The organism is Streptococcus mitis (assembly GCF_000722765.2).
In the GTDB taxonomy this organism is placed as follows: domain Bacteria; phylum Bacillota; class Bacilli; order Lactobacillales; family Streptococcaceae; genus Streptococcus; species Streptococcus mitis_AQ.
Map to the genome: position 1 here is coordinate 590,358 of NZ_CP028415.1, position 922,746 is coordinate 1,513,103.

Below are 922,746 nucleotides of genomic sequence, written 5' to 3' on the forward strand. Positions count from 1 at the left end.
GTCATGAAGGAGGCGACCTCGAGAGGGACGCTGTCTTGGATTTTGTTAGCCAGTTGAACCAACAAGAGTACACAGCTGCTATTTACCGAACTTTAAACCAAGTCAACAACCCACCATTTTTAGTAATGATTGAAAAATTAGAGAGATATAGACATGGATAAACAATACCTACGTGAAAAGCTGGATGCCATGCGCCAGAATTTTGTTGAATCAACCCACCACGAACGAGCGGTGGGTGTGTTAGACCAAGCGCATATGAGCAAAAAAATGCTTAAAATCAAGAAAAAATTAGTTGCTCTTGAAATGGAACGGTGTCAGAGAAAAATTGAGCACAAGGATTGTTCCAAGATTGACCAAAAAATCAAAGAGCAGAAGGAGATATTTGAATCCTGTTGTAAAAAAGATTAAGGAGGACGTGCGTGGAATTACTGATTTACCTCATCCTATTTTTACTGGTCTTGATTGTCTCAAGTACAACCAATAAGCTCCTGCCCTTTTTGCCTCTCCCTTTGGTGCAAATTCTTTTGGGAATTGTGATTGGTCTCTTTTTACCCAATACCGACTTTCACCTCAATACGGAGTTGTTTTTGGCCCTGGTTATCGGGCCCTTACTTTTCAGAGAGTCGGAAGAAGCGGACATTACAGCTATTTTAAAACACTGGCGAATCATTGTTTATCTCATATTTCCAGTGATTTTCATCTCGACTCTGAGTTTGGGTGGCTTGGCCCATCTTCTTTGGTTCAGCCTTCCCTTGGCAGCTTGCTTGTCTGTTGGGGCAGCCCTTGGGCCTACGGATTTGGTAGCTTTTGCTTCTCTTTCGGAGCGGTTTAGTTTTCCTAAGCGCGTGTCCAATATCCTTAAGGGTGAAGGACTCTTGAATGATGCATCTGGTTTGGTTGCCTTTCAGGTGGCCTTGACAGCCTGGAAAACTGGAGCCTTTTCCCTTGGGCAAGCTAGTAGTTCGCTCATCTTTTCAATTCTAGGCGGTTTTTTAATTGGCTTTTTAACAGCCATGACCAACCGTTTCCTCCACACCTTCTTGCTAAGTGTGAGAGCAACAGATATTGCTAGCGAGCTTTTATTAGAATTGAGTTTGCCTCTGGTGACTTTCTTCCTAGCAGAAGAAGTCCATGTTTCAGGAATTATTGCTGTTGTGGTTGCTGGCATTTTAAAGGCAAGCCGATTTAAGAAAATTACGCTCCTCGAAGCCCAAGTGGATACGGTGACTGAGACGGTCTGGCATACAGTAAACTTTATGCTGAACGGTTCTGTCTTTGTGATTTTAGGGATGGAGCTGGAAATGATAGCAGAACCTATCTTGGCCAATCCAATCTATAATCCCTTACTTTTATTGCTATCTCTTGTCGCCCTCACCTTTGTCCTCTTTGCTATTCGTTTTGTCATGATTTATGGCTATTATGCCTATAGGACTAGACGTCTCAAGAAGAAGCTAAATAAGTATATGAAGGACATGCTTCTTTTGACCTTCTCAGGTGTCAAGGGAACGGTGTCGATTGCTACGATTCTTCTGATACCAAGTAATCTAGAGCAGGAGTATCCTCTCTTGCTTTTCCTCGTCGCAGGTGTGACGCTTGTAAGTTTTTTAACAGGTCTCTTGGTCTTGCCTCATCTTTCTGATGAACAGGAAGAAAGCAAGGATTATCTCATGCATATCGCCATTTTAAATGAAGTGACGCTAGAGTTGGAAAAAGAGTTGGAAGACACAAAAAATAAACTTCCCCTCTATGCGGCTATTGACAATTATCATGGACGTATTGAAAATCTCATCCTGAGTCAAGAAAATAAGGGGGCTCAAGAAGACTGGGAGGCCTTAAAACTTCTCATCCTCAGTATTGAAAGTGATGGTTTAGAACAGGCTTATGAAGAGGACAAGATGAGTGAGCGTGCCTATCGAGTCTACCAACGTTATTTGAAAAACATGGAACAAGGTATCAATCGCAAGTTTGCGTCACGATTGACCTATTATTTCCTTGTTTCCTTGCGGATTTTACGTTTTCTCCTTCACGAAGTCTTTACTCTTGGCAAGACCTTCCGCAGTTGGAAAAATGAAGAATCACAGAAACTCAGAGCCCTTGACTATGATCAAATTGCAGAGCTCTATCTAGAAAATACAGAGATGATTATCGAAAGTCTGGAGAATCTTAAAGGGGTTTATAAGAGTTCTTTAATCAGCTTCATGCAGGATTCACGTCTCCGAGAAACAGCTATTATCACTAGTGGTGCCTTTGTCGAACGGGTTATCAATCGTGTCAAGCCCAACAATATCGATGAAATGCTGAGAGGCTATTATCTGGAGCGCAAGTTGATTTTCGAATATGAAGAAAAACGATTGATTACGACCAAGTATGCCAAGAAGTTACGACAAAATGTAAATAACCTAGAGAACTATTCCTTGAAGGAAGCTGCCAATACCCTGCCTTATGATATGATGGAATTGGTAAGAAGAAATTAATCAAGATTGTAAGTGAAGGAGTGTGACATGAAGAAGTGGTGGAAAGAGCTGATAGACAAGCCCTTATTAAAAGCTTTTTTACATTATTATCAAGCATCAGATAGTGAATTGACCAGTGTCGCAGTAGCCTACTATTGGTTGATTTCGATTTTCCCCCTACTTTTGGTGGTGGTCAATATCCTCCCTTATTTTCGGATTCCAGTTTCTAATTTTTTAAAGGTTGTCAATGAATTCTTGCCGGAAAGCATGTATGATGTAGTCGCAAAGATTATTACAGAAGTGCTGACCCAACCGTCAACGGGCTTATTGAGTTTTGCGGTTTTGTCAGCCCTCTGGACCTTTTCAAAATCCATGAATTTCCTACAGAAAGCCTTTAATAAAGCTTACGGAGTAGCTAAAAATCGTGGGATGATTTCCCATCAGCTCATGAGTTTGTTTGTCAGTTTTGGCTTGCAGATTCTCTTTGCCTTAGCTCTCTTTCTCAGTGTCTTTGGTCGCATGCTCCTCAACCTTGTCAAAAGCTATTGGAAATCGGATAGTCCTCTCTTTGATTATCTGCAAGACCTAACAGGCCCTTTGGTCTATGCCTTGATTTTTGCCATCCTAGTCATGCTCTACTATTTTCTACCCAATGTTAAGGTGCGAAGGATTCGCTCTGTATTGCCAGGTAGTGCCTTTGTCTTGTTGACCCTGGTCTTACTGCTCAATATCTTTTCAGTCTATGTTAACAATTATGTCAATCACCTAGTGGACGTCCGTTTTTTCAGTTCCGTCGTCGTGGTGGTCATGATGTTCTGGTTTATTCTCATTGCTAAGATTTTGATTGTCGGCGCGGTGATTAATGCCAGTGTGCAGAGTTTGAAAGATCTGAATTTTAGAAAAGACTAACGAATTTTTAATTCATTACAAAACGCATACTATCAAGGTTTTAATGCCTGATAATATGCGTTTTTTGATTATATAAATTAATAGATAAACATGGCATCGCCAAAACTAAAGAAGCGGTAGTGTTCTTGAATGGCATGGTGGTAGGCATCTAAGACCAATTCACGGCCGGCAAAGGCAGAAACCAACATGACCAGAGTTGATTTTGGCAGGTGGAAGTTGGTTGAGAAGGCATCCACAACCTTCCATTCATAGCCAGGTTTGATAAAGATATTGGTCCAGCCAGAATCTGCTTGGATTTGCCCATCAAACTTAGAACCAATAGTCTCTAAGGTGCGGATAGAAGTGGTTCCGACAGCGATGACACGGCTTCCATTTTTCTTGACAGAGCGAAGGGTGCTAGCAGCCTCCTCAGAAAGCTGGTAGAATTCTGAGTGCATTTCGTGTTCGTCCAGATTGTCAACTGAAACAGGTCTAAAGGTTCCGAGTCCGACATGAAGAGTCAAATAGACTAGATGAACACCCTTAGCTTGGATTTCTGCCAGCAATTCTTTGGTGAAGTGCAATCCAGCAGTTGGTGCTGCAGCAGAACCACTTTCCTTAGCGTAAACGGTTTGATAGCGTTCACGGTCATCCAGTTTTTCATGGATATAAGGTGGTAATGGCATTTCTCCCAGACTTTCTAAAACTTCTAGGAAAATTCCTTGGTATTCAAAGCGGACAATGCGGCCCCCGTGAGTCAATTCTTCCGTAACAACAGCTCTGAGACGGCCATCACCAAAGCTAACACGAGTCCCGACCTTGAGGCGTTTGGCAGGTTTAGCCAGAACCTCCCACTCATCTCCACTAGTGTTTTTGAGGAGGAGAAGTTCCACATGTCCCCCTGTTTCCTCTTTTTGACCATAGAGGCGGGCAGGGAGAACGCGGGTGTCGTTCATAACAAGGGCATCACCTGGTTCCAGCATATCAATAATAGAGTGGAAGTGTTTATCCTGCATTTCTCCCGTCTCACGGTTGACAATGAGGAGTTTAGAGGCATCTCGTTTTTCAAGGGGCGTTTGGGCAATCAATTCCTCAGGCAAGTGGAAATCAAAATCAGCTGTATTCATATATTTGTTCATTCTTTCTAAGTTCTAATCTTATCCATTATAACATGTTTCAAGTATAGTCGCTCTTTTTTTAGAAATTAAATCGTTTTCACTTGACAAAAATTGGTCTATACCATATAATAAATATAGATTGAAACGGAGGATAAAAAGATGAAAGTTATTAAAGTTGAAAACCAAATCGAAGGTGGAAAAGTTGCTTTTGAGATTTTGAAGGAAAAATTGGCCAATGGAGCTCAAACACTAGGACTCGCGACAGGAAGTAGCCCACTTGAATTTTACAAGGAAATTGTTGAGAGTGACCTTGATTTTTCAAATCTAACCAGTGTCAACCTTGATGAGTATGTAGGACTTGATGGAGACAATCCACAGTCTTACCGTTACTTCATGCAAGAAAACTTGTTCAACCAAAAACCATTTAAAGAAAGTTTCTTACCTCGTGGAGTTAAGGACAATGCTGAAGCTGAAGTTGAACGCTACAACCAAATTTTGGCTGACCATCCAGTTGACCTCCAAATCTTGGGAATCGGTCGCAATGGACATATCGGATTTAATGAACCTGGTACTCCATTTGACAGTCAAACACATCTTGTGGAGCTTGACCAGTCTACTATCGAAGCTAATGCTCGCTTCTTTGACAAGATTGAAGATGTTCCAACACAAGCCATCTCAATGGGGATTAAAAACATTTTGGATGCCAAATCAATCCTTCTCTTTGCATACGGTGCATCAAAAGCAGAAGCTATTGCCGGAACAGTGTCTGGCCCAGTGACTGAGAATCTCCCAGCAAGTAGCCTCCAAAATCACCCTGATGTGACGATTATTGCAGATGCTGAAGCGCTCAGTTTACTTGAAAAATAAAAAGTATAAAAACCACTTTGTACTGACCCCAAAAAGTTAGACAATTAATTTAAGCAAAGGATTTAGTTCTGTATTGTACAGGGCTAAGTCCTTTTAGTTTTACCTTAATTCGTTTATTGTTGTAGTAATCAATATAGTCTACAATAGCTTGTTCCAAGTGTTCAAGTGACTGAAACGTATTCTCATAACCATAAAATATTTCAGACTTAAGAATGCCAAAGAAAGATTCCATCATACCGTTATCTGGGCTATTTCCCTTACGTGACATAGATGGTTGGATTCCCTTATTCTTTAAAAAATGATGATAGAAATCGTGTTGATATTGCCATCCTTGGTCACTATGGAGAATTGTATTTTCGTAATGATTCTCTGTAAAGGCTTGTTCTAGCATAGCTTTTATTTGTACTAAGTTCGGCGAAGTAGAAAGATTGTAGGAGATAATTTCGCTGTTAAAGCCATCTAAAACTGGTGATAAATAAAGCTTTTGGCTACTTGCTGGAATGGCAAATTCTGTCACATCTGTGTAGCACTTTTGCATTGGTTTGGTTGCTTCAAATTGACGTTGAATAAGATTATCTGCTTTCTTGCCAACCTCTCCTTGGTAGGAAGAATACTTCCGTTTACGGCGAATTCGAGCCGTTAAACCAATTACTTTCATCAGACGCTGCACCTTCTTATGGTTCACTACGAAGCCACGATTTCGTAATTCTAGAGTCATGCGACGATAGCCGTAATTTCCTTTATGCTCAGTATAAATTGACTGAATTTCAGCTTTAATATCATAATCTTTATCGCTTTGATCCAGCTGTTTTAAGTGGTAATAATAGGTTGAACGGGCAAGCTTAATAATCTTTAGAAGGATATCTAAAGAAAACTCTGTTACCAGTCCTTGAACAATTTCCGTTTTTCTTCTTGCTCCTTTTCGTCCCTCAATCGGAGTTCTCTCAACTTTTTTAGAATGGCATTCTCCGCTCTCAAGTACTCATTTTCTGCTTGAAGACGTTCTAATTCTGTCATATCTTCAAATCTCTTCTTTGGCTTACGTCCCATTTTAGGTGGTCTCCCTCTTGTTTTCTCAACAATAGTATACCCGTTTTTCTTATATTGTGCCAGCCAATTCGAAAGTAATCCACTACTTGGAAGAGCATAATCCAGAGACGCCCTAATTTGTGAATGCCCCTCAAGAAGAACTTTATCAATGATCTCTTGTTTTAGTTCAGGAGAATAGTAACAATTCTTTCCTTTTTTGACGATTTCTATTCCATAACGATCAATCAATTTAATCATGTACTGAAGATTAGAAATGTTTATCCCAAATTGATTTGAAAGTTGTCTAAAGCTCTCTCCTTTCTTTCTTAATTCATATATTTGAACTTTATCTTCATAAGTTAATTTCATAATAAAAACACCCTAAAAGTTAGATTTTTATGTCTAACTTTTGGGGTGCAGTTCACTTGCTCTTTGGAGTGAGTGGTTTTTTACTTCAAATGTTCACTATCCTGCTAAAAGAAATTTTTCTGTAAATTCCCGTAACAGTTGTCGATATTTCTCATAAAAAGGTATCCAATAGAAAATTATTAAATGTCTGTAAACTGTGATATAATCGTATTGACTATTTTTTATGATACTATACGATTTTTATTAAGACAGTCGATAGTTGTTGATGCTGGAAACCATGATATAACTGGCAATTCCTGACATGTGAAGAAAGGTTGAAATCCAGCCTGTTATACTTGGTAGAAGCATGGTGAGAGATAGAACGATTAGAAGGATATAAAATAGTTTTAATCCTAAATTGAAATTTTTCCATATACTAAACATACTCATCACCCCACCCGTTACAAAAGCATAGCCAATAGCAGAGATACCCGATGCTTGAATGTCTTGATTCTGTGTTAATAGATGGAATACTATTGAAGATATTACCATAGAAGTAATAAAAACGAAAAATACATATTTTGATCCCCTTTTATACTCCAATAGCCCACCAAAAGGAAGTAACATTAAAGTATTTAAAACTAAATGAAACCATATAAACCATACTGGTGCTTCTTTACTTCCATGTATAAATGTACCACTAAAGTATTGCCAACAATAAATTGGCTTTGAATGAAATGCAAATAAGTCATACATTACACTTCCCCAAAAGGTAGTAAGAATTCCTAGCAATAAACAAATTACAACTAAAATACTGACCACAGGGTAAATTTTTATGATTCTTTTCATGTTATAGACTCACTTCTAAATAATACTAATTTTTGCTAATCAATATGTGCCACTATTATATCATTTCCATCTATAAATGTTAATCAATTTTAACAAGATTAAACAAGATTAAAATTGAAGATAATATAAGTTTATGGCAGTTTTTTCTTGACAATTATTCCTTTTACGTGTAGAATAGAATAGATCTTGAACTTGAAGGGAGTGAAAAAAATGTCTAAAACAGTAGTACGTAAGAATGAATCTCTTGACGACGCACTTCGTCGTTTCAAACGTGCGGTTACTAAAGCTGGTACTCTTCAAGAAACACGCAAACGTGAATTCTATGAAAAACCTTCTGTAAAACGTAAACGTAAATCAGAAGCAGCTCGTAAACGTAAAAAATTCTAATTAGAAATGAAAGGCTAGAGAAATCTAGTCTTTTTCTTTTAAATAAATACTCCAAAGCCTGCAAAAATCTCAAATATCCTCCTACAATTTGATATAATAGAGAGAAGAACTTATTTGAAGGAGGAAATGATGTCGGTTTTAGTAAAAGAAGTGATTGAAAAGCTTAGACTAGACATTGTCTATGGCGAACCAGAATTGCTTGAAAAGGAAATCAATACAGCGGATATTACGCGACCTGGTCTTGAAATGACGGGCTATTTTGACTATTATACGCCTGAGCGAATCCAGCTCTTGGGAATGAAGGAGTGGTCCTATCTCGTTTCGATGTCCTCTCACAACCGTTACCAAGTATTGAAAAAAATGTTTCTACCTGAGACACCTGCGGTCATTGTTGCTCGTGGTTTGGTGGTTCCAGAGGAGATGCTAAAGGCAGCCAGAGAATGTAAGATTGCCATTTTAACCAGCCGTACGGCAACCAGTCGTTTATCTGGGGAGTTATCTAGTTATCTGGATTCACGTTTAGCAGAACGGACCAGTGTGCACGGTGTCTTGATGGATATCTATGGTATGGGTGTCTTGATTCAGGGCGATAGTGGCATAGGTAAGAGTGAGACAGGTCTAGAGCTTGTCAAACGTGGTCACCGTTTGGTAGCTGATGACCGGGTCGATATCTTTGCCAAGGACGAGATTACTCTTTGGGGTGAACCGGCTGAAATTTTGAGACATCTGATTGAAATTCGTGGGGTTGGGATTATCGATGTTATGAGCCTCTACGGTGCGAGTGCCGTCAAGGATTCTTCACAAGTCCAGCTGGCTGTTTACTTGGAAAACTATGATACACATAAGACCTTTGATCGTCTTGGAAACAATGCAGAGGAACTTGAAATTTCTGGCGTATCTATTCCTCGTATTCGTATTCCAGTTAAAACAGGTCGTAATATCTCTGTCGTGATTGAGGCTGCTGCCATGAATTATCGTGCCAAGGAAATGGGCTTTGATGCGACGCGTTTGTTCGAAGAACGCTTGACCAATCTCATTGCTCAAAACGAGGTGCCTAATGCTTGATCCAATTGCTATTCATCTAGGCCCTCTAGCCATTCGTTGGTATGCATTGTGTATTGTGACAGGCTTGATTCTTGCGGTTTATTTGACCATGAAAGAAGCACCTAGAAAGAAGATCATACCAGACGATATTTTAGATTTTATCTTGATAGCCTTTCCCTTGGCTATTTTAGGAGCTCGTCTCTACTATGTTATTTTCCGTTTTGATTACTATAGTCAGAACTTGGGAGAGATTTTTGCCATTTGGAATGGTGGTTTGGCCATTTATGGTGGTTTGATAACTGGTGCCCTTGTGCTCTACATCTTTGCTGATCGTAAACTCATCAATACTTGGGATTTTCTAGACATTGCTGCGCCTAGCGTCATGATTGCCCAAAGTTTGGGGCGCTGGGGTAATTTCTTTAACCAAGAAGCTTATGGTGCAGCGGTGGATAATTTGGATTATCTACCTGGCTTTATCCGCGACCAGATGTATATTGAGGGAAGTTACCGTCAACCGACCTTCCTTTATGAGTCTCTATGGAATCTACTTGGATTTGCTTTGATTTTGATATTCAGACGAAAATGGAAGAGCCTTAGACGAGGTCATATCACTGCTTTCTACTTGATTTGGTATGGTTTCGGTCGTATGGTTATTGAAGGCATGCGAACAGATAGCCTCATGTTCTTTGGTCTTCGAGTGTCTCAATGGCTATCAGTTGTCCTTATCGGACTGGGTATTTTTATCATTCTATATCAAAATCGAAAGAAGGCCCCTTACTATATTTCAGAGGAGGAAAACTAAATGTTAGAAGTTGCATATATTCTTGTTGCCCTAGCTTTGATTGTCTTTTTAGTCTATCTAATCATTACTGTACAAAAGCTTGGACGTGTTATCGATGAAACAGAGAAGACGATTAAAACCTTAACTTCAGATGTGGATGTGACCTTGCATCATACCAATGAATTGCTGGCTAAGGTCAATGTCTTGGCAGATGATATCAATGTCAAGGTGGCAACGATTGATCCACTATTTAGTGCTGTTGCAGATTTATCTCTATCTGTTTCCGACCTCAATGACCATGCGCGTGTCTTGAGTAAGAAAGCTTCATCGGCTGGTTCAAAAACTATTAAGACTGGTGCAAGTTTGTCAGCTCTTCGTCTTGCAAGTAAATTTTTCAAAAAATAAAAAAGGAGAATTCTTATGGGTAAACTATCCTCAATCCTTTTAGGAACCGTTTCAGGTGCAGCTCTTGCCTTGTTTTTAACAAGCGACAAGGGTAAACAAGTTTGCAGTCAGGCTCAAGATTTTCTAGATGATTTGAGAGAAGATCCTGAGTATGCCAAGGAGCAGGTCTGTGAAAAACTGACAGAAGTCAAGGAGCAGGCTACAGATTTTGTTCTGAAAACCAAAGAACAGGTTGAGTCAGGTGAAATCACTATGGACAGTGTCCTTGCTCAAGCCAAATCATGTGCTCGTCAAGCGACAGAAGCATCAAAAGATCGATTTAATAATCTCAAGGAGCAATGGCAAGAAAAGGCCAAAACTCTTGATGAATCAGAAGAGATTGTTATTGACATAACAGAAGAATAAACCATCACCATCTCTGGACGGACTATGTATCTGGGGATGGTGATTTTTTTCTCCTAGCCTGTCTTTGTGGTATAATAAGTACTATGCAGAGAAAACCAACGTCAGCCTATGTGCACATCCCATTTTGTACCCAGATTTGTTATTATTGTGACTTTTCAAAGGTTTTTATCAAAAATCAGCCAGTTGATAGCTATTTAGAGCATCTGTTAGAAGAGTTTCGTTCTTATGATATTCAAAAGTTGCGAACCCTCTATATCGGTGGTGGAACGCCGACAGCTTTGTCAGCTTCGCAACTGGAGGTGTTATTGGATGGCTTGACTAAAAACTTGGACTTGTCTGCCTTAGAAGAGTTGACTATTGAAGCCAATCCAGGCGACTTGGATGAAGATAAGATAGCTGTTTTGAAAAACTCGGCTGTCAATCGTGTTTCGCTAGGTGTGCAAACTTTTGATAACAAAATGCTGAAAAAGATTGGGCGCAGTCATTTGGAGAAGGACATTTATGAAAATATCGACCGCCTGAAACTGGCTGGTTTTGACAATATCTCTATTGACTTGATTTATGCACTGCCTGGTCAGACTATGGAGCAAGTTAAGGATAATGTGGCTAAGGCCATTGGGCTGGATATTCCCCATATGAGTTTGTATAGTTTGATTTTGGAAAATCATACGGTCTTTATGAACCGTATGCGACGAGGGAAATTGCCTCTGCCTAAGGAGGAACTTGAGGCTGAGATGTTTGAGTACATCATCGCAGAGCTGGAGCGAGCTGGTTTTGAGCATTATGAGATTTCTAATTTCTCCAAACCCGGTTTTGAAAGTCGCCACAATCTCATGTACTGGGACAATGCTGAATACTATGGCATCGGTGCTGGGGCATCTGGTTATGTAGATGGAGTGCGCTATAAGAATCATGGTCCCATTCGTCATTATCTCAATGCAGTTGAGGAAGGCAATGCTCGCATCACAGAAGAGCACCTGAGTCAAAAGGAGCAAATGGAAGAAGAAATGTTCCTAGGCCTCCGCAAGAAATCAGGGGTCTCTATGGCGCGGTTTGAGGAAAAATTTGGACGGTCTTTTGATGGACTTTATGGAGAAGTTGTCAAGGACTTGGTTCAACAAGGTCTCATGCAAATAGAGGGTGACCGAGTTCGCATGACAAAAAGAGGTCTCTTTTTAGGAGACACCGTAGCAGAACGATTTATTTTGGAGTAGGATGATGGGCTTAACTTATCAAATGAAAATGAAAATTCCTTTTGATATGGCTGATATGAACGGTCATATCAAACTTCCAGATGTGATATTGCTATCCCTTCAAGTTTCAGGGATGCAGTCTATTGAACTGGGAGTGAGTGATAAGACTATTTTAGAAGAGCATAATCTGGTCTGGATTATCACAGACTATGATATCGAGGTGGTTCGTTTGCCTCGTTTTGCAGAAGAAATCACTATCGAAACGGAAGCCCTGAGCTATAATCGACTCTTTTGCTATCGCCGTTTCACTATCTATGATGAATCAGGTCAAGAAATCATTCGCATGTTGGCGACCTTTGTTCTCATGGATCGAGATAGTCGAAAAGTCCATGCTGTCGAACCTGAGATTGTGGCTCCTTACCAGTCTGAGTTTGATAAAAAACTTATCCGTGGGCCAAAGTATGAACCTTTGGAAGAGCCAATCAGTAAGGATTACCATGTCCGTTTTTATGATTTAGATATGAATGGCCATGTCAATAACAGTAAATACTTGGACTGGATTTTTGAGGTTATGGGAGCGGACTTTTTGACCCAGTATATTCCCAAGAAAATCAATCTCAAGTATGTCAAGGAAGTTCGACCAGGTGGGGTGATCACATCGGCTGTTGAACGGTCTGGACTGGAAAGCAAGCATGAGATTGCAAGTGACGGGGCTACCAATGCCCAAGCTATCATCACTTGGCAAGAAATAAAAAAGGATTAGGGAGAAATAGATGAAATATAAAGGCTATTTAATTGATTTAGACGGAACCATTTATAAGGGGAAAGACAGAATCCCAGCAGGAGAAGCTTTTGTCCATGAATTGCAAAAGCGTGATATTCCCTACCTCTTTGTAACAAATAATACAACCCGTACTCCTAAGAGTGTTCAGGAGATGTTGGCTCAGAATTTTAATATCGATACGCCCCTATCGACTGTCTACACAGCGACTTTGGCGACTATCGACTATATGAACGACTTGGGGCTTGAAAAGACCGTCTATGTCATCGGAGAAGCAGGGCTTAAGGAAGCCATCAAGGCGGCTGGTTATGTCGAAGATAAGGAAAATCCGGCCTATGTGGTAGTAGGCCTGGACTGGCAAGTTGACTATGAAAAATTTGCCACAGCAACTCTTGCGATTCAAAAGGGTGCTCACTTTATCGGAACCAACCCTGACCTCAATATCCCGACAGAACGCGGTCTTTTGCCTGGTGCTGGTTCACTGATTACCCTTCTTGAAGTGGCAACACGAGTGAAGCCTGTTTATATTGGGAAACCAAATGCCATCATTATGGATAAGGCGGTTGAGCACTTAGGTTTGGAACGTGAAGAATTAATCATGGTTGGGGACAATTACTTGACTGATATTCGAGCTGGGATTGATAATGGCATTCCAACGCTCTTGGTGACGACAGGTTTTACCAAGGCAGAAGAAGTAGCAGACCTGCCAATCGCACCGACTCATGTGGTTTCTAGCCTTGCGGAGTGGGATTTTGATGAAAACTAAACTGACCTTTTGGGGCTCTATGCTCTTTCTCCTCTCCCTCTCAATTCTTTTGACCATTTATTTGGCTTGGATTTTTTATCCGCTGGAAATCAAGTGGCTGAACTTAACAAATCGAGTTTATCTAAAACCAGAAACCATTCAATACAACTTTCATATCTTGATGAATTATCTGACCAATCCTTTTAGTCAGGTCTTGAAGATGCCTGATTTTCGTTCGTCAGCAGCTGGTCTGCACCACTTTGCAGTGGTCAAGAATCTCTTTCACTTTGTTCAACTAGTAGCCCTAGTGACACTGCCAAGTTTCTATTTCTTTGTCAATAGGATTGTAAAAAAGGGCTTTTTGCCTCTCTTTTGTAAAAGTCTCCTAGCTTTAGTAGTCTTGCCTGTGTTGATTGGTCTTGGGGGAGTTTTGATTGGTTTTGACCAATTCTTTACTCTTTTCCATCAAATTCTATTTGTGGGAGATGATACTTGGCTTTTTGACCCAGCCAAGGATCCAGTTATTCTGATTTTGCCAGAGACCTTTTTCCTCCATGCCTTCCTCCTCTTTTTTGCCCTCTATGAAAGCTTTTTTGGCTATCTTTATCTGAAAAGTTCTAGGAAGTGAAAATTTGGATGAAGCTTCATCAATAAAAACAGCCGATATAGTCACAGTTGGTTCCTAACTGCAGCTATATCGGCTGTTTTTCTAACTTCTTCCCTGTTTATCGAATCTGCCTCTACCTGCCAGTAGCAACTCAGCCCAGAGTTTATGGCCAATCAATTCCAGTTTTATTGAGCATTTTGACTTGTTGATAGAAGAGGTCTCTCAATTGAGAAATAGTTTGGTCCAGGAAAAGACCATTCAGACTGTCCAGATAGGCTAAAATCTGAGTTGCCAGTTCTATTCCCTCCTTCTTATCTTGTCTGAGCAAATTATAACATTCTTGCATTTTAATGAAAAGAAATGCTTCTTGCAATACTACTTTTAGGGGATGTAATTCATTAATTCTATATACATCAATTTTGTCCACTAAATTTTGGGCAAGTTGGTAATGCCCATTTCGAGAATAGGTTCGGATGATGTCTGAGAGTGTCAATAGAAGATCTCGTTTTTGTTTGAAATCAACAAATGTTTCTTTTAGCAAAGCAAGAGCTGTTTTTGCAATTTGTTGAAGTGTTTCTGTAGGAAAGTCAAAATATTTAACTAAAAGTGCAAATAAGGTGTAATCCTTTGGAAGCCAGTAGTTTAGATGAAATAAGGCAGTCTTAGCCCGATTGAGGATAGTCCAATCTTCTTTCAACAAATTCTCCCTATTTCTAAACATGCCTAAAGATTGGATATAGGCATGATCAGTGCAATAGGTATCAGATTCTAATATTTGAATCAATTCTAGAATCTTAGTTTGTGTTGTGAGCCCAGTTTTTATAGCTTCGGAAAGTGAAGGATCCTGATACTGATAACGCATAAACAACATTATAACATCATGGGCATCATGGATTTTGAGATTTTCTAGGATTTTGAAGTAGGTGTCAACCTTGACGGTTGTGATGCCTTTTTCAAATTTACTGAGGTTGTTGGGACTAATAGCAGTACCAGCGGCTTCTTTTAGAGTAAAGCCTCTCTCCTCTCGGATTTGTTTGATAACTGAACCAAAGTTTATTTCCATTTTACTAATCTCCTTGTGATTTTACTTTATTATACACTATTTCAACTAGATAAGAAAAAAACAACAAAAAGATACGATATTGAGAAGTTTTGTAAGGGATTTCGGCAAAAAACTATTTTTTTCGTCGTTTTTCTTCACTAGTAGGAAAAGTATGCTATAGTATAGGGGAATAATATTTAAAGGAGTTTGTCTATGAAATTCAAACCAGTTTTGTTTGCTAGTTTAGCGGTAGCAGCACTAGGAGCTACTACAGTTCTTGATACAGAAGGAAACCTGCCCTTCTCATCACAGGTTGTTCATGCAGATTCGAGTGATATCGTGGGGATTAAAAAACATGATGTGAAAATTACACTAAAACAGCATCCTACATTAGAGAAATTAGATATCACGGCTACGATTGATAGTTTACCTAGAGGAGTATACAGTAATTCTATTAGTAGTGTTTTTGGTTTTTTTAAAAATGTTAACACTGGTGAACTTCATCAATATATTCTACCAAATATGTCGTTCACTTCTTATGAATTGTCAGTTTCAAGAGAGTTTTATTGGAATAATGATAATTTGATATCTTTAGCAGATGGAGATTATTGGATTGTGTATTCTGATACATTAGAGGATACAGAAGGTGCTCCTCGCTATGAACACCGTTACTACGGACAGTCTGAAATTGTGACAATTAAAGATCATAAAATTATCAGCATCGGTGGACGAAGACAAGCTACAGCCCAGTCTCAAAGCTCTCAAGCTCAAACACATTCTACTACTAGCAGCACAGCTTCTGGAAAAAATGGCTGGTCAGGTAGCTCTTACTACCAAAATGGCAACAAGGTCTACAGCAAGTGGATCTATGATTACCAATATAAGTCTTACTTCTATATCGATGCTGCGGGTAACTATGTTCAAAATGCTTGGGTGGGCAATTACTACCTCAAATCTGGCGGTTACATGGCACAAAATGAGTGGGTATATGATAAAAACTATGGAGCCTATTACTATTTGACTGGTGAAGGTAGCTATGCTCGTAGTTCTTGGGTCGGTAACTATTACCTCAAAGCAAATGGTAAAATGGCCAAGAGCGAATGGATTTATGACAGAAATTATAGAGCATACTATTACCTAACAGGTGAAGGTAGTTATGCACGTAATGCTTGGATTGGTGATTATTACCTTAAATCTAATGGTAAGATGGCCGTTAGTGAACGAACTCCAGATGGCTATCGAGTAGATGGTTCAGGTAAATGGATTCGTTAGTAGGAGATGATGGTAATTTATGATGAAAATGAAAACAGTATTAGTCTCGGCCTTGTCTATTTTAGTCGTAGGCTCTACAGCTCTCGTTAACGTTCAGGAAGTAATGGCTGACACTCCTAACATTGCTAAATCCGACTATGATCCTTCTAAAGTTAAGAATTTAAAAGTACAGATGAATTTGAGTCAAGATACAAGTTCGGGAAAATTAAAGATTACAGCTAGTATTGATACCTTCCCGGAAGGAATGAATGAGGTTTCTATTCCCTTCTTCTTATTTAATGTTAAAACTCAAGTGACTGAAAAGTTCCCTGGATTAGCTGATGCTATTTTTACACCTAGTCAACCAAGCGTGACAAGGGAATATGATATGAATCAGGCTAATTTGAATGCTTTTGCGGATGGCGAGTATCGAATTGTTTTGAGAGATTGGAAACAGCCTCCGTATGGTTACTATCGTTATTATGGTCACACTGAGATTGTTACCATCCAAGACCATAAAATGGTTGGAACAGGTACTCATATCGAACAGGCAAAAAATGGCTGGTTCGGTAATTCATACTATAAAAATGGAGTTAAAGCAAGAAACGAATATATTCGCAGTTCTGATAGAAGAGGAGTATATTATGTAGATTCGGATGGTAACTTGGTTGAAAATAAATGGTTTGGGAATTTCTACTTTAAACCTGGTGGTTTAATGGCACAGCAAGAGTGGATTTACGATAAAAATTATGGGGCCTGGTACTATATATTAGCTCAATCAGGATATGTAAAAAACTCATGGATTGGGAATTATTACCTCAAATCTGATGGTAAAATGGCTCAGAGCGAGTGGATCTATGATAAATACTACAAATCATATTACTATTTAACATCGAATGGAAGCTATGCTCGAAATGCTTGGATTGGAAATTACTATCTCAAATCGAATGGTAAAATGGCCAAGAGCGAGTGGATTTATGACAGAAATTATGGAGCCTATTACTACTTAACGGTAGAAGGAAGTTATGCCCGCAATACTTGGGTAGGCGATTACTATCTTAAAGCTAACGGTAAGATGGCTGTTAATGAACGTACACCAGATGGTTACCGTGTAGATGGCTCAGGTAAATGGATTCGCTAGTAAGTTACTGGCTGAAATAAATCCAAGAGAGTATAATCTGTATGAGAAAAGGAATCCTTTTAGGAAAGTATCTTAAAAGGATTTCTCTATGTTTGAAATAAAAAATATATGTGACAATTTTTATTATAATCATGCTACTATCATCATTCTTGTATTGTTTTAATTTACTTGCTACAATGAATAAAACAGTGTCTACACTTACCAACTATGCTATTTTGACTTTCAACATGGTCGTCCTGGTTTAGGTTATATTGTCTACATCTTTGGATGGGTCTTATTTGGCTATTATTTGGTGGATAAAAAATGGATACAATCAGAAAGGAATCATTGAGAAGGTTTGAAAAAGATGAAAAAGTATTTACGATATAGTATCGTTTTCCTAGTTGCCTTGCTTTTTTTAGGTGCTTGTGGAAAGAAGGAGGAATCCTCTTCAGAGGTAATGGATCAGATTGATATTGCGAATTCTCTTGAAAAGGACAATTTTGATGAGTGGTATCGTTCTTTTGGAACGATTGAACATTTATCAGGTGAGATGCCCTTATTTGGAACCATTGATCTTGGTTATAATGGTCAGGCCATTATTGTAAGAGATGGAAAAGAGATGTTGCATGGCCGTGATCGTGGTGGAATAATGAAAGGTCAATTTACGATTAAAAAGTATGTAGGGGACACGAAGGTCACGACTATTGATTACGAGCTAGACAAAACCTATGTCGTTGGAAAGTCATACTCTAAAACAACAGTCCTACCTGAAGTTGAGGTATCGCTTTCTATATCTCAGGAAGAGATTGACCGCATCGAAACCGACTATAAAGATCAGTCTTATACTTTTTATGGCTACAAGGACCCTAACGGTTATCTCATCTTGACAGATGGTAAAGAAGACAAACCAACAGTCTATCTTTACAAGCTGGAGCAACCTATGGAATTGAAAGTCACTGCCGATAAGGCTACGGTACGTAAGGAACCTCTCTATGATTCAGAAGTGATTACGGAACTCAGCAAGAATCAAAGAATAACCGCTTCTAATTCGGTTGCTGGGGAGAGAAAAGATAGAGGTCATATTTGGTACCAAATTGATGTAGAAGGTAAAACTGGTTTTATACTGCAAGCGGATATTATAGATCCTAAAACAAATCGTTACCCTACCAATATGATTGCTACGAGACGTCCATTTAAGGAACCAGAAATCTTGAATGGAAATCTGCATCTAATAGCAGATACATGGGTTAATGCTGCGGGTGAAGAAATCACTATCAAACCAGATGGCAGTATGAGTAACGGAGATCGCTTGCAGATAGGATCTGAGACAATAGATATACCTGTACTGATTGTTGAAAGAACAGAAGAGAGTGTCCTTGTTTATCCGGCTAATTCACCAAGCGACCCTCATGGTGGTCGGTCAGATAGCAGTAAGGATCGGATAGCTTTCTCAAACAAGCCAATTATTCCATCAGATAAGTTTTTCTACAGAAAATCAGATGGCGTAACAACTTTTGATAATACAAGCTCTCAAAATGCTACTGATCAGGAAACAAGTCAGAGTTCAAGTCGCGAACCTGTAGTGGGCAATCCATATGTTCAACATCCTCAAAAGGATGAAATGTCTCTGGTAGCAGGTAGTTGGTCGACAACTGGTTCAAAACCTAAAAACTTGATTATTCACGATTCTGGCTTAGTCAATAAATATGAACGAATCTTTTTGTCCAAGAACCAGGAAGGAGCCGTTGGAAAGCGATTTGAGATTGGAAGACGAGCAACAACGCCTGTACTCTTTATACCAGCAGGAACTGCCCATGGTGCGTCAGATTCATCCAAAGATCGCCTGTTCTATGAAGAATTTGGGAAATCAGACAGGGCTGAAGATTATTACTACCGAGATTAGAAGAGTTGTTCAAAATCAAAAGAATGTCGCAAGATTGTGGCGTTCTTTTTTGTTTGTCCAATACTTCCCTATATAAGTCCCTAAGAATGAATTAATCAAATCCAAACAGAGTCAGTCGTTCGCAAACAGTCTATTTTTCTTGAAAAAATAGGCTTTTTTTTCTAAAAATCCCTAGTCAAGCGCTTTATTTTTTTGTATAATAGAAGTAGTAAAGTATAGATAAGAAGAGAAAAGCATGATTACACTATTTCTATCACCGAGTTGTACATCATGTCGTAAGGCTAAGGCCTGGTTAGAGAAACATAAGGTACCTTTTGTGGAACACAATATCATGACCAGCCCTTTAACAAGAAAAGAATTGCAACACATCCTTTCCTTGACCGAAAATGGTACTGATGACATCATTTCAACTCGTTCAAAAATTTTTCAAAAATTGAATATTGATGTAGAGAGTATTTCGGTATCGGAATTGCTTCATTTGATTGAGCAGTATCCTAGTCTTTTGCGTCGTCCAATTATTATTGATGCCAAGCGCATGCAAATCGGTTTTAATGAAGATGAGATTCGTGCTTTTCTCTCTCGTAGTTATCGTAAGCAAGAACTAAAAGAAGCAAGAATGAGAGCTGGTATTAGTTAATGAACAAACAGTATAGTTACCCACTAGATTTGTCGTGGAGCACTGAAGAACTTGCTTCAGTGCTTTCTTTTTTTAATGATGTTGAAGCTGCTTATGAAGACAAGGTAGAGGCTAAAAAGTTACTGGACTCTTATAAGGGATTCAAAGCGGTCGTGCCAAGCAAGAGTGAGGAGAAACGTTTGGGACGAGAATTTGAAACAGTGAGTGGCTATTCGCTTTATCGAGCAGTTCAGGCTGCCAAGGAAAAAGGGGAAGGGAAGATTTCTCTTGGAAAGTAAATTTGAATTTGCTAAAGAGCTTGTTAAGAAAGCAGGTCAGTACATTCTTGACCATATGCAGGAAGACTTGTGTGTTGAAACCAAGTCCTCTCCAACAGATTTGGTGACCAGACTGGACAAGGAAGTTCAGGAACTCTTGGTTAGTGAGATTTTGTCCTGTTATCCTGAGGATAAGATTTGTGCTGAAGAAGGTTGTCTGAGAGCTTCGGTTCAAGAGGGCAAGGTTTGGGTTATTGATCCGATTGATGGTACTAATAACTTTGTCGCCCAGCAGGAAGATTTTGCTGTCATGATGGCTTATTTTGAAAATGGTCAGGGCCAGTTTGGCCTGATTTATGATGTAGTCAAGGGGGATTGTTATCACGGTGGTGGTAAGTTTCCAGTTTGTAGAAATGATCATCCCCTAGCTCCCTTTAAAGCAAAACCCCTTGGAGATTTTCTCATTGCAGGAAATAGTGGGATGCTGGAAACCAATGAATGGGGACTGGCTGATTTGGCTCGTGCGGTCCTCGGTGTTCGTGTCTATGGGAGTGCGGCCATTAGTTTTGCCAAGATTTTATCAGGGCGTTTGTTGACCTATGTCACCTATCTGCAACCATGGGATTATGCTGCGGCTAGTATTTTAGGGGAAAGTCTGGGCTATCGTGTTGTGACCCTTTCTGGTCAACCTCTTGATTTTCAAACTAGACAACCGGTCATGATGTTACCTCTTGAGATGCAGGAGGAAATTCAGTCCTATATTTACGAAAGGAAAAGAACTTAGATGCAATTTCCAGAAGGATTTGTTAAAAAATATGAAGAGATACTAGGAGATGAGGCAAGAGATTTTCTTGCCTCTTTTGAGGAGGAAGCGGTTTCGGCCTTTCGGGTCAATCCTTTAAAAGAAGCGCCAGTTTCTTTTCCTGATGCCATTCCTCAAACTCCTTGGGGCCACTACGGGAAGGTTTCAGGGAAATCGCCTGAGCATGCTACTGGTTTGGTTTATTCGCAAGAACCCGCTGCCCAGATGGTTGCTCAGGTAGCCCTGCCCAGTCCTGGTATGAAAGTCTTGGATTTGGCTGCTGCACCGGGTGGAAAATCAACTCAGCTGGCAGCCTATCTAGCAGGGGAGGGTCTCCTTGTTTCCAATGAAATTTCAAGCAAACGGGCTAAGATTTTAGTAGAAAACATGGAGCGCTTTGGAGCGACGAATGTCGTGGTGACCAATGAATCTACTGATCGTTTGGCTAAGGTCTTCAAAGGCTATTTTGACTTAATCGTTCTTGATGCCCCTTGCTCTGGTGAAGGAATGTTTCGTAAGCAACCAGATGCTATGGACTATTGGAGCTTAGATTATCCGAGTCAATGCGCTAACTTGCAAAGAGAAATTCTGGAAGATGCAGTAACCATGCTAGCTGAAGGTGGTCGCTTGGTTTATTCGACCTGTACCTGGGCACCAGAGGAAAACGAAGAGATTGTCAAGTGGTTGCTGGAAGAGTATGATTTTGACTTGTTGCCAGTTGAACATATCAATGGAATGGTAGCTGGTATTGATCTGCCAGAAACGGCTCGGATGTACCCTCATCATTTTAAGGGAGAGGGTCAGTTTGTCGCGCATTTACAATTTAAAGGTGACAATCCAGCTCTTAAATTTAAGGCAAGTAAGAGCAATCTCAGTCGAGAACAAGTTGCCTTGTGGCAGGAATTTGCCCAAAAACATTTGCAGGTCAATCTAAGGGGAATCTTGCAGACTTTTGGTGACCAACTCTATCTCCTGCCAGAACTTTTGCCAGATTTAGGGAAACTCAAGATTGCTCGCAATGGTTTGCATCTGGGTACCTTTAAGAAGAAACGCTTTGAACCTAGTTTCGCTCTTGGCCTAGCCTTGAAACCGAGTCAGGTCAAGCAGTCGGTTGAAATTGACCAAGAAGCGTTTGTAAAGTATGCCGCTGGAGAAACTGTTCAGCTGGCAGAAAGTCTGCCAAATGGTTGGTACCAAGTTTTGGTTCAAGGAAATGGGTTGGGCTTTGCTAAGGTGACGGGAAATGTTTTGAAAAATTATTTTCCAAAAGGCCTCAGATTCAAGTGAAAATGCTAGTCAAAGTAGCTTGTCTATGTTATAGTGGAAGTATGGATTTTTTTCAAATTATCTTTCATTTTAAGTCAAAAATGGTGGGCAAGGTAACTGAGCAAATGACTAGTAAAACTAAGCAAAGAACTTCAGTTGGCTCCCAATTTTCAAAAGAAAAACATAAATAAATAGTTGAAAAAATTCACAGCATTCACCATTATTTTCAAGGAGAAAAACAGTGAAAAAAAGGAAAAAACTCGCTCTATCCCTTGCGGCTCTTTTGCTAGCAGGCTCTTTGGCGGGATGTGCTAGCTGGATTGATCGTGGAGAATCTATGACAGCTGTTGGCTCAACTGCTCTTCAGCCCTTGGTTGAAGCAGCAGCAGATGAATTTGGCTCTATGCACGTTGGAAAAACAGTCAACGTCCAAGGTGGAGGATCTGGTACAGGTCTGTCTCAGGTTCAATCTGGAGCCGTTGATGTAGGAAATTCAGACGTATTTGCCGAGGAAAAAGACGGTATTAACGCATCCGCTCTAGTGGACCATAAGGTAGCCGTAGCGGGCTTGGCAGTCATTGTAAACAAAGAAGTTGATGTTGAAAATCTGACAACTGAACAACTCCGTAGCATCTTCACAGGTCAAGTGACCAACTGGAAAGAAGTCGGTGGGAAAGACCTAACCATTTCCATTATCAACCGCGCGGCAAGTTCTGGTTCGCGTGCAACCTTTGATAGTGTTGTCATGGATGGTCAATCTGCCGTGCAGAGTCAAGAACAGGATTCAAATGGGATGGTCAAAAACATTGTTTCCCAGACACCAGGAGCCATTTCTTACCTAGCCTTTGCCTATGTGGATGATTCAGTTAAACGTATGAAGTTGAATGGCTATGAGCCGATTGCAGAAAATGTTACAAGTAATAACTGGCCTTTGTGGTCTTATGAACACATGTACACCCTAGGTCAACCAAATGAATTGGTGGCAGAATTTCTCAACTTTGTCCTCTCTGATGAAGCGCAAAGTGGAATCGTTAAGGGGATGGGCTATATTTCTGTCAAGGAAATGAAGGTTGAAAAAGATGCTGTAGGAACGGTGACAGCACTAGAAGGGAGTCACTAATGAATCAAGAAGAATTAGCTAAAAAATTACTTTCTCCCTCAAAGAACTCTCGTTTAGAGAAACTTGGAAAAGGCTTGACCTTTGCCTGTCTGTCTTTGATTGTCATCATTGTGGCTATGATTTTGATTTTTGTAGCTCAAAAAGGCTTGTCGACCTTCTTTATCAATGGAGTTAATATCTTTGATTTCCTTTTTGGCCAAACTTGGAATCCTTCAGGTAAACAATTTGGTGCCCTTCCCATGATTTTGGGTTCCTTTATTGTCACAATCCTATCAGCTCTTATCGCAACTCCTTTTGCCATTGGTGCGGCAGTCTTTATGACCGAAGTCTCACCAAAAGGTGCTAGAATCTTGCAACCAGCTATTGAATTGCTGGTCGGGATTCCTTCAGTCGTGTATGGATTTATCGGTTTGCAGGTCGTAGTTCCCTTTGTTCGCAGTGTCTTTGGTGGAACTGGATTTGGAATTTTGTCAGGGATTTTCGTTCTCTTTGTCATGATATTACCGACGGTAACCTTTATGACAACCGATAGCTTGCGTGCGGTACCTCGTCACTACCGCGAAGCTAGTTTGGCTATGGGGGCCACTCGTTGGCAAACTATCTGGCGAGTGACTTTGAAGGCAGCGCGTTCAGGGATTTTCACAGCAGTGGTCTTTGGGATGGCGCGTGCCTTTGGTGAGGCTTTGGCCATTCAGATGGTAGTCGGAAACTCAGCCGTTGTCCCAACTTCATTGACAACACCTGCTGCGACCTTGACCTCTGTTTTGACCATGGGTATCGGAAATACCGTTATGGGAACCGTTGACAATAACGTTCTCTGGTCACTGGCCTTAGTCTTGCTTTTGATGAGTTTGGCCTTCAACAGTGTGATTAAATTGATTACGAAAGAAAGAGGAAAGAAAAACTATGCACGCTAAGAAATTAGATAAAATTGCAACAGCTGTCCTCTACTCAATTGCAGGAATTATCGTTGCCATCTTGGCATCCTTGATTCTCTATATCTTGGTTCGTGGTTTGCCCCACATCTCTTGGTCTTTCTTGACTGGCAAATCATCTTCTTACCAAGCAGGCGGAGGGATTGGAATTCAGCTCTATAATTCCTTCTTCCTTTTGGTCATTACCTTGATTATCTCTGTGCCCTTGTCAATGGGAGCTGGGATTTTCCTAGCTGAATATGCTAAAAAAGGTCCTGTGACCAATTTTGTCAGAACCTGTATTGAAATCTTGTCTTCACTGCCATCAGTGGTTGTGGGTCTCTTTGGTTACTTGATCTTTGTAGTTCAGTTTGAGTATGGATTTTCAATCATTTCAGGTGCCTTGGCCTTGACGGTCTTTAACCTGCCTCAGATGACTCGTAATGTTGAGGACAGCTTGAAACACGTTCACCATACGCAACGTGAGGCTGGTTTAGCCCTTGGAATTTCTCGCTGGGAGACAGTGGTCCATGTGGTCATTCCAGAAGCCCTACCAGGTATTGTGACGGGGGTTGTCTTGGCCTCTGGTCGTATCTTTGGTGAGGCTGCGGCTCTTATCTATACAGCAGGACAATCCGCTCCAGCCCTTGACTGGTCTAACTGGAATATTCTCAGTGTGACCAGCCCAATCTCTATCTTCCGTCAAGCAGAAACCTTGGCTGTCCACATCTGGAAAGTCAATAGTGAAGGTACCATTCCAGATGGAACCATTGTATCAGCAGGTTCTGCAGCCGTGCTCCTCATCTTTATCCTCATCTTTAACTTTGGAGCCCGTAAACTCGGAAGCTACCTACATAAGAAATTAACCGCTGCCTAAAGGAGAAGCCATGTCAAAATATAATTGGGATGAAAAGCATATCATCACCTTTCCTGAAGAGAAAGTGGCCCTCTCTACTAAGGATTTACATGTTTACTACGGTAAAAATGAATCTATTAAGGGCATCGATATGCAATTTGAAAAGAATAAAATTACAGCCTTAATTGGCCCTTCTGGTTCAGGGAAATCAACCTACCTCCGCAGTCTCAATCGTATGAATGATACCATTGATATTGCCAAGGTCACAGGTCAAATCCTCTACCAAGGGATTGATGTTAACCGTCCAGAAATCAACGTTTATGAAATGCGCAAGCATATCGGGATGGTCTTCCAACGACCAAATCCCTTTGCTAAGTCTATCTACCGCAACATCACTTTTGCCCATGAACGTGCAGGGGTTAAGGACAAGCAAGTCTTGGATGAAATTGTAGAAACCTCTCTTCGTCAAGCTGCCCTTTGGGACCAGGTCAAAGACGATTTGCACAAGTCAGCCTTGACCCTATCAGGTGGTCAGCAGCAACGTCTCTGTATCGCTCGTGCTATTTCGGTCAAACCAGATATCCTCTTGATGGATGAGCCTGCGTCTGCCTTGGATCCGATTGCGACAGCTCAGCTGGAAGAAACCATGCTGGAGTTGAAGAAGGATTTTACCATTATCATCGTGACCCACAGTATGCAGCAGGCTGCGCGTGCTAGTGACTACACAGGATTTTTCTACTTGGGTGACTTGATCGAGTACGATAAGACCTCTAATATTTTCCAAAATGCCAAACTACAGTCAACCAATGACTACGTAACAGGACACTTTGGATAGAAAGGAAACAGTATGACAGAAGCGATTTTACAGGTGTCAGACCTGTCCGTTTACTACAATCAAAAAAAGGCCTTGAATAGTGTTTCCCTATCTTTCCAACCTAAGGAAATTACAGCCTTGATTGGTCCATCTGGATCAGGGAAGTCAACTCTTCTCAAGGCTATCAACCGTATGGGGGATCTCAATCCAGAGGTAACCACAACTGGTTCGGTGGTTTACAACGGTCACAACATCTACAGTCCGCGTACAGATACAGTTGAATTGCGGAAGGAAATCGGTATGGTTTTCCAACAACCAAACCCCTTCCCTATGTCTATCTACGAAAATGTTGTCTATGGGCTTCGTATCAATGGAGTTAAGGATAAGCAGGTTCTGGATGAAGCAGTTGAAAAAGCCCTACAACGAGCTTCTATCTGGGATGAGGTCAAGGATCGCCTGCATGATTCAGCTATCGGGCTTTCAGGTGGACAACAGCAACGTGTCTGCGTTGCTCGTGTCTTGGCAACCAGTCCTAAAATCATCCTCTTGGATGAACCGACTTCAGCCTTGGACCCTATCTCGGCTGGTAAGATTGAGGAAACCTTGTATGGTCTAAAAGATAAATACACCATGCTCTTGGTTACGCGTTCCATGCAACAAGCCTCTCGTATCTCTGACAAGACAGGATTTTTCCTAGATGGAGATTTAATCGAGTTTAACGATACCAAGAAGATGTTCCTCAACCCACAACACAAGGAAACAGAAGATTATATTTCAGGAAAATTTGGATAAGGAGATAAATGATGTTACGTTCTCAATTTGAGGAAGATTTAGAGAAATTGCACAACCAGTTCTATGCTATGGGACAAGAAGTTCTATCCCAAATCAATCGGACAGTGCGTGCCTTTGTTACGCATGACCGTGATTTGGCCAAAGAAGTTATCGAAGACGATGCAGAAGTAAACGAATACGAAGTGAAATTGGAGAAAAAATCATTTGAAATGATTGCCCTTCAACAACCAGTTTCTCAAGATTTGCGTACTGTTCTAACAGTCTTGAAGGCTGTATCTGACTTGGAACGTATGGGGGATCATGCTGTTTCCATTGCAAAGGCGGCAATTCGTATGAAGGGGGAGCAACGTATTCCAGCTGTTGAAGAAGAAATCAAGAGAATGGGTCGCGATGTCAAGAATTTCGTTGAAGCAGCCCTTGAACTCTATCTGAATGGTTCAGTAGATCAGGCCTATGAAGTAGCAGCTATGGATGAAAAAATCAACCATTACTTTGATAGCATTCGTGACTTGGCTACAGAAGAAATCAAGAAAAATCCTGATTCCATTGTTACAGGTCGTGATTATTTCCAAGTGATTGCCTTCTTGGAACGTATTGGAGACTATGCCAAAAATATCTGTGAATGGGTTGTTTACTTTGAAACAGGTAAGATTGTCGAACTATAAAGTATTCAAAGGATAAAATTATTGTGAAAGCTTACTTTTTAATACAGTAAGCTTTCATTGTATAGATAGTTTACTTTGTCAGAGGTGAATAATGAACTACATACAGAATATCAGAAAAAAAGTTGGAAAAGATAAAATTATTTTAAATTTTACCTGTGGAATATTAAGTCAATCAGGAAAAATTTTATTACAAAAACGAGCAGATAAAGGAACGTGGGGATTACCAGGTGGTGCTCTTGAATTAGGAGAATCGGCTTTAGAAGCTTTAGTGCGAGAGTTTTATGAAGAAACAGGAGTCGAAGTGAGGGTGGAAAAACTCTTAAATGTTTATACAAAATATTCAGACAGTTATCCGAATGGTGATGAGGCTCAAGTTCTTACAATCTTGTATTTAGTTTCATCTGAAACTTCTATCTCTACAAATTTTTTTACAAGTGATGAAACTTTAGAATTAGGATTTTTTGATCATAGTGACATACAAAATATTGCAATTGTAAACCAGCAGCATCAAGATATGATAAATGATTTTTTTGAAAATAAGTTCCCAATAGATAGATAAACTAACCACTGTATTTCTATTTTTTAGTAAATATATTTTATGAAAATGTAAGAAAAATACTTGACAAGCAACTTGGATAGCGTTATAATTATACAAAATTAACAGAGAGGTTGTTTATTTATGAAATCAAAAAAATGGATATTTGTTTTATGTAGCTTTCTTGCAAGTTTCTTCTTAGTGGCTTGCCAGTCGGGTTCGAATGGTTCTCAGTCAGCTGTTGAGGCCATTAAGCAAAAGGGGAAGTTAGTTGTGGCGACTAGTCCTGACTATGCACCTTTTGAATTCCAATCCTTAGTTGACGGAAAAAACCAGGTAGTCGGTGCGGATATTGATATGGCTCAGGCTATCGCTGATGAACTTGGGGTGAAATTGGAAATCTCAAGCATGAGTTTTGATAATGTCTTGACTAGTCTTCAAACTGGTAAGTCTGACCTAGCGGTTGCGGGAATTAGCGCTACTGACGAGAGAAAAGAAGTCTTTGATTTTTCAATCCCTTACTATGAAAACAAGATTAGTTTCTTGGTTCGTAAGTCTGATGTAGAAAAGTACAAGGATTTAACTAGCCTTGAAAGTGCTAATATTGCAGCCCAAAAAGGAACCGTTCCAGAAGCAATGGTCAAGGAACAATTGCCAAAAGCTCAATTGACTTCCCTAGCTAATATGGGTGAAGCTGTTAATGAATTACAGGCTGGAAAAGTAGATGCTGTTCACATGGATGAGCCTGTTGCCCTTAGCTATGCTGCTAAAAACGCCGACCTAGCTGTCGCAACTGTCAGCTTGAAGATGAAGGACGGCGAAGCTAATGCAGTTGCCCTTAGAAAAAATAGTGCTGATTTGAAAGAAGTGGTGGACAAGGTCATCCAAAAACTCAAGGATGACGGTACCTACCAAAAATATCTTGAAAAAGCGGCAACCTTAACAGAAGTTGAAGAATAATACTCAATGAAAATCAAAGAGCAAACTAGGAAGCTAGCCGCAGGTTGCTCAAAGCACTGCTTTGAGGTTGTAGATAAGACTGACGAAGTCAGTTACATACATCTACGCTAAGGCGACGCTGACGTGGTTTGAAGAGATTTTCGAAGAGTATAAGAAAAAAGCAGAGTTGGAAGTCAATCCAATTCTGCTTTTAAATAGTTTAAAACCTTTTCCAGATTGTCTAAGGACACCTTGGCAAATTGATAAGGACAGGCACACAAGTAAGCCTCTTCAAAGAAATCCAAGCCTAGTTGGCTGTGTTTGAGACTGGAAATTTTAGGGTATCGTCTGAGATCAAGCAATATACCATCGTGTAGGGGAAAATGAGGAAGGGGACAAGGAGTGTTAGCTAGTCTTTCCTCGATTTGTTTTTGGTAGTATTCCTGATTGGACAAGCGAGCTAGCCGGTTTTTCTCAAACAGTTGACTATCAATATAGAGTGACAGGGCCTTTTGCATGATGAGGTTGCTGTCGTAATCTAGGATATTTTTGTAGGCCACAAAGGCTTCTTTGATAGCATTTGGAAGGATGAGTGCTGTAATCCGCAGGGCTGGAAAGAGGCTGGTTGAGAAGGACTTTATGTAAATGACGCGCTCCTCTGTATCTAGATAGTGGAAGGTCTGGCCCTTTTTAGAGTCCAAATCCCCCAGATAGTCGTCCTCTACGATATAGACTCCATACTTGGCAGCTAAGTCAAGAATAGCCCGTTTGTCCTGCTCTGAATAGGAATGTCCCAGAGGATAGTGAAAACGAGGAATGGTATAGAAAAACTTAATTTGTCCTGTTTTGAAGTGGCCTTCCAGTTCCTCCAAGTCAATCCCATCAATGCCTCGTTCGATCGTTTGATAGTCCAGACCTTGAGCAATCAAGAGGCGATTCATCCGATGGTAGGTAGGCTGTTCCACCAAGATTTCCTTTGCTTGGCTAGGAAAGGATATTTGAGAGAGGATAAACAAGGCTTGTTGAGTTCCAGAAGTCAGTACCAGTTGATCAGCCTTGCAGTAGAGAGCTTGGTCAAAGAGGAGTTTATGAATGGATTGTCTTAAGTCTTCTAATCCTTCTTGGTTATCATAGTAGTTGAAGAGGTAGTTTTCCCGGCCAATCAGGGTTTCATTGACACAGAGTCGGAAATCGTCATAGGCACTGGCGTGTTCATCGGTAACCTCGATTTCTAGGTCCTGGTGTTGCCCTTGTTCTAGGACATAGTAACCACTCTGGGGCTTGGCATAGAGATATTGTTCGTGCCGTAATTCCAACAGGGCTCGTTGGACAGTATCCTTGCTACAGTGAAAGTCAAGGCTCAGTTGACGGATAGAAGGCAGTCGGCTACCCGTTGGAAAGCGTCCAGACTCGATACCATTTTTCAGATAGGAAACAACCTCTTGGTACTTGCTTTGTTTCTTCATTCCAGACCTCCCTTGATTTTGTTACATTGTACCCTTTTTTTTCTTTCTTGGCAATGTCTAGGGTGTTTCTCTCGTTCACATCTAAGGCCAAATGTGGTATACTTAGGAGTATGATTTATAGAATAACAGATAAGAAAGTGAATGGATAAGAACGTGCAGGAACCAGTGAAATTATTTCAATACAATACCCTTGGAGCCTTGATGGCAGGCCTTTATGGTGGTACCATGACAGTAGGAGAATTGCTAGAGCATGGTGACCTTGGTTTGGGAACCTTGGATTCTATTGATGGGGAATTGATTGTATTGGATGGCAAGGCCTACCAGGCCAAAGGCTCAGGAGATCAGCCAGAAATTGTGGAAGTATCACCAGATGCCCTTATTCCTTATGCAGCAGTAGTACCGCATCAGGCAGAGGTCATTTTCCGCCAGCGCTTTGAGATGACAGACAAGGAATTGGAAGAGCGAATCGAGTCTTATTATGATGGGGAAAATCTTTTCCGCTCTATCAAGATTCGTGGGGAATTTTCTCATATGCATGTGCGCATGATTCCCAAGTCGACACCAGATACCAAGTTTGCTGAGGTCGCAACCCATCAACCGGAATATAGTCGCGACAATGTGGCGGGAACCATCGTTGGTTTCTGGACGCCAGAGATTTTCCATGGGGTCAGTGTGGCAGGCTATCATCTGCACTTCATCTCAGATGATTTGACCTTCGGTGGTCATGTCATGGACTTTGTCATCAAGGAAGGCATTATCGAGGTGGGAGCTGTTGATCAGTTGGACCAACGTTTCCCAGTCCAAGACCGTCAATACTTGTTTGCTAAGTTCAATGTTGACGAGATGAAAAAAGATATTGAAAAGGCGGAATAGGAGAAGAAAATGACCATTCATATTATCATTACCATGGTGCTGTTGCTAGCTTTTCTGTTTGGGAGCATTTGGTATGCCAAAAAGAAATACCAGATTAATCTAGCTGTCTTGGGCTTGGGGGCTGTTGCTTTCTTTGTCTCTTCACAGATTTTAGAAAAACTGGTGCATATCTTAGTTTTGCATCCTCAAAAAGACGGTAGTATTGCCCTCTTGCAGGATCATCCACTTCTCTATATCATCTATGGCCTAGTCATGGCAGCATTTTTTGAGGAAACTGCTCGTCTTATTTTCTTCAAATGGTTGGAGAAAAAGAGAAGTTTGGAAAAGGCAGATGCCTTGGCTTATGGATTGGGGCATGGTGGCTTGGAGTTGATTTTCCTAGGTCTTACTAGTTTGATTAATCTCTACATCGTTCTCTCAGCAGTTCAAACGCAAAATCCACAGGTTATGCAATTGCTGTCTGAAAATATGTTGAAAACGATTCAGTCGCTATCAGTCTGGCAGATTTATTTGCTTGGTTTTGAGAGAATCTTGGCGCTAGGTTTCCAATTACTCTTGACTGTTTGGGTTTACCAAGCTGTTCGCCAGAAGAAATGGATTTATCTCCTAGCGGCCTATGGACTACATGCCTTCTTTGACCTGGTACCATCTCTAGCTCAAGTAGGATGGATTACAAGTCCAGTCTTGGTTGAAGTTGTCCTAGCAATTGAACTTGTTCTAGTCGCCTATGGAACCAAGGCCATCTTTTGCAAAAAATCATAAGAAAAGGGGGAAACCTCTTTTTTTGTTTAAAATAAGCCCAAGATTTTTTTAGGGTCGTCAAATGGTCTTAAAAATGGTATAATGGAATGAATTTTGTAAAAGGAAGAGTGTCATGTCAGTAAAAGAAAAAATACTTGAAATCTTAGAAGGGATTGATATCCGTTTCAAGGAACCCTTGCATAGCTATAGTTATACAAAAGTAGGTGGAGAGGCTGATTATCTGGTCTTTCCACGAAATCGTTTTGAGTTGGCTCGCGTTGTTAAATTTGCCAATCAAGAAAATATTCCTTGGATGGTTCTTGGAAATGCTAGTAACATCATCGTTCGTGATGGAGGTATTCGTGGATTTGTCATCTTGTGTGACAAGCTTAATAACGTTTCCGTTGATGGCTATACTATTGAAGCAGAAGCTGGTGCTAACTTGATTGAGACAACTCGCATTGCCCTTCGTCATAGTTTGACTGGTTTTGAGTTTGCTTGTGGCATTCCTGGAAGTGTCGGTGGTGCTGTCTTTATGAATGCGGGTGCCTATGGTGGCGAGATTGCCCATATCTTACAGTCTTGTAAGGTCTTGACCAAGGATGGAGAAATCGAGACCCTGTCTGCCAAAGATTTGGCTTTTGGTTACCGCCATTCAGCCATTCAGGAGTCTGGTGCAATTGTCTTGTCAGCTAAATTTTCCCTTGCTCCAGGAAACCATCAGGTTATCAAGCAAGAAATGGATCGCTTGACGCATCTCCGTGAACTCAAGCAACCTTTAGAATACCCATCTTGTGGTTCAGTATTTAAGCGTCCAGTAGGGCATTTTGCAGGTCAGTTAATTTCAGAAGCTGGCTTGAAAGGCTATCGTATTGGTGGAGTAGAAGTCTCAGAAAAACACGCAGGTTTTATGATTAATGTTGCTGATGGAACGGCCAAAGACTACGAAGACTTGATTGAGTCTGTGATTGAAAAAGTCAAGGAACACTCTGGCGTTACTCTTGAGAGAGAAGTCCGTATTTTAGGTGAAAGTAAGTAGGAAGCTGTAGTTGAAAAGCTGCTGCTATGTCATGGAAAGGGGGTGAAAGCCTATCGTCAGTGCAGAAGAATGTAGGCAGTTCAATCTCCTACACGAGGTGGTAGCGGCCTGACAGAGCCCTGATCTGTTAATCTATGAAAAAGAAGGAATAAATGACAATTGAAAAAACCAATTATTGAATTCAAAAACGTCTCTAAAGTTTTTGAAGACAGCAACACCAAGGTTCTCAAAGACATCAACTTTGAGTTGGAAGAAGGGAAATTCTATACCCTTCTAGGCGCATCTGGTTCAGGGAAATCAACCATCCTAAACATTATTGCAGGTTTACTGGATGCGACGACAGGAGATATTTTACTGGACGGTGTCCGCATCAATGACATCCCAACCAACAAGCGAGACGTCCATACGGTCTTCCAATCCTATGCCTTGTTTCCACATATGAATGTGTTTGAAAATGTTGCCTTTCCGCTCCGCTTGCGCAAGATTGACAAGAAAGAAATCGAGAAACGCGTAGCGGAAGTTCTCAAGATGGTTCAGTTGGAAGGGTATGAAAAACGTTCCATTCGTAAACTTTCTGGAGGACAACGTCAGCGTGTGGCTATTGCCCGTGCCATCATCAACCAACCCCGTGTGGTTTTGTTGGACGAGCCTTTGTCAGCGTTGGACTTGAAATTAAGAACAGACATGCAGTACGAACTGCGTGAACTGCAACAACGATTGGGTATTACCTTTGTTTTTGTCACTCACGATCAGGAAGAAGCACTTGCCATGAGTGACTGGATTTTCGTTATGAATGATGGTGAGATTGTCCAGTCTGGAACTCCTGTGGACATCTACGATGAGCCGATCAACCACTTTGTTGCCACCTTTATCGGTGAGTCAAATATCTTGCCAGGTACCATGATTGAGGACTACTTGGTTGAGTTTAACGGCAAACGCTTCGAAGCAGTCGATGGGGGGATGAAGCCAAATGAGCCTGTTGAAATCGTTATTCGTCCAGAGGACTTGCGTATTACCCTGCCTGAAGAAGGCAAGCTCCAAGTTAAGGTTGATACCCAGCTCTTCCGTGGGGTTCACTATGAGATTATCGCTTACGATGAACTTGGAAATGAATGGATGATTCACTCGACTCGTAAGGCCATCGTGGGTGAGGAAATCGGTCTGGACTTTGAACCAGAAGACATCCACATCATGCGTCTCAACGAAACAGAAGAAGAGTTCGATGCTCGTATCGAAGAATATGTGGAAATCGAAGAGCAAGAAGCAGGTCTGATCAATGCAATCGAGGAGGAAAGAGATGAAGAAAACAAGCTCTAAACTCTTTGTAGTGCCCTACATGCTTTGGATTGCCCTCTTTGTCCTGGCACCCTTGGTCTTGATTTTTGGACAATCCTTTTTCAACATCGAAGGCCAGTTTAGTTTAGAAAACTATAAATCTTACTTTGCGTCACAAAACTTGACCTACCTAAAAATGAGCTTCAACTCAGTGCTTTATGCAGGAATTGTGACCTTTGTGACCTTGCTTATCAGCTATCCGACAGCCCTCTTTTTGACTCGTCTCAAGCACCGTCAACTCTGGCTCATGCTGATTATCCTGCCAACTTGGATCAATTTGCTCCTTAAAGCTTATGCTTTTATCGGGATTTTTGGTCAAAATGGCTCTATTAACCAGTTTTTGGAATTTATCGGAATCGGTTCGCAACAGTTGCTCTTTACCGATTTCTCATTTATCTTTGTCGCAAGCTACATCGAGCTTCCCTTTATGATTTTGCCCATTTTCAATGTCTTGGACGATATGGACAACAATCTCATCAATGCCAGTTACGACCTCGGTGCGACCAAGTGGGAGACTTTCCGCCATGTCATTTTCCCTCTGTCTATGAACGGCGTGCGAAGTGGGGTCCAATCTGTCTTTATCCCAAGTTTGAGTCTCTTCATGCTGACCCGTTTGATTGGTGGGAACCGCGTTATCACCTTGGGGACGGCTATTGAACAGAATTTTCTAACCAATGACAACTACGGTATGGGTTCAACCATTGGTGTAATTCTCATCCTGACCATGTTCATCACCATGTGGGTGACCAAGGAAAGGAGAGAACGATGAAAAAATTTGCCAACCTTTATCTGGGACTGGTCTTTCTTGTCCTCTACCTGCCGATTTTTTACTTAATTGGCTATGCCTTTAATGCAGGTAACGACATGAATAGCTTTACAGGCTTTAGCTTGAGCCATTTTAAAACCATGTTTGGCGATAGTCGTCTTATGTTGATTGTGACTCAGACCTTTTTCTTGGCCTTCCTATCAGCCTTGATAGCGACCATTATTGGGACTTTCGGTGCTATTTACATTTACCAGTCTCGTAAGAAATACCAAGAAGCCTTTCTTTCACTCAATAATATCCTCATGGTTGCGCCTGATGTTATGATTGGTGCCAGCTTCTTGATTCTCTTTACCCAACTCAAGTTTTCACTTGGCTTTTTGACGGTTCTATCTAGTCACGTGGCCTTCTCCATTCCTATCGTGGTCTTGATGGTCTTGCCACGTCTTAAGGAAATGAATGGCGATATGATTCATGCGGCCTATGACCTTGGTGCCAGTCAATTTCAGATGTTCAAGGAAATCATGCTTCCTTACCTAACTCCGTCTATCATTGCAGGTTATTTCATGGCCTTCACCTATTCTCTAGATGACTTTGCTGTGACCTTCTTTGTAACGGGAAATGGCTTTTCAACCCTGTCAGTCGAGATTTACTCTCGTGCTCGTAAGGGGATTTCGCTAGAAATCAATGCCCTGTCTGCCCTTGTCTTTCTCTTTAGTATTATCTTAGTTGTTGGATATTACTTTATCTCACGTGAGAAGGAGGAGCAAGCATGAAAAAACTCTATTCATTTTTAGCAGGAATTGCAGCCATTATTCTGGTCTTGTGGGGAATTGCGACTCATCTCGATAGTAAAATCAATAGCCGAGATAGTCAAAAACTGGTTATCTACAACTGGGGAGACTATATCGATCCAGAACTCTTGGAGCAGTTCACGGAAGAAACAGGAATCCAAGTCCAGTATGAGACCTTTGATTCCAACGAAGCCATGTATACCAAGATCAAGCAGGGTGGAACGACCTACGATATTGCCATTCCTAGTGAATACATGATTAACAAGATGAAGGACGAAGATCTCTTGGTTCCGCTTGATTATTCAAAACTTGAAGGTCTTGAAAATATAGGACCAGAGTTTCTCAACCAGTCCTTTGACCCAGGAAATAAATTCTCCATCCCTTACTTCTGGGGAACACTGGGAATTGTCTACAATGAAACCATGGTAGACGAAGCACCTGAGCATTGGGACGACCTTTGGAAGCCAGAGTATAAAAACTCTATCATGCTCTTTGATGGGGCGCGTGAGGTACTGGGACTCGGGCTCAACTCGCTGGGCTACAGCCTCAACTCCAAGGATACCCAGCAGTTGGAAGAGACAGTGGACAAGCTTTACAAGCTGACTCCAAATATAAAGGCTATTGTGGCCGACGAGATGAAGGGCTACATGATCCAGAACAATGCTGCTATCGGCGTGACCTTCTCTGGTGAAGCCAGCCAAATGCTAGAAAAAAATGAAAATCTACGCTATGTGGTACCGACAGAGGCCAGCAACCTTTGGTTTGACAATATGGTTATTCCCAAAACAGTCAAAAACCAAGATGCAGCCTATGCTTTTATCAATTTTATGTTGAAACCCGAAAATGCTCTCAAAAATGCGGAGTATGTTGGCTATTCAACACCAAACCTACCAGCTAAGGAATTACTCCCAGAGGAGAAAAAAGAAGACAAGGCCTTCTATCCAGACGCTGAAACTATGAAACACCTAGAAGTTTATGAGAAATTTGACCATAAATGGACAGGCAAATATAGCGACCTCTTCCTACAGTTTAAAATGTATCGGAAGTAGAGTTAGCAGTCACGAAACGAATCAGTCAAGCTGGTTCGTTTTTTAAAAAATAAAAGGCAATTTTCGTAACGGTATCTTTTTCTATGATAGTTGCTTATTTTCTTTCTCAGTAGTATACTAAGTTTAACCTTACAGAAAGCGGTAATAAATAATGAAAATATCTACTTTTTTCAAAAAATTTTATTGGCCAGCCTTTTTGACTGTTCAGCAAACTGTTATACTATTCTCTCTAAAGGATGGTTTGGATCGACAATACCTAACAACTGATTCCATACATTTGGTGATAGGGTTCTTTATATTTGTAAATATTTTCGAAGCTATCTTTAACAATTCAAAACTTTGGAATAAAAGTTGGGATAAAAAGAGTGATAGTAGTAAGAAAAAATATGTTCTGAAAAAGTAATCTGAGATGTAGGAAATGGGTTATTAAATGGGTATCATTTCCAGTTGACGCAGACTTAAAAAAACGTTATAATAAGAAAGTTGAGAATTGATTTTCACTTGTCTTAGTCCAGAGAAGTGGCGGTGCTGCGAGCCATCTAAGCTAGGAAATCATGCTACTCAATCATACAATTGCATAAGAATAAGAGAATGACAAGTTCATTGAATGAAGGTGGTACCGCGGTTTTTCGCCCTTCGTGATATGAGCTTGTCTTTTGATTTTTGGAGGTGTTGATGAAAACATTTCTTGTCAAACAAAAGTTTCGTCTTGGAGGCGAACGTTTCGCTATCAAGGATGACAGGGGAGAAATCGCCTATCAGGTAGAGGGATCATTTTTTAAGATTCCCAAAACTTTTACCATTTATGATGCTAATGGTGAACAGGTCAGTCAGATCAGTAAAGAAATCTTGACCTTGCTTCCTCGTTTTGAGATTCAGCTTCGGGATGGATCAAGTTTTGTCATTCGTAAGAAGTTGACCTTCTGGCGAGATAAGTATGAGTTTGATAATCTAGGTCTTCGTATCGAGGGCAATATCTGGGATTTGAATTTCAAATTGCTGGATGATCGCGATCAGCTGATTGCGGAAATTAAGAAGGAACTCTTCCATCTGACCTCTACCTATAATGTAACGGTTCTGGAGGACGCTTATGCAGATCTAGTCATTTCCCTCTGTGTCGCGATTGACTATGTGGAAATGCTGGAAAGCCAATCACATTAAACAAGTAAATAAGGAGACAATATGAAACAACTATCTAGTGCACAAGTACGCCAAATGTGGCTTGATTTCTGGGCGACCAAAGGTCACTCTGTAGAACCATCAGTGAGCCTGGTTCCTGTAAATGACCCAACTCTTTTGTGGATCAACTCTGGGGTAGCAACCCTTAAGAAATACTTTGATGGGACCATCATTCCTGAAAATCCACGTATTACCAATGCCCAAAAGGCTATCCGTACCAACGACATCGAAAACGTAGGGAAGACTGCACGTCACCATACTATGTTTGAAATGTTGGGGAACTTCTCTATCGGAGATTACTTCCGTGATGAAGCTATCACTTGGGCTTATGAGCTTTTGACAAGCCCTGAGTGGTTTGACTTCCCAGCTGAAAAACTTTACATGACCTACTATCCAGATGATAAAGATTCTTACAACCGCTGGATTGAAGTGGGAGTGGATCCAAGTCACTTGATTCCAATTGAGGACAACTTCTGGGAAATTGGTGCTGGGCCTTCTGGACCAGATACTGAGATTTTCTTTGACCGTGGAGAAGCTTTTGACCCAGAAAATATCGGCATTCGCCTGCTTGCAGAAGATATCGAAAACGACCGTTATATCGAAATCTGGAACATCGTTTTGTCACAATTTAACGCAGACCCTGCTGTTCCTCGTAGCGAATACAAGGAATTGCCACACAAGAACATTGATACGGGCGCTGGTTTGGAGCGTTTGGTGGCCGTTATCCAAGGGGCTAAGACCAACTTTGAAACAGACCTCTTCATGCCAATCATTCGTGAAGTGGAGAAATTGTCTGGTAAGGTCTATGACCAAGATGGCGACAACATGAGCTTTAAGGTTATCGCTGACCACATTCGTTCTTTGTCATTTGCCATCGGTGATGGTGCCCTTCCTGGAAATGAAGGTCGTGGTTACGTCCTTCGTCGTCTTCTCCGTCGTGCTTCTATGCATGGTCAAAAATTGGGAATCAACGAGCCTTTCCTTTACAAATTGGTTCCAACTGTTGGAAAAATCATGGAAAGCTACTACCCAGAAGTGCTTGAAAAACGTGACTTTATCGAAAAAATCGTTAAGAGCGAAGAAGAATCATTTGCTCGTACCCTTCACTCAGGTCAACACTTTGCCCAAGGCATTGTAGCTGACTTGAAAGAAAAAGGTCAATCTGTCATTGCTGGTTCAGATGTATTTAAACTTTATGACACTTATGGATTCCCAGTTGAATTGACAGAAGAAATCGCTGAAGAAGCTGGCATGACTGTAGACCGTGAAGGTTTTGAAGCAGCCATGAAAGAACAGCAAGAACGTGCGCGTGCGTCAGCTGTCAAGGGTGGTTCAATGGGTATGCAAAATGAAACCCTTCAAAACATCACTGTAGAAAGTGTCTTCAACTACAATGCTAGCCAATTGTCTTCTAAATTGGTGGCTATCGTGGCTGACAATGCAGAAGTAGAAGCTGTTTCAGAAGGAACTGCCTCTCTGATCTTTGCAGAGACTCCATTCTACGCTGAAATGGGTGGACAAGTAGCTGACCACGGTCAAATCTTGGATGCTGCAGGAAACCTTGTGGCTACTGTGACAAATGTTCAAAAAGCTCCGAATGGACAAGCCCTTCATACAGTTGAAGTTCTTGCACCGCTTGTTTTGAACCAAGAATATACCTTGGCAATTGATACAAATCGTCGTCACCGTGTTATGAAAAACCACACTGCGACTCACTTGCTTCACGCTGCACTTCATAATATCCTTGGAAACCATGCAACACAAGCAGGATCTCTTAACGAAGTTGAATTCCTTCGATTTGACTTTACCCATTTCCAAGCTGTGACTGCTGAAGAATTGCGTGCCATTGAACAGCAAGTCAACGAGAAAATCTGGGAAGCTCTTGAAGTGAAGACAGTTGAAACGGATATTGACACTGCTAAAGAAATGGGAGCTATGGCCCTCTTTGGTGAGAAATACGGCAAAGAAGTCCGTGTTGTTACTATCGGTGACTACTCTATCGAACTTTGTGGTGGTACCCACGTTGGCAACACTTCTGAAATTGGTCTTTTCAAGATTGTCAAAGAAGAAGGGATCGGATCAGGAACTCGCCGTATCTTGGCAGTGACTGGTAAGGAAGCCTTTGAAGCCTACCGTGAACAAGAAGATGCTCTTAAAGCAGTCGCAGCAACATTGAAAGCACCTCAAGTCAAGGAAGTACCTCACAAGGTAGAAGGACTTCAAGAACAACTTCGTCAACTTCAAAAAGAAAATGCTGAATTGAAAGAAAAAGCCGCAGCTGCAGCCGCAGGCGATATCTTCAAGGATGTGAAGGAAGTCAATGGTCACCGTTACATTGCTAGTCAAGTGTCTGTATCTGATGCTGGTGCCCTTCGTACTTTTGCGGATAACTGGAAACAAAAAGACTACTCTGATCTTCTTGTCCTAGTTGCCGCTATCGGTGACAAAGTCAATGTTCTTGTAGCAAGCAAGACAAAAGACCTTCATGCAGGAAACCTTGTCAAAGAATTGGCACCAATCGTCGATGGACGTGGTGGTGGTAAACCAGACATGGCCATGGCAGGAGGAAGCAACCAAGCTAAGATCCAAGAATTGTTGGATGCAGTAGCAGGTAAATTATAAGACAATAACGATCTATCCATTTGGGTAGGTCTTTTTGTGAATACAAAAAAGCCAAATCCGATTGGATCTGGCTTGGTTATTATTTGCTATTATACTCAATGAAAATCAAAGAGCAAACTAGGAAACTAGCCGCAGGCTGTACTTGAGTACGGCAAGGCGACGTTGACGCGGTTTGAATTTGATTTTCGAAGAGTATTAGATTGTATTGGCTGCCCAGACACTTACCGAAGCAGCTGAGACAGGGAATTGTCCATAACCTTCCTCATCGATTGTAACTTGAGCTTGGTGGTTTTCAAGTAAATCTACAAAGGTTTGGTTAGCCCATTCTTGGCCGACAAACATTGATTTGCTGTTTTCTTGGTCATTTGAAATCAAGACTGCGATTGGGAATTGATCTTCAGCACCTGAACGTACCCAACCGATACAGTTAGCATCATCAAAGTAGTCATTTTGTTCTCCATAGGCCAAATCTTTTCGGATGGCTAGGAGGCGGTCAAGGACTTCTTTGAAATCTTGTTGAGCATACTGCCCTGAAATCCCATAGTAGTCACCGTAAAAGACACATGGAAGGCCATCTTGGCGTAATAGAATGAGGGCATAGGCTGCTGGTTTGAACCATTCTTCAACAGTAGATTCAAGAGCCTGACCACGTTGAGTATCATGGTTGTCGACAAAAGTCACCGCCTTGTCAGGTTTGAGTTCAACCAAGCTATCTGTGAAAATACCACGAAGGTCATAGTTTGCGCCAGCTTGACTGGCTTCAAAGAGATTCTGGTGGAGACGAACATCGACAAGGTCAAAACGTTCTTCCGTTTTTTCAAGATAGTCTAGATTGGCTTCCTTGTCAGGATTCCAGAATTCACCAAAAACATAGAAATCCTCACCGTATTTTTCCTTCATATCACGGATAAAATTGCGCATGAAGAAAGAGTCAATGTGTTTAACGGCATCCAAACGGAAACCAGCTACACCAGTCGTTTCCATGAACCAGTCAGCCCAGTCATAGATATTTTGGATGACTTCAGGATGTTTAAAGTCTAGGTCGGCATACATGAGGTAGTCATAGTTACCGTTTTCATTATCGACCAATTCCTCGTTAGCCCAACCCTTGTTGTCCCCTTGGATGAGATAAATCCCAGACTTGCGGCGTTTGGCATCATAGTCTGTACCGGTGAAGTGGTACCAGTGCCAGTGGAAGTCATTGTAGGTATCTTGGCGACCATCGAAGGTAAAGCTAGTCCAGCCATTGATGGTGAAGGGTTCTCCCAGTTCAACTGTACGGTCAACTGGATCCACTTCGATAACCTGAAAGGCTTCCATGTGATCAGCAGCAGCCTTGTGATTGAGCACCACATCGGCCATGGGTTGAATTCCCTGTGCTTTTAGAGCTTGAATGGCTTGAAGATAGTCTTCTTTAAAACCATACTTGGTGCGGACAGTTCCTTTTTGGTTGAACTCACCAAGGTCAAATAGGTCATAGACCCCATAACCTACGTCTTTTTCATTGGTGGCCTTGAAGGCTGGTGGCATCCAGACATGGCTGATACCGAGATCAGCTAGGTGTTGAGCATCTTCAGCTAGACGCGTCCAGTGCTGGCCGTCGTGGGGCAGATACCATTCAAAGTATTGCATGAGTGTTTGATTTTGCATGATGTTTCCTCTTACTTGTCAATCTTGTTCTTTATTCTATCATAAAGTATCGGTTAGCTCAAACGTTTGCGTAAAACTGAATAATAAGTTTTTGACTATTTTATATAAAATGTTGATTTTTAAAATGAAAGCGCTATAATTATAGTAAATTACATAGATAAAGAGAGGAGATTTCTCATGATTGAATTTCAAAATGTTAGTAAGTTGTATGGTGATAAAGAGGCCTTGAGCAATCTCAATTTGCAGATTGAAAATGGGGAGATTATGGGCTTGATTGGCCATAATGGTGCTGGGAAATCGACCACCATAAAATCCTTAGTCAGTATTATTTCACCTAGCAGTGGTCGTATTTTGGTAGACGGTCAGGAGTTATCGGAAAATCGCTTGGCTATTAAACGAAAGATTGGCTATGTAGCAGACTCGCCTGACTTATTTTTACGCTTAACAGCCAATGAATTTTGGGAATTGATTGCTTCATCCTATGATCTGACTAGCTCTGACTTGGATGCTAGTCTAGCTAGGCTATTGAGTGTTTTTGATTTTGCTGAAAACCGCTATCAGGTTATTGAAACTCTTTCTCACGGAATGCGTCAGAAAGTCTTTGTCATCGGAGCACTCTTGTCTGATCCTGATATTTGGGTCTTGGACGAACCCTTGACTGGTTTGGATCCCCAGGCTGCCTTTGATTTGAAGCAAATGATGAAGGAGCATGCACAAAAAGGCAAGACAGTCTTGTTTTCAACCCATGTTCTAGAGGTGGCCGAGCAAGTCTGTGATCGGATTGCCATTTTGAAAAAGGGGCATTTGATTTATTGTGGTAGTGTAGAGGACTTGAGAAAAGACCACCCAGACCAGTCTTTGGAGAGTATCTACCTAAGTCTTGCTGGTAGAAAAGAGGAGGTTTCAGATGCGTCTCAAAGTCATTAAAAAATTAGTGGATATCAATATCCTCTATTCATCTCAAGAAGCTAATCTGGCTAACCTACGAAAGAAGCAAGCTAAAAATCCTGGAAAAAAAGTAAATGTTTCCGCTAGAGTCCTCAGTTCTTACATTTTTTCCAGTCTTTTATTACTTATCTTTTTTAGTAATATAGCCTTTCGTTTTCCTTTTGAGGAAAGGCCTGTTCATTTTAGTTTCATGGTTGCTATTTTTCTAGTGATTGCCTTTTCAACTTCTTTCACTGCCTTTTACAATGTCTTTTATGAGAGTAAGGACTTGGCATTGTATAGGCCCTATGCCTTTAAAGAATCAGAGATTATAATCGCTAAAGGACTGTCTGTCCTTTTGCCAGCTCTAACTGGAATTGTACCAATCCCAGCTTATTTTCTAGTCCTCTATATTAGGCTAGCTCCTTCTCTTTGGCTGGGTTTGCCTTTGATGCTGCTGTCCTTGGTCTTATTATTTGTCTCTTTGGCTTTAGTAATGGTAGTGGCAGTGCATTTCTTGGCTCAAACTGCGCTTTTTAGAAAGTATCAGTCTATTTTTGCCAATGTGATGATTGGGATAGGAGTTCTCATACCTTTAATATTTGTCTTCTTTCTACAGTCGACTTCTGGAAGTATTGTTGACAAAGTTAGAGACATTCCATTTCTCCTTTATCCTCTTCATATCTTTTACAAAATAGCAGTGGCTCCTTTTTCGACAGAAGCCTTAGTGGGTCTGCTCGCTTGGATAGGACTAACTCTCTTCTTGCTTTATCTGACCAAAAAGAAGGTCCTTCCTCGTTTTTATGACGTGATCCTGCTTAATAGTGAGGAGAAGGTCAAAAAAGAACGTCGCAGTAAGGAGAGGATCTCAACTACTAAAAAGGGCTTTTTCCGGATGGTTTTGCGCTACAACCTCACCCTCTTGGGACAGGGGACTGGCGTGATTACAGTGCTTTTTACAAGTACCTTTCTTCCCTATCTCATGATGTTCGGTGTGATTTCCAAAATCCGAGATTCTCAGTTAGTTCCAGACGTTCATCCTCCATACTGGTTACCCTTGTTTTTTATAGGAATGTTTATAGCAGTTGTCAATAACAATATCACCAGCCTTCCTTCAATTGCCTTATCCTTGGAGAGGGAAAATATTGATTTTCTGAAGAGTTTACCCTTTGACTTTGCTCGTTATGTTAAAGTGAAATTTTGGATTATCTTTGCTGTCCAGTCCTTTTTACCTATCGTGACTTTACTTGGTCTTTCTCTTTATTTAGGATTGCCCATCCTTTCGATGATTTACCTTCTTGTGGCATGGCTCCTTGCCAGTGTCATCCTTTCTTGCCACCATTATTTTAAGGATGTGAAAAATCTGTCAACCAATTGGAGTAGCATTACGGACCTGGTGAATCGTTCAAATGGCATAGTCACAATGGTTCTGATTTTTATTTATAGTGCTATCTTGTTGATTTCAGCTATGGTGAGCATATTCTTGCTTCAGTCTCTTTCTCCTGTCCTTGCCATCAGCTTGGGAGTAGGAGCTCTTATCCTCCTGCTTGGTCTTGCTATATTTAGCTATCATTACTACCTGTCACGCATATTGGCAGAAATAGAAAAAAGATGAGCTAGTTGGTCGCTTACTTGACAAATTTTATAAAAAGAAATGCTCCTCCAAGACGGAAGAGCATCTTTTATTGTGTGACTATTAGTCCAACTCGCTCCGTTAGGTGCGAGACAAATAAACCACTCGCTATACGGGTGCGCGTTGAAGGTTATACCAAAAGAACTCCGAACGAGATACAATAAAGGTGTTCAAGCCAATTGTAAAGCGAAAGGAGAAAAATATGGCACAAAAGGCTCATAGTTTATCGCACACAAAGTGGCACTGTTCTATCACATTGTGTTCACCCCTAAGTATAGACGAAAAGTCATCTATAATCAATACCGAAGTAGTTTATCACATTAGAATCACAAAAAATTTGAAAAAATGACAATATTTGTTAACAAGGATTTCGTAGTTTGTTATAATGTTGTTGTAAATTATTAAGATTGGTAATCAAAAAATAAAGAGGGAATGTTATGAATAAGAAATATAATATAGTTCTATTATTGATGTTTATAGTTTATTTGTTTGGATACTTCTCAATTTCAAAAAATTTAATTCCTATAATGTGTGTGATCCAAGTATTTTTGGTAGAAAATATATTTAGATTTCGAAATAGAATTATTCAAATAGGTGAAATTTTAATTATTGTTGCTTCTATAATATTATTTATTGATAGTATATTTAGTTTGTAATAATAGACTCAGCAAAAGGCTTTAAAATCAGGAAAACGCATAATACCAGGTGTATAAAAACTTGATATTATGCGTTTTATTTATGGGAAGATTGACTCCATTTTCTCTTGAAATTGGGTTATTGCCTAATTCCTTTTTATTGTGATTTTGATTCGGTTTCGGCAGACTCGGGGTGTAGTTCTTGATAACTTGGTGCTTTGAAAAGATCAGTACTGGTTTTACCTTGTCGTTGGCTAAAGAGACTAGTTGATTGACTACCTTTTTCCTGCTCAATCTTTTGCAGAATCGGTAAGGAATTGAGGTAAGAAATAGTTTCAGTATCAACTGTTCCAAGATGATCTGCTTGGTAAAAACGTATTAAATCACCAGTTTGAATTTGGTCGCTGATTTTCAGTTGTTGACTGGCTGCCTGACGAACGCTTTCCAGTTCAGTCTGAGCTTGTTCATCAAGATTGCTGATTTCAAGATCACTTTCAGTGTAGTAGGTTCGTCCGTCATAACTGGTGTATTTAGGTGTGACGAAGGAATTGGCAGTCCGAAAGGCAACGATTTCTTGATGGTCTGGTGATAGGAGGTCTTGTCCTACTTGAAGGAAGGAATTGGAATCAATACCGAGGAGGTGTTCGAGAGTCGGTAAGATATCGATTTGTCCACCATAGGTATTGATGATTTGCCCCTTTTCATATCCAGGCATGAACACCATAAAAGGCACTCGTTGCAACATGGCATTATCGTAATTCGACCAGTTCTCAGAAGTCTTGCCAATCAAGGGTGCCAAGTCAGGATTGCGGGAATTGGAAATTCCATAATGGTCTCCGTAGATGACGATGATAGAATTTTCATAGAGGCCACTTTCTTTGAGATAGTCAAAGAAAGCCTTGATAGCACTGTCCAGATAGTTGGCTGTTTGGAAGTAGCCATTGATTGTTTCATCTTTGGTTTTGGCCAAGGGGAAACCAAGCTCATCGCCCGTCAGATTGCTGGCATAGGGATAGTGATTGGACACCGTGATATACTTGGCATAAAAAGGCTGTTGCAAGTGCTCCAGATATTGGATAGAATCTTTCATCATGATTTTATCATTTAAACCATATTGGAAAGAATTGCTACTGTCTTGCTTGGTGAAGTAGGAAGCATCAAAGAAGTATTGGTAGCCCCACTGTTTATAGGTTGTATTTCGATTCCAGAAGGTCCCGATATTACCGTGAAAGACTGCACTTGATTGGTAGCCATTTTTCGATAGGATAAAAGGAGCGGCTTGCTGGGTATTGTTACCTCCATAGTTGACCATGAAAGAGCCTTGGTCAAGTCCAAACAAACCGGTTTCTAGCATGGTTTCTGCATCTGACGTCTTACCAGCCTTAACTTGGTTAAAGATATTCGAAAAGGCTAGGGTTGCTTGCGAATGGTAGAGGGAATTAAGGAAGGGAGTGACTTCATGCTCAGTTCCATCTATGTTGAGTTTATAGTCAAGCAGGAATTGCTGGAAACTCTCCAAGTGAAGATAAATCACATTTTTCCCTTTGGCTAATCCAAAATAGTCTGGATTGGGCTTAGCAGAATGTTCTTGAATATAGTCTGTAATGGGTTGAAGGTCAGTCTCAGAAGCCTTAGCACGTTCTTTGTTGGCGCTGTATGATTGGTTGGCACTATAACCTAAAAAGGCTGGCAAACTGAGGGCACGGACAATATAATAATTGGAAAATCCTCGCGATAGGAGATCGGGACGCTCGATTTCAGCCAAGAAAAGATTAGCTGAAAAGAGCAGGGCTGAGAGAGCAGTGATGGCAACACTCGAGCGGAATTTGAAAGGTCTCCTATCCAAATGGATGAATTTTTTATAGAAAAGGAAAGCTAGCAATGGGAAATCCATAAAATAGACAAAATCCCAAAGACGCAGTAATTCTAGTTCCGCAGTACCAACAGATACCTTGCTGACCACTTTCATGGTATTAGCCGTGATAAAGTCACTAAATTCTCGATAGTAAAAGACATTAGAATAGAGCCAAATGAATAAAAGACTATAAATAGCTATGCTAAGACTGTAAAAGACCTTGGTTGAGCGAGCATAGAGGGCTAGAGCCAGCAGGAGGAGTCCCAAAGGAAGGGGGTTGAAAAAGGCGATAAAGGCAAGGTAATTTCCTTGCAGCTTGCCCAATTGAATATCTAAATTGAAGTCAACGGTATAGGCTAATAAGGTTTTGAGCCAATAGAGGATTAAATGGGTTAGGACAAAACCCAGTCTGGTACCGATGGCTTTTTGGATTTTGTTAAAATTGATTCTCACACAATTACTTCCTAAGTTTTTATTAGTATTAGTATACCATTTTTTAAAACTAGAGTAAAAAAGCAAGGGTAGCTTCTTTTTTGAGAATTGTCACAAAATTTGCTATAATAGTGACTATGAATAGAATAAGAGTCAGCAAAAGGGTTGAAAAGAAGCTCGCTAAAGGACTAGTTTTACTAGAAGCTAGCGACCTTGAGAATGTCAATCTTAAGGATCAGGAAGTAGAAGTCTATCGTCAAGAAGGCGCCTTTCTTGGGACTGCTTACCTTTCTCAGCAAAACAAGGGCTTGGGCTGGTTTGTGAGCACAGACAAGGTGACCTTTAATCAAGCTTTCTTTGAAACGCTGTTTAGACAAGCTAAAGAAAAGAGAGAAGCCTACTATCAAGATGATTTGACAACTGCCTTTCGTCTCTTCAACCAAGAGGGAGATGGTTTTGGCGGTCTGACAGTGGACCTTTATGGCGACTATGCTGTCTTTTCTTGGTATAACTCTTATGTTTATCAGATTCGCAAGGTTATCTCAGAAGCTTTTAGACAGGTTTTTCCTGAGATTTTAGGAGCCTATGAGAAGATCCGTTTTAAGGGTTTGGACTATGAATCTGCCCATGTCTATGGTCAAGAAGCACCTGACTTTTTCACTGTTTTAGAAAATGGTGTCTTGTATCAAGTCTTTATGAACGATGGCTTGATGACAGGGATTTTCCTAGACCAGCACGAGGTTCGTGGTAGTCTAGTTGATGGATTGGCTATGGGCAAATCTTTGCTCAATATGTTTTCCTACACAGCAGCCTTTTCAGTGGTTGCGGCCATGGGAGGAGCAAGTCAGACTACTTCGGTTGACCTAGCTAAACGTTCACGAGAATTGTCTCAAGCGCATTTTCAGGCAAATGGAATCAGCACAGACGACCATCGTTTTATAGTCATGGATGTTTTTGAGTATTTCAAGTATGCTAAGCGAAAAGGCTTGACTTACGATGTGATTGTCCTAGATCCTCCTAGCTTTGCTCGGAATAAAAAACAAACGTTCTCTGTGGCCAAGGATTATCACAAGTTGATTTCCCAGAGTCTTGAGATTTTAAATCCGGAAGGGATTATTATTGCCAGCACCAATGCTGCCAATGTATCCCGCCAGAAATTTACAGAACAAATTGATAAAGGCTTTGCAGGAAGAAGTTACCAGATTTTAAATAAATACGGTCTTCCAGCAGATTTCGCCTATAATAAAAAAGATGAAAGTAGTAATTACCTCAAGGTGATTAGTATGAAGGTTAGTAAATGAAATTAATCGTTTCAGTAATGCCAAGAAGTTTAGAGGAGGCTCAGGCTCTGGACGCCACGAGGTACCTGGATGCCGACATCATTGAATGGCGTGCCGACTATCTGCCTAAAGAAGTGATTTTGCAGGTGGCTCCAGCTATTTTTGAAAAATTCGCAGGTCGTGAGTTGGTTTTCACGCTACGAACTCGCTCTGAGGGGGGAGAAATCGACCTTTCTCCAGAAGAATATATCCATCTAATCAAGGAAGTGGCGCAACTCTATCAACCAGACTATATTGATTTTGAGTACTATAGCTACAAGGATGTTTTTGAAGAAATGCTGGACTTCCCAAATCTCGTTTTGAGTTACCACAATTTCCAAGAAACACCTGAAAATATGATGGAAATCTTGTCAGAGTTGACGAGCTTAAATCCAAAACTTGTCAAGGTTGCGGTGATGGCTCACACGGAGCAGGATGTGCTAGACTTGATGAACTATACACGAGGCTTTAAAACCCTCAATCCTGAACAGGAATATGTGACCATTTCTATGGGTAAGGTGGGCAAGGTCTCTCGTATCACTGCGGATGTGACGGGTTCGAGCTGGTCCTTTGCCAGTCTGGATGAGGCTAGTGCCCCAGGTCAGATTTCCTTAGCTAACATGAAAAAAATTCGGGAGATTTTGGATGAAGCTTGATGGCTATACACGTTTAGCTGCCGTTGTTGCCAATCCTATTAAGCATTCTATTTCCCCCTTTATCCACAATAGGGCCTTTGAGGCGACAGCTACCAATGGTGCTTACGTGGCTTGGGAGATTGAAGCGGGTGACTTGGCAGAAACAGTGGCCAATATTCGTCGCTACCAGATGTTTGGAATTAACCTTTCTATGCCCTATAAGGAGCAGGTGATCCCTTATTTGGATGGACTGAGCGATGAAGCACGCTTGATTGGTGCGGTTAATACGGTTGTCAGTGAGAATGGCAATTTAATTGGATATAATACAGATGGCAAGGGATTTTTTAAGAGCTTGCCTTCTTTTACAATTTCAGGTAAAAAGATGACCCTGCTGGGTGCAGGTGGTGCGGCTAAGTCTATCTTGGCACAGGCTATTTTGGACGGAGTCAGTCAGATTTCGGTCTTTGTTCGTTCCGTTTCTATGGAAAAAACAAGACCTTACCTAGACAAGTTACAGGAGCAGACAGGCTTTAAGGTGGACTTGTATGCTTTAGAAGATGTTTCTGAACTGCAAGCAAGGATTGCCGAGTCGGATTTACTTGTCAATGCGACAAGTGTAGGGATGGATGGTCAATCATCTCCAGTTCCTGAAAACATTGTCCTACCAGAAACTCTTTTAGTAGCAGATATCATTTACCAACCCTTTGAAACACCATTTTTGAAATGGGCTAGGAGGCAGGGCAATCCAGCGGTCAACGGTCTGGGAATGTTGCTCTATCAAGCTGCAGAAGCTTTTCAACTCTGGACAGGCAAGGAAATGCCAACAGAAGAGATTTGGCAGTCCTTAACAGAAAAATACCAATAAAGAAAGGGAGATTCTCCTATGAAAATCAGAATCGATATTCCTCATCATCCTTATGATATTCAGATTGAAAAAGGTTGTCTGGCTCAGGCTGGTCAATGGTTGCGAGAACTCTGGCAACCACAAAAGGTAGTCATTGTGACAGATAACCATGTAGCTTCTCTTTATGCAGAGAAGGTCAAGCTCAGCCTAGAAGATGCTGGTTTTCAGGTAGCAGTTTTTGACTTTTTAGAAGGCGAAGAAAGAAAGAATTTAACTACTGTCCAGAAAGTCTATGAATTTTTAGTCAAGCAAGGTCTGACACGTAGCGATGGAATCGTGGCTCTTGGTGGCGGTGTCGTTGGGGACCTGGCTGGTTTTGTAGCCTCTACCTATATGCGGGGTATTCATTTTGTTCAGATTCCGACTAGTTTGACAGCCCAAGTGGATTCTTCTATCGGTGGAAAGACAGGCGTCAATACTCCATTTGCTAAAAATATGGTGGGTACCTTTGCCCAACCAGATGGGGTTCTGATTGATCCACTTGTCCTTGAAACACTTGGAAAGAGAGAGTTGATTGAAGGAATGGGTGAGGTCATCAAGTATGGCTTGATTGAGGATCCAGAACTGTGGAAAATTTTGACGGAGCTGGATGGTTCTGTAGAGGGCATTCTGGAACATGCAGAGACCTTGATTGAACATTCTTGTCAGGTCAAGCGCAAGATGGTGGTTGAGGATGAATTGGACAATGGTGTCCGCCTTTACCTCAATTTTGGGCACACTATTGGTCATGCTATTGAAGCAACAGCTGGTTATGGGAAAGTCATGCATGGAGAAGCTGTGGCTATGGGTATGGTACAGATTTCCAAAGTTGCTGAGGAAAAAGGTCTCATGCCAGCTGGCATTACTCAATCTATCACAGAGATGTGTCAGAAATTTGGACTACCTGTTGACTATGAAAACTGGGATGTTGATAAGCTTTATCAGGCTTTGACTCATGACAAGAAAGCGCGTGGCAATACCTTGAAATTGGTCTTGGTGCCAGAGCTCGGTTCAGCGACTATTCACTCAGTTTCTCTGGAAGAGATGAAAGACTACTTGGTAAAATAAGGAGAGTGTATGAGATATTTAACTGCAGGAGAATCACACGGCCCCCGTCTGACGGCTATCATTGAGGGAATTCCAGCTGGACTTCCTTTGACAGCAGAGGACATCAATGAGGATTTGAAACGTCGTCAGGGTGGCTACGGCCGCGGTGGTCGTATGAAGATTGAAAGCGACCAAGTTGTCTTTACTTCGGGTGTTCGCCATGGGAAGACGACAGGGGCTCCTATTACTATGGATGTCATCAATAAGGACCACCAAAAATGGCTGGATATCATGTCTGCGGAGGACATTGAAGAGCGCCTTAAAAGCAAACGAAAAATCACCCATCCTCGCCCAGGTCATGCCGATTTGGTTGGGGGTATCAAGTACCGTTTTGATGATTTAAGAAATTCTTTGGAGCGTTCATCTGCCCGTGAAACCACTATGCGGGTGGCAGTTGGGGCAGTAGCCAAACGCCTCTTGGCTGAGCTAGATATGGAGATTGCCAACCATGTCGTAGTCTTTGGTGGCAAGGAAATCGATGTTCCTGAGAATCTCACAGTTGCTGAGATTAAGGAAAGAGCTGCCCAGTCTGAAGTTTCTATTGTCAACCAAGAAAGAGAACAAGAAATCAAGGACTATATTGACCAAATCAAGCGTGACGGTGATACCATCGGTGGGGTTGTGGAAACAGTCGTTGGAGGTGTTCCAGTTGGTCTTGGTTCCTATGTCCAATGGGATAGAAAATTGGATGCGAGATTGGCCCAAGCAGTTGTCTCTATCAATGCCTTTAAAGGGGTGGAATTTGGTCTTGGCTTTGAAGCTGGTTATCGTAAAGGCAGCCAAGTCATGGATGAAATTCTCTGGTCTGAAGAAGACGGTTATACCCGCCGTACCAACAATCTGGGCGGCTTTGAAGGTGGTATGACTAATGGGCAACCTATTGTTGTTCGTGGCGTCATGAAACCTATTCCTACTCTTTATAAACCTCTTATGAGTGTGGATATCGAAACCCATGAACCCTACAAGGCAACAGTTGAAAGAAGTGATCCGACTGCTCTTCCAGCTGCAGGTGTAGTTATGGAAGCTGTTGTGGCAACGGTTCTGGCACAAGAAATCCTCGAAAAATTCTCATCAGACAATCTAGAGGAATTAAAAGAAGCGGTAGCCAAACATCGAGAATATACAAAGAACTATTAAGGAGTTCCTATGGCAAAAACAGTCTATATCGCGGGCCTTGGATTGATTGGTGCCTCTATGGCCCTTGGTATCAAACGCGATCATCCAGATTATGAAATTTTAGGTTATAATCGCAGTCAAGCTTCGAGAGATATCGCCTTGAAAGAAGGCATGATTGACCGTGCAACAGATGATTTTGCCAGTTTTGCTCCTTTGGCAGATATCATCGTCCTCAGCTTGCCAATCAAGCAAACCATTGATTTCATTAAGGAGTTGGCTAACTTGGACTTGAAAGAAGGCGTGATTATTTCAGATGCTGGTTCGACCAAGTCAGCTATTGTGGATGCGGCGGAGCAATATTTGGCTGGCAAACCTGTTCGCTTCGTCGGAGCCCATCCTATGGCTGGTAGTCACAAGACAGGGGCTGCTTCTGCGGATGTCAATCTTTTTGAAAATGCCTATTATATCTTTACACCTTCGAGCCTGACAAGTCCTGACACGCTTGAGGAAATGAAGGATTTGCTTTCAGGTCTTCACGCTCGTTTTATCGAGATTGATGCCAAGGAGCATGATCGTGTCACTTCTCAGATTAGCCATTTTCCTCATATTCTGGCTTCTAGTCTCATGGAACAGACCGCGGTCTATGCTCAAGAACATGAGATGGCAAGGCGCTTTGCGGCAGGTGGTTTTCGAGATATGACTCGGATTGCGGAAAGCGAGCCAGGTATGTGGACGTCCATTCTCTTGTCCAATCGTGAGACTATTCTAGACCGCATTGAGGATTTCAAGGAACGTTTAGATGAGGTTGGACAAGCCATCAGCAAGGGAGATGAAGAGCAAATCTGGAACTTTTTCAACCAAGCGCGTGAGCAACGTCAGGCCATGGAAATCCATAAGCGTGGTGGTGTGGATAGCTCTTATGATCTCTATGTTGACGTTCCCGATGAAGAAGATGTTATTTTACGAATCTTGGAATTGCTACGTGGAACTTCCTTGGTTAATATTCATATCAATGAGGAAAACCGTGAAGATATTCACGGGATTCTACAAATTTCATTTAAAAATGCTCAAGACTTGGAACGAGCCGAGCAGCTAATAACAGAAAATACCGACTACACAGTCGTTATCAAATAAGGAGAAAATCATGTCAAATATTTACGATAGTGCAAACGAACTTAGTCGCGGTCTACGCGAATTACCAGAATACAAGGCTGTTAAAGCAGCTAAAGATGCTATTTCAGCAGATGCTGAGGCAAGCAAAATTTTTACAGAATATGTTGCCTTCCAAGAGGAAATTCAAAGACTAGCACATACAGGTCAAATGCCAGACGCATCCTTTCAAGCGAAAATGGAAGGCTTTGGTAAACAGATTCAAGGAAATATCCTCTTGTCAGAATTCTTTACCAAGCAACAACAATTGGCAATTTACCTTTCTGACATTGAAAAAATTGTTTTTGAACCAGTTTCAGAATTGCTAAAATAAGAACATTATTTTGTTCATTTTTTATAGGTATTTTTTATATGTATGTTTATCATTGGTAACTACTGTATAAGCTAGAGCTATTAGAATGGCCTGTTTAATAATTGTGGGAATGAATGTCTTTACTAATAAACAAAATACAAAACAAATTAAATAGGCTATTGAAAATCATAACTATAATACAAAACGAATTTGAAAGCTTATAACTGTTATTTTCAACTTCAATTGGTAAGTTAGAAATTGTTGATGAGATAATAAATACAAAAAATTATGAGAGAGAATGAAATTTTTATTATCGATAAATAGTAGATAAATGATGAACAATAGAAAATAGGAAAAAATATGTCAAAAAAATTAATTGCTCTAATAGGAGTTCCTGTAGGAATTATCTTCATCAGTATTATAGTGTTGGCAGGTTCGTACAATAGTCTTGTGAGCAAAGATGAATCTGTGAAACAGGCTAACTCGAAGATTGAAGTGGCACTTCAACGTAGGGCTGACTTAATTCCAAATGTTGTAAATTCTGTAAAAGGATATATGAAGCACGAAGAAGACATCTTTACAAAGATTGCGGATGCTCGTTCTAAGATTGGCTCAGGAAATACAGAAACAAAAAATGAAGGGGAGAGCGAATTAACTTCTGCCATTTCTAGATTGCTAGTTGTTCAAGAAAATTATCCTGAGTTAAAAGCTGATACACAAGTGTCTTCTCTAATTTCAGAGCTTGAGGGAACTGAAAATCGTTTGTTTGTCGCTCGTAAAGATTATAACGATACTGCAACAGAATATAATAAGACCATTAGACGTTTTCCTACTAGTGTGATAGCTAGTTTGTTTGGTTTCCAAAGAGCTGAGTTAATTGAAGCAGAGAAAGATGCAAAGGTTGTCCCTAAAGTCAATTTAACTGATTAGTCTTGTGGGGTATCTCCTATGAAAAAGTTACTTTTACTCTTAATTACCCCTTTATTCTTTTTTATGCCTCTTGTTGTGGCTAATATAGCTGTTCCAGATCGTCCTTTAAATGGTATTTACGATCCTAACGGTTATTTAACCACTAGTGTTGCAGAAACGTTAGAGAGTATGAATTCTGGAAGTGAAACCCAAGTAGGTATTTACATTGTAGATACTCTGGACGGTTCCAGTATCGAAGAGGTAGCCAATGAGGTTGCACGCAAATGGAAAGTTGGGAAACAAGATTCCAACAGTGGAATTTTAATTGCTATTGCTATAAAGGATAGAAAGTTTCGTATTGAAACATCCAACGAAGCAGCAATTTGGCTTACTGACTCTATGGCTAATTCCTTATTAAATGATTCTAAGCCATACATGAAAGAAGGGAAATATACTGATGCCCTTAACAAAATTCTAGTAGGTATTTCTAAAGCGGAGTCTAGAAAAGCTGAAATCATAAACAAGAAGGAAAATAATCGACTTCAAAAAAGCTATGAAAAATCATTAAAAAATAATGAAGGCTTTAGTAAGTACTTCGATTACATTCCGTTTCCGATATTGTTCTATCTGTTGTTCTTTCTTTTACTAAGTTTAGCAACGTGGATCAAGTACTTAAAAAGATGCCGCTTTTCTAAGTATGAGTACGAGGGAAAAGGTAAGCTGTATCCAGATTTTCCTGACTTTGTACCTAATGATACGTGGACTGAAGAACGTAAATCTGACTATAAAAAAAATAAGCGTTTAATTAGGTCTCAATATCAGTACGAAGGATATAACAAACTCTATCCAGACTCAAAAGGTTTTCTACCTAATGACACTTGGACTACATTACTTATAGAAGAATACTACGCAGAAGTTGAAAGAAAGCACCTAGATAGGCTTAATCGCTCTCAATACTCTTATAATGGGAAGGGGAAACTCTATCCAAACGATAAAGATTTTGTGAGGAATGCTTCTTGGACTTCCGAGCTCACAAAAAGCTACTATGCTTCACAAAGAGTACAGTCAAGTTCTTATGGTAGATCAGATTTATATGATTCTGGTAGTTCTAGTTCATCTTGGTCTTCAGATGATTGGGGTGGCGGTGGATTTGATGGTGGTGGTTCTTCAGATAGTTGGTAAATTGAAAATGAAAAAGAATTGCTAAAATAAGAAAATAACTATCATAAAGTCAGGAATTTTTAAGGAATTTCTGGCTTTTTATGATAAAATAAGTAAAAGTATTGCAAGTATGAGGTCCAGTATGAAACTAAAAACAAACATTCGCCACTTACACGGCAGTATCCGAGTTCCAGGTGACAAGTCTATCAGTCACCGTTCTATTATCTTTGGAAGTTTGGCTGAGGGTGAGACCAAGGTTTATGATATTCTGCGAGGTGAAGACGTTCTTTCGACCATGCAGGTTTTTCGTGACCTTGGTGTTGAGATTGAGGATAAAGATGGAGTTATTACCATTCAAGGTGTAGGCAAGGATGGCTTAAAAGCGCCGCAAAATGCCCTTGATATGGGAAATTCTGGCACCTCGATTCGCCTGATTTCAGGTGTTCTTGCTGGTGCAGACTTTGAAGTAGAAATGTTTGGCGATGATAGTCTTTCCAAACGACCTATGGACCGTGTGACTATTCCACTGAAAAAAATGGGCGTTAGTATTTCAGGGCAAACTGAGCGAGACCTTCCTCCCCTTCATTTAAAAGGGACGAAAAACCTAAGACCTATTCATTATGAGTTGCCAATTGCCTCTGCCCAAGTCAAGTCAGCCTTGATGTTTGCAGCCTTGCAGGCCCAGGGAGAGTCTGTAATTATCGAAAAAGAGTGCACCCGTAATCATACTGAAGATATGCTGCAACAATTTGGTGGTCATTTAAGTGTGGATGGCAAGAAAATCACAGTCCAAGGACCGCAAAAATTGACAGGACAAAAGGTGGTTGTTCCAGGAGATATTTCCAGTGCAGCCTTTTGGCTAGTCGCAGGTTTGATTGTTCCAAATTCTCGTGTGGTGCTTAAAAATGTGGGCATAAACGAAACGCGTACTGGTATCATTGATGTCATTCGCGCCATGGGTGGAAAATTAGAAGTTACTGAAATTGACCCAGTCGCTAAATCTGCTACTTTGACTGTTGAGTCTTCTGACTTGAAAGGAACAGAGATTGGTGGCGCTTTGATTCCACGCTTGATTGATGAATTGCCAGTTATCGCTCTGCTTGCGACTCAAGCCAAGGGTGTGACAGTTATCAAAAATGCTGAGGAGCTCAAGGTTAAGGAAACAGACCGCATTCAGGTTGTGGCAGACGCTTTAAATAGCATGGGAGCAGATATTACTCCGACGGCAGATGGAATGATTATCAAAGGAAAATCAGCCCTTCACGGTGCTAGAGTCAATACTTTTGGTGACCACCGTATTGGTATGATGACGGCCATTGCAGCCCTCTTGGTTGCAGATGGCGAGGTGTATCTTGATCGTGCTGAAGCTATCAATACCAGCTATCCTAGCTTCTTTGATGATTTGGAGAGCTTGATTCATGGCTAAGGTATTACTAGGCTTTATGGGGGCTGGAAAATCGACTATTGCAAGAGGCTTGGACCCTAATTACCTTGATATGGATGCTCTGATTGAGAAGCGCCTAGGTATGTCCATTGCGAATTTTTTCGCTGAAAAGGGCGAAGTGGCCTTTCGTCAGGTAGAGTCAGAAGTCCTAGCTGATTTACTACAAAGAGACCAAGTCGTGTCAACTGGTGGAGGAGTGGTTATTTCTCAGAGAAATCGTGACTTACTTAAGACTAATACAGATAACATCTACCTGAAAGCAGATTTTGAAACCCTCTACCAACGTATCACAGCTGATAAGGACAATCAGCGTCCGCTTTTTCTAAATAATAGCAAGGAAGAACTTGCAGCTATTTTCCAAGAAAGACAGGCTTGGTATGAGGAAGTAGCCAGTCGGATTTTGGATGTGACCAAGCTAAGCCCAGAGGAAATTATAGAGGAACTGAGATGAAAATTGCTTATCTAGGTCCCAAGGGATCATTTTCACACCACGTTGTGCAGACAGCTTTTCCTCATGAGGAATTGCAGGCCTTTGCCAATATTACAGATGTCATCAAGGCCTATGAGCAAGGCTTGGTGGACTATTCTGTGGTGCCAGTTGAAAATTCTATTGAGGGTAGTGTACATGAAACCTTGGATTACCTTTTTCATCAGGCTCGCATCCAAGCTGTAGCAGAAATCGTTCAGCCTATTCATCAGCAGTTGATGGTGGTTCCAGGTCACACTAAGATTGAAAAGATTTTTTCTCATCCTCAGGCTTTGGCTCAAGGAAAGAAATTCATCGATGAACAGTATCCAGATGCTCAAATTGAGGTGACAGCTAGTACAGCTTATGCGGCCCGCTTTATTTCCGAACATCCTGACCAGCCTTATGCAGCCATTGCACCTAGAAGTTCTGCTGAAGAATATAGCTTAGAACTGATTGCTGAAGATATTCAAGAAATGGAAGCTAATTTCACACGTTTCTGGGTTTTGGGAGCTGAAGGTGCAGCCATTCCCTTGCAAGCACAAACTGAGAAAATGAGTTTGGCCTTGACTTTACCAGACAATCTTCCAGGTGCACTTTATAAGGCCCTATCGACCTTTGCTTGGCGGGGAATTGACCTGACAAAAATTGAAAGTCGTCCACTCAAGACAGCACTGGGTGAATACTTTTTCATTATCGATGTTGATTATGCCGATAAGGATTTGGTTAACTTTGCCCAAAAAGAATTAGAAGCGATTGGAATCCAGTATAAAGTACTGGGCGCCTATCCTATTTATCCAATATCAGACCACGGAAAGGAGAGAAGATGAGTAAAGAAAATCCCTTAAGCCACCACGAGCAGTTGCGTTATGACTATCTTTTTAAGAACATTCATTACCTCAATGAGCGAGAGAAAAAAGAGTTTGCTTACCTGCAAGGTAAGTTAAATATGGCTGGCGGTAGTGACGCTTCACCAGAAATTCATAATGAAATTCATAATGAAAATCATGATATGGAAGAGTCTTTCATGGAGCCAGTCAATCAGTATTCTCTTCCATCCTATGGAAACCGTAGTCGTTCAAAAAAATACCAGAAAAGCCATTCTCTTCCAAAGGTTAAGTCCAAAAAACGTAAGATTCGTTGGGGGCGCATTTTTGCAGGCTTGCTTGCTCTTCTAGCCTGTGTTGGTTTTGGCATGATTTTTATGTTCCTAAAAGGGTATTCAAATGCGGACCCAACCAAACCTGCCAATGCTAAGGCAGCTCAAGTAGAAGTCTTTCATGGTCAAGATACCAAGGATGGGGTCAATATTTTGATTATGGGAACGGATGGACGGATTGGCCAAAATAGTGCTGAGACGAGAACGGACTCGATTATGGTTCTAAACGTTGGTGGCTCAGATAAAAAAATCAAACTGGTCAGCTTTATGCGTGACAATTTGGTTTATATAGACGGTTATAGCCAAGTCATTAACGGTAGAAAGCAGTCAGATAATAAGTTGAATGTGGCCTATGAACTAGGGGAACAAGAAGGCCAAAAAGGGGCAGAAATGGTTCGCCAAGTATTGAAAGATAATTTTGACTTGGACATTAAGTACTATGCCTTGGTTGATTTCCAGGCCTTCGCAACCGCTATTGACACTCTGTTCCCTGATGGGGTGACAATTGATGCCAAATTCTCAACCTTAGAAGGTCAACCTTTAACAGAAGCTACGGTGGGAGATGATTTACATGCTACGGAAACGGAGTCTCCAACCCAGACGATCAAAGTCGGAAAACAGCAGATGAACGGTTCAACCTTGCTCAACTATGCTCGCTTCCGTGATGATGATGAAGGTGATTACGGTCGTACCAAGAGACAACAGCAAGTGTTGACAGCTGTTCTGCAGCAACTCAAGGATCCAACCAAACTCTTTACTGGATCAGAAGCACTTGGTAAGGTCTTTGGGATGACCTCTACGAATGTTCCTTATAGTTTCTTATTAACCAATGGTTTATCTTTCCTAGATGGAGCGCAAAATGGCATTGAGAGATTAACAGTTCCAGAACTAGGTGATTGGGTCGATGCCTATGATGTCTATGGAGGACAGGCACTCTTAGTAGACCAAAATAAATATCAAACCAAGCTCGCTCAAATGGGAATGAGATAAGTTAAGACAGAAAAATCAAAGTTTGAAGGCTATGTATCTAGCAGTCAGGCTTTGATTTTTTACAGTCTTCAATAGATTTTCACCCCCTATTTGTGGTATAATGAAACGATACGATAGAAAGAATAATGAACAATATGACTGATTTAAAAGCAATTCAGGCTCGTAGTCTGGAGATGGCTGAATATTTTGTGGCCTTTTGTAAAGAACATGATTTGCTTTGTTATCTTTGTGGTGGAGGTGCTATTGGTGCCCTTCGAAACAAGGGTTTTATTCCTTGGGATGATGATTTAGATTTTTTTATGCCCCGTAAAGATTATGAGAAATTAGCAGAATTATGGCCTCGTTATGCAGATGAGCGTTATTTCTTGTCGAAGAGTAACAAGGATTTTGTCGACCGCAATCTTTTTATTACCATTCGTGACAAGGAAACGACCTGTATCAAACCTTATCAGCAGGATTTAGAATTGCCACATGGTCTGGCCTTGGATGTTTTGCCTCTGGATTATTATCCTAAAAATTCAGCTGAGCGGAAAAAACAGGTTCGTTGGGCCTTGATTTATTCTCTTTTTTGTGCGCAAACTATTCCAGAAAAACATGGTGCACTTATGAAGTGGGGAAGCCGTATTTTACTCGGTTTGACGCCAAAATCGCTCCGTTATCGCATTTGGAAAAAAGCTGAACAAGAAATGACCAAGTACAGTCTAGCTGAGAGCGATGGAATCACGGAATTATGCTCGGGTCCTGGTTACATGAGAAACAAGTACCTAATCGAATCTTTTGAAGATAATCTTTTCTTGCCATTTGAAGGAACTGAGATGCCCGTTCCAGTCGGCTATGATGCCTATCTCAGCACTGCTTTTGGGGATTACATGACACCTCCACCAGCAGACAAGCAGTTACCACATCATGATGCTGTCATCGCTGATATGGATAAGTCTTATACAGAATACAAGGGAGAATATGGTGGCTAAGAAAAAAATCTTATTTTTTATGTGGTCTTTTTCTCTCGGGGGTGGAGCAGAGAAGATTCTATCTACCATTGTTTCAAATCTAGATCCAGAAAAGTATGATATTGATATTCTTGAAATGGAACATTTTGATAAGGGATACGAATCTGTTCCCAAGCATGTAGGCATTTTAAAATCCCTTCAGGATTATCGCCAAGCTAGATGGTTACGAGCTCTTTTGTGGAGGATGAGAATTTATTTTCCAAGACTGACCCGTCGTTTGCTTGTGAAAGATGACTATGATGTTGAAGTTTCCTTTACCATTATGAATCCTCCACTTTTGTTCTCTAAAAGAAAAGAAGTCAAGAAAATCTCTTGGATTCATGGAAGTATCGAAGAATTTCTTAAGGATAGCTCCAAAAGAGAATCACATAGACGCCAGTTGGATGCTGCGGATACCATTGTAGGAATTTCAAAAAAGACCAGTAATTCTATCAAGGAAGTCTATCCAGATTATGCTTCGAAATTACAGACGGTCTACAATGGATATGATTTTCAGAGTATTCTAGAAAAATCTCAAGAGAAGATCGATATCGAGATTTCACCTCAAAGTATCTGTACCATCGGACGGATTGAGGAAAATAAGGGTTCTGACCGTGTGGTGGAAGTGATACGATTATTACACCAAGAGGGAAAAAACTATCATCTCTATTTTATCGGGGCTGGGGATATGGAAGAGGAACTGAAAAAACGCGTCAAAGAGTATGAGATTGAAGACTATGTGCATTTCCTTGGTTATCAAAAAAATCCTTATCAGTATTTATCTCAGACGAAAGTTCTCTTGTCTATGTCTAAACAAGAAGGTTTTCCTGGAGTGTATGTTGAGGCCTTGAGTCTGGGACTTCCTTTTGTCTCTACGGATGTTGGAGGGGCTGAGGAATTATCCCAAGAAGGACGATTTGGACAAATCATTGAGAACAATCAAGAGGCAGCTCAGGCAATTACGAACTACATGACCTCTGCCTCAAACTTCGATGTCAATGAGGCTAGCCAATTCATTCAACAATTCACAATTGCCAAACAAATCGAACAAGTAGAAAAACTATTAGAGGAGTAGCATGGAAACTGCATTAATCAGTGTGATTGTGCCAGTCTATAATGTGGCACAGTACCTAGAAAAATCGATAGCTTCCATTCAGAAGCAGACCTATCAGAATCTGGAAATCATTCTTGTTGATGATGGAGCAACGGATGAAAGTGGTCGCTTGTGTGATTCAATCGCTGAACAAGATGATAGGGTGTCAGTGCTTCATAAAAAGAATGAAGGTTTGTCGCAAGCACGAAACGATGGAATGAAGCAGGCTAACGGAGATTATCTGATTTTTATTGACTCAGATGATTATATCCATCCAGAAATGATTCAGAGCTTATATGAGCAATTAATTCAAGAAGATGCGGATGTTTCGAGCTGTGGTGTCATGAATGTCTATGCTAATGATGAAAGTCCACAATCAGCCAATCAGGATGACTATTTTGTCTGTGATTCCCAAACATTTCTAAAGGAATATCTCATAGGTGAAAAAATACCTGGAACGATCTGCAATAAGCTAATCAAAAGAGAGATTGCAACTGCCTTATCCTTTCCAAAGGGATTGATTTATGAAGATGCTTATTACCATTTTGATTTGATCAAGTTGGCTAAGAAGTATGTGGTTAATACCAAACCCTATTATTACTATTTCCATAGAGGGGATAGTATTACGACTAAATCCTATGCAGAGAAGGATTTAGCCTATATTGATATCTACCAAAAGTTTTACAATGAAGTTGTGAAAAACTATCCGGATTTGAAAGAGGTTGCTTTTTTCAGATTGGCCTATGCCCACTTCTTTATTCTGGATAAGATGTTGCTAGATGATCAGTATAAACAGTTTGAAGCCTATTCTCAGATTCATCGTTTTTTAAAAGGCCATGCCTTTACTATTGCTAGGAATCCAATTTTCCGTAAGGGGAGAAGAATTGGTGCTTTGGCTCTATTCATAAATATTTCCTTATACCGATTCTTATTACTAAAAAATATTGAAAAATCTAAAAAATTACATTAGAACGGGGGTGAGCAAGTGATTGATGGAAAACGATTATTATTTAGTTTGACCATAGTCAGTTATGCCTTGACGCTAGTAAGTGGAATTGTGTATCTGTTTAATAATAACAATGTTAGCTTGCTTTCTACTTTATTGTTCTTACTGGTTAGTAGCTTAATCGCTTGTTGGAATGATATCAAGTATTACTTAATCCATTTTATTTTCTTTTTAACTATTTTTGTATTTCTGGTATCAAGGCCGACCATTGATTACTTTAGGGATGGTGCTTTGGATACCTATCATCCCATAGCCTATCGCTTTGCCTTTATAGTCGTCATGGTTTCGATATTGGGATTGACCACAGGGGGGCTCCTAGCTCGCTATTTTATAGCTAGAAAGAAAATACAAGTACCCAAGATAGGAAGTTCTCTAAAAGATGTTTACATCAAGCGGTTGCGCTTTGTATCGCTAGGAGTTTTTCTTCTAACCTATCCTTTCTATTTCATTCGGTTATTTGAACGGCTCCTGTATCGCTTGCAGACTTCCTACTATGCCTACTATGCAAACTTTGAAAGTAAACTGCCTTATTTTACCTATATCTTATCAACATTTACGGTCTATGCAATGTGTATGTATTTGGCAACCAAGCCAAAGAAATTGCAGGCAACAGCAGTGCTTGTCTCCTTTATTGTAGCTAATACTATTCATTTGGCAATCGGGACACGCAATCCCTTTATTTTAAGTATTTTATTTGCTTTTGTTTATTACTTTATGCGGGAGCAAACAGAAAAAGGAAAATGGATTGGATTTAAAGAAAAGTTAGCGATTTTTGTAGGTTCTCCTATTCTCATGTTAGCGATGGGAATACTCAATTATGTACGGGATAATGTCCAGGTTTCCCATACAGGTTTCTGGGATATCCTGCTTGACTTTATCTATAAACAAGGAACCAGTTTTGGTGTTTTGGCTCGAGGATTTCTATTTAACAGTAGCCTCCCTTACCGAGATTTACGCAATTTTACTTTTGGTCCTGTTATTGATTATTTTGCAAGAGGAAGTTTGGGGGCTATTTTCGGAGGAAAAGCCTTTGAACATACAACCAATAGTGTGGAACTAGCTATTGATAGTAATAGTTATGCCCATAATCTATCCTATCTTGTCTTGAACAAGGAATACTTGAAAGGACATGGTATCGGAAGTAGCTATATTATGGAGTTGTATACCGACTATGGTATGATAGGAGTCTTTCTACTTAGTCTCTTACTAGGTATGTTATTCATAGCCATGCTGCAAGTGGCCTATCGTTCAAGAACAATCCTATTTGCCCTGTCCCTACTCATCTTGAATAATCTATTCTTTATGCCAAGAAGTAGCTTTTCAGAAAGTTTCTTCAATTTATTTACAATGCAATTCTGGGGAATTGTTCTTGTGATTCTATTCGTAGCAAAAATGCTTACAAAAGAGAACCAGTATCTACTAAACAAAGGAGAAAAAAATCATGTTTGAACATTATTCAGTAGCTGATTTGTTTGCAAATCTTTATAAAAAACGAAAAGCAAATATTCTAGCTCTCATCGCTTTATTTGCTCTCATTGCTGTACCATTTACAATTAAAGCAGTTAAGAATAAAAATACTGTCAAAGACACAACAAGTTATTCAACTTATATCAGCTATAAAATCACCCCTCCAGAAGATTCAGCCAAAACGATTTTGAATCATCAAATTGGTGGTTATAGTGATTTCTACGGAAAATTGATTGATGGGAATTTGAATGGAGCTTATCTTTTCAATGATGTAGAGCCTAGTGAGTTGAAAAAAATTGCCAGTGAATTAGATACGACAGAAACAACCTTGAAAAATTCTACAAGTGACTATTGGTGGAAAAAATTGACCGTCTACTATATGATTGACGATGCAGGGGTTGGTGTGAAAATTTTGACACCAAGTAAAGATGCTAATGACTTGTTGGAGCGAAAAATTGATGGATTGATTGAGAAATTTAAACACACTTATGCAAATGTAAAAATTGAAAAATTGGAAACCATCAACTCTAAAGAATTGAATGCAAATGGTGAGACAGCGCTTGGATTAAACGTCAAGAATCTGATTCTTCGTTTAGCTGTTATTGGAGTAGTTTGTGTGATTTTGGTTGTAATGGGAAATGTATTGATTTATCTCTTTAACCCAACAATCAATAGAGCAGGTGATTTTTCTCAATATCAAATTGATTTTGTAACAGAGATTACAACAATTGCTAATCTAGCAGATATTCTATCATACAAAAAGGCTGGACAAGAATTGACTATCGTTAGCTCAAATAAAGCTATTCTAGATAAATTAAAACAAAATCAAGAGGCTTTAAAAGGAATGCATTTTGTAGATTTACAAGATGTACCATCTCTTTTAGAAAGAGATACAGTTCTTCTTGTTGAAGAATACGGAGTGACTCGTTATAAGAAATTTGAGCAAAGTCTTCAAATTCTTCGAAACTTAAATCGTTCTATCCTCGGTGTAGCAACCTTTAAACTATAAGCTTTCTGATGTATTAGGTCTTCAAAGTTGGCTAAGAGCCGATTTTGGAGGCTTTTTCTATTTGTTTGCAGAAATTTTCTATTATACTCAATGAAAATCAAAAAGCAAACTAGGAAGCTAGCCGCAGGTTGCTCAAAGCACCGCTTTGAGGTTGTAGATAAAGCTGACGTGGTTTGAAGAGATTTTCAAAGAGTATTAGAGTCTTCTACAGAAGTTACCCTATGGAAAATCTATCCCGACAGAGGAGCCTTCTTTTGATAAAATCGTAAAAATCTAGTATAATAGATAGAACTGAAAGTATGAGGTTATTAGCAATGAAAATGAAACAAATTAGTGATACAACTTTGAAAATCACGATGTCTTTAGAGGATTTAATGGATCGTGGCATGGAGATTGCTGACTTTCTCGTTCCTCAAGAAAAAACAGAAGAGTTCTTTTATGCTATCTTGGATGAGTTAGAGATGCCTGATAGCTTTCTAGATACAGGTATGTTGAGCTTCCGTGTGACTCCAAAACCTGATAAGGTCGATGTCTTTGTAACCAAATCAAAGATTGACCAAAATCTAGATTTTGAAGACTTATCGGATTTGCCAGATATGGAAGAACTAGCCCAAATGTCACCAGATGAATTTATCAAAACCTTGGAAAAAAGCATCGCGGACAAAACTAAGGATGATATCGAAGCCATTCAATCTCTAGAGCAAGTTGAAGCTAAGGAAGAAGAGCAGGAGCAGGCTGAACAAGAAGCTGAGAGCAAGAAAGAGCCTTACATCTACTACATCCTTTCTTTTGCTAAGTTGGCTGACTTGGTGTCTTTTGCTAAGACAGTGACTTTTGAGATGGAAACTTCTGAACTCTACAAAATGAACGAGCGCTATTATTTGACCATTTTAGTGGATATTGAAAATCATCCAAGTCCATATCCAGCGTGGCTTTTGGCCCGTATGCGCGAGTTTGCAGACGATAGTGATATTAGTCGTTCAGTCTTGCAGGAGTATGGTCAAGTCTTGATCAATCACGATGCAGTGCTTAATCTGAAAAAGATTGGATAATCATTTCTGGAAAGCTATTTTTAGATTTTAAGGAGAGCGAATCGTCTGATTCGTTTTTCTTTTTATACTGAAATAGTGATTTACTATGATAGGAATTTTCACAAAATTCTGTTATAATGGCTATATTAGAAAATTTCGAGGAGACAAACATGACAGTTAAAATTGCTTTACTAGGATTTGGTACCGTTGCAAGTGGTGTGCCTTTCCTCCTAAAGGAAAATGGAGAAAAAATCAATCAATCAGCACATTCAGAGATTGAAGTCGCTAAGGTGTTGGTCAAGGATGAAGATGAAAAGAATCGCTTGCTTGCAGCAGGGAATGACTTTAACTTTGTAACCAATGTAGATGATATTTTATCAGATCAAGACATTACGATCGTAGTGGAATTGATGGGGCGTATCGAACCTGCTAAGACTTTTATCACTCGTGCCTTGGAAGCTGGCAAACACGTTGTTACTGCTAACAAGGACCTTTTGGCTGTCCATGGTGCAGAATTGTTAGAAATCGCTCAAGCTAACAAGGTAGCACTATACTACGAAGCAGCAGTAGCTGGTGGGATTCCAATTCTTCGTACCTTGGCAAATTCCTTGGCTTCAGATAAAATCACGCGCGTGCTTGGAGTAGTCAACGGAACTTCTAACTTCATGATGACCAAAATGGTGGAAGAAGGCTGGTCTTACGATGATGCTCTTGCGGAAGCACAAAGACTTGGATTTGCAGAAAGCGACCCGACAAATGACGTAGATGGAATTGATGCAGCCTACAAGATGGTTATTTTGAGCCAATTTGCCTTTGGCATGAAGGTTGCATTTGACGATGTAGCCCACAAAGGAATCCGCAACATCACACCAGAAGACGTAGCTGTAGCTCAAGAACTTGGCTATGTAGTGAAATTGGTTGGTTCAATCGAGGAAACTCCTTCAGGTATTGCTGCAGAAGTGACTCCAACCTTCCTTCCTAAAGCGCATCCACTTGCCAGTGTGAATGGCGTAATGAACGCTGTCTTTGTAGAATCTATCGGTATTGGTGAGTCTATGTACTACGGACCAGGTGCTGGTCAAAAACCAACTGCAACAAGTGTTGTAGCAGATATTGTCCGTATCGTTCGTCGTTTGAATGATGGTACCATTGGCAAAGACTTCAACGAATACAGCCGTGACTTGGTCTTGGCAAATCCTGAGGATGTTAAAGCAAACTACTACTTCTCAATCTTGGCTCCAGACTCAAAAGGTCAGGTCTTGAAGTTGGCTGAAATCTTCAATGCCCAAGATATTTCCTTTAAGCAAATCCTCCAAGATGGAAAAGAAGGGGATAAGGCGCGTGTGGTGATCATCACACACAAGATTAATAAAGCCCAGCTTGAAAATGTCTCAGCTGAATTGAAGAAGGTTTCAGAATTCGACCTCTTGAATACCTTCAAGGTGCTAGGAGAATAAGATGAAGATTATTGTACCTGCAACCAGTGCCAATATCGGGCCAGGTTTTGACTCGGTCGGTGTAGCTGTAACCAAGTATCTTCAAATAGAGGTCTGTGAAGAACGAGATGAGTGGTTGATTGAACACCAGATTGGCAAATGGATACCACATGACGAGCGCAATCTCTTGCTCAAAATTGCATTGCAAATTGTACCAGATATACAACCAAGACGTTTGAAAATGACTAGTGATGTTCCCTTGGCGCGTGGTTTGGGTTCTTCCAGTTCTGTTATTGTTGCTGGGATTGAACTAGCCAACCAACTGGGAAATCTCAACTTGTCTGATCATGAAAAATTGCAGTTGGCGACCAAGATTGAAGGACATCCTGACAATGTGGCTCCTGCTATTTATGGTAATCTCGTTGTTGCGAGCTCTGTTGATGGACAAGTTTCTGCTATCGTAGCAGACTTCCCAGAGTGTGATTTCCTAGCCTACATTCCAAACTATGAATTGCGTACTCGAGACAGCCGTGGTGTCTTGCCTAAGAAATTGTCTTACAAGGAAGCTGTTGCAGCTAGTTCTATCGCCAATGTGGCGGTTGCGTCCTTGTTGGCAGGAGACATGGTAACCGCTGGGCAAGCAATCGAGGGAGACCTTTTCCACGAGCGCTATCGTCAGGACTTGGTGAGAGAATTTGCTACGATCAAGCAAGTAGCCAAAGAGAATGGTGCCTATGCAACCTACCTCTCTGGCGCTGGACCGACAGTTATGGTCTTGGCTTCTCATGATAAGATGCCAACGATTAAGGCAGAATTGGAAAAACAACCCTTCAAAGGAAAACTGCATGACTTGAAAGTTGATACGCAAGGTGTCCGTGTCCAAGCAAAATAAAGAATAGAAGATAGGATGGGGAAACTCTCGACCAGAGGGCTTCCTATCCTTTTTTTGAAAAGAAGTTTATACTTAATGAAAATCAAAGAGCAAACTAGGAAGCTAGCCACAGGCTGCTCAAAACAGTGTTTTGAGGTTGCAGATGTAAGGTGACGTGGTTTGAAGAGATTTTCGAAGAGTATTAGTTAAAAACTTGATAAAGGAGAAATAAAGATGGCAGAAATTTATCTAGCAGGTGGTTGTTTTTGGGGCCTAGAGGAATATTTTTCACGCATTTCTGGAGTGCTAGCAACCAGTGTTGGCTATGCTAATGGACAAGTCGAAACGACCAATTACCAGCTGCTCAAGGAAACAGACCATGCAGAAACAGTTCAAGTGATTTACGATGAGAAAGCAGTGTCACTCAGAGAAATTTTGCTTTATTATTTCCGTGTTATTGATCCATTATCAGTCAATCAACAAGGGAATGACCGTGGACGTCAGTATCGGACCGGTATATATTACCAGGATGAAGCAGACCTGCCAGCTATCTACACAGTGGTGCAGGAGCAGGAGCGCATGCTTGGTCGAAAGATTGCAGTAGAGGTGGAGAAACTTCGCCACTATATCTTAGCTGAAGATTACCACCAAGACTATCTTAAGAAAAATCCTTCAGGTTACTGTCATATCGATGTGACCGATGCTGAGAAGCCATTGATTGATGCCTCTAACTATGAAAAGCCTAGCCAAGAGGTGTTAAAGGAAAGCTTAACTGAAGAGTCCTATCGTGTCACCCAAGAAGCTGCTACAGAGGCTCCATTTACCAATGCCTATGATCAAACCTTTGAAGAAGGGATTTATGTAGATATTACGACAGGTGAGCCACTCTTTTTTGCCAAGGATAAGTTTGCCTCAGGTTGTGGATGGCCAAGTTTTAGCCGTCCGATTTCCAAGGAGTTGATTCACTATTACAAGGATCTCAGCCATGGAATGGAGCGAATTGAGGTTCGTTCTCGGTCGGGGAATGCTCACTTGGGCCATGTTTTCACAGATGGACCGCGTGAGTTTGGTGGCCTCCGTTATTGTATCAATTCTGCTTCCTTGCGCTTTGTGGCCAAAGATGAGATGGAAGAAGCAGGATATGGCTATCTACTGCCTTACTTAAACAAATAAAACAGAGAGGGTGGGCACTTCCCACTTTCTTTATTTCCAGAATACGAATAGAAGGGATTTATGAAACACCTATTATCTTACTCTAAACCCTACATTAAGGAATCGATTTTAGCACCTTTGTTCAAGCTACTTGAAGCTGTGTTTGATCTCTTAGTTCCTATGGTGATTGCTGGGATTGTTGACCAATCCTTGCCCCAGAAAAATCAAGGTCATCTCTGGATGCAGATTGGTTTGCTCCTTATCTTTGCAGTAATTGGTGTTGTAGTGGCCTTGATAGCCCAGTTTTACTCAGCCAAGGCAGCGGTAGGTTTTGCTAAGGAATTGACAAACGATCTTTATCGCCATATTCTTTCCTTGCCTAAGGACAGCAGAGACCGTCTGACAACTTCTAGTTTGGTGACTCGCTTGACTTCGGATACCTACCAGATTCAGACTGGTATCAATCAATTCCTACGTCTCTTTTTGCGAGCGCCCATTATCGTTTTTGGTGCCATTTTTATGGCTTATCGAATCTCAGCTGAGCTGACTCTCTGGTTCTTGGTCATGGTTGTCATTTTGACCATCGTCATTGTAGGCCTTTCTCGACTGGTTAATCCTCTCTACAGTAGTCTTAGAAAGAAAACGGACCAACTAGTTCAGGGAACACGCCAGCAATTACAAGGGATGCGGGTTATTCGTGCTTTTGGTCAAGAAAAACGAGAGTTACAAATTTTTCAAACCCTTAACCAAGTCTATGCTAGATTACAAGAAAAGACAGGTTTCTGGTCTAGTTTATTAACACCTCTGACCTATCTGATTGTTAATGGAACCCTCCTTATTATTATCTGGCAAGGCTATATTTCTATTCAAGGAGGATTGCTAAGTCAAGGTGCTCTCATTGCCCTTATCAACTATCTCTTACAGATTTTGGTGGAATTGGTCAAGCTAGCTATGCTGATAAATTCTCTCAACCAGTCCTATATCTCAGCTAAGCGAATTGAGGAAGTCTTTGCCGAAGCTCCAGAAGACATCCATTCAGAATTAGAACAAAAGCAAGCTACCAGTGATCAGGTTTTACAAGTCCAAGAGCTGACCTTTACCTATCCTGATGCGGGCCAGCCTTCTCTGAGAGATATTTCCTTTGATATGAAGCAAGGGCAAATCCTTGGTATCATTGGGGGAACAGGTTCTGGTAAATCAAGCTTAGTGCAAGTCCTACTTGGTCTTTATCCAGCAGACAAGGGGAGCATCGACCTTTATCGCGATGGATCTAGTCCTCGTAATCTTGAGCAATGGCGATCTTGGATTGCCTATGTTCCTCAAAAGGTCGAACTTTTTAAAGGAACCATTCGTTCCAACTTGACTCTAGGTTTACATCAAGAAGTAACTGACCAAGAACTATGGCAGGCCTTGGAAATTGCGCAAGCCAAGGATTTTGTCAGTGATAAGGAAGGTCTCTTAGATGCCCTAGTTGAAGCAGGAGGACGAAATTTCTCGGGCGGTCAAAAACAAAGGCTGTCCATCGCACGAGCAGTTTTGCGCCAGACTCCGTTTCTCATCCTAGATGATGCGACCTCAGCACTGGACACTATCACTGAGTCCAAGCTCTTGAAAGCTATTCGAGAAAATCTGCCAAATACAAGTTTAATCTTGATTTCTCAACGGACTTCGACGCTTCAGATGGCAGACAAGATTCTCCTCTTGGAAAAAGGGGAGCTCCTAGCTATCGGCAAGCACGAGGACTTGATGAAATCCAGTCAAGTCTATCGAGAAATCAATGCATCCCAACATGGAAAGGAGGACTAGCATGAGACGACAAACTGCAAATCAAACATTCACACGTTTGGCCAAAGATTTAGCAAGTCATCCCTTCCTTCTTTTTCTAGCCTTTCTAGGAACTATTGCCCAGGTTGGTTTATCGATTTACCTACCAATCTTAATCGGACAGGTCATTGACCAAGTCCTAGTGGTTGATTCTTCACCAGTTTTTTGGCATATTTTCATTCAAATGATCTTGGTGGTTATAGGAAATACCCTTGTGCAGTGGGTCAATCCTCTCCTCTATAATCGCCTAATCTTTTCTTATACTAAAGATTTGCGAGAGCGAATCATCCATAAGCTCCATCGTTTATCGATTGCTTTTGTCGATCGGCAAGGCAGTGGGGAGATGGTCAGTCGTGTAACCACGGACATAGAACAGTTGGCAGCTGGCTTGACCATGATTTTTAACCAATTTTTCATTGGCGTCTTGATGATTTTAGTTAGTATTCTTGCCATGCTTCAAATTCATCTCCTCATGACTCTCTTGGTCTTGCTGTTGACGCCACTGTCTATGGTAATTTCACGCTTTATTGCCAAGAGATCTTATCATCTCTTCCAAAAGCAAACAGAGACTAGGGGAATTCAGACTCAGTTGATTGAAGAATCGTTGAGCCAGCAGACCATTATCCAGTCCTTCAATGCTCAAGAAGATTTTATCCAAAGACTGCACGAGGCGAATGCCAACTATGCAGGTTATTCACAGTCAGCTATCTTTTATTCTTCAACGGTCAATCCTTCGACTCGCTTTGTCAATGCGCTTATTTATGCCCTTCTAGCTGGAGTGGGAGCTTATCGTATCATGATAGGCTCTACCTTGACCATTGGACGCTTAGTGACTTTTTTGAACTATGTTCAACAGTACACCAAGCCTTTTAATGATATTTCTTCAGTGCTAGCTGAGTTGCAAAGTGCCTTGGCTTGTGCAGAACGTGTTTATGGAGTCTTAGATAGTCCTGAGGTGGCTGAAACAGGTAAGGAAGAGTTGACTAGTGACCAAGTTAAGGGAGCTATTTCCTTTAAACAGGTTTCTTTTGGCTACCATCCTGAAAAGATTTTGATTAAGGATTTATCTATTGATATTCCAGCTGGTAGCAAGGTTGCTATTGTTGGTCCGACAGGTGCTGGAAAATCAACTCTTATCAATCTCCTCATGCGTTTTTACCCTATTAACTCAGGAGATATCTTGCTGGACGGTCGTTCCATTTACAACTATACCCGAGCGTCATTGAGACAGCAGTTTGGCATGGTGCTCCAAGAAACCTGGCTCAAGCAAGGAACTATTCATGATAATATTGCCTTTGGAAATCCTGATTCCAGTCGGGAGCAAGTGATTGCTGCTGCAAAAGCAGCCAATGCAGATTTTTTCATCCAACAGCTACCTCAAGGCTATGATACCAAGTTGGAAAATGCGGGAGAATCTCTCTCTGTCGGTCAAGCCCAACTCTTGACCATCGCCCGAGTCTTTCTAGCTATCCCTAAGATTCTTATCTTAGACGAAGCAACCTCTTCCATCGATACACGGACAGAAGTGCTAGTTCAGGAGGCCTTTGCTAAACTCATGAAGGGGCGCACAAGTTTTATCATCGCCCACCGCTTGTCAACCATTCAGGATGCAGATTTAATCCTTGTCTTGGTGGATGGTGACATCGTGGAGTATGGCAATCATCAGGAACTCATAGCTCGAAAGGGCAAGTATTACCAAATGCAGCAAGCTACAGCTTTTAGCTCTGAATAAGTCATTCTAATTTCGAACTCTTATAGATAAAAAAGTTGCCTTCGGGTGACTTTTTTGTTACAATAGCTAGAAAAATTATTCACTGTAAATTGTCATATAGAAAAGGAGCCTAGAATGAAAGTCTATCAGCATGTAAATATCGTGACTTGTGATCAAGATTTCCATGTTTATCTAGATGGAATCTTAGCAGTTAAGGATTCTCAAATCGTCTATGTTGGTCAAGAGAAGTCAGAGATTTTAGAGCAAGCTGAGCAGATTATAGACTATCAGGGAGCCTGGATTATGCCTGGATTGGTCAATTGTCATACTCATTCTGCTATGACTGGCTTGCGAGGAATTCGGGATGACAGCAATCTCCATGAATGGCTCAATGACTATATCTGGCCTGCAGAAGCAGGATTTACTCCCGACATGACTACTAAGGCGGTTAAAGAAGCTCTGACAGAGATGCTCCAGTCAGGTACAACAACCTTTAACGATATGTATAATCCCAATGGTGTGGATATTGAACGTATTTATCAGGAAGTGAAAGATTCTAAGATGCGTTGTTATTTTTCACCGACCCTCTTTTCTTCAAAGGCAGAAACAACTGCTGAGACGATAAGTAAAACTCGAGCAATCATTGAGGAAATTATTGGATATAAAAATCCAAATTTCAAGGTGATGGTAGCCCCTCATTCTCCTTACAGCTGTAATCAAGACTTGCTACAAGCGAGTTTAGACATGGCAAAAGAGCTAAATATTCCTCTCCATATCCATGTGGCGGAGACCAAGGAGGAGTCAGGAATTATCCTGAAACGATACGGCAAACGCCCCCTCGCCTTTCTAGAAGAATTGGGTTACTTAGATCATCCGTCTGTCTTTGCTCACGGGGTAGAATTAAACGAACGAGAAATTGAACGCTTGACAACCTCTCAAGTGGCTATTGCCCACAATCCTATCAGTAACCTCAAACTGGCTTCAGGGATTGCTCCCATCATCCAACTGCAAAAAGTAGGAGTAGCAGTCGGTATTGCGACTGACTCGGTTGCTTCTAATAATAATTTAGACATGTTTGAGGAAGGACGGACTGCAGCCCTTCTTCAGAAGATGAAAAGTGGGGATGCCAGCCAATTTCCTATCGAAACTGCTCTCAAAGCTCTAACGATAGAAGGGGCTAAGGTTCTTGGAATGGACGAACAGATAGGAAGTCTGGAAGTCGGCAAGCAAGCAGATTTTCTGGTCATCCAACCACAAGGGAAAATCCATCTTCAACCCCAAGAAAATATGCTCTCTCACCTGGTCTATGCTGTCAAGTCCAGTGATGTAGATGATGTCTATATTGCCGGAGAACAAGTAGTTAAGCAAGGTCAAGTCTTAACAGTAGAACTTTAAAAGAAAAATAACGAAAAATTTTAAAAAAAGTTTGTAAAAATCTTGCATTCTTTTTTTGACTATGCTATACTTATATACGGTTTGAAAAAACTGCCTAAGACAGTAGGGGAGCTCGACTCATAAGGATCCTACCGAGGACAAAACGTATCATGTAAAAAGAAGCGTATTGTACTTTCGTGTCTAGGTTTGGGCGCGTTTTTCTTTTGAAAAAATTCCCCAAGCAAAATAATAACGGAGGTGAACACACTAATGAGTGAAGCAATTATTGCTAAAAAAGCGGAACTAGTTGACGTAGTAGCTGAAAAAATGAAAGCTGCTGCATCTATCGTCGTTGTAGACGCTCGTGGTTTGACAGTTGAGCAAGATACAGTTCTTCGTCGTGAGCTTCGTGGAAGCGAAGTTGAGTATAAAGTGATTAAAAACTCAATCTTGCGTCGTGCAGCTGAAAAAGCTGGTCTTGAAGATCTTGCATCTGTATTTGTTGGACCATCTGCAGTAGCATTTTCTAACGAAGATGTTATCGCACCAGCGAAAATCTTGAACGACTTTTCTAAAAACGCTGAAGCACTTGAAATCAAAGGTGGTGCAATCGAAGGCGCTGTCGCATCTAAAGAAGAGATTCTTGCTCTTGCAACTCTTCCAAACCGCGAAGGACTTCTTTCTATGCTCCTTTCTGTACTTCAAGCGCCAGTGCGCAACGTTGCTCTTGCAGTCAAAGCGGTTGCAGACAACAAAGAAGACGCAGCTTAATCTTAAGCTACGCAGCGTAGCCTAGCTACGAAAATCTATTATAAATTTAAAACATATTTGGAGGAAATAACAATGGCATTGAACATTGAAAACATTATTGCTGAAATTAAAGAAGCTTCAATCCTTGAATTGAACGACCTTGTAAAAGCTATCGAAGAAGAATTTGGTGTAACTGCAGCTGCTCCTGTAGCTGTTGCTGCAGCTGGTGCTGCTGACGCTGGTGCTGCTAAAGATTCATTCGACGTTGAATTGACATCTGCAGGCGACAAAAAAGTTGGCGTTATCAAAGTTGTACGTGAAATCACAGGTCTTGGTCTTAAAGAAGCTAAAGAACTTGTTGACGGTGCACCAGCACTTGTTAAAGAAGGCGTTGCAACTGCAGAAGCTGAAGAAATCAAAGCTAAATTGGAAGAAGCTGGAGCTTCAGTTACTCTTAAATAATAGAGCAACTACATTAGTAGCTTAAAAACATGATTAAACCGCTATTCTTAGGAGTAGCGGTTTTTCTTTTTGTTCAAGAAGGGGCAAAAAAGGGGGCGAGTAAGTAATTTTCCAACTGTTTAACTCAACTTAAAAATCCCCAATCATAGCGATTGAGGATTAAGCAAATGAGTCTTAAACAATACCTTGGGCAATCATAGCGTTTGCTACATTTTCAAAGGCAGCAATGTTAGCTCCTGCAAGGTAGTCTTTATCAAGACCGTATGTTTCAGCAGTTGTTTTAGCTGTATTGAAGATGTTTGTCATGATGTCTTTGAGACGTCCATCAACTTCTTCACGAGTCCATGAGAGGCGAAGGCTATTTTGGCTCATTTCAAGAGCTGAAACGGCTACACCACCAGCGTTGGCAGCTTTGGCAGGTCCGTAGAAGATACCATTTTCTTTGTAGACTTTGATGGCATCAAGGTCGCTTGGCATGTTGGCACCTTCAGATACACAGATCACGCCTTGAGCAACCAAACGTTTAGCTGCTTCACCGTTGATTTCGTTTTGAGTCGCACATGGAAGAGCGATGTCATAGTTTCCAGCGTAAGTCCATACAGAACCTTCATGATAAGTAGCAGTTGCTTTCTCAGCTGCATACTCAGTCAAACGAGCGCGACGTTTTTCTTTAACATCAACCAAAAGATCGAAGTCGATACCATTTTCATCGATGACATAACCATTTGAATCAGATACAGAGATAACAGTTGCACCAAGTTCAGTCGCTTTTTGAAGAGCGTATTGAGCAACGTTACCAGAACCTGAAATGACCACTTTCTTACCAGCGAAGCTGTTGCCGTTAGCTTTAAGCATTTCTTCAGTGTAGTAAACCAAACCGTAACCAGTTGCTTCTGGACGAATCAAGCTACCACCAAAACCAAGAGGTTTACCAGTCAAGACACCAGCATCAAATTGGTTAAGACGTTTGTATTGACCGTAAAGGTAACCAATTTCGCGTCCACCTACACCGATATCACCAGCAGGTACGTCAAGTGATGGTCCGATGTGTTTTTGCAATTCAGTCATGAAGCTTTGGCAGAAGCGCATCACTTCAGCATCTGTTTTACCTTTAGGATCGAAGTCTGATCCACCTTTACCTCCACCGATAGGAAGTCCAGTCAAGACATTTTTGAAGATTTGTTCGAATCCGAGGAATTTCAAGATCCCTTGGTTTACAGTTGGGTGGAAACGAAGTCCGCCTTTATATGGCCCAACAGCTGAGTTGAATTGAACACGGTAACCACGGTTTACTTGAATGTTTCCATCACGGTCAACCCAAGGAACACGGAAAGAAATCACGCGTTCTGGCTCAGTGATACGTGCCAAGATATTTTCTTCAATGTACTCAGGGTGTTTTTCAAATACAGGTTCCAAAGTGTTGAAAAATTCTTCAACAGCTTGGAGGAATTCAGCCTCGTGCCCGTTACGAGCTTTTACAGTTTCAAACACGCTTTGGATATATTCTTTAGCAGATGTCATATCGTTCTCCTTTTGTTGTCATATTTTATTACATGAGTCATTATAGCAGAAATTTTTTTAACTGTAAAGAGAAAAACAAAAATTTTCTAAAAATTCTATCAATTCAGTTCCAGATTTCTCTTTAATTTATAAAATACGAACCTTTTTCTTGTAAATATCTTTCTCAAAAAGAAATTGTGAAAATATGGTATAATATTAGCAATAAAAGGAATCTGGAGGATCAGAATCATGGTATCAACGAAAACACAAATTGCTGGTTTTGAGTTTGACAATTGTTTGATGAATGCAGCAGGTGTGGCTTGTATGACGATAGAGGAGTTAGAAGGGGTTAAAAACTCAGCGGCAGGAACTTTTGTGACCAAGACAGCGACCTTGGACTTTCGTCAGGGAAATCCTGAGCCACGCTATCAAGATGTTCCCCTTGGTTCTATCAACTCTATGGGCTTGCCAAATAAGGGCTTAGACTATTATTTGGACTATCTTTTGGACTTGCAGGAAAAAGAGCCAAACCGAACTTTCTTCCTATCTCTAGTTGGAATGTCTCCAGAGGAAACCCATACTATCTTGAAAAAAGTCCAAGAGAGTGATTTTTGTGGTCTGACTGAGCTAAACCTATCCTGTCCAAATGTTCCAGGTAAACCTCAGATTGCCTATGATTTTGAGACAACAGACCGGATTTTGGCAGAGGTGTTTGCCTACTTCACCAAACCTCTTGGAATTAAATTGCCACCATATTTTGACATTGTTCACTTTGACCAAGCGGCAGCTATTTTCAACAAGTACCCACTCAAGTTTGTCAACTGTGTTAATTCTATCGGAAACGGCCTTTATATAGAAGACGAGTCGGTCGTAATTCGTCCTAAAAATGGTTTTGGGGGCATTGGTGGGGAGTATATCAAACCGACTGCTTTAGCTAATGTTCATGCCTTCTACCAACGTCTCAATCCTCAAATCCAAATCATCGGAACAGGTGGAGTTCTGACTGGTCGTGATGCCTTTGAACACATCCTCTGTGGTGCCAGTATGGTACAGGTGGGAACCACCCTTCATAAAGAAGGCGTCGGTGCTTTTGACCGTATTACCAATGAACTGAAAGCAATCATGGCGGAAAAAGGGTACGAGAGTCTAGAAGATTTCCGTGGGAAATTGCACTATATTGATTAAATGAACCAAAAAATCAGAAGAAAGGAGAGAAGATGCTAGCTATTGAAGAAAGCCAGAAGTTGACTTTATCAAATTTACCGAGTCTGAGCCTATTTACAGGGCTAGACCAGGGTCAGTTTGAAGTGATGAAGAGTCAAGTGTTGAAACAGATTGGTTATGATTCTGCCGACCTCAACTTTGCCTACTTTGATATGAAAGAAGCAGTTTACAAGGATGTGGAACTGGAGTTGGTCAGTCTTCCTTTCTTTGCGGATGAAAAAATCGTGATATTGGATCATTTTGTCGATATCACAACAGCCAAGAAGCGCTTTTTGACAGATGATGAGCTCAAGTCATTTGAGGCATACCTTGATAATCCTTCACCAACAACCAAGTTGTTAATCTTTGCAGAAGGAAAAATGGATAGCAAAAGGCGGTTGGTTAAATTACTGAAGCGTGATGCCAAGGTCTTTGATGCAGTAGAAGCCAAAGAACAAGAATTGCGTCAGTATTTCCAAAAGTGGAGTCAGAAACAAGGTCTGCAGTTTGCCAATCATTCTTTTGAAAATCTCCTCATCAAGTCTGGTTTTCAATTTAGCGAAATCCAGAAAAATCTGCTCTTTTTACAGTCCTATAAGGAAGACTCTGTTATCGAGGAAGAGGATATTGTTAACGCAATTCCCAAGACCTTGCAGGACAATATTTTTGATTTAACTCAGTTTATTCTGACTAAAAAGATGGACCAGGCGCGCGATTTGGTTAGAGACTTGACCTTGCAAGGAGAAGATGAAATCAAGTTGATTGCAGTCATGCTGGGACAATTTCGGACTTTTACTCAGGTGAAAATTTTGGCGGAGTCTGGGCAAACAGAATCGCAGATTGCAAGTAGTTTAGGTAGTTTTCTCGGACGCAATCCCAATCCCTATCAGATTAAGTTTGCGCTGAGAGATGCGCGAGGACTTTCCTTGAGCTTTTTGAAGCAAGCTATTTCTTATTTGATTGAGACAGACTATCAGATTAAAACAGGTCTTTATGAAAAGAGTTTCCTTTTTGAAAAGGCACTCTTACAGATTGCTAGTCAGGTCAATTGACATTTTTTTGAAACTACAACCCGCGTCAATATTATTTTGTCGTGGGTTTCTTGCTGATTTGCTTATTTTATACTCAATGAAAATCAAAGAGCAAACTAGGAAACTAGCCGCAGGTTGCTCAAAGCACTGCTTTGAGGTTGTAGATAAGACTGACGAAGTCAGCTCAAAACACTGTTTTGAGGTTGTGGATAGAACTGACGAAGTCAGTAATCATACGTACGGCAAGGCGACGTTGACGCGGTTTGAAGAGATTTTCGAATTGTATTATTAGAAAGTATCTCAGTGATTTCCTTATCTATAAGCAAAAAACTTGAAAAAAGTGAATGTTTGCGTTATCATTTTCATATAGAAAGAAAAAGAGGTATTACAGATGGCTATTATCTTACCAGATCTTCCATATGCATACGACGCTTTGGAACCATACATCGATGCGGAAACAATGCACTTGCACCATGACAAACACCATCAAACTTATGTCAACAATGCCAATGCAGCTCTTGAAAAACACCCTGAAATCGGTGAAGATCTTGAAGCCTTGCTTGCTGATGTAGAATCTATTCCAGCTGATATCCGTCAAGCACTTATCAACAATGGTGGTGGACACTTGAACCACGCTCTTTTCTGGGAATTGATGACTCCTGAGAAAACAGCTCCATCAGCAGAACTTGCAGCAGCAATCGATGCAACATTTGGTTCATTTGAAGAATTCCAAGCAGCCTTCACTGCAGCCGCAACAACTCGTTTCGGTTCAGGATGGGCATGGTTGGTTGTCAACAAAGAAGGGAAGCTTGAAGTGACTTCAACAGCAAACCAAGACACACCAATCTCAGAAGGCAAAAAACCAATCTTGGGCTTGGACGTTTGGGAACATGCTTACTACGTAAAATACCGCAACGTGCGTCCTGACTACATCAAAGCTTTCTTCTCAGTAATCAACTGGAACAAAGTAGATGAATTGTACGCAGCTGCTAAATAATGATAGTTGGAGGGAAGAATTGTTCTTCTCTTTTTAAGGTTATATTATTTTGGTCTGACAAAATCGTCAGACTTTTTTCATTTTTATGAGAAACGTGCTAACTGCTAGAAATTATGGTAGAATAAAGTATTAAGTAATCGTGAAAAAAGGATATCTATGCGAAAAGAAATTGCACCTGAATTATACAACTATAACAAGTTTCCTGGACCTGAGTTCCATTTACACGGGGACAAGGTTGAAACGGAAGGGATAGCTTTTTCCTTGGTGGAAAATATCAAGGATGCCTTTGATGTGACGGCTTTTAATCAGCGTTTTTCAGAAGTCTTAACCAAGTTTGATTATATCGTGGGGGACTGGAGTAATGAACAGCTTCGCCTACGAGGTTTTTATAAGGATGATCGAACAGAAGAAAAACTTGAAAAAATCAGTCGTTTACAAGACTATCTTTTAGAGTATTGTAGTTATGGTTGTGCCTATTTTGTCCTAGAAAATGAAGCCCCTAAGCGCGCATCATTTGACAAGAAAATGCGTAAGAAGGAAGAAGAACAGCCTTCTAGAAAAGGAAAGAAACCGGCTCAAAATAAACGAAAATCGAATGCAGATAAGAAAAATAGACGTCGTCAGAAAGACCAGCATTCTCAGAAAGAGGACAAGGGACAACGTCATTTTGTCATTCGTCAGAAGTGAGTAGAGAATAAGGAGAAGAAATGAAACCGTCAATTTATAGTTTAACACGTCAAACCATGCAGGAATGGGTTTTGGAGCAGGGAGAAAAGAAATTCCGTGCAGACCAAATTTGGGAATGGCTCTACCGTAAACGTGTCCAGTCATTTGAAGAAATGACTAACCTTTCCAAGGATTTGATTGCTAAGCTTAATGACCAGTTTGTGGTCAATCCCTTGAAACAACGTATCGTTCAAGAGTCTGCTGATGGGACAGTTAAATATCTTTTTGAGTTGCCTGATGGTATGTTGATTGAGACAGTACTTATGCGTCAACACTATGGTTTGTCAGTCTGTGTGACCACTCAGGTCGGCTGTAATATCGGTTGTACCTTCTGTGCTTCTGGTTTGATTAAAAAACAACGTGACCTCAATAACGGTGAAATCGTAGCGCAGATCATGTTGGTTCAGAAATACTTTGATGAGCGTGGTCAGGATGAACGCGTCAGCCATATCGTTGTCATGGGAATCGGTGAGCCCTTTGATAACTATAACAATGTCTTGAATTTCATCCGTACTATCAACGATGACAAGGGAATGGCTATCGGTGCTCGTCACATTACGGTTTCAACCTCAGGTTTGGCCCATAAAATTCGTGATTTTGCTAATGAAGGAGTTCAGGTCAATCTTGCCGTTTCCCTTCACGCACCCAATAATGAATTACGCTCAAGTATCATGAAGATTAACCGTGCCTTTCCGATTGAAAAACTCTTTGCTGCTATTGAGTACTATATCGAAACAACCAATCGTCGTGTGACCTTTGAGTATATCATGCTCAATGAAGTCAATGATGGTGTAGAACAAGCCTTGGAATTGGCTGAATTGCTCAAGAACATCAAGAAATTGTCTTATGTAAACTTGATTCCTTATAACCCGGTTAGTGAGCATGACCAATATAGCCGTAGTCCCAAAGAGCGCGTGTTGGCTTTCTATGATACGCTTAAGAAAAAAGGGGTCAACTGTGTGGTTCGTCAAGAGCATGGTACAGATATTGATGCAGCTTGTGGACAATTGCGTTCTAATACAATGAAACGTGACCGCCAGAAAGCAGTCGCAGCAGTCAATCCTTAATGATGAAGAAGACTTATAATCATGTTTTGGTCTGGGGAGTCATTTTCTATAGTATTTGTATCGTTTACTTTTGCTTTACTCCTCAAGAACATTCTCCCGTGGGGGTGGAAACTCCAGGTATTCAGCATCTTGGACGCCTGGTTTTTCTTTTGACTCCTTTCAATTCTTTCTGGAAACTAGGTGAAGTGAATGACATTGGACAATTATGTTGGCTTTTTCTACAAAATATCCTCAATGTCTTCTTACTTTTTCCTTTGGTGTTTCAACTCCTTTATCTCCATCCAAACTTGCGGAAAACAAGAAAAGTGATTTTTTCAGTTTTCTATTGAGTCTTGGAATTGAGTGTACGCAGTTAGTCTTGGACTTTTTCTTTGATTTTAATCGCGTCTTTGAAATTGATGATTTGTGGACCAATACCTTGGGTGGCTATCTGGCTTGGCTCCTTTATAAACGATTACATAAAAACAAGATAAGGAATTAAAATGAGTATTTTAGAAGTTAAAAATCTGAGTCACGGTTTTGGTGACCGTGCAATTTTTGAAGATGTGTCCTTCCGTCTCCTAAAGGGGGAACATATCGGTCTGGTCGGTGCTAATGGTGAAGGGAAATCAACCTTTATGAGCATCGTGACTGGTAAAATGCTGCCAGATGAAGGGAAGGTTGAGTGGTCCAAATATGTAACCGCTGGTTACTTGGATCAGCACTCCGTCCTTGCTGAAGGGCAGTCGGTGCGTGATGTTCTCCGTACAGCTTTTGATGAGCTGTTTAAAGCAGAAGTCCGAATCAATGACCTTTATATGGAAATGGCTGAAGATGGAGCGGATGTTGATGCTCTCATGGAAGAAGTGGGAGAACTCCAAGACCGTCTGGAGAGTCGTGATTTCTATACCTTGGATGCTAAGATTGATGAAGTGGCGCGTGCCCTTGGTGTTATGGACTTTGGCATGGATACAGATGTAACCTCTTTGTCAGGTGGACAAAGAACCAAGGTGCTTTTGGCAAAACTCCTCCTTGAAAAGCCCGATATCTTGCTTTTGGACGAGCCGACCAACTACTTGGATGCTGAGCATATTGACTGGCTCAAGCGCTATCTCCAAAACTATGAGAATGCCTTTGTTCTTATTTCACACGATATTCCATTCCTAAATGATGTTATCAATATTGTCTACCATGTGGAGAATCAACAGCTGACGCGTTACTCTGGTGACTACTACCAGTTCCAAGAAGTCTATGCTATGAAGAAATCTCAGCTAGAGGCTGCCTACGAACGTCAGCAGAAAGAAATTGCAGACCTTAAAGATTTTGTCGCACGAAACAAAGCGCGTGTTGCAACACGAAACATGGCCATGTCTCGTCAGAAGAAATTGGATAAGATGGATATTATCGAACTGCAAAGTGAGAAACCAAAACCATCCTTTGATTTCAAACCAGCTCGTACGCCAGGGCGCTTTATCTTCCAAGCCAAGGATTTGCAAATTGGTTATGATCGTCCTCTGACCAAGCCTTTAAATCTTACCTTTGAACGTAATCAAAAGGTTGCTATTATCGGGGCAAATGGTATCGGGAAAACAACTCTCTTGAAGAGTCTCTTGGGAATTATCCCACCTATTGCTGGGGAAGTGGAACGTGGTGACTACCTAGAACTCGGTTATTTTGAACAGGAAGTAGAAGGCGGTAATCGCCAAACTCCTCTTGAAGCTGTCTGGAATGCCTTTCCAGCTCTTAACCAAGCAGAAGTTCGTGCAGCCCTTGCTCGTTGTGGTTTGACAACCAAGCATATTGAAAGCCAAATTCAGGTCTTGTCAGGTGGGGAACAAGCCAAGGTTCGTTTCTGTCTCTTGATGAATCGTGAAAACAACGTTTTAGTGTTGGATGAGCCGACCAACCATTTGGATGTGGATGCCAAGGATGAACTCAAACGCGCTCTCAAAGAATACAAGGGGTCTATCCTTATGGTCTGTCACGAACCAGACTTCTATGAAGGCTGGATGGACCAAATCTGGGATTTTAATAATTTAACTTAAGAATGAGAGTAAAAGAAATACAGTACCGAATGTGGATACTGTATTTTTTTGGTTTTTATGATTTAAAATCATAGTCTTTCACCACTTCGATGCTGTCGATAGTAATAGCAGTCGTTGGTTTATCTTTCTCATCTTTTTCGGCTTTAGCAATCTTATCTACAATATCCATACCGTCAATCACTTGGCCAAAGACAGGGTGTTTGCCATCTAGACTAGGGTTTCCTCCTTCTTTATAGGCTTCGATGATTTTCTTTGGATACTTGCTTGTAGGGAGTTTAGCAGAGGTATCTGTAGAGTTTTGGTTGATGAAGAATTGGCTGCCATTGGTGTTTGGTTGACCGGTATTAGCCATAGAAAGAGCACCACGGATGTTATAGAGATAAGGAGTAATCTCGTTTTTGAAACCAGTTCCATGGTCTTTAGTCTTGTCCTTATCGTGCCAGATGGATTCGCCACCTGTACCGTCTCCTTTTGGATCACCAGTCTGAACCATAAAGCCATCAATCACTCGGTGGAAGGTAACGCCATTGTAATAGCCTTCCTTAGCGTGAGTTAGGAAATTTTCAACCGCAAGAGGGGCTAGCTTTGGAAAGAGTTTGATACGGATATCTCCTTGACTTGTGTGTAGAATCACTTCAGCCTCGTCCTCAGCAACTTCCTTAGATAGTTGTGGGAAATTGGCGTTTTCGTTTGTTAAAGCATCGTTTAACTCCTTGGCAGATTGGGCAGCTACTTTAGAACTTTCTTCAGCAGCCAGACTGGAATCAACATAGTCATTACCACGCAGACTACGTTGGATGCTGCTACACCCAGCTAGAGCTACAGTGGATAGTAAAAGAAGGGTTGCTAGTTTTTTCATTCTGTTCCTCTCAAAAATTCATTTCTACCATTGTACCCTAAAAGGAAGTGGATTTCAAATGTTAGTGACAAGGTAGTTTTAGAGGAAGCCAACAAGAAAGTCGCTTGTTTAGGGGAATCAATATCATAAGTCTACTCGAAGTATTTAGGAAACCAGGTATTAAGAAAGCTCGTAAAGCATCACAATTAGTAAACGTTAATTCGAAAGAATTACTATATTTTAAAAGAGCATATTTTCAAAGGATTTTTTCTTTCGGCTTAATTCCTAATTAATCAATGAACTTAATACTAGGTCTCGAAAAGAATTATGCTTCCTCTTTCTGTCTGAGTTCAAAGAGGTCTTCTACTTTTAGATTAAAAACTTGAGCAATTTTAAGAGCCATCTCCAGAGAAGGATTGTAACGATTATTTTCCAAGTGCAGAATTGTCTCGCGTCGCATGCCGATGCGGTCGGCTAACTCCTGCTGGGTCATACCTGTCGACTCACGAACAGATTTGAGATTAGTAATAATCTTGCTTTCTTTGGCCATGCTTATCCTCTACGTTCCAAGATAAAATAGACAACCGCAAAGATGCAAATCAAGGCAGCTATGCTAATAAATATCTGGCCCATGTAAAGAGTGAGAGACCCCATATACCCAATGATAACTGGTAGGATCATCAGTGCGCCTAGTATAAAAACAAACATCAAGCTAGCTGCCTTTGCTAAATTAGCATAAAAGCGTTCGTCCGGAGTTTCCTTGACATTTTTTAAAGAGAAAAAACCAAATCCAATCATTTCAATAACGAGGATAATTCCCAAAATCCATTCTTTAATACCAGAACTTACGCTAGGGGTCGCAACCCAAATTCCTACTGTATAAAAAATGCTTGCTGCCAACACAAGTATCGTGTAAAGCTTAGCAGACAAGTCAAAAATAATCTTTCCCTTACCTTTCTGACTTTTATGAGACCATAGTTTCATATGTAGCCAGCTCCAAATAGCTACAATTTGACATTGCACTGAAATACCAGTAATAACTAACTTGGGTCCCCAACTAAGATTAGAACCAAATAAAACAATAAAATCAATAAAGAGAGCTACGGCAATCATTGCAATGAGGCCACGCATTTTTTGACTTTTTTTCATGATAGACTCCTTTTTTGTGTTACAAATATATAACACTTAAATTTTATGTTATAAATATATCACATTCAAATTTAGAAAGCAAGAATTTATGTGCCAAGGTGGCAATTATTTGAAAAATTTTTTTAATAAAAGCCCTCGATAGTCAAACAACTAAAGAATTCTTTGAAGCAATGCATCGGATTTGATTTGGATAGTTTCGTTAACAATATTTGATGATAAAGAATTTTTGAAAAATCTGGATATTGTATGAATCTCTACTTTTTTTCTTAGACTGTTATAAACTCTGTCAGAATAAGCCTTATAGGTGTAGAAGTTAATTTTTACAGAACTAAATTATTCCCCTATTTAGAATCTATTAATTCATATTTTATAAATTAATTAGTAGATATCGTTCTTAAAATCCTTGATATTTCGTTTGGGAACGGGCTTGGGATTTAGAAGTCAAGCATCCAAATCACGTTCAGGAGAGATGAAGGGTTTGACTTGATGGTCTTTATAAAATTTTTCTAATACTCTTCGAAAATCTCTTCAAACTACGTCAGCTTTGCCTTGCCGTAGATATATGTAACTGACTTCGTCAGTCTTATCTACAACCTCAAAGCAGTGCTTTGAGCAACCTGCGGCTAGCTTCCTAGTTTGCTCTTTGATTTTCGAAGAGTATAAAATAGTATTCACGGATAGCTTCTTTCAAACATATATTTCCTACTTCTAACAAATTTCTAAATGGTTTAAGAATTTTATAGTCTGTCAAGTTTTTTTCTTGACACCTGTCAGAAATCTGTTATAATAGAACATGTGCTAAATAGCTCAGCTATTTCACCGAAATAAAAAATAAGAAAAGAGACTTTAAAAATGGCAGTTAAAATCCGTTTGACTCGTATGGGTTCTAAGAAAAAACCTTTCTACCGTATCAACGTAGCAGATTCACGTTCACCACGTGACGGACGTTTCATCGAAACAGTTGGAACTTACAACCCACTTGTTGCAGAAAACCAAGTAACTTTGAAAGAAGACCGCGTTCTTGCATGGTTGGCTGATGGAGCTCAACCTTCAGATACAGTACGTAACATCCTTTCAAAAGAAGGCGTATTGAAAAAATTCCACGATTCTAAATTCTCAAAATAAGTTTAAAGTAGGTTGACAGATGGATACGATTGAAAATCTCATTATTGCGATTGTGAAACCCTTGATTTCACAACCAGATGCCTTAACTATCAAGATTGAAGATACACCAGAATTTTTGGAATATCATTTGGATCTTGATCAAAGCGATGTGGGTCGTGTAATCGGTCGTAAGGGTCGCACTATTTCTGCGATAAGAACGATTGTCTACTCTGTCCCAACTGAAGACAAAAAAGTAAGAATCGTTATTGACGAAAAATAAGAAGGGCGGGACGAATGTCTCGCTTTTTTTGCAAGGAGAAAGAATGAGAGATTTAACAGTTAGACAACTAGAGGAATATTTACTTGACCATTACCGACAATCTAGAACAGAAGAAGGGCTTTTTATTAAGCTAGTAGAAGAAGTTGGAGAAGTTGCTGAGGTTTTAAATGGACGCTCTGGTCGAAAAGAAGGAGTTCAAGATTCGAACGAGGAACTAGCAAAAGAATTGGCTGATATCATTCACTACACTGTCGCAATTGCAGCCATCAACGACATAGATCTAACCAAGACCATTTTTGAAAAAGACAAAAAGGCGGCTATAAAATATCAGCATGAACGTGATTTGGAAGGATTTTTGAAAGAAAACTGAAAAAAGGATGAATATTAATTGTGTTTTTAACATAGATTGGTCAATGTATATTGATTGGCTATTAAGAATTTTACAAATTGCGACATTTATTGCTGTGATTATAAAGATAACTTTCCAAAATAAGGTTTATATCAATAATATTGAGATCAAGGAAATTAAACCATTCGAGTTTAAATATTTACATACAAATTTTCACTATATTCATGAATTTACGCATAATATAAGTAGCAAACCTTTTAATCATTTGATTTTTTATCCCAAAGAAGTTGATATTGAAATAGTAGAATTTTATTCTTTAAACTATGATTCAAGAAACGATTGTTTGATTGTAAATAATAAACTGCATACAGTTAAAAATTTAAAGAATTATACATGCTTATTGATTCATACAAATTTACCAGAGAATATGCCTAGTTTAAGAATGAAATGGAAAACAAGTCAGGGTGAAATTGGGGAATATACATTTTATAGCAATATGTATAACGGGAATGTAAATATCTCATCTTTCAAATATAAATTAACATTAAAGAGGAAAATATTAGCACTTTTTGGACTATAGCGGGCCCTCTATGTATTTTCCTCTAACTTGTGAAAATCCTTGGAACGTGATAAAATAAAGGATAAGGATTTTTAATAATTCATTATATAGAATGAGTGTCTTTTTTATGAAGAGGTTTGAAGTATCTACAAAAATTGGTAATCTCTCTGTTACTTATCAAAAGCAAAAGAAAGTGCTAGTTTGTCTAAACGGAGCAGGTTTACTACCAAGTTATGAAAATTTTTCACTTATACTTGAAAAACTTCCTCCTACAATTGGTTATTTGACAATTGATTTTCCGAACACAGGTAGGAGTCCGATTCATGACCAAGCTGGAAAAAATCTAGATAATCTTGTAGATGCGGTTTATGAAGTACTTGAAGAATTAGGGATTTCTGAATATATACTTTGTGTACATAGTTTGAGTGGAATTTTAGCTTGTAAATTGCTCAAGAAACCAATTAAGTGTCAGGCTTTAGTAGCAATGGAACCGACAACTAAAAAAGTCATGTTTGCTGATTTTTCAGAAAATCCTTATCCAGAAATGGAAGAGCAGATGAGGCTGATTGACGAGTATGGTTCTGAACTTTATTTTAAGAACTTAACTCAAGCAACATTTAGCCCTGAAATTAATAAAGAAATCTGGGAAATAATGCAAGAAAAAGGTTCAGAGTTGGAAAATCAAGATCCAGGATTTCAGATATCTGGAGAGATTACTGAGGAAGATTTTGAGAATTTGTCGATAGAAGCTTATACCCCTGTATTTATTTTTTGTCAGCCTTATAGAGAAAAAGAGTACAGAGAATCAGAATATTGGACTTCCAATACTAAACTCATTTTAGGAGGGAATCACCATTATTTACAATGGTCTGAATCCGAAAAAATTGCGACTATTATTCGAGAATTGTCAGAATAAGATGGAAAGAAGGAGACTATAGGAGACAAGATGAACTACTTTAATGTTGGGAAAATCGTCAATACGCAGGGATTGCAAGGTGAGATGCGAGTCTTGTCTGTGACAGATTTTGCAGAAGAACGGTTTAAAAAAGGGGCTGAGCTGGCCTTGTTTGATGAAAAAAATCAGTTTGTTCAAACAGTGACCATTGCTAGTCACCGTAAACAGAAGAACTTTGACATTATTAAATTTAAAGATATGTACCATATCAATGCTATCGAAAAGTACAAGGGATACAGTCTCAAGGTTGCTGAGAAAGATTTGAATGACCTAGAAGATGGTGAATTTTACTATCACGAGATTATCGGTTTAGAAGTCTATGAGGGTGATAATTTGATTGGAACCATCAAGGAAATCCTGCAACCAGGTGCCAACGATGTCTGGGTGGTCAAGCGAAAAGGCAAGCGTGATTTGTTATTGCCTTATATCCCACCAGTGGTTCTCAATGTTGATATTCCAAACAACCGCGTCGATGTGGAAATCTTAGAAGGGTTAGACGATGAAGATTGATATTTTAACCCTTTTTCCAGAGATGTTTTCTCCACTGGAGCACTCAATCGTTGGAAAGGCTCGAGAAAAAGGGCTCTTGGATATCCAGTATCATAATTTTCGAGAAAATGCTGAAAAGGCCCGCCATGTTGATGATGAGCCCTACGGAGGCGGTCAGGGGATGTTGCTCCGAGCTCAACCCATTTTCGATGCCTTTGATGCTATTGAAAAGAAAAATCCGCGCGTCATTCTCCTAGACCCAGCTGGCAAGCAGTTTGATCAGTCTTATGCTGAGGATTTGGCTCAAGAGGAAGAGCTAATCTTTATCTGTGGTCACTACGAGGGCTATGATGAGCGCATTAAGACCTTGGTGACAGATGAGATCTCCCTGGGGGACTATGTCTTGACTGGTGGAGAGTTGGCGGCTATGACCATGATTGATGCTACGGTACGCCTGATTCCAGAAGTAATCGGCAAGGAGTCTAGCCACCAAGATGATAGTTTTTCTTCAGGCCTTCTTGAATATCCTCAGTACACGCGTCCCTATGATTATCGAGGAATGGTCGTGCCAGATGTATTGATGAGCGGGCACCATGAAAAGATTCGTCAGTGGCGATTGTATGAGAGTTTGAAGAAAACCTATGAACGCAGACCGGATTTGCTTAAACATTATCAACTGACAGTAGAAGAAGAAAAAATGCTGGCAGAAATCAAAGAAAACAAAGAATAAAGGAGATACCTATGCAAGTAATCAAACGTGATGGAGAAATTGCTGAATTTAATCCAGATAAGATTTATCAAGCTATCTTAAAGGCAGCCCAGACTGTCTATGTATTGACAGATGATTTACGTCAAAACCTTGCACAAGTCACTAAGAAAGTGGTTTTGGATTTGGAAGAAGCCAAGGTGGAACGTGCTACCATCAGCATGATTCAGTCTATGGTTGAACATCGTTTACTGGGTGCAGGTTACATTACCATAGCAGAACACTACATTTCCTATCGTCTACAACGTGACTTGGAAAGAAGTGGTTATGGAGATCATATCGCAGTTCATTTACATTTTGAACAAATTCGCTAAGAAAAAAGAGTGGGATGAAGCAACTACATCTCACTCTTTCTTAAATCTATTTTTTTGGGCTGTTTGGACAGTTGAAGGGACAAATCGTAGACGTTGAATATCGCTTATGCGAATAATACGGGTCACATTTTTAGCAAAATTTTTCACGATAATTTGCTGGCGCTGCTGATCGTATTTGATGATGTCACCTGTAAAACTTGTCTCAGACAAGATAAGGTGAACAGCAGTTTGTTTCTGGATAGCCTCTTCAATAGTAGCTGTAAGGGAGTTGCTTTCAGTCTGGTCAGGTTGGTCATGTCCATTTAAAAAGTCATGTATTTTATCTAGAACTTGCTGGAATTTATATCTCATAGTGGCCTCCCTTCTTTTATACCATATTATATAAAATTTTCCTAAAATCTACAAGATTTTACGAATAAACTAATGAAAGCTAAAAAAGGAGAAGAAAATGGCAGAATTTACATTTGAAATTGAAGAGCACCTGTTGACTCTTTCTGAAAACGAAAAAGGTTGGACCAAGGAGATCAACCGTGTGAGCTTTAATGGTGCTCCTGCAAAGTTTGATATTCGTGCTTGGAGCCCAGACCATACTAAAATGGGCAAAGGAATTACCCTCTCCAATGAAGAATTTCAAACCATGGTGGATGCCTTTAAAGGCAACTAATACTCAATGAAAATCAAAGAGCAAACTAGGAAGCTAGCCGTAGGCAGTACTTGAGTACGGCAAGGCGAAGCTGACGTGGTTTGAATTTGATTTTCGAAGAGTATAAGTTTTCAAAATGAAAGAAAAGGATACTGAGTTATGACAACTCGATATCCTTTTTTAGTTAGTAAAGTAAGCCTGATTTTTAAGGCGTTGAAGTAATGGACGGCTAATAAAACTAATAGCAATAATTTTACCAAGATCTGGGATGATAAAGGGAAATACCCCCACAGCAAGAGCTTTTTCAAATGGCATTCCAGCTAGGAAATGCAATCCAATGATCCCACCAACAAAGACAAGTGTATCTCCTAAGAGATTTGCTAGAAAAATTCTGACAAAACCACTATCACTGTTAGTTAGAGAAGAGGTAAGTCCAGAATAAACAAGATAAAACCAAAGATAGCCTGCAGTAGGACCAATCAAAGCATGAAATCCAGCTCCACCTCCTGCAAAGACAGGAAGACCGATAGCACCTAGAAGAAGATAGAGTCCAACAGAAAGTACAGCCTCTCTCGGTCTAAAGACAGTAGCAATCAAGCCGATTGCAAAATTTTGCAGAGTGAAGGGAACAGGTCCAATTGGAAGACTGATTTGTGCCAAAACAGCAATGAGAGCAGCCCCAATAGCAGGGATAGCATAAACGTGAGCTTTTTTCAAAATAGTTAACCTCTTTTCTTATGTATAGTAACTATTATACTTAATTTGATATTATTGTCAACCTGTTTTTATAACAAAGGTAACAAAAACTGTAACGGCCGATTTTGCTGACTAGGTAAGTTGTTTTCATCGATTTGTAAATCATCAAAAAAGAAGCAGACACATTTGTATCAGCTTCTTTTATTTCGATTAACGCATGGTTACAAATTCTTCAGATGCAGTTGGGTGAATCGCTACGGTTGCATCAAAGTCTGCCTTGGTTGCTCCCATTTTGATAGCAACAGCAAATCCTTGAATCATTTCATCAACGCCGTAGCCAATTCCATGAAGTCCGACAACTTTTTCATCAGAACCAGCTGTGATCAATTTGAAACGAGTTTCTTGACGGTTGTAAGTGCAAGCAGAGTACATAGAAGTAAAGCTTGATTTGTAAACCTTGATTTGGTCTTGACCGTATTCTTTAATGGCTTGTTCTTCTGTCAAACCCACAGTTCCGATAGCAGGGTGTGAAAAGACAACGGTTGGAATAGTCAAGTAGTCCATTTTTGCAGTTGTTTTGCCGTTAAAGAGACGTTCAGATAGGGTACGCCCAGCCTTGATAGCAACTGGAGTCAGCTCTTTTTCACCCGTTACATCACCTAGAGCGTAGATTCCTTCAACCACAGTATTTTGGTATTCATCCACTTGGATAAAGCCACGTTCGTTTAGAGTCACTCCAGCTTTTTCAAGTTGCAAGTCCTTAACGTTTGGACGGCGACCAGTAGCCCAGATAACTTGGCTAGCTGTGTGACTAGTACCATCTTCGAAATGAATGGTAATGCCCTCAGCAGTTTTTTCTAACTTGACAGGGACTTTGTGAGTGTGAAGTGGTAAGTTTGTTCTTTCCATTTCCTTGACCAAACCTTCAACGATATAAGAATCAAAACTACGTAAAGGACGGTCGCGACGAACAAAGAGATCTGTCTTGACACCAAAAGTGTGGAGTACACCAGCTAATTCAACAGCGATATAACCAGCGCCTAGAATAGCAACTGACTCTGGCAATTCTTCCCAAGCAAATACATCATCAGAAGAGCCACCTAGTTCAGCACCAGGAATGTTTGGAATACTTGGATGGGCACCAGTAGCAATCACGATATGTTTAGCACGAATCAGTTCACCATTTACACTGACAGTATGAGAATCTACAAATTCAGCATGGCCTTCAATCAGGTCTACGCCGTTGCGTTTAAAACTGCCATCATAAGAAGAACGAGCGCGATCGATGTAAGCTTCACGATTGCGACGTAGGGTTGCAAAGTCAAAGTTAAGATCAGTAGTCTTAAAGCCGTAGTCTTCTCCAAATTGATGGAAAGTCTCAGCGATTTGCGCTCCGTACCACATGATTTTTTTAGGAACACAACCGACATTGACACATGTTCCGCCTAATTTCTTTTCCTCAATAACGGCCGCTTTGGCTCCATGTTCACCAGCACGGTTCATGGTAGCAATTCCTCCGCTACCTCCACCGATAGCAATGATATCGTATTCTCTCATTTAAAACTCCTTTGTACTCTTTGAAATAGTAGAGTGTCATTTTTTGATAGTCATATTCTATCTTTTTTTTGATTTGATTGCAAAAATCTGCTACGTTCAAAAAAATTAAAGAAAAGGCTTGCAAAAAGAAAAAATAAAGTGTATTATATAACTAGTACAATGTAATAAAAAATAGATTCCGAACAATAATCAAATCCCGAAATGTCATTATTTCGTTCTGAACTGTTATTGTTTATATTTGCTAATTTTTATATAATATTGTTAAGGACTTTAAATCAAAAAGGAGTTTTATTATGAAGAAGAATCATAAAGCTAAAAAGTGGCAATTGTATGCAGCAATCGGTGCTGCCAGTGTAGTTGTATTGGGTGCTGGGGGGATTTTGCTCTTTAGACAACCATCTCAGACCGCGGTAAAAGATGAGCCTACTCATCTTGTTGTTGCCAAGGAAGGAAGCGTGGCATCTTCTGTCTTATTGTCAGGGACAGTAACAGCAAAAAATGAACAATATGTTTATTTTGATGCTAGTAAAGGAGATTTAGATGAAATCCTTGTTTCTGTGGGTGATAAGGTCAGCGAAGGGCAGGCTTTAGTCAAGTACAGTAGTTCAGAAGCCCAGGCGGCCTATGATTCAGCTAGCCGAGCAGTAGCTAAGGCAGACCGTCATATCAATGAACTCAATCAAGCACGAAATGAAGCTGCTTCAGCTCCGACTCCACAGTTGCCAACGCCAGCAGGAGGCGAAGGAGCTGCAGGGCAAACTCCAGCTCCAGTCTCAGGAAATGCGGTGTCATCTATTGATGCACAACTAGGTGATGCTCGTGATGCCCGTGCAGATGCAGAAGCGCAATTAAGCAAGGCTCAAAGTCAGTTGGATGCCATGACGGTTCTCAGTACCTTAGAAGGAACTGTGGTTGAAGTCAACCACAATGTTTCTAAATCTCCAACAGGAGCTAGCCAAGTGGTGGTTCATGTCGTTAGCAATGAAAACTTGCAAGTTAAGGGTGAACTATCTGAATATAACCTTGCCAACTTATCTGTAGGTCAAGAAGTAACCTTTACTTCTAAAGTTTACCAAGATAAGAGTTGGACAGGTAAGATTAGCTATATCTCTGACTATCCTAAAACTAATGGCGAAGCAGCAAGTGCAGCTACTGCCGCAGCAGGTGGTAATTCTGGTTCTAAATATCCATATACCATTGATGTTACAAGTGAAATCGGTGATTTGAAACAAGGATTCTCAGTAAGTGTTGAGGTGAAGAACAAGAGTAAAGCCATTTTGGTTCCTCTAACAAGTATTGTGACTGAAAATGATAAGAACTATGTCTGGGTGCTTGACGAGCAGAAAAAGGCCAAGAAAGTGGAAGTTGGTTTGGGCAATGCTGATGCAGACAACCAAGAAATCACTTCAGGTCTGACAAATGGAGTCAAGGTCATCAGTAACCCAACGTCTTCTCTAGAGGAAGGAAAAGAGGTGAAGGCTGATGAAGCAACTAATTAGTCTAAAAAATATCTGCAGAAGTTACCGTAATGGTGACCAAGAACTGCAGGTTCTCAAAAATATCAACCTAGAAGTGAATGAGGGTGAATTTGTCGCCATCATGGGACCATCTGGTTCTGGTAAGTCTACTCTCATGAATACCATTGGAATGTTGGATACACCAACCAGTGGAGAGTATTATCTTGAAGGTCAAGAAGTGGCTGGCCTTGGTGAAAAACAACTAGCCAAGGTCCGCAACCAACAAATTGGATTTGTCTTTCAGCAGTTCTTTCTTCTATCCAAACTCAATGCTCTACAAAATGTAGAATTACCCTTGATTTATGCAGGAGTTTCGGCTTCAAAACGGCGCAAGTTAGCTGAGGAATATCTAGATAAGGTTGAATTGACAGAACGAAGTCACCATTTGCCTTCTGAATTATCTGGTGGTCAAAAGCAACGTGTGGCTATTGCGCGTGCCTTGGTAAACAATCCTTCTATTATCCTAGCGGACGAACCGACAGGAGCCTTGGATACCAAAACAGGTAACCAAATCATGCAACTTTTGGTTGAACTAAATAAAGAAGGAAAAACCATTATCATGGTAACACATGAGCCTGAAATCGCTGCTTATGCTAAACGCCAGATTGTCATTCGAGATGGAGTTATTTCATCTGATAGTGCACAGTTAGAAAAGGAGGAAAACTAAGATGCAGAATCTGAAATTTGCCTTTTCATCTATCATGGCTCACAAGATGCGCTCTTTTCTCACTATGATTGGGATTATCATTGGTGTTTCATCAGTTGTTGTGATTATGGCTCTGGGAGATTCCATGTCTCGTCAGATCAATAAAAATATGACCAAGTCACAGAAGAATATCCATGTCTTTTTCTCACCTATCAAAAGCAAAGATGGTTCTTTTACCCAAAAGCAATCAGCATTGACAGTTTCTGGGAAAGAAGAGGAGGTTCATGTTGAACCACCAAAACCACAAGAATCCTGGGTCAGGGAGGCGGCTAAACTGAAGGGGGTGGACAGTTATTATGTAACCAACTCAACAAATATCACCCTGTCTTATAAAGATAAAAAAGTGGAGCGCGCTAGCTTGACAGGTGGGAATATTACCTACATGAAGGCAGTTGAAAATGAAATTGTTGCAGGCCGCAGTCTCATAGCTCAGGATTATAAAGATGTGGCCAGTGTCATTTTACTAGACCAAGAACTTGCTAATAGCCTGTTTGGATCTGCTCAAGAAGCTGTTAACCAGGTTATAGATGTTGGTGGCTTTAGCTATCGTGTTATTGGTGTTTATACCAGCGATGAGGCCAAGACTGCCAAGACATTTGGTATTGGTGGACTTCCAATTACGACTAATATTTCTCTTGCCAATAACTTCAATATGGATGAAATTTCTGATATTGTCTTCCGTGTCAATGATACCAGTTTGACACCAACAGTGGGACCAGAATTAGCTAGAAAATTGACCGAGATTGCTGGTCTTCAGCAAGGGGAGTATCAGGTGGCAGATGCGACTGCAGCCTTCCAAGAAGTACAACAACTGTTCGGCTTTATAACTACGATTATTAGTGCCATTGCAGGAATTTCACTTTTTGTTGGAGGGACTGGTGTTATGAACATCATGCTGGTTTCGGTGACAGAGCGTACCCGTGAGATTGGTCTCCGTAAGGCTTTGGGTGCAACACGTGCTAATATTTTAATCCAGTTTTTGATTGAATCCATGATTTTGACCTTGCTTGGTGGAGTCATTGGTTTAACCATTGCGACAGGCTTAACAGCTATAGCTGGTCTACTCTTGCAAGGATTGATAGCTGGTATAGAAGTAGGAGTATCAATCCCAGTTGCTCTATTTAGTCTTGCAGTTTCGGCTAGCGTGGGTATGATTTTTGGAGTTTTGCCAGCCAACAAGGCATCGAAACTTGATCCAATTGAAGCCCTTCGTTATGAATAAGATAAACAAGATGGACACTCGTCTATCTTGTTTTTATATAGATTTCCCTATCGAAAATCCTTAAAAATGTGATATAATGAAGTGTTAGAAAAACAGGTTTCATTTGCCTGGAAAGGAAAAATTATGTCTGAAAAGAATTTTTATATTACAACGCCGATTTACTATCCATCTGGTAAACTTCATATCGGTTCTGCCTACACAACTATTGCCTGTGATGTCCTAGCCCGTTACAAACGCCTGATGGGTTACGATGTCTTTTATCTGACAGGTCTTGATGAGCACGGTCAGAAAATCCAGCAGAAAGCAGAAGAAGCTGGTATCACACCTCAAGCTTATGTTGATGGGATGGCAGTTGGAGTCAAAGAACTCTGGCAATTACTAGATATCTCATACGATAAATTTATCCGTACAACGGATGACTACCATGAAAAAGTTGTCGCACAAGTCTTTGAACGCTTGCTGGCTCAAGATGACATCTATTTGGGTGAATATTCTGGTTGGTATTCAGTTTCAGATGAGGAATTCTTTACAGAAAGCCAGCTTGCAGAAGTTTTCCGTGACGAAGCTGGAAATGTAACCGGAGGAATCGCTCCGTCAGGACACGAAGTGGAATGGGTATCTGAAGAGTCTTATTTCCTTCGTCTTAGCAAGTACCAAGATCGTTTGGTCGAATTTTTCAAGTCCCATCCTGAATTTATCACGCCAGATGGTCGCCTGAATGAAATGCTTCGCAACTTCATCGAGCCAGGTTTAGAGGATTTGGCAGTTTCTCGTACAACCTTTACATGGGGTGTGCCAGTGCCATCTAATCCAAAACACGTTGTCTATGTTTGGTTTGATGCTCTACTCAACTATGTGACAGCTCTTGGCTACGATCAAGACGAACACGCTAACTTTGACAAGTTCTGGAACGGAACAGTCTTACATATGGTTGGAAAAGACATCCTTCGTTTTCACTCAATCTACTGGCCAATCCTTCTTATGATGTTGGATATCAAATTGCCAGAACGTTTGATTGGTCATGGTTGGTTTGTCATGAAAGACGGCAAGATGTCTAAATCTAAAGGGAATGTTGTCTATCCTGAAATGTTGATAGAGCGTTTTGGACTAGATCCACTTCGTTACTATCTCATGCGTAGCCTTCCTGTTGGTTCAGACGGAACCTTCACTCCAGAGGACTATGTAGGACGTATCAACTATGAATTGGCCAATGACCTCGGAAACCTCCTCAACCGTACGGTTTCAATGATTAACAAGTACTTTGATGGTCAAATCCCTGCCTATGTAGAAGGTGTAACAGACTTTGACAATGCTCTTGCTCAAGTAGCTGCTGAATCAATTGCTGACTACCATACACACATGGAAGCAGTTGACTACCCACGTGCCCTTGAAGCAGTCTGGACTCTGATCTCTCGTACCAATAAATACATCGATGAGACAGCTCCATGGGTCTTGGCAAAGGATGAAGCACTCCGCGATCAATTGGCAAGTGTCATGAGTCATTTGGCAGCCAGTCTGCGTGTTGTAGCTCACTTGATTGAGCCATTTATGATGGAAACCAGTCGCGCGGTCTTGACTCAACTTGGCTTGGAAGAAGTAGCAAGCCTTGAGAACTTGAAATTGGCTGATTTCCCTGCAGATGTGACTGTAGTTGCTAAGGGAACACCAATCTTCCCACGTCTGGATATGGAAGAAGAAATCGCCTATATCAAGGAACAAATGGAAGGTAACAAACCAGCTGTCGAAAAAGAATGGAATCCAGATGAAGTTGAACTCAAACTAAACAAGGAAGAAATCAAGTTTGAAGACTTTGACAAGGTCGAAATCCGTGTCGCAGAAGTCAAAGAAGTTTCTAAAGTTGAAGGTTCTGATAAGCTGCTTCAATTCCGCTTGGATGCTGGGGATGGAGAAGATCGTCAAATTCTTTCAGGAATCGCAAAATACTATCCAAACGAACAAGAATTGGTCGGCAAAAAAGTTCAAATCGTTGCTAACCTCAAACCACGTAAAATGATGAAGAAATATGTCAGTCAAGGGATGATTCTCTCAGCTGAACATGATGGACAATTAACCCTTCTTACAGTTGATCCAGCTGTGCCAAACGGTAGTGTAATTGGGTAAAAATAGAGGCTCTATAATATTTGAATCTTTCTCTTTTTCCGTGGGTTTAAAAAGATAACATGGAGTGAAATATAGTCAAAAAGCCGTTGCAAAGCGGTTTTTTGTTATAATGAAGAGAAGAAGGTTAGAAATTAAAGGAGAAAAATTTGATGAGATACATAACTCTTGGTCAAGATGACAAAGAATTATCAGAAATTGTTCTCGGAATGATGAGAATAGAAGATAAGTCTGTAAAAGAAGTTGAAGAGCTTGTAGAAACAGCTCTTTTTGTTGGAATCAATGCCTTTGACTTGGCTGATATATATGGTCGTGGTCGTTGTGAAGAACTGTTAGGTCTTGTTCTAAAAAATCGTCCAGATTTAAGAAAAGAGATGTGGATTCAGTCCAAATGTGGCATTCGCATTGAAGAATTTACCTATTTTGATTTTTCTAAGGACTATATTATAAAATCAGTTGACGGAATTTTGCAAAGATTGAAGATTGATCATCTAGATAGCTTGCTTCTTCATCGACCAGATGCTTTGATGGAATCTGACCAAGTAGCAGAAGCCTTTGATCTTCTTTATAAACAAGGTAAAGTTCGAGATTTTGGAGTTTCTAATCAAAATCCTATGATGATGGAGTTACTTAAAAAAGATGTCAAGCAGCCGTTAGCTGTTAATCAGCTACAATTGAGTGCGGCTTTTACTCCAGGATTAGAATCAGGTTTTCATGTTAATATGGAAGGTAGTCAAGCAGCTATGCGAGATGGCAGCATTTTTGAATATTGCAAATTACACGATGTGGTCATTCAAGCATGGTCTGTCTTACAATTCGGGTATTTTAAAGGGAATTTTGTTGGAAATGAGAAATTTCAAGCTTTAAATCAAGTACTTGATCGTTTAGCTATTAAATATGGAGTAACCCCTTCAACTATTGCCATTTCTTGGATATTGCGTTATCCAGCAAAAATGCAGGCAGTCGTAGGTACAACAAATCCTAAGCATTTGAGAGAAGTTAGCCAAGCGACAAACTTTAGCTTAACAAGAAAAGAATGGTATGAAATTTATCTTGCTGCAGGGAATAATTTGCCGTAAGTAGAAGCAGATGTAAATAAATCACAGTCAAAAAACCGTTGCAAAGCGGTTTTTTTGTTATAATGAAGGGGAGAATTATTGATATTAAAGGAGAAAAACATGACATTTGAAGAAATTCTGCCTGGGTTAAAGGCTAAGAAAAAATATGTACGTACTGGATGGGGAGGTGCTGAAAACTATGTCCAACTTTTTGACACTATCGAGCAAAATGGTGTGGCTCTAGAGGTTACTCCTTATTTTTTGATTAACGTATCTGGCGAAGGAGAAGGTTTTTCCATGTGGAGCCCGACACCTTGTGATGTTTTGGCGACAGATTGGGTAGAAGTTCATGACTAGGCGTGTATTGATTACGGGAGTGAGTTCAGGGATCGGCCTAGCTCAGGCTCGACTCTTTTTAGAGAAGGGCTATCAAGTTTATGGAGTGGACCAAGGCGAAAATCCAGTTTTAGATGGTGATTTCTACTTTTTACAGAGAGATTTGACCTTGGACTTAGAGCCTATTTTTGATTGGTGTCCTCAGGTGGATGTTTTGTGCAATACTGCCGGAGTTTTGGATGATTACAAACCACTGTTGGAACAAACGGCGCAGGACATTCAAGAGGTTTTTGAAATCAACTATATGACTCCTGTTGAGTTGACTCGCTATTATTTGACACAAATGCTGGAGAATAAAAAAGGAATCATTATCAATATGTGCTCCATTGCTTCTAGCCTAGCAGGTGGCGGTGGACACGCTTATACTTCTTCGAAGCACGCCTTGGCTGGCTTCACCAAGCAGTTGGCTCTAGACTATGCAGAAGCTGGTATTCAGGTATTTGGTATCGCTCCAGGAGCAGTCAAGACAGCTATGACTGCTGCAGACTTTGAGCCAGGTGGCTTGGCTGATTGGGTTGCTAGTGAAACACCAATCAAGCGCTGGATTGAACCAGAGGACGTGGCAGAAGTCAGTCTCTTTTTGGCTAGTGGAAAGGCATCTGCCATGCAGGGACAAATTCTGACAATAGATGGTGGCTGGTCTTTGAAGTAGGAGGAGTTGGATGGAAATCAAAAATCATTTTGGAGTCTATGCTGTTTGCTATAAACATGGTTACCTTCTTTGTATTCAAAAAACAGCAGGTCCCTACAAAAATAGGTTAGACCTTCCCGGTGGAAGTCAGCAACTTGGTGAAGGACTGACGGAAACGCTGACTAGAGAAGTTATGGAAGAGACGGGATTTACTGTTAGAAGCTACTCTAATCCTCGAATCTACGATGTTTTCGTCAGGGAAGAGTTAAAAAATTTTATGGTTCACCATGTCATGGCCTTGTATGATGTTGAAATGAATGAGAGTGCACCTCAAGTTACGACTTCGGAAGCTGTGTCTGATGGTGCGAATGATTCACTAGGATATATTTGGATGGATATTCAAGAGATCACAGAAGAAAATGCATCGCCATTAGTCTTGAAGATTAAGTATGAATTATTAGGATTTCCAGAACTGGACAAGACTTCTTACATGAATTGGAAGGTGAATGGCTATGAAAAACCAACTTGCCCTTAGTGGAGAAAAACTTGATGAAAAAGTTTACCCACAACTATTTCATCATGTTGGCATGATTCGTGGGGAATATTTGTTGAGAGAACTTAATCAAAACATCCTATTAGTAAGTTGTCAGCAATTTGTAAAAGATTATCTAGAGACTATCTGCTCCCTGTACTCAGATGAAGAAGTTTGGTATCGTTTTTCTGAATTAACGAATACAGAAGCCAATTGTTTAGTGGGTACTAAAGAGTATTTTGATGAAAATCATCCCTTGTTTGGCTATAGAGGAACTAGGCGTTTGCTGGCGTGTCCGAATGAATTTCAGGATGAAGCACATGTCGTTACAGAAGTTTATCAAACCAATCCCAATCTATCTGTTATTTTCCTTTTGTCAATGATGCTGAGCAGTTAAAGCAAGCTATTACAGTGTTGCGTCAGCATGGTTTTACTGGAAAAGTAGGCACAATGATTGAATTGCCGTCAGCATATTTTGACTTAGACAGCATACTGGAAGCTGGTATTTCAAAGATTGTAGTTGGAATGAATGATTTGACTTCTTTTGTTTTTGCGACTGTGAGAAACAGTCAATGGCATGATATGGAAAATCCAATTATGTTAGATATGTTGAGACGGATGCAGAATAAAGCAAGGATGAAAAAGATTGATTTTGCTGTAGCAGGCTATCTGAATACTTCTTTCATACAAAAAACAAATCAGATGGGTATCGAATGCATTATCCACTATAGTTCTATTCCAGAGATTTTTAATTTAGAGATTGACCATCCAGACCATCTCAAACATATAAAAGAAGAAAGTAAGAAATTACAAAGGAGCACCCATGACACCGCAAGAAATGTGGAATGCCTACAAGAAAATCAATCCTTCGATTGGAGATGAAATCGATGCTTGGGCTTTTGGAGTGGAACTAGATCTTTTAGCAGATTTGGTTTTAAGAGGCGAAAAGACTGCAACAGCATCAGCCTACGACCTCTATGCACTAGAAGCCGAGTCTCTTCCTCAAGAAGGAACTTTTGATGTCATTTTAGATAGTCAAAATCAGGCTGTCTGTATTGTCGAAATTACAAGGGTTTCCGTTCAGCCTTTCAATCAAGTTTCTGCTGAACATGCCTTTAAGGAAGGGGAAGGCGACAAATCTCTGGCCTATTGGCGTCAGGTTCATGAGGAGGTTTTCACCGAGTGGATGAGCGAGGTAGGACTAATTTTTACGCCTGATAGCAAGGTTGTTTTAGAAGAATTTTGCAAGGTCTACCCACTGTAGACTGTTAGACGGAAGAAAGTTTTGGAAATCACCGTCCAATCCTTTTTTCTCCAGCAAAACATGATATAATAAGTTTGTTTGAAGAAGAGCTCTAGCTCTTAAACTTAGATAGGAGAAAACTATGCAAGCAGTTGAACATTTTATTAAGCAATTTGTTCCTGAACATTATGATTTATTTTTAGACTTGAGTCGTGAGACCAAGACGTTTTCTGGGAAGGTGACCATTACTGGTCAAGCACAGAGTGACCGTATTTCCCTTCACCAAAAAGACTTGGAGATTGCCTCTGTAGAAGTTGTAGGGGAAGCTCGCACATTCACAGTTGACCATGACAATGAAGCCCTTCATATTGAATTAGCTGAGGCTGGTCAAGTTGAAGTGGTTATCGCTTTCTCAGGAAAAATTACAGACAACATGACAGGGATTTACCCTTCTTATTACACAGTTGATGGAGTGAAGAAGGAAGTCTTGTCAACACAGTTTGAAAGCCATTTTGCTCGTGAAGCCTTCCCATGTGTGGATGAGCCAGAAGCCAAAGCAACCTTTGACCTCTCTCTACGTTTTGACCAAGCAGAAGGTGAGTTAGCCTTGTCTAACATGCCAGAAATCGAAGTGGAAAACCGTAAGGAAACAGGTATCTGGAAGTTTGAGACAACACCTCGCATGTCTTCTTACTTGTTAGCCTTTGTTGCGGGTGATTTGCAAGGTGTGACGGCTAAAACTAAAAACGGTACCCTTGTAGGTGTTTACTCAACCAAAGCTCACCCATTATCTAACCTTGATTTCTCACTAGATATCGCTGTTCGTTCCATTGAGTTTTACGAAGATTATTACGGAGTGAAATACCCAATTCCACAATCTCTCCACATCGCTCTTCCTGATTTTTCATCAGGTGCCATGGAAAACTGGGGTCTGGTAACTTACCGCGAAGTTTACTTGGTTGTGGATGAAAACTCAACCTTTGCTAGCCGTCAACAAGTTGCCCTTGTTGTGGCACATGAATTGGCTCACCAATGGTTTGGTAATCTCGTAACGATGAAATGGTGGGATGACCTCTGGCTCAATGAAAGCTTTGCGAACATGATGGAATACGTCTGTGTGGATGCTATTGAACCAAGCTGGAATATCTTTGAAGATTTCCAAACAGGTGGTGTTCCGTCTGCCTTGAAACGTGATGCTACTGATGGTGTTCAGTCTGTTCATGTGGAAGTCAAACACCCAGATGAAATCAATACGCTCTTTGACGGAGCTATCGTCTATGCCAAAGGAAGTCGCCTCATGCACATGCTTCGTCGTTGGCTAGGGGATGCCGATTTTGCCAAAGGTTTGCATGCCTACTTTGAAAAACATCAATACAGCAATACAATTGGTCGTGACCTTTGGAATGCTCTTGGTCAAGCGTCTGGACGTGATGTCGCAGCCTTTATGGATTCTTGGTTGGAACAACCTGGTTATCCAGTTCTCACTGTCAAAGTTGAAAATGATGTCTTGAAGATCTCACAAAAACAATTCTTTATCGGTGAGCACGAAGACAAGAACCGTCTCTGGGTTGTGCCACTCAATAGTAACTGGAAAGGCTTGCCTGATACACTCGAAACTGCAAGCATCGAAATTCCTGGCTACGCAGCACTTCTTGCTGAAAATGAAGGAGCTCTTCGTCTCAACACTGAAAATACAGCCCACTACATTACTTACTATCAAGGTGAATTACTGGCTGCTATTCTTTCAGAATTAGTAGAACTTGATAATACAAGCAAACTTCAAATCGTCCAAGAACGTCGCTTGCTTGCTGAAGCAGGACACATTTCTTATGCTGACTTGCTTCCAGTAGTGGATCAATTAGCACAAGAAGAATCTTACCTAGTTGTTGCTGCCGTTTCTCAAGTTATTACAGCCCTTGAACGCTTCATTGATGAAGGAACAGAGGCAGAAAAAGCCTTTAAAGCTCTTATTGCTAAACTGGCTCGTTACAACTATGACCGTCTTGGTTTTGAAGCCAAAGAGGGTGAATCTGATGAGGATGAATTGGTTCGTCAATTGACAATTTCCATGATGATTCGTTCAAATGACGCAGAAGCAAGTCAAGTTGCTAGCCAAATTTTCGCAGCCCACAAGGATCGTCTTGCAGGACTCCCAGCAGCCATTCGTTCACAAGTTCTCATCAATGAAATGAAACATCATGAGACTAAGGATTTGGTCGCAACTTATCTGGACCTTTACACTCATGCGACGGATGCGGTCTTCAAGCGCCAGTTGGCAGGAGCTCTTGCCTACAGTACAGATGCCGAAAACATTCAAACCCTTCTTGCAACTTGGAAAGACAAATTTGTGGTTAAACCACAAGACTTGTCAGCTTGGTATAATCATTTCCTATCTCATCAAGCAACCCAGGAAACAGCTTGGTCTTGGGCGCGTGAAAACTGGGATTGGATTAAGGCAGCTCTTGGAGGAGATATGAGCTTTGATAGTTTTGTTATCCTTCCTGCTCACGTATTTAAGACTCAGCAACGTTTGGCAGAGTACAAGAAATTCTTTGAACCGCAACTTTCTGACCTTGCTCTTAGCCGTAACATCGGTATGGGAATCAAGGAAATTGCAGCGCGTGTTGACTTGATTAACCGTGAAAAAGCTGCAGTGGAAGCAGTCGTTCTTCAATACGGAAATACATAAATAAGCCTAAAATAAAAAGAAAACTCAGCTATCTCATGTAAAATGCAGAGAGTTGAGTTTTTTTTAAGGCAAATTTGGTATAATGGTTTTAATAAGGAGGAGTTTCTCATGATAAAAATCTTATTGGTTGAGGATGATCTAGGCCTGTCAAATTCAGTATTTGACTTTTTAGACGATTTTGCGGATGTCATGCAGGTATTTGATGGGGAAGAAGGTCTCTACGAAGCTGAAAGTGGCGTCTATGACTTGATTTTGCTCGATTTAATGTTACCTGAAAAAAATGGCTTCCAAGTCTTGAAAGAATTGCGTGAAAAGGGAATTACGACACCAGTTCTGATTATGACTGCCAAGGAAAGCTTGGATGACAAGGGACATGGATTTGAATTGGGAGCAGATGATTATCTGACTAAACCTTTCTACCTAGAAGAACTCAAAATGCGAATTCAAGCCCTTCTCAAACGTTCAGGTAAATTTAATGAAAATACCTTGACTTATGGAAATATTGTGGTTAATTTGTCAACCAATACCGTTAAAGTCGAAGATACTCCTGTCGAATTGCTGGGAAAAGAGTTCGACTTACTGGTTTATTTCCTTCAAAATCAAAATGTTATTTTGCCTAAGACTCAGATTTTTGATCGGCTATGGGGATTTGATAGTGACACAACGATTTCAGTTGTCGAAGTTTATGTTTCTAAAGTCCGTAAGAAATTAAAAGGAACCACTTTTGCAGAGAACTTGCAAACCTTGCGCAGTGTTGGGTATATTTTAAAAGATGTTCAGTAAACTAAAAAAAACATGGTATGCGGATGACTTTAGTTATTTTATCCGCAACTTTGGTGTCTTCACTCTGATTTTCTCTACCATGACTCTGATTATTTTGCAGGTCATGCATTCGAGTCTTTATACTTCGGTGGATGATAAGCTTCATGGACTGAGTGAAAATCCTCAAGCAGTTATTCAGCTTGCTGTAAATAGGGCAACAGAAGAGATTAAAGATTTAGAGAATGCTGCTACAGATACTAGTAAGACTGATGTGAAACCCAATGTCAGTTCCAACACAGAAGTCATTCTTTTTGATAAGAATTTTACCCAGCTCCTTTCTGGAAACCGATTTTTGGGATTGGATAAGATTAAGTTAGAGAAAAAAGAACTAGGCCATATCTATCAGATTCAAGTTTTTAATAGCTATGGACAAGAAGAAATTTATCGCATGATTTTGATGGAAACGAATATTAGTTCGGTTTCAACCAATATCAAGTATGCGGCTGTCTTGATTAATACCAGTCAGTTGGAGCAGGCCAGTCAAAAGCATGAGCAATTGATTGTGATCGTGATGGCAAGTTTCTGGATTTTGTCTTTGCTTGCCAGTCTCTATCTAGCTAGGGTCAGTGTTCGTCCTCTGCTTGAGAGCATGCAGAAGCAGCAGTCCTTTGTGGAAAATGCTAGTCATGAGTTACGAACTCCACTTGCAGTTTTGCAAAATCGCTTAGAGACCCTTTTCCGTAAGCCAGAAGCTACCATTATGGATGTGAGCGAAAGTATTGCATCTAGTTTGGAAGAAGTCCGAAATATGCGGTTTTTGACGACGAACTTGTTGAATTTGGCTCGTAGAGATGATGGGATTAAGCCTGAACTTGCTGAAGTTCCAACTAGCTTTTTTAATACAACTTTCACAAACTATGAGATGATTGCTTCGGAAAATGATCGTGTCTTCCGTTTTGAAAATCGTATCCATCGAACGATTGTCACAGATCAGCTCCTTTTGAAACAACTGATGACCATTCTATTTGATAATGCTGTTAAGTATACTGAAGAGGATGGTGAAATTGATTTTCTTATCTCGGCGACCGATCGCAATCTGTATTTACTGGTTTCTGATAATGGAGTCGGTATTTCGACAGAAGATAAGAAGAAAATTTTTGACCGCTTTTATCGAGTGGACAAGGCTAGAACTCGTCAAAAAGGTGGTTTTGGTTTAGGATTATCCCTAGCCAAGCAAATTGTAGATGCTTTAAAAGGAACCATTACTGTTAAAGATAATAAACCAAAGGGAACAATCTTTGAAGTGAAGATTGCCATCCACACACCATCTAAAAAGAAAAAATAAAAATATCGCTCCAATTGGGGCGATATTTTGGATTTATCTTCTACGTTTTCGTTTGATAATAGACCGTTGAACTTTTAAAACAAGTAAGCTGGATCCGATTGCTGCGACAAAGGCAAGAGCAGTTGATAATTTTAATGCTAAAAAGATAAAACTAAAGATAGCAATACAGATACAAAAAACAGCGATATTAACAAAAAATAGGATTTCCTTGAGATTGGTATCAGATTGCGCTTCAGGTGTATAATCTTGATAGCGAGGAACCTGATGGCTTAATTCTTCTTGATAGTCTACCTCATAGGATTGTAATTTTCTTACGGGCATTATTCTCTCCTTAACAGTACATACCTATTTTATCATTTTTTCAGCAGAGAATTATTACAGAAAGGTTACAAAAAGAATAAAGTCCCTTTTCATTTTCAAAGAATGGCTGATTTTCCAGAAATATGGTATAATTTTTCTTATGGAAAAGATTATCATTACAGCAACTGCTGAAAGTATTGAACAAGTTAAACAACTGCTCGAAGCTGGCGTGGACCGTATCTATGTTGGTGAGAAAGATTTTGGCCTTCGTCTGCCAACAACCTTTAGTCATGACCAATTGCGTGAAATTGCTAAGCTGGTTCATGATGATGGTAAAGAATTGATCGTTGCAGTCAATGCCCTCATGCACCAAGATATGATGGACCGTATCAAGCCTTTCCTGGACTTCTTAGAAGAAATTAAGACAGATTACATTACGATTGGGGATGCAGGTGTCTTTTATGTGGTCAACCGCGATGGTTATTCCTTTAAGACCATCTATGATGCTTCAACCATGGTGACAAGCAGCCGTCAGATCAACTTCTGGGGACAAAAGGCTGGCGCATCTGAGGCTGTTTTGGCGCGTGAAATTCCATCAGCTGAACTTTTCAAAATGCCAGAGATTTTGGAAATTCCTGCTGAAGTTTTGGTTTACGGAGCTAGTGTCATCCATCATTCTAAGCGTCCGCTCTTGCAAAATTACTATAACTTCACGCATATCGATGATGAAAAGACTCGCAAGCGTGATCTTTTCTTGGCAGAGCCAAGTGACCCCGAGAGCCATTACTCTATCTTTGAAGATAATCATGGAACCCACATCTTTGCCAATAACGACCTTGATTTGATGACAAAATTGACAGAATTGGTAGAGCATGGTTTCACTCACTGGAAACTAGAAGGGCTCTACACACCTGGTCAGAACTTTGTTGAGATTGCAAAACTCTTTATCCAAGCGAGTAGCTTGATTCAAGAGGGCAACTTTAGCCATGACCAAGCCTTCTTGCTGGATGAAGAAGTTCGTAAACTTCACCCTAAAAACCGATTCCTTGATACAGGATTTTATGATTACGATCCTGACATGGTTAAATAGAGTAAATGGATAGTTGAGAGAAGGAAGATGCAAACATTTCTTCTCTCAATTTTTCTTATTCTCCAATATTTTCAAAAAAATAAGTAGGCTAGGATGCTCTGTTTGCTGGGATTTTTAAGAAAAGTAACCTTCTTGAGTTTAAAAATTATCCCATGTTTGCAGGTGCCAAATGTCCCTTTTTTTGGTATAATTTTTTATAATGAAAACGATTGGTAATCGCTATGTTGTGGTGGATTTAGAGGCAACTAGCACAGGTAGTAAGGCTAAAATTATCCAAGTGGGAATTGTAGTGATTGAGGATGGAAAAATCGTCGATCACTATACGTCGGATGTCAATCCACATGAACCTTTGGATGCTCATATCAAAGAACTGACAGGACTGACAGACAAACGTCTGGCGCAAGCACCTGATTTTTCGCAAGTTGCCAGAAAAATCTTTGACTTGGTGAAGGATGGGATTTTTGTAGCCCATAATGTTCAGTTTGATGCCAATCTCTTGGCGGAAAATTTATTTTTTGAAGGCTATGAACTAAGAAATCCTCGTGTTGATACGGTCGAATTGGCTCAGGTCTTTTTCCCTGAACTGGAAAAATATAGTTTACCGATTTTGTGTCGAGAATTAGGAATTCCTCTAAAGCACGCTCACACAGCCCTTTCAGATGCCCAAGCTACTGCAGAATTACTCCTTTTTTTACGGGAAAAGATGGCCCAACTTCCTAAAGGACTCTTGGAACGCTTGCTGGAAATGGCTGATGCTCTCTTATATGAGTCCTACCTGGTTATTGAAGAAATTTTTCGCAGTCAATCTATCCTGAATTCACCAGACTTGGTCGAAGTTCAAGGGCTATATTTCAAGAAAACTGGAGCTCCCTTGGAGCCACGAAAACTGTCCCAAGATTTTTCTAAGAATATTTCTCTGTTGAACCTTGAAGTGCGGGAACAACAAGAAAGTTTTGCTAAAGAGGTTGGTTTGCTATTGGAAGATGAGCCTGTCTCATTAATTCAAGCGCCGACAGGGATTGGGAAAACCTATGGCTATCTCTTACCCGCTTTATCTCAAGCCAAAGAGTGTCAAATTGTTCTTAGCGTTCCGACAAAGATTCTTCAAAATCAAATCATGGAAGAAGAAGGTAGACGTCTTAAGGAAGTGTTCCATATAGATATTTATAGTTTAAAGGGGCCTCAAAATTATCTGAAGCTGGATGCCTTTTATCGTTCCTTGCAGGAAAATGATGAAAATCGCTTATTTAGACGCTTTAAAATGCAACTCTTGATCTGGCTGACTGAGACAGAGACAGGAGATTTGGATGAAATCGGGCAACTCTACCGTTACCAACATTTTCTGACAGATATTCGTCATGATGGGAATTTATCATCTAAAAGCTTATTTGTGACGGAAGATTTTTGGAAACGTAGTCAAGAAAGGGCACAAACCTGCAAGCTTTTAGTGACCAATCATGCCTATCTTGTAACCAGACTGGAAGATAATCCTGAATTTGTCAGTGATCGTTTATTGATTATTGATGAAGTCCAAAAAGTTTTGTTGGCCCTAGAAAATCTGCTTCAAGAGACCTACGATATCCAGTCTATTATCGATTTGCTTGATAAGGCTTTACTGGAGGAGCAAAATAAGGTTCAGCAACGAATACTAGAAAGTATTCGCTTTGAGTGCCTCTACTTGATAGAACAATTTCAGTCTGGCAAATCTATGAAAAATATCTTAGATTCTCTTGCCAATCTCCATCAGTATTTTTCAGAATTAGAGGTAGAAGGCTTTGGGGAACTGGTCCGCTATTTTACAGCTGACCGATATTACTGGATTGAAGCAACTGAAACGAGTCAAAAGAAAATTCAGATTTCTTCTACAAAATCAGGTCGTATTCTCCTATCTTCTTTAATACCTAATTCATGTCAAGTCTTGGGAGTGTCGGCTACTCTTGAGATTAGTCAGAGAGTTTCTTTGGCAGATCTTTTAGGCTATCCTGAAGCCAAATTTGTCAAGATTGAGACTCGGGGAAAACAGGATCAAGAAGTGATCTTGGTCAAAGATTTCCCCTTGGTAACAGAAACCTCCTTAGAAGTTTACGCCAAAGAGGTAGCTGCTTTACTAGTGGAAATTCAAGCTTTCCAGCAACCGATTTTAGTTCTCTTTACTGCTAAAGACATGCTTCTAGTAGTATCGGATTTACTTCCAGTTAGCCACTTGGCCCAGTATAAAAATGGGGATGTTCATCAACTGAAGAAACGCTTTGAAAAAGGTGAACAACAAATCCTGCTTGGTGCAGCAAGTTTTTGGGAGGGAGTTGATTTTTCAAGTCATCCTTTTGTGATTCAAGTTGTACCAAGACTTCCTTTCCAAAATCCTCAAGAGTCCTTGACGAAAAAGATTAATCAGGAACTGAATCAAGAAGGGAAAAATGCCTTTTATGATTATCAGTTGCCAATGGCCATTATTCGTTTAAAGCAAGCTTTGGGAAGAAGTATGAGACGCGAACACCAACGTTCCTTAACCCTTATTTTGGATAGGAGAATTGTCGGAAAGCGATATGGCAAACAAATTGTGACTTCTCTAGCAAAAGAAGCGACTGTTAAAACCGTCTCTCAATCCGAAGTTGATGAGGCTATTGATAAATTTTTAAATGAACTTTGATAAATAGTATTGTATGAAAGTATAAGGTTAGCATATATGAAACGTTCTCTCGACTCAAGAGTCGATTATAGTTTGCTCTTGCCAGTATTTTTTCTACTGGTTATTGGTGTGGTGGCTATTTATATAGCTGTTAGTCATGATTATCCAAATAATATTCTGCCCATTTTAGGGCAGCAGGTCGCCTGGATTGCCTTGGGGCTTGTGATTGGTTTTATCGTCATGCTCTTCAATACAGAGTTTCTTTGGAAGGTGACCCCCTTTCTATATATTTTAGGCTTGGGACTTATGGTCTTACCTATCGTCTTTTATAATCCAAGCTTAGTTGCATCTACGGGCGCTAAAAACTGGATTTCAGTAAATGGCATCACCTTGTTCCAACCGTCAGAGTTTATGAAGATATCCTACATTCTCATGCTAGCTCGTGTGATTGTCCAATTTACAAAAAAACATAAGGAATGGAGACGCACAGTTCCATTGGACTTTTTGTTAATTTTTTGGATGATTCTCTTTACCATTCCAGTACTAGTTCTTTTAGCACTTCAAAGTGACTTGGGGACGGCTTTGGTTTTTGTGGCCATTTTCTCAGGAATCGTTTTATTATCAGGGGTTTCTTGGAAAATTATTATTCCAGTATTTGTGACTGCTGTAACAGGAATTGCTGGTTTTCTAGCCATCTTTATCAGTAAGGACGGTCGTGCTTTTCTCCATCAACTGGGAATGCCGACCTACCAAATCAACCGTATTTTGGCTTGGCTTAATCCTTTTGATTTTGCTCAAACAACCACTTACCAGCAGGCTCAAGGGCAAATTGCAATTGGGAGTGGTGGCTTATTTGGTCAAGGTTTTAATGCTTCTAATCTGCTTATTCCAGTTCGAGAGTCGGATATGATTTTCACGGTCATTGCAGAAGATTTTGGCTTTATTGGCTCTGTCCTTGTTATCGCCCTTTATCTCATGCTGATTTACCGTATGTTGAAGATTACTCTTAGATCAAATAACCAGTTCTATACTTATATTTCCACAGGTTTGATTATGATGTTACTCTTCCATATCTTTGAGAATATCGGTGCTGTGACGGGCTTGCTTCCTTTGACGGGGATTCCCTTGCCTTTTATTTCTCAAGGGGGATCGGCTATTATCAGTAATCTGATTGGTGTGGGCTTACTTTTATCTATGAGTTACCAGACCAATCTAGCTGAAGAAAAGAGCGGAAAAGTCCCATTCAAGCGGAAAAAGGTTGTATTAAAACAAATCAAATAAGGAGAAAATCATGGTAAAAGTAGCAGTTATGTTGGCTCAGGGCTTTGAAGAAATTGAAGCTTTGACAGTTGTGGATGTTTTGCGTCGGGCAAATATCACTTGTGATATGGTTGGGTTTGAAGAGCAAGTGACTGGTTCGCATGCAATCCAAGTCAGAGCAGATCGTGTCTTTGATGGTGATTTATCAGACTATGATATGGTTGTTCTTCCTGGCGGCATGCCTGGTTCTGCACATTTGCGCGATAATCAGGCCTTGATTCAAGAGTTGCAAAGCTTCGAGCAAGAAGGAAAAAAACTAGCAGCCATTTGTGCTGCGCCAATTGCCCTCAATCAAGCAGGGCTATTGAAAAACAAGCAGTACACTTGTTATGATGGTGTTCAAGAGCAAATTTTTGATGGTCACTACGTCAAGGAAACAGTAGTGGTAGATGGTCAATTGACAACCAGTCGAGGTCCCTCGACAGCCCTTGCCTTTGCCTACGAGCTGGTAGAGCAATTAGGAGGAGATGCAGAGACTTTACGAACAGGAATGCTCTATCGAGATGTCTTTGGTAAAAATCAGTAAAACGGGAGTCAAACTCTCGTTTTTTATGTGGAAAACTCAGGGAAATCATCGCTTTTTTCATAAAAAAATGCTATAATGAAGGGTATGAAATATCACGATTATATCTGGGATTTAGGTGGAACTTTACTGGATAATTACGAAACTTCAACAGCTGCATTTGTTGAAACATTGGCATTGTATGGCATCACACAAGACCATGACAGTGTCTATCAGGCTTTAAAGGTTTCTACTGATTTTGCGATTGAGACATTCGCTCCCAACTTAGAGAATTTTTTAGAAAAATACAAGGAAAATGAAGCCAGAGAGCTTGAACATCCGATTTTGTTTGATGGAGTTTCTGATTTATTGAAAGATATCTCCAATCAAGGTGGCCGTCATTTTTTGGTATCTCATCGTAATGATCAGGTCTTGGAAATTTTAGAAAAAACCTCTATAGCAGCTTATTTTACAGAAGTGGTGACTTCTAACTCAGGCTTTAAGAGAAAACCAGATCCTGAGTCCATGATTTATTTAAGAGAAAAGTATCAGATTAGCTCTGGTCTTGTTATTGGTGATCGACCAATTGATATCGAAGCCGGGCAAGCTGCAGGACTAGCTACCCACTTGTTTACCAGTATCGTGAATTTAAGACAAGTATTAGACATGTAAGAAAAAGGAAAAAGATGACAGAAGAAATCAAAAATCTGCAGGCACAAGATTATGATGCCAGTCAAATTCAAGTTTTAGAGGGCTTAGAGGCTGTTCGTATGCGTCCAGGGATGTATATCGGGTCAACCTCAAAAGAAGGTCTTCACCATCTAGTCTGGGAAATTGTTGATAACTCAATTGATGAGGCCTTGGCAGGATTTGCTAGCCATATTCAAGTCTTTATTGAGCCAGATGATTCGATTACAGTTGTTGATGATGGACGTGGGATCCCCGTCGATATTCAGGAAAAAACAGGTCGACCTGCCGTTGAGACTGTCTTTACTGTTCTTCACGCTGGAGGAAAGTTTGGCGGTGGCGGATATAAGGTCTCAGGTGGTCTTCACGGAGTGGGGTCCTCAGTAGTTAATGCCCTTTCAACTCAATTAGACGTTCATGTCCACAAAAATGGTAAGATTCATTACCAAGAATACCGTCGTGGTCATGTTGTTGCAGACCTTGAGGTGGTTGGAGATACGGATAAAACGGGAACAACAGTTCACTTCACACCGGACCCAGAAATCTTTACGGAAACAACAACCTTTGATTTTGATAAATTAAATAAACGGATTCAAGAGTTGGCCTTTCTAAATCGCGGTCTTCAAATCTCCATTACAGATAAGCGTGAAGGTTTGGAGCAAACCAAGCATTATCATTATGAAGGTGGGATTGCTAGTTACGTTGAATATATCAACGAGAACAAGGATGTTATCTTTGATACACCAATCTACACAGATGGTGAGATGGATGATATCACAGTCGAAGTAGCCATGCAGTACACAACGGGTTACCATGAAAATGTCATGAGTTTCGCCAATAATATTCATACCCATGAAGGTGGAACGCATGAACAAGGTTTCCGTACAGCCTTGACTCGTGTTATCAACGATTATGCTCGTAAAAATAAGTTACTGAAAGATAATGAAGATAATCTAACAGGGGAAGATGTCCGCGAAGGATTAACTGCAGTTATCTCAGTTAAACACCCAAATCCACAGTTTGAAGGACAGACCAAGACCAAATTGGGAAATAGCGAAGTGGTCAAGATTACCAATCGTCTCTTCAGCGATGCCTTTTCTGATTTCCTCATGGAAAATCCACAGATTGCCAAGAGAATTGTGGAAAAAGGAATTTTGGCCGCCAAAGCTCGTGTTGCTGCCAAGCGTGCGCGTGAAGTCACTCGTAAAAAATCTGGTTTGGAAATTTCCAACCTTCCAGGGAAACTAGCAGACTGTTCTTCTAACAATCCTACTGAAACAGAACTCTTCATCGTCGAAGGAGACTCAGCTGGTGGATCAGCAAAATCTGGTCGTAACCGTGAATTTCAAGCAATCCTTCCAATTCGCGGTAAGATTTTGAACGTTGAAAAGGCAAGTATGGATAAGATTCTAGCTAACGAAGAAATTCGTAGTCTTTTCACAGCGATGGGAACAGGATTTGGTGCAGAATTTGATGTTTCAAAAGCTCGTTACCAAAAACTTGTTTTGATGACCGATGCCGATGTCGATGGAGCCCACATTCGTACTCTTCTTTTAACCTTGATTTATCGTTATATGAAACCAATTCTAGAAGCTGGTTATGTCTATATTGCCCAACCACCAATCTATGGAGTCAAGGTTGGAAGTGAGATTAAAGAATATATCCAGCCAGGAGCAGACCAAGAAATCAAACTCCAAGAAGCCTTAGCCCGCCACAGTGAAGGTCGTGCCAAACCAACTATTCAGAGGTATAAAGGTCTGGGTGAAATGGACGATCATCAGTTATGGGAAACAACAATGGATCCCGAGCATCGCTTGATGGCTAGAGTTTCTGTGGATGACGCAGCTGAGGCAGATAAAATCTTTGATATGTTGATGGGGGATCGAGTAGAGCCTCGTCGTGAATTTATCGAAGAAAATGCCGTCTATAGTACACTTGATGTCTAAAAAATCGGGAGAAGTAGTTCCCTTGGTCAAAAAAATATGATATAATCATTACGATTGTTTCAAGTAAAAAAGGAGTTTAATATGTCTGGTAGACTAGTATTTTATCTTGCAATTGCAGTTGCAGTTTTCTTAGTGATTGCCTATGCTATCGCAATCTACGTACGAAAACGCAATGAAAGTAAATTAGCAATTTTAGAAGAGAAAAAAGAAGAGCTGTACAATCTTCCAGTAAACGATGAAGTTGAAGCTGTAAAAAACATGCATTTAATTGGACAAAGTCAAGTGACTTTCCGTGAATGGAACCAAAAATGGGTTGACCTATCTCTTAACTCTTTTGCTGATATTGAAAATAATCTTTTTGAAGCAGAAGGCTATAACAACTCATTCCGTTTTTTCAAGGCAAGTCATCAAATCGACCAAATCGAGAGTCAAATTACCTTGATTGAAGAAGATATTGCGGCAATTCGTAATGCTTTGGCAGATTTGGAGAAACAAGAGTCTAAAAATAGTGGACGTGTTCTTCATACCTTGGACTTGTTTGAAGAGTTGCAACACCGAGTGGCTGATCATTCTGAAGAATATGGCCAAGGTTTATCAGAAATCGAAAAACAATTGGAAAATATCCAATCAGAGTTTTCTCAGTTTGTTACTTTGAACACTTCAGGTGACCCAGTAGAAGCTGCTGTGATTTTGGATAATGCTGAAAATCATATCTTGGCTTTGAGTCACATAGTTGATCGCCTGCCAGCGATTGAAAAAACATTATCTAAAGAGCTACCTGATCAATTGGAAGATTTGGAGGATGGTTACCGTAAACTTTTAGATGCTAATTATCATTTTGCTGAAACGGATATTGAATCTCGCTTCCAATTGCTTTATGAAGCTTTAAAGAAAAACCACGAAAATATTGCACAATTAGAGTTGGATAATGCTGAGTATGAAAATACTCAAGTTCAAGAAGAAATCAATGCACTCTATGATATCTTTACACGAGAAATCGCAGCTCAAAAAGTAGTAGAAGGCTTAGTTGCAACCCTTCCTACATATTTGAAACACATGAAAGATAGTAATGCTGTTTTAGTGGAAGATATTCAACGATTGAGTAACAATTACCTACTATCTGAAACGGATGTTAGTCATGTTCATAGATTACAAGCTGAGTTAGAATCTTTAGAAGAATCTGTATTGGAATTAACTTCTGAACAAGAGGAACATTCTGAGCCTTATTCATTGCTTGAAGATCGTTTGGAAAACTTACAAGCGACTTTGAAGGAAATTGAAGATGAACAAGTTTCGGTTAGTCAACGTCTTGCTCAGATTGAAAAAGATGATATTAATGCTCGCCAGAAGGCAAATGTTTATGTTAATCGTCTTCACACAATTAAGAGATATATGGAAAAACGTAATCTTCCAGGTATTCCTCAGAATTTCTTACAGTTGTTCTTTACAGCAAGTAACCATACCGAAGAGTTGATGGCTGAACTAGAAGAAGCTCGGGTCAATATCGAAGCTGTGAACCGGATGCTTGAAATTACAACCAATGATATGGAAGCACTTGAAGAAGAAACCTATAATATTGTTCAATATGCAACGTTGACAGAACAATTGCTACAGTATTCGAACCGTTACCGCTCATTTGATGAACGAATTCAAGAAGCTTTTAATGAATCATTAGAAATTTTTGAAAAAGAATTTGATTATCATGCTTCATTTGATAAGATTTCGCAAGCTTTGGAAGTTGCAGAACCAGGTGTAACCAACCGTTTTGTCACTTCATACGAAAAAACACGTGAGACGATTCGTTTCTAACATAATAAAAAGATTTGGTTCTGTGATAAGCAGCATCAAATCTTTTTATTTATTTATTGTTTTTAAAAATACCCAGTTACCAATTGATTTTAATCCGTATTCTAAGTCCATATAGTCCAGTAATACATAATCGTTTTTTTCGTAGAATGAGGCATTTCTAGCTGTACTAGTTATGAGTCCCAAGTGTTTACAGCCTTTTGATTTGACATAAGGTTCAATCCCTTGTGTCAGAAAAGTACTGCCTATTCCCTGTCCCTTACTTGCTGTATTGACAGCTAAGGCCATCAAATACCAATCAAACTCTCCAAATTCTTCTAAATGTTTTTTGGAACGTTTTACAAAGTCAAAGTATTTAAGGAGATTTTGTGGTCGAATGTAGCGAAAAATGTTTGTTCCTCCATTTCGTAGATAGGATAGTATACAGAAATCTTTTTGTTGCAAAAGGGCGACTGCAAGTAAGTCTCCATCCTGTTCCGCAATTAAACAGTTTCCCTTCTTAATATAGACTCTAGTAAGCAGAATTTGCAATGTTTCTACAAAAGCAGGATAGGAGTCAGGTTTCTTCAAATCATCAGTTATAATCGTTAAAAAGGGATAGTCAAGAAAGGAATTGGCTAATAATTTTCCAATTTTTTCGCTTTCTTCAATTCTTGCCTCTCGATATATGATGTCTCCCATGCTTGTCTCCTTAATTATCTATAAAATCTTGTATGATAAGATCTCAAGATAAAAAATTGGAGATGATCCAAAAAGCAAGTTAGAACCTCGTTTTGTACTATAAGGTCCAAAAAGCTTTTTAAACTCTCCAATTTTTTATTTGATTGGAATCGAAATTCCAATTAATTTTTCTGAATAGAGGGTTTTGATATTGGCCTCATCAATAGAGTCCTTATCAATTTTACGTTTCAAGAAAAACTCTTGGATGGCTTCGATTTCAGTTTCTCGAATAGCACGGTGTTTGTTTGAGATGAGGATTTCATAGTGAAGCGGAGCATGGGTAAAAATAACATCTGTATTTCCAGCAGAATAGACCTCAACAAGGGTTGCATCTGTACTCTCTAGCTGGCTTTTTACAAGTTGCGAGTGTGAGTTTGTCGTATTGATAAGCTTCATAACATTTCCTCCGATTTTCTAATTCTATTATAGCACTTTTTGAATAAAGTAGCTTGATTTAGTCAATCTTATGCTGTTTTTTCCAAGATTGGATGGCCCATTTATGACTACCACGTTTGAGATTTTCAATAGCCTCGTCAATAGGGAACCAGGCAATATGATTAAAGTCCTCTAGTGGTTTTTGCACTTCTTTGAAAGAAGTCGCTTCATAGAGGTAGGCAGGATTGTAGTAGTAGGTGTCACGATGACGAGAATAGAAATATTCATCAGCTTGTCCGTAATAGGTACCAATTTCAGCTGTGAAGCCGAGCTCTTCAATCAATTCACGTTTTAGGGCTTCCTGATGGTTTTCACCTGCTTCAATTTCGCCACCTGGTAAGAACCAAGCACCATTGGGTGCTTGAACAAGAACAATTTGTTTTTGTTCTGCATCAGGGATAACTGCATATACGCCATAGCGTGAAACATAGTCTGTATTTGCTTTCTTTTCTCCGAAAGTTGGGTTTGCCATTTCATTTTCCTCATTATCTATTATCTTTATTATTATCTTAATGGACAAAGGCCAAGCTGTCAAGAATTTATAGTTATTCTAGTAAAAAAGAGCAGAAAATGTTCATTTTCTACTCCTTTTCTATAGGATTTATACTTCTTTTTCAGAAGTTTTTACTTCAGCTTTTTTGGCAGATTTGATTTGAATGTTGCCCTTGCTAGTCATCACTGCCTTTAGGTCTTTTTCGCTTGGATTTTCAAGGTAGTAGTCAGTGATTGCGTCCTCAATATAGTCTTGAATAGTACGACGAAGTGGGCGTGCTCCCATTTTTGGATCATAACCGAGGTCAACCAATTTTTCCTTGACCTTTTCAGTTACATCTAAATGAATGTTGTTGCTAGAAAGGCGCTTGTTAACGTCTGCAAGCATAAGTTCGACAATCTGAAGGAGGTTGTCCTTGCTGAGAGCCTTAAATTCGATAATACCATCAAAACGGTTCATAAACTCTGGGCTAAAAAAGTTACCGAGTTCACCAAGAACAGAGTTGGTACGTCCTTCGCGAGCTGCCCCAAATCCAACGCTGGCTTCTGCCTTACCTGTACCTGCATTTGAAGTCATGATGATGATGGCATCCTTGAAGCTAACGGTGCGTCCTTGCCCATCTGTCAAACGACCATCGTCTAAGACCTGGAGGAACATGTGCATAACATCTGGATGGGCTTTCTCTACTTCATCGAGAAGTATAAGAGAATATGGATTGCGGCGAACTTTTTCAGTTAATTGCCCAGCCTCATCATAGCCAACATAACCTGGAGGGGCACCGACCAACTTAGCCACACTGTGTTTTTCCATATATTCACTCATGTCAAAGCGAATCATACTGTCAGCAGAACCAAAGAGTTCGATAGCTAGTTGTTTGGAAAGTTCTGTCTTACCGACGCCAGTTGGTCCGACGAAGAGGAAGCTTCCAATTGGACGGTTAGGCGTACCGAGACCGACACGATTCCGGCGAATAGCCTTGGCAATCTTATCGACAGCATCGTCTTGTCCAATAACATGAGACTTGAGGTCTTCTGCTAGATGGATAAGTTGAGATTGTTCTTTCTCTTTCAAATCACCAACAGGGATATTGGTTTTCTGCTCGATAATATGCTCAATGGTTTTTTCACTGATGATAGGAGTATCCTGGTCTGTGACCTTTTTCTTTTGCATTTCCTTATACTTGGCAATCTGGTCACGGAAGTAGGCGGCCTTCTCAAAATCTTCTTCTCGTGTAGCTTGAGATTTAAGATTTTCAGCCTCAATCAAGCGCTGATCGATTACTTTAGGATCCACAAAATTCAAGGTCAAGTTCATTTTAGAACCAGCTTCATCCAGGAGGTCGATGGCTTTGTCTGGTAAGAAGCGATCTTGGATGTAGCGATTGGAAAGAGTTGCAGCTGCTTCGATAGCAGCATCGGTATACTGAACGTGGTGGTAGTCTTCGTATTTCTTTTGAATGCCTTTGAGGATAGTAATTGTTTCCTCCACTGTTGGTTCATCGACCTTAACAGGTTGCATACGACGCTCTAAGGCAGCATCCTTTTCAATGATACGGTATTCATTGAGGGTAGTAGCACCGACCAATTGCAGTTCCCCACGAGCAAGGGCGGGCTTGAGGATATTTCCTGCATCCATATTGCCATCGCCTGCAGAACCAGCACCGACAATTTCATGGATTTCATCGATAAAGAGGATGATGTCCTCACGTTTTCGAATTTCTTCCATGAGTTTTTGCATGCGTTCTTCAAATTGTCCACGGATACCCGTTCCTTGAACCAAGCTAACTACATCTAGACGGATGACTTGTTTACCTTGGAGTTTATGTGGAACATCGCCATCAACGATTTTCTGAGCTAGACCTTCGACAACGGCAGTTTTTCCGACACCTGGTTCACCGATAAGAACAGGATTATTCTTTGTTCTGCGATTGAGAATCTCAATAACACGGATAATTTCATCGTCGCGCCCAATAACGGGGTCAATATCTCCACGACGGGCAATTTCAGTTACGTTGATACCAAATTCTTCCAGCAGGCCTTTTTCTTGGCTTGGAGGCGGAGTTTGAGCAGATTCACGATTTTGGGAACCATAACCGCCGTTTCCACCGTAACCTCCACCTGATTGGGTTGGAGGAGTCGGAGGAGTATTGCTAGAAGGTCTAAAATTGTTTAGGTCATTGAAGAAATCACCAAAGGGATCAAAGTCACGATTATTCAGATCCGTCATACCTTTAAAGAGGCTATTGTTAGGATCTGTCTTGATAATCTTATAGCAGTTTTGACAGAGGTCAATTTGTTTTTGCTTTCCATTGAGATTGGTATAAAGATGAATTGTTGAGTCATTGATTTTACAGTTTTGACAAAGCATACATCTACCTCATTTCTTTCTTTAGCCTGACCTGTCCAAAGGTCAATAATAGTCAAATTTCTATACTCTCATTATAACAGGATTGGGGTGTAAAGCAAGTAAAAAGATTGCAGCTTTGAGAAGTTGTTACAATGAAAATTTTTGTGAATTTGGACTAAAAAAATCCTATTTGTGAGACAAAAAGGATTTTGGTTAGACATGCAGGGTGTAATCCCAGCTTGTTTTGTATTAGTAAAGGAGTTCGTAAATCTCCATTGCAATCAAGTCAATGCTGTCAAACGTATAAGTTTCGCGAGCTTCGACATCACGAAGGGTAAAGATTGAGCCGTTTTCTTCGTCGTGGCTGTATGCAACTTCTGCAACAACAACTCCTTCGCGTTCAAAATTACGTTTTAAATTTCCGCCGTCTTTTGCCATTGCTTCAAGGCGGTTGATGATTCTAACCAAATGTGATTCCATTTTGATTCTCCTTCATTTCTTATCGTTACTATTTTACCATAAAGGAGGCAAACTTGCCTAGAAAAAACTAAGATTTCTCGCTAATTCTACCAGCTTAAAGTTTTTTTGAATAAATTAGACAAAAGATTTGAATTTTAATTCAAATTATGTTATAATCATACAGTATTCTATTTTAGAAAGCAGTGTGACTATGAATTTTTCTTTTTTACCTAAGTATTTACCTTATTTTAACTATGGGGCTGTCGTGACGGTTCTCATTTCTATCTGTGTAGTCTTTTTAGGAACCATTTTGGGTGTTGTCTTGGCTTTTGGGCAACGTTCAAAACTTAAACCTCTTGTCTGGCTCGCCAACTTGTACGTTTGGATTTTCCGCGGGACACCGATGATGGTTCAGATTATGATTGCCTTTGCTCTTATGCATATCAATGCTCCGACTATTCAGGTTGGGATTTTGGGTGTTGATCTTTCTCGTCTGATTCCAGGGATTTTGATTATTTCTATGAACAGTGGTGCCTATGTTTCTGAGACTGTTCGTGCAGGAATAAATGCGGTTCCTAAGGGGCAGTTAGAGGCAGCTTATTCTTTAGGGATTCGTCCTAAAAATGCGATGCGCTATGTGATTTTGCCACAAGCTATCAAAAATATCTTGCCAGCATTGGGAAACGAATTTATCACCATTATCAAGGATAGTTCCCTTTTATCAGCTATCGGTGTTATGGAGTTATGGAATGGGGCTACAACAGTTTCTACAACAACCTATCTACCTCTGACACCACTTTTATTTGCAGCCTTTTATTACTTGATTATGACTTCTATTTTGACAGTAGCCTTGAAAGCTTTTGAAAAACGTATGGGACAAGGAGATAAAAAATAATGGCAGAAACCTTGATAAAAATCGAAAATTTACATAAATCCTTTGGCAAGAATGAAGTATTGAAGGGCATCAACCTTGAGATTAAAAGAGGAGAAGTTGTCGTTATCATCGGTCCTTCAGGGAGCGGAAAATCTACCTTGCTTCGCTCTATGAATTTGTTGGAAGAAGCGACCAAGGGGAAGGTTATCTTTGAAGGAGTCGATATTACGGACAAGAAGAATGACCTGTTTGCCATGCGTGAGAAGATGGGGATGGTTTTCCAACAATTTAACCTCTTTCCTAATATGACTGTGATGGAAAATATCACCTTGTCTCCTATCAAGACCAAAGGTGAAAGTAAGGAAGTTGCTGAGAAGAGAGCCCAAGAGCTTTTAGAAAAAGTTGGTTTGCCAGATAAGGCAGACGCTTACCCACAGAGTTTGTCAGGTGGCCAGCAACAGCGGATTGCCATCGCGCGTGGTTTAGCTATGGAACCTGATGTTTTGCTCTTTGACGAGCCAACTTCAGCCCTGGACCCTGAGATGGTTGGAGAAGTTCTGGCTGTTATGCAAGACCTAGCCAAGTCAGGAATGACCATGGTTATCGTAACACATGAGATGGGGTTTGCCCGTGAGGTTGCAGACCGTGTCATCTTTATGGCAGACGGTGTGGTTGTTGAAGATGGAACACCTGAACAGATTTTTGAACAAACCCAAGAACAACGGACTAAAGACTTCTTGAGTAAGGTTTTATAAGTTAGCTTTGTTTAGCTATTTGTAGCCAACTTTACATATAAAATATAGATTAATGAAAAGCTCGACTCGAGCTTTTTCTTATAGTTTGAAACTATAGGATAGCCTAGGAAAGAAGTGTTAGAGGGGACCAACAGTTTTTGGTATAATGGAAGATATTTGAAAGAAAAGAGAAGTGATATGACACAGATTATTGATGGGAAGGCTCTAGCAGCTAAGTTACAAGGACAGCTGACTGAAAAGACTGAAATATTAAAGGAGGAAACGGGGCTAGTACCTGGTTTGGTAGTGATTTTGGTTGGGAACAACCCTGCCAGCCAAGTCTACGTTCGTAACAAGGAGAGGTCAGCCCTTGCGGCTGGATTTCGTAGTGAAGTTGTGCGAGTTCCAGATACCATTAGTCAAGCTGAATTGTTAGACTTGATTGCCAAATACAATCAAGATTCAGCTTGGCATGGGATATTGGTCCAGTTACCATTACCAAAACATATTGATGAAGAGGCAGTTTTGTTGGCCATTGACCCAGAAAAGGATGTGGATGGTTTCCATCCCTTAAACATGGGGCGTCTCTGGTCTGGTCATCCAGTTATGATTCCATCAACACCTGCAGGAATTATGGAAATGTTCCATGAATACGGGATTGACTTGGAAGGTAAAAATGCGGTCGTCATCGGTCGTTCCAATATCGTTGGAAAACCCATGGCTCAGCTTCTTTTGGCCAAGAATGCAACAGTGACTTTGACCCATTCACGTACTCATAATCTTGCCAAGGTAGCTGCTAAAGCAGATATTCTTGTAGTAGCAATCGGTCGTGCCAAATTTGTGACTCCTGATTTTGTGAAATCAGGTGCGGTAGTCATTGACGTTGGGATGAATCGTGATGAAAATGGTAAGCTCTGTGGGGATGTGGATTATGAGGCAGTTGCCCCACTTGCTAGCCATATTACGCCAGTTCCTGGAGGTGTCGGTCCTATGACCATTACTATGCTGATGGAGCAAACTTATCAAGCAGCACTCCGGACATTGGATAGAAAATAAGAGAAAAATTTTCTGAGGAAAGTGTATTTTCTATAGCTATATCTAAAATGGCAGAAATGAATATTAAATTTTAGAAATAAGTTTATAAAAGGAGGTATGCGCCTCCTTTTTGTTGTATAATGGAGTGAGGTGATTAGATGATTTTAAAAATTTATAATGGGGAATATAGTTTACAATGGGATGGAATATACTACTTAGCACTAATTGATTATCCAAATATTCAAGAGTGGGAATTAGAAAAAATTGCTAAATTTATAGCTTACGAAAAACTTCATAAACGTCAAACAAGTATTGAGTGTGCTGATTCTTGTTTAAAAAAAGAAATTTTAGATTACATCTGTCAGCATCCCTTTCTGCCACCATTTACTCCTACAGATAAAAGAGTAGCCTCGACTTATGACCTACATAAGAGGTTAGTGACTTCAGACTACTGTAGTCATACTACGACTATAGATGCAGCGATTTCTATTTTTAAAACTGGTCGTCTTTTATCTGCTGTGAAAGCCTTTGGGCGAGATGCTGAGGAGTTGGTTTTGGATAGTCGAAATGCTGCATCTGATCCGATAGATTATTTTGACTATGTCATGTTAGGGTGGTCAAATACAAGTTCTGGTTATCGATTGGCGATGGAGCGTTTATTAGGTCGAGCTCCTTCAGAGAAAGAATTACAAGACAAGTTTATTCCTGGAGTAAGTTTTCATTTTATCTATACAGATTTGATTAAAGTTCCTGGTTATATTTTTGATGGTTACCATGCTGTAAAAATTAAGGACATGCTTAATTTATTAAGTGAGTTGTATATTTGCATTATTCCAACTCATAATAAGAGCCAATTTGAAAATATTATTCCAACCAAAATACAAGATAGGGTGTATTATCTTGACTATGCTGGAGAAGACTTAGAAGAGTGGACTAAGAAAGTCTATCAAGTTGTTTTAAAACAATCAGATAAAGGATAGTTGAGGAAAAACGATGAGAGTGATTGAGCAAGCATTATTAGAAAAAGTCATTATTGAACGTTCTCGTACCAGTCATAAAGGAGACTATGGTCGTTTGCTGTTGCTGGGTGGGACTTATCCTTATGGTGGTGCTATCATCATGGCTGCTTTGGCAGCTGTTAAAAGTGGAGCTGGTTTGGTGACTGTTGGAACAGATAGGGGAAATATCCCAGCTTTGCACAGTCATTTACCTGAGGCTATGGCCTTTTCTCTTCAAGACCAGCAATTGTTAAAAGAGCAATTGGAGAAGGCAGAAGTTGTCTTGCTGGGGCCTGGTTTACGAGACGATACTTTTGGAGAAAATCTTGTAAAACAGGTCTTTGCTAGCTTAAAAAAGAATCAGATTTTGATTGTAGACGGAGGGGCCTTAACCATTCTTGATAGGACAAGTTTGTCGTTTCCATCTAACCAGCTTATCCTAACTCCCCACCAAAAAGAATGGGAAAAGCTGTCTGGTATTGCTATTGAAAAGCAAAACGAAGATACAACATCTAGTGCCCTGACTTCTTTCCCTCAAGGCATAATTTTGGTGGAGAAAGGTCCAACTACTCGTATTTGGCAAGTTGGTCAATCTGATTTTTACCAGTTACAGGTTGGCGGTCCCTATCAGGCGACTGGTGGTATGGGAGATACACTGGCTGGAATGATTGCAGGATTTGCAGGCCAATTTCGACAGTCCAGTCTCTACGAACGTGTGGCAGTAGCAACCCATCTTCATTCAGCCATAGCCCAAGAACTAGCTCAAGAAAATTATGTGGTCTTGCCGACGGAAATCAGCTCTTATCTTCCCAAAAAAATGAAAAAAATATCTCAAAAAGGCACCTGATTGTTTCAGGCGCCTTTATATCTTTTAGAAAAATCCTTTAATCTTTCCAACGAGGCCATCTAGACCTTCAGAACCAGAAATCAACTGCTGAGCTTGAGAGAAGTATTCTCCAAGTTGGTCTTGATTTTCTGCAACAAATGTTTTTGCAGCTTCGAAATCTTTTGTTTCGATTAATTCTTTTACTTGGTTAAATAAATCTAATGGGTTCATTCTATTTCTCCTTTTCTGTACTTAACTATTTAATCATCTTTATGATAAAAAATCAACGGTTGTTGCTTTTGGCTAGAACCTGTTTTTATCTACAAGTTCTCATAACTAAGATTCTAACTACCCAAACAAGGTAGACATAAAAATAAAAATGTTCGGATTTTTCTAGTGTATCCATGAAATAAAAACGGATACATGTTATAATAAAAATAGCTCTTTAATGGAGGTGTTTGAGTGGAAAATCTGAAGAAAATGGCAGGTATCAAAGCTGCTGAGTTTGTCAAGGATGGCATGGTAGTTGGACTCGGTACTGGTTCTACTGCCTACTATTTCGTAGAAGAAATCGGTCGTCGGATCAAGGAAGAAGGGTTACAGATTACAGCTGTAACGACTTCTAGTGTGACTAGTAAACAGGCTGAAGGGCTTAATATCCCACTCAGGTCTATTGACCAAGTAGACTTTGTCGATGTGACAGTCGACGGGGCGGATGAAGTGGATAGTCAGTTTAATGGAATCAAAGGAGGTGGTGGTGCCCTCTTGATGGAGAAGGTTGTTGCAACGCCCTCAAAAGACTACATTTGGGTAGTGGATGAAAGCAAACTGGTCGAGAAACTGGGTGCTTTTAAATTGCCAGTAGAAGTGGTTCAGTATGGCGCAGAACAAGTCTTTCGTCGTTTTGAGCGAGCTGGCTACAAACCAAGTTTCCGTGAAAAAGACGGCCAACGTTTTGTGACCGATATGCAGAACTTTATCATTGACCTTGCCTTGGATGTCATCGAGGATCCAATTGCCTTTGGCCAAGAATTGGACCATGTCGTTGGTGTCGTGGAGCACGGCTTATTCAACCAAATGGTGGATAAGGTCATCGTTGCTGGACGAGACGGGGTTCAGATTTTAACTTCAACAAAAGCAAACTAATCAACATACATAAGGAGACAGACTATGTCAAAATTTAATCGTATTCACTTGGTGGTACTGGATTCCGTGGGAATCGGTGCTGCACCAGATGCTAATAACTTTGTTAATGCAGGGGTTCCAGACGGTGCTTCTGACACACTGGGGCATATCTCAAAAGCTGTTGGTTTGAATGTGCCAAACATGGCTAAAATCGGTCTAGGAAATATTCCTCGAGAAACTCCTCTGAAGACTGTTCCAGCTGAAAGCAATCCAACAGGATATGCAACAAAATTGGAAGAAGTATCTCTTGGTAAGGATACCATGACTGGACACTGGGAAATCATGGGCCTTAACATTACAGAACCTTTCGATACTTTCTGGAATGGATTCCCAGAAGAAATCTTGACAAAAATCGAAGAATTCTCAGGACGAAAGGTCATTCGTGAAGCCAACAAACCTTACTCAGGTACGGCTGTTATCGATGATTTTGGACCACGTCAAATGGAAACTGGAGAGTTGATTATCTATACTTCAGCTGACCCTGTTTTGCAGATTGCTGCCCACGAAGACATCATTCCTTTGGATGAATTGTACCGTATCTGTGAATACGCTCGTTCGATTACCCTTGAGCGCCCAGCCCTTCTAGGACGTATCATTGCTCGTCCTTATGTAGGTAAGCCTGGAAACTTCACTCGTACAGCTAACCGTCGTGACTTGGCTGTATCTCCATTTGCACCGACTGTTTTGGATAAATTGAATGAAGCTGGTATCGATACTTATGCTGTTGGTAAAATCAACGATATCTTTAACGGTGCTGGTATTAACCATGACATGGGCCACAACAAGTCAAACAGTCATGGAATTGATACACTATTGAAGACCATGGGCCTTACTGAGTTTGAAAAAGGATTCTCCTTCACAAACTTGGTGGACTTTGATGCCCTTTATGGACACCGTCGTAATGCTCATGGCTACCGTGATTGCTTGCATGAGTTCGATGAGCGATTACCTGAAATTATCGCAGCCATGAGAGAGAACGACCTTCTCTTGATTACTGCGGATCATGGAAATGACCCAACGTATGCAGGAACAGACCACACTCGTGAATATATTCCATTGTTGGCCTATAGCCCTGCCTTTAAAGGAAATGGTGTCATTCCAGTAGGACATTTTGCAGATATCTCAGCGACTATTGCCGATAACTTTGGTGTTGAAACTGCCATGATTGGGGAAAGTTTCTTAGATAAATTGGTGTAAGATGACGCGCTATGCTTTGCTGGTTAGAGGCATCAATGTTGGTGGTAAGAATAAGGTCGTCATGGCGGAGCTTTGTCAAGAATTGACAGAGTTGGGACTGGAAAAGGTTGAGACCTACACCAACAGTGGCAATATTTTCTTTACTTCTGCAGCTCCCAAAGCCCAATTGGTTGAAAAGTTAGAGACTTTCTTTGGAATCCATTATCCATTTATTCAGAGCTTTTCTTTACTGAGTCAAGAAGACTATGAAGCAGAAGTGGAGAATCTACCAGCTTGGTGGAACGAAGACTTGGCACGAAAAGACGTTCTTTTTTACACTGAGGGTTTGAATGTGGCTCAAGTTATTGAGACAGTTCAAAGTTTGGAATTGAAAGATGAAGTGGTTCTTTTTGGAAGACTTGGGATTTTTTGGGGGAAATTCTCTAAGGAATCCTACTATGCAACTGCCTATCATAAGTACTTGCTCAAGATGCCTTTCTACCGCCAAATCACCATTCGTAATGCTAAAACTTTTGACAAAATCGGTCAAATGCTAAAAAACTAATAAAGGAGACACACAATGACATTTTTAGATAAAATCAAGGAAACAGCTGCCTTCCTGAAAGACAAGGGAATCCAAGCGCCTGAGTTCGGTCTAATCCTTGGATCAGGACTGGGAGAATTGGCAGAAGAAATTGAAAATCCAGTTGTAGTAGACTATGCTGAGATTCCAAACTGGGGCCGTTCAACAGTAGTCGGTCACGCTGGTAAATTGGTATATGGTGAACTTGCAGGTCGCAAGGTCTTGGCTCTTCAAGGGCGTTTTCATTTCTACGAAGGAAATCCTCTGGAAGTAGTGACATTCCCAGTTCGTGTCATGAAAGTTCTTGGATGTGAAGGTGTCATTGTAACCAATGCAGCTGGAGGTATTGGGTTTGGTCCTGGTACCTTGATGTCTATCTCAGACCATATCAATATGACGGGGCAAAACCCATTGATGGGTGAAAACTTGGATGACTTTGGTCCACGTTTCCCTGATATGTCTAAAGCCTACACTCCAGAATACCGTGCTACTGCCCATGAAGTGGCTAAAAAACTTGGTATCAAGCTTGATGAAGGTGTCTATATCGGCGTTACTGGTCCAACTTATGAAACACCAGCAGAAATCCGTGCTTATAAGACACTGGGAGCGGATGCAGTTGGTATGTCTACGGTTCCTGAAGTGATCGTGGCAGCCCACTCAGGTTTAAAAGTTCTGGGTATTTCATGTATTACTAACTTTGCGGCCGGTTTCCAAGAAGAACTCAACCACGAAGAAGTTGTGGAAGTAACCGAACGTGTCAAAGGTGATTTCAAGGGCTTGCTTAAAGCGATTCTTGTTGAATTGTAATCATGTTAATAGAATTGAGGAGTATTTTTCGAAAGATTCCTTATAATTTTAGATTATTCCTAGCAGTCATTCTACAAGGAATAGTTTCGGGTTTATCTGGTATAGTTCTCCATTATCTTTTAGAGATGGTAGAGAGTCTAGCTTTTGGTCAGTCAGAACATCATAGTGGATTTTTGACAGATGGAGTTTCCTCCTCACGGATAGGACTAAGTTTAATAATCGTGGGTCTTGGCTCATCCTTGGTCTGGTATTTCTTGCAAAAAGGGGCGAAGATTTATTCCATCAAAGCTCAGATGAAGGATGAGACTTCACAATACAAGCTTCATTTTTTAAGACAGCTAATTCATTCAATTTGGCAGATCATTGCAGTTGGAGGGGGAGCCCCTATTGGCAAAGAGGCTGCGCCACGAGAAATTGGGACTCTATTTGCAGGACCAATTGGAAAAATATGTTCTCTCTCTAAGAAGGATCAAATCTTTCTCCTTGCTTGTGGTGCTGGTGCTGGTTTAGCGGCTGTTTATCAGGTTCCATTAACAAGTGTCTTCTTTGTTTTTGAAACCCTAGGAATTGCTCTATCTATTAAACGATTTTTCTTAGTCGGTTTGACTACCTATGTCTCAACCTATATAGCAGGCTTGGTTATTTCAGATCAGGCTCTCTACCAGATTCCAGCTATCACATGGTCATTAAAGGAAATATGGATTATTCCCTTATTACTTCTTTTCTTAACTCCACTAGCTTGGCTTTTTGATCGCTTAAGTAAGACAGCGTCTTCAAACAGAATAAAAGATAAACGAATACTTCTCACATTGCCCTCAGCTTTTCTTTTTCTTGCTGGATTGGCAAGTTATTTTCCACATCTACTTGGAAATGGACGTATGATGGCTCAGGAAGTATTGAATGGTAGCAATGGTCAAACAGTATTCCTCTTGTTTATCCTAAAAGCATTAGTCGTTATTATTATTCTGTGGGCAGGGGCCTATGGTGGTACTCTTACGCCATCTTTTGCTTTGGGGATGGCTGGAGCTGCTCTCTTGGGAATGATTCTAAATGGGAATAGCCAGCCAAGCATTCTACTTTTGGGATCGGTTTGCTTTTTGTCTGTGACCTTGAGGGCGCCCATTTCTGCAACTGGATTAGTTATAGGTTTCACTGGGCTAGGTATAGATTCTCTTCCGTATCTCTTAGCAACGGCTGTTTTAGCCTATAAATTTTCAGAAATATTAGACCGTTCTCCTTGGGCTAACATACTGTGTCAGAAGTCAAAGAATAGAGTAATAAGATAGAGAACGACCGTTTCTTCTAATCCAGGATTTATCTAAAAATATTAAAAACTATTGTCAATTTATCAATAACTGTTTGAAATAAAGAAGAAGTAGGCTTATCGGAGTCATGATTGAATCTGATTTTTCTTAGCTACGAAATAAAAAAGTAAAAAGAAAGTTAGAGCGTGTGTTTTGATTTGAACACGAGTGGAAAACTGTTCTAAACACTTAGAAAGGTAAACTATAGAAATGAAAGTGCATTTTATACTACATGAGAGTTTTGAAATCCCAGGTGCTTATCTAACTTGGGCTCAATCAAGAGGTCATGACATTGGAATAACAAAGGTTTATAAGGAAGAAGCTTTACCCCAAACAGTTTCTGATATTGATTTTCTTATCATTATGGGAGGTCCTCAATCTCCTGATGAAGATAAAGAACATTTCCCTTATTATCATCCAAAAGAAGAAATTAGACTCATTCGACAAGCAATAGAAGAAGATAAATATATTGTAGGTGTATGCTTAGGAGCGCAATTACTTTCTGTTGCTTATGGGGGGCAATATGAGCACAGTCCCGAAAGAGAAATAGGTGTATTCCCTATTAGGATGACTAGTCAAGGACTAGCAGATAAACACTTCAAACATTTTGGTAGCGAGCTTTTAGTTGGTCACTGGCATGGTGATATGCCGGGATTGACAGACGAAGCGGTAATCCTTGCTACCAGTCAAGGTTGTCCACGACAGATCGTTCGCTTTAGCCCTAAACATTATGCTTTTCAAGTGCATTTAGAGTTTGATTTAGAAGCGATTGATTTATTGGTTGCTGCGGATAGTGAAGAACGATTGATAGAACAACATCAAACATTATCTTTTGTTCAATCACCTGAAGAATTGCGTGGTAACGATTATTCTGAAATGAATGCAAAATTGCATAATTTTTTAGATTCGCTTACAAATTAGAATTACAGGCAAACTAGATATTTTAATTTGTGCTAGTTTTTACAAAATATCAAAAATAAGAAAGGTAGAGTAAAGTGTTCTGATTTGAACATAAGCGGAAAACTTTTCTAAAAACTCAGAAGAGAAGGGGAGTTCGGGTTTGAATTGAAACCGTTCTAATCTTCTCAATATCATCAAAATTAAGAAAGAAAGGAATTGAACCCACCCTAAAAGCAGTGGGAAAAAGATAGTTGGTCTAGCGAGCATCGCTCACTGCACCCAACTCCTATTTTCCCTTTGCTTTTTGACGGGTTTGGTATCTTTCTCAATATAAAATATAAAAAAAGAAAGGTAGAGCGTGTGTTTTGATTTGAACACGAGCGGAAAACTTTTCATAACAATAAAAGAAAGGATGGGTTAACTGTATTCATTGAACTGAATACGGGCGGAGAACTGTGTAAAAAAGATAAACTGTCTAGCATCTGCGATGCGTCGTCAGTTTTCTATTTTTACTTTGTTCTCTGTCGCCCTTTATATCTTAACTATGTCTATTCATATTGCTGCTCAGCAGGGTGAAATTGCTGATAAAATTCTTCTTCCTGGGGATCCTCTTCGTGCTAAGTTTATTGCGGAGAATTTCCTTGAAGGTGCTGTTTGTTTTAACGAAGTGCGTAACATGTTTGGTTACACTGGTACTTACAAGGGCCACCGTGTATCTGTTATGGGAACTGGGATGGGAATGCCATCGATTTCAATTTATGCGCGTGAGTTGATTGTTGACTACGGTGTGAAAAAATTGATCCGTGTGGGAACTGCGGGTTCTTTGAATGAAGATGTCCACGTTCGTGAATTGGTTTTGGCGCAGGCAGCTGCAACCAACTCAAATATCATCCGTAATGACTGGCCACAGTACGATTTCCCACAAATCGCTAGCTTTGATTTGCTAGATAAGGCCTACCATATTGCCAAAGAACTCGGTATGACAACCCATGTTGGGAATGTTTTGTCTTCCGATGTCTTTTATTCAAACTACTTTGAAAAGAACATTGAGCTTGGTAAATGGGGAGTCAAGGCTGTGGAAATGGAAGCAGCGGCACTCTACTATCTGGCAGCCCAACACCATGTTGATGCGCTAGCTATTATGACTATCTCTGATAGCTTGGTCAATCCAGACGAAGACACAACTGCAGAAGAACGCCAAAATACCTTCACAGATATGATGAAGGTTGGTTTGGAAACCTTGATTGCAGATTAAAGGTAGGCTATATTCAGAATGGTTTCTCTTGTTCTCAAAATGATAACTATCAACAATGAATCAATCCTGAAATAGGTAAGAATAAGGAAATTGAAGAAAGCCTAATTGTGTCAAAGGACCGAGACTAGTCAGTTTAATATCTAAATCATAATCAAATAAAGTTGGAAGTCAAGTTGACAAGAAGTCAAGACTTTCAACTTTTTAACTTGAAAATTCCTAGGAGTACAAAATGGATAAGATTGAACAATTACAAGGTATTATTGATCAAAGTCAGAGAATTGTCTTTTTCGGTGGTGCAGGGGTTTCTACAGAGTCTAACATTCCAGATTTTCGTAGTTCAGATGGTATATATAGTCTGAAACTAGGTCGCCATTTTACTACCGAGCAACTGGTTTCACGCACTATGTTTGAGCGCTATCCAGAGGATTTTTTTGATTTCTACAAAAAGTATCTGCTCTATCCTGATGCCAAGCCGAATTTAGCACATGATTATCTAGCATCGTTGGAAAAAACAGGTAAATTAAAGGCGATTGTGACGCAAAATATCGATAGTCTCCATGAAATGGCAGGATCTCAGAAAGTTTTGAAACTGCATGGTAGTGCAGACCGTAATTATTGTTTGGGCTGTCATCGCTTTTATGATTTGACTGCCTTTTTGGCACTTGAAGGTCCAGTTCCCCACTGCTTAGATTGTGGCAAGGTGGTCAAACCTGACGTGACCCTTTATGAGGAAGCGCTGGATATGGATGTATTTAGTCGCGCAGCTCGAGTCATTCAGCAAGCAGATTTGTTGATCATTGGTGGAACTTCCTTAGTTGTTTACCCTGCAGCTAGCCTAATCAATTATTTTTCAGGGTCAAATCTTGTCGTTATCAACAAATCCAGCACTCCTCAAGACAGCCAAGCTGATTTAGTTATCGAAGGTAAGATTGGAGAAGTTTTTTCTAAATTGAGACAATAAAAAACTGAAAGAAGTAGGACTATACTTCCTTCAGTTTTCTTGTATCACGAACTCAGAAACTATGAACAAGATTCTCTTCATTTCTAGGAGAATTTTATTGTTGATTTATAAATTGCTCGAGTTATTTTTAATTGTTGAATAAAAGGAAAAAAGGAAGACTTTCTGGATGAAAAACTTCCTTTTTTAGTCAATCAGTACATGCTGATTTTAATGAAATGCTAGTATATTGTTTATTTTTTTAAAGATCGTAAAAAACAATCAATCTCTGCTTGAGAATGGAGAATATGCATCTTTTCTGGGTAAGTATTGTGTAAGTATTGGTATCTATCCTTAGCATTTTTAGTCCGTCCATCCCAAAGAATCCATCGAATAAACTCCCAATTAAATTGTTCTTGACAACCAGCTGCCATACTTTCTCTGACCTTGCCTCGGTATGTGAGATACCGTTTAAAGGCTCTAAAGAGACAGGTCAATGGAGAAAAGTTGAGAAAGATGATTTGGTCAGCTTCCTGCATTCTTTCCTCGTAATAGCACCAAGAATAATTACCATCGATAACCCAAGATTCATGCTTGGTGAGAAAGTTTTTCATCTCGGTCAGCATCCATTCGCGATCACTATCTTGCCAATCGGGTTGAAATTGGAGTGTGTCCATGTGAAGTTTTGGGATGGAGTAGCAGTGAGACAACTTTTCGGCTAGAGTTGACTTACCAGCACCAGAATATCCGATAATTGCGATTTTCATTTCCTACCTTTTCCTATTTGGAGACAAAAAAACAGCCTCTATGGACTGTTTCTTATTTAGCAAGTTTAGCTGAAAGACGAGCTTTGTCGCGACTTGCTTTGTTTTTGTGAATCAAACCTTTAGTTTCTGCTTTATCGATAGCTGAGCTAGCAGCACGGAAAAGTTCTTCAGATGGGTTTGCTTCGAAAGCTTTGATAGCAGTACGCATAGCTGATTTTTGAGCTGAGTTCTTTTCGTTTTGTTTAACGTTCAATTCAGCGCGTTTGATAGCTGATTTAATGTTTGCCAATGTTCTTACCTCCATATTTACTAACTATACCATTATATCTGAAAACTTACGTTTTGACAAGGGGAAATTATTTTTTTAAGTAAATTTCATCGATTTCATGGTTCTTTGTTTTATGAAGAATCACTTCTGCACGATTTCTGGTTGGTTCAATATAATTTTGTAGATTTGTGAGATTGATACTGGTCCAGACCTGATGGGCAAAGGATTCCACTTCCCCAATCGGCATTTGTGTAAAACGATAATAGTAGCTATCAGGGTCGTTTTGGGCTAGGCTCAGCATTTTCAAGAAACGGTCCAGATACCAACTCTCGATGTCATCAACTGAAGCATCAACATAGATGGAAAAGTCAAAGAAGTCAGTAATGTAGAGACGCTCGTTTTGTGGATTTTGGAAGACATTTATTCCTTCAACAATGACAAAATCAGCAGCTTTAACGCTTTGCTTTTCCTCAGGGACGATGTCGTAGACTTCATGAGAATAGACAGGAATATCTACATCTTGTCCATTTTTGATGTGATCCAGGAAGTTGAGAAGAGCTTCCATATCATAGCTTTCAGGAAATCCCTTGCGATTTAGAATCCCTTGCTCAATCAGGGTCTGGTTGGGATAGAGAAAGCCGTCAGTTGTTACCAACTCAACTCTAGCATCTGTAAGCGTACGGGATAGCAGGATTTGAAGTAGGCGACTAGTTGTGGATTTTCCAACGGCAACACTCCCAGAAACCCCAATGATAAAAGGCTGGGATTTACTTTCGCGTTGAAGGAAAATTCCTTTTGAAAAAGCCAAATCATCCTTGGTACGTTTGTAAATCTGGATGAGATGGGCTAGGGGAAGATAGACATCGGTAACATCCTGCAAGCTAATCTGGTCATTAAAACTCTTGATGGATTCTAATTCCTCTTCTGTCAAAGGAGGTGTTGTTTTTCGATGTAAAGATTGCCAAGTCTGGCGACTGATTTTTTCAAAATGTAAAAATTCGTTGGTCATGTGTTTTCCCCTAGATATTTTGTATATCATATCATAAAAAGCTAAAAAAATAAAGCGGTTTCTTGATGATAGTAAGCCAATATCGTATAATAGAGGTAGATAGAGGTTGAACAATTTATTGATGAAGTAGGAGCTACCTTCTCCTGATTTATAAGCTTATAAAGGGGGCTTTAGTATTCACAACTTATAGGAGGTGTGTCATGAAAATCTTAAAAAGTTATTTATTGGAACTCTGTTTTATTTTAAGTTTTGCACTACCTTTTTTAAAAGGAGCGAATGCGGATAATGGTAGACGTTTTGTGGAAACCTATTACGGTTTTACTTTTTTGATGGAACATGCCATTGTAACAGCTGTCTTTATCTGTTCGCTCTTGATTGCTTTCTTCCTAAAAAAACGGTGGACGAAATGGCTTGCTGCTGGTAGTTATCTATTTTTGATTTTGTGGATTGCTACAGAGGGTTATTTCTTCCGCATGTCACTAGAAGATTTGATACGACTTTGGACAAGTTTGGAATTCCTGACAAAAACGTATCAGTTAGGCTTTTATCTAAACATCTTGTTGGGAATCCTGTTGATGATAAAGTATTTGAAGGTTAAGCAATAGTAATAAAAATGCGCCTGATTATAGATGATAAACTTTTTGTTTTATCCTGACTATGATATTTCTAGTTCTAAATGGCTTATTATTTATAAGTGTTTAAAGAGATTGAAGAAAAGGTCTTCTTGACTAGCTTTCTTCAGTCTTTTTCGTTTCATTATCAATTTGTAAACGATTTACAATTTAAGTCAAATTATGGTAAAATAGTTTCATGAGTAAAATGTATTATGCAGAAAATCCTGATGCTGCTCACGACATTCATGAGTTGAGAGTGGAATTGTTGGGACAAAAAATGACCTTTTTGACGGATGCGGGTGTTTTTAGCAAGAAAATGATTGACTTTGGCAGTCAACTATTGCTCAAGTGTCTTGAGGTCAACCAAGGAGAAACTGTCCTTGATGTAGGCTGTGGTTATGGACCTCTGGGCTTGTCCTTGGCTAAGGCTTATGGAGTTCAGGCGACCATGGTCGACATCAACAATCGTGCCTTGGATTTGGCACGACAAAATGCTGAACGAAATAAAGTAGTAGCGACGATTTTCCAGTCTAACATCTATGAACAAGTTGAAGGCACATTTGACCATGTCATTTCCAATCCTCCTATTCGTGCAGGCAAGCAAGTGGTTCATGAAATCATTGAGAAAAGTAAAGATTTTTTGGAAACTGGTGGAGATTTAACAATCGTTATCCAGAAAAAACAAGGGGCTCCAAGTGCCAAGTCCAAGATGGAAGATGTGTTTGGTAATTGTGAAATTGTCAAAAAAGATAAGGGATACTATATCCTTAGAAGTGTGAAAGAATGAGAGCAGTTGATTTAATCCAAAAAAAACGAGACGGTCAAGAACTGACTTCGAGTGAAATTGAATGGCTAGTTGAAGGCTATGTGTCAGGAACTGTTCCTGATTATCAGATGTCTGCCTTTGCTATGGCTGTTTATTTCAAAGGAATGACGACTCGAGAAATCTCTGACCTAACTATGAAGATGGTCAAGACAGGGCAAGAGTTTGATTTATCAGCTATTGATGGGGTTAAGGTTGATAAGCATTCTACGGGTGGTGTTGGTGATAAGGTAACCTTGATTTTGGCTCCCCTTGTTGCCAGCTTTGGTGTTCCTGTGGCCAAAATGAGTGGTCGTGGTCTCGGCCATACTGGTGGGACAATTGATAAATTGGAGTCTATCAAGGGCTATCAAGTAGAACGTAGTCAAGAAGATTTTATTCGTCAAGTTCAGAATATTGGTGTATCTGTCATTGGGCAATCAGACCAGCTGGTCAAAGCGGATAAGCTTCTCTACGCCCTTCGTGATGTGACTGCAACTGTCGACACGATTCCTTTGATTGCGAGTTCAGTGATGAGCAAGAAAATTGCGGCAGGTGCGGATGCTATTTTGCTAGACGTGACTGTTGGTGAGGGTGCCTTCATGAAGACGGTTGATGAGGCGCGTGAGTTGGCTCAAACCATGGTGGATCTTGGTAAGGCTGTTGGTAGAAGAACGGTAGCAGTGATTACGGATATGAGCCAGCCTTTGGGACGAGCGATTGGAAATCGTCTGGAGATCCTTGAAGCATTGGAGATTTTACAAGGGCAAGGCCGTCAGGATATTACCCACTTCATCTGTGAATTGGCTCAAATTATGCTTGGCCTTGCAAATGTTAACAAGACAGTTGAAGAAGTTCGCCAACATCTTGACAATGGCCAAGCACTGGCTAAGTTTGAGGAAATGGTCCAAGCCCAAGGTGGAGATTTGGAAGACCTCTATCGTCCTGTCAATGTGGCCCATATGGTGGAAATCCCTGCTCAGGAAACGGGTGTTATTTCAGCTCTTCCAGCTATGGAATTTGGTCTTTATGCCATGAGACTGGGGGCAGGTCGTGCAGTCAAGTCTGATGCTTTGGACTATGAAACAGGAATTGTTTTTGAAAAGAAAGTTGGAGATTCCGTTCAAAAGGGAGAAATTGTTGCAAAAGTATACACAAATGGAAAAATTTCTCCTCAGCTAGTTACAGATTTTCAAAAATATGTTAAAATAAATGATAGGGTGCAAAGTTTACGAGAAATTATAGAAATCATCTCATAAACCGCAGGAGAATCCGAATATGAAATTAAATAAATATATCGATCATACGCTTTTAAAACAAGATGCAACAGAAAATCAAATTGATTGTTTGTTGTCTGAGGCTAGAGAGTATGATTTTGCCAGTGTTTGCGTTAATCCTACCTGGGTTGAACATGCTAAAAAAGGGCTTGAAGGCACAGATGTCAAGGTCTGCACAGTAGTAGGTTTCCCTTTGGGAGCAACAACTTCAGCTGTGAAAGCATTTGAAACCAAAGAAGCTATCCAAAATGGTGCAGATGAGATTGATATGGTGATCAATGTTGGGGCTCTCAAATCAGGTAATTTAGCCTTGGTTGAGTCAGATATTCGCGCAGTCGTGGAAGCAAGTGGGAACAAGTTAGTGAAAGTCATTATTGAAGCGTGTCTGCTGACAAACCAAGAAAAAGTTGTGGCTTGTCAATTAGCCCAAAAAGCGGGAGCTGACTTTGTCAAAACATCTACTGGCTTTTCAACTGGTGGTGCTACGATAGCAGATGTTAGATTAATGCGTGAAACAGTTGGACCTGATATGGGAGTCAAGGCTGCTGGTGGAGCTCGTTCTTATGCAGATGCTTTTGCCTTTGTGGAAGCAGGTGCGACCCGTATCGGAACGTCAGCTGGGGTAGCCATTTTAAAAGGAGAATTGGCTGATGGCGACTACTGAGTTGATTGAACTAGCAATTGAAACCAGCAAGAAAGCCTATGTGCCCTATTCTCATTTTCCAGTCGGAGCTGTTTTAGTGGCGAAAGAAGGTACCACTTATACAGGTGTCAATATCGAGAATGCTAGTTATTCTTTGACCAACTGTGGAGAGCGTACAGCGATTTTTAAAGCAGTTTCTGAAGGTCAAAGAGAGTTTTCAGAATTAATTGTCTATGGACAGACTGAAAAGCCAATTTCGCCATGTGGTGCTTGTCGCCAAGTGATGGCTGAATTTTTTGAACAAGATCTAAAAGTGACCTTAGTCGCAAAAGATAAATCGACGGTCGAGATGACGGTCGGGGAGTTACTTCCATACTCTTTTACAGACTTAAACTAGTCTGAGTCGCTCTCTGAGTGGCACGGTCCTTGTGGCCAATCAATCCATACTTGCAACATCGTTGCACATCTTATTTAGGAGGTTCAGTAATGAACAAGAAACAATGGCTAGGCCTCGGTCTAGTTGCAGTGGCAGCAGTTGGACTTGCTGCATGTGGTAACCGCTCTTCTCGTAACGCAGCTTCATCTTCTGATGTGAAGACAAAAGCAGCAATCGTCACTGATACTGGTGGTGTTGATGACAAATCATTCAACCAATCAGCTTGGGAAGGTTTGCAAGACTGGGGTAAAGAACACAATCTTTCAAAAGATAAAGGTTTCACTTACTTCCAATCAACAAGTGAAGCTGACTATGCTAACAACTTGCAACAAGCAGCTGGAAGCTACAACCTAATCTTCGGTGTTGGTTTTGCCCTTCACAATGCGGTTGAAGAAGCAGCAAAAGACCACTCTGACTTGAACTATGTCTTGATTGATGATGTGATTAAAGATCAAAAGAATGTTGCTAGCGTAACATTTGCTGATAACGAAGCTGCTTACCTTGCGGGTGTTGCAGCGGCTAAAACAACTAAAACAAAACAAGTTGGTTTTGTAGGTGGTATTGAGTCTGAAGTTATCTCACGTTTTGCAGCTGGATTTAAAGCTGGTGTTGAGTCAGTAGATCCATCTATCAAAGTACAAGTTGACTATGCTGGTTCATTTGGTGATGCTGCTAAAGGTAAAACAATTGCAGCAGCACAATACGCAGCTGGTGCAGACGTTGTTTATCAAGCAGCAGGTGGAACAGGTGCTGGTGTCTTTGCAGAAGCAAAATCACTCAATGAAAGCCGTTCTGAAAGTGAAAAAGTTTGGGTTATCGGTGTTGACCGTGACCAAGTAGCAGAAGGTAAGTACACTTCTAAAGATGGTAAAGAATCAAACTTCGTTCTTGTATCTACTTTGAAACAAGTTGGTACAACTGTAAAAGATATTGCTAACAAAGCAGAAAAAGGTGAATTCCCTGGCGGTCAAGTGATCGTTTACTCATTGAAAGATAAAGGGGTTGACTTGGCAGTAACAAACCTTTCAGAAGAAGGTAAAAAAGCTGTCGAAGATGCTAAAGCTAAAATCCTTGATGGAAGCGTAAAAGTTCCTGAAAAATAATGGATGGAAGTTATTTCTTAGGAAGCGGCCATCGGCCGCTTTTTTAAGAGTTGAGACAAAGTCATTTTGTCTCAGTAAAGCTTGCTACTAGACAAACTAGCAAGTTTTATTGAAATAAAATAAGACTCTGAAAGGAAGAGCACATGGCACACGAAAATGTCATTGAGATGCGTGATATTACCAAGGTGTTTGGTGAATTTGTTGCCAACGACAAAATCAACCTTCACCTACGAAAAGGTGAAATTCATGCACTTTTAGGAGAAAATGGGGCTGGTAAGTCCACGCTCATGAATATGTTAGCAGGGCTTCTTGAACCAACCAGTGGTGAAATCGCAGTCAACGGTCAAGTTGTCAACCTCGACTCACCATCTAAAGCGGCTAGCTTGGGAATCGGAATGGTTCACCAGCACTTTATGTTGGTAGAAGCCTTCACAGTGGCTGAAAACATCATTTTAGGAAGTGAATTAACTAAAAATGGTGTATTAGATATTGCTGGAGCTAGCAAAGAAATTAAGGCTCTTTCTGAACGTTACGGCTTAGCTGTTGATCCTTCTGCTAAGGTGGCAGATATCTCAGTTGGAGCCCAACAACGTGTAGAAATTTTAAAAACCCTTTATCGGGGGGCTGATATCCTTATCTTTGATGAACCAACGGCTGTCTTGACTCCATCAGAAATTGATGAGTTGATGGCTATTTTGAAAAATCTTGTCAAAGAAGGAAAATCAATTATTTTGATCACCCACAAGTTGGACGAGATTCGCGCAGTTTCTGACCGCGTTACAGTTATCCGTCGTGGGAAATCAATTGAAACCGTCGAAATCGCAGGGGCTACCAATGCTGATTTGGCAGAAATGATGGTGGGACGTTCTGTTTCCTTTAAAACAGAGAAACAAGCCTCTCAACCAAAAGAAGTGGTCTTATCTATCAAAGATTTGGTGGTCAATGAAAACCGTGGTGTTCCAGCTGTTAAAAATCTGTCCTTGGATGTTCGTGCTGGAGAGATTGTTGGTATTGCGGGGATTGATGGAAATGGTCAGTCTGAACTGATTCAAGCCATTACAGGTCTTCGCAAGGTTGAATCTGGTAGCATTGAGCTAAAAGGAGATTCAATTGTAGGCTTGCACCCACGTCAGATTACAGAGTTGAGTGTTGGGCACGTTCCAGAAGACCGTCACCGTGATGGCTTGATTTTGGAAATGATGATTTCTGAAAATATTGCCCTTCAAACCTATTACAAAGAACCACATAGTAAAAATGGAATTTTGAACTATTCAAATATTACTTCTTATGCTAAAAAGCTAATGGAAGAGTTTGATGTTCGTGCTGCCAGTGAATTTGTTCCTGCAGCTGCACTCTCAGGAGGAAATCAACAAAAAGCAATTATTGCTCGTGAAATTGATCGAGATCCTGATCTCCTTATCGTCAGCCAGCCAACTCGTGGGTTGGATGTCGGTGCCATTGAGTATATCCACAAACGCTTGATTGAAGAGCGTGATAATGGCAAGGCTGTCCTTGTTGTCAGCTTTGAACTAGATGAGATTTTAAACGTCTCAGACCGAATCGCCGTTATCCACGATGGTAAGATTCAAGGTATTGTATCACCAGAAACAACCAATAAACAAGAACTTGGTGTCTTGATGGCTGGTGGAAACTTGGGAAAGGAGAAGAGTGATGTCTAAAAAATTACAACAAATTTCGGTTCCCTTGATTTCTGTCTTCCTAGGAATTTTACTCGGAGCCATTGTCATGTGGATCTTCGGTTATGATGCTATTTGGGGCTACGAAGAATTGTTCTATACAGCCTTTGGTAGTCTGCGTGGTATTGGAGAAATCTTCCGTGCCATGGGGCCTTTGGTCTTGATTGGTCTTGGCTTTGCCGTTGCCAGTCGTGCTGGTTTCTTTAACGTCGGACTTCCTGGTCAGGCTTTGGCTGGTTGGATTCTCAGCGGTTGGTTTGCCCTGTCGCATCCAGATATGCCCCGTCCCTTGATGATTCTAGCAACCATCGTGATTGCCTTGATTGCTGGAGGGATTGTCGGAGCGATTCCAGGTATTCTTAGAGCCTATCTAGGGACGTCAGAGGTTATCGTAACCATCATGATGAACTACATTGTCTTATATGTAGGAAATGCCTTGATTCATGCCTTTCCTAAAGAATTTATGCAAAGTACAGATTCGACCATTCGTGTTGGGGCTAATGCAACCTACCAGACACCTTGGTTGGCTGAGTTGACTGGTAACTCGCGGATGAATATTGGTATTTTCTTTGCTCTCATTGCTGTCGCAGTTATTTGGTTTATGCTCAAGAAAACAACCCTTGGTTTTGAAATCCGTGCTGTTGGTCTTAATCCACATGCTTCAGAATACGCTGGTATTTCTGCCAAAAGAACGATTATCCTCTCAATGATTATTTCAGGTGCCTTGGCAGGTCTTGGTGGAGCGGTAGAAGGGCTTGGAACCTTCCAGAATGTCTATGTTCAAGGGGCGTCATTGGCTGTTGGATTTAACGGGATGGCAGTTAGTCTGCTTGCAGCCAATTCACCAATTGGTATTCTCTTTGCAGCCTTCCTATTTGGTGTTCTCCAAGTTGGAGCCCCTGGTATGAATGCGGCGCAGGTACCGTCTGAGCTTGTCAGCATTGTAACAGCGTCTATTATCTTCTTTGTCAGTGTTCATTACCTTATCGAACGCTTTGTCAAACCGAAAAAACAAGTTAAAGGAGGTAAGTAAAGATGTCTATTACAACCTTGCTCACCCTCTTGGTGTCTTCTATGCTGATTTACTCAGCGCCCCTCATCTTTACAAGTATCGGTGGTGTTTTCTCTGAACGTGGTGGTGTGGTAAACGTCGGCCTTGAAGGAATTATGGTTATGGGTGCCTTTTCTGGAGTGGTCTTTAACCTTGAATTTGCAGAACAATTTGGCGCAGCAACTCCATGGCTATCCTTGCTTGTAGCAGGATTGGTAGGGGGAATCTTTTCTATCATCCACGCAGCAGCGACGGTTCATTTCCGTGCAGACCATGTTGTCAGCGGTACGGTTTTGAACTTGATGGCGCCAGCCTTGGCTGTTTTCTTAGTGAAAGTCCTTTATAACAAAGGACAAACCGACAACCTAAGTCAGACTTTTGGACGCTTTGATTTCCCAGTCTTGGCAAATATACCAGTGATTGGTGATATCTTCTTCAAGTCAACAAGTCTGCTAGGTTATATCGCGATTGCCTTCTCATTCCTTGCTTGGTTTATCCTCTTCAAGACTCGCTTTGGTCTTCGTCTCCGCTCTGTCGGTGAACACCCTCAAGCAGCGGACACCTTGGGAATCAATGTCTACAAGATGAGATATTTAGGGGTTATTATTTCCGGTTTCCTAGGTGGAATTGGCGGAGCGATTTATGCTCAATCCATCTCAGTTAACTTCTCGGTAACAACTATTGTTGGACCTGGATTTATTGCACTTGCTGCGATGATCTTCGGAAAATGGAATCCAATCGGAGCCATGCTATCTAGTCTCTTCTTTGGACTTTCACAAAGTTTGGCTGTTATCGGATCTCAATTGCCGTTCCTACAAGGAGTGCCTGCGGTTTATCTTCAAATCGCACCTTATGTTTTGACCATTCTTGTCTTGGCAGCCTTTTTTGGAAAAGCAGTCGCACCAAAAGCAGATGGTATCAACTATATCAAATCAAAATAAGCATACAAAAAAACGTCAGTTCATTCAGAACTGGCGTTTTATTTTTTAGGATGTTGGTTGGTTAGGTTCAATCCCCAAGGGACCAAATTTTCAGTTTTATTTTTGATGCGTGTGATGTTGTCCTTATGACGAATGATAATCAAACTAGCAAGTGCTAGGATAATAGCGATGAATAGAGGATCATAGTTGCTCAGGATAAAACCAAAAAGTGGAAAGAGTAGAACTCCGATGACAGCCGCGACAGATGCTGTGACACTAGATAGTGAAATCATACTACCAAGATAGAGGGTTCCAAAGAAAACAACTGCAAGGTAGAGACAGAAGACAGGTGCAAATCCGAAAACCACTCCAGCACTGGTTGCGACAGCCTTGCCTCCCTTAAATCCTGCAAAGATAGGGAAGGTATGGCCAATAACAGCCAAAAGTCCAAAGATGAGAGGCGAAACGCCTTGTAGATGAAACATAATCGGAAGAAGCGTTGCTAGGGTTCCTTTGAAAAAGTCAATCACAAAGGTCGCCATACCTGCTTTCTTGCCTAAAATGCGGAAGGTATTGGTCGTTCCAGTGTTACCAGAACCATGCTCTCGCAGATTGATTTGAAAGAAAACTTGTCCAATCCAGAGACCAGACGGAATCGAACCCAGCAGATAGGCTAGGATTAATAAAACTATTGTAATCATACTCCTATTATATCATGAATTGGGAAAGAAAGGCAGAGAATCTCTTCTGAAATTGTCACAGCGGAGAAAGAAAAATTTTGCAAAATCCTTAGAAAACCTGTAGAATAGTAAAGATGAACGAATAGGAGGTTCCTTGTGTCAAAAAAGGAAATCAATATTAACAATTATAATGATGACGCCATTCAGGTGCTAGAAGGGTTGGATGCAGTCCGAAAACGTCCAGGGATGTATATTGGATCGACTGATGGAGCAGGACTCCACCACCTCGTCTGGGAAATCGTCGATAATGCAGTCGATGAAGCCCTGTCTGGGTTTGGCGATCGTATTGATGTGACTATAAACAAAGACGGCAGTTTGACGGTGCAAGACTATGGACGTGGGATGCCGACAGGTATGCACGCTATGGGAATCCCAACAGTTGAGGTTATCTTTACCATTCTTCACGCCGGAGGGAAATTTGGTCAAGGTGGCTACAAAACATCAGGTGGTCTCCACGGGGTGGGTTCTTCTGTTGTTAATGCCCTTTCTAGTTGGTTAGAAGTTGAAATTACCCGTGATGGCGCAGTTTACAAGCAACGTTTTGAAAATGGTGGCAAACCTGTCACGACTCTGAAGAAAATCGGTACAGCTCCCAAGTCTAAGACAGGTACCAAGGTTACTTTCATGCCTGATGCGACGATCTTTTCTACAATCGATTTCAAGTACAATACCATTTCAGAACGCCTCAATGAGTCAGCCTTTCTCTTGAAAAATGTGACCTTGTCTCTGACTGATAAACGAACAGACGAAGCGATTGAATTCCACTATGAGAATGGGGTACAAGACTTTGTTTCTTATCTCAACGAAGATAAGGAAACCTTGACGCCAGTTCTTTACTTTGAAGGTGAAGACAATGGTTTTCAAGTGGAAGTAGCGCTCCAGTACAATGATGGATTCTCAGATAACATTCTATCCTTTGTCAATAACGTTCGCACCAAGGATGGTGGAACGCATGAGACTGGACTTAAGTCTGCCATTACCAAGGTTATGAACGACTACGCGCGTAAGACAGGTCTTCTCAAGGAAAAAGATAAAAACCTTGAAGGGTCAGACTATCGTGAAGGACTAGCAGCCGTTCTTTCTATACTAGTTCCTGAAGAACATTTGCAGTTTGAAGGCCAGACAAAGGATAAGCTAGGAAGTCCTCTAGCGCGTCCAGTTGTGGATGGAATTGTGGCTGATAAGTTGACTTTCTTCCTCATGGAAAATGGAGAATTGGCTTCTAATCTTATTCGCAAGGCTATTAAGGCGCGTGACGCTCGTGAAGCGGCACGTAAGGCGCGTGATGAGAGTCGTAATGGTAAGAAAAATAAAAAAGACAAGGGCTTGCTTTCTGGAAAATTGACCCCAGCCCAGTCTAAGAATCCTGCTAAGAATGAACTCTATCTGGTTGAGGGGGACTCTGCCGGTGGTTCTGCCAAACAAGGCCGTGACCGCAAGTTCCAGGCAATCTTGCCCCTTCGTGGTAAGGTTATCAATACAGCCAAGGCCAAGATGGCGGATATTCTCAAAAATGAAGAAATTAACACCATGATTTATACTATTGGTGCAGGTGTGGGAGCAGACTTCTCTATTGAAGATGCCAACTATGACAAAATCATTATCATGACCGATGCCGATACAGATGGTGCCCATATCCAGACCTTGCTCTTGACATTTTTCTACCGTTACATGCGTCCGTTAGTTGAAGCAGGTCATATCTATATTGCCCTTCCACCTCTTTACAAGATGTCCAAAGGGAAAGGCAAGAAAGAAGAAGTGGCCTATGCTTGGACAGATGGAGAGTTAGAAGAACTCCGCAAGCAGTTTGGTAAAGGCGCAACACTCCAACGCTACAAGGGGCTTGGAGAGATGAATGCGGACCAGCTCTGGGAAACAACCATGAATCCAGAAACCCGTACCCTCATACGTGTCACCATCGAAGACCTAGCACGCGCCGAACGTCGTGTCAATATCCTCATGGGAGACAAGGTTGAACCACGCCGTAAGTGGATTGAAGACAATGTCAAGTTTACGCTGGAAGAGAGTGGAGAGATGGTGTTTTGATGAAATTGAAGGTATAGGTTTAGAATGGGAAAAAATAAAAACAAGAAGAAAAAAGGTGTAGGAAGAATTATCAAGCTATTTAGAAATTACGGATATATTTCTACGGATAGTTTTGGTCAAGAAGGTGAGGAGCTTCCATTTCAGTTTACTCCTGAGATGATAAAAGAAATAGATGGTATTGAGTACATTGAATATAGCAAAGAGGCAGAGTTTAATATAAAAAAGGGAGTGAGTCTTAGAGATAAGATAATTAGAGAAGCTAGTGACTTAAAGTTTGATTCTCGAAATTTAATTCAGGAAAAGCGTGTGGAATCAAAGTCCTATTTGGAACAAGTAAAAGAAAAATTTGATTTGTTTAATATTCAACTACCAACCAAAAATCAAATGGAAAACGAAATCAGAGAGCTTGATTTGGTGGTTGATCAGTTTACTGCTTCTGTGTTAAAAAATTTTTATGATTCTGTTTTGGTAGATGATGAAGCTATTTTATATGAATATTTGAAAAAAATAGGATTTCAACCCTATATGTTAGATTATATTGTTAATGGTCTTTTTATTGAAAAAACTTTGGGTAATTTAAAAAAAATTGATGTAAAACACATTGTTAAAATTGACGATATTGACAAAGTATTTAGGGAAAAGATATTAAGATGGATATTAGGGATTGAAAATTCATACAAAAGTTTATTAAGTAGATTAGCTACTCAGAGAGAAGGTGGAGATGAAATTGCTGCTAGAGTTGTTAGGCATTGGAAAAATTCCACCGACGATGCTAAGGAAACACAATATAAAAGAGCCCAAAACAGATATAAGTATCTAAGTTACTCAGATAAATTTGATTATATTAATTCCGATATAATCCCATTAGAAGATTTAATGGATCAAATGGATTTGAGTACTTTAGAATCTTTACTTGATAAGTTTGATGTTTTTTCAAAAGAAAGTATTTCTACAGGGGGACGTTTATTAACTCCTTTTGTCAAAGATATTGTTTTACATAAAACAGTACTTTCAGATTTAAGAATTATAAGAAATGCAGCGGCACATGGAAGGTTTGTAATTCCAACTATAGTAAATCCTGATTATAATCCTAACTGGGACTTGGAGTTTGATAACCCTCTTGAAAGAACTAAAATTAAAGATTGGTTCATATTTGGTTATTTAAAACAGGTACTAATATCCCAAGGATTTGACGAATCTATGTCAGTAGGGATTGCACAAACCATTTTTGGTAATCCCTACAGAAAAGCTTGGTTTGAACTTAATTTTATTTATCATCGATTCATTAGTCTTTTTGATGAGAAAATGTATAATGATTTCAAAAACGAATCGAATTATTTCTTAGATTATGACAGTGATTATGATAGAAATGAACAAGAAAAAAATGTCAATCCCATTTTAAAAGATATTGGAGACTTAACAAAGTTTGAGTCAGATTCACTTCTTCAGTATTTTCCTCCAGCGTATAAAACAATAGCAAATGAAGCATCACTTGCAGAGAAAACGGCAAGCCTCCATTTTTATGAAACAGGAATACATCTACAGAAGTATTCTTGATTTTTACTATTTTGAAACAATATCCCACACGAAGAATTACCTTCCCCACCCCTAAAACAAGAAATCACACCTGAAGAATATCTTGTCTGGGGGAATAACTCAAAACACACATGTGTGTTTTGAGTTATTGGAGTAAAATACGAGTATTTAGATATGTTCTGAATTATTTTAGGTCAAAAAATTAAAAATACATCATTGAAGGAGGAGTTTTATGAAAAAAGAATATGGAATCACGAGTTTAACTGTACGCAATTTAGAAAACAACGAATTCTTCTAACTTCTATCTGAGAGCAAGGACGAGTCAGGGGCTTTTACAAAAGCCAATAAATCTGAGCAGGTTTATGTAACGAAGCTTAGGGATATGGAAAAACTTCTTGAGACCTTGCAAGTTGGTTTACACCGTTCCAAGGCCAGTCAAATGGTGGCTAGTCTGGAAGCCTCTGATCGTGAGCGTGATGATGCGCTTTCTACCTTGACAGACTTGGTCAAGGCCTTCTCTCGTGTCAAAGAGGCAGGTAGCAAGGAAGCTTACGACAAACTCAGCAAACTTTTCAAAAATTATGCTTGGTTAACGAGTATAAGCTGCGAAAAGGAGACAGAAGCTATTAACCATTTACTCAAGGAGCTAAAAGATACGGACTATCAAACTGCTCTTGCAACCCTACATTTGACAACTCATATAGAAACCTTGACAAAAGCGCAGTCTTAGTTTGAAAAAGCATATAAGGAGCGCTTGGCTGAGCAAAAAGGCAAGGCACCTAGTCAAAACAAGGAAGTCCGTGCAAAACTACAAGAAATCTATGACTTCCTTGTGGATTTTACTGAAATCAACGCCTACGCTTATCCTGAAAGAACTCATGTGGTCAATCTCCGCGATCACCTCAACACCATCCGCAGCCGCTACAAAAAACGCAAACCTGCTATGAAGGTAACGGAAGCAGTGGGGAGTGTTAATTAAGTCTGATAGATTTGGAGGAATAGAAGATGATTATCAGACCTGCAAGCAGAAAAGATTGTCAAGCTATTTATAGCCTTTATCAAAGTGAAAAATGGCTTTCTTTTACAGAGGAAAAGTGACATCTCTATTTTCAACAAATCTGTCTCATTACTTGGTGCTTGAAGAGGACCAGAAAATTCTTGGCTTTGCCCGTTATCTGACGGATGAAGTGATGACGACCTTTTTAGCTGAAATAATTATTGATAAATCCCACCGCAGAAAAGGACTGGGACAGCAGCTGATTGAGGAGATCCACAAAAAATATCCTTTGACACGGATTGAATTAATATCTGAAGCAGATGGATTTTATCGGTCAATAAGTTTTAAGCCTGTTGGTACAGGATTTAGAAAATCTGAATGAAAGGAGACAGCCAAGCCTGTCTAGACTTTGCTTTTCAGCAAGCTGGCTTGTCAGAAGTTTACTCTTTTACATTCTTACTCAATCAACTTTCGCAAAAAGTCATGCAAAAACTGAGCATGGAATTTGTCAAAGAATTTGATAATGAAAAAGTTCCAGCAGACAGTCCACTTTATAGACATGTCCTCTACAGAATCAAGAGTTTCCACTAAAAAGGCAGGTATCAACATGAGAACAGAAACAGAAATGCTAGATCTGATTTTACAAACTGCCAAAACTATTCAAGTAGAAACTGTCGCCATGTCTGGTTCACGGACAAACCCAAAGGCCCCAAAAGATGAATTTCAAGACTATGATGTTATCTATGTCGTAGATAATTTAGATAATCTAACGAGAGACATTTCTTGGATAGATCAGTTTGGCAAACGTATTCTTGAGCAAGAAGTTAGGTTGGGACATCGTCGTCTATACCTCATGCTCTTTGAAGATGGCAATCGAATTGATCTAACCCTCTGTCCAAAACAACAAATTCAAGAGTGGGTAGACAGTGAGGCCGGATTTACTGTTTTAGAAGATCCAGAGCATTTATTTGAACCCTATTCACCAAATATAGAGCGTTACTGGACAAATTCAGCTACTGAAAAGGATTTTGAAAAAGTCTGCAATGAATTTTGGTGGGTATCAGCCTACGTGGTTAAGGGGATTTGTCGCAAACAAGTCATTTATACGACGGACCATCTCTATGGCATTTGTCAACAAGAATTCTTGAAAATCTTGGCTTGGCAGGTTGCAAGTGATAGGGGAGCAGTTGATATCGGTAAAAATTATAAGTACATCTTTAACTATTTGCCTGCTCAGAAAGAGAATGAATTCTCAAGTCTACTTGATTTCTCAAATAGTGACAAAATCACTCAGTCTTTATTTGCTACGATGAAATTATTCCACCAAGAGGCTCAGACCCTTGCTCAAAAGATGGGTTTTGACTACGATAAAGAAGTAGCTGAGAAGATGATTGAGTATGCTGAGTCGAGACTTCTTAATCGCTAACTAAAGACCTTAATTTAAAAGATTAAACTACAGAAAGGGTCGTTTGATTATTTGTAGTAACTAAACACGGGACTAATTTTATTCGGAAAAAAGTCAAATCGTCTTGACTTTATCGAGCCCTACATCGATTTTCTATTTTTCTACAGACATTTTTGGCAAGCCAAATCGTCCCTTTATATCTTAAATGAACACTTTTTCTGTAAAAACCTACTCTACATTCTTTGAAAGGAGTTGAACACGCCTTAAATGCTGTGTGAAAAGGATAAATTCTCTTGCGAACATCGCTCGCTTTAAGAATTTTCTATTTTCACTTTGCATTTTTCGGGCTTTGTATCCTATATGTCTAACATTCAAAACATGTCCCTAGAGGACATTATGGGAGAGCGCTTTGGTCGCTATTCCAAATACATTATTCAAGACCGGGCTTTGCCAGATATTCGTGATGGCTTGAAGCCGGTTCAGCGCCGTATTCTTTATTCGATGAATAAGGATGGCAATACCTTTGATAAGAGCTACCGCAAGTCGGCCAAGTCTGTCGGGAATATCATGGGGAATTTTCACCCACACGGTGACAGTTCCATCTATGATGCCATGGTTCGTATGTCACAGGACTGGAAAAACCGTGAGATTTTGGTCGAAATGCACGGTAATAACGGTTCTATGGACGGAGATCCGCCTGCGGCTATGCGTTATACTGAGGCACGTCTGTCTGAAATTGCTGGCTATCTTCTTCAGGATATCGAGAAGAAGACCGTTCCTTTTGCCTGGAACTTTGATGACACCGAAAAAGAGCCGACAGTCTTACCAGCAGCCTTTCCAAACCTTTTAGTCAATGGTTCGACTGGTATTTCGGCTGGATATGCCACAGATATTCCACCCCATAATTTAGCTGAGGTCATTGATGCCACTGTTTATATGATTGACCATCCAACAGCTAAGGTGGACAAGCTCATGGAATTTTTGCCTGGACCAGATTTTCCGACTGGAGGAATCATTCAGGGTCGTGATGAAATCAAGAAGGCCTATGAAACTGGGAAAGGGCGCGTGGTTGTTCGTTCCAAGACTGAGATTGAAAAGCTAAAAGGTGGTAAGGAACAAATCGTTATCACCGAGATTCCTTATGAAATCAACAAGGCCAATCTGGTTAAGAAAATCGATGATGTCCGTGTCAATAACAAGGTGGCTGGTATTGCTGAGGTTCGTGATGAGTCTGACCGTGACGGTCTTCGTATCGCTATTGAGCTAAAAAAAGATGCTAATACCGAGCTTGTTCTAAACTATCTATTTAAGTACACCGACCTACAAATCAATTACAACTTCAACATGGTGGCGATTGACAATTTCACACCTCGTCAGGTTGGGATTGTCCCAATCTTGTCTAGCTATATCGCCCACCGTCGTGAAGTGATTCTGGCCCGTTCACGCTTTGACAAGGAAAAGGCTGAGAAACGTCTCCATATCGTCGAAGGTCTGATTCGCGTGATTTCGATTTTGGACGAAGTCATTGCTCTTATCCGTGTTTCTGAGAATAAGGCTGACGCTAAGGAAAATCTCAAGGTCAGCTATGACTTTACAGAAGAGCAGGCTGAGGCTATTGTTACCTTGCAACTATACCGCTTGACCAATACAGACGTAGTTGTCTTGCAGGAAGAAGAAGCAGAACTTCGTGAGAAGATTGCTATGCTTGCGGCTATTATCGGTGATGAACGTACCATGTACAATCTCATGAAGAAAGAACTTCGTGAAGTTAAGAAGAAGTTTGCGACTCCACGTTTAAGTTCTTTAGAGGACACTGCGAAAGCAATCGAGATTGACACAGCTAGTCTGATCGCCGAGGAAGATACCTATGTCAGCGTGACAAAGGCAGGTTATATCAAGCGTACTAGTCCACGTTCTTTTGCAGCTTCAACGCTAGAGGAAATTGGTAAACGTGATGATGACCGTTTGATCTTTGTACAAGCTGTCAAGACCACCCAGAATCTTCTGATGTTCACGACTCTTGGAAATGTTATTTATCGACCAATTCATGAATTGGCTGATATTCGTTGGAAGGATATCGGTGAGCACCTGAGCCAGACCATTACAAACTTTGAAACTAACGAAGAAATCCTTTATGCTGAAGTCGTGGATCAGTTTGATGATGCGACAACTTATTTTGCAGCTACTCGTCTCGGTCAAATCAAACGCGTAGAACGCAAAGAATTCTCTCCATGGCGAACCTATAAGTCTAAGTCTGTCAAGTATGCCAAGTTGAAAGATGATACGGACCAGATTGTAGCAGTGGCTCCGATTAAACTAGATGATGTTCTTTTGATTAGCCAAAATGGTTATGCCCTGCGTTTCAATATCGAAGAGGTTCCAGTTGTCGGTGCTAAGGCTGCAGGTGTCAAGGCTATGAATTTGAAAGAAGATGATGTCCTCCAATCTGCCTTTATCTGTAACACCTCATCCTTCTACCTCTTGACCCAACGTGGAAGTTTGAAACGTGTTTCTATTGACGAAATTCCGGTAACCAGCCGTGCCAAACGTGGGTTACAAGTCTTGCGTGAGCTAAAAAATAAACCGCATCGTGTCTTCTTAGCAGGAGCAGTTGCAGAGCAAGGATTTATTGGTGATCTCTTCAGTACAGATATGGAAGAGAACGACCAAACTCTGCTTGTTCAATCAAACAAAGGAACAATCTATGAAAGCCGATTGCAGGACTTGAATTTGTCAGAACGAACTAGTAACGGAAGCTTTATTTCTGATACTATTTCTGATGAAGAAGTTTTTGACGCTTATCTTAAAGAAGTATTTCCAGAAGCTAAATAAGTGAAATGAAGAATCAGTTCTAAGAGCTGGTTCTTTTTTATTGAAGAAATTTTCTGAAAATTACAAAATATGCTTGCTATTTTAGAAAAATAGTGTAGAATAAAAGAAATAGGTTTTTAGAATAAGGAGTGGAATATGACAGTAACGATTGATTGGGAAAACCTTGGTTTCTCCTATATAAAATTACCTTATCGCTATATTGCTCATTTTAAAAATGGACAATGGAATCAAGGAGAACTTACAGAAGATGCAACCTTGCATATTTCAGAGTCTTCTCCAAGTCTTCACTATGGTCAACAAGCCTTTGAAGGTTTGAAAGCTTACCGTACTAAGGATGGCAGTGTTCAACTGTTCCGTCCTGACGAAAATGCTAAACGTCTGCAACGTACTTGTGATCGTCTCTTGATGCCACAAGTTCCAACAGAAATGTTTGTAGAAGCGTGTAAGGCAGTTGTTCGTGCGAATGAAGAATACGTACCACCATACGGAACAGGTGGAACCTTATATCTTCGCCCTCTTTTGATTGGTGTCGGAGATATTATTGGGGTTAAACCAGCAGAAGAGTATATTTTCACCATCTTTGCCATGCCAGTTGGAAATTACTTTAAAGGTGGTTTGGTTCCAACCAACTTCTTGATTCAGGATGAATACGATCGTGCTGCTCCAAATGGTACAGGTGCGGCTAAGGTTGGTGGGAACTATGCTGCCAGTCTCTTGCCAGGGAAATTGGCGAAATCACGTCACTTCTCAGATGTTATCTATCTAGACCCATCAACTCATACAAAGATTGAAGAAGTCGGTTCAGCTAACTTCTTTGGAATTACAGCTGATAATGAATTTGTAACACCATTGAGCCCATCTATCTTGCCATCTATTACTAAGTATTCTTTGCTTTATTTGGCAGAACACCGCTTGGGCTTGACTCCTATTGAGGGAGATGTCCCAATTGATAACCTTGACCGTTTTGTAGAGGCAGGTGCCTGTGGTACAGCAGCAGTTATTTCACCAATTGGTGGAATTCAGCACGGTGATGATTTCCATGTATTCTATAGTGAAACAGAAGTTGGTCCTGTGACTCGTAAACTCTATGATGAATTGACAGGTATTCAGTTTGGTGATATTGAAGCGCCAGAAGGTTGGATTGTAAAAGTAGATTAAAATAAACAAAAGGAGATTTTTGATGAAATCGAAAAAGTGGCTCTTAACAGCAGGAGTGGTCCTGAGCACAACAGCTCTATTAGTGGCTTGTGGAAAAGCTGATAAAGAAGCAGATGCACCGACAACATTTTCATATGTCTATGCAGTAGATCCGGCATCTTTGGATTATAGTATAGCGACTCGTACATCTACAACAGATGTCATCGGGAACGTGGTTGATGGCTTGATGGAAAACGACCAATACGGAAATGTTATTCCTTCCTTGGCTGAAGATTGGTCTGTGTCAAAAGATGGTTTGACTTATACCTACAAACTACGTAAAGGAGTTAAATGGTACACTTCTGAAGGTGAAGAATATGCAGAAGTAACAGCCCATGACTTTGTAACAGGATTGAAACACGTAGCTGACGGTAAGTCAGACGGTGTTTCTCTCATCCAAAATTCAATCAAGGGATTGGATGCCTACATGACTGGTGAGACCAATGATTTCTCTACAGTTGGTGTCAAGGCCTTGGACGATTACACAGTTGAATATACCCTAAACAAACCAGAAAGCTTCTGGAACTCTAAAGTCACAACAGCAACGATGTTGCCTGTAAATGAAGAGTTTTTGAAAGCATCAGGTAAAGATTATGGAGCAGTTACTCCAGCAGGAATTCTCTACAATGGTCCTTATATCTTGAAGACCTTGACATCTAAATCGTTGATTGAATACGAGAAAAACCCAAATTACTGGGATAAAGAAAAGGTAAAAATCGAGAAGATTAAATTGACTTACTACGATGGTTCTGATCAGGAATCGTTGATTCGTAGCTTCTCTTCTGGTGCCTATACGACAGCTCGTCTCTTCCCAAGTAGCTCAAACTTTGCTTCTACTTTGGAACAATACGGAGATAAAATCACTTATAGTCCACAGGACTCAAGTAGCTATTACTTCACCTTTAACGTAAATCGCCAGTCATATAATAAAACTGCGAAAACAAGTGAAGAGCAAAAGACTTCTACTAAAGAAGCTATGCTTAATAAGGACTTCCGTCAGGCTATCAACTTTGCCTTCAACCGCCATTCTTATGCTGCTCAGTTAAATGGTGAAGATGGGGCGGACAAGATTATTCGTAACAGTTTAGTTCCAGATAACTTCGTGCAAGCAGGTGGTAAGAACTTTGGTCAAATCGCTCAAGCAGAGTTGGTGAACTACGGTGACCAATGGAAAGGTGTTGAGCTAGTTGACGGTAAGGACTCTATCTACAACCCTGACAAGGCTAAAGCAGCCTTTGACAAAGCTAAGAAAGATTTGGAATCTAAAGGGGTAACTTTCCCAATTCACTTGGATGTTCCAGTTGAACAAACAGATACCATCGCCGTTCAACAAAGTAACTCTTTCAAACAGTCAATCGAATCAACTCTTGGTGCTGAAAATGTTGTCATCGACGTTCTTCAAATGACAGATAATGAAAAGGAAACAATCACTTCTCAAGCGCGTGTTCCTTCTCAAAAAGACTATGATTTGAATAGTACAGGATGGGCTCCAAGCTATCAAGACCCAGCATCTTATTTAACTATCATGGATCCTAAATCAGGTTCTGCTATGAAACACCTAGGTATCACTAAAGGAAAAGACAAGGATGTCGTAGCTAAGGTTGGTTTGGACCAGTATAAGAAATTATTGGATGATGCCGATTCAGAAACTACGAATCTTGAAGAGCGCTATGAAAAATATGCCAAGGCTCAAGCTTGGTTGACAGATAGTTCATTATTGATGCCAACAGCCTCATCTGGTGGTTCTCCAGTTGTAAGTAATGTAGTGCCATTCTCAAAACCATACTCACAAGTTGGTATTAAGGGTGACCCATATATCTTTAAGGGAATGAAGTTGCAAAAAGATATCGTTACAACAAAAGAATATGAAGAAGCACTGAAAAAATGGCAAAAAGAAAAATTGGAATCAAACGGTAAGTACCAAAAAGAACTAGAAAAACACATTAAATAAAGCAGAAAACTCTATGTCAGACAAGCCTGATATAGAGTTTTTTCTTGCTAGTTTTAGGATTTTCTTGTAAAATAGAAAAAGTGAAGAGAGGTATGAAATGAGTAAGAAAGATAAAAAAATCGAAATTCAAGTAGCAGATGCCAAAGTTAATGTTGGTAAAGACAGTTTTGAAGGTTATACATTGACTATCGGTAAAAAAGTTATCGGAGAAATTGCCGAATTAGACGGACAATTTGCCATCATAAAGAATGGGAATGTCGATAGTTTTTATAAAAAATTGGAAAAAGCTGTGGAAATTTTGATTGAAAATTATAATTTAGCAAAATAAGTCTTGTTTTTTTGAAATTTTCATGATATAATAGTCCATGTTGATTGTAGGAGAGATAGCGAAGAGGCTAAACGCGGCGGACTGTAAATCCGCTCCTTCGGGTTCGGGGGTTCGAATCCCTCTCTCTCCATTTCATCAATGGGGTATAGCCAAGCGGTAAGGCAAGGGACTTTGACTCCCTCATGCGTTGGTTCGAATCCAGCTACCCCAGTTCTTAGGTAATGTTCAAGATAAAAAGCAAAATATCTTAGGGTATTTTATTTTTATAATTGAAAGACGTGAACGATATAAACATGTCCTTGCGGGTGCTTAGGAAAAAAATTATAAGTATGTCAAGTTTAAGAAAAACTTGATTGTTGGAGGATTTTTTAGATGAACGAATTTGAAGATTTGCTAAATAGCGTTAGCCAAGTTGAGACTGGTGATGTTGTTAGTGCTGAAGTATTGACAGTTGATGCGACTCAAGCTAACGTTGCAATCTCTGGAACTGGTGTTGAAGGTGTCTTGACTCTTCGCGAATTGACAAACGATCGCGATGCAGATATCAATGACTTTGTTAAAGTAGGAGAAGTATTGGATGTTCTTGTACTTCGTCAAGTAGTTGGTAAAGATACTGATACAGTTACATACCTTGTATCTAAAAAACGCCTTGAAGCTCGCAAAGCATGGGACAAACTTGTTGGTCGCGAAGAAGAAGTTGTTACTGTTAAAGGAACTCGTGCCGTTAAAGGTGGACTTTCAGTAGAATTTGAAGGTGTTCGTGGATTTATCCCAGCTTCAATGTTGGATACTCGTTTCGTACGTAACACTGAGCGTTTTGTAGGTCAAGAATTTGATGCTAAAATCAAAGAAGTTGACGCTAAAGAAAACCGCTTCATCCTTTCACGTCGTGAAGTTGTTGAAGCAGCTACAGCAGCAGCTCGCGCTGAAGTATTCGGTAAATTGGCTGTTGGTGATGTAGTAACTGGTAAAGTTGCACGTATCACAAGTTTCGGTGCTTTCATCGACCTTGGTGGTGTTGACGGATTGGTTCACTTGACTGAATTGTCACATGAACGTAACGTATCACCAAAATCAGTTGTAACTGTTGGTGAAGAAATTGAAGTGAAAATTCTTGATCTTAACGAAGAAGAAGGACGCGTATCACTTTCACTTAAAGCAACAACGCCTGGACCATGGGATGGCGTTGAGCAAAAATTGGCTAAAGGTGATGTAGTTGAAGGAACAGTTAAACGTTTGACTGACTTCGGTGCATTTGTTGAAGTATTGCCAGGTATCGATGGACTTGTTCACGTATCACAAATTTCACACAAACGTATTGAAAATCCTAAAGAAGCTCTTAAAGTTGGTCAAGAAGTTAAAGTTAAAGTTCTTGAAGTTAACGCAGATGCAGAGCGTGTATCACTTTCTATCAAAGCTCTTGAAGAGCGTCCAGCTCAAGAAGAAGGACAAAAAGAAGAAAAACGTGCTGCTCGTCCACGTCGTCCAAAACGTCAAGAAAAACGTGATTTCGAACTTCCAGAAACACAAACAGGATTCTCAATGGCTGACTTGTTTGGTGATATCGAACTTTAATCAAATTGAAAATTCACAAAATCCTTTGTTTACTAAACAAGGGATTTTTCTTTTGTCTGTAAGCCTTTTTTGATATAATAGTTCTATGTTAGAATCAGAAAAACAATCACGTTATCAAATGTTAAATGAAGAGCTCTCTTTTTTATTGGATGGTGAAACCAATGTTTTGGCTAATCTTTCCAACGCCAGTGCTCTTCTAAGATCGCGCTTTCCTAATACCGTATTTGCAGGCTTTTATCTGTTCGATGGAAAGGAATTGGTTTTAGGTCCCTTCCAAGGTGGTGTTTCCTGCATCCGTATTGCACTTGGAAAAGGTGTTTGTGGGGAGGCAGCTCACTTTCAGGAAACTGTTATTGTTGGAGATGTAACAACCTATCCAAATTATATTTCTTGCGATAGTCGTGCTAAAAGTGAAATTGTTATGCCAATGATAAAGAATGGTCAATTACTTGGAGTTCTAGATCTGGATTCTTCAGAGATTGATGATTATGATGCTATGGATCGAGATTATTTGGAACAATTTGTCGCTATTTTGCTTGAAAAGACAGAATGGGACTTTACAATGTTTGGGGAGAAAGCCTAATGTATCAAGCACTTTATCGAAAATATAGAAGTCAAAATTTCTCCCAGTTGGTTGGACAGGAAGTTGTGGCTAAGACTCTTAAACAAGCAGTAGAGCAAGATAAAATAAGTCATGCCTATCTTTTTTCTGGTCCACGGGGAACAGGAAAAACCAGTGTAGCCAAGATTTTTGCCAAAGCTATGAACTGTCCAAATCAAGTGGGTGGTGAACCTTGTAATAACTGCTATATTTGTCAAGCAGTGACAGATGGTAGTTTAGAAGATGTCATTGAAATGGATGCGGCCTCTAATAATGGGGTGGATGAAATTCGCGAAATTCGTGATAAATCTACCTACGCTCCTAGTCTTGCCCGTTATAAGGTTTACATCATAGATGAGGTTCACATGCTGTCTACAGGAGCTTTTAATGCCCTCCTAAAGACGCTGGAAGAGCCAACACAGAATGTGGTCTTTATTTTGGCAACTACTGAATTGCACAAGATTCCTGCCACTATTCTATCCCGTGTGCAACGTTTTGAATTTAAATCAATTAAGACACAGGATATTAAGGAACATATCCACTATATTTTAGAAAAAGAAAATATCAGTTCTGAACCAGAGGCTGTGGAAATCATTGCCAGACGGGCTGAAGGTGGGATGCGGGACGCCTTGTCTATTTTGGATCAAGCCCTAAGTTTGACACAGGGAAATGAGCTGACGACTGCTATCTCTGAAGAAATTACTGGCACCATTAGTCTATCAGCCTTGGATGATTATGTGTCTGCCTTGTCTCAACAGGATGTTCCAAAGTCCCTAGAGTGCTTAAATCTTCTCTTTGACAATGGTAAGAGCATGACTCGTTTTGTGACCGACCTTTTGCACTATTTAAGAGACTTGTTAATTGTTCAAACAGGGGGAGAAAATACTCATCATAGTCCAGTTTTTGTTGAGAATTTAGCTCTTCCTCAAGAAAATTTGTTTGAAATGATTCGCTTGGCGACAGTCAGTTTAGCAGATATTAAGTCTAGTTTGCAGCCAAAGATTTATGCTGAGATGATGACTATCCGTTTGGCGGAGATTAAGCCCGAACCAGCTCTTTCTGGGGCAGTTGAACATGAAATTGATTCGCTGAGACAGGAAGTTGCCCGTCTCAAACAAGAACTCGCAAATGTGGGAACTGTACCCAAACCAACAAATCCAGCTCCTAGTCGCCCAGCAACGGGCAAGACAATCTATCGTGTGGATCGCAATAAAGTTCAATCGATCCTACAAGAGGCCGTTGAAAATCCTGATTTAGCACGTCAAAATCTGATTCGTTTGCAGAATGCCTGGGGAGAAGTAATTGAAAGTCTAGGTGGGCCGGACAAGGCTCTTCTAGTCGGATCTCAACCAGTTGCGGCCAATGAACACCATGCCATTCTTGCTTTTGAGTCTAACTTCAATGCTGGTCAAACCATGAAACGAGACAATCTCAACACCATGTTTGGCAATATCCTCAGTCAGGCGGCAGGTTTTTCACCTGAGATTTTAGCCATTTCCATGGAGGAATGGAAAGAAGTTCGTGCAGCCTTTTCAGCTAAAGCCAAATCTTCTCAAACTGAAAAAGAAGCAGAAGAAAGCCTGATTCCAGAAGGATTTGAATTTTTGGCTGATAAAGTGAAGGTAGAGGAAGACTAAAGAAAGATTTCATGATACAATAAGTTTATGAATAGACAACAATTTATTATCATCGCGCTGTTTACAGCTGCTGAGACCTATTTTTTCAATGAAGCCTGGATGACTGGTCGTTATATTATGGCAGCCTTTTGGGCCATTTTGCTCTTTAGAAATTTCCGAGTTAGTTATTTGATGGGCAAGATTGTAGATGTCATTGACCAACATTTAAAAGGAAAAGACTAGTCCTCAGCTTCTAGACAAAATCAAAGCCTTTTAGGCTTTTTTTTGTTATACTATAAAAGTATATTTATTGACCTTTTACCGTATTTTCTAGGGAAATCAAGTATGTTTCCAGTAAGTACCGTAAAGGCCAGAAAAAGAAAGGAACTATCATGTCAGTATTAGAGATCAAAGATCTTCACGTTGAGATTGAAGGAAAAGAAATTTTAAAAGGGGTTAACCTGACCCTGAAAACAGGAGAAATTGCCGCTATCATGGGACCAAATGGTACTGGTAAATCGACTCTTTCTGCCGCTATCATGGGAAATCCAAACTATGAAGTTACCAAAGGTGAAGTCTTGTTTGATGGCGTAAACATCCTTGAGTTGGAAGTGGACGAGCGTGCGCGTATGGGACTTTTCCTTGCTATGCAATACCCATCAGAAATTCCTGGTATTACCAATGCTGAGTTTCTTCGTGCAGCCATGAATGCTGGTAAAGAAGATGATGAAAAGATTTCAGTTCGTGAGTTTATCACTAAGCTAGATGAGAAGATGGAATTGCTCAACATGAAAGAAGAAATGGCTGAGCGTTACCTCAACGAAGGTTTCTCTGGTGGTGAGAAAAAACGAAATGAAATTCTTCAGCTTTTGATGTTGGAACCAACTTTTGCCCTTTTGGATGAGATTGACTCTGGTCTTGATATTGACGCTCTTAAAGTTGTTTCTAAAGGTGTTAATGCCATGCGTGGTGAAGGCTTTGGTGCTATGATTATCACTCACTACCAACGTCTTTTGAACTACATTACACCTGATGTGGTACACGTGATGATGGAAGGTCGTGTTGTCCTTTCAGGTGGTCCAGAATTGGCTGCGCGTTTGGAACGTGAAGGATACGCAAAACTAGCTGAAGAACTTGGCTACGACTACAAGGAAGAATTGTAATTCCCTCGTATCTTTTAGGAGAAGTAAATGACTAAAGAAAATATTAAACTTTTTTCAGAAATGCACGCTGAACCAAGCTGGTTGGCTGACCTCCGTCAAAAAGCTTTTGATAAGATTGAGACTTTGGAATTACCAGTTATTGAGCGTGTCAAATTCCACCGTTGGAATCTGGGTGATGGAACGATTACAGAAAATGAGCCATCAGCAAATGTTCCAGATTTCACTGCACTAGATAACCACTTGAAGTTGGTGCAAGTAGGAACTCAAACTGTTTTTGAGCAAACTCCAGTTGAGTTGGCTGAACAGGGTGTTGTCTTTACAGACTTCCACTCAGCTTTAGAAGAAATCCCAGAGCTTATTGAGGAATTCTTCATGTCATCTGTTAAGTATGACGATGACAAGTTGGCAGCCTACCATACAGCTTATTTCAACAGTGGTGCTGTTCTCTACATTCCTGATAATGTTGAGATTAAAGAACCAATCGAAGGAATTTTCTATCAAGACAGCGATAGTGATGTGCCGTTTAACAAGCATATTATGATTATCGCTGGTAAAAATTCTAAGATTAGTTATCTGGAGCGTTTAGAGTCACGCGGTGAGGGAAGTGTCAAAGCAACTGCTAATATCACAGTAGAAGTGATTGCGCGTTCTGGAGCTCAAGTGAAATTTGCTGCGATTGACCGTCTAGGTGAAAACGTCACTGCTTACATTAGCCGTCGTGGTAAATTAGGAAACGATGCAAGTATTGACTGGGCAATTGGTGTCATGAACGAAGGAAATGTTGTTGCTGACTTTGATAGTGACTTGATTGGTAACGGTAGCCATGCCGACCTTAAAGTCGTAGCTCTTTCAAGTGGCCGTCAGGTACAAGGGATTGATACTCGAGTGACTAACTATGGTTGCAACTCAATCGGAAATATCCTTCAACATGGGGTTATTCTTGAGAAAGCAACCTTGACCTTCAATGGTATTGGCCACATTATCAAGGGTGCTAAGGGAGCAGATGCCCAACAAGAGAGCCGTGTTCTTATGCTTTCAGACCAAGCGCGTTCAGATGCCAATCCAATTCTTTTGATTGATGAAAATGACGTTACTGCAGGTCACGCAGCTTCTATCGGTCAGGTGGATCCAGAAGACATGTACTACCTCATGAGTCGTGGCTTGGACAAGGCAACTGCAGAACGTTTGGTTGTCCGTGGTTTCCTTGGCTCCGTTATCGTTGAGATTCCAGTCAAGGAAGTTCGTGATGAAATGATTGCAACTATCGAAGAAAAATTGTCAAAACGCTAAGGGGTAGCCTATGTTAGATGTAGAAGTGATTCGCAAGGATTTTCCAATTTTAGACCAGATTGTTAATGATGAACCATTGGTTTATTTGGATAATGCTGCGACGACACAAAAACCACTAGCAGTTCTGGAGACGATTAACCGATACTATGAGCAAGACAATGCCAATGTTCATCGTGGCGTTCATACCTTGGCAGAAAGGGCGACAGCTTCTTATGAGGCAGCTCGTGAAACCATTCGTAAGTTTATCAATGCAGGCTCTACAAAGGAAGTTCTCTTTACTAGAGGAACGACAACCAGTCTTAACTGGGTAGCGCGTTATGCTGAGGAAGTCTTGACTGAGGGAGACCAGGTTTTGATTTCTGTCATGGAACACCATTCCAACATCATTCCTTGGCAGGAAGCCTGCCGCAAGACTGGAGCTGAGCTTGTCTATGTCTATCTCAAGGATGGAGCTTTGGACATGGATGATTTGCGAGCTAAATTGACTGATAAAGTTAAGTTTGTCTCCCTTGCTCACGCCTCAAATGTTCTTGGTGTAGTCAATCCGATTAAAGAAATCACTCAATTGGCTCACCAAGTTGGAGCCATCATGGTAGTTGATGGAGCACAATCTACGCCCCATATGAAGATTGATGTCCAGGACTTGGATGTGGACTTCTTTGCCTTTTCAGGTCACAAGATGGCTGGTCCGACTGGTATCGGTGTTCTTTATGGCAAAGAAAAGTATCTGGAACAAATGTCACCAGTTGAGTTTGGTGGAGAGATGATTGATTTCGTCTATGAGCAATCTGCTAGTTGGAAGGAATTACCTTGGAAATTTGAGGCTGGAACTCCTAACATGGCAGGTGCGATTGGACTTGCTTCGGCAGTAGATTATCTTGAAAGGATTGGTATGGATACGATTGAAGCGCATGAACAGGAACTGATTGAATACGTCTATCCAAAACTGCAGGCGATTGAAGGATTGACTATTTACGGTTCTCAGAACTTGGCTCAACGTTCAGGTGTCATTGCCTTTAACCTAGGTGACCTTCATCCGCATGATCTTGCGACTGCTTTGGATTATGAAGGAGTGGCTGTTCGAGCAGGTCACCATTGCGCTCAACCCTTGCTCCAGTATTTGGACGTTCCAGCTACAGCTCGTGCAAGTTTTTATATCTACAATACCAAGGCAGATTGCGACAAGCTAGTCGATGCCTTACAAAAGACAAAGGAGTTTTTCAATGGCACTTTCTAAACTAGATAGCCTTTATATGGCAGTGGTAGCGGACCATTCGAAAAATCCACATCACCAAGGAAAGTTAGAAGATGCTGAGCAAATCAGTCTCAACAATCCGACCTGTGGGGATGTTATCAATCTCTCTGTCAAGTTTGATGCAGAGAATCGTTTGGAAAATATTGCTTTTCTTAACTCAGGTTGTACCATCTCAACTGCCTCTGCTAGTATGATGACAGATGCCGTTTTAGGAAAAACCAAACAAGAAATTTTAGAACTTGCAACTATTTTTTCTGAAATGGTTCAAGGCCAAAAAGATGAACGCCAAGACCAACTTGGAGATGCAGCTTTCTTATCAGGCGTTGCAAAATTCCCTCAACGAATCAAGTGTGCAACCCTAGCTTGGAACGCCCTGAAGAAAACAATTGAAAATCAAGAAAATCAGTAAGACAAGTTTCTTTTGTCTTATGAATCAGTAGAAATGAAGAATGAAAGAAAGGATATTATGGCTGAAGAAAGAGTAGAACCAAAACCAATTGACCTTGGTGAATATAAATTTGGTTTCCATGATGATGTAGAGCCTGTCCTATCGACAGGAAAAGGATTGAATGAAGATGTCATTCGTGAACTATCAGCTGCTAAGGGAGAACCTGAGTGGATGCTAGAATTCCGTTTGAAGTCTTATGAAACCTTTAAAAAAATGCCCATGCAAACTTGGGGAGCAGACTTGTCAGAGATTGATTTTGATGATCTGATTTATTACCAAAAACCATCTGATAAACCAGCTCGTTCGTGGGATGACGTTCCTGAAAAGATTAAAGAAACCTTTGAACGTATCGGAATTCCTGAAGCTGAGCGTGCCTATCTGGCCGGTGCCTCTGCCCAGTATGAGTCAGAAGTGGTTTACCACAACATGAAGGAAGAGTTCCAGAAATTGGGGATTATCTTTACAGATACGGATTCTGCCCTCAAGGAATACCCAGACTTGTTTAAACAATACTTTGCCAAGTTGGTACCGCCGACAGATAACAAGTTGGCTGCCCTCAACTCAGCAGTATGGTCTGGTGGAACCTTTATCTACGTACCAAAAGGGGTCAAGGTAGATATTCCTCTTCAAACTTACTTCCGTATCAACAACGAGAATACAGGTCAGTTTGAACGTACCTTGATTATCGTTGATGAGGGAGCAAGTGTCCATTATGTAGAAGGATGTACAGCACCAACTTATTCAAGTAACAGCTTGCATGCTGCCATCGTAGAAATCTTTGCCTTGGATGGAGCTTATATGCGTTATACGACTATCCAAAACTGGTCTGATAACGTCTATAACTTGGTTACAAAACGCGCTAAGGCTCAAAAAGATGCCACTGTTGAGTGGATTGATGGTAACTTGGGTGCAAAGACTACTATGAAATACCCATCTGTTTACCTTGATGGAGAAGGGGCGCGTGGTACTATGCTTTCTATTGCCTTTGCTAATGCAGGGCAACACCAAGATACTGGAGCTAAGATGATCCACAACGCTCCACATACAAGCTCGTCTATTGTGTCTAAATCTATCGCTAAAGGTGGAGGAAAGGTTGACTATCGTGGACAAGTAACCTTTAATAAAAACTCTAAGAAATCTGTCTCTCACATCGAATGTGATACCATTATCATGGATGACTTGTCAGCATCAGATACCATTCCGTTTAATGAAATTCACAACTCACAAGTCGCTTTGGAACACGAAGCTAAGGTATCTAAGATTTCAGAAGAGCAACTCTATTACCTCATGAGCCGTGGATTGTCAGAATCTGAGGCAACTGAGATGATTGTTATGGGATTTGTAGAACCATTTACAAAAGAGCTTCCAATGGAATATGCAGTTGAGCTGAACCGTTTGATTAGCTATGAAATGGAAGGATCAGTTGGGTAAAATTTGATTTTATATTTACCCATAATCAAGGATTTTGAAGATGAACTTGTAACAAAAAAATCGCGGTTTAAAATCGCGATTTTTTTATAATTTTTCGTTGATGAAGCGGATAAACTGATTCCACCAAACTTTTAAGAAGAAGGCTTTTTCAACTTTCTTTTCTGCTACCATTTCAAAACTAGGACGTTCTGTAGTGATGTAACCTTGACCAATCAAATCATTGTCTTCATAAGTCAAATGTCCAACCACAGTTCCGGCTTCAAGTGGTGCTGGAATTGCCTTAGAATCAGGTGTGAATTGAATTGTTTGGGACGATTGTCCCCCAACACGTTCAATTAGAGAGATGTCATCTTTGGCAACGGCAGTAACGGTATCTTCTTTTCCATCTTGTACAGGGGCTTTACTATCTTGATAGGCATCGCCTTTTTGAACGATTTTGCGAAGTGTGAATGTAGAAGAGATATAATCCATTAGTGAAGAAGTAGCTGTGAAGCGAGCGTAAGGATTATTGTCTTGATGATCCGCATTCAAAACAACTGTGATAACCCTCATCCCTTTTTCGACAGTAGTACCAACAAAAGATTCTCCAGCTTTGTCTGTTGTTCCTGTCTTAAGGCCATCAAAACCACCGCGATAAGCAGGCATACCCTCTAACATGTAGTTGGTAGAAGTGATTGTCATTCCAGCAAAAGTAGAAGAAGGTTTTTTCGTGATTTCCAAGACTTGTGGGTATTTTTTGATGAGGTTGCGAGCAACGATAGCGACATCATAAGCACTGAGCTTATTTTCGTCATCTTTTTTAGATCCTGGGTAAATATTATCCCCTAGTGTCTCATTGTTAAGGCCTGTCGTATTGACAACAGTGGCATCCTGAATTCCCCATTCTAAGAGCTTTGCCCGCATCATATCGACGAAATCTTTTTCTGAGCCAGCAATTTTCTCAGCTAACGCAATAGCTGCACTGTTAGCACTGGATACTAGGGTTGCTTCCAGTAGTTGTTCTACGGTATAATTACGAGCCTCCATAGGAACATTACTCGCTTCAGAATTTGTCGTTAATTTGTAAGGATAATCAGAAATATCTACCGGAGTGGATAGTGTAATACTGCCGTTTTCCAAGGCTTCATAGACAAGATAAACAGTAATCAATTTTGTGATTGAAGCGATTTCAACTGGCTGGGTTGCATCTTTCTCATAGAGAATTTTACCAGTATTTGCTTCAACGGCAATGGCATGTTTAGCAGCAATATTAAAATCTTGAGCAGCAACAGTCGATGCTGACCCAATCACGGATAAACTTAGTAGAGTTAAAATTATTTTTTTCATAGTAAGTTTATTCTAACATAAAGAAAAAATATTCCCAGTTTCATGATATAAGAAAGAAGCTTTTTTGAAAGTGTGGTAAAATAGATGAATGGAGGTACCTCATGTTTCGTAAGAATAAATTATTTTTTTGGACCAGTGAGATTTTACTATTAACCATTATCTTTTATTTATGGAGAGAGATGGGAGCGATTATTACACCTTTTGTAAGTGTCGCAAACACTATCATGATTCCCTTTCTTTTAGGTGGTTTTTTATACTATTTGACCAATCCTATTGTGAATTTTTTACAAAAGTATTTCAAAATTAACCGTATCATTGGTATTCTACTAACCTTGTGTGCCTTGGTTTGGGGGCTAGTTATTGGGGTAGTCTATCTCTTACCGATTTTGGTCAATCAGTTGACCAGCTTGATTGCGACTAGCCAGACTATCTACAGTCGTTTACAAGATTTGATTGTGGATTTATCTACTTATCCAGCCTTTCAAAATTTGGATATTCAAGCGACTATTCAACAGTTAAATCTCTCCTATGTAGATATTCTACAGAATATCCTAAATAGTGTAACGAATAGTGTTGGAAGTGTCCTATCAGCGCTCTTTAGTACTGTTTTGATTATTATCATGACCCCTGTATTTTTAATTTATTTTTTGTTAGATGGTCACAAATTCTTGCCGATGCTTGAACGTACTGTTTTAAAGCGAGATAAGTTGCATATTACAGGTCTTTTAAAAAATTTGAATGCTACAATCGCTCGATATATTAGTGGAGTCGCAATTGATGCGATTATTATTGGTTGTTTGGCCTTTATCGGATATAGCGTGATTGGTTTAAAATACGCTTTGGTCTTCGCCATCTTTTCAGGGTTAGCCAATCTCATTCCTTATGTAGGTCCAAGTATTGGTTTGATTCCGATGATTATCGCCAATATCTTTACTGATCCCCATAGAATGCTGATTGCAGTTATTTATATGCTGATTATTCAACAAGTAGATGGGAATATCCTTTACCCTCGAATCGTTGGTGGAGTGATGAAGGTTCATCCAATTACGATTTTAGTATTACTTTTGTTATCAAGTAATATCTATGGTGTCATCGGTATGATTGTCGCTGTACCAACTTATTCTATCTTAAAAGAAATTTCTAAGTTCTTATCACGTTTGTATGAAAATCATAAAATAATGAAAGAACGAGAAAGAGAATTAGCTAAGTAAAAGTCAGGAATTCCTGATTTTTCTTTTTGTTTAGCCAAGTGATAGGAGTAGAAGTGTCGTTTATATTAGCAGATTAAGAATAATTCACAAAAACTTTGTAAAACACTTGCAATTTAGCTGAAATTTGATAAAATAGTAAGGAAAGTTAGACTGTATTGCCTACTGTCTATCTATAAAATATATTTTATTGGAGGCTTTTACTCAAATGGCAAAAGAAAAATACGATCGTAGTAAACCACACGTTAACATTGGTACTATCGGACACGTTGACCACGGTAAAACTACCCTAACTGCAGCTATCACAACTGTTTTGGCACGTCGCTTGCCTTCATCAGTTAACCAACCTAAAGACTATGCGTCTATCGATGCTGCTCCAGAAGAACGCGAACGCGGTATCACAATCAACACTGCGCACGTTGAGTACGAAACTGAAAAACGTCACTACGCTCACATCGACGCTCCAGGACACGCGGACTACGTTAAAAACATGATCACTGGTGCTGCTCAAATGGACGGAGCTATCCTTGTAGTAGCTTCAACTGACGGACCAATGCCACAAACTCGTGAGCACATCCTTCTTTCACGTCAGGTTGGTGTTAAACACCTTATCGTCTTCATGAACAAAGTTGACTTGGTTGACGACGAAGAATTGCTTGAATTGGTTGAAATGGAAATCCGTGACCTATTGTCAGAATACGACTTCCCAGGTGACGATCTTCCAGTTATCCAAGGTTCAGCTCTTAAAGCTCTTGAAGGTGACTCTAAATACGAAGACATCGTTATGGAATTGATGAACACAGTTGATGAGTACATCCCAGAACCAGAACGTGACACTGACAAACCATTGCTTCTTCCAGTCGAAGACGTATTCTCAATCACTGGACGTGGTACAGTTGCTTCAGGACGTATCGACCGTGGTATCGTTAAAGTCAACGACGAAATCGAAATCGTTGGTATCAAAGAAGAAACTCAAAAAGCAGTTGTTACTGGTGTTGAAATGTTCCGTAAACAACTTGACGAAGGTCTTGCCGGAGATAACGTAGGTGTCCTTCTTCGTGGTGTTCAACGTGATGAAATCGAACGTGGACAAGTTATTGCTAAACCAGGTTCAATCAACCCACACACTAAATTCAAAGGTGAAGTCTACATCCTTACTAAAGAAGAAGGTGGACGTCACACTCCATTCTTCAACAACTACCGTCCACAATTCTACTTCCGTACTACTGACGTTACAGGTTCAATCGAACTTCCAGCAGGTACTGAAATGGTAATGCCTGGTGATAACGTGACAATCGACGTTGAGTTGATCCACCCAATCGCCGTAGAACAAGGTACTACATTCTCTATCCGTGAGGGTGGACGTACTGTTGGTTCAGGTATGGTTACAGAAATCGAAGCTTAATTCGATTTAGTTCCCAGAAGAACAATTATTTAAGTCAGACACTAAAAGAATCTTGCTTTGCGAGGTTCTTTTTTTCAGATATTGAACTAATACTCTTCGAAAATCAAATTCAACCCACGTCAGCGTCACCTTGCCGTACTTAAGTACAGCCTGCGGCTAGCTTCCTAGTTTGCTCTTTGATTTTCATTGAGTATAAAATTGAAGAATTGTACACAAAAAAGCTCCATACACCGGATGTGCATAGAGCAAAGGGGGCTTTATTTGATATAGAGTTCTTGATTTTTTAGGACAATTTCTCGTACACTTGCAAACTTTTTGAGTTTTTTAATTTCTTCTGGATGAGTGACGAGAGTGATAACATAACCTTCCTTGCCCATACGGCCAGTACGGCCAGCACGGTGAGTGTAGGTCTCGCTATCTCTAGGAACATCAAAGTTTACGACACATTCTAGGCTATCGATATCAATTCCACGTGCCAGAAGGTCTGTTGCAAGAAGCAGGGTTAGTTGCTTGTCTTTAAACTTTTCTAAGATGACTTTTCTAAATTTGACATTGACATCACTAGCTAGAGAAACAGCCAAGATATCCCGATATTGTAATTTTTCTTCTGCGCTTCCAAGGTCTGATAGGCTGTTAAAGAAGACCAGACTGCGGAAATCTTCAACATGAGCTAGTTTTCGTAGCATATCCACTCGGTGACGTTGATCTACCTGCATATAGAAATGTTGGATGTTGTCCAATTTTTGGTCAGAAAGATCAATGGTATGTGTGTTAGGCGCAATCTTTTCTTGGTCAAACTTGGTCGTCGCACTCATGTAGACGAGTTGGTGGTCACGAGGTGCGTAGTGAGTAATTTTCTCGACAAAGTGTATCTGAGAATCATCGAGCAATTGGTCGAATTCATCCAGAATGATGGTTTCCACATTCATCATCTTGATTTTTTTCAATTTAATGAGTTCAAAGATACGGCCAGGGGTTCCAATCAGAATTTCTGGTCCTTTCTTTAGGCGTTCAATCTGGCGTTTCTGACTTGAGCCTGATAAGAAGAGTTGGGCAGTTAAGCCGATAGTTTCAGCCCATGTTTTACACACTTCAAAAATTTGTCCGGCAAGTTCTGTATTTGGTGCTAGAATCAAGAGTTGTTGGGCCTTTTTCTTTTGTAGTCTGAGAAGACTTGGTAGGAGGTAAGCTAGGGTCTTACCAGTTCCTGTTGGGCTCACTCCTAGGAGGTTTTCTCCAGCAAGAAGGGGCTCAAATAGTTGAGTTTGAATGGGGGTGAATTCCTGGAAACCGAGTTGGTCACTCAGTTCTTGCCACTCAGTCGGTAGTTTTTTTTCATTTTTCTGCCTCAAATCTAATGCCAGCAGTCTGGCGCATAGTATATAGTAGCTTATGAACTGAACTTGCATCTTCCAGCCAAGTTTGGTAGAGATTCAGATCTGGTTGCTGGATCATGTGTGCAAATGCAGCGATTTCCTCAGTCATCGTATGAGGAGCCTGTCGGATAGGGAGTTGGACTTGATTGCCTTGATGGTCGGTAAAAATAGCTGAGCGAACATGCTCAATGGTGTTGAGGGTCAAGGTTCCATCTGTCGTATAAATCTCGCAAGGAAGATTGGAAGTGATGTTTTTCCCAGCCTTGATATGAACTTGAAAGTCAGGGTAGAGGAGAATTCCGTCTCCATTTAGGTCAATGCTATTGTCAAGCTGTTGAGCCTGATAGGTCGTATCCTTAGCTTTTCCAAAGAGACGAACGGTAGCGTAGAGGGGATAAATCCCTAAATCCATAAGAGCTCCACCAGCAAAACGGTCTGAGAAGACATTTGGTGTATCCCCAGTCAACAAGTTAGGCATTTTGGAAGAATACTTGGCATAGTTGAAATCTGCTCCCAAAATTTGTTTGTCTGCTAAAAAGTTTTTGATGATAGTAAAAGCTTTCTCGTGGTAATTTCGTGCCGCTTCAAAGATAAAACAGCAATTTTTCTCAGCTGTATGTCTCAAATCTAGCCATTCTTGTGGCTGAGTGACAGCTGGCTTTTCAAGAATGACATGTTTACCTGCAGACAATGCAGCTTTTGCCTGAGCAAAATGCAAGGAGTTTGGGCTAGCAATATAGACAACATCAAAGGAGCTCTTGAAGAAGTCCTCTAATTGATCAAAGAGTTGGATATTCTGATAGCGAGAAGCAAAGGTTGCCGCAGTTTCTAGTTTTCTAGAATAGACTGCGACCAGCTTGTATTCTCCACTGGAATGGGCTGCTTCTATGAAGTGGTGGCTGATAGCCCCTGTTCCGATGACGCCTAATTTAAGCATAGTTACTCCTTTTCCGATTTCAAATCCTTCTTTCATTATAACATAGATAGACGGGACTATCCAACAGAGGGGAAAAAATTTCAAATAAGCTACTAGGTCTTTTCCAAATAAAGTGGTACAATAATGAGATGAGTAAATGAAATGGGAGGGAAAATGAGGTTATTACCTATAAGAAAAATATCACGTCAGTCTAAGAGGCTAGCGCTTTTTTTGACTTTTTGTGCAGGATATGTAGACGCCTATACTTTTATTGTGCGAGGGAATACTCTTGTAGCTGGACAAACTGGGAATGTCGTCTTTCTTTCAGTAGAATTAATCCAGAATAATGTTTCAGATGTTAGGGACAAGGTTCTCACCTTGCTAGCTTTTATGATGGGTGTCTTTTTATTAACTGTTTATAAGGAAAAATTGAGAATTGTGAAAAAGCCCATTCTGTCACTGATTCCTTTGGCAATCTTATCAATCATTATTGGTTTTGTGCCGCAAACTGTAGATAATATCTATCTAGTACCGCCTTTGGCCTTTTGTATGGGCCTGGTGACAACTGCTTTTGGAGAAGTGTCAGGTATAGCTTATAATAACGCGTTTATGACAGGGAATATTAAACGGACCATGCTGGCTTTTGGAGATTATTTTCGGACCAAGCACACTCCTTTTTTACGTGAAGGGATTATCTTTGTTAGCCTGCTTAGTAGTTTTGTCCTTGGCGTTGTCTTTTCAGCTTATTTGACGATTTTCTATCATGAAAAGACCATTCTTGGTGTTCCTATTATGATGAGCATTTTTTACCTCAGCATGCTTTTTGCCTCGTGGCGGAAAAAAGTAAAAGAAAAAGCTTCATTTTAGGTGTTATTACTTGTAAGAAAATAGGAGATATGCTATACTTGAAGAGTTGACTATGCACGTTCCTGTGCAACCGCACGAACATCGTTGCTTGATTATTCAAGTTTAAGTGGTTTGTCCCACGATGCTAGGCGAGTCTTCACAAAAAAATCGGGGAAACCCATAAAAATCATAGGAGGTGCATAATGAGCACATACGCAATTATCAAAACTGGCGGAAAACAAGTTAAAGTTGAAGTTGGTCAAGCAGTTTACGTTGAAAAATTGAACGTTGAAGCTGGTCAAGAAGTTACTTTTAACGAAGTTGTTCTTGTTGGTGGTGAAAACACTGTTGTCGGAACTCCACTTGTTGCTGGAGCTACTGTAGTTGGAACTGTTGAAAAACAAGGAAAACAAAAGAAAGTTGTTACTTACAAGTACAAACCTAAAAAAGGTAGCCACCGTAAACAAGGTCACCGTCAACCATATACAAAAGTTGTCATCAACGCAATTAACGCTTAATTTTAAGGAGAACACATGATACAAGCAGTCTTTGAGAGAGCCGAAGATGGCGAGCTGAGGAGTGCGGAAATTACTGGACACGCCGAGAGTGGCGAATACGGCTTAGATGTCGTGTGTGCATCGGTTTCTACGCTTGCCATTAACTTTATCAATTCTATTGAGAAATTTGCAGGCTATGAACCAATCCTAGAATTAAACGAAGATGAAGGTGGCTATCTGATGGTTGAAATACCAAAAGATCTTCCTTCACACCAGAGAGAAATGACCCAGTTATTCTTTGAATCATTTTTCTTAGGTATGGCAAACTTATCGGAGAACTCTTCAGAGTTCGTCCAAACCAGAGTTATCACAGAAAACTAACACGGAGGAAAACATTATGTTAAAAATGACTCTTAGCAACTTGCAACTTTTCGCCCACAAAAAAGGTGGAGGTTCTACATCAAACGGACGTGATTCACAAGCAAAACGTCTTGGAGCTAAAGCAGCTGACGGACAAACTGTAACAGGTGGATCAATCCTTTACCGTCAACGTGGTACACACATCTACCCAGGTGTAAACGTTGGACGTGGTGGAGACGATACTTTGTTCGCTAAAGTTGAAGGCGTAGTACGCTTTGAACGTAAAGGACGCGATAAAAAGCAGGTTTCTGTTTACCCAATCGCTAAATAAAAAGGTCCAGTGAACCTTTTTATCCCGAGCCTTGAAATGTAAAGGCGAGGAAGCTAGAAGTAGCATTAAATAAGGCTTTCCGAGTTTTCGGAGAGCCTGTTTTTTCGTTTTGGTAGCCATGATTTTTTCGTTCTTAGTGTAGATGAATTTTATGAGTGACATTATTTTTCTTCGATGGAAAACTTCTAAAATATGGTATAATGAAAAGATAAAGAAGTTGGGGGTAGAAGATGAACATTCAACAATTACGCTATGTTGTTGCTATTGCCAATAGTGGTACTTTCCGTGAAGCTGCTGAAAAGATGTATGTTAGTCAGCCGAGTCTGTCTATTTCTGTTCGTGATTTGGAAAAAGAGTTGGGCTTTAAGATTTTCCGTCGGACCAGCTCAGGGACTTTCTTGACCCGTCGTGGTATGGAATTCTATGAAAAAGCGCAAGAATTGGTTAAAGGATTTGATATTTTTCAAAATCAGTATGCCAATCCTGAGGAAGAAAAAGATGAATTTTCCATTGCTAGTCAGCACTATGACTTCTTACCACCAACTATTACGGCCTTTTCAGAGCGCTATCCTGATTATAAGAACTTTCGTATTTTTGAATCAACTACTGTTCAAATCTTAGACGAAGTAGCGCAAGGGCATAGTGAGATTGGGATTATCTACCTCAACAATCAAAATAAAAAGGGGATCATGCAACGGGTTGAAAAGCTAGGCCTTGAGGTCATTGAATTGATTCCCTTTCATACCCATATTTATCTCCGTGAGGGGCATCCTTTGGCTCAGAAAGAGGAATTGGTCATGGAGGATTTAGCGGATCTACCAACGGTTCGTTTCACTCAAGAGAAAGACGAGTACCTTTATTATTCAGAGAACTTTGTCGATACCAGTGCTAGCTCACAGATGTTTAATGTGACAGACCGTGCTACCTTGAATGGTATTTTGGAGCGGACGGATGCCTATGCGACAGGTTCTGGATTTTTAGATAGTGATAGTGTTAATGGCATCACAGTTATTCGTCTCAAGGATAATTTGGATAATCGCATGGTTTATGTTAAACGTGAGGAAGTGGAGCTTAGTCAAGCTGGAACTCTTTTCGTAGAAGTCATGCAAGAATATTTTAATCAGAAGAGGAAATCATGAAAAAAAGAGGAATAGTGGCAGTCATTGTACTGCTTTTGATTGCGCTGGATCAGTTGGTTAAATCCTATATTGTCCAACAGATTCCACTGGGTGAAGTGCGCTCTTGGATTCCCAATTTCGTTAGCTTGACCTACCTGCAAAATAGAGGGGCTGCCTTTTCTATCTTACAAGATCAGCAGTTGTTATTCGCTGTCATTACTCTGGTTGTCGTGGTAGGTGCTATTTGGTATCTACATAAGCACATGGAGGACTCACTCTGGATGGTCTTGGGTTTGACCTTGATTATTGCTGGTGGACTTGGAAATTTTATTGACAGGATCAGTCAGGGATTTGTTGTGGATATGTTTCACTTGGACTTTATCAATTTTGCAATTTTCAATGTGGCAGATAGCTATCTGACTGTTGGAGTGATTATTTTATTGATTGCAATGCTAAAAGAGGAAATAAATGGAAATTAAAATTGAAAGTGGTGGTCTGCGTTTGGATAAGGCTTTGTCGGATTTGACAGAATTATCACGCAGTCTCGCAAATGAACAAATCAAATCAGGCCAGGTCTTGGTTAATGGTCAAGTCAAGAAAGCTAAATACACAGTTCAAGAGGGTGATATTGTCACTTACCATGTACCAGAGCCAGAGGTTTTAGAGTATGTAGCTGAGAATCTTCCACTAGAAATCATCTACCAAGATGAGGATGTGGCCGTCGTTAACAAACCTCAGGGGATGGTTGTGCATCCGAGTGCTGGTCATACTAGTGGAACTCTGGTAAATGCCCTTATGTACCATATTAAGGATTTATCGGGTATCAATGGGGTTCTACGCCCAGGAATTGTTCATCGTATTGATAAGGATACATCAGGCCTTCTCATGATTGCTAAAAATGATGAGACCCACTTGGCACTTGCCCAAGAACTCAAGGATAAAAAGTCTCTCCGCAAATATTGGGCGATTGTTCATGGAAATTTGCCTAATGATCGTGGTGTGATTGAAGCTCCGATTGGTCGTAGTGAAAAAGACCGTAAGAAACAGGCTGTGACTGCTAAAGGTAAGCCTGCAGTGACCCGTTTCCACGTTTTGGAACGTTTTGGTGATTACAGCTTGGTAGAGTTGCAGCTGGAGACAGGACGCACTCATCAAATCCGTGTTCACATGGCTTATATTGGCCATCCAGTCGCTGGTGATGAAGTCTATGGTCCTCGCAAGACTTTGAAAGGACATGGACAATTTCTTCATGCCAAGACTCTAGGCTTTACCCATCCGAGAACAGGTGATACCTTGGAATTTTCAGCAGATATCCCAGAGATTTTTAAGGAAACCTTGGAGAGATTGAGAAAGCAATAATGAAAAAGAAATTAACTAGTTTAGCACTTGCAGGCGCTTTTTTAGGTTTGTCATTTCATGGGAATGTTCAAGCTCAAGAAAGTTCAGGAAATAAAATCCACTTTATAAATGTTCAGGAAGGTGGTAGTGATGCGATCATTCTTGAAAGTAATGGACATTTTGCCATGGTGGATACAGGAGAAGATTATGATTTTCCAGATGGTAGTGATTCTCGTTATCCATGGAGAGAAGGAATTGAGACATCTTATAAGCATATTTTAACAGATCGCGTTTCGCGACATTTAAAGGAATTGGGTGTCCAAAAACTTGATTTTATTTTGGTGACCCATACCCACAGTGATCATATTGGAAATGTTGATGAATTACTGCGAACCTATCCAGTTGGCCGTATCTACATGAAAAAATACTCTGATAGTCGGATTACAACACCAACTCATCTATGGGATAATCTGTATGGCTATGATAAGGTTTTACAGACTGCTGCAGAAAAAGGTGTTTCAGTTATTCAAAACATCACACAAGGAGATGCTCATTTTCAGTTTGGGGACATGGATATTCAACTCTATAACTATGAGAATGAAACCGATTCATCAGGTGAATTAAAGAAAATTTGGGATGATAATTCCAATTCCTTGATTAGTGTAGTGAAAGTCAATGGCAAGAAAATTTACCTTGGGGGAGATTTGGATAATGCTCACGGAGCAGAAGACAAGTATGGTCCTCTCATTGGAAAAGTTGATTTGATGAAGTTTAATCATCACTATGATACCAATAAATCAAATACCAAGGATTTCATTAAAAATTTGAGTCCGAGTTTGATTGTTCAAACTTCAGATAGTCTACCTTGGAAAAATGGTGTTGATAGTGAGTATGTCAATTGGCTCAAAGAACGAGGAATTGAGAGAATCAACGCAGCCAGCAAAGACTATGATGCAACAGTTTTTGATATTCGAAAAGACGGTTTTGTCAATATTTCAACATCCTACAAACCGATTCCAAGTTTTCAAGCTGGTTGGCATAAGAGTGCATATGGGAACTGGTGGTATCAAGCGCCTGATTCTACAGGAGAATATGCAGTAGGTTGGAATGAAATCAAGGGTGAATGGTATTACTTCAACCAAACGGGTATCTTGTTACAGAATCAATGGAAAAAATGGAACAATCGTTGGTTCTATTTGACAGACTCTGGTGCCTCTGCTAAAAATTGGAAGAAAATCAATGGAAGCTGGTATTATTTCAATAAAGAAAATCAGATGGAGACAGGTTGGCTGAATACTGGAGGACAGACCTATTATCTATCAAATGATGGGGATATGGTAACCGGATGGCGTAAGATTGATAGTCAATGGTATTATTTTGCCCAATCAGGAGAAATGAAAACGGGCTGGGTAAAAGATAAAGAAACCTGGTACTATATGGATTCTACTGGTATCATGAAGACAGGTGAGATAGAAGTTGCTGGTCATTATTACTATCTAGAAGATTCAGGAGCTATGAAGCAAGGTTGGCTTAAAAAGGCAAATGATTGGTACTTCTACAATGTAGACGGTGCACGAGCTGTGGGTTGGATCAAAGACAAGGATAAATGGTACTTCTTGAAAGAAGATGGTCAATTACTTGTGAATGGTAAGACACCAGAAGGCTATACTGTTGATTCAAGTGGAGCCTGGTTAGTGGATATTCCGGTCGAGAAATCTTCTACAACTAGAACTACAAGTAATTCGGAAATAAAAGAATCCAAAGAAGTAGTTAAAAAAGAACTAGAAAATAAAGAAACGAGTCAACACGAAAGTGTTACAAGTTCTTCATCTAGTCAAGATTTGACTTCTTCAACTTCACAAATCTCTGAAACGAGTGCAAACAAATCGGAATCAGGACAATAGTAAAAAAGAAGGTTTTAGGGCCTTCTTTTTCCTATCAACTCTTTTCTATTTCCTACCATTCATGTTATAATGGATAAATATGAAGAATCGGAGTGAGACTATGAAATACAAACGGATTGTCTTTAAGGTGGGGACTTCTTCTCTGACAAATGAGGATGGAAGTTTATCACGTAGTAAGGTAAAGGCTATTACCCAGCAGTTGGCTATGCTGCACGAGGCTGGTCATGAATTGATTTTGGTGTCGTCAGGTGCCATTGCTGCTGGTTTTGGGGCCTTAGGATTTAAAAAGCGTCCGACTAAGATTGCTGATAAACAGGCTTCAGCAGCGGTAGGGCAAGGCCTTTTGTTGGAAGAATACACGACCAATCTTCTCTTGCGCCAAATCGTTTCTGCACAAATCTTGCTGACCCAGGATGATTTTGTGGATAAGCGCCGTTATAAAAATGCTCATCAGGCTTTGTCGGTTTTACTTAGCCGTGGCGCGATTCCTATCATCAATGAGAATGACAGTGTCGTTATTGATGAGCTCAAGGTTGGGGACAATGATACTCTGAGTGCACAGGTAGCGGCCATGGTCCAAGCAGACCTTTTGGTCCTCTTGACAGATGTGGACGGTCTTTATACTGGAAATCCTAATTCAGACCCAACAGCCAAACGCTTGGAGCGAATCGAGACCATCAATCGTGAGATTATTGATATGGCCGGTGGAGCTGGTTCGTCTAATGGTACAGGTGGCATGTTAACCAAAATCAAGGCTGCCACCATTGCGACGGAATCAGGAGTTCCTGTTTATATCTGCTCATCCTTGAAGTCAGATGCCATGATTGAGGCAGCTGAGGAGACCAAGGATGGTTCCTACTTTGTTGCTCAAGAGAAGGGACTTCGTACCCAAAAACAATGGCTGGCCTTTTATGCTCAGAGTCAAGGTTCTATTTGGGTTGATAAAGGGGCTGCAGAAGCCCTCTCCCAACATGGAAAGAGTCTTCTTTTATCTGGTATTGTTGACGCAGAAGGAGCATTTTCTTACGGTGATATCGTGACAGTATTTGACAAGGAAAGTGGAAAATCACTTGGAAAAGGACGCGTGCAATTTGGGGCATCTGCTTTGGAGGATATGTTGCGTTCTCAAAAAGCCAAGGGTGTCTTGATTCACCGTGATGACTGGATTTCCATTACTCCTGAAATCCAACTACTCTTTACAGAATTTTAGAGGTAAACTATGGTAAGTACACAAGAACAATTTGAACAGGTACAGGCTGTTAAAAAATCGATCAACACAGCTAGTGAAGAGGTGAAAAACCAAGCCTTGTTAGCCATGGCTAATCACTTATTAGTAGCTACTGAGGAGATTTTAGCGGCCAATGCCCTCGATATGGAAGAGGCCAAGGGTAAAATCTCAGATGTGATGCTGGATCGTCTTTATTTGGATGCAGGGCGTATAGAAGCAATGGCAACTGGGATTCGTGAAGTGGTTGCTTTACCAGATCCAATCGGTGAAGTTTTAGAAACAAGTCATCTTGAAAATGGTTTGGTTATCACCAAAAAACGTGTGGCTATAGGTGTTATCGGTATTATCTATGAAAGCCGTCCAAATGTGACGTCTGATGCGGCTGCTTTAGCTCTTAAAAGTGGAAATGCGGTTGTTCTTCGTAGTGGGAAGGATGCCTATCAGACAGCCCATGCCATTGTCACAGCCTTGAAGAAGGGCTTGGAAACGACTACTATTCACCCAGATGTGATTCAACTGGTGGAAGATACCAGCCGAGAAAGCAGTTATGCTATGATGAAGGCAAAGGGCTATCTAGATCTTCTCATTCCTCGTGGAGGAGCTGGTTTGATCAATGCAGTGGTTGAGAATGCTATTGTACCTGTTATCGAGACTGGGACTGGGATTGTCCATGTTTATGTGGATAAGGATGCAGATGAAGACAAGGCTCTGTCTATCATCAACAATGCCAAAACCAGTCGTCCTTCTGTATGTAATGCCATGGAGGTATTGCTAGTTCATGAAGACAAGGCAGCAAGCTTCCTTCCTCTCTTGGAGCAAGTGCTGGTTGAGAATCGAAAAGAAGCTGGGTTGGAACCAATTCAATTCCGCTTGGATGAAAAAGCAAGTCAGTTTGTTTCAGGTCAAGCAGCTGAGGCTCAAGACTTTGACACTGAGTTTTTAGACTATGTCCTAGCGGTTAAGGTTGTGAGCAGTTTAGAAGAAGCGGTTGCCCATATTGAAGCCCACAGTACCCATCATTCGGATGCCATTGTGACGGAAAATGCTGAAGCTGCAGCTTACTTTACAGATCAAGTAGACTCTGCAGCTGTCTATGTTAATGCCTCAACTCGTTTCACCGATGGTGGCCAATTTGGACTTGGATGCGAGATGGGGATTTCGACTCAGAAACTGCACGCGCGTGGTCCAATGGGCTTGAAAGAGTTGACCAGCTACAAGTATGTGGTTACTGGTGACGGACAGATAAGGGAGTAAGAGATGAAGATTGGATTTATCGGTTTGGGGAATATGGGTGCTAGCTTGGCCAAGGCTGTCTTGCAGGTCAAGACAGGTGATGACCTTCTTCTTGCCAATCGTAGTCAAGCTAAGGTGGATGCTTTCATCGCCAACTTTGGTGGTCAGGCTTCCAGTAACGAAGAAATATTTGCAGAAGCAGATGTGATTTTTCTAGGAGTGAAGCCTGCTCAGTTTTCTGAACTGCTTTCTCAATATCAGACCATCCTTGAAAAAAGAGAAAGTCTTCTTTTGATTTCTATGGCAGCTGGATTGACTTTAGAAAAACTAGCAAGTCTTATCCCAAGTCAGCACAGAATTGTTCGTATGATGCCCAATACCTCTGCTTCTATTGGTCAAGGAGTGATTAGTTATGCATTGTCTCCTAATTGCAGGGCTGAGGACAGTGAGCTCTTTTGTCAGCTTTTAACTAACGCTGGTCTCTTGGTTGAACTAGGAGAAGGCTTAATCGATGCGGCGACAGGTCTTGCAGGCTGTGGACCGGCCTTTGTCTATCTCTTTATTGAGGCCTTGGCAGATGCGGGCGTTCAGACGGGATTACCAAGAGAAACGGCATTGAAAATGGCTGCTCAAACTGTGGTAGGAGCTGGGCAATTGGTCCTTGAAAGTCAGCAACATCCTGGAGTATTGAAAGACCAAGTCTGTAGCCCAGGCGGTTCGACTATCGCTGGTGTAGTAAGCCTAGAAGCGCATGCTTTTCGAGGAACAGTCATGGATGCAGTTGGTCAAGCCTACAAACGAACACAAGAATTAGGTAAATAAGAGGTAGTTTTATCTGCCTCTTTTATGGTGTTTGAAATGCGAAGACAAAAAGATTGTCACAAACCCCTATTTTTTTGATAGAATAGAAGTAGTAAAAAAGAAATGAGTTAGACATGTCAAAAGGATTTTTAGTCTCTCTTGAGGGACCAGAGGGAGCAGGAAAGACCAGTGTTTTAGAGGCTCTGCTACCAATTTTAGAGGAAAAAGGGGTAGAGGTGCTGACGACCCGTGAACCTGGCGGAGTCTTGATTGGGGAGAAGATTCGGGAAGTAATTTTAGATCCAAGTCATACTCAGATGGATGCTAAAACAGAGCTTTTGCTCTATATCGCCAGTCGCAGACAGCACTTGGTGGAAAAAATTCTTCCAGCACTTGAAGCTGGTAAGTTGGTCATTATGGACCGCTTCATCGATAGTTCTCTTGCCTATCAGGGATTTGGTCGTGGTTTGGACATTGAAGCCATTGACTGGCTTAACCAGTTTGCGACAGATGGCCTCAAACCCGATTTGACACTCTATTTTGACATCGAGGTGGAAGAAGGGCTGGCTCGTATTGCTGCTAATAGCAATCGCGAGGTCAATCGTTTGGACTTAGAAGGGTTGGACTTGCACAAAAAAGTTCGTCAAGGTTACCTTTCTCTTCTAGACAAAGAAGGAAGTCGTATTGTTAAGATTGATGCGAGTCTTCCATTGGAGGAGGTTGTGGAAACTACCAAGGCTGTCTTGTTTGATAGAATGGGATTGGCTAAATGAAACAAGATCAACTAAAGGCTTGGCAGCCAGATCAGTTTGACCGCTTTGTCCGTATCCTAGAACAAGACCAGCTCAATCATGCCTACCTCTTTTCAGGTTTCTTTGGAAGCTTGGAAATGGCGCAGTTTTTGGCTAAGAGCCTTTTTTGTACAGATAAAGTAGGTGTTTTACCATGTGAGAAATGCCGAAATTGTAAGCTGATTGAACAGGGAGAATTTCCCGATGTTACTTTAATCAAGCCAGTCAATCAGGTCATCAAGACAGAACGGATTCGAGAATTAGTGGGGCAGTTTTCTCAAGCAGGGATTGAGAGCCAGCAACAGGTCTTTATTATCGAGCAAGCTGAGAAAATGCATCCTAACGCGGCTAATTCTCTGCTCAAGGTCATCGAAGAACCCCAGAGTGAGGTTTACATTTTCTTCTTGACCAGCGATGAGGAAAAGATTTTACCAACAATTCGAAGTCGGACGCAAATTTTTCACTTTAAAAAACAAGAAGAGAAGCTCATCCATCAATTAGAACAAGCAGGTCTGGTCAAGAAAAAAGCGACTCTTTTAGCCCAGTTTAGTCAATCGCGAGCTGAAGCAGAAAAGTTGGCACATCAGGCAAGTTTTTGGACCTTGGTCGATGAAAGTGAACGCCTGCTAACCTGGTTAGTAGCTAAGAAAAAGAAAGTTATCTGCAGGTTGCTAAATTAGCGAACTTAGCAGATGACAAGGAAAAACAGGATCAGGTTTTACGGATTCTTGAAGTTCTCTGTGGACAAGATATCCTACAAGCAAGAGTAAGAGTGATTTTACAAGATTTGTTAGAAGCTAGAAAAATGTGGCAGGCTAATGTCAGTTTTCAAAATACCATGGAATATCTGGTCTTGAAAGAAATATAAACTCAAAAATGAACGATAAAGAAAGGAAAGGGCTGTTTTATGGACAAAAAAGAATTATTTGACGCGCTGGATGATTTTTCCCAACAGTTATTGGTAACCTTAGCCGATGTGGAAGCCATCAAGAAAAATCTCAAGAGCCTGGTAGAGGAAAATACAGCTCTTCGCTTGGAAAATAGTAAGTTGCGCGAACGCTTAGGTGAGGTGGAAGCAGATGCTCCTGTAAAAGCCAAGCATGTTCGCGAAAGTGTCCGTCGCATTTACCGTGATGGATTTCACGTATGTAATGATTTTTATGGACAACGTCGAGAGCAGGACGAAGAATGTATGTTCTGTGACGAGTTGTTATATAGGGAGTAGGCATGCAGATTCAAAAAAGTTTTAAGGGGCAGTCTCCCTATGGCAAGCTGTATCTAGTGGCAACGCCGATTGGCAATCTAGATGATATGACCTTTCGAGCTATTCAGACCTTGAAAGAAGTGGACTGGATTGCGGCTGAGGACACGCGCAATACAGGTCTATTGCTCAAGCATTTTGACATTTCTACCAAGCAGATTAGTTTTCATGAGCACAATGCAAAGGAAAAGATTCCTGATTTGATTGGTTTCCTGAAAGCAGGACAAAGCATTGCTCAGGTATCCGACGCGGGTCTGCCTAGCATCTCAGACCCTGGTCATGATTTAGTCAAGGCGGCTATTGAGGAAGAAATCGCAGTTGTCACTGTTCCAGGTGCCTCTGCAGGAATTTCTGCCTTGATCGCCAGTGGTTTAGCACCACAGCCACATATCTTTTATGGTTTTTTACCGAGAAAATCAGGTCAGCAGAAGCAATTTTTCGACTTGAAAAAAGACTATCCTGAGACTCAGATTTTCTATGAATCGCCCCATCGTGTGGCAGATACGCTAGAAAATATGCTAGAAGTCTACGGTGATCGCTCGGTCGTTTTGGTCAGAGAATTGACAAAGATTTATGAAGAATACCAACGAGGTACTATTTCTGAATTGCTGGAAAGCATCGCTGAAACGCCGCTTAAGGGAGAATGCCTTCTCATCGTTGAAGGTGCCAGCCAAGATGTGGAGGAAAAGGACGAGGAAGATTTGTTCTTAGAAATCCAAGCTCGTATCCAGCAAGGCATGAAGAAAAATCAAGCTATTAAGGAAGTTGCTAAGTTTTACCAGTGGAATAAAAGCCAGCTCTATGCTGCCTACCACGACTGGGAAGAAAATCAATAAAACGACTAAACAGGGAAGTTTGCCTTCTTCCCTTTTTTTGTTATACTAGTAGAAGAAAAAATAGAAAGATTTGTGGGAGTGAAAAAGTCCAGTGGACTTTTTCAGCCTGAGCCAAGAAACTCGAAAGCGAAGTAAGTCCAGTGGACTTTTTCAGCCTGAGCCAAGAAATTCGAGAGCTAAGTAAGTCCTGTGGACTTTTTCAATGTGAATCTTGTCTTCACACTCCCAAAGAGGTATTAGTGTCGTGTCTCAATCTTATATCAATGTTATCGGTGCTGGTTTGGCAGGTTCTGAAGCAGCCTACCAAATCGCAGAACGTGGTATCCCAGTTAAACTCTATGAAATGCGTGGTGTCAAGTCAACACCCCAGCACAAAACAGACAATTTTGCTGAGTTAGTTTGTTCCAATTCTCTACGTGGAGATGCTTTGACAAATGCAGTGGGTCTCCTCAAGGAAGAAATGCGTCGCTTGGGTTCTGTTATTTTGGAATCTGCTGAGGCTACACGTGTTCCTGCAGGTGGTGCTCTTGCGGTGGACCGAGATGGTTTCTCACAGATGGTGACTGAAAAAGTTGCCAACCACCCCTTGATTGAAGTGGTTCGTGATGAAATTACAGAATTGCCGACAGATGTTATTACGGTTGTCGCTACTGGTCCTTTGACCAGCGATGCTCTGGCTGAAAAGATTCATGCCCTTAATGACGGTGATGGCTTCTATTTCTACGATGCGGCAGCCCCTATTATCGACGTCAATACTATTGATATGAGCAAGGTCTATCTCAAGTCTCGTTATGACAAGGGAGAAGCGGCCTACCTCAATGCTCCAATGACCAAGCAAGAATTTATGGATTTCCATGAAGCCTTGGTTAATGCGGAAGAAGCACCGCTCAATTCTTTTGAAAAAGAAAAGTACTTTGAAGGCTGTATGCCCATCGAAGTCATGGCCAAACGTGGCATTAAAACTATGCTTTATGGTCCTATGAAACCAGTGGGTCTCGAGTATCCGGACGATTACACAGGACCTCGCGATGGAGAATTCAAAACACCTTATGCGGTGGTTCAGCTTCGTCAGGACAATGCAGCTGGTAGCCTCTATAATATCGTCGGTTTCCAGACCCACCTCAAATGGGGAGAACAAAAGCGTGTCTTCCAAATGATTCCAGGTCTTGAAAATGCTGAGTTTGTTCGTTATGGTGTTATGCACCGCAATTCTTACATGGATTCACCAAATCTTCTTGAGCAGACTTACCGTTCTAAGAAACAATCAAATCTCTTCTTTGCTGGTCAGATGACGGGTGTGGAAGGCTATGTTGAGTCCGCAGCGTCAGGCTTAGTTGCGGGAATTAACGCGGCTCGTCTCTTCAAGGGAGAAAGCGAGGCTGTTTTCCCAGAGACTACAGCGATTGGAAGTCTGGCTCATTACATCACCCATGCGGACAGCAAACATTTCCAACCAATGAATGTCAATTTTGGAATCATCAAGGAGTTGGAAGGCGAGCGTATCCGTGATAAGAAGGCTCGTTATGAAAAAATTGCAGAGCGTGCTCTTTCTGACTTAGAGGAATTTTTAACTGTCTAATTTTTTTGAAAGAATTGCTCATGATACTATAAAAATCTTAGAAATTGTGATAAAATAGGTAGGATAAAAAAAGGAGAGTGAAAATGGCGAATCCCAAGTATAAACGTATTTTAATCAAGTTATCAGGTGAAGCCCTTGCCGGTGAACGTGGCGTAGGGATTGATATCCAAACAGTTCAAACAATCGCAAAAGAGATTCAAGAAGTTCATAGCTTAGGTATCGAAATTGCCCTTGTTATTGGTGGAGGAAATCTCTGGCGTGGTGAACCTGCTGCAGAAGCAGGAATGGACCGCGTTCAGGCAGATTACACAGGAATGCTTGGGACTGTTATGAATGCTCTTGTGATGGCAGATTCATTGCAACAAGTTGGGGTTGATACGCGCGTGCAAACTGCCATTACTATGCAACAAGTGGCAGAGCCTTATGTCCGTGGACGTGCCCTTCGTCACCTTGAAAAAGGCCGTATCGTTATCTTTGGTGCTGGAATTGGTTCACCTTACTTCTCAACTGATACAACAGCAGCCCTTCGTGCAGCTGAAATCGAAGCGGATGCCATCCTCATGGCTAAAAATGGGGTAGATGGTGTTTACAATGCCGATCCTAAGAAGGACAAGACAGCTGTTAAGTTTGAAGAATTGACCCACCGTGACGTTATCAATAAAGGTCTTCGTATCATGGACTCAACAGCTTCAACCCTCTCAATGGATAATGACATTGACTTGGTTGTCTTCAACATGAACCAACCAGGCAACATCAAACGTGTCGTATTTGGTGAAAATATCGGAACAACAGTTTCAAATAATATCGAAGAAAAGGAATAAGAAAGATTATGGCTAACGCAATTATTGAAAAAGCTAAAGAGAGAATGACCCAGTCTCACCAATCACTTGCTCGTGAATTTGGTGGTATCCGTGCTGGCCGTGCCAATGCAAGCTTGCTGGACCGTGTACATGTAGAATACTATGGAGTAGAAACTCCTCTTAACCAAATCGCTTCCATTACGATTCCAGAAGCGCGTGTTTTGTTGGTCACACCATTTGACAAGTCTTCATTGAAAGACATCGAACGTGCCTTGAACGCTTCTGATCTTGGTATCACACCAGCTAACGACGGTTCTGTGATCCGCTTGGTTATTCCTGCTCTTACAGAAGAAACTCGTCGTGACCTTGCTAAAGAAGTGAAGAAGGTCGGTGAAAATGCTAAAGTGGCTGTCCGCAATATCCGTCGTGATGCTATGGACGAAGCTAAGAAACAAGAAAAAGCAAAAGAAATCACTGAAGACGAATTGAAGACTCTTGAAAAAGATATTCAAAAAGTAACAGACGATGCTGTTAAACACATCGACGACATGACTGCCAACAAAGAGAAAGAACTTTTGGAAGTCTAAAAATAAACAGAAAAACTCAGTTGGCATTGCTGGCTGAGTTTTATTCGAAAGAAGGAAATATGAATACAAATCTTGCAAGTTTTATCGTTGGACTTATCATCGATGAAAACGACCGTTTTTACTTTGTGCAAAAGGATGGTCAAACCTATGCTCTTGCTAAGGAAGAAGGTCAACATACAGTGGGGGATACGGTCAAAGGTTTTGCCTACACGGATATGAAGCAAAAACTCCGCCTGACAACCTTAGAAGTGACTGCCACTCAGGACCAATTTGGTTGGGGTCGTGTCACAGAAGTACGCAAGGACTTGGGTCTCTTTGTGGATACAGGCCTTCCTGACAAGGAAATCGTTGTGTCACTCGATATTCTCCCTGAACTCAAGGAACTCTGGCCTAAGAAGGGCGACCAACTCTACATCCGTCTTGAAGTGGACAAGAAAGACCGTATCTGGGGACTCTTGGCTTATCAAGAAGACTTCCAACGTCTGGCTCGTCCTGCCTATAACAATATGCAGAATCAAAACTGGCCAGCCATTGTTTACCGTCTCAAGCTGTCAGGAACTTTTGTTTACCTGCCAGAAAATAATATGCTTGGTTTTATTCACCCAAGTGAGCGCTATGCAGAACCACGTTTGGGGCAAGTATTAGATGCGCGTGTCATCGGTTTTCGTGAAGTGGACCGCACTCTGAACCTCTCCCTCAAACCACGTTCCTTTGAAATGTTGGAAAATGATGCCCAGATGATTTTGACTTATTTGGAAAGCAATGGCGGTTTCATGACCTTAAATGATAAGTCATCTCCAGACGACATCAAAGCAACCTTTGGCATTTCTAAAGGTCAGTTTAAGAAAGCACTCGGTGGTTTAATGAAGGCTGGTAAAATCAAGCAAGACCAGTTTGGGACAGAGTTGATTTAGGAGTCATATGAGAAAATCATTTTACACTTGGCTCATGACCGAGCGCAATCCTAAAAGTAACAGTCCAAAGGCTATCTTGGCAGACCTAGCTTTTGAAGAATCAGCCTTCCCAAAACACACAGATGATTTTGATGAGGTCAGTCGCTTTTTGGAGGAACATGCCAGTTTCTCTTTTAACCTAGGTGACTTTGACGCTATCTGGCAAGAATACTTAGAACACTAGCATGATTCACTGGGGTTGGGCTAGTAATTTCTCCATTCCTCTGCTATAATAAAAAGAAATAAAAGGATTAGAGAGGTTCTTTATTTGAAGGAACATTCAATAGACATTCAACTGAGTCATCCAGATGACCTGTTTCATCTTTTTGGTTCCAATGAACGCCATCTTCGTTTGATGGAAGAAGAGCTTGATGTTGTGATTCATGCTCGTACGGAGATTGTGCAGGTTTTGGGAGAAGAAACTGCATGTGAAGAAGCCCGTCAGGTTATCCAAGCCTTGATGGTCTTGGTGAATCGTGGGATGACCGTTGGTACGCCAGATGTGGTGACTGCGATTAGCATGGTCAAAAACGATGAAATCGACAAGTTTGTCGCCCTTTATGAAGAAGAAATTATCAAGGACAATACTAGAAAGCCTATCCGTGTCAAAACACTGGGTCAAAAACTTTATGTGGACAGTGTCAAACAGCATGATGTGACCTTTGGAATTGGGCCAGCAGGTACAGGGAAGACCTTTCTTGCAGTGACCTTGGCAGTGACTGCCCTTAAACGTGGTCAGGTTAAGCGGATTATCCTAACACGCCCGGCAGTGGAAGCTGGCGAGAGTCTAGGTTTTCTTCCGGGTGATCTTAAAGAGAAGGTAGATCCTTACCTTCGACCTGTTTATGATGCCTTGTATCAGATTCTGGGAAAAGACCAGACTACTCGTCTCATGGAGCGTGAAATTATCGAGATTGCTCCCCTTGCCTATATGCGTGGACGGACCTTGGATGATGCCTTTGTCATTCTCGATGAGGCGCAAAATACGACCATAATGCAGATGAAGATGTTTTTGACTCGCTTAGGCTTTAATTCTAAGATGATTGTCAATGGAGATATCAGTCAGATTGACCTTCCGCGTAACGTCAAGTCCGGTTTGATTGATGCCCAAGAAAAACTCAAGAACATCCATCAGATTGACTTTGTTCATTTTTCAGCCAAGGATGTGGTTCGCCATCCTGTTGTCGCTCAGATTATCCGAGCTTATGAACCAGTACCAGTTAAAAAAGCAGAGAGTGAAGAATTAGATCCTCAACCTCTATCTGAAGGATAGTTCTTTTGTACTTAAAGTTATCTCAATGCTAAATTTATAGTTTATTGAAGCTAGAATAGTATGTCGTGACTGCTAAAACATTTCTAGAAATTAATTTGACTTTCCTAATCGATTTGTTCACATTTTATTTCAATCTATCATAAATTTGCTTTTTAAATATTTCATTCAATATCCTTATCTTAGTTAGAAACTTTTCAAGTGGAGGAAACGTATGGAATCAATTTTTATAAAACTTGCCCAGTATCCGTCTATAGAAACGGAGCGTTTATTGCTTAGACCTGTAACTTTGGATGATGCGGAAGCAATGTTTGACTATGCCTCGGAAAAGGATAATACACGTTACACTTTTCAAACCAATCAAAATTTAGAAGAAACCAAAAATAATATTGCGCAGTTCTACTTGGCCAATCCTTTGGGACGTTGGGGAATAGAACTAAAAAGCAATGGTCAGTTTATTGGAACCATTGACTTGCACAAGATTGATCCTGTTCTTAAGAAGGCAGCTATTGGCTACATTATCAATAAAAAGTATTGGAATCAAGGATTAACGACAGAGGCCAATCGAGCCGTGATTGAACTAGCTTTTGAAAAGATAGGGATGAATAAGTTGACTGCCCTTCACGATAAGGACAATCCTGCATCTGGAAAGGTCATGGAGAAATCAGGCATGCATTTTTCCCACGTAGAACCATATGCTTGTATGGACCAGCATGAAAAAGGACGAATCGTTACAAGAGTTCATTATGTCTTGACCAAAGAAGACTATTTTGCAAATAAATAAGCAGTTGAGAAGAAATTTTCAACTGTTTTTTCTTCCTCTTACGAATAATCTAAGAGAGGAGAATATATGGAAGCAATTATCGAGAAAATCAAAGAGTATAAAATCATTGTCATCTGTACTGGTCTAGGCTTGCTTGTAGGAGGATTTTTCCTGCTAAAGCCAGCTCCACACATACCTGTCAAAGAAACGAATTTGCAGGCAGAAGTTGCAGCTGTTTCCAAGGATTCATTAACCGAAAAGGAAGTGAAGAAGGAAGAAAAAGAAGAACCTATTGAACAAGATCTAATCACAGTAGATGTGAAAGGAGCTGTTAAAGCACCAGGAATTTATGATTTGCCGGTAGGTAGCAGAGTCAATGACGCTGTTCAGAAGGCTGGTGGGTTGACAGAGCAAGCCGACAGCAAGTCACTCAATCTAGCTCAGAAAGTTAGTGACGAGGCTCTGGTTTACGTTCCCACTAAGGGAGAAGAAGCAGCTAGTCAACAGGCAGGTTCTGGAGCGCCTTCTTCAACAAGCAAGGAAAAGAAGCTCAATCTCAACAAGGCCAGTCTGGAAGAACTTAAGCAGGTCAAGGGACTGGGAGGAAAACGAGCTCAGGACATTATTGATCATCGTGAGGCAAATGGGAAATTCAAGTCGGTCGATGAACTCAAGAAAGTATCTGGCATTGGTGCCAAGACAATAGAAAAGCTAAAAGATTATGTTACAGTGGATTAAGAATTTCCCCATTCCCCTAATTTACCTGAGTTTTCTGTTACTTTGGCTTTACTACGCCATTTTTTCAGCATCCTATCTTGCTTTGTTGGGCTTCGTTTTTCTGCTAGTCTGTCTCTTTATCCAATTTCCTTGGAAATTAGCAGGTAAAGTTCTAGCAATTTGCGGAATTTTTGGATTCTGGTTTCTGTTTCAAAATTGGCAACAGAGCCAAGCGAGTCAAAATCTGGCAGATTCTGTTGAAAGGGTACGGATTTTGCCTGACACTATTAAGGTCAATGGTGACAGTCTATCCTTTCGTGGCAAGTCTGATGGACGCATTTTTCAAGTATATTATAAACTCCAGTCCGAGGAGGAGAAAGAAGCCTTTCAAGCCTTAACAGACCTTCATGAGATAGAACTAGAAGGAAAACTTTCGGAACCAGAGGGGCAGAGGAATTTTGGTGGATTTGACTATCAAGCCTATCTGAAGACTCAGGGAATTTACCAGACTCTCAATATCAAAAGAATCCAGTCACTTCAAAAGGTTGGCAGTTGGGATATAGGAGAAAATCTGTCCAGTTTACGTCGAAAGGCTGTGGTTTGGATTAAGACACATTTTCCAGACCCTATGCGCAATTACATGACAGGGCTTTTGCTAGGACATCTGGACACAGATTTTGAGGAGATGAATGAGCTTTATTCTAGTTTAGGAATTATCCACCTTTTTGCCTTGTCGGGTATGCAGGTAGGCTTTTTCATGGATGGATTTAAGAAACTTCTCTTGCGATTGGGCTTGACCCAAGAAAAGTTGAAATGGCTGACCTATCCCTTTTCCCTTATTTATGCAGGTCTGACAGGATTTTCAGCATCGGTTATTCGCAGTCTCTTACAAAAGTTACTGGCTCAACATGGTGTTAAGGGCTTGGATAATTTTGCCTTGACGGTGCTTGTACTCTTTATTATCATGCCCAACTTTTTCTTGACAGCAGGAGGAGTCTTGTCCTGTGCTTATGCTTTTATCTTGACCATGACCAGCAAAGAAGGAGAGGGGCTTAAGGCTATTGCCAGAGAAAGTCTGGTTATTTCCTTGGGAATATTGCCCATTCTATCCTTCTATTTTGCGGAATTTCAACCTTGGTCCATCCTCTTGACCTTTGTCTTTTCCTTTCTATTTGACTTGGTCTTCTTACCGCTCTTGTCTATCTTATTTGCCCTTTCCTTTCTCTATCCAGTTATTCAGCTGAATTTTATTTTTGAATGGTTGGAAGGGATTATTCGCTTGGTATCTCAGGTGGCAAGTAGACCTCTAGTCTTTGGTCAACCCAATGCATGGTTTTTAATTTTATTGTTAATTTCCTTGGCTTTGGTCTATGATTTGAGGAAAAACATTAAAAGGATAGCAGTGTTGAGCTTATTGATTACGGGTCTCTTTTTCCTTACCAAGTATCCACTGGAAAATGAAATTACCATGCTGGATGTGGGGCAAGGAGAAAGTATTTTCCTACGGGATGTAACTGGGAAAACCATTCTCATAGATGTTGGTGGCAAGGCAGAGTCAAATAAGAAAATCGAAAAATGGCAAGAAAAGGTAACTACTAGCAATGCCCAGCGAACTTTGATCCCCTATCTCAAAAGTCGCGGAGTAGCCAAGATTGACCAGCTAATTTTGACAAATACAGACAAGGAGCATGTTGGTGATTTGTTGGAGGTGACCAAGGCTTTCCATGTAGGGGAGATTTTAGTATCCAAAGGCAGTCTGAAACAGAAGGAATTTGTGGCAGAACTACTGGCGACTCAAACCAAAGTACGCAGTGTGACAATGGGAGAGAATTTGCCCATTTTCGGAAGTCAGTTAGAAGTCCTATCTCCAAGTAAAATTGGAGATGGAGGTCATGAAGATACCCTGGTTTTGTATGGAAAACTCTTTGATAAAAACTTTCTTTTCACTGGAAATTTGGTGGAAAAAGGAGAGAAGGACTTGCTGAAGCAATACCCTAACTTAGAGGTGGGTGTCTTGAAAGCTGGCCAACATGGCTCTAAAAAATCATCAAGTTCATCCTTTTTAGAACAGCTCAAACCAGAGATGACTCTTATCTCAGTTGGAAAGAACAATCGAACGAAACTCCCCCATCAGGAAACCTTGACACGACTGGAAACTATCAATAGCAAAGTTTACCGAACTGACAAGCAAGGAGCTATACGCTTTAAAGGTTGGAAAAATTGGAAAATCGAAAGTGTTCGATAGGAAGGACAAATATTATATATTAGTAAAATAAACTAAAAATCTGTTGCATAATAATGATAAAAACGATATAATGAAAGCGTATTCAATATTAATGATATAAAACTATTAAAAATTAGTAAAAATCGTTTAATTAGTTAGTTTATGATTATTGGTTTTTTTCAGTCCAGTGTATCTGCTGTGACAGTCACTAAAAGTTACAAGTATGATTGGAATACCTACTATAAGACTAGTATGAATTGCCAGAGATATAACTATATTAACCCCCTGTTATGGTATCGTTATGATAGCTACGATGAATATAAAGTTGATTCTGGCTGGAATTACCATCGTTATGAGGTACTAAACTACTACAGAGGAGGTTATTAATCCTTAAAGAGTGATAAAAAGGAGGGCTAGATATGTTGCAGCTTACTCATGTGACCTTAAAAACGCGACAAGTCATCTTACAAGATGTTGATTTTACATTTGAAAAGGGTAGGATTTATGGTATTCTTGCTATAAATGGCTCTGGAAAGACGACACTATTCCGCGCCATTAGCAATTTAATTCCTATAAGTAGCGGAAATATTGCAGCCCCTCCTTCTTTATTTTATTATGAAAGCGTTGAATGGCTGGATGGAAACTTAAGTGGGATGGACTACCTTCGTCTTATCAAAAACATCTGGAAGTCAGGTCTGAACTTGGGGGATGAAATTGCCTATTGGGAAATGTCGGACTATGTCAGACTTCCCATTCGCAAGTATTCCTTAGGCATGAAGCAACGCTTGGTGATTGCCATGTATTTCCTGAGTCAGGCGAAATGCTGGCTTATGGATGAGATTACAAATGGCTTAGATGAGTATTATCGACAGAAGTTTTTTGATAGGCTAGCACAAATCGATAGACAAGAACAGCTGGTTCTTTTAAGTTCCCACTATAAGGAAGAGTTGCTTGATGTCTGCGATAGAGTAGTAACCATTCATCGGGGAAAGATAGAAGAGGTTTAGTTTATGAAAGATGTTGGTCTATTTTTATTAAAAAAAGTTTTCAAAAGTCGCTTAAATTGGATTATCTTAGCTTTATTTGTTTCAACTCTTGGTATTAGCTTTTATTTCAATAGTCGGACTGCAAACTCCGTCAGCTTGGAGAGAGAGTTGGAAACTAGTCTGGTAGACCGTGAGAGAGTCATCAATGGATATGAAGAGAAACTCTCCCAAATATCTGACACCAACTCGGAGGAATACCAGATTGCTAAAATTAATTTAGAATCGCAACAAAATCTTTTGACTCAAAAGAAAGAAATTCTGGCTTTGTTAAAAGAAGGACGCTGGAAAGAAGCCTACTATTTGCAGTGGCAATCTTTGGATAAGAGTTATGAAATTTTATCAAAGGAACCGAATTCTAGCTCTGACTTAAAAATGGCGGTTGACCGCGAACGAAAGACTTACCAAACCATATATCCCTTGAACATAAAAGCCCACAATTTATATTATCCGACCCACGGGATTGATCAGATTGTTTGGATTTTAGAGGCTATCATCCCAACCTTGTTTGTGATTGCGATTATTTTTATGCTGACACAACTTTTTGTAGAAAGATATCAAAATCATCTGGACACAGCTCAGTTATATCCTTTTTCAAAAGTGGCATTTGCCATGTCTTCTCTTGGAGTTGGGGTGAGCTATGTAACTGTGCTGTTTATTGGAATCTGTGGTTTTTCTTTCCTAGTGGGAAGTCTGATAAGTGGTTTTGGACAGTTAGATTATCCCTACCCGATTTATAGCTTAGTGAATCAAGAGGTAACTATTGGAAAAATACAAGATGTGTTATTTCCTGGCTTGTTACTAGCTTTCTTAGCTTTTGTCATCATTGTGGAAGTAGTGTACTTGATTGCTTACTTTTTCAAGCAAAAAATGCCTGTCCTCTTTCTTTCACTTATTGGGATTGTTGGCTTATTGTTTGGTATTCAAACAATTCAGCCTCTTCAAAAGATTGCACATCTGATTCCCTTTACTTACTTGCGTTCAGTGGAGATTTTATCTGGAAGATTACCTAAGCAAATTGATAACGTCAATCTAAATTGGGACATGGGGCTAGTTTTACTTCCTTGCCTGATTATCCTTTTGTTAGTGGGGATTCTATTTATCGAAAGATGGGGAAGTTCACATAAAAAAGAATTTTTTAATAGATCCTAGCTTTCCTATAGGGAAAATAAGTAAAAACTAACATAGAGAGGGAATCAACTTGATTCTCTCTTTTTGATTAGGAAATCAAGGCAAAATACAAACACAAACTTTTCAAAAAAATAACTTTTTATCTTGACAAGAGCTAGAAAACTTGGTATCATATAAGAGTTGAGAAAAGCAGAAGTGAGAGCTTCTCGCCTTGTGACATTAAGTTGCCTGGCCCTACGGATGAAAAGTTTCTAAGAAACGCTATCATAACGTGCGGGCTTGTATTATTACGAGTCCGTTATTGTTTTTCTCTAATAAAACAAAAGAGGTGAAAACCATAGCAAAGCAAGACTTATTCATCAATGATGAGATTCGTGTACGTGAAGTTCGCTTGATTGGTCTTGAAGGAGAACAGCTAGGCATCAAGCCACTCAGTGAAGCGCAAGCTTTGGCTGATAACGCTAATGTTGACCTAGTATTGATTCAACCCCAAGCCAAACCGCCTGTTGCAAAAATTATGGACTACGGTAAGTTCAAGTTTGAGTATCAGAAGAAGCAAAAAGAACAACGTAAAAAACAAAGTGTTGTTACTGTGAAAGAAGTTCGTCTAAGTCCAACTATTGACAAGGGTGACTTTGATACAAAACTTCGCAATGCACGCAAATTCCTTGAAAAAGGAAATAAAGTTAAGGTATCTATTCGCTTTAAGGGTCGTATGATTACCCATAAAGAGATTGGTGCAAAAGTTTTAGCCGAGTTTGCTGAAGCAACTCAAGATATTGCCATCATCGAACAACGTGCTAAAATGGATGGACGTCAAATGTTCATGCAATTGGCGCCAGCGACTGACAAAAAATAATTGTCAGAAAGTTAAATAAAGGAGAAAAAATCATGCCAAAACAAAAAACACACCGCGCATCAGCTAAACGTTTCAAACGTACAGGTTCTGGTGGACTTAAACGTTTCCGTGCTTACACTTCTCACCGTTTCCACGGAAAAACTAAGAAACAACGTCGTCATCTTCGTAAAGCATCTATGGTGCATTCAGGAGATTACAAACGTATCAAAGCAATGCTTACTCGCTTGAAATAATAGCTTGACTGTAAGTAAACAATTCTAGGAAATATTTGGAGGAAATAAAACATGGCACGTGTTAAAGGTGGCGTTGTATCACGCAAACGTCGTAAACGTATTCTTAAATTAGCAAAAGGTTACTATGGAGCTAAACACATCTTGTTCCGTACTGCAAAAGAACAAGTAATGAACTCTTACTACTATGCATACCGTGACCGTCGTCAGAAAAAACGTGACTTCCGCAAACTGTGGATCACTCGTATCAACGCGGCAGCTCGTATGAACGGACTTTCATACTCACAATTGATGCATGGTTTGAAATTGGCTGAGATCGAAGTTAACCGTAAAATGCTTGCTGACTTGGCTGTTAACGATGCAGCAGCTTTCACAGCTCTTGCAGATGCAGCTAAAGCAAAACTTGGTAAATAATAACAGATAAGACTGGAACAGGATTGTACCAGTCTTTTTAAAAATAAAGGAGAAAAATATGGCTTCAAAAATGCTACATACTTGCTTGCGAGTAGAAAATCTTGAAAAATCAATTGCATTTTATCAAGATGCTTTTGGATTTAAAGAATTGCGTCGCAGAGATTTTCCAGACCATGCCTTCACGATTGTCTATCTAGGTCTTGAGGGTGATGACTATGAGTTGGAGTTGACTTATAACTACGATCACGGTCCGTATGTGGTTGGAGATGGCTTTGCCCATATCGCCCTCAGTACACCTGATCTTGAGGCACTTCATCAAGAGCATAGTGCAAAAGGATATGAAGTGACTGAGCCAAATGGTCTACCAGGAACTGCACCTAACTATTACTTTGTCAAAGACCCTGATGGCTACAAGGTTGAAGTCATTCGTGAAAAATAATCTCGTGAGGTCAAGTAGAATGTTCGTTTTCTACTTGACTTTTTTTTGCTGAAAGAGTATACTAGTAAAAATTTAACCTTTAAGGGGAGTCCAGAGAGACTCACAAGGTGTCAGATAAAAGAATAGTACAATTTTCTAGAGGAGACTTTTTGAGTGTGCTCTCTTGTCTTGTACGATTTTAACTGAGGCCTTGCACTAGCAAGGTCTTTTCTTTGTCTGGTTCCCTTAAAATTTAAGGAGGAAAAGTCATGAATCCCACATGTAAGAAACGTTTGGGTGCTATTCGATTGGAAACCATGAAGGTGGTTGCACAGGAGGAAATCGCGCCAGCAATCTTTGAATTAGTTCTAGAAGGAGAAATGGTTGAAGCCATGCGGGCAGGCCAATTTCTTCATCTGCGTGTGCCTGATGATGCCCATCTCTTGCGCCGCCCTATTTCAATTTCGTCTATTGACAAGGCTAGGAAGCAGTGTCACCTCATTTATCGGATTGAGGGGGCTGGGACCGCTATTTTCTCAACCTTAAGTCAGGGAGATACTCTTGATGTGATGGGACCTCAGGGAAATGGTTTTGACTTGTCTGACCTAGATGAGCAGTGCCAGGTTCTCCTTGTTGGAGGGGGGATTGGTGTACCTCCCTTGCTTGAAGTGGCCAAGGAATTGCATGCGCGTGGCGTGAAAGTGGAGACTGTTCTTGGTTTTGCTAATAAGGATGCTGTTATCCTCGAAAAGGAATTGGCCCAATATGGTCAGGTCTTTGTAACGACAGATGATGGTTCTTATGGTATCAAGGGAAATGTTTCTGTTGTCATCAATGATTTAGACAGTCAATTTGATGCTGTTTACTCATGTGGGGCGCCTGGAATGATGAAGTATATCAACCAAACCTTCTATAACCATCCAAGAGCTTATCTATCTTTGGAATCTCGTATGGCTTGTGGGATGGGGGCTTGCTATGCCTGCGTCCTAAAAGTGCCAGAAAGCGAGACGGTCAGCCAACGGGTCTGTGAAGATGGCCCTGTTTTCCGAACAGGAACAGTTGTATTATAAGGAGAAAATTATGACTACAAATCGTTTACAAGTTTCTCTACCTGGTTTGGATTTGAAAAATCCGATTATTCCAGCATCAGGCTGTTTTGGTTTTGGTCAAGAGTATGCCAAGTACTATGATTTAGACCTTTTAGGTTCTATTATGATCAAGGCGACAACCCTTGAACCACGCTTTGGTAATCCAACTCCAAGGGTGGCAGAGACGCCTGCTGGTATGCTCAATGCAATCGGTTTGCAAAATCCTGGTTTGGAAGTTGTTTTGGATGAAAAGCTACCTTGGTTGGAAAGAGAATATCCAAATCTTCCTATTATTGCCAATGTAGCTGGTTTTTCAAAACAAGAGTATGCGGCTGTTTCTCATGGGATTTCCAAGGCAACTAATGTGAAGGCTATTGAGCTCAATATTTCTTGTCCCAACGTAGATCACTGTAATCATGGACTCTTGATTGGTCAAGATCCAGATTTAGCTTATGATGTGGTGAAAGCAGCTGTGGAAGCCTCTGATGTACCAGTTTATGTCAAACTAACTCCTAGTGTGACCGATATCGTTACTGTCGCAAAGGCAGCAGAGGATGCAGGAGCAAGTGGCTTGACTATGATTAATACTCTGGTTGGAATGCGTTTTGACCTCAAAACCAGAAAACCAATCTTGGCCAATGGAACAGGTGGAATGTCTGGTCCAGCAGTCTTTCCAGTAGCCCTCAAACTTATCCGCCAAGTCGCCCAAACAACAGACCTGCCTATCATTGGAATGGGAGGAGTGGATTCGGCAGAAGCTGCCCTAGAAATGTATCTGGCTGGAGCCTCTGCCATCGGAGTTGGAACAGCCAACTTTACCAATCCATATGCCTGTCCTGATATCATTGAAAATCTGCCAAAAGTCATGGACAAATACGGCATTAGCAGTCTAGAAAATCTCCGCAAGGAAGTAAAAGAGTCTCTGAGGTAAACTGCAATCAATCTGTTCTTAATTTTTTATCAGTTTGTAATATTGATTATAGAGAATTTTGATACAATAAAATGGAAAGAACAGAGGAAGAAAGTTTATGAAGAAATTGAGATTTATTTTTTTAGCCCTGCTATTTTTCTTAGCCAGACCAGAAGGAGCACTGGCCAGCGATGGTACTTGGCAAGGAAAACAATACCTAAAAGCAGATGGGAGTCAAGCAGCCAATGAGTGGGTTTTTGATGCTCACTATCAATCTTGGTTTTATATAAAAGAAGATGCCAACTATGCTGAAAATGAATGGCTAAAGCAAGGTGACGACTATTTTTACCTCAAATCTGGTGGCTATATGGCCAAGTCAGAATGGATAGAAGACAAGGGAGTCCTCTATTATCTTGATCAAGATGGAAAGATGAAAAGAAATGCTTGGCTAGGAGCTTCCTATGTCGGTGCTACAGGTGCCAAGGTAATAGAAGACTGGGTCTATGATTCTCAATATGATGCTTGGTTTTATATCAAAGCAGATGGACAACACGCAGAGAAAGAATGGCTCCAAATCAAAGGTAAGGACTATTATTTCAAATCTGATGGTTATTTACTGACAAGTCAGTGGATTGAGCAAGCTTATGTGAATGCTAGTGGTGCCAAAGTACAGCAAGGTTGGCTTTTTGACAAACAATACCAATCTTGGTTTTATATCAAAGAAAATGGAAATCATGCTGATAAAGAATGGATTTTCGAAAATGGTCACTATTATTATCTAAAATCCGGTGGCTATATGGCAGCCAATGAATGGATTTTGGATAAGGAGTCATGGTTTTATCTAAAATCTGATGGCAAAATGGCTGAGAAAGAATGGATATACGATTCTAAAAATCAAGCCTGGTACTACTTCAAATCCGGTGGCTACATGGCAAAAAATGAGACTATTGATGGTCATCAGCTAGGAAACGATGGAAAGTGGCATAAGGAGTCCAAGACTAGCTCTGATTATTATCAGGTCCTTCCTGTCACAGCAAATATTTATAATGCAGATGGTGAAAAGCTCTCCTATATATCGCAAGGCAGTGTCGTCTGGCTTGATATGGACAGAAAGAGTGATGACAAGCGCCTGGCTATTACTGTTTCTGGTTTGTCAGGCTATATGAAAACAGAAGACTTACAAGCACTAGATGCTAGTAAGGATTTTATCCCTTATTATGAGAGTGATGGCCACCGTTTTTATCACTATGTGGCTCAGAATGCTAGTATCCCAGTAGCTTCTCATCTTTCTGATATGGAAGTAGGCAAGAAATATTATTCGGCAGATGGCCTGCATTTTGATGGTTTTAAGCTTGAAAATCCCTTCCTTTTCAAAGATTTGACAGAGGCTACAAACTATAGTGCTGAAGACTTGGATAAGGTATTTAGTTTGCTAAACATTAACAATAGCCTCCTGGAAAATAAGGGAGCTACCTTTAAGGAAGCCGAAGAACATTACCATATCAATGCCCTCTATCTCCTTGCTCATAGTGCCTTAGAAAGCGACTGGGGACGAAGTAAGATTGCCAAAGATAAGAATAATTTCTTTGGAATTACAGCCTATGATACGACTCCTTACCTTTCTGCCAAGACATTTGATGATGTGGATAAGGGAATTTTAGGTGCAACCAAGTGGATTAAGGAAAATTATATCGATAGGGGCAGAACTTTCCTTGGAAACAAGGCGTCTGGTATGAATGTGGAATATGCCTCAGACCCTTATTGGGGCGAAAAAATTGCTAGTGTGATGATGAAAATCAATGAGAAACTAGGTGGTAAAGATTAGTCCTATTATTGGATATGATTTGAGTGAGTAGTAAGTTAAAAATCCTGATTTTAAGCAAAAAATCAGGATTTTTTCATGGATGCGATTTTTTCGGGGTCTGGTGTAACGCGGAGGGTCTTTTGTCCGGTATAGGTTACAAAACCGGGTTTTCCACCTGTTGGTTTGTTGAGTTTTTTGACTTCTATCATGTCAACCTGCACCAGATTTGACAGACGTCCCTTGGAGAAGTAGGCTGCAAGTTCTGCTGCGTCTGTTTTGACTTCATCAGATGGGTCTATGTTGCCTGAGATGACAACGTGGCTTCCAGGAATGTCCTTGGCATGGAACCAAAGTTCCTCCTTGCGGGCCATTTTAAAGGTTAGCTCCTCGTTTTGTAGGTTATTTCGGCCGACATAGATGATGGTTTTGCCATCGCTTGCTAGATATTGTTCTGGTTTTTTGCGTTTCTGGATTTTCTCCCGTTGTCTTCTACGGATAAAACCTGTTTGGATCAATTCTTCACGAATTTCAGCGATTTCTTCCAGTCCAGCTTGGTTGAGAACAGTTTCCACACTTTCCAGATAGAGAATGGTTACCTTGGTTTCCTCAATCAGATCAGTCAAGTATTTGACAGCTTCTTTGAGTTTCTGATACCGTTTAAAATAGCGTTGGGCATTTTGGTTGGGAGTCAAGGCCTTATTAAGCGCAATCGTGATAGGTAGGTTGGTATAGTAGTTGTCTAGGATAACCTGATCTTGGTCGTTAGGCACTTGATGGAGGAAGGTTGTTAGCAATTCCCCTTTTTGGCGAAATTCTTCAGCATTGTCTGTCGCTAGTAATTCTTTTTCCTGTTTTTTGAGTTTGTGGCGGTTTTTCTGAAGTTCATTTTCAACACGACGAATCAGTTCACTGGCTTGCTGTTTGACGCGGTCGCGCTCAGCCTTATCCTTATAGTAGGTGTCCAACAAATTAGAAAGACTGGCAAAAGGCTCTCCCACCTGATTTGCAAAAGGAACTGGGCTGAAGGAAGTCTCAGTCAAGCATGGTTTGGTTTCTTGATTGAAAAAGTTTCGGAAAGTGGAAAGTTTTTCACTAACCAGTATGCTTTCCAATTCATTTGCCGTATCGCGTCCCAGACCTTGAAAGAGGCTTTGAAGATTTTTAGCTGTCGTTTCCTGTGTTTGCAGGATTTCAAAGAGTTTCTCGTCCTTGATCGTAAAAGGATTGAGAGATTCCGTACTTGGCGGAGCGATATAGGTCGATCCAGGAAGCAAGGTACGGTAGCTATTTTGTGAAAAGCCGACGTGTTTGATAACTTCAAGGATTTTATGACTGCTTTTATCGACCAGTAGAATGTTACTGTGTTTTCCCATGATTTCGATAATCAAGGTAGCCTGAATATGGTCTCCAATCTCGTTTTTATTGGAAACTGTCATTTCCACAATGCGGTCATTTTCCACTTGCTCAATTGATTCAATCAGGGCCCCCTGTAAATACTTTCTCAAAACCATGATAAAGGTGGAAGGTTGAGCTGGGTTTTCAAAAGTTGTTTGGGTCAGCTGAATGCGTCCAAAAACTGGATGGGCAGAAAGGAGCAGGCGATGACTTTGGCGATTGCTGCGGATTTGCAAGACCAACTCTTGTTCAAAAGGCTGATTGATTTTCTGAATGCGACCGTTAACTAACTCTCTTCGCAATTCCTCAACCATGTGGTGTAAAAAAAATCCGTCAAATGACATCGTTCTCTCCTTGTGATTGTATTCCATAGTATTATATCAAAAAGGTAGAATAAAATCATGGAAATGTGGTATAATAAAGCCAAGTAAAGAGAAACGAGAAGCACATGTATATTGAAATGGTAGATGAAACTGGTCAAGTTTCAAAAGAAATGCTGCAGCAAACCCAAGAAATTTTGGAATTTGCAGCCCAAAAATTAGGAAAAGAAGACAAGGAGATGGCAGTTACCTTTGTGACCAATGAACGTAGTCATGAACTCAATCTGGAGTACCGTGACACAGACCGTCCGACAGATGTCATCAGCCTTGAATATAAGCCAGAGCTGGAAATTGCCTTTGACGAAGAGGATTTACTTGAAAATCCAGAATTGGCAGAGATGATGTCTGAGTTTGATGCCTATATTGGGGAACTTTTCATTTCTATTGATAAGGCTCATGAGCAGGCCGAGGAATACGGTCACAGCTTTGAGCGTGAGATGGGCTTCTTGGCAGTACACGGCTTTTTACATATTAACGGCTATGATCACTACACTCCGGAAGAAGAAGCGGAGATGTTCGGTTTACAAGAAGAAATTTTGACAGCCTATGGACTCACAAGACAATAAACGAAAATGGAAAAATCGTGACCTGATATCCAGTTTAGAATTTGCCATCACAGGAATTTTTACTGCTATCAAGGAAGAACGCAATATGCGAAAACATGCAGTAACGGCTCTTGTAGTCATTCTTGCAGGTTTTGTTTTTCAGGTGTCACGAATCGAATGGCTCTTTCTCCTATTGAGCATTTTCTTGGTAGTAGCCTTTGAAATTATCAACTCTGCTATTGAAAATGTGGTAGATTTGGCCAGTCACTATCACTTTTCCATGCTGGCTAAAAATGCCAAGGATATGGCGGCTGGCGCGGTTTTAGTGGTCTCTCTTTTCGCAGCCTTAACAGGCGCATTGATTTTTCTCCCACGAATCTGGGATTTATTATTTTAAACAGTAAGAGGAAATTATGACTTTTAAATCAGGCTTTGTAGCCATTTTAGGACGTCCCAACGTTGGGAAGTCAACCTTTTTAAATCACGTTATGGGGCAAAAGATTGCCATCATGAGTGACAAGGCGCAGACAACGCGCAACAAAATCATGGGGATTTACACGACCGATAAGGAGCAAATTGTCTTTATCGACACACCAGGGATTCACAAACCTAAAACAGCTCTCGGAGATTTCATGGTTGAATCTGCCTATAGCACCCTTCGCGAAGTGGATACCGTTCTTTTCATGGTGCCTGCTGATGAAGCGCGTGGTAAGGGGGACGACATGATTATCGAGCGTCTCAAGGCTGCCAAGGTCCCTGTGATTTTGGTGGTGAACAAGATTGATAAGGTTCACCCAGACCAGCTTTTGTCTCAGATTGATGATTTCCGTAATCAGATGGACTTCAAGGAAATTGTACCAATCTCAGCTCTTCAGGGAAATAACGTCTCTCGTCTAGTGGATATTTTGAGTGAAAATCTAGATGAAGGTTTCCAATATTTCCCGTCTGATCAAATTACAGACCATCCAGAACGTTTCTTGGTTTCAGAGATGGTTCGCGAGAAAGTTTTGCACCTAACTCGCGAAGAGATTCCGCATTCTGTCGCAGTAGTGGTTGATTCTATGAAACGAGACGAAGAGACAGACAAGGTTCACATCCGTGCAACCATCATGGTCGAGCGAGATAGCCAAAAAGGGATTATCATCGGTAAAGGTGGTGCTATGCTTAAGAAAATTGGTAGCATGGCCCGTCGTGATATCGAACTCATGCTAGGAGACAAGGTCTTTCTAGAAACTTGGGTCAAGGTCAAGAAAAACTGGCGCGATAAAAAGCTAGATTTAGCTGACTTTGGCTATAATGAAAAAGAATACTAAGTAGAGGTGGGCTCATGCCTGCTTCTTGTTTTTACAGAAGGAGAACCTATGCCTGAATTACCTGAGGTTGAAACCGTTCGTCGTGGCTTAGAAAAATTGATTTTGGGTAAGAAGATTTCGAGTATAGAAATTCGCTATCCCAAGATGATTAAAACGGACTTGGACGAGTTTCAAAAGGAAGTGCCTGGTCAGATTATTGAGTCAATGGGACGTCGTGGTAAATATTTGATTTTCTACCTGACTGACAAGGTCTTGATTTCCCATTTGCGGATGGAGGGCAAATATTTTTACTATCCAGACCAAGTACCTGAACGCAAGCATGCCCATGTTTTCTTTCAGTTTGAAGATGGTGGCACGCTTGTTTATGAGGATGTTCGCAAGTTTGGGACCATGGAACTCTTGTCTCCTGACCTTTTGGATGCCTATTTTATTTCTAAAAAACTAGGTCCTGAGCCAAACGAACAAGACTTTGATGTGCTGGTCTTTCAAGCTGCCCTAGCCAAGTCTAAAAAGCCTATCAAATCCCACCTCCTAGACCAGACCTTGGTAGCTGGACTTGGCAATATCTATGTGGATGAGGTTCTCTGGCGAGCTCAGGTTCATCCAGCTAGACCTTCCCAGACTTTGACAGCAGAAGAAGCGACTGCCATTCATGACCAGACCATTGCTGTTTTGGGACAGGCTGTTGAAAAAGGTGGCTCCACCATTCGGACCTATACCAATGCCTTTGGGGAAGATGGAACCATGCAGGATTTTCATCAGGTCTATGACAAGACTGGTCAAGAATGTGTACGCTGTGGTACCATCATTGAGAAAATCCAACTAGGTGGACGAGGCACCCATTTTTGTCCTCAGTGCCAAAGGAGGGACTGATGGGAAAAATCATTGGAATCACTGGGGGAATTGCCTCTGGTAAGTCAACCGTGACAAATTTTCTAAGAAAGCAAGGCTTTCAAGTAGTGGATGCCGACGCAGTCGTCCATCAACTACAGAAACCAGATGGTCGTCTGTTTGAGGCTCTAGTTCAGCACTTTGGGCAAGAAATCATTCTAGAAAATGGAGAACTTAATCGCCCTATCCTAGCTAGTCTTATCTTTTCAAATCCTGAAGAACGAGAATGGTCTAAGCAAATCCAAGGAGAGATTATCCGTGAGGAACTAGCTACATTAAGAGACCAATTGGCTCAGACAGAAGAGATTTTCTTCATGGATATTCCCCTACTTTTTGAGCAGGACTACGTCTCTTGGTTTGATGAGGCTTGGTTGGTCTATGTGGACCGAGATGTCCAAGTAGAACGCCTAATGAAAAGGGACCACTTGTCCAAAGATGAAGCCGAGTCTCGTCTGGCAGCCCAGTGGCCTTTAGAAAAAAGAAAGATTTGGCCAGCCAAATTCTGGATAATAATGGGAATCAGGACCAGCTTCTTACTCAGGTCTTCTCCCTGCTTGAGGGAGGTAAGCAAGATGACAGAGATTAACTGGAAGGATAATCTGCGCATTGCCTGGTTTGGTAATTTTCTAACTGGAGCCAGTATTTCTTTGGTTGTGCCCTTTATGCCCATCTTTGTGGAAAATTTAGGTGTAGGGAGTGATCAAGCTGCTTTTTATGCAGGTTTAGCTATTTCTGTCTCTGCCATTTCTGCAGCACTTTTCTCTCCTATCTGGGGCATCCTTGCTGACAAATACGGTCGAAAACCCATGATGATTCGGGCTGGCATGGCCATGACTATCACTATGGGAGGCTTGGCTTTTGTGCCAAATATTTATTGGTTAATCTTTCTTCGTTTATTAAACGGTGTATTTGCGGGTTTTGTTCCCAATGCAACGGCCTTGATAGCTAGTCAGGTTCCCAAGGAGAAATCAGGCTCTGCTCTCGGGACTTTGTCTACAGGAGTAGTTGCAGGCACTCTAACGGGTCCCTTTATTGGTGGCTTTATCGCAGAATTATTTGGTATTCGTACAGTTTTCTTACTGGTTGGTAGTTTTCTGTTTTTAGCTGCTATTTTGACTATTTGCTTTATCAAGGAAGATTTTCAACCAGTAGCCAAGGAAAAGGCCATCCCAACAAAGGAATTATTTACATCAGTTAAATATCCCTATCTTTTGCTCAACCTCTTTCTGACCAGTTTTGTCATCCAATTTTCAGCCCAATCCATTGGCCCTATCTTAGCTCTGTATGTGCGCGACTTAGGCCAGACAGAGAATCTTCTTTTTGTATCTGGTTTGATTGTATCCAGTATGGGCTTTTCCAGTATGATGAGTGCAGGAGTCATGGGAAAGCTAGGTGACAAGGTGGGCAACCATCGCCTCTTGGTTGTAGCCCAGTTTTATTCAGTTATTATCTATCTCCTCTGTGCCAATGCCTCTAGCCCCTTTCAACTAGGACTCTATCGTTTCCTCTTTGGCTTGGGGACAGGTGCCTTGATTCCTGGAGTTAATGCCCTTCTTAGCAAGATGACGCCCAAAACCGGCATTTCGAGGGTCTTTGCCTTCAATCAGGTATTCTTTTATCTGGGAGGTGTCGTTGGACCTATGGCAGGTTCTGCAGTAGCAGGTCAATTTGGCTACCATGCTGTCTTTTATGCGACAAGCCTTTGTGTTGCCTTTAGTTGTCTCTTTAACCTGCTTCAATTTCGAACATTATTAAAAGTAAAGGAGATCTAGTGCGAGTAAAAATTAATCTCAAATGCTCCTCCTGTGGAAGCATCAATTACCTAACCAGTAAAAACTCAAAAACCCATCCAGACAAGATTGAGGTTTTAAAGTATTGTCCCAAGGAAAGAAAAGTAACCCTACATCTTGAATCTAAGTAGATTTTATGGTAAAATAATAGGGATTTTAAGGAGTTTGATATGTATAACCTATTATTAACCATTTTATTAGTATTATCTGTTGTGATTGTGATTGCGATTTTCATGCAACCAACCAAAAACCAATCCAGCAATGTATTTGATGCCAGCTCAGGTGATTTGTTTGAACGCAGTAAAGCACGCGGTTTTGAAGCTGTAATGCAGCGATTGACAGGGATTTTAGTCTTTTTCTGGCTAGCCATTGCCTTAGCATTGACGGTATTATCAAGTAGATAAGAAAATAATGGGCAGGACTAGGTCTTTGCCTCTTTTTATTTTTAAAAGATATTTTAGAAGGTTTTACAGTAAAAGAAAATAAAAAAATCTAGAAAGAAAATATGAAAGATAGAATAAAAGAATATTTGCAAGACAAGGGAAAGGTGACTGTCAATGACTTGGCTCATGCTTTGGGAAAAGACGGTTCCAAGGCTTTTCGTGAGTTGATTAAAACCTTGTCCCTAATGGAAAGAAAGCACCAGATACGCTTTGAAGAAGATGGAACTTTGACTTTGGAAGTCAAGAAAAAACATGATATTACTCTCAAGGGGATTTTTCATGCTCATAAAAATGGCTTTGGCTTTGTTAGTCTGGAAGGCGAGGAGGACGACCTTTTTGTAGGAAAAAACGATGTCAACTATGCTATTGATGGTGATACCGTTGAGGTCGTGATTAAGAAAGTCGCTGACCGAAATAAAGGAACAGCAGCCGAAGCCAAAATTATTGATATATTAGAACACAGCTTGACAACAGTTGTCGGCCAAATCGTTCTAGATCAGGAAAAACCCAAGTATGCTGGTTACATCCGTTCAAAAAATCAGAAAATCAACCAACCGATTTACGTTAAGAAACCAGCTCTAAAACTAGAGGGAACAGAAGTTCTTAAGGTCTTTATCGACAAATACCCAAGCAAGAAACATGATTTCTTTGTAGCGAGTGTCCTCGATGTGGTGGGACATTCAACGGATGTTGGGATTGATGTTCTTGAGGTTTTGGAGTCTATGGACATTGTATCCGAGTTTCCAGAGGCTGTTGTTAAGGAATCAGAAAGTGTGCCTGATGTTCCGTCTCAAAAGGATATGGAAGGTCGTCTGGATCTAAGAGATGAGATTACCTTTACCATTGATGGTGCTGATGCCAAGGACTTGGACGATGCGGTGCATATCAAGGCCTTGAAAAATGGGAATCTGGAGCTTGGTGTTCACATCGCAGATGTTTCCTACTATGTGACCGAGGGTTCTGCCCTTGACAAGGAAGCTCTTAACCGCGCGACTTCTGTTTATGTGACAGACCGCGTGGTGCCAATGCTTCCAGAGCGTTTGTCAAATGGCATTTGCTCCCTCAATCCTCAAGTTGACCGCCTGACCCAGTCTGCCATTATGGAGATTGATAAACATGGTCGTGTAGTCAACTACACCATCACACAAACGGTTATCAAGACTAGCTTCCGTATGACCTATAGCGATGTCAATGATATCTTAGCGGGCGACGAGGAAAAGAGACAAGAATATGAGAAACTTGTTCCAAGTATTGAACTTATGGCTAAGCTTCATGAAACTCTAGAAAACATGCGTGTGAAACGTGGAGCCCTCAATTTCGATACCAATGAAGCCAAGATTTTAGTGGATAAACAAGGTAAGCCTGTTGATATCGTTCTTCGTCAGCGTGGTGTTGCCGAGCGCATGATTGAGTCCTTTATGTTGATGGCCAATGAAACAGTTGCTGAGCATTTTAGCAAGCTGGATTTGCCTTTCATCTATCGAATTCACGAGGAGCCCAAGGCTGAAAAGGTTCAGAAGTTTATTGACTATGCTTCGAGTTTTGGCTTGCGCATTTATGGGACTGCCAGTGAGATTAGCCAAGAGGCCCTCCAAGACATCATGCGTACTGTTGAGGGAGAACCTTATGCGGATGTATTGTCCATGATGCTTCTTCGCTCTATGCAGCAGGCTCGCTATTCAGAGCACAATCACGGCCACTATGGCCTTGCGGCTGACTATTACACTCACTTTACCAGCCCGATTCGTCGTTATCCAGACCTTCTTGTTCACCGTATGATTCGGGATTACGGCAGTTCTAAGGAAATAGCAGAGCATTTTGAACAAGTAATTCCAGAGATTGCGACCCAGTCTTCCAATCGTGAGCGTCGTGCCATCGAGGCTGAGCGTGAAGTCGAAGCCATGAAAAAGGCTGAGTACATGGAAGAATACGTGGGCGAAGAGTATGATGCGGTTGTATCAAGTATTGTTAAGTTTGGTCTCTTTGTCGAATTGCCGAATACAGTTGAAGGCTTGATTCACATCACTAATTTACCTGAATTTTATCATTTCAATGAGCGTGATTTGACCCTTCGTGGGGAGAAATCGGGTACAACCTTCCGTGTAGGACAGCAGATTCGTATCCGAGTTGAAAGAGCGGATAAGATGACTGGGGAAATTGATTTCTCTTATATCCCAAGTGAATTTGATGTGATTGAAAAAGGCTTGAAACAGTCTAGTCGTAGTGAGAGAGGGCGTGGCTCAAATCGTCGTTCAGATAAGAAGGAAGACAAGAGAAAATCAGGTCGCTCAAATGATAAGCGCAAGCATTCACAAAAAGACAAGAAGAAAAAAGGAAAGAAACCTTTTTATAAGGAAGTAGCTAAGAAAGGAGCCAAGCATGGCAAAGGGCGAGGGAAAGGTCGTCGCACAAAATAAAAAGGCGCGTCACGACTATACAATCGTAGATACGCTAGAGGCAGGAATGGTCCTGACTGGAACTGAAATCAAGAGTGTACGAGCAGCTCGAATCAATCTCAAGGATGGCTTTGCCCAAGTAAAAAATGGAGAAGTCTGGTTGAGTAATGTTCATATCGCTCCTTACGAAGAGGGCAATATCTGGAACCAAGAACCAGAACGTCGCCGCAAACTCCTGCTCCATAAGAAACAAATTCAAAAATTGGAACAAGAGACTAAAGGAACAGGAATGACGCTGGTTCCTCTTAAAGTCTATATCAAAGATGGCTATGCCAAGCTCCTTTTAGGTTTAGCTAAAGGGAAGCATGACTATGATAAACGGGAGTCTATCAAACGACGTGAGCAAAACCGCGACATTGCGCGTGTTATGAAAGCTGTTAATCAGCGATAAAAAGAGGAATGAAGATGGAAAAACTAGTTGCCTATAAACGTATGCCTTTGTGGACTAAAGAAACTATGCCAGAGGCTGTTCAGCAGAAACACAATACCAAGGTTGGGACTTGGGGGAAAATTACTGTCTTGAAGGGAGCTCTCAAGTTTATTGAATTGACAGAAGATGGTGAGGTTTTAGCTGAGCACCTCTTTGAAGCAGGAGCCGACAATCCAATGGCGCAACCTCAAGTCTGGCACCGAGTGGAAGCTGCCACAGACGATGTAGAATGGTACTTGGAATTTTATTGTAAACCTGAGGATTATTTCCCTAAAAAATACAATACCAATCCTGTTCATTCAGAAGTTCTAGAGGCAATGCAGACAGTAAAACCAGGGAAAGCCTTGGATTTGGGCTGTGGTCAAGGCCGTAATGCACTCTTTCTAGCCCAGCAAGGTTTTGATGTGACAGCTGTGGATCAAAATGAACTGGCCCTTGAAATCTTGCAAAGCATTGTTGAGCAGGAAGATTTGGATATGCCTGTTGGTCTTTATGATATCAATTCAGCTAGCATTGGGCAAGCTTATGATTTCATCGTATCGACAGTTGTTTTGATGTTTTTGCAAGCAGACCGTATTCCTGAAATTATCAAAAATATGCAGGAGAAAACCACTGTTGGTGGCTATAATCTTATCGTCTGTGCCATGGACACGGAGGATTATCCTTGCTCAGTTAACTTCCCATTCACATTTAAAGAGGGAGAATTGGCTGAATACTACAAGGATTGGGAGTTGGTCAAGTACAATGAAAATCCTGGTCATCTTCACCGTCGCGATGAGAATGGCAATCGCATTCAACTACGCTTTGCGACCATGCTAGCTAAGAAAATCAAGTAAACACACATGAAGATTAGGAATTTTCCTGATCTTTTTTCTTTTTTACGAATAGATAAGATAGAAGAATTGACAAAAATACGCATTATAAGTATAATTTTAGATAGAAAAGTGACCATACATGCCAATCACAGGTAAGGAAATGGTAAAATTATACTCAATGAAAATCAAAGAGCAAACTAGGAAGCTGACCGCAGGCTGTACTTGAGTACGTCAAGGAGAAGCTGACGTGGTTTGAATTTGATTTTCGAAGAGTATTAGCTCTTGCAAATGGCTGGATTGAAGTACGTAAGAGAGGAAGTCATTATCATTTTAAGAAAGAAGGGGTTCCCTATCTTGTCACTATTCCAGTTCACGGTAATGAGGATCTAGGAAAAGGTTTAGAGAGAAAAATATTAAAAGATTTGGGATTATAGTTGATTTGGAAATTGTGGAGGTGTATTATGCTAAAATCTTATCCTGCTATTTTTCATAGAGAAGGCACTGGATACTGGGTTGAATTTCCTGAATTTGGAGGCGGGACTGAAGGAGCAACGATTGAACTTGCAATGAAAAATGCTCGGGAAATGCTTGAGAGTGTTTTAGCATCTTATATTGATGAAGGACTGGCTTTGCCTACTCCTAGTGACATTGCTGAGTTGAAAGCTCCTGATGGATTTGTGACTTTGATTCAGGTCAATCCCTTGCCTTTCGTAAAGAATAATAAGGCGATTCGAAAAAATGTTACGGTTCCAGAGTGGCTAGTCAGACTTGCAGATCGTGAGAAAGTGAACTATTCTGAAGTGTTGACACAAGCTCTTGAAAGTCGCTTGCAACTCTAAAATTATAGAGTGATCAAGATTAGGAAATTTCCTGATCTTTTTTCTTTTTTGCGAATAATATAGAAAAGGAGGGAAATCATGTTTGTTGCGAGAGATGCTAGGGGAGAATTGGTAAATGTGTTAGAGGATGAACTTGAGAAGGAAGAATACACCTGCCCAGCTTGTGGAGGTAAGCTCCGTTTGCGTCAAGGACCAAGTGTCCGGACCCATTTTGCCCACAAATCCCTAAAAGATTGTGATTTTTCCTCTGAAAATGAAAGTCCAGAACATCTGGAAAATAAGGAAGTCCTCTATCACTGGTTGAAAAAAGAGGCCGAGGTGCAATTAGAATACCTGCTTCCAGAGCTTAAACAGATTGCGGATGTGTTTGTAAATGGCAACCTAGCTTTAGAGGTTCAGTGTAGCTCCTTGCCTCAAAAAGTTCTTAAAGAGCGCAGTGAGGGCTATCGTAGTCAGGGTTACCAAGTACTGTGGTTGCTGGGGGAAAAACTGTGGCTCAAGGATCGTTTGACTCGTCTGCAAGAAGGTTTTCTTTATTTCAGTCAAAATATGGGATTTTATGTTTGGGAAGTAGACAAGGAAAAACAGGTTTTAAGACTCAAATACCTGATTCACCAAAATCTCCGAGGTAAACTCCATTATCAGATTAAGGAATTTCCCTATGGTCACGGTAGTTTACTGGAGATATTACGTTTTCCCTATAAGAAACAAAAAATATCTTATTTTACAGTTTCTCAGGACAAGGACATTTGTCGCTATATCCGACAGCAACTTTATTATCAAAATCCCATTTGGATGAAAGAACAAGCAGAAGCCTATCAGAAGGGAGAAAATCTCCTGACTTATGGACTAAAAGAATGGTATCCACAAATTCGACCACTAGTAGGCGAGTTTTGCCAAATTGAGAAAGATTTGACTCGCTATTATCAGTATTTTCAAACCTATTACCAAAAAAATCCTCAAAATGATTGGCAAAAGCTTTATCCACCAGCCTTTTATCAGCAATATTTCTTAAAAAATATGGTAGAATAGAAAGGATGGAGGAATCTAATGGTATTACAAAGACATGAAATAAATGAAAAAGATACATGGGATCTATCAACGATCTACCCAACTGACCAGGCTTGGGAAGAAGCCTTAAAAGATTTAACAGAACAATTGGAGAAAGTAGCCCAGTATGAAGGTCATCTCTTGGATAGTGCGGATAGCCTACTCGAAATTACTGAATTTTCTCTTGAAATGGAACGCCAAATGGAGAAGCTTTACGTTTATGCTCATATGAAGAATGACCAAGACACACGTGAAGCCAAGTATCAAGAGTACTATGCTAAGGCCATGACACTCTACAGCCAGCTAGACCAAGCTTTTTCATTCTATGAACCTGAATTTATGGAAATCAGTGAAGAGCAGTATGCTGACTTTTTAGAAGCTCAGCCAAAATTGCAGGTTTATCAACACTATTTTGACAAGCTTTTGCAAGGCAAGGAACACGTTCTTTCACAACGTGAAGAAGAATTATTAGCTGGAGCTGGGGAAATCTTTGGTTCGGCAAGTGAAACCTTCGCTATCTTGGACAATGCGGATATTGTGTTCCCTTATGTCCTCGACGATGATGGTAAGGAAGTTCAGCTATCTCATGGGACTTACACACGTTTGATGGAGTCTAAAAATCGTGAGGTGCGTCGTGGTGCCTATCAAGCACTTTATGCGACTTATGAACAATTCCAACATACCTATGCCAAAACCTTGCAAACCAATGTTAAGGTGCAAAACTATCGTGCAAAAGTTCGTAACTACAAGAGTGCTCGTCATGCAGCCCTCGCAGCGAATTTTGTTCCAGAAAGTGTTTATGACAATTTGGTAGCAGCAGTTCGCAAGCATTTGCCACTCTTGCATCGTTACCTTGAACTTCGTTCAAAAATCTTGGGAATTTCAGACCTCAAGATGTACGATGTCTACACACCACTTTCATCTGTTGAATACAGTTTTACCTACCAAGAAGCCTTGAAAAAGGCAGAAGATGCCTTGGCAGTCTTGGGTGAGGATTACTTGAGCCGTGTTAAACGTGCCTTCAGTGAGCGTTGGATTGATGTTTACGAAAACCAAGGCAAGCGTTCAGGGGCCTACTCTGGTGGTTCTTACGATACAAATGCCTTTATGCTTCTCAACTGGCAGGACAATCTAGACAATCTCTTTACTCTTGTCCATGAGACTGGTCACAGTATGCACTCAAGCTATACTCGTGAAACTCAGCCTTATGTTTACGGAGATTATTCTATCTTCTTGGCTGAGATTGCCTCAACGACCAATGAAAATATTTTGACGGAGAAATTATTGGAAGAAGTGGAAGATGATGCAACGCGCTTTGCTATTCTCAATAACTTCCTAGATGGTTTCCGTGGAACAGTTTTCCGCCAAACTCAATTTGCTGAGTTTGAACACGCGATTCACCAAGCGGATCAAAATGGTGAAGTCTTGACAAGTGATTTCTTAAATAAACTCTACGCAGACTTGAACCAAGAGTATTATGGTTTGAGTAAGGAAGACAATCCTGAAATCCAATACGAGTGGGCACGCATTCCACACTTCTACTATAACTACTATGTATACCAATATTCAACAGGTTTTGCAGCAGCCTCAGCTTTGGCTGAAAAGATTGTTCATGGTAGTCAAGAAGACCGTGACCGCTATATCGACTATCTCAAGGCAGGTAAATCTGACTATCCACTTAATGTCATGAGAAAAGCTGGTGTTGATATGGAGAAGGAAGACTACCTCAATGATGCCTTTGCAGTCTTTGAACGTCGTTTGAATGAGTTTGAAGCCCTTGTTGAAAAATTGGGATTGGCATAAGATGGTTGAATCGTATAGTAAAAATGCCAACCATAATATGCGTCGCCCTGTTGTCAAGGAAGAAATTGTGGACTTGATGCGTCAGCGTCAAAAGCAAGTTACAGGTTCTTTGAAAGAATTGGAAGACTTTGCCCGCAAGGAAAATATTCCCATTATTCCCCATGAAACGGTTGCTTATTTCCGTTTTCTCATGGAAACCATGCAGCCTAAAAATATTCTGGAAATTGGGTCGGCTATCGGTTTTTCAGCCCTCTTGATGGCGGAACATGCTCCAAAGGCCAAGATTACAACCATTGACCGCAATCCAGAAATGATTGGATTTGCCAAGGGAAATTTCGCCCAGTTTGACAGTCGCAAGCAAATTACGCTCCTAGAAGGAGATGCGGTAGATGTCTTATCTACCTTGACAGAGTCCTATGATTTCGTCTTTATGGATTCAGCCAAGTCTAAATACATCGTCTTTCTGCCAGAAATCCTCAAACATTTGGAAGTCGGTGGTGTGGTTGTCTTGGATGATATTTTTCAAGGTGGTGATGTTGCCAAGGACATTATGGAAGTTCGTCGAGGACAGCGAACTATTTACAGAGGACTTCAAAGACTATTTGATGCAACCTTAGACAATCCAGGACTCACCGCAACACTAGTACCTCTGGGGGACGGCATTCTCATGCTTCGTAAAAATGTAGCAGATGTTCAATTGCCTGACAGCGAATGATTTTCAGAAAAATTTAAGAAAATATAGTAAAATAGATAGGGTAACACTTATCTCAAAGGAGTAGACATGAAGAAAAAACTATTGGCAGGTGCCATTACACTATTATCAGTAGCAACTTTAGCAGCTTGTTCGAAAGGTTCAGAAGGGGCAGACCTTATCAGCATGAAAGGGGATGTCATCACAGAACATCAATTTTATGAGCAAGTGAAAAGCAATCCTTCAGCCCAACAAGTCTTGTTGAACATGACCATCCAAAAAGTATTTGAGAAACAATACGGTTCAGAAGTAGATGACAAAGAAGTTAACGACACTATTGCCGAAGAAGAGAAACAATATGGTGAGAACTACCAACGTGTCTTGTCACAAGCAGGAATGACTCTTGAAACACGTAAAGCTCAAATTCGTACAAGTAAATTGGTTGAGTTGGCAGTTAAGAAAGCAGCAGAAGCTGAATTGACAGATGATGCTTATAAGAAGGCCTTTGACGAGTACACTCCAGACGTGACTGCTCAAATTATCCGTTTGGATAATGAAGACAAGGCCAAAGAAATTCTTGAAAAAGCCAAAGCAAGCGATGCGGACTTTGCTCAATTAGCTAAAGATAATTCAACAGATGAGAAAACTAAAGCGAATGGTGGAGAAATTACCTTTGATTCTGCTTCAACAGAAGTACCAGATCAAGTTAAGAAAGCGGCTTTTGCTTTAGATGTAAACGGTGTTTCTGATGTGATTAGTGTTACTGGAACACAAGCCTACAGCAGTCAATATTACATTGTTAAACTGATTAAGAAAACAGAGAAATCATCTAATATTGACGATTACAAAGAAAAATTAAAAACTGTTATCTTAACTCAAAAACAAAACGACGCATCATTTGTTCAAAGTATTATCGGAAAAGAATTGCAAGCAGCCAATATCAAGGTTAAGGACCAGGCCTTCCAAAATATCTTCACTCAATACATCGGTGGTGGAGATTCAAGCTCAAGCAGTTCTTCAAAAGAATAAAACAGAAAAGAGCCCAGTGCTCTTTTTCTTATGAGAAAATCTTCTATCTTAAGGGTAAGAGTTTTTTTCTTTCGGAAAAAATGGTATAATAGCAATCAAAACTAGAAAATAAACGGAATTTGGGAATAATTTCTTTTGTTCTCATTAGATTGGTGATACTATGAAGATTAGTAAGAGGCACCTGTTAAACTATTCTATTCTAGTTCCTTACTTGCTTTTATCTATTTTGGGCTTGATTGTAGTCTATTCTACAACCAGTGCCATTCTTATCGAAGAAGGTAAAAGTGCCCTCCAATTGGTTCGAAGTCAGGGAATGTTTTGGGTATTTAGTTTAATATTGATTGCCTTGATTTATAAGCTGAAACTGAATTTTTTAAGAAAAGAACGACTGTTATTTATTGTTATGTTTGTTGAGCTGATTCTCTTAGCTCTGGCTCGGTTAATTGGTACGCCAGTCAATGGAGCCTATGGTTGGATTTCAGTAGGACCTTTGACTATTCAGCCAGCGGAGTATTTGAAGATTATCATCGTCTGGTACTTGGCCCAACGTTTTTCAAAACAACAGGATGAAATTGGTATTTACGATTTTCAAGTTTTAACTCAAAATCAATGGATTCCTCGAGCTTTTAATGATTGGCGTTTTGTCCTCTTGGTAATGATAGGAAGTTTGGCTATTTTCCCAGATCTGGGGAATGCGACTATCCTAGCGCTGGTTGCCTTGATTATGTATACAGTCAGTGGGATTGCTCATCGTTGGTTTATAGCATTTATTGGTGTATTGTTTGGAGTTTCAGCCTTATCCTTATCAGCTATTTCTATGATTGGGGTTGATAAGTTTTCAAAAGTTCCAATATTTGGTTACGTTGCTAAGCGTTTCAGTGCCTACTTTAATCCCTTTGCTGATTTGGCAGGAGCAGGCCACCAACTTGCAAATTCCTACTTTGCCATGGTAAATGGTGGTTGGTTTGGTCTAGGATTAGGAAATTCAATCGAAAAACGTGGTTATTTACCAGAGGCCCATACAGACTTTGTATTTTCAATTGTCATTGAAGAGTTTGGATTTGTGGGAGCCAGCTTGATTTTAGCCCTTGTCTTTTTCCTGATTTTGCGGATTATCCTAGTCGGTATTCGTGCTAAGAATCCCTTTAATTCCATGATGGCGATTGGGGTTGGGGGGATGATGTTGGTACAGGTCTTTGTCAATATCGGTGGAATTTCTGGCATTATTCCTTCGACAGGAGTAACCTTCCCCTTCTTATCACAAGGAGGGAACAGTCTCCTAGTCTTGTCTGTAGCCATCGCCTTTGTCTTAAATATTGATGCAAGTGAAAAACGTGCCCAATTATATGAGGAGTTAGAAGCTCACTCATCAAACAATATGTAGAGTTGATAGTGGAAAGGATTACCTATGTCTCTTCAAAAATTAGAAAACTATAGTAATAAAGCTGTCGTGCAAGAAGAAGTATTGATTTTAACAGAGTTGTTAGAAGATATCACTAAAAATATGCTTGCCCCAGAGACTTTTGCAAAAATCATGGAGTTGAAAGAATTATCAACTCAAGAAGATTATCAGGGCTTGAATCAACTGGTTACTAGCCTGACAAATGATGAAATGGCCTATATTTCACGCTATTTCTCTATCTTGCCTCTCTTGATTAATATTTCAGAAGATGTGGATTTGGCCTATGAAATCAACCACCAAAATAATATTGATCAAGATTATCTTGGGAAATTATCAGCAACAATCAAAATGGTTGCAGAAAAAGAAAATGCGGTTGAAATTCTAGAACACTTAAATGTTGTCCCTGTTTTGACAGCCCATCCAACACAAGTTCAACGTAAGAGTATGCTGGATTTGACCAATCATATCCATACCCTTTTGCGTAAGTATCGTGATGTGAAATTAGGCTTGATTAATAAGGAAAAATGGCATAATGATCTCCGTCGTTACATTGAGATTATCATGCAGACAGACATGATTCGTGAAAAAAAATTGAAAGTAACTAATGAAATCACGAATGTTATGGAATACTACAATAGTTCATTCCTGAAGGCAGTTCCTCATTTGACTGCTGAGTACAAGCGTCTGGCTAAAAAACACGGTTTGGAGTTGAAACATCCTAAACCAATTACCATGGGAATGTGGATTGGTGGAGACCGTGATGGGAATCCTTTTGTTACAGCAGATACCTTGAAACAATCTGCTATGACTCAGTGTGAAGTCATCATGAACTACTATGATGAAAAGATTTACCAACTTTATCGTGAGTTTTCTCTCTCAACTAGTATCGTCAATGTGAGCAAGCAAGTCAGAGAAATGGCTCGTCAATCTAAGGATAACTCGATCTACCGTGAAAAAGAGCTATACCGCCGTGCCTTGTTTGACATTCAATCAAAAATCCAAGCAACAAAAACCTATCTGATTGAGGATAAGGAAGTTGGATCTCGCTATGAAACAGCCAATGATTTTTATAAGGATTTAATTACCATTCGTGATTCCCTCTTGGAAAATAAAGGTGAAGCACTAATTTCTGGTGATTTTGTTGAGCTGATTCAGGCAGTTGAAATTTTTGGTTTCTATTTGGCATCTATTGACATGCGTCAAGATTCTAGTGTTCATGAAGCCTGTGTAGCTGAACTTTTGAAATCAGCAGGAATTCATTCGCGTTATAGCGAACTAAGTGAAGAAGAAAAATGCCAACTTCTATTGAAAGAATTGGAAGAAGATCCACGTATTCTTTCTGCCACTCACGTTGAAAAATCAGAGTTACTTGAAAAAGAATTAGCAATCTTTAAGGCTGCTCGTAAGTTGAAAGATAAGTTGGGAGATGATGTCATTCGTCAGACTATCATTTCACATGCAACCAGCGTATCAGACATGTTGGAATTGGCTATCTTGCTAAAAGAAGTAGGGTTAGTTGATAAAGAAAGAGCCCGTGTCCAAATTGTTCCTCTCTTTGAAACAATTGAGGACTTGGACCACTCAGAAGAAACCATGAGAGAATACCTTTCTCTTCCTCTTGCTAAGAAATGGATTGCTTCACGTAATAACTACCAAGAAATCATGCTTGGTTACTCTGATAGTAATAAAGATGGTGGTTATCTATCATCATGTTGGACCCTCTACAAGGCTCAACAACAATTGACTGCTATCGGAGATGAATTTGGCGTGAAGATTACCTTCTTCCATGGTCGTGGTGGAACTGTCGGTCGTGGTGGTGGACCAACCTATGAAGCCATCACCTCTCAACCGCTCAAGTCGATTAAGGATCGTATCCGCTTGACGGAGCAGGGTGAAGTAATTGGGAATAAATACGGTAATAAAGACGCAGCTTACTATAACCTTGAAATGCTGGTTTCAGCAGCCATTAACCGTATGATTACTCAGTGGAAGAGTGATACTAATACCTCAAATCGCTATGAGGCTATTATGGACCAAGTAGTGGACCGTAGTTACGATATTTACCGAGATCTAGTCTTTGGCAATGACCATTTTTATGATTATTTCTTTGAGTCAAGTCCTATTAAGGCCATTTCCAGCTTTAATATCGGTTCGCGTCCAGCTGCCCGTAAGACCATTACAGAAATCGGTGGTTTGCGTGCCATCCCTTGGGTATTCTCATGGTCACAAAGCCGTGTCATGTTTCCGGGCTGGTATGGGGTTGGTTCTAGCTTCAAAGAATTTATTGATCAAAATCCGGAAAATATTGAAATTTTGCGTGATATGTACCAAAATTGGCCATTTTTCCAATCTCTTCTTTCAAATGTGGACATGGTCTTATCTAAATCCAACATGAATATTGCTTTTGAATATGCTAAGTTATGTGAAGATGATCAAGTGAAGGCTATTTATGATACTATTTTAGACGAATGGCAATTAACGAAAAATGTTATCCTAGAGATTGAGGGCTATGACGAATTATTAGCTGAAAATCCATATCTAAAAGCAAGTTTGGATTACCGTATGCCTTACTTTAATATCCTTAACTATATCCAGTTGGAGTTGATTAAACGTCAACGCCGAGGAGAATTATCAAGCGATCAAGAAAAATTAATTCATACAACTATCAACGGAATTGCGACAGGATTGCGTAATTCGGGTTGATACACATCAAACTTCCTCTTTTCTATAGGGGAAGTTTTTAATTATTTCAAAAAAATTTTCAAAGAGTCTTGACAAGTAGTTGAAAAATGATATAATTTAACCATTCAGAAAAGTAATCATATAAACTTTTTAGAGAGTCTGTGGTAGCTGAAAACAGATAAGTGCTGATGATGAAAATTGGGCTGAATGTTATTTAGAATTTGAAATCATAAAAATTCGGTGAGCACACCTTACAGTGCATCTCGTTATTGCGAGACAGAGCGATAGGGAAATTCCCTATAATTGAGGTGGTACCGCGCATCGACGTCCTCACACAAGTTTTTTGTGTGAGGACTTTTTTAATGGAGGTTAGTATGGAAAGAAGACGATGGCGTCGCTTGTTTATACTCAATGAAAATCAAAAAGCAAACTAGGAAGCTAGCCGCAGGTTGCTCAAAGCACTGCTTTGAGGTTGTGGATAGAACTGACGAAGTCAGTAACCATAGCTACGGTAAGGCGACGCTGACGTGGTTTGAAGAGATTTTCGAAGAGTATTAGATAAGTGAAGTATTTTAAAGGAATAAAAAGGAGAAATAGAATGAAAAATAAACGTTTAATTGGAATTATCGCTGCCTTAGCAGTCTTAGTAGCAGGAAGCTTGATTTATTCTTCAATGAATAAACCAGAAGCTAAGAATGAGAAAAAAGTTGCCAAGGTTGGTGTCCTTCAGTTTGTCAGCCATCCATCTCTTGACTTGATTTATAAAGGGATCCAAGATGGACTTGCAGAAGAAGGCTATAAAGATGATCAAATTAAAATCGACTTTATGAACTCAGAAGGTGACCAAAGTAAGGTTGCGACAATGAGTAAACAATTGGTTGCAAATGGGAATGACCTTGTAGTTGGTATTGCTACACCAGCTGCTCAAGGTTTGGCTAGTGCAACAAAAGACCTACCTGTTATCATGGCTGCGATTACTGACCCAATCGGTGCTAACTTGGTTAAAGATTTGAAAAAACCAGGTGGCAACATTACAGGGGTATCTGACCACAATCCAGCTCAACAACAAGTTGAACTCATCAAGGCTCTGACACCAAATGTAAAAACAATCGGAGCTCTTTACTCAAGTAGCGAAGATAATTCTAAAACACAGGTCGAAGAATTTAAGAATTATGCTGAAAAAGCAGGTTTGACAGTGGAAACATTTGCAGTTCCTTCAACAAATGAAATTGCTTCAACAGTTAACGTTATGACTAGCAAGGTTGATGCTATCTGGGTTCCAATCGATAACACAATTGCATCTGCATTTTCAACTGTTGTATCGAGCAACCAATCAGCTAAAAAACCAATCTACCCAAGCGCAACTGCTATGGTAGAAGCAGGCGGTTTGGCATCAGTTGTAGTTGACCAACACGACCTTGGTGTGGCAACAGGTAAAATGATTGCGCAAGTCTTGAAAGGTGCAAAACCAGCGGATACCCCAGTCAATGTCTTTTCAACTGGTAAATCAGTCATCAACAAAAAATTGGCACAAGAGCTAGGTATTACGATTCCTGAATCTGTTCTAAAAGAAGCAGGACAAGTAATCGAATAATCAGTAATGGAGGAGTTGGGGACATCTCCTCCAATTTTTTACAATTGAAATCATATAGAAAAGGTTAAGAAACAGATGATACTATCTATTATTTCTCAAGGATTCGTCTGGGCTATTTTAGGTCTGGGAATCTTTATGACATTTAGGATTTTGAACTTTCCAGATATGACAACAGAAGGTTCCTTCCCTCTTGGGGGAGCTGTTGCTGTCACTTTGATAACCAAAGGCGTGAATCCATTTTTAGCGACTCTTATTGCTGTTGGAGCAGGTTGTTTGGCTGGAATGGCAGCAGGACTTCTTTATACAAAAGGAAAAATTCCAACCTTACTCTCAGGGATTTTGGTGATGACTTCCTGTCACTCTATCATGCTCTTGATTATGGGACGTGCAAATTTAGGATTGCTTGGAACCAAGCAAATTCAGGATGTTTTGCCTTTTGACTCGGATTTGAATCAACTATTGACAGGTCTCATCTTTGTCAGTATCGTTATTGCTCTCATGCTCTTTTTCTTGGATACTAAACTTGGACAGGCTTATATTGCTACAGGTGATAATCCTGATATGGCTAGAAGTTTCGGTATTCATACTGGACGCATGGAGCTTATGGGTCTGGTTTTATCAAATGGTGTGATTGCCCTTGCAGGTGCTCTCATTGCCCAGCAAGAAGGTTATGCTGATGTATCTCGAGGAATCGGGGTTATCGTTGTAGGTCTTGCAAGTTTGATTATTGGGGAAGTTATTTTCAAGAGTTTGAGCTTGGCAGAGCGTCTGGTTGCCATTGTTGTGGGTTCTATCGCCTATCAATTCTTAGTTTGGGCAGTTATCGCGCTTGGCTTTAATACAAGTTACCTTCGTTTATACAGTGCCTTGATTTTAGCAGTCTGCCTCATGATTCCAACATTTAAGCAAACAATCTTGAAAGGAGCCAAGTTAAGCAAATGACAGCAATTGTAGAATTAAAAAATGCAACCAAAGTCGTTAAAAATGGCTTTGATGAAGAAAAGATTATTTTAAATGATGTTTCCTTAGAAATTTTTGAACAGGACTTTATCACAATTTTAGGCGGAAATGGTGCTGGGAAATCAACCCTCTTTAACACTATTGCAGGAACCTTATCACTAAGCAGTGGAACTATCCGTATTTTAGGTGAAGATGTTACCAAGTTTTCACCAGAGAAGCGGGCTAAGTATCTGTCTCGAGTCTTCCAAGATCCCAAGATGGGGACAGCTCCCCGTATGACAGTGGCAGAGAATCTCTTGATTGCTAAGTTTCGTGGTGAAAAGCGTGGATTGTTACCACGACGCTTGTCTAGTTATAAGGATGAATTTCAGGCAACCATTGAAAAAGTAGGAAACGGTCTTGAGAAACACTTGAATACACCGATTGAGTTCTTATCAGGTGGACAAAGACAGGCTTTGAGTCTCTTGATGGCAACCTTGAAGCGACCTGAATTACTCCTGTTAGATGAGCATACTGCAGCCCTTGATCCAAAGACCAGTGTGGCCTTGATGGAATTGACGGATGAATTTGTCAAGAAAGACCAGCTGACAGCGCTTATGATTACCCACCATATGGAAGATGCTCTCAAATATGGCAATCGCTTGATTGTTATGAAGGAAGGTCGTATCATCCAAGACTTGAAACAAGAAGAAAAAGAAAAAATGAAAATCTCTGATTATTATCAGCTCTTTGAATAAAGTAGGGAAAATGCGTGAAATGGTTTACTTTTTTTCTGAAATAAAGTATACTATATAAAGTAAACTATGATAACATGGAGGTATTGTGTATGGTTGACAAACAAGTCATTGAAGAAATCAAAAACAATGCCAACATTGTGGAAGTCATAGGAGATGTGATTTCTTTACAAAAGGCAGGACGGAACTATCTAGGGCTCTGTCCTTTTCATGGTGAAAAAACACCTTCTTTCAACGTTGTAGAGGACAAGCAGTTTTACCACTGTTTTGGTTGTGGCCGCTCGGGTGATGTCTTTAAATTCATCGAGGAGTACCAAGGGGTTCCCTTTATGGAGGCTGTCCAAATCTTAGGTCAGCGTGTGGGGATTGAGGTTGAAAAACCGCTTTATAGTGAACAGAAGCCAGCTTCACCCCACCAAGCTCTTTATGATATGCACGAAGATGCTGCCAAATTTTATCATGCTATTCTCATGACAACGACCATGGGGGAAGAGGCCAGAAATTACCTCTATCAGCGAGGTTTGACAGATGAAGTGCTCAAGCATTTTCGGATTGGTTTGGCACCTCCAGAACGAAACTATCTGTATCAACGTTTGTCTGGTCAATATCGTGAAGAGGATTTTTTGGATTCGGGACTGTTTTATCTCTCGGATGCTAATCAATTTTTAGATACCTTTCACAATCGGATTATGTTTCCCCTGACAAATGACCAAGGAAAGGTCATTGCCTTCTCAGGTCGTATCTGGCAGAAAACGGATTCACAAACTTCTAAGTATAAAAATAGCCGATCGACTGCAATTTTTAACAAAAGTTACGAATTATATCATATGGATAGGGCAAAAAAATCTTCTGGTAAATCCAGTGAGATTTACCTGATGGAAGGGTTCATGGATGTCATTGCAGCCTATCGGGCTGGAATCGAAAACGCTGTGGCGTCCATGGGAACAGCCTTAAGTCGTGAGCATGTTGAGCATCTGAAAAGGCTAACCAAGAAGTTGGTTCTTGTTTACGATGGCGATAAGGCTGGGCAAGCTGCGACATTGAAAGCACTGGACGAAATTGGTGATATGCCTGTGCAAATCGTTAGCATGCCTGATAACTTGGATCCAGATGAGTATCTACAAAAAAATGGACCAGAAGACTTGGCCTATCTATTAACGAAAACTCGTATTAGTCCGATTGAGTTCTACATTCACCAGTATAAGCCTGAAAATAGTGAAAATCTGCAGGCTCAGATTGAGTTTATTGAAAAAATAGCTCCCCTGATTGTTAAAGAAAAGTCTATCACTGCTCAAAACACCTATATTCATATTTTAGCTGATAGTCTGGCGTCTTTTGATTATGCCCAGATTGAGCAGATTGTTAATGAGAGTCGTCAGGTACAAAGACAGAATCGCATGGAAGGAATTTCCAGACCGACGCCAATCACCATGACTGTCACCAAGCAGTTATCGGCTATTATGAGGGCAGAAGCTCATCTACTTTATCGAATGATGGAATCCCCTCTTGTTTTAAACGATTACCGTTTGCGGGAAGACTTTGCATTTGCCACACCTGAATTTCAGGTTTTATACGACTTGCTTGGCCAATATGGTAGCCTTCCTCCAGAAGTTTTAGCAGAACAGACAGAGGAGGTTGAAAGAGCTTGGTATCAAGTCTTAGCTCAGGATTTGCCTGCTGAGATGTCACCGCAGGAACTTAGTGAAGTAGAAACGACTCGAAACAAGGCTCTCTTGAATCAGGACAATATGAGAATCAAAAAGAAGGTGCAGGAAGCTAGCCATGTAGGAGATACAGACACAGCCCTAGAAGAATTGGAACGTTTAATTTCACAAAAGAGAAGAATGGAGTAACAATGGCAACAAAACAAAAAGAAGTAACAACATTTGACGTGCAAGTAGCAGAATTTATCCGTAATCATAAGCAAAAAGGGACAGCAACAGATGATGAAATTAATGCTAGTCTGGTGATTCCTTTTACCTTGGACGCTGATGGGATTGAGGATCTCTTGCAACGGATTCAGGATGCAGGGATTTCTATCACAGATAACGAAGGAAATCCAAGTGCGCGTGTTCTTAGTGCTGAAGAAGAACCAGAACTCAGTGACGAGGACTTGATTGGTTCAACTTCGGCTAAGGTCAATGACCCTGTCCGTATGTACTTGAAAGAAATCGGGGTCGTTCCTCTCTTGACCAATGAAGAGGAAAAAGAATTGGCACTAGCAGTTGAAGCTGGTGATATCGAAGCCAAACAACGTCTTGCGGAAGCCAACCTTCGTTTGGTTGTTTCTATAGCCAAACGCTATGTCGGTCGTGGTATGCAATTCCTTGACTTGATTCAAGAAGGAAATATGGGCTTGATGAAGGCTGTTGACAAGTTTGATTATTCTAAAGGATTCAAGTTCTCAACTTACGCAACTTGGTGGATTCGTCAGGCTATCACTCGTGCTATTGCGGATCAAGCTCGTACCATCCGTATCCCAGTCCACATGGTTGAAACCATCAATAAATTGGTTCGTGAACAGCGTAATCTTCTTCAAGAATTGGGTCAAGATCCAACACCTGAGCAAATTGCTGAACGTATGGATATGACCCCTGACAAGGTTCGTGAAATCTTGAAGATTGCCCAAGAACCGGTATCTCTTGAAACACCAATCGGTGAAGAAGATGATAGCCATCTTGGAGACTTTATTGAAGATGAAGTGATTGAAAATCCAGTGGACTATACGACTCGTATCGTCTTGCGTGAGCAGTTGGATGAGGTCTTGGATACTCTTACAGATCGTGAAGAAAATGTTTTGCGTCTGCGTTTTGGGCTAGATGATGGTAAAATGCGTACCCTTGAAGATGTTGGTAAAGTCTTTAACGTGACTCGCGAGCGTATCCGTCAGATTGAAGCTAAAGCTTTGAGAAAACTACGCCAACCAAGTCGCAGCAAACCGCTTCGTGATTTTATTGAAGACTAAGAGTGAGGATGAATATGGCTTATACAGAAGAGCAAATTGAAAATATCAAAACACGAATTTTATCAGCCTTGGAAGAAGTTATTGACCCTGAGTTGGGAATCGATATTGTCAATCTTGGTTTAATCTATGAGATTCGTTTTGATGGCGATACAGGACAAACAGAGATTGATATGACTTTGACAACCATGGGTTGTCCCCTGGCAGACCTTTTGACGGATCAGATTTATGATGCCATGACAGAGGTCCCAGAAGTGACTGATACTGAGGTTAAATTGGTTTGGTATCCAGCCTGGACTGTTGAAAAAATGAGTCGCTATGCACGCATTGCCCTAGGCATTAAGTAAACATATAAAAACATGTGAGAGATTATTGGAAAAGCGAGGAAATTTCCCCCTCTTTTCCTCTAGTCTCTCCTTTCTTTTGCTGATTTTATTCAAAGAAAATGATATAATAGTAGTTATGGAAAAAAAGAAATTACGCATCAATATGTTGAGTTCAAGTGAGAAAGTAGCAGGACAAGGAGTTTCAGGTGCCTACCGTGAATTAGTTCGTCTTCTTCACCGTGATGCCAAGGACCAATTGATTGTTACAGAAAATCTTCCAATAGAGGCAGATGTGACTCACTTTCATACAATTGATTTCCCCTATTATTTATCAACATTCCAGAAGAAACGATCAGGAAGGAAAATTGGCTATGTGCATTTCTTGCCTGATACACTTGAGGGGAGTTTGAAAATTCCATTTTTCTTAAAGGGAATTGTGAAACGCTATGTATTTTCTTTTTACAACCGGATGGAGCACTTGGTGGTGGTCAATCCTATGTTTATCGAGGATTTGGTGGCAGCTGGTATTCCACGTGAAAAAGTGACCTATATTCCTAACTTTGTCAACAAGGAAAAATGGCATCCTCTTCCACAGGAAGAGGTAGCGAGACTGCGAACAGAGCTAGGTCTTAGTGACAATCAGTTTATCGTAGTAGGTGCTGGTCAAGTTCAGAAACGCAAAGGGATTGACGATTTTATCCGTCTGGCTGAGGAATTGCCTCAGATTACCTTTATCTGGGCCGGTGGTTTCTCTTTTGGTGGTATGACAGATGGTTATGAGTGCTACAAGAAAATCATGGAGAATCCCCCTAAAAATTTGATTTTTCCAGGTATTGTATCGCCAGAGCGTATGCGCGAATTGTATGCCCTAGCGGACCTTTTCTTGTTGCCTAGTTATAATGAGCTCTTTCCGATGACGATTTTAGAGGCTGCCAGTTGTGAAGCTCCTATTATGTTGCGTGATTTGGATCTTTATAAGGTAATTTTGGAGGGGAATTATCGGGCGACAGCAGACAGAGAAGAGATGAAAGAAGCTATTTTGGAATATCAAGCAAATCCTGTTGCTTTAAAAGACCTCAAAGAAAAAGCTAAGAATATTTCCAGAGAGTATTCTGAAGAGCATCTGTTACAAATCTGGTTGGACTTTTATGAGAAACAAGCCGCTTTAGGGAGAAAGTAAAAAGTGAGGTAATCTATGCGAATTGGTTTATTTACAGATACCTATTTTCCTCAGGTTTCAGGTGTTGCGACCAGTATTCGAACCTTGAAAACCGAACTTGAAAAGCAGGGACATGCTGTTTTTATCTTTACGACGACAGATAAGGATGTCAATCGTTATGAAGATTGGCAAATTATCCGCATTCCAAGTGTTCCCTTCTTTGCTTTTAAAGATCGTCGCTTTGCCTATCGAGGCTTCAGCAAGGCGCTTGAAATTGCTAAACAATATCAGCTAGATATTATCCACACTCAGACAGAATTTTCTCTTGGCTTGTTGGGGATTTGGATTGCGCGTGAATTGAAGATTCCGGTCATCCATACCTATCACACCCAATACGAAGACTACGTGCATTATATTGCTAAGGGGATGTTGATTCGTCCGAGTATGGTTAAGTACCTAGTCAGAGGTTTCCTGCATGATGTGGATGGGGTGATTTGCCCGAGTGAGATTGTCCGAGACTTGCTATCTGACTATAAAGTCAAGGTTGAAAAACGTGTTATTCCTACAGGGATTGAATTAGCCAAGTTTGAGCGTCCAGAAATCAAGCAAGAAAATTTGAAAGAACTGCGTAGTAAACTAGGGATTCAAGATGATGAACAGATGTTGCTGAGTCTTTCAAGAATTTCCTATGAAAAAAATATTCAAGCAGTTTTAGCAGCTTTTGCAGAAGTTCTGAAAGAAGAAGACAAGGTTAAACTGGTGGTAGCTGGGGACGGTCCTTATCTGGATGACCTCAAAGAGCAAGCCCAGAAACTAGAGATTCAAGACTCTGTTATCTTTACAGGTATGATTGCTCCTAGTGAGACAGCTCTTTACTATAAAGCGGCGGATTTCTTCATCTCGGCATCGACAAGTGAAACGCAAGGTTTGACCTACTTGGAAAGCTTGGCTAGTGGAACGCCTGTCATTGCTCACGGAAATCCTTATCTGGACAATCTTATCAGTGATAAAATGTTTGGAACCTTGTACTATGGAGAACATGATTTGGCTGGTGCTATTTTGGAAGCCCTGATTGCAACACCAGACATGAATGAGCAGACCTTATCAGAGAAGTTGTACGAGATTTCAGCTGAAAACTTTGGAAAACGGGTACATGAGTTTTATCTGGATGCTATTATTTCAAATAATTTCCAGAAAGATTTAGCCAAAGATGATACGGTCAGTCAGCGTATCTTTAAGACAGTTTTGTATTTACCACAACAGGTAGTTGCTGTACCTGTAAAAGGCTCTAGACGGATGCTGAAGGCATCAAAAACACAGTTAATCAGCATCAGAGATTATTGGAAAGACAGTGAAGAATAGAAAGAGGAACAGCTATGAAAAAACAATTAATGAGAAGTGGTCGTGATAAAAAGATTGCTGGTGTTTGTGCTGGAGTGGCTCATTATTTTGATATGGATCCCACTATTGTTCGTGTAATATGGGGTGTTCTTGCTTTTGGTTACGGAGCAGGAATTGTGGCTTATATCATTTTATGGATTATTGCACCCGTAGCAAGTGACTATTGAAAACTAGCTCAATTCATGCTAAGATAATAGAAAATAGAATGTAACGAAGGAGATAAAAATGGCATTTGGAGATAATGGAAAACGTAAAAAAACGATGTTTGAGAAAATAACCTTGTTTATCGTGATTATCATGCTAGTAGCAAGTTTATTGGGAATTTTTGCAACTGCAATTGGTGCCCTCAGTAATCTATAAAATAGATTTAAGAAAATTTTGTGACTGGGATTTCCCAGCCCTTTTTTAAAGTGAGAAGAAAAAATGAGTATGTTTTTAGATACAGTCAAGATCAAGGTCAAGGCTGGTAATGGTGGCGATGGCATGGTTGCCTTTCGCCGTGAAAAATATGTCCCTAATGGCGGTCCTTGGGGTGGTGATGGTGGTCGTGGAGGGAATGTAGTCTTCGTTGTAGACGAAGGTTTGCGTACCTTGATGGATTTCCGCTACAATCGCCATTTCAAGGCTGATTCTGGTGAAAAAGGAATGACCAAAGGGATGCATGGTCGTGGTGCTGAAGACCTAAGAGTTCGTGTACCGCAAGGTACGACTGTTCGTGATGCGGAAACTGGTAAGGTCTTGACAGATTTGATTGAACACGGGCAAGAATTTATTGTAGCCCACGGTGGTCGTGGTGGTCGTGGAAATATCCGTTTTGCAACACCAAAAAATCCTGCACCTGAAATCTCTGAAAATGGAGAACCAGGTCAGGAACGTGAGTTACAATTGGAACTAAAAATCTTGGCTGATGTTGGTTTAGTTGGATTCCCATCTGTAGGGAAATCAACCCTTTTAAGTGTTATTACCTCAGCTAAACCTAAAATTGGTGCCTACCACTTTACGACCATTGTGCCAAATCTAGGCATGGTGCGTACCCAATCAGGTGAATCCTTTGCAGTAGCTGATTTACCAGGTTTGATTGAAGGGGCTAGTCAGGGTGTTGGTCTGGGAACTCAGTTCCTCCGTCACATCGAGCGTACACGTGTCATCCTTCACATCATTGATATGTCAGCTAGCGAAGGCCGTGATCCTTATGAGGACTACCTAGCGATCAATAAAGAGCTGGAGTCATACAATCTTCGACTCATGGAGCGTCCACAGATTATCGTAGCCAATAAGATGGATATGCCTGAGAGTCAGGAAAATCTTGAAGAATTTAAGAAAAAATTAGCTGAAAACTACGATGAATTTGAAGAGCTACCAGCTATCTTCCCAATTTCTGGATTGACCAAGCAAGGTCTGGCAACGCTCTTGGATGCTACAGCTGAATTGTTAGACAAGACACCAGAATTCTTGCTCTACGACGAGTCCGATATGGAAGAAGAAGCTTACTATGGATTTGATGAGGAAGAAAAAGCCTTTGAAATTAGTCGTGATGACGATGCAACGTGGGTACTTTCTGGTGAAAAACTCATGAAACTCTTCAATATGACCAACTTTGATCGGGACGAATCAGTCATGAAATTTGCCCGCCAGCTTCGTGGTATGGGGGTTGATGAAGCCCTTCGTGCGCGTGGTGCTAAAGATGGTGATTTGGTCCGCATTGGTAAATTTGAGTTTGAATTTGTAGACTAGGAGACTGATATGGGAGATAAACCGATATCTTTCCGAGATGCGGATGGCAATTTTGTTTCTGCCGCAGACGTTTGGAATGAAAAGAAATTGGAAGAACTATTTAATCGTCTCAATCCAAATCGTGCCCTGAGATTAGCACGAACTAAAAAAGAAATCCATCTCAGTAAAGAATATAAGAAAATTCCGTGCCACATCAGACACGGAATTTTCTTATTCTTCAAAGAAAAATGGTGGAGCGAATTTTTTCAATTCTTCAAAGCATTTTTGGGCAGCTTCTGCATCTTCACAGATGACAAGGCAGACATCATCACCACAGAGGGTAGCGATAGCATCAGGGAAGCTCAAAGCATCAATGATAGAACCAAAGGATTGAGCAAGTCCAGGAAGGGTTTTTAGTAGGACTTGGTGTTGAACTGGGCGCATCAAGACAAGAGCATCTTCCATGTAAATTTCGAGACGTTTTTCCCATTTTGAGATAGAACCTGTATTGAGCACGTAGTAAGAGTTGTCTTCTTCTCGTACTTTTGAGAGGTTCATGCTTTTAATATCTCTCGAAAGTGTAGCTTGTGTAACTTGAATATCATTATCGGCAAGAAGAGCTTGTAGCTCAGCTTGAGTATGAATCTTGTTTTTCGTTACAAGAGCCCGTATGAGCTGGTGTCGGTGTTCAGATTTATTCATAAAATATTACTCCTTGTACTAGGTACAGAAAGCGAGGACTGAACGAGATCGTCAGTCGAGTGGTAAGCGGTATTGTCACGTATGATGATTTTAAAGTCAGTAGTATACAGAACTATACGGAGAAAATCTCCTTCTTTTAACTTGTCACTAGTTGGGTGGAGATGAATAGGCTTTATATCTGTTGTGTTCTTTACTGACAGTAAATCATTCCATTAGGGTAGCATTTTGTCACGACTTGTTGTAAATTTATGATTAATGTTAATTCACAGAGATTTTCCAACATGTAGTGTGGTAGCGTGTATGATAGAGGGTTACACATGTTGGTTAGGGTCTTAGTATCTTTTCTCCAAGCTCCCGTGTAGACTGATCATAAGTCTATATAGGGATTGTATTTGATACCAAGTGTATGTTTCGTTAGACTATTCAATTGGAAATCTTCCATATTGAAAGTCTGATATATTATACCTTTTGACAAGGTAGGATAAGAGTAGACTGTTCAAGATCAACAGTCAGGTGGTAAGCGGTATTGTCACGGATTGTGATTTCAAAGTCAGTAGTATAGAGGACTAAACGAAGAGTATCTCCTTCTTTTAACTTGTAAATAGTTGGTTGCAGTTCAAATTGCACATCCATCCATTCATCTGCAGTAATATCCTCTACGAACAGTAAATCATTTCTATTTTGCAAATTGAAATAGCCTTTTGTCACGACGCGTTGTGCATTTTCACGAAAAGGCAATTCACAGAGATTTTCCAACATGTAGTAGCGACCGTTGTCAATGGTTCTAGAACTTAAAATAGCTGGATAAGGTTGTAGGTATTTCCTCTGTCCAAATTCTAGCAGTTGGGCAGATAAGAGCCCCTTATTTGTACTGGATTTGATACGTAGATTGAGCTGAGCATGACCGTTCAAGTGAAGGTCTTTGGTTACAGGAAGGTCAATAGTAATCTGATTGGCTTTCCCTTGATAGAGTTCTGTATTGAAGGTCTGGTAGGTCTTACCATAACGCTCAAAATCCTTATCTGAGTACTGGTTTTGAATAACTTTCTCTTCTTGACCAAGTGAGAAGGATTCAAAGTTATCTTGCTCACCGAAGGTATCAAGTGATAGCCAAGTCTGAGGAGCTGTATTGTCCTGCCAAATGACAGTAGGAAGTTGAAAATCTGTCTCTTCTCCCAGTAATTTCTTAGTCAATAAGGCGTTCATGGACTCACGGAAGTCAATGGACTGCCAGTTGTTCATGTAAACATGTGCGCCATTATGGAAAAAGAGGTGCTTGTGTATATGAGCAGGAAGAGCATGGAACATCTGGTAAACATGAAGTGGTTTGACATTCCAATCCTGTGAACCATGGGTAAAGACAACCTCTGCCTTTACTTTATCAGCATTGAGCAGATAGTTGCGGTCATGCCAAAATTGATTGTAGTCACCAGATTTGCGATCTAACTGTTCTTTTACTTTTTCTAAGTCAGCTTGGTGAGCCTCATTACCACGGATATAGTCACCAGCCAAGAGATTACGAGAGTAGGTTAGTTCAGCAAGAGAGTCAAAGTCCTCCCCTGGATACCCACCTGGGCTAGTCACCAGACCGTTTTCACGATAGTAATTGTACCATGAAGAAATGCCTGCCTCGGCAATAATGACTTCTAACCCATCTACACCTGTAGTCGCTAGACCATTGGACATGGTACCTAGATAGGAAAGTCCCGTTGTGGCTACTTTTCCGTTTGACCAGTCAGCCTTGACTTGACGCTGGCGCGTGTGGTCAGTAAAGGCACGGCAGCGACCATTGAGCCAGTCGATGACATTTTTATAAGCCTCAATTTGCTGGTAGTCTCCATTAGTCATGAAACCTGTGGAGTCTTTGGTACCAACACCTGAGACATAGAGATTAGCAAACCCTCGTGGAAGGAAGTAGTCGTTGAGTGTATAGCTAGCGTTGATGTGCGTTAGCTTTTCTTCAGCTTTTGACACTAGCTCAGCTTGACCTTGAGGTTGGACAAGATTTAGTTGAGGCTCCTCTAGCTCAATCTTGTGAGCAGATTTAACCTCAAGCTCACCTTCCATCTTGTAGAGAGCCTTATCACTGGCTTTGTCATTGGTTCCTTGATGATAGGGACTTACAGTCATGATAGCAGGAATTTGCCCGTCATAACGAGGACGAATAATGCTGACCTTGACTAAGTCTGGTAGCCCTTTTTGGTCAGTATCGACACGAGATTCAACGTAAACGACTTCACGAATGACATCATGGCTAGAAAAAGTAGCCAAACTCTTGCCGTTAAAGTAGTGGTAGTCATTATCCTCAGGAATAAGACCATCACTAACAAGTTGGTCGATAAGAGTATTTCCCTTTTTGGTGCGAGTATTGAGTAACTGATAGAGATTTTCAATCAAGTCACCATATACAATGGGAAAAGCAGTCTCTTTACGAAAAGCATCACTGTCTTCAAAGTCAACCAAGTAAGAAAAACCTAAGAGTTGAAAGGCTACAGTATAGAAAATATCTGCAGTCAGTTCTTTGTCTGACTGAAAAAATGTCAGTAAGTCAGTTTCTTTATCAACTGCTAAACTAGATAGGGGATAGGTGCTATCTTTGTAATTAAAAAAGAAACGAATAAGAAACTCCTCGAGCATTTTTTTATTTGTAATGTTGACTGGTAAATCAAACCCGTACTTTTTTAATTCAAAGATAATTGTATCTATAGGTAGCGCTAAATAGCTGAATTGATTAAAACGCATAAAACCTCCGATAAAATAATACTTTAGATTATTATATCAAAAAAAGTGGGAAAAACCAAGATTAATCTCTCCATAAAATAACATGCATTCAGTTATATAGTTTAATATAATGAGTTTTAAAAAAAGAAGAAATTTACTTTTATAAAATAGAAAAGAAACTTGATGTACATTGACTAAATCGGGGGGGGGGTGGTATAATTGGAGTATGTAATTGTATACATGATTACAAATCATATAATAAGAAAGTGATAGAAATGTATAAATCAAAAAGACGGAAAAATAAATCTTTTGATTGGTATGGTTTGAGCCAACGTTTCTCTATTCGTAAGTATCATTTTGGTGCTGCGAGTGTGCTGTTGGGGACAGCCTTGATTTTGGGTGCTGCCCAAACGACTGCCAAGGCAGAAGAAACAGTTACTGAAAATAAAACAGAAGCTGTTGCATCTGCTCCAAAAGATGATAAGGCAAGTGAGAATGTCACAAATGTGACGACACCAGCTCTTTCTGCTACGACAGAAGCTGCTGTAGTAGAAAAGCCAACCTTGAGTGATGAGGAAGTTGCAAAATTAGCTGCTGAAGCATCTAAGAAAGATGATAAAGCATCTGAAACAGCTACAACTGAAAAAACAGAAGCAGCTGACAAAGAAAAAGCAACACTAACTGCTCCTTTAACTGACAAAAAAGCTGATAAAGCAGTTGATGAAAAAGCTGATAAAAAGGACGAAAAGAAAGCAGAAAACCCAATTACTGCTACTAAAACTGTCCTTGAGCAATTGACATCTGAAGCAGAAGTATTGAACACAACTGCCTCAAACTTTGCGGATAAAAAGGCAGAAGATAAAGCTGGAAAAGAAGCAATCGCAACCGCAGTAGCTTCAGCTAAAGTTCAAATCGAAGCTTCTAAGAAAGCTCTTGCTGCTGGAGAAATCACTAAGCAAGAATTGGATGCCCAACTCCAACGTATCTCATCTGCCATCGAAGCAGTCTATGATGAGATGAAACGTGCAGGACACTTAGGTAAAGTTGAAGCAGTGTTGGCAGGTGAAACTACTACCAATACAGCAATCGTAGCTCCTACAACTAAGACCCCAGTAAAAAATATTAATAAATTAACGGATGAAGAGATAGCAGCGGTTAAACGTGAAATCATGAATGCTAACCCAAGTATTACAGACCCTTCTATGATTGAAGTAGTACAAGATGGGAATGGAACTGCAGGTGGAGCAACTGTTACAATAAATGGTGTTAAAACTAATATTCCTTCTGGAGATACTGTTGTTGGTACTGCGGGTACAAAAAACTTAGAGCAACTTAAAAATAATATTAACTGGTTCGACTTTGCAGCAGCATCTATTACCTACTCTAATGGTACTGTAGTAGGGCCTGCAAGAAAATTAGCGCAACCAATTACTAAAACCATCACATATCCAAATGGTGATAGAGTTGAAGGTAAAATCACAATGGTTCGTGATGTTACCTATGCTGATGGTTCAAAAGGATTAACTACTGATGATAAATTCTTGAATTCAGGAACTGCAAAATATGTCGAACATTTATACTACACGGGTGGAGCTCAAAATGACCATGAACTTTATGAAGCCCTGCAAGAAGGTATGAAGTTTAATGTTAAAACGAAAGTTGAAGGATATGCTTTAACAGCAACTGTTATTAAACTAGGTTCCAAAGCAGTAGACTCTGATCCAAATAAAACACCAGCAGGACCAGTGAATGCTGTACGTGATTATGGTGATTGGGGTTCTGATAAACAATTAGCAAAAGCACAGGCTGAAGACAAAAGATTCAAAGCAAATGCTACTAAGAACAAAACAACGTTGGCTAATAATCCAACAGTTTCAGTAAATGGTGTAGCATTAACACTGCCAGAATATCCAACAGAAACATTTGCTAATACAGATGCCTATTATTCAAAAGCAGCTGCTTATAATGGAGCAGTTAAAGCTTATAATCAAGCTATTGATGCTCAACAATTATCTGCAACGAAATTGTCAGAAACTGGGTTCACTTATGTTAATGTGAATGGTAAGGCTGTACCAAACGGATCAGCTAATCTTTATAAAAAAATTGGTAACGAAAGAAAAGCGGATGTACTTATAACAGCTCAAGACACTCAATGGTCATACTTAAGGAAAGCAGGATTACCGACAATAAATCCAGACGGAAGTGAAATGCTTACTGCATTCACGTCATCTCGTGATGAATCAAACGTTGGGGTAACATTTGCACTTTCTGCAACATACAATGGTCGTATTGTAGATGTTAACGTAATTGCTGCCGATGCTGAAGAAGCTGGACGTACTGAAATTGTTCAATTCGAGACAGATGGAACGAAATGGGAACAATTCATGGCATTAAATCTTCAAAAAGATATTGATGAAAAAACTGCTCAAGGAGTTTACCCAAGTAGACAAAGTGATGTTAATGCGGATGGACGTCTTGCAGAAGCAGGATATAATCCGAAAGATTGGGTTAACGTAGATGAAAATGGGAATCCTTCTGCGTATGGAACTAATACATTCGGAGCTAACTACACATCTATGGGTTCTAAAAACTCATTACCAATAGCGCTTTCTCAAAACGTTAAGACATTATCAATGTATCTAAACTCTGCAGGTGCGCAAGCTGGTACAATTGGTTTCATGATTTATGACGGTGGAGATGCTCCGCAATCCTATGGGTCAGCTCAACATATCATCGGTGACTTTAATAAAGAAGTTGTTAAAGATGGTGTTAAAACACAAGTAACTGCGACTCAACCCTATCTGGGTAATGTTAAAGGGGATCCAGATTTCCGTTCAACAAAAACAGACCCTTCAGGTGGCTGGGTACTAGATGACTTAATCACATCAGAAAAATATAAAGAAACACCATTAGAGTCAGGTAAAACTGTTGTAACAACAGACAAAGGTGTAACAGGTAAATATTTACTATTACCGAACGGTAATGCTGTGATTGAGAAATCAGATAACACACGTGTGTTATTAAACCAAGGTGATGTTATCGAGATGGTAAATCCGTCAACTAAACTGCCGATTCGTGGTATTTATAACCATACAACTGGTGCATTAGGTGAAGGCACACTTGGAGATGAAGGAGAAAGTCAATTACTCGATCCGGCTGTGGCAACTGAGTATAAACTCCGCCAAGCTCAAGGAAATGAATATGTTCTTGACGGTGTACGAGCTAATCTTGGTGTCAATAATGACAAAGCCTATGTTCGTGGTTGGGTAGATTTCAATAATAACGGTAAGTTTGATCTTAATGAATCTTCTGAAATTGTTGAAGTTAACCAAAATGGAACGTACAGCATTAAATTTAAAAACACACCACAATTACTAGATACTTCAGCAGATAGTCTAGGTGTACGTTTACGTATTTCACTAACTAAAGATGAAATTTTAGAACCAACTGGTGTAGCATCATCAGGGGAAGTAGAAGACTTTGAAACGCATGTTATCCATATGCCACGTGGTACCAAACATGAAACAAAAGATTTCCAAGGTCGTGAGCAAACTGTTAAGTTACCAACCAATGCAATGTTCACAGCTAGTGGTAAAAACAAAGATTCTAACTATAAACAATGGGCTCAAATTGAAAATGATAACTTGCCACCGAAAATTGTTTTAACAGATAAACAAGTGGCGTCAGAAGAAGCTTACACACCAACAGATAGCGAATTACCATCAAACTATCGTAAAGGTGATGACGGCAAAGTTTTCGTTGAACGTAATGGTGCAACAGTATTCACTGGAGAGTATGTAACCGTTAAGGATAAGAACAATAAAGTTCTCGGTAAAGGTCTAAAAATTACAAATCCATTGAATAACAAAACAGAATACTTATTAGATACATACACTGAATACGATACTGCAGGAAATGAAGTAGGTACCTATAAAGTTAACCCAGCAAGTAACGGTAAGAATGTTTCTATTGGTAACGGTTTATACGAAACTACATTAACTTTCAAACCAGTAGATGCATATGTAGGTACAGCAAAAGGTATCGCAGTACGTGCATGGGATGATAACAATAGTTCAACTGGTTGGGAAGCGACTAATGATACTATTGAAACTTCTAAGACATCTACTACACTAGCAGAAAAAGATAAAGTATTAGAAAATACAAATAATGGAAATAATGGCTATAAATCTATGGATACAAGCTATATTCCAACTGTTATTGACGTTCGTCCTGTTGGTGAAGATACAATTACAGAAGATGTACAAGGAAAACCGCAATCATCAAATCCAACAATTCCAGCTTATGCAACTGTTGAAACAGTAACAAATGATAAGATTGAAGATACTAAGTATGCTGCGAATTTTGTTATTTTAGATAAAACTAAAAAGCCAACATTAGCTACACAAAAAGAAAATCCTGGAAAATTATATACAGAAGATACAAAAGTTGATAAAGAAACAACACTTACATTAACAGACGGTACTACTGCAACTTATAAACCAGTTGATAAGATTCCAGCAAATACTGTAATAGCTAAAGATGGAAATGTGGAAGTAACAGGAACTGGAAATGTAGTTCTAAATAATGTTCGTCTAGTAACAGGAAGCCAAATTCCTGCAGGATCTAAACCTCAAAGTAATCATCCTACTACAGTAGAAGTTCAAGTTACTTTAGCTGATGGAACTGAGCAAACAATTCCAGCAGGAGGAACAATTCCAGGTGGAGCTACAATTAAGACCCCATTTACTAATACAGCTACAAATACATTTAATAATGTCACATACAATAATGGACAAACTATTCCAGCAGCATCAGCTGGTAAGATTTCTTCATTAGCAAAAGAAACGTCAGCAGATCAATTAGTAGAAAAAGGGAAATCTATTACATTAGATGGCACTACTTATTCTAATAACGATGTGATTCCAAAAGGAACTCGAACAATGACAACTTATGAAGATTTACGAAATGTAACTCTTCCAAATGCAGTTCATATCGATCCTCAAACAGGAGAAGTGACAAGTGTTCCACGTCGTTATACTAAAGTAACTGAAACAGAAATCGTCATTGAAAACGAAGGTACCTACACATTAAATCAAGATACTGGTGAAATTACATTCATACCAGATCCTAAATTCGTAGGAACAGGTACAGGTGTAACAAAACAACAACCGGATGTCGACTATAACGATAAAGTAGCTGGGGACCCAGTAACAAGTAAATATGGTACTGACTACGGTAAAGCCAAGTATATTCCAATCGTTAAGCCACAATCAAAAGCATCAATTACTCGTACAATTCATTATGTATACGAAAATGCTAATGACAATCCAACAAGTCAAGATTCTTATAAAGATAACGATCCAATCTTAGCAATCGATAACACACCAGTTACTCGTACACAAACGATTGATTATACTCGTGATTATAAGATCTTCTCTGAAGCAGGAACTACTGACACTGCAATTACAACTACCAACCAAGTAACAGATGCATCTGGTAATATTTATAATGTTGGAGATACTATTCCAGCGGGGACACAGTTCAACCAAGGTTCAATTATCATCGGTAAATGGACAGCTTCAAGTGATCAAAACTCTAAATTTAAAGAAATTATTTCACCAACAGTGAAAGGATATACTGCTGAAGTAGTAACAGCTGACTTCACTCCTCGTGCTGATGGTAAAATGGGACACATCCACAATGGTAAACAACCTGTAGGATTATATACTCCAGTAGCTGATAATAATAAAGATGTTGGGGCATATGAACCATTAGTATCAGAAGTGCGTTCAGACGATAAAGATGATTTCGATATGTATGTTGTTTACAAAGCTGATATTCAAAAAGCTAAAGTAACATACATCGACTTAGATGCAACAGGTGATGCTCGTATTCTTGAAGTTCAAAACGCTAATCCAGCTCCAGCAACAGGTGCTGATGCGAAAACAACTTACGGTGTTGCAACACTTCAAGGTAAATCTCATACAGCTATTCCTTACTTAACAGCTGAAACAATCAAGAAGTATGAAGATCGAGGTTATGAACTAGTAACAGACGACTATACAAATAATACTCAAGGTACAGCTATTGAGGGTGGACGTAAGTTTGATGATGATAAAGAAGTTGACCAAGCATTCAATGTTTACCTACGTCATAAAAAAGTTACTCGTAAAATTAAAGACACTCAAGAAGTAACACGTACAATCGAGTACAAATATGCAAGTACAGACGATGTACCAGCAGATAAACGTGGAACAACGGCTGCACCAACAGTAACTGAGACACTTCACTTTGAACGTGACCGTACAATTGACTACACGTTAGCAGCTAAAGAATATCCAACAGAATACGCTGCTTATAAAGCTGTGTTAGATGCTAGTGGATATGATTCGCCAGAAGAATACAAAGCTCGTGTAGTTTACTATGACCACATTACAAATAAAGCAATAGCAGCAGATGCAACAGATGCTCAAAAAGCAATCGTTACATTTGGACCATGGACTCCAGTAGGTGGAACATCTAACGATGCAATTACATTATCTGATGCAGAAAAAGCTAAAGATGATAAATTCAACCTTGTTAATTCTCCAGAAGTAACTGGTTATGTTCCAGATAACGCTACTGTAGAAGCAACTGCAGCAATCGATGCAGAAGCAGACGACTACAAGATTACAGTACTTTACACTCCAGTTGCTCAAAAAGCTGTGGTTAAATTCGTAGAAGTAGATCCAACTAATACAGATAAAGTCATTACTCCAGGTCTTGCAGATCCAATCGCAGTAACAGGTAAATCAGAAGCAGCTTACCCAGCTACAACAGCAACTTCAGTAACAGATAAAATTGCTGAGCTAGTTAAGAAAGGTTATGAACTTGTTGATAACGGATTTGTATCAGCAGACAAGTTCGATAAAGATGCTGCAGTTGATCAAGAATATGTTGTGAAATTCAAAGCTAAAGTAGTTGATGTTCCATCATTTGATCCAACAAAACCAGCAAGTAACGATAATCCAAAACCAACTCCAGGTGTAACGCCAATCGATCCAAATAATCCAGATGGACCAAAATGGACTGAAGCATTAATCAACGCTGTAAAAGTACAAGAAGAAGTAACACGTACAATTAAGTATGTATACGAAGATGGTACTCCAGTAGCAGAATCTGATTTAACAAGTGTGGCTGATAAGAAAGTTAAAACACTTAAATTCACTCGTTCTGGTAAGATTAATGTAGCAACAGGAGAAATCACATACGGAGATTGGTCAGCTGATCAAACATTCGAAGCAGTAACTTCTCCTACACTTGAGAAATACACTGCGGCAGTTGCAGGTATAACACCAGCAGTTGCAGACGTACCAGCGAAAACTGTAGCGGCTACAGATAAAGACTTTGAAGAGACAGTAATCTACTCTACAAAACCAACAACGGTAGACCCTAACAAACCAACAGATCCAACAAATCCAAATGTTACTCCACAACCTGATGATGTAGTACCTAACGATCCAAAAGGACGTACTTACAGAGAATTAGGATTAATCGAAGAAGTAACACACACAGTTCACTATAAACTTGAAGATGGATCTGATGCAGGTATTGCTGATAATGTACAAACATTAACATTTACACGTACTGCAGAAGTAGATCCAGTAACTGGAGCAATTTCTAACTTTGGTACATGGAAAGCTAAAGGTGGAGATACAACAATCGATGCTGTAACGACACCAAACAAAGACGGATATGTGGCTTCGGCGAAAACATCTACAGAACGTACAAATGTAGCAGCTACGGATAAAGATAGTGAAGAAACAATCATCTACCGTAAACTTGGTTCATATGTACCAGTAGTACCAGAAGGCATCACACCTCCAGCGGATGCTGACCTAAATCCAAAACCATATCCAAATGCAACTCCAGCAGATCCTACAAAACCAGGAACACCTACTGAAACTCCAGTAGTTCCATACATTCCTGGAACAACACCGGTAGGACCAAATGGAAAACCATTAACACCGAAAGATCCTAACGATCCAACGAAAGGATATGAAGTACCAGACCTACCAACAGATCCAACAGAAAACACTACAATTACCTATGTTAAAGATGGATCACAAGTAGCTGTTACACACTTCATCGAAGTAAACAGTGAAACTGATAAGACTGAAAAAGGTGCGGTAGCAGAATCAGTAGTAGATACTGGTGATACAGGCAAAGCATTCACTAAGGCTGCTGATGTAACAGCAACAATTGAAGCACTTAAAGCTAAAGGATATACAGTTGTTGAAAATAACTACCCAACAGATGGTACATTCGATGCAGACTCTAAGACTAACCAAGTATACAAAGTTTTAGTAACTGCTAAGCCAATTACTGTAAATCCAAACGACCCGACTCCAACTAAAGGTCAACCAATCGATCCAAATAATCCAACAGGACCAAAATGGACTCCAGAGTTGATCAAAGAGTTAGAAGACGGACGTACAGAAGAAGTGAAACGTACAATCAAGTATGTTTACGCAGATGGTTCAAAAGCTGCTGATTCAGTTCAAGAAACTAAAGAGTTCAAACGTTCAGCAACAATCAATCCAGTAACAGGTAAGGTTACATTTGGGGACTGGTCACCAGCTCAAACATTTGAAGCTGTAACTTCACCAAAAGTTACAAACTTCACTCCAGACAAAGAATCTGTACCAGCGGCAGAAGTAACAGCAACTGCTGAGGATATTAATGAAACAGTCATCTATACTACAAAACCAGCAAATATCGATCCATCTAAACCAACAGATCCAAATACACCGAACGTTACTCCAAGACCTGATGACAGAGTACCAAATGATCCAAAAGGACGTACTTACAAAGAATTAGGATTAATCGAAGAAGTAACACACACAGTTCACTACAAACTAGCTGACGGATCAGATGCAGGTATCCCTGATAATGTACAAACATTAACATTCACTCGTACAGCTGACCTAGATCCAGTAACAGGAGCAATTTCTAACTTTGGTACATGGACAGCTAAAGATAACGATACAACAATCGATGCTATAACAACTCCAAACAAACCTGGATATGTAGCTTCAGCAGCTAAATCAACAGAACGTACAAATGTACAAGCTACTGATAAAGATAGTGAAGAAACAATTATCTACCGTAAGCTCGGTTCATATGTACCGGTGATTCCAGAAGGCGTAACACCTCCAACAGGAACTGACTTAACACCAAAACCATATGAAAATCCAATAAATGAAGATCCTACAAGACCAGGAACACCTACTGAAACTCCAGTAGTACCATATATCCCTGGAACAACACCAGTAGGACCAAACGGTAAACCATTAACTCCGAAAGATCCTAACGATCCAACGAAAGGATATGAAGTACCGAAGGTACCAGAAGATCCAACTCAAAACACTACAATTACGTATGTGAAAGATGGTTCTCAAGTAGCTCTAGTTCACTTCATTAAAGCTGATGGAACTGCAGTTCACGTATCAGTTGCGGAAGCAGGAGACACAGGTAAAGCAATCAAGACAACAAACATTGATAACGTTAAAGCTGAATTAGAAGCAAAAGGTTATGAAGTTGTTGCACCAACTGATGCGGCTTATACAGCAGAACGTGTAGCATTCTATGCAGAAGCTAACCGTACATTTGATGACAAGGATGACAAAGGTAATGATGGAATTAGTCAAGTTTACTATGTAATCGTTAAAGAGGGAATCACTCCAATCGATCCAGATAAACCGCTAGATCCAAATACACCAGACGTAACTCCAAAACCAGGAGATAAAGTACCAGGCGATCCAAAACAACGTACATTTGAACAACTAGGATTACTAGATGAAGTAAATCGTACAATCAACTACAGATATGCAAATACTGATAAAGTAGATGCTGATAAACGTGGTCAAGAAGCTCGTCCAACTGTAGAACAAAAACTTCGTTACTCTCGTAAAGGTAACCTAAACAAAGTAACAGGTGAAATCACTTATACTTCTGATTGGACAAAACCTCAAATATTAGCGGAAGTAACTTCACCAGTCATCGAAGGATATGTTGCGGACATTAAAGCAGCTGAAAAAGTAGAGAATGTTGCTCATGATGCAGCTGACTCTGTTGTAAACGTTGTTTACACACCACTAGGAAAATATGTACCAAAAGTACCAGAAGGATTCGAAGTTCCAAAAGTTGAGAAACCTCAATATCCAAACGATCCAACAGATCCAACGAAACCAGGAACACCAACAACAGTGATTCCTCACGTTCCAGGAACAACTCCAAAAGATCCAAATGGAAACCCACTGAAACCAGTAGATCCAAATGATCCAAGTAAAGGATATGTTCCACCAACACCTGAAAACCCAACAGAAGATACACAAATCACTTATGAGAAAGATACTCAAAAAGCGAAAGTAACTTATGTGGTAGAAGGAACAGGAACAGTACTTCACACAGATAACCTAGAAGGCAAATCTGGAGAACCAATTGAGTACTCAACAGTAACAAAACTTGCTGAATTGAAAGCTCTAGGATATGACTTAGTAACTGATGGATTCACAACAGCTACAGATAAGAACTACGATAAAGATACAAAAGTAGATCAAAGCTTCGTTGTAACAGTGAAACCACATGTTGAGCCAATCAAACCAGTAGATCCAGAAAATCCAAATGATCCAAACAAACCAAACCCAGGTGATCCAATCGATCCTAACAATCCTGATGGACCAAAATGGACAGAAGATTTAATTAAGAAGATTGATACAACTCGCCACGTGAACCGTACAATTACATACGTTAACGAAAAAGGTGAGGAAGTAGCTAAGAAAGTAACAGATAAAGTAACATTCACTCGTGAAGGTAAGATTAATACTGTAACAGGTGAAATCACTTACGGTGACTGGACAGCTAAAGATGGAGATACAACATTCGATAAAGTTGAATCACCAGTAGTTAAAGGCTACATCCTGAAAGATGCCAAACAAAAAGAAGTAGCAGCTACAACAGGATTAACTGCTGACTCTAAAGATGAAAATATCAAAGTAGTTTACGTACCAGTAGGAAAAGTTACAATTACAGTACCACCAGGTGTAACACCACCAACTCCGGTAACAGATACACCATACGAAAATGTACCAGGTGAACCGGGTAAAGTTGTACCACCAAGTCCAACTAAACCACAAGATCCACAAGATCCAAATAGTCCGAAAGTACCAGTGATTCCACATATCCCAGGAACAACACCAGTGGTACCAAAAGATCCAACTAAACCAATTAGTCCGGATAACCCACTAGTTCCATTAACACCAGTTGATCCAAACGATCCAACTAAAGGATATGAAGTACCACCAGTACCAACAGATCCAAGTACAGATACACCAATCACTTACGTAACTGATAAGCAAAAAGCTATCACAAACTTTGTAGATGAAAAAGGTAAAGTTGTATCAACTCCAGTAGTTGATGAAGGTGATTCAGGAGCTAACTTCACTAAGTCTAAAGTTGATGAAGTAACTAAGACTATTGAAAAACTTGAAAAAGCTGGATACAGAGTCGTTAAGAATGAGTTCCCATCTAAAGATACAGACAGAGTATTTGATAAAGATAAATCTGTAGATCAAATCTTCACTGTGACAGTAGCTGAAAGAATTATTCCAGTTACACCAGGTAAGCCAGTAGATCCAAACGATCCAAACTTACCGAAGAACCCAGATGGAACACCTGTAACACCATCTACACCAGAGCCAGGTAAACCAGTATTCCCTGGAGATCCAAACAGTCCAGTATGGCCAAATACTGTGAAAGATCTTGTAACTGAGAAATCAGCTACACGTACGATCAAGTATGTAGATCGCAACGGAAAAGAAGTTTCTGAAACTCGTACAGAAACTATTAAGTTTACTCGTGAAGCAAAAGTAAACATAGTGACTGGTGAAATCACTTATGGTGAATGGACAACAGATCGTAACGATGATATCTTCAACGGTTACCAAGTACCAGTTGTGAAAGGATACATCGCTAAAGCTGGTGATCTAGAATCATCAACTAAAGATGTACAAGTAACTCCTGATACAATCAAGGATATCAATGAAACAGTGATTTACGATAAGTTAGGTTCATGGATCCCAAATATCCCAGGAACACCAACAAATCCAATCACATATCCAAACGATCCTAAAGATCCAACTAAACCAGGAACAGATAAACCTAAAGTACCTTATGTACCAGGATTTATCCCTGTAGATCCAGAAGGTCAACCATTGAAACCAGTTGATCCAAACGATCCAACGAAAGGATACGAAGTACCAGATGTACCTGGTGATCCAACGCAAGATACACCAATCAACTACATTCCTAAGGATCCTACACCAAATCCAACTCCATACCCAGGTCCAACTCCAGCTCCAACTCCTAAACCAGAGCCTAAGCCGGAACCAAAACCTGAGCCAAAACCAGAACCAGAAACTCCACAACCTGTAACACCTGCAGATGATGGAGATAACAACGGAAATAATAATGGTACTCCATCAACTCCAGCTCAACCTGCAGCGCCTTCTACACCTCAATACATGGATGGTCAACGTGAACTTCCAAATACAGGTACAGAAGATCATGCTAGCCTTGCAGCACTTGGACTTCTAGGAGCCCTAAGTGGATTTGGATTGATTGCTCGTAAGAAAAGAGAAGATGAAGAATAATCTTTTTGATTCTCATTAAATGCTAACTTGCAATCAGATAAAGAAAGAACTTGAGATTTGCTATCTCAGGTTCTTTTCTTTCTCTTTTTGAAAATGGTATAATATAGTGAGAACGATAGAGGAGAAGTGTAAATTGATCGCACAACTAGATACAAAGACAGTCTATAGTTTTATGGAGAGCGTCATTTCGATAGACAAGTATGTTAGAGTAGCAAAAGACTATGGCTACACTCATCTGGCTATGATGGATATTGACAATCTTTATGGGGCTTTCGACTTTCTAGAGGTTACAAAAAAATACGGCATTCATCCTTTGTTAGGGCTTGAAATGACTGTTTTAGTGGATGATCAGGAAGTGAATCTACGCTTTTTAGCTCTATCTAGTGTGGGCTATCAGCAGTTGATGAAGCTTTCAACAGCCAAGATGCAGGGGGAGAAAAGTTGGTCAGTTCTATCTCAGTATCTAGAGGATATTGCGGTAATCGTGCCTTATTTTGAAGAACTTGAGTTGTTAAATCTAGGTTGTGATTACTATATAGGGGTTTACCCAGAAACATTGGCCAGTGAATTTCACCATCCTATTTTGCCATTGTATCGGGTTAATACATTTGAAAGTAAGGATAGAGAAGTTCTTCAAGTATTAGCAGCGATTAAAGAAAATCTACCGCTCAGAGAAGTTCCCTTGCGTTCGAGACAAGATGTTTTTATATCAGCAAGTTCTTTAGAGAAACTATTCCAAGAACGTTTTCCTCAAGCCTTGGAAAACTTAGAAAAGCTTATTTCAGGTATTTCTTATGACTTGGATACTAGTCTGAAACTGCCTCGTTTTAATCCAGCAAGGCTAGCCGTAGAAGAATTGAGAGAGCGTGCTGAATTGGGGCTTGTTCAGAAGGGGTTAACTGGTAAAGAATATCAAGACCGTCTAGACCAAGAATTGGCTGTTATTCATGATATGGGCTTTGATGATTATTTCTTGGTTGTTTGGGATTTATTGCGTTTTGGACGTTCGAATGGCTATTATATGGGAATGGGCCGAGGTTCTGCAGTTGGTAGCTTGGTTTCCTATGCTTTAGACATTACAGGGATTGATCCAGTAGAGAAAAATCTGATTTTTGAACGCTTCCTCAATCGTGAACGCTATACCATGCCTGATATTGATATTGATATCCCAGATATTTATCGTCCAGATTTTATCAGATATGTTGGTAATAAATATGGTAGTAAACATGCGGCTCAAATCGTTACTTTTTCTACCTTTGGGGCTAAGCAAGCTCTTAGAGATGTTTTGAAACGTTTTGGTGTGCCAGAGTATGAATTATCTGCAATTACCAAGAAAATCAGTTTTCGTGATAATCTCAAGTCGGCCTATGAGGGTAACCTCCAGTTTCGTCAGCAAATCAATAGTAAGTTAGAATACCAAAAAGCCTTTGAAATTGCCTGCAAGATTGAGGGATATCCAAGACAAACCTCTGTCCATGCAGCTGGTGTTGTAATCAGTGACCAAGATTTGACTAATTATATCCCTCTAAAGAATGGTGATGAAATTCCACTGACTCAATATGATGCTCATGGAGTCGAAGCAAGTGGACTTTTGAAAATGGATTTTCTGGGGCTACGAAATTTGACCTTTGTTCAGAAAATGCAAGAGTTGCTTGCTGAAACAGAAGGTATTCACTTGAAAATTGAAGAAATAGATTTAGAAGACAACGCCACCCTAGCTTTATTTGCCTCTGGAAATACAAAAGGTATCTTTCAATTTGAACAACCTGGTGCCATTCGCTTGCTCAAACGTGTGCAACCAGTCTGTTTTGAGGATGTCGTAGCAACTACTTCTCTAAATCGACCAGGTGCTAGTGATTATATCAATAATTTTGTGGCAAGAAAGCATGGGCAGGAAGAAGTGACTGTTCTAGATCCAGCTCTGGAGGATATTTTGGCTCCAACTTATGGCATTATGCTCTATCAGGAGCAGGTTATGCAGGTTGCTCAGCGCTTTGCTGGATTTAGTCTTGGGAAGGCCGATATTTTGCGTCGGGCTATGGGGAAAAAGGATGCCTCTGCTATGCATGAGATGAGGGCTTCCTTTATTCAGGGAGCATTAAAAGTAGGTCATACTGCGGAAAAGGCAGAGCAGGTCTTTGATGTTATGGAGAAGTTTGCAGGTTATGGATTTAATAGATCTCACGCCTATGCTTACTCAGCCTTGGCCTTCCAGTTGGCTTATTTTAAAACACATTATCCAGCCATCTTTTATCAGATTATGTTGAATTCTGCCAACAGTGATTATGTAACAGATGCCTTAGAAGCAGGTTTTGAAGTAGCCCCATTGTCCATCAATACTATTCCCTATCACGATAAAATTGCCAACAAGTCTATCTATCTAGGTTTGAAATCAATTAAGGGGCTCAGCAAGGATTTGGCGCTTTGGATTATTGAACATAGACCTTATTCTAATATTGAAGATTTTTTAGCTAAACTACCTGAGAATTATTTGAAACTTCCCTTGCTGGAACCTTTGGTAAAAGTTGGTCTTTTCGATTCATTTGAAAAAAATCGTCAAAAAGTATTCAATAATTTAGCTAATCTATTTGAATTTGTGAAAGTGTTAGGAAGCTTATTTGGAGAGACAATTTATAGTTGGCAAGATTCGGAGGACTGGACGGAGCAAGAAAAATTCTACATGGAACAAGAGCTTCTAGGAGTAGGCGTTAGTAAACATCCTCTACAAGCTATTGCAAGTAAGGCTATTTATCCGATTACTCCTATTAGTAATTTGTCAGAAAATAGCTATGCTATTATCTTGATTGAAGTTCAGAAGATAAAAGTAATTCGTACCAAAAAGGGTGAAAATATGGCCTTCTTACAGGTAGATGACAGTAAGAAAAAATTGGATGTTACCCTCTTTTCAGATTTATATCGACGAGTTGGTCAGGAAGTAAGAGAAGGAGACTTCTACTATATTAAAGGGAAAGTCCAGTCACGTGACGGTCGTCTGCAAATGATTGCACAAGAAATAAGAGAAGCAGTGGCTGAGCGCTTTTGGATTCAGGTGAAGAATCATGATTTGGATCAAGAAATTTCACGTATTTTAGACCAGTATAAAGGCCCAATTCCAGTCATTATCAGGTATGAAGAGGAACAGAAAACTATTGTTTCTCCCCATCATTTTGTGACTAAATCTGATGAATTAGAAGCGAAATTGAATGGAATCGTTATGAAAACGATTTATCGTTAAAATTACGGAAAATAGAAGAATTTTCCATTTAAATGTGATATAATCAGTAGGAATGTTAAAAGAAAAAGGAGCATAACTAAATGAAACGTATTGCTGTTTTGACTAGTGGTGGAGACGCCCCTGGTATGAACGCTGCCATCCGCGCAGTTGTTCGTCAAGCAATTTCAGAAGGAATGGAAGTATTTGGTATCTATGATGGATATGCTGGTATGGTTGCTGGTGAAATTCATCCCCTAGATGCAGCTTCAGTAGGAAACATCATTTCCCGTGGTGGTACCTTTCTTCACTCTGCTCGTTACCCAGAGTTCGCTCAACTTGAAGGGCAACTTAAAGGAATTGAGCAATTGAAAAAACACGGGATTGAAGGTGTAGTTGTTATCGGTGGTGACGGATCTTACCACGGTGCTATGCGTTTGACTGAGCATGGTTTCCCAGCTATCGGTCTTCCAGGTACAATCGATAACGATATCGTTGGTACTGACTTCACAATCGGTTTTGACACAGCGGTTACGACTGCTATGGACGCTATCGATAAGATTCGTGATACATCATTAAGTCACCGTCGTACTTTTGTCATCGAAGTTATGGGACGTAACGCAGGTGATATCGCTCTTTGGGCAGGTATCGCAACTGGTGCTGATGAAATCATCATTCCTGAAGAAGACTTCAAGATTGAAGATATAGTAGAAAGCATTAAATGTGGTTATGAATGTGGTAAAAGACACAATATCATCGTTTTGGCAGAAGGTGTGATGTCAGCAGATGAATTTGCTCAAAAACTAAAAGAAGCTGGAGATACGACCGATCTTCGTGTGACAGAACTTGGACATATTCAACGTGGTGGTTCTCCAACTGCGCGTGACCGTGTATTGGCGTCACGTATGGGTGCGCATGCTGTTAAACTTCTTAAAGAAGGTATCGGTGGGGTTGCGGTTGGTATCCGGAACGAGAAAATGGTTGAAAACCCAATTCTTGGAACTGCAGAAGAAGGAGCATTGTTTAGCTTGACTGCAGATGGTAAGATTGTGGTTAACAACCCGCACAAAGCTGACCTTGAGCTATCTAGCTTGAATAAGAGCTTGTCATAATCTATAATTTAGTTAATAAGACCAAAAAGGTCATATATATAAAGGAGTCACAAAAACATGAATAAACGTGTAAAAATCGTTGCAACTTTGGGTCCTGCGGTAGAAATCCGTGGTGGTAAAAAATTTGGTGATGACGGATACTGGGGTGAAAAACTTGATGTTGAAGCTTCAGCTAAAAACATTGCTAAATTGATTGAAGCTGGTGCTAACACATTCCGTTTTAACTTCTCACACGGTGACCACCAAGAACAAGGTGAGCGTATGGCAACTGTTAAACTTGCTGAAAAACTTGCAGGTAAAAAAGTTGGTTTCCTTCTTGATACAAAAGGACCAGAAATCCGTACAGAATTGTTCGAAGGTGAAGCTAAAGAGTATTCATACAAAACTGGTGAAAAAATCCGTGTTGCAACTAAACAAGGAATCAAATCAACTCGTGAAGTGATTGCATTGAACGTTGCTGGTGCTCTTGATATCTATGATGATGTTGAAGTTGGTCGTCAAGTTTTGGTTGACGATGGTAAACTTGGTCTTCGTGTGGTTGCTAAAGATGACGCAACTCGTGAATTCGAAGTTGAAGTTGAAAACGATGGCGTAATTGCTAAACAAAAAGGTGTTAACATCCCTAACACTAAAATTCCTTTCCCAGCTCTTGCTGATCGTGATAACGATGATATCCGCTTTGGTCTTGAACAAGGTATCAACTTCATCGCGATTTCATTCGTACGTACTGCTAAAGATGTGAACGAAGTTCGTGCAATCTGTGAAGAAACTGGAAACGGACACGTTCAATTGTTCGCTAAAATTGAAAACCAACAAGGTATCGACAACTTGGATGAAATCATCGAAGCTGCTGATGGTATCATGATCGCTCGTGGTGACATGGGTATTGAAGTACCATTCGAAATGGTTCCAGTTTACCAAAAAATGATTATCACTAAAGTCAATGCTGCAGGTAAAGTTGTTATCACTGCAACAAACATGCTTGAAACAATGACTGAAAAACCACGTGCAACTCGTTCAGAAGTATCAGACGTATTTAACGCTGTTATCGACGGAACTGACGCAACAATGCTTTCAGGTGAATCTGCAAACGGTAAATACCCACTTGAGTCAGTCACTACAATGGCTACAATCGATAAGAATGCTCAAACTCTTCTTAACGAATACGGACGTTTGAACTCAGATTCATTCGAACGTAACTCTAAGACAGAAGTAATGGCTTCAGCTGTTAAAGATGCTGCTAACTCAATGGACATTAAATTGGTTGTAACACTTACTAAGACAGGTCACACTGCACGTTTGATCTCTAAATACCGTCCAAATGCTGACATCTTGGCATTGACATTCGATGAATTGACAGAACGTGGATTGATGTTGAACTGGGGTGTTATCCCAATGTTGACAGATGCTCCATCTTCAACTGACGATATGTTCGAAATTGCTGAACGTAAAGCAGTTGAAGCAGGTCTTGTACAATCTGGTGACGATATCGTTATCGTAGCTGGTGTACCAGTTGGAGAAGCTGTTCGCACAAATACAATGCGTATCCGTACAGTACGTTAATTAATAGAAAAATAGCCTATCGTATCAAGCTGTCTAGCCTGTATGATGGGCTTTTTTTGTCTATGAAGCACAAATAGGGCAAAACTTTTTACTTTAGATTTAATAGGACGGTATCAAGTGCGTCAAATACTGCTTGCTCCAGACTTTTTGTAACGTGAGTATAGATCTAATTAGTAGTTTTTCGGATTTATGCCCGAACTGTGACATGATAGCTTTTAAAGTTATGTTGTTTTTTACGTAAATTTCATAAAATATTTAGTTAAGATAGAGATAAAAAATAACTCCCTGATGACTCAAGGAGTTATTACTATCTAAATTAGTTTTTAGAAGCAGCTTGGAATTCTGGGTTTTTCCATGCTTCGTCAATAATAGCTTGTAATTCATTTGCAGATGCTTGCATTTTTTGAGTTTCTGCATCGTTCAATGGAATATTTACTGGACGAACAATACCATGTGCACCAACAACAGCTGGTTGACCGATAAAGACATTTTTAACTCCGTATTGACCTTCTTGGAATACTGAAAGTGGAAGTACTGCATTTTCATCGTCAAGGATTGCTTTAGTGATACGAGCAAGGGCTACTGCAATACCGTAGTATGTTGCACCTTTTTTGTTGATGATTGTGTAAGCTGCATCACGAACACCTTCGAACAATTCAATCAATTCAGCTTCTTGAACATTTTGAGTATCTTTAAGGAATTCTTCAAGGTTTACACCAGCGATGTTAGCATGTGACCAAACAGCGAACTCAGAGTCACCGTGTTCACCCATAATGTAGGCGTGCACTGAACGAGCATCAACATCCAATTTTTCAGCAAGTGCTTGACGGAAACGAGCTGAGTCAAGTGAAGTACCTGAACCGATAACGCGTTCTTTAGGGAATCCAGAGAATTTCCAAGTTGAGTAAGTCAAGACGTCAACTGGGTTAGCAGCCACAAGGAAGATACCCTTGAAACCTGATTCAACAACTTGAGTTACGATTGATTTGTTGATAGCAAGGTTTTTACCTACAAGGTCAAGACGAGTTTCACCTGGTTTTTGAGGCGCACCTGCAGTGATCACAACAAGGTCAGCGTCTGCACAGTCAGAGTATTGAGCTGCATAGATTTTTTTAGGTGAAGTGAAGGCAAGGGCATGACTAAGGTCAAGTGCGTCACCAACAGCTTTTTCATGCAATTGTGGAATTTCGATAATTCCAAGCTCTTGTGCAATTCCTTGGTTAACAAGTGCAAAAGCGTAAGAAGAACCTACAGCACCATCACCGACAAGGATAACTTTTTTGTGTTGTTTAGTGGAAGTCATTATTCTAAACATCTCCTTAATTTTATTCAGGGATTTCCCCAGTTATTTTAATTTTATCACTTTTAAAAAGCTTTGTCACGGATATGCTTTACAGTTCTTGATGTAAACGTTTTAGTGGTTTTAGATACCTGAAATATAGCGGACATTATGGTATAATATAGTTAACTACTAATAGTGAAATGAGGCATTTATTAATGCAGGATAGAAATTTAGTGAATGTCAATCTGACAAAGGAGATGAAGACGAGCTTTATCGACTACGCCATGAGTGTTATCGTAGCGCGGGCCCTTCCTGATGTTCGAGATGGCTTGAAACCTGTTCACCGTCGGATTCTCTACGGAATGAACGAACTGGGTGTTACTCCAGACAAACCTCATAAAAAATCTGCTCGTATTACAGGGGATGTCATGGGTAAATATCATCCACACGGGGATTCTTCTATCTATGAAGCCATGGTCCGTATGGCTCAATGGTGGAGTTACCGTTACATGCTTGTAGATGGTCATGGGAACTTTGGTTCCATGGATGGTGATGGTGCTGCCGCCCAGCGTTACACTGAGGCACGTATGAGCAAGATTGCTCTGGAGATGCTTCGTGATATTAACAAAAACACGGTAGACTTTGTAGATAACTATGATGCCAATGAACGAGAACCCTTGGTCTTGCCAGCACGCTTTCCTAACCTTTTAGTTAATGGAGCAACTGGTATTGCCGTTGGGATGGCAACAAATATTCCCCCTCATAACTTGGGTGAAACCATTGATGCAGTGAAGTTGGTTATGGACAATCCTGAAGTGACCACCAAGGACTTGATGGAAGTCTTACCTGGGCCAGATTTTCCAACTGGTGCTCTTGTTATGGGGAAATCAGGTATTCATAAGGCTTACGAAACAGGTAAAGGTTCTATTGTCCTTCGTTCACGTACTGAAATTGAAGAAACTAAGACTGGCCGTGAGCGTATTGTTGTAACGGAATTTCCTTATATGGTCAATAAAACAAAGGTGCATGAGCATATTGTTCGTTTGGTTCAGGAAAAACGCATTGAGGGCATTACAGCAGTACGTGATGAGTCAAACCGAGAAGGGGTTCGATTTGTTATTGAAGTCAAGCGTGATGCCTCAGCCAATGTTATCCTCAACAACCTCTTCAAGATGACCCAGATGCAAACCAACTTTGGTTTCAATATGCTTGCTATCCAAAATGGTGTACCCAAGATTTTGTCTCTTCGTCAGATTTTGGACGCTTATATCGAGCACCAAAAAGAAGTGGTTGTTCGTCGTACTCGTTTTGACAAGGAAAAAGCAGAAGCGCGTGCACACATTTTAGAAGGTCTCTTAATTGCACTAGACCATATCGACGAAGTGATTCGTATCATCCGTGCTAGTGAAACGGATGCGGAAGCACAAGCTGAGTTGATGAGCAAATTCAAGTTATCTGAACGTCAAAGTCAAGCCATTCTTGATATGCGTCTTCGTCGTTTAACAGGTTTGGAACGCGATAAGATTCAGTCTGAGTATGATGACCTCTTGGCTCTGATTGCAGATTTAGCAGATATTCTAGCTAAGCCGGAACGTGTTTCTCAGATCATCAAGGATGAATTAGATGAAGTCAAGCGTAAGTTTGGTGACCAACGTCGTACTGAATTGATGGTTGGTGAAGTCTTAAGTCTCGAAGATGAGGATCTAATTGAAGAAGCTGATGTCTTGATCACTCTTTCTAACAAAGGCTACATTAAACGTTTGGACCAAGCTGAGTTTACTGCTCAAAAACGTGGGGGTCGTGGTGTTCAAGGTACAGGTGTTAAGGATGATGATTTTGTTCGTGAGTTAGTGTCAACTAGTACCCATGATCACCTGCTCTTCTTTACAAATAAAGGTCGTGTCTATCGCCTTAAAGGTTATGAAATTCCTGAGTATGGTCGTACTGCCAAGGGATTACCAATAGTTAATCTTTTAAAATTGGATGAAGGTGAAAGTATTCAGACCATCATCAATGTTGAGTCTGAACGTAGTGATGATGCTTACCTATTCTTCACAACCCGTCATGGTATTGTGAAGAGAACCAGCGTTAAGGAATTTGCTAATATCCGTCAAAATGGACTTAAAGCATTGAACCTCAAGGATGAAGATGAGTTGATTAATGTCTTGCTGACAGAAGAGGACACGGATATTATCATTGGTACAAAGTTTGGTTATTCAGTTCGCTTTAATCAATCAGCCGTTCGTGGTATGAGTCGTATCGCCACTGGTGTGAAAGGTGTTAACCTTCGTGAGGGAGACACAGTTGTTGGTGCTAGTGTGATTACAGACCAGGACGAGGTTCTTATCATCACAGAAAAGGGGTATGGTAAGCGCACAGTTGCGACCGAATATCCAACTAAAGGTCGTGGTGGTAAAGGGATGCAAACCGCTAAGATTACAGAAAAGAACGGTTCTCTTGCTGGTCTTATGACCGTTAAAGGCGATGAAGATTTGATGATTATCACTGATACAGGTGTCATGATTCGAACTAACGTTGCTAATATTTCTCAAACAGGTCGCTCAACTATGGGAGTTAAAGTGATGCGCCTAGACCAAGATGCTAAAATTGTAACCTTTACTACGGTTGCAGCTGCAGAAAAAGAAGAAGTTGGGACAGAAAACGAAACAGAAGGTGAAGCATAATGTCTCATAAAAAGAATAAAAAGAAAACAAACCGTAAAAATTTACTAATCAATATCTTGGCAGGATTCTTAATCATCTTGTCAATAGCTTTGATTTTCAATTCAAAAATTCGTGATATGTTCATGGTTTGGAATACCAATAAATACCAAGTCAGCCAGGTATCAAAAGAAAAATTGGAAGAAAATCAAGATACAGAAGGTAATTTTGACTTTGACTCAGTAAAAGCCATTTCGTCAGAAGCTGTCTTGTCCTCACAGTGGGATTCACAAAAATTACCAGTTATTGGTGGAATTGCTATTCCTGAAGTAGAAATTAACTTGCCTATTTTTAAAGGTCTTGATAATGTCAATCTCTTCTATGGAGCTGGTACGATGAAGCGTGACCAAGTGATGGGGAAAGGAAACTATTCACTTGCGAGCCATCACATCTTCACGGCGGAAAATGCCAGTCAGATGCTCTTTTCTCCATTATCACGTGCTAAAAATGGAATGAAAATTTATCTAACCGATAAGGATAAGGTTTATACTTATGTCATTCATGAGGTCAAGCATGTGACACCAGATCACGTTGACGAGATTGATGACCGTAGTGGTGTTAATGAAATCACACTTGTAACCTGTGAGGACTATGATGCGACAGAGCGTATTATCGTAAAAGGTGATCTGAAAGATACAACAGACTATTCAAAAACACCTGAAGAAATTCTAACAGCTTTCAATCAACCATATAAACAACGTTATTAAAGATAAAATCAGTAAAATCTTAGATTTTACTGATTTTTTTATAGATAGAGTTTCAAAATAAACGGTTATGAAATACAGAAAACGCTTCCTGAAATCGAAAGTTTGTGATATAATTATCAGGTAAAAAAGTTTTAGGAGTTTATTATGGTTTCTTCAGAATTTATCTCAAAGATTGAATTTGCTTGCAAGAAGAAAGAAAGTCTTTATAGTCAAAGCAAATTTAAGTATGCGATTCGTTCGATGTTTGCAGGTGCCTTTTTAACCTTCAGTACTGCTGCTGGTGCAGTTGGGGCTGACTTGATTAATAAAATCGTACCTGGTAGTGGACGCTTCCTCTTCCCTTTTGTCTTTGCTTGGGGTTTGGCCTACATTGTTTTCTTGAATGCCGAGTTGGTAACATCAAACATGATGTTCTTGACTGCTGGTAGTTTCTTGAAAAAAATTTCTTGGAGAAAAACAGCTGAGATTCTACTTTACTGTACCTTGTTCAACCTTATTGGAGCCTTGATAGCAGGTTGGGGCTTTGCTCATTCGGCAGCCTATGCGAATCTGACACACGATAGTTTCATCTCAGGTGTTGTTGAGATGAAGTTAGGCCGTTCAAATGAATTAATCTTGCTTGAGGCGATTTTGGCAAATATTTTCGTAAATATTGCGATTCTGTCATTTGTTTTGGTCAAAGATGGTGGTGCCAAACTTTGGCTTGTGCTGTCAGCGATTTACATGTTTGTATTCTTAACAAACGAGCACATTGCTGCGAACTTTGCTTCTTTCGCGATTGTAAAATTCAGTGTTGCTGCTGACTCAATTGCCAACTTCGGTATTGGAAATATGCTTCGCCACTGGGGTGTAACCTTCATCGGAAACTTTATCGGAGGAGGCCTCTTGATGGGTCTTCCATATGCCTTCCTCAATAAAAATGAAGATACTTATGTAGATTAAGAAAATGAGCACGATTGAGTCGTGCTTTTTTCATTTTTAAAATAGAGTAATAGCTATTTGTTATATCAAAATATAGAAAACTAATATTGGTAAACTATACCTTAAGGTGCTACAATATCTTTAATCAAACTATTAGGAGGTCGCCCTATGACTCGTGATTTTAAATTTGAAACTTTGCAACTACATGCTGGTCAAGTTGTGGATCCAGCTACCAAGTCTCGTGCAGTGCCGATTTATCAAACAACATCCTTTGTTTTTGATGATACGCAGGAAGGTGCCGATTTGTTTGCCTTGAGAAAACCAGGGAACATTTATACTCGTATTACCAATCCTACAACAGCTGCCTTTGAAGAAAGAATTGCTGCCCTTGAAGGTGGTGTCGGAGCTCTTGCAACTGCATCAGGTATGTCCGCAGTGACTTATACGATTTTGGCACTTGCCCACGCTGGTGACCATGTAGTTGCAGCATCAACTATTTACGGTGGAACCTTCAATCTTTTGAAAGAAACCCTTCCTCGTTATGGTATCACAACAACCTTTGTCGACATTGATAATTTGGAGGAAGTGGAAGCAGCTATCAATGACAATACCAAGCTTGTTCTGATTGAAACCTTGGGTAACCCCTTGATTAATATTCCAGATTTGGAAAAATTGGCAGAGATTGCTCATAAGTATCAGATTCCACTTGTTTCTGACAATACTTTTGCTACACCTTATTTGATTAACGTCTTTTCTCACGGTGTAGATATTGCTATTCACTCTGCGACTAAGTTTATCGGTGGCCATGGTACGACTATTGGTGGCGTTATTGTCGATAGCGGTCGTTTTGACTGGGCGGCTTCAGGGAAATTCCCTCAATTTGTTGACGAGGATCCAAGCTATCACAACTTGAGCTATACTCGTGATGTGGGTGCAGCAGCCTTTATTATCGCAGTCCGTGTCCAATTGCTTCGTGATACAGGTGCAGCCTTGTCACCATTTAATGCCTTCCTCTTGCTTCAAGGACTGGAAACACTTTCTCTTCGTGTCGAACGTCATGTGCAAAATGCAGAGAAAATTGTTGATTTCCTTGTCAACCATCCTAAGGTAGAAAAAGTCAATTATCCAAAACTTGCAGATAGTCCTTACCATGCCTTGGCTGAGAAATACTTGCCTAAAGGTGTGGGCTCAATCTTTACCTTCCATGTCAAAGGTGGGGAGGCAGAGGCACGCAAGGTAATTGATCATTTAGAAATCTTTTCTGATCTAGCAAACGTGGCAGATGCTAAATCGCTTGTTGTCCATCCAGCAACAACCACCCATGGTCAATTGTCAGAAAAAGACCTTGAAGCTGCAGGTGTCACACCAAACCAAATCCGCTTGTCAATCGGACTTGAAAATGTAGAGGATTTGATTGAAGACTTGCGATTGGCCTTGGAGAAAATTTAAAGTAAAAGAAGATAAACAGTGGGTTTCGACTCGCTGTTTTTGATTTTCCTTCAGGCATGATATAATGGTTAAAGAAGTCTAGAAAGAGGAACGATATGAACGAAATCAAATGTCCCAACTGTGGGGAAGTCTTTACAGTAAATGAGAGCCAGTATGCTGAACTTTTATCCCAAGTGAGAACGGCAGAGTTTGATAAGGAACTACATGATCGGATGAAGCAGGAACTGGCCTTGGCTGAGCAAAAGGCCATGAATGAACAACAGTCTAAACTAGCTCAAAAAGACCAAGAAATTGCGCAATTACAGAGTCAAATCCAAAACTTTGATACAGAAAAAGAACTGGCCAAGAAAGAGGTTGAACAGACAAGCCATCAGGCTTTATTAGCAAAAGACAAGGAAGTGCAGGCCTTGGAAAACCAATTGGCCACCTTGCGTTTGGAGCATGAAAATCAACTACAGAAGACCCTTTCTGACCTAGAAAAAGAACGTGATCAAGTCCAAAATCAGCTCCTCTTGCAAGAAAAGGAAAATGAGCTGTCTTTGGCTTCTGTTAAACAAAACTATGAAGCCCAGCTTAAAGCAGCCAGTGAACAAGTCGAATTTTACAAGAATTTCAAAGCCCAACAATCCACAAAAGCAATTGGAGAAAGTCTGGAACAGTATGCGGAAAGTGAGTTTAACAAGGTCCGTAGTTTCGCCTTTCCAAATGCTTACTTTGAGAAGGATAACAAGGTCTCTGCGCGTGGGTCTAAGGGGGACTTTATCTTTCGTGAGAGTGATGAAAATGGCGTAGAGATTATCTCCATCATGTTTGAGATGAAAAATGAAGCTGACGGAACAGAGAAGAAGCATAAGAATGCAGATTTTTATAAGGAATTGGATAAGGACCGTCGGGAGAAGAACTGTGAGTATGCAGTTTTGGTGACCATGCTTGAAGCTGATAACGACTACTTTAACACAGGGATTGTTGACGTCAGCCATGAGTACGAAAAGATGTATGTGGTTCGTCCTCAATTCTTTATCCAGTTGATTGGTCTCTTACGTAATGCGGCGCTAAATTTCCTAAAATACAAGCAGGAGCTGGCCTTGGTGCGTGAGCAAAATATTGACATTACGCATTTTGAAGAAGACTTAGATGCCTTTAAACTAGCCTTTGCTAAGAACTATAACTCAGCTTCGACTAACTTTGGCAAAGCAATCGATGAAATCGACAAGGCCATCAAACGCATGGAAGAGGTTAAGAAGTTCCTAACCACATCCGAAAACCAACTCCGCCTCGCTAACAACAAGTTGGAAGATGTTTCGGTCAAAAAATTGACCCGTAAAAATCCAACCATGAAAGCGAAATTTGAAGCATTGAAGGGGGAGTAGCCTTAAATATGAAATAACTTTAAAATAGTCGTATGTCTACATTAAATATTTACAACTTTATGTTCAGGAAGCGAAGAAATATTTAGAAGGAGAAAACTGATATAAGTTCTTACCGTACGTCACCTATGTGAAGGAGCATAATCAGGTTAATAAGATTATGCAACAGTTAAAATTACTAACGAGACGGGATTGTCAAAGGTATATCATGGAGAACAGTTTTTAAAAGCGATAGTTGCTACAGTTTTTGTTATTGGTGCTTTAATTTATGGTGTTACATTTAGTGCATTTACATTTGGCTTTGGAGTCTTGATAGCGATTCTAGTAATTGCGATCGACTTCTTATATTTAAGTTCTACAATGGAGGATAATGGTGAAAGAGATTTTAAATAACTATTCGTTGAAAATATCTAGATTTGAAATTCCCAAATTATATAGTTTGACAAAAATAGTATACATTTGCTTAATTCCTATAGTTTGCCTATCATTTATAGGCATGGTTGTTGAATTATTTAAAGGTGGGGAAATGAATTTTATGAAATTCATTACTTATACGGTAGTATGTTTTGGGTTTGAGACATTGATTTCATTAAACAATAAACTGGTTAAATTAGCTGTAGACAATATCTTTTTGACAGATATTAATTTCGACAAGCACATAAGTTATTATCGTTATGTAGCTGAACACTCGGTTAAGTCACAACAGCTGTTCAATAATGCAAATTGTTTACTAGCTATTGCCCAATCGCTATACTACCAAGGAAAGTTTGAAGAAACACTTGATAATTTGGAACGAATAAATTTTGAGGGTAAAAATTTTAATAAGAAATTTGAAATCGAATTATCCACAACTTACTTTAAGATTCTTTCACTTATCCATGATGATAGAGTAGAAGAAATTTCGAACCAAATCGATATGTTAGCTACATTAAAAGTTCGAACAAATTCTCAGGTTGCTAGGAAGACGAATGTAATAAACATAATAAAAGCTATAGAGGATATTGTTTTAAAGAAAAAATCAAACGACTACTTTGACATTACTGAACCTGAAAATAAGTTAGCTCGAATCATGTTCTCTTATTACGGCGCTCTTAATGCTCAGCTAAAAGGAGATGAAGCTCGTGCCCGTAGTTTGTTTGAAAGTATTGTCCATGAAAATCCAGAACTCTTTTATGTTCAGGAAGCGAAGAAATATTTAGAATTAGTGAAATGAGAGTAATATATGAAATTAGTAAAAAAAATAGTAAGTAGGGCGACAGAAAACACTCTTTTACAACTTGATAGGGTTATTCTAATTTGCTCAATTATTGGACTTGTTTTGGATGTGATGGCAGTATGCTTAGTATTTCAAAGCAATTTGGAAATATTGGGATTCATATTATTAGTTATTGTCTTTTTAGTTCTCGGCTTTGTATTTTATTTAAGATTTGTATCTAGAAAAGTTATTGTTCTAGTGTTACACGATTCTATTGATCTTAAGCTCTATGTAGACATGTTAAGAGTTCAATCAGAAAAATCTATTAAGCCCTTTAGGGCAACATATCGTGAGAATTACCAAATTATCCAAGGTCGAGTGGCTTATTTAAAAGGAGATTTTCAAGCTGCCAAGGAAAATATGTCCAAATATGATTTGAAAAAAATTTGGAAGAGATTCAGAACCCCTGCGTTTTTAATATCAAGCTTTGAACTATTAACAGTTTCCATTCATCTTCAAGATGCGCAAGATATTGCTTTCTTTGAGGAACAATTGTCCAAGGCACCAGATTTTAAAGGAGGCAAAGCTAAACTTGTTGCTCAAGCCCAAGCCATAAAAGATATTGTGTTCAATAAAGAAGTGAACGACTACTTCGACATTACTGAACCAGAAAGTAAGTTAGCTCGAATCATGTTTTCTTATTATGGAGCTCTCAATGCCCAGCTAAAAGGAGATGAAGCTCATGCCCGAAGTTTGTTTGAAAGCATTGCCCATGAAAATCCAGAACTCTTTTATGTTCAGGAAGCTAGGAAGTATTTAGAAAAATGAGCTGATATAGTTTTAAAATCTGTCTAAGATAGAATATGTTGATGTAAAGTGAAAAGGGAATTAGAAAGCAAAAATGAACGGTATTATCAACTTAAAAAAAGAAGCGGGTATGACTTCGCATGATGCGGTTTTTAAGCTGCGTAAGATTTTGGGAACCAAGAAAATTGGTCATGGTGGGACCTTGGATCCGGATGTGGTGGGTGTTTTGCCCATTGCAGTTGGCAAGGCAACACGCATGGTCGAGTTCATGCAGGATGAGGGTAAGGTCTATGAGGGGGAAATCACTCTAGGCTATTCAACGACAACTGAGGATGCCAGTGGAGAAGTGGTCGCAGAGACACCTGTTTTATCGCCCTTGGATGAAAAGCTTGTCGATGAAGTGATTGCGAGCTTGACAGGGCCTATTACCCAGATTCCGCCTATGTATTCAGCTGTTAAGGTCAATGGTCGCAAGCTCTATGAGTATGCGCGTGCTGGTCAGGAAGTGGAGCGTCCAGAACGTCAGGTGACCATTTATCAATTTGATCGAACAAGTCCGATTTCTTATGAGGGTTATCTTGCACGCTTCACTTTTCGTGTTAAATGCAGTAAGGGAACCTATATCCGTACCTTGTCGGTTGACTTGGGAGACAAGCTTGGTTATGCGGCTCATATGTCACATCTGACTCGAACTAGTGCAGCTGGTTTGCAACTAGAAGATGCTCTTACATTGGAAGAAATTGCTGAAAAAGTAGAGGCTGGTCAACTGGACTTTCTTCATCCTCTAGAGATTGGGACAGGAGACCTTGTCAAAGTTTTCCTAACTCTAGAAGAGGCTACAGAAGTACGCTTTGGTCGTTTTATCGAACTCAACCAAACAGACCAAGAATTGGCGGCCTTTGAAGATGACAAATTGCTAGCCATTCTAGAAAAACGGGACAATCTCTACAAGCCAAGGAAGGTTTTTATCTAATCTAACCGGAGTGTGGGGATGGAAATGTTTTCCCTAGACTATCCAAACCAGACTATAAATTTTGTAAAAAATGTGATAGAATAGACGACGGATAAAAAAACGGAGGATAGCATGCAAAATAGACCAATCATTATCGGAGTGACAGGTGGTTCTGGTGGAGGTAAGACCAGTGTTTCAAGAGCCATTTTATCGCATTTCCCTTATGAAAAGATTTCCATGATTGAGCATGATTCATACTACAAGGATCAGTCTCATTTGACCTTTGAAGAGCGTGTCAAAACCAACTACGACCATCCTTTTGCCTTTGATACAGACTTGATGATTGAGCAGATTAAGGAATTGTTGGCAGGGCGTCCGGTGGACATCCCGACTTATGACTATACAGAGCATACACGGAGTAGCAAGACTTATCGTCAGGAGCCTCAAGATGTCTTTATCGTTGAGGGAATTTTGGTCTTGGAGGACAAGCGCCTGCGCGATTTGATGGATATCAAAATTTTTGTGGATACGGATGATGATGTGCGCATTATTCGTCGTATCAAGCGTGATATGGAAGAGCGTGGCCGTAGCCTTGATAGCGTTATTGACCAGTATTTAGGTGTGGTCAAACCAATGTACCACCAGTTTATCGAGCCAACTAAGCGTTATGCTGATATCGTCATTCCTGAAGGGGTCAGCAATACCGTGGCTATTGATCTGTTGACAACCAAGATTGCAAAGATTTTGGAAGAAGCTCGAAACAGTAAATAATCAGATGAGGAGGCTTGCCTCCTTTTTTATTTTTCCCTCATAATGGTACATAAATGGAGATTTTTAGGCATATTTTTGGTATAATAATACCCATGAAAGAGCAAGAAAATGAATAGTAGGTGGAGATGGAAAAGTATTTATCGGTAACAACTTTGACCAAGTATCTGAAAATGAAATTCGATAAAGACCCTTACTTGGAACGGGTCTATTTAACTGGTCAAGTTTCCAATTTTCGTAAACGACCTACTCACCAATATTTCTCCCTAAAAGATGACCATGCAGTTATTCAAGCGACCATCTGGTCTGGAATTTATCAGAAATTAGGCTTCGACCTGGAAGAAGGGATGAAAATCAATGTGATTGGGCGTGTGCAGGTCTATGAACCTAGTGGTAGCTACTCCATCATCATTGAAAAGGCAGAGCCTGATGGGGTTGGGGCGCTTGCGATTCAGTTTGAACAACTCAAGAAAAAATTGACAGAAGAAGGCCTGTTTCAAGAACGCTTCAAGCAACCTCTGCCCCAATTTTCTAAGAGAATTGGTGTAGTAACCAGTCGCAGTGGAGCCGTTATTCGAGATATTATCACGACCGTCAGCAGGCGCTTTCCAGGTGTAGATATCCTTCTTTATCCGACTAAGGTTCAAGGAGATGGAGCAGCAGAAAAAATTGCTCGAAATATTGCGCGTGCCAATCAACGGGACGATTTGGATTTGCTGATTATTGGTCGTGGTGGAGGTTCTATCGAGGATCTTTGGGCCTTTAACGAAGAAATCGTGGTACGAGCGATTTTTGAATCTCGTTTACCAGTTATCTCTAGTGTGGGGCATGAGACGGATGTGACCTTGGCAGATTTTGTGGCAGATCGCCGCGCTGCGACGCCAACAGCTGCAGCTGAACTAGCAACACCTGTGACCAAGTTGGATCTATTAGCTCATTTGCAAAATCAGGAAAAACGGATGGCAACAGCAGTCCGAAATGTCCTATCTAAGAAACAAGAATCTTTAAAAAAATGTAGTCAGTCAGTCATCTTTAGACAGCCAGAGCGCTTGTATGATGGCTATTTGCAACGCTTGGATCAACTGCAACTGCGCTTAAAACAAAGTTTGCGAACACTGATTTCTGATAACAAACAGATAGTACAAGCAAGGACGCATCGACTGGTACAATTATCACCTGTTACCAAAATTCAACGTTATCAAGACCGTTTAGGCCAGTTGGACAAGCTCCTACGTAGCCAAATGGCGCTGGTTTATGATGCCAAGGTTGCTGAAGTCAAGAGATTATCAGAAGCCTTGCTCATGTTGGATACCAGTCGAATCGTGGCGCGTGGTTATGCTATTGTCAAAAAAGAAGAGTCCGTTGTAGATTCGGTTGAGAGTTTGAAGAAAAAAGACCAAGTGACGCTTTTGATGCGAGATGGTCGAGTAGAATTAGAGGTTAAAGATGTCAAAACAAAAGAAATTTGAGGAAAATCTAGCAGAACTGGAAACCATTGTCCAAAGTTTGGAAAATGGTGAAATTGCTCTAGAAGATGCGATTGCCGCCTTTCAAAAGGGTATGGTCTTGTCAAAAGAGCTCCAAGCGACGCTGGACAAGGCTGAAAAGACCTTGGTCAAGGTTATGCAAGAAGACGGAACAGAAAGTGATTTTGAATGAAAAAGCAAGAAAAATTAGCTCTTGTCGAGTCGGCCTTGGAAGACTTTTATGGAGACCAGCAGTTTGCCTCTAGTTTGCGAGAGTCTGTTCTCTATTCCATTCATGCTGGTGGCAAGCGTATTCGACCCTTTCTCTTGTTAGAAGTCCTGGAAGCCTTGCAGGTCGCTATTAAACCTGCTCACGCACAGGTTGCTGCGGCCTTGGAAATGATTCATACAGGGAGCTTGATTCACGATGATCTTCCAGCTATGGATAATGATGATTACCGTCGGGGACGATTGACCAATCATAAGAAATTTGGAGAAGCAATGGCAATTTTGGCAGGAGATGCTTTATTCCTAGATCCCTATGCCTTGATTGCGCAGGCAGATTTGCCAAGTCAGATCAAGGTAGACTTGATTGCCAACTTATCCCTTGCTTCAGGAAGTCTGGGCATGGTTGCAGGTCAGGTTTTGGACATGGAAGGTGAACACCAGCATTTGTCTTTGGAAGAACTCCAGACCATTCATGCTAATAAGACCGGAAAACTACTAGCCTATCCCTTCCAAGCTGCAGCCATTATAGCTGAATTGGTACCTGAGATGCAGGCAAAACTTAAAACTGTAGGTGAATTGATTGGGCTTGCTTTTCAAGTTCGAGATGACGTACTGGATGTGACCGCTAGTTTTGAGGAAATCGGCAAGACACCTCAAAAGGACCTACAGGCAGAAAAATCAACCTATCCAGCCTTGTTGGGTTTGGAAAAGGCAATTGACTTTTGTAACCAAACCTTGGATCAAGCTAATGCCAAATTAGAAGAAATTGCCCAGCAGATTTCCTTTGAAACAGAATCGATTGTAAAAGTAGTAGAAAGTTTGAGAATCAATGGCTAAGGAAAGAGTGGATGTACTAGCTTATAAACAGGGCTTGTTTGAAACGAGAGAGCAGGCCAAACGTGGTGTAATGGCTGGCCTAGTCGTAGCAGTCCTTAATGGAGAACGGTTTGACAAGCCAGGAGAGAAAATTCCAGATGACACCGAGCTAAAACTCAAGGGGGAGAAACTCAAGTATGTTAGCCGTGGTGGTTTGAAACTGGAGAAGGCCTTGCAGGTCTTTGATTTGTCGGTGGATGGCGCGACTACGATTGATATCGGTGCCTCTACTGGAGGTTTTACCGATGTCATGTTGCAGAATGGTGCTGAGTTAGTCTTTGCAGTTGATGTTGGTACCAATCAGTTGGCTTGGAAATTACGCCAAGACCCACGAGTGGTCAGCATGGAGCAGTTCAATTTTCGCTATGCTGAAAAGACTGATTTCGAAAAGGAACCGAGCTTTGCCAGTATTGATGTGAGTTTTATTTCTCTCAGTCTGATTCTGCCAGCCTTGCACAGAGTCTTGGCTGATCACGGTCAGGTTGTGGCTCTGGTTAAGCCTCAGTTTGAGGCAGGACGTGAGCAGATTGGAAAAAATGGAATTATTCGAGATGCTAAGGTTCACCAAAATGTCCTTGAATCTGTCACAGCTATGGCAGTAGAGGAAGGTTTTTCAGTCCTTGGTTTGGATTTTTCTCCCATCCAAGGTGGTCATGGCAATATTGAGTTTTTAGCGTATTTGAAAAAAGAAGAGTCAGCAAGCAATCAGGTTCTTGCTGAAATTGAAGAAGTAGTAGAGAGGGCGCATAGTCAATTTAAAAATGAATAAAAAAGAGAGACTTGAAAAAATTAGACGATTTGTGACAGATTATCAAATCGGTACGCAAGAAGAAATTGTAGAACATTTGAAAGAGGCAGGCATCACTGCCACTCAAGCAACGGTATCACGGGATATCAAAGAGCTAGGCATTGTCAAAATTCCTTTGAGAGATAACACCTATGTCTACGAATTGCCAAAATCAATCGTAAAAAGTTTGCAACTGGCTGAAGATAATATTGAGTCAGCTGAATTGATGGATAAGATGATTAATCTCCAAGTTATTCCAGGAAATACGGCTTTTGTAAAAGCTCAGTTAATCGAGACTTTTTCGGACAAGATTTTTAGCTGTTTGGCGGATGATAGCTCGATTTTAGTCATTGCTAGAAGTGAAAGTCTAGCAGAGGAAATCTTTGAACAAGTAAATAATTGGTAGGTCTATATGTTACTTGAAATTTCGATAAAAAACTTTGCCATTATTGAGGCTATTTCCCTCAATTTTGAAAAGGGGATGACTGTCCTGACTGGTGAAACGGGTGCAGGGAAGTCGATTATCATTGATGCTATGAATATGATGTTGGGAGCTCGTGCGATGACAGATGTTATTCGTCATGGTGCGCCAAAGGCAGAGATTGAGGGGCTTTTCTCAGTTGAGAATAGTCGCCTTTTACAGGAAATTTTTGATGAGCAAGGTTTGGAAATGGGTGATGAGATTATCATCCGTCGGGAAATTCTGCAAAATGGTCGGAGTATCAGCCGTGTCAATGGCCAGATGGTTAATCTGTCTGTTTTGCGTGCTATTGGGCAACATCTGGTGGATATACATGGTCAGCATGACCAAGAAGAGTTAATGCGTCCCCAACTTCATATCCAGATGTTGGATGAATTCGGTGACGCAGCATTTTGGGCATTGAAAGAAACCTATCAAACGAGTTTTGATGCTTATCGAAAAATGCGCAAGCAGGTTCTGGAAGTCAAGAAAAACCAACAGGAACACAAGGCTCGTATTGAAATGTTGGAATTTCAAATGGCAGAGATTGAGGCAGCAAACTTGCAAGCTGGAGAAGACCTGGCTCTCAATCAAGAGCGTGATAAACTGCTCAATCATAAAAATATTGCGGATACGCTGACCAATGCCTATAGTATGTTGGACAATGAAGATTTTTCAAGTCTAGCTAATGTTCGTTCGGCCATGAATGACATGGAAAGTGTTGAAGAGTATGACCCTGAGTACCGTGAAATTTCAAGTTCTCTGTCTGAGACCTACTATGTCTTAGAAGATATTAGCAAGCGTCTGGAAGCTATTATTGAGGACCTTGATTTTGATGGCAATCGTCTTATGCAGGTTGAGAACCGCTTGGACCTCCTTCATACCATTACTCGTAAATATGGTGGGACTGTAGACGATGTCTTGCTTTACTTTGCTAAGATTACGGAAGAATACAATCTCTTGACAGGTAATAACCTTTCGTCTGAGGACATGGAAGCAGAGCTCAAGAAATTGGAAGTCAATCTTGTTGATTTGGCAGGTCAGCTTGCATCTGCTCGTCATGATTTGGCCCAGCAGCTAGAAGCAGAGATTAAACAAGAACTGCAAGACCTCTATATGGAAAAAGCCCAGTTTCAGGTTCGTTTTAGCAAGGGCAAATTCAGTCGTGAGGGAAATGAAATGGTCGAGTTTTACATTTCAACCAACCCTGGCGAAGACTTTAAACCCTTGGTTAAGGTTGCGTCTGGTGGGGAATTATCTCGTCTCATGCTAGCCATTAAGTCTGCCTTTTCACGTAAAGAAGGCAAGACCAGCATTGTCTTTGATGAGGTGGACACAGGAGTTTCAGGCCGTGTAGCTCAGGCTATTGCACAGAAGATTCACAAGATTGGCCAACATGGTCAGGTTCTAGCTATCTCCCACTTGCCACAAGTGATTGCGATTGCGGATTATCAATTCTTTATTGAGAAGATTAGTAATGACCATTCAACAGTTTCGACTGTTCGTCTCTTGACGATTGAAGAGCGAGTCGAGGAAGTTGCTAAGATGTTGGCAGGTGATGATGTGACGGAAGCAGCCCTGACGCAAGCCAGAGAATTGTTGAGAAACAGGGAGAAATAAGATGACAGACTATTATGTAATTGGAGATGTTCACGGAAAAGCTGGGATGCTGGAAGACCTTCTCAAAACATGGAATGGTCAGACCCAGTTGCTCTTTCTAGGGGACTTGATTGACCGTGGTGAAGATAGTTGCCGTGTCCTAGAGATGGTTAAGGACTTGGTCGATAATCAAGGGGCAATCTGTTTGTCAGGAAACCACGAGTATATGTTTTTGACTTGGCTAGATGACCCAGAAGAAAGTTATGACCATTATCGTCGCAATGGTGGAGATACAACCATTAACTCTATCCTAGGTCGTCCCTTGGATGCACCGGTTGATGGAGTAGAAGATGCCAAGCGTGTTGCTACTGAAGCAGCAGACTTGGTCGAATTTATTCGTCAAATGCCTTTTGTGGTAGAGACAGATAAGTATATCTTTGTTCATGCAGGTATTGATTTGACCTTGGACGACTGGCATGAGACCACAGATTATAAAAAAGTCTGGCTTAGAAAACCATTCCACGAAGCCGAAAATCATACTGGAAAAACCATTGTCTTCGGACATACACCTGTTTATGGCTTGTTGAAGCAAGAGCGTGGTACTGCTGAGCTTTGGACTACAGAAGATGGCAAGGTTGGGATGGACGGAGGAGCTGTTTATGGTGGTGTCCTTCATGGAATTGTCTTTACAGACCAAGGAATGACAGAACACCACTTTATCGAAAATGACGGCTTTGTTGCTGAAGATTAGTACTCCTAGCAGGGTATGGTCTTGTCAAAATGTCAAAAACAATTTATAATAAATAGATACCCTGAAAGGAAGAGAATCATGAACTTAGAAGAACTGAAAAAACGACAGGAGAAGATCCGTAACTTCTCTATTATCGCCCATATTGACCACGGGAAATCAACTCTAGCAGACCGCATTTTGGAAAAGACTGAGACCGTTTCAAGCCGTGAAATGCAGGCCCAGCTTTTGGATAGCATGGATTTAGAACGGGAACGTGGGATTACCATTAAGTTGAATGCCATTGAGTTGAATTATACTGCAAAAGATGGGGAAACTTATATTTTCCACTTGATTGACACGCCGGGGCACGTAGACTTTACCTATGAAGTTTCACGTTCGCTCGCTGCTTGTGAGGGAGCGATTTTGGTGGTCGATGCTGCCCAAGGGATTGAGGCTCAAACCCTTGCCAACGTTTATTTGGCCTTGGATAATGATTTGGAAATCATGCCAGTCATTAACAAGATTGATCTGCCAGCTGCAGATCCTGAGCGCGTGCGTACAGAGATTGAAGATGTCATTGGTTTGGATGCCAGTGAAGCAGTATTGGCTTCTGCCAAGGCTGGTATTGGTATCGAAGAAATTCTCGAGCAAATCGTGGAAAAAGTGCCAGCACCAACGGGTGATGTGACAGCGCCACTTAAGGCCTTGATTTTCGACTCTGTTTACGATGCCTACCGTGGGGTTATCCTCCAAGTGCGTGTCATGGATGGTGTGGTCAAACCTGGCGATAAGATTCAGCTTATGAGCAATGGCAAGACCTTTGATGTGACAGAAGTTGGTATTTTTACTCCGAAAGCAGTTGGTCGTGATTTCCTTGCGACTGGGGACGTTGGTTATATTGCGGCTTCTATCAAGACGGTTCAAGACACTCGTGTGGGTGATACAGTTACCTTGGCAACTAATCCTGCGGCTGAGCCATTACATGGCTACAAGCAGATGAATCCCATGGTCTTTGCGGGTCTCTACCCAATCGAATCAAACAAGTACAATGACCTACGTGAAGCCCTTGAAAAATTGCAACTGAATGATGCTAGTCTTCAGTTTGAACCAGAAACATCTCAGGCACTTGGATTTGGTTTCCGTTGTGGATTTCTTGGACTTCTCCATATGGATGTTATCCAAGAACGTTTGGAACGTGAGTTCAACATCGACCTCATCATGACAGCTCCATCTGTTATCTATAAGGTTAATTTGACCGATGGTGAGTCTATGGATGTGTCGAATCCATCTGAGTTCCCAGACCCAACCAAGATTGCGACCATTGAAGAGCCATATGTTAAAGCGCAAATCATGGTACCACAGGAGTTCGTAGGAGCAGTGATGGAGCTAGCTCAGCGTAAGCGTGGGGACTTTGTGACTATGGATTATATCGATGATAACCGTGTTAATGTCATCTATCAAATTCCACTTGCTGAAATCGTCTTTGACTTCTTTGATAAGCTTAAGTCTTCTACACGTGGTTATGCAAGCTTTGACTACGAATTGTCAGAGTATCGCCCATCTAAGCTGGTCAAAATGGACATCCTTCTCAATGGAGACAAGGTGGATGCCCTTAGCTTTATCGTTCACAAGGATTTTGCCTACGAACGTGGAAAACTCATCGTTGATAAACTTAAGAAAATCATCCCTCGTCAACAATTTGAAGTTCCAATCCAAGCAGCAATTGGACATAAGATTGTAGCTCGTACTGATATCAAGGCACTTCGTAAGAACGTACTTGCTAAATGTTATGGTGGTGACGTTTCTCGTAAACGTAAACTCCTTGAAAAACAAAAAGCTGGTAAGAAACGCATGAAAGCTATCGGATCAGTAGAAGTCCCACAAGAAGCCTTCCTCAGCGTGTTGAGCATGGATGAGGAGTAAATTTTATTATTTATAGAACATTAATATAAGAAGAGAATATTGAAACGGGCTTAAATAGGCCTGTTTTTTTACATTTAGAATAGGATTAAATCGTTTAAAGTGTTTGTTTTAAATGTTTGTTTTAAAGATATAAATAAAAATAAACAAAATAATCAAAAAAATATTGACAACGATTTCATATAGTGTTATAATTATAGCATAAAGTTAATGGAAAGAAGGGAAAACCTTATGGGATTAGATCATTTCTTTGACAAAAACCTTGTGTTTTGCTTAGAAGCGAATAATCAAGAACAACTCTTTGATCAGGTTGCAACTTTATTGGAAGAACGACAAATCGTAACTCCAACCTATCGTGAAGCCTTGATCACGCGTGAAAAGTCATTTCCAACTGGCCTAGATATGGAATTCTTAGGTAAGGATTTGCCGAATGTGGCTATTCCTCACACAGATATTGTTCATAATCTAGCCGAAAAAGTTGTGGTCGTTCGATTAGAAAAACCAGTGACTTTTCACAATATGATTGCGCCAGATAAGGAAGTAGAAGTATCCTTGCTCTTCTTTATCATTAATAACTCAAGTTCAAGTCAAACGAACATTCTTGCTCAGTTGATGGACTTCTTTACTGGAAATGGTCATCTTGAAGACCTATCAAAAATTTCTGAACCTGAAGCCCTCTATACTTATATAGCTGAAGCAACTGCATAATTTTGTCTATTAAAAATATTAAATCGGAGGAAATCCATATGATTAAAATTCTAGCTGCCTGCGGTGCAGGTGTTAACTCAAGCCACCAAATTAAAAGTGCTCTTGAAGAAGAACTTTCAAACCGTGGTTACGATGTTCACTGTGATGCGGTAATGGTCAAAGACGTTAACGAAGACCTTATCAAAGGTTATGACATCTTTACACCAATTGCTGCGACAGACCTTGGTTTTGACCCAGGTATTCCAGTTATCGAAGCTGGACCAATCTTATTCCGTATCCCAGCTATGAGTGCTCCAGTATTTGACAATATTGAAGCAGCTATCAAAGAACACGGATTAAGCTAATTTTAATTTGTTAACATTCATATAACTATAAAAAGGGAGGAACTATTATGGATGTCATTATCGAACTAGCCAATAAGCTGTTCAAACCTATCTTGGATATGGGTGGACCAATCATCATGCTGATCATTTTGACAGTATTGGCTCTACTATTTGGAGTGAAATTCTCCAAAGCGCTTGAAGGTGGTATTAAACTTGCCATCGCTCTTACTGGTATCGGTGCTATCATCGGTATGCTAAATGGTGCTTTTTCAGCATCACTTGCAAAATTTGTTGAAAATACTGGTATTCAATTGAACATCACTGACGTTGGTTGGGCACCACTTGCTACAATCACTTGGGGATCTGCTTGGACACTTTACTTCTTGCTTATCATGTTGATTGTCAACGTAGTGATGCTTGCTATGAAGAAAACTGATACACTTGACGTCGATATCTTCGATATCTGGCACTTGTCTATCACAGGTCTTTTGATTAAATGGTATGCTGATAACAATGGAGTTAGTCAAGGGGTTTCTCTCTTCATTGCAACTGCAGCAGTTGTCCTTGTAGGTGTTCTTAAAATCATCAACTCTGACTTGATGAAACCTACATTTGATGACTTGCTTAACGCTCCAAGTTCATCACCAATGACTTCAACTCACATGAACTACATGATGAACCCAGTTATCATGGTTTTGGATAAGATTTTTGAAAAATTCTTCCCAGGTCTTGATAAATATGACTTTGATGCTGCTAAATTGAACAAGAAAATCGGTTTCTGGGGATCTAAATTCTTCATCGGTTTCATCCTTGGTATCGTTATCGGTTTGATGGGTACTCCACATCCTGTTGAAGGACTTAAAGATGCTGCAGACTGGCAAGAAGTTATCAAAGGTTGGTTGTCTCTTGGTTTGACAGCCGGTGTAGCTTTGGAACTCTTCTCACTAATCGGTTCTTGGTTCATCGCTGCCGTAGAACCACTTTCACAAGGTATTACAAACGTTGCTACTAAACGTTTGGAAGGACGTAAGTTTAACATTGGTCTTGACTGGCCATTCATCGCTGGTCGTGCTGAAATCTGGGCTTGTGCTAACGTACTTGCACCAATCATGTTGGTTGAAGCTGTGCTTCTTTCAAAAGTCGGAAATGGTATCTTGCCACTCGCAGGTATTATCGCTATGGGTGTTACTCCAGCTCTCTTGGTTGTAACACGTGGTAAATTGCTCCGTATGATTATCTTCGGAACACTCTTGTTGCCACTCTTCCTTCTTTCAGGTACACTTATCGCACCATTTGCAACAGAACTTGCTAAAGGTGTAGGTGCCTTCCCAGAAGGTGTAAGCCAAACTCAATTGATTACTCACTCAACTCTTGAAGGACCAATCGAAAAACTTCTTGGTTGGACAATTGGTAACACTACAACAGGTGATATCAAAGCAATCCTTGGTGCTGTAGTCTTCCTTGTATTCTATATCGGTATCTTTGCTTGGTACAGAAAACAAATGATCAAACGTAACGAAGAGTACGCAGCAAAAGCAAAATAATGCACTCCTATAAAATGTAAATTCTTGAAACTAGGTTGTCATACCGTTTAGGAGTGACAGCCTAGTTTTGTATAAATTATCAAGAAATCGGAGAAAATAATGGTAATTGAATTAAAATCAGAACAATTAAGAGTTGAATTTAACAGTTTTGGCGGGGCTCTTTCTTCTATAAAAGATGCTGAGGGACTTGAGTATTTGTGGCAAGGGGATGCCACTTATTGGAGTGGACAAGCTCCTGTTCTCTTCCCCATTTGTGGTTCATTGAGAGAAGATACAGCATTTTATATAGATGAGAAGGGGCAAGAAATCAAAGGAAACATTCCTCGTCATGGTTTGGTTCGTAAGAAAGAATTTGAATTAGTTGAACAGACAGATAATAGTGTAACTTTTGCAATTGAAGACGATGATAATAGCTATCAAAACTATCCCTATCATTTCCGTTTAGAGATCACTTATATCCTCACTGGAAAGACAGTACGGACTCAATACAAGATAGTCAATAAAGAAACTAGCAGGATCATGCCTTACTTTATCGGTGGACATCCAGGATTTAATTGTCCTCTACTGGATGATGAAGTCTATGAAGATTATTATCTAGAGTTTGAGAAAGAAGAGACTTGCTCTGTTCCACGTCCTTTCCCAGAAACAGGTATGTTGGATTTTCAAGATAGAAGTCCATGGCTAGAGGGTCAAAAAGAATTAGATCTTAATTATGATCTTTTCAGTACAGATGCAGTTACTTTAGATGAATTGCAATCTAGAACAATTGCCCTTCGTTCCCGCAAACATGATAAGGGATTGAAAGTGCACTTTGAAGAGTTTCCAAACCTCATTATCTGGTCAACTTTGAATAAGGGGCCTTTCATTGCTTTTGAACCATGGTCTGGCTTGTCAACATCCCTTGAAGAAGGAGATCATCTAGAAGATAAGAAGAATGTTCGTCTTCTAGAACCTGGTCAAGTGGATCAACTTGGCTTTGATATCGAAATTTTTTAGTTAAAAAAACACAAAAACAAACATTAACTGTTGACTTTTTCAGGAAATAGGAGTATATTATGTTTGTAAGCAACAAATGATGTTTGTAACAAACAAATAATCGTTTGTTATATTCTCTTTCGCGAAGAAAGATTATTTTTAGGAAACTGATTTCCTAAACTTGAATAAGGTGTTCTTCATCTCATTCAATTCAATTTGTCAATAAACTGCTGGAAAGTCTTTTGTAGGTAAACTGCTAACTATAAAAGGTTTTACTAGCCTAGAAAAAATAAAAAGGAGAAACAATATGGCTATTGTTATCGGTGCAGATGCTGCAGGTTTGAGATTGAAAGAAGTTGTGAAAGACTTCTTGGAAAAAGAAAACTTCCACGTTGTGGATGTTACAGCTGAAGGTCAAGACTTTGTTGATGTGACTCTTGCTGTCGCTGCAGAAGTAAACAAAGAAGAACAAAACCTTGGTATCGTGATTGATGCTTATGGAGCTGGTCCATTTATGGTCGCAACTAAAATCAAAGGAATGGTTGCTGCAGAAGTATCTGACGAACGTTCAGCTTATATGACTCGTGGTCACAACAACTCACGAATGATCACTATGGGTGCGCAACTTGTTGGTGATGAATTGGCTAAAAACATCGCTAAAGGATTTGTTAACGGTAAATACGATGGTGGACGTCACCAAATTCGTGTTGACATGTTGAACAAAATGTGCTAATTAGATTACAGTAAGAAAGGTAAGTTAAAAATGAGAATTGCAATTGGATGTGACCACATCGTAACAGATGAAAAAATGGCGGTTTCAGAATTTTTGAAATCAAAAGGATATGAAGTTATTGACTTCGGTACATATGACCATACACGTACTCACTACCCAATCTTTGGTAAAAAAGTAGGGGAAGCTGTAACTAGCGGTCAAGCTGATCTTGGAGTATGTATCTGTGGTACTGGTGTTGGTATCAACAACGCTGTAAATAAAGTTCCTGGTGTTCGTTCTGCCTTGGTTCGTGATATGACAACAGCCCTTTATGCTAAAGAACAATTGAACGCCAACGTTATCGGTTTTGGTGGTAAAATTACTGGTGAATTGCTCATGTGTGATATCATCGAAGCTTTCATCCATGCTGAATACAAACCAACTGAAGAAAACAAAAAATTGATTGCGAAAATTGAACATGTGGAAAGTCACAATGCTCATCAAGCTGACGCAAACTTCTTTACAGAATTCCTTGAAAAATGGGATCGCGGAGAATACCACGACTAAGAGGTGACCTATGATTTTAACAGTCACAATGAACCCATCCATTGATATTTCCTATCCTTTGGATGAGTTGAAGATTGATACTGTCAATCGTGTGGTGGATGTAACCAAAACGGCTGGTGGTAAGGGTCTCAATGTTACTCGCGTACTTTCAGAATTTGGAGATTCTGTTCTTGCTACTGGTTTAGTGGGTGGCAAACTTGGTGAGTTTTTGGTTGAACATATCGATGATCAAGTAAAGAAAGGTTTCTTCTCAATTCAGGGAGAAACTCGGAACTGTATTGCTATTCTCCACGGAGACAACCAAACAGAAGTTCTTGAAAAAGGTCCAGAGGTTTTGGAACAAGAAGGTCAAGACTTTTTGGAACATTTCAAAAATCTTCTGGAGTCAGTTGAAGTAGTAGCCATCTCAGGTAGTCTGCCAGCTGGTCTTCCAGTTGATTACTATGCGAGCTTGGTAGCACTTGCTAATCAAGCTGGCAAGCCTGTTGTCTTGGACTGTTCAGGTGCGGCACTTCAGGCGGTTCTTGAATCACCACATAAACCAACAGTCATCAAACCAAATAATGAGGAATTGTCTCAGCTTCTAGGTAGAGAAGTTTCTGAGGATTTGGATGAATTAAAAGAGGTCCTTCAAGAACCTTTGTTTGCAGGGATTGAATGGATTATCGTTTCACTTGGTGCTAACGGTGCCTTTGCCAAACATGGTGATATTTTCTACAAGGTAGATATTCCTAGAATTCAGGTAGTAAATCCTGTTGGATCTGGAGATTCTACTGTAGCAGGGATTTCTTCAGGACTTCTTCATAAAGAATCGGATGCAGAATTACTCATCAAGGCAAATGTCCTTGGTATGCTCAATGCTCAAGAAAAAATGACTGGTCATGTCAACATGGCCAACTATCAAGCTCTATATGATCAATTAATAGTAAAAGAGGTATAAAATGGCTTTAACAGAACAAAAACGTGCACGCTTAGAAAAACTTTCTGATGAAAAAGGTATCATCTCAGCTCTTGCTTTTGACCAACGTGGTGCTTTGAAGCGCCTCATGGCTCAACACCAAACAGAAGAACCAACTGTGGCTCAAATGGAAGAACTTAAAGTTTTGGTAGCAGATGAATTGACCAAATACGCTTCATCTATGCTTCTTGACCCTGAGTATGGACTTCCAGCAACTAAAGCTCTTGATGAAAAAGCTGGTCTTCTCCTTGCTTATGAAAAAACAGGTTATGACACAACAAGCACAAAACGCTTGCCAGACTGCTTGGATGTTTGGTCTGCAAAACGTATTAAAGAGGAAGGTGCAGATGCAGTTAAATTCTTGCTTTACTATGACGTAGATAGCTCAGACGAACTCAACCAAGAAAAACAAGCTTATATCGAACGCATCGGTTCAGAGTGTGTGGCTGAAGATATCCCATTCTTCCTTGAAATCCTTGCTTACGATGAAAAAATTGCTGACGCAGGTTCTGTAGAATACGCTAAAGTAAAACCACACAAAGTTATTGGTGCTATGAAAGTCTTCTCAGACCCACGCTTTAACATTGATGTCTTGAAAGTAGAAGTTCCTGTTAACATTAAATATGTTGAAGGCTTCGCTGAAGGTGAAGTAGTTTATACACGTGAAGAAGCAGCAGCATTCTTCAAAGCACAAGATGAAGCAACTAACTTGCCATACATCTACTTGAGTGCTGGTGTATCAGCTAAACTTTTCCAAGATACTCTTGTATTTGCTCATGAATCAGGTGCAAACTTCAATGGAGTTCTTTGTGGCCGTGCAACTTGGGCTGGATCAGTTGAAGCTTACATCAAAGATGGTGAAGCAGCAGCTCGCGAATGGCTTCGCACAACTGGATTTGAAAACATTGACGAACTCAACAAAGTTCTTCAAACAACAGCGACTTCATGGAAAGAACGCGTGTAAGCAAGTCCTCCTAGATTAGGAACATGAATCTAAAAATTTTTAAAAAAAGTTGTATGTAAAGGTTTACAAAATAACTTACTTGTGCTATACTTAAATCACAAGTTAATACAAGGTGAGTGTTACTAAGTAATATTAGGCATGATCACGGATGAATTAGGAATCGACTGATTTTCTAGTTCATTTGTGGTCATTTTTTGTACTCATATACCTTTAAGATATAAAAGGAGGTTGACATGTATCGAATTCTAAATCCAATGAATCACAATGTCTCGCTTGTCAGAAATGATAAGGGAGAAGAGGTGATTGTAATTGGTAAGGGGATTGCATTTGGAAAGAAGAAGGGAGATTTGATTGCTGAAAATCAGGTTGAGAAAATCTTTCGGATGAAGACCGAAGAGTCCAGAGAAAACTTTATGGCTCTTCTCAAAGATGTTCCGCTTGATTTTATCACAGTGACTTATGAAATCATTGATAAGCTATCAAAGAAATATCACTATCCGATTCAAGAGTATCTCTATGTAACCTTGACAGATCATATTTACTGTTCTTATCAAGCTCTAGCACAAGGAAGGTACAAGGATAGTAATCTGCCAGATATTTCTGCTAAGTATCCTGTCGCTTTTCAAATCGCAAATGAAGCATTTGGAATTTATCGTCAAAAACTGACAGATAATTTTCCTGAGGACGAAATTATTCGGATTGCTTATCATTTCATTAATGCCGAAGGTGAAAATGAAGTGGAACTTGTGGAGTCGATTGATAAGAGGAAAGAAATTCTCAGGAATGTTGAAGAAGTTTTAAAAGATTACGCTATTCAACGTACAAAAGAGAATAATCATTTCTATGATCGCTTTATGATTCATTTGAATTATTTCTTGGATTATTTAGACAGATCTAGAGATGATAACCAATCACTTCTGGATATGGAAGACCATATTAAACAATCCTATCCAAAAGCGTTCGAAATTGGTTCCAAGATCTATGATGTGATTACGCAACATACGGGTCTTGATTTGTATAAAAGTGAACGAGTTTATCTAGTTCTACATATCCAACGTTTATTGTCATAAAAATTTATTTAAAACTATATAAGGAGAATTCTATCATGAATAGAGAAGAAGTAACATTGTTAGGTTTTGAAATCGTAGCCTATGCTGGCGACGCTCGTTCAAAACTATTGGAAGCCTTGAAGGCTGCTGAAGCTGGTGATTTTGCGAAAGCAGATAGCTTAGTCGAGGAAGCTGGTAGCTGTATCGCAGAGGCACACCATGCCCAAACAAGTCTATTGACTAAGGAAGCAGCTGGCGAGGATTTGGCTTATAGTGTAACCATGATGCACGGTCAAGATCACTTGATGACAACTATTTTGTTAAAAGATTTGATGCACCATTTAATTGAACTGTACAAGAGAGGAGTTAAATAATGAACAAACTAATTGCATTTATTGAGAAAGGAAAACCTTTCTTTGAGAAATTATCTCGTAATATCTATCTTCGTGCTATTCGTGATGGTTTCATTGCAGGTATGCCTGTTATTCTCTTCTCAAGTATCTTTATCTTAATCGCCTTTGTACCAAACTCATGGGGCTTCCAATGGTCTGATGAAGTAGTGGCTCTATTGATGAAACCTTATAGCTATTCAATGGGTATTCTCGCACTTTTGCTAGCTGGTACGACTGCTAAATCATTAACAGACTCTGTTAACCGTAGCATGGAAAAAACCAACCAAATCAACTATATGTCAACTCTATTAGCTGCTATTGTTGGATTATTGATGTTGGCAGCTGATCCAATTGAAGGTGGCTTTGCAACAGGATTCCTAGGAACAAAAGGTTTGCTTTCAGCCTTCCTAGCAGCCTTTGTGACTGTAGCAATCTATAAGGTTTGTGTTAAGAACAATGTCACTATTCGCATGCCTGACGAAGTTCCACCAAATATCTCACAAGTATTTAAAGATGTGATTCCATTCACTCTATCAGTGGTTTCTCTTTATGCTCTTGATTTACTAGCTCGTCATTTTGTTGGTGCAAGTGTGGCAGAATCAATCGGTAAATTCTTTGCTCCATTATTCTCTGCAGCTGATGGTTACCTAGGTATTACCATTATCTTTGGTGCCTTTGCCTTCTTCTGGTTTGTTGGTATCCATGGTCCATCTATCGTTGAACCAGCTATCGCAGCTATTACCTATGCCAATGCCGAAGTCAACTTGAACCTTCTCCAACAAGGTATGCACGCTGACAAGATTCTTACTTCTGGTACACAAATGTTTATCGTTACCATGGGTGGTACTGGTGCGACACTGGTTGTTCCATTCATGTTCATGTGGTTAACAAAATCAAAACGTAACCGTGCAATCGGACGTGCTTCAGTAGTTCCAACTTTCTTTGGTGTAAATGAACCAATCTTGTTTGGTGCACCGCTTGTTTTGAACCCAATCTTCTTCATTCCATTTATCTTTGCTCCAATTGCAAACGTATGGATCTTTAAGTTCTTTATCGAAACACTTGGCATGAACTCATTTACTGCCAACCTTCCATGGGTTACTCCTGGACCTTTGGGGATTGTCCTTGGAACAAACTTCCAGTTCTTATCATTCGCTCTTGCTGCCCTTCTAATTGTGGTTGACGTTGTCATTTACTATCCATTCCTTAAAGTTTATGATGAACAAATTCTTGAAGAAGAGCGTTCAGGTAAATCTAATGATGAATTGAAAGACAAAGTTGCTGCAAACTTCAACACTGCAAAAGCGGATGCTATTCTTGAAAAAGCGGGTGTAGAAGCAGCACAAAATAAAATCGCTGAAGAAACAAATGTCCTCGTTCTCTGTGCTGGTGGAGGTACAAGTGGTCTCCTTGCAAATGCTTTGAACAAGGCAGCTGCAGAATACAATGTTCCTGTGAAAGCAGCAGCAGGTGGCTATGGTGCTCACCGTGAAATGTTGCCAGAGTTTGATCTTGTTATCCTTGCCCCTCAAGTTGCTTCAAACTTTGAAGATATGAAAGCAGAAACAGATAAACTCGGTATTAAACTTGCCAAGACAGAAGGCGCTCAATACATCAAATTAACTCGTGATGGAAAAGGTGCTCTTGCATTTGTACAAGCTCAATTCGATTAACGATAGGGACTATAAAACAGTCTCCTATCGTTACGGAAATCGCTATGGCGAATTTCCTAATCGCCTTGTTAATTCGTCGGTAAAAAGATATTGTTTTTACCTCCTCATGTCACAATTCGGTGACTTGGTACAAGAAGTGAGATGGAGAAGGATGGCTCACTGACTCCTCTCCTCTCACTTTTACTTTATTTAAATTAAGAAATAGGTGAAAAAAATGACAAAAACATTACCAAAAGACTTTATTTTCGGTGGCGCTACAGCTGCTTATCAAGCAGAAGGTGCTACACATACTGATGGAAAAGGACCAGTTGCTTGGGATAAATATCTTGAAGATAACTACTGGTACACTGCAGAACCAGCCAGTGATTTTTACAATCGATATCCAGTTGACCTCAAACTAGCAGAAGAGTATGGTGTCAATGGTATTCGAATTTCTATTGCTTGGTCACGTATTTTCCCAACCGGTTACGGTCAAGTAAATCAGAAAGGTGTCGAGTTTTATCATAATCTATTTGCAGAGTGCCACAAACGTCATGTTGAGCCCTTTGTAACTCTTCATCACTTTGATACGCCAGAAGCTCTCCACTCAAATGGAGACTTCTTAAACCGTGAAAACATTGAACACTTTGTAGACTACGCGGCTTTCTGTTTTGAAGAATTCCCAGAAGTAAACTATTGGACAACCTTTAATGAAATTGGGCCAATAGGTGATGGTCAATACTTGGTTGGTAAATTCCCTCCAGGTATTCAGTACGACCTTGCTAAAGTTTTCCAATCGCACCACAATATGATGGTGTCTCATGCACGCGCTGTAAAACTATATAAAGATAAAGGATATAAAGGTGAAATTGGTGTTGTTCACGCTCTGCCAACCAAGTATCCTTTAGATCCTGAAAATCCTGCAGATGTTATTGCGGCAGAGTTGGAGGACATTATCCATAACAAATTTATCTTGGATGCAACTTATCTGGGTCACTACTCTGAAAAGACTCTGGCAGGGGTAGAGGCTATCTTGGCTGCCAATGGTGGTAGCTTAGATCTTCGTGAAGAAGATTTCGAAGTATTAGAAGCCGCAAAAGACTTGAATGACTTCCTTGGAATTAATTACTATATGAGTGACTGGATGGAAGCATTTGATGGAGAAACAGAAATCATCCATAATGGTAAAGGTGAAAAAGGAAGCTCTAAATACCAAATTAAAGGTGTTGGTCGTCGTGTAGCTCCTGACTATGTACCACGTACGGATTGGGATTGGATTATCTACCCTCAAGGTTTGTATGACCAAATCATGCGCGTGAAGAAAGATTATCCGAACTACAAGAAGATTTACATCACTGAAAATGGTCTTGGATATAAAGATGAGTTCGTTGATAACACTGTTTACGATGATGGAAGAATTGATTATGTGAAACAACACTTGGAAGTATTATCTGATGCTATTGCAGATGGAGCTAATGTAAAAGGTTACTTTATTTGGTCATTGATGGATGTCTTCTCATGGTCAAACGGTTATGAAAAACGTTACGGTCTCTTCTATGTAGACTTTGAAACTCAAGAACGTTATCCTAAGAAATCAGCTCACTGGTATAAGAAAGTATCAGAAACTCAAGTGATTGAGTAGTAGAATTAGTAATTAGATATAGAATTTTAGTGAGGCATAAAGATGTTTAAAGATTTTATCCAATCAATTTATGAAAAAGTTTATATTATCAATTTTGATAAATGTTCTCAAATACCTTGTTTGACTAATGAGGAGCTGAAAAAACTTGGGAAATGGTATGTCTCTACCGGTAAAGAATGGATTTGCCATTCAGACTATGAGCTGGAAGAATTTAAAAATATCTTTTTAAATTTTATCAGTCCTGAAGAACGGGATAATATCTCCTTTGATTCAGATTTTATGCCGTTTCAACAATCATAAAGAATCTAGGAAACTCTTTGTAACAATCTTCATCAGAAAATGCGTCATATCAAGATTCTTATTTTCTTGATATGACGCATTTTATATTTTATCAATCCTCAGTTTTATGGTTTAGAAAGAATAATTTTTGTTTGTTTTGAAAGTTGTTCGAAGGTCTCTTTGCTCAGTTTAGAGTCTGAAACGATGGTGTCAATATCAGAGATATTGTAGAAGGTATAAAAATCAAATTTATTGAACTTACTATTGTCAGCTAGTAAGTATTTTTTATTGGAATTATTGAGGGCGATACGTTGAGATTCACCTTCCTCTTCACTAAAGGTCGCAATCGCATTGTCCTGAATGCCATTACAGCTAACGAAAGCTTTAGAAAATTGTAAATTGCCCAAGTTTTGCAAGGTTAGTGTTCCGACAAAGGCTCCAGTGATAGAGCGATAGTTTCCACCTATTAAAATCAAATCTGTTAGTTTTCGTTCGTTTAAGATGAGAAAGACTGGTAAACTGTTTGTTACAACACGAATATTATCAATTGGAAGTTCACGGGCAAAAGATTCCAAGGTTGTCCCTGGACCAATAAAAATGGTTTCACCCTCATCAATTAAATGGCCTGCAAAACGGCTGATTTCTTGTTTTTCTGCAATCTGTAAGCTTTGTTTTTCAATATTGGAACGTTCATTGTTTAAAATAGAACCTGTGCGAATTTTCTCAGCTCCCCCGTGCACCCGAACAAGTAAATCCTTGTCTGCTAACTCTTGCAAGTAGCGTCTAGCAGTCATATCTGACACATCCAAGCGAGTCATGATTTCTTTTACAGTAATAGTTCCTTTTGTATTTACCGTTTCTAGAATATTATCTAGTTTTTCCTGCTTTAACATCGTTATCACCTCTATTTCTATTACTATTTTATCATAAAGTATTCAATCAATCAATTTAAAAAACAAAAGAAAACAAAAACAAAAATATCATGGTTGTTTTAAACAAACCATGATATTTGTTATTGCTTATAAAATAGATAACATTAGTCTAAACCGTAGTTGTAATCATCGTCTTGCATGGCTTCAACTTCACCAAGGAGGTAACCATTTCCGACTTGAGAGAAGAAGTCGTGGTTAGAAGTTCCTGTTGAAATACCGTTCATAACGATTGGGTTGACATCATCAGCTGAATCTGGGAAGAGTGGATCTTGTCCCAGGTTCATGAGTGCCTTGTTAGCATTGTAGCGAAGGAAGGTTTTGACTTCTTCAGTCCAACCAACACCGTCATAGAGGCTCTCTGTATAACCTTCTTCATTCTCGTAGAGAGTGTATAGCAGATCGTACATCCATTCTTTGAGTTTTTCTTGCTCTTCTTCAGGTAATTCATTGAAACCAAGTTGGAATTTGTAACCAATGTAGGTTCCGTGAACAGACTCATCACGAATAATTAATTTGATAATTTCCGCAACATTGGCTAGTTTGTTGTTACCAAGATAGTAGAGGGGAGTGAAGAAACCAGAGTAGAAGAGGAAGGTTTCAAGAAAGACGCTGGCAACTTTCTTTTCAAGTGGGCTACCGTTTAGGTAGATTTCGTTGACAATCTCAGCCTTTTTTTGTAGGTAAGGATTGGTGTTAGTCCATTCGAAAATTTCTTCAATCTCAGCCTTAGTATTCAAGGTAGAAAAGATTGATGAGTATGATTTAGCGTGGACAGATTCCATAAATTGGATGTTATTGAAAACAGCTTCCTCATGTGGTGTACGGATGTCTGCGCGAAGGGCTTGAACCCCAGTTTCAGATTGCATGGTATCCAAGAGAGTTAATCCACCAAAGACTTTACCGACCAGGTCTTTTTCCTTGTTTGATAACTTTCTCCAGTCATCCAAGTCATTTGATAAGGGAATACGTGTATCAAGCCAGAATTGCTCCGTCAGCTTTTCCCAAGTTGATTTGTCGATGACATCTTCGATGGCATTCCAGTTAATGGCTTTGTAGTAAGTTTCCATTTTGAAATCTCTTTCTGTGTTTAGTATTGCGAACTCACAATTACTTCTATTTTATCATAATTCTAGAGGAGTATCGCACAAAAAGTCGGAAGCCCGACTTTTTGTTATTTCATAGTATATATGCTTATTCCTGTTTAGTTTAGCAGGGTGAATGAATCACTAATTTGAGAAAATGTAGTTTTCTCAAGCAAAGATTAAATCACACAGCTTTCACATTGGTTAGCACCAACTTCTCCACCGTCATCTGTAAAGGTACGGACGTAGTAGATAGACTTTATACCCTTGTTAAAGGCATAGTTACGAAGGATAGACAAGTCACGTGTCGTTTGTTTGTTTTCTTTTTTCCATTCGTAAAGACCTTTTGGAATGTCACTACGCATGAAGAGAGTGAGTGAAAGTCCTTGATCCACGTGCTCTGTTGCAGCAGCGTAAACATCAATCACTTTACGCATATCCATGTCGTAAGCAGAAGTGTAGTAAGGAATGGTTTCTGTTGACAAGCCAGCAGCAGGGTAGTAGATTTTACCGATTTTCTTCTCTTGGCGTTCTTCGATACGTTGCGTAATCGGGTGGATAGAAGCAGAAACGTCGTTGATGTAGCTGATAGAACCATTTGGAGCTACAGCAAGGCGGTTTTGGTGGTAAAGACCATCTGCTTGAACCTTGTCGCGAAGTTCAGCCCAGTCAGCAGCACTTGGGATAAAGACATCTTTGAAAAGTTCTTTAACACGGTCTGATTTTGGAACAAACTCGCCTGTAATATACTTGTCAAAGTAGCTTCCCTTAGCATAGTCTGATTTTTCAAAGTTATGGAAGGTAATACCACGTTCCCGTGCGATATTGTTTGATTCCACGAGAGTCCAGTAGTTCATAAGCATAAAGTAGATGCTTGTAAATTCAACCGATTCAGGAGATCCATATTCAATCAATTGTTGGGCAAGGTAGCTGTGAAGTCCCATGGCACCAAGACCAAAGGTATGAGCTTGGCTATTTCCGTGGTCGATAGTAGGTACAGCTACGATGTGTGAACTATCAGTAACGAATGTCAAAGCACGAACCATAGCGCGGATAGAACGACCAAAGTCAGGTGAGGTCATCATGTTGACCACGTTTGTTGAACCAAGGTTACATGAAACGTCTGTTCCCATTTGAAGGAATTCTTGAGCATCGTTGATCAAGCTTGGTTCTTGAACTTGAAGAATCTCAGAACACAAGTTACTCATGATGATTTTTCCATCAACAGGATTTGCACGGTTAGCCGTATCAATATTGACTACATAAGGGTAACCAGACTCTTGTTGCAATTTAGAGATTTCAGTTTCCAAATCACGCGCCTTGATTTTTGTCTTGCGGATATTTGGATTTGCGACTAGTTCATCGTATTTTTCAGTAATGTCGATGTAGTTAAAAGGTACACCATACTCTTTTTCGACAGAATAAGGGCTGAAGAGGTACATTTCTTCATTTTTACGCGCTAATTCGTAGAATTTATTGGGGACAACAACACCGAGCGAAAGGGTCTTAACACGAACTTTTTCATCGGCGTTTTCTTTTTTAGTTGAAAGAAAGGCGATGATATCTGGGTGAAAGACGTTGAGGTAGACAACACCAGCGCCTTGACGTTGCCCCAATTGGTTAGAGTAAGAGAAGCTATCTTCGAAAAGCTTCATAACAGGAACGACACCAGAAGCGGCTCCTTCATATCCTTTAATAGGAGCACCAGCTTCACGAAGGTTGCTGAGAGTAATTCCCACACCACCACCAATACGTGAAAGTTGAAGAGCTGAGTTGATAGAACGTCCGATAGAGTTCATATCATCAGTTACTTGGATTAGGAAGCAAGATACTAACTCCCCACGGCGAGCACGTCCAGCATTCAAGAAGGAAGGAGTAGCAGGTTGGTAGCGTTGGTGGATGATTTCATTGGCAATATCGATTGCAACAGCTTCATTGCCATCAGCGAAATAAAGGGCGTTAAAGAAGACGCGGTCTTCCATACTTTCAAGATAATATTCACCGTCGTTTGTCTTCAAGGCATATTGATTGTAAAACTTATAGGCAGCCATGAAAGACTTGAATTGGAAGTTTTGTTCTTTGATAAATTGAGCCAATTCTTCCAAAAATTCTGGACGGTATTTCTTGATAAAGGCTGTTTCGATGTAGTTGTGTTCAATCAGGTAGTCGATTTTATCTTTGATTGAATCAAAAACCATAGTATTTGGAACTACATTTTCTTTAAAGAAGGCATCCAAGGCTTCCTTATCTTTATGAAGCATGATTTGTCCATTGACAGGACGGTTGATTTCGTTATTGAGACGGAAATAAGTCACGTCCTCAAGATGTTTTAATCCCATAAAATTTCCCTTATCTAATTACAAAAGAAAGGCTTCTAAGTTAGCCCTAGAAGCAGTTTCTTCTGGATGATGTACTAAGATTATGCTAATTGTTTCAGTTTTCCTGGTTGGAAACCTGAAAAGACTTCAGTTGGTGTTTGGATAACAGGAGCTGCGCTGAAACCGAGCTCTTTAACTTGATCGATGTACTCAGGTTGCTCATCAAGATTGATTTCACGATAAGCGACATTATTACTGTCCAAGAAACGCTTTGTCATCTTACATTGGACACAGTTGTTTTTAGAATAAACGGTTACCATTGTGTAACTCCTCTTTCAAAATAGATTACTTTCTTAGTATATCAGAAAATAAATTTTTGTCAATGATTTAAAACTAAATATAGTGGTCTATTTTTCTGCTCAAGCTCACAAAACACAATATGTAGTGTTTGTTTTGTGAAATAGTGATAATTATCCTATAAGTTATTTTTTGAAAAACTATATCCTGTGTTTTGTTATCTAGAATAGAAGATTTTCAGCAAGTTATCTGAAAGGAAATCGAATAAATCCCATAAAATGCTTGAAAAAAATCCTAGAAGATGATATAATACAAAATTGTAAGGGTTATCACATATAACTCAAAAAAGAAAGAACAAAAGGAGAGTCAAACTATGGCTTCTAAAGATTTCCACGTAGTGGCAGAAACAGGTATTCACGCACGTCCAGCAACATTGTTGGTACAAACTGCTAGCAAATTTGCTTCAGATATCACTCTTGAGTACAAAGGTAAATCAGTTAACCTTAAATCAATCATGGGTGTTATGAGTCTTGGTGTTGGCCAAGGTGCTGACGTAACTATCTCAGCTGAAGGTGCAGATGCAGATGACGCTATCGCTGCAATCTCAGAAACAATGGAAAAAGAAGGATTGGCATAAGGACAATGACAGAAATGCTTAAAGGAATCGCAGCATCTGACGGTGTTGCAGTTGCAAAAGCATATCTACTCGTTCAACCGGATTTGTCATTCGAGACTGTTTCAGTCGAAGATACAAACGCAGAAGAGGCTCGTTTGGATGTAGCTCTTGAAGCTTCTCAAAACGAGCTTTCTCTTATCCGTGAGAAAGCTGTAGGTACGCTTGGTGAAGAAGCAGCTCAAGTTTTTGACGCTCATTTGATGGTTCTTGCTGACCCAGAATTGATTGGTCAGATTAAAGAAACAATCCGTGCTAAGAAAGTCAATGCTGAAGCAGGTCTTAAAGAAGTGACTGACATGTTCATTACTATCTTTGAAGGCATGGAAGACAACCCATATATGCAAGAACGTGCAGCGGATATCCGCGACGTGACAAAACGTGTATTGGCAAACCTTCTTGGTAAAAAATTGCCAAACCCAGCTTCTATCAATGAAGAAGTAATCGTCATTGCGCATGACTTGACACCATCTGATACAGCTCAATTGGACAAAAACTTTGTAAAAGCTTTTGTAACAAATATCGGTGGACGTACAAGCCACTCAGCTATCATGGCACGTACACTTGAAATTGCAGCTGTATTGGGAACAAATAACATCACTGAAGTGGTTAAAGACGGTGATATCCTTGCCGTTAACGGAATTACTGGTGAAGTGATTATCAACCCAACAGATGAACAAGCGGCAGAATTTAAAGCAGCTGGTGAAGCTTATGCTAAACAAAAAGCTGAATGGGCACTTTTGAAGGATGCTCAAACAGTGACTGCTGACGGTAAACACTTCGAGTTGGCTGCTAACATCGGTACTCCAAAAGACGTTGAAGGTGTTAACAACAACGGTGCAGAAGCTGTTGGACTTTACCGTACAGAATTCTTGTACATGGATTCTCAAGACTTCCCAACTGAAGACGAACAGTATGAAGCATACAAGGCTGTTCTTGAGGGAATGAATGGTAAACCAGTCGTTGTTCGTACAATGGATATTGGTGGAGATAAGGAACTTCCTTACTTCGATATGCCACATGAAATGAATCCATTCCTTGGATTCCGTGCCCTTCGTATCTCTATTTCTGAAACTGGAGATGCAATGTTCCGTACACAAATCCGTGCCCTTCTTCGTGCTTCTGTTCATGGTCAATTGCGTATCATGTTCCCAATGGTTGCCCTTTTGAAAGAATTCCGTGCAGCTAAAGCAGTTTATGAAGAAGAAAAAGCAAACCTTCTTGCTGAAGGTGTTGCAGTTGCGGATGACATCCAAGTTGGTATCATGATTGAAATCCCTGCAGCAGCGATGCTTGCAGACCAATTTGCAAAAGAAGTAGACTTCATGTCAATTGGTACAAACGACTTGATCCAATACTCAATGGCGGCAGACCGTATGAACGAGCAAGTTTCATACCTTTACCAACCATATAACCCATCAATCCTTCGCTTGATCAACAACGTTATCAAGTCAGCTCACGCTGAAGGTAAATGGGCTGGTATGTGTGGTGAGATGGCTGGTGACCAAAAAGCTGTTCCACTTCTTGTCGGAATGGGCTTGGATGAATTCTCTATGTCAGCAACATCTGTACTTCGTACACGTAGCTTGATGAAGAAATTGGATACTGCTAAGATGGAAGAGTACGCTAACCGTGCCCTTACAGAGTGTTCAACAATGGAAGAAGTTCTTGAACTTCAAAAAGAATACGTTAACTTCGATTAATGTGATTAACCTTGTAACCTAGTTGCAAGGTTTTTTGACGCATTTTGGGAAAGTATAGTCTAATAAACTCCACTTTTCAATGGTTCAGAGGCATGGTATAATAGGGGAAACAAATAGAATAAGAGAGAAATCATGTCTAAAGAAATTGATATTGAGTACTACCACCAGCTAGCCTTACAAAAGCAGAAGGAGCATCGAAAAGTTTTAGCCAATTTAAAGAAAAAGCCACCAAAAAATCTAGATAAGATAGCCCAGCAGATTCACCAAGAAGTCTTTACGGAGATTGATTGTACCGCCTGTGCCAACTGTTGCAAGACATTGGGGCCTGACTTTAAAGAAGCGGATATTACACGAATCGCCAAGTATTTCAAAATGAAATTGCCGGCCTTTGAAGCGGAGTTTCTGCAGGTAGATGAAGATGGTGATAAGGTTTTTAAATCCATGCCCTGTCCCTTTTTAGGAGGAGATAATCTTTGTTCCATCTATGAAGTTCGTCCCAAGGCCTGCCGAGAATTTCCTCATACAGACCGCAAAAAGATCCATCAAATCAACCATTTGACGATTAAGAATACTTTGACCTGTCCGGCAGCCTACCTCTTTGTTGAGAAATTAAAGGATAAGTTGTAGAGATTTAAAGGATAAAAAATCTCTAATAATAAGTAGTAATATGAAGGGAGTACTCCTGTGCCTAGACCGAAAACAAAAGAGGAGCTAATGCTGGCCTCTAAGGAAAACTATGAAAAGCTCAATCGTTTCATCTCCCAACTAAGTGAAGATGAGCTACAGACTCCATTTGATTTTTCAAGAGACCCAAAGAAAAAAGAAGCTCACTAGAAAAGGGATGAAAATCTACGGGATGTCTTGATCCATCTTTATGAATGGCAGCAGTTACTTTTGACTTGGGTACATTCTAATCAAAAAGGTCACGAAAGACCTTTTCTCTCTGAACCTTATAATTGGAAAACTTATGGGGAAATGAATGTCGCTTTTTGGAAGAAGCACCAGAAAACCTCCTTAGAAGAAGCGACTAGACTCCAAGAACAATCACATAGGAAGGTTTTAGAGTTGATAGAAGTTTTTAGCAATGACGAACTCTTTACCAAAGGTGTCTATAAGTGGACGGGAGGAACAAGTCTAGGTTCCTACTTTGTTAGTAGCACCTCCAGTCACTATGATTGGGCTCTGAAAAAACTCAAAGCTCATCGGAAGAATTGTAAAGGATAGATGGACTATTTGAAATAGAAAGAATGAGTTCTTTTAAACGTAAGATAAAAGCAAAGGGCTATCAAGTGATGTAGCCCTTTTGAGTTATATAAGCAAATTACCATGCAAATGCTGTCGTTGGAGCATTGAGCGCTTCTAACCACTGTTTATTTTTTACGGGGCAAAGAGTTACGGATATACCTGCCATATCTAGACTGGTCATAAATGTTCCTGATTTTATAAAGGTAATAGTGACTCCTTCAATTTCTAAGAGTTGAAGGAGATCATTGATAAATATGCCCATTTCTAAGTTGCTGGTAGTGCCTAGATTATTTACAAGCAATATAAAATGATCACCCTTTTTCCAATGATAGTGCAATCTTAATTTACTTATAATTTCATTTGCAAGGATTTCCGATGATTGGAATGGGACGATACGATAACCTTCTTCGCCATGTATCCCAATACCATAAGAAATATTTCCTTCTTCCAAGTTAAATAGTGGAAGGGTGGCTTGGGGGAGACTAGCAGATTTCGTTGCAAAGCCAATTGTTGCGATTTCGGGAGCAAGCTGATGACCTAAATCAGTTAGTTGCTCGATGTCGGCACCATTCTGAGCTGCATATCCTAGGACTTTATGAAGTAAAATAGTCCCTGCAAGCCCTCTTCCTCTAATTTGAAATCTATTGTGAGGTTCAATTGAAATATCGTCGTGTGCTAGACTATAGCCAACTTTAATTCCTTCTTTTCTAGCAGTGTTAATGGCCGAGCTAAATTCTTTGATGTCTGCTTCGAAATTTTTTACAATGATGAAGACACCGTGACCATTGTTTAAAAAACGAATGGACTCTAAGATTTCAGTTCTTGTGGGAGGAGTAAATAATTGGCCATAGATAGCAGCAGTAAGCATTCCTTCTCCCACATATCCAATATGAGCAGGTTCGTGACCGGAACCTCCACCCGACAATATTGGAACCTGATGAGGATTGCGATTTTTTTGATAGACTAAAGGTAAGGTAGGGTGTTTTTCTAATTCAGGATGACTGCTGACAGTTGCCGAAATGTAACTTGAAATAATTTTCTGTTTATGATTTGAAATAAATGTCATTGTGGTCTCTTTCCAATAATTGTCATGATTAGAAAGTCTGGTTGTGGAACTGGACTTTTTTTATTGACGTAAGCTTTCACGATTTCGGCTAGAGCATGTGAATGATAGTCTAACAAAAAACAAGTATAAGCAGATGAATCGATATCAATCTGACCATATTCTCTTAAAATTTTTGATACAAGCAAGCGACAGTAGCTGATAAAGTGATCATAGAAGTTATTTTGCCCTTGAATATCAAAAAGTTGAATATAAAAGTCACGCTCTTGTTCGAAATAAAAAATAATTCTTGTAATAGTTTTTGGCCCGAAATGAAGTCCAAGTTATTGGTGATATACTCGGTTAAGTCATTTTCAAATATCCAGTCTAGCAGTTCATATTTGTCAAGAAAGTGATTATAAAAGGTCTGTCTACGAATGCCAGCTGATTCCATGATATCCACAATAGAGATTTTGTCAAATTCTCTAGTAGCTAATAGGTCTCTAAATGCCTTGGCAATCCGTTTTTTTGTAATAAATGATGATGCCATAGGAAGCCTTTCTGTTACTTACTTCATTTTACCAAAAAAATGTTTTAAATGGGTTTAAAAGGGGACAAATAATAGAATCTGTCCCTTATCAGCCAGCAGTAAAAAATATATAATGAAAGCGAAAACAAAGGTTGATGCCGAAAGGAGTTTCTCATGAAAAAAATTATAAATGAACCGACACAAGTTGTTGATGAAATGTTGCAGGGATTGTCATTCATGCATGATGACTTGGTAGAACGCTTAGATGGTTTTGATGTCATCGTTAGAAAGGCAGAAAAGACAGGAAAAGTTGGTCTCATTTCAGGTGGAGGTTCAGGACATGAACCAAGTCATGCTGGTTTTGTAGGAGATGGAATGTTGTCTGCTGCCATTTGTGGAGCAGTCTTCACTTCACCTACTCCGGACCAAATTTTAGAAGCCATTAAGGCGGCTGATGAAGGTGCTGGAGTTTTCATGGTCATCAAGAACTATTCTGGTGACATTATGAACTTTGAAATTGCACAAGAACTTGCTGAAATGGAAGGTATTGATGTAGCAAGTGTTGTGGTTGATGATGATATCGCTGTTGAAAATAGTCTCTATACCCAAGGGCGTCGAGGTGTTGCAGGTACTATATTAGTCCATAAAATTTTGGGTGATGCGGCTCGTTCCGGTAAATCATTATCTGAAATGAAGGACTTGGCCGACAAACTTGTCTTAGAAATTAAAACAATTGGGCTGGCCCTGTCTGGAGCAACCGTTCCTGAGGTTGGGAAACCAGGTTTTGTTCTAGAAGATGATGAATTTGAATATGGTGTTGGTATTCATGGTGAGCCGGGATATAAGAAAGAGAAAATGCAACCTTCAGCACAATTGGCCTCAGAATTGGTTGAAAAACTATCTGAAGGTTTCCGACTTAAAGCTGGAGAACGCTATGGCCTCCTCATTAATGGTTTAGGAAGCACTCCTCTTATGGAACAATACGTATTTGCAAATGATGTGGCAAAATTGCTCCATGAAAAAGGTGTTGACTTGGCGTTTAAGAAAATTGGAAACTATATGACATCAATTGATATGGCTGGCTTGTCATTAACATTGATTCGATTGGCAGATGATGAATGGTTGGATGCTCTAAATGCACCTGTTACTACACCAGCTTGGTAAGGCTCAAGGAGGAAATGTCGCATGAATGTTGAACAAGCTCTTGAATGGATGAAGCTTTTTAATGAAAAGATTCAAGAACAGAAAGATTATCTTAGTGAGCTAGACACCCCTATAGGAGATGGAGACCACGGTGGAAATATGGCGCGTGGCATGGCTGCAGTTATGGAGAACTTAGAAGGAAAGCAATTTGAGAGCAGCAGTGATGTTTTTAAGCTTGTCTCAATGCAACTGCTGAGTAAGGTAGGCGGTGCTTCTGGTCCTCTGTATGGCTCTGCTTTTATGGGCATGGCCAAGGCTGATTCAAATTCGAAATTAGAAGAAATCTTACAAAGTGGTTTGGATATGATTGTCAAACGTGGGAAAGCAGAAGTTGGAGAAAAGACAATGGTTGATGTTTGGACTCCTGTTATTGCTGCCTTGTCTGCTGGCCAATTGACTCAAGAGGTTATTGATAAGGTAGTGAATACTACCAAAGATTTACTTGCAACTAAAGGAAGGGCATCTTATGTAGGAGAACGTTCTCTTGGACATATTGATCCTGGATCATTCTCATCAGGATTACTCTTTACTGCTCTTTTAGAAAGTGGGGTGGTTTAATGGGAAGTATTGGTCTTGTTATCGTTTCACATTCCAAACACATTGCAGAAGGTGTTGTTGAGCTGATTAGTGAAGTAGCTAAAGATGTTCCGATTACTTATGTAGGAGGAACTGAAGATGGAGGAATTGGAACTAGTTTTGATCAAGTAGATAGGGTTGTTTCCAAAAATCCAGCAGATACTTTATTAGCCTTTTTTGATCTAGGTTCTGCTAAAATGAACTTAGAAATGGTGGCTGATTTCAGTGATAAAAGTATCCTCATCAACAGGGTTCCAATTGTAGAAGGTGCCTATACTGCAGCTGCTCTTCTTCAAGCTGGTGCAGAACTGTCAGTTATTCAAACACAGTTGTCGGAGCTTGAAATCAATAAATAAGGAATTTTACTATAACTCTTTTTATAGGTGGGCTATTGATTATCTCAACTATCAAATTTTAAGTAAAAAATTTCAAAATCAGAAAGGGATTGCTTTGGGCAGTTCCTTTTTAATGTAAAAGGAGTAGAATCATAGAGTTTCTAAATTGAGAATCAATCAAAACTGATTGTGATGGGACTATTCTAGCTTTAGAATTCTTTAAAAATTAACATTTAAGGCAATCAATTACTTAGAAGAGTACAAAAACATTTAGTTTATAGGAATTCTAAACCTAGAATTGCATGGATATTTATGAAGTTAGAGTATTCGATAGTTAAGATTGTTCTATTCTGAAAGATTTGAGCTGTCAATCTTCTAGAATAGTAGTTTGCCAATGAATTTTGTTGAAAGATTCCTTGTTTTATGGTAGTCTAAAGTAAAAGAAAGCCCTACCATTATATTTGTATCTTTAATCTGACTTGATTTAGGTCTAGAAGAGGGATAGATATTTGGGATTTTAAATAACAATTATATTTTTACTTGCAAAAAATGTATTTCAACTTTACCTAATGTAGAAGAAGGAAATATCATAAAATGCTTATGACTTGTTAGAAAGAGAATGTAAGCTAAAAATGGATTCTCTTTACATATTAGGAGTAGGTAGATGAGTAATCTAGAGTCAATTCGTAAAGCGCATATCATCGTGTGGGGTGCCTATCTATTTTTATCATTAAGGGCGTCGCTAATTAGCAGCACAGAGTATTTCTTGCTTATTTTTTTAGCGTTTCTCTATTCGATAGTATCGCTCCCTATATATTCAGTGAAAAATAAAATAGTATCTATCTGCCTAGCCATAAATTCGATTCTGTTAATGAGTTTCCCGATTTTAATCAATAAATATTTCCCAGGAAACGTTTCTACTTATTTCGTATTAATAAGTATTTTTATCCTGGAGTTCTTAATCTTTAATAAAATTGGTAGAGACTTTGATACTAGATTAGCTAGTGAATATAGGAAAATCAGTCAGTTTAAAAGTAAGATGTCTCAATCTCCTTGGATAAAATATTTTGAGATTTCTAGTTTTATATTAACTATATTTCCATTTATTCTTCATGGTACAGTTGCTAATCGTGTATTTGCTCTTATCTTTTTGATAAAAATTTGTGTAGATACTACGATAAAGGTTCTATTAAATAGAATCTTTAATTCAAGTGAGATGATGAAAAGGAGGATATTTTCTCTTTTTGTACTAGATTTGATAGTCTATTTATTTTTAGACTATGTTTTAGTGATACAAAAAGACGTATATCTGTTTTCAATTCTACTAATTTTTTCTAATTTCTCACTTCCCTTTATCAGAGAAAAAGAGTATGAATTATTTAAAAATAAGAAGTGAGATAGATATGGTTAAATCTTACTTCTCTTTAAAATCAAATCAGGTAGAGAAAGGATATCTTATCTAGGTAACAAAGTGCTTTAAACGCAGTCGACGATTACTTATTAGAGAACTATCCTAACCATGCAACGTTAAAGAGGAGAAATCTTATGAAACTCGTATCACCAAATAATTATGTTGCTATTGAGTAAGAAGAGATGAGGTGTCTTGATGGGGGATTATCTCTACATAAAGACGGGGGAATGTTACAGTAAACGTAGCCATTGCTTATTTTATGGGCAAGTTCCATATTGATTAGTATGTATCTTATACCTTTTATTAAAACTGAGAATAAATTTTGGGAGATACTTTTATTTATTTTAGGTGTATTGCTAATTGGAATTGCGTTATTAAGTCATAAAAAATTAAATTTTGGAAATAGCGTTAGTGAGAATAACAGGATGATAGTATTATGATGGTTGTTTTAATTTTGATGGTTGTGGTGTTTTTGTATTATGTAATTACAGAGTATTTTCAGAATAGTTATATTGACTGTATACTATTTCTAACATTGCTGATTTCTCATTTGATATGGGATTACTATTTTTTGCCCATTGAAGTTTTAGTGGCATTAAGTGGAGTAAATTTGCTGTCAAGATTATTCAAAAAAATGAGAAGTCAATAGATTTGTTAGTGGATTATAAAGATGAAAGGTAAAATTGGGATATTTAAAATGAAACATTTTTTTGCAGGAATTGGTGAGATAAGATTTAGTAGTTATCTATTATCTCTATGCGTAGGACTAGCCTCTCTTTTTCATATCTATGTAATAGGCTCTGAAATGAGTTTTGTGAAAATAGTATTATCTATTTTGGGAGTCATATTTGTATGTATTTTAACTATTGCTCGAATTTATAGAAGGTTTTTCTATAATAAAAATAAACTTGACTAGAATAGTATGAATTAGTTAATCAATTGGAACGATTATTCTTTGTGATACTATACCACTTTTAAGTTTTTACATTAAACAGCTGGCTGAAGTGAAAGTTGTTTCTCTTAGAAAGGAAAACCTCAAATTGTCCTACAAATTTCTACTTTTCGACCTTGACCACACTCTTCTTGATTTTGATGTTGCTGAGGATGTGGCTTTGACCCAACTTCTAAAAGAAGAAGGAGTTGCGGATATTCAGGCTTATAAAGACTATTATGTTCCTATGAACAAGGCTCTCTGGAAGGACTTGGAGCAAAAGAAAATTAGTAAACAAGAGCTGGTTAACACGCGCTTTTCTCGTTTATTTGCTCACTTTGGACAGGAAAAAGACGGTAGTTTTCTAGCCCAGCGTTACCAATTTTACCTCGCTCAACAGGGACAAACTTTTTTAGGCGCTCATAAACTCTTAGACAACCTCATTGAGCGAGATTATGAGCTATATGCTGCGACAAATGGGATTACTGCCATTCAGACGGGACGTTTGGCTCAATCTGGTCTAGCACCTTATTTCAATCAAGTTTTTATCTCTGAACAGCTACAAACACAAAAGCCTGATGCTCTCTTTTATGAAAAAATTGGTCAGCAGATTGAAGTTTTTAGCAAAGAAAAGACGCTGATGATTGGAGATTCTCTAACCGCCGACATTCAAGGTGGCAATAATGCGGGGATTGACACTATCTGGTACAATCCTCATCACCTCGAAAATCACACACAAGCCCAGCCAACCTACGAAGTCCATTCTTACCAAGACTTGCTGGATTGTTTAGATAAACTGTAAAAAGTGGTTTAGATAGCCACTTTTTGCTATAATAGAGGCAGTAAAATGAAGGAGTTGACTATGGAACACTCGTCTTGGCATGCTTTGATTAAGGAGCAATTACCTGAGGGTTATTTCGGGAAAATCAATCAGTTTATGGAGCAGGTCTATTCTCAAGGGACTATTTATCCGCCCAAAGAAAAGGTTTTTCAGGCTCTCTTGACAACACCGCTTGAAGAAGTTAAGGTGGTGATTCTAGGGCAAGATCCCTATCACGGGCCAGGTCAAGCGCAGGGCTTGAGTTTTTCTGTACCCGACTCTATCCCAGCTCCGCCATCCTTGCAAAATATCTTGAAAGAATTGTCAGATGATCTTGGCGTTAAGAAATCCCATGATTTGACAGCTTGGGCTGAGCAAGGAGTCTTGCTTCTCAATGCTTGTTTGACGGTTCCTGCTGGACAGGCCAATGGTCATGCCGGTCAGATATGGGAGCCTTTTACTGATGCTGTGATTCAGGTGGTCAATCATCTAGATAGACCAGTTGTTTTTGTACTCTGGGGAGCTTATGCACGTAAGAAGAAGGCCTTAGTTACCAATCCTCATCACTTGATTATCGAATCAGCCCATCCCAGTCCTTTATCAGTTTATAGAGGATTTTGGGGTTCCAAGCCTTTTTCCAAGGCCAATGCATTCTTAAAAGAGACAGGACAAGAGCCAATCGATTGGCTTAGATAAGGAGAGAATATGCCTCAGTTAGCGACGATTTGCTACATTGATAACGGGAAAGAACTGCTCATGCTTCATCGCAATAAAAAGCCAAATGATGTCCATGCGGGTAAATGGATTGGTGTGGGTGGTAAGCTAGAAAGAGGTGAGACCCCTCAGGAATGCGCGGCGCGTGAAATCCTTGAAGAAACAGGGCTCAAAGCCAAGCCAGTTCTAAAAGGTGTCATCACTTTTCCTGAATTCACACCAGATTTAGACTGGTACACCTATGTTTTTAAGGTGACAGAGTTTGAGGGGGATTTGATTGACTGTAATGAGGGGACGTTAGAATGGGTTCCCTATGACGAGGTTTTGAGCAAGCCGACTTGGGAAGGTGACCATACCTTTGTTGAGTGGCTTTTAGAGGATAAACCCTTCTTTTCAGCCAAGTTTGTTTATGATGGGGATAAATTGTTGGATACCCAAGTTGATTTCTATGAATAAAGGAGAAAGCAGATGCTACTAATCAAAAATGGTCGTGTAATGGATCCCAAGTCTGGTTTGGATCAAGTGTGTGATGTCTTAGTTCAAGATGGGAAAATTGTCAAAATTGCGCCTGAGATCAAAGAAGAAGGAGCAGAAATAATTGATGCTACTGGTCTTGTAGTTGCTCCTGGCTTGGTCGATATTCATGTTCATTTCCGTGAACCTGGTCAGACCCACAAGGAGGATATCCATACTGGTGCCCTAGCAGCCGCTGCAGGTGGTTTTACAACGGTTGTCATGATGGCTAATACTAGTCCAACTATTTCAGAAGTGGAGACTTTACAAGAAGTTCTCCAGTCAGCTGCCAAAGAGAAGATTCATGTTAAGACGGTTGCGACCATTACTAAAAATTTTAATGGGCAAGATTTGACTGACTTTAAAGAACTCTTAGAAGCTGGTGCAGTCGGTTTTTCTGATGATGGTATTCCGCTTGAAAGCAGTAAAGTTGTCAAGGAAGCCATGGAAGAAGCCAAAAAGCTTAATACCTTTATTAGTCTCCATGAGGAAGATCCAGGTTTGAATGGGATTCTTGGCTTTAACGAAAATATTGCTAAAGAACATTTCCATATCTGCGGTGCGACTGGGGTGGCTGAGTATGCTATGATGGCGCGTGATGTCATGATTGCCTATGCAACCAAGGCCCATGTTCATATTCAGCATTTGTCTAAGGAAGAGAGTGTTAAAGTAGTTGAGTTTGCTCAGGGGCTAGGTGCGCAAGTCACAGCAGAAGTAGCGCCACAGCATTTCTCTAAGACAGAAGCACTTCTTTTGACACAAGGAAGCAATGCCAAGATGAATCCGCCGCTTCGTTTGGAATCAGACCGTCGTGCTGTTATTGAAGGTCTCAAATCAGGCGTCATCACAGTTATTGCGACGGACCACGCCCCTCACCATGCAGATGAGAAAAACGTTGAGGATATTACCAAAGCACCATCTGGTATGACTGGTTTGGAAACTTCTCTTTCCCTCGGTTTAACTTATTTGGTGGAAGCTGGTGAGTTGAGTTTGATGGAATTACTAGAAAAGACGACATACAACCCAGCCAAGCTTTACAATTTTGAAGCAGGTTACTTGGCTGAGAATGGTCCAGCGGATATCACTATTTTTGATGCTAAGGCTGACCGCCTTGTGGACTCCCATTTTGCTTCAAAAGCAGCTAATTCACCATTCATCGGTGAAACCTTAAAAGGGCAGGTTAAATATACCATCTGTAAGGGACAAATTGTCTATCAAAACTAGGTGGAAGTCTGATCTGTAAACAAAAAGATAGAGAGCCTATATGTACCAAACCCATCATTTTAAAGACAAATTTATCTTATTTTTAAAGATATTTTTCCCTATCCTGATTTATCAATTTGCCAATTATTCTGCCTCTTTTGTTGATACGACTATGACTGGCCAATACAATACCATGGACTTGGCTGGTGTGTCTATGGCAACCAGTATCTGGAACCCTTTCTTTACCTTTCTAACAGGGATTGTATCGGCCTTGGTGCCCATCATTGGTCACCATCTTGGTCGAGGCAAAAAGGAAGAGGTTGCGTCTGATTTTTACCAGTTTATTTATTTGGCCTTGGGTCTATCTGTGGTCTTGCTGGGGATGGTACTTTTTTTGGCACCACCAATCTTGAATCATATTGGACTAGAAGTACCAGTGGCGGCAGTAGCAGTTCGTTATCTCTGGTTTTTATCTATCGGGATTATCCCCCTGTTGCTCTTTAGTGTCATTCGCTCCTTGCTGGATTCGCTGGGGTTGACCAAACTGTCTATGTATCTCATGCTTTTGTTACTTCCCTTGAATAGTGGATTTAACTATCTCTTGATTTACGGGGCCTTTGGTGTTCCAGAACTGGGAGGTGCTGGTTCAGGTTTAGGAACTTCTTTGGCCTACTGGGTCTTGCTGGGGATTTCTGTTCTGGTTCTATTTAAACAGACGAAGCTCAAAGCCTTACACCTTGAGAAACGAATTCCTCTTAATATGGATAAAATTAAGGAAGGGGTTCGCTTAGGTCTTCCTATTGGGGGGACTGTCTTCGCGGAAGTGGCTATCTTTTCTGTGGTTGGTTTGATTATGGCTAAGTTCTCATCCTTGATTATCGCTAGTCACCAGTCAGCTATGAACTTTTCAACTCTCATGTACGCCTTTCCTATGAGTATCTCATCGGCTATGGCTATTGTCGTTTCCTATGAAGTGGGAGCCAAGAGATTTGATGATGCGAAAACTTATATTGGTCTAGGAAGATGGACAGCCCTTATTTTTGCAGGTTTTACCTTAACCTTCCTTTACATTTTTAGAGGAAATGTAGCCAGTCTTTATGGTAACAACCCAGAATTCATCGATTTGACAGCGCGCTTTTTAACTTATAGTCTTTTTTTTCAGTTAGCAGATACCTTTGCGGCACCGCTTCAGGGAATTTTAAGGGGTTATAAGGATACAGTTATTCCTTTTTACCTTGGTTTGGTTGGTTATTGGGGCGTAGCAATTCCAGTGGCTATGCTATTTGATTCCCTAACAGATTTTGGAGCTTATTCTTATTGGATTGGTTTGATTATTAGTCTAATTGTAAGTGGGGCCCTCTACCGTTGGCGTTTAACTGTGATTATGAAGAGATTTGAATCTAGAAAAGCTTGATTTTTAGAATTCCTGCAAGCAAAAATATCCTTCCTTATCTGCATTATTTTTGCTATAGTTAAATTAGTAGTAGGCAAATGAGAATTTCAAAAATATAGAAACCATTGATATTCCAAGCTACTTTACTGGTATCAAATATAAAGAAAAAGAAGTTGCTTATTTTTAGCAGCTTCTTTTCTTGACATATATTTTACATAAGTTATATTACGTAAAATCATAAACTATCCAAGGCATTCTTTTGTTCATCATTGACGATATGAGTATAGAGGTCTGTGACTTGTGTACTGGCGTGTCCTAGTTGGTGGCTGACTAAAACTTGCGATTTAGTAGCATCATAGAGCCTAGTTGCTAGGGTATGGCGCAGTTTATGGGGGGTTACACGGACTTTGAAGTCCTCAGAATACTTAGCAACCATTTTCTCAACGCTGGAAGCATCGATACGATTAGGAACACCTCTGTAGAGTGTCAAAAAAAGAGCTGTATCTGTTTTTTCCGTTTTATAGCGTTGATTCCGAATGGCCAGATAATTTTCTAAATAAGGTTTTGCAAAGGCAGCGACATTGACAGAGTCACGTTTGCCACCTTTTCGAGTAACATCAATAACCATCATTTTGAGGTTGAGATCTCTTAGATCCAGATTAACAGCTTCAGATAAGCGGACACCAGACGCCAAGAGAAGGGCGATAATGGCCAAATCACGTTCTTTATTTTTATTAAATGAAGATAGGGCGCGATTTGAAAGTTGTTGTGGATACTCTTGGTCAATATAAGTTAGAAAACCCTCTGTTTCATCACCAAGAAAGAGTTTTTGCTTGATGTTTTCAGCTCTGGCAGCAAGTGTTTCTTTCTTTTTCTTTGTTGAAACTTTCTTCATTACATTACGATAGAAATAAGGTTCGCCCTGGTCGTTTTCAACCTCCTCAGTCAGATACTTGTAAAGACTAGAAAGTGCTGACAAAGTCCGATTGATGGTTGTCTGAGAAACTCCTTGCTTGGTTGTATTAGCATTCAGCAAAGGACGTTCACGTAGGTAAAGGATAAAAGATTCCATGTCTTTCTTAGACATATTTTCCAAGACGGATAAAGAAATATCGGATATTTTATCGGCATTTGAGATACCAGACTCTAAAACCCAGCTGAAAAATCGATCGTATTCCTTAAGGTATTCGTACAGGGTTGTAAAACTATAAGGAACAGAAAGCTTAGATTGGTAGTATTCTAAAACAAACCAGGGCATGATTTGTTTTAGTTTGTCGATTCGTTCTAATAAAATCTCACGTTTCATGTATTTTCTCCATAAATAAGTCTACTAGTAGTATAGCATAGGCTTATTTATTTTTCAAGAAAATTATAGTTTTTCGGAAAGATGTTATAGAGCTTTTTAAAAAAGACTTAGACCTGAGTAAAAGGGATCTAAATCTTTGGAATTTCATTGTGAATCATTAGCTAGTGCTTTTTCTAGTTTCCAAATACTAAACCAGAATGAAATAGTCAGCAGAATAAGGAAAATAAAAAAGAAGATTATCAGTAACGAAACTTCTGTTCATTCTACATAACTGAAGAGCTATATAAGGAGCTATGAGACACAAAATACATTGTATAATTGCTATTGTTTTCTTTTTCATAATTTTAATCTTACTGTACAGATTTGATACAGTAAACTCCTTTCTAGCTTTATGCTTTTCATTTCTAACTTGATTATAGTCTTATTTTTACCAAAGTTCAATTACTTGTATGTGAAATATCTTATCTGTAAAAAATAACCGATCTCATTGTTGAGAATCGGTTTTCTAATATATTTAATTAAGAAATTTATTTTTACATAACATAAATTATGTAAAAATCTCCTACAACAACAAATCTTTGACTTTTCCAATTTCACTTTTTGGAATAACTAGGTGAATCATATCTCCGAGATACATTCTGGTTGAACCGTTAACGGTTTGGCTTTTACCGTTATGGACTTGGGTGGTGATGAGTACGTTATGTGGCAGGCTGAGTTCATGAACCTGTTTTCCAGCGATTTTGTCAGAAACAGGGATTTCAATGAGAGTGACTTCTCCTTCATCTGTCGCTTCTTCTGGCAGCATTTTTTCCAACATAGCCTCATAGACTGGTGCACCCTTGAGTAGATCCATGATGATGTAGGCAACTAGGGTCACAAGTCCGAGTGGCATGAGATTGCGAATATCTCCTACCATCTCAGTTACGAGTATCATAGCAGTTAAGGGAGCCTTGGATATTGCTCCAAAATAGCCACTCATTCCCAGAATGACAAATATAGGGAATTGCTCTTGACTGACAAGCCCAAGATTGACACAAATAACACCAACTAGGGCACCAAGTAAGGAACCAAGAGCCAAAATCGGTAGGAAAATTCCTCCTGGAAGGCCACTTCCATAGCTAATCATGCTCCAAACAAAGCGAATCAAAAAGTACGCTAATAGAACTTGAAAACTAAAATCTTGCTTAGTCAGGGAAAGAACCAGCTGATTTCCACCACCAAGGATTTGGGGTAAGAAGATTCCGACTGGTATGATGAGAATGAAGGCAAGAATTGGATAATAAGCTCTATCCAAATGGATTTTCTGACCAAGCCAATCATAAACTCGACCAACATTGAGCACAGCTTTCTCATAGAGAAAACCGGAAAGGCCTAGAAAAATCCCCATAAGGAGGTAAATCCAATACTGATCCAAGGTCATGAGAGGGATATTATCAGGCATGTCTAGCACTGGCGTTAGGCCAAATATGAGCAGAGAAACAAAGTTTGCTACGAGACTAGCTGCGAGAGTAGATACCCAGAAAAAGCGTGAAAAATGGTGATAAACTTCTTCTACCACAAAGAGAAGTCCTGCAATCGGTGCATTAAAGGCTGCGGCTAAACCTGCGGCAGCTCCACTAGCAATCAAGGATCGTTCCTCTACTGGACTGGATTTGAGCCATTTGGCAATTCCTTTACCACCAACCGCTCCAAGTTGAATACTTGGTCCTTCACGTCCTAGCATAAGGCCACTAGCAATAGCCAAAATTCCTAGAATATATTTTTTCCAAAGTACGCCCCACCAGTTGAGAGTCATCAATCCCTTTAATTCGGCTTCAACTTGAGGAATTCCTGAGCCTTTGATGTCTTTTTCTGACCGAGTTAATTTCGCACTGAACCAACAAACTATTAAATAAAATAGACCAATGATAAAAAGATTGCGCACTAGGTGCGCTTGATCTTGATAAAGTCCTTGTATCAGGTGGAATCCTTTTTCGATTGAAAACCGAAAAGATCCAACGATGATCCCAACGACAAGACCGACGATGATTCCTCGTCCAACTTGGGATAATATGGTGCTTGAGGCAAAGGCAAATTCTTTCTTGGAACTGAGTGTTTCTGACTGTTCCTCCATAATCATTCCTTCTAACTTAACTTTCTTTTTCTCCTGAAACCAGTGATTTAACGGGTTCAAAGCTGGTTCGGTGAATTGGGGTAACTCCTAGTTTTGTGAGGCCTTCCAGGTGTTTGGCTGTTCCATATCCTGCATTAGTAGCGAAATCATAGCCAGGGAACTGCTGATCGTATTCCTTCATCAATTCATCACGTGTCACCTTGGCTACTATAGAAGCCGCTGCGATAGAGAGGGAATTAGCATCTCCTTTGATGATAGATGTTTGTGAAATTTGCAAATCCAGTTTCATGGCATCTATCAAAAGGTGATCAGGTTGAGGACTGAGCTGGGAGATTGCTTCCTGCATGGCCAGTTTGGTTGCTTCATAGATATTGACTTGATCGATGATATGATTATCCATGATACCAATACCAATTGATAATGCTTTGTCTTGAACTGCTTGAAAAATCTCCAGATGTTTCTTTTTAGGAATTTTCTTGCTGTCGTTGAGACCTTGAATCTTACAATTTTTAGGTAAAATAACGGCTGCAGCGACTACAGGCCCAGCCAGAGGACCTCGGCCGACCTCATCAACACCTGCTATCAAGGTCAATCCTTGCTTATACAGTTCTTTTTCGTAGGAAAGCATGGATTCCAAGCGCAAATTTTCATCTAATTCAGCTTGAATGTTTTTTTACGCTTGCTGATTTCCTTTTGAACTCCAGAGCGATTGTCCTTTTCAAGATCTAAAAAAATAGGGTTATCAAGGTCCTTGACTGTAGCAAGGAGTTCTTTTATCTCTTTAATCGTCGCCATCGAGGTCTTCCAATGTATCTAAGGTATAGTTACCGAGTTTGCCGTCGCGGACTTCCTTCACGAAGAGACTGTAGAAACGGTCATAGTCATCACGGAAACCGAGGGCACGGGTCATGTCCATAATAATAACAGGCGCTTCTTCTTCAATTTTCATTTGTTTGAAGCGTTCGGCCAACTTTTCTGGATAATGTTCTTTGAAATAATTGAGACCAAAAATGGTTACCTCGTCCATAGGAAGCAACTGGTCTTTGATAGCTCCAGTCAAGGCCAACTTAAGCGCAACAGTTTCATCCTCAAACTTAGGCCAGAGAATCCCTGGTGTATCCAAGATTTCCAGGTCTTTATTGGTTTTGAGCCATTGTTGTCCCTTGGTAACCCCTGGTTTATTGCCGACAACGGCAATTTTCTTACCAGCTAAACGGTTCATAAGAGTGGATTTACCAGCATTTGGAATTCCAATAATCATGGTACGCAAGGTTTCAATTTGAATTCCACGTTCTTTTTGGTGAGCAATCTTATCCGCCATGAGCTTTTTGGCCGCATCTGTTACAACTTTTACAGTCACTTGCTCTTTGGAGTTGATAGCTAGCGTCTGAATTCCTTGTGATTCAAAATACTGGCGCCATTCCTTGGTCATTGCTGGGTCAGCCAAATCCGCCTTGTTTAAAATCAAGAGTTTTGGTTTGTCACCAACAATTTTGGTCAACATAGGATTTTGACTAGATAGAGGTAAGCGTGCATCCACCAAAATCGTTACAAAATCAACAAATTTTAAATTTTCCTGAACCTGTCGACGAGCTTTAGACATGTGACCAGGAAACCATTGAATAGTAGCCATAATATATCTCCTTCGGATTGAAAAATTCTAAAACGTTTTCTTTCTTATCCTCTATTCTATCATAAATTAGCCTTTTTTGCATGGTCTTTAGGCTATGAGAAATTTATTAAACATAATTTTATTTATGTCTTTTACAATACAGTAAACTTATATAAAGGATATTAGACTTCAAAAAGAGGATTTTCATTGCACTCAATATCAAAAAAGAAGATGAAAAATCATCTTCTTAAAAACTCATAGTTTTTAGTCTTCTTTTTTCTTGCGAGAAAGAAGTACAAATCCACTTAGTGCTCCAAGAAGTCCAAGTGCTCCAAGGTTAGCATTAGCTTCTGTACCTGTGTTTGGTAATTCCTCTCTTCTACTTGTCTCAGAAGTCGGAGTATTTGCTTCTGGAGTGTTTGGAGTTGGAATTTGACTTTCTGGTGTTGGAATAGTCGGATCTTGTGGAGTTGGCATCGGTGTGGTCGGTTTCTGTGGAACAGGATTATTAGGCTCTACTGGTGTTATCTTTTCAAATTTATGAATTGTGACACCATCTTTTGTTACAGTTGTAATCAATCGATATCCAGGTATATTTCCTGGTTCATGAGTTCCAGGTTTTTCTGGTTTCAATGGCTTACCGTTTTCATCCACCCAGATTGTAATATGATTACTTTCTGGAGTTGGTTTTACCGGTTCTTCCGGACTAGGTGTATTTGGAACTTTTACATACTCAATCGGTGTATCCTTACCAGGTTCTGTTGGTACCGCTGGTGGAATGTATCCTTGTGTTGGATCATTTGGCACTTTTGGTTGTAACGGTGTTTCACCAATCTTCGGTGTGTATCCTGGTACATACGGAATTACTGGTACATTTGGTGTATTAGGATCCGTTGGATCACCAGGCTTAGTTGGATCTGTTGGATGGTTTGGATATGGTAGTGGCGTTGGTGTTTCTACACCTGGCACTTTTGGTATCCATGAACCAAGTTTCTTGTAAACCACTTCAATCGTTTGATTTGTAACAGTTGGTGTTATTCCTTTTCTTTCAGCAACTTCTTTTTGAGCTGGGTCTTTAAGGATGTAACCTTTAACTACTGGTGATGATACTTTATCAAATGTACTATCTCCACCAACTGCTTTCCATTCTCCATAAGTAATCTCACCTGTTACTACGTTAATCTTAGCTTCACGTGTAAATGTAACTTTGTCTGTTGATGGTTCAGAAACTTTGTTTCCAGTCTCGTCAACATAGTTGATTGTACGTGTAACTTCTTTTTCTAAGTCAGATTTTGCTAATCCAGTTTCTGGCCATTTTGGTCCTTCTGGTTTATCTGGATCTACTGGATCATTTGGATTTTTCGGCTCTGTTACTGTTACTGTACGTTCCTTAACTAATAATTTGAATACTTGTGTTGGATCTCCATCTGTTGGATCTTTTTCTTTATCAAATTTTTGATCTTTCAACAAGTCTTTATTCTCAACTATATATCCACGTTTTTCTAAGTCTGCAATCTTAGCTGTTACTGAATCTGCTGGAATTGGTTCACCTGTTTTACCTGAAAGCTCTACTTTCTCTTCAGGTAGTTCAACCTCTGTACCTGTTGTTGTATTGAATACTTTCACTACAGCTTTTTGAGGATCTTTTGAATACTCAATTGGTGTATCTTCGCCTGGTGTGTTTGGAATTGGTGGCACCTTGTATCCATTTTCTGGATTATTTGGATCAACTGGTTCTAACGGTGTTTCGCCAATCTTCGGTGTGTATCCTGGTACATAAGGAATTACTGGTACATTTGGTGTATTCGGATCCGTTGGATCTCCAGGTTTCGTTGGATCTGTTGGATGGTTTGGATATGGTAGTGGTGTTGGTGTTTCTACACCTGGCACTTTTGGTATCCATGAACCAAGTTTCTTGTAAACCACTTCAATCGTTTGATTTGCAACAGTTGGTGTTATTCCTTTTCTTTCAGCAACTACTTTTTGAGCTGGGTCTTTTAAGATATAACCTTTAACTACTGGTGATTTCACCGCATCAAATGTACTATCTCCACCAACTGCATTCCAGTCACTACCTTTGCCCTTGAATGTCACTTTATCTGTAGATGGTTTAGCTAATTCATTACCTTTTTCATCCACGTATTTGATTGTACGTGTCACTTCTTTTGTACCAGTTGTTTCTGGTTGTTCAGGATTAGGTGTGTTTGGCACTTTTTCATACGTAATCGGCGTATCCTCACCTGGTGTTGTTGGCACTGGTGGAATGTATCCTTGCGTTGGATCATTTGGCACTTTTGGTTCTAACGGTGTTTCGCCAATCTTCGGTGTGTATCCTGGTACATAAGGAATTACTGGTACATTTGGTGTATTAGGATCCGTTGGATCACCAGGCTTAGTTGGATCTGTTGGATGGTTTGGATATGGTAGTGGCGTTGGTGTTTCTACACCTGGCACTTTTGGTATCCAACTTCCTAGTTTAGTATAAACTACTTTTTGATCTAATCCTGTCGAATCTGCATTTGTTTCCACTTTATCTACTGAAGCTTTGTCTGCTACATAGCCTGTTAATGTAGGTGTGTCTACTTTTGCTAATTCTTTGTCCGCACTTTCCCAATTTCCATATGTGATTGTTCCTGTAACTGCATTATATGTTGCACTACGTTTGAAGTGGGCTGTTTGTGTTACAGTTGGTTTCGCATCTGCTATTTCAGGTCCGTCTGCAGTTTCTTTCTTAACGTAAGTAATTGTACGTGTTACTTCTTTTTCTAAGTCAGATTTTGCTAATCCAGTTTCTGGCCATTTTGGTCCTTCTGGTTTATCTGGATCTACTGGATCATTTGGATTTTTCGGCTCTGTTACTGTTACTGTACGTTCCTTAACTAGTAATTTGAATACTTGCGTTGGATCTCCATCTGTTGGATCTTTTTCCTTATCAAATTTTTGATTATTTAATAAGTCTTTGTTTTCAACTACATATCCACGTTTTTCTAAGTCTGCAATCTTAGCTGTTACTGAATCTGTTGGAATTGCTGAATCTGTTGTTCCGTTATCAATACTTACTTTCTCAGCTGGTATTTCTACCTCTGTTCCTGTTGTTGTATTGAATACTTTCACCACTGCTTTTTGTGGATCTGCCACATACTCAATCGGTGTATCCTTACCAGGTTCTGTTGGTACCGCTGGTGGAATGTATCCTTGTGTTGGATCATTTGGCACTTTTGGTTGTAACGGAGTTTCACCAATCTTCGGTGTATATCCTGGTACATATGGAATTACTGGTACATTTGGTGTATTAGGATCCGTTGGATCTCCAGGTTTCGTTGGATCTGTTGGATGGTTTGGATATGGTAGTGGTGTTGGTGTTTCTACACCTGGCACTTTTGGTACCCAACTTCCTAGTTTAGTATAAACTACTTTTTGATCTAATCCTGTCGACTCTGCATTTGTTTCCACTTTATCTACTGAAGCTTTGTCTGCTACATAGCCTGTTAATGTAGGTGTGTCTACTTTTGCTAATTCTTTGTCCGCACTTTCCCAATTTCCATATGTGATTGTTCCTGTAACTGCATTATATGTTGCACTACGTTTGAAGTGGGCTGTTTGTTTCTTAGTTGGTTTCGCATCCGCTATTTCTGGTCCATCCGCAGTTTCTTTCTTAACATAAGTAATCGTACGTGTTACTTCTTTTTCTAAGTCAGATTTTGCCAATCCAGTTGCTGGCCATTTTGGTCCTTCTGGTTTATCTGGATCTACTGGATCATTTGGATTTTTCGGCTCTGTTACTGTTACTGTACGTTCCTTAACTAATAATTTGAATACTTGTGTTGGATCTCCATCTGTTGGATCTTTTTCTTTATCAAATTTTTGATCTTTCAACAAGTCTTTATTTTCAACTATATATCCACGTTTTTCTAAGTCTGCAATCTTAGCTGTTACTGAATCTGTTGGAATTGCTGAATCTGTTGTTCCGTTATCAATACTTACTTTCTCAGCTGGTATTTCTACCTCTGTTCCTGTTGTTGTATTGAATACTTTCACCACTGCTTTTTGTGGATCTGCCGCATACTCAATCGGTGTATCCATACCAGGTTCTGTTGGTACCGCTGGTGGAATGTATCCTTGTGTTGGATCATTTGGCACTTTTGGTACTAACGGTGTTCCTCCTACACTTGGTGTATATCCTGGTACATATGGTATTACTGGTACATTTGGTGTATTCGGATCCGTTGGATCTCCAGGCTTAGTTGGATCTGTCGGATTGTTTGGATATGGTTTAGGTGTCATATCTGTTCCTGTCGGTGGTGTTACACCTTCTGGTAATCTTGGCACCCAACTTCCTAGTTTAGTATAAACTACTTTTTGATCTAATCCTGTCGAATCTGCATTTGTTGCCACTTTATCTACTGAAGCTTTGTCTGCTACATAGCCTGTTAATGTAGGTGTGTCTACTTTTGCTAATTCTTTGTCCGCACTTTCCCAATTTCCGTATGTGATTGTTCCTGTAACTGCATTATATGTTGCACTACGTTTGAAGTGGGCTGTTTGTGTTACAGTTGGTTTTGCGTCTGGAATTTCTTCTCCATTTGGAGTGTCTTTCTTAACATAAGTAATCGTACGTGTAACATCTTTTTCTAAGTCAGATTTTGCTAATCCAGTTGCTGGCCATTTTGGTCCGTCCGGAACATTAGGATCAACCGGTGTATTTGGAGTTGGTGGTTCTGTTACTGGCACAACTTTTTCTTTTACAGTAATCGTATATTCCTGACTTGGAATTTGACCTTCTGTGTCTTCTACAGTATCAACTGTTTTATCACCACTTGTAAATGTGTCTCCAACAATCTCATATCCAGCATTTTTCAATTCTGTAATCTTAGTATTAACTTCATCAGTTGAAAATTCTTTTCCTACTTCACCTTCTAGTGTAATATCATTATATCCAGTCAATGCTTCTGTTGCTGTCTCAGATGTTTGTTTCTTGAAATGAACGACACCTTTACCTGTAGGCGGCGTAGTTCTTTCTTCATATACAAATGTAATCACTGTATTTTTCTTTGTGATACTTCCATTTGGTCTATCAGATGAAGTTTCTAATCCTCCACCAACTGATCTTAAAGCATAATATTTTCCATTAGTCGCTTTAAAAGACGAAACTTTTTTTGAATTCACATCATAGTCTGTACCAATCAGTACATCTTTTCTTACCAAATAGCCATTATCCGTTTTTTCTCCAGCTTTTTTAGCATCTGCATCAGTGATTGGTAAATTATTTCCATTAGTATCAACATAACGAACAGTAACATCTCCTGACATAGCTGCTCTTACTTCTGATGTCTTTTTACTCTTGTCAATTTCTTCTTTTATTTTTTTCTCTTGGTCTTCAGTAATCTTACCTTGCTCTTTTAACTTGGTAAGAATACGTTTTGCTAATTCTTTAGACGGTTCTACAGTATCTTGGATGACTGAGAAATCGGCTAGAATCGGCATATTATACTGAATACGAGAACTTTGAGAGTTTACCCCAACTCTTTCATTATCAGATGGAATTACTTGTACAGTATACGATACAATATCCGCTCCTAAAGGAATGTCCGCAGTAGAGAAGTATCCTGGTTTTCCTAGTTTGCTATATCCAGGACCCACTGCTTCCTTAATCTTAGCCGACAGTTCTTCATCAGAAATCACATTCGTTCGCTCAATCCCTTTGTCTACCCCTATAAAGTGGGAGAAGTGTTTGAATTCTTCAGAACCAGCTCTAGCCCAACCATGATTAAGATTATTCGCTTTTGTATTTGTATTCTCTCTATCAAAGGTTTGGGGATTAGCACCATATGCATCAGCACTTAGAGTTGCTGCTATATTTGACCCTTGAATACCAACTTCCTTGCTACCGTTTCTAGCGGCAGTATATGTGTATTTATCTGTTTCAACTTCCAGCTGATCATCGTTAACATGATAGGTAATTTTCTTAGCACCTGGTATAAGAGTAGTGAGTAATCTATATGCTCTGTCATCAGCTTTAGCTTGAGAACTACCTGAACTTAGCCAAGTTGGGGTATTAGGATTATCTTTATCAGCATTTTTCAATAAATTATTCAAGTCATTTGATAGCCCTGGAGTTGTCCGAGATGTATTTGTGAAAGTTTTCTTCCACTCTGAATCTTTTTTCCCTGATTTTGCTATACTTAGGAATTCTTCAGTAACATTCATCACAATATCGCCTTGTTTTTTAGCTTCTTCCGTTGCTTCTTCTACAATTTGATCGTATACTTTTTGTTGCTCTGGTGTATAATCTTTTTCTTTTGTTCCTCTTAATAATGAATTAGCTTTTACTTTCGGATTTTTAATTTTATTAACACGATATTCAAACTCAGTTTTTAAAAATTTCAAAATGCTTTCATGTGCCGATTCAACATTCAAACCTTTCTTATACAACTCTTCATTCTGAACGATTTCAGCTACACGAGAAATAGTTTCATCATAAACTTTTGTTTCTTCGCCCTTACTATTTTGAGCTTTAATTACTACTCGATAACTTCCTTTAGAACCGTTAATATCTGTGATGTACCCTGTCACAAAATCAACACGAACACGACTTCCGTATTTAGTAGAAAAGGCTGCGAATTTCTTCTCTATCCCATTGTAGCCAACGACACCTGGAGAATATTTATTAAATTTATCCTTTTCTAAAAGATGAAGTTTATTAAAATCAGTGCTACTCAAATTCGCACGTTCATTCGGAGTACGTGGATCATATGTAGAATTATCCACTACAGTTTCAGTACGATTGGCACGTGTACGCCCTTTAACAAGCATCAGCATATAATCAAAACGACGATCTAAGGCTTGCTCATGCACATAGATGTTATCTAAGGCATCTGCCCCAAGCATACCACCTTGTTCAATTATCGGAATCCCATTCTCAGTTTGTCCAACTTTATGCCAACCTGTGAAGTAACCTTGTGCGTTCTTTCTACCGATAGCGAACTTACCTTTGTTTCCATCTTCATCAATGGCATGCCAACCACCAAAGTCATGAAGTTCTCTAATTTCACCCGGTTGAAGAGGTACACCCTCTGGATTCTCAGCAGTCTTATCAAATCGAAGTTCTCTTCCTAGAGTATCCATATTTTTCAAGTATGAACGCTCGTTATTTTGGAAGTCATCCGGCATATGTTGGATAATCTTCCACATATCTTCAACTGTAGCAGTATGATCAGGATCATCGAAACTCAAGTTAGCATTTGGATCATGTGCTCCAGGCTCATCTCCTTTTGGTATATTTACACCTGGTTGATCTGGTTTTACTGTAGCCCCCTTACGTCCGGTTAGAGCTGAGTTTAATGCTTCGTTATTTCCAGTTGAAGACCCGTCAGGTGTCTCAGTTCCAGTAGAAGCATTAGAAGTTCCGCCAGCAGGAGCATCTCCTACTTCTCTTCTTACACGGCGACCTCTAGTATTAGCAGACGTAGACGCTTCTGTCGGCTGCGCTACATTATTGATTTCTTTATTTTCTACTGGTTTCGTATTATTAGTTGCTAAAGTTTCTTTATTTTCTTTCTTTTTAGGTGTTGTTGACTCTGTTGATTTTCCAGAAGCATCTGGATTTTGAGCAGGCTCCGCCCTATAGCTAGAGGAAGTCAGACTGTTAGGTTGGCTTGTCTCCGGTTCTGGAGACGGACTAGAGTGACTTGCCCCTCCATCAGTAGTAGTTTTCGTTTCAGCGTGTACCACACCTGCCCCCATGGCAAGGTATAAAGCACCTATGACGACACTAGCTGCACCGACACTTACTTTTCGAATACTATATTTTAGTTGTTTATCAAATTTACCCATTTTAGACTCCAATTATCAAATAGCAGATATATTTATACATATTAGCATAGAATAATCTGATTCTATTATACATCAAGTTAATCTATTTAACAAGGAAAAAAGAATATTGTAAAAATAGCTTTATTAAATTGGAAACTATGAAAAAACATTGAAAATTCTATGTTTTTCCCCATTTTTTAAAAAAATTAATAAAGGCTTGATATAAACAAAAAAACAACATAAACATATGTTGACATTTGTTTTATAAATAAAAATATATACATTTTGTTGCATGTGAAATAGAAATTGTATTTTAAAAGTAAAAAAAGTATAAGAAATAATCCTACCCTGGTTATACAAGGTAGGATTTGTTCATATAAGTAGTCGTTCTAAAAATGGTTTAATACAGTTGATGAGAATCCCCTCTATCCAGCTTTCCTGTGCTGAGGAGAGATGATCTGTCTGGAGACTTTCTTTTAGAAAATCTCGAACTTGTTCTGGTGCGATTTCAAACTCAAAGGCTTTCATTTTATAGAAAAAGTCGAGCAGATGATCTGACAGGTATGCGGTTGAAAAAGGCACTTCTCCACTTTTTCGATATTCTAATAAGAGGCGAGCAAAGCGGGATTTTTCTTCAGGAAGCTCACGAAAATAGGAATTGAGGAGCCAGGTCTGCTTCTGCTTTCTTTCAATTGGATCCTGACTAGCAATTCGTTGGTCTTTTTCCAACTCTTTTTGGTATTGTTTGGCCTTGATAGCCCGTTCTGTTCGATTTTTACCAAAAAGAATTTTCTCCCACTTGCGTTCTTCTTGAGTCAAGGTCTCCGTAAAGCCAAAGTAATCTTGATAGGCCCGTTCTGCTGGGCCCATGGCTAGGACCAGATTGTCTGCATATTGCTTGGCGATTTTATCTCTCTTCTTGCGCTCTTTCTCTGCCTGGATACGGAGTTCCTGTTCGTAGTCAATTTTCTCCTTACCTAGCTTGACAAGGTAGAGTTGGTCATCTGGTTTTCCAAGTAAAAAGGGCTTAATACACTTTTCAAGGACTTCCTCCATACGAGCCTTCTTCTTAGGATCTGCCTTGGTCCAACTTCCTCCTTGAAAGACTTCTAGGAAGAGCTGATAGTCTTTCTCAGGTGAGAACTGATTGCCACGATTAGGCTTGAAAACACCTTTTTCCCAGAGCCACTTTAGAAGACGCTCGTCAAAGTCACTCTTATTGACCTTGATTTTCTCCTTTTTCTGGGCTTTTCTGGTCAGATTTTCAACCTTTCTGAGCAATTTTTCTTCCTCTTCTAGTTGCTGGTCAAGGGTCAATCGATGAAAATGACGAACACAATCACTACCAATCGGAAAGAGGCGTTGGCCTGTGACACCGTTAAAGAGTTCATAAGCGTATTTGATGGCATTCCCACAGATACAATTGCTACGGCCGATACCGTTAAAAATCAAGGAAACTTCATTCCATTCCTTGGTAGCTTGTTCCCAAGTATTCGCTTTTGAAGCCTGTAAAACTGCATCATGTAGGGATTTTCTAACTGGAAGTGTCATGAGGTCTCCTTTCTAGATTATACTTTTACAACTTGAACCTCGTCTTTACCGAGTAAAATCAAGTATTTGTCAATATTTTCAATCGAATAGGCTCGAGATAGAGCTTCTCCGTATAGCGCTAACTGACCACGATAACGATCTACGAGTTGACTTGGTTCATCATAGCGGTCTGTCTTGTAGTCAAACAGAACAATTTTGTCTTCGTAAAGCAGATATCCATCAAGGATACCACGGACAACGAAGTCTTCCTGACTCTTTTGGTCTCGTTTGAGCATGGAGAAGGGTTGCTCTCGATAGAGAAGGTGGGTATTAGCGAGAATTTCCTGACCGAGTGCTGTATCAAAGAATGCAAGAATTTTAGCAAGATTGATCTTATCTCTGACAGCTGGGCTGGTTTGAACTTGTTTGAGAGTTTTTGTCAGGCTAACAAGTGTTGGTCGCTGACTGAGGTCCATTCTCTGCATCAGTTCGTGGGTAGCACTACCAATTTCAGCTCCTGTTACCTTTTCTTTGCTTGAAAAATCTGGCAAATCAAAGTTGATTTTCTTGTCTACTGACTGTCCTTGACCTGCAATCTCGACACCTTCCATATCCATAACGGGTTCGTAGAATTTCTTGATTTGACTTGGGGTTTGAACACTGGGAAGTTCAATGGCTGCGCGGTGAAGAGTATTATAGACTTCCACTTCTTTCAGCATTTCAAGGGCTTCCTTAATGGTTTCAGACTGGCGATTGTCTGCTTGGGAGCTATCTTGGAGAGGACTTTTGTTTTCCAATTCTCCGATAGCTTCTCTAGTCAGCTGGTCTTCACCAACAAAACGATAGCTAAAGTTGAGATGATCCTTAACAAACACTTTACTGATAGCCCAAATCCAATCTTGGAAATTCCTTGCTTGCAGTCTAGTGTTGCTATTTAGTTTTTCATTTTTAGCTGCTGGGTATTCCTTGGCTTCCAGCTTTTCGCGAGAACCCTTACCGATAAGATAGAGCTTTTTCTTAGCCCGTGTCATAGCAACGTAGAGGAGACGCATTTGCTCAGAATAGCTTGCCAGCTGTAATTCCTCTTCATTCTGCATATAGGTCAGGCTAGGAATGGAGAGTTTGACGGTTTTAGGATAGTGATCTTCCACTGCTCCTGTCTCCATTTTGGCGATATATTTGACACCTAGTCCATTTTTACGGCTGAGAATGACCTCTGACATAGAGTCTTGCTTGTTGAAATCTTGATCCATATTGAGGATGAAGACGTAAGGAAACTCCAGCCCTTTACTCTTGTGGATGGTCATAAGCTCTACTGCATCTTTTGGCGGTGCGACGGCCACGCTTGCCAAATCGTGCTGGGCTTCTAAGACTTGGTCAATCATACGAATAAAACGCGACAAGCCCTTGAAATTGCTCTTTTCAAATTGATCAGCACGCAGAGCTAGTGCATAGAGATTGGCCTGTCTAGCAGGACCATTTGGTAAGGCTCCAACATAGTCATAATAAAAACGGTCGTTGTAAATCTTCCAAATCAAGTCATAGAGGGAGTGCGTTTTGGTATACAAGCGCCAAGAATCCAAGATATCCATGAATTGGTTTAGTTTCTCAGCTAGAGCTGTGTGAATCAAGTTTCTATGGCTGCTTACCTGTTTTTGAGCATTGACCAGTTTCTCATAGAGATTTTCTTGGATTTTATCCTCTGCTTTTTGAAGAGCTAAACGTGCTAACTCGTCCTCGTCAAAACCAAACATTGGAGACTTCATAAGGGCAACCAAGGCGTAGTCTTGCAGGGGATTGTGAATGACACGAAGGGTGTCCAGCATGACTTGTACTTCTAAGGATTGGAGATAATTGTTTTGCTCGCCGTCAGTTTTGACAGGAATCCCGTACTCAGACAGGGCGAGGAGAATCTGGTCATTACGACTGCGGCTGGAGGTCAAAAGGGCAATTTCTTTAAAGGAAACACCTTGCTCTTGATGAAGCTTCAGGATTTCCTTAATAACCAAGCGCATTTCGCCTGTTAGTTTCGTTTCTGTTTGACTCTCTTCTTCCTCACCTGTATCGTCCTTGTCGTAGAGGAGAAATTCTGCCTTATTGTCTGTATTAGGAGTCAGTTTAGTATTGGCAAAAACAAGCTGGTGCATGTTATCATAGTTGATTTCGCCGACCTCTTGGTCCATGAGACGTTCAAAGACATCATTGGTTGCTGACAGTACTTCTGAACTACTACGGAAATTTTCCTTGAGGAGAATCAGCTTGCCCTCTTTTGGATTTTGCACATAGCGTTGGAATTTCTCATTGAAAATCTGCGGGTCTGCCTGACGGAAACGATAAATGGACTGCTTGATATCTCCCACCATAAAGCGATTGTGGCCATTGGATAGCAATTCTAACATCCGTTCTTGAATATGGTTGGTATCCTGATACTCATCGACCATGACTTCGTGGAAACGTTCCTGATAAGCCTCACGGACTTGCGGGAAATTCTCTAAAATCTCAATGGTGTAATGGCTGATATCAGCGAATTCAAAGGCATTTTCCTGACGTTTACGCTGACGATAAGCTTCTACAAAATCACTCATGAAGGCTTGGAAGGTTTTAGCTAATTCCCATGTATCTCCATGATAACGTTCTTGATAGTCGAGAATGGTTATCTGGTCTGACAGTTGTCCTAGTTTAGCAAACTGGGTCTTTCTCTCTTCGTTGTAGGCATCCGCCAGTGGCTTCAAATCAGCCTTGCGACTGGCATTAGTCAGGGCCCGACCGTTTTTCTCTTTCGAAATTGCGACAACACGCGCAAGCACTGCCTGATAAGCCTGACTATCGGACTCTTGATTTAAGGAGCCAATTTCATCCAGAACTAACTGAACATTTTCTAAATAAGCAGCCTTTGCAAACTCCTTGGCATCGTTATCCAGATGGTAACGGAAAAAACTCTCCAAATCCCAAAGGGCTTGCTGGATTTGTGTGGTCAGTTTTTCTTTTTCACTGCTAAAATCAGCTTTTTCAAAGCCTTTGAGGAAAGATTCACTCAGCCATTTCTGAGGATTGCTGGTGGATTGGAGAAAGTCATAGATTTTATAGACCTGCTGGCGCAGACCACGTTCATCCTTGCCACGTCCAGCAAAGTTTTTCAGTAAATGACTAAACTTCTCTTTCTGTTTACCTTGGTAATGCGCTTCAAATACCTCATGGAAGACTTCGTTTTTGAGAAGAAGTTGCTCGCTCTGGTTTTGTAAAATACGGAAATTAGGTGCAATATCAATCAGATAGCCATGTTTACCAAGGAATTTTTGTGTGAAAGAGTCCATGGTTCCGATGGCAGCGTTGGGTAGGTCTGCCAACTGACGTCCCAAGTGTTGTTTGAGGTCGACATCACTGCTTTCTTGGATTTGTTGGCTGATTTTTTTCTCCAAACGTTCTTTAAGCTCTGTGGCAGCCTTGACAGTAAAGGTTGAGATAAATAGTTGAGAAATTTCGACACCACGCGCTAATTGGTCAAGAATACGCTCGGCCATGACAAAAGTCTTCCCAGAACCAGCAGACGCTGAGACAAGGATATTTTGCCCAGAAGTGTAGATGGCTTCGATTTGCTCGGCAGTTTTCTTTTGTTCCTTGCTCGAATTTGCTTCTACTTCTTGCAATTTTTGAATTTCTTTCTCAGTTAAAAAGGAAATAGGCTTCATCGATTCAACTCCTCTCTTATTTTTTCAAACCAAGCTTGCTTGAGTTTTTCTCCGACCAGACGCTTGCCATCAGTTAAGTCTAACTTTTCTAGAAAACGGGCTTGACCCAAGTGGTAATTGGCTTCAAAGCCTGTGATGGCTTGGTGTTGCTGAACATACGGTGCAATACTTCTGCCATTTTCAGTATAAGGGTTAATGGCGAACTGACCTTCTAAAATCTTCTCAGCTGCTTTCTTGTAAAGGTGGGCATTGTAGTCCAGTAGGAGCTGGAATTCCTCATCTGTCAGCTGATTAGCCTTGTTTTTGTTATAAAATTCGCCCAAATGATTACTTTCTTTTTCTAAAAAGAGTCCTTGGTATTTCATAGACTTGCTAGCTTCTACTACTGCACCTGCCAGACTTTTAACGGCCATCAGAGATTGGACGGGCTCAGCCATTTCCAAGTACATAGCACCAAAAAAGTTCTGCTCCCCTTCTCTTTTTAAGGCAGCTAAATAGGTTGGCAACTGAGAATTAAGCCCATTAAAGAAATGAGGAAACTGGAACTGAGTCAGACTGGATTTGTAGTCTACCACTCCAATCGCCCCATCAGCTTTCAATCGGTCAATGCGGTCAACCTTACCTCGTACAAAGACACTGCGACCGTTATCCAATTGAATAAAGGCCTGCTCTTTCCCACCAAAGTTCGCCTCTTCTTTGATAGTTTCGATGGCTGGATTGTGTCGGAGAATATGACCAGTTGTCCGTGCAACATCAAGCAAAACTTCCTTTGTAAACTGGGCTTCCAAACTTTCTTGATAAATGGCTTCAAATTCGCGTTCTTGACTGGTTTCTTGAATAGCTTGCTCTAGACGGTGGTCAAAGGAATCTTCATCAGGTAACTGCAAGGCGCGTTCAAAGATACGGTGCAAGAAATTTCCGTGACTACGGGCATCAGGACGCAAACGTAATTCTTCCTGCAAGCCTAAAACGTAGCGGAGGAAATAACTGTATTGGTTTCGGTAAAACTCCGTCAAACCAGATGTAGACAGATAAAACTCCTGATCAGCAGGATAGAGAGCTTGTAAGGTGTCCTTAGCCAACTGCTTACTGCTTGGACTGGTTGGGATGGCTGGATTTTCCAGACCTTGCTGGTCTAGTTTTTTACCCATGACACGCGCCAGAACCTTAATAAAGGTCAAATCTTGCTCAGTCTCACTCGTCTCGCCCTGCTGGTGATAGGCGACCAGACTAGACAAAAGACTGTGATAGGACCCCATATCTTCCTTAGACAGCCCTTTGTGATTCATCCTCTTCTCTTTTCGACTAAATCCAAAATGGATCAGCTCTTGAAGATAGGCTGATTCCTTACTTTCACTTTCATTAAAGAGGCTTGGAGCCGACAAGACCAACTGCTTACGAGCAGAATTGACCAAGGAAAGCATAGTATAGCGATTTTTCTTGAGATTTTCACTGCTGGCAATCAGCAATTGTGCCCCTTCCTCTGTCGCTTGGTTTAGGTTTTGCCTTTCTTCATCTGTCAAAAGGCTGGTATTCTGCGCGATTTTTGGTAAATTGTCCTGAGTCAGCCCAATGGCATAGACAAAGTCAGCCGTTAAGGGCGCAATCAAATCGTAACTCTGCACCAGGACAGTATCCACTGTCGCTGGAATAGTGCGATACTGAGACAAACTCATTCCAGAATGGAGCAAGGCTAGGAAGTCCTCTAGACTAACCTGTGAACCAGCAAAAACAGTCGCAAATTGCTCTAAAACATGACAGAAAGCCTTCCAAACTTCGGCTTGTCTTTCCTGTTCAAGAACTTCCATAGTGGCTGTCAAATCTTGCAACTGCTTGGTCACAGCTCCTTCTTTTAGAAAAGAGTTCCACTTTTGCAAGAGATTTTCAGCCTTTTGTTTTCGGCTAGCAAAAAGAGTCTCAAGAGGTGTTAAAATAAGCAGACGAAGAGCATTTAAACGTTCTAAATCAAATTTTCCATGGTGGGATTTGGTAAAGGTTTGCTGAAAGGCTGGTAAGCCATTGATACCAAGATAACGGATATATTGCTCAAAAGCATCAATATCAGACTGACTAAGGTCGGTATACAGACCAGTTCTAAGAAGGTTAATCAAATCTTCCTGACGAAAACGGTAGCGTTTCAAAGCTAAAATAGATTCGACAAACTGTGTCAAAGGGTGGTGCGCCATGGATTCGCTTTTGCCTAGATAGAAAGGAATCTGATACTGGTCAAAAATTGTTTTTAGAGATAATCGATAAGACGCTACATCCCCCAATAGAATACGAAAATGCTTGTAACTCAGATTTGAGTTCTCGTGCAATTTCTGACGAATGCTACGGGCTACCAACTCTAACTCTTCCTTTTGCGTCAAGCAAGACCAGATTTGTAAGTTTTCACGATCCTTCTCATCGACATCCAAAGTGAGTTCTGAAAAGTCGTAAGAAGACTCTAGCAAACGAGAGGCCTTGTCAAAACTATCCATCCGCTCATGAGTTTGAGAACAATCCTGAGCAGGCGTTTGGTATTTAGTAGCTAAATGATGGAGAAACTCCACACTGGCTTGATAGAGATTACCTTCAGGGAATGGACTGGTATAAGCTTTCTTACTAGCATAGGCTCCAATGATAATCTCAACACCCTTGCCATGAAGTAGGTCCACAATTCGCTCTTCCTCGGCAGAAAAACGGGTAAAGCCATCAATAACCAAGGCGATTTGAGTAAAATCACTACTAACTTTGTCATTCTCAATAGCCTCAATCAAATGGGACAACTGACTTCCCTGAGCTAACTGCTCTTCATTGAGGTAGGCCGTTACTTTCTCAAAAATCAAGAGTAAATCAGATCGCTTGTCCTCATCCGTCAAACTCTCCAAGTCTAAAAAGTTCATCTGAGCCTTGGTCATCTCGTGATAAAGATCAATTAACTGCTGGATAAATTGAGGATCCTGCTTGATAGCTCCATAAACACGTAAATCCTTAGGATCAAGTTCGGCAAGGCATTTGTAAAAGGCCATCCCAAGACCGATGTCATCTAGACTGGTTTTGACAGGTAGGTCATTCAAGATCAGATAACGAGCCATCTGCGCAAAGCGCGTGACGGTAATCGCAAAAGAAGCCTGCTGGGACAAGCATTCCAGCACGGCGCGTTCCTTTTCAAAAGAAAGAGAGTTGGGGGCAATGTAGAAGACCCGCTTGCCTGCAGCAACTAGCTCCTCCGCCTCTCTGGTTAGAATTTCTGTCAAAGAAGTACGAATATCAGTATAAAGTAATTTCATCTCTGCCTCGTTGGAATTTTTCATTACCTTTTATTATACCATGATTAGCCAGCCAAGTCTGAAAATAATCAGTTCTTGCTCACCTGTTGAAAAGAAAATGCCGGAAAGTTCCGACATTGTTTTAGTAAGCTAACTTCCTGAAAATAGGAGTAACCACACATTCCAGAAAGCAGTGATATTGATGAAAATATGAACTAGTATTGGATAGTAGAGATTTTTAGTCATGCGATACAATAGAGCCAAAATAAGCCCTCCGCTAGCATAAATGAAAAAAGCAAGAGGAGTTAAAGCAAAATTGACATGAATATAACCGAAAATAATAGCAGAAAGCAAGACATCTCCGTACCAAGGCGAGTTTTTGAAAAAGGTTGTCATAAGCACACCGCGATAAATCAATTCCTCAGCAATAGGCCCGATGAAGCAAGCCATGAGCAAGAAATAGGGTAATTCCTGTCTCCCTATCATTTCTATCGTTTCATTCAAAGAAATTTGATTTGAAGACGAGGGTATGAAATAAGACAAGAGGAAGTCAGACATATACAAAGTGATGTAGCCCAGTAAAAGGTAGATAAAGTACCTCGGATGCCACTTGAAATAAAAAGTCTTCTTTCCTGCAAAAACTAGTAGATAGATAACTGCTGACAAAAGAACTCCACTCTCCATCAAAAGCAGAATCTGAAAAAATTCACGACTTGCTGGTAGATAGGGCTTTGCGAGGTGATTGAAAACTCTCCAAAACCAAGTTGATTTGTAAAAAATTAAGGACAATGCTAGTAAAATTTGAATAGCTCGTTTTTTCATATTAAATCCTCTGTTTTCCTTGACTAGTTTATTGAATATAATGGTTTACTTAACTGTATAACAAGTTTAGTATAGCATATCTTTTCGAAATATCCTCTTCAAATCATGAATTGTTATCAAAACATCTTAAACTGTAAAATCAATTAGCCCCAAGCTTTCTATCAATTTCTTCTCCAAAATATGCTATAATAATACCAAAAGATAAAGAAGGAAGACCTATGATTAAACTACTAGCCTTGGATATGGATGGAACCCTCCTCAATGAAGCCAAGGAAATCCCACAAGCTCACATTACTGCTATTCACCAAGCTATTGAAAAAGGTGTTAAACTGGTTCTCTGTACGGGTCGCCCGCTTTTCGGTGTCCTCCCCTACTACAAAAAACTGGGACTCGATCTCCAGAATGAGTATGTGATTGTCAACAATGGTTGTTCAACTCACCAGACAAGTGATTGGGGGCTAGTCGACTGGCAAGAACTCAGTCCAGCTGACATCGAATACCTCTATGATCTAGCAGAAAAAAGTGATGTTCAGTTGACTCTTTTTGATGAGGAACATTATTTCGTCCTCGGTGGTAAACCCAATCAAGTTATTGAAAATGATGCTAAACTAGTCTTTTCAGACCTGACTGAAATTTCTCTTGAGGAAGCGACTAGTGGCAAGTATCGCATGTTCCAAGGGATGTTTTTGGGCACCAGAGAGCAAACAGACGATTTTGAGCAGCGTTTTGCTGGGGAACTCTGTCAACGATTTAGTGGAGTTCGTTCGCAGCCTGTCATTTATGAAGCTATGCCACTTGGTACGACAAAGGCTACTGCTCTTTCTCGACTAGCAGATATTTTGAAGATTGAGCCGTCAGAAATTATGGCCATGGGCGATGCTAATAACGATATCGAAATGCTCCAGTTTGCAGGCCTTGGTATTGCTATGGGAAATGCCAGCGATTATGTCAAATCTCTTGCGGATGCCGTTACAGCCAGCAATGAAGAAGACGGTGTTGCGCGTGCCATTGAGAAATATATTTTATAATTAAGAAGCCCAGTTCATATCAACTGGGTTTTGATATTTAAGAATTCCTAAAACTTTAGAAACTCTTTAGAAATCCTTGAGCTTTCTTTGATTTCTATGCTTTATACTAAAATTATCAAAATAAATCAAAAGGAGAGAATCATGAAAACAGTACTTGATATTCATGGATTGTCCAAAAACTTTGACAAACAAGCTATCCTTCAGGATCTTCATCTAACGATAAGAGAGGGAGATATTTATGGACTTATTGGGAAGAACGGAGCTGGGAAAACCACCTTAATCAAAATCATTACGCAACTACTGTTTGCGGATAAAGGGACTGTTTCCCTCTTCTCTAGCCAAACGGAAAATGAGTGGAGCAAGGCTCTATCTCGAGTAGGTTCAGTGATTGAATCACCTGTAGCTCATAATCACTTAACAGCTTATCAAAATCTGAAATATTACTGTATGATTCGGCATATTCCAAATGCTGATCAAGTCATTCGTGAAACCCTGGACTATGTAGGTTTGGCAGATACAGGTAAGAAAGTCTTTCGTGATTTCTCTCTTGGAATGAAACAAAGACTTGGGATTGCCATTGCTCTTCTATCCAAACCTGATTTCCTTATCTTAGATGAACCTATCAACGGTCTCGACCCAATCGGTATCAAAGAATTTCGACTAATGATTCAACGCCTCAATCAAGAAAAAGGGATCACCATTCTCATCTCTAGCCATATCTTGTCAGAACTTTATCTCCTAGCTAATCGTTTTGGTATTTTAGATCAAGGCAAGATTATCCGTGAAATCAGCAAAGCTGAATTTGAAACACTAAGTGAGGATTATATTGTGCTTAAGACAGCCGACCAAGAGAAAGCCTGTCAAGTATTGAAAGAACAAATCCAGCTCCAGTTCAAGGTTGTCAATCCAGAAAATGAAATCCATATCTTTGGTCAGGAACAAGATGTTAAACAGATTCTCAAGGAATTAACCTTGGCAGATGTTGCCATTGACGAGATTTACTATGCCCGTCAAAACCTAGAAGAATACTTCACTCAATTGGTCCAATAGGAGGAAAATCATGATACATACCATTCAAGCAGACTTTTACCGTCTTTTCCGCTCCAAAGGTTTTTGGATTACAGAATTCATTCTCTTTGTCCTCTTGCTAATGGGTGCCACTATCGGGGCTACAGGCCATCTGATGGCAATCCAGACAGAAGAACCAGAAATTCCAACCCATGGTTGGGACGGTGTACAAGCCCTGATCAACGCATCTAGTCAAGGTTCAAACCTCGTTTTTCTCTGCATAGTTCTAGCCTGCCTCGTTCTTGGAGTTGATTTAATCGGCAAACTCTATAAAAATAATTTAACAGTGGGTGTCTCTCGTACCGAGTTTTTCCTTGCCAAAGCCTTTGTATTGGCTTGTATTGCACTTTTACAAGTTATCATCAGCCTTGTGATTGCCTTTATTCCAGCAACGATCTTAAATGGATTTGGAGCTATGCCTGATGGCTTTATTGGCAATCTACTGGTAACCATTTCCCTTCAATTCCTTTGCCTCCTTGCTTGGCTTTCCATTGTTTCCTTCATCCTCTATGTTAGTCATTCTTATCTTGCGGTATTTATTGGCTATTTGGTCAGCTCTATCTTACTTTCTATGCCAATGCTCATCTTCCCAAGTATCAAAATTTTGCCATATTTATCATTGCAGTTTTTCTATGCTATGACTGCTAATAGTGAATCCATTTACTATACACTTATAGTTACCTTAGCTGTTATTGTAATCTTTAATCTAAGTGGACTGGCAGTTTTCAAAAAGAAAAGTTTATAAAAAATGACCTCCTCTAGCCTACAGAGGAGGTTTCTTTTCGTTAAAAGTAAATGAAAACCGACAACCATTGCTCATCTGTGCTTAGTTTCATCTCTGCACCGAGACGATGACATAATTCCTCAGTGATATAAAGGCCTAAACCAGAGGATTCTTCGGTGTCTGATAGATTTTCAGAATAAAAACGGTTGCTGAGATTTTCTATTTTTTTGATGGGCTGTTTAACAAGGTTTGAAATCTCTAAGACAAGCTGTTCCTTTTCCTTTCTCAAAGATAGACGCGCTTCTTCCTTGCCATGTTTGAGGACATTCCCAAGCAAATTTTGTAAAATTCGATCCAGCAAGTCTTCATCAGTCCTCATTGTTAAACCAGCTTCAACCTTAAAATCAAGCGTGATATTTGCCGCCTGAAAAACATCATAATAAGCCAAAGTCTTCTTTGTGATAAAAGCTGAAAGATCCACTTCTTCCAGTTTCGGTTTGACAGCTCCTTCCATCAAACGACGATATTCTAGGAGAGCCTCCAAACGTTTGGAAACTAAATCAAGATGCTGGGCTATTTTTTGTAAGGTTTCTGCTTTGTCTTCAGGAGACTTTATCAATTGTTGGGTGTAACCTGAAGCGATAGTCAAAGGTGTCCGAATATCGTGGGCGATATTGCTGATGGCCATATCCAGAGTCTGTTTTTCCCTTTTCATAACCAACCGAGATTGTTCCACTTCCTGAAATAGATTCTCAATCTGCTGGTAGAGTTGTAAAAAATGTTTGGAAAAAATGCTGACTCCGACTCTTTTCATACTACCCGTGAGAATCTTGTCTTCAATCTGTTGACTCAAGTTTTTAAGTGCTATATGGTAGCGAATCAAAAAAATAGATAAAATAGTTAGGAGTATCAGAAGGACAAAGATTATCATGTAGGTCATTGCTTGTCTCCTTTTAATCTTACCCCAACTCCCCAAATGGTTTCAATATATTCTTGATTTGGGTCAAGCTGGTTTAATTTTTTACGAAGATTACTCAAATGCGTATTGAGAGTATTATCTCCAGGTAGGTAGCTATCCTCCCAGACTAATTCATAAAGTTCTTCCTTGGTGAAAATTTTCTTAGGGTGTTTAAGGAGAGTTTGGAGAATCAAACATTCTTTCTTGGCAAGGCGAATCGTTTCCTGACTATTTTTGATTTCAAAACTTTCTGCATCAAACTGGATATTTTTCAAGTTTTGTGGCAGATTTTCAGTTTTTTCTATTTCCATAGGCTGTTTTTCTACGCTTTGACGTAATTGAACAGTAACTCTGGCAAAGACTTCATCCAAATCAAAAGGTTTGACTATGTAATCATTGGCACCGTCTAAGAGATATTGACTGATTAACTTTTTATCGCTCAGAGCCGTTAGCATAATGACTGGAATTTGACTTTGTTCCCTGATAGCTTTTAAAACCTGATCTCCATTTTTCCCAGGAAGCATGATATCTAGCAAAACGAGATCAATCCCCCCTTGGTCAAAAAGCATGATTCCTTCTGTACCAGAAAAGGCTTGAATCACCTCATGCTCCTCAGTAAGAAGTGTTCGCAAAATCTCTTGAATGTCACTATTGTCTTCAATAACCAATATCCTAGACATAAATACCAACCTTTCTGCAACTATTATAGCATGTTTTATTGATAAAGCTTAAACAGAAAAGCTCCTCGCATAAAAGTGCGAGAAAGCCTTAGAGGGTTAAAATATAAAATCCACTTACTAGATGACCTAGTATCCCTATAGTTACTAGTGAAAACGAGTCTAGCAGAATGAATCTCTCATTTCTCTCCTACTAGTCCGTAATTCGTTGATACATTTCGGGTCTTCTATCTCGAAACAAGCCCCAGTTTAGGCGTTCGCTTGCTCCCTTATCTAGGTCATAAGTAGCTAACAGAACAGCTTCTTCTTGTCTTTCAGCTCGTTCTAGAATAGCTCCTGTTTCATCCGTCATAAAGGAGGAACCGTAGAAGTCAAGACTGGAACTCTGTCCGCCATTTTCCTCACTTGAAGTGACTTCTTCAAAGCCATAGCGATTGGCTGCAATGACTGGAACAATATTAGCTGCTGCGTGTCCTTGCATGGTACGTTGCCAATGACCACAACTATCCGTATCCAAAATTGGCTCTGAACCGATGGCTGTAGGATAAAAGAGCAATTCAGCACCATTTAACGCAAGACAGCGGGCCGTTTCGGGGAACCATTGATCCCAACAGATACCGATCCCAATCTTGGCATAGCGAGTATCCCAGACCTTGAAACCAGTGTTACCAGGCGTGAAATAAAACTTTTCTTGATAATAATGATCATCTGGTATGTGGGTCTTTCGATAAACACCCAACACCTCACCATCTGCATCAATGACGGCAATAGAGTTATACAAGACATTGCCATCTTTTTCGTAAAAACTGATAGGTAAAACAACCTGTAGTTCCTTAGCAATCACCTTAAAATGCTGAATGGCGGTATTTTCTGTCACCGACTGGGCAGACTGGTAGTAGTCATACTGACGTTCCTGACAAAAGTATGGACGTTCAAATAATTCGGGTAAAAGAATAATTTGCGCGCCTTGTTCTGCAGCCTGACGTACTAAACGCTCTGCTGTTTGAATATTTGTTGCCACATCCTTGGCACATTGCATCTGAATGGCTGCAACTTTTACATTTCTCATCTTTTTCTCCTATTCTGGGATTTGTTGGGTGATACAGTGAATATTGCCGCCACCTAAGAGAATATCTCTGGCTGGAATTCCGACAATTTTACGGTCTGGGAAACACTTACTGAGGATATCTAAAGCAACTTGGTCATTAACATCTTGAAACTGGGGAACAAGGACAGCCTTGTTGGCGATATAAGAGTTTACGTAGGAAGCTGCAAGCCTTTCACCTGCGTATCGTTCTTCTTCACCTTCTTCATAGGTATAGCCAGGTAAATCTTCTTTAGTGACAACCTGACGAATAGCCGGAATTGGAAGTTTATGAATGGTGAAGTGACGACCTTTTGCATCTGTTTCCTTTTCTAAAAGCGCTAAATCAGCTGCTGACATGACATATTGAGGATCACTTTCGTCGTCCGTCCAAGCCAAGACAAGCTCTGCAGGGCCAACAAAGGCAGCAACATTGTCAACGTGTTCATTGGTTTCGTCCTGATAAATACCATAAGGAAGCCAAATAACTTTTTCAGCGCCAAGGCACTCTAATAAGGTATTTTCGATTTCCTCTTTACTTAGATGGGGATTGCGACCAGAACTAAGTAAGCAACTTTCAGTTACGAGAATGGTTCCCTGACCATCGCTGTGGATTGCGCCTCCTTCCAGTACAAAAGGTTTAGCATCATAAACAGGCATTTCCAAGACCTCAGCAAAACGACTGGCTACTTGATTATCATCTTCATAGTCTTGGTAGAGACCATCGACAGCACCACCCCAAGCATTGAAAGACCAATCCACGGCTAATTTCTTGCCTTTATCATTGATAAGAATGGTTGGGCCAGTATCACGCGCCCAGGCGTCATTGGTGGGAATGTCTAAATAAACAACCTTGTCTCCAAGATAGGATTGGGCTTCAGATAGATAGGCTTGCTCCACCAAAAGATAGACTTTTTCACCTTCTGCTATAGTCTTGATAATCTGAGTAAATGCTCTTTTGGCAGCTTTTCCTTGAAAGGGCCATGAACCTGGTCGAGTCGGCCAGATCATGAGGGTAGCATGGTGTGGTTCGTACTCTGCTGGCATACGATAGCCTAATTTTTTGGGACTGTTCATCATGATAATCTCCCTTTAAAATCTTGATAGCCAAAGGATTTGACTAAGCTACAGTCACCCTTCTCGTCCATGAGATAAAGACTTGGTAATCCAATACCGTTAAAGGTATTATTTTTGACAAATGAGTAAATAGCCATGTCTTCAAAATAAAGTCTATCACCGATTTGAACTGGATTTTCAAAGCTATAATCACCAATCACATCGCCTGTTAGACAAGTATTGGAAGAAAGTCTATAGGTATGGGCTTTTTCCTGAGCCTCAAATCCATTTCTCAAAGGTGGACGATAGGGCATCTCAAGTACATCAGGCATATGGCAGGTCGCAGAGGCATCTAAAACCAAGATTTCCATACCGTTTTCGACAATATCCAATACTTCAGTTGCTAGATAACCTGCATTGAGCGCAATGGCTTCACCCGGCTCGATATAGACTTCAAGATTATAAGTTTCTCGGATACGCTTGATCTCAGAAATCAGCAAATCCACATCGTAACCTTCTCTTGTGATGTGGTGTCCGCCCCCCATATTGAGCCATTTGACCTCATGTAAGTACGAACCAAATTGCGCTTCTACTGCTTTCAAAGTTGTCTCTAAATCATCTGCTCCCTGCTCGCAAAGGGTATGAAAATGAAGACCATCTACCAATTCCAGCAAATCACTAGGAATCTTGTCTAGAGTAACTCCGAAGCGAGAACCTGGTGCACAAGGGTCATAGAGCGCGTGATCTCCTTGAGTTGAACATTGAGGGTTAAGGCGCAAACCAACACTGATACCAGCATCTCGACAACGCGGACCATGTTTACGCAACTGTCTCTCTGAGTTAAAGACGATATGGTCCGTTATCTCCATCAATTCCTCCAAGTCTGCATCCTTGAAAGCAGGTGCAAATACATGGACTTCACCAGGAAATTCTTCTCTAGCTAGCTTAGCTTCATAGAGTCCACTGGCTGTCGTACCTGATAGATACTGGCTAATCAAGGGATAGGTTTTGTAGAGGGAGTAAGCCTTCTGGGCAAGCAAAACCTTGCAGCCAGCTTCTTCTTGTACATATTGTAAAATGCGACAGTTAGCTTCTAACTTTGCTAAGTCAATGACGTAAGATGGTGTTGGTACTTGTTCTAGCTTCATTAGTCCACCATTTGTGGATTTTCAACCACAACCCATGGCAAACCATACTCATTCAAAGCTTCCATAAATGGATCTGGATCCAATTCTTCAAGGTTATACACTCCTGCTTGTTTCCAAGTACCATTCATAACCAATTTTGTCCCAATCATGGCTGGAACGCCAGTCGTGTAAGAAATTGCTTGTGAACCAACTTCTGCGTAACATTCCTGATGGTCGCAAACATTGTAGATGTAGATGGTCTTTTCAACGCCATCTTTTACACCTGTAAAGATACATCCAATATTGGTTTTACCTACAGTACGTGGTCCAAGGCTGGCTGGATCTGGAAGCAAGGCTTTTAAGAATTGAATCGGCACGATTTCTTGGCCGTTAAAGTTAATGGTATCTGTACGAAGGAGTCCAACATTTTCAAGACATTTCATGTGCGTCAAGTAAGATTGACCAAAAGTCATAAAGAAACGAATGCGTTTGACACCTGGAATATTTTTCGCCAATGATTCGATTTCTTCGTGGTGAAGGAGATACATGTCTTTTTGTCCAACCTGAGGGAAATCGTACTCACGCTTGATAGACATGGCTTCAACCTCAACCCACTTACCATCTTCCCAGTAAGAACCTGGCGCAGAAACCTCGCGTAGATTGATTTCTGGGTTAAAGTTTGTTGCAAACGGATAACCGTGGTCACCACCATTACAGTCTAAAATGTCGATATAGTGGATTTCATCAAAATAGTGCTTGAGAGCATAGGCTGAAAAGACACTAGTCACACCTGGGTCAAAGCCAGAACCAAGAAGAGCAGTCAAGCCTGCTTCTTTGAATTTCTCTTGATAAGCCCACTGCCATGAGTAGTCAAAGTAGGCTGTAAAACCAAGTTCTTTGCAACGTTTCTCATAGATGGCACGCCATTCAGGGTCTTCTGTATCCTCTGCTTCGTAGTTGGCTGTATCGATATAGTGAACACCTGTTGCCAAACAAGCGTCCATAATTGTTAAATCTTGATAAGGCAGAGCTACGTTCAAAACAGCTTCTGGTTTATAGCTTTCAATCAGGGCAATCACTTCTTCAACCTTGTCAGCATCAAGAGCAGCTGTCTCAATCTTTGTATTTGTTTTGCCTTCCAGTTTAGCCTTCAAGTCATCACATTTTGACTTAGTACGGCTAGCAATCATAATTTCTGTAAATGTTTCGCTATCTTGGCAAATCTTTGAAATAGCAACTTGGGCAACGCCCCCACATCCGATAACTAATAAACGACTCATTTTTTCCTTCCTCTTCTTCTAAAATGTCCTCAACATACTTGGGCAACATAAAGGCACCCACGTGTAAGTTTGCAGTATAGTATTCTGTGAAAAGCTGGCGTTTTTTCCAGCCTTTCTTGTCAAAATCTTTGACAGGGTGGTATTTCTTCGATGCAAATCCAAACAACCAATAACCAGCAGGACTGGTTGGGATATGAGCCTGATAGACCCGACTGATTGGAAAGGCTTGATTGACCTTGCGGTGCATGCTTCGGCAAGCTGACTCATCCTCGTCAAAGAAGGGACTACCATGCTGATAAATCATGATGCCGTCTTCTTTCAAGGCTCTATAACTGTTACCGTAAAATTCCTTGGTAAAGAGCCCTTCTGTATGTCCAAAGGGATCTGTCGCATCGTTGATGATAATATCGTAGTCATCTTCACAGTTTCGTAAAAAACGGAGCCCATTTTGATAGTAAATGGTAACACGAGGGTCATCAAGTCCCGCAGCAAAATCTGGGAAATACTCACGACAGACTTCAACCAACATCTCATCAGGTTCTACAATATCGATTTGTTCCAGCTCAGGATAGAGGGTTAATACTTGAGCAACACCTCCGTCGCCACCCCCAATAACCAAGACTTTCTTGGGATTTGGGTGGACAGCCATGGGAACATGAACGGTCATTTCATTGTAGACAAAATCATCAGCATCTGAGAACAAGACGTGCCCATTTAAAATCAAAATTTTTCCAAAAGCTGGCGTATCCAAGACTTCGATATCCTGCCATTCACTTTTTCCAGCGTAGAGTTGCTTGGCTGTTCTCAGGGACAATTTGACATCTGGAGTATGAACTTCAGAAAACCATAAATCCATCTAGTTCTCCTTTCTCTTAATGACGTTGATGTGATTGACCTCAGGATCTTCTGTCCCTTGGAGGGAGCAACCACGTTCCTTGGCAAATTGGATATAGTCTACAATTTCTCGTGTAATGCGTTCTCCTGGTGCTAGAATTGGAATTCCTGGAGGATAACACATGACAAATTCCCCACAGACTTGTCCAACAGACTCATCCAAGGTTAAACTTTTTCTCTCTGAATAGAAGGCTTCCTGAGGAGATAACACCAACTTGGGTTGGATATATTCTCCAGCTATCAAGTCCTTCCCATCTCGTGAATAGAGTCTCTTGATATCAGCCAAAGCACCGACTAAGCGCTCGATGTCTTGGATGCGGTCACCAATCGAAATATAGGCCAAGATATTGCCAATATCACCAAACTCTATTTGAATATCATATTCGTCTCGCAGGAGGTCATAAACCTCGATACCTGTTAAGCCAATACCCTGAGTGTAAACTGACAACTTGGTTACATCAAAATCACAGACCGACACACCATCTATTAACTCTTTTGAGTAAGCATAGTAACCGCCAATGGCATTGATTTCACGGCGAGCATACTCAGACAGTTCAATGACCTTCTCAAAAGACTCTTTACCACGAAGGGCTAGATTACGACGTGAAATATCCAAACTAGCCATCAGCAAATAAGAGGCGGATGTTGACTGGGTCAGGTTGATAATCTGACGTACGTATTCAGGATTCATCTGCTCCCCGATTAAAAGAAGCGAGCTTTGTGTCAAACTCCCACCAGACTTATGCATGGAAACTGCTGCCATATCAGCACCTGCATCCATAGCAGAAATTGGAAGTTTATCAGTAAAATGTAAGTGTGCTCCGTGGGCCTCATCTACTAAAACCATCATGCCAGCTTCATGAGCCATTTCTGTCAACCTCTTTAGGTCTGAACAGATGCCGTAGTAAGTAGGATTGTTAATCAAAATGGCCTTGGCATCTGGATGGTCCTTTATGGCCTGTGCTACTCGGTCATTTTCAAGACCTAAAGCGATACCAATCTTAGGATCTACACTCATCTCGATATAGATGGGAATGGCACCACATAGAACCAGCGCATTGATGGCAGATTTATGGACATTTCTCGGCAGAATAATCTTATCTCCAGCCTTGCAGGTTGACAGAATCATAGTCTGCACCGATGAAGTTGTTCCACCAATCATGAGAAAGGCATGGGCTGCTCCAAAAGCATCTGCAGCCAGCTCCTCTGCATCCCGAATAATCGAAATGGGGTGACCAAGATTATCCAAGGGTTTCATCGAATTGACATCAATGCCAACACATTTTTCCCCTAACAGTTCCACCAATTCTGGATTTCCTCGTCCACGCTTGTGACCTGGAACATCAAAGGGAACAATCCTTTTCTTGCGTAACTTCACCAAGGCCTCATAAATAGGGGCTTGGTTTTGATCTAACTCTTTCAAGACATACTCCTTTACCATATTTTTAGCGCTTCAAGAAGAAGGCAACTAAAGGTTGACTCATGAAAAAAGAGCAGGATTTCACCTGCTCTGCAATCTTCTGACGTTTTTATGTTTGTTTCTGTTGAGTATGTCTGTTCCCGATGTTTCCTAACTCTCTAGTAGCAAATATTACGTACTTTATTGATCGTTTCACAAGATGACGTGTGCTTTCACCACACTAAAAATTTATGAATTAGGACAAGTGTCCTAACATCAACTTATAAAAGTAGGCTTTTAACCCTATCAATAATGTGGTTTTTCAACCACGCTTCGGCATTCAACCCTGCCTGTCCGTAGGCATTTTTTACTCGGGTTTATATTTGCTAGAAAACATCATCTCATTTTCTAAGCTCCATTACTATATCATGTTTCCAAGAACTTGTAAAGCCTTTTACGAAAAAAATATAAAAAAGTTCGCAAAATAGTTGGATTTTATTTGATTTAATACTCATTATTCTCTTGTAAACGATTATAAAGTGAACAAAAAACGATTATCCTATTTCATTTTAAAATTTTTTATGCTATTCTATACTCTTTACCTTCGGTGTTTGTTCTACTAGAGACAATAACGATGCTTTTACATTATTAAAATCGTGCAACTTTTTTCAGATACTTTTAAAAGATTGATTTCCCTATATTTTTCCTTTATACTGGATAAAAAGGAGGATAGTATGTCAGAAACAAATCACGAAATTGATTCAAATTTTGCAGGTCGTTTAAATATCCTGCGTGCGGGTGTTCTTGGTGCCAATGATGGGATTATTTCCATTGCTGGTGTGGTTATCGGGGTTGCCAGTGCTACAAGCAATATCTGGATTATCTTTTTATCAGGATTTGCAGCTATCTTAGCTGGTGCCTTTTCAATGGCTGGTGGAGAATATGTGTCCGTTTCAACTCAAAAAGATACCGAGGAAGCAGCCGTTGCGCGTGAGCAAGTCTTGCTAGACCAAGATATGGAACTAGCCAAAAAGTCTCTCTATGCTGCCTATATCCAAAATGGAGAATGTGAAACCTCTGCTCAACTCTTGACCAACAAAGCCTTTTTAAATAATCCGCTCAAGGCTTTGGTAGAGGAAAAATATGGGATTGAGTATGAAGAGTTTACCAATCCTTGGCATGCCGCTATCTCTAGCTTTATTTCTTTTTTCCTTGGTAGCTTACCACCCATGCTTTCAATTACCATTTTCCCAAGTGAATACCGCATTCCTGCTACTGTCCTTATCGTCGGTATGGCCCTTCTTCTCACTGGTTACACAAGTGCCAAACTTGGAAAAGCCCCAACTAAAACAGCTATGATTCGTAACCTTGCTATTGGCCTCTTGACCATGGGAGTTACTTTCCTGCTCGGACAACTTTTCAGCATTTAGAACACGAGAAATACCTCGATTTTGAAGTCGAGGTATCTTTTTTTACATTTGCACAATCTTGCGATAGCTTCTTGAAGTAATCATGAAAATCAGCACATAGGCGATGAGGAAGACAGCGCAGATAGACAAGGTCACAGTCAACATCATATTCGTATCTATTACACCAATCACTTTTAAAATCAGACTAAGCATATGGTAGGCAAAGGCTAGGTGTATGAAGGCAAAGAGCAAAGGAAGGAAGAAAACAGTTAAAACCTGTTTGTTAATGGTTTGCTTGATTTGCTTTTGATCTAAACCAACTTTCTGCAAGATAATAAAGCGCTCACGGTCTTCATAGCCTTCAGAAATTTGTTTGTAGTAGATGACCAGAACGGTTCCGACCATAAAGATAATGGATAGGAAAATACCGATAAAGAAGACACCACCAAAGAGGGCACTCATCTGAGCACTAGCATCTGATAGATTACTACCATAAACATAGCTACCTTCCGTGTTTAATTGAGCATTAAATTGATTGAGGTATTTTTCATATTCTTCAGCGACTTTGAGTTGTTCTTCTTCGCTGACATTTACATTCATACCACCGTAAAACTGATTATAGATAGCTGAGTCTGGGAATTGGTCCAAAAAGGCTTGTAAATTAGGTACAACAAGGTAATTGTAATCAGCAGTCAAAATATTAAACTGATTTGGGACATGGTTCACAATGAAATCGTTATTAAATTCTTCTTTGACAGAAAATTGATGATCATTTAGAGTTAGAGCTTTCTGTCCTTTAACTCCCTCATTCTTGGCAAAGAGTCCGACCTCATTTCCTGATAGAGACAGTTTTTGACCAGTCATATTTTCATAATCTTTTTGATCAAATACCATGAAAACTGTTGTGGGTTGGACACGATTTTGTCCTTTTTCAAAAAGTGTTAACTTATTTCCTTCTTGGTTTGCAACACCAAAGTAAGTATAACGAAGCACTTCTTTCTCTTTAATCTTATAACCTTTGTCACTTGCAAACTGGCTCAAGAGTTTGTCCAAGTCTTCTTTTTCAACATTTTGCCCTGAAACCCCAAAATCATGAGGATTTAGAACTTTTTTAAAGCTTTCTGAGGCATTGAAAATACTAGTAGCTGCTGACATGGTAACCAAGACCATTGTTGATAAGATAGCGATAGTTGCTAGTCCAACCGCATTTTTCTTCATACGGAAAATCAAGTTAGACACTGAGATAAGGTTATTTGGTTGGTAATAATATTTCTTGTTTTTCTTTAAGATTTGAAGGAAAACGGTAATTCCTGCATTAAACAATAGATAAGTACCAAAGATAACCAGTAAAACAGCTAGGAAGAAAGTTGTTAAAGCTGTAAGAGGATCTTTTACAGTAAGGGCAAGATAATAGCCAATCCCTAAACTAATCGAACCAAGAATAGTTTGGAGAGGTAGGAAACGACCTTTTTTCTCACCACTAGCTTTCTCACGAGAGAGCTGGAGGGCATTCATACGGGCGATTCGAAGGGCATTCAGGAACATAAGGCCTAGGAAAATCAAACCGAAGACAACAAGTACTGCAATGACAACTTTCATCTGGAAGGTAGCGACCAGCTCAACCTTCAATTTCATCAGTTTGAGTAGGAAAGCGAAAATCAACTTGTCAAACAAGGCTCCAATACCGATACCTGCTCCAACGGTTAGAATCCCAAATAGTACTAACTCCTTAAAGGTCATACTGATCAGGTGACGTTTCTCCAAACCCAACATTCCATAAATCCCCAGTTCCTTGGAACGGTTTTTCATAACAAAACTATTGGCATAAAGGACGATAATGGCTGACGCAAGTGTGACGACAAACATACCAAATCCTAGAGTAGCTTGGATGGTTTCCCCTCCACGAATTTCTGCAATCTTGGGATTGAAGGTTAGGGAGTAAAAGAGATAGGTGACAGTGACTGCCAAGAGAACAGCCAGCGCAAAAGGATAGTAGAGTTTGCGGTTTTTAATCAAGTTCGATACCGCTAACTTATTGGTTAATCGAAACATACTAATTCACCTCGCTTGCCATGACAGTCAAGGTATCAGAGATTTCTTGGAACATCTGACGTTCTGTCTTCTCTCCACGGTAGATTTGGTTGTAAAGAATGCCGTCTTTGATAAAGAGTACACGTTTAGCTCTGCTGGCTGCTGCTGTGGAGTGGGTTACCATGAGAATGGTTTGGCCGCGCTCATTGATTTCATCAAAGACATCAAGTAAGGCTGCAGAGGACTTGGAATCAAGGGCTCCTGTTGGCTCGTCCGCAAGGAGTATTTCAGGTTCTGTGATGATGGCACGTGCTACTGCTACACGCTGTTTCTGACCACCAGAAATCTCGTAAGGGTACTTCTCTTGTAATTGGTTGATGCCTAGATTCTCAGCTGTCACCACCAATTTCTTCATCATCTCTGTAATAGGTCTTCTTGACAAGACAAGCGGAAGCAAGATGTTGTCCTTAACAGACAGAGTATCTAGCAAGTTAAAGTCTTGGAAGACAAATCCCAGCTTTTCACGACGGAAGCTAGAAGCCTGTGAATTTTTAATGGTTGCAGTGTCAGTTCCATTCAAGTAAACCTGTCCACGACTTGGTTTGTCCAGCATAGCTAGGATATTGAGAAGAGTGGATTTACCAGAACCAGACTCACCCATGATGGCAACGTAGTCACCTTTTTCGACGGTAAAGTGAATATCCTTGAGGGCTTCTACTTGGTTGCCCTGAAAACGAGTTTTGTAAATTTTTTGAACGTGTTTTACATCTAAAAGTGTCATGAGAATCTCCTTTCTTAATATCCCATCAAATGAAATGTTGCTTGCATCATAGCGCATCCCAGCTGAACGCGCTCGATATCTTTGTGGCTTGGTTTTCTTGTTTTCTTCTGTAAGATTTGTTTCATGATGTTACTCCTTTGTTCTTTATGAGTCTAGTTTACATCAAAAAAAGACCGCTTGCCATAACCTAACCTTACAAAAGAGACTTTAATCTTACATTTTTGTAAGATTGGGGGAAATGTAAGCAAAATTACTTAGAAAATTATTTGATTTCCTATTTTTAAAATTGTAAAATATAAGTATGAAAAGGCTTACTTTGGAAAGGAGGAAGCGGGAACTAACATTTGAGTAAGCTTACCTAGGGTAACACACTATTAAATTGAACACTTACAAATCGTACTACCTATAAGGAAAGAAGGTGCGCTTTAATGAAACATAAAGAACATATACTCATCGGAATTCTCTATCTCCTCTCTCCATTCATCGGTCAGCTCTTAGTTGAAAAAACATACTTTATCGGTACAGAATTTACAGCTACTGCTTATGCTATTTGCTGGCTATCAGTTGTTATCAGTATCCATCATTTATCAAAAAATGTATTGTCTCAGCATGAAAAATCAGATTAGAAATCTAAGTTCAAAATAATATTTTTAGTTTACAGATGAGACTGGCGAAATATTATTAAAAGTAAAAAAGCTTTAAATCAAGCAGTTTAGACTATTGATTTAAAGCTTTTTGCTTATTCCAAATCTTCTGTAGAATCTCACCAAAACCAGCCTTCATTGTCGTCAATGGCTTGGGCTTCTTTGCGTTTTCGTGGGCCTGTTCCGTACATTTCTGCTTCGATTTCTTCCTTGGTAGGCATGATAGAAGCTAGGATGATATAGATAATCACGCCAAGTCCAAAGTTTGCAACTGTAAAAATGGCAAACAGAAAACGAACAAGGGTAACATCAAAGTTCCACTTGTCTGACAGACCTGCCAGAACTCCTGAAATCATACGATTTCGTCTCATTTTATAAAATTTACTGTTCATGATATTTCCTCTTTCTGCTAGGTTAGACATAGTATATCACGGGTAGGCTCGGCTTTCATCAGTCCTCAGGCTGATTTATTAGTAGCAATTTACCTCGACAAAGTCCACAGCGATAGCGTTTGGTATCAATCCTTCGCTTGCGCTGATACCTTTGCTGGCAGGATTGACAACGATAAAGCTTGAGTGGTTTGGAGTTGCTATTGGGCAAGGATGGTACAAAGCGTAATCCATCCACTGCTTTCAAAAGTTCCTTAAAATCCCGATCCTTGTGTTGATAGCCCTTCCCTTGAAAATAGAGGTGATAATGACAGAGTTCATGTCGGACAATTTTCCTAAAAACGTCCAACCCCAGTTCCTGATAAACCTTAGGATTAAAATCCAAATGCCCATCTTTGGGGAAAAATCGTCCACCTGTCGAACGTAGACGAGAATTCCACTGAACATGATGGATAAAAGGTCTGCCGAAGTCTTCTAGTGAAACCTGCTTAACGTAATCAGTCAGTTTCATTTGGAGCTAGGAGCGACAGATTGACTTTTTCACGTTCAGTATCAATTTTCTTAACCCAAACGGTCACCAAATCTCCGACTGACACTACTTGGCTGGGATGTTTAATAAATTTACGACTCATGTGGGAAATATGAATCAGACCGTCCTCATGAATCCCAATGTCGACGAAGGCTCCAAAGTCAACGACGTTACGCACAACACCTTCTAGCTTCTGACCTACCAGTAGGTCTTTGATATCTAGGACATCTTGGCGAAGCACAGGTGCATCAAAGGAATCACGGAAATCTCGACCTGGTTTGAGAAGATCTGCAATGATATCTTTAAGAGTTTCTGGACCAAGATTCAGTTCTTGCGCCATTTCCTTGACTGAAAGCGACTTGAGTTTGCCTTGGGCTTCTTCGTTTAGGTCTTTAATATCTAAACGTTTGAAGAGCTCCTTAACAGCAGAGTAATTTTCTGGGTGAACTCCTGTATTATCAAGGATATTGCTACTTTCAGGGATACGAAGGAAACCAGCTGCCTGTTCAAAGGCCTTGGCCCCCAGACGAGGAACTTTCTTGATTTGAGCGCGTGAAGTGATTTTTCCTTCTTCTTCGCGGTATTTGACAATATTTTCAGAGATAGTTTTGTTGAGTCCAGCTACGTGTGAAAGAAGAGCAGGACTGGCTGTATTAACATTGACACCGACTTGGTTCACCACGGTATCCACGACAAAGTCCAGACTCTCAGACAATTTCTTCTGGCTGACATCGTGCTGATACTGACCGACACCAATTGACTTAGGATCGATTTTGACCAATTCTGCAAGCGGATCTTGCAAACGACGGGCGATAGAAATGGCAGAGCGTTTTTCAACGGTCAAGTCTGGGAACTCCTGACGAGCAAGTTCGCTGGCAGAGTAGACCGAAGCACCACTTTCATTGACAATGACATAGCTGACTTCAGGAAAATCTTTAAGAACTTCCGCCACAAAGGCTTCACTTTCACGACTGGCCGTTCCATTTCCGATGGCAATAATCTCTACACCGTATTGACCAATCAAGTCTGCCAAATCTTTCTTGGCTTCTTCGATTTGACGAGCTGATGCTGGTTTGACAGGATAAATGACCTGAGTTGTCAGCATTTTTCCTGTTGCATCAACGACAGCTAGCTTGGCACCTGTACGAAAGGCTGGGTCAAACCCAAGAACCACGCGCCCTTTCAGTGGAGCAACCAAGAGGAGATTGCGTAGGTTGTCAGAAAAGAGTTGGATAGCTCCTTCTTCTGCTTTCTCAGTTAGTTCTGTCCGAATACGACGCTCGATAGCAGGCAAGACTTTTTTCTTAACTGACTGTTGAACAACTTCATCTATATAGGCGTTTTTCACCTTGAAACGAGTTGCAAAGAAAGCTAGAATGCGGTCTATTGCATGTTCAAAACCGACCTTCAAGACACCTAGCTTTTCCCCACGATTGAGGGCCAATGTACGATAACCCTGCATATTTTCAACCGTCTCTGAAAAATCATAATAAATCTGAAAAACCTGCTTTTCATCAAGACTTTCATCCTTGACTTGAGAAGTGAGTTTAGAGTGTCTCAACACCTCCTGATAAGTTAGAGCGCGTAAATTGACATCCTCCGATAAGGCTTCGACCAAGATATCAACTGCACCAGCCAAAGCCTCCTTACCAGTCGCAAATCCTTCACAGACGAACTTTTCAGCTTCCTTCTCTAAGCCAGCTACATTCTGCAAAATCAAGCGAGCAAGTGGGAAGAGTCCGGCTTCACGGGCAATAGTTGCCTTGGTCCGACGCTTTTCCTTGTATGGAAGATAAAGTTCTTCTACTTCTGCTAGTTTTTCGGCTGCTAAGATAGCTTCTTCCAACTCCTTTGTCAACTTGCCTTGTTCTTGAATCTTAGCCAAGACAGCTTCCTTACGGTCGTTGAGATTTGTCAGACTTTTATCCAAGTCGATAATGGCCTTAATCGTCACCTCATCCAGACTACCAGTCATGTCCTTGCGATAACGCGCGATAAAGGGAATAGTCGCCCCTTCAGCTGTCAAACTTAGAACGGTATCAATTTGCTTTAAAGTCACTCCCAAATCTTGGGAGATTTTTTCATATTTTTTATCCATGAATCTATTATACCATAAGCTAATAGTATTCAAATTATCTCTTACAATTTTAAAACATAGGTTGGGAAATAAATTTACTTCATTTCAATATTCTATTCATTCAGAAGGTTGCAATTTAATTCTAATAGTTTACAAAAGGACTAGTGATTAATTTCACTGTTTTTATTTTTTACAAAACGCTTTATAAAGCTATTTGTTGAAGTTAACGAATCAATTTTCAGAGCAAATAAAAAACCGCAAGCCTGAGCCTGCGGTGAGTGTAATCTATTTTGAAATTTCAAATAAAAAAGGAGCATTTAAGCCCCTCCTTTGAAATAACGGACACTTGGCTGGTCGGTGTACCCAGCATCTCAGATACCTTTTTCAAGGTGCGGCAGGAACCTTTCTGCCCTCAAATGTCTTTCGTTAATGTTATTCTAGCACTATCTACTTTTTTTGTCAAGTTTTCTCAATCTACCCAGACTTAATACGACTTTGTAACTTGAAATCTTGTAAGCGATACATGGTCGGAACATAAAAGAAATCTCCACTTTTATGTAACTTGATGGCAACAAGAACATTATCATCAAATCTTTTAACATATTCAAAACTAGCATCTTTCTCTCGTGGATTGACCCCAACGAAATCTGGATTACTTAGTATAAGTTCCAGATCTTCGATATGATGAATCACATCATTATGATACCGTTTCAGCATATGACTTCTTAAACCTTCTTTGTTAACTTTGATATCACTAGCTTCAAGAACAATATTAAAAATTTCTTTTATTTCGTCAGTAACCTAACCGATCTTTTTTTGTTCCATCGTTTCCTCCATTATTCCACAATTATTATATCACAATCATAGTGTATATTAGGATATATCACGCTCTATTATTCGTTAGATCCTCAATTTTAACTTTTCCCTTTTCCTCAAAATAATAGTATAATAGAGGTAGAATTTAGAATCGAGGTACACCTATGGCTGTAAAATTTACAAAACGAGACGACTTGGACAAGATGTTTGAAGAGTTTGCTAAACTCCCTGATTTGAAACAAGTCACTTTCCCTGATGACAAAGAGAAAAAAGCCAAAGCAGAAAAGAAAAACTAGATGACTGCTTTCCAACAACTCCCATCTAGTGTGCTTCAGACTGGAGCTATTTTCCTCTCCATTATCATTGAAGCCCTCCCTTTCGTGCTGATAGGAAGTATTGTCTCAGGGCTGATTGAGGTCTATATCACACCTGACAAGGTTTATCATTTTCTCCCTCGAAATCGTTGGGGGAGAATCTTTTTTGGCACCTTCGTCGGGATACTTTTTCCCTCTTGTGAATGTGGAATTGTTCCCATTATCAATCGTTTTCTGGAAAAGAAGGTCCCCAGTTACACGGCTGTTCCCTTTCTTGTGACAGCACCTGTTATCAATCCCATTGTTCTCTTTGCGACCTATTCTGCCTTTGGGAACTCCTTCCATGTCGCTCTGTTACGAGCTCTAGGTTCCATTGTAGTGGCTGTGATACTTGGGATTTTTCTAGGATTCTTCTGGCAAGAACCGATTCAGAAAGAAAATCGTTTGGCCTGTCATGAGCACGATTTTTCTCATTTGAGTTTTGCAAAAAAAATTTTTCAGGTCTTTGTGCAAGCCATTGATGAATTTTTTGATACGGGACGCTATTTGGTATTTGGCTGTCTCTTTGCCTCTGTTATACAGGTCTATGTTCCGACACGGATTCTGACCTCTATCAGTGCGACCCCTCTTTTTGCCATCCTGCTCTTGATGCTTTTGGCCTTTCTTCTTTCTCTCTGCAGTGAGGCGGATGCCTTTATCGGTGCTTCTCTTCTCTCAAGTTTCGGCTTAGCACCAGTTCTGGCCTTTCTGGTGATTGGTCCAATGCTGGATATCAAAAATATTCTCATGATGAAAAATTACTTGAAAGCACGATTTATCAGTCACTTCATTATGATTGTGACTCTTGTCATCTTAGTATATTCTCTCTTGATTGGAGTCATCCTATGATTCGATTTTTAGTTTTAGCTGGCTATTTTGAATTGACCATTTATCTCCATCTGTCGGGCAAATTAAACCAGTACATCAACATGCACTATTCCTATCTGGCCTATATTTCCATGGTACTTTCCTTTATCTTGGCTATTGTTCAATTGTATATCTGGATGAAGCAAGTCAAAACCCATAGTCATCTGAACAGCCGTTTGGCTAAAGGAACTAGTATTGCTCTTCTTGCCATTCCAATTGTCGTCGGCTTAACTTTCCCAACTGTTAGCTTGGATTCTCAGACCGTTTCTGCCAAAGGCTATCATTTCCCCTTATCAGAAGGCACGGATCAAGCCATTCAGACAAGTGAAGGAACGACAAGCCAATATTTGAAACCAGATACCAGTTCTTATTTTTCAAAATCAGCTTATGAAAAGGAAATGCGAACTGCGGCGGATAAATACTTGTCCCAAGATAGTATTCAGATCACCAACGAAAACTATATGGAAGTCATGGAGGCTATCTACGACTATCCAGATGAGTTTGAGGGTAAGACAGTCCAGTTCACAGGCTTTGTCTATAATGACCCCAGTCATACCAATAGCCAATTTCTGTTCCGCTTCGGTATTATTCACTGTATCGCGGATTCAGGTGTCTATGGATTGCTGACCAAGGGAAATACCCGTCAGTATGAGAACAACACTTGGATAACAGCCAAAGGAAAACTGGTCAATCACTACCATAAAGAACTCAAACAAAACCTCCCAACCTTGGAAATTGACAGTTTTACCAAAGTCGATAAACCAGAAAATCCCTATGTGTATCGCGTGTTTTAAAAAGCAAACTAAATCAATTAAAAACAAAACGAACAAGTTCTCTTCTGAATGACAGAAAAAGAGCCTGTTCGTTTTTTGTTATCTGAGTATTAATGATTTTTAGATTTAAATCTTATAACATTTTAAGTAATACAAGTAGCTCATTGAGAATAAGCGAGCCACTTATTAATTATACTAGCGATTTCTTTGGGTGCTTCAGTATAAAGCTCATGGCTAACGTTTTCTAGAAAAATAGTATCAAAATAATCTGGCAGTTCTTTTAAGGCTTCCTCTCTCCATGTAGCTTCATTAGGATAGCGAGGACTAATAAACAAGGTATCTCCCACTTCTCTCTTAAAAGCTTGTATTTTCCTCCGTAGGCGGAGTATCGCTTCTATATTTTCATAATTTATAGCCAACTCATATCTATTATACTCCGCATTCCAGTGATAGGACTGTCTTACGGCTTTCTCCATATTTTCTGACCAATACTTTGCTTCAGATTTCTCTTTAGAAATAAGAAGAGCTAAGTCTGAAACGACTTGAGATTCGATATAGTTTTTAGCTTCCTCTAACTCTGTATCTAAAGGTAAAATCTTATCTAAATCTAGATAGCCACCATCCAAAAGAATTAGTTTTTTCACTTCATAAAATTCCGATGCAAGATAACGCGCCAAATCTCCTCCAAGAGAATGACCTATCAGACAGATAGATTCTTCCTCTACAATCTCATTTTTAAACCATGATTTCAATTCTGTTTCATCTCGAAGATACTTTTCATATGGATTTAAAAAATAAACTTGCGAATCTAGTTCTTGAAGAAAATCCTTGCTATGATAGACATTGCTTCCCAAACCGCCAATAAAATATATTTTCATTCTCTACTTAATACTATGCTTGTTCATCTTTTGTTCAAAGATAGTTGTGATAATCTGACGCAATTCTTCGCGTTCTTTTTCTGGAATCTCACCACTTGTTTGAGCTGCAGCGTAGAGTTCAGGATGTTCAATTGAAATGCGTTTAATCGTACGTGTCGTAGCGTGTTTTCTGACGAAAAATGGGATTCGCTTAATCAAGTCTTGTGGTACTAGCGCAAGAATCTTTTCGGCAGTTTCCTTGTCACTAATCTTAGACGTCGTAAGTCCCTTCTTAATCATTTCCTGTTCTTTTTCTGTAAAATCTTTTAATTCCATTCGATTTGTCCTCCTATTTACTCTAAGTTAAATTATATACCAATCCGGATAAAACTACAAATAGACTGTTTTGAAATATGTGCAATACTGTGAAGAAGACTCTGATTTTTAATTATGAATCTTCCTTCTCAGTCACTTCCCATACTTCTGATTGATAACCTGCCCCATCAATATCGTATCTTTAGATATAACCAATAAATGTTTCATTTTTTCGTGGTTCCTGGCTATTAATGATTGACTCATCAAAAATATAAATAAAAGATCCCCCAACGTGAAAAATCTTATCTGATTTTTAAAGTATATCGGAAGAAACTTGGAGAAGTTATCACAAAAACTCCATAATATTCATATTAGTTTTCACCATTACGAATATTATAGAGTTAATAACTGATGTTGATTTTAAATATAGTTATTTTATATAATGCCTAGTCTTCCTGCCAAAATATATACGTAATATTTTCTAAATGAACGATATACTTAAACTCTAGAAAATCTGGCTCTTCATAATAATCAATAGAATCAAAGAAAAAATAATCATACTCAATTTTTTTAGAATGTTTGTATATGTACAAGCTATGAGGATGATTTTTGTTACCCCAAAAATCTATCTCTATATGATGGATATCCTTCTCTTTATAATGTCTCTCTATAAATTGATTAACAGCCTCAACATATTCCATTATTTACCTCGTAATTATTATTAGGAAACTTAACTTAGCATTCTATACTAGTAAATGATTTAGATTGCTTAATTAACTAAATTACTTTCTTTTCCAGATTCTATATTTTCTTTTAATAATTCAAAATCAACAAACTCAGCTAATCGACAATAATCACAATCGTTTTTACCACAACTACCAGTAAAATCAGCTGTATTCATATGAGACCAAAAGTTTTGAATTTGTGATGTAACTAAGTCTAAATCCTCTTTCGTAACTTGTATAGTGTGAATTGAATAGCCACTTTCAGTACTATTGTCATCAAGAAAAATATACTGAGTTTCAATTCGTTTATCAGTCATATCTATTTCAGAAGAATTTTCTAATAAAAGATTATAGAAGACTGCTTGACGCCAATAATCATGTCCAACTTCTAGCTCCTCAATACCTCTTTGAGCAGAACCTGTCTTATAATCTACAACTCGAATAAGATCATTATCAAATTCAAGCTTATCGATAATCCCATTGATTAAGTAATTATCTCCTAATTTAACACGAAGTTCTTTCTCTAAGAAAACATGCTCTCCTTTTAAACTATTTGGAATATAATATTCAAAAAGATTAGTCAGCAAGTTATGTCCGTATTCTTTTAATTCTTCTACAGACATTGTATCAATGATTTCCTCTTGATGAGAGTACAATGAACTATCATAGAATTCAATCGCTTCCTCTAATTGTAAATCTTCTTTATAGATTTTTTCCATTGTTTCATGAATTGCAGTCCCAAATACGGGGCCTGTGGGGGCATGATTGATTGTTATTTTTGTAGATTTTTCTTTTGCTCCTGATGATAATCCTGCTGCTTGAGATAACTGTAAAACATCATCAAAGTAGATACTCTTTGGACAACGCAGGTAACGATTCAATTTGCTAACGCTTAAACTCTTATAATTTCCCCGTGTTTGTTGATAAGTCGCAACCTCTAAGGCTTCAGTATTATCAAATTTAGGTGCTGTGTTAGCCAATACTTGGAGACAGTAGTCGCATGGGTAATTATCTCTGTCCTTTTTCAAAACTCCACAACCACAGTTAAAATCACCTTGTTTAATTTTCATAATAGACTCTTTAATCTGATTAAGCACTATATCAACTTCCTTTTGAGTGATTCGTATATCTTCAGTTTCAGAAAAACCATCTTCATTCATTGAATCCTCAACAAAAACATACTTAACTAGTATTTCTTTGTCAGAAATATCGATACCGGCATTTTTGAACAGGATATAATAAAATACAGCCTGACGCCAATAATCACCACCTAGAGGGACTTTTTCACTCGGAGCTACTAATTTCTTTTTAGCATTTTCAGCATTTCCTGTTTTATAGTCAATTAGACGTACTATATTGCATTCGGATTCAATTTTATCGATTTTTCCGTTTATCTCGATATCAGATACTTCCGATAGGTCTACGGTGGTATTTAAAATATCGCCTAGTCGAACACCTTGAATAGGTACCTCAACTGCAACTACACCATCTTTGAGGTAGCCAGCTTTCTTGTAAAGATTTTCGATAATCTTTTTCCCTCTAGCATAGTCATCTTTCTTTATTCTATCTGAAGTCAATTGATAAGATTTTTCTTCAAAGACTGTCTCAAATAATTTTAAAGCTTCTTCTGGAGAAAGTACTGTTTTTGCAGTTAATTCTGAACTTTGTGAACCATCTACAGAAATATATATTTTTTCTAAGACTTCGTGAATGATGCTACCGAATACCATAGCTTCGTTTGTTTCAGATGGTAATTTTAATCCCTTATTGAAATAAAAACTCAAAGGACATTTAAGAAAAGAATTTAATGTACTAACGCTTAAACTCAATTCGTCAAAAATTTCATTGAGAACATCGTTAGAAAATTTCGGTATTACTACTTTATCTACAGATTGACGATCCTCAAAAGATTCTGTCACGTCTACCTCATCAATAAATTCCTCAAATTCATTAATTAAGTGGGTTTTAGTAGAATCATCAGAATAAGAGAGATGGAGCACCTTCTTTGCCCGAGTCATGGCAACATAAAACAAGCGACGGTTCTCCTCTTCTTTTAGTTGAGATTCATTTTCATCTTTTCCATTTAAACTTGGTGGATAAGCGAATCTACCTGAATTATTTTCACCTCCTGGCCAAGCTTCACTCTTTTTCTTTCCATCATTGCATTTCATTATAAATACATGTTCAAACTCCAATCCTTTGGAACCATGAGCTGTCATTAATTGAACGCAGTTACTTGGAGAACCTGAGATATCTTCAATTGGTAGACTAATTCCCATTTCTTCTAAAGCTGATAATTGATTTAAAAATTCTTTTACAGTCAATTTAGGATGGATGTGGCATTCCATCAACATTAACTTGTAAAGTTCATTTAAAACAGAAACCAAATGATATTTTTCTTTTGACTTCATAATATACTCATCGATACTTAAAGATTTTAATACATCGCTAAGGACATACATAGGCGATAGGTATTTTGATGATTTATTTACTTTTTTGCGAACGATTTCTAATTTTTTATCAATTTCTGCTATAGTGGAAATTGAAATTTTTTCATCTTTCTTTAGATTCCGTATCATAGCGATTTCTGATAGTTCTATCTCAAAGAAATCAAAATATACAATTTTTCGAAGTTCTCTAACATTTCTTGATGGTTGGCAAAGATATTTTAAAATAGCTACAATTTTTTTGAAAAAAGGTTCACTAAATAAATCTTTATTTTCTTTCATTTGAACGAAAATACCATTATCACGAAGAATCTTCGCAAACTCTTCTCCGTAAGAATTTCTTCCATAAATGACTCCGATTTCATCAGGAGATACACCCGAATCAATCAACTCTTTAATCTCAGTAAGTACACCAAACATTTCAGCTTTTGCATTTGCGTAGGATTTCAAGATTGGCAATTGATAGTCATAATCTTTGTTAGCTCCTGCTGCAATGAGAAGTTTCTCTTCTCTTGGATTATGACTGATTAGTTGTCTTGAAGCGTCAATGATAGCTTGGGAAGAACGGTAATTTTCATCAAGTACTATTTTCGTAGGTTTATACTTCTTATCAAAATCTCGAATATTATTTGCACTTACTCCTTGGAAACGATAAATACTTTGATCATCATCCCCTACAACAAAAATATTTGGATTGTCTTTTCCTTTTACTAGTAAATCTACAAGTTTATTCTGAACAACTGAAGTATCCTGAAACTCATCAACAAATAAATATTTTATTGTATCAGATACACTTCTTTGGAAAGTATCATCTTCCTCCAACTTTTCAATAGTCCAAAGAATCATATCATCAAAGTCAAAATAATTATGGTTACTGATATCATTACTGTATTTTTTAACAATATCAACTCCAGCAAGTAATTTTTTAGTATTTTCTTGTAATTCGTTTATCGCATTATCTTTGTAATCTCCAACTTTCTTATCTTTAGTATTTCTAGCATATTTGAATTTACTATACAAATCATCTCCAGGTATAGATAAATCAATCATTTTAAAGTATTCATCTATCTCTTTTTCAAAATCCTCCTTGTTCAGATTTTCACGTTTCATTTTATAAAAAAGTTCTAATAGCTGGTCTTTAGCAGAATAACGTTTACCAGAGTTTTTATAAAGAGGATTCCCTTCTATAACATATTCATCCATAATTTCTTTTAGGATTTCATATTTGGCTGCTGTTGAGATAATTTGGGGTTGTCCACCGAAAATTTCAGAGTTTCTTAAGATTAACTCACTACAAAAAGCATGGATTGTCGATACTCTTACCTTACGTCCTTCTTCTCCAATCAATTTTTCTAATCTATCCAACATTTCTGATGCACCTGCCTCTGTATATGTTAAACAGACAATTTCTTCTGGACTTGTATGATAATTTGTTAAAATATTTGCGACACGACGTGACAGAATTTGAGTTTTACCTGTACCAGGACCAGCAATAACCATAACAGGTCCTTCCACCGTATCAACTGCTTTTTTCTGTTGTTTATTAAGTTTATCATATTCTTCTTTAAATAAAGTTTTAAAATCTTCTGTTGTCATCGTTTTACCTCACTCAACTATAAGTACTTCTATTGTGTTAATTATACCATATTTAAAAGCGTTTTCACATATGGTGTTAAATACTGACTTAAGTATTTTAGAATCTATAAGAAAAGAAAACCTAAATATTAAAATCACCTCGTTTTGTTTCAATAACTCTCATTGCAGCTTTAACCGCATGAAACTCATCAATTAAGTTCCCAAGAAGATTATAGTTTTGCCTAGTTAGTCTTCCGGACATTATTTTTTGGGAAATTTCTTGGAAACTATTTAAATGACTCTCTACACTTAATAACATTTCCTTAGCATCCTTTAAGTAATATTTTCTTGCTAAATTTTCAACTTCTTCCTTGAATGAGTCAACATTATATTCATGAATGGTAATCTTCTTTCCTTCCATAATAACATCATTTGCCTCATAACAAGTAATAAATTTTTGTTCGATTGTATTACATACAAAAATTACCCCATAATCCGAAACATATTTTTTCTCTTCTGGCCGTTGTTCGACCGTCGAATCATAAATAGTTAAGCTAGCAATTTGCCTTCCAACCCATTTAGAAAGAGAGTCTGCATTCACCTCAAACCGTTCCTGAGCTCTTTGTGCAAAATGATCCGTCCATGTATACTGGGGTGCATAAGAAAGTCCCATACTTTTCTCCTTTCATGGATTATCTCTTTAAAACTTCAAAAAGTAATTCAACTCCATCTGAATATACAACTACCTTGTCTCCTTTATTGAGACAACCATTGATAATTAACTCTGACAATGGTGTTTCAACTAATTTTGTAATACCTCTCCTAATTGGGCGAGCGCCGTTTTCAGGATCATATGTCTTTTTAGCAAGTAATTCGATTGCATCTTCGAAAAATTCCAGTTCATAACCACTATCCTTAATGATGTTTACTTCTTTTTCAAGTAATAATTTTGTAATTTGAAGAATTGATTCTTCCGTAAAAGGTTTAAAGGTTACAATTTCATCTATACGATTTAATAATTCCGGACGGAAAAAGTTTTGAACAGCTTCCATCGTCTGTTCTCGAATGGTTTGTTCAGATTGTTCTTGCGTTTCAATTCTTGAAAAACCAACCTTTTTATCTTTTTTAATGGCATTTAAACCTAGATTAGAGGTTAAGATAATAATCGTATCGGTAAAATCAACTTTTTGTCCCATAGCATCCGTTAGGATACCATCATCAAAAACTTGTAACATTAAATCATAGACTTTAGGGTGAGCTTTTTCAATCTCATCAAGAAGTACAACTGCTTTCGGATTTCTTTTAACAGCATTTGTTAAAACTCCCCCTTGACCAAATCCTTTGTAACCTGGAGGAGCACCAATTAATTTTGAAACTTCATGTTCTTGTTGGTATTCTGACATATCCAATCGAATAAGATCCTCTACTGAACCTGTTAGCTCTTCTGATAATATCTTTGCTGTTTCTGTTTTACCTACGCCACTAGTACCTAGGAACAAAAAGACTCCGATAGGACGTTTAGGATTTCTAAATCCTGTTTTTGAACGAATTACAGCTTCTGCGACCGAATTTGTAGCATCTGATTGGCCAATAACTTTTTCTGCTAAAGTATTTTTTAATTTGGAAAGACGAAGTAATTCTTGTCCCTCAGCTTCTTTTCCAACCTTCATGTCTTGTTCCTTAACTTCAACACCTGCTTTTTGTTCTACCGCTTTCTTTATGTCATCTTTTGAAATTTTAAGCTCATACTTACTAACAGTTAAGTTGTTGCGAGCCCCTAGAAATTCACCAAGTTTATTTTCAAGTCTTTCTCTTATTTCTTCTATAGCCTCCTCATTGTATTCAATAGCTTGTGCTTTTTCCAATTCTTCCTTCAACTCATTGACTTCATTTTGATAGTCTCTAATCAGAGTAACTTCTTGTTTGGCTTCAATCCGGACCAAAGCACCTGCATTATCAATGATTGTAAAGGCGGAGTCGGGTAGTTTTTCTCCTTTTAAATACTTCTTGGCAAGTCTCACCGCTAGTTCGATTGTGTCTTGTTCAAAATTTACATGATGAAAATTTTCATATGCAGGTGCTATTGTCTCAACAATTTTCACTGTATCTTCGATACTTGGTTCCTCTACAATTACTTTCTCAAAGCGACGTACAAAAGCAGTGTCACCTGAAACATATGTATTCCACTCTGACGAGGTGGTTGCTCCAATAATTCGAAAATCTCCCCGTGCCATTAAAGGCTTGAATAAATCTGTTAAAGATTTGGCTCTTCCTAACATATGAATTTCATCAATAAATAAGATAATATCTTTTTCCCGCTTCATTTCTTCTATGAATCTATTGATACCTTCACTCGTATAAGCATTCAGTGTTGCATGCAAATCATTTAAATTAAATTGAAGGATTTTCTTTCCCTTAAGAGATAAAACCTCATCTCTAGAGATACGCATTGCAATACCGTCTACAATAGCCGACTTACCAACGCCTCCATCTCCTAGTAGCACTACATTGTTTTTATCTCTACGTGTGAGGGCAATCTCCACTTTTCGAATCTCATCATCACGTCCTACAACCTCCATTAACTCTCCATTAAGAGCCTTCGAAGTGATATCTGTAGCTATATCATTTAAAAGAGAGTAATCTGGATTTGATAATTTAGAGGAGATATGTGCTGCTCTTTTTTCTTTGCTGGCTCTATCTCTCTCCGCTTTTCCATCTGTTAGCGCACGAAATCTAAACCATGAATTTGTAAAAACATCTAGCAATCCATCTTCTGAGTAACTATTTCTACCACTCAACAAGTATTGTTTGTAAATTAAGTGATTTGCATTTGTTTCCTGCTCTTGGGAAATTCCAGATAGAATCCAATAAGAATCAATGACACCATCAGGAGAATTTTGCAAGCGCATCTCTTCAGCAAAATCAAAGATAGATTTCATATATTCAGACATTGGAAATTCATCACATTCAGCAAAATAGTAAGAAGAGGGTGCTTCTTTTATGATTTCTACAGGTGAAGAAGTAATTTGATTATGGATTATCCTTCTTTTAGAAAAAGCTTCTAATTCTTCGCTCTCAATATTGGTACGAGGTCTACTTCCAATCATTTTTCCATTAGCAAATTCCTTTAACAATTTGCCTTTTGTTAAAGAATAATATCCTAAAGCATATCCTATTCCTGTATCCCTTACATCCAATAGACTAAACAGAATATCCTGACTTTCTATCACTTTATACTCTTTTTTAAGAATACGATTAGACAATTCTTTCAAAGCAAGTTTTAATTGGCGACTAACTTTATATTCTACAGTATGTTTTTTTGACATATGATTTCCCCTTACAATAATTTTTTTAGTGTTTCCTTAACATCTTCATCAAGATACAATACTTGTGAATACGCATCCTCTACATTCCAAGCAAGAAATTTCCCCTCTGCTAAGTGTCTTAGATCAGATAAAGTTAGCGAAATCATATCACCAGTAACATACCTCCCATGAAACTCTATTACTTCTTTTATATTTTCTAACCATTCTATTTCAAAATCTTCTCTTATTTCACATTTATACATCTATTGTTACCTTCTTTCCTTATCTGTATCTCTATTATAAATGAAGAGGTAGACAAAATTTGTCTACCTCTTCATTTTTTATAATTTTTTAATGTTTTTTCAAGAGATTCTTGTATTTCTTCAATCAACTTTTGAGGTGATAAAAGAGTTACTGCCTCACCTTGCCCTAGAATCCATCGTTTGAGACCTGGAGTGTTTTGACTTGTAATTTTTACTTTTATTTCATCATAATTCTCAGAAAGAATTTTATGCTCTGGAAACTGATCTAAAACAATTTCAGCATTTCCTTTATAGATTAAAGTAACATCAATTTTTCTTCCTTCAAAAGCATCTACTTTTTGATTTCGAACCTCCCCATCTTTATACTTATCCTTATGTTCAATCACTGGTTTCTTTATATGAGATTTACTAAGAGTCTCAATTCTATCAACTCGATACGTTGTATACTTTTCATGTTTCAAATGGTAAGCAACTAAATAAAAATAGTGGGCATCATAATAGAGGGAAACAGGAAAAATGATGTGGCTTTTGACATCTTTCAACGGAGCTTTATATTCTATTTCGAGCATTTGTTTCCTGCGAATAGCTTCCGATAAAAACCAAATTGTGTCAATTCTGTCCTTATCATTAGTCAGTGATTTATAGTTATAACGCTCACTACCAATAATGGCTTCTATCTCTTTTTGTTCTTCAATCGAGAGCAAAGATAGAAGATTTTCGAGCAAGGATTTTAGTTCGGATTCGTTTAGTGCACGATTCTCTAAAAGTATTTTTGAGATTACCAAAATATCCTTTTTATTAAAAGTTGTTTTACCAATCAAACGATAGGTGTTATCTGAAGTATCGAATTTTATCTCTGTATTATGTATATGCTGATCTTGCAAAAAACTTTTCAAATTACTTATATATCTTTGTGCAGTTCTATTATCAATCTCAAATTCTTCACTTAATTGAGCTTTTGAAAGCCTCTGACCAGCTTGTAAACGGAGAAAGATTGTTAAAAGTCGTTCTTGTGGTTTCATATCTTACCAATCGATTCTATTAATTTAAAATAATTTATTGAAATCTTTATTTTCTAAAGCTGATAACATAAATACAACTTCACTTTATTTTTTCACATATTCCCCTAAGGTTTCTTGAACTAAATGTTTAAAACTACTATTACTTATTCTTTTATTATTTTTACAAAAATTTCGCCCAAAATAGCTTGATTGACCGTTAAAATCTTTTTCCCTAACAGTAAAAAAGTATTCTTCATCTAATGCGTTTATGATTTGATTTATTTCTTCTTTTGTAAAATTCAAGTCTTGTTCTAAAACTTTAGATATAGTAGGTAACCAAAAAGTATTAAACCTTCTCAATATAAATGCGGGTTTATGTTGAGATGACTCTAAATGCTTAACGATTCTCCAAATAATCACTCTTGCACTTAACAAATTAACTTTACTATCTGATTCAATCAGTAGATTTGTAAAATTAGTTTCTTTATTACCTTCTTTATATATAAAATTTGGATTTTGACTTCTAAATGGAAAAGCCTCTAAATCAGCTATTTTTTTAGACATTTTTTCTAATTCTTCCCATTCATACTCTTTCAGATTCTCAATAAAAACTTTAAAAGTATCTGTTTTACCAAGAAATTCTTTTATAAACTGTTGTAAATAGTGTTCGAAATAATAAGCATCATTTTTAAAATAATTATTTCCGTTACCCTTTAATTTATACTGTAAAAACTCCAATTCATTAAATAAAATGCTACTATTTTCACTCACATCAACAATATGTTTTGTTAAAAAATTACGATCTTGTATGAATTCTCTTGAGGAATTAACTATATTTAATGATTTATCTCTACTATTTAATTCTCTTGCTTTTTCATAATACGTGCGAACACCATCAGACTTATTGGTTTTTATATCATCAATATTTGGATTCACTAAACATAAAAATAATGTTGCTTCATCAATATTTCCTTTTATATGATTGGGTAATCCGTAATTAATATTGACATCTGTACTTTTAGGTAAATCTTTCTCAATTTCCAACCAAGAGAAAGTATTACTGTCAGTTTTTAAAGCTACATCAAAAGAGTCTAGCATTTTTTCTATATTAGAATCATTCCACGGGCTATAAATATCGAAGAGTTCCGAAGAGTTGTTAATTTTACCTACTTTATTATGATATGTTTCAAGCAATATTTTTAAAGGTTCTTTTAAGGTATTTTTAGTTTGCTTTTCTGACATAAATCTATCCTCACTTTTATTATTTTGATATTAATTTCATCAACAATATCATTTTACAACATTTCATAGACAATTAATGTCTATATATAAAATTTCATCAAGATTTTATTAATCTATATCCATTACAAAACTAAATCATATAGAGTGTTATTTAATTTTTTAGGAAAAGATAATTTTAAACAGAAAGTGTCTTTTCATCAGTCTCTATTTGTACATGATTACTAATTTATAAATTTATAGTTTAGTTATTTTTAAATTTATTTAATCATTCAAGATTTTACTTGCCTTAGATAATAGTTTATTTAAGTTTTCTTTAAAATTCTTCTCAAATTCTTGATAAAGTTTCTCATCTTGCAAGTCTCTAGCTAAAATATTATCTTTTATTTTTTCTACCAAATTGTTATTAACAACAATTGCCATTCCATCATTAAGCATTCGGCCGTGCGTATCCCCTGAAATATAAATAAAATTTGATTTATTATGTGAAGAGTATATATTTAAACCTTGTCCTTTTCCTCTTGTTAATCTGATTCTATCAAATTCATTTGGAATCGAAATAAATTCTTCAGATAAAGAAGCTTCTCGTTTTTCTCGGGTTTCTTTACCGAATAATTCTGGCTTTTTAAGATCAAAATAATTTTCATCACCAACTAAAGTATTAAATAGTTTACGAATTACAAACTGCACATCTTCGTTTGGAGCATGATTTTGTTTTTTCTTATCTGCTGTAATTGTATCGGTATTTCCAATTGAAACTGCATTTGAAAATGTCATTTTTTCAATTAGTTTGTTAAATTGTTCCATGGTTAATCCTTGTTCATTATATCCAAGTAATTCTTTCAAAGTTCTATAGAAATTGTTAAAATCGTCTCTATCCTTCTTATCTTTAAATGTAAATTTTCCAACAAGTGATACTAATGAATTATAATCAACATCATCATCTAATAGTTCAAATGAATTTTCTAATAAATCTATCAAGTAAGATTCTATATCATCACTATTCTCAGGACTATTATTATATGCTGTCAATAGATAGTTGTATGCTTCCTCGAATCTTAATTGGAAACATACCATTGCTAATATCATCAATTTTTCATCATGATCTACTTTATCTCCATTATTGATATACATTAAGAGGCTAACTGAATTAAAAAGTCTATTAATGCTACGAGGATTATTTCCAATAGAATATCTAATTAATTGAGTGATTGTTTCTAACTGTTTTCTATCTTTTTCTTTATCAAAACAAAAATCAAGTTTTTTAAGTGAGGACTCAATAAAATTCTGTAAATCATAATTTGCTACTGGTACTGTAAATGGAACTTGAATAATTTTTTCAAAGAAAGCTTTCCCCTTTTCATCATCTAAATCTTTACCATATTTACTTTTTGCACCTCTAACAACAACATTATAATCTATAGCCAATACAAAGACGCAATGTTCACAGTCTAAAAATAATTTTAAAACTTCTAAGAGTTCTATGGCCTTTTCAGGAACTAATCGATCCAGATCGTCAATAAAAATAACTATTCGGTCACTTTTATTTTCCTTAATGGCATCATTAATAATGTCTTGTAAGTTTTCTTTTAAGTGCTTGATATCATCAGTTCTCTCACCAAAACCTATGATTAAATCTTGAAATTTTTCAGTTAATTTTTCGCCATTTAGTATGCCAAAGTCTAAATTTACATATTCTAAGCCTTTAGATAGCGCACCTTTTGCTTTTTTAAAAAACTGTTTCTTTTTTGAATCTTCTACATTTAACTCACTAATTAAATCCGTAATTAATGCTACTGCTAAATTATTTCCCATATCAAACTGTGAGTATTGCCAAGTATTGAAGAAAATAGTCTGAATTTTTTTATCTTGTTTTTCAGGATTTAATCTTTTCTCAACTTGATACATAATACTGGTTTTTCCAGTACCCCAGTCTCCTTGAATTGCAATCGTTAAAGGTGTTTCACACTCAGTAATAAAATTTGATAAACCATTAATATAGTTCTCAATGCTAAATTTGTCATCGTGGGTAGGACTATCAGAAAATGAGCCGCTCATAAGCAATCCTTTCATAAATATAAAAATAAGACAAATCACTCCAAAATAGAGTGATTAAACATATACATTGAATCTTCTTTTGTTTGTAGAAAGATTCGATTATTTTTTTGTAACATATATATTAAAAACTGCACTTCCCCCTTACACAAGAAACAATACAACACCTATCTCCTAGGTATTTTTTGAATGAACTCTTACAAGCTAAATTAAAATCTACGTTAAAGACTATGATCACATTTTAAAATTGTGCAATGACTTGTAAGTGTTTCCATATCTTTTTGTTAATTTTACCATAAATATTAACCACGAGCAATTTATATCCGATTAAATACCTATTGGTATACTCAATTAAGTTCTTACCAGCTCAAATTTTTAAACATTATTTTCTAAGAGCTGAAATCTAATGTCTTAGTTGTTAAAATTAATAATCTTTCCAAAACACATAGGAACTATTCTCTAAGTTAATAATCTGTTTAAAATGAACAGACTCATCCACTTCATAATAATCTATGTTATCAAAATTAAAGAAATCATAATCAAAGTTTTCAGATTGTTTCTGAATTTCTAAAAAATATCGAGAATATTTTTCAGAATCCCTTATTCCTATTTCTATACTTTCAATACGGTCGAGATCTACTTTTTGATAATAATTTTCTATAAATTGATTCGCAGCTTTAATAAATTCCATGCGTGACCTCATCTAGTTTATAAATCACATCTTTTCTCTCAATAATGATTTTACAGTCTAGTTTCTCTTTTGTAATCTTGTCCAACAATTTCTTATTGGGATTTATTGCTGTCGGAAAACCTACAGATTGAAGCATTGTAAAATCACCAGTCGTATCACCATAAGCATAGGATTTTTCGAAATCAATAAACAATTTTTTTAAGACTTTTAATTTTGAAACTGAGTCCCACATAGGAATCACTTCTCCAGTGTACTTATTATCAAGTTGAAGATAATTTGTTGCATACCAGATATCTGCACCCAATTTTTCTGCCATTTTTGAGACTAAGAAATTAGGAGAACCTGAAATAAATATAATCTGGTGCCCCTGCTCCTTATGCCATTTGATCCGATCACGAGTATATCGATAAAGTTTTTTACTTTCTTTTTCAATAACTTTTTTAGCGACAAAATCAATATCAAGTACATCTTTATCTGCAATATATTTTGTATAAAGTGTTGCAGCAATATAAAGATAGTCATCATAGTCTAGTTCTCTATTTTCCCAAGCATTTTTGTGAAATTTAATTTCAGCATTGACACTATTTGGAAATACATCATAGGAAACACACTTTTCCATATGCTTTAAAAGTAAGGAATCTCTAAAAATTGTTCCGTCGATATCAAATATAGCTGCTATTGGTTTATTCATTTGTTTCCTTTCTAATTACATTTAATTGAAATATAATTTTAAAAACATCTTTTTAATTGTTATGGAATAAAAGCTTTAAAATTTCTTTATAGTTATTTAAAATATCTTTGTTTTTCGAAAATAAATCTTGGTTATCTTTAAAGATTTTATAAAACTCGTTAAAGTACCATAGTTGTTTTTTCGGATCCTTTGAATTAAAACGGTCCCATAGTAAATCACCAATTATTAAGTAATCTTGATACAGTTCCATTAAATTCGCTAATTTATCAGAAAAAGTTACAAGTAAAACTTTTCTTAGCGACTCATCTTCTGCTACTTCTCGAAATTTTGTCAATTGAAGCTCTTTACGAGTTTGCCAATCTTTAATTGATTTATCTTCAGATTCCAAAGACATATATGAATAAATTTCATCATTAAATTCTTGTTTAATATCTGCAAGACTGACATCGGTATCTTCAACAGTATCGTGTAACCATCCAGTAGCAATAATATTTGAATCTTCTGTTAGTGTTTCTAATATATTATTGACCAAAAATAAGTGAAATGAATAAGGTGTGATTTTCCCTTTTCTTGTTTGATTTTTGTGAGCAGTTAATGCGAATTCTTTTGGATTTGTCATAAACTTATATTCCCTTCTAATCTTTGTTGGATTGTATTATCAATGCGCTTTTTGATTTAAAAATCAAGTAAAGTTAATCAAGAGCAAAATGAATTATTTATCTGCAGGACATTCTACTAAATCTACTCCTTGGTTTACTAGAAATTCAAACATCTTTTTAGATAAATGAAGTTTATTGTTATGGAGATAAATCTTTTCATTTTCATCTTCCTTATAAGCATACGCTGGTACATGAACTACTTTCCTACCTTTTACTGGAACAAAATATAATCTCAAAAGTTCAAATAGTCTTTTTGGATTTTTTATAATAGCTTTCAATTTATTACTCCTTATTCTTTTCTACATATTCTTTTAACTCAGGAATTGATGATTCAAGTGATTCTAAGAAAAAGAAGATTTCTTCTTTTTCTTGTTGCTTTTCTAAAATAGGGACAATTTCATCTTTATGTTTTAAATAAAATTCATTTCGTCTTAAATAATCATCATAGTAATCAAGCAAAAATTGAACGGAAACAATTTCATCACACTCATAGTATCCATAAACTATTAGGTTTTCTGCTGTGTAAGGTAGTTCCTTTATGGTTTTAACATCTATACTTATATCTTTTGTTTTTGAATTATATGTAATTGTTGCTTCTTGTTCCTTAACAAAATTCTGACTAGCTTCAGCATCTACATACTCAAATTTGATTTGAATATCTTGACTAGAAACATATTCCTTTATTTGTCTTATAAGAACATCATCTGTATCTTGAAATAAAGTACAATCAAAAAAGTCATCTATATTATTTTCAAAACACCATCTACCCTCAGCAGTAAACCACATGTTGCATATATAATAGCCATTTTCTTGAGTCGTTCTTGCTGAGACTACATCTGATATGTCAGATTGATTATCTATAATATCAGTTGGATAATAAACATATTTGTTTCTTTCTTCTTGAATTAATAGAAAATACTCTATAGTTTTAAGATTTGATGCTTTAATATAAACTCTGCCATGTGCTTCTGATGAATTTGCCATATATCATTTACCTTCTTTCTCTTATTTCTATATAAGTATTATACAGCATAAGGTAGACATATTTTGTCTATGGTATAAATTTTTTTAACAAATCAAAAACACATAATACAAGGCATTAAAAAGCATTGATACTATGTGTCTTGACATAAAAATATTGACTTTAATTAAATTCTAATAAAAGACTATACCAGAAGTTTAAAAATGAAATAGTTAACAGAATAATGTTTGTATATCTATACAACGAAATCATATTTTAAGAAGATAGATTGCTTTAAACTTACTACAATTAATAAAAAAAGTTATTACGAGAGCTAGATTTAAAGCTATTTAAGATCATTATAGATAACAGTTGCTTGATTATCAATAGATTTAAATTCTTTAACAGATTTAGAGAATTTAGGGATGTTAATAATTCGCTTATTTAGACATTGAGCAAGGTGTTGAGGTACATCTGATCCATCCCAGTTGCCATAAAAGAAACTTCTATTTCTCCATTTATCTAAAGATTTCTGGGGAAATTCTGAATTAGAGAAACTGCGTTTATATAATTCTGGATAATCTTTTTTTAAATCCTCTATATTAGAATATTTCACAATAGTTTCTTCACTAGTTTCTATTTTACCCCCTTCTTTCCTTGTTGGGAAAGGAAACTCTGAGGAATGTTCGTAAGCTTTCTTCCAACCTTGAATTTTATAAATACCAACACAAACACCACGATATAATGCAAGAGCATACTCTAAGTCTTTTTTGCGTGATTCAGAAATATTCCAAACACCACGTACATTGTGATAAATATCTTCTGTAGTATCATCGGCTTGAAAGCTACTATTGATTTTAATGAGTACACATTTCTCCTTAATCGTTGAAAAATCAAAATCAGATAAGGCGTAGTTATCAATAAAGTTATCAATTGTTCTAGCCTGAATCAGTCCATCTTTGGAGATTGTCGTTTTTTCTCTTTTTGAAGCATGTCCGCTAACTATATTTGTTAATTCTTCATCTCCTTTTGAAAAATTAATAAGATTAATTAATGCCGATTCAGCCATAAAAGCTTCGTGCTCTGTTAAACCAAATTTAATGATTACAGGTATAATGTTGCCCTTATGTTTTCTAATAATTTGAATTTTTTTACTAATTTGTATGTTTTCTTCTTGAGCTACTTCTGTCAGTGCTTCGTCAATATGTGATATTAGGCGAGCTCCCTCTCCTTTACCAATATAGAAAGGTAGTTGCTTACCTTCTTCATAGAGTCCATAAACATAGTATTTATCTTTTTCATTTTTGGTAGCACCAGTAATATCATTTAATTTTTGATAATTCATTTTTTTTGCTCCTATTTAAATATATTATAAAAGTTCTGCTTCACACTATTAGAAATTAATTAAAATAATCCACTTATTCTACCTTCTTTCTGATTCTGAACTATTTATAAGTTAAACTATATTTTCTTTAAAATCAAGTAAAATCCTAGAGAATAATCTAAATAAATTTGGGGACAATATATAGGTTTACTAATAACTACACAGTACCGTATTTACGAAAGTATTAAAAAGAGCCTATTATATTTATTTTATAGATCTTTAAACAATTTGCTCAAAGTTTCTAAAAACTCTTTTTCGGCAGAAATTTTAGCTTTCCCATCTCCTTTTAATAAGCATCTAGCTCTTACTGAAGCGGCCTGTGGACTAGTAGAACGATAACATGTTTCATAAGTTTTTAATTCAGGAATAGCGTTAGTCCATTCAGCATAACCACGCGCAATAAGAATAGTTACAGGTGGTTTGCTTTCATCTGCAATCCTTTCTTTAATTAAATCAAATAAAAATCGTTGACTAGGAAGATATCCTTTTTTTTCAACTAGAGTAGTGATTTTTTTATCATAATCAGTAGAATGGTAAGGGAAAAACTCAGCTAAAGCTATATGTTTTGTAAACCAGTCTACATGTTTTTTATAATCGTCGTTTGTTTTAAACCGATCACCCATACCCGCATCTTCGAACCAGAACTTGAATTTCTCTGCTGCGTAACCAAGTTTTTCACCTTCATCAAGTTCAAAGGCGTAAAAACCTACTTTTTTCAATTGTAAACTATCTAAGCAAGTTTGCTGATAATTTTTATTATTGTTGTAAAGTTCTTCATATCCTTCAGAATAGCCAGGGTTTTTAGCTAAAATAATAACATCAGCATTTTTAATGTCCCCTACAAATTGTTGAGGATAGAAATTCAAATGTAGTTCAGTGCTTTTAGTGGAGTTGTTTTTATTTTCGGATTCTAGTATAGTTTGAATGATTTCCCAATCATCACGCGCGACGATAACTTTCTTATTCCCGTTAGTTGTTGTTAGAATATCATTCCAAGGATTTTTAGTTGTAGTCATTTTGTTTTTCCTTTCTTTTTGTAGAATAACTATATTTTACCATGTTTTAATATCAAATACAAAAATAGATTTTATTAATATGTTTTCTATTATAAAAGAAGCTGAGTGAGAAAATACTTTTAAATATCAATAGATAGGATATTATTTATATCATCTTTCACACCACCGTAAATGATGTTCGGTATACGTCGGTTCTACTAAACTGTAACGAACTCTCATTTCCCCGTCTACAAATTATTTTTAATACTAAAGTTCAGATAGAATTAACTAAAATTATAAAACCAGTACAATAAATTGTAAGTATTTTGAGAATAACGATTAATAAAAAAAGAATGACGGTGAGATTTATTACTTTTAATTATACTCTCTTTGTTAGTTTAATTTAAAGCCATTTTTTGACCATAATCTAAGAGATAGCAATTTTTAATAGGCTTTATTTTAAAATTCAAAATCTAACAACCATTTCGATTAGTTAAATCTTTCAATCTTTCCTCTCCAGATCTAAGCATCTCTTTCTCCACTTGATTCCATTCTCCAAATAGTAAATCATGAAGAACGGTTGCTGCTGAAGTTGTATTTTCTTTTGAATCATATATACAACTTCTATCTCGTTGGTAAATTTGAATTCTTTCAAAGATAGCTAGTTCTTCCAATTGCCGTGTATTATCAACTAGATGATTTACAATGAAATCATGATGTTCTTTTGGAGTTGCGCGTGCTTGATTTGGATTGATAGCGTACAGTTCTTCGTATCGGATAAGAGTGCTCAGATAGGACAGCTTAGACTTTGTCGCAATCAAGGCTAATTGCACTTCATATCCCATATTTTTCAAGAGTTGTGCTGTTTTCTTTGGAACATCAATCGTTCGTAAAGTTCCCTCTATCAAAAGATTGTATCCAAAATAACTCAATTCTGTTACTAAAGATTCTACCATTTTACCTGAAAAATCTTTGGTGTATTCAACACTATCTTTGCCATATTCTTGCTGCAGTTCTAAATAGTGTGGATGCTGAGAACGAAAACTATCTCCATCTATGATAATAATATTTCCTTGAAATTCTTTCTGTTTAATACGATGAATTGTAGTCTTGCCAGCACCACTTTGCCCTCCAAGCAAAATCGCTATAGGTTGCTTACTGGACTTTTTTCCTCTTGTCAGTGAGCGAATGTTCCGCGCTAGAGCATGTTTGAATTCACTATCAGTATAATCTTGGATTTCCACTAGGCCACCATCCGTTTTTCAGATATCCCTAACATACGTTCAATTCCATCCAAATAGCCGCTATATCTCTCTATTTCATCAAAAGTTTCAACTAGATAGATATTCGTATGAATCAAATCAGAAAGATCATCACTCATTAAAATCCAAGGATTAGATTCATCATCAATGCTAATTCCCTGACTATCTTGATAACGATAGAGTCGAGATAGTAGATTAGCACCTCTTTCTTTCACGATTTCAATTTTTAAAGTCAATTCATAATCTTCAACAGGATTCAGCATTTTATCTTCTCCTACAATATCGACATAAGATACATTAAACTTCTGGCAGATGATATCTATTAGTTCCGTAGAGACTGAACTAGTGCCATTTTCATAACGACTCAAACTATTTCGAGAAATTCCTATAATTCGGGCAAATTCAGGTTGTGTTAAGTCATGTGTTTTACGTAAGGATTTTATGTTTTTTCCAATCATGGGAAACTCCTTGAATTTGATAACACCATTATAACATTTAGAAAAATAAAATGCACCATTTTTGGTGCATTATTTCTTGTTTTTCTATCCTAAACTTTACTTCTATAAAAGTCACCTAAAGAGCCATAAATATTTATTCTTGTATTAATTTTTTCGATGCGCAAACGATATCTACAAAGACAAAATTCTTATAAAATAGCTTGAAATCAAGAATTATCACCATTTTCGTTGTAGCAACACTCCACATGTGATTATTAGGCTATTAGCAAAGCGTATCCAATAGCTCAATAAAGTGTTGTTTTTACTGATATTTTAACTATATTGTATAGTCTACTATTTAAATCTCAATTAGGATATTTTATAGAATACCCAAAATTCAACAATAACCAAAAGTAGGATTCCATTGTATTTTCTTGTTGGTCTTTCATATCACGAATTTTATTTTTCAGAATATTAAAGTTACAAATTTCATCTCTAATATCGTTATCCGCTCTGTAGCCATTAATCATCTCAGTCAGAGTTTTCCCTTTGCTACCATTCTTTATAGTAGTATTTACTCTTTTTATACTGCTTTCAAAAGGCTCATATGTTTTATACTTAGTTACTTCGTCTTTAAAATTAAATAAAGGTGTATCCGGCTTAGCATTCCATAAAATAATCAACCACATTATAGCATTATAAAGCTGCTTTGCAGTTTCATTCCACTTTTCAGGTTGTAAATTTCCGCTCCCTCTATTGTCATATTCTTGTCTATTATTTACATGAGGATCACCTACAAGCGGATTAAAAAGAGGTAGCCCTTTGTGATTAATTAGTTCTAAAAAATCCCTTGCCGCACCCATGCCACACTGAATAACTTCCTTCTTGCCATCAATTTTACTCTCAGCGATAAATACATAATATTCATCTTCAATTGTTGCTCCTGCATCACTATGTTTTTGTAGATTTGCTAACAGTTTAATATGTGCTTTAGACTGAACTCCAAAATCTCTAACAATTCTTTGTCTTGTTTCATGTCCTCTACAATTCATTTAAATTTTCATTTACAAGTTTAGTAACTAGCCTTATTATACTATATAAATTGAACTTAAGACCATAATCTTCATCAACTAGTTTTTAGAAAATCACAAATCCTTTTGGAGAGATGACAAGCCGATTCTCCAATTCTTGGCAATTGCTTGCTAATGCTACGGTTTCCTTCTCTAAAAGATAATCATCTTTTGATTGGTTAAAGATCGCTTTAAGGACCCGGCCTTCGTATGTCCATTCCAGAGCTACTATATCTTGTTTGATTTCTTTTAGGCTATACTTGCCGTGCTGAATGGTTGATGACGCTTGTTTTCTAATATTAATCAGCTGCTTCATGAAATTCAGCATATCATTATCACTTGATACGCGTTCCCAAGGCATACAACGACGACAATCTGGGTCTGGTCCTCCGGTTAAAGCTAACTCGGTTCCGTAATAAATGCAGGGTGTTCCTTTTTGTAAAAAGAGAAAGGCTAGGGCTGATTTAACTAGTTGAACGTCTTCATTTGCCGTCCACAAGATTCGCTCTGTATCATGCGAATCCAAGAGATTAAACATAACCTCTGAAATCTGTTGCTTGTAATACATAGACTGACCATTGATTTCATCGATGAATTGGTCTGTCTTCTTAATTCCTCGTAAGAAATAGCTCTTGATACTATCAGATAAAGGATAATTCATGACCGCGTGAAACTCATCTCCGTTTAGCCAAGGTTGAGCCGTATGCCAAACTTCTCCAAGGATATAAAGATCAGGTTTTTTAGCTAAAACTGCCTTGCGAAAATCCTTCCAGAACTGATGGTCAATCTCATTAGCCACATCCAAACGCCAAGCATCAATATCAAACTCTTCAATCCAATAAGTCGCAACCTTTAAAAGATAATCCTTGACCTCTGGATTGGCTGTATTTAGCTTAGGCATATAGTCCTCGAAACCAAAAGCGTGATAGGGTAACTCTCTCTTATTGGCTAGTTTTTCAGTAGTCACTGGGAATTGTTGAATATGGAACCAATCCTTATAAGCAGACTCCTCACCGTTTTCGATAACATCTTGCCATTGAGGAGATTGCGAACCAATATGATTAAATACAGCATCCAGCATGATTTTCATGCCACGCTGATGAGCTTGTTCGACCAGCTCCCGAAAGGTCTCCTTGTCTCCAAAATGACAGTCAATTTCAAAGTAATCTGTCGTGTTATACTTATGATTGCTCGTAGATTCAAAGATAGGACAAAGATATAGTCCAGTAATGCCCAAGTCTTGCAAGTAATCCAGATGGTCAATAATCCCCTGTAAATCACCACCAAAGAAATCAGCACTCTTAGGTGTGACAGATGAATCCCAGTCTAAAGTCTCTTCTGGGTTTAATAGAGCATTTCCATTAGCAAATCTCTCAGGAAATATCTGATACCAAACCGTATCTGAAACCCAGTCAGGAACCTTGCAGGCATCAATCTCATGAAGATAGGGTAACTTAAATCCATTCCCAATAGCATGGAGATTTTCTAGAGAATTTTCCACACAACCTTTATCACCATACAAAATACTTTGACCTTCTGTATCCGTGACTTCAAAGAGATACTGGATACGTGCAAAGTCAACGGACACTTCAACCTGCCAATAATCAAAGATGGCATCAGAAGTTATCTTGGCCATTTTCTTTGTATCTTGATAAAACTCCTCCATAAAAATAAAAGGGTCACCATAATGCAAGTTGATGCTTTCAATGTCCCCTTTCTTAGTTCGAATCCGAATATGAAGTTTCTTATCCTTGTAAAGATAGGCATACTCTGACTCAGGCCTATGGTAAATAGCACTTAATTCCATTAATTTGTCTCCTAGAGTTTTAATTCCAATTTTACGCAAACGTTTTCATAATTGTGATTCTAGTATACTACTTTCGTATTTTATTTTCAAGGCTTATCCGTAGATTCTAGTGGTTTGGTTCTATAAATAAAAAAGCAGCCAGTCTTACAACTTGCTACTTTTCAAATGATGATTAAAAAATATCTTTGCAACCACTCTATTTTTTTAAAATCCTTATTGTTATTGTGATCATTTCGATAGGAATCTTGGGAAGAAGCCTTGTAAATACTTAAAAACTGTTCCAAACTTGGAACGCGAAAAGTGATGTTTTCGAGATGAATCAGCTCTATATCCGATTCCGAAACTCCTGCAAAATCAGGTAAAGAATCTATACTTCCGAATTCAACACTCAGACCATCTTTTTGGAATTCATGCTCATGAATATCTATTAAGGAATAGCCTAAGTGTTTCATCACTTTCATTATCTTGTCCCACTCATAAATTCTGAGATGATCAGGTGCTTCCCAACCTCTAGGATCACCAGGCACATGAATGTCAATGTCAGACGGCCCCCATTCTTCATTTGATCGGTATTCAAACCCCAAAGACCCCATGAGCGTCGGAGTGATTCCGACTTGGTTTAAATGAGAACAAATTATTCGAAATTCATCAAATAGAGAATTCATTCCTCCTCCAATCGTTGATATAGAACTTAATTTCGTTGTGAATAATAAACTAATTTTTACCTTCTACTCTTTCGGTTTCGAAAATACTTCTACTCGTTGAGCTAGGACTTTGATTTCTACAGGTAGGTTATCCGATTTATCGCCGTCAACATCTGACTCCAATTCACTATCTGAAGAAATCTTAATATTACGAGCTTTGATATACTCAATATTATCATTGCTGACAACATCTCCTTTTAGTAAATCAGGAATGACGGATAATTTGGAGAATATAGAAGCATCTTTCAGAATCAAAATATTGGCATAGCCATCTTTGTTTTCTTCAAAGATTTTTTTATCAGCGAAGTAATTTGTCAAGAGAACCAACACATGGCTAGCTTCACCAACATAATTTCCATTTTCTGTTTCAACCTTAATATTAAAGACTTGATCCGTCATGACAGACTTCATGGTATTTACAGCATAGGCCAAAATACCAAATTTTGTCTTGTCCTCAATTTCAACATTGTGAATCGCTTCTGGCAGAGAACCGATACTAAAGATATAACCAAAATAATTGTCATTCGCTTTTCCGATATCAATCTTATTGGTTAAGTTGAAATCCAGTTCATCAATCGCGCCATCGATGTCTTGATTGATTTCCAACAGTTTTGTAATGAGGTTACCCGTCCCACCAGGGATAATCCCTAACTTAGGAATGTAGTCTCTCTCAGCAATACCCGAAATGACTTCATTGACAGTCCCGTCTCCACCGAAAACAACCACTGCATCAAACTGCTCACGAGAAGCTTCCTCAGCAAAATGTGTTGCATCCAAAGCTTTTTCGGTAATTTTGGTTTCTACGTGCTCAAAATATTCTTTTGCTTTATTTTCCAGCTTTTCTTTGTAATCCAAAGCCTTCTCGCCACCAGAAGTAGGGTTGATAATTACCATTGCTTTTTTCATTAATATTCTCCTCAATATTCGTTAGAAATCTTTATATTTCATTATATGAAACTAAATGTAACCCTATTATACAATGAAAACTCAGAAAAAAGAAATATGACGTACTGGAGATTAATACGCTTTTATTCTATTTTCCCATCGCATAACTACATCCTTTAAGTGTTCATCCAAGTAAGAATAGGCCTTTTCCTTTATCCAATCAGTAATACCATAAGCTGCCTCGGCTATGCTACCAGTGATTGCAGCGAGAGTATCACTGTCGCCACCAAGTGAGATGGCGTTTCTTATCGCATCTTCGAAGTCTCTACTCTCAAGAAAGGCGATAATAGCTTGAGGGACAGTTTCTTGACATGTTTCGTTAAAACGATAGTTAGGGCGGATTTCATCTAAAGTTTGAGATAGATTGTAGCCGTATGTCTTCTCTATATAATCCTTAATCCGTCTTTTACATTCTGTATGATTGTCATTAATTGCTTGCTCGTATTCTCTACAATAACCACCAAAGTAAAAACGACACAGAAAGATAGCATCAGCTGTAGCCATAGCACCTTTAATACCTTCTGGATGATTATGAGTTACCTCTGCAGAAATACTCGCAAGTCCTCTAGATGATGGCCACATACCAGTTCTCGCATAAAAACCACAGTCCGTGACCCAAGCACATGGAGAAACACGCATAGCTGATCCATTCCCAAAGCTATTGTAAGGATCACGGTTATCGCTATTTAGCCATGCATTAAACCGAGCACCATAATCAGCATTCGGATACATTCTGCCATATTTCTTCATGGCGTCAATGAAGTCGTCTTTTTGTCCACCATTCATAATTGCTTCTGCAACAGCACAGGTCATAACCGTGTCATCTGTAAAAAAGCAGTCCTTCCGAAATAAAGGAAAGTCTTTTATTTTGATATTGTTCCATTCGTAAACTGAACCTACAAAATCTCCAATAATTGCTCCTAGCATGGTATTCCCCCTTATGGCATATCTGATTCGTTACACATTTCTAATGAGTCACTCTTTAAAAATGGCGCTACCAAATCAATCCACTCATAAGGCAGGTAAGCTGATAAATAGCCGTGATTATAGCCCTTTGCTTCATACAAAATTGTATTTGAATGTAGCTGATGAAATAATTTCGCTGATTCTTTCACACAGTTCAATTCTTTTTCACCATAGATATACAGAACCTGAGCCTTGCTAGCAGAAATCATATCTTTCAGCTTGTAACATCCCATATAGTTTTTGTAAATGGTCACCAATGTTTTGACAGGGGTTCTTGGCAAATCCTCCAAATAATAAGCTTTTATTTCCTCTGGATAAGCCAGTTTAGGATAGAGTTTGTTCATCATGCTTAACTGAAGTTTGCAAGAGAATTTATTGAACATCAATTTACCAAATAGAGACACTAGAAAGATGCTGATTTTAGCTAACCTTGGTTGAGGAATACAGAGGCTTCCATCTATGATGGCCTTCTCAGCAATTTCACTGTCTAAAGACAAAAGCTCCATGGCAATTTGACCACCAAGTGAAACACCACCGATTGCAAACAATTTCCCACCATAGTTTGCTTTGATATAGTCTAGAATCTCCAAAGCAGAATCTTCAGTAGAAACATAATCAAGTTGATATTCCTCGCCGTGGCCATTCAAAGTGGGTAGAATAATACGATATTCTTCTGACAAGATTCGTGCTTGACGAAGATAATTCCACCAAGAACTTCCACCACCATGTATCAGTAAAATAGGAGGCAAATTCTTATCACCAAATTCATGGAATTTCATGTTTAAACTCCTTACTGTAGAACTTTCACTAGCTACACCCATGTTTAATCAGCTCGTACAAGCAGTGATACCGCCTCAACATGTGCTGAGAGCTTTCTTCTATACTAATAGACGAAAGGGTGTGAAAATGATTTTTAAATGATACTGTGGAACGGAACAGTAGCCCTAGTATTGACTACTGTCGTTTCTATTCATATTGGCTATTCTAGGACTGAGATGAAAAAATCTATAAATGCTCAGAATAAAATTGAACCCGCAAATCTCCCCAAAACAATGGTGAGTCATGTACTTGTATTATTCCGAAAAAATACACCTCTGGTGCAGTGAGACAAATTGGTGTATCTTATAGTGGCTTCGTAGATGAAAGCTATACTCTACTATCACTCTTTGATGATGTAGAACAAATTGAAAAAGATAATAGACTTCAGACAGCTATTGATGTTGTCAGAGAACAGTTTGGTTTTTTAGCCATACAAAAAGGAACCGTCCTAACTGAAGGTTCCAGAAATATTGAACGCAGTAAACTTATCGGTGGTCATTCCGCGGGTGGATTGGAGGGATTAAAATGAAACAAGAAAAAAATACAGTACAATTTTCAGAAATCCGTAGCAAAGGATGTAATGATATTGAAATGCTTGAAAGATTTTTACATGGAATCGTTGAAACAGCAACTTCAAAACTTCGTCAGAGAAAACTCAAAACAACTGAAATATCGATACGACTAGTACATGCTAAATCTGAAAACCGATTACCATTGGAATTTACATTTAGCATTAAGCCAACAAGCTCATCTGTGATAATCTATACTGAGGTAATCAATCGCTTTAAAGAATGTTACACAGGTGGGGGAATTCAAGGTTTTACGATTCAATTTGATAAAAATACCCTTGCCTCTGCATAGAAAGGATTTGATATGATTGACCGTTCATATTTACCATTTCAATCAGCAAGAGAGTACCAGGATACAAAGATGCAAAAATGGATGGGCTTTTTCCTATCTGAACATGCATCAGCACTCTCTGATGATACAAACAAAGTAACGTACATGTCTGACTTATCACTAGAGAAGAAATTATTACTCCTCAGTCAAGTATACGCCGGGCAGCTACGCACACGCATTCAAGTGATTGAAAAAAACAAGCGTGTTTCCTACACTGGAACAATACCAAGTCTGACCAAAGATTTCATTTTGATAAAAACTACAACAGGTCACATCAATTTGAAATTAAAAGACATTATTAGTATTGAACTTGTCGAGGAGGTGCTCTATGAATCAGCTTGAGTTTCAGCGTAATCACCTACAAATGGACTATTATAGCGAGAGCTACCAAGATTTTGAACGTGACTTCTACCGCTACTCTAACATGAATATTCCATTGACCTTCCTAACTGATGATATCCTAAAAACAATGGCGACTTCACGTAAGAATTACTTTGTCCTCAATAAGGAAAAGTCCAGAGATAACCGCGATCACTTCTTCATATTTGAAGTAAGTACCGTAGATGAGAATCCGCTAATCTATCATTATACATATAAGAAAACTACAATATATTTAGCAGAAAAATAGGAGCAGTTCAATTGACTGTTCCTATTTTTAATATTCATAAAATCTAAAGTCTTTATACTCTTTAACAATGGAGTCGCCAACCAGAACAGACTATACTGACCAGCGACTACCTTAAATTTAATGTTTCAGATTTATTTTCTTATCTCTAATTTCATAAACTACATCTGCTACATTTTCGAGTAATCGTTTATCGTGGGTGATAAACACGATAGTTCCGGTGTACTCCTTCATTAGTATTTCCAAAGCCTCTAAACTTGGTATGTCAAGGAAGTTACTGGGTTCATCCATTATTAGGATGTTATATCTACCCATGAGCATTTTAGCAAGCAACAATTTTATAATTTCTCCACCGCTTAAAACAGATAAACTTTTTCCAATATCGTTCTGTTTGAACCCCATAGATGCTAGCACTGAACGAATTTCTGATATATTGTAGTCACAATCCTTCTGCATAAACTCCATAACATTCTGATTACTGTTGTACTTGTAACCATTCTGTGCAAAGTAACCTATTTTTGCCTTAGGCGAAATAGAAATTCCTTCTTCATGGTTTAAGATCATTTGGATTAAAGTTGTTTTTCCGATTCCATTACCACCAGTTAACGCCACTTTTGCTCCTAACGGAATTTGAAAAGATGCATTTTCAAACAGAGCCTTATCCCCAAATACTTTATTAATTTCTGCACCGACTATAGGGTATGGATTATGGAGCTCCAATGCTTTACTTTGCCTGAAACGAATTCTGCGAATGCCTTCCGGAGCTTCTACTTTTCCTAAGGCCGCAATCCTGTGCTCTAGGGTTTTAGCAGCATTATACATCTTTTTTTCCTTACTTCCTATTGATTTTTGATGAGCTAAACGCCCTCCGTCTTCAGTACTTTTTTTCTTTGAAGAACCTTTTGCCTTCTGTTCTATTTTACGAGCCTGTTTTCGCTTTTCCTCCGCAGCCCTTTCCAATCGGGCACGTTCCGCAATAAATTGTTCGTATTCTGCAGCTTGGCTCTTACGTTCTTCCTCTTTCTGACGAAGATAATCAGAATAGTTTCCCCAATACTCAGTGATTTTGCCATCTTTCAGTTCCCATATTTTATCTACTATTTCATCAAGAAAATAGCGGTCATGGCTAATAACTAACAGTGCACCTGTAAAATATTTTAGCTGTCCTATTAGAAAATCAATTCCTTCACGGTCTAAATGGCTCGTAGGTTCATCTGCTAAAATACCATGAACCTGTGCCGATAAGGCCTGTGCTATTTTAAGCCTTGTTTCTTCACCACCGCTCATAGTCTGTATATTTAATTGCTCAACACCTAGCTTGCCTACAAGTGCAAAATCTTTTTCCTCCTGCAGAGTTACTTCGTCCAACTGGGGAATATAGGCAAGTTCACCCAGACGATTCATTTTACATCCTGGGGGAGTTAATTCTCCTAAAAGTACCCTGAGTAAAGTGCTTTTTCCAGCACCATTTGCTCCTACTAAACCAATACGGTCATAATCATATACTTCTAATTCATTTATATCTAAAACATCGCGTCCTTTGAATTCCACACGAATGTCTTTTGCTTTTAATATTAATTCCATAACATTTCCTCCTGTCTATAATCGCATGCTTTCATTTGCTTGTATGCAGGGAAAACCCTGCGATTTTAGCAGGAAGAGTTACATGAAAATAAGATACATAAATATTCCTCCAATATTGTTTATTTTAAATCTAATTTTCTAACCTCAGTTATCATTTGGCAAACTATAGCAATGCCAATAATTAAAATACCTGATAGTAAAAACCAATGATTTACACCGATTTTATCAGCAAAGAATCCAGAAAGAATTAACCCAATTGGCATAGCAAGTGACATGATACTTCCGATCAAAGAAAATACACGTCCTAAATATTCAGGCTTAATTTTCTCCTGAAAAAGAGCTGTTTGCACACCGCTATAAAATGGCACCGAAAGCCCCATTATTGCACAGCAAACTACGAATATTACAAATCCATTTGGAGGAAGTATTCCCGAAACGGCTAAACTGGTCCCCATTATAAAAAATGAACTTGTTATTAGTAATACATGCTTTTCGAAGCCCCCTAATCTTCCTAATAATAAGCCTCCTGCTAGCATCCCAAATGCAAAGGAAATTTCCGTAATAGAAATATGCACAGGCGTTCCATTAAAGTGTTCCATGCTTATTAAAGGAAATAGTGCATTGATTGGCATATAAACAAAAGTATATAGTGTTCCTAAGAGTAATAAGGCAAACAATCCTTTGTTTTGTCTCAGAACCACAACTCCTTCTTTCATCTCCCTTATGAAATTTGGTTCTAAACTTTGCACTTGATTACCCAGCTTAGGTATACGTACAATTGCTACCGTAATAGATGCAATCACAGCACCCAATACGTCGATGGCAATAATAGCATTTAAATCCCAAACGGAGTATAAGAGTGCTGCAACTGCCGGACTAACAATATAGCTTATAGACTGCAAAGACTGACTATAGCCTGCGCATTTCGTTAGCTGTTCTTCTGGTACTAAAAGTGGTGTAACCGCATTGAGTGCTGGGGTATGAAAAGCTGTTCCAATGCTACGGATAAACAATACTATCATAATCATCCAGACAGGTAGCTCCATACAGAATGCAACAATAGCAAGCACTGCACCAGCTGCTGCGATAATTAAATCGGCACCAATCATTATCTTCTTCCTATCATGACGATCCACTAGCACACCAATGGCAGGTCCCAAAATCGCATAGGGTAAAAAACCTACTAATGAAGCCATAGACAAGACCATCGCAGATCCTGTTTTTTCTGTAAGGTAAAAAATAATCGCCATTTGCAGGATGGCACTAGTGATTAATGATACTGCTTGCCCTGCCCATATTGCATAAAATTTTCGTTTCCAATTGTTGTATTTTTCCATTTATATTATCTCCTGCATATTATTTTGCTTGAATTTCTATTTTGAATAGCATTCTAGGCAATAAAAAATGCAGGCCAAACCCCACAATGTGGCTTTTGGTCTGCATACATACAATTTGGAAACATTCATATTAAAGACATAGTTAAATAAAGGTATAGTTAAATAACCAATATCCTCACCGTAACTAATGAATGCTCAATATCGTATAAATAAGCACAACAAAAAAGCCTATCATCGGGTATAGATTCTGCTTTTTTTATTGCCAGCTTATCTTAAACGCATTGAGGCTGTCATAGTTTCGGTTCCTCCTACATCTTTGTTTATATCAATTTATAGTATAACACAACAAGATGATATGTTCAATATAAAAGTTATGGAATGAGACTCATACTTCCAATTCGATGCCAGATTTAAAGGATATGACGAAGTTTTCTTCATAGACTGTAACGCTCTGGATTATCTTCCTTAGTAGCAAGCGATTAGCTTTCACAAAATCTTCTGTTTGTAGTTTTAAAAATTCATCAGGATTTTCTAACTCAACCTCAAAATATTTCATTTTACATTCCCTCATTTCATTTATTGATAAATTGAGTTTGCAAAAAAGAGTGGACAATTTTTGTCTACTCTTAACCTTTAAAATAGTTTTTTTTAATCGATTTGAAGTTGCCTAAATTATTACTTATTCGGTAAAATGAAGTATTGCTTTCAACAGATTTCCTTCAACTACACTTCACTTGATTCAAACAAGGTGGGTACATTTCTATTCCCACAAACTCCTTGTCAATGGAAACAAACACGTACCCACAGGGTAAATGGAAATAGAAACTGATAATTTCTAGCTATCACTTCTACTCATTCCAAAAATTTTCTCACTCTGATACTTACCCACCATAAAGCAAAAAGCCTTGCAATCAAGGCTTTCATTATCCCTTTCGTTCAAAGGTTTCTAAGCTTTTACGAGCAGAGCGACACACTCAGCGGTTCGCTATCTCCGTTCTGTCTGCGTGCTAGCACTTGTCAATCACGGACAGCTATCGCATGGGCGGAAGTAAATGCTAATCTTCGTCGTTTTACTCCTTGACTAGCAAACTTACCGCCTCAACATGTGGAGTTAGTCAACATCTATATTATATAACGAAAGTGATAGAGTTGTTGTTTAAAATTAAACTTTAGAATGAAAATATTTAAAAAAAGTAGATCACTTTTAGAAGTGTCCTACTTGTATTATTTTTATTTAAAAAGGGATAAATCCTTAACAAAAGGGGTGTACTCCCGCGCCTTCGGGAAGGAAAAAAAGAAATGGCGCAAAATCAAGGTTTTATTTTTGAAATTTACCAGAAAATACCCTTAATGAAAGTAACGTAGTTCTTGTTGATGGTCATAGTGTGTTCTATTGATGCACGTTCAACGGTTACTAGATTTAGGTTAAAATCGTTAAAGCCCATATCATAGTTTAAAAAAGCGATTATACAAAAACTTGTATATCGCTCTGTTTGTTCACTTACTTTGACAAAGTGGAGGTATCTATCCTCAAGGTCCTCAATGCATTCCATACTGCCAGTAGCGTTACACCAACATCTGCAAAGATTGCCTCCCACATATTAGAAATTCCCAATCCACTTAGAACCAAGAAAATTAGTTTAACTACAATAGCTAAGGTCATGTTTTGCCGAGCTATTCTGACTGTCTTTTTAGCCAGTCGAATGACTTGAGGAAGTTTTCCAAGGTCATCATCCATCAGTACAACATCTGCTGATTCAATGGCTGCGTCCGAACCTAGCCCTCCCATAGCAATACCAACATCTGCCCTAGCAAGAACCGGTGCATCATTCACTCCATCTCCAACAAAGGCAACAGCCTGCTGAGACTGAGTCAGAATTTCCTCAAATGTACTCACCTTATCCTGAGGCAAGCAATCTCCAAATGCATCATTGAAGGCAAATTGCTGTGCAAATTCATCAACCACTGCCTGACGATCACCTGAAAGGAGAACCGTTTTTTTAATTCCGACCGCCTGTAAATCCTTCAAGGCCTCGATGCTCGTCTCCTTCACTTGGTCTGTGATAAGGAAATAGCCTAAAAAGTGACTGTCCTCTGCCAAATAGAGAACTGTTCCTGTGCTGTCAATAGCTGGATAAGCAATCCCTTGAACTTCCATTAATCTAGCATTCCCAAGATAGAGCTGTCTGCCATCTATCCTACCGGACATGCCCTGCCCTGGTAGCTCGGTAATCTGACTCACCCTATTCTCGTCCACTTCCTGTCCATAGGCTGTTCGAATCGAGTTTGCGATTGGATGATTGGAATAGCTTTCCAAATGGGCAGCGAGGTACAGAATATTATCCTCGATACCTTCTGCGTTGACAACGGTATCTACCGCAAAGATACCTTTTGTAATTGTCCCCGTCTTATCAAATACGACCGTATCCAACTTGGCAAGAGCCTCTAAATAATTTCCACCTTTCACTAAGACACCTAATTTAGATGCTCCCCCTAGCCCGCCAAAGAAACTCATTGGTACCGAAACCGCAAGAGCACAAGGGCAAGAAATGACTAAAAAGGTAAGTGCCCGATAAAGCCAAGTCGACCACTCCCCTAAACCAAGCAAGGGAGGCAGGCTTGCAAGCAGAAAAGCGATTCCGACAACCACTGGTGTATACACACGCGAAAAACGTGTGATCATCCGTTCCGTCTCCGCTTTTTTATTGCTTGCATTTTCAACTAATTCCAAAATTTTGTTGACCGTTGATTGCGAAAAAGTCTTTCTCACTTCAATTACCAATGGACTAGTCAAATTGATCACACCACTTGTAATGTCCTCACCAACGCCAATTTCCCTAGGCAGTGATTCTCCTGTCAAGGCTGACGTATCCAGAATAGAACGACCTTTTCTGACCAGACCATCTAGGGGCACCTTCTCCCCAGGCTTAACTAAAATATGGTCCGCAACCCTTACTGTTTCAGGGTCTACTTGAACGGCTTCTCCCCCCTCTAGTCTCCAAGCCTTAACCGACCGAATATCCATCAATTGTGCAATGGACTGACGAGATTGAGAGGTGGCCTTGTCTTGGAAATACTCCCCAATCTGATAAAAAAGCATGACGGCTACTGCCTCTGGAAATTCTCCCAAGAGAAAGGCTCCTAAGGTCGCGATACTCATCAAAAAGTTTTCATCAAAAATATTGCCACGTTGAATATTTTGAACCATCTTGATAAGAACCTTATGACCGATAATGATATATAGGGTCAGATAATAGACCAGACGAATCCAGAAATACTCCTCTGGCAGGAAAAAGCCGAAGGCAAATAGAATCGTAACAGCAAGTAGCAGCTCTTTCGCCCAATCTCGTTTTTCTGGAAGTGCCTCTTCCTTTTTCTCACTGATCACTTCGATTCCAGGTTCAATAGCATCTACTAAGTCAATAATTTCCTTATCTATCCCATCTTCGCTTTTTGTTTCCAAAGTCAGCTTTTGAGCTATCAGATTGACAGTGGCAGATTCTACCTGCTCCAATTGATTGACAGCACGTTCAATCTTAGCAGCACAATTGCCACAGTCAATTCCCCGAAGTACATACTCTTTCTTCATGTTTTTCCTCCTTCAAATGCTTCAGTGTCAAAGACAAGACTGATGCGACATGATTATCCGCAAGTTCATAATAGGTCATCTTTCCTTTTTTCTCCCCCTTGACCAATTGGCAGTCCCGCAGATAGCGTAGTTGGTGAGAAATAGCAGATTTGGTCATCTGTAACGCAATCGCTAAGTCTCCGACACAAATTGTTTTTTGCCGTACTGCTTGTAAAATCCGCAAACGAGTTGGATCAGAAATCGCCTTAAAAAAATTGGACATATTTAGCAATGTAACGGTATCAAACTCCGTCTCATGGACCCCTTGAATTAAATCTGGATTACAAGCTGTTAAACACTGTGACATATTTTGTATTCCTCCTATCCTAAAGTTGTATCAAGTAACATCATAATTAGAAATCCGTCCATAAACTCACCTGTTGCAATATCGGTATTCTTGTGTTCTTGAGCACCTGGCACAAGTTTTTCCACTACAACATAAATCATGGCTCCTGCCGCAAATGAGAGAGCATAAGATAGTAGCTGGGGCATAGACATAACAGCATAGGCCCCTAAAACAACTGCAATCGGCTCAACAATCGCTGACATGGCGCCATAGTAGAAAGCTGATTTCCTACTTCGCCCTTCTGCCCGTAGCGGCAAGGACAAGGCAGAGCCTTCTGGAATATTTTGGATACCAATTCACAAGGCTAATCCAAGGGCACTCATCCACGTAAAGGAAAGTCCAGTTGTGGCATTTGCCACACCAACTGCTAAGCCCTCTGGTATATTATGAATCACTACCGCCAGATAAAGCAGCATGGTCTTTGATAAGGGTCTTTGGGGATTCAAAATCCCTTCCTTATCACTCATCTGTTGATTCAAATGCAGGTGGGGAACCAAATAATCAATAAAGCGGATAATTAAGCTCCCGACAATAAAAACCAACAGCCGTCGGCAACCAGTAAAATCTGTTTGCAGCCATTGACTGGCTATAGCCAAATGAAAGGACAAGCAAAGACCAGACTGCAGCTGCCGTCATAATACCCGCTGCCAAGCCCATCATCATATCCATGAATTTTTGATGAATGGTTTTGACAAAAAAGACCAAACTAGCACCGATAAGGGTACAAAACCAGTTGAATAAGCCAGCTAATAAAGCTTGCATTACTGGTGATAGAGAAGAAAAATTACATCTCATACCTCAATAATCGATGATTCAGTTGAACAACCACTCAACTATTATCATTATAGTTGAACACTCGCTCAATTGTCAAGGAAGAAAGTAAAAAAGCTATGAGAAATCCCCATAACTTTGTAAATTATTGAAGCAATCTCGTGTTCTTAGAGAATATCACAATGCCATAAAAAGCCCAAAGGACTATTTGGAATTATCATATCATATAACGCTTCGACACAATTTAACGATTACTATATTGAGAAACAAACTTTACTCCTCAAGAAAGTTAGATGTTCCCAATGCTATCCGTAAGAGTACTTAAAACCTTGAAACATACTGATTTCAAGGTTTTTATAACGTGTTATTGTATCACCTAATTTCTACTGATTTCCATAGATCAAACCTTTCGTGATTTTTTCATATAGGTGGGTACGTTTCTATTCCCTCAAACTCCTTGTCAATGGAAATAAAAACGTACCCACAGTGTAAATGGAAATAGAATTTGAGAATTCCTAACTATCACTTCCACTCACTCCAAAAATTACTTACTCTAATACTTCCCCACCATAAAGCAAAAAGCCTTGCAATCAAGGCTTTTCATTATCCCTTTCGTTCAAAGGTTCTAGGCTTTTACGAGCAAAGCTACACATTCGACGTGATGCGTTTGAGGAAACAGATCCACCGGCTGGACTTTCTTCAACTCATATCCCAATTCTTGGTAGAGTTTGATATCACGCGCCATGGTTGCAACATTACATGAGATATAGGCAATACGGTCTGCTCCTGTTTGGGCGCTTGCTTTGATAAAGCTTTCTGTGAGACCTTTTCTTGGTGGATCCACTAGGATAAGGCTTGGTTGAATTCCATCTTTAAGCCAATTCTTCATAGCATTTTCAGCTGTATCACAGACATAGTGGGCATTTGAAATATTGTTCAGCTGAGCATTCTTCTTACTATTCTCAACCGCTTCTGGAATTACTTCGACACCATAGACTTCCTTGACATGTTTCGCAACAGAAAGACCAATCGTCCCGATACCAGAATAGGCATCAATCACCACATCATCTGATTTTAATGCTGCAAAGTCAATGGTTGTCTGATAAAGTTTTTCAGCCATTTCAGTATTGACTTGGTAAAATGCTGGTCCAGCGATCTGGTAGTCATTTCCCAACATTTGGTCGGTAATATAGTCTTGACCATAAAGCGTACGCCATTCCTTACCAAAGATCGCATTGGTGTTCTGGTCATTGATATTTTGCATAACAGACACAATCTCTGGGAACTGCTTGATTAGTTGTTCAATCAATTGGTCGACACGAAAAATTTTAGGACGAGTTGTTACCAAAATCACCATGATTTGTCCTGAATAATGTCCGCGACGCACCACAAGATTACGAATCAAGCCAGCTTGTTCCTTTTCATCATAAGGTTTCAGGTCATAACGATGGAGCAAGTCGCGTAGGGCTACAACTACCTCATCAATCACAGGATCTTGGATAAAGAAATCTTCTAGAGGCATGAGGTCATGGGAATTCTTACGGAAAAATCCAGTTTCTAAGACACCATTCACACGACGAACAGGGACCTGAGCTTTGTTACGATACTTGACTGGATTTTCCATACCAAGCGTTTCAGCAACCTCTACATCTGCAATTCCAGCAATCTTATATAGACTGTCCTTGACTTGCTTGGTTTTAAACTTAAGCTGTTCTGGATAGGCAAGATGACCTAAATCAGCGATTCCTGAACGCAGGTAAGCCAAATCTAGATCTTGGTTACGGTGTGGTGACTGGACTAGGTATTCTTCAACCTTCCCAAAACCAATCTTTTTATTAACCTTTAGGACACGCATAAGGATTTTTTCACTCGGTAAAGCATTCTCAACAAAAAATACCAAGCCATCTACCTTGGCAACTCCTGCCCCTTCATGGGTCAAGTCAACAATTTCAACTTCTACAATATCATTTTTCTTTAACATTCTCTTCTCTTTCTATTGGCCGACAAAAAAGACGGCAACGTTACGGTTACCATCTATTATACCATGAAATTTCTTAAGAACCAAAACTCTTGAAGAAGTTGACAATGGCTTGCCAGAGGGAGCTTAAGAAGTTACCACCTTCTTCTAGCGCCTTATCAGCATCAAAGTTAAGGTTGATATTTTTAAAACTGTCACCAGCTTGTGAAACAATACTTTGTTTAAGGTCATTCAGGGTTTTAGTGAAGTCTGCATTGCTTAGGATATCACTTTTTGAGAGATTTAAAGCAAAATTGATGATGATATTGATCTGGTTTCCTGTTATAACCTGATCAAGTTTGTAATTTTTTAAGGTATCTTCAACGATTTTACGGACATCTTCCTCCGTCAGATTTCCCTTGCTTTCTTTAGCTTTGGCGAGTCCTGACTTGATATCAGCGAGGGCAACGTTTAATTTATTAGCATCATAGCCTGTTTTGTCCTTGTTTTCAGCATTGATATCAGACAAAGCCTTCAACTCTTCTTGAGCCAACTCTTTGTTGGCTTGTGGCACCTTGGCTCCATTAGCTTCTAGCGAATAGTAAATCCCTGCTAAAGCACTTTCTCCTGTAACGGGAATAGGTGCTGCTACAGTGATTTTGGCGTGTTCCACACCCAAAGTTACGGCCGCATTGCGGTACATATCCTGCGTCACCTTAGTGATGTTTTCTGGTGTTTCAATCTTGACCTCAAGTGGCGACTTGTCACCCAGCTTTTGAATCTTGGCTGATGAATACAATTGTAAACTAGAGTCATTGGCCACATTCATAATCTTAGAATAGACATCAGGTGTCATTGTCTTGAGATCTTTGGTGTCTGTTGAGGCATTGTAGCCTAGTTTTTTTAGGGTTTGATTTTTTTGGTCTTCAGATAATGAAGAACCTAGGACATATTCAGGTTGGACGTAGGTTTCATCGATAACTTTTTGAACATCTGTTGCTGCATGGACGCTATTCATAGCTGTTACTGCCCACAAGACCGCAGCACTAGTCAGAAAGAGTTTCTTTCTCATAGGGAATTTCCTCCTTTACCTTTCTAGAGTAATATATCTATCTTAAAGAAAACTTATAACAAAAACACCTGGGCTAGCCAGATGTCGAAAAGAGAGTGAAACATTTGATGATGTAAAGGTTGAGTTGCACTTGTCTAGAATAATAATAGTTTCCTCCATTTACATAGAGTTCGGCTCCATGAAAAATAGAAATGGGGTGAATATAACTATAAGTCTTTCCAGTGGTGTTACCAAGCAAGGGAGCAACAGTATCACGAGAGTACTGTTTGGCCAGTGCTAGGGTGTTTTCCTTACCATTTTGGGCGATAAAATCGATATAGGCAGGTCCAAAATTATAGGCTTGAACAGCTGTCCAGACATCAACACCCTTCTTCTGAGCCTGATAGAGATTATCTGTCAGAGTTTGAACGCCTTGCCGAATGCTAGAGGCATTATCATTGATGGTGTTGGTGGAACCACTTGCAGACTCACTAGACTGCATAACATCGCCTTCTTTTCCTTTTGTTTCAGTATAAATCATAGCGAGCACAAGCTCTTCGTTTGCTGGGGTGTCTTTTTCACTCAAGATTTCTCGCACCATGGGTTGATAGGTCATGACTTGCTTGACATCTTGGTGAACGCGGTAAGCTTTATATCCAGCAAAAAGGAAGACTGCTAGTACAAGCACTCTTCGAATTCGTTTAAACATTATTTACTTTGGATATCCTCGATATTTTTGATTAAGATAGAGTAAGTTCCATTGTCATTTTGGATAAACTCAACAGACTCGGCGTCTTGATAGACGTTATTAGGAACGATGAGCTCAATTCCATTTGACAAGGAGAGTTTTTGATTTTCAAATTTTTTAAGCTGACGACTGGCATCAATTTCATCAAATTGAACAGGCTCTGGTACGGCTTCTTTGACTTGATCAATAAAGCTCAAACGAGCTGTCAGGTTGTTATCAAAAAGGTCATTGGCCAATTTTTCAGGTGACAACTCATTGCTTTCTTCTAAGTTGTTGAAAATCGCTGATTTTACCTTGGATTGAAATTGAAAATCGTCTGTGTTAAAGGTTTCAGCAATGCGCTGTGCCGTTTTTTCCAGTTCTTTGATAGATTTCTTGGGTGAAATTTTAGGGGCGACAGCAAGAAGATTATCTGAAAAATAGTTCAAAAAAGTCCCGTTGTACTTGATTCGTTTTTCAATCAGATGGTACTTGCGACTCTGAAGATTGACCACCAAGGCTTCGTCGGCACCCGTTCCAAATCCAGGCAGGTTATTCTGAGTCAACTTGATTGGATTATCAACTTCTCCTCCGAGGTGAGTCAGGGTCTCACGCAGGGCAATTCGTAAGAAAGCGAAATGTTCCACGCCTTCTTTAGAAAATTGCACAAAAATCAAATCATTGGTCTTGAGATTTTCTGAAATGCCGAACTCCTCTTTCCAGAGATTAGCCAGCGTTACTGATGTCTCCAACAAATCGTCTGTGATGTGATTGAAGAAGGGATTTTCTTCTTCGAAAATCCCAGTCTTAGCTTCATCTGAATATACACGTTCAATTTTTTTACGCAGATATTCTTCGATTTTTGGAGTAATATTGAGAAATTTATCCGCTAGGAACAGCTCGGTGTCATCCGGACTGAACTGATGAATAATAGCTTTCTTAATATAAATGTCCATAAAAGTTTTAGTCCTCGTATAATGGGAAGGCATCTGTTAATTCTTTAACTGCACTTCTCACTTCTTCTAAGACAGCTTCATTTTCTGCATTCTTAAGGGTTTTAATGATAAGTTCAGCCACTTTGCGACTTTCTTCTTCACCAAATCCACGTGCAGTAATAGCTGCTGCTCCGATACGAATCCCACTTGTCTTGAATGGTGACAAGCTTTCGTAAGGGATTGAGTTTTTATTTAGGGTAATATTGACTTCATCTAGCAAGTTTTGAGCAACTTTTCCGTTTTCTACAACTTTAGTCACATCCACTAGGAAGAGATGGTTTTCAGTTCCCCCAGAAATGATACGAAAATCAGGGTCTTGCAAGAAGACATCTGCCATAGTCTTGCTGTTCTTGATAACATTGGCAGCATATTCCTTGAAGGCTGGATCCAAAACTTCTTTGAAGGAAACTGCCTTAGCTGCCACAACATGCTCCAAAGGACCACCCTGAATACCTGGGAAAATAGCTGAATTGATTTTCTTGGCAAATTCTTCGTCATTAGTCAAAATCAAACCACCACGAGGTCCACGAAGGGTTTTGTGGGTCGTTGTTGTAGTGATATGAGCGTATGGCACTGGACTTGGGTGAAGACCAGCAGCAACCAAACCAGCAATGTGAGCCATATCTACCATGAGCTTCGCACCAACAGCATCAGCGATTTCACGGAATTTTGAAAAGTCGATAATTTGAGAATAGGCTGACGCACCAGCTACAATCAGTTTTGGTTTTACTTCTTGGGCTTGTTTCAAGATAGCATCAAAGTCCAAGAGTTCCGTTTCAGGGTCCACACTATAAGAAACAAAGTTGTAGGTTTGACCTGAGAAGCTAACAGGAGCCCCATGAGTCAAGTGACCACCTGCGGCCAAGTCCATCCCCATAACCGTATCACCTGGTTCAATTAAGGCCATGTAAGCCGCACAGTTAGCTTGGCTTCCTGAGTGTGGTTGGACATTGGCAAATTTAGCACCGAAAATTTCTTTAGCGCGTTCAATGGCTAGAGTTTCTACTACGTCTACCACATCCGTTCCACCATAATAACGGCGGCCTGGGTAGCCTTCGGCGTATTTATTCGTCAAGATAGACCCTTGAGCTGCCATAACAGCCTTGGAAACTACGTTTTCCGAAGCAATCAACTCAATGTTGTTTTGCTGGCGTTCTTCTTCTTTGGCAATAGCATTCCAGAGATCAGCATCGTATGCTTTAAAATCATCTTTATCAAAAATCATAGGTCTTCTCCTTTATTGTGTGACAGGTCCTTTAGTCTAAGAAAATAAACTAAAAGATGCGAATAAACCGTTTCTGCACTTTATCACAAGTATAACCAACTTTTTCATAAAATGCATGAGCACCCAGACGATGATCAGCAGAGTTTAAGCGGATAAACCCATAGCCGCGTCTTTTAGCTTCTTGCTCCAACCCTTGCAATAAGCTTTTACCAATACCTTGACCTTGTGCTTGAGGTGAAACTGCTAAGGCTAAGATATTAAATCCTGCTTTGGAATAGAGGGATTCGTAAACCTCAGCGTGGACATAGCCAAGTAAGACATGACTGTCTTCATCCTCATAACCAAGTAGGAAATGATGTTCATCTTGAGATAATCTAGTTAGTTGACTAGCTGTCTCCTCTAGACTAAAAGAATAGCCCAAAGCCTCTTGGTTAATTTCACAAATGGCTTTCACATCAGTTTCTCTTAAATCTCTTAGCATCTCATTCCTCCTCAAAAGAAATCTCTGGCAACTGAGCAAGAATATCATCTCGCTTAATCGCCCCTTGGCGTAAGATTTTCACCTTGTCTCCAGACAAGTCCAAAATAGTTGAATCCTGTCCAGTTAGAAAAGCATCGTCTTCCAGCCCCAGAACCTCTTGGTCAAAATCCTCTAGAATTTGCTTAAAGGTCACTCCACTTGACTGACCTGAAATATTGGCAGACGGTCCAATCAGAGGTCCTGTCTCTCGAATCAAATCAAGGGTAATGGGATGACTGGGCATCCGAAATCCCACCGTTGCAAGGCCAGAATTGACCCAATAGGGAACTCGGTCATTGGCTTCAAGGATAATGGTCAAGGGACCTGGTAAAAAGGTCTCTACAAGTTTTTGAAGATAAGTTGGCTGATTCTTAGAAAAGTAAAAGATGTCCTCTAGAGAGGCGATATTGAGGTTAAGCGCCTTGTCTCTTGGACGACGTTTGAGCTGGTATACATGATCAACTGCTTTTTCGTCTAGAGCCTTGGCAAAGAGACCGTAAACTGTCTCAGTAGGTAGAACGACAGCTCCACCCTTTTCCAACTCTTGTCTAATCCTGTCCATCATCAATTACAACCATCCTATCTTGACCAAACTGGTCCTTGAGCGTTCGTACTCTTTTTTCAGGAAGATGCTTCCTAAAAAGTTCAGGAACACTTTGACCTTGCTTGTATCCAATTTCAAGGTAAATCTTACCACCATCTTTGAGATAGTCTTTTGCATCTTCCGCAATTCTACGGTAAATAGCTAGGCCATCCTCGTCTGCAAAAAGAGCTAGATGAGGTTCCGAATGCAAGACATTCAAGCCAACCTCTGACTCATCTTCACGAGAGATATAGGGTGGATTGGATACAATTATATCATATTTTTCAGAAATTTCTGCAAAACAATCAGATTTTTTGAAAAATATATTAAGTTTTTGATTTTTAGCATTCTCGGACGCAAGGTTAAGAGCCTCTTGGGAAATATCTGCTGCTGTCACTGACCAAGCTGGTCTATTTTTTGATAAGGCTAGAGCAATAGCTCCACTACCTGTTCCAATATCCAGAACTGAAAGATTCGTCTCAGGATTTTCAGCCAGGATAAGCTCCACCAACTCCTCTGTTTCTGGACGAGGGATCAATACTCGCTCATCAACTTTTAACTGCATTCCATAAAAATCTGCCTGTCCAATGATGTACTGTGCCGGTTTATGAGCTGCTAACTGTTGGAAAATTCCTTTTACAAATACTTCTTCCTCTTCCGTCACTTCCTGCTGGAGGGCAAAAACGAAATCTGTAAAAGATAGATTTTTCAGGCTACGATAGACAAAAGAGAGGCTTTCAGCTTCCTCTCCTTGTCTTATCAACTCTTCTTCAAAATCTGAAAATAATTGAGCTAATTTCATTATTTGTTTAATTCTTCTAATTTTTGTGTTTGATCATAGAGCACCAAGGCATCTACAACTTCGTCCAATTTTCCAGACAAAATCGTATCTAGTTTTTGGAGGGTTAAACCGATACGGTGATCTGTGACACGGTTTTGTGGGAAGTTATAAGTACGAATCCGTTCTGAACGGTCCCCAGTACCGATTGTCGACTTACGTTCAGCGTCTTGTTCGTCTTGTGCAATCTGAGCAAAGTGGTCAGCTACACGCGCACGGATGATTTTCATGGCTTTCTCACGGTTTTTCTGCTGGGTACGTTCTTCCTGCATCTCAACCTTGATATTGGTTGGCAAGTGAACGATACGAACTGCTGTCGCAACCTTATTGACGTTCTGTCCCCCAGCACCAGAGGCGTGATAGATGTCGACACGAAGGTCTTTTGGATCAATATCGTATTCTACTTCTTCGACTTCAGGCATGACAAGAACTGTTGCTGTCGAAGTATGAACACGGCCTTGGCTTTCTGTCACAGGAACACGTTGCACACGATGAGCACCAGATTCGTACTTGAGTTTAGAGTAAACAGATTGCCCCGAAACCATGGCAACCACTTCTTTGAAACCACCGACACCATTCATAGAAGCCTCCATGACTTCAAAGCGCCAGCCTTGAGCTTCAGCATACTTTTGGTACATGGTTAGCAAATCTCCAGCGAAAAGTGCTGCTTCGTCTCCACCAGCGGCGCCACGGATTTCAAGAATGATGTTCTTGTCATCGTTTGGATCCTTTGGAAGGAGCAAAATTTTGAGTTTTTCTTCGTATTCTTCTTTTTCAGCCTTGGCATCTTTGAGCTCTTGCTTTGCCATTTCTTCCAGGTCCGCATCTCCGCCTGATTCCTTAATCATCTCTTCAGCATCAACGATGTTTTGAAGGACTTGTTTATACTCACGGTAGGCTGTTACCGTATCACGAGTAGAAGCCTCTTCTTTGGAAAGTTCCATGAAACGCTTGGTGTCCGAAACCACATCTGGGTCACTGAGCAATTCTCCTAATTCTTCATAACGGTCTTCTACAGCTTGTAGTTGATCATAGATGTTCATTTTTTCTCCTTATTTCTCAATTGTTAAATCATAGATTGCTACTACTTCGTTCTCGGATATTTCCCCAGTTTCTTTAAATCCATAACTGAGGTAACAAGATCTTGCATGTTCATTTTCTGGTTCATAAGACAACCAAAGTTTATTGCTTAAACCTGCTGGCGCTGTCCGAACATAGTCTAGCACTTTATCCATAATTGGTTTAAAATATCCTTGATTTTGAAAATTCTTATCAATCATAAAACGAAATAGTAAATAATTTCCACTACTGATTCCGATCTTTTTATCATAAGCTATCATCACAAAACCTATAATTGCATCATTATCATAAACTGCCAATGGAGCTACAAAATCTCCATTTTTAGTGTAGACATATGCTTCAGCTAAACTAATTGCGTTGGTTGCAATGAATTGTTTTTGATATTCCTTGACATCCAAATTCAAAACATCAAAATAATTTTCCATTGTAACATCTCTTAGTTCAATTGTCATAGTTTTGCTCCTTGTTAGAGGTTATCATTGGCGCAAAATAATGTTTACGGCAAACTGAGATATAGGTTTCATTACCACCAATCTGGATCTGTTCTCCATCGTAAACGGGCAGTCCATCCTGTGTTCGCAAAACCATGGTCGCCTTTTTCTTACAATACTGGCAAATGGTCTTAATCTCATCGATTTTATCTGCTAAAAGCAAAAGATACTTGGAACCTTCGAACAGTTCATTGCGAAAGTCATTTTTCAAACCAAAAGCCATGACAGGTATGTCTAACTCATCAACAACACGAGCTAGATCGTAAACATGGTGACGCTTGAGAAACTGGGCTTCATCGACCAAAACACAGTAAGGTTTTACTGGTAGGTCTCGGATATAGCCGAAGATATCCGTCGTTTCCTCAATCGCAATGGCAGGGCGTTTCATACCAATCCGACTCGATACATAGCCAACACCGTCACGCGTATCCAGAGCTGAGGTCATAATCACAACACCTTTTCCTTGCTCCTCGTAGTTATAGGCCACCTTGAGAATCTCAATCGTTTTACCAGAGTTCATGGTCCCATAACGATAATACAACTGTGCCATGTTTCTTGCTTCACGTCCATTTCTAAATTTTTGCTACATTCTAGTATATCATAATTTTCTTAAGCTTTAAACGGCAAAATGTGGTAAAATAGAAGAAATCAAAAACTAGTGGAGGAATCTATTATGCCATTTGTACGCATCGATTTATTTGAAGGACGCACGCTCGAGCAAAAGAAAGCTCTTGCTAAGGAAGTAACGGAAGCGGTTGTCCGCAATACTGGAGCCCCTCAATCAGCCGTTCATGTCATCATCAACGACATGCCTGAAGGAACCTACTTCCCACAAGGGGAAATGCGCACCAAATAAGCTAGCTTAAGCAGAATTGCTTAGGCTTTTTCAATCTCCAAGTACCATCCATTGAAGAAATAGTTCAAATTTGTTACAATTTGAAAAGAGACTTGGAAAAATTTCCAAGAAAAGAGCTATTTATTAAAGGAAACATTATGATTACACGTGAATTTGATACCATCGCTGCTATCTCTACTCCACTAGGTGAAGGGGCTATTGGTATTGTCCGCCTGAGCGGAACAGAAAGTTTTGCAATTGCGCAAAAAATTTTCAAAGGGAAAGACTTGAGTCAGGTTGCCAGCCACACTCTCAACTACGGTCACATTATTGACCCTCAGACTGGTAAAATCATGGACGAAGTCATGGTTGGAGCCATGAAATCTCCAAAAACCTTCACTCGTGAGGATATTATCGAGATTAACACCCACGGTGGGATTGCGGTGACCAATGAAATTCTCCAACTTGCTATCCGTGAAGGAGCTCGATTGGCTGAACCTGGTGAATTTACCAAACGTGCCTTTCTAAACGGTCGTGTGGATTTGACACAGGCCGAGGCAGTGATGGATATCATCCGCGCCAAGACAGACAAGGCCATGAACATTGCGGTCAAACAACTTGATGGTTCCCTTTCTGATCTTATCAATAATACCCGTCAAGAAATCCTCAATACACTTGCCCAAGTCGAGGTCAATATTGATTATCCTGAGTACGACGATGTTGAGGAAGCCACTACTGCTATTGTCCGTGAGAAGACTATGGAGTTTGAGCAATTGCTAACTAATCTTCTTAGAACAGCCCGTCGCGGTAAAATCCTTCGTGAAGGAATTTCCACTGCCATCATCGGACGCCCCAACGTTGGGAAATCCAGCCTCCTCAACAACCTCTTGCGTGAGGATAAGGCTATCGTTACAGACATTGCTGGTACAACTCGAGATGTCATCGAAGAATACGTCAACATCAACGGTGTTCCTCTCAAACTGATTGATACAGCTGGTATTCGTGAAACGGATGATATCGTGGAACAAATCGGTGTCGAGCGTTCGAAAAAAGCTCTTAAGGAAGCTGACTTGGTGCTGCTAGTACTAAACGCTAGCGAACCCTTAACTACCCAAGACCGACAACTTCTTGAGATTAGCCAAGATACAAACCGTATTATTCTTCTTAATAAAACCGACCTGCCTGAAGCGATTGAAACTTCGGAACTACCTGAAGACCTTATTCGTATTTCAGTTCTTAAAAACCAAAACATCGACAAGATTGAAGAGCGAATCAACAACCTCTTCTTTGAAAATGCTGGTTTGGTGGAGCACGATGCTACTTACTTGTCTAACGCCCGTCACATTTCCTTGATTGAGAAGGCTGTTGAAAGCCTACAAGCTGTTAATGAAGGGCTGGAACTAGGTATGCCTGTTGATTTACTTCAAGTTGATTTGACTCGTACTTGGGAAATACTCGGAGAAATCACTGGAGATGCTGCTCCTGATGAACTCATCACCCAACTCTTTAGCCAATTTTGTTTAGGAAAATAAGAAAAATCCATGATCGTTGTTTCGGTCATGGATTTTCTAATCTTTCTTAGTAATCTGGTCTTAGGACACCTGTTACAGTTGCCTTAGTTGCTTCGTAGTCTCCATCAACGACGACTTTGATAATGCGTTTGGCATCTTCTTCTGGTGTTGGAACTAGAGGTAAGCGTGTTGGGCCAGCTTCAAATCCCATATAGTTAAGAACTGCCTTAACTGGAGCAGGACTTGGATAAGAGAAGAGAGCATTAACCTTAGGAATGAATTTACGTTGAATAGCTGCGGCTTTCTTCATATCACTTTCTGCAATGGCAGTAAACATCTCGTGCATTTCATCCCCATTTGTATGAGAGGCAACAGAAATAACACCGTCCGCACCAAGGTTCATGGCATGGAAAGCATCTCCATCCTCACCTGTATAAACCAAGAATTCTTCAGGTTTGTGCTCAATCAAGTAAGCCATATTAGCCAAGCTAGTACATTCTTTGACACCAATAATATTTGGATGGTCAGCTAAACGAAGCATGGTTTCTGGAGTTAATTCGACAACCACACGACCTGGAATATTATAGATAATAATAGGTAAGTCAGAAGCATCTGCAATGGCTTTAAAGTGCTGATACATTCCTTCTTGAGAAGGTTTGTTGTAGTAAGGTACGATAGCAAGTCCAGCTGCAAAGCCGCCAAATTCTGCTACCTCTTTGACAAACTCGATCGAGTCACGCGTATCATTGGTACCTACACCCGCAATCAAAGGAACACGTCCATTGACAATCTTTTGTACAGCCGCAAACAACTCCAACTCCTCATCGTGCGTCAAAGTTGGACTCTCAGCAGTGGTTCCTGCAAGGAGAATTCCGTCTGTATGATGGGCCAACAGATGCTCAATCAAGGCTGGAATAGCGTCAAAGTTGATGGAACCATCCTCGTGGAAGGGAGTAATAAAGGCTGTGATGATTTTACACTCTTTTAAATCCTGATAAGACATGAGAAACACCTCTCTATTTCAAAGAAGGAGTTCAACTGAACTCCTAAACAATATGACTATTTTAATTCAAATTTCAATTCAGCTGTTGGACGAACCAAGCCACGTTCATAAAGAGTTTCCGCAATCTGAACTGAGTTCCAAGCAGCACCTTTGAGCAGGTTGTCTGAAACAACCCACATGTGGATTCCTTTTTCAGCATCCAAATCTTTACGGATACGACCAACAAAGGTATCACGCGAACCCACGGCATTGATGGCTTGAGGATAAATTTGATGAGCTACATCATCTTCAAGAACAGCGCCTGGAAAGGCTGCGATAGCTGCTTTCACTTCTTCGATTGGAGCCACTTCTTTTGTTTCGATGTAAACAGACTCAGAGTGAGCTGACAAGACTGGAATACGCACACATGTTGCAGATACTGCAATGCTGTCATCTTCCATAATTTTCTTAGTTTCCTTAGTCATCTTCATCTCTTCGTAAGTGTAATCATTGTCAGTGAAGACATCGATTTGTGGAAGAGCATTAAAAGCGATAGGATAATGTTTCTTATCCCCACCTGAAGGCAAGATTTCGGCATGTAAATCACGTGGGTTTACCCCATCATTCAAGACTTCACGAAGTTCACGTTGTGTCTCAAGAATTGCTCCCATACCAGCACCAGAAACTGCTTGGTAAGTTGAAACAATGATACGGTCCAAGCCCCATTTTTGGCGAACTGGCTCAAGTGCTACCATCATTTGGATTGTTGAACAGTTAGGGCAGGCAATGATACCGTTGTGGGCATCAAGTGCATGAGCATTGACCTCTGGAACAACCAAAGGAACATCTGGATTTTGACGGAAGTAAGATGTATTATCTACTACTACCGCTCCAGCTTTCACTGCGTATGGTGCATATTTAGCTGATGTAGAACCACCTGCTGAAAAGAGAGCAATATCAACTCCTTCAAAAGCTGTTTCAGTCGTTTCTTCAATCGTAATATCTTGATCTTTAAATTTCAAAGTCTTACCTGCTGAACGTGCAGAAGCAAGTAAACGAATTTTATCGATTGGAAGTGTTGATTCTTCCAACATTTTTATCATCTGAGCTCCGACAGCACCTGTCGCGCCGACTACAGCAACTGTATATCCCATAAATAACCTCTTTCGGAATTTTCTAAAAATTTCTATAATAGATGTATTATACTACTTTTTCCATGAATTGCAAAGCTTTTTCATCATTTTTTGGAAAATAAAAATCCCCAGTCGCTAGACTAGGGACTAAGAGGCATCTTCATGTGATGAGCAGGTTCACACAACTCATCAAGGTCCGCTCCTGCGTTATGACCTCCTTATGCTCAATAGTAGTCCGAAGACTACCTATCGACTCATCGCGTCTATTATATTACTAGAAATAAGTGGTTTTGTCAATAAAAAATTTTTGCAGGATGACTTTTATTATACAAAAGTCAGAATTTTTTCTCGCGAGCAAAAGAAAAAACTCTTGTGTCCAAGAGTTTCCCTGTAAATATCATGCTAATTGCCGGGATTGAACCGGCGACCTCATCCTTACCATGGATGCGCTCTGCCAACTGAGCTAAATCAGCTTACTTAAAAAGTATACTATAGTTAGAAAATCTTGTCAAGTTTCCTTAGAAATTTTCCATAAGAAAAAGCCAGGTAAGAGCTACCTAGCTTATCTTCTTCTATTTGCTTAAATCAATTCGACGACCAATTTTACCAATGATAATCGCACCAATAATCAATGAGGCAAATTCACCAATTCCTGTTGTGAACCAAGTAAGGAAAAATGGTAATTGCGCTACGATATTCAACTCGGCAGCGATGGTAAACATGGAAATTGAAAAGAGGATTGAGAAGAAGAAATGATCTTTTCGAATCAATCCGTTAAAAAGATAATATTTGCTGTATTTTGCAAAAAGCCAAACACCTAGACTAAGGAATACTAGGGTTGATCCACCACCAACAAAGACATCTAGCAGTCCGAAGCTAAAGAAATTAGCAATCATACAACCAATTGTAACTCCGATGATGTACTTAGGATTGTAAAAAGCCATAAAGTTCATCATTTCTGAAATACGAAACTGATAAGCACCATAGCTGATGGCATTTAGGGGCGGTGTGACAGTTAAAACGACATAGATAGCAGCAACGATTGCAATATCTGCAACATCACGAATAGTTAATTTTTTCATGTTTTCTCCTTTGGCGGTTTCCCGCGTGTAATATGCTTGGTGAAAGAAGCTAAGCACCAAGGGTTGATTCAATCAACCTTACTAGTATAGCACAATAGTCCTCTTTATGCTATACTAAGAACATGAAAAATCATATTCAAAGTTTCTTTAAGAATGAGCTCTTAGCCTATCTTTTTTTTGGAATAACAACTACTCTTGTATCCATTCTATCTAGATTAGTCATTTATCGATTAACCCATAAAGAACTCCTTGCTACTGGACTAGCAAATAGTATCGGTATCCTCATTGCATTTATCACAAATGATAGGATTGTCTTTAAGCAAGCTAGAGAGAATTGGCAAAGCCGTTTAGTAAAATTTACTATAGCACGTCTTTCTACTTTTCTTTTAGACTTGTTTTTAACTTTTATCTTTGTAACTCAGTTTCCTAATATTATCGGACAATTTTTTAATAATAATATAGACAAGGTTAATAGTATTGAAACCGTTATTTCACAATTCTTGATAATTATCCTCAATTACATTTTTAGCAAGGTATTTATTTTTAAAAAATAAGAAAAAATTTAAGCATATAGCTTGCCAGAACTTCTTAATTAATATATAATTAGGAGTAAAAATTTTTGAAAGGAAAGATGAAAATGTTAAAAGATCTTAAAGCATTTTTGCTTCGTGGTAATGTTGTTGACCTTGCTGTCGGTGTGATCATTGCCTCTGCTTTTGGTGCAATCGTTACATCACTTGTTAACGATATCATCACTCCACTTATTTTGAATCCAGCCTTGGAAGCTGCGAAAGTACAAAACATCGCTGAGCTTGCTTGGAATGGTGTTACATATGGTAAATTCTTGAGTGCTGTTATCAACTTCCTAGTTATCGGTACTGTTCTCTTCTTCGTTATCAAAGGAATTGAAAAAGCTCAAAGCCTTACTAAGAAAGAAGAAGCTGCTGAAGAAGCTCCAGCTGGTCCAACTGAGTTGGAAGTACTTCAAGAAATCAAAGCCCTTCTTGAGAAAAAATAATCTATTAAAAGGATCTAGCGCAAAGCTAAATCCTTTTTTCTTTACTCTTTCGGTAACTTGCCTGCTTTCTCAAGCATTTTTTTAATAAGATAAGGCATCTTAACATTTTCACGACCTTTTTTCTCAATCAGTTTTTTCACAAATTCCGGCATTTGTAAATCTTCCGATTCGGCCAAGATATTTTTAGTTTCATCCGAAGGGACTAATTCATCAAAGGTTTCTTCTTCTGGGAGAAATTCCTTAAACTCTTGATGTTCATTAGCTCTGACGGTATTAACCAAGGCATCAATCAAACGAGAATCCGTATTTGGCATTGGTGGACGATGGTAGTTCACACCTAATTCCTGACACAAGTCATAACATTCCACATCATTGTCAAACAAGACTTCAATGTGCTCACTGATAAAGCTGATTGGTACAAAAATATAATGATCAGGATGTTCTGTCTGTTCTTTGAGATATTCCAAAACATCTGGCTTAATCCATGGAATCCCAATATCACTCTCGCTTTGCCAGGTATTTGTATATTGCTCGGAACTCAAACCTAGTTTTTCAGCGACTAACTTGCTATTTTCAAAAATTTGGTCGATATAAGGGTCACCAAAATCCAAGGCAAAAATGGGTACACTATGAGCTGAAAAGATGACTTTAAAGCTATCCTGCTTTACTTCTTCTTTTAAAATCTTAGCAATTTCATCTGCCCAATAGTTTAAGAGCGCTTCTTCCTGATACCAGTCCTTAATAACTAAAAATTTAATTTGTTTGCTTTCTAAAAATTTCTCGTATCCCATGACAGAGTAAAAAGAATAATGAGGCTCCAAAATCAAGCAAATACACTGCTCGATTCCGTCTGCTTCCATCTGACCTATCACATCTGGTATAAAAGGTCTTGAAAACTTATTAGCAAAATAAACACTGTATTCATTCCTCAGCCTAGCTTCTACCAAGCCAACCTCTTCACGGGTAATTTTTTGCAGAGGCGTGCCTCCAATTCGTACATAATTATCATAGAGTGTTTGAATTTCATGGTCTTGAGGTCTCACTCCACGACGAATATTTGTGAAAAAATCAGCCACACCTTCAAAGGTAATCTCTTCTGGCGAACCGAAGGTCATCATTAAAATTGCTTTTTTCATAACTACTTCCTTGTGATGTTTTTATCAATTTCATTTTATCATGAATCCACTGATAAGTAAACGCTAACATAGAGAATTTCCCTAACTTCTGTCTTTTGTTTTTCTCTTCTTTCTATGATACAATGGAAAAAATGAATTCAAAAGGAGTTTTTTATGACTTACCCAAATCTCTTGGACCGCTTCTTAACCTACGTTAAGGTCAACACGCGCTCTGATGAATACTCTACTACTACTCCAAGTACGCAGAGTCAGGTTGACTTCGCGACAAATGTCCTAATTCCTGAAATGAAACGTGTTGGATTACAAAATGTTTATTATCTACCAAATGGTTTTGCTATTGGAACTTTGCCAGCCAATGATCCATCTTTAACACGTAAGATTGGCTTCATCTCCCACATGGATACTGCTGATTTTAATGCCGAAGGAGTTAATCCTCAGGTAATTGAAAACTATGATGGTGGTGTGATTGAACTTGGAAATTCTGGTTTCAAACTGGATCCAGCCGACTTCAAGAGTCTTGAAAAATATCCAGGACAAACGCTCATCACAACAGATGGAACAACCTTGCTAGGTGCTGATGACAAGTCAGGAATTGCTGAGATTATGACTGCCATTGAATATCTGACTGCCCATCCTGAAATCAAACACTGTGAGATTCGTGTTGGTTTTGGTCCAGATGAAGAAATCGGTGTTGGTGCTAATAAATTTGATGCAGAAGATTTTGATGTTGATTTTGCCTACACTGTTGATGGTGGTCCACTAGGTGAACTTCAGTACGAGACCTTCTCAGCAGCTGGTGCTGAATTGCATTTCCAAGGACGCAATGTCCACCCTGGTACTGCCAAAGGGCAAATGGTCAACGCTCTTCAGCTAGCAATTGATTTTCATAATCAACTTCCAGAGAATGATCGACCTGAGTTAACGGATGGCTACCAAGGTTTCTATCATCTTATGGATGTGGCTGGAAGCGTTGAGGAAGCGCGTGCAAGCTACATCATTCGTGATTTTGAAAAGGATGCCTTTGAAGCTCGTAAAGCAGCTATGCAGTCTATCACTGATAAGATGAATCAAGAACTTGGTAGCGACCGTGTCACTCTCTACTTGACAGACCAGTACTACAATATGAAAGAAGTCATTGAAAAAGATATGACTCCAATTACCATTGCTAAAGCCGTTATGGAAGATTTGGGGATCACTCCTATTATCGAACCAATCCGTGGAGGGACAGATGGCTCTAAGATTTCCTTTATGGGAATCCCAACTCCCAATATCTTTGCTGGTGGCGAGAACATGCATGGACGTTTTGAATACGTCAGCCTTCAGACCATGGAACGTGCAGTTGATACCATCATTGGTATCGTAGCTTATAAAGACTAAAAAGACGAGGTAGCTCAGCTACTTCGCCTTTCTGTTTATTCTGCTGGTTTTTCTTGATTTCCAGTACTTGTTGTAGATTCTTTTGTTTCCTTTTCTGACGCTGGTTCAGCAGGTTTAGAATCTGTTGCGTTGCTCGGTTTGTTTTCGTCGCTGGCAGTTTCACTGTTAGATTCTGCAGTTGCTGATGTTTCAGTTTCGGGACTTGTCTTATCACCATTTGCCTCGGCGTTTGTTGCTGGAGTTGCTTCTTCACTTGCGCTTGATTTTGACTTGATTTCTTGATTCAAGACTAGAATAGCTTTTGTCAATTCAAGTAAAGCAGCTTTATCTTTACTCTTAGCAGAAAGTTGATCTAGTAGAGCATCCACCTTATCAAAGTCGGCATCAGAACCCTTGTTGTTTTCTAAATAAGCATGAAGCGACATGAGAATATCGTAGAATTTTTGATAGAGTACAAGTGTCTGAGGATCTTGCTCAGCATTTTCCTTTTCTTGTTGAAGAGCGCTAGCGATACGAGTCAAGATATCTTTCACCTGACTGTTTACTTCATCCAAGTCTGCATCAGCCTTGTTTGTAGCAGCTTTGAGATTTTCTACTTCTTCTGCCAAGGATTGTCTGATTCCTTCTTCTTGGATTTGCTCTAAGAGTTGAGTTGCCTTGCTCAAGAGATTTTCTACTTCTTCCTTGCTAACATGATTGACATGCTCTTCAGGCATAAAGTCTCCGTACAATTCTTTCAAGAAGCCATAAATAGCTGTCTTGGCAGTTTGGTTATCTACTTTTTCAGTATCTAGCACTGTCTGAGTCGATTTAGCAGTAGTTGGTTGGGATTTCAAGGCTTCTTCCACTTCTTGTTTTGCCTGATAGATACTTGGGAATAATCTGTTCAATTTTGCTGGCTTAAGGAAGGATTGAGATTGATACAAGGTCCAAGTCAACTGAGCTACTTTGTTTCGAAGTTCATCACTCAAACGACCGTCATTTACGTGTTCGTAGAAGTACTTGATGTATTCTACAGTTGTAACACCTGTTCGATCATTAAAGTCTTGAAGAGCTTTAAGTTGTGATTCAACCGCTACTAAAGCAGCCTCATCTTTAGCCAATTTAGCTTCTTGGAGTCGAACGAGAAGGTCTTTCTTAGGAAGTCCAAAAGTGTCTGTATCCAGTGTGTTGATTTTATCAATCAAGACCTGATATTTCTTATCTAGAGCGCTTGTTTCAACAGGTTTGACACTTTCATCAATATGGATATATTGCTTATCAAAAAGATCAAGTGTTGCAAGATAACCTGCTGTAGAGTTAGTTGCCAGTTTCTTCATGTTTTCAGTAAACTGACCTAAGGCTAACTCAATCTGTCTTTGTTCGATAGGCTTGTCTTTGTAGATACTTCTGCTATCAGCTAAAAGTTGATCAACTTTTTCCAAGACTGCCTTCTCATCAAAAGCTCCAGGTTGATAGTTGGATTGTAGGGCTGGAATCTTGTTTTTCAAAGCCACTTCATAGCCCTTCGTTTGAACCTTGATGTAGTGATTGTGGTCGCCATGAGGAATCACAAAACTACCATTTTCTACCTGTAAACTATAAGGAGACACACCATCTCGCAAAGCAGTGGTATAGAGTTCATTTAGGAAATCAAGTTCTGGATTTCCAGTTTGGAATGGAAGTCGAACATGTTCCTTACGAACAGCATAGGGATGGATATGAGTTGGATCGTAGGCTTGGTCTGGATTTCCAAAAACAAAGAATCCGTTTGAAATTCTAATCGCTTCAAGTGGAACACCATAGGTCTTCGAAATATAAGCAATCTTTTCTTCATCACTAGCATCTCTTGAGAAAGACTCTACTGTTTTAGCAAAAGGTTTTACAGGCTCTGCATCATGATGTGTTTTCAAATGATCCTGAGCTGCCTTAATTTGCTCTGCTGTCAAATCCTTCTTGAAGAAGTAATGATTGTGGTCACCATGACTCATGACAAAGCCTTGTTCATCCTCACTGATGACACGATTTGCATCAAAACCGTGATCATGGTCTTCCCCATGATGGTGGTCATGCTCATCGTCATCTTGATCATCCTGAGCTGGATTTGCTGTTGCTGTATTTGCCCCTTTCAAGTGGTCTTGCGCTGCCTTGATTTGATCAGCAGTCAAATCCTTCTTGAAGAAGTAATGATTGTGGTCACCGTGACTCATGATAAAGCCTGATTCGTCTTCCGCAATAATACGATTAGCATCAAAGCCGTGCCCATCTTCTTCATGTTCCTCATGTGAAGTTCCTGGATTGATTGGAAGAGATGGCGAAGGTGTTGTTAGACCATTATTTGGAAGAGTCGGTTGACCAATTTGATTCGACTTAGGAATGTAATGGAAATGATCACCATGTCTGACGATATAAGCTGTGGCTGTTTCTTCGACAATATCTTTAGGATTAAAGATATAGCCATCAGATGTTGAAGAGATAGCCTTATTTGTAAGCAAGGAAGGATGATTCAAAGTAGATGGACTGCTTGGAAGACTTCCTAGACTAGACGCTACTTCATGATGTTTTACATTTGTAGAGACCGTAGAATCAGTTCCACCGATAGGCACCATTCTAGCAATCTTTTCTTCTAAAGGAGAGAGCTTGCTGTAAGGAATAAAGTGATAATGGTCACCATGCGGAATCGCAACACCATTTGGTGTACGACTGATAATCTTAGCAGGGTCAAAGACCAGACCATCTGACTCACTGTAACGTTTGTCGCTAGGTGAATCATAGAGTTCTTTCAATAGACTTTGGAGATTTTCAACTTTGCTTTCTGGCTTGCTAGTTAATCCTTGTGCTACAGATTGCGTGTTATTGTCACTAGCTGCTGAAGAATAGCTTAGCTGACTTGGTTGCGTATTTTTACCAGCTAAATGAGCTTTTGCTGCTGCTAATTCACTAGCAGACAAATCACTTTTTGGAATATAATGGTAGTGACCTCCGTGAGGAACGATATAAGCATCACCAGTATCTTCGATAATATCAGCTGGATTAAAGACATAACCATCATCTGTCGTATAGCGTCCCTGAGACCTTGCTACAGCAACATCAGCTCTGACCTTCTCATTATCTTTGACATGTTCTTGTTTTTGACGGTTGATTTCATCTTTCGTTCGAACATTATCAGCATGAGCAGTATCTTTCAGGTAGACATAATATTTTCCATCGACCTTGATGATATAGCCACCCTTGACCTCATTGACAATATCTCCATCCTTAAGTTGGTAGTTTGGATCCTTCATCAAGAGTTCTTCACTAAAGAGAGCATCATAAGGAACTTTCCCATTATAGTAATGATAGTGATCACCGTGTGACGTTACATAGCCCTGATCTGTAATTTTGATGACAATTTGCTCAGCCTGAATTCCTTCTTTTTGACTGACCTGATCTGGTGTCAGGTTTTCAGTTTTCTGACTTGACTGGCTACCATCCACATAAGAGACACGATTATTGTCCTTATTTTCATGCGAGCGATGCTGGTTCAACGCATAGGCGCAAAGACTCAAGGATACGATAACAGCTGATCCGGCTGCAATATACTTTTTACTGAATTTCATAAATCCCTCATTTCAATAAATGATGAAGCTTTTTCTTAACTTCTTTTTCTCGGTTAAACAATTTTTTCTAAACTAGTTATTTAACCATTTAATTAACCAGTAAATAGTTTACCTTTTTTAAGTTTATCTGTCAAGATTTTTAGTGAAAGATAATAAAATGATTACTTTAAGAATCTTTTTTCATTTTTTAGCAAGAAAATTCATCTTTTTATTAACAAATAAAAGGACATTATTCTATCCAATAATAGAACAATATCCTTTCAGCTAGATGATCATCAGTCAAAATATTCTAAGGTTTTATTTGCTTAAGAGTTTTAATATCATAGGTTACTAAATCCCCATTCTTATTATAAAACTGAACTCCTTCTGATGAAAAAATAAGATATTTAGAATCAATTTGAGCAATTTGTGCTATTTGGTTTATATGATTTTTTAAAGTATCCTTATCTAATCCATAATCTGGTATCTCATCATAATCATCTTCTTTATTTTCTGTATGTGATTTTTCTTCTTCACCAACTTTTTCGACTAAAGGATTGCTGCTAGGCGTATCTGCCTCATTTTGAGGTGTGCTATCCTTTGGTTTTTCATCAACTTTACCTGAATCAACTTCTTCTTTCTTTGTTTCTGTTTTATTGTCTATCGAAACTAGATTTGAATTAGAAGCAGCATTTGTTGTTTCTTTTTCTTCATTTCTTTTAGCTATCAACTCTTGAGCTTGTTTCCACTCTTTCTCTGATAAATCAGACTGATTGATACTTCTCAATGAATCACCGCTAGCTTTTGGAATACTGAAAGATTTATCTGCCCAAATATAGGTTTCCTTTGCCAATACATCCTGAGGATCAAAAATATATCCATCAGGAGTTGCAAACTTGCCTTCTTTAAGTGCTTTCTGAACTTCTTCCGCAGAATGGATAATTTGCCAGTTCTGCATTCCAGGACGTTTTTCAAGAGGCGTTACATTAGCAATAACAGATCCAGCATCATCATGACCTGGTTTTGACCAAACTTCAGGACGCACATCAGGATGTTGCATTACATATTTTATAGTTGCAATTTGATCACTACTTAACCAAGAATAAGGTACGACGTGAATGTGGTCGATATGCGGAATAATGAAGGAAGTTCCAGTATCATACGTAGTATTGGCTGCATGCATAGGCAAGCTAGAGACATCAACAGCTAATCTTGGTTTAATTTCTGTTTCTGCAATATCATAACGATAAGTATCTTTATCTTTAAGCATTAGTTCCTGCTCAGAAAAAGCTATTTGAGTAAGATCGAGTTCTTCACGTGAATAAAAATAATCTTTACCACCTTCATTAATTATATAACCAACTTTACTATTTCTAGAAACTTTACTAGTTACTTTTTTATAATCAAACTTTGGCCTTTCCTTCTCATCTGAGTGAACTAAAGAAACGATGTCATCTGGATTTTTACCAGTTTCTTGAATCCATTTAGCAACTTCATCCAATTCGAATTGTTCTAATTCACCATATCCCATATAATGGAAATGATCTCCGTGTTTGGCAATAACACCTGATTTATCAACAGAATCGATTGAATCTTTGGTAAATATGTATCCATCACTCGTATCATAAGGTTTACCATCTAAACCTTTTCCGTAAGCTTTGATTGGTTGTCCTAAGAACTTATGAACTACTTCTTTTGATACTAAAGGTTTAATATCTGTAGCAATTTGATTTAATCCATTTTGCCCTTTTAACGGAATAATTCTAGCAATCTTCTGCTCTAAATCAGACATTTGTGAATAAGGAATAAAGTGATAATGGTCTCCGTGAGGCACTGCGACACCGTTAGCTGTACGTTTGATGATTTGTGCCGGATCAAAGACTAGTCCATCCGATTCCACATGGCGTTCTGATAAAGGTTTGGCATACAATTCACTTAAAAGTGTTGGGATATCTTCCCCTTGGTCTTGATGATAAGTTGGAGTGACAGTCAGGTTTGGAGTCTCTGTCAAACTTGGTTGGGCTGGTTTAGCATTATCACTACTTGGTTTACTTGAGCTTGTGGCAGAATGTGAGCCCTGTTTACCATTCCAATAAGCTTGGGCAGCAGCCAATTCTCCTGCTGACAAATCACTCTTCGGAATATAGTGGAAATGATTGCCATGCGGTACAACAAAAGCATCACCTGTATCTTCAATCACATCTGTCGGACTAAAGACATACCCATCATCCGTTGTATAGGCTCCTCCAGTTCCTCGATTCGGTGCAGGCGTATTGAGATTAAAGTTTGGTTTAATCGGTGAACTTGGTGTTGAACTTGGTTTATCTGTACTGCTTTGTTTCGTATTGTCAGCATGACTTTGAACTGGCTGACCTCCAATTGGCAGATTTCGAGCCAATTTTTCTTCCAAAGCAGACATTTGCGAATAAGGAATGAAATGGAAATGATCCCCGTGAGGAACTGCCACACCATTGGCAGTACGTTTTGTAATCTGTGCTGGGTCAAATACCAAGCCATCAGACTCCACATGACGTTGGCTAAGTGGCAAAGCGTACAATTCTTGAAGGAGACTAGCTAAATCCTCATTTTGACTCTCAGAATTTGTTGCAGGATTTTGAGAGGTCTCAGATTGACTTGTTCTCACAATAGATCTTGTTTCAGCTCTGCTTGAACGATATTCAACCGTACTTAATTGGCCACCTTTTCCAGATAAGAAGGCTTGGGCAGCAGCTAATTCACTGGCAGATAAGTCACTCTTCGGAATATAGTGGAAGTGATTGCCATGAGGAACGATATAGGCATCACCCGTATCTTCTATGATATCAGATGCATTAAAGATATACCCATCATCCGTTGTATAACGACCCTGAGCTCTGGCTGCAACTACCGCCTGATCGTTAGAAGCGCCTCCATGATTACTACTGTGTTCCTGCTTCTGACGTTTAATCTCTTCTTTTGTCCGAATATTGTCCGCATGAGCCTCATCCTTAAGGTAAACATAGTATTTCCCGTCTACCTTAATCACATAGCCACCCTTGATTTCATTGACAATGTCTGAATCCTTCAACTGATAATTCGGATCTTTCATCAGCAGTTCTTCACTGATGATAGCATCATAAGGAACCTTGCCATTATAGTAATGATAATGATCTCCATGAGAGGTCACATAACCTTGATCCGTAATCTTGATAACGATTTGTTCTGCATTGATTCCCTCTCTCTTACTGACTTCATCTGGTGTCAAATTTTCTGCCTTTTGACCAGCCTGATCACCGTCTATATAAGCAACTCGATTAGAATCTTTCTTAACGTGACCAGCTTGGTAACGACCAAGTTCATAGGAACAAACACTTAGGGCAAGGACTACCACTGAACCTGCTACATATTTTTTATTGATTTTCATTCTTTCCTCATTTCAATTCTTCTGCTAGAACACTCATATTTTCTTCAAGATTTTCTAGGTAAGTCTTGTCATTTTGTGGGTCTGCCTCTAAAGGATTCAGAGTTTTAAGACCTACACCTGTTGATTTAACAAGAGTTTCAGCTACTTTTGAAGAAGCGTTGCTTTCTGTAAAGATCGTTTTAACCTTATAGGTTTTAACAAATTCCTGAATTTCTGTTAGTTGTCGTGGACTTGGTTCTTGTTCAGGAGAGATACCTGCAATACCAAGTTGATTGAGTCCAAATCGCTTAGCTAGATAAGAAAAGGCTGTATGTTGTGTTACAAATGTTTTCTGAGTCGCTTTTTCAAATTTAGGCTGGAATTTCTTAGTCAATTCTTGAGCTTTTTTCATAAAGGCTTGCGCATTTTTCTGGTAAGTTTCTTTGTGTTCACTATCCACTTCTGAAAGTTTATCAGCGATAATCTGAGCTTCTTCGCCAGCTTTTTCAGGATCTAGCCAAGTGTGAGGGTCATAGAGCGTTTTTTCATCAACTCCATCCCCTGCTTCCACATCTTCTAGCCCTGGGACGCGGTCTAAAGTCATTCCCTCTGAAGCCTCTAAAACCTTAACTTTGGACTTTTTTAGATTGGGATCCAGACTTCCTGCCCATGATTCGAGCGTATGCGAATGGTAAACAAAGACATCTGCATCATAGATGGCTGCGATATCATTTGCTGAAGGTTCAAAAGAATGAATCCCACTACTTGACTGAATCATTCGAACATCATTCAAGTCACCAGATACTTCCTTGACCATGGCATAGATAGGATAAAAACTGGTCACAATTTTCATCCCTTTACCTGACTGGCTCTCCTTCTGCCCACAAGCACTTAAACACAAAAGAAAGATACTTAACAAGACTAAAAATAAACTTTGTTTTTTCATATACAACCCCTTAACTATTTAATTAACTGGTAAACATTCTACTCCTAAAAATTTAATCTGTCAAGATATTTTTAGAAAAAATTTGAAATTTATTTCACATATAAAAATCTGCTGAGTTTCAACAACTCAACAGATTCTCACTTTATATACTCAATGAAAATCAAAGAGCAAATTAGTAAGCTAGCCGCAGGTTGCTCAAAACACTGTTTTGAGGTTGTAGATAAGACTGACAAAATCAGTCACATATATACGGCAAGGCGAAGCTGACGTGGTTTGAAGAGATTTTCGAAGAGTATTATTCTTCTATGGTAGAATGCTTATAACCATAAGTAAAGTAAATAAGACTTCCTACTAACAATGCAACTAGGAAAGCAATCCAGGTTTCCATGTTATACTGCAACATAAAGGATAAACAAATGATGATTGATAAAATCGGTAATAAGGGTACCAGGGGTGTTTTAAATTCTCCTGCTTTGGGCATTCCCTTTTCTCTCCGTAAGCGAATCAGGCCGTAAGCTAGCATAATCAAGTAGGCTAGGGTACAAATATTTAAGAAAGCTGCAATACTAGCTAGTGGGAACATTCCTGCTGCTACTGCTGAAGCTAGACCTGTCAAGATAGTAGCATTTTTGGGTACCTTACTTGTCTTTGTTAGTTCTTTAAATACAGCAGGCATTAAGCCGTCACGTGCTAAACTGTAAATCATACGCGATAGGGCATAGGTCATCGAAATACAAACTGTAATCAAGGTTAAGATAGCCACTAATGACACATAGTTAGCTGCCCAACTAATCCCAAGGCTACGAAGAGCAAAGGCAACGGCATCATCGACATTTAGATGACTATAGTGAACTACACCAGTCAAGACAAGCGTTACCAAGGCATAAAGAATGGTTACGATAGAAAGCGATAATACAATTCCTCTAGGAATATTTTTTTGAGGAGTCTTGACCTCATCTACGGCCATAGAGATGGATTCAAATCCCAAAAAACCAAAGAACATCAAGGATGCACCAGCCATAATACCAGTACTAGCGCCATAGATTTGTCCAAAACCATAGGGAGCAAAATTACTCCAATTATCAAGCTTGATATGCCAAATTCCTACTAAAACAAAGAGAGCTAAAGCGGAAAATTTCAAAATAACTAAAATAGAATTAAATCGTAAAGCTGCTTTAGCATTGAGTAAAACAAGCGATGTCACTAAGGCCAATACAAGAATAGGTAATAAATCAACAAACGTCCCTGCTTGAGGATTAAAGGTACCATTTAAAGCCTGAGGAAGGGCTATCCCGTATTGAGAGAGCAAGCCTTTAAAATAAGCTGCCCAACCCGAAGCTACGCCTGATATGGCTGTCATGAATTCCATCATGGTTAACCAACCAGCCAACCAAGCTGGGAATTCTCCTAAAATAGCATAGAGATAGCTGTAGGCACCTCCTGTAGCGGGTACTCGTGAAGCAAACTCTGCAAAAAAGAGAGCTGATAATCCCACACACAAGGCAGAAATGACAATTGAAATCACTAGGGCTGGACCCGCTAGAGTTGCGGCTGCAGTACCTGTAATTGTAAAGACGCCTGTCCCTACCATGGCTCCGATACCTAACAAAATCAAATCCCATAATTTCAAATGCCTGTGCATCTCCGTTTTATCCAAACTAACATTCTTTGTTCTAAATATATTCATCTTTGACTCCAAAATAAAATGATGATTCTATTTTACCATAAATATAGAACATTTGTGAATATTTATAAAATATTTTTCTAAAAAAATCTGACTACTCTTTTGTAATCAGATTTTCTTTATCAATTCTAGTTCATTTCTTTAAAGGCTGCTTCTGCATCCGCATTACTGATAACACCAAATTGAATCTTTCCAATCTTTCCTTGACTGTCAATCAGGTATTCTGTAGGAATGCTTCGAATTTGATAAGCTTGGAAAGTTGTTGCTTTAGTATCATAAAGAACTGGGATATCTTTATATCCTTGTTCTTGGAACCATTGTGGGAATTGCTCGACAGTTTTTTCACCCTGAATTCCTGGTGCAATGACACTAAGAATTTCAAAGTCACGATCTTCTTTTTCAGCTAATTTCATTAACTCAGGCATACTTTTCTTACATGGACCACACCATGAAGCCCAAAATTTCAAGTAGACTTTTTTACCCTTATAATCAGATAACTTAACTTCTTTACCATCCATAGATTGCAAGGTAAAGTCTGGAGCCTCTTTCCCAACAGCAATTTGTTGTACAGTCGTTTGTTGCTGTTGTTTTGGGGATTGTTCTGGTGCTTGAGTATTTTTAGTCTCTTCCTCACCACAGGCCATCAATACAACTACTGATAAGAGGCTTAAGCCAGCAAACATTACTTTTTTCATCTTTTTCTCCTTTATTCAAAAATTCCAGCTAGAACATTTACCTGTCCTAATAGTAACAAAATTCCCATTAAAATAATGAGGAAACCACCAATTTTCTTCAGTAGCATCATATGACGTTTAATTTTACTAAAATAAGGCATCACTACTCCTGAAGCTAGGGCCAAGAGCAAGAAAGGAATGGCCATCCCTAGAGTGTAAATCAAGGTATAGATAGCACCTTGCCAAGCGCCATTTCCTCCAGAAGCCGCAAGCGCTAAAACAGAACTCAAAACTGGACCAATACAAGGCGTCCAACCAAAGCTAAAAGTAATACCGAGTAAAAAGGCTGACCAATAACGATTGGCTTCTGATTTCTTAAAAGTAAAGCTTTTTTGGATCTCTAATTTCTTAAAATGAAAAATTTCCATTTGGTGAAGGCCTAAAATGATAATAATTGTTCCCATGGTATAGCGAAACCAATTGGCATAGAGAATATTACCAAAGTAACCAGCACCAAATCCTAGAATAAAGAAAATGAGAGAGATACCTGCGATAAAGCAAAGTGTTCGAATCAAACCTGACCAGAGAACCTTTCTCCCAAACAAAGAAAAACTTTTTGCGCTTTCCTGATCATCCAGCAAAATTCCAGTATAAACTGGTAACAGAGGAAAAATGCAAGGGGAAAAGAAGGACAAGATCCCTGCTAAAAAAACGGAGATTGAAAATACTATCGTTTCCAATAAAAAACCAACTTTCTTAATAATTCTAATCCTATTTTACTATAATCAATTTCATTTGTATGATTTCTGCTACGCAATTTGAATTAGTCTGTATTTGAAGTATTTTCCGGTACTAGTTCATTCAGATTCTGCCCCCTTTTTTGCCCCCTATACACAAAAAAGCCTACTGCTCAAGCTAGAAAGCTCGATGCAATAGGCTTTTTAAAGGCTAATTATTTAACAGCGTCTTTAAGAGCTTTACCAGCTTTGAATGCTGGAACTTTAGAAGCTGCAATCTTGATTTCTTTACCAGTTTGTGGGTTGCGACCTTTACGTGCAGCACGCTCACGAACTTCAAAGTTACCAAAACCGATCAATTGAACTTTTTCACCAGCTGCAAGGTACTCAGTTACTGCTGCGAATACAGCTTCAACTGCTGCTGCTGAGTCTTTTTTAGTCAATTCTGTAGCTTCTGCTACTTTAGCGATCAAATCTTGTTTGTTTGCCATGTTAATGATTCCTCCAATTTAATTTCTAATTAACAAATATAATCATATCCTAAAATCCCTTTTAGGTCAAGTTAAAAACGCTATTTCTTCCCATTTTATTTATTTTTTTAGGAGTGGTAACGTACTAAAATAGCCCAAGCATTCTCACCCGTGTGAGTTTGAATAATAGAGCCCGTTTCCAAAACTGAAATTGGCTTTTCAACATAAGCTTGTAAGCTTTCTTTCATCTCTTTTGCCCAATCAGAACTTCCAGAATATGAAATTCCAATCTCTGCTACAGAACGTTCAGAGAGCGATGTTATCAACTCATCCAACCATTTTTTAAAAGTTTTAGCTCCACGACCTTTAACGATTGGCTGCAATTCATGGTCTTTCATCTGCATGACAACACGTATATTGAGAAGTGAGCTCAACAATCCAGTTACACGCCCTATTCGTCCACCTTTGACAAGATTTTCCAAAGTAGAAACACCAATATAGAGCTCTGTATGGTTTTTAACCTCTTCTACATGAGATAAGATTTCCTCCAACTCTTTGCCTTCTTGCGCTAATTTTGCAGCCTCAACAACTTGGAATTTCAAGGCTTGGTCAGTGAAGGAACTATCAATAACTGTCACATCGGCAGTAGATAAGCTAGCACCTTGACGTGCCGCTTCTACAGTACCAGAAAGAGCATGGGACATATGAATAGCAAGAATCTGGCTACCATCTTTGCATAGGTCTTCAAAAACTTCAGCAAAGACACCTACAGGTGGCTGACTTGTTTTCGGAAGGTTCTTACTTGCTTGCATCAACTGAAGAAATTTACCTTCTTCTTTCAAATCCGCATCAGAATAAACCACATTATCAATCATTACAGATAAAGGAACAACAGTGATATCTAATTGCTTTACTAATTCTGGTTCAATAGTAACAGATGAATCGGTTACAATCTTAATTTTTGTCATAGTATCAATCTTTCTATTTTAGGATTCAGATTGGTTTTCTTACTTTTAATTATATCAAAAAAAGATTAAAAATCCTAATGGAGTCAATCAAATTTTCCTTAAAAATTTGATATAATCTACTTATAAGAAAAGAGGTCCCTATGATTAAAAAAATTTTTCCCATTTTAACCATTTTACTAGGTGCTGCTATTTATGCTTTTGGGTTGACTTATTTTGTAGTTCCCCATCATCTCTTTGAAGGAGGGGCGACAGGTATTACCCTCATCACCTTTTATCTTTTTAAAATCCCTATTTCTCTCATGAACCTACTGATTAATATTCCCCTTTTTATACTAGCTTGGAAAATCTTTGGAGCGAAGTCTCTCTATTCTAGTTTGCTAGGAACCTTGGCTTTATCTGCCTGGTTAGCTTTTTTTGAACGTATTCCCCTTCATATTGATCTTCAAGGTGATTTACTAATTACAGCCCTTATAGCGGGAATTCTATTAGGAATTGGTCTTGGAATTATATTTAACGCTGGAGGTACAACCGGTGGAACAGATATTCTAGCTCGTATTCTCAACAAATACACTCATTTGTCCATGGGGAAACTGCTTTTTATCTTAGATTTTTGTATTCTCATGCTCATTCTCCTTATTTTTAAGGATTTAAGATTGGTTACTTACACTCTTCTCTTTACTTTCATTGTATCCCGAGTGATTGATTTGATTGGAGAAGGAGGATACGCAGGTAAAGGATTTATGATTATTACCAAACGTCCTGACCAACTTGCTAAGGCTATTAATGATGACCTAGGAAGAGGTGTTACTTTTATCTCAGGACAAGGCTACTATAGTCAAAAAGATTTGAAAATTATCTACTGTATTGTCGGAAGAAATGAAATTGTGAAAATGAAGGAAATGATTCATCGGATTGACCCTCAAGCCTTTATCACTATCACAGAAGCCCATGAAATCCTTGGTGAAGGCTTCACCTTTGAAAAAGAATAAAAAGAGGTCTTGTAGTGACCTCAAAAGTTAGACTAGATCATCTATCTTTTGGGTTACAGACAACCTCTTTTTTGTTTATTTAGGCTCTTAAGACCAATTCCGAGCGACTTCTTCATCAGCCTTTAACTGATCCACTAATTGGTCAACAGAATCAAATTTTGTCATATCACGAATGCGATCAAGCCAATAAACCATGACGGTTTCCCCATAAATATCTTGATTAAAATCAAAAATATTGACTTCAAAACGTGCTTCTTCTCCATCAAAGGTCACATTTTTCCCGACACTAGCCATAGCACGATACTTCTGTCTTTGAATCTCAACATCAACAACATAAACGCCATCTGCTGGCATATAAGTACGGTCTAAAAGCACTAAATTAGCTGTTGGATAACCAATCGTACGACCACGAGCATTACCATGAACCACCATACCTCTGGATGGAAGCGGTGCCCCCAAAAGTTCTCCTGCTTCTTTCACATTTCCATCTAAAATAGCTTGACGGATACGAGTTGAACTAATCTTTCCTTTCTCATCTTCTACAGGTGGGACAATGATAACTTCTCCATCAAAGTAATCCTTTAAATCTTCTGCTGTTTTTTTGTCAGAACCAAATGTATAATCAAAACCTGCAACAATAATTTTGGCATTCATAGCCTTGATATAAGTCGCAAAAAATTCTTCTGCTGTGAGACTAGCAAATTTGCTACTAAAATCAAGGAGATACAATTCTTCTACACCTTCTCGTTTTAATTTTCTTTCACGTTCAGCAGGGTTCAAAATATGCAAAAACAAATCCGGATGATAAGGCTCTAAAGCAATCTTTGGAGATTCATTAAAGGTCATAACGACGATAGGCAATAAGTCTTTCATCGCAGCCTTGTTGGCAACACGAAACAATTCTTGGTGTCCTTTATGTATACCATCAAAATAACCGAGAACAACGACCGAATCGGATGGTGTGCCAATATCTTTTTGATTTTTTATAGGAATAGTAATAATCATAAAATAATTATATCATAGTGATAGCTATTTCTGGAACAGAAAATCTGAAATGTCGTTTTTTTAACCTAAAGTGTACCATTTTATAAGAATTTTGGTTTTGAAATCAGCATAACGTACAAGAGATTGAGGTAAGAATCTTAAAACCATAAAAACACATCATATCAGCTACCTAAAACTTGATACAATGCGTTTGATTATAAAAAGAGTAACTGAATTTTTAGAATCAATAATTTCTGTAGTGGGTAAAACCACCTTATGAATTATGGAGACTATTTTGTTGTCTTCAAAAAGTCTGAAGACATCAATACAATTCGTTTATTTTATATAAAAAGATCTGCTGGAATATTTTCAAAATGAACTTCCAGTAGTCTTTTCACTTTTTATTAATAAGTTCCTTCTTCACCCTGACTAGTCAAGATTACTGGACCATCCTTAGTAATGACAAATTGGTGTTCATATTGACAAGATAGTCCACCGTCAATGGTTTTATGTGCCCAACCGGTCTTCATATCTGTATCAATTTCCCAGTCACCTGTATTGATCATCGGTTCAATAGTCAAGACCATTCCTTCACGGAGACGAAGCCCACGACCTGCAATACCATAGTTAGGAACCATTGGTTCTTCATGCATAGTTGGGCCAACACCATGACCAACCAAATCACGCACTACACCGTATCCACGACTTTCAGCATATTCTTGAATAGCCGCACCGATATCACCGATACGATTTCCAACAACAGCCTGCTCAATCCCCTTGTACATAGCTTCTTTAGTCACATCCATCAAGTTTTTCACTTCTTCGGACGGTGTACCGACAGCATAAGCCCAACAAGAGTCTGCTAGGCCACCAGAATAGCTCTGGGTGTATTTCTTCATTTGCTCAACATTGTTGAAGTTTAATTTTGAGACATTCAGATCAGACTTAGCAATAGGACCTCCCAAAACCATATCAACTTTGAGCAAATCACCATCTTTCAAGATATAATGACGAGGGAAAGCGTGAGCCACTTCATCATTAAGAGAGCAACATGTAGCATAAGGATAGTCCATCATGGCACCGTCAACCCCAATCTGAAGTGGAAGGAAATTTTCTTCCTTACAACGACGGCGAACGTATTCTTCAACTTCCCACATATCTACGCCAGGCTTAATCAAATCACGCAAGCCAATATGGATACTTGCTAAAAAATCACCTGCCTTATCCATAGCTTCAATTTCACGAGCTGATTTTAATGTTATCATCTTTTCTCCTAGTTTCTAATTAATTTTAACGGTCACATTTGCTTTTGAAACAATCTGATGACCATGATAAATATCATAATCAATAATAGCTGATCGTCTAGTATGATGGATAATGCGTGCTTGAATGCGCAGTATATCATCTATCTGAACAGCCTGCAAAAAGTAGATCAGCATTTGCTCGATGATGAGATTGCGACCACTATTCACAACTAAATCTTGGGTCATATGAGTCAGTATCTCTGCCAATACACCGTTAGCTAAAACTCCATTTTTCTCTAGCATAAAGGGTTCCACTGTAATCACTACTTCATCATGGTGATAAGAAAGTTTTTGACCAATCTGCTCAGAAAAAGTTGGTAGAGCAGAAACTTGGGAACGGCTCATCTTCTCCATGACATCTCGTCGTGTCACAACTCCAAGCAAGGTTTGATTATTCCGAACAACCGGTACCATTTCAAAATCTTCAGCAATCATCCGTTGACTCACATTGGCAATATTTGTCGATAAACCAACCAAAAATAGACTACGAGACATGACTTTATCAATTGTCGTGCTTGGTGATTTATCACCAGCATCTCTCATGGTTACAACTCCCACCACAACCTGGTGTTGATTGATAACCGGGAAACGGCTGCTACGATTCTTACGAACTAAGTCCAAATAATCTTTAACAGTATCAGTCTCTCTCAGAAAACCATATTCATGACTCGGACGATAAAGCTTCTCAACTGTCAAAATATCTGTTTTGATTTGAACATTTGACAAGGCCTTATTAATCATGGTCGCGACAGTGAAAGTGTCATGCTTGCTTCTTAAAACAGGAATTCCTTTTTGATTGGCCAGTTTAAGTACATCATCATGGACCTGAAATCCACCTGTAACTAGAACTGCATTTTCATTTTCCAATGCTAACAATTGAATACGAGTCCGGTCTCCAACAATCAAGAGCCCCCCATCATGAAGATAGGATAAGATGTTTTGTTCGGTCATGGCACCAATAGAAAACTTACTAAATTCTCTCTCTAAACCTTCTTGACCAGCCAGAACCTCAGAAGAAGTCACTTCAGCAATTTCAGCAAAAGTTAATCTCTCTATAGCAACTTTCTGAGATTTAACACGGATAGTACCACTTCTTGGGCGAGTCTCTACAATTCCACGGTTTTCAGCTTCTTTAATAGCCCGATAAGCCGTTCCATCACTGACTCCTAGATGGTTAGAAATGCTTCGAACACTGACTCTTTTACCAACGGGTAATTCCTCCAAATAGCTTAGAATTTCCTGATGCTTACTCATTGAATTCTCCTTTTACATACCGAAATTCAAGATAATCTCGCATTTTTCTTGTGTAACGATCACTTCCCTTAAACTGACGAATCAATCGAAATCCAGACTTAAGAGCAACCCGTTGACTAGCTTCATTTTCAAGGTGGGTAATAATGGATAATTGTTTTAAACCAAATTCCTCAAAAGAAAGTTGGCAAAGTTTTCTTACAACTTCTGTCATAAAACCTTGACACCATACATCTTTTCTCAAAAAATAACCAAGTTCTGCTTCTTTTTTAATTTCATCTAGCTTCTCAAACTTAATTGAACCAATCATTTTTTCAGTTTTCTTGTCACAAATAGCCCATACACCTAAAGGAGCCTTCATAAAATAATTGGCCAGTGCATATTGACTCTCCTCCAGACTAGCTTGACTTGGAAAAATAAATTGTAAATTTTCAGGATTTGAGGCTATCTCATGGAAGTCTTGACTATCACTAAAAAAGAAAGGACGCAAATACAAGCGATCCGTTTCAAAAAAAGAAAACATTGCTAATTTGGTCCAAATATTCATAAACACCTCTACGGTTTAATCCTCAACAAGTGTAATATCCGCTCCTAGATTACGTAATTTTTCAATAATATCTGAATAACCACGTAAGATGAACTCAATATTTGTAATTTCAGTTTTGCCTTCAGCCATTAAACCAGCAATGACAAGTGCGGCCCCAGCTCTAAGGTCAGTAGCTTTTACATTTGCACCACGTAAACTACGTCCACCAGTATATAAAATATGGTCGTTTGTAGTCGTAATATCCGCGTCCATCTTTGCTAGTTCAAAAACATGGTTTACTCGTTTTTCATAAATGGTATCAATAATGGTACCACGCCCCTCTGCTGTTAACAAGAGAGGAGTAATTGGTTGTTGCAAGTCAGTAGCAAAGCCTGGGTAAGGAGCTGTCTTAATATTGATTGCTTTCAAATTAGACTGTTCTTCGACAAAAATACTGTCTTCAGATACAGTCATTCTCACTCCCATTTCTTCCAACTTAGCAATGAATCCTTCTAAGTGTTCATAAAGAACATTATTAATCCGAATTCCCTTACCAACTGCAGCAGCTAAAGAAATATATGTTCCTGCTTCAATACGGTCTGGAATCACCTGATGACGCGTTCCATGTAATCTGTCAACACCATCAATAATGATAATATTGGTTCCAGCACCACGGATATGAGCACCCATATTATTTAAGAGAGTGGCAACATCAATAATTTCAGGTTCTCGGGCTGCATTTTCAATAATAGTACGGCCATTTGCTTTAACCGCAGCAATCATTGTATTAATCGTCGCACCGACACTAACCGTATCCATGTAAATACTTGCACCGTGAAGTCCTGTTTCTTTAGCAGATAACTTCATGTTATCTCCCTCGTAGCTAACAGTTGCTCCCATAGCTTCAAAAGCCTTAAGGTGTAAGTCAATAGGGCGAGGTCCCAAATCACATCCACCAGGTAAACCAACAGTAGCTTCCCCAAAGCGACCTAAAAGACTTCCATAAAAATAATAAGATGCACGAAGACTATTGATTTTCCCATAAGGCATTGGAATATTCTGAACACCTCTTGGATCAATCTCTAACACATCATCATATCTCTTAACAGTAGCACCCATTAATTCCATAATTTCGACAAGACTAGCAACATCGGAAATATCTGGCACACAATCCAAAGTCACAACATCATCTGCCAAGATAATAGCTGGAATCAAAGCTACAACACTATTTTTTGCACCACTAATGGTAATCTCACCTTGCAGGGGCAAGCCACCATTGATAACAATTTTTCTCATTTTAAATTTTTAATACTCTTTCAAAATTTCTAAAAAGGTCCTACGTTAAAGTATATCATAAATTCACCCTTTTTTCCATCATTTTCAATTATATTAGCTGAATCGTATTTGTTGGTAGCTGTGCTTTCTTAAAAAGTTTTGCCCCTTTTTTGCCCCCTAAATACAAAAACAGCCCTTCGGATAAAATCCGAGGGGCTAGAAACGTTGTTAAATCAACGGCCGAACTTTTGAATTTCAAGGTTCGGAATAAAATAGTTCACTGAACTATTTTATTTTTTCAAGTTGTAGAATGATTTCAATCCACGGTATTCAGCTACTTCACCAAGTTGGTCTTCGATGCGAAGCAATTGGTTGTATTTAGCGATACGGTCTGTACGTGAAAGTGAACCAGTCTTGATTTGTCCTGCATTAGTTGCAACTGCGATGTCAGCGATTGTTGAATCTTCAGTTTCACCTGAACGGTGTGATACAACGGCAGTGTAACCAGCTTCTTTCGCCATTTCGATAGCGTCGAATGTTTCAGTAAGAGTACCGATTTGGTTAACTTTGATAAGGATTGAGTTAGCAGCACCTTCTGCAATACCTTTTTCAAGGTAAGAAGTGTTTGTTACGAAGAAGTCGTCACCAACCAATTGAACTTTACCACCAAGACGTTCAGTAAGAGCTTTCCAACCGTCCCAGTCATTTTCATCCATACCATCTTCGATAGTGATGATTGGGTATTTGTTTACCAATTCTTCAAGGTAGTCGATTTGTTCTGCAGCAGTACGTACAGCTGCTCCTTCACCTTCGAATTTAGTGTAGTCGTAAACTTTACGTTCTTTATCGTAAAATTCTGATGAAGCACAGTCAAATCCGATAAACACATCTTTACCAGGAACATATCCAGCAGCTTCGATAGCAGCAAGGATAGTTTCAACTCCGTCTTCAGTTCCTTCAAAACGAGGAGCAAATCCACCTTCGTCACCTACGGCTGTTTCAAGACCACGAGATTTAAGGATTTTCTTAAGAGCGTGGAAGATTTCAGCACCCCAACGAAGAGCTTCTTTGAATGATGGTGCACCAGCAGGTACGATCATGAACTCTTGGAAAGCGATTGGAGCGTCAGAGTGAGAACCACCGTTGATGATGTTCATCATTGGAGTTGGAAGAACTTTAGTGTTGAATCCACCAAGGTAGCTGTAAAGTGGGATTTCAAGGTAGTCAGCAGCAGCGCGAGCTACAGCGATAGACACACCAAGGATTGCGTTTGCACCCAATTTACCTTTGTTAGGAGTACCGTCAAGTGCGATCATAGCACGGTCGATAGCTTGTTGGTCACGTACATCGTAGCCGATGATTGCTTCAGCAATGATGTTGTTTACGTTGTCAACAGCTTTTTGTGTACCAAGACCACCGTAACGAGATTTGTCACCGTCGCGAAGTTCAACTGCTTCGTGTTCACCAGTAGAAGCTCCTGATGGAACCATACCACGTCCGAAAGCACCTGATTCAGTGTAAACTTCTACTTCAAGTGTTGGGTTACCGCGTGAGTCTAGGACTTCGCGAGCGTAAACATCAGTAATAATTGACATTTTTTACTCTCCTTATGAGTTAAATTTTTTACACCTCTATAATACCTTAAAACCCCTCCTTTTTCAAGAAAAAACGTTATCTTTGTGCAAATTTTCCTTAACTTTATAAAGTAATCGCTTTCTTTTGTCTGTTTTATTCTAACTTTTATGATATACTGTTTTCATGACAGATTTATCAAAACAATTACTTGAAAAAGCTCATGGTGGGCCAAAATTAAATCCGGATGAGCAAAGACGCTATCTTGGTACCTTTGAGGAAAGAGTTCTTGGATATGCGGATATTGACACAGCAAATAGTCCTCAGTTAGAAAAAGGCTTTTTATCTATTTTAGAAAACCTTCAGGAAAAAGCAGAGCCACTATTTGTAAAGATTTCACCAACTATCGAATTTGACAAGCAAGTTTTCTACTTAAAAGAAGCAAAAGAAACTGATAGTCAAGCTACCATTGTATCTGAAGAGCATACTTCTTCTCCTTTTGGTCTGATTATCCATACCAATGCACCAGTTCAAGTAGAAGAAAAGGATCTTCGACTTGCTTTTGCAAAACTTTGGGAAGGTAAAAAGGAAGAACCAGCCAAAACATCTATCTGGAAGAAATGGTTTGGCTAAATCTTGCGCATATTTAATAAGTGCCCGATATTGGTAGCCGTGTGCTCCAGATAGAGACTAGCATTTTTCAAACTATCTTCTAAAGGTTCGCTTTTCTCTAAAATAGAAAAGGCAGCTTGGATATTTTCAAATGGTAGGGAAGGTAAATCTTCAGCAAGACTACCACAAATAGCAATGACAGGAACTCCGACAGGGGTTCTTTTTGCAACACCAATAGGCGCTTTACCTGATAAGCTTTGACGATCTAGCCTTCCTTCTCCTACAACAACCAAGTCAGCATCTGCAACTTTCTTATCAAAATCAATCAAATCTAAACAGGTATCAATTCCCGACACGATATTTGCCTGAGTAAAGGCACACAAACCGCCAGCAATGCCTCCACCAGCTCCTGCTCCTTTAATTTCCAATGTTACAGGTGAGGCTTTTTCATAAAAATCTTGAATTGCCTGATCTACGACTGCAAACATAGTAGGATCAAGGCATTTTTGCTTGCCAAACGTGTAGGTTGCACCTTGATGTCCACATAAGGGACTCACGACATCTGCTAAAATACGAATTTGAACATCTTCAGGAATTTCATAGCGATTTTCTGTTGAAACAGAAGCTAAGTTCAATAAAGACTGACCGCAAGTGGGCAAGACATTTCCATCTGTATCATAAAATTGATAACCCAAACCAGCAGCAATCCCAATACCGCCATCATTACTGGCCGTTCCACCAACGCCGATATAGATATCTTTAATCCCTTGAGCAATGAGATGGCGAATCAACTCTCCAATCCCACAAGTTTGGATTTGAAGTGGATTTCGTTTCTCTAGCGGAATTTTTCCAAGGCCAACCAAGTCGGCAACTTCAAAGAGTGCCAGTTCCCCTTTTTGAAAATAGCGTATGGTTTCTTTTTGTCCAAAAGGTCCTGTAACTTGAATCCATTTTTCTTCTAGGTCAAGAGAATGTCGAATGGAATCTACTGTACCTTCGCCACCATCACCAACAGGGCAGAGGACACATTCTACATCTGCTATCGACTGTTGGAAGCCTCTTTTTATTGCTTCAGCTACCTGTTGAGCGGACAAGCTTTCCTTAAATGAATCTGGTGCAATTACAATCTTCATATTTTCCCCTCATTCTAAACAGTCAATCAAAGGAAGTACTTCTAAAAAATCCCTCTTGTCAACATGATGTGGTATTTCTTTTTTGAGCACTTCTTTTGCACAAAAGGCAATTCCTAGTCCTGCTGACTTCAACATTAATAGATCATTGGCCCCGTCACCGATTGCAATCGTTCTTTCTTTAGGAAGTTTGAGTTTTTCTCTCCATTGTTCCAGAGTCTCTTTTTTAACCTGAGGACTGATAATTTGTCCAACTAATTTCCCTGCTAGAAAGCCACCTTTGACTTCAAGTTGGTTGGCAGAGAAATAGGCAATACCAAGGGATTTTGCTAATCTCTCAACTATTGGAGTAAATCCACCAGACACCAGACCAACTAGGATGCCATTCTTTTGGAGAATAGAGATAAATTTCTGGGCATTTGGCGTTAGATGAATAGACTTGAAGACTTTATCAAAGACCGAAATAGGAAGACCTTCCAAGAAGGAAACTCTATCTCGTAAACTTCTTTCAAAGTTCAACTCTCCTCGCATTGCCCGACTTGTAATCTGCGAAATTTCCTCCTCACGACCTGCCTCTCTACCCAAAAGATCAATCACTTCTTCTAGGATTAAGGTTCCATCAACATCCATGACACACAAACCTTTTACTTGAGACATCAGTTCTCCTCTCTAAACAGCCCAAAAATCGTATGAAGTCATCATACGATTTTATCTATTAATTAACTAAACTATGGTACAAGTCAAGATATGACTTGCAGGCTGTATCCCATGAGAAATCACACTCCATAGCTTGTTTTTGTAGATTTCTCCAAACATCAGGATGGTTTCTATACAAGTCCAAAGCTGTTTGGAAAGTCCAATTCAACCAGTAAGGAGATAGATTGTCAAAGCTAAAGCCAGTACCGCTTCCCTCGATTGGATTGAAAGCGCGAACAGTATCTCGCAAGCCACCAACTTCATGGACCAATGGCAAGGTTCCATAACGCATCGCCATCATTTGAGACAAACCACACGGTTCAAAACGACTTGGCATGAGGAAGAGGTCACAGGCAGCGTAGATTTCTTGAGCTAGTTTGATATCAAAAGTGATATTTGCTGATAGCTTGTCTGGGTAAATTTGAGCAAACCATGAGAAAGCTCCTTCAAAGGCTGGATCACCAGTTCCTAAAAGAACAATCTGAACATCATTTTGCAAGATCTGATGCAGACTTTCGACCACCACATCAAAACCTTTTTGACGTGTCAAACGAGAAACAATTCCCACCAGAGGAACGTCAGATCTAACTGGCAATCCAACTCTCTCTTGTAATTTTGCTTTATTGTGGGCTTTTCCAGACAAATCTTCCTGATTAAAATGATAGTCTAAAAGAGCATCCGTCTGAGGATTATACAGGTCAGCATCAATCCCATTCACGATACCAGAAACTTTACCAGATTCCATTCGAAGAATCTGATCCAAGTTACATCCGAACTGACTGGTCATAATTTCATGAGCATAGCTAGGTGAAACGGTTGACACACGATCCGCATAGAGAATACCTGCCTTCATCCAGTTCAGACAGTTGTTCCAGCGAAGGGTACCATCAGCATAACGTTCAAAGCCAACTCCAAACAAATCCCATAACATTCCTTCTGAAAATTGTCCTTGAAATTCCAAATTATGAATGGTTAAAACAGTTTTTATTCCTTGATAGGCCTGAATCCAACGGTATTTTTCCTTCAACAAGAAAGGAATCATAGCTGTATGGTAGTCATGAACATGGAGAAGGTCAGGAATAAAGTCAATCCTTTCCATAGCCTCAATGGCAGCCAGTTGGAAGAAAGCAAAGCGTTCTCCATCGTCAAAATCACCGTAAACATGACCACGGAAGAAATAATATTGGTTGTCAATAAAGTAGAAGGTCACACCGTTTAAGACTGTTTTCTTAATTCCACAGTACTGTCTGCGCCAACCAACACTCACCTCAAAATGAAGAACATCTTCAATCTGATTTCCAAATTTAGCCTCTACCATGTCATAGTAGGGTAAAATTACTGCAACTTCATGTCCAGCTTTTACCAGTGATTTGGGAAGAGCGCCAATGACGTCTCCCAAACCACCTGTTTTTGAAAAGGGTGCACCCTCAGCTGCTACAAATAAAATTTTCATGAATGAATATCCTCTGTTACTTTAGCACCTTTTTTAACGACGACTGGATGTTCTGCAGTTCCACGGATTACAACTCCATCAGCAACTTCAACGCCCTTGTCCAAGATAGCATATTCTACCTGAGCTCCTTCTCCAATAACAACACGAGGGAATAAGATGCTATCTTTAACCAAGCTATCCTTATGGACATGAATATTACGTGATAAAACAGAATCAGCCACTTGACCTTCAATGATACTACCAGAAGCAAACTGAGAAGTACTTACCTTAGATGTATTACCATAATAAGTTGGCTCTTCGTTTTTGACCTTGGTATAAATCTTTTGATTTGGTGAGAAGAGAGAGTAGAATTTTTGAGATTCAAGCATATCTTTATTAGCTTGGTAATAAGATTCTACAGAATGAATATTTGCCAGATAACCTGTGTATTCGTAGGCAAAAGCTCCTTCTTTGGCCGCCAAATCACGTAAAACATAGCGCAATTTCTCTGGATGTTCTTTCTTGGCTTCTTCTTCCAAGCGTTCAATTAACCAAGGTGTATCAACGACAAAGATATCTGTAGACATATTGTAAACTTCATCCGATGATTTGCTGTCAAAAAGTTTATGAGAACGGACATGGTCTGTTTCATCCACTTCCAAGATTGCATTTACTTCTGAAATATCTTTCTTAGGAAGTTTCTTATAAACTACAGTGATTGGCCCTTTTGTTGTAGTGTGTAGGTGGAATACTTGATTCAGATCAATATTAATCAAAATATCACAGTTAAGAGAAACTGTTTGGTTTGATCCAGAACGTTTCAAATAAGTAAGAAGCTGATGGTAGTATTCTTTTCCAACGGTACTACTTTCCACACGGGTATTGTAAATACCTAGATAGTAATGGCTAAGAAGAGTTGACAATCCCCACTCACGACCAGAACGGATATGGTCAAAGACTGAGCTAATATTATCTTGTTGGAAAATACCGAAAATACTACGAACACCTGCATTAGCAAGACTTGAAAGCGGGAAGTCAATCAAGCGATATTTACCACCAAATGGCAAACTAGCTACTGGACGGTGGTCTGTCAGTGTTGACATATCATGAAAACCAACTGTGTTTCCTAAAATGGCAGAATATTTATCAATCTTCATCTGTTGCTACCCCCACTACTTCATCATATCCTACAACTTGTACTTCTTCTGTTCCATCAATTTCGACACCATCAGAAATAACTGCACCTTCACCAATAATGGCACGTTTGATTTTAGCTCCTTGACCAACAATTGCACCACTCATGATAACTGAATCTACTACTTCTGCTCCTTCGCGAACTTGCGCTCCTGTTGAAAGGATAGAGTGTTTAACCGTTCCATCAACAAAACATCCGTCTACAACTAATGAGTCTTCCACATCAGCATTGGCACCAAGGTAGTTTGGTGGCGAAATCAAGTTTCTTGAGTAAATCTTCCATTGACGGTTACGGCTATCCAAGGCATTTTCTGGTGAAATGTACTCCATGTTCGCTTCCCAAAGAGACTCAATCGTACCGACGTCTTTCCAGTAACCATTAAATTCGTAGGCATAGACACTTTCACCTGACTCAAGGTAATTTGGAATGACATTTTTACCGAAGTCTGACATATCGACATTGCTCTTTTCAGCAGCAACAAGCATATTGCGAAGACGTTGCCAATCAAAGATGTAAATCCCCATAGAGGCTTTGGTAGATTTAGGTTGGGCTGGTTTCTCTTCAAATTCTACAATACGATTGTTAGCATCTGTGTTCATGATGCCAAAACGGCTAGCTTCTTTAAGAGGAACATCAAGAACTGCTACTGTCAAACTAGCATTATTATCCTTGTGAGACTGGAGCATAGCATCATAGTCCATCTTATAGATATGGTCACCAGATAGAATCAAAACATACTCAGGATTGACACTATCGATATAGTCGATATTTTGATAAATAGCGTGACTAGTTCCTTCAAACCAACGATTTCCTTCACTTGCAGAATAAGGTTGAAGGATAGAGACACCAGAATTAATCCCATCTAGACCCCAACTTGAACCATTCCCGATATGATTGTTGAGAGCAAGTGGTTGATACTGGGTGATGACTCCAACATTGTGAATCCCTGAGTTAGCACAGTTTGAGAGAGCAAAGTCAATAATACGGTAGCGCCCACCAAATTGCACAGCTGGTTTTGCGATGCTTTGAGTGAGTTTACCGAGACGAGTTCCTTGCCCACCAGCAAGAATCAAAGCTAACATTTCATTCTTCATTTTCTACTCCTTTTTGGTTTTTACTTGTGACAGTTTTATCAGATTTCAAGCGACGCTTGATTTTCCATACACTAGCTCCCATAGCCGGTAGGGTAAAGGTCAAGGTCTGCTCATAATCTTTCCATAGCCCTTCTTGCGTTTGAACAGTTTGATTGTGTTCTTTCCAGACACCGCCCCACTCTTCTAACTCAGTATTCCAGACTTCTTCATAAATCCCTGCAACAGGAAGGCCGATTGTAAAATCTTTTCGTTCAACAGGTGCCATATTAAAGACACAGACTAACATATCGCCCTTTTTCCCCTTACGGATGAAGGACAGAACACTCTGGTCTCGATTATCCGCATCGATGATTTCAATACCATCATAGCTGGTATCAATTTCCCACAGACAGCGGTGGTCTTTGTAAAACTGGTTTAGCTGAGAAGTGAAATACTTCATCTTGGCATTCATTGGGTCTTCTAGATTAGACCATTCCAACTGTTCTTCAGATTTCCATTCTAGGAATTGCCCATATTCACTACCCATGAAGAGCAATTTTTTACCTGGGTGACAAATTTGGTAAGTGTAGATATTGCGCAAGCCTGCGAATTGATTATAACGATCTCCCCACATCTTGTGCATCATACTCTTCTTGCCATGAACCACTTCATCGTGCGAGAATGGTAGGAGATAGTTCTCCTTGAAGACATACATAAAGCTGAAAGTCACCAGGTTAAAGTCATATTTACGATAAATCGGATCTTCTTCATAGAAACGGAGGATATCATTCATCCATCCCATATTCCATTTGTAGTCAAACCCAAGACCATCTGAATCCTTGGTGTCAGTAATCTGAGTAGCTGATGAACTTTCCTCAGCTATCATCATCACATCTGGATGAGCTTGTTTAATGACATCATTCAAACGTTTTAAGAAATAATAGCCTTCGTAGTTTAGATTGCCACCATCCTTGTTAGGTGTCCATGGAGCATCATCGTAGTCAAGATAGAGCATGTTGCTAACTGCATCCACGCGAATACCATCTAGATGGTAAAAGTCAATCCAAAACTTAATACTAGAAATCAAGAAGGACTGGACTTCATTCTTTCCAAGGTCAAAATTGAGTGCTCCCCAACCATAGTTATGAGCCTTATTATGGTCCTGATACTCAAAAGTCGGTGTCCCATCATAATAGGCCAAGGCATCATCATTAATGGTGAAGTGACCAGGTACCCAGTCCACAATAACTCCAATATTGTTTAAGTGACATTCCTCAACAAAATCTTGAAACTCTTCAGGACGACCATAGGCATGCTCTAGAGCAAAGTAACCCATAAGCTGATAGCCCCAACTCAAACCTAGTGGGTGAGACATCAAAGGCATAAACTCAATGTGAGTATAGTTCATCTCAACCAAGTAAGGAATGAGTTCATCTTTCAATTGAGCAAAACTATAGGGACTACCGTCTGGATTTCTCTTCCAAGAACCAGCATGAGCCTCGTAAATATTGACAGGACGCTCTTCAAAGCTCAAGCGTTTTCTACGAGCTAACCATAGACCATCCTTCCATTTTTTCTCTGGAATCTCTGTTAAAATCGCTCCAGTCCCAGGTCGTGCCTCATACCTTACAGCCAAAGGATCAATCTTCATCAGCTGATGACCATTTGCACGTGTAATATGATACTTATAAATTTGGCCTTCTTGAGCAAGACTAGTAAAGACTTCCCAGACTCCAAATTCATTTCGTTCCATTGGAATTTGATTTTCAACCCAATTGGTGAAATCCCCTACCAAGTGAACTGCCTGAGCATTGGGTGCCCAAACTCGGAAAGTATAGCCAGACTCACTATCTTTTTCTTCCCTATGCGCTCCCAGATAATGCTGGAGATGAAAATTCTCACCTGTCATAAAAGTTTCTAAAGCTTTTTTCTTATCCATACACCCTCCTATTTCTGTAAGCGTTTTCTATAGATTTATTATACTACCTTTTTAGAGAAGATTCAAGTGAATTACTATATTTTGTAAAAATTCTTTTGAAAGTCTTCAACAAATTAACTGATGTGTTCACTTGTAAAACAAGGAATTTTCAGAAAAGCCATTAAAGCGAATTCTTTTTTTATAATACTATCATAAAGTTCGTAATTTTACTAATAAAAGACGTGATTTTAAGTAAAAAACAAACCAGGAAATGAATTTCCTGATTTTATTAACAGATAAAGCACCACAAATGAATGTAAATTGTAAATCTATTCTACAAAACTTTAAAGACGCTGGCACTGACGCCACCAACCATGTCTTTATCACTTAAATGGCTATTGGTCACCAACAGTTCCAGATTTCCAGCATTTTCAAACTGGAAGTCTTGACCTTTAGCATTAAAGACGACCAATAGATGTTCTTCCCCATGAATTTCAAAGACAATCCAACCACTATGTTCGTGTGATGAATGAACAAAGACATGATGGTAAATTTCTTCAAAAGTAGGGTAAGAAAAGGCACTGGTTTCTGTCTTCAATCGAATCATCTGACGGATAAAGTCAATACTGTCTTGACGCTCATTAATCAAATCCCAGTTAACTTGATTCACACTGTCAGGAGCATTATAGCTATTCATAGCACGCTCTCTATCATCATGGGTCAACTCACCATTTTCACCAGTCGCAACCAGTTTGGTACGACCAAATTCTTGACCGATTTCCATAAAGGCCATCCCCTGCATGAGTAGATTCATGGCTGTGGCAGTTTCGACCTTACGCATGATTTGCTCGGAACTTTGGTCTGGATGAAGGGTTGCCAACAAATCGTGAAGATTGTAATTGTCATGGGCTTCTACATAGTTAAGCACCTGATTTGGATGTGTATAGGTACCTAATTCACGACTGCCTAGAATTGCTTTGGCTAGAATTGGCTCTGCAGCAGCACCGCTGACAAAACCTGACTTGATAGCACCATATACTTCTCCACCTTTGATAGCATCACGCTGATTGTCATTAAAGAAACCGATATTTGGCATCTGGTAGGCATTGTCTTTCTTGGCCTTATCATAAGGTGCAAGACCTGTTCCCATATCCCAACCTTCTCCATAAAGGATAATGTTAGGATCAATTTCATCCAAACTCTGACGAATCATCTGCATAGTCTTGACATCATGAATCCCCATCAAATCAAAACGGAAGCCGTCAATATTGTATTCCTGTACCCAGTATAGAAGAGAATCAATCATATACTTGCGGAACATTTCGTGTTCACTGGCTGTTTCATTTCCAACCCCCGTTCCATTCTGGAAGGTACCGTCTGAATTCATACGATAATAGTAATCAGGGACTGTTGTTTGGAAAGGTGCATCAACAACTGAGAAAGTATGGTTATAGACCACATCCATAATGACACCAATGCCCGCATTGTGATAAGCTTGAACCATGGTCTTCAAGTCGCGAATGACCTGAGCTGGATCATCTGGATTAGTTGAAAGGCTCGTTTCTGGTGCGTTATAGTTTTGTGGGTCATAACCCCAGTTGTAGGTTACATTTCCATCCTCATCGTATTCTTTATGACGGTCTGCAATTGGTTGCAACTGAACATAATTGTAGCCCAGCTTCTTAATGTAATCAAAAGCGGTTGACTGACCAAACTGGTTAACCGTTCCAGTCTGAGCAGCACCCAAGAAAGTTCCTCGAAGATCTTCATCCACACCCGAGGTCGGTGATTTGGTCAAATCACGAATGTGCATTTCACAGATAACTGCCTTACATGGATTTTCCAAACGCCAAGTAGCCTCAGAACCGTGCTTGACCTCAAAATGTTCAACTTGCTTTTCTTCATGACTCAGGATAGCTGAACGTTTGCCATCAGGACTGGTCGCAATTGTGTATGGGTCGCGTGTCAGTGTTTGGTGGTGAGGAAATTGGACTTGATACTGATAAGCCTTACCAGTCAAATCTTCCTCAACATCCAAACTCCAGACACCAATTGTATTGTCTTTATGATTATAAGAGTAGCTATTGCCTCTCTTCATCTCAAAAGTTTTCCAAACAGGAGCATCATTAGCAGCTGATTCATAAATGACAACCTGCACTTCTGTCGCTGTTGGAGCCCAGAGAGCAAAATGAGCTTGATTATCCTCTACACGGCACCCCAATTCCCCTTGGTAACCCCAATGATGGTCAAAACTGGCACTGTTAATAGCCTTATCAAAGGCAAAAGGATTTTGATTTTTATAGAAAGGACTGGCAATAGCAGGATTTTCAGAATAATAAATTCTGTCATCCCCTTCCAAAATCCATACCTCTGTTAAAAGAGGATAATGATTAAAACGGATAGCATATTCTTTACTGGTTTGACCTGTATGAACCACAAAATTCAAGCTTTCTAGGGCGTGAGCACTTGGGTGTTCAAAACTAAATAAGGCACCAAAATAATCTTCTTTGTAGGTCAGCAAATCAATCCGCTGGTCCTGACTCTTTACAAAAGAGCAAGTATCGTATTCTCCATTCTTGCGATGGTAATGAATGCGCATAGGGTAATTAAACATTTTTTATTTTTCCTTTTTACTTCTTAATTTGTTTATATTTGACTAATATCTGTTTTTAAACGATCATTACAAACTTTCTAGCCAAGCTTCGTCTCGAACCTCGATGCCAAGTTCTTGTGCTTTTTGCAGTTTGCTTCCAGCATCTGCACCTGCCACGACGAGGTCGGTCTTTTTAGAAACACTGCCTGTCACTTTGGCCCCCAGACTTTCGAGTTTACTTTTAGCTTCTGAGCGCTTGAGAAGTTCCAATTTCCCAGTCAATACAACTGTCAAACCTGACAAGGCTGCATCCGCTACTACTGTCTGACCTTTATAGTTCAAATTGACCCCAGCTTCTCTCAATTCTCTGAGGAGAATTTCAGAGCCTTCTGTAGCAAAGTAAGTCTGAAGACTCTTGGCAATCACACCACCCAGACTCTCAATACTAGCCACTTCCTCTGGATCTGCCTGAGCCAGATTTTCGATTGAATGAAAATGTTGAAGTAACAACTGACTGGCCTTGCTTCCGACATGACGAATTCCCAAACCAAACAAGAGTTTCTCGGCAGAATTTTCCTTAGATGCTTGGATAGCCTGATACAGTTTAGAAGCAGACTTTTCCTTGACCCCCTCTAAAAGTAGGAAATCCTCTTCTTGCAAACGATAAATATCCGCCACATCCTTGACTAGATTTGCAGCAAAAAGCTTCTCAACAATAGATGGACCAAGGCCTGTAATATTCATAGCATCACGAGAAGCAAAATGAATCAAACCTTCCATGATTTGAGCAGGGCAACGCGGATTGATACAACGCAGGGCCACTTCATCTTCAAAGTGCAACAAGCCAGAGTCACAACTTGGACAGTTTGTAGGGATATCTAGTTTTTCTTCAGAAACCCGTTTGGACTCTACCACACGTAAAACGGCAGGGATGATATCACCAGCCTTATAGACGATAACCGTATCGTCTTTACGGATATCTTTTTCAGCAATATAATCCACATTGTGTAGGGTTGCACGGCTAACAGTTGTTCCAGCTAGTTGTACTGGTGTTAGATTTGCAGTTGGCGTGACAACTCCAGTACGACCTACTGTCCAATCAACTGATAAGAGTTTAGCTTCTTTTTCCTCAGCAGGAAACTTGTAGGCCACTGCCCACTTTGGAGCCTTAACGGTAAAACCAAGTTCTTCTTGGCTTGCTAGGTCATTGACCTTGATTACCACTCCATCTATATCATAAGGCAGATTCTCCCGTTCCTGTCCTACTTCTTGGATAAAATTCCAGATTTCATCTATGTTTTCTGCCAAGATTCGCTTAGGATTAACCACAAAACCTAGTTGTTCAAGGTGCTTCAACACCTTTTCTTGACTATCTCGAGTTGAAGGGCTGGCTTCTTGATAGAGAAACGTTGCAAGATTGCGCTTGGCAACTACTGCTGTATCCAACTGACGTAAGGTTCCTGCTGCCGCATTACGAGGATTGGCAAATTCAGGCTCTCCATTTTCTTGGCGAGCTTGGTTAACCTGGTCAAAAGAAGCGCGTGGCATGTAACATTCCCCACGAACTGTGATATCTAGTTCTTCTGGCAAGGTCAAAGGAATGTCCTTAACACGCTTGAGGTTTTCCGTGATATTCTCCCCAACAGAACCGTCTCCACGTGTTGCACCAACAACTAAAATCCCCTTTTCATAAGTAAGCGAGATAGACAAGCCATCGATTTTCAGCTCACAAATATAGGTCGGATGAGCCACTTCCTTACGAACACGCGCATCAAAAGCTTCAAGCTCCTCACGTGAAAAAGCATCCTGCAAACTATAAAGAGGATACTGATGACTGTATTTTTCAAAACCATCTAAAACCTTGCCACCAACACGATGGGTAGGACTGTCTGCTAGCACTTGATCTGGATAGGCAGTTTCTAACTCAACCAACTCTCGGTAAAGTCGATCATACTCACTGTCTGAAACCGAGGGATTATCGCTGGTATAGTACTCAGTCGCATAGCGATTGAGCAAGGCGACCAACTCATTCATTCTTTTATTCATAAAACTATTTTACCATAAATTAAGCCCTTCTCACAAACGAGAAGGGCGAAAAAAACACTTAGATTGGAATTATTTTTGAAGTCCAAGCAAACTTATGTCTCTTTTTCAAAATGAGTTCGAACATATCCGAGAGCTAAGAAGGATAAGGCGACAACTCCAAGTCCAATAATCAAGAAAGAATAAAGATGGACACTTGGAAGAAAGGTCATCAAACCTTTCGCAAGCGGCATAAAGAGAATTGCCAGTGTAAAAATGGTACTCAATACCCTACCCAAATATTCTCCATCAATCTTGGTCTGTACCTGTGTAAAGAAGTGAATATTAAAAATCGTCATAAAGAGTTCACAAATCAGGTTTCCAGAAAAGGTTAAAATATTGGGCAGTGGCAAACCCATCATGAAAACTCCTACTCCTGTTAAAATCAATAAGAACAAAAGTGTATTCATACTTGATTTAAATTTATTTGCTATCAGTGCTCCTATAATTGAGCCAATCGCACCCATGGTTAAGATAGTCGCATAAGCTCCTTCTACTCCATATAGTTTATTTGAAAAAGGAAGCAAAAACTCAAAAGCCGCAAAAAAGAAATTAACGCTGGAAGCCACTAACAGGAGAAAGAAAATATCTTTTTGATGCCAGATATAGTGCAAGCCATCTTTGATATCCGCAAAAATATCTTTCCCAGTAAAAGGTTTCTTATCTTGAACCATTGGTTCTTCTTTTGGAAGTAAGGCCACTAGAACAAATGCTATAAAAAAAGTCAAAGCATCTAGTAAGAGCGTCAGATGGAGACTTGCAAATTGTAAGACCAGAAAAGAAAGTACAGGAGAACTCACACTGACAACCTGCAAGACCAACTCCAAACGAGAATTGTATAGGACCAGTTCATCCTTCTCTACCAATTCTGTGATAATGGCCTTATTTGCCGGTCTAGAAAAGGCAAAAGCAATAGCCTGAACAATGTTGGCAAAAATCAAAGCTCCAATCATCCAGCTATCATTCCTTATAAAAGAAATAGCCAGACAAAGAATCCCACAAACAAGGTCTGTCGCCATTAAAATCCTACGACGAGAAAAACGGTCTGAAATGACTCCACCAAAAGGATTTACGAGAATAGATGTGACCAGTTCAGAAATCTGATACATTCCTAAAACTGTCTGTCCGATAGTCCCCATGGAAGCCAACCAGACACTATTTCCATAATCATAGAGCATATTCCCTATCTTGTTAACAGCTCCACGGCTAATCAACTGTAATGCATAGCGATTCATATAAAAACTCCTCTCAAATTTTGAAACTATTGTATCAAAACTGAAAGGAGCATTTTATTTTTTCCCTTATTTGGGAAAATTAATCTTTGACAAATTTTTCGTAGTGTTCCTGATAGTAGGCTACTTGCTCTGGGAGACCTAGCACGTCAAAAATATGCATAGCTTCCTGCATCTGGCTACATCCTTCTCTACACTGTCCTTTTTGGTACAAATCAAAACCTTTTAGGTAATGTAAAATATTTCGCTCATATAGATTAATATTTTTACCAATAATTTTCTCTGTACAAGACTCAAAATAGCTTGCATTGTCAAAAGAAAGATGCTCTAAACAATGCTGGTAACAATTGAGGGCCAAAATCAACACTAATCTCTTATGGCGACCAATCTCTTGGTAAAATTCCTCCCTCTCCATAACTTCTCTTCCAATTCGAGTGACATAATCCACATCGTAGAAACTATAGAGGTTACCAAACAGAATCAACTCATACATGGTCCATTCTTCTGTTTTGAAGAGATAATCTGCTACCTTATCCAAATCATCCTGCTTCATCTCATAACTCGAATCTCTTTGACAAATCAAACCTTGTAGCAAAATCCAGTTCAGCTCAAAATAAAGGGGAGTCGTCGAACTCTTAGCCTTTTCAAGTTGTTCCCTTTGAAGCTTTTGAAAACCTACAATATCATTTGAATAGTAAAGGGGTACAATTTGTCCCATCATAGCAACATGTTCATGATTATGAAAATTCCTTGCCTTGTCCATGAAATTTTCGATTGTGACATGAATGTTATCCAAAAGCTCAAAGAAACGTGAGACTGCTAGGTCAGACTCCCCAAGCTCAAAGCGAGATAACTGAGAAGTTGAACAGGACCCGCCTGCCGCCTCCTTTAAAGAATAATTTCCACTTGTCCGAAATTCACGAAATACTTTTCCTAGATTTTCCATCTTTACACCTGTTCTGATAATTCTTCCCACTCAAGCATCGCTTCTTCCTGACGATGGCTGATTTTGTCCAACTCAGCCTGCAATTCCATCAGTTTGTCGGCATCGTTTGTTTCCAACATTTGTTCAGAAATGGCTTGACTTTGACTTTCTAGCTCTTCAATTTCAGCTTCTAGATTTTCAATTTGTCGCATGAGTTTGCGAACTTCTTTTTGACTTTCTTTCTGAGCTTGATAGTCATTAACTGGGCTCGGTTCTTTTGCTTGATTACTAGTTAAAGTTTCCTCAGTTTGAATCATTTCTACTTCTGATTTCTTCTCAACATAGTAATCGTAATCTCCAAGGTAGAGAGTTGATCCATTCTCTGACAATTCCAGTACATGAGTTGCCACACGATTGATAAAGTAACGGTCGTGACTGACGAATAGAAGAGTTCCATCAAAGTCAATCAAGGCATTTTCTAGCACTTCCTTGCTATCAATATCCAAGTGGTTGGTCGGTTCATCCAGAATCAAGAAGTTGTTGTTTTCCATAGAGAGTTTAGCCAAAAGCAAACGAGCTTTCTCACCACCAGACAGCATGCCGACTGATTTTTTAACATCATCTCCTGAGAAAAGGAAGGCCCCAAGACGGTTGCGGATTTCAACTTCTGGTGTCAGTTTAAAATCATTCCAGAGTTCATCCAGCACCGTATTACTTGGTGTCAGCTTGCTTTGAGTTTGGTCATAGTAACCAACCTCAACATTGGCGCCAAAGCGCTTTTCTCCCTTGATAAAAGGAATCTGGTCCACAATAGACTTGATAAAGGTTGACTTGCCAATACCATTTGGACCAACGATGGCGACAGCATTCATCTTACGAAGATCTAGGTTGATAGGCTCTGACAATACTTCCCCATCATAGCCTATAGCAGCATCTTCAACAGTCAATACAACATTGCCCGATGTTTTCTCAGACTGGAAGGTCATGTTAGCAGATTTCTTACCAGCTTCAGGCTTGTCCAAACGTTCCATTTTTTCCAGTTGTTTTCGGCGAGATTGGGCACGTTTAGTCGTTGAAGCTCGGACTAGATTGCGATTGACAAAGTCTTCCAGAGCAGCGATTTCCTTCTGTTGCTTTTCATAGTTTTTTGCCTCAGTAGCTAGCTTTTGCTCCTTTAACTCGACAAAACGAGAATAGTTGCCCACATAGCGATCCAAGGAATGTTTGGTCAAATCCAGCGTAATCGTCGCAACCTTATCCAAGAAATAACGGTCGTGGCTGACGATAATGAGGGCACCGCTATAGTTTACCAAGTAATTCTCTAGCCAGGCAATAGTTTCAATATCCAAGTGGTTGGTTGGCTCGTCCAAGACCAAGAGATTAGGCTTTTCAAGGAGCATTTTGGCCAGTGCCAAACGAGTATTTTGACCACCAGAAAGCTCAGCAATTTTCATCTGCCACATAGATTCGTCAAACTTGAATCCATTTAAAATCGCTCGTATATCAGCTTCATAGGTAAAGCCACCTGCTTGGCGGAAATTCTCAGATAAGCGGTCATAATCTGACATCAGTTTATCCAAATCCCCACCAGACTTTTCTCCCATCTCCAACTCCATCTGACGCAGTTGTTTCTCAGTCCGACGTAAGTCATCAAAGACATGAAGCATCTCATCGTAGATGGTATTTTCAGACTCAAAACGGCTATCTTGAGCTAGGTAAGACAGAGAAATATCTTTTTTCTTATTGATTTCTCCACTAGTTGGCTCCTCTTCTCCAACCAAAATCTTCAAAAGAGTAGACTTACCTGCACCATTTTTCCCAACAAGGGCAATCCGATCTCGTTCATCAACCTGCAGGTTGATATTATCAAAAAGAACCTCTCCAGCAAAAGAACGTTCAATTTTATTAGCTTGTAAAATAATCATACAAACAGTATAGCATGTTTCCCTAAGGCATTCAAGACTTGATAAACCAGTATATGACACCACTTCTCTGAAAATTATGCTACCGTTTTACTAAAACGCTAAAAAGTGCTATAATGTGAACGGTTAAAACAATTTACAAAAAGGAGAATTTCAATGTCTTACCAAGAAAATTACCAGAAATGGGTTGATTTTGCGGAGCTTCCTGACTACCTTCGTCAAGATTTGGAAAATATGGACGAAAAAACAAAGGAAGATGCCTTCTATACAAATCTTGAATTTGGTACTGCAGGTATGCGTGGCTTGATTGGTGCTGGTACAAACCGCATCAACATCTACGTTGTTCGTCAAGCTACTGAAGGATTGGCTCGTTTGATTGAGTCTAAAGGTGGAAACGAAAAAGAACGTGGTGTAGCAATCGCCTACGATAGCCGTCACTTCTCACCTGAGTTTGCCTTTGAATCTGCGGCAGTTCTTGCCAAACACGGCATCAAATCTTACGTATTTGAAAGCCTTCGTCCAACTCCAGAACTATCATTTGCAGTCCGTCACCTCAACTGTTTCGCAGGTATCATGGTCACAGCTAGCCACAATCCTGCACCATTTAACGGTTACAAGGTTTACGGTGAAGACGGTGGACAAATGCCTCCACACGATGCAGATGCTTTGACTACATATATCCGTGCAATCGAAAACCCATTTGCAGTTGAAGTTGCTGATGTGGAAGCTGAAAAATCTTCTGGCTTGATTGAAGTCATCGGCGAAGCTGTCGATGTAGAATACCTCAAAGAAGTTAAGGACGTTAACATCAACCCAGCCTTGATTGAAGAATTTGGTAAAGACATGAAGATTGTCTACACACCACTTCATGGTACTGGTGAGATGTTGGCTCGTCGTGCTCTTGCCCAAGCAGGATTTGACTCTGTTCAAGTCGTTGAAGCGCAAGCAACTGCTGATCCAGACTTTTCAACTGTAAAATCTCCAAACCCAGAAAGTCAAGCAGCCTTTGCCCTTGCTGAAGAACTTGGTCGTCAAGTTGGTGCAGATGTTCTTGTGGCAACTGACCCTGACGCTGACCGTGTTGGTGTTGAAGTTCTTCAAAAAGATGGTAGCTACCTCAACCTTTCAGGTAACCAAATCGGTGCTATCATGGCTAAATACATCTTGGAAGCCCACAAAAATGCTGGAACTCTTCCTGAAAATGCAGCCCTATGTAAATCTATCGTATCAACTGACTTGGTAACAAAGATTGCTGAAAGCTACGGTGCAACTATGTTCAACGTTTTGACAGGTTTCAAATTTATCGCTGAGAAAATCCAAGAATTCGAAGAAAAACACAATCACACTTACATGATGGGATTTGAAGAAAGCTTCGGTTACTTGATTAAACCATTCGTACGTGATAAAGACGCTATCCAAGCTGTTCTTGTCGTTGCTGAACTTGCTGCCTACTACCGTTCACGTGGTTTGACACTTGCTGACGGTATCGAAGAAATCTACAAAGAGTATGGCTACTACGCTGAAAAGACTATCTCTGTTACTCTTTCTGGTGTTGACGGTGCTGAACAAATCAAAGCGATTATGGCTAAATTCCGTAACAATGCTCCAAAAGAATGGAACACAACAGCGATCACTGTCGTAGAAGACTTCAAAGCTCAAACAGCTACTGCTGCTGACGGTACTGTTACAAACTTGACAACACCTCCAAGTGATGTGTTGAAATACACACTTGCTGACGGTTCATGGATTGCCGTTCGCCCTTCAGGGACAGAACCAAAAATCAAGTTCTACATTGCAGTTGTAGGCGAAACTAACGAAGAATCACAAGCTAAGATTGCTAACATCGAAGCAGAAATCAATGCTTTTGTAAAATAAAATCCTATAAAAGATGAGACCAACCAATCTCATCTTTTTTTCGTATCAAATCTAAGCAATTTTAGAAACTTTATGGCATACTAGACTTATCAATGAAAGCGAGGTAATCTCATGGAACAATTTTTAGATAATATCAAAGACCTTGAAGTCACTACAGTTGCGCGTGCACAAGAAGCTCTTGATAAAAAAGAAACTGCAACCTTCTTTATCGGTCGCAAAACTTGCCCTTACTGCCGTAAATTTGCAGGTACATTGGCAGGTGTCGTAGCTGAAACCAAAGCTCACATCTACTTCATCAATAGTGAAGAACCAAGCCAACTCAATGAGTTGCAAGCATTCCGCTCACGCTACGGAATTCCAACTGTACCAGGCTTCGTTCACATTGCGGATGGACAAATCAATGTCCGTTGCGACTCTTCAATGTCAGCACAAGAAATCAAAGAATTTGCAGGATTGTAAAAACCACTCATCGAGTGGTTTTTAAATGATCAAAATTACCTTTTTTCAATCAAATCTTGTATCATTCTATTCAGTTCTTCTATCTTCTCAGATTGTTTCTCTAGTAATATTCTCTGACTAGACAATTCATCTTGAAGTTTATCAAGTTTTATCTGTTCATCTGGATTATCTTTTATAAAAAAGTTCGTCAAGGCACTCGTTAACATTCCTATTGTTCCAATACCGACAAGCATCAGTAAAACTGCTAGCCATTTCCCAAAAAGGGAAACTGGAACAATATCACCATAACCAACAGTAGTTACTGTCACAAGAGCCCACCAAAGACTATCTGAGAAGGATTTTTCTTCAACTACAGATAAAATTGAACTTCCTACTAGAACGATAAATATATTAACATATAAGATATAACTCAGACCATTTGTCCGTAAGAGTTTGCTTACCTTCTTTTCCAGCTTGCCAGTTAATCCAACGATTCTTAAAAGACGAGTCAGTTTCAGTAATTTTGTCAGCCTTGCTAGGCGAAAGATGCGTCCTAATCGAAACACTGTAAAAATAGCATTTAAAGGCAGGATAGCTAGCAGATCAAAGATATTTTCAATTATGAATCGCCATTTCTCTTTACTTAAAAAGAACCGCCAGCCATAATCTACCACAAAAACACCCCAAAGTAGTAAATCAATAATGTTGTACGGAGGATTGTCCAAATCGACCATCTCAGCAAATCCAAGCAAGACTAGAACAACAGATATCAACGCAAGTATGATAATCGTTGTATCATAGTAATCCTTAAATAACCATTTTCTTTTCACACTACTTCTCCTATATCATTTGTAAACATTATACCACACCAAATCTCTACTAGATATATAAAAAAGAAGGCAAGTGCCTTCTTTTTTATATATCTGTCAATGGTGTTGCAGTATCTGGTGAGGTATCATAAACCTTAAAGTCTACTCCGACTCCCAGATCAGCTTGAGCTAGCTGGTTGACCATGGTCATGTGAGCCAACTCCTTAATATTGTTTTCCTTGGATAGATGGCCAAGATAGATTTTCTTAGTTCGATTTCCCATTGCACGAATCATGGCCTCAGCACCGTCTTCGTTAGAAAGGTGACCGAGATCAGATAGGATTCGTTGTTTGAGTCGCCAAGCGTAAGAACCTGCTCGCAAAATCTCTACATCATGGTTGGACTCTATAAGATAGCCATCTGCATTCTCGACAATCCCTGCCATACGGTCACTAACATAACCTGTATCTGTCAAAAGGACAAAACTCTTATCATCCTTCATAAAGCGATAGAACTGCGGTGCGACTGCATCATGGCTCACACCAAAACTCTCGATGTCGATATCTCCAAAGGTTTTGGTTTTGCCCATTTCAAAGATATGCTTTTGCGAAGAATCCACCTTGCCAAGATACTTGCTATTTTCCATAGCCTGCCAGGTCTTTTCATTGGCATACAAATCCATACCATACTTGCGAGCTAAAACACCTACTCCATGAATATGGTCAGAATGTTCATGCGTAATCAGGATAGCATCCAAATCTTCTGGCTTGCGATTAATTTCAGCAAGTAAGCTGGTAATTTTCTTGCCCGACAAGCCTGCATCCACTAAAAGTTTCTTTTTTGGGGTTTCCAGATAAAAGGAATTTCCACTGGATCCCGACGCTAAAATACTGTATTTAAAGCCTATTTCACTCATTCTGGTTTTCTATTTCGTCCTCCCATACTTCTTCTTTCACTGCATCCTTATCATAAGGGAGCACAATGGTAAAGGTTGATCCCTTACCATATTCACTCTTAGCCCAAATAAAGCCCTTATGTTGTTTGATAATCTCTTTAGCGATAGCTAGTCCTAAACCAGTACCACCTTGGGCACGACTTCTAGCACGATCCACACGATAAAAACGGTCAAAGATACGTGGTAAATCTTGCTTTGGTATCCCCAATCCTTGGTCTGAAATGGATAAAATCATCTGATCATCAGTTGTCTTCATGGTCACTGTGATTTTCCCACCATCTGGAGAATACTTGATTGCATTGTTAAGAATATTATCAATCACCTGTGTCATCTTATCTGTATCAATCTCTATCCAAACTGAGGTAATGGGGTAATCTCTCACCAGTTCGTATTTCTTCTCTTCGTCCTGCCCTCTTATCTGATCAAAACGGTTGAGGATAAAGGTAATAAAGGCAGTGAAATTGATCAATTCCACATCTAGGTGACTGGTTGCATTATCAATACGTGAAAGATGGAGGAGATCCGTCACCATCCTCATCATACGGTTGGTTTCATCTAGAGACACCTTAATAAAGTCTGGCGCGACAGGTTCTGACAAGGCCCCCTCATCCAAAGCTTCAAGATAGGATTTTACGCTAGTCAAAGGAGTTCGTAACTCATGACTAACATTAGAAACAAAGAGTCTCCGTTCCCGTTCTTCCTTCTCCTGCTCCGTCGTATCATGCAAAACAGCAACCAAACCTGAGATAAAGCCAGACTCACGACGGACCAAGGCAAAACGTACACGAAGGCTCAAATACTCACCATTGGCATCCTGAGAATCAATCATAAGCTCAGGAACTTGGGTAATCAAATCACGAAGTTCATACTCATCTTCAATCTTAAGCAATTCTAGAATACTTTTATTGAGAACCTCTTCCTTCTCAACACCTAGCTGTTTCTTAGCCATGTCATTAATCATAGTAATCTTGCCACGACGATTGGTCGCAAGGACTCCGTCTGTCATGTATGAGAGGATACTGTGCAATCGTTTACTCTCTTGTTCCAGATTTTCTTGGGTCAAGCGAATTACTTCTGATAAATCATTGAGATTATTGGTAATATTAGTGATTTCAGAGCTTCCCTGCATATCCAATACCTGAGAATAATCTCCTGCAATCAAATCTTTGACTTTTTGATTAATTTGCTTCAACCGAATATTATCTCGCCGATTTTCTAGCAAAAGCAAGGTAACAATCAAGATAAAACCCAATAAAATTAAAATGAAGATAAAATCACTAGTAAGAATATTTTTTCTAATCAATTCAATCATTATTTCTCATATAATAACCAACACCACGACGTGTTAAGATATACTCTGGACGACTAGGTGTATCTTCAATCTTCTCACGCAAACGTCTGATAGTTACGTCAACAGTCCGAACATCTCCGAAATAATCATAACCCCAGACCGTTTCAAGCAAGTGTTCACGCGTAATCACTTGACCAATATGAGATGCCAAGTGGTACAAGAGTTCAAATTCACGGTGGGTTAAGTCTAATTCTTCACCGTATTTTTTAGCTACATAAGCATCTGGCACAATCTCCAAGTCCCCAATTTGTAAGGGTTGGGTTTTCTTTTCATCTGACTCTTGATTGTCTACAGAAGCCAAGTCCGTGCGACGAAGAAGAGCTTTAACACGCGCCTGCAACTCACGATTTGAGAAGGGTTTTGTCACATAGTCATCCGCTCCAAGCTCTAAACCGATAACCTTATCAAACTCACTGTCTTTAGCCGACAGCATGATAATAGGTACACTACTAGTCTTGCGAATAGTCTTCGCAACTTCTAAACCATCAATTTCTGGAAGCATCAAATCCAGAATAATAATATCTGGCTGCTCTGCTCCAAATTGTTCTAGCGCTTCACGACCATTAAAAGCAGTTACAACTTCGTAACCTTCCTTGGTCATGTTAAACTTGATAATATCCGAGATTGGTTTTTCATCATCTACAATTAATATTTTTTTCATTTGTTCACCTTTTTCTCTACTATTATACCAAAAAAATAACAAGAAGACACAGTAGCTAGTCTTTGCCACTGTCTAACTTGACTTTTGCATAAGCCTGCCAGATTTTTTGTTGGGGTTTGGCAAGTGGGTAATTCTTAAACTCTTCTGGTGAAAGCCAGCGAACTTCCCTATCGGAAAAGTTATGAAAGTCTGTCACTTGACCTGCTACAATTTGAACATTCCACTTGCGATGGCTAAAGATATGCTTGACAGTCTCAAAATAAGTATCAAACCAATCAACATCTAGGTCATAGTCCTGCTGGAAACTCTCTTCTGGACTTGGGCCAAAGTTCACACTTTCTTCCGCAACCTGATGGAAGAGGTCAAACTGCTCTTCTGACGAAAAGTTATCAACTTCTATCAAGGGGAAATGCCAAAAACCTGCCAATAGCTTTTCACTTTCATTTTTTTCAAGTAAAAATTGTCCTTGAGTATTTTTAACCACCAAGGCTTTAAGATAAATTGGGACAGGCTTTTTCTTAGGCGCCTTAATTGGATAACGGTCCATGGTTCCATTCTGATATGCCGCACTAAAGTCCTTAACTGGACTTTCTTCTGGTCTGGGATTTACAGGAGCCTCAATATCTGAGCCTAAGTCCATCAAGGCTTGATTAAAGTCACCTGGCCGTTCTGGGTCAATCAGGATTTCCATCATGGCTTGGAAAATCTTTCGATTGCTAGGAATCCCAATATCATGGTTGACTTCAAATAGACGGGCCAAGACCCTCATGACATTACCATCTACAGCCGGCTCAGGCAAGTTAAAAGCAATACTGGAAATGGCTCCTGCTGTATAAGGACCAATCCCTTTCAAGCTGGAAATTCCTTCATAGGTGTTTGGAAATTGACCACCAAAGTCTGTCATAATCTGCTGGGCTGCAGCCTGCATATTACGAACTCGAGAATAATAACCCAAACCTTCCCAAGCCTTCAGTAAACGCTCCTCAGGCGCAGTTGCCAAACTTTCCACTGTTGGAAACCAGTCCAAGAATCGTTCATAGTAAGGAATAACCGTATCCACCCTGGTCTGCTGGAGCATAATTTCAGAGACCCAGATATGATACGGATTTTTACTTCTACGCCAGGGTAAATCTCTTTTGTTTTCATCATACCAAGTGAGAAGTTTCTCACGGAAAGAAACAATCTTCTCATCCGGCCACATGACGATACCGTATTCTTTCAAATCTAACATATCTCTAGTATAGCACAGAAGATTCTAACTGTCCTTTTCCTAGTATTAATACTCTTCGAAAATCTCTTCAAACCACGTCAACGTCGCCTTGCCGTATATATGTGACTGACTTCGTCAGTCCTATCTACAACCTCAAAGCAGTGCTTTGAGCAGACTGCGGCTAGTTTCCTAGTTTGCTCTTTGATTTTCATTGAGTATAAAAAGCCTCTTCCCAAAGGAAAGAGGACTAAATCTTATTGATGAACCGCTTGAGCTGCTGTGATAAGGGTCAACTTATAAACATCATCTGCATTACATCCACGAGAAAGGTCGTTAACTGGCTTGTTCAAACCTTGCAAAACAGGTCCAACAGCCGCAAAACCGCCAAGACGTTCTGCCATCTTGTAACCGATATTTCCTGCCTCGATACCTGGGAAGATGAAGACATTTGCTTGACCAGCTACTGTACTTCCAGGAGCTTTCAGAGCTGCAGTTTCTGGAACGAAGGCTGCATCAAATTGCAATTCCCCATCGATTTCAAGGTCAGGACGCAAGTCGTGAGCAATTTTAGTTGCCTCAACAACCTTATCAACGCTTTCTCCAAATCCTGAACCTTTAGTAGAATAGCTTAGCATAGCAATTTTAGGCTCGATTCCAAACATCTTAGCTGTAATTGCTGAGTTGATGGCAATTTCAGCCAAAGCTTCCGCGTCTGGATTGATATTGATGGCACAGTCCCCAAAGAGGTAACGCTCCGTACCACGAACCATGAGGAAGGCACCTGAAGTACGAGTTACATTTGGACGAGTTTTGATGATTTGAAGGGCTGGACGAACTGTTGAAGCTGTTGAGTGAATCGCTCCTGACACCATTCCATCAACCAAGCCCAGGTAAACCAACATGACACCAAAATAGTTGACATCTTCAACCAAAACCTTGCGTGCATCTTCTTCAGACATTTTGCCCTTGCGACGCTCCACCAAAGCAACAACCATTTCTTCAAATTTATCGTAGTGTTGAGGATCAATGACTTCATAACCATCTTCGATACCTTCGATTTCAAGATAAATTTTAATTTTTTCAGGATTTCCTAGCAAAACAGGAATCACTTCTGTTTCTTTTACCAGACGTTTAGTCGCTTGAAGAATACGAGGTTCTTCCCCTTCAGGGAGAACGATACGAGCATTTTTACCAACCAAGTTGGCTTTAAGACTTTCAAAAACTTCCATGAGTTTTCTCCTTTAAGATAATAATTATACTCTGAATCAGTTTTTATAGAGTATTAGTTGATAACTGGGTAATAAGGTTGCTAAAATCATCCGGCAAGGGACTTTCTAACTGCAAGTCTTGCTCTAGAAAAGGATGATAAAAAGATAGGTAATGGCAATGTAGGGCTTGGCGCTGAATTCCATCATCTAGACTACCACCGTACAAGTCATCTCCCAACAAAGGAAAACCGATATGAGAAAAATGGACTCGGATTTGGTGGGTTCGTCCAGTATGCAGGCGAATATCGACCAAGTGAATATTTCCATAAGAAGCTACAATCTTGTAAGAAGTATGAGCATACTTTCCACCTTTAGCTACACGTCTGGTAATAATGGAGTCTTCATCACGCGCAATCGGAGCAATAATTTCCCCCTCTGACTCCAAATATCCATCTCCTTTAACGAGGGCAAAGTAGCGTTTTTCAATGGACTTCTTCTGCAACTGCTTGTCCAATCGTGCATGGGCATAGCCGTGCTTGGCAAAGAGCATCAAGCCAGAAGTGTCCCTATCGAGCCTAGTCACAATGTGAACCTGCTGATTTTCATAGTCTTGCTTGACGTAGTAACCCTTGATAAAATTAGCGATGGTATTGGAGTGATTCACACTAGGAATAGAAGCCACTCCATAGGGTTTATTCAAGACTAGAAAATGGTCATCCTCATAGAGAATGTCTAATGGTCTCTCGATTGCTTCGAGAGTTTCAAAGCCTTCCTCAGCGGGAATATCTATGATAACTCGGTCTCCAATATCCAATAGATACGTTGCATTTTGTGGTTGATCATTTACCAAAATAGCTCCGCCTCGAAACTTAACCTTAGCCAGTAGCCCCTTAGAAACCTCGTGCTTTTTTAAGAAGGTCTTAACCTTGACATGCTCATCTGCGATAAATTCAAACCTCATTCGTCCACCTCGCCGATAAAAGCGTCCTTAACACGATTCCAGAAACTGGTGTGGCTCGGTGATGCTACAAAGTGAATCTTATGATGGTCGATTTGATACTCAATACGCTCAATATTACGGAAAGAATAAACGCTATTGTCAACCGAAATAGTATGGTAATCGTTTCTCGTCGGGATAAGTTCAATCTTATCCTTCTTAGGAACAATAATGGAAGAACCCAGGGTTCGATAGACACGATTGTTAAGGCTGGCAATTTCCGTTAATTGCAAAGCTTCAATGGTTGGGTGTAAAACAGCTCCACCGAGCGACTTGTTATAGGCTGTACTACCAGTCGGTGTCGAAACTGTTAGCCCATCTCCACGAAAACGTTCAAAGTGGACACCGTTAATCACAACATCCGCCACCATGGTTCGATCAGACCTGCGGATACTGGCTTCATTTAGTGCTCTAAAAATCTTCACTTCACCATTTTCAAGAAAAACCTTCACATTCAGAACAGGGTAAGAGACTCTTGCTCCGGTATCTAGCTGCAAATTAGTCACTAGCTTGTCCAACTCAAAATCACGGTAGTCCGTATAGAAGCCCAAATGTCCAGTGTGAACACCGATAAAGCGGACCTTGTCAAGCTGGTTTTCGTACTTATGAAAGGCCGACAAGAGCATACCATCCCCACCGATGGAAATAACGATATCTGGATTGGTATCATTGAGTATAAACTGATTTCTCTTCAAACGATCTCGCAATTCATACAAAACCCTTTGACTCTGTGGTTTTCTATTAGCTATCAGGTCAATTCGTTTACCTGTATTCTTCATCTGTATCGTCACTGTTTCCTACACCGTCATTTAATTTTCTACTCAAAGGATCAAAAAGTGCCTGGGCTTCCTGGATATCATCTCGAATTTTACCCATTTCTTCATCCAACTGATGGGCAATTTTGGCCGTGATTTCCAGCCGCTTCTTAATCTCCTCTGGGAAATCCCCTTGGTACTTGTAGTTGAGAGAATGTTCTATCGTTGCCCAGAAATTCATGGCCAAGGTACGTATTTGAATTTCCGCCAAAATGGTCTTAGCTCCATTGATGGTGTCAACCATATATTCTACTACCACGTGATAGGAACGGTAACCTGATGGTTTTCGATGAGTAATGTAATCTCGCTCCTGTATGATCCGCATATCCTGACGTTTGCGCAAAATCTCCACTACTTCCTTAACGTCATCTACAAACTGAACCATCACACGCAAACCAGCAATATCTTGCAAATCGTGTTCCAAGGTCGCATAAGTAATGCCACGCCGAGCCATTTTTTCCTTGATGCTCTCAATCGGCTTGACTCGACCCGTCACAAACTCAATAGGAGAATGCTTATTTTGCTTGCGATATTGCTTGCGAATACCACGTAGTTTAATCTTTAACTCACCAACAGCTTGAATGTAAGGATCTAGAAATTCTTCCCATTCTAAGGTCATATATTCTCCCTTGTTCTCATATTATCCTTCAAAAATATCTTTGATTTTTTCTCCAGATTCATATACAATAAATACAAAGCTATTATATCATATAATCCGCTTTCATAGATAAAGAAAAGGTAAGAAAATTGAAACATTTAGAAATTGAATTGAAAACACTCTTGAAAAAAGATGAATACAATCGTCTAAAAGAGCAGTTCACAGGTGTCACTCCTGTCCTTCAAAAAAATTACTACATCGACACGCCTGATTTTGAACTGCGAGAAAAGAAAGTCGCTATGCGTATTCGAACCTTTGAAGACTGGGCAGAATTGACACTCAAAGTCCCACAAAGTGTTGGAAACATGGAATACAACCAAAAATTGCAACTAAAAAATGCTGAAAACTATCTGAGCAAGAAAGAACTTCCTCAGGGACTGGTGCTCGAAGAATTGGCTAAACATGGTATCCAAAGTAAAAATTGGCAGGTTCTTGGTTGTCTCACAACGCTTCGCTATGAAATGAAAACAGCTATCGGTCTCATGGCACTGGATGAGAGTCAATACTTTGATATAACAGATTACGAATTAGAGCTTGAAGTGGAAAATCACGAGCAAGGGAAACAAGATTTCCAACAATTTTTAGAGAAAAATCAGATTTCCTACCAAAAAGCTCCCTCAAAATTGGTCCGATTTGTCAAAAGCATGAAAAATAGCTGAAATAATCTCTATTTTTTGGTAAAATAGAAAAGATAAAATACAAAAATCCCAGTTCATATAGGCTAGGCAGATATAGCTAGGATTTCAAAAGTTTACAGAGGACGGTCTATAATGTCAGATAAAAAAAACATGAAACTTTTCGCACTCAATTCTAACCAAGAGATTGCACAGAAAATTGCTCAAGCTGTTGGTGTCCCACTTGGAAAACTATCATCACGTCAATTTTCTGACGGAGAGATCCAAGTTAATATCGAAGAGAGTGTCCGTGGTTACGATGTTTACATCATCCAATCTACAAGTTTCCCTGTTAACAACCACCTAATGGAATTGTTAATCATGGTTGATGCTTGTGTGCGTGCAAGTGCCCACAGTATCAACGTTGTCCTTCCGTATTTTGGCTATGCACGCCAAGATAGAATTGCATCATCTAGAGAACCACTAACAGCTAAACTAGTTGCTAACATGCTAGTTAAAGCTGGTGTAGATCGTGTCCTTACCCTCGACTTACATGCAGTTCAAGTACAAGGTTTCTTTGATATTCCTGTAGATAATCTTTACACTGTTCCTCTCTTTGCTAAACACTACTGTGATAAAGGATTAAGAGGTTCAGATGTTGTTGTCGTTAGCCCTAAAAATTCAGGGGTGAAACGTGCTCGTAGCCTGGCTGAATATCTTGATGCTCCTATCGCCATTATCGACTACCCTCAAGACGATGCAACTCGCAACGAAGGCTATATCATCGGTGATGTTGCAGGTAAAAAAGCCATCTTGATTGATGACATTTTAAATACAGGACGTACCTTCTCTGAAGCTGCCAAAATCGTTGAACGTGAAGGGGCTACAGAAATTTATGCTGTTTCTAGCCACGGCCTCTTCGTTGAAGGTGCTGATGAACTTCTTGACAATACTAAGATTAAAGAAATTCTTGTGACTGATTCAGTAGCCACAAAAGAAAAAACTCCTAAAAACGTATGCTACATCACTGCTAGTGAGTTAATTGGTGATGCTATCGTCCGTATCCACGAAAGAAAACCAGTCAGCCCACTCTTTGGCTATAACAAAAAGAAATAAGGTGATTCTTTGATTTATTTGGACAATGCTGCAACGACTCCCATGTCGGCAGTTGCTATTTCAGCGATGACCAAGGTTATGCAAGAAACCCACGGAAACCCTTCTAGTATTCATGGTCATGGTCGTCAAGCTGGTAAACTCTTGAGAGAAGCTCGTCAGGAACTAGCCCAGTTACTGGGGACAAAACCTCAACATATCTTTTTCACTTCTGGTGGGACTGAAGGCAACAATACTGCCATCATTGGCTACTGCCTTCGTCACCAAGAACGAGGAAAACATATCATCACAACTGCCATTGAGCACCATGCCGTCCTTGAAACAATTGATTACTTGGTTCAACACTTTGGGTTTGAAGCAACTATTATCCAGCCAGAAAATCAAGAAATCACAGCCCAACAAATTCAAAATGCTTTACGTGACGATACGATTTTGGTTTCTACCATGTTTGCTAATAATGAGACAGGAAACCTACTGCCCATTGCTGAAATTGGCCAAATACTCAAGCAACATCCTGCTGCCTATCATGTCGATGCAGTTCAGGCTATCGGTAAAATCCCTATTCACCCAGAAGAATTGGGCATTGATTTTCTCACTGCTTCTGCCCACAAGTTCCAGGGGCCTAAGGGAGTCGGTTTTCTCTACGCATCTAGCATGGACTTTGATTCCTATCTACATGGCGGAGACCAAGAACAGAAAAAACGTGCAGGGACTGAAAATCTAGCTGCCATCGTAGGCATGCTTGCAGCCCTAAAAGAAGATTTAGAAAAGCAAGAAGAACATTTTCAACATGTACAAAATCTAGAAACTGCCTTTCTGGCAGAGCTAGAGGGAGTTCAGTATTACCTGAATAGAGGCGAACACCATCTCCCTTATGTTCTCAATATTGGATTTCCTGGCCAGAAAAACGACCTCTTACTCCTTCGTCTAGATTTGGCTGGAATTTCAATCTCTACTGGCTCAGCCTGTACTGCAGGCATTGTCCAATCCAGCCATGTTCTTGAAGCTATGTACGGAGCAAATTCAGAACGCTTGAAGGAATCCGTTCGTATCAGTTTGTCGCCACAAAATACTGTTGAAGACCTACAAACCCTCGCAAAAACCTTAAAAGAAATTATCGGAGGTTAGCCATATGGCATTTGAAAAAACCATTCAGTTAAAAAATTGTTGTTACGACTACACTCTTAGCCCTTCTGTTAAAAAATTCACCCTTAAGGACAACACCTTTTTTGAAACTAAGGTTGGTAACTATGAATTGACTCGCCTTTTGGAAAAAGTTCCGAACAGCGGTGAGGGATTCCAACTCAAAATCATCATTAACAAGGAACTTACAGGTGCTAAAATCAATATCACTGACAAGTTTGGGCTACGTCTAGTTGATATTTTCAAATCAGAAGACCACCACATTCATCAGGAAAAATTCTACTTCCTCATGGATAGCTTGGTAGAACGTGGTGTCTTTACAAAATCTGAAAGATAGGTCCCATATGTTTAAATTAACCTATAAGGATAGCTATCATGTAGAGCGGACTCTCAAGTATGAAGATTACGATGCTCTCATGCTAGCTTTGTCAGGCTGTGTGACCCTACCAGATACACTTTATGTGACTTCTTTAACCTTTAATGGACAGGAAGTTTACCAAGGACTAGTCGGAGACCTCTACCGTTTTCTATCACATGCAGATTTTTTACATCAAAACTAAGATTTTTCTTAGTTTTTTCTTGTTTTTGTTGATTTTTTCACAATGTTTCTATAAAATAGAAGAATAGAAAGGTTGTGATTTTGTGAAAGATAAACAGTCTGCTATTCCAAAAGCTACAGCGAAAAGACTCTCTCTCTACTATCGAATTTTTAAGAGATTTCATGCAGAAAAGATTGAACGTGCCAACTCTAAACAAATTGCAGAGGCCATTGGGATTGATTCAGCGACCGTACGTCGTGATTTTTCCTATTTTGGTGAACTAGGTCGTCGTGGTTTTGGCTATGATGTCAAAAAACTGATGACATTTTTTGCCGATTTGCTCAATGATAACTCCATTACCAATGTCATGCTGGTAGGTATTGGAAATATGGGCCATGCTCTTCTCCACTACCGCTTCCACGAGCGTAATAAGATGAAAATTATCATGGCCTTTGACCTAGATGACCATCCCGAAGTCGGTACCCAAACTCCTGATGGAATTCCCATTTACGGGATTTCTCAAATCAAGGATAAAATCAAGGATAAAATCAAGGATGCTGATGTGAAGACTGCTATCCTGACAGTTCCCAGCGTCAAGTCACAAGAGGTTGCCAATCTCTTGGTGGATGCTGGCGTGAAAGGAATTCTCAGTTTTTCACCAGTCCATCTGCATTTACCAAAAGATGTGGTCGTTCAGTATGTCGATTTGACAAGTGAACTCCAAACCCTCCTCTACTTCATGCGAAAAGAGGATTAGAAAGCGAAAATCATTTTATGAAAAAACCAGTTATAGGGATTACAGGAAACGAAAAAACTCATCCAGATGATGACATCATGATGAGCTACGCAGCAAAAGGCTTTGTTGAAGGCGTTAAAGAAGCTGGAGGAATTCCCATCATCCTACCGATTGGTGATCAAGAAATGGCCTGCCACTATATCAGTATGATTGACAAGCTCATCTTGACAGGTGGGCAAAATGTCGATCCAAAATTCTATGGTGAACCGAAAACCATTGATAGCGATGACTACCACCTTCAAAGAGATATCTTCGAACTGGCCCTCATCAAGGAAGCTATTAACCAGAAAAAGCCTATTTTTTCTGTCTGCCGTGGGACTCAACTCTTTAACGTTGCCATGGGTGGAACTCTGTATCAAGATATAGAAGACCACTGGCAAGATTGTTCTGCCGAGTACACAACTCAACGCTTGATGACAGAACCAGATACTGTTCTTCGAGAAATCTATGGAGAAATTTCCCATATCAACTCCTTCCACCACCAGAGCATCAAGGATTTAGCACCAAATTTAAAGATTGCGGCTCATGATCCTAAAGATGGTATCATTGAAGCTGTCATAAGTACGGATGATGTCGCCTTTCTCGGTGTCCAATGGCACCCAGAATTTCTTTTTGAAAATCGTCCCAAAGATAAAAACCTCTTTGACTATGTCGTTAATGAACTTTAGATTAAATCTGTCTTTTCACGATAACTAAAGTAACTAGAATGAGAGACAATCAAATGGTCCAAGAGGACAATCCCCATCAGGTCGCAGGCTTCTTTGACAAGTTTAGTGACATGATCATCATTACGACTAGGGGCTACTGCTCCTGAAGGATGATTGTGGACCAAGATGAGTGAAGTCGCCATATGCTTGATAGCATAGTGAAGAATCTCTCGTGGTTCAGCGATACTGCGAGTAGCTGAGCCGATAAAAATGGTCTGTTGATGGATGATTTGATTTTGAGTATTGAGATAGAGCGCCACCAGGTGCTCTTGTTTTTTATGTCCCAACTCCTGCTGCATCTTCTTGGCTAACTTTTGGCTGCTGAGAATACTTTCCATTTCAAGGGTCTCATGCTTGTGAATACGATGACCCAGTTCAATCATAGCTTGCAACTCTATAGCCTTAACTCGCCCGATACCAGACAGACTCTGCAATTCCTGCAGGGTCATTTTTTTCAAATCCGTTAGACTTGAAAGGTTGTTCAAAACTTTCTGGGCAATTTCAAAAACGCTAGCTTGACGTGTTCCTGTCCTAAGTAAAATAGCGAGCAACTCTTGATTACTGAGCGCTTCCACTCCTTCCTTGGCCAGCCTTTCTCTTGGTAATAGTGAATCTTCTTGGAATGAAATACTGTACATAAAAATCCTCCTCACTTTATTATTCGTGAGAAGGATGAAAAATTAGATTTTTTTCTCAATTGGGGCTACACTAGCTAAAAGTTTTTTCAAACCTACTTCTGGGAAATTGATTTTCAATTCCTGCGTAGCACCGCTACCTGAAACTTCGAGAACGGTTCCCTCTCCCCATTTCTTGTGGAGAGCAATGTCACCAATAGACCAATTTGCTTCACTAGACGCTGATTTTGCACCAGCTGAAAATTGACTAAACGGAAGGCCACTTGACTGGATAGTTTTTGGAGCCGCACTGCGTTTACGGTCTTGGAGGGCCTGCGCCAAACTCATACCTTGACCGAAGGCAAGACCACCACTACTATATGATGCTTTAAAGCTTGTATTTGCTGGACGAGCCAGACCTTGATACTCAAGCAAGTCTGAACTAATTTCGTTAATAAATCGAGTCGGACGGTTGTAGTTGGTACGACCGAAAAGCAGGCGCGAGTTGGCATTGGTCAGATAGAGAATTTTCTCTGCACGCGTAATTCCTACATAGGCCAGACGGCGTTCTTCTTCCAATTCATCTTGATCTTCAGCCGCACGGCTAAGAGGGAAGACATTTTCTTCCATCCCAATCAAAAAGACAACTGGAAACTCGAGACCTTTGGCAGCGTGTAGGGTCATAAGGGTCACTTCTGATGTCTCCTGACTACCTGAATCTGTGTCCGCAATCAAGGCTAAATCATTTAAGAAACGACTCAGTTTGTCCAGACCAGTTTCCTCTTCTGACACATCAAAGATGTCATCAAAGTTTTTCGTCACAGAGAGGAACTCTTCAATATTTTCAACCCTAGCCTTGCTTTCTAAAGTCGCTTGAGCATTTAAAATATCGACGTAACCTGTTTTTTCTAGAATAGCCTCAACCAACTCAGTAATGCTTAACTGGTCCAGTTGCTCCCGCAAATCCAGAATCATATTGGCAAAATCCCAGATAGACTGAGCTGCTTTACCCTTGATACCAGATAACATGATATTAGCTGAAGCATCTAACATAGACATATTTTGCATATTCGCAAAGTCACGAATTTTCTCAACCGTTCCTGAGCCAATTCCACGTTTAGGCTCGTTGATAATACGCTCAAAACTGATATTGTCACTCAAATTAGCAATGAGGTTGAGGTAAGCGATAATATCACGAATTTCCTTACGGCTGTAGAACTTGGTTCCACCAACCATTGTATAAGGAATGTTTGACTTGAGCAGGGCTTCTTCAATGGTACGAGACTGCGCATTTGTACGATAGAGAACTGCAAAATCCTTGTGAAGGAAGTTTTGGTTGCGACCCAGTTCATCGATGGTTTTGGCTACAAATACAGCCTCATCTAGTTCATCATTGGCACGATAGTAAACGATTTGCTCCCCATCAGCATTTTGAGTCCAGAGATTCTTAGGACGGCGGTTTTTATTATTTTTAATGACCTCGTTGGCCGCTTGGAGAATGGTTTTAGTTGAACGGTAATTCTCCTCCAACAAAACAACCTTGGCTTGGGGATAATCCTTTTCAAAGTCCAAAATATTCTGCATATCAGCACCACGCCAGCCGTAGATAGACTGGTCCGCATCCCCAACCACACAGATATTTTTAAAACGGGAAGCCAAGAGTTTGACCAATTGATACTGGGCATGGTTGGTATCTTGGTACTCATCAACGTGGATGTATTGGAATTTCTGTTGATAGTAAGTCAAAACATCAGGATTTTGATCAAAGAGACGCAAGGTCAGCATAATCAAATCATCAAAGTCAACTGACTCTGACTGACGAAGCTCTTTTTGATAAGCCATGTAACACTGGGCCACGATTTGCGTATACATATCGCCAGCTTGGGCAGCATAAGCCACATCATCAATCAAATCATTCTTAGCATTTGAAATAGTCCCTAAAATAGTTCGTTCATTCCATTTTTTAGGATCCAAGTTCAACTGTTTGAGAATGCGTTTCATGAGCGTTCGCTGTTCACCAGGATCGACAATTGTAAAATTACGGTTGTAGCCAATATGGTCCGCATCGCGACGCAGAATACGCACACACATGGAGTGGAAGGTCGCAATCAGACAGTCCTGAGTGGCTGGATTAAGCTTATAAGCACGCTCTTTCATCTCACGCGCAGCCTTATTAGTAAAGGTAATGGCCAAGATATTCCAAGGATTGACCAGCTTCTCATCAATCAAATAAGCGATACGGTGGGTCAAAACTCGGGTCTTCCCAGAACCAGCCCCTGCCATGATCAACAAGGGACCTTCTGTCGTTTGCACCGCCTCAGCCTGACGGTCATTCATTCCATTTAATAATGCGTTCATCTTCTCTTCCTTACTCTTGAAGTCAATATTTCTATTATATCAGAATTCAGGTAAAATATCTTTACCTAGACTGGTTACGTGTAGAAAGCAACTTCTTATATCTAGATAAAAAATGAGCTTGGATATTATTTCCAAACTCATTTAAAGTCAATTGCATTATACTAGAACAAGCCTAGGACAGTTCCGTCACTTTCAACATCCATATTAAGAGCAGCAGGTCGTTTTGGAAGTCCTGGCATGGTCATGACATCACCAGTTAAGGCAACGATAAAGCCTGCACCTAATTTTGGTACCAATTCACGAATGGTAATTTCAAAGTTTTCAGGTGCTCCAAGTGCATTCGGATTGTCTGAGAAGCTATACTGGGTCTTAGCCATACAGATTGGCAATTTGTCCCAACCGTTTTGAACGATTTGAGCAATTTGTGTTTGGGCCTTCTTCTCAAAGTTTACTTTGCTACCACGGTAGATTTCAGTAACAATCTTTTCAATCTTTTCTTGGACAGAAAGGTCATTATCATACAAACGTTTGTAGTTAGCTGGGTTTTCAGCGATAGTCTTGACAACCGTTTCAGCAAGAGTTACTCCACCTTCTGCACCATCAGCCCAGACACTTGCCAACTCAACTGGTACATCGATTGAGGCACAAAGTTCTTTCAATGCTGCAATTTCAGCTTCTGTATCAGATACAAATTCGTTGATAGCAACAACTGCTGGAATACCGAACTTACGAATATTTTCAACGTGGCGTTTCAAGTTGGCAAAACCTGCACGAACTGCTTCTACATTTTCTTCAGTCAGAGCGTCTTTAGCCACACCACCATTCATCTTAAGGGCACGAAGGGTTGCGACAATAACTACTGCATCTGGAGATGTAGGCAAGTTTGGTGTCTTAATATCGAGGAATTTCTCAGCTCCAAGGTCCGCACCAAAACCAGCTTCAGTAACTGTGTAATCAGCCAAGTGAAGAGCTGTGCTTGTTGCCAAGACAGAGTTACATCCGTGAGCGATATTGGCAAATGGACCACCGTGTACAAAGGCAGGCGTTCCATAAATTGTCTGAACCAGGTTCGGTTTAATCGCATCCTTCAAAATCAATGCTAAGGCACCCTCGACCCGCAAATCACCTACAGAAACAGGGGTACGATCATAGCGATAACCGATAACAATATTAGCCAAACGGCGTTTCAAATCTTCAATATCAGTCGCCAAGCAAAGAATGGCCATGATTTCAGAAGCGACGGTAATGTCAAAGCCATCCTCACGAGGAATACCGTTTAGAGGACCACCAAGTCCAACGGTCACATGACGAAGGGCACGGTCGTTCAAGTCCACCACACGTTTCCAGAGGATACGACGTTGGTCAATTCCCAACTCATTCCCTTGGTGTAAGTGGTTGTCAATCAAGGCAGAAAGAGCATTGTTGGCAGTTGTAATGGCATGCATGTCTCCAGTGAAGTGGAGATTGATGTCTTCCATTGGCAGGACTTGGGCGTAACCACCACCAGCAGCACCACCTTTAATCCCCATTACTGGACCAAGAGATGGTTCGCGGATAGCAATCATTGTTTTCTTGCCAATCTTATTCAAGGCATCCGCAAGACCAATGGTAATGGTTGATTTTCCTTCACCTGCAGGTGTTGGGTTAATGGCAGTAACCAGAATCAATTTCCCAACTGGATTGCTCTCAACTGCACGAATTTTATCAAAGCTGAGCTTAGCCTTGTACTTTCCATACAACTCCAAATCGTCGTAAGAAATACCAAGTTTCTCTACAACATCAACGATTGGCTTCAACTCAATACTCTGTGCGATTTCAATATCTGTTTTCATTCAAAACTCCTCTAACCTCTTATATGATAATTCATTATAACACAAAAAACAGATTTTTAATAGAAAGGAACTCTGGTAACGTTCGTAAAATTTGCGTTTTTAAAGGATTTTATCCTTCTTTCTTAATTTTTATATGGCTTTATAGTTTGAAACTATACTCTTTCCTTTTACCAAAATTTTATCGCTTTCATTTTACTTACCGTTTATTTTTGTGTACAATAGTGCTATGAAAATTTTAGTTACATCGGGCGGTACCAGTGAAGCCATCGATAGCGTCCGCTCTATCACTAACCATTCTACAGGTCACTTGGGGAAAATCATCACAGAAACCTTGCTTGCTGCAGGACATGAAGTTTGTTTGATAACAACAAAACGAGCCGTGAAGCCAGAAGCCCATCCCAACCTAAGTATTCGAGAAATTAACAATACAAACGACCTTCTTCTTGAAATGCAAGAACGTGTTAAGGACTATCAGGTCTTGATTCACTCAATGGCTGTCTCTGACTACACTCCCATTTATATGACAGGGCTTGAGGAGGTCCAAGCTAGCTCCAATCTAGAAGAATTTTTAAGCAAGCAGAATCATCAAGCTAAGATTTCTTCAACTGACGAGGTTCAGGTTTTGTTCCTAAAAAAGACACCCAAAATCATCTCTCTAGTCAAGGAGTGGAATCCTGCTATTCATCTGATTGGTTTCAAACTGCTGGTTGATGTCTCTGAGGATTATCTCATCGAGATTGCCCGAAAAAGTCTCATCAAAAATCAAGCTGACTTAATCATTGCGAATGACCTGACTCAAATCTCAGCAAACCAGCATCGTGCAATCTTTGTTGAAAAAGAACAGCTTCAAACAGCCCAGACTAAAGAAGAAATTGCAGAACTCCTCCTTGAAAAAATTCAAGCCTATCATTCGTAGAAAGGAAAGCTATGGCAAACATTCTCTTGGCTGTAACGGGGTCAATTGCCTCTTACAAGTCGGCAGATTTAGTCAGTTCTCTAAAAAAACAAGGACATCAAGTTACTGTTTTAATGACCCATGCTGCTACAGAGTTTATTCAACCTTTGACACTGCAGGTACTCTCACAGAATCCTGTCCACTTAGATGTCATGAAGGAACCCCATCCTGCTCAAGTCAATCATATCGAACTTGGAAAAAAAGCAGATTTATTTATCCTGGCCCCTGCAACAGCTAACACTATTGCAAAACTAGCCCACGGCTTTGCTGACAACATGGTAACTTGTATGGCTCTAGCCTTGCCAAGTCATATTCCCAAACTCATCGCACCAGCTATGAATACAAAAATGTATGACCATCCAGCAACTCAGGCTAATCTGAAAACATTAGAAACCTACGGCTATCAGCTGATTGCTCCAAAGGAATCCCTACTAGCTTGTGGAGACCACGGACGAGGAGCTTTAGCTGACCTCACAATTATTTTAGAAAGAATAAAGGAAACTCTCGATGAAAAAACGCTCTAATATTGCACCCATTGCTATCTTTTTTGCAACCATGCTCGTGATACACTTTCTGAGCTCGCTTGTCTTTAACCTTTTTCCATTTCCAATCAAACCGACCATCGTTCATATTCCTGTCATTATTGCCAGCATTATTTACGGTCCACGCGTTGGGGTTACACTTGGATTTTTGATGGGGCTACTTAGCTTAACTGTTAACACAATTACAATTCTACCGACAAGCTACCTCTTCTCCCCATTTGTACCAAATGGTAACATCTACTCAGCTATCATTGCCATCGTCCCACGTATTTTGATTGGTTTAACTCCTTATCTGGTCTATAAACTGATGAAAAATAAAACTGGTCTGATTTTAGCTGGTGCCCTTGGTTCACTTACCAACACAGTCTTTGTACTTGGTGGAATTTTTTACCTTTTTGGAAATGTTTTTGATGGTAATATCCAAAAACTCCTAGCAACTGTTATCTCAACAAATTCGATTGCCGAATTAGTTATTTCCGCAGTTCTAACCTTAGCCATTGTTCCAAGACTACAAACTTTGAAGAAATAAAAACAATCTCCGCTTTCATGCTTGAAGGTGGAGATTTTGTTTGAAGTAGTTTCTTTTTAGTGAAATCTTTACCAATATTTATACTCAATGAAAATCAAAGTGCAAACTAGGAGGCAAGCTGCAGGTTGCTCAAAACACGTTTTTGAGGTTGTGGATATAACTGACGAAGTCAGCTCAAAATACTGTTTTGAGGTTCAAATGGAAGCTGACGTGGTTTGAAGAGATTTTCGAAGAGTATTAACTTAAAAATGACCTATAAACCCAAGTAAATCCTTGCTTTATTGTCTTGTTTATTATACTATACTAGTGTATATACAGTTAAAAAGGAGATTCTTATGAACACACGGAAAAAGACACAATTTATGACAATGACTGCCCTCTTAACGGCTATTGCAATTTTGATTCCAATTGTTATGCCTTTCAAGATCGTCATTCCACCTGCTTCCTATACTTTAGGAAGCCACATCGCTATTTTTATTGCCATGTTCTTGTCGCCCTTGATGGCTGTTTTTGTCATCCTAGCCTCTAGTTTTGGATTTTTGATGGCTGGCTATCCTATGGTTATCGTATTTCGAGCTTTTTCCCATATCTTTTTTGGGACTCTAGGAGCTCTTTACCTACAAAAATTCCCCGAAACACTAGATAAACAAAAATCTTCCTGGATTTTCAACTTTGTGTTAGCGCTTGTCCATGCCCTTGCTGAAGTATTAGCTTGTATCATTTTTTATGCAACTTCCGGTACCAATGTAGAAAATATGTTTTATGTTCTATTTGTGCTAGTTGGATTTGGCACAATTATCCATAGTATGGTAGACTATACATTAGCACTAGCTGTCTATAAAGTGCTTCGAAAACGCCGTTAAAAGGAAAAGCTATGACAAAAGATCGCAAACAAGCTCTGCTCCAACTCTTGAAAGAAGCTCCTAAAGCCCTTAATGGCCAAAGTTTGGCGGAACATTTTCATGTCACACGTCAGGTCATTGTACAGGACATTGCAATTTTGAGAGCCGATGGCGCTCCTATCCTATCCACTAATCGTGGCTACGTCTATAAGCAAGTTGATGTAAATCCATACGTCCACAAACTTTTCAAAGTGAAACATGAAGTTGAAGAAATCGGTCAAGAACTCCTTGCTATCGTTGATAATGGTGGGCGTGTTCAAAACACCTTGATTGACCATCCCGTTTATGGAGAAATCGAAACCTTGCTGAAACTGTCTTGTCGCAGAGATGTGCAACATTTTCTAGAACAAGTTGAGCATTCTGATTTTAAACCTTTATCTGAATTGACAGATGGTGTCCATTACCACCTAGTCGAAGCCGAAACACAACAAGACCTCCACTATATCGAGGAGGCCTTGGATCAGCTTGGTTATTTAGTAAAGGATTAGAAAATTTTCTTTTCCCAATCGTCTTCTGTACGGCGAGGGTAGAAAAATTCAGATTTGTCAGGAGCTTCCATCATCTCCATCAAGGGTAACATATCATAGGCCAGATCCAAGTTTGGAATCTGGTCTTTTTGAATCCAAGAAACTTCTCCTTCATCTGAAGAGCGAAGGGTACCAGAGAACTCAGTTGCCTTGTAACAAACGACAATATAGCGCCCACCTGTATCTAGTGGCCAATTTTTAATGCCGACAAGTTGAGGATTTTGGATAGTCAACCCTGTTTCTTCATAGATTTCACGAATGACAGACTCTGCTAAAGATTCGCCATTTTCTACATGGCCTCCTGGAAAGGCATAACCTGACCAGCGATTGGTTTCAGGAGCGCGGTACTGCATAACCACTCGCTGAGTTTCGGGGTCTTCAATCAGACAAATGTTTGTTAAAATCGTTAATTGTGCTCGAGACATAAATTTACTCGCTTTCTAATTTATTAAATTTTCAGACTTGGTACAGAGATTCTAGCTTCTACTTTTTAAAATTATTTAGAATAGAATACCATCCGTTTTTCCTTTATGGGCTTTCCAAGTTCAAGTATCTTTTCTTGTCCATCAAAAGTAAAACCCATTTTTTGATAGAAAGCAATGGCTCGTTTATTATCTTTCAATACCCATAAGAAAATTTCAGAAAAATGATCAAGATCAATCAAAGCTACTTTCATTAACTTTTGTGCGATACCTTTTCCATAATAGTCTTTTAAAACATATAAAGCAATAATTTCACCAGCTTGAATAGTCTCATCACGAAAGTTGCCATAACTGATAAAGCCAACTACCTTCATACCATCCATCGCAATCAATGTATTTTCTGGATATTTTTGACTAAAGAATCGACACCTTTCCAATGTCATTGTCTCCTGAAATTCTGCAGGCAAAAGGTCGTCATAAGCCTCTCTCCACGCTTTCCAGTGAACGAGAGATTTACTTTCTATCTCTTCAGGAGTTTCCATTGATTTGATAACAACCGTCATTTATTTTCTTCTCCTTAATCCAACAGTCTGACTTCCTTTGCTACTTTTTGTAGAAATTTTTCTCTTGTTGAACTTGTATTCACTTCACGTCCTAACTCTCCTAAGATTGAAACCCTCTTTGTTTTGATACCGCAATGATTCAGGACAGCATTCTTTAATACTGATATTCCATAACTGTCTGGAATATTAATCGGACCTGAAAATACTTTGTACCACCAAGTTGGTGCCATGGAGGTTGCATAAATACTAGCTGTTTTTCCTTTTAGTAACTTTTTAAACTGATTACCTCTCAAGTAGTTCAAAATAAAGCTTCCTCGATTATTTGCTGAGTATGCAATGCCTGGCGTAAAAACACGATCAATCCACCCCTTCAATAGACTAGGCATACTACTCCACCAAATTGGATAAACAAAAATGAAATGATCTGCCCACTGAATTAATTCCTGAGATCGTAGAATAAACGGATCGTCCTCCATCCTTTGTCGATAACCATAACGTAAAACAGGATCAAACTCTTCCTCATTAAGATTAATCATTTCAAGTTCATGTCTCTTTGAGTCTATATTTTCTACAATCGTTTGAAAAATTGCTTGGCAGTAACTTTCTTTATCAGGATGTCCATTAATAACTAAAATATTCATAAAATTCCCCTAATCCAAGGCCTTGACTTCCAGCATCATATCGCGAATCTGTGCAGCCAGTTCAAAGTCAAGCACTTCGACAGCTTCTTGCATTTGTTTTTCTAGTTTCTTGACAAGTTCTTTGCGTTCTTGTTTGTTGAGGCTATTGATATCGACTTCCTTGTCTTCTTCCTTAGCAACTGCCTTGGTCACAGCAATCAGGTCACGGATTTCTTTTTTGATTGTCTGAGGCACGATACCATGCTCATCATTATAAGCCATCTGGATTTTCCGACGGCGGGCCGTTTCATCCATAGCACGTTGCATAGACTGAGTCACAGTGTCCGCATACATGATAACATGCCCTTCGCTGTTACGAGCAGCACGTCCAATAGTCTGGATGAGTCCACGTTCGTTACGAAGGAAACCTTCCTTGTCAGCATCAAGAATGGCTACGAGACTCACTTCAGGTACATCAATCCCTTCACGGAGCAGGTTGATTCCGACCAAGACATCAAAGACACCCAAGCGCAGGTCACGGATAATCTCTGTCCGTTCCAAGGTCTTAATATCCGAGTGCATGTACTTGACCTTGATGCCCATTTCCTTGAAGTAGTCGGTCAAGTCCTCTGCCATTTTCTTGGTCAAGGTGGTGATAAAGGTTCGCTCGTTCTTCTCAACACGGGCATTGATTTCACCTAAGAGGTCATCAATCTGTCCCATAGTCGGACGGACTTCCACCTCAGGATCCAAAAGTCCTGTCGGACGAATGATTTGCTCAATTACTGTCTCAGTCTGTTCATTTTCATAGTCTCCCGGTGTCGCTGAAACGTAAACAATCTGATGAATGTGACTCTCAAACTCCTCCCGACGAAGAGGACGATTGTCCAGAGCAGACGGCAAACGGAAACCGTAATTTACTAACATTTCCTTACGAGAGCGGTCACCATTATACATACCCTTGATCTGCCCCATGGTCATGTGGCTCTCGTCAATCATGATTAAGAAATCATCTGGGAAGAAATCGAGAAGCGTATAAGGAGGCTCTCCTTCGCTCCGTCCATCCATGTGACGTGAATAGTTCTCAACCCCATTGGTATAGCCCATCTCACGCAACATTTCGATATCATACTCTGTCCGCTGTTTCAAACGTTGGGCTTCAAGCAGTTTGCCTTCCTTCTCAAAGACAGCTAGTTGCTCTTCTAATTCTGCTTGAATCTTTGCAATGGCAACTTCCATATGGTCGTCATTGGTCACAAAGTGAGTAGCTGGGAAAATCGCCAAATGATCCACTTCTCCCAATACCTGACCAGTCAGAGCCTCAACCTCACGAATACGGTCAATTTCGTCTCCAAAAAATTCTACTCGAAAGGCGTGTTCATCACGGGAAGCTGGGAAAATCTCCACCACATCCCCACGAACGCGAAATCTTCCGCGTTGAAAATCAATATCATTTCGCTCAAACTGAATATCGACCAAGTCATTTAAGAGTTTATCACGAGAAATTTCAAGACCTGGACGAAGACTAACGACACTATCAGCGTATTCCTTGGGCGAACCCAGACCATAGATACAAGAGACTGAGGCCACGACAATAACATCATTGCGCTCCAAAAGGGCTGAAGTCGCTGAGTGGCGAAGCTTGTCAATCTCGTCATTGACAGAACTATCCTTCTCAATATAGGTATCACTAGAAGGGACATAGGCTTCTGGCTGGTAATAATCATAGTAAGACACAAAGTACTCAACGGCATTTTCAGGAAAAAACTCCTTAAACTCCCCATAGAGCTGTCCTGCCAAAGTCTTATTGTGGGCGATGACCAGAGTTGGTTTATTGACTTTGGAAATGACTTGACTCATGGTATAGGTCTTCCCTGTTCCGGTCGCCCCCATCAGAATCTGAGCTTTTTCTCCCCCCTCGATATTATCAACCAACTGCTCGATAGCTTGGGGTTGATCTCCTGATGGTTGATATTTTGATACTAGTTTAAATTGATTATCTGTAATACGGTTGATCATAAGAATCCTCTCTTGATATGCTATTCCTATTTTAGCATACTTGTAGCATTTTCACGAAGAAAAGGACGGACCGAAGTCACATCCTTTCATTTTCTTTCTATAATTTATAGCCAAGATAGACAATCAAAAGTAACAAGACTAGACTTGTCATGATAGAACCTTCTATGCCAAAAGAACCACCTGATAGCCAGACTTGATCGCCTTGTGGTAAAAAGGTCATCAAAGACGTTCCTGACGGCTGACCGCTAACTAAAATCCCAAAAAGATTTCCCTGAGCAAAATTCCAAGCCCCATGAATACCTGCAACACCCCAAACTGTATCGGTTTTGAGAAGGTAAAGTGACATGGCAACTCCGAATAAAAAGAGATTTACTAGAGATAGTAGTGTTAGACCAGAATTGCCTATATGAAGCAGGGTAAAGAACAGGCTAGATATAAGAACAGCAAGTTTTAAATTGGTTCGTGAAGCCAACTGAGGAAGGAGCCAAGCACGGGACACCACTTCTTCTGCTGTCCCCTGTAAAATCCAAAATGGGATAGTAAAGACAACAAAGATAAGCGAATAAGGATTCAAATGAATGGACTCAAAACGATATTGCCCCAAGACCACCAAACCTAACAAGGTCAGAAGAAAAAGTGCCAGGCCTAGACCAAATCCTTTAAAAAGATTGCTGAGGAAATTTTCTTTATAAAATCCTAAAGTTCGAATAGATCTTTTCTCAACTTTTCTAGTCCATCTGAACACAGTGTTAAGAATAAAACCAAAGGCCAGTAAATCTAAAATTAAATGAAAGTCACTTGTTTTATCCATCAAGCTCTGCTGCAAGGTCTGCAAATAGGTTGCAAGATTTTGACCAGTCTCTCCAAAATTTCTAGCAAGTCCGATAAGAGCTAACAAACTAATACCATATAAAGTAAAAGCCACAAACTCTCCTATAAAGACAAAAACAAAGGCTAACAAGGGGCTTGTGTAAATGTTTAAACTCATTTTAGAAGTTTCAAAGTCTTTTAAGATTCTTTTGTTCTTCATATCCCTGTCCTCTTTTCTTCTACATATACTAATATTATAGCACTTTTTAATAGCAATTCAAGAAAGAAAAAACAATGTTATATTTTCTGACACAGAAATATAAAAATTTGCCTTTTTTTACTTTTTCTGATATAATGGGAAAATATTCGGAAAAGGAGACTAAAAATGAAGAAAAAATTTCTAGCATTTTTGCTAATTTTATTCCCAATTTTCTCATTAGGTATTGCGAAAGCTGAGACGATTAAGATTGTTTCTGATACCGCCTATGCACCTTTTGAGTTTAAAGATTCAGATCAAACTTATAAAGGAATTGATGTTGACATTATCAACAAAGTCGCTGAGATTAAAGGATGGAACATTCAGATGTCCTATCCTGGATTTGATGCAGCGGTCAATGCGGTTCAAGCTGGTCAAGCTGACGCAATCATGGCAGGAATGACAAAAACTACAGAACGTGAAAAAGTTTTCACCATGTCTGATACTTACTATGATACAAAAGTTGTCATTGCAACTACAAAGGCACACAAGATTAGTCAGTACGACCAATTAAAAGGTAAAACTGTTGGTGTTAAAAACGGAACAGCCGCTCAACGTTTCCTTGAAAGTATTAAGGACAAATACGGCTTTAGCATTAAAACATTTGATACTGGTGATTTGATGAACAACAGCTTGGCTGCTGGTGCTATCGATGCTATGATGGATGACAAACCTGTTATCGAGTATGCAATTAACCAAGGTCAAGACCTCCATATTGAAATGGATGGTGAAGCTGTAGGAAGTTTTGCTTTCGGTGTTAAAAAAGGAAGCAAATACGAGCACCTGGTTACTGAATTTAACCAAGCCTTGGCTGAAATGAAAAAAGATGGTAGTCTTGATAAAATCATCAAGAAATGGACTGCATCATCTTCTTCAGCAGTACCAACCACAACGACTGCAGCTGGTCTAAAAGCAACTCCTGTTAAAGCTAAATACATCATTGCCAGTGATTCTTCTTTTGCACCTTTTGTGTTCCAAAACTCAAGTAACCAATTTACTGGTATTGATATGGACTTGATTAAGGCAATCGCTAAAGATCAAGGTTTTGAAATTGAAATCACCAACCCTGGTTTCGATGCCGCTATCAGTGCTGTTCAAGCTGGACAAGCTGATGGTATCATTGCTGGTATGTCTGTCACAGATGCTCGTAAGGCAACTTTTGACTTCTCAGAATCATACTACACTGCTAATACAATCCTTGGTGTCAAAGAATCAAGCACCATTGCTTCTTATGAAGATTTAAAAGGAAAGACAGTTGGTGTTAAAAACGGAACTGCCTCTCAAACCTTCCTAACAGAAAATCAAAGCAAATACGGTTACAAAATCAAAACTTTTGCTGATGGTTCTTCAATGTATGACAGTTTAAACACTGGTGCCATTGATGCCGTTATGGATGATGAACCTGTTCTCAAATATTCTATCAGCCAAGGACAAAAATTGAAAACACCAATCGCTGGAACTCCAATCGGTGAAACAGCCTTTGCCGTTAAAAAAGGAGCAAATCCAGAATTGATTGAAATGTTCAACAACGGACTTGCAAACCTTAAAGCAAACGGAGAATTCCAAAAGATTCTTGATAAATACCTAGCTAGCGAATCTTCATCTGCTTCAACAAGCACTGTTGATGAAACAACTATCTGGGGCTTGCTTCAAAACAACTACAAACAACTCCTTAGTGGTCTTGGTATCACTCTTGCTCTAGCTCTTATCTCATTTGCTATTGCCATTGTCATCGGGATTATCTTCGGTATGTTTAGCGTTAGCCCCTACAAATCTCTTCGCGTCATCTCTGAGATTTTCGTAGACGTTATCCGTGGTATCCCATTGATGATTCTTGCAGCCTTCATCTTCTGGGGAATTCCAAACTTCATTGAGTCTATCACAGGCCAACAAAGCCCAATTAACGACTTTGTAGCTGGTACTATTGCCCTATCGCTCAATGCAGCCGCTTATATCGCTGAGATTGTTCGTGGTGGTATTCAAGCCGTTCCAATTGGACAAATGGAAGCCAGCCGCAGCTTGGGTATCTCTTATGGAAAAACCATGCGTAAGATTATCTTGCCACAAGCAACTAAATTGATGTTGCCAAACTTTGTCAACCAATTCGTTATCGCTCTTAAAGATACAACTATCGTATCTGCTATCGGTTTGGTGGAACTCTTCCAAACTGGTAAGATTATCATAGCCCGTAACTACCAAAGTTTTAAGATGTATGCAATCCTTGCTATCTTCTATCTTGTAATTATCACACTTTTGACTAAACTAGCGAAACGCTTAGAAAAGAGGATTCGTTAATGGCAAAATTAAAAATTGATGTAAATGATTTACACAAAAGCTACGGAAAAAATGAAGTTTTAAAAGGAATTACGACTAAGTTCTATGAAGGAGATGTTGTTTGTATCATCGGTCCTTCGGGTTCTGGTAAGTCAACTTTCCTCCGTAGCCTTAATCTTCTAGAAGAAGTTACTAGCGGTCACATCACTGTGAACGGTTATGACTTAACTGAAAAAACAACCAACGTCGATCACGTCCGTGAAAATATCGGAATGGTTTTCCAACACTTCAACCTCTTCCCACACATGTCTGTATTGGACAACATTACTTTTGCTCCAATTGAGCACAAGTTGATGACTAAGGAAGAAGCTGAGAAATTGGGAATGGAGTTGCTTGACAAGGTTGGACTAGCAGATAAAGCTAATGCTAACCCAGATAGCCTATCCGGTGGTCAAAAACAACGTGTGGCTATCGCTCGTGGACTAGCAATGAATCCAGACATCATGCTCTTTGATGAACCAACTTCTGCACTTGACCCTGAGATGGTCGGAGACGTACTAAACGTTATGAAGGAGTTGGCTGAGCAAGGTATGACCATGATTATCGTCACCCATGAGATGGGATTTGCTCGTCAGGTTGCCAACCGCGTTATCTTTACTGCAGATGGCGAGTTCCTAGAAGACGGAACACCTGATCAAATCTTTGACAACCCTCAACACCCTCGTCTGAAAGATTTCTTGGACAAGGTCTTAAACGTCTAAAGTCAAACTGTAAGGATTTCCTTGCAGTTTTTTTCTATCTCGTATTGGATTTTTTGATTTTTCGGAAAATTATGTTAGAATTAAGTTTATGAAATGAGGTTTCCTCATACCTAGCAAGACTAGGAATAAAAATAGAAATTAGGTAGCTAGATGTCATCTAAGGTTATTGTTACAATTTTCGGTGCGAGTGGAGACCTGGCTAAACGCAAGCTCTACCCTTCCCTTTTTAGACTATATAAATCCGGCAATCTTTCCGAGCACTTTGCTGTCATTGGAACTGCCCGTCGTCCTTGGAGCAAGGAATATTTTGAATCTGTTGTAGTCGAATCGATCCTTGATTTGGCAGATAGTACCGAACAGGCTCAAGAATTCGCTAGTCACTTCTACTATCAAAGTCACGATGTCAATGATACGGAGCACTATATTGCTTTGCGCCAATTGCAGGCTGAACTAAATGACAAGTACCAAGCTGAACACAACAAGTTCTTCTTCTTGTCTATGGCACCTCAGTTCTTTGGAACCATTGCAAAGCACCTCAAGTCTGAAAATATCGTAGACGGTAAAGGTTTTGAGCGCCTAATCGTTGAAAAACCATTTGGTACAGATTACGCAACTGCAAGCAAGTTGAATGACGAACTCCTAGCAACATTTGACGAAGAACAAATTTTCCGTATTGACCATTATCTTGGTAAGGAAATGATCCAAAGCATCTTTGCAGTTCGCTTTGCCAACCTGATTTTCGAAAACGTTTGGAACAAGGACTTTATCGACAATGTTCAAATTACCTTTGCGGAGCGCTTGGGTGTAGAAGAGCGTGGTGGCTACTATGATGAATCTGGTGCCCTTCGTGATATGGTTCAAAACCATACACTCCAACTTCTTTCTCTCCTTGCTATGGACAAGCCAGCAAGCTTCACAAAAGACGAGATTCGTGCTGAAAAGATTAAGGTCTTTAAAAACCTCTATCATCCAACTGATGAAGAACTTAAAGAACACTTTATCCGTGGTCAATACCGCTCTGGTAAGATTGATGGCATGAAATATATCTCTTATCGTAGCGAGCCAAATGTAAATCCAGAATCAACAACAGAAACCTTTGCATCTGGTGCCTTCTTTGTAAACAGCGATCGCTTCCGTGGTGTTCCTTTCTTCTTCCGTACTGGTAAACGTCTGACTGAAAAAGGAACTCATGTCAATATCGTCTTTAAACAAATGGACTCTATCTTTGGTGAGCCACTTGCTCCAAATATTTTGACCATCTATATCCAACCAACAGAAGGCTTCTCGCTTAGCCTAAATGGGAAGCAAGTAGGAGAAGAATTCAACTTGGCTCCTAACTCACTTGATTACCGTACAGATGCGACTGCAACTGGTGCTTCTCCGGAACCATACGAGAAATTGATTTATGATGTCCTAAATAACAACTCAACTAACTTTAGTCACTGGGATGAAGTTGGTGCGTCATGGAAATTGATTGACCGTATCGAAGAGCTCTGGGCTGAAAATGGTGCCCCACTTCATGACTATAAAGCTGGAAGTATGGGACCTCAAGCCAGCTTTGACTTACTTGAAAAATTCGGTGCCAAATGGACTTGGCAACCAGATATTGCCTATCGTCAAGATGGTCGTTTAGAATAAAAAAATTTCCTGCAAGTTTATACCTTGCAGGATTTTTGTTTCTGATTAGATTAAGCCTTCCAAGAGACCCTTCATAAAGTTTTCTGAGTTAAACTCTCCAATATCATCGATTTTTTCACCAAAACCAATCAATTTTACAGGAATATTGAGTTCTTCACGGATGGCTAGAACCACACCACCTCGAGCAGTTCCATCAATCTTAGTCAAGACAATTCCAGTTAATGGTGTGATTTTCGAAAATTCTTTGGCCTGTACCAGGGCATTTTGACCTGTTGATGCATCAAGTGCCAAGAAGGTTTCATGCGGCGCTTCTGGCACAACACGTTTGATGATACGACCAATCTTTTCCAACTCAGCCATGAGGTTATCCTTATTTTGTAGACGACCAGCGGTGTCAATCATAAGAATATCGATACCTTCAGCTACAGCACGTTCCATTCCATCAAAGACTACACTGGCTGGGTCAGCTTTTTCAGGTCCAGTTACAACTGGAACGTCAACACGACGACCCCATTCAGCTAGCTGTGCAACTGCACCTGCACGGAAGGTATCTGCCGCAACTAGCATAACTTTTTTACCTGCTTGTTTGTAGCGGTGGGCTAGTTTCCCGATAGAAGTTGTTTTCCCGACACCATTAACACCGACAAAGAGCATGACTGTCAAGCCATCTTGGAAGTGGATACTTTCATCATAGTTGCCATCCTTTTCATAAAGCTCAACCAATTTCTCAATGATAACACGGCGAAGTGCGTCAGGTTTCTTGGCGTTTTCAAGCTTGGCTTCGTAGCGTAACTCCTCTGTTAAGTTAGAAGCGACTTGGACACCAACGTCACTCATGATCAGCAGTTCTTCCAGTTCCTCGAAAAATTCTTCGTCAACAGAACGGAAATTAGCAAAGAAGGCATTCAAGCGAGCTCCGAAACCTGTACGAGTTTTCTTAAGACTGCGGTCATATTTTTCCTGAACAGTTTCTTCTGCTTGAGGCCTTTCTGGTTCAAGAACTTCAGAATTATTTTCTTCTACAGTCTCTAGGAGCTCAGTATTCTCTTCTTCTGGGACTTCTTCTGAGTTTGGCAATTCTTCGACTTCTTCTTGAGAAACTTCTACAACTGATCCCGAATCAATACTTTCTTCAACTGTGTCTTGGATTTTATCTTCTTGGAGCTCAGCTTGTTCAACAATTTCAACTTCTGCATCTTCTTGAGGAAGTTCCTCAGCTTCTGTGAAGGCAGGCTCAACATCTTCAGACAAATCAAGATTTTCCAGAGCTTCTTTTACAACTTCTTCGATTTTAGGTTCTTCTTTTTTTCCGAATAGACGGTCAAATAATCCCATATCTTAGTTCTCCTTTAGCACATATTCTTCGATAGCCCAGGCGACAGCCTCTTCATCATTGGTCATTGGCGTCACTACATTTGCAACCGCCTTGACTTCAGGAACAGCGTTTTGCATGGCAACACCGAGCCCTGCCCATTCAATCATAGAAAGGTCATTGGCCTCGTCACCACAAGCCATAACTTGACTTTGATCGATTCCAAGATGGCTGATTAGTTTTGCTAAACCCGTTGCTTTATGAACATTCTTTGGTGACCACTCTAGCAACATTTCACGTGATTTAAAGATTTCATATTGGTCAAACAATTCTGGAGAAATCTTCTGAATGGCTGCATCCAAGGGTTCTTGAGCAAAGGCAGTCACGCACTTATTGTACGTCATTTGACTAGACAGATCTTCAAAGTCCACTGGAACAAAAGTCAAAGCTGGATTGAATTTGGCATAAAGACTTTCTTGGTCAGATTGAATTTGATAAACAGTTCCTTCTGAAATGGCATCAAGAGGCAGTGATAATTTCTCTGTTTCCTCACACAAGCGTGCCACATCATCATATGAAAAGACTGTCTTATCAAGGATTTCACCTGTATTTTTCTGAACCAAACCACCATTAAAAGTAATCGTATACTCATCTTCGTGGCCGTCAGTCCCTAGCTCATGGAGAAAGAAATCCATAGCTTTTAAAGGGCGACCAGTTGTCAATACGACCTTGATACCACGATCACGCGCAGCTTTCAAGGTTGCCTTGGTGCGATCCGTCAGCCTTTTATCAGTAGTCAGCAAGGTCCCATCCAAGTCCAATGCAATCAATTTTATATCTGCCATTATAAGCCCTCCATATAAGCTATAACCGACTGGTCCTTATGGTGACCAATCACAGTCTCTGCTAATTCTAAAATCTCTGGTCGTGCATTTTCAGGAGCCACAGGATGTCCCACAACCTGCATCATATGCAAGTCATTTAGATTGTCTCCAAAAGCCATAACCTGATCCATTGTGATACCAAGTTTTTTAGCCAATTCAACAATGGCCACTCCCTTATCGACATAGTCCAGAACAATATCAATGGATTCAAAGCCAGTTGTCATAGCCTTAACACCAGGAACATGTTCATTAACCCAAGCTTCCCCAGCTTCTAGCGTTTCTTCTGTGAAGTTGGTTGTAAATTTGAAAATGTCATCTGTAATATCTTCCAGACTTGCTACTTTTTGGATATTTTCATTATAATGCTGACTCTCTTTCAAATAGGTTGCATCAACCGTATCTAGCACATAAGAGCCTTTTTTTCCCGTCAAGAGCAGTTTATTGATATCTACATAAGGTGACGTTTTCAGCTTTTCAAAAGTTGATAGATAAAAGTCACGAGACATAGTCGCTTCATACAAGTCCTGACCTTGATACTCTACTAAACTGCCATTTTCCGCGATGAAAATAATGTCATCACGAACATCAGCAAATAATTTTTCTAGAGACAGAAATCCCCGACCCGAAGCCACCGCAAAGTAAATCCCTTTTTCCTTATAGGAAGCCAAGAGAGACTTGAGGCGTTCCATATCAAAGCGCCCATTCCCATCTAGGAAGGTTCCGTCCATATCTGTTGCTACTAGTTTAATTGTCATCCTTCAATACTTTCTAAATCTTTTAACTTCACCGAAACAATTTTTGAGACACCTGATTCTTGCATGGTCACTCCATAGATAGAATCAGCCGCTGCCATGGTTCCCTTACGGTGGGTTACGACGATGAACTGGCTGTCCTTGTCAAAGCGGTTGAGGTAATCCCCAAAACGCTTAACATTAGCTTCATCCAGTGCAGCCTCTACCTCATCCAAGATAACAAACGGGATAGTCTTAACTCGAATGATAGAGAAGAGCAAAGCAAGAGCTGATAAGGCTTTTTCACCACCACTCATGAGGTTAAGCGACTGGATTTTCTTACCTGGAGGTTGAACAGAAATCTCAACCCCAGCTGTCAGCAGGTCTCCTTCAGTCAAAAGTAAGTCCGCCTGACCTCCGCCAAACATCTGCTTGAAGGTCACTTTGAAGGACTCACGAATAGCTTCAAAGGTGGTTTTAAAGCGTTCCTTGACCTCATCATTCATCTCTGTAATGGTCTCAAGGAGCAGGTTTTTCGCTGACAAAATGTCATCTCGCTGGCTATTGAGGAAATCCAGACGGCTGTGAACTTCTTCGTACTGGTCAATAGCTTCTATATTGACAGGCCCCAGTGAGCGAATAGCTTTCTCTAAATCCTGCACCTCTTGCTCTGCCAGATTGAGGTTTTCCAGTTCATGTGCCTTTTCTAGTGCTTCAGTATAGCTAATCTGATACTGGTCTGTTAATTGGCTTTGTAAATGGCGTAAGCGCTCGCTGACCTTTTCTTTCTTAGCTTCAGCACGTGTTTGCTTGCGAATCCATTCCTCATTCTGCTGGCGAGCCTGATCCAAATGACTAGCAATATCATCCAGTTGACCTTCAATATCATCCAACTCAAACTGCTTGCGAATCAAACCTTGTTGGAGATTTATTTTCTGCATTTTGGCTTCTTCCGCCTGTTGACTGAGCAATTCTGTATCAACCTTCTCCAAATTATCAACCTTTTCTTGAAGAAGGCGCTGGATTTCCTCTTGTTCGATATCTAAATTGTCCAATTCTTTGCCTAAACGCTCAATATCAGCTACTTCATAACGTTTTTGCCCTTGTAGTTCTGTCTTAAGAAGGCGAGCTTGCGCTAGCTCTTCATGCAAGTTCTGATAACGTTCTTGGATGGCATTTTTGTTAGACTTAATCTCTTCAATCTCAGCTTCCAGATTTTGCTTGTCACTGGCGATTGTAGCAAGGCGCTCTTGGCATTTTTCCTTATCAGCTTGCCAATCTCCCTCAGTAAGACGATTTAATTCCTCTTCTTGGAGTTTCCAAAGAGTTTCTAGTTCTTCAACTTGTTGACTGGTCTGCTGATAAGCGAGGGACAAGCCTTGCTCCTGAATACGTGCCTGCTCTCCTTGAGATTTGATAGCTTCTAAACTTTCTGTCAATCTAGCCATCTGGTCTTGCAAGGTCTTCAAAGATGCTTCTTCTGAACGAAGACTTGCTTCTTCTTCAGCAATTTCTTTTTGTAATTGCTCCAGTTCTGGCTTGATGAAAATGCTGTTATTCTGGCGATTGGCACCACCCGCGTAGGAACCACCTGTACGCAACTCTGTCCCATCCAATGTTACCATGCGAACCTGATAACGAACTTGTCGAGCAGCTACACGCGCATGTTCTACGGTATCAAAAATAGCTGTTGTAGCTAGCAAATTCTTGAAAATAGCTTCCAACCTATTATCGAAAGTAACCAGCTCATCTGCCATCCCAAGGAAACCTGGGCTTGCAGCGATCACATCTTGGTTCTGACTAGAAATCGTACGCGCCTTGATTGTTGTCAAAGGAAGGAAGGTTGCACGACCGGCTCTGTTTCGTTTAAGGAAATCAATAGCTTTGGTTGCCGACTCTTCATCTTCTACGATGATATGCTGGCTACTTGCCCCTAAGGCAATCTCTAGGGCAATTTGATAATGCACATCAAAGGTCAGGTGCTCACTAACAGCACCAATAATTCCACCAAGGTGGGCTTTTTCTTGGAGAACACTCTTAACACCTGCATAAAAGTTACTATGATTTCTCAGGATATTTTCCAAACTTTGAGCTCTAGCCTGCTTGTTTTTAAGACTGTCCAGACGGTCAAAGAGTTGACTTTGTTGAGCTTGATAGGAGGTTTTCTGCTCCTCTTTCTCCTTGGCAATAGCTTGGTAGTCAGCCAATAATTTCTGAACCTGCTCCTTGGCAGTTTCAAGCTCTTCTTTTTGCTGACTAGCCTTCTCTTTAGCTGTAGTCAGCTGTTTTTTCAGCTTTTCTAATTGATCTGCTTGTTTTTGAGAAAGCTGACGACTATTTTCCAACTCATTCTCGATACGGGTTAGTTGGTTTGACACATCTGCTTCTTCTTGTAAAAGGGCTACAAAGCGTTCACGTAGAAGCTCAATCATCTGATCAGGATCATCTGAAAAAGCCAGCAATTCAGCTTCTAAACGATTGAGTTTTTGATTATTTTGGACTAGATTTTCTTCTAAAAGTGCCAAAGAGCTTTCTTTTTCAGTCTTTTCCTGACTTAGAGCATTTCTCTTATCCTCCAAAGCAGCCAAACGGGCTTGTGCTTCCTGTTGATTCAGGGCTACTTGCTCAGATTCTAATTTCGATAGGGCTAATTTTCTCTCTAAATCACTAATTAGACTGGTCAAATCCATCAAACTACCTTGATCTTTGGCCATTTCAGCCTGTAAATCTTGGCGTTGCTTCTTGAGATTCTGATTTTCCTCTTCTAATTTTTCACGCTTTTGGTAATAGCTTGTCAAGAGTTCCTGAACCTGTACCAACTCTTCTTCTGTCGACTCTAGTTCAGCCTTATTTTCCTTAATTTGAGCAACCAAAACATCTAAATAAATAGCCTTGCGTTGACCCTCCAAGTCTAAAAACTTATGGGCATTCTCAGCTTGCTTCTCAAGAGGCTTGATTTGATTATCCAACTCGTAGATAATGTCCTCTAAGCGGTCTAAATTATCCTGAGTTTGTTGCAATTTGCTCTCAGTCTCTTTTCTACGAGTCTTGTATTTCAAAACTCCAGCAGCTTCTTCAAAAATAGCTCTGCGTTCTTCAGGCTTGGAGTTGAAAATCTCCTCAACCTTCCCTTGGGAAATGATAGAGAAGGAATCTCGTCCCAAACCTGTATCCAAGAAAAGATCATGAATATCACGAAGACGAACTTTCTTGCCGCCAATTTTGTATTCACTATCCCCACTACGATAGATATGGCGTTCCACCCTGATTTCTTGGCCTGCATCCTTGATAAATCCGTCATGATTATCCAGAGTCACAACTACAGAAGCATAATTGAGCGGTTTGCGACTCTCTGTTCCAGCAAAGATGACATCCGGCATCTTGCCCCCACGGAGACTCTTAACACTTGACTCTCCCAAGGCCCAACGAAGACTTTCTGTAATATTTGACTTTCCAGATCCATTGGGTCCAACGACTGCCGTCACACCTTGGTCAAAGACGACCTTGGTCTTGTCAGCAAAAGACTTGAATCCCTGAATTTCGATTTCCTTTAAATACATGAATCCAGCCCTTTCTCAACGGCATTTTTGGCAGCTTCCTGCTCTGCTAATTTCTTAGAACGACCTTGACCTTGACCGATACTCTTACCTTCAACTAGAACTTCTACATCAAAGACCTTATCATGGGCAGGACCCGTTTCAGAAATCACCTGATAACGAATAGACACATCGCCATTGACCTGAAGTAACTCTTGGAGATGGGTTTTGTAGTCTGTAATCATCTCAAATTCGCCTGCTTCAACCTTAGGAATCATGACTTGATAGATAAATTCCTTAACCTTGGCCACATCCTTGTCCAAAAGGAGGGCACCAAGAAAGGCTTCAAAGGCATCCCCAAGAATAGTGTCACGATTGCGACCACCAGATTTTTCTTCCCCTTTACCCAACTTGATAAATTGATCAAACTGGCAATCACGCGCAAAACCAGCCAAACTCTCCTCACGGACAATCATAGCACGGAGTTTAGACAAGTCACCCTCAGGCTTTTTAGGATATTTTTTATACAGATATTCTGAAATCAATAACTGTAGAACAGCGTCTCCTAAAAATTCCAAGCGTTCATTGTGTGAAATTTTTAAGAGGCGGTGCTCATTGGCATAACTCGTATGAGTAAAGGCAGTTTCCAGTAAATTTTTGTCTGCAAATTCGATTGCAAAATGGTTTTTAAGTACAGTTTGTAATTCTTTCATACCAACCTCTTTCTAACTGATAACAGTCCTTTTTATTATATCAAAAAAAGCCCCCTGAGTCACTTTAAAATGGGACTGGAGAGGATTTGGGCATTCTTTAAAAAGAGATTTTCAGTTTTAAGGGCCAATTTAGGACTGTGTAAAGAAAAAAGCCCTACTAAAGGCTTTCTTAGGATGTTTACATCCACCCTGAGGGAATCGAACCCCCATCTCAAGAACCGGAATCTTACGTGATATCCATTACACTAAGGGTGGAAACTTGTTTTATTATAACAGAAATTTGCTCTAATAACAAGTTTTTTTCTGGTCTAATAGCCCGTCTTAGTGGGAAGCATCCCCATTCCAGATGGAGTTTTTCACAATCACATAATCAACGTGTTTAAGGTCAGCAACCTGACGTCCACCTGCATAAGAAATAGCACTTTGAAGGTCTTGTTCCATCTCAGTTAAAGTGTCTTGCAGATGACCTTTAGCAGGAAGCAAGATACGTTTTCCTTCCACATTTTTGTAAGCACCCTTTTGATATTGTGAAGCTGAACCGTAATATTCTTTGAACTGTTCACCATCAACTTCAATCGTTTTCCCTGGACTTTCGATGTGTCCTGCAAAGAGGGAACCAATCATGACCATGCTAGCACCGAAGCGGATAGACTTGGCAATATCACCGTGAGTACGAATCCCTCCATCAGCGATAATCGGTTTACGTGCAGCCTTAGCACACCAGCGTAGAGCAGCCAACTGCCAACCACCTGTACCAAAACCAGTCTTAACCTTGGTAATACAAACCTTACCAGGACCGATTCCGACCTTAGTAGCATCCGCACCAGCATTTTCCAATTCACGCACAGCTTCTGGTGTCCCTACATTTCCAGCAATGACAAAGGTATCTGGCAATTCTTTCTTGATGTGTTGAATCATAGAAATCACGCTATCCGCATGACCATGGGCAATGTCAATCGTGATGTACTCAGGAGCATCAGCCTTGAGCTGGCTAACAAAATCATACTCATAGTCTTTAACACCGACAGAGATAGAAGCAATGAGCCCTTGCTCATGCATGCGCTTAATAAAAGGAATGCGTCCTTCCTCATCAAAACGGTGCATAATGTAGAAGTAACCACCTTTAGCCAGTTGCTCTGCTACATTTTCATCCAAAATCGTCTGCATATTAGCTGGCACAACAGGTAGTTTAAAGGTGTGATTTCCTAAAGTGACACTTGTATCCGCTTCTGCACGGCTTTTAATGACACATTTATTTGGAATCAATTGAATATCTTCGTAATCAAAAATTGGAAATTCATTTAACATCTCGATGTCTCGTTTCTTTTGTAATGACCTACCTATGCTTGCGCATCCCTACGCCTTTTTCCGACGTTTCCTTAATTCATTATAAACTAAAGTACAGTTTTTGTCAAATAATTTTATAAATTAAAATATATTGTTCGGTTTTTATTGTGTAAATAACAAAAGAAAGAGGAGAGATTATTCTCTCCCCACTTCTTTAGTAATATTACTTTTAAATATTTCTTCGGAGTTATACATCATTTCACAAAATTCACGATAGGATGAAGAGTCTCTAGGAATTTGGATAGACCATTTCTTCAACAAAGCTCCATAACCTGCTAGCTTTCCTATCTCATTATCAACAACCTTGTCCTTGCTCGGAAAAACAAGACCAGCCTTCTCAGCTTTTAAAATATAAGAATAGGAAATCAGCTGGAATAAGTCCTCACGGTTGATCCCTTTTTCAGTAAACTCTAGTTTTTTATATTTAGCATCTAGAACAATCTTTCGTTCTCTATCATAAAAATCTGGATATACTTTCCGTTTCCCAACAGAAAATACCGAAATACCACCTAGCTTTTCTTTATTCCGTGGATGGATGAAATCTTTTGGCAACAAGGTATGAACATACTCTTCCCAAAGCCAGGCAACATCAAAAAGAATACCATGAATTTTTTGATCTTGATACCCTAAGCCGTGCTTTTCTTGGTTTAGGATCATCAGACAAAGTTCTTGTAACTTTCTGTACTCGTGAAAGTATGCATGACGTATAGGTTTAGATTGATTTCCCCGAATAATCTTAGCACGATCAGCTAGTTTATAAGAGGGCGTTACACGCACGATTTCAGCTACGTTTTCACGACTAGTTGAGAGACTATCAAGAACCCCTTGCCCAATGCTTTTCTGATTCTTAATGTATTCAATAGTATGACGAATCAACTGCATGAAGGGATTATCATAGGTGAACTCTCTCGTTGTGTAGGCAATATTTCCCGTGAAAGGAAGGTTTTTCTTGAGATGGTTTCTTACATCAATCACTCCCTTAACATAACTGTCGTTATGAGAAAATCTCTGGTATTCCTTATAAAGACCTTTTCGAAGAGCAGCTTGTAGATACTTGGGGAATAGATACATCAAAAGTTGATAAAGCCTCTCTTCACGAGACAAAGCTACATCTAAACTAGTGAGATTGATATGGAGAACCTTGTTTAAGAGATAATGCAAAAAATAGTCATTACTCTCATCAGAAAAGCGAGAGGAAATCGTTAATCTTTCCTGACCACACCCCAGAAAACCAATCACATTTCCAGTCTTGATTTTCTGATTAACTATTTCAAAGATTTTTTGGTCCTTCTCTAAGTCAGGAGAATTCTTCAAATCGTTTGGAAAAATAAAGATATTGTCCTCTTTAGAAAGGTTATCCAGTGTTCTATTAAGAAGTGCTTGACTTAGTTTGGGATATTCTGCGACAAAGTCTTCCTTAGCAATTCTATGCTGATTATCAGTTATCCGCATCATTATCACCAGTATCTTGCGGTTCTGTTCGCTCGTTATTTGTCAAATCAAATGCTTTTTTCAAAGTTTCCAGAGTTTCAAATTCCTCATAAGAACCCCGTAAGTAATCTTCCAAAAGCGGTTTAAGGTAATCAGACCAAAGTAATTCATAGTCAAAATCTACATCCTTCAACTTTAGGAAATAACTTGGTCCGATATGGTAATGACTGTTTAATTCCTGAACGTTTTCTATAGAAGTATTCAAATTTCTTAGACGAGTTTTTGCTTCTTCTGCATGGATATTCAGCTCTTTATCCAACATGCCAACTTGACTCTCGGCAGTAACTTCAACAAAGCGGAAGCGACGGCGCATAGCAAAATCAAAGGTATCCACTGAGCGGTCAATATCATTCATAGTTCCGATGATATAGACATTTTCAGGGATATAAAATTTCTCATCAGTCTCATGTAAATTAGCATACTGAGTAGAAACACTCCCCTTTTCACCACGATAACCAGGGTCGATAGAGAAAAAGAGTTCCCCAAAAATTTTAGAAATCTCCCCACGGTTGATTTCATCAATGATGAAGACGAATTTCTTGTCTGTGTCAATCGTTGGAGATACATAATCACATAATCCATAACTTTCTTTCATGTGATCCAAAACAATTTTTTGATAAGTTTCGTACTTTAAATTAGTATCTTCACCCTTGTACAAAAGATACACTTTTTCTTTGGTAGCAACAGGAGAATCAAACTTCACATTCCCTTGACTGTTTAGACTGGCTGGAACAGAACTACGAGGGAAGAAGTATTGTCCTTGCTTTTCATTGATAGCATCCGTTAGCTTAGCCCACGTTTCATCAAAATTATCTTGTCCACCAGTTTTCTGAGCTTCTTTAGCCTTCTTGCAAAACTGCTTAAAAATACCATCTTGTAATTTAAAATCAATAGCTCCATCCCCATTTGATACTGGTCTCAATCCCTCTACAAAATCCGTATAATCATAGGATGGGTGAAATTGTACAAATCCGATTTGGTCTTCGTTGCCATCCGTTAATTCTTTGGCAATTTCTTTAGCAAGATAAGTTTTTCCTGTGCCAGGAGCACCTCGGAGGATTAGGTTTTTGGATTTTCTTAATTTATCTAAATAATCGTTAATATTTTTATTCATAACAACCTTCTCTATATTTTTTCTGTATGTACCATTTAGAATAGATTTATATAAATTGATACGTTCTAAATTTCTATCCCAGTTGATGGTTTGTCTTGCACCTTTTTTACCTTGGTATTCCCATCCACCATCTACTTTCAACCAATTAACACCAATACAATGTTTAAACTCTGTTTTTGTTTCATCAAAGTAATATGTTTTCACACATTGTCCAATACCCAAAATTTTGTTAAATCCTGAGGTAGCTATTATATAATCATTTATTTTTATGTCATGTGCAAACTTCCAAATAAATAAATTTCTCTGCTTTCCTTGCTTCAATTCTTCAGGATTATTGTAATCTAAAATATTAGATAAATTAGAATCAAAATCTATACAAGCTATATTTTCTTCTTTAAATAAAGACCAAACTTTTCCACCTCCTCCTGCAACTATCATCCAATAATTTAATTTTTCTTCCATTTTGTAGCTCCATTTTCATATTATAGGCTAGTTAGTATTTAATATTTCAAACCCCTATTTCACATATAGAATATCACATCTGTATAAAAAAGAAAAGAATTTCTAAAGAAAAAGCCTAGTGTAAAGAGCTTTATTCCCTCATAACACTAGACTTCTTTTTAATCCTAATAATACTCACCCTGACGGTAGTCCCATGAGTTAAAGGTGTCTGACAGGTGCATCATAATCTTATCAATGTCAAGCCCTTTACGGATCACAACTGGGGCTGGTGAAGTTGAACGTGCTCCTCCTTGTTCTGGGATGAGTTTGCCGTCTTTATCGACCATAGACACCATCACACCTTGCTCGTAGCGGGTTTCAATCGTTTTGTCCGGTTGGATGGATGCCACATAGTCGTCTGCTTCAATGACAAGGTCCACTGCTCCTTCGATGCGTTCTCCGATTCCTTCAACCTTACCACGATTTCCTTTTCCAGAAGGATTTGCAGATGAAGCGTATACCATTTTTCCTTCTTCCCAAAGTTTGGCAGCCAATTGTTCACCAGCTTTCCCAAATTTGATAACAAAACAGCTAGTACCACGCACATCAGTCATGAGTTCTTCACGGCCATCACCGTATGCTTTGAGTTTTTCAAAAGCTTCTGGTTTCCAAGGAAGGATACAACCAAGAAGAATATCTTCATCCCAATGTTTTTGGTAGAAGGCTTCAATTTCTGGGTTGAGTTGTGCTAAAGCACGAAGCTCGTCCATGCTACCACAGAGAACAACACCTGGTTTGTTACGGTTACGCTCTTTGGCTGCGAACTTGCGTTCAAGTCCTGCCTTGTCACTGGTCATGATGATGTAGCCAACTTTTGTAGGGCAAACGATACATCCGCCCTCACCTTTTAAAATATCATAGCCTTCTTGTGAAAGTGTTCCGTTCCATTGAATGTGTTTTGTCATAGTTCTATTTCCTTTTCTATTTTTTCTAATCCTGCCAGTAGGCTGGTCGTTGTTTTTCATAAGCAGCAATCAAATCTTCATACTGCAAGGTAATACCGATATCATCCAAACCATTTAAGAGTTTGTGTTTCCATTCGCTATCGATTTCAAAAGTGAATTCTCCAACTGGTGAGATGATTTTTTGTTGTTCCAAGTCCACAGTTACCTGATCACTTGGTTGTAGCTGGGCCAGTTTCTCTCTAACCTCTCTGGGCTGAACAATTGGCAACATGCCATTATTTAGTTCATTATTGTAATGAATATCACCGAAAGACCCTGCAATCACGACCTTAAAACCATAGTCCGCTAGAGCCCAAGCAGCGTGTTCCCTCGAAGACCCTGCCCCAAAGTTATCCCCTGAGATGAGAATACTAGCCTTGCGGTATTCAGGTCGGTTAAAGACAAAGTCTGGATCCTCAGTATACTTGTCATCCAGATAACGCCAAGCATACATGAGGTACTTACCAAAGCCTTTTTTATCAATTAACTTAAGAAACTGCTTGGGAAGGATTTGATCGGTATCGATGTTATCATTCATAAGAGGAACGGTCGTTCCCGTATAAACTGTAAATTTTTCCATATCCTCTCCTTACTGGGCTTCTGGCATGAGCCGAACATCTACGAAGCGCCCTGCAATAGCTGCCGCAGCTGCCATGGCTGGACTGCAGAGATGGGTCTTAGCACCAAAGCCTTGTCTATCTTCAAAGTTACGGTTGCTGGTTGAGGCACAGTGGACACCATCTGGAACCTTGTCAGGATTCATCCCTAGGCACATAGAGCAACCGGGGTCTCTCCACTCAAAGCCAGCATCTAGGAAAACCTTGTCCAAGCCCAACTTCTCAGCAGCTCGTTTGACAGGACGAGAACCTGGAACTACGATAGCCGTTAAGTTAGGAGCAATTTTCTTTCCTTTGACAAATCGAGCCGCTAGCTGCAAGTCACTAAGACGAGCATTAGTACATGAGCCAATAAAGATATAGCCTAGTTCAATATCCGCTGGCTTTTGACCAGGCTCCAAACCCATATAATTGTAGGCTCTCTCATCATTCATGTCCTTAATTTCTGGGAAGCTACTGTCAAAGTCAACCCCCATAGCAGGATTGGTTCCCCAGGTCACCATAGGAGCCAAGTCTGAAACATCCATCTGGATAACCTTATCGTAAACGACATTCTCATCACTGACAAGGGTCTTCCAATCCGCCACAGCCTCTTCGAAAGCTTCTGGAACACATTCCCGGCCCTTGAGATAATCATAGGTGGTTTGATCCGGATTCATGATTCCCATCTTAGATCCAAACTCGATGGACATATTGCAGATGGTCATTCGCTCTTCCATGCTCAGTGCATCAATCGCTTGTCCTCGATATTCCACGACGTAGCCAACGCCGCAAGCAACGCCGTACTTGGCAATCAAGGCTAAAATAAAGTCCTTGGAATAAACTCCCTTTTGAGGAACACCAGTGAATTCCACCAGCATTTTCTTGGGTTTGACCTGCCAGAGGGTCTGTGTCGCAAAGACATGTTCGACCTCACTGGTCCCAATTCCAAAAGCGATTGCTCCGAAAGCTCCGTGAGTTGCCGTATGGCTGTCTCCACAGACGATGAATTTTCCTGGTTGGGTCCGTCCTGTTTCTGGTCCAACCATGTGAACAATTCCCTGCTTTTCAGAACCGTGAGCCGCATGTTCAATCCCAAACTCCTCAACATTTTCAGCTAGCTTATCAATTTGTGCCTTAGAAATCACATCTCGAATATCGTAGATATTGACCGTCGGGACATTGTGGTCAAAGGTTCCAAATGTCAAGTCTGGCCGTCTCAATCTGCGACCTGCGTCTCGTAATCCTTGAAAAGCCTGAGGACTGGTCACCTCGTGGATATAGTGCTGGTCCACATACATGAGTTGGGGCTGCCCCTCTTCTCCTGTGATAACATGACGATCCCATAATTTATCAAAAATCGATTTTCCTGCCATCCATTACCTCCAAATAAAATATAAGGCTACTAGTGTGGTCACCATCCCAAGAAACCAAACTGTTTTAAAATACCATTTTCGAGTCTTGTGATGAAAGATGATTCCTGCTAACCAGGCCCCAAAACCACCACAAGAAAGGGCTAAAATGAGTAAGACTTTCTCTGGGATGCGCCAAGCTCTTCTCCTTGCCTTGGATTTGTCAATGCCATAAATCAAGAAAATCATGACATTCCAAATCAAGAGGACTAGAGTAATTTTTTCGTCTAATTTCATAACCTTGAAATAATAGCTTCCGTCATTTCCTTTGTCGAAGCCTGTCCTCCTAAATCTCTCGTTAAAATTCCAGCTGCCAAACTTGCCTCAACAGCACGCTCGATACGCTCTGCATCCTCATAGCGTCCAAAGCTGTCTCTCAGCATCATGGCAACTGATAAAATCATGGAAATGGGATTGGCAATTCCTTGACCTGCAATATCAGGCGCTGACCCGTGAATGGGCTCATAGAGACTTGGTCCCTTTTCAGAATGACTGGCTGATGGCATGACTCCAAGTGTGCCAGATAGAACGCTTGATTCATCAGATAGAATATCTCCGAAAAGATTCTCCGTCACGATGACATCAAACTTAGCAGGATTGGTAATCATGAGCATGGCAGCTGAGTCCACCAACTGGTGTTCCAAGGTCACATCCGGGAAATCCTGTGCGACCTCCTCAGCTACTTTCCGCCAGAGTTTTGATGTTGCCAACACATTTTGCTTATCGATACTAGTAACGATTTTTCTGCGATTTCTTGCAATCTCAAAGGCCTTGCGAATAATCCGCTCCACTTCCTCATAGCTATAGTCGTTGATATCACGCGCTTTGCGCTCTTCAAGGATATGATCTCCAAAGTAGATTCCGCCAGTCAACTCCCGTACCACGACAAAGTCCACACCAGCAATTCGTTCTGGTTTGAGTGGTGACAAATGCTTGAGACTATCAAAGATTTTTACCGGGCGAATATTGGCATAGAGATTGAGTTCCTTACGGAGAGCCAACAGGCCTTGTTCTGGGCGAACCGCTGCTCCATCATACTGGGGACTCCCGATAGCCGCTAGGAGAATGGCATCTGCTTCTCTACATGCTTTGAGGGTTTCACTAGGTAAGGGATGGCCTGCTGCATCAATACCTGCACCTCCGAAGGGTCTTCTATCAATCTCATAGTCGAAACCTGTTTTTTCAGCTAGAGCTTCCAGAACTTCTAAACCAGCCTCCATGATTTCTGGGCCAATTCCGTCCCCTGCTAGAGCTACTATTTTTTTTGTCATAGCATTCTCCTTTACACACTAGGCATGTCACGATAGGAAACACTGCGTCCCATCTCACCAGCATTCTCTTTTTGAACAAAGGTATTAGCATTGATGTAGGCAATAGCAGATGCTTTCAGTACATCGAAATCAAGCCCTGCTGCATTAAAGATGGTTTCTGTATCTCTGTTTTCAACAGTGACCAAGACCCGAGCTTGGGCATCAATTCCATCTGTCACAGCGTCAATAGTATAGGACACCAAGCGGACGGATTGGTTAAAGAACTTATCGATAGCGTTAAAGATTGCTTCAACGGAACCTTGCCCTGTCGCATTAAATTCGACTTTTTCACCATCCATATTGGCTAGGCTAACGATTGCTTCAATGTCATTGTCTGCATGAGTTTGAAGTTGTAAATCATCAAAGTGGAATCCTTCAGGGTTTTCAACCATAGTTCCAGCCACCAGTGCACGAATATCTGCATCTGTGATTTCTTGTTTCTTGTCGGCCAGTGCCTTGAACTTGGCGAAGAGTGGTTTGATATCCTCTTCTGTAAAGTCTAGGGCCAATTCTCTTAGTTTCTCGATAAAGGCATGGCGACCTGACAATTTACCAAGCGGAAGACTATTACTCTTAACACCAACCAATTCAGGGGTGATAATCTCATAAGTAAGAGGATTTTTAAGAACTCCATCTTGGTGAATACCAGATTCATGAGAAAAGGCATTACCACCAACCACAGCCTTGTTTTTAGGAACTGGAATTCCTGAGAAGCGAGAAACCATTTCTGACGTATTGATGGTCTCATTTAAAACAATACTGGTTTCTGCTTGGTAGTAATCTTGGCGAATATTGAGCGCCACTGCAATTTCTTCAAGAGCAGCATTCCCAGCTCGTTCCCCGATACCATTGATAGTCCCTTCAACACGACCTGCCCCATTCTTGACAGCGGCAAGGCTATTTGCCACTGCCATTCCGAGGTCATCATGACAGTGAGGCGAATAGATAATCTGACGATCTGTCTTGACATTCTCAATCAAGTGTTTGAAGATAGCTCCGTATTCCTCTGGTGTGGTAAATCCAACCGTGTCAGGGATATTGATATAAGACGCCCCTGCATCAACCGCTGTTTGAACAACTTGCAAGAGGAAATCCAACTCTGTTCTAGTTGCATCCTCAGGAGAGAATTCGACCACTTCAAACTTAGAACGGGCGTACGAAACATGCTCCTTAATAGCTTCCAAAATCTCTTCCTTGCTCTTATTGAGCTTATACTTGCGATGAATCGAACTGGTAGCGATAAAGACATGAACCTGTGGATACTTGGCGTCCTTGAGAGCCTCGTAGCAAGCATCGATATCAGACTTGACCGAACGTGCCAAACCAGTCACCGCTGTTTTCTTCAAGACCTTAGCAATCTCCTGCACTGCCGTAAATGAGTCTGGACTAGCCGCTGGAAAACCAGCTTCAATTGCTGAAATGCCCCATTTTTCTAGTTGTCTTGCGATGGCAATTTTTTCCTTGATTGAAAAGTTAACACCTGGTGTCTGTTCTCCATCCCGAAGGCTGGTATCTAGAAATTCAACTGTTCTCATAAGATTTCCCCTTTTCCAAATGTGGTTTTAAAAAAACATCTCGCTTAGAAGTCCAAGCGAGATGTTGATTTACTCCCGCTTGGTAAGCCAAACAGGACTAATGCTTTTTGCACTAGCCCGAGTACCTCAACAACAAAGCAAATTGATTAAACTTAGCTGTTTTCATGTTTGACTTCCTCCTTCGTTTGATATCTTGTTTAGTATTTTAGCATAGCTAAAAACACTTGTCAAGAAAAAATCCAATATTTTCTGAAAATTTCTTCAGTAAAGAATATTTCGCTAATTGAAAGTTCTTGAAAATCCTTGAAATGTTTCATTTTTTAGAGGTTAAGCTCCAACTTTTTTCTATCAATTCCAGGACTTCTTCATCTGATAAAGTATCATCAAGCGCCACACTAATCCAGTAACGTTTGTTCATATGAAAAGCTGGATAAATCCCCTTTTGTGAAAGCAAGTCCTCTACTTGGTCGTGCTTGAGATTGACTGCTTCCACTAATCCTTCTCTCCCCTTTTCCAGCTTATCCCAAGAAATTTTCATCAAAACGGCATACCACTTTTGATTACCTTCATGTCTTAAAACTGCTGTATCAGGCGATTTCTCCCACAGATACTCCAACTGGTTTCCATACTGTTCCTGAACCTGAGTCACGATTCGCTTAGTCTGAGGACAGATAAAATCTTGTGCATCAAAACAGGCCTTCCGAATCTGGTAAAGAATTTCCAAACAAGCCTCACGGACACTTCCTACAAAACTTCCTCTCATACTTTCTATATGGACTTGAGGATAGAGGTCACCAGTCTCCTGGTCAAAGACTTGAAAACTCACATTATCATCAGTGATGGACACAGTCATAACAAAGTCACCCTGCAAAATCTGGCAACTATAAGTCCAGACTTCCCAATTTTCTACAAAACCATAGGCACGAGCCTTTTCTTGATTAAACTGATAAGATTTAAAAATTTCAAACATAAGTGAAAACTGCTACCCAAAGCTAGCAGTTCCTTTCTATTTTTTAAAAGACCACCTTAGTTCCGTGCAATTGTGTCACGCCCAGCTGGTCGATAAAGGTCTGACGGTTGTCAAGGTCAATCCCCCCACCTGGTAGAATTTCAATCTTACCTTTAGCGTGCTCCAAAATTCTGTGATAGTGAGCAAAACGTTTGTCTAGTGAATCCTCAGATACACCAGCACGAGTCAGGATACGAGTGACACCAGCTTGGCTGAGCCAGTCAATAGCTTCCAACTGATCTTCGTCACTCAATTCATCAAAGGCCATGTGGAAGACAATTTCCATTCCTTTTGATGCAGTAATCAACTTCTCTAGATTAGCCTTATCCAACTTCTTATCAGCAGTTAAAGCTCCAAAAACAACCCCTTGACTTCCAGCCTGAGCAGTCAATCGAATATCTTCTAGCATGATAGCAATTTCTAGTTCATTATAGACAAAGTCGCCACCACGGGGACGAATCATGGTCATAATGGTCGTATCGTAGTTGGTTGCCAATTCAACTGCTGCCTTGGTCACTCCATAGCTGGGTGTTGTCCCACCAACTGCTAGATTGTCACAGAGTTCGATTCGACGAGCTCCGGCCTGCATCGCTTTTTCAAGCAAGGTCACATTTTCAGAACAAAATTCGTAAATCATTTGATTCTCCTTGAAGATTACTTTGAATTTATTATATCATATTGTTGTGAATATGCTTTCATTTATATCAAGGAAAATTGCTACTATTTTTTTATTCTTTGTCTGGAATGACTTTAAAGAGATAGTAGGTGATAAAGATGGTCAAAGCTCCCAGACCGATTTTGACTGGTAAAAGAGGTGCAAAATAAATGGAAATTCCCATCAAGATGTAGATAGAAACGATGATTTTTTTCTTACGTTCACGCGCAATAGACTTGGTCTCGCGAAAATCAGCTACATATGCTTGATAGAGCTTGGTATGGTAAAGCCAATCTTCGAAGCGCTTGGAACTTCTGGAGAAACAAGCAATAGACAACAAAAGGAAAGGCGTTGTCGGCAACAAGGGTAAAACAACCCCGACAATAGCCAAAGCCAGTGATAAAAAACCAATAATTAGATAAATAATACGCATAGCTACTCCTAATTAAAATAATCTTCTTCTAGTTTCGCATACAATGATGAATTTTGTCAAGCTCCAACTAAAAAGAGCCTGAAATTGACTTTCAGGACTCTCCTCTTATTTAATCTTTTCTTCTTCGTAGTCGCCATTACTACATACAACCTGCTTGCCACCACCACGGACTTTTTTCTCCATGAGGAAGTTACCACATTTTGGACAGTCACGACCAACAGGCTTGTCCCAAGAAGTAAATTCACAGTCTGGATAGCGATTGCAACCATAGAAGAGGCGGTTACGCTTGGTTTTACGTTCAATGATTTGTCCCTGATGACAACTTGGACACTCAACACCAATCTCTTTCACAATTGCTTGGGTATGACGGCAATCTGGGAAATTGCTACAAGCGTAGAACTTACCAAAACGACCAAGTTTAATGACCATTGGACTGCCACACACTTCACAATCAAATCCAGCTGGTTCATCCTTGATCTGGATTTTTTCCATTTCTTCTTCAGCCTTGGAGACCTCTTTAGAGAAAGGTTTGTAAAAGGCGTCAATGACACGTTGCCACTGTTCTTTTCCGACTTCGACATCGTCCAGCTTGCCTTCCATTTCGGCTGTAAAGGTCACGTTTACGATATCTGGGAAATATTCAACGATGAGCTTGTTAACAATTTCTCCCAACTCTGTTGGTTCAAAACGTTTAGCTGCAAGACGAACATAATATCGTTTTTGAATGGTTTCAATGGTTGGTGCGTAGGTTGACGGACGGCCAACCCCATTTTCTTCCAAGGTCTTGATCAGTGTCGCTTCAGAATAACGAGCAGGCGGTTGAGTGAAATGTTGCTCTGGTTTGCTATTAATCTGTTTAACCACATCGCCAACAGCCATGTCCGGTAACATCTTATTCTTGTCAGAATCATTATAAATAGCAAGATAACCATCAAACTTAACCTGACTACCATTAGCAGCAAATTGAACCCCATTTTGAGACAATTTAACGGCCATGGTATCAAAGACAGCAGCTGTCATCTGGCTAGCCACAAAACGATTCCAAATAAGAGTATAAAGCTTGAGCTGATCCTTATCCAGATACTTAGCAATACTTTCTGGTGTATTAAAAACGCTAGACGGACGAATAGCCTCATGGGCATCCTGAGCACCTGATGCATTTTTAACCTTGCTACCATGCTTAGAATACTTGCTACCAAAACGGTCCGTAATGAAGCTTGCTGCCTCATTTTGCGCCACTGGACTGATACGAGTCGAATCGGTACGCATATAGGTAATTAAACCTTGCACACCAGAACCAATATTAATCCCTTCATAAAGCTGTTGGGCAACCATCATGGTCTTTCGAGTACGGAAATTGATTTTATTAGCCGCATCCATCTGCATAGATGAAGTGGTATAAGGTAAAGGAGCATTGCGCTTGCGCTCTTTCTTATCCACCTGATCTACTGAAAAATCTTTACTAGTCAGACGAGACAAGACTTCCTTAACCTCGTCATTGCTAGTCAGTTTCAGCTTTTTACCATCTACTCCATAGAAGGAAGCCTGGAATTGCTTGGTTCCCTTTTTAAAGACGACATCAATTGTCCAATATTCTTCTGGCTGAAAGGCATTGATTTCATTCTCACGGTCAATGATTAACTTAAGCGCAATAGACTGAACGCGCCCTGCTGATAAGCCCTTCTTGACCTTCTTCCACAAAATAGGCGAAATCGAATAGCCTACCAAACGGTCTAGGACACGACGAGCCTGTTGGGCATCGACCAAGTCCATATCAATCTTACGAGGTTCTTTAAAAGCATTTTTGACCGCATCCTTGGTGATTTCATTGAAGACCACACGGTTGGCATCATTTTCATCCAAGTTGAGAATATGGGCCAAATGCCAAGAAATCGCTTCTCCTTCACGGTCCGGGTCACTCGCCAGAAAGACTTTATTAGCTTTTTTGGCTTCTTTTTTCAAGTCATTGATGAGAGGACCTTTTCCTCGGATATTGATATATTGCGGTTCATAATTATTTTCAATATCGACGGACATACTGGATTTTTTCAAATCACGGATATGGCCGACACTGGCTAAAACCTTGTAGTTTCTGCCGAGATATTTTTCAATCGTCTTGGCCTTAGCAGGCGACTCCACGATTACTAGATTTTTTTAACTGTTGATTTTTTCTTTTTTGTTGCCGTAGCCACAGTATCACACCTTTTCAAAGTAATAAACTTTATAAAGTGTAAACCATTTTGCCATAACTGTCAAGACTTAGCTCCTATATATAGAAGAAAAGTTTGTCTACTAAGCGGACTTTCTTCTTATAGTCAATGAAAATCAAATAGCAAACTAGGAAGGTATCCGCAGGTTTCTCAAAACACTGTTTTGAGGTTGCAGATGGAAGCTAACGTGGTTTGAAGAGATTTTCGAAGAGTCTTAAAATTCAAACTCAGCAAGAACATCTTGCCCACTGGTGACCAATTTTGCTCCTTCTTGAATCAAATGATGACAACCGTCTGATAGTCCATCTAAAATACTGCCAGGAATAACAAAGACGTCACGCCCTTCTTCCATTGCTCTCTCACAGGTAATGAGACTACCTGAACGCATCTTAGCCTCTGCTACAATCACACCACGACAAAGTCCAGCAATGATACGATTTCGGGCAGGAAAATGAAATTTCAGAGGTTGTTCGCCTGGTCCATATTCACTGAGAACCAGATGATCATTTCCGATATAGTCTTGCAAACGTTTATTGGCTTTAGGATAAAACACATCCAGCCCTGTTCCAATCACTGCAATGGTTTTTCCGCCATTCTGAAGAGCAGCCATATGAGCTGCTGTGTCAATGCCCTTGGCTAATCCACTGACGATAACCAGTTCATTTTCCAAGCCCTGAATAACTTTTTCAACTGACTTAACTCCCTGTTTGCTACAAGCACGACTTCCCACGACCGCTACCTTCGGGAATTTCAAGAGGTCTAGATTTCCCTTGTAAAATAAAAGCACAGGAGCATCGTATATTTCACTTAAATCCCAAGGATAACAGTCGTCTAAAATAGAGAAAGATGGAAATTTTTGAAACTCCTTCTCCAAATGCGTATCGTCTATCTGAAAATAACGTTCCATAAAAACAGCTGGATTTCTGCAACCTGATATATCTGCAATATCACCCAACAAAAGCTCCTGATCAACATTTTCACCGTATTCTAGGACTTTCAAAATCTGTTGATTGGTCAAACCTGATTTTTTTAACTTATAGATTTCATAGTTTGTGATTTTCATAAATATCTCCATTTCTTTTTCTACTCATCTATTTATTCGTAAAAAAATCAAAAAAACATCCGACTATTTTAGCCAGATGTTGGAATCTTTAATTTTCGTTTTTAAGAATTTCTTCTAATTTATGATAATCTTGGACACTATCGATCTCATAGATGCTGTTGCCTTCTAATTCTTCAACATAGACATCCAGCTCTTTGATATTATCCTTAACCATATTGTCCCAGTAGAGATCAACAAATTCACCACTTGCATAAGCCTTATCGATAAAGCTGACAATCTTTTCTGCAGTTGGAGCGTCCCAGAAGGATACACCACTAAGGATGCGGCCTGCCTTACTATCAACAGTAATGTCTTGAACCTTATAGTCATCTCCATAGACCAAGAACCATTCGTTGGTACAATCTTCACGATAAACACTAAAATAAGTAGAACGTGTCAAATCATTGCGGAACATATTTTTGAAGAGATAGTTATCTGCATCAATAACATAGCTGTTGGCCAACTCTTCTTTTACAAGATAGAGAGAGTAAAAGTTATTGTAGTCAGCGTATTTATCATTGAAAACGAGTCGAACTCCGTATTTCTCTTTTAAATAATCGAATTGTTCTTTAAGATAACCAACAATGATGATGATATCATGGATTCCTTTTTCTTTGAGAAACTCAATCTGGTATTCAATCAAGGGTTTTTGATTAACCTGAACCAAGGCTTTAGGGGTATTTTCAGTCATAGGACGCAAGCGAGTTCCCAATCCCGCTGCTAAGATGATGGCTTTCACACGAATCTCCTTTATTCTTTAATAATAATATAAACTCCAGCAATGACGACAAGTGACGTAATAATTGTCAGCATATCTAGTGCTGTTCCCAAGAAGAGAGCTGCAAACAAGACAGTCCAAACTACATAACTCACGTTCAAGCCTGTAGCCTTGGCTGGTTGCAAGCGATTGATAGCGATATAATAAGCCAAGTAAGAAATCATATCAAAGGCTGCAAAGACAATCATAAGACCTAGCAATTGTCCATTGGCCACTTCTGCAAATGACTGATGAGAGAAGAGCACAATCACAAGATAGGACAAAAATGAAGTCACTTGACGGATTAAGAGGGCTTCGATTTCACTCAATTCACTTTCCATGGCAAAAGAGCTAAGGACACTCTCACTTCCCCATGCAATGGCACAAACCAAAGCACAGAGAATCCCAATGTAGAAGGAATTGACCTGTTCAACCTTATAGGTCTGAGCAATTATCCCTCCAATAATCAAGACAATGCCGAATACAGTATTTTTCGAAATCTTGTGCTTCAAAAAGAAGAAAGCCAATAAAACTGAAATCGCAGGATAAATAGCCGATACTGATGAAGCTAAGGAACTTCCGATATACTTAACCGCATAAAGATTGGCCTGCATACCTATAGGGCCTGCTAGCAAGGCTCCGATGATAACACTGACATTACGAATATTTAAGAAAATTGAGAGACGAACTTTTCCTTCTTTTACCAAGAGAAAAGCTAGTAAGATAAAGATACTCAAGAAATCATGAGCAGCGGCTACCACAAAGGGCGACAAATCTGTAAAAATCGAAAAGATATAAGCACTAATCGTTAGACCTAAACCCCAGAAAACACCTGAGAGTAGACCAAAGGAAACTCCATTTTTATTTTTCATATGAACCTCCATAATTAGCCAGACCTTTAACAGCTCTTTGGTAACGATTCACACCATAGTCACCAAAATCTGCACCTTGCTCTTCCTTATAGACAGTCCATAGACTCCAAATAGTATCTTGTAAAATTTTATAAATGGCAATCTTTTCTCGAGAGACAGGTGTTCGCTCACTCTCATAGTGAGATAAGAAAGCTTCTTCCTCTTGATGAGTGAATTCAGACTCTAAAAAGAGGGCAGCCAAATCCCACATTGGATCGTTCATTGATGAATATTCCCAGTCAATCAAATAAAGTCGTCCTTGAGGTGATTCGATAAAGTTTTCAGGCACCAAATCGATATGACAAGATTTTCTGTCAACACCTAAGTCAGCCAGTCTTTTCTCTAAGGAGAAGACTTCTTCTCGAACAGCTTCATAGTTGGCATAAGGGATTTTTTCCTCAATCAAAGATTCGTATTTTTTGATTTCTTCAAAAGGAGCAAATTCTCCCCTTAATTCCTTTCCAGATGCATGGATAGTTTGTAAAATTGGAGCAATTTTATCAAATTTGGTCTTGATTGACGTTGAATCCAGCGTAATCGCAGATTCGATATACTCATTTACTTTGATACCAGCTTCAATATCAAAAAGATAATTTTTGACATCTAGGTCTAAATCTTTAAGTAATTCAAGATTGTACTTTTCATCTTGACGATTGATCAGTTTTTCAGTCCCTTTACCAAATAACTTAACAATGTATTGCTTATTTGTTGTTTTGACCAAATAGTTTTGATTGGTCATTCCCCCCAGTTGTTCAACACTGAGGACTTCCTCTTCTTCACTAAGTAAGGAAGAAATTTTTTCTTTAATGATTTTCTCCACAATTAACCTCCAGGACTTATACTTCCCACTTAAACACTGTTTTAAAGGCTGTGTTTAAATCGGTCGCAAAGACACGGTGAATATCTTTAATTTCTCTTACAGGTTCTTCTAGATAAAGGATATTTTTAAGACGATTTGCAAATTTCTTGACTTCCATCATTTGGATTGCATTTTCAAAATCAATGCGACCAGAACGAGAGGAACCAACCAAGAGCAAGCCTTTTTCTAAGGCATCGCGTGTATTGAGATTGACTTTATACTCGCTAACGCCCATCATGAGAATCGTTCCCTGAGGACGAATGTAGCGAATCAGGTCATTAATAGCTGGTCCAGTACCATCACCACCACAACACTCAAAAGCATGGTCAAAGGCCAAATCTTCAGGAATATTATCAGTAATATAGCATTCCTTAGCAAAAGAGAAGAGTTCCAACTTTTCCCAATGACGACCAATAACCACAATCTCTGCTTCTGGCAAAGTATAGTTGATAATATTAGCAACTACAAAAGCTAAACTTCCATCTCCGATAACAGCGATTCGGTCCCGCTTGCTATGAGCAAGGGTCAATAGACGATTCATAGCGTGCATGCCGACACTGACAAACTCTGTAATGGCTGCAACCGTATCTTCGATAGCATCATAAGCCACCACACGATCTTTAGGGAGAGAAACAAACTCTCTCATAAAGCCATCAAATCCACTAGACAAGAAATGAGTCCCTGTCATGTAGTTTTCATAGAATTCTTCATCACTCTGCATAGGAGGCTGATTGGGAATCATGACAACTTTTTGCCCAACCTCGTAGGTTCCCGTCGGGTCAGAAATAACGGTTCCACATGACTCGTGAATCATTGCCATTGGAAGCTTTTTATTCAAAATCTTGGGATCACGTTTTCCCTGGTAGTAACGCTGATCCGCATGACAGACAGCCATGTAGTTGGGACGGATGAGGATATGATTCTCTTGGTCAATAACCTCTTCCTGATATTTGACATTGATAAACTTGGGCTTAGTCAGTTGATAAATTTGATTAATCATATCACTAGTCTTTCTCAATCATACTTTTTGCAATCTTCAAATCTGTCACTGTTGTGATTTTTAGGTTTGAGTATTCGCCCTTAGCCAAGGCCACATCTTTTCCTTTAATGACAAAGATTTTACATGCATCTGTTAAGATTTCCTTCTCTTCAACAGAAAGAGAGCCATAAAGATCCATGAAGTCCTTGCAACGGAATGTTTGAGGTGTTTGTCCTTGATAGAGGTGAGCACGATTTGGAATATCTGTAATGAATTGACCGTTAGTACTTTCAACGATAGTATCAACAGCTTCTACCACTGTGTCCACTGCGTCATGATTTTGAGCAAGTTGGATATTGTCCTGAATCATGCGAAGCGTAATAAATGGGCGAACAGAATCGTGGGTAATAACGATATCCTCTGGAGTAAGCGGACGATAAGCATCAATGGCTTCAATGATTTTCTCAATACTTGTATTGCGGTCAGCACCACCTTTTGTAATGATGATACGTTCCTTATGAAGAGGTAGATATTTATCTACAAGATCCTCTGCATGGGAAACCCAGTCTCCATGAACCCCAACTACAATTTTTTCAATGCTTGGTTCCAAGACAAATTTTTCAATTGTATGAATCAAAATAGGTCGATCACCTAGCTCTAAAAATTGTTTTGGCAAGTTACTGATCCCCATGCGTGTGCCAGTTCCACCAGCAAGAATTCCTGCATAAATCATCTATTTTCTCCTTTGTCTTACTAAAAAAACTTATTCTCTCTATTATACCACAATCTAGTCCTATTATGAAAGAAATACCGAACCTCCCGTTCTAGAATAGGAGGAATTAAGCAGCTCTATTATTCAAATAATCTAGACCATTTCTAATAATAACCAGGAATTCTGTAGCAATTACTAATAAATGGCTGTGAAATTTTAGAGTTCTTCAGAATAATATACTTTCCTTAAAGAAAACTTAAAATTAAGATTTGAAACTTCAAAGTGATTACTTGACTTATACTCAATGAAAATCAAAAAGCAAACTAGGAAGCTAGCCGTAAGCTGTACTTGAGTACGGTAAGGCGACGCTGACGTGGTTTGAATTTGATTTTCGAAGAGTATTACTGCCCTTCATTTCTTATTAGCTGACTTTATGATATAATGAAAAATGAGGTAAATTGAATGAAAAGTATAAAATTAAATGCTCTATCTTATATGGGAATTCGTGTCTTGAATATTATTTTTCCCATCTTAACTGGTACCTACGTCGCGCGTGTCTTGGACCGAACTGACTATGGTTACTTCAACTCAGTTGACACTATTTTGTCATTTTTCTTACCCTTTGCGACTTATGGGGTCTATAACTACGGTTTACGGGCCATCAGTAATGTCAAGGATAACAAAAAAGATCTGAATAGAACCTTCTCCAGTCTTTTTTATTTGTGCATAGCTTGTACGATTTTGACCACCGCTGTCTATATCCTAGCCTATCCCCTCTTCTTTACAGATAATCCAATCGTCAAAAAAGTCTACCTTGTTATGGGGATTCAACTCATTGCCCAGATTTTTTCAATCGAATGGGTTAATGAAGCTCTGGAAAATTACAGTTTTCTCTTTTACAAGACTGCCTTTATCCGTATCCTGATGCTGGTCTCTATTTTCCTGTTTGTCAAAAATGAGCACGATATTGTTGTCTATACACTGGTGATGAGTTTATCGACACTAATTAACTACCTAATAAGTTATTTTTGGATTAAAAGAGACATTAAGCTTGTTAAGATTCACCTAAGTGATTTTAAACCGCTCTTTCTCCCTCTAACAGCCATGTTGGTCTTTGCCAATGCCAATATGCTCTTCACTTTTTTGGATCGTCTCTTCCTCGTTAAAACAGGGATTGATGTTAACGTTAGTTACTATACCATGGCTCAACGAATTGTGACCGTTATAGCTGGTGTTGTAACAGGAGCTATCGGAGTAAGTGTGCCACGTCTTAGTTACTATCTAGGAAAAGGCGATAAGAAAGCTTATGTCGCACTTGTTAACAGAGGCAGTCGAATCTTTAATTTCTTTATCATTCCACTCAGTTTCGGACTCATGGTTTTAGGACCAAATGCCATCCTACTTTACGGTAGTGAAAAATATATCGGAGGCGGTATCTTAACCTCTCTCTTCGCTTTTCGTACGATTATCCTAGCACTAGATACCATTCTTGGTTCCCAAATTCTCTTTACAAATGGCTATGAAAAACGTATCACAGTTTACACAGTCTTTGCTGGGCTACTCAATTTGGGTTTAAATAGTCTCCTCTTTTTCAACAATATCGTGGCTCCTGAATACTACTTACTGACAACTATGCTATCAGAGGCCTCTCTACTTGTTTTCTATATCATTTTCATCCATAGAAAACAACTCATCCACTTAGGACATATCTTTAGCTATACTGTTCGATACTCGCTCTTTTCACTTTCCTTTGTAGGAATTTATTTCCTGATTAATTTCTTGTATCCTGTGGATATGGTCATTAATTTGCCATTTTTGATTAATACTGGTTTGATTGTCTTGCTATCAGCCATCTCTTATATTGGTCTACTTGCCTTCACCAAAGATAGCATTTTCTATGAATTTTTAAACCATGTCCTAGCCTTAAAAAATAAATTCAAAAAATCATAGGAGTTTAGAATGAAACAACTAACCATTGAAGATGCCAAACAAATTGAATTAGAAATTTTGGATTATATTGATACTCTCTGTAAAAAGCACAATATCAACTATATTATTAACTACGGTACTCTGATTGGGGCAGTTCGACATGAGGGCTTTATCCCTTGGGACGACGATATTGATCTGTCCATGCCTCGAGAAGACTACCAACGATTTATAAACATTTTTCAAAAGGAAAAAAGCAAATATAAGCTCCTATCCTTAGAAACTGATAAGAACTACTTTAACAACTTTATCAAAATAACCGACAGTACGACCAAAATCATTGATACTCGAAATACAAAAACCTATGATTCTGGTGTTTTTATCGATATTTTCCCTATGGATCGCTTTGATGATCCTAAGGTCATTGATACTTGTTATAAACTGGAAAGCTTCAAACTTCTGTCTTTCAGTAAACACAAAAATATTGTCTATAAGGATAGCCTCTTAAAAGATTGGATACGAACAGCCTTTTGGTTGCTCCTTCGACCGGTTTCTCCTCGTTATTTCGCACATAAAATCGAGAAAGAAATTCAAAAATATAGTCGTGAGAATGGTCAGTATATGGCCTTTATCCCTTCTAAATTTAAGGAAAAGGAAGTATTCCCAAGTGGTACCTTTGATAAAACAATTGATTTACCCTTTGAAAATTTAAGCCTTCCAGCACCTGAAAAATTTGATACTATTTTGACACAATTTTATGGAGATTATATGACCCTACCACCAGAAGAAAAACGCTTCTACAGTCATGAATTTCACGCTTATAAATTGGAGGATTAGGATGCAATATTTAGAAAAAGAAGAAATTAAAGAAATTCAACTAGCCCTGCTAGACTATATTGATGAGACTTGTAAGAAACATGATATTCCTTATTTTCTAAGTTATGGAACCATGCTTGGAGCTATCCGCCACAAAGGTATGATTCCATGGGATGATGATATTGATATTTCTCTCTATCGTGAAGATTATGAGCGCTTATTGAAGATTATTGAGGAAGAAAACCATCCACGTTATAAGGTTCTCTCCTACGACACTTCTTCTTGGTACTTCCATAATTTCGCATCGATTTTGGATACTTCTACTGTTATCGAAGACCATGTTAAGTACAAGCGTCATGACACCAGTCTCTTTATCGATGTCTTCCCAATTGATCGCTTTACAGACTTGAGCATTGTCGACAAGAGTTATAAGTATGTAGCCCTTCGTCAACTAGCTTATATCAAAAAATCACGTGCAGTTCACGGTGATAGCAAGTTAAAAGACTTTCTAAGATTATGTAGCTGGTACGCTCTCCGATTGGTCAATCCCCGTTACTTTTACAAGAAAATTGATCAGCTAGTCAAAAATGCTGCAACCAACACTCCTCAATATGAGGGAGGAATTGGTATTGGTAAAGAAGGAATGAAAGAAGTCTTCCCAATTGACACCTTTAAAGAACTGATTTTAACTGAGTTTGAAGGCCGTATGTTGCCCGTCCCTAAAAAATATGATCAATTTTTAACCCAGATGTATGGGGATTATATGACACCACCATCAAAAGAAATGCAAGAGTGGTATAGCCACAGTATTAAAGCTTATCGCAAAAGCTGATTAAGCAGTAGTTTACAAGAAAAAATATAACAAAAAAAGAGAAGATCGTTACACCTTCTCTTTTTTCTATTTAAATTGCTTCTGTGACAAAACTACGGCTTTCCAATACTTTGAGCATGGCGTTAGCTGTATCTATGGCTGTGAATAGGGGCACCCCGTGTTCAATAGCTGAACGGCGAATCTGCTCACCATCTTCGTCTGCAGTTCGTTTTGTTCCAACTGTGTTAATGATAGCTTGAATTCTTCCTTTACGAACAAAACTTGGGATATCTTTATTGTCATCACCAATCTTACCAACAGGTTGGGCTTGCAATCCATGACTGGCAAAGAAGGCTGCTGTCCCTTCTGTCGCGAGGATTCCATAGCCAATATTGTGGAAACGACGAGCCAAATCTAGAGCTTCTTCTTTGGCATCATCTGCGATAGTAAATACAACGTTACCAAAAGTTGGCAAGTGTAAGTAAGAAGCTTCAAAGGCCTTATAGAGTGCTTTTTCCAAAGTCGTATCAGAACCCATAACTTCCCCTGTTGACTTCATTTCAGGACCGAGCAAGCTGTCTACCTTAGCTAGTTTTGTGAAGGAGAAGACAGGTGCCTTGATATGAACGCGAGTACTTTCAGGGTAAAGTCCATCTTGGTAACCAAGTTCTTCAAGGTTTTGACCAAGAATAAGCTTGGTTGCTACCTGAGCCATAGGGATATTGGTTACCTTAGAAAGGAATGGCACCGTACGGCTAGCACGTGGATTGACCTCAATAACGTAGACTTTTTCATCCTTGATAACAAACTGGATGTTCATCATTCCAAGGCAGTTAAGACCAATTGCTAGGCGTTTAGTATAGTCTGCGATTGTTTCTTGCACCTTTTGCGACAAGGTTTGTGGTGGGTAAACGGCCATTGAGTCACCTGAGTGAACACCAGCTCGTTCGATATGCTCCATAATACCAGGGATGAGGACATTTTCTCCGTCTGAAATAGCATCAACTTCGCACTCTTGCCCAACGATGTAAGAGTCAACAAGAACTGGGTGGTCTGGACTAGCCTTAACAGCAGTTCGCATGTAAGAACGAAGGTCTTCTTCGTTTTCAACGATTTCCATAGCACGACCACCCAAGACATAAGATGGGCGAACGAGGACTGGGAAGCCAATCTTGCGAGCTGCAAGCACTGCTTCTTCTTCATTGGTAGCCGTTTGTCCTGGTGGCTGTGGAATATCCAAATCTTTAAGAGCTTGCTCGAAGAGGTCGCGGTCTTCGGCACGGTCTAGGTCAGCAACCTGTGTACCAAGGATGGTAACACCCGCTTTTGCCAATGGCTCCGCAAGGTTGATGGCTGTTTGACCACCAAACTGAACGATAACCCCTTTTGGTTGCTCCAAGTCAATGACGTTCATAACATCTTCGAATGTCAATGGCTCAAAGTAAAGCTTATCTGATACAGAGAAGTCTGTAGAAACGGTCTCTGGGTTTGAGTTCATGATGATGGCTTCGTAGCCAGCACCCTGGATAGCCTTAACCGAGTGAACAGTTGCGTAGTCAAACTCAACGCCCTGACCGATACGGATTGGACCTGAACCTAGTACAAGTACAGATTCCTTATCAGACTTGATAGACTCATTTTCCCAACCATAGGTTGAATAGAAATATGGTGTTTCAGAGTCAAACTCCGCCGCACAAGTATCGACCATCTTGTAGACTGGGACAATCTTGTTTTCCAAACGAAGCTGGCGAACTTGGTCTGCAGTCGTTTCCCAAAGTTCAGCAATCTTACGGTCTGAAAATCCATTCAATTTTGCAGTTTTCAAAACTTCTAGATCTTGTGGATGGGCACCTAATTCTTGCTCAATTTCAAAGATGTGTAGGAGTTTATCAAGATAGAAGATATCAATCTTGGTCAATTCAGCTATCTCTTCAGGTGTATAACCACGACGAATAGCTTCTGATACATAGAAGAGACGGTCGTCTTGGGCTTTCACAACCTTTTCAATCAAGGCATCATCAGAAACTGCTGAAAGTTCAGGCATTTCATTGTGATGCACCCCAATTTCAAGGGAGCGACAAGCCTTAAGAAGAGATTCTTCAATGTTACGACCGATTGCCATGACTTCTCCAGTGGCCTTCATCTGAGTACCAAGACGGCGTTCACCTTTTTCAAACTTGTCAAATGGGAAACGAGGAATCTTGGCAACCACGTAGTCAAGGGCAGGCTCAAACATGGCATAGGTTGAACCCGTAACGGGGTTAATAACCTCATCCAAGGTCAAACCTACTGCAATCTTAGCAGCCAACTTAGCAATTGGGTAACCTGTCGCCTTAGAAGCAAGTGCTGACGAACGTGATACACGAGGGTTTACTTCGATGACATAATACTTGAAACTGTGTGGATCAAGGGCCAGCTGAACATTACATCCCCCTTCAATCTTGAGGGCACGAATAATGCTCAAGCTTGCGTCACGAAGCATTTGGTTTTCATAGTCTGACATGGTTTGCGCAGGGGCAAATACGATGGAATCCCCTGTGTGAATCCCAACTGGGTCAAAGTTTTCCATGTTACAAACAACCAAAGCATTGTCAGCTGAGTCACGCATCACTTCGTATTCTATTTCCTTGAAACCTGCAATTGAACGCTCAATCAAACATTGGGTAACAGGTGACAACTTCAGACCATTTTCAGCGATCTCGCGCAATTCTTCCTCGTTGGCACACATACCACCACCAGTACCACCAAGAGTAAAGGCTGGACGGACGATGACTGGGTATCCAATTGTCACCGCAAAGGCAACTGCTTCTTCTACTGTGTTAACAATTTCAGATTCTGGAATGGGTTGGTTGAGCTCTTCCATCAATTGTTTAAAGAGGTCACGGTCCTCCGCTTGGTCGATGGCAGATAATTTGGTACCCAGAAGTTCAACACCAAGCTCATCAAGGATACCATTTTTAGATAATTCCATGGCCATGTTGAGACCTGTCTGACCACCGAGTGTTGGTAGCAAGGCATCTGGACGCTCCTTACGAAGAATACGTGTCACAAACTCAAGTGTAATTGGTTCAATATAAACCTTATCAGCAATTTCCTTGTCCGTCATGATAGTTGCAGGATTTGAGTTAACCAAGACAACCTCATAACCTTCCTCTTTCAAAGACAAGCAAGCCTGGGTCCCAGCGTAGTCAAACTCAGCAGCCTGACCAATAATAATCGGACCAGAACCAATCACCATAATTTTTTGAATATCAGTACGTTTAGGCATAGTTTATGATACAAAGCCCGTAAAGAACACAGTGAAAATAGGAAACTCGGTGCAGACGCCTTCAGCGTCAAGACGATGTTTATCTTTTTCACACAGTTCTTAGGGCTTGTTCACTTCCGCGAACAATGTATCTTCTCCTTTCTATTCGGCAACTCTCAGGTTGCCATTAAATAAATTCTCCGACGAGCTTTTACTCGTTCTTAGTTTGATTGTTTAAAAGCTTCCATCATCTCGATAAACTCGTCAAATAGGTAGCTGGCGTCGTGTGGACCAGGGGCTGCGTCTGGGTGGTATTGAACAGAGAAAGCAGGTTGGTATCTGTGACGCACACCTTCAACTGACTTGTCATTGATTTCTTCGTGGGTGATGATCAAGTGCTCTGGCAAATCCTCACGGCTAACTGCATAACCATGGTTTTGACTTGTAAAATCCACACGTCCTGTAGCAATTTCGCGTACCGCATGGTTGAATCCACGGTGTCCAAATTTCATCTTATAGGTCTTAGCACCATTTGCCATTGCAAAGAGTTGATGCCCCATACAAATACCAAAGATTGGAATTTTTCCTTGCACACCACGAATCATATCTAGTGCAGCCGGAACATCTTCTGGATTCCCAGGACCATTTGACAACATCACTCCGTCAGGATTGAGATGAAGAATTTCTTCAGCCGTTGTCGAATAAGGAACAACTGTCACGTTACAGTTGCGTTTAGAAAGTTCACGTAGAATTGAGTGCTTGAGACCAAAATCCACTAGCACTACACTCAAACCAACTCCTGGAGCTGGATAGGAAGTTTTAGTAGAAACCTGCTTGATATTATCTGTCGGCAAAACTGTTGCTTGGAGCTGGTCCGTCACATGGTCCATGCTGTCCCCAACATGGGTCAAGGTTGCACGCATGGTACCATGCTTACGGATAATCTTGGTAAGAGCACGTGTATCAATTCCTGAAATACCTGGAATTTTCTTGGCTTTCAAAAATTCATCCAGCGTCATTTGGTTGCGCCAGTTGCTAGCTCTACGTGCTTCTTCGAAAACAACGACTCCCTTACAAGTTGGAATAATGGATTCGTAATCATCACGGTTAATTCCATAATTTCCTACCAAAGGATAAGTAAAGGTCAAGATTTGTCCATTATAAGACTGGTCTGTAATGGATTCTTGGTAGCCGGTCATGCCTGTATTAAAGACGATTTCGCCTGTTACATCAATATCTGCTCCGAAGGCCTTGCCTTCAAAAACTGTTCCATCTTCTAATAATAGAAGTCTTTTTGTCATATTTTCACCTCTCGTGGACGCTCACTGGCGTCTTTTAACGTCTTGTGTTTTAGTTGGCGTTTCTACTCGCCAATACGGATTCTAAGATTGCCATTCGAACAAAGACACCATTGGTCATTTGTTGGACAATCCGTGATTTTGGTGCTTCAACCAAGTGATCTGCAATTTCTACATCACGATTGACTGGAGCTGGGTGCATAAGGATTGCTGTTTCTTTCAAACGATCGTAACGTTCTTGAGTCAAGCCATGTTGGGCATGGTAGTCTTCTTTTGAAAACACTGCACCACTATCATGGCGTTCATGTTGCACACGGAGAAACATCATGACATCCACCTGATCAATTATTTCATCAATGGTTACAAACTGTCCATAATCTGCAAACTCTTGACTTCTCCATTCCTCAGGTCCAGCAAAGTAAAGTTCAGCTCCCAAGCGTTTCAAAATCTGCATATTGGATTTGGCAACGCGTGAGTGGTCCAAGTCACCTGCAATAGCAACCTTAAGCCCCTCAAAGTGGCCAAATTCCTCATAAATGGTCATCAAATCAAGCAAGCTCTGGCTAGGGTGTTGGCCCGAACCATCTCCACCATTGATGATGGAAGTCGTAATCGTGGGACTAGCAATTAACTCTCTGTAGTAGTCAACCTCTGGGTGGCGAATCACACAGACATCCACTCCTAAAGCAGACAGAGTCAGGATGGTATCATAAAGTGTCTCACCCTTGTTAACCGAACTAGTTTTCACATCAAAGTCAAGTCGTTCCAGCCCCAGTTTAATCTCTGCCACTTCAAAGGACTTATGCGTCCGTGTAGAATCCTCAAAGAAAAGATTGGAAACAATCGGATGGTCTTCATAAGGAAGTTGGGCTCCATTTTTAAACTCAATTCCTCGCTTGATCAATTTCATCACTTGATCGACAGTGAGGTCTTCCATGGACACCACATGGTTCAATGCTTGTTGATTTTCTGACATGGCTACTCCTTTAGCTTTCTAAGCTTCTTCAGTAATCAGAACTCTGTCTTGGCCATCAAGTTCTGTCATCTCTACGATGATTTCTTCAGAACGACTAGTTGGGATATTTTTTCCAACGTAATCTGGACGGATTGGCAATTCTCTATGTCCACGATCTACTAGAACTGCTAAACTCACGCGCGCAGGACGACCATGACCGACAATATTATCAATAGCAGCGCGGATGGTACGACCTGTATAAAGCACATCATCCACCAAGATAACTTCACGGCCTGTCACATCAACAGAAATCAAAGAAGTATCTTCTCCACTTTTAACATCATCACGGAAAGGTTTTGTATCCAATTCCACAACAGGAACTGAAAGATTTTCTAGTTGCTCCAAACGTTCTTGGATACGGTGGGCGATAAAGACACCACGAGTTTTAATACCAGCCAAGACGATTTTATTCAAATCTTTGTTGCGTTCGATAATCTCATAAGTAATACGAGTAATCGCTCGTTTGACGGTCAATTCGTCTACAACTTCTTTTGTCTTCATGACAAACCTCCAAAAAGAAAAGTCTCCTTAAACAAGGAGACTTGAAATGTATAGCTAAGCGAGCCCTACTACAAATAGTATAGACTTCACCCTTCTACTTTATCACGCTCCTTGCCTGCCTCACGGGACAGGTTTAAAGGAATATTTAGTTATCAAATACTATAGCACAAAGCACGCTTAAAATCAAGCAAAAACTTTCAATGTAGCATCTTACAAATTGCTAAAATCATATAACTGTGGGTACTGGTCACACTCTGGATTTTTAGGATGACAAATAGCTCTTCCAAAATAAATCATAGCCTGATGGGCAGCTAACCACTGCTCCGGTGGCAAGATATCCATGACCCGCTTTTCCACCTCAAGAGGTGTCGCTGATTTTTTGACAATATCGTGGTGTTTACAAATACGCTCCACATGAGTGTCTACTGCAAAGGCTGGAATTCCAAAGCCCACACTCATAACAACATTGGCTGTCTTGCGACCAACACCTGCCAAACTCTCCAATTCCTCACGTGTTTGAGGAACTTGTCCATCAAAATCATCTAGTAACTGTTGGGCACATTTTTTAAGGAATTTAGCCTTATTCCGATACAGTCCCAGGCGAGAAATGTGTGAGGCAATCTCACCCTCTGTCGCAACAGACATGGCTTGTGGCGTTGGAAAGGCAGCAAAGAGACCTGGTGTGGCCTTATTTACCGCTGCATCCGTCGTCTGCGCTGACAACATGACCGCAACCAAGAGTTCAAAATGATTGGTGAAATCAAGACTGGGCTTGGCATCTGGAAAAAGAGCAATGATTTCTTCTAGCACCTTTCGTGCTCGTTTTTTTGACAAGACCATTATTTGTCTCCATCAAATAGTCCTTGTAAGCCAGCAAAAGGACTGTTTACTTCTTTCTTAACTGCTTGTTGAGCTTGGTATTCTTCCTCTGTCATGATTTGCCAGTCATTTCCTGAAACAAATCCTTGACCAGCTTCTTCTTCAGCCGTCAAAACCTTGATAGGAATGTTCAGCAGGATATTGTCTGATACGCTCTCAGCAAGGTCTAGTTCTCCATTTTCGATAGGCAAGACCAAATCATCGTCTAAAACTTCTTGATCTAGCTGGTTGGTTGCGCCTTCCATGAAAACTTCCGTTACTGGATAAGATTCAGCCAACTCAACTGGCTCCATACTACGACTGGAAGCAAGGACAATGGTATAAGACAACTGATAATCTAAGAAATACATACGGTCTTCGTACTGTACTTTTCCAACTGCAAGGATATCTTTTACATCTAAAATTTCTTGATTACGTGCACGCAGGTCTGCGGCTAGGTCTAAGGTTTGTTCAAAATGCAAGCCTTCAGACTGCTTACGAATTTCTTGAATATTTAATTTCATACTTCCTCCATAAAGATTTACTCTCTTGATTATACCATGAAAAGGCTACAAATCAGCACAGCAAACTTTATAATTAAATTTCGATTTTTAACATATTTACTACGACATTTTTATTTTTTAGTGCTATACTATAGGCAAGAATACATCAGAGCAAGGAGGATGCTCATATGGAAGACAAAGAACTCATTACTAATGCAACCCAACTCCTATCCGAGTTAAATAAAAGTTTCCAAAGCTGCAAACAGGGTAGGGCAGATGATATTCGATTACAAGAACTGCTAAATGCTACTCTGCAAGAACTCCAAAAAGCGGAAAAGTTGAACAACAGTATTTTAATCGACCTTGAAAAATTTTACTAACGTACCAGTCTTCTGATAGGTCTCGGGAGCCTAAAACTGAACGATCAAGCTCGTACTGCTTGGCGAAACTATGATAAATTCCATTACGAGCATGTCAAACACGTACTAACTCTTTATGGACCTGTTTTTGGATTTTAGAGATTAGAATTGTCAGTTTTCTGTTGACAAAATATCCTGAAAGGTATAGGATAGAGGTACTAATACTCGGAGGTAAGGGAGACATGAACAACTAATCTATCAAATAAATAACCTTTATTTAGTAGATCTTGTTTTTGTCTCTTTTGGTGTGCTCTTTTTGTACTAGATTTTCTAGTACTTTATCATCTATGAAAATCAAAAAACTAGAAAGCTATGCTCCTCTTGGGTTGGGTTAGGCAACTCCAAGTTAGTTTGACGAGTTTTTCAACGAGGATAATAGAGTTTTGACAGTGACTTTGGGCTCTACTAGATAAAGTAGAGCTTTTTGTTATGCACTATTGACATTCTAGAAAGGGCAATCATATGATAAAAATCAATCACCTGACCATCACACAAAACAAAGATTTACGAGACCTTGTCTCAGACTTAAACATGACCATCCAAGACGGGGAAAAGGTAGCTATTATTGGCGAAGAAGGAAATGGCAAATCGACCTTGCTTAAAACTTTAATGGGGGAAGCTTTGCCTGATTTCACTATAAAGGGAGACATCCAGTCTGACCATCAGTCACTCGCTTACATTCCTCAAAAACTCCCCGAGGAGCTGAAAAAGAAAAGTCTACACGACTACTTCTTTTTGGATTTTGCTGATTTAGACTACAGTATCCTCTATCGTTTGGCTGAGGAATTGCATTTTGATAGCGATCGCTTTGCTAGTGACCAAGATATCGAGAGCCTCTCGGGTGGCGAAGCTTTGAAAATTCAGCTTATCCATGAGTTAGCCAAACCCTTTGAGATTCTATTTTTAGATGAACCTTCAAATGACCTGGACCTTGAGACGGTTGATTGGCTAAAAGGTCAGATTCGCAAGATTCGGCAAACCGTTATTTTCATTTCTCATGATGAAGACTTTCTTTCTGAAACGGCAGACACTATTGTCCACTTGCGACTGGTCAAGCACCGTAAAGAAGCAGAAACACTAGTCGAGCATTTAGATTATGATCACTATAGTGAGCAGAGAAAGGCTAATTTTACCAAACAAAGCCAGCAAGCTGCTAACGACCAAAGAGCCTACAATAAAACCATGGAAAAACATCGACGAGTCAAGCAAAATGTAGAAACTGCACTTCGGGCTACCAAAGATAGTACTGCCGGTCGCCTATTGGCTAAAAAGATGAAAACTGTTCTCTCTCAAGAAAAACGCTTTGAAAAGGAAGCTCAGTCCATGACCCAAAAGCCACTTGAAGAGGAACAAATCCAACTTTTCTTTTCAGATATCCAACCATTACCGACCTCTAAAGTCTTAATCCAACTGGAAAAAGAAAATTTGTCCATTGGAGAGCGCATTTTAGCTCAGAAGTTACAACTAACGGTCCGTGGCCAAGATAAAATCGGTATCATCGGGCCAAATGGTGCTGGAAAATCAACTCTGTTAGCCAAGTTGCAGCAACTGCTCAGCGACAAAAGAGAAATTTCGCTTGGTTTTATGCCACAAGATTACCACAAAAAACTGCAATTGGATTTATCACCACTAGCTTATCTCAGCCAAACTGGACGAAAAGAGGAACTACAGAAAATCCAATCTCACTTAGCCAGTCTCAATTTTAGTTATCCAGAGATGCAACATCAAATTCGCTCCTTATCTGGCGGGCAACAGGGTAAACTCCTGCTTTTGGATTTAGTCTTGCGCAAACCAAACTTTCTCCTGCTAGATGAACCCACACGAAACTTTTCACCTACTTCTCAACCCGAAATTAGAAAACTCTTTGCAACCTATCCAGGCGGTATCATCACTGTTTCGCATGACCGTCGTTTCTTAAAAGAGGTCTGTACGACTATCTATCGCTTGACAGAACACGGTTTGGAGGTAGTTACCTTAGAAGATTTATAAATTTGAAACATAGCAGATAGGTGGGGCAAAAACACAATTTTAGGAGAAGAGAAAGTAAATCTTCCCATAATAAAACGCATAATATCAAGTTTTTTTGCACACCTGATATTATGCGTTTTTCAGATTTTAAAGACTTTTCCCAGCCTTCATTTTACATATGTTTTAAACGTTCAATCCGTTCTGAAATAGGTGGGTGGGTATAAAAGAGTTTTTGGAACCCTCCACCTTTCTTAGGATCATTGATATAAAGCGCACTGCTGGCATCATCGACAGGACGACTCATCGGTTTACTATTATCCAACTTACGTAGGGCATTAATCATCCCTTGAGGATTGCGGGTCAACTCGACACTGGAAGCATCAGCTAGAAATTCCCTCTGACGAGAAATAGCTAGTTGCACTAAGGTTGCAGCGAGAGGTGCCAGCACAATTGCAAGTAGGGAGACCACTAGCATAATGATTTCAAGACCATTTCCATCTCGGTCATCGTCACTTCGTCTGCGACCTGCGCCACCCCACCACATCATACGACCTGCCATACTAGAAAGCATGGTGATAGCACTGGCCAGGGCAACGGCAATAGTTGAAATGCGGATATCGTAATTACGAATATGACTGACTTCATGTCCCATAACAGCTTCTAGTTCTTCACGATTCATGATAGCTAGGAGACCTGAAGTCGCAGCAACCGCTGCGTTTTGAGGGTTAGAACCTGTCGCAAAGGCATTTAAGGCTGGATCATCAATGATGAAAACACGGGGCATAGGAATCTGAGCCACCATAGCCATATCTTCTACTACATGGTAGAGGTCTGGTGCCATTTGCTCATCCACCTCACGCGCTCCATTCATGGACATGACAATCTCTGTCGATTGAAAAATCATGGACAAGGCATAGATAAAGCCGATAATCAATGCGATAACCAAACCACCAAGCCCAGAACGCATAAAGAGGTAACCAACCGCATAGCCAACAAGAGCTAAGAGTAGGAAAAATACCAGCAATAAAATCCACGTTTTTCGTTTATTGCTTGCAATTTGATCAAACAACATTTTAGTCACCTAAACCGCTAAAATCAACTTTAGGGACTGCCTTTTCCTCTTCTGGTGTTTGAAGGAAATCTGCTGCTTTAAATCCAAACATTCCAGCGATAATATTGCTTGGGAAAGTTTCTAATTTTACATTGTAGTTGCTGACAACACTGTTGTAGAGTTGACGAGAGTAAGAAATTTTATTTTCTGTATTGGTCAACTCCTCTTGCAATTTAACAAAGTTGGCACTGGCTTTCAAATCTGGATAGCTTTCTGCAACTGCAAAAATACCTGAAATCTGACGAGTAAGGGCATCACTAGCTTTCATAGCTTCTGCTGGTGAAGTCGCTGCTGCCACTTGGTTACGTAGTTCTGCCACCTTTTCAAGGGTAGAACCTTCATATTTGGCATAACCTTTTACAGTCTCAATCAAGTTTGGCAAGAGATCATTTCGACGTTTCAACTGAACATCAATCTGACTCCAAGCCTCCTTTGTTTGCATACGATTCTTAACCAAACCGTTATAGCTAACAATCACAAAAATAACAATAAGAGCGATAACTCCAAGAATAATCCAAGTCATTATATAAGTCCTTTCTACTTTTAGATTAGTACCAGTATATCAAATTTTTAATGATTGTGGTAAAATAAGATGATGCTAAAGAAGGAAATAACTATGAAACCAGAAACATTTTACAACCTGCTTGCCGAACAAAATCTTCCACTTTCGGACCAGCAAAAAAAACAATTTGAACGTTATTTTGAACTCTTGGTCGAATGGAATGAAAAGATTAATTTAACAGCCATTACGGACAAGGATGAAGTTTATCTCAAACATTTTTACGATTCGATTGCGCCTATTCTGCAAGGTTTGATTCCCAATGAAACTATCAAACTTCTTGATATTGGAGCTGGGGCAGGATTTCCTAGTCTTCCGATGAAAATTCTCTATCCTAAGCTAGATGTGACCATCATTGATTCACTCAATAAGCGCATCAACTTCCTCCAACTTTTGTCTCAAGAACTGGATTTAGACGATGTTCATTTCTACCATGGACGTGCCGAAGATTTTGCCCAAGACAAGAACTTCCGTGCTCAATATGATTTTGTAACAGCTCGTGCGGTTGCCCGCATGCAGGTCTTGTCTGAATTGACCATTCCTTACCTTAAAGTTGGCGGAAAACTATTGGCACTCAAGGCTAGCAATGCGCCTGAGGAATTATTAGAAGCTAAGAATGCCCTCAACCTCCTCTTCAGTAAAGTCGAAAACAATCTCAACTACGCCCTACCAAATGGAGATCCGCGTTATATCACAGTGGTGGAAAAGAAAAAAGAAACACCAAATAAATATCCAAGAAAGGCTGGCATGCCCAACAAACGCCCGCTTTAAATTTTTTAGTAAAAAATATTTACAGAGTCAGCCTCGCTCCTTTATTTCCAGGCTCGGGAAAAAATGATTTACAAAATCAACCTCGCTCTCTTATTTCTAGGCTCGGGAAAAAATGATTTACAAAATCATTTTTTTCTGCTATACTATCCTAAGCAAAGGTTTTTAATGTCATCCCGTGAGGTGACGAAGACGCAGAAATACTTGAAACTCTCTAAAATCTAGATTTTAGAGAAGTCTTACTCTGAGGGCCTATTGCTGTAAAATAATGGGCTCTTTTTTGATGCCCAAAAGTGAGGTTTATATGAAACAAGAATCAACTGTTGATTTGTTACTAGACGTTGACCAACGTCCTTCAGCTGGAAAAGGAATTCTCCTTAGCTTCCAACACGTTTTCGCCATGTTTGGTGCGACCATCTTGGTACCCTTGATTTTGGGAATGCCTGTATCTGTTGCCCTTTTTGCTTCAGGTGTTGGAACACTCATCTACATGATCGCAACTGGTTTTAGAGTTCCAGTTTATCTAGGATCATCATTCGCCTTTATCACAGCTATGTCCCTAGCTATGAAGGAACTAGGAGGGGATGTATCAGCTGCCCAAACAGGGGTTATCCTTACAGGTTTTATCTATGTGCTTGTCGCTGCTGGTGTTCGTTTTGCGGGTACAAAATGGATTGATAAACTCTTGCCACCAATCATCATCGGACCTATGATCATCGTTATCGGTCTTGGACTTGCAGGTTCAGCTGTTACAAACGCTGGTCTTGTAGCGGATGGAAATTGGAAAAATGCACTTGTAGCAGTTGTTACTTTCTTGATTGCTGCCTTTATCAATACAAAAGGAAAAGGCTTCCTACGAATCATTCCATTCCTCTTTGCCATTATCGGTGGTTACCTCTTCGCACTAACCCTTGGCTTGGTTGACTTTACACCAGTTCTTAAAGCCAACTGGTTTGAAATTCCTGGTTTCTACTTGCCATTTAGCACAGGTGGTGCCTTTAAAGAATACAATCTTTACTTTGGTCCAGAAACTATCGCTATCTTGCCAATCGCTATCGTAACAATTTCTGAACATATCGGAGACCATACTGTTTTGGGTCAAATCTGTGGCCGTCAATTCTTGAAAGAACCAGGTCTTCACCGTACTCTTCTTGGTGACGGTATCGCAACTTCAGTTTCTGCCTTCCTTGGTGGACCAGCCAATACAACTTATGGAGAAAATACAGGGGTTATCGGTATGACTCGTATCGCTTCTGTCTCAGTTATCCGTAACGCTGCCTTTATCGCGATTGCCCTCAGCTTCCTTGGTAAATTCACTGCCTTGATTTCAACCATTCCAAATGCTGTACTTGGTGGTATGTCAATCCTTCTCTACGGAGTTATCGCAAGTAATGGTTTGAAAGTTTTGATCAAAGAACGTGTAGACTTCAGTCAAATGCGTAACCTAATCATCGCAAGTGCTATGTTGGTCCTTGGACTTGGAGGAGCTATCCTTAAACTTGGTCCAGTTACCCTTTCAGGTACTGCCCTATCAGCCATGACAGGAATCATCTTGAACTTAATCTTGCCATACGAAAATAAAGACTAATACTCTTCGAAAATCAAATTCAAACCACGTCAACGTCGCCTTGCCGTACTCAAGTACAGCCTGCGGCTAGTTTCCTAGTTTGCTCTTTGATTTTCATTGAGTATAAGAGTCTAAATACATCAAAAAAACGAGCATTTCCAATTACGGAAGTGCTTATTTTTTTCTTTCTAAAAACTAAAAAGGAAAGCCCTGCAGCCTTCCCTTGTCTTACTTGCGTTTCTTCTTTGCTTTTTTCATTTTGTTAGCCATGCGTTTCATGGACTGTTTCATGGCAAATTCACCGATTTTACCCTTGAGTCCGCCACCAAACATCTGGCTCATATCTGGCATTCCTGCTCCTCCAAGCGCTGACAAGTCAGGCATACCACCTCGTCCCATCATTCCTTCAAGGGCAGACATATCCATTCCTCCCATATTTGGCATATTTTTAGGAAGGTTGTTTGGATTGATTCCCATTTGCTTCATCATTTTGTTCATATCCCCAGACATAACACCCTGCATGAGCTGTTTAGCCTGGTTAAAGTCCTTGATGAATTTATTGACTTCGACAAAGGTATTTCCAGAACCAGCTGCGATACGACGGCGACGGCTTGGATTTAACAAATCTGGGTTTTCACGTTCTTCAGGTGTCATGGAAGACACAATGGCACGTTTACGAGCAATCTGACGCTCATCTACCTTCATGTTTTGAAGGGCTGGGTTGTTTGCCATACCTGGAATCATCTTGAGCAAGTCTTCCATTGGCCCCATGTTTTGTACCTGATCCAACTGATCAATGAAATCATTGAAATCAAAGGTGTTTTCACGCATCTTCTCAGCCATTTCAAGGGCTTTTTGCTCATCGTATTCCTGAGAAGCTTTCTCAATCAGAGTGAGCATATCCCCCATGCCAAGGATACGGCTAGACATGCGATCTGGGTGGAAGGTTTCAATGTCCGTAATCTTTTCACCTGTACCAGTGAACTTGATTGGTTTTCCAGTAATGTGACGAACAGACAGAGCCGCACCACCACGAGTATCGCCATCAATCTTGGTAAGGATGACCCCAGTCACTTCCAACTGAGCATTAAACTCACGCGCAACATTGGCCGCTTCTTGACCAATCATGGCATCAACGACAAGCAGAATTTCGTTTGGTTGAGCCAGTGCTTTCACGTCACGAAGCTCATTCATCAAAAGCTCATCAATCTGCAAACGACCTGCCGTATCAATCAAGACATAGTCATTATGATTAACTTGGGCTTGTTCCAAACCTTGACGAACAATCTCCACAGCTGGAACCTCTGTCCCAAGAGCAAAAACAGGCACATCGATTTGTTGACCCAGAGTTTTCAACTGGTCGATAGCCGCAGGACGGTAAATATCCGCCGCAATCATCAAAGGACGGGCATTTTCTTCCTTCTTGAGTTTATTGGCCAATTTACCGGCAAAAGTTGTTTTACCAGCCCCCTGTAAACCAACCATCATGATGATGGTTGGAATCTTAGGTGACTTGATAATCTCAGCCGTATCAGAACCTAAAACGTCTGTCAGTTCCTCATCAACGATTTTAATAATCTGTTGCGCAGGATTAAGGGTATCAATGACCTCATGGCCGACTGCACGCTCACGAACTTTCTTGATAAAGTCCTTTACAACAGGCAAGGCAACGTCGGCTTCAAGCAAGGCCAAGCGAATCTCTTTGGTTGCCTCTTGAACATCAGACTCAGAGATTTTTCCTTTTTTACGTAAATTTTTAAAGACGTTCTGCAAACGTTCTGTTAAACTTTCAAATGCCATTTTTCTTCCTCTTATTCTCTATTATCAATGCTTGTTAAAATTTCAATCTGCTTCTGTAGAAAGTCATCCTTTGGATAGCGCTCCAAAATCTGGTCAAAAATCTGACTGCGGACAATGTAGTCCGAGTACATGTGCAATTTCATCTCATAATCTTCCAGAATCTTTTCTGTCCGCTTGATATTATCATAGACAGCCTGACGACTGACACCAAATTCCTCGGCAATTTCAGCAAGGCTGTAATCATCAGCGTAGTAGAGCTCGATATAATTCATTTGTTTATCTGTCAAAAGCGCCGCATAAAATTCAAAGAGCGCATTCATTCGATTGGTTTTTTCAATTTCCATAACTTTTATTATACCAAAAAATAGCCTAATCTACCACACTAGGGAGCCAATCCAAGAAGATAGCTAACTAAATTTGAAAAAAACAAGAGCCTAGTCCCAAGTAATTTCCAGTTGATAGCTGGCAAAGGGATGTCCCTCCTGATTTTGTAGTTGATAGGCTAGCTCAATCTTTTGCCCATCAACTTGATAATGGCTCGTTTGGATGATAAACTCCTGCATGCCCATAGGTGTAGGAATGTAGGCTAAACTATCGCTATCCTTTAGAAAGCGCATAATGGTCTTGGGATTGGAAAAACGGCTCATCACCAGTTCTTGACCATGGAATTTAATAACCACTTTTTCCTTTTCCTCATTATAAAAAAGCAGGTAGCTATAATCTCCTTTTTCATGCACTTCCACGTCATAAAGCTGGTCAATCACTTCCAACTGCTTATCAAACTGAATCGTATTTCGCATCCGAATCTTCACATCATGTCCTCTTTCTTGTCTCTTGTCCTACTATTTTACCAAAAACTCTAGCTTTTTGCTATAATGGTCATATGAACGAAAAAGTATTCCGTGACCCAGTTCACAACTACATCCATGTCGATAATCAAATCATCTATGACTTGATTAATACAAAAGAATTTCAGCGTTTGCGCCGGATCAAGCAACTGGGAACTTCCAGTTATACCTTCCACGGTGGGGAGCACAGCCGCTTCTCCCATTGTCTTGGAGTCTATGAGATTGCTCGACGTATCACGGAGATTTTTGAAGAAAAATATCCTGAAGAATGGAATCCTGCCGAGTCTCTCTTGACCATGACTGCTGCTCTCCTACATGACCTTGGACATGGTGCCTACTCCCATACTTTTGAACATCTCTTTGATACAGACCATGAAGCGATTACTCAGGAAATCATCCAAAGTCCTGAAACGGAGATTCACCAAGTCCTGCTACAAGTGGCACCAGATTTTCCAGAAAAGGTAGCCAGTGTCATTGACCATACCTATCCTAACAAGCAGGTCGTGCAACTCATTTCTAGTCAGATTGATGCAGACCGTATGGACTATCTCTTGCGTGACTCCTATTTTACTGGAGCATCCTATGGGGAATTTGACTTGACTCGAATCCTCCGAGTCATTCGCCCTGTCGAAAATGGTATCGCCTTTCAGCGCAATGGCATGCACGCCATCGAAGACTACGTCCTCAGTCGCTACCAGATGTATATGCAGGTCTATTTCCACCCAGCAACACGGGCCATGGAAGTTCTCCTGCAGAATCTCCTCAAACGCGCCAAGGAACTTTATCCAGAAGATAAGGACTTCTTTGCACGAACATCTCCACATCTCCTGCCTTTCTTTGAAAAAAATGTGACCTTGTCTGACTATCTAGCTCTGGATGATGGTGTGATGAATACCTATTTCCAACTCTGGATGACCAGTCCTGACAAGATTCTCGCAGATTTGTCGCAACGCTTTGTCAACCGCAAGGTCTTTAAATCCATTACCTTTTCACAAGAAGATCAAGACCAGCTCGCTAGCATGAGAAAATTGGTTGAGGACATTGGCTTTGATCCCGACTACTATACTGCCATTCATAAGAACTTTGACCTCCCTTATGATATCTATCGTCCCGAATCTGAAAATCCACGGACACAGATTGAGATTTTACAAAAAAATGGAGAACTGGCCGAACTCTCTAGCCTGTCTCCTATCGTCCAATCCCTTGCTGGCAGTCGCCATGGAGATAATCGTTTCTATTTTCCAAAGGAAATGTTGGATCAAAACAGCATCTTCGCAAGCATCACCCAGCAATTTTTACACTTGATTGAGAACGATCATTTTACCCCAAATAAAAACTAGAAGAGGAAATTTATGAGTATTAAACTAATCGCCGTCGATATCGACGGAACCCTAGTCAATAGCCAAAAGGAAATCACCCCTGAAGTCTTTTCTGCCATCCAAGATGCCAAAGAAGCTGGTGTCAAAGTCGTCATTGCAACTGGCCGCCCTATCGCAGGTGTTGCCAAAGTTCTGGACGACTTGCAGTTGAGAGACGAGGGTGACTATGTTGTAACCTTCAACGGTGCTCTTGTGCAAGAAACTGCTACAGGACATGAGATTATCAGCGAATCCTTGACCTATGAGGATTATCTGGATATGGAATTCCTCAGCCGCAAGCTCGGTGTCCACATGCACGCTATTACCAAGGACGGTATCTATACTGCCAATCGTAATATCGGAAAATACACGGTGCACGAATCAACCCTCGTCAGCATGCCCATCTTCTACCGTACACCTGAAGAAATGGCTGGCAAGGAAATCGTCAAATGTATGTTCATCGATGAGCCTGAGATTCTTGATGCTGCGATTGAAAAAATTCCAGCCGAATTTTACGAACGCTACTCTATCAACAAATCTGCTCCTTTCTACCTCGAACTCCTTAAAAAGAATGTGGACAAAGGTTCAGCCATCACTCACTTAGCTGAAAAACTCGGATTGACAAAAGATGAAACCATGGCTATCGGTGACGAAGAAAATGACCGTGCCATGCTGGAAGTCGTTGGTAACCCCGTTGTCATGGAAAATGGAAATCCAGAAATCAAAAAAATCGCCAAATACATCACCAAAACAAATGACGAATCTGGCGTTGCCCATGCCATCCATACATGGGTATTGTAAAAGTGAAGAATATACGAAAACCGCTCGGCTGAGCGGTTTTTTCCAAATCAAGAATTTTCTATACCATCATTTTTTTAAATGATCAAGGCAGGTAACTCACTATGAAATAAGCTAAATTACCAATCACTTGATGATCCACCAGCATCAAAACCACCACCTGACCAATCACTTGATGATCCACCAGCATCAAAACCACCACCTGACCAATCATCACTCGACCAATCATCACTCGACCAAGGCGATGAGGAATCACTACTACTCTCATTATGATACTCATCTGAATTTTTAATATGGTAAGCTGTTAATGCTTTTTGTGACCAAGAACCATCATTTATAAAATCTTTATCATCAGGGTATAATTTATCCTTACCATAATAGAATTTATTAGATCTCCGTTTCCTACCCGAAACCCTACCTTCTGTAAGAAAAAGTACCACAAAAGAAATCATAAAAATTACACCGAAATGATCAAGAATTTCTACTACTAGTTCCCATATAGCTTTAGGGACTTCATAAAAATAATTTCTCTCTACTACAGGTGCATCAGCTAAGTCATAATCTTGATTGGATATGTTTTGGATTATATCAATCACAGCTCCATCATAGTCTTTGGCTCGCATCTTATCACGAGAGGCATCTAAGATTTCCCTAGCTTTTGTATCAGTCAATATAGTAGCTAGGTTATTAGAAGTCTCAATACGAAACTTTCTATCTTTTATAGCAATCAATAATAATGCACCCTTATTTGAATCCGAATAGCCAATTTTCCAAGATCTGGCAATCGTATTGGCTGACTTTTCTAAAGATTCACCATTTAAACTCTCAACAATATAAATACCAATTTGAGTATCCGATTTACCATTTAATTCTATTAGTTTATCTGAAACAACCTCTGATAAATAATGGTTTGGATCATAAATACCATTAGAAGGCCTATCTGGTATCACTAGATCTGCGTGAGTTGGTCCAATGAAAAATAACAGGATTGTAAAAAAAGACATTAAGATTAAAACTATTTTTTTCATCATAAAAGTCGGACCTTCTTTCTTTTAAAAATTTGCAATTTCAATAAGAATGAGAATAAATGATATTCTTTTTAAAATAGAATACTTCGATAAAGTCATCTTTCTATCAATCTATTGTATATGGTAGTTTCATTATAAGTTATTTATCTCACTTAATCAACGTAAAATATAGGAAAATTTGTTCTAAGTTTTTATTAAAACTATTATCTCTTAGTAATGAATACTAGCTTCGAACCTGACCATTAAATCAAGCTTTCTCCATCGTTTTCATACTGGAATTAAGATAGATGCAATTGGCACTATGGCAAGTAATAACTGTGCTAGAAGGTTATTAAGACCACGGGTAAAGAGATTAATTCCATACATTAAGAACCATAAGAACAAACTAACATTCAAAAAGTTCTGCTTGAAGCACCTCACCAATCCTTAGCGATTGGTTGCTTTTTATTGTAAAACTAACTGATTTCATAATAAACTGCTTTCTTACTATCTTAACTATATAGGGAGATTTTTTCTAGTTCGAATTAGAGAAAACTTTTCTGCCTCGATTGGTAAAGAACAGTAATACAAATGTCCATACCTACTTTCAACTAAATTCTCCTCCTTCCATAGTCCATTTCTATTTAAAAATTCTATATCGTCGGAAACAATCGTTACCCATGAATTTGGTTTATCTAAATTATCATCACTTCGTTGAAAAATATCCCATTTTTGTTCATTAAACCAAATATAATCTATAATTTTATATTTTTTTTCAACCTGTTTCTCTGTCAAATATTTTCTATATTGTTTCAACTCTGAATCAAATAATTTATAACCATTATTCTCTGATAAAGGATCATAGGAAATCAAATAATATCCTGTACTATCACAATCAAAGTATTGATGTTCAATTCCATCAACCACTATGTATAATTTATCCATCATCCCTCCACGTAATACATTTTACCATAGTTACAACTACAAACTATCAGGGCTTACGTCACTCATTTCCTGACTCCGTCTGTTCTATATTTTGTTCATTCTCCCGTTTCTCATTGAAATCTTTAAATGTTTTATCAATGACCCTCTTAACTCCATTCCAGAAATATGGTAAGGGTAATTTTGACTCTCCTTACTTGAAGTTTGACTTTGTGTACTTTCTTCAGTTGAAGAGGTCTCGTTCAAATCTGATGTTGTCGTAGTAGATGTAGGTTCAGAATTTGAACTTTTCTTTGACTTAGGAATGTAGTTACTATCAATTTTAGGTATATTTTTAATTTCCTCAATAGTAGGAATTTTAGGATTTTCTTTAACAGGTCTATACAACATCGAAAATGTGAAGAATAAGGCTAACACCGATGCGATAAACGGAAATATCTTTTTATCTGATTCATCTGAGGGAACCTTAACTACACTGGTACTAAGTGCCTTCCATTCAGGGTGTACTTCTTCGATGGCTTTTTTCTCTTGCCAAAGCGGAACGAGAAAGAATTGGTTGAAAGGTACAACTGTAGCCATAGCTGTCGCTCCTAATGGAATAAACCTATTGGAATTTACAATAAGCACGATACTTAGTATAGATAATAATACGAATAGAACTATTACTAATACTAGTCGCATTTTATATTCTTTTTTAATCTGGAGATATCTTTCTTTGGATAGCTTTTCTTGATCTTGATTGGGATGATTTGAGTCTTCCGATATGTTTTCCTTATCTGAAAAAATGTCATCATCAGGTAATTCTACTTTCAAACTCATATCCGAATTCTGCAATACCTTCTGAACCGCTGCAAGAAAGGCTAGTCCATTATCAGATGGAGAATATTGGAAGGTAATATGGATGACTTTTTTGTCAAACTTATCACCGTATCGTTCTACATACTGCTTACTTTCGAGGAAGTGAATATAATTATTAATTTTTTCTTGCAGAATTTCAAGATGGACTGCTTCTATCTCTTCCTCCCAGCCAACTGAATCCACCAGAAGAAGCTCTAAATGACTATCAACTATACCAATTGCATTAAGTTCGCTAGGTTCCAGTTCTGAAACAATGGCCTGGGTGACAATTTGTCTAAATTCCTCTGCTGTGAAAAGACAACGGCTATTTTCAGGATTTTTCAAAATAAAGGAAGGATGATCTTCGATGAAGAGCTTATCGGATTCATCTTGTGTATACTGTTTTTTAGATTTCCAAAAACGATAATCTGCATAATTCATCAACTCTTTACCAGTATGTTCTCCAGACATATAACTATCTGCAGCTTCTTTAGGGATTTCTTGAACTACTTCTGGACAGGTAATATTAAAAGTTGGATAACGTAAGAAATACTTATTTCCATCTTGACAGATTTCCAACATATCTTTTTGACTAGTATAAATCGACTTCATTTCTAATATCTATTAACTCCTTGTGTTTTTTTAAATATTTTTTTCCGTACCATTCTTCTACTGTTTTCCCTTCCCACTCGCGGTATTCTTCGGGATATTTCCATTTGTAGAATGCTTGTAAATAACTAGGAAATTCGATGTAAATTAGCATAGCAATCACAGCAATATTTAGGATAATCCATGTTATCAAAAGACCTAATCCTTCCAATAAAGTTGAAAATTTTATGGAAAAACTTTTTATAATAAAGTTTATAATTACTCCAATTCCCAAAAAACTCATTCCATAAATCGCTATCTTATTGGCAATTTTGTTGCGAAGAGAAGAGCCACTTCCATTACCATACATCAGTTTTTTAAGACTTTCAATTTCAAGGCTAAACATAAAATAGGCTAATATAGTAATAAAAACAAAAATAGCAGCAACCATCCAAATAGATAAAGTTGGTAATGACATATCAATCGCTAACAGATTAAATTCAAGACTAAGCCAAATTAGAAATGTGATGACATGAAAATGATTACGATAGGGCAGTATAAAAGCTTTTCTAAAAACTTTACCAATCAATATGATAAATACCCAAATTAAGAAACAGACTAGATATACCTCAGCTGTTAGTAATGGATGTTGATAGATAGGCAATCTTAAATCTTTAGGATCAGAGTCGTGCAAGGACAGCGAGAAAACAAGAATCATAAAGTTTATAATGACAGGACCGATAAGAGTCAAAACAATATTCTGAATATGAAGAACTAGTTTAGACTTTCCTTCCCTATAATATGTTTCTAACTTAGAGAAAACATTTCCTTTCTGATACTGTAAAAAAACATCATCTTCTAGATTAAGACTTTCTTCAAAACTTGCTTTAAATAGTGACTTTTTTGTCATAAGTTTAATCCTCAATCTTCTTTTATACTAATTCTGAGTGCTTTTTCAAGTATCTCTTTCCATACCATTCTTCCACTGATTTGCCTTCCCACTCACAGTATTCCTCAGGATATTTCCATTTATAGTAGGCATAAAGGAAATAAGGAAACTCCATAAAAATAAGCATTGCAATTAACCCAATGTTTAACAAAATCCAACATATGAATAGACCTAAAAGAGTTACGGAATGTGAAAAATTAATAGAGAAAGCTTTGAAAATATAATTAACAATCACAGCCAAGCCCAATAGACCTGCTCCATAAATAGCAATACCTTTGGCAATTTTATCGAGTAAGGTAGGTGCCTTAATTTCTCCATACATTAGATTTTTCAAACCTTTAAGTTCTATCCTAAACATCCAATAAATTAAGGCTAAAAGAAGACAAACAAGAATAAAAATTTCTAATATTGTTAGAAATGGTAATGCTAAACCAATAGCAGCAAGGTCGAACTCTATAACAAACCAAATCAAAAACGTTATAACATGAAAATGAGTCCTATATGGAAGAATAAAAAATGGTTTGAAAAATTTACCAATTATAACTAAGAGAAGCCATATAAATAACCCGATTATATAAACATGAGCCGTTAAAAAATTATGATTAGAAATGGGAAAGACTAAATCTTTTGGATCACTAGTATAAAGCATTGTTGAAAAAACTAATAATAAAAAGTTGAAGCCAATCGGGAAAATGAGTGTCAATATACCATATAAAAGGGCGTTTTTTAAATAATCAAATACATTCCTTGGAGGTTTGGACACTTTTTTATCTTGTTCCTTCAATTGATACTGTAAAAAACCATCATCTAATAAATTCAAACTCTCTTCAAAACTTGCTTTAAAAATTGATTTCTTCCTCATACTTTTCACCCAAATCCTATTTTAATAACTCCTTGTGTTTTTTTAAATATTTTTTCCTTACCAGAAATCTAGATCCTAATACTCAATCTAACCCCATAATAAGGAGAGAAATTCCCTTCCAAATAAGTACTTATACTTTCTCCTATTATACCACACCTCTATTTTCATCTGAAATGGTTTCCATTTTAGGACAAGAAAAAACACTGATCATTCAGTGCTTTTTGATTGATTTACTGCCCCCTGCAGGAATCGAACCTGCAACTACTCCTTAGGAGGGAGTTGTTATATCCATTGAACTAAGGGAGCTAGAGAAAAACTCTGCTGAAAAAGCAGAGTTTTTTAGTCGAATTAACGACGGATTTCTTTGATACGAGCTGCTTTACCTTGAAGAGCACGCAAGTAGTACAATTTCGCACGACGTACTTTACCGTAACGAACAACTTCGATTTTTTCAACACGTGGAGTGTGGATTGGGAAGATACGCTCAACACCTACACCGTTAGAGATTTTACGAACTGTGTAGTTTTCTGAGATGCCAGCACCTTTACGTGCGATAACAACACCTTCAAAAATCTGGATACGTTCACGGTTACCTTCGACAACTTTCGCGTGTACACGAACAGTGTCACCAGGACGGAATGATGGGATATCTGTACGAAGTTGACCTTCAGTCAAGCTTTGGATTAATGGATTCATTTTATTCTCCTATCTTTGTCAATCTTGAGGAACCTTCCTCAGCGGATAAACTGTATTTTTGTGCGTCCATTACACACAAGATACAGTTTACCAAATTTCCACAAAAAAGTAAAGAAATTTATAGCAGAATTCCTAAAAAAATCGCAATAAAACCACCTAGATAGGTCAAAGTCAGGTAAACGTAAAAAACCTTCTTATCGCTTAACAGTCTTTGAAGTTCGTCATTCAAGGTCGAAAAAGTTGTCAAACCTCCACAAAATCCTGTTGCTAAAATAGCATAGACTTCCTTAGACTCCACATGGTTGTAGAGCAAGCCAATCAAAAAACAACCCAAAAGATTGGCTATTAGCGTTCCGAGTGGCAATTTAGATGCTTGATTATAGCGGGAAAAGAAATAGCGAACTAAAGCTCCGAAACCACAAGCAATTGCAAGATAGACGATTACCATTTCTTCCTCCCTAAATAGTAAGCTAAAAGCAGTCCTCCACCGATGCTCAAAAGCAAATACAGGACTAAACTAAGATAACGCCCTGTATCCAGTAGTTTCACAGCATCAAGTATGAGACTAGAAAAGGTTGTCAAACCACCACAAAAACCCGTCCCTAGTGCTAAAATAAGGCCTTTACTGCTTCCCTTATAGAGCAGATAGCCCTTGACAAGATAAACCAGGCAGAAAATTCCCAGATAGTTGACAAAGAGAGTTCCCCAAGGAAAGTCTGGACTGGCTGGTAACCAAGTGGAAACTAGGTAGCGAACGAGTCCACCCAACATAGCAGCTAGAAAAATCCCTAGCGGATAAAATTGTTCTTTTTTCATTTGATGTTTTGATCCTGATAATCACGCGAACGTTTGAGTATGTCAGAAAAAGTCGCGACAATAGTCTCCTGATAACGTTGCTCCTCTACACGATTTCTGACCTTTTCAAAAATAACTTCTTCTCTCTTGGTATCTAAAATTGGTTTACCCGAAGCTTTCTTATAGGCAACTACACCCTCAACTAAGTGCATTCGAGCTTCTAGAAGTTTAACAATTTGATCGTCGATTTGATCAATTTCTTGACGAATAATATCTAAATCCATACAGTCTCCTCCTTTATTTGAATTATTGTATCAAAAAGCCACCAAATAGGCTAGTAAAATCCCAACTCACGATAAGAAAAATGCACTGATTGATTGTATCAGCGCACGTTTATGCTTATCCTACTTTAGCAGCCAATTCTTCTGCGAATTGTTCTAAGCGTTCAATATCTTCTTCCTCAGCAGAAAGATCAACTTTAACACACTCTGAACCTTTTTCTGCTCCTGTCGCTACAAAAACGCGATCAAAGTCATCAACAGCCTTACAAAATTCATCGTAGAAGGTATCTCCTGAGCCGACCACTCCGTAGATTTTACCATTCAAATTGAGATCGGCTAGGTCTTCGTAGAAGTCCATCATCTCATCTGGCAATTCTCCATCACCATAGGTATAGGTCGCAACGATAGCGATGTCTGCTTCCAAGAAGTCTGAAGCGTCAACAGTTGTACATTCATCAACATCGACATCCAAGCCCAAGTCACGTAATTTATCTGCTACAATATCTGCAATTTCTTCGGTATTACCGGTCATACTGGCAAATACAATTTTTGCTAATGCCATATCGTCCTCCTCAATTTATCTTTCTCCATTATATCACATCTTTTTCATTTTAAAAATAAAAATTCTTGTGCTACAATGAAATGAGAAAGAATTGAGGTTATTTATGGACATTTGCCATCAAATTTTAGAAAAAATTAAAGAATACGACACGATTATCATTCATCGTCATATGAAACCAGACCCTGATGCCTTGGGAAGTCAAGTGGGCTTGAAAGCTCTTCTCAAACATCATTTCCCAGAAAAAACCATCAAAGCCGTAGGTTATGATGAACCAACTCTTACTTGGATGGCGGAAATGGATCTTGTTGAAGATAGTGCCTACCAAGGTGCCCTTGTTATCGTCTGTGATACGGCCAATACTGCTCGTATCGATGATAAGCGCTATCGTCAAGGTGATTTTCTCATTAAGATTGACCACCATCCAAATGATGATGTATATGGTGACCTATCTTGGGTGGATACTAGTTCAAGCAGCGCTAGTGAGATGATTACCCTCTTTGCCCAAACAACCCAACTGGCCTTGTCAGATCGAGCTGCTGAATTGCTCTTTGCAGGAATTGTCGGTGATACAGGTCGCTTCCTTTATCCTTCTACGACTGCACGGACTCTTCACCTTGCTGCTTATTTGAGAGAACATAACTTTGACTTTGCGGCTCTCACTCGCAAAATGGACACTATGAGTTACAAAATTGCTAAACTTCAAGGCTACATCTACGACCATCTGGAAGTGGATGAAAATGGTGCTGCTCGCGTTATCCTGAGTCAGGAAATCTTAAAACGATTCAATGTTACCGATGCTGAAACTGCGGCTATTGTAGGAGCTCCTGGACGTATTGACAGTGTAAGTCTCTGGGGAATTTTTGTAGAACAGGCTGATGGCCACTACCGTGTTCGCTTACGCAGTAAAATCCATCCTATCAATGAAATTGCCAAGGAACATGATGGTGGAGGTCACCCTCTAGCAAGTGGTGCTAATTCCTACAGTCTAGAAGAAAACGAAATCATCTATCAAAAGTTAAAAAACTTGCTTAAAAACTGATAAAATACTTGCCAAACTTTTCAGAATCTGATAGACTAGTATGGTAACAATCTATGGCTCGCAAAGAGACCATGGCAGAAAGGAAATATTGCAAAATGAAAAAAGATATCCATCCAGAATATCGCCCAGTTGTCTTCATGGACACAACTACTGGTTACCAATTCCTTAGCGGTTCAACAAAACGCTCTAACGAAACAGTTGAGTTCGAAGGCGAAACTTACCCATTGATCCGTGTAGAAATTTCATCAGACTCACACCCATTCTACACTGGACGTCAAAAGTTCACTCAAGCAGATGGACGCGTGGATCGTTTCAACAAAAAATACGGTCTCAAATAATGATAAAAAGAACAGTTTCAGCTGTTCTTTTTTTCTTCTTTTTATGAACCAATCACTACTACTTTCTATTTGTCAACCATCACGCTGACACTATAATTGATTTCAAACTGGGTTAAAAAATATCGAAAAGTAGCTTGATATTGAGAATGGTCAAGATGATTGAAACTACGTAACCTAGGATTGTGTTCCACTTGGCATTGGTAAATTCTCCCATCACTGACTTCTTAGAAGTCAGATAAATTAAGGGAAAAATTGAGAATGGAAGAGCGATTGAAAGAAAGACCTGTGAATAGACCAATAACTGATCTAAGGTCTTTTCTTGATGTCCAAACAAGACAGCGACTATCATCACAGGGAGCAAGGCAAAAATTCGTGTACCGATACGAATAATCCACTGAGGTAATCTCATATGCAAGAATCCTTCCATGACAATCTGACCTGTCAAGGTGCCTGTAATGGTCGAATTTTGACCACTTGCTAAAAGTGCCAAAGCAAACAAAGTGGAGAGGCTTGAACTGGCTATAGCTCCTGCTATTGTCGAATCCTGTAAAGCATTGTACATTTGGGAAAAAGCTGAAATCTCAGATGCATGACCAAAAAAGAGAGATGCTCCTAAAATGAGAAGCAAGGAATTGACAATAAAGGCTAGAGACAACTGAAGATTTGAATCCCAGGTCATAAAGCGAACAGCTTTTCGGACATCCTTCTTATCTTTGTAATTGATTTTCCTTGTTTGAGATAGAGAGGAATGGAGATAAAGATTATGAGGCATAACTGTCGCTCCCACAATCCCTAAAGCTAAGGTCAATTGACTCTCATGTCCAGGAGCAGGACTTTCAAATAAAGTCGAAGTCGGTAAATAGCCACCAAAAATCCCCTGCATACTTGGATTGGATAAAGCCACCAGATAAGAAAAGATACATAATATGGTTAAGATAAGTGTCGTCACAATAGCTTCAATCTTCTTGAAACCAAATTTCATCAATAAAAGCAAAAGAAATACATCTAAAACGGTTAAAAGGATGGCTACCATAATCGGTATGTGAAATAAAAGATTTAAGGCAATCGCTGATCCTAAAACTTCAGCCAAATCTGTCGCCATTAGAGCTAATTCTACAATTACCCATAGACTATAGCGGAGCCACTTGGGGGCATGATAGGCTGTTGCCTGCGCTAGATCCATCCTAGTCACCATACCGAGCTTTCCAGACATCTGTTGTAACTGCATGGCAATGATTGATGAAATCAAAATAACAAATAAAAGACTATACTTATAGGAAGCACCTCCAACCACACTGGTAATCCAGTTTCCAGGATCCATATAGCCAACTGCTACAAGAGCTCCGGGGCCCAAGAATACTTTTAGATTTTGCCAAAAATGATTGTTATTGGGAGTATCAATAGACTGATTAATCTCAGAAAGTGAGACCTTTTCATAAGAAGACATACATAGCTACCTCTTTCTAATCTTCTCTTTTGATATGATGTTGAAAAATAGATTTTAAAATGGTTCCTAACTTTCTCAACTCACTCTTATTATATCATAAAAATGCCACAAAGTCTTTAAAAATTAGGTGAACTTAAAATAATTATTAACACTGGTTAATTTTTTAATACTCAATAAATCAAACTTCTAACTTTACTTTCTAATCTTGTCTTTGCCTATTTTATTAATGGAGTTTTGAAAATATAATGAAAATAATTTCCTATTTTCAATTTATTCTTATTATATCACATTTTGAAATGATTCTTAAGGAAAGCATGATAGTTAAAAAAAACTTTGCACTCTCGATAGCTACACAATGGTTTCTAGAGTACAAAGTTTTTTATTAGATAAGTCTTACTCTTCCTTATCTTGACTTTCAGTTCCTTTAACTGCTTTTTTAAATTCAGATAGCATTTTACCGATTGACTCGCCTAGTTCAGGCAATCGTTTTGGTCCAAAAATCAAGAGAGCTCCTAAAACGATGATAATCAATCCCGGTGCTCCGATATCACGTAAGATTCCCATTTTTCTCTCCTTTCTGCTTTCGTTTCATAATGTATTTGCTGATGGCAATACTTAATTCATAGAGTAATATCAAGGGGGCAGTCATTGCCAAATCACTAACAAAGTCAGCTGGTGTCAAGATGACTGCGAGTACCAATAAGATAAAATAAGCATATCGGCGATAAGCAATCAATAATTCTGGCCCAATGAGTCCAATCGACGTCAAAAAGGCAATGATAACCGGCAATTCAAAAATCAGAGCCAAGGGCAAGGTCGTTTGAAAAACAAAGGACAGATAATTTTGAGCGGTTAACTGCGTCTCAAATAGTCCTTCTCCTAGCCCTAATAAAACCTGAAGTAAGGCTGGTGTTACAAAGTAAAAACCAAAAGCCAGTCCAACTAGAAAACAAAGGAAACTAGCTGGAATATAGGCAAAGACAGCTCTAACTTCTTCTTTCTTTAAACCAGGTTTAATGAAAGACCAAATATGATACACCGTGTAAGGTAGGGTGATAGTAAAGGCCATCAGACTAGCTAAGCGTATGTAAATCCATAAAATATCATTTGGCCCTAAAACAATCAACTTTTGCTGAAACGATTGGGTCACATACTGGTAAATCTGGTCTGCAAAAAGCAGAGAGACACAGAATACCAAAAAGAAACAAATGACCACTGCCAATAATCTCTTTCTAAATTCTACCAGATGTTCAACGATTGTCAATTCTTTTCTATCCATCTATTTTTCACCCTGTCTGAAAGCGACAATCAAAACGATAATAATAAAGATTAGCTGACTGGCAAAACCTTCCCAACTTGGATAAATTCCAAGTAAGTCAATCGTTGGAAATCCTGTCAACAAGTGATTTGGCGCCATATTGGTCAACTGAAGAGCATGGATACTAACTCCCAGCATCTTGAATGCCAAAGCATAAATCATCCAAGTCAAGATAAAGAAGACCTTATGTGGCAAGAAGAATTGACTGGCCTTGTTCATCACAACGGCAATAATTACCAAAATCAGCAAGGCAAGTGAAATGCCCAAGACAAATTTAAAGCTGGAAATTCTTGGTAAAATCCCAACATAAAAGAGAATGGTTTCTGCTCCCTCACGGAAAACAGCTAGGAAACTGAGGGTAAACATGGAAATAAAGGAGCCTGTTTTGGTCACTGTTTCCATTTGTGACTCCATAAAGGCATTCCATTTTTTGACCGAGGATTTGCTGTGAAGCCAGATTCCAATCAAAATCATCATTGCTACTGCAAAAATCCCCACTGATCCTTCGATGATTTCACGATTGGAGCCTGATGTTACTGCTGGAAAGGCTATTTGCAGGATGAAAGCAATGACAAGACTGGCCATAATTCCTGTGATAGCACCAGCATAAACCCACTTGAGCCCTTTACGCATCTTGGCTGCTTTCAAGGTCGTCACCAAGGCCATAACGATTAAGAGAGCCTCTACACCTTCTCTTAGGAGAATCAGCATAGCATCAAAGGCATTGTAACGTGCGCTAGTATCAATTTGTGATAAATCTGCAATCAGTTTTTCTAATTTTTCTCGGTATTCCTTCTCACTTCCCTTGACCATAATCACAGGGCTTTCACTCTCCACTCGTGTATAGAGGGAAGGATTGGTCGTGCTAACAGAACCTTCAATCGTTGGCCAGATAGTGATGAATTCCTTCATACTGGCTGCTCCTGATGATTGGTCACCAGCTTGGAATTGTTCCAAAGCCTTCTTCAAAAGGGCAATGCCGTCTTTGAGAGTCAAATCCGAAGATGTTTCTACTACTTCTTTTCCAGTTACAAAATCATCAATAGCCTTTTTTAAGTCCTCGAAGGAATTCTGGATGGAGTTAAAGTCTGTAGGCTCGGTTTCCATACTACTACGCAAGAAAGAAATAGCTGTTTCAACACGTCCATAATGGGCCATACTATTGTCACGAACCACACTTTCATTGATAGTCCAAGTCGAATTCATTTTCTTAAAAGCTTCTCGGACCTTTTCCAAATCTTTGGAGGCAATGGCCTGCTCTAAGACTTCAAAACGAGGACTTAGACGGTTTACCAATTTTTCTTTTTCCGCATCTAAGTTAACAGGATTTTGTTCTTTTTCAAAAGCTAATAGGGCTGAAGAAAGTTCGGTAAGTTTGTCTTCAGTAATCTCTCCTGATTGTACTAACTTTTCCTTAACAATCTTACCAGCATCAGAATCCTTATTTTCTACTCTTTCGAAGTCTGATGCCATCTCCTGAACGAGTTTCTTAGCCTCAGACTGATTGCCATTTTTGACCGCTTTAGAAGCATCCGTGATTTTTACAAAGTAAGAACTCAAGCTTTCTTGGGCACCTACTGGAGAAAGAATTAAAAATGACAAAACTAAAACAAGTAACCAGCTTTTAGCCTTCCAGTAATTTCTGACCAATGTAGCCTCCCTTCTCCACACCACCAAAGCAAGCAAAAAGTCCACTACCGATGTGAGTGATGTATTCATTCATCTTATCAGTAGCACCTAGATTGGTTTGAACCTTGACAAAGTTATCTGGATCCTTCTGGAAAGAAATGAAGAGCAAGCCTGTATCAAACTGACCAGTCTTTTCATCAATTCCATCAGAGTAAGAATAAGAACGACGCAAAAGGGGCTTGTCTACTTCCTTAGCCAAACGAACATGCGAATCATCTGGCAAAAGACTCAAATCCACTTCATCAAACTCATTTTTCTTACCAAAGGGGGCACCACTTTCCTTGTAACGACCAAAGGTATTTTCTTGTTCTTCGAGACTAGTGCGGTCCCAGGTCTCTAAAAACATCTGAATCCGACGAACTGCCATATAAGATCCATTTTCCATCCAGTCCTTACTATCAGCCCAGATGACGCGGTCAAAATCTTTCTCCTTGGTTGGATTTGCTGTTCCATCTTTAAAACCAAAGAGGTTACGCGGAGTCTCCATTCGATCTCCGATAGCTGCAAAACCAGATTGACTCCAGCGAAGGGTCACTGCATTTCTCCCCTTACGTATGAGATTGCGAATAGCGTGAAAGGCAACTTGCTCATCATCTGCACAAGCCTGAATCACAATATCTCCACCTGTATATTTTTCACGTAATTGCTCTTTAGGAAAAGGCGGTAAATCTCTGAACACTTGAGGACGCTTGCTTTCTAAGTTCATCTTTTTCAAGAAACTGGCAGACACACCAAAAGTCAGCGTCAAGCGATGAGGATTAAGCCCAACTGTCTCACCAGTATCGCTCGGAGGCAAGAGAGCATTCTGGCCATCTTTTTTGACCAGTTCCCCCTCAACCAACTTGGCACTATAATCCGTCCAATCCTTGAATAGCTGGATAATCTTATCTCTATCCGTCGTATGCAAATCCAAGACAACAAAATAGATATTCTTTTGCATGGGCGTACTAATCCCAGCTTGATGCTTGCCATAAAAAGCAATTTTTTCATTTCCGTACGAGATTTTTTCCTGAGTCCCAAGCTTAGGTGCGAAAAAAGCAGAAGCACCAGAGAGTCCTAGCGCTAAACCAGCCCCTCCAATCCCTGCTTTTTTTAGAAATTCTCGACGGTCCATTTTCTTATCAAAAAACTTTTCGTCTTTTTCAGTCATGACTCTTATTCTCCACTAAGAAATTTACCCATTTGTGATAGAGGTTCACCAAGTTTTGTCACAGCTTCTGACAATTCTTTGGTATCTTCTTTTGTCAAATCAGTATAGAGTTTGTAGTGTTCCTTATCTGTCATGTGTTTGTCCAACAAGCTATTAACAGACTTGAAATCTGCTTCCAATTCTTTAACTAGGTTAGCGTCTGATTTTTCAAGTAAAGGTTTAAAGAGTTGGAAAATCTTCTCAGCTCCCTCAATATTGGCACGGAAGTCATACAAGTCTGTATGAGAATAAATTTCCTCTTCACCTGTAATCTTGCTTGTTGCAACTTCGTTAAGCAAGTCAACTGCTCCAGTCAACATAACCTTGTAGTCCACATCTACAGTTGCAATCTTGGCTTTCAATTCCTTGATATCATTGACCAACTGATCGCCATAGCTTTCAGTTCCTTTAGTTGTATTGTCTTCCCAAAGGATACGCTCGATACGGTGGAAGCCTGACCAGCCTTCTTCTGTCTTGTTTTCATCCATGTAGTCTGCCAAACGGAAGTCAATCTTGACATCTGACTCACCAAAACTCTCGGCAATCGGTTCTGAACGCTCATAGGACATACGAATCAATGGATAAACCTTTTTGGCTTCTTCTAACTTACCTTCTTTCAACAGTTTGACAAAGCCTTCCGTATCTGTCAACAGTTTATCAATTTGCTCTTGAACAAAAGTCTTATAGTCAGCAGTGGCCTTATCAAGCATTTTTTGCTTATCTTCAGACAAGGCTGTTACCTTAGACGAATCACTCGTATTGCTTGGCTTAGATTGGTTAGTAGCACAAGCTGTCAATAGCAAGGCTGAAGATAAAAGGACAAAACCTAGTTTTTTCATTGTTTACTCCTATTGATTCAGAAAACCTGAATTAATTTTACGTTTTATTATATCATGTTTTCACTCATTTTTCAATAAATTGTCAGAAAATTTAATGTATTTAGACTGATATTTAGCTTACAATTTGCTAGTTAGCGTGAATAAGATCCTTATTCCAGCACTTTTTTATAATCAACTCTCTATACCTTTTTTATGGCTTAAACTAAAAGATAACTGATAAAAATTGAGAACGTAGCTCTTTTATAAAGTCTAACCTTCTTTTATATTTTACAATAAGTGTAAAAAGGAGAGTTATTATGCGCTATGGCTATGTTCGAGTATCTACAAGAGAACAAAATATCGATAGACAATTTTCAGCCTTGGTAGAAAACAAATTAGCAAAAGAAAATATTTTTATTGATTATGTTTCAGGAAAGGATTTTGACAGAATAGAATATCAAAAATTATTAACTACCTTGAAGGAGAATGATGAATTAGTTATTAAATCAATTGATAGATTGGGAAGAAACTATGATGAAATTTTAGAACAATGGCAATCAATTACTAAGAAAAAGAAAGTAAATATAACTGTTTTAGATTTCCCCTTATTAAACACAAAGAATAGCGATGACAATATCACAGGAAAACTAATATCTGACATCGTTTTGCAAGTTCTATCTTATGTGGCACAGTTTGAAAGAGAACAAATCAAACAAAGACAAATGGAAGGAATACGAGAAGCAAAGAAAAAGGGAAAAAATTCGGTAGACCAAAATTGCTTGCCCCGAATAATCTCCCTGATGTAATAGCTCAATATACCAAAAAAGAAATAACCTTACGAGAAGGTGCAGACATCTTAGGAGTATCAAAAAGCACCTTTCATAATTGGATAAAAAATTCATAGTTCCTGTCAAAAAACCTAGGATTTTTTGTACAGGAAATACACTTTATTTTAGAATCATTTTCGTTAGAAAAAAGGTTCTAAAATCCAGCATCTTGACCGATTATTATTACACTACCATTCTATCAAGTTTGTCCAAAAAAGTCTAGGTTTTTGGACAAACTGATTACTTTACAACAAATAAAAATAGGGAGTATTAAATGAATGCACAAACAAACTAAAAAATTTACACTTGCAACTATCTCAGCTCTATCACTTCTTGGCACTGGAGTCATCACAGCTAATCAAGTATCAGCTAGCGAGAATACGAGTACTGAAAAACAAATAGACGCAACAATTACAAAAGTTGAAATTGATTATTTTGGACTTAGCTTCGAAGGCAGACTTTCAGAGCCACTACCTCACGGAGGAGATAACGCTGCTAAGGGAAATGTTACTTTGATTGATAAAGCGACCGGAAAAATTGTGTACCAAAGTCACGATGCTGTCATTTTTAGTGGCTTAACTAAAGATTTCAGTGATCAATTTTTACAACCTTTATTTTATAGCAATCAATTTAAAGGTGATATTTTTGTTTCAGAACAATTTCCGGATGGAACATATATTTTGGAGATGTCTGGAGAAGCTGGTTCGCCTTACGGTGACTTAACTGATACAAGAAAACGTGTCTTTAAAGTTAGAAAAGAGGTGACTATCGGAAATCCTTCTACAAATTCAAATACTAACACAACAACTCAATCAGGTTCGAATTCTAATATCTCAGATAGTTGGCTACAATCTGGTTCTCGTTGGTGGTATAAACACGCCGACGGTTCCTATACAACTAATGGCTGGGAAAAAATCAATGGTGTTTGGTATCGTTTTGACAACTCTGGCTGGATGCAAACTGGCTGGGTAAAAGACGGTAGCTGGTACTATCTCGACGGTTCAGGTGCTATGAAGACAGGTTGGGTCAAAGATAACGGTAGCTGGTACTATCTTCAAGACTCAGGCGCTATGAAAACTGGCTGGATGAAGGTATCTGGTAAATGGTACTATGCTTATAGCTCTGGTGCACTAGCAATCAATACAACGACCCCTGATGGCTATCGTGTTAATTACAACGGTGAGTGGGTTTAACATACAATAGAAATAGATTAAGGAGACAATTAAATGAACAAAGTTATAAAAATTGAAGATGAAACAGTTTATGTTGGAAAAGGTAATAATGGCCAATTTACTGCAATTTCAAGAAAAAGTTTTGGTTTTGAACCACAAGTAGGTGATTACGTAGAATTTTATCAAAACGGTGACGAGTATATTGTTTCAAAAATAGATAACACATCTTCAGCTAGCTCTAGCCAACATTCAAATGGAATGAGTGATAAATCTAAACTGGCCGCAGCCTTATTTGCCCTATTTTTAGGAGCACTTGGGGGCTACGATTTTTACATCGGGAATACTAAACAAGGATACAAGCGTATCGTTATAACTCTGCTAGCTATCATTCCTATTTTAACGCCATTTGTTTTACTAGCAAATGCTATTTGGAATATTATAATTACTATTCAAGTTTTAACGTCCAAAACTGGTAGCAAATGGCACCAAGATGCCCAAGGCTTAGAATTGCAAGATTAAATATATGAAAAAATTATTTCTATTCAGTATTAGTATTTTAGCTATCTCTATTTTAACGGCTTGCCAACATCAGAGTGAAAACACTTCTTCAGCAAGTTCTGAAGCAATTGCTTCAAGTACTAGTTCAACTTCTTCTACATCGGAAGAGAAGAAACCTGATTACACCCTATATAATCCTGTCCTTAAAGAATATGCCAAAGTATTAGATGGTTCATCAGCTTCACCTAAAGAGCTCAATTCAAAAGCAAACTTAAAAAATACTTATCCTAAAGAATACTCTGGACTACAATACAGCTTGTATGATTTAGACCAAGACGGTAAACTATTTATTTAATAATGTTTGTTTTAGGAGTTCTTTGATAATGAAAAAATAATTTTATTAACTACTTATCTTCATACACAATAATTTAATTTTTACCAATACAAATAGTAACTAACGGAGAATTTTATATGAATCGCAAAATAGTTTTAATTTCACTACTTCTTTCAGGGTGCATTCTGACTGCATGTACTCATACTAAGTCTCAAAGTAATCAAGAAGAAAAACAAATAGAACAAGTATCTTCAAAAAGCAAAAGTACTGAATTTGCTGAATACTTATCAAAAAATGAAACCATTATCTATGATTTAGAAAATTCTAAATCAACCTCAAAAGAAACTAGAATCCAATTTTTATTAGTTGCAAAAAATGACACAATTACAGCATATGATTTACGTGGAAGTAAAAATAGTAAATATTTAACATTAGGCGACGTTAGTAAATTATCTGACAAGGAAGTTATTGAGAAAGCGAAAGAACTTCATAAGCAAAATATAAAAACTTATTATGACAACCTCGTCAATTATTATAAGGAAGATTTAGAACTTACACAAAAGGAACTAGATGAATATAAAGCAAAGCTAGACAAATATCCTGAAGGGTCAGTTGGAATAGCAAATGGTTCAGCTGAGGAACATGAGCAACGAATTGAACGACATAAAAAAACTATACAGGCATTAGAAAATTCCAATGAACTTACAGAATTCTCCAAACCTAGTACTGGTTCGTATTCTATAAACTTAAAAACAGATGGCAGCGGAAATCAGACTGCTTATGAATCTTTAAAATATACTGGAACAATATTTGATAAGAAAAATAAGAAAATTGATTTTTCAAATCCACTAAAAAATTACTTCCCTACAACTGAAGACAATGGTTTTGGTGTTTCTCTATTTTATGCTATGGATATCTACGATTCGACTTTCAATATTGGAGTAAACAAAGACCATGAAAATACAATTGCAATTCGAACCAATAAAAATACACTCTACACGCTTGACAATCCTAAAACAAATTTAAAGAATATTACCGTTGATAAAAAGTAATGATTATTCTGCAATTCAAAATGGGGATTTTTCTAGTGTCTCAGGAACTTGGAGGAATCGTACAGGTATTGAATTCACTTTTGACAAAAATGGGTTAGTAAGTGATAAGTTCAAAATTTCAATTGAACATGCTAAAGAAATTGACCACTATCTTAAGGTAAATTCTGTTTCTAAAGATGGAGGTGCTGGTGCAGCTATTGCCTTTTTACCAGCAGGAATCCCTATAACCATGTCTGTCACCTCTTCTCCAGATAATGGCTATACCGACTCATCTGATATCACACAAGACCGCTTATGGTTTGGACACCAACTTATCAATGGTAGTACTGAGGGATTTTTCTACAAGGTAGAATAGTGCTGGTAAATCCTTAAAGTAGCCATCAAATATCTAGTAACTATATAGGATAAATATTCTTATTTTCTTAGAATATTTATCCTATATTTTTATTATCTTTACATCCCTATCAATACTATCTGAATTCACTCTGAAAAAGATTAGACTTTTAGCCTCAAAATTGATAAAATAAAAAAGAAAATAAGATAAAAGGAAACTATAAATCACCATGATGAATATGCAAAACATGATGCGTCAAGCACAAAAACTTCAAAAACAGATGGAACAAAGTCAAGCAGAACTTGCTGCTATGCAATTTGTTGGCAAATCTGCTCAAGACCTTGTCCAAGCGACCTTAACTGGAGATAAGAAAGTTGTCAGCATTGACTTCAATCCAGCTGTCGTTGACCCAGAAGACCTTGAAACTCTTTCTGATATGACCGTTCAAGCCATCAACTCTGCTCTTGAACAAATCGATGAGACTACCAAGAAAAAACTAGGTGCTTTCGCTGGAAAATTGCCATTCTAAGCATAAGAAAAACAAGCATTCAAGAGAATGCTTGCCTATCATGGGAGGAACAACTGTTCCTCTTTTTGCTTACTAAAAATTAAAGAATTCCATGGCCTGTTTGAACAGTAAATCAGTGTACTCAGGGTCTTCTTGGGCAATGGTAACCTGCTCTTGAAGCATTTCTAAGTCATCCGTTATCATGCCGTCTGCACCCAAATGAACAGATTTATCAAAGGACTCTGAACTATTGATGGTCCACACGTACAATTTCTGATCGGTATTCCAAAGCTTGTTGACAAAATTTTCATCTAAAGTTGAATACTCCATGGTATAACCTGTAGCCTTGGTTCTTGGAAAAATACTATTATAAGGTAGAATGAAAAAGACTGGAATTTGTGAATCGTAGGCTAAAACCTGGTCAATCACATGATAGTCCAAAGATTGCATTTGGTGACCATTCTGCTTAAGAACCGTTCCATATTTTTCCATAAACCGTTTCATCATATCTGGGCTATCTTTTCGACTGGTTTTAATCTCAATAAGAAGTTTTTGATGCAATTCATTGGCTTTATTGAGATAGTCATCAAAACTAGACACCTTGCTATGATAACCATTTTCTGAAATATCAAGTTTAGTTAATTCTTTCAAAGTTAGATCCTGAGGATTAGCATTAACACCTGTCAAATTTTTGATATTGGCATCATGCATCATGACAAACTGGCCATCTTTTGTTTCTTGTACATCCGTCTCAACAAAGTCTGGACCTAGTTGGGCTGTCCTTTCCAGAGATTGGACAGTATTTTGGACACCATTCTTATTGGATACTCCCCTGTGAGAGATAATCAAAGGTTTATTGGCAACTGGAGCTTCTAAATAAACATAACCCTCAAGAGCGAAAAAGATACCAGCACATCCCATCACTCCCCATCTCATCCAGTGGTCTTTCTTTCTCCTTGGTGTGATTTCTAATTCTTCTCCTGTTAAGAAGGAAACAAACTTAATTAGAAAGTAAGTCAAGGCCATATAGTGGAAATTCTTAATCAAGACAAAGTTAAGAATTCCCAGTACAAGAGATTCCTTATGGGTCAGACCATCCATCAGTGCCTGACTTGCTAATATTGGAATCAATAAAAGAATGAAAAATAGGTAGGTTTTGACGACAATCCAAAGCAAGTTCCAAGTATAAAACCAGGAGTGCTTTCTTGTCTTCTCTAGACTGTATCTGACTGCCTCTTTGACTGTTTTCTTCTCAAATAGAAGTTGAGGTAGAGCAAACATCAACCGCACTGAAATATAAAATAGAAGTAAAGCCAGAATAGTAACCACTATACCTACTAGCCAATACTTGTCTTCCACATAATCAACGATAAAGTCCGGAATGACAATTTTATTGAGATAGTAAATCTTTAAAATCTTTCGAATCAATGGAAAGAGCATCATGACATAAAAGAAGATGAAGGTTATCTTGGAAAGTGTCACTTGCTTCATAAACAAGATACTTTGACGAAAGACCTTACGACTGTACTCCAGCAAAGTTCTCTTTTCATGATAGAGGAGGTGCCGGGCTCCGATAAAGAGAAGTCCTATCTGGTAATAGGCGACCAGTAAATTAACAATTACCAGAATAAATAAAGCAAGACTAACAAAGGGAGAACCCTTTATAATGGCAAAAATATTGTTGTAGGATAGAAAGAGATAACCTGTCTGACGGAGCAAAAGTCCAGCAATCCAAGAATTTGACGGTAACCAGACAAACTCAATCATCATAAAAGTCAAGAAAAATAGAAAAAGTATTTTATCTAGATTAAAGTATATCTGCTTAAAACCTAGATTTTTAGGTTTTTCAGGTTTCATAAGCACTCCTAGTCAAATAATTGAGACAAATCCAAGCCTCCAAAAGGATTGTTTGATAGGCTACTTTCTGTCCCTAATAATTCTCTAGCTTGATCCGACTCTAGGAAGGACTCGTAAACACGCGCTGTCATACGAGCATCCTCTAAGCTATTATGAGACTGACCTTGAAATCCAAGAAATGAGGCAACAGTTTGCAATTTGAGATTGGCAATACCGTGTAAATCCGAACTCCGACGTTCAAAAGCTTCATCATATAAATCTACCTTGTACTGCTGACTGTAGTCTAAACCATGCTCTGCTAGAATAGGCAAATCACTTTTAGCAGCATTGTAGCCTACCATGGGTAAAGAACCCACAAACTCTTGGAAATCTTTTATAACTTTCTCCACTGGAGGGGCATCTTTTAAGGTCTCAGCTGTAATCCCAGTCAAACCATTGATAAAACTCTTTAGAGGCACGCTGGTATGAACATAGGAATCATAGGCATCGATTTCCTGACCATCTCTAAAACGCACTGCCGATACTTGAATCAAGTGTGTTTGCCCTTCATGCTGATTAAATTCTAAGTCGAAAGCAATGTAATCTTCTAATCGTTCCATTATATACCTCTCCTATACTGTTATTTTATACTCTTCGAAAATCAAATTCAAACCACGTCAACGTCGCCTTGCCGTAGATATATGTAACTGACTTCGTCAGTCTTATCTACAACCTCAAAGCAGTGCTTTGAGCAGACTGCGGCTAGTTTCCTAGTTTACTCTTTGATTTTCATTGAGTATTACTTGAGCAACTATACTATTTAGAAATAAAAGAAGCCATCAGGTTAGCATTTAACCTAAACAGCTCCTTGATTATCCTCCAAATAAACGAGCAAAAAAGCCTTTCTTAGTTGATTGGACTTCTTCTTTTGCTTGGTCCAGCTCTAGCTTAAGATTTTCTTGATCCTTCATGGCTTGAAGGGTCAATTGTTGCTGCTGATCGAGTTGTTTGTCTTTCTCAGCAATCTGACGGTCTTTGATACGCATCTGCTCGTCTTTTTCTGATAACTGACGATCCTTGGCTTTTAATTGTTCATAGAGACGGAGAATTTCTGCATTCTTCTCATCAACTAGAATCTCCATCAGTTCACGTTGCTTGACATCTTCACTGACAGGCTCATCTTCAAAAATCGTTTTTTTATAGATTTCTTCTAGCTTAATCAAGCCACTTCTGGTAACGACTGTTACCCCTTTGTCATTTTTATCTGTGTCTTCTTCTGGTAATTCTTTGACACGGTTATTGATTGCTTGGCGAGATAATCCTAAGACCTCTGCAATCTCACTGACGGTCATTTCAATACTCATAATATCCTCTGAAACGTTTTCTAGCTTTTCTTTACTTAAATCTTATCATAAGCTAGATAAACTGTCAAATTTCCGCTTAAGCTAAGGCCTTCAAAAAGGCTAACAAGACTTGAGCAGAGCGACGTCCAGCTTCGATAATAAACTCATCAAAAGAGATGTTTGCTTCATGGTTTGCATTGTCACTCATAGCTCGAATAACTAAAACTGGAAGACTAAGAGCATGCGCTGCCTGAGCAATAGCTGCCCCCTCCATCTCGACTGCTAAAACTTCTGGGAAATGGGACTTAATCGCTTCTATCTTGTCATTTCCTGCAACAAAACTATCTCCTGTAGCAATCAAACCAAGATGCCAGTTCTGGTCCAATTGAGATAGACTCTCTTGAATTTTGGCAACAAAGGTTTTATCTGATTCGAAATAAAGCGGTTGTTGTGCCATTTGTCCATAAGCATAGCCAAAAGCTGTGACATCCACATCATGATAGGCTAATTTGTCAGAAATCACGACATCCCCAACAGCAATACCTTCTGCTACTGCCCCAGCTGATCCCGTGTTAATTAGAGCATCCACTTGGAAATGATCAGCCAAAATAGCCACACTCATAGCAGACATGACCTTACCAATTCCACTTTCTACAAGAACGACTTCATGCGAGGCAATGGTTCCTGTATGATAGGTATTGCCTAAAACAACTTGCTCCTGGGCATTGTCTAAATGCTGGACCAGATACGCCAGTTCTTCTGGCATAGCCGCAATAATTCCTATTTTCATTTCAATTCCTTTTCTATTATAAAAGTTTCATTGCTAAGACAAGCAAAATCAAGAGAAAGATGACCGCGAATAAGATTTTATTTAACTTAGAATTGAAGATATTTCTCTTGGTATTTTCAATGCGACGGCTTTTATGAATAGACGGTTCGACCTGAATCTTCAAGGTTTCCTGACTAAAACCATAATCCTTAGAATTGGCATAACCAAAACGGGAAGAAGAGGTTGGTAAAATCTTAGTCTCCTCATCATCTAGTAAAGGAGGACCTGAAATTTTTTCGCCTCTATTAGCTCTTTCAATCATTTCATCCGTTAATAAAGGTTTACCCATACTGACCTCCTCTATTTTTTCTGCAATTCCCAATACTGAACAGCCATAATTGTCTTGGCATCGCAGATATGACCTGATTGGATCAATTCCTTGGCTTCCTCTAAGCTCACTTCAAGGACTTCCAAGGTCTCATCTTCATCCTGCGGACGCGGATTTTCCACTTTCGTTAAATCACTTGCTAGGTATAATTTTAACTTTTCATTACAAAAGCCAATGGCTGAGTAAAAATCGTACAAGAGTTCTAATTTCCCTGTATAGGCTGTTTCTTCCTCTAATTCACGAAGTGCTGCTGCGACAGGGTCTGTGTTTTCTCCTACTTCCAATTTTCCGGCTGGAATTTCGTAAGAGACTGCCTCAATGGCTTTGCGGTACTGCTTGACCAAGATGAGTTTTTGCTCATCCGTTACAGCTAAAACACAGACAGCTCCATTGTGGAAAATCAAATCCCGTTGGGCAGTTCCCTTTCCTTCTGGTAATTCAACCTGATCTTGGACCAGTTTAAAAATTGGCCCTTGATAGATTTCTTTTCGGCTAAGCGTTTTTTCTTCAAATTCCATGATAGGCTCCTACTGATTATTAGGATGATGAGGAAGGCGAGTTGCATATTCGTCTTTATTGACCTGACGTCCACGACCAATAGCAATAGCATCCGCTGGAACGTCTTTGGTAATAGTTGAACCCGCACCAACGAGGGAATTGTCACCAAGTTCTACTGGTGCAATAATGGTTGAATTTGAACCAACAAAGACATTGTTACCAATGACTGTCTTGTATTTGTTTTTGCCGTCATAGTTGACTGTAATAGTTCCTGCACCAAAATTAACCTTGCTACCCACTTCACAGTTTCCAATATAAGTCAAATGACCAGCCTTGGTATTCTCACCGATTGAAGAACCTTTCACCTCAACAAAGTTACCAATATGAACTTGGGCACCCAGACTTGAACCTGGACGAATGTGGGCGTATGGTCCAACAGTTACACCGTCTGCAACACTGCTTTCCTCAATCATAGAATTGGTAATGACAGCTCCTGCTCCAATAGTGCTGTCCACTATATAAGTACCATTTGTCAAAACAGTCTCAGCACCAATTTTCGTTTGCCCTTTCAAGGTAACATTGGCTTCGATTTGAACTTCAGGAGCAATCTCAACATCAATATCGATATAAGTTGCTTCTGGATTGACAAAGCTAACCCCATTGACCATGTGTTTATGATTGATACGACGACGCATCACTGCTTCAGCAGTAGCAAGAGCAACACGGTCATTTACCCCAAGACTCTCATCAAAATCTTTCAAAGTATAAGCGCCAACTTTTTCACCAGCTTCACGGAAAATGCCAATGACATCTGTAATATAGTATTCACCTTGAGCGTTATTGGTATTGATATTTTTCAAAGCCTCAAACAAACGCTCGTTATCAAAGACGTAAGTTCCAGTGTTGATTTCCTTGATTTGTTTTTCAAAATCTGTAGCATCCTTTTGCTCAACAATGCGAAGAACCTCAGCATTGTCATTACGAACAATTCGTCCATAGCCAAAAGGATTATCCGTTTCAGCAGTCAAGATAGTGCCCACATTTTTATGATTGATGTGGAAATCAATCAAGTTTTTCAAGCTTTCACCAGTGATTAAAGGAGTATCTCCTGCAATGACCAAGGTGTGACCTGACAAACCTTCTAGAATCGGCTCTGTCATCATAACTGCATGGCCAGTCCCTAACTGTTCAGATTGAGTCACAAATTCTGTCTGTCCAGCCAAGACCTCTTCAACCAATTCTGCCTTATGTCCTACAACTGTTACTGTCTTTTCAGGTTGGATAGCTCCCACACTACGGAAAACATGTTCCAGCATAGAAATACCCGCAACCTTGTGCAACACTTTTGGCAAATCAGATTTCATGCGAGTCCCTTTACCCGCTGCTAAAATAATGGCATAATTTGACATAATCTTCTCTTTTCTCTAGAAATTCCCTTTTATTATACCATATTTCAAATCATTCCGCGCTCTTGAATGAAAAAATGCTCTAAAGTCCTTTCTTAACCCATTTTTTGAGTATTTTTTTTGATTTTTTCTCATTTTTAAGGTAAAATTATGAGATATGAGAAAGAAAATAAATCCGCTTATTTTGTTTGGTTTTTTTGGGATTATGATTTTCATTTTAATCCTGAATCGTCCTCGTTTTGAGGACCATCCTGTAAAAACAAAGTCAAATATCGCGCAAGTAGAAACGCAAGCGCTACATAATATAGATAAACCGGTGATTGATGTTTCTGGATGGCAGCGCCCTGAGGAAATTAATTACGATACTCTCTCCCAAAACATTTCTGGAGCTATTGTTCGCGTCCATAGTGGTGCTCAAACGTCCAAAGAGAACGATGCTTCCTTTGTTAATGGTGTTGATAAGGCCTTTAAAACCCATATCACTGAGTTTCGAAAACGAAATGTCCCAATCGGTGTCTATGCCTATGTAGCTGGAAAAAATGTCCAAGAAATGGAAAAGGCTGCCGAGGTATTTTATAACGCCTCTTCGCCATACAGTCCAAGTTACTATTGGCTAGATGTGGAAGAAAAAACCATGTCCAATATGAACGAAGGTGTTGAAGCCTTTCGAGCAAAACTAGAATCACTAGGTGCTAAAAATATCGGCATCTACGTCGGAGTCTACTTCATGGAAGAACACAGTATTGATACAGACAAGTTTACGTCTGTTTGGATTCCTTCCTATGGTTCTGACTCAGGATTTTACGAAGCTACTCCTAAGACTGATTTAGATTACGACATTCACCAGTACACATCTAAAGGAAAAATTGCTGGCTTTGACCACGATTTGGACATCAACGTCATTTCTTCCTTAAAAAACAAAGAAGAAACCTTTAGAAAACTCTTTTTAAAACCTTAAAAGCATTTGTTTATCATTTGCTTTTTCTTTTTGTGTTTGATTGTGATACAATATAGTAAGGATTTTTTGAAATAGAAATAGTTGGAGGAAAAATATGCTTTCATGGTTAGCACGTGTTATTAAAGGGATTGTCATTGCTCTTGGATTTATCTTACCGGGAATTTCTGGAGGGGTTCTAGCAGCAATCTTAGGAATTTATGAACGAATGATTGGCTTTCTGGCCCACCCCTTTAAAGACTTTAAAGAAAATGTTTTGTACTTTATTCCAGTTGCTATTGGTATGCTTTTGGGAATAGGCTTATTTTCTTACCCGATTGAATACCTGCTTGAAAATTATCAGGTCTTTGTCTTATGGAGCTTTGCGGGTGCCATCATTGGTACAGTTCCTAGCCTCCTTAAAGAATCAACTCGAGAATCTGACCGAGACAAGATTGATTTAGCTTGGTTCTGGGCAACCTTTATTATTTCTGGACTAGGTCTCTATGCCTTAAATTTTGTCGTTGGAACCTTGAGCGCCAGCTTTCTGAATTTCGTCCTAGCGGGTGCACTACTGGCTCTAGGCGTGTTGGTTCCTGGCCTCAGTCCATCAAATCTACTTTTAATTTTGGGCCTCTATGCTCCTATGTTGACTGGTTTTAAAACCTTTGACCTCTTGGGAACCTTCTTCCCGATTGGAATCGGAGCAGGCGCAACTCTCATCATTTTTTCAAAATTGATGGATTATGCCTTAAACAACTACCACTCACGCGTCTATCATTTCATCATCGGTATCGTCCTATCAAGTACCCTTTTGATTTTGATTCCAAATGCAGGAAACGCTGAGAGTATCCAATATACCGGTATTTCACTTGTTGGTTATGTCATCATCGCCTTCTTCTTTGCGCTGGGAATCTGGCTTGGTATTTGGATGAGCCAATTGGAGGATAAGTATAAATAATGGCAAAAAAAGTTAAAATCAAAAAAACATTGGTGGAACAAATCCTGTCTAAAGCAGGTATCCCACATCAGGGAATTCAAATCAATGCGCTGGAAGGGGAGCTACCTCAAGGTTATGAACGAGATCAGATTTTCAAAACCTTGGCTCTTTTGGGCGACAAGACAGGACCGATTATCGGAATTGTCCCTATCACTCAACACTTGTCTGAAAAGAAACTAGCCAAAATTTCTGGCAATAAAAAAGTGAGCATGATTCCACAAAAGGACTTGGAAAAAACAACTGGTTACATTCATGGAGCCAATAATCCTGTCGGAATTCGTCAGAAACACAATTACCCCATTTTTATCGATAAAATCGCTCTTGACTTGGATCAAATGATTGTCTCTGCTGGGGAAGTTGGTCACAGCATTATCGTCGCACCACAAGACTTGGCTAGCTTTGTAAAAGCTGACTTTGCAGATATCTTGGAGGACAGCCAATAATGAAACTCTACTTTGTCCGCCACGGTCGCACCCTCTGGAACCAAGAAGGACGCTTTCAAGGTGCTAGTGGAGATTCTCCCCTACTTCCTGAATCCATTGACACCCTAAAACGACTAGGCAAGTATCTCAAGGATGTTCCTTTTAATCAGATTTATTCAAGTGATTTACCTCGAGCGGTCAAATCTGCTGAAATTATCCAAAGTCAACTCCAGACACCCTGTCCTTTAGAAAGTGTTCCTAATCTCCGTGAATGGCAGCTGGGGAAGTTGGAAGGTTTGAAAATCGCAACCTTGGAAGCTATTTACCCGCAACAAATCAAAGCTTTCCGATCTAATCTTGCCAAGTTTGACACAAAAATGTTCGGAGCCGAATCCCTCTATAGCACCACGCAACGGACCATCCAATTTATCAAATCATTAAAAGATAGTCCGGCTGAGCGTATTCTAATTGTCGGCCACGGTGCTAATCTTACTGCCAGTCTTCGTACTCTTCTAGGCTATAAAGAACCACTTCTTCGTAAAGATGGCGGTCTAGCAAATGCCAGCCTAACCATTCTAGAAACCCATGATTTTGAAACATTCACTCTCGATACTTGGAATGATACTTCCTATCAATAACAGAACTTGATTTTAGCGTCAAGTTCTTTTTAGTTTTGAAAGATTATCCGTGAATTTCTTGGTTATTTATGATAAAATGGGAGTATCGCAAAAAATGACTCATCGTATTCAATTTTGAGTAAAACTAGGAGGATCCCATGTCAACAGAACATATGGAAGAACTAAATGACCAACAGATCGTTCGCCGTGAAAAAATGGCTGCGCTCCGTGAACAAGGAATCGATCCTTTCGGAAAACGCTTTGAACGTACTGCAAATTCACAAGAATTAAAAGATAAATTTGCTGACCTCGATAAAGAACAATTACACGATAAAAACGAAACAGCTACTATCGCAGGACGCTTGGTAACCAAACGTGGGAAAGGTAAAGTTGGTTTTGCCCACCTTCAAGACCGCGAAGGTCAAATCCAGATCTACGTTCGTAAGGATGCTGTCGGTGAAGAAAACTACGAAATCTTCAAAAAAGCAGACCTTGGTGATTTTCTTGGTGTCGAAGGTGAAGTGATGCGTACTGATATGGGAGAACTCTCTATCAAGGCGACTCACATTACACACTTGTCTAAGGCCCTTCGTCCTCTTCCTGAGAAATTCCACGGTTTGACAGACGTTGAAACAATTTACCGTAAACGTTACCTTGACTTGATTTCTAACCGTGAAAGCTTTGAGCGCTTTGTCACTCGTTCAAAAATCATCTCTGAAATCCGTCGTTACCTTGACCAAAAAGGTTTCCTTGAAGTGGAAACACCTGTTCTTCATAACGAAGCCGGTGGTGCTGCTGCCCGTCCATTTATCACCCACCACAATGCCCAAAACATTGATATGGTTCTTCGTATCGCGACTGAGCTTCACTTGAAACGCCTTATCGTCGGTGGTATGGAACGCGTCTATGAAATCGGACGTATCTTCCGTAACGAAGGAATGGATGCTACTCATAACCCTGAATTTACTTCTATCGAAGTTTACCAAGCTTATGCAGACTTCCAAGACATCATGGACTTGACGGAAGGCATTATCCAACATGCTGCTAAATCAGTTAAAGGCGATGGTCCAGTTAACTATCAAGGTACTGAAATCAAGATTAACGAGCCATTTAAACGTGTTCATATGGTGGATGCTATCAAAGAAATTACTGGTGTCGATTTCTGGCAAGACATGACTTTCGAGGAAGCCAAAGCTATCGCTGCTGAGAAGAAAGTTCCAGTTGAAAAACACTATACTGAAGTTGGTCACATTATCAATGCCTTCTTTGAAGAGTTTGTTGAAGAAACTTTGATCCAACCAACCTTTGTTTATGGACATCCAGTAGCTGTATCTCCACTTGCTAAGAAAAATCCTGAAGACCAACGCTTTACTGACCGTTTCGAGCTCTTCATCATGACTAAGGAGTACGGTAATGCCTTTACTGAGTTGAACGACCCAATCGACCAACTTAGCCGTTTCGAAGCCCAAGCCAAAGCCAAAGAACTTGGTGATGATGAAGCAACAGGTATCGACTATGACTACATCGAGGCCCTTGAATACGGTATGCCACCAACAGGTGGTTTGGGAATCGGTATCGACCGTCTCTGCATGCTCCTCACTGACACAACCACTATCCGTGATGTATTGCTCTTCCCAACAATGAAATAATACTCTTATCCTCTGGTTCTTGCCAGAGGATATTTTCATATCCAAAAGAAATAGACTGAAGTTTTCACCTCAGTCTATTTTTTTATCGAACTTTAGAAAGGAAGTTTCTTTCTTAGTCTTCTTTTTTCTTACGAGCTACAAGTCCGAACGCACCCAACATTCCAAGAAGTCCAAGACTAGATAAAATGTTCTTATCGTCTGTACCAGTATTTGGTAATTCCTTCTTATCATTGGCTACGGTTGTTTCAACGGCTACTTGTTTAGAATCTGTAGAACTTGTCTGAACTGGAGTAGCTACTGGTTTTTCTGGACTTGTAGGAGTCTCTGGAGAGCTTGGTTGCTCAGAACGGGTTGTTGTAACTACTTTCTTATAGGTATGAATCACATTGCCATTTTTATCTGTCTTAGTGCCTGTATATTCATAACCTTCTAAAGTCTTAGGTCCATGGCTGCCATTTTCTTCTGGAGAAATTTCTTTACCATCACCATCTTGGTAACGTGTTACGATATGAGTTGTTGAACTACCATTATTACCGTGACTATTACCATGATTAGATTTAGGAGTTACTTTCACAGGAACTTCTACTGTCACTTTACGTCCATCCGGTAATTCAATCTCAACCGTTACAGATGGTTTATCTCCTGGTGTATTGGTTTTTGGAATTTCTCCAACTTTAGTAATTTTCCAACCTTCAGGAAGATCTACATGTTTTTTCACTTCATCTTCAGTAATCGGTGTTCCAACTTCCACTACAATAGGAGTTACTGTCGGTGTTACGATGATTGGTACCTCTACTTCAACAATTTCTCCAGTTGGAACTTTAATCTTCACTTTAACGCTTGGTTTCACTCCAGCAGGAATTGTTGTTGGGATTTCTCCTACTTCAATAATTTCCCATCCTGGTTCTTTTGGAAGATCGATATGCCCTTTCACATCGTCTGGTGTGATTGGAGTTCCTTGTGGTACAACAATTTGTCTTACGGTTGGCGTAACGATGACTGGTACATCGACAGTAATCTTACGACCATCTGGTAATTCAATCTCTACTGGAACGACTGGTTTTGTTCCTGGTGTGGTTGTTGTTGGAATTTCTCCTATTTTTGTTACCTTCCATCCATTTGGTAATTCAATATGTTTCTGAACATCTTCTGGCGTAACTGGTGTTCCTACTGGAACTACTACAGGTGTTACTTTCGGTGTTACGATTACTGGAATGTTCATCGTTACGCGAATTCCATTTGGTAATTCAATCACTACTGGGATACTTGGTCTTTCACCTGGAATATCTGTTGTAGGTTTATCACCAATATTGATAACTTTTACTCCTTTTGGAATGTGTTTTTCAACATCCTCAGCGGTAATTGGATCTCCTTGTTTTTTAACAATATCTTCAATAGGTGTGACATTTACTGGAATTTCTACAGTCACAACTTTACCGTTTGGTAATGTAATCGTTACTTTTACAGGATCCTTCTTACCAGGTGTTGTTAAGTCTGGAATGTTTTCTACCTTACTTGTTGCTCCTTCTGGTACTTTGATTTGTTTTAAAATATCCTCTGGAGTCAATTTAGCTGTTGTGACTGGTGTTTCAATTGGTGTAATTGGTGTTACATTCACTGGTACGTCTACTGTCACTACTTTGCCATTTGGTAATTCCACAGTTACTTTTACAGGATCTTTCTTACCTGGCGTTGTTAAGTCTGGAATGTTTTCTACCTTACTTGTTGCTCCTTCTGGTACTTTGATTTGTTTCAAGATATCTTCTGGAGTCAATTTATCTTTCGTTACTGGTGTTTCGATTTCCTTAACTGGTGTGACTGTTACTGGTACGTCTACTGTCACTACTTTGCCATTTGGTAATGTAATCGTTACTTTTACAGGATCCTTCTTACCAGGCGTTGTTAAGTCTGGAATGTTTTCTACCTTACTTGTTGCTCCTTCTGGTACTTTGATTTGTTTCAAGATATCTTCTGGAGTCAATTTATCTTTCGTTACTGGTGTCTCGATTTCCTTAACTGGTGTTACTGTTACTGGTACGTCTACTGTCACTACTTTACCATTTGGTAATGTTACTGTTACCTTCACTGGATCTTTCTTACCTGGCGTTGTTAAGTCTGGAAGATCTCCTACCTTAGTAGTTGCTCCTTCTGGTACTTTGATTTGTTTTAAAATATCCTCTGGAGTCAATTTAGCTGTTGTGACTGGTGTTTCGATTTCCTTAATTGGTGTTACATTTACCGGCACTTCTACTGTAATCACTTTTCCATTTGGTAATGTAATCGTTACTTTTACAGGATTCTTCTTACCAGGCGTTGTTAAGTCTGGAATATTTTCAACCTTAGTAACCTTACCACCTTCTGTAATCGTAATTCCTTTAGTGTAATCATCCGGTGTTAATGGTGTTGTGGTTACTGGTGTTTCAATTTCCTTAACTGGAGTAACAGTTACTGGAATATCTACTGTAATCACTTTGCCATTTGGCAATTCAATCGTTACCTTAACTGGATCTTTCTTACCTGGCGTTGTTAAGTCTGGAATGTTTGCAACATTCGTTACTTTACCGCCTTCTGGAATCTTAATTCCTTTTGTGTAATCGTCCGGTGTTAATGGTGTGGTTGTAACTGGTGTTTCGATTTCCTTAACTGGTGTCACTGTTACCGGAACATCCACAGTATAAGATTTACCATTTGGTAATGTGATTGTTACTTTTACAGGAGTTTTTTCACCTGGTGTTGTTAAATCTGGAAGATCGCCGACCTTAACAGTTGCTCCTTCTGGAATCTTCATTCCTTTTGTATAATCATCTTTAGTTAAAGGAGTGTTTGTTACTGGCGTTTCAATCGGTGTTGGTTTTGATTCCACAACTTTAATAGTTGCTGGAACTTCTACTAATACATTACCATTTTTATCTTTTACAACTACAGTAACTGGTTTATCCCCTGGTGTTGTTCCATCATATGGAGTTGTTTGTCCTTCTGGAACCTTGTATTCGAATGTTGAACCTTCTGGATAGTCACTTGGTGTGATACTATCTTCAGGTTTTGGTTTATTCTCCCCTTCAGCATTTACCGGAATTTGTTGTTCTTTACCTTGAACAACTTTGATTTTCGCAGGTACTTCTACAAGTTTATCTCCATCTGGATCTTTCACTACTACAGTTACATCTTTTTCTCCCGGTGTTGTTCCATCATATGGAGTTGTTTGTCCTTCTGGAGTCTTGTACTCAAATGTTGATCCTTCTGGATAATCATCTGGAGTGATACTATCTTGTGGTTTTGCTTTCTTATCGTTTTCAGCATTCACTGGAACATATTGTGTCTTAGATTCTACAACAACAATTTTCGCTGGAATTTCTGTAATTGGTTGTCCGTTTAACTTCGCTACAACTGTTACATCTTTTTCGCCCGGAGTTGTTGTATCTACTGGAGTATTATCTTTATATTCAAATGTTGTTCCAGTTGGGAAATCATTTGGATTAATGTTTTCTTTTGGTTCTGGCTGTTTCTTAGCTGGATCTACTGGTACATATTTAGGATAACTTTCTACTACTCGTACTGTTGCTGGAACTTCTGCAATTGGATTACCATTTTTATCTAGTACTTCAACAATAACATCTTTATCTCCAGGTGTTGTTACATCGATTGGAGTTGTTTGTCCTTCTGGAGTTTTATATCTAAATGTAGCTCCTTCTGGATAATCTGTTTTATCAATACTCTTCTCTGGATCTGGTAAAACATCATTATTTTCTTTTACAGGTACGATTTGTGGAACACCTTCAACTACTGTTACTGGTACTTTAACTGTTGTAGTTTTTTCTTGACCATCTACAGTATATTTAACGGTTACATCAACTTCAATATCTTCTGTTAAGTCTGGAACTGTTACTGGAACTGTTTCATCAACAGTAACTGTTGCTCCTTGAGGTAATTTACCTTTGAATGTTGCTTCTTCTATTGCTTTTTTCGCTTTTGCAAGGACTTTTTCTTTAGCTTTATCCTTATCACTATTTTTAGCAACTAGAACTTCTTCAGCTTCTGGTTTTGGTAATACTGTTACTGGAACACTTACTGTTTCTGTTAATTTGCCACTATCATATGTTACTGGTACGTCTACTTTAACATCAGTCGCTCCTGCTTTACCTGCTGTTTCTGGTAATGTTGTTGGTTCACCTTTTGTACCATCTGTTCCTGGTGTTACTGCACCTTTAGCTGCATCAACAGTTACTTCATCACCTTCGAATACAACGATTTTACTTGGTGTTGAGCTTACTACTGTTACTGGTACACTAATTATGTCTTCTGCTACTACTGTACCTGTTACGTCTTTGTATTGTACTTTTACTGGTACATTATCTTTATCACCATTAGAATCTGTTGCTGGAACAGTATAATCTTGATTTGGAACTAATTCTACTGTAACTCCTGATGGTAATGTTAGTTTACCTAGTGCAGCTTGTGCTTTTTCTTTTACAGCTGTTGTTAGGTTGTCACCAGTTGTATCTTTTAATGTGATTACTTTTTCTGGTGTTGCTTTTGGTAACACTGTTACTGGTACGGTTACTGTTTCTTCACGTTTTTGATTACCTGAACCATAAGTTACAGTTACTGGCGCTGTTAATGTTTCATCTCCAACTTTTCCTGTTGTTTCAGGAATCTTAGTTTCGTCAACTGTTTTTTCATTTCCTTTAGTAGTAACAGCATCTTTTAATTTTTCTGCAGATGGCTTATCACCTTCTACAACGTACACAGGATTTGCAGTTGAGACACGTGGTTGAACTTTAACCGTAAACTCTTGCGTAATGTTGTCGTTCGTATCTTTCTTCGTATCAAATACTGGGTCTTTATCAAACGGATTGTCGATAACATCATATCCCATTGATTTCAATACGTCGATATGAGTTTGTACATCACTTTCAGGAATTGTTTCACTTGATTTTCCAGTTAGAGTTAAGGCATGATCAGTCAACTCTGTTTCTGTTTGAGTATTTGGATCAATCGAAACAAATTTAACTTTTGCTTTTTGATCATCTTTGTCATAAATAATTTTGATATTCGCTTTTGGATCCGTAATTTTTGGTGGTTTATAACCTTGTTCTGGATTGGCAGGATTTACTGGCTCTAATGGAGTACCATTACCATCTTTTGGTGTATAACCATCTTTATGAGGAATCACTTGTGTGATTTCACCAGGCTTAGTTGGATCGTTTGGATCATTTGGATATTGAATTGGATCACCATCTGTACCTGTTGTTGGATCAACTGGAATCCAACTTCCAATTTTCGTATACGTTACTTTAGCAGTCTCATCAGGGATTACTTTTGTATCTTTTGCAGGGGTTGTTGCTTCTTTCGCTGGAATTTCTTTTTTATCAGCAATATATCCTGGTAGAACATCTACTCCAACTTTATCCCATGTTTTATTTGGACTTTCCCAATCAGTATAGGTTACTTCTTTTGTGACAAGATTAACGGTAGCTTTTCTTGTAAATGGTACCGTTTGAACTGTATCATCCTTAGCTTTTTCTTCAGGTACTGTATCAGATTCTTTCTTCACATATGAAATCACACGTTTAGCAGTTGTGTTCAAATCAGATTCAGCTAATCCCTCTGGCCATTTCAATTCTGGATTTTCTCCATTAGGATCTACTGGGCTGTCTTTTTCATGAGGCGTTGATGACGGAACTTCAACGATTCTTGGTTTAACAACAATTTTGAATGTTTGAGAAGGTGCTGAGGAACCATCTGTTGGATTCACATCTTCTTGGTCGTCAAAAGTTGGATGATGATTTTCCTCTGTATGGTAACCATCACTTTCTACTTCATAACCTTGATTCTTAAGTTCTTTGATTTTGTTATCAATATCTGTACTTGCTGGTAATTCTGAACCAGATTTACCTGTTAAATCAAAGCTAGAAACCACTTCATTTGCGGCTCCATCGACTTTCTTCTCAATCACTACTTTAGCCGTTTGAGTAGAAGGTGTATATGTAATTAGTGATTCCCCAAATTTATCCGTTGGTGTAAATCCATCTGGAACTTTATAGCCTTGAGTTGGATCATTAGGATTTTTCGGTGTCAATTCTTGTCCATTATAAACTGGAGTATAACCTGGAACATATGGAATTGTTATTGTACTAAAATCACCTGGAACCGTTGGATCCGTCGGATTGTTTGGATAAGGAATTTTATCTTGAGCACCATTTGGTTTCTTACCTTCTGGATATTGAGGGCTAAATGAACCAATTTCTTTATAAAGAACTTTTGTTACTTCTGGAGTAACTGTTCCATCTTGTGCAGGAACTGGAGCTTCTTTTTCAGCTACTGTTTTATCAGTCGGGTTTACTAACAAGTAGTTGTTTACTACTGGTGATTCAACATCATTGAATTTACCTTTTATTCCATCAACTGTAGCATCTGTTAATTTGTCAGCTTCATTGTAAACTTCCCAATCAGAGTAAGTCACTTCTTTTGTTTCAGGGTTAACTGTTGCTGTACGTTTATAAGTTACTTTTTGCACCTTTTCAGCATATAAAGGAGTTGCATCACCCTTATTTGCATCTTCTTCTTTTAGATACTTAATTGTACGTGTTACTTCTTTAACTAAGTCCTCACGAGTAACTCCTGCTGGATATTTACCTAGTTTTTCATCTCCAGGTTTAACAGGTGTATCTGCAGTTTTTGGAGATACTGGAGCTGTTGTACTTGGATTTGTTGGGTCAGTTGTTACTGTTGGATCTACTGTAATTAAATCTAATACATGAACAGTTACATCGGATTCTGTTGATTTTTTACCTTCACTATCCGTTGATTGAACTTTTACAGTATAATCTCCAACTGTAGTTGTATCTAAGTTACCTGCATCACTTACTGCGATTGTTGGTTTAGTAGAATCAACACCATCACGATCATCTTCTAAGTCAGTTGCTGATGGTTTAGCTTTTTCTAAAACTTTATCATTATTCCATTTATCAGCTTCTTTTGTTTTATAAACATATAAATCTTTTTTCTCAACTGCTACTGTTGGAGCTTCGTTTAGAACATTAGCGTAAGCTGGATCTGATTCGTTACCTGCTTTATCAAGCACAGTGACTTTGATACGTTTGTCCGGATTTGTTGTCTCATTCGCTTCCGTCAAATCTGTACCTGCTGGAACTGGAACAACTAATTTACCATCACGTACTTCAACTTTTGTTGCACCATTATACCAACCATCTGCTTTCTTCGTTAAAGTAATTGGTGTTTTAGTATTTGGTAAAGTAACTTTCAATGAAGTTAATCCACCAATTGCACGTTCAATATTTTTTACTTCTGTATCAGCATTTCTATTAGTTCCATTGTTTGCATCATTAGCTGCAATGTCTTTTCTTTCTCTTGCTTCATTTGTTAATTCAGTATTTTTTTCTGTAGGAACAGAGATAAGTAGTTCTTTAACTTGGTTTGTGTCTGTTCTTTCCCCAGTGATGCTGTCAGTATGTACTGGATCAACTGTAGGTGCAACAGGTTTAATAGTATCAACATAAATTGTTTTATTGTAATAATAATCAGGATTATCTGTATTCCTTAATCCATCTACCACCGGATGATAAATACCGTTTGCATTTGATACATCTCCTGTATTTAAAATTTTATTATTCTGAGCATCATTCAAACCATTTGGCAAGAAAGTTTTAACCTTGAAAGTAGCTGTACCTCTATAATTATCTGAAGTTGTAAATGGTACTCTAAATTTACGTACACCATCATTCTGTCCATTATTAGAACCAACACCAACATATGGTGAATCACCATTGTTAGATCTTGATGTATTATATTTTATTCTTAATTTTCTGGTAGCTGGATCCCAAGCTATATTTTGCGGAGCAATAGGAGTATCTCCGAACCATACCCATCCCGTTGGGTTTTTAATGTTATTTGGAAGTTCTACTCCTTCTGGAACCTCTATCTCTGTTTCTGCTGAACCATAAAGGCGAATACCACCAACACTATTCACAGTAAATTCAAATTCACCTGTTTGTTTTGATTTATAAAGAGCATCTTCTCCGAATTTACCTTCTTTTCTATCACTCCTTACGTTTGTCGTCATTTCCGTACCAGTACCTAATGCTAGGTTAACGGCACCGACAAAATATCCGTCACTTAAAGTACTATTCGAATTCGTTAAATAAGAGTTATTAATTGCCGTACCGTCATTCAATGCTTCAATTTCAACTTTTACTCGTGTAGTTGCTTTCGGTAGTTCATAAATGGCACGGTATTCTGTCCAACCATCTCCATTACCACCACTACCAGTCGGACTGGAAATATGTTCATTTTCCATTTTTTCTCCGATTGTACGATCGTCTCTTATACTATAAATCTTTTCACCAGTAGCAGCATCGTAAACTGTAATTTTGACTTTTTCACCTGTTCCTGCTGTTCCAGCGTTTCCGTAGGCACCACCAGTAATGGCACTTAAAAGAACCCTAGAATTCCCATTAACAGGATATTCTTTAGAAATTTTTGTCCCCTTTTTCCCCAATTCTAAATAATATCCTTTTGGTAAATTATGTGTACCTACCACACCTGAATAGTTAACTCCATTTGCATAGTTTTGGTTGGCCGCATTAACACCTAATGGATTTCCTGGAACAGGAACTTCATTATCTCTTTGAGGTATTACACCATTTAAATCATATATTTTAGAAGGGGATGGATCAAATCCTGCTGGTCTATTAGAAGATACATTAGTAGGTATCTCTGGTTTAATAGCTGTAACTTTCTCCCCACCTTCAATTTTCCAGCCATTCAATGCATTATGATTATTTGCATCATCTGCTGTAATTTCTTTTTCTTTCCAATTATAAGTAAGGCTTCCTAGAATTTCTGTTTGACCACCTTGTGATGCGGTGCTTCGTGACCATTGCTTCCTTACTTCTCTATTTTTTTCTGTAGCATTACTGAAATCTATATCACCAAACTGATTTTTTGCACTCTCAAATACACCATCAGCAGGATTGTTCCCAGAACCTAATTTATTATTATTCGTTGGTCCTTCTTTTGCAGGAATTATCGGATTTACAGTAGTATCTGTTCTAAACCCACTCTCCCCTTTTCCTGGAATTTCTTTTCCATTTCTTGGATCTTGGTTTTTGTTTACTTTTTCTTCTTCAGTTGCTTCTGATTTGATACTGTTTAGAATGCTAAGGCTACTTGAAAGTTGTGTAGCAAGTGCATCCACTTTTACTTGTGTTTTTGTATCATCGTTCAAAAGCTCTTTTGCTTTATGAACCAAATTTTTAGCATCATCAATGACTGATTTTGTTTTCTTACCTTCAGTTAATTGACTCAATCTACTTTCAGCTTTAGCAACTAAATCTTCTAACGCTGCTGTATTAATAGTCACTTTTTCTGCCACTAAATTTGGAGTTTTAACTTCACTGGCTTGTTTGTCAGTAGTAGACTCTTTAACAGGAGTATTATTTTGTCCATCGGGTTCTTTAGCAGTAACAGAACCTTGTCCAGTAACTTCCTTAGAGGGTTCCGAGGACTTATCAGTTAGATTTTGAGAATTTTGAACTTCTGTATGTTCTGAATTGGTTAATTGTTCAGCCGCTTGGACGCTTCCTCCACCAAGGAAAAACAGTCCAGTAGCTACTGCTACACTAGCCGCACCAAAACTAACCTTACGAATACTGTAACGTGTGAATTTCTCCACCTGCGATTGACGAACATGTCGTCCTTTAGAATGAAACATAAATAGATTCCTCCAACATACTATGTATTGTTAATATATGATATTTTGATGTAAAAAACAACTTTAAACCACAAATAAATATAGTGATAGGTTATCTTTTTACTTAATATATTATCGAACAACAATCAATATGTCAAGTGATATCTAACTCTTATATTATAAATAAAAAGAAGAAACCGTCATTTAGATTCCTTCTTTCACTTCTTTTGTTGCCACATCTTCTCCAAACCATTTTTGGCTGATTTCTTGGAACTTTCCTTCTTGGTGTAGTGCAATAAAGGCTTGGTTTAATGCTTGTAGTAGTCTTTTGTCTGCTGGTCTAACTCCGACCGCAAAAGATTCACTTTCAAATCCTGCTGAAAAGACATTGTAGTCATTTAATATTCCTTCAGACTGGAGATAATAATTAGCATACACTCGGTCAATCAACAAGGCATCAATCCTGTCATTCTTCAAATCAATCAAGGCTTCATTGAAACTCTGGTACTGATTAGCCTTCTGATCTTTGACACGATTTTTCAGTAAATCTGGCTGTGCTTCAAAGTCTAAATAACCAGAGGAACCGGCTTGGGCTCCCAAGGTTTTATCCTTCATATCCTCTACTGAATGAATCTGCTGGCTTTTCTTGGCAACCAGAACTTGCTGATTTTCCATATATGGAATGCTAAAGGCAACCTTTTCTCGGCGTTCATCAGTGGCAGAATAGCCATTCCAGATGGCATCTATGGTTCCATTTTGCAGTTCTGTCTCCTTCATATCCCAGTCAATGGGTTGAAATTGAACCTTAAAACCTAATTTTTCAGATACAGCTTGTGCTAAGTCAATATCAAAGCCTGTATACTGTCCATTCTTTTCTTCAAATCCCATAGGTACAAAGGTATTGTCAAAACCTATAGTAATAGTCCCCTGCTCTTGATATTTATCCCAGTTATCCTGCTTTGGATCACTAGCCTTCTGAGTACAAGCTGTTAAAAAGAGGGTAAGGATAGAAACCAATACTAAAGCAATTTTCTTATTAGTCATCGGCACCTCCTACTTGGGCTCAACCTTGAGAATCTGATCTGCGATATTTTCAGCGAATTGTAAATCGTGGGTAACCACAATCTGGGTCATGCCAAGTTCCCTATTTTGCAGGATCAGTTTTTCCACTTCTAAGCGCAATTCTGGATCAAGTGCAGAAGTTGGTTCATCGTAGCCAATGATTTCTGGGTCAATCATCATAGCGCGCGCCAAGGCTACTCGCTGCTTTTGCCCACCAGATAGTGAAAATGGATAGGCATCTGCGTGCCCTGCTAGTCCTAACTGTTCCAGGAGTCCACGCGCCTTCTTCTCAGCTTCTTGCTGCTTCATTCCCATCGTTTTTACAGGAGATAAGGTCAAATTATCTAGAACTGATAAATGAGGAAACAGTTGAAAATCTTGGAATACAAATCCCAGTAAATTTCGCTTCTCTAGTTCATCCAGTTCTAAAGGTTCTCCATTATAAAAGATTTTCCCTGAATCAATGGTTTCCAGACCCGCAAGCATACGTAAGAGAGTTGTCTTACCTCCACCAGAAGGCCCAACGATAGCCAGGATTTGCTTTTCAGGAATTTTTAGACTGAAATTAGATAAAATTTGCTTTTCACCAAATCCCTTATTGATATTTCGTAATTCTAACATGGCAGCCTCCTATCTATAGTAACTGTACTTCTTCTCAACTTTTTTGGCAAGAATAGTCACAATACCAATCAAAATCAAGTAAATGGCTCCTGCCAAGAACATTGGGACCAGACTAGCATCACGGTTGGCAGCTGTTCGACTAGCCAAGATAAGGTCTGAAATGCCTAGAGCATAAACCAAAGAAGTATCCTTAACCAAACTCATAACTTCGTTAAATACACTAGGAAGAACAATCTTAGTCACTTGGGGCAAGATAATATAGCGCACTGTAGCAAAGGGACTGAACTTTAAGACCTTAGCAGCCTCATATTGACCTTTAGGAATGGTATCAATCCCACCACGAAAGATTTCAGCAAAGTAAGCCGCATAATTGAGAACAAAGGCAATGATGGCCGCAGGAAGGCGATCCAAACGAATCCCAATACTTGGTAGCACATAATAAATAAAAATCAATTGCAAAAGCAAGGGGGTTCCCCGCATGATCCAAATATAAATGTTAATCAGATGATGGAGGGGCTTCCAATGGACTTGCAAGGCAAAAGCAATCAAAACGCCCAAGGGAATAGAAAAAATCAAGACCAGTGCAAAAACCTGCAAAGTCATGCTTGCACCGCTCAATAAACTCGGTAATATCTCAAACAAATAAGACATACTGCACCTCCTAAAAATAATTGTTCCTATTATAGCATAAATAAACAAAATAACCAAGAATTTTTGTAAAAAAATTCTCTTTCAAAAAGAAAAACTATATCTATCAAAAATGATAAGATACAGTTTTAAAAATATATTCTTACAATCTCTCATACAATTCTTGCATTTGTACATCATCTGGAACCAGTTTTAAGTAAGCTTGCGCATTGACTTTTGCTTCTTCAAAATAGCCCAATTCACGCAAGAGGTAGATATAGTGTTCCAGAAACTCTGGATTATCCTTCAAATCTCCTGCTAACTCTTGGTAATGCTCATAAGCAGTATCCAAATCATCCATTTCTTGATAAGAACGAGCAATCATCCACTTGGTCAAGAGATTTTCTGGCCCCTCACTTTGTAAGTCTAAAATATCCTCATAACGCTCTTGTTCTAGATAAATAGTTGCTAGACGGAGTAAGATTTCTTCCGTATCTTCAGCGTCTTCTTTTGCAGTAAGAAGATAATTTTCTGCACCACTAGCATCATGCAGTTCATAAGAGAATTGTGAAGCAGCTAGCAAGAGACGAGTTTCAAAGGGATTTTTCTCCAAGCCTTGCTTAGCGATACGCAGGGATTCTGGAACTTGATGTTCCTTATGCAAAGCCTGGCTATAGCCATACTCATAGCCTTCAAAGTCAGGAGAAATGGTATCGATCTGCTTAAAGTAGAGGACAGCTTTTTGGTATTCTTCTTGATCAAAGTAAAGACTGGCTAACTCAAAAGCTGTTAAATCATCATATTCTAACTCCAGGGCTTTTTCTAAAAACTCTGTGGCCGTTTCAAATTTCCCTAACTGGGCATAGGCAAAGCCAATTCGTTGATAGGTAGAAATGCCTGTTTGCTCATAAATCGAACGATTATCTAACTGGGCATAGCCTTGAATAGCCTCTTGGTAATTTTCCAACTCACTATCCAACTCTGCTAAACCCAATATCAAGAGAGGATCCTCTGAGTAGGTCAAAGCCTCCAGCAGTTTCTCACGCGCCACATCTGTCAAACCTTCCAACTGGTAAAGGTCTGCCTTCAGAGCCAAAGCAGAAACATACCAGTCACTGTCAGCTTGGATTTCCTCAAGATACGCAAATGCTTCCTCGATTTGACCATCCTCGCTAGCAATAGCTGCCAGATTAAGATGAACCTCTGGGAAATCCTCTACAATTTTCAGGTAAATTTCCTTGGCCTGAGGATAAAAACCAATCCCTTCAAGATAAGTAGCTAACTCATACAGAAGGTCACTTGGATCATTTTCTAAAGCTTTGACGAAATAGTGCTCAGCCTTGGCTAAATCTTGCTCCTCCAAAGCCTGTAACATCTGTTGACTATTGTTCACTCTTAACTTCCTCACCCTCTAGTTCATATAGGCCACTGACTACTTTATACCATTCAAAAATGGCTGAAATGACAACCTTAGCAGAAGCATAAACTGGAATACCGAGCAAGACTCCCCAGATACCAAACATGGATCCTGAAGTTAACAAAACAAAGAGAACATTAATAGGATGGATGTTTAATTGACTTCCCAAAATCAATGGAGAGACAAAACGGCCTTCAATAGTTTGTTCTACGATAAAGACAATCACTACTTTCAAGAGCATGACTGGCCCAGCAATCAAGCCCAATACTAGGGCAGGAAGCATGGCTAAGAAGCTACCCAAATAAGGAACCAGATTTAAAATACCAGCAGTAACTCCCAATGTAACTGCATAGCGTAGACCAATAATCTTAAAGAAAATCATAAACATTACTGCTACAATAATAGCTACTGTTACTTGCCCTCGAACATAGTTGGACAACTGCTGATTCACATCTGATAAAACCTGTCCTACAGGCTCCTTCAATTTCGTCGGCATGAATTGGGTCAAATAGTGACGTAGGCCTTTCCCATCACGTAAGAGATAAAAGAGCATGAACGGAACGATAATCAAGGCAACAATCACTTGAGAAGCCCCGCTAATAAAGGCGCTTACCCAGTTGACTGCCTGAGAAGAAACTTTGCTTGCCCAAACTGTAGCCTGGCTAGAAAAATTGGTCAAAACTTGTTCTAATTGAGGTCTGAAATCATCTGGCAAACGCTTGGTCACCAAATCATTAATAACGCTGTCTGCATCTTCAAGGTAGATTGGTACATTTCTTGCAAATGTTAAAACTTGACGTTGCAGATTTGGAATAGCCACTGCCAAGCCCCAAATGATAAAGAGAGCGATGATGACAAAGACAATACTAATCGCTATAACACGATTGATTTTGTGTTTCTCCATCCAATCAACAATGGGATTCAGTAAATAGTATAGTAAACCAGATAGAATAACTGGCAACATCACGACTGCCAAAAAGTCTAAAACAGGTGAAAATAGAAAACTAATCTTGCTTAAAATAAAAAGATTCAATCCCAATAATAAAGTTACCAAAAATACCGTAATTGCCTTGTTATCCAAAAACCACTTGAAAAACCAAGATAGGCTAAAATGTTTCTCTTTTTGCTCCATAAATACTTCCTTTCTATTGTTCTCTCATTATACCATTTTTAAAGCAAAATAACTCTTTTTTAAAGTTCTTACATGGAGACCGTGACATAAAAAATCCCCTCAAAAGAGGAGATTCGATTAGTCTTGGATATGACGGTCTAAGTTCTTCTGATAATCAGCGTTTGATTTGGCTTTTTCATCAGCAAATTTCTTGCGGAACTCATCCATTTCTTTAGTAGTGACAATCTTATCTTGGATTTTCAGATACTTGTAGCTATTTTCACTAGTCTTGTCACCTACCCAGCCACCGGCACCACTGCCAGGAACCATTTTCGTCACTAGCATTTGAGCACCATCAGAGTATACTGGAGTAACAAGTGCACTATCTGACAACCAAGCTTGGGCCTTAGCATATTTGGAATAACGTTTTTGAAGGTCTGTTTTCTCACTATTTGCATCATCAATCAGTTCTTTGTATTTATCCAATCCAACTGTTTTAATAACTGGATTGTCTGTTCCTGGTGCCACACCAAGAGCACCTAGGAGACTTGGACCTGAAGTTGGATCAAATACATCTAGATAGGTTGATGGATCAGCAAAGTCTGGACTCCAACCACTGACTGCATTAATATCCCAGTCAGTATTTGCATTGGAAGTAGCTAGAGTAGTCATACTTCCCAATTCGTCATCAGAAACTTGTTGAATATCAACAACTACATTGTCAGAGCCTAAGGCTTCCTCAATGGATTGTTTATAAGACTGAACCTGACGAATAAAATCTGGATTTGATGAAGAAATTGGCAAATCTAAATGAATTGGGAACTGTACTCCATCAGCTTGGAGAGTTTTCTTAGCAGCTTCAAACTTAGCCTTAGCCTTGTCTACATTATGAAGTGAATCTTGGGCATCATCAAGACTGACATCTTTCCAGATATTATCCAATTTATCCAATTCTGTCTTAGTAACTTGACCAAATGTTTGATCTCCTACTTGAACAAATGTTGGAGGAGTGAAACTTGTCCGTAACTTACGAGGTCCTACTTCATCACCAAATACTTGAGAGATCCCTGCTTTACGATCTACCGCAAAAGCCAAGGCTTGACGGAAATCTTTGTTTAACAAGGCTTTCTTAGTAGAAGTTTTTTCTGCATCACTTGTTTTAGCAGTGTGATTGTAATTTACACGGTCGATATTGGTTGAGATATAAAAAACTCCCCCACGCTGTTGACCATACACAATATTATCCTTGTATTTTTCTTTTAGACGTTCATAGTTGGCAGAGTTTTTAAAGAGTGGTGCAGCTGGATAGTGTCCCTCATCAAAACCGCGTCCTAGAGAGTCTGCATCTTGACCATCAAAGAAGGATAACTTGATATCATCAATAAAGACATTTTGTTTATCCCAGTAGTTTTGATTTTTGGTCATTTCGATAGAAGACTTAGATGTAAGACCTTTGAGGAGATAAGGTCCATTGTATAGAATGCTCGTTACATCCGTTGGTTTACCAAAGTCATCTCCTTTAGAAGCTAAAAAGTCTTCATTAACTGGTGCAAGGACTCCCATTGTTGTTTTTGAATTCCAGAAAGATTCTGGATGATTCAAAGTATAGACTACAGTATAATCGTCAGTTGCTTTTACCCCAACACTAGAAAAATCTGTTGTTTTCCCATTTACATAGTCATCCAATCCTTTAATTGATTCCTGTACCAAATAGAGGGCCTGTGATTTTTTATCTGCTGCATGCTTCAGACCAGTTACAAAGTCTTGAGCCTTGACTTCACCATACTCTTCCCCCTCATTTGTATACCATTTGACGCCCTGACGGATTTTATAGGTATAGGTCAAACCATCTTTGGAAACAGTCCAATCTTCTGCAACTGATGGAACCAGATTCCCATATTGGTCATTTTCAAGTAAACCGTCAATAACGTTACCTGTGACCTGTTTTGTGCTGACATTTCCAGAAACTGTATAATCCAGAGTCGAAGGATCTGATGAAAATACATAGGCATAAGTAACTGGTTTATTTGCTTCTTTATTAGCATTACCAGATGAACACGCTGCTAGGACAGCTGCCGAGAGTACAGCAACTCCAGCTGCTAAGAAAATACGTTTTTTCATAAAAAACTCCTTTGCAATTTGTATAGGATTATTATAGCACTTTTATTAAGTAAATCAATGAAAACATTTCTAATATTATCATCAAAATAATTAGGTAAAGCTCTTGCTAATCTTGATTTCTTCATACTTCCATTTTTGTGATATAATAGTCTTATCTTTTGTATAGAGGTAAAGTAATGAAAGAAACTGTTTATTTTGGAACTTATACACGTCGGACTTCCCAAGGGATTTACAAGGCAGACTTTGATACAGAAACTGGTCAGCTTTCAAATCTAGAACTTTTTGCTACTGAGCCAAGTCCAACCTACCTTGCCTTCGACCAGCATCAACATTTATACACTGTTGGTAGTCAAGACGATAAGGGTGGAATTGCAGCCTATCAAACTAATGGTACCTTATTAAATCATGTCGTTGAAGAGGGAGCTCCCCACTGTTATGTTGCCGTTGATGAAGAGCGTGATTTGGTTTATGCGGCCAATTACCACAAGGGACAGGTTCTTGTTTATAAACGCCAGGAAGATGGTCGTCTTCTACTTAGTGATGTAGATAAACACAGTGGCCATGGTCCACATGAAAATCAAGCTTCACCCCATGTTCACTTTACAGACTTAACACCTGACCACTATCTAGTGACCTGTGATTTAGGTACTGACCAAGTCATCACCTATGACCTTGATCAAGAAGGGAAATTATCTAGACTCTATACATATCACAGTCAGCCAGGAGCAGGCTCACGCCATATCATTTTCCATAACCACTATAAAATCGCTTATCTGATTTGTGAACTCAATAGTACTATCGAAGTTTTAATCTACGATGGTGTTGGCGAATTTGAACGCATGCAGGTCATTTCAACTCTACCAGACGGTTATAAAGGCTTTAATGGAACTGCTGCTATTCGTCTCTCTAAAGACGGTAAATACCTCTACGCTTCTAACCGTGGTCATGATTCTATCGCAGTATATACAATCCTTGCGGACGGTAGCTTAGAATTATTAGAAATCGTTCCTACACATGGTCAAACTCCACGTGATTTTGATTTGACACCAGACCAAGAATTTGTCATTGCTGTCCATCAAGACTCTGACAATGCAACCGTCTTTAAACGCAATCCTGAAACTGGTCGTCTAGCAGAACTTTCTAATGACTTCCATGTCCCAGAAGCAGTCTGCATCAGTTTTGCCCCTTAAAAAAACATAAAAAATGAACTTGATAACTCAAGTTCATTTTTTTCTTATAGTCTTTTTCCGACATTGATACGGTTAATGGCACGTTGTAGTGCAATCTTAGCTCGACGTTCTTGGTCAATCAAGTTTTTATCATGTGCTTCTTCAATTTCACGCTCTGCTCGAAGTTTGGCACGTTCTGCTCGACTGATATCGATATCACGAGCACGTTCTGCAGAATCCGCAACGATTGTGATGGTATTATTAGCAATTTCAATAACACCTCCGTTTACTGCAATCCAGTTCACGTGATCTTCATCATCAATACGTTTTACCTTTACTTCATCAACTGCTAAAACCGCAATCATATTTTCATGTCGTGGCAAGATCCCCATCTCACCATCCAGAGTTCGAACCGATACATAGCTGGCATGGTGATCATAGACGAGACCATCTGGTGTCACGATCTGGACAGTTAACTGAGCCATAGATCACCTCTTAAAATCCCATTTTTTCAGCTTTTGCAATCACATCTTCGATAGAACCTACACCACGGAAGGCATCTTCTGGCAAGTGGTCGTGTTTACCATCAAGGATTTCCTTAAATCCACGAACAGTTTCAGCAACTGGGACATAAGAACCTGGCTGACCAGTAAATTGTTCCGCAACATTAAAGTTTTGTGACAAGAAGAACTGGATACGACGGGCACGTGCAACCAAGGTCTTTTCTTCATCAGAAAGCTCATCCATACCAAGGATAGCAATGATATCTTGCAACTCATGGTAACGTTGAAGAACACGTTTTACCTCAGCAGCAACTGCATAGTGCTCTTCTCCAACGATTTCAGGTGCCAAGGCACGTGAGCTTGAAGCAAGTGGGTCAACGGCTGGGTAGATACCCAATTGTACCAACTTACGTTCCAAGTTAGTTGTTGAATCCAAGTGAGCAAAGGCTGTTGCTGGCGCTGGGTCAGTATAGTCATCCGCTGGCACATAGATAGCCTGGATAGAGGTTACAGAACCCTTCTTGGTTGATGTGATACGCTCTTGCAATTGACCCATTTCCGTAGCAAGTGTTGGTTGGTAACCAACGGCTGATGGCATACGACCCAAAAGGGCAGATACTTCTGAACCAGCCTGAGTGAAACGGAAGATATTATCGATAAAGAGAAGAACGTCTTGGCCTTCTACATCACGGAAGTATTCAGCGATTGTCAAACCAGTAAGGGCAACACGCATACGTGCTCCTGGTGGCTCATTCATCTGACCAAATACCATGGCTGTTTTCTCGATAACGCCTGATTCTTTCATTTCCCAGTAAAGGTCATTCCCCTCACGAGTACGTTCACCAACACCGGTAAATACTGAAATACCACCGTGTTCTTGGGCAATGTTGTGAATCAATTCTTGAATTAAGACGGTTTTACCAACTCCGGCACCACCGAAAAGTCCAACCTTACCACCTTTAAGGTAAGGGGCAAGAAGGTCGATAACCTTAATCCCTGTTTCAAGGATTTCAGAAGAGGTAGACAACTCATCAAAAGTTGGAGCTTTTTTATGAATTGGCTGACGCTCTGCATCTTCTGTAAAAGGAGCTTCCAAGTCAATGGTATCTCCCAAAACATTGAAGACACGTCCCAAAGTTTCTTTACCTACTGGTACAGAGATTGGACGACCTGTGTCCAATACTTCCATTCCACGAGTCAAACCATCTGTTGATTCCATGGCGATAGTACGAACCATACCATCTCCCAACTCCAAGGCTACTTCAAGGACGATTTTTGTTTTTCTTTCGTCATTTTTGTAGACGACAAGTGCATTGTTAATCTCAGGAAGTTTTTCCCCTGCCGCAAATAAGACGTCTACAACAGGACCGATAACCTGAGCAATTTTACCTGAACTCATCTCCTTCTCCTATTCTATATAAGATACTGTCGGTCCCTAGCTTAACTAGGTCCTAAGTTCATTTTCATACGAGCTGGACTAGAGCCTATTCTAAGGCACTAGCTCCTGCTACGATTTCTGTAATTTCTTGTGTAATCGCCGCCTGTCTGGCACGGTTATACTGAATTGTCAAATCATTAATGACTTTCTTAGCATTATCTGTCGCTGTTTGCATGGCTGTCATACCCGCAGCATTTTCAGCTGTCTTAGCATCGATAATAGCACCGTAAATCATACTTTCTGCAAACTGAGGCAACAACTGCTCCAAAATTTCTTCGCGGCTGGTTTCCAATTCAAAAGTCAAACTGTACTCTTCATCCGCTTCATTTGGATCCAAGTCAACAATTGGAAGCATTTGTTCCACACGCATTTGACTGGTTAGCGTATTGACATGGTGGTTATAGCAGACATAGAGCTCATCAAAAAGTTCATTTTGGTACATTTCAACTGTTTTTGAAATAATCTTACGAACTTCATCAAAGCTAGGTTGATCCGCCAAGCCACGTAATTCATAAAGTGGTTGAATACCACGAGCCTTAAAGAAATCAGCTCCCATTCCACCGATACAGATCATTTCAAAACCTTTACCGTCTGGATGGTATTCTTCTTTCAACTCCATAACGGCTTTCAAAATAGAAGAATTATAACCTCCAACCAAACCGCGGTCTGAAGTGATGACGATATAGCCAGTCTTCTTAACTGGACGGCTAAGCAACATCGGATTGGTTGAGCCACCAGATCCATTACCATGAAGGATATCTGTCAAGAGCTTGCGAACTTTCTGAGCGTAAACTTGGAAGTTACGAGCAGCTTCTTCAGAGCGACCAAGCTTAGCAGCCGATACCATTTGCATGGCATTAGTGATTTGACTCGTATTTTTTGTTGAGGCGATTTTTGTTTTAATATCATTTAGAGATACTGCCATCTGACACCTCTATTCTTATTGGAAGCTGGATTGATTGAGAAACTCTGTAATCGCAGCATCCAAGACTGCTTCTTCTGGCAAGTCTTTTGTATCACGAATGGTTTCTAAAATCTCTGGATGTTGAGCGTCAAAGAAGGCATGGAACTCTTCCTCGAAACGAACAATGTCATCTACTGGAACAGTATCCAAGAAACCATGTGTCAAAGCATAGAGAATGGTTACTTGTTTCTCAACAGGTAATGGTTTGTGAACAGGTTGTTTCAAAACTTCAACTGTACGACGACCACGATTCAACTTAGCCTGCGTTGCTGCATCCAAGTCAGAACCAAATTTAGTGAAAGCTTCCAACTCACGGTATGAAGCAAGGTCGATACGAAGTGTACCAGCAACCTTTTTCATGGCTTTGATTTGCGCAGAACCACCTACACGAGATACAGATGAACCTGCATCGATGGCTGGACGAATACCTGCATTGAAGAGACCATCACCAAGGAAGATTTGTCCGTCAGTGATTGAAATCACGTTGGTTGCGATATAGGCTGAGATATCTCCTGCTTGTGTCTCGATAAATGGTAGGGCTGTAATCGATCCACCCCCAAGTTCATCAGAAACTTTAGCTGAGCGCTCAAGCAAACGGCTGTGAAGGTAGAAAACATCCCCTGGGAAAGCTTCACGACCTGGAGGACGGCGAAGCAAGAGAGACAGTTCACGATAAGCTACCGCTTGTTTTGAAAGATCATCATAAACAATCAAAACATGCTTGCCTTGGTACATAAATTCTTCCGCCATGGCAACCCCAGCATAAGGAGCTAGGAAAAGCAATGGAGATGGTTGTGAAGCAGAGGCTGTCACAACGATTGTGTAGTCCAAGGCACCGTACTGACGAAGTGTTTCTACTTGAGTACGAACTGTTGATTCTTTTTGTCCAATCGCTACATAGATACAGATCATATCTTGACCTTTTTGGTTCAAGATTGTATCAATCGCAATGGTTGTTTTCCCTGTCTGACGGTCACCGATAATCAACTCACGTTGACCACGACCAATCGGTACAAGGGCGTCAATAGCTTTCAAACCAGTTTGCAATGGTTCTGATACAGACTTACGCTGCATAACACCAGGAGCTGGCGCTTCTACTGGACGAGTTTTATCTGTGTGGATTTCTCCAAGACCGTCAACTGGACGACCGAGTGGATCCACAACACGACCAATCAGACTCTCACCTACTGGGACTTCCATGATTTTACCTGTACGGCGGATTGTATCGCCTTCACGGATATCTGTAAAGTCACCAAGGATGATAATACCAACGTCTGTTGACTCCAAGTTTTGAGCCATACCATAAGAGCCGTTTTCAAAAATCAACAACTCTCCACTCATGGCATTTTCAAGACCGTGAGCACGCGCGATACCATCCCCGATATAGGTTACAACACCTGTTTCAGTCACATCAAAATTGGGTTTGAAATTTTCAATTTGTTGCTTAATTAAAGCGCTGATTTCTTGTGCGTTAATTGCCAAAAGAACACCACTTTCTATTTCAAATTTTCTTTAACAACTTTAAGTTGTTGTTTAATACTCACATCAATTGTCTTGTGATTGGCAAAAATGACAAAACCACCAATGAGACTTTCATCGATTTGTTCTTTTACACTCCTTACTTTCAGAGACATTTTTTTCTCAATCAAAGGGAGCAAACGACTCTTTTGTTCATCAGTTAAAGGATGAGCTGAAGTAATCGTCACTTCAAATCGATTTGTTTCTTTTTCAAGTCGGTTCAAGCAATCTACAAGAATATCATAAAAGAGGTTTGCTCTGTGATTGTAGATAAGAACCTGGATAAAGTTTTGCAATAAAGGTGACACAGAGTCTTGGAAGAAAGCAATCGTTTTTTCCTTGTCAGACTCGTCTACTGCCACTTTTTTTAAAAAAGAAGGTAAACCTGTTTCTTCAGCAACTTGCTTGATTTGAGTCAAGTCTGAAAAGATACGGTCTTCTTCTCCTTTTTCAAGTACCAATTGGACAAAAGGCATGCTGTATTTTTCAATTACCTTTACTGTTTTCTTGTCCATTAAGCTTCTCCTAGCTGATCGATATACTGATCAATGAGTTCTTTATGGGCATGACCATCAAGGTTTTGTGAGATGATTTTACCAGCCAAGCTGATTGTCAAATCTGCTACCTCACCCTTAACGCTTTGTAAAGCTTCAGCTTTGTTTTGAGCAATTTCTTGGTTTGCTTTTTCTTTTAAGCGTCCTGCTTCTAGTTTAGCATCTGCTAAAATACTAGCTTTACTTTTCTCAGCTGTTTCTTTCGCATTCTCAATGATTGTCTTAGCTTCTTTACGGCTACCAGCCAATTCATCTTCGCGTTTTTGAGCCAATACTTCCGCTTTTTGACGTGCTTCTTCAGCTCTGTCAATATCTGAAGCAATTTTTTCAGCTCTTTCTTCGAAAATGCCTGTAATATTAGACCATGCAAATTTTTTAATCAAGACTAGCAAAAGGATAAAAGAGCCAGCGATTAAAATAAAATTACCAATTAATTCACCTACTGTTACGTGCATCAGTTACTCCTTTCTACTCTTCATCATTAATTTTATTTCCTAGGTACATAGAGGACAATAGTGTAAAGACATAGGCCTGTACACAAGAAATGAACACGGAAAATGCAGTCCAAACTAAGTTTGTTCCAAATGCGATTGGATACCAAAAAATAGCCTGATGTGAAAGTAAGAGAAGCAAACTTGTCATTACTTCACCTGCAAAGATATTCCCAAAAATCCGCAAAGCAAGAGAAAGGAAATTCGTGACTTCTTCAAGTAGATTCATCGGTGTCATAAATGCAGGAGTTACAAAACCTTTTAGGTATTGTTTAATCCCACGGCGACGAATCCCCTCAATGTGCGCCATCAAAATAATACAGAAAGACAAGACAAGGTCAAATGAAAGATTTGCAGTTGGCGATGTCCAAAGGTTTGTCCCATCTGTTGTTTGAAGTTTAGCCATCAAACCAAGATTATTAGCGATGACCATAAAAAGAAATAAACATAAGTAAAAGAGTGAGTAATCTTTTATGTAGTGGGAACCAAGGTTAGGTTCTGTAAATCCAATTACAAAATCATAGAGATACTCTAGTACATTTTGTTTACCTTTGGGTTTCAACGTCATATTACGACTTGCCCAATAGATAAATGCAAAAATCAGAAACACAGACAGCAAAGTCAAGGCTGTCAAAGTTAAATCAAAGGTAACAGGACCAATATTGATGGTTGGATTGATACTTTCTTCCATCTAACATTCTCCCTTCTCCAATTTATATTTCGTTATTTAATAATAAATGAGAAGACAAGAGTTACGAAGAAAGTTCCTTCAATAAAGGCAACCCCTAAAAACATCAAACTACGAAACTCAGCGATAATATCTGGTTGGCGAGCTACTGATTTCAACAAACCATTCATCAACATACCCTCACCAAGAGATACACCCATACAGGCAAGACATAGACCGAAAAATGTTAAATTCATGACGAATTCTCCTTTTAATTAAAATTTACTTACTTAGTTTAGTCCTAAAAATTGGATTTGTCAACTTTTTACTAACATTGAAAGCGTTTAATGAAAATTATTTATAATTTTACTATTTTTGAGTCTATTGTATAGAAAACTTTGTAAAAAACTTGTTATAAATTCGTCCATTATCTAGGCCTTTCTGAAAAACAATGAAAAAATCCGAGATGAAATCTCGGATGAAATTTGATATATTTTCTTTGACTTCTTTTCTTTTAGTGAGCAGGATTAAAGGGAAAGCAACTAGAAATCTTTCATCTCCTGCACGCTTATTAAGCACGAACTGTGACACTGGTTCCATCTTCCTTATAAAGATTGATAAGACCTTCTTTGAGAGCTCGAACCATATCTCCAGCTTGAACAGGTTGGGGGACTTTGATTGTCAAGAGTTCCATTGGATTTGGAGCGCGGTCAATTTTATTGCCTTTTGCATCATGCAAATCTTCAATATAAGTTTCAAAATGACGGAAACCTGGGCCATAAAACTCAACTTGGTCGCCTTCGTTAATAACGTTCCGTTGACGAATAGTTGCTGTTTGTGTCGTATCATCATAAGAAACCACTTCAGCGACAAACTTATACTCAGGAATTTTACGACGAGCACCAAACAACTGCTCATTTTCAGATGGTGTACCGTAGTAAAATCCTGTAGCTAATTCACGTTGGGCAACCTTCCACATCTCATCCACCAAGTCTTGTTTGATCGCTTCAAACTTTTCAGGACTTTCAAGATATGCATCCACAGCCGCCTTGTAGCAGTTGGTCACTGTTGATACGTAGTGAATAGACTTCATACGCCCTTCAATCTTAAGACTGTCCACTCCATTTTCAATCATATCTGGAATATGGTCAATCATAGACATATCAACTGCTGACATTGAAAATTCTTCAGGAATTTCACCCTTCAAGCTCTTGCGTTCTTGACCAAACGGCATATCGTAAAGGTCGTACTTCCAACGGCAAGACTGAGAACATCCACCACGGTTAGCATCACGCATACTCATGTGATTTGAAAGCGTACAGCGACCAGAGTAAGAAATACACATAGCTCCGTGGACAAAGGCTTCAATCTCAACATCTGTACGTTTGCGAATTTCAGCTAATTCTTCCATTGAAACCTCACGCGCCAAAACAACACGAGTTAAGCCTAGTTCTTTCCAGAACTCAAGAGTTTCATAGTTAGTCGCACTTGCTTGAGTTGAAAGGTGAATTTCAAGGCCTGGTGCTTCAGTCGCTGCAATCATAATCAAGGCTGGGTCAGATACGATAACTGCTGCAATTCCGATATCACGCAGTTTACGGAACCACTCACCAGCCCCCTCTTCATTTCCTTCGTGCATCACCATGTTGGCAGCTACATAGACCTTAGCTCCATACTTAGCCGCAAACTGGACACCTTCTTCCATCTGTTCAAAGGTAAAGTTTCCGGCACGGCTACGAAGACCATAGGCCTGACCACCGATAAAGACAGCATCTGCCCCATACTGAACAGCTACTTTTAGCTTCTCTAAAGTCCCTGCAGGTGATAAAACCTCAGGACGTTTTAATATTTTTGTCATGTTTTCTCCTATTTGCAATATAAAAGTTTGACGTTTTTCCTTCTCATTTTATAGTAAATAAGCCATAAAATCAAGCCTAGACAGATTGTTTTGACAATTCTAATCTTTTAGATTATTAAAGCAAAAAGATTGTCAAAGAGAAAAAGCCCACAGATGTGAGCCCTTTCCTAATATAGGTTAGAAAACTATTTCTCCACTTCTTTTTTCTTGTGTGCCAGAAATCCAAATCCACTCAAAACTCCTAGAAGTCCTAAGACTACAAGATTAGCATGATTTTCCGTACCTGTATTAGGCAATTCCTCTCTCTTACTTGCTACAGAAGTCGGAGTTTGTGAAGTTTCTTTTGTCGATTGTTCAGTTGGTGTCTTTGATTTTGGTACTTCTACCTTCGGTGTCTCAGCCTTTGGTGCCTCAACTTTTGGTGCCTCAACCTTTGGTGTCTCAACCTTTGGTGCCTCAACCTTTGGTGCCTCAACCTTTGGTGCCTCAACCTTTGGTGCCTCAACCTTTGGTGCCTCAACCTTTGGTGCCTCAACCTTTGGTGCCTCAACCTTTGGTGCCTCAACTTTTGGTGCCTCAACTTTTGGTTTCGTACCTACTGTGATAACTTCTTCTACTGCCTCTTCAGTAATCGTGGTTGGTTCGTTCGGTGTTACTGCACCTGTATTAGGATTCAAGGTATAAGTTGTCGTAGTAGTTATTTTACCAGCTTTACCAGGTCTTGTTACTTCACGATAATCTTTATCTTTTGTACTATCTTCTACGTAACGTGTTGTATATGGAATGGTTGTTTCTACAACTGTTGGTTTCGTACCTACTTTAACCACTTTTGGTACCATAGGAGTTTCTTTTTCAGTCGGCTTACCGTCAGTTACAGTACCATCAAGTTCATTCACAATTTTAGGTGTTGTAGTTACAATTTTACCTTCGCTACCGTTCGATTCAACAATTTCCGTACCATAGTCGATTGTTTTGTCTTCTACATAAGTTGTTGTAATTGGAATTTTTGTTTCTGTTTCTACAGGTGGTAAGTTGTTCTCATACTTCTGTTTATACACATAGGTAATGACAGTTTCACCTTTTATAATCTCAGTAATATCCTGTTTATCTTGTTCTTTAAAGGTGTAACGCTTGTTTTCAAAGTCCAAATCGGTCGGATGAGTTAATGTAATTTGCTCCCCTACTGCTTTTACCTCACTTGTAACAGACGGTCGAATCTCAGCACCTTGTTCATCAACAAACTTTTGAGTAACCTTACCTTTATGTTGAACCTCTGTATAAGTCACCAAATGATAGTCACGAGATACACCGTTCAAAGCCTTATCTGGATCTATTATCTCAACCTTAGGAATCTTATTGGTGAAGGTATTTTGACTTAAATAAGCAGATATTTGTCCTCTTGGCATACGCGCATTTAGATAATTACTTGATGAAATCGTATTTTCACCTATAAGAGAATTTTCTCTCCTTAACTCGTATAGTACCTGTCCTGTTGAGCCAATAGGTGACCTTAATTCGAACTCTTTAATTTTTTTCTCAGGTACATCTGATGGTTTAATTACAGATTTACCACCGAAAGCCTGTTCATTTAATATTGTAGAGAGTAATTTATCTAACGGAATTTCTTGGCCTTTAGCATCTTTATAAGTAAATGTCTTAGTGTACTTAACTAAGTCCGATTGACCTGCAACCCGTCTAGATAAGTTCTTAACGAAAATTTCTTGTAAAATTGCTTGACCACGAATAATTGCATAGACTTTCGTTTCCTCAGGTAAAGTGTAATTCAAACGGAGACTTGTATCAATACTTGCAACACCATATTTAGATGTTAATACACTGGTTTGATCTAGATTCACTGTGTAAGTAAAAGTTTCACCATTTTTCGCTTCTACAATATATCCGTTATAGCCAGCTCTACTATCTCTAGCTCTAAGTTCCTCCAAACCCGGAAGATTAGCTGCTCCAGTTTTAACAGTAACATGTGGGTCAGTCGTAGTTACATCATGACCTAAAGCATCTGCAACGCCCTTTCTAGTTCTTACATCGACTGAGCCCGTATTTAAATAATGAACTTCACCCTCAGAAGAAGTAAAATTACTGAGTGTCATTTCTTTATTAACATCATCGGACGCTAATCTTGAATTCACTTGACTTGCAATCTTATCTTTTACGTTGACATAATTTGCAATAAGGTGATTATTTTTAATCTCTTCAATCTTAGCTCGATCAGCATCAGCTTGAGCTTGTTCCGCTTTTGCTGATTCTAAAGACTGAATTTCAGCGTCAACTTTTTCTTCAGCAGTTTTTCGTAACGGATTTACTTCAGAAAGAGTATTAGCTGTACCAACATTTTCAACTGGTGTTTCATTTACAGTGATACCTAGCGCTTTCACTTCTTCTACTTTTGCTTTCAACTCTGCTTCTTTTACAGCATAGGATGTACTAGTTTCAAACTCGTTTTGTGAACTTTCACCTGCCGGTTGACTTGGTTGGACGCTTGTTGTTGGATTAGTAGATTGTTCGTTAGCGCTTACAACACTATTTAAAAATAAACTCCCTAAAGCCATAGTTAGGACAATACCACTTAACAAACCTAACTTAGTTTTACGGAGGTAACCATGACCTTTTTCTTGTTTTACTGCTTTATGCAATAGAAACACCTACTTTCATTTATTTATGTTGTTAATATTATTACATAATTAACTAAAAAAGTAAAGGTATCAACTCAAGAATTAAATACAATAAATTTATAAAAACTTCCTAACCACTGTACTAGAATTTTCTACAATTCAAAAACCAGTACCAGAACGGATTAATACTAATACGAAACAAAAAATAAAATGACTCTTTATACATCTATGGTAGGATTCAAGACAGATTATTTATTTCTTAATCGATATATAAAAGAAATCCTGATTAAACTGTCTTTAAAACTTAAGAAATCAAGGATATGATAAAAGGATTGGATATCAGTATATCTATTTTTACCATCTCAAAAGTAGATTCAGAGAATATAACTGTTCTCTTATGATGAAACTTTAGAGGTAACTATTCTGTCTTGTTTTATGAAAAAATAGCTTAACCTTTTACTTAAAATATTCAGCTAAAAAAAGAGAGAACGATTTTGTTCTCTCGAAATTCTTATTTTTCATTTACTATAAGAGTAAAGTATTTATAGGTTTACTCCCACTCAACGGTTGCAGGTGGTTTACTTGTAATATCGTAGACGATACGGTTAACGTGATCCACTTCGTTTACGATACGTACTGAGATTTTTTGTAGGACATCCCAAGGAATTTTAGCAAAATCAGCAGTCATACCATCGATAGAAGTGATTGCACGAATTGCAATTGTGTAGTCGTACGTACGACCGTCACCCATAACACCGACTGAACGAACACCTGTATTAACTGTGAAGTATTGCCAGATATCGCGGTCAAGACCTGCTTTAGCAATTTCCTCACGAAGAATAGCATCTGATTCACGAACGGTTTCAAGTTTCTCTTCAGTGATTTCACCCATGACACGGATAGCAAGTCCTGGTCCTGGGAATGGTTGGCGCCATACGATATGGTCTGGCATACCAAGCTCTGTACCAAGGGCACGAACTTCATCTTTATAGAGAGTGTTGAGTGGTTCAATCAATTCAAACTGCATGTCTTCTGGGAGCCCTCCCACGTTGTGGTGTGACTTGATAGTTTGAGCAGTATCCGTACCAGACTCAATCACGTCGGTATATAAGGTACCTTGAGCAAGGAATTTCACATCTTTGAGCTTGCTTGCTTCGTCATCAAATACATAGACAAACTCGTTACCGATGATTTTACGTTTTTGTTCAGGATCAGAAACGCCAGCAAGTTTATCAAGGAAACGTTTAGCAGCGTCTGCTTTGACGATATTCAAACCAAACTTACCACCAAGCATGTCCATAACTTGGTCCGCTTCTCCTTTACGAAGAAGACCGTGGTCTACGAAGATACAGATCAATTGATCGCCAATAGCCTTTTGGAGAAGAACACCAACGACAGATGAGTCAACTCCACCTGAAAGTCCAAGAAGGACACGTTTATCACCGACTGTTTTACGGATTTTTTGGATCTGCATATCAATGAAGTTATCCATTGTCCAGTCGCCTTTAGCTTTACAGATGTTAAGGGCAAAGTTACGAAGGATATCATTTCCGTATACAGAATGACGAACTTCTGGGTGGAATTGGATACCGTAAATATGTTTATCAGGGTTTTCGATGGCTGCGTATGGGCAGTCAGCTGATGTACCTGTACGAACAAAGTCAGCAGGAATCTCAGTAACCGCATCACCATGGCTCATCAATACAGTCTGTTCATCAGGTGTTGATTCAAAAAGAGCTGATGGTGTATGTGTTAGGGTTGATTGACCGTATTCACGATTTCCAGCATCAGCTGCAGGGACAACTTTCCCTCCAAGTTTATGGGTTAATAATTGCATACCATAACAGATTCCCAAAATTGGAACTCCAAGCTCGAAGATTTCTGGGTCAATATCGAATGAACCATCTTCGTATACAGAGTTTGGACCACCTGAAAGGATGATTCCTACAGGATTGATTTCACGAACTTCAGCAGCTGAAATTTTATGGCTCTTTAATTCTGAAAAAACACCAATCTCACGGATACGGCGTGAAATCAGCTGGTTGTATTGGCTACCATAATCCAATACGATGATTTTTTCTACATCTTGCAAATCAGTTGAAATGTTGCTCATCTTTTTCCTTTCTCAAAAGAAATATCTTTTTCCAATATTCTATCACAAATAAGGGCGAATTACCAACTAAACAAGGCGAAGATTGACTTTTTCTAGTTTATTGGGGTACAATAGAGAAAAGATAGAAATGAAGTGAAAAATATGCTACCTGCTTATATGAAAATCCATGATCAGATTAAAAAGGATATTGACGAACATCGTTGGGCTATTGGTGAGAGACTTCCCAGTGAACGAGACTTAGCAGAGCAGTTTGAGGTCAGCCGCATGACCCTCCGCCAAGCTATTTCCCTCTTGGTCGAAGAAGGAGTTTTAGAGCGCCGTGTAGGAAGCGGCACCTTTGTTTCCAGTACTCGAGTACAAGAAAAGATGCGAGGGACAACCAGTTTTACTGAAATTGTCAAATCTCAAGGCAAAATTCCCTCTAGCCAGCTCATTTCTTACAGAAAAACCATTCCCAATGAGCAGGAAGTTGCTAAACTAGGAATTTCTCCTACCGAAAATATTATCCGAATGGAGCGTGTTCGCTATGCCGACCAAGTCCCTCTGGTTTATGAAGTTGCTTCTATTCCTGAAAAATTCATTAAGGATTTTAAGAAAGAAGAAATCACCAGTCATTTCTTCCAAACCTTGCAAAAACATGGCTACCGCATCGGCAAATCACAACAGACTATTTATGCTCGCCTCGCTAAAGAAAAAATTGCCCACTATTTGGAAGTTGAAAAAGGACATGCTATTCTTGGTTTAACTCAGGTTTCCTACCTAGAAGATGGAACAGCTTTTGAATACGTAAAAAGTCAATATGTAGGCGAACGTTTTGAATTTTATCTTGAAAATAATTAAATTACTAGGCAAAAACTCTCTGTCACGGACAAAGAGTCTTTTTATTTTTCTAAGAGTAAATCTTTCAAAGAAATCAGAGTTACAGCAAACAATATCATTGCCATACCAAGAAAATCAATGGGATAAAATTGTTCATTCATAATTAGGAAAGCAAAGAAAACCGCAGAGATTGGCTCAATTGAAGCCAACAAGCTTGACTTAACCGGTCCAATCAGACTGGTTCCTTTTAAGAAGGCTGTATAGGCAAAAACAGTCCCGATAAGGATAATGCCCGCAAATGCAAGGAGAAAATCAAGACTAGTCGGTATATTGGCCAGTAGAACCCCTGTAAAAGGAAGGGCGACCAAACCTGCTATGACCATTCCTACACCAATGACCAAGCTACTCCCCCACTTCTTAATCAAGGCTATAGGCAAAATGATATAAAGTGCGTAAGTCAGAGCAGAAAAGAGACCCCAGAACAGGCCTGCAGGTGTCATGGATAACTGGTCCAACTGCCCATGAGTTGCAATCAGGAAGGTTCCTCCGATGGCTAATATGATAGAAACAATCTCTCCCAGTGTCGGCGCCACCTTATCCTTGATACAGCTATAAATCAAAATTCCAACAGGACAAACATACTGAAGCACTGTCGCGGTACCTGCATTGGTCTCCTGAATAGCAGTTAGATAGGCAAATTGATTGAGGAATAGACCAATTAGAGCAAAAATGAGAAGAGACAGCAAACTCTTCTTATCCGTTAAAAAGGCCAGCATTTTATCCTTTGCAGTAGCATAAGCCAAGAGCATGAGAATTCCACCAGCGATTAAAAGGCGCAAGTTGGTCAAGACCAGAGCCGAAATTCCGTGTGCCATCAGGTATTGGCCACTCGTTCCTGACAATCCCCAAGCAATCCCAGCCACAACTGTTAATAGAGTCCCTTTTAAACTGTTTGACATGTCTCTCCTTACTCTTCTTTGCGAATCAAGTCCATCACTTGATTGCGGTCTATAATCCATTGAGCTCTCTCGTCCTTTTCATAGGTACGATTCGATAGAAAAATAACCCCTTCTTGCTTCTGACGATTCCACATGATAAAGGTACCTGTATAGCCCGTATGGTCTAGCCAATCTCCTTCCAAATTCCATGCCAAAGAACGTTCCTTGTCATCCAAAGGAGAAAAATTTTGACTCAAATCTCTTGCAAAATCATCTGCTAAATAGTGTTCTAAAAAGATTTGTAAATCCTTTACAGTCGAAAACAAACCAGCACTACCAGCATGTATGCCTAGGAGGCGAGCCTTGGGATCATGTACCAGACCTGCCTCTACACCTCTAACTGTTGGAACAGCACGCTCAACAGGACCAAACTGGGTTTCCGTCATTCTCCAAGGATTAAAAACTTGTTCCTGTAAAATCAAATCCAAGTCTTGATTAAAGATTCTTTCCAAGATAAAACCTAACAGCAAAAAATGGACATCCGAATAAAGAAAGGCTGGCTGACTTCGTCTATTGAGATGAAACATCGCTTCCTTTAATTCAGGTGCTGTTAAAAGATCACGATTGGGAATAAACGGATCAAGGTTTGTAGCATGGGTTAAGAGCTGGCGAATAGTGATGTCTGGATAATCACTCTCTGATAAAAAATCTGTTACAGGCCTATCAATATCTAATTTTCCTTTTTCCCACAAGAAGGTAAAAACCGTTCCAACCCCAACAACCTTGCTGACACTAGCTAGGTCGTAAACTAGTCCTGCCTCTGTCTGCAAGCCATGCTCTGGGTCACTCTGGCCTAAATAGAACTCCGTCCATTGATGGTCCTTAAAATACGCAAAAGAGGCTCCGGGATAAATCCCTGCCTCGATTTGTTCTTCTATTTTTTTAATAATCTTGGTCCACTTCATACTGCTTCAAACCACAATTCAACATTATTTCGATCTTTACCAAGGAAGAATTTTTCAGACTTAGGAATAAAATATTCTGTAGAATCAAACTTCTGGCGAAGACTTTCTATATCTAGTTCATTGACCAAGAACTTGAGCATAGATAAGTCCCAAGTAGCCGTATTATCCACAGTCAAATCTTGCCCCTGAGCTGGGATAAAATCAAGGGATGCCCCAATTTCAGATACTTCCAAGAAACTTTCAACATCCGTTGGGAGATGTAATTCCATGGAAATCTCAAATTTGCTTAAAGAAATTGATTCCAAATCTGTTTGAAATCCAGGCATTTCTCCTACTTCTACTAGGTTTGCTCTATCATCTTCCGCATGAATCAGAATCAAATCATCTTCTGGAGAGTAAATTTCAAAAGCGTAGCCATTTTGACCTTTATATAATTGATGAATCGAATCTGTTTTAGCTAATAAGGACTCGATTTCTAAGGGATTTTCCACCTTGACAATCAATCTAGCTAGTTTTTTTCTTCCCTCTACCTTACGAGTTCGCATACTTGGAGCTTCTTCTAAAACCAACTTTTCTAAACCTGTTTGATCACCTAGTGACAGAAAGGCTGATTCTTCAAGCAAGGCCTTCATGCCAAGGGTTTCTATATAAAATGTTTCATTTAATTTTCTATTATTAACTTTTAAAGTAGGAATAATCCGTACAATTTGATTTACATTCATAAATTCCTCCAACTCTTTTATTTTAAAGGATTTTAGAATTTTTTACAAGATATTATGCTCAAATTTACCGATTTTTCGTAAAATGTCATCTAAAAAACCGAGGATTCCCTCGGTCTCAATTTCTTATAGGTAAAGGAATTTGAAGATAGCTACTGCCGAAATTGCTGCTGCGATCGGTGCTACTACTGGTACCCAAGAATACCACCATTTTGAATCACCTTTGTGCTCACCAAGAACTGATTTTGGAAGGAAAGCATGAAGGAGACGTGGTCCCAAGTCACGGGCTGGGTTCAAGGCAGGTCCTGTAGGGCCACCAAGTGATGTTACCAAGGCCATAACAAGGAATCCAAGTGCCAAGTGTGCAATTCCAAGACCAGATGTCATAAATGGTGCTACTTGTTCTTTAGCTTGATCAAGTGCTGCTGTTACTTGTTCTTGAGGAATTGTTTGACCTTGAGTAGTTGCTTGTGCAACTTGAGCATTGATAGCAGCTTGTGCTTTTGATACTAGTTCAGCACCAAAGAAGTGTTTAGTCAAACCAAGCGCTCCAAAGAAAAGAACAAATGAACCAACAAACTCGTTTACAAAACCATTAACAGTTGCTGCAAAATGTGATTCTTTTGAACCATTATCCAAACTTGAAATTGTTGAGAAAGTACCCAAGATGTTGTTTGGATTTTCAGTTTTCAAGTAATATGGGCGGTGTGTTGCCACAACCAATGCTTGACCAAAGATAGCACCCAAAACTTGAGCAATGATGTAAGGCGCTACTTGTGCCCAAGGGAAGAGACCGCTTACTGCAAGTCCAAGTGTGAAAGCTGGGTTGATGTGGTTACCAGATACGTTACCAAACATCAAGGCTGGCATCATAACCCCCATACCATAACCAACAGCGATAACGATCCAGCCACTTTGGTGACCTTTCGTACCTTTAAGTTCAACGTTGGCAACTGCACCATTCCCAAGAATGATCAAAAGAGCAGTAGCCAAAAATTCAGTGGCATATTTAATTGCCCATGTGAAATCCATTTGATAGATTCTCCTTAAAATTTTTTAGACAATCCTTATTCTATCAATTTTTATATCTTTTAGCAACAGGTTTTCTAAAATAATGTATGAGAAAGCGGTTTTATTATGTGACTATTAGCATTCGTTACTTAACCCACTCACCATTATAGTTTACGTAGTAACCATCTACTGTGGTATTAACAGCTAGAGCACCTGAACCATACGCATAGTACCATTTACCATTGACTTGGAACCAGCCTGTTTTCATATCTCCATTACTTGCATTTAGATAGTACCATATTGAACCATCTTTATACCAACCAGTTTTCATATCACCATTTTCAGCATCTAAATAGTACCAAGTTGAGCCTTCCTGATACCAACCAGTTGCCATTGCTCCTGATGAACGGAGGTAGTACCACTTATTGCCAAGTTGATACCAACCAGTTTGCATGATTCCAGTTTTTGGATCCAAGTAGTACCATGGAGCAGGTTTGCTTCTATCAATGTCAATAGTAACATGAAAATCTTGAGTCCAACCCTTAGCAACTTCACCAATTGGTAGTGGATTGTAAGAATCATCGCCAAAATTTCCTAGCTTATTTAAATAATACCAATTGCCGTCTTCATAAATCCAGCCTGTCTTTACAGCATAATTATTATCAAAATAATAAGTTCTCTTTTCAGCAGATAGAGGATATTGTTCACCGTATACTTTTCCTGTATTTTCAGACGTTTTTGCCTCTAGTACTTGTTTATCTGTTTGTTCTAGCAAAGCACCATCTTGTCCAAAATAGTACCACTTCTCCTGAAGGCCAATTTCGAAGACTGGACGATTATCAAATAAATCATCACGATAACCTGTTCCAGGAATTTCTAAGTATTGCCATCCAACTACCATTTCTCCTTTATCACCAAAATAGTAAGTTTTACCGTCTATTTTATGCCAATAGATTGCTTTATGATCATCTTTTACATAATATTTTCTATTATCCTTATCAACAAATTGACCACCTGTGGTATCCGCAAATACAGTATTTATCGCTAGCAAACCAAAGAAAAATACTGTCAGTCCAACTTGCATAGTTTTTTTAAAAAGTTTCATTTATATATACCTCCAATATTAAATTAACACACCAGATGAGGAGAAGTTATAAACCTTACCATTTGTCTATTCTTCTGAACAAACTGTTGATAGGGAATTGTATTACCAAATGCAAGAACGCTTAGTAATACAAATATAACTATTTTTTAATTCCACGATTTCTCCTCATCTTATATTGTGAACCTCCTTTCTTTCTGCTTAATTCTAACACACATATGAAGATCAGTCAAATTTTTATGTTTATTTTGACTTTTTTTATTATTATAACGCATAAGCATTTTTTATTTTGGGTTTGCTATTTTTAACTAAAAGAAATATAATTAAGTTAAGTAGAAAGGAACAATATTTTTTATGAATATACTCGCTGAGAAATTCAGAGTAAAGAGAAAAGAGTTAGGTCTCTCCCAACAAACTCTTGCAGAAGGAATTTGTGAACAAAGTCAGATTAGTAAAATTGAAAGAGGTCATTTTATTCCCTCCGCAGACTTGTTATTCAAACTCTCTCAACGACTTGAAGTCCCTTTGGATTACTTTTTCAATGAACAAATCGAAGTTAAGTCTAACCTCTCTCACTTCAAGCAATTATCTGCTCGCTTATTAGATGATAGGAATTATGACGATTTGGAATATATTTATAGAATAGAGATTGAACGAAGTACTTTTCTAACACTAGAAGACCGAACTTACCTTGAGTGGATTAAAGCTATTATTGACTTCTATCAATATGACAGTAAGTGTGAGGCTATTTCTTCATTGGAAAATATATTATTAAAAGTCTCCTCAAATACTCTGATTTATTTAAAGGCATTGAATACTCTATCTAATTTCTATTCCTTAGTGGGTCTCGAACAAGAATATGAGGCAAACTACTCTCATTTGATGGAGTTATATCAGACAAAAAATTTTGAGCACCAAGAGTTTTTATTTGGCTACATCAGAGTTCGTTACAACTACGCTCACTACCTAGTATCAAAGGAAAAATATAACGAAGCCATCCAAGAAGCTCTTGAGACGATTGAACTCTGTAAACAAAGACAGACAAGCTACCAACTGGCTCCCCTACTTATTCTTGTAGGAAATGCTGGAGCCAAATTTCTAGACAAAGAACAAGTCAAAAATTATTATATAGAAGCAAGAGAGTTATGTAAGATTTATAACAATCCTTTAATGTTGATGAAGATAGAAAATTATTTGAAGGAATTAGATACTGTTTAGTTAATCTTGACATTATAGTTTTTCTGAAACGTTAAATAACCTGTAAGGCTGATAGTGAAATTAATACTATCAGCCTTATAATTATGCGACTATTAGTCCGTCTCGCTCCGTTAGGTGCGAGACGGACTAATAGTCACATAATAAAAAACTAAACAAATTGATTAGGAAACTCAAACTAAGTTCCAACAATGCTTTAGGAACTACAGTCTACTACTTCAGATTCAGTTCACTATAATTTCCAAACGAATCTTATGATAGCTACTTTGTTAGGATGCTCTTATTTTTTATCAGACAAAACAAAAGGATTAAGGAGGTGCAATTCCTTAATCCAAGAGTTCTTATTCTTGACGTTGTCCGAAATCAGCAATCATCTGCTCCATTTCTTGTCTGCTCGGAGTTGTCAGCATATACAGGTAATCTCCTTGAAGTTCCGCAAAGGCTGCTGGCATGATTTTTTTAACCTTGAACTGCTGGCTGTATTTGGCAAGCAAGTCCTCCTCAGAATAGACATAGTGAGCATTTGCACGACGGGATGTAGCTAAACAATATTGAGGTTCAAAGTCTGACGCTGGGAACTCTTCTCCTGCGACAATGGCTGCATATCCACGATAGAGGTCCAAGGAATGAGCAAAATTATAAACATCGATAGTGAAACCACCTGCAGGGCGATTATTGTACTCGATGGCAATATAATCATCCCCTTCACGGAAGAACTCAATATGGAAGAAACGTTCTTTCATACCAAATTCTTTGACAATTGCCTCACCATATTTACGTAATTTGGGATCCATATCCTTAAGAACATAGTAGGAATTGTCCATCTTATAAATCATGAGATCCAGCGGTGTATAGGCATAGTCAAAGGTTGTTGAGAAGACAATCTTTCCATCCTTGTCTACGAGCCCATCAAAGGTGCAAATTTCGCTAGAGGTGACAAATTTCTCAAAGAAATAAACAGTCGAATGGTCCCATTCTTGCTTGAAGTGATTGACATCGTCTTCTGTCTCAAGTTTAAAGGTTGCGGCTGCTCCCACTCCATTATCAGGTTTAGCAATCATTGGCAGGCCGATTTCATTCACAGCTTGATCCACATCTGCTTCCGTCTTGATAACAGCTCCAGGTACCACGGGGACACCTGCTTTCTTGAAGAGTTTCTTCATTTCAGACTTAAATTTCGTCTTTTTTAGATCCTCTGGTTTGGCACCAAAAACATTGAATTGTTCACGAAGACTTGCATCTAACTCAAGCCAGTATTCATTATGAGACTCGATACGATCAATTGGGCCATGTTTATAAAAGAGAAAAGCAACTGCACGTTTGACTTCATCTATATTTTCAAGATTATCCACACGGAAATACTCGGTCAGGCTATTGCGTAAAGGTTCATCCAATTGCTCGTATGGTTCTTGACCAATTCCCAAGACTGTGATGCCTTTATTAGCTAGTTCAATGGTAAACTGTTGAAAGTTTTGCGGATAGTAGGGAGAAATAACAAGGTAATTCATAGGTAACTCCTTTTATAAATAGAGATTTCCAAGGAAATAAGGCATTTGTTTGCGCCACCATTCCCAGTCGTGGGCGACATCGTGCCCCCATTCAGCAAACCAGGCTGGAATTTGTTTCTGGTCAAAGGCTTCTTTTAGCTTGTAAAAGGATGGTAAACCGTCTTGTTCCCAGGCTCCAAGACCCGTACACAGCACAATCTCTGCCTGGCGATAACGGTCAATAAACCAGCCGTCGTTCTGGTTCCAGATATAATCTACTGGCGAGTTTTGGTAAATGGCATCGTCATTGTAGTAATCGCCGACAAAGAAACGTGCATCGTAAACACCACTGAGAGCAATCACCTTTGTAAAAACATCTGGATGTTGGAGGAAAAAGTTGACTGCATGGTAGGCGCCCATCGAGCATCCTGTCGTCATCATACCATCAAACCAACCTGTCTTATGCTTGATAAAAGGAATGGCCTCATCAATCACATAACGCTCGTAGGCACGGTGCATCTCTGCTTGGTCGTGCCCATTTTTCCAAGTGGCCAACCAGCTCTCACTATCTACACTGGACAGGGTAAAGAACTGGACACGGCCTTCCTCGATAAAGGAAGCACAGGCACCAATCATGCCAAAATCATAGTATTCGTTGTGACTACCACCTGATGAAGCAAAGACCACAACTGGAATCCCAGCATGTCCATAACGATTAAGGTACATTTCACGGTTAAGATTGCCACTCCAGTGGCTAAGGTTTTCAATATGCATTGGCTTTCTCCTTTTCTAACTTACCATTTTTCTGCAAAAAAACGGAGACAGTCTGGTAAATTTTCCGACCAAGGGATTTCACTATGGATGGCACCAGACTGAACTTTCAAAACAAGATTATCTAAGTGTACCCCACCTGCTATCAAATCATGGTAATACCGAAGAGACGAATCGATATAGGCTTGCTTGATATTGCCAGCCATCAGGGTCTTGTCCGTATCATCTGCTTCTTCTGTTCCTACATAGATGAAGATACGCTGTTCAGGGGACAGTTTCTTGCGCTCAATATAGCGGTTAAAGGCGTCTTGGTGCAGCCAGTTTGCAGAAGAAAAGACTCCTAGACAACCAATTTGGTCTTGGTATTCCAAACCGATAAACTGGGTAATATTGCCTCCTAGTGACGAGCCAATCATAGCCGTATGCTGGCGGTCAGCTTTAGTACGGTAGGTCTCATCGATAAAAGGTTTGACCACCTCCATGACAAACTCAGAATATTCCACACCCTTACCGCCAAATTGCTGTCCTGGGATAGGAGATTCTTGGAACTTCCAAGCCGCATACTCATTCATCCGCCCCATACCATCATTGTCAATGGCAACGACAATCATGCGACTGATATCAGGATTACGCTTAATAGCTGGGATAATCTTCCATGAATGGCCAATGAAGGACTCCTTGCTATAAAAAACATTTTGCCCGTCATGAAAGTAAACCACAGGATAGGAACGATCCGTGTCTTTCTCATAATCTTTAGGCAAAAGAACACGTACACGGCGTTCCTTACCTGTATAAGGAACCTTGAGTTTGTGTTCTTTCATTTTTAAATAAAAGTAGGATTGATTCATTGTCAGAAAACTCTCTATATTCAAAATTTTATTTTATTATATCACAATTATAGAAAAAAAGTTAGTTTTGCTTCCACTTTTGGAATTAAAAACTAACTTTTTCATTTAATTTTCTAAATTCTTTTGGATTTTCTGATTAGAGCAGATTGTCAATCAAGTCATCAACTTCATCTTTTTCAACCTGCGGTGTAATCTCAGTAATCATGATTCCAGCTACAGCTCGCTCAACTAAACCTTCAACATCCATGCGAGCTTCATACTGCTCCGCATTCTTAATCTTAGGATTTGTTTTCGGACGATCTGGCGCAAAAATGGTACAACAGTCTTCAAAAGGCTGGATAGAAATTTCAAAGGTGTCAATTTCCTGAGCAATGTCAATGATTTCCAACTTATCCATTGTCACAACTGGACGGATGATAGGAGTGTTGGTAACTGCATTGATAGCCTGCATGCTTTCTAAGGTCTGGCTAGCTACTTGACCTAGGCTTTCCCCATTGATGATAACTAAACCATTTCGTACCTCACGAATACGATCTGTAATCCGCATCATAAAGCGACGAGTTAGAGTCATCAAGTAAGCTTCTGGCGCTTTAGCCTTGATTTCTTCTTGAATCTCTGTAAAAGGAACTTCGATAAACTGGATATTTCCCCCAAACTTGGTTAATTTACGGGTCAAATCTTGGGCTTTTTTTAGTGCACCAGGACTCGTGTAAGGTGGGCTGGCAAAGTGAACGGCCTCAATATCCACCCCGCGTTTAAGTGCAAGATAACCTGCTACAGGTGAGTCGATCCCTCCTGACAACATGAGCATCCCTTTACCTGAAGTTCCAACTGGCAAACCACCAGCCCCACGAATAGTTTCAAAAGAAAGATAGGCTGCTTCTTCACGGATTTCCACCTGAAGATTGATGTCAGGACTTTTCATTTGAGCTTGCACATTTGGAATGGCTTCGAAAACAGCTCCTCCAAGGGTTTGGTTGAGTTCACGACTATCCAACGCAAAGTTGTGGTCGCTACGTTTACTAGAGATTTTAAAGGTCATGCCTTCCTTGTAGATGTCCTGCATAATCTCTTGGACAGCAGACTTCAGAACTTCTACAGATTTTTCAACCTTATAAACAGGGGAAAAGTTTTGAATTCCAAAAACTTGTTTGAGCGATTCTGCTACTGCTGTGTAATCAGCTCCATTGAGATAAGCATGGGCACGGTCACGATCTGCCGTTACCTTAACTTGGGGATAGATAGACAAAACGTCTGAAATATTATTGCGAAGTTTATTGATGAAACGCATACGGTTTTTGCCCTTGGTTGACAATTCTCCGTAGCGAATCATAATTTCTGAATACTGCATAAATGCTCCTATCTTACTTTTCTAGTTTGGTTGTAAATTAATTTTAACTTGGTCAAAAACTGCTCGACCTGACTCATATCATTTTCAAGGTCTAGGCTTAGACGCACAGCTGACTGAGCCTTATCTTTATCCACTCCCATGGCAATCAGAGTTCCTGCAGGTTTCCCAGCCTTGGACGAACAAGCAGAGGTCGTTGAGATGAAAATATCATAGTCTTCAAAGGCGTGAACGATGACTTCACCACGAACACCCTTGATTCCAAAAGTCAGGATATGAGGTGCGAAGTCTTCCTCATCCGAGAAGACAAAAATATCTGGATAATCCAGAAGGGCTTGACGAATCACTGCCTTCATCTGCCCAGTCTTGCTCCTAAAGATATCTAGCTTTTCCATAGATAAACGGAGAGCCTTGGCTGTCGCTGCAATCCCTGCCACATTTTCAGTTGTCGAACGGTAATCACGTTCCTGACCTCCACCTGTTAAAAGAGGCGTGATCTTCTTGCCAGACTTGATATAGACAAAACCAACACCACGGATTCCGTGGAACTTGTGACTAGAGAAAGTCGCAAAATCCACTCGTTCTGTCAGATACTTTTCAGTCGGAATTTTAGCAAGCGCCTGAACCGCATCAACGTGGAAGGAAATAGTTGGCTTGTCTGCTAACAGTTCTGAAATAGCCTCAATGGGCTGAATAGAGCCAATTTCATTGTTTACTGCCATGATGGAAACTAGAGTCGTATCAGGTCTTATCAAATCTGCTAGCGCCTCAACATCCACAAATCCTTTGTTATCCACTGGAGCAAAATCCACTTCAAAACCTTGACTTTTCAGCCAGAGGGCTGATTCCTTAACTGCTGGATGTTCAATGTTCGAAACGATGATGTGCTTGCCAAACTGGGCTTTTTCAAAGGCCACACCCTTGATGACCCAGTTATCCCCTTCTGTTCCTCCAGAGGTAAAGAAGATTTCATCACTTTTCTTACCGATTAAATCTGCAATTTGCTGACGAGAAGCATCTAAGATTCGTGTTGCCTGGTCTCCCAAACGATGGAGGCTAGATGGATTTCCTAAAATTTTTGAAGCGACCTGCATATAAGTTTCAAGTGCTTCAGAATAGGGCTTGGTCGTCGCCGAATTATCAAAGTAAATCATATTTTCTCACGCTTTCTAAAATCACTCCCTCTATTGTATCATGAAACGGAGCCTGCGACAAGAAAGGGCAATTTCTCTTTTTTTAAGATTTTTTTAAAGAAATGCGGTATAATAAATTTTAATTAAAGGAGAGAATGTATGTCTAATTATCGTAGAACTTCAAAACCAAAAACAGAACACATCAAAAAAGGCTTTACAGTCTTTCAAAAAACCGTTGCTACTATCGGTAGTATTCTTGGCTTGATTACCGCTAGTATCACTATCATGAACGCCTTGGATAATAACAAAAATACTAAAAAAGAACCTACGACAACCCAGACGACAACAATTGTCAAAGAAATTCAAAAGGAATCCCCTCAGGAAAACACTAGTCCCAATAAGGAAAATAACACTACCCAAGAAAAAACACAGCAAGAGGAAACACCAAAATCTAACGTCAAGGAAGAGAAAAAAGAAGAGCAGAAAGCATCAACTCAGGAATCTACTACTCCTGCTCCAAGTAAGCCTACTACTAAAAATGAAAAACAGTCCAATACCCCAACTTCGGAAAATAAAACTAATCAATAATCACTAAAATAGCCTCCTTCCAAATTTGGAAAGAAGCTATTTTTTTATTGTTGTAAAACTTTTCTTGGTTTGGTACCTTCAGCTGGACCAATGACACCTGCCATCTCAAGCTCTTCCATGAGACGAGTCGCACGGTTAAATCCAACTGACAAACGACGCTGAATCATAGATGCGCTGGCTTTCTGAGTTTCGATTACCAAAGCCTTGGCTTCTTCAAAGAGCGGGTCACCACCAGATTCACCATCTGAAAATTCTCCTTCATTTTCAGAAACCTCACCTGGATCAAAACTCTCATCGTAGTCCGCATCTGCCTGAGCCTTGATAAAGTTTACGATGCGTTCAACATCATCATCCGAGATAAAGGATCCTTGGAGACGAACTGGATGATTTTCATCAATTGGTTTAAAGAGCATATCTCCACGTCCAAGCAGTTTCTCAGCTCCATTTTCATCTAAAATAGTACGGGAGTCTGTTCCTGATGAAACTGCGAAAGCGACACGAGATGGGACATTGGCCTTGATCAGACCAGAAATGACGTCAACGGATGGACGCTGGGTTGCAAGAATCATGTGGATACCTGCAGCACGCGCCTTCTGTCCGAGACGAATGATAGCATCTTCCACTTCCTTGCTGGCTACCATCATAAGGTCAGCCAACTCATCCACAATTACAACAATGAGTGGTAGCGGAACCTGCTTGTACTCAGACTGAGCATTAAACTCTTCTACCTTGGCATTAAAACCTGCAATATTCCGAACTCCCACCTTGGCAAAGAGTTCATAACGATTTTCCATTTCATCCACGACCTTTTGCAAAGCCTTGCTGGCCTTACGTGGATTGGTCACGACTGGAATCAAGAGGTGGGGAATATCATTGTAAACAGACAACTCAACCATCTTGGGATCGACCATCATAAATTTAACTTGGTCAGGTCTCGCCTTCATGAGGATGCTAGCGATAATGCCGTTAACAGCTACTGACTTCCCTGAACCCGTTGAACCTGCAACTAGCAAGTGGGGCATCTTGGAAAGGTCAAAAGCTCTTGCGGTGCCATTAACTGCCTTTCCTAGAGGAATTTCTAAGAGATTTTCTGCTTTCGTTTGAGATTGTTCCCATAGTTCGCGGAAGGATACCGTCGCAATCTCAGAGTTAGGAACCTCAATCCCGACTAAGGATTTACCAGGTATTGGAGCCTCAATCCGGACATCCTTGGCTGCCAAGGCTAGAGCGAGGTCATCTGCTAGATTGGAAATGCGGTTAACCCGTACACCGACTGCTGGCTTGACTTCATACTTGGTCACTGACGGCCCAATTTCAGCCCGTTCAACCGTTACCTTAATACCAAAACTAGCAAAAGTTTCTTCTAGGATTTTGATGTTTTCACGAACGATTTTCTTCTCTTTCGACTGGTCTTTTGGTTTATCTGGGGCAAAGAGTTGTAAGCTTGGAAGTTTGTATTCAAGGGCTTCCTTTGCTAAAAAATCGACCTGAACATCTTCATCATCAGAGCCATCTTCCTGTTCAGCGAATTCAAGTTCAGCTTGAGGCAAGATGATCTCTGGTTCTACCCACTCTTCTTCTGGAACAGATGGAACGTCAAGCACAACATCTTCTGTCAGAATTTCACCCGTTTCCATATCAACAGGAGGCATATCGAGTAAGGCTTTTTCAGCCTCTTCTTTTTCTAATCTAGCCTCTTCCTCAGCCTTTTGACGAGCTTTTTCTTCCTGTTTGACAAAGCGTTCCTCTTTTCGACGCTCATGCCCTTCCCGCCATTTGGCAAAGCCTCTACTGAAAAATTCAGCAATATCGTAAACAGACCAAGGACTGACTAGGAGAGCACCCACTAAAATCAAGATAGAACCAATAAAGTAAGTACCGATATTTGAAAAGAGAAAGGCGATTGGTACATAGAGTCCAACACCAATCAAGCCTCCACCAGCAAAACTGGTCGTTCGAAAACCAGTCAAATCAGTCACAACCTGAGCCATAGTTCCTTTTAGAACGGACTTGTCCAAACCATATTTCCAAACCAAGTAGGCTTCAAAAATCAGGAGCAAGCCCGCAAATATAGTGAAGAAGCCAGATAGGAAGCCTTCCTGTTTTCGTATCCACTTGAAAAAGAAGAGATAGATTAATAGGCCGAATATTGCCAGATAAGCTAGGCTACCCACCAGCAAGCGAATTAGATTGTAAAGGGTTATACCTGCAGCCCCTAATTTGAAGGCTGCGAAAATCAATAAAAGCGCGATTCCCAAAGAAATCAACATTCGTTGAATCGCTTCTTTTCTTTCGAGTTCTGCTTTAGACGGTCTCCGTCTTGTTTTACTTGTATTCTTGTTTGCCATTCTTCTATTATACCATATTTCACAGGCATTTCGGAAAGAGAAAAAGACTGCACCAAACGGTCCAATCTTTTCATTTTCTATCTAGGTTTTATGCTTGAGGTTTGCGTAGGTAACCATAGACTACACCACTTACGATTGCTCCTACCAAGACAGCAACGAGGTAAAGAAGAGCATTTGAAGTAAGCGCGATAACGAAGATTCCTCCGTGTGGCGCCATGAGTTTGATACCAGTAAGACCAACGAGGCCACCTGCTACTGCCGAACCAAGGATGAAGCTTGGGATTGCACGAGCTGGGTCAGCGGCACCAAATGGAATCGCTCCCTCAGTGATAAATGACAAGCCCATGATGATGTTTGTCAAACCAGAGTTGCGTTCTTCTTTGGTAAATTTATCTTTGAAAAGAAGAGTTGCGACAAAGATTGCAAGCGGTGGCACCATTCCTCCAGCCATAACTGCTGCCATAGCTACAGAACCACCTGAAGAAACAGTTGCTGCAAGGGTACCTGTACCAAAGACATAGGCAGCTTTGTTAACTGGTCCACCCATGTCAACAGCCATCATTCCACCAAGGACGATACCAAGAAGGACAGCTGAACCTCCTCCAAGACCGCCTAGAAAGTCATTCATAGCAGTGTTGATTGCTGCCATTGGGATGTTAACAGCTAGCATGACAAATCCAGTCAAGATTGTTCCAAGAAGTGGCAAGAGAAGGATTGATTTAGCACCTTCAAGTGAACGAGGCACTTTAATGTATTTCTTGATAGCAAGAACCAAAGCACCTGCGATAAATCCACCCACAAGGGCACCTAGGAAACCAGATGAGACACCTGCAAGAGTTGAAGTTGCTTCACCACCTGCGGCATAAGGAATTTTACCAAAGGCAAAACCTTCTTTGGCAATAGCACCAGCCACGAAACCTGCTACCAAACCTGGTTTTTCAGCGATAGAGTAGGCAACATAACCTGCAAAGACTGGGAGCATCAAGCCAAAGGCTGCACCACCAATTTTCATGAACATAGAAGCTAACTCATGGTAAGAACCAAGATTGCCAAGGTTTTCATTTGGAACACCCAAAGCACCATCAATCAAGAAGGCAAGGGCAATCATGATACCACCACCGATAACAAATGGCAACATTTGCGATACACCACTCATCAAGTGTTTGTAGAAGGCCCCACCAAGGCTTTGTTTTTCGTTAGAGGTTGTTGCAGATTTTGCACCATTAGCGGCACGATAAACTTCAGCATCTCCTGAAAGAGCCAAGTTAATCAATTCTTCTGTCTTACGGATACCGTCAGCAACTGGACGATTGATCAATGGTTTGCCATCGAAACGATCCATTTCAACGGCCTTGTCTGCTGCGATGATAACAGCTTTAGCCTTGCGGATATCCTCTGCAGTTAGTTGGTTTCCAACACCACTAGCACCGTTGGTTTCGACCTTAATTCCAACACCCATTTCAGCAGCCACTTTTTGAAGGGCTTCTTGGGCCATGTAAGTGTGGGCAATACCTGTTGTACAAGCTGTAACAGCTACGATAAAGTCACCAGTTTCATTTGCAGGCGCTTGAATAGGTTTCTCAGTTTTTTCTGAAGCTTGGTCAAAAAGTTCAATAACTTGGTCAGCTGATGTTGCTTGGCGAAGTTTGTCAGCAAAGCCGTCTTTCATCAAGTATTGAGACAATTCTGCCAAGGCTGCCAAGTGAGTGTCATTGGCACCTTCTGGAGCAGCAATCATGAAGAAGAGGTCTGTTGGTTGCCCATCCAAGCTCTCATAGTCAACACCCTTGTTTGACTTAGCAAAGAGAACAGTCGCTTCTTTGACAGTAGCGTTTTTGCTGTGAGGCATTGCGATACCGTCACCCAAACCTGTAGAAGTCAAAGCTTCACGCGCCAAAATTCCTTCTTTAAATGTTTCAAAATCTGTCACATAACCGTGGTCTGTCAAGCTTTTAATCATCTCTTCAATGACAGCTGTTTTTTCAGTTGCCTGCAAATCCAGCAACATGACATCTTTTCTCAATAGGTCTTGAATTTTCATCTTTTTTCTACCTCAACTTTTTCATATGTTTCTTTAATAAATTCTGCCGTTGCCAAGTCATCTGAGAAGGTGGTTGCCGTTCCGCAAGCCACTCCCCATTTGAAGCCTTCTACTGCGTCTTTTGATTTGACAAATTCACCGGTAAATCCAGCAACCATAGAATCACCAGCCCCCACTGAATTTTTCACTGTTCCCTTAATAGGTTTAGCGAAGTAAGCCCCCTCAGATGTGACAAGAAGGGCACCGTCACCAGCCATAGAGATAATGACGTTTTGAGCACCTTTAGCCAGTAACTGACGAGCATAGTTCTCGATTTCATCTAAACTTTCGAGTTTAACCCCAAAAATAGCTCCAAGTTCGTGATTATTTGGTTTAACCAAAAGTGGCTGATAGTCCAAACTATCAATCAAGGTCTGTCCTTCAAAGTCACAAACCACTTGCGCACCAGTCTGACGTGTCAAGGCAATTAGATCCTTGTAGATAACATTGCCTAGATTTTTAGCACTTGAACCTGCAAAGACAACTGTATCTTCTGCTGTTAAACTTGAAAGAATAGCTTTCAATTCTTCTAGCTGAGCCGGTTCAACAGTTGGACCCCTTCCGTTGATTTCTGTTTCTTGGTCTGCTTTGATTTTAACATTGATACGAGTATCTTCTGCCACTTGGACAAAACGTGTCTCGATTTCTTCATCAGCCAAAGTATCTGTGATAAATTTACCAGTAAAACCTCCGATAAATCCAGTCGCTGTATTTTGAATATCTAAGCGCTTCAAGACACGACTGACATTAATTCCTTTCCCACCAGCAAACTTATCATCACTGTCCATACGATTGACACTACCGACTTGGACTTGGTCCAAACGAACGATATAGTCAATGGATGGATTGAGTGTGACTGTATAAATCATACTTCTATTACCTCCGTTTTCTCCCTAATAGCCTGCAAGAGCTCATGCCCTTGACTTGTGATAACGATGGCGCGTTTGAGTGGTGCTACCTTGGCAAAGCAAGTTTGTCCAATTTTTGATGAATCCACCAAGACATAGGTCTGTTTGGCGTTCTCCAAAATAGCTCGCTTCACAGCTCCCTCCTCCATATCAGGAGTCGTATAATATCCATCGTCCACACCATTCATCCCAATAAAGGCACGGTCAAAGTGCAATTGGTTAATCTGGTTAAGAGCAACTCCCCCGATGCTCGCATCTGTCGCCATCTTGACACTTCCTCCAACCATGACAGTTGGAATTTGCTTTTCAACCAACTGTGCGGCATGGTGAATCGAATTTGTCACAACAGTAATATTCTTATTGACCAATTCATGGATCAAAAAAGCAGTTGTTGTTCCAGCATCGATAAAGATGACATCTTGTTCCTTAATGAGAGAGGCTGCTTTCTGAGCCAGCAACTTCTTTTCTTGAAGGTTTTTGACAGATTTTTCTTGAATGGTTTCTTCTTCCTGCAAGGAATGGGGCAATTCTGCTCCACCATGCACGCGACGAAGCTTGTTTTCCGCTTCCAACTCATCCAAGTCTCTTCGAACCGTTGATTCTGAGGTCTCTAGCAAACTAACTAATTTTTCTAGAGAAACTACATGATGTTGATTTAACTCCTCTAAAATCAGTTGTTTCCGCTCTGTTTTTAACACTGAATCACCTCCTGTTATCGTTTACACTATTCATTCTATCACACTTTCTTTCAAAGTCAAGCATTTTTTATCATTTTCTTTCAAAATCTATCATTTTTCTTATTTCTAGAATTTTTATTGCAAGATAGGGGCCTTTATGGTAGACTATTTGAGTAAGTATTGGAAGATTACTCAAGAGGCTTAAGAGGCCGTGTTGGAAACGCGGTAGGCGTGTAACAGCGTGCGTGGGTTCGAATCCCATGTCTTCCGTAGAAAAGAAAAATTATTTCTAGGATGCGACAAATGTTGTATCTTTTTTGCTAATAAAACGAAATAAAGCAAGTAGCTATTATGAACTACTTGCTTTACTTTTTAAACTAATTATCAGATACTACTTTTATCTTTTTTATCTGAAGATTTATCTGTTGAGTTGCCTGTCGATTTATCACTAGACTTATCTTTGTCGTTAGTTTTTGAAACATTGCTTCTGACAACAGTCTCATAACCTTCTGTATTATCAATTAACTCAGTCGCTAGAGTACGATAATCCTCTTGAGAGATAAGCCAGTTGCCATCCTTATCTTTGGTTAATTTGATTTCAGTATCAAAATCTCCAGTAGTAAATGGTGTATACGCTAAGTTAGGGTCAACATCGTTATAGATAGTAAAATCATGCCTAAACAGATGCTCAAAAATCCAGTATGAAATTAATGTTTGGTAACGTTTAATATCAACATTTGATCCCGCAGTATTGTACTTACCTAAGTTGTCAATCCCTCCAATTAGAGTAGTTAAAACGTCTCTTGTTGAAGAAGCCAAGCCCTTAGAATGCAACTTTTTAGATGTAAAAGTTACAGTAGCTGAACTCTCTGATTCATCTAACTTAACATCCTTAATAGAGTAAGAACCAATCTCTTGGAACATTTTTCGTCGTACTTTTAAGAAACCAGTAATTGTTTCTTCTGGTGTTTCAATAGGGAAATCAGCATGCCATTGAACAGAATAGGTAGAGGCTGGTGTAAGACCATCATCTTTTACCTTTTCACTAGTTTGAACCGCAAATACTGCCTCAGTCCATTTTTCATAGGTTTCACCGTAAATCTTTTTAAACTTAGCAATATCAGTAGTTAAAACTGCATCCAATAAAGTTTCAGCATCTTTTGTAACTTTTTCTTTGACTGATTCTTCTTTCTTATCAGTTTGTTCGGTTTTGTCAGAATTCGACCCTGACTGACTCGGAACTGAAGAACAAGCACCTAAGACAACTGCTGAGAGCGCTAAAATACCAAGCAACTTAACTTTTTTCATAATACACCTCTTTATAAAATTTACTCTTGGAGAAAGTCCCTAAGAGTGTTTCTTTAGAAAATCTCAAGATTATTCTAACGGAGAATGAGGGATTCGAACCCTCGCGCCAGTTACCCGACCTAACGATTTAGCAAACCGTCCTCTTCAGCCTCTTGAGTAATTCTCCAAAAATAAAAATATTAGAACGATTGGATTTAGCAAACCTAACATCACGAATAAACATCATTTTTTGTTTATTTAATTTTTTACCGGTTACCCTTGTATTTTAAAGTAAATACTCTATCAACCAAGATAAAGTATCTAAGTCTATATTCAAAAATTTTTAAAATCGTACTCAATTATACCCAATGTTCGAATTCAAGAATCATTTCAAAACTATGTTACATATTCTCTTCTTCTGGATAATTGTTCTTTTTGAAAATCAAACACAACCTTACAATATACAATCATTATATCATTCAGGGAGATAAAAGTCGGTATATTTTTTAATTTGTTATGTCTAATTTTTGAACGTTAAGTTCATTTTTTTAGTTTTTATAAAGAAATTCAAAATAAAAAACGTTGATTTATGAACTTGTGAATCGTTCAAAGAAATCTTAGAATCTAACTAATCCACTTTCTCAGCAATATATGTCACGGTCCTCAATATCTCGTTGAGGGCTGTTCTTTCTAGTTCGTTCATTTCCCTACTCCTTATCTTTTTTATCACTTTGGTACTTCACTATTTGACGAATAGTAAAAGATACAATCACAAATCCTGCTAGGATTATCAATCCAGTTTCTTCACTCATTGCTTTTCACGGCAAATGATGGTACACTATCAAGTAGAGGTTGGGGCTTCTGCCCCTTTCTCTACTTTTTCTTAAGCTCTTTGTCTTTGAGCTTGTATGCTAAGTACTGCTTATGCCAAAGACGAGCTTCTCTGACTAAGCCTAGTGCCAAGATGACGGTTGCAGTGTCCTTTGTTCCTAGGCTTTTTATGATGTGTTCCATCATTTGCCTTACCTCCTTTTCCTTAAGCTTGATTTAATTGTACTACGAATTAAATCGTATATTAATACTTTTTTAGAATTTTTTCGTATTTTTTTCGTATTTTTTATTTACAAATACGAAAATAAGCGTTATTATATAGTAAAAGACAAAAGGAGAAAAAGAATGGCCAGAGGACGAGGAAAATTAACTCCTCAAGATAAAGAGGATATGAAGGTCTTTTCCGCAAATCTAAATGCTATTTTGTCGGATAGGAATTGTAAGCAAGTTGAATTGTCCAGAGCGACAGGTATACCTGCTAGCACTTTAACGGGCTATGTAAAAGGAACTTCTTTGCCTATACCTGGTAATGTACAAAAAATAGCTGATCATTTTGGAGTATTAAAATCGACTTTAGATCCGAGGTTTGCAAGTGAAGATTCATCTATTGAAATTACTCCTACCGCTTCCCAAATCCAATCAATCTACGACCAACTAGCACCGCCTAGACAAGGCAAAGTCCTAACCTATGCCGAGAGGCAACTAGACGAGCAAAAAAATGAAGATAAAACGAAGATAAACGAAGTATCAGAGAAAATTGTTCAACTCTATGGTTACGACTACTACGACCACGCTGCTTCTGCTGGTACTGGGCAGTATTTGAATGATATACGAGTGGAACGGATTGAGTTGCCAGTGGATGTTGATGCCGACTTTGTTATTCCGATTAAAGGTGACTCCATGGAACCTGATTATCATGATGGCGACCTAGTATTTATCCAGACAAGTGTTGATTTGAATGATGGTGTTATCGGAGTGTTTAACTACAACGGAGAGGCATATATCAAGCAACTAGTCATTGATACAGAACAATCCTACCTACATAGCTTGAATCCTGCATACAAGGATATGCCAATCACACCAGAAACAGACTTCCGAATCATTGGAGAAGTCGTGGATTTATATAGGAATTAAACGAGGTAGACCGATGGAAAATACAATAGAATTAAAAGAAATTATAGAAAATATAAAAAAAGAAATCCCTGTTTTAGATTCTTCTAGTGATTATTGGCTAGTGCGTGCTAACTCTGGAGAATATTATACGGATTTTAATCTAAATGGCTATATAGGTATTGGATGGAATGAGATTACCCTTGAAGATATTAGACGAGCAGATAATAACTCCAATATATTAAAAGAAATTTTAAAAGAAAAACTAACATTTCAAGATGACTTAGAACCATCTGAAAACAAATATGGTATCACTGCAGGCCAACTGCTTCGCTTTGTAAATAACATTAAGAAAAACGATATAGTTGTTGTCCCATCTGAAGGATCTGAACGATTTTTAGTTGGTAAAGTTACTGGACCACTTTACGAACTCGATCAATATGAGCTTGAACAATACAAAAGTGAAGAGTTGACGCATAGTCGATCTGACTTTGCAAAAAGGTGGAAAGTACATTGGTTAGGATGGTTTAATCGTTCCGATGCAGACAGCGCATTGTATAAAATGATTTATTCTCATGCAACACTATCAAATATAAATGATTATAAACCGTTCATTAACCGCGCACTTTTCCCTTGCTATATTGAAGACGAAAAACTATATATTAGCTACCATGTAACAGAAGAAAAAGATATTCAAGGGGTTTATTTGGGTCAATTTGTTTATCAATATTCTCTATTAACAAGGTTGCTTTTCCCTGAAACACGAGTAGATTCAAAAATAAATGTACAGTCCGAGGGTATTATAGAACTTATTACGCATACTGTAAACTATGGACTTATAATTTCAATGATACTTGGTGGAGCAATTGTTCTGACAAGTGGGGGGAAACTAAAGGTTATGGGATTAGAACTTGAAGTCCCAGGATTAATAAATACGTATCAAGACTATCAAAAAAACAAACTCGACCGGATTAAGCAAGCAAAAGAACTAGCTGATGAACTCGGTGTACCAATATCTGAATTAGGAATTCGTATTCCGAGAAAACTAACAGCTGCTATAGAAAACAAAACAGTTGTACAACAGGCTACTAGTAATCCACCAGGTAAGTTTGAGGAATAAAAAAAGTCTAACATCAGTTAGACTCGAAAGAAATAATTTTTTTTAATAAAAATGTGACAAGTGTAGTTATCGCTATTGAAAGATAGCTATTTGTGATGTAAATCGTAGTTATTGAGAAAAAAATCTTGAAAATTAAGAGAAATATAAATGTCGATACAATAAAATTTTTTAACTCTTTTTTTAACATATTTTTTTCTCCTCTCTCTTTTTAAATAATTATAACATAAACAAGTAAAAACAACTGTTTCCAAAATGGAAATAGTTGACAATAATAAAAATAAATTTAACAAAAAACTTGACAAAAAGTTAAAAAAGCAGTACACTGATAATGTCAAAAGCCTTGTTCGTCAAGGATACGATATTTACTTATAAAGCCTTGTTCGTCAAGGACAAAACGGTCTGGTGTACTTCTAATAGGTACACCTTATTTTATTATCTGGAGCATTATATGAAATTTCAACAAGGCGAAGTTTATCTAATCAACTTCCCACAAAAAGGTGGGAATGAATTTTACGGAAAACACTACGCTATCATCTTAACACCTCCTGACAAAGCTGATGGGACACTCCTAGTAGCACCTTTAACTGGTAAAAAATCAGGAAAGAAATATCGTGGTGGTATCACGATTGAAAATAGTAAATATCAAAACACTCCTTCCAAGCCAAAAGCTTATGCTTATATCCGAAAAATCCAAGAAATAGACAAACGGAAAATCGTCTATAAAACAAAGAAAAAGACTGATAGCGATGGACAAGTAATGATAGATTCAGAGGGAAAAGAGTTATATGATAAAGTTTATAGACCAGCTTACAAGCTAGATACAAACGACCATAAAAAACTACTAGACAAGATAAAAGAAGTTCTTGGACTAGATTTATATTAAATAAAAAATTGACTTTTTTTAAAATTAGGGTTAGAATTAAATCATAAAGTCGCTTGACGACAAAATAGATGATACTGTCCCAAGAGGACATCTCTAGCCCTACTCTTATGAGGTGGGCTTTTAATTTTTTATTTAACAACTATTCCCATTTTGGAAATAGTTGCGTAAAACGGAAATAAAAAAATGTGCAATAACTGAACCACATTAAAAGCTGGGAGAGGTTTCATTATGAATGAAGAACGCAAAGTTTTAGGTATTTTGGCTATTATTTTTGGAGCAATTGCTCTATTTGGGTCTTGGATGCCTATTATTAACAATCTATCTTTTGTTATTGCTATCTTAGCGCTTATATTAGGCTTGATAGGTCTAGCTATCAACAGAAAAAGACCAAAAATGTTGGCTATCATTGGTACAGTTTTAGCAGTTGTGTCAATGGTTATTGTTATCGCTACGCAATTGATGTATGCCCGTGCTTTGAATAACGCTGCTAAAAACGTTGAAGAAACTGTCAGCTCAGTAAGTTCTTCTATCGAATCATCACAAAAAGAAGAGGATGCTAAATTTAACTGGACAAAAGAACAGTTTGACGCTCTTCAGATGGGTGACATCACGAATTATGGAGCTGGTGGAACTAACTACGATGATATTGTTAGTGTTCATGGAGAACCAAATAGTATAAACACTACTACTGTCAATGATCACGAAAGCAGAACAGTTTCATATTCTTCAGCAGGGACAAAAATCCGAAGCGTTACTTTGACATTTAGCAAACAAGAAAATGGTGCTTATTTATTGACTGCTAAAGTCGGCATCGGATTGGAATAAATTTATTTTCATGATAGAATTAAGTTACTTAGAGGCAATCCCTCATAATTTTAGACTTTGCACCTTAGCGTGCCAGGGAAAGTAACTTAACGGTTGCTTCCCTTTTTAAAACCAAAAAAAGTCACTTGCTGAAAGTTTGGCGACAGTAGCAAGTGACTAGACGGAGATTTTCAAAGACAATTTCTACTAGCAGGCAAGCAATTAGAAAAGGTTTTGAATATCTATATAAAAAACGACCATTAAAAAGGTAGTTTTCTTGTACCCATTTTATCAAGAAATGAGGTGAAAATCAATGGAAATTAGATCTTATAAAAAGAAAAACGGAGAAACAGCTTATATGTTTCGTGCGTATATCGGTAAAGTGAACGGATATAGTCAATATGCTACCCGCCATGGTTTTGCTACAAAAGCTAAAGCAAGAGCAGCACTGCTTCAACTTCAGGATGATATTGAGAGTGGCGAGCAAACTAAGAAAGAAATAACGGTTGAGGAAATTTCTAAAAAATGGCTTAATGATTATTCTGAGACAGTACAAGAGAGCACTTATATCAAGACCTCTAGGAATTTTAAGAATCACATCTATCCAGCTTTCGGCAATAGGAAAATAGCTAGTATCACTCCTCTTCAAATGCAAGAGCAGGCCAATGAATGGTCTAGAAAATTAGTCTATGGTCGTAAGTTAAAGGGTTTGATGAATAATGTTTTCAAATATGCAATCCGACATGGATACATAGAAATCAATCCAGTTGATAGCGTGATTACCTCAACAAGAAAGAAATCTGATATCAAAAGCGACTTTTACAACAAAAACGAACTTCAAAAGTTTTTGAAACTTGTTGCTAAAACAAAGGATCTAGATAAGATAACTCTATTTCGCCTTCTAGCCTTCACAGGGGCTCGGAAAGGTGAGATTTTAGCTCTCGAATGGAGTGACTGAAATGATAATACTCTGGACATAAACAAGGCAATTACAAGAGGTTTTGCAGGCGAAGAGATAGGCAACACCAAAACGGTCAGCAGCAATCGACTAATCAGTCTAGACAAAAAGACAAAAAGTATTTTGAAAAAATGGAGAAAGCAAAATACAGATACCAAATACATTTTTGAGAATGAGTTTAAAAAGCCAATTCCAAGTACATTGCCCAGAAAGTGGCTTATCAAAATTGTGGAAGGTAGCGACCTGCGTCCGATTAAAATCCACGGCTTCAGACATACACATGCCAGCCTTTGTTTTGATGCTGGTATGACTTTGAAGCAAGTCCAACATCGCTTAGGACATTCTGACTTGAAGACGACCATGAACGTTTATACACACATAACTAAGCAAGCAAAAGACGACATCGGAGAACGATTTGCGAAGTATATTGATTTTTAAGGAGGTTCGCCTCCTTTTTGTGACTCCTTTGTTGTATCCTTTTTTCGCAAAAGAATACCAAGGAATACCAAACTCAAAAATAAAAAACGTTGATTTAACAACGTTTTACCAAGGAATGCAAAAGAATGCAAAGGAATAATGGAGCCGGTGGGAGTCGAACCCACGTCCAAACACCTGCCAACATATTTGTCTACAACCATAGGTTATGTATTAGTTTAACAGTCACTCGACACATAACTCAAGCCTAGAAACTGCGAGTCTATCAATCTCTTATCAAGCCGCTAGACAAGACTTGATCGTATCTCGTTAATAATAAGACCTGTCATTGAACACGAGCAATCCAAATCGGGTCACGCCTGCTGGTTTTTAGGCAGCTAGAGCGTAAGAAGTGTTATTTTTTGCAGTTATATTTAACTGAGCGTTTACGTCGCCACACGAGTCGCAAAATATGCCTCATAATGCCTGTCGAATCCGTAACGACCCCAAAAGACAGTAAAACCATTATACCTTATCTAACACAAAAATGCAAAAAGGAAATCAACTAACTACAAAAGATAGTCTTTCAAAACTTTGGTCAAAACCTGATAACCAGTAACACTAAGGTGCAGTCCATCAGTTGTATATTCTTTTTTGAGTTGACCTGCTTGGTCTGTCAAACTATCAAAAACTGGCACAAATTCTACCTGCATATAGGCAGAAGCAAGCTCTTGATAGGCTTGATTCCATTTCTGAATTTTTTCATTCGTGCGGATATAGACTGTCTGCTTGTACTCATCTCCCTCATTGACTGGCAAAATAGAAAGCAATTTTATCTCTGTCAGTGGATAATCGCGAGCAATGGATTGAATGATAGCTTCAAGATTATTGAGAGCCTCATTCACAGGCACATCTTTTCCGATATCATTTGTCCCAATCAAAAGGACAATTTTATCTACTACTCCACCGTAAAGATGCGCATCTAGATTCTCTAGTAACAGCCCTGTCTGATAACCTCGAATGCCTCGATTGACAATCGTCTTTGAAATCCCAAATAGTTCCTGCAGAGGATAATATTCGACAATGGAATCCCCAATAAAAATAATGTCTGGCTCTACAACAGAAACTTGATTTAAGTGACGATACTTGGTTTGGATTTTGCCTTGTTCCTTTAAGAGCCAATTTTCTAATAACTGTACTGCCACTTCATTCTCCTTTTTCTAACCAGTTTTCCAAGACTTGATAAACTCCTCCTTGGCTGTTGGCTGGCGCTAGAGCAGTCGCCACAGCTTTGGCTTTATCATCAGCATTTTCCATCGCATAGGCAATTCCAGCCATTTCAAGCATTTCAACATCATTTTCACTGTCACCAAAAGCCATAATTTGTTGAGGATTCAAGTCCCAGCGCTTGAGTAATTCTTCCAAGCCCCATGCTTTATGAATTTCAGCTTGGAGGATATCAATGCAACCATAGCCACTGGATACAGCTCGAACACGGCCATCAAAGAGGTCATTGATTTCTTCCAAGACCGAATTCAAACGTTCCTCACCAACAACCATACTCATCTTGAGCACACCACCAAAGAGGTCAGAGGTTAATTCGTCCACAAATTGCATCCGTTGGTAGAATTTTTCAATCATTTCTGGAGTCATAAAACTTTCAAGGTCTGTAAAAATCGTACCTTCTTTGACGAAACCACCCTTCATAGCCGTCACAACAAACTGATCCTGACACGCTCGACCCTTGAAATGAGCCAAAGCCTTATCGACAATGGCATCATCCCAAGTCTGTGCTTGAATCAATTCATTGTTTTCAAAAATACGAGCACCGTTTGCAACAACCAGAACCACTCGATCAACCAAGTGCTCCAGTAGTTGCCTCATGCGGTGAATTTCATTCCCAGTCGCGATGACAAAACGAATACCCCTTTGATCCAACTGATCTAAAATCTTTTCCAAGCGTGGAAGATCAAGCTGGCCTCTAGCATCCAGCAAGGTCCCATCCATATCTGTCGCAATTATTTTAATCGTCATTTACTTCCCTCTGGATTCAAGCTAATCCCACTTCAATCCTACATGTTCGTTCATTTCTTTATAGGCTGTATCAATTCGTTCCTTAGTCGCTTCATCTAACTGGTCACGATGACTACCACCCTCGATAAAATCTTCTAAGATGTAGGTTTGGTAAAGGAAGAGTGGATAACCTTCTGGAGAATAGGTTCCTTTCGGTGTACGATTTACCCAAGAAGGATGTGCTTTAGCAGTTTCGATTGTCGTCTTGCCATCCTTTTTCTTAATGGTCACATCCATAAGAACACCACGCTCTGTCCACTTAGCATTCTCTTCATCTTGCATGGTTTCAATTCGTTGATTGGAAATGAAGTTCCCCATTGAATAGATAATGAGTTTCTTGTCTCCATCTTTTTCAACCGTTTCAGATGGTTCAACTACGTGAGGGTGCCCTCCAAAGATAATATCAGCTCCCCAATCGATCATTTTGTGATAAAGAACCTTTTGTTCTTCAGTTGGTTCCAAGCGATACTCCACACCCATCTGAGGCATGATAATGGTAATATCCGCTTCCTTCTCAGCCCGTTCAATTTCAGCCTTCATCTTGTCTTCATTTAGGTCTGAAAGATAGCGATTATAATCTTCCTGAGAAATACTTTGCTCAATTCCATTAAAACCATAAGAATAAGCCAAAAGTGCAACCTTGATACCATTCACTTCCTTGATAACCAGTGGAGCTTGATCACGGGACTCATGCGTATACACTCCAATAGGCGTCATACCTGCCTTTTCAATTGCATCTGCTGTTGAAACGACACCTTCTATTTGTGAATCTAGGATATGGTTATGCGCCAAGTCTAGCACTTGATAACCGGCATCCTTGATGGCATCCATGACTTCGCCAGGTGCATTAAAGAGAGGATAACCTGCCAAATAGTGGTCCTTGTTCACAGTACCTTCAAAATCACCTAAAATCAAGTCTGCTTGTTTGAGCCATGGTTTCACATAATCAAAATTTTCATGAAAATCATAGGTTCCATCTTCTTTTAAGGCAGAACGATAGATGGGAATATGATAGAGGAGGTCCCCGTTGGCCATAATTCTAGCAGTTCTTTCCTCTTCCTGATCTTTAGCATTTTGATTGGTCTTATTTGCTTCTTGAGAAACGGCATCCTTTTTTTGACTGGTCAAGGGGATTCCTTGGAAACTTTCAAACAACAAGACCAAGCCCATTGATAAAGCAACTGCTAGTAAAAGTATCGCCACAAATCCCTTATTACTCCACTTGCGATAACTCCTAAAAAAGTTTACAAAACCCCTCATAAAACGAAAAACTGGTCCACGTTTATGTCTATCTTGTCTTCTTTGCATCTTCATTCTCCCTTTCTAATGCAAGCCTTTTCTTTTTATTATATCACAGATAAGTATTTCTTTCACAATTGAATTGAACTTCGTATCTATTTTCTATAAATCCTAAAGTCTGTAATACTTTCAATCCTTGTCATTTTGTGATATCATGTAGAGGTAATGAAAGGAGAGAAAATGTCTGCTATAGAACGTATTACAAAAGCTGCTCACTTAATTGATATGAACGATATTATCCGCGAAGGGAATCCTACTCTACGCGCGGTTGCTGAGGAAGTCACTTTCCCCCTATCTGATCAGGAAATCATCCTTGGCGAAAAGATGATGCAATTTCTTAAACATTCCCAAGATCCCGTCATGGCTGAAAAAATGGGACTCCGAGGTGGTGTTGGACTTGCTGCTCCTCAATTAGATATCTCAAAACGCATTATCGCTGTTTTGGTGCCAAACATTGTCGAAGAAGGCGAAACTCCACAGGAAGCTTACGACTTGCAAGCTATTATGTACAATCCAAAAATCGTCTCTCACTCTGTTCAAGATGCTGCTCTTGGCGAAGGAGAAGGTTGCCTATCTGTTGACCGTAACGTGCCTGGCTATGTTGTTCGCCATGCCCGCGTTACCGTTGACTACTTTGACAAGGATGGAGAAAAACACCGTATCAAGCTCAAAGGCTACAACTCCATCGTTGTTCAGCATGAAATTGACCACATTAACGGTATCATGTTTTACGATCGTATCAATGAAAAAGACCCATTTGCAGTTAAAGATGGTTTACTGATTCTAGAATAAAGAAAATCCCGTTGCAAGACGGGGTTTTGTGTTATAATAGAGGCATGAAAACAAATGATATTGTCTATGGCGTCCACGCCGTTACCGAAGCCCTCCTTGCAAACACAGGAAACAAACTTTACCTCCAAGAAGATCTCCGAGGTAAGAATCTTGAGAAAGTCAAGGAACTGGCTACAGAAAAGAAGGTGTCCATTTCTTGGACATCAAAAAAATCCCTCTCTGAGATGACTGAAGGTGCTGTTCACCAAGGTTTTGTTCTACGAGTATCTGAATTTGCCTACAGCGAGCTGGATCACATTCTTTCAAAAACACGTCAAGAAGAAAATCCACTTCTATTGATTCTGGACGGACTAACTGACCCTCACAACTTAGGCTCCATCTTAAGAACCGCTGATGCTACCAATGTTTCAGGAGTCATCATTCCCAAGCACCGTGCTGTCGGAGTTACTCCTGTTGTTGCCAAAACGGCCACAGGTGCTATTGAGCACGTTCCAATTGCGCGAGTGACCAATCTAAGCCAAACTCTGGACAAACTCAAGGATGAAGGCTTCTGGACCTTTGGAACGGATATGAACGGTACTCCTTGCCACAAGTGGAATACAAAAGGGAAAATCGCCCTCATTATCGGAAATGAAGGAAAAGGCATTTCTAGCAACATCAAAAAACAGGTCGATGAAATGATTACCATTCCTATGAATGGACATGTTCAAAGCCTCAATGCCAGTGTTGCTGCAGCCATTCTCATGTACGAAGTTTTCCGAAATAGACTATAAAAAAAGTTTCCAGTCATCTGATTGGAAACTTTTTTATGATTATACTCAATGAAAATCAAAGAGCAAACTAGGAAGCTAGCTATAGACAGCTCAAAGCACTGCTTTAAGGTTGTAGATAAGACTGACGAAGTCAGCTCAAAACACTGTTTTGAGGTTGTGGATAGAACTGACGAAGTCAGATCAAAACACTGTTTTGAGGTTGCAGATAGAACTGACGAAGTCAGCTCAAAACACTGTTTTGAGGTTGCAGATAGAACTGACGAAGTCAGCTCAAAACACTGTTTTGAGGTTGCAGATAGAACTGACGAAGTCAGCTCAAAACACTGTTTTGAGGTTGCAGATAGAACTGACGAAGTCAGTAACATATATACGGCAAAGCGAAGTTGACGTGGTTTGAAGAGATTTTCGAAGTGTATTAACTATGTTCTGTGATAAATTTATAGGCTTCTTGACCAGCGATAGCTCCATCTCCAACTGCTGTTGTTACTTGGCGAAGGTCTTTCAAGCGAACATCTCCAACGGCAAAGATACCATCAACTACAGTTTTCATGTGGTTATCTGTCACAATCCATCCAGCCTGATCTTGGATATTCAATTCTTTAACAAAATCGCTAAGAGGGTCCAAGCCAACATAGATAAAGACACCACCGAAGGCTTGTTCTGTCACTTGACCTGTTTTCACATTTTCAAATACGACAGATTCTACTCGGTTTTCACCCTTGATTTCCTTCACTACAGAATCCCAGATAAAGCTGATTTTCTCATTCGCAAAGGCACGGTCTTGTAAAACTTTTTGGGCGCGAAGTTGATCACGACGGTGAACAATGGTAACAGTCTTGGCAAAACGAGTTAAGAAGAGGGCTTCTTCAACAGCTGAATCTCCACCACCGACTACCAACAAATCTTGGTCACGGAAAAAAGCACCATCACACACGGCACAGTAAGAAACACCACGACTGTTCAGTTCTTCTTCTCCAGGCACTCCCAAAGGACGGTGTTTAGAACCAGTTGCTATGATAACTGTACGTGTTTCATATGTTTGGTCATCAGTAATCACTTTCTTAAAATCACCATGGTCTTCTACATTTTCAACATAACCATAAATGTGCTCAACACCAAGATTTTCAAGCGGTTCAAACATCTTTTCAGCCAATTCTGGCCCACTAATATTAGCGTATCCAGGGTAATTTTCAATATCAGATGTATTATTCATCTGACCACCTGGCAGACCACCTTCAATCAAGGCTACTTTTAAATTGCTTCGAGCAGCATACAAGGCCGCAGTCATCCCTGCAGGTCCAGCACCGATAATAATAGTATCGTACATATAGATTCCTTCTTTCTTGTTGTAACTATCTTTATTCTAACTCTTTCTTGTCAATCACGCAAGAATTATGCCTTGAAAACAAGAATTAAACTCATAACCGCAAACGATAATACTGGAACAACCAAGACCCCAATCATAATCATATCATAGAGATGGGCTTGGCGAGCCTTGGCTGTCTTATCAACTCCCGACATGGCTCTCAGTCCAATCCAAATCCCTAAAAAAATCAGGACGAGGATGGTGGTCAAGATCAAACTCTCGAAATATAAAGAAAATAGTTGCAGTAGCATGATTTCTCTCATTTCTATCTTTTTTAAAGAGTAAACTCAGCTAGTCCAGCTAACTGAGTTTTCCTTTATCTATTATATCAAATATAAGTCCGTTTGTAACTAGCAAAGAATTCTTTTGTCCGCTCTTCTTTAGGATGGTGGATAATCTCATCCGGTGTTCCAGACTCGATGATTTTCCCCTTATCTAAGAAGAGAATCTTATCAGCCACTTGGGCTACAAAGGACATGTCATGACTGACCAAAATCATGGTTTGACCTGACTTAGCAGCATCTGCAATAGACTTTTCTACTTCACCGACCAATTCTGGGTCAAGGGCTGAAGTTGGTTCGTCTAAGAGCAAGACATCTGGTTTCATAGCAAGCGCGCGAGCTAGGGCAACCCGTTGCTTTTGTCCACCTGATAAATGGCGAGGATAATGGTTTTCACGATCAGAAAGCCCAACCTTAGCCAACTCTTCCTTGGCAATCTTAGTCGCTTCTTGATCAGACAATTTCTTGACAACAACCAAGCCTTCTTTTACATTATCAAGTGCTGTTCGGCGTTCAAACAAATTAAACTGCTGAAATACCATAGACAACTTACGGCGTAGGGCAAGGATTTCTTCTTGAGTAATTTTAGAAAAATCAACTGAGAAATCATCAATCTGAATCGAGCCACTGTCAGGCGTTTCAAGATAATTGAGACTGCGAAGGAAGGTTGATTTTCCAGCTCCTGAAGAACCAATCAAGGCGACAACTTCGCCTTTTTGAATATCCAAGTTCAGATGATCCAAGACAGTCTGTCCTGAAAAGGATTTGCTTAAATTCGAAATCTTAATCATTAACGAAGGTCTCCTTTCACATCTGTTTGCACTGTATCGGGTGCAGAAATAGCCATTTTTCTCTCGATGAAACGACCGAGACTTTCAATTCCGATATTGACTACCCAATAAACAAGGGCAACGGAGATAAAGCGTTCAAAATAGCGGTAATCAGCACCACCCAAAATCTGAGCTTGGGCAAAGACTTCCACAACACCCGCACTAAAGGCTAGGGAAGTTCCCTTGGTCAAGCCGATTAGGGAATTGATTAAGGTTGGAGTTGCCACAACTGCTGCATTTGGAATAATCACGCGACGATAAACTTGTGCTCGGGTCATACCCAGACTGCGTGCCGCCTCAATCTCACCAGGATTTACTGAGAGAATGGCTGCACGAATGGTTTCACTAGCATAAGCTGCCTCATTAAAAGCAAAAGCAACAATCGCAAAAGCAGCAGCTGGAATCGCATTGATATTGAGACCTGTACCCCATTGCTGATTGAGAGCTTTTAAAGCCAAAGGAATTCCGTAGTAGGTCAACATGAGTTGCACTAAAATCGGTGTCCCTTTTAAGAAACTAACAAAGAAGGCCTGCAAGGGATATAAAATTTTGACACGATTGATTTTCACAATGGCAAAAAGAAGTGCCAAAACCAAGCCAAAAAGAGCACCACCAATTGTCAACATAATCGTTGTTGGAAGTTGTTGGACAATTCTTGGAATCCCATCAAAGACCGAACGCAAGCTAAAAAGCTTGCCATCCGGAATCAATTGCATCAAGTTTTGGTACCAATCTGATGCTAAAATCGTTGTAACATTCATAAAAACATCCTCTCCTGATAATGATTCATTCTACCATACTTCTGCCGTCAATGAAATTATTTGCTACGGTCAGGTACAGACTTTGTCTACCTACTAGTTTATCATACTTTGAAACAGGGAGGCTATATATTTTATCTATCAAAGAGATAGATAAAAACTATTTCAATCCCAATTCTTCATAAGATTTTCGATAACCAATTTGCTTAACAGTTCCATTTTCTACTAAAATCGGTCGTTTTAACAACATACCGTCGCTTGCTAGCAACTCGGCTGCTTCTTGGTTTGACAGACTTCCTACCTTATCTTTCAGCCCTAATTCACGGTATTTGATTCCACTGGTGTTGAAAAATTGCTTCAACTCGAAACCTGAGGTTTCTATCCAGTTTAAAATCATTTCTTGGCTTGGTGTTTCTTCGACAATGTGAACTGCTTTGTAGTCCACACCGAGTTGGTTTAATTCTTGTTTTGCTTTTTTACAAGTTGAACATTTTGGGTATTCGATAAATTCTAACATGTCTTTCACTTTCTATTTTATTCTTTAAAATCTGCTCCTTCATGCTCCAAGAGCCAGAATTTCTTTTCCACCCCTGCGGCATAACCAGTCAGACGCTTGCCTGCTCCCAGCACACGATGACAAGGCACAAGGATGGACCAAGGATTTCGTCCTACAGCTCCACCAATTGCTTGAGCAGAAGCCACTTGTAGGTCTTGGGCTATTTGTCCATAGGTCACTGTCTGACCATAAGGAATTCCCTGTAAATAGGACCAAACTCGCTTTTCAAAATCCGTTCCGATTGGAGCCAAGGGCAAGTCGGATAAATCCCGAGACTTGCCTTTAAAGTAAGCATCTAAGCAAGCAATAACTGGGTCTAAAATGGGATGACTAACAACTGCTTCTATCGTGTCATCTCCTAGTCCCCTCTCAAAATACTTCTGCTCCTGCACCCAAATGCCATACAAATAATGGTCATCAGCTACGAGAGAAAGGGGGCCAATTGGCGAAGAGTAGAGCATTTTGGCATACTTCTTTTGCATTATTTCTTCAATTTTTGATAGGCCAAGCGTTCGCCATCAACATGCACTTTACCAACCTGTTTAAAACCAAGTTTTTCAAAAATATGTTGCATGACCTTGTTGGCAACATGCGTATCTGAGCGAAAATCTAGATAATCAAATCCTTCAATCAAGCCCTCTAAGAAGGTTTGAGCAACTCCTTGTCCCTGCACATCTGCTGCCACAGCAATACGGTGAAAGACTAGATATTCTGACTCTCCAGCTTGCCAGTTTCCCTCATAAATATCTTCATAGGCCTCCTCTGGACTCTTAGTCACAGCAGCATAGGCTACTAGTTCTCCATCTTCCAAGGCTATATAGGCTTGACCTGAGATTATATCCTCAATAATAATATTAGCATTTGGATAACCATTTTGCCACTGGTCACTACCAGCATCTGCTAAACATTTCTTGGCTTCCTCAATCACCTGCATAATGGCATCTACTTCATTTGGAAAAGCTAAACGAATCTCCATCTTTTCTCCTCTTTTCTGACTAGTTTCTCCCATCATAGCATAATTTAAGCCTTTTCACAAGCAGTTAAAACTTGACTTTTTGTTTTTGTTATTTTATAATCTAGTTATCAAAACGAGATAAAAAGGAGTTGAAAATGAAAACTACCTTTTCCTACCCTAAATGGGCAGAAATTCCAAACATTGACCTCTATCTGGACCAGGTTTTGCTCTATGTCAATCAGGTCTGCGCCCCTATCTCTCCTGATAAAGACAAGGGCCTGACAGCATCTATGGTCAATAACTATGTCAAACATGGTTACCTGACAAAGCCTGACAAGAAAAAATACCAACGCCAACAAATTGCCCGTTTGATTGCTATCACAACCCTCAAGTCTGTATTTTCTATTCAAGAAATAGCTCAGACACTGAATACTCTACAAAGTCAAGCAAGTTCAGAGCAACTCTACGATGCTTTTGTGGACTACATGAACCAAGGGATTGACCCAGCTAACCCCATTATCCAAACCAGCTGCCAAACCGTTAAACTCTATCACCAAACCCTAGACTTAATCCATCATAATCAAGAGGAGGTAATCCAATGAACACTAGTCTTAAACTCAGCAAACAACTCAGTTTTGGAGAGGAGATTGCTAATAGTGTGACCCATGCTGTAGGTGCAGTCATCATGCTCATCTTACTCCCCATTTCATCCACCTATAGTTATGAAGCACACGGATTTTTATCCTCTATCGGCGTTTCCATTTTCGTTATCAGTCTCTTTCTTATGTTTCTATCATCCACTATTTATCACTCTATGGCCTATGGTTCGACCCATAAATATGTCTTGCGGATCATCGACCATTCAATGATTTATGTGGCTATCGCAGGTTCTTACACGCCGGTCGTATTGACTTTGATGAATAACTGGTTTGGTTATCTGATTATTGCCATCCAGTGGGGAACGACCATTTTTGGTATTCTCTATAAAATCTTTGCTAAAAAAGTCAATGAGAAATTTAGCCTTGCTCTTTACCTGATTATGGGCTGGTTGGTTTTAGCTATCATTCCTGCCATTATCAGTCAAACAACGCCAATTTTCTGGAGTCTCATGGTAACTGGCGGACTTTGTTATACAGTTGGAGCTGGATTTTACGCCAAGAAGAAACCTTATTTCCACATGATTTGGCATCTTTTTATCCTAGCCGCATCTGCCCTCCAATACATCGCCATTGTTTATTACATGTAAAAAAGTTGAGAAACTCAGTCTCAACTTTTTTCTTTACACATATTGATAAAGTACTGGTGCAAGCGCACATCATCAGTCAATTCAGGATGAAAAGAGGTTACCAGCATATTTTTTTCTTGGGCTGCAACGATTTGATTATCAACTGTTGCTAGAATTTCTACATCTTCTCCAACACTACTGATAATCGGACCGCGAATAAAAGTCATTGGAATCTGACCGACTCCCTTACATTCTGCTTCCGTATAGAAACTCCCTAGTTGGCGCCCATAGGCATTTCGCTCGACCACCATATCCATAGTTCCTAGATGACTCTCTTCCTGAGAAGTAATTTCCTTAGCCAGCAAAATTAAACCCGCACAGGTCCCAAACACTGGTAATCCAGATAGAATAGTTTCTCGAATAGGAATCAGCATGTCCTGCTCACGTAAAAGCTTGCCCATGGTTGTAGATTCCCCACCAGGTAATATCAAACCCGATAAATCACTCCGAGATTTCTGAAAATCTTCTAAATTTCTGATTTCAACACTATCGACACCTAATTGATCTAGCACTTTTTCATGTTCTGCAAAGGCCCCTTGCAAGGCCAATATTCCGATTTTCATCTATTTTCCTCGCTCTGCCATGAGGATTTGGATTTCATTTTCATTGATACCAACCATGGCTTCTCCTAAATCTTCAGAGATTTGAGCTAGGATTTGAGGATTACGGAAGTTAGTCACAGCCTTAACAATAGCACTTGCTCGTTTAACAGGATCGCCTGACTTGAAAATACCTGAACCGACAAATACACCTTCTGCCCCTAATTGCATCATCAGCGCAGCATCTGCTGGCGTTGCAACGCCTCCAGCCGCAAAGTTTACAACTGGCAATTTTCCATGCTCATGGACGTATTGAACCAATTCTACAGGGACTTGCAAGTCCTTGGCAGCAACATAAAGTTCGTCCTCGCGTAAGTTTTGAATACGACGAATTTCCTGATTCATCATACGCATATGACGAACAGCTTGGACGATATCCCCAGTACCCGGTTCTCCTTTGGTACGAATCATAGAAGCTCCTTCAGCAATACGACGCAAGGCTTCTCCCAAATCCTTGGCTCCACAGACAAAAGGAACTTGGAATTCTTTTTTGTCCACATGGAAACGGTCGTCTGCTGGAGATAAAACTTCACTCTCATCGATATAGTCAATCTCAATAGCCTCTAAAATCTGAGCTTCAACAAAATGCCCGATTCTGACCTTGGCCATCACTGGAATGCTAACTGCTTCTTGAATTTCCTTAATCATCTTTGGGTCACTCATGCGAGAAACCCCACCAGCTGCACGAATATCAGCCGGAATCCGCTCCAAGGCCATCACAGCTGCCGCACCAGCGGCCTCTGCAATACGGGCTTGTTCAGGGTTCTGAACGTCCATGATAACCCCACCCTTGAGCATCTGTGCCAAGTTTTTATTTAGTTCATAACGATTTTCAGTCATTTATTTTATCCTCATTATTTATATTGGTAGCTACCATTTCATTTTAAGTCAGATTAGAATGAATCACAAGATAAAAAAACGATAATTGTATGGGTACACATTGACTAAAAAACTATCTGACCTTAGCTTAAGGCCAGATAGTTCATCAAATTTTATTTTTCAGCTGTAAGTGCAGCCATTGTGATGTAGTTGTATGGTTTGTTGAAGTGTGGCAAGAAGAATAAATCTGTCAATGCCAATTTATCAATTGTCACATGCTCTTGGATAGCAAGTGAGAACATGTGGATTCCCATGCTGATTGCAGAATCGTGTGAAACCATTTGTGCACCAAGAATTTCACGGCTATCTTTGTCAAAGACAATCTTGATGGCAACTTCATGGTTGTCATGCTTCATAAATTCTGGTTTTTGAAGATCGTTAAAGCCTGTTTCAGTTGCATTATAACCTGCTGCTTTAGCTTTCTCAAGTGTCAAACCAGTTGAAACCATGTGAAGACCGTAGATAGAGATACCGTTTGATCCTTGAACACCGATTCCTTCCAATTCATGTCCACATGCGTTATATGCACCAACGATACCAGTACGAACAGCATTTGAAGCAAGAGCGATGTAGCTAGTGTCTTTACGAGCGTTGTCATAAACAGTCGCACAGTCACCTACTGCGTAAACACCTGGGATAGATGTTTCTTGTTTCTTGTCTACAAGGAAGGCACCGTTACGGAAGAGTTCAATCTTACCATCAGCAAGAGCAGTATTTGGACGGAAACCAACTGCAAGGATAACCATATCCACATCGAAAGTTTCTTTATCAGTAACTAAGCGTTCAACTTTACCGTCACCCTCGATTGCTTTAACAGTTTGACCAAGAGCCAAGCGAATGTTGTGGTCTTCCAAGTTCTTCGCCATCATTTGTGTGAAGTCTTTGTCATAGTAGCCGTTCAAGACAGTATCAACGATATCAACAAGGACAACTTCTTTTCCAAGACGCTCAAAGGCTTCAGCAAGTTCAACACCGATGTAACCACCACCAACAACGGCGATACGGTCAAGGTGTTGACTCTTATCAGCAAGTTTATTGATAACTTCTTCAGCGTTTTGGTACAATTTAACGAATTGTACATTTTCAAGAGTTGCTTTAAATTCGCGGTTTCCTTTAACAATTTCAACACCTTCTATTGGTGGCAAGATTGGTGTAGAACCTGTAGCGAAAATCAATTTCTCGTATGATTCTTTGTGCTCTTTCCCTTCAACTTCTGCTGTTACTACTTTGTTATCATAGTCGATTGAAAGAACTGGTGAGTTCATGTAAACTTTAGCACCTTTAGCTTCCAATTTTTCTTTATCAGAATAGAACAAGCCTTCAGCACCGTCAATTTGTTCACCTCCAAAGGGCCATTCCACATCCTAGGAAAGAGATGTTAGAATTTTGGTCGAATACAACGATTTCGTTCTCATTACCAAAATTATCCAACATAGTATTAATACATGCTGTACCAGCGTGGTTAGCACCAACTACAACGATTTTACTCATAGAAAAATTCCTACCTTCAATTTTAAATTTACCCTTCTAGTATAACATTTACTGTTAGCGTTTACAAGAGTTTTGCTAATTTTCCCGATTTTTTTGTAAAAAAATGTAAATAATCTGTATCTTAACACGGATTCTTACAATTTTTCTTCATTTCTTGAGCATATTTCTTGACATCTTTACAAAATTTATTTGTGAAAACGCTGACTTTATGATATGCTAGTATCATGGAAAGAAAATGTAAAGGGTTCATTTTTCATAAATTTACTATATTTCAGCCTTCTTTTCACAAGAGAAAGGAGTTGGTAGCTTGCCTCTTAGTTCACATTCTGAACGGCTAATGGGGACTACTATCACTATTTCATTAGTAGATGAGCGAGCCGATAGCTTGCTCCAAAAATCCTTTGAGTTGCTCAAAGAGCTAGAATACCGCTTCAATGCCAATAGCCAAGAATCTGAGTTAATGGAGATTAATTATCAGGCTGGAATAGCTCCAGTCAAAGTTCATCCAGATTTGTTTGAATTGATTTCACTTGGATTAGAGCATAGCCTAGCACCCTCTAGTCATCTCAACATCAGCATTGGTCCCTTGATTCAAACCTGGCGCATCGGTTTTTCAGATGCCAAGGTCGCCCAACCCCAAGAAATTGAATCGGTGCTACCTTTAATCAATCCTCATTCTATCGAGTTAGATTCTTCCTCTTCCACTGTGTTTTTAACACAAAAAGGAATGAAGATTGATCTTGGTTGTTTAGCCAAGGGTTATAGTGCAGATAAAGTTGCCCAATTTCTTAGAAAAGAGGGGGTAGCATCTGCCTTGATCAATCTGGGAGGGAATATCCTGACTATTGGAAAAAATCAGGCAAGAGGAAATCAGCCTTGGCAAATCGGGATTCAAGACCCAGCCAATCCGAGGGGAAATCACTTAATGACCATCCCTGTTGTCAATAAATCTGTCGTGACTTCAGGCATTTATGAACGTCACCTGACTGTCGATGGAAAAGATTACCATCATATTTTTGACAGCCAAACAGGATATCCTGTTGAAACGGAACTAGCTAGTCTAACAATCATCTCTGATAAATCAGTCGATGGTGAAATATGGACAACTCGACTCTTTGGAGAAAGACCTGCTTCTATCCTCTGGCAAGTCGAAAGTTTGGAGGGAATCGAAGCGATTCTGATTAATAAGGAAGGTCACCTAAGTTATTCTTCAGGAATTCCTACTCTATAGAAACAACTGTTTCAATGGAGTTTTAAAATCGTATTATGTAAAAAGAGAAAGGAAATCTCATGTTAAAACTTATTGCTATTGTTGGAACAAATTCAAAACGTTCTACAAACCGTCAATTGCTTCAATACATGCAAAAACACTTTGCTGAAAAAGTTGAAATTGAACTTGTTGAAATTAAAGACATTCCTGTCTTCAACAAACCAGCAGACAAGAAAGTACCTGCTGAAATTCTAGAAATAGCTGCTAAAATTGAAGAGGCAGATGGCGTTATTATCGGTACTCCTGAGTATGACCACTCTATCCCAGCTGTTTTGATGAGCGCTCTTGCTTGGTTGTCTTATGGTATCTACCCACTTTTGAATAAACCAATCATGATTACAGGTGCTTCATATGGTACGCTTGGTTCATCACGTGCCCAATTACAACTTCGCCAAATCTTGAATGCTCCAGAAATTAAAGCAAGTGTCCTTCCAGATGAATTCTTGCTTTCACATTCTCTTCAAGCCTTCACCCCAAGTGGAGACCTAGTAGATCTTGATGTTATCAAAAAACTGGATGCTACTTTTGACGACTTCCGTATCTTTGTAAAAATCACTGAAAAATTGCGTAACGCACAAGAACTACTTCGCAAAGATGCTGAAGACTTTGACTGGGAAAATTTGTAAGATAGGAGACCAAAAAGAATGAAATTTGTTGGACTTGTAGGATCAAACTACGATCAATCATATAACCGTAAACTCTTGGAATTTATCCGTCGTCATTTCAAACTTAAATTTGAATTAGAAGTTCTTGAAATTGACGAAGTTCCAATGTTTAACCAAGACGAAAAATGGGACGAAAGTTTCCAATTACGTTATTTATATAACAAAATTACTCGTGCTGATGGTGTTATCATCGCTACTCCTGAGCACAACCACACAATCTCAGCTTCCCTAAAATCTGTTCTTGAATGGCTTTCATACGAAGTTCATCCATTTGAAAACAAGCCAGTCATGATTGTAGGTGCTTCTTACTACGACCAAGGTACTTCTCGTGCCCAAGTTCACCTTCGTAAGATTCTTGACGCTCCAGGTGTCAATGCCTATACTCTTCCAGGAAATGAATTCCTTCTCGGTAAAGCTAAAGAAGCATTTGATGTTAATGGGAATATCACAAATGAAGGAACTATTAATTTCCTTGAAACATGTTTAGACAACTTTGTAAAATATGTGGGAGTCGTTTCAAAATTGAAAAAACCAAAACCAATCGCACCAGAAGATTTATATTGTACAAATCCAATCGCAACTACAATTCAAGGTGTTGACCCTGATGATCCTGAATGGGTAGAAAAAGCAGCTGAGCTTGTTGGAGCTGTTTCTGGAGATACTTATGTTAAATTAGACCACGGTATCTTGACAGTTAACCAAATTGATATGTTCTTGAAAGCAATGCCATTTGAGTTGACATATGCAGATGATAATAACCAATTCTTGTACTATAATAACGCACATCAAGATCCAAACACAATGTATGGTAAACGTGTGCGAGTTCAAGCAGGTAGCCGACTAGGAACAGTACATGCTTCCCTACCACCTGCAAGAATGAAAAACGTTGAATGGGTTGTCGGTGTACTACGTAACGGAGACCAAGAATATGTCCGTACAATTGTTCCAGGACAACCAGAAGGTGTAATTAATACTCATAACTACAAGGCAATGTACTACCCAGATGGTTCATATGCTGGAATTAATGAAATTATCTTTAATTTCCAACCATGGCTTGATTGGTACTTAGAAACAACTGGTCAACGTCTAGTTGGTGGAAATGCTGCAGCTCCTGCTGGAGGACATGGCGGAGCAGATGCCACATCTGGAGCTTCTGATGCAGGTGATGCTGGAGGTCACGGTGGTGACGCAGATGCTACATCTGGCGCAAGTAACTAATAATTTTAGGAACCATCTTGGTTCCTTTTTTAGTGACAAAAGACTAGCAGTTTGTATCTGCTAGTCTTTTGATTATTATTTCACCTTTCTTTGTTAAAAGAAAGAATACTTATTATGAATTTGGATCATCGAGACTACGGCCATGTAAACCTTTTTCACGTTGGACTTGACGTAGTTTCTCTGGTGTAACATCGTTTCCTTCTTCGTCCACAATTTTGATCCCTTCTATATGGTGACGAACAGTACGACGATAACCTTCGATGTACTCCTCACGTAGTTTAGCTTGTTCCACTTTTTCTTCTTGGGTCAAGCCTTCTGATTTTTTCTTTTTAGCAAGCTCGTTGATACGAGCAATTTTTTTCGGATCCATTCCTTCTCCTTTGTGATAAGATAAAGTCCCGTTTATCAAATTTTATTTAGTGTTAATTTGGTTAAAACGAGCAAGTTTAGCTGCTTTTTGAGTTAAATGAGACAAGATAGCTAAACGATTTTGACGGACTGCTTCATTTTCAGCCATAACCATAGTATTTTCAAAGAAGGCATCAATAACTGGACTAAGCGCAAAGAGCTGTTTCAATTGCTGACTGGCAGTCCCTGACAAAACGAGTGATTCTACTGCTTCTGCCAAGGTTTTCTCTTCTTCATTCTCAAAGAGAGCTGAATCGACTGTAGCAACTCCTTTTGCCTTCTCAGCCAAATTAAAGGCACGAGAAAGTGATTCAACAGAAGTTTTGAAGTCTTCTTCCTTGCTTGCTTCTACGAGAGCACTTGCCGCTTCCAACATATCCGCCACAACAAAGTTCGAACTTGCAAGGACCGCTTCCTTAACATCTTTTGGAGTAGAGCCCATCATCTTATCAACACGAGCCTTAATAAAGTCCATGACCTCCGCTTTATTTTCATAAGTTAAGCTGTCGAATTTCAAATCATAAAGGCTATCGATCAGCTCATCCATAGCAATGTGCCAACCAAAGGCATCCAAGATACGAACCACACCTTGAGTCGCGCGACGAAGGGCATAAGGGTCATTAGAACCTGATGGAATCAAGCCTACTGAGAAGAAACTCAAAATCGTATCCAATTTATCTGCAATGGCAAGCACTGCACCGACCTTGCTCTCTGGAAGTTCTCCTTCAGCTGATGTAGGCATGTAGTGTTCACGAATAGCAGCTGCCACTGCTGGACTTTCACCAGCAAGAAGGGCATATTTCTCACCCATAATTCCTTGGAGCTCGTCAAATTCACCAACCATACCTGTCAACAAGTCAAACTTGTAAATGGTTGCTGCACGGGCTAGGTCAACTGTTTCATCCACTGACAAACCAGCTTTTTCAGCTAAAAGTACAGCGATTTGACCAGTACGAATCATGTGTTCACGAAGGGAACCAATTTTCTCATGGAAGGTCACATTGTTTAATTTTTCAACAAGGTCAGAAATAACTAATTTTTGGTCTTCACGCCAGAAGAATTCACCGTCTTCTAAGCGGGCAACTAAGACTTTTTCATTACCCTTGATGACATTTTCCAAATGTTCTGCGTTTCCGTTACGAACAGAGATGAAGTTTGGCAAGAGTTTTCCATCTTGATCACGAACAACAAAGTAACGTTGGTGTTCTTTCATTGAAGTCACCAAAACTTCTTCTGGAACTTCAAGGTATTTGGCATCAAAACTTCCCATAAAGGCAGTTGGGTATTCAACCAAGTTCAAGACTTCATTAAGCAAATCAGCATCAATTTCGATACGTACACTGTGTTCAGCTTCGATTGCCTTAATTTGGTCAACAATCATTTGCTCGCGTTCACGTGGATCTGCGATTACATACTGCTTACGAAGGTCTTCTTCATAGCTCAATGCTGACTGAATCTTAGTTTCTTGTCCCAAGAAACGATGACCACGGCTCACACGACCTCCCTTGATATCAAGGAAATCCAAGTCAAACTCTTCTTCCTCTAAAAGAACAGTCAAAGTGTGAACAGGACGAATGTATTCAAAGCTATTGCCAGCCCAGTGCATGCTGACAGGGAAAGTCAATGACTTCAAGACATCTACAACACCTGGAACAATGGCTTCAACTGCTTGACCAATTTCTTCCTTAGTGACATAGACATATTCTTCACCCTTGATTTCACGGAATTCGATATCTTCAACCGTCAAACCTTTGCCACGGACAAATCCTTGAGCTGCTTTTGTGAAGTTTCCATCACTATCCAAGGCAATTTTCTTTGCTGGCCCCTTGAAATCTTCTGTCAAATCAGCCTGTTTGTCTGCTAGACCAGTCACACGAACAGCCAAACGACGTGGTGTTGAGAAGGTTTGAATAGCTTCAAAAGACAGGCGGTTTTCCTTGAGAAAGGCTGCCATTTTTTCGCCTAGTTGTTTTTCACTTGGTGTGACAACATAGGCTGGTAATTCTTCAAGACCGAGTTCTACTAATAAGTTTTTTGTCATGTTTTTTCTCCGAAAAGTATCTTTTTATTTTCCAGCTTGCCTTATGTGATTGGCACGCAAGCAACCAACTTCGTTGTTTCATTGCTAAAATTGGAGCCAAAAGTCTCCAATTTTGCCTAGTATCCTTAGTTTCACTAAGGATACCTTCATCACTGCGGCAACTGGTTCAGGGCTCACACTGTTCGCCCATTTTCGTAATTTGTCACTCTCTTTATTCCGCGTCTTCTGCTAAGAGTTTAGCTCGTGTTGCTTCATCTAAAAGTGGGTAGCCTAGGCGTTTGCGTTCTGCGACAAAGGTTTTGGCTACGACACGGGCCAAGTTACGGATACGGGCGATATAGCCTGCGCGTTCGGTTACAGATACGGCACCACGCGCATCAAGCAGGTTAAAGGTATGTGAACATTTGAGAACATAGTCATAGGCAGGATGTACCAATCCTTCTTCCAAGGCACGACCAGCTTCTTTTTCAAACTTATCAAAGTTTTCCAGCAACATTTCTTGGTCAGAAATTTCAAACGAATATTTTGAGTGTTCGTACTCAGGCTGGATGAAGATTTCTCCATATTTTACACCATCAGCCCATTCGATATCATAGACAGAGTCTACTTCCTGAATATAAGAAGCCAAGCGTTCCAAACCATAGGTAACTTCCGCAGTCACAGGGCCAGTTGCTAATCCACCGACTTGTTGGAAATAAGTAAACTGAGTGATTTCCATCCCATCAAGCCAAACTTCCCAACCAAGACCTGCAGATCCAGTAGATGGGTTTTCCCAGTTGTCCTCAACGAAACGAATATCGTGTTCCAAAGGATTGATTCCCAATTTTTCCAAAGACTCAAGGTAAAGTTCCTGGATATTTGATGGAGATGGCTTCATGACCACTTGAAATTGGTGGTGTTGGTAGAGACGGTTAGGGTTTTCCCCATAACGACCGTCAGCAGGACGACGTGATGGCTCTACATAAGCTGCATTCCATGGCTCAGGTCCGATAGCACGAAGGAAAGTGTAAGGACTCATTGTTCCAGCACCTTTTTCATTATCATAAGCCTGCATAAGCATACAACCTTGGTCATTCCAAAATTGTTGCAAAGTCAAAATAATTTCTTGAAATGTTAATTTCTTAGACATTGTTTACTCCTTTTTCTATAAATTACTTGCGACACGAGTCTGCCTCGTCGATCATACGAGGCAAGACGAGTTAGTACTGCGTCTAGCTCAGCACTCTAGTGCTGAGCCTGGGGCAGTCCGACTATAAGGAGGTTTCTGCCACTGACGCAGTGGAAAGTCAATTTTTTAGACATTGTTTACTCCTTTAGTTTTTATATTTCTTTTTCAATTAATTTCTGCTGAACAAACCAATTTAACAAGGGAAGAGTTTTATCTGTATTTGCCCATAAATGATAAGAATCGAAGACCGCTTGTACACTACCTAGATTTTCTACCAACTTATCTATTGTCAAAAAACTACGCCAGTATTCGTAAAAAATACTTGCATAGTTCTTATCATAAGTCGAAGAACCAAAATCATTCAATGAATGCCAACCACACTTCTTCTGAAAAAGTTCTACAAGAGATTGATTACAAATTTTTTCCGCCTGAAATTCCTCTTCTGTCAAGAAATACTTGCGACTAATATATTCAACCATCCCCTCTTCGAACCAGATATAAGAGTCATAACCATCAAAATCATCTAAAAAATGCTCCGACCAATGAGCTAACTCATGTCCTACAATCTGTAAGAGGAAATTTTCAGATAAAGAATGATAGTGACTTTCTATTGCTTGAGTTTGCTCAGAACACTCGTAGTCCATCAACTGATACAAATACAACTCTTTCCAAACAGCTAAATCAGGCGTCATAACCATTCGTCTATTATTTGTATAGGCTGGAACAGCACTTTCCCTAATAATCTGTGTAGCAGCATTAAAACTTGACCAAATAACGGCTTGCGGTAAATCACAGACTGCAAGTTCATTCTTTAAAAAAGATTGATAATCTTTCAACTTTTCAGTATTTCTTACTACAAAATCACGAAATGTAGCTAGTTGACTATCGTCTTTTACAAGATAAAGGTTTTCCACGTCTCTCCTTTCTTTCACATAATAGACTGAATAAGCGAAAGAACCGCGTCCGACAATCCTAGGTTGATTTAACCTAGGGGCGTCAGAAACGCGGTTCCACCCTAATTTATTACTTCATTGTTTTTGAAAATACTACAGAAAGCGCCAGCTCTTTATTTTGTCCTACTTGGCTCCCACTATCCCAAGCTCGCTTGAAGAACGCCATAAGACTTTCTTTCCTGCTGACTATTATATCAAAAATTAGAACAATGTACAATTTTTTTATGATTTTCTAGAAATCCATATCATCAACTCGTGGAGCACCAGACTGAACAGCAATTGTTTTTAAGGTTTCACGTTCCTCATGATTCAGCTCAATTCCGAAACAATCAAGATTAGCCTGAATACGAGATGCTGTAACAGATTTCGGAAGGGGTAAAAATCCTTCTGCTAAGCTCCATGTCAAGGCTATCTGAGCAACAGACTTTCCGTGATTTTCAGCTATTTCTTGCACTTGCTTGTTATCAAACAGTTCTCCCTGACCAAAAGGTCCCCAAGCTTCCAATAAAATTCCTTTTTCCCGACAGTAATCTACGACTTCCTCTTGATACACACCTGGAGCCAAACGAACTTGATTGACCGCTGGAAGAATTTTTGCTGTTTCAAGCAAGACATCCAAATGATGGGGAAGAAAATTACTAACACCGATAGCACGGATTTTGCCTTCTAGGTAAAGATCCTCCATCGCTCTCCAAACTTCTGAATTTCGGATTTTCCAATGGTTATTTTCTCTGAGTGGTTTTGGATTTGGCCAATGAATCAAATACAAATCCAAGTATTCCAAGCCTAGCTTCTCTAAAGACTCTTCAAAAGCCTGACGAGCTTGCTCATAGCTATGATTTGTATTCCAGAGTTTGCTGGTTACAAAAATTTCCTCACGCGGAACGCCACTATCTTGAATAGCACGACCAACGCTTTCTTCATTTTTATAAATAGCTGCCGTATCGATATGGCGATAGCCTGCCTTTAAAGCCTCTAAAACTGCTTTGTAGGCAATCTCTCCATTTTCAGCTTTCCAGGTTCCAAATCCCAGTACTGGAATTGTAACACCATTGTTTAAAGTATAAGATTTCATTATTTTTCCTTTCTATGAGAAGAAAATCCAAAGAGCCAAATTTTCAAGGAAAACTTTTCTCTTTAGATTTTGTGTATTATTGATTGCGGTCGTAATAGAGCTGATGAGCTTTAAGACGAGAGTCTAACAAATCTGGTACGGTAACAAAGTCATAACCTTGCCCTTTCAAATAGTCAATAACCTTCGGCAGAGCATTCACTGTTTCAGCATGGATATCATGCATGAGAATAATAGAACCATTCTTGACTTCACGCTGAATTTCTGTCAAAATAGATGCTTCATTTTTACTCTTCCAGTCCAGACTATCTACATCCCACATAATAAAACTCAAATCTAAGCTATTGCGAATGTCGTCTGTAATGGCTCCATAAGGTGGACGCATGAGTTTGGAACTAGAACCCAACACTTTAGTTAGCGCATCCTCAGTATCAGTAATTTGTTTTTTAGCTTCATCAAGGGAAAGTTTTGAAAGCACTGGATGACTCCAACTATGGTTTCCAATGACATGTCCATCCGATTTCATGCGTTTCAAAATCTCTTCATTTCCAGAAACATTCTTACCTAGAACAAAGAAAGTTGCCTTGATACCATACTTAGAAAGAGTATCTAATGCTTGATTTGTCGTTGCAGGATTTGGTCCATCATCAAAAGTCAAGGCTACTACTTTACGATTTTTCTTTTCATAATAAGCCTTATATAGCTCTGCATCCTTATCTAATAAATAAGAGGACTGAATAACTTCAAAGAAACTAGATACTGGCAAGGCAATCTCGTCTAGATTTTCAACTGACTGACTTGGATAAAGGATAATCTGACTATCCTTGTAATCAAAATTCCATGCAGACAAGTCTTGGTCAGAGAAGCTTTTAACAAGCTGATCAATCTTTTCTTGCTCCAATTTCTTATCCTGTAAGAAAGAGGTCATTTCTTTTATCAGTTTCTCTTTGGCTTTACTAGCATCTGAAAATAATTGATCAAGTGTAAAAGATTTGCCATCTTCTGTCAAATGGACTTTTGCCAGACTAGTTTTTTCAGTCTCTTCAACTTTTGACGAAGTTAAATCATAGACTTGTTTTATCACACTTCGGTTGACAATCCCTTTTAAAGTCGAATCCTGTTTCTCCGTATAATAAAAAACCAGATTTTCCTTGTCTGCCAGATTTTCCTTAATATCCTGTATCATAATTTCTTGTACAGATGAAATCACTTGCTCCCCTTGGAGAGGATAATAGGCAATTACTTCTGCTTGTCCCATACGAAAATGATCTTTCTGATTTCCCTCACTCAATTGATTATCTTTATCATTTTTTAAAGACTCAATTTTTTGTTCGAAACTTTGCTTTGTATATACTTTGTATCCAATCATTGAACCAAGGACACAAATACTTACTGAAAAGATAGCTATCAGGGCTATTAAACCGATTCTCTTTTTATCGTGCTCAACACGATTTGCTCTACTTTTATCCATAGAACCATCATATCAAATTCAGGCTATAATTTCAATGATTTTAGAGGAAATGGTATATTAAAAAGAGAGGAAGTCCCCCTCTTAAGATTTTATTTTACTGCTTCTTTCAAAGCATCTACCTTGTCCAAACGTTCCCATGGAAGGTCAATATCTGTACGTCCCATGTGTCCATAAGCCGCTGTTTGACGGTAAATTGGACGCTTGAGGTCCAGCATTTGGATAATTCCTGCAGGGCGAAGGTCAAAGATTTGACGGGCTGCTTTTTCAAGCTTACTTTCAGCTACTGTTCCTGTACCAAAGGTATCGATACGAACAGAAACAGGTTGCGCAACACCGATAGCATAGGCCAACTGCACTTCTGCCTTCTTAGCAAGACCTGCTGCAACGATATTCTTAGCAATATAACGAGCCGCATAAGAGGCTGAACGGTCCACCTTAGTCGCATCTTTACCAGAGAAGGCACCACCACCGTGACGAGAGTAGCCACCATAAGTATCTACGATAATCTTACGACCAGTCAAACCTGAGTCCCCTTGAGGTCCACCGATTACAAAACGACCAGTTGGATTGATGAAGAATTTTGTTTGCGTATCCAAGTAAGAGGCTGGAATAACCTCTTTGATAACCTTGTTAATGACATCATTGTGAATTTGTTCGTTGCTGACTTCTGGATCGTGCTGAGTTGAAATAACAACTGTGTCCACACGTACTGGACGGTCATTTTCATCGTACTCAACCGTAACTTGTGACTTAGCATCTGGGCGAAGATAGCTTATTTCACCAGACTTACGAAGTTCTGCCAAACGACGAACCAACTTATGACTAAGTGAGATTGGCAATGGCATGAGTTCTTCTGTTTCATCCACTGCAAATCCAAACATGAGCCCTTGGTCTCCAGCTCCAATTAAGTCCAATGGATCTTGGTCTGCATTTCCACGAACCTCCAAGGCTTCGTTAACACCTTGGGCAATGTCAGGTGACTGCTCAACAAGTGACGGATGAACTCCCACTGTCTCAGCAGAAAAACCATACTCTGTATTGGTATAGCCAATCTCTGCAATGGTATCACGAACCACGCGGTTAATATCCACATAGGCATTTGTAGATATTTCACCAAAAACATGAACGGAACCAGTATATACAGCTGTCTCAGCAGCAACGTGCGCATCTGGATCCTTAGCTAAAATAGCATCCAAAATCGCATCTGAAATTTGGTCTGCAATCTTATCTGGATGCCCCTCAGATACAGACTCAGACGTGAATAATTTACGTTCTGACATAAAAATGTCCCCCCTTAAAAATAGTGTTATAGAGTTACAAAGTACTGATAGGTATTTTCATTTTCTAAGAGTTACGACGCGAAAGAAATAAAAACGATACTTTTTTATTTCTGAAGCTAGTAAGGCGCATAGGGTGACCGCCCTATAGCGGCAATCGTAGAATGACGAGCGACTACTTTGGAGTCGTCATTCTTTGCGAGTTACAAAGTACTGATAGGAAAACTCTTAGTCATAAATACCTACCATCTTATCGGGACTATATAACTTTTCCATTATACCATTTTTAAGCGCAATTTGCAGTCTTTAATGTAGTGTTTCTGTTTAGATAGTTCGTTCTGGTAAATAAAAAAGTTGGAGCTCAGTACTCCAACAATTACTATTAAAATGTTTGACGTTTTGCTTTACGCTCTGCACGGCCACGAGCACGATTTTCAGCGCGTTTGGTTTTGCGGCGTTTTTCATCAACCGCCCATTTAATTTTCTTCTTATAACCTGGTTTGACTTTTTTCTTTTTCTTTTTAACCAAACCAATCATTTCGATATCAAGTTTATCTTGTTTTTTCTCACGGTTGGCACGACGATCACGGTCATAAGTATCTTGAAATTCCCCGTCTTTGACCATCTTAGGAGTAAACTTGATTCCCAATTTCTCCAACTCACGGATATCCGAATCATCACTTGGCTGATAAAGGGTAATAGCTGTACCTGGTAGGCCATTTCGTCCAGTACGACCAACACGATGAACAAAGAAGGACAAATCTTGCGGAATGGCATCATTGATGACATGGCTGACACCTTCAATGTCAATTCCACGCGCTGCCAAATCTGTTGCGACAATATACTCAAAATCCAGATTTTTAACCTGGTTCATGATACGTTTGCGCTCACGAGGGGCAATATCCCCATGGATTTTTGCCACCTTCAAGCCTTGAGCAGTCAGATATGAATGCAATTCATCAGCACGCGTTTTAGTGTTCACAAAAATCATTGCCAAATACGGTTGCATCAACTGAGTCAACTGGTAAATTTGAGCATTCTTATCTCGGCCCTTGGTCGAAATCAACCAATTATCAATGGTATCAGAAATGACCGTTTTGGTCTTGATTTTCTCCATAACAGGATTTGATAAGTATTTTTTCAAGAATGGTTGCAGTTTTTGTGGAATAGTCGCTGAGAAGACCATGAATTGCAAGTCTTTTGGAAGGCTTCCAGCAATCTTATCAACAGTTTCCAAGAATCCCATATCCAAGGTCATATCTGCCTCATCGACCACAAAGGTCTTAGCCTTGTGAATAGCTAGGTCACCAGACTTAACTAAGTCATAAATACGGCCAGGCGTTCCGATAACAATATGAGGCTGGTTACTTGCCAATTTGTCAATCTGGCGAGCCTTATCTGTACCACCCACATAATTAACCACACGAATTTCTACCTCTGAGTGGGCTGCAATCTGACGAGCTGCTTGGTAAATTTGAGTAGCTAATTCTCGGCTCGGTGCAGTAATGACTGCTTGAACACTATCGCTGGCTTCATCTAATTGCTGGAAAATCGGCAATAGGAAAGTGTGAGTCTTACCCGAACCTGTTTTTGATTCACCGACTAGGTCACGACCTGCTAAAACAATAGGAATCAGCTTGTCTTGAACCTCTGTTGGAGTTGTAAATTTCAACTCCTCCAAGGCTTCACTAATATATTTTTTAAATTGAAATTTCGTAAATGACATAATATCCTCGATTCTATCTATCCTATCAATTATACCATATTTTATTCCATTTCAGTAGTCTCACTTTTTTAGGCTATTTCCAGTAGCTTTTCTAGTCAAAAAAAGACTGGAATGTTATAATTCCAACCTCTTTTCAGTCATTATTTCCAGTTTAAAATAGCATTCAAGCCATAGTGATCACTAACTTGTGGACTCTTGTTACCATCAAATACGACATGTAATTTTTCCACCTCTAACTCTTGGGTAGTAAAAACATAGTCGATTCGAAGGGGTTCAGTGTTCCCTTTCCAGCCATCAATTTCTGGTGGAACAGTATAGCTACCACTTTTCTCTTGAGCAACTACAAATGCGTCTTGTAAGCCTAATGGACTAGCTAAAATAGCTTGGTAACCTTCCTGACCAGCTGGGTTGTTGAAATCTCCAGCAAGCAAAAGTGGCTTGTTCAATTCTTTCAAGACAGCCTCAAATCGTGCCCATTCTTCTTGGAAACCTTTATCCCACCAAGAAAGGTGGACACTGGCAACTGCAAGTTCATTACCATCGACTACAGTTTCAGCCAGGGCGACACGGCGAGTATGATAGTCTGTTGGATCATCCACATCTGAAACCAAAATTTCTCTTGCTTCAATAGGTGTTTTAGACAAGATAGCCACACCTTCATGATAGCGGTCATAACCGATATGGTTATAGGCCCAAGTCCAGTAGTAATCTTTTCCTTGCTCAGACAACTTTTCAACCAAAAGTCTAACATAATGGTCTTGGTGAATAGGCTCAGCAGCTGGCAAAGCTTGATAAAGGTCATTAACCTCCACCTCTGGTGAAGTGATCTCCTGATTGATTTCTTGGAAACAAATCAAATCATAGTCTTTATCAAGAATATCTTCAAGCAAGAGCTGGAATTTTTCCTCAGCTTCTTTTTCCATCCAGCTATGAGTATTGAGTGTTAAAAATTTCATGCTTTTCTCCCAAAACAAGAGGTTGGAAAACAGCTTCCAACCTCAAGTATATTACAATTCTACTTTAGCAACTGCTGTTTTAGCTGCAAGAGAACCTGTTTTTTCTAATTTAACTGATTTAATAGCTTCAGCATTTGTGAAGACAACTACTGTTGAAGTTTCACGACCTGCTGCACGGATAGCATCCAAGTCAGCTGTGACAAGAAGATCACCTGCTGCAACTTTTTGTCCTTCAGCTACATGAACAGTAAATGGTTTTCCTTCAAGACTTACTGTGTCTAAACCAATGTGAACAAGTACTTCAAGACCTGCTTCAGTCACAAGACCAAGAGCATGTTTTGTAGGGAAGATGCTTGATACAGTACCTGAAACTGGAGATACAATGTTTCCATTTGCAGGTTCTACAGCAAATCCGTCGCCCATCATTTTTTGAGCAAATACTGGATCTTTTACTTGTTCCAAAGCAATAACTTGACCGTCTGCTACTGAGTAAACTTCCTCTGTTACACCTTTGTAGTGTACAGTGTTTTGTTGCACTTCAGTCATTTGACTTGGAAGAGTTTCAGGAATGATTTCACCTGAATCAAGGATATCTTGGATATCAGATTTCAATACGTCTGCTTTTGGACCGTAGATAGCTTGAACTCCTTGTCCTTTCATGACAAGACCCATAGCTCCTTCTGCTTTCCATTGTTCTGCATCACCGACTTTGTCAGCATCTTTTACAGTTACACGAAGACGGGTCATACATGCATCTACATCAACGATGTTTGCACGTCCACCAAGAAGGTTGATAATGTTTACAGCTTGAGAACCTGCTGCAACTTTCACTTCGCTGCTAGCTTCTTCTGAACCTTCAGCAGTTTCGTAATTTCCGTTACGCCCTGGAGTTGCGTAGTTGAATTTTTGAATCATGAAGTTTGCGATAAAGTACATGATTACAGCAAAGAGAACAGTTACCCAAACGAAGTTAACGATATCCATACCGATACCAGCGCTAATCGCAATAGGTGTACGAGTCAAGAACTCAATTGAACCGAATGAGTGCATACGTAGGTTTACTACGTCAGCCATAGCGAAGGCCGCACCTTGAACAAGTGAGTAAACAAGGTACATAGGTGTTGCTACAAACATGAACATGTATTCGATTGGTTCAGTAACCCCTGTCAAGAATGTTGCAAGAGCTGTCGCAATCATCATACCTTTGTATTTATGTTTCTTGTCAGCATCAACATTACGGTAGATAGCCACAATCACACCCATCAAGATACCGAATGAACCGATCATTTGTCCAACTTTGAAACGAGCTGGGTGAACAGTATCTAACAAGTGTTGGTATTGAGTAGCATCAGTACCTTTAAGGTTTACAAGGTCTGTTACCCATGCAAGCCAAAGTGGATCTTGACCAAATACTTGGCTACCTTTTGCTGCACCAGTTAAGACCTCATAAGTACCACCAAGAGCTGTGTAGTTCATTGGGATAGTCAACATGTGGTGAAGACCAAATGGTAAGAGCAAACGTTCCAATGTACCATACAAGAATGGTGCAAGGATTGGAGCAGTTTCTTGTGAGTTAGCAATCCAGATACCAAAGCTATTGATACCTGTTTGAACTACTGGCCAGAAAGCAGCAAGTACAATTGCAGCAATTATTGAACGAAGAATAACTACAAACGGTACAAAACGTTTTCCGTTAAAGAATGAAAGTGCATCAGGAAGCTTACGGAAGTTGTAGTATTTGTTGTAAGCAGTTGCTCCAATAAAACCTGAGATAATCCCTACGAACACACCCATGTTAAGTGCTGGGGCTTCCATAACACTAATGAAGTAATCAGCAACTTTGATTGATCCACCAAAGAGAGTTGTGACCATAGCATCTGGATTTTTCAACATATCGCCTGATACGCCAAAGATTGTACCAGTGATACGGTTAATCAAGATGAAGGCAAGACCAGCGGCGAAAGCACCACCAGCACGTTCTTTAGCCCAGCTACCTCCAATGGCTAGGGCGAACAAGATATGAAGGTTAACGATAACCCCCCAACCGATTTGTTCTAGTACACCACCAGTAATAACAAGTGGTGCAAAGGTTGGGTTAATCATCACGATAGACTTACCGATTGAAATCATCAAACCAGCAGCCGGCATAACCGCGATAACCACCATCAAAGCCTTACCGAATTTTTGCCAAAACTCGAAAGACAAGACATTTTTGAATGTATCTTTCATCATTCAAATCTCCTTTATTTTTATTTAGGCAAACGTTTTACGAAAACGTTTGCACTTTATATAATTCAATTATACCACTTTAATTTTTTTGTAAAGGCTTTTATAAAAAAAGGAGACTTTTTTCTAAAATTTTTGTAGTAAAAAAGGAGATATTAAAATCTCCTCAAATATACTTCTATTTTATTTTAGATTTTCAAGAATCGGCGCATAGAAATTCCAGATCCAATTGAACCGATAAAAATTCCAATCACAAATAATAAGACAATCATCAGTGGACTGAATACTTCTGGTGATATCATTGAAAGGTTCTGACCAACCAATGACTTATTAACCGATTGGTAAACCATTTTATAAACAATAAGTACCAGAACTGATGGAAGTGTTGCTCCAAGCAAACCGATGAAGGCACCTTCAAGCAAGAAAGGTCCGCGGATATAGCCGTTCTTAGCACCTACTAAACGCATGATTTGAATTTCACGGCTTCGTGAAATGATGGTGATACGTATAGTATTGGAAATCAAGAACACTGCAATGAAAATCAATAATCCAGCGATAACTAGTCCCCAGACACGAATAAATGAGGCTAACTTAAACAAGCGTTCTGTATTAGCTCCACCATCTTGAACTTCTGACACACCTTCGATTTTTTTAGCCTCTTCTGCTACTGTCTTTACATCACTTGGTGTATTGGTATCAACAATATATGCATCATAGAGAGGATTGGCGTCGCCTTCAAAGATTTTCCAGTTGTCCCCCATTGTCTCGGTTAATTTTTCATATTGTTCTTCTTTACTTGAAAACGTAACACTTTTAACGGTTGACATACCTTTCAAAGCATCATATACCTTATGGTAGTCGTTATTTGTAACAGTTTGACCTTCTTTTTCAATCGTCTCACTATTATCAGCTACGTCCTTACGAATGTATACCATTACTCGGACATTATTTTCGATATCTGTAGCTAGTTTAGCCGTATTAAAGATAACAGATGCAAATATTGCAACCAAGGTCAAAGTAATCATAACTGAACTGACAGCAGCTACTGTCATCCAGCCATTTCGTTTCAAACTTTTTAACGATTCAAATAAATGACGAAAAAATCTACTAATCATCGTATCCATATTCTCCTTTAGCTTCGTCACGAACGACACGGCCATTTTCAATGGCAATGACACGGTGGCGCAAGGTATTTACAATCTGGCTGTTGTGGGTAGCCATCAAGACAGTTGTACCTTGGAGATTGATGCGTTCCAGCAAGTTCATAATTTCCCATGAATTATCTGGGTCCAAGTTTCCTGTTGGTTCGTCCGCAATCAATACTTTGGGATTGTTTACAATAGCACGCGCTATCGCAATACGCTGTTGTTCTCCCCCTGAAAGTTCATTTGGGAATGAACGAACCTTATGTTTCAATCCAACCAAGTCTAAGACTTCCATAACACGTTTTTTGATATTACGGCGGCTCTCACCAATAACTTCCATTGCATAGGCAATATTTTCATAAACAGTTTTCTTTGGTAACAGTTTATAATCTTGGAAGACAACCCCAACACTACGACGTAGGAGAGGGACATCTTTCTTTTTTATTTTAACTAGATTAAAACCAGCAACAGATAAGCTTCCTTTTTCGATTTTTACTTCGCGATACAAAGAACGAATAAAGGTTGATTTCCCAGCTCCTGACGGACCTACGATATAGGCAAATTCTCCTGGTTGAATGCTGACCGAAACACCACGTAGGGCAGTCGTTCCGTTGTCGTATTTTTTGACGACATCTCTCATTTCAATGATTGACATGTGAGTTCCTTTCTATCTTAGCTGATTCGCCACTTGAGATAAGCATCGATAAAACCATCTAGGTCCCCATCCATAACCTTATCCACCTGCGCAACCTCAAAGCTAGTTCGGTGATCTTTTACCATAGTATAAGGTGTGAAGACATAAGAACGGATTTGGCTTCCCCATGTGATTTCCTTTTTCTCACCTTTGAGGGAATCTACTTCCGCAGCTTTCTTCTCTTGCTCCATTTGATAGAGCTTAGCCTGTAACATCTTCATAGCTCGATCTCTATTTCCATACTGGGTACGATCGACCGTTGACTGGACAACAGTCCCAGTAGGAATGTGTGTCAAACGCACTCCTGTTGAAACTTTATTGACGTTTTGTCCACCAGCACCACCTGAACGGAAGGTGTCCATCTTGATATCATCTTCACGGATTTCCACTTCAATGGTATCATCCAATTCTGGCATTACTTCTACAGATGTGAAAGAGGTATGGCGACGTTTAGCAGAGTCAAATGGCGAGATTCGCACCAAACGGTGCACACCCATTTCTGACTTGAGGAGACCATAGGCATTAGATCCTTCAAATGATAAGGTTACTGACTTGATACCAGCTTCATCTCCTGCTTGGTAATCCAATACTTCCACTTTAAAGCCTTTAGCATTTCCATAGCGAGTGTACATACGAAGCAACATATCACCCCAGTCCTGAGCCTCAGTACCACCGGATCCTGGATGGATTTCCAAAATCGCATTATTATGGTCATAAGGTTCTGACAAGAGCAAGGTCATCTCGTAACTGGTCATCATCTTATCAAGTTCGGATAACTGCGTTACCAATTCTTCATGTACCGACTCATCTTCAGCTAAAAAGTCCAATAAAATTTCAACTTCATCCTGCAACTCTTCCATTTTGTGGAAGGTGTTATAGGTGTTTTTTAATTCATTTAATTCTTGCGACGTTTTTTGGGCCGCGATATTATCGTTCCAAAAATCAGGTTCTGTCATCTTGTTTTCCAAGATGGCAATCTCTTCCTCTAAACCTTCGAGGTCAAAGAGACCCCCTGAAAGAAGCTAATTTTTCACGATTTGCGTCCATTTTCTGACGAATTTCTGAAATGTCCATAAATACTCCTTTTTTATATCGTTTTATTATACCATAATCTATCATTTCTTTCCATCTTTTGCTCTACTCCCCTTTTCATGAAAAAAGAAGCCTTTCGGCTTCCCTTCTTACAAAACTTTTGCTGAAGTACGAGTAATCTCTTCTACTTGAATATTCTCTGACTCAAATTTTTCTTTCAAGGCTGGTAAATCAATTGACCCTTCGATTTGAACTTCGATAATCACCTTACCATCTTTACGCGGAATATTAACTGTATGGGAAATATTCAAATTTTCTTCAACGATTAGAGAAACAATCTTACCAAGAACGCCGACTTCATTTTCCGTAACAAAGCGCACACGAATTCCTTCCTCACCATAACCAGCAATTTCAAGAAAGGCTTGAAAAACGTCACGGTCAGTAATAACTCCGTATACTTGATGGTTATCAACGACAGGAAGAATACCAATCTTATTTTTCAACATCAGATAAGTTGCATCCTCTAGACTCGCATAGCCTGAAACAGTGACAACATCGCGAATCATCACATCTTTTACTTTTGTCTTATTTAGAAGATAATTCATCTCATAGATAGAAAGACTGGTTGCTTTTGATGGACTAGTTTGGGCAATGGTTCCTTCAGTTACCAAACCAACCAATTGATCATTTTCGATAACAGGCAAGCGGTGCAACCCTTGCTCTCTCATCAAATCTGCTGCATGAGATACTGTTGTATCTGGACTAATATACACTACCTTGCGGGTCATAAAATCTTTAACTGCCATGAGACTTCTCCTTTTCTATTCTTATCCCTATTATACAATCTTTTTGTAAAACTATCAAACGCTTACATTTCTTTTTCAAAATTCAGAAAAGTTTGAATAAGCTAGCAAAAAGAGCTCTAAAATCGAGCTCTGTGAATGAAGGTAAAAAACGTTTCATTCGATTTTTTCAATTATTAGAAATTCATCTTTCAGTGTAGATGTAGATTTGTTTGCAATCTAAATAAGCTGACTTAAACAATCCACTGTATTCTGATGATTGCTTCGCAATCCCTATTCACCGATTAAAAAGGTCCCTCGGACTATAATGATGATTACTTCGTAATCTTCATCTGCTGACTAAAACAATCCACTGGATTTGATGATTGCTTCAGAATCTTCATCCACCGACTAAAAAGGTCCCCCGGACCTTTTTAGCCACCTAGATATGCTTTTCTGACTTCTTCTGACGAGGCGAGTTCTTTTCCTGTTCCTGATAGGACGATTTTCCCTGTTTCCAGTACATAGCCTCGGTCAGAGATTGCGAGTGCTTTATTGGCATTTTGTTCAATCAAGAGGACGGTTGTTCCTTGCTTCTGGATATCTTGAATGATATCAAAAATCTCTTGAATAAAGATTGGGGCAAGTCCCATTGAGGGTTCATCTAAAAGAAGAAGTTTTGGTGTTGACATAAGAGCGCGTCCCATGGCAAGCATTTGTTGTTCTCCTCCTGAAAGAGTAGCTGCGTCCTGGTTCTTCCGTTCTTCAAGACGAGGAAAGCGTGAGAAAACCTTCTTCAAGTTAGCTTGATTTTCTTCACGATTTTTCTTTAAGAAAGCTCCCATTTCAAGATTTTCCATAACAGTCAAGCCAGGAAAGACGTGGCGTCCTTCTGGAACTTGTGAAAGACCACCTGCCACGATTTTCTGAGCCGGCATTTTTTGGATTTCTTGACCTAAAAATTCAATCTTTCCTGAACTCGGTCTAACCAAACCAGACAAGGTACGGAGAATGGTTGTCTTACCTGCACCATTGGCACCGATAAGGGAAACTACCTCTCCTTCATTCACTTCAAAGCTTACATCACGGACTGCTTGGATCATACCGTAATGCACAGAAAGATTTTCAACTTTTAACATCGACATTAGGCTTCACCTCCTAGATAAGCTTCGATAACACGTTTATTGGTCTTAATTTCGTCCGGAGTTCCTTGAGCAATCAAACGACCATATTCAAGTACGTAGATACGTTCTGTAACATCCATGACCAGATTCATATCGTGTTCAATCAACATGATTGAAATTTTAAATTCATCTTTGATACGACGAATTAACTCAGTCAATTCTGCTGTTTCCTGTGGGTTCATCCCTGCTGCTGGTTCATCTAAAAAGAGAATTTTAGGTTCCGTAGCAAGGGCACGAACAATTTCCAAACGACGTTGTTGTCCGTAGGCGAGGTTTTTAGCAAGAGTCTCTGCATCACCATCTAAATCAAAGATTTTCAACAATTCCAAAGCTTTAGCCTTTAATTCTTTTTCACTCTTGTAAAAAGCTGGTAAGCGTAAGAAACTAGCAAAAACATGTTGTTTGTGATGGTTGCCAAAAGCAATTAAAACATTGTCCAAAACTGTTAAATCTTTAAAGAGACGGATATTTTGGAAAGTACGTCCAAGTCCCAAAGAGGCAATCTTATAAGGTGACTTCCCATTCAAAAGGTGACCATCTAAGGTAACTGTTCCCTCACTTGGTTCATAAACACCCGTCAAGAGGTTGAAAAGGGTGGTTTTCCCAGCTCCATTTGGACCGATTAGTCCAACTAGTTCCCCTTCGTTCAATTCAAGAGTCACATCTCCAACAGCTGTTAGACCGCCAAAATGTTTGGTTAACTGTTTTACTTCAAGTAATGCCATTAGTTTTGTTCCTCCTTCTTAGATTTTTTAAAGAAACGTGATAGACTTAATTCCCATGTTCCAAGGAGTCCACCTGGCCTGAAAATCATTACCAATACCAAGGCCAAAGCGTAAATAATCATACGCACGCTAGCAACATCTTGGAGAAGCATATTCAAAATTCCCAGAACAATAGCTGAAACAATGGCACCTGTAATGGAACCAAGGCCACCAAAGACAACAATAATCAAAACGTTGATTGAGTTGATAAAGGTGTAATCTTTCGGTACAACCGAACCGATAAATCCTGCCTGAAGAGACCCTGCAATACTTGCAGTAATAGCACCAAAGACAAAGGCGATGATTTTAATTTTTGTCGTATTAACCCCAACTGACTCAGCAGCGATTTCATCCTCACGAACAGAGAGGGTTGAACGACCAATTGGACTACGCAAGAAGTTCAAGGTTGCAATGGTTGTAATCACGACAAAGAAGTAAACCATCTGCCAAGTTGTAAAGTTAGGAATTCCCAAGATACCTGCTGCACCATTTGTAAGGCTTCCACCATTGATGATAAAGATACGGATAATTTCAGATACACCGAGAGTTGCTACCGCAAGATAGTCCCCTTTCAAGCGCAAGGTTGGAATTCCGACAAGCAAGGCAACTGCTCCTGAAAGCAAAGCACCTAAAATCATAGCTCCAAAGAAGGCACCGTAGGTTGGTGATTTAGATCCAATAATAGCAGCGGCATAAGCACCAATCGCCATGAAACCAGCATGCCCAAGTGAAAATTGTCCTGAAAAACCAACGATTAGGTTAAGACCCACAGCTAGAATAATATTAATTCCAATTTGTTGTAAAACCTGTACATAGAATAGATTGAGTACTCCGACTGAAACCAATACACTAATCAAGCCATAGCCAGCTAACAAAAGGAGTAACCATAGAATATTAACTTTTAAATTTTCCTTCATCGTTTACACCTTCTCTTTCACATTTTTACCAAGGATACCAGCTGGGCGGACAATCAAGATCAACAACAAGATTCCATAAACAATGGCATCACGGAAGTCTGACATTCCAAAGGCTGTCGCAAAAGTTTCCAATAGACCAATCACAAAACCACCAAGAGCCGCACCAGGAATAATTCCAATACCACCAAGTACAGCGGCAACGAAAGATTTAAGACCTGGAGTAACCCCCATCAAAGGCTCAAGAGAGTTATAATAAAGGGCAATCAGAACACCAGCCGCACCCGCAAGAGCAGAACCTAAAGCGAAGGTAAAGCTGATAGTACGGTTTACATTAATCCCCATCAATTGCGCTGCATCGCTATCTACGGATACCGCACGCATGGCTTTCCCCATCTTCGTCTTTTGAACAATGACTTGTAACAAAATCATCAAAATCAAGGAAATGGCCAAAATCATTAACTGAACGTTTGTTAGGCTAATTGGACCCAAATCATAGCGCACTGTTTGAATTGCTTGAGGGAAGGCACGAGTATTGGCACCAACCAGATAGACCATTCCATACTCAAGTAGGAAGGAAACCCCAATAGCCGTAATCAAAACAGCAATACGAGTAGAGTGGCGCAAAGGTCTGTAAGCAAGGAACTCAATCACGACACCAAGAATGGCTGTCGCTAGCATTGCTACAATAAGAGCTACAAAGAAATTCATTTGGAAAGAATTAATCAAGAAATAACCGATAAAGGCTCCCATCATATAAATATCACCATGGGCGAAGTTGATGAGCTTGATAATTCCGTAAACCATGGTATATCCTAGGGCTAACAGCGCGTATACACTACCTAGAATCAAACCATTTACTAGTTGTTGGAGCATAAGATTCACTCTTTCTATTTATAATTTCGAGGATTTCCCCTCACTTTTTGATAGGTTCTTAAACATCGAAACAGGGAGTGAGTCAGCGGCTCATTCCCTATTTCAACATTTTTCTATTATGGTTTTACAACTTCTGCTGCTTCAACCTTACCATTGTTCATGGTCATCATGTAAGCAGTTTTGACTGTGTTGTGGTCTGCATCGAAGCTTGTTTGACCAGTTACACCTTCAAAATCTTTTGTTTTAGCAAGGTTATCCTTGATTTCACCAGAGTTTTTAGCACCTTTTGCTGCGTTTGCTACAAGGTTAACTGAGTCATAAGCCAAGGCTGCAAATGTTGAAGGCTCTTCATTGTACTTAGCACGGTAAGCATCAAGGAAAGCTTTTGCTTTAGCTGAAACTTCTACAGTAGTTGAGAAGCCTGAGATAAAGTAGATGTTTGATGCTTTTTCAGCAGTTGCTTGTTGTACAAACTCTTCACCGTTAAATCCATCGCCTCCAACGATTGGTTTGTCAATTCCCATACCACGCGCTTGGTTTACAATTTTACCAGCTTCAGTGTAGTAACCAGGGACGATGATGGCATCAAAGTCTTTCTCTTTCATTTTTGTAAGGGCTGCTTGGAAGTCTGTATCACCTGCTACGAAAGTTTCATCTGCAACGATTTCACCTTTATATGACTCGCGGAAGGATTTGGCAATACCTTTAGCATAGTCGCTGGCATTATCAGTGTAAAGAACGACTTTTTTAGCGTTTAATTTTTCAGATACATAGTTTGAGATAATTTTTCCTTGGAAGCTATCTTGGAAAGTTCCGACAAAGAGGTAATCTTGACCTTTAGTCAATCCATCTTGAGTCGCACTTGGTGAGATTAATGGAACACCTGCTTTTGTAGCGTTAGCTACCGCAGCTGCAGTTGCACCAGATGTCGCAGGTCCTACGATTGCTGATACTTTAGATTGGGTTACAAGGTTAGTTGTTACTGAAGCAGCCTCTGCTGTTTCAGACTTGTTATCTTTATCGACTACTTCGATTTGTTTTCCATCGATACCACCTGCAGCATTGATTTCATCAACAGCAAGTTGGGCACCTTTTTGTTCAGATGTTCCGTAGGCAGCTACGGCACCAGTTTCTTCAAAGTTAAATCCGATTTTGATTGTCTTTTCATCTACTGAGTTACCAGCAGCGTTTGACGCTCCGGACTTCACTTCTCCACAGGCTGCAAGAAGTGCTACACTTGCAAGCGCCACAAACGATAGGGCAAATTTTTTCTTCATCTTTTTTGTCTCCTTATTTCTTAAATAAATAGCATGTTAAGAATATACCGAATTATCAGAAAATTGTCAATACTTTTCTTGAACTTTTTCGATGATAACGTTTTCCTCTCGATAAAGATTGCCCACAAAGGGTGTTTCCAACTCTTGGATATGACAAACTCTAACTTTTTTAATAAATTTTTCCTTGCTCAAGTGTCCAATCAATTGCTCCACTTCTTGAGTTGGAACATAGAGTTGTAAGTAACGATGTTTCTTGGAATGATAGGTAATATCTCCATAATCCTGCAGTTTTTTGGCATCACGATTATAGTAAAGATAGATAATCAAGCCAGATCGATTGACTTTTTCAAACATGATGAATCCTCTTTCTAAGAAATCTCTCCCTAATTATACCAAAAAAAGCAAACCCAGTCGAGTTTGCCTTCTTTGATCATTAGTTCAATGAATTGTTGGCCATGATTTCATCAATAAAGCCATATTCGAGTGTTTCTTGGGCACTCATCCAGTTATCGCGTTCTGCATCTGCATGGACTTTTTCGATTGACTGACCTGAATTTTCAGCCAAGATTTTTTCCAAGGTATTACGAGTTTTAAGCAAGTGTTCTGCAGCGATCGCCATATCGGTTTGTTGAGTACCACCACCTGTACCCCCCATTGGTTGGTGAATCATGTACTCAGCATTTGGAAGCATGAAACGTTTGCCTTTTGCTCCACTTGATGCGATAACTGTCCCCATAGATGCAGCCATCCCCATAACGATAGTTTGGACATCAGCCTTGATAAAGTTCATAGTATCAACGATTGCCAAACCAGCTGAAACGGAACCCCCAGGTGTATTGACATAAAGGTAAATATCTTTTGTACTATCTTGGGCATCCAAGAAAAGCAACTGGGCAATAACTGAGTTGGCCATGTTGTCTTCAACTGGGCCTGTCAGCATAATGATGCGGTCTTTGAGAAGACGTGAGTAAATATCGTAAGAACGTTCTCCACGGCTTGTTTGTTCAATAACTACAGGAATCATTCATTTCTCCTTTTGAGTTTTATTTTTGTTGGTCAAATGACTGAAGATAAGACTATTATAATATCTAGGTCAAAAAAGGTCAAATTTCTATTTCAAACAAATTTTTAAATTAAATACTAAAAATTATTTTTTCCAATTAGATGGAGAAAATCCAACATACTTTCTCCCTTTATACTCTAAATGTTCCAATTTTCCAACGATATCTTGTTCTCTTTTATTTATAGTATAGGGAAATCGAATCACTTTATCACTTAGTAAATCGTTTATTTCTTGTTCAGAAAATTCATGATTACCCCATTTATGTTTAAAACGAACTTTCTCCCCATTCCAAACACCAACGACATAATAGTTGTTATTACCGCGTTGCCATTCATCTGATTCATCTAGATAATCATCCATGGCTTCGTTAACTAAATCATCGTAAGCCTCGGCAAGATTTTCTTCTACACCTAAAATATCTTCCCAATCAATTCCCATGTCAAATTTCTCTCTTCTTTACTCTTATTTCGTACCGAACAAGCGGTCTCCAGCATCTCCAAGACCTGGAACAATATAACCGTGTTCGTTCAAGCGTTCATCCAAGGCTGCTGTAAAGATTTCTACATCTGGATGAGCTTCTTGAAGAGCTTTTACACCTTCTGGAGCAGATACAAGGCAGACAAATTTGATATTTGATGCGCCACGTTTTTTAAGAGAATCAACAGCTAAGATTGCTGAGCCACCTGTTGCCAACATTGGGTCTACTACAAAAATTTGACGTTGGTCAATGTCCTCAGGCAATTTTACCAAGTATTCAACTGGTTGAAGCGTTTCTTCATCACGGTACATACCGATGTGACCAACCTTAGCAGCTGGAACCAAGCTCAAGAGACCATCAACCATCCCGATACCCGCACGCAAGATTGGAACAATGGCCAATTTCTTACCTGCCAATTGTTTTTGAACTGTTTTTGTGATTGGTGTTTCGATTTCCACATCTTCTAGTGGAAGATCACGAAGTACTTCATACCCCATCAACATTGCAATCTCATCTACTAGCTCACGAAAAGCTTTTGTAGAAGTATCTGTACGACGCAAGATTGACAATTTGTGTTGAATCAGTGGGTGATTAATAACTTCAATTTTTCCCATTTTTGGAATTCCTTCTTTCAATTTATTCTTCTTATTATACCAAAAAACGGTTTAAAAATCTTTCTAAACCATTTATTTTTGATATTTTTTACATTAGATCAGCCTCTTTAAGAGCTGTCTGTACGGTCTCAAGTGGTAAATGAGTCAATTCTGTCCCTTTTTCTTGATAAAGGTATTGGGCGTAGTCGTCCATTCTGTACTGGTTGATATAAACCACGCGCTTGCAACCGACCTGGAGCAATTGTTTCGTGCAATTCAGACAAGGAAAATGGGTTACATAGGCCGTAAAGCCTTTAGGAACACCACGCTCAGCACCTTGTAGAATGGCATTAACCTCTGCGTGAAGAGTGCGAACACAGTGGCCTTCTATAACCAGACATTCATGGTCAATACAATGCTCAGTCCCTGACACCGAACCATTGTAGCCAGTGGAAATAACCTTATTATCCTTTACCAGAATTGCGCCCACTTTGGCACGTTTACAAGTGGAACGATTGGCAATTAGTAAGGCTTGGGCTGCAAAATACTCATCCCATGCTAGTCTTTTTTCAGTCATATCTCTTCTCCTTTTCTCTATTTTTTAAAAAATGGTAAACCTAAATCTGCAATCTTTTCAGCTGGTACCTTCATGCCATCCTTGATCCATTTTAGAAGGACAGAAACGATGGCCGAGCTCCAAAAGGAATGAAGATAAGAGCTGACACCTTTTGATTTCCCATGGTATTTTTCTAAAAATTCCTGCATGGCTTGGACAAAGATTTTTTCCAGATGGTAATCCAAGGCCAATTGAATCACTCTGGCTTCCTTTCTGGCCTCCCGGAAAAGGTGAACCCAGATCAGATAAAGGTCTGTCTTTAAATCATAATGGTGCAACTGTTCCATGATATTGTGGACAGTTCGTTTAAAGACACTCTCTAAAATTTCCTCTTTGGAATCATAATTGCGATAAAAGGCCGCACGCGAAACGCCTGCACGTTTGACCAATTCAGAAATACTAATCTTGGTCAGGTCCTTTTTTTCCAAGAGTTGCAAGAGGGCTGTTTCGATGGCTTCTCTAGTTAATAAATTGGATTCTTGGTTTGATTTTCTGAGATTTTCAAGAGATTTTTCAGAGATTCTACGTTCAGACATAACATTTTCTTTCTACTTGTCACAACAGACGGATGAGGCTTTTGTTTCAAGGGCTTTCATGATATAATTGTAAAAAAAGACAGAACCTTTGTCAATGTATAACTGACAAAGATGGAGAATTTCTATGACTTGGAAGATTATTGCTGACTCTGGTTGTGATTATCGTCAACTGGCAAAACCAGCTATTGACACAACCTTTGTAAGTGTCCCCTTAACCATTCAAGTAGCTGATCAGGTCTTTGTTGATGATACCAGTCTTGACATTGACCAAATGATGGAAACCATGTATGCAACTGCAGAAGCTTCAAAATCAGCTTGTCCAAGCCCAGATGATTATTTGCGAGCATTTGAAGGAGCCAAAAACATTTTCCTAGTAAGCATCACAGGTACTCTCTCTGGCAGTCACAATAGTGCTCAACTAGCAAAGAATATTTATCTGGAAGAGCATCCTGACACTAAGATTCATGTAATTGATAGCTTGTCTGCTGGCGGGGAAGTTGACTTGCTCGTAGAAAAATTAAATAATTTGATTGACCAAGGCTTATCTTTTGAAGAAGTGGTTGAAGCTATCACTGCCTATCAAGAAAAAACCAAGTTGCTCTTTGTTCTAGCCAAAGTCGATAACTTGGTGAAGAACGGCCGTTTGAGCAAGCTTATCGGTACGGTCGTTGGCCTTCTAAATATCCGCATGGTCGGAGAAGCTAGTGAAACTGGAACCCTCGAATTGCTACAAAAAGCAAGAGGACCAAAGAAAGCGATTCAGGCAGCATATGAAGAGTTAGTGAAAGCTGGATATGCGGGTGGCCGTATTGTCATGGCCCAACGCAATAACGAGAAATGTTGTCAGCAACTCTCAGAGCGAATCCGTGAAAATTTCCCACAGGCGGATATTAAAATTCTCCCAACCTCTGGCCTCTGCAGTTTCTATGCAGAAGATGGTGGTTTGCTGATGGGATATGAAATTGATTAATTCCATTCTTGACAAGAGGTGACTTCATCTCTTGTTTTTTTGTGGTACAATAGAGCTATGAAACATTTTGATACTATTGTCATCGGTGGGGGACCTGCTGGCATGATGGCTACGATTTCCAGTAGCTTTTATGGTCAGAAAACCCTCCTCATCGAAAAAAATCGAAAACTTGGAAAAAAATTAGCCGGGACAGGTGGGGGACGCTGCAATGTAACCAACAACGGAACTCTAGACGACCTACTAGCTGGAATCCCCGGAAATGGGCGCTTTCTCTACAGTGTCTTCTCCCAATTTGATAACCATGATATCATTAACTTTTTTACAGAAAATGGTGTTAAACTCAAGGTCGAAGACCACGGACGCGTCTTTCCGGCCAGCGACAAATCTCGAACCATTATCGAAGCTTTAGAAAAGAAAATCACTGAGCTAGGTGGCCAAGTTGCTACTCAAACCGAAATTGTTTCGGTTAAAAAAAACGACAATCAGTTTGTCCTTAAATCCACAGACCAAACTTTCACTTGTGATAAACTTATTGTCACAACAGGTGGTAAATCCTATCCTTCGACTGGTTCTACTGGTTTTGGTCATGAGATTGCCCGTCATTTTAAACACACCATTACCGAGCTTGAGGCCGCTGAAAGCCCTTTGTTGACAGATTTTCCACATAAAGCCTTACAGGGGATTTCACTGGACGATGTGACCCTAAGCTATGGCAAGCATGTCATCACTCACGATTTGCTCTTTACACACTTTGGTTTGTCAGGCCCTGCTGCCCTGCGTATGTCTAGTTTTGTCAAGGGTGGGGAGGTTCTCTCGCTAGATGTTTTGCCTCAACTTTCTGAAAATGAATTGGCTGCATTTCTAGAAGAAAACCGGGAAAAATCCTTGAAAAACGCTTTAAAAACTTTGCTTCCAGAACGCTTGGCAGAATTTCTTGTGCAAGGCTATCCTGACAAAGTCAAACAGTTGACTGAAAAGGAACGAGAACAACTCCTCCAATCTATCAAGGGACTTAAAATTCCTGTAACTGGTAAAATGTCTCTTGCCAAGTCATTTGTTACCAAGGGTGGCGTCAGTCTTAAGGAAATCAATCCTAAAACTCTGGAAAGCAAGCTGGTACCTGGACTTCACTTTGCTGGCGAGGTACTAGATATCAATGCCCACACGGGTGGCTTTAACATCACTTCTGCCCTCTGCACTGGCTGGGTGGCAGGATCAAACCCAATCTAAATCTGAATTATTTAATGGCTAAATCAGCCCCAAAAGAAAGGAAGTCCTTTGGAACATATTATCTTGTTAAGGGGAGTTACTCCTAATGGAAAAAATGCTATCCCTAAAATGTCTTATCTAGTAGATATCTTAACAGAAGCCGGTTTTCAACAAGTTCGAACCTATATTCAAAGTGGTAATATCATTCTTGAAAGTAACTTAGCCTTAGAAAAAATACGAGAACAGGTTCATACTCTAATAAAGAAAAAGATTGGAGCCGATCTCAAAATAATCATTAAGAATAAGGATATTTTTAAAAACATTGTCCAAGAAAACCCTTTTGGAGAACACTATCTTTATGACCGTATACACGTGATTTTTTATCAAGAATCTATTCAAAGTCTCCCTTTAGAAAAATTGAAAAATGATTACGGTGAAGAAGAAATTTGTATCGGTAACCATTGTCTTTACCTCTATCTCCCTAGAACTGCTAAACAAAAGAAACTCCATACCAACTATCTTGAAAAGCTTTTTAATGTAGATTTGACCATGCGAAAACTAAATGTAGTAGAAAAATTATTAAGCAAGTAGTGCTTGAATTTAGTAAAAATCGGAAGAATACTCCTCCGATTTTATTTTGTCTGAGTTTGGACATAATGAGCTATCACATCTGATGTGTATTGGGCAGTGCCAGTTCCAAATTTGTCAATGTTTTCCTTAAACTCTGGATTATAGACGTAGCCTTTACCGATATGGCCGAATACTTCAATCGTACAATCAAATCCATAAGTACGAATAGCTTGCAAGAGTTTGGCTGCTTCTTCTTGATTTTCGGTTGCTGTTACAGGTAGACCAGCTTGAAGATTTTGTGCCAATGCTTGAAAGACTTGGTTAAAGGCAGCCGTAGCCTCGTCTTCGTGACCTTTTTGGCGCTCGAGCGCTTGGTCCATGACTTCTTGTCCATATTTTTCTACCGCTTCTTGATGGTATTTTTGATGGTCTTGGTAGTTAAATCCAGCAAATTTCTCTTGAATGCTCATTTCTCTTTCTCCTTTTTGTTCTTGAATGGTTTTTTGCAAGGTGGAAATCAAGGTATCCAGATGTTGCCTTTCTCGAGTTAGATAGTCCAACTGCCTAGTCAAATGGGGCAATAAATCTGTCCTTTCTTCCTTTAATAGCTCTGCTATTTTTTCTAAAGAAAAGCCAAGATATTTATAATAAAGAATGACCTGAAGTCGCTCCAAATCCTCCTGACTGTATGTTCGATAGCCGTTTTCCGACTTTAAAGGAACCAAAAGCCCTATCTTATCGTAGTGGTGCAGCGTCTTGACCGAGACGCCCGAAAGCTGCGCAGCTTCTTTTATATGGTACATGATTTCCTCCTTATACTCAATGAAAATCAAAGAGCAAACTAGGAAGCTAGCCGCAGGCTGTACTTGAGTACGGTAAGGCGACGCTGACATGGTTTGAATTTGATTTTCGAAGAGTATTACATTGATAGTATAACCCCTCACCTTAGGTCAGAGTCAAGCGTTTTTGCGAAATTTTTTTACTTTATCATAACATGAAAATGGTTTTCTTGACAGACCTTAGAAAACATGATAGGATAGTCAAGTCTATCAATCAAAAGAAAGGCTCATTTTGAGTACTTATGAGGCTAGTTGCCAAGGGCAGTAGCTTTTTCTTTTGTAATACTAATTTTAGGAGTTTAACTATGTCTGAAAAATCGCAATGGGGTTCTAAACTGGGCTTTATTCTGGCATCTGCTGGTTCAGCCATCGGACTTGGTGCCGTTTGGAAATTCCCCTACATGACTGCTGCTAATGGAGGTGGAGGATTTTTACTGGTCTTTCTCATTTCCACTATTTTAATTGGTTTCCCCCTTTTGCTAGCTGAATTTGCCCTCGGCCGAAGCGCTGGGGTCTCTGGGATTAAAACCTTTGGAAAACTGGGCAAGAATAGCAAGTACAACTTCATCGGTTGGATTGGTGCCTTTGCCCTCTTTATCCTCTTATCTTTCTACAGTGTTATTGGAGGATGGATTCTGGTTTATCTGGGTATTGAGTTTGGGAAATTGTTCCAGCTTGGTGGAACGGGTGATTACGCTCAGTTATTTACTTCAATCATTTCTAATCCAGCCATTGCCCTAGGCGCACAAGTTGCCTTTATCCTGTTGAATATCTTTATTGTATCACGTGGGGTTCAAAAAGGGATTGAAAGAGCTTCGAAAGTCATGATGCCCCTGCTCTTTATCATCTTTGTTGTCATCATCGGGCGCTCTCTCAGCTTGCCAAATGCCATGGAAGGGGTTCTTTACTTCCTCAAACCAGACTTTTCAAAACTGACCAGTGCTGGTCTCCTCTATGCTCTGGGACAATCTTTCTTTGCCCTCTCACTAGGAGTTACAGCCATGCTGACCTATGCTTCTTACTTGGACAAGAAAACCAATCTGGTCCAATCAGGGATTTCCATTGTAGCCATGAATATCTCAGTATCCATCATGGCAGGTCTTGCCATTTTCCCAGCCATGTCAGCCTTCAATATCCAGTCTGAAGGGGGACCGAGCTTGCTCTTTATCGTCTTGCCTCAACTCTTTGACAAGATGCCCTTTGGAACCATTTTCTACATCCTCTTCCTCCTGCTCTTCCTCTTTGCGACGGTCACTTCTTCGGTCGTGATGCTGGAAATCAATGTGGGCAATATCACCAATCAGGATAACAGCAAGCGTGCTAAGTGGAGTGTGATTTTAGGAATCTTGACCTTTGTCTTTGGTATTCCTTCAGCACTTTCTTACGGTGTCATGGCGGATGTTCACATTTTTGGGAAGACCTTCTTTGATGCTATGGATTCCTTGGTTTCTAATCTTCTTATGCCATTTGGAGCTCTCTGCCTTTCACTCTTTACTGGCTACATCTTTAAGAAGACACTTGCTATGGAGGAACTCCATCTCGATGAAAGAGCATGGAAACAGGGACTGTTCCAAGTCTGGCTCGTCCTTCTTCGTTTCATCATTCCAATCATCATCATCGTGGTCTTTATCGCCCAATTTATGTAATTAAAAAGGACTTGAGTAGTGAACTCAGGCCCTTTCTTTTTTTATGGATGGCTAACAATTAATTCCAAACCTTGCCCTTCCAGAGTCCAAGCTTCAACATCACTTGGTAGGATAAAGTGGCTGCCTTTTTGGATTTGATAGTTTTTTCCGTCAACAGTCAGTTGACCTTGACCAGCTAAGATACTAAACAAGCTGTAATCAGCTGTCTTCTCAAAATCAACTTTTCCAGTGATTTCCCACTTGTAAACTGCAAAGAAATCATTGGATACAAGGAGAGTTGAACGTAAATCATCTGCTTTAACAGTTACAGGACGGCTATTTGCAGGCTCGCCGATGTTCAAGACATCAATGGATTTTTCAAGGTGAAGTTCACGCAAGTTACCCTTATCATCCTTACGGTCAAAGTCATAGACACGATAAGTGGTATCGCTAGACTGCTGGGTTTCAAGAATCAAGATGCCTGCACCGATAGCATGCATGGTGCCGCTTGGTACATAGAAGAAATCTCCAGCTTTAACTGGTACTTTTGTCAACAAAGCATCCCAATTCTTGTCCTCAATTTGCTGACGGAGTTCCTCTTTTGACTTGGCATTGTGACCGTAGATAATCTCTGAGCCTTCATCCGCAGCTATGATGTACCAGCATTCTGTTTTTCCGAGTTCGCCTTCATGCTCTAGTCCATAGGCATCGTCTGGATGGACTTGGACGCTGAGCCAGTCGTTAGCATCCAGAATCTTAGTCAAAAGCGGAAATACAGGTTCTGGACGGTTGCCAAACAATTCACGGTGCTCTGCATATAAAGTAGCTAGGTCTGTTCCCTCGTAACGACCATTTGCCACCTTTGAAACACCATTTGGATGGGCTGAGATGGCCCAATATTCTCCGATTTTTTCACTTGGGATGTCGTATCCAAACTCATCACGTAGCTTGGTACCACCCCAGATTTTTTCTTGCATAACTGATTGTAAAAATAATGGTTCTGACATCTTGAACTCCTATCTGATTTTTCTCCCCTCATTATAGCAAAAAAAGAGTTCCAGTTGAACTCTTTTTCACATCTTATAAAGTAGGGAGAAGATTTTATAAAAATAGTAACGATATACTTTTTTCTTTGATAGAGACGAACATAAAAGACTCTCGTAAAGCTAGCTGTCACTGGACTTTTTCCCTCAACTCTCATTCAAAAATTACTTTAATGAAGCATCTATTTTCATAAACGAACAAAACTGAAACCAGTCTTCTTTTTAAATCAAAGCTGTAATAGCCGTCACAAGGCCAAAAACGATACCTGGAGCATTGGCAGCAGCAAGTGGAATATCTCTTTCTTTCTTGAAAAGACCGTAGTAAACCCAGAGACTACAGTTGATGGCAGCAACCAAGGGCTGGATGAAATTTCCTTTTTGAGCAGCCAGATTGTTCATAATTTGTGGGAAGTAAGACACATACATCATAACAGACATGAAGGTCGCTACCCAACCCAAAACTTTCATTTGTTTTTCGGACATTTTCAAAACCTCTTTTATTCTTTTATGCTTTTTATTTTATAATATGATGCAAAAACAAGCAAGTGTTTGAGAGTTTTGTTATAAAAATGTAAACTATCACAATCCTGTGATAAGAAAGAAGAGTGAAGTTAGGAAAAGTATATATAATCAGAAAAACGCATATTATGATGTATTGAAAAATCTTGATACTGGGTGTTTTATTGCTGAAATATTTACTTTATTTTCTGATAAAACTGACTTTTAAGCCAGATTCAATATTTTCCTAAATCTACAACTTGTTGATATCTACTTTCATTATCAATATGATGGGCAATTTCTAACATCATAACAGGAAGAGAAAACAGTAATTCATGTACCATGAAGGCGTTTTCTTTGTCTAGGGCTGCGGTCACTTCATCAGCCAATAACAGATTTTTTCTACGAAGAAGAAAACGTGCCAATTCAATTCTTACTCTTTGTCCCCCAGAAATATTCTCCCCGTTATTTTTGATAATAAAATCCATCCCACCCGTCAATTCAAAATCTAGTTTGACTTGTTTCAAAACAGCAAGCAACTCTTCCTCAGAAAATTCTTGTCCTAAGGTCAAATTATAACGCACTGTATCGTTAAAGAGAAATGGGTGTTGGCTAATAATTCCTATACTGGATACAAAACTTGATGTACATTCATTAACAGTTGTCACACCGATAATTTCTCCCTCATCTGCTATTTCTTCTCCAGTAATGAGTCGAAACAAGGTTGATTTACCACAACCACTCGGTCCTTTGATTAAAACTTTCTGACCTGCTTGAACATCCAAATTTAGATGAGTAAAAAGTTGTCTGTCACCATAGGATTTACTTAAATTTTTAATGTGCAGAGCATTCAATTCTTGCGCATCTTTTTTATCTATCTGTTTTACATCTCCAATTTCTAATACTCCAAAAATCTTATCTGCTGTCGTTTTTGCCCCTTGTATATCTACAGCATCATACATAATAGTCTGAATAGGGCTCACTAGCTGACCTGCTGCGATATACATAGCAACAAGACTTGCCACTGACACTTTCTGCCCAGCCATAGCAAAGTAAAAACCTAAAACAAGTGGTAAAACTTGGCTTAAAAAGACCATGAAACCGTTGCAAAAGAAAATTATATTATGGGTAAAGCAAAATTTTTGAATGGCTAGTTGATAATTTCGATTAATCTTCCAAAATCTGTTCTGATTTTCAGAAATTGCTTGGTTCATGAGTAGAGTATGTGCCCCTCGGATACTATCAGATACTTGATTATGCACTTCTACTCTGCCTTGCGCCATGTCATCACCAGTGTGTTTGAGTCTTTTATTCATCAAGAACTGAGGAATAGGACGTAAAATAGTGAAAAAGACAAAAATACTACCTAGTAACAAATTTTGCGAAATAATATAAATCGCTGTTAGTAATGCTACAAAGCTCCAGCAAATGATATTAACGTATTTTTCTAAGTAATTATCCCCCAAATACTCCATATCTTGTGTGAGCATGGTGATTTTTTCATCTTCATTAAAATCTTTATTTATCATCAGCTTGTCAAATAAATCTGCCCTCATATTCATTTGAATTTCACGTCTAAAAACATTATGTGTATGATTACAAAAGAGCATTAAGCTATACAAGACGAAGTATACTGTAAATCCAAAAACAGCAAACTGTATGATTTTATAATAAGTCAGCTCTCCTTGATTTAAGGACAAGGCTTGTGATACGACTAAGGGTTGAGCAAGAGCCAAACCTCCATTTGCCAGTGCACCGATGATAGTATAAAACTTCGTTTTCTTATCCAGATAGTGAAATATTTTATTCATAATGCCCTCCTAGAAAAAGAGAGATGCTAGCACTCCTCTCCATTTTTATTATATAAATTTTACAAACATTACAATTATTGCTTACAGCTTCAGTTTTTTTACAACCTTTTTGTTTTTCTTGATAGACATTTTTGCTTACCCCTCTCTAGTCCACATCTAAAATATCTTCATAGCATCCAGAAATAGCATAAAGTGCTAGATTTTTACGAATTTTCTCTTGCATATTCTTACAAATCACAGAAGAGCTTAATTTAGTAATATTCTTAACCATTGAACAAAAGCCTGATTTACAAATCAAAATAAAGGGACATGTTTTACAATCTTATCCAACAGACAGAAACCATCCTTTTATATGAATCTTATTTTATACTGTTATATTTTTATTATAAGATTTTAGAAAAATGCTGTCAATTGTTTATATGCAATTGCTTTATATTAAAAAGACCGGATTGCTCCGATCTGTTTAATCCATAAAATGTAAAAATGAATAGCTCTTGTCAATTAATGGATGGACTGATTGATTGTCAGTAAGCCGTGGTTAATTATTGCTGCAATATCTTCAAGACCATGCAAAATAAAACTTCCTATAATCAGTCCTATAATAACTGAACAGATAATCATGGTCACACAGATTAGATAAACATCCTTTTTTTGCATCTCTTTCCTCCTAATGAAATAAGAAAATTCACTTACTACAGCTATTAAAAAATATTTCTCCTTTCCATATCAGTTTTATTTTCTGCTGTTATGTTTTTATTATAATATTTTAGGAAAACGCTATCAACAATTCATATGCAATTTCTTTATATTAAAAAGACCGGATTGCTCCGATCTTTCAATAGTTCATATTCTCATATTCTGTTTTAAAAATAGCTAAGGTTATCTTCACATGACTAAGCGCCCTATTTCATACGATAAAAATCAATCACTAGACCAACAGGACCTTTAACTAATAAGGACTCTGTTCCCCAATCCGTTTCACAAGGACCGTTTAAAACCTGTATACCAAGCTCTTTCAACCGTTGGTAATTCTGGTCTACATCCTCAACCTCGATATGAAGAATGATTCCTGACTGAAAATCTTCCAAAGGAATCAAATGATTTTGGGACAACATCAGACAGTGACTGCCAATCGTAAACTGAGCAAAACTGTCATCAACATAATCGGACTTTTTATCCAAAATACGCTCCAAGTCAGCACAGACTTGGGGAACATCTGAAACGATAATATCTAATTGATTTAAATTCATTTACTATCCTCCAGAAAAAGACCGGATTACTCCGATCTTTTCAAGTTTCTCTCTATGAAAATCAAAGAATAAACAAGGTGGAACCAAGTTTGATGGCAAATCTTTGCTCATCAAACTACGAAAAATCCTTTGGGACTTTTTCTAGGCTCCACACTAGATTCCATCATTGAAATTTATGGTTTCAATGATGGAATCGTCGACAGTAACCTAATAAAGAAGTCTATAAATTTATCTTTAGTTTTCCACAAGAGAAATTATTTAATTGCGCGTGATTGCAATCCTTCTTCTTCCAAGAAGAGACGGAATGGTACGAGTTCTTCTGCTTCGTATTTTTCCTTGAAGGCTTTGATTGCTTCTTCTGAGTGAAGTTTTGGATCCAATTCAAGTACTTCTACTGGAAGTGGACGGTGTGGAGTGATGCGAGCATCGATAACAACAGTTTTACCTTCTTTGTTCAATTTAACAGCCTCTGCAACAACTGCGTCGATATCTTCGATACGGTTTACTGTAAATCCAACAGCTCCTTGAGCTTCAGCAATTTTAGCGTAGTCAGCGTTTGTGAAGTCACAACCAAACAAGTGTTTGTTTGTGTCTTCGTATTTGTCCTTGATGAAGGCATATTTATCATTTGAGAAGACAACGTTGATAACTGGAAGGTCGTATTGAACGTTTGTGATAACGTCTGGGTAGCACATGTTAAACGCTCCATCACCCATGATGTTCCATACTTGGCGATCTGGATTGTCTTTCTTAGCAGCGATACCACCAGGAAGGGCAATACCCATTGTCGCAAAGAGTGGAGATGTACGCCACATGTTCTTAGGTGTCATGTGAAGGTGACGAGTAGATGTTTGAGTAGTGTCACCTACGTCGATTGAATAGATAGCGTCTTGATCAGCATGTTTGTTGATTGCATTGTAAACTTGATACAATTGCAATTCACCCTCAGTTTTACCTTCGAGTTTGTTCATGTAATCACGCCAGTTTTGGTTGTTCTTAACGTTTGCACGCCACCATGGAGTTGATTCAACTGGGTTTACTTTGTCAAGGATAGCTTTAGCTGCTTGACCTGCGTCACCAAGGATTGAAGCGTCAAGGGCATGACGTTTACCAAGTTTGTAAGGGTCGATATCAACTTGGATGAATTTTTCAGTGTTCTTGAATGCTTCGTAAACTTCAGCAAATGGGAAGTTTGAACCAAGGAAAAGAACTGTGTCTGCTTCAAAGACCACTTCGTTGGCTGGTTTCCAACCAACACGGTAAGCAGAACCTGTCAAACCTTCATAGTTCCATTCAAAGGCTTCAAAGTTTTTACCAGTTGTGATGATTGGTGCTTTGATTTTACGTGACAATTCAGTAATCACTTCACCAGCTTTCACACCACCGTAACCAGCGTAAATAACTGGACGTTCAGCATTGTTCAAGATTTCAACAGCTTTGTTGATTTCAACTTCGTTCAAAGCAGGAGCGATGAATGAACGCTCGTATGAACCTGAACCGTAGTATGAGTTTTCATCGATTTCTTGGAAACCGAAGTTTACTGGGATTTCAACAACAGCTGGACCTTTTTTAGAAACTGCAGCACGGCAAGCTTCGTCGATTACTTTTGGCAATTGCTCAGCGTAAGCTACACGTTTGTTGTAGACAGCGATACCGTTGTACATTGGGTTTTGGTTCAATTCTTGGAAAGCATCCATGTTGAGTTCGTTAACTGGACGTGATCCAAGGATAGCAAGGAATGGAGTGTTATCCATAGCTGCATCGTAAACACCGTTAATCAAGTGAGTCGCACCTGGACCACCTGAACCAACTGCAACCCCGATTGAGCCGCCGAATTTAGCTTGCATAACCGCTGCAAGAGCACCTGTTTCTTCGTGGCGAACTTGCAAGAAGCGGATATCTTTGTCTTCAGCCAAAGCGTCCATCAATGAGCTGAGTGTTCCTGATGGGATACCGTAGATTGTGTCTACGCCCCATGTTTTCAATACGTTAAGCATTGCTGCAGATGCAGTAATTTTCCCTTGAGTCATAATGATAACTCTCCTTCAAATATTTTTAAATCTACTAAAAAAGTTTCATATAGTTTTTGAAAACGTTTCAGCAAATTTTTACTCTACTAATTTATCACATTTCGTTCGACTTTTCTAAGAATCTGCTCAGAAGTTTTTATTCTCTATTACAGTACAGTCCGAAAGCGTTTTACAAAACTGTTTTATAATAAAAGCGAGCAAGCCCACTTTTAATCTATTTTACTAAAGTTTAGTAAGAGTGAACTAGTCAAAACAGATACAGAACTAAAGGCCATAGCTAGACCTGCCAGTTCTGGATTGAGAGCCAGTCCAACGCCAGAAAAGACTCCTGCAGCTATCGGAATTCCGACGACATTGTAAATAAAGGCCCAGAAAAGATTGAGCAGAATTCGATTAAAGGTTTTCTTACTCATATCAAAGGCACGTACCACTCCTAGGAGGTTATTAGTTGTCAACACCAAATCTGCTGACTCGATGGCGATATCTGTTCCAGCTCCCATAGCAATTCCCACATCTGCTACACTGAGGGCAGGAGCATCATTGATACCGTCCCCAACAAAGGCTACTTTGCCAGCCGCTTGTAGTTTATGGATTTCGTTGGCTTTTTCTTCTGGCAAGACACCTGCAATGACCTCTTCGATTCCGATCTGATCTGCAATAGCACGCGCCACACCAGCATTGTCTCCTGTCAGCATGACTGTTTTAAGACCTCGTTTTTTCAACTGACTAATGGCTAGCTTAGCATTTTCCTTAGGGATATCTTGCAAAGCAAGCAAGCCTTTGATTTCATTGTCCACAGCCAAGAAAACAACTGTCTTAGCTTCTTTTTCTAGTTCTTCTAGTTTATCTTGATAATTACTTGAAATATCCATACCATCTAGCATTTTAGCATTTCCAAGCAGAACTTGTTTTCCATTGATTTGCCCTGATACACCTTTTCCGTGCAAGGCTTGGAAATTTTCAACAGTTTGAAACTCAAGTCCAGCTTCACTCGCTCGTTTCACAACGGCTTCAGCCAGTGGGTGTTGAGAAGCTTCTTCCAAGGAGGCTGCCAATCCAAGCACTTCTACTTCGTCGCCGATGATATCTGTTACCACAGGCTTCCCTTCCGTCAAAGTTCCAGTCTTATCAAAGACAAGAGTTTGGACTTTCTGGATTTCCTGTAGAACCATTCCATTTTTGAGGAGAACTCCCATCTTGGCACTGCGTCCTGTCCCCACCATAAGGGCTGTCGGTGTTGCAAGCCCCAAGGCACAAGGACAGGCGATAATCAAAACCGCCACCGCATAGAGAAGAGAAGAGACAAAGCTGGCTCCAAGCACGACCACACTATCCCTGAGCAAGACAAACCAAATCCAAAAGGTCACGATTCCTAAAATGACAACTGCTGGGACAAAAATCCCTGAAATTTTATCTGTCAAGTCCTGAATCGGCGCACGACTGGTCTGAGCTTTCTTCACAAAATCCACAATCTGAGCCAAAACAGTCTCTGAACCAACTTTTTCTGCTCTAAAAACAAGTGTTCCACTATTATTAATGGTTGAACCAATGACGGTATCTCCAACTGTCTTGTCCACAGGCAGACTCTCACCCGTCACCATAGACTCATCAATACTAGAGATACCTTCTACTACGACACCATCAACCGCAATCTTTTCACCGGGACGCACTCGAATCAGGTCACCTACCTTGACTTGCTCCAAGGGGACTTGAACATAGTTATCCTCACGCAAGACTTCTGCAGTTTTAGCCTGCAAGTCAAGTAATTTCTCCACAGCTTGGGAAGTATTTTTCCGCATTTTCTCCTCAAAAACGGCTCCCATAAGAACGAAGAAGAAGATAAATGCAGCACTTTCAAAGTAAACAGGGAGACCAGCGAAGAGGGCAACTAAGCTATAGAAATAGGCCACTAGGGTTCCCAGAGCAACCAAGGTATCCATGTTGGCATTGTGCTTTTTAAAACTAGCCCAAGCACTTTGGATATAAGGACCACCTGCTACTAGCATAATCGGTGTTGTGGCTAAAAAGGTTCCCCAACGCAGGACTTGGTGACTAATGCTACCTGTCGACATCCCAATCATGAGAATCACAAGAGGCACAGTAAAGATACTAGTAATCCAAAACCGCTGTAAAAGTGATAGAGATTTTCGAGTCTTCTCAACTACGGTATAACTCCCCTTTTGCATCTTCATGCCACAAGAAAATTCATGTTGACCTAATTCTTGAGGTGTAAAACGAATGACTTTCTCCTCATCTACGCCGATTGGTTCCAAGATGCCTTCTTCTTCAAACAGAATTTCCTTATAACAGTTTGAAGGTGTCACACGGTGAAAGGTGATCTCAGCAGGAACTCCTTTTTGCAGTTGAATGTGGGCTGGATGGTAGCCTTTGTCTGCCGTGATACGGATTTTTTGCACACCATTTTCAAGATTTGCTTTTATAATTTCAGTCATATCATTCTCCTATTCTACAATCATCTTGCCGTGCATCATATTCATGCCACAAGAGAAACCATACTCTCCAGCCTGCTCAGGCGTGATTTCCACTACATACTCTTCCCCCATAGGCAGGTCCGCATGTACACCAAAATCTGGAAAAACAATTTGGTCTAGACAGGGTGAAGGGTCCTTACGGTCAAAGACAATGCGGGCTGGCACTGATTTCTTGAGGATAATCAACTCAGGCGTATAGCCCCCCATGACCTCCACTCGAATCTCTTGGTAGCCGTTTTTTTGCTGGGCCTTTTGTCCAGATTTTTCAGGCTTTTTGAAAAACCAAAACAAGATAAACGCGATAAGGGCAATACAAATAATGGTTACAATACTATTTAACATGACGTCTCCTTTACATACAATTACATTTTACTTCTGTTACAGCGCTTGATTTCTTCTCAGAAATCACAGCTTCCAAGTCTTCCAAGTCAGCCTGAGTAAAATCACATTCAGCAATCAAATCAGCCAACAAGTTCTTAATCCTACGAGAACAAACCTTGTCCTTGATATCTTGGACAAGTAAATCCCGACTTTGGTCCAAAGTTAAAAGGGCTGAATAGAAGAACTTGCCTTCTTTTTTCCTTGTCAGACACTCTTTCTCAACCAAACGAGCCAAAAGAGTTTGAATGGTTGACTTGGACCAGTCGAACCGCTCCGCCAGAACCCTGATTAAATCCGTACTGGTCTGCTCTCCTTGCATCCAAATAATCTTCATGACCTGCCATTCTGCATCTGAAATCTGCATCATCACACCTCCTAAATCTACATTTGTCGATTACAGTTATTAGTATACTCCGAAAATCTACATTTGTCAACTATAATTTTTATTATTTTTTCGAAAAATAGAATTCTAATCATGTAACAATAGATTTACAGTCAATTTTTACTATATAAACTATAAAAATATGCTATACTAAAGAAAAAAGAAAACAACCACTAGGGGTGCGTAAAGCTGAGATTAACGACTGTTAGACCCTTTGACTCAATCTAGGTAATGCTAGCTGATGGAAGTGGAAATGATAATGGGGACTAGCAGTCTTCTATTGCCTTTCTAAAACAGACTAGCTTGTTCTTAAGAATACAAACTTCAGTTGGTTGGGAGGTTTTAGATGACTTATTTACCCGTTGCTTTGACCATTGCAGGGACTGACCCTAGTGGTGGTGCTGGCATTATGGCTGATTTAAAGTCATTCCAAGCTAGAGATGTCTATGGAATGGCCGTTGTGACCAGCCTTGTCGCTCAAAATACCAGAGGCGTTCAGCTAATTGAGCATGTTTCTCCTCAAATGTTGAAAGCCCAATTGGAGAGTGTCTTTTCGGATATCCCACCTCAGGCTGTAAAAACTGGCATGTTGGCAACTACTGAAATTATGGAAATCATCCAGCCCTATCTTAAAAAGCTGGACTGTCCTTATGTCCTTGACCCTGTTATGGTCGCAACAAGCGGTGACACCCTGATTGATACCAGTGCCAGAAGCTACCTAAAAACAAACCTGCTTCCACTTGCTACCATCATCACACCCAATCTTCCTGAGGCAGAAGAGATTGTTGGTTTTTCAATCCATGATCCTGAAGACATGCAGCGTGCCGGTCGCCTGATTTTAAAAGAATTTGGTCCTCAGTCTGTAGTCATCAAAGGTGGCCATCTCGAAGGCGGTGCCAAGGATTTCCTCTTTACCAAGGATGACCAATTTGTCTGGGAAAGTCCACGAATTCAAACCTGTCACACCCATGGTACTGGATGTACCTTTGCTGCAGTGATTACGGCTGAACTAGCCAAGGGGAAAAACCTCTATCAAGCAGTCGATAAAGCCAAGGCCTTTATCACAAAAGCCATCCAAGACGCTCCTCAACTTGGTCATGGTTCTGGACCAGTCAACCATACAAGCTTTAAAGATTAAAAAAACTCTCTAGTTCCTACTTTAAGGGAATTAGAGAGTTTTTATACTCTTCGAAAATCTCTTCAAACGACGTCAGCTTTATCTACAACCTCAAAGCTGTTCTTTGAGCAACCTGCAGCTAGCTTCCTAGTTTGCTCTTTGATTTTCATTGAGTATTAATTAGAAAATAATCTCATCCAGCTTTGTTAAAAATGCTTGCGTTTTTGCCTCAATATCTTCTGCCTGCATAAGATCCCTAACGACAGCTACCCCAGCTATACCAGTTGCAGCAAGTTGGTCAATGTTCTCTGATGTCAAGCCGCCAATAGCAACTACTGGAATGGCGACCCTTTGGCAAATTGTTTTCAAGGTTGAAATTAGGGTGATAGGCGCATTTTCCTTAGTCGTAGTCGGGAAAATGGCTCCTGTCCCCAAGTAATTCGCCCCTCCTTCTTCTGCCTCGAGGGCTCTTTTTACAGTTTTAGCTGTGACACCGAGGATTTTGTCAGGGCCCAGGACTTTGCGAGCTACCGAAACGGGTAATTCATCGTCTCCAATATGCAGACCAGCAGCATCAACTGCAAGACAGACATCCAAACGATCATCGATGATCAGGGGTACCTGATAGGCATCTGTTATTTCCTTGACTTGTTTTGCCAGTTGATAATATTGATTGGTTGTGAGATTTTTTTCTCGTAATTGGACTATGGTAACTCCTGAACGGCAAGCCGTCTCAATCTTTTCAAGAAAACTTTCCACGGAATCTTGGTAGCGATTGGTTACCAGATATAGTCTAAACGCCTCTCTATTCATAAACCTCTCCTTTGATAGCGTCTAGCCAGTTTTCATCTCTTTTGAGGAGCGAAAGCTGATTGAGTACTTGGTAACGAAAATCTTCCAATCCCATCCCTTGAACAACGATTCTCTCAGCGGAGATATTAAGATAAGAGACCGCTAGACACGAAGCTTCAAATGCAGTCATTCCTTGGCTGAGAAAAACGGCTGTCAAGGCTCCAACCAAGTCTCCTGTCCCTGTTATCCAGTCTAATTCTACACAGCCATTTCCTAATACGGCAACCTGATTCTTTGAAACGATGAGGTCCTTGGGGCCAGTGACTAAGAATGACATACCTGGATAGGTCTGACACCAGTCTTTCAAAACTTGAAGCAAGTCCTCAGTTTCTTGATCTTTAGTACTCGCATCGACCCCAACTCCGTGGTGTTTTAAGCCAACAAGACTTCTGATTTCCGACATATTTCCTTTAAGGACCGTAGGTCTATAGTCTAAAAGGTCTTTAACTAAGCTCTTACGAATGGATGAAGCCGTTACGCCAACCGCATCTACTACCATTGGGAGACAAACTTGAGCTGCATAAGAAGCTGCTATACGGATTGCTTTTTCCTTCTCAGCTGACAAATGCCCCAAATTGATGAAGAGTGCCTGGCTTTGCTTAGTAAAATCAAGAACCTCACGAGGATCATCTGCCATGACAGGTTTACATCCCAGAGCCAAAATCCCATTTGCCAGCATCTCACAAGAAATCTCATTGGTAATACAGTGAATGAGGGAAGTCGTTTCCAGAGGAAAAGGATTTGTAAATGCCTGCATCAGTTTATCCTTTCATCAAAGAAATATCCCTGCACTTTTTTAAAGAATTCCTGCTTGATTAAAAATCGAAAGGCAATAAAGGAAATCGCTGTACCGATCAAGGTTGCTCCGAAAAATCGAGGGGTGTAGATAAACCAGCTAAGCTTTGCAGCTGATCCTGTAAAGAGTACCATAACAGGATAGGAAACAATAGAACCAATAATACCTGTTCCCACAATCTCTCCGAGAGCAGAATAATGAAATTTTCGACCGTACTTATAAAAGAGACCTGCTAGAAGGGCTCCAAAAGTCGCTCCTGTAAGAGCTAAAGGTGGAATCCCTTGAGTCGTCATACGGATAAAGGCTGTCACTGTAGCCATAGCCAAGGCATAAACAGGTCCCATCATGATTCCTGCTAGAATATTGACTACACTGGACATCGGTGCCATTCCCTCAATCCGAAAGATAGGCGTAAGGACTACATCAAGGGCAATCATCATGGATAAAATGGTTAATTTGTGAACTTGTAATTGGTGCTTTCTCATGTTTCTATTCTTCTCCTATTTCTAAAGACTGTAAATCGCTCCTCCATGTCTGGTGTTGGTAGGCCATTTCCCAAAACTTGGCTTCCATATGAACACTGATGTGGAAGGCATCTAGCATTTTTTTCTTGTCTGTCTCGTCACTTTCTCGATAGAGTTGATTGACCAGAGTCTCTTCCTCTCTGATCTGATGCTCCAACTCATCCGTAATATAAGTTTCAATCCATTGTTGGTAGAGAGGATTTGGTGATGGTTTAAGATTCAGTGATTTGCCTATATCATGGTATAGCCAAGGACAAGGCAGCAAGCTCGCAAAAGCAATTCCTAAGTTTGGATCTGCAAATTGCCGATAAATGTGAGAAATGTAATGATAGCAGGTTGGAGCGATTGGATGTTGCTCCATTTCCTGATCGCTGATTTCCAATTCCTTGAAAAATTGTTGACGTATAAATAACTCACCCTCCACTAGACTCTGAGCATTTTGTTTCAAGAGTCTTCTCATCTCTTGGTTTGAAGTCCTATCAGCCAAGAGGTGATAGGCTTCTGAGAAGGCCTTCAGATAGTAGGCATCCTGAATCAGGTAATAGCGGAAAATCGCAGGGTCTAAATTTCCCTCTTGTAACTTTAATACAAAGGGGTGATGAAAGGAAGCCTGCCAAGCTTCCTTGGATAATTCCATCGCAATATCTGTAAATTCCATAATAACTCCTTTATAAAAATAGACTGGTTTGAAGCAATAAAAAGAACAGCAGGTAGATGAATTTTGTTTTTTTAGAAATATAAAAGATCCGATAGCGATTCTCCACCTGTGCATGTTCGTCATATCCATACGCCGACAGGGCTCTCAGGTAAAGATGGCGCCACCTAAAGACTGTCATCAGAACCTTGCTATAAATCAAGGGCGACCAAAAATGTAGTTCTTGACCGCGTAATAAGCACGCTTCCTTGAGGGACTTGATTTCTTGCTGGATAAGGGGGAAGGAATTGAATACCACAATCAAGGCATAGGCCCAAGAGCGTGATAACCCCTTTTGAGCCAAGTACAAGAGAAGCTCTTTTAGGGAAATAGAGGAAACAAAGACAAGACCAATACAAACGGTCACAAAAGCCCTCGTTCCAAGCATGACGGCCTGCGAAGCATCTCCATGTAACTGAACTGCCCAGTAGTTGGCCAAAGAGGGCAGAATGGCAAGTAGAATCATCCAAGCCAATACTTTAAATCGCCGGTAATAGAGCATAAAGAGAATGCAAAATACGACTACCGAAAGATTCAGAGCAATCGAAGGAATGAAAGATGTTTCCAGAGATAAAATTAGCAAGAAGAGACTGATAATCGGTGTCTGGGTTGCTACTTTGACCATACTATCTCACCTCCCCTTGGGTATTGCTACTCTGAGATGTGAGTGGTTTGGTAATTGTCACTGCTTTCACATGACTGAGACCCTGACTAGTCATCTCAATCCAATAATCAACCACAGAGATTAAGGGATCTAAACGATGGCTAATAATCAAAAAACTTCTTCCTTGATTTCTGTCCTCCACAATCCACTGACAAAAATAATGGCAGGCTCTATCATCCAAACCAGCAAAAGGTTCATCTAGTAAAATCACAGAAGCCTTACTAGTCAAGATGGTCAAGAGCTGCAGAATCTTTTGCTGGCCACCACTTAATTGATAAGGACTCTTATCGAGTGCCTGCTCCAGATCAAAATATTGTAAAGCTTGGAAAATTCGCTGATTTCTTTCAGAATCAGGTCCATCTAATTGAAGCTCTTCTCGCAGACTGACTCGGATAAACTGTTTCTCAGCTTCCTGAACAACACCCGTCAGGTCACGGTACAAACTCTTTTTCTTTTTCAGGACTGTCCCCTTCCAGGTAATGCGCCCCTTATACTTTTGAAATTGAAGAATGGAGCGAAAGAGAGTTGATTTCCCGACACCATTATCACCCAAGATACAAGAAATTCCTTGGTAGAATGTAAAATCCGCAATTGAAAAGAGGGGGCGATTATCCAGCTCACAAGTCACACGGTCCATATGGAACAGTTCTGAGCTAGAAGCAGCTTCCTTTGAAGCAACCTGTGTCATCTCAGAGGTAGGGATTTGAAACACTTCCCTTAGTTGTCCATCTCTTAGCTCCACCATATGGTCGATATAGGCTTCATAATCAGATAAATCATGGTCGCACAAAATAACTGTCTTCCCATCAGAGACTAACTCTTTTAGAATCTCCAATATCTCTATCCTACTCTTGCGGTCAATAGAAGCGAAGGGCTCATCCAGGAGATAGACCCTAGGATTCATAGCAAAGAGAACAGCCAAAGCAGCCTTTTGCTTTTCCCCACCTGATAAGTGATGGATGGGACGGTGCAAAATCTTCTCACAGCGACATTGTCGAACCACCTCTGCTATTTTAGAATCAATTTCCTGAACGGGATGCCCAATATTTTCCAAGGTAAAAACCAGCTCCTCAAACAAGTTCTCCATAGTAAATTGATGATTGGGATTTTGAAAGAGAATCCCAACCGTCTGGATACGTTCGATGATAGAAAGCTGACTGACCTCGCTCTCATCTATCAAAACTTGACCACTATAGGGAAGAGAACTGACTTGGGCAATCATTTGAAAGAGACTCGATTTTCCTGAACCACTGCTCCCAACTAACAAGGTAAAGGCTTGCGCATGAAAAGTAAAATTAAACGGCTCAGAGAAGATTGAGGACTGAATCTTCCTTAATTCCAGGCCCATCTACGCCTTCCCTCCAGTTGCAAACTGATGATAGAGTTTGACAATGCCACGAACCAAGATGGTACAGAAGAAAAAGACAGAAATAAAGCGCACCACAAGCAAGGAAAGGACAAAAGGAAAGGAGAAGGCGTAGTAACCTAACTTAATGTATTCATAGACAAAGCTAACAAGCGTAATCCCAATACTATTGGCAGTTAGAGAGAGCCAACTTTCATAGCGATTCTTGGTTACAATAAAACCAAGTTCACTTCCCAAACCTTGAACCAAGCCAGACAAAAGGGCACCTAGACCGAATTGGCTACCATAAAGGACTTCAGCAAGGGCCGCTAGCACTTCTCCAATCGTTGCGCTTCCTACTCTTGGAACAAAGATAGCAGCAATAGGCGCAGCCATACACCAGAGACCAAAGAGGATTTCATTGGCAAAGGCCTGTAAACCAAGAGGTGCTAAAATCAGAGTGAGGATATCAAATAGATAGCCGGATCCCACAAAAACGCCACCAAAAAAGATAGACAAGAAAGCAAGTAAAATAACATCTTTTAACTGCCATTTTTTCAACATAAAAAAACTCCTTTTTTAAAGAAAAGTGGGGCATTCAAGGTGAGCTACCTAAATGCTTTGTATCATCTTCATCCAGTTTCGTAAAAGAAAAAACTCTAATTACAGATAGGAATTAGAGTTTAGCTTACAAGATTAGACAGTTCTTTTCGACATACGAAAAAAACATTTCACATTTCCCTTCGCCAGTCTTAACTGTATCAGGTTCAATGGGTATCATCTCAGCCTAAAGCACCCCAAATGTCTTTATTATTTAATTATATAAATATTATAACAAACGATTTTTTCTAGTTCAAGAAATTGAACTGGAAATACAGCCTTGCACTCACAAAGACAGTAAGTCTTTCGTTTGCAAAAAACAAATGTCTTGTTTGATAGATTAGCCATTTGAGCTGAATCTGGACATAGCTTTTTAGAAAAGGGAAACTTCCACTTACTTAGAATCTAAGGATAGATACCTATTGTTCACTCATTTCCCGAACAGTTTTTTCTATATTTTTTGCATACGATATTGCTGAAATGATTGAAACACCGTCAACATTGGTCTTCATAATGTCTTTAATATGTTTCGTCTGTATCCCACCAATTGCAACTAAGGGCATTTGTGGCAATAGTTTTCTCATCAATTTAAGACCCTCATAACCTATAGCGCTACCAGCATCCTCTTTTGACTGGGTATCAAATACAGGACCAACACCAACATAATCTACATATTCAACTTTTGATTGTTGAAATTCTTCCTCGTTTTTTATAGAAAGACCAATTATTTTATCTGGCATCAATTTTCTAATTTCATCAACTCCAAGATCATCTTGTCCTACATGTACGCCGTCAGCATCTATTTCCAATGCTAACTTAATATCATCATTAACAATAAACGGAACATTATATTTTTTACAAAGATCCTGTAGTTTAATTGCTACTTCGACTTTTTCTTTACCTTCTAAGGCTCCCTCACCTTTTTCACGAAATTGAAATAAGGTTATACCACCTTTTAAGGCTTCCTCGACGACTGTATATAAATCTTTTCCTTGGCAAGTAGTCGTTCCACAAATAAAATATAGTTTTAGTAATTCTTTATGAAACATCTTACTTCACTCTTTTGAATTCCTTTACATCTTCATCTGTAATCTCATATAAGGCATTTATAAATTCAACTTTAAATGTTCCAGGAAGATGCCCATTTGGACGTTTTTCTGCCATTTCTCCAGCGATATTGTAAACCAACATTGCTGTTTCTAATGATTTCAATTCTTGACCTTTTTCTAGTCCGATAAAGCTTGCTACTACAGCACCTAATAAGCATCCTGTCCCAATAACTTTTGGCATCATGGCACTACCATTATGAATCGTTACCACTTCTCCATTTACCGCAATAGCATCTACTTCACCTGTTACTATTATAGGAATATTGAACTTCTCATTTGCTGCTAGAGCAATTTCGTCAATATTATCTACGCCCGCACTATCTACTCCTTTAGATGCCACATTTATCCCTACTAAAGAGGCAATCTCGCCAGCATTTCCCCTAATCGCTGCGAGTTTGTAATTGTTGATTAGATCATCTGCTACTTTTTTTCTATAAGATCCTGCTCCACAAGCTACTGGATCTAATACTGCAGGTACATTGTATTTTTCAGCAATTTTTAGTGCTTCTTGGTACAACTTCCAATTATCATCCGTTAAGGTCCCAATGTTAATCAATAATCCTCCAGCATATTTTAATAAATCTTCTAAGTCTGCTGGGTACTCGCTCATAGCTGGTGAGGCACCCAGTGCTACTAATCCATTTGCTGTGAAATTTTTTACTACATCATTGGTTATGCAAATGACCAAAGGTGCTTTTTCTTTTAATAATTTTAAACTTGTCATATTGAAATCCTTCCTTTTCACTTTATACGATCTACTGATTTCGATTTATCTCTATCTTTCGTTAAGAAATTTTTTTATTTACATTGAATGATTTATGCTCACTGAAAATCAAAGAGCAAACTAGGAAGCTAGCAGCAGGCTGCTCAAAGCACTGCTTTGAGGTTGTAGATAAGACTGACGAAGTCAGTCACATATATAATCTAAGGTGAAGCTGACGTGGTTTGAAGAGATTTTCGAAGAGAATTACTTCATCAAATTTGTCAATATCCTGAACCTTCTCTAGGCGTCATAACCAATATCAAAAAAGGCTAATTCTAAAGCGACTGCTTGATTCCAGCGCTGCTGAAGTTCTGTCAAATCTTCTAGACCTTTTCCGACACGATTGAGTTCGTCAACCAGAAATTGAACCCACTCTGCAAAGAAAGGACCTCTGTGGAGGTTGATCCATTCCAAATGGATATAGGCTTCAGGTAGAGCCAAATCTTTAGAACCCCAGTCCAAATAGAGACCTTCTGCAATGACCAGCATGACCAAAAGATGCGCATAGTCTGAAGAAGACACAGCAGAATACATTAAATCCTGAAACGCTTTTGTTACAGGGTGCAAGTTCACTTCTAGATAGTCATGCTCTACCACATTTAACTCTTTGAAAGCCTTTTGGAAATAACCGTCTTCATCTGCTTCAAGAAAGCCTAGTTGCTTGGCAAAACGAAGCTTGGATTCAAGCTGGTCTGCGTGGGCTACGCAAGCACCCAGCATGGATAAGAAGGCATCAAAGAAGTGATAATCTTGAATCAGGTAGTCTTTTAAGACCTTATTCTCAATTGTCCCCGCAAAAAGTTCCTTAACAAAACGATGATTGATTGCAGCCTGCCAATCCTTCTGGCTGCTTTTTAGTAATTCTCCAACAGTCAAACCTGGCTCAAATGCATAGTCTTGTGTTTCCATATTTACTTCTCCTCTCTTTACTCCTTAGTAATTAATAAAACACCAAGAAATACCAAGCAAAATCGTAATTCCACTTGATACTTTTAAATAACACCTAGGGCATTTGCAGAGAGCTACCTAAACAAGCCTATCCAGTTTGTATAAACAAAAAACTCCAATTACAGATAGGAATTAGAGTTTAGCTTACAAGATTGGATCGTTCATTTCGCCATACGAAAAAAACTGTTCACATTTCCCTTCGTCAGTCTTAACTGTAGCAGGTTCAATGGGTATCATCTCAGCCTAAAGCACCCCAAATGTCTTTATTATTTAATTACTACACCAGTATAGCAAAAAATGAAAGCCCTAGCAAGATATTTGATTGGAAAATATATTTATATATTTTTTGATACGATTTCCCTTTATTAAAACGTTTAAAACACAAGCAAAAACCTCCACATCAAGTGGAGGCAAGCTGTTTTATCAATACAGTTTTAAGTCACGTGGGTCAACTGGGAAGGTTGGGTTGTATGGGTTGTGACGGAGTTTGAAGTGTTTGACATCTTCAATAGTCTGAGTTCCAGATAATTGCATAACTGTCTTCAATTCAGCATTCAAATGTTCAAAGACTTGACGCACACCGACACTACCACCGAGAGCCAAGCCATAAATAACAGGGCGACCAATAGCTACCAAATCTGCTCCTGATGCCAAGGCTTTAAAGACGTGCTGACCACGACGAATACCAGAGTCAAAGACAATTGGCACACGTTTGTCAACTGCTTCTGCTACTTCTTGAAGTGAGTCAAAGGCAGCTGGTCCACCGTCGATTTGGCGACCACCGTGGTTGGTTACCCAGATACCAGAGGCACCCGCAGCAAGCGAACGTTCAACGTCCTCACGGCATTGTGGTCCCTTGACATAAACAGGAAGTCCTGAGTATTCAGCGATAAATTCTACGTCACGTGGAGACAAGCGTTGTTTAGCTGATTTGTAAACAAAGTCCATTGATTTACCAGCACCTTCTGGCAGGTATTCTTCAACAATCGGCATACCAACTGGGAAGACAAACCCATTACGCTTGTCCACCTCACGATTGCCTCCTACAGTCGCATCTGCTGTCAAGACAATCGCTTTGTAGCCTTCAGCCTTCACACGGTCCATGATGTGACGGTTAATGCCATCATCTTTACTAAAGTAAAATTGGAACCAATGAGGTGTCCCTTGAAGGGCTTCCGTAATTTCTGGAAGGTCAACAGTAGAGTAAGAGCTAGTTGTGTAAAGAGAACCAAACTCATGCACACCACGCGCAGTCGCCACTTCACCCTGTTCATTTGCCAATTTATGAGCCGCAACAGGCGCCATAATGATTGGTGAAGACAATTTTTCACCTGCAAATTCAATCTCTGTACTTGGATTTTCTACATTGCAAAGCGTATGCGGGACGATGAGTTTGTGGTTAAAGGCGCGAATATTCTCACGCAAAGTAAAAGTATCTTCCGCCCCACTAGCGATATAGCCAAAGGCTGCTTTAGGAATAACTTGTTGCGCCATTGGCTCCAAATCATAGGTATTGATGAAATCTACATGACCTTCTGCATTGCTTGTTTTGTATGACATAAAATGTCCTCCTTAATAAGTAAGCGTTTACTTTGTATATTACAAAAATATTTTAACTCTTTTTTCAAAAATTTTCAAATATTTTGTTTGGAAATTTCAGACTTTCAATCATTTTACAAAGATAATTAAAAATGATAAACTTTCTTAAGTTATGGAAATTCAAATAATCTTTTCATTTTCTAGTATAAAAAAGAAATCAGGTAATCCTAGTGACTACCTGTTTTTCTATGTTTTAAGCATTTTGCCAATTTTCTTGGTCTTCTTTAAATCGTTTTAGAAGATCGAGGCCTTCTGGTGTGATATAGCCTTCTTCTTGGGCTAGATGAATCAATTCACTGTAGTTAGAAAGTGTTACCAGCTTAACACCGGCATCTGAGAAGTTCTTATCTGCTTTTGGCAGTTGATAGCTAAAAATCGCTACAACTCCAAGCACATCTGCTCCTTCGCGTTTAGCTGCTGCTACAGCTTCAAGAACTGAACCGCCAGTTGAAATAAGGTCTTCAACAACAACCATCTTTTGACCCTGAGCTACGCGGCCTTCTATTTGGTTACCAGCTCCGTGGTCTTTTGGTTTGCTACGGATGTAGGCAAATGGCAGATTCATCTTATCAGCAATAATAGCTCCGTGAGGAATCCCTGCTGTTGCAGTTCCTGCAATGACTTCTACCTCTGGAAAGGCTTCTTTGATAGCTTCCACAAAGCCATTTTCAATTAGGGTACGAGTTTCTGGATAGGCTAGTGTCACACGATTATCAGTATAAATCGGTGACTTGATACCAGATGCCCAAGTAAAAGGCTCCTCTGGTTTGAGGTAAACTGCTTGAATTTTCAAGAGGTGGCTAGCGATATCTTTAGCAAGTGTCATGGTCTTCTCCTTTTATTTTATAATCTAGTTCTTTAATTCCAGTCCTGTGTCCATTCATCCTTGATGGCATGATAAGCTGCAACAGGATCCTCCGCTTGGGTAATGGGACGTCCTACTACGATATAGTCACTGCCGATTTGATAGGCATCTGCTGGTGTCATGACGCGTTTTTGATCTCCTACTGCAGCACCTGCAGGGCGAATGCCCGGTGTCAGACAGATAAAATCTGGTTTGGTGGCCTGCTTGATGACTTGCACTTCCTGAGCCGAGCAGACAACACCATCTAATCCAGCTTCAGCCGTCTTCTTGGCATAATGAATCACAGACTCTTGCAGGCTGGTTTGGATATTTTGAAACTCCTGCATCTGGGCTTCTGACGTTGATGTCAGCTGAGTTACAGCTATCAATTTTGCTTGACTTCCAAGACCTTCACGCGCAGCCTTCATCATCTCTACGCCGCCAGCAGCATGAACATTGGTCATATCCACACCAAGCTGAGACAGGACCTTCATAGCTGATTTGACTGTATTGGGAATGTCATGCAGCTTGAGATCCAAAAAGACACTGTGCCCCAAGCCTTTCAAGTATGACACAATCTCAGGACCCGTTGCGTAATAAAGCTCCATCCCTACCTTGAGATAAAGGCTTTCTTCTGCTGGGAAAAGAGCTAAAAATTCCTTGACCGCCTCAAAACTAGGAAAATCAAGAGCAATGACTGGACGATGTTCTCGCATAGGTTTCTCCTTTTACCTTTGCTAGTGAGAGAGTCTGGCCACAAGAAGCCATGAAAAAAGGAACCTGCCAACAGCAAGGTTCCACGAAAAATGGGTAGTCTCCACCCTTTCACCGTCTAACCTTAGCTGCCTCTCTGGACTGCTTTAAAGGTTTTTTACTATTCTATTATTTCTACTAGAACTTGTCAAGTAAAAACATGGCCACTGAAGAACTACGAGAGAAAAGCTAAACCTAGCGGCGCGATGAACGTCGGGTCGTTTGGTTTTGATTGCCCTCTTCCTCCAGCTTTTTCCTTTCCTCTTCTAGTTTATTTTGCTGTTCTTCCAGTTTTTTCTTCTCTTCCTCTTTTTGTTTCTTCTCAGCTTCCTTAGCCTCTTGTTTGGCTTTTTCCTCAGCCTCCATAATTAATTTATCCGCCACAGTGTAACTGTAAATTCCAGCTTCCATGTCAATCACACTCGGTTCTGACAATTGTGGCTTAATCTTACTGTAATATGGCAGTTTCTTACTCATTTCAGATAGAGGAACCAAGACCTCGTCCGAATCATTCATAGTCAATCGAATTAAATCTGATGTGACCTTGCTTGGGGCTAGTTCCACCTTTTGGATAGCAGATTTGAGTTCGGGGCTAATTTGAGAAAGTTCTGAGGTAAAGGTCTTGATTTGTTCGCTGTCATTAAAGAAAACTGATATATAAGTTTCTGGCAGACTCACCAAGCTCACCGAACTGGTCTCAAGCTGACCACTTGAAAGGATTGGATAATGACTTTCTCCAGAAACATAGTAGGCCACAATATCATATTCCTTAACCTTGATTGTAAACTTGGTTGGAAATTGATAGACAAGCTGAGCTGATTCAACCCAATAGTTAGACTTGATCTGCTCTTCATATTTTGCCTTGTCTAGCAGAAGGTTAATCGTATAATCCGAATCCTGAATGCCTGAAGCCTGTCGAATATCATCATCTGTAGTTTGCACTGTTCCCTCAACACGAATATCCTTCATGGTCGCATAAGGGCTGAGCAAGTATGCAGAGACAACCAATAAAAGCAGACTGAGAAACAAAATCGAGATAGCCCGCCAGATATGAACTCCTGGGATTTTCGGTTTGACCGGTTTTTCCTTTACAGGCTTTTTCTCTATTTTTTTATCCTGTTTATTCTGTTTCTTTGGCTCTTTGGATTTTGGTTCTTCTTTGGGTACTTCTTTTTTGACGTCTTCTGACTCTTCTACTTTTTCTTTAGCATCTTCCTTAGCTGATTTTGAGTCTTTTGGATTAGATTCACTCTCTTGCTCCTCGGTTGCATCTGACTTTTCAGATTTTGAAGCCATTCGAGCTTGTCTTTCCTTTTCCTTCTCCTCAGCTAGGGCCGCCTCTTCCTCAGCCTTATTTTTTAGGTATTCTTGGTTTCGTTTCTGCCATTCTGATAACTCTTTAAATTCTTCGAGGATTTCTTTGCCCTCATTTTTCTTATCTTTTGACATTTACTTTCCTTATGATAAATCTTTTTTCAACAATTGATAAAAATCTGCTAGAGATTTCAATTCCTTAGATGCCTTCATGTTAGTCTGGTAGTATTCCTTGTGACTTAGTAAGTGAGAAAGCTTCTCTTCTAAACTGTCCAAGGTCAAATCGCTTTCTTGAAGCTCTTCTGCATAGCCTTTTTTGACAAAGTAGGCTGCATTTTCAATCTGGTCTCCACGACTAGCTTCACGACCAAGTGGCACAATAATATGCAATTTTGCCATGGCCAAGAGCTCAAAAATCGTATTGGCACCACCTCGTGTCACAACAATATCAGCCAATTCCATCAAGGGTTGATAGAGATTGGTCACATAGTCAACACGAAAAAGATTTTGGCTCAACTCGTTCAGGCTAGAATCTCCAGTTAGATTGATAATATTGTAGCGCTCTGTCAGCTCTTTCTTATGGTCTGTCACCAATTGGTTAAAGACACGAGCACCTGCAGAACCGCCGACAAACAATACAGTTGGCAATTGGGGATTAAAGTGGGTTTGAATATCCACCAATTCATCGGGTTCTGGATTTTTTTGATCTGAAACCTTGGTCACCGCTCCCACATGCTCAACCTTAGACAAACTTGAAGCTTGCTCAAAGGTTGAATACATCTTCGTCGCAAATTTATAAGCAATTTTATTGGCCAAGCCCATAGACAGGTCAGATTCGTGAATAAAGACAGGCACTCCTGACACACGCGCAGCGATAACAGGCGGTACTGATACAAAGCCACCCTTTGAAAAAAGGGCCTGTGGACGAAGTCGTAACATGATAAAGAGCGACTGGACAATTCCCCAGCCAACTTTGAAAACGTCCAGCATATTTTGCCAAGAGAAATAACGACGCAATTTTCCAGTCGCAATGGAATGGAAGGTGATATCCAAACCTGACTTAAGGATTTCTTGGTGTTCGATCCCACGCTTGTCCCCGATATAGTGGACTTCCCAACCATCTTCGATGAACTTGGGCATTAACAAAAGGTTGAGGGTCACGTGTCCAACCGTCCCCCCACCTGTAAAGACAATTTTTTTCATATTATTCCTTTAACTCCGCTACTGTGTCGATAAAGAGGTCGCCACGTACTTCAAAGTTAGCATACATATCCCAGCTGGCATTGGCAGGACTGAGAAGGACTACATCTCCTTGAGTCGCAAGTTCATAGGCCTTGCGGGTTGCATCTGCAATATCAGTCGCATCCACATAAGCGACACCAGCCTTGTCTGCTGCCCGTTTGACACGTTCTGCAGACTGACCAAGGATGACCATCTTCTTGAGTCCAGTAATATCTGGAACCAATTCGTCAAACTCATTCCCACGGTCCAAACCACCTGCAATCAAGATGACCTTGCTGTTGTCAAATCCTGACAAGGCTTTTTGAGTTGCCAAGATATTGGTTGATTTACTATCATTATAGAATTTGACACCCTTGATTTCATCCACAAATTGGAGACGGTGTTTGACACCACCAAAGGCTGAAAGAGTTTCTTTGATGGTTTGGTTATCCACACCACGAAGCTTGGCTACAACAATAGTAGCAAGGGCATTTTCCACATTGTGGCTACCTGGCACCCCGATTTCATTCGCTGCCATGACTACTTCACCACGGAAGTAGAGTTGACCATCTTCCAGATAAGCTCCATCAACCTTTTCCAGTGTTGAAAATGGTACAACAGTGGCTTGTGTTTTAGTAGCCAATTCTTTTGCCAAGTCTTGGTTAAAGTTCAAGACAAGGAAATCAGCTGCTGTCATCTTGTTCTGGATATTCCACTTGGCTGCTACATATTCCTCAAATGATCCATGATAATCGATATGAGTTGGCATGAGGTTGGTAATAACCGCAATCTCAGGATGGAATTCTTGAACACCCATGAGTTGGAAAGAAGAAAGTTCCATAACAAGCGTGTCCTCATCTGACGCAGTTTGGGCCACTTGACTAGCTGGATAGCCGATATTCCCTGATAAAAGACCATGTTGACCAGCAGTAGTCAAAACTTCCCCAATCATGGTCGTTGTAGTTGTTTTTCCATTTGAACCTGTGATACCGATAATGGGCGCTTCTGAAATCAAGTAAGCCAATTCCACCTCAGTCAAGACTGGAATCCCCTTGGCCAAAGCCTTTTCAATCATGGGATTACTGTATGGAATACCTGGATTTTTCACCATAAGGGCAAACTCTTCATCCAAGAGTTCCAAAGGATGGCCACCTGTAATGACCTTGATTCCTTCTTCCAACAAACTTTGGGCAGCTGGATTGTCCTCAAAAGGTTTGCCATCATTTACTGTCACAATGGCACCTAGCTTGTCCAACAAACGTGCTGCAGATTCACCAGACTTGGCCAAACCTAAAACAAGGACTTTCTTATTTTTAAATTGATCTATTACTTTCATGTCTCAAACTCCATTTCTACTCTTACTATTTTACCATTTTTATGGAAATAAAAAAGCCACAAAGTGTGTTTGTGACTCTTTCTTCTAACTGATACTCTTCGAAAATCTCTTCAAACCACGTCAGCTTCGCCTTGCCGTATATATGGTTACTGACTTCGTCAGTTTCATCTACAACCTCAAAGCAGTGCTTTGAGCAGCCTGCGGCTAGCTTCCTAGTTTGCTTTTTGATTTTCATTGAGTATGAATCTTACCATATCATCTATGTGATAAATCGGTAACTCGAATAACTTGGTCCACTTGTTCCCAAATCAGAGGATTGTGGGTCGCAATAATAATGGTTCGATTCGGATTTTTTAAAGATTCTAGGATAGAAAGTAATTCCTCAGAGTTTTTGGGGTCTAAGGAAGCGGTTGGTTCATCTGCAAGAATCAAAGGCGGATCCTTTAAAATTATCTTCGCTAGTGCAACACGTTGCGCTTCTCCTCCTGATAATTCAAATATAGGTTGCTTCAAATCCAAATAAGAGAGGTTTACACGATTTAGAGCTTGTTTCATCAAAGAGATTTTCTCTTTTTCTTTCAACTTTTTACCAACTAAACCCAGATTGAGATTCTCTTTGACGGTTTGGCTTTCAATTAAGCCAAAATCTTGAAATAAATATCCCAAGTAATCTCTAAAGAAAACAGAGGGTTTAATGTCTTTAAGAGAGGTGCCATCATAGATGATTTGCCCTTTATCATATGGCTCTAATCGTCCAATCATATTCAAGAGTGTTGTCTTACCACAGCCACTTGTCCCAATTAAGGCATAAATTTTCCCACCTTCAAAATGAAGATTCGTATCTGAAAATAGCTGACGGTTTCCAAATTTTTTAGATATATTCTTTAGTTCAATCATCCTATTTTCCTTTCATAATTGTCATAGAAACACGAGATTCTTTCTGCGCTTGACGGTAAAGCGTCAGAACTGCACTAACTAGAAAGACTAATAAAGTGAGTAAGCCAATTACCCAGTCTCTACTGCGTAAAATAAAGAGACTAGCACCAAATACAAAACTGGCAAATTGACTAACCATATACTGAGCATGTGTTTCAAAAAATCGTAAACCTGAAATTCGTTTAATCAAGATATCTCGACGGAATTGCTCGAAATATAGAAGATTGACAGAATAAAAGAGTAATAAGGAACTGGCTATCCCCACAATAGCTCCTAAGATTAAAGTTGCTGTTTCAGTTTGCACTTCATTATAACGAGTTAGATAAACACTTCTTCCTTCTTTAAGATAAGATACTTGCTCATAAATTCCAGCTTCCTTCAAGAGAGATAAACCACTCTCATATCCTTTGATAAAGAGTTGCTTTCCAGCATTGATAGACCAACTAGATTTGGAAATGATACTATCACCTGTAGATGTTGGAGTAAATACAACTAAAATCGGATCGGTTAAGTACTGAATAGATACTGGACTTTCACCGTTATTATAAACAAATCGCTTTTCTCCTGTTGGAAGATAGCTAACAATCGCTCTCATTTCATATTCTAAAGGAGCGTTTTTATCCTCACTTGATTTTCCGTAATAGTTTAAACTCTCTTCAAAAACTTTCTTAAGTTCTGCTTCCTGTGAGCGAAGAGATTTTGGTAATAAAAGTCCAAATTCCCCTTTTTGAAGATGAGCTAATTTCTGTCTAGTCTCATCATTTACAGCCACATTTTCCTTATCCAAATAACTTGGACTGACATAGAGAACATTAGCATCTGGACTATAGGTATCCAATGTCTCTCCCTGTTCATTTTTTCCTTGTGGATTGGCAAAATGGAGCAGATTATCCTTTACATAAAGGGCTTGTTCTTCTTCGATTGCTTCCTTGGCAAATGAATACCACTTATTCTGATTTTCTGTATCTTTTCCTCTATCACCTAAACCAAAAGAAATTTGATAATAATCTGCTCTATCCTTCCATGCTTGTTTTGAAATTTCAAGTTCTTTCAATCGTTGGTAAGACGTCAAACCTGTCTTAACAGCGTAGCCTACTGTAAAGACAGCAACTAACTGACACAATAGGGTTAAAGCCATCAAGCGTTTAAGGGGTAATCTGCCCTTGATAACGGGAACCAATGCTTTGTAACTCAAACTCATTAGGTAAAGGAGCATTAGTAAAATTGAAATCCCCAATAAAAACAAAAGATAAAAACTAATCCCAAAACCATAGGTAGCTAACAAGATAGGATAAAACAAACCTTGACTAAAAAGAACGACTCCCCCACCTAGGAAGGAAAGGAGGGCTGATAGAAGGAGCCACTTGATATCAGTTGATAAAGAATGCCCCATGATTGATAAGAGTGTCTGACCAGAAAAGAGTTTTATACCTGCTACTCTCATTTCCTTAATCCGAGTGATAATCACTAAAGCAAAGAAAGATAAGCCAAATATTGCTAAACTAATTAAAATAAGTGGATTTAGTAAAATTCGAAAAGCAAGAGAATAAGGAGGTGTCTTTCGGTCAGCAACTGCTTTATAACCCAAATCTCCTAATTTATCGGCTAGCTTTTCTTTCGTCAAGGAGCCTGATAAAAGGAGATAACTATTTAGTGGATCACTGCGTTCACGACTTTCTTGGCTAGCTTCTTGGAATTCTTTTGGTAATGTTCCCTGACCATAAGTTGCATAAGTAAAGTGAGTTGTCCCATCCTTACTCGGCTCTACAATTCTTCTAGCTATTAAACTCTGTTCTGAGTTTGCAAAATTCTCCAATTCCTGTTCAAATACCTCACGCGTCGGCTCTTGAGTATCTTTTTTAACACGAAGTAAGGAGACGGAATCATAGCTTGCATATAAGTATTGTGGAGCACGTAAGACAATAATCCAAGCAAGGAAGAAGCTGAGAAAAAAAGTTGATAATAATATGAATAGTTTCTTCATAGTAGACTCCTTGTATAAGAGAATAACCCTATAGAACAAAGATTTTATCTTTTATAAATTCTTAGAATTATTTTCCTAGTTTAATCCATCACACCCTGAGCACCAAGACAACAAATTTAATTCTTTCTTATTTTGAAATCGGTTTCTTATAACTTAAGTATATCACTTTCTATATAATCTATCAACATATTTTACTAAGATATCATTAGTAATAGAATTTTACAGGTCCCTTAAAAATAGATGTCAGTAACGAATTTTATTCCAGTGTTTCCCATTCATACTATCCAAGCAAAAGAGATGATGTTAACTAAAAAGCAATTCGAACTACTGTAAAATTCCTAGCAAAAAAGAGAGCCGAAACTCTCTTTTTATCTTCTTTTACTTTTATTAACCGACATGAGGGTAATATCTCGCAAGCTAAAGTATGCTAAGAAGAGCATAGCGACTGCGATGAAGAATTCTGTCGGTAGCTGAAAGATTTGCAGGACAGACAGCATCAGCAAAATCAAAAGTGCTACGAAAGCAAAGACGACAAGGACGATATTGACTGTCCCTTTAATACTTTCTGGTGTCGCAAATACATAGAGTAGTAATAAGAGGATTCCTATGATTAAATAAACCATCTTTATCTCTTTCTAGCTCTTATTCAGCTGATTTTTTCTTCTTGTTAGCTTTCTCACGCTCGGCCTTGTTAAGGATTTGTTTACGCAAACGGATAGACTCAGGCGTTACTTCCATGTACTCATCGTCGTTCAAGAACTCAAGAGACTCTTCAAGTGTCAAGATACGAGGTGTCTTGATAACAGCTGTTTGGTCCTTAGTAGCTGAACGAACGTTAGTCATTTGTTTTGCCTTAGTGATGTTAACTGTCAAGTCATTTTCACGAGAGTTTTCACCAATGATCATTCCTTCATAAACCTCAGTACCTGGGTTGACAAAGATCGTACCACGTTCTTCGATAGACATGATTGAGTAAGTTGTAGCCTTACCAGCATCGATAGAAACAAGGGCACCACGGTGACGTCCACCAATTTCACCTGGAATCAATGGCAAGTATTGGTCGAAGGTATGGTTCATGATACCATAACCACGAGTCATTGACAAGAACTCAGTTGAGTAACCAATCAAACCACGCGCTGGAACAAGGAAGACCAAACGAGTTTGACCATTACCAGTTGAAATCATATCCAACATTTCACCCTTACGTTCAGAAAGGCTTTGGATAACAGATCCTTGGTATTCTTCTGGAGTGTCGATTTGAACACGTTCAAATGGTTCGCATTTAACACCATCGATTTCTTTTACGATAACCTCTGGACGAGATACTTGAAGTTCATATCCCTCACGACGCATTGTTTCGATAAGGATTGACAAGTGCAATTCTCCACGACCTGAAACTGTCCATTTATCTGGTGAATCAGTTGGGTCAACACGAAGGGAAACGTCTGTTTGCAATTCTGCCTGCAAGCGTTCTTCTACTTTACGAGAAGTCACCCATTTACCTTCTTTACCAGCAAATGGTGAGTTGTTGACCAAGAAAGTCATTTGAAGAGTTGGCTCATCGATGTGTAGGATTGGAAGAGCTTCAACTGCGTCTGTCGGAGTAATAGTTTCACCGACAAAGATGTCTTCCATACCTGAAACAGCAATCAAGTCACCTGCTTTGGCTTCTTGGATTTCACGACGTTCCAAACCAAAGAAACCGAAGAGTTTTGTAACACGGAAGTTTTTAGTTGTGCCATCAAGTTTAGAAAGGGTAACTTGGTCCCCAACCTTAACAGTACCACGGAAGACACGACCGATACCGATACGTCCAACGAAGTCATTGTAGTCCAAAAGTGACACTTGGAACTGCAAAGGCTCATCTGAGTTATCTACTGGAGCTGGGATATGGTCGATAATTGTGTCAAAGATTGGCGCCATAGTCGCTTCTTGGTCAGCTGGATCATCTGACAATGAAGAAGTTCCGTTGATCGCTGAAGCATACACCACTGGGAAATCAAGCTGGTCATCATCAGCCCCAAGCTCGATGAAAAGTTCCAAGACTTCGTCCACTACTTCAGCTGGACGAGCTGATGGCTTATCGATTTTATTGACAACCACGATTGGGACAAGGTCTTGTTCCAAGGCTTTTTTCAAAACGAAACGAGTCTGTGGCATGGTTCCTTCGTAGGCATCTACGACCAAGACAACACCATCAACCATTTTCATGATACGCTCAACTTCTCCACCGAAGTCCGCGTGTCCTGGGGTGTCCATGATGTTGATACGAGTTCCGTTGTAGGCTACAGCTGTATTTTTAGCAAGGATGGTAATTCCACGCTCTTTTTCGATATCGTTTGAGTCCATAGCACGCTCAGCCAATTCAGTACGTGCATCAAGCGTTTCTGATTGTTTCAATAATTCGTCAACGAGGGTTGTTTTACCGTGGTCAACGTGGGCGATAATCGCAATGTTACGGATATCTTCTCTTAATTTTGTCATGATTTCCTCTATAATATTCAAAATTTATTTTCTAACTGAACGATTATACCATAATTTCAAGTAAATAACATAATCCAAGCAAGTGTAAATGTTTTCACTCTGCTTTTCTTTTCACGTCAAGCCTTTTCAAAGCAGGCGACTTATGATAAGATAGGCACAGTATGCGTTTAGATAATTTATTAGCCCAAGAAAAAGTTAGCCGAAAGGCCATGAAGCAAGCACTCCTCAAAGGGGACATTCTCGTCGATAGTTGCCCAGCTCGCTCCCTAGCCCAAAATATCGATACAGGACTACAAGAACTCCTTTTTCAGGACCAAATCATTCACGGCTATGAACACACCTATCTTATGCTTCATAAGCCAGCTGGTGTCGTTACAGCCAACAAAGACAAGGAACTTCCGACCGTCATGGACCTCCTTCCGCCTGACATCCAGTCTGACAAGCTCTATGCCGTCGGCCGACTGGACCGAGATACGACAGGACTCCTCCTCTTGACCGATAACGGTCCCTTGGGCTTTCAGCTCCTCCATCCCCAGTATCATGTCGATAAGACTTATCATGTTGAGGTTAATGGACTTCTAACACCTGACCATGTCCAAGCCTTTCAAAAGGGAATTGTCTTTTTAGATGGTACTGTCTGTAAACCTGCAAGACTAGAGATTCTATCTGCAAGTCCTTCCTTCAGTCAAGCCTCCATCACCATTTCAGAAGGAAAATTTCATCAAGTCAAGAAAATGTTCCTCTCGGTTGGTGTCAAGGTGACCTCCCTCAAACGCACCCATTTTGGACCTTGGAGCTTGGATGAGAATCTTCAAGAGGGAGACTATCGCCCCCTCAACTCAGAAGAGCTGACAAACATTCGTGAATTTCTCAGAACAAGTGGTTAAAAAATGAGCTCGGAAACATCCAAGCTCGTTTTCTTATTTCTCAACTTTGACTTTCCCTTTCCAAGAATCCAAGCCATAAGAAAGGATATAAATCTCAGAAAAACCTTGTTTTTTCAAGTAAAGGGCCGCATTTGTGACACGTTGCGCACGTTGGTTTTCGTAGAGAAGGACAGGTTTATCCTTACGAAGGGCTGCAAGACTGGTCTTCAACTGACTTGAAGGAATATTGCGGGCTCCAAGGATATGCTTTCTGTGGAATTCAGCTGGGTCTCGCAAATCAATCAATTGACCTGTACGAATCAAGGCTTCAAACTCCTCATTGTCTACAATTTTAGCCGCACGGCGAATACGAAGATAGTTAAAGCCCATCCACGCCAACATTGCTAGTATAAGTGCCCACAAAATCCAAGTAACCATTAGTTCTTTTCTCCATTTTTCTCAATATAATCCAATTCTACCTTGTGCTCTCTGCGAAGAACCGCTTCCGCTTCCAGATAATCCAGTTTGTCCATCAGCCCTGCATCGTAAATCCGAGAGAGTTCCAACTTCATCAGTTCAATATCATATAAGCGTTTTCCCATATAAACAATAATACCAAATCGTTTAAGGAATTGCTGCACATCATAGAATGTTTTCATAAGACTCATTCTAGCAAATTTTTGTGTTTTTTTCAAGAAGAGACTCACACAAGAAGTATCACAGAAATTAAAAAAGCTGCATCTTCTGCAACTTTTTAATCCGGTGGAAAATAGCCCAACTGCTCAGCGATGTGAATCGCCTCCTGCCTGTTAGTCACTCCCAATTTTGAAAAGATATTGGCCAAGTGATTGGAAACTGTACGTTTACTCACATAGACCTTGTCACAAACATCATCAATGGTCAAGCCATTTCTAACCAGTTCTAGTATCTCGATTTCTCGTGGTGTTAGCACCTCTACCATCACTTCATCTGAAAAGACCTTACCACCTAGATAAATCTTTTCCAGTTTTTTCACCAACTCATCTGGGTCCATACTTTTGTCCAGAAAGCCATAAGCCCCCATAACTTTAGCTCGGTGTTCATACATTTTTTTACTGTAACCTGTCAAAATCACAACCTTACTAGAACAACCATTGTCGATAATCTCTTGTGCCAAGGTCAGCCCATCATCTTGATACAGACTCGTCAGGTTGATGTCAACCAAAATAATGTCGTAGTCATCAAAAGCAATCTCCGAAATAGTCGAAAAATTATCCACTAACTGGACCTTTTTAATGTTTTCCGATAACTCTAAAATCATCTTGATACTTTGGCTAAATAATTGATGATCATCAATTAACAAAATTTTCATAACACAACTCCTTATCAATCTGGAGAGTAATTTCTACACGAAATCTCTTATTATTTTCAAAAATCTGCATTTTACCACCTAAAACACTAATTTTATTAGACATATTTTTCAAGCCATAACCTAAGGATTTTTCTGTTTGAAGGCAGTCATTTTCAGAAATGATAAAAATAGCGTCATCATGCACATCAATCTTCAAAGAAATCGTTCCACCACTAGCGTACTTAACGGCATTGGTCACCAATTCCTCAACCAGACGATAGGCAATTTTATCGTAAGGAGATAAAAGCCTAAAGTGGACAGGAAACTGGGTGACGACTTCGTTTTCTGCGTGATAGCGCTTGATAATCCGATTAATCAGCCCTTGATACTGGATGTCTAACTGCTCATCTGTTTCTACCATTGGCTGATAATAATCCATCCGCTCGCGAATCCGCTGAACCAACTCCTCTGTCACCAGATTGATCTGTTCACCAAAAGCTTGATTGCTACTATATTTATTGAAATTTTTTATTGCCATCACATTTTGCAAGATTTCATTGTGAAGAAATTCGGAGAACTGTTGTTCTGTATCTTCATTTGCCAGCAGATTTTTCACCATACGGTTACGCTTTAAAAAGAGAACTTTTACATAATCCCTAGCATCTAGCATTTCAGCAGAACGAAAGAGGCGAATCAATTCTTCCGAACAAATCCCGAACAATAATAACATGATATTCAAGACCAAAAAGCTCGTGTTTAAGTCTAGACGAAAGATGATGAAAATGCCTACTAACAAAAACATAACCAGTAAAAACAAGCGTGAAAAAGCTTTTATATAGGACAACTTCAACTCTACTACCTTTTTCTGAAGAGAGTTAATAATTGTTTTGAGATGCAAAAAAGCAAGTATTCCAATAATCTCAAGATACCAGACTAGGTTCATCACTCCTGAGCCCCTCGTATTGATATACAAAAAGAAATAAGAAAGAGGCAATATTAAAGCTAATATCCACAAATTTCGTCTCTGATACTTGAGTTTACTTTTCAACTCTTTATGATATAAAATCAGTAAAATCAAGGGAACAAGGTTTAAAAAGAAAGACGCAAACAAGGACAGAAATAGAAAAATTGAAGGACTTAACAGATACGAACTAATGGTGATTAGTGTCAACACAAAGGACACACTCAACAGTTCTTCTCCTATTTTCTCTCCCAGAAAGATAATAGACAGAGAACTATACACCAATAAAAAAGAGTTGAGCGGATGAAGAATATCAAAAAAGTGCAATAGGGTGCTCGCAACTCCTTGATTAAATATGGATTGCCAGCTAATGAGAAACATCATCAGGAGCAACCAAAGTTTCAACTCACTATAGCGAAAGGTCACAATATTACAAATATAGCTAAATACAATTAAAGCAATAATCAGCAATAAAACCATCTGCAAGGAAAAATCTGTCGAAAAGTCCAGAGGAGTCCTATAATAAATATAAATCATTAAAGCTAGATGATTAAAAATCGTCAACCACCACAATAAAAGTGAGTTTTTCGAGAGCGATTTGACAAACTGTTTCATATGTATCTACTTCCTGAACTACTTTAATATCATTATAACACAATACCAGAATTGCAGGATAGGCAACTCTGGTATTTGACTTAATTTTCAATAATTTGCCAACTTACTCTGTAAGTCACTAGCAAGTAAAGGACAAATAGTAAGACCGCTACTCCCAGATAGGTGATATCAATAGAAATGCTGGTATTAGCGAAATTCTCAAAATAGCCCAAAAGAGCTGTACTCAAGGCAAGTGCTAGCGGACCTGCGATGACCAGCGGAACCAAGAAATAACTTAGAATCTGTTGCAAAAGAATAAAGCGATTTTGCTTTCTCTTGTTCCCAAGAAGGTATAAGATTTGATAATCATTTACACTATCCAAAGCACTTGTAGAAGTTTGAAGGGACAAGATACTGAGGGAAATAATGATAAAAATAACACTTACAAAAATCATTACAAAGACAATGACGCCCATAAATCCAAGATAAATCTCAAAAATTCTTCCTTTCGTTTGATAGGTGAACGGATTCAACTCTGCTCCATCACGAGTGAAGTAGTATTTTTCTATCCACTGACTTAAGAATGTTTCTACTTTCCGTTTGTCGATATTTTCTTTGAAATTGGCAACATAGGTCGTGTGGTCTTCCGTCAATCCAACTACTACCTTATCTGGTACAATTAAGGTTCCTGAGTCATTTGTAGTTACTGAAGATAAAAAATAAACTGTTTCAAGTGGCTTTGAAGAGGCAAGGTTGAGAGAATGACCGTTAATCATGAGGGTTTTGGTCGTTGATAGAAAGTCCTGGATCTGCTTGGCAGTTCCTTTATAGTTGGCATTGACTAGAAATTGGTCTTCTGCCAAGTCAACCTCTCTTTCACCTTGCAGTTTGCGGAGATGATTGTAGGCAGAAATTCCTAAAATCGGTACTTTTGATTCAGGAAGTTTCTTATCATGCTCCCAGAGATTGCTAGTATCAATCAAATCTTTATAGGTTAAATCACTAGAATAGATAGGATAGCTGTACTCCTCTTTGATGAGGTTAAAGTCAAAGCCATCGGCTTTCAGCCTATCTTTTACAGAATCCTGAGCAAATTGGAACTCTTGACCACGATAAAGATTGACAGTTACATCATAAGGTGAGTATTTGTTCAGCTCTCGGTTCATAGTCGTATAGGCACTACCACTAAAAACGAGTAAGCTGAGAGCCAGTGTCAAGGTCAAGGATAAGACAGCCAACGTGACCGAATTACTATCAGCTTGTTTTGAAAATTGACGGATTTTAAAAGTGTTTAGTTTGTTATAGTAGGTTTGAGGCAGTTTTCTAAGGGAGACCAAGATAAAATGGCTCAAGGTATTGTAAAATAAAATCACAAAAATCACGAAGACAGATACCAGCAAGATACCCCAGCTTTTCAAGAATGATAGATGGTGATAGTCTGAAAAATAGAGAGCACCAAAACCGATAACAGCTGTCGAAAGAATAAAGAGAAGTGCTTGAAGAACTGGCTTGCCTTTTGCCAAGACAGATTTCTTGACCCCATTCTCTTGAATAAGTGCAATGATATTTTGCTTTCTAAAGGTAAGAATGTCCATGACACCAACAATAAAACTGGTTACCAAATAGGAATAAACTAGTAAGATGACAGACTTGCTATCAAAGAAAAGCAGACTACCAAAGTAATTAGCCATAAAAAACTCAGATGCAATCTTAGCTAGAATGACCAGTAAGATCAATCCAAGCAAGAAACCTAGAATCAAGGAAAAGATATTGACCAGCATGGTTTCAAAGAACAGGGTACGGATAATCTGCTTCTTCTTCATTCCCAGCGTTGCATAAAGTCCCAACTCTTTCTTGCGCCGTCCCAGCACAAAATTTGTGGCGTAAACGATGAGAAAGGCAATCGCCGATAGAATCAGATAGGAAAGCAAGTCCATGTACTGGCTCATCACCGTCGTTAACATTTCCTTTGCTCCTGATAAACTTTGCATCACTGGATGGCTTGGTAAAGCATTAAAAGCGTAGAGCAAGCTATAAATCAAGGTCAGACTGAAAAAATAGATGGTATAGGTCTGTAAATTTCGAAATACATTTCGTAAAATTAATTTTGGATACATACTCTCCTCCTCCTATCTGGTACGGCTGTAAATCTCTTGCAAATACTGTTCATTAGATAAGCTGTTACGTTCCAAATCATCCATAATCTTTCCATCGCTAAGTAGCACCATCCGTGAGGAATACTTTGCTGCAGCAGGGTCATGCGTAACCAGTAAAATGGTAATACCAAAACTTTTATTGATTTCCTGCAAAAGTGCCATCAGTTTTTCAGAATTGGCAGAGTCCAAGGCTCCTGTCGGCTCATCTGCGATAATCAGTTTAGAATCATCAATCAAGGCTCTAGCAGTTGCCACACGTTGTCGCTGACCACCTGATAACTGATTAGGAAACTTATCTTTTAAGTTTTGAATGGCCAACTTATCCAAAATTTCCTCAATCTTATCCTGATGTTTTTTGATATTTTTCCCCTGAATCTGGAGAGGTAGGACGATATTTTCATAAACTGTCAAGGTTTCCACCAAGTTGTAGGCTTGGAAAATATAGGAAATGTTTTTAGCACGATAGTCAGCTAGTTCATTTTCCTTGGCATGGATGATATCAAAATCTTCAAATCGAATCTCACCTGATGTTGGTTTATCAATCGTTGAAATACAGTTGAGAAGTGTTGTTTTTCCACTACCACTAGCCCCCATAATTGCCAGAAATTCACCTTTTTCAACGGACAGGTTCACATCTGATAAAGCATGAACGATATTATCACCTTGACCAAATGTTTTCGTTAATCCTGTTACAATAAGCTGTTTCATCATTTCATTCCTCCGTTTATTTATTACTCTCTCATTATACGGTTCCTTTCAATGTTTGGCATGAGTATTTTGTGCAATATATTCAAGTTATAAAAAACCGATGCCTTTTTCAGGTATCGGTCAATGTTGATTATTTGCGATCGTTTCTTTTTTTCATAAAGTAAACAATCCCTATGACAACAACTCCTAAGACCAGTACAGGTGCATAGAATTCTAGTGTTCCAATAATTCCTTCCATTTTATCCTCCTGTCAAAAAATAGAGGTAGTTTTATCCACAGCGCACGTTTGGCGAAATATATTCATAAGAATATGCAAACCACCAAGCACAGCGCCCCTGTGCTGTTAATCTAACAGCCGTACACCACCCAGCAACAGATTTACCATCCAATTCTTGGCTATTAATTCCATAATCCAAAGAATCTATCTCAAAGTTGTCTTGGTTTGTTTGTATTTCTTCCGTAAATATAACACCAAATCAAAATGTTGTCAATGTTTTGTAATAAAACACTAGAATTTTCCTTTTGTTTTATCTAACAACGAACATTATTTCTCGTATACTCATAAGAATAGGTGAAACACAATCCACAGAGACCTGCTACTGTCATTTTAAAAGCTGTGTACCACTAGCTTCTGATTGCGCGGAAAGTTCTTGCTTTTCAACCTCGAAACTTAGAGAATCAATTTCTAAACGATTTGTATTTTTAGCCATAAGGTTGCCTCCTTCCTTCTTTTGGATGATCATCTTTACAGTAACTAGTATAAACTCTAGTATTGGCTAAGTAATGAGTAAATCGTGCAAGTTTCTTATTTTCGAGAAAAATTTTTAATCTTATTTACTAAATGATTTAGAAGTTTCTTCTTAACTACTTTACAGAGGCTCACACACTCCCCCTGATTTTCCTATCTTCTTTGGCGATTCTGACGCAAGTGTGGTACAATAAAAACATGAGAATTCAACAATTACATTATATTATCAAAATCGTCGAAACTGGCTCCATGAATGAGGCAGCCAAGCAACTCTTTATCACTCAACCTAGTCTTTCCAATGCAGTAAGAGATTTGGAAAATGAAATGGGCATTGAAATCTTTATCCGCAATCCCAAGGGTATTACCTTGACCCGTGATGGCATGGAATTCCTCTCTTATGCCCGTCAGGTTGTCGAGCAAACTCAGCTTCTAGAAGAACGCTATAAAAATCCTGTTGCCCACCGCGAACTCTTTAGCGTTTCCTCTCAACACTATGCCTTTGTGGTCAATGCCTTTGTCTCTCTGCTCAAGAAAAGTGATATGGAGAAATACGAGCTCTTCCTTCGTGAAACTCGGACTTGGGAGATTATCGACGACGTCAAGAACTTCCGTAGTGAGGTCGGTGTCCTATTTTTGAACAGCTACAACCGTGATGTTTTAACGAAAATGCTGGATGACAACCACCTGCTGGCTCACCATCTTTTTACCGCCCAGCCTCATATCTTTGTCAGTAAGACCAACCCTCTGGCAAAAAAAGACAAGGTCAAACTATCTGATTTAGAAAACTTCCCTTACCTCAGCTATGACCAAGGGACGCACAACTCCTTCTACTTTTCAGAAGAGATTCTGTCCCAAGAACACCACAAGAAATCTATCGTAGTCAGCGACCGTGCTACCCTCTTTAATCTCTTGATTGGTCTGGACGGATATACCATTGCGACAGGGATTTTGAACAGCAACCTTAACGGAGACAATATCGTTTCCATCCCATTGGATATTGACGACTCCATTGAGCTGGTTTATATCCAGCATGAAAAAACCAGCCTCTCTAAGATGGGGGAACGCTTTATCGACTATCTCCTAGAAGAAGTTCAGTTTGATAGTTGAGAATCAGTCTAAATCGAATAAGCTAAAAACCTCAAGAACTAGCTTTCAACCCTAGCTCTTGAGGTTTTTTCTCTAATAATAAATCAAGAGGATTTTATAAAATCTTATTTTTTAAACCAAAATATAGACAGAATTACAACAAGGACAAGTCCAGCTCCTGCAACCAGTCCAAATACTGGAATGTTTTCAAATAGTTTTTGTTCTGGCTGTGTCTCCTCACTAGTTTCTTGAGTTGATTCTGCCACTGTATCACCTTGTTTCGCCACGTCTTGTTCTGCTTTTTTCTCTATTTTCTTAGGACCATAAGTTGGATTAACAAAAGCTACTTGTTTAGTCGGTTTGGAGTAGTCTTCTGCTCCTTCTTTGACTCGCCATGACACAGAATATAAAGTCCGTCCCTCCAATACCATTCCTAAATCAATTCGCTCACCAGGAGGCAAACCTCCACCTAAACCGACACTAAAAGCAAACTCTTGATCCTCCTGATTCTCTTTTAAGACAATAAATCCATTCTCACTCACTTTTTTAAGACGGGATACCTTCCCCCTAATATCTGCATCCTTAAAGGTTCCAGTGTAGCTTCCATCCTCTCCTAAAATAAGTGATGAAGCTTTACCATGCTTCCCATTATTTGGCTCTTTATTAATCCAAGTACCTACTAACTCGGATGGGAGAGGAATTTCATCACCAATTTTAGCATCAACAAGGGACTTAGGCATAGGAGGATTCGGATCCATATTATCTCCAATAATCGGGAGATTTAGAGAAGTATATTCAATAGTTGAGGTGTCTATTTTTGTTTTAGAATCAAGATTTAACTCGTCTAGATCACCTTCTCCTGCTCTAAATTGACTTTGTTTAATTAAAGTTGGCTCTTTATTTTCTTTAGAAAGTTGAAACAATCTATATGACATAATCCCTGGAACACTTTCAAAAACAATAATACTTCCATCTGTGTAGGTATTAATAACTGTCCCCATTCTAAGACTTGTATCCCAAAATCTATCAAATAATGGAGTGGGAGTATTACCATTCATATAATATACTTCAAACAGTTCCCATTTTTCACCATTGATTAGATTGATTAGACCGATTAATAACTCATCCGTCCCATTTTTATCAATATCCATCAAAGCGTAACCAAGTCTATTAGCATTATTTTCAAATAGCTGTTTGCTCTCCCACTTCTCAGTAATTTGTGGCAATAGTTGGTTGTAGGCAGTATTGTCAGCTTGGGCTGAATCCACTAGTGAAAATAAGCCGCAAAACAAACCCAAGCAGGTAATTATTTTTATAATTTTCTTCATACTATTTCTAATTTTAATTTCACCTATATAAATTAATAAAAATTATTTTGATGGTAATGGTTATGCGTATGGTAATGATTTTCCTGAACACGTAAATTTCTTAGGTAATCAACTGCTTCTTCTGTATTTCTACGAATTCCATCTAACTGCTGTAATTGCAAAGTTTGAACATAATTGTTATATCTTAATGCTTGAAGCATTTTCTTAGTATCAATATATTGTTCCCTTTGTAATTGTAGCATTTCTTTCTGATAGTTCAACTGTAATTCTTTATATTTTGTATCATCATATAAATTTACAAGTTCCTTCATATTATCAGCTTTAAAATTTTCTAAAGCTCCGATAAAAAACTCTATAGCTTCTATGAAATAATAATCTTTGGGATACCATCCACTACCAAAAGCCACTAGAGCTCCTGCAGCTTCTTGCATCTCTATTTCACACTGCTGTTGCTCTTCTTTAATTTCTTGTTCACGTTTAATCTGTCTATCATAATCAGACTGTCTCATACCTGAATTTTTAATAAGTTGTTTATTATCATCATCAATTAGCTTATTAATAAAGTCAACCCATTTAGGATACCAAATTTTACCTAAAATAGAAGTTAAATAAAGCATCCCTAAAGTTACAATTGAAAAAAATATACCGTCAAATAAGTTAAAACTTATTAAGCCTATTATTGCTAAAAAAATTATCCTAAGAGGCGCAGCTAATAACATGACTAAAATAATCCCTGTCCATATATTTAACCATTTCTCTGTTTTTCTGCGTATCTTCTTTTGAAGATAAAAAATTAAAATAGCTGTTGCTGCCAAATACATAACAAGTTCAAGAAGATTACCGTCACCAAACCAAAACATTAGTAGAAATTTAGCTAGATTTCCCAAAGCACCAAACAGAACTACATAAAATGATTGCCTCATCATTTTCTCTATTTTGTTAGATGAATTACTTTCTAATAAATTTTGTAGTTGAGCTTGTATTTGCTTAGCTTTCCTTCTATCATTTTCTAACTTCATCTTATAGTTTTGCTTTTGATAAATATAATCTATACCTCTATGTAGATTATATAAATTTTCTAATAATACTGATTTCTATTCCACTTTATTCTCCATCTTTTTCTATTTTACTAAAAAACCTGCTATTACTAGTACATCTATCCCAACTACTACTGAAAAGAAGTTATTTAATCAATCCGTTTACTAGTAGTCTTATCACCTTTTATGACCATTATTGCTGCAAAAATATTTATCAAAGCACAGATAAAATATAGAATAGCTCCGTAACCTAATTGTGCTCTACCAACTATTTCTTTCAAGAATGTAAAATGAATAAACAAACTAAATGCACTTAATAAAATAATGACAAGTGACTGAATAATTGCTATCACTCTTCTATTTACTATAAATAAAGATAATAATAAAGTGATTACAAATGCACCGTACCAAACAATAAATACCATAAATCGGGAAGGCGCATTTAGATAATCAACTACGTACTCACTTACCGGAGCTAGTGATTGATTACCTGATGAAACAACAGGCAATAAGAAAGTAATTAGGCCAACCAAGCTGGCTAGAGTTATTAATTTTTTAAATTTCATTTGATATTCTCCCTGTATACAATTTCCTACCCCAGTAACTTTTAGGGTACTGAGGTAAGCTTTGAATGTGTAGTCTATTTTACTCGGTTAAAGGTTTGATCTGGCTCTTGAAGATAAAGTTCCTTATCTTTTAACATATATTTTGTTTTTCCTAAATCTCTTCCTTTATCGTCTGTGATTGTCAATTCTTTCTTTTTTTTATCAATTTTCACTAGTCTTTTTTCTTTGTCTCCGTCTGAATCTTCAGAGATGACGGTCTCAGAATTTCCTTTAATCACCATGACTAAATGATCACGTTTTGTTAAAATTTCATAAGTTCCATCTAAGGGATCACTAGTTAATTTGCGAACTCCAAAGAACAGAACAAGAAAGATAGCTAGGCTTATTCCGATAGATTGTAGAGGTTTTGTTTCAAATAATTTTTTAATTTTTTCAATCGAACCATCCATATCTAGATTTTCGATTTGTTTTCCAGCTTTATCTACAAAACTTGCTGCCTCTTTTTTGATTGCTTCTACTCTATCAGGCTTCTCTGTCACTACTTCATTAATTGATTCTTCCATTCTTTCCGTAGTCTCTTCGACTTTTTCTACGGTCACTTCTTCGTTCGTTTGGTTTTCATGTTTTTCCATTATTTTCTCTTTTCTCCCTGTTTAAAATAAGTTTTATCTACAGTATAGATTATTTTCTTATTTCACCCACTTACCTGAGCCATCTACTGTGTAGCCATCTGGGGTACGTTCGTTAACCGCCATCTTACCATTTGACTTGAGATAGTAGTCACCTACCCATGTACTACGGGCGTAACTTCCTTCTGATGTTAGGTAATAGTAAGATTGGTAGCTACTATCATAGATCCACTCACTCTTAGCCATTTTACCATCTGATTTGAGGTAGTAACTTCCAGCCCAAGCATTACGCGCATAGCTACCCTCTGCTGTCAAGTAATAGTATGATTGATAGTTATTGTCATAAATCCACTCGCTCTTAGCCATATAGCCACCTGATTTGAGGTAATAATTGCCTGACCAAGCATTCTGAACAAAGTTCCCTGAAGCATTTAGGTAGAAGTAGGAATTGTACTGAACATCAAAAATCCATTGATTCACTACTTTCACACCAGCTTTGTAGTAAGAAGAACCTGACCAACCAGTCTGACCTGAGTTAGAGTTGGTAGCTGGTTTTGGAGTTTCAGTTGCTGTTGGTATCTCTACCTTTTTAATCGGAGAATATTCACCTCTAGAGATTCTAAAAACTTCTGAACGTCCGAAGTAACGTTTTCCAAAATCACCTGAACTGTAAATATCTAGATGGTAGTTCCCATCTTTTACTAAGAGTATATTAATTCCCTCTTTTATTCTATTACTTCCTCTAAATCTACCAAAAAAGGATGAAGAAGCAAGTGCACCGGTATCTTCATTAACTATATCAAAATCAAGAGCTGTATTATCAGTAGTTGTAGAACTTCTTTGCAGGTCAACCAAAAGTGTATCTACTGTATAACTTCCATCTGTCTGTATTAAGGTGATTTTCAAGGGATTTTGAGTATCCTTAATACTCATATCTGTTAAGGCATGAACCTCTGTCGGTTTAGAAGCTACATAACCTACTGACAATAAAGCACCGGCTAGTAAAGAAGAGGCCAACATTTTTCTGTTTTTCATAACAAAACTCCTTATATATTTCTATTTTTCTAAAAATTTTTGATAATTGTCTTATAACCTTAAAAGTAAATATAATTTTTTTCTAGTATCGAGCATTTAAGTTTTTCCCATATCATTTTCTCCTTTAATGACTGATAGAATAGGATTGAGTGATAAGTCAATCCTTGTTATACTAGTATAACAAGCCGGCTTTATTGGCTATTCTTTCCCTTATCATACCATAATAGATATTTATTTTTTTCGTCATTTAAACTATAGTTTCAATATAATTTTTAAAATAAAAAATTAGCATAGAATTCTAATGTTTTGTAACTATAGTTTACTTTTCCAAGTATTTTCTTTAAAATTTTGTATAATAGTCTTAGAAGGATTTTAAAGTAGTTGGCTTATCTAAACTAGAATTGAAACAGGTAGTAGGTGCGTAAATCCTAGAAAAATGCTATAATTATTTTATGGAAGAGTTCAACTTTAATAAGGAGTTTAGCAGTACAAAAATTTAGTATCACGGAACAACATCTACTCAAGTTGCTTCTTTGAAAGATGGAATAGATGTCTATCATAGTAAACGTAACTGTGATTTTGGTATCGGATTTTATGTGACATCTAAGCTCAGCCAAGCAATTAAATGGGCTCAGCGGAAAACAAAAGATGAAATTCCTTTTAATCCGAATGTAAAATCGGTTGTTCTAAGTTATCAATTTCAAGAACTTGATAATTCTGAAACTAAAATTTTTGAAATTGACAAAGAATACTTTCAGTTTGTTTATAAAAATAGATTGGAGTTAGATGCTAAATCTGGAAATAATATTCATCATTTTTCAGCAGTATTTGGTCCAGTTCTTGATGGTCAAGTTACACGATTGAAAGAAACTTTAGATGATTATTTCCAAGGATTTAATACCTTAGAACAAACCGCTGAAATTCTTTTGGGAAAATATCAGGATGATACGCAATTGTGTATATGTAGTCAAAATTGCAGATAAACTAACCCTAGTTAAGGAGGAAACGATATGATTTTGTCAAATGAAAAACAAACTCTCAGAGCTGAAGTAGAACAGTTTTTAAGGAAGAATTATCATATTGCTCCTGATACTGTTTCTCCTGTTACAAATGTCGTATTGGAAAATTGGTTTGAAGAGTTAGATAATGGAGGTTCTCATTTAACCGCAGACCTTATAGCTGATAATATCGTAGATATTGCCCACCGTTACTCATTGCATTAATAAGTCATTTGAGTTTGGTTCATCAAATCTTTTTCTCTATTCTCAAAAACTATTCATGACCACATTAGGCATAAATCTCTTATAGTAAGAGGTGTTAACTCTACTATAAGAGATTTATGCCTTTTTGTGTTTACAGAACTGATTGTACATTACCTATCTATTTTTTCGTCATTTAAACTATAGTTTCAATCTTGTTCATAAAAACAAAAAATAGCATAGAATTCTAATATTTTGTAACTATAGTTTTCTTTCTCCATTTTTTTCTCTAAATTTTTATATAATAGTCTTAGAAGTATATAAGGAGATGATTTATGGAAAACTTATATCCATTTGGAACTACATTTAAGTACCTGCGCGAAGCACGGCCTCAGCCTAAAGGAAGCCGCCTCAGATATCGTATCACCACAGTTCCTAAGTCAATTTGAAAAAGGAGACAAGGGAATTTCACTTGAAAACTTTGCCAAACTATTAATTGTTATCGGAGTTGAATGGAATGATTTTGTTATCGCCTATGCAAATAAAGGTGGAGATTGTTTAGAATTACCTGCTATTGAATTTGGCAAGCATGTAGTCCATGAAGAAGATATCCTCACTTACATTGAAGAATACGAAAAATTATTTGATGTCTATCTAAAAGACAATCCACTTCAAGCAGAGATGATTTTCAAATCTATCAAATTAAGACACTATCCAACCATAGCAAAGAGTCCAGAAACTGTTGCTAGGATTCAAAACATTATCAATCATTTAATGAAATCGGATGTCTTTAATAGTATCGAACTTGAAATTTATCGCGTCATCGTCAATCATTCTCCTATGGAACTTATTGACCATATGACCAAACAATTATTACTTATGTACAAAGAAAGTGCCAATACTGACACCTACATCCGTATTTTAAATGCTCTCACTTTCTCCGTAAAATACTTCTCTGAACTAGGGTACTATCAAAAGGCTGATGATATTATTAAAAAAATTAAATCACTTCAGACCTTCGAACGAGGATACCTGGCTATTCCCCTCATGTTCCTAGAAGTTGAACATGTTTACAATCAATTTAGATGGAATAAACCCGAGGCTATTCCTTTAGCCAAAAATCTATTTAATTATCTTCAAAGTGCAAAATTTATTGATCAGCAATACTACTCTAATTTTATCAACGCCTTCACCTATCACTGCCATTCATTAAATAAGACTGGAATTGATTTATTCTAATCGTCAAAAAAGTTGCTCCATTTTAGGAACAACTTTTTTATTTATAATTAAAAGTCTCCCCTGCCAACTTATCAGCTAGCTTGGGAAAGAGGGTATAAAACTTATGGGCTAGGTTCAACAAGACTGGGAGATTGAGTTCGCGTTTGTTTTTTCCTATAATCTTGACAATCTTTTTAGCCACTGCATCTGGTTCTAGCAGGAAGCGGGCAACAGATTTGAGATAGGTGCCATCTGGGTCGGCCTGATCGAAAAATCCTGTACGGATTGGTCCTGGATTGACAGTCGTCACATAAACACCGTAGGACATAAGTTCTAGGCGCAGAGCATTTGAAAAACCAATAGCCGCAAACTTGGTCGCTGAGTAAAGACTAGACTTACCAGTAGCGATTAAACCTGCCATGCTGACGATATTGATGATATGACCTTTTCGGCTTTCCTTCATTCGAGCCGCAAGGCGTCGAGATAGATTCATCAGGGCAAAGGTATTGACCTCAAATATCTGGTGAATATCTTGGTCGGAAATCTGGTCAAATTCCTCAAAAATCCCGTAACCAGCGTTGTTTATCAAGACATCAATCTCGCCATAGCGGAGATAGAGGTCTGCTACCAGAGCTTCTAAGGCTGAGTCATCGGTAATATCGATTTCAATCCATTCTGCATGGGGATGATTTCCGTAGAGTTGGGCTAATTTTTCCTTATTTCTACCAAGTAAGATGAGTTGGTCATTTGGCAGAAGTTTAACTATTTCTTGGGCTAGACCACCGCTAGCTCCTGTAATGAGAATAGTAGGCATACTGTTCCTTTCTCAATCTTTTAGATTTCCACTTCCTCCAAGTCTTTGACCACATGGACATTTTCAAAAACACTAGCAGCATCTTTTTTGAGCTTGCTGATATCTTTTGAGAGGAAACGGGCACTGATATGGTTGAGCAATAGTCGTTTGGCGCTTGCTTCTACCGCTACTTGTGCAGCTTGCATGTTAGTAGAGTGGCCATGGTTACGAGCAATTTTTTCATCACCCTTGCCATAAGTGGACTCATGGACAAGGACATCGGCATTGACAGCCAGACGCACACTAGCATCCGTTTTTCGAGTGTCTCCTAAAATAGTGATAATTTTACCTGGACGTGGAGCTGAGATGTAGTCTGCTGCCTTGATTTCAGTACCGTCTTCCAAAACAACATCTTGACCGTTTTTGATTTTACCAAAGAGTGGGCCAAATGGGACACCAGCAACCTTGAGTTTTTCAGCATCCAGCGTTCCTTCCAAGTCCTTTTGCATGACACGATAACCAACACAGAAAATTGTGTGGTCCAGCTCCTCTGCATACACCGTGAATTTATCGGTTTCAAGGATTTTCCCTAAAGAATCTTGGTCAAACTCATGAAAATGAATGCGGTAAGGCAGGCGCGAACCTGACACACGAAGGCTGGTTAAGACAAAGGACTTAATCCCTTGAGGTCCATAGATTTCCAAATCCGTCTGCTCTTCATTAGCCTGAAAGGCTCGACTAGAAAGGAAACCTGGTAAGCCAAAAATGTGGTCTCCATGCAGGTGGGTGATAAAGATTTTGCTGACCTTACGTGGTCGAATCGTGGTTTCCAGAATGCGATTTTGCGTACCTTCTCCACAGTCAAAGAGCCAGACTTCGTTAATCTCGTCCAAAAGTTTCAGGGCGAGACTGGAGACATTGCGGGCTTTAGAGGGCTGACCAGCCCCCGTTCCTAAAAATTGAATATCCATTCGATACTTTCTAATTAATCAATATATAACATGGCTGTGCGATTTTCCGATCGGAAATAGCGCTTGCCAGAAAAAGCAACAGCTTCTTGCAATAAATCCTCTTGGCTATAACCTTTTAGACGCTTACGACCATCAGCCAAGTTTTCTAAATCTGTCAAAGCTGTGAGATTTTCCACGCTAACAACTTCCTCATCTCCGACAGCCTTCATGTAAATCTTGCCAGACTCCTCAAAGAGCAGTTGATGGGGGAAAATTTGCGCAATTTCAAAAAGCAAGTCATCCGAAATCTTCTCTTCATTCTCAGAGAAAATCCGACCAAGACCATCACTCTCATAACAAAAACCAAAGGATTTACCAGACAGATTAATCCGAATAAAAGGCTTATTTTCTAGGGTGAAACTTGGTTCAACATTGTAAAGATTCAGTTCCTGACTGACTTCTGCAAAATAATCCGTCGCAGCCTCAGGACTTTTTTTCTGGTAGAGTTCTGCAAAGTAAGCATTGACCACGCTAGGCGGAGGAGTGATCAGTGCCAACTGCTCTTGCTCTGTTTTACCGGCTAGAAGTTGATCCAGATAGACCTTATCCAGACTTGTATAGCCCCCATATTTTAGAGCCAACGTTTTAATATCAGTCATAAAATTCCTCTAACCTCCATTTATTTTTCTCGGAAATGTAGCCTGTAATCACTTCGCCGTCTTCCTGATAATCACGTTCTTCAAGAATCGCAACACTTTCTAAATCATGAATCTTGTAAGATTTTGAAAAAGGCACGCGCAGGGTAAAAGATTCAAAAATCTCCTTGATTTTCTCTAAAAATAAAGCCTGCAAATTTTCACGACTATCCTCAGACTTGGCAGAAATGAGGGCATAAGGCGTTTGGGTAGGCGTGAAATCCTCCACCAAATCCGCTTTATTATAAAGGGTCAGGCGAGGAATATCTTCCATGTCCAGGTCTTTCATGATGGACAGAACCGTTTTTTCATGTTCCTCATGGTAAGGATTGCTGGCATCGATAACATGAACAAGAAGGTCCACATGCTTGCTTTCTTCCAAGGTCGACTTGAAACTGGATACCAACTCTGTCGGCAAATCTTGGATAAAGCCCACGGTATCTGTCAAAGTTACTTGGAGATTGCCTCCCAGATGGATACTCTTAGTCGTCGCATCTAGAGTCGCAAATAGCTCGTCAGCCTCATACTGGGTCTTACTGGACAAGGTGTTCATGATAGTTGACTTCCCAGCATTGGTATAACCAATCAAACCAATCTTAAAGGTGCTTGACTCCAAACGTTTTTCTCTGACGGTCGCCCGATTTTTCTCAACCACCTTGAGCTGGCGCTCGATATCCGTGATTTGATTGCGAACGCTACGACGGTTCAGCTCCAGCTGGCTTTCACCAGGTCCACGGGAACCAATTCCCCCTGCCTGACGGCTGAGCATAATTCCCTGACCAACCAAACGAGGCAAGAGATATTTGAGCTGGGCTAGATGGACTTGGAGTTTCCCTTCATGGCTTCTAGCTCGCATGGCAAAGATATCCAAAATCAACTGCATACGGTCAATGACCTTAACACCCAGAACTTCCTCTAAATTGACATTCTGCCTTGGTGTCAAACGGTTATTGACGATGACAGTGGTGATTTCTTCTGCATCCACCATGAGCGCAATTTCTTCCAACTTACCAGAGCCGACGAAGGTCTTAGAATCATATTTTTCACGTTTTTGTCTGTAGCTATCTACAACGACTGCCCCAGCCGTTTTCGCTAAACTGGCCAATTCTTCCATGGAGAGGTCAAAATTGTCCATGCCCTGCAATTCCACACCAATCAGCAGGACTCGCTCCTCTTTTTTCTCCGTTTCAATCATCTAAAAACTCCTCTATCTGGCTTAAAATGCGGTCTTGCACACCAGCTTCTCCAATCTGATAAAAGGTGACCTGCATGCGATTACGGAACCAGGTCAACTGACGCTTGGCAAAACGGCGGGTCGCCTGTTTGAGACTCTCACTAGCTTCTTCCAAGGTCTGCTCTCCACGGAAATAAGGAAAGAATTCCTTGTAGCCAATTCCTTTAGCAGCCTGCACATCTGGATAATGGTCAAAGAGCCACTTGGCCTCATCCAAAAGCCCAGCCTCAAACATCAGATCCACTCGGTGGTTGATACGTTCATAAAGCTGACTGCGTTCATCATCCAAGCAGATAATCAATGGTTCATATAGACTTTCTTGATTTTCCAAATCCTGACCAAAATGGGCTATTTCCAAGGCACGCATCGCACGACGACGATTAAACTGAGGAATTTCAAGACCTGTTTGCTCCACCATATGAGCTAATTCCTCATCTGTATAAGGCTCCAAGCTAGTCCGATAGGCCAAAATCTCCTCATGGGGAGTCTCCCCACCTAGGTGGTAACCTTCAAGCAAGCTCTGGATATAAAGTCCAGTCCCACCGGCGATAATAGCTAGCTTGCCACGGCTGTGAATATCCTCAATAGCTATCTTAGCTTCTGAAACAAAATCAAAAGCCGAGTAAGACTCGGTTACCTCTCTAACATCGATTAAATGATGAGGAACAGCTGCCTGCTCTGCTGGACTAGCCTTAGCCGTCCCAATATCAAGTCCTCGATAGACTTGCTGGCTATCTCCACTAACCACTTCGCCATTAAAACGCTTGCCCACTTCAATGGCTAGAGCCGTCTTTCCAACTGCAGTCGGTCCAACAATCACAATTATTTTTGTTTTCATCTTTTTTCCTTGAAAAATTCCCATTTTTTCGTTACTATTATTATAACACAAAAAGGTCAGTCAGAAAAATGTGACCTCTTGAAGGGGCTGGCTGATTGAGAATATAAAGGAGGAAGACTCATGGCTAAAGGATTCGCTAAAGGTCTTGTAACAGGTGTCGCAGGAACTGTCGCTGCAGTCGCAGGTGCAGTATACGCATTTAAAAAGAAAGTGATCGAACCAGAAGAGCAAAAAGCAGCTTTCATCGAAGAAAACCGTAAAAAAGCAGCTCGCCGCCGCGTATCACGTTAAGAAACAAAAGAAGTTGGGATTCATTGTCTCAACTTCTTTTTTCTATTCTTTTAAATAGCTAGGTCAAACTTCAACTGCGGCTTGACAGGGTCATAATCCACCAATTCAAAATCCTCTGCTTTAATATCAAAGAAATTGGTCTTATCTGGCACATTCAATACCAAACGTGGTTGGCAGTTTGACGGCTCACGTCGAAGCAATTCCTCAGCTTGTTCAAATTGATTGTCATAGATATGGAGGTTGTTGATAAAGTAGAAGAACTTCCCAACCTTCCAGCCGAAATGCTTGGCAATCATCATTTGAAGAGCCACATACTGCATAGCGTTGATGTGGTGGGCCACCAGCATGTCATTAGAACGCTGGGTCAAGGTCGCATCCAGATAGATTACTCCATCTACACGGCGGACATCAAACATGGTCTGAAAGGCGCACGGGAGCAACCCATCTGTTTCTTCGAAAGCTTGGTAATCCCAGAGCGAAATGATATTGCGACGGTTCCAAGGATTTGCTTCCAACTGTTTGAGAAGCTTATTGATGATGTCGTGTTTCTTAACGACCGCCCCGTAACGCTCACCAATAGTTCCCGTATCTCCCACTTCCCAATCATTCCAGTAGTGAACATTGTACTTGTCATTAAGCACGTCTAGGCTATTTGACTGGTCTTGATAAATCCAGAACACTTCCTTGATGGCGGATTTGATGGCAATTGGCCGCAAAGTTGTAATGGGGAATTCCCCCTTGGCCAAGTCATACTCTGCAAAGGCACCCGTTACATATTTAGAGTTGGCAACTGTCCCATCCTTGTACTTGGGACGTGCTTGCTCAGAAAAGACACCGTCTTTGAGGATTCGTTCAATATTCTCTTTAAAAATCGTATCTGCTTTTGTCATTTACTCTCACCTCATTTATTGTCCTAACTAGTATAGCATAAAAAAAGAAAGGAGGAAAATCACTCGCTTTTAGAAAGCAATTTTCTCCTTTTTATTTTATTGCAATACAAGTGATGCTGCTCCGATAACCCCAGCGTCATTTCCTAGAGTTGCAAGAGCTAATTTAGTAGATGTACGTACTTGTGGGAAAGTATTTTCATCGTAGACTTTTTGAACACCTTGTAGAAGGAATTCTCCTGCAGCTGACACACCACCACCGATGACGATTGTTGATGGGTTTAGGATTGAGCCAATGTTAGCACAAGCGATTCCCAAGTAACGTGAGAAGTTACGGTAAACAATCAAAGCAAGGTCGTCTCCTTCTTTTGCAAGGTCAAATACAGTCTTAGCAGTTACTTCTTCTCCATTATCAATCAAGCGTTTCAAGGCTGCATCGCCTTCGTATGCATCGGCATAGCGACGAGTCAAGTTGACAATCCCTGTTGCTGAAGCAACTGTCTCAAGGCAACCTTTCTTACCGCAAGTACATGCGATTGGTTGGTCAAAGTCAACAGTGATGTGGCCAAGCTCACCTGCTGCACCAGCAACACCATGAAGCAATTTGCCTTCTGCAACGATACCGCCACCAACACCTGTACCGAGTGTCATAAAGACAACGTCTGGTTGGTTATCACCAGCACCCATCCAGCGCTCACCGAGAGCAGCCACGTTGGCATCATTATCGATGAAGAATGGGATACCCAAGGCTTTTTCAATTTTCTCTTTGATTGGTTGAAGGGTTTTCCAGTTGAGGTTGTAGGCACCGATAACAGTCCCTTTTTCACGGTCAACCACACCTGGTGATCCCATTCCAATACCTTGGAAGTCCGCTGCCACCAATCCAAGCAAGTCCAAACGATGTTGAATAGACTCAATCATATCATCTACGATATGACTTCCCTCATCCAAAATGTTGGTCTTGATAGACCATTTTTCTTGGATTTCTCCTGCTGTTGTCAAGATTGCAAATTTGATAGAAGTTCCACCAAGGTCAATCCCAATAATCTTTTGACTCATCATATTCTCCTTTTTCATTATAAATTAATTGAAAATGCTTACAGCACTAGTATAACAAATTTCACTCATTTATGCAAAGGTTTGCATTAACTTTCTAGATTTTATCCTTACTTATGGTTTCCAGAGACCTGAAGCATCTACGTAGTAGCGGCCTCCATCAACTCGCTCATTTTTAGCCATTTTACCATCTGATTTCAAATAGTAGTTTCCTTGCCATGCATTGCGAGCATAAGAACCATCTGATTTCAAGTAATACCATGCTTGGTAAGAAGAATCATAAACCCACTCACCTTGTGCCATTTTACCGTTTGATTTAAGGTAATAAGCTCCTTGCCATGCATTTTTTGCATAAGAACCATCTGATTTCAAATAATACCAAGCTTGATAAGAATCATCATAAATCCATTCGCTCTGGGCCATTTTTCCGTCTGATTTCAGGTAATAGCTTCCCTGCCAAGCATTTTTCACTGGATTTCCAATTTCATCAAAGTAGTACCAAGCACCGTCCTGCTTAACCCAACCACTTGCTGTTGATGAACTTGTATCAGTTTGAGTTGTAGCCGCTTGTTTTGCTTTAAAAGCACCCTTAGGAGCATTTTTCAATTCGCAAGCCACACCATCATGATCGCGGTCTAACTTGGCAGAATAACCAGGTTCTCCCTCGTGAATATCCGAGTATCCATTCGCCCAAGCTTCCTTACAACTAGAAAAATGAATGCTTTCTTCTGCTAACACAGGTTGTGAAAACAAGGCTAAAACTGGCAAGGTAGCCAGACTCATTTTTAAAAATAGACGTTTGTTCATTACTTTCTCCTATAGGAATGTTATCGATTTCAATATTATTTTATCAAACTTATTTCAGCAATTCAAGAAAACTTCTAGTTATTGCTGCAAACTCTTTTGGTTTGGCTCTATTCAAGACATGAGGACCGTCAGGGATAATCTGGAATTGAGATTCTGATATTAGTTTATGAAGACTTCTCATAGAACTAAGATTGGGTTTATCTTTGCTACCACAAATTAGTAAGGTTGGATAAGGACAAGTTCTTGATATATCAGTTAAATCAAGTGTCTTCAATTCCTCAGAAACTCCGACCATAAAAGCTTTGTCTGCTCCCTGTTTTTCAAATACCTTTTTGGGAAGTAGTTTAAAAATCAACAACTGAATATAAAAAGGAATGTTACCCGCTAGTTTCAGTGGACAACCTGACAAAACCAAGGATTGAAGATTTGGTATCTCATAACTTGAAAGCTCCAATGCAAGGGCAGCTCCTAAGGACAAACCGATTAGGACAAAAGGTTCTGTTTCCACTGTTAAGCGCTGATAAATGCGCTCCTTGGCTTCTTGGTAGGTGGCAACTCCGGAAGGAAATAACTCTATGGCTTCAGAGGGATAATCTGCAAGCAACTCTTGCACTTCCTTCCAACTATCTGCTGACTGACCTAGGCCATGTAAAAATATTAATTTCATTTAGTTCTCCCTTACTGACAACTCATACAAACCCCTGACTGCATTACAGCCATAGATAGCTTCTGCTCCCTTCAAATCTTCTATGGTCAAGACTTTCTCTTCTACCTGTCCTGTTTCCAGCAAATGTTGACGGTAAATTCCTGGTAAGATTCCCAGTCGGATAGATGGTGTATAGAGTCTCCCATCAATCTTCAGAACCAAATTTCCAATAGAGGTTTCAAGCAATTCTCCTCTTTGATTATGATAAATCTTCTCTTGTTTCCCTAGGCTCAAGTGAGGTCGGAAGCTTGTTTTGAAGTAGGTAAAGGCTTGTTGCAAATTAACTTCTTGCAGGCAAAGTTTGGCCTCGCAAAAACTTGGACTAAGAGGTGTTAAGATTTGTCGACTAAGTTCTATCTCTCCAGACTTGCCGAGAGAAATACGCAAGCGGTAATCTTGATTAGCATCACAAGCCTGACACTCTTCCTCTATCTTTTGTTTCAAGTTTTCTGAATCAAATGGAAAGGCAAAATACCGACTCGCTTTTCTCAGCCTTTCTAGATGTTGTTCTTCAAACATCAGTTGTTTTTGGCTGATTTTTCCAGTTGTAATTAATTGGAAGCGAGCTTGTTTACGATAAAGAACGGCTGCCTTTTGATGAACCTCGCGATATTCAGATTCCCAAGTGCTATCCCATGTAATACCTCCACCAACTCCATAGATGGCTTTCCCTTGATACAGTTGAATAGTCCGGATAGCAACATTAAAAATCCGTCGTCCATTTGGAAGCAGGAGACCAATCGTTCCACAGTAGACTCCACGCGGTTGTGGCTCCAAGTTCTTGATGATTTCCATGGTCGCAATTTTCGGAGCTCCTGTTATTGATCCACAAGGAAAGAGAGAACGGAATATTTCTACAAGGTCAACATCCTCTCGCAACTGACTCTTGATGGTCGAAGTCATCTGCCAGACAGTCGAATACTGCTCCACTTGACACAAACGCTCCACATGCTCACTTCCCACTTCAGAAATACGGTTCATATCGTTGCGCAAGAGGTCCACAATCATCATATTTTCAGAGCGATTTTTGGGGTCCTGTTCCAACCAAGCTGCCTGATCCAAGTCTTCTTGGTCAGTCATGCCACGCTGAGTCGTTCCCTTCATTGGTCGCGTTATCAACTCACGGTCATTTTGCTCAAAAAAGAGCTCTGGACTCATGGAAATCACTGCCATCTCATCATGTTCAACATAGGCATTGTAACCCGCCTCCTGCTCTACCACCATGCGATTGTAGATGGCAAAAGGATTAGCGCTTAAATCTTGCTTGAGTTGGACGGTGTAGTTGACCTGATAAGTGTCTCCCTGCCGCAAATGATGGCGAATCTGGGCAATCGCCTTCTCATAGTCTGCTGCAGACGTTACTTCCTGCCAGTTTGAAGGTAAATCAACCTCGTCATAAATCAGAGGAATAGGGGAGGTCTCCACCTTATCGTGAACAGTAAAGTAAAGCAAATACTCGTCCAGTAAAGGAGCTTTATGAACTGCTAATTTCTCCTCAAAAGCAGGTGCAGCCTCATAGCTGACATAACCCACCACATAATAGCCTTGCTCTTGGTAGCTTTCCACTTGTGCCAGCAAATCTGCCACTTCTGCTACATTTCTCGTTTTCAACTCTTTAATGGGCTGGGTAAAGGTGTATCTTTCCCCAAAAGCCCTAAAATCAATCACTGTTTTTCTATGCATACCTTAAGTATAGCACAAAATAAGAAAACCCTCATCCGCAAAGCAGATGAGAGATTTCAATTATTTAAAGATTGAAGTTTTAAAGCTGTTTGTTTGTTGAAGAAGTTTCTTGAAGATTTTCTCTTTAAGTGATACAGTATTATCAAATTTAACTGATCCGTTTTTAAGAGTAGCTTTATCTTTATCAACAGCTGCAGCAAATGCATTCTTCAAGTCATCGTAACTACTATATGTAGTGCCATCAATTGTAACTGGGTTAAATCCTGCTTTCGCTTTATCAACAACTTCTTTGAAGTATTCTTTCTTCCAATCTTCTAGAGTATTAAATTTACCATCAGAAACTTTCTTAATGATGAAGTCATCTCCTAGAGTAGCATGACCTGCTTGTTTAGACTCATTTTTCAGCATGTTAGAAGCATAATTTAGGAAGCCTTTTTCATATCCAAAGTAACCCCACATACGGAAGGTGTTATGTTTGAATGACATTGCTCCTGGAGCACCTTCACTTGTGTTACCACCATAGATACCAGCGGTAATTGGTACAGTTACATAAGCAGAACCGAATCCAGTTGGGTCATACTGACCATTACCAGGACCGTGCTTAGTCATGAAGTTTTTCTCTACTAAGTCGTTAACAGATGTTAAATTATATTCTTTTTCTTCTGCATTTAAATCCCTAACGTTGTCGTATTGGTTCTTCGTATTAGCTCCACGAAGTTTTTTATCCACTTTCTTGAACCAAGCACTATTTAAGGCTTTATCCTGTTTATCAATAACGGCTTCTCCTTCAAGGTAGTCAAGAAGCATTAGAGTATCGTTGAAACCTTTCATGTAATGATCGATTTCTTCTCGAGATGCGAGATCATTTGGATTAGTGTTATACCATTGATTTCCATCATTTGGACGTTCATAGGCCATGTTCAATCCTAATGCTTTAAAGTCACCGTTTGGACTTGTTTCAGCAGGTGATTGTAGCATACCTTGTGCAAATGCTTCTAAGTCAGTTCCTTCACGGTGTCTTGAACCACCTAAGTAAACCATACGGTCATTTACGTGAGTTGTTTCATGAGTGAAGGCTGAGATACCGAAGTCACTAATCATACTAGTAACCATGAAGAATACTGAATCATCTTTATAAGGGTTACCGTAAACACGAGCGACAGCTCCCATACGCCAGTCTGTTGCGTGATAACGACCTGTTGGTCCATATAGCTCACGAACTGGAGCAATGTCTTTACCGCTGTTAGTGTGACCGTATTTGTCAGTACCTTCTGGATAGTTTTGGTTATCTAGTACTGGTGTTGGTACCATGTTGTTGCTCTTAAGCAGTTGATTACGAACTTTATCTAATGATAGACGAGACCAGAAGTCTAGGTAATTTTGTTGAGCTTTTGCTACTTTATCGATTTCAGGTTTGAATGCCTCGCGTTCTGCTTCAGTCTTCTTACCGTATTTCTCGAATGAACTGTACGCTAGTGTATTATATGTTGAGATTAGAATCATGTGCGCATCTTTTAAATTCAGAAGTGGCAGAATCATCTTACCATGCACGTCGTTGTTTAATCCTTCGTAGGCTCTGTGTTTCTTATCAGCAAACTCAGGTGTTGTTGTTTTAGGTTCAACAATATATACATTATCTTTAGTTGCTTTTATGAACCAGTCGTTTAAGTCAGTGTCACTTGTAAATAGACGCATATTATAGTCTAAGAAACTGTTTAACTCGCCTATACCGATAACTCCACCGATCGTTTCGCGATAAGCTTCTAAAGTTCTATCACCTTTAATGTTATTTTCCTTAGAACCAACCTTAATCAAGAAGTCTAACACACCAACATTCTTACCATAGAAGTCCGGTTTGAATAACATTAACTCTTTAATGTTAAAGTCATCGAATTTAACCCCGTAGTAACGATTTAGGTAAGTTAATCCAAGAAGAACTGCTGCTTTGTTGTCATCGATTTTCTTAATCAAGGCACGTTTAGCGGCTTCATCTGTGTTCAGTTGGTGATCTTCATTTTCCACTAACTTCGTAACAAATTGAGTGAGATTATCTTTCACATACTTGAAGCTTTCTTCTAAGTACAAATCCTTAATTGCATTGACTTTGTTACCACCAGTTCTACCCAAGTGTTGGTAAATCGGATCAGATTGCAGTTCAACTGGACTTAACTTGCTTTCGATAGCGCTGATTAAATCTGAACGATCTTTAACCAGCATATTTGGTGTATAAACGACTTCACCAAGCTCAGCGACACTGTATTCTTTCACTTGCTTAACTTGAGAGTCTTTCGGAGAAATTGTAAAGATATCTTTTGTCTTATCTGCGTAGTGAACCAAAATATGGTCAGCATCTGTAAGGTCTGTGACAAAGTCATTGCCTTTCATTGCAGTTACAGACAATACTTCTTTCGTTAATAAGTTTGATCCAGCTGGAATCTTGTTCCCTTGGTTGACAATCCATTCTTTGTTGTAGAACGGTTGAAGTTTTTCAACATTACGGTAAGCAAGCTCACGAGAAGCATCGTAATCCTGAGTATCTTTGTAAGTATCGGCTTTTGGTTTTACATTATTTAGTGAATCTTCAACAAGAGGGTTGATAACATAATCGTTAGCAGTTAATCCTAATGTTGCAATTTTCTTGTCAGCTTCTTCTTGTGAGACTTCTTTAATTCGGTTAGAAACAGAGAATCTAAATGAACGCTTACCTGTACTCACATTTTTTACAATGAAGTTACGTTCTAATGCGTCATTTGAGAAGTATCCACCATCTTCGTCAATATCTTTAGATCCATAGAATACTTCACCGTTTTCTACTTTCATCATAGACACAGAGTCAGCAACTTTACCCCATGCCCAGTTTTTACTAAGGAAACCACCAACTTCAACAGGAGTTTTTACTTTAATAGTCCCTTTAGTAACGGCATTACGAACAGAACCGTATTTACCGATTCCGTTAGGGTCAGAACCGTTATCCGATCTAGCAACAAATCCACCGATACGAGCTTTATTAGCAACTATATCAGCTTCTACATAACCTTTGTCAACATTACCTTTCCAGATTTCGCCAACCATGCCACCGAAATCCCAACCTCTATCACCTACACCTGTAAGTTTACCGATATAAGCAACATTAGTAAGTTGTCCGCCATTATCTAATTTATTAACAAGTCCGGCAATTCCATCTCTACCAATGATGCTACCAGTTACTTTAATATTTTCAACAGTGGCATTCTTAACAGTTCTGGCAAGTGCAGAAATATTATCAACCCAAGGCATGTTAATATCAACATTAGCCAAGTTAACATCTTTAACAGAACCACCTTCAATACCACCAAATAGTTGACGAGACATATTGTGGATTGAATAACGTTGTCCGTCAACACTTGACAACTTACCTTTAAATGTACCAGGAACGTACTCTTTATTTGGAGTTGGTACATTGGCTGCATTTAAATCTGCACCCAGTTTAAACTCACCTGTAGGATTAGCTTTCATATCTTTGACAAGCTCGTTGAAGTTGTAGTAAACATTACCTTCTTTTGCTTTTTGTTTTTCAAAGTAATGAACATACTCTTCGTTCAGTGTGTTGTCAGCAGTCCGTTGAATCAAATCAGGTGCTTTGGCTGTAACCTTATACAAGGTCTTGCCATCAACTGTTACTTCTTCAATTTTGTCAACGGCAAGTCTGGTTGTTTTATTGTCATGAGTGGTCACTCGTAAATAAAGCGGAGAAACATCAGCTGGTTTTGCTGTCAGCAAACTAGTGTCTGTTTCGTTACCATCAGCATCCACACTCATCAAGCTTGTTTCTTTGATATTTTTGATTTCAACTTTTTTGAGGTCGATTCTTAGAGGTTCTTCTTTCAGAACTTCTTCCTCATCACCCTCACCACGGTCATAAACCATCTTCGTTTCAAGTTTATAATCCTTGTAGTACTGCAAATCTGTCAGGGTAGTTGTCAGGTCGTCTGGTGAAACATTCAAGGTTTTGACAATCTCATCACCTTTTTTCAGAGTTAGGGTGATAGATTTAATGGCTGCCTTACTTGGATTTTCTAGACTGTATTTAACATCTGAAGTACGCTTCAAATCCTTAGGTTCAACTGCCGTGATGGTCAATACTGGTTTTTCAAAAGTCTTGGTACCACGTTTCAAAATTTTGTCTTGAGGTGCCTCAAGGATTTCCTCTGTAATTTTTGGAGCGTCCTCTGTTTTAACTCCCTTAATGGTATTAAAGGTCTTGGTGATTTTTTTCTGGCCTTCTTTTCCTTCTTGAGCTACAACTTCTAAGCCTTTTTTCAGTTGGTCATCTTCTTTAACAACTTCCTTAAATGGAATCTTTTCAAGACTTTCTTCTACAAGAGTTCCTTCAATTGGTTTTGTCCCACGACTTACCTGTTGGTTTACAGGCTCCTTGGTAACTTCTGTGCTAGTTGAAAGAACTTGGTCAGTTTTAACACCTTCTACTGTTTTATAAGTTGTTTTAGTAACTTGACTACCTTTTTCACCATTTCTTACGACAGTTTCTTCGTCCGTATACTTGGTTGGATCCTCAGTCGTTTCAGTTTTGTAGTCTAGGTCTGTAGTCGATGTTTCAACAAGAGTTCCCTCAGTTACTTTGTACTCAGGTAACTGCTCTTGTACAAGGGCTTGACCTGCTTTACCTTCCTCTTGTGTACCTTTTACTTCGATTGGAGCTTCTGGCAATTCTGGCTGTGTTAGAGCTTGGCCTGCTTTACCTTCTTCTTGAGTTCCTTTTACTTCAACTGGAGCATCTGGTAAAGTTGGTTGTGTTATGGCTTGGCCTGCTTTACCTTCTTCTTGAGTGCCCTTCGTTTCAACTGGGGCCTCTGGTAAGGTTGGTTCTGTTATGGCTTGGCCAGTTTTACCTTCCTCTTGAGTTCCTTTTGCTACTTGATGCGTTGGTTCAGCTTGTGGGGTTGGAGTTGGGGCAGGTTGCACCTCTTTCTTCGTTCCGACTGCAATGACTTGTGACACAGGATTTTGAATCACTTGGTCTTCGACGACTTCTCTAACTTCTTGACCGTTGACCATCGATACTTTGGTTACAAGGCGACGCTGACCATTTACTCCAGCTGTTACGATACGAGTCTGTCCTTCTGCTAGATTAGCATCTGGGCTTGTGACTGTTTCAAAGGGAATCTCCACCAAGCTCTCTTCCTGTCTTGTCTGAGGCTTCTCAGAAACTGGTTTTTCTTCAACCGCAGGAACAACTGGAGTTTCTACTACAGGATTCTCAACGATAGTTTCTGGAGCAACAGCAGGTCTTTCTTGATTGACTTCAGTTTTCTCGATTTCTTTTGAACTTTGCTTCTCTACTGACAACTGAGGCTGTTCTGCTGAATCTGGTCTTGATGGATGGAGTTCTGCTTCCTTGAAGTATCCGATGTACTCATAACCATCAATATGGATGATCCCTTCAGCCAAGCCTTCATGTGTAGAGACTGAAATAGTTTGGTTATAAGAAAGCAATTCTTTATTTTCAAATGCAAATGTCCCGTAAGGTACAAAGGTGCTGGCTCCTAAAGAACCAATTAAGAGAACACCTAGGACCTCTTTGCGACCTTTTTTAGACACCAAAAAGACTGCTAGAGAAGCCGTTGCCAAGCCAAGGCCTGCTAGGGCTAGCTCCTTATTTCCCGTGTATGGAAGTTGTTGACTGTTAGTTGCCTTCTTACGATAAACTACATAGAGAATATCATCATCTTGAAATTCTGTAGGAACTTCATGGTGAATTAGAGCTTTTTCAGACTCGGTCAATTCCTGCTCCGCCAAATAACGGTAATGAACGCTATGAGCACCACCGACTTCATTGGCTTGAACCTTATCTACTAAAAGGGTACTGGCACCAAAAAGGAAGGCCCCAATGGCTACAGGACCTACCCCAACAGTTAGCTTACGAATCGAATATTTGGTGATTTTTTCTAGTTGTTGTTTTGTTTTTTTCATTCTCACGACTTTCTGATAGAATCTTGTGGATAATGCGCACGCGCACCTCCGATTAATTTTGGACGGCTAGCAAGAGCCGTTACATGGGCATGCCCAATTTCTCTCAAAAGAGGGCGAATCGGAACCTGAACATGCTTGACATGCATGCCAATTGCAGTGTCTCCGATATCCAATCCAGCATGAGCCTTGATAAATTCAACTTCAACTGGATCTTGCATAAACTTGAAGGCTGCCAACTGACCTGAACCTCCTGCATGAAGGGTAGGAAGGACACTGACGATTTCCAGACCAAACAGCTCTGCCACCTGACGTTCAACGACGAGGGCCCGATTGACATGTTCACAACCTTGAACGGCTAGATGAATTCCTTTTTTCTCTAAGATATCTAGGATGGTCTTTACAATGATTTCCCCAATTTCTTGGCTGGATTCCTTGCCAATCTGACCACCTATCACCTCACTAGAAGAAAGGCCCAAAACAAAGATAGATCCTTGCTTCAAATTGGCCTTTTCTAATACATCTTTTACAATCTGGCTTGTTTCTCTTTGAATGTCTTTTTCCTTCATACTTGATACCTCTTTTGTCATTATCTATCATATCGTTTTTTCTACGTTTTAGCAAGATAGACAACCTAGAAAGCTTGCCCAATTACGCATAAAACTCCCAGAATTGACTGGGAGTTAGCTAATTTCTATTCCATTTATGTATATTTCAACCGTCGTACCTTTTGAGGGAATAGAATCAATCTTCATCTGGTAGTATTCTCCAAAATGAAGTTTGAGCCGTTGATCAACATTTTGAAGACCAACTCCCCCACGTTTGAGTTGACTTTGACTACTATCGCTAGCATCTTGGAAACCAACTCCATCATCCTCAATACGGATGACCAATCCTGAATCCTGTTTCTGAACAGAAACTCTAATATGTCCCTTACCTTCCTTTTCCTTAATGCCATGGTACAGGGCATTCTCTACTAAGGGCTGTAAGACCAACTTGGGCAAGACTAGATGATCAAAGGCAGGATTTTCAGCAATTTCGTATTCCAGCTTATCTCCATAGCGTTGTTTCTGGATAAAGAGATACTGGCGGACATGATTGATTTCGTCAGAGAGGCAAATCAAATCCCTGCCTTGATTGAGCGCCAAGCGGAAGTAGGTCGCCAAGGACTTGGTCACTTGAACCACTCTCTGACTGTCCTGAAATTCAGCCATCCAGATGATGGTGTCCAAGGTGTTATAGAGGAAATGCGGATTAATCTGGCTCGACAAGGCTTGAAGTTGGTACTGACGGGTTGTTTCTTCCTGCCTGCGAATAGCTACCATCAACTGATCAATCTGATCCAGCATGGCATTGAACTGACGAGTCACTTCTCTTAATTCATAGGCACCAACTTCCTTGGCACGAAGATTCTGACCACCAGAAGCAATCTCCAGCATGGTTTCTCTCAAGTCATTCAGAGGAGCAATCCAGCGTTTAAGACTAAGCCACACCAAGCAGAGACAAGCAAGAAGAGATGTGAAACTGGCTCCAAGCAAGGTCCACATGAGTTGACTCCTAACCTGGTCTAACTTCTCCAACGAAGACACACCAAGCACCGTCCAATCAGTTCCAGCAATCCTTTCCTGACTGACGTAGGATTTGTGATCTGGAGTATAACCCTGCCCTGTCTCGATGTAGGGTTTCATAGCCTCCATTTCGCTAGACGAACTATAAACTGTGTGTTGAGGATGATAAACAAATTCATGGTTTTCATTGATGATAAAGGCAAAGCCCTGCTGACCCAACTGAAGTTGGTTAAGATAGGCTTCCAGAGTTTCATAAGAAATATCCAAACGAAGCACGCCAAGATTAGCTCCCTTTGCATCAACAAGTTCTTGAGTGACAGAAATGACCCATTGACTGTCCGATTTACGAGCTGGAGTCAAAACTGGCTTAGACCCCTGATGAATGGCCTTTTGGTACCAGTCCTCAGCCATCATATCAGAGGAAGTTTTCATCTGCACACTGTCATCTGTAGAAATGACTTGACCGGATTTAGTCACCAGTACAACAGCTTTCAAATCTTGGTCTGACTTTAAGATGGTCAAAAACAAATCTCGAATTCCCTTGACCTTGTCTTGACTGGGATTCTCAGCATAGGCTAGGACATCTGCCTGCTGGGTCAAACTAGTTGAGGTGGTTTCTAATTTTTTGATATAAGACTGGATAAAGTGGCTAGTCTGACTGATAGTTGTTTGACTATTGCCCTCAATGCTAGCCTCAATGGCTGATGAACTAGATTGATAGTAGAAAGTCCCAACCAGAGCTAGGAGAATGAGAAAGACCAGAAAGATGGAAATAACCATTCTGACTAGGAGAGAAGAACGCTTCATCGGCCTTCCCCCTTCTTAAACTGACGAGGTGTCACACCTGCAATCTGTTTAAAACGTTGGGTAAAATAGTTCATATCTTCAAAACCAACTTTCTCTGCGATCTCATAAATCTTCAGATCTGTAGTTAAAAGTAAGAGCTTGGCTTGTTTGACACGTTCTCTCACCAGGTAATCCTGAAAAGGTAGTCCCAACTCTTTCTTAATCAAAGAACTCAGATAAGTCGGACTAAAGCCCAAGTCACTGGCCAAAGACTTTAAACTAAACTGGCTATCAGCCAGATGGGACTGGATTTTCTGGGCCATATTTCCCTCAAACTTATCGGTCAATAAATCTTGTAACTGCTCTTCTTTCTCTTCCTTATCCAACTTTTGCTTGATTTTCCCCAACATTTCCTCAATATCCTGACGAGAAAAGGGCTTGAGCAGATAGTCATCCACACCGAGTTTGACAGCAGACAAAGCATAATCAAAATCATCGTAACCTGTTAAAAAGACCAAATGCACCTGAGGATAGGTTTCTCGAACCAGACTAGCCAACTGGATGCCATTTAGCTGAGGCATGTTGATATCGGTTAGAATGATATCTGGAACTTGTTGTTGAATCAATTCCCAAGCCTGCCTTCCATTTTCAGCCTGACCGATGATTTCCATATCGTAGGCTGCTACATTGACCAGCTTGGTCAAGCCTTGTCTTACCAGATATTCATCTTCTACAATTAAGATTGTATAGGTCATGCTTCTCTCCTTTGTCACTTACTAGTATCAGTATAGCAAAATTCTCCTCTAACTGCTTAGGAAAGCCCTCTTAATCAACATAATCTAGTAAATAAGCATAGCCTTTTTCTTCCATTTGGTCTTTGGGAATAAAGCGGATGGAAAGACTATTGATACAGTAGCGCAAGCCACCCTTGTCCTGTGGGCCGTCCGTAAAGACATGGCCAAGGTGAGAATCTCCAACTCGGCTCCGCACTTCCATGCGTGTCATATTGTAAGACTTATCTTCCTTGTAGGTGGCAACATCTGGACTGATGGGTTGGGTAAAACTAGGCCAGCCACAACCAGACTCAAACTTATCCTTTGATGAAAAGAGAGGTTCACCAGTTGCTACATCCACATAGATACCAGATTCAAATTTATCCCAGTAACGGTTTGAAAAAGCTCGTTCTGTTTGATTTTTCTGGGTGACTGCATACTCCTCAGGTGACAAGGTCTTTTTCAATTCTTCATCACTTGGCTTAGGATATTTGCTGGCATCAATGACGGGGTAGGCCGCCTGATTAACATTGATATGGCAGTAGCCATTTGGATTTTTCTTTAGATAGTCTTGGTGGTAATCCTCTGCCACTACAAAATTCTTCAAGATCTCCTTTTCAACTGCTAGAGGTTGATCGTATTTCTTAGCCACCTCATCAAAGACTTGGTTAATCACCTCTAAATCCTTGTCATCTGTGTAATAAACACCAGTACGGTACTGGGTTCCCACATCATTTCCTTGTTTATTTTTGCTGGTTGGATTGATAATGCGGAAGTAATGAAGCAGGATTTCTTTGAGAGAAATTTGATTAGCATCATAGGTAATATGGACAGTCTCTGCATGTCCTGTTTGGTTAATCAATTCGTACTTGGTTGTTTCCCCTCTACCATTTGCATAGCCTGATACGGCATCTGTCACCCCGGGAACGCGTGAGAAGTATTCCTCCACTCCCCAGAAACAACCTCCAGCTAGATAAATTTCGTGCAAGTCTGCATCTTTACTCACTTCTGTTTTTTTCACTGTTTTTCCTCCTTGGCTAACTGCTGCTTTCTCAATTTGCGAGCTATCTGTCTGCCCTGCATTTCGCATCAATAGAAAATAGAAACCGCTTATGGCTAGGAAAAAAATCCCTGCCAAGACAAACAATTTTACTTTATCATTCATGACCTTTCTCTACCCCATTTCTTTCAATGTTTTTAAAATCATATCCTTATCCATAAAACCAGGTTGCGTTTTGACCAGCTTACCTTCCTTGTCTATAAAGGCTTGAGTTGGGTAAGAACGAACACCATAACTTTCTAAAAGTTTACCTGATGGGTCAATTAGAACTGGAATATTTTTATAATCCAAGCCCTTGTACCAGTTCTTAAAATCCGTTTCAGCTTGTTCTCCCTTGTGTCCAGGAGAGATCACTGTCAAAACTACATAGTCATCACCAGCATCCTTAGCGATTTCATCCGTATCTGGAAGACTGGCTAGACAGATGGAACACCAAGAAGCCCAGAATTTGAGATAAACTTTCTTACCCTTATAATCAGATAAGCGGTAGGTCTTGCCATCTACTCCTGTCAGTTCGAAATCAGCAACCGCCTGACCTTTAGTCGCAGTTTGCGCACTGACTTGTTCTGTTTTTGTTTGCTCCTTCATAGTAGATTCGTCTGACATATTTTTAGCCGAACAGGCTGCCAAGCAACAGATTGATCCGACTCCAAGGAGACATGTTTGCCATTTTTTCATTTCTTCTTCCTCTCTATTCAAATAATGTAGTCAAAATGGAAGCATTTCCCAAAAGCACCAAGATTCCCATCACGATAATGAGGAAACCACCCACTTTTTTGAGGGTTCCTAGATAAGGATGAAGTTTTCGGAAATGTTTCAAAACATAGCTGGAGGCCAGAGCTAGAACCAAAAATGGTAGCGCCAAACCCAGCGTGTAAATCAACATGAGACCAGCTCCCTGCCAAGCACCTGAACCACCTGAAGCCGCCAAGGCCAAAACAGAGCCCAGAACCGGTCCCACACATGGCGTCCAAGCAAAACTAAAGGTCAATCCCAGTAAAAATGCCTGACTATAGCCCTTACCCTTTTGCCCCTGTCTCTTCAATTGTAGCCTTCTTTCCTTATAGAGTCCCTTCAAATGTAAGACTTCCATCTGGTGCAGGCCCAAGAGAATGATAACCGCACCCGTCACATACTGAAACCAAGAGGCATACAAAAGGTCTCCTAAAAAACCAGCACCATATCCCAGTAAGATAAAGATAAAAGAAATACCCGCTATAAAGGCCAGAGTTCGCAATAAACTGACAAGTGAGATTGAAAATTTGCCACTAGAAGCCTGAGCACCATCTTTGTCATCCAACAAGACCCCTGCATAGACCGGTAACAAGGGTAAGATACAAGGAGAAAAGAAGGAAAGAATTCCAGCAAGAAAAACACTGATAAAAAAGATAATCGTATCCATTGCCTTCCTCCATTCTTTGATTTGATAGAACTATTATAGTCCCAAAACTCCAGAAAAAACAGAGACAATGATAGGGAAAAATAGGAATTTAATCAGGTTATGTAAAAATGTTGCAAAAAAAGCCAGACACAGTCTGACTTTGATGGAAACCTAAAAGAAAATTCACTAGTCTTCCCTACTTATCTGATAATAAATAAGGTCCGCAAGATAGCCTTTTCTCTCTACACCATTGCTAATAGTCTTTAGATAGGACATTCCAGCCTTCTCCATGACACGACCTGAAGCTGGATTGAGACTGACATAACGTGCCTTGACTTCTTGAAAACCTGCTTGAGTAAAACAAAAGTCCAAAACAGCTTTCAAGGCCTCTGTCATCATACCATGTCCCCAGTAAGCCTTGCCTAGCACATAGCCAATTTCACAAGAAGAATCGTTCTCATCTATTGCAACGATGCTGATATCTCCTATCACCTGCTCTGGCTTTTCTTTGAGACAAATGGCCCATTTGTAATAGTTGGGATTGGTATAGGAGGTAACCCAATTTCGAATCGAGTTTCGAGTGATTTCGACATTAGAATGGGGATCCCAAGTGACATAGGTTAGATTCTCAGCAGATGAAGCCCAATTCTGAAACATAGCTTCTGCATCACTCTCCACAAATCTTCTTAAAATCAAACGTTCTGTCTGTAATATTTGCGTACCGATTGCTTTCATGACGCTACCTCGCTTTCTGATAGATGATTCTCTGCCCAACCTCAATTTAAATTTACTTTGCTTTTGAATTTCAAGGTAATAAGCTAAAAAGGTCCCCCGGACCTTCCTCGCTTACTTGTTTCCATGCTCGGGGTAAGAACCTCCACTGGAGGTTCTTACTCCCAAAAGTCATCAAATACGGTGATGGGTAGGTGGCGTTTATGTTGGCCTTTATGCCACCAGTTTTCGATTGTTACTTGGGCTTCTGGGCTGATTGTTTTTCCTTCTAGGTAGTCGTCAATCTCTTCATAAGTGACTCCGAGGGCTACTTCGTCAGCTAGACCTGGTTTGTCTTCTTCTAGGTCTGCCGTTGGGATTTTTTCATAAAGGGCTGGGTCTGCACCAAGTTCCTTCAAGAGTTGTTTTCCTTGACGCTTATTAAGGCGGAAAAGGGGTAAAATATCTGCACCACCGTCACCAAACTTGGTAAAGAAACCTGTGATATTTTCCGCGGCGTGGTCTGTTCCAATGACCGCTCCGCTATAAGAACCAGCAAGGGCATACTGAGCAATCATACGACTACGAGCCTTGATATTGCCCTTGTTAAAATCTGAAACAGGACTTCCTGTCGCTTCAACTGCAGCTGTCATAGCATCTGCAGACTCCTTGATATTCACCACTAAACTGACATCTGGCTGGATGAAGGCTAGGGCTTTTTGAGCATCTGCTTCATCAGCTTGCACTCCATAAGGCAGGCGGACAGCGATAAATTTGTAGCTGTCATCTCCTGTTTCTGCTCGCAGTTCTTCCATAGCTAATTGAGCTAAACGTCCTGCTAAGGTTGAATCTTGTCCCCCAGAAATCCCTAGTACAAAGGTCTTTAGGAAGGAATGTTTTTTCAGATATCTTTTTAAGAAATCAATAGAACGACGAATTTCTTCCTGGGCATCAATCACTGGTTTCACACCCAACTCTTGGATAATCGTTTCTTGCAAACTCATTCTTCTTCTCCTTCACCGAGGGCTTCCTTGCGCATCTTGTCAATCAAGTCCATCTTATCTTGCCATACATCACGCGCCAAATCCACTGGATAATGCTGAGGATTGAGCACGCGCTTGTATTCATCCCAAAGCTTGTCAAATTCCTTACGAGCATAAGCCTGAATCTCAGTCAAGCTAGGCAAGTTGTAAATCAATTTTCCGTCTTTGAAGATATCCACCAAGAGAGGAACGGCATCAAAATTACGAACGGTCTTCTTGATGTAGGTATAAGTAGGATGGAACATCTTGATTTCTGTCATGCTGGTAACATCTACGCCATCATAAGTGATATAGTCTCCTTCTGACTTGCCTTTTTCACGACTGGTAATACGCCAAACCTGCTTCTTACCAGGTGTTGATACTTTTTCCGCATTGTTTGACAATTTAATGGTATTGCGCATGTTGCCATTTTCATCTTCGATGGCAACAATCTTATAAACTGCCCCAAGAGCTGGCTGGTCATAGGCTGTAATCAGCTTAGTTCCCACACCCCAGACATCAATCTTGGCCTTTTGCATCTTGAGGTTTAGGATGGTATTTTCATCTAGATCATTAGAAGCATAAATCTTAGCCTCTGTAAATCCAGCCTCGTCCAGTTGCTGACGGACTTTCTTGGAAATGTAGGCAATATCCCCAGAGTCAATCCGAACACCCATAAAGTTAATCTGGTCACCCAGCTCACGCGCCACCTGAATGGCAGCTGGTACACCGATGCGAAGGGTGTCATAGGTGTCCACAAGAAAGACACAGTTTTTGTGGGTCGCAGCATAAGCTTTGAAAGCTTCATAATCGTTACCATAAACCTGTACCAAGGCGTGGGCATGGGTCCCCAAAACAGGAATGTCAAAGAGTTTACCCGCACGCACGTTGCTGGTTCCATTGGCACCACCAATCACCGCTGCGCGTGTTCCCCAGATGGCCGCATCCATCTCTTGAGCCCGACGTGTCCCAAACTCCATCAAGGGTTCATCTTCTATAACCGAACGAATACGAGCTGCCTTAGTCGCCACCAGAGTCTGGTAGTTAACGATGTTCAAAAGAGCCGTTTCGACCAACTGACATTGGGCTAGAGGGCCTTCCACCTGCACAATCGGTTCATTAGCAAAAACCAAGTCCCCTTCTTGGGCAGAACGAACGGTCAACTCCAACTTGAAATTGCGGAGATAGTCCAAGAATTCCCCATGATAGCCTAGCGATTCCAAATAGGCAATATCACTATCTGAAAAACGCAAGTCTTCAAGATAATTCACAATTCTTTCCAAACCTGCAAAAACCGCATAGCCATTCTTAAAAGGCTGTTGGCGGAAATACACCTCAAAGACCGCCTTTTTATTGTGAATCCCTTGGTCAAAGTAAACCTGCATCATGTTAATCTGATACAAGTCCGTGTGCAATGTCAAACTATCATCTGGATACATACTTTTCCTACTTCCTTAGCTAGAAACCCATGAAAATTTTCAAGAACTTTCATGTATTCCAATAAATTAGTACTATTATATCACATTTTAGCTGGATTGAGAAAAGAGTAACAAGCTATTCTCCACTCTCCAGTTCATCCATATCTTGTTCAAACTTTTTCTGAGCCCATTCGCCATAGCTCTTAAGACCAAGATTGCCAATAAAGACCCAGGGAAGGTAAATGACATAAGTAATTGCCCAAGCAGATAGGTATTTAACGTTCAAAGGATTGTGCTGATAAATTTCTATGTTGAATTGATAATTCTGTAACATCAAAAGAGCCGTAATAGCCAAGGTTAGGAAAAAACAACCCAAAATCGTAAAATGAAAACGACTATAGTAGGTCACTCCCAGATAACGGGCACGATTGAAAAAGAAGAAAATCCCTACTATCAGAGTATAGACTAGAAAATTCGGATTAAAAAGAGATGGAGCCAATACAGCCACCAAATAGCTTAGAAGTACAAGCCCAATAAAGAGTGAAAAAGACTCTGCCCCAGCTTTATTGATTAGTTGTTCTTCTCTTTCGTCAAGTAATTGATAATGAATAAATTTATTTACCATCTTCTTCCTCCCAAAATAATTGGTCTAGGGTTTTCCCTAAACATCTGCAAATGGACTGGCAGAGCGAGAGACTGGGATTGTATTTTCCAGCCTCTATCAAACCAATAGTCTGGCGTGTCACACCAACAGCCTCTGCCAGTTGACCTTGTGTTAAATCAAGCTCAACCCGAGCTAATTTTAATTTTAAATTTTTAGCCACCTGCGTCCTCCTTATAGTTTTAAAAAGTTGCGCCTCTTTTCAACATTATTATATCATATATCTAACTTAATGCAATATATAAATGTCATTTTGTAAAATTTTATTAACAAAAAACCTCTACCACCTAAATGATAGAGAGTTTTCTGCTTATTCAATTTTTTTCAAAAAATCGACGGCATCGTAAGATTTCACATCTAATGTCTCAGCTGCGATTGTATTGTCCTCCATATCGTCTAGACAGACACAATTTGTAGATTATAACTGCTACTGATCGAGAATCTCCTTAAACATTGCTCATATCCAATATTATATCCATCAGTCCGCCTCTATACTCATGTGCGAGTCTCTCTTCGTATTATACCTTCATACTCACCTTACAAATCTTTTTGGTAATAAAATCTTTTTCCTGTGTAGGGATAGTCTTGCAAAGCAAAGACTTCCTTGTAGCCATACCTTTTATAAAAATCAGGAGCTTGAAACTGGTAAGTATTGACAAAAGCAAAACGACAGTTTCGATTCTTAGCTTCAGTTTCTGCTTGCTGCAATAGTTTTGAACCGATTCCTTGCCCTCGCAGTTCCTCTTTTACAAACAAATACTCAATTTCCAACCAATTTCCAAAAGTCTCTGCTACTAAGCCTGCCAGAAGATTGCCCTTTTCATCTTCGACATAAAGATTAAGTGGCTCACTTTCAGCTTCTTCTCTTTTTGAACGGTTATAAACACGAATCAGGTTCCCTATTTCTTGTGATTTATGGGATTCCTTATTTTCCAATCTAAAGTACATCTAAACCTCCTTAAATACTGTTACAGCTTGATTATAGTCTTATTTCAATAGACTGTCAAACTAGCAAAAACTCACCAACCTGAGTTGATGAGTCCTTAATCTATTTTCTAAATTTCCACTGGCTATAAATACCGAAACCGATAATCCAGATAGCTGATCCAATTGCTCCCACAAATGTAGACTCTTGTAAAAAGAGGGTTACAAAGACAAAGGCAAAGAAGAGCATGGTTAAAGGATTTAGGAAACGATAATGGGGCATGAGATAGCCATCCGCCATAAAGTCTGGTGACTTGCGGTATTTAAGGTGAGCCACCATAATCAAGATATAAATGGCGATATAGACACCTGATGATGATGCCGTAATCAAGGCAAAAGCATCGGAAACTCCTGGCAAGACGTTGATAAAGGCTGCTAGAGCAATCAAGATTGCTGAAGCGATGATGGCATTTTGTGGCACATTGTGGCGAGAAAGAGTATCTGCCTTGATAGCCTTTAAGAATGGATTTGGCGAATCATGAGCAATCTGGTACAAATGGCGCCCTGTTGAATAAAGGGTTGAGTTAAGAGCAGATGCTGCTGAGGTCAAAACGACGAAGTTAATCAAGGCTGCCGCCCACTTGACACCGGCCAATTCAAATACTGTAACAAAAGGTGAATCAGCAGAAGCCAGTTCACGCCAAGGAATGATAGCCATAATGGCTAAGAGGGCACCACCGTAGAAAAAGGCGATACGCAAAGGAATTTCCTTAACGGCTTTTGGCAAGACCTGACGTGGATTTTTGGTTTCAGAAGTTGTGACCCCGATAAACTCAATCATAAGGTAGGCAAAGAACACCATCTGGAAGGCCATGACAAAGTTTACTCCACCATTTGGGAAGAGGGAGAAATTGTCAACAATATTGGCCAAACTTGCTACTCCATGAGGTGTCTTAAAGCCTGTCAAGACCATAAAGACCCCTGTTGCAATCATGGCTAAAATAGCCACAATCTTGACCATAGCAAACCAAAACTCAACTTCTCCAAAGAGCTTCACCGCAATCAGATTGACCAAGGCTAGAATGGTCAAAAATCCAATCTCAATCATCCAACTCGGCCAAGTTGGGAACCAAAATTGCACATAATGTGCGATAGCAGTGATTTCCGCCATACCGATAAAGACAACAGATAGCCAGTAAGACCAAACCGAGAAATAGCCCCAGCCCTTACCCAAATGGCGTGTGATAAAGTTGATAAAGGTATGTTGCTCAGGGTCTTGGTAAAGCATTTCACCAACAGCACGCATCATGAGGAACATGAAAGCCCCAGTAATCATATAAATCAGTACAATGGAAGGACCTGTTAGGCTGATAGAGCGACCCGCTCCCAGAAAGAGTCCTGTTCCGATTGTTCCTGCAATGGCCATAACCTGCACGTGACGATTAGTCAGACCACGCTCCATCTTGTTTTTTTTCTTCTTTGAACTCATATAGTCTCCAATTCTTTTTAAACCTAAAAGGGAGCAAGTAGGGCGTTTCCCTCCTTCTACTCCCTTTAATCATTAGGCTGTTTTTTCAACCTTCAAGATTTTTACATCATAGCTACCAACAGGTGTTTCAATGGTTGCTGTGTCACCTGTTTTCTTGCCAATCAAGGCTTGTCCAATTGGGCTTTCATTTGAAACCTTTCCTGCAAAGGCATCTGCACCAGCTGAACCTACGATAATATAAACTTCTTCTTCGTCCTCACCAATTTCTTGAATAGTGACTGTTTTACCAATCGCTACTTCGTCTTGGGCAACTGAGTCGCTATTGACGATTTCAGCATAGCGGATTTTTGTTTCTAAGCTAGAAATTTGTCCTTCAACAAAGGCTTGTTCATCCTTAGCCGCTTCGTATTCACTGTTTTCTGAAAGGTCACCATAGGAACGGGCAATCTTAATGCGTTCTACCACTTCTGGTCGGCGGACCAATTTCAATTCTTCTAATTCTTTTTCAAGTTTTTCCTTTTCCGCTAGGGTCATAGGATATGTTTTTTCTGCCATTTTTCTCAACTTTCTTTCGATAGTATTGAATCTCTATCTGAGATTCTCATTTTTGTAGTCTTAGTTTGAACTACTATTTTGAGTAAGCTTGCTATTGACGTGCTCAGCTACATTCCGATCATGTTCTTCCTGAGTAACTGCGTAATAGACTTTACCATCTGTAACATTGGCTACAAAGTAGAGGTTCTCACTCTTAGTTTGGTTGATACTTGCTTCAATCGCGTCCTGACTTGGACTATCTACAGGACCAGGCATCAAACCAGGTTTGGTGTAAACATTGTATGGTGAATTAATTGATGTATCAATTCCAGCATCGTCTGCTAGGCTAATATTTTGGCCAAGTTTCCCTTGGGCATACAAGATTGCAATATTGCTTTGAAGTGGCATACCAAGATTCAAACGATTGTAGAAGACACCTGCAATCAACTTACGATCTTCAGTCTTAGCTCCTTCTTTTTCAACAAGTGAAGCAATTGTTAGCAATTCATTAACTGTTAAGTTTTTAGACTTGATTGCACTATAGTGCGGAGTCAAGGTCTTATCCATAGCTGCCAGCATCTCATCAATCAAACTTTCAATAGTTGTGCTTTCCTTGATAGAGTAGGTCGCTGGGAAAAGATAACCTTCCAAACGGTAACGAGCTCCACTTTCTTTCGTTGGCAAGCTTTCAAGTAGGTTTGGATATTTAGCAACTTCTTGACTGATAAAGTTGTCATCTTGCACCTTAGCCAAGAAGGCTTCCGCTGTCAAAGGTTCTTTAAATTCACCTTGTAATTGGCCTACAGCTTGGGCGATTTGATCAATGGTATATCCTTCTGGAATGGTTAAATCTGCAAGTGATGGTTCTTGAGGTTCAGGAGTACCACCTTTTTGGAGTTCTTTGATGATATCCTCTGTACTCATGCTCTTTTGCAAATTGTAATATCCAGACTTCAAATCTGAATAATTCTTATACTTAGCATAAAAAGCAAAAATCACTCCGTGTTTAATCACACCAGAATGTTCAAGTGCTGATCCAATCTCTTGGACATTGGATCCTTCTGGGATTTGAACCGTTACATATTCCTTAGAATTTGCATCAACTGGTAATAAAGATGATTGAACATACTGGTAACCAAAGTAACCACCTGCTGAAATCAAGGCAAGGAAAATCAATAGAGAAATGAAGAAAGCTTTCAAATGTGATTTTTTCTTCTTAACAGGTTTAACTGTCTCACGACGACTACGACGTGGAGTTTCAGAAATCACGTCAACAGCTTTCGCTTCGACGACCGGTTCAGGTCTTGGCGCTTCTGCTTGTGTCTCTTTTGGTTCTTCAGTTTTATAAGAAACAGCTACTCTTGTTGGAGTTGTGTTCAAATCTCTTTCGACCTTTTGTGGACGATTGACATCTGGTCCTGGAACCGGTCTTGATGGACTTGCTTCAGCTGGTGAAGCTGGAACATCTTGACTAGGGTGACTAGGAACGATTGGAGCTTCCTCTCTCAATTCCTCCGCCGGTGATGCAGGCACATCTTCACTAGGATGCTGTGGAACACGTGGTGCATTCTCCATAATTTTTTCAACAGCTGATAGGGATGCATTCATCACTTCTTCATCAGCAATTTTTGTGTCAGGGACAGACAAAGCTGATTTTTTTCATCAAGTTCAGCGGCCTCTTGACGAATCCCTTCATATTGTTTTACTTTTTCTAAATCACGTAAAATTTGCTCTTTAAAGCTTAATTTTTCGTCTTCTCTTGGCTTTTCACTCAAAAGTTTATCCTCCTCGTTGACAATCCATAATATTATATCTTAAAAACGAAAGAAAAGCAACCTAGCATGCTTTTCTGACTTATTTTTTATACTCAATGAAAATCAAAGAGCAAATTAGGAAGCTAGCCGCAAGCTGTACTTGAGTACGGTAAGGCGACGCTGACGTGGTTTGAATTTGATTTTCGAAGAGTATTAGCTTCCCAGACCATATCATACCAAGTTCCCCCTGCAAAGGTTGACTGAGACTGGCCTTCATTGACAAATCCATGCCTTTCGTAGTAGGCGATGAGATAGTCATGACAGGTTAGATTAATGCCTTCTCTTTCGTGTTCAAGAGCCAGTTCTTTCAAGGCTGTTAGTAATTTTTGACCAAGTCCAAGGCCCTGTGCTTCTTTGGCAATTGAAAGACAGGTCACAGAGATATACCCACCCGGCTCATGACTATGATCTTCTATCTCTTCTGTAAAAGACTGGTCTTGCAGATGGCGGTGTGGTCCAACTGGCCCTTCTATATACCCCATGATTCTGCCTTCTTTTTCTGCAACCAGAAACGAGGTCTGAATTTCTCGCAAATGCGCCTCAAAAATAGAGCGAGGAATAGCCTCTTCAGCAGAGAAATTTTCTAGTTCAATCTCAACGATACGATCCAAATCTTCTAATCTTGCCTTCCTGATTTTCATTGTTCCTCCAGATAAAAGGGATTAAACCAAATCATACTAAAACCTTGACTAGCTGCATAAAGCGAAGTTACTTCTTCTTCATCAATAAAACCGTTCATTTCAAAATAGGAAAGCAGCTCATCAGGACTCTTCAAACGAATAGCTTTGTAATCCAGCACTACTGCCACCTCTTTCAAAGCCGCAAGAAGAAGCGTTCCCAAGCCCTGTCTCTGATGGTCAGCCTCGATGACTAAAGAATGTATTTCTAGACATTGCGGATTGTGTGGGTAAGGACCACCTAGAACATAGCCCAGAAGCTGATTTTCATCCCTAGCTAGAAGAAAGGTATCCGCACACTTACGGATACTTTCTTCTAAAATATGGGAAGGTTGCTGCTTTTCAGCTGGAAAAGATGAAGCCTGAAGTTCCTCTATCTCAGCCAAATCAGACTTACTTGCCTGAATGATCTTAATTGGAATTTCCATGGGAAAATCCTATTGAACATTGCTTGTCAAGTTAGACAAGAGTCGCTCAAATGAGTATTCATAGGTTTGGATATCTCCTGCTCCCATAAAGACATAGACAGCATTGTCATGGTCTAGGAGTGGAGAAACATTTTCAACAGTGATAACTTGGTGTTTCTTATTGATTTTATTGGCTAGGTCTTCTACCTTAACATCACCATGGTCTACTTCACGAGCAGATCCATAAATTTGCGCTAGGTAAACTGCATCCGCTTGATTCAAAGCGTGGGCAAATTCGTCCAACAGGGCAATAGTTCTTGTAAAAGTATGCGGTTGGAAGATTGCTACGATCTCTTTGCTTGGGTATTTCTGACGAGCCGCATCCAAGGTTGCAATGATTTCTGTTGGATGGTGGGCAAAGTCATCGATAATCACTGTGTCATTGACAATTTTCTCAGTGAAACGACGCTTAACACCAGCAAATGTTTTCAAGTGTTCACGCACCAAGTTCAAATCAAATCCTGCTGTGTAAAGAAGACCAATAACGGCTGTCGCATTCATGATATTGTGACGACCAAAGGTTGGAATGTGGAATTGCCCTAATTCTTGTCCACGGAAATGAACTGTGAAGGTTGAACCAGTTGTTGAACGAAGAAGATCACTAGCGACAAAGTCATTACCTTCTGCTTCAAAACCATAGTAATAAATCGGAGCATCAGACGTAATCTTACGCAATTCAGCATCTTCACCGTAGACAAAGAGACCCTTGGTAATTTGTTTGGCATAGTCGTTAAAGGCATTGAATACATCCTCTAAACTTGTGAAATAATCTGGATGGTCAAAGTCAATGTTAGTGATGATAGAGTATTCTGGGTGGTATGGCATGAAGTGACGCTCATATTCGTCTGATTCAAAGACAAAATATTTGGCATTAGCTGATCCACGACCAGTCCCATCTCCAATCAAGAAGCTAGTATCTGTGATATGAGACAAGACATGAGACAACATACCCGTTGTTGAAGTTTTTCCGTGCGCTCCAGCAACTCCCATGCTAACAAAGTCGCGCATAAAGCTACCTAGGAACTCATGGTAGCGTTTGTAGCTAATGCCATTTTGGTCCGCATAGGCAATTTCGACGTTGTTATCTGGACGAAAGGCATTTCCAGCGATAATTTCCATATCACCGTCTAGATTCTTTTCATCAAAAGGAAGAATGGTAATTCCTGCCTGCTCAAGACCACGTTGAGTAAAGTAGTACTTTTCAACATCTGAACCCTGTACCTTATGCCCCATTTGGTGCAACATCAAGGCCAAGGCACTCATACCTGATCCCTTAATTCCGATAAAATGATATGTCTTTGACATGTTTTCTCCCCTATTCCGTAATTCTTGTCAGATTCAACTCTTGGGCCACCTGACGTTCTTGTTCTTTTTGTTGATTCTTTTTATTGTAGATTTGGCTCTTCTTCAGAAAATCATAATTGTTTTTCTTTGGGCCTGAAGTTTCTTTTGGCTCAGCTTGAGTCGACATATTGTTCACTTCTTCGGCCAAAATGTAATGAGACTGGGTCAATTTTTGACTATATTTGACAAATTCGCCAGGATTTTCCTTTTGGAAAGGCGCGGTAGGTTGATTACCATGTCTATCCAAACGTTGCTGAGAAGGGCGCCTTGTAGGAGTAATATCCTTAGTCAGATAACTTGCTGAGCGTTTCTTTTTCAAGTCCGCACGCGCTTCTTCACGCGCCACCTCCGCATAGCTCTTTCCTTCTTTTTTAACTCCTAAACCAGCCTTCTTAGGCTTCTCTACGGGCTTTTCAATCGGTTTTACTGGTTTTTCTTCAGTAATAGGGGCCCACTCCAGATAATTCTTATCACGGTATTCTCCCCTGATATTACTGATAAAGTCAGATTCATCGTAGAGGTCCATAACCGGCATTTCAGTCAGCATGACCTCATCATCTGACACCAATGGAAATCGTTCTTCTCTCATTTTCTATTTCCTTTCAACACTTCATTATAGCGTATTGTCTTGATTTTTCAAGTGCTGGCTTCAGAAATTCCCAAAATTTCTCTAATTTCTGCTAGGGTCAGACTGCCACGTGACTCTGTGCCGTCCAATACTTGTGACACCAGATGTTTCTTCTGTTCTTGGAGTTCCTGAATTTTTTCTTCAATGGTTCCCCTGGTCACTAAGCGATAAACCTCAACCGTTTCTTCCTGACCCATCCGATGGGCACGGCCAATAGCTTGCGCTTCCACCGCAGGATTCCACCAAAGGTCAACCAAGATCACTGTATCAGCACCTGTCAGGTTTAGACCGACACCACCAGCCTTAAGGGAAATCAGAAAGGCATCTCTTTCCCCTTGGTTAAAGGCCTTGGTCATGTCTTGTCTTTCCTTGGCTGGGGTCGAACCGGTAATTTTAAAGGAAGTCAAGCCCAAGTCTGGCAGTTCTTGTTCAATTTTTTCCAACATTCCCTTGAACTGCGAGAAAATCAAGACACGGTGTCCACCGTCTGCCACCTGGACCAGCAGGTCTCGGAGACTATCCAGTTTGCCACTGGCTCCCTGATAATCTTCCATAAAGAGGGCAGGAGTGTCACAGATTTGACGCAAGCGCATCAAACCAGATAAAATTTCCACACGACTTCGCTGAAATTCCTGATCTGAAACTTGAGCTAGACGGTCTCGCATCTGTTGCAACTGGGCTAGGTAAATAGCCTTTTGCTGGTCTTCCAGTTCATTCTTATAAACTACTTCAATCAAGTCTGGCAATTCGGTTAGAACTTCCTCTTTCTTACGCCGCATCACGAAAGGCTTGATAAACTGAGCCACTCGCTCTGCTGGCAATTTCATAAATTCTTTCTTGCTTGGTAAGAGTCCTGGCATGACGATTTGGAAAATAGACCACAGTTCACCCAGATGGTTTTCAATAGGAGTCCCTGACAAGGCAAAGACCGACGGCACCACAAATTGTCTCAAGGTCTGAGCGATCTTAGTCTGGGCATTTTTCATGACCTGAGCCTCATCTAAGAAAAGGAAGTCAAAGGTCATCCCCTGATAAAGATCACTGTCCTGACGGAAGGTAGCATAGCTCGTCACATAGATTTGATGGCTCTCAGCAAGAATCTCTTCACGACTAGCTTTCAAGCCATGAACAACAGCTACATCCAACTGTGGGGCAAATTTCTGAAACTCATCTGCCCAGTTGTAAATCAAACCTGACGGTGCTAAAATCAAAATCCGACTTTCTTTTGTCACTTGACTGGTCAAAAAAGCAATGGTCTGCAGGGTTTTACCAAGTCCCATATCATCAGCCAAAATCCCACCAAAACTATAATGATGGAGCATTTGCAGCCAACCGATTCCCTTCTCCTGATAATCTCGCAAGTCAGCCTTGACATGAGTTACTTGTAAAGGAAAGTCCTCTGGATGCGTCAAATCCTGGGCCAGATTCTGGAATTCTTGTGAAAAAGAAACACGGTCTAGCCCTTCAAAAAGATGAGCTAAACTGTAGGCCAAGGATTTTCGAGCCTGCAAAGCCCCATCTTTTAATTCAAACTGCCCCAATTCCTGTAGATTTTGGCGAATTTTCTTGGTTTCTTCATCGAAAAAGTAGACTTGATTAGACGAATCAATGTAATAATCCTTGTTGGCAACCAAGGCCTGCATGGCTTGGTCAATTTCCTCTTGGGCAATATCTTGAAAATCAAATTGGATTTCCAAGAGACCTCCCTTGGAAGCAATCTGAACTTGAGGGCTTGCCAGGCTATAAATTTCTTCTAACTTGTCTGATAAATCAACATTCCCGAGTTTTTCAAAGGCTGGAATGATTTCATGGAAGAAATGATAAACAGACTCTGCTTTTAAGGCCTGACGCCAAGATTGAAAATCCGCTTCAAATCCAGCTGCCAAACAGACTTGGAAAACTCTTTCTTCTAAGTCTGCATCACTCGAAAATGGTAATTCTTCTAACTCTTGTCGGCTAGATACCTGTCTATTTCCATAATCAAACTGAATTTCTAGACGAATCCGATTATCCTCTTCCCTATCAAAATAAAAAGAGGGCTCAAAAATTTTAATTTGTAAGCGTTCTGGAGCTGAAACAGTCCCCATTTGGCTAAAGAGTATTAGACTAGAAGCCAATTTATCTCGGTCACTGCTATCAAATTGCAGGTATTTCTTTCCATGTCGATCCAAAGGCAGCGCTTTGATTTCCTTGAGAAGACGCATCTGCTGGTCTGTTAGAAAATAAATCTGACCTTTATGGAAAAGTACTGCTCCCTGATAAAAGACATTGACCCTTGGACTCTCACTGATTTCCATTTCAAAATAATCCGAGTATTCTGTTACTGTAAAGGCAAAGAGATTGGCATCAGCATGCATATCCTGAAAAAGCAGAGTCTGGTAGCTATCCACTTGATGGTCAAATTGAAAATGAGGCAAGGCCATCAATAAATTCACACCCTGCTCAAAAAAGGTCAGAGGAAAAAAGAGGTGCCTACCTTGGTTTTGGAAAAAGAGATCTGGAGCCAATCCTTCCTCCGTTAGTCCCCGCAAGAAAGTCAGAAGTTCTTGGCTGGCTTCATCAAAGTCTTCCCAAGACAGAGACTCCTCATAAGTTTTGCCAATCATATAAGGTTTTCTCTTATCGACGACTCTTAAAAAGAGGGGAATATCCCGAATGACGTAGTATTTTTGGCTATTGATTTGCCCGATTCTCAGGGTCCACAAGATATGATTGCTTCCTGCTTCCACCTGACCCACAGCAGATAACTCATAGGCTCGGTCTGATTTTGGAGATAAGATTCGTTCCAAAAATTTTCCACCCAAGGTCACCTTGGTTTCAACGGCCTCTTTTTCTTCATGACCTTCTTCCAGACTCTGCAAGATTTCCTGACCACGCTCATCATTTTTTAGAAAATGCTCCAGAGCTGCCAAATGCACACAGTAGCCCCTCTTTTGGAAAAAATCGCAGGCACAAAAAACCAAATCATCCTCTAAACTATAGCGCAGTTCTTCTTCTGCAACGCGAGCGTAGAGCCGATTGTTCTTTTCCTTGATAATGTCAACCTTACCAGTTTCATAAAGGGCAACGCCTTCGATACGGACTTTCCCCGGAATCAATTTAGCCATATTTTTACCTTTACCTTATCTTTTTATTATACCATATTTTCCCCTATGAAAATAGCCTCCTAGAGATACTTTTCTCATAGAAGGCTAGATTTTTAAAGTCGTAACTTCTCAAAGTAACTTCCATCTCTCTCCCAAAAGTGGAAGTTGGTCTAAGACGAATTTCCACTGATTTCACGCATTTTTCTCATACTAAAAGCTAGGTTGTGGGAAACTGGAAGTTAGTTTTAGAAGTTACCCTCTATACTATACCGGCGGCCGGGGTCGAACCGGCACGTCCTCGCGGACACTGGATTTTGAGTTCTAACTCAATGTTTTTATATCAATTAAAATAGCATGAAATCAGCAATTTTACTATTTAAAAATATCTGATTTTAGCTGAATTTACCAATTATGGTATTTTTGTGGAAATTACTATATAATTCATTCATATTTTTATTAAGTACTTTCAGAACTTTATATAAAATTTTTTCAAAACCAATAACAGTTTATTAAAAACGCCATTATGAATTTTACTTTCATCAATTTGGCTTAAATTCACATTTTTAATTATTAAACAATCCTTCCAGCATTCCGGAAAACCAATTTTAGTTTTTTCTATGATACTGCTAGTCATAAATTTTCTTTCAATTTCGTTAATAAAGGTATCCCACTCATCATGAATGCTTGAATTATGACAAATAAGAATTTGTTTTATTGCCAGCATATAGGCAAATAAGTCTTTATTATCTCCTTGTTTCTTCCCATACATTTTCATCTTCCGCAAAACTGGTGTATAGAATCTTGGAACACCCACATTAAAGTTACGTGCGTATAATCTGCCATAATGTGCACAAACATTCCTAATAAACCATGTGGCAGAAATCCAACTTTTACTTGCAGATATAATATGGTCCTGCATGTTAGCATCATTTTTATAATAATCATTACTAAGAAACAACTCTTCAACCCATAAACTATAAAATTTATCATTCAACTGCTCAATTATTTTAGTTGTTTCTCCAAAAGTCAGCTCAGGTACAACAACCCAAAAAGGAAACTTGCAATCTTTATTACTCACATGGTGACTTATTGGAAGAGATTTAGCTTTTAATTCAAATAATCTCATTCCAATTCTTTCAATAAATTCCTGATAATCATTTTCATTTTTATAAATTGATTTATCTAAATAGCACTCGCCTTTTTGTAAATTCCCTTCATAATTGCTACATAAAGTATGGATAATAGAAGATTTGATTAACAATTCTATTTTACCAGTAAATTTCATCAAATTTTCTCTCAAAAATGAATTGAATTCATAAAGTTCAATACAATCTTGAAAAGAAAAAGTAGTATCTTCTCGTTTCGGTAAACACTTTCTGTATATTGAAAAATCATAATAATTTGTCTGAAAAAGGAACTGTTTAGCGAAAGCCTCATCAGACTCATTAATTATTACTTTAGCACCTGTTTTCTTTACTGGTCTAGCAAGCTTCTTCTTCAACTTATCAAATTCAAGAAATTCTTTCATTGAAGAGTTTTTATCAGGGGCTAGTGCATAATATTTGACAGAAATATTTTTTACCTTAATCTTTTCATCAGTTGTATTCATCATTCACCCTAAAAAAAAAGCCTCACAAAACTATTTGATTGATTAATCAAAGGGAGCCTTGGGAGTTCTTGTACAATTATTATAGCCTAATCCCTATTTTTTGTAAACCCCCTTTCCATACCACCAAATGTAGTAGCTCCAATCTTTTTTAACCAAAAAATTCCATATATGGTGCTATTTTTAGACGCAAGAACACAAGATATAGATAGAGACCTCTAAGGTCTCTATCTATTGTGTTTTATAAGTGAAAATATTTTTTAAAAATATTTAAAAAATAATAAAAACGATTTTTTAAAGTTTGGCAAAAGTCGTCACAATCCGCTGACAAACTTCTTGCAGCAGAGACTTAGGCATGGCTACATTGAGACGGGCATGGAGACTTCCTTCCTCTCCAAAATCCAAACCACGGTTAAGGATAACCTTGGCTTCATTTCTCAACAGCTCTTGCAATGTTTCATCAGTCAGGTCATAGGCTGAAAAATCAAGCCAAATCAAGTAGGTTCCTTGCGGTTTCATGACCTTGATGTTAGTCTCTTTTCCAAATAAATCCACTACATAATTGATGTGGTCTTCAAAGACTTGCTTGAGTTCCTCTAACCAATCCTTCCCATAGCGATAGGCAGCTTCTGTCGCCAAATAACCCAAGCCTGAAATTTCATGCTGATTATTGGCCAACTGGCGTTTCTGGTAAGCCAGTCTCAACTTAGGATTTTCAATAACTGCATATGAATTTTTTGTTCCAGCGATGTTAAAGGTTTTAGTAGCACTAGTCAAGACGATAGCAAATTCTTTAAAGTCAGGATTGATGGTATTGAAGGAATGATGCTTATGACCAAAGAGGACCAAATCTTGGTGAATCTCATCTGAAACCAAGAAAACACCATGTTTTTGACAGAGTTGACCAATCTTCTCCAAGACTTCTTTTTCCCACACACGTCCACCAGGATTGTGAGGGTTGCAAAGAATATAGAGTTTGACATCCTCTTCCACCAAATCCTTTTCAAGTCGGTCAAAGTCAATCTCAAACAGACCATCCTTTTCCACCAAAGAATTGGTAATCAATCTGCGGTTATTCAACTTGACACTGCGTGCAAAGGGTGGATAGACAGGTGTGTTAATCAAAACCGCATCGCCTTCTTTTGTAAAGGATTGAATAGCTGTTGAGATGGCTGGTACCACACCCTCGATAAAGACAAGAGCCTCTTTGTCAAAGTGGTAATCGTGTTGTGTGGCTTCCCACTTTTGAACTTCCTTAATTAACTCTTCACTGGCATAGGTATAGCCATAAACCAGTTGATCAGCGTAAGTCTGCACGGCTTGGCGGATTTCAGGCAAGACTACAAAGTCCATATCCGCTATCCAAGCTGGTAGGACTTCACTATCTGTTTCTGCTTCTTTCCATTTATAGGTATGGTGCCCTAAACGATTGGGCAGGCTTGTAAAATCATATTTTCCCATCTTTGTCTTATCCTTCCAAGGCTTGGCGCAAATCTGCAATCAAATCTCTAGCATCCTCAATCCCAATCGACAAACGCAAGAGGTCATCTGTTAAACCATAAGAATGGCGCACTTCTGCTGGAATATCAGCGTGAGTTTGCGTCGTTGGATAAGTAATGAGACTTTCTACCCCACCCAAACTTTCCGCAAAAGAGAAGACCTTAAGACTGTTCAAAATGTGAGGAATGCGTGTTTCATCGGCTACTTTAAAGGAAATCATGCCTCCACGACCAGTGTAGAGAACTTCCTTAACTGCTGGGGAATCCTTCAAAAAGGCAACCACTTCTTGGGCGTTAGCTGTTGAGCGCTCCATACGAAGAGACAAGGTCTTGAGACCACGAATCAATTGATAACTGTCAAATGGAGACAAGACTGCTCCTGTCGTATTAAGATTGTAAAAGAGCTTCTCGTATAGTTCTAAACTATTGGTCACAACCACTCCAGCCAAGACATCATTGTGGCCTGCCAAATACTTGGTTGCTGAATGAAGAACGATATCTGCTCCCTCTTCAATCGGACGTTGGTAGATAGGGCTGTAGAAGGTATTATCCACAACTACTTTGGCACCCTTAGCATGAGCCAATTTTGCTAGTTTTTCGATATCAAATTCCAACATCAAAGGGTTGGTTGGAGTTTCAATATAGAGAACATCCACGTCCTTCTCCAACTCAGCAGTCAAGTCTTCTTCTGTATTGGCATAGGTAAAATGGAAACGGCCTTCTTGCTCCACTTGGTTGAACCAGCGGAAAGAACCACCATAAAGGTCACGGACAGCCAAGACCTTACTACCTACTGGAAAGACACTAAAGGCCAGTACAATTGCTGACATTCCTGAGCTAGTCGCTAGGGCATAGTCTGCTGACTCAATAGCCGCCAAGACTTCTTCCGCCTTACTACGAGTTGGGTTTTTGGTGCGCGTATAGTCAAATCCAGTAGATTTACCAAACTCTGGATGCTGATAGGTCGTTGAAAAATGAAGCGGTGTCACCAAAGCACCTGTCGCTTTATCTGACTTAATACCCGCCTGGGCCAAAATTGTGTTGATGTGTAATTCCTTGCTCATACAATACCTCCAAATCTATAGTAACTATTGTACCACTTATTTTCATCAACTCATTTTCTTCTTTTCAAGAGCTAGTTATAGTTTCAAACTATAGACTTATCGAGTAAAGCTAAAAAGAATCCAGAAAAGCTTCCAGATTCTTTTGTGACAATGATTGCTAGGCCTTACTTAGATCGAAAGAAATCCTGTTGAGCTAAATAGTCATAATGGTCTTTGTTAAATTGATACTGGCCCACATGCTGACCAATATGACCGACATCCACGGAAAAAATATAGTCTTCATTTTGATAATGCCAATTAAGTCTAACTGTATTCAAGACTGTCTTATAAGTAAAATCTTGAACTTGATTCCAAGGCATCTCCACGACGTGATTAGAATGATTTTCTGTTACATCACTGATGTCCATTAAGTAAATCCCCTTAGGTGTGAATGCCAGAATCTTAGGCTTCACACTCGACTGAACATAGTAGGAACCACCTATAATGAAAAAATCAATAAAGGATTTCAACCATGTCTTTTTCTTGAAAGCCATCAGAAAATTCTTTTGCCCTTCAATGTGGCAAATTGAGAGAAATGATTCAATCTGTTTTTCTGTTGCAAACTCCATAACAGCACCCATGATGATACCTCCATAACGATTAGTAAATAGGCAGATAAGAACTCTTCACATAAAGAAGAACTTATCATTTGTTACGTTTTATCTTACTTTTACAGTAGACGGCATCCCCTCCTATAAAATCATCCTAGCATGTGCATACTTCAGTTAACATTGGGAAGATTTTCGAACGTAGTTTTTCATCACTTTTTATTATATTTATTATATCATAAATTTAAAAAACAATTTAAAAAATGTAAGCACTTTTCTTCCAACTTCGCTATCATTCTATTAAAAAACGACTGTTTCCTTCGAAACCATCGTTTTTCTTGAAAAATCCTTATTTGACATGTTTTGCCAATTCTTCTTGGGCTTTTTTATTAGATTCTTCTTTTTCTTTCAGCCATTTTTCTTTAGCTTTTTCATATTCGTCTTTTGTGACTGTCTTATCTTGTACTTTGAGGTATTTATATGATTCAATACCTTTATTACCAGCTTGTGAGAATGGTTCTGAGAAAGGAACTGTTCTTCTCAATACTGGTGTTCCACCCAGGGAAACGTTTGGAATGGCTAGAGAGCTATCTACCAACCAAGCTTGGATTTCAGCATACTTTTCATAACGTTTTGCAATATCTTGTTCCTTGTTAGCTTCTTCCAGCATTTGAGTATAAACATCCAGCCCAACAGCCTTAGCTTTGTCATTGGCTTCACCTGGCTCTAAACCTAGATTTTGCAGAACACCACCACTATTAGTATTAAAAATATCGAGATAGGTTGAAGGATCTTGGTAATCAGGACCCCAACCACTGTTGTAAAGATCATAATCCTTCTGAGCTGCTGTCTGAGCCAAATAGCTTGTATTGTCATAATCTTCAGTAGTGAGTTGTTGAATATCAATTACAACGTTCTCTGCACCTAAGGCTGCTTCAATAGATTGCTTCATAGAATTTGCCTCTTGAACACCCTTTTTAACAGCTTGGTCAACTGTCATGTCCAAGTGGATTGGGAATTGGACTCCTTTGGCTTGGAGTTCTTTCTTAGCCTCTGCAAATTTGGCTTTGGCTTTTTCAGCATTGTAGTATGGATCTTGGGCATCCGCAAAGTTGATTCCTTGCCATTCCTTACCATAGTTAACCATCTTAGAGGATACTACTTCACCAAAGTCTTTTCCATTGATGGTTACAAAATTAGGAGGAACGACTAGGTTACGCAAAATCTTAGTTGCTCCGTCTTCCCCTTGAGATTGAGCCCCATAGGCTGTACGATCATAGGCAAAGTTAATGGCTTGACGGAAGTTTTTGTTAAGAACTGCTTCCTGAGTCGATTTCTTTTCAGCATCACTTGTCTTGGAAGTGAATTTATAAGATTTTCTATCTAGGTTAAAGTTTAAGAAATAAGAAGTAGGCTCTTGCAATCTATAGATAATATTATCCTTGTTCTTCTCTTTAATTCCTTCAAAACTTGAACTGTTCGGATAGAGACGAGCATAGCTATAGGCCCCCTCGACAAAGTTACGAGCTAGTGCATCTTGGTCACTACCATCATAATAGGCCAATTTCACATCATCTACAAAGACATTTTTAGCATCCCAGTAGTTTGGATTTTTCTTGAATTCGATGACAGATTTTGAAACAAAAGATTTCATCAAGAAAGGTCCATTGTACAAAATACTAGATGGGTCTACCTTCCCAAAATCATCCCCTTTTGATTTCAAGAAATCAGCGTTAACTGGGAAGAGAATGGTTGAAGTTGTTTTTGAGTTCCAATAAGATTCTGGTCGTGTCAAGGTATATTGAACTGTTTGGTCATCAAGAGCCTTAACTCCGACAGTTGAAAAGTCGCTTGTTTTACCAGTGATATAGTCATCCAAACCTGCAACGGATTCTTGCACCAAGTACAAGGCTTCTGATTTTTTATCAGCAGCGTATTTCAACCCAGTGACAAAATCTTGGGCAGTTACTGGAGCATATTCATCTCCATCTGCAGTATACCATTTAGCGTCTTTACGAAGTTTATAGGTATAGGTCAAACCATCTTTAGAAACACTCCAATCCTCCGCCAAGGATGGTATATAGTTCCCATACTGGTCATTTTCCATGAGACCATCTACTAGATTAGTCACAATATCATTAGTCGTTGCACGGTTTTCTGCTAGATAGTTCAAACTAGATGGATCACTAGTATAAACATAGTTATATGCTTTTGACGCTGTGCTAGAATTCCCACACGCGCTTAATAAAATACCTGCGCTTAACACGATACCTGCAAGTGTTGCATACTTGGCCTTAGACTTTTTCATCTCCAGAACCTCCTGATTTAAATATTTGTCTTATTATACAACTCGAGTTTTATTTAGTCAATAGTTTTTTGAGTAAAATTTAAGAAAAATATAATTTCTATCTACAAACTTTAGCTTTTATTCCACAAATTAATTAAAAAGAGAATAATCTAAGCATTTCATGATAGAAATGTTCAAATTATCCCTTTTATTTATAAATATTTTTTAAGTTAACTTTAATTTTGCTCGCAAGCGATCTGCTTGGGCTCTTCCAATTACCTTATCCAACAAACGGGTACGGAGACTCATGATTCCATAAACGCCTCCACCCATGGCACCGACAAGGGCTACATATAGGAAACTCCACAAACGTCCACTTGGTTGGAAGACAAATCCTAAAATCCACTGCAATATCCCAACTACTAGAAACATGAAAAGAGTTAACAAACTGATTAAAATGGTTCGTTTCAAAATCACCTTGCGCTTAACACCAGTTACCTTGCAAATGTCCCGATACATCAAAATATTAGGAATGATTAGACCAATTGTTGTAGAAATCAAAGGCCCGTAACTGTGAAAGAGAGCGATTGTAGGTATTTGCAAGACTAGCTTGGCAATAGAACCATAGATAAAATAGAGAACTGCCTTGCGGTTGCGGAACATGGCTTGAAGCATTGGAGACAAGACCATGTACAAGCCTAAAATAGTAGACTGTAAAACTGCAAAGACAAACAATCCCATAGCCAAACTATCTGGCTTGCCATAGAAGACAGTATAGAGAGGTTCTCCTACCATGACCACTCCAACCGTTGCTGGTAGCAAGAATAGGAAAAGCATAGTGATGCTGTCCTGAACTAGACGAGAAGCCGCCTTCAAGTCCCCCTTAACATAGTTTTCAGTCAAAAGCGGCAAGCCGACGCTCCCAATTGAAACTCCAACAGAAATCAAAATCATAGTGATTTTATTAGGATTGGCTGAGAAATAAGAAAACATGACAACCAAATCTTCATTACTATAGTTGCTAAACCAGCTCATACTATTGATAAAGGTCATCTGGTCCAAAATCTGGAAAAGCTGGATAGCAGACCCTGTAAGGATAAAAGGAATGGCTTCCTTAATGGTGTCGATCAAAAGACGCTTGCTGTTTATCTTGTCTCCTGTTTCAAGAACTCTTTTAAGTAAACCTTCTTTGGCAAGGAAATAGATCAAAACTGCAAAACTAGCTACCATGCCGACAAAGGCAGCAAAGGTGGATTGGGTAACCGCTGCTAGATAATCTCCTGAGCCAATTTTCATAATGATAAAGGTAGCTAAGAGCATCCAGATAACACGAATGACCTGCTCAGCGATTTGGCTCATAGCATAAGGTTTCAGGTTATTCATCCCTTGGAAGAAACCTCGGATCACACTCATAGATGGGAAAATCAATACTGCCCAAGCCAAGCTTTGCATGATTGGGATTAAGTCTTTGCCCACGCCAGATAAGTCTGCTAGCCAAGGAGCAAAGATATACAAGACTAAAGCAAAAACCAAACCTAGTCCTGTCATAAAGCCTAAAAAGCTCCGAATCAGGGCAAAGCTATGCTCTTCTTCTCGCATGGTATTGTACTTGGCCACTTGCTTGGCCACCGCAACTGGAATACCCGCTGTTGAAACCAGCAAGAACCAGGCATAGATATTGTAGCCCATGGTAAAGAGACCATTTGCTGTAGCCGCATAAGACCCCATCCAGATATACCAAGGGATGATATAAATGGCACCGAGTAGACGACTGATAAAGTTACTAGCCGTTAGCCAAGCAGTCCCCCGTAACATCTGGGCCTGCTGGTGATTGTTTTCGTTAGACATAGATTCCTCATTTAATTTTAATCACTAGGAAAAATTCCTCATCTTCCATTATAAACTTTTCCTTGTCACTTGTAAATTTACGACTTTCGGTTTACAATAGAAAGTATGATAAAGATTGAAACCGTATTAGATATTTTAAAGAAAGATAATCTCTTCCGTGAGATTATCGACCAAGGACATTATCACTACAACTACAGCCATGTCGTATTTGACACCATCTGCTATGATAGCCGCAAGGCCAAAGAGAAGAGCCTCTTTTTCGTCAAGGGTGCTGCCTTTAAAAAGGAATTTCTGATTTCTGCCATCTCTCAAGGCCTCGGTTGGTATGTGGCTGAAGAAGACTATGAAGTTGGTATTCCTGCTATCATCGTCAGCGATATCAAGAAAGCCATGAGTTTGGTAGCTATGGAATTTTATGGAAATCCACAGGAAAAACTCAAACTCCTTGCCTTCACTGGAACCAAGGGTAAGACAACAGCAGCCTATTTCGCTTATAACATCTTATCTCAAGGGCATCGACCGGCTATGCTCTCGACTATGAATACAACTTTAGATGGCAAGACTTTCTTTAAGTCTGCATTGACAACTCCTGAGAGCATTGACCTCTTTGACATGATGAATCAAGCTGTGCAAAATGACCGCACCCACCTCATCATGGAGGTCTCCAGTCAAGCCTATCTGGTCAAACGTGTCTATGGTCTAACCTTTGATGTAGGAGTTTTTCTCAATATCAGCCCAGACCATATCGGCCCAATTGAACACCCTAGCTTTGAAGACTACTTCTACCACAAACGTCTCTTGATGAAAAATAGCCGAGCAGTCATCATTAACAGTGACATGGACCACTTTTCTGTCTTAAAAGAACAAGTGGCAGATCAAGACCATGATTTCTACGGTAGTCAGTCGAGCAACCAAATCGAAAGCTCCAAAGCCTTTAGCTTCTCAGCTACAGGTAAACTCGCTGGAGATTATGATATCCAACTCATTGGCCACTTCAACCAAGAAAATGCCGTTGCTGCTGGACTTGCTTGCCTCCGTCTCGGAGCTAGTCTTGAGGACATCAAAAAAGGAATCGCGGTAACCCGAGTTCCTGGTCGTATGGAAGTCCTCACTCAGAAAAACGGAGCCAAGGTTTTCATCGACTACGCTCACAATGGGGATAGTCTAAAAAAACTAATCAATGTTGTAGAAACTCATCAAACTAGAAAGATTGCTCTGGTCTTAGGTTCGACAGGAAATAAGGGAGAAAGTCGTCGCAAAGACTTTGGACTTCTCCTCAATCAACATCCTGAGATTCAAGTCTTTCTGACTGCTGATGACCCCAACTATGAGGACCCAATGGCCATTGCAGATGAAATCAGTAGCTACATCAATCATCCTGTTGAAAAAATTGCGGATCGCCAAGAAGCCATCAAAGCAGCTATGGCTATCACAAATCACGAATTAGATGCTGTCATTATCGCCGGTAAGGGAGCCGATTGCTACCAAATCGTCCAAGGCAAGAAAGAAGCCTATCCAGGAGATGCAGCCGTCGCAGAAAATTATTTATAAGATAGTAAAAAATCAAGGGAAATGAACCCCTTGATTTTTTTCTATTTTTATTTAAAAACGTTTTTCAAACCTTCAACGGCACCTTCTACAGCACCTTTAGCATCTTCAACTACTTCTTTTGCTTTAGCAACTGTCTTTTCTACAGCGCCTTCTGCTTCAGTCTTGCCATCTCCAGTAACTTTACCAAATCCTTCTTTGATAGCGCCTGTTGCTTGTTCCAATTTGTTTTCAAGTGACATATGATTGTCTCCTTTAGTTTTATTCCGATATGTGTCACCGGTTACATATAGTTTATACCGAATACTAAGGAAAGTCAAACAATGTGCTCAGAAACAAGAAATCAGTCCAAGTAGAAAGTTAATCTTTCCTTATCCAAATCGATAGCCAACTCATACTTTCCATCTTCATTTTGGACAATATAACCTAGGACAACTAAACTATCCACAAAGATATCACGGCGTTTCTGCATAAGCTGGTCTTTTTTGAGAAATTTCAACAAAAAAGTCGTCATATATTTGAGAGCATACTCAGGATTAACATCTCCCAAAATAGCATAAAGTTCCTGTTGTTTTTCTGTCAAAGGATACTGATGTTTGACCTTGTAGAAATAATTGGACAGGGTCATTTTTGATCTCGCAAAGTCCGTATTTTCAACTAAAATAGCTGCATTGGTTTGATTGCGTAATTCTGTCTCAAACCTCTGCTCTAACAAGGTTTGATAGACCGGACTAGCTTCGCTGATAAAAATCTCTTGATCCAGTTCAAGACTATCGAGTGATTCAAGCATGGGAAGATTAAGGTAATAACGCTTATTTTCCCGACGAATCAAACCAGCCTTTATATACTCTTCCATGAGTTTATCAACTGCCACATCTGGAAATTGAGCCTTAATTTCTCTCAAAATAACATCCTCATGCTGGTCCAGATAGCGGATCAATTCTCCAAAAAATGGCTGTCTCGTCAAACGAGATGGATTAAAAATCTGAATCATGAAGATTCCTTTCTTTACATTCTAACAGAGGCGATGCTGCCAACTGACTGGGATTGGTCCCAGCTTGGTTCAGAGGAACAGGTAGGCCTAGTTCTCTATAATACTCTCTCCAAAAATCACTAATCTTCTGCTCTCCATCTCCAAATTTCATGGGAATAGTTTCAAAAATGGGGAGAATTTCTGCCATGTACTGGGAACAGTAAAAACCAGCTCCATCTGGATAGAAAGAAGCATTGTAGGGAGCCCCAAGATGTTTGCAAGCTTTTTCCTTCACAGACTGGATATCCATTTCTGGGTAGACATAGAGGTCGTACAAGTGATTGGACTCAAAGAAGTCTGCTGGTTCCTGACAAATAACACCAGCCTGTCCACTAGCGTGGTAAATCATCCCATCCAAATAAATCGCAACATGGTTATAGTTGCCTGTGGAAGTCTGGATGGCCTGTCCTATATCTGACTCATCTCTCACAAAAATCATACTCTTCGAAAATCAAATTCAAACCACGTCAGCGTCGCCTTACCGTACTCAAGTACAGCTTGCGGCTAGCTTCCTAGTTTGCTCTTTGATTTTCATTGAGTATCAAATCGCCATTTTCTAACATGCTTCACTCCTAGAAAAAAAGGAGCCGAAACTCCTTTCGATATAAGGCAAACTAGCCTGTTCTAATTTGAATTAACACTCAAAATCTTAAGCATTAAAGCTTTCAGTCAATTGAGGTACCACTTGTTTCTTACGTGAAACTGCACCAGCAAGGAAAGCATGGTTGTCTTCAAGTTTGAAGTTGAAGGCTGCCTCAACCTTGTCCATATTGGCACCAAGAGCCAAGATTTCTGAGTTTGAGTTGACGATATCTGTAATCATCAAGACAAAGTCAGAGTAGCCGTTTGCTGCGTTAGCAGCTTGCATTGCAGCTTCAATTTCTGCTTGGCGTTCCAATACTTCAGCGATGTCAACTGTATTTACTTGAGCAACACGGACATTATTTCCGTTCAATTCAAAAGTTTTAGCATCGATGTCAATCAATTCTTCAGCAGATTTGCTAGCCAAGTTTGTACCAGCTTTCAACATAGCCAAACCATATTCCTCCAAGTTTACACCAGCTAATTCAGCCAATTCAGGAGCAATGATTGTATCTGTTGGGTGTGTTGTTGGTGATTTCAAAAGAAGGGTATCTGAAATCAAACCTGAAAGCATCAAACCAGCAATCTCTTTAGGCACAGCTACACCATGTTCTTTGAACATACGATAAACGATTGAAGACGCTGATCCAACTGGCTCCAAACGCATGTAGAGTGGGCTTGCAGTTTCAAAGTTAGCCACACGGTGGTGGTCTACAACACCATAAACTTCTACTTCAGCAATATCTGATACAGATTGTTGGAATTCATTGTGGTCAGTCAAGATAACTTGCTCTGCACCTTCTGCTTTAGCAGAAGTGATAACACGCGGTGCTTCTACACCAAAATAGTTCAAGACAAAGGCTGTTTCTTCATTTGGAGTTCCAAGGGCAACAGCTTCCGTATCCAAACCGTAAGCTTCTTTTGCAAGGTAGGCAAAGGCTACAGATGACCCAATGGCATCTGAGTCTGGATTTTGGTGACCAAATACTAGAATCTTAGACATGATAATACCTCATTTTGTTTATTCTCTTTATTGTAGCATTTTTTTCGCTTTTTGACAAAAGTAAGAGGAGTCAAAGGGCTCCTCACGATTCTTCAAAATAACTGAGTAAATTTCTATCTTGATTTTCAGATAAAAATCTTTCCTTCTGTGGTCTCTTCTTACGCTTGAGAAGGGCTTCAGCCGACATGGCTTCTTCCTTACTGGCAAAACCTTGAGCATAGATAAGTTTGACTGGCAAGCGTGCTCGTGTGTATTTGGCTCCCTTCCCACTATTGTGGACAGCGAGGCGTCTTCTCACATCAGTCGTATAGCCTGTATAGTAAGATCCATCACGACACTCCAGCACATACATATAAGCCTTATGATCCATAATAAATCTCTTCAAGTTCAGGCGTATAAGAGCCATCATCATTGTGAACAATGAGAGGTGGTAAGACCTTAAAGCCGCTTGTTGAACCATCCTTGATAGCCTCAATCAAAAGCATATTGGCTTCCTTTTCCCTTTTTGGATAAACAAACTGCAGGCGCTTAGGAGCTAGATTATGCCTTTGTAAGCTGTCCAAGATATCTAAAAGTCGATCAGGACGATGAACCATGGCCAAGCGTCCATTGGATTTGAGAATACTCTGGGCACTACGACAGATTTCTTCCAAATTGGTCGTGATTTCGTGGCGCGCCAAGAGATAATGTTCACTCTCGTTCAGGTTTGAATGAGGATCCACCTTGAAATAGGGTGGATTACACAAAATCATATCCACCTTACTTCCCTGAATGTGAGTAGGCATATTTTTCAAATCGTCGCAGATGACCTCCATCTGCTCTTCTAAACCATTCAAACGGACAGAGCGCTCAGCCATATCCGCTAAACGCTCCTGAATCTCAACAGCCAAAATCTGTGCCTGAGTACGAGTGCTAGCAAATAGCCCCACTGCTCCATTCCCAGCACAGAAATCCACAATCAAGCCATTCTTAGGAAAACGTGGAAAACGTGACAAGAGAACACTATCCACCGAATAGCTAAAAACCTCTCTATTTTGAATGATTTTGATATCTGTCGAAAAGAGCTGGTTAATGCGCTCTCCTGATTTTAATAATTGTTCTTCTTCCATGATCTTATTATAGCAAATTTATATTAACATTACAAAAGATAGAGGTTTCTAACTAGTGCTTCTGATTCTTCAAATGTTGAAGGGCTTCCTTGGTCCAAATTGGCATCATTCTTTTGAGAGGAGCAAAGCCATAGTTAAAACGATCACTTGAAAAGCGTCTCCGTCTCGGAAACTGGTGCTTTTCTTCCTCTAAAGTACGGATAGAAAGGCTAGCTTTCCCTGTAAATTCATCTAAATCCACTACTTGAACTTGAACCTCTTCATCGACTTTCAAGGCTTCTTGGATATTTTCAATAAAGCCTGTCCGAATCTCTGAAATGTGAATCAGCCCCGTATCACCCGTTTCTAGCTCAACAAAGGCACCATAGGGCTGAATCCCTGTAATACGGCCCTTTAGTTTATCACCGATTTTCATTTTAGTCCTCGATTTCAATTGTTTCAATCACGACATCTTCAACTGGCTTGTCCATAGCTCCCGTCTCAACAGCAGCAATGGCATCCAAGACAGCGTAAGAAGCTTCATCAGCTAGCTGACCAAATACAGTGTGACGTCGGTCTAGATGAGGAGTTCCACCTTGGTTGGCATAGATTTCCGCAATCGGTTCTGGCCAACCACCACGAGCAATTTCTTTTTTAGAATAAGGCAGGTGTTGATTTTGCACGATAAAGAACTGGCTACCGTTGGTATTTGGACCAGCATTAGCCATAGAAAGGGCACCACGGATATTGTAAAGTTCTTCAGAGAATTCATCCTCAAATGATTCACCGTAGATTGATTCGCCACCCATACCAGTTCCAGTTGGGTCTCCACCTTGGATCATAAAGTCCTTGATAATACGATGGAAAATGACTCCATCATAGTAGCCATCTTTTGAAAGTGCAACAAAGTTAGCCACTGTTTTAGGAGCATGTTCAGGGAAAAGCTTGATACGCAAGTCTCCGTGATTGGTCTTAATAGTCGCGATAGGACCTTCTACTGTTTCAATGTCTACTTGTGGGAAATGCAATTCTTTTTCTACCATACCAAATCCTTCTAAGGCATCAAAAATGCCATCTTCTTCTAATGTTTTTGTAATAAAATCTGCTTTTTCTTTGATGTTATCATGAGAAATTCCCATGGCAACGCTGATTCCAGCATAATCAAAGAGTTCCAAGTCGTTGAGGCCATCTCCAAAGACCATAACGTTCTCTGGTTTCAAGCCAAGGTGTTCCACAACCTTTTCCACACCCGTCGCTTTGGAACCTGAAATCGGCACAATGTCAGACGAATGTTGATGCCAACGAACCATGCGAAGTTTGTCAGAGAGACTATCAGGCAAGTGCAAGTCATCTCCCTTATCTTCAAAGGTCCACATTTGATAGATGTCTTCTTTCTCATGGAAATCAGGATCCACATCCAAATCGGGGTAAATTGGATTGATAGCCTCACTAATCATATCGGTGCGAGTCGACAACTTGGCATCATGACTCCCAACCAAACCATACTCAATTCCTTCTTGCTTAGCCCAAGAGATATACTCTTCAACATCTGACTTCTCAATCTGATGCTGATAAATGACCTGACCTTTTTTATCTTCAATATAGGCACCATTTAAGGTTACAAAAAAGTCAGGCTTGAGATCACGAATCTCTGGCACAACACCAAAAATCCCTCGTCCAGAAGCAATACCTGTCAAAATTCCTTTCTCACGTAATTGCTTAAAAACAGTTGGGATTGAAGCTGGAATAAAACCAGTCTTGGAATTTCGCAAGGTATCATCAATATCAAAAAAGACAATCTTGATCTTCTTTGCCTTATATCTTAATTTGGCATCCATCTCACTACCTCTTTCAATCTAACTCTTTCCATTATACCATAAAGTAGCTAAATCCCCTATTTTCAAAAGGTTTCCAGTTTTATTGTAAGTCCTTGGATAAGAAAAGAAAAAATGTTTATGAAAAATCGATCTATCGGAGTCTTAATTCGCTTCCTTATTTCCTAACTCATGAAAAAGAGGTCCACTCGGACCCAAAGCGGATCTTAATTCGCTTTCTTGTTTTCAAGCTCATGAAAAAGAGGTCCACTGGACCCCTTTTTTTAATCTTCGTTTACGAAAGGCATCAAAGCCATTACGCGAGCACGTTTGATAGCTGTTGTTACTTTACGTTGGTTTTTAGCTGAAGTTCCTGTTACACGACGAGGAAGGATTTTCCCACGTTCTGAAACGAAACGGCTAAGAAGCTCAGTATCTTTGTAATCAACATATTCAATTTTGTTTGCTGCGATGTAATCAACTTTTTTACGGCGTTTGAATCCGCCACGACGTTGTTGAGCCATGTTTTTTCTCCTTTATAATTTTAGTTGTCCATTAGAATGGTAAATCATCATCTGAAATATCCAAAGGATTTGTTGCTCCAAATGGATTTTCATCACGTGAAAAGTCTGGTACTGAATTTGTAGGTGCTGAATAGTTTGCAGTTGGTGCAGAATAAGCTCCACCTGTGTGACCCTCACGCACACTACGGCTTTCCAACATTTGGAAATTCTCAGCCACGACCTCTGTCACGTAGACACGTTGTCCTTGCTGGTTATCGTAACTACGAGTCTGGATACGACCTGTCACCCCGATAAGTGAGCCTTTTTTAGCCCAGTTAGCAAGATTTTCAGCCTGTTGGCGCCACATAACGACATTGATAAAATCAGCCTCACGTTCGCCATTTTGACTCTTAAATGTACGGTTTACTGCAAGAGTAAAAGTCGCAACTGCTACATTTGATGGGGTATAACGCAACTCAGCGTCACGTGTCATACGCCCTACAAGTACAACATTGTTAATCATAGTTTACCTTCTTACGCGTCAGTTTTGACGATCATGTGACGAAGAATGTCAGCGTTGATTTTTGAAAGACGGTCAAACTCTTTAAGAGCTGCATCGTCGTTTGCTTCAACGTTAACGATGTGGTAAAGTCCTTCACGGAAATCTTTGATTTCGTATGCAAGACGACGTTTTTCCCAAGATTTTGATTCAACAACAGTTGCACCGTTGTCAGTCAAAATAGAGTCAAAACGTGCTACCAAAGCGTTTTTAGCTTCTTCTTCAATGTTTGGACGAATGATATAAAGAATTTCGTATTTAGCCATTGATATGTTCCTCCTTTTGGTCTAATGACCCCAAGACTTTGCAAGGGGTAAGTGAGGTTCGCTCACAATAAACTATTATACTAGAAAAAAAATTTTTACGCAAGTAAAAACACCGAAATAAAAAAAGAAGATGACGAATCATCTTCTCAAAAACTATGAGTTTTTAGTCTTCTTTTTTCTTGCGAGTAAGAAGTCCAAATCCACCTAAGGCTCCAAGAAGTCCAAGCGCTGCAAGACTAGCGTTAGCTTCTGTACCTGTGTTAGGCAATTCTTTTTGACCATCAACATATTTAGGTGTTGCTGTTTGAGTAGCTGAATCAGTTGCTACTGATGTTTCAGCTGGTGTTGGAACAGCAGGTTGGGTTGGAGTTGTTGGTTGTTCCGGTTGCACTGGAGCTACTGGTTGTTCAGGAGTCTCTGGTGTTGATGGAACAGGTGCTGGTTCCGGCTTAGGCTCTGGTTTAGGAGTTGGAGCCGGAGTTGGTCCTGGGTAAGGAGTTGGATTTGGTTTAGGACTGTTTGGAATGTAATTAATTGGTGTATCCTCACCTGGATTTGTTGGGATATCTGGTACTTCGTATCCTTTTGTTGGATCGTTTGGATCTACTGGTTTAAGTGGTTGACCGTTTCCATCAACAGGTGTGTGACCTGGTACGTATGGAAGAACTGGTTTATCACTTCCTGGTTTTGTTGGATCTGCTGGATCATTTGGATACTTGATTGGGTTAGTTGGTTGACCTGGAATGTTTGGAATCCATGAACCAATTGGTTTGTACACGTATGTTACTGTTGAACCGTCTTTCCCAATCTTACCTTTTGCTTCTCCTTCAACACGAACAAGTAGGTATCCTGGAATAACTTTTCCAGTTGTTGTGTACTCATCTCCTACTTTTCCTTCTGTTGTTTCTGAAGGGATTAAGTCTTTTCCATTTTCATCTACATATTTAACTACTAGTTTAGCTTTGTTGGCTACGTAGTTAATGACTGTATCTTGACTTGGATCTGTTGGGATGTTTGGTACTACATATCCTTTTGATGGATCTTTCGGATCAACTGGTTTAAGTGGGTTGCCATCTTTATCTTCTGGAGTGAATCCTGGAACGTATGGTAACACTTCTGTTGGTTGTCCTGGTTTTGTTGGATCTTGTGGGTCATTTGGATACTTGATTGGAGTTGTTGGTTGTCCTGGAATATTTGGAATCCACGATCCGATTGGTTTGTACACGTATGTTACTGTTGAACCGTCTTTTCCAATCTTACCTTTTGATTCTCCTTCAACACGAACAAGTAGGTGTCCTGGAATAACTTTTCCAGTTGTTGTGTACTCATCTCCTACTTTTCCTTCTGTTGTTTCTGAAGGGATTAAGTCTTTGCCATTTTCATCTACATATTTAACTACTAAGTTAGCTTTGTTGGCTACGTAGTTAATGACTGTATCTTGACTTGGATCTGTTGGGATGTTTGGTACTACATATCCTTTTGATGGATCTGTTGGATCAACTGGTTTAAGTGGGTTGCCATCTTTATCTTCTGGAGTGAATCCTGGAACATATGGTAACACTTCTGTTGGTTGTCCTGGTTTTGTTGGATCTTGTGGGTCATTTGGATACTTGATTGGGGTAGTTGGTTGACCTGGGATATTTGGAATCCATGATCCGATTGGTTTGTAGGTTACTACTTCTGTAATATCTTTTGAATCTCCAGTTACATTTACTACTGGAATACTTGCTTTATCAGCTAAGAAACCTGTTACTACTGGTGATTTAACTTCTGCTAAGTCTTTAGCTTCTGACCAATCTCCGTATGTAACTTCTCCTGTAACTAAGTTTACTTTTGCTTCACGAGTGAACTTAGCCTCTTGTGTAACAACTTTTGGTGCTCCATTTTCCATAACTGGAGTTCCATCTGCGTATACGTATGTGATGGTACGTGTTACTGTTTTGTTTAGATCTTTTTCTTCAAGTCCAGCTGGATATTTAGGACCATCTGGGTTATTTGGATCTACTGGAGTTCCCGGTGTTTTTGGTTGATCTGGTGTTACTGTAACTTCTTTAGCTTTAAGTGTTACTTTGAACTCTTGATCAGTGTCTTTATCTTTATCGAACTTACCACCTTCTGGGTATGTATTAGATACTAATTCATATCCTTTGTTTTCTAGTTCTTTAATCTTAGCTTTTACTTCAGCTTCTTTTGTAAGTGGTGTATCTGAGTCACCTTGTTCAGTAATTTCAGCTACTCCTGGAATTGGGTTTCCTTTTTCATCTACGAATGTTGTTTTCGCTTTTTGAGTATCTTTCACGTAGTTGATCGGAGTGTCTTGACTTGGATCTGTTGGAAGATCTGGTACGATATATCCTTTTGTTGGATCGCTTGGATCTACCGGTTTGAGTGGTTGATCATTTCCATCTTTTGGAGTCATACCTGGTTCGTATGGAAGAATTGGTTTATCTCCTGGTTTTGTTGGATCATTTGGATTATTTGGATATTTGATTGGTGTCGGTGTTTTACCTGGAATATTTGGAATCCATGATCCTAGTGGTTTGTATGTTACTACTTCCGTAATATCTTTTGAATCTCCAGTTACATTTACTACTGGAACACTTGCTTTATCAGCTAAGAAACCTGTTACTACTGGTGATTTAACTTCAGCTAAATCTTTAGCTTCTGACCAATCTCCATATGTAACATCACCTGTTACCAAGTTAACCTTAGCTTCACGAGTGAATTTAGCTTCTTGTGTTACTGTTTTAGGAGTTCCATCTTCATTTAACACTGGAGTTCCATCTGCGTATACGTATGTGATGGTACGTGTTACTGTTTTGTTTAGATTTTTTTCTTCAAGTCCAGCTGGGTATTTAGGTCCGTCTGGGTTGTTTGGATCTACTGGAGTTCCTGGTGTTTTTGGTTGATCTGGTGTTACTGTAACTTCTTTTTGTTTAAGTATTACTTTGAACTCTTGATCTGTATCTTTATCCGTATCGAACTTACCACCTTCTGGGTATGTATTAGAAACTAACTCATATCCTTTGTTTTCAAGTTCTGCGATTTTAGCTTTAACATCAGCTTCTTTTGTTAATGGAGTTTCTGATCCACCTTGTTCAGTAATTTCAGCTACTCCTGGAATTGCATTCCCTTTTTCGTCTACGAATGTTGTTTTTGCTTTTTGGATTGCTGTATATTTAACAACATATTCGTAATCTTCATCTGTAGCTGTTGTTGCTTGTACTGGAACTTTTTCTACACTTGCGATGTAACCTTCTTTTTGAGGTACTGCAAGTTCTGGAAGATCAGTGCTTTGTCCATCAGTTCCTTTCCAGTTAATATAAACTGGTCTGTCATTAGAGTTAATTACCGCTTTACCTTCTGCAGTTAACTTGATTGAACCTGTGTAGCTTACAGTTTGTTTTTGTGATGGGAATACTTCTGTACCTGCAAGACCTTCAACATTATCCGCATACACAAATTTAATTGTACGATTTACTTCTTCTACTTTTGTTTTCTTAACGTAATCATAATTTACTGGGTTAACAAATGCAGATCCATTTATACCCTTAGCTTTTAGTTCTTCTTCAGAATATAAATCTCTTGCTCTTGTCTTCGTAACACTAAGTGTTCCTCTTGCATTTTCAACAGGGATATCTGCAAGAATATATTCTTCTCCATTAACTTCTTTAACTAAGTCTACATTATCATTACTTACATCATATTTATTTCCAAGTACATTAGTATAATCTTTCGAACCATCTTCACTTAAAGGAATATTCCCCGTATATCTTGTTGGTTCGAAACCTATAACTTCACCTGTCACTAAATCTTTGAATGTTCTAACAACAGCTCCTGTTGGTGGCTCACCTTGAACTCTACCGTCACCTACAATACTCCAACCATTTGGCACTTTAGTTATAACATCTTCTTTCTCACCGTTAACAGATTCTCCACCTGATACAGTAAGAGTTGCTGCAGTTTTATCGTTTCCTACATAACCTTGTTTAATTAATCCATTTTCATAAGTAATATTAGAATATTCACTTGTTAAAGTTTTGTCTTTTATTACTTTTTCAATACCTAAAGATTGTAAAGGCATAGATACTGTAGAACCTTCTTGAATAGCTCCCTCTGTAACTGTTAGTTCTAACTCAGTTGGTGAGATTAATCTAGGTGTTAATGTAAACCCACTATCACGACCATCTTGTAAAATCCAAACGTTGTTTTCGTTAGCTCTAACATTAGCCCATCGACTAGCTGGACGATATGTAATACTATCTCCTTTATTAGGATTAATAGTAGACGCTGTATTTAATCCATTTACAAAGTTAGAACTTCCTTCAAGTTCTTTAAATTCAGTAAAATCTGCATTTGGAAGTTTAATAGTAAATTTAGATCCTACTCCATAACGAATATCTGAATCAGTTTTTAATACGATTGAATCACTTCTACCTGTTTGCTCATTGTTAAGGTATGTCAATCCATTGTTTTCACTTAGTGATGCACTAGTACCTTGTTTTTGATAGCTAGGTTGTTGACCTTTTCTTGTATAAGTATGTTCAAGAACTGTACGCCCATCGATTTTAATAGTTGCTGTATACGGAGTGTCTTTTGAAATTTGTGGTGCTAAATATCCATTACCCGATAAATTACTCGCTCCAAACGACACATTCGGATAGTCTTTTACTTTATCGTTCCACTCGATGTTGTAAGTATATGTTCCAGTTTCGTTAGCTACCGCTGGTTGCTCAGCAACACGCTGATCATAAGTCATACCACGTTGTGTACGTTGTGCCCAATATGGTACAGATTTGTTATTGTTGTTTCCTGTAGTTGTTTTAAAGTCGATAGATTTAACTTTACCAACTACTGTTCCATCAGTCGCTCTGATTTCTGTATTTACAGCCAAACCAGCACCTAGCTCAGCTAAGTTAGTCAGTTCAATTTTTGTAATAGAACCCGCATTAAGTGTAGATGTACTAATAGTAGTATCAAATCCCCATCCTGTAGGAGCCGTATTATCTGCATTCATATCAACATAAGCATTTGTTACAGCATTAACTGTTTCTCCATCTCTAAGAATATCTTTTCCTGTGATTTTTGAAGCAGTATCCGCTAAGACTGATTCTACTTTACCTGCATGACCTGCACGTTTCATCTCTGCATAGACTGCTTCGATTGCGGCAGAAAGACGATTCACTTGAGCTACCATCTGGTCTTTAGAAGCATCAGATGAAAGTAAACCTTTAGATGCTACTGCTTCAAGCTTCACTGCAGCTACTGCAGCTGATAATTTTTGTTTAGATGCATCATCTTTCACTTCTTTATCTGAGAAGTTTGATGCTACAGATGCCATAACATCAGCCTCTGAAGTCAATTGAGTCAGAACTGTCTTCACATCATCCTGTACTTTTTCTGTTTCAACTTTTTCAGATGTTTTTTTGTCAGTTTTTTCTTTAGTTGCTTCTTTTTTGTCAGCTTGCTCTTTATCAGATTTTTCTTTTACATCTGTTTCTAATTTTTTATCAGTTTTTTCTGCAGTCGCTTCAGTAATTTCTTTTTCTACTACAGGTGTTGCTTCAGTTTTAGCATCTTCTTTAGCTTTAGCTTTTTCATCTGCTTTTACGGCATCAATCTTTAGTTCTGGAAGTTCTTCAACTACTGGTGTTGTTAGAGCAGAGTCTGCATCCTTCTTATTTGTAGCTGCAAGATCAGAAGCAGTCGGATTTACTGGTAGAGTCTCATCAGCTTTAACAGCATTTGCTCCTAAAAGAAGAGCAGTTCCCAATAGAACACTAGCGGCACCAAAGCTATACTTACGAATAGAAAAGCGCTGAGCTCTTCTGCCATGGTATTTTTCCATTCTTGAATACATGTTTTCTCCTTTTTATTTCAGTTAAAAATTTTACAGTTCTTAGAAACACATATAAATTTATATGTTAAATTTTTTAGTTCCACAAACCATACTACAGTTTATCATAAATAAAATTAATTCGTCAATAAATATGTCTTATTTATGCTCGATTTATTTATATTATTTTTGTGCCCTAGGTACAAAAAAATAATATTATCAGACTCTTCCTAAACATACTTATATATATATATATATTGCATAAAAATACAATTCAAAAGACAACAAACTATCATTTCAAAAATGAATATATACTATTTCTGAGATGTACTATTTGTAACGGATAAATCCCCTATAGATATTATGGAGCCGCTTTTCTTCAACCCACTACAGTTGACAAAGAGCCTAAAAAAAGAAGATGACGAATCATCTTCTCAAAAACTATGAGTTTTTAGTCTTCTTTTTTCTTACGAGAAAGAAGTCCAAATCCACTAAGGGCTCCAAGTAGTCCAAGTGCTGCTAGGCCTGCATGGGCTTCTGTACCTGTGTTAGGCAACTCTTTTTGACCTTCAACATATTTAGGTGTTGCTGGTTTGGCAGTTGTATCAGTTGCTACTGTTGCATCTGCTTGAGCTTGAGCTGGTGCCGCTGGTTGAGTTTGATTTGGTGTTGCTGGTTGTCCTGGTTCTGCTGGAGATGTTGGAGCTGTTGGAGCTGCAGGTTGTTCAGGAGCAGTTGGTCCAGCAGGTTGTGGCGTTGCCACTTTCTTGTAGTGGTGTACAAGATTTCCATTTGGATCTTTTGTAGTTGTTTGGTATTCATATCCAGAAACAGCCTTAGGAGCTTGTGCGCCGTTTTCGCTTGGAGAGATAGTTTTACCATTTTCATCTACATAGTAAGTCACAACTTGATCAGGCTGAACTGGTGCCGGGATAAGATCTGTAGACTCTTTAGGAGTTACTTTTACTGGTACTTCTAGTTCGATAACTTCTCCAGTTGGTAATTTCACCTTCACTTTAACAGCTGTTTTATTTCCAGGCGTTTCAGTTGTTGGGATTTCTCCGACTTCAACAATTTCCCATCCTGATTCTTTAGGAATGTTGATGTGTTTCTTCACATCATCTGGTGTAATTGTTGATCCTTGAGGTACAACGATTGGAGTTACAGTTGGAGTAGCAATTACTGGTACTTGAACTTTAATGATCTTACCATTTGGTAATTTAACAGTCACTGTTGCTGATGGCCTTACACCTGCAGGGAATGTTTCAGGAAGTTCTGGTTCCCCAACGATTTCCCATCCAGTTACTCCAGGAATTTCGATGTGTTTTTCTACATCTTCTTTCGTAAGTTTCGTTCTTTCTGGTACGATGATTGGTGTTACTTTTGGTTCAACCACATTCACCACTACAGGAACTCGAACGATTTCTTTACCATCTTTATCCTTAACGATAACAACAGCTTCTTTTTTACCTGGTTTAGAAGTATCTACCGGTGTATCGTATTCGAATGTAGCTCCTTCTGGATAATTTCCTGGTGTAATGTTATCTTTTGGATCTGGAGTATCACCTTTTGGTACAAGTTGTTCTTTACCTTCAACCACTGTTACTGGTACTTTAACAGTTGTTTTGTACTCTTTACCATTGACAGTGTAAATCACTGGTACTTCTACTTCTCCAGCTTTTCCTGGTTCTGAAGTTTTTGGCACTGTAACATTTGTTAAATCAACTTTAACAGTTGCTCCTTCAGGAAGTTTTTTCTTGAATTCGTCGTTATTGATTGCATTTTCTGCATCTTTACCAACTTTATCTTTTAATTCTTTCTCTGAAAGGTCTTTTGGTACAATTACTGAACCTGCTGTTGGTTTTGGTAATACTGTTACTGGAACTTTAACGTTTTCTTTGAATTTACCATTTTCATAAGTTACTGGTACTTCTACTTCAACGTCTTTATCCCCTGCTTTACCTACTGTAGATGGAACTTTTGTAGGGTCTCCTACTGTTCCGCCTTCTCCAGGTGTAATACCTTTCTTAACATCTTCAGTACTTGGTGTGTCACCTTCAAATACTACTACTTCTGGTGGAGTTGAAGATACAACATTTACTGGTACTTCAATCACTTTAGTGATTTTATTTCCATCTTTATCTTTGTATTCAACTGTTACAGTTGCTGGTGTTTGTACACCTGTTTTATCTGTTCCAGGAGTTGTTTCAACATTTGTCACTGTTACAGTTACACCGTCTGGAAGTCCTGTAAGTTTTTTAGCTGCTTCTTCTGCTTTTTCTTTAACAACTTTTGCTAATTCAGTCTTATCAGCATCTTTCGGTACTGTTACACCTTCTGGAGAAACTTTTGGTAATACTGTTACTGGTACTGTTACTTCTTCAGGATCTTTTACTCCTTCATATGTTACTGGTACTTTTACATTTACATCAGTTGCTCCAACTTTACCTTCAGTTGTTGGGATAGCTTTGTTGATGTCTTCATCAGTTACAGGTGTTTTAGTTCCATCTGTATCAGGAGTGATTGCTTTGTTTACATCCTCAGCTTTTGGTTTGTCACCTTCTACAACATATACAGGTTTAACATCTGAACCTTTAACATTTACTGTTACAGGGATTGTAGTTGTGTAGTCTTTTCCATCAACTGTGTATGTTACTGGGACTTCTACTGTTGTTACTCCAGTACCTTTGTTAGCTGTTACTTTGTCTTCAATAGCTTTTGTAACATCACCAACAGTTACTGTCGCACCTTGTGGCAGTTTAGATACGAAATCAGTCGCTTTAACAGCTTCATCAGCTTTAGCTTTAGCTAATTCTTTCAGTTTGTCTGGAGTAGTATTTTTAGCTACTGTTACTTCACCTTTAGCTACTGGTAATACTGTTACTGGGACTTTAACTGTTTCAGTTACTTTTCCATTGTCATAAGTTACCGGTACATCAACTGTTACATCTGTAGCTCCAGCTTTATCTTTTGTAGATGGAACTGTTGTTGGTTCTCCAACTGTTCCCCCTTCACCTGGTGTTACTGAATCTTTGTCTAATTTTGGTGTTTCACCTTCAAATACGACTACTGGTTTTGGTGTTGAGCTTACTACTTTAACTGGTACGTTAATTGTATCTTCACCAACTACATTACCTTTATCATCTTTGTATAATACTTTTACAGGAACTGTAGCTTTGTCCCCATTTGAATCTGTTTTTGGTAATGTGTAAGAAGTTTCTCTTTCATCTAATGAGGCAGTAATTCCAGCTGGTAAGTTTGTTAATTTACTTACTGCTTCATTTGCTTTTTCTTTTACAGCATTAGTTAGAGCTGTTTCATCAGTATCTTTCAATACTGTTACACCTGTTGGTGTTGCTTTTGGTAATACTTTAACTGGTACATTAACTGTTTCATCACCAGTTGGATATTTAACCGTTGCTTTAACTGACAAATCAGTTGCTCCTACTTTAACTTTATCTGTAGGAACGTCTTTATTGATATCAGCTTCAGTTACAGGAGTTAAGTTTCCACCTTTATCAGGGGTAACTGCTTCATTAACATCAGCTGGTTTTGGTTGGTTTCCTTCCACTACATATACAGGTTTCACTTCTGAACTTTTAACGTTTACTGTCACTGGGATTTCTGAAGTATAAGTTGTGCCATCTGGAGATGTAAATGTTACAGGTACTTTTACGACTACAGGCTCACCTTTTTTATTTGCTATATCAGCAGGAATCTCAGGAATTTCTCCAACAGTAACTGTATATCCTTCTGGTACTTTTGCTGGAAAGTCAGGAGTTTTAATTAACTCATTTGCTTTATTTTTCAGAGTTTCTTTAACTTTATCCGGAGTAGTTCCTTTAGGTACGTCAACTTCCCCTTCTGTTCTAGGTAGAACAGTAACAGGAACTTTAACATTTTCTGTAACTTCTGTTCCATCTACATTGTGAGTAACTGTTGTTGGAATCGTTAATCCTGTTTCTCCTGCTTTTCCATCAGTTTTGAAGATATCACTTGCATTTGGCTCATTGGCTGTACCTTTGCCAACAGTAGTAGCTGGTTCTACTTTTTCTTTAACGCTAGCAGGTGTAATTTCATCACCTTCAAATACTACAATAGGTTTTGTCTTAGATTCAACAACGTTTACTTCGATGTCAACCGTTGTTTCATAAGTTTTACCATCTACTGTATAAGTTACAGGTACTTTAACAACCCCACGACCATCTTCAGCAACTTTCGTAATTGCGATATCATCTTTATTAACAAAAGTTGAACCATTAGTGTCACCTAATGCAGCTGTACCAGTAACGTCTGTTAATAATTTTGTGAATTCTGGAGTTTTAATCGCTTCTTGAGCTTTCGCATAAGCAATTGCTTTTAATTGATCATCGTTCGTGTTAATTGGTACAGTAATTACTGAGTTAGTTTGTAAACTATTGATAAAGATTACTTTACCATATTTGTAATCAGGATTATCTGAATCTGCTAAACCATTACGGTTAAATTCATTTTCATAAGCTGGTTTTAATCCATTTGCAGCATAAGAGTACAGTCTGTTACCTTCAGCATCTGTGTCTCCGAAACCACTCTTAACTGTAACTTTAAAGTCAGCTGGTCCTACGAAGTTATCTGCAGCTGTAAATGGAATACTTGTTGTACGAGAGTTTGTCTCTGCAGCAGCCATACGATTTCCTGCTGGTACGTTATAAGTTAATTTTCCACCTTTTGAGTTATCACTTGGATCATTTGGAACCCATTTGATAGTATTTGCCCAAACATTTCCTAACCAGTTTGATCCACCATTGGCATTGTAGATTTTATCTTCTAATACGACACCTTTAGGAACTTCTACGGTTACTTCAACATTTGATGCAGAATAGTAGTCAATATTCATTCCACCAGTGTTTTTAATTGTGATGTCAAAGTTACCTTTTTGGTTTTTATCGTAGATTGTATCTTTTGTATAACCATATTCACCGGTTCTACCTTCTGAACGAACAGTTGTTACTACTTCAGCAGCTGGTGCAGTTGCAATACCAATACCACCGATTAAATAACCATCTTTAATATTGATGTTATTGTCATTAATTAAAGTATTTGTTCCTTGACTTCCTGCTTCAATTAACACTTTAATTTTTGTGGTTTCTGCTGGAATATCATAAATACGGTCTAAGTGGTTCCATCCATTAGCAGCCAAAGCAGCTTGTTCTGTTGTTAATGGTCCATTTTTACCTTCAACTGGTTTAATTTCTTTACCAGTGAACGCATCTACGATTGTTAATTTAACTCTTTCACCTGAAGAAGTAGACGTTGTTCCACCGTATGCAGCACTGTGAATTAAGTTAACATTTACTCGTGAATTTCCATTAACATCATACTCTTTAGAAAGAGTTGTACCTTTGCTTCCTAATTCTAGGTAGTAATCACGATTTTTAACTTCACCAAAGGCATTTGTTCTCATTGCATCAATTGTTGGAGTTACTGAAGGAACAGCACCACTACCATTAACATAACTATTTTCACCTGATGTTTGGTATTTTTTCAATTCGCCATCGTTTGAATAGATTTTTGATTTAGGAACTTCACGTGTACTTGGTTGTCCATCTTTATCTGTAACATTTGTTACATCAAGAGGTTTAACCGCATTTACTTTCTCACCAACTTCAATTTTCCAACCGTTTAAAACACCTGCTTCAGCATCAGCTTTAGTAATAGTTTTTTCTTGCCAGTTATAGGTTGCACTACCAATTGGATCTTTTGCATTTGGAACATTATTTACTTTATTAGTAATGTCACGTCCACTTTCATATTGAGTAGCAATTGTTTCTGATCTTTTATCAGCATCAGTGAATGTTACTTTATCTCCAAAACCTTCTTTTAAGCTTTCGAATACACCGTTTTTAGGGTTGTTACCATAAGCAACGTGGTTTTCACTGACAGGAGCGCCTAATTCAGTTTTTCCAGATAAGTAGGAAGCTAATAAGTCACGTTCAGATTTGACAGCTTCTGCTTGTTGGCTCATTGCTTGAGCTGATGTTGCATCCGCAGCATTTGCTTTCGTTACTACGCCGTTAGCTTTTTCAATGATTTTAGTGTAAGTAGCAATTAATGCTTGATCTTTTTTATTCTCTTCTTTTGCATTCTCTGCATCAAGTTTAGCTTGAACTTTAGCAATATTAGCTTGCAATTCAGTTAAGGCAGCATCTCTAACACCTTTATATTTAGTTGCTTCTTCTGCTGAGTTAGCTGCAGTTGTATCTACTGCTCTAAAACCACTTTCACCTTGTCCAGGAATGGCTTGTCCATTACGTGGATCTTGGTTTTTATTTTCTTTTTCTTCTTTCTTATCTGCAGTTGCTTTTGGCATACTTTCAATAACGAAAGCTTTACCGTTTACTGCTGATGTAGCTTTTGCTACTTCTTCTTTTGTTGCAGCTTCATTTGCAACTACAGCTTTTGCACTTGCTAATTCTGCTTTTGCAGACTCAATTGCTGAAGCTGTTTTTTCAGTTGATGCTGCTTTTTCTAAAGCTGCTTCTAAACGAGCAATAGCTGCTTCCAACTTGCTTGTGTCAGCTTTTGGTGTTTCTGCTGGTGCTACCTCAGGAGCTGGTGTTGCTGTAGCTGGGGCTGCTGGTTGCTCAGCTGTTTGTGCTTCCACAGTTGGTGTAGCAGTTTCAGTTGAAGCTTGAGGCTTGGTGGTATCTGCTTGATTACTTGCATCTGGGACTGTTTGTGATTCAGATGCAGTCTTTGGTGTAACTTGAGCATCCGCCTGAACAGTTGCTGCTCCACCAAACATCATGTAGGCTGCTACAGCTACTGATGCTGCACCAAAACTATACTTACGGATTGAAAAGCGTTGGACCTTTTGTCCATGGTACTTGTCCATTCTTGAATACATATTATCTCCTTTTTTTAATAAACGTTAATTGTGGAATTACACCCAAGTATTTAAACAACGCCCCCATTCCCAGCTTAATTTACAAATCAAAGTAGCTACACTTAGGTACTTAATCCCTACTCTACATTATAACATTATTTCAATTAAACTGTCTACGTTTATATTCAAAATATGAGGATTTTTTAATATATATATATATATATTAATCTGCATTTCAGGTGATTCATCCTAAAAAATAAAAGGTCAATTTGACCTTTTACTTTCATCTCATTATTTACGGTTTAATACGGTGTAACATACGTGGGAATGGAATGGCTTCACGGATGTGTTTTGTTCCTGCTGCGAAGGTTACCATACGCTCGATACCGATACCAAATCCACCGTGTGGTACAGTACCGTATTTACGAAGGTCAAGATAGAATTCGTACTCTGTACGATCCATACCAAGTTCATCCATCTTAGCAACAAGGGCATCGTAGTCTTCCTCACGCATAGATCCACCGATGATTTCTCCATAGCCTTCTGGGGCAAGCAAGTCCGCACAAAGCACGCGCTCTGGATTTCCAGAAACTGGTTTCATGTAGAAGGCCTTGATGGCTGCTGGATAGTTCATGACAAATGTTGGCACACCAAAGTGGTTTGAAATCCAAGTTTCGTGTGGCGAACCAAAGTCATCACCATGCTCAAGATGCTCGTAGTCAGCATCTTCATCATTTTCATGCTCTTGCAAGAGGTCAATGGCTTGATCATATGTGATGCGTTTGAATGGCTCTGCAATGTAGCGTTTCAAGAGCTCTGTATCACGTTCCAATGTTTCCAAGGCTTGAGGTGCACGGTCAAGAACACCTTGAAGAAGAGCTTTAACATAGGCTTCTTGCAAGTCAAGTGATTCATCGTGTGTCAAGTATGAGTACTCTGCATCCATCATCCAAAACTCAGTCAAATGACGGCGCGTTTTTGATTTTTCAGCACGGAATACGGGACCAAAGTCAAATACACGACCAAGGGCCATAGCACCTGCTTCTAGGTAAAGCTGACCTGATTGGCTCAAGTAGGCTGGAGTTCCGAAGTAGTCAGTTTCAAAGAGTTCTGTTGAATCTTCTGCCGCATTTCCTGATAAAATTGGGCTATCAAACTTCATGAAGCCGTTCTTGTCAAAGAATTCATAAGTCGCATAGATGATAGCGTTACGGATTTGCATCACCGCTACTTGCTTACGAGATCGGAGCCACAAGTGACGGTTGTCCATCAAGAAGTCTGTTCCATGTTCTTTTGGTGTAATTGGGTAGTCTTGAGATTCACCAATCACTTCGATGTCTGTGATATCAAGCTCATAACCAAACTTAGAACGTTCGTCTTCTTTGACAATCCCTGTCACATAAACAGAAGTTTCTTGGCTCAAGCGTTTGATGACATCAAACTTCTCAAGTCCCACTTCTTCACCAAATTTTTCTACAAAGTTTGGTTTAAAGGCCACACCTTGGAAGAAGGCTGTTCCATCACGCAATTGCAAGAAGGCAATTTTCCCTTTTCCTGATTTGTTGGCAACCCAAGCGCCAATCGTCACTTCCTGACCAACATAGTCTTTTACATCAATAATCGTTACACGTTTTGTCATTATTTTTCCTTTTCTTTTTTATTCTTTATGGCAAACCACTTCTATATTGTTCCCATCTGGGTCAATCACAAAAGCAGCGTAGTAAATCGGTTGCTCACTGCGATAACCTGGAGCCCCATTGTCTCGCCCACCTGCCTCCAAACCAGCCTCATAACAAGCCTGAACCTCTTCCTTATTTTCTGCTAAGAAAGCAAAGTGAATAGGATCTTGTGTCCCCTGAACCAGCCAAAAATCACCACCAGGATGGGGGCTGTTCGGGGCAAGAAAACTGATTAGAGAAGTAGTTTTAAAAGCCAATTTATAGCCCAAAGGAGCGAGAAAACTCCTATAAAATCCTTCTGAAATTTGTAAATCCTTTACCTTAATTTCAAAATGATCAATCATTCTCACTCCCCATAAATGTTTTCAAGCGGTTAACTGCTTCTTTAAGCGTGTCTAGGTCTGTCGCATAGCTGAGGCGCACATTTTCTGGCGCTCCAAAGCCTGCTCCTGTGACCAAGGCTACTTCAGCTTCTTCTAAGATAGCAGTTGTAAAGTCTGTCACATCCGTGTAGCCTTTCATCTCCATGGCCTTTTTGACATTCGGAAAGAGGTAGAAGGCTCCTTGCGGTTTGACCACTTCAAATCCTGGCACCTCTGCAAGAAGGGGATAGATGGTATTAAGACGTTCCTCAAAAGCCTTACGCATGCTTTCTACCGTATCTTGCTCGCCTGATAGAGCCTCAACTGCTGCATACTGGGCTACTGCTGACGGGTTCGAAGTTGTTTGACCTGCAATCTTGGACATAGCAGCAATAATGTCTGCTTCTCCGACGGCATAGCCAATCCTCCAACCAGTCATAGCATAGGTTTTAGACACACCATTGATGACCACCGTTTGCTTGCGAATCGCTTCAGATAAGCTAGAAATGGGTGTGAATTCATGACCATTATAGACCAAGCGCCCATAGATATCGTCTGCTAGGATAAGAATATCCTTTTCTACAGCCCAGTTTCCGATTGCCAAAAGTTCCTCACGGGTGTAAATCATACCTGTCGGATTGGATGGTGAATTCAGCACCAAAACCTTGGTCTTGTCTGTGCGAACTGCTTCTAACTGCTCTACGGTCACCTTAAAGTGATTGTCCTCTTTAGCAGGAACAAAGACTGGCACACCCTCTGCCATCTTGACCTGATCTCCATAGCTGACCCAGTAAGGGGTTGGGATGATCACTTCATCACCTGGATTGACCACAGCCATAAAGAAGGTATAGAGAGAATATTTGGCTCCCGCAGCGACTGTCACTTGATTTGGCGCTACAGAATAGCCATAAAAGCGTTCAAAGTAGGTATTGACCGCTGCCTTGAGTTCTGGCAGGCCTGAGGTTACTGTATAAAAAGAAGCACGCCCATCTTGAATCGATGCAATGGCGGCATCTTGGATATTTTTTGGAGTAGTGAAATCTGGCTCACCTAAGGTTAGAGACAGGATATCTCTGCCCTCAGCCTTCAGTGCTTTGGCACGGGCTCCAGCAGCCAAGGTCACACTTTCTTCCATTTCTAAAACACGGTTGGATAGTTTCATAGGCCCTCCTTATCGACCAATGCTCCTGTTTCAAAATCTACTAGATAAAAGTCAGAGCCTGACTTGACTTCCCAGATTGGCTTGTCTTGATAACGGCCAAAGGTAATCTTGTCAATCTCGCCAGCTCCTTTTTCCTTAGAAACCGCTTCTGCTTTTTCTTGTGAAACACCCTGATTTAGCTGATAAACGTAAATCTTATGGTCATCTTTTCCAATCAGGACAGCAAGCGCTTCTTGCTGTTTATTATGACCAAGAACACTGTAGTAAGATTCCAAGCCATTGTATAAGTCAACCTGATCAGCCTGCTCTAATCCTGCATACTGCTGAGCTAATTTTTCTCCTTCACTTTTAGCTGTTTGATAGGGTTTCATGCCAAGAGAAACCAGATACAGAAAGGAAGCACTGATAACCACAAACAAAATCGTCATCCCTAGACCATACTGCCACAGTAGATTATTTTTTGCTTTGTTTTGTCTTTTTTTCACTCGTCTATTTTACCATCTATTGGGCTTTATTACAAGTGAATATAGGAACAATCACATTTTATTTCTTCCTTCAAAGCAAACCGATTTTTCTTGTTTAAAACGGAGCAAGAAAAGTAAAAACACAGACGAAATCAACGTATTAAAAAACCTGAGCTTGGAACTCAAGTTTTCAAAAATTCTTTTAATCTATGGAATCATTTTATCATCCATTCTTTTAGCCATTTTTCCTAAAAAGATAGGCAGTAGAAGGCTAATCATGACTAAAAAGAAGCCTAGATAAAGAAATGCTACTACAAAGCCTAAATGGTCAATCAACCAGCCTGTCAGTGGAAAGAACACAATCATACTTAGGCTAAACATCATAGAATAGACACTCAGCATGGTTGCCCTTACTTCACTTGGAAGGCGCCCTTGCAAATCATTGTCAAAAATGGGCTGAAAAAGAGCGTATAGAGCATTACTAATCAAATAAATCAGAATATAGATTAGAGGTGTTCCAAAGTAGGACAGCATATAGGTGACGCCAGTCAGCAGGACGAGGATAGGGAAAAGCTTCAAGGCAGCATAGTTCTTTCCAATCTTACTCGCTAGATAGACTGCAAGGATATTCAAGAGACTTCCAAGTAGCATAACTGCTGAAATTTGCCAACTACTTAAATCTGGTAACTGATTTTGATAGTAAAAATAAAACATACACATGAGTGTCCCAACAATCTGAGACAAAATCATCCAGTTGAAGAGCATGGGATTTCGCTCCAACTCTTCCTTAACAGTCCACATAATCTGTTTCATGGTCACACTATCAGCTTTTTCTAGCTTGACACTGGGTTCTTTCAGCATCCAGATCAGAAAAAGAACTATGATAGAAGTCGCAATCATGATATAGTAGGTCAGGTGCAATTGACCATGGACAAAAAATCCTGCCAAAACTGTCCCCAAAGACTGGGTTCCTTCTGACACTCCTGATATGAAACTTGAAATGGATAGATAGCGCTCCTTTAGCCCAGCCTCTACAGCCGAGTCATAGACCATTGCTGCGCTTGTTCCCGAATCAAAATTATAAGACAAGGCACTTACCGCCATAGCTAGTGCATAAATCCAAAAATTTCCCTGCCCAGCCAACATGAGAATAGAAGACACAATCCCTGCTATTCGACTTAAATAAAGGTTGGTCTTATAGGAATAACGATCAGCCAACATTCCAGATGGAATTTCACAGAGAAGGCTGGTCGCATGAAAAATACTTTCCAGAAGTCCAATCTGCCAAAGAGACATTCCGTTTTGACTGAGAAAGAGAATCCAAAAACTGGTAATCCCTAAAAATGCCAAAAACTCAACTCCGGCCATCAGGCCAATATTTTTCCGATAATTTCTTATTAACATTTTTTCTCCTTTAACAAGTGTATTATTATTTCTTTTGTCCGTCACTTGTTAATCTGTTCCTTACATGATCTCCACCCCTTTTTAGAAGCATTCTTAAAATGCCATTATTTTCGTTTAATTGTTTATGAAATGATACCGAAAAAAATAGCCGTTCCACGGTTTCTATTGCGAGTTTTCTTGTTTATTTTAGCACTTATATCATCATATTACAAGAGAATATAGGAATACCCTTCAAAAATCAAATGCATTTCAGTCACAAATGACTAGAGTTTCAGCAATTTTATAATTTTCAAATAAACTCTGAGCAAATTTCTTGCAACTCCTTTTGTTTTGTTGTAATATATTTTATAACAACGAGGGACTTCTCGGAAATTTAAGAAAAAGGATACACATCATGTCTAAAAAAGTATTATTTATCGTCGGATCACTACGTCAAGGTTCTTTCAACCACCAAATGGCTCTCGAAGCTGAGAAAGCACTTGCTGGTAAAGCAGAAGTTAGCTACCTTGATTATTCAGCCCTTCCTCTCTTCAGCCAAGATTTGGAAGTTCCAACACATCCAGCTGTAGCTGCTGCTCGTGAAGCAGTTCTCGCTGCGGATGCTATCTGGATCTTCTCTCCAGTCTACAACTTCTCTATCCCTGGAACAGTGAAAAACTTGCTTGACTGGCTATCTCGTGCCCTTGACTTGTCTGATACACGTGGCGCTTCTGCCCTTCAAGACAAGTTTGTCACCGTATCATCTGTAGCTAATGCCGGTCACGATCAACTCTTCGCTATCTATAAAGACCTCTTGCCATTTATCCGTACACAAGTCGTTGGTGACTTCACTGCTGCACGTGTCAATGACTCTGCTTGGGCAGATGGAAAATTGGTTCTCGAAGAATCAGTCCTAAATTCACTTGAAAAGCAAGCTCAAGATTTGGTCGCAGCCATTCAGTAAAAAATAGATAGTTTAAAAAGTCTAAATCAATGATCGCCACCTAACAGGGTGGCTTTTTTAGACTCAATCAAGATCTTCAGACAAATATCACCCATCCAAAAAACCTTGAGCGTTACCACTCAAGGTTTTTAGCAGTCTTTTCCATCATAGGAAAATCATTCTAATAATATTCTTTCATCCGTCTATCACTTATCATCTTCTTTCGAGAAATTAGTGACTGCTTTTGGCTGATTAATCTTCTTTTCTTCGACCTACATATAGGCTCAATAGAATACCGCTACCTAGAAGAACAGAGATATAATCAGATTGGCTTCCAGTCTCTGGTAATTTGTCTCCATGGTTTTCTTTAACTGTAGTTGGTACTACTGGGTTAGCATTTACTGGAGTTGCTGGTTGAGCCGGTGTTGGTACTACTGGTTGTTCTGGAACCACTGGTACTGGTTTAACCGGTACTTCTGGTGTTGGAACAACTGGAGTTGGTTGTACTGGCACTTCTGGTGTCGGTACATTTGGTGTTGGTTGCACTGGTACTGGCACCTCTGGTGTCGGTACATTTGGTGTTGGTTGTGCTGGTACTTCAGTAACTTCAGGCATTCCTGGTACTCCACCGTTAAATTCTGGTTTGTCATAAACCGGAGGATCAAGTGGTGTTACCCCACCTGTGTATTCTGGCAATTCATGAATTGGTGGTTCTGGCATTGCAAACTTAGGTCCCTCTGGCTTATTAACTACTGGAGGTACAGGTTGGTCATTTGATGGTGTTACTGGTTTGTCTTGGCATCCACATTTACCATCTTTGCCGTCTTTACCGTCGCGGCCATCACGTCCGTCTCGACCATCTTTAACAACTGTTTTTGTCACAGTTCCGTCAGAATTGATGATTGTGATTGTATGACTACCATCACCATTATCTTCAACAGAAACTTTTGGTGATTTACCATCTTTACCGTCTTTAATCACCATTTCTGTCTTACTTCCATCCGGATTAGTGATTGTAACAACGTGAGTTCCATCGTTATTATTTTTAACAGTTACAGTTGGTGAAACGCCATCTTTACCATCTTTGATAATAGATTTGTATTCACGGCCATCAGAATCAACGATTGTTAAGGTGTGAGTTCCATCTCCGTTATCAACGATGTTCGCTTTTGGTGATTTACCATCAAAGATTGTAGTAGTAGTTTCTTTACCATCAGCACCTGTCACTTTAATAGTATGTGAACCGTTGTTGTTATCAATCACTTCAAGTTTTGGTTCTTTACCATCACGAACTGTAGTTGTTGTAGTTGTACCGTCTGAGTTCACAACTGTGATAGTGTGAGTTCCATCTCCGTTATCCACAACCTTAGCAGTTGGTGATTTACCGTCACGAACTGTGGTTTCAGAAACAGTACCGTTACCGTTTTCTACACGAATTGTGTAAGTACCATCATGGTTGTCAGTAACAGTTGCTACTGGTGATTTACCATCTTTAATGATTGTTTCAGTAGTTGTTCCATCACCATTTAGAACTGAAATCTTATGAGTTCCATTTTGTTCGTCAGTTATTGTAACTTTTGGTGATTTACCATCACGGACTGTCGTTTCAGTTGTCACACCTTCTGGATTTGTAATAACGATTGTATGACTTCCGTCACCATTATCACGAACAGATGCTGTTGGAGTACGTCCGTCAACACCGTCACGTCCATTTTTCACAACAAACTCATTCTTAGTTCCGTCTGGGTTAGTGATTGTTACTGTGTGGCTTCCATCTGGGTTTTCTGTAGTTGTTGCTGTTGCAGCTTTACCGTCTTTACCATCTTTGATGATAGCGTTGGTAACATTGCCATCTCCATCTGTAACCTTAACAGTGTGAGTTCCATCGTTGTTATCAGTGACTTCAACTTTTGGAGTTTTACCGTCTTTACCGTTTTTAACAACAGTTTCTTTAGTTGTTCCGTCTGGATTTGTTACAGTGATTGTGTGGCTTCCATCTGGGTTTTCTGTTGTAGTGATATTGGCAGTTTTACCGTCTTTACCATCTTTAACTTTAGTTGTTGATTCAGAACCATCAGGATTTCTAACAGTAATAGAGTGTGTTCCATCTCCGTTGTCCGTTACATTTACAACTGGTGATTTACCATCTGCTCCATTAGTTCCGTTTTCACCTTTATCGCCTTTTTCACCTTTATCACCTTTATCGCCTTTTTCACCGGCTACTCCTTGAGGTCCACGGATATTACCAATCTTGTTCCAAGAACCATTTTCTTTCTTGTAAACATCACCTGTATTGGCATCGATATAAGTATCACCGTCTTTACCATCATTAGCAGTTGGTGCAGTTACTCCACTTAGTAATTCAGCACCGTTACGTCCATTTGTACCAGAAGCTCCATCTGTACCATTACGTCCATTTGTACCATTCAAGATATCACTTGTACCAATTAATTCATCCACACCTGGATCGTATTTACCGTTACCATTATTATCATAGTATGCTGTAATACGAGTACCATCTACTGGTTGTGAATCTGTAGTTGCTGGTTGTGAACCTGTTGCATCTGTAGTTGCTGGTTGTGAACCTGTTGCATCTGTAGTTGCTGGTTGTGAACCTGTTGCATCTGTAGTTGCTGGTTGTGAACCTGTTGCATCTGTAATTGTTGGTTGTACTGTTTCTGATGACTCAGTTGCACTTCTATCTTCATCTGGTAATGCTCTTCTATTTCTTGCACTTCTTGGTGCTGGTGAAGAAGCTAACGAAGTTGCACTTACTTCATCTGGATTATCTCCTACACTTCTCGCTCTTCTTGCACTTCTTGTTGATGTAGAAGGTTGTGGATTACCAGCTAATCCTGCACCTCTTCTTACTGCATCCACTAATGCATTTAAGTCAATATGTGGTGTACGTCCATCTCTACCATTTTTACCATCTTTCACAGTAAATGTTACTGGATCTTTACCTGGTGTTGTGATAGTGACAAGAGTGCTTTGACCATCTTGACCACGTTGAGTTGTGACTGTAGGAGTTTGTCCATCTTGACCTGTTGCACCAGTTTCTCCTTTTTCACCATCATGAACAAAGACTGTGGTTGGTTGTGAACCATCATGGTTATCAACTGTGATTTCTACACCCTTATGCCCTTCTTCATCCTTACGAACAGCTGTTACTGTTGGAGAGACACCGTCCACTCCGTCTTTAATAACTGCTAGAGGTTTTTCTGGGTTCAATGGTTGACCTGGATGTGCTGGATCTTCTTGGTAAACTTTAGTTTCTTTACCATCTTTGACAGTAAGCAATGATTTACCATCTCGTCCGTCCGCACCTTTAGCACCATCTTTAATCATTTCTGAACCTAGAAGTTCATCAGTTCCTGATGTGTACTTACCATCATTGTTTTCATCAGTATAGAATGTCACAATTGTATGAGATGGATTTCCGTTTTGTCCTTCGACACGAAGTAAATCAACTTTTGGAGTTTTACCGTTTAGACCATTTTCTCCATTCTTAACATTTACTGTAACTGGGTCTTTACCTGGAACAGTGAATGTAATGTCAGTACTACGGCCATCTTTACCTGGAGTTACAGTTACTTCTGGAGTCTTACCATCTTCTCCACGTTCACCTTTGTCACCCTTAGGTCCTTTGATGTTGCCTTCTTTGTCCCAGTTGCCGTTATTCTTAACGAAGACGTCACCTGTTTCTGTATTGACGTATTTATCTCCGTCTTTACCTTGGTTTGCTTCTGGGTTAACTTTGCCGTTCAATACGTCTTTACCGTCGCGTCCATCACGTCCGTCACGACCTGCTGCGCCATCACGTCCATCGCGTCCTGGTAAACCTTGGGCTCCGTCTTGACCATCACGACCTTGAAGACCTTGGTCACCTTTGTCCCCTTTAGGTCCCTTGATGTTGCCTTCTTTATCCCAGTTGCCGTTATTCTTAACGAAGACGTCGCCTGTTTCTGTATTAACGTATTTATCGCCGTCTTTACCTTGGTTTGCTTCTGGGTTAACTTTGCCGTTCAATACGTCTTTACCGTCGCGTCCATCACGTCCGTCACGACCTGCTGCGCCATCACGTCCATCACGTCCTGGTAAACCTTGTGCTCCGTCTTGACCACGTTCACCTTGAAGACCTTGGTCACCTTTGTCACCCTTAGGTCCTTGTGGTCCTGCAACTCCGTCTTCACCTTTTAGACCTTGAGGTCCACGAATGTTACCAATTTTATCCCAAGTTCCGTTTTCTTTCTTATAAACATCACCTGTATTGGCATCGATATAAGTGTCGCCATCTTTACCATCATTTGCTGTTGGTGCTTTAGTCCCACTTAATAATTCAGCACCATTACGACCATCTGCACCAGAAGCTCCATCTGTACCATTACGTCCATTCGTACCATTCAAGATATCACTTGTACCAATTAATTCATCCACACCTGGATCGTATTTACCGTTACCATTATTATCATAGTAGGCTGTGATACGAGTACCATCTACTGGTTGTGATGCTGGTGCTGTAGCTGGGTCGTCTGCTAATGCTCTTCTTACTCTTCCACTTCTTCGATTATTAATTCTTACTGCAGCTTCTGCTAAGGCATTTAAGTCAATAGTTGGTGTGCGACCATCTCTACCATCTTTAATATTAGCTACAACAGGCTCTTCACCTGGAATTGTAAATGTAATGTCAGTACTATGACCATCTTTTCCACGAGCTGTAGTAATTACTGGTGTTTTACCATCACGTCCTGCTGCCCCTGTTTCACCACGTTCGCCTCGATCACCTTTAGCACCTTGTGCTCCAGTGAGACCGCGTTCACCTTGGTCTCCTTTTTCACCTTTGGCACCATCTGCAATGACAACTTCTTTTAGCTTCTTATCAGAAGCATCTAATTCGTTGTTTCCATTTCTATCGTAATAGAAGATAACAGTTGTTGTTTTATCAGCTTCATTTCGTTGAGTCGCAACTAATGGACTTGCTCCATCGAGACCATCTCTTACAACAGTATTTGTAACATTACCTCTACCGTCGTTAATAGTGATAGTGTGAGTACCATCTTCTTTATTATCTCTAACGGTTACGGTTGGAGTTACACCGTCACGACCTGCCTGACCTTGGTCCCCTTTTTCACCTTTGGCACCTTGCGCTCCAGTCAGACCACGTTCGCCTCGGTCACCTTTTTCACCTTTGGCACCTTGAGCTCCAGTTAGACCACGTTCACCTTGGTCTCCTTTTTCACCTTTGGCACCTTGCGCTCCAGTTAAACCGCGTTCGCCTCGGTCTCCTTTTTCTCCTTTTTCACCTTGCGCTCCAGTCAGACCGCGTTCGCCTCGGTCTCCTTTTTCACCTTTTTCACCTTGCGCTCCAGTTAAACCGCGTTCGCCTCGGTCTCCTTTTTCACCTTTTTCACCTTGCGCTCCAGTTAAACCGCGTTCGCCTTGGTCACCTTTTTCACCTTTGGCACCTTGCGCTCCGGTGAGACCGCGTTCACCTCGATCTCCTTTTTCACCTTTAGCACCTTGGGCGCCAGTGAGACCACGTTCGCCTCGGTCTCCTTTTTCACCTTTAGCACCTTGTGCTCCGGTGAGACCGCGTTCACCTTGGTCTCCTTTTTCACCTTTAGCACCTTGTGCTCCGGTTAGACCGCGTTCACCTCGATCTCCTTTTTCACCTTTAGCACCTTGGGCTCCAGTCAGACCGCGTTCACCTTGGTCTCCTTTTTCACCTTTAGCTCCAGTCAGACCGCGTTCGCCTCGATCTCCTTTTTCACCTTTAGCTCCAGTCAGACCGCGTTCACCTTGGTCTCCTTTTTCACCTTTAGCACCTTGTGCTCCATCTTTAATAGCAATTTTTTGAACAAGTTCGTCTACACCTTCAGTATAAACACCGTTGCCATCATTATCAAGATAGAAAGTGAGGTTATTTGTATCACCGACTTTATTTTGATCAACACGTGGTTTTACTGTATCGATTAGCTCTTTAGCCACACCAATTTGCATAATACGTGGCTTAGCTTCTTTAGTAACACTATTACTAATTGGCAATCCTAAAATTGTTTCGCTACCAAATCGGTGAACTTTATAGGTAATTTGACGTTGGCCTTTTTCACCTTCTCGAACTAATCTAGTTTGACCTTCTGGTAACTTACTAGTTGGAAGATAGACAGTTTGGAAGTCAATGTCTTCTGAAACAGTCTTATTATTAGTACCACCATTCGGGTTAGCATCCAAGAGCAGTGGGTTTGCTCTATGATAATAGTTGGAGTTACTGTATGGGTCATTGCTAGTCGCGGCACCACCACCACCTTGGTCCACGTTAAAAGTAACTGGTTTCAAACGAACAGACAAGTCACCATTTGGATTATTGATAGGCAAACTAAATCTGACTGTTTGTTCCGTATTTGTTGAAGTAGCAGAGGTCATACTGTATCCTGAATGAGATACGAAGTTGGCACCCTGACTAATAGGTTTTGATTGTTCTCTCAATCTTGGAGTGGAGATAGTCGCATTTGAAGGATTTCCAAATCCATCCCCTTTATCCAAGAGAAAGTTGTTATTAACAAATTCACCTGGACCAGAATATTTAATTGTGAAATTCAATCTGTTACCTTGACGTACTGTTGTTACATCGTAATGAATAGAATTTCCACCACGTGAGTTCCCGTAGCCACGGAAACTATAGCTACGACCACCTTGGCTGATGTCTGAAAAAGCAACTGTATTTCCAGAACCTGATACAATTGGGTTTGCTGGATTGCTAGAAGCTCTAAAGCCACTGTGTCCCTTATCCAAGTCTTCCTTACGGATAGCTGGATTTTGACGAGCATCAGAAAGGCTCAAACCTGGTTTCAAGATTTCATTAGTTGTTTCTGGAGCTGAAGTCGCTTCTACTTTAGCAGCTGTGCTAGTTGGCAAAACAGCACTGTCAACAGCTGAACGATCAGTCGTTGTTGCAGCTGGTTTAGCTTCTTCTTTGGCTTCTGCTGTGTCAGCTTTCTTCACTACAGGAGTTTCTGATACAGTTCCTTTATCAGAGTTAGAACGAAGTTCTAGCCCAATAATAGCTGATTGAATAGAAGACTCTGCTGCTGATACTTCAGCTTCAGTCGCATCTGCTTTCCCAAGCAAACTTTGACCAGCTTGAATACTTGCTTGCAAGTTAGCAGCACTTGCTTCTGTATATAACTTACTCTCAAGTTTTTTAGCACGCGAAAGAGCTGTTAACAATTTTGACTTGTCAACAGCATCTTGCTGTGTTACTTCTTCTTTTTTATCTTTTACTTCTTCAACTTTTTCTGCTGGCGCTTTAGCTTCATCAGATTTAGCTGGAGTCGTATCTACTGGGTTGGCAACAGTTGGAGCTGCATAAGTTGTTTCTTTTTTAGGTGTAGAAACTTCTGCTGGTTTAGTAGCTTCATCTACCTTATCAACAGAGACACTATTAGTTGCCTCAGGATGTTGTTCCTCTGCTTGTACTGATTGCGCATTGGCAGCAGTTCCCAAGACTAAGGCTGTCCCAAGCAAGACACTAGCCGCACCAAAGTGATACTTACGAATAGAGTATCGTTGTTGCATGCTATACCAGTCAAATGATTTCTTATGTGAATGTTTCATTGTGAACTCCTAGAAAGTATTTTATAGTTTTAACTCTACAACTATTCAATATATAAATCAATATTTTCTGAAGAATTAATATATTCTGTTTTTGCACCTAAGAGCCACTTATCTTATTCTAAATTTTCTGATTACTAACGACAATTTTCTTACTCTAAGTTTTTTGTACTTTTTAGACAAAAACATGATATAATAAATTAAGGAGGAAATACCTATATGCGTAACCTTTTATCTACGAAAGATCAGCGACAATTACGTTTAATGGAAACCTTGATTCAAAATCGTAATTGGATGAAATTGCATGAACTTGCCGAAAAGTTAGGATGTACAGAACGAATTCTAAAAAGTGATTTAAATGAATTACGTGCTGCTTTTCCAACTATTGACATCCAATCTTCTGTTAACGGAATTATGATAGATTTAGAAGTTAATACTAGCGTTGAAGATATTTATCAATATTTTCTTGCTCATTCTCAATCTTTTCAATTACTAGAGTATCTGTTTTTTAATGAGGGCCTACCTATTTATCGAACAATAGAAAATCTTCACTCTAGTAATGCCAACCTCTATCGATTGGGCAGAAATATTACAAAAACTCTGTCAACTCAATTCCAAATTGAACTATCATTTACTCCATCCGAAATACGTGGCAATGAAATCGATATTCGCTATTTTTTTGCCCAATATTTTTCTGAGCGCTATTATTTCCTAGACTGGCCTTTTCCTGACCTTCCTGAAGAGGATTTAACAGAGTTCACTGACTTCTTCTATAAGATCACGAATTATCCAATGCGATTTTCAATCTATAGAATGTACAAATTGATGATAGCCATCAGTATTTACCGCATTAAAAACGGTCATTTCATCGACTTACCAAATCATTTCTACGATGAATACTACCCTCTTTTGATGAGTATTCCAAACTTTGAGGAGATACTTGTCCATTTTTCTGAAAAACTGGGACTGGAAATCACCCCAGATATCATTGCCCAAATTTTTATATCCTTTATTCAAAACAATCTTTTCTTAGATCCTCAAGAATTCTTCAACTCTTTAGAAGATAACAGTGAAGCAAGATACTCTTACCAATTACTTAGTCAAATATTAGAACGCCTAGCAAAACAATATAAGATTACTTTTACTAACCACGATGAGCTTATTTGGCATTTACACAACACTGCTTTCTTTGAAAGACAGGAAATCTTTTCTACCCCAATCTTATTTGAACAAAAAGCATTGACGATTAAAAAATTTGAAGTTTACTTCCCAGACTTTATGGGGAGTGCGCATCAAGAACTGGCTCAATACCGTCAAGCAATTGGACAGCATGACCATCCTGAACAGTTGGAACACTTGATGTACACCATCTTAACCCATGCTGAAAACCTCTCTACTCAGTTGTTAGAAAATCGACCACCTATCAAGGTTTTGATTATCAGTAACTTTGACCACGCCCTATCACTTACTTTAAAGGATATGCTTACATACTATTGTAACAATCGATTCACCTTTGATATTTGGGATGAATTGGAAACAAGCCCTGAGATTTTAAATCAGACAGACTACGATATCATTGTGTCTAATTTCTATATTCCAGGAATTACCAAGAAGTTTATTTGCCGAAACCATCTGTCAATAATGGATTTGGTTAATCATCTTAATACTTTATCAAATGAGATTCATATATCCAATACTTTATAAGATAGAAAAAAGTCAGCATAATTCTGCTGACTTTTTCTTTTATCTATTTTCTATACTTCCTTTACAAAAACCAATTCCTGTGGCTGTGACAGGTCTTCTCGGTAGTTAAATCCTGCAAAGCTTAAGCGACGAGCTTCTTCCACCGTCTGTACTTGATTTTCTATAAGGGCTGTCAGGAAGGCACCACGCGCTTTCTTGGAGATAGTTGAGTGAATTTTCAGCTGACCACCTTTGTCCTCCATGAATTTGAAGGTCACCATCTTTTCTCTGATTTCCTTAGAAAATACAGTCTCAAATTCTGATGACAAGAGGGAGAAAATTAGGTCTTCACCATTCATAGTCTCATCATAGGCTGTCTTCCAATGGATCTTCAAAGTCTTACCAGCGACTTTTAACTTCATCAAAAAGTCCAAACGGTGAGGGGACATAGGCGACAAGGCTGGAACGACTCCGTACAAAGCCGAAGTAATAAAGACATGATTTTCAAGATAGGCTTGTTCTGCCTCGTCCAGTTTGTCTCGCTTGATATTACGGTACATCAGCCCATCAAAAAGTTTCAAGGCTGGGTAGTGTTGAGCAGTTTGTTTTTTTAAAGTTTGGATATTTTGAAATTCTGCCGCAGCTTTCTCGGCTGAAACTTTGTAAAAACTCTCCAATTGACTAATAGAATAGAGGGCCAAGACATCAAGCACAGCCTGACTTTCTGGTCTTAAAGGATTTGCCTCGATACTTGGCAAATCTGTGTTCATTTCTTTTGCTGTAGGGATTAAAATTTTCATATTAATAGTGTAGCATATTTTTTTGCCACTACCAAGAAATTCATCTAAAAAACCTCGGTTTGACCGAGGTTTCTCTGTTTATTTGGGCCATCCTAACCAGACAGCCACGAGAACAAGGGCCAGGCCAGCTAAACTTGTTAAGATAGATAAGAATTTATCTTTTTTCTCCTTGAACTGAGAAAAACCTATCTTCAAAGCGAGCAGTCCGAGTAGCATTGAAGCAACCATCACATAAAAACCCATTTGTTTGTCCTCCATTAGTCTTAATTTACCTTATTATAACATATACTTCTTAAATAAAGCTTTTTTATACTCAATGAAAATCAAAGAGCAAACTAGGAAACTAGCCGCAGGCTGCTCAAAACACTGTTTTGAGGTTGCAGATAGAGCTGATGTAGTTTGAAGAGATTTTCGAAGAGTATTACTGCACTTTAAAGGTCTTGAGATAGTTGTCTTTTCCTACTTGACCTTCGAAGGTTTTACCATTTTCGAGGTAAGGGAGGTCATCTGATACTGAGGCCTTAACCTTGTAAATCTTGCCATCAACTTTAAAGAAGTAGACGGTGTCGCCCTTGATAACAGCTGATTTGAGGTCTTCCACCACACCCTTGATACTTTCTGTCGTTTCATTATCAATTTCAAGGTCGTTTTTATTAGCGTACTTGCTGAGTAGCTCTTCCACTGTCGTAGCTACGATAACGTTTTGGTACTCGACTGCATCTACCAAAGCGTACTCTTTGACCAAGCCAGCATTGTCCTTCAAGCCCATGATGTAGAGAGGTTTGTCATTGAGGTTGATGAGGATTGGGAAGGTTGCCTTGTAGGATTTCTCCTGAACAGCACCTTCGGCTGATTCACGGGCTGATTCTTCGGTCGCAGAAGCCAAACTATACTTAGTGATTTCTCCTGTTCGCATATTTTCAAGGATAAAACCAAGATTACTTTCATCTGCATTGGCCGATGTCACTCCTGTGTATAGGTAGATGTCATTGCCGATAGACAAATAATTATATCCCTTGGTAGTCTGGGTCACGTTTTTCTTGGAAATCATAGCATTCCAGAAACCGTCCTTGTACTTGCCGTTATAGTTGATTTGCTCGATGGTTTCCTCAGCTGGATAAACCCTGTCCACCCATTCTGGAACATCTGCCAAGCTGTATTCCTTGGTTTCTCCATTTGTGGCATCCAAGATAATGACTGAAACAGGACGAGGAACCGCAAGCCCAAATTGCTTTTGGTAAACTGTAGCCACATAGAAAGGATTGCCCTCATCGTCCACCTCAAAAGATGGAGTCTTGAAGATTTTAGTTGGGTACTTCAAGCGTAGGTGACGTTTGACGTCACGGTTAAAATACTCCGAGTCCGAATACTTGATTGGTGTCTTCAAGTCCACCAAGTTCGCATTTCCAGTTACCATGTCTACCTTGATATACTCGCCGATTCCCTTGGCCTGATTATTAAACCACTTGATAGGATCTGCGTATTCTAGTGGCGTAACTCGATAAGGTTTCCCATCAATCGTCAATTGGGTATAGGTGTCTGCCGCTACGTACTGCGACACCTTATCCGTTAGGGAACCCAAGTAGCGATCACCAATTTTTTCAGCAGTACTTCTATCTAGAATAGGAACCTTACTGGTGTCACTCTTAGGAAATTCAGTAAAGTCTTTTTCCGTAACCGTGACTACATTGGCATAATTTTTAGCCTGAAAAATGCTGGAAGTCAGCAAGGAAACCAAGGCTGCTAAGAGAAGAATTCCTCCAATAGAAGCTAAAAGGATTTTCCCTAACCGATTGATTTTGAAACCCTCCAGATTTAAGGCAGCTTCTGCCTTGCCGTGGCGCACATGAACCGTTTTAACCAGATTGATTCCCTTGCCAAAGCCAAATAAGACTGCTACAACCAGCAAATGTCCACAGAGGAAAAAGAGAAATTCCCAGCTGGTCAGGTTAAGAGGCGGTAAAAAGATATACCAGGTCGTTGCGATAAAAATAAGTTCAAAGACTATTCGTTTCATTTGCTTTCCTCCTAAATGATTCGTCCTTCCAAGTGATCCAGTTCATGCTGGCAAATCTGAGCTGGGAAGCCTGTCAAGGTAATGGTCTGTTCCTGCCACTTGCTGTCACGATAGGCAACCCTTATAGTTTCATAACGCCTAGTAGGTCTCACACCTACCAAGGACAAACAACCTTCCTCTGTCTCATAAGATCCTTCAGAGGACAGGAGCACTGGGTTAAACATGACCATAGGAACCAAGCCCAGATTAAAAATAATCACGCGCTTCTGCACCCCAATCATATTGGCAGCCAGACCGACACAAGTCTCACGATTTGCTAAAAGCGTATCCTGCAAATCTTTGGCAAGATAAAGGTCTTCCTGACTTGCCGGCTGAGATACCTGAGATAAAAACAAAATATCCTTCACAATTTTCTTTTCCACTTCCTTACACTCCTCTTGTTTTTTACTATATTATAGCAATTATAGCACAAAAGCCGATAACTGCAAGCCCTTTCCCTTAACTGTAGCAAAAAGCCATCCGAAGATGACTTTTTTGCTATTTGTAAATTCTTAATCTTTTTTACCTTTAAACAATAGGACGCCAGATAGGGCTGATAAAAATCCAACTACTAGCAAAATAGAATCATGACTAGCTGTCTCTGGTAATTTACCAGCTTCCTTTGTTTCACTTATTATTGGAGTTTCTGGGTGCTTTGGCTCCTCAGGCGCTGGACTTGCTGGAGTCTTAGGTTGCTCAGCAGTCGGAACTTCAGGGTGCTTGGGTTCCTCAGGGGATGGTTTTTCGGGAACCTTAGGTTGAGCAACAGCTGGAACTTCGGGGCTCTTTGGCTCCTCAGGTACTGGACTTGCTGGAGTTTTTGGTTGCTCAGCAGTTGGCATTTCCGGCTGTTTAGGGTCCTCAGGTGTTGGCTTTTCAGGATCCTTAGGTTGATCTACCGTCGGTACTGCTGGGTTCTTTGGCTCCTCAGGTGTTGGAGCCTCTGGCATCTTGGGTTGATTACCTCTTGGTGGTTCTGGCTCAGTAGCTTTCACAGGTAGATAATTGATTATTGTGTCTTTTGTAAAATCTTCTGGTACTTCAGGTAATAAGTAACCCAATTCTGGATGCGAAGAATCCTTCAACACCAAATCAGTAGCTGATGTCACAGCCTTATAACCTTTAAGATAAGGGATTGTTCCCAAACCTGGATTGCTAGCAAGACCTGCTTTAGCAGGATTACCATCTTGGTCATTGGGATATTGAATCAAAGCCAGATTCTCATTTGCAGTTGGAGAAATGGCTATCCATTTTCCTAATTGTTTGTAGTAAACAGTTTCCCTAATTACAGGATCTGTTACTGCCACTGTTTTCTCTGCAACTGCTTCTTTATCTGCCACCAAGCCTTTTAGCAGTGGTGCCGCTACTTTAGATAGATTTGGTTGATCACTCGTCCAATCACGATAATAAAGGTCTCCTCTTACAAAATCAACCTTGGCAACGCGTTTGAAATCAACTTGATCATTTCGATCTGCAACAACCTTATCATGTGTCACAAAATCTAGATAGGAAATGTTACGATCAATAGATTTTTTATTGACGATTTTAGAAACACTGGCAGGCCATAAAGGTGAATCTTGAACATCCTCATCAACTTTTTTATGAGCAGTTGGAATTCTATCTTCAGGATAAATAAATTCTAGGCGAGGGGTTAAAGCAACCTTAAATATTTGATCAGTCTTACTATCTTGGTCAAAATATTGTAAACCTCGATCATAATCACTTGATACAAGATCGTATCCTTGTCGCTTGTAGTCACTAATCGTTTTTAGCGTACTGTATTCAATAGGATAACCAGATTCCCCAGTAACTGTATCTTCCTTCAGTAGCTTGTTTTCACTGACATCCACATAGCTAATCTTGGCTGTTTGATTTTTAATATGCTCCTGTTTTATTTTCCAGTTAGAATAGGAAATTTCCTTAGTAACAAGATTAACAGTCGCATAGCGTTCAAAGGAAATACTTTGTTTTTTCTCAGCAAAAGCTTCTTTACCATTATTCTTATATTTATATTTAATGGTTCTTTGAATCGTTCTCTCTAAAGGCCATTCTTGATTGGTTCTGATCTTTTCAGCATCTGCAGGCCACTTAGGACTATCGACAACACCAGCTTCCACCTCTTCATTTGACTTAGGATTAGTCTGGTTTTGTAAGCTAATCACTTCATGTTTTGGAGTTAATTTAATAGTATACGTTTGCGGAGTCTTATCATCTTGAAACAGCTTCTTCGATTCATCCGTTTTCAAATAACCATCTTCAACCAATACATAGCCATTCCTTTTGAACTCACTAATTTTCTTTCTCGTATCGTAGTGAAGATCCTCTCCCACCTTACCAGTACGCTCATCTGAAAAAAGTTTTTTCCCTGTTGATTCATCAATATAATTAAATTCAACACGAGATTCCTTTTCAGTCACTTTAGGAGTATCTATATGTTTTTCTTCAAAATGTTGCTCTTCTGAAGCAGTAGCTTCTTTTTCTGAACCCCCGACAGACTTATCCTTGTCTATGCTTTCGATAGAAGGTTTGTCTGTTTCTAAGATATGACTAGCTGCGAGCATTTCATCTGCAGATACACTCCCAACAGAGCCAGCTAAAAATCCTAAACCACAAGCCACAACAACTGAAGCAACACCCAAACTCAATTTACGGATAGAGTAAATACATTTTTTATTTCCCATGATTTCCTCCCAAGTCATTCTTTGCTATTCTTATATCTAATATTTTAGTAAGCGACTTTACTTTTAACATCTCCTATTTAAAGTTTTTTCTATCCTTTTTAAAGTTATTTAAAAAAGCCATCCGAAGATGACTTTTTTTAAATCGCATTCTTGTCAAAACCGAGTTTGCGTTGAATAAACTTAACAATTTCGACGATAATAATCATTGAGAAGCTACCGCCCATCACGATTCCCCATTGTGACAAGTCTAGTTTGGTTACGTGGAAGATTCCTTCAAGCGGTTCTACGACGATTGTTGCCATGAGAAGAATGAAGGATACCAAGATGGACCAGTTGAAGGTCTTAGACTTGAATGGGCCAACTGTCAAGATGGATTGGTAAACAGACTTGACATTGTAAGCATGGAAGAGCTGAATCAAGCCAAGGGTTGCAAAGGCCATAGTAAGAGCATCCGCATGAATGGCATGATTGTCACCCACATGAACTGGGTAAAGAAGGGCAAGACCATAAACACTCATAACAATTGCTGCTTGGAGTACACCTTGATAGATGATAGAACTCAAAACACCACCTGAGAAGAAGCTTGCCTTGCGTCCACGTGGTTTATGGTTCATGACACCAGGCTCAGCAGGTTCAACACCAAGAGCGATAGCTGGGAAGGTATCTGTTACCAAGTTAATCCACAAAAGATGAACTGGTTGCAAGACATCCCAACCAAACAAGGTTGATAGGAAGATGGTCAATACTTCAGCAGTGTTGGCAGAAAGTAGATACTGAATAGTCTTTTGAATGTTTGAGAAGACCTTACGTCCTTCTTCAACTGCAACGATAATAGTTGCAAAGTTATCATCTGCAAGGATCATGTCAGATGCACCCTTAGAAACCTCTGTACCAGTGATTCCCATACCGATACCGATATCGGCTGTTTTCAGAGCTGGCGCATCATTGACACCATCACCTGTCATGGCAACGACTTTACCTTGTTTTTGCCAAGCCTTGACGATACGAACCTTGTGTTCTGGAGACACACGGGCATAAACAGAATATTGACCAACTACTTTTTCAAAGTCTTCATCTGACAGTTCATTGAGTTCAGCACCAGTTAAAACGTGGCCTTCTGTATCGTTTGCGTCAATGATTCCCAAACGTTTAGCAATAGCTTCTGCAGTGTCTTGGTGGTCACCAGTGATCATGATTGGACGGATTCCAGCTTCCTTAGCCACACGAACAGCCTCGGCTGCCTCAGGACGTTCAGGGTCGATCATCCCAATCAAACCAGTAAAGATTAAATCATTTTCAAGCTCTTCAGAAGTCAGGTTTTCTGGAATGCTGTCAATAATCTTATAAGCACCTGCAAGGACACGCAAGGCTTGATGAGCCATTTCAGAGTTGTTTGTATGGATGAGGTTTGTAACCTTCTCGTCAATCGGAGCAATATCCCCAGCTTTGTCACGAAGAACACAACGTTTCAAAAGTTGGTCTGGCGCACCCTTGACTGCTACAAGGAAGCGTCCATCTGCAAGTGGATGAACTGTTGACATGAGCTTACGGTCAGAGTCAAACGGCAACTCAGCCACACGTGGATATTTCTCTAAGAAACCTTTGACATCGTAGCCCTTGTCCAAGGCATATTGGATAAAGGCTGTTTCGGTTGGGTCACCAATCAAGTTACCTTCCACATCGATTTTAGTATCATTTGCCAAGACAACTGAACGAAGCAGGGGCATTTCAAGACCTAGTTCAATGTCATCAGCTGAGTCATGTAGGACTGCATCGTAGAAGACTTTTTCGACTGTCATCTTGTTCATGGTCAGCGTACCAGTCTTATCAGAAGCAATGATTTCTGTTGAACCAAGTGTTTCTACTGCTGGCAACTTACGAACGATAGAGTTTCGTTTGGCCAAAACTTGAGTACCAAGGGCAAGAACGATGGTCACGATAGCAGGGAGTCCTTCTGGAATGGCTGCAACAGCAAGGGCAACAGAGGTCATCAACTCACCAAGTGGATCTTTTCCTTGAATGAAGACTCCAACTACAAAAGTAACAAGGGCAATGACCAAAATTACATAGGTCAAGACCTTAGAAAGGTTGTTCAAGTTTTGTTTGAGTGGTGTATCAGTCTCATCCGCATCTTGAAGCATACCAGCAATATGACCAACTTCAGTATACATACCAGTATTGACAACAACACCAAGACCACGACCATAAGTCACGTTAGAGTTTTGGAAGGCCATGTTGACACGATCACCGATACCAGCATCTGTAGCAAGTTCAACTGTCAAGTCTTTTTCGACTGGCACAGACTCACCTGTAAGAGCTGCTTCTTCAATTTTAAGAGAGTTGGCTTCAAGCAAACGTAGGTCTGCTGGTACAACATCACCTGCTTCGAGGGCAACGATATCTCCAGGTACCAATTCTTTAGAGTCAATCTCCGCCATATGCCCATCACGAAGAACGCGGGCAGCTGGACTAGACATAGACTTGAGGGCTTCAATGGCTTCTTCTGCTTTCCCTTCTTGGTAAACACCAAAGGCAGCATTGATGATAACCACAGCTAGGATGATAATAGCATCTGCGATATCTTCCCCACCAGAAGTCACGACTGACAAGATTGCTGCCGCAACTAGGATGATAATCATCAAATCCTTAAATTGCTCGATGAATTTGACCAGGATTGATCGTTTCTCTCCTTCTTCGAGTTCATTGTGGCCAAATTCGGCAAGGCGCTTTTCCGCCTCACTTGATGACAAACCTTGCTCGGTCGCATCCACAGCCTGCAAGACCTCTTCAGGACTCTGAGTGTAAAACGCTTGGCGTTTTTGTTCTTTTGACATGTGTCTCCTCCTTGACATTGTGTGCAAAACAGACTCTCTTTTCCCCATCGTATCTTTTCACGACAAACAAAAAGAGACCTGTTAATCATAACAAGTCTCGCTGTTTAAGATAGTGCCGGAAAGCATACTTTTCAGTATAAAATTCGGAATGACGACACTATCACAGGTTTCTGCCAGCTACTCCCTTGAGTAGTACTATTATACCAAATTTTGGAAAGTTTTCAAAGAGTAAAAACTGCCTTATTTGAATTTTCCCTTGAAAACCAGTATAATGGTAGAATGCTATATGACTAGAAAGGAAGTTGAATGAAGCAATCTATCTCAAATCTCAAATTAGCTGAGCGTGGGGCCATTATCAGTATTTCGACCTATTTGATCTTGTCTGCAGCGAAATTAGCGACTGGGCACCTCCTCCATTCATCCAGTTTGGTAGCCGATGGTTTTAACAACGTATCGGATATCATTGGAAATGTGGCCCTCTTGATTGGGATTAGGATGGCGCGCCAGCCTGCTGACCGAGATCACCGTTTTGGCCACTGGAAGATTGAGGATTTGGCTAGCTTAATCACTTCCATCATCATGTTCTATGTTGGCTTTGATGTTCTAAGGGATACCATTCAGAAGATTCTCAGTCGTGAAGAAACGGTTATTGATCCTCTTGGTGCAACTCTAGGAATTATTTCTGCATCGATTATGTTTGTAGTTTATCTCTACAATACTCGCCTCAGTAAGAAATCCAACTCCAAGGCACTAAAGGCAGCAGCCAAGGACAATCTTTCTGATGCAGTCACCTCACTTGGTACTACCATTGCCATCCTGGCCAGCAGTTTCAATTATCCCATTGTGGATAAACTGGTTGCCATTATCATCACTTTCTTTATCTTGAAAACTGCTTATGATATCTTCATCGAGTCTTCTTTTAGTCTTTCAGATGGCTTTGACGACCGTCTGCTTGAGGACTATCAAAAGGCCATTATGGAAATTCCCAAAATCAGCAAGGTTAAGTCCCAAAGAGGTCGCACCTACGGTAGCAACATTTATCTTGATATTACGCTAGAAATGAATCCTGACTTGTCTGTTTTTGAGAGTCATGAAATCGCGGATCAAGTCGAGTCTATGCTGGAGGAACGTTTTGGCGTCTTTGATACCGATGTCCATATTGAGCCAGCGCCTATCCCTGAGGATGAAATTTTAGACAATGTCTACAAAAAATTGCTTATGCGCGAACAATTGATTGACCAAGGAAATCAACTGGAAGAACTCTTGGCTGACGATTTTGTCTATATTCGTCAAGATGGAGAGCAGATGGATAAAGAGGCCTATAAAGCCGAAAAAGACTTGAATTCTGCTATCAAAGACATTCAAATCACTTCCATCAGTCAAAAGACCAAACTCATCTACTATGAATTAGATGGCATCGTCCATACCAGTATCTGGCGACGCCACGAAACCTGGCAAAATATCTTTCATCAAGAAACCAAAAAAGAATAGAGAAATCCTGTCATGAGACGGGATTTTTCTATTCTTCTAGCTATCAAACTCACTGAGATACTCATAGCGTTCGTATTTTTCAAGGAGTGCTTCGTTATTCTCATCTAATTCTTTTTGGAGAGTAGCCAGCTTACCAAAGTCAGAACCATTGGCCTGCATCTCCTCTTCAATAGCAGCGATACGATTTTCCAAGGTTTCAATATCGCCTTCAATGCTTGCCCACTCCTGCTTTTCTTGGTAGGTCATGCGTTTCTTGTCTTCACGGACCTTGACCACTTTCTCCTTTTCGACCTTTTGCACTTGATTGGCCATCTCTGTTTCAAAGGCTTTTTCATCAAGGTAATCAGTGTAATGACCAAAGAAAGGACGAATTTTACCATCCTCAAATGCAAGAATCTTGGTCGCTACCTTATCCAAGAAATAGCGGTCGTGACTAACAGTCAAAACTAGACCCGCAAAGCCTTGCAAGAAATTCTCCAAAACTGTCAAAGTCGCAATATCTAGGTCATTTGTCGGTTCGTCCAAGAGAAGAACATTTGGTTTTTCCAAGAGTAATTTGAGGAGATAAAGACGTTTTTTCTCTCCCCCAGACAATTTCTCAATCAAGGTTCCATGCGTCGAACGTTGGAAAAGGAACTGCTCCAGCAACTCTGCAATTGAAGTCGTAGAACCACCGCTGGTCTTGACCTCTTCTGCCACTTCCTGCAAGTAATTGATCACTCGCTTGCTTTCATCCAAGCCCTCAATTTGCTGAGAAAAATAGGCGATGCGAACAGTTTCCCCTATGACAACTTGGCCTTCAGTTGGATCAAGACTTCCAGCAATCAGGTTGAGCAGGGTTGATTTCCCAACACCGTTGTCCCCAACGATTCCAATACGGTCTTTGGCCTGCACCAAGAGATTAAAATCTTGCAAAATGGGCTTATTTTCATAGGCAAAGGAAACATCCTGAAACTCGATGACTTTCTTCCCAATACGACTGGTTTCAAAGTTCATGGTCAAATCTGTTTCAGCAACGCCACCTGAGACTTCTTTCTTCAAGTCGTGGAAACGATTGATACGAGCTTGCTGCTTGGTTGCACGCGCCTGCGGTTGTCTGCGCATCCAGGCCAATTCTTGCTTATAAAGTTGTTCTTTTTTGTGAAGAAGAGCCGCGTCACGCTCATCCTGTTCCGCCTTAAGGCGAACATAGTCCTGATAATTGCCCTGATATTCGGTCAAGCCTGCGCGATCCAATTCGAAAATCCGTGTTGACAAAGCGTCTAAGAAATAACGATCGTGAGTGATAAAGAGAACTGTCTTCTTAGAATTTTTTAAAAAGAGGGTCAGCCACTCAATAGTCGCAATATCCAGATGGTTGGTTGGCTCATCCAAAAGCAAGAGGTCGTGGTTGCCAAGTAAAACTTGCGCCAATTGGACCCGTCTTCTTAGACCACCTGACAATTCCCCAACAGGAGTAGATAAGTCCTGAATACCCAGCTTGCTGAGAACGGTCTTGACCTGACTCTCAATTTCCCAAGCTTGGAGAGAGTCCATTTCTGCCATGACTCGTTCCAAACGCGCTTGCTTGTCCTCACTATAGTTGAGCATAATCAATTCATACTCACGAATAAGCTGGATTTCCTTGAGGTCGCTAGATAAAACCGTATCTAAGACCGTCTTTCTATCATCAAAATCAGGATCTTGGGTCAAGTAACCAATCTGGTAATCATTCTTAGCTGAAAAGGGACTGACATCCCCATCAAAGCCAGAAACACCAGAAAGAACATCTAGAAGGGTAGTCTTACCCGTTCCATTGACACCGATTAGACCAATTCTATCCAAGTCATGGATGATAAAGGAAATATCCTTAAAAACGGTCTTGTCACCGACGGATTTACTTAGTTTTTCAACGATAAAGTCACTCATTTTTTCTCCCTCAGATAAGCATGGATGGCTTGTCGGTCATTTTCCAATTCTCCATCGACAATAGCATACTCAATCTCTGTTAAAATCTCTCCCAAGTCTGGTCCAGGCTGATAACCATATTCCTTAATCAAAATGCCACCATTAATCTGGATTTCTTTCTTATAATGAATGGTCAAACTCTGGTAAGTTTCTGTGATGACTTGCGGGTTAACTTCTTTTCCTTGAGCCTGACGAAGATTTTCAGCCTGTAAAAGCAAATTCAAGTCAAAGCGGTAACAATCACGCTTACTCAATTCTCCCTTTTCACGCAAGGCCAAAATAGTCAGTAAATCCTGTATCTGCTTGGCAAACTGGCGTGAGGTCTTCCAAGCCTTCAAAAATGGCTGCGCATTTTCAATCTCCAAAGTCGACAGTAAAGCCGCCCAGGCTTGCTCTGAAGATTCAAAGGTGAAATCAGTCTCTAAATCAAACAGTCTATTGAGCTTATCCTGGCTAGCTGCCATATCAGGGAGATAGTCATAAGCTTGACTCTCAATCATGGAAGCCAAGCCCCTTCTCCAAAAGGGAGCCAGCAAGAGTTTATCAAACTCAACGAAGGTACGCTCCACAGAAATTTTCTCCAAAAGTGGCGTCAAAGTCTTCATAGCTTTAAAGGTTTCTGACTCAAGCTCAAAGCCAAGACTAGCCTGAAAACGAAAACCACGCATAATCCGCAAAGCATCTTCGTTGAAACGCTCACTTGCCACTCCAACTGCTCGTAAGACTTGCTTTTCCAAATCTTCTAAACCATGGAACAAGTCAATGATTTCTCCTGTCTCGTCCAAAGCAAAGGCATTGACTGTAAAATCACGGCGCTTGAGGTCTTCTTCTAGCGAGCGCACAAAGGAGACTGCACTGGGTCTGCGATAGTCCACATAGACATCCTCTGTCCGAAAGGTGGTTACCTCATACTCCTCATCCCCATCTAAAACCAAGACGGTTCCATGCTCGATTCCGATATCGGCTGTTCGCGGAAAAATCTGCTTGGTCTCCTCTGGATAAGAAGACGTCGCAATATCCACATCATGGATGGGACGATTGAGGAGGGCATCTCGAACAGAACCTCCAACAAAATAGGCCTCAAAACCTGCTTCTTTAATTTTTTCTAATACTGGTAAAGCCTTCTGAAATTCAGAAGGCATTTGCGTTAATCTCATAATAAGTGTTCTAATCCATAGACAAGCTCATGACGCTTGACAACTTCTTTAATTCCCAAATTCACCCCTGTCATGAAGGAGCTGCGATCATAGGAGTCATGACGGAGGGTCAATCCTTCTCCCTGATTGCCAAAGATGACTTCCTGATGGGCTACCAAGCCTGGCAAACGAACTGAGTGAATCCGCATGCCATCAAAGTCAGCACCACGGGCACCTGAAATCAATTCTTCCTCATCAGGCGCACCTTGCTGGATTGACTCTCGAACTTCTGCCATCAATTCAGCTGTTTTAATAGCTGTTCCACTCGGAGCATCCTTTTTCTTGTCATGATGGAGCTCGATAATCTCCACATTTGGGAAATATTTGGCAGCCTGCGTCGCAAATTGCATAAGCAAGACAGCACCCAAGGCAAAGTTAGGAGCGATCAAGCCACCCAAATCTTGGGCACGAGAAAATGCTTTTAGCTCTGCAATTTCTTCACTTGTGAAACCTGTTGTTCCAACTACTGGAGCAAAACCATTTTCAAGAGCAAAGCGTGTATTTTCATAGGCAACAGCTGGTGTAGTAAAGTCTACCCAGACATCTGCTTTAAAGCCTGCCAAATCAGCCTTATCCTTGAAAACAGGAATACCTTGCCATTCTGACTCAGACTCAAAAGGATCCAAAACTGCTACCAAGTCCAAGTCTGGATCAGCCAAGACCATCTGACAAGCAGCTTGCCCCATTTTTCCCTTAAAACCAGCAATAATTACTCGAATACTCATCTCTACTCCTGTCTAAGATACAAAGCCTGTAGGAACACAAAGTGAAAATAGGAGTTTTGATCAAGAAGTGTCTACTCCTTGGAAAATCTATCTTTTTCACACAGGGTTCCAGGCGTGTTCAATTATCAAGATACAAAGGACGTTAGCTGCCCATGAAAAATAGGGAATAGCGCTGACTTTCCATGAAAGGCAAGACAGGCATCTTTTTTCAAGAGGCAGGTGGTCCGTGTTCAATTGCTAAGATACAAGGCATCTTAACTTGCCTAGAAGCGCCAACTAAATCACTGGAATATAACCTAGAGCAATGCTTCCTGCTCCTAGATGGGTTCCAATGACACTACCAAATGTCGCAGGTGAAATATCCGTACCTACCCCAGAATCAAGCAAGTGCTGACGCAATTCCTCGGCCTTTTCAGAAGCATTCCCGTGAATAACAATGATACGGTATTGGCCTGAAGCTGTGGCTTCCTTGATGATTTCAATTAAGCGCTTTGTGGCTTTCTTTTCAGTACGAACTTTTTCGTACACTTCAATCACACCTTGGTCGTTGAAATAAAGGATTGGCTTAATGCTAAGCAGATTGCCCAAAATAGCAGCACCATTTGAAAGACGTCCACCTTTTACCAAATGATCCAGGTCATCTACCATGATAAAAGCTGACGTACGGCTGATTTGAATAGCTAGCTTATCCTGAATAATGGCAAAGTCATCGCCCTGGTCTTTCCAATTAAAGACACTTTCAACCATGATACCTAGAGGAGCACTTGTAATCAAAGTGTCTGGGAAGGCAATGGTTAAGCCCTCATAATCATCGACCATGTACTGGATATTTTGGTAAAAACCTGAAATTCCAGAAGATAGGAAAAGCCCCAAAGCATGGGTATAGCCTTGTTCTTTAAGCGAAGTTAGAATCTCATCTAACTTGGCAATACTTGGTTGACTGGTCTTAGGCAATTCAGAAGCCTGAGCCATTTTTTGGTAAAATTCTTCAGCAGTCAGATTAACACCTTCAACATACTCCTCACCATCAATATTGACAGGAATATCCAAGACATACAAATCTTCTCTTTGCAAGGTCTCTGCACTGAGATAGGCAGAGGAATCTGTGATAACAGCTAATTTCATATTAGAACTCCAAATTAATTCCTGGTAAGTCTAATGCAATTTCAGTTACTTCGTAAGTCAAACGGTTGAGCATGTTCAAACATGGACGAGCCAAGGTTTCCACTTCTTCTTGGTTCAATTCACTTGGTTCGTTAACAATACGACCATCGATATGGTTCACCTGTGAAATGGTTCCACTGATGACAAATTTATCAAATACAATCATAAAACTCAAGACAACGATCAAGGAAGTCACTTGATTTTCTTGGTCATGTTGAATCAATTGGAAGTTCACATCCACCTTAGTTTCAGGAGCTCCATTTTCATTTTCCCATTCAAAATTACGCGCATCAAAATGATACTGACTAACAAATTCTTGTTCACGTTTAAGATTCATATCTTTCTCCCTTGGCTACAATATTATAAGTTATTGTACCATAATTTTTTATTTTCATCTAGTTTTCTAGGATTTAGTCAATCCCGATTTCAGCTCGAACTACGTCTGCGATGGTATCAACATAGTAGTCTACTTCTTCTGTTGTAGGCGCTTCTGCCATAACACGCAAGAGGGGTTCTGTCCCACTTGGGCGAACAAGAATACGGCCGTTCCCTGCCATTTCTTCTTCCATCTTCTCGATGATAGCCTTGATAGCTGGAACTTCCATAGCCTTTTCCTTCATGGCATTTTCCACTCGGATATTGACTAATTTTTGTGGATAGATGGTTACTTCTGCTGCCAACTCTGACAAGCTCTTACCAGTCTCCTTCATGATTTTGGTCAATTGAACAGCTGATAATTGACCATCACCTGTTGTATTGTAGTCCATCAAGATGACGTGACCAGACTGTTCACCACCGAGGTTGTAACCTGATTTTCTCATTTCTTCCACAACATAGCGGTCGCCAACTGCAGTGACCACCTTGTTAATGCCTTCACGGTCCAAGGCCTTGTGGAAACCAAGGTTAGACATAACGGTTGTCACGATTGTATTTTGGGCTAATTGTCCCTTTTCAGAAAGGTATTTTCCGATGATGTACATGATTTTGTCACCATCAACGATCTCACCATTTTCATCAATAGCAATCAAACGGTCACTGTCTCCGTCAAAGGCCAAACCAATAGCTGACCCGCTTTCTTTGACCACTTCTTGAAGGGTTTCTGGGTGGGTTGAACCAACATTAAGGTTGATGTTAAGACCATCTGGTGTTTCCCCGATAACAGTTAATTGAGCACCAAGGTCTGCAAAGATTTGACGGGCACTTGTAGAAGCTGCACCATTGGCTGTATCCAAGGCAACTTTCATTCCTTCAAGAGGAGTTCCAGTTGAAACAAGGTAGCCTTCATACTTACGCAAGCCTTCTGGATAATCTACCAAGGTTCCCAAGCCTTCAGCACTTGGACGAGGAAGAGTATCTTCTGCAGCATCTAACAAGGCTTCAATTTCTGCTTCTTTTTCGTCATCTAGTTTGAAACCATCACCTCCAAAGAACTTAATTCCATTATCAAGGGCTGGGTTGTGGCTAGCAGAAATCATGACACCGGCACTTGCCCCTTCAGTTTTAACCAAGTAAGCTACTGCTGGTGTTGCAAGAACACCTAGTTTGTATACGTGAATACCAACTGAAAGAAGACCAGCTACCAAGGCTGATTCCAGCATTTCCCCAGAAATACGTGTATCACGTCCTACAAAAACTTTCGGTGCTTCCGTTTCATGTTGGCTAAGAACATAGCCTCCAAAACGACCTAGTTTGAAGGCCAATTCTGGCGTTAATTCTACGTTAGCTTCTCCACGGACTCCATCAGTCCCAAAATATTTACCCATTTTTATAAAATCCTTTTCCTATTATTAATTCGTTTTTGAACTAGTTGCTTTCGTTGACGAAGATGTCTCCGATGAGCTGCTTGTTGTTGAATTTGATGTACTTGAACTTGGTGCTACTGGTTTTGTAGTCACCTTCATTGTTGTGTCGAACGGAGTTATAACTGCTGGTAAGACAACACCATTGCGATCAATTGCCTGCAAAGGTACTGAACCACTGTAATTACCTGTTATGCGTTCGCTGGTTGGTAAAAGCGCAATAATACGATCAATTTTAGATAGTGTTTCTTGGTCAGTTGTGACAGAAACCCGTTCATTTGACACGGTTACACTATCAATTTGTAGCTTGGAATCAATCTGGCTTTGGTCAACTTGTGGCACAACAATCATCCCATCTCGCTTAACCTTCTTCCCAACTTTCACTGTGATCTTTTGAGGCGTTGCCACAGCGGTCAATCCGCTTGGAAGATTTTCAATATTCAAGGGAACTTCAATCGTTCCAACACTGGCATCCGTCAAATCAGCAGTTACCTTAAACTTACGAGTGCTCTCCTGCATTTCGCTAGCCAAGGTCACACGATTGGCACCTGTCAGTACAACTGAAACTTCTGATGCAAATCCGCTAATGAAATACTGGTCATCATCATAGTGAATATCGATAGGAACGTTCGTTATCGTATTGGTGTAGGTTTCTGATTTGACCTGCCTTGCGGTATTGCTATTTTGAAAGTTGGTTGACGTTGCATAGATAAATAAGACACAAGCAAAAAAGAGAGATGAAATGATATATAGACTATTTTTTCTCATATTTCCAGCCTCCTAGCAAACGGTCCTTAAAACTGACTTTTTCCTCAACAACTGGCAAAAGAATTGCTCGTAGCTCTGCTTCAAATTCTTCAATCGTCAAGTCGTGCTTGAAAACCCCATTGTAGGTAATAGAAATGCCACCTGTTTCCTCTGAGACGATGAAGGTCAAGGCATCCGACACTTCTGATAAACCGATAGCCGCCCGGTGTCTGGTCCCAAATTCCTTGGAAATCCCTGTACTTTCTGTCAGGGGCAAATAGGCAGAGGTTACTGCTATTCGATTTTCTCTGATAATCACAGCACCATCGTGTAGGGGAGTGTTGGGGATAAAGATATTAATAAGGAGTTCAGCTGAAATATTGGCATCCAAAGGAATCCCTGTCGCAATGTATTCTTGCAAGGTCCGAACTCGTTGGATGGCAACCAGAGCACCAATCTTACGAGGACTCATATATTCAACCGACTTGATAAAGGCACGAATCATTTGCTCCTCTGCACTAATTTGAGCAGTAGAAAAGAAATCTGTCGCCCTTCCCAAGCGTTCCAAACCAGTCCGAATCTCTGGAGAGAAGATAACAACCGCAGCAATAACCCCATAGGTGATAATTTGATTAATCAACCAAGAAATCGTTGTTAAACCAAGGATATTGGCCACAACCTGGGCTAATACAAAAATCACGACCCCCCGCACCAAAATCATAATCTTGGTGCCAGCTATCGCTTTTGTAAAACGATATAAAATATAGGCCACAATCAAAATATCAAACAGATTGATGGCAATACTCCAAGGACTAGAAAACAAGCTAGTCCAATATTGCAGGTTGGATAATTGTTGAAAGTTCATCTGCTGTCTCCTCTCTGTCCAAACACGTTCCTTTCTATTATACCATTTTTCTGACATTTTTTTCCCTATCCTACTTCATTTTAAATTAAGGAAAAATATGATAAAATAAACTGACTAGAAAAAACAAAGGAGAAACCATGTCTCAACTCTATGATATTACCATTGTAGGTGGTGGTCCTGTCGGGCTTTTTGCAGCCTTCTATGCCCATCTACGCCAAGCCAAGGTCCAAATCATCGACTCTCTTCCCCAACTAGGTGGACAACCTGCTATTCTCTATCCTGAAAAGGAAATCCTAGACGTCCCAGGTTTCCCAAATCTGACTGGAGAAGAGTTGACTAACCGTCTAATCGAGCAATTACATGGCTTTGATACCCCTATTCATCTCAATGAAACGGTCCTTGAGATTGAAAAACAAGAAGAAGGCTTTGTCATTACAACTTCTAAAGGAAGTCACCTGTCTAAAACTGTTATCATCGCTATGGGTGGCGGTGCCTTTAAACCACGTCCGCTGGAACTAGAAGGCGTTGAATGCTATGAAAATATCCACTACCATGTTTCCAACATCCAGCAATACGCTGGTAAGAAAGTGACGATTCTTGGTGGTGGGGACTCAGCTGTGGATTGGGCTTTGGCTTTTGAAAAAATTGCGCCAACTACCCTTGTTCACCGCAGAGATAATTTCCGCGCCTTGGAACACAGTGTACAAGCCTTACAGGAATCTTCTGTAACCATCAAGACACCATTCGTCCCTAGCCAACTCCTTGGAGATGGAAAAAGGCTCGATAAACTTGAAATCACAAAAGTCAAATCTGATGAAACAGAAACGATTGACCTAGACCACCTCTTTGTCAACTATGGTTTCAAATCTTCTGTCGGTAACCTTAAAAACTGGGGTCTGGACCTCAACCGCCACAAGATTATCGTCAACAGCAAACAAGAATCTAGCCAAGCAGGTATCTATGCTATCGGTGACTGTTGCTACTATGACGGAAAAATTGATCTGATTGCGACAGGCCTCGGAGAAGCTCCAACCGCTATCAACAATGCCATCAACTATATCGACCCAGAGCAAAAAGTACAACCAAAACATTCAACCAGTTTATAAAAAAGAACCACGAGTCGCATAGGATTCGTGGTTTTATAATTCATCTACAATCTTGTTAGCTCATATCTTTCCCTTTTTTAGCAAAAATAAAAATGCCTATCAAACTGATAAAACATGGGATATAATAAGAACGGCACTAACAATACGCCTTGGAAAAGGAGGTATTACTGATGCTAGAACTTCTCAAAATAATACTTATCGCAGTCATCGAGAGTATTATCTCATGGCTGGTGACTCGTTGGTTAGACGCACTTCGACAAGTAATACTCTTCGAAAATCAAATTCAAACCACGTCAGCTTCGCCTTGCCGTACTCAAGTACAGCCTACGGCTAGCTTCCTAGTTTGCTCTTTGATTTTCATTGAGTATAACCTTCCTGGTTAGTGCTATCTAACCCAGAAAAAAATCCCCTCGGTATTGCAGTACCGAGGGGATTTCTGTTTTAGCACTAAAATGCTAAAACTTCTCAATTCTCCCTTATTATCTCACATACTCTATTCAATTGTCAAGAAAGAGGTTAATATTTTGTAAACTAGCGACATCAGGCTGTTAGAAAAATGGAATCAACCATTTATACTGATAATTCAAGGGCTTGTTTTATATCTTTATAGTTGTTCGGCTAATTTATTTATCTTTCTGAGTCTGTGGTTGACACCACTTTTGGTCAGAGGAGTGCTGAGGCTATCTGCTAACTGCTGGATAGAGTAGTCTGGGTGCTGAATCCGCAATTGCGCTACCTCCTGCAAATCCACTGGCAGGTTTTCTAAGCCCATGATATCTTTGATTTTGCTGATATTGTTAATAGTCTTCATACTGGCAGAAACTGTTCGAGCGATATTAGCTGTCTCGGCATTATTGGCCCGATTAAGGTCATTACGGGTTTCTCGTAAAATCTTAACCCGCTCAAAATCATCACGCGCCTGCATGGCTCCGATGACAATCAAGAAGTCCATAATGTCTTCAGCTCGCTGGAGATAGGTCACAGCTCCCTTCTTACGCTCAAGCACCTTGGCATCCAGTAAAAACTGCTGTAGAAGAGAGGCAATCCCTTGCGCGTGGTCCAGATAAACAGAACTGATTTCCAACTGGTACTTACCTGATTCAGGGTCACGAATGCTCCCATTTGCCAAGAAAGCACCACAGAGATAGGCACGCCCTGCTTCCTCATCCGATAAAATCGCCTCATCAATACCTGTTTCTAGGCCAAAGAAAGAATCTGCCAAATGTAAATCACTTAACAAGTCCTGCACCTTTTCATCTGTAAATACAGTATAGACGCGATTCTTGCGAAGATTGCTTCTTTGGTGGTGTCGAATTTCCGATTTAATTTCATAGAAATGGAGAAAGGACTCATAGAGGTGACGAGCCAGCTTGGCATTTTCTGTCACTACAGATAAAGTCAAGCCTGAAGTTGAGAGACCGATACTGCCAGACATCTTGATAATGGCTGACAATTCATGCCGGCTCAGGTGGTGTTGACCTAGGATTTCCTCTTTTACTGCTACTGTGAAACTCATTTTCTCACCTGTATAATCCGCATCAATTCATCCACAATCAAATCGCCATCGTGGAAGGCACCCCCATTTTCCAGACGAAGGAAGTTGGATGAAATCACACGCGGAACTTGCTTACAAAGACCAGCAAAATCATGTTCCACCTGCACCAAGTATTCATCAAAACGGTTGGAGTTCATGTATTCCTGAGGCACTTTTTCGATATTCACCAAGACAGTATCGATAAAAGGTCGACCAAGGTGACGATGCAAGACCTCTACGTGATCACTATCTGTAAAGTGTTCTGTCTCCCCACGTTGGGTCATGATATTACAGACATAGGCGATTTCTGCCTTAGTTTCCAAAAGAGCCTGCCCGATTTCCTTAATCACGATATTAGGCAAAATCGAGGTAAAGAGGGAACCAGGTCCGAGGACAATCATGTCACTTTCAAGAATGGTCTGGACTACTCGACGGCTAGCCAGAGGCGTATCATCGTTGAGGGTATTGGTCACATAGACATGGTCAATCATACCTGGATGGTCTGCGATATGACTCTCTCCAGCCACTTCTGTCCCATCCTGAAAGACTGCATGAAGGGTCAAGGGATGGTCACTGGAAGGATAAATCTTCCCAGTTGTGTGGAAAAATTTGCTCAGCAACTGCATGGCATTATAGGTCGAACCCTGCATTTCTGACAGGCCAGCTATAATGAGATTGCCTAATGGATGGCCAGCAAAGGCTCCAGCATCCTCAGAAAAGCGGTACTGAAAGACCTTTTCATAAAACTTAGGCATATCCGACATGGCCACAAGGACATTACGAAGATCACCTGGCGGTGTCAATTGTTGCATATTTTTTCGGAGTTCACCTGAAGAACCACCATCATCTGCCACCGTTACGATAGCTGCGATTTCCACATCTTTTTCCCGCAGACTTTTAAGAATGACAGGGATCCCAGTTCCTCCACCAATCACCGTTATCTTTGGTTTTCTCATGAACGGTTTACCGTTTCCTTTCTTCGGTCTTTGTCGCGATGCCCTTCATTAACAGACCAATTCTTGGATAAGTCCAGCGCCAAGCGTTTGGCAAAGGCCACACTACGGTGTTGCCCACCCGTACAACCCATGGCAATGGTCAAAACGGACTTACCTTCCTTTTGGTAACTTGGCAAAATCGGCTCAATCAAGGCCAACAAATGCTGATAAAAATCTTCTGACTCAGTATGATTCATGACATAGTCATAAACTGGTTCATCCACACCCGTTTGATTTCGTAACTCTGGAAGGTAGTATGGATTTGGCAAGAAACGGACATCAAAGACTAGGTCCGCATCAATTGGGATTCCATATTTAAAGCCAAAAGACATGACTTCGATACGGAAAGACTGGGCTTGTTCCTGATCCGAAAACTGCTCTGCAATGGTTTTACGCAGCTCACGAGGAGTAAGTTCTGTCGTATCCACCACATTTTGGCTCATGTTTTTCAGTGGTGCCAAGAGTTCACGTTCCAACTTGATTCCATCTAAAATACGACCGTCTGCTGCTAATGGGTGACTCCGTCTGGTTTCCTTGTAACGAGCGACCAATTCCTTATCAGCTGCATCCAAAAAGAGAATTTTAAAGTCCAGTTCTTCCTTGTTTTCCAACTCATCCAAAACAGCTTGAATCTCTGAGAAGAAAGAACGGCTACGCATATCTACTACCAAGGCCAATTTATGGTCGTCATCCTTGGTTTCCACCAACTGCAAAAACTTAGGCAAAAGAGCTGGCGGCATATTATCAATAGTGAAATATCCCAGGTCCTCAAAAGACTGAATGGCAACTGTTTTTCCTGCACCACTCATCCCTGTCACAATCACCAAGTGTAGTTGTTTCTTTGTCATCTTTTTCTCCTTATATCAAAAGAAGTTTGGCAACACCAAACTTCAACTAGCTTATCCAATCTCTGCGATGACTTCGATTTCGACTTTTACATCACGAGGAAGACGAGCTACCTCCACAGCTGAACGAGCTGGAAATTCCTCTTTAAAGGCCGTTTGGTAAACCTCGTTAAAAGGAACGAAGTCGTTCATATCGCTCAAGAAGCAAGTTGTTTTGACAACATGGTCAAAGTCAGTTCCTGCTTCTGCCAAAATAGCACCAATGTTTTTCAAGACTTGTTCTGTCTGTTCTTGGATTGTTTCTCCAACGATTTCCCCAGTTTCAGGAGAGAGAGGAACTTGACCACTAGCAAACAAAAGGTTGCCAACGATTTTTCCTTGAACATAGGGTCCGATAGCCTTTGGAGCTTTGTCTGTATGAATTGTTTTTGCCATTTCTTTTCCTCACAATTTTTCTAAGATTGCATCCCAAGCCTGATCCATCCCTGCCTTGCTGACAGATGAAAAGAGGATGAAGTCATCACTTGGGTCAAAGTTTAATTTCTTTTTGATTGCTGATTCGTGCTTGTTCCATTTACCACGAGGGATCTTGTCCGCCTTGGTCGCCACAATGATGACTGGAATCTCATAATACTTGAGAAATTCGTACATCTGCACATCATCTGCTGACGGGTCATGACGAAGGTCAACTAGACTGACCACTGCACGGAGATTTTCCCGAGTCGTTAGGTACTCCTCAATCATGCGCCCCCACTTTTCACGTTCCTTTTTAGAAACACGGGCATAGCCATAACCAGGCACATCCACAAAGCGCATCTTGTCATCGATATTAAAGAAGTTGAGAAGCTGGGTTTTACCAGGTTTCCCCGATGTACGAGCCAGATTCTTACGGTTCAGCATGGTATTGATAAAGCTAGATTTACCAACATTTGAACGCCCTGCAAGAGCGATTTCTGGCAGGTCATCCTGCGGATAGTGGGATTTATTCGCCGCACTGAGCAAGATTTCAGCATTATGTGTATTCAGTTCCATAGTCACCTCTAAGCTGTTTCTAGGATTGGTTTATCCGTTCCATCGACAGCTTCTTTTGTGATGCGAACCAATTTCACATTTTCCTGACTCGGTACTTCAAACATGACGTCTAGCATGGTTTCTTCGATGATGGAGCGAAGACCACGCGCACCAGTTTTGCGTTCAATAGCCTTATTGGCAATCTCTTGAAGAGCTTCGTCGTCAAATTCCAACTCGACATCATCATAAGAAAGCAAGGTTTGGTATTGTTTGACCAAAGCATTTCTTGGCTCTTTCAAGATACGAACCAAATCATCTACTGTCAACTGTTCAAGAGCAGCAAAGACAGGCAAACGTCCAATCAACTCAGGGATAATACCAAATTTTTGAATATCTTCTGCGATGATTTCCTGCATGTAAGAGCTGTTTTCGTCAATCGCCTTATTATTTTGACCAAATCCGATGACTTTTTCACCCAGACGTTGTTTGACGATTTCTTCAATGCCATCAAAGGCACCACCCACGATGAAGAGGATGTTTTTGGTATCTACTTGAATCATCTCTTGTTGTGGATGCTTACGTCCACCTTGAGGCGGTACGCTAGCAACAGTTCCCTCAATAATCTTGAGAAGCGCTTGTTGCACTCCTTCACCAGAAACATCACGTGTGATAGACACGTTCTCGCTCTTCTTGGCAATCTTGTCAATTTCATCCACATAGATAATCCCACGCTCTGCACGTTCAATGTTAAAGTCAGAAGCCTGCAAGAGTTTGAGGAGAATATTTTCCACATCCTCACCTACATAACCAGCCTCCGTCAGAGCTGTCGCATCTGCGATCGCAAAAGGCACATTCAAACTCTTAGCCAAGGTCTGGGCAAGGAATGTTTTCCCTGAACCAGTTGGGCCAATCATCAAGATGTTTGACTTCTGCAAATCCACATCTTCTGACTCTTCGCGTGTATCGTGGAAATTGATACGTTTGTAGTGATTGTAAACTGCCACTGCCAAGGCACGCTTGGCACGATCTTGACCGATTACATAGTGATTCAAGATATGGAGAAGTTCGATTGGTTTTGGTACCTCAGACAAGTCTGCCAAGACTTCTTCCGCCAACTCCTCACGAATGATCTCCTGGGCTAACTCCACACATTCATTACAGATAAAGGCGTTGTTACCTGCGATTATTTTTTGTACTTCTTCTTGGCTTTTGCCACAAAATGAGCAATAAACCATCATATCATTATTCCTATTTGTAGGCATGATTTCCTTCCGTTCTATTCTATACTGTCATTCTATCTAAAATAAGGTCATGTAAAAAGCATGGATACTATTGACCAAATTGGTAAATGCATTTAACCAGAGCAGGACAGAAAGTCCATAACGCTTTTTACGAAAAGCCTGTGCTCCTGCAAGCAAGCAGACCAAACACAGCATGGCTGTGAAAAAACCAAATATACTACGTTCCATTAGACTTCCTTTCTCTTGCGGTATTGGATGGTAAAATCATAAGGATTTTTCTCATCTTTGGTATAGGATTTGCTTGAAACCGTCTCAAAAAGAGACAAGTCAAACTCCTCAGGGAAATAGGTATCTCCCTCTACCCGAGCATGAATTTGAGTCACAATCACTTCATCAAGGTAGGGTTCAAAAGCCTGAAAAATTTGCTTCCCACCGATAATATAAAGATTCTTGTCTTGATCCTGATACCAATCTAGAACAGACTGGATATTGTGAAAAGTAGCAACCCCATCTATCTTTTCTTCTGAACTACGTGTCAAAATCAAGGTCTCCCGTTTTGGAAGCAGTCGACGTCCCATCCCATCAAAGGTCACACGCCCCATCAAGATAGCATGATTCAGAGTTGTTTCTTTGAAGTGCTGCAGTTCTGCTGGTAAATGCCAAGGCAGACGATTGTCCTTACCAATCACACCCTCTTCATCCTGGGCCCAAATAGCTACGATTTTCTTAGTCATGCTTCCATCCTTTTCACTGATAGTACTATTTTATCAAAAAACTTAAAAAAGACTGGTTTGGAATAGCCTACAGAATAGAAAAAAATCTGTAAGAAATTTCCTACAGATTTATATATGTTACTATTATTTCTTACAAACCAGGTGCTTGTCCAAGTTCTGCTGCAAGCATCCAAACCGTTTTCTCAAGTTCAGCTTTAGCACCAACAAAGATATCGTTTGTCACATCATCACCTTCTTCATCAGTAACATCCAAAGCTTTTTGGAACAGAGTGATGAGATAACGATAAACATCTAGGACACGTTCCAAGCTTTCTTCAACATTACGGTATTCACCAGCTTCTTCTTCGATTTCACTATTTTGAAGGAATTCTGTCAAAGTAGAGAATGGGCTACCTCCAAGTGTAATCAAACGTTCACTGATTTCATCCAATTGACCATCAAGAGCATCCATGTACTCATCCATTTTTGGATGCCATACAAGGAAACCACGACCACGCATGTACCAGTGTACTTGGTGCAAAGCAATGTGAGCTACATACAAATCAGCAACAGCTTGGTTCAATACTTCCTTTGTTTTTGCCAATGCTACTGGCGCTGCTTTTGTTAATGATGTTACGTCTTTTACTGCTTCTTTTTTCAATTCTACCATTTTCTTTACCTCGTTTATTATTTTTTGTAAGCATTTCTTAATGATTACTACCTTAGTATACTACTAAGAAGAACCAATAGCAAGCCAAATGACTCACATGAGAAAAGTTGCAATAGACTGATAATTTAAGAATTTTTTAGAATAAAACCCTGTCACTTTCAAACTCTCTTAACAGCGATAAAATAAAGAAAAAGAGCATACAATTTGTAGGCTCTTTTCTGAGTTTTACATCTTAATACCAGACACTGACATCAACCTGTCCTCGAATCCCTTTAAGAGAGTCAGATGAAGTATATTGCCATCCTTTTTCTCCTGAATAATGAGGATTATTCCAATCAAGCGCATCCGTATAGGCTGCAACCCAGTTTACATGTTGTAAAATATTTGGATGATTCAATCGAGTTTGCAAAAGTTGACGATAGCTATAAACTTTCACATTTTGATAACCTGCTTTTTTCATGGTTTCCATATACTTATTGATGATTTTAACCCAAGTGTCTGTATCTGCTGGAGCTTTCTTAGATTTATTTTCATACTCCCAGTTTTCAACATCATAGTAGATTGGATAAGACAAGTTCATTTTATATTTCTTCAAAAGCTCAATAGTCTGCTTAGCATCATTCTCAGCATCTGTTTCATTTTCTGCATAGGTATAAAGATAAACACCATAAGGAATGCCTAGTCGATTAAATTCTTGAATATTATGTGCCAATTCCTTATCTTCTACACCACTATATCCTAAGCGAACAATAACGCCATCCACTCCATTTTCCTGGATAACCTTTTTCCAATCACTAATGCGGCCATTATGCTCACTGACATCAATAACCTTCTTAGCACGGTCAGTTCCGACCTGTTCTTCACGATGGTTAAAGAAATAACGGTGTCCATTTCGATAAACCCAACCAACATTCAAGGCTTTCTTTTCTTTCAGTTCCCCTGAATCAGCAAAAGTATAACGAGTATCGTCCATAATTAACTCACCTGTTGCCATGACACCACTTTCAGTAAGATAGTAGTTTCCATGCCACTCATCTTGAGCCATGTACCCCCACTTCTTAAAATAATACCACTTGCCATCAATCTTTTGCCACTGTTCATTAGCGTAAGAACCATCTGCCTTAAGATAGAACCAACTCTTATAATGATTATCGTAAAGCCATTCGTTTTGCATCATGGCACCTTGACCATTCAAGAAATAATTTCCTTGCCACTGACTTTTAGCCATATAGCCCCACTTCTTAAAATAGTACCATCTGCCATTGATTTTCTGCCATTCTTGTTCTGCATAAGAACCGTCTGCTTTGAGGTAAAACCAGCTCTTATAATCGTTATCGTAAACCCATTCATTTTTAGCCATGTAACCACCTGCTTTGAGGTAGTAGTTTCCATGCCATTCTTTTTGGGCATAACGACCATCTGCTTTTATATAGAACCAACTATTGTAGCTAGTATCAAAAATCCACTCACTCTTAGCTTTTGAACCATCTGCTTTTACATAGAAGTCACCGTCCCAATGTGCTGATGTTGAATTCGGCTTACTTTCTTCTTTCTGACTACTAGCTCGTGTCTCTTTGACTTCTTCCTTTTTCTCTTGACGCTGACTAGAAGAAGTCTCAGCCTTTTTCTCTTCTTCTTTTTGACTTGTAGTCGTTTCTGGTTTCTTTTCTTCTACCTTGCTAGCAGAAGCTTGAATACTGCTTTCTTCCGAAGATGCTTTCACTTCAGATTCATTTGCAGCCACCTGATTAACTATCAATCCAAGCAAAAAGGCACTTGCTAATCCAATTTTTCCAATCTTTGTTTTCAATCTTTCCTCTCCTATAAAAAATGGAACAGACATCTGAATGCTGTTCCACCTAGCTTTTGCTACTGATTATTTTACAAAGTCAAGCAAAGCCAAGAAGCTTTCTGCTTCAAGTGACGCACCACCCACAAGGGCACCGTCAACGTCTGGACAAGCCATGTATGAAGCAACGTTTTCAGGTTTAACAGAACCACCGTATTGAACACGAACTTTGTCTGCAACTTCTTGACCGAAGTCAGCAGCTACAACGTCACGAACAACTTTACACATTTTTTGTGCGTCGTCTTGTGAAGCTGATTTACCAGTACCGATAGCCCAGATTGGCTCATAAGCGATAACTGATGCAGCAACTTGTTCAGCAGTCAATCCAGCCAATGCAGCAGATACTTGAGCACCTACGAATTCAGCAGCTTTACCAGCTTCGTAAGTTTCAAGTGACTCACCACAACAGATGATTGGAAGCATACCGTTTGCAAAGATTGCTTTTGCTTTTTTATTGATATCTTCGTTAGTTTCATGGAAGTAGTCACGACGTTCTGAGTGACCGATAACAACGTAATCAGTACCGATTTCTTTCAAAACTTGTGGGCTAGTTTCACCAGTGAAAGCACCTGCATTTTCAAAGTAGCAGTTTTGAGCAGCAACTTTAAGGTTTGAACCTTTAGCAGCAGCAAGAACAGCTGTCAAATCAAGAGCTGGAGCTGCGATACCTGCTTCAACAAGATCTGATGAAGGAAGTTTTGATGCAACTGCTTCAACGAATGCTTTAGCTTCTTCTGGATTTTTGTTCATTTTCCAGTTACCAGCGATAAATGGTTTACGTGACATTTCACATACCTCTTTTTTCAATTTATTTTCTATTTATTTTATCACAATTATACACAGCTTGCAAATCTTACTCGGATTTCAAGCCTGCTTCAAACGATTAATCCTTCCAGAGATCCATGGCATTTCTAAAATCTGCCGATACCTGTGTCAACTGAGGATTGCTTGCTTCTCTCTCTGCCCGCCTGGCCTCTATTTGAGTCACACTTTTGATACCTTCATGGCGCCAGTTTCTCAAAATCGCCTGAATGTACTTCCAGTTTGGTTTTCCATTCAAAACAGCTTCACGAAGTGCTTCCTTAATCAAGTCAGCACTGGTTCGATCTTCCTTTAGTGTCTTGGTCAAATCTTCAATTTCAAAAGGAGTCAATAAGCGCCCCAACTCCTGCTGGAAAGTTTCCACCAAATCCTTAAGCTGGTTTTGAGGTGTCAGCTGGTCTGAACTTGAATGAACTGCTCCAAGCAGGTCATCCAAACGTTCCAATGCCAAACTAGTATCAAAAAGCAATTCAATTTCACCATTTAATTCGATAGTACGATACTGAAGCAGTCCCCTCTCTGTCAGATTGGAAATAGCCTGATTGACATCCGAGATTTCCTTACCAATCCTTTCAGCAATCTGGCTTGGTGACATTTCATCCAAACCTGTCGTATTTTGCAAATAGAAAAATTGCCAGACCAGAAAATCGTCGCTAGAAGGAAAGAGTTCCTTAAAATGCAAGAGCAGGGCACTCGGTAAAACCAAGTTCCCTGATTTAAAAGCGTCTAAATATGTCATAATTCCTCTTATAAATACCCAAATGCAGATGCATCATCTTCTATTTTTCTCCAGTCAAAAGGGGTTTCCTGATAGACCGCATAATTCACCCAGTTACTGAAAAAGAGGGCTGCTGATGAAGACCAACAAAGACAAGGGGCCTGGTTGACATCATCATCCTTAAAGTAATTTTCTGGAATATGTGGGTCTAAACCTGCATCACGATCTCTAAAATACTCTTTTGCCAAGGTATCACGGTCATACTCCAAATGCCCAAAACTATAAATTTCTCGCAAATCACGACTGGCCAAAATCGAAACCCCAACCTGTGGCCCTTCTGATAAAATCTCGAGATTGGTTTTGTTTAAGACCTCTTCCTTAGAAATCTCCGTGTGCCGTGAATGAGGGGATACATAGCTATCGTCAAATCCTCTAAAGAGAAGGTGCCCTTCCTTTAAGGTGTCCTGAGGATAGATACCCGATAACTTACTGTCCATCTGGTATTTTTCCACTCCATAGCGCAGATAAAGACCAGCCTGAGCACCCCAACAGATATGAAGGGTCGAATAGACATGGGTCTTAGACCACTCAAGCACCTGAGTAAATTCCTCCCAGTAGTCTACTTCCTCAAATGGTAAATGTTCAACTGGAGCACCCGTGATAATCATCCCATCAAAATACTCATCCTTGACTTCAGGAAAGGTTTTATAAAAGGTCTCCATGTGCTCTGAACGAGTTGTTTTAGAACGATGGCTCTCCATATAGAGAAAATCAATATCTAGTTGCAGGGGTGTATTGGCCAAATGGCGCAACAACTGGGTCTCTGTGACCATTTTTTGTGGCATGAGATTTAAAATCAAAATCTTCAAAGGACGGATATCTTGGTGGGCAGCACGTTGATCATCCATGACAAAGATATTCTCTGTCCGTAAAATCTCAACAGCTGGTAATTTTTTATCAATTCGAATCGGCATAACCCTCTCCTAACTGTACTCTTTCAGGAATAATTGTATATGTTTGAAGCCAAATCTCAAACATCTAGTCCTTTTATTATACTGCAAGAAGATATAGTTTTCAATTATAGTTTTTCTCTAACTAGCTATAGTCTATTTTTATATCCTAATGTAGAGAAAACAGCCCTAGGGACTGTTTTTCATTAATAATGCATCAAAACTTTGTAATCGTAGTCACCGATTTTTTCACGGCCGTTCAATTCATCCAATTCAACAAGGAAGGCACAGCCTGCTACAACACCACCAAGTTTTTCAATCATCTCGATGGTTGCCTTAACTGTTCCACCTGTTGCCAAGAGGTCATCCACGATAAGAACACGTTGACCTGGCTTAATGGCATCAGCATGCATAGTCAAGGTATCAACCCCATATTCTTTTTCGTAGTCAGCAGAAATGACTTCACGTGGCAATTTACCTGGTTTACGAACAGGTGCAAAACCAATTCCCAACTCAAAGGCAACTGGACAGCCCACGATAAAACCACGAGCCTCAGGTCCCACGATCATGTCGATTTTCTTGTCAGTAGCATACTGAACGATTTCACGAACAGCGTAGCTATAAGCATTCCCATCAGCCATCAAAGGACTGATATCACGGAAGGTGATCCCTTCCTTTGGATAATTTTCAATTGTTGCAATGTAATCTTTTAAATTCATCTTTTTCTTTCTTTCAAAGTTTTTACTCTCTATTATACCATATTTTCTCCAAAAGAAGAAAGTATAACCATTTTTTCCTCTCTTAGATCCTGATTTCTATACCTACTCTATCCCCCTCCCCTACTGATAACAGCAAAAAACTGATGAATCATTTCGATTCATCAGTTTTAAGAAGATATGTTCATTACAAACAAATCATATTCATTAGAAAGCTTAGTCTTCTTTCTTCTTGCGAGCTACAAGACCAAATCCACTCAATACTCCAAGAAGTCCAAGTGCTGCAAGGCTAGCATTGTCTTCTGTACCAGTATTTGGCAATTCACGCTTAGCTTCAGCTTCTTTCACTGCCGTTGGTTGTACTGGTTGTGCTGGAGTAGCTGGTACTTGAGGTTTAGCTGGCTGTTCAGGCATTGCTGGAGTAGCTGGCTCAACTGGTTGTACTGGTTGACTTGGTTCAACTGGAGTTGGCATTTCAACTTTTCTGAAGATATGCTTGATAGTTCCAGATGGATCAGTCACAGTCTTCACATATTCATAACCTGGAATTGTTCCTGGTTCTTTAGCTCCCGATTCAGATGATTTCAATGGATTTCCATTTTCATCTGTCCAAATCGTAGCACGATTGTTTGTAGGCTGAACATTTGGTTGTAAAGGTGATTTCTTCACTTTCTTATAGATACGTTTGATTGTACCATCAGGAAGTTGTTCATCCCTAACATATTCATACTCAGGAATATCCAAGATTGGTGACAGCATATCAAATTCAAATCCTGGAATGATATTTCCTTCAGTGTCACGTGCAATAATTCTTGGTTTTTCAACTGATGGAGTTGTTACTTTTTCGTATACGTGCTCCACATCACCATTTGGAAGTTTCTTAGTTTCTACTAAGCGGTAACCCGGGATAGATTTAGCTGGTTTTTCTCCTTCTTCTGTTGATTCTACTGGGTTATTGTCTTTATCAACAGTAATGAGATTACCATCTTTATCCTTGAATGTTGTTGTTACTGGTTCGTAAACGTGCTCTGTATCTCCATTTTCTAGAGTCTTAGTTTCTACAAATTTATATCCTGGGATATCTTTCTTAGGAGTTGTTCCTTCCTCAGTTGTAGTTCCTTCGATTACGTGTCCGTCAGTATCTACGAATGATGTCGTTACTTTTTCGTATACATACTCTGTATCTCCATTTGGAAGTTTACGAGTTTCTACTACTTTGTATCCTGGAATATTCTTAGGATCTTTTGTTCCTTCTTCTGTTTCTGTTCCTGGAATTGGGTTACCGTTTCTATCTACGTGTTTAGTTGTTACTGGTTCGTAGATGTGTTTAGTATTACCTTTTTCATCAGTTTCAGTCTTAACAACTTTGTATCCTGGAATAGTTTCTGATGGGTTCTTACCATCTTTAGATGGAACTAACTCTTTACCATTCTTATCAACAAATACTGTGTCAGGACGTACTGTTGGAGTGTAAGAAGCTTTGATTGTCTTACCGTTCTTATCTTTACGTACAACTTCTACTGGAGTAGCTGTTCCTACGAAATCTTTTTCTGGAGTGAATGTTACTTTACCAGTCGCATCGATTGTGTAAGTTCCTTCTCCTGGTACTTCTTTAGTTGTTGATCCATCTTTAAACGTTGGAGCTACTGTAGTGTCTACATCACCTTTGAATACTGGAGTATTCGATTGAGGTTGGTTCTTAGCACCTTCAGATACTACGTTTTCTGTAGATGTTTTACCTAATACTGTTGGTGTGTAGTTAGCTGTTACTGGTGTTCCGTTTTCGTCAACACGTTTAACCGTTACACCTTTAGCTGTTCCTACGAAGTCTGGTTCGGGAGTGAAGGTTACTTTACCGTTCTTATCAATAGTGTAAGTTCCTTCTCCTGGTACTTCTTTTGTAGTTGTTCCATCTTCAAATGTTGGAGCTACTGTTTCATCGATTGGTACTGTTACCGTTTTACCGTTTACTTTAGTAATTCCTGGTGTGAATACTGGAGTCTCAGATTGAGGTTGTCCTTTATCACCGATTGATGTTACGTCTTTACCTGTTGGAGTTACTGGTAATACTACTGGTGTGTAGTTAGCTGTTACTGGTGTTCCGTTTTTGTCAACACGTTTAACTGTTACACCTTTAGCTTGACCTGTGAAGTCTTTTTCTGGAGTGAAGGTTACAGTTCCGTCTGGAGCTACTGTGTAAGTTCCTTCTCCTGGTACTTCTTTCGTAGTTGTTCCATCTTCGAATGTAGCTGGTTTAGTATCATCAAGTTCTACAGTTTTTTCTACACCGTTAACTGTTGTTTTACCTGCTTCGAATTCTGGTTTTCCTTTTTGAGTTGCACCTTGAACATCAGTTGTTGTTACACCGTCTGCAGTTGGTGTTACTGGTTTAACTGTTGGTGTATATTTAGCTGTTACTTCTGTTCCATTTTTATCAACACGTTTAACTGTTACACCGCTAGCTTTACCTGTAAATTGTGGTTCTGGAGTGAATGTTACTACACCATTTTCATCGATAGTGTAAATCCCTTCTCCTGGTACTTCTTTCGTAGTTGTTCCATCATCGAATGTTGGTTTAACAGTTTCGTCGATTTCTACAGTTACTTCTGTACCGTTAACTGTTGTTTTACCTGGAGTGAATACTGGAGTTCCAGTCTGTTTCGCACCTTGAACATCTTCAGATACTACGTCATCTGATGTTGGAGTAACTGGTTTAACTGTTGGTGTGTATTTAGCTGTAGCTGGAGTTCCATTTGTATCTTTACGTTGAACTTCAATTCCTGTAGCTTTTCCTGTGAAGTTTGGTTCTGGCTTGAATGTTACTTCACCAGTTTCTGGGTTGATTGTGTAAGTTCCTTCTCCTGGTACTGTTACTGAAGTTTCGTCAGTTGGTTCACCAGTTTCTGGATTGATCAATTTAGCTGGTACAGTTGGATCGATTGGAGCTTTAGTGTTTCCTTCAGTGAATGTTGGAGTTCCACTTTGCTCTTGACCTTGTGCACCTTCAGAAGTGACTGATTTAGCAGTTGGTGTAACAGGCGTGATATTTGGAGTGTAAGTTGTTGTTACAGCTGTTCCATTTGTATCTTTCGCTTGAACTGTTACTGGTTTAACTGTTCCTGAGTAAGTTTTATCTGTTGGAGTGAATACTGCAACTGGATCTTTACCTTCTTCTTTAATAAGAGTGTATGTACCTACTACATCACCTGCTGGGTTTTTAGCTGGAACTGAATCTGCTGGTTGTCCATTTTCATCTAATAATGTATAAGTTGATGGATCAATCGCTACAGTTTCTTGTGTTTTAGCTTTTGTAATTGGGTCTTCTACTTCAACTGTTCCACCTTTGAATTTAACAGCTTGACTTTGAGTTTGACCTTGAATATCTGAAGTTACTGATGGTTCTGCAGTTGGTTTTGTACCGATTACTACCGCTGTATATTTACCAAGTGCTGGAGTACCATTTAAGTCAACACGTTTAACAGTTAATTCAGTACCTTTACCTGTGAATCCTTTTTCTGGAGTGAAGTGTACTGTTCCATCTGGATCTACAGTGTAAGTTCCTTCTCCTGGAATTGTTACACTTGTTACTTCTTGACCTGTATTTGGATCGATTAGTTTAGCTGGTTTAGTTTCATCGATGTCTACAGTTTTTTCAACACCGTTAACCATCGCTTTACCACCAACGAAGTTTGGTCTTCCACTTTGTTCTTTACCTTGAACACCTGCTGTAAGAACTTCTGTTCCATTTGGAGTAGCTGGTTTAACTACTGCTGTGTATTCTGCAGTAACTTTTGTTCCATTAGTATCTTGACGAACTACTTTTAATGTTTGACCTTTTCCTGTGAATTGTTTATCTGGAGTGAAGTGTACTGTTCCATCTGGATCTACTGTGTAAGTTCCTTCTCCAGGAATTGTTACACTTGTTACTTCTTGACCAGTAGTTGGATCAACCAGTTTAGCTGGTGTATTGTCATCCATTGGTACTTCTACTTCTTTACCGTTAATTGTTGTTTTACCAGGTGTGAATTGTGGTTTACCGCTTTGAGGTGCACCTTGGATATCTTCTGTGAATGTGTTGATACCTTCTGGAGTAACTGGTTTAACTGTTGGTGTGTAAGTAGCTGTTGTTGGAGTTCCGTTCGCATCTTTCGCTTGAACTGTTGCTGGTACTGGAGTACCTACGAAGTCTTTGTTAGGTGTGAATGTTACTTTACCTGTTGTTGGATCGATTGTGTATGTACCAACTTGTTTTCCGCTAGCGTCTTTGGCTGGGATTGTTGTTTCATCAGTTGGTTGTCCAGTAGCTGGATCGATTAATTTAGCTGGTTGAGTAGCATCGATCTTCATAGGAACTTTAGAGTTACCTGGTGTGAACGTTGGAGTTCCTTCTTGAGGTTGTCCTTGTGCACCTTCAGTAACTTTTGGTGTTCCTGTTGGTTCTACTGGAGTGATGTTTGGAGTGTAAGTTGTAGTTACTGGAGTTCCATTTGTATCTTTAGCTTGGATCGTAACTGGAGCAACTTCACCTGAATATGTTTTATCAGTTGGTGTAAATACTGCAGTTGCTTTACCATCTACAACTTTAAGTGTGTAAGTACCGATAACATCTCCTGCTGGGTTTTTAGCTGGTACTGATTCTGCTGGTTGTCCATTTTCATCCAATAGTTTGTATGAAGTAGTGTCGATTGGCACTTCTTTTTCAACACCATTAACTGTTGCTTTACCAGGTTTGAAGGTTACTTCTTTAGATTGTTCAACACCTTGTACATCTGTTGTTTCAGCTGGTGAAGCAGTTGGTGTTACACCTACGATGTTTGGAGTGTAAGTTGTACTTACTTTAGTTCCGTTTTCGTCTTCTGCTTGAACTTTAGCTGGTTGTACTTTACCTTTGTACTCTTTGTTAGTTGGCGTGAAGGTTACTTTGTTAGTAGCTGGATCAATTGTGTATTCCCCTACTTTGTTTCCTTCAGGATCTAAAGCGTCTACTGGAGTACCAGCCGCTACTGGGTTACCTGAAGCATCAAGTAGAACCGCTGAGTTAGCTTTGATCGGTACTGATTTTTTAACACCTTCTACTGTTGTTTCTCCAGGTGCAAATGATACAGTTCCATCTTGTGGTTGTCCTTGGATACCTGAAGATTCCGCTGGTGTCGCTGTTGGTGTTACACCTACGATATGTGGAGTGTAAGTAGTATTTACTTTAGTTCCGTTCTTATCTTCTGCTTGAACTTTAGCTGGTGTTACTTTACCAGTGTAAGTTTTGTCAGTTGGTGTGAAGGTTACTTCACCTGTAGCTGGATTTACTGTGTATTCCCCTACTTTATTTCCTTTTTCATCTAAAGCATCTACTGGTCCAGTTGCTTCTGTTCCATCTGGATTTAATAGTTTTACAGAGTTTTCTTTAATTGGTACTTCTGCATTTCCTGCCGTGAATGTAGGAGTTCCTTTTTGAGTCTCACCTTGTACACCTGCTGAATCTGCTGGCTTAGCTGCTGGTTCTACAGCAGTTACTGTTGGAGTATATTTTGTAGTAGCCGTAGCTGTTACATCTTGTCCATCTTTATTTTGACCTACTGGTGCTGTTAATGTTACATCAACACCTGAAGCCGTTCCTTTAAAAGTTGGAAGTGGTTGGAAGGTTACTTCACCTGTTGTTGGGTTGATTGTGTAAGTTCCTTCTCCATCAACCGTTACAGAGTCAACTTTAGCTCCTGTTTTTGGATCTACTAATTTAGCTGGATAAGTAGCACTTGGTGTTACTGCTGTAGCAGTATCTGCATTACCTTCTGTTTTGAATGTTGGAGTTTTCTTCTGTTCTTTACCTTGAATATCTGTTGATGTTTCTGGATCTGCAGTGATTTCTTTTGGAGTTACTGTTGGAATGTATACAGCATCCATAGTTTTTGTAGTTCCTGCTGAGTGAGTTCCATCATTGATATTTTCAAGTCCATTTTGGTTTGTTAATGCAGTCCATCCAGTTGATTGACCATTTGAGTCTACTGCACGTAGTACGATACCATCAGCTTTACCTACGAAGCTAGCTTCTGGAGTGAATGTGATTTTGTCGTCTGTTACTGTATATGTACCCTGACCTGCTTTAGTGTAAGTTTTTGTTAATGTTCCATCTGGATTAACGATCATTACACCTTCAGATTGAACTTTCTTAGTAGTTTCAGCACTAATTACATTACTTTGTTCAGTATAGTGAATTTTACCGTATGAGTTAAAGGTAGTTTTACCGTTGTTAGAACCTAAGTCTGATGCATCGTCACCCGATGGATGTGTTCTGAACTCGATACCAACTGATTGAGTTTCACCTTGTTTACCAGTAGTTTCTTCTTTATCTCCACGTGGTGGATGAGCTACTTGGATTTGGTTATCTTCAACTTCCCCAGAGTAGGCAATACCTGCAGCTTTTTCTACTTGAGCTTCATCTTTTGCGATACGCACACGGAAGTTTACAACATCCTTACTAGTATCAATTACTTGAGTGTTAGTAAATGTTAATTCAACGACTTGATTATTCCCATTTACTTGTACAACATCGGATTGTTCACCTTCATCAAATTTACCATTTCCGTTGAAGTCGATAAATCCACGCACGTAAGCTGGTGCAACTGTGTCTGTGTAGTTTTCATTACCATTTGCTGAAGCATACAATTTTACTTTATAAGTATTATCTGGCCCTTGGATGAATTTAACTTCTGGTTGTCCAGTATCTACGTTAGTGTGTACATGTTCTTCAGAAACTAATTGATCTACACCTTCATCTCCAGTGTCTTTCACATCATCTGAATCCACTCCACGAACACGAGTACCTGGTGCAGAGTCAATATCCGCTTTAACCTTACCTAAGTATGGTTGTTGAATTTGTTTCTTTTGTTTAGTTAAGTAGTCTACAGTTTGTGTTCTTAAGAAATGCTCAGCCATTCCATATGATTCTGGAAGATCACCGAAGTCAGAGAACTTGATACCAATCATAGAAGATTGTTGCCCAGAAGACATGATATATAGTCCTACTTCAGTTACATTGGCAGTTGATAATACTGGAGTTCCTGCTCCACCGTTATTACGGTATCCACCGAATACTTGAGAACCAAGACCTGCAGTAGTTGCATCAGGTGTAGCAAATTTCCCACCGTTTAAGGCATTCACAAATTTTTCATCTTGCCATTTAAGGATAGCAGTTCTACCACCATTCATATCTTTGAATTGATTTAATGGAACATAAGCATTTTTATTTGAACTATACCCAACAATCGCAGCTAAGTCCCATGGTGTCCCATTAGTTGTATAAATTTCAGACTCAAGAGGTCCAATATCTTCCCCAGAAGTCATAACAATACCTGGTTTAACAGCTTTACCATTATAAGTAGCTGTTACATCAAATTTAACCCCAGCTGCTTGACCGTTTTTAGGTTGACCTTGAGGGTTTGTTCCTGCGATTGTTGTTTTAGACGTACCAGTTGATAAACCAGCATTATTAACGTGTGTATATCTATTTTGAGGATTTGCACCTAACCCTGTTGCACCATTATCCGGGTTGAATTTGTTTTCTTTATCCGGTTGGTATGAACTTTCTAAATCAGTTCCCGCAACACGGTTTTTGAATATTTCAGTTGATTCAAACGGTTTTAATTCTTTAACCGTCATTGTAACGATATAACCAGGGATCAATTCTTTTGTATATGTAGAACCGATTTGAAGTTGGTTATTTGCGTTTAATCCTGTCCATGCAGCTGTGTCTGCAAAGTCTAACCATTGAATCTGATCGTTTAAGTCTTTAATTTCTTTTAGATTATCTTCTTTAGTTTTAACTTTGATATCTGATAATGAAGAATATCCATGTTGATCTAACCATGCTTTACCTGTTTCAGTAGATGCATCTTTAAGTGCTGTTGTTTGTGCATCTGCCAAGTTAACAGCAAACTTACCATCACGACCAATTCCTGCATTCTTCAACTCATTGTAAACTGCAAGGATAGACTCGTTAAGGCGTTCCAATTGAGCATTTACTTGCTCTTTTGTCACACTCTTATCAGCCAAAAGTGCCTTTGTTTCAGCAAGAACTGCTTGGTTTTTAGCGACTGCTGCTGTAACTGCTGCCTTGTTTTCTTCTTTGACATCAGCCTTAGCTAGTTCAGTCTCAGCCAATTTGTTGGTTACTTCAGCTTCTGATGATACTTGTGTAAGAGTCGTTGTTGCTGCTGAAAGAGCTTTTTCAACTGGAGTTGCAGTTTTTTCAGTTTCAGCTTTTGCAGCTTCTTTTTCAGCTGCTTGTTTCTTATCGAAACCAGCAGTATTTGACTCAGTTACAACTGTGCTCAATGCTGATACAGTTTCTGCTTGGGCATCTACATCGGCTTGGCTAGCATCTGCCTTAGCTAGAGTTGCTTTAGCTGTTGCCAATACTTCCTTAGCTGAGCTTACTACTGTAACATCTGCATATTTAGCAGTTGAAAGTTTAGACTCTAAAGTAGCAATACTTGCTTCAAGGATAGCCTTGTTTACTTTCTTAGCTTCTCCTACTTTCACTTCAGGTTTTGCTTCTACAGCTTTTTCTGTTTCTGGTTTTACAGTTTCAACTTTAGGCTCAGCCTTTTCCTTCTCCTTATTATCTTGACTAGGAGCAACTGCTGAAATAGTTGTTTCAGCTGATTGAACTTCCGTCGCTGATACCGCACCATTACCTAGGAACATCAATCCAGCCGCAATTGCTACTGATGCCGCTCCAAAGCTGTACTTACGAATACCGTAACGAATGTACTTCTCCGTTCGAAAATCTTGTTGTTGTTTGCCTTGCATGAGACTCACAACCTCCTTATAATTTTTAATTCTTTTTTGATATCTTGAACATAAAAAAATCTTCGGCATTTTTAAACATTTAACATGACAATGTTTTGTATGTCGAAAATTCGTACTTCAGATACATTCTAATGATATCACATCCATTCCTTACAAGCAAGCAACTCGACTTAAAACTTGCACTATAATAAATAAATTTTATCTTTCAAACTTATTTTCTTTTTTATTATAGTAAATATATTTTTATTTTTGGATATTTTTTGTTTATTCAGAAAGATCAAAGTAAATATTTACCAGCTTTTAACGAATGATAATACAATTATTTTTAGACAGCATTGGAAATTGCAAAAAACCAATGACTTTTACATCATTGGTTTTCTACTATATTCGTTTATCAGAAAGATTTTAATTAATCTTCTTTCTTCTTGCGAGCTACAAGACCAAATCCACTCAAGACCCCGAGAAGTCCAAGTGCTGCAAGGCTAGCATTGTCTTCTGTACCAGTATTTGGCAATTCTTTTTGACCTTCAACATATTTAGGTGTTGCTGGTTGTTTTGGTTGCTCAGGGCTTATTGGCTCTTGCGGAGAAACTGGTTGTACTGGTTGACTTGGCTCAACTGGTGTTGGAGTTGGCATCTCAATTTTTTGGAAGATATGTCTGATATTTCCATTTGAATCTGTCACAGTCTTGACATATTCATAACCTGGAATTGTTCCGGGCTCTTTAGAACCTGGTTCCGTTGATTTCAATGGATTACCTTTCTCATCTGTCCAAGTTGTTGTAGTTTGTTTACCTGGATTTGGTTGAGGAACAGGTGAAGGGGTTGGAGCTGGTGGTGTTACTTTTTCGTAGACATGTTCAACATCTCCGTTTGGAAGTGGTTTAGTTTCCACAAAGCGATAGCCTGGAATATCTTTCTTAGGTTGTTCGCCTTCTTCTGTTGGAGTATTTGGAATTGGATTTCCATCTTTATCCTTGAAGAATGTCTTCACTTTTTCGTAGATATGCTCAGTATCTCCATTTGGAAGTGGTTTAGTTTCTACGAAGCGGTAGCCTGGGATATCTTTCTTAGGTTGTTCGCCTTTTTCAGTTGGAACTTTTGGAATTTCATTTCCATCTTTATCCTTGAAGAATGTTTTCACTTGTTCATAGATATGACGAGTATTTCCATGCTCATCAGTGATTGTTTCTTTATATCTATATCCTGGAATATCTACCTTAGGTTGTTCTCCATCTTTACTTGGGAACCCTGGAATTTCTTTACCATTCTCATCTACGAAGTCTGTACCTGGACGAACTGTTGGAGTGTATTTAGCAGCAATTGTTTTTCCTGCTTTATCTTTTCTTACAACAGTTACACCTTCTCCAGTTCCTACGTAATCTTCTTCTGGAGTAAATGTTACTTTACCATCTTTATCGATAGTATAAGTTCCTTCTCCGTCAACAACCATCTTAGTTGAACCATCAGAGAATGTTGGTGGCACATCTAAATCTACGTCTCCTGTGAACTCTGGAGTTTCAGATTGAGGAGTATTCTTAGGTCCTTCTGAAGTTTTGTCTACAGTCGCTGTTACTGGTGTTACTGTTGGAGTGTATTTAGCCGTTACTTCTGTTCCGTTCTTATCTACACGTTGTACAGTTACTCCTGTAGCTGTTCCTAGGAATTCTGGTTCTGGTGTGAATGTTACTTCTCCAGTCTTAGGATCGATTGTGTATGTTCCTTCACCGTCAACTGTTACAGAATCAACCGGATCACCCGTCTTAGGATCAACTAGTTTAGCTGGAACATCCTTATTAATTTCAACAGTTTCTTCTTTACCATTGATTTCCGCTGATCCGCCTTCAAATACTGGTGTTCCTTTTTGAACTTGACCTTTAGGTCCTACTGATGTCTTATCTTCTCCAGTTGGCGTTACTGGCACTACTTTTGGAGTATACTTAGCTGTTACTGGCGTTCCATTCTTATCAACACGTTGAACTTCTACACCTTCTCCTTTTCCAGTAAATTGTGGTTCTGGTTGGAATTTCACTTTACCATCTTCGATTGTGTATGTTCCTTCTCCAGGAATTACTACTGCTTCATCAGTTGGTTCTCCTGTTTCTGGATTAATTAGTTTAGGTGCTTTTGTTTCATCAATCTCAACAGTTTTTGCTACACCATTAACTGTTACTGTTCCACCTTTGAATTCTGGTAATCCTGTTTGTGATTTACCTTGAATATCTTTAGATTTAGCTGGTGTTGCTGTCGGTATTACACCTTTCACTTTAGGAGTGTAGTTTGCTTGAACTGTTGTTCCGTTCGTATCTTGACGTTGAACAGTTACTCCTATTGCTTGACCAGTGAAGTCTTTATTTGGAGTGAATGTTACTTCTCCAGAGTTAGGATCAATTGTGTATGTTCCTTCTCCAGGAATTGTTACTGGTCCATCTGTTGGTTTTCCTGTTTCTGGATCGATTAATTTGGCAGGTACTGTTCCATCAATTGGAACTTCTTTATCTCCACCTTTAAATACTGGTGTTCCTGTTTGAGGTACACCTTGTACATCTTCTGATGTCACGTCTTCTCCTGTTGGTTTAACTGGAGTTACCGTTGGAGTGTATTTAGCTTTTACAGCTGTTCCGTTTGTATCTTCACGTTGAACTTCTACACCTGTAGCTGTTCCTGTGAATTGTGGTTCTGGTTGGAATTTCACTTTACCATCTTCGATTGTGTATGTTCCTTCTCCTTCAACTACAACTTTATCAGTTGGTTGCCCTGTTGTTGGATCAATTAGTTTTGGAGCTTTTGTTTCATCAATTGGAACAACTTTCTCTTCGTTGTTAACCGTTACTGTTCCACCTTTGAATTCTGGTAGTCCTGTTTGCGCTTTACCTTGAACATCTGTTGTTTTAGCTGGTGTTGCTGTTGGTTTAACAGGTTTAATGTTAGGTGTGTACGTAGTTCTTACTGGAGTTCCGTTCATATCTGCTGCTTGAATAGTTACCGGCGGAACTGGTCCTACATATGTTTTATCTTCTGGTGTGTATACTGCAATCGGATCTTTTCCTGGTTCTTTTACAAGTGTATACTTACCGATTACTTTAGTTGGATCTTTTGGATCTTTTACAACTACTTCATCAGTTGGTTTTCCATTTTCACCTACTAATGTAACTGAACCTGGATTAATCGGAACTGGATCTGATTTAATTGGGTTTCCAACTGGATCTTCTAAATCTGCAGTTCCACCTTTGAATGTAATAGGTTGTTTTTGAGTTGCACCTTGTACATCAGTTGATTCGGCTGGCTTAGCCGTTGGTTTAACCCCTACGATTACTGGAGTATATTCAGCTGTTGCTGGTGTATTATTTTTATCTACACGTTGAACTGTTACTGGTTGTACTGGTCCTACATAACTTTTATCTTTTGGTGTGAATGTCACTACCCCTGTAGTAGGATCTAAAGTATATTTACCAATTACATTTCCTTCTGGATCTTTCGCTGGAAGTTCATTTGAAGGAACAGGTTGTTTCGTTACTGGATCAAGTAATGTTGCTGGAGCATCGTAATTAATCGGCACCGTTGGATCACCTGGTACAAAATATGGTTTACCACTTTGTGTTTGACCTTGGACTCCTGTAGTGATGTTATCGAATCCTTCTGGCACTACTGGTTTAACAATCGGTGTGTATTTCGCAGTAGCTGGCGTACCATTTGTATCAACACGTTTTACTGTTACACCTTTAGCTACACCTGTGAATTGTTTTTCTGGTTGGAAGTGAACTGTTCCATCTGGATCTACTGTGTATGTTCCTTCTCCTGGTACTACTTTTTCAGTTGTACCATCTTCAAATGTTGCAGGTACTTTATCGTCTATTGGGAATTCATCGTCTCCTGGTGTAAATGTAACTCTACTTTGTTGAGGTTTACCTTGAAGGTTTGTAGTAGTTTTATCTTGTCCTTCTGGTACTACTGGAGTCACTGTTGGAGTGTAAGTTGTTTCAACTTTTGTTCCATTTTTGTCTGCCGCAGTTACTTTAGCTGGGTCTGGTGTTCCAGTGAAGTCTTTATTTGGTTGGAATGTGATTACTCCAGTTTCTGGATCTAGAGTATATGTACCTACCTCTTTTCCATCTTTAAGAGCTGGCATTGTTGTAACTTCATTACCATTTGGATCTACAAGTTTGATTGTTGACTTCTCAATTGGTGCTGATTTGTCACCTTCTTTAAACATTGTAGTTGCATCTTGAGTTTGTGGTTTACCTTGTTTTCCACTTGTCTCTTTTGGTTCTGCAGTTGGTTCTACTTCTTCTACTTCTGGAGTGTAGTCACCACTAGATGTAACTTCAACTTTATTTCCTTCTGAGTCAGTAGCTGTTACCGAAACTTTAACCTCTACTCCTTGCGCTTTACCTTTGAATGTTGGTTCTGGTGTAAACGTTACTACACCTGTAGCTGGATCGATGGCATATGTTCCTTCACCTTCTACTACAACTTTACCTTCTTCATTAGCACCTTCTAATGAGTACTTCGCTGTTGTCCAGTCTACATTTGTACCATCTGGAGTGTTAGTTCCTGTATTTAATTCAGAGAAACGTTCACTTCCTGGTTTAGAATTTTGAGCTTGTCCTTGTTTTCCTTTAGTTTCATCGCTTGATGGTTTAACACCATATACAGTTGGTGTATATGTAGTTGAAGATTCTACCACTACTGGGTTTCCATCATCACCAGTTAAGGTTACATTAGCTGAAACTGTTAAAGCTTTAGCCGTACCGATAAATCCTGGAGCTGGTGTGAAGTTCACTTTGCCTGTGTTTTCATCAATTTCATAAGTACCTTCACTAGTCGTTACAGAGCTTACTTTTTGACCTGATACTGGATCTACAAGTTTGTAGTCAGAAACTGATGCATCATTTGGTAAACCAGTCTTGAATCCTGTTTCCATTGAATCAGTTTGTTCTTGACCTTCTGCACCAGAAGACTTTTCAGGTTTAGAAACTACGATGTAGTAAGTTGTTTCTGCAACTGCATCTTCTGTAACTTCTCCTGAATCTGTTTTCCCTACTGTTGGAGTGGTTACAACACCGTTTGAGTCAACAGCTCTTACTGTTACTTTGTAACTTCCATACTCACCTAAAGTATAGGCCGCGATTTCTGGGTTTGCTAAGTTTTTCTCAGCTGCTGTTTTTAATGCTCCACGAGCTGTTTCTACAGCTTTTTCAGCTGCAAGAGCTTCATCACGAGCTGATTTCACTTTTGCTTCTACACCAGGTAATGCTGCTACCGCTTTATCTAATTCTGCTTTTAGTGAAGCTTGTTGTTCTTTTGCCGCATTTAATTTCTTCTCAGCTAAATCTCTCGCTGTTGGTGAAATTGTACGAAGATTTAAATCGTCTAATGCTTTTTGAGCATCTTCTACTATTCTATCTTGACGGTCTACTAATTCTTGAATTTTCGCTAATTCATTATTTGCTCCTCGAGCGTTCGCAATTGCTTCTGCTGCTGCTTTTGTTTTTTCTGCTGCAGTACGTTGTGCTTGAATAAATGCTTTTTCTTCTGCTTCTGCTAAGTTAAATTCTTTTTTCGCTCCACTTGGTGAAGTTACCGTTAATTTAGTTTTAATTGTTTCAGATTGTGCATCATCTGACTCATCGTCAATTTTATCTTCAAACGCTACATTCGCTTTAGGTGATTTCAATAAGTCTACAGAGTTTCCTTGTGTATCTGCGTAACTTGTTGATGTTCCCGCTGGTTTATCATTTTGGATAGATGCTACATCTGTACTTGATGCTTCACGATATGCTACGTATCCTTTGAATCCAGAATCTGTAGAAATCTTCCATCCTGCATTTGATTTTTCAGCAGTAACAGTCGAACCATCAGAAGCAGTCCATGTATTTGTTGCTGAATCGTAAGTCACAGTAACAGTAACTCCCTGTGCATTGGTTGTTTGCTCTTTTGGTAATGCAGTAACTGTACGTGTAACGTCACCTACTGCTGTTACTTCACCATTTTTACGGATTTCCGCAACTTTTTCTGTTAAAGTAGCTGCGTTTGAAGTCGCATTCCATGTACGAGTAAATTCATAAACGATGTAATCAATACTTCCGTCTGCTTTTGCATCTGTGTAAACACGACGTTCTGTTAATGTTGTAGTGCCATCTCCATTGTCTTTCAGTACATACGCATCTTCATTTGGAAGATTGTATTTACCTGTTGCACTATTGAAAGTAGCTGTATATTCTTTATTGTCTTTATCTTTTACTTTCACAACTTCACGTTGTAAATCTGCACGTACTTTGTCTGTAACTGCCTTAGCTGCAATGCTATCTATCCCAACGTATTGCGTAGAATCAGATGTTACAGGAAGATTGAATTTCGAAGATGTTGTTGTTGATGCATCTCCTAATTGATCTCCTTCTCTAACCGCAGTATTGGTAGTTCCTGCAGCTACTGTCCACTTACCATCTTTAACTACTAAGTTTGTAACTGTTCCATCTGGCATTGTAATTTCTACTTTGTTCGCACCATTAGAAACTGTTACAGGAACTTTTGTTGCATAAGCTTCCACGTTAGATACTGTAACTTTAGGAGCTACTGCAACCGTAATATTTTCGTGAGCTTCTTGCCCATTCATTGTCCAGTCTTGATTCTTAGAGTTTGTTGAGTTGTTGTAGTCTTTAGCATATGCTGCTACAGTGAAGATTCCAGCTTCCGTTGCTGTACCGTGAACTGAACCTGATTCTGGATTATAATCTAAACCAGGAACAACATCCTTAATAGGTGTGTCTTTTCCTGTATATACTCCATTTAATGTAGTGTGTGCCGTAACTGTTTGAGGATTTGTCATCGCTCTTACTTTACTTCCATCAATAGCTGTGAAGTCTGCTGTTTTAGCTGTCGATGATGGGGCTGCTTTAGAACCAGCTGTAAATGGAGTTCCATCAGTACGAGCATAGTTAGCACGAGTATCCTTATTCACACCATCGTTATCAACATATTTAATATTATGGTCCACTTCATCTCCAATTGTGACCATTGTAGATGTACCTTTAATTAATGGAGCTGTTGAGTCTTGCCATCCAATCCATCCAGCTGTTAAGTCACGGAAAGCAATATCTTGAGTTTGTCCATCTTTTTCAACTGTAACGATATAACGCATATCGTAAACACCATTTTGAATGTTCGCTGCTACGTACCCTTCTACAGTATCTGTTTTTTCATTGTATCCTGTACCAGGAACTAAGTTACTTAGTTGGATATTTTTAATTTTATATCCTGCTGCTTCCGCTTCTGGTGATAAACTGAAACGTTTTTTAGCATCAGTGATATACACATAGTGGTTTCCTTGTTCATAAGTATATCCGTAGATTTCTGTAGTTAAGTATTCGTAAGCTCCACCTGCTCCCCATACATTATTGTTGTTAGATTTACCAGTAGCACGAAGTTTTCCTTTCCATAGTTCTGCTTCACGCCCTACTTTTTGTGCTTCTGTTTTTGATAATGGAATATCTGTACGTCCACTTGTCCCAGCTTTACCATTGTTTGCTGCTGGCACATCTGTATTGTCTGATTGATATCCATGAACATATATTTTATAGTTGCTGTTACCGTCTAAAACTTTGTAAGATTTACCAGTAGCTCCATCAAATTCGCCATTTTCTTTTCGTAATGCTGTAGAAGCTGCTGTATATCCTTCGTTAGCTGAAAGAGCTACCGCGAACTTACCGTCACGATTGATTCCTGCGTTTTTCAATTCATTGTAGACTGCAAGGATTGATTCATTAAGACGTTCCAATTGTGCATCTACTTGCTCTTTTGTAACACTCTTATCAGCAAGAAGATCCTTAGTTTCAGCCAGAACTGCTTGGTTCTTAGCGACTGCTGCTGTAACTGCTGCCTTATTTTCTTCTTTGATATCAGCTTTAGTAAGTTCAGTTTCAGCCAATTTGTTCGTTACTTCAGCTTCTGATGATACTTGTGTCAAAACAGTCGTTGCAGCTGAAATCGCTTTTTCTGTTGGTGTAGCGTTCTTTTCTGCTTCTTCTTTTGCTGCCTTATCTTTATCAGCTTGTTCTTTTTCTAATCCTAATTTATTTGATTCAGTTACAGCTGTGCTCAAAGATGATACAGTTTCTGCCTGTGCATCTACATCTGCTTGGCTAGCATCTACCTTAGCAAGAGCTGCTTTAGCAGTTGCCAATACTTCCTTCGCTGAACTTACTACCGAAGCATCCGCATGTTTAGCAGTTGAAAGTTTAGATTCTAAAGTGGCAATTTTTGCTTCAAGAGAAGCTTTATTTACTTTTTTAGTTTCTTCTACTCTAACTTCAGGTTTTGCTTCTGCAGGCTTTTCAATCTCTGATTTTCCTTCAGTAGTACCCTGATCAGTTTTTTCAACCGGAGCTACTGCTACTGTAGTTTCTGCACCTTGCACCTCTGTCGCTGATACCGCGCCATTTCCAAGGAACATCAAACCAGCCGCAATCGCTACTGATGCTGCTCCAAAACTATACTTACGAATACCGTAACGAATGTACTTTTCCGTTCGGAAATCTTTCTGTTTATCCTTCATCTTTGAGAAATATCCTCCATAAAATAGTGTGTTTATTAGCGATATTAATAGGCAAGCTAATACACAAAAAGACCCCTTTATATTTTCCAAAATACTCAGAGGACTATCCTTTTAGATAGAACCAGCAAACACCATCAATATTCATAGTCATTCTACCATTTTTTTGTTCCTTTAGCAATAAATATGATAACAAATAAATAATTGTTCAAAATGTATACGACAGGGTAACTCCTTAATTATAAAACTAACATTTCAATTAATATTTTTCCCTATTTCATACAGATAAAGCCCCCCTTTGTAGCATTGTATAAAAAGAAAGCTTGTTTCTATATTTTATGTATTGTCATATTGTTTTTGTTTTTTAACAAAAATCAAAATACATTTTATAAACATTTATAGAAAAAATGATCACTATTACGAATAAAATAATAATCTTTCCCTTATTATTTGTATAAGATCTAGATATAAAATTCAATATATAAAAAAGAAAAAATGAATGAAGTAGATAGTCATTCATTACAAATCTATCTACATTTCATTCATTTTCTTTATTTATCAGATCTGAAGAACTGATTAGTCTTCTTTCTTCTTGCGAGCTACAAGACCAAATCCGCTCAATACTCCGAGAAGTCCAAGTGCTGCAAGGCTAGCATTGTCTTCTGTACCAGTATTTGGCAATTCGCGCTTAACTTCAGCTTCTTTCACTACCGTTGGTTGTACTGGTTGTGCTGGAGTAGCTGGTACTTGAGGTTTAGCTGGCTGTTCAGGCATTGCTGGAGTAGCTGGCTCTACCGGTTGTACTGGTTTTTGAGATTGGATCTTACGGTAAACATTATGAACATTACCATTAGCATCTGTTTCTGTACGAACTAACTCATAACCTTCTAATGGCTTACCTGGATGTGATCCGTTTTCGTCTGGAATAATCAATTCACCTTTTTCATCTACATAAGTTGTTAAAACTTTTTCTGTAATTGGTGTTGGATTATATGGACTTACTGGCGGAGTTGTAACTTTCTCATAAACGTGTTCGATGTCGCCGTTTGGAAGTTTCTTAGTCTCTACGAAGCGGTAGCCTGGGATATCTTTCTTAGGTTGTTCACCATCTTCTGTTGGATAGTTTGGAATTTCGTTTCCGTCTTTATCCTTATAACTTGTCTTAACTTTCTCATAAACGTGTTCGATGTCGCCATTTGGAAGTTTCTTAGTCTCTACGAAGCGGTAGCCTGGGATATCTTTCTTAGGTTGTTCGCCGTCTTCTGTTGGATAGTTTGGAATTTCGTTTCCGTCTTTATCCTTGAATGAAGTCTTAACTTTTTCATAGACGTGCTCTGTATCGCCGTTTGGAAGAGTCTTAGTTTCAACGAAGCGGTAACCTGGGATATCTTTCTTAGGAGTTGTACCTTCCTCAGTAGTTGTTCCTGGAATTACATTGCCATCTTTATCTTTATGAGTTGTTGTAACTTTTTCGTAGACGTATTTTGTATTTCCTTTTTCGTCAACTTCAGTTTTAACAACTTTGTATCCTGGAATTACTTCAGATGGTGTCTTTCCATCTTTAGATGGAATTAATTCAGTTTCTTTTCCATCTTTACCTACAACCACAAATTTAGTATCTGGACGAACTGTTGGAGTGTAGGTAGCTGTTACTGGTGTACCGTTCTTATCTACACGTTTAACTGTTACTCCTGTTGCTTTACCTACGAAGTTAGGTTCTGGAGTGAAGGTTACTTTACCGTTTTCATCGATTGTGTATGTTCCTTCGCCTGGTACTTTCTTCTCAGTTGTGCCATCGTCAAATGTTGGTTTAACAGTTTCATCGATTGGTACATTAGGGTTTCCTGGTTTGAATTCAGGTGTTCCTGTTTGTGGTTGCCCTTTAGGTCCTTCAGATTCTGCAGGTGTTCCTTCTGGAGTTACTGGAGTTACTGTTGGGGTGTATTTAGCTGTTACTGGTGTACCATTCTTATCTACACGTTTAACGGTTACTCCTGTACCTGTTCCTGTGAACGTCTTCTCTGGGGTGAAGGTTACTGTGCCATCTGGTGCTACTGTGTATGTTCCTTCACCTGGGATAACTTTTTCTTTTGATCCATCTTCGAAGGTTGCTGGTACTTCATCATCCATTGGTACGTCTGGATTACCTGGTGTGAAGGTTGGTTTGCCGTTTTGTTCTTTACCTTGGATGTCTGTTGTTTCAGCAGGGTCTGCAGTTGGAGTTACTGGAGTTACTGTTGGAGTGTATTTAGCTGTTACTGGTGTTCCATTCTTATCTACACGCTTAACTGTTACTCCTGTTCCTTTTCCTGTGAATGTCTTCTCTGGGGTGAAGGTTACTGTGCCATCTGGTGCTACTGTGTATGCTCCTTCACCTGGGATGACTTTTTCTTTTGATCCATCTTCGAAGGTTGCTGGTACTTCATCATCCATTGGTACGTCTGGGTTTCCTGGTGTGAAGGTTGGTTTACCGTTTTGTTCTTTACCTTGGATATCTGTTGTTTCAGCTGGATCTGCAGTTGGGGTTACTGGGGTTACGTTTGGTGTGTATTTAGCTGTTACTGGTGTACCATTCTTGTCTACACGCTTAACTGTTACGCCTGTTCCTTTTCCTGTGAATGTCTTCTCTGGGGTGAAGGTTACTGTGCCATCTGGTGCTACTGTGTATGTTCCTTCACCTGGGATAACTTTTTCTTTTGATCCATCTTCGAAGGTTGCTGGTACTTCATCATCCATTGGTACGTCTGGGTTTCCTGGTGTGAAGGTTGGTTTTCCGTTTTGTTCTTTACCTTGGATATCTGTTGTTTCAGCAGGGTCTGCAGTTGGAGTTACTGGAGTTACTGTTGGGGTGTATTTAGCTGTTACTGGTGTACCATTCTTATCTACACGCTTAACTGTTACGCCTGTTCCTTTACCTGTGAATGTCTTCTCAGGTACGAATGTTACTGTTCCATCTGGTGCAACTGTATATGTTCCCTCACCTGGGATGACTTTTTCTTTTGATCCATCTTCGAAGGTTGCTGGTACTTCATCATCCATTGGTACTTCATCAGCACCTGGTGTGAAGGTTGGTTTACCTGTTTGTGTTTTACCTTGAATATCTGTTGTTTCAGCTGGGTCTGCGGTTGGAGTTACTGGGGTTACGTTTGGTGTGTATTTAGCTGTTACTGGTGTTCCGTTCTTATCTACACGCTTAACGGTTACTCCTGTACCTTTACCTGTGAATGTCTTCTCAGGGACGAATGTTACTGTTCCATCTGGTGCAACTGTATATGTTCCCTCACCTGGGATGACTTTTTCTTTTGATCCATCTTCGAAGGTTGCTGGTACTTCATCATTCATTGGTACTTCATTAGCACCTGGTGTGAAGGTTGGTTTACCTGTTTGTGTTTTACCTTGAATATCTGTTGTTTCTTTTGGCTCAGCTGTTGGTGTAACTGGGGTTACTGTTGGGGTGTATGTTGTTTCTACCTTAGTTCCGTTAGTATCCTTCGCTACAACTTTCGCTGGATCTGGTGTACCTGTGAAGTCTTTGTTTGGTTGGAATGTAATTACTCCTGTTGTTGGATCAATTGTGTATGTTCCAACTTCCTTGCCATCTTTAAGAGCTGGCATTGTGGTTACTTCATTACCACTTGGGTCTACCAATTTAACAGTTGTCTTATCAATTGGGGCTACTTCGTCACCTTTTTTGAACATTGTCTCAGTTTCTTGAGTTTGTGGTTGACCTTGTTTTCCAGATGTTTCTTTTGGTTCTGCTGTTGGTGTAACTGGGGTTACTGTTGGGGTGTATGTTGTTTCTACTTTTGTTCCATTAGTATCCTTCGCTACAACCTTAGCTGGATCTGGTGTACCTGTGAAGTCTTTGTTTGGTTGGAATGTGATTACTCCTGTTGTTGGATCGATTGTGTATGTTCCAACTTCTTTTCCATCTTTTGTTGCTGGAAGAGTTGTTACTTCGTTACCACTTGGGTCTACCAATTTAACAGTTGTCTTATCAATTGGGGCTACTTCGTCACCTTTTTTGAACATTGTCTCAGTTTCTTGAGTTTGTGGTTGACCTTGTTTGCCAGATGTTTCTTTCGGTGTTGCCGTTGGAACTACTGGTGTTACCGTTGGTGTGTAAGTTGCTGTAGCAGGTGTTCCATTCTTATCCTTAACTTCAACAGTTGCTGGATCTGGAGTACCAACAAAGTCTTTGTTTGGTTTGAATGTTACAACACCTGTTAATGGATCGATTACGTATTTACCAACTTCTTTTCCATCTTTTGTTGCTGGAATTTCTGTTGACTCTACTGGTTGTCCATTTACTACGAATTTAGCTGGTTGCTCTGCTGTAATTGTGATTGGTGCTGTTTCATCACCTTGAGTAAATCTAGGAGTTCCTGTTTGTTCTTGTCCTTGTTTACCACTTGAAGTTACACCTTCTCCTGTTGGAGTTACTGGTGTTACTTTTGGAGTATAAGACCCTTTTGAAGTAACTGGAACTTTGTTTCCTTCTGAGTCAGTTGCTGTTACTGATACTTGTACATTAACACCTTTAGCTTTTCCTGTAAATGTTGGAAGTGGTTCAAATGTTACTACACCTGTTGTTGGATTGATTGAGTATGTTCCTTCTCCATCAACTACCACTTTACCTTCAGTATTAGCTCCTTCTAGAGAATATGCAGCTGTTGTCCAATCTACATTTGTTCCATCAGGTGTATTAGTTGTAGTGTTTAGTTCTTCAAAACGCTCTTTTCCAGAAATAGATGTCTGCGTTTGACCTTGTTTACCAGTCGTTTCATCATCAGCTGGGTCAATTCCATATACAGTTGGTGTATAGGTATTTGAAACTGGTACTGTTACTGGGTTACCTGACTCGTCATTAAATGTCACATCTGCTGCTACTGTGATAGGAGCTGCTGTACCTACAAATCCTTCTACTGGAGTGAAACTTACTTCACCTGTCGTTGGATCTACTGTATAAGTTCCTTGATCAGTTGTTACTGAAGAAACTTTATTTCCTGTTGTTGGATCTACTAGTTTGTAATCTGATACTGTAGTTCCTTCTTTTCCATCATTGAAGTTATCTACCATTGAGTCAGTTTGTTTCTGACCTTGAGCTCCTGATGATTTCTCTGGATCTGTTACTACGATGTAGTAAGTTGTTTCTGCTACTGCATCTTCTGTAACTTCACCAGCATCTGTTCCATCTACTGTTGGAGTTGTCACAACACCGTTTGAATCTACTGCTCTTGCTGTTACTTTGTAACGTCCTTTTTGAGATAATACATAAGCATTAGCTCTAGCCAAGTTTGCTTCAGCTGCTGCTTTAAGGGCTGCACGCGCAGTTTCTACTGCTCTTTCAGCTTCTAAAGCTGCAGTACGTGTTGACTCTACTTCAGTATTTTTTGTTGATAGATTTGTTTGAGCTGTTGCTAATTGCGCTTCAATAGATGCTTTAAATTCTTTAACATGCGTAAGTTTTCTCTCTGCTAATTCTTGAGCTGTTGGAGAAATTGTACGTAATTTCAAGTTGTCTAATGCTGATTGAGCATCTTCTACCGTTCTTGTTGAACGATCTAATAGTTCTTGAAGACGTGCTAATTCATTTTGTGATTCTTGTTGTTCTTTTACAGCTGTTGCTGCCGCTTGAGTTTTAGCTGCTGCTGTACGTTGCGCTTGAATATAAGCCGTTTCTTCTGCTTGAGCTCCATCAAAAGTAGTTACTGTGCCATCTGGTGCAGTTGCTGTTACTTTTGTCTTAATAGTATCAGAATCTGTTGCTGATGTTTTATCATCGATTGTATCCGCGAATGCTACATTTGCTTTAGTTGACTTGATTAAGTCTACTGATGTACCTTTTGCTTCTGAATAACTTGTTGAAGTTCCTGTTGGTTTAGCATTTTGAATTGATGCTACGTCTGTTGAGCTTGCTTCACGGTATGCTACATACCCTTTAAATCCTGATGCTGTTTCAATTTCCCAACCAGCATTTGATTGTTTAGCTGTTACTGCTGTACCGTCAGAAGATGTCCATTGGTTTGTTACTGAGTCATAGCTTACTGTAACTACCATTCCTTGTTCTGAAGATGTATTATCCTTTTTAACTAGAGTCTCTGTACGTGTAACATTACCTACTGCTGTTACCTCACCATTTTTACGGATTTCAGCAATTTTGTCTGCTAGTGTTGACGCTGAAGATGTTGCATTCCATGTACGTTCAAATTCATAAACAACGAACTTAACATCACCATTTGCTTGCGCATCTGTATATACACGACGTTCAATAAGAGTTGATGTACCATTACCATTGTCTCTTAACTCATAAGCTTTTTCAGTCGGTAATGAATATTTACCTGTTGCACGGTTAAATTCCGCTCTATATGTAGTACCTGCTGCATCAGTTACCATGGCAAATTCACGCTGGATGTTTGCTTTCACCTTATCAGTTGTGACTTTTGATACAATACTATCCACACCAACGTATTTTGTAGATTCTGGTGTTACAGTTAAGTTAAGAGTTGAATCTCCTGTTGTAGATGCAGCTCCTAATACCGTACCTTCTTGTACAGCTGTGTTTGTAGTACCTGCTGCAACTGTCCAGTTACCATCTTTAACTACAAGTTTTGTAACAGTTCCATCTGGCATTGTAATTTCAGCTTTGTTAGCACCTTTTGAAATTGACACAGGTACAGTTGTTGCATAGGCTTCAACATTCTTAACAGTAATCTTAGGCGCTACTGCAATTGTAATATTTTCATGAGCTTCTTGACCATACATATTCCAATCCTGATTTTTCGCATTGGTTGTATTGTTATAGTCTTTGGCATAAACAGATGCTGTGAAAATCCCAGCTTCACTTGCTGTTCCTGTAATATCTCCTGTTTTTGGATTATAACTTAATCCTGGTACAACATCATTTATTGAAGTTGTACTTCCCGTATAATTCCCGTTTATGGCTGTGTGGGCTGTGACCGTTTGTGGTCCGTTCTCAGTATTTACTTTAGAACCATCAACTGCAGTAAAGGTTGCTCCGTTCGTGCCTCCAGTAGCAGTTTTTGAACCGGCAACAACTTTTTCTCCATTACTTCTGTATACATAACCAGCTCTTTCATCACGAGTCATTCCATCATTATCAACATATTTAATATTATGATTAACTTGGTCGCCTATTGTTACTAATTTTGATTTTCCTTGAATAAGTGGTGCAGATGAATCTTGCCATCCAATCCATCCAGCTGTTAAGTCTCTGAAAGTAACTTGCTGAGTAGCTCCACCTTTCTCTACAGTTACAATATAGCGCATGTCATATACACCGTTTTGAAGAGTAGATGCTATATATCCTTCTACAGTATCTGTAGTTGCGTTATAACCTAATCCTGGCGGTAAGTTACTCGCTTGAATGTTTGCAATTGTGTATCCTGCAGCAGTTGCCTCTGGTGATAAACTAAAACGTTTTTTTACATCTGTAAGATATACATAGTGATTTCCTTGTTCATAAGTATAACCATAGATTTCTGTAGCTAGATACTCATAAGCACCTCCTGCACCCCATACATTATTGTTGTTAGGTTTACCAGTAGCACGAAGTTTCCCTTTCCATAGTTCTGCTTCACGTCCCACTTTTTGAGCTTCTGTTTTAGATAATGGAATATCTGTACGTCCACTTGTCCCGGCTTGTCCACTATTAACCGCAGGGACATCAGTGTTTTCAGATTGGTATCCATGAACATAAATTTTGTAGTTAGCGTTACCATCTAGTACTTTGTAAGATTTACCTGTAGAACCAAGAAATTCACCATTTTCTTTTCTCAACTCTTTAGATGCAGCTGTATACCCTTCATTAGCTGAACGTAAGTGCGAGCCTTGGACTAGTTCTTTACCGTTACGTTCATCTTTTGAACCTGTGTTTTCGATAGCGTTTGAGTCAGATTTTTTCTCTGTGTTCTCAGCTTTTTTCCCTACAGTTTCTTTAGCATTTGTAGTGTCAACTGCTGGTGTTTCTTTTTTCTCAGCTGGTTTGTTTTGTAGTTTTGAGTTTACAGTTGTTACAAGTTTGTTGTAAGCAGCTTTCAATTCCTCTTGACTTGTAGCACTTGAAAGAGCTGCCTTAGCTGACTCCAAGTCAGCACTCAAAAGAGCCAAACTTTCGTCCGTCTTGTTTGCATATTTTCCAGCAGCGAGTTTCCCAGCTACTTCATTCACATAAGACTCAAGTTGAGACTTGTCTAGTTTAGGCGCAGCTTCTTCTTTTGTAACTTCTTCAGCAGATTTTGGTGCGTCTTCCTTTTTAGATTCTTCTACTTTAGGAGTCGCTACTTCAGGCTTAGTTTCCTCTACTTTTACTTCCTTCGCAGTTTCTACTTTAGCCGTTGCTCCATTCTCTTCAGCATTAGGTGATACTACTGCCACACCAGGAACATTTCCATTAACTGCTGTTTCTGAGGCCGATACTGCACCATTTCCAAGGAACATCAATCCAGCCGCAATCGCTACTGAGGCTGCTCCAAAACTATATTTACGAATCCCATAACGGATGTATTTTTCTACTCTAAAATCTTGTTGTTGCTTGCCTTTCATCGAGACTAACAACCTCCTTTTATTTTTATCATGTTAATTCGTAAACTAAACCATAAAAATTCCTCTTTCAAAACTCAAAAGAGGAAAATTTATCATCCACAATTAACATGCATAATTATAATATCACGTTTTAAAACATTTTGCAATTTTTTTGTTTTGAAATATAAAATTTCTTTTAAACTTTCGCTTTTTATTTTATGTTTTTTAGTTTTTACAGTTAGATTTTTTTTTTTGCGAATTTTATTCTATTATATGAATAGTTTCATTCGTATTTTAAAATTATAATTTTTTTAAGTATTATTTACAATTTTAACTCATTTAAAATTTAATTATAAAAACCGTATTTTTATGATTTATGCAAGTGAATAAACTGCTCTTATAGAGGTTTATACCTCATCTATATTGGTATTTATAAAATCTTCCTGTTTCTATATACTAAAGATGCTGATTTATCGAAACAGTTTATTATTCGGTTTTTGGCTTTTCCTCAAAAATTTTCAATTAAACAATGCCATGCCACTCTCTAAAATTTTTAGCTATTTTTCTAATTAGACAAAAAACTGTCTATATAAAAAAAGGAAGGACGAAATGTGTCCTTTCTCAATCTTAGCTGACTTCAACCCACTAAAGTTGACAAACATACTAAGATTAGTAGTGAAGAAATCCCCTATAGATATTATAGAGTCCAAAAAACGAGCACTTTCGTACTCGTTCTCAGATATAAACTACTGATTAAAGTGAGTTTACGTCAACTTTGATACCAACACCTTGAGTAGTTGTGATCGTCAAGTTTGTTACGTAAGTTCCTTTAGCTGTAGCTGGTTTTGCTTTTTGGATTGTTTCGTTGAAAGCTTTGAAGTTTTCAACCAATTTTTCAGCTTCAAATGATACTTTACCGATGATTGCTTGAACGTTACCTGCACGGTCAGCACGGTAAGTGATTTTACCACCTTTAGACTCTTCAACTGCTTTAGCAACATCCATTGTTACAGTACCAGTTTTAGGGTTTGGCATCAAGTTACGTGGTCCAAGGACACGTCCAAGACGTCCAACAAGAGCCATCATGTCAGGTGTAGCGATAACTACGTCGAAGTCCAACCAACCGTCGTTGATTTTAGCAACAAGGTCATCTTCACCAACAAAGTCTGCACCAGCAGCTTTTGCTTCTTCAGCTTTTGCACCACGTGCGAAAACAAGAACGCGTGAAGTTTTACCAGTACCGTTTGGCAATACCATTGCTCCACGGATTTGTTGGTCAGCTTTTTTAACGTCGATGTTCAAGTTGTAAGCAACTTCTACAGTTGCGTCAAATTTTGCAAAGTTAGTTTCTTTTGCAAGTGCTACAGCTTCTTCTACGCTGTATGCTTTTGTGCTGTCAATTTTCTCAAGAGCAGCACGAAGTTGTTTGCTTTTTTTAGCCATTTTCTATTCTCCTTGTAAGTGGTTCAATCGATTTTCATCTCCCACGTCACTCCTCGAAATGATGAAGTCTTGCGGGTTTTCAGTCTATTAACTTTCTTTTCCTACTTCGTTAAGCTCCCTTGATATACTCAAGTACAAGCATCAGTCACTTGCCTAGTATGAAAAGCAACTAATAGACTGCTGTGAGATTTTCTACTGTGTTATTGATTAGTCAACAACAGTGAATCCCATAGAACGAGCAGTACCTTCGATCATACGCATTGCAGACTCAATGTTTGCTGCGTTCAAATCTGGCATCTTAGTTTCTGCAATTTCTTGTACTTGTGCACGAGTAACTGTAGCAACTTTAGTTTTGTTAGGTGTACCTGATCCTTTTTCAACACCTGCAGCTTTTTTCAAAAGAACAGCAGCTGGTGGTGTTTTAGTGATGAAAGTAAATGATTTATCTTCGTAAACTGAGATAACAACTGGAATAATCATACCAGCTTGGTCAGCTGTACGAGCGTTGAACTCTTTTGTGAATCCCATGATGTTGATACCAGCTTGACCAAGAGCAGGTCCAACTGGTGGAGCTGGTGTAGCTTTACCAGCAGGGATTTGCAATTTTACAAGTTTTTCGACTTTTTTAGCCATTTTTAAATCCTCCTTTGTGGTTTTGGCGGTAATTAAAGATTTTTACCTCCCACAAGTATGCTTTACACATACCTATCTATTATACACTATTTATCTAGAATTGCAAGAGAAAAGTTTATTTTTTATACTCAATGAAAATCAAAGAGCAAACTAGGAAGCTAGCCGTAAGCTGCTCAAAGTACAGCTTTGAGGTTGCAGATAAAACTGACGAAGTCAGCTCAAAACACTGTTTTGAGGTTGTAGATGGAACTGACGTTGTCAGTATCCTACACATACGGTAAGGCGACGCTGACGTGGTTTGAAGAGATTTTCGAAGAGTATTAATCGACGTAATCTCCACCTTCAAATCCATAGTATTCTTCCAAACTGAGACCACTCTCAGCAATTTCTTTTGCTTCTTTTCCGACATAACGAAGGTGCCATTCTTCAGCCATATAGCCGGTTTCTTTTTCCTTACCTTTGAGATAACGGACAACAAAGCCATAATCAGCCGCATGGTCCAAAAGCCACTGGGCTGCTTTCCCTTCAGTCACCAATTCTCCATTTGTGCTGATCACATCAAAGGCCAAGCCTGTCTGGTGTTCGCTATAGCCAGGTCGGGCAGAGTAACGGTCAGCTGCTGCCTTCCCATCTTGGTTGACATAATCTTGATAGAGCTTGGTCTGAGTCTCATAACTTCTAAAGCCACTGTAATGATCACTAATCGGGAATCCTGCCTCTTGCATCGCTTTGATGAGTTTGAGCAACTCAGCCTTGGCTGTTGGATTTTCCCCTGGATTGTAGTCTTTTGACAATGGATAGTGTTTATTGGCTACGATGATTTCATCGTATTTCCCTTGGATGCTGTAGTAGTCTCCTTTATTGACCACTTCTGCTTTTTTCTGGGCAGCACCTTGAGACTTACTTCCGACTGTTCCATCAGATTTAGCTGTTTGCTCTGTCTTAGCTGAGCCATCTTCATTTTTTGCTTTTTCTTGTGAACAAGCTGCTAGACTCAAGGCTAGCAAGGCTGTCAAGACAAGGTATCTTTTTTTCATTTCTACTCCTTTATTTCTAATAATTTATCTACTTCTGACGATAAACATTCGACTAATCTTTTAATCTCATCCGGTTTTACTTGGCAGGTTTCTGCTGTCATTTCTTCAAAGGGAACCCACCAGACTGGACCACGTCCCTTGAGACCGTGACCATTCATATCACCTCTTCGTCTAGGGAACAGATGCCAATGAAGATGGGCATCGCCATTTCCTAGCAGTTCGATATTCATTTTCTCAGCAGCAAAGGCCTTAGCAACCGCCTCTTGGACCACACTCATTTCCTCTAGAAAACGGAGTTTCGTTTCCTTCTCTAAATGATGCAATTCGGTAACGTGTTCCTTGGCTAGAAAGAGACTATAGCCTGCAAAATACTGGTGGTCTCCAATCACAAGATAGCCTGTTTCCAACTCTTTGACAAAATAGGGATTTTCTCCCTTCTTGATGAGTTCAATTCTCTGGCAAATCAAACACATATTAGTCTACCAATTCGCTCTTAAGATAAGCATCAACCATACGCTCTGTTGCGACCACCGAGTCAATATGAGTACGCTCATAAGAATGGCTAGACTCGATACCAGCACCGAGAAGGGCATGTTTGACTTCTGCACCTGCAGACATAGCCGCTGAAGCGTCTGAACCATAAAATGGATAGATATCCAGCTTAAATGGAATATCTTGTTTTTTCGCCAAAGCCACCAAGTGTTGCCGGAAGTCATAGTGATAAGGTCCAGAAGCATCCTTGACACAGATAGACACTGTATATTCGTCTGTTTGCTGGTCATCTCCCATAGCTCCCATATCCACAGCCAGATATTCTACTACCTGAGCAGGAATATTAGAGTTAGCACCGTGTCCCACTTCTTCAAAGACTGAAAAAGCAAAATGGGTTGTTACTGGCAATTCAATCTTCTCTTCTTTATAAATACGAAGGAGATTGAGCAAAATTGCTGCACTGACCTTATCGTCCAAATGACGAGACTTGATAAAACCTGTCTCTGTCACGACAGTTCGTGGGTCAAAACTGATAAAATCACCAACCTCAATCCCCAAGGCACGAGTTTCTTTTTCATTTGTTACTTTGACGTCCAAACGCACTTCCATATTGTCTTGCGTGCGTTCTGCAGTTCCTGCATCCTTGTAGACATGGCAAGAGGTCTGGTGGATAAGGATGGTTCCTGATACCTTTTGACCTGTGCTAGCTACATGAACGGTACAGTTTTCTCCTTCAATCATGTTCCAAGGGAAACCACCGATACGGTCCATTTTGAGACGGCCATCTGGTTTAACAGCACGGACAATGGCACCCAGCGTATCCACATGGGCAGTCACATAGCGATGCTCTTCATCACTTTGACCTTTGATGGTCACATTGACACCGCCCTTGGCTGTACGAACCGGCTGGTAACCAAAACCTTCTAGAGTCTTGACTAAATAGTCCGAAATCTCTCGAGTGAAGCCCGTTGGCGACGCAATGGCTGTCAGTTCTTTGATATATTCTACTGTTTGATTCATTTCTTCACCTCTTTTGCTACCTATTATAACACATTTATCATCGGATAAAAAAAGAAAATCACTCCTGTAGACTTAGCTACAAAAGTGATTTTATACTCAATGAAAATCAAAGAGCAAACTAGGAAACTAGCCGCAGGCTGTACTTGAGTACGACAAGGCGACGTTGACGCGGTTTGAATTTGATTTTCGAAGAGTATTAGCGATTATTCCATTTCAAAAACATCGCTTTCTTGCTTGTTTGGTAGAACCAATGAGAGCAAGATTCCGACAACTGCTGGCACCAACCATGGAAGAGATGCCTTTGCAAAAGGAAGAGCGTTGACAAGATTTGCAAGAAACTCAACCTTAAATGAGCTTCCTAATACGCTTGCAATGGCAATAGCTGTAACAACAGCAATTGTCAACTGCATACCTGGTTTTGAAAGGGCAACAAATTTGTTGACAATGACAATCATAACGATGGCAATCGTGATTGGGTACAAGATAACCAATACTGGAATGGAGTACTTGATAATCGCATCAAGACCCAAATTGGCAATGGCAAATCCAATCAAGGTAAAGGCTGTCGCATAAACCTTGTAGCTGATTTGTGGGAAGCGTTCATTAAAGAACTCAGCTGTAGACACAATCAAACCAACTGTTGTTGTGAAGCAGGTTACGGTAACCATAGCTGCAAGGAAGAGTTGAGCTGTTGAGCCAAAGATTTCTTGAGTCGCTTGTGACAAGATGTAAACACCTGGTGTTCCACCCTTCATCGCTTCAGCTGGTACTGGGAAATGATTTCCAAGGAAACCTAAACCGATATAAAGGGCGCTGAAGGCAAGGGCAACAACGATACCAACAACCCAAATGGTTGAAATGTATTCTTTCTTACTTGAGAAACCAAGTTGTTTCAAGGTTTGAACCGCAATTACACTGAAAGCAACTGAGGCAAGGGCGTCCAAGGTATTGTAACCTTCTAGGAAACCTGTACCAAAGGCAGAAGCTTGATAAGCAGCTGAAGCAGCTTGAGGACTTGTTCCACCGTATTTGATAGCTCCTAGGACAACCAAGATAACAATCAAAATCGCAAAGACTGGCGTTAAAATACGGCCGATACGGTCTAAAATTTTTGATGGATTGAGCGATATCAAATAGGCTGCTGCAAAATACAGAACTGTAAAGACAATCAAACCAAGACCTTTATTTGCATCCGACAAAAGGGGGCTAATCCCGACTTCATAAGCTGTTGTAGCTGTACGTGGGATAGCAAAGAATGGACCGATTGACAAGTAAAGAACTGAGAGGTAAAGAGTCGCAAACCAAGGCGCTATCTTTGTTGAAATCTCGTAAATATATCCTTTAGGATTTAGCGTTCCAATAATAAGAGTCAAGACGGCGATACCGACACCTGAAAAGACAAAACCTGCGATGGCAGGAAGAAAATGTTCTCCAGATAGAGCACCTAGAGAAGGCGGAAAAATCAAGTTCCCCGCACCAAAAAATATTCCAAACAGGAGTAAACCTGTTAAGGCACCTTTTTTAGCCATGAAAATCTCCTTCATATTTATAAAATACTGACCTAGTATATCATGAATAGGAGTATGAAAAAAGCTTCACGAAGTAAATATTGAATGTTTTCAAGATTCTTAAAAATAAGAATTATCTAAAAATAAAATCCTCCTACCAAGATCACACTAAGTAGGAGAAAATTCTACTGTTTACAGTTCTTCAAAAGCCATCATTCCACCTTGGACATTGATAACCTCATAACCTTGTTCTGATAAGAATTGGCAAGCACGCGCCGATCTCATTCCAGATTTACAAATAACATAATGTAACTGATCCTTGTCCAATTGATCATAAGTATCAGCTAATTGACTCAGAGGTAGATTCTGAGCACCTTCTAAATGAAGAGCTTCAAACTCCTCCACTTCTCTCACGTCCACTAGAGAAAGTTGGTCATTTTGGTAAAGCTGGTAAAATGCGTCAAAGGTTATTTCTTTCATTCTTTTTCTCCTAAAATAGTTTTAATTCTTTTTTTCAAATCCGGCACCACTTCTGACTCAAACCAAGGATTTTTGGCCATCCAGATTTGATTTCGCGGCGAGGGGTGAACTAGTGGAAAATAGGTTGGCAAGTAGTTCTGGTAATGTTTTACCCGTTCTGTTACCTTGCCACTGATTTTCTCCTGCAAATAGTAGGCCTGGGCATATTGCCCAATTAAGAGGGTCAATTGAATATCTGGTAATTCTTGCAAGAGCTGAGGATGCCATTTTTCTGCAAAACCAGTTCTCGGTGGCAGGTCACCTGACTTGCCATGCCCTGGAAAGTAGAAATCCATAGGCAAAACAGCAAAATATCCTGAATTGTAAAAGGTATCTTCATCCACACCTAGCCAGTCTCTCAGGCGGTCACCACTCTTATCTTTCCAGTAAAGGCCTGCTTCTTGGGTTTTAAGTCCAGGTGCCTGACCGATGATATTGATGCGAGCAGTCTTTGGCGCTGCAAAGAGAGGCTCAATACCACGCTCTGTATAGCTGGCATTCTGTGGATCTAACATAATAGCCTGCTTGATTCTTTCAATTTGAGACATCTACTTTCCCTCCAAAAAGAAGTCTAAGCATACAATCTCAGACTTCTATCGTTTTATTTGATCAATTCATAAATAGCTTCGGCATAGATTGCTGCTGCTCGGAAGAGATCATCCAAGGCAATAAATTCATTGGCTTGGTGCATGGTGTCAATTGAGTCTGGGAACATGGCACCATAGGCAACACCTCGTTCGAGCAAGCGACCAAAGGTTCCACCACCGATGACTTGCTCGTGACCTTTAAGTCCAGTTTGTTTTTCATAGACATTCAACAAGGTTTGGACAAGTGGATCTTCCATTGGCACATAGTGAGGCGTATGACCATGTTCAGAAAGGCTAACAGAAGCAACCGGCAAGTTTTCAAGGATTGACTTGATTTGTTCTGGACTTGTTCCTTTTGGATAGCGGATATTAAGGGCAATGGTATTATCAGCACTTGTTTCATCGAAGCGGAAGACGCCTGCATTCATAGAAAGGGCACCCATCTTTTCATCCACATGGGCAATCTGGAGATTTTCCCCCTCGTGGTCGTTCAAGAGAATCTTACCAGCGATGTCAAGGTAGTCTTTGGCTGGGCCAGCAAAGTCAAACTGGCTGAGGAAAAGAGCTAGGTAAGTCGCACCATTGACACCTGAAGCAGGCATAGCACCGTGGGCTGATTTACCAATGATGGTAACCTTGTACTGACCGTTTTCTTCTTGGAGTTCTCCTCTAAGTTTGTGTTCTGCAACAAAGGCATCTAGTTTAGCTTGCAAGTCAGCCAAATCACCTGAAACGACTGCTGTTGCTGATTCTGGTACCATATTTTCACGTAAACCACCTGTAAAGCTGTGAAGACGGGCACCACCTGCATTTTCACCTGCAAAATGTAGGTATTCTGTAATATTTCCTTTTTCACCGTTGATGATAGGGAATTCAGCATCAGGAGAGAAACCCAAGTCTGGTTTGGCAAGTCCTACGTGCTCAAAGTAGTAGTCCATGTCTGCCCAGCCTGATTCTTCATCAGTTCCGACGATGAAGCGAACTTTCTTAGAAGTTGGAAGGCCCAATTCTTTGATGATTTTCAAACCATAGTAACAAGCTGTTGTAGGACCCTTGTCGTCCGAAGCCCCACGCGCATAAAGGCGACCGTCTTTGATCGTTGGTGTGTAAGGGTCTGTGTCCCAACCGCTACCAGCTGGAACCACATCCATATGGGCAAAGATTCCGAGAACTTCTTCTCCTTCACCAAACTCAAAATGTCCTGCATAGTTATCAACATTTTTAGTTGGGTAGCCATCACGGTCTGCGATTTCAAGGAATTTCTCCAAAGCTTTTACTGGACCAGGTCCAAATGGATGTTCAGCATCAACCTTGCTGTCATCACGTTCTGAGTTGATTTCCAAAAGGCTAAACAAATCAGCCAAGAGGTCTTCTTTACGTTTTTCTACTTCTGCTGTAAAATCAATTGCTGTCATATTATCTTCCTTCTATCTTTTCTCGATGATTTCATCTACTGGCAAGCGGTAGCTTGGTTCCAATTTCTCGTCTGTGTAACCTACCGTAATCAAGAGTTCTGGGCGGAAACGGTCTTCAATGTCCAAAACTTCGTTGACTTTTGATTTATCAAATCCAAGAATAAGATTTGATCCGATTCCTTGGTCTGTAAGAGCGAGAATCAAGTTCATAGCAACCAAACCTGCATTGAGGGCTAGGTAGTCGCTGACTTGTTGTTCATTGTAGCGCGCAAATTCAGCTGGCAAATTTTTCATGAAGTATTGAAGTTGTTCTTCTGAGAAATTGTTAGCACCACCAACTCGGGCAATCTTACGAGCACGTTTGGCTAAGTCCGTATCTGTAAAGAGGGCAATGGTTACAGGTGCTGATGATACCTGTTCAAAGTTAGAACCGTAAGCCAACTTTGCCAATTCAGCATTTTTCTCACGAACAACCACAAATTTCCAAGGCTGGCTGTTGTGGGCACTTGGTGCCAAGGTTGCAATTTCGATAGCCGTTCGCACATCTTTTGGATCAACTGGCTTATCAGTGAAATGCTTAGTCGCATGACGTTTTTTATTTAATTCAAGAAATTTCATAATCGATTTCCTTTTCTAATTCTACTGCTTCCATTCTACCATAATTTGAAAGAGCTTGCAGGGATTTTTCATGATTAAGATTTTTTATTACAGTCATAAAAAATATATATTGGTTCATGGGGAAAGTTTCTGATAAACTAGCAGATGACTTTACATTTGATTGGAGACATTATGAAAAAATTTAGCCTATTACTAGCCATCCTACCATTTTTAGTTGCCTGTGGAAATCAAACTACACCTAAAGAGACTAGCGCCCAAAAGACAATCGTCGTTGCTACAGCTGGCGATGTGCCACCATTTGACTACGAAGACAAGGGCAACCTGACAGGCTTCGACATCGAAGTTTTAAAAGCAGTGGATGAAAAACTCAGCGGTTACGAGATTCAATTCCAAAGAACTGCCTGGGAGAGTATCTTCCCAGGACTTGATTCTGGCCACTATCAGGCTGCGGCCAATAACTTGAGTTACACAAAAGAGCGCGCTGAAAAATACCTCTATTCGCTTCCCATTTCAAATAATCCCCTCGTCCTTGTCAGCAACAAGAAAAATCCTTTGACTTCTCTTGACCAAATCGCTGGAAAAACAACGCAAGAAGATACCGGAACTTCAAACGCTCAATTCATCAATAACTGGAATCAAAAACACACTGATAATCCTGCTACTATCGATTTTTCTGGTGAAGATATCGGCAAACGAATCCTAGACCTTGCTAACGGAGAGTTTGATTTCCTAGTCTTTGACAAGGTATCCGTTCAAAAGATTATCAAGGACCGTGGCTTAGACCTTTCTGTGGTTGACTTGCCTTCTGCCGATAGCCCCAGCAACTATATCATTTTCTCAAGCGACCAGAAAGAGTTTAAAGAACAATTTGATAAAACACTCAAAGAACTCTACCAAGACGGAACACTCGAAAAACTCAGCAATACCTATCTAGGTGGTTCTTATCTCCCAGATAAATCTCAGTTACAGTAAAATATACTAAAAGCGATTGGCCCAGCCAATCGCTTTTTTAGTTTACATTGGTTATTTTAGAAAACTCTTACAAAAAATCAAAAAAATTCTTCACATCTTCTACATACCCATGCTTTTCTATTAAACTTGCTAATAATTCCAGATTGTGCCCCTGATAGTTATCGTCACGACGCAGCTCTTCATACATTTCGATAAAGGGAAGCCCCTTGGACTTGGCCAATTCTAACTCCGCTTCATAATCATAAGCGACTTTACGAAATTGGATATTTACCAATTCCCCATCTTCAATCTCTATCACGGCATACTGGGCACGGTGATTTTTTAACTTTTCCCAATTAAAATAGGGCATACCAATCGAACCTGGATTGATAATTTGTTGCCCTTGACTGCCATAACGAAGCAATTGCTTGTGAACATGACCATAGACTGCCACGTCGGTTTCCGCATCTAGGAGTTGGTCAAATTTCTCTGTATCATTCTCAACTAGCAAGTCACCACCATAGTTCTTATTTGGCAAATTATGAGAAAGAGAAAAGCGCAGCCCCTCAACTTCTTTCTTTTCTAGCAAAGGTAAGCTTCGTAACCAGACAATCGTTGCAGGATCCATTCGCTCCATCAAAAACTGAGTCATTCGCATTGACTGGATTTCTTGTGGATCTCCCAAACCGTATTCACCATCCAAGGCCTCAAGGACACAATCATCCCAATTGCCTCGAACACTGGCTGTGATAGGAAGGTCCTTTAGCAGGGCGACCAAATCATTTGCACCTGGACCGGGAAGAAAAATATCTCCCAGAAGCCAGTATTCACTGACTCCTTGATTTTTAGCATCTGCAATCACTGCTTCTAGGGCAGTTGTATTGCCATGAATATCTGATAAAATTGCGATTTTATGTTTCATTGTGGTTTCCTTCCGTTTGGTATTCTACTCTTTCTTCCGCCACTTGAGCCAATTCCACTTCTTCCTGCGGGTTCAACTTCCTCTGCACAGCCTCTGCAACCGCTCTAGGCACACCGACTTCGATAATCTCATCCACACTGGCTTCCTTGATTTTAGTTAGAGACTTGAAATACTTCATAAGATTTTGCTTGCGTTTAGGTCCCAGACCGTCAATTCCATCCAGTTGTGATGAAAAGGAATTTTTGGAGCGCAGTTGGCGATGGAAAGTAATGGCAAAGCGATGCACCTCATCCTGAATGCGCTGGAGGAGGAAAAATTCCTGAGAATTACGAGATAACTCCACCACTTCCAACGGATCTCCGAAGAGTAATTCATGGGTTTGGTGCTTGTCATTTTTTTGCAAACCTGCAATGGGAATATCCAAACCCAGTTCCTCTTGGATGACTTGCTTAGCGATATTGACTTGACCTTGTCCCCCATCAATGACAATCAAATCTGGAGGAGTCAAACCGTCACGCTGTACTCGACCATAGCGCCTGCTAATGACTTCTCTCATACTGGCATAATCGTCTGGCCCGACTACGGTCTTGATTTTATACTTACGATAATCTTTTTTACTTGGTTTGCCGTTGACAAAGACAACCATGGCTGAAACAGGACTGGTTCCCATGATATTAGAATTATCAAAGGACTCAATGCGAACTGGAGTCGGAATTTGGAGCAAACAACCTAGATTTTCAATAGCTCCTTGTGTCTTTTCGACAGATTTTTCTAACAGATTGAACTTCTGCTCTAGACTGACTCTAGCATTCTTTATAGCCAAATTGACCAGCTGCTTTTTCTCTCCACGTTGGGGCTTGACAATCTTGGTATTCACCAAGGCCTTGACTGCTTCTTCGTCAATATCTTGTGGAATCAGTACCTCATTGGGAACTAGATGAGATTTTTCTTGATAGAATTGTCCTACATAGGTTAGAAAGTCCTCATCCGGATCATTATAATAAGGGAAAAGATTGACATCTCGCTCAATGAGCTTGCCCTGACGGACAAAGAAAACCTGCACACACATCCAGCCCTTGTCCACATAGTAGCCAAAAACATCGCGATTTTGAAGATCCTTAGCCATGACCCGCTGCTTGGTTCGAAGCGTTCCAATGGCCTGAACCAGATCACGGTATTCCGCAGCACGTTCAAATTCCATAGTCTGGGCTGCCGCTGCCATTTTCCCCTTGAGATCATCAATGATTTTGTCATCCTGCCCTTTTAGGAAATCAGAAACCTCCTGAGCCATAGACTTGAAATAGGCCTCATCTTTTTTACAGATGGTGTGGGCCATACATTGTCCGATATGGTAGTAAAAACAGACCTTAGATGGTGGATTGGTACACTTACGAAAAGGAAAAATCCGATCCAGTAGCCGCTTGATTTCATTGGCTGCGCCCACATCTGGATAAGGACCAAAGTAGAGACCACCATCTTTTTTAACCTGTCGGGTGATAATCAAACGAGGATAACGTTCATTGGTGATTTTGATGAAAGGATAAGACTTATCATCCTTGAGCATGATATTGTACTTGGGCTTGTTTTCCTTGATCAGGTTAATTTCTAGGAGAAGTGCCTCAATATTGGACTCAGTAACGATAAATTCAAAATCCACAATTTCAGACACCAGAGCCTCTGTCTTGGTATCATGACTTCCACGGAAATAGGACCTCACACGATTTCGCAGATTTTTAGCCTTTCCTACATAGATAATGGTGCCGTTTTTATCCTTGTGAATGTAACAACCAGGGCTGGTCGGCAGGAGCTCTAGTTTTGATTTAATCAAGTTGTTCATAGTTCCATTATAGCAAAAAAGTAGGGAAAGATTGTTCCCTACTCACTAGTCTCATATATTTTTCGGAGGTTTGCAACATCCACTTCCTGGATACCATAAAAGGAACCTGCTGGTTGCATCACAGACTTCTCATCTGTATGGTCCAAGCCAATTGCATGCCCTAACTCATGTTCTGCCGTATGGACAATGCGCTCATAGGAATAACCATAGTCAGGATTGGACAGATAATAATGATTCAACCGTACCGTTACAAACAAGAATTGTCCCGTTAAGAGATTAGTCTGACTTTCCGCCTCTCCTGCCACAGGAGTGCCTCCGTCATTCATCTCCGTAGCCAAAATATCTGCCTTGCTAGACTCTGTCACGATTTCAAAGTTAAAAGCACCTGTTTGATTCCAGTTCTGAATTGCTTCTACATAAGCCTCTTGAAAACGTGAATCCATCTGGGGATCTAGGTAAATACGAGCTGAAGCCTGTGGCCACCTTCCTTCAGAGTGTTGGTGGCTATCTGTCTGGTTCAACTTAGGCAGTTGCCCTGTTTTTTCCCACTGGTCGATACTTTGTTGACCAATCTTTACTGACCGTTCTGCTTGCTTTAGCGCTCCTTGAAAATCCCCGTTCAGATACCAGAGAAGTCCAAAAGCAAAAGCACACAAAAGAAAAGCTATCCAAACTAGACGCCAAAACAAACGCCACACAAAACAAAAGAAAGCCCCTATCAAACGAAAAATCCAGCGCATGTCCCTCCACCTTTCTAGCAAATAAAGACTATTTTACTAAAACAAGCTGAAAGAAAGCTAAATTATGACAATCTCTCTTCTAATTTGAAATCAATTGGTAGGGTTGCTAAGAACCGTTCCAATTGTTTTTCCCAATAATACCACTCGTGAGTTCCAGCGCTATGGCTATAGGTCACATCAAAGCCCAGTTTTTTGAGATTTTTCACTGCTAGATTATTGGCTTCGTACAAGAAATCCTGTTCACCACACCAAGCCCACAGCTTGGTCTTTTTATCCGATTTTTTAGCCAGACTTTCAAGAGAATAAGGACTAGTTGTCCAATCTTTAATCTCCCCAAAAACACCTCTCCAGTAAGCTGGTGTCCCCAGATTTTGGCTTTCAGGAGAAAAATCTTGAAAACTAAGGGCACCTGAAAAGCTAGCTGCATGAGAAAAACGATTTGTAGCAAGAGCCAATTTAAAACAGCCATAGCCTCCCATAGAAAGGCCAGCGATAAAGGTCTTTTCACGCTTGCTAGTCATATTAGGGAAGAAGCGTTTCAGAACCTCTGGCAATTCCTCTGCTAGAGCTGTGTAATAGTCAAAACCATATTGGGTATCGGTATACCAACCGTTGCTGGTATTGGGCATGACGACGATGAGATTAGTGCCTCGAAGCAAGCGTTCTACATTGGTCCGCTTGAGCCAACTATTATGATTGCCAGACATCCCGTGCAAGAGGTACAAGACTGGAATATCTTTACAATCTGGTTCTTCCACTCGATTGGCATCGGGGTAAAGAACATTAACTCCCCACTCCATATCCAAAACTTGTGAGTAATACTCGATTTTCATTACTGCCATAATTTTTTCCTCTATTTTTCTATAAGAAAAAGCCGAAATTCGACTTTCTCTCCGTTTATTTCATCGCTTATTTTGCTTCCATGACTACTGGTAAAATAGCTGGACGACGTTTGGTTTGGTCAAAGAGATACTTGGTAAGATTATCACGAACCTTCCCTTTAAGATCTGCCCAGTCAAAGTCGTCTCCTTGAAGATAATCTTCTACTGTTTGGTTAATCAATTCTGAACTTTCACGGAGAATATCACGACTCTTCTTGAGGTAAACGAATCCGCGCGTATGAACACGGGCCTTGGCCACAATTTTCTTCTCACGACGGTTAACTGTGATTGCTACGATGAAAATACCGTCCTCTGACAAGACCTTACGGTCACGAAGAACCACATTTCCAACATCACCAATAGCATTCCCGTCAATCAAGACATCCCCTGCTGAAACCGCTCCAGCTGGGACAAAATCTCCATTCTCATAAGCCATGCTTGTTCCCTTTTTAGGGATGAAAATGCGTTCTGGCAACATTCCAACTGCCATAGCAGCCTTAGCATGGGCATCCAACTCGCGGTATTCCCCTTGAATCGGGAAGAGATACTTGGGTTGCAAGAGATTGATCATCAACTGCAAATCACGCGCATTTCCATGCCCTGACACACGCAAGCTTTGAGTGATCAGTTTGACAACTCCACCAGCTTGGTAAATCATGTTTTCCACACGCGCCATAACTGCTTCTTTGGCGATAGATGGAGTGGTTACGATATAGACCAAGTCACCGTCCTTGATTTCCACATAACGGTGGCGACCAATCGACATCTTGCGAAGACCGTTGATAGGCTCACCCATACGACCTGTCTCAAGGATAATCAACTCATGGTCTTCAAAACGAGACATATCTTTTGGTTTAATCAAAAGACTCTCGTTAGCTAGAGACAATTTCTTAAGACGAATAGCAGTGCGGACGATATTTTCAATATCAAATCCTGTCAAAACCACACGACGACCTGTTGCATCCGCAGCGTCAAACACCTGCTGGATACGAGAGAGGTTGCTAGCTACTGCTGCAACGATGATACGACCATCCCAGTCCGAAATGGTTTGAGTGATCTCGTCCCCAACTTCACTTTCGCTAGCCACTTGGATATTGCTATCCGCATTGGCTGAATCACTGAGAAGAGCTAGAACTCCGTCACGACCAATTTCTGCCAAACGAGCAAAGTCTGTCGCATAGGATTCACTAGCTGTCTGGTCAAATTTGAAATCACCTGTATAAACGATACTACCTTCAGCTGTCTTCAAGACAACACCCAGACTTTCTGGGATAGAGTGGGTCGTACGGAAGAAGGACACTACAGTCCCTCCAAAATCTATCTCCGTATCCTCATCAATGACATGGAAATCATTAAACTTCTTAACTGTGTCATTTCCTTTGACAAAGAGTTTGGCCAACTCAATGGTCAGCTCAGACCCAAATACAGGTACCTTGGCTTCCGCCAAGAGATAAGGCAGAGCACCAATGGCATCCGCATGGCCGTGGGTCAAGAAGACTCCAGCGATACGATCGCTATTTTCAAAAAGGTAGTCCATATTTGGAATAACGACATCCACCCCTAGTTGTTCATTTTCAGGGTATTTCAGACCTGCATCCAAAATGAAAATAGATCCATCGATTTCAGCGATATACATATTTTTCCCGTTTTCACGTACACCACCAAGTGTTGTTAAACTGATATTACTCATTTTTCCTCCGAAAGCTTAGTTTATCTTGATTATAGGGTTGCTTGCCCTCTTATTCTAAAAGCACTACTTTTAGCCGAATCTTTTCCTACCATTATACCATTTTTTTTATGATTTTCAAAATGAAGATTTGTTTTCAAAAAAGAGCTGGTTTCCCAACTCTTTCCTATGATCTACTCTTTTTCCATTAAAAAGTCATAAATTTCTTGCACGGTACCCAGCGCCATCATTTCTTGGTCTTTGACGGTTTGTTTGAGATTTTGGTAAATCTGACTTTCTCCGATTTCCCGATTTGGCGCCTCTTTATTGACTGTCATGACTCCATCTTTAATCATCACAAAGCCTAGCTCTTCAAATACTTGAATCATCTTGACCAGCAAGATTTGTTGAATATTGAGATAGGCAGCCAAATCCTTCAGTTTGTAGCGAATATCAAACCCTGGGAACTGGTAGATGGTCTTGTACAATTTGGCAAACTGCTCTCTAGTCCCATAGCCTGTCAGATAGTAGGCCTTGTCAATATCATTTTTGAAATAAACAGTAGAAAAATTCTGCTCCTGAAAAATGGTCTTCAGCTGAGTAATATCCTCAGGAATGGTTTTTACAACCACAGCATCACTATTTACTAGATTGGGCAGTTCCCCAGCAAAATCCAAGACTGGAACCCCTTCTGGCAAGACTGCATTCTTCCCACGGATGTTAAAAAGTTGAACACCCTCCACACGCGCATCCACCATCATCAACTGGAGGGCAGTTTGGCCATTCCATTGGTTGACAGACAATTTGACTGCCAGCTCTAGCTTCTTGATTTGAGAAAACTCTGTCACCCATCTGCCTTGGCCAAAGGCCACCACTTCAAAACTCGCCTCACCTTTGGAAATTTTCAGTTTGAGATGGGCATTGCCTGCCCCCATGGTACGGGCACTTTCGACCTGAAAATCCTTGATATAAAAGACAGGTTTCTGATTGTCCATGCCAAAAGGTGCCAAACGTTCAAAACTTTTGACCATTTCAAGACTCAAAGTCTCCAAATCCAGTTCTTCATCTAAATTTAACTTGTTCTTGCCAGCAGCATCTGCGCCTTTTTCACGGACATAGTCTTCCAAGACCTGAGATAAATCTGCGAGTTTCTCCACTTCCAGCGTCATTCCTGCTGCACCAGCATGGCCACCAAAGGCGATGAAGAGGTTTCGATGAGGATCCAGAGCCTCAAAAATATCCACTGCTTCCACACTACGGGCACTACCCTTGGCACGACCATCTTCTATATTAAGAACGATGACTGTCTGCCCTAGTTCTTCCAACAAACGACCAGCCACGATTCCCAGAACCCCAGGATTCCAGCCTTCCTTAGCCAAGACTTGGACCTTCTTCTCAGGGTCCACCATGGTCTTGGCTTCTTCATAGATAGACTGGACGATTTCCTTGCGCTCTTCATTTTTCTGATGAATCATGAGGGCAATCTCATGGGCTTCCTCGTCGTCAAATCCAGTCAACAAATCAATGGCAGGATTGGGATCATCCAAGCGGCCCAAGGCATTCAAACGAGGGGCAATCTGGAAACCAACCGTTTCTTCTGTTACTTCGTTGGCGGCAATCCCAGCCATGTCCAGCATTTCTTGTAGACCAACGCGCTGAGTATGTCCCAACATTTCCAGACCATACTGAACCAAGATACGGTTCTCATCTGTTAAACTAACCATATCAGCAATGGTACCAATAGCGACCAAATCAAGCAATTCCACTTGTACTTCTTCCAAAAGGGCACAAGCCAGCTTGAAAGCCACTCCACAACCAGCCAAATATTTGAAAGGATAGTCCGCATCTGGATGCTCAGGATGGACAATCGCATAGGCATCTGGCAAGATTTCAGGTATGGAATGGTGATCGGTCACAATGACATCCACTCCCATAGACTGGGCCAGTTCAATAGCCTCGTGACCCGCAACCCCATTATCCACCGTCACAATCAAGGAAATTCCTTCTTGTTCAATAAAGTATTTGTAAACACTAGCATTAGGTCCATAACCGTCGGTAAAACGATTGGGCAGATAAACTCGGCACTCAGCGCCAAGCTGTTCCAAACTTTCCTTCACAATCGAAGCCGAAGTCATGCCATCCGCATCGTAGTCTCCATAGATGAGAATATTTTCCCCTTCTTCAATGGCCTGACGAATCCGTTCTACTGCCTTGTCCATATCATGGAGCAGATAGGGATCGTGCAAGTCTTCTAAGGAAGGCTCTAAAAACTTCTTCAGACTTTCTTGGTTCTGAATCCCTCTTTCAAATAATAACCGAGCCACCTCAGGACCTAGTCCAGCCTTCTTGGCTATCTTTGTAAAATCCGCATCTTCAACCTGCGGGGCAAACTGCCATTCATAAGTAGGAGTTATCAAAAAAACATCCACTCTTTCTAAGAATTCTATTGCTTCATTATAACATGATTTAGGCTTTTTCTCTATCCTGATTGCTTTTTTATAAAATTTTAGTGAATTTTTAAGATATGATTTGACAAGGCAATTCTTTTGGTGTAAAATCATGTTATAAAATCTAACACAAAGGAGATTCCTTATGGCTTTAGTAGAATTTGAACACGTCGAAAAATATTACGGAGACTATCACGCACTCCGCGACATCAATCTCCGTTTTGAAAAAGGGCAAGTCGTTGTACTCCTAGGCCCTTCTGGCTCTGGGAAATCCACTCTTATCCGCACCATCAATGGTTTGGAGGCTGTGGACAAGGGAAGTCTTCTAGTAAATGGTCACCAAGTTGCTGGTGCCAGCCAGAAAGATTTGGTGCCTCTTCGCAAGGAAGTCGGCATGGTTTTCCAACATTTTAACCTCTATCCGCATAAAACAGTGTTAGAAAACGTAACACTCGCACCCATAAAAGTTCTAGGAATTGATAAAAAAGAAGCTGAAAAAACAGCTCAAAAATATCTGGAATTTGTAAATATGTGGGACAAGAAAGATTCTTATCCAGCCATGCTATCTGGTGGACAAAAACAACGGATTGCCATCGCACGTGGACTCGCTATGCATCCTGAACTCCTCCTCTTTGATGAGCCAACATCTGCCCTTGACCCTGAAACCATCGGCGATGTTCTAGCAGTTATGCAAAAATTGGCCCACGATGGTATGAATATGATTGTCGTTACCCATGAAATGGGCTTTGCCCGTGAAGTTGCCGACCGCATCATCTTTATGGCTGACGGAGAAGTTTTGGTAGATACGACAGATGTCGATGACTTTTTCGACAATCCAAGCGAACCTCGTGCCCAACAATTCCTCAGCAAAATCATCAACCATGAAAGTGACAAAGTCAAATAAGGAGGCGCCTATGAAAAAGAAATTCTTTCTATCCGCATTATTGATTAGCCTTTTCGGCCTTGCTGCTGCAAAACCAGTTCAGGCTGATACCAGCGTCGCAGATATTCAAAAGAGAGGCGAACTGGTTGTCGGTGTGAAACAAGACGTTCCCAATTTCGGTTACAAGGATCCCAAGACAGGGACCTATTCTGGTATCGAAACTGACTTGGCCAAGATGGTAGCTGATGAGCTCAAGGTCAAGGTTCGTTATGTGCCGGTTACAGCACAAACTCGAGGTCCCCTTCTAGATAATGAACAGGTCGATATGGATATTGCGACCTTTACCATCACAGACGAACGAAAAAAACTCTACAACTTCACCAGCCCTTACTACACCGACGCTTCTGGCTTTTTGGTCAATAAGTCTGCCAAAATCAAAAGCATTGAGGACCTAAACGGCAAAACTATCGGAGTTGCCCAAGGTTCCATTACTCAGCGCTTAATTACCGAACTGGGTAAAAAGAAAGGCTTGACCTTTAAATTCGTCGAACTTGGTTCCTACCCAGAATTGATTACTTCCCTACACGCTCACCGTATTGATGCCTTTTCCGTTGACCGCTCGATTCTGTCTGGCTATATCAGTAAACGCACAGTACTACTAGATGATAGTTTCAAGCCATCTGACTACGGTATCGTTACCAAGAAATCAAATACAGAGCTCAACAACTATCTTGATAACTTGGTCACCAAATGGAGCAAGGATGGCAGTTTGCAAAAACTCTATGATCGTTACAAGCTCAAACCATCTAGCCATACTGCAGATTAAGGAGGATACCCCATGACAGATTTATCATCTTGGACTGCCTATTTTCAGGATTTTGGACAATTTTTCAATGGTTTCCTCTTCACTCTTGCCCTAGCGATTGGATCCTTTATCCTAGCCATGGTTTTGGGCATCTTCTTTGGAGCCATGTCAACCAGCAAACGTCCTATTTTGCGTATTTTAGCTCGCATCTTCGTGGAATTTTACCAAAACACTCCCCTCTTGGTGCAGTTTGTCATCGTCTTTTATGGTCTACCTCTTATCAGTGACCACACCATCATGATTCCAATTTATTGGACAGCTGTACTCTGCGTGGGACTCTATCACGGCGCCTATATTGCTGAGGTGATTCGTTCAGGGATTCAATCTATCCCTAGCGGTCAGATGGAGGCCGCCTTGTCGCAAGGTTTTACCTATATCAGTGCCATGCGCTTGATTATCTTGCCTCAGGCCTTTCGTATCATTCTCCCTCCTTTGACCAACCAAATAGTCAACCTCATCAAGAATACCTCTACAGTCGCTATCATCTCTGGAGTCGACTTGATGTTTGTGACCAAATCTTGGTCAGCACTTAACGGAAACTATATTCCAGCCTTTCTAGGTGCTGCTCTTCTCTACTTTTCTCTCTGCTTCCCTGTTGCCCAGTTTGGTCGCAAGATGGAGCAAGCCAACAAAAAAGCCTATTCACTTTAGGAGGTTACTATGGAATCCATTTTAGAAGTTTTGACCCCAGATAACCTAATCTTTATCTTTAAAGGATTTGGCTTGACCCTCTACATTTCTCTAATTGCCATCGTCCTCTCTACCCTTATCGGTACGGTACTAGCTGTCATGAGAAATGGGAAAAATCCTGTCTTACGCATTATCTCCAGCATTTACATCGAGTTTGTGCGTAACGTTCCTAACCTCCTCTGGATTTTCACTATCTTTTTAGTTTTTAAGATGAAGTCCACTCCAGCAGGTATTACAGCCTTTACTCTCTTTACATCAGCGGCCCTAGCTGAGATTATTCGAGGCGGTCTCAATGCCGTAGACAAGGGGCAGTACGAAGCAGGAATGTCGCAGGGATTTACCTCAGCCCAAATCCTCTACCACATCATTCTCCCACAAGCCATTCGCAAAATGTTGCCAGCTATCATTTCTCAGTTTGTAACCGTGATTAAGGATACCAGTCTTCTCTACTCTGTTATCGCCCTACAAGAACTCTTTGGAGCTAGCCAAATTCTCATGGGCCGTTATTTCGAACCAGAGCAGGTCTTCAGTCTGTATATCCTGATTGCTCTCATCTACTTCAGCTTCAACCTAGCAATTTCGAGCCTATCTCATATGCTAGCCAAACGTTGGCAACAAGCTGCAGAATAAACAGCAACTCTCCAGTTCAATTGGAGAGTTTTTCTACTCAATCTCCAAAAAAACACTGCCAGATTTTTCTAGCAGTGTTTTGACATTTCATTTGCTTAGTAAATTGTTCTTTCAGTTTCTACATCGAAGAAGTGTGCTTTGTTCAAGTCAAATCCAAGTTCAACTGTTGCACCTGTTTGCAAGTAGTCACGAGCATCCACTTTGGCAACAAATTCATCTTTACCAACTTGGCAGTATAGGTGAGATTCTGAACCAAGCAATTCTGATACTGAGATAGTAGCTTTGACAACTGATTCTGGGAATGTTTCAAGGAAAGCAGGCTCTGCATTCACGTCTTCTGGACGAATACCGAAGATCAATTCTTTACCTTCGTAGCCTTTTTCACGAAGAACTTTCAATGCTCCTTCTGGAACTTTCAAACAGAAACCGTCAGAAACAATTTCGCTACCAACCAATTTCACGTTGATGAAGTTCATAGCTGGGCTTCCGATGAATCCTGCTACGAATTTGTTAACTGGATTTTTGTAAACTTCTTGAGGTGTACCGATTTGTTCAACACGTCCGATAGTACCTGTACCAGCAGGGTTCTTAGTTGCTGACATGATAACGATACGGTCTGCAAGTGTCATCGCTTCTGTTTGGTCGTGAGTTACGTAGATAGTTGTAGCTCCGATACGACGGTGGATTTTAGCGATTTCAGCACGCATAGATACACGAAGTTTTGCATCCAAGTTTGACAAAGGTTCGTCCATCAAGAATACTTTTGCATCACGGACGATGGCACGACCCATGGCAACACGTTGACGTTGACCTCCTGAAAGGTCAGCTGGTTTACGATCCAAGAATTCTTTCAAACCAAGGATTGCTGCTGCTTCTTGCACACGTTTGTCGATGTCTTCCTTGCTGTATTTACGCAATTTCAAACCGAAAGCCATGTTGTCATAAACAGTCATGTGTGGGTAAAGAGCATAGTTTTGGAATACCATGGCGATATCACGGTCTTTTGGAGCTACGTCGTTGACAACCACGCCATCGATAGATGCAGTACCTTCTGTGATGTCTTCAAGACCAGCAATCATACGAAGAGTTGTTGATTTACCACATCCTGAAGGACCTACGAAAACGATAAACTCTTTGTCTTTGATGTCCAAGTTGAAGTCTTCAACTGAGTAGTGTTCGCTGTTTGGATATTTTTTGTAAATATTTTTAAGATTTAATTCTACCATGAGGTGAACTCCTTTTGTATTTTGATAGTTTTATTATAAATGAAAACGCTTAACTTTTCTATGGCAAGGTGACCAAAAAATAAAAAAGTTCTGTGCAACTTGCACAAAACTTTAGAGAATATCTGGTAAAATCAACTGATAACACAAGGTCAGATCAGTCAATTCCTTCAACTGAAGCCCTGTCAATTCTTCCCATTTATCAATCTTGTATTGGAGAGAATTGCGGTGCAGATAGAGTTGCTGGGCTGTTTTTGTTAGGACAGCACTATTTTCCCAAAGAGAGAGAATGATTTCCTGAATCTGGTCCTGATCCAAGATCATCTGGTGCAAGCATTCCTTGATTGCCTTCAAGTTCACGAGTCTTTCTCCCATACTCCAAAGATAGAGCTGAGAAAAAGTATGAACGCCTTGGTGACCCTGACGCCACCAAGTCTTAAACAAATCCCGCTCTGCTTTAATCAAGTCTGATAAGCCATGATGTCCTGTCTGAGACCAAACCTGGCCCAACATGATTGACAGACGCAGTCCAAAGTCATACTCAACCGCTTCAATCGTATCACTTAAAATAGCTCGTACAGAGGTGTACTTATCTTGTTGTAGCACGAAAACATAGTCCTGAGCTCCGACCTGAAGCATCGCCTGACAGCTCGGAAAAAGAGTCCGCATCATATCTAGCCAAGAAGCTAGATTTTCCTGCTGAAAATAGGAAAGATGGCAATAAACCAACTGAATCTTTTTAAAAGTTTTTGGTGCCTGTCCCTTGCCCTCAATCAGATAGGAATACCAAGGATTGAGCGAACGAGCCTGCTCCTGCTGGGTCAAAAGGGAAACCAACTGCTTTTCACGCTCACTGAGCCCATCTTCTTCCAGCAAAATCCACTGCTGAGAAGCTAAAGGGAGGGTGAGATAGCCCTCTTTCTCTACTGGTTGGTCTGAAATCTGAGCCTCAGGAAACCAGTCTTGTAGTTCTTTTGCCATCATGTCCTAGCCCTCCACTTTTTGGACGCACCACGAAATCAAGCTCTCAAGACGTTCCAGATTTTCAGTCATATGGAGATAGCCCATGACTGCTTCAAAACCTGTGGACATACGGTAAGTCACCACATCAGCATTTTTTGCCTTGGTGTGACTATTGGTATTGCGGCCACGTTTGTAGATTTCTTCTTCTTTTTCCGTCAGGACTTGCTCCTCTAACATAAGGGAAATCAGGCTAGCCTGAGCTTTGGCCGACACATACTTGGTCGCCTCTTGATGGAGTTTATTGGGTTTGGTCATGCCTTTGAGGATGAGGTGACGACGAATATACATAGAATACACCGCGTCCCCCTCAAAAGCTAGCGCAATCCCGTTAATGAGATTGACATCAATCACGTGTCCACCTCACTCCATCTTTGGTGTCAAGGAGTTTAATCCCTTGAGCAGCTAATTGGTCACGGATCTGGTCCGCTGTCGCAAAGTCACGATTGGCACGCGCTTCTTGGCGTTTTTGAATCAAGTCTTCAATCTCTGCATCCAAAACTTCCTCAACAAAGACAATTCCAAAGACCTCTAACATAGCCGCAAGAGCTTTCTTAACCACTGCATCATAGTTGCCTGAATTGATCCATTTTGCCATTTCAAAGACTACTGTAATACCGTTGGCAGAGTTGAAATCCTCATCCATAGCAGCTACAAACTTATCTTTAAAGGCCTGTAACTCTTGAGCATCTACAGTTCCAGTAAACGGTTGCTCGTAAGTATTCTTCAGATACTTAAGATTAGTCTCTGCATCGCGCACCGCTTTTTCCGTAAAGTTGATTGGCTTGCGATAATGTTGAGTAGCAAAGAAGAATCGAAGTACCTGTCCGTCAAGAGTTTTAAGGGCATCGTGCACTGTGATAAAGTTACCCAAGGACTTGGACATCTTGACATTATCGATATTGACAAAGCCATTATGCATCCAGTAGTTAGCAAAGGTCTTGTCTGTTTTGGCTTCTGACTGGGCAATTTCGTTGGTATGATGCGGAAACTCAAGGTCAGCTCCACCACCGTGGATATCAATGGTATCACCTAAAATCTCTGTAGACATGACTGAACACTCGATATGCCAGCCCGGACGACCAGTTCCCCAAGGACTGTCCCAAGAAATCTCGCCTGGTTTGGCAGCTTTCCAGAGGGCAAAGTCCACAGGATTTTCCTTACGAGCCGTTTCCTCATCGGTACGACCTGAAGCACCCAGTTCCAAATCTTCCAAGGTTTTATTAGCCAACTTAGCATAGTTGTGTGATTTTTCCACACGGAAATAAACATCCCCTTGACTCTCATAAGCAAAGCCTTTTTCAATCAAATCTTCCACAAAGCGGATAATGTCAGCCATAAACTCCACCACACGCGGATGGCGAGTCGCAGGTTTGACGCCCAAGGCCATCACATCCTCACGAAAGGCAGCGATGTACTTGTCCGCAACCTCCTGAGGAGTAATCCCTTCTTCCTTGGCACGGTTGATAATCTTATCATCTACATCCGTAAAATTGGAAATATAGGCAACCTCGTAACCACGGTATTCGAAGTAACGTCGAATAGTATCAAAAGCTACCGTCGAACGGGCATTTCCCACGTGGATATAGTTATACACGGTTGGCCCACAAACATACATCTTGACCTTGCTGTCCTCAATCGGGACAAATTCTCGCAAATCACGAGACATGGTATCGTAAATTTTAATCATAAATCATAATCAGGAAAACTAAAATCCAAGAACAGTTAGTTTCATCACTAAGAGTTCAATTGAATTTTAATCCGAATATCTCTACACTTCGGAATCCCTTGCTCCTTTCTCATTTAGATAAACCACTTGAGTCTGTTTGACAAAGCCAATTTTTTCATACAAGCGCTTGGCACCTACATTGCTATCTTCTACTGCAATCTGAAATTCCTTTTCATTTTGCTCAATCAGTTGGTTGACAAGGGATTTTGCTAAGTAGCTTCCATAGCCTTTCCCACGTTCAGGTTCCGATATTGCTAAACCGTAGAAGTAATTCGTATCGCTCGATAAATCAACCGTGCAAGTTCCAATAACCTGACCATCTTTTAATAAAATATATAGGCGACTTTCTGGATCCTTCAGAGCTTCAGCGACATATCTATCCACAATTTCTCTAGATTCATGTTCCTCTGAGAATGCCTGAAATTTTAATTGGCCAATTTGATCCTGATACGAACTATCTGCTAACAAAGCTTCAAGATTAGAAAGTTTTGCTAACGGATAAGGGCTTCTATCCTTACCTAACCAGGTTTCTGTCTCTTCATCCTCAACCAGTCCCAAATTGCTGACTAAATCAGGATGGCGGTCTAGAAAAACACGCTCTGTCTGAAAAGTAACTGAACGAATAGGAAAAGAAGCTGTTTCTCTCTCAAAACTAGTAAACAATGCACGCGCAATTCCCTGACGGCGATGATTTGGATGAACCAGTATCGTCACTTCCACATCTTGGTCATCAGCATAGACAGTTAATAAACCAACAAGTTCGCCTTTTTCATAATAAAGGAAAAAGGCGGGCATGTTTGGGTCAAAATTAAGCATGTTAGAGAGATAGGGATCACGGTAGGTACCGTCATAGTTTTGGCAACAGTTAATTAGTTTTTTCGCCTCAAATAACTCCTCTTGGCTTAACTTGTTTCTTGCTTGAATCATATAGGTATCCTCTACAAACCAGAAGATCTGTGACTGGCTTCTTTAGCCTGCTCGAGTTTATTGACATAATACTCTCGTTTTTCTTCGACTTCGTGAATGACCGGCTCATCTTTCTTACCATGAACTCGGACAATCTTGGCCGGAATACCGACAACCGTCACATCACTAGGTACATCTGCCACGACAACTGCTGCTGCTCCAACCTTGGCATTTTCACCGATTTCCACAGGTCCGATAACTTGGGCATGGGCTGATATGAGAGCTCCCTTACGAACCGTCGGATGTCGTTTGCCAACATCCTTACCAGTTCCACCAAGAGTCACTCCATGATAAAGGAGAACGCCTTTTTCAACGATCGCTGTTTCCCCAATCACCAGACCAGAACCATGGTCGATAAAGACACCTGAATCAATCTGGGCACCTGGATGAATCTCAATCTGAGTCCAAAAGCGCCAAAACTGACTATTCATACGAGCCAAGAGTTTGAAGCCATGCTTCCATAGAAAATGCGAGAGACGGTGGGCCGCCAAGGCCTTGACACCTGGATAAGTCAGCAAAACCTCCAAAGTGGTGCGGGCCGCTGGATCATTTTCTTTTACGATATCAATGGTTTCGCGCCACCATCCCATACATTTCTCCTTTTCTTATTCTGAATCTTTTGGTGTTTCTGTAAATTCTTTCTTAGGTTTGTGGTCCTTGTGATGACGTGGACGGTGAGGACGCTCAGACTTTTCACCTTTTTCATCATGCTCAGGTTTTGGAGGACGAGGAAGAAGAGCCTTCATAGAAGCATCAACACGGCCTTTTTCATCAATCTTGATAACCTTAACATCGACTTCATCACCGATTTCTACCAAGTCTTCTACACGATTAGTGCGAGTCCAAGCCATTTCCGAAATGTGAACGAGGGCATCCGTCTTGTCAAAGAGGTTGACAAAGGCACCAAATTTCTCGATACGAACAACCTTAGCATGGTAAACTTCATCCACTTTAGCTTCACGAACCAAGCCAGCAATGATTTCTTTGGCACGGTTAATAGCATCTTGGTCGCTAGAATAGATAGACACATTTCCTTCTTCGTCGATATCAATTTTAACGCCTGTTTCAGCGATAATCTTGTCGATGGTTTCTCCACCCTTACCGATGACAATCTTAATCTTGTCCACATCAATCTTGATGGTATCAATTTTCGGAGCAGTTGGAGCCAATTCTGGACGAACTTCTGGAATGGTTGCTTCAATCACATCAAGGATTTCAAAACGCGCTTTCTTGGCTTGGGCAAGAGCTTCCGTCAAGATTTCTGCAGTGATTCCTTGAATCTTGATATCCATTTGAAGGGCTGTAATCCCGTCACGAGTACCTGCAACCTTAAAGTCCATATCTCCAAAGTGGTCTTCCAAACCTTGGATATCTGTCAAGACTGTATAGTTGTTTCCATCTGAGATGAGACCCATGGCAATCCCTGCTACTGGGGCCTTGATTGGCACCCCACCAGCCATAAGGGCAAGAGTTCCAGCACAGATAGAAGCCTGAGATGAAGAACCATTTGATTCCAAGACCTCAGCTACCAAGCGGATAGCATATGGGAATTCTTCCAAACTTGGCAAGACTTGAGCAAGGGCACGCTCACCCAGAGCACCGTGACCAATCTCACGACGACCTGGCGCACCGTAACGGCCAGTTTCCCCTACAGAGTATTGTGGGAAGTTATAGTGGTGCATAAAGCGTTTCTTGTACTCTGGATCCAAACCATCAATGATTTGAGTTTCTCCCATTGGAGCCAAGGTCAAGACTGAAAGGGCTTGAGTTTGTCCACGAGTGAAGAGACCTGAACCGTGCACACGAGGAAGGAAGTCAACAACCGCATCCAAAGGACGGATTTCATCGACCTTACGACCATCAGGACGAACCTTATCTTCTGTAATCAAACGGCGCACTTCAGCGTGTTCCATTTGTTCCAAGATTTCAGCCACATCACGCATGATACGGTCAAATTCTTCGTGGTCCTCATATTTTTCTTGGTAAACAGCAGTTACTTGATCCTTAACTGCTTGAGTTGCCGCTTCACGAGCCAATTTTTCTTCTACTTGAACCGCTTTTTGGAGGTCACTGTTGTAGGCTGCAATGATTTCAGCTTGCAAGTCAGCATCCACATGAAGCAATTCTACTTCTGCTTTTTCTTTACCAACAGCAGCAACGATTTCTTCTTGGAAGGCAATCAATTCTTTGACTGCTTCATGCCCTTTAAGAAGGGCTTCCAACATGATTTCTTCTGACAATTCTTTGGCACCAGACTCTACCATGTTGATAGCGTACTTGGTACCTGCTACTGTCAATTCAAGAAGCGATTGCTCTGCTTGTTCTTGACTTGGGTTGATGATGATTTGACCATCTACATAGCCCACTTGTACCCCAGCAATTGGTCCGTCAAATGGAATATCTGAGATAGAAAGCGCCAAGGATGAACCAAACATAGCAGCCATTGGTGCAGAAGCATTTTCATCGTAAGAAAGGACAGTGTTAATCACTTGCACTTCGTTACGGAAACCTTCCGCAAACATTGGACGGATTGGACGGTCAATCAAACGCGCTGTCAAGGTTGCATCTGTTGAAGGACGTCCTTCACGTTTCATAAAGCCACCAGGAAACTTCCCAGCTGCATACATTTTTTCTTCATAGTTGACTTGAAGAGGGAAGAAATCCCCAGTTGCCATCTTCTTAGACATCACGGCAGCAGTCAAGACAGTTGACTCACCGTAACGCACGACAACAGAGCCATTTGCTTGCTTAGCAACCTGACCAGTCTCTACAATTAACTCACGACCCGCAAAAGTCGTTTGAAACACTTGTTTTGTCATTTTAATCCCCTTTGGATTGATGAAATTATACGCCTTGCCTACAAAGATCAAGATACTAAGGACGTTAAAAGCAAAGTAAAAATAGGAAACTGACGAAGTCTTCGATGAAGACAAGACAGTTTATCTTTTTTACACAGCTTTTCGGCCGGGTTCAATTACTCAAGATACCAAGCCGTTAAGCAACTCAAAGGAAAATAGGAAATCGAACGACGGAGCGATTGCTCCTAAGGAGATTTATCTTTTTCCACAGAGTTGTAGGCGTGTTCAATTCTCAAGATACAAATCATTAGAAAGGTTTGATGCTAAAGCATCTAAGCCTTTCACGCTATTCGCTATCGGGCGATTAGCTAAATGCTTTACTAACTCTCTCGTCAAATAACATCGATTTGACTCACTCGTGTCGCTCTTTCTTAACGTTAGTCATTAGAAAGGTTTGATGCTAAAGCATCTAAACCTTTCACGCTATTCGCTATCAGGCGATTAGCTAAATACTTTACTAACTCCCTCGTCAAATAACATCGATTTGACTCACTCGTGTCGCTCTTTCTTAACGTTAGTCATTAGAAAGGTTTGATGCTAAAGCATCTAAGCCTTTCACGATATTCGCTATCGGGCAATTAGCTAAATGCTTTACTAACTCCCTCGTCAAATAACATCGATTTGACTCACTCGTGTCGCTCTTTCTTAACGTTAGTCATTAGAAAGGTTTGATGCTAAAGCATCTAAACCTTTCATGCTAATCGCTACCATGCGATTAGCTAAATGCTTTACTAACTCCCTCATCAAATAATATAGGTTTGACTCGCTCGTGTCACTAAACCTTGCAGTTTGAATGCATTGTATTATTTAATACCCTCATCTTTGTATCAAGTACGTACAGAGTTTATTTTATCATATTTTTCTTAAAAAGTGCGGTCTTTACCATTAAAAAGGAACCATTCCCCTCAGCTGAGAAGAATGGTTTGCTTTTTATTATCCTAGAGACTGATGATTAAACAAGGCATGAGTTGCTTGGTGGATGTATTTTGCTGTTTCCGCATTGTTCATGGTATAGAGATGAACACCAGCCACATCCTGAGTTACCAAGTCCACGATTTGGTCCACTGCATAGGCAAGTCCTGCTGCTCTGAGCGACTCAGGGTCATGCTCATACTTGTCTAAAATAGCTTTAAATTTGCGTGGAAGATGGATATTCTCACAAGTCTTCAAGAGACGGAGAGCCTGATTTCGATTCAGGATTGGCATAATCCCTGCATGAATGGGTACATCAATCCCAGCCAAGATGCACTTGTCTTGGAAATCATAGAAGCGCTCATTGTCAAAGAAAAGCTGGGTTACAAGGCTCGAACAGCCTGCATCTACTTTCTTCTTAAGATTTTGAATATCTGAAATCTGATTTGGCGAATCTGGATGCCCTTCTGGATAGCAAGCACCAACAATATCAAAGTGAGGGGCTTGTTCCTTGATGAACTCAATCAAGTCCGTTGCGTAGCGGAAATCCTTTTGAGGTTCCACGTCTGGGATAATATCCCCACGAAGAGCCAAGATTTTCTGAACCCCAACCTTGTCCAAGTCAGCAATGGTTTCAGCAACCTTGTCCTTAGTCAAATAGATGGCTGGTAAGTGAGCAATAGTCGGAATCGCCAAGTCATTTTGGATAAAGTCAGCCAAACGAACCGTCGTTTCCTTGATATTAAATTTATTATTGCTGGCAGTCACACTAATAAAGTGGGGAGCCAACTCCTGCATATCTTGAAGAGCAGAAATAATGTTATCATTACCCACAGCTGGGTTGGGAGGGAACACTTCAAATGAGAGTGACGGTGTTTGGCGTGACATAGTCCTTATCCTTTTCTAGTTGATTTTTTTCGTTAGCTGGATTCCTAGAATCCAAGTGAAACAGACAGATTGACCAAACAGTGCTTCTAGAGAAATCCTTATCTTACAATTTCTCACGCGCAGCTTTAGCTGCTTCAACAAGGCGGATCAAGCTTTCTTTTGTTTCTGGAATACCACGTGTTTTCAAACCACAGTCAGGGTTGATCCAAACTTTCTTACTTGGCACTTTAGCAAGGATAGCTTCGATTGTATTGTCGATTTCGCCTTCATTTGGCACACGAGGTGAGTGGATATCGTAAACCCCAGGTCCCACTTCTGTTTGGAAGTTTTTCGCTTTGAGTTCGTCCAAGATTTCAAGGTTTGAACGGCTAGCCTCAAATGAGATAACGTCCGCATCCAAGTTGTCAATAGCTGGGATGATATCTGTAAATTCTGAGTAACACATGTGAGTGTGGATTTGTGTGTCTGGCGCTACTGTTGAGTGTACCAAGCGGAAGGCAGGAATTGCCCAGTCAAGGTAGTCTTCATACCAGTCGCTACGACGGAGTGGCAATTTTTCACGAAGAGCAGCCTCGTCGATTTGGATGATTTTCACACCAGCAGCTTCAAGGTCAAGTACTTCATCCTTGATAGCAAGAGCGATTTGAAGAGTTGAATCCTTGATAGAGATGTCTTCACGAGGGAATGACCAGTTAAGAATTGTAACAGGTCCAGTCAACATACCTTTAACAGGTTTGTTTGTACGGCTTTGTGCATAGCTAGACCATTTAACAGTGATAGGGTTAAGACGAGTGACATCACCCCAGATGATTGGTGGTTTCACCCCACGCATACCGTATGATTGTACCCAACCATTTTTAGAGAAGAGGTAACCTGACAAGTTTTGACCGAAGTACTCAACCATGTCATTACGCTCGAATTCACCGTGAACAAGGACATCAAAGTCGATATCTTCTTGCCATTTGATCCATTCATCGATCGTTTCAGCAAGGAAAGCGTCGTACTCTTCTTGAGACAATTCACCTTTACGGTAAGCCAAACGTTTCGCACGAACTTCTTTAGTTTGAGGGAATGAACCGATAGTTGTTGTTGGAAGAGCTGGAAGTTTGAAAGCTTCTTCTTGGATAGCTTCACGTTCAGCAAATGCTGGCAAACGAGTGTAGTCTGCATCAGTCAAACCAGCGATACGCGCACGAAGTTCCGCATTAACACCAACACGCTCAGTCGCAAAGAGTTCTTTGTTGGCTGCAAGCGCTTCTTCACCTTGACCATTGCGGATAGCATCCAAGTCACGGATTTCATCCAATTTTTCAACTGTAAAGGCAAAGTGGTTCAAGATAGCTGGTTCAAATTCTTCATTAGCAGTTGTAAATGGCACATGAAGAAGTGAGCATGAGCTTGTCAAGACAATGTTTTCAGCTGGGATTTGTTCAAGAACAGCCAAGCTCTTTTCGTAGTTGTTGCGCCAGATGTTTTTACCATTGACAATACCTGCATAAAGAGTCTTGTCAGCTGGGAAGCCACCTTTAACGAGTTCAAGAGTTTTCTTACCTTCAACGAAGTCAAGACCAATGGCATCTACTGGCAAGTTCACAAGGTCAGCGTAAACGTCACGAACGTCACCGAAGTAAGTTTGAAGCAAGACTTCAAGACCTTTCTTATCAGCCAAAAGTTTGTTGTAGAGGTTCAAGAAGAGAGCTTTTTCTTCAGCTGTCAAGTCTTTTACAAGAGCAGCTTCATCCAATTGGATGCGAGTTGCACCAAGTTCTGCCAATTTAGCAAAAACTTCTTGGTAAGCAGCCACTAAGCTGTCTACGAAGTCTTCTGCTTTCACACCTTCTTCAAAGTCTGACAATTGAAGGAAAGTGAATGGACCTACAAGAACTGGGCGAGTGTTCAATCCAAGTTCTTTTGCTTCTTGGAACTCATCGAAGATCTTGTGACCTGCAAGTTTGACTTGAGTATCTTTTTCAAATTTAGGAACGATGTAGTGGTAGTTGGTGTTGAACCATTTCTTCATTGGAAGGGCGCGAACGTCTCCTTTTTCTCCTTGGTAACCACGACCCAAAGCGAAGTAGCGCTCAAGATCAGACAAGTCCAAGTTTTGAACGGATGCAGGTACCACGTTGAAAAGGAAAGCTGCATCTAGGAAATTGTCATAGTGAGAAAAGTCATTTGATGGAATTTCAGTGATGCCTTTTTCTTTGACAATGTTCCAGTGTTTAGCACGCAAATCTTTTGCTGCTGCCAAGAGTTCTTCTTCTGAGATTTCTTTTCTAAAGTATTTTTCAGTTGTAAATTTTAATTCGCGGAATTCGCCCAAACGAGGGAAACCGATGATTGTAGTTGACATGATGTGTCCTCCAAAATTTGTTGTTGAAACTATCTTAACAGAAAAGGAATCATCTGTATAATTGTAAAAAATTAGGCTTTGATATAGTTTGAAACTATATCTCCATTTTAGAAAAAAGAAAAAGACCTGAGACACATGCCTCAAATCCTTTGTATAGCTTGTTTTATAGCTTTATTTCAGTTAGACGGTTCAAACGCGTTATTAGTAATCCTTATAAGTGACTATGACTTGATATTAGAAAAGACTATAGGTTGATTTTTCTTTTGTAATTCTGATATTTCCCTTAAAAAGTGCGGACGGGAGGTAAAATTATCCAGTGGATGATTTTAGCAAACCAAGTTATTTCATCCCTAATTTTTGAGCCAGAATGTCTCAAAAATTCCGTTCTAGATAATAATAAATTATTATCTAGAATACCACTATGGCGGGAAATATCCACTAAAAGCTCACTTCGTTCGCACTTGATATAAATAAAGCATAATTTTTCTATATTATACACTTGAGGCACTATAACTGTTAAATTTGTTAAAGTTTCCCAACCTCTTCCTATCAACTCTTTCTCTGTTCAAGTGGGACGATTGCTAGTGTCTTTCCTAAACTGGCTAAAACTTTCAATACCGTATCCAACTAGGGGCTAGTCTTACCTGTTTCCATCCTAGCTATGACAGGCTGGCTTACTCCACTAAGTTCTTCCAGCTTTTTCTGACTAATTCCTTGCTCATGTCTAGCTACTATCAACTCACTCATGATAGCTACTCACATATCACTTTCAAGGATTTCCTCCTTGGTAAAGAGTTCTGATCGGACATCCTTCCAATTGCTACCAATAGCACTATTCTTCATCACTTACCCCTCTTTCTTTTAGGTCCTACAACTCACGCTTAGTTTTTTTAAAATTATAACTCAAAAGTTATTAAAAGTAAATCTGAACACTCATAAAAAGAAGACCTTAGAAAAATTCCAAAGGTCTCATCTTTATTATTATTCGAAAAAAATACGAGAAGAGTTATAAGTTGAAGGCAATCCTTACTATTATTCCAGCTCTATTCCCTTCTCTCGGAGATTAGCCAGACATTCCTCATAGTATGCATCGTCATGTTCGCTATAGATAGGACTAGTCAACTTCTCCTCTGCTAAATCTTCATAGAGAGGACAGGTCTTACCTCGGTAGTTCTTGTCCAGCCACTCTTGACTGACATTGTAGCCACGGTTAGCCATCTCCTCCATGATCAAGTCATGATAGGCATAGAGACGATAGGGCGAGTGGGTAAAAACATAGTCCACCGTCGCATGCTTTCTGCCCCAACCATTACCACGCAGGGCGCAACACTCTCGATGCTGCCCCAAGAGTTGAGGACGGGGAAGTTGTGAAATCAAAGCCTCATGCCAAAGTCTCATGGGAGTCTCCTTTCAGTAAAGTCGAATGTTGCAAATAGGTATTTGGATAGCGATCAAGCAAGTCTCGAGTCTTAGTGATCAAGTCTTCCTTAGAAGCCTGACCAAAGCGGTAGCGATCCAGCAAGAGCATATAGTCCTTGCGCTCAGCATCTGTCGCTTTCTTTTTAAAATAGCCCCAAATATGCTGAAAGGCATTGCAAACCTGACCCCTGTGTTCTGGAATCTGACAGACACGGTCAATCATTTCTTGAACATGACTCACCTCCACCTCTTCATTCTTCAAGTATTGGCGAATCTCATTGTAAATATTGCTGGAATGGCTCAAAACGAGGTATTTGTTTCTAGCCCAGAGTTGCTGGCACTGGGATTTTTGATTAGTTTGTTCCATGTTTCTCCTTACTTTCTATCAGTTTCCAGGAAATATGGAAACAAATTTGCATCTTAAAAATGAGCGAATCAATGACTTCACATGACTGAATGTATGAATCTTTTTTCTTCTTCTAAAAATTTCCTGACACTTAGGAAACAAAGTAATAATTCTCTTTTAGTTCTCGGAAACGGTCAAAACCTAGAATACCCTCATTTTGTAATCTGCCCAAAACGACACTAGGATGAATATCTATCTCCTCAGAAAATCGAAGGATATCTGTCTTATCAAAGTTTCCTTTTTCTACAAAAGCTTGATAATCTTCTGGTCTAATCAAGAAATCTTTTGCAAACTGGTCTGCCTGTTCCTCAGAACGAAGATAGGACTCACTGTTTCCTTCATCAGATGAAAAATCATTTTCCAGAATGTGCCCAATCTCATGGAAGAGTGAGAACCAAAAAATATCTGTCGCTTTGTTTCGATCCGTAAGTAAAAGCAAGGCACTACCATTGCTAAATTTTTTAGTCGCTCCATTTAGATTGGCATTTGGCAAAGCAGGTAGACCTACTAGGACCACACCACAATCTAGCAAGATATCATACAATCGTTGAGGAAAAACTTCTGGATCTTGTCTGGTCAACTTTCTCAACGCAGGCAGACTTCTCTCTAGCTTTCTGCGATTTAACTTAGTTGTCGTTTTATCACGCGCTTTTTTAGATGCCAACTCCAGCATGATATTAGAGTTTACTATACTTTTAGTTGTAAACTCACGCGTATTCCGATAGCTAACTAGATGGTTAAAAGATGTAAGGTTTTCTAAACTTGCCACACCAAGAATCTTGCGAAGCTCGATAATCTTTTCCTTCAAAGTATAGCGTTTGTCTGGAACGTAGCCTTCTTCCTTAAAATACTTGAAATCAATCATCTCACAGATGTCTTTTTCGCCACCTTCTTCTAGCTCTCTTTGTTCTACAATCTCTGCCACTTTTACATCGTAAGCATTTTGAAGATTGAGCCAGGTTTGCATGGAAACTCCGCTTAGCTTGGCTAACTTATGAGCCGTTTCTTTACTGATGGACTCCTCAGCATTGACGAGCTTGCTGACAGTCTTTGCCGAAACTCCCAAACGCTCCGCAAATTCCTTCTGCGTTACATTATAATCTTCGATTAACTCACTGACATACTGACCTGGATGAAAAGCAATCAGGTCTTTGTATTCAACAATTTTATTACTCATAGTGATTGCTGACCTCCTCTATTTTTAGGATTTCGATTTCAACGGGACTTGGAAACACCTTTTCTAAATCCTCCTCACGAAATTCTACAATCAACCGATAGGAACTCCTTCGACTATCTATATCCAAAGCAAACTGTCCTTGTCTCTTTCCCTTAAGTTGGTGAAAGTGATACTTAGGAAAAGCCGTCACACTAGCCAAAGAATCCGCCGCTTCCAAAAAGTTAATCAACTGATGCAACTTTACCGCAACCTTTTCCGAAAAATCCTTTTTCGCCTGCCTCAGCTCTGTGCACTGCTTTTTAACAGTTTTGTTTGTATAGATAAGCTTCATATGTCCCTTTCTGTATAATTAAATTACCTTTTAGGTAATTTAATTATATCATCTTTAGAAAACAAAAACCAGCCAAAAGTTAATTTGGCTGGGATTTCAAATCTGATAGATGTATCTAACCATTTCCCCATCACCCTTCAAATTCTTTCAAAAACTTTTTGAGTTCAGCATCGGCTTCTGGTGTGGTTCCGTGTAGTTGACCGAGCATTTCGAGTAGGGAAGCGGTTTGGTTTTGGATTGCTTGATTGGTCGTGTTAATCTTGCTAACGATGTCTGTCAGTGGTTCGACTTCTTCTTCCTCAAAGGTATCTACATAGCGAGGGATATTGAGGTTGTAGTCATTTTCGACGATTTCTTCATAGCTTGCTAGATGGGCAAACTTATCAATCTCCTCACGTGACTTGTAGGCTTCCAGAATCTTCTCGATATGAGCATCCGTCATGATATTTTGATTTTTCCCTTTATCAAACTCCTTAGAAGCATCGATAAAGTAGACATCACGGTTGGTACGGTTCTTTTTGAGAATGATAACCGTGGTCGGAATGCTGGTATTAAAGAAGATATTGGCTGGTAGACCGATAACCGTGTCAATGGCCCCTTCTTCTAGCAAGGCCTTCCGAATAGTTCCTTCCGCATTCCCACGGAAAAGCACACCGTGGGGAAGGACGATAGCCATGACCCCATTATCCTGTTTGAGATGGTAGTAACCATGCAAGAGAAAGGCAAAGTCAGCCTTGGACTGAGGCGCTAGTTTCCCAAAAGGAGAGAAACGAGGATCATTCAGGAAGCCAGAATTAGCTGACCACTTGGCAGAGTAGGGAGGATTCATGAGAACACCGTCAAAGTTAGTCGGTTCTTGAGTCGGCCAGTCTTCATCCAGTGTATCAGCATTGTGGAGAAATTGATTCTCAACAGGAACACCGTGTAGGATCATGTTCATCCGAGCCAAGTTATAGGTCGAGGTATTGAGTTCCTGACCAAAGTAGACCACTGTCTGCGGTTTATGAGAATATTTCTTGGCGTTGAGCAAGAGAGAGCCAGAACCCATAGTCGCATCATAGATGGTAAAGCCTAGCTGATCCTCACGCCCCAAAAAGGCAATCTGAGTCATGAGTTTGGCAACAGGCTGAGGTGTATAGAACTCACCAGCCTTCTTACCCGAGTCAGTCGCAAACTGACCAATCAGATACTCATAAGCATCACCCAGCATATCACCAGCATGACCAGCTACATCTAGCACAGCCAACTCTTTCATAACCGCTGCCACCGTTTGGTTTTGCTTTTGCGGCGTTGCCCCTAGCTTTTTGGAATAGAGGTCAATATCTTCAAAGAGATTTTCATAGAGTTCATCACTCTGCTCAATATCTCGAAAACCCTGAGCCAAATCTTCCAACTGGAAAGCCCCCTCATTGACACGTGCTACCAGAGCCGTAAAGGTCAACTCAGGCTTGATACTATAGTTGAGTTCGCCCTTCAGAACTTCAAGAAGATCCTCGTGGGTATCCGCATCCCCATAGTAGTTACGATAGACCTCAAGGGCAGCCTCTAGATTCTCACTCCCCTCCTCCATAGTCTCCGCCACGAAAAAGAGCATCTTATCTGACAGGTACTTGTAAAAGACCATGCCCAAAAGATAGGACTTGTAGTCGTTGGCATCCATCTTAGAGCGGAGAACATCCGCTGAGTTCCACAGGGCTTGGTAGAGCGACTGGTAAGTTTGTGTTGTTTCTTTAATCATAGATCTAATTTTTTTCTTTCTTTTTAGACTACTGGAATTTTTAAAATTGAATATTTAAATCCCATGCTTTTTAATTGTTGAATCGCATTGAATAAATTAACCATTGAAAAGAATGGTAATATATCAGAATTTTTTACTCCTCCTGTTACTCGTTTATCGATGATTGCAAATACAATTTCAAACTCATTATTTGTCTCTGATAGATTCAGTATTTTACAACCGCACTTTTCATTAATGAATTCTTTCATTTTAATATCCTGAGCTAAAATAGTGGCAGATACAACACCCTGAGAAAATAAATGACTTAATTTTGACGAAGAACCTCCTTTTTTTACATGAATTAACTTTTTGTCTTTGGTCACAATATCTGCCACTTCAACACTACTTCTTCCATAGCTATCCCCATGATACATTTCTTTATCCAATATATAGTAATCTGGATGACTTGTAGAAAATGCTTTATTAAAATCTCCTTCATTCTGTCCATTAGAAGCTGGAGAAACAATTGGAAGCTCAGTATCCACAATATTATCAATTTCAGTTTTTATAGTATTAAAAAATTCTTTATTAATTTTATACCAAGAGCCATAACATAAAATATATTTTTCTTTGTTATAATCTATTTCGAAAATTAATGATGAATATAAGCTTCCAACTATTCTTTCCTCATCTGTGTCTTTATATTTGGTAACTAATTTATTCCGTTTTAAAGACGATATAAAAGAGCTATTTGAGCTATTTGATTTATTTTTTCTTCTTCTTATTGTTGAGAAATACGCATTCGAATCAATTTCAATTGAAAACTCTTTTTCTCTTTTTCCAGTTCCAGTAAGAAAAAAGCCTTCTATATTCTCCCAATCAAGTAAAGTATTAGGAGCAATGGTTGGATAGTTCCCCTTTGTCATCTCCACGTATAATTGATTATCTAAATCGGAACTTAATCTTTTTTCTCTTACTTCCAAAATATTATCAAGCCATGAAAAACCATTGTTTTTATAATCATCTTTTTTATAACTATCATAATAAAACCCAATACTGTCTTTAATATCAGTTATATTCATCTTTCGACTAGCTACTAAACTATCTGTTCCTACAAGAAAAGATGCTACACTCTCTAAAGAAGGCGCTCCTGAGACAGACTGTAATAGATTTCTCCTAGTATCTAGATCAAATATATCTTGAGAAGCGTAAATCGAACTTTGTCTTTGGGATGAGACTATGACATCTTCGATACTAGTTATATTCATACTTCTAATTTTATCTTTATCAATTAGATTAGCCGCTACTTTCAACCCAAAATTTCTAACTATCTTTAAATCATTTAGCATTGACCTGCCATAACCATAAGTTATACTAAAAAACCTATTTCTAAACTTCACTACAACCACGGCTTTATTGGGAACATTTTTTGAAAACTTTATTTTTTTGGCTGATAGTTGATTTAACTCATCCTGCCAAGAAGGTAATTTAGGATCTGAATTGTGAACAAATATTTTCCCCTCTAGTCCAATCACACTATTTAATGGGTATTCATCATATTTAAACTTATCTTTTAGGCAATCTTCAAATTTTTCAACTGATTTATTATTAAGAAACAAAGAAATTTGAGTAGTTTTTAATTTTTTCGTCATAGTCTCTCCAATCTTATATAAACATATCCTGCAAGAGTTTCTTTTTCAAAGCCTCAAGCTGAGTAATTTTTTCTTGATGAGAGTTGATGAGGTTATCGAGGTTAGAGAAATAGGTACCGATAGCTTGTTGTTCAGGAAGAGATGGCATAGATATTGAAATATTCTCTAAGTATGTGTAATAAAGATTCGCTACACTTCCACCTTCAACTCGTTTGGCAAACTCTTTTTTCATTTTTGCATTAAAATAATATGCGATAAACAACGGATTTTTAGGTGTATTATATACGGAAATCATTTCACCAATTGCAACATCTTTCAGTGACAACCAACTACAATTGGCAAAATCTAATGGATTTTCACCAACCCGAGGTACTAATACCTCATTACCAGAACTCAATTTCAAATTTTCTTTAGGAATTGATGTGTACGAGTATATTTTATCTATTTTTGTGGAGAATTTTGTATACAACTCGCCATAACGTACACACGGTGTTGTTGCCTTATCAGCCACCGACCATTTCGGGGCACTTTTTCCATAATAGAAAGAGCCAAACTCTCCAATTGTCCCTTTCTCCCACTCACCTTCAAATCCATCTAAACGAATCTCAGGAACTGTCTGTCCAACTTTAGGAAACATCTTGGAAAGCATTGTTGCCTTGAGAGATTGGTAGTTGGCGAGATTATCCTTGTAACTTGCTAGAAGGTCGTCGAGAGTGCTGAAGAGGGAGCCAATGGCGGATTGTTCAGCTAGAATAGGAACTGAAGTTTTTATAGAGTAAAAATCGCTATGATTTAAATCAGGTATGGTTGAGTTTCCTGCTCTAATTATGATTTCTTTTTGAATATTATTTGATGTTAACAGATAATATAAAAACATTTTAGAGGTTTCAAACTTATCATAATCAACCTTAAAAAAATTGTTATGAAATGCACCAGAAATATTTGTAATCACTTTTCCTGTATTTCCAGTTCTAGTCATTAAAATATCATCTACAGTGCAAATAACATTCTCAGATGGAGATTCAATATAATATTTCTTTGTAGAATTAGGATTTAAAAATTCATTTGTAATATAAAAATATCTATGTTTTCCAGCTTCTAAAAATCTACTAGAAATTGCAATTTGTAGACCTTGAGATAATTTTGTAAAGTTTTTAAATCTCTTTTTATCCCATTCTTCCTTAAAATAATCGAACCTAATTTCAGGCACATTATCATTTTCTTTTAATTTCATCCGTACTCCCACACTTTATTTAACAGCCAGTATCAAATTTCCAATAGTGTTTAAAGTGCTCTTCATAGTGATTGTCTTTAAAAATCTGATAAAAAAGATCTCTCATTTCATCTTTCATAATTCACAAACACATATTTTATAAAAAGTTTCCGAAAGAGCATTTAATTTTATATATTTTTTTCTTTCCTTAACTTTATGATCAAGCAACTCTTGTATCTTTATTTGACAATTCAATTTTTGAAATATTATATCATACGCTGAGGACGAGCGCACTAAACTATAATTTAAATCATCATTATAGTTATAACCATCAGGAATTTCAATCAAGCCTAACCTAACCAAATTTGCTAATGAAACTAAAACAACTTCATACTCTCTATCCATCCATGTAATATTTTCGATTGTAGTAACTTCAGAAATTTCATCACTATCAGTAATATATAAGTCAATAATAGGTTTAATTGGCCTCTCCATTATTTCTTTAAAAACAATCGCATCTATAGGACTTAGTTGTTTTATTATCTCAACAAACGAAGGATGCACTTTATCCTTCATCCCTAATACCATTGCTTTTGATAATAAATTTGCATATAAATTCCTAAGTTCCTCACTATCCATTGAATATGAGAGTGCAATAATTGCTGGTATCGCGACATGCGGTTCTGGACTAACCAACTCCTCTGGCTTAACATGCTTTAATCGTTCTGCCAGAAGTATTTTAGTTTTTTCAATGTTATATTCTTTATTCAGCAACCATATATCTAAAGGCTGAAAAAGAGCATTAATCAATTTAAGAGGTCTTGCAATAAATTGACCTATTTCCCTTATAGCCGGTTTGGCACCATCATCATAAATATTCGGAATCACTTCCTTACCGATTTTAATAAAATCTTCTTCGTCAAGCATTTGATACCTCTACAATAAAAATCAACAAATAAAATTTACAAAGAACTTATCGCTTTATACTTCTCAAAACTATACCGAGAAATTTCCTCAACTCCCAGCATCTGATATTTGTCTTTTACTTTCATAAAGTAAGAACCAATTAATTCTTTTGGAATTATTTCATTAGATAGTTCTTCCGCGTTCAAATCTCCTCGCATAGCCAACCATGGTTCCTCTTCATGAGTAAATTCTTCTAATACTTTTCCATTAAATATAGCAAAATTCCTCAATACACTATCTATTAAACTACATTCAAAAAATGTAAGGCTACCTCCAATATCACTCTTTATATTCAATTGAATGGGATTATATCCAAAAGATTGATATTTAAAATAAACATCTCTATATACAGGACCATGTACCCAAGCCTCGCAATCACTAGAAAAAATATAATCCTTCTTAAAAGCAAAATAAAATCCTTGTACATAGTATAAAAGTTTTTGTAAAGCTAACGGTGTAATCTCATTATTTTTTGATAATAAATAATGTATAACTTGAGTAAGTTTATCATCATTTTCATTATTTAAAACTTCATCAACCTTTTCTACACTCTTATTAAATGCTACATCTGTAATATTATCTTTATTTGTTACCAAAATTTCTTTAAAAATATCGGGGTTTTTTAATATTTCTTTCAATTTATCAGAATAAGCAGGTTTTGGAATATCACCATTTAAATATCTTTGAATAGTATTAATCCCCCATCCCAAAAGCTGAGCTAATGGTTTAGCTCCAATACTATATTTTTCAGTAATATTTATTATATCCTCATTTGAGATAATACCATTCTCACGCCTAAAAGCTTCATAGATAGCTTGTTTGTTATGTTCGTTAATTTCTTCAACATAAATAGGTTTATTACAATTAACACAATATGCAGTCTTACCTGAAAAAGTATATTTTTTCCCTTTTAATGACCGTGTTAATTCTTCGACAACTACTTTATAATTTACAGACTCTAAACAATTTTCGCATAATATTTTTTTATTATTCATTATTAGCGCTCCTTTCAAGAGAGAGGCCTTCTCTAAAAGAGAGAAAATTTATTTAAATTGATAATTCAATACTTTTGATTCATCTGGCCTATGAAAAGATACAACGACTAAAAAAGGTTGATGTCTATTATCGTCTTTAATTATTAGTTTAACGTACACAACAACCTGCAAGACATCACCAAATAAATCACTTAAAGAAAATTCCGGGGCAAACAGATAATAATCTTCATGATTCCGTGAAATATCGTACGGATGTAAGCATTCACAAAAATCACTATACTCGATTTGCATTAACAACTCACAAATTTTTTCATCATTCAAATCAAATTCAAATATGAATTCCTCATTCTTTTCACGGTTTTCTCCAGTTGAAATCCTATATCTTTTACACTGAATTAATTTTTTAATTTCTTTTAATAAATTTTCAATTTCTAATTGACTATACATTAAAAATATTTAACCTTTCTGTTCAATTTTCATTTAGTCCCCTCCTTATATCCACAACAATAGTACCATTTTTAAAAAATAAGTCAAAAAAAGCACTATTTTTTAAAAAAATAGTGCTAAAATATAAAACATTCAAAAACAATATAGTTTTCTTCCCGGCTTCCTTTATCTCCCAATCCTCAATGGCTCAATGACTTCCTCTACTAGCTGGGTATAGGCTTCCTTGATTTGTTTTTTATAGAGAAGAGGATTGAGGGCATCTGCCACTTCTATCTTATAGTCCTGATAGCGCTGGCTCTTGGTCAGCTGGCTCTCTCCCAGTTGTTTTTTAGCTCCCTTACGGTAGTGCTCGACATAGTAACGGAGTTCATCCTCTCCGACATACCAACGTTTTCTAAAGACTTGGATATGTTGCTGGATGACCGCCTCGATCATCTGATCCAAGATATTGGCGATAGACTGACCACGATAGCTTTCTGGATGTTCTTGTACCTCACTCCAAAGTTCCGTGATGATCTGGGCAAGATTTGGATTGGTCTTCTCAAGGCTCTGAATATAGTTATCCACTGCTTCCTTATCTTGGGCGCTTAGGTTCTTTTCTTGACTTCGACCTTGTTCAATCAGACTTTGGATCAAGGTTAGGATATAGGCATAGTTGATTTCGTCCACTTGAATAGACTCTAGTTCATAGTGAATATCAAGGGGCTCTCCATCGTCATCATCCTCTATTCGGCTTTTTAATTCTGCAAGGACATTGCGATAAAGACCCAGATACCTTTCCAACTTTTCTTCATCAAGTCCTGTCTGACTGTAAACTTCTTCCTCATCATACTCTTTATACACTCGAATAGAGGCTAGGTATTTATCAAGGGCTTGATAGGTTTTAGCTAGTTTCCTCAGCTCAGGTGTAGAGATTTGCTCGATTTGGAGTCCTTCCTCAGGATCATCGGTGATGAGATTTTGGAAATCACTGCAACTCCGTAAAAAGTTCCTCTTTTCCTCTTCCCAGCTTGGTGCTAGGACCTCATTTTCTCCGCCATTAGAGTAGAGCTTAAGGGCATTGTCGACGGCTTCCTTAAAGGCTTGAGGACGCTGGAAGGTGATGATATGGCCGAAGTGCTTCTTGTCATCAAAGATTCGATTGGTCCGGCTGAAGGCCTGGATCAAGTCCTGTGGGCGCATAGGCTTGCGATCGATAAAGAGTGTAGAAAGACACGGTGCATCAAAGCCTGTCAAGAGACGATCGACCACGATGACCAGATCCAACTGCTCATTGCGATAGAGGTACTTGTCCTGCTTTCTAGCAAGGCGATTATTGACATCGCTATTAAAGCCCCGCAGATCCGCTAGGCTAAAATGCGTGCCAAACTCTTGGTTGTAGTCCTCCATGACCTGCTTCATGTGGTCTTGGTAGCCGATGGATTCTTCCTCATTTTCAGACACCGAGTAAGTGATGGTAAACTTTGGAAAATCTGGCAAATGGCGTTTGACCCGCTCGGAGACCTTGACCCGCTCCTTGCCAGCGAGTATGCTCTTGAGCAGATTATAATAAGCCTGTGCTCGTGGGATGGACTTGACTGTCAAGATAGCCTCATAGCTCTTTCCGACCCCTTTAGGGATATTGAGCTGTTGCTGACTCTTATTGAGGATGGCATCTAGAACCTCTAGCATGTGCTCCTTGTCCTCATAGGCCTGGTCTGGAATCTCTTCTTCTAGGAGATCTGAGATGATGGTATTGCGGTAGTCGACCTTAAAGCCCAGAACCGCTCCATCATGAATGGCTTCCTTGACCGTGTACTCATGGAGACGGTCACCGTACTGTTGCTGGGTGGTTTGGGCAAGGTCTCCCACCTGCTGGCGTTTATTTTCCTTAAAGATGGGTGTGCCTGTAAATCCATACCAGAGGGACTGAGGGAAAAAGGATTTAATGTCTTTTTGTGTTTGTGGAGTCACGGCACGGTGGCATTCATCCACGACAAAGGCCACTCGGAGACCCTTGATTTTGTCCGCATCTCTTTGGTAAATTCCTTGTTCAAACTTGCGCATCATGGTGGTGATTTTCTGGATAGTGGTCACCACCACACGCTTATCATTACTTCCTAAACGCTTGACCAAATCATGGGTATTATCTGTCTCATCGATATCAATGACATCATTGGTCGCATAGGAGAGAAATGATGAGGTAGTCTGTTGGTCCAAGTCCCTGCGGTCAACGACAAAAATTGTTTTTTGGATAGAAGGAATCTGAAGGAGATTCCTCGCTACCTTATAGGAAGTCAGAGTCTTTCCTGAACCTGTCGTATGCCAGACATAGCCTGATGCTTGCTGGCGAGAGGCTTCTTGAACTGCTTCGATTGCGTGGATCTGATAGGGGCGCAAGAGGATGAGAGATTTCTTGCTATCATCAATAACAGAATACTGCATGACCATCTGATGGGCACGAGGGATAGAAAGGACTTCGTGGGCAAAGCTAGTCAGATTTGTCACAGGATGATTGTTCTTATCCACCCACTTGGTTAGAAATTGCTTGTTAAGTTTATTTTCACGAGCTGCAGCGATATAGCGAGTATCAACCTTGTTGGTCACAACAAACATCTGCAAGCTAGAGTAGATACCACGGAATTTCCCTTCACGGTCATATTTTTTTATCTGATGAAAAGCATCGATAAATGCTGCTTGGGAGCTCTTGAGCTCGATTTGAATCATAGGTAAGCCGTTGATGAGGAGAGTAACATCCAGTCTACGGTCTTGATCCAGAGGATTTACTTTTTCTCGTTGGACTTGATTGACAACTTCATAGCTAGACTTTCCAGCTGCGATATTGTCTCGCCAGATAACGGATAATCGGATGGTTCCTAGGCTTGCATCCTCTCTTTGAACCTCGACTTTGGCAATGCCGTTTTCACCGACCAACCACTTGGCAGCATCGTAGTAGCTGATAAAGTTGAGTTGGTTTTTTATCTGGCGTTTTTCCTGCTCTGTCAAAGGATGGTCTGCTAGTAGGGCTACGTTGTTTTGGGCTAGTTTCTCAAAGAAGTTCTCCCATAGTTGTTCTTCTGTTTTTAGGTCTTCTCGATAAGTCCATTGACTTTCCCCAGTTACCAGTTGGTTAATCAGTTGTTTTTCTATTTCCAGTTCTGGTTTTACCTGCATCATACTCTCTCCTTTGCTACATGTCTGCTCCCTTTATTATAGCATGTTTAGGCTCAAAATCCATCACTCTTCCCATTGTAAAAACAATCTTCCCCCTTTCTCCTCCAAAATATGGTATAGTAGAGTTATACTATCTATGAGGAGTTTACATGTCACAGGATAAACAAATGAAAGCTGTTTCTCCCCTTCTACAGCAAGTTATCAATATCTCATCGATTGTCGGTGGGGTTGGGAGTTTGATTTTCTGTATTTGGGCTTATCAGTCTGGGATTTTACAGTCTAAGGAAACCCTCTCTGCCTTTATCCAGCAGGCAGGTATCTGGGGGCCACCTCTCTTTATCTTTTTACAGATTTTACAGACGGTCGTCCCTATCATTCCTGGAGCCTTGACCTCGGTGGCCGGGGTCTTTATTTACGGACACATCATCGGTACGATCTACAACTATATCGGCATCGTGATTGGCTGTGCCATTATCTTTTATCTGGTGCGTCTCTATGGTGCTGCCTTTGTCCAGTCTGTCGTCAGCAAGCGCACCTATGACAAGTACATCGGCTGGCTGGATAAGGGCAATCGTTTTGACCGTTTCTTTATCTTTATGATGATTTGGCCCATTAGTCCAGCTGACTTTCTCTGTATGCTGGCTGCCCTGACCAAGATGAGTTTCAAGCGCTATATGACCATCATCATTCTGACCAAGCCCTTTACCCTCGTGGTTTATACCTACGGTCTGACCTATATTATTGACTTTTTCTGGCAAATGCTTTGACACATAAAAAATCCGTTTGGTTGCCCAAGCGGATTTTATGCTTTATTTTGAAACTTCTTTTGCAAGAACAAAGTTTCCAAGAGTAGCAGAACCATTTCCTGCTACTGCTGGCGTCACGATGTAATCACGCACATCTGGCACTGGTAGGTAACCATTGAGAAGAGATGTAAATTTCTCACGGACACGGTCCAGCATGTGTTGTTGAGCCATGACCCCTCCACCAAAGACAATCACATCTGGGCGGAAAGTCACTGTCGCATTAACCGCAGCTTGAGCGATATAGTAGGCTTGGACATCCCAAACAGGGTTGTTGAGTTCAATATTTTCCCCACGTACACCTGTACGAGCTTCCAAACTTGGACCAGCTGCATAACCTTCCAGACAGCCTTTGTGGAATGGACAAACACCGTTGAATTCTTTTTCAATATCCATTGGGTGTCTAGCAACATAATAATGACCCATCTCAGGGTGACCCACACCACCGATAAACTCACCACGTTGGATGACACCTGCACCGATACCTGTACCGATTGTGTAGTAAACCAAGTTTTCGATACGACCACCAGCATTGTTACGGGCAACCACTTCACCATAAGCAGAGCTGTTTACGTCTGTAGTGAAGTACATTGGCACGTTGAGGGCGCGACGAAGGGCACCAAGTAAGTCCACATTTGCCCAGTTTGGTTTTGGAGTCGTTGTGATAAAGCCATAAGTTTTTGAGTTTTTATCAATATCAATCGGACCAAATGAACCAACTGCAAGACCAGCAAGGTTGTCAAATTTTGAGAAGAACTCAATGGTTTTATCGATTGTTTCGATCGGAGTTGTTGTTGGAAATTGTGTTTTTTCTACAACGTTAAAGTTTTCATCACCGACAGCACAGACAAACTTTGTACCGCCCGCTTCCAAGCTTCCATATAATTTTGTCATGATAAACCTCTTGTTTTTATTTTCTTTATTATAGCATATTTCGAAAGTCTAAATTTCTCTATTTTTTAGATTTTCCTCTGTAAATCTTACCATTCAAGCAAAAACGAACAAACATGTCATTTGTTCGTTTTCATTTTGAGAGGATTAATTAGATTTTCACTTCAATAACAGCATCCCCCTTCGCAACTGAACCTGTTGCGACTGGAGCTACTGAAGCGTAGTCAGCTGTATTTGTAACGATAACCATTGTTGTATCATCAAGACCAGCTGCAGCGATTTTGTTTGAGTCAAATGTTCCTAGAACATCGCCAGCTTTAACCTTATCACCTTGAGCAACTTTTGCTTCAAAACCGTCACCGTTCATTGTTACAGTGTCGATACCAACGTGAATCAAAACTTCAGCACCATCAGTTGTTTTCAAACCAAAAGCGTGTCCTGTTGGAAATGCAATTGAAACTTCAGCATCAGCTGGTGCATATACCACACCTTGACTTGGTTTCACAGCGATACCTTGTCCCATAGCTCCGCTTGAGAAGACTGGGTCATTAACATCAGCAAGAGCTACAACATCACCAACGATAGGAGTTACAAGTGTTTCATTTTGAAGAGCTGCTGGAATGTTACCAGTTGTTTCTTCTTGGACCAAACGTTCTGTCTCTACTTCAGTAGCAACTTCTTTTTCATCCTCATAACCAAACATATAAGTAAGAGCGAAACCAAGAACGAATGATACAGCTACCATAAGAAGGTATTGGGCAAGTTGGCCGTTACCAATGTAAAGCATTGTACCAGGGATGATGGTGATACCATTACCAGTACCAGCAAGTCCAAGGATTGAAGCCAATCCACCACCGATTGCACCAGCAATCAATGAAAGGAAGAATGGTTTACGGAAGCGCAAGTTCACCCCGAAGATAGCAGGCTCTGTAATACCTAGGAAGGCAGAAAGAGCAGCTGGAAAAGCAAGTGTTTTCAGTTTTGGATTTTTCGTTTTCACACCAACCGCAACAGTCGCAGCACCTTGAGCTGTCATAGCGGCTGTAATGATAGCATTGAATGGGTTAGCATGGTCAGCAGCAAGCAATTGAACTTCAAGCAAGTTGAAGATGTGGTGTACACCTGACACGACGATCAATTGGTGAACCCCACCAATCAAGAAACCACCAAGACCAAATGGCAAGCCAAGAATTGCTTTTGTACCAATAAGGATGTAGTTTTCAACAACGTGGAAGACTGGTCCGATAACAAAGAGTCCAAGGATAGACATGACCAAAAGTGTCACGAATGGTGTTACCAAGAGGTCAATCACATCTGGAACAACTTTGCGGACAGCTTTTTCAAATTTAGCTCCGACAACCCCGATGATGAAGGCTGGAAGAACGGAACCTTGCAAACCAACAACTGGGATGAAACCAAAGAAGTTCATAGCTGTTACTTCACCACCTGAAGCAACCGCCCAAGCGTTTGGAAGTGAGCCAGAAACAAGCATCATACCAAGAACGATACCAACGGCCGGATTTCCACCGAATACACGGAAGGTTGACCACACAACCAAACCTGGCAAGATGATGAAGGCTGTATCTGTCAAGATTTGAGTGTAAGTTGTCACGTCAGCTGGAAGTGTCATTCCAAGAGCAGTTAAGAGACCACGCACACCCATGAAGAGACCTGTCGCTACGATAACTGGGATGATTGGAACGAAAACGTCACCGAAAGTACGGATAGCACGTTGGAACCAGTTCCCTTGTTTAGCAGCTTCTGCTTTCATGTCATCTTTAGATGATGTTGGCAAACCAAGCGCAACAACTTCATCGTACATTTTGTTAACTGTACCTGTACCAAAGATGATTTGGTATTGACCTGAGTTAAAGAAAGCACCTTGAACTTTTTCCAAGTTCTCAATCACTTCTTTATTGATTTTTCCTTCATCTTTGACCATGACACGAAGACGAGTCGCACAGTGGGCAACACTGTTGACATTTTCACGTCCGCCCAAGGCATCGATGACTTTTTTTGCAATTTCCTGATTGTTCATTTGCAAAAATCTCCTTATATAAAATTTTGTAAAGTGTTTGAAAGCGATTTTATCCGCCCTACGACTATTATTTTATCATGTTTCAAAAATATGTCAAGCGTTTTGCAGAAAAAATATTTGTTTCTTAGAGTAAGGTCTTTTGTTTTGATAGATTGTGAGAGTTTTATGAAAGTGTTCTTTAAAAAAATAGTTTAAAATCTGAGTTAAAAAGGATTTTGTTTCACTTTCTTTCAATTTTCTGTAGATAAATGATTGATTTCCTGCTTTTATTTTATGATAAACGTTTGACAGTTTTTTCTCTTTTTTAACATAAAAGGCTTGCTTTTTTACTCGAAAACGGTTACTATTAAAAGTGATAAGATTTTCGGAGGAATGAATGAATGGAATGGACAACTGAGCGTCGTTACAGACTTTATCAAGATTGGACGCAAGAAGAAATTCAACATATAAAGGAAAATATGGCACAATCTCCATGGCATACTCATTACCATGTTGAGCCAAAAACAGGACTTCTCAACGACCCAAATGGCTTTTCTTACTTTGATGGGAAGTGGGTTGTTTTTTATCAGAACTTTCCTTTTGGTGCAGTCCACGGTTTAAAATCTTGGGTGCAATTGGAAAGCGAGGACTTGGTTCACTTCACAGAAACTGGAATCAAAGTTTTACCTGATACTCCATTAGATAGCCACGGTGCCTACTCTGGTTCTGCCATGCAATTTGGCGATAACTTGTTCCTATTCTATACAGGAAATGTTCGTGATGAAAACTGGATCCGTCACCCTTACCAGATTGGAGCTTTGATGGATAAGGATGGCAAGATTACAAAAATTGATAAGATCTTGATCGACCAGCCGGCAGACTCTACTGACCACTTCCGTGATCCGCAAATTTTTAACTTCAAGGGCCAATACTATGCTATCGTCGGTGGACAGGACTTGGAGAAAAAAGGCTTCGTCCGTCTCTACAAGGCTGTTTACAACGACTACACAAACTGGCAAGCAGTTGGCGACCTTGACTTTGCTAACGACCGTACTGCCTACATGATGGAATGTCCAAATCTGGTCTTTGTAGGGGAACAACCTGTTCTTCTCTACTGCCCACAAGGATTGGATAAAGATGTTCTAGACTACGATAATATCTATCCAAATATGTATAAGATTGGGACTTCCTTTGACCCTGAAAATGCTAAAATGGTAGATGTATCTCAACTTCAAAACATGGACTATGGTTTCGAAGCCTATGCAACTCAAGCCTTCAACACTCCTGATGGACGTGCTCTAGCTGTTAGCTGGCTTGGCTTGCCAGATGTTTCATATCCATCTGACCGTTTTGACCACCAAGGAACCTTCTCTTTGGTCAAGGAACTCACTATCAAAGACGGCAAACTCTACCAATACCCAGTCGCAGCTATCAAGGACCTTCGTGCTTCTGAAGAACCTTTCTCAAACCGTTCCAAAACCAAGAACACTTACGAACTTGAACTCAGCTTGGAAGCTAATAGCCAGAGCGAGATTGTCTTACTTGCTGATCAAGATGGCAAGGGACTTTCCATCAACTTTGACCTTGTAAATGGTCAAGTGACAGTGGATCGTAGCCAGGCTGGTGAACAGTATGCCCAAGAATTTGGAACTACACGTTCTTGCCCTATCGAGAATCAGGCTACTACTGCTACAATCTTCATCGATAACTCTGTCTTTGAAATTTTCATCAATAAAGGAGAAAAAGTATTTTCTGGTCGTGTCTTCCCACATGCGGACCAAAATGGTATCCTAATTAAATCTGGAAACCCAACTGGAACTTACTATGAATTAGATTATGGTCGCAAAATTAACTGATGTCGCCAAACTTGCAGGCGTCAGCCCTACTACCGTTTCTCGGGTTATCAACAAAAAAGGTTATCTCTCTGAAAAAACCATTCAAAAGGTCAATGAAGCCATGCGGGAATTGGGCTATAAACCCAACAACCTAGCTCGTAGTCTGCAAGGAAAATCAGCTAAGCTAATCGGCTTGATTTTCCCCAATATTTCTAACGTTTTCTATGCAGAATTGATTGATAAGCTGGAACACCAACTCTTCAAAAATGGTTACAAGACCATCATCTGCAACAGTGAGCACGATTCTGAAAAGGAACGCGAATACATCGAAATGTTGGAAGCCAATCAGGTGGACGGCATCATTTCGGGTAGTCACAACTTGGGAATCGAAGACTACAATCGCGTGACGGCGCCGATTATTTCCTTTGACCGAAACCTGTCTCCAGACATTCCTGTCGTCTCCTCTGACAACTATGCTGGTGGGGTTCTTGCTGCCCAGACCTTGGTTAAGACAGGCGCCCAGTCTATCATCATGATTACAGGGAATGACAATTCAAATTCTCCAACTGGACTACGCCACGCTGGTTTTGCTTCTGTACTCCCCAAAGCTTCTATTATCAATGTTTCCAGTGACTTTTCTCCCGTCAGAAAAGAAATGGAAATCAAGAATATCTTGACTCGACAAAAACCAGATGCCATTTTTGCTTCGGATGATTTGACAGCTATTCTGGTCATTAAAATTGCTCAAGAACTGGGCATTTCTGTCCCTGAAGAGCTCAAGGTCATCGGCTATGATGGGACCTATTTTATCGAGAATTACTACCCTCAACTGGCTACTATTAAGCAACCCTTGGAAGAGATTGCCTGCCTCACTGTTGATCTCCTCTTGCAGAAAATTGAAGGTAAGGAAGTCGCGACAACTGGTTACTTCTTACCAGTTACCTTATTACCAGGAAAAAGTATTTAATACTCAATGAAAATCAAAGAGCAAACTAGGAAGCTAGCCACAGGCTGCTCAAAGCACTGCTTTGAGGTTGTAGATAAGACTGACGAAGTCAGTTACATATATCTACGGCAAGGCGAAGCTGACGTGGTTTGAAGAGATTTTCGAAGAGTATAAGCACAAGAAAATTCAGACCGATCGGTCTGAGTTTTTTTATGATCTTAAGTTTTCTAAATAACGCTGGGCTGTCTCTAAGTTAAAGGTTTTATCTGCAATAAGGCGCTCTACTAGGGAAGCAACTTCAGATTCACTAGCACCTGCGAGAAGTGCCAAGGATTTGGCCTGCAATTTCATGTGGCCTTGCTGGATGCCTGTACTCACCAAGGCTTTGAGGGCTGCAAAATTTTGGGCAAGACCGATAGACACGATAAGCTGGGCTAATTCTTTGGCAGAAGGATCTCCCAGTAGTTCATGACTGAGGGCTACACGAGGGTTGAGACCGATAGAACCGCCCTTGGTCGCTACAGGCATAGGTAAGGTCATCTCACCGACTAATTCTTCTGTGTCCGTATCTAGACTCCATCGACTAAGACCTTGGTAGCGTCCATCTCGACTGGCAAAAGCATGGGCCCCTGCTTCGATGGCACGCCAGTCATTACCAGTGGCAATCAAAATGGCATCAATACCGTTAAAAATCCCTTTATTATGAGTAGCAGCTCGGTAAGGATCAGCCTGCGCAAACTGACTAGCCAAGGCTATCTTCTCCGCAATTTCTCGTCCTTGATCCTTTTGGCGGCTCAAGTAGCGAAAGGCGATACGACAGCTTGAAGTCACCAGAGAATCGGTCGCGTAATTAGACAGGATTCCCATGAGACTCTGTCCCTGACTCAGTTCTTCTAAGACTGGTTTCAAGGCTTCCAGCATGGTATTGAGCATATTGGCTCCCATGGCTTCCTGGGTATCAACATGGAGATAAACAACGAGAAAGTCTGTTTCACCTTTGATCTGCTCTACATGCAAATCACGCGCTCCGCCTCCACGTTTAACGATAGAAGGATAGGCTTGATTGGCAAGCTCCAAGAGCTCAGCCTTCTTGCTGGCAATCTTAGCTTGCACTTGTTCAGGATTAGAAACTTGATAAAGGGCTACCTGTCCAATCATCTGACGCTGATGGACCTGAGCAGTAAAGCCACCTGCACGCTTGATGATTTTACTTGCATAGCTGGCCGCAGCAACCACGGACGGTTCTTCTGTCACATAGGGAACTGTGTATTCCTGACCGTTGACGAGGACCTCTGGGACCAGCGAATAAGGCAGAGAAAAAGTTCCCACTACATTCTCACTCAGCTGGTCTGCCACAGTCACGCTCATCTGTTCATCCTGCTCCAGACTCGCTTGTCTCTCAGGACTAAGGAGCGCCTGAGCTTGCAACAGCTCGAGGCGCTCTTGGTATGATTTTTTAGAAAATCCATTCCAACTTATCTTCATTATTTTTCAACCTTGCTATAACGGCGTTGGTGGTCCACAATTTCAACCAAGGCAAAATCTTGATTTTCATAGCCAGTAAACTGGGCAGAGTTTGTTTCATCCAAGTCCACTTCCTCAAAGAAGACCTTTTCATAGTCTGCAACAGACAGGGCAGTCCGTTGGTTGAGCTTGTTCAAACGGTCTTTATCCAGATAAGCTTCATATCCTTCAACCAATTCACCACTAAAGAACTCAGCTACAGCCCCACTTCCGTAACTATAAAGGGCAATTTTATCGCCAACCTTCAAGCTATCTGTATTTTCCAAGAGAGACAAGAGTCCGAGGAAGAGGGAACCTGTATAGATATTCCCCACCTTTTGACTGTAGAGAATAGACTGGTCAAAATGGCTTTGCAAGAGGTCTTTTTTCTCTTGAGGCAAGTTCTTATCCATGATTTTTTTCAAGCCTTTTAGCGCTAATTTAGGGTAAGGCAAGTGGAAGCAAACAGCTGCAAAATCATCCAAAGTAAGCTGGTAGCGTTTTTGGTATTCAAGCCAAGTCGTTTTCAAACTATCTAGATATTGTTGAGTAGAATAGACACCATTTACATAAGGAGTTGTTGAGTAATTTGGACGCCAAAAATCCATGATGTCACGAGTCTGAGCCACATTGTCATTATTAAAGGCCATAATGCGTGGATTTTGTGTAATCAACATAGCTACACTTCCAGCACCCTGAGTGGGTTCTCCTGGAGTTTCAATACCGTATTTGGCAATATCACTGGCAATGACTAAAACTTTGGACTCTGGAGAATTTTCCACATGCAATTTGGCATAATGAAGGGCCGCTGTCGCTCCATAGCAAGCTTCTTTAATCTCGAAACTACGAGCAAAGGGCTGGATGCCCAGCAAACCATGCACAAAGACGGCTGCAGCTTTACTTTGATCAATTCCTGACTCAGTAGCCACAATGACCATATCAATTTCTGCTCTTTCTTGCTCAGTTAAAATAGAGTCACTAGCACTGGCCGCCAAGGTCACGATATCCTCAGTTAGGGGCGCAATACTCAATTCCTTGAGCAAGAGTCCTTTACTTAATTTTTCAGGGTCAATTCCCCTTGCTTCTGCTAAGTCTTGTAATTTCAAGACATATTGACTGGTCGCAAAACCAATCTTATCAATACCGATTGTCATATTTACCTCTGTTTTATCATTCATGTAAAAAATCGTTCTATACTATTTTATCACAAATAGCAGTAAAAGAGAGAAAAAAGACTTGATTCACCAAATCAAGTCTCTTATGAATCTAACTTTTATGCTGTTTTCGTAAGTGAGAATAAAGTCTGAGAATTACTGTTCCGCTAGCCATGCCAATAGAGATTACCAAAGCCAACATAACAACCAAGGTTGCACTGGCAATGGCATGACTGTAATCTCCTGTCACAAAAAAGGCAGTTGTCCGATAGGAGAGATAACCTGGAACCAGAGGTGCCAAGATGGCTAAGATAAAGACCACAGCAGGTGTCTTATAAAGAATACTTAAAATCTGGCTGACACAAGAACCGATAATGGCTGCAATAAAAGTAGCTACAATGACATTGGTTGGTTCCTTGAGCAAAAGATAAATTAGCCAGACAGCCATGCCCAAAATCCCTCCAGGTAAGAGCATAGAGCGTTGAACATTGAGTACAATTAAAAAAGTGATAATAGCAAGAAGACTTGCTACTGCTTGTAATAAAAAGGTTGTTAGTGTCATATTAGTTCATCAATACCAAGGCGACAGAAGTTCCTGCCCCTAAAGCAAGGGTAATGAGCAGGGATTCAAACATCTTACTCATACCAGAGTTTATGTGGTTAGTCATAATATCACGAACCGCATTAGTCAAGGCAATCCCTGGCACAAACGGCATGACCGCACCAGCTATAATCAAATCTGCCGTTGAAGGAAAACCTGTGTAGCGAGCCCAAAACTGGGCAATCATCCCAAATACAAAAGCTCCAGCAAAGGCTGTCACAAAGGGAATTCGGATAAACTTCTCTACATAGAGGGAAAAGGCAAAACCAAAAAAGGTAGCCACTCCTGCCCCAAGTGCATCGTAGATATTTCCACTAAACATAACCGAAAAGAAAGGAGCACTAAAGGTCGCAGCCAAAGTTACCTGCAACTTAGTATAAGGAAGGGATTGGGCTTGCAAGGCCTTCAATTGCTTGAAGGCTGTCTCTAAATCAAGCTTTCCTCCTACCAACTGACGAGAAATCTGATTCACATCGCAGACTTTTTCGATATTATAAGAAGAGGAAGTCACGCGTTTCATTCGCGAAATATTGGTATTTTCAATGGAGAAAAAGATAGCGGCAGGCATGGCAAGAACATTGCAATCCACAATCCCCTGCGAATGCGCAATCCGAATCATGGTATCTTCTACACGATGAATCTCTGAACCACTTTTGAGGAGAATGGTTCCTGCTAGCATAATCACATCGATGACGGCATTTAATTCTCTTGATTCTTCCATGCGTCCCTCCTTTTATCAACTTCCTCTATTCTATCACAAATCTTGAGTCAAAAAAAATCTTTGCCATGAAATCATGACAAAGATTCTAGTATCATTATGGATTATTTGGGGAAGTATCTCCTCGTTGTGAATTACCTTGCGAGTTTCCTTGTGTTGGAGTGGTTTCTGCATTCCCCGGCTCGTTAGGTTTCCGAGAAGAACTAGACGACGAAGAAGAAGATGAGGATGAAGATGTTGAAGAAGTATGAGTTTGTTTTGCTTTATAAATAGAAATTTTAACACGAGTAGTGCTCAAGTCTACTTTTTCGCCTGCTTTTGGACTTTGCTCTACAACAGTCCCCTCAGCAGTTCCTTCAGGAGCTTTAGACACTTCTACAACTTCGATATTAGCTTTTTTAATGTCATATATCTCTGTAAGATTATTGACTGCAAATTCTCGACTAGAACCAATATAGCTTGGCATTGAAATAGAATTTACTTTTTTAGCAACTGTCAAAACTATTTGAGTTGCCTTGCTAAGATCATAGGTTGTTCCCTCCGGCAAACTTTGTTTCATGATTGTACCGGCTTCGATTTCGTTGGATTCTTCTTCCTCAATCTTAATCAGATTTTCTGGAACCTTCTTACCTTTCAACTCTGCCACTACATCACTGGACCTTCTTCCGAGATAATTTCCGAGTTGGAAAGACTGCTGACCAGAAGACACAATCAAATTAATTTTTGTTCCTTCTTTGCGTGTCGTACCAGCGTCAGGATCGGTACGAATAACACGACCTTCTTCAACCTTATCACTAGCCTCTGTTTTTTCTTCACCAACCTCAAAATTGGCTTTCTTAAGTGCTTCTTTAGCCTCAGCAACCGTCTGACCTGCCACATTTGGAATGGCAATGGTAGCGGGCGTTCTATATAAAATCCATACCAAGGATGCCACAACCAACAAGAAGGTCGCAAATAAAATTGGATAACGTGCTTTCATGCGACGGCGTTTGGTTGGCTTTGGACTAGGTACCGTTTTTTCTGTCTGATGAGGTTGGGGCTTAGGTTGAGGTCTTTCCTCTTGTACCGGAGCTTTAGGAATAGAAGTCAGAGTACTTTGTGGAACTTTAGGAAGAGTTTTAGTATCTGCCTTAGTTGCATCATCAAAGACCAACTTTGGTTCATTGCGACGATTGTAAGACAAACTACTAGACAAATCCACATACATTTCAGCGACTGATTTGTAACGATCTGTTAATTTCTTAGCAGTTGCCTTAATAACAACATTCTCTAAAGCCTGAGGTACAGATGGATTTTCAGCTATAACCGATGGCAGCGGTTTCTGGAAATGCTGGAGGGCGATGGTCACTGCACTATCCCCATCGTAAGGAATATGACCTGTCAGCATCTCATAGAAAATAATCCCCATGGCATAGATATCACTCTGCACAGTTGCTTTAGAACCACGCGCCTGCTCTGGCGATAAATAATGAACTGAACCTAGCATTGAGTTGGTCTGAGTCAGACTCGTCTCTGCAAAGGCTACTGCAATCCCAAAGTCTGTAACCTTGGCAGTCCCATCTGGGGTCAAAAGGATATTTTGCGGTTTCAAGTCCCTGTGAACAATTCCTCGAGTATGGGCTAAGCGCATAGCCAAGAGGATTTGTCCCATGATTCGAATCGCTTCTTCATTTGAAAGAGGGTGATGTTCCTTGATATAGCGTTTGAGGTCTAATCCAGCAACATATTCCATTGCGAGATACTGTTGTCCCTCTTCTTCACCGATATCTGTAATCCGAACGATATGAGGATGGTCCAGATCTGCCATAGCTCTCGCTTCCCGCTGAAAACGAGCCACTGCAATAGGATCTGTCTGGTAGTTGGTCCTCAGGACCTTCACTGCCACTTCTTCACCGTCCAAAATCAAATCCTTGGCCAAATAGACATCTGCCATGCCTCCTCGACCAATTTGTTTGATAATCCGATACCGCCCGGCAAAAATCTTGCCGATTTGGATCATTCTGTTGCCTCCTCATTAACAGCAATAAGGGCAACTGTGATATTATCCAATCCACCAGCATTGTTGGCAAAACGGATCAAGGTTGCTGCCTTATCTGCCAAAGAAATATCGCTGGTTACAATATCAGAAATCTCACTGCCTGAAATCATATTTGTCAAGCCATCACTATTGAGTAAGAGATAGTCTCCCGGCTCAAGGGTAATCATTCCAAAATCAGGCTGAATTTCGTCTTTTTGACCGATTGACTGGGTAATAATATTTTTCTGTGGATGGCTAGCAGCTTCTTCAGGTGTCAATTGACCAGCCTTGAGCAATTCATTGACCAAGGAATGGTCGCTCGTTAACTGGTGATATTCTTCTCCACGAATCAAACCGATACGAGAATCCCCAATGTGGGCATAGATAGCCTGATTATCAATAATGGCTACAGCCTCAAGGGTTGTTCCCATTCCTTTATAGGCTTCATTTTGTCCCAATTGGTTAATCCTTTGATTTTCAATCTCAAGGTTGTTAGCAAACCATTCACGTACTTCATTAACTGTATCGATTTGAGTATCGACCCAAGCTACACCTAGGTCTGTTACCGCCATTTCACTAGCGATATTCCCTGCGCGATGACCTCCCATACCATCAGCTAGGATAATCATAGTACGTCCAGCTCTATTGACATAGTGGTTGACATAGTCTTGGTTATTTGTTCGTTTCTGACCAACATCTGTTAATAATGAAATTTCCATGTGTTAGTTCCTTCCTAATCCGATATCTTGCGAAATTGACTGATGAAGAATCCATCACTTCCATACAATTCAGGGGTGATGAGGATACAGCCATCTTTCATGATATCCTTACATTCATGTTCTAGCGTTACCTGCTCAAATTCAGGATGACTTTCTAAAAATGCCTGTACGACTTGAAAGTTCTCCTCTGAGACGATAGTACAGGTACTATAAGTTATTATACCACCTTTGCCTAGTGTTTGACAAACACTACCTAATATTTCTAGCTGAATTTCCTGCAAGGACGCGAAATCTGCCGTTTCTTTATTGTATTTGATGTCTGGTTTTCGACGCAGAAGACCAATTCCTGAACAGGGAGCATCTACCAAAATCTTATCAAAAGAATCCCGACTAAAAAACTCATGCACCTTTCTGGCATCCAATTTTTGCGTTTGAATCCGATCTGCAACTCCTAAACGTTGGGCATTTTCTTGGATTAAGTCCAACTTGTGGTCATACAAGTCCAAAGCAGTGACCTGACCTGTCGTGAGATAAGAGGCTATATGGGCTGTTTTTCCACCCGGAGCCGCACAGGCATCTAGAACCTGCTCATCACCTTGTAAATCGAGCGTCGGAGCAACCAATTGACTAGACTCGTCTTGGATGGTAATGGTTCCATCCGCAAACAAATTATGGCCTGCAAAATGCCCTTGTTCCTTAACCAGACCAGTGGTTGCTAAAAGGGAATTATTCGCCTCCAACAAGACTTGAATTTCCTCTTTTCGGCTTAAATCAGCCACACGAATACTGGCCTTGTTGCGCACTAACAGGCTTTCAAAGATAGCTTGTGCTCGCTCTTCACCGTACTCTTCCTTAAGTTTAGACACCAACCAAACCGGAAGAGAATAGGCAATGGAATCACGCTTGTTTTTCGTTTGATGCTGGCAATATCTGGCCAGCCTTCACGCAGAATACGACGAAGGAGGGCATTGACCAATTTTTCACTGCCTTTTTTACGGACTTTGGCTAGTTCTACCGCTTCATTAACCACAGCATGGTCTGGAATCTTATCCAGATAGCGGAGCTGGTAGGCACTCATGAGGAGAAGGACATAAAGCCAACTGTCTAACTGGTCTCTGTCTTCGATAAAGTGGGATAGGTACCATTCCAGAGTCAGTTTACGGGCTACCGTTCCATAGACCAGCTCGGTCACCAAGCCCTTGTCTGCTGCCGAAAGTTGACTTCCCTTGAGATGCTTATTTAAGGCAATATTTGAGTATGCTTGATTGACAAAAACATCCTCTAATACTGCTAGGGCTAAACTTCTAGCCGTTTCTACTTTAGTCACCAAATCGTTCTCCTACAGTCAATGTCCGTCCAACTCCGTTGAGGAAGGAAGCAATGTCCATCTTAGGCTTACCAGCTGGCTGCACTTGTTTGAGAGACAAAGCTCCTTCAGCCGTTGCGACAATCAATTCTTTCTTGCCGATAGAGAGGATCTCACCTGGATTTCCCTGACCATCTACTGGTAGGGCTTCATAAATCTTAAAGCGGTCGCCCTTAAGGAAAGTATGGGCAACAGGCCAAGGGTTCATCCCACGGATTTGGTTAAAGAGTTGACGATTGCTTTTATTCCAGTCCAGTTTTTCTTCCTCTGGCTTGATGTTTGGCGAGAAAGTAACTTGACTTGGATCCTGGGGTTCAGGTTTGAGATCACCAGCAATGTAGGCAGGCAAAGTGTCCAAAAGCAAATCACGACCAACTAGCGCCAATTTCTCAAACAAGGTGCCGACATTGTCCTCATCCGTAATCGGAATACTACGACGAGAAATCATATCCCCTGCATCCATTTCCTTAACCATTTCCATAATGGTCACACCAACTTCCTCATCCCCTTGAATCAAGGCATAATGGATTGGCGCTCCACCACGGTGTTTAGGAAGAAGAGAAGCGTGAACATTGACCGCAAAATCCATGCTATCAAGGAGTTTACTTGGGAGAAACTGGCCAAAAGCAGCAGTCACAATTCCATCTGCTCCTAGCTTCATAATAGCTTCCATCTCTGGACTTCCAGATAATTTTTCAGGTTGGTAGATAGGAAGTCCTGCTTCTTTGGCAGCCTGCTTGACTGGGGTTTCTTGGATCACTTTTTTACGACCAACAGCACGGTCTGGCTGGGTCACGACGGCTAGAATTTCGTAACGGTCATCTGTCAAAAGTCCTTTTAAGACTGTTGCTGAAAAGTCGGGGGTCCCCATAAAGATTAGTTTTGTCATATCTTCTCCTTCTTATAAAAATTGCTGTGGCTCATGGTCAATGCTGAGACGGAGCTCACTATTTTCCCGTTCTTGAGTTAGGGCCAAGACCTTGTTGAGGGTCGGCCCCAGCTCATCTTCTAAACGGTATTTAATTAAAATCTGGTAATGATAGAGGTTGTGGGTACGAGCAATAGGTTTTGGCGTTGGCCCTAGAATGTGACTGGTCTCTGACAAGCCTGACCGCAAAATATTCATAACTTCATAGGCACGTTTGACCACCTCTTCTTCTTTCTTGTGAGAAAGGGTAATTCCAATCGTGAAATAGTAAGGTGGATAACCTAGTTGCCGTCTGATTCCCATTTCATAAGCATAAAATCCTTCGTAGTCCTGATCTTTGGCAAACCGAATAGCATAATGCTGAGGATTATAAGACTGGATCAAGACCTGACCTGCTTTTTCAGCCCGTCCTGCTCGACCTGCCACCTGAGTTAAGAGTTGGAAGGTTCTCTCAGAAGAACGGAAATCAGGAAGATTCAAAGCTGTATCCGCATTTAGAACTCCGACTAAGGTCACATTTGGAAAATCCAAGCCCTTGGCAATCATCTGAGTACCTAGCAAGATATCTGCTTCTCCTCGTCCAAACTGGTCAAGAAGAGATTGATGACTACCTTTCTTACGAGTCGTATCCACATCCATCCGCAAAATGCGGGCCTGGGGAAAGAGTTCTGCCAGCTCGTCATAAGCCTTCTGTGTCCCTGTCCCATAGTAACGAATACTTCGGCTCTTACAGTTAGGACAGACCTGTGGAATATCCTTCGAAAAACCACAATAATGACAATTCATGGTCTTGGTATCCATGTGCAAGGTTAGAGAAATGTCACAGTTGGGACAAGTATCCACCGTCCCACACTCCCGACACATGACAAAGCTAGAATATCCACGGCGATTGAGCATGAGAACCACCTGCTCTTTTTTAGCCAGACGATCCTGAATAGCTTCTAGCAAAGGGGGCGTAAAATTTGACGTCTCATTTTGTCCGATATAGTCTCGAAAGTCAATCACTTGAACCTCAGGGATTGTAGCCAAAGGATTGGCACGTTGCGTCAGATGTAAGTGTTGATAGACACCTTTTCCAGCCCGAGCACGGCTCTCTAAGCTCGGTGTCGCAGACCCAAGCACCAAAGCTGCTCGATTATACTGGGCCCGTAAAATAGCGACCTCTCGAGCATGGTAACGAGGATTGCTGTCCTGCTTATAAGTCGCTTCATGCTCTTCATCAATAATCATAACACCTAGATTTTTCAGTGGAGCAAAGATAGCCGATCTGGCGCCAACAACAACTTGAGCATCGCCACGTTCTACCTTGCGCCATTCGTCATACTTTTCACCATTGGATAGGCCTGAGTGAAGAATGGCAACCTTGGCACCAAAACGAGCGATAAAACGCTCCGTCATCTGAGGGGTCAAGGAAATCTCAGGTACCAGCAAAATAGCTGTCTTGCCCCTATCCAAGGCCCCTTGGATAATCTGCAAGTAAACCTCGGTCTTCCCACTTCCTGTAATCCCTTGAAGGAGGAAGGGAGGATGATGACTGCCAATCGCACTGGCAACCGCATCACGCGCCTGTCTTTGCTCTGGATTCAATTCCAAAGGCTGACTTACTTCAATCCCTTCAAAATAAGCAGCCGAGCGTTGAACTTCCTTTTGGACTATGGTCACAGCACCTTGTTCTACAAAGAAGTTGACTTGCTCCCGCGAGTAGGACTCTAACAAACTAGCCAAGGAAGCACTCTCAGGATGAGACAGCAAGTAATCTCTCAGTTCCAACTTTTTCTTGGCACGTGTAGAAATCTCTACACTTTCTAATTGAGCAAGGTCTACCTCATACCAAGACTGAGTCTTGACCTTCTTTTGATCAATCGCCTGATATTCTAGACCAAGCAGGCCTTTTCTAGTCAAACGCATCATTTCAGCTTGCTTACCTAAATCTAGAGAAGAAAAGGCAAGTGAATCTTCTGAACCAAACAAGCGCTCTCGGTCTTCATGACTTAGGCCTTCCAGAGGATAGAGAATCTTGTCATAGCTGGAGTTTAGAAATCCCGGTAACATAGCCTTGAGGATAGAGATTTTATAAGAAAAGACGGACTTTCGTAGCTCTTCAGCTAGCCAGAGTTGTTCTTGCGTGAGAACAGGAGAAAAATCCAGCACCTCCGCAATATCTTTTAAATCTTGATTAGCCTCTTCTTCATCCAATCGGGACTCCAAACCAAGAACAATCCCTTGAATCAGGCGATTTCCCTTACCAAAAGGCACATGAACCCTCATCCCAACTTCCAGCATCCCCTCAAATTCCTCAGGAATCCTGTAACTATAGGGCTGATCCGTCTGCATCAAGGGCACATCTACGATAATCTTAGCTATAGACATCTTCTCACCTCCTCCTTGTCAGTACATTCTTGCAATAGAAAAAATAAGATTGAGTCCCCCCAACCTTAAATTTTTTCACCATCTTCTTTTTCTTTAGCAATTTGCTCTTTGATTTTCTTTTCTTCTTCTTCTTTGCGGCGTTTTTCTTCTTCGATACGGCGACGCACAGCTTCACGTTTTCCTTCTGGATCTGGGTGAATTGTAACGTTTCCTGATTCGATTTCTTCTAAAGCGCGAAGAGTTGATTTTTCAGACTTGAAACCTTGAGTTGCTGGCGCACCTGCTTCTAATTCGTGGGCACGTTTTGCTTCCAAGATTACGAGTGAATATTTTGATGGAACCTTGTCGAGCAAGGTATCAATAGAGGGTTTTAACATCATTTTCTTGTACCTATTTTCTAAATTTTATCGAGTAGTTGGAGATTTTGGTAACATCTCCTGATAGTGACCAATGACACGATCCACACGGAAGTGCTCTGCTTCGATCACACGTTTGACACGCTCAGCAGCTAGGGGCACCTGATCGTTGACAATCGCATAATCATACTCACGCATGAGGGCAATTTCTTCCTTGGCTTTTTCGATTCGTTGGGCAATCACTTCTGCACTGTCTGTTCCACGTCCCACCAAACGATCTTGCAATTCATCCAAATCTGGTGGTGTCAGGAAGATAAAGACAGCATCTGGAACCTTTTTCTTGACCTGAAGAGCGCCTTGAACTTCAATTTCAAGGAAAACATCGATTCCCTTGTCCAAGGTTTCATTGACATAGGTCAGAGGAGTTCCATAGTAGTTGCCGACATATTCTGCGTATTCCAACATCTGTCCTTGACGAATCAGTTCTTCAAACTCTTCGCGAGTGCGGAAGAAATAGTCAACACCGTCCACTTCTCCAGGACGTTGTGCGCGTGTCGTCATCGATACAGAGTATTGAAATTGGTTTTCAGAACTCTCAAAAATCTCTCTTCTAACCGTTCCTTTACCAACCCCTGAAGGACCAGAAAAAACGATTAGTAAGCCTCGGTCTGCCATTGTGTCTCCTTTTAGTCAGTCTGTGAAATAACATTTCTCTAGAATAATGGCAAAAAGCCAGATTATCCTTTACAGTCTTTCTATCTAGTGTAACAAAAAAGCAGTAATTTTTCAACTGCTCTTTCTTATTTATTTAGATTTATACAAGGTATCCCCTTAAAATATACTTGCCTTTTTATTCTATTTAAGAGATAATAAAACGACTAATATAAAAAGGAGAAGTTTATGGGAAATTATAAAGGAAAAAATGTTGATGAAGCGATTGAAAATGGCTTATCTGAACTCAATCTCAAAAAAAGTGAAGTCAAAATCAATATTATTGATCATGGAAATGCCGGAATTTTTGGTTTTTTTGAAAAAGAAGCTGAGGTTGAAATCACACCATTAAGCCCACTGGAATTGAAGGTAAAAAATTAATTCCATATTTAATTGGTGCAGGTGTAACATTTATAATTCTTCTTTTAGTTCTATTTGGAGGAAACTCAGATAAATCAACTACTGGTTCTACCCCTTCATCTACAGAAACTAGTAGCGTTGTTGAAAAATCTGTCGAGAAAACTAGTGAATCATCCTCTACATCATCAAGTTCGACGCCTGCTTCCTCTAGTTCAACTAACACCACATCAAGCTCGACCGAAACCTCGTCAACAAGTCCATCCCAATCAGCTGTCATCACGACTGAAAACAATGAGGAATTTAAAGCACTATTGCAAACTGATGACTCAAGCACCATAACAAATTTTATTCAAAAATATAAAGGTCAAGTCATCGAATTTGATGGACACATAGCAGATATTGCACACTATAAAAATTACAAAACAAAATTCGATATGCTTATTTATAGCGGAAATTATTTAGGAGCAGAACAAGCACCTTCGGGACCAAACTTCAAATTTGTAAATATAACAACAGTTTCTAACGCCGCTTTCAACTCTTTTAATGGCGAAAATATTTCTAAAGGCCAAAATGTACATATAAAAGCACAAATTGGAAACTATAACTCCACTCAAGATTTAGTCTACCTATCTCCAATTGAGGTTTCGCCTCGATAATATAACGAATTATTTCAAATAATTTATTCAAAAAACTGAAGTCAGATTCTCTTCTGACCTCAGTTTTTTATTATTTAGCATAATCTACTGCACGCAACTCGCGAATCACGGTTACCTTGATATTTCCTGGGTAATCGAGATTGTTTTCAATTTTCTCACGAACTTTGTGAGCCAAGATTGTGACTTTGTCGTCCTTGATTTGTCCTGGATTGACCATGATGCGGATTTCACGTCCTGCTTGAAGGGCAAAGCTATTTTGTACTCCTTCAAAGCCGTTGGCGATTTCTTCCAAGTCATGGAGACGCTTGATATAGCTTTCAAGAGACTCACTACGAGCACCTGGACGTGCCGCGCTCAAGGCATCTGCTGCAGCAACGATTACTGCAATCACGCTTTCAGCTTCAACATCACCGTGGTGGCTAGCAATCGTATTAACCACAACTGGATGCTCCTTGTACTTACGTGCCAATTCCATACCGATTTCAACGTGGCTACCCTCAACCTCACGGTCAATGGCTTTCCCGATATCGTGAAGGAATCCAGCACGACGGGCAAGAGCCGCATTTTCACCAAGTTCGCTCGCCATGATACCAGCCAACTTAGCAACCTCAATCGAATGGCGCAAGACATTTTGTCCATATGAAGTACGGAACTGCAAACGTCCCATAATCTTCATCAAGTCTGGATGGAGGTTCGGCGCACCAATCTCATAGGCAGCAGCCTCACCGTATTCACGAATCTTATTGTCAATCTCCTGACGGTTTTTCTCAACCAACTCTTCGATACGAGCTGGGTGAATACGACCATCTTTGAGCAACATTTCCATAGTCATACGGGCAATCTCACGACGAATCGGGTCAAATCCTGACAAGGTCACCACTTCTGGTGTATCGTCGATAATCACATCAACCCCTGTCAAGCTTTCAAAGGTACGAATGTTACGACCTTCACGACCGATAATGCGTCCCTTCATAGTATCATCTGGCAGATGAACTGTTGAGTTTGTTGACTCCGCTACATATTCACCAGCGATACGTTGCATTGCTTGAACCAGAATGTCCTTGGCCATTTTGTCAGAACGTTCCTTGACCTCTTGCTCAGCTTCGCGAATGCGACTGGCAATCTCCTTAGTCAAGTTCTCCTCTGTCTGAGCCAAGATAATATCTCGTGCTTCTGCCTGAGACAGAGCACCAATACGTTCTAGTTCAGCTTCTTTTTGTCTTTCGACTTCCTCTAATTGCTCTTCACGCGCATCAAGGTTTTTCGCTCTATCAGAAATACTTTGTTCTTTTTGTTCAAGTGTTTGTTCTTTACTCGTCAAATTGTCGTCCTTACGGTCAAGGCTAGTAGCTCTCTCTGTCAAACGACTTTCGATTTGTTTGAGTTCTTGACGTTCTGATTTGAATTCAGCGTCCACTTCTTCACGGTATTTTCTGGCTTCTTCTTTGGCCTCCAATAGTGCTTCTTTTTTAAGAGACTTACTTTCACGCTTGGCTTCATTAACAAGTAAATCCGCTTCACGCTCAGCTTGTCCACGTAAATTAGTTGCTTCTTGTTCAGCATTTAAAAGCATCAACTCCGCAGCTTCCTGAGATGATTTCATCTTAGCTGAGATGCTGACATATCCAATGACTAAACCAATGATGACGGCAAAAACAGCAATCGCAAGCGACATGATTTCCATGTTTTTACCTCATTTTATTGTTATTCCGAATGACATACATTCTTTTACATTCTACCATAAAAAAGTGATTTTCACAAACCTAAAATAGAATATGTTTTGGGGAAATTGGAGTTTATTTCACTAAAATATATCTGTGCAATCCTTATTTCTTAGAAATAGTTGCTTAGTAGAGATTTGAGAAAAGTCTACCTTTCAGTAGACTTAATAATGATCTTTGAAAGACAAGAAAGCCACGCTATCTCCATCCATCATATAAATCAAGCGATTTTCTGCATCAATACGACGTGACCAAGCTCCTTGGTAGTCATACTTGAGTGGTTCTGGTTTACCTATTCCTGTAAAGGGATCACGTTGAATATCCTTGATTAGTTTATTGATTCTTTTTAACGTTTTCTTATCCTGATTTTGCCAGTAGCAATAATCTGCCCAGGCATCTTCTGTAAACTTGAGCAGCATTTCTTACTCCTCAATAACATGGACCTGAGTGCTTCCAGCACGAACTTGAGCCATTCCTCGCAAGACCTTGTCAGATAGTTCCTTATTTTGAGCGATTCTCAGAGTTTCTTGAATACTATCCCACTCGCTCTTTGAAAGGACTACAATGTCCTCGTCTGGATTTTTATTAACCACCGTCAAAGGCTCAAATTCATCGTTTACCTTCTTCATGTAGTCTTTTAAATGATTTCGGAACGTTGAGTAAAGAACTGCTTCCATAACCATACCTCGTTTTACCTCTTTTCCACTATTATACACAAAAAGAAAGAAATTGTCAGGAACTTGTACAAGATTTTCTTTTCTATCTATTTATTCGTAAAAAATATCAAAAAGCCTACTTCACAGTAGACTTAGTTTGTTTCTATTCTAATCGGCACTCTTCCAAAATTCTGCTCTGCTATACTTGGATTTCCAAGTTGGTAAATCTGATCTGCCTTTTGAGTCATAGCATCCCAAGGTTCTTTTCCAATTCGGCTAACTAGATTAACCTGTACTTTCAGAGACTTAAGGTGTTGTCTGCCATTTTCAGTAAATCCAAGGACATGAATCCCTTCTGGCAAATCACTTTCTCTAGCTTGCACCAAAATATAGGTCAAAAGGCGTCTGACACGCGCCTTGGTGTAACGTTTGGTCGCAACCGCATCGACTAATTCTTCTACAGACTGTGCTGTTTTAATAGCTTCATTAATGCGCACAGCCATTTCTTGATTGACCTGATAGATGGTGGTTAGGTCGGGATTTGACAAGATTTGATAGCGGAGCAAAGGAAAATAGTCGTCCCAACTCACCTTATTAGCCTGCTTAAAGAGAGCAACAGAAGGCATAAAGTGTTCTAAGAAATATTGGTCCTTCTGGTGTTGACGGAGGGCTGTTGCCGAAGCAAAGTCCACATCCTTGTCCACAGAATGGTAACCAGCCCCCTGACGCTGAATCGGATGGAGTTTGATGTTGCGTCCTGCAACCGCCTTGGCATAGGCCAGAGCAAGAACATGATTTGGCGTATTGCCAGAAAAATCAAGACCTGCAAATTCCTTCCACATAGCTTGGGTTTTCTGGGGATAAGAGAGAGAATCAGGTAGATTTTCCACAAATTTCTCCATCTCAGCACCTTTCTCTGTGTATAAGTCAGCAATTTTCTGATAATCCAGAACTTCCTCTGTCCCAAAGGATAACCTATCAATACCCAGCCTAGCCAAGATATCCACAGCACCTTGACCAAAGAAATCTGCTGCCTGAACACTGACTAAAAAGGGCAATTCTACTACCAAATCTGCGCCATTTTCCAGTGCCATCTGGGCTCGTGTCCACTTGTCAACGATAGCAGGCTCTCCACGCTGCATGAAATTTCCAGACATGGCTACGATTTTCAGCCCCTCAGCCTGATCCAGCAGGTATTTGTGCCCATTATGAAAAGGATTGAACTCCGCTATAATGCCTGTGATGGTCATGATAATCTCCTACTTCTGCGCCACAAAAAACCAACGGGTACTAGTTTCTGTAGGCTCTTTGTCCTCAAAGTCTGCATAAAGTTTGAAGGATTTGAAACCAGCCTGTTCCAGCAAAATATCATAGGTCAGAACCTCATAAGTCCGCTCCTCATGCACTTCATCGTGGCGACTAAAGGAACCGTCCGCCTCCTTGATAAAGAAAGTCAGCTCATGGACGATGGAGTGAGGTGCTTCGTCCTCGTAGGTATCCCAGAGCATGGCGAAATCTTCCGCATTTTCATGGTAAGAATAGCCTGGAAAAATTTCATCCGTCTGGTAAGTCGAATGCACGTCAAAGATGAAAACTCCGTCTTCGTTGAGGACATTATAGACTTCCTTAAAGACGTCCCCTACTTCCACCTCATCCGGCATGTAGCAGACAGAGTCCGAATAACAAGTGACAAAATCATATTGACCCACCTTGGACAAATCCAGCATATTGCCTTCAATAAAATCAATCTTTTGCTTGGCTGCAGCCGCTCTCTTCTCGGCAATCTTCAACATATCCCCACTCAAGTCAAGTCCAGTCACATCAAAACCAGCCTGAGAGAAGCGCACAGATTGAATTCCTGTCCCACAAGCCAATTCCAAGAGTTTCTTTCTCTCCTTGGTCTTAGGCAAGTGACGCAGAGAAAAATCCGTCCATTTGTCGTATAAACTATCGTCCATGACCGCATCATAGACCGCTGCAAAAGTTTCATAAGTTGCCATAATCATGATACCAAGAGCCTCCATGGCAAACACCACTCGCTCTTTACCTTTCCATCAATTTTCTAAAATAAGCAAAGAAACCCAGTTGACTGCAACTGAGTTCATCTTCTAAGCAAGAGTTTCTGAAATATCTACTGAATTCGCCTCATGCCATAGCTTTTCTAGGTTATAGTGGGCACGCATTTCTTCTGAGAAGATATGCACGACAACAGCACCGAGGTCCAGCAAGACCCAGCCTCCCGCTGCATCGCCTTCGATATGGCTGCCTTTAAAGCCTGCTTCCGCTACTTTTTCACGAATATTATCAGCGATAGCGTCCAACTGACGGCTATTCATTGAACTAGTAATAACAAAGTAATCCGTCACGCTAGTCAAATCTTGTACGTCAAGTGCGAGGATATCCTCCGCACGTTTCTCATCAGCCGCTTTCACGACTAGTTCTAGTAATTCTTTTTCGTTCATTTAGTCCTCTTTTAAAAAATATTTTTATAATCTAGGACATCTGCAAAGCGATTCTCCCAAATGTCCTCATAAAATTCATTTATCGTTTCTGCTGGAATGTCATCCCCATCAAAGGTTGTGACAGCACCTTCTGGAATAATCAGCTGATAGCCATATTCAAAGGCAACCTTGACAGAGGTATCCACACAATATTCTGTCTGCATGCCACATAAAACTAATTTTTCAATCCCCTGTTTATCCAAGTATTCTTTTAAGCCAGTTTCTTTGAAAATACTATTATACTTCTTCTGAAAGACCTTTTCATCAGATTTTCGATTTAAAAGCGCAGATAACTGCCAATCTTCTGATGTTTGAGCTTCAGAGTTCTCAATATGTTGAACATAGATAATTTCAATATTCTTGCTTCTAGCCTGATTTTGTAAATAAGAAATTTTTTCCAATAGACTTTTTGTCTGGAACCCAGTTTCCACTAAAATATTCTGAACATCAATGATTATAAAAGCCGTCTTCATTTAGTCCTCTTTCAAATAGTGCACAAAGGCGTTATAGGTTTCAAGGGTTTGGGGATAGATAGGGAATCCCTGATGAGCCAGATGCTCCACAGTGCGAGCTGTTTCGTAGGCCACCGCCTTATTAAGCGATAGACTTGCAATCTCACGCGCCACATCCACCCCTGGAAAGGCACGATTATGCTCTATATAGTCTGCGACGTAGATAACCTTATCAAGATCAGTCATCTGATCCGCCCCAACTGTATGGATTTCAATAGCTCGCAAGATTTCTGAATCATGCAAATCCAGGTCTTCTTGAATCTTGTATATACCAACCATGCCATGCCAGACATTATTGCCCCAGTTTTTGAGGTCAGGGTCTAGCTGATAACGGCCAATCAAGTCTAGAAATTCCTGATTTGACAGCTTTTTAGCATAGTCATGAAGAAGGCCTGCTAGGCCTGCTTTCTCGGTATCGACTCCAAATCGCTGAGCCAATTCTATGGCTGCACGCTCCACACCCAAGCAATGGGTTAAACGTTTTTCAGGTAGAAGCTCTGCCATTTTTTCCAACAAAGCCTCGCGAGAGCAATTGATATAGTCTTGGTATGCCATCAGTAAAGCCCCTCCTTCTCGATATAGTCTAGTACAGGCTGAGGCAGGAGAAAGTTGGGTTTCCGACCTTGGACAAGGAAGTCACGCACCATGCTAGACGAGATATCCATGAGAGGCACATCCACCCAGATAACTGGATAAGAAGTTCCAGCCTTGTAGCGTGGGCGCTGAACTCCCACAAACTGAACCATATCTACCAGTTCATCAATTCGGTACCACTTAGGCAGATAGTCCACCATATCGGCACCGATGATAAAGTAATAATCCGTATCTGGATTCTTCTCTGTTAAAATCTTCATGGTGTCGTAGGTATAGGAAATACCCTTGCGCTCTAACTCGATTGTTTCAATGGATAGACCTTCAATTCCCTCAATCGCCAACTCAAGCATCTTGAGACGGTGATGTTCAGGGATGGTTTCCTTTTTATCTACGTGAGGGGGTTGGTATTCAGGCATGAGCAAGACTTGAT

General features: G+C 39.8%; 818 protein-coding genes, 7 tRNA genes, 1 other RNA gene, 26 pseudogenes, 4 riboswitches and 4 other annotated features (2 of these 860 running past the window's edge). Of the genes and pseudogenes, 370 read left to right on the forward strand and 482 right to left on the reverse strand.

Annotated features, from left to right (window positions below):
* The 4 genes in view from mnmM to SK637_RS03275 are tightly spaced (at most 27 nt apart) and all read left to right on the forward strand, a layout consistent with a single transcriptional unit that may run on beyond the window.
* Positions 1-161 carry the 3' portion of a tRNA 5-(aminomethyl)-2-thiouridylate-methyltransferase MnmM gene (gene mnmM, locus SK637_RS03260; protein WP_033688396.1) on the forward strand. The gene continues 397 nt to the left of window position 1, outside the view, so the window shows 161 of its 558 coding nt (coding positions 398-558); its start codon lies off the left edge, out of view; its stop codon occupies positions 159-161.
* Entirely contained in the window at positions 154-408 is a 255-nt protein-coding gene (locus SK637_RS03265; protein WP_000361085.1) for a hypothetical protein, read from the forward strand. Before mnmM ends, SK637_RS03265 begins: the two co-directional genes overlap by 8 nt.
* A gap of 11 nt (positions 409-419) precedes the next feature.
* Positions 420-2,474 (forward strand): cation:proton antiporter, encoded by a 2,055-nt coding sequence (locus SK637_RS03270; protein WP_033688397.1) that lies wholly within the window; start codon positions 420-422, stop codon positions 2,472-2,474.
* A 27-nt stretch (positions 2,475-2,501) separates the two neighbouring features.
* Positions 2,502-3,362 carry a YihY/virulence factor BrkB family protein gene (locus tag SK637_RS03275; RefSeq protein ID WP_033688398.1) on the forward strand — a complete coding sequence of 287 codons (861 nt, stop codon included), beginning with the start codon at positions 2,502-2,504 and terminating at the stop codon, positions 3,360-3,362.
* A gap of 77 nt (positions 3,363-3,439) precedes the next feature.
* Here SK637_RS03275 and queA read toward each other — a convergent pair whose 3' ends face one another.
* Positions 3,440-4,468, reverse strand: coding sequence for a tRNA preQ1(34) S-adenosylmethionine ribosyltransferase-isomerase QueA (gene queA / locus SK637_RS03280; RefSeq protein WP_033688433.1), 1,029 nt, complete (start codon positions 4,466-4,468; stop codon positions 3,440-3,442).
* 150 nt (positions 4,469-4,618) lie between these two features.
* Here queA and SK637_RS03285 point away from each other — a divergent pair, with 150 nt between their 5' ends.
* Complete coding sequence (locus SK637_RS03285) at positions 4,619-5,326, forward strand: glucosamine-6-phosphate deaminase (protein ID WP_033688401.1); 708 nt, start codon at positions 4,619-4,621, stop codon at positions 5,324-5,326.
* 49 nt (positions 5,327-5,375) lie between these two features.
* Here SK637_RS03285 and SK637_RS03290 read toward each other — a convergent pair.
* Positions 5,376-6,724 (reverse strand): IS3 family transposase gene (locus tag SK637_RS03290; protein WP_135783529.1). Its coding sequence is split into 2 segments (ribosomal slippage): positions 5,376-6,274 and positions 6,274-6,724, totalling 1,350 coding nucleotides; the frame shifts between segments, so codons are not numbered across the junction.
* 243 nt (positions 6,725-6,967) lie between these two features.
* Positions 6,968-7,552, reverse strand: coding sequence for a rhomboid family intramembrane serine protease (locus tag SK637_RS03295; RefSeq protein WP_033688452.1), 585 nt, complete (start codon positions 7,550-7,552; stop codon positions 6,968-6,970).
* 210 nt (positions 7,553-7,762) lie between these two features.
* On the opposite strand from SK637_RS03295, the gene rpsU reads away from it, so the two are divergent.
* From rpsU to SK637_RS03340, 9 genes are all read left to right on the forward strand, one after another.
* A complete protein-coding gene (rpsU, locus tag SK637_RS03300; RefSeq protein WP_000048054.1) occupies positions 7,763-7,939 on the forward strand; it encodes a 30S ribosomal protein S21 in 177 nt (58 codons plus the stop codon).
* A 129-nt stretch (positions 7,940-8,068) separates the two neighbouring features.
* Positions 8,069-9,004 (forward strand): HPr(Ser) kinase/phosphatase, encoded by a 936-nt coding sequence (gene hprK / locus SK637_RS03305; RefSeq protein ID WP_000115157.1) that lies wholly within the window; start codon positions 8,069-8,071, stop codon positions 9,002-9,004.
* Positions 8,997-9,785, forward strand: coding sequence for a prolipoprotein diacylglyceryl transferase (lgt, locus tag SK637_RS03310; protein ID WP_000886651.1), 789 nt, complete (start codon positions 8,997-8,999; stop codon positions 9,783-9,785). The genes hprK and lgt overlap by 8 nt, the downstream gene beginning before the upstream one ends.
* Complete coding sequence (locus SK637_RS03315; RefSeq protein WP_000895039.1) at positions 9,786-10,169, forward strand: DUF948 domain-containing protein; 384 nt, start codon at positions 9,786-9,788, stop codon at positions 10,167-10,169.
* A 15-nt stretch (positions 10,170-10,184) separates the two neighbouring features.
* The gene (locus tag SK637_RS03320; protein WP_033688454.1) at positions 10,185-10,574 is read left to right on the forward strand and encodes a YtxH domain-containing protein; all 390 of its coding nucleotides are present in this window, start codon (positions 10,185-10,187) and stop codon (positions 10,572-10,574) included.
* An 83-nt stretch (positions 10,575-10,657) separates the two neighbouring features.
* A complete protein-coding gene (gene hemW, locus SK637_RS03325) occupies positions 10,658-11,788 on the forward strand; it encodes a radical SAM family heme chaperone HemW (protein WP_033688456.1) in 1,131 nt (376 codons plus the stop codon).
* 4 nt (positions 11,789-11,792) lie between these two features.
* Positions 11,793-12,530 carry an acyl-[acyl-carrier-protein] thioesterase gene (locus SK637_RS03330; RefSeq protein WP_033688678.1) on the forward strand — a complete coding sequence of 246 codons (738 nt, stop codon included), beginning with the start codon at positions 11,793-11,795 and terminating at the stop codon, positions 12,528-12,530.
* 10 nt (positions 12,531-12,540) lie between these two features.
* Positions 12,541-13,314 (forward strand): TIGR01457 family HAD-type hydrolase, encoded by a 774-nt coding sequence (locus tag SK637_RS03335; RefSeq protein ID WP_033688459.1) that lies wholly within the window; start codon positions 12,541-12,543, stop codon positions 13,312-13,314.
* A complete protein-coding gene (locus tag SK637_RS03340; protein WP_033688463.1) occupies positions 13,304-13,921 on the forward strand; it encodes a TIGR01906 family membrane protein in 618 nt (205 codons plus the stop codon). Before SK637_RS03335 ends, SK637_RS03340 begins: the two co-directional genes overlap by 11 nt.
* Before the next feature lie 142 nt (positions 13,922-14,063).
* Here the strand turns inward: SK637_RS03340 and SK637_RS09740 are convergent, their stop codons facing one another.
* Positions 14,064-14,963, reverse strand: coding sequence for a helix-turn-helix domain-containing protein (locus tag SK637_RS09740; RefSeq protein WP_033688466.1), 900 nt, complete (start codon positions 14,961-14,963; stop codon positions 14,064-14,066).
* Positions 14,964-15,155: 192 nt separating this feature from the next.
* On the opposite strand from SK637_RS09740, the gene SK637_RS03350 reads away from it, so the two are divergent.
* From SK637_RS03350 to SK637_RS03420, 15 genes are all read left to right on the forward strand, one after another.
* The gene (locus tag SK637_RS03350; RefSeq protein ID WP_033688468.1) at positions 15,156-16,214 is read left to right on the forward strand and encodes a PspC-like choline-binding domain-containing protein; all 1,059 of its coding nucleotides are present in this window, start codon (positions 15,156-15,158) and stop codon (positions 16,212-16,214) included.
* A 19-nt stretch (positions 16,215-16,233) separates the two neighbouring features.
* Positions 16,234-17,334, forward strand: a complete 1,101-nt coding sequence (locus tag SK637_RS10325; RefSeq protein WP_050489871.1) for a PspC-like choline-binding domain-containing protein — start codon at positions 16,234-16,236, stop codon at positions 17,332-17,334.
* 346 nt (positions 17,335-17,680) lie between these two features.
* Positions 17,681-19,219, forward strand: coding sequence for a DUF6287 domain-containing protein (locus SK637_RS03360; RefSeq protein ID WP_033688469.1), 1,539 nt, complete (start codon positions 17,681-17,683; stop codon positions 19,217-19,219).
* A gap of 235 nt (positions 19,220-19,454) precedes the next feature.
* Positions 19,455-19,856 (forward strand): Spx/MgsR family RNA polymerase-binding regulatory protein, encoded by a 402-nt coding sequence (locus SK637_RS03365; protein WP_033688471.1) that lies wholly within the window; start codon positions 19,455-19,457, stop codon positions 19,854-19,856.
* On the forward strand, positions 19,856-20,134 hold the full coding sequence (locus SK637_RS03370; protein WP_001041961.1) for a UPF0223 family protein: 279 nt from the start codon (positions 19,856-19,858) through the stop codon (positions 20,132-20,134). Before SK637_RS03365 ends, SK637_RS03370 begins: the two co-directional genes overlap by 1 nt.
* Positions 20,124-20,897, forward strand: coding sequence for an inositol monophosphatase family protein (locus SK637_RS03375; protein ID WP_033688476.1), 774 nt, complete (start codon positions 20,124-20,126; stop codon positions 20,895-20,897). The genes SK637_RS03370 and SK637_RS03375 overlap by 11 nt, the downstream gene beginning before the upstream one ends.
* Positions 20,898-22,202 carry an RsmF rRNA methyltransferase first C-terminal domain-containing protein gene (locus SK637_RS03380; RefSeq protein WP_033688478.1) on the forward strand — a complete coding sequence of 435 codons (1,305 nt, stop codon included), beginning with the start codon at positions 20,898-20,900 and terminating at the stop codon, positions 22,200-22,202.
* A 220-nt stretch (positions 22,203-22,422) separates the two neighbouring features.
* Positions 22,423-23,301, forward strand: coding sequence for a phosphate ABC transporter substrate-binding protein PstS family protein (locus tag SK637_RS03385; RefSeq protein WP_033688482.1), 879 nt, complete (start codon positions 22,423-22,425; stop codon positions 23,299-23,301).
* On the forward strand, positions 23,301-24,218 hold the full coding sequence (gene pstC, locus SK637_RS03390) for a phosphate ABC transporter permease subunit PstC (RefSeq protein WP_001070901.1): 918 nt from the start codon (positions 23,301-23,303) through the stop codon (positions 24,216-24,218). The genes SK637_RS03385 and pstC overlap by 1 nt, the downstream gene beginning before the upstream one ends.
* The gene (gene pstA / locus SK637_RS03395; RefSeq protein WP_000543046.1) at positions 24,208-25,092 is read left to right on the forward strand and encodes a phosphate ABC transporter permease PstA; all 885 of its coding nucleotides are present in this window, start codon (positions 24,208-24,210) and stop codon (positions 25,090-25,092) included. The genes pstC and pstA overlap by 11 nt, the downstream gene beginning before the upstream one ends.
* 10 nt (positions 25,093-25,102) lie before the next feature.
* Positions 25,103-25,906: a phosphate ABC transporter ATP-binding protein PstB gene (gene pstB / locus SK637_RS03400; RefSeq protein ID WP_000049848.1), complete on the forward strand. Its 804-nt coding sequence runs from the start codon at positions 25,103-25,105 to the stop codon at positions 25,904-25,906.
* Positions 25,907-25,918: 12 nt separating this feature from the next.
* Positions 25,919-26,677 carry a phosphate ABC transporter ATP-binding protein PstB gene (pstB, locus tag SK637_RS03405; protein ID WP_000133484.1) on the forward strand — a complete coding sequence of 253 codons (759 nt, stop codon included), beginning with the start codon at positions 25,919-25,921 and terminating at the stop codon, positions 26,675-26,677.
* 11 nt (positions 26,678-26,688) lie between these two features.
* Positions 26,689-27,342: a phosphate signaling complex protein PhoU gene (gene phoU / locus SK637_RS03410; protein ID WP_033688484.1), complete on the forward strand. Its 654-nt coding sequence runs from the start codon at positions 26,689-26,691 to the stop codon at positions 27,340-27,342.
* Between the two features lie 91 nt (positions 27,343-27,433).
* The gene (locus SK637_RS03415; RefSeq protein ID WP_001106783.1) at positions 27,434-27,901 is read left to right on the forward strand and encodes an NUDIX hydrolase; all 468 of its coding nucleotides are present in this window, start codon (positions 27,434-27,436) and stop codon (positions 27,899-27,901) included.
* 120 nt (positions 27,902-28,021) lie between these two features.
* Positions 28,022-28,837: an ABC transporter substrate-binding protein gene (locus SK637_RS03420; RefSeq protein ID WP_033688487.1), complete on the forward strand. Its 816-nt coding sequence runs from the start codon at positions 28,022-28,024 to the stop codon at positions 28,835-28,837.
* A 173-nt stretch (positions 28,838-29,010) separates the two neighbouring features.
* On the opposite strand, the gene SK637_RS03425 is transcribed toward SK637_RS03420, so the two are convergent.
* A complete protein-coding gene (locus tag SK637_RS03425) occupies positions 29,011-30,282 on the reverse strand; it encodes an aminotransferase-like domain-containing protein (RefSeq protein WP_033688491.1) in 1,272 nt (423 codons plus the stop codon).
* Positions 30,283-30,423: 141 nt separating this feature from the next.
* Between SK637_RS03425 and budA the strand changes: the two genes are divergently transcribed.
* The 10 genes from budA (at position 30,424) to alaS (ending at position 40,677) form a co-directional block, all read left to right on the forward strand.
* Positions 30,424-31,155 carry an acetolactate decarboxylase gene (gene budA / locus SK637_RS03430; RefSeq protein WP_000360298.1) on the forward strand — a complete coding sequence of 244 codons (732 nt, stop codon included), beginning with the start codon at positions 30,424-30,426 and terminating at the stop codon, positions 31,153-31,155.
* A gap of 9 nt (positions 31,156-31,164) precedes the next feature.
* Positions 31,165-31,917 carry a YhfC family intramembrane metalloprotease gene (locus SK637_RS03435; protein ID WP_033688494.1) on the forward strand — a complete coding sequence of 251 codons (753 nt, stop codon included), beginning with the start codon at positions 31,165-31,167 and terminating at the stop codon, positions 31,915-31,917.
* Between the two features lie 112 nt (positions 31,918-32,029).
* A complete protein-coding gene (gene murB, locus SK637_RS03440) occupies positions 32,030-32,935 on the forward strand; it encodes a UDP-N-acetylmuramate dehydrogenase (protein ID WP_033688496.1) in 906 nt (301 codons plus the stop codon).
* A 159-nt stretch (positions 32,936-33,094) separates the two neighbouring features.
* Positions 33,095-34,252, forward strand: coding sequence for an ABC transporter ATP-binding protein (locus SK637_RS03445; RefSeq protein ID WP_033688498.1), 1,158 nt, complete (start codon positions 33,095-33,097; stop codon positions 34,250-34,252).
* Positions 34,233-35,039, forward strand: a complete 807-nt coding sequence (locus SK637_RS03450; protein ID WP_000753801.1) for an ABC transporter permease — start codon at positions 34,233-34,235, stop codon at positions 35,037-35,039. Before SK637_RS03445 ends, SK637_RS03450 begins: the two co-directional genes overlap by 20 nt.
* Positions 35,036-35,809, forward strand: coding sequence for an ABC transporter permease (locus SK637_RS03455; protein WP_033688501.1), 774 nt, complete (start codon positions 35,036-35,038; stop codon positions 35,807-35,809). The genes SK637_RS03450 and SK637_RS03455 overlap by 4 nt, the downstream gene beginning before the upstream one ends.
* A complete protein-coding gene (locus SK637_RS03460; RefSeq protein WP_020901515.1) occupies positions 35,806-36,876 on the forward strand; it encodes an ABC transporter substrate-binding protein in 1,071 nt (356 codons plus the stop codon). Before SK637_RS03455 ends, SK637_RS03460 begins: the two co-directional genes overlap by 4 nt.
* A 151-nt stretch (positions 36,877-37,027) precedes the next feature.
* Positions 37,028-37,279: a hypothetical protein gene (locus SK637_RS10285; protein WP_033688503.1), complete on the forward strand. Its 252-nt coding sequence runs from the start codon at positions 37,028-37,030 to the stop codon at positions 37,277-37,279.
* A gap of 272 nt (positions 37,280-37,551) precedes the next feature.
* Positions 37,552-38,037, forward strand: a complete 486-nt coding sequence (locus tag SK637_RS03470) for an LURP-one-related/scramblase family protein (protein ID WP_033688504.1) — start codon at positions 37,552-37,554, stop codon at positions 38,035-38,037.
* Between the two features lie 21 nt (positions 38,038-38,058).
* Positions 38,059-40,677 (forward strand): alanine--tRNA ligase, encoded by a 2,619-nt coding sequence (gene alaS, locus SK637_RS03475; RefSeq protein WP_033688506.1) that lies wholly within the window; start codon positions 38,059-38,061, stop codon positions 40,675-40,677.
* Positions 40,678-40,872: 195 nt separating this feature from the next.
* On the opposite strand, the gene SK637_RS03480 is transcribed toward alaS, so the two are convergent.
* Positions 40,873-42,327: an alpha-amylase gene (locus SK637_RS03480; RefSeq protein WP_033688510.1), complete on the reverse strand. Its 1,455-nt coding sequence runs from the start codon at positions 42,325-42,327 to the stop codon at positions 40,873-40,875.
* 177 nt (positions 42,328-42,504) lie between these two features.
* Between SK637_RS03480 and SK637_RS03485 the strand changes: the two genes are divergently transcribed.
* From SK637_RS03485 to SK637_RS10085, 3 genes and pseudogenes are all read left to right on the forward strand, one after another.
* Complete coding sequence (locus SK637_RS03485; protein ID WP_033688512.1) at positions 42,505-43,254, forward strand: ABC transporter ATP-binding protein; 750 nt, start codon at positions 42,505-42,507, stop codon at positions 43,252-43,254.
* Entirely contained in the window at positions 43,235-44,869 is a 1,635-nt protein-coding gene (locus tag SK637_RS03490) for a hypothetical protein (protein WP_033688515.1), read from the forward strand. The genes SK637_RS03485 and SK637_RS03490 overlap by 20 nt, the downstream gene beginning before the upstream one ends.
* 220 nt (positions 44,870-45,089) lie before the next feature.
* Positions 45,090-45,202, forward strand: a pseudogene (locus tag SK637_RS10085) (transposase); the annotation flags it as partial.
* A gap of 477 nt (positions 45,203-45,679) precedes the next feature.
* Here the strand turns inward: SK637_RS10085 and SK637_RS03505 are convergent.
* Positions 45,680-47,830 carry an LTA synthase family protein gene (locus SK637_RS03505; protein WP_080710472.1) on the reverse strand — a complete coding sequence of 717 codons (2,151 nt, stop codon included), beginning with the start codon at positions 47,828-47,830 and terminating at the stop codon, positions 45,680-45,682.
* A gap of 116 nt (positions 47,831-47,946) precedes the next feature.
* Between SK637_RS03505 and SK637_RS03510 the strand changes: the two genes are divergently transcribed.
* The 27 genes from SK637_RS03510 to rplL all read left to right on the forward strand — a co-directional run bounded on the left by SK637_RS03510 (position 47,947) and on the right by rplL (position 76,635).
* Entirely contained in the window at positions 47,947-49,110 is a 1,164-nt protein-coding gene (locus SK637_RS03510; protein WP_033688521.1) for a class I SAM-dependent rRNA methyltransferase, read from the forward strand.
* On the forward strand, positions 49,107-49,784 hold the full coding sequence (gene aroD, locus SK637_RS03515; protein ID WP_033688524.1) for a type I 3-dehydroquinate dehydratase: 678 nt from the start codon (positions 49,107-49,109) through the stop codon (positions 49,782-49,784). The genes SK637_RS03510 and aroD overlap by 4 nt, the downstream gene beginning before the upstream one ends.
* Positions 49,774-50,628: a shikimate dehydrogenase gene (locus SK637_RS03520; RefSeq protein ID WP_033688526.1), complete on the forward strand. Its 855-nt coding sequence runs from the start codon at positions 49,774-49,776 to the stop codon at positions 50,626-50,628. The genes aroD and SK637_RS03520 overlap by 11 nt, the downstream gene beginning before the upstream one ends.
* Before the next feature lie 18 nt (positions 50,629-50,646).
* Positions 50,647-51,714, forward strand: coding sequence for a 3-dehydroquinate synthase (aroB, locus tag SK637_RS03525; protein ID WP_033688528.1), 1,068 nt, complete (start codon positions 50,647-50,649; stop codon positions 51,712-51,714).
* Positions 51,715-51,723: 9 nt separating this feature from the next.
* Positions 51,724-52,890, forward strand: a complete 1,167-nt coding sequence (gene aroC, locus SK637_RS03530) for a chorismate synthase (protein WP_033688530.1) — start codon at positions 51,724-51,726, stop codon at positions 52,888-52,890.
* Between the two features lie 9 nt (positions 52,891-52,899).
* Complete coding sequence (locus tag SK637_RS03535) at positions 52,900-54,003, forward strand: prephenate dehydrogenase (protein ID WP_033688533.1); 1,104 nt, start codon at positions 52,900-52,902, stop codon at positions 54,001-54,003.
* Positions 54,004-54,013: 10 nt separating this feature from the next.
* Positions 54,014-54,352, forward strand: a complete 339-nt coding sequence (locus SK637_RS03540) for a YlbF/YmcA family competence regulator (protein ID WP_033688535.1) — start codon at positions 54,014-54,016, stop codon at positions 54,350-54,352.
* Positions 54,353-54,691: 339 nt separating this feature from the next.
* On the forward strand, positions 54,692-55,261 hold the full coding sequence (locus tag SK637_RS03545) for a LemA family protein (protein WP_033688538.1): 570 nt from the start codon (positions 54,692-54,694) through the stop codon (positions 55,259-55,261).
* 18 nt (positions 55,262-55,279) lie between these two features.
* The gene (locus SK637_RS03550; RefSeq protein ID WP_033688540.1) at positions 55,280-56,422 is read left to right on the forward strand and encodes a TPM domain-containing protein; all 1,143 of its coding nucleotides are present in this window, start codon (positions 55,280-55,282) and stop codon (positions 56,420-56,422) included.
* A gap of 121 nt (positions 56,423-56,543) precedes the next feature.
* Positions 56,544-57,827 (forward strand): 3-phosphoshikimate 1-carboxyvinyltransferase, encoded by a 1,284-nt coding sequence (aroA, locus tag SK637_RS03555; RefSeq protein WP_033688542.1) that lies wholly within the window; start codon positions 56,544-56,546, stop codon positions 57,825-57,827.
* The gene (locus SK637_RS03560; protein ID WP_033688545.1) at positions 57,820-58,296 is read left to right on the forward strand and encodes a shikimate kinase; all 477 of its coding nucleotides are present in this window, start codon (positions 57,820-57,822) and stop codon (positions 58,294-58,296) included. The genes aroA and SK637_RS03560 overlap by 8 nt, the downstream gene beginning before the upstream one ends.
* A complete protein-coding gene (pheA, locus tag SK637_RS03565) occupies positions 58,293-59,141 on the forward strand; it encodes a prephenate dehydratase (RefSeq protein WP_033688548.1) in 849 nt (282 codons plus the stop codon). Before SK637_RS03560 ends, pheA begins: the two co-directional genes overlap by 4 nt.
* Positions 59,138-60,460, forward strand: a complete 1,323-nt coding sequence (locus SK637_RS03570) for an LCP family protein (protein WP_033688550.1) — start codon at positions 59,138-59,140, stop codon at positions 60,458-60,460. The genes pheA and SK637_RS03570 overlap by 4 nt, the downstream gene beginning before the upstream one ends.
* A 125-nt stretch (positions 60,461-60,585) precedes the next feature.
* On the forward strand, positions 60,586-61,431 hold the full coding sequence (locus tag SK637_RS03575) for a LicD family protein (RefSeq protein WP_080710474.1): 846 nt from the start codon (positions 60,586-60,588) through the stop codon (positions 61,429-61,431).
* Positions 61,421-62,524 (forward strand): glycosyltransferase, encoded by a 1,104-nt coding sequence (locus SK637_RS03580; RefSeq protein WP_201798904.1) that lies wholly within the window; start codon positions 61,421-61,423, stop codon positions 62,522-62,524. Before SK637_RS03575 ends, SK637_RS03580 begins: the two co-directional genes overlap by 11 nt.
* 1 nt (position 62,525) lies before the next feature.
* On the forward strand, positions 62,526-63,512 hold the full coding sequence (locus tag SK637_RS03585; protein WP_033688553.1) for a glycosyltransferase family 2 protein: 987 nt from the start codon (positions 62,526-62,528) through the stop codon (positions 63,510-63,512).
* A 15-nt stretch (positions 63,513-63,527) separates the two neighbouring features.
* Positions 63,528-64,997 (forward strand): O-antigen polysaccharide polymerase Wzy family protein, encoded by a 1,470-nt coding sequence (locus SK637_RS03590; RefSeq protein ID WP_033688555.1) that lies wholly within the window; start codon positions 63,528-63,530, stop codon positions 64,995-64,997.
* Entirely contained in the window at positions 64,990-66,024 is a 1,035-nt protein-coding gene (tarQ, locus tag SK637_RS03595) for a teichoic acid biosynthesis protein TarQ (RefSeq protein ID WP_033688557.1), read from the forward strand. The genes SK637_RS03590 and tarQ overlap by 8 nt, the downstream gene beginning before the upstream one ends.
* Before the next feature lie 314 nt (positions 66,025-66,338).
* Positions 66,339-67,076, forward strand: coding sequence for an adaptor protein MecA (mecA, locus tag SK637_RS03605; RefSeq protein ID WP_033688558.1), 738 nt, complete (start codon positions 66,339-66,341; stop codon positions 67,074-67,076).
* Between the two features lie 149 nt (positions 67,077-67,225).
* Complete coding sequence (locus SK637_RS03610; RefSeq protein ID WP_033688560.1) at positions 67,226-68,512, forward strand: homoserine dehydrogenase; 1,287 nt, start codon at positions 67,226-67,228, stop codon at positions 68,510-68,512.
* A gap of 1 nt (position 68,513) precedes the next feature.
* Complete coding sequence (gene thrB, locus SK637_RS03615; protein WP_033688562.1) at positions 68,514-69,383, forward strand: homoserine kinase; 870 nt, start codon at positions 68,514-68,516, stop codon at positions 69,381-69,383.
* 213 nt (positions 69,384-69,596) lie between these two features.
* Positions 69,597-70,535: a peptide-methionine (R)-S-oxide reductase MsrB gene (msrB, locus tag SK637_RS03620; RefSeq protein ID WP_033688564.1), complete on the forward strand. Its 939-nt coding sequence runs from the start codon at positions 69,597-69,599 to the stop codon at positions 70,533-70,535.
* Between the two features lie 60 nt (positions 70,536-70,595).
* Positions 70,596-72,320 carry an ABC transporter ATP-binding protein gene (locus tag SK637_RS03625; RefSeq protein WP_033688566.1) on the forward strand — a complete coding sequence of 575 codons (1,725 nt, stop codon included), beginning with the start codon at positions 70,596-70,598 and terminating at the stop codon, positions 72,318-72,320.
* Position 72,321: 1 nt separating this feature from the next.
* Entirely contained in the window at positions 72,322-74,070 is a 1,749-nt protein-coding gene (locus SK637_RS03630; protein WP_033688569.1) for an ABC transporter ATP-binding protein, read from the forward strand.
* A 114-nt stretch (positions 74,071-74,184) separates the two neighbouring features.
* Entirely contained in the window at positions 74,185-75,444 is a 1,260-nt protein-coding gene (locus SK637_RS03635; protein WP_033688570.1) for a TRZ/ATZ family protein, read from the forward strand.
* Between the two features lie 75 nt (positions 75,445-75,519).
* Positions 75,520-75,655: a sequence feature (ribosomal protein L10 leader region), on the forward strand.
* 38 nt (positions 75,656-75,693) lie between these two features.
* A complete protein-coding gene (gene rplJ, locus SK637_RS03645) occupies positions 75,694-76,194 on the forward strand; it encodes a 50S ribosomal protein L10 (protein WP_001287277.1) in 501 nt (166 codons plus the stop codon).
* Positions 76,195-76,266: 72 nt separating this feature from the next.
* Positions 76,267-76,635, forward strand: coding sequence for a 50S ribosomal protein L7/L12 (gene rplL / locus SK637_RS03650; protein WP_001196965.1), 369 nt, complete (start codon positions 76,267-76,269; stop codon positions 76,633-76,635).
* Between the two features lie 174 nt (positions 76,636-76,809).
* On the opposite strand, the gene gdhA is transcribed toward rplL, so the two are convergent.
* Complete coding sequence (gdhA, locus tag SK637_RS03655) at positions 76,810-78,156, reverse strand: NADP-specific glutamate dehydrogenase (RefSeq protein ID WP_033688572.1); 1,347 nt, start codon at positions 78,154-78,156, stop codon at positions 76,810-76,812.
* A 228-nt stretch (positions 78,157-78,384) separates the two neighbouring features.
* Between gdhA and SK637_RS03660 the strand changes: the two genes are divergently transcribed.
* The 8 genes and pseudogenes from SK637_RS03660 to SK637_RS03695 all read left to right on the forward strand — a co-directional run bounded on the left by SK637_RS03660 (position 78,385) and on the right by SK637_RS03695 (position 85,183).
* Entirely contained in the window at positions 78,385-79,320 is a 936-nt protein-coding gene (locus SK637_RS03660; RefSeq protein ID WP_033688574.1) for a dihydroorotate oxidase, read from the forward strand.
* Positions 79,321-79,352: 32 nt separating this feature from the next.
* Positions 79,353-80,390: a DNA polymerase III subunit delta gene (gene holA / locus SK637_RS03665; protein WP_033688576.1), complete on the forward strand. Its 1,038-nt coding sequence runs from the start codon at positions 79,353-79,355 to the stop codon at positions 80,388-80,390.
* A gap of 76 nt (positions 80,391-80,466) precedes the next feature.
* Positions 80,467-80,661 (forward strand): hypothetical protein, encoded by a 195-nt coding sequence (locus SK637_RS10090; RefSeq protein ID WP_033688687.1) that lies wholly within the window; start codon positions 80,467-80,469, stop codon positions 80,659-80,661.
* A 99-nt stretch (positions 80,662-80,760) separates the two neighbouring features.
* Positions 80,761-81,366, forward strand: coding sequence for a superoxide dismutase SodA (sodA, locus tag SK637_RS03675; RefSeq protein ID WP_000974733.1), 606 nt, complete (start codon positions 80,761-80,763; stop codon positions 81,364-81,366).
* A gap of 156 nt (positions 81,367-81,522) precedes the next feature.
* Positions 81,523-82,053: a YutD family protein gene (locus tag SK637_RS03680; protein WP_033688578.1), complete on the forward strand. Its 531-nt coding sequence runs from the start codon at positions 81,523-81,525 to the stop codon at positions 82,051-82,053.
* Positions 82,054-82,073: 20 nt separating this feature from the next.
* A complete protein-coding gene (rlmN, locus tag SK637_RS03685) occupies positions 82,074-83,159 on the forward strand; it encodes a dual-specificity RNA methyltransferase RlmN (protein ID WP_000804758.1) in 1,086 nt (361 codons plus the stop codon).
* 2 nt (positions 83,160-83,161) lie between these two features.
* A pseudogene (locus SK637_RS10355) lies at positions 83,162-83,640 on the forward strand (VanZ family protein).
* A gap of 1 nt (position 83,641) precedes the next feature.
* A complete protein-coding gene (locus SK637_RS03695; RefSeq protein ID WP_000025383.1) occupies positions 83,642-85,183 on the forward strand; it encodes an ABC-F family ATP-binding cassette domain-containing protein in 1,542 nt (513 codons plus the stop codon).
* 55 nt (positions 85,184-85,238) lie between these two features.
* Here SK637_RS03695 and SK637_RS03700 read toward each other — a convergent pair whose 3' ends face one another.
* The 3 genes from SK637_RS03700 to SK637_RS03710 form a co-directional block, all read right to left on the reverse strand.
* Positions 85,239-86,042: a peptidylprolyl isomerase gene (locus SK637_RS03700; protein ID WP_033688579.1), complete on the reverse strand. Its 804-nt coding sequence runs from the start codon at positions 86,040-86,042 to the stop codon at positions 85,239-85,241.
* 304 nt (positions 86,043-86,346) lie between these two features.
* Positions 86,347-86,571 (reverse strand): helix-turn-helix transcriptional regulator, encoded by a 225-nt coding sequence (locus SK637_RS03705; protein WP_001041099.1) that lies wholly within the window; start codon positions 86,569-86,571, stop codon positions 86,347-86,349.
* A 2-nt stretch (positions 86,572-86,573) separates the two neighbouring features.
* Complete coding sequence (locus SK637_RS03710) at positions 86,574-87,170, reverse strand: membrane protein (RefSeq protein WP_033688580.1); 597 nt, start codon at positions 87,168-87,170, stop codon at positions 86,574-86,576.
* A gap of 852 nt (positions 87,171-88,022) precedes the next feature.
* On the opposite strand from SK637_RS03710, the gene rpsP reads away from it, so the two are divergent.
* The 8 genes from rpsP to SK637_RS03755 all read left to right on the forward strand — a co-directional run bounded on the left by rpsP (position 88,023) and on the right by SK637_RS03755 (position 91,986).
* The gene (gene rpsP / locus SK637_RS03720; protein WP_000268760.1) at positions 88,023-88,295 is read left to right on the forward strand and encodes a 30S ribosomal protein S16; all 273 of its coding nucleotides are present in this window, start codon (positions 88,023-88,025) and stop codon (positions 88,293-88,295) included.
* Positions 88,296-88,314: 19 nt separating this feature from the next.
* Complete coding sequence (gene kphA, locus SK637_RS03725) at positions 88,315-88,554, forward strand: RNA-binding protein KphA (RefSeq protein WP_000379617.1); 240 nt, start codon at positions 88,315-88,317, stop codon at positions 88,552-88,554.
* Positions 88,555-88,597: 43 nt separating this feature from the next.
* On the forward strand, positions 88,598-88,924 hold the full coding sequence (locus SK637_RS03730; protein ID WP_033688581.1) for a MazG nucleotide pyrophosphohydrolase domain-containing protein: 327 nt from the start codon (positions 88,598-88,600) through the stop codon (positions 88,922-88,924).
* 7 nt (positions 88,925-88,931) lie between these two features.
* On the forward strand, positions 88,932-89,483 hold the full coding sequence (locus tag SK637_RS03735) for a hypothetical protein (protein ID WP_033688582.1): 552 nt from the start codon (positions 88,932-88,934) through the stop codon (positions 89,481-89,483).
* A gap of 106 nt (positions 89,484-89,589) precedes the next feature.
* Positions 89,590-90,378: an alpha/beta fold hydrolase gene (locus SK637_RS03740; RefSeq protein WP_033688584.1), complete on the forward strand. Its 789-nt coding sequence runs from the start codon at positions 89,590-89,592 to the stop codon at positions 90,376-90,378.
* 30 nt (positions 90,379-90,408) lie between these two features.
* Entirely contained in the window at positions 90,409-90,927 is a 519-nt protein-coding gene (rimM, locus tag SK637_RS03745) for a ribosome maturation factor RimM (RefSeq protein ID WP_033688586.1), read from the forward strand.
* Entirely contained in the window at positions 90,917-91,636 is a 720-nt protein-coding gene (trmD, locus tag SK637_RS03750; protein WP_033688588.1) for a tRNA (guanosine(37)-N1)-methyltransferase TrmD, read from the forward strand. The genes rimM and trmD overlap by 11 nt, the downstream gene beginning before the upstream one ends.
* Before the next feature lie 11 nt (positions 91,637-91,647).
* On the forward strand, positions 91,648-91,986 hold the full coding sequence (locus SK637_RS03755; protein WP_001196040.1) for an ATP cone domain-containing protein: 339 nt from the start codon (positions 91,648-91,650) through the stop codon (positions 91,984-91,986).
* A gap of 30 nt (positions 91,987-92,016) precedes the next feature.
* On the opposite strand, the gene SK637_RS03760 is transcribed toward SK637_RS03755, so the two are convergent.
* Entirely contained in the window at positions 92,017-92,337 is a 321-nt protein-coding gene (locus SK637_RS03760; RefSeq protein ID WP_001269557.1) for a hypothetical protein, read from the reverse strand.
* A gap of 97 nt (positions 92,338-92,434) precedes the next feature.
* Here SK637_RS03760 and SK637_RS03765 point away from each other — a divergent pair, with 97 nt between their 5' ends.
* Positions 92,435-92,650, forward strand: a complete 216-nt coding sequence (locus tag SK637_RS03765) for a YdbC family protein (protein ID WP_000807422.1) — start codon at positions 92,435-92,437, stop codon at positions 92,648-92,650.
* Positions 92,651-92,809: 159 nt separating this feature from the next.
* On the opposite strand, the gene SK637_RS03775 is transcribed toward SK637_RS03765, so the two are convergent.
* Together SK637_RS03775 and gor are read right to left on the reverse strand one after the other, a co-directional pair.
* Complete coding sequence (locus SK637_RS03775) at positions 92,810-93,346, reverse strand: biotin transporter BioY (protein WP_033688590.1); 537 nt, start codon at positions 93,344-93,346, stop codon at positions 92,810-92,812.
* A gap of 189 nt (positions 93,347-93,535) precedes the next feature.
* Positions 93,536-94,882: a glutathione-disulfide reductase gene (gene gor / locus SK637_RS03780; RefSeq protein ID WP_033688593.1), complete on the reverse strand. Its 1,347-nt coding sequence runs from the start codon at positions 94,880-94,882 to the stop codon at positions 93,536-93,538.
* Between the two features lie 290 nt (positions 94,883-95,172).
* On the opposite strand from gor, the gene SK637_RS03785 reads away from it, so the two are divergent.
* The 13 genes and pseudogenes from SK637_RS03785 to ciaH all read left to right on the forward strand — a co-directional run bounded on the left by SK637_RS03785 (position 95,173) and on the right by ciaH (position 109,101).
* Entirely contained in the window at positions 95,173-96,381 is a 1,209-nt protein-coding gene (locus SK637_RS03785) for an efflux RND transporter periplasmic adaptor subunit (RefSeq protein WP_033688595.1), read from the forward strand.
* The gene (locus tag SK637_RS03790) at positions 96,365-97,066 is read left to right on the forward strand and encodes an ABC transporter ATP-binding protein (protein ID WP_000811471.1); all 702 of its coding nucleotides are present in this window, start codon (positions 96,365-96,367) and stop codon (positions 97,064-97,066) included. The genes SK637_RS03785 and SK637_RS03790 overlap by 17 nt, the downstream gene beginning before the upstream one ends.
* A gap of 1 nt (position 97,067) precedes the next feature.
* Positions 97,068-98,327, forward strand: a complete 1,260-nt coding sequence (locus SK637_RS03795) for an ABC transporter permease (protein ID WP_033688596.1) — start codon at positions 97,068-97,070, stop codon at positions 98,325-98,327.
* 123 nt (positions 98,328-98,450) lie between these two features.
* Positions 98,451-100,448, forward strand: coding sequence for a methionine--tRNA ligase (metG, locus tag SK637_RS03800; protein ID WP_033688598.1), 1,998 nt, complete (start codon positions 98,451-98,453; stop codon positions 100,446-100,448).
* 149 nt (positions 100,449-100,597) lie between these two features.
* On the forward strand, positions 100,598-101,524 hold the full coding sequence (locus tag SK637_RS03805) for an aldo/keto reductase (protein ID WP_033688600.1): 927 nt from the start codon (positions 100,598-100,600) through the stop codon (positions 101,522-101,524).
* A 99-nt stretch (positions 101,525-101,623) separates the two neighbouring features.
* Entirely contained in the window at positions 101,624-101,860 is a 237-nt protein-coding gene (locus SK637_RS03810; RefSeq protein WP_000141913.1) for a DUF2829 domain-containing protein, read from the forward strand.
* Complete coding sequence (locus SK637_RS03815) at positions 101,853-102,551, forward strand: 3-oxoacyl-ACP reductase (RefSeq protein WP_033688601.1); 699 nt, start codon at positions 101,853-101,855, stop codon at positions 102,549-102,551. Before SK637_RS03810 ends, SK637_RS03815 begins: the two co-directional genes overlap by 8 nt.
* A gap of 10 nt (positions 102,552-102,561) precedes the next feature.
* Positions 102,562-103,065, forward strand: a complete 504-nt coding sequence (locus SK637_RS03820; protein WP_033688603.1) for an NUDIX hydrolase — start codon at positions 102,562-102,564, stop codon at positions 103,063-103,065.
* Positions 103,043-103,944: pseudogene (locus tag SK637_RS03825) on the forward strand (putative PEP-binding protein). The gene SK637_RS03820 and the pseudogene SK637_RS03825 overlap by 23 nt, the downstream one beginning before the upstream one ends.
* Positions 103,886-104,326, forward strand: a complete 441-nt coding sequence (locus SK637_RS03830) for an ASCH domain-containing protein (RefSeq protein ID WP_033688605.1) — start codon at positions 103,886-103,888, stop codon at positions 104,324-104,326. Before SK637_RS03825 ends, SK637_RS03830 begins: the two are co-directional and overlap by 59 nt.
* 121 nt (positions 104,327-104,447) lie before the next feature.
* Positions 104,448-106,994: a M1 family metallopeptidase gene (locus SK637_RS03835; protein ID WP_033688607.1), complete on the forward strand. Its 2,547-nt coding sequence runs from the start codon at positions 104,448-104,450 to the stop codon at positions 106,992-106,994.
* Between the two features lie 108 nt (positions 106,995-107,102).
* Positions 107,103-107,777, forward strand: a complete 675-nt coding sequence (gene ciaR / locus SK637_RS03840) for a two-component system response regulator CiaR (protein WP_000590639.1) — start codon at positions 107,103-107,105, stop codon at positions 107,775-107,777.
* On the forward strand, positions 107,767-109,101 hold the full coding sequence (gene ciaH, locus SK637_RS03845) for a two-component system sensor histidine kinase CiaH (protein ID WP_033688608.1): 1,335 nt from the start codon (positions 107,767-107,769) through the stop codon (positions 109,099-109,101). Before ciaR ends, ciaH begins: the two co-directional genes overlap by 11 nt.
* 33 nt (positions 109,102-109,134) lie before the next feature.
* Here the strand turns inward: ciaH and SK637_RS03850 are convergent, their stop codons facing one another.
* Positions 109,135-109,422, reverse strand: coding sequence for a DUF3270 domain-containing protein (locus SK637_RS03850; protein WP_033688610.1), 288 nt, complete (start codon positions 109,420-109,422; stop codon positions 109,135-109,137).
* Positions 109,423-109,561: 139 nt separating this feature from the next.
* Here SK637_RS03850 and SK637_RS03855 point away from each other — a divergent pair, with 139 nt between their 5' ends.
* The 7 genes from SK637_RS03855 to ezrA all read left to right on the forward strand — a co-directional run bounded on the left by SK637_RS03855 (position 109,562) and on the right by ezrA (position 119,384).
* Positions 109,562-110,491 carry a peptidase U32 family protein gene (locus SK637_RS03855; protein WP_033688612.1) on the forward strand — a complete coding sequence of 310 codons (930 nt, stop codon included), beginning with the start codon at positions 109,562-109,564 and terminating at the stop codon, positions 110,489-110,491.
* 199 nt (positions 110,492-110,690) lie between these two features.
* Positions 110,691-113,141 (forward strand): bifunctional DnaQ family exonuclease/ATP-dependent helicase, encoded by a 2,451-nt coding sequence (locus SK637_RS03860; protein WP_033688614.1) that lies wholly within the window; start codon positions 110,691-110,693, stop codon positions 113,139-113,141.
* Between the two features lie 36 nt (positions 113,142-113,177).
* On the forward strand, positions 113,178-114,401 hold the full coding sequence (locus SK637_RS03865; protein WP_033688615.1) for an FtsW/RodA/SpoVE family cell cycle protein: 1,224 nt from the start codon (positions 113,178-113,180) through the stop codon (positions 114,399-114,401).
* Between the two features lie 10 nt (positions 114,402-114,411).
* Positions 114,412-114,966 (forward strand): DJ-1 family glyoxalase III, encoded by a 555-nt coding sequence (locus SK637_RS03870; protein ID WP_033688616.1) that lies wholly within the window; start codon positions 114,412-114,414, stop codon positions 114,964-114,966.
* A gap of 84 nt (positions 114,967-115,050) precedes the next feature.
* On the forward strand, positions 115,051-115,614 hold the full coding sequence (locus tag SK637_RS03875) for an HAD family hydrolase (protein WP_004239328.1): 564 nt from the start codon (positions 115,051-115,053) through the stop codon (positions 115,612-115,614).
* A gap of 14 nt (positions 115,615-115,628) precedes the next feature.
* A complete protein-coding gene (gyrB, locus tag SK637_RS03880) occupies positions 115,629-117,575 on the forward strand; it encodes a DNA topoisomerase (ATP-hydrolyzing) subunit B (RefSeq protein ID WP_033688619.1) in 1,947 nt (648 codons plus the stop codon).
* 81 nt (positions 117,576-117,656) lie between these two features.
* Positions 117,657-119,384, forward strand: coding sequence for a septation ring formation regulator EzrA (ezrA, locus tag SK637_RS03885; protein ID WP_000016768.1), 1,728 nt, complete (start codon positions 117,657-117,659; stop codon positions 119,382-119,384).
* A gap of 45 nt (positions 119,385-119,429) precedes the next feature.
* Here ezrA and SK637_RS03890 read toward each other — a convergent pair whose 3' ends face one another.
* From SK637_RS03890 to SK637_RS03910, 5 genes are all read right to left on the reverse strand, one after another.
* The gene (locus SK637_RS03890) at positions 119,430-120,062 is read right to left on the reverse strand and encodes a GNAT family N-acetyltransferase (RefSeq protein WP_000502302.1); all 633 of its coding nucleotides are present in this window, start codon (positions 120,060-120,062) and stop codon (positions 119,430-119,432) included.
* A gap of 135 nt (positions 120,063-120,197) precedes the next feature.
* Complete coding sequence (locus tag SK637_RS03895) at positions 120,198-120,497, reverse strand: DUF1827 family protein (RefSeq protein ID WP_033688621.1); 300 nt, start codon at positions 120,495-120,497, stop codon at positions 120,198-120,200.
* A 58-nt stretch (positions 120,498-120,555) separates the two neighbouring features.
* A complete protein-coding gene (locus SK637_RS03900; protein ID WP_000013084.1) occupies positions 120,556-121,008 on the reverse strand; it encodes an NUDIX hydrolase in 453 nt (150 codons plus the stop codon).
* A 129-nt stretch (positions 121,009-121,137) separates the two neighbouring features.
* Positions 121,138-123,396 carry an ATP-dependent Clp protease ATP-binding subunit gene (locus SK637_RS03905; RefSeq protein WP_033688622.1) on the reverse strand — a complete coding sequence of 753 codons (2,259 nt, stop codon included), beginning with the start codon at positions 123,394-123,396 and terminating at the stop codon, positions 121,138-121,140.
* Positions 123,397-123,624: 228 nt separating this feature from the next.
* Positions 123,625-123,855 carry a DUF1797 family protein gene (locus tag SK637_RS03910; protein WP_000443570.1) on the reverse strand — a complete coding sequence of 77 codons (231 nt, stop codon included), beginning with the start codon at positions 123,853-123,855 and terminating at the stop codon, positions 123,625-123,627.
* Positions 123,856-124,045: 190 nt separating this feature from the next.
* On the opposite strand from SK637_RS03910, the gene SK637_RS03915 reads away from it, so the two are divergent.
* The 5 genes from SK637_RS03915 to SK637_RS03935 all read left to right on the forward strand — a co-directional run bounded on the left by SK637_RS03915 (position 124,046) and on the right by SK637_RS03935 (position 128,322).
* Entirely contained in the window at positions 124,046-124,729 is a 684-nt protein-coding gene (locus SK637_RS03915; protein WP_033688624.1) for an amino acid ABC transporter permease, read from the forward strand.
* Positions 124,729-125,463 (forward strand): amino acid ABC transporter ATP-binding protein, encoded by a 735-nt coding sequence (locus SK637_RS03920; RefSeq protein WP_033688625.1) that lies wholly within the window; start codon positions 124,729-124,731, stop codon positions 125,461-125,463. Before SK637_RS03915 ends, SK637_RS03920 begins: the two co-directional genes overlap by 1 nt.
* A 177-nt stretch (positions 125,464-125,640) precedes the next feature.
* Complete coding sequence (locus tag SK637_RS03925) at positions 125,641-126,498, forward strand: bifunctional methylenetetrahydrofolate dehydrogenase/methenyltetrahydrofolate cyclohydrolase (protein ID WP_033688627.1); 858 nt, start codon at positions 125,641-125,643, stop codon at positions 126,496-126,498.
* A 137-nt stretch (positions 126,499-126,635) separates the two neighbouring features.
* Positions 126,636-127,457, forward strand: a complete 822-nt coding sequence (locus SK637_RS03930; protein WP_000601058.1) for a hypothetical protein — start codon at positions 126,636-126,638, stop codon at positions 127,455-127,457.
* A 13-nt stretch (positions 127,458-127,470) separates the two neighbouring features.
* The gene (locus tag SK637_RS03935) at positions 127,471-128,322 is read left to right on the forward strand and encodes an NAD(P)H-hydrate dehydratase (RefSeq protein WP_033688629.1); all 852 of its coding nucleotides are present in this window, start codon (positions 127,471-127,473) and stop codon (positions 128,320-128,322) included.
* Positions 128,323-128,346: 24 nt separating this feature from the next.
* On the opposite strand, the gene SK637_RS03940 is transcribed toward SK637_RS03935, so the two are convergent.
* On the reverse strand, positions 128,347-128,532 hold the full coding sequence (locus SK637_RS03940; protein ID WP_001068557.1) for a hypothetical protein: 186 nt from the start codon (positions 128,530-128,532) through the stop codon (positions 128,347-128,349).
* A gap of 231 nt (positions 128,533-128,763) precedes the next feature.
* On the opposite strand from SK637_RS03940, the gene rpiA reads away from it, so the two are divergent.
* The 8 genes and pseudogenes from rpiA (at position 128,764) to SK637_RS03980 (ending at position 136,472) form a co-directional block, all read left to right on the forward strand.
* Positions 128,764-129,447 carry a ribose-5-phosphate isomerase RpiA gene (gene rpiA / locus SK637_RS03945; protein WP_033688630.1) on the forward strand — a complete coding sequence of 228 codons (684 nt, stop codon included), beginning with the start codon at positions 128,764-128,766 and terminating at the stop codon, positions 129,445-129,447.
* Positions 129,448-129,471: 24 nt separating this feature from the next.
* Entirely contained in the window at positions 129,472-130,683 is a 1,212-nt protein-coding gene (locus tag SK637_RS03950) for a phosphopentomutase (RefSeq protein WP_033688632.1), read from the forward strand.
* A gap of 1 nt (position 130,684) precedes the next feature.
* A pseudogene (locus SK637_RS03955) lies at positions 130,685-131,246 on the forward strand (DUF1697 domain-containing protein).
* Positions 131,243-132,052 carry a purine-nucleoside phosphorylase gene (locus tag SK637_RS03960; RefSeq protein ID WP_033688635.1) on the forward strand — a complete coding sequence of 270 codons (810 nt, stop codon included), beginning with the start codon at positions 131,243-131,245 and terminating at the stop codon, positions 132,050-132,052. Before SK637_RS03955 ends, SK637_RS03960 begins: the two are co-directional and overlap by 4 nt.
* 2 nt (positions 132,053-132,054) lie before the next feature.
* Positions 132,055-133,338 carry a chloride channel protein gene (locus tag SK637_RS03965; RefSeq protein ID WP_033688637.1) on the forward strand — a complete coding sequence of 428 codons (1,284 nt, stop codon included), beginning with the start codon at positions 132,055-132,057 and terminating at the stop codon, positions 133,336-133,338.
* Positions 133,339-133,566: 228 nt separating this feature from the next.
* Entirely contained in the window at positions 133,567-134,277 is a 711-nt protein-coding gene (locus tag SK637_RS03970) for a type 1 glutamine amidotransferase (RefSeq protein WP_033688638.1), read from the forward strand.
* Between the two features lie 523 nt (positions 134,278-134,800).
* The gene (deoD, locus tag SK637_RS03975) at positions 134,801-135,511 is read left to right on the forward strand and encodes a purine-nucleoside phosphorylase (RefSeq protein WP_033688688.1); all 711 of its coding nucleotides are present in this window, start codon (positions 134,801-134,803) and stop codon (positions 135,509-135,511) included.
* A gap of 229 nt (positions 135,512-135,740) precedes the next feature.
* Entirely contained in the window at positions 135,741-136,472 is a 732-nt protein-coding gene (locus SK637_RS03980; protein WP_033688640.1) for an NAD-dependent protein deacylase, read from the forward strand.
* Between the two features lie 230 nt (positions 136,473-136,702).
* Here SK637_RS03980 and SK637_RS03985 read toward each other — a convergent pair whose 3' ends face one another.
* From SK637_RS03985 to coaA, 3 genes are all read right to left on the reverse strand, one after another.
* Complete coding sequence (locus tag SK637_RS03985; protein WP_033688642.1) at positions 136,703-137,215, reverse strand: DNA topology modulation protein; 513 nt, start codon at positions 137,213-137,215, stop codon at positions 136,703-136,705.
* A 52-nt stretch (positions 137,216-137,267) separates the two neighbouring features.
* On the reverse strand, positions 137,268-137,504 hold the full coding sequence (rpsT, locus tag SK637_RS03990) for a 30S ribosomal protein S20 (protein WP_001274000.1): 237 nt from the start codon (positions 137,502-137,504) through the stop codon (positions 137,268-137,270).
* A gap of 67 nt (positions 137,505-137,571) precedes the next feature.
* Positions 137,572-138,492 carry a type I pantothenate kinase gene (coaA, locus tag SK637_RS03995; RefSeq protein WP_033688643.1) on the reverse strand — a complete coding sequence of 307 codons (921 nt, stop codon included), beginning with the start codon at positions 138,490-138,492 and terminating at the stop codon, positions 137,572-137,574.
* A gap of 200 nt (positions 138,493-138,692) precedes the next feature.
* Here coaA and SK637_RS04000 point away from each other — a divergent pair, with 200 nt between their 5' ends.
* The 9 genes from SK637_RS04000 (at position 138,693) to SK637_RS04040 (ending at position 147,056) form a co-directional block, all read left to right on the forward strand.
* Positions 138,693-139,097 carry a hypothetical protein gene (locus tag SK637_RS04000; protein ID WP_033688645.1) on the forward strand — a complete coding sequence of 135 codons (405 nt, stop codon included), beginning with the start codon at positions 138,693-138,695 and terminating at the stop codon, positions 139,095-139,097.
* A 205-nt stretch (positions 139,098-139,302) separates the two neighbouring features.
* Entirely contained in the window at positions 139,303-139,893 is a 591-nt protein-coding gene (locus SK637_RS04005) for a class I SAM-dependent methyltransferase (protein ID WP_080710482.1), read from the forward strand.
* On the forward strand, positions 139,890-141,167 hold the full coding sequence (locus SK637_RS04010) for a pyrimidine-nucleoside phosphorylase (protein WP_033688648.1): 1,278 nt from the start codon (positions 139,890-139,892) through the stop codon (positions 141,165-141,167). Before SK637_RS04005 ends, SK637_RS04010 begins: the two co-directional genes overlap by 4 nt.
* A gap of 19 nt (positions 141,168-141,186) precedes the next feature.
* The gene (deoC, locus tag SK637_RS04015) at positions 141,187-141,849 is read left to right on the forward strand and encodes a deoxyribose-phosphate aldolase (RefSeq protein ID WP_033688650.1); all 663 of its coding nucleotides are present in this window, start codon (positions 141,187-141,189) and stop codon (positions 141,847-141,849) included.
* Entirely contained in the window at positions 141,836-142,225 is a 390-nt protein-coding gene (locus SK637_RS04020; protein WP_033688652.1) for a cytidine deaminase, read from the forward strand. Before deoC ends, SK637_RS04020 begins: the two co-directional genes overlap by 14 nt.
* An 89-nt stretch (positions 142,226-142,314) precedes the next feature.
* Positions 142,315-143,367: a BMP family lipoprotein gene (locus SK637_RS04025; protein ID WP_001036137.1), complete on the forward strand. Its 1,053-nt coding sequence runs from the start codon at positions 142,315-142,317 to the stop codon at positions 143,365-143,367.
* A 143-nt stretch (positions 143,368-143,510) separates the two neighbouring features.
* On the forward strand, positions 143,511-145,046 hold the full coding sequence (locus SK637_RS04030) for an ABC transporter ATP-binding protein (RefSeq protein ID WP_033688653.1): 1,536 nt from the start codon (positions 143,511-143,513) through the stop codon (positions 145,044-145,046).
* Positions 145,039-146,097: an ABC transporter permease gene (locus SK637_RS04035; RefSeq protein ID WP_033688655.1), complete on the forward strand. Its 1,059-nt coding sequence runs from the start codon at positions 145,039-145,041 to the stop codon at positions 146,095-146,097. Before SK637_RS04030 ends, SK637_RS04035 begins: the two co-directional genes overlap by 8 nt.
* 2 nt (positions 146,098-146,099) lie before the next feature.
* Positions 146,100-147,056, forward strand: a complete 957-nt coding sequence (locus tag SK637_RS04040; RefSeq protein ID WP_000029119.1) for an ABC transporter permease — start codon at positions 146,100-146,102, stop codon at positions 147,054-147,056.
* Positions 147,057-147,094: 38 nt separating this feature from the next.
* On the opposite strand, the gene plsY is transcribed toward SK637_RS04040, so the two are convergent.
* On the reverse strand, positions 147,095-147,736 hold the full coding sequence (plsY, locus tag SK637_RS04045) for a glycerol-3-phosphate 1-O-acyltransferase PlsY (RefSeq protein WP_033688657.1): 642 nt from the start codon (positions 147,734-147,736) through the stop codon (positions 147,095-147,097).
* 135 nt (positions 147,737-147,871) lie between these two features.
* Here plsY and parE point away from each other — a divergent pair, with 135 nt between their 5' ends.
* The 21 genes and pseudogenes from parE (at position 147,872) to sufB (ending at position 169,446) form a co-directional block, all read left to right on the forward strand.
* Positions 147,872-149,821 (forward strand): DNA topoisomerase IV subunit B, encoded by a 1,950-nt coding sequence (parE, locus tag SK637_RS04050; RefSeq protein WP_033688658.1) that lies wholly within the window; start codon positions 147,872-147,874, stop codon positions 149,819-149,821.
* Between the two features lie 24 nt (positions 149,822-149,845).
* On the forward strand, positions 149,846-151,378 hold the full coding sequence (locus tag SK637_RS04055; RefSeq protein WP_033688660.1) for an Abi family protein: 1,533 nt from the start codon (positions 149,846-149,848) through the stop codon (positions 151,376-151,378).
* Positions 151,379-151,589: 211 nt separating this feature from the next.
* Positions 151,590-152,336 (forward strand): annotated as a pseudogene (locus tag SK637_RS10095) (DUF6261 family protein).
* 115 nt (positions 152,337-152,451) lie between these two features.
* Positions 152,452-152,736, forward strand: a complete 285-nt coding sequence (locus SK637_RS04070) for a GNAT family N-acetyltransferase (protein WP_237397641.1) — start codon at positions 152,452-152,454, stop codon at positions 152,734-152,736.
* Between the two features lie 8 nt (positions 152,737-152,744).
* Positions 152,745-152,945: pseudogene (locus tag SK637_RS09850) on the forward strand (GNAT family N-acetyltransferase); the annotation flags it as partial.
* Positions 152,946-152,961: 16 nt separating this feature from the next.
* Entirely contained in the window at positions 152,962-153,780 is an 819-nt protein-coding gene (locus SK637_RS04080) for an aminoglycoside 6-adenylyltransferase (protein WP_033688664.1), read from the forward strand.
* Positions 153,781-154,119: 339 nt separating this feature from the next.
* The gene (parC, locus tag SK637_RS04085; protein WP_078352272.1) at positions 154,120-156,591 is read left to right on the forward strand and encodes a DNA topoisomerase IV subunit A; all 2,472 of its coding nucleotides are present in this window, start codon (positions 154,120-154,122) and stop codon (positions 156,589-156,591) included.
* 135 nt (positions 156,592-156,726) lie between these two features.
* The gene (locus SK637_RS04090) at positions 156,727-157,749 is read left to right on the forward strand and encodes a branched-chain amino acid aminotransferase (protein WP_033688667.1); all 1,023 of its coding nucleotides are present in this window, start codon (positions 156,727-156,729) and stop codon (positions 157,747-157,749) included.
* A 22-nt stretch (positions 157,750-157,771) separates the two neighbouring features.
* Positions 157,772-159,739 (forward strand): peptide ABC transporter substrate-binding protein, encoded by a 1,968-nt coding sequence (locus SK637_RS04095; RefSeq protein WP_033688669.1) that lies wholly within the window; start codon positions 157,772-157,774, stop codon positions 159,737-159,739.
* A 97-nt stretch (positions 159,740-159,836) separates the two neighbouring features.
* Positions 159,837-160,067 (forward strand): DUF2969 domain-containing protein, encoded by a 231-nt coding sequence (locus SK637_RS04100; protein ID WP_000037113.1) that lies wholly within the window; start codon positions 159,837-159,839, stop codon positions 160,065-160,067.
* A 49-nt stretch (positions 160,068-160,116) separates the two neighbouring features.
* Positions 160,117-160,197: transfer RNA gene (locus SK637_RS04105), tRNA-Tyr, on the forward strand.
* Positions 160,198-160,206: 9 nt separating this feature from the next.
* Positions 160,207-160,278: transfer RNA gene (locus SK637_RS04110), tRNA-Gln, on the forward strand.
* Between the two features lie 161 nt (positions 160,279-160,439).
* Entirely contained in the window at positions 160,440-161,642 is a 1,203-nt protein-coding gene (gene rpsA / locus SK637_RS04115; protein WP_001001630.1) for a 30S ribosomal protein S1, read from the forward strand.
* Positions 161,643-161,727: 85 nt separating this feature from the next.
* Entirely contained in the window at positions 161,728-162,225 is a 498-nt protein-coding gene (locus SK637_RS04120; RefSeq protein ID WP_033688670.1) for a GAF domain-containing protein, read from the forward strand.
* Positions 162,225-163,880, forward strand: a complete 1,656-nt coding sequence (dnaX, locus tag SK637_RS04125; protein ID WP_033688671.1) for a DNA polymerase III subunit gamma/tau — start codon at positions 162,225-162,227, stop codon at positions 163,878-163,880. Before SK637_RS04120 ends, dnaX begins: the two co-directional genes overlap by 1 nt.
* Before the next feature lie 27 nt (positions 163,881-163,907).
* Positions 163,908-164,102 carry a DUF3272 domain-containing protein gene (locus SK637_RS04130; RefSeq protein ID WP_001081602.1) on the forward strand — a complete coding sequence of 65 codons (195 nt, stop codon included), beginning with the start codon at positions 163,908-163,910 and terminating at the stop codon, positions 164,100-164,102.
* 149 nt (positions 164,103-164,251) lie between these two features.
* Entirely contained in the window at positions 164,252-165,022 is a 771-nt protein-coding gene (sufC, locus tag SK637_RS04135) for a Fe-S cluster assembly ATPase SufC (RefSeq protein ID WP_000114489.1), read from the forward strand.
* Positions 165,023-165,049: 27 nt separating this feature from the next.
* Positions 165,050-166,312, forward strand: coding sequence for a Fe-S cluster assembly protein SufD (gene sufD, locus SK637_RS04140; RefSeq protein ID WP_033688673.1), 1,263 nt, complete (start codon positions 165,050-165,052; stop codon positions 166,310-166,312).
* 10 nt (positions 166,313-166,322) lie between these two features.
* Positions 166,323-167,549: a cysteine desulfurase gene (locus tag SK637_RS04145; protein ID WP_033688674.1), complete on the forward strand. Its 1,227-nt coding sequence runs from the start codon at positions 166,323-166,325 to the stop codon at positions 167,547-167,549.
* Positions 167,536-167,976: a Fe-S cluster assembly sulfur transfer protein SufU gene (gene sufU / locus SK637_RS04150; protein ID WP_033688676.1), complete on the forward strand. Its 441-nt coding sequence runs from the start codon at positions 167,536-167,538 to the stop codon at positions 167,974-167,976. The genes SK637_RS04145 and sufU overlap by 14 nt, the downstream gene beginning before the upstream one ends.
* Positions 167,977-168,033: 57 nt before the next feature.
* Positions 168,034-169,446, forward strand: coding sequence for a Fe-S cluster assembly protein SufB (gene sufB, locus SK637_RS04155; RefSeq protein WP_000797050.1), 1,413 nt, complete (start codon positions 168,034-168,036; stop codon positions 169,444-169,446).
* A gap of 84 nt (positions 169,447-169,530) precedes the next feature.
* On the opposite strand, the gene pbp3 is transcribed toward sufB, so the two are convergent.
* Complete coding sequence (gene pbp3, locus SK637_RS04160) at positions 169,531-170,772, reverse strand: D-alanyl-D-alanine carboxypeptidase PBP3 (protein ID WP_033688696.1); 1,242 nt, start codon at positions 170,770-170,772, stop codon at positions 169,531-169,533.
* A 101-nt stretch (positions 170,773-170,873) separates the two neighbouring features.
* Here pbp3 and SK637_RS04165 point away from each other — a divergent pair, with 101 nt between their 5' ends.
* Both SK637_RS04165 and tuf read left to right on the forward strand, forming a co-directional pair.
* Complete coding sequence (locus SK637_RS04165) at positions 170,874-171,983, forward strand: AI-2E family transporter (RefSeq protein WP_033688698.1); 1,110 nt, start codon at positions 170,874-170,876, stop codon at positions 171,981-171,983.
* A 205-nt stretch (positions 171,984-172,188) separates the two neighbouring features.
* On the forward strand, positions 172,189-173,385 hold the full coding sequence (tuf, locus tag SK637_RS04170; protein ID WP_001040724.1) for an elongation factor Tu: 1,197 nt from the start codon (positions 172,189-172,191) through the stop codon (positions 173,383-173,385).
* 257 nt (positions 173,386-173,642) lie between these two features.
* On the opposite strand, the gene SK637_RS04175 is transcribed toward tuf, so the two are convergent.
* A complete protein-coding gene (locus tag SK637_RS04175) occupies positions 173,643-174,737 on the reverse strand; it encodes a DEAD/DEAH box helicase (protein ID WP_033688699.1) in 1,095 nt (364 codons plus the stop codon).
* Entirely contained in the window at positions 174,721-175,698 is a 978-nt protein-coding gene (locus SK637_RS04180; protein WP_033688700.1) for a Gfo/Idh/MocA family protein, read from the reverse strand. Before SK637_RS04180 ends, SK637_RS04175 begins: the two co-directional genes overlap by 17 nt.
* 141 nt (positions 175,699-175,839) lie before the next feature.
* Between SK637_RS04180 and SK637_RS04185 the strand changes: the two genes are divergently transcribed.
* The 4 genes from SK637_RS04185 to rpmA all read left to right on the forward strand — a co-directional run bounded on the left by SK637_RS04185 (position 175,840) and on the right by rpmA (position 177,711).
* The gene (locus SK637_RS04185; protein WP_080710487.1) at positions 175,840-176,544 is read left to right on the forward strand and encodes a YoaK family protein; all 705 of its coding nucleotides are present in this window, start codon (positions 175,840-175,842) and stop codon (positions 176,542-176,544) included.
* A gap of 58 nt (positions 176,545-176,602) precedes the next feature.
* Positions 176,603-176,690, forward strand: a sequence feature (ribosomal protein L21 leader region).
* Positions 176,691-176,726: 36 nt separating this feature from the next.
* Entirely contained in the window at positions 176,727-177,041 is a 315-nt protein-coding gene (rplU, locus tag SK637_RS04190; RefSeq protein ID WP_000109141.1) for a 50S ribosomal protein L21, read from the forward strand.
* A gap of 15 nt (positions 177,042-177,056) precedes the next feature.
* Positions 177,057-177,401 carry a ribosomal-processing cysteine protease Prp gene (locus SK637_RS04195; RefSeq protein ID WP_000613699.1) on the forward strand — a complete coding sequence of 115 codons (345 nt, stop codon included), beginning with the start codon at positions 177,057-177,059 and terminating at the stop codon, positions 177,399-177,401.
* Positions 177,402-177,417: 16 nt separating this feature from the next.
* Entirely contained in the window at positions 177,418-177,711 is a 294-nt protein-coding gene (gene rpmA, locus SK637_RS04200) for a 50S ribosomal protein L27 (RefSeq protein WP_006149998.1), read from the forward strand.
* A gap of 166 nt (positions 177,712-177,877) precedes the next feature.
* On the opposite strand, the pseudogene SK637_RS10100 reads toward rpmA, so the two are convergent.
* Positions 177,878-177,949: pseudogene (locus SK637_RS10100) on the reverse strand (AraC family transcriptional regulator); the annotation flags it as partial.
* Between SK637_RS10100 and SK637_RS04205 the strand changes: the two are divergent.
* The 30 genes and pseudogenes from SK637_RS04205 (at position 177,942) to SK637_RS04350 (ending at position 205,032) form a co-directional block, all read left to right on the forward strand.
* Positions 177,942-178,850 (forward strand): LysR family transcriptional regulator, encoded by a 909-nt coding sequence (locus SK637_RS04205; RefSeq protein WP_001025694.1) that lies wholly within the window; start codon positions 177,942-177,944, stop codon positions 178,848-178,850. The pseudogene SK637_RS10100 and the gene SK637_RS04205 sit on opposite strands and share 8 nt — an antisense overlap.
* Positions 178,847-179,308, forward strand: coding sequence for a signal peptidase II (lspA, locus tag SK637_RS04210; protein ID WP_033688702.1), 462 nt, complete (start codon positions 178,847-178,849; stop codon positions 179,306-179,308). The genes SK637_RS04205 and lspA overlap by 4 nt, the downstream gene beginning before the upstream one ends.
* Positions 179,298-180,188 carry an RluA family pseudouridine synthase gene (locus SK637_RS04215; protein ID WP_033688703.1) on the forward strand — a complete coding sequence of 297 codons (891 nt, stop codon included), beginning with the start codon at positions 179,298-179,300 and terminating at the stop codon, positions 180,186-180,188. Before lspA ends, SK637_RS04215 begins: the two co-directional genes overlap by 11 nt.
* A complete protein-coding gene (cbpE, locus tag SK637_RS04220; RefSeq protein ID WP_033688704.1) occupies positions 180,188-182,071 on the forward strand; it encodes a phosphorylcholine esterase CbpE in 1,884 nt (627 codons plus the stop codon). Before SK637_RS04215 ends, cbpE begins: the two co-directional genes overlap by 1 nt.
* A gap of 100 nt (positions 182,072-182,171) precedes the next feature.
* Positions 182,172-183,281: a glutamate 5-kinase gene (gene proB / locus SK637_RS04225; RefSeq protein WP_033688705.1), complete on the forward strand. Its 1,110-nt coding sequence runs from the start codon at positions 182,172-182,174 to the stop codon at positions 183,279-183,281.
* Between the two features lie 9 nt (positions 183,282-183,290).
* Positions 183,291-184,553 carry a glutamate-5-semialdehyde dehydrogenase gene (locus tag SK637_RS04230; protein ID WP_033688706.1) on the forward strand — a complete coding sequence of 421 codons (1,263 nt, stop codon included), beginning with the start codon at positions 183,291-183,293 and terminating at the stop codon, positions 184,551-184,553.
* 3 nt (positions 184,554-184,556) lie between these two features.
* Positions 184,557-185,354, forward strand: coding sequence for a pyrroline-5-carboxylate reductase (gene proC / locus SK637_RS04235; protein ID WP_033688707.1), 798 nt, complete (start codon positions 184,557-184,559; stop codon positions 185,352-185,354).
* A 113-nt stretch (positions 185,355-185,467) separates the two neighbouring features.
* Entirely contained in the window at positions 185,468-186,106 is a 639-nt protein-coding gene (gene tmk, locus SK637_RS04240) for a dTMP kinase (RefSeq protein ID WP_033688708.1), read from the forward strand.
* Positions 186,103-186,992: pseudogene (locus tag SK637_RS04245) on the forward strand (DNA polymerase III subunit delta'). Before tmk ends, SK637_RS04245 begins: the two are co-directional and overlap by 4 nt.
* A 39-nt stretch (positions 186,993-187,031) precedes the next feature.
* Positions 187,032-187,349, forward strand: coding sequence for a DNA replication initiation control protein YabA (gene yabA / locus SK637_RS04250; RefSeq protein WP_000358228.1), 318 nt, complete (start codon positions 187,032-187,034; stop codon positions 187,347-187,349).
* 2 nt (positions 187,350-187,351) lie between these two features.
* The gene (gene rsmI / locus SK637_RS04255) at positions 187,352-188,221 is read left to right on the forward strand and encodes a 16S rRNA (cytidine(1402)-2'-O)-methyltransferase (protein ID WP_033688709.1); all 870 of its coding nucleotides are present in this window, start codon (positions 187,352-187,354) and stop codon (positions 188,219-188,221) included.
* A 244-nt stretch (positions 188,222-188,465) separates the two neighbouring features.
* Positions 188,466-189,800, forward strand: a complete 1,335-nt coding sequence (gene trmFO / locus SK637_RS04260) for a methylenetetrahydrofolate--tRNA-(uracil(54)-C(5))-methyltransferase (FADH(2)-oxidizing) TrmFO (protein ID WP_033688710.1) — start codon at positions 188,466-188,468, stop codon at positions 189,798-189,800.
* An 83-nt stretch (positions 189,801-189,883) separates the two neighbouring features.
* Positions 189,884-190,621, forward strand: a complete 738-nt coding sequence (gene pyrH / locus SK637_RS04265; protein WP_033688711.1) for a UMP kinase — start codon at positions 189,884-189,886, stop codon at positions 190,619-190,621.
* Positions 190,622-190,629: 8 nt separating this feature from the next.
* On the forward strand, positions 190,630-191,187 hold the full coding sequence (gene frr / locus SK637_RS04270; RefSeq protein WP_001262225.1) for a ribosome recycling factor: 558 nt from the start codon (positions 190,630-190,632) through the stop codon (positions 191,185-191,187).
* 59 nt (positions 191,188-191,246) lie between these two features.
* Positions 191,247-192,101, forward strand: a complete 855-nt coding sequence (cvfB, locus tag SK637_RS04275) for an RNA-binding virulence regulatory protein CvfB (RefSeq protein WP_033688712.1) — start codon at positions 191,247-191,249, stop codon at positions 192,099-192,101.
* Positions 192,102-192,108: 7 nt separating this feature from the next.
* Positions 192,109-192,324, forward strand: coding sequence for a YozE family protein (locus SK637_RS04280; protein WP_001232084.1), 216 nt, complete (start codon positions 192,109-192,111; stop codon positions 192,322-192,324).
* Positions 192,325-192,408: 84 nt separating this feature from the next.
* Complete coding sequence (locus tag SK637_RS04285) at positions 192,409-193,413, forward strand: PhoH family protein (protein WP_033688713.1); 1,005 nt, start codon at positions 192,409-192,411, stop codon at positions 193,411-193,413.
* Positions 193,414-193,624: 211 nt separating this feature from the next.
* Positions 193,625-194,194, forward strand: a complete 570-nt coding sequence (locus SK637_RS04290; protein ID WP_033688714.1) for a GNAT family N-acetyltransferase — start codon at positions 193,625-193,627, stop codon at positions 194,192-194,194.
* 66 nt (positions 194,195-194,260) lie between these two features.
* Positions 194,261-194,911, forward strand: a complete 651-nt coding sequence (locus SK637_RS04295; protein WP_033688715.1) for a helix-hairpin-helix domain-containing protein — start codon at positions 194,261-194,263, stop codon at positions 194,909-194,911.
* A complete protein-coding gene (locus SK637_RS04300) occupies positions 194,895-197,135 on the forward strand; it encodes a DNA internalization-related competence protein ComEC/Rec2 (RefSeq protein WP_033688716.1) in 2,241 nt (746 codons plus the stop codon). The genes SK637_RS04295 and SK637_RS04300 overlap by 17 nt, the downstream gene beginning before the upstream one ends.
* 141 nt (positions 197,136-197,276) lie before the next feature.
* Positions 197,277-197,501, forward strand: coding sequence for a hypothetical protein (locus SK637_RS10105; RefSeq protein WP_033688717.1), 225 nt, complete (start codon positions 197,277-197,279; stop codon positions 197,499-197,501).
* Between the two features lie 32 nt (positions 197,502-197,533).
* A complete protein-coding gene (locus SK637_RS04310; protein ID WP_033688718.1) occupies positions 197,534-198,121 on the forward strand; it encodes an ABC transporter ATP-binding protein in 588 nt (195 codons plus the stop codon).
* 3 nt (positions 198,122-198,124) lie between these two features.
* Positions 198,125-199,309 (forward strand): membrane protein, encoded by a 1,185-nt coding sequence (locus tag SK637_RS04315; protein WP_033688719.1) that lies wholly within the window; start codon positions 198,125-198,127, stop codon positions 199,307-199,309.
* A 160-nt stretch (positions 199,310-199,469) separates the two neighbouring features.
* Positions 199,470-199,601 (forward strand) — a sequence feature (ribosomal protein L20 leader region).
* A gap of 15 nt (positions 199,602-199,616) precedes the next feature.
* Positions 199,617-200,147 carry a translation initiation factor IF-3 gene (gene infC, locus SK637_RS04320; RefSeq protein ID WP_000848180.1) on the forward strand — a complete coding sequence of 177 codons (531 nt, stop codon included), beginning with the start codon at positions 199,617-199,619 and terminating at the stop codon, positions 200,145-200,147.
* Between the two features lie 32 nt (positions 200,148-200,179).
* Positions 200,180-200,380, forward strand: coding sequence for a 50S ribosomal protein L35 (gene rpmI, locus SK637_RS04325; RefSeq protein WP_001125943.1), 201 nt, complete (start codon positions 200,180-200,182; stop codon positions 200,378-200,380).
* Positions 200,381-200,431: 51 nt separating this feature from the next.
* Complete coding sequence (gene rplT / locus SK637_RS04330) at positions 200,432-200,791, forward strand: 50S ribosomal protein L20 (RefSeq protein ID WP_000124834.1); 360 nt, start codon at positions 200,432-200,434, stop codon at positions 200,789-200,791.
* A 58-nt stretch (positions 200,792-200,849) separates the two neighbouring features.
* Positions 200,850-201,230, forward strand: coding sequence for a lactoylglutathione lyase (gene gloA, locus SK637_RS04335; RefSeq protein ID WP_000157153.1), 381 nt, complete (start codon positions 200,850-200,852; stop codon positions 201,228-201,230).
* A gap of 248 nt (positions 201,231-201,478) precedes the next feature.
* On the forward strand, positions 201,479-202,279 hold the full coding sequence (locus tag SK637_RS04340; protein ID WP_033688720.1) for a dihydroorotate dehydrogenase electron transfer subunit: 801 nt from the start codon (positions 201,479-201,481) through the stop codon (positions 202,277-202,279).
* Positions 202,242-203,228 carry a dihydroorotate dehydrogenase gene (locus SK637_RS04345; protein WP_161970141.1) on the forward strand — a complete coding sequence of 329 codons (987 nt, stop codon included), beginning with the start codon at positions 202,242-202,244 and terminating at the stop codon, positions 203,226-203,228. Before SK637_RS04340 ends, SK637_RS04345 begins: the two co-directional genes overlap by 38 nt.
* A gap of 97 nt (positions 203,229-203,325) precedes the next feature.
* Positions 203,326-205,032: a glucosaminidase domain-containing protein gene (locus SK637_RS04350; RefSeq protein WP_033688722.1), complete on the forward strand. Its 1,707-nt coding sequence runs from the start codon at positions 203,326-203,328 to the stop codon at positions 205,030-205,032.
* Positions 205,033-205,094: 62 nt separating this feature from the next.
* Here SK637_RS04350 and pavA read toward each other — a convergent pair whose 3' ends face one another.
* Entirely contained in the window at positions 205,095-206,750 is a 1,656-nt protein-coding gene (gene pavA / locus SK637_RS04355; RefSeq protein ID WP_033688723.1) for an Rqc2 family fibronectin-binding protein PavA, read from the reverse strand.
* A 104-nt stretch (positions 206,751-206,854) separates the two neighbouring features.
* Here pavA and ybeY point away from each other — a divergent pair, with 104 nt between their 5' ends.
* The 31 genes and pseudogenes from ybeY to obgE all read left to right on the forward strand — a co-directional run bounded on the left by ybeY (position 206,855) and on the right by obgE (position 235,835).
* Positions 206,855-207,352 (forward strand): rRNA maturation RNase YbeY, encoded by a 498-nt coding sequence (ybeY, locus tag SK637_RS04360; RefSeq protein ID WP_000275156.1) that lies wholly within the window; start codon positions 206,855-206,857, stop codon positions 207,350-207,352.
* Positions 207,333-207,728 (forward strand): diacylglycerol kinase family protein, encoded by a 396-nt coding sequence (locus tag SK637_RS04365; protein WP_000378157.1) that lies wholly within the window; start codon positions 207,333-207,335, stop codon positions 207,726-207,728. Before ybeY ends, SK637_RS04365 begins: the two co-directional genes overlap by 20 nt.
* Before the next feature lie 16 nt (positions 207,729-207,744).
* Positions 207,745-208,644, forward strand: coding sequence for a GTPase Era (era, locus tag SK637_RS04370; RefSeq protein ID WP_000143264.1), 900 nt, complete (start codon positions 207,745-207,747; stop codon positions 208,642-208,644).
* Positions 208,645-208,692: 48 nt separating this feature from the next.
* Positions 208,693-209,517: a DNA-formamidopyrimidine glycosylase gene (mutM, locus tag SK637_RS04375; RefSeq protein WP_033688724.1), complete on the forward strand. Its 825-nt coding sequence runs from the start codon at positions 208,693-208,695 to the stop codon at positions 209,515-209,517.
* A pseudogene (coaE, locus tag SK637_RS10110) lies at positions 209,517-210,121 on the forward strand (dephospho-CoA kinase). Before mutM ends, coaE begins: the two are co-directional and overlap by 1 nt.
* Complete coding sequence (gene pmrA, locus SK637_RS04380) at positions 210,108-211,307, forward strand: multidrug efflux MFS transporter PmrA (RefSeq protein WP_033688994.1); 1,200 nt, start codon at positions 210,108-210,110, stop codon at positions 211,305-211,307. The pseudogene coaE and the gene pmrA overlap by 14 nt, the downstream one beginning before the upstream one ends.
* Positions 211,307-211,456: a 50S ribosomal protein L33 gene (rpmG, locus tag SK637_RS04385; RefSeq protein ID WP_001809104.1), complete on the forward strand. Its 150-nt coding sequence runs from the start codon at positions 211,307-211,309 to the stop codon at positions 211,454-211,456. The genes pmrA and rpmG overlap by 1 nt, the downstream gene beginning before the upstream one ends.
* Positions 211,457-211,495: 39 nt before the next feature.
* Positions 211,496-211,729 carry a preprotein translocase subunit SecG gene (gene secG / locus SK637_RS04390; protein ID WP_000282517.1) on the forward strand — a complete coding sequence of 78 codons (234 nt, stop codon included), beginning with the start codon at positions 211,496-211,498 and terminating at the stop codon, positions 211,727-211,729.
* A gap of 101 nt (positions 211,730-211,830) precedes the next feature.
* The gene (rnr, locus tag SK637_RS04395; protein WP_033688725.1) at positions 211,831-214,185 is read left to right on the forward strand and encodes a ribonuclease R; all 2,355 of its coding nucleotides are present in this window, start codon (positions 211,831-211,833) and stop codon (positions 214,183-214,185) included.
* On the forward strand, positions 214,148-214,615 hold the full coding sequence (gene smpB, locus SK637_RS04400) for an SsrA-binding protein SmpB (protein WP_001051750.1): 468 nt from the start codon (positions 214,148-214,150) through the stop codon (positions 214,613-214,615). Before rnr ends, smpB begins: the two co-directional genes overlap by 38 nt.
* A gap of 14 nt (positions 214,616-214,629) precedes the next feature.
* Entirely contained in the window at positions 214,630-215,490 is an 861-nt protein-coding gene (tehB, locus tag SK637_RS04405; RefSeq protein ID WP_033688726.1) for an SAM-dependent methyltransferase TehB, read from the forward strand.
* Between the two features lie 221 nt (positions 215,491-215,711).
* Positions 215,712-215,903, forward strand: a complete 192-nt coding sequence (locus SK637_RS04410) for a type II toxin-antitoxin system HicA family toxin (RefSeq protein WP_078352506.1) — start codon at positions 215,712-215,714, stop codon at positions 215,901-215,903.
* A gap of 27 nt (positions 215,904-215,930) precedes the next feature.
* Entirely contained in the window at positions 215,931-216,308 is a 378-nt protein-coding gene (locus SK637_RS04415) for a type II toxin-antitoxin system HicB family antitoxin (protein ID WP_033688727.1), read from the forward strand.
* A 78-nt stretch (positions 216,309-216,386) separates the two neighbouring features.
* Positions 216,387-217,340 carry a competence protein CoiA gene (locus SK637_RS04420; RefSeq protein ID WP_033688728.1) on the forward strand — a complete coding sequence of 318 codons (954 nt, stop codon included), beginning with the start codon at positions 216,387-216,389 and terminating at the stop codon, positions 217,338-217,340.
* An 18-nt stretch (positions 217,341-217,358) separates the two neighbouring features.
* Positions 217,359-219,161 carry an oligoendopeptidase F gene (pepF, locus tag SK637_RS04425; RefSeq protein ID WP_033688729.1) on the forward strand — a complete coding sequence of 601 codons (1,803 nt, stop codon included), beginning with the start codon at positions 217,359-217,361 and terminating at the stop codon, positions 219,159-219,161.
* 1 nt (position 219,162) lies between these two features.
* Positions 219,163-219,876: an O-methyltransferase gene (locus SK637_RS04430; RefSeq protein WP_078352505.1), complete on the forward strand. Its 714-nt coding sequence runs from the start codon at positions 219,163-219,165 to the stop codon at positions 219,874-219,876.
* Between the two features lie 66 nt (positions 219,877-219,942).
* On the forward strand, positions 219,943-220,881 hold the full coding sequence (gene prsA / locus SK637_RS04435; protein ID WP_000727953.1) for a peptidylprolyl isomerase PrsA: 939 nt from the start codon (positions 219,943-219,945) through the stop codon (positions 220,879-220,881).
* A 160-nt stretch (positions 220,882-221,041) separates the two neighbouring features.
* On the forward strand, positions 221,042-222,265 hold the full coding sequence (gene ftsW / locus SK637_RS04440) for a cell division peptidoglycan polymerase FtsW (RefSeq protein WP_000703373.1): 1,224 nt from the start codon (positions 221,042-221,044) through the stop codon (positions 222,263-222,265).
* A gap of 24 nt (positions 222,266-222,289) precedes the next feature.
* A complete protein-coding gene (ppc, locus tag SK637_RS04445) occupies positions 222,290-224,986 on the forward strand; it encodes a phosphoenolpyruvate carboxylase (RefSeq protein WP_033688730.1) in 2,697 nt (898 codons plus the stop codon).
* A gap of 96 nt (positions 224,987-225,082) precedes the next feature.
* Positions 225,083-225,300: a binding site (T-box leader), on the forward strand.
* 76 nt (positions 225,301-225,376) lie between these two features.
* On the forward strand, positions 225,377-225,523 hold the full coding sequence (locus SK637_RS10115; protein ID WP_000694301.1) for a hypothetical protein: 147 nt from the start codon (positions 225,377-225,379) through the stop codon (positions 225,521-225,523).
* 40 nt (positions 225,524-225,563) lie between these two features.
* Positions 225,564-226,559: a tryptophan ABC transporter substrate-binding protein gene (gene trpX, locus SK637_RS04450; protein ID WP_033688731.1), complete on the forward strand. Its 996-nt coding sequence runs from the start codon at positions 225,564-225,566 to the stop codon at positions 226,557-226,559.
* A gap of 75 nt (positions 226,560-226,634) precedes the next feature.
* On the forward strand, positions 226,635-227,501 hold the full coding sequence (locus SK637_RS04455) for an ABC transporter permease (RefSeq protein WP_033688732.1): 867 nt from the start codon (positions 226,635-226,637) through the stop codon (positions 227,499-227,501).
* The gene (locus SK637_RS04460) at positions 227,498-228,256 is read left to right on the forward strand and encodes an ABC transporter ATP-binding protein (RefSeq protein ID WP_033688733.1); all 759 of its coding nucleotides are present in this window, start codon (positions 227,498-227,500) and stop codon (positions 228,254-228,256) included. Before SK637_RS04455 ends, SK637_RS04460 begins: the two co-directional genes overlap by 4 nt.
* 89 nt (positions 228,257-228,345) lie before the next feature.
* Positions 228,346-230,106: a DNA primase gene (gene dnaG / locus SK637_RS04465; protein WP_033688734.1), complete on the forward strand. Its 1,761-nt coding sequence runs from the start codon at positions 228,346-228,348 to the stop codon at positions 230,104-230,106.
* A 2-nt stretch (positions 230,107-230,108) separates the two neighbouring features.
* The gene (gene rpoD / locus SK637_RS04470; protein WP_004259586.1) at positions 230,109-231,218 is read left to right on the forward strand and encodes an RNA polymerase sigma factor RpoD; all 1,110 of its coding nucleotides are present in this window, start codon (positions 230,109-230,111) and stop codon (positions 231,216-231,218) included.
* Positions 231,219-231,232: 14 nt separating this feature from the next.
* Positions 231,233-231,562 (forward strand): metal-sulfur cluster assembly factor, encoded by a 330-nt coding sequence (locus tag SK637_RS04475; RefSeq protein ID WP_000331925.1) that lies wholly within the window; start codon positions 231,233-231,235, stop codon positions 231,560-231,562.
* Between the two features lie 115 nt (positions 231,563-231,677).
* Entirely contained in the window at positions 231,678-232,721 is a 1,044-nt protein-coding gene (gene cpoA / locus SK637_RS04480; protein WP_033688735.1) for an alpha-galactosylglucosyldiacylglycerol synthase, read from the forward strand.
* 15 nt (positions 232,722-232,736) lie between these two features.
* Positions 232,737-234,062, forward strand: a complete 1,326-nt coding sequence (locus tag SK637_RS04485) for a glycosyltransferase family 4 protein (protein ID WP_033688736.1) — start codon at positions 232,737-232,739, stop codon at positions 234,060-234,062.
* Between the two features lie 29 nt (positions 234,063-234,091).
* The gene (locus tag SK637_RS04490; protein WP_025169691.1) at positions 234,092-234,268 is read left to right on the forward strand and encodes a PspC domain-containing protein; all 177 of its coding nucleotides are present in this window, start codon (positions 234,092-234,094) and stop codon (positions 234,266-234,268) included.
* Between the two features lie 58 nt (positions 234,269-234,326).
* On the forward strand, positions 234,327-234,461 hold the full coding sequence (locus tag SK637_RS04495) for a DUF4044 domain-containing protein (RefSeq protein WP_033688737.1): 135 nt from the start codon (positions 234,327-234,329) through the stop codon (positions 234,459-234,461).
* A 63-nt stretch (positions 234,462-234,524) separates the two neighbouring features.
* Entirely contained in the window at positions 234,525-235,835 is a 1,311-nt protein-coding gene (gene obgE / locus SK637_RS04500; protein WP_033688738.1) for a GTPase ObgE, read from the forward strand.
* Between the two features lie 210 nt (positions 235,836-236,045).
* Here the strand turns inward: obgE and SK637_RS04510 are convergent, their stop codons facing one another.
* Both SK637_RS04510 and SK637_RS04515 read right to left on the reverse strand, forming a co-directional pair.
* A complete protein-coding gene (locus SK637_RS04510; RefSeq protein WP_001043026.1) occupies positions 236,046-236,516 on the reverse strand; it encodes an arginine repressor in 471 nt (156 codons plus the stop codon).
* A gap of 459 nt (positions 236,517-236,975) precedes the next feature.
* Positions 236,976-239,258, reverse strand: a complete 2,283-nt coding sequence (locus SK637_RS04515) for a Xaa-Pro dipeptidyl-peptidase (RefSeq protein ID WP_033688739.1) — start codon at positions 239,256-239,258, stop codon at positions 236,976-236,978.
* A gap of 254 nt (positions 239,259-239,512) precedes the next feature.
* On the opposite strand from SK637_RS04515, the gene SK637_RS04520 reads away from it, so the two are divergent.
* From SK637_RS04520 to pyk, 4 genes are all read left to right on the forward strand, one after another.
* The gene (locus SK637_RS04520) at positions 239,513-251,929 is read left to right on the forward strand and encodes a mucin-binding protein (protein ID WP_033688740.1); all 12,417 of its coding nucleotides are present in this window, start codon (positions 239,513-239,515) and stop codon (positions 251,927-251,929) included.
* A 133-nt stretch (positions 251,930-252,062) separates the two neighbouring features.
* Entirely contained in the window at positions 252,063-255,164 is a 3,102-nt protein-coding gene (locus SK637_RS04525; protein WP_033688741.1) for a DNA polymerase III subunit alpha, read from the forward strand.
* Positions 255,165-255,244: 80 nt separating this feature from the next.
* Positions 255,245-256,252, forward strand: coding sequence for a 6-phosphofructokinase (gene pfkA, locus SK637_RS04530; protein WP_033688742.1), 1,008 nt, complete (start codon positions 255,245-255,247; stop codon positions 256,250-256,252).
* A gap of 57 nt (positions 256,253-256,309) precedes the next feature.
* The gene (pyk, locus tag SK637_RS04535; protein ID WP_033688743.1) at positions 256,310-257,815 is read left to right on the forward strand and encodes a pyruvate kinase; all 1,506 of its coding nucleotides are present in this window, start codon (positions 256,310-256,312) and stop codon (positions 257,813-257,815) included.
* A gap of 316 nt (positions 257,816-258,131) precedes the next feature.
* Here the strand turns inward: pyk and SK637_RS04540 are convergent, their stop codons facing one another.
* Positions 258,132-259,118 (reverse strand): L-lactate dehydrogenase, encoded by a 987-nt coding sequence (locus tag SK637_RS04540; protein ID WP_000204729.1) that lies wholly within the window; start codon positions 259,116-259,118, stop codon positions 258,132-258,134.
* Between the two features lie 194 nt (positions 259,119-259,312).
* On the opposite strand from SK637_RS04540, the gene gyrA reads away from it, so the two are divergent.
* The 31 genes from gyrA to SK637_RS04695 all read left to right on the forward strand — a co-directional run bounded on the left by gyrA (position 259,313) and on the right by SK637_RS04695 (position 289,835).
* Positions 259,313-261,781, forward strand: coding sequence for a DNA gyrase subunit A (gyrA, locus tag SK637_RS04545; RefSeq protein ID WP_033688744.1), 2,469 nt, complete (start codon positions 259,313-259,315; stop codon positions 261,779-261,781).
* On the forward strand, positions 261,781-262,524 hold the full coding sequence (locus tag SK637_RS04550) for a class A sortase (protein WP_033688745.1): 744 nt from the start codon (positions 261,781-261,783) through the stop codon (positions 262,522-262,524). Before gyrA ends, SK637_RS04550 begins: the two co-directional genes overlap by 1 nt.
* Before the next feature lie 144 nt (positions 262,525-262,668).
* Entirely contained in the window at positions 262,669-263,466 is a 798-nt protein-coding gene (locus SK637_RS04555; RefSeq protein ID WP_033688746.1) for a formate/nitrite transporter family protein, read from the forward strand.
* 147 nt (positions 263,467-263,613) lie between these two features.
* Positions 263,614-264,894: an O-acetylhomoserine aminocarboxypropyltransferase/cysteine synthase family protein gene (locus tag SK637_RS04560; RefSeq protein WP_033688747.1), complete on the forward strand. Its 1,281-nt coding sequence runs from the start codon at positions 263,614-263,616 to the stop codon at positions 264,892-264,894.
* A gap of 95 nt (positions 264,895-264,989) precedes the next feature.
* Positions 264,990-266,264 carry a DUF2130 domain-containing protein gene (locus SK637_RS04565; protein ID WP_033688748.1) on the forward strand — a complete coding sequence of 425 codons (1,275 nt, stop codon included), beginning with the start codon at positions 264,990-264,992 and terminating at the stop codon, positions 266,262-266,264.
* A 189-nt stretch (positions 266,265-266,453) separates the two neighbouring features.
* On the forward strand, positions 266,454-266,654 hold the full coding sequence (locus tag SK637_RS04570; RefSeq protein WP_033688749.1) for a hypothetical protein: 201 nt from the start codon (positions 266,454-266,456) through the stop codon (positions 266,652-266,654).
* Positions 266,632-267,474, forward strand: a complete 843-nt coding sequence (locus SK637_RS04575; protein WP_033688750.1) for a hypothetical protein — start codon at positions 266,632-266,634, stop codon at positions 267,472-267,474. The genes SK637_RS04570 and SK637_RS04575 overlap by 23 nt, the downstream gene beginning before the upstream one ends.
* 9 nt (positions 267,475-267,483) lie before the next feature.
* Positions 267,484-268,284, forward strand: coding sequence for a hypothetical protein (locus tag SK637_RS04580; RefSeq protein WP_033688751.1), 801 nt, complete (start codon positions 267,484-267,486; stop codon positions 268,282-268,284).
* Positions 268,285-268,357: 73 nt separating this feature from the next.
* The gene (gene truB, locus SK637_RS04585; RefSeq protein ID WP_033688752.1) at positions 268,358-269,236 is read left to right on the forward strand and encodes a tRNA pseudouridine(55) synthase TruB; all 879 of its coding nucleotides are present in this window, start codon (positions 268,358-268,360) and stop codon (positions 269,234-269,236) included.
* 111 nt (positions 269,237-269,347) lie between these two features.
* Positions 269,348-269,986, forward strand: coding sequence for a uridine kinase (udk, locus tag SK637_RS04590; RefSeq protein ID WP_033688753.1), 639 nt, complete (start codon positions 269,348-269,350; stop codon positions 269,984-269,986).
* Positions 269,987-270,111: 125 nt separating this feature from the next.
* Positions 270,112-271,452 (forward strand): exodeoxyribonuclease VII large subunit, encoded by a 1,341-nt coding sequence (gene xseA / locus SK637_RS04595; protein ID WP_033688754.1) that lies wholly within the window; start codon positions 270,112-270,114, stop codon positions 271,450-271,452.
* The gene (locus tag SK637_RS04600; RefSeq protein WP_000043226.1) at positions 271,430-271,642 is read left to right on the forward strand and encodes an exodeoxyribonuclease VII small subunit; all 213 of its coding nucleotides are present in this window, start codon (positions 271,430-271,432) and stop codon (positions 271,640-271,642) included. The genes xseA and SK637_RS04600 overlap by 23 nt, the downstream gene beginning before the upstream one ends.
* Positions 271,639-272,514, forward strand: a complete 876-nt coding sequence (locus tag SK637_RS04605; protein WP_033688755.1) for a polyprenyl synthetase family protein — start codon at positions 271,639-271,641, stop codon at positions 272,512-272,514. Before SK637_RS04600 ends, SK637_RS04605 begins: the two co-directional genes overlap by 4 nt.
* Positions 272,507-273,322, forward strand: a complete 816-nt coding sequence (locus tag SK637_RS04610; protein WP_033688756.1) for a TlyA family RNA methyltransferase — start codon at positions 272,507-272,509, stop codon at positions 273,320-273,322. Before SK637_RS04605 ends, SK637_RS04610 begins: the two co-directional genes overlap by 8 nt.
* Entirely contained in the window at positions 273,315-273,746 is a 432-nt protein-coding gene (locus SK637_RS04615; protein ID WP_033688757.1) for an arginine repressor, read from the forward strand. The genes SK637_RS04610 and SK637_RS04615 overlap by 8 nt, the downstream gene beginning before the upstream one ends.
* A gap of 6 nt (positions 273,747-273,752) precedes the next feature.
* The gene (gene recN / locus SK637_RS04620; RefSeq protein ID WP_033688758.1) at positions 273,753-275,420 is read left to right on the forward strand and encodes a DNA repair protein RecN; all 1,668 of its coding nucleotides are present in this window, start codon (positions 273,753-273,755) and stop codon (positions 275,418-275,420) included.
* Position 275,421: 1 nt separating this feature from the next.
* Entirely contained in the window at positions 275,422-276,150 is a 729-nt protein-coding gene (locus SK637_RS04625) for a metallophosphoesterase family protein (RefSeq protein ID WP_033688759.1), read from the forward strand.
* Between the two features lie 78 nt (positions 276,151-276,228).
* Positions 276,229-278,052 (forward strand): translation elongation factor 4, encoded by a 1,824-nt coding sequence (lepA, locus tag SK637_RS04630; RefSeq protein ID WP_001047207.1) that lies wholly within the window; start codon positions 276,229-276,231, stop codon positions 278,050-278,052.
* 228 nt (positions 278,053-278,280) lie between these two features.
* Positions 278,281-278,757 carry a PTS sugar transporter subunit IIA gene (locus SK637_RS04635; protein WP_000521988.1) on the forward strand — a complete coding sequence of 159 codons (477 nt, stop codon included), beginning with the start codon at positions 278,281-278,283 and terminating at the stop codon, positions 278,755-278,757.
* 38 nt (positions 278,758-278,795) lie between these two features.
* The gene (locus SK637_RS04640) at positions 278,796-279,101 is read left to right on the forward strand and encodes a PTS sugar transporter subunit IIB (protein WP_000590549.1); all 306 of its coding nucleotides are present in this window, start codon (positions 278,796-278,798) and stop codon (positions 279,099-279,101) included.
* A gap of 47 nt (positions 279,102-279,148) precedes the next feature.
* The gene (locus SK637_RS04645; protein WP_033688760.1) at positions 279,149-280,624 is read left to right on the forward strand and encodes a PTS galactitol transporter subunit IIC; all 1,476 of its coding nucleotides are present in this window, start codon (positions 279,149-279,151) and stop codon (positions 280,622-280,624) included.
* A 99-nt stretch (positions 280,625-280,723) separates the two neighbouring features.
* Positions 280,724-281,620 carry an aldose 1-epimerase family protein gene (locus SK637_RS04650; protein ID WP_080710493.1) on the forward strand — a complete coding sequence of 299 codons (897 nt, stop codon included), beginning with the start codon at positions 280,724-280,726 and terminating at the stop codon, positions 281,618-281,620.
* A 286-nt stretch (positions 281,621-281,906) separates the two neighbouring features.
* A complete protein-coding gene (gene lacA, locus SK637_RS04655; RefSeq protein ID WP_001018896.1) occupies positions 281,907-282,332 on the forward strand; it encodes a galactose-6-phosphate isomerase subunit LacA in 426 nt (141 codons plus the stop codon).
* Between the two features lie 30 nt (positions 282,333-282,362).
* Complete coding sequence (gene lacB / locus SK637_RS04660) at positions 282,363-282,878, forward strand: galactose-6-phosphate isomerase subunit LacB (RefSeq protein ID WP_001216917.1); 516 nt, start codon at positions 282,363-282,365, stop codon at positions 282,876-282,878.
* A 10-nt stretch (positions 282,879-282,888) separates the two neighbouring features.
* Positions 282,889-283,818 carry a tagatose-6-phosphate kinase gene (locus SK637_RS04665; protein ID WP_033688761.1) on the forward strand — a complete coding sequence of 310 codons (930 nt, stop codon included), beginning with the start codon at positions 282,889-282,891 and terminating at the stop codon, positions 283,816-283,818.
* A 1-nt stretch (position 283,819) separates the two neighbouring features.
* Entirely contained in the window at positions 283,820-284,800 is a 981-nt protein-coding gene (gene lacD, locus SK637_RS04670; RefSeq protein WP_033688762.1) for a tagatose-bisphosphate aldolase, read from the forward strand.
* A 233-nt stretch (positions 284,801-285,033) separates the two neighbouring features.
* Positions 285,034-285,870, forward strand: a complete 837-nt coding sequence (locus tag SK637_RS04675) for a PRD domain-containing protein (protein ID WP_033688763.1) — start codon at positions 285,034-285,036, stop codon at positions 285,868-285,870.
* 35 nt (positions 285,871-285,905) lie between these two features.
* Positions 285,906-286,223 carry a PTS lactose/cellobiose transporter subunit IIA gene (locus SK637_RS04680; protein WP_001078323.1) on the forward strand — a complete coding sequence of 106 codons (318 nt, stop codon included), beginning with the start codon at positions 285,906-285,908 and terminating at the stop codon, positions 286,221-286,223.
* Entirely contained in the window at positions 286,223-287,914 is a 1,692-nt protein-coding gene (locus tag SK637_RS04685) for a lactose-specific PTS transporter subunit EIIC (RefSeq protein ID WP_033688764.1), read from the forward strand. Before SK637_RS04680 ends, SK637_RS04685 begins: the two co-directional genes overlap by 1 nt.
* Before the next feature lie 214 nt (positions 287,915-288,128).
* Positions 288,129-289,535 (forward strand): 6-phospho-beta-galactosidase, encoded by a 1,407-nt coding sequence (lacG, locus tag SK637_RS04690; RefSeq protein WP_033688765.1) that lies wholly within the window; start codon positions 288,129-288,131, stop codon positions 289,533-289,535.
* A gap of 42 nt (positions 289,536-289,577) precedes the next feature.
* Positions 289,578-289,835 carry a DUF3884 family protein gene (locus SK637_RS04695; RefSeq protein WP_000471578.1) on the forward strand — a complete coding sequence of 86 codons (258 nt, stop codon included), beginning with the start codon at positions 289,578-289,580 and terminating at the stop codon, positions 289,833-289,835.
* A gap of 104 nt (positions 289,836-289,939) precedes the next feature.
* On the opposite strand, the gene SK637_RS04700 is transcribed toward SK637_RS04695, so the two are convergent.
* The 4 genes from SK637_RS04700 to nrdH all read right to left on the reverse strand — a co-directional run bounded on the left by SK637_RS04700 (position 289,940) and on the right by nrdH (position 294,466).
* The gene (locus SK637_RS04700; RefSeq protein WP_033688766.1) at positions 289,940-290,707 is read right to left on the reverse strand and encodes a DeoR/GlpR family DNA-binding transcription regulator; all 768 of its coding nucleotides are present in this window, start codon (positions 290,705-290,707) and stop codon (positions 289,940-289,942) included.
* A gap of 143 nt (positions 290,708-290,850) precedes the next feature.
* The gene (nrdF, locus tag SK637_RS04705; protein WP_000451364.1) at positions 290,851-291,813 is read right to left on the reverse strand and encodes a class 1b ribonucleoside-diphosphate reductase subunit beta; all 963 of its coding nucleotides are present in this window, start codon (positions 291,811-291,813) and stop codon (positions 290,851-290,853) included.
* A 194-nt stretch (positions 291,814-292,007) separates the two neighbouring features.
* The gene (nrdE, locus tag SK637_RS04710) at positions 292,008-294,167 is read right to left on the reverse strand and encodes a class 1b ribonucleoside-diphosphate reductase subunit alpha (RefSeq protein ID WP_033688767.1); all 2,160 of its coding nucleotides are present in this window, start codon (positions 294,165-294,167) and stop codon (positions 292,008-292,010) included.
* An 80-nt stretch (positions 294,168-294,247) separates the two neighbouring features.
* Positions 294,248-294,466: a glutaredoxin-like protein NrdH gene (gene nrdH, locus SK637_RS04715; RefSeq protein ID WP_000259240.1), complete on the reverse strand. Its 219-nt coding sequence runs from the start codon at positions 294,464-294,466 to the stop codon at positions 294,248-294,250.
* A gap of 350 nt (positions 294,467-294,816) precedes the next feature.
* On the opposite strand from nrdH, the gene SK637_RS04720 reads away from it, so the two are divergent.
* The 4 genes and pseudogenes from SK637_RS04720 (at position 294,817) to SK637_RS04735 (ending at position 298,043) form a co-directional block, all read left to right on the forward strand.
* Positions 294,817-295,080: a phosphocarrier protein HPr gene (locus SK637_RS04720; RefSeq protein WP_000146947.1), complete on the forward strand. Its 264-nt coding sequence runs from the start codon at positions 294,817-294,819 to the stop codon at positions 295,078-295,080.
* A gap of 5 nt (positions 295,081-295,085) precedes the next feature.
* Positions 295,086-296,819: a phosphoenolpyruvate--protein phosphotransferase gene (gene ptsP, locus SK637_RS04725; protein ID WP_033688768.1), complete on the forward strand. Its 1,734-nt coding sequence runs from the start codon at positions 295,086-295,088 to the stop codon at positions 296,817-296,819.
* 132 nt (positions 296,820-296,951) lie between these two features.
* Positions 296,952-297,446, forward strand: coding sequence for a YkgJ family cysteine cluster protein (locus SK637_RS04730; RefSeq protein WP_033688769.1), 495 nt, complete (start codon positions 296,952-296,954; stop codon positions 297,444-297,446).
* 57 nt (positions 297,447-297,503) lie between these two features.
* Positions 297,504-298,043: pseudogene (locus SK637_RS04735) on the forward strand (ClbS/DfsB family four-helix bundle protein).
* Positions 298,044-298,140: 97 nt separating this feature from the next.
* On the opposite strand, the gene dhaQ reads toward SK637_RS04735, so the two are convergent.
* From dhaQ to dhaS, 3 genes are read right to left on the reverse strand one after another with little or no spacing between them, the layout of a single operon-like run.
* Positions 298,141-299,130 (reverse strand): DhaKLM operon coactivator DhaQ, encoded by a 990-nt coding sequence (gene dhaQ / locus SK637_RS04740; RefSeq protein WP_033688770.1) that lies wholly within the window; start codon positions 299,128-299,130, stop codon positions 298,141-298,143.
* Complete coding sequence (locus tag SK637_RS10120) at positions 299,127-299,411, reverse strand: TetR-like C-terminal domain-containing protein (protein ID WP_349289769.1); 285 nt, start codon at positions 299,409-299,411, stop codon at positions 299,127-299,129. The genes dhaQ and SK637_RS10120 overlap by 4 nt, the downstream gene beginning before the upstream one ends.
* Complete coding sequence (dhaS, locus tag SK637_RS04745) at positions 299,294-299,656, reverse strand: dihydroxyacetone kinase transcriptional activator DhaS (protein WP_237397642.1); 363 nt, start codon at positions 299,654-299,656, stop codon at positions 299,294-299,296. The genes SK637_RS10120 and dhaS overlap by 118 nt, the downstream gene beginning before the upstream one ends.
* Before the next feature lie 153 nt (positions 299,657-299,809).
* Here dhaS and dhaK point away from each other — a divergent pair, with 153 nt between their 5' ends.
* The 11 genes from dhaK (at position 299,810) to pdrM (ending at position 308,755) form a co-directional block, all read left to right on the forward strand.
* Positions 299,810-300,799, forward strand: coding sequence for a dihydroxyacetone kinase subunit DhaK (gene dhaK, locus SK637_RS04750; RefSeq protein ID WP_033688771.1), 990 nt, complete (start codon positions 299,810-299,812; stop codon positions 300,797-300,799).
* A gap of 21 nt (positions 300,800-300,820) precedes the next feature.
* Positions 300,821-301,396 (forward strand): dihydroxyacetone kinase subunit DhaL, encoded by a 576-nt coding sequence (gene dhaL / locus SK637_RS04755; protein WP_033688772.1) that lies wholly within the window; start codon positions 300,821-300,823, stop codon positions 301,394-301,396.
* Positions 301,396-301,770, forward strand: a complete 375-nt coding sequence (dhaM, locus tag SK637_RS04760) for a dihydroxyacetone kinase phosphoryl donor subunit DhaM (protein ID WP_033688773.1) — start codon at positions 301,396-301,398, stop codon at positions 301,768-301,770. Before dhaL ends, dhaM begins: the two co-directional genes overlap by 1 nt.
* Positions 301,771-302,413: 643 nt before the next feature.
* Positions 302,414-303,145 carry a hypothetical protein gene (locus SK637_RS04765; protein WP_033688774.1) on the forward strand — a complete coding sequence of 244 codons (732 nt, stop codon included), beginning with the start codon at positions 302,414-302,416 and terminating at the stop codon, positions 303,143-303,145.
* Positions 303,146-303,596: 451 nt separating this feature from the next.
* Positions 303,597-303,809 (forward strand): hypothetical protein, encoded by a 213-nt coding sequence (locus tag SK637_RS10125; RefSeq protein ID WP_033688775.1) that lies wholly within the window; start codon positions 303,597-303,599, stop codon positions 303,807-303,809.
* Positions 303,810-303,857: 48 nt separating this feature from the next.
* Complete coding sequence (locus SK637_RS10130; RefSeq protein WP_033688998.1) at positions 303,858-304,076, forward strand: hypothetical protein; 219 nt, start codon at positions 303,858-303,860, stop codon at positions 304,074-304,076.
* Positions 304,077-304,200: 124 nt separating this feature from the next.
* Positions 304,201-304,893, forward strand: coding sequence for a pyrimidine 5'-nucleotidase PynA (pynA, locus tag SK637_RS04785; protein WP_033688776.1), 693 nt, complete (start codon positions 304,201-304,203; stop codon positions 304,891-304,893).
* Positions 304,894-304,953: 60 nt separating this feature from the next.
* Positions 304,954-305,607, forward strand: coding sequence for a uracil-DNA glycosylase (locus SK637_RS04790; protein ID WP_033688777.1), 654 nt, complete (start codon positions 304,954-304,956; stop codon positions 305,605-305,607).
* A gap of 9 nt (positions 305,608-305,616) precedes the next feature.
* Complete coding sequence (locus tag SK637_RS04795; RefSeq protein ID WP_001135756.1) at positions 305,617-306,081, forward strand: NUDIX hydrolase; 465 nt, start codon at positions 305,617-305,619, stop codon at positions 306,079-306,081.
* Between the two features lie 12 nt (positions 306,082-306,093).
* Positions 306,094-307,362, forward strand: coding sequence for a dihydroorotase (locus tag SK637_RS04800; RefSeq protein ID WP_033688778.1), 1,269 nt, complete (start codon positions 306,094-306,096; stop codon positions 307,360-307,362).
* A 40-nt stretch (positions 307,363-307,402) separates the two neighbouring features.
* Positions 307,403-308,755, forward strand: coding sequence for a sodium-coupled multidrug efflux MATE transporter PdrM (gene pdrM / locus SK637_RS04805; protein ID WP_033688779.1), 1,353 nt, complete (start codon positions 307,403-307,405; stop codon positions 308,753-308,755).
* A gap of 214 nt (positions 308,756-308,969) precedes the next feature.
* Here pdrM and xerS read toward each other — a convergent pair whose 3' ends face one another.
* The 11 genes and pseudogenes from xerS to SK637_RS04860 form a co-directional block, all read right to left on the reverse strand.
* Positions 308,970-310,040, reverse strand: coding sequence for a tyrosine recombinase XerS (gene xerS, locus SK637_RS04810; RefSeq protein WP_033688780.1), 1,071 nt, complete (start codon positions 310,038-310,040; stop codon positions 308,970-308,972).
* Between the two features lie 562 nt (positions 310,041-310,602).
* Positions 310,603-312,153, reverse strand: coding sequence for a ClC family H(+)/Cl(-) exchange transporter (locus SK637_RS04820; RefSeq protein WP_033688781.1), 1,551 nt, complete (start codon positions 312,151-312,153; stop codon positions 310,603-310,605).
* 16 nt (positions 312,154-312,169) lie between these two features.
* A pseudogene (locus tag SK637_RS04825) lies at positions 312,170-312,948 on the reverse strand (ribonuclease HII).
* Positions 312,935-313,786, reverse strand: coding sequence for a ribosome biogenesis GTPase YlqF (gene ylqF, locus SK637_RS04830; RefSeq protein ID WP_033688782.1), 852 nt, complete (start codon positions 313,784-313,786; stop codon positions 312,935-312,937). The pseudogene SK637_RS04825 and the gene ylqF overlap by 14 nt, the downstream one beginning before the upstream one ends.
* Before the next feature lie 243 nt (positions 313,787-314,029).
* Positions 314,030-319,249 (reverse strand): mucin-binding protein, encoded by a 5,220-nt coding sequence (locus tag SK637_RS10135; RefSeq protein WP_414717221.1) that lies wholly within the window; start codon positions 319,247-319,249, stop codon positions 314,030-314,032.
* Positions 319,226-319,599: pseudogene (locus SK637_RS10330) on the reverse strand (hypothetical protein); the annotation flags it as partial. The gene SK637_RS10135 and the pseudogene SK637_RS10330, both read right to left, overlap by 24 nt.
* A gap of 1,894 nt (positions 319,600-321,493) precedes the next feature.
* Positions 321,494-321,598, reverse strand: a pseudogene (locus SK637_RS10335) (YSIRK-type signal peptide-containing protein); the annotation flags it as partial.
* Between the two features lie 351 nt (positions 321,599-321,949).
* Positions 321,950-323,128 (reverse strand): hypothetical protein, encoded by a 1,179-nt coding sequence (locus SK637_RS04845; RefSeq protein WP_033688783.1) that lies wholly within the window; start codon positions 323,126-323,128, stop codon positions 321,950-321,952.
* 17 nt (positions 323,129-323,145) lie between these two features.
* The gene (addA, locus tag SK637_RS04850) at positions 323,146-326,796 is read right to left on the reverse strand and encodes a helicase-exonuclease AddAB subunit AddA (protein WP_033688784.1); all 3,651 of its coding nucleotides are present in this window, start codon (positions 326,794-326,796) and stop codon (positions 323,146-323,148) included.
* A complete protein-coding gene (rexB, locus tag SK637_RS04855) occupies positions 326,793-330,068 on the reverse strand; it encodes an ATP-dependent nuclease subunit B (protein WP_033689000.1) in 3,276 nt (1,091 codons plus the stop codon). The genes addA and rexB overlap by 4 nt, the downstream gene beginning before the upstream one ends.
* A 129-nt stretch (positions 330,069-330,197) precedes the next feature.
* Positions 330,198-330,869 (reverse strand): CPBP family intramembrane glutamic endopeptidase, encoded by a 672-nt coding sequence (locus SK637_RS04860; protein WP_033688785.1) that lies wholly within the window; start codon positions 330,867-330,869, stop codon positions 330,198-330,200.
* 218 nt (positions 330,870-331,087) lie between these two features.
* Between SK637_RS04860 and SK637_RS04865 the strand changes: the two genes are divergently transcribed.
* The 3 genes from SK637_RS04865 (at position 331,088) to SK637_RS04875 (ending at position 333,710) form a co-directional block, all read left to right on the forward strand.
* Positions 331,088-331,897 (forward strand): Cof-type HAD-IIB family hydrolase, encoded by an 810-nt coding sequence (locus SK637_RS04865; RefSeq protein ID WP_033688786.1) that lies wholly within the window; start codon positions 331,088-331,090, stop codon positions 331,895-331,897.
* A gap of 141 nt (positions 331,898-332,038) precedes the next feature.
* Positions 332,039-332,947 (forward strand): ATP-binding cassette domain-containing protein, encoded by a 909-nt coding sequence (locus SK637_RS04870; RefSeq protein ID WP_033688787.1) that lies wholly within the window; start codon positions 332,039-332,041, stop codon positions 332,945-332,947.
* A 10-nt stretch (positions 332,948-332,957) separates the two neighbouring features.
* Positions 332,958-333,710, forward strand: a complete 753-nt coding sequence (locus tag SK637_RS04875) for an ABC transporter permease (protein ID WP_033688788.1) — start codon at positions 332,958-332,960, stop codon at positions 333,708-333,710.
* Positions 333,711-333,750: 40 nt separating this feature from the next.
* Here the strand turns inward: SK637_RS04875 and SK637_RS04880 are convergent, their stop codons facing one another.
* From SK637_RS04880 to SK637_RS04915, 8 genes are all read right to left on the reverse strand, one after another.
* Complete coding sequence (locus SK637_RS04880) at positions 333,751-334,629, reverse strand: sensor histidine kinase (RefSeq protein ID WP_033688789.1); 879 nt, start codon at positions 334,627-334,629, stop codon at positions 333,751-333,753.
* Positions 334,626-335,327 (reverse strand): response regulator transcription factor, encoded by a 702-nt coding sequence (locus SK637_RS04885; protein ID WP_033688790.1) that lies wholly within the window; start codon positions 335,325-335,327, stop codon positions 334,626-334,628. The genes SK637_RS04880 and SK637_RS04885 overlap by 4 nt, the downstream gene beginning before the upstream one ends.
* Positions 335,328-335,517: 190 nt before the next feature.
* Positions 335,518-336,393, reverse strand: coding sequence for an N-carbamoylputrescine amidase (gene aguB, locus SK637_RS04890; protein WP_033688791.1), 876 nt, complete (start codon positions 336,391-336,393; stop codon positions 335,518-335,520).
* A gap of 9 nt (positions 336,394-336,402) precedes the next feature.
* Positions 336,403-337,488, reverse strand: a complete 1,086-nt coding sequence (gene aguA / locus SK637_RS04895) for an agmatine deiminase (protein WP_033688792.1) — start codon at positions 337,486-337,488, stop codon at positions 336,403-336,405.
* The gene (nspC, locus tag SK637_RS04900; RefSeq protein WP_033688793.1) at positions 337,485-338,612 is read right to left on the reverse strand and encodes a carboxynorspermidine decarboxylase; all 1,128 of its coding nucleotides are present in this window, start codon (positions 338,610-338,612) and stop codon (positions 337,485-337,487) included. Before nspC ends, aguA begins: the two co-directional genes overlap by 4 nt.
* Complete coding sequence (locus SK637_RS04905) at positions 338,612-339,871, reverse strand: saccharopine dehydrogenase family protein (RefSeq protein WP_033688794.1); 1,260 nt, start codon at positions 339,869-339,871, stop codon at positions 338,612-338,614. The genes nspC and SK637_RS04905 overlap by 1 nt, the downstream gene beginning before the upstream one ends.
* On the reverse strand, positions 339,801-340,727 hold the full coding sequence (gene speE, locus SK637_RS04910) for a polyamine aminopropyltransferase (RefSeq protein ID WP_033688795.1): 927 nt from the start codon (positions 340,725-340,727) through the stop codon (positions 339,801-339,803). Before speE ends, SK637_RS04905 begins: the two co-directional genes overlap by 71 nt.
* Positions 340,728-342,188 carry an aminotransferase class I/II-fold pyridoxal phosphate-dependent enzyme gene (locus SK637_RS04915; RefSeq protein WP_033688796.1) on the reverse strand — a complete coding sequence of 487 codons (1,461 nt, stop codon included), beginning with the start codon at positions 342,186-342,188 and terminating at the stop codon, positions 340,728-340,730. It abuts the gene before it with no gap.
* 710 nt (positions 342,189-342,898) lie between these two features.
* On the opposite strand from SK637_RS04915, the gene SK637_RS04920 reads away from it, so the two are divergent.
* Positions 342,899-343,594 carry a VIT1/CCC1 transporter family protein gene (locus SK637_RS04920; RefSeq protein WP_033688797.1) on the forward strand — a complete coding sequence of 232 codons (696 nt, stop codon included), beginning with the start codon at positions 342,899-342,901 and terminating at the stop codon, positions 343,592-343,594.
* Positions 343,595-343,636: 42 nt separating this feature from the next.
* On the opposite strand, the gene SK637_RS04925 is transcribed toward SK637_RS04920, so the two are convergent.
* Together SK637_RS04925 and SK637_RS04930 are read right to left on the reverse strand one after the other, a co-directional pair.
* Complete coding sequence (locus SK637_RS04925; RefSeq protein ID WP_033688798.1) at positions 343,637-345,625, reverse strand: ABC transporter permease; 1,989 nt, start codon at positions 345,623-345,625, stop codon at positions 343,637-343,639.
* A gap of 1 nt (position 345,626) precedes the next feature.
* Complete coding sequence (locus SK637_RS04930; RefSeq protein WP_000173358.1) at positions 345,627-346,385, reverse strand: ABC transporter ATP-binding protein; 759 nt, start codon at positions 346,383-346,385, stop codon at positions 345,627-345,629.
* Between the two features lie 428 nt (positions 346,386-346,813).
* Here SK637_RS04930 and SK637_RS04935 point away from each other — a divergent pair, with 428 nt between their 5' ends.
* On the forward strand, positions 346,814-347,011 hold the full coding sequence (locus tag SK637_RS04935; protein WP_033688799.1) for a hypothetical protein: 198 nt from the start codon (positions 346,814-346,816) through the stop codon (positions 347,009-347,011).
* A gap of 137 nt (positions 347,012-347,148) precedes the next feature.
* On the opposite strand, the gene SK637_RS04940 is transcribed toward SK637_RS04935, so the two are convergent.
* The 4 genes from SK637_RS04940 to SK637_RS04955 form a co-directional block, all read right to left on the reverse strand.
* On the reverse strand, positions 347,149-347,421 hold the full coding sequence (locus tag SK637_RS04940; protein WP_001085044.1) for a PspC domain-containing protein: 273 nt from the start codon (positions 347,419-347,421) through the stop codon (positions 347,149-347,151).
* Between the two features lie 58 nt (positions 347,422-347,479).
* Positions 347,480-347,929 (reverse strand): SprT family protein, encoded by a 450-nt coding sequence (locus SK637_RS04945; protein WP_033688800.1) that lies wholly within the window; start codon positions 347,927-347,929, stop codon positions 347,480-347,482.
* A complete protein-coding gene (locus SK637_RS04950; protein WP_033688801.1) occupies positions 347,916-350,045 on the reverse strand; it encodes a Tex family protein in 2,130 nt (709 codons plus the stop codon). The genes SK637_RS04945 and SK637_RS04950 overlap by 14 nt, the downstream gene beginning before the upstream one ends.
* 453 nt (positions 350,046-350,498) lie before the next feature.
* On the reverse strand, positions 350,499-350,813 hold the full coding sequence (locus tag SK637_RS04955; RefSeq protein WP_349289770.1) for a PBECR3 domain-containing polyvalent protein: 315 nt from the start codon (positions 350,811-350,813) through the stop codon (positions 350,499-350,501).
* 191 nt (positions 350,814-351,004) lie between these two features.
* On the opposite strand from SK637_RS04955, the gene SK637_RS10235 reads away from it, so the two are divergent.
* Genes SK637_RS10235 through SK637_RS04970 form a run of 3 tightly spaced genes read left to right on the forward strand, consistent with a single transcriptional unit; the run spans position 351,005 to position 352,854 of the window.
* A complete protein-coding gene (locus SK637_RS10235) occupies positions 351,005-351,136 on the forward strand; it encodes an SPJ_0845 family protein (RefSeq protein WP_000268685.1) in 132 nt (43 codons plus the stop codon).
* Positions 351,137-352,042: a permease gene (locus tag SK637_RS04965; protein ID WP_033688802.1), complete on the forward strand. Its 906-nt coding sequence runs from the start codon at positions 351,137-351,139 to the stop codon at positions 352,040-352,042. It begins immediately after the preceding gene.
* Positions 352,039-352,854, forward strand: coding sequence for a TIGR03943 family putative permease subunit (locus SK637_RS04970; protein WP_033688803.1), 816 nt, complete (start codon positions 352,039-352,041; stop codon positions 352,852-352,854). The genes SK637_RS04965 and SK637_RS04970 overlap by 4 nt, the downstream gene beginning before the upstream one ends.
* Positions 352,855-352,994: 140 nt before the next feature.
* Here SK637_RS04970 and SK637_RS04975 read toward each other — a convergent pair whose 3' ends face one another.
* The 25 genes from SK637_RS04975 to SK637_RS05095 form a co-directional block, all read right to left on the reverse strand.
* Positions 352,995-353,711 (reverse strand): alpha/beta hydrolase, encoded by a 717-nt coding sequence (locus SK637_RS04975; protein ID WP_033688804.1) that lies wholly within the window; start codon positions 353,709-353,711, stop codon positions 352,995-352,997.
* A gap of 3 nt (positions 353,712-353,714) precedes the next feature.
* The gene (locus tag SK637_RS04980; protein ID WP_000420556.1) at positions 353,715-354,026 is read right to left on the reverse strand and encodes a hypothetical protein; all 312 of its coding nucleotides are present in this window, start codon (positions 354,024-354,026) and stop codon (positions 353,715-353,717) included.
* A gap of 425 nt (positions 354,027-354,451) precedes the next feature.
* Positions 354,452-354,706: a hypothetical protein gene (locus tag SK637_RS04985; protein ID WP_033688805.1), complete on the reverse strand. Its 255-nt coding sequence runs from the start codon at positions 354,704-354,706 to the stop codon at positions 354,452-354,454.
* A gap of 68 nt (positions 354,707-354,774) precedes the next feature.
* Positions 354,775-358,773: an ATP-dependent helicase gene (locus SK637_RS04990; protein ID WP_033688806.1), complete on the reverse strand. Its 3,999-nt coding sequence runs from the start codon at positions 358,771-358,773 to the stop codon at positions 354,775-354,777.
* Between the two features lie 121 nt (positions 358,774-358,894).
* Entirely contained in the window at positions 358,895-359,425 is a 531-nt protein-coding gene (locus tag SK637_RS04995) for a hypothetical protein (RefSeq protein WP_033688807.1), read from the reverse strand.
* A 19-nt stretch (positions 359,426-359,444) separates the two neighbouring features.
* A complete protein-coding gene (locus SK637_RS05000; protein ID WP_033688808.1) occupies positions 359,445-362,078 on the reverse strand; it encodes an AAA family ATPase in 2,634 nt (877 codons plus the stop codon).
* A gap of 11 nt (positions 362,079-362,089) precedes the next feature.
* On the reverse strand, positions 362,090-362,320 hold the full coding sequence (locus SK637_RS05005) for a hypothetical protein (protein ID WP_033688809.1): 231 nt from the start codon (positions 362,318-362,320) through the stop codon (positions 362,090-362,092).
* Between the two features lie 71 nt (positions 362,321-362,391).
* Complete coding sequence (locus tag SK637_RS05010; RefSeq protein ID WP_033688810.1) at positions 362,392-363,342, reverse strand: helix-turn-helix transcriptional regulator; 951 nt, start codon at positions 363,340-363,342, stop codon at positions 362,392-362,394.
* 84 nt (positions 363,343-363,426) lie between these two features.
* Complete coding sequence (locus SK637_RS05015; RefSeq protein ID WP_033688811.1) at positions 363,427-364,563, reverse strand: hypothetical protein; 1,137 nt, start codon at positions 364,561-364,563, stop codon at positions 363,427-363,429.
* A 261-nt stretch (positions 364,564-364,824) separates the two neighbouring features.
* Positions 364,825-366,618 carry a KAP family P-loop NTPase fold protein gene (locus SK637_RS05020; RefSeq protein ID WP_033689001.1) on the reverse strand — a complete coding sequence of 598 codons (1,794 nt, stop codon included), beginning with the start codon at positions 366,616-366,618 and terminating at the stop codon, positions 364,825-364,827.
* A gap of 421 nt (positions 366,619-367,039) precedes the next feature.
* Positions 367,040-367,306: a hypothetical protein gene (locus SK637_RS05025; RefSeq protein ID WP_033688812.1), complete on the reverse strand. Its 267-nt coding sequence runs from the start codon at positions 367,304-367,306 to the stop codon at positions 367,040-367,042.
* Complete coding sequence (locus SK637_RS05030; RefSeq protein WP_033688813.1) at positions 367,293-367,997, reverse strand: HAD family hydrolase; 705 nt, start codon at positions 367,995-367,997, stop codon at positions 367,293-367,295. The genes SK637_RS05025 and SK637_RS05030 overlap by 14 nt, the downstream gene beginning before the upstream one ends.
* A 52-nt stretch (positions 367,998-368,049) precedes the next feature.
* On the reverse strand, positions 368,050-368,616 hold the full coding sequence (locus tag SK637_RS05035; protein WP_033688814.1) for an HD domain-containing protein: 567 nt from the start codon (positions 368,614-368,616) through the stop codon (positions 368,050-368,052).
* A gap of 93 nt (positions 368,617-368,709) precedes the next feature.
* Positions 368,710-368,934: a hypothetical protein gene (locus SK637_RS05040; protein ID WP_033688815.1), complete on the reverse strand. Its 225-nt coding sequence runs from the start codon at positions 368,932-368,934 to the stop codon at positions 368,710-368,712.
* A 4-nt stretch (positions 368,935-368,938) separates the two neighbouring features.
* A complete protein-coding gene (locus SK637_RS05045) occupies positions 368,939-369,640 on the reverse strand; it encodes a hypothetical protein (RefSeq protein ID WP_033688816.1) in 702 nt (233 codons plus the stop codon).
* A gap of 323 nt (positions 369,641-369,963) precedes the next feature.
* Positions 369,964-370,962, reverse strand: a complete 999-nt coding sequence (locus tag SK637_RS05050) for an LEM-3-like GIY-YIG domain-containing protein (protein WP_033688817.1) — start codon at positions 370,960-370,962, stop codon at positions 369,964-369,966.
* A gap of 248 nt (positions 370,963-371,210) precedes the next feature.
* Positions 371,211-372,017: a hypothetical protein gene (locus SK637_RS05055; protein WP_033688818.1), complete on the reverse strand. Its 807-nt coding sequence runs from the start codon at positions 372,015-372,017 to the stop codon at positions 371,211-371,213.
* Positions 372,018-372,469: 452 nt separating this feature from the next.
* On the reverse strand, positions 372,470-373,240 hold the full coding sequence (gene pezT, locus SK637_RS05060; protein WP_033688819.1) for a type II toxin-antitoxin system toxin PezT: 771 nt from the start codon (positions 373,238-373,240) through the stop codon (positions 372,470-372,472).
* Positions 373,240-373,716 carry a type II toxin-antitoxin system antitoxin PezA gene (pezA, locus tag SK637_RS05065; RefSeq protein ID WP_033688820.1) on the reverse strand — a complete coding sequence of 159 codons (477 nt, stop codon included), beginning with the start codon at positions 373,714-373,716 and terminating at the stop codon, positions 373,240-373,242. Before pezA ends, pezT begins: the two co-directional genes overlap by 1 nt.
* Positions 373,717-374,060: 344 nt before the next feature.
* Positions 374,061-374,558, reverse strand: coding sequence for a hypothetical protein (locus SK637_RS05070; RefSeq protein WP_050489876.1), 498 nt, complete (start codon positions 374,556-374,558; stop codon positions 374,061-374,063).
* A gap of 274 nt (positions 374,559-374,832) precedes the next feature.
* The gene (locus tag SK637_RS05075; RefSeq protein WP_033688821.1) at positions 374,833-376,572 is read right to left on the reverse strand and encodes a glycoside hydrolase family 13 protein; all 1,740 of its coding nucleotides are present in this window, start codon (positions 376,570-376,572) and stop codon (positions 374,833-374,835) included.
* Positions 376,573-376,733: 161 nt separating this feature from the next.
* The gene (locus SK637_RS05080; protein WP_033688822.1) at positions 376,734-377,237 is read right to left on the reverse strand and encodes a phosphoribosylanthranilate isomerase; all 504 of its coding nucleotides are present in this window, start codon (positions 377,235-377,237) and stop codon (positions 376,734-376,736) included.
* A gap of 63 nt (positions 377,238-377,300) precedes the next feature.
* Complete coding sequence (locus tag SK637_RS05085; protein ID WP_033688823.1) at positions 377,301-378,182, reverse strand: diacylglycerol/lipid kinase family protein; 882 nt, start codon at positions 378,180-378,182, stop codon at positions 377,301-377,303.
* Positions 378,183-378,293: 111 nt separating this feature from the next.
* Positions 378,294-379,148 (reverse strand): ADP-ribosylglycohydrolase family protein, encoded by an 855-nt coding sequence (locus SK637_RS05090; RefSeq protein ID WP_033688824.1) that lies wholly within the window; start codon positions 379,146-379,148, stop codon positions 378,294-378,296.
* An 11-nt stretch (positions 379,149-379,159) separates the two neighbouring features.
* Positions 379,160-379,966: an alpha/beta hydrolase gene (locus SK637_RS05095; protein WP_033688825.1), complete on the reverse strand. Its 807-nt coding sequence runs from the start codon at positions 379,964-379,966 to the stop codon at positions 379,160-379,162.
* A 323-nt stretch (positions 379,967-380,289) separates the two neighbouring features.
* Between SK637_RS05095 and SK637_RS05105 the strand changes: the two genes are divergently transcribed.
* Genes SK637_RS05105 through SK637_RS05120 form a run of 4 tightly spaced genes read left to right on the forward strand, consistent with a single transcriptional unit; the run spans position 380,290 to position 381,534 of the window.
* Complete coding sequence (locus tag SK637_RS05105; protein WP_001813542.1) at positions 380,290-380,535, forward strand: hypothetical protein; 246 nt, start codon at positions 380,290-380,292, stop codon at positions 380,533-380,535.
* On the forward strand, positions 380,532-380,867 hold the full coding sequence (locus SK637_RS05110; protein ID WP_000806926.1) for a DinB/UmuC family translesion DNA polymerase: 336 nt from the start codon (positions 380,532-380,534) through the stop codon (positions 380,865-380,867). The genes SK637_RS05105 and SK637_RS05110 overlap by 4 nt, the downstream gene beginning before the upstream one ends.
* Before the next feature lie 12 nt (positions 380,868-380,879).
* Entirely contained in the window at positions 380,880-381,248 is a 369-nt protein-coding gene (locus SK637_RS05115) for a hypothetical protein (protein WP_000567222.1), read from the forward strand.
* Entirely contained in the window at positions 381,235-381,534 is a 300-nt protein-coding gene (locus SK637_RS05120) for a DUF5960 family protein (protein WP_001072467.1), read from the forward strand. Before SK637_RS05115 ends, SK637_RS05120 begins: the two co-directional genes overlap by 14 nt.
* Positions 381,535-381,651: 117 nt before the next feature.
* Here the strand turns inward: SK637_RS05120 and msr(D) are convergent, their stop codons facing one another.
* The 17 genes and pseudogenes from msr(D) to SK637_RS05210 all read right to left on the reverse strand — a co-directional run bounded on the left by msr(D) (position 381,652) and on the right by SK637_RS05210 (position 399,214).
* Positions 381,652-383,115 carry an ABC-F type ribosomal protection protein Msr(D) gene (msr(D), locus tag SK637_RS05125; protein ID WP_000420313.1) on the reverse strand — a complete coding sequence of 488 codons (1,464 nt, stop codon included), beginning with the start codon at positions 383,113-383,115 and terminating at the stop codon, positions 381,652-381,654.
* Positions 383,116-383,234: 119 nt separating this feature from the next.
* Positions 383,235-384,452 (reverse strand): macrolide efflux MFS transporter Mef(A), encoded by a 1,218-nt coding sequence (mef(A), locus tag SK637_RS05130; protein WP_000417519.1) that lies wholly within the window; start codon positions 384,450-384,452, stop codon positions 383,235-383,237.
* A gap of 385 nt (positions 384,453-384,837) precedes the next feature.
* Entirely contained in the window at positions 384,838-385,008 is a 171-nt protein-coding gene (locus tag SK637_RS05135; RefSeq protein WP_000873143.1) for a hypothetical protein, read from the reverse strand.
* Between the two features lie 945 nt (positions 385,009-385,953).
* On the reverse strand, positions 385,954-388,041 hold the full coding sequence (locus SK637_RS05140; RefSeq protein ID WP_000712649.1) for a heavy metal translocating P-type ATPase: 2,088 nt from the start codon (positions 388,039-388,041) through the stop codon (positions 385,954-385,956).
* Positions 388,010-388,387, reverse strand: a complete 378-nt coding sequence (locus SK637_RS05145; protein WP_000076060.1) for an ArsR/SmtB family transcription factor — start codon at positions 388,385-388,387, stop codon at positions 388,010-388,012. Before SK637_RS05145 ends, SK637_RS05140 begins: the two co-directional genes overlap by 32 nt.
* Positions 388,388-388,401: 14 nt before the next feature.
* Positions 388,402-389,221: pseudogene (locus SK637_RS10140) on the reverse strand (ZIP family metal transporter).
* 601 nt (positions 389,222-389,822) lie between these two features.
* Positions 389,823-391,178 (reverse strand): 23S rRNA (uracil(1939)-C(5))-methyltransferase RlmD, encoded by a 1,356-nt coding sequence (rlmD, locus tag SK637_RS05160; RefSeq protein ID WP_033688827.1) that lies wholly within the window; start codon positions 391,176-391,178, stop codon positions 389,823-389,825.
* A gap of 73 nt (positions 391,179-391,251) precedes the next feature.
* Positions 391,252-392,226 carry a DUF1002 domain-containing protein gene (locus tag SK637_RS05165; RefSeq protein WP_033688828.1) on the reverse strand — a complete coding sequence of 325 codons (975 nt, stop codon included), beginning with the start codon at positions 392,224-392,226 and terminating at the stop codon, positions 391,252-391,254.
* 73 nt (positions 392,227-392,299) lie between these two features.
* The gene (gene pmp23 / locus SK637_RS05170; RefSeq protein WP_033688829.1) at positions 392,300-392,914 is read right to left on the reverse strand and encodes a cell wall hydrolase Pmp23; all 615 of its coding nucleotides are present in this window, start codon (positions 392,912-392,914) and stop codon (positions 392,300-392,302) included.
* Positions 392,914-393,888 carry a nucleoid-associated protein gene (locus SK637_RS05175; protein WP_033688830.1) on the reverse strand — a complete coding sequence of 325 codons (975 nt, stop codon included), beginning with the start codon at positions 393,886-393,888 and terminating at the stop codon, positions 392,914-392,916. Before SK637_RS05175 ends, pmp23 begins: the two co-directional genes overlap by 1 nt.
* Before the next feature lie 7 nt (positions 393,889-393,895).
* Positions 393,896-395,152 carry a serine hydroxymethyltransferase gene (gene glyA, locus SK637_RS05180; protein ID WP_033688831.1) on the reverse strand — a complete coding sequence of 419 codons (1,257 nt, stop codon included), beginning with the start codon at positions 395,150-395,152 and terminating at the stop codon, positions 393,896-393,898.
* 49 nt (positions 395,153-395,201) lie between these two features.
* Positions 395,202-395,633, reverse strand: a complete 432-nt coding sequence (locus SK637_RS05185; RefSeq protein ID WP_033688832.1) for a GNAT family N-acetyltransferase — start codon at positions 395,631-395,633, stop codon at positions 395,202-395,204.
* Position 395,634: 1 nt separating this feature from the next.
* Positions 395,635-396,237, reverse strand: a complete 603-nt coding sequence (locus SK637_RS05190; protein ID WP_033688833.1) for an L-threonylcarbamoyladenylate synthase — start codon at positions 396,235-396,237, stop codon at positions 395,635-395,637.
* Positions 396,221-397,057 (reverse strand): peptide chain release factor N(5)-glutamine methyltransferase, encoded by an 837-nt coding sequence (prmC, locus tag SK637_RS05195; protein ID WP_033688834.1) that lies wholly within the window; start codon positions 397,055-397,057, stop codon positions 396,221-396,223. The genes SK637_RS05190 and prmC overlap by 17 nt, the downstream gene beginning before the upstream one ends.
* Positions 397,057-398,136 (reverse strand): peptide chain release factor 1, encoded by a 1,080-nt coding sequence (prfA, locus tag SK637_RS05200; RefSeq protein ID WP_001028815.1) that lies wholly within the window; start codon positions 398,134-398,136, stop codon positions 397,057-397,059. Before prfA ends, prmC begins: the two co-directional genes overlap by 1 nt.
* A gap of 9 nt (positions 398,137-398,145) precedes the next feature.
* Entirely contained in the window at positions 398,146-398,625 is a 480-nt protein-coding gene (locus SK637_RS05205) for a GNAT family N-acetyltransferase (RefSeq protein WP_033688835.1), read from the reverse strand.
* Positions 398,615-399,214, reverse strand: coding sequence for a thymidine kinase (locus SK637_RS05210; protein ID WP_033688836.1), 600 nt, complete (start codon positions 399,212-399,214; stop codon positions 398,615-398,617). Before SK637_RS05210 ends, SK637_RS05205 begins: the two co-directional genes overlap by 11 nt.
* A 123-nt stretch (positions 399,215-399,337) precedes the next feature.
* On the opposite strand from SK637_RS05210, the gene SK637_RS05215 reads away from it, so the two are divergent.
* Together SK637_RS05215 and mnmE are read left to right on the forward strand one after the other, a co-directional pair.
* Positions 399,338-399,520: a 4-oxalocrotonate tautomerase gene (locus tag SK637_RS05215; RefSeq protein ID WP_001117401.1), complete on the forward strand. Its 183-nt coding sequence runs from the start codon at positions 399,338-399,340 to the stop codon at positions 399,518-399,520.
* Positions 399,521-399,657: 137 nt separating this feature from the next.
* Positions 399,658-401,031: a tRNA uridine-5-carboxymethylaminomethyl(34) synthesis GTPase MnmE gene (mnmE, locus tag SK637_RS05220; RefSeq protein ID WP_033688837.1), complete on the forward strand. Its 1,374-nt coding sequence runs from the start codon at positions 399,658-399,660 to the stop codon at positions 401,029-401,031.
* A gap of 46 nt (positions 401,032-401,077) precedes the next feature.
* On the opposite strand, the gene dapA is transcribed toward mnmE, so the two are convergent.
* The 4 genes from dapA to SK637_RS05240 all read right to left on the reverse strand — a co-directional run bounded on the left by dapA (position 401,078) and on the right by SK637_RS05240 (position 404,207).
* Positions 401,078-402,013 carry a 4-hydroxy-tetrahydrodipicolinate synthase gene (gene dapA / locus SK637_RS05225; RefSeq protein WP_033688838.1) on the reverse strand — a complete coding sequence of 312 codons (936 nt, stop codon included), beginning with the start codon at positions 402,011-402,013 and terminating at the stop codon, positions 401,078-401,080.
* 56 nt (positions 402,014-402,069) lie between these two features.
* Entirely contained in the window at positions 402,070-403,146 is a 1,077-nt protein-coding gene (locus tag SK637_RS05230; protein WP_033688839.1) for an aspartate-semialdehyde dehydrogenase, read from the reverse strand.
* 379 nt (positions 403,147-403,525) lie between these two features.
* Positions 403,526-403,598: transfer RNA gene (locus SK637_RS05235), tRNA-Thr, on the reverse strand.
* 99 nt (positions 403,599-403,697) lie between these two features.
* Positions 403,698-404,207: a QueT transporter family protein gene (locus tag SK637_RS05240; protein WP_033688840.1), complete on the reverse strand. Its 510-nt coding sequence runs from the start codon at positions 404,205-404,207 to the stop codon at positions 403,698-403,700.
* A riboswitch (PreQ1 riboswitch) is annotated at positions 404,205-404,301 on the reverse strand. Its footprint overlaps the gene before it by 3 nt.
* A 28-nt stretch (positions 404,302-404,329) precedes the next feature.
* Between SK637_RS05240 and SK637_RS05245 the strand changes: the two genes are divergently transcribed.
* Positions 404,330-404,761: a GtrA family protein gene (locus SK637_RS05245; protein WP_033688841.1), complete on the forward strand. Its 432-nt coding sequence runs from the start codon at positions 404,330-404,332 to the stop codon at positions 404,759-404,761.
* An 83-nt stretch (positions 404,762-404,844) separates the two neighbouring features.
* The gene (gene mscL, locus SK637_RS05250) at positions 404,845-405,225 is read left to right on the forward strand and encodes a large conductance mechanosensitive channel protein MscL (RefSeq protein WP_000910203.1); all 381 of its coding nucleotides are present in this window, start codon (positions 404,845-404,847) and stop codon (positions 405,223-405,225) included.
* Between the two features lie 41 nt (positions 405,226-405,266).
* Here the strand turns inward: mscL and hemH are convergent, their stop codons facing one another.
* Positions 405,267-406,361 carry a ferrochelatase gene (gene hemH, locus SK637_RS05255; RefSeq protein WP_033688842.1) on the reverse strand — a complete coding sequence of 365 codons (1,095 nt, stop codon included), beginning with the start codon at positions 406,359-406,361 and terminating at the stop codon, positions 405,267-405,269.
* Positions 406,362-406,514: 153 nt separating this feature from the next.
* Between hemH and pepT the strand changes: the two genes are divergently transcribed.
* The gene (gene pepT, locus SK637_RS05260) at positions 406,515-407,738 is read left to right on the forward strand and encodes a peptidase T (RefSeq protein ID WP_033688843.1); all 1,224 of its coding nucleotides are present in this window, start codon (positions 406,515-406,517) and stop codon (positions 407,736-407,738) included.
* A gap of 35 nt (positions 407,739-407,773) precedes the next feature.
* On the opposite strand, the gene SK637_RS05265 is transcribed toward pepT, so the two are convergent.
* The 8 genes from SK637_RS05265 to SK637_RS05300 form a co-directional block, all read right to left on the reverse strand.
* Positions 407,774-411,316 (reverse strand): pneumococcal-type histidine triad protein, encoded by a 3,543-nt coding sequence (locus SK637_RS05265; protein WP_033688844.1) that lies wholly within the window; start codon positions 411,314-411,316, stop codon positions 407,774-407,776.
* Positions 411,317-411,605: 289 nt separating this feature from the next.
* Positions 411,606-414,698, reverse strand: coding sequence for a pneumococcal-type histidine triad protein (locus SK637_RS05270; protein ID WP_033688845.1), 3,093 nt, complete (start codon positions 414,696-414,698; stop codon positions 411,606-411,608).
* Positions 414,699-414,705: 7 nt separating this feature from the next.
* Complete coding sequence (gene adcAII / locus SK637_RS05275; RefSeq protein WP_033688846.1) at positions 414,706-415,623, reverse strand: zinc-binding lipoprotein AdcAII; 918 nt, start codon at positions 415,621-415,623, stop codon at positions 414,706-414,708.
* Positions 415,624-415,918: 295 nt separating this feature from the next.
* Entirely contained in the window at positions 415,919-417,310 is a 1,392-nt protein-coding gene (locus SK637_RS05280; protein ID WP_033688847.1) for an APC family permease, read from the reverse strand.
* Positions 417,311-417,435: 125 nt separating this feature from the next.
* Positions 417,436-418,002: a thiol-disulfide oxidoreductase-associated lipoprotein SdbB gene (gene sdbB / locus SK637_RS05285; protein ID WP_033688848.1), complete on the reverse strand. Its 567-nt coding sequence runs from the start codon at positions 418,000-418,002 to the stop codon at positions 417,436-417,438.
* A gap of 11 nt (positions 418,003-418,013) precedes the next feature.
* Positions 418,014-418,721, reverse strand: coding sequence for a thiol-disulfide oxidoreductase-associated membrane protein CcdA2 (gene ccdA2, locus SK637_RS05290; RefSeq protein ID WP_033688849.1), 708 nt, complete (start codon positions 418,719-418,721; stop codon positions 418,014-418,016).
* A 212-nt stretch (positions 418,722-418,933) separates the two neighbouring features.
* Positions 418,934-419,209 (reverse strand): HU family DNA-binding protein, encoded by a 276-nt coding sequence (locus tag SK637_RS05295; RefSeq protein WP_001284640.1) that lies wholly within the window; start codon positions 419,207-419,209, stop codon positions 418,934-418,936.
* A gap of 107 nt (positions 419,210-419,316) precedes the next feature.
* Positions 419,317-420,156: a DegV family protein gene (locus SK637_RS05300; protein ID WP_000161407.1), complete on the reverse strand. Its 840-nt coding sequence runs from the start codon at positions 420,154-420,156 to the stop codon at positions 419,317-419,319.
* Between the two features lie 140 nt (positions 420,157-420,296).
* Between SK637_RS05300 and SK637_RS05305 the strand changes: the two genes are divergently transcribed.
* On the forward strand, positions 420,297-421,145 hold the full coding sequence (locus SK637_RS05305; protein WP_033688850.1) for a YitT family protein: 849 nt from the start codon (positions 420,297-420,299) through the stop codon (positions 421,143-421,145).
* An 87-nt stretch (positions 421,146-421,232) separates the two neighbouring features.
* Here SK637_RS05305 and SK637_RS05310 read toward each other — a convergent pair whose 3' ends face one another.
* From SK637_RS05310 to eno, 6 genes are all read right to left on the reverse strand, one after another.
* Positions 421,233-422,150 (reverse strand): bifunctional riboflavin kinase/FAD synthetase, encoded by a 918-nt coding sequence (locus SK637_RS05310; protein ID WP_000587430.1) that lies wholly within the window; start codon positions 422,148-422,150, stop codon positions 421,233-421,235.
* Positions 422,151-422,533: 383 nt separating this feature from the next.
* A complete protein-coding gene (locus tag SK637_RS05315; RefSeq protein ID WP_000631543.1) occupies positions 422,534-423,394 on the reverse strand; it encodes a methionyl aminopeptidase in 861 nt (286 codons plus the stop codon).
* Positions 423,395-423,409: 15 nt separating this feature from the next.
* Positions 423,410-424,687 carry a CBS-HotDog domain-containing transcription factor SpxR gene (gene spxR, locus SK637_RS05320; protein ID WP_023942527.1) on the reverse strand — a complete coding sequence of 426 codons (1,278 nt, stop codon included), beginning with the start codon at positions 424,685-424,687 and terminating at the stop codon, positions 423,410-423,412.
* On the reverse strand, positions 424,680-425,231 hold the full coding sequence (locus SK637_RS05325) for a GNAT family N-acetyltransferase (protein ID WP_033688851.1): 552 nt from the start codon (positions 425,229-425,231) through the stop codon (positions 424,680-424,682). Before SK637_RS05325 ends, spxR begins: the two co-directional genes overlap by 8 nt.
* A gap of 15 nt (positions 425,232-425,246) precedes the next feature.
* The gene (locus tag SK637_RS05330; RefSeq protein ID WP_001227097.1) at positions 425,247-426,506 is read right to left on the reverse strand and encodes a UDP-N-acetylglucosamine 1-carboxyvinyltransferase; all 1,260 of its coding nucleotides are present in this window, start codon (positions 426,504-426,506) and stop codon (positions 425,247-425,249) included.
* 269 nt (positions 426,507-426,775) lie between these two features.
* Positions 426,776-428,080: a surface-displayed alpha-enolase gene (eno, locus tag SK637_RS05335; RefSeq protein ID WP_000022821.1), complete on the reverse strand. Its 1,305-nt coding sequence runs from the start codon at positions 428,078-428,080 to the stop codon at positions 426,776-426,778.
* Between the two features lie 163 nt (positions 428,081-428,243).
* On the opposite strand from eno, the gene SK637_RS05340 reads away from it, so the two are divergent.
* Positions 428,244-428,690 (forward strand): DUF1694 domain-containing protein, encoded by a 447-nt coding sequence (locus SK637_RS05340; RefSeq protein WP_033688852.1) that lies wholly within the window; start codon positions 428,244-428,246, stop codon positions 428,688-428,690.
* Here SK637_RS05340 and SK637_RS05345 read toward each other — a convergent pair.
* The 11 genes from SK637_RS05345 to SK637_RS05395 form a co-directional block, all read right to left on the reverse strand.
* The gene (locus tag SK637_RS05345; RefSeq protein ID WP_033688853.1) at positions 428,687-429,802 is read right to left on the reverse strand and encodes a glycerate kinase; all 1,116 of its coding nucleotides are present in this window, start codon (positions 429,800-429,802) and stop codon (positions 428,687-428,689) included. The genes SK637_RS05340 and SK637_RS05345 overlap by 4 nt on opposite strands.
* Positions 429,803-429,811: 9 nt before the next feature.
* Positions 429,812-430,456, reverse strand: coding sequence for a phosphoserine phosphatase SerB (serB, locus tag SK637_RS05350; RefSeq protein WP_033688854.1), 645 nt, complete (start codon positions 430,454-430,456; stop codon positions 429,812-429,814).
* 58 nt (positions 430,457-430,514) lie between these two features.
* Entirely contained in the window at positions 430,515-431,948 is a 1,434-nt protein-coding gene (glgA, locus tag SK637_RS05355) for a glycogen synthase GlgA (protein WP_033688855.1), read from the reverse strand.
* Positions 431,945-433,084: a glucose-1-phosphate adenylyltransferase subunit GlgD gene (glgD, locus tag SK637_RS05360; protein ID WP_033688856.1), complete on the reverse strand. Its 1,140-nt coding sequence runs from the start codon at positions 433,082-433,084 to the stop codon at positions 431,945-431,947. Before glgD ends, glgA begins: the two co-directional genes overlap by 4 nt.
* Positions 433,074-434,216 (reverse strand): glucose-1-phosphate adenylyltransferase, encoded by a 1,143-nt coding sequence (locus SK637_RS05365; protein WP_033688857.1) that lies wholly within the window; start codon positions 434,214-434,216, stop codon positions 433,074-433,076. Before SK637_RS05365 ends, glgD begins: the two co-directional genes overlap by 11 nt.
* Positions 434,206-436,134 carry a 1,4-alpha-glucan branching protein GlgB gene (gene glgB, locus SK637_RS05370; protein WP_033688858.1) on the reverse strand — a complete coding sequence of 643 codons (1,929 nt, stop codon included), beginning with the start codon at positions 436,132-436,134 and terminating at the stop codon, positions 434,206-434,208. The genes SK637_RS05365 and glgB overlap by 11 nt, the downstream gene beginning before the upstream one ends.
* 313 nt (positions 436,135-436,447) lie before the next feature.
* Positions 436,448-438,727: a type I pullulanase gene (gene pulA, locus SK637_RS05375; protein WP_033688859.1), complete on the reverse strand. Its 2,280-nt coding sequence runs from the start codon at positions 438,725-438,727 to the stop codon at positions 436,448-436,450.
* 66 nt (positions 438,728-438,793) lie between these two features.
* Positions 438,794-440,752 carry an NAD-dependent DNA ligase LigA gene (gene ligA, locus SK637_RS05380; RefSeq protein WP_033688860.1) on the reverse strand — a complete coding sequence of 653 codons (1,959 nt, stop codon included), beginning with the start codon at positions 440,750-440,752 and terminating at the stop codon, positions 438,794-438,796.
* Positions 440,753-440,844: 92 nt separating this feature from the next.
* Positions 440,845-442,023 carry an MFS transporter gene (locus SK637_RS05385; protein WP_033688861.1) on the reverse strand — a complete coding sequence of 393 codons (1,179 nt, stop codon included), beginning with the start codon at positions 442,021-442,023 and terminating at the stop codon, positions 440,845-440,847.
* Between the two features lie 79 nt (positions 442,024-442,102).
* On the reverse strand, positions 442,103-442,966 hold the full coding sequence (locus SK637_RS05390) for an Rgg family transcriptional regulator (protein WP_033688862.1): 864 nt from the start codon (positions 442,964-442,966) through the stop codon (positions 442,103-442,105).
* Between the two features lie 2 nt (positions 442,967-442,968).
* Positions 442,969-444,870 carry an ABC-F family ATP-binding cassette domain-containing protein gene (locus SK637_RS05395; protein ID WP_033688863.1) on the reverse strand — a complete coding sequence of 634 codons (1,902 nt, stop codon included), beginning with the start codon at positions 444,868-444,870 and terminating at the stop codon, positions 442,969-442,971.
* Positions 444,871-445,023: 153 nt separating this feature from the next.
* On the opposite strand from SK637_RS05395, the gene SK637_RS05400 reads away from it, so the two are divergent.
* Positions 445,024-446,742 carry a phospho-sugar mutase gene (locus SK637_RS05400; RefSeq protein ID WP_033688864.1) on the forward strand — a complete coding sequence of 573 codons (1,719 nt, stop codon included), beginning with the start codon at positions 445,024-445,026 and terminating at the stop codon, positions 446,740-446,742.
* Positions 446,743-446,853: 111 nt separating this feature from the next.
* Positions 446,854-447,201 (forward strand): thioredoxin, encoded by a 348-nt coding sequence (locus SK637_RS05405; RefSeq protein WP_023944304.1) that lies wholly within the window; start codon positions 446,854-446,856, stop codon positions 447,199-447,201.
* Between the two features lie 35 nt (positions 447,202-447,236).
* On the opposite strand, the gene SK637_RS05410 is transcribed toward SK637_RS05405, so the two are convergent.
* The 9 genes from SK637_RS05410 to yjbM all read right to left on the reverse strand — a co-directional run bounded on the left by SK637_RS05410 (position 447,237) and on the right by yjbM (position 455,805).
* Entirely contained in the window at positions 447,237-448,010 is a 774-nt protein-coding gene (locus SK637_RS05410) for a potassium channel family protein (RefSeq protein WP_033688865.1), read from the reverse strand.
* An 85-nt stretch (positions 448,011-448,095) separates the two neighbouring features.
* A complete protein-coding gene (locus tag SK637_RS05415; RefSeq protein ID WP_033688866.1) occupies positions 448,096-448,905 on the reverse strand; it encodes an MBL fold metallo-hydrolase in 810 nt (269 codons plus the stop codon).
* The gene (gene vicK, locus SK637_RS05420) at positions 448,898-450,256 is read right to left on the reverse strand and encodes a cell wall metabolism sensor histidine kinase VicK (RefSeq protein WP_033688867.1); all 1,359 of its coding nucleotides are present in this window, start codon (positions 450,254-450,256) and stop codon (positions 448,898-448,900) included. The genes SK637_RS05415 and vicK overlap by 8 nt, the downstream gene beginning before the upstream one ends.
* Positions 450,249-450,956, reverse strand: a complete 708-nt coding sequence (gene yycF, locus SK637_RS05425) for a response regulator YycF (protein ID WP_033688868.1) — start codon at positions 450,954-450,956, stop codon at positions 450,249-450,251. Before yycF ends, vicK begins: the two co-directional genes overlap by 8 nt.
* A 55-nt stretch (positions 450,957-451,011) precedes the next feature.
* The gene (gene mutY / locus SK637_RS05430) at positions 451,012-452,187 is read right to left on the reverse strand and encodes an A/G-specific adenine glycosylase (RefSeq protein WP_033688869.1); all 1,176 of its coding nucleotides are present in this window, start codon (positions 452,185-452,187) and stop codon (positions 451,012-451,014) included.
* Positions 452,188-452,420: 233 nt separating this feature from the next.
* Positions 452,421-453,395, reverse strand: coding sequence for a phosphate acetyltransferase (gene pta, locus SK637_RS05435; RefSeq protein WP_033688870.1), 975 nt, complete (start codon positions 453,393-453,395; stop codon positions 452,421-452,423).
* Positions 453,396-453,438: 43 nt separating this feature from the next.
* The gene (locus tag SK637_RS05440; RefSeq protein ID WP_033688871.1) at positions 453,439-454,335 is read right to left on the reverse strand and encodes an RluA family pseudouridine synthase; all 897 of its coding nucleotides are present in this window, start codon (positions 454,333-454,335) and stop codon (positions 453,439-453,441) included.
* Complete coding sequence (locus SK637_RS05445; protein WP_000799056.1) at positions 454,332-455,150, reverse strand: NAD kinase; 819 nt, start codon at positions 455,148-455,150, stop codon at positions 454,332-454,334. Before SK637_RS05445 ends, SK637_RS05440 begins: the two co-directional genes overlap by 4 nt.
* The gene (gene yjbM / locus SK637_RS05450; RefSeq protein ID WP_033688872.1) at positions 455,134-455,805 is read right to left on the reverse strand and encodes a GTP diphosphokinase; all 672 of its coding nucleotides are present in this window, start codon (positions 455,803-455,805) and stop codon (positions 455,134-455,136) included. Before yjbM ends, SK637_RS05445 begins: the two co-directional genes overlap by 17 nt.
* Before the next feature lie 128 nt (positions 455,806-455,933).
* Here yjbM and SK637_RS05455 point away from each other — a divergent pair, with 128 nt between their 5' ends.
* The 7 genes from SK637_RS05455 (at position 455,934) to SK637_RS05485 (ending at position 460,717) form a co-directional block, all read left to right on the forward strand.
* Positions 455,934-456,503 (forward strand): CYTH domain-containing protein, encoded by a 570-nt coding sequence (locus SK637_RS05455; protein WP_033688873.1) that lies wholly within the window; start codon positions 455,934-455,936, stop codon positions 456,501-456,503.
* Between the two features lie 111 nt (positions 456,504-456,614).
* On the forward strand, positions 456,615-457,574 hold the full coding sequence (locus SK637_RS05460; RefSeq protein WP_001280886.1) for a ribose-phosphate diphosphokinase: 960 nt from the start codon (positions 456,615-456,617) through the stop codon (positions 457,572-457,574).
* A 9-nt stretch (positions 457,575-457,583) separates the two neighbouring features.
* Positions 457,584-458,699, forward strand: coding sequence for a cysteine desulfurase family protein (locus tag SK637_RS05465; RefSeq protein ID WP_033688874.1), 1,116 nt, complete (start codon positions 457,584-457,586; stop codon positions 458,697-458,699).
* A gap of 4 nt (positions 458,700-458,703) precedes the next feature.
* The gene (locus SK637_RS05470) at positions 458,704-459,051 is read left to right on the forward strand and encodes a DUF1831 domain-containing protein (protein ID WP_033688875.1); all 348 of its coding nucleotides are present in this window, start codon (positions 458,704-458,706) and stop codon (positions 459,049-459,051) included.
* Between the two features lie 7 nt (positions 459,052-459,058).
* Entirely contained in the window at positions 459,059-459,274 is a 216-nt protein-coding gene (locus SK637_RS05475) for a DUF4649 family protein (protein WP_033688876.1), read from the forward strand.
* Between the two features lie 82 nt (positions 459,275-459,356).
* Complete coding sequence (locus SK637_RS05480) at positions 459,357-460,010, forward strand: redox-sensing transcriptional repressor Rex (RefSeq protein WP_033688877.1); 654 nt, start codon at positions 459,357-459,359, stop codon at positions 460,008-460,010.
* A 17-nt stretch (positions 460,011-460,027) separates the two neighbouring features.
* Positions 460,028-460,717: a gamma-glutamyl-gamma-aminobutyrate hydrolase family protein gene (locus tag SK637_RS05485; protein WP_033688878.1), complete on the forward strand. Its 690-nt coding sequence runs from the start codon at positions 460,028-460,030 to the stop codon at positions 460,715-460,717.
* Here the strand turns inward: SK637_RS05485 and radC are convergent.
* The 3 genes from radC to SK637_RS05500 all read right to left on the reverse strand — a co-directional run bounded on the left by radC (position 460,714) and on the right by SK637_RS05500 (position 465,560).
* Complete coding sequence (gene radC / locus SK637_RS05490) at positions 460,714-461,394, reverse strand: RadC family protein (RefSeq protein ID WP_033688879.1); 681 nt, start codon at positions 461,392-461,394, stop codon at positions 460,714-460,716. The genes SK637_RS05485 and radC overlap by 4 nt on opposite strands.
* A gap of 42 nt (positions 461,395-461,436) precedes the next feature.
* Positions 461,437-463,728, reverse strand: a complete 2,292-nt coding sequence (pcrA, locus tag SK637_RS05495; RefSeq protein ID WP_033688880.1) for a DNA helicase PcrA — start codon at positions 463,726-463,728, stop codon at positions 461,437-461,439.
* Positions 463,729-463,889: 161 nt separating this feature from the next.
* Positions 463,890-465,560, reverse strand: a complete 1,671-nt coding sequence (locus tag SK637_RS05500) for a formate--tetrahydrofolate ligase (RefSeq protein ID WP_033688881.1) — start codon at positions 465,558-465,560, stop codon at positions 463,890-463,892.
* A gap of 226 nt (positions 465,561-465,786) precedes the next feature.
* Between SK637_RS05500 and coaB the strand changes: the two genes are divergently transcribed.
* The 6 genes from coaB (at position 465,787) to SK637_RS05525 (ending at position 468,976) form a co-directional block, all read left to right on the forward strand.
* A complete protein-coding gene (gene coaB / locus SK637_RS05505) occupies positions 465,787-466,476 on the forward strand; it encodes a phosphopantothenate--cysteine ligase (protein ID WP_033688882.1) in 690 nt (229 codons plus the stop codon).
* Between the two features lie 11 nt (positions 466,477-466,487).
* Positions 466,488-467,039, forward strand: coding sequence for a phosphopantothenoylcysteine decarboxylase (coaC, locus tag SK637_RS05510; RefSeq protein ID WP_033688883.1), 552 nt, complete (start codon positions 466,488-466,490; stop codon positions 467,037-467,039).
* Positions 467,023-467,586 (forward strand): ECF transporter S component, encoded by a 564-nt coding sequence (locus SK637_RS05515; RefSeq protein WP_033688884.1) that lies wholly within the window; start codon positions 467,023-467,025, stop codon positions 467,584-467,586. The genes coaC and SK637_RS05515 overlap by 17 nt, the downstream gene beginning before the upstream one ends.
* 87 nt (positions 467,587-467,673) lie before the next feature.
* On the forward strand, positions 467,674-467,805 hold the full coding sequence (locus SK637_RS10240; protein ID WP_272898076.1) for a hypothetical protein: 132 nt from the start codon (positions 467,674-467,676) through the stop codon (positions 467,803-467,805).
* A gap of 116 nt (positions 467,806-467,921) precedes the next feature.
* Positions 467,922-468,449 (forward strand): ECF transporter S component, encoded by a 528-nt coding sequence (locus SK637_RS05520; RefSeq protein ID WP_033688885.1) that lies wholly within the window; start codon positions 467,922-467,924, stop codon positions 468,447-468,449.
* An 11-nt stretch (positions 468,450-468,460) separates the two neighbouring features.
* On the forward strand, positions 468,461-468,976 hold the full coding sequence (locus SK637_RS05525; RefSeq protein ID WP_033688886.1) for a transcription repressor NadR: 516 nt from the start codon (positions 468,461-468,463) through the stop codon (positions 468,974-468,976).
* Here the strand turns inward: SK637_RS05525 and SK637_RS05530 are convergent.
* The 5 genes from SK637_RS05530 to SK637_RS05550 form a co-directional block, all read right to left on the reverse strand.
* A complete protein-coding gene (locus SK637_RS05530; protein ID WP_033688887.1) occupies positions 468,973-469,440 on the reverse strand; it encodes an 8-oxo-dGTP diphosphatase in 468 nt (155 codons plus the stop codon). The genes SK637_RS05525 and SK637_RS05530 overlap by 4 nt on opposite strands.
* Before the next feature lie 71 nt (positions 469,441-469,511).
* Positions 469,512-470,000, reverse strand: a complete 489-nt coding sequence (locus SK637_RS05535) for a GNAT family N-acetyltransferase (protein WP_033688888.1) — start codon at positions 469,998-470,000, stop codon at positions 469,512-469,514.
* A 14-nt stretch (positions 470,001-470,014) separates the two neighbouring features.
* Positions 470,015-470,641, reverse strand: a complete 627-nt coding sequence (locus tag SK637_RS05540) for an NAD(P)H-dependent oxidoreductase (RefSeq protein ID WP_024057962.1) — start codon at positions 470,639-470,641, stop codon at positions 470,015-470,017.
* Positions 470,642-470,650: 9 nt separating this feature from the next.
* Entirely contained in the window at positions 470,651-472,639 is a 1,989-nt protein-coding gene (uvrB, locus tag SK637_RS05545) for an excinuclease ABC subunit UvrB (RefSeq protein ID WP_033688889.1), read from the reverse strand.
* Positions 472,640-472,736: 97 nt separating this feature from the next.
* Positions 472,737-473,669 carry a CPBP family intramembrane glutamic endopeptidase gene (locus tag SK637_RS05550; protein ID WP_033688890.1) on the reverse strand — a complete coding sequence of 311 codons (933 nt, stop codon included), beginning with the start codon at positions 473,667-473,669 and terminating at the stop codon, positions 472,737-472,739.
* Positions 473,670-473,834: 165 nt separating this feature from the next.
* On the opposite strand from SK637_RS05550, the gene SK637_RS05555 reads away from it, so the two are divergent.
* The 3 genes from SK637_RS05555 (at position 473,835) to zwf (ending at position 478,378) form a co-directional block, all read left to right on the forward strand.
* Entirely contained in the window at positions 473,835-476,000 is a 2,166-nt protein-coding gene (locus SK637_RS05555) for an ABC transporter substrate-binding protein/permease (RefSeq protein ID WP_033688891.1), read from the forward strand.
* The gene (locus SK637_RS05560; RefSeq protein ID WP_001096328.1) at positions 476,000-476,740 is read left to right on the forward strand and encodes an amino acid ABC transporter ATP-binding protein; all 741 of its coding nucleotides are present in this window, start codon (positions 476,000-476,002) and stop codon (positions 476,738-476,740) included. The genes SK637_RS05555 and SK637_RS05560 overlap by 1 nt, the downstream gene beginning before the upstream one ends.
* A gap of 150 nt (positions 476,741-476,890) precedes the next feature.
* Positions 476,891-478,378, forward strand: coding sequence for a glucose-6-phosphate dehydrogenase (gene zwf, locus SK637_RS05565; protein ID WP_033688892.1), 1,488 nt, complete (start codon positions 476,891-476,893; stop codon positions 478,376-478,378).
* Between the two features lie 45 nt (positions 478,379-478,423).
* On the opposite strand, the gene ftsY is transcribed toward zwf, so the two are convergent.
* The 25 genes and pseudogenes from ftsY to SK637_RS05690 all read right to left on the reverse strand — a co-directional run bounded on the left by ftsY (position 478,424) and on the right by SK637_RS05690 (position 505,452).
* Complete coding sequence (gene ftsY, locus SK637_RS05570) at positions 478,424-479,713, reverse strand: signal recognition particle-docking protein FtsY (RefSeq protein ID WP_033688893.1); 1,290 nt, start codon at positions 479,711-479,713, stop codon at positions 478,424-478,426.
* 3 nt (positions 479,714-479,716) lie between these two features.
* Complete coding sequence (locus tag SK637_RS05575; protein WP_033688894.1) at positions 479,717-480,535, reverse strand: Cof-type HAD-IIB family hydrolase; 819 nt, start codon at positions 480,533-480,535, stop codon at positions 479,717-479,719.
* The gene (locus SK637_RS05580; RefSeq protein ID WP_033688895.1) at positions 480,535-481,329 is read right to left on the reverse strand and encodes a Cof-type HAD-IIB family hydrolase; all 795 of its coding nucleotides are present in this window, start codon (positions 481,327-481,329) and stop codon (positions 480,535-480,537) included. Before SK637_RS05580 ends, SK637_RS05575 begins: the two co-directional genes overlap by 1 nt.
* On the reverse strand, positions 481,326-484,865 hold the full coding sequence (gene smc, locus SK637_RS05585) for a chromosome segregation protein SMC (protein WP_033688896.1): 3,540 nt from the start codon (positions 484,863-484,865) through the stop codon (positions 481,326-481,328). Before smc ends, SK637_RS05580 begins: the two co-directional genes overlap by 4 nt.
* Positions 484,856-485,554, reverse strand: a complete 699-nt coding sequence (rnc, locus tag SK637_RS05590; protein WP_033688897.1) for a ribonuclease III — start codon at positions 485,552-485,554, stop codon at positions 484,856-484,858. The genes smc and rnc overlap by 10 nt, the downstream gene beginning before the upstream one ends.
* 183 nt (positions 485,555-485,737) lie before the next feature.
* Positions 485,738-485,809: transfer RNA gene (locus SK637_RS05595), tRNA-Arg, on the reverse strand.
* A 66-nt stretch (positions 485,810-485,875) separates the two neighbouring features.
* Entirely contained in the window at positions 485,876-486,862 is a 987-nt protein-coding gene (locus SK637_RS05600) for a GMP reductase (RefSeq protein WP_033688898.1), read from the reverse strand.
* A 174-nt stretch (positions 486,863-487,036) separates the two neighbouring features.
* Positions 487,037-488,356: an McrC family protein gene (locus SK637_RS05605; RefSeq protein WP_080710502.1), complete on the reverse strand. Its 1,320-nt coding sequence runs from the start codon at positions 488,354-488,356 to the stop codon at positions 487,037-487,039.
* On the reverse strand, positions 488,340-489,968 hold the full coding sequence (locus SK637_RS05610; RefSeq protein ID WP_033688900.1) for an AAA family ATPase: 1,629 nt from the start codon (positions 489,966-489,968) through the stop codon (positions 488,340-488,342). The genes SK637_RS05605 and SK637_RS05610 overlap by 17 nt, the downstream gene beginning before the upstream one ends.
* A gap of 164 nt (positions 489,969-490,132) precedes the next feature.
* Entirely contained in the window at positions 490,133-490,912 is a 780-nt protein-coding gene (locus SK637_RS05615) for an L-threonylcarbamoyladenylate synthase (RefSeq protein WP_000160498.1), read from the reverse strand.
* Between the two features lie 25 nt (positions 490,913-490,937).
* Positions 490,938-491,531, reverse strand: coding sequence for a 3-isopropylmalate dehydratase small subunit (gene leuD / locus SK637_RS05620; protein WP_000410625.1), 594 nt, complete (start codon positions 491,529-491,531; stop codon positions 490,938-490,940).
* Positions 491,532-491,540: 9 nt separating this feature from the next.
* A complete protein-coding gene (gene leuC / locus SK637_RS05625) occupies positions 491,541-492,923 on the reverse strand; it encodes a 3-isopropylmalate dehydratase large subunit (RefSeq protein WP_033688901.1) in 1,383 nt (460 codons plus the stop codon).
* Positions 492,924-492,926: 3 nt separating this feature from the next.
* A complete protein-coding gene (locus SK637_RS05630; RefSeq protein ID WP_033688902.1) occupies positions 492,927-493,196 on the reverse strand; it encodes a DUF1294 domain-containing protein in 270 nt (89 codons plus the stop codon).
* A complete protein-coding gene (gene leuB / locus SK637_RS05635; RefSeq protein ID WP_033688903.1) occupies positions 493,193-494,230 on the reverse strand; it encodes a 3-isopropylmalate dehydrogenase in 1,038 nt (345 codons plus the stop codon). Before leuB ends, SK637_RS05630 begins: the two co-directional genes overlap by 4 nt.
* Positions 494,231-494,241: 11 nt before the next feature.
* Entirely contained in the window at positions 494,242-495,804 is a 1,563-nt protein-coding gene (locus tag SK637_RS05640; RefSeq protein WP_033688904.1) for a 2-isopropylmalate synthase, read from the reverse strand.
* Between the two features lie 313 nt (positions 495,805-496,117).
* Positions 496,118-496,774, reverse strand: coding sequence for an MmcQ/YjbR family DNA-binding protein (locus tag SK637_RS05645; RefSeq protein ID WP_033688905.1), 657 nt, complete (start codon positions 496,772-496,774; stop codon positions 496,118-496,120).
* Positions 496,775-496,817: 43 nt separating this feature from the next.
* Positions 496,818-497,450, reverse strand: coding sequence for a copper homeostasis protein CutC (locus tag SK637_RS05650; protein WP_033688906.1), 633 nt, complete (start codon positions 497,448-497,450; stop codon positions 496,818-496,820).
* 91 nt (positions 497,451-497,541) lie between these two features.
* Positions 497,542-497,901 carry a YbaN family protein gene (locus SK637_RS05655; protein ID WP_001220352.1) on the reverse strand — a complete coding sequence of 120 codons (360 nt, stop codon included), beginning with the start codon at positions 497,899-497,901 and terminating at the stop codon, positions 497,542-497,544.
* A 105-nt stretch (positions 497,902-498,006) separates the two neighbouring features.
* Positions 498,007-500,093, reverse strand: a pseudogene (topA, locus tag SK637_RS05660) (type I DNA topoisomerase).
* A gap of 232 nt (positions 500,094-500,325) precedes the next feature.
* Positions 500,326-501,174, reverse strand: coding sequence for a DNA-processing protein DprA (gene dprA, locus SK637_RS05665; RefSeq protein ID WP_033688908.1), 849 nt, complete (start codon positions 501,172-501,174; stop codon positions 500,326-500,328).
* A gap of 88 nt (positions 501,175-501,262) precedes the next feature.
* Positions 501,263-501,952, reverse strand: a complete 690-nt coding sequence (locus SK637_RS05670; RefSeq protein WP_000643959.1) for a sugar phosphate nucleotidyltransferase — start codon at positions 501,950-501,952, stop codon at positions 501,263-501,265.
* Positions 501,953-501,963: 11 nt separating this feature from the next.
* Complete coding sequence (locus SK637_RS05675) at positions 501,964-502,842, reverse strand: DMT family transporter (RefSeq protein ID WP_033688909.1); 879 nt, start codon at positions 502,840-502,842, stop codon at positions 501,964-501,966.
* Positions 502,832-503,701 carry a phosphotransferase family protein gene (locus SK637_RS05680; protein WP_033688910.1) on the reverse strand — a complete coding sequence of 290 codons (870 nt, stop codon included), beginning with the start codon at positions 503,699-503,701 and terminating at the stop codon, positions 502,832-502,834. The genes SK637_RS05675 and SK637_RS05680 overlap by 11 nt, the downstream gene beginning before the upstream one ends.
* 16 nt (positions 503,702-503,717) lie before the next feature.
* Entirely contained in the window at positions 503,718-504,740 is a 1,023-nt protein-coding gene (locus tag SK637_RS05685) for a ribitol-5-phosphate dehydrogenase (RefSeq protein WP_033688911.1), read from the reverse strand.
* A 4-nt stretch (positions 504,741-504,744) separates the two neighbouring features.
* Positions 504,745-505,452, reverse strand: coding sequence for an IspD/TarI family cytidylyltransferase (locus tag SK637_RS05690; RefSeq protein ID WP_033688912.1), 708 nt, complete (start codon positions 505,450-505,452; stop codon positions 504,745-504,747).
* 441 nt (positions 505,453-505,893) lie between these two features.
* Between SK637_RS05690 and tacF the strand changes: the two genes are divergently transcribed.
* The 3 genes from tacF to SK637_RS05710 are packed head-to-tail and all read left to right on the forward strand — an operon-like array spanning position 505,894 to position 509,005.
* Positions 505,894-507,381: a type IV teichoic acid flippase TacF gene (tacF, locus tag SK637_RS05700; protein ID WP_033688913.1), complete on the forward strand. Its 1,488-nt coding sequence runs from the start codon at positions 505,894-505,896 to the stop codon at positions 507,379-507,381.
* 9 nt (positions 507,382-507,390) lie between these two features.
* Positions 507,391-508,194: a LicD family protein gene (locus SK637_RS05705; protein ID WP_033688914.1), complete on the forward strand. Its 804-nt coding sequence runs from the start codon at positions 507,391-507,393 to the stop codon at positions 508,192-508,194.
* A gap of 1 nt (position 508,195) precedes the next feature.
* A complete protein-coding gene (locus SK637_RS05710) occupies positions 508,196-509,005 on the forward strand; it encodes a LicD family protein (protein WP_033688915.1) in 810 nt (269 codons plus the stop codon).
* A gap of 70 nt (positions 509,006-509,075) precedes the next feature.
* Here the strand turns inward: SK637_RS05710 and carB are convergent, their stop codons facing one another.
* The 6 genes from carB to SK637_RS05740 all read right to left on the reverse strand — a co-directional run bounded on the left by carB (position 509,076) and on the right by SK637_RS05740 (position 516,427).
* Positions 509,076-512,252: a carbamoyl-phosphate synthase large subunit gene (gene carB, locus SK637_RS05715; protein ID WP_033688916.1), complete on the reverse strand. Its 3,177-nt coding sequence runs from the start codon at positions 512,250-512,252 to the stop codon at positions 509,076-509,078.
* Positions 512,253-512,452: 200 nt separating this feature from the next.
* Positions 512,453-513,532 carry a carbamoyl phosphate synthase small subunit gene (locus SK637_RS05720; protein ID WP_033688917.1) on the reverse strand — a complete coding sequence of 360 codons (1,080 nt, stop codon included), beginning with the start codon at positions 513,530-513,532 and terminating at the stop codon, positions 512,453-512,455.
* Positions 513,533-513,581: 49 nt separating this feature from the next.
* Positions 513,582-514,505 (reverse strand): aspartate carbamoyltransferase catalytic subunit, encoded by a 924-nt coding sequence (locus SK637_RS05725; protein ID WP_004260121.1) that lies wholly within the window; start codon positions 514,503-514,505, stop codon positions 513,582-513,584.
* Between the two features lie 18 nt (positions 514,506-514,523).
* The gene (gene pyrR / locus SK637_RS05730) at positions 514,524-515,045 is read right to left on the reverse strand and encodes a bifunctional pyr operon transcriptional regulator/uracil phosphoribosyltransferase PyrR (RefSeq protein WP_033688918.1); all 522 of its coding nucleotides are present in this window, start codon (positions 515,043-515,045) and stop codon (positions 514,524-514,526) included.
* Positions 515,046-515,255: 210 nt separating this feature from the next.
* Positions 515,256-515,885, reverse strand: coding sequence for an endonuclease III (gene nth, locus SK637_RS05735; protein WP_033681985.1), 630 nt, complete (start codon positions 515,883-515,885; stop codon positions 515,256-515,258).
* Positions 515,885-516,427: a YceD family protein gene (locus SK637_RS05740; protein WP_033688919.1), complete on the reverse strand. Its 543-nt coding sequence runs from the start codon at positions 516,425-516,427 to the stop codon at positions 515,885-515,887. The genes nth and SK637_RS05740 overlap by 1 nt, the downstream gene beginning before the upstream one ends.
* A 167-nt stretch (positions 516,428-516,594) precedes the next feature.
* On the opposite strand from SK637_RS05740, the pseudogene SK637_RS05745 reads away from it, so the two are divergent.
* A pseudogene (locus tag SK637_RS05745) lies at positions 516,595-516,924 on the forward strand (helicase BlpT).
* Positions 516,925-517,287: 363 nt separating this feature from the next.
* Positions 517,288-518,814, forward strand: coding sequence for an ATP-binding cassette domain-containing protein (locus SK637_RS05750; RefSeq protein WP_033688920.1), 1,527 nt, complete (start codon positions 517,288-517,290; stop codon positions 518,812-518,814).
* A gap of 151 nt (positions 518,815-518,965) precedes the next feature.
* Here SK637_RS05750 and htpX read toward each other — a convergent pair whose 3' ends face one another.
* On the reverse strand, positions 518,966-519,865 hold the full coding sequence (htpX, locus tag SK637_RS05755; RefSeq protein WP_000895745.1) for a zinc metalloprotease HtpX: 900 nt from the start codon (positions 519,863-519,865) through the stop codon (positions 518,966-518,968).
* 1 nt (position 519,866) lies between these two features.
* A complete protein-coding gene (locus tag SK637_RS05760) occupies positions 519,867-520,427 on the reverse strand; it encodes a LemA family protein (RefSeq protein ID WP_033688921.1) in 561 nt (186 codons plus the stop codon).
* Between the two features lie 93 nt (positions 520,428-520,520).
* Here SK637_RS05760 and rsmG point away from each other — a divergent pair, with 93 nt between their 5' ends.
* Complete coding sequence (gene rsmG / locus SK637_RS05765; RefSeq protein ID WP_033688922.1) at positions 520,521-521,234, forward strand: 16S rRNA (guanine(527)-N(7))-methyltransferase RsmG; 714 nt, start codon at positions 520,521-520,523, stop codon at positions 521,232-521,234.
* A gap of 301 nt (positions 521,235-521,535) precedes the next feature.
* Complete coding sequence (locus SK637_RS05770) at positions 521,536-522,819, forward strand: uracil-xanthine permease family protein (RefSeq protein ID WP_033689004.1); 1,284 nt, start codon at positions 521,536-521,538, stop codon at positions 522,817-522,819.
* Positions 522,820-523,026: 207 nt separating this feature from the next.
* Here the strand turns inward: SK637_RS05770 and ffh are convergent, their stop codons facing one another.
* The 3 genes from ffh to SK637_RS05790 form a co-directional block, all read right to left on the reverse strand.
* Positions 523,027-524,598: a signal recognition particle protein gene (ffh, locus tag SK637_RS05780; RefSeq protein WP_033688923.1), complete on the reverse strand. Its 1,572-nt coding sequence runs from the start codon at positions 524,596-524,598 to the stop codon at positions 523,027-523,029.
* A gap of 11 nt (positions 524,599-524,609) precedes the next feature.
* Entirely contained in the window at positions 524,610-524,942 is a 333-nt protein-coding gene (locus tag SK637_RS05785) for a putative DNA-binding protein (protein WP_033688924.1), read from the reverse strand.
* Between the two features lie 90 nt (positions 524,943-525,032).
* Positions 525,033-525,410, reverse strand: a complete 378-nt coding sequence (locus SK637_RS05790) for a YwiB family protein (protein WP_080710504.1) — start codon at positions 525,408-525,410, stop codon at positions 525,033-525,035.
* A gap of 71 nt (positions 525,411-525,481) precedes the next feature.
* Between SK637_RS05790 and SK637_RS05795 the strand changes: the two genes are divergently transcribed.
* Together SK637_RS05795 and yidA are read left to right on the forward strand one after the other, a co-directional pair.
* Positions 525,482-526,786 carry an HD domain-containing protein gene (locus SK637_RS05795; RefSeq protein ID WP_033688926.1) on the forward strand — a complete coding sequence of 435 codons (1,305 nt, stop codon included), beginning with the start codon at positions 525,482-525,484 and terminating at the stop codon, positions 526,784-526,786.
* Positions 526,787-526,798: 12 nt separating this feature from the next.
* Positions 526,799-527,605 (forward strand): sugar-phosphatase, encoded by an 807-nt coding sequence (gene yidA / locus SK637_RS05800; RefSeq protein WP_033688927.1) that lies wholly within the window; start codon positions 526,799-526,801, stop codon positions 527,603-527,605.
* Between the two features lie 116 nt (positions 527,606-527,721).
* Here the strand turns inward: yidA and SK637_RS05805 are convergent, their stop codons facing one another.
* From SK637_RS05805 to SK637_RS05865, 12 genes and pseudogenes are all read right to left on the reverse strand, one after another.
* A complete protein-coding gene (locus tag SK637_RS05805) occupies positions 527,722-528,633 on the reverse strand; it encodes a TPM domain-containing protein (RefSeq protein ID WP_078352043.1) in 912 nt (303 codons plus the stop codon).
* A gap of 385 nt (positions 528,634-529,018) precedes the next feature.
* A pseudogene (locus SK637_RS10290) lies at positions 529,019-529,099 on the reverse strand (DUF4299 family protein); the annotation flags it as partial.
* A 26-nt stretch (positions 529,100-529,125) separates the two neighbouring features.
* Positions 529,126-529,557: a hypothetical protein gene (locus SK637_RS05815; RefSeq protein ID WP_078352042.1), complete on the reverse strand. Its 432-nt coding sequence runs from the start codon at positions 529,555-529,557 to the stop codon at positions 529,126-529,128.
* Between the two features lie 786 nt (positions 529,558-530,343).
* A pseudogene (locus tag SK637_RS05825) lies at positions 530,344-531,000 on the reverse strand (DUF6572 domain-containing protein); the annotation flags it as partial.
* The gene (locus tag SK637_RS05830; RefSeq protein ID WP_033688928.1) at positions 530,981-531,886 is read right to left on the reverse strand and encodes a hypothetical protein; all 906 of its coding nucleotides are present in this window, start codon (positions 531,884-531,886) and stop codon (positions 530,981-530,983) included. The gene SK637_RS05830 and the pseudogene SK637_RS05825, both read right to left, overlap by 20 nt.
* Positions 531,887-531,908: 22 nt before the next feature.
* Complete coding sequence (locus tag SK637_RS05835; protein WP_033688929.1) at positions 531,909-532,787, reverse strand: hypothetical protein; 879 nt, start codon at positions 532,785-532,787, stop codon at positions 531,909-531,911.
* 234 nt (positions 532,788-533,021) lie between these two features.
* Positions 533,022-533,093: transfer RNA gene (locus tag SK637_RS05840), tRNA-Arg, on the reverse strand.
* A 42-nt stretch (positions 533,094-533,135) separates the two neighbouring features.
* Positions 533,136-533,483 (reverse strand): 50S ribosomal protein L19, encoded by a 348-nt coding sequence (gene rplS, locus SK637_RS05845; protein ID WP_001068669.1) that lies wholly within the window; start codon positions 533,481-533,483, stop codon positions 533,136-533,138.
* Positions 533,484-533,601: 118 nt separating this feature from the next.
* Positions 533,602-533,931: a fluoride efflux transporter CrcB gene (gene crcB, locus SK637_RS05850; RefSeq protein WP_033688930.1), complete on the reverse strand. Its 330-nt coding sequence runs from the start codon at positions 533,929-533,931 to the stop codon at positions 533,602-533,604.
* The gene (crcB, locus tag SK637_RS05855) at positions 533,925-534,299 is read right to left on the reverse strand and encodes a fluoride efflux transporter CrcB (RefSeq protein ID WP_033688931.1); all 375 of its coding nucleotides are present in this window, start codon (positions 534,297-534,299) and stop codon (positions 533,925-533,927) included. The genes crcB (SK637_RS05850) and crcB (SK637_RS05855) overlap by 7 nt, the downstream gene beginning before the upstream one ends.
* A complete protein-coding gene (locus SK637_RS05860) occupies positions 534,296-534,562 on the reverse strand; it encodes a chorismate mutase (RefSeq protein WP_033688932.1) in 267 nt (88 codons plus the stop codon). Before SK637_RS05860 ends, crcB (SK637_RS05855) begins: the two co-directional genes overlap by 4 nt.
* A gap of 115 nt (positions 534,563-534,677) precedes the next feature.
* Positions 534,678-535,121, reverse strand: coding sequence for a flavodoxin (locus SK637_RS05865; protein ID WP_001162125.1), 444 nt, complete (start codon positions 535,119-535,121; stop codon positions 534,678-534,680).
* A gap of 103 nt (positions 535,122-535,224) precedes the next feature.
* On the opposite strand from SK637_RS05865, the gene SK637_RS05870 reads away from it, so the two are divergent.
* Positions 535,225-536,160 carry a DHH family phosphoesterase gene (locus tag SK637_RS05870; protein WP_033688933.1) on the forward strand — a complete coding sequence of 312 codons (936 nt, stop codon included), beginning with the start codon at positions 535,225-535,227 and terminating at the stop codon, positions 536,158-536,160.
* 95 nt (positions 536,161-536,255) lie between these two features.
* A complete protein-coding gene (locus SK637_RS05875; RefSeq protein WP_000710764.1) occupies positions 536,256-536,498 on the forward strand; it encodes a type B 50S ribosomal protein L31 in 243 nt (80 codons plus the stop codon).
* A 112-nt stretch (positions 536,499-536,610) separates the two neighbouring features.
* On the opposite strand, the gene SK637_RS05880 is transcribed toward SK637_RS05875, so the two are convergent.
* From SK637_RS05880 to efeO, 6 genes are all read right to left on the reverse strand, one after another.
* Positions 536,611-537,945 (reverse strand): Nramp family divalent metal transporter, encoded by a 1,335-nt coding sequence (locus SK637_RS05880; protein ID WP_033688934.1) that lies wholly within the window; start codon positions 537,943-537,945, stop codon positions 536,611-536,613.
* Between the two features lie 393 nt (positions 537,946-538,338).
* The gene (tatA, locus tag SK637_RS05885; protein ID WP_033688935.1) at positions 538,339-538,509 is read right to left on the reverse strand and encodes a twin-arginine translocase TatA/TatE family subunit; all 171 of its coding nucleotides are present in this window, start codon (positions 538,507-538,509) and stop codon (positions 538,339-538,341) included.
* Positions 538,493-539,224 carry a twin-arginine translocase subunit TatC gene (gene tatC / locus SK637_RS05890; protein WP_033688936.1) on the reverse strand — a complete coding sequence of 244 codons (732 nt, stop codon included), beginning with the start codon at positions 539,222-539,224 and terminating at the stop codon, positions 538,493-538,495. The genes tatA and tatC overlap by 17 nt, the downstream gene beginning before the upstream one ends.
* On the reverse strand, positions 539,225-540,913 hold the full coding sequence (locus SK637_RS05895) for an FTR1 family iron permease (protein ID WP_033688937.1): 1,689 nt from the start codon (positions 540,911-540,913) through the stop codon (positions 539,225-539,227).
* On the reverse strand, positions 540,888-542,102 hold the full coding sequence (gene efeB, locus SK637_RS05900) for an iron uptake transporter deferrochelatase/peroxidase subunit (protein ID WP_033688938.1): 1,215 nt from the start codon (positions 542,100-542,102) through the stop codon (positions 540,888-540,890). The genes SK637_RS05895 and efeB overlap by 26 nt, the downstream gene beginning before the upstream one ends.
* A gap of 5 nt (positions 542,103-542,107) precedes the next feature.
* Positions 542,108-542,980 (reverse strand): iron uptake system protein EfeO, encoded by an 873-nt coding sequence (gene efeO / locus SK637_RS05905; protein WP_033688939.1) that lies wholly within the window; start codon positions 542,978-542,980, stop codon positions 542,108-542,110.
* A 296-nt stretch (positions 542,981-543,276) separates the two neighbouring features.
* Here efeO and SK637_RS05910 point away from each other — a divergent pair.
* From SK637_RS05910 to SK637_RS05940, 7 genes and pseudogenes are all read left to right on the forward strand, one after another.
* Positions 543,277-543,863 (forward strand): annotated as a pseudogene (locus tag SK637_RS05910) (recombinase family protein).
* 237 nt (positions 543,864-544,100) lie between these two features.
* Positions 544,101-544,979: an N-acetylmuramoyl-L-alanine amidase family protein gene (locus SK637_RS10340; RefSeq protein WP_414717222.1), complete on the forward strand. Its 879-nt coding sequence runs from the start codon at positions 544,101-544,103 to the stop codon at positions 544,977-544,979.
* Between the two features lie 33 nt (positions 544,980-545,012).
* A complete protein-coding gene (locus SK637_RS05920; RefSeq protein WP_033688941.1) occupies positions 545,013-545,477 on the forward strand; it encodes a hypothetical protein in 465 nt (154 codons plus the stop codon).
* A 4-nt stretch (positions 545,478-545,481) separates the two neighbouring features.
* Entirely contained in the window at positions 545,482-545,811 is a 330-nt protein-coding gene (locus SK637_RS05925) for a hypothetical protein (RefSeq protein ID WP_033688942.1), read from the forward strand.
* Between the two features lie 116 nt (positions 545,812-545,927).
* Positions 545,928-546,842: a hypothetical protein gene (locus SK637_RS05930; protein WP_033688944.1), complete on the forward strand. Its 915-nt coding sequence runs from the start codon at positions 545,928-545,930 to the stop codon at positions 546,840-546,842.
* Complete coding sequence (locus SK637_RS05935; RefSeq protein WP_050489875.1) at positions 546,829-547,197, forward strand: DUF6287 domain-containing protein; 369 nt, start codon at positions 546,829-546,831, stop codon at positions 547,195-547,197. The genes SK637_RS05930 and SK637_RS05935 overlap by 14 nt, the downstream gene beginning before the upstream one ends.
* A 208-nt stretch (positions 547,198-547,405) precedes the next feature.
* Entirely contained in the window at positions 547,406-547,705 is a 300-nt protein-coding gene (locus tag SK637_RS05940; protein ID WP_000981526.1) for a YbaB/EbfC family nucleoid-associated protein, read from the forward strand.
* A gap of 72 nt (positions 547,706-547,777) precedes the next feature.
* On the opposite strand, the gene SK637_RS05945 is transcribed toward SK637_RS05940, so the two are convergent.
* The 7 genes from SK637_RS05945 to glmU all read right to left on the reverse strand — a co-directional run bounded on the left by SK637_RS05945 (position 547,778) and on the right by glmU (position 553,927).
* Positions 547,778-549,541 (reverse strand): glycerophosphoryl diester phosphodiesterase membrane domain-containing protein, encoded by a 1,764-nt coding sequence (locus SK637_RS05945; protein WP_033688945.1) that lies wholly within the window; start codon positions 549,539-549,541, stop codon positions 547,778-547,780.
* Positions 549,542-549,549: 8 nt separating this feature from the next.
* Complete coding sequence (locus SK637_RS05950) at positions 549,550-550,140, reverse strand: 3'-5' exonuclease (RefSeq protein WP_020900313.1); 591 nt, start codon at positions 550,138-550,140, stop codon at positions 549,550-549,552.
* 252 nt (positions 550,141-550,392) lie between these two features.
* Entirely contained in the window at positions 550,393-550,884 is a 492-nt protein-coding gene (rocS, locus tag SK637_RS05955) for a chromosome segregation protein RocS (RefSeq protein WP_000021242.1), read from the reverse strand.
* Between the two features lie 76 nt (positions 550,885-550,960).
* A complete protein-coding gene (locus tag SK637_RS05960; protein ID WP_033688947.1) occupies positions 550,961-551,653 on the reverse strand; it encodes a 5'-methylthioadenosine/adenosylhomocysteine nucleosidase in 693 nt (230 codons plus the stop codon).
* A gap of 16 nt (positions 551,654-551,669) precedes the next feature.
* Positions 551,670-551,981 (reverse strand): cell wall synthase accessory phosphoprotein MacP, encoded by a 312-nt coding sequence (gene macP / locus SK637_RS05965; protein ID WP_033688948.1) that lies wholly within the window; start codon positions 551,979-551,981, stop codon positions 551,670-551,672.
* 11 nt (positions 551,982-551,992) lie between these two features.
* Positions 551,993-552,538: an NUDIX hydrolase gene (locus SK637_RS05970; protein WP_033688949.1), complete on the reverse strand. Its 546-nt coding sequence runs from the start codon at positions 552,536-552,538 to the stop codon at positions 551,993-551,995.
* A 9-nt stretch (positions 552,539-552,547) separates the two neighbouring features.
* Positions 552,548-553,927 (reverse strand): bifunctional UDP-N-acetylglucosamine diphosphorylase/glucosamine-1-phosphate N-acetyltransferase GlmU, encoded by a 1,380-nt coding sequence (gene glmU / locus SK637_RS05975; RefSeq protein WP_033688950.1) that lies wholly within the window; start codon positions 553,925-553,927, stop codon positions 552,548-552,550.
* Between the two features lie 154 nt (positions 553,928-554,081).
* Here glmU and SK637_RS05980 point away from each other — a divergent pair, with 154 nt between their 5' ends.
* The 5 genes from SK637_RS05980 (at position 554,082) to lysS (ending at position 558,546) form a co-directional block, all read left to right on the forward strand.
* On the forward strand, positions 554,082-554,882 hold the full coding sequence (locus SK637_RS05980; protein WP_033688952.1) for a glycoside hydrolase family 25 protein: 801 nt from the start codon (positions 554,082-554,084) through the stop codon (positions 554,880-554,882).
* A 94-nt stretch (positions 554,883-554,976) separates the two neighbouring features.
* Positions 554,977-555,819: a DUF368 domain-containing protein gene (locus tag SK637_RS05985; RefSeq protein ID WP_004256605.1), complete on the forward strand. Its 843-nt coding sequence runs from the start codon at positions 554,977-554,979 to the stop codon at positions 555,817-555,819.
* The gene (locus tag SK637_RS05990; protein ID WP_033688953.1) at positions 555,819-556,301 is read left to right on the forward strand and encodes an aminoacyl-tRNA deacylase; all 483 of its coding nucleotides are present in this window, start codon (positions 555,819-555,821) and stop codon (positions 556,299-556,301) included. The genes SK637_RS05985 and SK637_RS05990 overlap by 1 nt, the downstream gene beginning before the upstream one ends.
* Positions 556,301-556,918, forward strand: coding sequence for a histidine phosphatase family protein (locus tag SK637_RS05995; RefSeq protein WP_033688954.1), 618 nt, complete (start codon positions 556,301-556,303; stop codon positions 556,916-556,918). Before SK637_RS05990 ends, SK637_RS05995 begins: the two co-directional genes overlap by 1 nt.
* Before the next feature lie 137 nt (positions 556,919-557,055).
* Positions 557,056-558,546: a lysine--tRNA ligase gene (gene lysS / locus SK637_RS06000; RefSeq protein WP_033676892.1), complete on the forward strand. Its 1,491-nt coding sequence runs from the start codon at positions 557,056-557,058 to the stop codon at positions 558,544-558,546.
* A 112-nt stretch (positions 558,547-558,658) separates the two neighbouring features.
* Here lysS and SK637_RS06005 read toward each other — a convergent pair whose 3' ends face one another.
* The 7 genes from SK637_RS06005 to SK637_RS06035 all read right to left on the reverse strand — a co-directional run bounded on the left by SK637_RS06005 (position 558,659) and on the right by SK637_RS06035 (position 575,217).
* Entirely contained in the window at positions 558,659-568,279 is a 9,621-nt protein-coding gene (locus SK637_RS06005) for a Rib/alpha-like domain-containing protein (protein ID WP_033688955.1), read from the reverse strand.
* Positions 568,280-568,462: 183 nt separating this feature from the next.
* Entirely contained in the window at positions 568,463-569,302 is an 840-nt protein-coding gene (locus SK637_RS06010; RefSeq protein ID WP_033688956.1) for an amino acid ABC transporter substrate-binding protein, read from the reverse strand.
* Positions 569,303-569,311: 9 nt separating this feature from the next.
* The gene (locus SK637_RS06015) at positions 569,312-569,941 is read right to left on the reverse strand and encodes an amino acid ABC transporter ATP-binding protein (protein ID WP_033688957.1); all 630 of its coding nucleotides are present in this window, start codon (positions 569,939-569,941) and stop codon (positions 569,312-569,314) included.
* 9 nt (positions 569,942-569,950) lie between these two features.
* Entirely contained in the window at positions 569,951-570,592 is a 642-nt protein-coding gene (locus SK637_RS06020) for an amino acid ABC transporter permease (protein ID WP_033687139.1), read from the reverse strand.
* Between the two features lie 139 nt (positions 570,593-570,731).
* The gene (locus SK637_RS06025; protein WP_033688958.1) at positions 570,732-571,961 is read right to left on the reverse strand and encodes a tetratricopeptide repeat protein; all 1,230 of its coding nucleotides are present in this window, start codon (positions 571,959-571,961) and stop codon (positions 570,732-570,734) included.
* On the reverse strand, positions 571,951-573,117 hold the full coding sequence (locus tag SK637_RS06030) for an AI-2E family transporter (protein ID WP_033688959.1): 1,167 nt from the start codon (positions 573,115-573,117) through the stop codon (positions 571,951-571,953). The genes SK637_RS06025 and SK637_RS06030 overlap by 11 nt, the downstream gene beginning before the upstream one ends.
* A gap of 117 nt (positions 573,118-573,234) precedes the next feature.
* Positions 573,235-575,217: a peptide ABC transporter substrate-binding protein gene (locus tag SK637_RS06035; RefSeq protein WP_033688960.1), complete on the reverse strand. Its 1,983-nt coding sequence runs from the start codon at positions 575,215-575,217 to the stop codon at positions 573,235-573,237.
* 176 nt (positions 575,218-575,393) lie between these two features.
* Here SK637_RS06035 and SK637_RS06040 point away from each other — a divergent pair, with 176 nt between their 5' ends.
* Positions 575,394-576,407 carry a lactonase family protein gene (locus SK637_RS06040; RefSeq protein ID WP_033688961.1) on the forward strand — a complete coding sequence of 338 codons (1,014 nt, stop codon included), beginning with the start codon at positions 575,394-575,396 and terminating at the stop codon, positions 576,405-576,407.
* 44 nt (positions 576,408-576,451) lie between these two features.
* Here the strand turns inward: SK637_RS06040 and SK637_RS06045 are convergent, their stop codons facing one another.
* The 11 genes from SK637_RS06045 to guaA all read right to left on the reverse strand — a co-directional run bounded on the left by SK637_RS06045 (position 576,452) and on the right by guaA (position 589,122).
* Positions 576,452-576,871: a F0F1 ATP synthase subunit epsilon gene (locus SK637_RS06045; RefSeq protein ID WP_033688962.1), complete on the reverse strand. Its 420-nt coding sequence runs from the start codon at positions 576,869-576,871 to the stop codon at positions 576,452-576,454.
* A 10-nt stretch (positions 576,872-576,881) separates the two neighbouring features.
* Positions 576,882-578,288 (reverse strand): F0F1 ATP synthase subunit beta, encoded by a 1,407-nt coding sequence (atpD, locus tag SK637_RS06050; protein ID WP_000094357.1) that lies wholly within the window; start codon positions 578,286-578,288, stop codon positions 576,882-576,884.
* A gap of 85 nt (positions 578,289-578,373) precedes the next feature.
* Entirely contained in the window at positions 578,374-579,252 is an 879-nt protein-coding gene (locus SK637_RS06055; RefSeq protein ID WP_033688963.1) for a F0F1 ATP synthase subunit gamma, read from the reverse strand.
* Between the two features lie 15 nt (positions 579,253-579,267).
* On the reverse strand, positions 579,268-580,773 hold the full coding sequence (atpA, locus tag SK637_RS06060) for a F0F1 ATP synthase subunit alpha (protein WP_023942963.1): 1,506 nt from the start codon (positions 580,771-580,773) through the stop codon (positions 579,268-579,270).
* A 14-nt stretch (positions 580,774-580,787) separates the two neighbouring features.
* Complete coding sequence (locus SK637_RS06065) at positions 580,788-581,324, reverse strand: F0F1 ATP synthase subunit delta (RefSeq protein WP_033688964.1); 537 nt, start codon at positions 581,322-581,324, stop codon at positions 580,788-580,790.
* The gene (gene atpF / locus SK637_RS06070) at positions 581,324-581,818 is read right to left on the reverse strand and encodes a F0F1 ATP synthase subunit B (protein ID WP_000558549.1); all 495 of its coding nucleotides are present in this window, start codon (positions 581,816-581,818) and stop codon (positions 581,324-581,326) included. The genes SK637_RS06065 and atpF overlap by 1 nt, the downstream gene beginning before the upstream one ends.
* A gap of 13 nt (positions 581,819-581,831) precedes the next feature.
* Positions 581,832-582,545 carry a F0F1 ATP synthase subunit A gene (gene atpB / locus SK637_RS06075; RefSeq protein WP_000392858.1) on the reverse strand — a complete coding sequence of 238 codons (714 nt, stop codon included), beginning with the start codon at positions 582,543-582,545 and terminating at the stop codon, positions 581,832-581,834.
* 32 nt (positions 582,546-582,577) lie between these two features.
* Positions 582,578-582,778, reverse strand: a complete 201-nt coding sequence (locus tag SK637_RS06080; RefSeq protein WP_001054559.1) for a F0F1 ATP synthase subunit C — start codon at positions 582,776-582,778, stop codon at positions 582,578-582,580.
* Between the two features lie 314 nt (positions 582,779-583,092).
* The gene (locus SK637_RS06085; RefSeq protein ID WP_033688966.1) at positions 583,093-584,379 is read right to left on the reverse strand and encodes a peptidase U32 family protein; all 1,287 of its coding nucleotides are present in this window, start codon (positions 584,377-584,379) and stop codon (positions 583,093-583,095) included.
* 185 nt (positions 584,380-584,564) lie between these two features.
* Complete coding sequence (locus SK637_RS10250) at positions 584,565-587,039, reverse strand: G5 domain-containing protein (RefSeq protein WP_033688967.1); 2,475 nt, start codon at positions 587,037-587,039, stop codon at positions 584,565-584,567.
* Positions 587,040-587,559: 520 nt separating this feature from the next.
* Entirely contained in the window at positions 587,560-589,122 is a 1,563-nt protein-coding gene (guaA, locus tag SK637_RS06095; RefSeq protein ID WP_033688968.1) for a glutamine-hydrolyzing GMP synthase, read from the reverse strand.
* Between the two features lie 141 nt (positions 589,123-589,263).
* Between guaA and SK637_RS06100 the strand changes: the two genes are divergently transcribed.
* Complete coding sequence (locus tag SK637_RS06100; protein WP_033688969.1) at positions 589,264-589,962, forward strand: GntR family transcriptional regulator; 699 nt, start codon at positions 589,264-589,266, stop codon at positions 589,960-589,962.
* 41 nt (positions 589,963-590,003) lie between these two features.
* Here the strand turns inward: SK637_RS06100 and SK637_RS06105 are convergent, their stop codons facing one another.
* The 6 genes and pseudogenes from SK637_RS06105 to SK637_RS10255 form a co-directional block, all read right to left on the reverse strand.
* The gene (locus SK637_RS06105) at positions 590,004-590,900 is read right to left on the reverse strand and encodes a DMT family transporter (RefSeq protein ID WP_033688970.1); all 897 of its coding nucleotides are present in this window, start codon (positions 590,898-590,900) and stop codon (positions 590,004-590,006) included.
* Between the two features lie 8 nt (positions 590,901-590,908).
* A complete protein-coding gene (locus SK637_RS06110; RefSeq protein ID WP_033688971.1) occupies positions 590,909-591,844 on the reverse strand; it encodes a serine hydrolase domain-containing protein in 936 nt (311 codons plus the stop codon).
* Positions 591,841-592,566 (reverse strand): CppA family protein, encoded by a 726-nt coding sequence (locus SK637_RS06115; protein ID WP_033688972.1) that lies wholly within the window; start codon positions 592,564-592,566, stop codon positions 591,841-591,843. The genes SK637_RS06110 and SK637_RS06115 overlap by 4 nt, the downstream gene beginning before the upstream one ends.
* Positions 592,567-592,689: 123 nt before the next feature.
* Entirely contained in the window at positions 592,690-593,595 is a 906-nt protein-coding gene (gla, locus tag SK637_RS06120; protein WP_033688973.1) for an aquaglyceroporin Gla, read from the reverse strand.
* Between the two features lie 124 nt (positions 593,596-593,719).
* Positions 593,720-594,679: a choline-binding protein CbpC gene (gene cbpC, locus SK637_RS06125; protein WP_033688974.1), complete on the reverse strand. Its 960-nt coding sequence runs from the start codon at positions 594,677-594,679 to the stop codon at positions 593,720-593,722.
* 59 nt (positions 594,680-594,738) lie between these two features.
* Positions 594,739-594,848, reverse strand: a pseudogene (locus SK637_RS10255) (PhrA family quorum-sensing system peptide); the annotation flags it as partial.
* A gap of 182 nt (positions 594,849-595,030) precedes the next feature.
* Between SK637_RS10255 and SK637_RS06130 the strand changes: the two are divergent.
* Positions 595,031-595,894, forward strand: a complete 864-nt coding sequence (locus SK637_RS06130; protein WP_033688975.1) for a helix-turn-helix domain-containing protein — start codon at positions 595,031-595,033, stop codon at positions 595,892-595,894.
* A gap of 338 nt (positions 595,895-596,232) precedes the next feature.
* Here the strand turns inward: SK637_RS06130 and SK637_RS06135 are convergent, their stop codons facing one another.
* The 5 genes from SK637_RS06135 to SK637_RS06155 all read right to left on the reverse strand — a co-directional run bounded on the left by SK637_RS06135 (position 596,233) and on the right by SK637_RS06155 (position 601,499).
* Positions 596,233-597,399 carry an ATP-grasp domain-containing protein gene (locus tag SK637_RS06135; protein ID WP_033688976.1) on the reverse strand — a complete coding sequence of 389 codons (1,167 nt, stop codon included), beginning with the start codon at positions 597,397-597,399 and terminating at the stop codon, positions 596,233-596,235.
* Positions 597,400-597,411: 12 nt separating this feature from the next.
* Positions 597,412-598,152: an esterase family protein gene (locus SK637_RS06140; RefSeq protein WP_033688977.1), complete on the reverse strand. Its 741-nt coding sequence runs from the start codon at positions 598,150-598,152 to the stop codon at positions 597,412-597,414.
* A gap of 20 nt (positions 598,153-598,172) precedes the next feature.
* A complete protein-coding gene (locus SK637_RS06145) occupies positions 598,173-598,997 on the reverse strand; it encodes an alpha/beta hydrolase (protein WP_033688978.1) in 825 nt (274 codons plus the stop codon).
* Between the two features lie 136 nt (positions 598,998-599,133).
* The gene (gene thiI, locus SK637_RS06150; protein ID WP_033688979.1) at positions 599,134-600,348 is read right to left on the reverse strand and encodes a tRNA uracil 4-sulfurtransferase ThiI; all 1,215 of its coding nucleotides are present in this window, start codon (positions 600,346-600,348) and stop codon (positions 599,134-599,136) included.
* A gap of 8 nt (positions 600,349-600,356) precedes the next feature.
* On the reverse strand, positions 600,357-601,499 hold the full coding sequence (locus SK637_RS06155) for a cysteine desulfurase family protein (RefSeq protein WP_033688980.1): 1,143 nt from the start codon (positions 601,497-601,499) through the stop codon (positions 600,357-600,359).
* A 138-nt stretch (positions 601,500-601,637) separates the two neighbouring features.
* Here SK637_RS06155 and SK637_RS06160 point away from each other — a divergent pair, with 138 nt between their 5' ends.
* Positions 601,638-602,066, forward strand: a complete 429-nt coding sequence (locus tag SK637_RS06160) for a DUF6556 family protein (RefSeq protein ID WP_033688981.1) — start codon at positions 601,638-601,640, stop codon at positions 602,064-602,066.
* 44 nt (positions 602,067-602,110) lie between these two features.
* On the opposite strand, the gene SK637_RS06165 is transcribed toward SK637_RS06160, so the two are convergent.
* The 4 genes from SK637_RS06165 to SK637_RS06180 all read right to left on the reverse strand — a co-directional run bounded on the left by SK637_RS06165 (position 602,111) and on the right by SK637_RS06180 (position 608,100).
* Entirely contained in the window at positions 602,111-604,414 is a 2,304-nt protein-coding gene (locus SK637_RS06165) for a DNA translocase FtsK (protein WP_080710506.1), read from the reverse strand.
* A gap of 88 nt (positions 604,415-604,502) precedes the next feature.
* On the reverse strand, positions 604,503-606,455 hold the full coding sequence (locus SK637_RS06170) for a PTS fructose transporter subunit IIABC (RefSeq protein ID WP_033688983.1): 1,953 nt from the start codon (positions 606,453-606,455) through the stop codon (positions 604,503-604,505).
* Positions 606,452-607,363, reverse strand: a complete 912-nt coding sequence (gene pfkB, locus SK637_RS06175) for a 1-phosphofructokinase (RefSeq protein WP_033688985.1) — start codon at positions 607,361-607,363, stop codon at positions 606,452-606,454. Before pfkB ends, SK637_RS06170 begins: the two co-directional genes overlap by 4 nt.
* Entirely contained in the window at positions 607,360-608,100 is a 741-nt protein-coding gene (locus SK637_RS06180) for a DeoR/GlpR family DNA-binding transcription regulator (RefSeq protein ID WP_033688986.1), read from the reverse strand. The genes pfkB and SK637_RS06180 overlap by 4 nt, the downstream gene beginning before the upstream one ends.
* 161 nt (positions 608,101-608,261) lie before the next feature.
* Here SK637_RS06180 and SK637_RS06185 point away from each other — a divergent pair.
* Positions 608,262-608,349 (forward strand) — tRNA-Ser (locus SK637_RS06185).
* 114 nt (positions 608,350-608,463) lie between these two features.
* On the opposite strand, the gene SK637_RS06190 is transcribed toward SK637_RS06185, so the two are convergent.
* From SK637_RS06190 to SK637_RS09900, 3 genes are all read right to left on the reverse strand, one after another.
* Entirely contained in the window at positions 608,464-609,387 is a 924-nt protein-coding gene (locus SK637_RS06190; RefSeq protein WP_033688987.1) for a hypothetical protein, read from the reverse strand.
* 78 nt (positions 609,388-609,465) lie between these two features.
* Positions 609,466-609,553: transfer RNA gene (locus SK637_RS06195), tRNA-Ser, on the reverse strand.
* 686 nt (positions 609,554-610,239) lie between these two features.
* The gene (locus SK637_RS09900) at positions 610,240-610,383 is read right to left on the reverse strand and encodes a hypothetical protein (RefSeq protein ID WP_000969965.1); all 144 of its coding nucleotides are present in this window, start codon (positions 610,381-610,383) and stop codon (positions 610,240-610,242) included.
* A gap of 159 nt (positions 610,384-610,542) precedes the next feature.
* Between SK637_RS09900 and SK637_RS06205 the strand changes: the two genes are divergently transcribed.
* From SK637_RS06205 to SK637_RS06225, 5 genes and pseudogenes are all read left to right on the forward strand, one after another.
* Positions 610,543-611,331 (forward strand): S24 family peptidase, encoded by a 789-nt coding sequence (locus SK637_RS06205; protein ID WP_000090697.1) that lies wholly within the window; start codon positions 610,543-610,545, stop codon positions 611,329-611,331.
* A gap of 13 nt (positions 611,332-611,344) precedes the next feature.
* Complete coding sequence (locus SK637_RS06210) at positions 611,345-612,427, forward strand: hypothetical protein (RefSeq protein WP_000432060.1); 1,083 nt, start codon at positions 611,345-611,347, stop codon at positions 612,425-612,427.
* Between the two features lie 448 nt (positions 612,428-612,875).
* On the forward strand, positions 612,876-613,310 hold the full coding sequence (locus tag SK637_RS06215; protein ID WP_033688988.1) for a type II toxin-antitoxin system PemK/MazF family toxin: 435 nt from the start codon (positions 612,876-612,878) through the stop codon (positions 613,308-613,310).
* A gap of 228 nt (positions 613,311-613,538) precedes the next feature.
* Entirely contained in the window at positions 613,539-614,135 is a 597-nt protein-coding gene (locus SK637_RS06220) for a CD20-like domain-containing protein (protein WP_001001539.1), read from the forward strand.
* A gap of 292 nt (positions 614,136-614,427) precedes the next feature.
* A pseudogene (locus tag SK637_RS06225) lies at positions 614,428-615,510 on the forward strand (tyrosine-type recombinase/integrase).
* 136 nt (positions 615,511-615,646) lie between these two features.
* Here SK637_RS06225 and ssrA read toward each other — a convergent pair.
* The 4 genes from ssrA to SK637_RS06245 all read right to left on the reverse strand — a co-directional run bounded on the left by ssrA (position 615,647) and on the right by SK637_RS06245 (position 618,867).
* Positions 615,647-615,994: a transfer-messenger RNA gene (ssrA, locus tag SK637_RS06230) on the reverse strand.
* A gap of 61 nt (positions 615,995-616,055) precedes the next feature.
* Positions 616,056-616,691 carry an SGNH/GDSL hydrolase family protein gene (locus SK637_RS06235; protein ID WP_033688990.1) on the reverse strand — a complete coding sequence of 212 codons (636 nt, stop codon included), beginning with the start codon at positions 616,689-616,691 and terminating at the stop codon, positions 616,056-616,058.
* 1 nt (position 616,692) lies between these two features.
* Positions 616,693-617,520: an HAD family hydrolase gene (locus tag SK637_RS06240; RefSeq protein ID WP_033688991.1), complete on the reverse strand. Its 828-nt coding sequence runs from the start codon at positions 617,518-617,520 to the stop codon at positions 616,693-616,695.
* A gap of 21 nt (positions 617,521-617,541) precedes the next feature.
* Positions 617,542-618,867 carry a CapA family protein gene (locus SK637_RS06245; RefSeq protein WP_080710507.1) on the reverse strand — a complete coding sequence of 442 codons (1,326 nt, stop codon included), beginning with the start codon at positions 618,865-618,867 and terminating at the stop codon, positions 617,542-617,544.
* A 171-nt stretch (positions 618,868-619,038) separates the two neighbouring features.
* Here SK637_RS06245 and def point away from each other — a divergent pair, with 171 nt between their 5' ends.
* From def to SK637_RS10160, 3 genes are read left to right on the forward strand one after another with little or no spacing between them, the layout of a single operon-like run.
* The gene (gene def / locus SK637_RS06250; protein ID WP_001272956.1) at positions 619,039-619,650 is read left to right on the forward strand and encodes a peptide deformylase; all 612 of its coding nucleotides are present in this window, start codon (positions 619,039-619,041) and stop codon (positions 619,648-619,650) included.
* Between the two features lie 44 nt (positions 619,651-619,694).
* Positions 619,695-620,423, forward strand: coding sequence for a 23S rRNA (guanosine(2251)-2'-O)-methyltransferase RlmB (gene rlmB, locus SK637_RS06255; RefSeq protein WP_033688992.1), 729 nt, complete (start codon positions 619,695-619,697; stop codon positions 620,421-620,423).
* A 48-nt stretch (positions 620,424-620,471) separates the two neighbouring features.
* Complete coding sequence (locus tag SK637_RS10160) at positions 620,472-620,810, forward strand: hypothetical protein (RefSeq protein WP_033689008.1); 339 nt, start codon at positions 620,472-620,474, stop codon at positions 620,808-620,810.
* Between the two features lie 28 nt (positions 620,811-620,838).
* Here the strand turns inward: SK637_RS10160 and trxB are convergent, their stop codons facing one another.
* The 7 genes from trxB to SK637_RS06295 form a co-directional block, all read right to left on the reverse strand.
* A complete protein-coding gene (gene trxB, locus SK637_RS06265) occupies positions 620,839-621,750 on the reverse strand; it encodes a thioredoxin-disulfide reductase (protein WP_033689009.1) in 912 nt (303 codons plus the stop codon).
* Positions 621,751-621,815: 65 nt separating this feature from the next.
* A complete protein-coding gene (locus SK637_RS06270) occupies positions 621,816-622,040 on the reverse strand; it encodes a DUF4059 family protein (RefSeq protein WP_000926599.1) in 225 nt (74 codons plus the stop codon).
* Between the two features lie 77 nt (positions 622,041-622,117).
* A complete protein-coding gene (locus SK637_RS06275; RefSeq protein ID WP_000590982.1) occupies positions 622,118-622,861 on the reverse strand; it encodes an amino acid ABC transporter ATP-binding protein in 744 nt (247 codons plus the stop codon).
* A complete protein-coding gene (locus tag SK637_RS06280) occupies positions 622,861-623,661 on the reverse strand; it encodes an amino acid ABC transporter permease (RefSeq protein WP_001103449.1) in 801 nt (266 codons plus the stop codon). Before SK637_RS06280 ends, SK637_RS06275 begins: the two co-directional genes overlap by 1 nt.
* A gap of 157 nt (positions 623,662-623,818) precedes the next feature.
* A complete protein-coding gene (locus tag SK637_RS06285; protein WP_033689010.1) occupies positions 623,819-624,175 on the reverse strand; it encodes an arsenate reductase family protein in 357 nt (118 codons plus the stop codon).
* Positions 624,176-624,192: 17 nt separating this feature from the next.
* Positions 624,193-624,696, reverse strand: coding sequence for a methylated-DNA--[protein]-cysteine S-methyltransferase (locus SK637_RS06290; RefSeq protein ID WP_033689011.1), 504 nt, complete (start codon positions 624,694-624,696; stop codon positions 624,193-624,195).
* On the reverse strand, positions 624,696-625,190 hold the full coding sequence (locus SK637_RS06295; protein ID WP_033689013.1) for a GNAT family N-acetyltransferase: 495 nt from the start codon (positions 625,188-625,190) through the stop codon (positions 624,696-624,698). Before SK637_RS06295 ends, SK637_RS06290 begins: the two co-directional genes overlap by 1 nt.
* Positions 625,191-625,324: 134 nt before the next feature.
* Between SK637_RS06295 and SK637_RS06300 the strand changes: the two genes are divergently transcribed.
* Positions 625,325-625,771, forward strand: coding sequence for a DUF1836 domain-containing protein (locus SK637_RS06300; protein WP_033689014.1), 447 nt, complete (start codon positions 625,325-625,327; stop codon positions 625,769-625,771).
* The gene (trhA, locus tag SK637_RS06305) at positions 625,768-626,415 is read left to right on the forward strand and encodes a PAQR family membrane homeostasis protein TrhA (RefSeq protein ID WP_001097996.1); all 648 of its coding nucleotides are present in this window, start codon (positions 625,768-625,770) and stop codon (positions 626,413-626,415) included. Before SK637_RS06300 ends, trhA begins: the two co-directional genes overlap by 4 nt.
* A gap of 20 nt (positions 626,416-626,435) precedes the next feature.
* Here the strand turns inward: trhA and pdxT are convergent, their stop codons facing one another.
* The 3 genes and pseudogenes from pdxT to nox all read right to left on the reverse strand — a co-directional run bounded on the left by pdxT (position 626,436) and on the right by nox (position 629,423).
* Positions 626,436-627,017 (reverse strand): pyridoxal 5'-phosphate synthase glutaminase subunit PdxT, encoded by a 582-nt coding sequence (pdxT, locus tag SK637_RS06310; protein ID WP_033689016.1) that lies wholly within the window; start codon positions 627,015-627,017, stop codon positions 626,436-626,438.
* The gene (gene pdxS, locus SK637_RS06315; RefSeq protein ID WP_000138517.1) at positions 627,018-627,893 is read right to left on the reverse strand and encodes a pyridoxal 5'-phosphate synthase lyase subunit PdxS; all 876 of its coding nucleotides are present in this window, start codon (positions 627,891-627,893) and stop codon (positions 627,018-627,020) included. It lies immediately after the preceding gene.
* Positions 627,894-628,045: 152 nt separating this feature from the next.
* Positions 628,046-629,423, reverse strand: a pseudogene (gene nox, locus SK637_RS06320) (H2O-forming NADH oxidase).
* 307 nt (positions 629,424-629,730) lie between these two features.
* On the opposite strand from nox, the gene SK637_RS06325 reads away from it, so the two are divergent.
* From SK637_RS06325 to SK637_RS06335, 3 genes are read left to right on the forward strand one after another with little or no spacing between them, the layout of a single operon-like run.
* Positions 629,731-630,654: an FAD:protein FMN transferase gene (locus tag SK637_RS06325; protein ID WP_033689018.1), complete on the forward strand. Its 924-nt coding sequence runs from the start codon at positions 629,731-629,733 to the stop codon at positions 630,652-630,654.
* Positions 630,655-630,713: 59 nt separating this feature from the next.
* Positions 630,714-631,319 (forward strand): NADPH-dependent FMN reductase, encoded by a 606-nt coding sequence (locus SK637_RS06330; protein ID WP_033689019.1) that lies wholly within the window; start codon positions 630,714-630,716, stop codon positions 631,317-631,319.
* An 18-nt stretch (positions 631,320-631,337) separates the two neighbouring features.
* Positions 631,338-632,576 (forward strand): NAD(P)H-dependent oxidoreductase, encoded by a 1,239-nt coding sequence (locus tag SK637_RS06335; protein WP_033689020.1) that lies wholly within the window; start codon positions 631,338-631,340, stop codon positions 632,574-632,576.
* Between the two features lie 112 nt (positions 632,577-632,688).
* On the opposite strand, the gene SK637_RS06340 is transcribed toward SK637_RS06335, so the two are convergent.
* The 25 genes from SK637_RS06340 to SK637_RS06475 form a co-directional block, all read right to left on the reverse strand.
* Positions 632,689-632,946: a DUF896 family protein gene (locus tag SK637_RS06340; RefSeq protein ID WP_033689021.1), complete on the reverse strand. Its 258-nt coding sequence runs from the start codon at positions 632,944-632,946 to the stop codon at positions 632,689-632,691.
* Positions 632,947-632,988: 42 nt separating this feature from the next.
* Positions 632,989-635,025, reverse strand: a complete 2,037-nt coding sequence (gene glyS / locus SK637_RS06345; RefSeq protein WP_033689022.1) for a glycine--tRNA ligase subunit beta — start codon at positions 635,023-635,025, stop codon at positions 632,989-632,991.
* Positions 635,026-635,236: 211 nt separating this feature from the next.
* Positions 635,237-636,154, reverse strand: coding sequence for a glycine--tRNA ligase subunit alpha (gene glyQ, locus SK637_RS06350; RefSeq protein WP_000038733.1), 918 nt, complete (start codon positions 636,152-636,154; stop codon positions 635,237-635,239).
* A gap of 191 nt (positions 636,155-636,345) precedes the next feature.
* Entirely contained in the window at positions 636,346-637,107 is a 762-nt protein-coding gene (locus SK637_RS06355) for an elongation factor Tu (RefSeq protein ID WP_033689023.1), read from the reverse strand.
* A 271-nt stretch (positions 637,108-637,378) separates the two neighbouring features.
* The gene (locus tag SK637_RS06360) at positions 637,379-638,221 is read right to left on the reverse strand and encodes an aldo/keto reductase (protein ID WP_033689024.1); all 843 of its coding nucleotides are present in this window, start codon (positions 638,219-638,221) and stop codon (positions 637,379-637,381) included.
* A gap of 76 nt (positions 638,222-638,297) precedes the next feature.
* On the reverse strand, positions 638,298-639,689 hold the full coding sequence (pgdA, locus tag SK637_RS06365; protein WP_050489877.1) for a peptidoglycan-N-acetylglucosamine deacetylase PgdA: 1,392 nt from the start codon (positions 639,687-639,689) through the stop codon (positions 638,298-638,300).
* Between the two features lie 89 nt (positions 639,690-639,778).
* Positions 639,779-640,969: a methionine adenosyltransferase gene (gene metK / locus SK637_RS06370; protein ID WP_033689025.1), complete on the reverse strand. Its 1,191-nt coding sequence runs from the start codon at positions 640,967-640,969 to the stop codon at positions 639,779-639,781.
* Between the two features lie 379 nt (positions 640,970-641,348).
* Complete coding sequence (locus SK637_RS06380; RefSeq protein ID WP_033689026.1) at positions 641,349-642,692, reverse strand: DEAD/DEAH box helicase; 1,344 nt, start codon at positions 642,690-642,692, stop codon at positions 641,349-641,351.
* A gap of 140 nt (positions 642,693-642,832) precedes the next feature.
* Positions 642,833-643,648 (reverse strand): endonuclease/exonuclease/phosphatase family protein, encoded by an 816-nt coding sequence (locus tag SK637_RS06385; RefSeq protein WP_033689028.1) that lies wholly within the window; start codon positions 643,646-643,648, stop codon positions 642,833-642,835.
* Positions 643,649-643,699: 51 nt separating this feature from the next.
* The gene (locus SK637_RS06390) at positions 643,700-645,880 is read right to left on the reverse strand and encodes a PTS transporter subunit IIBC (protein ID WP_080710517.1); all 2,181 of its coding nucleotides are present in this window, start codon (positions 645,878-645,880) and stop codon (positions 643,700-643,702) included.
* 182 nt (positions 645,881-646,062) lie between these two features.
* The gene (ftsX, locus tag SK637_RS06395) at positions 646,063-646,989 is read right to left on the reverse strand and encodes a permease-like cell division protein FtsX (RefSeq protein ID WP_033689029.1); all 927 of its coding nucleotides are present in this window, start codon (positions 646,987-646,989) and stop codon (positions 646,063-646,065) included.
* Entirely contained in the window at positions 646,982-647,674 is a 693-nt protein-coding gene (gene ftsE / locus SK637_RS06400) for a cell division ATP-binding protein FtsE (RefSeq protein WP_000022260.1), read from the reverse strand. The genes ftsX and ftsE overlap by 8 nt, the downstream gene beginning before the upstream one ends.
* A gap of 17 nt (positions 647,675-647,691) precedes the next feature.
* Positions 647,692-648,787 (reverse strand): peptide chain release factor 2 gene (gene prfB, locus SK637_RS06405; RefSeq protein WP_135783540.1). Its coding sequence is split into 2 segments (ribosomal slippage): positions 647,692-648,714 and positions 648,716-648,787, totalling 1,095 coding nucleotides; the frame shifts between segments, so codons are not numbered across the junction.
* A 107-nt stretch (positions 648,788-648,894) separates the two neighbouring features.
* On the reverse strand, positions 648,895-649,551 hold the full coding sequence (locus tag SK637_RS06415; RefSeq protein WP_033689031.1) for a CBS domain-containing protein: 657 nt from the start codon (positions 649,549-649,551) through the stop codon (positions 648,895-648,897).
* Between the two features lie 410 nt (positions 649,552-649,961).
* Positions 649,962-650,672: an ABC transporter ATP-binding protein gene (locus SK637_RS06420; protein WP_000062219.1), complete on the reverse strand. Its 711-nt coding sequence runs from the start codon at positions 650,670-650,672 to the stop codon at positions 649,962-649,964.
* Positions 650,672-651,436 (reverse strand): ABC transporter ATP-binding protein, encoded by a 765-nt coding sequence (locus SK637_RS06425; RefSeq protein ID WP_033689032.1) that lies wholly within the window; start codon positions 651,434-651,436, stop codon positions 650,672-650,674. Before SK637_RS06425 ends, SK637_RS06420 begins: the two co-directional genes overlap by 1 nt.
* On the reverse strand, positions 651,436-652,392 hold the full coding sequence (locus SK637_RS06430; RefSeq protein WP_033689033.1) for a branched-chain amino acid ABC transporter permease: 957 nt from the start codon (positions 652,390-652,392) through the stop codon (positions 651,436-651,438). The genes SK637_RS06425 and SK637_RS06430 overlap by 1 nt, the downstream gene beginning before the upstream one ends.
* Before the next feature lie 3 nt (positions 652,393-652,395).
* Positions 652,396-653,265 (reverse strand): branched-chain amino acid ABC transporter permease, encoded by an 870-nt coding sequence (locus SK637_RS06435; protein ID WP_000941421.1) that lies wholly within the window; start codon positions 653,263-653,265, stop codon positions 652,396-652,398.
* A 116-nt stretch (positions 653,266-653,381) separates the two neighbouring features.
* Entirely contained in the window at positions 653,382-654,542 is a 1,161-nt protein-coding gene (locus SK637_RS06440) for an ABC transporter substrate-binding protein (RefSeq protein WP_033689034.1), read from the reverse strand.
* 66 nt (positions 654,543-654,608) lie between these two features.
* Complete coding sequence (locus SK637_RS06445; RefSeq protein WP_033689035.1) at positions 654,609-654,896, reverse strand: YlbG family protein; 288 nt, start codon at positions 654,894-654,896, stop codon at positions 654,609-654,611.
* Positions 654,897-654,975: 79 nt separating this feature from the next.
* Entirely contained in the window at positions 654,976-655,566 is a 591-nt protein-coding gene (clpP, locus tag SK637_RS06455) for an ATP-dependent Clp protease proteolytic subunit ClpP (protein ID WP_000613475.1), read from the reverse strand.
* Between the two features lie 123 nt (positions 655,567-655,689).
* Positions 655,690-656,043 (reverse strand): hypothetical protein, encoded by a 354-nt coding sequence (locus tag SK637_RS06460; RefSeq protein ID WP_033689036.1) that lies wholly within the window; start codon positions 656,041-656,043, stop codon positions 655,690-655,692.
* 24 nt (positions 656,044-656,067) lie between these two features.
* A complete protein-coding gene (gene upp / locus SK637_RS06465; protein WP_000515974.1) occupies positions 656,068-656,697 on the reverse strand; it encodes a uracil phosphoribosyltransferase in 630 nt (209 codons plus the stop codon).
* 88 nt (positions 656,698-656,785) lie between these two features.
* Positions 656,786-657,253 (reverse strand): deoxycytidylate deaminase, encoded by a 468-nt coding sequence (locus SK637_RS06470; protein ID WP_000136976.1) that lies wholly within the window; start codon positions 657,251-657,253, stop codon positions 656,786-656,788.
* A gap of 17 nt (positions 657,254-657,270) precedes the next feature.
* On the reverse strand, positions 657,271-657,828 hold the full coding sequence (locus SK637_RS06475) for a TetR/AcrR family transcriptional regulator (protein WP_033689037.1): 558 nt from the start codon (positions 657,826-657,828) through the stop codon (positions 657,271-657,273).
* A gap of 124 nt (positions 657,829-657,952) precedes the next feature.
* On the opposite strand from SK637_RS06475, the gene SK637_RS06480 reads away from it, so the two are divergent.
* From SK637_RS06480 to SK637_RS06490, 3 genes are read left to right on the forward strand one after another with little or no spacing between them, the layout of a single operon-like run.
* Positions 657,953-658,798: a DegV family protein gene (locus tag SK637_RS06480; RefSeq protein ID WP_033689038.1), complete on the forward strand. Its 846-nt coding sequence runs from the start codon at positions 657,953-657,955 to the stop codon at positions 658,796-658,798.
* Positions 658,799-658,855: 57 nt separating this feature from the next.
* Complete coding sequence (aao, locus tag SK637_RS06485; RefSeq protein ID WP_033689039.1) at positions 658,856-660,028, forward strand: aminoacetone oxidase; 1,173 nt, start codon at positions 658,856-658,858, stop codon at positions 660,026-660,028.
* 48 nt (positions 660,029-660,076) lie between these two features.
* Entirely contained in the window at positions 660,077-660,598 is a 522-nt protein-coding gene (locus tag SK637_RS06490; RefSeq protein ID WP_033689040.1) for a DUF1697 domain-containing protein, read from the forward strand.
* A gap of 41 nt (positions 660,599-660,639) precedes the next feature.
* Here SK637_RS06490 and SK637_RS06495 read toward each other — a convergent pair whose 3' ends face one another.
* Positions 660,640-661,380: a MerR family transcriptional regulator gene (locus SK637_RS06495; protein ID WP_033689041.1), complete on the reverse strand. Its 741-nt coding sequence runs from the start codon at positions 661,378-661,380 to the stop codon at positions 660,640-660,642.
* A gap of 341 nt (positions 661,381-661,721) precedes the next feature.
* Between SK637_RS06495 and SK637_RS06505 the strand changes: the two genes are divergently transcribed.
* Positions 661,722-663,062: a sodium-dependent transporter gene (locus SK637_RS06505; RefSeq protein ID WP_033689042.1), complete on the forward strand. Its 1,341-nt coding sequence runs from the start codon at positions 661,722-661,724 to the stop codon at positions 663,060-663,062.
* Positions 663,063-663,103: 41 nt separating this feature from the next.
* On the opposite strand, the gene manA is transcribed toward SK637_RS06505, so the two are convergent.
* The 9 genes from manA to SK637_RS06545 all read right to left on the reverse strand — a co-directional run bounded on the left by manA (position 663,104) and on the right by SK637_RS06545 (position 672,910).
* Positions 663,104-664,048 carry a mannose-6-phosphate isomerase, class I gene (gene manA, locus SK637_RS06510; RefSeq protein ID WP_033689043.1) on the reverse strand — a complete coding sequence of 315 codons (945 nt, stop codon included), beginning with the start codon at positions 664,046-664,048 and terminating at the stop codon, positions 663,104-663,106.
* Between the two features lie 258 nt (positions 664,049-664,306).
* Complete coding sequence (locus SK637_RS06515) at positions 664,307-664,567, reverse strand: SemiSWEET family transporter (protein WP_033689044.1); 261 nt, start codon at positions 664,565-664,567, stop codon at positions 664,307-664,309.
* Positions 664,568-664,818: 251 nt separating this feature from the next.
* Positions 664,819-666,393, reverse strand: a complete 1,575-nt coding sequence (locus SK637_RS06520; protein ID WP_033689045.1) for an ATP-binding cassette domain-containing protein — start codon at positions 666,391-666,393, stop codon at positions 664,819-664,821.
* A gap of 501 nt (positions 666,394-666,894) precedes the next feature.
* Entirely contained in the window at positions 666,895-667,050 is a 156-nt protein-coding gene (locus SK637_RS09905; protein WP_170175878.1) for a hypothetical protein, read from the reverse strand.
* A gap of 245 nt (positions 667,051-667,295) precedes the next feature.
* Positions 667,296-667,643, reverse strand: a complete 348-nt coding sequence (locus tag SK637_RS06525; RefSeq protein ID WP_033689047.1) for a VOC family protein — start codon at positions 667,641-667,643, stop codon at positions 667,296-667,298.
* A gap of 254 nt (positions 667,644-667,897) precedes the next feature.
* Complete coding sequence (gene spxB / locus SK637_RS06530; RefSeq protein ID WP_000191823.1) at positions 667,898-669,673, reverse strand: pyruvate oxidase; 1,776 nt, start codon at positions 669,671-669,673, stop codon at positions 667,898-667,900.
* A 209-nt stretch (positions 669,674-669,882) separates the two neighbouring features.
* Positions 669,883-672,126, reverse strand: a complete 2,244-nt coding sequence (locus tag SK637_RS06535; protein WP_033689048.1) for a heavy metal translocating P-type ATPase — start codon at positions 672,124-672,126, stop codon at positions 669,883-669,885.
* Between the two features lie 9 nt (positions 672,127-672,135).
* The gene (locus SK637_RS06540) at positions 672,136-672,507 is read right to left on the reverse strand and encodes a cupredoxin domain-containing protein (protein WP_000935061.1); all 372 of its coding nucleotides are present in this window, start codon (positions 672,505-672,507) and stop codon (positions 672,136-672,138) included.
* Positions 672,508-672,517: 10 nt separating this feature from the next.
* Positions 672,518-672,910 carry a CopY/TcrY family copper transport repressor gene (locus tag SK637_RS06545; RefSeq protein ID WP_033689637.1) on the reverse strand — a complete coding sequence of 131 codons (393 nt, stop codon included), beginning with the start codon at positions 672,908-672,910 and terminating at the stop codon, positions 672,518-672,520.
* Positions 672,911-673,093: 183 nt separating this feature from the next.
* A riboswitch (TPP riboswitch) is annotated at positions 673,094-673,191 on the forward strand.
* Between the two features lie 83 nt (positions 673,192-673,274).
* On the opposite strand from SK637_RS06545, the gene thiD reads away from it, so the two are divergent.
* Entirely contained in the window at positions 673,275-674,066 is a 792-nt protein-coding gene (gene thiD / locus SK637_RS06550) for a bifunctional hydroxymethylpyrimidine kinase/phosphomethylpyrimidine kinase (RefSeq protein ID WP_033689049.1), read from the forward strand.
* Between the two features lie 159 nt (positions 674,067-674,225).
* Here thiD and thiE (SK637_RS06555) read toward each other — a convergent pair whose 3' ends face one another.
* From thiE (SK637_RS06555) to typA, 21 genes are all read right to left on the reverse strand, one after another.
* Positions 674,226-674,858 (reverse strand): thiamine phosphate synthase, encoded by a 633-nt coding sequence (gene thiE / locus SK637_RS06555; protein WP_033689051.1) that lies wholly within the window; start codon positions 674,856-674,858, stop codon positions 674,226-674,228.
* Positions 674,851-675,654 (reverse strand): hydroxyethylthiazole kinase, encoded by an 804-nt coding sequence (gene thiM / locus SK637_RS06560; RefSeq protein ID WP_033689052.1) that lies wholly within the window; start codon positions 675,652-675,654, stop codon positions 674,851-674,853. Before thiM (SK637_RS06560) ends, thiE (SK637_RS06555) begins: the two co-directional genes overlap by 8 nt.
* Positions 675,654-676,178, reverse strand: coding sequence for an energy coupling factor transporter S component ThiW (gene thiW / locus SK637_RS06565; RefSeq protein ID WP_033689053.1), 525 nt, complete (start codon positions 676,176-676,178; stop codon positions 675,654-675,656). Before thiW ends, thiM (SK637_RS06560) begins: the two co-directional genes overlap by 1 nt.
* A gap of 4 nt (positions 676,179-676,182) precedes the next feature.
* The gene (tenA, locus tag SK637_RS06570) at positions 676,183-676,875 is read right to left on the reverse strand and encodes a thiaminase II (protein ID WP_033689054.1); all 693 of its coding nucleotides are present in this window, start codon (positions 676,873-676,875) and stop codon (positions 676,183-676,185) included.
* Between the two features lie 10 nt (positions 676,876-676,885).
* Positions 676,886-677,536 carry an energy-coupling factor transporter transmembrane component T gene (locus SK637_RS06575; RefSeq protein ID WP_033689055.1) on the reverse strand — a complete coding sequence of 217 codons (651 nt, stop codon included), beginning with the start codon at positions 677,534-677,536 and terminating at the stop codon, positions 676,886-676,888.
* Position 677,537: 1 nt separating this feature from the next.
* Entirely contained in the window at positions 677,538-678,923 is a 1,386-nt protein-coding gene (locus tag SK637_RS06580; protein ID WP_033689056.1) for an ATP-binding cassette domain-containing protein, read from the reverse strand.
* Positions 678,924-679,484 (reverse strand): ECF transporter S component, encoded by a 561-nt coding sequence (locus SK637_RS06585; RefSeq protein ID WP_033689057.1) that lies wholly within the window; start codon positions 679,482-679,484, stop codon positions 678,924-678,926. It abuts the gene before it with no gap.
* A gap of 157 nt (positions 679,485-679,641) precedes the next feature.
* Positions 679,642-679,730, reverse strand: a riboswitch (TPP riboswitch).
* 209 nt (positions 679,731-679,939) lie between these two features.
* Positions 679,940-680,569 carry a thiamine phosphate synthase gene (gene thiE / locus SK637_RS06590; RefSeq protein ID WP_033689058.1) on the reverse strand — a complete coding sequence of 210 codons (630 nt, stop codon included), beginning with the start codon at positions 680,567-680,569 and terminating at the stop codon, positions 679,940-679,942.
* A 1-nt stretch (position 680,570) separates the two neighbouring features.
* Positions 680,571-681,353 (reverse strand): hydroxyethylthiazole kinase, encoded by a 783-nt coding sequence (thiM, locus tag SK637_RS06595; protein ID WP_033689059.1) that lies wholly within the window; start codon positions 681,351-681,353, stop codon positions 680,571-680,573.
* Between the two features lie 279 nt (positions 681,354-681,632).
* Entirely contained in the window at positions 681,633-682,301 is a 669-nt protein-coding gene (locus SK637_RS06600; RefSeq protein ID WP_033689060.1) for a TenA family protein, read from the reverse strand.
* Positions 682,302-682,517: 216 nt separating this feature from the next.
* Positions 682,518-682,606: riboswitch (TPP riboswitch) on the reverse strand.
* A gap of 157 nt (positions 682,607-682,763) precedes the next feature.
* Positions 682,764-683,900 carry an L-lactate oxidase gene (gene lctO / locus SK637_RS06605; protein ID WP_000120723.1) on the reverse strand — a complete coding sequence of 379 codons (1,137 nt, stop codon included), beginning with the start codon at positions 683,898-683,900 and terminating at the stop codon, positions 682,764-682,766.
* 232 nt (positions 683,901-684,132) lie between these two features.
* Positions 684,133-684,765, reverse strand: coding sequence for an orotate phosphoribosyltransferase (gene pyrE / locus SK637_RS06610; RefSeq protein WP_033689062.1), 633 nt, complete (start codon positions 684,763-684,765; stop codon positions 684,133-684,135).
* Between the two features lie 32 nt (positions 684,766-684,797).
* The gene (pyrF, locus tag SK637_RS06615) at positions 684,798-685,499 is read right to left on the reverse strand and encodes an orotidine-5'-phosphate decarboxylase (RefSeq protein WP_033689063.1); all 702 of its coding nucleotides are present in this window, start codon (positions 685,497-685,499) and stop codon (positions 684,798-684,800) included.
* Positions 685,500-685,731: 232 nt separating this feature from the next.
* A complete protein-coding gene (locus SK637_RS06620; protein WP_033689064.1) occupies positions 685,732-686,985 on the reverse strand; it encodes a cell division protein FtsQ/DivIB in 1,254 nt (417 codons plus the stop codon).
* A gap of 9 nt (positions 686,986-686,994) precedes the next feature.
* The gene (locus SK637_RS06625; protein WP_033689065.1) at positions 686,995-688,053 is read right to left on the reverse strand and encodes a UDP-N-acetylglucosamine--N-acetylmuramyl-(pentapeptide) pyrophosphoryl-undecaprenol N-acetylglucosamine transferase; all 1,059 of its coding nucleotides are present in this window, start codon (positions 688,051-688,053) and stop codon (positions 686,995-686,997) included.
* Position 688,054: 1 nt separating this feature from the next.
* Complete coding sequence (gene murD / locus SK637_RS06630) at positions 688,055-689,407, reverse strand: UDP-N-acetylmuramoyl-L-alanine--D-glutamate ligase (RefSeq protein ID WP_033689066.1); 1,353 nt, start codon at positions 689,405-689,407, stop codon at positions 688,055-688,057.
* A 25-nt stretch (positions 689,408-689,432) separates the two neighbouring features.
* Positions 689,433-689,642 carry a hypothetical protein gene (locus SK637_RS10165; RefSeq protein WP_049524124.1) on the reverse strand — a complete coding sequence of 70 codons (210 nt, stop codon included), beginning with the start codon at positions 689,640-689,642 and terminating at the stop codon, positions 689,433-689,435.
* A 20-nt stretch (positions 689,643-689,662) separates the two neighbouring features.
* Positions 689,663-690,304 carry an ABC transporter ATP-binding protein gene (locus SK637_RS06640; protein ID WP_033689067.1) on the reverse strand — a complete coding sequence of 214 codons (642 nt, stop codon included), beginning with the start codon at positions 690,302-690,304 and terminating at the stop codon, positions 689,663-689,665.
* A gap of 1 nt (position 690,305) precedes the next feature.
* Positions 690,306-692,327: a bacteriocin-associated integral membrane family protein gene (locus SK637_RS06645; RefSeq protein ID WP_033689068.1), complete on the reverse strand. Its 2,022-nt coding sequence runs from the start codon at positions 692,325-692,327 to the stop codon at positions 690,306-690,308.
* 368 nt (positions 692,328-692,695) lie between these two features.
* Positions 692,696-692,950: a DUF3165 family protein gene (locus SK637_RS06650; RefSeq protein WP_033689069.1), complete on the reverse strand. Its 255-nt coding sequence runs from the start codon at positions 692,948-692,950 to the stop codon at positions 692,696-692,698.
* Positions 692,951-692,969: 19 nt separating this feature from the next.
* Positions 692,970-694,811, reverse strand: coding sequence for a translational GTPase TypA (typA, locus tag SK637_RS06655; protein ID WP_000164111.1), 1,842 nt, complete (start codon positions 694,809-694,811; stop codon positions 692,970-692,972).
* 161 nt (positions 694,812-694,972) lie between these two features.
* Between typA and SK637_RS06660 the strand changes: the two genes are divergently transcribed.
* Entirely contained in the window at positions 694,973-695,698 is a 726-nt protein-coding gene (locus tag SK637_RS06660) for a 16S rRNA pseudouridine(516) synthase (protein ID WP_033689070.1), read from the forward strand.
* A 33-nt stretch (positions 695,699-695,731) separates the two neighbouring features.
* On the opposite strand, the gene SK637_RS06665 is transcribed toward SK637_RS06660, so the two are convergent.
* The 8 genes from SK637_RS06665 to slmA all read right to left on the reverse strand — a co-directional run bounded on the left by SK637_RS06665 (position 695,732) and on the right by slmA (position 701,893).
* On the reverse strand, positions 695,732-696,115 hold the full coding sequence (locus tag SK637_RS06665; protein ID WP_000259257.1) for a rhodanese-like domain-containing protein: 384 nt from the start codon (positions 696,113-696,115) through the stop codon (positions 695,732-695,734).
* Positions 696,115-696,384, reverse strand: a complete 270-nt coding sequence (locus SK637_RS06670) for a YqgQ family protein (RefSeq protein ID WP_033689072.1) — start codon at positions 696,382-696,384, stop codon at positions 696,115-696,117. The genes SK637_RS06665 and SK637_RS06670 overlap by 1 nt, the downstream gene beginning before the upstream one ends.
* A gap of 47 nt (positions 696,385-696,431) precedes the next feature.
* A complete protein-coding gene (locus SK637_RS06675; RefSeq protein ID WP_033689073.1) occupies positions 696,432-697,028 on the reverse strand; it encodes a response regulator transcription factor in 597 nt (198 codons plus the stop codon).
* Positions 697,009-697,737: a sensor histidine kinase gene (locus SK637_RS10170; protein ID WP_237397620.1), complete on the reverse strand. Its 729-nt coding sequence runs from the start codon at positions 697,735-697,737 to the stop codon at positions 697,009-697,011. Before SK637_RS10170 ends, SK637_RS06675 begins: the two co-directional genes overlap by 20 nt.
* Positions 697,738-698,663: 926 nt before the next feature.
* A complete protein-coding gene (locus SK637_RS06685) occupies positions 698,664-700,679 on the reverse strand; it encodes an FtsX-like permease family protein (protein ID WP_033689075.1) in 2,016 nt (671 codons plus the stop codon).
* A gap of 12 nt (positions 700,680-700,691) precedes the next feature.
* Entirely contained in the window at positions 700,692-701,426 is a 735-nt protein-coding gene (locus SK637_RS06690) for an ABC transporter ATP-binding protein (RefSeq protein ID WP_050489878.1), read from the reverse strand.
* Between the two features lie 130 nt (positions 701,427-701,556).
* Complete coding sequence (locus SK637_RS06695; protein ID WP_004256158.1) at positions 701,557-701,664, reverse strand: QVPTGV class sortase B protein-sorting domain-containing protein; 108 nt, start codon at positions 701,662-701,664, stop codon at positions 701,557-701,559.
* Between the two features lie 31 nt (positions 701,665-701,695).
* The gene (slmA, locus tag SK637_RS10175) at positions 701,696-701,893 is read right to left on the reverse strand and encodes a salivaricin M family lantibiotic (RefSeq protein ID WP_349289771.1); all 198 of its coding nucleotides are present in this window, start codon (positions 701,891-701,893) and stop codon (positions 701,696-701,698) included.
* Positions 701,894-702,372: 479 nt separating this feature from the next.
* On the opposite strand from slmA, the gene SK637_RS06710 reads away from it, so the two are divergent.
* Positions 702,373-703,281 (forward strand): LysR family transcriptional regulator, encoded by a 909-nt coding sequence (locus SK637_RS06710; RefSeq protein WP_001222593.1) that lies wholly within the window; start codon positions 702,373-702,375, stop codon positions 703,279-703,281.
* Positions 703,282-703,385: 104 nt separating this feature from the next.
* Here SK637_RS06710 and SK637_RS06715 read toward each other — a convergent pair whose 3' ends face one another.
* The 5 genes from SK637_RS06715 to SK637_RS06735 form a co-directional block, all read right to left on the reverse strand.
* Positions 703,386-704,588 carry a hypothetical protein gene (locus SK637_RS06715; protein ID WP_033689077.1) on the reverse strand — a complete coding sequence of 401 codons (1,203 nt, stop codon included), beginning with the start codon at positions 704,586-704,588 and terminating at the stop codon, positions 703,386-703,388.
* Positions 704,589-704,620: 32 nt separating this feature from the next.
* Complete coding sequence (locus SK637_RS06720; protein WP_237397621.1) at positions 704,621-705,607, reverse strand: ABC transporter permease; 987 nt, start codon at positions 705,605-705,607, stop codon at positions 704,621-704,623.
* Between the two features lie 167 nt (positions 705,608-705,774).
* Positions 705,775-706,191 (reverse strand): hypothetical protein, encoded by a 417-nt coding sequence (locus SK637_RS06725; RefSeq protein WP_033689078.1) that lies wholly within the window; start codon positions 706,189-706,191, stop codon positions 705,775-705,777.
* 74 nt (positions 706,192-706,265) lie between these two features.
* Entirely contained in the window at positions 706,266-706,823 is a 558-nt protein-coding gene (locus SK637_RS06730) for a hypothetical protein (RefSeq protein ID WP_080710523.1), read from the reverse strand.
* A gap of 57 nt (positions 706,824-706,880) precedes the next feature.
* Positions 706,881-707,855 carry a PspC-like choline-binding domain-containing protein gene (locus SK637_RS06735; protein WP_033689079.1) on the reverse strand — a complete coding sequence of 325 codons (975 nt, stop codon included), beginning with the start codon at positions 707,853-707,855 and terminating at the stop codon, positions 706,881-706,883.
* A 512-nt stretch (positions 707,856-708,367) separates the two neighbouring features.
* Between SK637_RS06735 and SK637_RS06740 the strand changes: the two are divergent.
* From SK637_RS06740 to SK637_RS06750, 3 genes and pseudogenes are all read left to right on the forward strand, one after another.
* Positions 708,368-708,838, forward strand: a pseudogene (locus tag SK637_RS06740) (DUF3990 domain-containing protein); the annotation flags it as partial.
* Between the two features lie 27 nt (positions 708,839-708,865).
* On the forward strand, positions 708,866-709,078 hold the full coding sequence (locus SK637_RS06745; protein ID WP_033689080.1) for a hypothetical protein: 213 nt from the start codon (positions 708,866-708,868) through the stop codon (positions 709,076-709,078).
* Between the two features lie 330 nt (positions 709,079-709,408).
* Positions 709,409-710,293 carry a helix-turn-helix domain-containing protein gene (locus tag SK637_RS06750; protein ID WP_237397622.1) on the forward strand — a complete coding sequence of 295 codons (885 nt, stop codon included), beginning with the start codon at positions 709,409-709,411 and terminating at the stop codon, positions 710,291-710,293.
* Positions 710,294-710,330: 37 nt separating this feature from the next.
* Here the strand turns inward: SK637_RS06750 and SK637_RS06755 are convergent, their stop codons facing one another.
* The 5 genes from SK637_RS06755 to miaA are packed head-to-tail and all read right to left on the reverse strand — an operon-like array spanning position 710,331 to position 714,782.
* A complete protein-coding gene (locus SK637_RS06755; protein WP_033689081.1) occupies positions 710,331-711,086 on the reverse strand; it encodes an SDR family NAD(P)-dependent oxidoreductase in 756 nt (251 codons plus the stop codon).
* A 20-nt stretch (positions 711,087-711,106) separates the two neighbouring features.
* Positions 711,107-712,036 (reverse strand): ribonuclease Z, encoded by a 930-nt coding sequence (gene rnz, locus SK637_RS06760; protein ID WP_033689082.1) that lies wholly within the window; start codon positions 712,034-712,036, stop codon positions 711,107-711,109.
* Positions 712,037-712,050: 14 nt separating this feature from the next.
* The gene (locus SK637_RS06765) at positions 712,051-712,674 is read right to left on the reverse strand and encodes a cystathionine beta-lyase (protein ID WP_033689084.1); all 624 of its coding nucleotides are present in this window, start codon (positions 712,672-712,674) and stop codon (positions 712,051-712,053) included.
* Positions 712,667-713,905 (reverse strand): GTPase HflX, encoded by a 1,239-nt coding sequence (gene hflX, locus SK637_RS06770; protein ID WP_033689085.1) that lies wholly within the window; start codon positions 713,903-713,905, stop codon positions 712,667-712,669. The genes SK637_RS06765 and hflX overlap by 8 nt, the downstream gene beginning before the upstream one ends.
* On the reverse strand, positions 713,898-714,782 hold the full coding sequence (gene miaA / locus SK637_RS06775; RefSeq protein ID WP_033689086.1) for a tRNA (adenosine(37)-N6)-dimethylallyltransferase MiaA: 885 nt from the start codon (positions 714,780-714,782) through the stop codon (positions 713,898-713,900). Before miaA ends, hflX begins: the two co-directional genes overlap by 8 nt.
* Positions 714,783-714,902: 120 nt before the next feature.
* On the opposite strand from miaA, the gene SK637_RS06780 reads away from it, so the two are divergent.
* The gene (locus SK637_RS06780) at positions 714,903-715,073 is read left to right on the forward strand and encodes a DUF3042 family protein (RefSeq protein ID WP_001051780.1); all 171 of its coding nucleotides are present in this window, start codon (positions 714,903-714,905) and stop codon (positions 715,071-715,073) included.
* Between the two features lie 50 nt (positions 715,074-715,123).
* Here the strand turns inward: SK637_RS06780 and SK637_RS06785 are convergent, their stop codons facing one another.
* The 33 genes and pseudogenes from SK637_RS06785 to SK637_RS06945 form a co-directional block, all read right to left on the reverse strand.
* Positions 715,124-715,963, reverse strand: coding sequence for a thymidylate synthase (locus tag SK637_RS06785; RefSeq protein WP_033689087.1), 840 nt, complete (start codon positions 715,961-715,963; stop codon positions 715,124-715,126).
* 96 nt (positions 715,964-716,059) lie between these two features.
* On the reverse strand, positions 716,060-717,019 hold the full coding sequence (locus SK637_RS06790) for an ROK family glucokinase (RefSeq protein WP_033689088.1): 960 nt from the start codon (positions 717,017-717,019) through the stop codon (positions 716,060-716,062).
* A gap of 111 nt (positions 717,020-717,130) precedes the next feature.
* Positions 717,131-717,823 (reverse strand): excalibur calcium-binding domain-containing protein, encoded by a 693-nt coding sequence (locus tag SK637_RS06795; protein ID WP_080710525.1) that lies wholly within the window; start codon positions 717,821-717,823, stop codon positions 717,131-717,133.
* A 49-nt stretch (positions 717,824-717,872) separates the two neighbouring features.
* On the reverse strand, positions 717,873-718,490 hold the full coding sequence (locus SK637_RS06800; RefSeq protein WP_033689090.1) for an alpha/beta fold hydrolase: 618 nt from the start codon (positions 718,488-718,490) through the stop codon (positions 717,873-717,875).
* Positions 718,491-720,212 carry an aminodeoxychorismate synthase component I gene (gene pabB, locus SK637_RS06805; RefSeq protein WP_033689091.1) on the reverse strand — a complete coding sequence of 574 codons (1,722 nt, stop codon included), beginning with the start codon at positions 720,210-720,212 and terminating at the stop codon, positions 718,491-718,493.
* 60 nt (positions 720,213-720,272) lie between these two features.
* Complete coding sequence (locus SK637_RS06810; RefSeq protein ID WP_033689092.1) at positions 720,273-726,182, reverse strand: ZmpA/ZmpB/ZmpC family metallo-endopeptidase; 5,910 nt, start codon at positions 726,180-726,182, stop codon at positions 720,273-720,275.
* A gap of 2 nt (positions 726,183-726,184) precedes the next feature.
* On the reverse strand, positions 726,185-726,748 hold the full coding sequence (locus SK637_RS06815) for a TIGR01440 family protein (RefSeq protein ID WP_033689093.1): 564 nt from the start codon (positions 726,746-726,748) through the stop codon (positions 726,185-726,187).
* A gap of 114 nt (positions 726,749-726,862) precedes the next feature.
* Complete coding sequence (locus tag SK637_RS06820; protein WP_033689094.1) at positions 726,863-728,554, reverse strand: cache domain-containing sensor histidine kinase; 1,692 nt, start codon at positions 728,552-728,554, stop codon at positions 726,863-726,865.
* The gene (locus SK637_RS06825) at positions 728,551-729,288 is read right to left on the reverse strand and encodes a response regulator transcription factor (RefSeq protein ID WP_033689097.1); all 738 of its coding nucleotides are present in this window, start codon (positions 729,286-729,288) and stop codon (positions 728,551-728,553) included. Before SK637_RS06825 ends, SK637_RS06820 begins: the two co-directional genes overlap by 4 nt.
* A gap of 70 nt (positions 729,289-729,358) precedes the next feature.
* Positions 729,359-730,471: a peptide-methionine (R)-S-oxide reductase MsrB gene (gene msrB, locus SK637_RS06830; RefSeq protein ID WP_033689098.1), complete on the reverse strand. Its 1,113-nt coding sequence runs from the start codon at positions 730,469-730,471 to the stop codon at positions 729,359-729,361.
* A 9-nt stretch (positions 730,472-730,480) separates the two neighbouring features.
* Complete coding sequence (locus tag SK637_RS06835; RefSeq protein WP_033689099.1) at positions 730,481-731,044, reverse strand: redoxin family protein; 564 nt, start codon at positions 731,042-731,044, stop codon at positions 730,481-730,483.
* Positions 731,045-731,057: 13 nt separating this feature from the next.
* Positions 731,058-731,768, reverse strand: coding sequence for a thiol-disulfide oxidoreductase-associated membrane protein CcdA2 (gene ccdA2 / locus SK637_RS06840; protein WP_033689100.1), 711 nt, complete (start codon positions 731,766-731,768; stop codon positions 731,058-731,060).
* A 165-nt stretch (positions 731,769-731,933) separates the two neighbouring features.
* Positions 731,934-732,482, reverse strand: a complete 549-nt coding sequence (locus SK637_RS06845; protein ID WP_033689102.1) for a GNAT family N-acetyltransferase — start codon at positions 732,480-732,482, stop codon at positions 731,934-731,936.
* Positions 732,483-732,637: 155 nt separating this feature from the next.
* Complete coding sequence (gene nadE / locus SK637_RS06850; protein WP_033689103.1) at positions 732,638-733,462, reverse strand: ammonia-dependent NAD(+) synthetase; 825 nt, start codon at positions 733,460-733,462, stop codon at positions 732,638-732,640.
* Entirely contained in the window at positions 733,459-734,919 is a 1,461-nt protein-coding gene (locus SK637_RS06855) for a nicotinate phosphoribosyltransferase (protein ID WP_033689104.1), read from the reverse strand. The genes nadE and SK637_RS06855 overlap by 4 nt, the downstream gene beginning before the upstream one ends.
* A 115-nt stretch (positions 734,920-735,034) precedes the next feature.
* A complete protein-coding gene (locus SK637_RS06860) occupies positions 735,035-735,523 on the reverse strand; it encodes a DUF6773 family protein (RefSeq protein ID WP_000247408.1) in 489 nt (162 codons plus the stop codon).
* A complete protein-coding gene (locus SK637_RS06865; protein WP_001107500.1) occupies positions 735,513-735,722 on the reverse strand; it encodes a helix-turn-helix transcriptional regulator in 210 nt (69 codons plus the stop codon). Before SK637_RS06865 ends, SK637_RS06860 begins: the two co-directional genes overlap by 11 nt.
* Before the next feature lie 374 nt (positions 735,723-736,096).
* Positions 736,097-736,507, reverse strand: coding sequence for a GNAT family N-acetyltransferase (locus SK637_RS06875; RefSeq protein ID WP_078351920.1), 411 nt, complete (start codon positions 736,505-736,507; stop codon positions 736,097-736,099).
* A gap of 100 nt (positions 736,508-736,607) precedes the next feature.
* Complete coding sequence (locus SK637_RS06880; RefSeq protein ID WP_033689105.1) at positions 736,608-737,972, reverse strand: amino acid permease; 1,365 nt, start codon at positions 737,970-737,972, stop codon at positions 736,608-736,610.
* Between the two features lie 72 nt (positions 737,973-738,044).
* Positions 738,045-738,527: a transcription elongation factor GreA gene (gene greA, locus SK637_RS06885; RefSeq protein WP_000818750.1), complete on the reverse strand. Its 483-nt coding sequence runs from the start codon at positions 738,525-738,527 to the stop codon at positions 738,045-738,047.
* Positions 738,528-738,587: 60 nt separating this feature from the next.
* Positions 738,588-740,153: an endolytic transglycosylase MltG gene (mltG, locus tag SK637_RS06890; RefSeq protein ID WP_414717188.1), complete on the reverse strand. Its 1,566-nt coding sequence runs from the start codon at positions 740,151-740,153 to the stop codon at positions 738,588-738,590.
* Positions 740,154-740,199: 46 nt separating this feature from the next.
* A pseudogene (locus tag SK637_RS10345) lies at positions 740,200-740,281 on the reverse strand (UDP-N-acetylmuramate--alanine ligase); the annotation flags it as partial.
* 122 nt (positions 740,282-740,403) lie between these two features.
* Entirely contained in the window at positions 740,404-740,961 is a 558-nt protein-coding gene (locus SK637_RS06895) for a GNAT family N-acetyltransferase (RefSeq protein WP_033689106.1), read from the reverse strand.
* Positions 740,958-741,425 carry a GNAT family N-acetyltransferase gene (locus SK637_RS06900; protein ID WP_033689107.1) on the reverse strand — a complete coding sequence of 156 codons (468 nt, stop codon included), beginning with the start codon at positions 741,423-741,425 and terminating at the stop codon, positions 740,958-740,960. The genes SK637_RS06895 and SK637_RS06900 overlap by 4 nt, the downstream gene beginning before the upstream one ends.
* A gap of 9 nt (positions 741,426-741,434) precedes the next feature.
* The gene (murC, locus tag SK637_RS06905; protein ID WP_033689108.1) at positions 741,435-742,769 is read right to left on the reverse strand and encodes a UDP-N-acetylmuramate--L-alanine ligase; all 1,335 of its coding nucleotides are present in this window, start codon (positions 742,767-742,769) and stop codon (positions 741,435-741,437) included.
* A gap of 10 nt (positions 742,770-742,779) precedes the next feature.
* A complete protein-coding gene (gene zapJ, locus SK637_RS06910) occupies positions 742,780-743,397 on the reverse strand; it encodes a divisome accessory protein ZapJ (RefSeq protein WP_033689109.1) in 618 nt (205 codons plus the stop codon).
* Between the two features lie 47 nt (positions 743,398-743,444).
* Complete coding sequence (locus tag SK637_RS06915; RefSeq protein WP_033689111.1) at positions 743,445-746,543, reverse strand: pilus expression-regulating Snf2 family helicase; 3,099 nt, start codon at positions 746,541-746,543, stop codon at positions 743,445-743,447.
* Positions 746,544-746,988: 445 nt separating this feature from the next.
* Positions 746,989-748,131 carry an Abi family protein gene (locus SK637_RS06920; protein WP_033689112.1) on the reverse strand — a complete coding sequence of 381 codons (1,143 nt, stop codon included), beginning with the start codon at positions 748,129-748,131 and terminating at the stop codon, positions 746,989-746,991.
* Positions 748,132-748,422: 291 nt separating this feature from the next.
* The gene (locus tag SK637_RS06925) at positions 748,423-749,589 is read right to left on the reverse strand and encodes a MalY/PatB family protein (RefSeq protein ID WP_033689113.1); all 1,167 of its coding nucleotides are present in this window, start codon (positions 749,587-749,589) and stop codon (positions 748,423-748,425) included.
* A gap of 7 nt (positions 749,590-749,596) precedes the next feature.
* Positions 749,597-750,691, reverse strand: a complete 1,095-nt coding sequence (locus tag SK637_RS06930) for a cystathionine gamma-synthase (RefSeq protein ID WP_033689114.1) — start codon at positions 750,689-750,691, stop codon at positions 749,597-749,599.
* Between the two features lie 164 nt (positions 750,692-750,855).
* Positions 750,856-751,311 (reverse strand): hypothetical protein, encoded by a 456-nt coding sequence (locus SK637_RS06935; protein ID WP_033689115.1) that lies wholly within the window; start codon positions 751,309-751,311, stop codon positions 750,856-750,858.
* A gap of 316 nt (positions 751,312-751,627) precedes the next feature.
* The gene (locus tag SK637_RS06940; RefSeq protein ID WP_033689117.1) at positions 751,628-753,586 is read right to left on the reverse strand and encodes a peptide ABC transporter substrate-binding protein; all 1,959 of its coding nucleotides are present in this window, start codon (positions 753,584-753,586) and stop codon (positions 751,628-751,630) included.
* 204 nt (positions 753,587-753,790) lie between these two features.
* Positions 753,791-755,413, reverse strand: a complete 1,623-nt coding sequence (locus SK637_RS06945) for a putative polysaccharide biosynthesis protein (RefSeq protein ID WP_033689118.1) — start codon at positions 755,411-755,413, stop codon at positions 753,791-753,793.
* Between the two features lie 105 nt (positions 755,414-755,518).
* On the opposite strand from SK637_RS06945, the gene SK637_RS06950 reads away from it, so the two are divergent.
* On the forward strand, positions 755,519-756,964 hold the full coding sequence (locus SK637_RS06950; RefSeq protein WP_033689119.1) for a UDP-N-acetylmuramoyl-L-alanyl-D-glutamate--L-lysine ligase: 1,446 nt from the start codon (positions 755,519-755,521) through the stop codon (positions 756,962-756,964).
* Positions 756,965-757,011: 47 nt separating this feature from the next.
* Here the strand turns inward: SK637_RS06950 and SK637_RS06955 are convergent, their stop codons facing one another.
* The 18 genes from SK637_RS06955 to SK637_RS07040 all read right to left on the reverse strand — a co-directional run bounded on the left by SK637_RS06955 (position 757,012) and on the right by SK637_RS07040 (position 781,581).
* On the reverse strand, positions 757,012-757,203 hold the full coding sequence (locus tag SK637_RS06955; RefSeq protein WP_033689120.1) for a CsbD family protein: 192 nt from the start codon (positions 757,201-757,203) through the stop codon (positions 757,012-757,014).
* A gap of 101 nt (positions 757,204-757,304) precedes the next feature.
* Positions 757,305-757,955, reverse strand: coding sequence for a DUF1803 domain-containing protein (locus tag SK637_RS06960; RefSeq protein WP_050489880.1), 651 nt, complete (start codon positions 757,953-757,955; stop codon positions 757,305-757,307).
* Positions 757,939-758,433 (reverse strand): YiiX/YebB-like N1pC/P60 family cysteine hydrolase, encoded by a 495-nt coding sequence (locus SK637_RS06965; protein WP_033689121.1) that lies wholly within the window; start codon positions 758,431-758,433, stop codon positions 757,939-757,941. The genes SK637_RS06960 and SK637_RS06965 overlap by 17 nt, the downstream gene beginning before the upstream one ends.
* Positions 758,434-758,643: 210 nt before the next feature.
* The gene (locus tag SK637_RS06975; RefSeq protein ID WP_033689122.1) at positions 758,644-759,579 is read right to left on the reverse strand and encodes a manganese-dependent inorganic pyrophosphatase; all 936 of its coding nucleotides are present in this window, start codon (positions 759,577-759,579) and stop codon (positions 758,644-758,646) included.
* Between the two features lie 82 nt (positions 759,580-759,661).
* Entirely contained in the window at positions 759,662-759,949 is a 288-nt protein-coding gene (locus tag SK637_RS06980; RefSeq protein ID WP_033689123.1) for a GIY-YIG nuclease family protein, read from the reverse strand.
* A complete protein-coding gene (locus tag SK637_RS06985) occupies positions 759,939-760,688 on the reverse strand; it encodes a tRNA1(Val) (adenine(37)-N6)-methyltransferase (RefSeq protein WP_033689125.1) in 750 nt (249 codons plus the stop codon). Before SK637_RS06985 ends, SK637_RS06980 begins: the two co-directional genes overlap by 11 nt.
* Positions 760,689-760,740: 52 nt before the next feature.
* The gene (locus tag SK637_RS06990) at positions 760,741-761,103 is read right to left on the reverse strand and encodes a S1 RNA-binding domain-containing protein (RefSeq protein ID WP_000689605.1); all 363 of its coding nucleotides are present in this window, start codon (positions 761,101-761,103) and stop codon (positions 760,741-760,743) included.
* Position 761,104: 1 nt separating this feature from the next.
* On the reverse strand, positions 761,105-762,505 hold the full coding sequence (locus tag SK637_RS06995; protein ID WP_033689126.1) for a bifunctional Cof-type HAD-IIB family hydrolase/peptidylprolyl isomerase: 1,401 nt from the start codon (positions 762,503-762,505) through the stop codon (positions 761,105-761,107).
* A gap of 260 nt (positions 762,506-762,765) precedes the next feature.
* The gene (rpsR, locus tag SK637_RS07000; RefSeq protein WP_000068664.1) at positions 762,766-763,005 is read right to left on the reverse strand and encodes a 30S ribosomal protein S18; all 240 of its coding nucleotides are present in this window, start codon (positions 763,003-763,005) and stop codon (positions 762,766-762,768) included.
* A gap of 31 nt (positions 763,006-763,036) precedes the next feature.
* Positions 763,037-763,507: a single-stranded DNA-binding protein SsbA gene (gene ssbA / locus SK637_RS07005; RefSeq protein WP_000609606.1), complete on the reverse strand. Its 471-nt coding sequence runs from the start codon at positions 763,505-763,507 to the stop codon at positions 763,037-763,039.
* Positions 763,508-763,518: 11 nt separating this feature from the next.
* Positions 763,519-763,809, reverse strand: coding sequence for a 30S ribosomal protein S6 (gene rpsF, locus SK637_RS07010; protein WP_001151778.1), 291 nt, complete (start codon positions 763,807-763,809; stop codon positions 763,519-763,521).
* 163 nt (positions 763,810-763,972) lie between these two features.
* The gene (locus tag SK637_RS07015) at positions 763,973-769,669 is read right to left on the reverse strand and encodes a mucin-binding protein (RefSeq protein ID WP_033689127.1); all 5,697 of its coding nucleotides are present in this window, start codon (positions 769,667-769,669) and stop codon (positions 763,973-763,975) included.
* Between the two features lie 427 nt (positions 769,670-770,096).
* Positions 770,097-776,531, reverse strand: coding sequence for a YSIRK-type signal peptide-containing protein (locus tag SK637_RS07020; protein ID WP_237397623.1), 6,435 nt, complete (start codon positions 776,529-776,531; stop codon positions 770,097-770,099).
* A 274-nt stretch (positions 776,532-776,805) separates the two neighbouring features.
* Positions 776,806-778,149, reverse strand: a complete 1,344-nt coding sequence (gene asnS, locus SK637_RS07025) for an asparagine--tRNA ligase (RefSeq protein ID WP_033689129.1) — start codon at positions 778,147-778,149, stop codon at positions 776,806-776,808.
* Positions 778,150-778,167: 18 nt separating this feature from the next.
* Positions 778,168-778,533: a VOC family protein gene (locus tag SK637_RS09720; protein ID WP_033689130.1), complete on the reverse strand. Its 366-nt coding sequence runs from the start codon at positions 778,531-778,533 to the stop codon at positions 778,168-778,170.
* Positions 778,526-779,713, reverse strand: coding sequence for a pyridoxal phosphate-dependent aminotransferase (locus SK637_RS07030; RefSeq protein ID WP_033689132.1), 1,188 nt, complete (start codon positions 779,711-779,713; stop codon positions 778,526-778,528). The genes SK637_RS09720 and SK637_RS07030 overlap by 8 nt, the downstream gene beginning before the upstream one ends.
* Positions 779,710-780,198 (reverse strand): cell wall elongation regulator TseB-like domain-containing protein, encoded by a 489-nt coding sequence (locus tag SK637_RS07035; RefSeq protein WP_033689133.1) that lies wholly within the window; start codon positions 780,196-780,198, stop codon positions 779,710-779,712. Before SK637_RS07035 ends, SK637_RS07030 begins: the two co-directional genes overlap by 4 nt.
* Positions 780,199-780,384: 186 nt before the next feature.
* A complete protein-coding gene (locus tag SK637_RS07040) occupies positions 780,385-781,581 on the reverse strand; it encodes an MFS transporter (RefSeq protein ID WP_033689135.1) in 1,197 nt (398 codons plus the stop codon).
* Between the two features lie 394 nt (positions 781,582-781,975).
* On the opposite strand from SK637_RS07040, the gene SK637_RS07045 reads away from it, so the two are divergent.
* Positions 781,976-782,524 (forward strand): NADPH-dependent FMN reductase, encoded by a 549-nt coding sequence (locus tag SK637_RS07045; protein WP_033689136.1) that lies wholly within the window; start codon positions 781,976-781,978, stop codon positions 782,522-782,524.
* A gap of 231 nt (positions 782,525-782,755) precedes the next feature.
* Here SK637_RS07045 and pclA read toward each other — a convergent pair whose 3' ends face one another.
* The gene (gene pclA, locus SK637_RS07050; RefSeq protein ID WP_050489881.1) at positions 782,756-790,117 is read right to left on the reverse strand and encodes a pneumococcal collagen-like adhesin PclA; all 7,362 of its coding nucleotides are present in this window, start codon (positions 790,115-790,117) and stop codon (positions 782,756-782,758) included.
* 216 nt (positions 790,118-790,333) lie between these two features.
* Here pclA and pclR point away from each other — a divergent pair, with 216 nt between their 5' ends.
* A complete protein-coding gene (pclR, locus tag SK637_RS07055) occupies positions 790,334-791,818 on the forward strand; it encodes a virulence transcriptional activator PclR (protein WP_033689138.1) in 1,485 nt (494 codons plus the stop codon).
* Positions 791,819-791,868: 50 nt separating this feature from the next.
* Here pclR and yaaA read toward each other — a convergent pair whose 3' ends face one another.
* The 6 genes from yaaA to SK637_RS07090 form a co-directional block, all read right to left on the reverse strand.
* On the reverse strand, positions 791,869-792,597 hold the full coding sequence (gene yaaA / locus SK637_RS07060) for a peroxide stress protein YaaA (RefSeq protein WP_033689140.1): 729 nt from the start codon (positions 792,595-792,597) through the stop codon (positions 791,869-791,871).
* A gap of 78 nt (positions 792,598-792,675) precedes the next feature.
* On the reverse strand, positions 792,676-792,840 hold the full coding sequence (locus SK637_RS07065; protein WP_000508327.1) for a YczI family protein: 165 nt from the start codon (positions 792,838-792,840) through the stop codon (positions 792,676-792,678).
* 178 nt (positions 792,841-793,018) lie between these two features.
* Positions 793,019-794,614, reverse strand: a complete 1,596-nt coding sequence (locus SK637_RS07075) for a hypothetical protein (protein WP_033689141.1) — start codon at positions 794,612-794,614, stop codon at positions 793,019-793,021.
* A gap of 11 nt (positions 794,615-794,625) precedes the next feature.
* Complete coding sequence (locus SK637_RS07080; RefSeq protein WP_033689143.1) at positions 794,626-795,036, reverse strand: peptide deformylase; 411 nt, start codon at positions 795,034-795,036, stop codon at positions 794,626-794,628.
* Between the two features lie 129 nt (positions 795,037-795,165).
* Positions 795,166-797,334 carry a mucin-binding protein gene (locus SK637_RS07085; RefSeq protein ID WP_237397624.1) on the reverse strand — a complete coding sequence of 723 codons (2,169 nt, stop codon included), beginning with the start codon at positions 797,332-797,334 and terminating at the stop codon, positions 795,166-795,168.
* Positions 797,335-797,471: 137 nt separating this feature from the next.
* Complete coding sequence (locus tag SK637_RS07090; RefSeq protein ID WP_033689146.1) at positions 797,472-800,168, reverse strand: cation-translocating P-type ATPase; 2,697 nt, start codon at positions 800,166-800,168, stop codon at positions 797,472-797,474.
* 306 nt (positions 800,169-800,474) lie between these two features.
* On the opposite strand from SK637_RS07090, the gene mntE reads away from it, so the two are divergent.
* A complete protein-coding gene (gene mntE / locus SK637_RS07095) occupies positions 800,475-801,659 on the forward strand; it encodes a CDF family manganese efflux transporter MntE (RefSeq protein WP_033686548.1) in 1,185 nt (394 codons plus the stop codon).
* Between the two features lie 36 nt (positions 801,660-801,695).
* On the opposite strand, the gene SK637_RS07100 is transcribed toward mntE, so the two are convergent.
* The 8 genes from SK637_RS07100 to cdaA form a co-directional block, all read right to left on the reverse strand.
* Positions 801,696-803,567, reverse strand: a complete 1,872-nt coding sequence (locus SK637_RS07100; protein ID WP_033686546.1) for an ABC-F family ATP-binding cassette domain-containing protein — start codon at positions 803,565-803,567, stop codon at positions 801,696-801,698.
* A complete protein-coding gene (locus tag SK637_RS07105; RefSeq protein ID WP_080710530.1) occupies positions 803,564-804,763 on the reverse strand; it encodes a CCA tRNA nucleotidyltransferase in 1,200 nt (399 codons plus the stop codon). Before SK637_RS07105 ends, SK637_RS07100 begins: the two co-directional genes overlap by 4 nt.
* A complete protein-coding gene (gene dapB, locus SK637_RS07110) occupies positions 804,760-805,527 on the reverse strand; it encodes a 4-hydroxy-tetrahydrodipicolinate reductase (protein WP_033689148.1) in 768 nt (255 codons plus the stop codon). The genes SK637_RS07105 and dapB overlap by 4 nt, the downstream gene beginning before the upstream one ends.
* A 276-nt stretch (positions 805,528-805,803) precedes the next feature.
* Positions 805,804-806,652: a DegV family protein gene (locus SK637_RS07115; protein ID WP_033689150.1), complete on the reverse strand. Its 849-nt coding sequence runs from the start codon at positions 806,650-806,652 to the stop codon at positions 805,804-805,806.
* Position 806,653: 1 nt separating this feature from the next.
* Positions 806,654-807,028: a DUF1149 family protein gene (locus SK637_RS07120; RefSeq protein ID WP_001050081.1), complete on the reverse strand. Its 375-nt coding sequence runs from the start codon at positions 807,026-807,028 to the stop codon at positions 806,654-806,656.
* A 73-nt stretch (positions 807,029-807,101) separates the two neighbouring features.
* Positions 807,102-808,454: a phosphoglucosamine mutase gene (gene glmM / locus SK637_RS07125; protein WP_033689151.1), complete on the reverse strand. Its 1,353-nt coding sequence runs from the start codon at positions 808,452-808,454 to the stop codon at positions 807,102-807,104.
* Positions 808,455-808,478: 24 nt separating this feature from the next.
* A complete protein-coding gene (locus tag SK637_RS07130) occupies positions 808,479-809,258 on the reverse strand; it encodes a CdaR family protein (protein ID WP_001230939.1) in 780 nt (259 codons plus the stop codon).
* Entirely contained in the window at positions 809,245-810,102 is an 858-nt protein-coding gene (gene cdaA / locus SK637_RS07135; protein ID WP_001011070.1) for a diadenylate cyclase CdaA, read from the reverse strand. The genes SK637_RS07130 and cdaA overlap by 14 nt, the downstream gene beginning before the upstream one ends.
* A gap of 137 nt (positions 810,103-810,239) precedes the next feature.
* On the opposite strand from cdaA, the gene SK637_RS07140 reads away from it, so the two are divergent.
* Positions 810,240-811,208 (forward strand): NAD(P)/FAD-dependent oxidoreductase, encoded by a 969-nt coding sequence (locus SK637_RS07140; protein ID WP_033689152.1) that lies wholly within the window; start codon positions 810,240-810,242, stop codon positions 811,206-811,208.
* 604 nt (positions 811,209-811,812) lie between these two features.
* Here the strand turns inward: SK637_RS07140 and whiA are convergent.
* The 27 genes from whiA to SK637_RS07285 all read right to left on the reverse strand — a co-directional run bounded on the left by whiA (position 811,813) and on the right by SK637_RS07285 (position 858,444).
* Positions 811,813-812,724, reverse strand: a complete 912-nt coding sequence (gene whiA, locus SK637_RS07150) for a DNA-binding protein WhiA (protein ID WP_033689154.1) — start codon at positions 812,722-812,724, stop codon at positions 811,813-811,815.
* Entirely contained in the window at positions 812,721-813,698 is a 978-nt protein-coding gene (locus SK637_RS07155; RefSeq protein WP_001231075.1) for a YvcK family protein, read from the reverse strand. Before SK637_RS07155 ends, whiA begins: the two co-directional genes overlap by 4 nt.
* Positions 813,695-814,585: an RNase adapter RapZ gene (gene rapZ / locus SK637_RS07160; protein ID WP_033689155.1), complete on the reverse strand. Its 891-nt coding sequence runs from the start codon at positions 814,583-814,585 to the stop codon at positions 813,695-813,697. Before rapZ ends, SK637_RS07155 begins: the two co-directional genes overlap by 4 nt.
* Before the next feature lie 51 nt (positions 814,586-814,636).
* Positions 814,637-815,017, reverse strand: coding sequence for a RidA family protein (locus tag SK637_RS07165; RefSeq protein WP_001140420.1), 381 nt, complete (start codon positions 815,015-815,017; stop codon positions 814,637-814,639).
* 9 nt (positions 815,018-815,026) lie between these two features.
* On the reverse strand, positions 815,027-815,614 hold the full coding sequence (gene yihA, locus SK637_RS07170; RefSeq protein ID WP_000422595.1) for a ribosome biogenesis GTP-binding protein YihA/YsxC: 588 nt from the start codon (positions 815,612-815,614) through the stop codon (positions 815,027-815,029).
* 8 nt (positions 815,615-815,622) lie between these two features.
* Positions 815,623-816,855, reverse strand: coding sequence for an ATP-dependent Clp protease ATP-binding subunit ClpX (clpX, locus tag SK637_RS07175; protein WP_033689156.1), 1,233 nt, complete (start codon positions 816,853-816,855; stop codon positions 815,623-815,625).
* A gap of 36 nt (positions 816,856-816,891) precedes the next feature.
* The gene (locus tag SK637_RS09915) at positions 816,892-817,062 is read right to left on the reverse strand and encodes a hypothetical protein (RefSeq protein ID WP_000442260.1); all 171 of its coding nucleotides are present in this window, start codon (positions 817,060-817,062) and stop codon (positions 816,892-816,894) included.
* Positions 817,062-817,568 (reverse strand): dihydrofolate reductase, encoded by a 507-nt coding sequence (locus SK637_RS07185; protein WP_033689157.1) that lies wholly within the window; start codon positions 817,566-817,568, stop codon positions 817,062-817,064. The genes SK637_RS09915 and SK637_RS07185 overlap by 1 nt, the downstream gene beginning before the upstream one ends.
* 130 nt (positions 817,569-817,698) lie before the next feature.
* A complete protein-coding gene (locus SK637_RS07190) occupies positions 817,699-818,217 on the reverse strand; it encodes a Dps family protein (RefSeq protein WP_033689158.1) in 519 nt (172 codons plus the stop codon).
* Between the two features lie 232 nt (positions 818,218-818,449).
* Positions 818,450-820,060 (reverse strand): choline binding-anchored murein hydrolase LytC, encoded by a 1,611-nt coding sequence (gene lytC / locus SK637_RS07195; protein WP_080710548.1) that lies wholly within the window; start codon positions 820,058-820,060, stop codon positions 818,450-818,452.
* Positions 820,061-820,093: 33 nt separating this feature from the next.
* Complete coding sequence (tpiA, locus tag SK637_RS07200; protein WP_033689160.1) at positions 820,094-820,852, reverse strand: triose-phosphate isomerase; 759 nt, start codon at positions 820,850-820,852, stop codon at positions 820,094-820,096.
* A gap of 97 nt (positions 820,853-820,949) precedes the next feature.
* Positions 820,950-821,627: a DnaD domain-containing protein gene (locus tag SK637_RS07205; protein ID WP_033689161.1), complete on the reverse strand. Its 678-nt coding sequence runs from the start codon at positions 821,625-821,627 to the stop codon at positions 820,950-820,952.
* Positions 821,628-821,635: 8 nt separating this feature from the next.
* Positions 821,636-822,580 (reverse strand): homoserine O-acetyltransferase MetA, encoded by a 945-nt coding sequence (gene metA / locus SK637_RS07210; protein ID WP_001122725.1) that lies wholly within the window; start codon positions 822,578-822,580, stop codon positions 821,636-821,638.
* Between the two features lie 182 nt (positions 822,581-822,762).
* Positions 822,763-823,275, reverse strand: a complete 513-nt coding sequence (locus SK637_RS07215; protein ID WP_001049318.1) for an adenine phosphoribosyltransferase — start codon at positions 823,273-823,275, stop codon at positions 822,763-822,765.
* 213 nt (positions 823,276-823,488) lie between these two features.
* A complete protein-coding gene (locus SK637_RS07220) occupies positions 823,489-832,077 on the reverse strand; it encodes a GEVED domain-containing protein (protein WP_033689163.1) in 8,589 nt (2,862 codons plus the stop codon).
* A gap of 409 nt (positions 832,078-832,486) precedes the next feature.
* On the reverse strand, positions 832,487-840,631 hold the full coding sequence (locus tag SK637_RS07225; RefSeq protein ID WP_033689164.1) for a YSIRK-type signal peptide-containing protein: 8,145 nt from the start codon (positions 840,629-840,631) through the stop codon (positions 832,487-832,489).
* A 573-nt stretch (positions 840,632-841,204) separates the two neighbouring features.
* Positions 841,205-849,193 (reverse strand): YSIRK-type signal peptide-containing protein, encoded by a 7,989-nt coding sequence (locus tag SK637_RS07230; RefSeq protein WP_033689165.1) that lies wholly within the window; start codon positions 849,191-849,193, stop codon positions 841,205-841,207.
* Positions 849,194-849,925: 732 nt separating this feature from the next.
* Positions 849,926-850,615, reverse strand: a complete 690-nt coding sequence (rplA, locus tag SK637_RS07235; RefSeq protein ID WP_001085675.1) for a 50S ribosomal protein L1 — start codon at positions 850,613-850,615, stop codon at positions 849,926-849,928.
* A gap of 207 nt (positions 850,616-850,822) precedes the next feature.
* Entirely contained in the window at positions 850,823-851,248 is a 426-nt protein-coding gene (gene rplK / locus SK637_RS07240; protein WP_001085806.1) for a 50S ribosomal protein L11, read from the reverse strand.
* Positions 851,249-851,568: 320 nt separating this feature from the next.
* Positions 851,569-852,285 (reverse strand): LD-carboxypeptidase LdcB/DacB, encoded by a 717-nt coding sequence (gene ldcB, locus SK637_RS07250; RefSeq protein ID WP_033689170.1) that lies wholly within the window; start codon positions 852,283-852,285, stop codon positions 851,569-851,571.
* 2 nt (positions 852,286-852,287) lie between these two features.
* Positions 852,288-852,758, reverse strand: coding sequence for an HIT family protein (locus tag SK637_RS07255; protein ID WP_033689172.1), 471 nt, complete (start codon positions 852,756-852,758; stop codon positions 852,288-852,290).
* A 1-nt stretch (position 852,759) separates the two neighbouring features.
* Positions 852,760-853,797 (reverse strand): M42 family metallopeptidase, encoded by a 1,038-nt coding sequence (locus SK637_RS07260; RefSeq protein WP_033689177.1) that lies wholly within the window; start codon positions 853,795-853,797, stop codon positions 852,760-852,762.
* A gap of 203 nt (positions 853,798-854,000) precedes the next feature.
* On the reverse strand, positions 854,001-855,326 hold the full coding sequence (brnQ, locus tag SK637_RS07265; RefSeq protein ID WP_033689180.1) for a branched-chain amino acid transport system II carrier protein: 1,326 nt from the start codon (positions 855,324-855,326) through the stop codon (positions 854,001-854,003).
* A 171-nt stretch (positions 855,327-855,497) separates the two neighbouring features.
* Positions 855,498-855,785 (reverse strand): rhodanese-like domain-containing protein, encoded by a 288-nt coding sequence (locus tag SK637_RS07270; RefSeq protein ID WP_033689183.1) that lies wholly within the window; start codon positions 855,783-855,785, stop codon positions 855,498-855,500.
* Positions 855,782-856,372, reverse strand: coding sequence for a uracil-DNA glycosylase family protein (locus SK637_RS07275; RefSeq protein ID WP_033689184.1), 591 nt, complete (start codon positions 856,370-856,372; stop codon positions 855,782-855,784). Before SK637_RS07275 ends, SK637_RS07270 begins: the two co-directional genes overlap by 4 nt.
* 53 nt (positions 856,373-856,425) lie before the next feature.
* Positions 856,426-857,826, reverse strand: coding sequence for a dipeptidase PepV (pepV, locus tag SK637_RS07280; protein WP_033689185.1), 1,401 nt, complete (start codon positions 857,824-857,826; stop codon positions 856,426-856,428).
* Positions 857,827-857,838: 12 nt separating this feature from the next.
* Positions 857,839-858,444, reverse strand: coding sequence for a nitroreductase family protein (locus SK637_RS07285; RefSeq protein WP_033689186.1), 606 nt, complete (start codon positions 858,442-858,444; stop codon positions 857,839-857,841).
* Positions 858,445-858,615: 171 nt separating this feature from the next.
* Between SK637_RS07285 and SK637_RS07290 the strand changes: the two genes are divergently transcribed.
* Positions 858,616-859,416 carry an amino acid ABC transporter substrate-binding protein gene (locus SK637_RS07290; RefSeq protein WP_033689187.1) on the forward strand — a complete coding sequence of 267 codons (801 nt, stop codon included), beginning with the start codon at positions 858,616-858,618 and terminating at the stop codon, positions 859,414-859,416.
* Between the two features lie 67 nt (positions 859,417-859,483).
* On the opposite strand, the gene SK637_RS07295 is transcribed toward SK637_RS07290, so the two are convergent.
* The 6 genes from SK637_RS07295 to recJ all read right to left on the reverse strand — a co-directional run bounded on the left by SK637_RS07295 (position 859,484) and on the right by recJ (position 867,858).
* Positions 859,484-860,317: a metallophosphoesterase family protein gene (locus SK637_RS07295; RefSeq protein ID WP_033689188.1), complete on the reverse strand. Its 834-nt coding sequence runs from the start codon at positions 860,315-860,317 to the stop codon at positions 859,484-859,486.
* Positions 860,307-862,154, reverse strand: coding sequence for an excinuclease ABC subunit UvrC (gene uvrC / locus SK637_RS07300; protein ID WP_033689190.1), 1,848 nt, complete (start codon positions 862,152-862,154; stop codon positions 860,307-860,309). The genes SK637_RS07295 and uvrC overlap by 11 nt, the downstream gene beginning before the upstream one ends.
* 38 nt (positions 862,155-862,192) lie before the next feature.
* Positions 862,193-862,894 carry a M57 family metalloprotease gene (locus SK637_RS07305; protein WP_033689191.1) on the reverse strand — a complete coding sequence of 234 codons (702 nt, stop codon included), beginning with the start codon at positions 862,892-862,894 and terminating at the stop codon, positions 862,193-862,195.
* A 62-nt stretch (positions 862,895-862,956) separates the two neighbouring features.
* Positions 862,957-863,736: an alpha/beta hydrolase gene (locus tag SK637_RS07310; RefSeq protein ID WP_033689192.1), complete on the reverse strand. Its 780-nt coding sequence runs from the start codon at positions 863,734-863,736 to the stop codon at positions 862,957-862,959.
* Between the two features lie 67 nt (positions 863,737-863,803).
* Entirely contained in the window at positions 863,804-865,465 is a 1,662-nt protein-coding gene (locus SK637_RS07315) for a ribonuclease J (RefSeq protein WP_033689193.1), read from the reverse strand.
* Positions 865,466-865,635: 170 nt separating this feature from the next.
* Positions 865,636-867,858, reverse strand: coding sequence for a single-stranded-DNA-specific exonuclease RecJ (recJ, locus tag SK637_RS07320; protein WP_033689647.1), 2,223 nt, complete (start codon positions 867,856-867,858; stop codon positions 865,636-865,638).
* A 175-nt stretch (positions 867,859-868,033) separates the two neighbouring features.
* Here recJ and SK637_RS07325 point away from each other — a divergent pair, with 175 nt between their 5' ends.
* Genes SK637_RS07325 through SK637_RS07340 form a run of 4 tightly spaced genes read left to right on the forward strand, consistent with a single transcriptional unit; the run spans position 868,034 to position 870,956 of the window.
* Positions 868,034-868,792, forward strand: a complete 759-nt coding sequence (locus tag SK637_RS07325) for an amino acid ABC transporter ATP-binding protein (protein WP_001229569.1) — start codon at positions 868,034-868,036, stop codon at positions 868,790-868,792.
* Positions 868,793-868,802: 10 nt separating this feature from the next.
* Positions 868,803-869,597: a transporter substrate-binding domain-containing protein gene (locus SK637_RS07330; RefSeq protein ID WP_080710553.1), complete on the forward strand. Its 795-nt coding sequence runs from the start codon at positions 868,803-868,805 to the stop codon at positions 869,595-869,597.
* A 12-nt stretch (positions 869,598-869,609) separates the two neighbouring features.
* Positions 869,610-870,287 (forward strand): amino acid ABC transporter permease, encoded by a 678-nt coding sequence (locus SK637_RS07335; protein ID WP_000131145.1) that lies wholly within the window; start codon positions 869,610-869,612, stop codon positions 870,285-870,287.
* A 9-nt stretch (positions 870,288-870,296) separates the two neighbouring features.
* Positions 870,297-870,956 carry an amino acid ABC transporter permease gene (locus SK637_RS07340; protein ID WP_033689194.1) on the forward strand — a complete coding sequence of 220 codons (660 nt, stop codon included), beginning with the start codon at positions 870,297-870,299 and terminating at the stop codon, positions 870,954-870,956.
* A gap of 95 nt (positions 870,957-871,051) precedes the next feature.
* Here SK637_RS07340 and SK637_RS07345 read toward each other — a convergent pair whose 3' ends face one another.
* The 21 genes and pseudogenes from SK637_RS07345 to SK637_RS07470 all read right to left on the reverse strand — a co-directional run bounded on the left by SK637_RS07345 (position 871,052) and on the right by SK637_RS07470 (position 896,384).
* Positions 871,052-872,182: an ABC transporter ATP-binding protein gene (locus SK637_RS07345; RefSeq protein ID WP_033689195.1), complete on the reverse strand. Its 1,131-nt coding sequence runs from the start codon at positions 872,180-872,182 to the stop codon at positions 871,052-871,054.
* 111 nt (positions 872,183-872,293) lie between these two features.
* Positions 872,294-873,163: a helix-turn-helix domain-containing protein gene (locus SK637_RS07350; protein ID WP_033689196.1), complete on the reverse strand. Its 870-nt coding sequence runs from the start codon at positions 873,161-873,163 to the stop codon at positions 872,294-872,296.
* 3 nt (positions 873,164-873,166) lie between these two features.
* Positions 873,167-873,553 (reverse strand): Mini-ribonuclease 3, encoded by a 387-nt coding sequence (locus SK637_RS07355; RefSeq protein WP_033689197.1) that lies wholly within the window; start codon positions 873,551-873,553, stop codon positions 873,167-873,169.
* On the reverse strand, positions 873,546-874,889 hold the full coding sequence (cysS, locus tag SK637_RS07360) for a cysteine--tRNA ligase (RefSeq protein ID WP_033689198.1): 1,344 nt from the start codon (positions 874,887-874,889) through the stop codon (positions 873,546-873,548). Before cysS ends, SK637_RS07355 begins: the two co-directional genes overlap by 8 nt.
* Positions 874,890-874,970: 81 nt before the next feature.
* A complete protein-coding gene (locus SK637_RS07370) occupies positions 874,971-875,855 on the reverse strand; it encodes a GNAT family N-acetyltransferase (protein WP_033689199.1) in 885 nt (294 codons plus the stop codon).
* Between the two features lie 11 nt (positions 875,856-875,866).
* Positions 875,867-876,484, reverse strand: a complete 618-nt coding sequence (gene cysE, locus SK637_RS07375) for a serine O-acetyltransferase (RefSeq protein ID WP_033689200.1) — start codon at positions 876,482-876,484, stop codon at positions 875,867-875,869.
* Between the two features lie 15 nt (positions 876,485-876,499).
* On the reverse strand, positions 876,500-878,713 hold the full coding sequence (pnp, locus tag SK637_RS07380; RefSeq protein ID WP_033689201.1) for a polyribonucleotide nucleotidyltransferase: 2,214 nt from the start codon (positions 878,711-878,713) through the stop codon (positions 876,500-876,502).
* Positions 878,714-879,685: 972 nt separating this feature from the next.
* Entirely contained in the window at positions 879,686-880,552 is an 867-nt protein-coding gene (metF, locus tag SK637_RS07405; protein ID WP_000089967.1) for a methylenetetrahydrofolate reductase [NAD(P)H], read from the reverse strand.
* A 103-nt stretch (positions 880,553-880,655) separates the two neighbouring features.
* Entirely contained in the window at positions 880,656-882,905 is a 2,250-nt protein-coding gene (gene metE / locus SK637_RS07410) for a 5-methyltetrahydropteroyltriglutamate--homocysteine S-methyltransferase (RefSeq protein WP_033689202.1), read from the reverse strand.
* Positions 882,906-883,454: 549 nt separating this feature from the next.
* Positions 883,455-883,748 (reverse strand): annotated as a pseudogene (locus SK637_RS07415) (helix-turn-helix domain-containing protein).
* Between the two features lie 189 nt (positions 883,749-883,937).
* On the reverse strand, positions 883,938-884,303 hold the full coding sequence (locus SK637_RS07420) for a TIGR02328 family protein (RefSeq protein ID WP_033689203.1): 366 nt from the start codon (positions 884,301-884,303) through the stop codon (positions 883,938-883,940).
* Entirely contained in the window at positions 884,287-884,691 is a 405-nt protein-coding gene (locus SK637_RS07425) for a YbgA family protein (protein ID WP_033689204.1), read from the reverse strand. Before SK637_RS07425 ends, SK637_RS07420 begins: the two co-directional genes overlap by 17 nt.
* A gap of 130 nt (positions 884,692-884,821) precedes the next feature.
* On the reverse strand, positions 884,822-885,907 hold the full coding sequence (locus tag SK637_RS07430) for a HigA family addiction module antitoxin (protein WP_033689205.1): 1,086 nt from the start codon (positions 885,905-885,907) through the stop codon (positions 884,822-884,824).
* Positions 885,900-886,238: a type II toxin-antitoxin system RelE/ParE family toxin gene (locus SK637_RS07435; RefSeq protein ID WP_033689206.1), complete on the reverse strand. Its 339-nt coding sequence runs from the start codon at positions 886,236-886,238 to the stop codon at positions 885,900-885,902. The genes SK637_RS07430 and SK637_RS07435 overlap by 8 nt, the downstream gene beginning before the upstream one ends.
* Before the next feature lie 130 nt (positions 886,239-886,368).
* Positions 886,369-887,976, reverse strand: a complete 1,608-nt coding sequence (locus SK637_RS07440; RefSeq protein ID WP_078352767.1) for a type I restriction-modification system subunit M — start codon at positions 887,974-887,976, stop codon at positions 886,369-886,371.
* A gap of 23 nt (positions 887,977-887,999) precedes the next feature.
* The gene (locus SK637_RS07445) at positions 888,000-889,607 is read right to left on the reverse strand and encodes a TIGR04141 family sporadically distributed protein (protein ID WP_033689207.1); all 1,608 of its coding nucleotides are present in this window, start codon (positions 889,605-889,607) and stop codon (positions 888,000-888,002) included.
* A 13-nt stretch (positions 889,608-889,620) separates the two neighbouring features.
* The gene (locus SK637_RS10180) at positions 889,621-890,841 is read right to left on the reverse strand and encodes a restriction endonuclease subunit S (RefSeq protein ID WP_078352768.1); all 1,221 of its coding nucleotides are present in this window, start codon (positions 890,839-890,841) and stop codon (positions 889,621-889,623) included.
* 114 nt (positions 890,842-890,955) lie between these two features.
* A complete protein-coding gene (locus tag SK637_RS07455; RefSeq protein WP_033689208.1) occupies positions 890,956-891,747 on the reverse strand; it encodes a DUF4393 domain-containing protein in 792 nt (263 codons plus the stop codon).
* A gap of 35 nt (positions 891,748-891,782) precedes the next feature.
* The gene (locus tag SK637_RS07460; RefSeq protein ID WP_033689209.1) at positions 891,783-892,781 is read right to left on the reverse strand and encodes a type II TA system antitoxin MqsA family protein; all 999 of its coding nucleotides are present in this window, start codon (positions 892,779-892,781) and stop codon (positions 891,783-891,785) included.
* A gap of 48 nt (positions 892,782-892,829) precedes the next feature.
* Positions 892,830-893,228 carry a type II toxin-antitoxin system MqsR family toxin gene (locus SK637_RS07465; RefSeq protein WP_033689210.1) on the reverse strand — a complete coding sequence of 133 codons (399 nt, stop codon included), beginning with the start codon at positions 893,226-893,228 and terminating at the stop codon, positions 892,830-892,832.
* Between the two features lie 165 nt (positions 893,229-893,393).
* Positions 893,394-896,384, reverse strand: a complete 2,991-nt coding sequence (locus SK637_RS07470; RefSeq protein WP_033689211.1) for a type I restriction endonuclease subunit R — start codon at positions 896,382-896,384, stop codon at positions 893,394-893,396.
* Positions 896,385-896,530: 146 nt separating this feature from the next.
* Between SK637_RS07470 and SK637_RS07475 the strand changes: the two genes are divergently transcribed.
* Entirely contained in the window at positions 896,531-897,148 is a 618-nt protein-coding gene (locus tag SK637_RS07475) for a TVP38/TMEM64 family protein (protein ID WP_033689212.1), read from the forward strand.
* A 42-nt stretch (positions 897,149-897,190) separates the two neighbouring features.
* Here SK637_RS07475 and scrK read toward each other — a convergent pair whose 3' ends face one another.
* Together scrK and SK637_RS07485 are read right to left on the reverse strand one after the other, a co-directional pair.
* Complete coding sequence (gene scrK, locus SK637_RS07480) at positions 897,191-898,078, reverse strand: fructokinase ScrK (RefSeq protein ID WP_000164316.1); 888 nt, start codon at positions 898,076-898,078, stop codon at positions 897,191-897,193.
* A gap of 148 nt (positions 898,079-898,226) precedes the next feature.
* A complete protein-coding gene (locus SK637_RS07485; protein WP_033689213.1) occupies positions 898,227-900,113 on the reverse strand; it encodes a sucrose-specific PTS transporter subunit IIBC in 1,887 nt (628 codons plus the stop codon).
* 380 nt (positions 900,114-900,493) lie between these two features.
* On the opposite strand from SK637_RS07485, the gene SK637_RS07500 reads away from it, so the two are divergent.
* Positions 900,494-901,948 carry a sucrose-6-phosphate hydrolase gene (locus SK637_RS07500; protein WP_033689214.1) on the forward strand — a complete coding sequence of 485 codons (1,455 nt, stop codon included), beginning with the start codon at positions 900,494-900,496 and terminating at the stop codon, positions 901,946-901,948.
* The gene (locus SK637_RS07505; protein WP_033689215.1) at positions 901,929-902,894 is read left to right on the forward strand and encodes a LacI family DNA-binding transcriptional regulator; all 966 of its coding nucleotides are present in this window, start codon (positions 901,929-901,931) and stop codon (positions 902,892-902,894) included. The genes SK637_RS07500 and SK637_RS07505 overlap by 20 nt, the downstream gene beginning before the upstream one ends.
* A gap of 189 nt (positions 902,895-903,083) precedes the next feature.
* Here SK637_RS07505 and SK637_RS07510 read toward each other — a convergent pair whose 3' ends face one another.
* The 11 genes and pseudogenes from SK637_RS07510 to gmk all read right to left on the reverse strand — a co-directional run bounded on the left by SK637_RS07510 (position 903,084) and on the right by gmk (position 915,280).
* Complete coding sequence (locus tag SK637_RS07510; protein ID WP_033689217.1) at positions 903,084-904,358, reverse strand: hydroxymethylglutaryl-CoA reductase, degradative; 1,275 nt, start codon at positions 904,356-904,358, stop codon at positions 903,084-903,086.
* Positions 904,358-905,530, reverse strand: coding sequence for a hydroxymethylglutaryl-CoA synthase (locus SK637_RS07515; protein ID WP_033689651.1), 1,173 nt, complete (start codon positions 905,528-905,530; stop codon positions 904,358-904,360). Before SK637_RS07515 ends, SK637_RS07510 begins: the two co-directional genes overlap by 1 nt.
* A gap of 112 nt (positions 905,531-905,642) precedes the next feature.
* A complete protein-coding gene (locus SK637_RS07520) occupies positions 905,643-906,092 on the reverse strand; it encodes a threonine/serine exporter family protein (protein ID WP_033689218.1) in 450 nt (149 codons plus the stop codon).
* A gap of 1 nt (position 906,093) precedes the next feature.
* Complete coding sequence (locus tag SK637_RS07525; protein ID WP_033689220.1) at positions 906,094-906,852, reverse strand: threonine/serine exporter family protein; 759 nt, start codon at positions 906,850-906,852, stop codon at positions 906,094-906,096.
* A 94-nt stretch (positions 906,853-906,946) separates the two neighbouring features.
* Positions 906,947-908,848: a Stk1 family PASTA domain-containing Ser/Thr kinase gene (gene pknB, locus SK637_RS07530; protein ID WP_033689221.1), complete on the reverse strand. Its 1,902-nt coding sequence runs from the start codon at positions 908,846-908,848 to the stop codon at positions 906,947-906,949.
* Positions 908,845-909,585 carry a Stp1/IreP family PP2C-type Ser/Thr phosphatase gene (locus tag SK637_RS07535; RefSeq protein ID WP_033685450.1) on the reverse strand — a complete coding sequence of 247 codons (741 nt, stop codon included), beginning with the start codon at positions 909,583-909,585 and terminating at the stop codon, positions 908,845-908,847. The genes pknB and SK637_RS07535 overlap by 4 nt, the downstream gene beginning before the upstream one ends.
* 14 nt (positions 909,586-909,599) lie before the next feature.
* A pseudogene (gene rsmB / locus SK637_RS07540) lies at positions 909,600-910,912 on the reverse strand (16S rRNA (cytosine(967)-C(5))-methyltransferase RsmB).
* Positions 910,905-911,840, reverse strand: coding sequence for a methionyl-tRNA formyltransferase (gene fmt / locus SK637_RS07545; RefSeq protein WP_033689222.1), 936 nt, complete (start codon positions 911,838-911,840; stop codon positions 910,905-910,907). The pseudogene rsmB and the gene fmt overlap by 8 nt, the downstream one beginning before the upstream one ends.
* 12 nt (positions 911,841-911,852) lie before the next feature.
* On the reverse strand, positions 911,853-914,249 hold the full coding sequence (locus tag SK637_RS07550; RefSeq protein ID WP_033689223.1) for a primosomal protein N': 2,397 nt from the start codon (positions 914,247-914,249) through the stop codon (positions 911,853-911,855).
* Between the two features lie 65 nt (positions 914,250-914,314).
* Positions 914,315-914,629, reverse strand: coding sequence for a DNA-directed RNA polymerase subunit omega (rpoZ, locus tag SK637_RS07555; RefSeq protein ID WP_000979235.1), 315 nt, complete (start codon positions 914,627-914,629; stop codon positions 914,315-914,317).
* Positions 914,630-914,653: 24 nt separating this feature from the next.
* Complete coding sequence (gmk, locus tag SK637_RS07560; protein ID WP_000775041.1) at positions 914,654-915,280, reverse strand: guanylate kinase; 627 nt, start codon at positions 915,278-915,280, stop codon at positions 914,654-914,656.
* A gap of 225 nt (positions 915,281-915,505) precedes the next feature.
* On the opposite strand from gmk, the gene SK637_RS10185 reads away from it, so the two are divergent.
* A complete protein-coding gene (locus tag SK637_RS10185; RefSeq protein ID WP_033689225.1) occupies positions 915,506-915,697 on the forward strand; it encodes a Jag N-terminal domain-containing protein in 192 nt (63 codons plus the stop codon).
* Here the strand turns inward: SK637_RS10185 and SK637_RS10190 are convergent.
* A complete protein-coding gene (locus tag SK637_RS10190) occupies positions 915,657-915,953 on the reverse strand; it encodes a hypothetical protein (protein ID WP_237397625.1) in 297 nt (98 codons plus the stop codon). The two genes, SK637_RS10185 and SK637_RS10190, sit on opposite strands and share 41 nt — an antisense overlap.
* Positions 915,954-915,987: 34 nt before the next feature.
* Between SK637_RS10190 and SK637_RS10195 the strand changes: the two genes are divergently transcribed.
* The gene (locus SK637_RS10195; protein ID WP_237397626.1) at positions 915,988-916,332 is read left to right on the forward strand and encodes a DUF4839 domain-containing protein; all 345 of its coding nucleotides are present in this window, start codon (positions 915,988-915,990) and stop codon (positions 916,330-916,332) included.
* Positions 916,333-916,402: 70 nt separating this feature from the next.
* On the opposite strand, the gene SK637_RS07570 is transcribed toward SK637_RS10195, so the two are convergent.
* The 9 genes from SK637_RS07570 to SK637_RS07610 form a co-directional block, all read right to left on the reverse strand.
* A complete protein-coding gene (locus tag SK637_RS07570; protein ID WP_000404934.1) occupies positions 916,403-918,016 on the reverse strand; it encodes a ribonuclease Y in 1,614 nt (537 codons plus the stop codon).
* 201 nt (positions 918,017-918,217) lie between these two features.
* Positions 918,218-918,472, reverse strand: coding sequence for a Txe/YoeB family addiction module toxin (locus SK637_RS07575; RefSeq protein ID WP_000924721.1), 255 nt, complete (start codon positions 918,470-918,472; stop codon positions 918,218-918,220).
* 3 nt (positions 918,473-918,475) lie between these two features.
* Entirely contained in the window at positions 918,476-918,730 is a 255-nt protein-coding gene (locus SK637_RS07580; protein WP_000388572.1) for a type II toxin-antitoxin system Phd/YefM family antitoxin, read from the reverse strand.
* Between the two features lie 131 nt (positions 918,731-918,861).
* Entirely contained in the window at positions 918,862-919,959 is a 1,098-nt protein-coding gene (locus SK637_RS07585) for a nucleotidyltransferase (protein WP_033689226.1), read from the reverse strand.
* A gap of 9 nt (positions 919,960-919,968) precedes the next feature.
* Positions 919,969-920,709, reverse strand: a complete 741-nt coding sequence (locus SK637_RS07590) for a class I SAM-dependent DNA methyltransferase (RefSeq protein WP_033689653.1) — start codon at positions 920,707-920,709, stop codon at positions 919,969-919,971.
* Between the two features lie 108 nt (positions 920,710-920,817).
* Positions 920,818-921,171 carry a ribosome silencing factor gene (rsfS, locus tag SK637_RS07595; RefSeq protein ID WP_033689228.1) on the reverse strand — a complete coding sequence of 118 codons (354 nt, stop codon included), beginning with the start codon at positions 921,169-921,171 and terminating at the stop codon, positions 920,818-920,820.
* Positions 921,172-921,182: 11 nt separating this feature from the next.
* Entirely contained in the window at positions 921,183-921,683 is a 501-nt protein-coding gene (locus SK637_RS07600) for a cysteine hydrolase family protein (protein WP_033689230.1), read from the reverse strand.
* Positions 921,684-922,277 (reverse strand): bis(5'-nucleosyl)-tetraphosphatase (symmetrical) YqeK, encoded by a 594-nt coding sequence (gene yqeK, locus SK637_RS07605; RefSeq protein ID WP_000331228.1) that lies wholly within the window; start codon positions 922,275-922,277, stop codon positions 921,684-921,686.
* Positions 922,277-922,746, reverse strand: partial view of a nicotinate-nucleotide adenylyltransferase gene (locus SK637_RS07610; protein ID WP_000963718.1) — the 3' portion only. It continues 160 nt past the right edge of the window; only the last 470 of its 630 coding nucleotides appear in the window; its start codon lies beyond the right edge, outside the window; the stop codon is at positions 922,277-922,279. The genes yqeK and SK637_RS07610 overlap by 1 nt, the downstream gene beginning before the upstream one ends.

Coding starts and splice junctions, on each gene's coding strand:
- SK637_RS05930 (WP_033688944.1), top strand. CDS start 545,928: ATGAATCGCAAAATAGTTTTAATTTCACTACTTCTTTCAGGGTGCATT.
- SK637_RS05050 (WP_033688817.1), bottom strand. CDS start 370,962: ATGAATTATCAAAAATTAAATGATATTACTGGTGCTACCAAAAATGAA.
- SK637_RS07340 (WP_033689194.1), top strand. CDS start 870,297: ATGGAATCCATTTTAGAAGTTTTGACCCCAGATAACCTAATCTTTATC.
- SK637_RS06825 (WP_033689097.1), bottom strand. CDS start 729,288: ATGACCTATACAATCTTAATTGTAGAAGATGAATATCTGGTAAGACAA.
- SK637_RS04635 (WP_000521988.1), top strand. CDS start 278,281: ATGGGATTAGATCATTTCTTTGACAAAAACCTTGTGTTTTGCTTAGAA.
- SK637_RS06820 (WP_033689094.1), bottom strand. CDS start 728,554: ATGAAGCGTTCTTCTCTCCTAGTCAGAATGGTTATTTCCATCTTTCTG.
- glmM (WP_033689151.1), bottom strand. CDS start 808,454: ATGGGTAAATATTTTGGGACTGATGGAGTCCGTGGAGAAGCTAACGTA.
- SK637_RS05340 (WP_033688852.1), top strand. CDS start 428,244: ATGACAGATTTATCAAAACAATTACTTGAAAAAGCTCATGGTGGGCCA.
- SK637_RS06695 (WP_004256158.1), bottom strand. CDS start 701,664: ATGGAAGGAATTATTGGAACACTAGAATTCTATGCACCTGTACTGGTC.
- SK637_RS04580 (WP_033688751.1), top strand. CDS start 267,484: ATGAAATTAGTAAAAAAAATAGTAAGTAGGGCGACAGAAAACACTCTT.
- glyA (WP_033688831.1), bottom strand. CDS start 395,152: ATGATTTTTGATAAAGATGATTTTAAAGCATACGATGCTGATCTCTGG.
- SK637_RS07225 (WP_033689164.1), bottom strand. CDS start 840,631: ATGAAGGATAAACAGAAAGATTTCCGAACGGAAAAGTACATTCGTTAC.
- SK637_RS03930 (WP_000601058.1), top strand. CDS start 126,636: ATGATTTTAAAAATTTATAATGGGGAATATAGTTTACAATGGGATGGA.
- coaA (WP_033688643.1), bottom strand. CDS start 138,492: ATGACCAACGAATTTTTACATTTTGAAAAAATCAGTCGCCAGACTTGG.
- yaaA (WP_033689140.1), bottom strand. CDS start 792,597: ATGAAAATTTTAATCCCTACAGCAAAAGAAATGAACACAGATTTGCCA.
- SK637_RS06620 (WP_033689064.1), bottom strand. CDS start 686,985: ATGTCAAAAGATAAGAAAAATGAGGGCAAAGAAATCCTCGAAGAATTT.
- pyrH (WP_033688711.1), top strand. CDS start 189,884: ATGGCGAATCCCAAGTATAAACGTATTTTAATCAAGTTATCAGGTGAA.
- lspA (WP_033688702.1), top strand. CDS start 178,847: ATGAAAAAAAGAGGAATAGTGGCAGTCATTGTACTGCTTTTGATTGCG.
- SK637_RS05690 (WP_033688912.1), bottom strand. CDS start 505,452: ATGATTTATGCAGGAATTCTTGCTGGTGGAACTGGCACACGCATGGGG.
- guaA (WP_033688968.1), bottom strand. CDS start 589,122: ATGAGCAACATTTCAACTGATTTGCAAGATGTAGAAAAAATCATCGTA.
- SK637_RS04650 (WP_080710493.1), top strand. CDS start 280,724: ATGGTAATTGAATTAAAATCAGAACAATTAAGAGTTGAATTTAACAGT.
- SK637_RS07440 (WP_078352767.1), bottom strand. CDS start 887,976: ATGATTAAAGAAACAACACAAACTTACCAGTCGCTCTACCAAGCCCTG.
- greA (WP_000818750.1), bottom strand. CDS start 738,527: ATGGCAGAAAAAACATATCCTATGACCCTAGCGGAAAAGGAAAAACTT.
- SK637_RS06335 (WP_033689020.1), top strand. CDS start 631,338: ATGAAATTTGTTGGACTTGTAGGATCAAACTACGATCAATCATATAAC.
- SK637_RS06085 (WP_033688966.1), bottom strand. CDS start 584,379: ATGACAAAAATATTAAAACGTCCTGAGGTTTTATCACCTGCAGGGACT.
- SK637_RS04035 (WP_033688655.1), top strand. CDS start 145,039: ATGTCTAAAAAATTACAACAAATTTCGGTTCCCTTGATTTCTGTCTTC.
- nrdH (WP_000259240.1), bottom strand. CDS start 294,466: ATGGTAACCGTTTATTCTAAAAACAACTGTGTCCAATGTAAGATGACA.
- SK637_RS06895 (WP_033689106.1), bottom strand. CDS start 740,961: ATGAAAATCAGGAAGGCAAGATTAGAAGATTTGGATCGTATCGTTGAG.
- SK637_RS09915 (WP_000442260.1), bottom strand. CDS start 817,062: ATGGAACGTAGTATATTTGGTTTTTTCACAGCCATGCTGTGTTTGGTC.
- SK637_RS03700 (WP_033688579.1), bottom strand. CDS start 86,042: ATGAAAAAACTAGCAACCCTTCTTTTACTATCCACTGTAGCTCTAGCT.
- SK637_RS10240 (WP_272898076.1), top strand. CDS start 467,674: ATGAAAATCAAAGTGCAAACTAGGAGGCAAGCTGCAGGTTGCTCAAAA.
- htpX (WP_000895745.1), bottom strand. CDS start 519,865: ATGTTGTTTGATCAAATTGCAAGCAATAAACGAAAAACGTGGATTTTA.
- SK637_RS03810 (WP_000141913.1), top strand. CDS start 101,624: ATGACATTTGAAGAAATTCTGCCTGGGTTAAAGGCTAAGAAAAAATAT.
- SK637_RS05880 (WP_033688934.1), bottom strand. CDS start 537,945: ATGTCTTCTTATGAAAAGGTCTCACTTTCTGAGATTAATCAGTCTATT.
- thiM (WP_033689059.1), bottom strand. CDS start 681,353: ATGACAAGTTTAAAATTATTAAAAGAAAAAGCACCTTTGGTCATTTGC.
- SK637_RS03985 (WP_033688642.1), bottom strand. CDS start 137,215: ATGAAAATCGCAATTATCGGATATTCTGGTGCTGGTAAGTCAACTCTA.
- SK637_RS06100 (WP_033688969.1), top strand. CDS start 589,264: ATGCTACCTGCTTATATGAAAATCCATGATCAGATTAAAAAGGATATT.
- budA (WP_000360298.1), top strand. CDS start 30,424: ATGGATAAGAACGTGCAGGAACCAGTGAAATTATTTCAATACAATACC.
- SK637_RS07310 (WP_033689192.1), bottom strand. CDS start 863,736: ATGGCAGTAATGAAAATCGAGTATTACTCACAAGTTTTGGATATGGAG.
- dapB (WP_033689148.1), bottom strand. CDS start 805,527: ATGAGTATTCGAGTAATTATTGCTGGTTTTAAGGGAAAAATGGGGCAA.
- SK637_RS06170 (WP_033688983.1), bottom strand. CDS start 606,455: ATGAAAATTCAAGACCTATTGAGAAAAGATGTCATGTTGCTGGATTTG.
- SK637_RS07425 (WP_033689204.1), bottom strand. CDS start 884,691: ATGGAACAAACTAATCAAAAATCCCAGTGCCAGCAACTCTGGGCTAGA.
- mecA (WP_033688558.1), top strand. CDS start 66,339: ATGAAAATGAAACAAATTAGTGATACAACTTTGAAAATCACGATGTCT.
- SK637_RS07315 (WP_033689193.1), bottom strand. CDS start 865,465: ATGAGTAATATCAGTTTAACAACACTTGGTGGTGTACGTGAAAACGGG.
- nrdF (WP_000451364.1), bottom strand. CDS start 291,813: ATGGAAACTTACTACAAAGCCATTAACTGGAATGCCATCGAAGATGTC.
- SK637_RS06650 (WP_033689069.1), bottom strand. CDS start 692,950: ATGGTTTATTTAATCATAGGAATCCTCTTATTACTACTCTATGTATTT.
- yjbM (WP_033688872.1), bottom strand. CDS start 455,805: ATGACCTTAGAATGGGAAGAATTTCTAGATCCTTACATTCAAGCTGTT.
- SK637_RS04055 (WP_033688660.1), top strand. CDS start 149,846: ATGGGAAAAAATAAAAACAAGAAGAAAAAAGGTGTAGGAAGAATTATC.
- SK637_RS06950 (WP_033689119.1), top strand. CDS start 755,519: ATGATAAAGATTGAAACCGTATTAGATATTTTAAAGAAAGATAATCTC.
- SK637_RS05605 (WP_080710502.1), bottom strand. CDS start 488,356: ATGATGCGGATAACTGATAATCAGCATAGAATTGCTAAGGAAGACTTT.
- lacA (WP_001018896.1), top strand. CDS start 281,907: ATGGCTATTGTTATCGGTGCAGATGCTGCAGGTTTGAGATTGAAAGAA.
- SK637_RS06035 (WP_033688960.1), bottom strand. CDS start 575,217: ATGAAAAAACGTATTTTCTTAGCAGCTGGAGTTGCTGTACTCTCGGCA.
- SK637_RS06010 (WP_033688956.1), bottom strand. CDS start 569,302: ATGACTAATAAGAAAATTGCTTTAGTATTGGTTTCTATCCTTACCCTC.
- SK637_RS06580 (WP_033689056.1), bottom strand. CDS start 678,923: ATGGGCCTGGAATTAAGGAAGATTCAGTCCTCAATCTTCTCTGAGCCG.
- SK637_RS03965 (WP_033688637.1), top strand. CDS start 132,055: ATGTTAATAGAATTGAGGAGTATTTTTCGAAAGATTCCTTATAATTTT.
- atpB (WP_000392858.1), bottom strand. CDS start 582,545: ATGGAAGAAAGTATCAATCCAACCATCAATATTGGTCCTGTTACCTTT.
- rplT (WP_000124834.1), top strand. CDS start 200,432: ATGGCACGTGTTAAAGGTGGCGTTGTATCACGCAAACGTCGTAAACGT.
- SK637_RS04205 (WP_001025694.1), top strand. CDS start 177,942: ATGAACATTCAACAATTACGCTATGTTGTTGCTATTGCCAATAGTGGT.
- tuf (WP_001040724.1), top strand. CDS start 172,189: ATGGCAAAAGAAAAATACGATCGTAGTAAACCACACGTTAACATTGGT.
- parC (WP_078352272.1), top strand. CDS start 154,120: ATGTCTAACATTCAAAACATGTCCCTAGAGGACATTATGGGAGAGCGC.
- murB (WP_033688496.1), top strand. CDS start 32,030: ATGTCAGTAAAAGAAAAAATACTTGAAATCTTAGAAGGGATTGATATC.
- SK637_RS06515 (WP_033689044.1), bottom strand. CDS start 664,567: ATGTCCGAAAAACAAATGAAAGTTTTGGGTTGGGTAGCGACCTTCATG.
- SK637_RS05385 (WP_033688861.1), bottom strand. CDS start 442,023: ATGAATCGCTATGCATTACAGTTGATTAGCCGTGGAGCTGTTAACAAG.
- SK637_RS10180 (WP_078352768.1), bottom strand. CDS start 890,841: ATGAAATTAAAAGAAAATGATAATGTGCCTGAAATTAGGTTCGATTAT.
- SK637_RS05960 (WP_033688947.1), bottom strand. CDS start 551,653: ATGAAAATAGGAATTATTGCGGCTATGCCAGAAGAACTGGCGTATCTG.
- SK637_RS06545 (WP_033689637.1), bottom strand. CDS start 672,910: ATGCAGATTTCAGATGCAGAATGGCAGGTCATGAAGATTATTTGGATG.
- SK637_RS07590 (WP_033689653.1), bottom strand. CDS start 920,709: ATGGCAACTTATGAAACTTTTGCAGCGGTCTATGATGCGGTCATGGAC.
- SK637_RS05165 (WP_033688828.1), bottom strand. CDS start 392,226: ATGAGAAAGAAACTCTTTCTGACTAGTGCTGCGGTCTTGTGGGCAGTA.
- rapZ (WP_033689155.1), bottom strand. CDS start 814,585: ATGACAAAGAAACAACTACACTTGGTGATTGTGACAGGGATGAGTGGT.
- SK637_RS10285 (WP_033688503.1), top strand. CDS start 37,028: ATGAAAATATCTACTTTTTTCAAAAAATTTTATTGGCCAGCCTTTTTG.
- SK637_RS04485 (WP_033688736.1), top strand. CDS start 232,737: ATGCGAATTGGTTTATTTACAGATACCTATTTTCCTCAGGTTTCAGGT.
- SK637_RS07215 (WP_001049318.1), bottom strand. CDS start 823,275: ATGAATTTAAAAGATTACATTGCAACAATTGAAAATTATCCAAAGGAA.
- SK637_RS06985 (WP_033689125.1), bottom strand. CDS start 760,688: ATGGAAGAAGAACAATTATTAAAATCAGGAGAGCGCATTAACCAGCTC.
- rpoZ (WP_000979235.1), bottom strand. CDS start 914,629: ATGATGTTAAAACCCTCTATTGATACCTTGCTCGACAAGGTTCCATCA.
- pnp (WP_033689201.1), bottom strand. CDS start 878,713: ATGACAAAACAAGTGTTTCAAACGACTTTTGCGGGTCGTGAGTTAATT.
- SK637_RS04665 (WP_033688761.1), top strand. CDS start 282,889: ATGATTTTAACAGTCACAATGAACCCATCCATTGATATTTCCTATCCT.
- SK637_RS05400 (WP_033688864.1), top strand. CDS start 445,024: ATGTCTTACCAAGAAAATTACCAGAAATGGGTTGATTTTGCGGAGCTT.
- SK637_RS04700 (WP_033688766.1), bottom strand. CDS start 290,707: ATGTTAAAGCAGGAAAAACTAGATAATATTCTAGAAACGGTAAATACA.
- SK637_RS03275 (WP_033688398.1), top strand. CDS start 2,502: ATGAAGAAGTGGTGGAAAGAGCTGATAGACAAGCCCTTATTAAAAGCT.
- SK637_RS07295 (WP_033689188.1), bottom strand. CDS start 860,317: ATGAAACATAAAATCGCAATTTTATCAGATATTCATGGCAATACAACT.
- SK637_RS07580 (WP_000388572.1), bottom strand. CDS start 918,730: ATGGAAGCAGTTCTTTACTCAACGTTCCGAAATCATTTAAAAGACTAC.
- SK637_RS03910 (WP_000443570.1), bottom strand. CDS start 123,855: ATGGAATCACATTTGGTTAGAATCATCAACCGCCTTGAAGCAATGGCA.
- SK637_RS06470 (WP_000136976.1), bottom strand. CDS start 657,253: ATGACTGAAAAAAGACTAGCATGGGATGAGTATTTTGCAGCCCAAGCC.
- SK637_RS07260 (WP_033689177.1), bottom strand. CDS start 853,797: ATGAATCAAACAGTAGAATATATCAAAGAACTGACAGCCATTGCGTCG.
- queA (WP_033688433.1), bottom strand. CDS start 4,468: ATGAATACAGCTGATTTTGATTTCCACTTGCCTGAGGAATTGATTGCC.
- SK637_RS06140 (WP_033688977.1), bottom strand. CDS start 598,152: ATGCATATTGAAAACCTTAGCCACTGGAGTGGCAATCTTAACCGTGAA.
- SK637_RS05390 (WP_033688862.1), bottom strand. CDS start 442,966: ATGGAAAATCTAGGAAAAGTATTTCGTGAATTTCGGACAAGTGGAAAT.
- SK637_RS03295 (WP_033688452.1), bottom strand. CDS start 7,552: ATGAAAAGAATCATAAAAATTTACCCTGTGGTCAGTATTTTAGTTGTA.
- SK637_RS10105 (WP_033688717.1), top strand. CDS start 197,277: ATGATTATTGGTTTTTTTCAGTCCAGTGTATCTGCTGTGACAGTCACT.
- SK637_RS04030 (WP_033688653.1), top strand. CDS start 143,511: ATGGCACACGAAAATGTCATTGAGATGCGTGATATTACCAAGGTGTTT.
- tehB (WP_033688726.1), top strand. CDS start 214,630: ATGGAAAAACTAGTTGCCTATAAACGTATGCCTTTGTGGACTAAAGAA.
- addA (WP_033688784.1), bottom strand. CDS start 326,796: ATGAAGCCTATTTCCTTTTTAACTGAGAAAGAAATTCAAAAATTGCAA.
- SK637_RS03960 (WP_033688635.1), top strand. CDS start 131,243: ATGACATTTTTAGATAAAATCAAGGAAACAGCTGCCTTCCTGAAAGAC.
- recN (WP_033688758.1), top strand. CDS start 273,753: ATGTTACTTGAAATTTCGATAAAAAACTTTGCCATTATTGAGGCTATT.
- pepF (WP_033688729.1), top strand. CDS start 217,359: ATGGTATTACAAAGACATGAAATAAATGAAAAAGATACATGGGATCTA.
- prsA (WP_000727953.1), top strand. CDS start 219,943: ATGAAGAAAAAACTATTGGCAGGTGCCATTACACTATTATCAGTAGCA.
- dnaX (WP_033688671.1), top strand. CDS start 162,225: ATGTATCAAGCACTTTATCGAAAATATAGAAGTCAAAATTTCTCCCAG.
- SK637_RS05295 (WP_001284640.1), bottom strand. CDS start 419,209: ATGGCAAACAAACAAGATTTGATCGCTAAAGTAGCAGAAGCTACAGAA.
- SK637_RS07535 (WP_033685450.1), bottom strand. CDS start 909,585: ATGGAAATTTCATTATTAACAGATGTTGGTCAGAAACGAACAAATAAC.
- SK637_RS06995 (WP_033689126.1), bottom strand. CDS start 762,505: ATGGATGCCAAATTAAGATATAAGGCAAAGAAGATCAAGATTGTCTTT.
- dhaL (WP_033688772.1), top strand. CDS start 300,821: ATGAATGTTGAACAAGCTCTTGAATGGATGAAGCTTTTTAATGAAAAG.
- SK637_RS03830 (WP_033688605.1), top strand. CDS start 103,886: ATGACACCGCAAGAAATGTGGAATGCCTACAAGAAAATCAATCCTTCG.
- pclA (WP_050489881.1), bottom strand. CDS start 790,117: ATGAAACATTCACATAAGAAATCATTTGACTGGTATAGCATGCAACAA.
- thiE (WP_033689051.1), bottom strand. CDS start 674,858: ATGAATAGAGAGGCGTTTAGACTATATCTGGTAACCAATCGCTACCAA.
- lysS (WP_033676892.1), top strand. CDS start 557,056: ATGTCAACAGAACATATGGAAGAACTAAATGACCAACAGATCGTTCGC.
- SK637_RS05515 (WP_033688884.1), top strand. CDS start 467,023: ATGAAAAAACGCTCTAATATTGCACCCATTGCTATCTTTTTTGCAACC.
- SK637_RS04475 (WP_000331925.1), top strand. CDS start 231,233: ATGGCTTATACAGAAGAGCAAATTGAAAATATCAAAACACGAATTTTA.
- SK637_RS03765 (WP_000807422.1), top strand. CDS start 92,435: ATGGCAGAATTTACATTTGAAATTGAAGAGCACCTGTTGACTCTTTCT.
- SK637_RS07570 (WP_000404934.1), bottom strand. CDS start 918,016: ATGGAAATCATGTCGCTTGCGATTGCTGTTTTTGCCGTCATCATTGGT.
- SK637_RS06275 (WP_000590982.1), bottom strand. CDS start 622,861: ATGATTAAGATTTCGAATTTAAGCAAATCCTTTTCAGGACAGACTGTC.
- SK637_RS05795 (WP_033688926.1), top strand. CDS start 525,482: ATGAACGAAAAAGTATTCCGTGACCCAGTTCACAACTACATCCATGTC.
- SK637_RS07270 (WP_033689183.1), bottom strand. CDS start 855,785: ATGAAAGAAATAACCTTTGACGCATTTTACCAGCTTTACCAAAATGAC.
- hprK (WP_000115157.1), top strand. CDS start 8,069: ATGTCGGTTTTAGTAAAAGAAGTGATTGAAAAGCTTAGACTAGACATT.
- SK637_RS10130 (WP_033688998.1), top strand. CDS start 303,858: ATGAAACATTTTTTTGCAGGAATTGGTGAGATAAGATTTAGTAGTTAT.
- SK637_RS05710 (WP_033688915.1), top strand. CDS start 508,196: ATGCAATATTTAGAAAAAGAAGAAATTAAAGAAATTCAACTAGCCCTG.
- SK637_RS05835 (WP_033688929.1), bottom strand. CDS start 532,787: ATGAGGAAGAAATCAATTTTTAAAGCAAGTTTTGAAGAGAGTTTGAAT.
- SK637_RS04430 (WP_078352505.1), top strand. CDS start 219,163: ATGGTTGAATCGTATAGTAAAAATGCCAACCATAATATGCGTCGCCCT.
- SK637_RS05025 (WP_033688812.1), bottom strand. CDS start 367,306: ATGGAATTTATTAAAGCTGCGAATCAATTTATAGAAAATTATTATCAA.
- ldcB (WP_033689170.1), bottom strand. CDS start 852,285: ATGAAAAAAAGATACCTTGTCTTGACAGCCTTGCTAGCCTTGAGTCTA.
- SK637_RS04095 (WP_033688669.1), top strand. CDS start 157,772: ATGAAATCGAAAAAGTGGCTCTTAACAGCAGGAGTGGTCCTGAGCACA.
- msrB (WP_033689098.1), bottom strand. CDS start 730,471: ATGAATGATAAAGTAAAATTGTTTGTCTTGGCAGGGATTTTTTTCCTA.
- aguB (WP_033688791.1), bottom strand. CDS start 336,393: ATGAGAAATGTAAAAGTTGCAGCCATTCAGATGCAATGTGCCAAGGAT.
- ligA (WP_033688860.1), bottom strand. CDS start 440,752: ATGAATAAAAGAATGAATGAGTTGGTCGCCTTGCTCAATCGCTATGCG.
- SK637_RS05315 (WP_000631543.1), bottom strand. CDS start 423,394: ATGATAACATTAAAATCAGCTCGTGAAATTGAAGCTATGGATAAGGCA.
- SK637_RS07185 (WP_033689157.1), bottom strand. CDS start 817,568: ATGACTAAGAAAATCGTAGCTATTTGGGCCCAGGATGAAGAGGGTGTG.
- pyk (WP_033688743.1), top strand. CDS start 256,310: ATGAATAAACGTGTAAAAATCGTTGCAACTTTGGGTCCTGCGGTAGAA.
- SK637_RS04230 (WP_033688706.1), top strand. CDS start 183,291: ATGGTAAGTACACAAGAACAATTTGAACAGGTACAGGCTGTTAAAAAA.
- SK637_RS03285 (WP_033688401.1), top strand. CDS start 4,619: ATGAAAGTTATTAAAGTTGAAAACCAAATCGAAGGTGGAAAAGTTGCT.
- SK637_RS04300 (WP_033688716.1), top strand. CDS start 194,895: ATGTTACAGTGGATTAAGAATTTCCCCATTCCCCTAATTTACCTGAGT.
- pezA (WP_033688820.1), bottom strand. CDS start 373,716: ATGATTGGAAAAAACATAAAATCCTTACGTAAAACACATGACTTAACA.
- SK637_RS06665 (WP_000259257.1), bottom strand. CDS start 696,115: ATGGTTACTTGGATTTTGTGGGCACTTATACTAGCAATGTTGGCGTGG.
- SK637_RS04945 (WP_033688800.1), bottom strand. CDS start 347,929: ATGAAACTGACTGATTACGTTAAGCAGGTTTCACTAGAAGACTTCGGC.
- SK637_RS07435 (WP_033689206.1), bottom strand. CDS start 886,238: ATGAAGCTTATCTATACAAACAAAACTGTTAAAAAGCAGTGCACAGAG.
- SK637_RS05980 (WP_033688952.1), top strand. CDS start 554,082: ATGAGAAAGAAAATAAATCCGCTTATTTTGTTTGGTTTTTTTGGGATT.
- SK637_RS07460 (WP_033689209.1), bottom strand. CDS start 892,781: ATGAATAATAAAAAAATATTATGCGAAAATTGTTTAGAGTCTGTAAAT.
- pdxT (WP_033689016.1), bottom strand. CDS start 627,017: ATGAAAATCGGAATATTGGCCTTGCAAGGGGCCTTTGCAGAACATGAA.
- SK637_RS04560 (WP_033688747.1), top strand. CDS start 263,614: ATGACTCGTGATTTTAAATTTGAAACTTTGCAACTACATGCTGGTCAA.
- SK637_RS05540 (WP_024057962.1), bottom strand. CDS start 470,641: ATGAATATTTTAGTTATTAATGGACATCCTGATAAAGAAAGTTACTGC.
- tarQ (WP_033688557.1), top strand. CDS start 64,990: ATGTTTGAACATTATTCAGTAGCTGATTTGTTTGCAAATCTTTATAAA.
- gdhA (WP_033688572.1), bottom strand. CDS start 78,156: ATGACATCTGCTAAAGAATATATCCAAAGCGTGTTTGAAACTGTAAAA.
- ftsE (WP_000022260.1), bottom strand. CDS start 647,674: ATGTCAATCATTGAAATGAGAGATGTCGTCAAAAAATACGACAACGGA.
- SK637_RS03805 (WP_033688600.1), top strand. CDS start 100,598: ATGAGATACATAACTCTTGGTCAAGATGACAAAGAATTATCAGAAATT.
- SK637_RS07575 (WP_000924721.1), bottom strand. CDS start 918,472: ATGCTGCTCAAGTTTACAGAAGATGCCTGGGCAGATTATTGCTACTGG.
- SK637_RS03795 (WP_033688596.1), top strand. CDS start 97,068: ATGCAGAATCTGAAATTTGCCTTTTCATCTATCATGGCTCACAAGATG.
- aguA (WP_033688792.1), bottom strand. CDS start 337,488: ATGATGAACAGTCCCAAAAAATTAGGCTATCGTATGCCAGCAGAGTAC.
- SK637_RS06540 (WP_000935061.1), bottom strand. CDS start 672,507: ATGTTAAATAGTATTGTAACCATTATTTGTATTGCCCTTATCGCGTTT.
- SK637_RS03940 (WP_001068557.1), bottom strand. CDS start 128,532: ATGAACCCATTAGATTTATTTAACCAAGTAAAAGAATTAATCGAAACA.
- SK637_RS06340 (WP_033689021.1), bottom strand. CDS start 632,946: ATGGATCCGAAAAAAATTGCTCGTATCAACGAGCTTGCTAAAAAGAAA.
- SK637_RS03360 (WP_033688469.1), top strand. CDS start 17,681: ATGAAAAAGTATTTACGATATAGTATCGTTTTCCTAGTTGCCTTGCTT.
- plsY (WP_033688657.1), bottom strand. CDS start 147,736: ATGATTACAATAGTTTTATTAATCCTAGCCTATCTGCTGGGTTCGATT.
- SK637_RS06525 (WP_033689047.1), bottom strand. CDS start 667,643: ATGAATTTAAATCAATTAGATATTATCGTTTCAGATGTTCCCCAAGTC.
- SK637_RS03740 (WP_033688584.1), top strand. CDS start 89,590: ATGAAGAGGTTTGAAGTATCTACAAAAATTGGTAATCTCTCTGTTACT.
- SK637_RS06245 (WP_080710507.1), bottom strand. CDS start 618,867: ATGCAAAGAAGACAAGATAGACATAAACGTGGACCAGTTTTTCGTTTT.
- SK637_RS03895 (WP_033688621.1), bottom strand. CDS start 120,497: ATGAAGCTTATCAATACGACAAACTCACACTCGCAACTTGTAAAAAGC.
- SK637_RS04615 (WP_033688757.1), top strand. CDS start 273,315: ATGAATAAAAAAGAGAGACTTGAAAAAATTAGACGATTTGTGACAGAT.
- SK637_RS04920 (WP_033688797.1), top strand. CDS start 342,899: ATGTCAGAAACAAATCACGAAATTGATTCAAATTTTGCAGGTCGTTTA.
- SK637_RS07430 (WP_033689205.1), bottom strand. CDS start 885,907: ATGAGTAATAAAATTGTTGAATACAAAGACCTGATTGCTTTTCATCCA.
- spxR (WP_023942527.1), bottom strand. CDS start 424,687: ATGAGTAAGCATCAGGAAATTCTAAGCTATTTGGAGGAATTACCCGTT.
- SK637_RS04555 (WP_033688746.1), top strand. CDS start 262,669: ATGGTTTCTTCAGAATTTATCTCAAAGATTGAATTTGCTTGCAAGAAG.
- clpX (WP_033689156.1), bottom strand. CDS start 816,855: ATGCCTACAAATAGGAATAATGATATGATGGTTTATTGCTCATTTTGT.
- SK637_RS06810 (WP_033689092.1), bottom strand. CDS start 726,182: ATGAAAAAAACAAAACAACAACTAGAAAAAATCACCAAATATTCGATT.
- SK637_RS05995 (WP_033688954.1), top strand. CDS start 556,301: ATGAAACTCTACTTTGTCCGCCACGGTCGCACCCTCTGGAACCAAGAA.
- SK637_RS07370 (WP_033689199.1), bottom strand. CDS start 875,855: ATGATTCAAGCAAGAAACAAGTTAAGCCAAGAGGAGTTATTTGAGGCG.
- proB (WP_033688705.1), top strand. CDS start 182,172: ATGAAATACAAACGGATTGTCTTTAAGGTGGGGACTTCTTCTCTGACA.
- rpsR (WP_000068664.1), bottom strand. CDS start 763,005: ATGGCTCAACAACGTCGTGGCGGATTCAAACGCCGTAAAAAAGTTGAT.
- zapJ (WP_033689109.1), bottom strand. CDS start 743,397: ATGAGAGAAGAACGATTTCCATTGGTGTCAGATGATGAGGTCATGCTG.
- coaC (WP_033688883.1), top strand. CDS start 466,488: ATGGCAAACATTCTCTTGGCTGTAACGGGGTCAATTGCCTCTTACAAG.
- mscL (WP_000910203.1), top strand. CDS start 404,845: ATGTTAAAAGATCTTAAAGCATTTTTGCTTCGTGGTAATGTTGTTGAC.
- efeB (WP_033688938.1), bottom strand. CDS start 542,102: ATGACTGAAAAAGACGAAAAGTTTTTTGATAAGAAAATGGACCGTCGA.
- SK637_RS10090 (WP_033688687.1), top strand. CDS start 80,467: ATGAAAATCAAAGAGCAAACTAGGAAACTAGCCGCAGGTTGCTCAAAG.
- SK637_RS05445 (WP_000799056.1), bottom strand. CDS start 455,150: ATGAAGAATACAGGTAAACGAATTGACCTGATAGCTAATAGAAAACCA.
- SK637_RS03660 (WP_033688574.1), top strand. CDS start 78,385: ATGGTATCAACGAAAACACAAATTGCTGGTTTTGAGTTTGACAATTGT.
- typA (WP_000164111.1), bottom strand. CDS start 694,811: ATGACAAAATTAAGAGAAGATATCCGTAACATTGCGATTATCGCCCAC.
- SK637_RS06240 (WP_033688991.1), bottom strand. CDS start 617,520: ATGACGATTAAAATAATTGCGACAGATATGGATGGGACCTTGCTGGAT.
- SK637_RS04315 (WP_033688719.1), top strand. CDS start 198,125: ATGAAAGATGTTGGTCTATTTTTATTAAAAAAAGTTTTCAAAAGTCGC.
- lytC (WP_080710548.1), bottom strand. CDS start 820,060: ATGTCTGTTCCATTTTTTATAGGAGAGGAAAGATTGAAAACAAAGATT.
- SK637_RS06785 (WP_033689087.1), bottom strand. CDS start 715,963: ATGACAAAAGCAGATACGATTTTTAAAGAGAATATTGAACGAATCCTC.
- nth (WP_033681985.1), bottom strand. CDS start 515,885: ATGGTCTTGTCAAAAAAACGAGCACGAAAGGTGCTAGAAGAAATCATT.
- SK637_RS03920 (WP_033688625.1), top strand. CDS start 124,729: ATGGCAGAAACCTTGATAAAAATCGAAAATTTACATAAATCCTTTGGC.
- SK637_RS06065 (WP_033688964.1), bottom strand. CDS start 581,324: ATGGACAAGAAAACAGTAAAGGTAATTGAAAAATACAGCATGCCTTTT.
- SK637_RS07345 (WP_033689195.1), bottom strand. CDS start 872,182: ATGGTAGAATTAAATCTTAAAAATATTTACAAAAAATATCCAAACAGC.
- SK637_RS10170 (WP_237397620.1), bottom strand. CDS start 697,737: ATGTTATTATTGTTCGGGATTTGTTCGGAAGAATTGATTCGCCTCTTT.
- SK637_RS03480 (WP_033688510.1), bottom strand. CDS start 42,327: ATGCAAAATCAAACACTCATGCAATACTTTGAATGGTATCTGCCCCAC.
- ftsW (WP_000703373.1), top strand. CDS start 221,042: ATGAAGATTAGTAAGAGGCACCTGTTAAACTATTCTATTCTAGTTCCT.
- SK637_RS04640 (WP_000590549.1), top strand. CDS start 278,796: ATGATTAAAATTCTAGCTGCCTGCGGTGCAGGTGTTAACTCAAGCCAC.
- SK637_RS05740 (WP_033688919.1), bottom strand. CDS start 516,427: ATGAAATTAAATATTCAAGAAATTCGTAAGCAGTCTGAAGGCTTGCAT.
- SK637_RS07335 (WP_000131145.1), top strand. CDS start 869,610: ATGACAGATTTATCATCTTGGACTGCCTATTTTCAGGATTTTGGACAA.
- ptsP (WP_033688768.1), top strand. CDS start 295,086: ATGACAGAAATGCTTAAAGGAATCGCAGCATCTGACGGTGTTGCAGTT.
- SK637_RS06055 (WP_033688963.1), bottom strand. CDS start 579,252: ATGGCAGTATCTCTAAATGATATTAAAACAAAAATCGCCTCAACAAAA.
- rplS (WP_001068669.1), bottom strand. CDS start 533,483: ATGAATCCATTAATCCAAAGCTTGACTGAAGGTCAACTTCGTACAGAT.
- SK637_RS07220 (WP_033689163.1), bottom strand. CDS start 832,077: ATGCAAGGCAAACAACAACAAGATTTTCGAACGGAGAAGTACATTCGT.
- SK637_RS05580 (WP_033688895.1), bottom strand. CDS start 481,329: ATGACAATTAAACTAGTAGCAACAGATATGGACGGAACCTTCCTAGAT.
- SK637_RS05085 (WP_033688823.1), bottom strand. CDS start 378,182: ATGAAAAAAGCAATGGTAATTATCAACCCTACTTCTGGTGGCGAGAAG.
- SK637_RS03415 (WP_001106783.1), top strand. CDS start 27,434: ATGAACTACATACAGAATATCAGAAAAAAAGTTGGAAAAGATAAAATT.
- SK637_RS06435 (WP_000941421.1), bottom strand. CDS start 653,265: ATGCTCCAACAACTAGTAAATGGTTTGATTCTAGGTAGTGTATACGCG.
- SK637_RS05080 (WP_033688822.1), bottom strand. CDS start 377,237: ATGAATTCTCTATTTGATGAATTTCGAATAATTTGTTCTCATTTAAAC.
- SK637_RS03485 (WP_033688512.1), top strand. CDS start 42,505: ATGATTGAATTTCAAAATGTTAGTAAGTTGTATGGTGATAAAGAGGCC.
- SK637_RS05230 (WP_033688839.1), bottom strand. CDS start 403,146: ATGGGATATACAGTTGCTGTAGTCGGCGCGACAGGTGCTGTCGGAGCT.
- SK637_RS07140 (WP_033689152.1), top strand. CDS start 810,240: ATGTCTCAACTCTATGATATTACCATTGTAGGTGGTGGTCCTGTCGGG.
- trxB (WP_033689009.1), bottom strand. CDS start 621,750: ATGTACGATACTATTATTATCGGTGCTGGACCTGCAGGGATGACTGCG.
- ftsX (WP_033689029.1), bottom strand. CDS start 646,989: ATGATTAGTAGATTTTTTCGTCATTTATTTGAATCGTTAAAAAGTTTG.
- sufU (WP_033688676.1), top strand. CDS start 167,536: ATGGCACTTTCTAAACTAGATAGCCTTTATATGGCAGTGGTAGCGGAC.
- SK637_RS03585 (WP_033688553.1), top strand. CDS start 62,526: ATGGAAACTGCATTAATCAGTGTGATTGTGCCAGTCTATAATGTGGCA.
- SK637_RS06955 (WP_033689120.1), bottom strand. CDS start 757,203: ATGTCACTTGAAAACAAATTGGAACAAGCAACAGGCGCTATCAAAGAA.
- SK637_RS07255 (WP_033689172.1), bottom strand. CDS start 852,758: ATGTGTTTGATTTGCCAGAGAATTGAACTCATCAAGAAGGGAGAAAAT.
- SK637_RS05020 (WP_033689001.1), bottom strand. CDS start 366,618: ATGAGCGGCTCATTTTCTGATAGTCCTACCCACGATGACAAATTTAGC.
- SK637_RS04345 (WP_161970141.1), top strand. CDS start 202,242: ATGGCCCTGTTTTCCGAACAGGAACAGTTGTATTATAAGGAGAAAATT.
- SK637_RS06535 (WP_033689048.1), bottom strand. CDS start 672,126: ATGACTGAAATTATAAAAGCAAATCTTGAAAATGGTGTGCAAAAAATC.
- SK637_RS03460 (WP_020901515.1), top strand. CDS start 35,806: ATGAAAAAACTCTATTCATTTTTAGCAGGAATTGCAGCCATTATTCTG.
- SK637_RS05280 (WP_033688847.1), bottom strand. CDS start 417,310: ATGAATATATTTAGAACAAAGAATGTTAGTTTGGATAAAACGGAGATG.
- SK637_RS05600 (WP_033688898.1), bottom strand. CDS start 486,862: ATGTTAAATGAATTTCCAATTTTTGATTACGAAGATATTCAATTGATT.
- hemW (WP_033688456.1), top strand. CDS start 10,658: ATGCAGAGAAAACCAACGTCAGCCTATGTGCACATCCCATTTTGTACC.
- SK637_RS06105 (WP_033688970.1), bottom strand. CDS start 590,900: ATGTCAAACAGTTTAAAAGGGACTCTATTAACAGTTGTGGCTGGGATT.
- SK637_RS05945 (WP_033688945.1), bottom strand. CDS start 549,541: ATGAAACCTGAAAAACCTAAAAATCTAGGTTTTAAGCAGATATACTTT.
- SK637_RS06210 (WP_000432060.1), top strand. CDS start 611,345: ATGGAAAATACAATAGAATTAAAAGAAATTATAGAAAATATAAAAAAA.
- ciaH (WP_033688608.1), top strand. CDS start 107,767: ATGTTCAGTAAACTAAAAAAAACATGGTATGCGGATGACTTTAGTTAT.
- SK637_RS05770 (WP_033689004.1), top strand. CDS start 521,536: ATGAAACAAGAATCAACTGTTGATTTGTTACTAGACGTTGACCAACGT.
- SK637_RS05145 (WP_000076060.1), bottom strand. CDS start 388,387: ATGTCACAGTGTTTAACAGCTTGTAATCCAGATTTAATTCAAGGGGTC.
- SK637_RS04695 (WP_000471578.1), top strand. CDS start 289,578: ATGTTTAAAGATTTTATCCAATCAATTTATGAAAAAGTTTATATTATC.
- SK637_RS07455 (WP_033689208.1), bottom strand. CDS start 891,747: ATGCTTGACGAAGAAGATTTTATTAAAATCGGTAAGGAAGTGATTCCG.
- hflX (WP_033689085.1), bottom strand. CDS start 713,905: ATGATTGAAACGGAGAAAAAAGAGGAGCGAGTCCTGCTGATTGGTGTG.
- trmD (WP_033688588.1), top strand. CDS start 90,917: ATGAAGATTGATATTTTAACCCTTTTTCCAGAGATGTTTTCTCCACTG.
- SK637_RS06575 (WP_033689055.1), bottom strand. CDS start 677,536: ATGGTCAAAGTAGCAACCCAGACACCGATTATCAGTCTCTTCTTGCTA.
- SK637_RS04865 (WP_033688786.1), top strand. CDS start 331,088: ATGATTAAACTACTAGCCTTGGATATGGATGGAACCCTCCTCAATGAA.
- gloA (WP_000157153.1), top strand. CDS start 200,850: ATGGCTTCAAAAATGCTACATACTTGCTTGCGAGTAGAAAATCTTGAA.
- SK637_RS06155 (WP_033688980.1), bottom strand. CDS start 601,499: ATGATTTACTTTGATAATTCGGCGACGACCAAGCCCTATTCTGAAGCA.
- upp (WP_000515974.1), bottom strand. CDS start 656,697: ATGGGAAAAATTGAAGTTATTAATCACCCACTGATTCAACACAAATTG.
- SK637_RS05205 (WP_033688835.1), bottom strand. CDS start 398,625: ATGACAATTGAACTAAGAGATGTTACAATGGAAAATTATTTTGATGTT.
- SK637_RS07015 (WP_033689127.1), bottom strand. CDS start 769,669: ATGTATTCAAGAATGGAAAAATACCATGGCAGAAGAGCTCAGCGCTTT.
- SK637_RS03340 (WP_033688463.1), top strand. CDS start 13,304: ATGAAAACTAAACTGACCTTTTGGGGCTCTATGCTCTTTCTCCTCTCC.
- SK637_RS06790 (WP_033689088.1), bottom strand. CDS start 717,019: ATGAGTCAAAAGATTATTGGGATTGACCTTGGTGGAACTTCTATCAAA.
- SK637_RS03490 (WP_033688515.1), top strand. CDS start 43,235: ATGCGTCTCAAAGTCATTAAAAAATTAGTGGATATCAATATCCTCTAT.
- dnaG (WP_033688734.1), top strand. CDS start 228,346: ATGGTTGACAAACAAGTCATTGAAGAAATCAAAAACAATGCCAACATT.
- pdrM (WP_033688779.1), top strand. CDS start 307,403: ATGTACCAAACCCATCATTTTAAAGACAAATTTATCTTATTTTTAAAG.
- SK637_RS06685 (WP_033689075.1), bottom strand. CDS start 700,679: ATGTATCCAAAATTAATTTTACGAAATGTATTTCGAAATTTACAGACC.
- SK637_RS06415 (WP_033689031.1), bottom strand. CDS start 649,551: ATGGCAGTTAAAGATTTTATGACCCGCAAGGTAGTGTATATTAGTCCA.
- SK637_RS03915 (WP_033688624.1), top strand. CDS start 124,046: ATGAATTTTTCTTTTTTACCTAAGTATTTACCTTATTTTAACTATGGG.
- SK637_RS04540 (WP_000204729.1), bottom strand. CDS start 259,118: ATGACTTCCACTAAACAACACAAAAAAGTTATCCTTGTCGGTGATGGT.
- rplA (WP_001085675.1), bottom strand. CDS start 850,615: ATGGCTAAAAAAAGCAAACAACTTCGTGCTGCTCTTGAGAAAATTGAC.
- SK637_RS04990 (WP_033688806.1), bottom strand. CDS start 358,773: ATGACAACAGAAGATTTTAAAACTTTATTTAAAGAAGAATATGATAAA.
- SK637_RS05070 (WP_050489876.1), bottom strand. CDS start 374,558: ATGGGTGCGGCAAGGGATTTTTTAGAACTAATTAATCACAAAGGGCTA.
- frr (WP_001262225.1), top strand. CDS start 190,630: ATGGCTAACGCAATTATTGAAAAAGCTAAAGAGAGAATGACCCAGTCT.
- smpB (WP_001051750.1), top strand. CDS start 214,148: ATGGCAAAGGGCGAGGGAAAGGTCGTCGCACAAAATAAAAAGGCGCGT.
- SK637_RS06475 (WP_033689037.1), bottom strand. CDS start 657,828: ATGTCTGAACGTAGAATCTCTGAAAAATCTCTTGAAAATCTCAGAAAA.
- aroC (WP_033688530.1), top strand. CDS start 51,724: ATGAGATATTTAACTGCAGGAGAATCACACGGCCCCCGTCTGACGGCT.
- SK637_RS03550 (WP_033688540.1), top strand. CDS start 55,280: ATGAAAAAGTTACTTTTACTCTTAATTACCCCTTTATTCTTTTTTATG.
- thiW (WP_033689053.1), bottom strand. CDS start 676,178: ATGAGAAAGCACCAATTACAAGTTCACAAATTAACCATTTTATCCATG.
- SK637_RS07230 (WP_033689165.1), bottom strand. CDS start 849,193: ATGAAAGGCAAGCAACAACAAGATTTTAGAGTAGAAAAATACATCCGT.
- SK637_RS05615 (WP_000160498.1), bottom strand. CDS start 490,912: ATGACAAAACACATTCAATGGAACGGAACACTTTCACAAGAAGGCTAT.
- thiD (WP_033689049.1), top strand. CDS start 673,275: ATGACTTATTTACCCGTTGCTTTGACCATTGCAGGGACTGACCCTAGT.
- pfkA (WP_033688742.1), top strand. CDS start 255,245: ATGAAACGTATTGCTGTTTTGACTAGTGGTGGAGACGCCCCTGGTATG.
- SK637_RS04565 (WP_033688748.1), top strand. CDS start 264,990: ATGAACGAAATCAAATGTCCCAACTGTGGGGAAGTCTTTACAGTAAAT.
- SK637_RS04975 (WP_033688804.1), bottom strand. CDS start 353,711: ATGAAAATATATTTTATTGGCGGTTTGGGAAGCAATGTCTATCATAGC.
- SK637_RS05645 (WP_033688905.1), bottom strand. CDS start 496,774: ATGTTTGAAATTTTTAAATCTTATCAGTTTAATCAAGAAAAGGCTCGT.
- zwf (WP_033688892.1), top strand. CDS start 476,891: ATGTCATCTAAGGTTATTGTTACAATTTTCGGTGCGAGTGGAGACCTG.
- SK637_RS05875 (WP_000710764.1), top strand. CDS start 536,256: ATGAAAAAAGATATCCATCCAGAATATCGCCCAGTTGTCTTCATGGAC.
- SK637_RS04180 (WP_033688700.1), bottom strand. CDS start 175,698: ATGCTTAAATTAGGCGTCATCGGAACAGGGGCTATCAGCCACCACTTC.
- SK637_RS07445 (WP_033689207.1), bottom strand. CDS start 889,607: ATGACGAAAAAATTAAAAACTACTCAAATTTCTTTGTTTCTTAATAAT.
- serB (WP_033688854.1), bottom strand. CDS start 430,456: ATGTCTCAAGTAAAAGGTTTGTGTGTCATGGATGTTGATGGAACCTTA.
- SK637_RS05675 (WP_033688909.1), bottom strand. CDS start 502,842: ATGAAAAATAAAAATGGAGTTTCCTTTGGTCTACTCTCAGGTGTTTTC.
- SK637_RS03450 (WP_000753801.1), top strand. CDS start 34,233: ATGAAGAAAACAAGCTCTAAACTCTTTGTAGTGCCCTACATGCTTTGG.
- SK637_RS04040 (WP_000029119.1), top strand. CDS start 146,100: ATGTCTATTACAACCTTGCTCACCCTCTTGGTGTCTTCTATGCTGATT.
- SK637_RS04965 (WP_033688802.1), top strand. CDS start 351,137: ATGACTGCTTTCCAACAACTCCCATCTAGTGTGCTTCAGACTGGAGCT.
- SK637_RS03455 (WP_033688501.1), top strand. CDS start 35,036: ATGAAAAAATTTGCCAACCTTTATCTGGGACTGGTCTTTCTTGTCCTC.
- SK637_RS05460 (WP_001280886.1), top strand. CDS start 456,615: ATGTCAGATAAAAAAAACATGAAACTTTTCGCACTCAATTCTAACCAA.
- SK637_RS03380 (WP_033688478.1), top strand. CDS start 20,898: ATGCAATTTCCAGAAGGATTTGTTAAAAAATATGAAGAGATACTAGGA.
- SK637_RS03790 (WP_000811471.1), top strand. CDS start 96,365: ATGAAGCAACTAATTAGTCTAAAAAATATCTGCAGAAGTTACCGTAAT.
- SK637_RS03835 (WP_033688607.1), top strand. CDS start 104,448: ATGCAAGCAGTTGAACATTTTATTAAGCAATTTGTTCCTGAACATTAT.
- SK637_RS03730 (WP_033688581.1), top strand. CDS start 88,598: ATGAGAGATTTAACAGTTAGACAACTAGAGGAATATTTACTTGACCAT.
- SK637_RS05485 (WP_033688878.1), top strand. CDS start 460,028: ATGAAAAAACCAGTTATAGGGATTACAGGAAACGAAAAAACTCATCCA.
- SK637_RS04455 (WP_033688732.1), top strand. CDS start 226,635: ATGATACTATCTATTATTTCTCAAGGATTCGTCTGGGCTATTTTAGGT.
- rpsP (WP_000268760.1), top strand. CDS start 88,023: ATGGCAGTTAAAATCCGTTTGACTCGTATGGGTTCTAAGAAAAAACCT.
- SK637_RS07100 (WP_033686546.1), bottom strand. CDS start 803,567: ATGAGTGACTTTATCGTTGAAAAACTAAGTAAATCCGTCGGTGACAAG.
- mnmE (WP_033688837.1), top strand. CDS start 399,658: ATGATTACACGTGAATTTGATACCATCGCTGCTATCTCTACTCCACTA.
- SK637_RS04515 (WP_033688739.1), bottom strand. CDS start 239,258: ATGCGTTTTAATCAATTCAGCTATTTAGCGCTACCTATAGATACAATT.
- SK637_RS06285 (WP_033689010.1), bottom strand. CDS start 624,175: ATGTTAGAATTTATCGAATACCCAAAATGTTCAACTTGTAAAAAAGCA.
- SK637_RS05075 (WP_033688821.1), bottom strand. CDS start 376,572: ATGGAATTAAGTGCTATTTACCATAGGCCTGAGTCAGAGTATGCCTAT.
- SK637_RS05535 (WP_033688888.1), bottom strand. CDS start 470,000: ATGACGGTTGTTATCAAATCAATGGAAACTCCTGAAGAGATAGAAAGT.
- SK637_RS06165 (WP_080710506.1), bottom strand. CDS start 604,414: ATGGCAAACAAGAATACAAGTAAAACAAGACGGAGACCGTCTAAAGCA.
- rplL (WP_001196965.1), top strand. CDS start 76,267: ATGGCATTGAACATTGAAAACATTATTGCTGAAATTAAAGAAGCTTCA.
- SK637_RS03705 (WP_001041099.1), bottom strand. CDS start 86,571: ATGGCCAAAGAAAGCAAGATTATTACTAATCTCAAATCTGTTCGTGAG.
- SK637_RS04905 (WP_033688794.1), bottom strand. CDS start 339,871: ATGAGTCGTTTATTAGTTATCGGATGTGGGGGCGTTGCCCAAGTTGCT.
- SK637_RS05395 (WP_033688863.1), bottom strand. CDS start 444,870: ATGATTATTTTACAAGCTAATAAAATTGAACGTTCTTTTGCTGGAGAG.
- SK637_RS04950 (WP_033688801.1), bottom strand. CDS start 350,045: ATGGATAAAAAATATGAAAAAATCTCCCAAGATTTGGGAGTGACTTTA.
- pmrA (WP_033688994.1), top strand. CDS start 210,108: ATGACAGAGATTAACTGGAAGGATAATCTGCGCATTGCCTGGTTTGGT.
- SK637_RS06145 (WP_033688978.1), bottom strand. CDS start 598,997: ATGAATCAATCCTACTTTTATTTAAAAATGAAAGAACACAAACTCAAG.
- SK637_RS03850 (WP_033688610.1), bottom strand. CDS start 109,422: ATGCCCGTAAGAAAATTACAATCCTATGAGGTAGACTATCAAGAAGAA.
- SK637_RS03855 (WP_033688612.1), top strand. CDS start 109,562: ATGGAAAAGATTATCATTACAGCAACTGCTGAAAGTATTGAACAAGTT.
- alaS (WP_033688506.1), top strand. CDS start 38,059: ATGAAACAACTATCTAGTGCACAAGTACGCCAAATGTGGCTTGATTTC.
- rpmA (WP_006149998.1), top strand. CDS start 177,418: ATGTTAAAAATGACTCTTAGCAACTTGCAACTTTTCGCCCACAAAAAA.
- SK637_RS06765 (WP_033689084.1), bottom strand. CDS start 712,674: ATGACTGATATTAAAACGTTGGCTCTAAAATATGGGGGCTATACAAGT.
- metE (WP_033689202.1), bottom strand. CDS start 882,905: ATGTCAACTACAATCATCGGTTTCCCTCGTTTGGGCGAATTCCGCGAA.
- pulA (WP_033688859.1), bottom strand. CDS start 438,727: ATGTTTAATTACCCTATGCGCATTCATTACCATCGCAAGAATGGAGAA.
- SK637_RS07525 (WP_033689220.1), bottom strand. CDS start 906,852: ATGGAAGAATCAAGAGAATTAAATGCCGTCATCGATGTGATTATGCTA.
- leuD (WP_000410625.1), bottom strand. CDS start 491,531: ATGGAAAAATTTACAGTTTATACGGGAACGACCGTTCCTCTTATGAAT.
- SK637_RS09740 (WP_033688466.1), bottom strand. CDS start 14,963: ATGGAAATAAACTTTGGTTCAGTTATCAAACAAATCCGAGAGGAGAGA.
- crcB (WP_033688930.1), bottom strand. CDS start 533,931: ATGGTAATCGTCTATCTTGCAATTGCTTGTGGTTTCGGAGCTTTAGTT.
- SK637_RS06755 (WP_033689081.1), bottom strand. CDS start 711,086: ATGCCTACTATTCTCATTACAGGAGCTAGCGGTGGTCTAGCCCAAGAA.
- spxB (WP_000191823.1), bottom strand. CDS start 669,673: ATGACTCAAGGGAAAATTACTGCATCTGCAGCAATGCTTAACGTATTG.
- pabB (WP_033689091.1), bottom strand. CDS start 720,212: ATGCATAGAAAAACAGTGATTGATTTTAGGGCTTTTGGGGAAAGATAC.
- SK637_RS06715 (WP_033689077.1), bottom strand. CDS start 704,588: ATGAAGAAAATTATAAAAATAATTACCTGCTTGGGTTTGTTTTGCGGC.
- clpP (WP_000613475.1), bottom strand. CDS start 655,566: ATGATTCCTGTAGTTATTGAACAAACAAGCCGTGGAGAACGTTCTTAC.
- SK637_RS05640 (WP_033688904.1), bottom strand. CDS start 495,804: ATGAGAACAGTTGAATTTCTAGATACCAGCCTTCGGGATGGAGAACAG.
- SK637_RS07030 (WP_033689132.1), bottom strand. CDS start 779,713: ATGAAACTATCCAACCGTGTTTTAGAAATGGAAGAAAGTGTGACCTTG.
- SK637_RS04510 (WP_001043026.1), bottom strand. CDS start 236,516: ATGAATAAATCTGAACACCGACACCAGCTCATACGGGCTCTTGTAACG.
- SK637_RS04460 (WP_033688733.1), top strand. CDS start 227,498: ATGACAGCAATTGTAGAATTAAAAAATGCAACCAAAGTCGTTAAAAAT.
- SK637_RS04730 (WP_033688769.1), top strand. CDS start 296,952: ATGTCTAAAGAAATTGATATTGAGTACTACCACCAGCTAGCCTTACAA.
- SK637_RS10325 (WP_050489871.1), top strand. CDS start 16,234: ATGATGAAAATGAAAACAGTATTAGTCTCGGCCTTGTCTATTTTAGTC.
- SK637_RS04005 (WP_080710482.1), top strand. CDS start 139,303: ATGAGTAAAATGTATTATGCAGAAAATCCTGATGCTGCTCACGACATT.
- sodA (WP_000974733.1), top strand. CDS start 80,761: ATGGCTATTATCTTACCAGATCTTCCATATGCATACGACGCTTTGGAA.
- SK637_RS03350 (WP_033688468.1), top strand. CDS start 15,156: ATGAAATTCAAACCAGTTTTGTTTGCTAGTTTAGCGGTAGCAGCACTA.
- SK637_RS05870 (WP_033688933.1), top strand. CDS start 535,225: ATGGACATTTGCCATCAAATTTTAGAAAAAATTAAAGAATACGACACG.
- SK637_RS07275 (WP_033689184.1), bottom strand. CDS start 856,372: ATGTCTCAAATTGAAAGAATCAAGCAGGCTATTATGTTAGATCCACAG.
- SK637_RS03635 (WP_033688570.1), top strand. CDS start 74,185: ATGAAAGTCTATCAGCATGTAAATATCGTGACTTGTGATCAAGATTTC.
- SK637_RS10135 (WP_414717221.1), bottom strand. CDS start 319,249: ATGCCGATTCTAGCCGATTTCTCAGTCATCCAAGATACTGTAGAACCG.
- SK637_RS03320 (WP_033688454.1), top strand. CDS start 10,185: ATGGGTAAACTATCCTCAATCCTTTTAGGAACCGTTTCAGGTGCAGCT.
- SK637_RS05985 (WP_004256605.1), top strand. CDS start 554,977: ATGCTTTCATGGTTAGCACGTGTTATTAAAGGGATTGTCATTGCTCTT.
- SK637_RS05720 (WP_033688917.1), bottom strand. CDS start 513,532: ATGACAAAAAGACTTCTATTATTAGAAGATGGAACAGTTTTTGAAGGC.
- SK637_RS04685 (WP_033688764.1), top strand. CDS start 286,223: ATGAACAAACTAATTGCATTTATTGAGAAAGGAAAACCTTTCTTTGAG.
- SK637_RS06735 (WP_033689079.1), bottom strand. CDS start 707,855: ATGAAAAACAGAAAAATGTTGGCCTCTTCTTTACTAGCCGGTGCTTTA.
- SK637_RS04795 (WP_001135756.1), top strand. CDS start 305,617: ATGCCTCAGTTAGCGACGATTTGCTACATTGATAACGGGAAAGAACTG.
- SK637_RS03265 (WP_000361085.1), top strand. CDS start 154: ATGGATAAACAATACCTACGTGAAAAGCTGGATGCCATGCGCCAGAAT.
- glyQ (WP_000038733.1), bottom strand. CDS start 636,154: ATGTCTAAGAAATTAACATTTCAAGAAATTATTTTGACTTTGCAACAA.
- SK637_RS04645 (WP_033688760.1), top strand. CDS start 279,149: ATGGATGTCATTATCGAACTAGCCAATAAGCTGTTCAAACCTATCTTG.
- SK637_RS04490 (WP_025169691.1), top strand. CDS start 234,092: ATGAGAAGTGGTCGTGATAAAAAGATTGCTGGTGTTTGTGCTGGAGTG.
- SK637_RS06505 (WP_033689042.1), top strand. CDS start 661,722: ATGTCTGAAAAATCGCAATGGGGTTCTAAACTGGGCTTTATTCTGGCA.
- rsmG (WP_033688922.1), top strand. CDS start 520,521: ATGAAACCAGAAACATTTTACAACCTGCTTGCCGAACAAAATCTTCCA.
- SK637_RS04195 (WP_000613699.1), top strand. CDS start 177,057: ATGATACAAGCAGTCTTTGAGAGAGCCGAAGATGGCGAGCTGAGGAGT.
- SK637_RS06015 (WP_033688957.1), bottom strand. CDS start 569,941: ATGTTAGAATTACGAAATATCAATAAGGGATTTGGTGAAAAGCAAATT.
- rexB (WP_033689000.1), bottom strand. CDS start 330,068: ATGAAATTACTTTATACTGATATTCGTACTTCTTTGACAGAAATTCTA.
- dapA (WP_033688838.1), bottom strand. CDS start 402,013: ATGTCTTATCAGGATTTAAAAGAGTGTAAAATCATCACAGCCTTTATT.
- SK637_RS06690 (WP_050489878.1), bottom strand. CDS start 701,426: ATGAAACAGCTTATTGTAACAGGATTAACGAAAACATTTGGTCAAGGT.
- SK637_RS05655 (WP_001220352.1), bottom strand. CDS start 497,901: ATGCGTATTATTTATCTAATTATTGGTTTTTTATCACTGGCTTTGGCT.
- SK637_RS06360 (WP_033689024.1), bottom strand. CDS start 638,221: ATGAAATCTTATACTTTAAACAATGGTGTTACAATTCCAGTACTGGGA.
- secG (WP_000282517.1), top strand. CDS start 211,496: ATGTATAACCTATTATTAACCATTTTATTAGTATTATCTGTTGTGATT.
- SK637_RS03890 (WP_000502302.1), bottom strand. CDS start 120,062: ATGGGAGACATCATATATCGAGAGGCAAGAATTGAAGAAAGCGAAAAA.
- SK637_RS07205 (WP_033689161.1), bottom strand. CDS start 821,627: ATGACATATTTAGACGCTTTTAAATCAGGGAACTTGGTTTTACCGAGT.
- SK637_RS04820 (WP_033688781.1), bottom strand. CDS start 312,153: ATGGAGGAACAGTCAGAAACACTCAGTTCCAAGAAAGAATTTGCCTTT.
- SK637_RS04790 (WP_033688777.1), top strand. CDS start 304,954: ATGGAACACTCGTCTTGGCATGCTTTGATTAAGGAGCAATTACCTGAG.
- SK637_RS06080 (WP_001054559.1), bottom strand. CDS start 582,778: ATGAATTTAACATTTTTCGGTCTATGTCTTGCCTGTATGGGTGTATCT.
- SK637_RS06020 (WP_033687139.1), bottom strand. CDS start 570,592: ATGTCTTATTTGTTTGAGATATTACCGAGTTTATTGAGCGGTGCAAGC.
- SK637_RS06965 (WP_033689121.1), bottom strand. CDS start 758,433: ATGATTTTTGTGAGAGATGAGTCAGATATAGGACAGGCCATCCAGACT.
- SK637_RS03370 (WP_001041961.1), top strand. CDS start 19,856: ATGAACAAACAGTATAGTTACCCACTAGATTTGTCGTGGAGCACTGAA.
- SK637_RS04680 (WP_001078323.1), top strand. CDS start 285,906: ATGAATAGAGAAGAAGTAACATTGTTAGGTTTTGAAATCGTAGCCTAT.
- SK637_RS04605 (WP_033688755.1), top strand. CDS start 271,639: ATGAAAAAGCAAGAAAAATTAGCTCTTGTCGAGTCGGCCTTGGAAGAC.
- SK637_RS03755 (WP_001196040.1), top strand. CDS start 91,648: ATGCAAGTAATCAAACGTGATGGAGAAATTGCTGAATTTAATCCAGAT.
- SK637_RS06920 (WP_033689112.1), bottom strand. CDS start 748,131: ATGAATACAACTGATGAAAAGATTAAGGTAAAAAATATTTCTGTCAAA.
- pheA (WP_033688548.1), top strand. CDS start 58,293: ATGAAAATTGCTTATCTAGGTCCCAAGGGATCATTTTCACACCACGTT.
- thrB (WP_033688562.1), top strand. CDS start 68,514: ATGAAGATTATTGTACCTGCAACCAGTGCCAATATCGGGCCAGGTTTT.
- sdbB (WP_033688848.1), bottom strand. CDS start 418,002: ATGAAAAAAGTAATGTTTGCTGGCTTAAGCCTCTTATCAGTAGTTGTA.
- trhA (WP_001097996.1), top strand. CDS start 625,768: ATGAACACTAGTCTTAAACTCAGCAAACAACTCAGTTTTGGAGAGGAG.
- SK637_RS03425 (WP_033688491.1), bottom strand. CDS start 30,282: ATGAAGAAACAAAGCAAGTACCAAGAGGTTGTTTCCTATCTGAAAAAT.
- SK637_RS10190 (WP_237397625.1), bottom strand. CDS start 915,953: ATGACAGCTGATTGGGATGGACTTGTTGACGAGGTTTCGGTCGAGCTT.
- SK637_RS07075 (WP_033689141.1), bottom strand. CDS start 794,614: ATGAAACGAATAGTCTTTGAACTTATTTTTATCGCAACGACCTGGTAT.
- dhaM (WP_033688773.1), top strand. CDS start 301,396: ATGGGAAGTATTGGTCTTGTTATCGTTTCACATTCCAAACACATTGCA.
- rocS (WP_000021242.1), bottom strand. CDS start 550,884: ATGAGTATTGAAATGACCGTCAGTGAGATTGCAGAGGTCTTAGGATTA.
- SK637_RS07505 (WP_033689215.1), top strand. CDS start 901,929: ATGGTCGCAAAATTAACTGATGTCGCCAAACTTGCAGGCGTCAGCCCT.
- pmp23 (WP_033688829.1), bottom strand. CDS start 392,914: ATGTTTAAACGAATTCGAAGAGTGCTTGTACTAGCAGTCTTCCTTTTT.
- SK637_RS06290 (WP_033689011.1), bottom strand. CDS start 624,696: ATGCAAAAGAAGTATGCCAAAATGCTCTACTCTTCGCCAATTGGCCCC.
- SK637_RS06205 (WP_000090697.1), top strand. CDS start 610,543: ATGGCCAGAGGACGAGGAAAATTAACTCCTCAAGATAAAGAGGATATG.
- SK637_RS06625 (WP_033689065.1), bottom strand. CDS start 688,053: ATGAAAAAAATTGTCTTTACAGGTGGGGGGACGGTTGGACACGTGACC.
- ssbA (WP_000609606.1), bottom strand. CDS start 763,507: ATGATTAACAATGTTGTACTTGTAGGGCGTATGACACGTGACGCTGAG.
- rpmI (WP_001125943.1), top strand. CDS start 200,180: ATGCCAAAACAAAAAACACACCGCGCATCAGCTAAACGTTTCAAACGT.
- SK637_RS04550 (WP_033688745.1), top strand. CDS start 261,781: ATGTCTCATAAAAAGAATAAAAAGAAAACAAACCGTAAAAATTTACTA.
- SK637_RS06880 (WP_033689105.1), bottom strand. CDS start 737,972: ATGAGTTCAAAGAAGAAAAAAAACAAGATGGAGCGTGGTCTGACTAAT.
- SK637_RS05310 (WP_000587430.1), bottom strand. CDS start 422,150: ATGATTATTACTATTCCTATAAAAAATCAAAAAGATATTGGCACACCA.
- SK637_RS07090 (WP_033689146.1), bottom strand. CDS start 800,168: ATGTCAAAAGAACAAAAACGCCAAGCGTTTTACACTCAGAGTCCTGAA.
- SK637_RS07550 (WP_033689223.1), bottom strand. CDS start 914,249: ATGTCTATAGCTAAGATTATCGTAGATGTGCCCTTGATGCAGACGGAT.
- SK637_RS09900 (WP_000969965.1), bottom strand. CDS start 610,383: ATGATGGAACACATCATAAAAAGCCTAGGAACAAAGGACACTGCAACC.
- sufD (WP_033688673.1), top strand. CDS start 165,050: ATGACTAAAGAAAATATTAAACTTTTTTCAGAAATGCACGCTGAACCA.
- SK637_RS04800 (WP_033688778.1), top strand. CDS start 306,094: ATGCTACTAATCAAAAATGGTCGTGTAATGGATCCCAAGTCTGGTTTG.
- SK637_RS06845 (WP_033689102.1), bottom strand. CDS start 732,482: ATGAAAGCAATCGGTACGCAAATATTACAGACAGAACGTTTGATTTTA.
- SK637_RS03315 (WP_000895039.1), top strand. CDS start 9,786: ATGTTAGAAGTTGCATATATTCTTGTTGCCCTAGCTTTGATTGTCTTT.
- prfA (WP_001028815.1), bottom strand. CDS start 398,136: ATGAACATCTATGATCAACTACAAGCTGTAGAAGACCGTTATGAAGAA.
- SK637_RS03575 (WP_080710474.1), top strand. CDS start 60,586: ATGAACAATATGACTGATTTAAAAGCAATTCAGGCTCGTAGTCTGGAG.
- leuB (WP_033688903.1), bottom strand. CDS start 494,230: ATGACAAAAAAAATAGTAGCTCTAGCAGGGGACGGAATTGGCCCAGAA.
- SK637_RS06930 (WP_033689114.1), bottom strand. CDS start 750,691: ATGAGCAAGGAATTACACATCAACACAATTTTGGCCCAGGCGGGTATT.
- mutY (WP_033688869.1), bottom strand. CDS start 452,187: ATGTTAGATTTGAAAGAATACGGTATCGTCATGTGGCCGGATGAGAAG.
- SK637_RS04215 (WP_033688703.1), top strand. CDS start 179,298: ATGGAAATTAAAATTGAAAGTGGTGGTCTGCGTTTGGATAAGGCTTTG.
- SK637_RS04010 (WP_033688648.1), top strand. CDS start 139,890: ATGAGAGCAGTTGATTTAATCCAAAAAAAACGAGACGGTCAAGAACTG.
- SK637_RS05185 (WP_033688832.1), bottom strand. CDS start 395,633: ATGCTAAGAGATTTAAGAGAAACTGATGTGAAAGCCATTTGTGAAATT.
- SK637_RS05575 (WP_033688894.1), bottom strand. CDS start 480,535: ATGGCAGATATAAAATTGATTGCATTGGACTTGGATGGGACCTTGCTG.
- SK637_RS07105 (WP_080710530.1), bottom strand. CDS start 804,763: ATGAGATTAACGCAAATGCCTTCTGAATTTCAGAAGGCTTTACCAGTA.
- radC (WP_033688879.1), bottom strand. CDS start 461,394: ATGTACAGTATTTCATTCCAAGAAGATTCACTATTACCAAGAGAAAGG.
- SK637_RS05940 (WP_000981526.1), top strand. CDS start 547,406: ATGATGAATATGCAAAACATGATGCGTCAAGCACAAAAACTTCAAAAA.
- ccdA2 (WP_033689100.1), bottom strand. CDS start 731,768: ATGGATACGATTATCTTTTTTATCAGTGTTTTTCTTGCTGGAATTCTT.
- xerS (WP_033688780.1), bottom strand. CDS start 310,040: ATGAAACGTGAGATTTTATTAGAACGAATCGACAAACTAAAACAAATC.
- SK637_RS05045 (WP_033688816.1), bottom strand. CDS start 369,640: ATGGCAAATTCATCAGAAGCACATGGCAGAGTTTATATTAAAGCATCA.
- SK637_RS07115 (WP_033689150.1), bottom strand. CDS start 806,652: ATGAAATTAGCTGTTATCACAGATTCCTCTGCCTATCTCAGTGCAGAG.
- SK637_RS05550 (WP_033688890.1), bottom strand. CDS start 473,669: ATGAAGAACAAAAGAATCTTAAAAGACTTTGAAACTTCTAAAATGAGT.
- pclR (WP_033689138.1), top strand. CDS start 790,334: ATGCGTAACCTTTTATCTACGAAAGATCAGCGACAATTACGTTTAATG.
- SK637_RS03335 (WP_033688459.1), top strand. CDS start 12,541: ATGAAATATAAAGGCTATTTAATTGATTTAGACGGAACCATTTATAAG.
- cpoA (WP_033688735.1), top strand. CDS start 231,678: ATGGAAAAAAAGAAATTACGCATCAATATGTTGAGTTCAAGTGAGAAA.
- SK637_RS04415 (WP_033688727.1), top strand. CDS start 215,931: ATGCTAAAATCTTATCCTGCTATTTTTCATAGAGAAGGCACTGGATAC.
- udk (WP_033688753.1), top strand. CDS start 269,348: ATGCAAAATAGACCAATCATTATCGGAGTGACAGGTGGTTCTGGTGGA.
- metF (WP_000089967.1), bottom strand. CDS start 880,552: ATGTCACGCCAAACACCGTCACTCTCATTTGAAGTGTTCCCTCCCAAC.
- murC (WP_033689108.1), bottom strand. CDS start 742,769: ATGTCAAAGACATATCATTTTATCGGAATTAAGGGATCAGGTATGAGT.
- SK637_RS09720 (WP_033689130.1), bottom strand. CDS start 778,533: ATGATTGATCATTTTGAAATTAAGGTAAAGGATTTACAAATTTCAGAA.
- SK637_RS03435 (WP_033688494.1), top strand. CDS start 31,165: ATGACCATTCATATTATCATTACCATGGTGCTGTTGCTAGCTTTTCTG.
- SK637_RS07020 (WP_237397623.1), bottom strand. CDS start 776,531: ATGTATTCAAGAATGGACAAGTACCATGGACAAAAGGTCCAACGCTTT.
- SK637_RS06730 (WP_080710523.1), bottom strand. CDS start 706,823: ATGGAAAAACATGAAAACCAAACGAACGAAGAAGTGACCGTAGAAAAA.
- crcB (WP_033688931.1), bottom strand. CDS start 534,299: ATGAAAAAAGAACAATTTTATCCGCTAGGGATTTTTCTAGCTGCTATG.
- pepV (WP_033689185.1), bottom strand. CDS start 857,826: ATGACAGCAATTGATTTTACAGCAGAAGTAGAAAAACGTAAAGAAGAC.
- SK637_RS04765 (WP_033688774.1), top strand. CDS start 302,414: ATGAGTAATCTAGAGTCAATTCGTAAAGCGCATATCATCGTGTGGGGT.
- aao (WP_033689039.1), top strand. CDS start 658,856: ATGAAACATTTTGATACTATTGTCATCGGTGGGGGACCTGCTGGCATG.
- SK637_RS05860 (WP_033688932.1), bottom strand. CDS start 534,562: ATGGATTTAGATATTATTCGTCAAGAAATTGATCAAATCGACGATCAA.
- rplU (WP_000109141.1), top strand. CDS start 176,727: ATGAGCACATACGCAATTATCAAAACTGGCGGAAAACAAGTTAAAGTT.
- SK637_RS10235 (WP_000268685.1), top strand. CDS start 351,005: ATGGCTGTAAAATTTACAAAACGAGACGACTTGGACAAGATGTTTGAA.
- rlmB (WP_033688992.1), top strand. CDS start 619,695: ATGAAAACAAATGATATTGTCTATGGCGTCCACGCCGTTACCGAAGCC.
- rnz (WP_033689082.1), bottom strand. CDS start 712,036: ATGGATATTCAATTTTTAGGAACGGGGGCTGGTCAGCCCTCTAAAGCC.
- pyrE (WP_033689062.1), bottom strand. CDS start 684,765: ATGACACTTGCTAAAGATATCGCTAGCCACCTCTTGAAAATTCAAGCA.
- cysS (WP_033689198.1), bottom strand. CDS start 874,889: ATGATTAAAATTTACGATACCATGTCTCGTGATTTGCGAGAATTTGTC.
- glgB (WP_033688858.1), bottom strand. CDS start 436,134: ATGGATAAGAAAAAAGCTTTAGAAACTTTTATGACAGGTGAGAATTTT.
- SK637_RS05560 (WP_001096328.1), top strand. CDS start 476,000: ATGGCAAAATTAAAAATTGATGTAAATGATTTACACAAAAGCTACGGA.
- fmt (WP_033689222.1), bottom strand. CDS start 911,840: ATGACAAAACTAATCTTTATGGGGACCCCCGACTTTTCAGCAACAGTC.
- SK637_RS06445 (WP_033689035.1), bottom strand. CDS start 654,896: ATGTTTGAAAAAGTCAATCGATCTGGCTTGATTATCTATCTTTACTAT.
- SK637_RS07350 (WP_033689196.1), bottom strand. CDS start 873,163: ATGATGGCAAAAGAACTACAAGACTGGTTTCCTGAGGCTCAGATTTCA.
- SK637_RS03760 (WP_001269557.1), bottom strand. CDS start 92,337: ATGAGATATAAATTCCAGCAAGTTCTAGATAAAATACATGACTTTTTA.
- SK637_RS03520 (WP_033688526.1), top strand. CDS start 49,774: ATGAAGCTTGATGGCTATACACGTTTAGCTGCCGTTGTTGCCAATCCT.
- SK637_RS06815 (WP_033689093.1), bottom strand. CDS start 726,748: ATGAAGGAAAAAGACATTCAAAGAGAAACAAGCCAGATTGTAAAAGAT.
- SK637_RS04495 (WP_033688737.1), top strand. CDS start 234,327: ATGGCATTTGGAGATAATGGAAAACGTAAAAAAACGATGTTTGAGAAA.
- nspC (WP_033688793.1), bottom strand. CDS start 338,612: ATGAAGCTAGAACAAGTACCAACACCATCTTACGTCATTGACTTAGCA.
- SK637_RS06460 (WP_033689036.1), bottom strand. CDS start 656,043: ATGGGAATTGATTGGGAAGATATTTTAGGTGTAGAAGAAAATCTTGCC.
- SK637_RS04980 (WP_000420556.1), bottom strand. CDS start 354,026: ATGGAATTAAAAGATTTTACAGAAAAAGAACAGGAAATGATTAAGAAG.
- SK637_RS05725 (WP_004260121.1), bottom strand. CDS start 514,505: ATGTCAGAAAATCAACAAGCATTGAACCATGTGGTGTCCATGGAAGAC.
- SK637_RS04940 (WP_001085044.1), bottom strand. CDS start 347,421: ATGAACAGTAAATTTTATAAAATGAGACGAAATCGTATGATTTCAGGA.
- SK637_RS05475 (WP_033688876.1), top strand. CDS start 459,059: ATGTTTAAATTAACCTATAAGGATAGCTATCATGTAGAGCGGACTCTC.
- rpsU (WP_000048054.1), top strand. CDS start 7,763: ATGTCTAAAACAGTAGTACGTAAGAATGAATCTCTTGACGACGCACTT.
- SK637_RS05525 (WP_033688886.1), top strand. CDS start 468,461: ATGACAAAAGATCGCAAACAAGCTCTGCTCCAACTCTTGAAAGAAGCT.
- SK637_RS03625 (WP_033688566.1), top strand. CDS start 70,596: ATGAAACACCTATTATCTTACTCTAAACCCTACATTAAGGAATCGATT.
- SK637_RS06835 (WP_033689099.1), bottom strand. CDS start 731,044: ATGAAAAAATGGCAAACATGTCTCCTTGGAGTCGGATCAATCTGTTGC.
- SK637_RS04090 (WP_033688667.1), top strand. CDS start 156,727: ATGACAGTAACGATTGATTGGGAAAACCTTGGTTTCTCCTATATAAAA.
- SK637_RS03860 (WP_033688614.1), top strand. CDS start 110,691: ATGAAAACGATTGGTAATCGCTATGTTGTGGTGGATTTAGAGGCAACT.
- vicK (WP_033688867.1), bottom strand. CDS start 450,256: ATGATTGAATTGATTAGAAAAAATATTCTTACTAGTGATTTTATCTTC.
- SK637_RS03925 (WP_033688627.1), top strand. CDS start 125,641: ATGACACAGATTATTGATGGGAAGGCTCTAGCAGCTAAGTTACAAGGA.
- SK637_RS06005 (WP_033688955.1), bottom strand. CDS start 568,279: ATGTTTCATTCTAAAGGACGACATGTTCGTCAATCGCAGGTGGAGAAA.
- SK637_RS07065 (WP_000508327.1), bottom strand. CDS start 792,840: ATGGGTTTTTATGTGATGGTTGCTTCAATGCTACTCGGACTGCTCGCT.
- metG (WP_033688598.1), top strand. CDS start 98,451: ATGTCTGAAAAGAATTTTTATATTACAACGCCGATTTACTATCCATCT.
- dhaS (WP_237397642.1), bottom strand. CDS start 299,656: ATGGCATCATCATTTATTACAAAAAAACGGATTGCCAAGGCATTTAGA.
- phoU (WP_033688484.1), top strand. CDS start 26,689: ATGTTACGTTCTCAATTTGAGGAAGATTTAGAGAAATTGCACAACCAG.
- lacD (WP_033688762.1), top strand. CDS start 283,820: ATGGCTTTAACAGAACAAAAACGTGCACGCTTAGAAAAACTTTCTGAT.
- SK637_RS04935 (WP_033688799.1), top strand. CDS start 346,814: ATGAAACATAAAGAACATATACTCATCGGAATTCTCTATCTCCTCTCT.
- SK637_RS04720 (WP_000146947.1), top strand. CDS start 294,817: ATGGCTTCTAAAGATTTCCACGTAGTGGCAGAAACAGGTATTCACGCA.
- yabA (WP_000358228.1), top strand. CDS start 187,032: ATGGACAAAAAAGAATTATTTGACGCGCTGGATGATTTTTCCCAACAG.
- speE (WP_033688795.1), bottom strand. CDS start 340,727: ATGGATTTATGGTTTTCTGAAGTTCATACTCCAGATGTCAAATTGTCC.
- SK637_RS06520 (WP_033689045.1), bottom strand. CDS start 666,393: ATGAATAAAATATTTCACTATCTGGATAAGAAAACGAAGTTTTATACT.
- SK637_RS07330 (WP_080710553.1), top strand. CDS start 868,803: ATGAAAAAGAAATTCTTTCTATCCGCATTATTGATTAGCCTTTTCGGC.
- SK637_RS06480 (WP_033689038.1), top strand. CDS start 657,953: ATGACTTGGAAGATTATTGCTGACTCTGGTTGTGATTATCGTCAACTG.
- manA (WP_033689043.1), bottom strand. CDS start 664,048: ATGTCAGAACCATTATTTTTACAATCAGTTATGCAAGAAAAAATCTGG.
- SK637_RS06220 (WP_001001539.1), top strand. CDS start 613,539: ATGAATGAAGAACGCAAAGTTTTAGGTATTTTGGCTATTATTTTTGGA.
- SK637_RS07585 (WP_033689226.1), bottom strand. CDS start 919,959: ATGACCATCACAGGCATTATAGCGGAGTTCAATCCTTTTCATAATGGG.
- ybeY (WP_000275156.1), top strand. CDS start 206,855: ATGTATATTGAAATGGTAGATGAAACTGGTCAAGTTTCAAAAGAAATG.
- msrB (WP_033688564.1), top strand. CDS start 69,597: ATGGCAGAAATTTATCTAGCAGGTGGTTGTTTTTGGGGCCTAGAGGAA.
- SK637_RS06990 (WP_000689605.1), bottom strand. CDS start 761,103: ATGAAAATCGGTGATAAACTAAAGGGCCGTATTACAGGGATTCAGCCC.
- SK637_RS05120 (WP_001072467.1), top strand. CDS start 381,235: ATGAATCAGCTTGAGTTTCAGCGTAATCACCTACAAATGGACTATTAT.
- pstC (WP_001070901.1), top strand. CDS start 23,301: ATGAATCAAGAAGAATTAGCTAAAAAATTACTTTCTCCCTCAAAGAAC.
- SK637_RS06975 (WP_033689122.1), bottom strand. CDS start 759,579: ATGTCTAAGATTCTAGTATTTGGTCACCAAAATCCAGACTCAGATGCC.
- pfkB (WP_033688985.1), bottom strand. CDS start 607,363: ATGATTTATACAGTCACACTCAATCCATCCATTGACTATATCGTTCGT.
- SK637_RS05415 (WP_033688866.1), bottom strand. CDS start 448,905: ATGAGTGAAATAGGCTTTAAATACAGTATTTTAGCGTCGGGATCCAGT.
- lepA (WP_001047207.1), top strand. CDS start 276,229: ATGAACTTAGAAGAACTGAAAAAACGACAGGAGAAGATCCGTAACTTC.
- SK637_RS06110 (WP_033688971.1), bottom strand. CDS start 591,844: ATGAAGTGGACCAAGATTATTAAAAAAATAGAAGAACAAATCGAGGCA.
- SK637_RS03545 (WP_033688538.1), top strand. CDS start 54,692: ATGTCAAAAAAATTAATTGCTCTAATAGGAGTTCCTGTAGGAATTATC.
- nrdE (WP_033688767.1), bottom strand. CDS start 294,167: ATGGGATTAAAACATCTTGAGGACGTGACTTATTTCCGTCTCAATAAC.
- pavA (WP_033688723.1), bottom strand. CDS start 206,750: ATGTCATTTGACGGATTTTTTTTACACCACATGGTTGAGGAATTGCGA.
- aroD (WP_033688524.1), top strand. CDS start 49,107: ATGAAATTAATCGTTTCAGTAATGCCAAGAAGTTTAGAGGAGGCTCAG.
- atpD (WP_000094357.1), bottom strand. CDS start 578,288: ATGAGTTCAGGTAAAATTGCTCAGGTTATCGGTCCTGTTGTAGACGTC.
- SK637_RS07470 (WP_033689211.1), bottom strand. CDS start 896,384: ATGATGCAGGTAAAACCAGAACTGGAAATAGAAAAACAACTGATTAAC.
- SK637_RS06425 (WP_033689032.1), bottom strand. CDS start 651,436: ATGGCATTACTTGAAGTAAAACAGTTAACCAAACATTTTGGCGGTCTA.
- SK637_RS04880 (WP_033688789.1), bottom strand. CDS start 334,629: ATGACCTACATGATAATCTTTGTCCTTCTGATACTCCTAACTATTTTA.
- SK637_RS05685 (WP_033688911.1), bottom strand. CDS start 504,740: ATGATTAATCAAATTTATCAACTGACTAAGCCCAAGTTTATCAATGTC.
- SK637_RS04625 (WP_033688759.1), top strand. CDS start 275,422: ATGACAGACTATTATGTAATTGGAGATGTTCACGGAAAAGCTGGGATG.
- SK637_RS03900 (WP_000013084.1), bottom strand. CDS start 121,008: ATGGCAAACCCAACTTTCGGAGAAAAGAAAGCAAATACAGACTATGTT.
- metA (WP_001122725.1), bottom strand. CDS start 822,580: ATGCCGATTCGAATTGATAAAAAATTACCAGCTGTTGAGATTTTACGG.
- rlmD (WP_033688827.1), bottom strand. CDS start 391,178: ATGTTAAAGAAAAATGATATTGTAGAAGTTGAAATTGTTGACTTGACC.
- SK637_RS03580 (WP_201798904.1), top strand. CDS start 61,421: ATGGTGGCTAAGAAAAAAATCTTATTTTTTATGTGGTCTTTTTCTCTC.
- SK637_RS06390 (WP_080710517.1), bottom strand. CDS start 645,880: ATGATGAAAGATACATTCAAAAATGTCTTGTCTTTCGAGTTTTGGCAA.
- SK637_RS06495 (WP_033689041.1), bottom strand. CDS start 661,380: ATGTACCATATAAAAGAAGCTGCGCAGCTTTCGGGCGTCTCGGTCAAG.
- rpsF (WP_001151778.1), bottom strand. CDS start 763,809: ATGGCTAAATACGAAATTCTTTATATCATTCGTCCAAACATTGAAGAA.
- deoC (WP_033688650.1), top strand. CDS start 141,187: ATGAAATTAAATAAATATATCGATCATACGCTTTTAAAACAAGATGCA.
- SK637_RS04610 (WP_033688756.1), top strand. CDS start 272,507: ATGGCTAAGGAAAGAGTGGATGTACTAGCTTATAAACAGGGCTTGTTT.
- SK637_RS03815 (WP_033688601.1), top strand. CDS start 101,853: ATGACTAGGCGTGTATTGATTACGGGAGTGAGTTCAGGGATCGGCCTA.
- SK637_RS03330 (WP_033688678.1), top strand. CDS start 11,793: ATGGGCTTAACTTATCAAATGAAAATGAAAATTCCTTTTGATATGGCT.
- rplK (WP_001085806.1), bottom strand. CDS start 851,248: ATGGCTAAAAAAGTCGAAAAACTTGTAAAATTGCAAATCCCTGCTGGT.
- uvrC (WP_033689190.1), bottom strand. CDS start 862,154: ATGAACAACTTGATTAAATCAAAACTAGAGCTCCTGCCGACCAGCCCT.
- SK637_RS04365 (WP_000378157.1), top strand. CDS start 207,333: ATGGACTCACAAGACAATAAACGAAAATGGAAAAATCGTGACCTGATA.
- SK637_RS03935 (WP_033688629.1), top strand. CDS start 127,471: ATGAGAGTGATTGAGCAAGCATTATTAGAAAAAGTCATTATTGAACGT.
- SK637_RS06860 (WP_000247408.1), bottom strand. CDS start 735,523: ATGGTAAATAAATTTATTCATTATCAATTACTTGACGAAAGAGAAGAA.
- SK637_RS05265 (WP_033688844.1), bottom strand. CDS start 411,316: ATGAAATTCAGTAAAAAGTATATTGCAGCCGGATCAGCTGTTATCGTA.
- SK637_RS04600 (WP_000043226.1), top strand. CDS start 271,430: ATGTCAAAACAAAAGAAATTTGAGGAAAATCTAGCAGAACTGGAAACC.
- xseA (WP_033688754.1), top strand. CDS start 270,112: ATGGAAAAGTATTTATCGGTAACAACTTTGACCAAGTATCTGAAAATG.
- SK637_RS06640 (WP_033689067.1), bottom strand. CDS start 690,304: ATGATTGAACTAAAGAATATATCTAAAAAATTTGGAAACCGTCAGCTA.
- gla (WP_033688973.1), bottom strand. CDS start 593,595: ATGGATTTCACATGGGCAATTAAATATGCCACTGAATTTTTGGCTACT.
- SK637_RS05925 (WP_033688942.1), top strand. CDS start 545,482: ATGAAAAAATTATTTCTATTCAGTATTAGTATTTTAGCTATCTCTATT.
- lacG (WP_033688765.1), top strand. CDS start 288,129: ATGACAAAAACATTACCAAAAGACTTTATTTTCGGTGGCGCTACAGCT.
- SK637_RS03970 (WP_033688638.1), top strand. CDS start 133,567: ATGAAAGTGCATTTTATACTACATGAGAGTTTTGAAATCCCAGGTGCT.
- SK637_RS06380 (WP_033689026.1), bottom strand. CDS start 642,692: ATGTCATTTACGAAATTTCAATTTAAAAAATATATTAGTGAAGCCTTG.
- lgt (WP_000886651.1), top strand. CDS start 8,997: ATGCTTGATCCAATTGCTATTCATCTAGGCCCTCTAGCCATTCGTTGG.
- SK637_RS06280 (WP_001103449.1), bottom strand. CDS start 623,661: ATGAATGTTACAACGATTTTAGCATCAGATTGGTACCAAAACTTGATG.
- SK637_RS05010 (WP_033688810.1), bottom strand. CDS start 363,342: ATGAAACCACAAGAACGACTTTTAACAATCTTTCTCCGTTTACAAGCT.
- ftsY (WP_033688893.1), bottom strand. CDS start 479,713: ATGGGATTATTTGACCGTCTATTCGGAAAAAAAGAAGAACCTAAAATC.
- SK637_RS07500 (WP_033689214.1), top strand. CDS start 900,494: ATGGAATGGACAACTGAGCGTCGTTACAGACTTTATCAAGATTGGACG.
- SK637_RS10165 (WP_049524124.1), bottom strand. CDS start 689,642: ATGAAAATCAAAAAGCAAACTAGGAAGCTAGCCGCAGGCTGCTCAAAG.
- SK637_RS05000 (WP_033688808.1), bottom strand. CDS start 362,078: ATGTCAAAAAAACATACTGTAGAATATAAAGTTAGTCGCCAATTAAAA.
- pstA (WP_000543046.1), top strand. CDS start 24,208: ATGCACGCTAAGAAATTAGATAAAATTGCAACAGCTGTCCTCTACTCA.
- SK637_RS06585 (WP_033689057.1), bottom strand. CDS start 679,484: ATGTTGAAAAAATGGCAGTTAAAAGATGTTATTTTACTTGCTTTCTTG.
- SK637_RS06135 (WP_033688976.1), bottom strand. CDS start 597,399: ATGAATTACCTTGTTATTTCTCCCTACTATCCGCAAAACTTTCAACAG.
- SK637_RS03680 (WP_033688578.1), top strand. CDS start 81,523: ATGCGAAAAGAAATTGCACCTGAATTATACAACTATAACAAGTTTCCT.
- glmU (WP_033688950.1), bottom strand. CDS start 553,927: ATGTCAAATTATGCCATTATTTTAGCAGCGGGTAAAGGGACTCGCATG.
- pstB (WP_000133484.1), top strand. CDS start 25,919: ATGACAGAAGCGATTTTACAGGTGTCAGACCTGTCCGTTTACTACAAT.
- hemH (WP_033688842.1), bottom strand. CDS start 406,361: ATGAAAAAAGCAATTTTAATGATGACCTTCGGTTCGCCAGAAGAGATT.
- SK637_RS06945 (WP_033689118.1), bottom strand. CDS start 755,413: ATGTCTAACGAAAACAATCACCAGCAGGCCCAGATGTTACGGGGGACT.
- pyrR (WP_033688918.1), bottom strand. CDS start 515,045: ATGAAGACAAAAGAAGTTGTAGACGAATTGACCGTCAAACGAGCGATT.
- pepT (WP_033688843.1), top strand. CDS start 406,515: ATGACTTACCCAAATCTCTTGGACCGCTTCTTAACCTACGTTAAGGTC.
- lacB (WP_001216917.1), top strand. CDS start 282,363: ATGAGAATTGCAATTGGATGTGACCACATCGTAACAGATGAAAAAATG.
- SK637_RS09905 (WP_170175878.1), bottom strand. CDS start 667,050: ATGCAAAAAAAGGATGTTTATCTAATCTGTGTGACCATGATTATCTGT.
- SK637_RS04845 (WP_033688783.1), bottom strand. CDS start 323,128: ATGACACTTCCAGTTAGAAAATCCCTACATGATGCAGTTTTACAGGCT.
- ffh (WP_033688923.1), bottom strand. CDS start 524,598: ATGGCATTTGAAAGTTTAACAGAACGTTTGCAGAACGTCTTTAAAAAT.
- SK637_RS04520 (WP_033688740.1), top strand. CDS start 239,513: ATGTATAAATCAAAAAGACGGAAAAATAAATCTTTTGATTGGTATGGT.
- SK637_RS05500 (WP_033688881.1), bottom strand. CDS start 465,560: ATGAAAACAGATATTGAAATCGCACAGAGTATTGAGTTGAAGCCAATC.
- tacF (WP_033688913.1), top strand. CDS start 505,894: ATGAAAAGTATAAAATTAAATGCTCTATCTTATATGGGAATTCGTGTC.
- thiI (WP_033688979.1), bottom strand. CDS start 600,348: ATGCAGTATTCAGAAATTATGATTCGCTACGGAGAATTGTCAACCAAG.
- SK637_RS03510 (WP_033688521.1), top strand. CDS start 47,947: ATGAATAGAATAAGAGTCAGCAAAAGGGTTGAAAAGAAGCTCGCTAAA.
- SK637_RS10115 (WP_000694301.1), top strand. CDS start 225,377: ATGAAAATCAAAAAGCAAACTAGGAAGCTAGCCGCAGGTTGCTCAAAG.
- SK637_RS07465 (WP_033689210.1), bottom strand. CDS start 893,228: ATGTATAGTCAATTAGAAATTGAAAATTTATTAAAAGAAATTAAAAAA.
- SK637_RS04340 (WP_033688720.1), top strand. CDS start 201,479: ATGAATCCCACATGTAAGAAACGTTTGGGTGCTATTCGATTGGAAACC.
- SK637_RS04860 (WP_033688785.1), bottom strand. CDS start 330,869: ATGAAAAAACGAGCTATTCAAATTTTACTAGCATTGTCCTTAATTTTT.
- SK637_RS03560 (WP_033688545.1), top strand. CDS start 57,820: ATGGCTAAGGTATTACTAGGCTTTATGGGGGCTGGAAAATCGACTATT.
- adcAII (WP_033688846.1), bottom strand. CDS start 415,623: ATGAAAAAACAAAGTTTATTTTTAGTCTTGTTAAGTATCTTTCTTTTG.
- SK637_RS06045 (WP_033688962.1), bottom strand. CDS start 576,871: ATGGCTCAGTTAACTGTCCAGATCGTGACACCAGATGGTCTCGTCTAT.
- SK637_RS03540 (WP_033688535.1), top strand. CDS start 54,014: ATGTCAAATATTTACGATAGTGCAAACGAACTTAGTCGCGGTCTACGC.
- SK637_RS03735 (WP_033688582.1), top strand. CDS start 88,932: ATGAATATTAATTGTGTTTTTAACATAGATTGGTCAATGTATATTGAT.
- gyrA (WP_033688744.1), top strand. CDS start 259,313: ATGCAGGATAGAAATTTAGTGAATGTCAATCTGACAAAGGAGATGAAG.
- SK637_RS06115 (WP_033688972.1), bottom strand. CDS start 592,566: ATGAATGTAAATCAAATTGTACGGATTATTCCTACTTTAAAAGTTAAT.
- SK637_RS06040 (WP_033688961.1), top strand. CDS start 575,394: ATGAAAGAAACTGTTTATTTTGGAACTTATACACGTCGGACTTCCCAA.
- mutM (WP_033688724.1), top strand. CDS start 208,693: ATGCCTGAATTACCTGAGGTTGAAACCGTTCGTCGTGGCTTAGAAAAA.
- SK637_RS04185 (WP_080710487.1), top strand. CDS start 175,840: ATGGGAGGGAAAATGAGGTTATTACCTATAAGAAAAATATCACGTCAG.
- SK637_RS05920 (WP_033688941.1), top strand. CDS start 545,013: ATGAACAAAGTTATAAAAATTGAAGATGAAACAGTTTATGTTGGAAAA.
- def (WP_001272956.1), top strand. CDS start 619,039: ATGTCTGCTATAGAACGTATTACAAAAGCTGCTCACTTAATTGATATG.
- SK637_RS06295 (WP_033689013.1), bottom strand. CDS start 625,190: ATGGAGATTCGTTTAGCTTTTCCAAATGAAGTAGATGCCATTATGCAG.
- gmk (WP_000775041.1), bottom strand. CDS start 915,280: ATGGCAGACCGAGGCTTACTAATCGTTTTTTCTGGTCCTTCAGGGGTT.
- tenA (WP_033689054.1), bottom strand. CDS start 676,875: ATGGAATTTACAGATATTGCGATGGAATTATCCAAGGAAGCTTGGCAG.
- tpiA (WP_033689160.1), bottom strand. CDS start 820,852: ATGTCACGTAAACCATTTATCGCTGGTAACTGGAAAATGAACAAAAAT.
- tatC (WP_033688936.1), bottom strand. CDS start 539,224: ATGGATAGAAAAGAATTGACAATCGTTGAACATCTGGTAGAATTTAGA.
- scrK (WP_000164316.1), bottom strand. CDS start 898,078: ATGACAAAATTATATGGAAGCTTGGAAGCGGGCGGTACAAAGTTTGTC.
- SK637_RS07475 (WP_033689212.1), top strand. CDS start 896,531: ATGTCACAGGATAAACAAATGAAAGCTGTTTCTCCCCTTCTACAGCAA.
- SK637_RS06725 (WP_033689078.1), bottom strand. CDS start 706,191: ATGAAATTTAAAAAATTAATAACTCTAGCCAGCTTGGTTGGCCTAATT.
- SK637_RS07045 (WP_033689136.1), top strand. CDS start 781,976: ATGTCTAAAAAAGTATTATTTATCGTCGGATCACTACGTCAAGGTTCT.
- leuC (WP_033688901.1), bottom strand. CDS start 492,923: ATGGCAGGAAAATCGATTTTTGATAAATTATGGGATCGTCATGTTATC.
- yihA (WP_000422595.1), bottom strand. CDS start 815,614: ATGGAACTGAATACACATAATGCTGAAATCTTGCTCAGTGCGGCGAAT.
- cbpE (WP_033688704.1), top strand. CDS start 180,188: ATGAAAAAGAAATTAACTAGTTTAGCACTTGCAGGCGCTTTTTTAGGT.
- SK637_RS06925 (WP_033689113.1), bottom strand. CDS start 749,589: ATGGGAAAATATGATTTTACAAGCCTGCCCAATCGTTTAGGGCACCAT.
- cysE (WP_033689200.1), bottom strand. CDS start 876,484: ATGGGATGGTGGCGCGAAACCATTGATATCGTAAAAGAAAATGATCCA.
- truB (WP_033688752.1), top strand. CDS start 268,358: ATGAACGGTATTATCAACTTAAAAAAAGAAGCGGGTATGACTTCGCAT.
- aroA (WP_033688542.1), top strand. CDS start 56,544: ATGAAACTAAAAACAAACATTCGCCACTTACACGGCAGTATCCGAGTT.
- glgD (WP_033688856.1), bottom strand. CDS start 433,084: ATGAAGATTGATAAATATTCTGCCATTTTAGGAAACACAGTTGGTTTT.
- SK637_RS03980 (WP_033688640.1), top strand. CDS start 135,741: ATGGATAAGATTGAACAATTACAAGGTATTATTGATCAAAGTCAGAGA.
- SK637_RS03420 (WP_033688487.1), top strand. CDS start 28,022: ATGAAATCAAAAAAATGGATATTTGTTTTATGTAGCTTTCTTGCAAGT.
- dhaQ (WP_033688770.1), bottom strand. CDS start 299,130: ATGACATTTATTTCAAATCATAAACAGAAAATTATTTCAAGTTACATT.
- SK637_RS05015 (WP_033688811.1), bottom strand. CDS start 364,563: ATGTCAGAAAAGCAAACTAAAAATACCTTAAAAGAACCTTTAAAAATA.
- pta (WP_033688870.1), bottom strand. CDS start 453,395: ATGGAAGTTTTTGAAAGTCTTAAAGCCAACTTGGTTGGTAAAAATGCT.
- rpoD (WP_004259586.1), top strand. CDS start 230,109: ATGGCAACAAAACAAAAAGAAGTAACAACATTTGACGTGCAAGTAGCA.
- SK637_RS10160 (WP_033689008.1), top strand. CDS start 620,472: ATGAAAATCAAAGAGCAAACTAGGAAGCTAGCTATAGACAGCTCAAAG.
- SK637_RS05785 (WP_033688924.1), bottom strand. CDS start 524,942: ATGGAAATTGAAAAAACCAATCGAATGAATGCGCTCTTTGAATTTTAT.
- SK637_RS04575 (WP_033688750.1), top strand. CDS start 266,632: ATGGTGAAAGAGATTTTAAATAACTATTCGTTGAAAATATCTAGATTT.
- SK637_RS05470 (WP_033688875.1), top strand. CDS start 458,704: ATGGCATTTGAAAAAACCATTCAGTTAAAAAATTGTTGTTACGACTAC.
- ciaR (WP_000590639.1), top strand. CDS start 107,103: ATGATAAAAATCTTATTGGTTGAGGATGATCTAGGCCTGTCAAATTCA.
- SK637_RS05805 (WP_078352043.1), bottom strand. CDS start 528,633: ATGATGAAAAAAATAGTTTTAATCTTAATGTCTTTTTTTACAATCCTG.
- SK637_RS06270 (WP_000926599.1), bottom strand. CDS start 622,040: ATGCTACTGCAACTATTTTCTTTATATTTCGAGAGTTTGATCTTGACC.
- SK637_RS05305 (WP_033688850.1), top strand. CDS start 420,297: ATGATTAAAAAAATTTTTCCCATTTTAACCATTTTACTAGGTGCTGCT.
- whiA (WP_033689154.1), bottom strand. CDS start 812,724: ATGAGTTTCACAGTAGCAGTAAAAGAGGAAATCCTAGGTCAACACCAC.
- ppc (WP_033688730.1), top strand. CDS start 222,290: ATGTCTCTTCAAAAATTAGAAAACTATAGTAATAAAGCTGTCGTGCAA.
- SK637_RS05750 (WP_033688920.1), top strand. CDS start 517,288: ATGATAAAAATCAATCACCTGACCATCACACAAAACAAAGATTTACGA.
- SK637_RS05300 (WP_000161407.1), bottom strand. CDS start 420,156: ATGACAAAAATTAAGATTGTAACCGATTCATCTGTTACTATTGAACCA.
- SK637_RS04995 (WP_033688807.1), bottom strand. CDS start 359,425: ATGGGACTTTCTTATGCACCCCAGTATACATGGACGGATCATTTTGCA.
- SK637_RS05760 (WP_033688921.1), bottom strand. CDS start 520,427: ATGACTTGGATTATTCTTGGAGTTATCGCTCTTATTGTTATTTTTGTG.
- SK637_RS04310 (WP_033688718.1), top strand. CDS start 197,534: ATGTTGCAGCTTACTCATGTGACCTTAAAAACGCGACAAGTCATCTTA.
- SK637_RS03905 (WP_033688622.1), bottom strand. CDS start 123,396: ATGCTTTGTCAAAACTGTAAAATCAATGACTCAACAATTCATCTTTAT.
- SK637_RS04145 (WP_033688674.1), top strand. CDS start 166,323: ATGTTAGATGTAGAAGTGATTCGCAAGGATTTTCCAATTTTAGACCAG.
- SK637_RS04420 (WP_033688728.1), top strand. CDS start 216,387: ATGTTTGTTGCGAGAGATGCTAGGGGAGAATTGGTAAATGTGTTAGAG.
- SK637_RS05630 (WP_033688902.1), bottom strand. CDS start 493,196: ATGAAATTAGACGAAAAAATTACTCTAGTCCTCTTGATTTGGAATGTC.
- SK637_RS04870 (WP_033688787.1), top strand. CDS start 332,039: ATGAAAACAGTACTTGATATTCATGGATTGTCCAAAAACTTTGACAAA.
- pknB (WP_033689221.1), bottom strand. CDS start 908,848: ATGATCCAAATCGGCAAGATTTTTGCCGGGCGGTATCGGATTATCAAA.
- SK637_RS03875 (WP_004239328.1), top strand. CDS start 115,051: ATGAAATATCACGATTATATCTGGGATTTAGGTGGAACTTTACTGGAT.
- SK637_RS04350 (WP_033688722.1), top strand. CDS start 203,326: ATGAAGAAATTGAGATTTATTTTTTTAGCCCTGCTATTTTTCTTAGCC.
- SK637_RS07485 (WP_033689213.1), bottom strand. CDS start 900,113: ATGAACAATCAGGAAATTGCAAAAAAAGTCATCGATGCCTTGGGCGGA.
- cdaA (WP_001011070.1), bottom strand. CDS start 810,102: ATGAACTTTCAACAATTATCCAACCTGCAATATTGGACTAGCTTGTTT.
- SK637_RS06745 (WP_033689080.1), top strand. CDS start 708,866: ATGATTTTGTCAAATGAAAAACAAACTCTCAGAGCTGAAGTAGAACAG.
- SK637_RS04020 (WP_033688652.1), top strand. CDS start 141,836: ATGGCGACTACTGAGTTGATTGAACTAGCAATTGAAACCAGCAAGAAA.
- SK637_RS04025 (WP_001036137.1), top strand. CDS start 142,315: ATGAACAAGAAACAATGGCTAGGCCTCGGTCTAGTTGCAGTGGCAGCA.
- SK637_RS06710 (WP_001222593.1), top strand. CDS start 702,373: ATGAGAATTCAACAATTACATTATATTATCAAAATCGTCGAAACTGGC.
- SK637_RS07520 (WP_033689218.1), bottom strand. CDS start 906,092: ATGACACTAACAACCTTTTTATTACAAGCAGTAGCAAGTCTTCTTGCT.
- murD (WP_033689066.1), bottom strand. CDS start 689,407: ATGAAAGTAATAGATCAATTTAAAAATAAGAAAGTCCTTGTTTTAGGT.
- SK637_RS03820 (WP_033688603.1), top strand. CDS start 102,562: ATGGAAATCAAAAATCATTTTGGAGTCTATGCTGTTTGCTATAAACAT.
- macP (WP_033688948.1), bottom strand. CDS start 551,981: ATGGGTAAACCTTTATTAACGGATGAAATGATTGAAAGAGCTAATAGA.
- pbp3 (WP_033688696.1), bottom strand. CDS start 170,772: ATGAAAAAAATAATTTTAACTCTACTAAGTTTATCCGTGATTGGGTCA.
- SK637_RS06800 (WP_033689090.1), bottom strand. CDS start 718,490: ATGAAATTAATATTTTTACATGGCCTAGGTCAGTCAGCAGATAGTTGG.
- SK637_RS05030 (WP_033688813.1), bottom strand. CDS start 367,997: ATGAATAAACCAATAGCAGCTATATTTGATATCGACGGAACAATTTTT.
- SK637_RS04885 (WP_033688790.1), bottom strand. CDS start 335,327: ATGTCTAGGATATTGGTTATTGAAGACAATAGTGACATTCAAGAGATT.
- rimM (WP_033688586.1), top strand. CDS start 90,409: ATGAACTACTTTAATGTTGGGAAAATCGTCAATACGCAGGGATTGCAA.
- SK637_RS06675 (WP_033689073.1), bottom strand. CDS start 697,028: ATGAAAATTTTGTTAATTGATGATCATCAATTATTTAGCCAAAGTATC.
- SK637_RS07085 (WP_237397624.1), bottom strand. CDS start 797,334: ATGGGAAATAAAAAATGTATTTACTCTATCCGTAAATTGAGTTTGGGT.
- SK637_RS06795 (WP_080710525.1), bottom strand. CDS start 717,823: ATGAACAAACGTCTATTTTTAAAAATGAGTCTGGCTACCTTGCCAGTT.
- kphA (WP_000379617.1), top strand. CDS start 88,315: ATGGATACGATTGAAAATCTCATTATTGCGATTGTGAAACCCTTGATT.
- cbpC (WP_033688974.1), bottom strand. CDS start 594,679: ATGAAACTTTTTAAAAAAACTATGCAAGTTGGACTGACAGTATTTTTC.
- SK637_RS06780 (WP_001051780.1), top strand. CDS start 714,903: ATGGCTAAAGGATTCGCTAAAGGTCTTGTAACAGGTGTCGCAGGAACT.
- SK637_RS05215 (WP_001117401.1), top strand. CDS start 399,338: ATGCCATTTGTACGCATCGATTTATTTGAAGGACGCACGCTCGAGCAA.
- pyrF (WP_033689063.1), bottom strand. CDS start 685,499: ATGCGAGAACATCGTCCAGTCATTGCTCTTGATTTTCCTAGTTTTGAG.
- SK637_RS05175 (WP_033688830.1), bottom strand. CDS start 393,888: ATGGACATTTATATTAAGAAAGCTATTATTCATCAGTTCAGTCCGGAT.
- SK637_RS05705 (WP_033688914.1), top strand. CDS start 507,391: ATGAAACAACTAACCATTGAAGATGCCAAACAAATTGAATTAGAAATT.
- SK637_RS07305 (WP_033689191.1), bottom strand. CDS start 862,894: ATGCGCTGGATTTTTCGTTTGATAGGGGCTTTCTTTTGTTTTGTGTGG.
- dhaK (WP_033688771.1), top strand. CDS start 299,810: ATGAAAAAAATTATAAATGAACCGACACAAGTTGTTGATGAAATGTTG.
- SK637_RS03865 (WP_033688615.1), top strand. CDS start 113,178: ATGAAACGTTCTCTCGACTCAAGAGTCGATTATAGTTTGCTCTTGCCA.
- SK637_RS04130 (WP_001081602.1), top strand. CDS start 163,908: ATGAATAGACAACAATTTATTATCATCGCGCTGTTTACAGCTGCTGAG.
- SK637_RS07130 (WP_001230939.1), bottom strand. CDS start 809,258: ATGAGAAAAAATAGTCTATATATCATTTCATCTCTCTTTTTTGCTTGT.
- SK637_RS05365 (WP_033688857.1), bottom strand. CDS start 434,216: ATGAAGAATGAAATGTTAGCTTTGATTCTTGCTGGTGGGCAAGGAACT.
- atpF (WP_000558549.1), bottom strand. CDS start 581,818: ATGCACGTAACAGTAGGTGAATTAATTGGTAATTTTATTTTAATCGCT.
- SK637_RS07165 (WP_001140420.1), bottom strand. CDS start 815,017: ATGGCAAAAACAATTCATACAGACAAAGCTCCAAAGGCTATCGGACCC.
- SK637_RS07190 (WP_033689158.1), bottom strand. CDS start 818,217: ATGGTAGAATTGAAAAAAGAAGCAGTAAAAGACGTAACATCATTAACA.
- SK637_RS05240 (WP_033688840.1), bottom strand. CDS start 404,207: ATGAAAAAATTAACTATTCGTGATGTTGCAGATATTGCAATCGTTGCT.
- SK637_RS06385 (WP_033689028.1), bottom strand. CDS start 643,648: ATGAAATTTTTAACACTCAATACTCATAGCTGGATGGAAAAAGAAGCT.
- sufC (WP_000114489.1), top strand. CDS start 164,252: ATGTCAGTATTAGAGATCAAAGATCTTCACGTTGAGATTGAAGGAAAA.
- yqeK (WP_000331228.1), bottom strand. CDS start 922,277: ATGGCATACCAAGACTATATCAATTGCTCTCGCGAGGCTTTGTTGGAA.
- lctO (WP_000120723.1), bottom strand. CDS start 683,900: ATGTCATACAAAACAAGCAATGCAGAAGGTCATGTAGATTTCATCAAT.
- SK637_RS07290 (WP_033689187.1), top strand. CDS start 858,616: ATGAAAAAATTTAGCCTATTACTAGCCATCCTACCATTTTTAGTTGCC.
- rsfS (WP_033689228.1), bottom strand. CDS start 921,171: ATGAACGAAAAAGAATTACTAGAACTAGTCGTGAAAGCGGCTGATGAG.
- SK637_RS04675 (WP_033688763.1), top strand. CDS start 285,034: ATGTATCGAATTCTAAATCCAATGAATCACAATGTCTCGCTTGTCAGA.
- ylqF (WP_033688782.1), bottom strand. CDS start 313,786: ATGGCTACTATTCAATGGTTTCCTGGTCACATGTCTAAAGCTCGTCGA.
- SK637_RS06855 (WP_033689104.1), bottom strand. CDS start 734,919: ATGTATCCAGATGATAGTTTGACATTGCACACGGACTTGTATCAGATT.
- SK637_RS06720 (WP_237397621.1), bottom strand. CDS start 705,607: ATGAAGTTAGAAAATGATAGAAGGAAAGCTAAGCAAATACAAGCTCAA.
- SK637_RS06300 (WP_033689014.1), top strand. CDS start 625,325: ATGAAAACTACCTTTTCCTACCCTAAATGGGCAGAAATTCCAAACATT.
- SK637_RS04000 (WP_033688645.1), top strand. CDS start 138,693: ATGAAAATCTTAAAAAGTTATTTATTGGAACTCTGTTTTATTTTAAGT.
- SK637_RS07325 (WP_001229569.1), top strand. CDS start 868,034: ATGGCTTTAGTAGAATTTGAACACGTCGAAAAATATTACGGAGACTAT.
- SK637_RS03570 (WP_033688550.1), top strand. CDS start 59,138: ATGAGTAAAGAAAATCCCTTAAGCCACCACGAGCAGTTGCGTTATGAC.
- SK637_RS06645 (WP_033689068.1), bottom strand. CDS start 692,327: ATGAAGAAACTATTCATATTATTATCAACTTTTTTTCTCAGCTTCTTC.
- SK637_RS05520 (WP_033688885.1), top strand. CDS start 467,922: ATGAACACACGGAAAAAGACACAATTTATGACAATGACTGCCCTCTTA.
- uvrB (WP_033688889.1), bottom strand. CDS start 472,639: ATGATCAACCGTATTACAGATAATCAATTTAAACTAGTATCAAAATAT.
- obgE (WP_033688738.1), top strand. CDS start 234,525: ATGAGTATGTTTTTAGATACAGTCAAGATCAAGGTCAAGGCTGGTAAT.
- SK637_RS04280 (WP_001232084.1), top strand. CDS start 192,109: ATGAGAAAATCATTTTACACTTGGCTCATGACCGAGCGCAATCCTAAA.
- SK637_RS06420 (WP_000062219.1), bottom strand. CDS start 650,672: ATGTCGATGTTAAAAGTTGAAAATCTTTCTGTGCATTACGGTATGATC.
- SK637_RS04165 (WP_033688698.1), top strand. CDS start 170,874: ATGTTTCGTAAGAATAAATTATTTTTTTGGACCAGTGAGATTTTACTA.
- rplJ (WP_001287277.1), top strand. CDS start 75,694: ATGAGTGAAGCAATTATTGCTAAAAAAGCGGAACTAGTTGACGTAGTA.
- rnr (WP_033688725.1), top strand. CDS start 211,831: ATGAAAGATAGAATAAAAGAATATTTGCAAGACAAGGGAAAGGTGACT.
- SK637_RS07420 (WP_033689203.1), bottom strand. CDS start 884,303: ATGAGACTTTGGCATGAGGCTTTGATTTCACAACTTCCCCGTCCTCAA.
- SK637_RS05865 (WP_001162125.1), bottom strand. CDS start 535,121: ATGGCATTAGCAAAAATTGTATTTGCCAGTATGACCGGTAATACCGAA.
- SK637_RS07120 (WP_001050081.1), bottom strand. CDS start 807,028: ATGAATCTTAAACGTGAACAAGAATTTGTTAGTCAGTATCATTTTGAT.
- SK637_RS05135 (WP_000873143.1), bottom strand. CDS start 385,008: ATGAAATATTTTGAGGTTGAGTTAGAAAATCCTGATGAATTTTTAAAA.
- SK637_RS04925 (WP_033688798.1), bottom strand. CDS start 345,625: ATGTTTCGATTAACCAATAAGTTAGCGGTATCGAACTTGATTAAAAAC.
- SK637_RS05830 (WP_033688928.1), bottom strand. CDS start 531,886: ATGACAAAAAAGTCACTATTTAAAGCAAGTTTTGAAGAAAGTCTTAAT.
- SK637_RS04875 (WP_033688788.1), top strand. CDS start 332,958: ATGATACATACCATTCAAGCAGACTTTTACCGTCTTTTCCGCTCCAAA.
- SK637_RS05270 (WP_033688845.1), bottom strand. CDS start 414,698: ATGAAAATCAATAAAAAATATGTAGCAGGTTCAGTGGTAGTCCTTGCC.
- SK637_RS04120 (WP_033688670.1), top strand. CDS start 161,728: ATGTTAGAATCAGAAAAACAATCACGTTATCAAATGTTAAATGAAGAG.
- pstB (WP_000049848.1), top strand. CDS start 25,103: ATGTCAAAATATAATTGGGATGAAAAGCATATCATCACCTTTCCTGAA.
- SK637_RS06440 (WP_033689034.1), bottom strand. CDS start 654,542: ATGAAGAAAAAATTTGCCCTATCGTTTGTGGCGCTTGCAAGTGTAGCA.
- SK637_RS03365 (WP_033688471.1), top strand. CDS start 19,455: ATGATTACACTATTTCTATCACCGAGTTGTACATCATGTCGTAAGGCT.
- SK637_RS06875 (WP_078351920.1), bottom strand. CDS start 736,507: ATGTACTTTAGATTGGAAAATAAGGAATCCCATAAATCACAAGAAATA.
- SK637_RS03535 (WP_033688533.1), top strand. CDS start 52,900: ATGGCAAAAACAGTCTATATCGCGGGCCTTGGATTGATTGGTGCCTCT.
- SK637_RS03870 (WP_033688616.1), top strand. CDS start 114,412: ATGGTAAAAGTAGCAGTTATGTTGGCTCAGGGCTTTGAAGAAATTGAA.
- thiM (WP_033689052.1), bottom strand. CDS start 675,654: ATGCAGGCATTTACAAATCCTTTTCCTCTGGAAACGACTTCCCTCATT.
- tmk (WP_033688708.1), top strand. CDS start 185,468: ATGTCAAAAGGATTTTTAGTCTCTCTTGAGGGACCAGAGGGAGCAGGA.
- SK637_RS05090 (WP_033688824.1), bottom strand. CDS start 379,148: ATGCTAGGAGCAATTATTGGAGATTTTGTAGGTTCAGTTTACGAATGG.
- SK637_RS06030 (WP_033688959.1), bottom strand. CDS start 573,117: ATGGAGCAAAAAGAGAAACATTTTAGCCTATCTTGGTTTTTCAAGTGG.
- gor (WP_033688593.1), bottom strand. CDS start 94,882: ATGAGAGAATACGATATCATTGCTATCGGTGGAGGTAGCGGAGGAATT.
- pgdA (WP_050489877.1), bottom strand. CDS start 639,689: ATGGATAAAAGTAGAGCAAATCGTGTTGAGCACGATAAAAAGAGAATC.
- carB (WP_033688916.1), bottom strand. CDS start 512,252: ATGCCTAAACGTACTGATATTCAAAAAATTATGGTGATTGGTTCTGGT.
- SK637_RS06660 (WP_033689070.1), top strand. CDS start 694,973: ATGCGTTTAGATAATTTATTAGCCCAAGAAAAAGTTAGCCGAAAGGCC.
- SK637_RS06935 (WP_033689115.1), bottom strand. CDS start 751,311: ATGGGTGCTGTTATGGAGTTTGCAACAGAAAAACAGATTGAATCATTT.
- SK637_RS07515 (WP_033689651.1), bottom strand. CDS start 905,530: ATGACAATCGGTATTGATAAGATTGGTTTTGCGACCAGTCAATATGTC.
- SK637_RS07510 (WP_033689217.1), bottom strand. CDS start 904,358: ATGAAGATAAGTTGGAATGGATTTTCTAAAAAATCATACCAAGAGCGC.
- miaA (WP_033689086.1), bottom strand. CDS start 714,782: ATGAAAACAAAAATAATTGTGATTGTTGGACCGACTGCAGTTGGAAAG.
- pdxS (WP_000138517.1), bottom strand. CDS start 627,893: ATGACTGAAAATCGTTATGAACTAAATAAAAACTTGGCACAGATGCTC.
- pcrA (WP_033688880.1), bottom strand. CDS start 463,728: ATGAACGCATTATTAAATGGAATGAATGACCGTCAGGCTGAGGCGGTG.
- SK637_RS10185 (WP_033689225.1), top strand. CDS start 915,506: ATGGGAAATTATAAAGGAAAAAATGTTGATGAAGCGATTGAAAATGGC.
- SK637_RS06215 (WP_033688988.1), top strand. CDS start 612,876: ATGAAATTTCAACAAGGCGAAGTTTATCTAATCAACTTCCCACAAAAA.
- smc (WP_033688896.1), bottom strand. CDS start 484,865: ATGTATTTAAAGGAAATCGAAATTCAGGGATTCAAGTCTTTTGCTGAC.
- SK637_RS05095 (WP_033688825.1), bottom strand. CDS start 379,966: ATGAAATTCCATGAATTTGGTGATAAGAATTTGCCTCCTATTTTACTG.
- tatA (WP_033688935.1), bottom strand. CDS start 538,509: ATGGGAATCTTACGTGATATCGGAGCACCGGGATTGATTATCATCGTT.
- SK637_RS07285 (WP_033689186.1), bottom strand. CDS start 858,444: ATGAAATTTCTTGAATTAAATAAAAAACGTCATGCGACTAAGCATTTC.
- coaB (WP_033688882.1), top strand. CDS start 465,787: ATGAAAATTTTAGTTACATCGGGCGGTACCAGTGAAGCCATCGATAGC.
- rnc (WP_033688897.1), bottom strand. CDS start 485,554: ATGAAAGAATTACAAACTGTACTTAAAAACCATTTTGCAATCGAATTT.
- sufB (WP_000797050.1), top strand. CDS start 168,034: ATGGCTGAAGAAAGAGTAGAACCAAAACCAATTGACCTTGGTGAATAT.
- thiE (WP_033689058.1), bottom strand. CDS start 680,569: ATGTTTCATAAAGAATTACTAAAACTATATTTTATTTGTGGAACGACT.
- SK637_RS06940 (WP_033689117.1), bottom strand. CDS start 753,586: ATGAAAAAGTCTAAGGCCAAGTATGCAACACTTGCAGGTATCGTGTTA.
- deoD (WP_033688688.1), top strand. CDS start 134,801: ATGTCTATTCATATTGCTGCTCAGCAGGGTGAAATTGCTGATAAAATT.
- SK637_RS10125 (WP_033688775.1), top strand. CDS start 303,597: ATGATGGTTGTTTTAATTTTGATGGTTGTGGTGTTTTTGTATTATGTA.
- SK637_RS05210 (WP_033688836.1), bottom strand. CDS start 399,214: ATGGCACAGTTGTATTATCGTTATGGGACCATGAACTCTGGTAAAACG.
- trpX (WP_033688731.1), top strand. CDS start 225,564: ATGAAAAATAAACGTTTAATTGGAATTATCGCTGCCTTAGCAGTCTTA.
- rpsA (WP_001001630.1), top strand. CDS start 160,440: ATGAACGAATTTGAAGATTTGCTAAATAGCGTTAGCCAAGTTGAGACT.
- SK637_RS05325 (WP_033688851.1), bottom strand. CDS start 425,231: ATGAATATTTGGACCAAATTAGCAATGTTTTCTTTTTTTGAAACGGAT.
- SK637_RS06130 (WP_033688975.1), top strand. CDS start 595,031: ATGAATATACTCGCTGAGAAATTCAGAGTAAAGAGAAAAGAGTTAGGT.
- SK637_RS04295 (WP_033688715.1), top strand. CDS start 194,261: ATGGAAGCAATTATCGAGAAAATCAAAGAGTATAAAATCATTGTCATC.
- SK637_RS06430 (WP_033689033.1), bottom strand. CDS start 652,392: ATGAAGGAAAATTTAAAAGTTAATATTCTATGGTTACTCCTTTTGTTA.
- SK637_RS05610 (WP_033688900.1), bottom strand. CDS start 489,968: ATGGAAGAAAAATTAAATTATTGGATGATAGTTGCAGGAGGAGGTGGA.
- cvfB (WP_033688712.1), top strand. CDS start 191,247: ATGAATACAAATCTTGCAAGTTTTATCGTTGGACTTATCATCGATGAA.
- SK637_RS05530 (WP_033688887.1), bottom strand. CDS start 469,440: ATGTCTCGAGCACAATTAACGATTTTAACAAACATTTGTCTGATTGAA.
- SK637_RS07155 (WP_001231075.1), bottom strand. CDS start 813,698: ATGAGAAAACCAAAGATAACGGTGATTGGTGGAGGAACTGGGATCCCT.
- SK637_RS05245 (WP_033688841.1), top strand. CDS start 404,330: ATGAAAAATCATATTCAAAGTTTCTTTAAGAATGAGCTCTTAGCCTAT.
- era (WP_000143264.1), top strand. CDS start 207,745: ATGACTTTTAAATCAGGCTTTGTAGCCATTTTAGGACGTCCCAACGTT.
- mntE (WP_033686548.1), top strand. CDS start 800,475: ATGAAGCAATCTATCTCAAATCTCAAATTAGCTGAGCGTGGGGCCATT.
- SK637_RS05345 (WP_033688853.1), bottom strand. CDS start 429,802: ATGAAGATTGTAATTGCACCAGATTCATTTAAGGAAAGCTTGTCCGCT.
- SK637_RS05110 (WP_000806926.1), top strand. CDS start 380,532: ATGAAACAAGAAAAAAATACAGTACAATTTTCAGAAATCCGTAGCAAA.
- dprA (WP_033688908.1), bottom strand. CDS start 501,174: ATGAAAATCACAAACTATGAAATCTATAAGTTAAAAAAATCAGGTTTG.
- yycF (WP_033688868.1), bottom strand. CDS start 450,956: ATGAAAAAAATATTAATTGTAGATGATGAAAAACCAATCTCGGATATT.
- gyrB (WP_033688619.1), top strand. CDS start 115,629: ATGACAGAAGAAATCAAAAATCTGCAGGCACAAGATTATGATGCCAGT.
- rlmN (WP_000804758.1), top strand. CDS start 82,074: ATGAAACCGTCAATTTATAGTTTAACACGTCAAACCATGCAGGAATGG.
- SK637_RS04970 (WP_033688803.1), top strand. CDS start 352,039: ATGATTCGATTTTTAGTTTTAGCTGGCTATTTTGAATTGACCATTTAT.
- SK637_RS05055 (WP_033688818.1), bottom strand. CDS start 372,017: ATGACTACAACTAAAAATCCTTGGAATGATATTCTAACAACAACTAAC.
- prmC (WP_033688834.1), bottom strand. CDS start 397,057: ATGAAATTAGCTCAATTATTTTCAGATTTTGAAGAAGAGTTGATAAGA.
- ezrA (WP_000016768.1), top strand. CDS start 117,657: ATGTCTGGTAGACTAGTATTTTATCTTGCAATTGCAGTTGCAGTTTTC.
- efeO (WP_033688939.1), bottom strand. CDS start 542,980: ATGAAAAAACTAGGTTTTGTCCTTTTATCTTCAGCCTTGCTATTGACA.
- SK637_RS07040 (WP_033689135.1), bottom strand. CDS start 781,581: ATGTTAATAAGAAATTATCGGAAAAATATTGGCCTGATGGCCGGAGTT.
- SK637_RS05970 (WP_033688949.1), bottom strand. CDS start 552,538: ATGGAATTTGAAGAAAAAACGCTTAGCCGAAAAGAAATCTATCAAGGG.
- rsmI (WP_033688709.1), top strand. CDS start 187,352: ATGCAGATTCAAAAAAGTTTTAAGGGGCAGTCTCCCTATGGCAAGCTG.
- SK637_RS05990 (WP_033688953.1), top strand. CDS start 555,819: ATGGCAAAAAAAGTTAAAATCAAAAAAACATTGGTGGAACAAATCCTG.
- SK637_RS05950 (WP_020900313.1), bottom strand. CDS start 550,140: ATGGAACGATTAGAAGATTACATTGCTTTCGACTTAGAATTTAATCAG.
- asnS (WP_033689129.1), bottom strand. CDS start 778,149: ATGACAAAACGTGTAACGATTATTGATGTAAAAGACTATGTTGGTCAG.
- metK (WP_033689025.1), bottom strand. CDS start 640,969: ATGTCAGAACGTAAATTATTCACGTCTGAGTCTGTATCTGAGGGGCAT.
- SK637_RS05005 (WP_033688809.1), bottom strand. CDS start 362,320: ATGTATAAATGTGAAATAAGAGAAGATTTTGAAATAGAATGGTTAGAA.
- SK637_RS06160 (WP_033688981.1), top strand. CDS start 601,638: ATGTCTAATTATCGTAGAACTTCAAAACCAAAAACAGAACACATCAAA.
- SK637_RS06330 (WP_033689019.1), top strand. CDS start 630,714: ATGTTAAAACTTATTGCTATTGTTGGAACAAATTCAAAACGTTCTACA.
- eno (WP_000022821.1), bottom strand. CDS start 428,080: ATGTCAATTATTACTGATGTTTACGCTCGCGAAGTCCTAGACTCACGC.
- SK637_RS06980 (WP_033689123.1), bottom strand. CDS start 759,949: ATGGATCATAAGGCTTATATGTATGTGCTGGAGTGTCGTGATGGATCT.
- SK637_RS05405 (WP_023944304.1), top strand. CDS start 446,854: ATGGAACAATTTTTAGATAATATCAAAGACCTTGAAGTCACTACAGTT.
- SK637_RS04290 (WP_033688714.1), top strand. CDS start 193,625: ATGGAATCAATTTTTATAAAACTTGCCCAGTATCCGTCTATAGAAACG.
- SK637_RS03470 (WP_033688504.1), top strand. CDS start 37,552: ATGAAAACATTTCTTGTCAAACAAAAGTTTCGTCTTGGAGGCGAACGT.
- SK637_RS05035 (WP_033688814.1), bottom strand. CDS start 368,616: ATGACAAATCCAAAAGAATTCGCATTAACTGCTCACAAAAATCAAACA.
- nadE (WP_033689103.1), bottom strand. CDS start 733,462: ATGAGTTTGCAAGAAACGATTATCCAAGAGTTGGGTGTGAAACCAGTG.
- SK637_RS06960 (WP_050489880.1), bottom strand. CDS start 757,955: ATGATTCAGATTTTTAATCCATCTCGTTTGACGAGACAGCCATTTTTT.
- SK637_RS06190 (WP_033688987.1), bottom strand. CDS start 609,387: ATGAAAAAAGTTAAGTTGCTTGGTATTTTAGCGCTCTCAGCAGTTGTC.
- proC (WP_033688707.1), top strand. CDS start 184,557: ATGAAGATTGGATTTATCGGTTTGGGGAATATGGGTGCTAGCTTGGCC.
- brnQ (WP_033689180.1), bottom strand. CDS start 855,326: ATGGCTAAAAAAGGTGCCTTAACAGGTTTACTCCTGTTTGGAATATTT.
- SK637_RS05650 (WP_033688906.1), bottom strand. CDS start 497,450: ATGATTTACGAATTTTGTTCTGAAAATGTGACCTTGCTTGAAAAAGCG.
- SK637_RS04080 (WP_033688664.1), top strand. CDS start 152,962: ATGAGAACAGAAACAGAAATGCTAGATCTGATTTTACAAACTGCCAAA.
- SK637_RS05140 (WP_000712649.1), bottom strand. CDS start 388,041: ATGAAGAAAGAGTATGTACTTCGGGGAATTGACTGTGGCAATTGTGCT.
- SK637_RS03695 (WP_000025383.1), top strand. CDS start 83,642: ATGAGTATTTTAGAAGTTAAAAATCTGAGTCACGGTTTTGGTGACCGT.
- SK637_RS03950 (WP_033688632.1), top strand. CDS start 129,472: ATGTCAAAATTTAATCGTATTCACTTGGTGGTACTGGATTCCGTGGGA.
- yidA (WP_033688927.1), top strand. CDS start 526,799: ATGAGTATTAAACTAATCGCCGTCGATATCGACGGAACCCTAGTCAAT.
- SK637_RS05190 (WP_033688833.1), bottom strand. CDS start 396,237: ATGATGGACAGGATTAGACAAGAGTTGGAAAAGGGTGGAGCTGTCGTT.
- SK637_RS06900 (WP_033689107.1), bottom strand. CDS start 741,425: ATGGAAATTCCAATTAAGATCATTCAGGCAAGTAAGTCTGATTTGGCT.
- SK637_RS05555 (WP_033688891.1), top strand. CDS start 473,835: ATGAAGAAAAAATTTCTAGCATTTTTGCTAATTTTATTCCCAATTTTC.
- holA (WP_033688576.1), top strand. CDS start 79,353: ATGCTAGCTATTGAAGAAAGCCAGAAGTTGACTTTATCAAATTTACCG.
- SK637_RS05115 (WP_000567222.1), top strand. CDS start 380,880: ATGATTGACCGTTCATATTTACCATTTCAATCAGCAAGAGAGTACCAG.
- SK637_RS04985 (WP_033688805.1), bottom strand. CDS start 354,706: ATGGAATATGTTGAGGCTGTTAATCAATTTATAGAGAGACATTATAAA.
- SK637_RS05815 (WP_078352042.1), bottom strand. CDS start 529,557: ATGATGGATAAATTATACATAGTGGTTGATGGAATTGAACATCAATAC.
- SK637_RS07600 (WP_033689230.1), bottom strand. CDS start 921,683: ATGAAGACGGCTTTTATAATCATTGATGTTCAGAATATTTTAGTGGAA.
- SK637_RS03630 (WP_033688569.1), top strand. CDS start 72,322: ATGAGACGACAAACTGCAAATCAAACATTCACACGTTTGGCCAAAGAT.
- SK637_RS05440 (WP_033688871.1), bottom strand. CDS start 454,335: ATGAGGTTTGAATTTATCGCAGATGAGCATGTCAAGGTTAAGACCTTC.
- SK637_RS03610 (WP_033688560.1), top strand. CDS start 67,226: ATGACAGTTAAAATTGCTTTACTAGGATTTGGTACCGTTGCAAGTGGT.
- SK637_RS05330 (WP_001227097.1), bottom strand. CDS start 426,506: ATGAGAAAAATTGTTATCAATGGTGGCTTGCCCCTGCAAGGTGAGATT.
- aroB (WP_033688528.1), top strand. CDS start 50,647: ATGAAAATCAGAATCGATATTCCTCATCATCCTTATGATATTCAGATT.
- SK637_RS04100 (WP_000037113.1), top strand. CDS start 159,837: ATGAGTAAGAAAGATAAAAAAATCGAAATTCAAGTAGCAGATGCCAAA.
- SK637_RS03710 (WP_033688580.1), bottom strand. CDS start 87,170: ATGAAAAAAAGTCAAAAAATGCGTGGCCTCATTGCAATGATTGCCGTA.
- SK637_RS04930 (WP_000173358.1), bottom strand. CDS start 346,385: ATGACACTTTTAGATGTAAAACACGTTCAAAAAATTTACAAAACTCGT.
- SK637_RS06915 (WP_033689111.1), bottom strand. CDS start 746,543: ATGGCTAAATTGATTCCGGGGAAAGTCCGTATCGAAGGCGTTGCCCTT.
- glyS (WP_033689022.1), bottom strand. CDS start 635,025: ATGACAAAAAACTTATTAGTAGAACTCGGTCTTGAAGAATTACCAGCC.
- glgA (WP_033688855.1), bottom strand. CDS start 431,948: ATGAAAATTTTATTTGTAGCAGCTGAGGGTGCACCCTTTTCAAAAACA.
- SK637_RS06600 (WP_033689060.1), bottom strand. CDS start 682,301: ATGGAAACACAAGACTATGCATTTGAGCCAGGTTTGACTGTTGGAGAA.